771 protein-coding genes, 1 tRNA gene, 13 pseudogenes and 1 CRISPR repeat array (2 of these 786 running past the window's edge) are annotated in these 922,746 nt (G+C 71.5%); of the genes and pseudogenes, 438 read left to right on the top strand and 347 right to left on the bottom strand.

All coding sequences use genetic code 11. The annotated features are described in order from the left end of the window. Both ACN28C_RS18035 and ACN28C_RS18040 read right to left on the bottom strand, forming a co-directional pair. On the bottom strand, positions 1-171 hold the beginning of the coding sequence (locus ACN28C_RS18035; RefSeq protein WP_422768704.1) for a carboxymuconolactone decarboxylase family protein. It extends 402 nt beyond the left edge of the window; 171 of the gene's 573 nt are visible here — the first part of the coding sequence; its start codon is at positions 169-171; its stop codon lies off the left edge, out of view. Next, positions 168-1,100 (bottom strand): DUF6282 family protein, encoded by a 933-nt coding sequence (locus ACN28C_RS18040; RefSeq protein ID WP_422768705.1) that lies wholly within the window; start codon positions 1,098-1,100, stop codon positions 168-170. The genes ACN28C_RS18035 and ACN28C_RS18040 overlap by 4 nt, the downstream gene beginning before the upstream one ends. A 297-nt stretch (positions 1,101-1,397) precedes the next feature. Here ACN28C_RS18040 and ACN28C_RS18045 point away from each other — a divergent pair, with 297 nt between their 5' ends. Both ACN28C_RS18045 and ACN28C_RS18050 read left to right on the top strand, forming a co-directional pair. Then, positions 1,398-2,825, top strand: a complete 1,428-nt coding sequence (locus tag ACN28C_RS18045; RefSeq protein ID WP_422768706.1) for an NAD-dependent succinate-semialdehyde dehydrogenase — start codon at positions 1,398-1,400, stop codon at positions 2,823-2,825. Positions 2,826-3,101: 276 nt separating this feature from the next. After that, positions 3,102-4,262, top strand: a complete 1,161-nt coding sequence (locus tag ACN28C_RS18050) for an alkaline phosphatase PhoX (RefSeq protein ID WP_422768707.1) — start codon at positions 3,102-3,104, stop codon at positions 4,260-4,262. Between the two features lie 112 nt (positions 4,263-4,374). On the opposite strand, the gene ACN28C_RS18055 is transcribed toward ACN28C_RS18050, so the two are convergent. Together ACN28C_RS18055 and ACN28C_RS18060 are read right to left on the bottom strand one after the other, a co-directional pair. Then, positions 4,375-6,033, bottom strand: a complete 1,659-nt coding sequence (locus ACN28C_RS18055) for a carboxylesterase/lipase family protein (RefSeq protein ID WP_422768708.1) — start codon at positions 6,031-6,033, stop codon at positions 4,375-4,377. 113 nt (positions 6,034-6,146) lie between these two features. Further along, positions 6,147-6,974: pseudogene (locus ACN28C_RS18060) on the bottom strand (SIR2 family NAD-dependent protein deacylase). A 310-nt stretch (positions 6,975-7,284) separates the two neighbouring features. Between ACN28C_RS18060 and ACN28C_RS18065 the strand changes: the two are divergent. Further along, positions 7,285-7,653: a DUF6223 family protein gene (locus ACN28C_RS18065; protein WP_422768709.1), complete on the top strand. Its 369-nt coding sequence runs from the start codon at positions 7,285-7,287 to the stop codon at positions 7,651-7,653. A 30-nt stretch (positions 7,654-7,683) separates the two neighbouring features. Here the strand turns inward: ACN28C_RS18065 and ACN28C_RS18070 are convergent, their stop codons facing one another. From ACN28C_RS18070 to ACN28C_RS18080, 3 genes are read right to left on the bottom strand one after another with little or no spacing between them, the layout of a single operon-like run. Beyond that, positions 7,684-8,346 (bottom strand): response regulator, encoded by a 663-nt coding sequence (locus ACN28C_RS18070; RefSeq protein WP_422768710.1) that lies wholly within the window; start codon positions 8,344-8,346, stop codon positions 7,684-7,686. Beyond that, on the bottom strand, positions 8,343-9,518 hold the full coding sequence (locus tag ACN28C_RS18075; RefSeq protein ID WP_422768711.1) for a sensor histidine kinase: 1,176 nt from the start codon (positions 9,516-9,518) through the stop codon (positions 8,343-8,345). The genes ACN28C_RS18070 and ACN28C_RS18075 overlap by 4 nt, the downstream gene beginning before the upstream one ends. A gap of 29 nt (positions 9,519-9,547) precedes the next feature. Next, positions 9,548-9,928 (bottom strand): hypothetical protein, encoded by a 381-nt coding sequence (locus tag ACN28C_RS18080; RefSeq protein ID WP_422768712.1) that lies wholly within the window; start codon positions 9,926-9,928, stop codon positions 9,548-9,550. Here ACN28C_RS18080 and ACN28C_RS18085 point away from each other — a divergent pair. Then, positions 9,876-11,411: a DUF2254 family protein gene (locus tag ACN28C_RS18085; protein WP_422768713.1), complete on the top strand. Its 1,536-nt coding sequence runs from the start codon at positions 9,876-9,878 to the stop codon at positions 11,409-11,411. The genes ACN28C_RS18080 and ACN28C_RS18085 overlap by 53 nt on opposite strands. A 201-nt stretch (positions 11,412-11,612) precedes the next feature. On the opposite strand, the gene ACN28C_RS18090 is transcribed toward ACN28C_RS18085, so the two are convergent. The 10 genes and pseudogenes from ACN28C_RS18090 to ACN28C_RS18135 form a co-directional block, all read right to left on the bottom strand. Further along, positions 11,613-12,602, bottom strand: coding sequence for an Acg family FMN-binding oxidoreductase (locus tag ACN28C_RS18090; RefSeq protein WP_422774728.1), 990 nt, complete (start codon positions 12,600-12,602; stop codon positions 11,613-11,615). Then, entirely contained in the window at positions 12,602-13,879 is a 1,278-nt protein-coding gene (locus ACN28C_RS18095; protein WP_422768714.1) for a universal stress protein, read from the bottom strand. The genes ACN28C_RS18090 and ACN28C_RS18095 overlap by 1 nt, the downstream gene beginning before the upstream one ends. 274 nt (positions 13,880-14,153) lie before the next feature. After that, positions 14,154-15,146: pseudogene (gene cydB / locus ACN28C_RS18100) on the bottom strand (cytochrome d ubiquinol oxidase subunit II); the annotation flags it as partial. A 12-nt stretch (positions 15,147-15,158) separates the two neighbouring features. Then, positions 15,159-16,368: pseudogene (locus ACN28C_RS18105) on the bottom strand (cytochrome ubiquinol oxidase subunit I). Positions 16,369-16,767: 399 nt separating this feature from the next. Beyond that, positions 16,768-18,879 (bottom strand): PQQ-dependent sugar dehydrogenase, encoded by a 2,112-nt coding sequence (locus tag ACN28C_RS18110; RefSeq protein WP_422768715.1) that lies wholly within the window; start codon positions 18,877-18,879, stop codon positions 16,768-16,770. A gap of 80 nt (positions 18,880-18,959) precedes the next feature. Next, entirely contained in the window at positions 18,960-19,748 is a 789-nt protein-coding gene (locus tag ACN28C_RS18115) for an ABC transporter ATP-binding protein (protein ID WP_422768716.1), read from the bottom strand. Further along, on the bottom strand, positions 19,738-20,490 hold the full coding sequence (locus tag ACN28C_RS18120; RefSeq protein WP_422768717.1) for an ABC transporter ATP-binding protein: 753 nt from the start codon (positions 20,488-20,490) through the stop codon (positions 19,738-19,740). Before ACN28C_RS18120 ends, ACN28C_RS18115 begins: the two co-directional genes overlap by 11 nt. After that, positions 20,487-21,665: a branched-chain amino acid ABC transporter permease gene (locus ACN28C_RS18125; protein WP_422768718.1), complete on the bottom strand. Its 1,179-nt coding sequence runs from the start codon at positions 21,663-21,665 to the stop codon at positions 20,487-20,489. Before ACN28C_RS18125 ends, ACN28C_RS18120 begins: the two co-directional genes overlap by 4 nt. Next, the gene (locus ACN28C_RS18130) at positions 21,649-22,536 is read right to left on the bottom strand and encodes a branched-chain amino acid ABC transporter permease (RefSeq protein WP_422768719.1); all 888 of its coding nucleotides are present in this window, start codon (positions 22,534-22,536) and stop codon (positions 21,649-21,651) included. Before ACN28C_RS18130 ends, ACN28C_RS18125 begins: the two co-directional genes overlap by 17 nt. 8 nt (positions 22,537-22,544) lie before the next feature. Then, positions 22,545-23,702: an amino acid ABC transporter substrate-binding protein gene (locus ACN28C_RS18135; RefSeq protein WP_422768720.1), complete on the bottom strand. Its 1,158-nt coding sequence runs from the start codon at positions 23,700-23,702 to the stop codon at positions 22,545-22,547. Between the two features lie 205 nt (positions 23,703-23,907). Here ACN28C_RS18135 and ACN28C_RS18140 point away from each other — a divergent pair, with 205 nt between their 5' ends. The 4 genes from ACN28C_RS18140 to ACN28C_RS18155 all read left to right on the top strand — a co-directional run bounded on the left by ACN28C_RS18140 (position 23,908) and on the right by ACN28C_RS18155 (position 37,985). Beyond that, positions 23,908-24,939, top strand: a complete 1,032-nt coding sequence (locus ACN28C_RS18140; RefSeq protein ID WP_422768721.1) for a LacI family DNA-binding transcriptional regulator — start codon at positions 23,908-23,910, stop codon at positions 24,937-24,939. Positions 24,940-25,335: 396 nt separating this feature from the next. Continuing rightward, on the top strand, positions 25,336-36,111 hold the full coding sequence (locus tag ACN28C_RS18145) for an amino acid adenylation domain-containing protein (protein WP_422768722.1): 10,776 nt from the start codon (positions 25,336-25,338) through the stop codon (positions 36,109-36,111). Then, positions 36,108-37,472, top strand: coding sequence for an MFS transporter (locus tag ACN28C_RS18150; protein WP_422768723.1), 1,365 nt, complete (start codon positions 36,108-36,110; stop codon positions 37,470-37,472). The genes ACN28C_RS18145 and ACN28C_RS18150 overlap by 4 nt, the downstream gene beginning before the upstream one ends. Positions 37,473-37,574: 102 nt before the next feature. After that, positions 37,575-37,985 carry a winged helix-turn-helix transcriptional regulator gene (locus ACN28C_RS18155; protein WP_422768724.1) on the top strand — a complete coding sequence of 137 codons (411 nt, stop codon included), beginning with the start codon at positions 37,575-37,577 and terminating at the stop codon, positions 37,983-37,985. 102 nt (positions 37,986-38,087) lie between these two features. Here ACN28C_RS18155 and ACN28C_RS18160 read toward each other — a convergent pair whose 3' ends face one another. The 12 genes from ACN28C_RS18160 to mbhE form a co-directional block, all read right to left on the bottom strand. Beyond that, positions 38,088-39,329, bottom strand: a complete 1,242-nt coding sequence (locus ACN28C_RS18160; RefSeq protein ID WP_422768725.1) for a cellulose-binding domain-containing protein — start codon at positions 39,327-39,329, stop codon at positions 38,088-38,090. A gap of 259 nt (positions 39,330-39,588) precedes the next feature. Beyond that, entirely contained in the window at positions 39,589-39,993 is a 405-nt protein-coding gene (locus ACN28C_RS18165; RefSeq protein WP_422768726.1) for a substrate-binding domain-containing protein, read from the bottom strand. Between the two features lie 334 nt (positions 39,994-40,327). Then, on the bottom strand, positions 40,328-40,990 hold the full coding sequence (locus ACN28C_RS18170; RefSeq protein WP_422768727.1) for a DUF3618 domain-containing protein: 663 nt from the start codon (positions 40,988-40,990) through the stop codon (positions 40,328-40,330). 29 nt (positions 40,991-41,019) lie between these two features. Beyond that, positions 41,020-41,472, bottom strand: a complete 453-nt coding sequence (locus ACN28C_RS18175; RefSeq protein ID WP_422768728.1) for a phage holin family protein — start codon at positions 41,470-41,472, stop codon at positions 41,020-41,022. Beyond that, positions 41,469-42,170, bottom strand: a complete 702-nt coding sequence (locus ACN28C_RS18180; RefSeq protein ID WP_422768729.1) for a hypothetical protein — start codon at positions 42,168-42,170, stop codon at positions 41,469-41,471. Before ACN28C_RS18180 ends, ACN28C_RS18175 begins: the two co-directional genes overlap by 4 nt. A gap of 246 nt (positions 42,171-42,416) precedes the next feature. Further along, complete coding sequence (locus ACN28C_RS18185; RefSeq protein ID WP_422768730.1) at positions 42,417-42,788, bottom strand: cation:proton antiporter; 372 nt, start codon at positions 42,786-42,788, stop codon at positions 42,417-42,419. Next, complete coding sequence (locus ACN28C_RS18190; protein WP_422768731.1) at positions 42,788-43,042, bottom strand: monovalent cation/H+ antiporter complex subunit F; 255 nt, start codon at positions 43,040-43,042, stop codon at positions 42,788-42,790. Before ACN28C_RS18190 ends, ACN28C_RS18185 begins: the two co-directional genes overlap by 1 nt. Then, the gene (locus ACN28C_RS18195; RefSeq protein WP_422768732.1) at positions 43,039-43,578 is read right to left on the bottom strand and encodes a Na+/H+ antiporter subunit E; all 540 of its coding nucleotides are present in this window, start codon (positions 43,576-43,578) and stop codon (positions 43,039-43,041) included. The genes ACN28C_RS18190 and ACN28C_RS18195 overlap by 4 nt, the downstream gene beginning before the upstream one ends. Then, positions 43,575-45,131 (bottom strand): Na+/H+ antiporter subunit D, encoded by a 1,557-nt coding sequence (locus ACN28C_RS18200; protein WP_422768733.1) that lies wholly within the window; start codon positions 45,129-45,131, stop codon positions 43,575-43,577. The genes ACN28C_RS18195 and ACN28C_RS18200 overlap by 4 nt, the downstream gene beginning before the upstream one ends. Further along, complete coding sequence (locus ACN28C_RS18205; RefSeq protein ID WP_422768734.1) at positions 45,128-45,505, bottom strand: sodium:proton antiporter; 378 nt, start codon at positions 45,503-45,505, stop codon at positions 45,128-45,130. Before ACN28C_RS18205 ends, ACN28C_RS18200 begins: the two co-directional genes overlap by 4 nt. Beyond that, a complete protein-coding gene (locus tag ACN28C_RS18210; RefSeq protein WP_422768735.1) occupies positions 45,502-46,026 on the bottom strand; it encodes an MnhB domain-containing protein in 525 nt (174 codons plus the stop codon). The genes ACN28C_RS18205 and ACN28C_RS18210 overlap by 4 nt, the downstream gene beginning before the upstream one ends. Then, positions 46,023-48,368, bottom strand: a complete 2,346-nt coding sequence (gene mbhE / locus ACN28C_RS18215; RefSeq protein WP_422768736.1) for a hydrogen gas-evolving membrane-bound hydrogenase subunit E — start codon at positions 48,366-48,368, stop codon at positions 46,023-46,025. Before mbhE ends, ACN28C_RS18210 begins: the two co-directional genes overlap by 4 nt. Positions 48,369-48,615: 247 nt before the next feature. Between mbhE and ACN28C_RS18220 the strand changes: the two genes are divergently transcribed. Beyond that, positions 48,616-49,107 (top strand): Asp23/Gls24 family envelope stress response protein, encoded by a 492-nt coding sequence (locus ACN28C_RS18220; RefSeq protein ID WP_422768737.1) that lies wholly within the window; start codon positions 48,616-48,618, stop codon positions 49,105-49,107. Between the two features lie 64 nt (positions 49,108-49,171). Then, a complete protein-coding gene (locus ACN28C_RS18225; protein WP_422768738.1) occupies positions 49,172-49,576 on the top strand; it encodes a phage holin family protein in 405 nt (134 codons plus the stop codon). A 113-nt stretch (positions 49,577-49,689) separates the two neighbouring features. Here the strand turns inward: ACN28C_RS18225 and ACN28C_RS18230 are convergent, their stop codons facing one another. From ACN28C_RS18230 to ccsA, 5 genes are all read right to left on the bottom strand, one after another. After that, a complete protein-coding gene (locus ACN28C_RS18230; RefSeq protein WP_422768739.1) occupies positions 49,690-50,628 on the bottom strand; it encodes a cytochrome c-type biogenesis protein CcmH in 939 nt (312 codons plus the stop codon). After that, the gene (locus ACN28C_RS18235; RefSeq protein WP_422768740.1) at positions 50,625-51,152 is read right to left on the bottom strand and encodes a TlpA family protein disulfide reductase; all 528 of its coding nucleotides are present in this window, start codon (positions 51,150-51,152) and stop codon (positions 50,625-50,627) included. Before ACN28C_RS18235 ends, ACN28C_RS18230 begins: the two co-directional genes overlap by 4 nt. A 101-nt stretch (positions 51,153-51,253) precedes the next feature. Next, the gene (locus ACN28C_RS18240) at positions 51,254-53,458 is read right to left on the bottom strand and encodes a heme lyase CcmF/NrfE family subunit (protein ID WP_422768741.1); all 2,205 of its coding nucleotides are present in this window, start codon (positions 53,456-53,458) and stop codon (positions 51,254-51,256) included. Continuing rightward, positions 53,455-53,976 (bottom strand): cytochrome c maturation protein CcmE, encoded by a 522-nt coding sequence (locus ACN28C_RS18245; protein WP_422768742.1) that lies wholly within the window; start codon positions 53,974-53,976, stop codon positions 53,455-53,457. Before ACN28C_RS18245 ends, ACN28C_RS18240 begins: the two co-directional genes overlap by 4 nt. Then, positions 53,973-54,899, bottom strand: a complete 927-nt coding sequence (ccsA, locus tag ACN28C_RS18250; RefSeq protein ID WP_422768743.1) for a cytochrome c biogenesis protein CcsA — start codon at positions 54,897-54,899, stop codon at positions 53,973-53,975. Before ccsA ends, ACN28C_RS18245 begins: the two co-directional genes overlap by 4 nt. A gap of 119 nt (positions 54,900-55,018) precedes the next feature. Here ccsA and ACN28C_RS18255 point away from each other — a divergent pair, with 119 nt between their 5' ends. From ACN28C_RS18255 to ACN28C_RS18295, 9 genes are read left to right on the top strand one after another with little or no spacing between them, the layout of a single operon-like run. Continuing rightward, complete coding sequence (locus tag ACN28C_RS18255; RefSeq protein ID WP_422768744.1) at positions 55,019-56,026, top strand: cytochrome c oxidase subunit II; 1,008 nt, start codon at positions 55,019-55,021, stop codon at positions 56,024-56,026. A 12-nt stretch (positions 56,027-56,038) separates the two neighbouring features. Next, complete coding sequence (gene ctaD, locus ACN28C_RS18260; protein ID WP_422768745.1) at positions 56,039-57,964, top strand: cytochrome c oxidase subunit I; 1,926 nt, start codon at positions 56,039-56,041, stop codon at positions 57,962-57,964. Beyond that, entirely contained in the window at positions 57,961-58,581 is a 621-nt protein-coding gene (locus tag ACN28C_RS18265) for a cytochrome c oxidase subunit 3 (protein WP_422768746.1), read from the top strand. Before ctaD (ACN28C_RS18260) ends, ACN28C_RS18265 begins: the two co-directional genes overlap by 4 nt. After that, the gene (locus ACN28C_RS18270) at positions 58,581-58,979 is read left to right on the top strand and encodes a hypothetical protein (RefSeq protein ID WP_422768747.1); all 399 of its coding nucleotides are present in this window, start codon (positions 58,581-58,583) and stop codon (positions 58,977-58,979) included. Before ACN28C_RS18265 ends, ACN28C_RS18270 begins: the two co-directional genes overlap by 1 nt. Further along, positions 58,967-59,947, top strand: coding sequence for a cytochrome c oxidase assembly protein (locus ACN28C_RS18275; RefSeq protein WP_422768748.1), 981 nt, complete (start codon positions 58,967-58,969; stop codon positions 59,945-59,947). The genes ACN28C_RS18270 and ACN28C_RS18275 overlap by 13 nt, the downstream gene beginning before the upstream one ends. Next, positions 59,944-60,339, top strand: a complete 396-nt coding sequence (locus ACN28C_RS18280) for a c-type cytochrome (RefSeq protein WP_422768749.1) — start codon at positions 59,944-59,946, stop codon at positions 60,337-60,339. Before ACN28C_RS18275 ends, ACN28C_RS18280 begins: the two co-directional genes overlap by 4 nt. Positions 60,340-60,351: 12 nt before the next feature. Then, positions 60,352-61,203, top strand: coding sequence for a c-type cytochrome (locus ACN28C_RS18285; RefSeq protein WP_422768750.1), 852 nt, complete (start codon positions 60,352-60,354; stop codon positions 61,201-61,203). A 22-nt stretch (positions 61,204-61,225) separates the two neighbouring features. Continuing rightward, a complete protein-coding gene (locus ACN28C_RS18290) occupies positions 61,226-62,092 on the top strand; it encodes a ubiquinol-cytochrome c reductase iron-sulfur subunit (RefSeq protein ID WP_422768751.1) in 867 nt (288 codons plus the stop codon). After that, positions 62,089-63,813, top strand: a complete 1,725-nt coding sequence (locus ACN28C_RS18295) for a cytochrome b (RefSeq protein ID WP_422768752.1) — start codon at positions 62,089-62,091, stop codon at positions 63,811-63,813. The genes ACN28C_RS18290 and ACN28C_RS18295 overlap by 4 nt, the downstream gene beginning before the upstream one ends. A gap of 229 nt (positions 63,814-64,042) precedes the next feature. On the opposite strand, the gene hpnR is transcribed toward ACN28C_RS18295, so the two are convergent. Both hpnR and ACN28C_RS18305 read right to left on the bottom strand, forming a co-directional pair. Then, positions 64,043-65,578, bottom strand: a complete 1,536-nt coding sequence (gene hpnR / locus ACN28C_RS18300; RefSeq protein ID WP_422768753.1) for a hopanoid C-3 methylase HpnR — start codon at positions 65,576-65,578, stop codon at positions 64,043-64,045. Between the two features lie 138 nt (positions 65,579-65,716). Beyond that, a complete protein-coding gene (locus ACN28C_RS18305; protein WP_422768754.1) occupies positions 65,717-66,865 on the bottom strand; it encodes a substrate-binding domain-containing protein in 1,149 nt (382 codons plus the stop codon). A 304-nt stretch (positions 66,866-67,169) separates the two neighbouring features. On the opposite strand from ACN28C_RS18305, the gene ACN28C_RS18310 reads away from it, so the two are divergent. The 13 genes from ACN28C_RS18310 to ACN28C_RS18370 all read left to right on the top strand — a co-directional run bounded on the left by ACN28C_RS18310 (position 67,170) and on the right by ACN28C_RS18370 (position 82,634). Beyond that, positions 67,170-69,239, top strand: a complete 2,070-nt coding sequence (locus ACN28C_RS18310) for a DUF2264 domain-containing protein (RefSeq protein WP_422768755.1) — start codon at positions 67,170-67,172, stop codon at positions 69,237-69,239. Then, complete coding sequence (locus tag ACN28C_RS18315) at positions 69,236-70,537, top strand: ABC transporter substrate-binding protein (RefSeq protein WP_422768756.1); 1,302 nt, start codon at positions 69,236-69,238, stop codon at positions 70,535-70,537. Before ACN28C_RS18310 ends, ACN28C_RS18315 begins: the two co-directional genes overlap by 4 nt. Before the next feature lie 84 nt (positions 70,538-70,621). Continuing rightward, positions 70,622-71,527, top strand: coding sequence for a carbohydrate ABC transporter permease (locus tag ACN28C_RS18320; RefSeq protein ID WP_422768757.1), 906 nt, complete (start codon positions 70,622-70,624; stop codon positions 71,525-71,527). Further along, the gene (locus tag ACN28C_RS18325; RefSeq protein ID WP_422768758.1) at positions 71,527-72,423 is read left to right on the top strand and encodes a carbohydrate ABC transporter permease; all 897 of its coding nucleotides are present in this window, start codon (positions 71,527-71,529) and stop codon (positions 72,421-72,423) included. The genes ACN28C_RS18320 and ACN28C_RS18325 overlap by 1 nt, the downstream gene beginning before the upstream one ends. A gap of 4 nt (positions 72,424-72,427) precedes the next feature. Beyond that, complete coding sequence (locus ACN28C_RS18330; protein WP_422768759.1) at positions 72,428-73,105, top strand: hypothetical protein; 678 nt, start codon at positions 72,428-72,430, stop codon at positions 73,103-73,105. A gap of 64 nt (positions 73,106-73,169) precedes the next feature. Next, complete coding sequence (locus tag ACN28C_RS18335; protein WP_422768760.1) at positions 73,170-74,396, top strand: glycoside hydrolase family 88 protein; 1,227 nt, start codon at positions 73,170-73,172, stop codon at positions 74,394-74,396. A gap of 60 nt (positions 74,397-74,456) precedes the next feature. Continuing rightward, positions 74,457-75,284 (top strand): 5-deoxy-glucuronate isomerase, encoded by an 828-nt coding sequence (gene iolB, locus ACN28C_RS18340; protein WP_422768761.1) that lies wholly within the window; start codon positions 74,457-74,459, stop codon positions 75,282-75,284. Positions 75,285-75,286: 2 nt separating this feature from the next. Beyond that, positions 75,287-76,051 (top strand): 2-dehydro-3-deoxy-D-gluconate 5-dehydrogenase KduD, encoded by a 765-nt coding sequence (gene kduD / locus ACN28C_RS18345; protein WP_422774729.1) that lies wholly within the window; start codon positions 75,287-75,289, stop codon positions 76,049-76,051. 13 nt (positions 76,052-76,064) lie between these two features. Beyond that, positions 76,065-77,153 (top strand): substrate-binding domain-containing protein, encoded by a 1,089-nt coding sequence (locus ACN28C_RS18350; protein WP_422768762.1) that lies wholly within the window; start codon positions 76,065-76,067, stop codon positions 77,151-77,153. 88 nt (positions 77,154-77,241) lie between these two features. Then, positions 77,242-79,452: an MMPL family transporter gene (locus ACN28C_RS18355; RefSeq protein ID WP_422768763.1), complete on the top strand. Its 2,211-nt coding sequence runs from the start codon at positions 77,242-77,244 to the stop codon at positions 79,450-79,452. Continuing rightward, the gene (locus tag ACN28C_RS18360) at positions 79,356-80,150 is read left to right on the top strand and encodes a response regulator transcription factor (RefSeq protein WP_422768764.1); all 795 of its coding nucleotides are present in this window, start codon (positions 79,356-79,358) and stop codon (positions 80,148-80,150) included. The genes ACN28C_RS18355 and ACN28C_RS18360 overlap by 97 nt, the downstream gene beginning before the upstream one ends. Next, on the top strand, positions 80,147-80,956 hold the full coding sequence (locus ACN28C_RS18365; protein ID WP_422768765.1) for a sensor histidine kinase: 810 nt from the start codon (positions 80,147-80,149) through the stop codon (positions 80,954-80,956). The genes ACN28C_RS18360 and ACN28C_RS18365 overlap by 4 nt, the downstream gene beginning before the upstream one ends. A gap of 274 nt (positions 80,957-81,230) precedes the next feature. Then, the gene (locus ACN28C_RS18370) at positions 81,231-82,634 is read left to right on the top strand and encodes an RICIN domain-containing protein (RefSeq protein WP_422768766.1); all 1,404 of its coding nucleotides are present in this window, start codon (positions 81,231-81,233) and stop codon (positions 82,632-82,634) included. Between the two features lie 85 nt (positions 82,635-82,719). Here ACN28C_RS18370 and ACN28C_RS18375 read toward each other — a convergent pair whose 3' ends face one another. From ACN28C_RS18375 to ACN28C_RS18385, 3 genes are all read right to left on the bottom strand, one after another. Further along, positions 82,720-84,162, bottom strand: a complete 1,443-nt coding sequence (locus ACN28C_RS18375; RefSeq protein ID WP_422768767.1) for a glycoside hydrolase family 43 protein — start codon at positions 84,160-84,162, stop codon at positions 82,720-82,722. Between the two features lie 40 nt (positions 84,163-84,202). Beyond that, positions 84,203-85,600 (bottom strand): family 43 glycosylhydrolase, encoded by a 1,398-nt coding sequence (locus tag ACN28C_RS18380; protein WP_422768768.1) that lies wholly within the window; start codon positions 85,598-85,600, stop codon positions 84,203-84,205. A 694-nt stretch (positions 85,601-86,294) separates the two neighbouring features. Beyond that, on the bottom strand, positions 86,295-86,855 hold the full coding sequence (locus tag ACN28C_RS18385; protein ID WP_422768769.1) for a hypothetical protein: 561 nt from the start codon (positions 86,853-86,855) through the stop codon (positions 86,295-86,297). A 604-nt stretch (positions 86,856-87,459) separates the two neighbouring features. Here ACN28C_RS18385 and katG point away from each other — a divergent pair. Together katG and ACN28C_RS18395 are read left to right on the top strand one after the other, a co-directional pair. Then, complete coding sequence (katG, locus tag ACN28C_RS18390) at positions 87,460-89,718, top strand: catalase/peroxidase HPI (RefSeq protein WP_422768770.1); 2,259 nt, start codon at positions 87,460-87,462, stop codon at positions 89,716-89,718. A gap of 153 nt (positions 89,719-89,871) precedes the next feature. Further along, complete coding sequence (locus ACN28C_RS18395) at positions 89,872-90,585, top strand: hypothetical protein (protein ID WP_422768771.1); 714 nt, start codon at positions 89,872-89,874, stop codon at positions 90,583-90,585. 62 nt (positions 90,586-90,647) lie between these two features. On the opposite strand, the gene ACN28C_RS18400 is transcribed toward ACN28C_RS18395, so the two are convergent. The 12 genes from ACN28C_RS18400 to ACN28C_RS18455 form a co-directional block, all read right to left on the bottom strand. Next, on the bottom strand, positions 90,648-91,643 hold the full coding sequence (locus ACN28C_RS18400; protein ID WP_422768772.1) for a serine hydrolase domain-containing protein: 996 nt from the start codon (positions 91,641-91,643) through the stop codon (positions 90,648-90,650). Positions 91,644-91,755: 112 nt separating this feature from the next. Continuing rightward, on the bottom strand, positions 91,756-91,881 hold the full coding sequence (locus tag ACN28C_RS18405; protein WP_422768773.1) for a hypothetical protein: 126 nt from the start codon (positions 91,879-91,881) through the stop codon (positions 91,756-91,758). A gap of 37 nt (positions 91,882-91,918) precedes the next feature. After that, positions 91,919-93,187, bottom strand: a complete 1,269-nt coding sequence (locus ACN28C_RS18410) for an MSMEG_0565 family glycosyltransferase (RefSeq protein WP_422768774.1) — start codon at positions 93,185-93,187, stop codon at positions 91,919-91,921. Next, positions 93,184-94,020 (bottom strand): carbon-nitrogen hydrolase family protein, encoded by an 837-nt coding sequence (locus ACN28C_RS18415; protein ID WP_422768775.1) that lies wholly within the window; start codon positions 94,018-94,020, stop codon positions 93,184-93,186. Before ACN28C_RS18415 ends, ACN28C_RS18410 begins: the two co-directional genes overlap by 4 nt. A 35-nt stretch (positions 94,021-94,055) precedes the next feature. Further along, on the bottom strand, positions 94,056-94,904 hold the full coding sequence (locus ACN28C_RS18420) for a carbon-nitrogen hydrolase family protein (protein WP_422768776.1): 849 nt from the start codon (positions 94,902-94,904) through the stop codon (positions 94,056-94,058). Next, positions 94,901-96,391, bottom strand: coding sequence for an MSMEG_0567/sll0787 family protein (locus ACN28C_RS18425; protein ID WP_422768777.1), 1,491 nt, complete (start codon positions 96,389-96,391; stop codon positions 94,901-94,903). The genes ACN28C_RS18420 and ACN28C_RS18425 overlap by 4 nt, the downstream gene beginning before the upstream one ends. After that, entirely contained in the window at positions 96,388-97,440 is a 1,053-nt protein-coding gene (locus tag ACN28C_RS18430; protein ID WP_422768778.1) for an MSMEG_0568 family radical SAM protein, read from the bottom strand. The genes ACN28C_RS18425 and ACN28C_RS18430 overlap by 4 nt, the downstream gene beginning before the upstream one ends. Before the next feature lie 9 nt (positions 97,441-97,449). Then, positions 97,450-97,962 carry an MSMEG_0572/Sll0783 family nitrogen starvation response protein gene (locus ACN28C_RS18435; RefSeq protein ID WP_421493590.1) on the bottom strand — a complete coding sequence of 171 codons (513 nt, stop codon included), beginning with the start codon at positions 97,960-97,962 and terminating at the stop codon, positions 97,450-97,452. A 27-nt stretch (positions 97,963-97,989) separates the two neighbouring features. Next, the gene (locus ACN28C_RS18440) at positions 97,990-98,805 is read right to left on the bottom strand and encodes an amidohydrolase family protein (RefSeq protein WP_422768779.1); all 816 of its coding nucleotides are present in this window, start codon (positions 98,803-98,805) and stop codon (positions 97,990-97,992) included. Then, positions 98,798-100,186: an MSMEG_0569 family flavin-dependent oxidoreductase gene (locus ACN28C_RS18445; RefSeq protein ID WP_422768780.1), complete on the bottom strand. Its 1,389-nt coding sequence runs from the start codon at positions 100,184-100,186 to the stop codon at positions 98,798-98,800. Before ACN28C_RS18445 ends, ACN28C_RS18440 begins: the two co-directional genes overlap by 8 nt. 210 nt (positions 100,187-100,396) lie before the next feature. Then, positions 100,397-101,974: an alpha/beta hydrolase gene (locus ACN28C_RS18450; RefSeq protein WP_422768781.1), complete on the bottom strand. Its 1,578-nt coding sequence runs from the start codon at positions 101,972-101,974 to the stop codon at positions 100,397-100,399. A 343-nt stretch (positions 101,975-102,317) separates the two neighbouring features. Next, positions 102,318-103,439, bottom strand: coding sequence for an enolase C-terminal domain-like protein (locus ACN28C_RS18455; protein WP_422768782.1), 1,122 nt, complete (start codon positions 103,437-103,439; stop codon positions 102,318-102,320). Between the two features lie 288 nt (positions 103,440-103,727). On the opposite strand from ACN28C_RS18455, the gene ACN28C_RS18460 reads away from it, so the two are divergent. Together ACN28C_RS18460 and ACN28C_RS18465 are read left to right on the top strand one after the other, a co-directional pair. Continuing rightward, positions 103,728-105,407, top strand: coding sequence for a B12-binding domain-containing radical SAM protein (locus ACN28C_RS18460; protein ID WP_422768783.1), 1,680 nt, complete (start codon positions 103,728-103,730; stop codon positions 105,405-105,407). Positions 105,408-105,702: 295 nt separating this feature from the next. Further along, positions 105,703-106,179, top strand: coding sequence for a hypothetical protein (locus tag ACN28C_RS18465; protein ID WP_422768784.1), 477 nt, complete (start codon positions 105,703-105,705; stop codon positions 106,177-106,179). 197 nt (positions 106,180-106,376) lie between these two features. Here the strand turns inward: ACN28C_RS18465 and nrfD are convergent, their stop codons facing one another. The 7 genes from nrfD to ACN28C_RS18500 form a co-directional block, all read right to left on the bottom strand. Next, positions 106,377-107,399, bottom strand: a complete 1,023-nt coding sequence (gene nrfD, locus ACN28C_RS18470) for an NrfD/PsrC family molybdoenzyme membrane anchor subunit (protein ID WP_422768785.1) — start codon at positions 107,397-107,399, stop codon at positions 106,377-106,379. Beyond that, positions 107,399-108,367 carry a 4Fe-4S dicluster domain-containing protein gene (locus ACN28C_RS18475; protein WP_422768786.1) on the bottom strand — a complete coding sequence of 323 codons (969 nt, stop codon included), beginning with the start codon at positions 108,365-108,367 and terminating at the stop codon, positions 107,399-107,401. The genes nrfD and ACN28C_RS18475 overlap by 1 nt, the downstream gene beginning before the upstream one ends. Before the next feature lie 3 nt (positions 108,368-108,370). Further along, positions 108,371-111,610 (bottom strand): formate dehydrogenase, encoded by a 3,240-nt coding sequence (gene fdh, locus ACN28C_RS18480; protein ID WP_422768787.1) that lies wholly within the window; start codon positions 111,608-111,610, stop codon positions 108,371-108,373. 25 nt (positions 111,611-111,635) lie between these two features. Continuing rightward, positions 111,636-111,974 (bottom strand): hypothetical protein, encoded by a 339-nt coding sequence (locus ACN28C_RS18485; RefSeq protein ID WP_422768788.1) that lies wholly within the window; start codon positions 111,972-111,974, stop codon positions 111,636-111,638. Positions 111,975-112,178: 204 nt separating this feature from the next. Further along, entirely contained in the window at positions 112,179-113,285 is a 1,107-nt protein-coding gene (locus tag ACN28C_RS18490) for a cellulose binding domain-containing protein (RefSeq protein WP_422768789.1), read from the bottom strand. A 468-nt stretch (positions 113,286-113,753) separates the two neighbouring features. Further along, positions 113,754-113,945, bottom strand: a complete 192-nt coding sequence (locus ACN28C_RS18495) for a DUF397 domain-containing protein (protein ID WP_422774730.1) — start codon at positions 113,943-113,945, stop codon at positions 113,754-113,756. Then, a complete protein-coding gene (locus ACN28C_RS18500) occupies positions 113,905-114,723 on the bottom strand; it encodes a helix-turn-helix domain-containing protein (protein ID WP_422768790.1) in 819 nt (272 codons plus the stop codon). The genes ACN28C_RS18495 and ACN28C_RS18500 overlap by 41 nt, the downstream gene beginning before the upstream one ends. A gap of 243 nt (positions 114,724-114,966) precedes the next feature. On the opposite strand from ACN28C_RS18500, the gene ACN28C_RS18505 reads away from it, so the two are divergent. Next, positions 114,967-115,323 (top strand): hypothetical protein, encoded by a 357-nt coding sequence (locus tag ACN28C_RS18505; RefSeq protein WP_422768791.1) that lies wholly within the window; start codon positions 114,967-114,969, stop codon positions 115,321-115,323. A 3-nt stretch (positions 115,324-115,326) separates the two neighbouring features. Continuing rightward, on the top strand, positions 115,327-115,617 hold the full coding sequence (locus ACN28C_RS18510) for a flavin reductase (protein WP_421493576.1): 291 nt from the start codon (positions 115,327-115,329) through the stop codon (positions 115,615-115,617). 161 nt (positions 115,618-115,778) lie between these two features. Here the strand turns inward: ACN28C_RS18510 and ACN28C_RS18515 are convergent, their stop codons facing one another. The 3 genes from ACN28C_RS18515 to metG form a co-directional block, all read right to left on the bottom strand. Continuing rightward, on the bottom strand, positions 115,779-116,507 hold the full coding sequence (locus ACN28C_RS18515; RefSeq protein WP_422768792.1) for a tetratricopeptide repeat protein: 729 nt from the start codon (positions 116,505-116,507) through the stop codon (positions 115,779-115,781). Positions 116,508-116,577: 70 nt separating this feature from the next. Continuing rightward, the gene (locus ACN28C_RS18520) at positions 116,578-117,342 is read right to left on the bottom strand and encodes a GNAT family N-acetyltransferase (RefSeq protein WP_422768793.1); all 765 of its coding nucleotides are present in this window, start codon (positions 117,340-117,342) and stop codon (positions 116,578-116,580) included. A 202-nt stretch (positions 117,343-117,544) separates the two neighbouring features. Beyond that, positions 117,545-119,095 (bottom strand): methionine--tRNA ligase, encoded by a 1,551-nt coding sequence (gene metG, locus ACN28C_RS18525; RefSeq protein ID WP_422768794.1) that lies wholly within the window; start codon positions 119,093-119,095, stop codon positions 117,545-117,547. Positions 119,096-119,275: 180 nt separating this feature from the next. Here metG and ACN28C_RS18530 point away from each other — a divergent pair, with 180 nt between their 5' ends. The 4 genes from ACN28C_RS18530 (at position 119,276) to ACN28C_RS18545 (ending at position 122,450) form a co-directional block, all read left to right on the top strand. Then, positions 119,276-119,701, top strand: coding sequence for a TOBE domain-containing protein (locus tag ACN28C_RS18530; RefSeq protein ID WP_422768795.1), 426 nt, complete (start codon positions 119,276-119,278; stop codon positions 119,699-119,701). Beyond that, positions 119,698-120,495 (top strand): molybdate ABC transporter substrate-binding protein, encoded by a 798-nt coding sequence (gene modA, locus ACN28C_RS18535; RefSeq protein ID WP_422768796.1) that lies wholly within the window; start codon positions 119,698-119,700, stop codon positions 120,493-120,495. Before ACN28C_RS18530 ends, modA begins: the two co-directional genes overlap by 4 nt. A gap of 78 nt (positions 120,496-120,573) precedes the next feature. After that, the gene (locus tag ACN28C_RS18540) at positions 120,574-121,344 is read left to right on the top strand and encodes an ABC transporter permease (protein WP_422774731.1); all 771 of its coding nucleotides are present in this window, start codon (positions 120,574-120,576) and stop codon (positions 121,342-121,344) included. Further along, on the top strand, positions 121,341-122,450 hold the full coding sequence (locus ACN28C_RS18545) for an ABC transporter ATP-binding protein (protein ID WP_422768797.1): 1,110 nt from the start codon (positions 121,341-121,343) through the stop codon (positions 122,448-122,450). Before ACN28C_RS18540 ends, ACN28C_RS18545 begins: the two co-directional genes overlap by 4 nt. 93 nt (positions 122,451-122,543) lie before the next feature. Here the strand turns inward: ACN28C_RS18545 and ACN28C_RS18550 are convergent, their stop codons facing one another. Continuing rightward, on the bottom strand, positions 122,544-122,924 hold the full coding sequence (locus ACN28C_RS18550) for a DUF1622 domain-containing protein (RefSeq protein ID WP_422768798.1): 381 nt from the start codon (positions 122,922-122,924) through the stop codon (positions 122,544-122,546). A 147-nt stretch (positions 122,925-123,071) separates the two neighbouring features. Next, positions 123,072-123,587 (bottom strand): DUF421 domain-containing protein, encoded by a 516-nt coding sequence (locus ACN28C_RS18555; RefSeq protein WP_422768799.1) that lies wholly within the window; start codon positions 123,585-123,587, stop codon positions 123,072-123,074. A 614-nt stretch (positions 123,588-124,201) separates the two neighbouring features. Between ACN28C_RS18555 and ACN28C_RS18560 the strand changes: the two genes are divergently transcribed. Both ACN28C_RS18560 and ACN28C_RS18565 read left to right on the top strand, forming a co-directional pair. Continuing rightward, the gene (locus tag ACN28C_RS18560) at positions 124,202-124,900 is read left to right on the top strand and encodes a YeeE/YedE thiosulfate transporter family protein (protein ID WP_422768800.1); all 699 of its coding nucleotides are present in this window, start codon (positions 124,202-124,204) and stop codon (positions 124,898-124,900) included. After that, positions 124,900-125,316, top strand: coding sequence for a YeeE/YedE thiosulfate transporter family protein (locus ACN28C_RS18565; protein WP_422768801.1), 417 nt, complete (start codon positions 124,900-124,902; stop codon positions 125,314-125,316). The genes ACN28C_RS18560 and ACN28C_RS18565 overlap by 1 nt, the downstream gene beginning before the upstream one ends. Before the next feature lie 81 nt (positions 125,317-125,397). Here the strand turns inward: ACN28C_RS18565 and ACN28C_RS18570 are convergent, their stop codons facing one another. Beyond that, positions 125,398-126,282, bottom strand: coding sequence for a helix-turn-helix domain-containing protein (locus tag ACN28C_RS18570; RefSeq protein ID WP_422768802.1), 885 nt, complete (start codon positions 126,280-126,282; stop codon positions 125,398-125,400). A 478-nt stretch (positions 126,283-126,760) separates the two neighbouring features. Between ACN28C_RS18570 and ACN28C_RS18575 the strand changes: the two genes are divergently transcribed. From ACN28C_RS18575 to ACN28C_RS18605, 7 genes are all read left to right on the top strand, one after another. Next, positions 126,761-127,834, top strand: a complete 1,074-nt coding sequence (locus tag ACN28C_RS18575) for a heme/hemin ABC transporter substrate-binding protein (protein ID WP_422768803.1) — start codon at positions 126,761-126,763, stop codon at positions 127,832-127,834. Next, entirely contained in the window at positions 127,831-128,952 is a 1,122-nt protein-coding gene (locus ACN28C_RS18580; protein ID WP_422768804.1) for a FecCD family ABC transporter permease, read from the top strand. The genes ACN28C_RS18575 and ACN28C_RS18580 overlap by 4 nt, the downstream gene beginning before the upstream one ends. Then, positions 128,949-129,866, top strand: coding sequence for a heme ABC transporter ATP-binding protein (locus ACN28C_RS18585; RefSeq protein ID WP_422768805.1), 918 nt, complete (start codon positions 128,949-128,951; stop codon positions 129,864-129,866). The genes ACN28C_RS18580 and ACN28C_RS18585 overlap by 4 nt, the downstream gene beginning before the upstream one ends. Positions 129,867-129,879: 13 nt before the next feature. Then, on the top strand, positions 129,880-130,887 hold the full coding sequence (locus ACN28C_RS18590; protein ID WP_422768806.1) for an LPXTG cell wall anchor domain-containing protein: 1,008 nt from the start codon (positions 129,880-129,882) through the stop codon (positions 130,885-130,887). Positions 130,888-130,901: 14 nt separating this feature from the next. Beyond that, the gene (locus tag ACN28C_RS18595; protein WP_422768807.1) at positions 130,902-132,242 is read left to right on the top strand and encodes a hypothetical protein; all 1,341 of its coding nucleotides are present in this window, start codon (positions 130,902-130,904) and stop codon (positions 132,240-132,242) included. Positions 132,243-132,395: 153 nt separating this feature from the next. After that, complete coding sequence (locus ACN28C_RS18600; protein WP_422768808.1) at positions 132,396-133,766, top strand: WxL protein peptidoglycan domain-containing protein; 1,371 nt, start codon at positions 132,396-132,398, stop codon at positions 133,764-133,766. Between the two features lie 137 nt (positions 133,767-133,903). Continuing rightward, positions 133,904-135,769: a LamG-like jellyroll fold domain-containing protein gene (locus ACN28C_RS18605; RefSeq protein WP_422768809.1), complete on the top strand. Its 1,866-nt coding sequence runs from the start codon at positions 133,904-133,906 to the stop codon at positions 135,767-135,769. Positions 135,770-135,785: 16 nt separating this feature from the next. Here ACN28C_RS18605 and ACN28C_RS18610 read toward each other — a convergent pair whose 3' ends face one another. The 5 genes from ACN28C_RS18610 to ACN28C_RS18630 all read right to left on the bottom strand — a co-directional run bounded on the left by ACN28C_RS18610 (position 135,786) and on the right by ACN28C_RS18630 (position 141,094). Continuing rightward, on the bottom strand, positions 135,786-136,436 hold the full coding sequence (locus ACN28C_RS18610; protein ID WP_422768810.1) for a DUF1775 domain-containing protein: 651 nt from the start codon (positions 136,434-136,436) through the stop codon (positions 135,786-135,788). Further along, positions 136,433-138,121 (bottom strand): copper resistance CopC/CopD family protein, encoded by a 1,689-nt coding sequence (locus tag ACN28C_RS18615; protein WP_422768811.1) that lies wholly within the window; start codon positions 138,119-138,121, stop codon positions 136,433-136,435. The genes ACN28C_RS18610 and ACN28C_RS18615 overlap by 4 nt, the downstream gene beginning before the upstream one ends. 1 nt (position 138,122) lies before the next feature. Then, positions 138,123-138,866, bottom strand: a complete 744-nt coding sequence (locus ACN28C_RS18620) for a YcnI family protein (protein WP_422768812.1) — start codon at positions 138,864-138,866, stop codon at positions 138,123-138,125. A gap of 257 nt (positions 138,867-139,123) precedes the next feature. Continuing rightward, a complete protein-coding gene (locus ACN28C_RS18625; protein ID WP_422768813.1) occupies positions 139,124-140,017 on the bottom strand; it encodes an IS5 family transposase in 894 nt (297 codons plus the stop codon). Positions 140,018-140,503: 486 nt separating this feature from the next. Continuing rightward, a complete protein-coding gene (locus ACN28C_RS18630; protein ID WP_422768814.1) occupies positions 140,504-141,094 on the bottom strand; it encodes a copper resistance CopC family protein in 591 nt (196 codons plus the stop codon). A gap of 364 nt (positions 141,095-141,458) precedes the next feature. Here ACN28C_RS18630 and ACN28C_RS18635 point away from each other — a divergent pair, with 364 nt between their 5' ends. From ACN28C_RS18635 to ACN28C_RS18655, 5 genes are all read left to right on the top strand, one after another. Further along, positions 141,459-143,228, top strand: coding sequence for a cellulose binding domain-containing protein (locus ACN28C_RS18635; RefSeq protein ID WP_422768815.1), 1,770 nt, complete (start codon positions 141,459-141,461; stop codon positions 143,226-143,228). Positions 143,229-143,627: 399 nt separating this feature from the next. Continuing rightward, positions 143,628-144,728: a family 43 glycosylhydrolase gene (locus tag ACN28C_RS18640; RefSeq protein WP_422768816.1), complete on the top strand. Its 1,101-nt coding sequence runs from the start codon at positions 143,628-143,630 to the stop codon at positions 144,726-144,728. 57 nt (positions 144,729-144,785) lie between these two features. Further along, positions 144,786-146,291 carry a family 43 glycosylhydrolase gene (locus tag ACN28C_RS18645; protein WP_422768817.1) on the top strand — a complete coding sequence of 502 codons (1,506 nt, stop codon included), beginning with the start codon at positions 144,786-144,788 and terminating at the stop codon, positions 146,289-146,291. Positions 146,292-146,328: 37 nt separating this feature from the next. Then, positions 146,329-147,654 carry an RICIN domain-containing protein gene (locus ACN28C_RS18650; RefSeq protein WP_422768818.1) on the top strand — a complete coding sequence of 442 codons (1,326 nt, stop codon included), beginning with the start codon at positions 146,329-146,331 and terminating at the stop codon, positions 147,652-147,654. A gap of 205 nt (positions 147,655-147,859) precedes the next feature. Then, positions 147,860-149,329, top strand: a complete 1,470-nt coding sequence (locus ACN28C_RS18655; RefSeq protein ID WP_422768819.1) for an RICIN domain-containing protein — start codon at positions 147,860-147,862, stop codon at positions 149,327-149,329. A gap of 115 nt (positions 149,330-149,444) precedes the next feature. On the opposite strand, the gene ACN28C_RS18660 is transcribed toward ACN28C_RS18655, so the two are convergent. From ACN28C_RS18660 to ACN28C_RS18675, 4 genes are all read right to left on the bottom strand, one after another. Beyond that, positions 149,445-150,653, bottom strand: a complete 1,209-nt coding sequence (locus ACN28C_RS18660) for an MFS transporter (protein WP_422768820.1) — start codon at positions 150,651-150,653, stop codon at positions 149,445-149,447. Between the two features lie 19 nt (positions 150,654-150,672). Beyond that, positions 150,673-151,473, bottom strand: a complete 801-nt coding sequence (locus ACN28C_RS18665) for an IclR family transcriptional regulator domain-containing protein (RefSeq protein ID WP_422768821.1) — start codon at positions 151,471-151,473, stop codon at positions 150,673-150,675. Positions 151,474-151,565: 92 nt separating this feature from the next. Beyond that, positions 151,566-152,381, bottom strand: coding sequence for a CoA-transferase subunit beta (locus tag ACN28C_RS18670; RefSeq protein WP_422768822.1), 816 nt, complete (start codon positions 152,379-152,381; stop codon positions 151,566-151,568). Then, positions 152,378-153,211: a CoA transferase subunit A gene (locus ACN28C_RS18675; protein ID WP_422768823.1), complete on the bottom strand. Its 834-nt coding sequence runs from the start codon at positions 153,209-153,211 to the stop codon at positions 152,378-152,380. Before ACN28C_RS18675 ends, ACN28C_RS18670 begins: the two co-directional genes overlap by 4 nt. 227 nt (positions 153,212-153,438) lie before the next feature. On the opposite strand from ACN28C_RS18675, the gene ACN28C_RS18680 reads away from it, so the two are divergent. The 11 genes and pseudogenes from ACN28C_RS18680 to pobA all read left to right on the top strand — a co-directional run bounded on the left by ACN28C_RS18680 (position 153,439) and on the right by pobA (position 162,035). Then, positions 153,439-154,404 carry an ABC transporter substrate-binding protein gene (locus tag ACN28C_RS18680; protein WP_422768824.1) on the top strand — a complete coding sequence of 322 codons (966 nt, stop codon included), beginning with the start codon at positions 153,439-153,441 and terminating at the stop codon, positions 154,402-154,404. Beyond that, positions 154,401-155,273 (top strand): ABC transporter permease, encoded by an 873-nt coding sequence (locus ACN28C_RS18685; RefSeq protein ID WP_422768825.1) that lies wholly within the window; start codon positions 154,401-154,403, stop codon positions 155,271-155,273. The genes ACN28C_RS18680 and ACN28C_RS18685 overlap by 4 nt, the downstream gene beginning before the upstream one ends. A 5-nt stretch (positions 155,274-155,278) precedes the next feature. Then, positions 155,279-156,046, top strand: coding sequence for an ABC transporter permease (locus tag ACN28C_RS18690; RefSeq protein ID WP_422774732.1), 768 nt, complete (start codon positions 155,279-155,281; stop codon positions 156,044-156,046). A gap of 47 nt (positions 156,047-156,093) precedes the next feature. Next, positions 156,094-156,936: an ABC transporter ATP-binding protein gene (locus ACN28C_RS18695; RefSeq protein ID WP_422768826.1), complete on the top strand. Its 843-nt coding sequence runs from the start codon at positions 156,094-156,096 to the stop codon at positions 156,934-156,936. After that, a complete protein-coding gene (locus tag ACN28C_RS18700; protein ID WP_422768827.1) occupies positions 156,933-157,220 on the top strand; it encodes a hypothetical protein in 288 nt (95 codons plus the stop codon). The genes ACN28C_RS18695 and ACN28C_RS18700 overlap by 4 nt, the downstream gene beginning before the upstream one ends. Before the next feature lie 31 nt (positions 157,221-157,251). After that, positions 157,252-157,935: pseudogene (gene pcaH / locus ACN28C_RS18705) on the top strand (protocatechuate 3,4-dioxygenase subunit beta); the annotation flags it as partial. Further along, positions 157,925-158,479 (top strand): protocatechuate 3,4-dioxygenase subunit alpha, encoded by a 555-nt coding sequence (pcaG, locus tag ACN28C_RS18710; RefSeq protein WP_422768828.1) that lies wholly within the window; start codon positions 157,925-157,927, stop codon positions 158,477-158,479. The pseudogene pcaH and the gene pcaG, both read left to right, overlap by 11 nt. 52 nt (positions 158,480-158,531) lie before the next feature. Then, entirely contained in the window at positions 158,532-159,656 is a 1,125-nt protein-coding gene (locus ACN28C_RS18715) for a lyase family protein (protein ID WP_422768829.1), read from the top strand. Further along, a complete protein-coding gene (gene pcaD, locus ACN28C_RS18720; RefSeq protein WP_422768830.1) occupies positions 159,640-160,404 on the top strand; it encodes a 3-oxoadipate enol-lactonase in 765 nt (254 codons plus the stop codon). Before ACN28C_RS18715 ends, pcaD begins: the two co-directional genes overlap by 17 nt. After that, positions 160,401-160,781: a 4-carboxymuconolactone decarboxylase gene (gene pcaC, locus ACN28C_RS18725; RefSeq protein WP_422768831.1), complete on the top strand. Its 381-nt coding sequence runs from the start codon at positions 160,401-160,403 to the stop codon at positions 160,779-160,781. The genes pcaD and pcaC (ACN28C_RS18725) overlap by 4 nt, the downstream gene beginning before the upstream one ends. 81 nt (positions 160,782-160,862) lie before the next feature. Beyond that, positions 160,863-162,035, top strand: coding sequence for a 4-hydroxybenzoate 3-monooxygenase (gene pobA, locus ACN28C_RS18730; protein WP_422768832.1), 1,173 nt, complete (start codon positions 160,863-160,865; stop codon positions 162,033-162,035). Positions 162,036-162,220: 185 nt separating this feature from the next. Here the strand turns inward: pobA and ACN28C_RS18735 are convergent, their stop codons facing one another. Together ACN28C_RS18735 and ACN28C_RS18740 are read right to left on the bottom strand one after the other, a co-directional pair. After that, positions 162,221-163,267, bottom strand: a complete 1,047-nt coding sequence (locus ACN28C_RS18735; RefSeq protein WP_422768833.1) for a cellulose-binding domain-containing protein — start codon at positions 163,265-163,267, stop codon at positions 162,221-162,223. A 567-nt stretch (positions 163,268-163,834) separates the two neighbouring features. Then, positions 163,835-164,719 carry a PaaX family transcriptional regulator C-terminal domain-containing protein gene (locus ACN28C_RS18740; protein WP_422768834.1) on the bottom strand — a complete coding sequence of 295 codons (885 nt, stop codon included), beginning with the start codon at positions 164,717-164,719 and terminating at the stop codon, positions 163,835-163,837. A 182-nt stretch (positions 164,720-164,901) separates the two neighbouring features. Between ACN28C_RS18740 and ACN28C_RS18745 the strand changes: the two genes are divergently transcribed. Together ACN28C_RS18745 and ACN28C_RS18750 are read left to right on the top strand one after the other, a co-directional pair. Beyond that, positions 164,902-166,503: a sigma-70 family RNA polymerase sigma factor gene (locus tag ACN28C_RS18745; RefSeq protein WP_422768835.1), complete on the top strand. Its 1,602-nt coding sequence runs from the start codon at positions 164,902-164,904 to the stop codon at positions 166,501-166,503. 435 nt (positions 166,504-166,938) lie between these two features. Next, the gene (locus ACN28C_RS18750) at positions 166,939-168,465 is read left to right on the top strand and encodes a non-reducing end alpha-L-arabinofuranosidase family hydrolase (RefSeq protein WP_422768836.1); all 1,527 of its coding nucleotides are present in this window, start codon (positions 166,939-166,941) and stop codon (positions 168,463-168,465) included. A 132-nt stretch (positions 168,466-168,597) separates the two neighbouring features. Here the strand turns inward: ACN28C_RS18750 and ACN28C_RS18755 are convergent, their stop codons facing one another. Further along, complete coding sequence (locus ACN28C_RS18755) at positions 168,598-169,497, bottom strand: PaaX family transcriptional regulator C-terminal domain-containing protein (protein WP_422768837.1); 900 nt, start codon at positions 169,495-169,497, stop codon at positions 168,598-168,600. Between the two features lie 105 nt (positions 169,498-169,602). Here ACN28C_RS18755 and ACN28C_RS18760 point away from each other — a divergent pair, with 105 nt between their 5' ends. Next, the gene (locus tag ACN28C_RS18760) at positions 169,603-170,946 is read left to right on the top strand and encodes a PHB depolymerase family esterase (RefSeq protein WP_422768838.1); all 1,344 of its coding nucleotides are present in this window, start codon (positions 169,603-169,605) and stop codon (positions 170,944-170,946) included. A gap of 91 nt (positions 170,947-171,037) precedes the next feature. Here ACN28C_RS18760 and ACN28C_RS18765 read toward each other — a convergent pair whose 3' ends face one another. From ACN28C_RS18765 to ACN28C_RS18815, 11 genes are all read right to left on the bottom strand, one after another. Then, on the bottom strand, positions 171,038-171,820 hold the full coding sequence (locus ACN28C_RS18765) for a MaoC/PaaZ C-terminal domain-containing protein (protein ID WP_422768839.1): 783 nt from the start codon (positions 171,818-171,820) through the stop codon (positions 171,038-171,040). Then, complete coding sequence (locus ACN28C_RS18770; protein ID WP_422768840.1) at positions 171,820-172,995, bottom strand: thiolase family protein; 1,176 nt, start codon at positions 172,993-172,995, stop codon at positions 171,820-171,822. Before ACN28C_RS18770 ends, ACN28C_RS18765 begins: the two co-directional genes overlap by 1 nt. Continuing rightward, a complete protein-coding gene (locus ACN28C_RS18775; protein ID WP_422768841.1) occupies positions 172,992-173,477 on the bottom strand; it encodes a maleylpyruvate isomerase N-terminal domain-containing protein in 486 nt (161 codons plus the stop codon). Before ACN28C_RS18775 ends, ACN28C_RS18770 begins: the two co-directional genes overlap by 4 nt. Beyond that, complete coding sequence (locus ACN28C_RS18780) at positions 173,474-174,319, bottom strand: fumarylacetoacetate hydrolase family protein (RefSeq protein WP_422768842.1); 846 nt, start codon at positions 174,317-174,319, stop codon at positions 173,474-173,476. The genes ACN28C_RS18775 and ACN28C_RS18780 overlap by 4 nt, the downstream gene beginning before the upstream one ends. A gap of 1 nt (position 174,320) precedes the next feature. Beyond that, positions 174,321-175,151, bottom strand: coding sequence for an SDR family NAD(P)-dependent oxidoreductase (locus tag ACN28C_RS18785; protein WP_422768843.1), 831 nt, complete (start codon positions 175,149-175,151; stop codon positions 174,321-174,323). Then, positions 175,148-176,779 (bottom strand): long-chain-fatty-acid--CoA ligase, encoded by a 1,632-nt coding sequence (locus ACN28C_RS18790; RefSeq protein WP_422768844.1) that lies wholly within the window; start codon positions 176,777-176,779, stop codon positions 175,148-175,150. Before ACN28C_RS18790 ends, ACN28C_RS18785 begins: the two co-directional genes overlap by 4 nt. 4 nt (positions 176,780-176,783) lie before the next feature. Further along, positions 176,784-177,194 (bottom strand): acyl-CoA thioesterase, encoded by a 411-nt coding sequence (locus tag ACN28C_RS18795; RefSeq protein WP_422768845.1) that lies wholly within the window; start codon positions 177,192-177,194, stop codon positions 176,784-176,786. Positions 177,195-177,203: 9 nt separating this feature from the next. After that, positions 177,204-178,424 carry an FAD-dependent monooxygenase gene (locus ACN28C_RS18800; protein ID WP_422768846.1) on the bottom strand — a complete coding sequence of 407 codons (1,221 nt, stop codon included), beginning with the start codon at positions 178,422-178,424 and terminating at the stop codon, positions 177,204-177,206. Further along, entirely contained in the window at positions 178,421-179,341 is a 921-nt protein-coding gene (locus ACN28C_RS18805; RefSeq protein ID WP_422768847.1) for a fumarylacetoacetate hydrolase family protein, read from the bottom strand. Before ACN28C_RS18805 ends, ACN28C_RS18800 begins: the two co-directional genes overlap by 4 nt. Continuing rightward, positions 179,338-180,360 (bottom strand): cupin domain-containing protein, encoded by a 1,023-nt coding sequence (locus ACN28C_RS18810; protein ID WP_422768848.1) that lies wholly within the window; start codon positions 180,358-180,360, stop codon positions 179,338-179,340. Before ACN28C_RS18810 ends, ACN28C_RS18805 begins: the two co-directional genes overlap by 4 nt. Positions 180,361-180,465: 105 nt before the next feature. Next, the gene (locus tag ACN28C_RS18815; protein WP_422768849.1) at positions 180,466-181,380 is read right to left on the bottom strand and encodes a PaaX family transcriptional regulator C-terminal domain-containing protein; all 915 of its coding nucleotides are present in this window, start codon (positions 181,378-181,380) and stop codon (positions 180,466-180,468) included. Positions 181,381-181,549: 169 nt separating this feature from the next. Here ACN28C_RS18815 and ACN28C_RS18820 point away from each other — a divergent pair, with 169 nt between their 5' ends. From ACN28C_RS18820 to ACN28C_RS18840, 5 genes are read left to right on the top strand one after another with little or no spacing between them, the layout of a single operon-like run. After that, on the top strand, positions 181,550-182,740 hold the full coding sequence (locus ACN28C_RS18820) for an ABC transporter substrate-binding protein (protein ID WP_422768850.1): 1,191 nt from the start codon (positions 181,550-181,552) through the stop codon (positions 182,738-182,740). Continuing rightward, complete coding sequence (locus ACN28C_RS18825; protein WP_422768851.1) at positions 182,737-183,510, top strand: ABC transporter ATP-binding protein; 774 nt, start codon at positions 182,737-182,739, stop codon at positions 183,508-183,510. Before ACN28C_RS18820 ends, ACN28C_RS18825 begins: the two co-directional genes overlap by 4 nt. Continuing rightward, positions 183,507-184,163, top strand: coding sequence for an ABC transporter ATP-binding protein (locus tag ACN28C_RS18830; protein WP_422768852.1), 657 nt, complete (start codon positions 183,507-183,509; stop codon positions 184,161-184,163). The genes ACN28C_RS18825 and ACN28C_RS18830 overlap by 4 nt, the downstream gene beginning before the upstream one ends. Next, entirely contained in the window at positions 184,160-185,020 is an 861-nt protein-coding gene (locus ACN28C_RS18835; RefSeq protein ID WP_422768853.1) for a branched-chain amino acid ABC transporter permease, read from the top strand. The genes ACN28C_RS18830 and ACN28C_RS18835 overlap by 4 nt, the downstream gene beginning before the upstream one ends. Beyond that, positions 185,017-186,177 (top strand): branched-chain amino acid ABC transporter permease, encoded by a 1,161-nt coding sequence (locus tag ACN28C_RS18840; RefSeq protein WP_422768854.1) that lies wholly within the window; start codon positions 185,017-185,019, stop codon positions 186,175-186,177. Before ACN28C_RS18835 ends, ACN28C_RS18840 begins: the two co-directional genes overlap by 4 nt. Here the strand turns inward: ACN28C_RS18840 and ACN28C_RS18845 are convergent. The 4 genes from ACN28C_RS18845 to ACN28C_RS18860 all read right to left on the bottom strand — a co-directional run bounded on the left by ACN28C_RS18845 (position 186,139) and on the right by ACN28C_RS18860 (position 189,654). Then, positions 186,139-187,248 (bottom strand): cellulose binding domain-containing protein, encoded by a 1,110-nt coding sequence (locus ACN28C_RS18845; protein ID WP_422768855.1) that lies wholly within the window; start codon positions 187,246-187,248, stop codon positions 186,139-186,141. The two genes, ACN28C_RS18840 and ACN28C_RS18845, sit on opposite strands and share 39 nt — an antisense overlap. A 533-nt stretch (positions 187,249-187,781) precedes the next feature. After that, on the bottom strand, positions 187,782-188,531 hold the full coding sequence (locus ACN28C_RS18850; RefSeq protein WP_422768856.1) for an MBL fold metallo-hydrolase: 750 nt from the start codon (positions 188,529-188,531) through the stop codon (positions 187,782-187,784). Between the two features lie 5 nt (positions 188,532-188,536). Next, complete coding sequence (locus ACN28C_RS18855) at positions 188,537-188,932, bottom strand: RidA family protein (RefSeq protein WP_422768857.1); 396 nt, start codon at positions 188,930-188,932, stop codon at positions 188,537-188,539. Continuing rightward, the gene (locus ACN28C_RS18860; RefSeq protein WP_422768858.1) at positions 188,929-189,654 is read right to left on the bottom strand and encodes a GntR family transcriptional regulator; all 726 of its coding nucleotides are present in this window, start codon (positions 189,652-189,654) and stop codon (positions 188,929-188,931) included. The genes ACN28C_RS18855 and ACN28C_RS18860 overlap by 4 nt, the downstream gene beginning before the upstream one ends. A 223-nt stretch (positions 189,655-189,877) precedes the next feature. On the opposite strand from ACN28C_RS18860, the gene ACN28C_RS18865 reads away from it, so the two are divergent. The 25 genes from ACN28C_RS18865 to ACN28C_RS18985 all read left to right on the top strand — a co-directional run bounded on the left by ACN28C_RS18865 (position 189,878) and on the right by ACN28C_RS18985 (position 214,566). After that, positions 189,878-191,200 (top strand): ABC transporter substrate-binding protein, encoded by a 1,323-nt coding sequence (locus tag ACN28C_RS18865; protein WP_422768859.1) that lies wholly within the window; start codon positions 189,878-189,880, stop codon positions 191,198-191,200. Beyond that, entirely contained in the window at positions 191,197-192,162 is a 966-nt protein-coding gene (locus ACN28C_RS18870) for a carbohydrate ABC transporter permease (RefSeq protein ID WP_422768860.1), read from the top strand. The genes ACN28C_RS18865 and ACN28C_RS18870 overlap by 4 nt, the downstream gene beginning before the upstream one ends. Then, complete coding sequence (locus ACN28C_RS18875) at positions 192,159-192,989, top strand: carbohydrate ABC transporter permease (RefSeq protein ID WP_422768861.1); 831 nt, start codon at positions 192,159-192,161, stop codon at positions 192,987-192,989. The genes ACN28C_RS18870 and ACN28C_RS18875 overlap by 4 nt, the downstream gene beginning before the upstream one ends. Continuing rightward, entirely contained in the window at positions 192,986-193,768 is a 783-nt protein-coding gene (locus ACN28C_RS18880; RefSeq protein ID WP_422768862.1) for an SIS domain-containing protein, read from the top strand. The genes ACN28C_RS18875 and ACN28C_RS18880 overlap by 4 nt, the downstream gene beginning before the upstream one ends. A gap of 51 nt (positions 193,769-193,819) precedes the next feature. After that, the gene (locus ACN28C_RS18885) at positions 193,820-194,761 is read left to right on the top strand and encodes a sugar phosphate isomerase/epimerase family protein (protein ID WP_422768863.1); all 942 of its coding nucleotides are present in this window, start codon (positions 193,820-193,822) and stop codon (positions 194,759-194,761) included. After that, a complete protein-coding gene (locus ACN28C_RS18890; protein ID WP_422768864.1) occupies positions 194,758-196,293 on the top strand; it encodes a xylulokinase in 1,536 nt (511 codons plus the stop codon). The genes ACN28C_RS18885 and ACN28C_RS18890 overlap by 4 nt, the downstream gene beginning before the upstream one ends. Beyond that, on the top strand, positions 196,290-197,477 hold the full coding sequence (locus ACN28C_RS18895) for a M20 family metallopeptidase (protein WP_422768865.1): 1,188 nt from the start codon (positions 196,290-196,292) through the stop codon (positions 197,475-197,477). Before ACN28C_RS18890 ends, ACN28C_RS18895 begins: the two co-directional genes overlap by 4 nt. Continuing rightward, positions 197,474-198,352, top strand: coding sequence for an IclR family transcriptional regulator (locus tag ACN28C_RS18900; protein WP_422768866.1), 879 nt, complete (start codon positions 197,474-197,476; stop codon positions 198,350-198,352). Before ACN28C_RS18895 ends, ACN28C_RS18900 begins: the two co-directional genes overlap by 4 nt. Continuing rightward, positions 198,349-199,590: a pyridoxal-phosphate dependent enzyme gene (locus ACN28C_RS18905; protein ID WP_422768867.1), complete on the top strand. Its 1,242-nt coding sequence runs from the start codon at positions 198,349-198,351 to the stop codon at positions 199,588-199,590. Before ACN28C_RS18900 ends, ACN28C_RS18905 begins: the two co-directional genes overlap by 4 nt. Next, positions 199,587-200,624: a Gfo/Idh/MocA family oxidoreductase gene (locus tag ACN28C_RS18910; RefSeq protein ID WP_422768868.1), complete on the top strand. Its 1,038-nt coding sequence runs from the start codon at positions 199,587-199,589 to the stop codon at positions 200,622-200,624. Before ACN28C_RS18905 ends, ACN28C_RS18910 begins: the two co-directional genes overlap by 4 nt. A 462-nt stretch (positions 200,625-201,086) precedes the next feature. After that, a complete protein-coding gene (locus ACN28C_RS18915; RefSeq protein ID WP_422768869.1) occupies positions 201,087-202,613 on the top strand; it encodes a flavin-containing monooxygenase in 1,527 nt (508 codons plus the stop codon). Between the two features lie 191 nt (positions 202,614-202,804). After that, positions 202,805-203,989: an ABC transporter substrate-binding protein gene (locus ACN28C_RS18920; protein ID WP_422768870.1), complete on the top strand. Its 1,185-nt coding sequence runs from the start codon at positions 202,805-202,807 to the stop codon at positions 203,987-203,989. Then, positions 203,977-204,870, top strand: coding sequence for a branched-chain amino acid ABC transporter permease (locus ACN28C_RS18925; protein ID WP_422768871.1), 894 nt, complete (start codon positions 203,977-203,979; stop codon positions 204,868-204,870). The genes ACN28C_RS18920 and ACN28C_RS18925 overlap by 13 nt, the downstream gene beginning before the upstream one ends. Continuing rightward, complete coding sequence (locus ACN28C_RS18930; protein ID WP_422768872.1) at positions 204,867-205,946, top strand: branched-chain amino acid ABC transporter permease; 1,080 nt, start codon at positions 204,867-204,869, stop codon at positions 205,944-205,946. Before ACN28C_RS18925 ends, ACN28C_RS18930 begins: the two co-directional genes overlap by 4 nt. 19 nt (positions 205,947-205,965) lie before the next feature. Beyond that, positions 205,966-206,661 (top strand): ABC transporter ATP-binding protein, encoded by a 696-nt coding sequence (locus ACN28C_RS18935; protein WP_422768873.1) that lies wholly within the window; start codon positions 205,966-205,968, stop codon positions 206,659-206,661. Then, the gene (locus ACN28C_RS18940; protein WP_422768874.1) at positions 206,658-207,353 is read left to right on the top strand and encodes an ABC transporter ATP-binding protein; all 696 of its coding nucleotides are present in this window, start codon (positions 206,658-206,660) and stop codon (positions 207,351-207,353) included. The genes ACN28C_RS18935 and ACN28C_RS18940 overlap by 4 nt, the downstream gene beginning before the upstream one ends. Positions 207,354-207,416: 63 nt before the next feature. After that, a complete protein-coding gene (locus tag ACN28C_RS18945; RefSeq protein WP_422768875.1) occupies positions 207,417-207,935 on the top strand; it encodes a nuclear transport factor 2 family protein in 519 nt (172 codons plus the stop codon). Between the two features lie 28 nt (positions 207,936-207,963). After that, positions 207,964-208,362 (top strand): cupin domain-containing protein, encoded by a 399-nt coding sequence (locus ACN28C_RS18950; protein WP_422768876.1) that lies wholly within the window; start codon positions 207,964-207,966, stop codon positions 208,360-208,362. Between the two features lie 20 nt (positions 208,363-208,382). Next, positions 208,383-208,781 (top strand): 4-carboxymuconolactone decarboxylase, encoded by a 399-nt coding sequence (gene pcaC / locus ACN28C_RS18955; RefSeq protein WP_422768877.1) that lies wholly within the window; start codon positions 208,383-208,385, stop codon positions 208,779-208,781. A 656-nt stretch (positions 208,782-209,437) separates the two neighbouring features. Further along, the gene (locus ACN28C_RS18960) at positions 209,438-210,604 is read left to right on the top strand and encodes a glycosyltransferase (protein ID WP_422768878.1); all 1,167 of its coding nucleotides are present in this window, start codon (positions 209,438-209,440) and stop codon (positions 210,602-210,604) included. Further along, positions 210,601-211,920, top strand: a complete 1,320-nt coding sequence (locus ACN28C_RS18965) for an aromatic ring-hydroxylating oxygenase subunit alpha (RefSeq protein WP_422768879.1) — start codon at positions 210,601-210,603, stop codon at positions 211,918-211,920. Before ACN28C_RS18960 ends, ACN28C_RS18965 begins: the two co-directional genes overlap by 4 nt. After that, positions 211,917-212,429: an aromatic-ring-hydroxylating dioxygenase subunit beta gene (locus tag ACN28C_RS18970; protein ID WP_422768880.1), complete on the top strand. Its 513-nt coding sequence runs from the start codon at positions 211,917-211,919 to the stop codon at positions 212,427-212,429. Before ACN28C_RS18965 ends, ACN28C_RS18970 begins: the two co-directional genes overlap by 4 nt. Before the next feature lie 7 nt (positions 212,430-212,436). Beyond that, positions 212,437-213,651 carry an MFS transporter gene (locus ACN28C_RS18975; RefSeq protein WP_422768881.1) on the top strand — a complete coding sequence of 405 codons (1,215 nt, stop codon included), beginning with the start codon at positions 212,437-212,439 and terminating at the stop codon, positions 213,649-213,651. Then, the gene (locus ACN28C_RS18980; RefSeq protein ID WP_422768882.1) at positions 213,648-214,040 is read left to right on the top strand and encodes a carboxymuconolactone decarboxylase family protein; all 393 of its coding nucleotides are present in this window, start codon (positions 213,648-213,650) and stop codon (positions 214,038-214,040) included. The genes ACN28C_RS18975 and ACN28C_RS18980 overlap by 4 nt, the downstream gene beginning before the upstream one ends. After that, on the top strand, positions 214,030-214,566 hold the full coding sequence (locus ACN28C_RS18985; RefSeq protein ID WP_422768883.1) for a hypothetical protein: 537 nt from the start codon (positions 214,030-214,032) through the stop codon (positions 214,564-214,566). The genes ACN28C_RS18980 and ACN28C_RS18985 overlap by 11 nt, the downstream gene beginning before the upstream one ends. Here the strand turns inward: ACN28C_RS18985 and ACN28C_RS18990 are convergent. Beyond that, positions 214,509-215,165, bottom strand: a complete 657-nt coding sequence (locus ACN28C_RS18990) for a flavodoxin family protein (RefSeq protein ID WP_422768884.1) — start codon at positions 215,163-215,165, stop codon at positions 214,509-214,511. The genes ACN28C_RS18985 and ACN28C_RS18990 overlap by 58 nt on opposite strands. Positions 215,166-215,703: 538 nt before the next feature. Between ACN28C_RS18990 and ACN28C_RS18995 the strand changes: the two genes are divergently transcribed. Genes ACN28C_RS18995 through ACN28C_RS19015 form a run of 5 tightly spaced genes read left to right on the top strand, consistent with a single transcriptional unit; the run spans position 215,704 to position 224,726 of the window. Further along, entirely contained in the window at positions 215,704-217,323 is a 1,620-nt protein-coding gene (locus ACN28C_RS18995; protein ID WP_422768885.1) for a Cas10/Cmr2 second palm domain-containing protein, read from the top strand. Beyond that, positions 217,323-220,136, top strand: a complete 2,814-nt coding sequence (locus ACN28C_RS19000) for an RAMP superfamily CRISPR-associated protein (protein ID WP_422768886.1) — start codon at positions 217,323-217,325, stop codon at positions 220,134-220,136. The genes ACN28C_RS18995 and ACN28C_RS19000 overlap by 1 nt, the downstream gene beginning before the upstream one ends. A gap of 8 nt (positions 220,137-220,144) precedes the next feature. Further along, positions 220,145-221,782, top strand: coding sequence for an RAMP superfamily CRISPR-associated protein (locus ACN28C_RS19005; protein WP_422768887.1), 1,638 nt, complete (start codon positions 220,145-220,147; stop codon positions 221,780-221,782). After that, a complete protein-coding gene (gene csx19 / locus ACN28C_RS19010; RefSeq protein WP_422768888.1) occupies positions 221,779-222,369 on the top strand; it encodes a type III-D CRISPR-associated protein Csx19 in 591 nt (196 codons plus the stop codon). The genes ACN28C_RS19005 and csx19 overlap by 4 nt, the downstream gene beginning before the upstream one ends. Continuing rightward, positions 222,366-224,726, top strand: a complete 2,361-nt coding sequence (locus tag ACN28C_RS19015; protein ID WP_422768889.1) for a TIGR03986 family type III CRISPR-associated RAMP protein — start codon at positions 222,366-222,368, stop codon at positions 224,724-224,726. The genes csx19 and ACN28C_RS19015 overlap by 4 nt, the downstream gene beginning before the upstream one ends. Positions 224,727-224,796: 70 nt before the next feature. Here ACN28C_RS19015 and ACN28C_RS19020 read toward each other — a convergent pair whose 3' ends face one another. Beyond that, positions 224,797-227,163: a hypothetical protein gene (locus tag ACN28C_RS19020; protein WP_422768890.1), complete on the bottom strand. Its 2,367-nt coding sequence runs from the start codon at positions 227,161-227,163 to the stop codon at positions 224,797-224,799. Positions 227,164-227,316: 153 nt separating this feature from the next. Between ACN28C_RS19020 and ACN28C_RS19025 the strand changes: the two genes are divergently transcribed. Then, positions 227,317-228,441 carry an SAVED domain-containing protein gene (locus ACN28C_RS19025; protein WP_422768891.1) on the top strand — a complete coding sequence of 375 codons (1,125 nt, stop codon included), beginning with the start codon at positions 227,317-227,319 and terminating at the stop codon, positions 228,439-228,441. Between the two features lie 326 nt (positions 228,442-228,767). After that, positions 228,768-229,164: a CRISPR direct-repeat array (repeat unit 30 nt; unit sequence GTCGCCGAGCACAGGAAAACCGCGCCGGAT). 194 nt (positions 229,165-229,358) lie between these two features. On the opposite strand, the gene ACN28C_RS19030 is transcribed toward ACN28C_RS19025, so the two are convergent. Next, positions 229,359-229,508, bottom strand: a complete 150-nt coding sequence (locus ACN28C_RS19030) for a hypothetical protein (RefSeq protein WP_422768892.1) — start codon at positions 229,506-229,508, stop codon at positions 229,359-229,361. Between the two features lie 559 nt (positions 229,509-230,067). On the opposite strand from ACN28C_RS19030, the gene ACN28C_RS19035 reads away from it, so the two are divergent. Further along, positions 230,068-230,907: a helix-turn-helix domain-containing protein gene (locus tag ACN28C_RS19035; protein ID WP_422768893.1), complete on the top strand. Its 840-nt coding sequence runs from the start codon at positions 230,068-230,070 to the stop codon at positions 230,905-230,907. Between the two features lie 2 nt (positions 230,908-230,909). Next, positions 230,910-231,119, top strand: a complete 210-nt coding sequence (locus tag ACN28C_RS19040) for a DUF397 domain-containing protein (RefSeq protein ID WP_422768894.1) — start codon at positions 230,910-230,912, stop codon at positions 231,117-231,119. A 43-nt stretch (positions 231,120-231,162) separates the two neighbouring features. Here ACN28C_RS19040 and ACN28C_RS19045 read toward each other — a convergent pair whose 3' ends face one another. From ACN28C_RS19045 to ACN28C_RS19065, 5 genes are all read right to left on the bottom strand, one after another. Then, positions 231,163-231,453 (bottom strand): CRISPR-associated endonuclease Cas2, encoded by a 291-nt coding sequence (locus ACN28C_RS19045; protein ID WP_422768895.1) that lies wholly within the window; start codon positions 231,451-231,453, stop codon positions 231,163-231,165. Further along, positions 231,450-231,728 carry a hypothetical protein gene (locus tag ACN28C_RS19050; protein ID WP_422768896.1) on the bottom strand — a complete coding sequence of 93 codons (279 nt, stop codon included), beginning with the start codon at positions 231,726-231,728 and terminating at the stop codon, positions 231,450-231,452. The genes ACN28C_RS19045 and ACN28C_RS19050 overlap by 4 nt, the downstream gene beginning before the upstream one ends. 7 nt (positions 231,729-231,735) lie before the next feature. Continuing rightward, entirely contained in the window at positions 231,736-232,728 is a 993-nt protein-coding gene (cas1, locus tag ACN28C_RS19055) for a CRISPR-associated endonuclease Cas1 (RefSeq protein WP_422768897.1), read from the bottom strand. Then, on the bottom strand, positions 232,725-233,447 hold the full coding sequence (locus ACN28C_RS19060; protein WP_422768898.1) for a reverse transcriptase domain-containing protein: 723 nt from the start codon (positions 233,445-233,447) through the stop codon (positions 232,725-232,727). The genes cas1 and ACN28C_RS19060 overlap by 4 nt, the downstream gene beginning before the upstream one ends. Before the next feature lie 411 nt (positions 233,448-233,858). Beyond that, positions 233,859-234,242 carry a hypothetical protein gene (locus ACN28C_RS19065; RefSeq protein WP_422768899.1) on the bottom strand — a complete coding sequence of 128 codons (384 nt, stop codon included), beginning with the start codon at positions 234,240-234,242 and terminating at the stop codon, positions 233,859-233,861. A gap of 352 nt (positions 234,243-234,594) precedes the next feature. On the opposite strand from ACN28C_RS19065, the gene ACN28C_RS19070 reads away from it, so the two are divergent. Beyond that, positions 234,595-235,398 carry an alpha/beta hydrolase gene (locus ACN28C_RS19070; protein WP_422768900.1) on the top strand — a complete coding sequence of 268 codons (804 nt, stop codon included), beginning with the start codon at positions 234,595-234,597 and terminating at the stop codon, positions 235,396-235,398. Positions 235,399-235,401: 3 nt separating this feature from the next. On the opposite strand, the gene ACN28C_RS19075 is transcribed toward ACN28C_RS19070, so the two are convergent. Continuing rightward, positions 235,402-235,758 carry a VOC family protein gene (locus tag ACN28C_RS19075; RefSeq protein ID WP_422768901.1) on the bottom strand — a complete coding sequence of 119 codons (357 nt, stop codon included), beginning with the start codon at positions 235,756-235,758 and terminating at the stop codon, positions 235,402-235,404. A gap of 135 nt (positions 235,759-235,893) precedes the next feature. Here ACN28C_RS19075 and ACN28C_RS19080 point away from each other — a divergent pair. Then, positions 235,894-237,407: pseudogene (locus tag ACN28C_RS19080) on the top strand (IS1634 family transposase). Here ACN28C_RS19080 and ACN28C_RS19085 read toward each other — a convergent pair. The 3 genes from ACN28C_RS19085 to ACN28C_RS19095 are packed head-to-tail and all read right to left on the bottom strand — an operon-like array spanning position 237,351 to position 239,589. Then, positions 237,351-238,454: a HesA/MoeB/ThiF family protein gene (locus ACN28C_RS19085; protein ID WP_422768902.1), complete on the bottom strand. Its 1,104-nt coding sequence runs from the start codon at positions 238,452-238,454 to the stop codon at positions 237,351-237,353. The pseudogene ACN28C_RS19080 and the gene ACN28C_RS19085 sit on opposite strands and share 57 nt — an antisense overlap. Continuing rightward, positions 238,442-238,972 carry a hypothetical protein gene (locus ACN28C_RS19090; RefSeq protein WP_422768903.1) on the bottom strand — a complete coding sequence of 177 codons (531 nt, stop codon included), beginning with the start codon at positions 238,970-238,972 and terminating at the stop codon, positions 238,442-238,444. The genes ACN28C_RS19085 and ACN28C_RS19090 overlap by 13 nt, the downstream gene beginning before the upstream one ends. Next, complete coding sequence (locus tag ACN28C_RS19095) at positions 238,972-239,589, bottom strand: E2/UBC family protein (protein WP_422768904.1); 618 nt, start codon at positions 239,587-239,589, stop codon at positions 238,972-238,974. Before ACN28C_RS19095 ends, ACN28C_RS19090 begins: the two co-directional genes overlap by 1 nt. 331 nt (positions 239,590-239,920) lie before the next feature. Between ACN28C_RS19095 and ACN28C_RS19100 the strand changes: the two genes are divergently transcribed. Continuing rightward, on the top strand, positions 239,921-241,078 hold the full coding sequence (locus ACN28C_RS19100) for a hypothetical protein (protein WP_422768905.1): 1,158 nt from the start codon (positions 239,921-239,923) through the stop codon (positions 241,076-241,078). A 416-nt stretch (positions 241,079-241,494) separates the two neighbouring features. Next, positions 241,495-242,328 (top strand): CRISPR system precrRNA processing endoribonuclease RAMP protein Cas6, encoded by an 834-nt coding sequence (gene cas6 / locus ACN28C_RS19105; RefSeq protein ID WP_422768906.1) that lies wholly within the window; start codon positions 241,495-241,497, stop codon positions 242,326-242,328. A 372-nt stretch (positions 242,329-242,700) separates the two neighbouring features. Here cas6 and ACN28C_RS19110 read toward each other — a convergent pair whose 3' ends face one another. Both ACN28C_RS19110 and ACN28C_RS19115 read right to left on the bottom strand, forming a co-directional pair. Continuing rightward, positions 242,701-246,207 carry a hypothetical protein gene (locus tag ACN28C_RS19110; protein WP_422768907.1) on the bottom strand — a complete coding sequence of 1,169 codons (3,507 nt, stop codon included), beginning with the start codon at positions 246,205-246,207 and terminating at the stop codon, positions 242,701-242,703. 172 nt (positions 246,208-246,379) lie between these two features. Then, entirely contained in the window at positions 246,380-248,044 is a 1,665-nt protein-coding gene (locus ACN28C_RS19115) for a beta-L-arabinofuranosidase domain-containing protein (protein WP_422774733.1), read from the bottom strand. Between the two features lie 435 nt (positions 248,045-248,479). On the opposite strand from ACN28C_RS19115, the gene ACN28C_RS19120 reads away from it, so the two are divergent. The 6 genes from ACN28C_RS19120 to ACN28C_RS19145 all read left to right on the top strand — a co-directional run bounded on the left by ACN28C_RS19120 (position 248,480) and on the right by ACN28C_RS19145 (position 263,354). Next, a complete protein-coding gene (locus ACN28C_RS19120; RefSeq protein ID WP_422774734.1) occupies positions 248,480-250,531 on the top strand; it encodes a family 43 glycosylhydrolase in 2,052 nt (683 codons plus the stop codon). Between the two features lie 646 nt (positions 250,532-251,177). Continuing rightward, entirely contained in the window at positions 251,178-252,608 is a 1,431-nt protein-coding gene (locus ACN28C_RS19125) for an extracellular solute-binding protein (RefSeq protein WP_422768908.1), read from the top strand. Then, on the top strand, positions 252,605-254,623 hold the full coding sequence (locus ACN28C_RS19130; RefSeq protein ID WP_422768909.1) for an ABC transporter permease subunit: 2,019 nt from the start codon (positions 252,605-252,607) through the stop codon (positions 254,621-254,623). Before ACN28C_RS19125 ends, ACN28C_RS19130 begins: the two co-directional genes overlap by 4 nt. 260 nt (positions 254,624-254,883) lie before the next feature. Beyond that, positions 254,884-256,023: a PLP-dependent aminotransferase family protein gene (locus ACN28C_RS19135; RefSeq protein ID WP_422768910.1), complete on the top strand. Its 1,140-nt coding sequence runs from the start codon at positions 254,884-254,886 to the stop codon at positions 256,021-256,023. Positions 256,024-256,104: 81 nt separating this feature from the next. Then, positions 256,105-263,163 carry an amino acid adenylation domain-containing protein gene (locus ACN28C_RS19140; protein WP_422768911.1) on the top strand — a complete coding sequence of 2,353 codons (7,059 nt, stop codon included), beginning with the start codon at positions 256,105-256,107 and terminating at the stop codon, positions 263,161-263,163. Next, on the top strand, positions 263,160-263,354 hold the full coding sequence (locus ACN28C_RS19145) for an MbtH family protein (RefSeq protein ID WP_422768912.1): 195 nt from the start codon (positions 263,160-263,162) through the stop codon (positions 263,352-263,354). The genes ACN28C_RS19140 and ACN28C_RS19145 overlap by 4 nt, the downstream gene beginning before the upstream one ends. Before the next feature lie 15 nt (positions 263,355-263,369). On the opposite strand, the gene ACN28C_RS19150 is transcribed toward ACN28C_RS19145, so the two are convergent. Genes ACN28C_RS19150 through ACN28C_RS19160 form a run of 3 tightly spaced genes read right to left on the bottom strand, consistent with a single transcriptional unit; the run spans position 263,370 to position 266,503 of the window. Next, positions 263,370-264,317, bottom strand: a complete 948-nt coding sequence (locus ACN28C_RS19150; RefSeq protein WP_422768913.1) for an acyl-CoA dehydrogenase family protein — start codon at positions 264,315-264,317, stop codon at positions 263,370-263,372. A 13-nt stretch (positions 264,318-264,330) separates the two neighbouring features. Then, entirely contained in the window at positions 264,331-265,431 is a 1,101-nt protein-coding gene (locus ACN28C_RS19155; RefSeq protein WP_422768914.1) for an acyl-CoA dehydrogenase family protein, read from the bottom strand. A gap of 1 nt (position 265,432) precedes the next feature. Beyond that, positions 265,433-266,503 carry an LLM class flavin-dependent oxidoreductase gene (locus ACN28C_RS19160; protein ID WP_422768915.1) on the bottom strand — a complete coding sequence of 357 codons (1,071 nt, stop codon included), beginning with the start codon at positions 266,501-266,503 and terminating at the stop codon, positions 265,433-265,435. 78 nt (positions 266,504-266,581) lie between these two features. Here ACN28C_RS19160 and ACN28C_RS19165 point away from each other — a divergent pair, with 78 nt between their 5' ends. The 17 genes from ACN28C_RS19165 to ACN28C_RS19245 all read left to right on the top strand — a co-directional run bounded on the left by ACN28C_RS19165 (position 266,582) and on the right by ACN28C_RS19245 (position 282,727). Further along, positions 266,582-268,162 (top strand): AMP-binding protein, encoded by a 1,581-nt coding sequence (locus tag ACN28C_RS19165; RefSeq protein ID WP_422768916.1) that lies wholly within the window; start codon positions 266,582-266,584, stop codon positions 268,160-268,162. A 41-nt stretch (positions 268,163-268,203) separates the two neighbouring features. Further along, on the top strand, positions 268,204-268,395 hold the full coding sequence (locus ACN28C_RS19170; RefSeq protein ID WP_422768917.1) for a ferredoxin: 192 nt from the start codon (positions 268,204-268,206) through the stop codon (positions 268,393-268,395). 2 nt (positions 268,396-268,397) lie between these two features. Beyond that, entirely contained in the window at positions 268,398-269,534 is a 1,137-nt protein-coding gene (locus ACN28C_RS19175) for a steroid 3-ketoacyl-CoA thiolase (protein WP_422768918.1), read from the top strand. A 4-nt stretch (positions 269,535-269,538) separates the two neighbouring features. Then, positions 269,539-270,747, top strand: coding sequence for a CaiB/BaiF CoA transferase family protein (locus ACN28C_RS19180; protein ID WP_422768919.1), 1,209 nt, complete (start codon positions 269,539-269,541; stop codon positions 270,745-270,747). 104 nt (positions 270,748-270,851) lie between these two features. Next, positions 270,852-271,592: a 3-oxoacyl-[acyl-carrier-protein] reductase gene (gene fabG, locus ACN28C_RS19185; RefSeq protein WP_422768920.1), complete on the top strand. Its 741-nt coding sequence runs from the start codon at positions 270,852-270,854 to the stop codon at positions 271,590-271,592. Next, positions 271,589-272,524 (top strand): hypothetical protein, encoded by a 936-nt coding sequence (locus ACN28C_RS19190; RefSeq protein ID WP_422768921.1) that lies wholly within the window; start codon positions 271,589-271,591, stop codon positions 272,522-272,524. The genes fabG (ACN28C_RS19185) and ACN28C_RS19190 overlap by 4 nt, the downstream gene beginning before the upstream one ends. Further along, the gene (locus tag ACN28C_RS19195) at positions 272,521-272,775 is read left to right on the top strand and encodes an acyl carrier protein (RefSeq protein ID WP_422768922.1); all 255 of its coding nucleotides are present in this window, start codon (positions 272,521-272,523) and stop codon (positions 272,773-272,775) included. Before ACN28C_RS19190 ends, ACN28C_RS19195 begins: the two co-directional genes overlap by 4 nt. A 4-nt stretch (positions 272,776-272,779) precedes the next feature. Next, entirely contained in the window at positions 272,780-273,982 is a 1,203-nt protein-coding gene (locus ACN28C_RS19200) for a beta-ketoacyl-[acyl-carrier-protein] synthase family protein (protein WP_422768923.1), read from the top strand. Continuing rightward, positions 273,979-274,947, top strand: a complete 969-nt coding sequence (locus ACN28C_RS19205; RefSeq protein ID WP_422768924.1) for a beta-ketoacyl synthase N-terminal-like domain-containing protein — start codon at positions 273,979-273,981, stop codon at positions 274,945-274,947. Before ACN28C_RS19200 ends, ACN28C_RS19205 begins: the two co-directional genes overlap by 4 nt. Next, the gene (locus ACN28C_RS19210; protein WP_422768925.1) at positions 274,944-276,053 is read left to right on the top strand and encodes a beta-ketoacyl synthase N-terminal-like domain-containing protein; all 1,110 of its coding nucleotides are present in this window, start codon (positions 274,944-274,946) and stop codon (positions 276,051-276,053) included. Before ACN28C_RS19205 ends, ACN28C_RS19210 begins: the two co-directional genes overlap by 4 nt. Then, the gene (locus ACN28C_RS19215; RefSeq protein WP_422768926.1) at positions 276,050-276,913 is read left to right on the top strand and encodes a beta-ketoacyl synthase N-terminal-like domain-containing protein; all 864 of its coding nucleotides are present in this window, start codon (positions 276,050-276,052) and stop codon (positions 276,911-276,913) included. The genes ACN28C_RS19210 and ACN28C_RS19215 overlap by 4 nt, the downstream gene beginning before the upstream one ends. Then, entirely contained in the window at positions 276,910-277,722 is an 813-nt protein-coding gene (locus ACN28C_RS19220) for an alpha/beta fold hydrolase (RefSeq protein WP_422768927.1), read from the top strand. The genes ACN28C_RS19215 and ACN28C_RS19220 overlap by 4 nt, the downstream gene beginning before the upstream one ends. After that, entirely contained in the window at positions 277,719-278,603 is an 885-nt protein-coding gene (locus ACN28C_RS19225; protein WP_422768928.1) for an acyl-CoA thioesterase, read from the top strand. The genes ACN28C_RS19220 and ACN28C_RS19225 overlap by 4 nt, the downstream gene beginning before the upstream one ends. Further along, entirely contained in the window at positions 278,600-279,274 is a 675-nt protein-coding gene (locus ACN28C_RS19230) for a 2-hydroxychromene-2-carboxylate isomerase (protein WP_422768929.1), read from the top strand. Before ACN28C_RS19225 ends, ACN28C_RS19230 begins: the two co-directional genes overlap by 4 nt. After that, positions 279,274-280,014 carry a class II aldolase/adducin family protein gene (locus tag ACN28C_RS19235; protein WP_422768930.1) on the top strand — a complete coding sequence of 247 codons (741 nt, stop codon included), beginning with the start codon at positions 279,274-279,276 and terminating at the stop codon, positions 280,012-280,014. The genes ACN28C_RS19230 and ACN28C_RS19235 overlap by 1 nt, the downstream gene beginning before the upstream one ends. After that, a complete protein-coding gene (locus tag ACN28C_RS19240; protein WP_422768931.1) occupies positions 280,014-281,489 on the top strand; it encodes an AMP-binding protein in 1,476 nt (491 codons plus the stop codon). The genes ACN28C_RS19235 and ACN28C_RS19240 overlap by 1 nt, the downstream gene beginning before the upstream one ends. Then, entirely contained in the window at positions 281,486-282,727 is a 1,242-nt protein-coding gene (locus tag ACN28C_RS19245; protein ID WP_422768932.1) for a cytochrome P450, read from the top strand. Before ACN28C_RS19240 ends, ACN28C_RS19245 begins: the two co-directional genes overlap by 4 nt. A gap of 29 nt (positions 282,728-282,756) precedes the next feature. Here ACN28C_RS19245 and ACN28C_RS19250 read toward each other — a convergent pair whose 3' ends face one another. Continuing rightward, positions 282,757-283,932, bottom strand: coding sequence for a class I adenylate-forming enzyme family protein (locus ACN28C_RS19250; RefSeq protein WP_422768933.1), 1,176 nt, complete (start codon positions 283,930-283,932; stop codon positions 282,757-282,759). A gap of 3 nt (positions 283,933-283,935) precedes the next feature. Here ACN28C_RS19250 and ACN28C_RS19255 point away from each other — a divergent pair, with 3 nt between their 5' ends. The 3 genes from ACN28C_RS19255 to ACN28C_RS19265 all read left to right on the top strand — a co-directional run bounded on the left by ACN28C_RS19255 (position 283,936) and on the right by ACN28C_RS19265 (position 287,380). Beyond that, a complete protein-coding gene (locus ACN28C_RS19255) occupies positions 283,936-285,798 on the top strand; it encodes a carbamoyltransferase C-terminal domain-containing protein (RefSeq protein ID WP_422768934.1) in 1,863 nt (620 codons plus the stop codon). After that, on the top strand, positions 285,795-286,976 hold the full coding sequence (locus ACN28C_RS19260; RefSeq protein WP_422768935.1) for a hypothetical protein: 1,182 nt from the start codon (positions 285,795-285,797) through the stop codon (positions 286,974-286,976). Before ACN28C_RS19255 ends, ACN28C_RS19260 begins: the two co-directional genes overlap by 4 nt. 116 nt (positions 286,977-287,092) lie before the next feature. After that, on the top strand, positions 287,093-287,380 hold the full coding sequence (locus tag ACN28C_RS19265) for an acyl carrier protein (protein WP_422768936.1): 288 nt from the start codon (positions 287,093-287,095) through the stop codon (positions 287,378-287,380). Between the two features lie 18 nt (positions 287,381-287,398). Here ACN28C_RS19265 and ACN28C_RS19270 read toward each other — a convergent pair whose 3' ends face one another. Continuing rightward, positions 287,399-288,523 (bottom strand): cytochrome P450, encoded by a 1,125-nt coding sequence (locus ACN28C_RS19270; protein WP_422768937.1) that lies wholly within the window; start codon positions 288,521-288,523, stop codon positions 287,399-287,401. Between the two features lie 56 nt (positions 288,524-288,579). Between ACN28C_RS19270 and ACN28C_RS19275 the strand changes: the two genes are divergently transcribed. From ACN28C_RS19275 to ACN28C_RS19305, 7 genes are read left to right on the top strand one after another with little or no spacing between them, the layout of a single operon-like run. Beyond that, positions 288,580-289,914: a condensation domain-containing protein gene (locus ACN28C_RS19275; RefSeq protein ID WP_422768938.1), complete on the top strand. Its 1,335-nt coding sequence runs from the start codon at positions 288,580-288,582 to the stop codon at positions 289,912-289,914. Continuing rightward, positions 289,914-290,681 carry an acetoacetate decarboxylase family protein gene (locus tag ACN28C_RS19280; RefSeq protein WP_422768939.1) on the top strand — a complete coding sequence of 256 codons (768 nt, stop codon included), beginning with the start codon at positions 289,914-289,916 and terminating at the stop codon, positions 290,679-290,681. The genes ACN28C_RS19275 and ACN28C_RS19280 overlap by 1 nt, the downstream gene beginning before the upstream one ends. A gap of 16 nt (positions 290,682-290,697) precedes the next feature. Next, entirely contained in the window at positions 290,698-292,596 is a 1,899-nt protein-coding gene (locus ACN28C_RS19285; protein WP_422768940.1) for an ABC transporter ATP-binding protein, read from the top strand. Next, on the top strand, positions 292,593-294,374 hold the full coding sequence (locus ACN28C_RS19290) for an ABC transporter ATP-binding protein (RefSeq protein ID WP_422768941.1): 1,782 nt from the start codon (positions 292,593-292,595) through the stop codon (positions 294,372-294,374). Before ACN28C_RS19285 ends, ACN28C_RS19290 begins: the two co-directional genes overlap by 4 nt. Positions 294,375-294,382: 8 nt before the next feature. Then, the gene (locus ACN28C_RS19295; protein ID WP_422768942.1) at positions 294,383-295,729 is read left to right on the top strand and encodes an NtaA/DmoA family FMN-dependent monooxygenase; all 1,347 of its coding nucleotides are present in this window, start codon (positions 294,383-294,385) and stop codon (positions 295,727-295,729) included. After that, entirely contained in the window at positions 295,726-296,142 is a 417-nt protein-coding gene (locus ACN28C_RS19300) for a hypothetical protein (RefSeq protein ID WP_422768943.1), read from the top strand. Before ACN28C_RS19295 ends, ACN28C_RS19300 begins: the two co-directional genes overlap by 4 nt. After that, a complete protein-coding gene (locus tag ACN28C_RS19305; protein WP_422768944.1) occupies positions 296,139-297,302 on the top strand; it encodes a condensation domain-containing protein in 1,164 nt (387 codons plus the stop codon). Before ACN28C_RS19300 ends, ACN28C_RS19305 begins: the two co-directional genes overlap by 4 nt. 6 nt (positions 297,303-297,308) lie before the next feature. Here the strand turns inward: ACN28C_RS19305 and ACN28C_RS19310 are convergent, their stop codons facing one another. From ACN28C_RS19310 to ACN28C_RS19325, 4 genes are all read right to left on the bottom strand, one after another. After that, complete coding sequence (locus tag ACN28C_RS19310) at positions 297,309-297,728, bottom strand: SRPBCC domain-containing protein (RefSeq protein WP_422768945.1); 420 nt, start codon at positions 297,726-297,728, stop codon at positions 297,309-297,311. 258 nt (positions 297,729-297,986) lie between these two features. Continuing rightward, positions 297,987-299,162: a cytochrome P450 family protein gene (locus ACN28C_RS19315; protein ID WP_422768946.1), complete on the bottom strand. Its 1,176-nt coding sequence runs from the start codon at positions 299,160-299,162 to the stop codon at positions 297,987-297,989. After that, positions 299,162-300,745, bottom strand: coding sequence for a (2,3-dihydroxybenzoyl)adenylate synthase (locus tag ACN28C_RS19320; protein ID WP_422768947.1), 1,584 nt, complete (start codon positions 300,743-300,745; stop codon positions 299,162-299,164). The genes ACN28C_RS19315 and ACN28C_RS19320 overlap by 1 nt, the downstream gene beginning before the upstream one ends. Before the next feature lie 49 nt (positions 300,746-300,794). Beyond that, positions 300,795-301,751, bottom strand: a complete 957-nt coding sequence (locus ACN28C_RS19325; RefSeq protein ID WP_422768948.1) for a hypothetical protein — start codon at positions 301,749-301,751, stop codon at positions 300,795-300,797. A 410-nt stretch (positions 301,752-302,161) separates the two neighbouring features. Between ACN28C_RS19325 and ACN28C_RS19330 the strand changes: the two genes are divergently transcribed. Beyond that, positions 302,162-303,316 (top strand): aminotransferase class I/II-fold pyridoxal phosphate-dependent enzyme, encoded by a 1,155-nt coding sequence (locus ACN28C_RS19330; RefSeq protein WP_422768949.1) that lies wholly within the window; start codon positions 302,162-302,164, stop codon positions 303,314-303,316. 41 nt (positions 303,317-303,357) lie between these two features. Here ACN28C_RS19330 and ACN28C_RS19335 read toward each other — a convergent pair whose 3' ends face one another. Continuing rightward, positions 303,358-304,482, bottom strand: coding sequence for an amidohydrolase family protein (locus ACN28C_RS19335; RefSeq protein WP_422768950.1), 1,125 nt, complete (start codon positions 304,480-304,482; stop codon positions 303,358-303,360). Between the two features lie 107 nt (positions 304,483-304,589). Here ACN28C_RS19335 and ACN28C_RS19340 point away from each other — a divergent pair, with 107 nt between their 5' ends. From ACN28C_RS19340 to ACN28C_RS19390, 11 genes are all read left to right on the top strand, one after another. Beyond that, entirely contained in the window at positions 304,590-306,032 is a 1,443-nt protein-coding gene (locus ACN28C_RS19340; protein WP_422768951.1) for a class I adenylate-forming enzyme family protein, read from the top strand. Between the two features lie 288 nt (positions 306,033-306,320). Further along, positions 306,321-307,430: a cytochrome P450 gene (locus tag ACN28C_RS19345; RefSeq protein ID WP_422768952.1), complete on the top strand. Its 1,110-nt coding sequence runs from the start codon at positions 306,321-306,323 to the stop codon at positions 307,428-307,430. A gap of 70 nt (positions 307,431-307,500) precedes the next feature. Further along, positions 307,501-307,770 carry an acyl carrier protein gene (locus ACN28C_RS19350; RefSeq protein ID WP_422768953.1) on the top strand — a complete coding sequence of 90 codons (270 nt, stop codon included), beginning with the start codon at positions 307,501-307,503 and terminating at the stop codon, positions 307,768-307,770. Beyond that, the gene (locus ACN28C_RS19355; RefSeq protein WP_422768954.1) at positions 307,770-314,168 is read left to right on the top strand and encodes an amino acid adenylation domain-containing protein; all 6,399 of its coding nucleotides are present in this window, start codon (positions 307,770-307,772) and stop codon (positions 314,166-314,168) included. Before ACN28C_RS19350 ends, ACN28C_RS19355 begins: the two co-directional genes overlap by 1 nt. After that, positions 314,165-314,899 (top strand): thioesterase II family protein, encoded by a 735-nt coding sequence (locus tag ACN28C_RS19360; protein WP_422768955.1) that lies wholly within the window; start codon positions 314,165-314,167, stop codon positions 314,897-314,899. Before ACN28C_RS19355 ends, ACN28C_RS19360 begins: the two co-directional genes overlap by 4 nt. Next, positions 314,896-315,975, top strand: a complete 1,080-nt coding sequence (locus ACN28C_RS19365; protein WP_422768956.1) for a class I SAM-dependent methyltransferase — start codon at positions 314,896-314,898, stop codon at positions 315,973-315,975. Before ACN28C_RS19360 ends, ACN28C_RS19365 begins: the two co-directional genes overlap by 4 nt. A gap of 17 nt (positions 315,976-315,992) precedes the next feature. Further along, on the top strand, positions 315,993-321,020 hold the full coding sequence (locus ACN28C_RS19370; RefSeq protein WP_422768957.1) for an amino acid adenylation domain-containing protein: 5,028 nt from the start codon (positions 315,993-315,995) through the stop codon (positions 321,018-321,020). Continuing rightward, positions 321,017-322,069 (top strand): hypothetical protein, encoded by a 1,053-nt coding sequence (locus ACN28C_RS19375; protein WP_422768958.1) that lies wholly within the window; start codon positions 321,017-321,019, stop codon positions 322,067-322,069. The genes ACN28C_RS19370 and ACN28C_RS19375 overlap by 4 nt, the downstream gene beginning before the upstream one ends. Then, positions 322,069-323,130: a Gfo/Idh/MocA family oxidoreductase gene (locus tag ACN28C_RS19380; RefSeq protein ID WP_422768959.1), complete on the top strand. Its 1,062-nt coding sequence runs from the start codon at positions 322,069-322,071 to the stop codon at positions 323,128-323,130. Before ACN28C_RS19375 ends, ACN28C_RS19380 begins: the two co-directional genes overlap by 1 nt. Beyond that, a complete protein-coding gene (locus ACN28C_RS19385) occupies positions 323,127-323,480 on the top strand; it encodes a VOC family protein (RefSeq protein ID WP_422768960.1) in 354 nt (117 codons plus the stop codon). Before ACN28C_RS19380 ends, ACN28C_RS19385 begins: the two co-directional genes overlap by 4 nt. Before the next feature lie 38 nt (positions 323,481-323,518). Further along, a complete protein-coding gene (locus tag ACN28C_RS19390; RefSeq protein WP_422768961.1) occupies positions 323,519-324,214 on the top strand; it encodes an FAD-binding oxidoreductase in 696 nt (231 codons plus the stop codon). A gap of 25 nt (positions 324,215-324,239) precedes the next feature. Here the strand turns inward: ACN28C_RS19390 and ACN28C_RS19395 are convergent, their stop codons facing one another. From ACN28C_RS19395 to ACN28C_RS19405, 3 genes are read right to left on the bottom strand one after another with little or no spacing between them, the layout of a single operon-like run. Then, entirely contained in the window at positions 324,240-324,620 is a 381-nt protein-coding gene (locus ACN28C_RS19395; RefSeq protein ID WP_422768962.1) for an MmcQ/YjbR family DNA-binding protein, read from the bottom strand. 26 nt (positions 324,621-324,646) lie between these two features. Next, complete coding sequence (locus ACN28C_RS19400; protein ID WP_422768963.1) at positions 324,647-325,846, bottom strand: cytochrome P450; 1,200 nt, start codon at positions 325,844-325,846, stop codon at positions 324,647-324,649. 33 nt (positions 325,847-325,879) lie between these two features. Continuing rightward, the gene (locus tag ACN28C_RS19405) at positions 325,880-326,824 is read right to left on the bottom strand and encodes a hypothetical protein (protein WP_422768964.1); all 945 of its coding nucleotides are present in this window, start codon (positions 326,822-326,824) and stop codon (positions 325,880-325,882) included. Positions 326,825-327,013: 189 nt separating this feature from the next. Here ACN28C_RS19405 and ACN28C_RS19410 point away from each other — a divergent pair, with 189 nt between their 5' ends. Further along, on the top strand, positions 327,014-327,544 hold the full coding sequence (locus ACN28C_RS19410) for a hypothetical protein (RefSeq protein ID WP_422768965.1): 531 nt from the start codon (positions 327,014-327,016) through the stop codon (positions 327,542-327,544). On the opposite strand, the gene ACN28C_RS19415 is transcribed toward ACN28C_RS19410, so the two are convergent. Together ACN28C_RS19415 and ACN28C_RS19420 are read right to left on the bottom strand one after the other, a co-directional pair. After that, positions 327,477-327,728, bottom strand: coding sequence for a hypothetical protein (locus ACN28C_RS19415; protein WP_422768966.1), 252 nt, complete (start codon positions 327,726-327,728; stop codon positions 327,477-327,479). The two genes, ACN28C_RS19410 and ACN28C_RS19415, sit on opposite strands and share 68 nt — an antisense overlap. 174 nt (positions 327,729-327,902) lie before the next feature. After that, on the bottom strand, positions 327,903-328,121 hold the full coding sequence (locus tag ACN28C_RS19420) for a 2TM domain-containing protein (protein WP_422768967.1): 219 nt from the start codon (positions 328,119-328,121) through the stop codon (positions 327,903-327,905). A 117-nt stretch (positions 328,122-328,238) separates the two neighbouring features. Here ACN28C_RS19420 and ACN28C_RS19425 point away from each other — a divergent pair, with 117 nt between their 5' ends. The 8 genes and pseudogenes from ACN28C_RS19425 (at position 328,239) to ACN28C_RS19460 (ending at position 338,050) form a co-directional block, all read left to right on the top strand. Further along, on the top strand, positions 328,239-329,021 hold the full coding sequence (locus tag ACN28C_RS19425; protein WP_422768968.1) for an alpha/beta fold hydrolase: 783 nt from the start codon (positions 328,239-328,241) through the stop codon (positions 329,019-329,021). After that, positions 329,021-331,168: an MMPL family transporter gene (locus ACN28C_RS19430; RefSeq protein WP_422768969.1), complete on the top strand. Its 2,148-nt coding sequence runs from the start codon at positions 329,021-329,023 to the stop codon at positions 331,166-331,168. Before ACN28C_RS19425 ends, ACN28C_RS19430 begins: the two co-directional genes overlap by 1 nt. Positions 331,169-332,267: 1,099 nt before the next feature. After that, entirely contained in the window at positions 332,268-333,239 is a 972-nt protein-coding gene (locus ACN28C_RS19435) for an ArsR/SmtB family transcription factor (RefSeq protein WP_422768970.1), read from the top strand. A gap of 71 nt (positions 333,240-333,310) precedes the next feature. Beyond that, entirely contained in the window at positions 333,311-333,454 is a 144-nt protein-coding gene (locus tag ACN28C_RS19440; protein WP_422768971.1) for a hypothetical protein, read from the top strand. Positions 333,455-333,506: 52 nt separating this feature from the next. Then, the gene (locus tag ACN28C_RS19445; protein ID WP_422768972.1) at positions 333,507-334,772 is read left to right on the top strand and encodes an ATP-grasp domain-containing protein; all 1,266 of its coding nucleotides are present in this window, start codon (positions 333,507-333,509) and stop codon (positions 334,770-334,772) included. A gap of 60 nt (positions 334,773-334,832) precedes the next feature. Then, positions 334,833-336,044: an MFS transporter gene (locus tag ACN28C_RS19450; RefSeq protein ID WP_422768973.1), complete on the top strand. Its 1,212-nt coding sequence runs from the start codon at positions 334,833-334,835 to the stop codon at positions 336,042-336,044. A gap of 35 nt (positions 336,045-336,079) precedes the next feature. Next, positions 336,080-336,346, top strand: a pseudogene (locus tag ACN28C_RS19455) (helix-turn-helix domain-containing protein); the annotation flags it as partial. A 735-nt stretch (positions 336,347-337,081) separates the two neighbouring features. Further along, positions 337,082-338,050: a hypothetical protein gene (locus ACN28C_RS19460; protein ID WP_422768974.1), complete on the top strand. Its 969-nt coding sequence runs from the start codon at positions 337,082-337,084 to the stop codon at positions 338,048-338,050. A 45-nt stretch (positions 338,051-338,095) separates the two neighbouring features. Here the strand turns inward: ACN28C_RS19460 and ACN28C_RS19465 are convergent, their stop codons facing one another. The 3 genes from ACN28C_RS19465 to ACN28C_RS19475 all read right to left on the bottom strand — a co-directional run bounded on the left by ACN28C_RS19465 (position 338,096) and on the right by ACN28C_RS19475 (position 342,264). Next, complete coding sequence (locus tag ACN28C_RS19465) at positions 338,096-339,385, bottom strand: IS701 family transposase (protein WP_422774735.1); 1,290 nt, start codon at positions 339,383-339,385, stop codon at positions 338,096-338,098. A gap of 247 nt (positions 339,386-339,632) precedes the next feature. Beyond that, positions 339,633-341,021, bottom strand: coding sequence for an IS701 family transposase (locus ACN28C_RS19470; protein WP_422768975.1), 1,389 nt, complete (start codon positions 341,019-341,021; stop codon positions 339,633-339,635). A 460-nt stretch (positions 341,022-341,481) separates the two neighbouring features. Further along, the gene (locus ACN28C_RS19475) at positions 341,482-342,264 is read right to left on the bottom strand and encodes a transposase family protein (protein WP_422768976.1); all 783 of its coding nucleotides are present in this window, start codon (positions 342,262-342,264) and stop codon (positions 341,482-341,484) included. A 166-nt stretch (positions 342,265-342,430) separates the two neighbouring features. Here ACN28C_RS19475 and ACN28C_RS19480 point away from each other — a divergent pair, with 166 nt between their 5' ends. Beyond that, entirely contained in the window at positions 342,431-342,697 is a 267-nt protein-coding gene (locus ACN28C_RS19480; RefSeq protein ID WP_422768977.1) for a hypothetical protein, read from the top strand. Positions 342,698-342,738: 41 nt separating this feature from the next. After that, positions 342,739-343,711 (top strand): annotated as a pseudogene (locus ACN28C_RS19485) (IS30 family transposase). 474 nt (positions 343,712-344,185) lie between these two features. Here ACN28C_RS19485 and ACN28C_RS19490 read toward each other — a convergent pair. From ACN28C_RS19490 to ACN28C_RS19505, 4 genes and pseudogenes are all read right to left on the bottom strand, one after another. Continuing rightward, positions 344,186-345,022, bottom strand: a complete 837-nt coding sequence (locus ACN28C_RS19490; protein WP_422768978.1) for an IS5 family transposase — start codon at positions 345,020-345,022, stop codon at positions 344,186-344,188. 244 nt (positions 345,023-345,266) lie between these two features. Beyond that, positions 345,267-346,151, bottom strand: coding sequence for an IS5 family transposase (locus ACN28C_RS19495; RefSeq protein WP_422774736.1), 885 nt, complete (start codon positions 346,149-346,151; stop codon positions 345,267-345,269). A gap of 249 nt (positions 346,152-346,400) precedes the next feature. Continuing rightward, the gene (locus ACN28C_RS19500) at positions 346,401-347,279 is read right to left on the bottom strand and encodes an IS5 family transposase (protein WP_422768979.1); all 879 of its coding nucleotides are present in this window, start codon (positions 347,277-347,279) and stop codon (positions 346,401-346,403) included. A 237-nt stretch (positions 347,280-347,516) separates the two neighbouring features. Then, positions 347,517-348,362, bottom strand: a pseudogene (locus ACN28C_RS19505) (IS701 family transposase); the annotation flags it as partial. 75 nt (positions 348,363-348,437) lie between these two features. Here ACN28C_RS19505 and ACN28C_RS19510 point away from each other — a divergent pair. Next, positions 348,438-349,642 (top strand): IS3 family transposase gene (locus ACN28C_RS19510; protein WP_422768980.1). Its coding sequence is split into 2 segments (ribosomal slippage): positions 348,438-348,738 and positions 348,738-349,642, totalling 1,206 coding nucleotides; the frame shifts between segments, so codons are not numbered across the junction. 28 nt (positions 349,643-349,670) lie between these two features. On the opposite strand, the pseudogene ACN28C_RS19515 reads toward ACN28C_RS19510, so the two are convergent. Continuing rightward, a pseudogene (locus tag ACN28C_RS19515) lies at positions 349,671-350,219 on the bottom strand (IS701 family transposase); the annotation flags it as partial. A 216-nt stretch (positions 350,220-350,435) separates the two neighbouring features. Between ACN28C_RS19515 and ACN28C_RS19520 the strand changes: the two are divergent. Together ACN28C_RS19520 and ACN28C_RS19525 are read left to right on the top strand one after the other, a co-directional pair. Beyond that, positions 350,436-351,725 (top strand): IS701 family transposase, encoded by a 1,290-nt coding sequence (locus ACN28C_RS19520; protein WP_422774735.1) that lies wholly within the window; start codon positions 350,436-350,438, stop codon positions 351,723-351,725. A gap of 93 nt (positions 351,726-351,818) precedes the next feature. Beyond that, the gene (locus tag ACN28C_RS19525) at positions 351,819-353,207 is read left to right on the top strand and encodes an IS701 family transposase (protein WP_422768975.1); all 1,389 of its coding nucleotides are present in this window, start codon (positions 351,819-351,821) and stop codon (positions 353,205-353,207) included. Positions 353,208-353,380: 173 nt separating this feature from the next. Here ACN28C_RS19525 and ACN28C_RS19530 read toward each other — a convergent pair. Next, positions 353,381-354,215, bottom strand: a pseudogene (locus tag ACN28C_RS19530) (IS5 family transposase); the annotation flags it as partial. A 1,722-nt stretch (positions 354,216-355,937) separates the two neighbouring features. On the opposite strand from ACN28C_RS19530, the gene ACN28C_RS19535 reads away from it, so the two are divergent. The 4 genes from ACN28C_RS19535 (at position 355,938) to ACN28C_RS19550 (ending at position 362,200) form a co-directional block, all read left to right on the top strand. Next, positions 355,938-356,402: a winged helix-turn-helix domain-containing protein gene (locus ACN28C_RS19535; protein ID WP_422768981.1), complete on the top strand. Its 465-nt coding sequence runs from the start codon at positions 355,938-355,940 to the stop codon at positions 356,400-356,402. A gap of 726 nt (positions 356,403-357,128) precedes the next feature. Further along, positions 357,129-358,493 (top strand): group II intron reverse transcriptase/maturase, encoded by a 1,365-nt coding sequence (gene ltrA, locus ACN28C_RS19540; protein ID WP_422768982.1) that lies wholly within the window; start codon positions 357,129-357,131, stop codon positions 358,491-358,493. Between the two features lie 297 nt (positions 358,494-358,790). After that, entirely contained in the window at positions 358,791-359,156 is a 366-nt protein-coding gene (locus ACN28C_RS19545; protein WP_422768983.1) for a transposase, read from the top strand. 164 nt (positions 359,157-359,320) lie between these two features. Beyond that, on the top strand, positions 359,321-362,200 hold the full coding sequence (locus ACN28C_RS19550) for a hypothetical protein (RefSeq protein WP_422768984.1): 2,880 nt from the start codon (positions 359,321-359,323) through the stop codon (positions 362,198-362,200). A 323-nt stretch (positions 362,201-362,523) separates the two neighbouring features. Here ACN28C_RS19550 and ACN28C_RS19555 read toward each other — a convergent pair whose 3' ends face one another. From ACN28C_RS19555 to ACN28C_RS19585, 7 genes are all read right to left on the bottom strand, one after another. After that, complete coding sequence (locus ACN28C_RS19555; RefSeq protein ID WP_421496939.1) at positions 362,524-362,919, bottom strand: type II toxin-antitoxin system HicB family antitoxin; 396 nt, start codon at positions 362,917-362,919, stop codon at positions 362,524-362,526. Further along, positions 362,916-363,128: a hypothetical protein gene (locus tag ACN28C_RS19560; protein WP_278092690.1), complete on the bottom strand. Its 213-nt coding sequence runs from the start codon at positions 363,126-363,128 to the stop codon at positions 362,916-362,918. Before ACN28C_RS19560 ends, ACN28C_RS19555 begins: the two co-directional genes overlap by 4 nt. 234 nt (positions 363,129-363,362) lie before the next feature. Then, positions 363,363-364,406 (bottom strand): tyrosine-type recombinase/integrase, encoded by a 1,044-nt coding sequence (locus tag ACN28C_RS19565; protein WP_422768985.1) that lies wholly within the window; start codon positions 364,404-364,406, stop codon positions 363,363-363,365. Continuing rightward, positions 364,387-364,689 (bottom strand): hypothetical protein, encoded by a 303-nt coding sequence (locus tag ACN28C_RS19570; RefSeq protein ID WP_422768986.1) that lies wholly within the window; start codon positions 364,687-364,689, stop codon positions 364,387-364,389. The genes ACN28C_RS19565 and ACN28C_RS19570 overlap by 20 nt, the downstream gene beginning before the upstream one ends. A 578-nt stretch (positions 364,690-365,267) precedes the next feature. Further along, on the bottom strand, positions 365,268-366,551 hold the full coding sequence (locus ACN28C_RS19575; RefSeq protein WP_422768987.1) for a hypothetical protein: 1,284 nt from the start codon (positions 366,549-366,551) through the stop codon (positions 365,268-365,270). 538 nt (positions 366,552-367,089) lie between these two features. After that, on the bottom strand, positions 367,090-370,437 hold the full coding sequence (locus ACN28C_RS19580; RefSeq protein WP_422768988.1) for a type ISP restriction/modification enzyme: 3,348 nt from the start codon (positions 370,435-370,437) through the stop codon (positions 367,090-367,092). A 527-nt stretch (positions 370,438-370,964) separates the two neighbouring features. Further along, on the bottom strand, positions 370,965-371,999 hold the full coding sequence (locus tag ACN28C_RS19585; protein ID WP_422768989.1) for a beta family protein: 1,035 nt from the start codon (positions 371,997-371,999) through the stop codon (positions 370,965-370,967). A gap of 460 nt (positions 372,000-372,459) precedes the next feature. Here ACN28C_RS19585 and ACN28C_RS19590 point away from each other — a divergent pair, with 460 nt between their 5' ends. From ACN28C_RS19590 to ACN28C_RS19600, 3 genes are all read left to right on the top strand, one after another. Next, a complete protein-coding gene (locus ACN28C_RS19590; protein WP_422768990.1) occupies positions 372,460-373,728 on the top strand; it encodes a recombinase family protein in 1,269 nt (422 codons plus the stop codon). Positions 373,729-374,185: 457 nt separating this feature from the next. Further along, entirely contained in the window at positions 374,186-374,488 is a 303-nt protein-coding gene (locus ACN28C_RS19595) for a transposase (protein WP_422768991.1), read from the top strand. Next, positions 374,485-375,381 (top strand): IS3 family transposase, encoded by an 897-nt coding sequence (locus ACN28C_RS19600; protein WP_422768992.1) that lies wholly within the window; start codon positions 374,485-374,487, stop codon positions 375,379-375,381. The genes ACN28C_RS19595 and ACN28C_RS19600 overlap by 4 nt, the downstream gene beginning before the upstream one ends. Before the next feature lie 33 nt (positions 375,382-375,414). Here the strand turns inward: ACN28C_RS19600 and ACN28C_RS19605 are convergent, their stop codons facing one another. Together ACN28C_RS19605 and ACN28C_RS19610 are read right to left on the bottom strand one after the other, a co-directional pair. Then, positions 375,415-375,627, bottom strand: coding sequence for a hypothetical protein (locus ACN28C_RS19605; RefSeq protein WP_422768993.1), 213 nt, complete (start codon positions 375,625-375,627; stop codon positions 375,415-375,417). 37 nt (positions 375,628-375,664) lie between these two features. After that, entirely contained in the window at positions 375,665-375,808 is a 144-nt protein-coding gene (locus tag ACN28C_RS19610; protein ID WP_422768994.1) for a hypothetical protein, read from the bottom strand. Positions 375,809-375,924: 116 nt separating this feature from the next. Between ACN28C_RS19610 and ACN28C_RS19615 the strand changes: the two genes are divergently transcribed. Then, positions 375,925-376,748 (top strand): IS5 family transposase gene (locus ACN28C_RS19615; protein WP_422774737.1). Its coding sequence is split into 2 segments (ribosomal slippage): positions 375,925-376,224 and positions 376,227-376,748, totalling 822 coding nucleotides; the frame shifts between segments, so codons are not numbered across the junction. 4 nt (positions 376,749-376,752) lie between these two features. Here ACN28C_RS19615 and ACN28C_RS19620 read toward each other — a convergent pair. The 4 genes from ACN28C_RS19620 to ACN28C_RS19635 are packed head-to-tail and all read right to left on the bottom strand — an operon-like array spanning position 376,753 to position 379,527. Next, positions 376,753-377,025, bottom strand: a complete 273-nt coding sequence (locus ACN28C_RS19620) for a hypothetical protein (RefSeq protein ID WP_422768995.1) — start codon at positions 377,023-377,025, stop codon at positions 376,753-376,755. After that, positions 377,022-377,645, bottom strand: coding sequence for an IS630 family transposase (locus ACN28C_RS19625; RefSeq protein ID WP_422774727.1), 624 nt, complete (start codon positions 377,643-377,645; stop codon positions 377,022-377,024). Before ACN28C_RS19625 ends, ACN28C_RS19620 begins: the two co-directional genes overlap by 4 nt. Further along, entirely contained in the window at positions 377,609-378,100 is a 492-nt protein-coding gene (locus tag ACN28C_RS19630) for a winged helix-turn-helix domain-containing protein (protein WP_422768684.1), read from the bottom strand. Before ACN28C_RS19630 ends, ACN28C_RS19625 begins: the two co-directional genes overlap by 37 nt. Before the next feature lie 14 nt (positions 378,101-378,114). Next, positions 378,115-379,527, bottom strand: a complete 1,413-nt coding sequence (locus tag ACN28C_RS19635) for a tetratricopeptide repeat protein (protein ID WP_422768996.1) — start codon at positions 379,525-379,527, stop codon at positions 378,115-378,117. A 68-nt stretch (positions 379,528-379,595) separates the two neighbouring features. On the opposite strand from ACN28C_RS19635, the gene ACN28C_RS19640 reads away from it, so the two are divergent. From ACN28C_RS19640 to ACN28C_RS19660, 5 genes are all read left to right on the top strand, one after another. Next, positions 379,596-380,789 (top strand): glycosyltransferase family 4 protein, encoded by a 1,194-nt coding sequence (locus ACN28C_RS19640; RefSeq protein WP_422768997.1) that lies wholly within the window; start codon positions 379,596-379,598, stop codon positions 380,787-380,789. Positions 380,790-380,972: 183 nt separating this feature from the next. Beyond that, entirely contained in the window at positions 380,973-381,326 is a 354-nt protein-coding gene (locus tag ACN28C_RS19645; protein WP_422768998.1) for a hypothetical protein, read from the top strand. A gap of 103 nt (positions 381,327-381,429) precedes the next feature. Beyond that, a complete protein-coding gene (locus tag ACN28C_RS19650; protein WP_422768999.1) occupies positions 381,430-382,092 on the top strand; it encodes a helix-turn-helix domain-containing protein in 663 nt (220 codons plus the stop codon). Between the two features lie 120 nt (positions 382,093-382,212). Further along, complete coding sequence (locus ACN28C_RS19655; RefSeq protein WP_422768979.1) at positions 382,213-383,091, top strand: IS5 family transposase; 879 nt, start codon at positions 382,213-382,215, stop codon at positions 383,089-383,091. A gap of 436 nt (positions 383,092-383,527) precedes the next feature. Continuing rightward, on the top strand, positions 383,528-384,070 hold the full coding sequence (locus ACN28C_RS19660) for a hypothetical protein (RefSeq protein ID WP_422769000.1): 543 nt from the start codon (positions 383,528-383,530) through the stop codon (positions 384,068-384,070). A gap of 509 nt (positions 384,071-384,579) precedes the next feature. Here ACN28C_RS19660 and ACN28C_RS19665 read toward each other — a convergent pair. Both ACN28C_RS19665 and ACN28C_RS19670 read right to left on the bottom strand, forming a co-directional pair. Then, positions 384,580-385,023: a hypothetical protein gene (locus ACN28C_RS19665; RefSeq protein ID WP_422769001.1), complete on the bottom strand. Its 444-nt coding sequence runs from the start codon at positions 385,021-385,023 to the stop codon at positions 384,580-384,582. Between the two features lie 67 nt (positions 385,024-385,090). Further along, the gene (locus ACN28C_RS19670; RefSeq protein WP_422769002.1) at positions 385,091-386,443 is read right to left on the bottom strand and encodes a hypothetical protein; all 1,353 of its coding nucleotides are present in this window, start codon (positions 386,441-386,443) and stop codon (positions 385,091-385,093) included. A 386-nt stretch (positions 386,444-386,829) separates the two neighbouring features. Here ACN28C_RS19670 and ACN28C_RS19675 point away from each other — a divergent pair, with 386 nt between their 5' ends. Next, positions 386,830-387,390, top strand: a complete 561-nt coding sequence (locus tag ACN28C_RS19675; RefSeq protein ID WP_422769003.1) for an NADAR family protein — start codon at positions 386,830-386,832, stop codon at positions 387,388-387,390. After that, positions 387,387-388,466 carry a recombinase family protein gene (locus tag ACN28C_RS19680; RefSeq protein ID WP_422769004.1) on the top strand — a complete coding sequence of 360 codons (1,080 nt, stop codon included), beginning with the start codon at positions 387,387-387,389 and terminating at the stop codon, positions 388,464-388,466. Before ACN28C_RS19675 ends, ACN28C_RS19680 begins: the two co-directional genes overlap by 4 nt. Here ACN28C_RS19680 and ACN28C_RS19685 read toward each other — a convergent pair. From ACN28C_RS19685 to ACN28C_RS19695, 3 genes are all read right to left on the bottom strand, one after another. Beyond that, a protein-coding gene (locus ACN28C_RS19685; RefSeq protein WP_422768980.1) for an IS3 family transposase occupies positions 388,450-389,654 on the bottom strand; the annotation gives its coding sequence in 2 pieces (ribosomal slippage) (positions 388,450-389,354 and positions 389,354-389,654; 1,206 coding nt in all). The genes ACN28C_RS19680 and ACN28C_RS19685 overlap by 17 nt on opposite strands. Positions 389,655-389,932: 278 nt before the next feature. Beyond that, entirely contained in the window at positions 389,933-390,109 is a 177-nt protein-coding gene (locus tag ACN28C_RS19690; protein WP_422769005.1) for a hypothetical protein, read from the bottom strand. Between the two features lie 155 nt (positions 390,110-390,264). Further along, positions 390,265-390,348 (bottom strand) — tRNA-Leu (locus tag ACN28C_RS19695). Positions 390,349-390,695: 347 nt separating this feature from the next. Between ACN28C_RS19695 and ACN28C_RS19700 the strand changes: the two genes are divergently transcribed. Together ACN28C_RS19700 and ACN28C_RS19705 are read left to right on the top strand one after the other, a co-directional pair. After that, positions 390,696-391,430, top strand: coding sequence for a PIG-L deacetylase family protein (locus ACN28C_RS19700; protein WP_422769006.1), 735 nt, complete (start codon positions 390,696-390,698; stop codon positions 391,428-391,430). Further along, positions 391,427-392,161, top strand: a complete 735-nt coding sequence (locus tag ACN28C_RS19705; RefSeq protein WP_422769007.1) for a 4-carboxy-4-hydroxy-2-oxoadipate aldolase/oxaloacetate decarboxylase — start codon at positions 391,427-391,429, stop codon at positions 392,159-392,161. The genes ACN28C_RS19700 and ACN28C_RS19705 overlap by 4 nt, the downstream gene beginning before the upstream one ends. Here the strand turns inward: ACN28C_RS19705 and ACN28C_RS19710 are convergent. The 6 genes from ACN28C_RS19710 to ACN28C_RS19735 all read right to left on the bottom strand — a co-directional run bounded on the left by ACN28C_RS19710 (position 392,128) and on the right by ACN28C_RS19735 (position 398,988). After that, a complete protein-coding gene (locus ACN28C_RS19710) occupies positions 392,128-393,180 on the bottom strand; it encodes an endonuclease/exonuclease/phosphatase family protein (RefSeq protein WP_422769008.1) in 1,053 nt (350 codons plus the stop codon). The two genes, ACN28C_RS19705 and ACN28C_RS19710, sit on opposite strands and share 34 nt — an antisense overlap. 236 nt (positions 393,181-393,416) lie before the next feature. Continuing rightward, positions 393,417-394,532 (bottom strand): glycosyltransferase family 2 protein, encoded by a 1,116-nt coding sequence (locus ACN28C_RS19715; protein ID WP_422769009.1) that lies wholly within the window; start codon positions 394,530-394,532, stop codon positions 393,417-393,419. Further along, complete coding sequence (locus tag ACN28C_RS19720; RefSeq protein ID WP_422769010.1) at positions 394,529-395,542, bottom strand: glycosyltransferase family 2 protein; 1,014 nt, start codon at positions 395,540-395,542, stop codon at positions 394,529-394,531. The genes ACN28C_RS19715 and ACN28C_RS19720 overlap by 4 nt, the downstream gene beginning before the upstream one ends. Positions 395,543-395,621: 79 nt before the next feature. Further along, on the bottom strand, positions 395,622-396,611 hold the full coding sequence (locus ACN28C_RS19725; RefSeq protein WP_422769011.1) for a UbiA prenyltransferase family protein: 990 nt from the start codon (positions 396,609-396,611) through the stop codon (positions 395,622-395,624). Positions 396,612-396,622: 11 nt separating this feature from the next. Continuing rightward, positions 396,623-397,681 (bottom strand): NAD-dependent epimerase/dehydratase family protein, encoded by a 1,059-nt coding sequence (locus tag ACN28C_RS19730; RefSeq protein WP_422769012.1) that lies wholly within the window; start codon positions 397,679-397,681, stop codon positions 396,623-396,625. Beyond that, positions 397,675-398,988 carry an aspartate aminotransferase family protein gene (locus ACN28C_RS19735; RefSeq protein ID WP_422774738.1) on the bottom strand — a complete coding sequence of 438 codons (1,314 nt, stop codon included), beginning with the start codon at positions 398,986-398,988 and terminating at the stop codon, positions 397,675-397,677. The genes ACN28C_RS19730 and ACN28C_RS19735 overlap by 7 nt, the downstream gene beginning before the upstream one ends. A 277-nt stretch (positions 398,989-399,265) precedes the next feature. On the opposite strand from ACN28C_RS19735, the gene ACN28C_RS19740 reads away from it, so the two are divergent. The 3 genes from ACN28C_RS19740 to ACN28C_RS19750 all read left to right on the top strand — a co-directional run bounded on the left by ACN28C_RS19740 (position 399,266) and on the right by ACN28C_RS19750 (position 401,915). Continuing rightward, positions 399,266-400,267 (top strand): glycosyltransferase family 2 protein, encoded by a 1,002-nt coding sequence (locus tag ACN28C_RS19740; protein ID WP_422769013.1) that lies wholly within the window; start codon positions 399,266-399,268, stop codon positions 400,265-400,267. Continuing rightward, the gene (locus ACN28C_RS19745; protein WP_422769014.1) at positions 400,264-401,013 is read left to right on the top strand and encodes a polysaccharide deacetylase family protein; all 750 of its coding nucleotides are present in this window, start codon (positions 400,264-400,266) and stop codon (positions 401,011-401,013) included. Before ACN28C_RS19740 ends, ACN28C_RS19745 begins: the two co-directional genes overlap by 4 nt. A gap of 92 nt (positions 401,014-401,105) precedes the next feature. Further along, positions 401,106-401,915, top strand: a complete 810-nt coding sequence (locus ACN28C_RS19750) for an AfsR/SARP family transcriptional regulator (RefSeq protein WP_421493406.1) — start codon at positions 401,106-401,108, stop codon at positions 401,913-401,915. Here ACN28C_RS19750 and ACN28C_RS19755 read toward each other — a convergent pair. The 4 genes from ACN28C_RS19755 to ACN28C_RS19770 form a co-directional block, all read right to left on the bottom strand. Continuing rightward, positions 401,875-402,624 carry a class I SAM-dependent methyltransferase gene (locus ACN28C_RS19755; RefSeq protein WP_422769015.1) on the bottom strand — a complete coding sequence of 250 codons (750 nt, stop codon included), beginning with the start codon at positions 402,622-402,624 and terminating at the stop codon, positions 401,875-401,877. The two genes, ACN28C_RS19750 and ACN28C_RS19755, sit on opposite strands and share 41 nt — an antisense overlap. An 89-nt stretch (positions 402,625-402,713) precedes the next feature. After that, a complete protein-coding gene (locus ACN28C_RS19760; RefSeq protein ID WP_422769016.1) occupies positions 402,714-403,634 on the bottom strand; it encodes a lysylphosphatidylglycerol synthase domain-containing protein in 921 nt (306 codons plus the stop codon). 278 nt (positions 403,635-403,912) lie between these two features. After that, complete coding sequence (locus tag ACN28C_RS19765; protein ID WP_422769017.1) at positions 403,913-405,052, bottom strand: glycosyltransferase family 2 protein; 1,140 nt, start codon at positions 405,050-405,052, stop codon at positions 403,913-403,915. A gap of 150 nt (positions 405,053-405,202) precedes the next feature. Next, positions 405,203-406,966: a DEAD/DEAH box helicase gene (locus ACN28C_RS19770; protein WP_422769018.1), complete on the bottom strand. Its 1,764-nt coding sequence runs from the start codon at positions 406,964-406,966 to the stop codon at positions 405,203-405,205. Positions 406,967-407,342: 376 nt separating this feature from the next. Here ACN28C_RS19770 and ACN28C_RS19775 point away from each other — a divergent pair, with 376 nt between their 5' ends. The 9 genes from ACN28C_RS19775 to ACN28C_RS19815 all read left to right on the top strand — a co-directional run bounded on the left by ACN28C_RS19775 (position 407,343) and on the right by ACN28C_RS19815 (position 415,405). Next, complete coding sequence (locus ACN28C_RS19775; protein ID WP_422769019.1) at positions 407,343-408,104, top strand: DeoR/GlpR family DNA-binding transcription regulator; 762 nt, start codon at positions 407,343-407,345, stop codon at positions 408,102-408,104. Then, positions 408,101-409,045, top strand: a complete 945-nt coding sequence (gene pfkB / locus ACN28C_RS19780; protein ID WP_422769020.1) for a 1-phosphofructokinase — start codon at positions 408,101-408,103, stop codon at positions 409,043-409,045. The genes ACN28C_RS19775 and pfkB overlap by 4 nt, the downstream gene beginning before the upstream one ends. 115 nt (positions 409,046-409,160) lie before the next feature. After that, positions 409,161-410,336 (top strand): mannitol-specific PTS transporter subunit IIC, encoded by a 1,176-nt coding sequence (gene mtlA / locus ACN28C_RS19785; protein ID WP_422769021.1) that lies wholly within the window; start codon positions 409,161-409,163, stop codon positions 410,334-410,336. Between the two features lie 33 nt (positions 410,337-410,369). Next, positions 410,370-410,678: a PTS lactose transporter subunit IIB gene (locus tag ACN28C_RS19790; protein ID WP_422769022.1), complete on the top strand. Its 309-nt coding sequence runs from the start codon at positions 410,370-410,372 to the stop codon at positions 410,676-410,678. 1 nt (position 410,679) lies between these two features. After that, positions 410,680-411,129: a PTS sugar transporter subunit IIA gene (locus tag ACN28C_RS19795; RefSeq protein WP_422774739.1), complete on the top strand. Its 450-nt coding sequence runs from the start codon at positions 410,680-410,682 to the stop codon at positions 411,127-411,129. Continuing rightward, a complete protein-coding gene (locus ACN28C_RS19800) occupies positions 411,126-412,166 on the top strand; it encodes a zinc-dependent dehydrogenase (protein ID WP_422769023.1) in 1,041 nt (346 codons plus the stop codon). Before ACN28C_RS19795 ends, ACN28C_RS19800 begins: the two co-directional genes overlap by 4 nt. Positions 412,167-412,213: 47 nt before the next feature. After that, positions 412,214-412,498, top strand: a complete 285-nt coding sequence (locus ACN28C_RS19805) for an HPr family phosphocarrier protein (RefSeq protein WP_422769024.1) — start codon at positions 412,214-412,216, stop codon at positions 412,496-412,498. Further along, on the top strand, positions 412,491-414,218 hold the full coding sequence (ptsP, locus tag ACN28C_RS19810) for a phosphoenolpyruvate--protein phosphotransferase (protein ID WP_422769025.1): 1,728 nt from the start codon (positions 412,491-412,493) through the stop codon (positions 414,216-414,218). The genes ACN28C_RS19805 and ptsP overlap by 8 nt, the downstream gene beginning before the upstream one ends. Positions 414,219-414,532: 314 nt before the next feature. Next, complete coding sequence (locus ACN28C_RS19815) at positions 414,533-415,405, top strand: ArsR/SmtB family transcription factor (protein ID WP_422769026.1); 873 nt, start codon at positions 414,533-414,535, stop codon at positions 415,403-415,405. A gap of 61 nt (positions 415,406-415,466) precedes the next feature. On the opposite strand, the gene ACN28C_RS19820 is transcribed toward ACN28C_RS19815, so the two are convergent. Beyond that, complete coding sequence (locus ACN28C_RS19820; RefSeq protein ID WP_422769027.1) at positions 415,467-416,672, bottom strand: esterase-like activity of phytase family protein; 1,206 nt, start codon at positions 416,670-416,672, stop codon at positions 415,467-415,469. A 256-nt stretch (positions 416,673-416,928) separates the two neighbouring features. Between ACN28C_RS19820 and ACN28C_RS19825 the strand changes: the two genes are divergently transcribed. Continuing rightward, positions 416,929-417,234, top strand: a complete 306-nt coding sequence (locus ACN28C_RS19825; protein ID WP_422774740.1) for an ArsR/SmtB family transcription factor — start codon at positions 416,929-416,931, stop codon at positions 417,232-417,234. Continuing rightward, the gene (locus ACN28C_RS19830) at positions 417,234-417,620 is read left to right on the top strand and encodes a VOC family protein (protein WP_422774741.1); all 387 of its coding nucleotides are present in this window, start codon (positions 417,234-417,236) and stop codon (positions 417,618-417,620) included. The genes ACN28C_RS19825 and ACN28C_RS19830 overlap by 1 nt, the downstream gene beginning before the upstream one ends. A gap of 140 nt (positions 417,621-417,760) precedes the next feature. Here the strand turns inward: ACN28C_RS19830 and ACN28C_RS19835 are convergent, their stop codons facing one another. After that, positions 417,761-418,984 (bottom strand): multidrug effflux MFS transporter, encoded by a 1,224-nt coding sequence (locus tag ACN28C_RS19835; protein ID WP_422774742.1) that lies wholly within the window; start codon positions 418,982-418,984, stop codon positions 417,761-417,763. A gap of 348 nt (positions 418,985-419,332) precedes the next feature. Here ACN28C_RS19835 and ACN28C_RS19840 point away from each other — a divergent pair, with 348 nt between their 5' ends. From ACN28C_RS19840 to ACN28C_RS19870, 7 genes are all read left to right on the top strand, one after another. Continuing rightward, a complete protein-coding gene (locus ACN28C_RS19840; RefSeq protein WP_422769028.1) occupies positions 419,333-420,397 on the top strand; it encodes a DUF2332 domain-containing protein in 1,065 nt (354 codons plus the stop codon). Positions 420,398-420,525: 128 nt separating this feature from the next. After that, positions 420,526-420,744, top strand: a complete 219-nt coding sequence (locus ACN28C_RS19845; protein ID WP_422769029.1) for a GntR family transcriptional regulator — start codon at positions 420,526-420,528, stop codon at positions 420,742-420,744. A gap of 72 nt (positions 420,745-420,816) precedes the next feature. Further along, positions 420,817-421,173, top strand: coding sequence for an ArsR/SmtB family transcription factor (locus ACN28C_RS19850; protein ID WP_421493392.1), 357 nt, complete (start codon positions 420,817-420,819; stop codon positions 421,171-421,173). Between the two features lie 84 nt (positions 421,174-421,257). Further along, on the top strand, positions 421,258-422,316 hold the full coding sequence (locus ACN28C_RS19855) for a sugar kinase (protein WP_422769030.1): 1,059 nt from the start codon (positions 421,258-421,260) through the stop codon (positions 422,314-422,316). A gap of 17 nt (positions 422,317-422,333) precedes the next feature. Then, on the top strand, positions 422,334-423,113 hold the full coding sequence (locus ACN28C_RS19860; RefSeq protein WP_422769031.1) for an IclR family transcriptional regulator: 780 nt from the start codon (positions 422,334-422,336) through the stop codon (positions 423,111-423,113). Between the two features lie 231 nt (positions 423,114-423,344). Then, the gene (locus tag ACN28C_RS19865) at positions 423,345-423,953 is read left to right on the top strand and encodes a bifunctional 4-hydroxy-2-oxoglutarate aldolase/2-dehydro-3-deoxy-phosphogluconate aldolase (RefSeq protein ID WP_422769032.1); all 609 of its coding nucleotides are present in this window, start codon (positions 423,345-423,347) and stop codon (positions 423,951-423,953) included. A 76-nt stretch (positions 423,954-424,029) separates the two neighbouring features. Next, on the top strand, positions 424,030-425,172 hold the full coding sequence (locus tag ACN28C_RS19870; protein ID WP_422769033.1) for a CapA family protein: 1,143 nt from the start codon (positions 424,030-424,032) through the stop codon (positions 425,170-425,172). 18 nt (positions 425,173-425,190) lie between these two features. Here ACN28C_RS19870 and ACN28C_RS19875 read toward each other — a convergent pair whose 3' ends face one another. The 4 genes from ACN28C_RS19875 to ACN28C_RS19890 all read right to left on the bottom strand — a co-directional run bounded on the left by ACN28C_RS19875 (position 425,191) and on the right by ACN28C_RS19890 (position 429,478). Continuing rightward, positions 425,191-426,237, bottom strand: coding sequence for an ABC transporter permease (locus tag ACN28C_RS19875; RefSeq protein WP_422774743.1), 1,047 nt, complete (start codon positions 426,235-426,237; stop codon positions 425,191-425,193). A 95-nt stretch (positions 426,238-426,332) separates the two neighbouring features. Next, on the bottom strand, positions 426,333-427,217 hold the full coding sequence (locus ACN28C_RS19880; RefSeq protein WP_422769034.1) for an ABC transporter ATP-binding protein: 885 nt from the start codon (positions 427,215-427,217) through the stop codon (positions 426,333-426,335). 192 nt (positions 427,218-427,409) lie between these two features. Next, positions 427,410-428,126: a response regulator gene (locus ACN28C_RS19885; protein WP_422769035.1), complete on the bottom strand. Its 717-nt coding sequence runs from the start codon at positions 428,124-428,126 to the stop codon at positions 427,410-427,412. Next, complete coding sequence (locus ACN28C_RS19890; protein ID WP_422769036.1) at positions 428,123-429,478, bottom strand: sensor histidine kinase; 1,356 nt, start codon at positions 429,476-429,478, stop codon at positions 428,123-428,125. The genes ACN28C_RS19885 and ACN28C_RS19890 overlap by 4 nt, the downstream gene beginning before the upstream one ends. 205 nt (positions 429,479-429,683) lie before the next feature. Between ACN28C_RS19890 and ACN28C_RS19895 the strand changes: the two genes are divergently transcribed. The 3 genes from ACN28C_RS19895 to ACN28C_RS19905 all read left to right on the top strand — a co-directional run bounded on the left by ACN28C_RS19895 (position 429,684) and on the right by ACN28C_RS19905 (position 432,116). Then, complete coding sequence (locus ACN28C_RS19895) at positions 429,684-430,808, top strand: LLM class flavin-dependent oxidoreductase (RefSeq protein WP_422769037.1); 1,125 nt, start codon at positions 429,684-429,686, stop codon at positions 430,806-430,808. Beyond that, positions 430,805-431,419 carry an FMN reductase gene (locus ACN28C_RS19900; RefSeq protein ID WP_422769038.1) on the top strand — a complete coding sequence of 205 codons (615 nt, stop codon included), beginning with the start codon at positions 430,805-430,807 and terminating at the stop codon, positions 431,417-431,419. Before ACN28C_RS19895 ends, ACN28C_RS19900 begins: the two co-directional genes overlap by 4 nt. Before the next feature lie 229 nt (positions 431,420-431,648). Next, on the top strand, positions 431,649-432,116 hold the full coding sequence (locus tag ACN28C_RS19905) for a hypothetical protein (RefSeq protein WP_422769039.1): 468 nt from the start codon (positions 431,649-431,651) through the stop codon (positions 432,114-432,116). Between the two features lie 8 nt (positions 432,117-432,124). On the opposite strand, the gene ACN28C_RS19910 is transcribed toward ACN28C_RS19905, so the two are convergent. The 3 genes from ACN28C_RS19910 to ACN28C_RS19920 form a co-directional block, all read right to left on the bottom strand. After that, positions 432,125-432,964, bottom strand: a complete 840-nt coding sequence (locus tag ACN28C_RS19910; RefSeq protein ID WP_422769040.1) for an aldo/keto reductase — start codon at positions 432,962-432,964, stop codon at positions 432,125-432,127. A gap of 118 nt (positions 432,965-433,082) precedes the next feature. Further along, positions 433,083-434,072: an FAD binding domain-containing protein gene (locus ACN28C_RS19915; RefSeq protein WP_422769041.1), complete on the bottom strand. Its 990-nt coding sequence runs from the start codon at positions 434,070-434,072 to the stop codon at positions 433,083-433,085. After that, complete coding sequence (locus ACN28C_RS19920; protein WP_422774744.1) at positions 434,069-434,620, bottom strand: 2Fe-2S iron-sulfur cluster-binding protein; 552 nt, start codon at positions 434,618-434,620, stop codon at positions 434,069-434,071. The genes ACN28C_RS19915 and ACN28C_RS19920 overlap by 4 nt, the downstream gene beginning before the upstream one ends. Before the next feature lie 140 nt (positions 434,621-434,760). Between ACN28C_RS19920 and ACN28C_RS19925 the strand changes: the two genes are divergently transcribed. From ACN28C_RS19925 to ACN28C_RS19935, 3 genes are all read left to right on the top strand, one after another. After that, positions 434,761-438,054 (top strand): AfsR/SARP family transcriptional regulator, encoded by a 3,294-nt coding sequence (locus ACN28C_RS19925; RefSeq protein WP_422769042.1) that lies wholly within the window; start codon positions 434,761-434,763, stop codon positions 438,052-438,054. A 194-nt stretch (positions 438,055-438,248) separates the two neighbouring features. Further along, on the top strand, positions 438,249-439,241 hold the full coding sequence (locus ACN28C_RS19930) for an ATP-binding cassette domain-containing protein (protein WP_422769043.1): 993 nt from the start codon (positions 438,249-438,251) through the stop codon (positions 439,239-439,241). Between the two features lie 212 nt (positions 439,242-439,453). Further along, on the top strand, positions 439,454-440,209 hold the full coding sequence (locus ACN28C_RS19935; protein ID WP_422774745.1) for an ABC transporter permease: 756 nt from the start codon (positions 439,454-439,456) through the stop codon (positions 440,207-440,209). Positions 440,210-440,399: 190 nt separating this feature from the next. Here ACN28C_RS19935 and ACN28C_RS19940 read toward each other — a convergent pair whose 3' ends face one another. Continuing rightward, positions 440,400-440,978 carry a TetR/AcrR family transcriptional regulator gene (locus tag ACN28C_RS19940; RefSeq protein ID WP_422769044.1) on the bottom strand — a complete coding sequence of 193 codons (579 nt, stop codon included), beginning with the start codon at positions 440,976-440,978 and terminating at the stop codon, positions 440,400-440,402. Positions 440,979-441,071: 93 nt separating this feature from the next. Here ACN28C_RS19940 and ACN28C_RS19945 point away from each other — a divergent pair, with 93 nt between their 5' ends. The 3 genes from ACN28C_RS19945 to ACN28C_RS19955 all read left to right on the top strand — a co-directional run bounded on the left by ACN28C_RS19945 (position 441,072) and on the right by ACN28C_RS19955 (position 443,845). After that, positions 441,072-441,773, top strand: a complete 702-nt coding sequence (locus ACN28C_RS19945) for an SDR family oxidoreductase (protein WP_422769045.1) — start codon at positions 441,072-441,074, stop codon at positions 441,771-441,773. A 79-nt stretch (positions 441,774-441,852) separates the two neighbouring features. Continuing rightward, on the top strand, positions 441,853-442,908 hold the full coding sequence (locus tag ACN28C_RS19950; protein ID WP_422769046.1) for an SPFH domain-containing protein: 1,056 nt from the start codon (positions 441,853-441,855) through the stop codon (positions 442,906-442,908). 28 nt (positions 442,909-442,936) lie between these two features. Further along, positions 442,937-443,845, top strand: coding sequence for a hypothetical protein (locus tag ACN28C_RS19955; RefSeq protein WP_422769047.1), 909 nt, complete (start codon positions 442,937-442,939; stop codon positions 443,843-443,845). Between the two features lie 47 nt (positions 443,846-443,892). Here ACN28C_RS19955 and fmdA read toward each other — a convergent pair whose 3' ends face one another. Together fmdA and ACN28C_RS19965 are read right to left on the bottom strand one after the other, a co-directional pair. Continuing rightward, positions 443,893-445,146 carry a formamidase gene (fmdA, locus tag ACN28C_RS19960; RefSeq protein WP_422769048.1) on the bottom strand — a complete coding sequence of 418 codons (1,254 nt, stop codon included), beginning with the start codon at positions 445,144-445,146 and terminating at the stop codon, positions 443,893-443,895. Positions 445,147-445,166: 20 nt separating this feature from the next. Beyond that, the gene (locus ACN28C_RS19965) at positions 445,167-445,448 is read right to left on the bottom strand and encodes a zinc ribbon domain-containing protein (RefSeq protein ID WP_422769049.1); all 282 of its coding nucleotides are present in this window, start codon (positions 445,446-445,448) and stop codon (positions 445,167-445,169) included. Positions 445,449-445,587: 139 nt separating this feature from the next. On the opposite strand from ACN28C_RS19965, the gene ACN28C_RS19970 reads away from it, so the two are divergent. The 4 genes from ACN28C_RS19970 to ACN28C_RS19985 all read left to right on the top strand — a co-directional run bounded on the left by ACN28C_RS19970 (position 445,588) and on the right by ACN28C_RS19985 (position 450,652). After that, complete coding sequence (locus tag ACN28C_RS19970; protein ID WP_422769050.1) at positions 445,588-446,709, top strand: sensor histidine kinase; 1,122 nt, start codon at positions 445,588-445,590, stop codon at positions 446,707-446,709. A 51-nt stretch (positions 446,710-446,760) separates the two neighbouring features. Then, complete coding sequence (locus tag ACN28C_RS19975; RefSeq protein WP_422769051.1) at positions 446,761-447,477, top strand: response regulator; 717 nt, start codon at positions 446,761-446,763, stop codon at positions 447,475-447,477. A gap of 181 nt (positions 447,478-447,658) precedes the next feature. Further along, positions 447,659-449,755, top strand: a complete 2,097-nt coding sequence (locus ACN28C_RS19980) for an MMPL family transporter (protein WP_422769052.1) — start codon at positions 447,659-447,661, stop codon at positions 449,753-449,755. 156 nt (positions 449,756-449,911) lie between these two features. Continuing rightward, complete coding sequence (locus tag ACN28C_RS19985) at positions 449,912-450,652, top strand: D-Ala-D-Ala carboxypeptidase family metallohydrolase (protein ID WP_422769053.1); 741 nt, start codon at positions 449,912-449,914, stop codon at positions 450,650-450,652. A gap of 130 nt (positions 450,653-450,782) precedes the next feature. Here ACN28C_RS19985 and ACN28C_RS19990 read toward each other — a convergent pair whose 3' ends face one another. From ACN28C_RS19990 to ACN28C_RS20035, 10 genes are all read right to left on the bottom strand, one after another. Continuing rightward, positions 450,783-452,105 carry a HAMP domain-containing sensor histidine kinase gene (locus ACN28C_RS19990; protein ID WP_422769054.1) on the bottom strand — a complete coding sequence of 441 codons (1,323 nt, stop codon included), beginning with the start codon at positions 452,103-452,105 and terminating at the stop codon, positions 450,783-450,785. Between the two features lie 92 nt (positions 452,106-452,197). Next, positions 452,198-452,878: a response regulator transcription factor gene (locus tag ACN28C_RS19995; RefSeq protein ID WP_422769055.1), complete on the bottom strand. Its 681-nt coding sequence runs from the start codon at positions 452,876-452,878 to the stop codon at positions 452,198-452,200. Positions 452,879-452,887: 9 nt separating this feature from the next. After that, entirely contained in the window at positions 452,888-453,778 is an 891-nt protein-coding gene (locus tag ACN28C_RS20000) for a S1C family serine protease (protein ID WP_422774746.1), read from the bottom strand. Positions 453,779-453,848: 70 nt separating this feature from the next. After that, a complete protein-coding gene (locus ACN28C_RS20005) occupies positions 453,849-454,808 on the bottom strand; it encodes a VWA domain-containing protein (RefSeq protein ID WP_422769056.1) in 960 nt (319 codons plus the stop codon). A gap of 100 nt (positions 454,809-454,908) precedes the next feature. Beyond that, positions 454,909-455,913 (bottom strand): DUF58 domain-containing protein, encoded by a 1,005-nt coding sequence (locus ACN28C_RS20010; protein ID WP_422769057.1) that lies wholly within the window; start codon positions 455,911-455,913, stop codon positions 454,909-454,911. A gap of 10 nt (positions 455,914-455,923) precedes the next feature. Beyond that, a complete protein-coding gene (locus ACN28C_RS20015; RefSeq protein WP_422769058.1) occupies positions 455,924-456,934 on the bottom strand; it encodes an AAA family ATPase in 1,011 nt (336 codons plus the stop codon). Between the two features lie 10 nt (positions 456,935-456,944). Beyond that, a complete protein-coding gene (locus ACN28C_RS20020; RefSeq protein WP_422769059.1) occupies positions 456,945-457,166 on the bottom strand; it encodes a hypothetical protein in 222 nt (73 codons plus the stop codon). A gap of 208 nt (positions 457,167-457,374) precedes the next feature. Beyond that, on the bottom strand, positions 457,375-457,968 hold the full coding sequence (locus ACN28C_RS20025; RefSeq protein ID WP_422769060.1) for a hypothetical protein: 594 nt from the start codon (positions 457,966-457,968) through the stop codon (positions 457,375-457,377). Further along, positions 457,965-458,327, bottom strand: coding sequence for a hypothetical protein (locus tag ACN28C_RS20030; RefSeq protein WP_422769061.1), 363 nt, complete (start codon positions 458,325-458,327; stop codon positions 457,965-457,967). Before ACN28C_RS20030 ends, ACN28C_RS20025 begins: the two co-directional genes overlap by 4 nt. Continuing rightward, the gene (locus ACN28C_RS20035) at positions 458,320-463,200 is read right to left on the bottom strand and encodes an HD domain-containing protein (protein WP_422769062.1); all 4,881 of its coding nucleotides are present in this window, start codon (positions 463,198-463,200) and stop codon (positions 458,320-458,322) included. The genes ACN28C_RS20030 and ACN28C_RS20035 overlap by 8 nt, the downstream gene beginning before the upstream one ends. A gap of 426 nt (positions 463,201-463,626) precedes the next feature. On the opposite strand from ACN28C_RS20035, the gene htpG reads away from it, so the two are divergent. Together htpG and ACN28C_RS20045 are read left to right on the top strand one after the other, a co-directional pair. Further along, the gene (gene htpG, locus ACN28C_RS20040; RefSeq protein WP_422769063.1) at positions 463,627-465,540 is read left to right on the top strand and encodes a molecular chaperone HtpG; all 1,914 of its coding nucleotides are present in this window, start codon (positions 463,627-463,629) and stop codon (positions 465,538-465,540) included. A 42-nt stretch (positions 465,541-465,582) separates the two neighbouring features. Further along, positions 465,583-466,518, top strand: a complete 936-nt coding sequence (locus ACN28C_RS20045; RefSeq protein ID WP_422769064.1) for a diacylglycerol/lipid kinase family protein — start codon at positions 465,583-465,585, stop codon at positions 466,516-466,518. A gap of 15 nt (positions 466,519-466,533) precedes the next feature. On the opposite strand, the gene ACN28C_RS20050 is transcribed toward ACN28C_RS20045, so the two are convergent. Next, complete coding sequence (locus ACN28C_RS20050; RefSeq protein ID WP_422769065.1) at positions 466,534-467,280, bottom strand: HAD family hydrolase; 747 nt, start codon at positions 467,278-467,280, stop codon at positions 466,534-466,536. Positions 467,281-467,409: 129 nt separating this feature from the next. Here ACN28C_RS20050 and smpB point away from each other — a divergent pair, with 129 nt between their 5' ends. From smpB to ACN28C_RS20070, 4 genes are all read left to right on the top strand, one after another. Then, on the top strand, positions 467,410-467,928 hold the full coding sequence (gene smpB / locus ACN28C_RS20055) for an SsrA-binding protein SmpB (RefSeq protein ID WP_422769066.1): 519 nt from the start codon (positions 467,410-467,412) through the stop codon (positions 467,926-467,928). A gap of 129 nt (positions 467,929-468,057) precedes the next feature. Next, the gene (locus tag ACN28C_RS20060) at positions 468,058-469,302 is read left to right on the top strand and encodes an SGNH/GDSL hydrolase family protein (RefSeq protein ID WP_422769067.1); all 1,245 of its coding nucleotides are present in this window, start codon (positions 468,058-468,060) and stop codon (positions 469,300-469,302) included. A gap of 130 nt (positions 469,303-469,432) precedes the next feature. Then, the gene (locus ACN28C_RS20065) at positions 469,433-470,434 is read left to right on the top strand and encodes a twin-arginine translocation signal domain-containing protein (protein ID WP_422769068.1); all 1,002 of its coding nucleotides are present in this window, start codon (positions 469,433-469,435) and stop codon (positions 470,432-470,434) included. A 97-nt stretch (positions 470,435-470,531) separates the two neighbouring features. Next, a complete protein-coding gene (locus ACN28C_RS20070) occupies positions 470,532-470,819 on the top strand; it encodes a hypothetical protein (RefSeq protein WP_422769069.1) in 288 nt (95 codons plus the stop codon). Between the two features lie 37 nt (positions 470,820-470,856). Here the strand turns inward: ACN28C_RS20070 and ACN28C_RS20075 are convergent, their stop codons facing one another. From ACN28C_RS20075 to ACN28C_RS20130, 12 genes are all read right to left on the bottom strand, one after another. After that, on the bottom strand, positions 470,857-472,644 hold the full coding sequence (locus tag ACN28C_RS20075; protein ID WP_422769070.1) for a metallophosphoesterase family protein: 1,788 nt from the start codon (positions 472,642-472,644) through the stop codon (positions 470,857-470,859). Positions 472,645-472,735: 91 nt separating this feature from the next. Next, complete coding sequence (locus ACN28C_RS20080) at positions 472,736-473,335, bottom strand: hypothetical protein (protein ID WP_422769071.1); 600 nt, start codon at positions 473,333-473,335, stop codon at positions 472,736-472,738. A gap of 48 nt (positions 473,336-473,383) precedes the next feature. Further along, positions 473,384-474,301, bottom strand: a complete 918-nt coding sequence (locus ACN28C_RS20085; protein ID WP_422769072.1) for a hypothetical protein — start codon at positions 474,299-474,301, stop codon at positions 473,384-473,386. Between the two features lie 22 nt (positions 474,302-474,323). After that, positions 474,324-475,610: an MCE family protein gene (locus ACN28C_RS20090; RefSeq protein ID WP_422769073.1), complete on the bottom strand. Its 1,287-nt coding sequence runs from the start codon at positions 475,608-475,610 to the stop codon at positions 474,324-474,326. Further along, positions 475,607-477,070: an MCE family protein gene (locus tag ACN28C_RS20095; RefSeq protein ID WP_422769074.1), complete on the bottom strand. Its 1,464-nt coding sequence runs from the start codon at positions 477,068-477,070 to the stop codon at positions 475,607-475,609. The genes ACN28C_RS20090 and ACN28C_RS20095 overlap by 4 nt, the downstream gene beginning before the upstream one ends. After that, a complete protein-coding gene (locus ACN28C_RS20100; RefSeq protein WP_422769075.1) occupies positions 477,067-478,320 on the bottom strand; it encodes an MCE family protein in 1,254 nt (417 codons plus the stop codon). The genes ACN28C_RS20095 and ACN28C_RS20100 overlap by 4 nt, the downstream gene beginning before the upstream one ends. Further along, positions 478,320-479,303, bottom strand: coding sequence for an MCE family protein (locus ACN28C_RS20105; protein WP_422769076.1), 984 nt, complete (start codon positions 479,301-479,303; stop codon positions 478,320-478,322). The genes ACN28C_RS20100 and ACN28C_RS20105 overlap by 1 nt, the downstream gene beginning before the upstream one ends. Continuing rightward, positions 479,300-480,334: an MCE family protein gene (locus ACN28C_RS20110; RefSeq protein ID WP_422769077.1), complete on the bottom strand. Its 1,035-nt coding sequence runs from the start codon at positions 480,332-480,334 to the stop codon at positions 479,300-479,302. Before ACN28C_RS20110 ends, ACN28C_RS20105 begins: the two co-directional genes overlap by 4 nt. Positions 480,335-480,360: 26 nt before the next feature. Further along, the gene (locus ACN28C_RS20115) at positions 480,361-481,707 is read right to left on the bottom strand and encodes an MCE family protein (protein ID WP_422769078.1); all 1,347 of its coding nucleotides are present in this window, start codon (positions 481,705-481,707) and stop codon (positions 480,361-480,363) included. Positions 481,708-481,711: 4 nt separating this feature from the next. After that, positions 481,712-482,515: an MlaE family ABC transporter permease gene (locus ACN28C_RS20120; RefSeq protein WP_422769079.1), complete on the bottom strand. Its 804-nt coding sequence runs from the start codon at positions 482,513-482,515 to the stop codon at positions 481,712-481,714. 1 nt (position 482,516) lies between these two features. Next, positions 482,517-483,311, bottom strand: a complete 795-nt coding sequence (locus tag ACN28C_RS20125; RefSeq protein WP_422769080.1) for an MlaE family ABC transporter permease — start codon at positions 483,309-483,311, stop codon at positions 482,517-482,519. Next, positions 483,308-484,288: an ABC transporter ATP-binding protein gene (locus tag ACN28C_RS20130; protein WP_422769081.1), complete on the bottom strand. Its 981-nt coding sequence runs from the start codon at positions 484,286-484,288 to the stop codon at positions 483,308-483,310. Before ACN28C_RS20130 ends, ACN28C_RS20125 begins: the two co-directional genes overlap by 4 nt. A gap of 249 nt (positions 484,289-484,537) precedes the next feature. Between ACN28C_RS20130 and ACN28C_RS20135 the strand changes: the two genes are divergently transcribed. From ACN28C_RS20135 to ACN28C_RS20155, 5 genes are all read left to right on the top strand, one after another. Continuing rightward, a complete protein-coding gene (locus ACN28C_RS20135; protein WP_422769082.1) occupies positions 484,538-485,452 on the top strand; it encodes an LLM class flavin-dependent oxidoreductase in 915 nt (304 codons plus the stop codon). A 218-nt stretch (positions 485,453-485,670) separates the two neighbouring features. Further along, a complete protein-coding gene (gene shbA / locus ACN28C_RS20140; protein ID WP_422769083.1) occupies positions 485,671-486,249 on the top strand; it encodes an RNA polymerase sigma factor ShbA in 579 nt (192 codons plus the stop codon). After that, a complete protein-coding gene (locus tag ACN28C_RS20145) occupies positions 486,246-487,292 on the top strand; it encodes a hypothetical protein (protein ID WP_422769084.1) in 1,047 nt (348 codons plus the stop codon). The genes shbA and ACN28C_RS20145 overlap by 4 nt, the downstream gene beginning before the upstream one ends. 193 nt (positions 487,293-487,485) lie before the next feature. Continuing rightward, positions 487,486-487,674, top strand: a complete 189-nt coding sequence (locus tag ACN28C_RS20150) for a hypothetical protein (RefSeq protein WP_422769085.1) — start codon at positions 487,486-487,488, stop codon at positions 487,672-487,674. 18 nt (positions 487,675-487,692) lie between these two features. Continuing rightward, positions 487,693-488,358, top strand: a complete 666-nt coding sequence (locus ACN28C_RS20155) for a DsbA family oxidoreductase (RefSeq protein ID WP_422769086.1) — start codon at positions 487,693-487,695, stop codon at positions 488,356-488,358. Between the two features lie 275 nt (positions 488,359-488,633). On the opposite strand, the gene ACN28C_RS20160 is transcribed toward ACN28C_RS20155, so the two are convergent. The 5 genes from ACN28C_RS20160 to ACN28C_RS20180 all read right to left on the bottom strand — a co-directional run bounded on the left by ACN28C_RS20160 (position 488,634) and on the right by ACN28C_RS20180 (position 494,302). Further along, a complete protein-coding gene (locus ACN28C_RS20160) occupies positions 488,634-490,214 on the bottom strand; it encodes a PstS family phosphate ABC transporter substrate-binding protein (protein WP_422769087.1) in 1,581 nt (526 codons plus the stop codon). A gap of 144 nt (positions 490,215-490,358) precedes the next feature. Beyond that, positions 490,359-492,416: a VWD domain-containing protein gene (locus ACN28C_RS20165; RefSeq protein ID WP_422769088.1), complete on the bottom strand. Its 2,058-nt coding sequence runs from the start codon at positions 492,414-492,416 to the stop codon at positions 490,359-490,361. A gap of 4 nt (positions 492,417-492,420) precedes the next feature. Further along, positions 492,421-492,888 (bottom strand): hypothetical protein, encoded by a 468-nt coding sequence (locus ACN28C_RS20170; RefSeq protein ID WP_422769089.1) that lies wholly within the window; start codon positions 492,886-492,888, stop codon positions 492,421-492,423. Positions 492,889-493,211: 323 nt separating this feature from the next. Then, on the bottom strand, positions 493,212-493,436 hold the full coding sequence (locus ACN28C_RS20175) for a DUF397 domain-containing protein (RefSeq protein WP_422769090.1): 225 nt from the start codon (positions 493,434-493,436) through the stop codon (positions 493,212-493,214). Beyond that, positions 493,436-494,302 (bottom strand): helix-turn-helix domain-containing protein, encoded by an 867-nt coding sequence (locus ACN28C_RS20180; protein WP_422769091.1) that lies wholly within the window; start codon positions 494,300-494,302, stop codon positions 493,436-493,438. Before ACN28C_RS20180 ends, ACN28C_RS20175 begins: the two co-directional genes overlap by 1 nt. Before the next feature lie 362 nt (positions 494,303-494,664). Between ACN28C_RS20180 and ACN28C_RS20185 the strand changes: the two genes are divergently transcribed. Together ACN28C_RS20185 and ACN28C_RS20190 are read left to right on the top strand one after the other, a co-directional pair. Continuing rightward, positions 494,665-495,057: a hypothetical protein gene (locus tag ACN28C_RS20185; RefSeq protein WP_422769092.1), complete on the top strand. Its 393-nt coding sequence runs from the start codon at positions 494,665-494,667 to the stop codon at positions 495,055-495,057. 94 nt (positions 495,058-495,151) lie between these two features. Further along, positions 495,152-495,913 carry a GH25 family lysozyme gene (locus ACN28C_RS20190; RefSeq protein ID WP_422769093.1) on the top strand — a complete coding sequence of 254 codons (762 nt, stop codon included), beginning with the start codon at positions 495,152-495,154 and terminating at the stop codon, positions 495,911-495,913. A gap of 63 nt (positions 495,914-495,976) precedes the next feature. Here ACN28C_RS20190 and ACN28C_RS20195 read toward each other — a convergent pair whose 3' ends face one another. Next, positions 495,977-496,630: a TetR/AcrR family transcriptional regulator C-terminal domain-containing protein gene (locus ACN28C_RS20195; RefSeq protein WP_422769094.1), complete on the bottom strand. Its 654-nt coding sequence runs from the start codon at positions 496,628-496,630 to the stop codon at positions 495,977-495,979. A 422-nt stretch (positions 496,631-497,052) separates the two neighbouring features. Here ACN28C_RS20195 and fabG (ACN28C_RS20200) point away from each other — a divergent pair, with 422 nt between their 5' ends. The 3 genes from fabG (ACN28C_RS20200) (at position 497,053) to ACN28C_RS20210 (ending at position 499,753) form a co-directional block, all read left to right on the top strand. Then, positions 497,053-497,811: a 3-oxoacyl-ACP reductase FabG gene (gene fabG / locus ACN28C_RS20200; protein ID WP_422769095.1), complete on the top strand. Its 759-nt coding sequence runs from the start codon at positions 497,053-497,055 to the stop codon at positions 497,809-497,811. A gap of 49 nt (positions 497,812-497,860) precedes the next feature. Beyond that, positions 497,861-498,328: a MaoC family dehydratase gene (locus ACN28C_RS20205; protein ID WP_422769096.1), complete on the top strand. Its 468-nt coding sequence runs from the start codon at positions 497,861-497,863 to the stop codon at positions 498,326-498,328. A 69-nt stretch (positions 498,329-498,397) separates the two neighbouring features. Next, positions 498,398-499,753 (top strand): hypothetical protein, encoded by a 1,356-nt coding sequence (locus ACN28C_RS20210; RefSeq protein ID WP_422769097.1) that lies wholly within the window; start codon positions 498,398-498,400, stop codon positions 499,751-499,753. Here ACN28C_RS20210 and ACN28C_RS20215 read toward each other — a convergent pair. From ACN28C_RS20215 to ACN28C_RS20225, 3 genes are read right to left on the bottom strand one after another with little or no spacing between them, the layout of a single operon-like run. Then, entirely contained in the window at positions 499,721-501,937 is a 2,217-nt protein-coding gene (locus tag ACN28C_RS20215) for a xanthine dehydrogenase family protein molybdopterin-binding subunit (protein ID WP_422769098.1), read from the bottom strand. The genes ACN28C_RS20210 and ACN28C_RS20215 overlap by 33 nt on opposite strands. Before the next feature lies 1 nt (position 501,938). Continuing rightward, positions 501,939-502,910 carry an FAD binding domain-containing protein gene (locus ACN28C_RS20220; protein WP_422769099.1) on the bottom strand — a complete coding sequence of 324 codons (972 nt, stop codon included), beginning with the start codon at positions 502,908-502,910 and terminating at the stop codon, positions 501,939-501,941. Beyond that, positions 502,907-503,389, bottom strand: coding sequence for a (2Fe-2S)-binding protein (locus tag ACN28C_RS20225; RefSeq protein WP_422774747.1), 483 nt, complete (start codon positions 503,387-503,389; stop codon positions 502,907-502,909). The genes ACN28C_RS20220 and ACN28C_RS20225 overlap by 4 nt, the downstream gene beginning before the upstream one ends. 387 nt (positions 503,390-503,776) lie before the next feature. Here ACN28C_RS20225 and ACN28C_RS20230 point away from each other — a divergent pair, with 387 nt between their 5' ends. From ACN28C_RS20230 to ACN28C_RS20240, 3 genes are all read left to right on the top strand, one after another. Continuing rightward, positions 503,777-504,586 (top strand): hypothetical protein, encoded by an 810-nt coding sequence (locus ACN28C_RS20230; RefSeq protein WP_422769100.1) that lies wholly within the window; start codon positions 503,777-503,779, stop codon positions 504,584-504,586. A 234-nt stretch (positions 504,587-504,820) separates the two neighbouring features. After that, on the top strand, positions 504,821-506,395 hold the full coding sequence (locus ACN28C_RS20235) for an alkaline phosphatase D family protein (protein ID WP_422769101.1): 1,575 nt from the start codon (positions 504,821-504,823) through the stop codon (positions 506,393-506,395). 181 nt (positions 506,396-506,576) lie between these two features. Continuing rightward, on the top strand, positions 506,577-507,428 hold the full coding sequence (locus tag ACN28C_RS20240) for an SAM-dependent methyltransferase (RefSeq protein ID WP_422769102.1): 852 nt from the start codon (positions 506,577-506,579) through the stop codon (positions 507,426-507,428). Positions 507,429-507,479: 51 nt separating this feature from the next. On the opposite strand, the gene ACN28C_RS20245 is transcribed toward ACN28C_RS20240, so the two are convergent. Then, positions 507,480-509,927 (bottom strand): M64 family metallopeptidase, encoded by a 2,448-nt coding sequence (locus ACN28C_RS20245; RefSeq protein WP_422769103.1) that lies wholly within the window; start codon positions 509,925-509,927, stop codon positions 507,480-507,482. Between the two features lie 156 nt (positions 509,928-510,083). On the opposite strand from ACN28C_RS20245, the gene ACN28C_RS20250 reads away from it, so the two are divergent. After that, positions 510,084-511,121, top strand: a complete 1,038-nt coding sequence (locus ACN28C_RS20250; protein WP_422769104.1) for a TRM11 family SAM-dependent methyltransferase — start codon at positions 510,084-510,086, stop codon at positions 511,119-511,121. 62 nt (positions 511,122-511,183) lie between these two features. On the opposite strand, the gene ACN28C_RS20255 is transcribed toward ACN28C_RS20250, so the two are convergent. Continuing rightward, the gene (locus tag ACN28C_RS20255; RefSeq protein WP_422769105.1) at positions 511,184-512,122 is read right to left on the bottom strand and encodes a peptidoglycan DD-metalloendopeptidase family protein; all 939 of its coding nucleotides are present in this window, start codon (positions 512,120-512,122) and stop codon (positions 511,184-511,186) included. 251 nt (positions 512,123-512,373) lie between these two features. Here ACN28C_RS20255 and ACN28C_RS20260 point away from each other — a divergent pair, with 251 nt between their 5' ends. From ACN28C_RS20260 to ACN28C_RS20280, 5 genes are all read left to right on the top strand, one after another. Further along, complete coding sequence (locus ACN28C_RS20260; protein ID WP_422769106.1) at positions 512,374-513,480, top strand: L-dopachrome tautomerase-related protein; 1,107 nt, start codon at positions 512,374-512,376, stop codon at positions 513,478-513,480. Positions 513,481-513,793: 313 nt separating this feature from the next. Further along, positions 513,794-514,054: an acyl carrier protein gene (locus ACN28C_RS20265; RefSeq protein WP_422769107.1), complete on the top strand. Its 261-nt coding sequence runs from the start codon at positions 513,794-513,796 to the stop codon at positions 514,052-514,054. 154 nt (positions 514,055-514,208) lie between these two features. Next, positions 514,209-515,405: a beta-ketoacyl synthase N-terminal-like domain-containing protein gene (locus ACN28C_RS20270; protein ID WP_422769108.1), complete on the top strand. Its 1,197-nt coding sequence runs from the start codon at positions 514,209-514,211 to the stop codon at positions 515,403-515,405. After that, a complete protein-coding gene (locus ACN28C_RS20275) occupies positions 515,389-516,585 on the top strand; it encodes a beta-ketoacyl synthase N-terminal-like domain-containing protein (protein ID WP_422769109.1) in 1,197 nt (398 codons plus the stop codon). The genes ACN28C_RS20270 and ACN28C_RS20275 overlap by 17 nt, the downstream gene beginning before the upstream one ends. Next, positions 516,507-518,840, top strand: coding sequence for an AMP-binding protein (locus tag ACN28C_RS20280; protein ID WP_422769110.1), 2,334 nt, complete (start codon positions 516,507-516,509; stop codon positions 518,838-518,840). Before ACN28C_RS20275 ends, ACN28C_RS20280 begins: the two co-directional genes overlap by 79 nt. Positions 518,841-518,852: 12 nt before the next feature. On the opposite strand, the gene ACN28C_RS20285 is transcribed toward ACN28C_RS20280, so the two are convergent. From ACN28C_RS20285 to ACN28C_RS20310, 6 genes are all read right to left on the bottom strand, one after another. Continuing rightward, positions 518,853-519,716 carry an ABC transporter permease gene (locus tag ACN28C_RS20285; protein ID WP_422769111.1) on the bottom strand — a complete coding sequence of 288 codons (864 nt, stop codon included), beginning with the start codon at positions 519,714-519,716 and terminating at the stop codon, positions 518,853-518,855. Then, entirely contained in the window at positions 519,716-520,672 is a 957-nt protein-coding gene (locus tag ACN28C_RS20290) for an ABC transporter permease (RefSeq protein WP_422769112.1), read from the bottom strand. The genes ACN28C_RS20285 and ACN28C_RS20290 overlap by 1 nt, the downstream gene beginning before the upstream one ends. Continuing rightward, on the bottom strand, positions 520,669-521,844 hold the full coding sequence (locus ACN28C_RS20295) for an ABC transporter ATP-binding protein (protein ID WP_422769113.1): 1,176 nt from the start codon (positions 521,842-521,844) through the stop codon (positions 520,669-520,671). Before ACN28C_RS20295 ends, ACN28C_RS20290 begins: the two co-directional genes overlap by 4 nt. Positions 521,845-521,964: 120 nt before the next feature. After that, on the bottom strand, positions 521,965-523,179 hold the full coding sequence (locus ACN28C_RS20300) for an extracellular solute-binding protein (RefSeq protein ID WP_422769114.1): 1,215 nt from the start codon (positions 523,177-523,179) through the stop codon (positions 521,965-521,967). A gap of 231 nt (positions 523,180-523,410) precedes the next feature. Beyond that, positions 523,411-526,569, bottom strand: a complete 3,159-nt coding sequence (locus tag ACN28C_RS20305) for a glycosyl hydrolase 115 family protein (RefSeq protein WP_422769115.1) — start codon at positions 526,567-526,569, stop codon at positions 523,411-523,413. Positions 526,570-526,828: 259 nt separating this feature from the next. Next, positions 526,829-527,752, bottom strand: a complete 924-nt coding sequence (locus ACN28C_RS20310; RefSeq protein WP_422769116.1) for an oxidoreductase — start codon at positions 527,750-527,752, stop codon at positions 526,829-526,831. A 99-nt stretch (positions 527,753-527,851) separates the two neighbouring features. Between ACN28C_RS20310 and ACN28C_RS20315 the strand changes: the two genes are divergently transcribed. Continuing rightward, complete coding sequence (locus tag ACN28C_RS20315) at positions 527,852-528,427, top strand: TetR family transcriptional regulator (protein ID WP_422769117.1); 576 nt, start codon at positions 527,852-527,854, stop codon at positions 528,425-528,427. A 45-nt stretch (positions 528,428-528,472) separates the two neighbouring features. Here ACN28C_RS20315 and ACN28C_RS20320 read toward each other — a convergent pair whose 3' ends face one another. From ACN28C_RS20320 to ACN28C_RS20335, 4 genes are all read right to left on the bottom strand, one after another. Continuing rightward, on the bottom strand, positions 528,473-530,134 hold the full coding sequence (locus ACN28C_RS20320) for an extracellular solute-binding protein (RefSeq protein WP_422769118.1): 1,662 nt from the start codon (positions 530,132-530,134) through the stop codon (positions 528,473-528,475). A gap of 489 nt (positions 530,135-530,623) precedes the next feature. After that, a complete protein-coding gene (locus ACN28C_RS20325) occupies positions 530,624-531,535 on the bottom strand; it encodes a nickel/cobalt transporter (protein ID WP_422769119.1) in 912 nt (303 codons plus the stop codon). Further along, positions 531,532-532,248 (bottom strand): hypothetical protein, encoded by a 717-nt coding sequence (locus tag ACN28C_RS20330; RefSeq protein ID WP_422769120.1) that lies wholly within the window; start codon positions 532,246-532,248, stop codon positions 531,532-531,534. The genes ACN28C_RS20325 and ACN28C_RS20330 overlap by 4 nt, the downstream gene beginning before the upstream one ends. A gap of 76 nt (positions 532,249-532,324) precedes the next feature. Continuing rightward, positions 532,325-533,983: a fibronectin type III domain-containing protein gene (locus tag ACN28C_RS20335; protein ID WP_422769121.1), complete on the bottom strand. Its 1,659-nt coding sequence runs from the start codon at positions 533,981-533,983 to the stop codon at positions 532,325-532,327. A 371-nt stretch (positions 533,984-534,354) separates the two neighbouring features. Between ACN28C_RS20335 and ACN28C_RS20340 the strand changes: the two genes are divergently transcribed. Then, positions 534,355-534,834 (top strand): hypothetical protein, encoded by a 480-nt coding sequence (locus ACN28C_RS20340; RefSeq protein ID WP_422769122.1) that lies wholly within the window; start codon positions 534,355-534,357, stop codon positions 534,832-534,834. Positions 534,835-534,893: 59 nt separating this feature from the next. On the opposite strand, the gene ACN28C_RS20345 is transcribed toward ACN28C_RS20340, so the two are convergent. Then, a complete protein-coding gene (locus tag ACN28C_RS20345) occupies positions 534,894-535,682 on the bottom strand; it encodes an SDR family NAD(P)-dependent oxidoreductase (protein WP_422769123.1) in 789 nt (262 codons plus the stop codon). A gap of 133 nt (positions 535,683-535,815) precedes the next feature. Further along, positions 535,816-537,975, bottom strand: coding sequence for a glycogen debranching N-terminal domain-containing protein (locus ACN28C_RS20350; protein WP_422769124.1), 2,160 nt, complete (start codon positions 537,973-537,975; stop codon positions 535,816-535,818). Positions 537,976-538,248: 273 nt separating this feature from the next. On the opposite strand from ACN28C_RS20350, the gene ACN28C_RS20355 reads away from it, so the two are divergent. Then, the gene (locus ACN28C_RS20355) at positions 538,249-538,692 is read left to right on the top strand and encodes a PPC domain-containing DNA-binding protein (protein ID WP_422769125.1); all 444 of its coding nucleotides are present in this window, start codon (positions 538,249-538,251) and stop codon (positions 538,690-538,692) included. A 46-nt stretch (positions 538,693-538,738) separates the two neighbouring features. Here the strand turns inward: ACN28C_RS20355 and ACN28C_RS20360 are convergent, their stop codons facing one another. Beyond that, on the bottom strand, positions 538,739-539,698 hold the full coding sequence (locus ACN28C_RS20360; RefSeq protein ID WP_422769126.1) for a methionyl-tRNA formyltransferase: 960 nt from the start codon (positions 539,696-539,698) through the stop codon (positions 538,739-538,741). Between the two features lie 194 nt (positions 539,699-539,892). On the opposite strand from ACN28C_RS20360, the gene ACN28C_RS20365 reads away from it, so the two are divergent. Next, on the top strand, positions 539,893-541,254 hold the full coding sequence (locus ACN28C_RS20365; RefSeq protein WP_422769127.1) for a lysine N(6)-hydroxylase/L-ornithine N(5)-oxygenase family protein: 1,362 nt from the start codon (positions 539,893-539,895) through the stop codon (positions 541,252-541,254). A 21-nt stretch (positions 541,255-541,275) separates the two neighbouring features. Here ACN28C_RS20365 and ACN28C_RS20370 read toward each other — a convergent pair whose 3' ends face one another. Continuing rightward, positions 541,276-542,355: a hypothetical protein gene (locus tag ACN28C_RS20370; RefSeq protein WP_422769128.1), complete on the bottom strand. Its 1,080-nt coding sequence runs from the start codon at positions 542,353-542,355 to the stop codon at positions 541,276-541,278. A 227-nt stretch (positions 542,356-542,582) separates the two neighbouring features. Between ACN28C_RS20370 and mptB the strand changes: the two genes are divergently transcribed. Then, on the top strand, positions 542,583-544,175 hold the full coding sequence (mptB, locus tag ACN28C_RS20375) for a polyprenol phosphomannose-dependent alpha 1,6 mannosyltransferase MptB (RefSeq protein ID WP_422769129.1): 1,593 nt from the start codon (positions 542,583-542,585) through the stop codon (positions 544,173-544,175). A gap of 171 nt (positions 544,176-544,346) precedes the next feature. Next, positions 544,347-545,033, top strand: coding sequence for a lysostaphin resistance A-like protein (locus ACN28C_RS20380; protein WP_422769130.1), 687 nt, complete (start codon positions 544,347-544,349; stop codon positions 545,031-545,033). A 5-nt stretch (positions 545,034-545,038) separates the two neighbouring features. Here ACN28C_RS20380 and ACN28C_RS20385 read toward each other — a convergent pair whose 3' ends face one another. Then, the gene (locus ACN28C_RS20385; RefSeq protein WP_422769131.1) at positions 545,039-545,458 is read right to left on the bottom strand and encodes a CU044_2847 family protein; all 420 of its coding nucleotides are present in this window, start codon (positions 545,456-545,458) and stop codon (positions 545,039-545,041) included. A gap of 221 nt (positions 545,459-545,679) precedes the next feature. On the opposite strand from ACN28C_RS20385, the gene cpt reads away from it, so the two are divergent. Continuing rightward, a complete protein-coding gene (cpt, locus tag ACN28C_RS20390) occupies positions 545,680-546,216 on the top strand; it encodes a chloramphenicol phosphotransferase CPT (protein ID WP_422769132.1) in 537 nt (178 codons plus the stop codon). A gap of 171 nt (positions 546,217-546,387) precedes the next feature. Here the strand turns inward: cpt and ACN28C_RS20395 are convergent, their stop codons facing one another. Both ACN28C_RS20395 and ACN28C_RS20400 read right to left on the bottom strand, forming a co-directional pair. Next, on the bottom strand, positions 546,388-546,513 hold the full coding sequence (locus ACN28C_RS20395) for a hypothetical protein (protein WP_422769133.1): 126 nt from the start codon (positions 546,511-546,513) through the stop codon (positions 546,388-546,390). 3 nt (positions 546,514-546,516) lie between these two features. Continuing rightward, positions 546,517-546,807 carry a cell division protein DivIVA gene (locus ACN28C_RS20400; RefSeq protein WP_422769134.1) on the bottom strand — a complete coding sequence of 97 codons (291 nt, stop codon included), beginning with the start codon at positions 546,805-546,807 and terminating at the stop codon, positions 546,517-546,519. A gap of 220 nt (positions 546,808-547,027) precedes the next feature. Between ACN28C_RS20400 and ACN28C_RS20405 the strand changes: the two genes are divergently transcribed. The 4 genes from ACN28C_RS20405 (at position 547,028) to ACN28C_RS20420 (ending at position 548,531) form a co-directional block, all read left to right on the top strand. After that, positions 547,028-547,267: a winged helix-turn-helix domain-containing protein gene (locus ACN28C_RS20405; RefSeq protein WP_422769135.1), complete on the top strand. Its 240-nt coding sequence runs from the start codon at positions 547,028-547,030 to the stop codon at positions 547,265-547,267. Between the two features lie 108 nt (positions 547,268-547,375). After that, the gene (locus tag ACN28C_RS20410; protein ID WP_422769136.1) at positions 547,376-547,720 is read left to right on the top strand and encodes an ArsR/SmtB family transcription factor; all 345 of its coding nucleotides are present in this window, start codon (positions 547,376-547,378) and stop codon (positions 547,718-547,720) included. Next, positions 547,717-548,184 carry an SRPBCC family protein gene (locus ACN28C_RS20415; RefSeq protein WP_422769137.1) on the top strand — a complete coding sequence of 156 codons (468 nt, stop codon included), beginning with the start codon at positions 547,717-547,719 and terminating at the stop codon, positions 548,182-548,184. Before ACN28C_RS20410 ends, ACN28C_RS20415 begins: the two co-directional genes overlap by 4 nt. After that, positions 548,181-548,531 (top strand): nuclear transport factor 2 family protein, encoded by a 351-nt coding sequence (locus ACN28C_RS20420; protein WP_422769138.1) that lies wholly within the window; start codon positions 548,181-548,183, stop codon positions 548,529-548,531. The genes ACN28C_RS20415 and ACN28C_RS20420 overlap by 4 nt, the downstream gene beginning before the upstream one ends. Positions 548,532-548,540: 9 nt before the next feature. On the opposite strand, the gene ACN28C_RS20425 is transcribed toward ACN28C_RS20420, so the two are convergent. Beyond that, complete coding sequence (locus ACN28C_RS20425) at positions 548,541-549,935, bottom strand: glycoside hydrolase family 5 protein (RefSeq protein ID WP_422769139.1); 1,395 nt, start codon at positions 549,933-549,935, stop codon at positions 548,541-548,543. Between the two features lie 52 nt (positions 549,936-549,987). Further along, positions 549,988-551,136, bottom strand: coding sequence for a LacI family DNA-binding transcriptional regulator (locus ACN28C_RS20430; RefSeq protein ID WP_422769140.1), 1,149 nt, complete (start codon positions 551,134-551,136; stop codon positions 549,988-549,990). A 296-nt stretch (positions 551,137-551,432) separates the two neighbouring features. Between ACN28C_RS20430 and ACN28C_RS20435 the strand changes: the two genes are divergently transcribed. Genes ACN28C_RS20435 through ACN28C_RS20450 form a run of 4 tightly spaced genes read left to right on the top strand, consistent with a single transcriptional unit; the run spans position 551,433 to position 556,798 of the window. After that, a complete protein-coding gene (locus tag ACN28C_RS20435) occupies positions 551,433-552,341 on the top strand; it encodes a carbohydrate ABC transporter permease (RefSeq protein ID WP_422769141.1) in 909 nt (302 codons plus the stop codon). Continuing rightward, positions 552,334-553,215 (top strand): carbohydrate ABC transporter permease, encoded by an 882-nt coding sequence (locus tag ACN28C_RS20440; protein WP_422769142.1) that lies wholly within the window; start codon positions 552,334-552,336, stop codon positions 553,213-553,215. Before ACN28C_RS20435 ends, ACN28C_RS20440 begins: the two co-directional genes overlap by 8 nt. Before the next feature lie 35 nt (positions 553,216-553,250). Continuing rightward, positions 553,251-554,570, top strand: a complete 1,320-nt coding sequence (locus ACN28C_RS20445; RefSeq protein ID WP_422769143.1) for an ABC transporter substrate-binding protein — start codon at positions 553,251-553,253, stop codon at positions 554,568-554,570. Next, positions 554,567-556,798 carry a hypothetical protein gene (locus tag ACN28C_RS20450; protein ID WP_422769144.1) on the top strand — a complete coding sequence of 744 codons (2,232 nt, stop codon included), beginning with the start codon at positions 554,567-554,569 and terminating at the stop codon, positions 556,796-556,798. The genes ACN28C_RS20445 and ACN28C_RS20450 overlap by 4 nt, the downstream gene beginning before the upstream one ends. Before the next feature lie 10 nt (positions 556,799-556,808). On the opposite strand, the gene ACN28C_RS20455 is transcribed toward ACN28C_RS20450, so the two are convergent. The 3 genes from ACN28C_RS20455 to ACN28C_RS20465 are packed head-to-tail and all read right to left on the bottom strand — an operon-like array spanning position 556,809 to position 559,841. Further along, positions 556,809-557,702 carry an ABC transporter ATP-binding protein gene (locus ACN28C_RS20455; RefSeq protein WP_422769145.1) on the bottom strand — a complete coding sequence of 298 codons (894 nt, stop codon included), beginning with the start codon at positions 557,700-557,702 and terminating at the stop codon, positions 556,809-556,811. 1 nt (position 557,703) lies between these two features. Then, a complete protein-coding gene (locus tag ACN28C_RS20460) occupies positions 557,704-558,771 on the bottom strand; it encodes a FecCD family ABC transporter permease (protein WP_422769146.1) in 1,068 nt (355 codons plus the stop codon). Between the two features lie 5 nt (positions 558,772-558,776). After that, positions 558,777-559,841 carry a FecCD family ABC transporter permease gene (locus ACN28C_RS20465; RefSeq protein WP_422769147.1) on the bottom strand — a complete coding sequence of 355 codons (1,065 nt, stop codon included), beginning with the start codon at positions 559,839-559,841 and terminating at the stop codon, positions 558,777-558,779. A gap of 405 nt (positions 559,842-560,246) precedes the next feature. Between ACN28C_RS20465 and ACN28C_RS20470 the strand changes: the two genes are divergently transcribed. The 3 genes from ACN28C_RS20470 (at position 560,247) to ACN28C_RS20480 (ending at position 579,138) form a co-directional block, all read left to right on the top strand. Then, positions 560,247-561,272, top strand: coding sequence for an iron-siderophore ABC transporter substrate-binding protein (locus ACN28C_RS20470; protein WP_422769148.1), 1,026 nt, complete (start codon positions 560,247-560,249; stop codon positions 561,270-561,272). Between the two features lie 92 nt (positions 561,273-561,364). Further along, positions 561,365-578,896: an amino acid adenylation domain-containing protein gene (locus ACN28C_RS20475; RefSeq protein WP_422769149.1), complete on the top strand. Its 17,532-nt coding sequence runs from the start codon at positions 561,365-561,367 to the stop codon at positions 578,894-578,896. Continuing rightward, complete coding sequence (locus ACN28C_RS20480; RefSeq protein WP_421493274.1) at positions 578,893-579,138, top strand: MbtH family protein; 246 nt, start codon at positions 578,893-578,895, stop codon at positions 579,136-579,138. Before ACN28C_RS20475 ends, ACN28C_RS20480 begins: the two co-directional genes overlap by 4 nt. 120 nt (positions 579,139-579,258) lie before the next feature. On the opposite strand, the gene ACN28C_RS20485 is transcribed toward ACN28C_RS20480, so the two are convergent. The 10 genes from ACN28C_RS20485 to ACN28C_RS20530 form a co-directional block, all read right to left on the bottom strand. Beyond that, positions 579,259-580,779, bottom strand: a complete 1,521-nt coding sequence (locus ACN28C_RS20485) for an alpha-N-arabinofuranosidase (protein ID WP_422769150.1) — start codon at positions 580,777-580,779, stop codon at positions 579,259-579,261. A 100-nt stretch (positions 580,780-580,879) separates the two neighbouring features. Next, complete coding sequence (locus ACN28C_RS20490) at positions 580,880-581,791, bottom strand: carbohydrate ABC transporter permease (protein WP_422769151.1); 912 nt, start codon at positions 581,789-581,791, stop codon at positions 580,880-580,882. A 4-nt stretch (positions 581,792-581,795) separates the two neighbouring features. Then, positions 581,796-582,743 carry a carbohydrate ABC transporter permease gene (locus ACN28C_RS20495; RefSeq protein ID WP_422769152.1) on the bottom strand — a complete coding sequence of 316 codons (948 nt, stop codon included), beginning with the start codon at positions 582,741-582,743 and terminating at the stop codon, positions 581,796-581,798. A gap of 26 nt (positions 582,744-582,769) precedes the next feature. Continuing rightward, on the bottom strand, positions 582,770-584,242 hold the full coding sequence (locus ACN28C_RS20500) for an extracellular solute-binding protein (protein ID WP_422769153.1): 1,473 nt from the start codon (positions 584,240-584,242) through the stop codon (positions 582,770-582,772). A 163-nt stretch (positions 584,243-584,405) separates the two neighbouring features. Continuing rightward, entirely contained in the window at positions 584,406-586,208 is a 1,803-nt protein-coding gene (locus ACN28C_RS20505; protein ID WP_422769154.1) for an ABC transporter ATP-binding protein, read from the bottom strand. Then, positions 586,205-586,441: a hypothetical protein gene (locus ACN28C_RS20510; RefSeq protein ID WP_422769155.1), complete on the bottom strand. Its 237-nt coding sequence runs from the start codon at positions 586,439-586,441 to the stop codon at positions 586,205-586,207. Before ACN28C_RS20510 ends, ACN28C_RS20505 begins: the two co-directional genes overlap by 4 nt. Beyond that, complete coding sequence (locus tag ACN28C_RS20515) at positions 586,438-588,132, bottom strand: ABC transporter ATP-binding protein (protein WP_422769156.1); 1,695 nt, start codon at positions 588,130-588,132, stop codon at positions 586,438-586,440. Before ACN28C_RS20515 ends, ACN28C_RS20510 begins: the two co-directional genes overlap by 4 nt. Before the next feature lie 92 nt (positions 588,133-588,224). Continuing rightward, positions 588,225-589,682 carry a M28 family peptidase gene (locus ACN28C_RS20520; RefSeq protein ID WP_422769157.1) on the bottom strand — a complete coding sequence of 486 codons (1,458 nt, stop codon included), beginning with the start codon at positions 589,680-589,682 and terminating at the stop codon, positions 588,225-588,227. A 153-nt stretch (positions 589,683-589,835) separates the two neighbouring features. Beyond that, a complete protein-coding gene (locus tag ACN28C_RS20525; protein ID WP_422769158.1) occupies positions 589,836-590,156 on the bottom strand; it encodes a hypothetical protein in 321 nt (106 codons plus the stop codon). A 94-nt stretch (positions 590,157-590,250) separates the two neighbouring features. After that, a complete protein-coding gene (locus ACN28C_RS20530) occupies positions 590,251-591,234 on the bottom strand; it encodes an LLM class flavin-dependent oxidoreductase (protein ID WP_422769159.1) in 984 nt (327 codons plus the stop codon). 194 nt (positions 591,235-591,428) lie between these two features. Between ACN28C_RS20530 and ACN28C_RS20535 the strand changes: the two genes are divergently transcribed. After that, positions 591,429-592,472 carry a LacI family DNA-binding transcriptional regulator gene (locus ACN28C_RS20535; RefSeq protein ID WP_422769160.1) on the top strand — a complete coding sequence of 348 codons (1,044 nt, stop codon included), beginning with the start codon at positions 591,429-591,431 and terminating at the stop codon, positions 592,470-592,472. A 62-nt stretch (positions 592,473-592,534) separates the two neighbouring features. Here ACN28C_RS20535 and ACN28C_RS20540 read toward each other — a convergent pair whose 3' ends face one another. Both ACN28C_RS20540 and ACN28C_RS20545 read right to left on the bottom strand, forming a co-directional pair. Next, positions 592,535-593,908 carry an endo-1,4-beta-xylanase gene (locus ACN28C_RS20540; protein WP_422769161.1) on the bottom strand — a complete coding sequence of 458 codons (1,374 nt, stop codon included), beginning with the start codon at positions 593,906-593,908 and terminating at the stop codon, positions 592,535-592,537. A 318-nt stretch (positions 593,909-594,226) separates the two neighbouring features. Beyond that, positions 594,227-595,402 carry a low temperature requirement protein A gene (locus ACN28C_RS20545; RefSeq protein WP_422769162.1) on the bottom strand — a complete coding sequence of 392 codons (1,176 nt, stop codon included), beginning with the start codon at positions 595,400-595,402 and terminating at the stop codon, positions 594,227-594,229. A gap of 233 nt (positions 595,403-595,635) precedes the next feature. Between ACN28C_RS20545 and ACN28C_RS20550 the strand changes: the two genes are divergently transcribed. Beyond that, complete coding sequence (locus ACN28C_RS20550) at positions 595,636-595,803, top strand: hypothetical protein (RefSeq protein WP_318393919.1); 168 nt, start codon at positions 595,636-595,638, stop codon at positions 595,801-595,803. Between the two features lie 126 nt (positions 595,804-595,929). Here ACN28C_RS20550 and ACN28C_RS20555 read toward each other — a convergent pair whose 3' ends face one another. Further along, positions 595,930-597,051, bottom strand: coding sequence for an acetate kinase (locus ACN28C_RS20555; RefSeq protein WP_422769163.1), 1,122 nt, complete (start codon positions 597,049-597,051; stop codon positions 595,930-595,932). A 149-nt stretch (positions 597,052-597,200) separates the two neighbouring features. Between ACN28C_RS20555 and ACN28C_RS20560 the strand changes: the two genes are divergently transcribed. Continuing rightward, complete coding sequence (locus ACN28C_RS20560) at positions 597,201-597,689, top strand: winged helix-turn-helix transcriptional regulator (protein ID WP_422769164.1); 489 nt, start codon at positions 597,201-597,203, stop codon at positions 597,687-597,689. An 84-nt stretch (positions 597,690-597,773) separates the two neighbouring features. On the opposite strand, the gene ACN28C_RS20565 is transcribed toward ACN28C_RS20560, so the two are convergent. After that, positions 597,774-599,351, bottom strand: coding sequence for a restriction endonuclease (locus ACN28C_RS20565; protein ID WP_422769165.1), 1,578 nt, complete (start codon positions 599,349-599,351; stop codon positions 597,774-597,776). 277 nt (positions 599,352-599,628) lie between these two features. Here ACN28C_RS20565 and ACN28C_RS20570 point away from each other — a divergent pair, with 277 nt between their 5' ends. Further along, positions 599,629-600,138: a hypothetical protein gene (locus tag ACN28C_RS20570; RefSeq protein WP_422769166.1), complete on the top strand. Its 510-nt coding sequence runs from the start codon at positions 599,629-599,631 to the stop codon at positions 600,136-600,138. A 46-nt stretch (positions 600,139-600,184) separates the two neighbouring features. Here the strand turns inward: ACN28C_RS20570 and ACN28C_RS20575 are convergent, their stop codons facing one another. Then, entirely contained in the window at positions 600,185-601,108 is a 924-nt protein-coding gene (locus ACN28C_RS20575; protein WP_422769167.1) for a YcnI family protein, read from the bottom strand. Between the two features lie 229 nt (positions 601,109-601,337). On the opposite strand from ACN28C_RS20575, the gene ACN28C_RS20580 reads away from it, so the two are divergent. From ACN28C_RS20580 to ACN28C_RS20600, 5 genes are all read left to right on the top strand, one after another. Further along, positions 601,338-602,537 (top strand): monooxygenase, encoded by a 1,200-nt coding sequence (locus ACN28C_RS20580; RefSeq protein WP_422769168.1) that lies wholly within the window; start codon positions 601,338-601,340, stop codon positions 602,535-602,537. Positions 602,538-602,650: 113 nt separating this feature from the next. Continuing rightward, positions 602,651-603,166, top strand: coding sequence for a VOC family protein (locus ACN28C_RS20585; protein WP_422769169.1), 516 nt, complete (start codon positions 602,651-602,653; stop codon positions 603,164-603,166). Continuing rightward, positions 603,163-604,236 (top strand): hypothetical protein, encoded by a 1,074-nt coding sequence (locus ACN28C_RS20590; RefSeq protein WP_422769170.1) that lies wholly within the window; start codon positions 603,163-603,165, stop codon positions 604,234-604,236. The genes ACN28C_RS20585 and ACN28C_RS20590 overlap by 4 nt, the downstream gene beginning before the upstream one ends. 147 nt (positions 604,237-604,383) lie before the next feature. Then, positions 604,384-605,586, top strand: coding sequence for a cytochrome P450 (locus tag ACN28C_RS20595; RefSeq protein WP_422769171.1), 1,203 nt, complete (start codon positions 604,384-604,386; stop codon positions 605,584-605,586). Beyond that, on the top strand, positions 605,583-606,899 hold the full coding sequence (locus ACN28C_RS20600; RefSeq protein WP_422769172.1) for an MFS transporter: 1,317 nt from the start codon (positions 605,583-605,585) through the stop codon (positions 606,897-606,899). The genes ACN28C_RS20595 and ACN28C_RS20600 overlap by 4 nt, the downstream gene beginning before the upstream one ends. On the opposite strand, the gene ACN28C_RS20605 is transcribed toward ACN28C_RS20600, so the two are convergent. Genes ACN28C_RS20605 through ACN28C_RS20615 form a run of 3 tightly spaced genes read right to left on the bottom strand, consistent with a single transcriptional unit; the run spans position 606,881 to position 609,758 of the window. After that, a complete protein-coding gene (locus ACN28C_RS20605; RefSeq protein WP_422769173.1) occupies positions 606,881-608,686 on the bottom strand; it encodes a hypothetical protein in 1,806 nt (601 codons plus the stop codon). The two genes, ACN28C_RS20600 and ACN28C_RS20605, sit on opposite strands and share 19 nt — an antisense overlap. Before the next feature lie 33 nt (positions 608,687-608,719). Beyond that, positions 608,720-609,127 carry a nuclear transport factor 2 family protein gene (locus tag ACN28C_RS20610; protein ID WP_422769174.1) on the bottom strand — a complete coding sequence of 136 codons (408 nt, stop codon included), beginning with the start codon at positions 609,125-609,127 and terminating at the stop codon, positions 608,720-608,722. Between the two features lie 16 nt (positions 609,128-609,143). Next, positions 609,144-609,758: a DNA-binding response regulator gene (locus tag ACN28C_RS20615; protein WP_422769175.1), complete on the bottom strand. Its 615-nt coding sequence runs from the start codon at positions 609,756-609,758 to the stop codon at positions 609,144-609,146. 244 nt (positions 609,759-610,002) lie between these two features. Between ACN28C_RS20615 and ACN28C_RS20620 the strand changes: the two genes are divergently transcribed. The 4 genes from ACN28C_RS20620 to ACN28C_RS20635 are packed head-to-tail and all read left to right on the top strand — an operon-like array spanning position 610,003 to position 615,161. Next, positions 610,003-611,316, top strand: a complete 1,314-nt coding sequence (locus ACN28C_RS20620) for a cation:proton antiporter (RefSeq protein ID WP_422769176.1) — start codon at positions 610,003-610,005, stop codon at positions 611,314-611,316. After that, a complete protein-coding gene (locus tag ACN28C_RS20625; protein ID WP_421493238.1) occupies positions 611,313-611,504 on the top strand; it encodes an MbtH family protein in 192 nt (63 codons plus the stop codon). Before ACN28C_RS20620 ends, ACN28C_RS20625 begins: the two co-directional genes overlap by 4 nt. Before the next feature lie 46 nt (positions 611,505-611,550). After that, entirely contained in the window at positions 611,551-614,874 is a 3,324-nt protein-coding gene (locus ACN28C_RS20630; protein WP_422769177.1) for an amino acid adenylation domain-containing protein, read from the top strand. Beyond that, positions 614,871-615,161, top strand: coding sequence for a hypothetical protein (locus ACN28C_RS20635; RefSeq protein ID WP_422769178.1), 291 nt, complete (start codon positions 614,871-614,873; stop codon positions 615,159-615,161). Before ACN28C_RS20630 ends, ACN28C_RS20635 begins: the two co-directional genes overlap by 4 nt. Before the next feature lie 66 nt (positions 615,162-615,227). On the opposite strand, the gene ACN28C_RS20640 is transcribed toward ACN28C_RS20635, so the two are convergent. Both ACN28C_RS20640 and ACN28C_RS20645 read right to left on the bottom strand, forming a co-directional pair. Continuing rightward, on the bottom strand, positions 615,228-616,196 hold the full coding sequence (locus ACN28C_RS20640; protein ID WP_422769179.1) for a ParB N-terminal domain-containing protein: 969 nt from the start codon (positions 616,194-616,196) through the stop codon (positions 615,228-615,230). A gap of 122 nt (positions 616,197-616,318) precedes the next feature. After that, positions 616,319-617,113, bottom strand: a complete 795-nt coding sequence (locus ACN28C_RS20645; RefSeq protein ID WP_422769180.1) for a leucyl/phenylalanyl-tRNA--protein transferase — start codon at positions 617,111-617,113, stop codon at positions 616,319-616,321. A gap of 43 nt (positions 617,114-617,156) precedes the next feature. Here ACN28C_RS20645 and ACN28C_RS20650 point away from each other — a divergent pair, with 43 nt between their 5' ends. From ACN28C_RS20650 to ACN28C_RS20660, 3 genes are read left to right on the top strand one after another with little or no spacing between them, the layout of a single operon-like run. Continuing rightward, on the top strand, positions 617,157-617,921 hold the full coding sequence (locus ACN28C_RS20650; RefSeq protein ID WP_422769181.1) for a thioesterase II family protein: 765 nt from the start codon (positions 617,157-617,159) through the stop codon (positions 617,919-617,921). 44 nt (positions 617,922-617,965) lie between these two features. Then, on the top strand, positions 617,966-618,121 hold the full coding sequence (locus tag ACN28C_RS20655; protein ID WP_422769182.1) for a hypothetical protein: 156 nt from the start codon (positions 617,966-617,968) through the stop codon (positions 618,119-618,121). Further along, positions 618,118-619,350, top strand: coding sequence for an ATP-grasp domain-containing protein (locus tag ACN28C_RS20660; protein ID WP_422769183.1), 1,233 nt, complete (start codon positions 618,118-618,120; stop codon positions 619,348-619,350). Before ACN28C_RS20655 ends, ACN28C_RS20660 begins: the two co-directional genes overlap by 4 nt. Positions 619,351-619,362: 12 nt before the next feature. Here ACN28C_RS20660 and ACN28C_RS20665 read toward each other — a convergent pair whose 3' ends face one another. The 4 genes from ACN28C_RS20665 to ACN28C_RS20680 form a co-directional block, all read right to left on the bottom strand. After that, entirely contained in the window at positions 619,363-619,500 is a 138-nt protein-coding gene (locus ACN28C_RS20665; RefSeq protein WP_422769184.1) for a hypothetical protein, read from the bottom strand. Positions 619,501-619,533: 33 nt separating this feature from the next. Next, complete coding sequence (locus ACN28C_RS20670; RefSeq protein ID WP_422769185.1) at positions 619,534-621,369, bottom strand: carbamoyltransferase; 1,836 nt, start codon at positions 621,367-621,369, stop codon at positions 619,534-619,536. Next, positions 621,362-623,449, bottom strand: coding sequence for an iron-containing redox enzyme family protein (locus ACN28C_RS20675; protein ID WP_422769186.1), 2,088 nt, complete (start codon positions 623,447-623,449; stop codon positions 621,362-621,364). The genes ACN28C_RS20670 and ACN28C_RS20675 overlap by 8 nt, the downstream gene beginning before the upstream one ends. 169 nt (positions 623,450-623,618) lie before the next feature. Then, positions 623,619-624,674, bottom strand: a complete 1,056-nt coding sequence (locus ACN28C_RS20680) for an Inducer of phenazine A (protein ID WP_422769187.1) — start codon at positions 624,672-624,674, stop codon at positions 623,619-623,621. Between the two features lie 242 nt (positions 624,675-624,916). Here ACN28C_RS20680 and ACN28C_RS20685 point away from each other — a divergent pair, with 242 nt between their 5' ends. The 22 genes from ACN28C_RS20685 (at position 624,917) to ACN28C_RS20790 (ending at position 655,843) form a co-directional block, all read left to right on the top strand. Continuing rightward, positions 624,917-625,408, top strand: a complete 492-nt coding sequence (locus ACN28C_RS20685) for a GNAT family N-acetyltransferase (protein ID WP_422769188.1) — start codon at positions 624,917-624,919, stop codon at positions 625,406-625,408. A gap of 262 nt (positions 625,409-625,670) precedes the next feature. Next, positions 625,671-626,636 (top strand): fatty acid desaturase family protein, encoded by a 966-nt coding sequence (locus tag ACN28C_RS20690; protein WP_422769189.1) that lies wholly within the window; start codon positions 625,671-625,673, stop codon positions 626,634-626,636. 31 nt (positions 626,637-626,667) lie between these two features. Continuing rightward, the gene (locus ACN28C_RS20695) at positions 626,668-628,428 is read left to right on the top strand and encodes a SidA/IucD/PvdA family monooxygenase (protein WP_422769190.1); all 1,761 of its coding nucleotides are present in this window, start codon (positions 626,668-626,670) and stop codon (positions 628,426-628,428) included. Further along, positions 628,425-628,628, top strand: coding sequence for an MbtH family protein (locus ACN28C_RS20700; protein ID WP_422769191.1), 204 nt, complete (start codon positions 628,425-628,427; stop codon positions 628,626-628,628). The genes ACN28C_RS20695 and ACN28C_RS20700 overlap by 4 nt, the downstream gene beginning before the upstream one ends. Before the next feature lie 20 nt (positions 628,629-628,648). Continuing rightward, positions 628,649-629,731, top strand: a complete 1,083-nt coding sequence (locus tag ACN28C_RS20705) for an amidinotransferase (protein WP_422769192.1) — start codon at positions 628,649-628,651, stop codon at positions 629,729-629,731. An 83-nt stretch (positions 629,732-629,814) separates the two neighbouring features. Continuing rightward, positions 629,815-631,641 carry an ABC transporter ATP-binding protein gene (locus tag ACN28C_RS20710; protein ID WP_422769193.1) on the top strand — a complete coding sequence of 609 codons (1,827 nt, stop codon included), beginning with the start codon at positions 629,815-629,817 and terminating at the stop codon, positions 631,639-631,641. Beyond that, the gene (locus tag ACN28C_RS20715) at positions 631,638-633,431 is read left to right on the top strand and encodes an ABC transporter ATP-binding protein (protein WP_422769194.1); all 1,794 of its coding nucleotides are present in this window, start codon (positions 631,638-631,640) and stop codon (positions 633,429-633,431) included. Before ACN28C_RS20710 ends, ACN28C_RS20715 begins: the two co-directional genes overlap by 4 nt. Before the next feature lie 60 nt (positions 633,432-633,491). Continuing rightward, positions 633,492-638,435, top strand: a complete 4,944-nt coding sequence (locus ACN28C_RS20720) for an amino acid adenylation domain-containing protein (protein ID WP_422769195.1) — start codon at positions 633,492-633,494, stop codon at positions 638,433-638,435. Beyond that, entirely contained in the window at positions 638,432-642,235 is a 3,804-nt protein-coding gene (locus tag ACN28C_RS20725) for a non-ribosomal peptide synthetase (protein WP_422769196.1), read from the top strand. The genes ACN28C_RS20720 and ACN28C_RS20725 overlap by 4 nt, the downstream gene beginning before the upstream one ends. A gap of 151 nt (positions 642,236-642,386) precedes the next feature. After that, positions 642,387-643,313 (top strand): phytanoyl-CoA dioxygenase family protein, encoded by a 927-nt coding sequence (locus ACN28C_RS20730; protein ID WP_422769197.1) that lies wholly within the window; start codon positions 642,387-642,389, stop codon positions 643,311-643,313. After that, complete coding sequence (locus ACN28C_RS20735; RefSeq protein WP_422769198.1) at positions 643,303-643,584, top strand: hypothetical protein; 282 nt, start codon at positions 643,303-643,305, stop codon at positions 643,582-643,584. The genes ACN28C_RS20730 and ACN28C_RS20735 overlap by 11 nt, the downstream gene beginning before the upstream one ends. 55 nt (positions 643,585-643,639) lie before the next feature. Beyond that, entirely contained in the window at positions 643,640-644,572 is a 933-nt protein-coding gene (locus ACN28C_RS20740; protein ID WP_422769199.1) for a hypothetical protein, read from the top strand. After that, positions 644,569-646,983 (top strand): non-ribosomal peptide synthetase, encoded by a 2,415-nt coding sequence (locus ACN28C_RS20745; RefSeq protein WP_422769200.1) that lies wholly within the window; start codon positions 644,569-644,571, stop codon positions 646,981-646,983. Before ACN28C_RS20740 ends, ACN28C_RS20745 begins: the two co-directional genes overlap by 4 nt. Then, on the top strand, positions 646,958-648,349 hold the full coding sequence (locus ACN28C_RS20750) for an FAD-binding oxidoreductase (RefSeq protein ID WP_422769201.1): 1,392 nt from the start codon (positions 646,958-646,960) through the stop codon (positions 648,347-648,349). Before ACN28C_RS20745 ends, ACN28C_RS20750 begins: the two co-directional genes overlap by 26 nt. Continuing rightward, positions 648,346-649,236 carry an LLM class flavin-dependent oxidoreductase gene (locus ACN28C_RS20755; RefSeq protein WP_422769202.1) on the top strand — a complete coding sequence of 297 codons (891 nt, stop codon included), beginning with the start codon at positions 648,346-648,348 and terminating at the stop codon, positions 649,234-649,236. The genes ACN28C_RS20750 and ACN28C_RS20755 overlap by 4 nt, the downstream gene beginning before the upstream one ends. 89 nt (positions 649,237-649,325) lie before the next feature. Further along, a complete protein-coding gene (locus ACN28C_RS20760) occupies positions 649,326-650,174 on the top strand; it encodes an aspartyl/asparaginyl beta-hydroxylase domain-containing protein (RefSeq protein ID WP_422769203.1) in 849 nt (282 codons plus the stop codon). Positions 650,175-650,347: 173 nt separating this feature from the next. Further along, the gene (locus ACN28C_RS20765; protein ID WP_422769204.1) at positions 650,348-650,812 is read left to right on the top strand and encodes a VOC family protein; all 465 of its coding nucleotides are present in this window, start codon (positions 650,348-650,350) and stop codon (positions 650,810-650,812) included. Continuing rightward, complete coding sequence (locus tag ACN28C_RS20770) at positions 650,799-651,794, top strand: hypothetical protein (protein WP_422769205.1); 996 nt, start codon at positions 650,799-650,801, stop codon at positions 651,792-651,794. The genes ACN28C_RS20765 and ACN28C_RS20770 overlap by 14 nt, the downstream gene beginning before the upstream one ends. Then, positions 651,791-652,795 (top strand): class I SAM-dependent methyltransferase, encoded by a 1,005-nt coding sequence (locus tag ACN28C_RS20775; protein WP_422769206.1) that lies wholly within the window; start codon positions 651,791-651,793, stop codon positions 652,793-652,795. The genes ACN28C_RS20770 and ACN28C_RS20775 overlap by 4 nt, the downstream gene beginning before the upstream one ends. Before the next feature lie 44 nt (positions 652,796-652,839). Then, the gene (locus ACN28C_RS20780; RefSeq protein WP_422769207.1) at positions 652,840-653,280 is read left to right on the top strand and encodes a cupin domain-containing protein; all 441 of its coding nucleotides are present in this window, start codon (positions 652,840-652,842) and stop codon (positions 653,278-653,280) included. A gap of 48 nt (positions 653,281-653,328) precedes the next feature. Further along, complete coding sequence (locus tag ACN28C_RS20785; RefSeq protein ID WP_422769208.1) at positions 653,329-655,131, top strand: gamma-glutamyltransferase family protein; 1,803 nt, start codon at positions 653,329-653,331, stop codon at positions 655,129-655,131. Between the two features lie 25 nt (positions 655,132-655,156). Beyond that, entirely contained in the window at positions 655,157-655,843 is a 687-nt protein-coding gene (locus ACN28C_RS20790) for an FMN-binding negative transcriptional regulator (protein WP_422769209.1), read from the top strand. Positions 655,844-655,862: 19 nt separating this feature from the next. Here the strand turns inward: ACN28C_RS20790 and ACN28C_RS20795 are convergent, their stop codons facing one another. Together ACN28C_RS20795 and ACN28C_RS20800 are read right to left on the bottom strand one after the other, a co-directional pair. Beyond that, the gene (locus ACN28C_RS20795; RefSeq protein WP_422769210.1) at positions 655,863-656,477 is read right to left on the bottom strand and encodes a DNA-binding response regulator; all 615 of its coding nucleotides are present in this window, start codon (positions 656,475-656,477) and stop codon (positions 655,863-655,865) included. 29 nt (positions 656,478-656,506) lie between these two features. Further along, positions 656,507-657,043: a GNAT family N-acetyltransferase gene (locus ACN28C_RS20800; RefSeq protein WP_422769211.1), complete on the bottom strand. Its 537-nt coding sequence runs from the start codon at positions 657,041-657,043 to the stop codon at positions 656,507-656,509. A 424-nt stretch (positions 657,044-657,467) separates the two neighbouring features. On the opposite strand from ACN28C_RS20800, the gene ACN28C_RS20805 reads away from it, so the two are divergent. Next, a complete protein-coding gene (locus ACN28C_RS20805; protein WP_422769212.1) occupies positions 657,468-658,157 on the top strand; it encodes a response regulator in 690 nt (229 codons plus the stop codon). Here ACN28C_RS20805 and ACN28C_RS20810 read toward each other — a convergent pair. The 3 genes from ACN28C_RS20810 to ACN28C_RS20820 are packed head-to-tail and all read right to left on the bottom strand — an operon-like array spanning position 658,134 to position 663,418. Continuing rightward, complete coding sequence (locus tag ACN28C_RS20810) at positions 658,134-660,035, bottom strand: RiPP maturation radical SAM C-methyltransferase (RefSeq protein ID WP_422769213.1); 1,902 nt, start codon at positions 660,033-660,035, stop codon at positions 658,134-658,136. The genes ACN28C_RS20805 and ACN28C_RS20810 overlap by 24 nt on opposite strands. 24 nt (positions 660,036-660,059) lie before the next feature. Further along, a complete protein-coding gene (locus ACN28C_RS20815) occupies positions 660,060-660,374 on the bottom strand; it encodes a hypothetical protein (protein ID WP_422769214.1) in 315 nt (104 codons plus the stop codon). Positions 660,375-660,403: 29 nt separating this feature from the next. Further along, positions 660,404-663,418, bottom strand: a complete 3,015-nt coding sequence (locus ACN28C_RS20820) for an AfsR/SARP family transcriptional regulator (RefSeq protein WP_422769215.1) — start codon at positions 663,416-663,418, stop codon at positions 660,404-660,406. Positions 663,419-664,163: 745 nt separating this feature from the next. Between ACN28C_RS20820 and ACN28C_RS20825 the strand changes: the two genes are divergently transcribed. Both ACN28C_RS20825 and ACN28C_RS20830 read left to right on the top strand, forming a co-directional pair. Then, the gene (locus ACN28C_RS20825) at positions 664,164-665,267 is read left to right on the top strand and encodes a branched-chain amino acid aminotransferase (protein ID WP_422769216.1); all 1,104 of its coding nucleotides are present in this window, start codon (positions 664,164-664,166) and stop codon (positions 665,265-665,267) included. A gap of 299 nt (positions 665,268-665,566) precedes the next feature. Beyond that, positions 665,567-666,715, top strand: a complete 1,149-nt coding sequence (locus tag ACN28C_RS20830; protein WP_422769217.1) for an NAD(P)/FAD-dependent oxidoreductase — start codon at positions 665,567-665,569, stop codon at positions 666,713-666,715. Positions 666,716-666,774: 59 nt separating this feature from the next. Here the strand turns inward: ACN28C_RS20830 and ACN28C_RS20835 are convergent, their stop codons facing one another. Continuing rightward, on the bottom strand, positions 666,775-667,602 hold the full coding sequence (locus ACN28C_RS20835; protein WP_422769218.1) for an SDR family NAD(P)-dependent oxidoreductase: 828 nt from the start codon (positions 667,600-667,602) through the stop codon (positions 666,775-666,777). Between the two features lie 62 nt (positions 667,603-667,664). Between ACN28C_RS20835 and ACN28C_RS20840 the strand changes: the two genes are divergently transcribed. Beyond that, entirely contained in the window at positions 667,665-668,252 is a 588-nt protein-coding gene (locus ACN28C_RS20840; protein WP_422769219.1) for a TetR/AcrR family transcriptional regulator, read from the top strand. A gap of 19 nt (positions 668,253-668,271) precedes the next feature. Here ACN28C_RS20840 and ACN28C_RS20845 read toward each other — a convergent pair whose 3' ends face one another. Both ACN28C_RS20845 and ACN28C_RS20850 read right to left on the bottom strand, forming a co-directional pair. Then, positions 668,272-669,150, bottom strand: a complete 879-nt coding sequence (locus ACN28C_RS20845) for an IS5 family transposase (protein WP_422768979.1) — start codon at positions 669,148-669,150, stop codon at positions 668,272-668,274. Positions 669,151-669,409: 259 nt separating this feature from the next. Continuing rightward, positions 669,410-671,293, bottom strand: a complete 1,884-nt coding sequence (locus ACN28C_RS20850; RefSeq protein ID WP_422769220.1) for a LamG-like jellyroll fold domain-containing protein — start codon at positions 671,291-671,293, stop codon at positions 669,410-669,412. A gap of 187 nt (positions 671,294-671,480) precedes the next feature. On the opposite strand from ACN28C_RS20850, the gene ACN28C_RS20855 reads away from it, so the two are divergent. Together ACN28C_RS20855 and ACN28C_RS20860 are read left to right on the top strand one after the other, a co-directional pair. Then, positions 671,481-672,959, top strand: a complete 1,479-nt coding sequence (locus tag ACN28C_RS20855; RefSeq protein WP_422769221.1) for a ferredoxin reductase family protein — start codon at positions 671,481-671,483, stop codon at positions 672,957-672,959. Between the two features lie 97 nt (positions 672,960-673,056). Next, positions 673,057-673,977: a DUF2726 domain-containing protein gene (locus ACN28C_RS20860; RefSeq protein ID WP_422769222.1), complete on the top strand. Its 921-nt coding sequence runs from the start codon at positions 673,057-673,059 to the stop codon at positions 673,975-673,977. Between the two features lie 61 nt (positions 673,978-674,038). Here the strand turns inward: ACN28C_RS20860 and ACN28C_RS20865 are convergent, their stop codons facing one another. Next, positions 674,039-675,181: a lytic polysaccharide monooxygenase auxiliary activity family 9 protein gene (locus ACN28C_RS20865; protein WP_422769223.1), complete on the bottom strand. Its 1,143-nt coding sequence runs from the start codon at positions 675,179-675,181 to the stop codon at positions 674,039-674,041. Positions 675,182-675,389: 208 nt separating this feature from the next. Then, complete coding sequence (locus tag ACN28C_RS20870) at positions 675,390-676,136, bottom strand: hypothetical protein (protein WP_422769224.1); 747 nt, start codon at positions 676,134-676,136, stop codon at positions 675,390-675,392. Between the two features lie 165 nt (positions 676,137-676,301). On the opposite strand from ACN28C_RS20870, the gene ACN28C_RS20875 reads away from it, so the two are divergent. From ACN28C_RS20875 to ACN28C_RS20895, 5 genes are all read left to right on the top strand, one after another. After that, positions 676,302-676,760 carry an Hsp20/alpha crystallin family protein gene (locus ACN28C_RS20875; RefSeq protein ID WP_422769225.1) on the top strand — a complete coding sequence of 153 codons (459 nt, stop codon included), beginning with the start codon at positions 676,302-676,304 and terminating at the stop codon, positions 676,758-676,760. Positions 676,761-677,417: 657 nt separating this feature from the next. Then, positions 677,418-677,924: a metallophosphoesterase family protein gene (locus ACN28C_RS20880; protein ID WP_422774748.1), complete on the top strand. Its 507-nt coding sequence runs from the start codon at positions 677,418-677,420 to the stop codon at positions 677,922-677,924. A 122-nt stretch (positions 677,925-678,046) separates the two neighbouring features. Further along, on the top strand, positions 678,047-678,463 hold the full coding sequence (locus ACN28C_RS20885; protein ID WP_422769226.1) for a hypothetical protein: 417 nt from the start codon (positions 678,047-678,049) through the stop codon (positions 678,461-678,463). Further along, entirely contained in the window at positions 678,456-679,859 is a 1,404-nt protein-coding gene (gene sthA, locus ACN28C_RS20890; protein ID WP_422769227.1) for a Si-specific NAD(P)(+) transhydrogenase, read from the top strand. The genes ACN28C_RS20885 and sthA overlap by 8 nt, the downstream gene beginning before the upstream one ends. Before the next feature lie 166 nt (positions 679,860-680,025). After that, positions 680,026-680,418: a hypothetical protein gene (locus ACN28C_RS20895; RefSeq protein WP_422769228.1), complete on the top strand. Its 393-nt coding sequence runs from the start codon at positions 680,026-680,028 to the stop codon at positions 680,416-680,418. Between the two features lie 276 nt (positions 680,419-680,694). On the opposite strand, the gene ACN28C_RS20900 is transcribed toward ACN28C_RS20895, so the two are convergent. Then, positions 680,695-682,017 carry a glycosyltransferase gene (locus ACN28C_RS20900; protein ID WP_422769229.1) on the bottom strand — a complete coding sequence of 441 codons (1,323 nt, stop codon included), beginning with the start codon at positions 682,015-682,017 and terminating at the stop codon, positions 680,695-680,697. A gap of 498 nt (positions 682,018-682,515) precedes the next feature. Here ACN28C_RS20900 and ACN28C_RS20905 point away from each other — a divergent pair, with 498 nt between their 5' ends. The 9 genes from ACN28C_RS20905 (at position 682,516) to hpnH (ending at position 693,905) form a co-directional block, all read left to right on the top strand. Further along, positions 682,516-683,814, top strand: coding sequence for a glycosyltransferase (locus ACN28C_RS20905; protein ID WP_422774749.1), 1,299 nt, complete (start codon positions 682,516-682,518; stop codon positions 683,812-683,814). A 102-nt stretch (positions 683,815-683,916) separates the two neighbouring features. Beyond that, on the top strand, positions 683,917-684,759 hold the full coding sequence (locus ACN28C_RS20910; RefSeq protein ID WP_422769230.1) for a DMT family transporter: 843 nt from the start codon (positions 683,917-683,919) through the stop codon (positions 684,757-684,759). A gap of 231 nt (positions 684,760-684,990) precedes the next feature. Further along, on the top strand, positions 684,991-685,920 hold the full coding sequence (gene hpnC / locus ACN28C_RS20915; RefSeq protein ID WP_422769231.1) for a squalene synthase HpnC: 930 nt from the start codon (positions 684,991-684,993) through the stop codon (positions 685,918-685,920). Continuing rightward, the gene (gene hpnD / locus ACN28C_RS20920) at positions 685,917-686,795 is read left to right on the top strand and encodes a presqualene diphosphate synthase HpnD (protein ID WP_422769232.1); all 879 of its coding nucleotides are present in this window, start codon (positions 685,917-685,919) and stop codon (positions 686,793-686,795) included. Before hpnC ends, hpnD begins: the two co-directional genes overlap by 4 nt. After that, entirely contained in the window at positions 686,792-688,219 is a 1,428-nt protein-coding gene (gene hpnE, locus ACN28C_RS20925) for a hydroxysqualene dehydroxylase HpnE (protein WP_422769233.1), read from the top strand. Before hpnD ends, hpnE begins: the two co-directional genes overlap by 4 nt. After that, positions 688,216-689,250: a polyprenyl synthetase family protein gene (locus tag ACN28C_RS20930; protein ID WP_422769234.1), complete on the top strand. Its 1,035-nt coding sequence runs from the start codon at positions 688,216-688,218 to the stop codon at positions 689,248-689,250. Before hpnE ends, ACN28C_RS20930 begins: the two co-directional genes overlap by 4 nt. 92 nt (positions 689,251-689,342) lie before the next feature. Beyond that, complete coding sequence (gene shc, locus ACN28C_RS20935; protein WP_422769235.1) at positions 689,343-691,313, top strand: squalene--hopene cyclase; 1,971 nt, start codon at positions 689,343-689,345, stop codon at positions 691,311-691,313. Then, the gene (ispH, locus tag ACN28C_RS20940) at positions 691,310-692,824 is read left to right on the top strand and encodes a 4-hydroxy-3-methylbut-2-enyl diphosphate reductase (protein ID WP_422769236.1); all 1,515 of its coding nucleotides are present in this window, start codon (positions 691,310-691,312) and stop codon (positions 692,822-692,824) included. The genes shc and ispH overlap by 4 nt, the downstream gene beginning before the upstream one ends. Positions 692,825-692,900: 76 nt before the next feature. Next, positions 692,901-693,905 carry an adenosyl-hopene transferase HpnH gene (gene hpnH, locus ACN28C_RS20945; RefSeq protein ID WP_422769237.1) on the top strand — a complete coding sequence of 335 codons (1,005 nt, stop codon included), beginning with the start codon at positions 692,901-692,903 and terminating at the stop codon, positions 693,903-693,905. A 64-nt stretch (positions 693,906-693,969) separates the two neighbouring features. Here hpnH and ACN28C_RS20950 read toward each other — a convergent pair whose 3' ends face one another. The 3 genes from ACN28C_RS20950 to ACN28C_RS20960 form a co-directional block, all read right to left on the bottom strand. Next, positions 693,970-694,731: an SDR family NAD(P)-dependent oxidoreductase gene (locus ACN28C_RS20950; protein ID WP_422769238.1), complete on the bottom strand. Its 762-nt coding sequence runs from the start codon at positions 694,729-694,731 to the stop codon at positions 693,970-693,972. 165 nt (positions 694,732-694,896) lie between these two features. Continuing rightward, on the bottom strand, positions 694,897-695,751 hold the full coding sequence (locus ACN28C_RS20955) for a helix-turn-helix domain-containing protein (protein ID WP_421497321.1): 855 nt from the start codon (positions 695,749-695,751) through the stop codon (positions 694,897-694,899). 395 nt (positions 695,752-696,146) lie between these two features. After that, positions 696,147-696,386: a DUF397 domain-containing protein gene (locus ACN28C_RS20960; protein ID WP_421493171.1), complete on the bottom strand. Its 240-nt coding sequence runs from the start codon at positions 696,384-696,386 to the stop codon at positions 696,147-696,149. A gap of 471 nt (positions 696,387-696,857) precedes the next feature. Between ACN28C_RS20960 and ACN28C_RS20965 the strand changes: the two are divergent. Beyond that, a pseudogene (locus ACN28C_RS20965) lies at positions 696,858-697,445 on the top strand (GGDEF domain-containing protein); the annotation flags it as partial. A 193-nt stretch (positions 697,446-697,638) separates the two neighbouring features. Next, the gene (locus tag ACN28C_RS20970) at positions 697,639-697,908 is read left to right on the top strand and encodes a hypothetical protein (protein WP_421493170.1); all 270 of its coding nucleotides are present in this window, start codon (positions 697,639-697,641) and stop codon (positions 697,906-697,908) included. A 53-nt stretch (positions 697,909-697,961) separates the two neighbouring features. Here ACN28C_RS20970 and ACN28C_RS20975 read toward each other — a convergent pair whose 3' ends face one another. The 4 genes from ACN28C_RS20975 to ACN28C_RS20990 form a co-directional block, all read right to left on the bottom strand. Continuing rightward, positions 697,962-698,366 carry a hypothetical protein gene (locus ACN28C_RS20975; RefSeq protein WP_422769239.1) on the bottom strand — a complete coding sequence of 135 codons (405 nt, stop codon included), beginning with the start codon at positions 698,364-698,366 and terminating at the stop codon, positions 697,962-697,964. A gap of 87 nt (positions 698,367-698,453) precedes the next feature. Next, positions 698,454-699,365: a carbohydrate ABC transporter permease gene (locus ACN28C_RS20980; protein WP_422769240.1), complete on the bottom strand. Its 912-nt coding sequence runs from the start codon at positions 699,363-699,365 to the stop codon at positions 698,454-698,456. Next, complete coding sequence (locus ACN28C_RS20985; protein WP_422769241.1) at positions 699,362-700,339, bottom strand: carbohydrate ABC transporter permease; 978 nt, start codon at positions 700,337-700,339, stop codon at positions 699,362-699,364. Before ACN28C_RS20985 ends, ACN28C_RS20980 begins: the two co-directional genes overlap by 4 nt. Positions 700,340-700,382: 43 nt before the next feature. Continuing rightward, positions 700,383-701,645: an ABC transporter substrate-binding protein gene (locus ACN28C_RS20990; protein WP_422769242.1), complete on the bottom strand. Its 1,263-nt coding sequence runs from the start codon at positions 701,643-701,645 to the stop codon at positions 700,383-700,385. Between the two features lie 295 nt (positions 701,646-701,940). Here ACN28C_RS20990 and ACN28C_RS20995 point away from each other — a divergent pair, with 295 nt between their 5' ends. Then, positions 701,941-702,864: a hypothetical protein gene (locus tag ACN28C_RS20995; RefSeq protein WP_422769243.1), complete on the top strand. Its 924-nt coding sequence runs from the start codon at positions 701,941-701,943 to the stop codon at positions 702,862-702,864. Between the two features lie 5 nt (positions 702,865-702,869). Further along, on the top strand, positions 702,870-704,450 hold the full coding sequence (locus tag ACN28C_RS21000) for an asparagine synthetase B family protein (protein ID WP_422769244.1): 1,581 nt from the start codon (positions 702,870-702,872) through the stop codon (positions 704,448-704,450). An 84-nt stretch (positions 704,451-704,534) separates the two neighbouring features. Here the strand turns inward: ACN28C_RS21000 and ACN28C_RS21005 are convergent, their stop codons facing one another. After that, positions 704,535-705,752 (bottom strand): PLP-dependent aminotransferase family protein, encoded by a 1,218-nt coding sequence (locus ACN28C_RS21005; protein ID WP_422769245.1) that lies wholly within the window; start codon positions 705,750-705,752, stop codon positions 704,535-704,537. An 843-nt stretch (positions 705,753-706,595) separates the two neighbouring features. Between ACN28C_RS21005 and ACN28C_RS21010 the strand changes: the two genes are divergently transcribed. The 3 genes from ACN28C_RS21010 to ACN28C_RS21020 all read left to right on the top strand — a co-directional run bounded on the left by ACN28C_RS21010 (position 706,596) and on the right by ACN28C_RS21020 (position 708,828). Further along, entirely contained in the window at positions 706,596-707,210 is a 615-nt protein-coding gene (locus ACN28C_RS21010) for a hypothetical protein (RefSeq protein ID WP_422769246.1), read from the top strand. A gap of 250 nt (positions 707,211-707,460) precedes the next feature. Beyond that, positions 707,461-708,048 (top strand): LuxR C-terminal-related transcriptional regulator, encoded by a 588-nt coding sequence (locus ACN28C_RS21015; protein WP_422774750.1) that lies wholly within the window; start codon positions 707,461-707,463, stop codon positions 708,046-708,048. A gap of 180 nt (positions 708,049-708,228) precedes the next feature. Then, a complete protein-coding gene (locus ACN28C_RS21020; protein ID WP_422769247.1) occupies positions 708,229-708,828 on the top strand; it encodes a response regulator transcription factor in 600 nt (199 codons plus the stop codon). A gap of 8 nt (positions 708,829-708,836) precedes the next feature. Here the strand turns inward: ACN28C_RS21020 and ACN28C_RS21025 are convergent, their stop codons facing one another. The 7 genes from ACN28C_RS21025 to ACN28C_RS21055 form a co-directional block, all read right to left on the bottom strand. Further along, entirely contained in the window at positions 708,837-710,315 is a 1,479-nt protein-coding gene (locus tag ACN28C_RS21025; RefSeq protein WP_422769248.1) for a carbamoyltransferase C-terminal domain-containing protein, read from the bottom strand. 61 nt (positions 710,316-710,376) lie between these two features. Further along, on the bottom strand, positions 710,377-712,245 hold the full coding sequence (locus ACN28C_RS21030) for an ATP-binding cassette domain-containing protein (RefSeq protein ID WP_422769249.1): 1,869 nt from the start codon (positions 712,243-712,245) through the stop codon (positions 710,377-710,379). Beyond that, positions 712,242-714,158: an ABC transporter ATP-binding protein gene (locus ACN28C_RS21035; RefSeq protein WP_422769250.1), complete on the bottom strand. Its 1,917-nt coding sequence runs from the start codon at positions 714,156-714,158 to the stop codon at positions 712,242-712,244. The genes ACN28C_RS21030 and ACN28C_RS21035 overlap by 4 nt, the downstream gene beginning before the upstream one ends. 76 nt (positions 714,159-714,234) lie before the next feature. After that, on the bottom strand, positions 714,235-714,363 hold the full coding sequence (locus ACN28C_RS21040; RefSeq protein ID WP_422769251.1) for a SapB/AmfS family lanthipeptide: 129 nt from the start codon (positions 714,361-714,363) through the stop codon (positions 714,235-714,237). A gap of 44 nt (positions 714,364-714,407) precedes the next feature. Continuing rightward, a complete protein-coding gene (gene lanKC, locus ACN28C_RS21045; RefSeq protein WP_422769252.1) occupies positions 714,408-717,194 on the bottom strand; it encodes a class III lanthionine synthetase LanKC in 2,787 nt (928 codons plus the stop codon). 188 nt (positions 717,195-717,382) lie between these two features. After that, positions 717,383-718,048, bottom strand: coding sequence for a histone deacetylase (locus tag ACN28C_RS21050; protein ID WP_422769253.1), 666 nt, complete (start codon positions 718,046-718,048; stop codon positions 717,383-717,385). Positions 718,049-718,234: 186 nt separating this feature from the next. Further along, complete coding sequence (locus tag ACN28C_RS21055) at positions 718,235-718,441, bottom strand: hypothetical protein (RefSeq protein ID WP_422769254.1); 207 nt, start codon at positions 718,439-718,441, stop codon at positions 718,235-718,237. 227 nt (positions 718,442-718,668) lie between these two features. On the opposite strand from ACN28C_RS21055, the gene ACN28C_RS21060 reads away from it, so the two are divergent. Both ACN28C_RS21060 and ACN28C_RS21065 read left to right on the top strand, forming a co-directional pair. Continuing rightward, the gene (locus ACN28C_RS21060; protein WP_422769255.1) at positions 718,669-719,442 is read left to right on the top strand and encodes a potassium channel family protein; all 774 of its coding nucleotides are present in this window, start codon (positions 718,669-718,671) and stop codon (positions 719,440-719,442) included. A gap of 182 nt (positions 719,443-719,624) precedes the next feature. Then, positions 719,625-720,551: a universal stress protein gene (locus tag ACN28C_RS21065; protein ID WP_422769256.1), complete on the top strand. Its 927-nt coding sequence runs from the start codon at positions 719,625-719,627 to the stop codon at positions 720,549-720,551. On the opposite strand, the gene ACN28C_RS21070 is transcribed toward ACN28C_RS21065, so the two are convergent. The 9 genes from ACN28C_RS21070 to ACN28C_RS21110 all read right to left on the bottom strand — a co-directional run bounded on the left by ACN28C_RS21070 (position 720,527) and on the right by ACN28C_RS21110 (position 729,887). Further along, on the bottom strand, positions 720,527-720,973 hold the full coding sequence (locus ACN28C_RS21070) for a PRC-barrel domain containing protein (protein ID WP_422774751.1): 447 nt from the start codon (positions 720,971-720,973) through the stop codon (positions 720,527-720,529). The genes ACN28C_RS21065 and ACN28C_RS21070 overlap by 25 nt on opposite strands. A 269-nt stretch (positions 720,974-721,242) precedes the next feature. After that, a complete protein-coding gene (locus tag ACN28C_RS21075) occupies positions 721,243-722,505 on the bottom strand; it encodes a nucleotide sugar dehydrogenase (protein WP_422769257.1) in 1,263 nt (420 codons plus the stop codon). 112 nt (positions 722,506-722,617) lie between these two features. Beyond that, positions 722,618-724,084 (bottom strand): serine/threonine-protein kinase, encoded by a 1,467-nt coding sequence (locus ACN28C_RS21080; RefSeq protein ID WP_422769258.1) that lies wholly within the window; start codon positions 724,082-724,084, stop codon positions 722,618-722,620. 82 nt (positions 724,085-724,166) lie between these two features. Continuing rightward, complete coding sequence (locus ACN28C_RS21085) at positions 724,167-725,282, bottom strand: ABC transporter ATP-binding protein (protein ID WP_422769259.1); 1,116 nt, start codon at positions 725,280-725,282, stop codon at positions 724,167-724,169. An 11-nt stretch (positions 725,283-725,293) separates the two neighbouring features. Further along, complete coding sequence (locus ACN28C_RS21090) at positions 725,294-726,115, bottom strand: carbohydrate ABC transporter permease (protein ID WP_422769260.1); 822 nt, start codon at positions 726,113-726,115, stop codon at positions 725,294-725,296. Next, positions 726,112-727,035: a carbohydrate ABC transporter permease gene (locus ACN28C_RS21095; protein WP_422769261.1), complete on the bottom strand. Its 924-nt coding sequence runs from the start codon at positions 727,033-727,035 to the stop codon at positions 726,112-726,114. Before ACN28C_RS21095 ends, ACN28C_RS21090 begins: the two co-directional genes overlap by 4 nt. After that, complete coding sequence (locus ACN28C_RS21100; RefSeq protein WP_422769262.1) at positions 727,032-728,384, bottom strand: ABC transporter substrate-binding protein; 1,353 nt, start codon at positions 728,382-728,384, stop codon at positions 727,032-727,034. Before ACN28C_RS21100 ends, ACN28C_RS21095 begins: the two co-directional genes overlap by 4 nt. Before the next feature lie 166 nt (positions 728,385-728,550). Continuing rightward, positions 728,551-729,471 carry an SRPBCC family protein gene (locus ACN28C_RS21105; RefSeq protein ID WP_422769263.1) on the bottom strand — a complete coding sequence of 307 codons (921 nt, stop codon included), beginning with the start codon at positions 729,469-729,471 and terminating at the stop codon, positions 728,551-728,553. Then, positions 729,468-729,887 (bottom strand): ArsR/SmtB family transcription factor, encoded by a 420-nt coding sequence (locus ACN28C_RS21110; RefSeq protein WP_422769264.1) that lies wholly within the window; start codon positions 729,885-729,887, stop codon positions 729,468-729,470. Before ACN28C_RS21110 ends, ACN28C_RS21105 begins: the two co-directional genes overlap by 4 nt. Before the next feature lie 136 nt (positions 729,888-730,023). On the opposite strand from ACN28C_RS21110, the gene egtA reads away from it, so the two are divergent. The 10 genes from egtA (at position 730,024) to ACN28C_RS21160 (ending at position 741,313) form a co-directional block, all read left to right on the top strand. After that, a complete protein-coding gene (gene egtA / locus ACN28C_RS21115; protein ID WP_422769265.1) occupies positions 730,024-731,253 on the top strand; it encodes an ergothioneine biosynthesis glutamate--cysteine ligase EgtA in 1,230 nt (409 codons plus the stop codon). Continuing rightward, on the top strand, positions 731,250-732,632 hold the full coding sequence (egtB, locus tag ACN28C_RS21120) for an ergothioneine biosynthesis protein EgtB (protein ID WP_422769266.1): 1,383 nt from the start codon (positions 731,250-731,252) through the stop codon (positions 732,630-732,632). The genes egtA and egtB overlap by 4 nt, the downstream gene beginning before the upstream one ends. Positions 732,633-732,675: 43 nt before the next feature. Then, positions 732,676-733,422 carry an ergothioneine biosynthesis protein EgtC gene (gene egtC / locus ACN28C_RS21125; RefSeq protein ID WP_422769267.1) on the top strand — a complete coding sequence of 249 codons (747 nt, stop codon included), beginning with the start codon at positions 732,676-732,678 and terminating at the stop codon, positions 733,420-733,422. Positions 733,423-733,488: 66 nt separating this feature from the next. Then, a complete protein-coding gene (egtD, locus tag ACN28C_RS21130; protein ID WP_422769268.1) occupies positions 733,489-734,454 on the top strand; it encodes an L-histidine N(alpha)-methyltransferase in 966 nt (321 codons plus the stop codon). 244 nt (positions 734,455-734,698) lie between these two features. Further along, positions 734,699-735,286: a TMEM165/GDT1 family protein gene (locus ACN28C_RS21135; RefSeq protein ID WP_422769269.1), complete on the top strand. Its 588-nt coding sequence runs from the start codon at positions 734,699-734,701 to the stop codon at positions 735,284-735,286. Positions 735,287-735,381: 95 nt separating this feature from the next. Further along, positions 735,382-735,597: a hypothetical protein gene (locus ACN28C_RS21140; protein ID WP_422769270.1), complete on the top strand. Its 216-nt coding sequence runs from the start codon at positions 735,382-735,384 to the stop codon at positions 735,595-735,597. A 274-nt stretch (positions 735,598-735,871) separates the two neighbouring features. Beyond that, on the top strand, positions 735,872-737,350 hold the full coding sequence (locus ACN28C_RS21145; RefSeq protein WP_422769271.1) for a polysaccharide biosynthesis tyrosine autokinase: 1,479 nt from the start codon (positions 735,872-735,874) through the stop codon (positions 737,348-737,350). A 41-nt stretch (positions 737,351-737,391) separates the two neighbouring features. Further along, on the top strand, positions 737,392-738,630 hold the full coding sequence (locus tag ACN28C_RS21150) for a glycosyltransferase family 4 protein (RefSeq protein ID WP_422769272.1): 1,239 nt from the start codon (positions 737,392-737,394) through the stop codon (positions 738,628-738,630). A gap of 185 nt (positions 738,631-738,815) precedes the next feature. Continuing rightward, positions 738,816-740,606, top strand: coding sequence for a DUF4012 domain-containing protein (locus tag ACN28C_RS21155; RefSeq protein ID WP_422769273.1), 1,791 nt, complete (start codon positions 738,816-738,818; stop codon positions 740,604-740,606). Positions 740,607-740,674: 68 nt separating this feature from the next. Then, on the top strand, positions 740,675-741,313 hold the full coding sequence (locus ACN28C_RS21160; protein WP_422769274.1) for a hypothetical protein: 639 nt from the start codon (positions 740,675-740,677) through the stop codon (positions 741,311-741,313). Between the two features lie 88 nt (positions 741,314-741,401). On the opposite strand, the gene ACN28C_RS21165 is transcribed toward ACN28C_RS21160, so the two are convergent. Beyond that, positions 741,402-742,382: a zinc-binding dehydrogenase gene (locus tag ACN28C_RS21165; RefSeq protein ID WP_422769275.1), complete on the bottom strand. Its 981-nt coding sequence runs from the start codon at positions 742,380-742,382 to the stop codon at positions 741,402-741,404. Between the two features lie 58 nt (positions 742,383-742,440). Then, positions 742,441-743,316, bottom strand: a complete 876-nt coding sequence (locus ACN28C_RS21170; protein WP_422769276.1) for an LLM class flavin-dependent oxidoreductase — start codon at positions 743,314-743,316, stop codon at positions 742,441-742,443. Positions 743,317-743,398: 82 nt separating this feature from the next. On the opposite strand from ACN28C_RS21170, the gene ACN28C_RS21175 reads away from it, so the two are divergent. After that, a complete protein-coding gene (locus ACN28C_RS21175) occupies positions 743,399-744,382 on the top strand; it encodes a pirin family protein (RefSeq protein WP_422769277.1) in 984 nt (327 codons plus the stop codon). Between the two features lie 132 nt (positions 744,383-744,514). Next, on the top strand, positions 744,515-744,700 hold the full coding sequence (locus tag ACN28C_RS21180) for a hypothetical protein (protein WP_422769278.1): 186 nt from the start codon (positions 744,515-744,517) through the stop codon (positions 744,698-744,700). Positions 744,701-745,014: 314 nt separating this feature from the next. On the opposite strand, the gene ACN28C_RS21185 is transcribed toward ACN28C_RS21180, so the two are convergent. Further along, entirely contained in the window at positions 745,015-745,665 is a 651-nt protein-coding gene (locus tag ACN28C_RS21185) for a DUF1345 domain-containing protein (protein ID WP_422769279.1), read from the bottom strand. 14 nt (positions 745,666-745,679) lie between these two features. Continuing rightward, the gene (locus tag ACN28C_RS21190) at positions 745,680-745,952 is read right to left on the bottom strand and encodes a DUF2795 domain-containing protein (protein WP_422769280.1); all 273 of its coding nucleotides are present in this window, start codon (positions 745,950-745,952) and stop codon (positions 745,680-745,682) included. A 120-nt stretch (positions 745,953-746,072) separates the two neighbouring features. Between ACN28C_RS21190 and ACN28C_RS21195 the strand changes: the two genes are divergently transcribed. Beyond that, on the top strand, positions 746,073-746,975 hold the full coding sequence (locus tag ACN28C_RS21195) for a sulfotransferase domain-containing protein (RefSeq protein WP_422769281.1): 903 nt from the start codon (positions 746,073-746,075) through the stop codon (positions 746,973-746,975). A gap of 31 nt (positions 746,976-747,006) precedes the next feature. Here ACN28C_RS21195 and ACN28C_RS21200 read toward each other — a convergent pair whose 3' ends face one another. Further along, complete coding sequence (locus tag ACN28C_RS21200; RefSeq protein ID WP_422769282.1) at positions 747,007-748,188, bottom strand: CaiB/BaiF CoA transferase family protein; 1,182 nt, start codon at positions 748,186-748,188, stop codon at positions 747,007-747,009. 95 nt (positions 748,189-748,283) lie between these two features. Between ACN28C_RS21200 and ACN28C_RS21205 the strand changes: the two genes are divergently transcribed. Genes ACN28C_RS21205 through ACN28C_RS21220 form a run of 4 tightly spaced genes read left to right on the top strand, consistent with a single transcriptional unit; the run spans position 748,284 to position 751,870 of the window. After that, positions 748,284-750,152, top strand: coding sequence for a hypothetical protein (locus tag ACN28C_RS21205; protein WP_422769283.1), 1,869 nt, complete (start codon positions 748,284-748,286; stop codon positions 750,150-750,152). Positions 750,153-750,197: 45 nt separating this feature from the next. Further along, positions 750,198-750,788, top strand: coding sequence for a molybdopterin-dependent oxidoreductase (locus ACN28C_RS21210; protein ID WP_422774752.1), 591 nt, complete (start codon positions 750,198-750,200; stop codon positions 750,786-750,788). Continuing rightward, entirely contained in the window at positions 750,788-751,522 is a 735-nt protein-coding gene (locus ACN28C_RS21215; RefSeq protein WP_422769284.1) for a ferredoxin reductase, read from the top strand. Before ACN28C_RS21210 ends, ACN28C_RS21215 begins: the two co-directional genes overlap by 1 nt. A gap of 21 nt (positions 751,523-751,543) precedes the next feature. After that, complete coding sequence (locus ACN28C_RS21220; protein ID WP_422769285.1) at positions 751,544-751,870, top strand: DUF6510 family protein; 327 nt, start codon at positions 751,544-751,546, stop codon at positions 751,868-751,870. A gap of 328 nt (positions 751,871-752,198) precedes the next feature. Here ACN28C_RS21220 and ACN28C_RS21225 read toward each other — a convergent pair whose 3' ends face one another. After that, positions 752,199-753,299, bottom strand: a complete 1,101-nt coding sequence (locus ACN28C_RS21225) for a hypothetical protein (protein WP_422769286.1) — start codon at positions 753,297-753,299, stop codon at positions 752,199-752,201. Positions 753,300-753,536: 237 nt separating this feature from the next. Continuing rightward, entirely contained in the window at positions 753,537-754,559 is a 1,023-nt protein-coding gene (locus tag ACN28C_RS21230) for an NACHT domain-containing protein (RefSeq protein WP_422769287.1), read from the bottom strand. Between the two features lie 314 nt (positions 754,560-754,873). On the opposite strand from ACN28C_RS21230, the gene ACN28C_RS21235 reads away from it, so the two are divergent. After that, complete coding sequence (locus tag ACN28C_RS21235) at positions 754,874-755,584, top strand: VOC family protein (RefSeq protein ID WP_422769288.1); 711 nt, start codon at positions 754,874-754,876, stop codon at positions 755,582-755,584. 107 nt (positions 755,585-755,691) lie between these two features. Next, on the top strand, positions 755,692-756,171 hold the full coding sequence (locus ACN28C_RS21240; RefSeq protein ID WP_422769289.1) for a hypothetical protein: 480 nt from the start codon (positions 755,692-755,694) through the stop codon (positions 756,169-756,171). A 22-nt stretch (positions 756,172-756,193) separates the two neighbouring features. Here the strand turns inward: ACN28C_RS21240 and ACN28C_RS21245 are convergent, their stop codons facing one another. The 3 genes from ACN28C_RS21245 to ACN28C_RS21255 all read right to left on the bottom strand — a co-directional run bounded on the left by ACN28C_RS21245 (position 756,194) and on the right by ACN28C_RS21255 (position 759,063). Beyond that, a complete protein-coding gene (locus tag ACN28C_RS21245; protein ID WP_422769290.1) occupies positions 756,194-756,586 on the bottom strand; it encodes a hypothetical protein in 393 nt (130 codons plus the stop codon). A gap of 118 nt (positions 756,587-756,704) precedes the next feature. Beyond that, the gene (locus tag ACN28C_RS21250; protein ID WP_422769291.1) at positions 756,705-757,268 is read right to left on the bottom strand and encodes a glyoxalase superfamily protein; all 564 of its coding nucleotides are present in this window, start codon (positions 757,266-757,268) and stop codon (positions 756,705-756,707) included. Positions 757,269-757,578: 310 nt separating this feature from the next. Further along, positions 757,579-759,063 (bottom strand): M20/M25/M40 family metallo-hydrolase, encoded by a 1,485-nt coding sequence (locus tag ACN28C_RS21255; protein ID WP_422769292.1) that lies wholly within the window; start codon positions 759,061-759,063, stop codon positions 757,579-757,581. A gap of 130 nt (positions 759,064-759,193) precedes the next feature. On the opposite strand from ACN28C_RS21255, the gene ACN28C_RS21260 reads away from it, so the two are divergent. After that, positions 759,194-760,492 (top strand): NAD(P)/FAD-dependent oxidoreductase, encoded by a 1,299-nt coding sequence (locus ACN28C_RS21260; protein WP_422769293.1) that lies wholly within the window; start codon positions 759,194-759,196, stop codon positions 760,490-760,492. Positions 760,493-760,553: 61 nt separating this feature from the next. Here ACN28C_RS21260 and ACN28C_RS21265 read toward each other — a convergent pair whose 3' ends face one another. Then, the gene (locus tag ACN28C_RS21265) at positions 760,554-761,573 is read right to left on the bottom strand and encodes a DUF2267 domain-containing protein (RefSeq protein WP_422769294.1); all 1,020 of its coding nucleotides are present in this window, start codon (positions 761,571-761,573) and stop codon (positions 760,554-760,556) included. 291 nt (positions 761,574-761,864) lie between these two features. Between ACN28C_RS21265 and ACN28C_RS21270 the strand changes: the two genes are divergently transcribed. Beyond that, the gene (locus ACN28C_RS21270; protein WP_422769295.1) at positions 761,865-762,176 is read left to right on the top strand and encodes a hypothetical protein; all 312 of its coding nucleotides are present in this window, start codon (positions 761,865-761,867) and stop codon (positions 762,174-762,176) included. A 68-nt stretch (positions 762,177-762,244) separates the two neighbouring features. Continuing rightward, positions 762,245-762,700, top strand: coding sequence for a pyridoxamine 5'-phosphate oxidase family protein (locus tag ACN28C_RS21275; protein ID WP_422769296.1), 456 nt, complete (start codon positions 762,245-762,247; stop codon positions 762,698-762,700). A 32-nt stretch (positions 762,701-762,732) separates the two neighbouring features. Here ACN28C_RS21275 and ACN28C_RS21280 read toward each other — a convergent pair whose 3' ends face one another. After that, positions 762,733-763,581 (bottom strand): aldo/keto reductase, encoded by an 849-nt coding sequence (locus ACN28C_RS21280; RefSeq protein ID WP_422769297.1) that lies wholly within the window; start codon positions 763,579-763,581, stop codon positions 762,733-762,735. A 210-nt stretch (positions 763,582-763,791) separates the two neighbouring features. Here ACN28C_RS21280 and ACN28C_RS21285 point away from each other — a divergent pair, with 210 nt between their 5' ends. Both ACN28C_RS21285 and ACN28C_RS21290 read left to right on the top strand, forming a co-directional pair. After that, positions 763,792-764,136 carry an STAS domain-containing protein gene (locus ACN28C_RS21285; protein WP_422769298.1) on the top strand — a complete coding sequence of 115 codons (345 nt, stop codon included), beginning with the start codon at positions 763,792-763,794 and terminating at the stop codon, positions 764,134-764,136. Between the two features lie 111 nt (positions 764,137-764,247). Further along, positions 764,248-764,694 carry a response regulator gene (locus ACN28C_RS21290; RefSeq protein ID WP_422769299.1) on the top strand — a complete coding sequence of 149 codons (447 nt, stop codon included), beginning with the start codon at positions 764,248-764,250 and terminating at the stop codon, positions 764,692-764,694. A 44-nt stretch (positions 764,695-764,738) separates the two neighbouring features. Here the strand turns inward: ACN28C_RS21290 and ACN28C_RS21295 are convergent, their stop codons facing one another. Next, positions 764,739-765,611 (bottom strand): hypothetical protein, encoded by an 873-nt coding sequence (locus ACN28C_RS21295; protein ID WP_422769300.1) that lies wholly within the window; start codon positions 765,609-765,611, stop codon positions 764,739-764,741. A 418-nt stretch (positions 765,612-766,029) separates the two neighbouring features. Between ACN28C_RS21295 and ACN28C_RS21300 the strand changes: the two genes are divergently transcribed. Further along, the gene (locus ACN28C_RS21300) at positions 766,030-766,977 is read left to right on the top strand and encodes an endonuclease/exonuclease/phosphatase family protein (RefSeq protein WP_422769301.1); all 948 of its coding nucleotides are present in this window, start codon (positions 766,030-766,032) and stop codon (positions 766,975-766,977) included. Between the two features lie 121 nt (positions 766,978-767,098). Here the strand turns inward: ACN28C_RS21300 and ACN28C_RS21305 are convergent, their stop codons facing one another. Further along, positions 767,099-767,521 carry an OsmC family protein gene (locus ACN28C_RS21305; protein ID WP_422769302.1) on the bottom strand — a complete coding sequence of 141 codons (423 nt, stop codon included), beginning with the start codon at positions 767,519-767,521 and terminating at the stop codon, positions 767,099-767,101. 289 nt (positions 767,522-767,810) lie between these two features. Here ACN28C_RS21305 and kdpF point away from each other — a divergent pair, with 289 nt between their 5' ends. From kdpF to ACN28C_RS21335, 6 genes are read left to right on the top strand one after another with little or no spacing between them, the layout of a single operon-like run. Next, positions 767,811-767,900, top strand: coding sequence for a K(+)-transporting ATPase subunit F (kdpF, locus tag ACN28C_RS21310; protein ID WP_422769303.1), 90 nt, complete (start codon positions 767,811-767,813; stop codon positions 767,898-767,900). Beyond that, the gene (gene kdpA, locus ACN28C_RS21315) at positions 767,901-769,556 is read left to right on the top strand and encodes a potassium-transporting ATPase subunit KdpA (RefSeq protein ID WP_422769304.1); all 1,656 of its coding nucleotides are present in this window, start codon (positions 767,901-767,903) and stop codon (positions 769,554-769,556) included. A 41-nt stretch (positions 769,557-769,597) separates the two neighbouring features. Further along, positions 769,598-771,826 (top strand): potassium-transporting ATPase subunit KdpB, encoded by a 2,229-nt coding sequence (kdpB, locus tag ACN28C_RS21320; protein ID WP_422769305.1) that lies wholly within the window; start codon positions 769,598-769,600, stop codon positions 771,824-771,826. Further along, complete coding sequence (locus tag ACN28C_RS21325) at positions 771,826-772,731, top strand: potassium-transporting ATPase subunit C (RefSeq protein WP_422769306.1); 906 nt, start codon at positions 771,826-771,828, stop codon at positions 772,729-772,731. The genes kdpB and ACN28C_RS21325 overlap by 1 nt, the downstream gene beginning before the upstream one ends. Positions 772,732-772,773: 42 nt before the next feature. Beyond that, positions 772,774-775,323: a DUF4118 domain-containing protein gene (locus ACN28C_RS21330; protein WP_422769307.1), complete on the top strand. Its 2,550-nt coding sequence runs from the start codon at positions 772,774-772,776 to the stop codon at positions 775,321-775,323. Beyond that, positions 775,320-776,000, top strand: coding sequence for a response regulator (locus ACN28C_RS21335; RefSeq protein ID WP_422769308.1), 681 nt, complete (start codon positions 775,320-775,322; stop codon positions 775,998-776,000). The genes ACN28C_RS21330 and ACN28C_RS21335 overlap by 4 nt, the downstream gene beginning before the upstream one ends. A gap of 31 nt (positions 776,001-776,031) precedes the next feature. On the opposite strand, the gene ACN28C_RS21340 is transcribed toward ACN28C_RS21335, so the two are convergent. Further along, a complete protein-coding gene (locus ACN28C_RS21340; protein ID WP_422769309.1) occupies positions 776,032-776,589 on the bottom strand; it encodes an HD domain-containing protein in 558 nt (185 codons plus the stop codon). Positions 776,590-776,689: 100 nt separating this feature from the next. Continuing rightward, positions 776,690-777,724, bottom strand: coding sequence for a helix-turn-helix domain-containing protein (locus ACN28C_RS21345; protein ID WP_422769310.1), 1,035 nt, complete (start codon positions 777,722-777,724; stop codon positions 776,690-776,692). A 258-nt stretch (positions 777,725-777,982) separates the two neighbouring features. Between ACN28C_RS21345 and ACN28C_RS21350 the strand changes: the two genes are divergently transcribed. The 4 genes from ACN28C_RS21350 to ACN28C_RS21365 all read left to right on the top strand — a co-directional run bounded on the left by ACN28C_RS21350 (position 777,983) and on the right by ACN28C_RS21365 (position 780,212). Continuing rightward, the gene (locus ACN28C_RS21350; protein ID WP_422769311.1) at positions 777,983-778,306 is read left to right on the top strand and encodes a hypothetical protein; all 324 of its coding nucleotides are present in this window, start codon (positions 777,983-777,985) and stop codon (positions 778,304-778,306) included. After that, on the top strand, positions 778,306-778,629 hold the full coding sequence (locus ACN28C_RS21355; protein ID WP_422769312.1) for a hypothetical protein: 324 nt from the start codon (positions 778,306-778,308) through the stop codon (positions 778,627-778,629). The genes ACN28C_RS21350 and ACN28C_RS21355 overlap by 1 nt, the downstream gene beginning before the upstream one ends. Positions 778,630-778,671: 42 nt before the next feature. Then, positions 778,672-779,634, top strand: coding sequence for a threonine ammonia-lyase (locus ACN28C_RS21360; RefSeq protein ID WP_422769313.1), 963 nt, complete (start codon positions 778,672-778,674; stop codon positions 779,632-779,634). Positions 779,635-779,813: 179 nt separating this feature from the next. Beyond that, a complete protein-coding gene (locus tag ACN28C_RS21365; protein WP_422769314.1) occupies positions 779,814-780,212 on the top strand; it encodes a hypothetical protein in 399 nt (132 codons plus the stop codon). 181 nt (positions 780,213-780,393) lie between these two features. Here the strand turns inward: ACN28C_RS21365 and ACN28C_RS21370 are convergent, their stop codons facing one another. Next, on the bottom strand, positions 780,394-781,134 hold the full coding sequence (locus ACN28C_RS21370; protein ID WP_422769315.1) for a phosphotransferase family protein: 741 nt from the start codon (positions 781,132-781,134) through the stop codon (positions 780,394-780,396). A gap of 198 nt (positions 781,135-781,332) precedes the next feature. On the opposite strand from ACN28C_RS21370, the gene ACN28C_RS21375 reads away from it, so the two are divergent. From ACN28C_RS21375 to ACN28C_RS21405, 7 genes and pseudogenes are all read left to right on the top strand, one after another. Next, complete coding sequence (locus tag ACN28C_RS21375; RefSeq protein WP_422769316.1) at positions 781,333-782,181, top strand: DUF429 domain-containing protein; 849 nt, start codon at positions 781,333-781,335, stop codon at positions 782,179-782,181. Continuing rightward, the gene (locus ACN28C_RS21380; protein WP_422769317.1) at positions 782,178-782,687 is read left to right on the top strand and encodes a hypothetical protein; all 510 of its coding nucleotides are present in this window, start codon (positions 782,178-782,180) and stop codon (positions 782,685-782,687) included. The genes ACN28C_RS21375 and ACN28C_RS21380 overlap by 4 nt, the downstream gene beginning before the upstream one ends. Before the next feature lie 609 nt (positions 782,688-783,296). Beyond that, complete coding sequence (locus ACN28C_RS21385; RefSeq protein ID WP_422769318.1) at positions 783,297-784,142, top strand: helix-turn-helix domain-containing protein; 846 nt, start codon at positions 783,297-783,299, stop codon at positions 784,140-784,142. A gap of 65 nt (positions 784,143-784,207) precedes the next feature. Then, a complete protein-coding gene (locus ACN28C_RS21390; RefSeq protein ID WP_422769319.1) occupies positions 784,208-784,789 on the top strand; it encodes a dihydrofolate reductase family protein in 582 nt (193 codons plus the stop codon). A 29-nt stretch (positions 784,790-784,818) separates the two neighbouring features. Then, positions 784,819-785,028, top strand: a pseudogene (locus tag ACN28C_RS21395) (hypothetical protein); the annotation flags it as partial. A 39-nt stretch (positions 785,029-785,067) separates the two neighbouring features. Next, positions 785,068-785,469, top strand: coding sequence for a DUF805 domain-containing protein (locus tag ACN28C_RS21400; RefSeq protein ID WP_422769320.1), 402 nt, complete (start codon positions 785,068-785,070; stop codon positions 785,467-785,469). A gap of 242 nt (positions 785,470-785,711) precedes the next feature. Further along, positions 785,712-786,560, top strand: a complete 849-nt coding sequence (locus ACN28C_RS21405) for an MOSC domain-containing protein (RefSeq protein WP_422769321.1) — start codon at positions 785,712-785,714, stop codon at positions 786,558-786,560. On the opposite strand, the gene ACN28C_RS21410 is transcribed toward ACN28C_RS21405, so the two are convergent. Then, positions 786,520-787,491, bottom strand: a complete 972-nt coding sequence (locus ACN28C_RS21410; protein WP_422769322.1) for an EamA family transporter — start codon at positions 787,489-787,491, stop codon at positions 786,520-786,522. The two genes, ACN28C_RS21405 and ACN28C_RS21410, sit on opposite strands and share 41 nt — an antisense overlap. Positions 787,492-787,563: 72 nt before the next feature. Here ACN28C_RS21410 and ACN28C_RS21415 point away from each other — a divergent pair, with 72 nt between their 5' ends. Together ACN28C_RS21415 and ACN28C_RS21420 are read left to right on the top strand one after the other, a co-directional pair. Continuing rightward, on the top strand, positions 787,564-788,469 hold the full coding sequence (locus tag ACN28C_RS21415; protein WP_422769323.1) for a LysR family transcriptional regulator: 906 nt from the start codon (positions 787,564-787,566) through the stop codon (positions 788,467-788,469). 137 nt (positions 788,470-788,606) lie between these two features. Next, the gene (locus ACN28C_RS21420; protein ID WP_422769324.1) at positions 788,607-789,818 is read left to right on the top strand and encodes a serine hydrolase domain-containing protein; all 1,212 of its coding nucleotides are present in this window, start codon (positions 788,607-788,609) and stop codon (positions 789,816-789,818) included. 25 nt (positions 789,819-789,843) lie between these two features. Here ACN28C_RS21420 and ACN28C_RS21425 read toward each other — a convergent pair whose 3' ends face one another. After that, positions 789,844-790,998 (bottom strand): phospholipase D-like domain-containing protein, encoded by a 1,155-nt coding sequence (locus ACN28C_RS21425; protein WP_422769325.1) that lies wholly within the window; start codon positions 790,996-790,998, stop codon positions 789,844-789,846. A gap of 103 nt (positions 790,999-791,101) precedes the next feature. Between ACN28C_RS21425 and ACN28C_RS21430 the strand changes: the two genes are divergently transcribed. Further along, the gene (locus tag ACN28C_RS21430) at positions 791,102-791,788 is read left to right on the top strand and encodes a helix-turn-helix domain-containing protein (protein ID WP_422769326.1); all 687 of its coding nucleotides are present in this window, start codon (positions 791,102-791,104) and stop codon (positions 791,786-791,788) included. A 75-nt stretch (positions 791,789-791,863) separates the two neighbouring features. Here the strand turns inward: ACN28C_RS21430 and ACN28C_RS21435 are convergent, their stop codons facing one another. Continuing rightward, positions 791,864-792,268, bottom strand: coding sequence for a VOC family protein (locus ACN28C_RS21435; RefSeq protein ID WP_422769327.1), 405 nt, complete (start codon positions 792,266-792,268; stop codon positions 791,864-791,866). A 269-nt stretch (positions 792,269-792,537) separates the two neighbouring features. Here ACN28C_RS21435 and ACN28C_RS21440 point away from each other — a divergent pair, with 269 nt between their 5' ends. The 8 genes from ACN28C_RS21440 to ACN28C_RS21475 all read left to right on the top strand — a co-directional run bounded on the left by ACN28C_RS21440 (position 792,538) and on the right by ACN28C_RS21475 (position 802,147). After that, the gene (locus ACN28C_RS21440) at positions 792,538-792,702 is read left to right on the top strand and encodes a hypothetical protein (RefSeq protein WP_422774945.1); all 165 of its coding nucleotides are present in this window, start codon (positions 792,538-792,540) and stop codon (positions 792,700-792,702) included. Between the two features lie 16 nt (positions 792,703-792,718). Then, positions 792,719-794,191 (top strand): class I SAM-dependent methyltransferase, encoded by a 1,473-nt coding sequence (locus ACN28C_RS21445; RefSeq protein ID WP_422769328.1) that lies wholly within the window; start codon positions 792,719-792,721, stop codon positions 794,189-794,191. Positions 794,192-794,264: 73 nt separating this feature from the next. Then, positions 794,265-796,427, top strand: coding sequence for a sulfatase-like hydrolase/transferase (locus tag ACN28C_RS21450; protein ID WP_422774753.1), 2,163 nt, complete (start codon positions 794,265-794,267; stop codon positions 796,425-796,427). Positions 796,428-796,657: 230 nt separating this feature from the next. Beyond that, positions 796,658-797,941 carry a citrate synthase gene (locus ACN28C_RS21455; RefSeq protein ID WP_422769329.1) on the top strand — a complete coding sequence of 428 codons (1,284 nt, stop codon included), beginning with the start codon at positions 796,658-796,660 and terminating at the stop codon, positions 797,939-797,941. Between the two features lie 257 nt (positions 797,942-798,198). Continuing rightward, a complete protein-coding gene (locus tag ACN28C_RS21460; protein WP_422769330.1) occupies positions 798,199-798,927 on the top strand; it encodes an acetate uptake transporter family protein in 729 nt (242 codons plus the stop codon). Positions 798,928-798,999: 72 nt separating this feature from the next. Next, the gene (locus tag ACN28C_RS21465) at positions 799,000-799,977 is read left to right on the top strand and encodes an SRPBCC family protein (RefSeq protein WP_422769331.1); all 978 of its coding nucleotides are present in this window, start codon (positions 799,000-799,002) and stop codon (positions 799,975-799,977) included. A gap of 3 nt (positions 799,978-799,980) precedes the next feature. After that, the gene (locus ACN28C_RS21470; protein ID WP_422769332.1) at positions 799,981-801,153 is read left to right on the top strand and encodes a zinc-dependent alcohol dehydrogenase; all 1,173 of its coding nucleotides are present in this window, start codon (positions 799,981-799,983) and stop codon (positions 801,151-801,153) included. Positions 801,154-801,187: 34 nt separating this feature from the next. Further along, complete coding sequence (locus ACN28C_RS21475) at positions 801,188-802,147, top strand: PrsW family intramembrane metalloprotease (protein WP_422769333.1); 960 nt, start codon at positions 801,188-801,190, stop codon at positions 802,145-802,147. A 73-nt stretch (positions 802,148-802,220) separates the two neighbouring features. Here ACN28C_RS21475 and ACN28C_RS21480 read toward each other — a convergent pair. Both ACN28C_RS21480 and ACN28C_RS21485 read right to left on the bottom strand, forming a co-directional pair. Further along, a pseudogene (locus ACN28C_RS21480) lies at positions 802,221-803,042 on the bottom strand (DMT family transporter); the annotation flags it as partial. Between the two features lie 211 nt (positions 803,043-803,253). Continuing rightward, positions 803,254-803,799, bottom strand: a complete 546-nt coding sequence (locus ACN28C_RS21485) for a hypothetical protein (protein WP_422769334.1) — start codon at positions 803,797-803,799, stop codon at positions 803,254-803,256. Positions 803,800-804,016: 217 nt separating this feature from the next. On the opposite strand from ACN28C_RS21485, the gene ACN28C_RS21490 reads away from it, so the two are divergent. The 4 genes from ACN28C_RS21490 to ACN28C_RS21505 all read left to right on the top strand — a co-directional run bounded on the left by ACN28C_RS21490 (position 804,017) and on the right by ACN28C_RS21505 (position 809,808). Beyond that, a complete protein-coding gene (locus ACN28C_RS21490; RefSeq protein ID WP_422769335.1) occupies positions 804,017-805,141 on the top strand; it encodes a Vms1/Ankzf1 family peptidyl-tRNA hydrolase in 1,125 nt (374 codons plus the stop codon). Continuing rightward, entirely contained in the window at positions 805,134-806,954 is a 1,821-nt protein-coding gene (locus ACN28C_RS21495; protein WP_422769336.1) for a thiamine pyrophosphate-binding protein, read from the top strand. The genes ACN28C_RS21490 and ACN28C_RS21495 overlap by 8 nt, the downstream gene beginning before the upstream one ends. A 74-nt stretch (positions 806,955-807,028) precedes the next feature. After that, a complete protein-coding gene (locus ACN28C_RS21500) occupies positions 807,029-808,432 on the top strand; it encodes a hypothetical protein (RefSeq protein ID WP_422774754.1) in 1,404 nt (467 codons plus the stop codon). A gap of 236 nt (positions 808,433-808,668) precedes the next feature. After that, entirely contained in the window at positions 808,669-809,808 is a 1,140-nt protein-coding gene (locus ACN28C_RS21505; protein WP_422769337.1) for a SigB/SigF/SigG family RNA polymerase sigma factor, read from the top strand. An 81-nt stretch (positions 809,809-809,889) separates the two neighbouring features. Here ACN28C_RS21505 and ctaD (ACN28C_RS21510) read toward each other — a convergent pair whose 3' ends face one another. The 4 genes from ctaD (ACN28C_RS21510) to ACN28C_RS21525 all read right to left on the bottom strand — a co-directional run bounded on the left by ctaD (ACN28C_RS21510) (position 809,890) and on the right by ACN28C_RS21525 (position 814,749). Further along, positions 809,890-811,911, bottom strand: coding sequence for a cytochrome c oxidase subunit I (gene ctaD, locus ACN28C_RS21510; RefSeq protein WP_422769338.1), 2,022 nt, complete (start codon positions 811,909-811,911; stop codon positions 809,890-809,892). Between the two features lie 147 nt (positions 811,912-812,058). After that, positions 812,059-812,514, bottom strand: a complete 456-nt coding sequence (locus tag ACN28C_RS21515) for a DUF4383 domain-containing protein (RefSeq protein ID WP_422769339.1) — start codon at positions 812,512-812,514, stop codon at positions 812,059-812,061. Next, the gene (locus tag ACN28C_RS21520) at positions 812,511-813,704 is read right to left on the bottom strand and encodes a glycosyltransferase (RefSeq protein ID WP_422769340.1); all 1,194 of its coding nucleotides are present in this window, start codon (positions 813,702-813,704) and stop codon (positions 812,511-812,513) included. Before ACN28C_RS21520 ends, ACN28C_RS21515 begins: the two co-directional genes overlap by 4 nt. A 37-nt stretch (positions 813,705-813,741) precedes the next feature. Continuing rightward, positions 813,742-814,749 carry a glucosyl-3-phosphoglycerate synthase gene (locus ACN28C_RS21525; RefSeq protein WP_422769341.1) on the bottom strand — a complete coding sequence of 336 codons (1,008 nt, stop codon included), beginning with the start codon at positions 814,747-814,749 and terminating at the stop codon, positions 813,742-813,744. 275 nt (positions 814,750-815,024) lie between these two features. Between ACN28C_RS21525 and secA2 the strand changes: the two genes are divergently transcribed. From secA2 to ACN28C_RS21540, 3 genes are all read left to right on the top strand, one after another. Beyond that, positions 815,025-817,319, top strand: a complete 2,295-nt coding sequence (gene secA2 / locus ACN28C_RS21530) for an accessory Sec system translocase SecA2 (protein WP_422769342.1) — start codon at positions 815,025-815,027, stop codon at positions 817,317-817,319. A 243-nt stretch (positions 817,320-817,562) separates the two neighbouring features. After that, complete coding sequence (locus ACN28C_RS21535; RefSeq protein WP_422774755.1) at positions 817,563-818,300, top strand: GAF and ANTAR domain-containing protein; 738 nt, start codon at positions 817,563-817,565, stop codon at positions 818,298-818,300. A gap of 139 nt (positions 818,301-818,439) precedes the next feature. Further along, positions 818,440-818,973, top strand: coding sequence for a DUF2231 domain-containing protein (locus ACN28C_RS21540; protein WP_422769343.1), 534 nt, complete (start codon positions 818,440-818,442; stop codon positions 818,971-818,973). A gap of 48 nt (positions 818,974-819,021) precedes the next feature. Here the strand turns inward: ACN28C_RS21540 and ACN28C_RS21545 are convergent, their stop codons facing one another. Beyond that, a complete protein-coding gene (locus tag ACN28C_RS21545; protein ID WP_422769344.1) occupies positions 819,022-819,975 on the bottom strand; it encodes a DUF3500 domain-containing protein in 954 nt (317 codons plus the stop codon). A gap of 217 nt (positions 819,976-820,192) precedes the next feature. Between ACN28C_RS21545 and ACN28C_RS21550 the strand changes: the two genes are divergently transcribed. Then, positions 820,193-821,656, top strand: coding sequence for an LVIVD repeat-containing protein (locus ACN28C_RS21550; RefSeq protein ID WP_422769345.1), 1,464 nt, complete (start codon positions 820,193-820,195; stop codon positions 821,654-821,656). A gap of 88 nt (positions 821,657-821,744) precedes the next feature. On the opposite strand, the gene ACN28C_RS21555 is transcribed toward ACN28C_RS21550, so the two are convergent. Further along, positions 821,745-822,863, bottom strand: coding sequence for a cellulose binding domain-containing protein (locus ACN28C_RS21555; RefSeq protein ID WP_422769346.1), 1,119 nt, complete (start codon positions 822,861-822,863; stop codon positions 821,745-821,747). Between the two features lie 192 nt (positions 822,864-823,055). Between ACN28C_RS21555 and ACN28C_RS21560 the strand changes: the two genes are divergently transcribed. Then, entirely contained in the window at positions 823,056-823,820 is a 765-nt protein-coding gene (locus ACN28C_RS21560; RefSeq protein ID WP_422769347.1) for an MBL fold metallo-hydrolase, read from the top strand. Positions 823,821-823,855: 35 nt separating this feature from the next. Here ACN28C_RS21560 and ACN28C_RS21565 read toward each other — a convergent pair whose 3' ends face one another. The 3 genes from ACN28C_RS21565 to ACN28C_RS21575 all read right to left on the bottom strand — a co-directional run bounded on the left by ACN28C_RS21565 (position 823,856) and on the right by ACN28C_RS21575 (position 826,831). Continuing rightward, entirely contained in the window at positions 823,856-824,809 is a 954-nt protein-coding gene (locus tag ACN28C_RS21565) for a transglutaminase domain-containing protein (protein ID WP_422769348.1), read from the bottom strand. Then, positions 824,782-825,138 (bottom strand): hypothetical protein, encoded by a 357-nt coding sequence (locus tag ACN28C_RS21570; protein ID WP_422769349.1) that lies wholly within the window; start codon positions 825,136-825,138, stop codon positions 824,782-824,784. The genes ACN28C_RS21565 and ACN28C_RS21570 overlap by 28 nt, the downstream gene beginning before the upstream one ends. A 364-nt stretch (positions 825,139-825,502) precedes the next feature. Beyond that, positions 825,503-826,831: a condensation domain-containing protein gene (locus ACN28C_RS21575; RefSeq protein WP_422769350.1), complete on the bottom strand. Its 1,329-nt coding sequence runs from the start codon at positions 826,829-826,831 to the stop codon at positions 825,503-825,505. Between the two features lie 324 nt (positions 826,832-827,155). Between ACN28C_RS21575 and ACN28C_RS21580 the strand changes: the two genes are divergently transcribed. Then, positions 827,156-827,473, top strand: a complete 318-nt coding sequence (locus ACN28C_RS21580; protein WP_422769351.1) for a phosphopantetheine-binding protein — start codon at positions 827,156-827,158, stop codon at positions 827,471-827,473. Positions 827,474-827,584: 111 nt separating this feature from the next. Then, a complete protein-coding gene (locus tag ACN28C_RS21585) occupies positions 827,585-828,820 on the top strand; it encodes a beta-ketoacyl-[acyl-carrier-protein] synthase family protein (RefSeq protein WP_422769352.1) in 1,236 nt (411 codons plus the stop codon). A 57-nt stretch (positions 828,821-828,877) separates the two neighbouring features. On the opposite strand, the gene ACN28C_RS21590 is transcribed toward ACN28C_RS21585, so the two are convergent. The 5 genes from ACN28C_RS21590 to ACN28C_RS21610 all read right to left on the bottom strand — a co-directional run bounded on the left by ACN28C_RS21590 (position 828,878) and on the right by ACN28C_RS21610 (position 836,173). After that, positions 828,878-829,933: a pyridoxal-phosphate dependent enzyme gene (locus tag ACN28C_RS21590; RefSeq protein ID WP_422769353.1), complete on the bottom strand. Its 1,056-nt coding sequence runs from the start codon at positions 829,931-829,933 to the stop codon at positions 828,878-828,880. A 5-nt stretch (positions 829,934-829,938) separates the two neighbouring features. Further along, positions 829,939-830,883, bottom strand: coding sequence for an ornithine carbamoyltransferase (locus tag ACN28C_RS21595; RefSeq protein ID WP_422769354.1), 945 nt, complete (start codon positions 830,881-830,883; stop codon positions 829,939-829,941). Between the two features lie 15 nt (positions 830,884-830,898). Then, the gene (locus tag ACN28C_RS21600) at positions 830,899-832,233 is read right to left on the bottom strand and encodes a helix-turn-helix domain-containing protein (RefSeq protein ID WP_422769355.1); all 1,335 of its coding nucleotides are present in this window, start codon (positions 832,231-832,233) and stop codon (positions 830,899-830,901) included. A gap of 237 nt (positions 832,234-832,470) precedes the next feature. Further along, positions 832,471-834,261 carry an ABC transporter ATP-binding protein gene (locus ACN28C_RS21605; RefSeq protein WP_422769356.1) on the bottom strand — a complete coding sequence of 597 codons (1,791 nt, stop codon included), beginning with the start codon at positions 834,259-834,261 and terminating at the stop codon, positions 832,471-832,473. Continuing rightward, complete coding sequence (locus ACN28C_RS21610) at positions 834,251-836,173, bottom strand: ABC transporter ATP-binding protein (protein ID WP_422769357.1); 1,923 nt, start codon at positions 836,171-836,173, stop codon at positions 834,251-834,253. Before ACN28C_RS21610 ends, ACN28C_RS21605 begins: the two co-directional genes overlap by 11 nt. A 275-nt stretch (positions 836,174-836,448) precedes the next feature. On the opposite strand from ACN28C_RS21610, the gene ACN28C_RS21615 reads away from it, so the two are divergent. Further along, a complete protein-coding gene (locus tag ACN28C_RS21615) occupies positions 836,449-839,535 on the top strand; it encodes an amino acid adenylation domain-containing protein (RefSeq protein ID WP_422769358.1) in 3,087 nt (1,028 codons plus the stop codon). 59 nt (positions 839,536-839,594) lie between these two features. Here ACN28C_RS21615 and ACN28C_RS21620 read toward each other — a convergent pair whose 3' ends face one another. Genes ACN28C_RS21620 through ACN28C_RS21635 form a run of 4 tightly spaced genes read right to left on the bottom strand, consistent with a single transcriptional unit; the run spans position 839,595 to position 844,800 of the window. Continuing rightward, on the bottom strand, positions 839,595-840,575 hold the full coding sequence (locus ACN28C_RS21620; protein WP_422769359.1) for a TauD/TfdA family dioxygenase: 981 nt from the start codon (positions 840,573-840,575) through the stop codon (positions 839,595-839,597). Positions 840,576-840,605: 30 nt separating this feature from the next. Beyond that, entirely contained in the window at positions 840,606-842,870 is a 2,265-nt protein-coding gene (locus ACN28C_RS21625; RefSeq protein WP_422769360.1) for an amino acid adenylation domain-containing protein, read from the bottom strand. 20 nt (positions 842,871-842,890) lie between these two features. Then, positions 842,891-843,688, bottom strand: coding sequence for a thioesterase II family protein (locus ACN28C_RS21630; RefSeq protein ID WP_422769361.1), 798 nt, complete (start codon positions 843,686-843,688; stop codon positions 842,891-842,893). Further along, positions 843,685-844,800 carry a thioesterase domain-containing protein gene (locus ACN28C_RS21635; protein WP_422769362.1) on the bottom strand — a complete coding sequence of 372 codons (1,116 nt, stop codon included), beginning with the start codon at positions 844,798-844,800 and terminating at the stop codon, positions 843,685-843,687. The genes ACN28C_RS21630 and ACN28C_RS21635 overlap by 4 nt, the downstream gene beginning before the upstream one ends. A 244-nt stretch (positions 844,801-845,044) precedes the next feature. Here ACN28C_RS21635 and ACN28C_RS21640 point away from each other — a divergent pair, with 244 nt between their 5' ends. The 5 genes from ACN28C_RS21640 to ACN28C_RS21660 are packed head-to-tail and all read left to right on the top strand — an operon-like array spanning position 845,045 to position 853,170. Next, positions 845,045-846,361: a condensation domain-containing protein gene (locus ACN28C_RS21640; RefSeq protein ID WP_422769363.1), complete on the top strand. Its 1,317-nt coding sequence runs from the start codon at positions 845,045-845,047 to the stop codon at positions 846,359-846,361. Then, entirely contained in the window at positions 846,358-847,548 is a 1,191-nt protein-coding gene (locus ACN28C_RS21645) for a cytochrome P450 family protein (protein WP_422769364.1), read from the top strand. Before ACN28C_RS21640 ends, ACN28C_RS21645 begins: the two co-directional genes overlap by 4 nt. 5 nt (positions 847,549-847,553) lie before the next feature. Beyond that, the gene (locus ACN28C_RS21650) at positions 847,554-848,621 is read left to right on the top strand and encodes a sulfotransferase (protein WP_422769365.1); all 1,068 of its coding nucleotides are present in this window, start codon (positions 847,554-847,556) and stop codon (positions 848,619-848,621) included. Positions 848,622-848,671: 50 nt separating this feature from the next. Continuing rightward, complete coding sequence (locus tag ACN28C_RS21655) at positions 848,672-851,875, top strand: non-ribosomal peptide synthetase (RefSeq protein WP_422769366.1); 3,204 nt, start codon at positions 848,672-848,674, stop codon at positions 851,873-851,875. A 50-nt stretch (positions 851,876-851,925) separates the two neighbouring features. After that, complete coding sequence (locus tag ACN28C_RS21660) at positions 851,926-853,170, top strand: Zn-dependent hydrolase (RefSeq protein WP_422769367.1); 1,245 nt, start codon at positions 851,926-851,928, stop codon at positions 853,168-853,170. A gap of 80 nt (positions 853,171-853,250) precedes the next feature. On the opposite strand, the gene ACN28C_RS21665 is transcribed toward ACN28C_RS21660, so the two are convergent. Further along, positions 853,251-854,975, bottom strand: coding sequence for an AMP-binding protein (locus tag ACN28C_RS21665; protein ID WP_422769368.1), 1,725 nt, complete (start codon positions 854,973-854,975; stop codon positions 853,251-853,253). A 268-nt stretch (positions 854,976-855,243) separates the two neighbouring features. Here ACN28C_RS21665 and ACN28C_RS21670 point away from each other — a divergent pair, with 268 nt between their 5' ends. Genes ACN28C_RS21670 through ACN28C_RS21700 form a run of 7 tightly spaced genes read left to right on the top strand, consistent with a single transcriptional unit; the run spans position 855,244 to position 865,006 of the window. Continuing rightward, complete coding sequence (locus tag ACN28C_RS21670) at positions 855,244-855,456, top strand: MbtH family protein (protein ID WP_422774756.1); 213 nt, start codon at positions 855,244-855,246, stop codon at positions 855,454-855,456. Between the two features lie 54 nt (positions 855,457-855,510). Continuing rightward, entirely contained in the window at positions 855,511-855,912 is a 402-nt protein-coding gene (locus tag ACN28C_RS21675; RefSeq protein ID WP_422769369.1) for a phosphopantetheine-binding protein, read from the top strand. After that, on the top strand, positions 855,909-860,837 hold the full coding sequence (locus tag ACN28C_RS21680; RefSeq protein WP_422769370.1) for a condensation domain-containing protein: 4,929 nt from the start codon (positions 855,909-855,911) through the stop codon (positions 860,835-860,837). Before ACN28C_RS21675 ends, ACN28C_RS21680 begins: the two co-directional genes overlap by 4 nt. Then, positions 860,834-862,351 carry a class I adenylate-forming enzyme family protein gene (locus tag ACN28C_RS21685; RefSeq protein ID WP_422769371.1) on the top strand — a complete coding sequence of 506 codons (1,518 nt, stop codon included), beginning with the start codon at positions 860,834-860,836 and terminating at the stop codon, positions 862,349-862,351. Before ACN28C_RS21680 ends, ACN28C_RS21685 begins: the two co-directional genes overlap by 4 nt. Then, complete coding sequence (locus ACN28C_RS21690; protein ID WP_422769372.1) at positions 862,348-863,610, top strand: type III PLP-dependent enzyme; 1,263 nt, start codon at positions 862,348-862,350, stop codon at positions 863,608-863,610. Before ACN28C_RS21685 ends, ACN28C_RS21690 begins: the two co-directional genes overlap by 4 nt. Next, on the top strand, positions 863,603-863,932 hold the full coding sequence (locus ACN28C_RS21695) for an acyl carrier protein (RefSeq protein WP_422769373.1): 330 nt from the start codon (positions 863,603-863,605) through the stop codon (positions 863,930-863,932). The genes ACN28C_RS21690 and ACN28C_RS21695 overlap by 8 nt, the downstream gene beginning before the upstream one ends. A gap of 48 nt (positions 863,933-863,980) precedes the next feature. Next, positions 863,981-865,006: a transcriptional regulator protein gene (locus ACN28C_RS21700; protein ID WP_422769374.1), complete on the top strand. Its 1,026-nt coding sequence runs from the start codon at positions 863,981-863,983 to the stop codon at positions 865,004-865,006. Positions 865,007-865,052: 46 nt separating this feature from the next. Here ACN28C_RS21700 and ACN28C_RS21705 read toward each other — a convergent pair whose 3' ends face one another. Both ACN28C_RS21705 and ACN28C_RS21710 read right to left on the bottom strand, forming a co-directional pair. After that, the gene (locus ACN28C_RS21705) at positions 865,053-866,126 is read right to left on the bottom strand and encodes an ornithine cyclodeaminase (RefSeq protein ID WP_422769375.1); all 1,074 of its coding nucleotides are present in this window, start codon (positions 866,124-866,126) and stop codon (positions 865,053-865,055) included. A 68-nt stretch (positions 866,127-866,194) separates the two neighbouring features. Next, positions 866,195-866,884, bottom strand: coding sequence for a TetR/AcrR family transcriptional regulator (locus ACN28C_RS21710; RefSeq protein ID WP_422769376.1), 690 nt, complete (start codon positions 866,882-866,884; stop codon positions 866,195-866,197). Between the two features lie 86 nt (positions 866,885-866,970). On the opposite strand from ACN28C_RS21710, the gene ACN28C_RS21715 reads away from it, so the two are divergent. The 4 genes from ACN28C_RS21715 to ACN28C_RS21730 all read left to right on the top strand — a co-directional run bounded on the left by ACN28C_RS21715 (position 866,971) and on the right by ACN28C_RS21730 (position 869,890). Next, complete coding sequence (locus tag ACN28C_RS21715; protein WP_422769377.1) at positions 866,971-867,684, top strand: DUF4386 domain-containing protein; 714 nt, start codon at positions 866,971-866,973, stop codon at positions 867,682-867,684. 80 nt (positions 867,685-867,764) lie between these two features. Next, a complete protein-coding gene (locus ACN28C_RS21720; protein WP_422769378.1) occupies positions 867,765-868,256 on the top strand; it encodes a DinB family protein in 492 nt (163 codons plus the stop codon). A 69-nt stretch (positions 868,257-868,325) separates the two neighbouring features. After that, positions 868,326-869,153 (top strand): helix-turn-helix domain-containing protein, encoded by an 828-nt coding sequence (locus tag ACN28C_RS21725; RefSeq protein ID WP_422769379.1) that lies wholly within the window; start codon positions 868,326-868,328, stop codon positions 869,151-869,153. An 11-nt stretch (positions 869,154-869,164) separates the two neighbouring features. Next, on the top strand, positions 869,165-869,890 hold the full coding sequence (locus tag ACN28C_RS21730) for an SDR family oxidoreductase (RefSeq protein ID WP_422769380.1): 726 nt from the start codon (positions 869,165-869,167) through the stop codon (positions 869,888-869,890). Positions 869,891-870,449: 559 nt separating this feature from the next. On the opposite strand, the gene ACN28C_RS21735 is transcribed toward ACN28C_RS21730, so the two are convergent. Both ACN28C_RS21735 and ACN28C_RS21740 read right to left on the bottom strand, forming a co-directional pair. Then, positions 870,450-871,406 carry a hypothetical protein gene (locus ACN28C_RS21735; protein ID WP_422769381.1) on the bottom strand — a complete coding sequence of 319 codons (957 nt, stop codon included), beginning with the start codon at positions 871,404-871,406 and terminating at the stop codon, positions 870,450-870,452. A gap of 147 nt (positions 871,407-871,553) precedes the next feature. Beyond that, the gene (locus ACN28C_RS21740) at positions 871,554-872,936 is read right to left on the bottom strand and encodes an aminotransferase class I/II-fold pyridoxal phosphate-dependent enzyme (protein ID WP_422769382.1); all 1,383 of its coding nucleotides are present in this window, start codon (positions 872,934-872,936) and stop codon (positions 871,554-871,556) included. 170 nt (positions 872,937-873,106) lie between these two features. Here ACN28C_RS21740 and ACN28C_RS21745 point away from each other — a divergent pair, with 170 nt between their 5' ends. The 9 genes from ACN28C_RS21745 to ACN28C_RS21785 all read left to right on the top strand — a co-directional run bounded on the left by ACN28C_RS21745 (position 873,107) and on the right by ACN28C_RS21785 (position 882,493). Continuing rightward, a complete protein-coding gene (locus ACN28C_RS21745; protein ID WP_422769383.1) occupies positions 873,107-873,946 on the top strand; it encodes a nitrilase-related carbon-nitrogen hydrolase in 840 nt (279 codons plus the stop codon). 27 nt (positions 873,947-873,973) lie between these two features. After that, entirely contained in the window at positions 873,974-875,377 is a 1,404-nt protein-coding gene (gene hydA, locus ACN28C_RS21750; protein ID WP_422769384.1) for a dihydropyrimidinase, read from the top strand. 12 nt (positions 875,378-875,389) lie between these two features. Next, positions 875,390-876,871, top strand: coding sequence for a CoA-acylating methylmalonate-semialdehyde dehydrogenase (locus tag ACN28C_RS21755; protein WP_422769385.1), 1,482 nt, complete (start codon positions 875,390-875,392; stop codon positions 876,869-876,871). Between the two features lie 7 nt (positions 876,872-876,878). After that, positions 876,879-878,006: a TIGR03842 family LLM class F420-dependent oxidoreductase gene (locus tag ACN28C_RS21760; RefSeq protein ID WP_422769386.1), complete on the top strand. Its 1,128-nt coding sequence runs from the start codon at positions 876,879-876,881 to the stop codon at positions 878,004-878,006. A 7-nt stretch (positions 878,007-878,013) separates the two neighbouring features. After that, positions 878,014-878,898 carry an ABC transporter permease gene (locus tag ACN28C_RS21765; RefSeq protein ID WP_422769387.1) on the top strand — a complete coding sequence of 295 codons (885 nt, stop codon included), beginning with the start codon at positions 878,014-878,016 and terminating at the stop codon, positions 878,896-878,898. After that, on the top strand, positions 878,895-879,734 hold the full coding sequence (locus ACN28C_RS21770; RefSeq protein ID WP_422769388.1) for an ABC transporter ATP-binding protein: 840 nt from the start codon (positions 878,895-878,897) through the stop codon (positions 879,732-879,734). The genes ACN28C_RS21765 and ACN28C_RS21770 overlap by 4 nt, the downstream gene beginning before the upstream one ends. Further along, a complete protein-coding gene (locus ACN28C_RS21775) occupies positions 879,731-880,600 on the top strand; it encodes an ABC transporter permease (protein ID WP_422769389.1) in 870 nt (289 codons plus the stop codon). The genes ACN28C_RS21770 and ACN28C_RS21775 overlap by 4 nt, the downstream gene beginning before the upstream one ends. A gap of 86 nt (positions 880,601-880,686) precedes the next feature. Next, positions 880,687-881,832, top strand: coding sequence for an ABC transporter substrate-binding protein (locus tag ACN28C_RS21780; RefSeq protein WP_422769390.1), 1,146 nt, complete (start codon positions 880,687-880,689; stop codon positions 881,830-881,832). Between the two features lie 421 nt (positions 881,833-882,253). Further along, positions 882,254-882,493 carry a GntR family transcriptional regulator gene (locus ACN28C_RS21785; protein WP_422769391.1) on the top strand — a complete coding sequence of 80 codons (240 nt, stop codon included), beginning with the start codon at positions 882,254-882,256 and terminating at the stop codon, positions 882,491-882,493. A gap of 25 nt (positions 882,494-882,518) precedes the next feature. Here ACN28C_RS21785 and ACN28C_RS21790 read toward each other — a convergent pair whose 3' ends face one another. Then, positions 882,519-883,442 (bottom strand): AEC family transporter, encoded by a 924-nt coding sequence (locus ACN28C_RS21790; protein WP_422769392.1) that lies wholly within the window; start codon positions 883,440-883,442, stop codon positions 882,519-882,521. A gap of 194 nt (positions 883,443-883,636) precedes the next feature. Here ACN28C_RS21790 and ACN28C_RS21795 point away from each other — a divergent pair, with 194 nt between their 5' ends. Continuing rightward, positions 883,637-884,254, top strand: coding sequence for a winged helix-turn-helix domain-containing protein (locus tag ACN28C_RS21795; RefSeq protein WP_422769393.1), 618 nt, complete (start codon positions 883,637-883,639; stop codon positions 884,252-884,254). Between the two features lie 82 nt (positions 884,255-884,336). Here ACN28C_RS21795 and ACN28C_RS21800 read toward each other — a convergent pair whose 3' ends face one another. Both ACN28C_RS21800 and ACN28C_RS21805 read right to left on the bottom strand, forming a co-directional pair. After that, entirely contained in the window at positions 884,337-884,993 is a 657-nt protein-coding gene (locus ACN28C_RS21800; RefSeq protein WP_422769394.1) for a response regulator transcription factor, read from the bottom strand. Position 884,994: 1 nt separating this feature from the next. After that, positions 884,995-886,239, bottom strand: coding sequence for a sensor histidine kinase (locus tag ACN28C_RS21805; protein ID WP_422769395.1), 1,245 nt, complete (start codon positions 886,237-886,239; stop codon positions 884,995-884,997). 146 nt (positions 886,240-886,385) lie between these two features. On the opposite strand from ACN28C_RS21805, the gene ACN28C_RS21810 reads away from it, so the two are divergent. The 5 genes from ACN28C_RS21810 to ACN28C_RS21830 all read left to right on the top strand — a co-directional run bounded on the left by ACN28C_RS21810 (position 886,386) and on the right by ACN28C_RS21830 (position 890,395). Further along, positions 886,386-887,318 carry an ABC transporter ATP-binding protein gene (locus ACN28C_RS21810; protein ID WP_422769396.1) on the top strand — a complete coding sequence of 311 codons (933 nt, stop codon included), beginning with the start codon at positions 886,386-886,388 and terminating at the stop codon, positions 887,316-887,318. Beyond that, positions 887,315-888,136 carry an ABC transporter permease subunit gene (locus ACN28C_RS21815; RefSeq protein ID WP_422769397.1) on the top strand — a complete coding sequence of 274 codons (822 nt, stop codon included), beginning with the start codon at positions 887,315-887,317 and terminating at the stop codon, positions 888,134-888,136. Before ACN28C_RS21810 ends, ACN28C_RS21815 begins: the two co-directional genes overlap by 4 nt. Positions 888,137-888,239: 103 nt before the next feature. After that, on the top strand, positions 888,240-888,881 hold the full coding sequence (locus ACN28C_RS21820; protein WP_422769398.1) for a uridine kinase: 642 nt from the start codon (positions 888,240-888,242) through the stop codon (positions 888,879-888,881). A gap of 160 nt (positions 888,882-889,041) precedes the next feature. Beyond that, entirely contained in the window at positions 889,042-889,440 is a 399-nt protein-coding gene (locus tag ACN28C_RS21825; RefSeq protein WP_422769399.1) for a TraR/DksA family transcriptional regulator, read from the top strand. A 73-nt stretch (positions 889,441-889,513) separates the two neighbouring features. Continuing rightward, on the top strand, positions 889,514-890,395 hold the full coding sequence (locus tag ACN28C_RS21830) for a DUF72 domain-containing protein (protein WP_422769400.1): 882 nt from the start codon (positions 889,514-889,516) through the stop codon (positions 890,393-890,395). An 81-nt stretch (positions 890,396-890,476) separates the two neighbouring features. Here ACN28C_RS21830 and ACN28C_RS21835 read toward each other — a convergent pair whose 3' ends face one another. The 3 genes from ACN28C_RS21835 to ACN28C_RS21845 all read right to left on the bottom strand — a co-directional run bounded on the left by ACN28C_RS21835 (position 890,477) and on the right by ACN28C_RS21845 (position 892,603). Then, entirely contained in the window at positions 890,477-891,028 is a 552-nt protein-coding gene (locus ACN28C_RS21835) for a hypothetical protein (protein ID WP_422769401.1), read from the bottom strand. Then, positions 891,025-891,198 carry a hypothetical protein gene (locus tag ACN28C_RS21840; protein ID WP_422769402.1) on the bottom strand — a complete coding sequence of 58 codons (174 nt, stop codon included), beginning with the start codon at positions 891,196-891,198 and terminating at the stop codon, positions 891,025-891,027. The genes ACN28C_RS21835 and ACN28C_RS21840 overlap by 4 nt, the downstream gene beginning before the upstream one ends. A gap of 208 nt (positions 891,199-891,406) precedes the next feature. After that, the gene (locus ACN28C_RS21845) at positions 891,407-892,603 is read right to left on the bottom strand and encodes a helix-turn-helix domain-containing protein (RefSeq protein ID WP_421493030.1); all 1,197 of its coding nucleotides are present in this window, start codon (positions 892,601-892,603) and stop codon (positions 891,407-891,409) included. Between the two features lie 339 nt (positions 892,604-892,942). On the opposite strand from ACN28C_RS21845, the gene ACN28C_RS21850 reads away from it, so the two are divergent. Next, complete coding sequence (locus ACN28C_RS21850; RefSeq protein ID WP_422774757.1) at positions 892,943-893,335, top strand: DUF2267 domain-containing protein; 393 nt, start codon at positions 892,943-892,945, stop codon at positions 893,333-893,335. Positions 893,336-893,345: 10 nt separating this feature from the next. Here the strand turns inward: ACN28C_RS21850 and ACN28C_RS21855 are convergent, their stop codons facing one another. Together ACN28C_RS21855 and ACN28C_RS21860 are read right to left on the bottom strand one after the other, a co-directional pair. Further along, a complete protein-coding gene (locus tag ACN28C_RS21855; protein ID WP_422769403.1) occupies positions 893,346-894,095 on the bottom strand; it encodes a DUF72 domain-containing protein in 750 nt (249 codons plus the stop codon). A gap of 104 nt (positions 894,096-894,199) precedes the next feature. Beyond that, entirely contained in the window at positions 894,200-896,734 is a 2,535-nt protein-coding gene (locus ACN28C_RS21860) for a glycoside hydrolase family 3 N-terminal domain-containing protein (RefSeq protein ID WP_422769404.1), read from the bottom strand. 640 nt (positions 896,735-897,374) lie between these two features. On the opposite strand from ACN28C_RS21860, the gene ACN28C_RS21865 reads away from it, so the two are divergent. Next, complete coding sequence (locus tag ACN28C_RS21865; protein WP_422769405.1) at positions 897,375-898,889, top strand: PQQ-dependent sugar dehydrogenase; 1,515 nt, start codon at positions 897,375-897,377, stop codon at positions 898,887-898,889. A 56-nt stretch (positions 898,890-898,945) separates the two neighbouring features. Here the strand turns inward: ACN28C_RS21865 and ACN28C_RS21870 are convergent, their stop codons facing one another. From ACN28C_RS21870 to rnhA, 3 genes are all read right to left on the bottom strand, one after another. Beyond that, positions 898,946-899,836 carry an MFS transporter gene (locus ACN28C_RS21870; protein ID WP_422774758.1) on the bottom strand — a complete coding sequence of 297 codons (891 nt, stop codon included), beginning with the start codon at positions 899,834-899,836 and terminating at the stop codon, positions 898,946-898,948. A gap of 28 nt (positions 899,837-899,864) precedes the next feature. Then, a complete protein-coding gene (locus ACN28C_RS21875; protein WP_422769406.1) occupies positions 899,865-900,647 on the bottom strand; it encodes a Clp protease N-terminal domain-containing protein in 783 nt (260 codons plus the stop codon). Positions 900,648-900,755: 108 nt separating this feature from the next. Next, positions 900,756-901,229 (bottom strand): ribonuclease HI, encoded by a 474-nt coding sequence (gene rnhA / locus ACN28C_RS21880; RefSeq protein ID WP_422769407.1) that lies wholly within the window; start codon positions 901,227-901,229, stop codon positions 900,756-900,758. A 122-nt stretch (positions 901,230-901,351) separates the two neighbouring features. Here rnhA and ACN28C_RS21885 point away from each other — a divergent pair, with 122 nt between their 5' ends. From ACN28C_RS21885 to ACN28C_RS21895, 3 genes are all read left to right on the top strand, one after another. After that, the gene (locus ACN28C_RS21885; RefSeq protein ID WP_422769408.1) at positions 901,352-902,635 is read left to right on the top strand and encodes a GH1 family beta-glucosidase; all 1,284 of its coding nucleotides are present in this window, start codon (positions 901,352-901,354) and stop codon (positions 902,633-902,635) included. Beyond that, entirely contained in the window at positions 902,632-903,936 is a 1,305-nt protein-coding gene (locus ACN28C_RS21890; protein ID WP_422769409.1) for an MFS transporter, read from the top strand. Before ACN28C_RS21885 ends, ACN28C_RS21890 begins: the two co-directional genes overlap by 4 nt. 163 nt (positions 903,937-904,099) lie before the next feature. Beyond that, positions 904,100-905,800, top strand: a complete 1,701-nt coding sequence (locus tag ACN28C_RS21895) for a cholesterol oxidase substrate-binding domain-containing protein (RefSeq protein WP_422769410.1) — start codon at positions 904,100-904,102, stop codon at positions 905,798-905,800. Positions 905,801-905,921: 121 nt separating this feature from the next. Here the strand turns inward: ACN28C_RS21895 and ACN28C_RS21900 are convergent, their stop codons facing one another. From ACN28C_RS21900 to ACN28C_RS21920, 5 genes are all read right to left on the bottom strand, one after another. Continuing rightward, positions 905,922-906,743: an inositol monophosphatase family protein gene (locus tag ACN28C_RS21900; RefSeq protein ID WP_422769411.1), complete on the bottom strand. Its 822-nt coding sequence runs from the start codon at positions 906,741-906,743 to the stop codon at positions 905,922-905,924. Positions 906,744-906,886: 143 nt separating this feature from the next. Continuing rightward, positions 906,887-908,356 carry an NADH-ubiquinone oxidoreductase-F iron-sulfur binding region domain-containing protein gene (locus tag ACN28C_RS21905; protein WP_422769412.1) on the bottom strand — a complete coding sequence of 490 codons (1,470 nt, stop codon included), beginning with the start codon at positions 908,354-908,356 and terminating at the stop codon, positions 906,887-906,889. Then, positions 908,353-910,257: a hypothetical protein gene (locus tag ACN28C_RS21910; protein ID WP_422769413.1), complete on the bottom strand. Its 1,905-nt coding sequence runs from the start codon at positions 910,255-910,257 to the stop codon at positions 908,353-908,355. The genes ACN28C_RS21905 and ACN28C_RS21910 overlap by 4 nt, the downstream gene beginning before the upstream one ends. Before the next feature lie 181 nt (positions 910,258-910,438). Next, entirely contained in the window at positions 910,439-910,564 is a 126-nt protein-coding gene (locus ACN28C_RS21915; protein ID WP_421493018.1) for an MFS transporter small subunit, read from the bottom strand. After that, on the bottom strand, positions 910,561-912,111 hold the full coding sequence (locus ACN28C_RS21920) for an OFA family MFS transporter (protein WP_422774759.1): 1,551 nt from the start codon (positions 912,109-912,111) through the stop codon (positions 910,561-910,563). The genes ACN28C_RS21915 and ACN28C_RS21920 overlap by 4 nt, the downstream gene beginning before the upstream one ends. Positions 912,112-912,725: 614 nt before the next feature. Here ACN28C_RS21920 and ACN28C_RS21925 point away from each other — a divergent pair. Continuing rightward, positions 912,726-915,110, top strand: a complete 2,385-nt coding sequence (locus tag ACN28C_RS21925) for a phosphoketolase family protein (RefSeq protein ID WP_422774760.1) — start codon at positions 912,726-912,728, stop codon at positions 915,108-915,110. Positions 915,111-915,140: 30 nt separating this feature from the next. On the opposite strand, the gene ACN28C_RS21930 is transcribed toward ACN28C_RS21925, so the two are convergent. Beyond that, positions 915,141-916,283, bottom strand: coding sequence for an acetate/propionate family kinase (locus ACN28C_RS21930; protein ID WP_422769414.1), 1,143 nt, complete (start codon positions 916,281-916,283; stop codon positions 915,141-915,143). 271 nt (positions 916,284-916,554) lie between these two features. Here ACN28C_RS21930 and ACN28C_RS21935 point away from each other — a divergent pair, with 271 nt between their 5' ends. The 3 genes from ACN28C_RS21935 to ACN28C_RS21945 all read left to right on the top strand — a co-directional run bounded on the left by ACN28C_RS21935 (position 916,555) and on the right by ACN28C_RS21945 (position 921,278). Further along, positions 916,555-919,263, top strand: a complete 2,709-nt coding sequence (locus ACN28C_RS21935) for a GNAT family N-acetyltransferase (RefSeq protein WP_422769415.1) — start codon at positions 916,555-916,557, stop codon at positions 919,261-919,263. 123 nt (positions 919,264-919,386) lie between these two features. Further along, positions 919,387-919,554: a hypothetical protein gene (locus tag ACN28C_RS21940; RefSeq protein WP_422769416.1), complete on the top strand. Its 168-nt coding sequence runs from the start codon at positions 919,387-919,389 to the stop codon at positions 919,552-919,554. A gap of 53 nt (positions 919,555-919,607) precedes the next feature. Then, positions 919,608-921,278 carry a GAF domain-containing protein gene (locus ACN28C_RS21945; RefSeq protein WP_422774761.1) on the top strand — a complete coding sequence of 557 codons (1,671 nt, stop codon included), beginning with the start codon at positions 919,608-919,610 and terminating at the stop codon, positions 921,276-921,278. Between the two features lie 38 nt (positions 921,279-921,316). On the opposite strand, the gene ACN28C_RS21950 is transcribed toward ACN28C_RS21945, so the two are convergent. Further along, positions 921,317-921,955, bottom strand: a complete 639-nt coding sequence (locus ACN28C_RS21950; RefSeq protein WP_421493013.1) for a response regulator — start codon at positions 921,953-921,955, stop codon at positions 921,317-921,319. A 190-nt stretch (positions 921,956-922,145) separates the two neighbouring features. On the opposite strand from ACN28C_RS21950, the gene ACN28C_RS21955 reads away from it, so the two are divergent. Next, on the top strand, positions 922,146-922,746 hold the 5' portion of the coding sequence (locus ACN28C_RS21955; RefSeq protein WP_422769417.1) for an Acg family FMN-binding oxidoreductase. It continues 428 nt past the right edge of the window; only the first 601 of its 1,029 coding nucleotides appear in the window; its start codon is at positions 922,146-922,148; the stop codon falls past the right edge of the window.

Below are 922,746 nucleotides of genomic sequence, written 5' to 3' on the forward strand. Positions count from 1 at the left end.
CCCGAAGGTCGGGCTGAGGATCCAGACCGCCGGTGGGCCCTGGAGCCGGCCGTCCGGGTCGACGAGCGAGAAGGGGCTCTCCGGCGCCACCCGCTGCCCGGTGGTGTAGTGCTCGTAGAGGGCCAGCTGGGCGGGGTTCATCTCCGCCGGATCGACGTCGTCGACTCTCATGTCTCGTCTCCCAGGAACGCGCGGGGGTTGGTGGTCACCATCGTGCCGATCTGCTCGGCGGTCCAGCCGAGATAGGCCAACTGCTCGACGAACATGCGCAGGCACTCCGGCTCGGGCGGCACCCAGCGGGAGAAGACGTCCGTGCTGAGGATCGCCCGCTCCGGCCCGACGGCGTGCAGCGCCCGATCCACGTCCCGGAGGGTCAGGTGCCCGTCCGGGTGCACCAGCGGGGCGTTGCAGAATTCGAGGTACGCGCCGGTCGCGGCGAACTCGCGCAGCAGCGCCGGATCCGTCGTGTAGTGCAGCGGGTGGGTGACGAGCAGCCGCTGCCCGATCTCGGCGCAGTACGCGGCGACCGTGAGGCTCTCCTCGACCGAGGCGTGTCCGGTGGCCAGCGCGAGGCCGAGCGCGTGACAGGCGTCGACGACGGCTCGCGTCCGGACGGAGAGGGTGCCGCCCGGGTCGCAGAGGGTGATCGCCGTCCGGGCATGGTATTCGGCGAAGGAGGGCGAGACGCGTCCGAGCAGCGTGCTGATGTATCCGCCGCGACCGAGGTCGGCGGCACCGCCCCAGGTCGGCAGGAAGACCACCCGGGCACCGTGCGCGGCGGCGAGTTCGACGACGCTGGGCTCCAGGCCACCGACCGGCGGGTTCAGGGTGATGCTGCCGTGCACCGTGAACCCGGTCCCGGCCATCGCCTGTCGCAGCGAGCGGGCGCGATCGGTGGTGGCCCAGAGGTGGGACTTGAGGACCCAGCCCGAGATGCCGTATGCCTGCGCCAGCCGGGCGACCGCGAGGTCGTCGCCACGGTTTCGCAGCCCCGCCGACAGGTCCGGCTGGCCGTGCACGTGCACGTCGACGGCGCCGCGCAGCAGGCGGTCGAATGCGTCCGGTTGGGCGGCCACCAGGTCGTGTTGCGGATCGGTCATCGACACCTCGTCCGGCTAGGAGTTCGAGTGATTGTATGATGGTATGACTATCGGCTCAAACATCTGATCGGCTTCGCGGTCCTGTCGCACCGCTGCCAACTGGGTAACCGCGGCACGTGCCCGGGAGGGAGCCCCATGCCTGGATCATGGCCGGCAAGGTCGTCCTCGTCATCCCTCGCCGTCGGTGCGAGTGCGCGCCAGCCACGTCAGCGGGGTCGCCCTGCCGGTGGACGGCGGATTCCTCGCCTGAGCCGGACCCCGCACCCATGACCACGCACTGACGGATCGGAGCCTCCCGTGACCCTGTACACCGACCTCTTCATCGACGGCACATGGCGGCCGGGTCAGGACGACCGGCGCTTCGACGTCGTCGACCCGGCCGACCTCTCCACCATCGCCCGCTTCGCCGTCGCGGAGGAGCGCGACTGCATGGCCGCGGTCGACGCGGCGGCGGCCGCCCAGCCGGAGTGGGCGGCCACCGCCCCGCGCGAACGCGGCGAACTGCTCCGCGCCGCCTACGAGATCCTCACGGCCGAGGTCGAGACCCTTGCCGACCTAATGGTGCGGGAGAACGGCAAGGCCTGGCCGGACGCGGTGGCCGAGGCGAACTACGCGAAGGAGTTCTTCCGCTGGTTCGCCGAGGAGGCGGTGCGGGTGCCGGGGGAGTACCGGCTCTCTCCGGCCGGGGACAAGCGGATCCTGGTCGACCGGCAGCCGATCGGGGTGTCGCTGCTCATCACACCGTGGAACTTCCCCGCCGCGATGGCGACCCGCAAGCTCGCCCCGGCACTGGCCGCCGGCTGCACGACGATCCTCAAGCCCGCCCGCGAAACCCCGCTCACCGCCGCCTACATCGTCGAGGTGCTGCGCCGGGTCGGCGTACCCCGAGGGGTGGTGAACCTGGTGACTCCGGTCCCGACCGGCCCGCTGGTGCAGCGGATGATCGACCGCCCGGAGGTCCGGAAGCTCTCCTTCACCGGCTCCACCGAGGTCGGCCGGCAGCTCCTGCACGCCTGCGCCGAGAGCGTGGTCAGCACCTCCATGGAGCTCGGCGGCAACGCCCCGCTCATCGTGCTGCCCGGCGCGGACCTGGACGCCACGGTGGCCGGCGCGTTGCTGGCCAAGATGCGTAACGGCGGCTCGGCCTGCACCGCCGCAAACCGCTTCTACGTGCACAGCTCGTTGCACGACGAGTTCGTCGCGCGGATGGATGCCGCCCTCGCCGGGCTGGCGGTCGGCCCCGGGCGGGACCGCGCGAACGACCTCGGCGCCCTCGTCTCGGTGCCGGAGCGCGACAAGGTGGCGGCACTGGTCGAGACGGCCGTGGCGGAGGGGGCGACGCTGCGGCGCGGCGGGCACGTCTCGACCGACGGCGCCTTCTACGACGCGACCCTGCTCACCGGCGTCGAGCACGGCTCCACGATCACCACCACCGAGATCTTCGGGCCGGTCACGGCGGTAGTCCGCTTCGACGACGTGGACGACGCGGTGCGGATGGCGAACGACACCATCTACGGCCTGATGGCGTACGTTTTCGGCGAGGAGCGGGAGGCCGTTGCCGTCGCCCGCCGCTTGGAGGTGGGGATGGTCGCCGTCAACCGGGGCGCGGTCAGCGACCCGGCCGCGCCGTTCGGCGGGGTCAAGCAGAGCGGCCTCGGCCGGGAGGGTGGTTCCGAGGGGATTCTCGAATTCCTGGAGGAGAAGTACATCGCGCTGACCGCCTGACGACACGTCGTCCGACACCACCGACCGGCCCGTGCGCGAGCATGCCGGCCGGCTCCACGACCGGCTGCGGGGGACCGTTCCACGCCGGTTTCCCCGGGTCGCTCCTCCCGACGGGGATGAAGCGGTCGGGACCCGCCCGAACGATGCACGCCCGCCGGTAATTTCTCGCGGCAAAAGAACGTCGATCCCTTGATGACATCCGTTCACTTACGTACCGGCTGTGCGACAGCACATGTCGTTACGTTCGTCGGACCTGCCCAGAAGGAGAGGTCCACAATGGATCGACGCAACATGCTCCGCGCCACGGTGCTCGGAGCCGGTGCGGTGGCGCTGCCGTTCACCACCTGGTCGGCGGCGTACGCGGCGCCGGCGCAGCCGGCAGCCGGCCCGTACGGTCCGCTGCAGTCGGCCAACAGCCACGGCATCCAGCTCCCCGCCGGCTTCACCAGCCAGATCGTCGCCCGTTCCGGTCAGGTCGTGCCCGGCACCTCCTACACCTGGCACAACGCGCCCGACGGCGGGGCGGTGTTCGCCAACGGCAGCGGGTGGATCTACGTGTCGAACTCCGAGACCAGCTCCGGCTCCGGCGGCGGTGCGTCCCGGATCCTCTTCAACTCCAGCGGAGCGGTGGTCGGCGCGTCCCGGATCCTCTCCGGCACCAACAACAACTGTGCGGGCGGCAAGACGCCGTGGAACACCTGGCTCTCCTGCGAGGAGGTCAGCCTCGGCCGGGTGTGGGAGACGTACCCGCTCGGCGGCACCGCCGTGGTTCGCCCGGCGATGGGCCGGTTCAAGCACGAGGCCGCCGCCGCCGACCCGGACCGCCGGGTCATCTACCTCACCGAGGACGAGAGCAACGGGAAGTTCTACCGGTTCATCCCGGACACCTGGGGCAACCTCTCCAGCGGCAGGTTGGAGGTGCTGGTCGCCGGCAGCGGCACCTCCGGCTCGTTCAGTTGGGCCGCCGTGCCCGACCCGGACGGCTCGCCGACCGCGACCCGGTCGCAGGTCTCCGGCGCCAAGTCGTTCAACGGCGGCGAGGGGTGCCACTACTCCAACAACACCGTGTGGTTCACCACGAAGGGCGACAACCGCGTCTGGCAGCTCAACCTCGGCAACAGCACCTACGAGCTGGCCTACGACGACAACCTGGTCAGCACCGGCTCGGCGCCGCTGACCGGCGTCGACAACATCACCGGTTCCAGCTTCGGGGATCTCTACGTCGCCGAGGACGGCGGGAACATGGAGATCTGCATGATCACGCCGGACGACAAGATCTCGGTGTTCCTGCGGATCACCGGCCAGGGCTCGTCGGAGATCTGCGGGCCCGCCTTCACCCCGGCCGGTAACCGGCTGTACTTCTCGTCCCAGCGCGGCACCTCGGGCTCCTCCTCCGGCGGCATCACCTACTGCGTCACCGGACCGTTCCGCACCTGAGCCGGCCGGTTGCCGCACCCGGGCCGCCCGCCCCTGGCGGCGGGCGGCCCGACGGCGCCGGGTCCTGCTACCGCGACCAGCGGCGGAGCCCAGCGGGCACCGAGCACACGGGTCAGCGCGCCGGGACGGTGTGCCAGAACCCGCACCGGTGCTCGCGGTCGACGTCCACCGGCGTGATCCGCTCGCCGGAGAGCGAGAGGGCGGTGCCGGCCCGGTACGGTGGCCAGTCGGGCGTGGGGCGGCCGGTCCGGGCGAAGCCCGTCCACCGCTCGATCAGGGCCGCGGCGAGTTCCTCCCGACCTGCCGGGCCCGACACGTGCCGCGACTCCGGCTGCCGTGCTCCGCCTCCGACCGCAGCGCCCGACCGCGACTGCGGGAAGCTGTCGAAGAAGTAGCGGATGTCGTCACCGTGGGAGGCGCCGAGCGGCAGATCGCCGACGGACCACCCGGAGTCCTCGGCGAACTCGTAGGCGTAGACCGGAGCGAGCCGGCGATGCGCCTCGCTGTAGGAGAGCTGGGTGCAGGTGCCGACCATCCGGCCCTCGTCGGTCTGCAGGGTCGCGAGGGCGAGGCTGGGTGTGGCGTACCGGTTCGGCGCGTACCGGGCGAGGATCCGACCGGCGTCCCGACCGTAGAGGTCGGCCACGATCTGCCGGTACCGCCGCTCGGTCAGCGGCGTCTCGGCGATGTCGAGCAGGGTGGCGACGACTCCGCGCATCTCGTCCCTGGTGCCGCCGTGGATCAGCGGCACGGCGTGCACCCGTCCGGCGCGGGCGGCGTCGAGCGGCTGCCGGGGTAGCGGCGGCGTGCCGACGGTGTAGAACCAGGGCATGGCAGCCGCGATCTCCCGCTGGTGGGTGGCGGTGTTGGGCAGCGTGGCGACCCGCTCGGCGGGGACCTGCCGCAGACAGGCCGCCACGTCGGCGGCATCCGCACAACCGAGGGCCTCGACGGCCCGGTCTCCGCGCCGGTCGGCCTCCGCCCGGGTGACGAGGTCGTTGCCGCACGGCGCACTCTGCACGATCGCCTTGTCGAAGAGTCCCCGCGCCGCCGGGGAGGCAAGCTGGGCGCAGACACCGAAGCCGCCGTACGACTCGCCCCAGAGCGTCACGTTGCGCGGGTCGCCACCGAACGCCCCGATGGTGGTACGCACCCAGCGCAGCGCCGCCTGCTGGTCGGCGAGGGCGAAGTTCCCGGCGTACGGGTCGTCCAGCGACTCGTGCCGCAGGAAGCCCAGGGCGCCCAGCCGGTAGTTGACCGTCACGACGACGACTCCGCCGGCCCCGGTCACCGGCCGGGGATCGTAGCGGCTGCCGGCCCCGGAGTTGCCGCCGTGCAGGAAGACCAGCACGGGCATCGGCCCGGCGACGCCACGCGGGACGTGCACGTTCAGGTACAGGCAGTCCTCGGCACCGGCGACCACCGGCGGGCTGCCCGGCGGGTACGAGTACGACTGGGTGCAGATGGGCCCGGGTCGGGTGGCGTCCCGGACCTCGGTCCACGGTTCGGCCGGTTCCGGTGACCGCAGCCGCAGCCCACCGGTTGGCGGTGCGGCGTAGGGAATGCCCTGGAACATGCGGTGGTCGGCCGTGACCGTACCCCGGACCGGACCGTCCGCCGTCGCGACGACGGCGTCACCGTCCCCGTCGGAGGTGGTGCCTGCCGCGGCCGAGCCGGACGGCAGCACGGAGCCGGAGAGCAGCAACGAGCCGGACAACAGCATGAAGATCGTGGCGAGCGTACCGGGCAGAGTGGTCGATGGATGTCTCATCCGGCCACCATCCCCGGCCCCGGCCCGCCGGACATCCGGCCGGCGCCGTACCGCCGGTTACGCCGCAGAACGTAGGCGCGGGCGTACGCGGCGACCCGCCTCGGATCCGCCGCTCAGTTGCGCCCGGCGCTGCTCCGGGCGGCGGCGACCAGAGCCGGAAGCAGCTCGGAGGCGGTCCCGCGCAGGTTGACGGCACAGACCGGATCGAGCGGGGTCGGCTCGGGGTTGACCTGGAGCACGGTCGCTCCCCGGTGCGCCGCGATCCGGGGGAGCTCGGCGGCCGGATAGACCACCCCGGAGGTGCCGACGGTCAGCAGCACGTCGCAGTCGGCCGCCGCCTCGATCGCGGCGGTCAACGCCGCCTCGGGCAGCGGCTCCCCGAACCAGACCACGCCGGGGCGGACCAGCGCCTGACATCGCGCACAGCGAGGCGGCGGAACGCGGCGGCCCTCGCCGAGGCCCTCGCCGAGGTCGGCGTCGAGGTCGGCGTCGAGGTCGGCGTCGAGGTCGTCGGGTTACTCCGGAAAGGTCGCGGGGTGGGCCGGCTCCCCGATGCAGCGCGGGGCGAAGAGGCTGCCGTGCAGGTGGATCGGGGACCGGGAACCCGCCCGCTCGTGCAGGTCGTCGACGTTCTGGGTGATGACCACGCTGCCCGGTACCAGGGCCTCGATGGCGGCCGCGGCGAGATGCCCGGGATTGGGTAGGGCCCGGCGCACCCGGGAACGCCGCCACTCGTACCAGCCCCAGACCAGGTCCGGATCGGCGTGGAACGCCTCCGGTGTGGCGAGCTGTGCGGCGTCGAAGCGGGCCCACAGGCCGGTGAGCTCGTCACGGAACGTCGGCACGCCGCTCTCGGCGGATATTCCGGCGCCGGTGAAGACGACCACCCGGCGGGCTCGGCCGAGGAGTGCGGCCGCGCCGGGTGGCAGGACATCCTCCATCCCCGAGATCCTGCCACAGCGCACGTCCGCCGCCCGGTGGCAACGATCGCGCCGTGGCACCGGCGGATGCCGGCCGGCGGACATGTCGCGCGGGTCAACCGGTGAGGGACTCGGAGCCGAAGCGGCCCCTGGCCACGAGGACGGCCATGGCGAGACAGACCAGGTCGCCCGACAACCGCGGGGGTACGGCGCGCCGGGCGGGCACAACCGGAGTCGTAGAACCGGTGGCAACCCTGGCATGACGACGCGTGACCGGCTCGCTACATACGCTGCCGCCGGTACCTGTCATACCGTGCGAAGGGAACCCCAGATGTATCTCCTTGACGTGTTCGCCGCCGCAGACGTCGCCGCCAGCGTCCTCACCATGAGCGCCGGGCGGCTCGGGTCCAGCATCGGTGGTCTGGTCGGGCTGGCCGGCGTGATCATCGGGGCGTTGGCCCTGGCCCGCCGCCCCGCCACGCGCACCGGCACCGGCACCGGCACCGGGCGGCGCGGCGCGCTCGTCGCCACGGGAGCGGGACTGGTCGCCATGGCTCTCGGTGCGGTGGTCGTGGCCACCTCCGACAGTGGGATCGGCACCGGCAACGGGCGGGGCGGCGCCTACGTGGCGCTGGCGGTGGGGCTCGTCGCCGTCCTCCTCGGCGGGCTGGCCCTGCTCCGGGCCCGCCACACCGGCTGACCCAGCGGATCCGGGGCACCTGGCCGGTGGTCAGGAGCGGGCGAGCCAGCCAGGGACGGCCAGGCCGGACTCGTACGCGAGGATCACCAACTGGGCCCGGTCCCGGACCCCGGTCTTGGTCATGATCCGGCTGACGTGCGTCTTCGCGGTCGCCGGGCTCAACACCAGCCGCGCCGCGATCTCGTCGTTGGAGAGGCCGGCCGCGACGAGTGTCATCACCTCGCGCTCCCGCACGGTGAGGGCACGGAGCCTCGGCCCCGGGTCCGGATGCGCGACCCGGGCGGTGAATTCGGAGATCAGCCGGCGGGTGATCGACGGGGCGATCAGCGCGTCGCCGCGCGCCACCACCCGTACGCCGTGGATCAACTCCGCCGGCTCGGTGTCCTTGACCAGGAAGCCGCTCGCGCCGGCCCGCAGGGCGCCGTAGACATAGTCGTCCAGGTCGAACGTGGTCAGGATGATCACCCGGACGACGGGGTCCGTGGCGATCTCACCGGTGGCGGCCAGTCCGTCCAGGCCGGGCATCCGGATGTCCATGAGGACGACGTCGGGCCGCAGTCGCCTGGCGAGCCGGATCGCCTCGGCCCCGTCGGCGGCCTCGCCGACCACCTCGATGCCGTCCTCGCCCTCCAGGATGGACCGGAAGCCGGCGCGTACCAGTGTCTGGTCGTCGGCGAGCAGTACCCGGATCATGCCGGCGCCGCCGTGGCGACCGCGCCGGGCCGCATCGGGAAGCGGGCGTGCACCCGAAAGCCGCCGTCCGGCCCAGGGCCGGTGCTCAGCGACCCGCCCAGCGCCCGGACCCGCTCGCCCATGCCGAGGATCCCGTTGCCGGGTGGGGCCGGCTCACCGCTGCCGTCGTCCTCGACCTCCACCAGGACGTCGTTCCGGTGCGGCCGGACCCGGATCACGGCGGTGGTCGCGCCGGCGTGCCGGGTCACGTTGGTGAGCGCCTCCTGGACGATCCGGTAGGCCGCCAGGTCGACCTCCGGCGGCAGCGGCCGGGTCTCGGTCAGCTCGGTGCGGATCTCCAACCCGGATTGCCGGGCCGTACTCACGAGTTCGTCGAGGCGGTTCAGACCCGGTACGGGCGCGAGGCCCGCCACGCCCTCCTGCCGGAGTACGCCGAGCGCCGTACGCAGCTCGCCCAGCATCTCCTTGCTCGCCTGTTTGATCGCGGTGAGCGCCTCGGTGGCCCGGTCGGGGTCGGGGCGGTGCAGGGCGGCACTGGCCTGCACGTTGATCAGCGACAGGTGGTGGCCGAGCACGTCGTGCAGCTCGCGGGCGATCCGCAACCGCTCCTCGGTGGACCGGCGTCGGACCTCGTCCTCCCTGCTCCGTTCGGCGGCGAGCATCCTGGCCCGCGCCTCGGCGAGATAGGCCCGGCGGTTCCGGGTCACGCCGACGATGACCGCGACGACCCAACCGGCGTGCAGCAGGGTCGCCCCGTTGGCGCTGCCCTCGGTCCTGTGGTAGCCGTCCGCGACGGCGAAGGCCACCACCGAGGCGGAACCGAGTCCGATGGCGACGGCGAGGTGTCCCTCGTCGACGACGGTGTAGAGAGCGACGACGAAGACCAGCATGATCGGCCCTGGCCGGTGCAGCAGCTCCCCGTACGCGCCGACGGCGGCCAGCGCCACCACGCCCACCGGAACCGGATGGCGGCGGCGCAGGGCGAGCGCGCCGGCCGAGACCAGCACGGCCAGCAGGGCCGCCCGGTCGGCGGCGGTGTCGATGCCGTCCGACTGCACCACCAGGCCGGCGACGGCAACCAGGCCGACCGCGAGTATCAGCCCCGCGTCCGTCGCCCGGCGGTGCGGTCGCCACCCCAACGTGCGCCGAAGCTGCCGTCGCCACCCCGACATGGGCGAAGCCTAACCTCCGGCCACAGCCGTCAGAAGGGTCCGGGACGGTCCGGCGCACTCATCGGGCGCCCGCGACCCGACCAGGCTCGCACCGCCACGACGATCCACGCGGCGGCCAGGGCGGTTTCGGCGAGCGCGGGCGTGCGCTGCCGCCGATCCGTCACGGCCAGCGCCACCGCGCTCAGCGCGTGCAGGGCGTCCGCCGCCGCGCCCGCCACGTACACCGGCCGGGTCGGACACCACGCGGTCACGGTCGCCTGGAGCAGGTGACGTGTGCCGAGGAGACGCAGGATCGTCACGGCCCGGTCATCGACGCCGCCGCGCAGGATCCGTAGCGTCAGCCGTGGCGCCAGGAGCATGCTCCCGCCCCAGACGGCTCGGGCCAGCACCCCCGTCCGTGCTGCCGACACGTGTTACCTCCGTTGGTCCGACCTTCGGGCGGCTCCGGAGAGCCCGAGGCTCCGGACCGTACGCGGCCCGGGTGGGACCGGGCGCGTCGAGCCGGCCGACCGCTCCGGTGGCTCGTCCCGTACGCCGCCGCCCGCGCCTACCCCCTGCCGCCGCCGGCAAACGTCGACGACGGCCCGCGATCGGTCAGCTGCCCCGTGCGGAGTCGCGTTTGCCGGGCAGGTACCCGGGAATCGGCCCCCGGTGATACCGATTCCCGGGCGGGGCAGGAGAGCGGCCGGAGCCCCCTTCTGGCTGCTGCCGGGCCTGTTCGCGGTCTGCTCGGTCTGCCTCGGCGTCGGACTGTCGTTCCTGGAACAGCGGGTCGGAATCCCGGTCAAAGACTTCCTACCGAGCGCTCCCGCCGGCGCACGGTCACTGCTGTCGTCCATCATCAGCGCGATGATCTCGTTCACGGCACTGGTCTTCTCGATCACCGTGGTGGCGCTGCAACTGGCCAGTAGCCAGTACTCCCCGCGGGTGCTGCGCGCCTTTCTGGAGGACCGGGGCATCCAGACCTCGCTCGGTACCTTCATCGCCACCTTCCTCTTCGCCACGGTGGTCCTGGTCACCCTCCCGGACCGCCCCGACCAGCGCCTACCCGAGCTGTCCCTGGCCGTCTCGATCCTGCTGCTCCTGCTCAGCACCGCCGTCTTCATCTACTACCTGCACCACATCACGACGATCATGCGGGTGTCGCACCTGATCGGGGCCATCGGGCGGCAGACCAGGCACTCCATCGCCCGCCACCACCACTGGCCGGAGGCGGACCCGGGCACGCCGGAGCACCTCGGAGCGCCGATCAGGACGATCTGCACCCGCGCGCCCGGCGTGGTGATGGACGTTGACCTCGCCGCACTGGCCGTGATGGCGGAGCGTCACCACTGCGCGTTCACCGTGCTGCCACTTCCGGGTGACTTCCTCCCGGCCGGCGCGGGCCTGCTCACCGTGCACCGGCTTCCCGGGAAGCCGCCGCGCGAGGTGAGGGCGTCGGCAGTGCGACGCACGTTCGCGATCGGTGCGGAACGCACCTCCGGCCGGGACATCGGATTCGGCTTCCGGCAGCTGGCCGACATCGCCACGCGCGCGCTGTCGCCCTCGAGCAACGACGTCACCACCGCGGTCAACGCCGTGCGTGAATCACACGATCTGCTGCGCCGACTGGCCGAGCAACCGGTACCGCCGTTCTTCGTGGCGGTCCGGCACGGTGTGTCCCGGGTCTACGCGCCGCGTCAGGGCTTCGAGGATTTCGTGTCCGTCGCCGTCGACGAGGTGTTGCAGACGGGCCGGGAGCACCCTCGCATCACGCGGCTGCTCGCCGCCGTCCTACGCGATCTGGCCGCCATCGCGGCACCGCAACACCGCCCCATGCTCGAGTCCCGCCTGGAGCGACTCGGAATCGACGGCGTCGTCCGCGGCGTCGGCCGGCAGCACGGCGAGGGATGAGCGCGGCCGACCGCGTCGACCGCGCCAGCCGCCTTCGCCCAGGCGGCGAGCCGCGCTCGTGGAAGTCCTACCCAGGACGGCGGGCGGTCCTCGGAGGACAACGGCCGCCACCCGGGGGACAGCTGAACCTTCCCCGAAGGATTCCCCGAAGGACGGGCGGGTCTCCTCATGAGGGCGCCCGGCGGCGACCGCCGGGGCAGCTCAGACCCCGGCCGGGGAGGTCGGGGCGTCGATGACCGCCGCGGGTTCCCGTCGCGGGGTGGGTCGGCCCGGCTGGCCGTACCCGATCCGGACGACCATCTGCGGGACCCCGAAGCGGCCGAGGGCGGTGCGCAGCCGCTCCCGTGCGGCGGGCACCTCGATCGGCTGGGACAGCATCGACGCGGCGAGCCCGGCGTCCGTCGCGGTGAGCAGCAGCCGCTGCAGGGCCTGCCCGGCGGCGGTCCGGTCGGTCCCGGTGTCCGCGGCCGAGCCGAGCACGGCGACGAGAGGCTCCGACTCGACGCTCCGCCCCGGCGCCCCGAGCCGGCCCCCGGAGGGGCGCTGCGGCAACAGGTCCTGCGGCTCGGCGACCGGTCCACCGGTCCGGGCCGGCACGCCGTCCGGCGCCGGCCCGGACCGGGTCCACCGGGCGATCTCGTCCCGGTAACCGGGGTCGCGTTCGAGGACGCGGTTGGCGCTGCGCGCCAGTTCTCCCACCGCCTCCACGGCGGCCGTGCCGACCACGAGTTCCAGCCAGGCGCCCTCGGCGTGGACCGCCTGGACCAACCGCTGGCGGAGCTCGCCGGGCACCGGTTCCGGGGAGAACGGCGCCCGGCTGCTGTGCCGGCGCGGCACGGCGGCGAGCAGACCGGACCCGACGTCGTCCGCCGGGCCGGCGCCGCCCGGTTCCAGCCGGGCCACCACGTCGGGGTCGTGCCGGTCAGGACAGAGCCGGACCCGCGCGGGTACGCCTTCGGCGGCGAGAGCCAGCCGCAGGTTGAAGAGGGCGGCGCCGCAGGCGATCTGCGCGGCCCAGTCGCCGAGATGGCCGTGGCCGGCGACCGGCAGCGGGCGGTGGCGGTCGACGCGTACCTCGATGTCGCCGCCGCAGAGCCGGAACCGCCACGGCTGGCTGTTGTGCATCGAGGGGGCGCGGATGGCGGCCGCCACCGCCTTCTCCAGCACCGCGGCGGTATACGCCGTGGTGATCACCTCACTCCTCCCGTCCGCACCGGCGGGCGGGGGCGCAGGGCGTGCGCTCGTGCCGGCCGGACGACCGCGACGGGTCCGGTGGCCCGGTCGAGGGCGCCGTGGGCGACACTGCCGAGCAGTGCCCTGCCGGCCGGGCCGAGTCGGCCGCGGCCGTGGTCTCCGACCACGAGCAGCCGGGCACCGTGCGCCGCCCGCAGCAGGCCCGGCAACGGACGTCCGGCGCAGACCGCGAACTTCACCGGCACCTGCGGGTACTTGTGCGTCCAGGGCTCCACCGCCCGGGCCAGCAGCTCCAGGCCGGCCGGCTCGACCGAGAACTGCGTGCCGAGGGTGGTCTCGTCGAACCAGTGGTCCTCGCGCTGCCGGGCGGTCACGTGCACGGCGGCAAGGATGGCGCGGTGGCTGGCGGCCCGTTCGAAGCCGTACTCCAGCGCGGTGTCCGGGTCGCTGTCGCCGTCCACGCCGACGACGACGTGTCCGAGCGGCGGGGCGGCCACCCCGGCGCTGACGGGCCGCACCACGACAACCGGTCCGGGCGCGTGCGTGACGACGTGGTGGGTGGTGCTGCCGTAGCCGCCCGGACGGTGCCGCGCGGGCGGACCCACCACGACCAGCCCGGCCCGGGTGGCAGCCGCAGCGAGCAGCGTCCCCGGCCGGCCCGGGACGAGCCGCAGGTCAACCCGGTCGCCGCCGAGCCTCGCCCGGGTGGTGGCCACCGCCCGGGCCAGTGGCGGGTCGAACAGTTCGATGACGGCAAGCGCGGGCGTGGCGGCACGGGATGCCAGCGGCGAGTTCGGCGGGCATGCGTGCAGCAGGGTCAGGCGGGCACCGGTGAGAGCCGCCTCGTCGGTCGCCCAGGCGAGGGCCTGCCAGCCACCGCTGCCACCGAGGCCGACCAGGATGGTGGGTCGCACGGCTCTTCCTCCTACTCGCGATCGAGGTTGTGCCGGGTGGTCGTCGTCACTACGGCCACCGGTCCGGTCCACCTCCACGATGCGCCGGATACGGGTGTCGGCTGAAGGGCCGGAGGTCCCCCACCGGGTGGGCACCAGGGCATCCGGTGCACCGGTGAGCGCCTCGAAGGCCCGGCACGCCGGGCAGAGGAAGTCGAGGTAGATCTCGACGGTGACCGGCCCGTCGCCGACCCGCAGTCCGGCCCGGTCGGAGGTGGCCGAGGCGGGCACCGGGAAGTCGTCCCCGACGCGCTGTGCGACGTAGACCGCGTACCCGATCAGCCCGGCGGCGAGCAGGACGCCGACCGCGCCCGCGGTCACCAGCGTGTCCGGCGGCGGCGGCGCTGCTGCCGCGCGCGCAGCTCGCGCGCCAGCCGGATCTGTTCCTTGCGGCTCGCTCGGCTGCTCATCCCCGATCCCTCCCACCCGCGTCACCTACGGTCGTGCGTCGAGCCTTGGGTCGCTCGCCGCCTCCGGGCAGGCCCGTCGGTCCCGGAACGCCGGGGTCCTCCGGCCCGATCGACGCGGTGAGCCGGGCGGGGTCGGTGGGCTCGGTGGGGTCGGTGGGCCCGGTCGGCCCGGCCACGGGCTCGTCCGGGATGTTGCCGACGCCGATGCGGCGGCGGAAGACCCAGTAGGTCCAGCCCTGGTAGAGCAGGACGATCGGCGTGAAGACCACCGCCACCCAGGTCATGATCTTCAACGTGTACGGGGTGGAGGAGGCGTTGTCGACCGTGAGACTGCTTGTGCCGCCCAGCGTGGACGGGAGCACGTTCGGATAGAGGGCGGAGAAGAGCGTGGCGACGGCGAGCGCGATCGCGGCGGCCGTCCCGAGGAAGGCCCGGCCCTCCCGCCCGGACCGGTTGGCCAGCAGCCCTCCGACCAGCGCGGCGGCGGCGAGCACCGCGAGCACGGTGGCGGCGCCGCCGCCCCGGACGCCCAGCAGCGTCCAGGCCAGGAAGACCACCGCGAGGACCGCCGCGCCCAGTCCGGTGCGGGCGGCCAGCGCGTTGGCCCGGACCCGCACGTCACCGCTGGTCTTCAGGGCCAGGAACACCGCGCCGTGCGTGACGAAGAGGCTCAGGGTGACCAGTCCGCCGAGCAGGGCGTACGGGTTGAGCAGGTGGAAGAGGGTGCCCACGTACTCGTGGTCGGCGTCCAGGCGTACCCCCCGGACGATGTTGGCGAAGGCGACGCCCCAGAGCACGGCCGGCAGCAGCGAGCCGGCGAATATCGCCGCGTCCCAGCGCGCCCGCCAGCGCGGCTCGGCCCGCTTGCCACGGTATTCGAACGCGACACCGCGCAGGATGAGTGCGGCCAGGATGAGCAGCAGCGGGAGATAGAAGCCGGAGAAGAGCGTGGCGTACCACTCGGGGAAGGCGGCGAACATGGCACCACCGGCGGTGAGCACCCACACCTCGTTGCCGTCCCAGACCGGGCCGATGGTGTTGAGCAGCACACGGCGCTCGCGCTCGTCCCGGCCGAGGACCGGCAGCAGGATCCCGACGCCGAAGTCGAAGCCCTCCAGCACGAAGTAGCCGGTGAAGAGGACGGCGACGAGGATGAACCAGATCGTGGCGAGTTCCACTGTGCAGACTCCTCAGTAGGCGAACGCGAGCGGACGGTCCTCGTCGGCATCCGAGCCGGTGTCGGGCGGTGACGGTGGCGCGGCGTCGGGCAGGCCGGCCCTGATGAAACGGAGCAGCAGGCCGACCTCGATGACGGCGAGCACCCCGTAGAGCAGGGTGAAGCCGGCCAGCGAGGTGACCACCTCACCGGTGGAGACGGTGCGGGAGACGCCGTCGCGGGTGAGCATCTCGCCGAAGACGATCCAGGGCTGGCGTCCCATCTCGGTGAAGATCCAGCCGAACGCGTTGGCGGCGAGGGGGAGCAGTGGCAGGACCGGTCCGGTGCGGAGCAGCCACCGGGAGGTGGGCGTCCGGCCGCGACGCATCGTCCAGAGCGCCCAGAGCGCGGTGAGCGCGGCGAGGATGCCGAAGCCGATCATCAGGCGGAAGCTCCAGTAGGTGACCGGGATGATCGGGGTGTACGAGCCGGCGCCGTACTGGGCCGCGTACTGGGTCTGGAGGTCGTTGATCCCCTGCACCTCGGCGCCGGGGTCGCCACTGGCGAGCCAGGAGAGCAGGCCGGGGATCTTCAGGGCGTAGACCTCGCGGCTGCCGTCGAGGCTGCCGATGGTGAGGACCGAGAACGCGGCGGACCGCTCGGAGTCGTAGAGCCCTTCGGCGGCGGCCATCTTCATCGGCTGCACCTGGGTCATGATCTTGCCCTGGATGTCGCCGGTGATCAGGGTCGCCGCGGTGCCGACCAGGGTGACCCAGGCACCCAGCTTCGCCGCCGGCCGGAAGGCGCCGACCTGGTCGTTGCCGGGCCGGCGGATCAGGTGCCAGAGGGCCACCGCCAGGACGAGTGCGCCAGCGGTGAGGAAGCAGCCGGCGAGGGTGTGCGGGAAGGTGACCAGGGTGACCTTGTTCGTCAGTACGGCGAGGAAGTCGGTCAGCTCGGCCCGGCCGGTCTCCGGGTTGAAGCGGTAGCCGACCGGGTTCTGCATCCAGGAGTTGGCCGCGAGGATGAAGTACGCCGACAGGATCCACCCCCATGGCGAAGTTGATCAAGAGCAGCTTCCCGTAGAACCGGGTCAGTCGGAGCCACCGCTCGTCGCCGGTCCGTACCCACACCGTCTGCATCGTCGCGACCAGGAACGACAGCCCGATCGTGATCGGTACGAACAGGAAGTGGTAGACGGTGGTGACCCCGAACTGCCACCGGGCCAGATCCAGTGCATCCACGCTGCCGTCCCTTTCCCCAGTTGTGCCGGCCGCGCGACAGCGCCGCCCTGGGAAGAGGATTCAGCTCGGGGTGCCCGGCCCGGCAGGGCCGCAAGACCCGTTCCGGCGGGACCGGAAGCACATACCGGCCCGGGCGTTGACGTCTTCGCCGGTCCGCTACGGGGCTGGTCCTCGCAGAGGCCGAATTCGCCAGCGACGAGGAAGCGCGGCGCTTCGGTAGCCGGCACGGGATGGCCGAAGGTCCCCGATGCCTTCACCACGGCGGAACTGCTGCTCGCACCCGCGACCCGGACGGAGCGCTCCGCGGCCGGCGCCCGGCGGCGCACGCTCGCCGTCGGCGACCCGTACGCGGTGTCGCGGCACCACCGCAGCCACTAGGCACCGGCCACTCGTCGCGTCCTACGCCACAGGTGTGCCGCGTACCGCCAGGTCGCGGAGGCGGCCGACGTTGTCGAACGAGCCGAAGCCGATCCGACCGGAGTCGAACGTGGTGTCGACGGCGGTCATCAGCGGCTCCCGCGACCCGTCGAGATAGACCGCGATCTCGCCGGTGGCCGGCAGGTGGACCAGCCGGACCCGGTGCCAGCGGGCGTCGGTGATTGCCGGTGGCGCGCCCCGCACCCCGTTCCACTGGTGGTCGAGGCGTTCCCGGTCGGCGTTGTCGACCTTGAAGATGCCGTTGTGCGGATAGATCGTGTTGTCCGTCGACAGGTGGGCGTAGTAGAACTCCGTGTCCGAGCGGTAGCCGAAGACGATGATCACGTCCCGGTTGGTGACCTCGACCGGGGTGTCCAGCCGCACCTCGGCGGTCACCTGCACCGCGCCGAACTCGGGGCCGGCGGTCAGCACGGCGTACTCGAACGGCCGGCGTGGGCCGGGGCGCTGCTCCCCGGCCTCGGCCAGCACGACCCGGCCCCGGGGGAACCGCCACTTCTCCGGCGTCACCGGCCGCCAGTTGGTCGGCCGCATCGTGTCGCGGACCCGGGTGTTCCCGACGTCACCGGCGGCGAAGGTCCGGGTGCCGGTGACCCGCCAGATCTTTCCGTTCGCCTTTGCCAGCAGGTACAGCTCGCCCTCGGCGTCGGTGCCGAAGCGCAGGTCGACCCGGTTCGGGTCACCGGGTGCCCCGGGGCCGGAGAGGTCCTGCATCCGCACCCGCCGGCCCGTGGAGTCGAAGAGCATCAACTGGTGCAGCGGTGCCAGCTCGCCACCGCGCCGCATCCGGCTCGCCTCGGTGTAGAAGACCCGCCCGTCGACGATGTCGCCGAAGACGTATTTGCCGCGCAGCGCGGGCACGTCCCGGCCACGGTAGACGAAGCCACCGGCGACCGCGACGCCGACGTCGTCGGTGCAGTTCCAGCCGGGCGGCGGGTCGTGGTCGTAGGCGGCAACCGGGTAGGTGTAGCCGTACCGGTCGTCGTCGGCGGGGAGCGGGAGGATCCGGTCGCAGGGGTCGGTCGCCGTCCGGTCGAAGACGAAGGCACCCTCCCGCTCGCTCCAGCCGAGGTTGTCGCCGGCCCGGACGTCGTAGATCGCCTCGATCGCGTGCTCGCCGATGTGCCCGAGGTACATCCGGCCGGTTGCCCGGTCCCAACTGAACCGGTGCGGGTCGCGCATCCCGACCGCGTAGATCTCGCCGAGCGCGCCCGGGTCGCCGACGAACGGGTTCCCCGGCGGTACGCCGTACCGACCGTTGCCGGCGTTCGTGCCGCGCGGGTCGATCCGGAGGATCTTGCCGTGCGGCATCGCCATGTTCTGCGGATCGGTGCCGCGTGCACCGGTCCCACCGTCGCCGACCGCGACGTAGAGCAGGCCGTGGTCGGGGGAGCCCCGCCGGGCGGTGGGGTTGAAGTCGATCTGCTGGATGCCGTGCACCCGGCCCGCGAACCCGATCCGCAGCACCTCCCGCCGGGTGCCGGCGAAGGTGTCGGCCGCCGGGTCGTCGGCGGTCCACTCGGTGACGATGCCGTGGAACTGGGTGCCCGGCTGGGCGAAGTCCGGTGTCTCGGTGACCCGGGACGCCTGCTCGGTGTGCACGGTGTAGAAGCGTCCGTTGCGCCCGAAGCCGGGATCGAAGGCGACGAACCCGAAGCCCTGGCCGAGCCCCTGCCCGGAGAAGAACTCCGGGGCGAACGCCGCGCCGACGTCGAGGTAGACGCGCGGACCGACGGCGTCGCCGGAGCCGCCGGGGTCGATGAGGTAGAGCCGGCCGTTGAGGTCCGGCACCGCCTGCCGGCCGGATCCGTCCGGCAGCTCGACGAGCGCGTTGATCCGGGCGTGCCGCATCAGGCGTACGTCGGTCGGCGCCGGAACCGGCTCCGACCTGGGAAAGGCCGCGTACTCCTCGAGTACGAGACCGAGCCCGGACTGGATCGGCGGCTCGGGGATCGGGTCGTACACCGGGTCGGCCTGGGCCGGCGAGGCGGCCAGCGCGGCGGACAGGATCAGGGCGGCGGCCGTGAGCGAGGCGGTCGTCCCGGAAGCCCGGATCGTCGGGGTGGGAATACGCACGCGGGTCACTCCATCCTCTCTGGAGGGCTGAGGCAGGGTGGTGCCGGTGGTGCGGTCGGGTCGGTCCGGTGACCGCCCGACTATCTGCTGCTGCCTGTGCTGCCTGTGCTGCCTGTGCTGCCTGTGCTGCCGTGGGCCGGTGCGGTGCCGGGCCGGTTGCCGAGGTAGAGGTCGCCGAGCTGCGGGTCGGCCAGCAGCTCCGCCGCCGGCCCGGTGATGTGCACCCGGCCGAGGTCGAGTACGCAGCCGAGGTCGGCGGTCTCCAGCGCCCGCCGGGCGTTCTGCTCCACCAGCAGCACGGCGGTGCCGGCGTCCCGCATCCGCACCACCTGCTCGAAGACCGTGCTGGTTGCCTTCGGGTCGAGGCCCATCGACGGCTCGTCGAGGAGGACGACCCGGGGCTGGACCATCAGCGAGCGGGCGAACTCCACCTGTTTCTGCTGCCCGCCGGAGAGGAGCCCGGCGAGCGTGCTCCACCGCTGCGCAACGACCGGGAAGAGGTCCCGGACGAAGTCGGCCCGCTCGGCCCGCAGCGAGGAGTCCCGCAGCGTGTAGCCGCCGAGCAGGACGTTCTCGGCCACCGTCATCTCCGGAAAGACGCTGTGCCCCTGGAGCACGTGCGCCACCCCGGCGGCGAGCAGTTGCTGCGGCCCCCGGCCGGTGACGTCGACCCCGCCGACGAGGATCCGGCCGGACCGGGGCTTCAACAGCCCGCTCGCCACCTTGAGCACTGTCGACTTGCCGGCGCCGTTGGGGCCGACGAGACAGACGATCGTGCCGGCCTCGACCGAGACGTCCAGGCCGCGCAGCACCGGGGCGGCCCGTCCGTAGCCGGCCTGGACGTCGACGAGTGCGATCTCAGACCCCAAGGTACGCCCCCAGCACGCGTTCGTCGGAGCGGATCACCGACGGTGGCCCCTCGGCGATCGGTCGTCCCCGGTCGAAGACCACGACGTGGTCGCTGATGCTCATCACCAGGTCCATGTTGTGCTCGACGATCACGAAGGTCCTTCCCTCGGCGTTGAGCTCCCGCACCAGGCTGCCGATCCGGTCCAGCAGCGCCGGGTTGACCCCGCCCGCCGGCTCGTCGAGGAGGACGGTTTCCGGGCCGCTCATCAGCACCCCGGCGAGTTCCAGCAGCTTCTGCTGCCCCCAGGACATGTGCCGGGCCTCGACGTCGGCGAGGTGCTCGATGCCGAGCCGGGTCAGCCAGCCCCGGGCCCGGTCCACCTCGGCGCGGCGACGGGCGCCCCGCAGCCCGTTCCAGAGACCGCCGGTCCGGGCCGCCACGAGCACGTTGTCCAGCGCCGACATCCGGTGGAAGACCCGGCAGAGCTGGAAGGTCCGCCCGATGCCGGCCCGCGCGATCAGGTGCGGCGCGCGGCCGGTGATCTCCCCGCCCCGGTACGACGTCCGCCCGCTGTCCGGCCGGATCATCCCGGTGACGCAGTTGAAGAAGGTGGTCTTGCCCGACCCGTTCGGCCCGATCAGCGCGTTGACCTCGCCCTGCCGGAATGTCACGGTGGCCGCGTCGAGCGCGGTCACCCCGCCGAACGCCTTGGTCAACCCGACCGTCGCCAGGCCGGGCGTCCGGCTCACCTCCCCGGTCACGGTCGCTCCTCCGTCCGCCCGTCCGAGGCCCCGACGGCCGTTCCGGCCGTTCCGCCCGTTCCGTCTGCTCCGGCGGGTGGCTCCGTCGCCGGGTCGCCGGCCGGTCGGGCCGGGTCGCGCTCGCGCAGCTCGGCGGCGCTGACCTCGCGGATCGAACCCTGCGCCGGCCGCAGCAGGCGGTCGGCGAGCGCAGCGATCGCCGGCAGCACCCCGTCGGGCATGAACATCACCACCAGGGCCAGCAGCAGTCCGGTGGCGACCAGGTGCAGCGGCGTGTTGCCGAACTCCACCTTGAAGTACTCCAGTCCGATCCCGACGACGAGCGCGCCGACCAGCGGGCCGAAGAGCTGGCGTACCCCGCCGAGCAGCGCCATCAGCACCAGGTAGGAGCCGGTGAGGATGGAGAACTGGAAGACCGGGTCGAGGTCGCCGAACCAGAGCGCGTAGAGGCCGCCGGCCAGCCCGGTGAAGCCGGCCGAGACGACGAAGACCACCAGCTTGTACGCGAAGGTCGGCGTCCCCAGCGACTCGGCCTTGTCCTCGTCCTCCCGGATCGCCTTCAGACCGAGGCCGAAGCGGGACCGGTCGACCAGCCACCAGACCAGCAGGGCGACCGCGAGCAGGGCCGCGAAGAGATAGAAGAAGACCCGGTGGTGCTCGGGCCGCAGCAGTCCCGGGAACGGCCGCGGCACGACGAGCCCGCGCGACCCGCCGGTGAACGACGCCCAGCTCTGGAAGACCAGCAGCAGGATCAGCACCAGCGCGATGGAGACGATGACGAAGGAGGCGCCGCGTACCCGTAGCGCGGCGAAGCCGACCGGCACCGCGAAGGCCGCCACCAGCAGGGCCGCCACGGCGAGCGCGACGAAGCTCGGCAGGCCGGCCCGGACCACGAGCAGCCCGGTGGCGTAGCCGCCGAGCCCGGCCAGGGCGCCGTGGCCGAGCGAGATGTAACCGGTGAACCCGCCGACGAAGTTCCACGACGTCGAGAGCACCGCGTAGTTCAGCACGACCACGCCGGCCGACAGGATGTAGGGGTTCGGCGCCCAGGAGGGAAAGGAGAGCACGGCGGCGGCCAGGACCAGCACGGCGACCACCGGCAGCACCCGGCCGAGCCGGCGGCTGCGCGGCAGCCGGCGGGTGCCCGGCGACAGGAGGTCAGAAGCGCTGGGCAAGCCGACCTCCGAAGAATCCCTGCGGGCGGAACGCCAGCGTCGCGAAGAGCGCCAGGTAGAAGATCGTCTGCGCCCAGGTCGTGCCGAGCGGGATCTGCAGCAGGCTCTGCACCAGCCCGAGCAGCATCGCGGCGGCGGCCGCCCCCGGCACGCTGCCGAGCCCGCCGACAACGATGATCGCCATCAGCGGACCGATCCAATGCCAGTGCAACGACGGGTAGATGGTGGTGTCCAGGGCCAGCGCCGTACCGCCGACGGCGGCGGTGGCCAGTCCGAGGCCGAAGCCGAAACCGGCGACCCGCTCGGTGTCGATCCCGACCAGCCGGGCGGCGTCGGGGTGCTGGATCGTCGCCCGCAGCGACCAGCCGAACCTCGTCCGCTTGAGCAGCAGATAGAGGGCGAGCAGCGAGACGGCGGCGAGCCCGAACGCGATCAGTTTGACCACCGCGATCCGGGCGCCGAAGAGGCCGAGGCTGGCGGAGCCGTAGCCGAGCTGGATCCGCCGCTGCGTGCCGGTGAAGAGATACCCGAGCAGCCCCTCGATCAGTACCGCGATGGCGAAGGTGAGCAGCACCGACATCATCGTGAGGGTGGCTGGACGCAGCCGGGCCAGCAGCAGCCGCTGGAGCAGCACGCCGAGGCCGAAGAAGAGCGGGACGGTGCCGACCATCGACAGCAGTGGGTCCACGCCGAGCCTGGTCCGGGTCCACCAGGCCAGGTAGGCGGCGAGGATGAGGAACGCCGAGTGGGCGATCATCACGACCCGCATGATGCCGAAGTAGAGCGTCAGGCCGGCCGCCAGAAGGGCGTAGAGCCCACCCAGCAGCAGGCCCAGGATGACGCTCTGGAAGAGCAGGGCGCCGGACGGCATCCGCTACCTCACCAGGCCGGCTTCGGGTAGACGAGGTCGGTCTCCTTCGCCTCCGCCGGCAGGACGATCTGGATCTGGCCGCCGACCCACTGCTGGATCATGTGCGCGCCCTGCGGCTTGCCGGTGGCATCCCAGGTGAGTGGGCCGACGACGGTCTCGACCTCGTTGCCGCGTATCCAGTCGACCAGCTTCTGCTGGCACTCGCCCTGCTCGGCGCAGCCGGCCGCGGTGACGGCGGCGGCCACCACCTGGCCGGTGGTGTACGCGTTCGCCTCGTCCTCCTCCGGCGGCGTGCCGAACTGCGCGGTGTACTTCTGCACGAACTCGACGTTGCTCGGATAGGGCGCCTTCTGGGTGTAGCCGGTCGGCGCGAGGATGCCCTCGGTCTTGTTGCCGATCGCGGCGGCGAACTCGGGGTTCGTCGGCGCGGTCGAGAAGGCCGCCAGCTTGGGCTGGTATCCGAGCTGTTGCAGGGCGACGATCAGGTTCACGCCGTCCTGGTACTGCGAGCCGCCCACCACCATGTCGGCCCTGGACGCCGCGATCTTCGCCGCGATGCTGCCGAAGTCGGTGGTGTTCGGCGGGTAGACCTCGTCGACGACGGTACGCACACCGCCCGCCTCCAGCTTCGCCTTCAGCCCGTACGCGGTGCCCTGGGCGAACGGGTCGTCCATGGCGGCGTAGGCGACAGTCGTCGGGCGCTGGCCGGCCGGGAGCGCCAACAGGTGTTCGGCGAGGTGGTTGTAGTGGTCGTCGGCGACCGCCGGTGCGGCGTAGAAGAGGTTCTTGAAGCCCTGCTCGAAGACCTCCTTGGCCGCGCCGGCCGGCTCGACGAAGAGCATGCCGTACTCCTCGGCGACCCGGGCGGCCGGGACGACCAGGCGGGTCGAGAAGGGACCCACCACGATGTCGACGTTGTCCTTGCCGATCAACTGCTCGTAGTCGGCCACCACCCGGTCGGCGTTGGACTGGTCGTCGAGGATCTTCAGCTCGATCTGGCGGCCCAGCAGGCCGCCCTTGTCGTTGGTTATCTTCGCCCAGGCCTCGTAGCCGCGCTGCACGCCCTTGCCGGGCTCGGAGAAATCGCCGGTCAGCGGGAGGGAGATCCCGACGACGATCGGGTCGTCGGAAGAGCCGGATCCGCCGCCGCCGTCGCCGCAGCCCACCAGCATTAGTGTCAGCGCCGCGCCGACCGCCGTTGCCCGTCGTCCGTGTGTCGCTCGTCCGTGTGTCGCTCGGGATGTCATTCCTGACGCTCCTCTGCACAGGTAACGAAAGCGCTTACGTAAGCGCTTTCGTACCATAGGCTGTGGCCCAGGTCACTCGCAATAGTTACCGGCGACCGTCCTCGATGTTTCTCGGGAGTTACCGATGCCCAAGCCTGGCGGGAGGCTGCGCCTCGTTGACGTCGCCGAGCGGGCCGGCGTGTCGCTGGCGACCGCCTCCCGGGCGCTCGCCGGGCGGGACGGTGTCAGCGAGGCGGTGGCCGACCGGGTCCGGCAGGTCTCCCGGGAGCTCGGCTACGTGGCGAACCCGTACGCCCGTACCCTGGCCGGCGGTGCCACCTCGACCGTCGGACTCGTCGTGCACCAGGTCGACGACCCCTACTTCTCCGAGATCGCGGGCGGGGTCATCCAGATCGCCGACGAGCAGGGCCTGCTGGTGCAGATCTGCCACTCCGGCCGCGACCCCGACCGGGAGCTGCGGCAGCTGCGGCACCTCATCGCCCAGCGGGTCGGCATCATCGTGATCGCCGGCTCGGGCTACGACGACCCCCGGGTGGAGGCCGAGGCGCGGGGCGAGCTTGCGACGTACCAGCGGCTCGGCGGGCGGGTCGCGGTGATCGGTCGGCACTCGCTCGGGGTGGACGCCGTACTCCCCGACAACGAGGCCGGCGGGCGAGCCCTCGGCGAACACCTGCTGACGCTGGGGCACCGCCGCATCGCGGTCGCCGCCGCGACCGGCGGGCTCACCACCGTCATCGACCGGCTCGCCGGGCTGGCCGACGCGCTGCGCCGGCACGGTCTGAGTCTCGACGAGCTGCCGGTCGTACAGACCGACTTCACCCGGGACGGCGGCCGGGTGGCGGCCGAACGGATTCTGCGCGAGCATCCCGACAGCACGGCGATCGTGGCGCTGAACGACTCGATGGCGATCGGGGTGCTCGCCACGTTGCGGGCGCAGCGGGTCGCCGTACCGGAGCGGATGTCGGTGGTCGGCTTCAACGACGTCTCGGTGGCCGCAGACCTCGCGCCCGGTCTGACCACCGTCCGGCTGCCGATGACCGGAATGGGCCGGATGGCCCTGGAACTGGCGCTCAGGCCGCGGTCGAAGCGGCCCCGGCGGCGGCGGACCGGGCAGGCGCTCGTGGTCCGTGATTCGACCGCACCGCCACCGGGATGAGCACGGCCCCGCCCGCATCTCGTTTGCGGTAGATGGCAGGGACCGTCGGTGCAATGCCATACTCTACCGACATCGACGGACCACATCGGTGGTCGATCGTCCACATGCGAGGGCGAGCCGGGGCCGGTCGCTCGTTGCCGGCAGGTTGTCACACGGGGGATCACATGGCTGTGCGAGTGGCCGCGATCGGCCCTCGCGATGTTCCCTGCCCGCCGTCCCGGATTCCGGGACCCGGCGCGGTCCCGGTCATCTCCGCTTCCACCGGCGCGGGGACTGCGGGCGGAGCTTCATGAGCGGATGCGTCCGGCCGCGAGTTCGGCGCCGGGCACACCGCGACCGGTGACCGGACGGCCTGACGGCCTCCGGACTCCGGGTGGCGAAAACTACGGGGGAGAAGTGGAAATACCGGCTCTGTACCGCAGGGAACGCCTGGACCCGCCGCAGGGATATCCGCGGCACCTCGCCGAGGCACTGTCGCGCGCCGCGCGGCTGTTCCCGGACGCGGGCGTGATCGCGGTGCGGGAGCGGGGGGACGCCGGGTTCGTCGGTTACCCGGCACTGCTCGACCGGGCCCGCCGGCTGCTCACCGCCGTACGCCGGCGGGGCCTGCGGGCCGGCGACCCCGCCGTGCTGTACGTCGGCGATCCGGTGCACTTCCTGGCCTCGTTCTGGGCCTGCGCCCTCGGCGGTCTCCGTGCACTGCTGATCGCCCGCCCGGCCGATGCGGCCGCCACCGCTGCCGCGGTCGACCGGCTCCGCCACGTCACCCGGCTCCTCGGCGAGCCGCTCGTCCTCGGCGACCGGCCCGACTCCGTCGATCTCTCCGGGCACCTGCGGTTCCTCGACGTCACCGGATATGCCGACCATCCACCGGCGACGGAGCTGCACCAGGCGGCTCCGGACGACGTCGCCCTGCTGATGACCTCCTCCGGCAGCACGGGGAAGCCGAAAATTGTCCAACTCACCCAGCGTGGCCTGCTGGAGTTCAGCGTGGGAACGCCCGCGCTGCTGCCGATCCGCCCCGGCCAGACCACGCTGAACTGGCTCCCGCTGGACCACAGCGGGTCGTTCCTCCTCTACCACCTCCTCGAGGTCTTCGTCGGCTGCACCAACGTGCACGTCTCCACCGAGCTGGTCCTCGCCGACCCGCTGCGCTGGTTGGACCTGATCGCCGAACACGAGGTCAACCACGCCTGGGCGCCGAACTTCGGCTACCAGCTGGTCAACCAGGCGCTGGCCGAACGGCCGGGCAGGCACTGGGACCTGTCGTCGGTCTCCACCCTGGTCAGCGGCGGTGAGCAGATCACCGTACCGGTGATGACGGACTTCCTGCGCGCCACCGCACCGTTCGGCATCCGGCCGGAGGCCTTCGTCCCGGCCTGGGGGATGACCGAGACGATAACGGGGATCACCTTCGCCCGTTCCGGTCTCACGCCGAACGTGTACCGGATCCGCACGTCGAGCCTGGACGCCGACCTGGAGTGGGCGGACGACGCCGACGGGGAGGAGGACAGCGTCACCTTCGTCGCGGTCGGGTCGCCCGCACCCGGCGCGGCGCTGCGGGTCGTCGACGACACCGGCGGGACACTCCCGGAGCGTCGGATCGGGCGCCTGCAGGTTTCCTCGGCGCGGGTCACCCCCGGCTACCTCGACGATCCGGACGCCGACCGTGCCGCCTTCGTCACCGGCAGCCCGCCCGGCGCGGTGTGGCTGGACACCGGCGACCTCGCCTTCGGCGTGGACGGGCAGGTCGTCATGGTGGGCCGGCAGGACGACCGGATCATCCTCAACGGACAGAACCACTACACGCACGAGATCGAGAACGCGGTTGCCGAGGTGCCCGGCGTCGATCCGGCGTTCGTCGCGGCCTGCGGCGTGCCGGACGGGGCGAGCGGCACCGAATCCCTGGTGCTGTTCCTCGGCACCGACGCCGCCGAGCCCGCCGGCACGGTCGCTGCGGTCCGGCAGGCGCTCTTCGCCCGGCTCGGCGGGGCCGTCCGGGTGGTCACCTTGCCGACCGCCGCGTTCCCGAAGACGGGCAGCGGCAAGAAGCAACGGTCGGCGCTGCGGCGGCGGTTCCTCGACGGCGGATTCGGCAGCGGCCCTGCTCCGGCCACCCCCGCCCCCGACCGCGCTCCCGCCGACCCCGCCGTCGTCGTCGGCGTCGGGCTGGCGGACTCGGTACGGTCGGTGTTCCGCGCCGTGCTCCGCGCCGATGTCGGGGAGGGGACACCCTTCTACGAGCTGGGCATAGATTCCGTGACCCTGGTCCGGCTGCACGCCCGGCTGCAACAGCAGCTCGGCCTGCGCTTCAGCAAGCTGGCGATGCTGGAGCACCCGACGATCGCCGCACTCACCAGCCACCTGGGTACGCTCGACACCGCCCCGGCGGAGCGGTCACGCGCCGACTCGGTTTCCGGTGCCGAGCAGCGGATCGCGATCGTCGGCATGGCGGCACGACTGCCCGGGGCCGACACGCTGGCGCAGTTCTGGGCCAACCTGACGGCGGGCGTGGTGAGCGTCCGACGGTTCGACCCGGCGGAGCTGGCGGCGGCCGGGATCCCCGCCGCCGACCGGACCCGTGCCGACTTCGTGCCGGTCACCGGGGCACTCGCCGACATCGACGCGTTCGACGCCGGCTTCTTCCGGATGAGCGCGGCGGAAGCGGAGCGGACCGACCCGGCGCACCGGCTCTTCCTCGAGTGCTGCTACCACGCGCTGGAGCACGGCGGGTACGCGGGCACCACCGGCACCCGGCGGATCGGGGTCTTCGCCGGCAGTGGCATGAACCTCTACACCCACCAGAGCTATCTGCTGAACAATCTCCTCGGCGCCCCGCACGACCCGATCGGGGCGATGCAGGCGGCGATCGGCACCCAGCCGGACTTCCTGGCCTCACTGGTCGCGTACCGGCTGGGGCTGACCGGCCCGGCGGTCGGCGTGCAGACCGCCTGCTCGACCTCGCTGGTCGCGGTGCATCTGGCCTGCCAGGCGCTGCGCGCCGGGGACGCGGACCTCGCGCTGGCCGGCGCCGCCGCCGTGCACGTCCCCCAGGTCACCGGCTACCGGGCGTATCCCGGCTCGATCCTCTCGCCGAGCGGGCGATGCCGGGCGTTCGACGCCGACGCCGACGGCACGGTGGGCGGCAACGGCGTGGCGGCGGTGCTGCTCAAGCGGCTCGACCGGGCGTTGGAGGACGGCGACACGATCCACGCGGTGGTCCTCGGCTCGGCGGTGAACAACGACGGGGCGAGCAAGGTCGGCTTCGCGGCGCCGAGCGTGTCGGGCCAGGTCGACGTCATCGAGCGGGCACTCGACCGGGCCGGGGTGCCCGCCGAGACGATCTCCTATCTGGAGGCGCACGGCACCGGTACGCCGCTCGGCGACCCGGTGGAGCTGCGCGCCGCGGCTCGGGCGCTGCGCGACCGGACGGACCAGGTCGGCTTCTGCACCGTCGGCTCCGTCAAGCCGAACATCGGGCACCTGGACAGCTGCGCCGGCATGGCGGGTCTGATCAAGACGGTCCTCATGCTGTCGCACCGCACACTGGTGCCGCTGGCGAACTGGCGCCGGCCGAACCCGGAACTCGAACTCGACGGCAGCCCCTTCGTGCTCGGCACCGAGCTGCGCCGGTGGCACACCGGCGGTACGCCCCGTCGTGCGGGAGTCACGGCGCTGGGCGTCGGTGGCACCAACGCGCACGTCATCCTCGAGGAGGCGCCGAGCCGGCCCGACCCCGACCCCGCCCCCGACCCCGATGCCGATCCGGGCGCACTCCGGGTGCTGCCGCTCTCGGCGGCGGACCCGGCGGCACTCGCCGAGCTGATCGGGCGGATGCGCGACCACCTCCACGCAGATCCCGGGCTGGCGGTCGGAGACCTGGTCACCACCGCCACGCTCGGGCGTCCGCACCACCCGCACCGCGTCGCCGTCGTCGGCGCCAGCGCCACCGAGCTGGCCGACGCCCTCGGCAGGGCCCGACGGGGCGAGGCGCCGGCGGCCGGCGCCGCGCCGCCGACCTTCGCCTTCACCGGGCAGGGCGTCGGCCGTCCCGGTATGGCCGGCGAGCTCTACGCCAGGTTTCCTGCCTTCCGCCGGGCGCTCGACGAGTGCGGGCGGGCGTACGCCGAGGCGCACGACCGCAGCCTGCTCGCACTGCTCTGCGAGGAGCACGGCGAGCATGCCTGGTCCACCGAGACGGCCCAGCCCGCGCTCTTCGCCTTCCAGGTAGCGCTGGCGCGGCTCTGGCGGACGTTCGGCGTCGAGCCCGGCGCCGTGCTGGGGCACAGCGTCGGTGTCCTGCCGGCGCTCTGCGTCGCCGGAGCACTCTCCGCCGCCGACGGGGTCCGCCTCACCGCCCTGCGTGGCGAGCTGATGGGCCAGGACGCTCCGCCGGGCGCCATGGTCGGGCTCTGGGCCGACCGGGCCACCGCCGAGAAGGTGGCGGCCGGGGCGGGGGTCGAGATAGCCGCGGTCAACGGCCCCGAGGAGTACGTGCTGACCGGGCCGGACGAGGCGATCGGGCAGGCGGTCGACTGGCTCGCCCGGGAGGGTATCTCCTGGCAGCGACTGGCGGTAGATCGGGCGTTCCACAGCGCGTCGCTCGATCCGGTCGTCGGCATCTTTGCGGCGCGGGCCTCGGCGACAGCGTTCTCCCCGTTGAAGATCCCGATGGCCTGCACGGTGAGCGGGCGACTTCTGCCGGCCGGCACCGTACTGGACGCCGGCTACCTCGCCCGGCAGATCCGCCGTCCGGTGCTCTTCGCCGACGCGGTGCAGGCCCTGGTCGACGGGGGATCGCGCCGGTTCCTGGAGGTCGGTCCCGACGCGGTGCTCAGCGGCATCGGGCAGCGCGCCCGGCCCGACACGCACTGGGTGCCGGCGCAGCGGCGCGACACCGATCCGATCCGCGCCACCGAATACGCGGTCGCCGAGCTGTACCGGCTCGGTGTCCAGGTGGAGTGGCCGGCGGTCGCGGGTGGCGGGCGGCGACGGCCGCTGCCAAGCTATCCGTTCCGGCGCGAGCGCTACTGGATCGACGCCACGACCGCGCCGGACCGCAACGGCGGAGCGGGGGCGGCGGCCGGCGTACCGGATCGGGTCGACACCGGAACTCCCGGCCGGCCCGCCGCCGCACCGACCGCCGCGGAGCCGGCGCCGACCACAGCGGATCACGCGCCGGCCGCCGTGGAGAACACGCCGATCGCGTCGGAGGCGGAGGTCCTGGCGACGGTACGCGAGCAGACCGCCCGGCAGCTCGGGGCCACGGTGGCCACGGTCCGCCCGGACACCACCTTTCTGCAAGTGGGTGCCGACTCGCTCGCCATGCTCCGGATGGTGCAGGAGGTGCGGAGCTCGTTCGGGATCGAACTCGCCGCCCGGGAACTCTTCACCGCCGCCGACACTCCCGAAAGGCTGGCGGCGCTGATCGTGGATCGGCTGGGCGCCGCCGACGCGGGCCCGGCAACGGCGCAGCCCGGCCCGGCGGTGCCGGAGAGCAGCCGTCCCGGGCCGGAGAGCCGCCACCCCGGACCGGCGACACGGACCACGGATGGGACCACGGACCAGGGGCGGCCGGCCCCGACCGGGCGCTGCGACTTCAGCCTCTATTTCTTCGGCGACTACCCGGACCAGGACCGGCGGGACAAGTACGGCCCGATCCTCGACGCCGCCCGTTTCGCCGACCGGCACGGCTTCCACGCCGTGTGGCTGCCGGAGCGGCACTTCCACTCGTTCGGCGGGCTCTTCCCGAACCCGGTCGTGCTGGCGGCCGCGGTGGCCCGGGAGACCTCCCGGATCCGGATCAACGCGGGCTCCGTGGTGCTGCCGCTGCACCACCCGATCCGGGTCGCCGAGGAGTGGTCGGTGGTCGACAACCTCTCGGACGGGCGGGTCGGGCTCTGCGTGGCGAGCGGGTGGCACGCGAACGACTTCGCACTCCACCCGGAGGCGTTCGGCCGACACCGCGACCTGATGTACGAGCACCTGGAGACCGTCCAGGCGCTCTGGTCCGGTGCCTCGGTGCCGGCCCGGTCGGGCAGCGGAGCGGAGATCGACGTGCGGATCTATCCCCGGCCGGTGCAGCCGATGCCGCCGCTCTTCGTCGCCGCCGTGGGCAACCCGCAGACGTACCGCGCCGCCGCCGCCCGCGATCTCGGCGTGGTCACGAATCTCATGATGCAGTCGATCGAGCAGTTGGCGGAGAACATCGCCCTCTACCGTCGGACGAGGCGGGAACACGGCCTGGACCCGGAGGCCGGCCGGGTCGTCGTACTGGTGCACACCTATCTCGGCGACGACGTGCGGCGTGCCCGTGCCGAGGCGTACCAGCCGTTCTGCGACTATCTTCGGTCGTCGCTGTCCCTGCTGGGTGGCGTCGCCAACAGCCTGGGCATGCGGATCGACGAGCACACCCCGGCCGAGGACGTCGACTTCATGCTCGGCCAGGCCTACGCGCGGTACTGCGAGGGGCGGGCGCTGATCGGGACGATCGACAGCAGCGCCCCGATCGTCGGCCGCCTCTCGGCGGCCGGGGTCGACGAGATCGCCTGCTTCGTCGACTTCGGGGTCCCGGCCGACCAGATGTTGCGGAGCCTGCACCTCGTGGCCGAGGCGCGGCTGCGACACCAGCGACCCGATCCCGCATCACCCCGTCCCGATCCGGTGCGGGACGGCCTCGTGCCGCAGCCGTCCGCGCCGCTGTCCGCCGCCCAGCGCGGCATCTGGTTCCTGGAGCACCTCTATCCGGGGCGGAGCAGCTACCACGAGCCGAAGGCGGTCAAGCTGCACGGGGCGCTCGATGTGACCGCGCTCCGCCGGGCGCTGCGCGCGGTGGTCGAGCGGCACGCCTCGCTGCGTACGGTGTTCCGCACCGTCGGCGGCGAGCCGCAGCAGGTGGTCCGCGCCTCGGTCGAGCTGGACTGCCCGCTGGTCGACCTGCCCGAGGCGACCGCCGACGAGGCCATCCGGCAGGCGGTGCGGTCGTGTGGCGCGGAGGGTCTCGACCTGGAGACTGGACCGCTGCTACGGCTCAGGCTGGTCCGTCTCGGCGCGGACGAGCACGTGCTGGTGCTCTACGCCCACCACATCGTCTTCGACTCCTTCTCGACCGCGGTCTTCGTCCGGGATCTCGCCGCCCTGTACCGGTCCTGGCCGGACCCGCAGGCGCTCCCGCCGCTCCCGACCAGCTATCCGGAGCACGTCCGTGCGCGACTGCTCGGGGCCGAGGAGCGGCGCCGGCACCTGGACTACTGGCGCAGCACCCTCGCCGGAGCGCCGCTGCTTCGGCTTCCCACCGACCGGCCCCGGCCCTCCGTGATGACGGCGAGTGGCGCCGCGCTCGTGCACGACCTGGATGCCGGGCTGACGGCGGCGGTCCGCGAGTTCAGCCGGGCGCACCGGGCGACGCCGTTCATGACGCTGCTCGCCGCGGTCGCCGCCGTGCTCGGCAGGTTCGGCGGTCAGCACGACCTGGTGCTCGGGACCGTCCTGACGAACCGGCCCGCCGGCACCGAGGACCTGATCGGCCTCTTCATCGACTCGGTCCCGCTCCGGATCGACCTCTCCGGTGCGCCGACTCTCGGCGGCCTGGTCCAGCGGATCCGGGACACCAGCACCGAGGCGTTCGAGCACGCGGGCGTCGGATTCGACGAGATCATCGAGGTGGTCAGCCCCGAACGGGACACCAGCCGGAATCCGCTCTTCCAGGTGATGGTCGAGTACGAGAACGCCTCCACGGTCGATTTCGACCCGCCCCGGGTCGGTGCGACGATGCTCGACGTACCCAGCGACCGGGCGCCGCTCGACCTGACCCTCTACCTGACCGCACATCCCGACCGGGTGCAGTGCGTCGTCGAGTACAACACGGATCTGTTCGACGAGAGCAGCGTCCGCCGGCTGCTCGCCTACCTCGACGCCGTGCTCGGTCGGGCGTGCGCGGCGCCGGAGCTCGACCTGCCCGCGCTGACCGCCCCGGTCGAGGCGGACCGGGCCGTGCTGCACCGGTGGGGCGGCGACCAGCGGGAGGAGCCGGGGAGCAGCCTGCCGGCGCTGGTCGAACAGCAGGTGGCCCGTACCCCGGACGCCGTCGCGCTCGTCGCCGGAGACGTCCGGGTCAGCTACGCCGAGCTGGACCGCCGGGGGAACGCGCTGGCCTGGCGGCTGCACGACCACGGCGTGCGCCCGGACGAGTACGTCGCCGTCTGCCTGCCCCGGGGCGTCCCGCTCATCGTCGCGCTGCTCGGGGTGCAGAAGGCAGGTGCGGCGTACCTGCCGCTGGACCCGAGCCTTCCCGAGTCCCGCCTCGGGTTCATGGCCAGCGACAGCGGCGCGGTCCTTGTCCTGGCCGAGGAGGCGGGGGAGGCGGGGGAGGCGGGACCCGGCGCCCGGCTCGGCGAGCGGCTCGGCCTGCCGGTGCTGCGGGTGACGCCGGACGACGGCACCGATCCCCGGGCGGAGGCGCCACCGCCGTGCCCCGCCGGGCCGGAGAACCTGGCGTACGCCATCTACACCTCCGGTTCGACGGGCCGCCCGAAGGGGGTCGCCGTGCCGCATCGGGGGCCGGCGAACCTGATCCGCTGGTACCTTCGGCGGCGTCCGGCACTGCGTACCCTCCAGTGGACGTCGGTCGGCTTCGACGTGAGCGTCCAGGAGATCTTCTCGACGCTCGCCTCCGGGGCCGCGCTCGTGCTCCTGGCCGAGGAGGCGCGGCACGATCCCGAGGCGGTGGTCGGGACGATCCGGCGCCATCGGGTCGAACGGATCTTCATGCCGTTCACTCCGCTGAAATACCTGCTGGAGACCACGCCGTCGCTGCCGTCGCTGCGCGAGATCGTCTCGGCGGGCGAGGAACTGACCCTGACCCCGGCGCTGCGCCGGTTCCTTGCCGCGCATCCCGGCTGCGCCCTCTACAACGAGTACGGGCCGACCGAGGCGTCGATCATCGCCACCATCGGGCGGGTGCGCCCGGACGAGATGGCGAAGCCACCGATCGGCCGCCCGGTCGACAACGTGCTCGTCCGCCTCCTCGACGAGCGGCGGCTCCCGGTGCCGGTCGGGGCGGTGGGGGAGATCTACCTGGGTGGGGTGGGTCTGGCACGCGGGTACATCGCCCGGCCGGAGGAGACCGCGGGGGCCTTCGTCACGGATCCGGCGTCGCCGACCAGCACGCTCTACCGCACCGGCGACCTGGGCCGGTGGCTCCCGGACGGGAGCCTGCAATACCTCGGGCGCCTCGACGACCAGGTGAAGATCCGCGGACACCGGGTGGAGGTCGGCGAGCCGCAGCGGGCGCTCTACGCGCTGGACGGGGTGCGGGATGCCGCCGTACTGGCCAGGACGGACGATCGCGGCGAGACCTATCTGGCCGCGTACGTGGTGCTCGCGGACGGTGACGCCGACGATGCCGGCGGCGATGTCGCCGCGCGCCTCGCCGACCGGCTCGCCGCGACCCTGCCGAGCTATCTCGTCCCGTCCCGGTGGGTGCGGGTCGACGAGTTGCCGGTCAACGCCAGTGGCAAGCTCGACCGGGCCCGCCTGCCCGAACCGGGCCGGGCCGACCGGCCCGGAGCCGCGCCGGAGAGCGAGCTCGAACACACCCTGCACCGGCTCTGGGCCGACCAGCTCGGTGTGGCCGAGGTGCCGGTCGACGCCTCGTTCTTCGCGCTCGGTGGGCACTCGCTCACCGGCGTCGAACTGGTCGACCGCATCCGGCAGGCGCTCGGCGTCGAGGTGCGGGTCGCCGACCTGTTCCACGCGCCGACGATCCGGGCGATGGCCGGGCGCCTCGGCCCCACCACGGGCACCCCCGGTCCGGGCATCGGTGGCGTCGGGCCGGCCGGGTCGGTCGGGTCGGGCCGGCCGGCGCCGGCGTTGGCGTTGGCGGAGACCGCTCCGGCGACCGCCTTCCAGCAGCGGGGCTGGCGTGTGCATCACGCCAACCCGCATCCGGAGGTCTACAACGTCGCGCACCGGATCCGGTTCGACGGCGACCTCGATCCCTCCGCGCTGCGGCGTGCCATCGGTGGACTGGTCCGCCGGCACGCCGCGCTCCGCACCCGGCTGGTCCTCCGGGACGGCGAGCTGATCCAACAGGTTCTCGCCGACCTACCCGTGCAACTACCGGTCACCGACCTCACCGCCGAAGCCGACGGCGGGAGCGGCTGGTGCCGGGCGGCGGCGGAGGAGCCCTTCACCCTGGCCGACGCGCCGCTCTGGCGTGCCCGGCTCGGCCGGCTCGGAGACCGGCGCTGGGTGCTCGTGCTGGTGTTGCACCACCTGATCTGCGACGGCTGGTCGATGCGGGTGATCTGGCACGAGCTCTCCTCGCTCTACCCGGCCGAGGTGGCGGGCGCCGGAGCCGAGCTACCGGTCCCGGCACAGTTTCCGGAGTACGCACGCTGGCGGGCCGCGCAGCTCGACGGGGACCGCCGGGACGCCCTGGTCGCGTTCTGGCGTAGCGAGCTGGCCGGGGCACCGCTCCGGGTCGACCTACCCTACGACCGCCCCCGTCCCGATGTGCTCTCCGGCCGGGGCGGACTGCACCGGTTCGCCGTCCCCGAGCCGACCGTCCGACTCGTGCACGCGGCAGCGCGCGAGCTGGCCGGCACGCCGGCGGCGGTGCTCACCGCGGCCTTCGCCGGATGGCTGGCGGAACTCAGCGGCGAGCGCGACCTGGTGCTGCCGCTGTCGAGCGCGAACCGCGTCCGCCCCGAGCACGGCGGCCTGGTCGGTCCGGTAGGCGAGGCGCTGCTCGTCCGGGTCACCCTCGCCGACGGGTTCCGCTTCGACGAGCTCGTGCACGCCGTCACCCGGCGTACCTTCACCGCGCTCGACCACCACGCGCTCGCGCTCGGCGAGGTGGCGGCGGCGGTCGGCGTCGACCTCGCGACACCGCAACTGCTCTTCACCGTCGTCACGGCACCACCGCCGGCGCTTCCGCTGCCGGAGCTCTCGACAGAGGTGCGGAGCCTCGCCGTGCCGAACGTCGCCCGGACCGAACTGTACGTCGTGCTGACCCCCGGCGAGGAGACGATCGAGGGGGTGTTCGAGTACTCCACCGACCTGTTCGACACGTCGACGGTGCGGGACTGGGCGGCGGCCTTCGTGGCGGCGTTGCACCGGATGGCCGCCGCGCCGCAGGCCGAGATCCACCGCCGCCCGGTACCCCGATGACACTGCCCGGTACCCCCACGACGCCGGCCGGTACGCGGACGAGCCGGCGGGACCTGCGGGCGTTCACGGCCCTGGTTGCCGGCTACGCGGTCTCGACCTTCGGCAACTTCGTCAACCTCGTCGCGCTCAACCTGTATGCCTACCACCTGACCGGAAGCGCGTTGCAGACCGGAGTGCTGATGGCGGTTCGGCTCGCCACGGGGTTTCTCGCCGGTCCGGTCGCGGGCAGGCTGGTCACCCGCCGCGACCGGCGCGCCGTCATGGTCGTCACGGACCTCGGGCAGGCCGCGTCGATGATCGCCCTGCTGGTGACGCCCTCGACAATGCACTCCTGGGTGCTCTACCCGGTGGCCGCCGTCCTCGGCGCCGGAAACACCGTCTTCACGGTGGCGCTGCGCACCAGCGTCCCCGAAATGGTCGGTGCCGAGGACCGGGTGCGGGGCAACGGATACCTGCTCACCGGCAAGTCGGTGGCGATGGTCCTCGGCTTCGCCTCGGCCGGTCCGCTGGTCGGCGGCATCGGATTCCCCGCCGCGTTCGCGGTCAACGCCGGCAGTTTCCTCGTCTCGGCAGCCGTGCTGGTCCGCTCGCCGCTGTCGTTCCGCCGGTCCGCCGACGTCGGGCACCGGCCGTCGGGGTCGGTGTCGTCGAGGTCGGTGTCGTCGGAGTCGGCCGGTCCCAAACCGGCGGCGGCCGGCCTGCGTACCGTCCGGGTCCTGCTCGCCGGTCCGCCGATCGTGGCGGCGATGGTGGCGCTGCGTGGTGTGGACGCCTGGGGATCAGCGTCGCACAACGTCGCCCTGCCGCTGCTCGCCACCGACATGGACCCCGGCAACCCGGCGGCTGTGCTCAGCCAGTTCTGGACGGCCTGGGCGGTGGGCACCCTGCTGATCCAGGCGGTGGCGCTGCGCTCTCCTCGTGCGGGCCGGTCGCTGGACGAGCGGGCCTTCGCGATCGCCGCCTGTGTGATGTCCCTGGCGTTCGTCGCGGCGTTCACCGCACCACCGGCACCGCTGCTGGTCGCAACGGCGCTCGTCGCCGGGATGGCGGACGGGTTCACCGAGCTGGCCTACTCGTCCAGGTTGCAGGCCGCCCCCGACGACGTTCGTGGAATCCTCTTCGGAGCGTCGGCCAGCGTCGAGACGCTCGGCTTCGCCACCGGCATGTTCGCCAGCGGGGTCGTGCTCGACCACGTCGCCCCGTTGCCGGTCGTCGTGGTCGGCCACGGCCTGGTTGTCGCCGCCGCCGCTGCCTTCCTGCTGCTGGCCCGGACCCGCTGGCGTGCCCCGGACCGCGCCGTCGCCGCGCCGCCTGACCAACCGGGACGGTCGGGCCAACCGGGACAGTCGGGTCGCGCTTGACCGGCACCGCCAGGCCGTCGATGCGCCCCGTCCCGCTGGAGCCCATCGGCGATGCTCACCCTCAGTCCACGACCGCCGTCGCCTCCACCTCGACCAGGTGTCGTGACAGAAACCGACCCCTCCGCAACCGAACGCCTCGAGGTCACCCCGCCGCATCGCGAGCTGCTGGACCAGGTCCTCGACAAGTGGTCGCTGGAGGTGCTCAACACGCTCTGCGAGCGGCCCTCGCGGTTCAACGAGCTCCGCCAGGCGATCCCGGCCGTCTCGCAGAAGTCGCTGAGCGCGACCCTGCGCCGGCTCGAACGCAACGGCATCGTCGCGCGTCGCGTCCTCGCCACCCGGCCGGTCGCCGTCGAGTACGGCATCACGCCGCTCGGCAAGACGCTCCGGTCACCGGTCGACGCCCTCCTGGAGTGGGCCGACCGCCACCTGGCCGCCGTCGAGGCAGCCCGCCGGCAGTACGACGAGGTCAGCGCACTCCGCTTCTCGCTTCCCGATCGGCACGCCCCTTGATCGGCCACACCCACACCCAACTGTGCGGCGTTGAGCCCAGACCACGTCCGGTGGCACGTTCCGGGGCCGGCGCACCGCCGACCCCGGAACACGGCGCGGAGGTCAGTAGCCGTACCGGCTCTTGAGGTGGCGCCACCAGTCGCGGAGCATCCAGGCGTCGAACTCGGTGATCGAGCTGGCACTGCCGGCCCTCATCAGGAACCCACCGACGCCGCTCGGGGTCCAGTCGTAGAAGTCGTCGAGGCCGAAGGTATGGCCGATCTCGTGCAGCAGGATCGTCATGTTCGCGGCGTTGAGGTTGTTCATGAAGTACTCGCGGCCCATCCGCTGGCCCCAGTCACCACCGGCACCGCCGCCGAACCCGTCGGTCAGCCAGAGCGACTGGTCGTAGTGCCGGGCGGCCCCGCCGGGACAGTTCGGGTACTGGCCGTTCTGGTTGAAGAACCGGCCGCAGGGCGCGGCGCACTGCGGGGCGTTCTCCCGGATGTCGCCGACGTAGATGTCGACGGAGTTGTCGGTCCACTGCAACTGGTTGCGGTCCCGCACCGCCCAGCCGACGACCCGGACCGGCACGTCCTGGTACGGCCAGGCGTTGTGCCCGGCCATCACGTCCATCCACTTCTTGTACTGCCGAGCCAGCGTGGCGTGGATCTGGTCCCGTTGCGCGGCGGTCACCGTGGCGCCGGAGTCCCAGCGGACGCAGTAGTTGACGTAACCGCGGTTCGCCATCACCTGGTCCCAGCCGTAGTTGCGGAACCCGTAGAGGTTGCCGTTGTTGTAGGTCTGCTCCTGGTGCTGCCAGACCTCGGTCAGCGGGGTGACCAGGTTGGCCGGCGGGTTCCAGCCGCTGGTCGGTGGCGGTGTCGTCGGGTTGGGTGCCGGGGTGGTCGGCGCGGGCGTGCCCGGGGTGGTCGGTGCCGGGGTTCCCGGTGCGCCGGTGCAGGTCACACCGTTGAGCGCGAACGAGGTGGGCGCCGGGTTGCTTCCGGTCCATGAGCCGTTGAAGCCGAAGGAGGTGCCGGCGCCGGTGCCCAGGCCACCGTTGTAGCTGACGTTGGTGGCGGTGACCCGGTTGCCGCTCTGGGTCACGGTGGCGTTCCACGCCTGGGCGACGGTCTGCCCGGCCGGGTAGGTCCAGGTCAGCGTCCAGCCGTTGAGCGGGTCGCCGAGGTTGGTGACGGTCACGTCGGCGCCGAAGCCGCCGGACCACTGGTTGGTGATCCGGTAGTCGACCCGGCAGCCGGGTGCGGCGGCCTGGGCGCCGGTGACCGCGAGCGCCGCGGTGGTGGCCAGGGTGGCGACCAGCGCCGCTGCCAGTCGCACCCCTGTTCTGGACGGTGTCATGCAGGGTCCTCTGCCATCGGGCCGGACGGCCGTAAGCGCGGCCTCCGGCGGGATAGATAGTTGTGCATTTAAACTAAGTAGAGACGATGCCGAGCGGCAAGCGGGGTGGCCCGGTCTTCGCAGACCCCGCCGTAATCGGCGGTACATCTTGCCGAAGAGCTTTTCGTCCGCCAGGGTGGCGGGCGTACCCGGCACGCGCCCCCGGTCCGCCGTCCGGCGCCGCCGGGTCCGGGGCAGCCGGCGGCACGACGGGGAAGGGTCAGCGGTGCGGTGCCGGTCCGGTGGATTCGCCTACCACGAGGCGGCCGGGCTGCCGGATGACGCCCGAGCCGGGGTTGCCGTCCAGGGCCGCGAGCAGGTGGTTGACCGCGGTCGCCCCGAGCTGCTCGAGGTTGAGGTCCACGGTGGTCAGCGGCGGCCGGCAGTCGGCGGCGAAGAACTCCCAGTTGTCGTACCCGACGATCGCGACGTCGTCCGGGATCCGTCGGCCCAGGTCGCGCAGGGTGTCGGCGACCCCGGCCGCCACCTGGTCGTTGCCGCAGAAGATCGCGTCCACCTCGGGCCGGGCGGCCAGCAGCAGGCGCGCGGCGTGCCGGCCCCAGCGCTGCGACCACTCGCCGTAGAGCGGATCGCCGGCCGGGGAGAGCCCGGCCTCGGCGAGCACGGCACCACCACCTCCCGTCCCGTCCCCCGGACAGGAGAACCGATGCGACGAGCCGTTGCCCGCGGCCTCACCGCCGGGTGCGCCGCGGCGCTGGCCACGTGCCTCGCCCTGGACACGAGCCTGGCCCCGGCGCCACCCGCCGGTCGCCAATCCCATCACCACCACCATCTACACCGCCGATCCAGCACCCCTGGTCGTCGGCAACATGATGTACGTCTATGCCGGCCGGGACGAGGCCCCGACCGGCACCAACAACTTCGTCAGGCGCGAGTGGCACGTGCTCTGGCCCGAGCAGGGCAGGGAGGCGGGGTGGCGGCCCCGCCCACCGCACCGGTCAGCGTCGGCGTGCCTGCTCCATCGTCTCCTGGGTCTGGCCGCGCAGGTCCTCCGCCGACGAGCGCGCCTGCCCACCCAGATCGCTGGCCTGCTGACCGGCCCGGGAGCGGACGGACTCGGCGGCATGCTGCGCCGGTTCCCGCAGGTTCTGCTGTGCCCTGCCGGCGATCTCGCCGGCCTGTTGCCGCACCTCGCCGGAGTGCTCGGCGACCTTGTTCCGGAGCTGCCCGGCCATTCGGCGCTCCGTCTCACCACCGGGCAGCAGGGCGGAGGCGACCATACCGAGTCCGAACGCGACGAGGCCGGCGGCGAGCGGGTGCCCCTCCGAGGCCTGCCGGGTCTGCTGTCCCAGCGACTGGATCCGGTCACCGGCGGTGGAGATTCCGGCCTGCGTCGCCGCACCGGTCTGCCGCAGGTTGCCGCGGGCGTGTTCGGCCCCCTCCCGGGCCTGGGCGGTCGCGCCGTGCATGCCCTGCCGGGCCTGCGTGGCGCTGCCCATCACGTTCTCGCGCATCCGCTGCCAGGCGCTGCGGGCCCTGCCCGCCTGCCGGTGCGCCGCATTGCGCGGGGACATCCGGTCACCGAGCGCATTGAGGTTCTCGCCGAGTCGGTCCTGGTTGCGGTCGATCTCGTCGCGGAGCGAGTGTGGATCCGTGCTCATCGTTCTCCTCCGATCAGTGCTGTGCCCGATCAGCGCGGTGCCCGGTCGGTGCGGTGCCCGTCCCGGATGGCGGTGGGCATCCGCCGGATCGACTCGGACGTCTGCGGCAGCGCCCTGAGGCTGCGCGCCTGGCCCCTGGCCACCCCGGCCAGGACGGCGGCGACCAGGGCCCAGACCCCGGCGACGACCAGCGCCGCCCAACCCTGGTCCATCACGTTCGCCAGCCCCCACCAGAGGGCGTACGAGAGGAAGAGCAGCACCATCAGCGCACCGAGGGCGGCACCGCCGAACATCCCGGCGACCCGGCCGGCGGTGCGTACCTCCTGCCGCAGTTCCAGTTTGGCCAGTTGGATTTCCTGGCGGACCAGCGTCGAGGTGTCCCGGGTGACGGCGCCGAGAAGTTCGCCGATCGACGCCTGCCCCGGGTCCCGTTCCCGTTCCCGTTCCCGCTCGGCGCCGAGCCCGCGGGCGGAGGCGCTCACCGCCGTACCTCCCGGGCCCGGCCCTCGCCCATCACGCCGGGCTGGCCGGCCCGGGTTTCCGGCCGTGGGTTGCCACCCGGCTGGGCCTGCCGGTCCTCCGGCGTCTGCCCGTACATCCCGGCGGGCTGGCCGGCCCCGCTCCGCATCCCGTCCGGATGCGGTTCCGCGCCACTCGGGGGTGTTGTGGCCTCCGGGCCGCCCTGCAACGCGTCGCGGTTCCGGGTGAGCCGGCCGGCGATCACCCCGGCCACGGCCGCTCCGGCGAGGAAGAGTCCGGGATTGCGGCGGGCGTAGTTTCGCACGTCGTCGAGGACGCTGCCGGGTTCTCGCTGGTCGAGCCAGTGCGCGGCCTGCTGGGCCCGGTCGGCCGCGTGCCGGACCAGGTCCGTGCCGACCCCCGGGCGGTCGGTACGCTCCGACATCGTCCGCAGTTCGTCACCGAGAGCCCGCAGCCCGGAGGCCGCCCGCTGCTGCTGTGCACCGGCCTCCGCCCTGAGTTGGTCGGTGGCCTGTCCCATCAGGTGTTGGGCCTGCCGTCGCGTCTCGTAGGCGACATCCCGGCCCCGGTTGGTGGCGTCGTGTGCCAGGCCGCCGCCGGCCTGCGTCAACCGCTGTCCGGTCTGCGCGGCCCCCTCCCGGGCGACCTGGGTCCTCGACCGGTGGCCGTCACCGGACGGGTCGACATCGTCTCTGGTCATCTCCGCCCCCAGCTTCGCGTTCCGCCCCATGCTTCGCGTGGCATCAAGGCGCGCTTACCCGGCCCGCTGGTCGTTATGCCGGATCAGGCCGTGACCAGGAACGACGTCCCACCCGAGTCGGAGTTCTGGGAGCATCCGGGATATTCGTCCGGGTCTTCGAGGCGGACGCCTCACCAGCGTCGGGTTCAGCCTCCCCCGACGAGATCGCCACCAACGGCCGCAAGGGCTGACGAAGGGTGGTGCCGGCTACCGGCGGGACCGGTCGGCGCCACCCTTCGGCCCGCCCGACCGGTCCCGGAGCTCGTCGGCGAGCAACGCCTGGTGGCTGACGCCGGAGCGGTAGGCGGACCGACCGACGAGCTGGGCAAGGACCGGCGCGGTCACCAACTGGAAGAGCACCACCACGACGAGTGCCAGCGCCTCCGTGCCGCCGATCCGGGGTGCCGTACCGGCACAGATCAGCGCCAGGCCGACGACCTGTGGCTTGGTCGCCGCCTGCAACCGGGCGGCGACGTCCGGCAGGCGGATCAGGCCCAGCCCGGCCAGGACCGCGAGGATGCCGCCGGCCACAAGTGCCGCCGCCGCGAGCACCTCGCCGACCCGGCCGAGGATGCCCATCACGCCCTCCCGGCCAACCGGACCACCGACACCGTGCTGAGGAAGCCGACCAGCGAGACCACGACGAGCAGGATCACGTTGCCGCCCTCCCCGCTCCGCGCCGCCTCGACGGCGATCGCGCTGACCAGGACGACGACCAGCGTGTCGAGCGCGACCAGTCGATCATGCAGGGTGGGTCCCCGGAGCAGCCGTACCAGGACGAGAAGTCCGGCCACCGCCAGCAGGCCGGCGGTGACGACGAGGGCGATGCTCACGATCCGCTCCCTTCCGGTCCGGACGCCCGGCCGTCCGGGACGTCCTCGCCGAGCGTTCTCAGTAGGTCGTGGGCCGCGCGGCGGGTGTGCCGGCGGGCCCGTTCCAGGTCGTCCGGACCGCGTACGTCGAGGACGAAGACGTAGATCTCACCGGCCTCGGGAGCCACACCGAGCACCAGCGTCCCGGGCTCCAGCGAGATCCGGTTGACCACCACCGTCAACGCGGTGGCCGACGGGTGACCCACCGGCACCGCGAGCACCGCCGATCTGGCCCGGGGCCCACGCGCCAGGGTCGTCCAGCAGACCTGGAGCGACGAGGCCAGGACGTCGGCCCCGGACCGGGCCAGTGTCATCGGCAGCCGCCGCCACCGTGGACGCGCCGCCGCCGGTTGCGCGGGAAGCCGGCAGGCGGCGAGGCAGAGCGGCCCCACCAGGAGTGCCGAGCCGAGCGCCAGGAGGCTGCCCGAACCCCAGAGCAGCAGCCAGAGCAGGGCCAACCAGGCGGCCAGCGCGAGGCGCTCCGCGAGGGCCGTCATCCGGCGTCCCGCTGGTTGAGTACCGCGCTGCGGTAACCCTCGCGGTCCAGCAGGTCGGCCGCGGCCCGCTGGCTGAACGCCGAGAGCGGGCCGGCGGTCAGCGTGACGGCCAACCCGGCCAGTACGGCGGCCGTGGCGGCGGCCCGCTCGAACCAGCCCGGCAGCCCCGCCGTGATGGGGCCGCGCGGCGCCGGGCTGCCGGCGCCGGACGGAGGCGGGCCGCCGGCGCCGGTCGGTCGGCCCCAGAAGACGCGCAGCCAGATCCGCATCAGTGCGGCGAGCGTGAGCAAACTGGTGAGCACCGCGACGACCGCGGTGGCGAGGACCACCGGGTCGGCCCGGGCGGCGGCCGCCTGCAACAGCGCCAGCTTCCCGACGAAACCCGCCAGCGGGGGAAGGCCGCCGAGGCTGAACGCCGACACGGCGAAGAGCACCGCGACCACCGGCGCCGTCGCGGCGAGTCCACCGAGGCGGGCCAGGGACACCGTTCGCCGCTCCCGCTCGATCAGCCCACTGATCAGGAAGAGCGCGGTCTGCACGGTGATGTGGTGCACGAGGTAGAGCACCGCGCCGGTCAGGCCCGCGACCGAGAAGATGGCGAGCCCGAAGAGCATGTAGCCGACGTGCGAGACGAGGGTGAAGGAGAGGATCCGGTTGAGGTCGTCCTGTACCAGTGCGCCGAGTACCCCGACCAGCATGGTCGAGGCGGCGAGGACCAGTAGCAGGATCCAGGGTTCCCGCCGGGGGAAGAGCAGGGTCTGCGTCCGGATGATCGCGTAGATGGCGACCTTGGTCAGCAGTGCCGCGAAGATCGCGGTCACCGGGGCCGCGGCGGTCGGGTAGCTGTCCGGCAACCACCAGTGCAGCGGCACCATGGCCGCCTTGATCCCGAGCGAGACGAGCAGCATCAGTCCCAGCAGGTTCCGCAGGTCATCGGGAAGCTCGGCCGTGGCGGCACTGAGCTGGGCCAGGTTGACGGTGCCGGTGACGGCGTACACCAGGCCGATGGTGGTGAGCAGCAGGATCGAGGCCGTCAGGCTGGAGACGACGTACGTCAGGCCGGCCCGGACCCGCTGCCGGGTCGCCCCCATGGTGATGAGGACGTAGCTCGCCATCAGCATGACCTCGAAGCCGACGAAGAGGGTGAAGAGGTCACCGCTGGTCAGCACCAGCGCGATGCCCGCGAGCAGCACGAGGTAGGTCGGGTGGAAGACCGCCGGGACGTTCTCGACGCGCCGCTCGGCGCTGCCCTGCGCGATGGCGAAGACCATCACCACCAGACAGGTCACGACGGCGACGGCGAGGATCAGCGCCGAGAAGCGGTCCACCACCAGCGTGATGCCGAGCGGCGGCTGCCATCCGCCGGCCTGGGTCGCCTGCCGGCCGGCGCTGTCGACGCGGAGCAGGAGGAGGACCGCGTCGACCAGCACCGCGCCGAGCACGGCCACTCCGAAGGCCCGCTGGACGGCCAGCCACCTGGCGAAGAGGGCGGAGACGGCGGCGGCGAGGAGCGGCACCGCCACCGGCACCGAGACGAGCAGCGCGCCGTTCACGCCTGCTCCGCCTCGGGACGGCGGCGGCGCAACCGCCGGTCCTCCAGGTCGTCCTGCACGCCGTCGTCGCGGTAGAGGCGCACGCTCCGGTCGGAGAGCGCCAGCAGCAGGGCCGTGATCGCGAAGGTGATGACCACGGCGGTGAGCGCCATCGCCTGCGGCAGGGGATCTGCCGCCTCCGCCGGCGCCGTAGCGCCGGCCTCCGGAACGTGGCCGGCGGGGCCGCCCGCCAGCAGCAGCGTCAGGTTGGCGCCGTGGCCGAGCAGCACGAAACCCGCCACGATCCGCAGCAGGCCGCGTTGCAGCAGCAGATAGGTCCCGCCGGCGAAGAGGACGCCGACGATCAGCGATAGGCTCAGGTTGCCGGAGGTCACCGCGACTCCTCACCCGACCAGACGTCACCGTAGCGGACCTGGTCGTCCTCTGCGCCCAGGCTGCGCAGTACGTCCAGCACCAGTCCGACGACGATCAGCGCGATACCGAGCTCGAACAGCAGCGAGGTGCTCACGTCCAGGTGACCGGCCGCGCCGAGATCGACCTGCCGGGCCAGGCCGGCGAGGAACTCGCCAGCGAGCAGCAGGCCGGCCAGGCCGTACCCGGCACAGGTGAACAGCCCGAGACCGAGCAGGAGCCGGGCCGGGACCGGCGCCGCCACCTCGACCTCGCCGGGGCCGCCGGCGAGGCGGCGCAGCACCAGGCCGAGCCCGGCGACGAGCCCGGCCGCGAAACCCCCGCCGGGCCGGTGCAGCCCGGCCAGCAGCAGGTAACCGGCGACCAGCAGGACGCTCGGATAGACCACCCGGGTGAGGACCTCGAGCAGCATGCTGCGCCGGTCCGGGCGCTGCTGGTCGGCGGCGGCCAGTGGCCGGGGCGGACGGGACCGGGACGCGCTCATCCCGGACCCTTCCCCGAGCGGCCGGCCGCCGGGCGGCGCCGGTCGGGCGCGACCCGCAGGCGTCGCGGCCCGGTACCGCGCCGGCTCACCATCACCAGACCGGCGATCCCGGTCGACGCGACGGCGAGCACGGTGACCTCGCCGAGGGTGTCGAGGGCCCGGAACTCCGTCAGGATCACGTTGACCACGTTCGGACCGCCCGCCGGGGGCGCCTCCCGGAAGTAGCCCTCGGTCGATCGGGACGGCACGTGGCGGGCGGTCGCGACCAGGGTGGCACCGGTGACGAACGCCCCGACCAGCACGGCGATTCCGGCGCGCAGGAAGCGGGACGGGGGCTGCGCGTGCCGCGTCCTGGGCGGCATCCGCCGTACCACGAGGACGAAGAGCACCAGCGTCAGCGTCTCCACCAGGAGCTGGGCCAGGGCGAGATCCGGGGCGCCGTGCAGGACGAAGAGGCCGGCCACCAGGTATCCGACGGCCGACAGGAGCAGCGGTACGACGAGCCGCCGCCGCGCGATGACCAGGGCCAGCACCCCGACCACCAGCCCGAGCCCCAGCACCGCCTGCGCCGGCTCGTCCCAGGCACGGGTGGGCAACCGCACACCGGCACCGGCCAGGAGCACGAAGCCGGGCCCCAGCACCAGTACGGACATGGTGACGAGCAGATATCTCGGCAGCGACCCCACCTGCGTGCGGACCGTCAGGATGCGGGCGCCGGTCATGACGCCACTGGCCAACCGGTCCTGGACCGCGAGTGCGGCGACGACATGGTGTCGGATCCGTGCCGCGACCGGGACGAGCGGTCTGCGGCCGAGGTGCAGGAGCACTCCGGCGACCAGGGTGAGCAGCGAGATGCCGAGCGGCAGCCCGACGCCGTGCCAGAGCGCCAGTCGGTATTCGTCCGGCGGGGCGGGATACGCCGCCGCGTAACCGGCTCCGGGCGCTCCGGCGACGGCCGGGACGCAGCCGAGGACCAGCCCCGCCAGCGCACAGACGGCGGTGGTCAGCAACCACGGCACGGGCACGTGCCGCAGCCGGCTCGGCACACCGGGCCGGTCGGCGAAGGCGCCCCAGAGGAAACGTACGGTGTAGGCGGCGGTCAGCGCGGACCCGGCCGCCAGCCCCGCCAGCACCCACCCCTGCCCGGGGCCGTGCCCGACGAAAGCCTCGAACGCGGCCTCCTTGCCCAGGTAACCCACGGTCGGCGGCAGGCCCACCATCGAGAGGCAGGCCAGCAGCGCCACCAGGGCGAGGCCGGGTGCCCGCCGCCCCACCCCACTCAACTCCCGCAGATCCCGGCTCCCCGCCTCGTGGTCGACGATCCCGACGACGAGGAACAGCGTCGCCTTGAAGAGGGCGTGCGCGAGCAGGATGGTGGCCCCGGCCAGCGCGGCGGTCCGGGTGCCGGCACCGACGAGCACCAGGATGAACCCGAGCTGTGCCAGGGTGCCGAAGGCGAGCAGCCGCTTGAGATCCGTCTGGGTGAGCGCGCGGATGCCGCCGAGCAGCATCGTCGTCAGACCCACCGCGAGGACCACCGGGCGCCACCCCGGCACGTCGGCGAAACCCGGCGCCAACCGGGCCACCAGATAGACCCCGGCCTTGACCATGGCCGCCGCGTGCAGGTAGGCGCTGACCGGTGTCGGGGCCACCATGGCCTCGGGCAGCCAGGGGTGGAAGGGCACCTGCGCGGACTTGGCGACCGCCCCGACCAGGATCAGCAGGACGGCGACGGTCACGGCGGGTCCCCGCGGCGGCGCGGCGAGCAGCCCGGAGATGCGGTAGTCGCCGGCCACCTGCCCGAGGAGTACCAGCCCGAGGAGCATGACGAAACCGGCGCCGCTGGTGACCAGGAGGGCCCGCAGGGCGGCCCGGCGTGCCATCCGGTGCCGGCCGCCGTCGGCGATCAACAGGAAGGAGCAGACGGTCGTCAGCTCCCACGCGACGTAGAGCGCCAGCAGGTGGTCGGCGAGGACGAGCGCGAGCATCACCCCGGCGAAGAGGACCAGCACGACGGCGAGCTGACCCAGCCCGCGCCGCCGCCCGGCGAAGTACCGGACCCCGTAGAGCAGGACGACGGTGCCGACGCCGGTGACGATCAGCCCGAGCAGGAGGGCCAGCGCGTCCAGCCGTAGTGGCAGCTCGAGCCGGAGCGTCGGCGCCCAGGCGACCGAGATCCGGCGCTCGCGGCCGGCGAGCACGTCCGGTGCCGCGCTGACCAACCAGCCGAACCCGATCGCGGGGGCGACCGCGCCCAGGGCCAGGACCCGGACTCCCCAGCGCCGGACGAGGCCGGCGCAGGCCGCCGCGACCAGGACGTGGAGCCCGAGGACGACTGCCATGTCGGGCTATCCGGCGGTTTCGGACCGGGCCCCGGTCCTGGCTCGGTGCAACACCGGCGCTCCTCTCCGGCCCGTTTGCGCCGTTTCGTCTGGTTGGCCGGCGCCGCATACCCGGTGTGGCCGGCCGGAAACCCCACGTCGCTGTTGCCGAACTCCGCCCATCCCGTCCCGGTCAGCCCGTTTGACCGGCCACCATCGGTGTATCCCCCATACCGACAGGCAGAGGGCCGACGACGAGGAGAGGCCGATGGCCGCGACCGAGACCAGAAGCGATGCCGGCGAGAAACTCCGGGGCGCGGCGCAGTCCATGACCCCGGACGGCGGACCGGCGCGTGCCCAGATCACCACCGACACCGGCAAGACCCGCATCGCGGCGGGAGTCGTCGCGAAACTGGCCGGCATCGCCACCCGGGAGATCCCGGGCGTGCACTCGATGGGTACCGGCGTCACCCGGCGGCTGGGCCAGCTCCGCAACATGCTGCCGGGCAGCTCCGAAGCCTCCGACCAGGGAGTCTCGGTCGAGGTGGGGGAGCGGGAGGCCGCCGTCGACCTGGACATCGTGACCTGGTACGGCCAGAGCATCGTCGACGTCACCGATGCGGTACGCCGGAATGTCGTCGACCGGATACGTGGCACCACCGGGCTGACGGTGGTCGAGGTCAACATCAACGTCGACGACGTCTTCGTCGACGGTGACGGGGACGGCTCCGGCTCCGCCACGGGGCCCGGCAAGCGGTAGGGCCCGGCGCCGGTCGTCGTACTCCCGCACGGGGCCGACGCGGCGTCGGCAGCCTTCGGAAGGGGTGGTCAGGGTGCACCGGGCCGACGATTCCGCGGCCGGGGCGGCGTCCCCCGGCGACCGGCTCGCCCGGGACATCAGGGAGCTGGCCGTCCAGGAGGCGATGCGGTTCCGTGCCGACCTCGCCGAGTCGGCGCGCCGGGCCGGGCTGGGGGCGGCGCTGCTGGCCGGCGCCGGTATCGCGGCCGTCCTGGGACTCGGGGCGGCATCCGCCGCCGTGCTGTCGCTGGTGGATGCGAAGCTGCCGGCCCGGCGCTCGACGGCCGTGCTGGCGGCCGGATATCTCGGCGGTGCCGCACTGCTCGCCGTCACCGGGTTGGCGCGCCTGCGCGCCGCCGGTGGTCGGACCGACCGCGTCACCACCGAGCTGCGCGGGATAGTGGCCGGCGTGCGGGCCGGCCGGAGGTGAGCGGAAACCACCGCCTCGACGGCGACGACGCGCCGGGCGACCGCGAGGGCCTCGCCCGGCGGGGCCGGGAGCCGGCGCCGCCGATCCGGAGCGGTACCTCCGTTGCGCGGGGCTCAGCCGGTGCGGAGGAGTCGGCGGACCTCGGCCGCGGCGGGATGCTCCGGTGCCCGGACGAGGAACCGGCGCAGCGTCGCGGATGCCGACTCCGGGTCGCTGCGCCGCTGGGCGAGCCCCAGGATCAGGAGGCCGTCCGGGGTGTCGGGGCGGTCGGTCAGCACCTCCTCGGCGAGACGGGCGGCCTCGGTGGCCTGCCCGAGCCGGATCAACGTGAACGCCAACCGCAGCCGGACCTCGGCGGACGGGCGCTGCTCCAGCACCGTCCGGTAGACCTGCGCCGCCGTCGCGTAGTGTCCCTGCGACTCCAGCGACCGGGCCAGGATCAGCTGGTCGGCTGTTGGATCGGCGGTTCCGGGGCTGGGCGGGGCAGCGGGGTGCGCGGCGCGGTGACCCGGCGGTGCGGCCAGGGCGACGGCGCCGACCAGCGCGAGCACCACGACCGCGCCGGCACCCCAGAGCCGGCCGCCGTGATCGGACATCTGGCGGTCCCGGCGCCCGGGGCCGGCCCGGCGGCCCGGGGTTCGTCGGCCGAAGGCGGCGGCGCCGGGGCGGCGGGACCGGAGCCGGGCGTACCCGGCCGGCACCACCAGGCCCGTCAACGCCAGCGCCGGAGCGGTCCAGAGCAGCAGCCCCCAACCTCGGGCCGCCGGTGCGGCCAGCACCTCCGTGCCGTAGCGGTCGACGAGGTAGCCGCGGATCTCGTCCGGGCTGCGCCCCTCCCGGAGTTGGCCGGCGATCACCTCCCGCATGGCGGCGGCGATCGGCGACCGGGAGTCGGCCACCGACTCTCCCTGGCAGGCGGGGCAGCGCAGTCCGGCGGCGAGGCGCCGGGCCGGATCGTCGTCGCCGGCCGCCACGGAACGCCAGGCACCCGCCAGGGCACCGGCGATCAGGATCGTCAGCCCTGCCGTGACCGTGAGCCGGCGGAGTCTCACGGGTCCAGCAGCGGCGCCAGCCGCTCGTCGAGCCACCGGGCCGTCACCGGGCCGATCATCCGGTCGACGATCCGGCCGTGCCGGTCCAACAGGAACGTCTCCGGCACGCCGCGTACCCCCCAGTCGACGGCCGTGCTGCCCGCCGGATCGGCGAGCACGGCGAGGTCCCGCGCGCCGGTCCGTTCGAGCAGCGCACGGAGGGCCACCTCGCTGTCGCGGACGGCCAGCCCGACCATCCGGACGTCCCGTGCCGGCCAGCGGCGTCCGGCGTCCACCAGCAGCGGCAGTTCGTCCTGACAGGGGCCGCACCAGGACGCGAAGACGTTGACGAGTACCACGTGGCCGCGCAACTCGGCGAGGTCGAACGGTTCGCCGGCGAGGGTCCGTCCGGCGAGCGCCGGCGCGACCGCGACCGGACGGCCCGGCCCGGCCGCCGGGTCGCCGCCCCCGTTGCCACCCGCCGTCGTGCCGACCGCCGCCACCACAACGGCCACCAGGCCGAGGGCGGCGACCAGACCGCTCACCGGGACCGGACCGTACCCCCGCAGCAGGGTCGGCCCCCGACGGCGCCGCCCGGAAGGCCGCGACGCCGGCCGTCGCCGTCGGAGCCGCCCGATCGTCCCGATCATGCGGGCTCGCTTCCGGCGGCCCCCGCCGCGGGCCCGTTCTCCCGGCCGGAGGCGGGGGCCCGTCCGGACCGGATCGCCGTGCCGGCCGCTCGAACGTCCGGTCGGTCGGTGACGTCCGGTCGGTCGGTGACGTCCGGTCGGTCGGTCGGGTCGGTGGCGACGGGCTCCCGTCCCACCCGACGATGCACGCCCCGGGCCCGGCGGCGCAGGCGGGGCCCGGTCCCGAGGGCGAGTAGGCCGCCGAGGGCACAGAACAGCCCGCCGACCCAGATCAGCGCGACCATCGGGTTGACCGCCAGCCGGACCGTGGCGGAACGGCCGTCGGCCGAGACCGCGAGCAGGGTGGTGTAGGTGTCCCGGAACAGCCCGGACCGGATGGCGGGGCGGCTCACCGTCGTGTCGTGCTGCGGGTGGTACGTCAGTTGCGGCACCAGCGTGCCGGCCGGCCGGTCGACCGAACCGAGCGCCAGCCGGGCCCGGACCGTCATGCCGGCGCCGGTCTGGACCCGGTCGACCGAGGTCAGCCGTACGCTGGCCGCCGACAGCCGAAGCGTCTCGCCGACCGGAAGCTGCCGTTCCGTGGCGACGGTGTACGCCGAGGAGGCGGCGACCCCGGCGGCGACGAGCGCGATTCCGAGGTGTGCCAGAGCACCGCCGACCCGGGGCCACCGCCGGATCCTGCGCTGCGCACCGTCGCCGTGCCACCCCCGGTACAGCGCCGCGACCGTGGCGGCGAGCGAGAAGCCGGCGCAGCCGAAGGCGGCCAACGCCATGGGCCCGGGACGGCTCGCCAGGCCGACCGCCGCGACGACGGCCAGGCCCACGGCGGCCGGACCGAGAGCCCGGCGGGCGGTCTCGGCGGGGCGTGCACCGGTCGGCGGCAGCAGGACGGCGAGGCCCAGCAGCGTCAGCAGGGCGATCGACAGGGGGACCGCCGTGCGGTGGTAGTACACCGGTCCGACCGCGACGGCGGTGCCGGAGACGGCCTCGGCGATGGGTGGGAAGACGGTGCCGACCAGCACCACCGTGGCGATGCTGCTCAGCAGGATGCGGTTGCCCAGCAGCGCCGTGGCCCGGGACAGCGGCGGAGCCGTCCCGGCCGCGTCGGGTCGCGGCGGAGCCGTCCCGGCCGCGTCGGGTCGCGGCAGAGTTTTCTCCGTCGCGTCGGGTCGCGGCGGCGCTGCTCCCGTCGGGTCCGGTGTGGACGCTGCCCGCCAGCCGATCAGGACCACGGTGGCGGTCGCCATGAACAGCAGGAAGCCGAGGAGCATGGGTCCGAGCGGCGACTCGGTGAAGGCGTGCACGCTGGCGACCACGCCGGACCGGGTCAGGAAGGTGCCGGCCAGGACCAGGAGGAAGCTGGCGCAGGCCAGGGCCGCCGGCCAACCGACCCGGGCCGGACCACGGCGCGTGAGCAGCGTGTGCAGGAACGCGGTGGCGGTCAGCCAGGGCAGCAGGGAGGCGTTCTCCACCGGGTCCCAGGCCCAGTAGCCGCCCCAGCCGAGGACCGCGTACGACCACCAGGCGCCGAGCAGGATGCCGGCGGTGAGCAGCGCCCAGGCCAGCAGCGTCCAGCGGCGCGCCGGGCCCGCCCAGTCCCGGCCACTCCCGCCCACCAGCAGCCCGGCGACGGCGTAGCCGAAGGGGACGACCAGCCCGACGTAGCCGGCGTAGAGCAACGGCGGGTGCCACCCCATCGCCGGATGCTCCCGCAGCAGGGGGTTGGGCCCGGGGCCGTCGGCCGGCACCGGCGCGACCGGGTGGAAGGGGTTGGCGGCGAAGTACGACAGCGCGAAGAAGAAGACGGCGACCAGGCTGACCACGGTCATCGCCCAGTGGTGCAGCCGTCGGTCGCCGACGGGTGCGGTGCGGGCGAGTAGACCGGCGTAGCCGGCGAGGATCACCAGCCAGAGCAGCAGCGAACCGTCCAGCGCCGACCACAGGCTGGTGAAGGTGTAGTACGGCGAGATGTCACGGCCGCCGTTCTCGGCGACGAACCGCAGACTGAAGTCGTGCCGGAGCAGCGCCCATTCCAGGGCGCCGAACGCACCGAGGGCGGCGAGCAGCCCTGCACCGGTGGCGAGCCGGGCGGGCCGGACCGGCGTCGCCGGGATCAGCGCGAGGCGTAGCCAGAGCAGCGTCGCCGCCACCGAGGCGGCGAGGCCGGCCCCGAGCGACCAGGTGCCGAGTTGACCGGTCACCCGGCGGTCCCGGACGGAGCCGTTTCCGCCGGTCGGTAGTCGTTGCCGTGCCTGACGAGTACCTGGTCGGCGTGGAAGACGCCGTCGGTGCCGAGGACGCCCTCCACGACCGCGTCCTGGCCGGCGCGGAACGCCTCCGGCGGCACGCCCTGCTGCCGTACGGTGATTTCCTGCCCCTCCGACGCGAGCCGGAACACGGTCTTCCCGCCCTCGTGCCGGACCGACCCCGGCACCACGGACCCGCCCAGCCGGGTCCGGGACAGCAGGGCGTCCGGATCGGCGTCCAGTTCCGCCGGAGTGCGGTAGTAGCTGAGGGTGCCCTGGAAGCCGGCGTAGACCAGCAGTCCGGTGCCGGCGAGCACGGCCGCCGCCAGGGCGAGGCGGGCGCGGGTCGGCCGGATCACACTGCCTCCCGGGCCGCCAGCCGGACGGTGCCGGGAACCGCTCCACCGGATCGCCCAGGCGGCGGTCGCGGCCGTCAGGCCGATACCGGCGAGCACGGCGGTCCAGCCTGTCATCCGGCCCGCACCACATTCGGTGCCGCCGCCGCCGGTGCCGCCGCCGGTGCCGCCGCCGGTGCCGCCGCCGGTGCCGGTGCCGCCGCCGGTGCCGGTGCCGCCGCCGGTGCCGGTGGCGGTGGCGGTGGCGGTGGGCCTGGTGGTGGAGTGCGGCCGGGGAGTGCGGGTTCCAGCGCCGCGAGACGACGCAGGAAGATCCAGGTCGCGGCGACGCTGAAGGCGGCCAGGCTCAGCCCCAGGGCGGCCGCCATGAGCGGGTCGATGGGCGGTCGTTCGGGGGCGAGGACCGTGGCTGGCTGGTGCAGGGACCGCCACCACACGACGGAGAAGTGCACCAGCGGCACCAGCGCGAAGCCCGCCATCCCGATGATCGCGGCGGACCGTGCGTTCCGGTGCGCCCTCCGGCCACCGGCCCCGGCCGGGCCGGGGTGGAGGGACTGCCGGGCCGCCAGGTAGCCGAGGTAGACGATCAGGAGCAGAGCGGTGCTGACGAGTCTCGGGTCCCAGGCCCACCAGGCGCCCCAGACCGCCCGGCCCCAGACGGCGCCGAGCGCGATGGTCAACGCGGTGAGCCCGACGCCGAGTTCGGCGGCGACCCGGGCGCAGCGGTCCCACCGCAGGTCGCGGGTGGCGAGGTAACCGAGGCTGGCGGTGAGGACGGCGGCGAAGGCCAGGTAGGCGGTCCAGGCGGCCGGCACGTGCAGATACATCAGCCGCTGGGCGTCACCCTGCAGCGCGTCCGGCGGGGCGATCAGCAGCCCTGTCGCGGCGGCGGCACCGGTAAGGCCGGCGGCCAGCCAGCCGAGACTCCGCCGGTCACCGGCCGCCCGCCGGTCACCGGCGGGGAGGGTCAGGGAGGTGCCGGGCCGCTGGTCGGTGCCGACTACCCGGCCGGTGCCGGGCATCGGTCGAGGAAGGTCCACGAGCCCGATGATGCAGGAGTGAGAGGTGATTCGACAGCTAAATGGCGAAACAGACCATCTGTCGTATTCGCCTGGTTAGGCTGGCTCGCAGCCTGGACGAGCGGAGGTGGTGACCGGTGATGGGCAGGAAGCCCGCCGCCCACCGCCGGTGGCGTCTCGCCCCGGCCGCCGTCCTCCTGCTCCCGCTGGTCTCCGCGTGCGCCGGCAGCGCACCCTCCACACTGGATCCGGCGGGGACGGGCGCGCGTCGGCTGGAGGGCTTCTGGTGGTTGCTGTTCTGGATCTCGGTGGCGGTCTTCGTGGAGGTCATGGCCCTGCTGGCCTGGGCGCTGGTGTTCCGCAGCAGGGCGGGCCGGGTCAACCGTTCCGACCCGATCCGCTTCGTCGTCGTCGCCGGTGCCGGACTGCCCTTCGTCGTACTGGTGGCCGTCTACGGCATCGGGCTACGTGATCTCGCGGCGCTCGGACCGCCGGACGAGCCGCCCGCGGCCACGGTCGACGTGACCGGGCACAAGTGGTGGTGGGAGGTGCGCTACGCGGGCATCGACGGCGCCACGGCCAACGAGATCCACATCCCCGTCGGGGAAGCGGTGCGGATCCGGCTGCGCACCGTCGACGTCCTGCACAGCTTCTGGGTGCCGCAACTGATGCCGAAGACCGACCTGATCGCCGGCGAGGTGCGCGAGACCTGGCTCCGGGCGGAGCGGCCGGGGGAGTACCGCGGCCAGTGCGCCGAGTACTGCGGTCTCCAGCACGCGCACATGGCGTTCCTGGTGGTGGCCCGGCCACGGGTCGAGTACGACGCCTGGCTGGGCCGGCTCTCCACGCCGGCCCCGGCACCGGAGGGCGAGGCGGAGCAGCGCGGGCAGCAGGCGTTCCTCCAGGGCAGCTGCGTTGCCTGCCACACCGTCCGGGGGACCCCGGCCAGCGGCACCGTCGGACCGGACCTCACCACCATCGGTTCCCGGTGGAGCCTCGGCGCCGGCGCGGCGCCGAACGATCCGGGGCACCTGGGCGGCTGGATCGTCAACTCCCAGACGACCAAGCCGGGCAACGCGATGCCGCCGCAGCCGGTCGACGCGGCGGCCCTCCCGGATCTGATCGCGTACCTCGAGTCGTTGCGTTAGGAGCCGGAGACCATGTCGTCCAGCACCGCCGAACACGACGCCGTCGCCGAGGCGCGCGTGTCGTTGCAGCGGCACTGGGCGGAGCCGTCGACCCTGTGGGCGTGGCTCACCACCGTGGACCACAAGAAGATCGGGCGCCGCTATCTGGTCACCGCCGCGCTCTTCTTCGGCTTCGCCGGGGTCAGTGCACTCGCCATGCGTACGCAGCTGGCGGCCCCGGAGGCACAGGTGTTGTCGCCGGGGGAGTACAACCAGCTCTTCAGCATGCACGGCACGGCGATGATCTTCCTCTTCTCGACGCCGATGCTCTTCGGATTCGGCAACTTCCTGGTGCCGCTGATGCTCGGCACCCGGGACATGGCCTTCCCCCGGCTGAACGCCTTCGGCTACTGGGTGTTTCTCTTCTCCGGGCTCTTCATGTGGGCCAGCGTGCCGGCCGGGGTGGCGCCGAACGGCGGCTGGTTCGCGTACGTGCCGCTGACCGACGAGCGGAACACGCCCGGCCTGCACCTCGACGTCTACACGCTGGGGCTGCTTTTTCTCGGCGTCTCCACCACGGCCGGCGCGATCAACTTCATCGTCACCGCGCTCAAGATGCGTGCGCCGGGAATGTCGTTGAACCGGGTACCGATCTTCGTCTGGGCGATCGTCGCCACCTCGTTCATGGTGATCATCGCCATACCGGTGCTCAACCTCGACAACGCCATGCTCTTCCTGGACCGCCGCTTCGACACCCGCTTCTTCCAACCGGAGCACGGCGGAAACGTCCTGCTCTGGCAGCACCTCTTCTGGATCTTCGGTCACCCGGACGTCTACATCATCGTGATGCCCGCCCTCGGCATCGTCTCGTCGGTGCTGCCGGTCTTCTCCCGGCGCCCCATCGTCGGTTATCCCCTGATCGTCTTCTCGATCGTCGCCATCGCGATCATCTCGTTCGGCGTCTGGGTGCACCACATGTTCGCCACCGGCCTGCCACAGCTGTCGTACTCGTTCTTCAGCGCCGCGAGCACGATCATCACCATCCCGTCCGGCCTGCAGATCTTCGCCTGGCTCGCCACCATGCTGCTCGGCCGCATCGTGCTGGGCGTGCCGTTCCTCTTCGTGCTCGGCTTTCTCGTCACCTTCGTCATCGGCGGCTTCACCGGGGTGATGTTCGCGTTCACCGCCTTCGACCAGCAGGTCACCGACAGCTACTTCGTGGTGGCGCACTTCCACTACGTCCTCTTCGGCGGCGCCGTCTTCCCCATCCTCGCCGGGATCTACTACTGGCTGCCGAAGATGACCGGGCGGATGTTCCACGCCGGGCTCGGCCGGTGGGCGTTCTGGCTGGTCTTCATCGGCATGAACCTCACCTTCTTCCCGATGCACCTCGCCGGACTGCTCGGCATGCCCCGCCGGGTCTACACCTATCCCGGCGGGCTCGGCTGGGACCCGTGGAACCTGGCGGCCACCGTCGGGGCGTACGTGCTCGCCGTCGGGCTGCTGCTGGTGGCGATCGGGGTGGTGCACGCGCTGCGCCGGGGGAAGGTGGCACCGGACGACCCCTGGGGCGGTGACACCCTGGAGTGGGCCACCAGTTCGCCGCCGAAGGCGTACAACTTCGCGGTCCTGCCCCGGGTGCACACCCTGCATCCGGTCTGGGATCCCCGGACCGCCGAGTCGATGGGGCCGGGCGCGACCGGGGACCGGATCCTGGCCGACGGGCACCGGGCGGTCTTCACCAGCGAGTTCGACGGCCGCTACGAGCGGGCGGTGGAGATGCCGGAGCCGACGTTCCGGCCGCTGGTGACCGCACTCGGTCTGCTCGTCCTATTCGTCGGACTGCTCTTCGCCTGGTACTGGGTCGCCGCCGCCGGCGGTGCCCTGGTCGCCGGGACGCTGGCCGCCTGGCTCTGGCCGCCCCGGCGTACGCCGGAGGAAGCGGGGCTGCCGGCATGACCATCCGGGACGTCCGATCGGCGGTCCGAGCCTCGGCGCTCGCCACCGAGGAGCCGGTCGGCCGCTCGACCGCATGGTGGGGGGTGATGCTCTTCATCACCACCGAGGGCACGGTCTTCGCCGCCCTGCTCGGCAGCTACTTCTACCTGCGGTTCCAGCACGGCGGGCCGTGGCCGCCGGACGGCATCCGGGAACCGGAACTCCTGCTGCCGTTGATCATGACCGCGTTGCTGGTGCCGAGCAGCCTGCCGGTGCTCTGGGCCGAGGCCGGCATCCGGCGCGGTCGGCGCTGGCAGTTGCGCGCCGGGCTGCTCGCCACCCTGCTGATGGGTGGGACCTTTCTCGGTCTGCAGGGCCTGGAGTACTCCGAGAAGCTCCGGGAGTTCACCTTCACCAGCAACGCCTACGGGTCGCTCTTCTACTCGATCACCACCTTCCACGGTGCGCACGTCACCGTCGGGCTGCTCATGGTCTGCTGGCTGCTGGCCGGCTCGCTACAGGGCAGTTTCGGCGCCCAACGCCACGAACGGGTCCGGATCGTCGCCTTCTACTGGCACTTCGTCGACGCGGTCTGGGTGGCGATCCTCTTCACGATCTACCTCTCGCCGAGGTTGTGATGACGGAGCGACTGCCACCGCGTACCGCCCTGGTCGGCGGGCTGCTGCTCTGGTTCGCCGTGCTCGGCGGCGTCTCCTTCTGGACCCTGCACGCGCTGGCCGCCTGGGCCATCGACGAACTCACCTGCGCCGCCGGCCACGACAACCTCGCCGGGTTTCCGCTGACCGGCGCGATCGCGCTGGCCGTACTCGTACCGGCGGCCGGTGCCCTCGCCGCGCTCGCCGTCTCGGTGCTCGCCTGGCGCCGTACCCGGTCCGACCTGCCCGAGGGCGGCCACCGGTCGGTGGGCCGGGCACACATGCTCGCCTTCGTCGGGCTCTGGCTCAACATGCTCGCGCTGGCCATGATCGCGTTGGGTGGCGTGGCCGCCCTGGTGCTGCCGCCATGCCAGCGGTGACCTGCTGGGCCGCGCCGGCCGCGCCGCTGGCCCACGGCGGCGCGGCGGCGCAGGCGTGGACCAACCTCGGGCTGGTCACCACGCTCGCGCTGGTCGGCGCCGGATACGCCAGGGGGGTGCACGAGCTCTGGAGCCGGCGCGGGGTCGGCGCGGTCGTCGGCCGGTGGCGGGTCGGCTGCTTCGCCCTGGGCGTCGGTGCGGTGCTGGCCGCCTCGACCGGGCCGGTGCACGAGCTGGCCGCGCGCTCCTTCGCCGGGCACATGGCGCAGCACATGCTCCTGCTGGTGGTGGCCGGTCCGGCGCTGGCCGCCGCAGCGGTCGGGCTGCCCCTGGCACTGGCCGCGCCGAGACGGCTGCGCCGGTACTGGGCGCGGTGGCGCGCGTCGACCGCCGGTGCCCGGCTGCGCCGGCCCGGACCCGTCGCCCTGCTCGCCGGCTCCCTGCACGGCGCCGTGCTCTGGGTGTGGCACCTGCCCGCCCCCTACCGGCTGGCGACGGAGAACGCGCTCCTGCACCTGGTCGAGCACGCCTCCTTCGTGGTGGCGGCGGCGCTGCTCTGGTCGGTGGTGCTCGGTGCCGGCCGGCACCGACTCGACGGCCCGGCCGCCGTGCTGCTGCTGGTCGGCACGATGCTGGTGTCCTCCGCGCTCGGCGCGGCCCTCACCCTCGCACCCGGGCCCGTCTACCCGGTCGCCATCCTGGCCCCCGAGGGCGGGGATCCACTCACCGCACAGCAGCTCGCCGGCCTGCTGATGTGGATTCCGATGGACGTGATCGTGCTGGCGGTGGCGGCGGTCGTCTTCCTGCGCTGGTTCTCGGGTCTGGACCGGCGCTCGCCGCGCGCCCCGGCCCCGTTCCCGGATGGGAGCGTGGGCGGCAGCGGCGATCCGGACACCGCCGCGATCGGCCGGCCCGAGCTGACCGAGGGTCCGCCGGTGGGTCCGGCGGCCGGGAAGGGCACCCGATGAACCGCACTGTCGCGGGCTGGTCCCGGTCGACGCTTCCGGCGGTGCTCGCCGCCGTGGCCACGCTCGCCGCGTGCGCCCGGGTACCGCCGCCACCACCACCGGAGCTCCGGGAGGGCTACCCCGAGCGGGGGGCGCGGCTGATCCAGGAGTACGGCTGCGGCAGCTGCCACGCCGTGCCGGGTGTGCGGCAGGCGGACGGTCTCGTGGGTCCGCCACTTACCCGGTTCGGTGCCCGGTCCTACATCGCCGGTGCGCTGCCGAACAACGCGGAGAACCTGCAACGCTGGATCCAGGACCCGCAGTCGGTGGAGCCCGGCACGGCCATGCCCGACCTCGGGGTCACCGAGACCGACGCCCGGGACATCGCCGCCTACCTGTTCACCCTCGAGTGAGGCGGGACGCGGGTGAAGGGGCGTACGACGACAGCGACGCTGACCACGGCGGGCCGGGACGGCGCCGGTGGTGCCGGCCGCCGCGTCCCCGGCACGTCGTCGCCGGTGTGCCGGCCGTTCGGCCGGCGCCGCCTGGTGGTCGCCGCCGTGTTGGGCCTCGCCGCCGGCCCGGTGCCGCTGCCCGGGTACGCGGCCCCGGCCCCGACACCCTCGGTGGACCCGGCAGCGGCCCGGGGAGCGGAGCTCTACCTGCGCAGTTGCGCGAGCTGTCACGGGCCGGCGGGGCAGGGGAGCCAGCGGGCGCCCTCCCTGGTCGGTGTGGGTCCAGCCTCGGTGGACTTCCAGCTCAACACCGGCCGGATGCCGGTGCAGAAGGAGGTGGCCCAGGTAGCGCACCGGGAGCCGGCCTTCGACGCCGAGGAGATCCGGGCGCTCGTCGCCCACGTGGCCAGCTTCGGCGGCGGCGGGCCGCAGATCCCGACCGTGGGCCCGGGTGACCTGCGGGAGGGCCGCGAGCTGTACCTGAGCACCTGTGCCGCCTGCCACTCCGCCACCGGCGTCGGCGCGACGTTGAGCAACGGATTCGTCGCTCCCTCGCTGGACCGGTCCAGCCCGATCCAGGTCGCCGAGGCAATCCGGGTCGGCCCCGGCCTGATGCCGGTCTTTCCGGAGAGCGTCCTGAGCCAGCAGCAGGTCGACGCGCTGGCCGGCTACGTCCAGGAGTTGCGCGGCGACCGGCTCGACCGGGGCGGTGCGTCGCTGGGCCGGCTCGGTCCCACCACCGAGGGGCTGGTGGCCTGGGGGATCGGCCTGGTGCTGCTCGTCCTCGTCGCCCGCTGGCTCGGCTCCAGGGCCGGCGAGTGACCGTGCACCGCCGGGAGCTGTCGTGACCCGTACCGACCAGGAGAGCCGCCGCGAACGTGCCGTGTCCCGGGTCGTCGGCGCCGCGTTCGGCGTCAGTGCGGTCGGTGCGGCCGGGTTCGCCACCGTGTACGCCACCGGCGGGCAGACCCAACTCGAAGGGGTCTCGCTGGCGGTCGCCTTTGCCGGACTCGCGGCCGGGCTGGGCGTCTGGGCCCGCCAGCTGCTCCCCGTCGGCGGCTACGTGGAGGAGCACGAACCGTTCGACTCGCCCGCCACCGAGCGGCACCTCACCGACGAGGCGCTGCTCGGCCCGGAGAGCCCGGCACGCCGGGGCGGGCTGGTGGCCATGCTGGCCCTGGCTCTGGCCGCGCTGGGCGGGGCGGCCCTGTTTCCGCTCCGCTCCCTGCTGCCGTTCGACCGCGAGCACCCGGTGCGGGCGCTGCGTACCACGCCCTGGGCCGCCGGCATCCGACTGGTCCGCGCCGACGGCACCCCGGTACGCCCCGCCGAGGTCGTCGCGGGCACGCTGCTGACCGTCTTTCCCGAGGGGCACGAGGACCGTGGCGACGTACCGGCCTTCGCCGTCCGGCTGGACCCGGCCCGGTTCGCCGTACCGCCGCCGGGTGGGCAGGTCGACGGTGTCGTCGTCTACTCGCTGCTCTGCACCCATGCCGGCTGCCCGGTCGCCCTCTACATCCAGGAGACCGCCCGGATGCTCTGCCCCTGCCACCAGTCGAACTTCGACCTGCTCGCGGCGGCCCGCCCGATCGCCGGGCCGGCGGCCCGCCCCCTGCCGGGGCTGCCGATCGCCGTGGACGCCGAGGGCTTCCTCGTCGCCACCGGCGACTTCACCGCCCCGCCCGGAGCCGGCTTCTGGAGCCTGAAGTGATCACACGCTGGCTGCTCCGGCGGGCGGCCCGGAGCGTCGACGACCGGTTGCGCACCGCGCCGGTGGTCCGCAGGGCCCTCGCCAAGATCTTTCCGGACCACTGGTCGTTCATGCTCGGGGAGATCGCCCTCTACTCCTTCGTCGTCCTCGTGCTGACCGGGATCTTCCTGACCCTGTTCTTCGAACCGAGCACCGCCGACACCGTCTACACCGGCTCGTTCGCGCCGATGGACGGCACCCGCACCTCCGCCGCGTACGCCTCGACGGTCCGGCTCAGCTTCGACGTCCGGGCCGGTCTGCTGATGCGGCAGACGCACCACTGGGCCGCGCTGCTCTTCGTCGCCGCGATCGTGCTCCACCTGCTGCGGATCTTCTTCACCGGCGCCTTCCGCCGGCCCCGCGAGATCAACTGGTTCATCGGGGTCACCATGCTGCTGCTGGCGATATTCAACGGCTTCACCGGCTACTCCCTCCCGGACGACCTGCTCTCCGGTACCGGCCTGCGGATCCTCTACTCGGTTGCCCAGTCGATCCCCGTGGTGGGTGCCTGGCTGGTCTTCCTCGCCGCCGGCGGGGAGTTCCCGACCGAGCACCTGGTGCCCCGGCTCTTCGTCACGCACGTGCTGCTCGTCCCCGCCGTGCTGGCCGCGCTGATCGCCGCGCACCTCGGCATCCTGATAAGGCAGAAACACAGCCAGTTCCCGGGCCCCGGTCGCACCGAGAACAACGTGGTCGGCTCGCGGTTCTGGCCCGGCTACACGCTGCGTACCCTCGCGCTCTTCGCCTGGGTCCTGGCGGTCGCCTTCGCCCTCGGCGGCCTGGCGCAGATCAATCCGGTCTGGCTCTACGGGCCGTTCGCACCGGCCCAGGTCACCTCGCCGGCCCAACCGGACTGGTACGTCGCCTGGGGCGACGGGGCGCTACGCCTCTTCCCCGCCGTCGACTTCCGGATCTTCGGCCATCTGGTGCCGTCGCCGTTCCTCCCCGGTGTGGTGTTCGGCGGGCTGACCTTCGCCATCCTCTACCTCTGGCCGTTCCTGGACCGCCGCCGCGCGGGGAGCAACCTCTCCCACCAACTCCTCGACCCACCCCGCGAACATCCGGTGCGGCTCGGCACCGGCGTCGCCGTCCTGACCCTCTTCGCCGTGCTGCTCGTCGCCGCGGCCGACGACATCATCGCCAAGGTGCTGCGGGTGCCCGTGCTGGACATACTCTCCGTCCTCCGGGTGCTGGTGCTGGTGCTGCCGGTTCCGGCCGGCGTCGTCGCCTACCTCGTCGCCCGCACGCTCCGGGCCAGCGGTGCCCGGGGAGTCGGCGAGGTGAGCGACGCAGAGGTGCGGTCGGTGCTGCGGCGGCCGGCGTCGGGGACGCCCGGAACGCGCCACGGACCGACCGGCGGCGGGCGGCCGGGCACGCCAGAAGAGGACGGCGGGCGCCTCGAACTGTGGCGGGAACGGTCCGGGGTCTGGCGCTGGCAGTACCGGAGCAGCGCGATCACGCTCAACGGCAACCAGGCGTACCTGTCCCGCACGGAGGCGGTGCGGGCGGCGGAGACCGCGTACGGGGGGTTGCCGGTGCGCGAGGTGGAGCCGCCCGGGGGCCCGGCCGGTACGGCGACCGGCTCGGTCCTGCGGGCGGGGCGCGCTGCCGGTCGGGCCGGCTCCTACCTCGCCCTCCTGGTGCTCGCACTCCGGCGGGGCCGCCGGGACCGACGGGAGTGACGGCACGCCCGGCCACGCCTGCGAGTATCTCCAGAGCCGAAGGCGGTGGGGGAACCGAAGCGGAAGAGGAGCACCTCCAGGCTGCCAGGGGCCGCCCACCTTGGTGGTGGGCAGCCCGAAGCTGCCCGTGATCGAGACGGGGAGCCGTACGCCTGGCCGTTGTTGCGGATCGAGGCGCGGATTCCCCGGTAGACCTCGGACCTGACGTCGCGACCCGGCGCCTTCGGTGTCACGCGGGGCGTTGCAGGTCGGGCAGGGCAACGGCGTCGGCGGCCGGCGCGTGTCGCGCTACCGACTCACGGTTGGCGTGGATGTAGAGCTGCTTGCGATCATGGGCCCCCACCGTCTGCGGCTTCGGCTCCGGAAGCCGGTACCGGACCGGGCGCTGGTGCTCCGCGTAGAGCCGTTCCGGGTTGTAAACCCGGGAGAACCGCCAGAGCATCCTGGCGAAGTTGGTCTGCCCGTGGGCGAGGTGCCGGGCGACGAGCCCGGCGGTGCGGGCCAGCGCGACGACGCCGAGGTGCTTGCGGTTGATCACCGCTTGGGTGCGTACCAGCTCCCGATAGAACTCAAGCAGCGGCAGCCGGGTGGGCATGACGGCGTGCTGGATGTCGAAGAGCCGGTAGTCGAAAGTGGTCAGCTTGCGCGACTCGGTGTGCCAGATCTCGGTGCCCGGATATGGTGTCATCACCGACAGGTGGACGATCTCCGGGACGCTCAACGCCCATTCGCGGACCAGGCGGAACTGTTCGCTGTCCCATTGTGGGTCGACGATGAGGTTGATGGCGACCGATAGGTCGAGTTTCCTGGCCTGTTCCAGTGCCCTGATGTTCTCGTCCGGGCTGATGCGTTTACGGAAGAGGTCCAGTCCCTCGGCGTCCAGCGCCTCCATGCCGAGGAACATGTAGTTGAGGCCGAGTCGTTTCCACCGGGCGAACACCTCCGTGTTGCGCAGCAACACGTCGGCCCGGGTCTCCAGGTAGTACTGCTTGCGGATCCGGCGGCGCTCCAGTTGGGCGGCGATGGCGTCGCCGTGCTCCGGGCGGATGAAGGCCACGTCGTCCACGATGAAGATCCCGGGCTCCCTGATCCTGGATATCTCGTCGGCCGCCACCTCCGGGGAGAGTCTGCGGTAGCTGCGGCCGTAGAAGGTCCAGGCCGAGCAGAAGGAACAGTCCCAGGGGCAGCCCCGGGTGAACTCGACCGAGGCCGCGGGGTCCAGCACCCCGATGAAGTAGCGGTTGCGGCGGCGGACGAGGTCCCGCGCCGGGCGCGGGGTGTCGATCGACTCCAGCAGCCGGGGCTGCGGACCGCGCCCCTGCAGGGTGACCGCGCCGGGCGCCTCGTGCGCGGCGCCGTCCCGGGCGGCGGCCAGCAGTGCCACGCTCCCGGTCTCCCCCTCACCCCGCACGACGGCGTCGATCGCGCCGTCGGCCTGGTGCAGGACGTGGTCGGCGACGAACGAGACGGAGTGGCCGCCGACGAAGACGAAGGGCGGCCGACGCCGCTTCTTGACCCAACGGGCCAGGTCGATGATTTCGGGGACGTTCGCCAGGTAATTGAGGCCGAATCCCACGGCGTCCGGCTCGAAATCCAGATATTCCCGGGCCATCTCGGCCAGACTGTGGGTCTGCAGATCGATGAGGCGCACCTCGTGGCCGGCCTCCCTTATCGCCGCGGCCACGCACTCGAGCCCCAACGGCTCCAGCCGGAGAAACAGTTCCGAATACATCAGGACGCTCGGATGCACCAACATGACTTTCATGTCATCCACCCCGTCCGGTCGGTGCCGATCCGCGACTTTTATACTTGCATACCCGACATGGGCGCGGGCGGCGAACGCGATGGTCCGGTGCGGTCGGGATCAGATCCGGGCTGACCACCGGCGGCCCGGCGGGTGGGGCTATCCGCGCGGCGCTGCGGTCGACTCGCGTATCCGGAGCGAAGGGCTGATGACCACGCGGTGCGCCGGGCGCTCGGCATCGGCGAGCCGGTCGGCGACGAGGCGTACGGCGGCGCGCCCGATGGAGCGCCTCGGTGGCCGTACGGCGGTCAGCGGCGGGTTGCCCAGCGCGGCGACCTCGTCGTCGTAGGCCACGATGGACAGATCACGGGGAACGGCGACGAGCCGCTCCTCGCAGCGCTGCACCAGCGCGATCGCCTCGGCGTCGGCGTGCACCAGCAGCGCGGTGGTGCCGGTCGCCTCGCACTGGTCGAGCACGCCGTCCAGCACGGCGTCCCGGTCCGGCGACCGGGCGTCCGGCACCAGCGTCTCCACGGTGGAGTCGGCCGCCATGCCGCACTCCGTGGTCGCCTCGAACCAGCCGCGCCGGACATGCGGACTGGTCGGGCTGTTGCTGTCGAGCACCAAACCGACCCGGCGGTGGCCGAGGGAGCTGAGGTGCCGCACCGCCGTGGCCGCCCCGAGCGCGTGGTCGGTGACCACCGACTCCATCACGGCGTGCGCGGCGCCCACGGTGGCGGTGCGCTCCAGCAGCACGACCGGTACGCCGGCCCGGTGGAGCCACCCGACGGTGCGTTCCGTGCTCGGCGCGTCCATCCGGGGTGCGACGATCAGCCCGTCGACCCCGGTCCGGTCGAGAAGGCGGGCCAGGTGCGGCTGGTCATCCTCGCTCTCGTACGAGGAGCCGCGCAGCACCACCCGCATGTCGAGCTCGCGGGCGGCCTCCTCGGCACCCCGGGCCACCTCCGGCCAGTAGTAGTCGAGCGACGGCACCAGCATGCCGAGGGTGCGCCCACCGAAGCCGTCGGGACCGGCGGCGGGGACGGCGGCGGGGCCGGGGTCGGCCGGCGCTGCGCCGTCGGGCGTGATCAGGGCGACCCCGCCGTGCACCCGCCGGACGAGACCTTCGGCGGCGAGCTGTGCGATGTCGCGGCGGATGGTGACCGCGGCGGCGCCGAGCGCCTGGGACAGGTCGGAGATGCGCAGCGCCCCGTCCCGCTGGAGTGCCTCCAGTAGTTGCTGGCGGCGGGCCACCTGGAGCGGTCCGCGGGCCTCCGGTGTGTCGGCCGGGTTGCCGTGGTGGGTCATCGGGCACCTCCGGGGGTCGCCGCGCGGGCGCGGGCTCCTCGCGGAGGGACCGGCGGCATCGGGCAGGGCGCGCCGTGCCGGCGGGTGTGGGGCGGGGTGGTGGGCATCAGACCTCGCCGAGTTGCGGGATGGCTGTGATCAGTTACGACCATACCAGGTCAACTTCTGATCGGATCTGCTCGTTTCAGTCCAGACATCTTATTGACACGTTCACTTGTGAGCGTTTTACTTCGGAAACCCGGCGGTTGCCTGCCCGACACAACGTCGACACCGCCCCTCCGCCCGCCACCTGGAGTACGGACCGATGCGACAGGACCGCGCGCCACGCCACGCCGCCCCCGCCGACACCTGGGGCCGGTCCGAGCTGGTGGCGCTGGCCGACCGGATGCTCGCCGCCGCCCGGCCGTACGCCTCACCGGGCCATGCCCTGGTCACCTTCCCGGGTCCGACCGGCGGCTACGGGCGCGCGGTCGACGGGCTGGAGGGGTTCGCCCGGACCTTCCTGCTGGCGGGCTTCCGCATCGCCGGCGCCCGGGGCGAGGGCCTGGACGAGCTCGCCGACCGGTACGCGGCCGGGATCGCCGCCGGCACCGATCCGTCCGCCCCGGATCGTTGGGTACGCCTGGACGAGCACGCCCAGGCGAAGGTGGAGGCCGCCTCCCTCGCCCTGGTGCTCGACCTGACCCGCCCCTGGATCTGGGACCGGCTCTCGCCCGCGGTGCGGGAGCGGGTGGTGGACTACCTGGCCCCGGCGGTGGGCGACAGCAGCTATCCGCGGATCAACTGGGTCTGGTTCCGGCTGGTGGTGCAGACCTTCCTCCGCTCGGTGGGCGGCCCGTACTCACCCGACGAGATGGCCGAGGACCTCGCCAGTCACGACAGCTTCGTCCGCGCCGAGGGCTGGATGTCCGACGGTCCCGAGCGCGCCTACGACCACTACGTCGGTTGGGCGCTGCACCTGTACCCGGCGCTCTGGGCCCGGATGGCCGGCGCCACCGACCTGGCCGCCGACCGCCGGGACCGGGACGTGGCGATGCTCGACCGCTTCCTGCGCGACGCGGTGACGCTGGTCGGTGCCGACGGATCCCCGCTGATCCAGGGCCGGAGCCTGGTCTACCGGTTCGCCGTCGCCGCACCGTTCTGGGTCGGCGCCCTCGCCGGGGTGCCCTCGGTCGGCCTCGGGCGGCTGCGCCGGGCCGCCACGGGCATCGTGCGGCACTTCGTCGACCACGGCGCGCCCGACCGGCGGGGCCTGCTCACCCTCGGCTGGCACGGACCGTGGCCGCGACTGGCCCAGTCGTACTCCGGGCCCGGCTCGCCGTACTGGGCCAGCAAGGGCCTGCTCGGCCTCGCGCTGCCCGCGGAGCACCCGGTCTGGACGGCGCCGGAGGAGCCGCTACCGGTCGAGGAGCGGGACGCGGTGCTCGCCGTGCCCGCGCCCGGCTGGCTGGTCTCGGCCACCCGCGCCGACGGCATCGTCCGGATCGTCAACCACGGCACCGACCACGCCGGTGAGGGCGCCACCGTCGCTGACTCCCCTCTCTACGCCCGCCTCGGCTACTCCACCGCGACCACTCCGGTGCTGGACCCGAGTGGCTGGCTCAACCCACTCGACCAGTCGGTCACCCTCGTCGACCTTGCCGGCCGGGCCACCCACCGCGCCGGCATGCGCCTGCTGGCCGTGCGCGTCGACCGCGACGGCGACGGCGACCGCGACGGCGACGGCGACGGCGACGGTGTCTTGGTCGGTGTGGCGGGCTCGCGCGCCCTGGCCCACTGGGTCGAGCCAGATCCCGACCAGCGCGACCACGGCGGCGGTCGGGTGGGCCGGTGCTGGCCGGCCGGGCGGCTCGCGGTCTGGTCGCTGGTGCGCGGTCCCTGGGAGGTGCGGCTGGCCCGGGTGGAGAGCCTGGCCGAGGGCGTGCCGGCGGACGCGCTGCGGCTCCGGGTCGGCGGCTGGGCCGTGGCCGGCGACGCCACGGCAGCGCTGGATGGCGGCCTGGTCCGGATCACGGGGGCGGGCCTGACCAGCCGGCTCGCCAGTGTGCACGGGGGCGGAACGGCCGGCGCCACCACCCTGCCCGACGGCGGGCCGCTGTCCGGCGGGCTGGTGGTGCCCTGGCTGGACCACGCCGTCCGGCCGGGTGAGTGGATCACCGTCCTCGTCGGGCTCTCCACGACGGTCGCGGCCACCGGCCGCACGTGCCGGGTGGTAATCGACGAGGGCATCGACGGTCTCCAGGTGGCGGTCGACTGGCCCGACGGGGCCCGCACCGCGACCCGCCTGGAGACGGATCCTGCCGGGTCCGCCGTTCCGGCGGCCGGGCAGCCCTGCGGGCCCGCACCGGGCCCCCTACCTAAGGAGAAGGGATGAAGCGCGCGATACCGGCCGTGGTCAGTGCCGCGACGGCGCTGGCGCTCGTCCTCGCCGGTTGCAGTGGCGAGGACGAGCCGGTCGACCCCGACGCACCGGTGACGATCACCCTGGCGGGCTGGAGCCTCTCCTCCACGCCCGAGTTCAAGACGCTCGCCGACGGGTTCAAGGCCAGCCACCCGAACGTGACGGTGGAGCTGAAGGAATACGACACGGCCAACTACGACACCCAGATGACCGCCGACCTGGCCGCCGGCACCGCTCCCGACGTCTACGTGCAGAAGAACCTGAAGAACTTCTACACCTACTCGAGCGGCGGCCAGCTGCTCGACGTCTCCGACGCCGCCGCCGACCTCGGCTCGGTCTCCGCGCTCGCGTCCTACCAGGTCGACGGCAAGATGTACGCGATCCCGTACCGGCAGGACTCGTGGGTGCTCTACTACAACAAGGAGCTCTTCGCCAAGGCGAAGGTGCCGCCCCCGGACGGCACCTGGACCTGGGACGACTACGTGACGGCGGCGAAGCAGCTGAGCACCGGGCTCAAGGCGGCCGGCTCGAACGCGAGCGGCACCTACCAGCACGTCTTCCAGTCCACGGTGCAGGGTCTCGCGCTCGCCCAGACGCCCGGGGCGGACCTGCTCTCCGGCAACTTCGACTACCTGAAGCCGTACTACCAGCGGTCGCTGGACCTGCAGGCGGCCGGTGCGCAGCCGACCTTCGGCACCGCCAACACCAACAAGCTCACCTACCAGGCACAGTTCGGCAAGCAGCAGTCGGCGATGATGGTCATGGGCACCTGGTACATCGCCACCCTGCTCAACCAGCGCAAGAGCGGCGACGCCGACACATTCGAGTGGGGCATCGCCCCGGCGCCGCAGTTCGACACCTCCACCACCGGCACCTCCGCCACGCCGGTCACCTTCGGAGACCCGACCGGACTGGGCATCAACCCCAGGATCGACAAGTCGAAGGTCGCCGCCGCCAAGGCCTTCGTCGGCTACGCGGCCAGCGAGGACGCCGCCAAGGCCCTGGCCGGGATCGGCATCACCCCGGCCCGGGTCACCGAGGCGGTCAGCGCCACCCTCTTCGGGCTCGACGGCGTACCGCAGGACGACGTGTCGAAGTTCGCCTACGCCACGCACACGATCAAGCCGGAGAACCCGGTATCGAAGCACACCGCCGGGCTGCAGAACATCCTCAACGAGACGCACTCGGCGATCCTCTCCAACAGCAAGGGCCTGGACGAGGCGATCAACGAGGCGCAGAACCGCGCCAAGAACGAGGTCCTCAACCAGTGAGGCGCTGACCGCCGGCGGGTCCGGTGCGGCACCCTGCGCGCCGGACCCGCCACCCCACGCCGAGACGCTTTCCGGAGACTTCCTATGACAACCATGCCGCGTACGCGGCTGCGGCGCCGGCCGCTGGTGTGGCGCAACACGGTCGCCGGCTGGTCGTTCATCCTGCCGAACTTCCTCGGCTTCGCCCTGCTCACGCTCGTGCCGGTGGCGGTGCTCTTCTACATGGCCTTCACCGACTGGAACGTCTTCGGCGTGGCCAACTGGACCGGCACGGCGAACTTCCGGCGGCTGTGGAACGACGCCAGCTTCTGGACCGCGTTGTGGAACACCGTCTACTACACCGTCTTCCACATCCCGCTGACCATGGTGGCCTCGCTCGGGCTGGCACTGCTGCTCAACCGCAAGCTGCGGGGCGTGCGGTTCTTCCGCACCGTCGCGTTCTTCCCGTACATCACCTCGATCGTGGCGATCGCGGTGGTCTGGAACCAGCTCTTCAGCCCGGAGTACGGGCCGGTCAACGCCTTTCTCGGCGCCGTCGGCGTGACGAACCCGCCCGGCTGGACGACCTCGGCGGACTGGTCGATGCCGGCCGTCATCATCGTCGGCACCTGGCGCTACATGGGCTACTACATGCTGCTCTTCCTGGCCGGCCTGCAGACCATCCCGGCGCAGCTCTACGAGGCCGCCCAGATCGACGGCGCCACCGCCTGGCAGCGGTTCGTGCACGTGACGATCCCCGGACTGCGGCACACCACGTTCTTCGTCACCGTGATCCTCACGATCGAGAGCTTCAAGGTCTTCGACCTCATCCTGGTGATGACCGAGGGCGGCCCCGGGCAGTCCACGCTGGTGCTGTCGCAGTACATCTACCAGAAGGGCTTCATGGAGAACCAGTTCGGCTACGCCTCGGCCGTCTCCATCGTGCTCTTCGCGCTCTGCTTCGGGGTCACGGTCGTCCAATTCTTGATCAATAAGCGGAGGAACGCCTGATGACCGCGACCGAGGCCCCCGCGCCCCCCGCCGGCATCACCGTCCCCGGTCGCGTCCGGCCACCGGGCCGTCGCGCCCCGTCGCGGGGCTGGCGGCTGGTCGGCTACGCCGTCCTCGCCGGATCGGCCGCCGCGCTGCTGCTGCCGTTCTACTGGATGGTCGTGTCGTCGTTGAAGACCAACAACGACGTCTTCACCATCCCCATCACCTGGCTGCCGGACCCGGTGGTCTGGCGCAACTACCTCGACATCTGGCAGCGCTCGGAGATGACGACCTGGCTGGGCAACACCCTGCTGCTCTCGGTCATCGTCACCTTCCTGCAGGTCTTCACCGGCAGCTTCGCCGCGTACGGCTTCGCCCGGGTCCGCTTTCCCGGCCGCAACCTGCTCTTCCTGGCGTACGTCGGCACCATCGCGGTGCCGTGGCAGTCGTACATGATCCCGCAGTTCATCCTGATGTCGAAGCTGCACCTGTCGAACACGCTCTGGGCGATCGTCGCGCTGCAGGCGTTCGGCGCGTTCGGCGTCTTCCTGATGAAGCAGTTCTACGAGACCATCCCGGAGGAGCTGAGCGAGTCGGCGCGGGTCGACGGGCTCACCGAGTTCGGCATCTACCGCCGGATCATGCTGCCGCTCTCCCGGCCGGCACTGGCCAGCCTGACCCTGCTCACCTTCGTCACCACCTGGAACGACTACCTCGGCCCGTTGATCTATCTGCGCAGCCCCGAGCTGCGCACCGTCCAGTTGGGACTGCGCACGTTCATCTCGCAGTACAACGCCGAGTACGCGCTGATCATGACGGGTTCCGTGCTCTCGGTGCTGCCGGTGGCGGTCATCTTCCTGCTCGGGCAGCGGTATTTCGTCGAGGGCATCGCCTCGACCGGACTGAAGGGGTGAGGCCGTGCGACCACGTCACCACACCATCGCCGCCGTCTTCGACGGTGCGTACGTCGCCCTGGTCAGCAACGTGCTGCTGGTGCTCGGCAGCCTGCCGCTGGTCGTGCTGCTCTTCACCACCGACCCGGCGCGTTCCTGGCCGCTGTACGCGCTGACCGCGCCGCTCTGCGCTCCCGGGCTCTGCGGCGTCTTCGCGGTGATGTCCGGTTACTCGTCGGGGGAGGGCGGAAGCGTGCTGCGCAGGTACGGCCGCGCCTGGCGCGCCGCCGCCCGGCCGGCCACGCTCTGGGCCGCCGGAGCGAGCGCCGTGCTGGTCGTCCTCGGTGTCGACGCGTACGCCCTCTGGGGCCACCGGGCCGGCGCGCTCGCCCTGCCCGTCCTGGTCGTGCTCGCCGTCCTCACCGCCGGCACCGGGCTGCTCGGGCTGGTGGTGATCGCCGAGCGGCCCGGCGCGCGGCTGCCCGACGTGGCCCGCGCCTGCCTCTACCTGGCGGTGCGCCGGTGGTACCTCACCGCCGCCTCCCTACTGGTCCTCGGGCTGCTCGGGCAGCTTCTCGCGGCCCGACCCGCGATCGCGCTCGGCCTCGCCGCCGCGCCGCTGCTCTACGTGGTCTGGGCCAACAGCCGCTTCACCCTGCGCACCGCCCTCGACCCGCCGACGACCGCCCCGACGACCGCCTGACCGCCCGGTAGCGAGCCGGCACCCGCCGGCACCCGCCCGGACACACGAGGGAGACAGAGCAACCATGACGGCGACCGACGTCCGTCCCAGCCCCGACGCCGGCGCGACCGCGCACGCCGTGGCGACCGCGCTCCGCACCATCGGCAGGAACATCGACGATCTCGGCGACCGGTATCCGGCGGACACCACCGCCGGCAACCGCTACCCGCTGCGACCGCCGGCCGGCGGCCTGCCGCAGGGGTCCAACGTCGGCTGGACCACGAGCTTCTGGCCGGGCATGCTCTGGCTGGCGTACGACCTGACCGGCGAGGAGCGCTACCGGCACGCGGCGCTGTCGCACGTGGACAGCTTCGCCGACCGGCTCGACCGCGGCATCGACCTGGACACCCACGACCTCGGCTTCCTCTACACGCTCGCCTGCGTGACCCCGGCCCGCCGGGCCGGCCACCGGCGGGCCCGGAGCGCCGCACTCGCCGCCGCCGACCACCTGATGACCCGGGTCCTCGAACCGGCCGGGATCATCCAGGCCTGGGGCGACCTGGACGATCCCCGGCAGCGCGGTCGCACGATCATCGACAGCCTGATGAACACGCCGTTGCTCTTCTGGGCCAGCGACGCCACCGGTGACCACCGCTACGCCGCCGCCGCACGCCGGCACGCCGCCCAGCTCCGCGCGCACATCCTGCGCCCGGACGGCACCACCTTCCACACCTACTACTGGGACGCGGAGACCGGGGCGCCGCTGCGGGGGGAGACCGAGCAGGGGCACGCCGACCACTCCTGCTGGGCCCGGGGGCAGGCGTGGGGAATCTACGGATTCAGCCTCAACCACCGGCACACCGGCGATCCGGCGCTGCTCGCGGCGGCGCGTACCTGCGCCGACTACTTTCTCGACCACCTTCCCGCGGACCGGGTCGCCTACTGGGACCTGGAGTTCGGCGACGGCAGCGGCCAGGAGCGGGACAGCTCGGCCGCGGCCATCGCCGCCTGCGGGCTGGTCGAGCTCGCCGACAACCTCGCCGACCGGGCCGACGCATACCGGGCCGACGCCGACCGCTACCGCACGGCGGCCGGGCAGATCCTGCACTCGCTCATCGACGGCTACGCCACCGCCGGTCACGGCGATGACCGGCAGCGGGGCCCGGAGGCGCTGCTCCGGCACGGCGTCTACGACAAACCCAAGGGGATCGGCGTGGACGAGGGCAACCTCTGGGGCGACTACTTCTATCTGGAGGCACTGACCCGCGCCACCGTCCCCGGCTGGTCCAGCCCCTGGTCCAGCCCTCGGTGACCGCCCTCGTCGAGACGGCCCCGGCATCCGACGCGACCGACGTACACCTGTGAGGAAGGCATGATGGACTACCGGTACCACTGCACGATCCCGGCCGACGCGGGCTGCAACAGCCTGCCCGTCAACCCCTGCCGGCTGCTCGACTTCAACCTGCTCAGGCTCGCCGCCGGCGAGTCCTGGAGCGCCGAATCCGGCGACCGGGAGATCCTCGCCGTCATCCTCGGCGGCACGGCGGACTTCACGGTCGCCGGCCGGCGCTTCGCCGGGGTCGGCGGGCGGCCGGACGTCTTCTCCGGCAAGCCCTACTCCGTCTACGTCCCCGCCGGCTCCACCCTCGCCGTCGAGGCGGTCACCGACCTGGAGGTCGCGCTGCCCAGCGCGCCCAGCGAGCTCACCACCGACCCGTACGTCGTCGCGCCCGAGCAGGTGGTCGGCGGCCGGTGGGGGGCGGCCAACTTCGGCCGTACCTACCACCAGATCCTCACCGAGATCTCCCAGCCGGAGCTGCCGGCCCGCCGGCTCATCGTCGGGGAGACCTACACCCCCTCCGGCAACTGGAGCACCTATCCGCCGCACCGGCACAAGGTCGACGACCTGCCCGCCGAGGCCGCGCACGAGGAGATGTACTACTACCGGGTCAGCCCGGCGGACGGCTTCGGGATCAGCCGCGTCTACACCGACGAGGGGTACGAGGAGAACGTCACCATCCGCGACCACGTGATGCAGATGATGCCGGAGGGCTACCACACCGTGGTCAGCGCGCCCGGCTACACCACCTACTTCCTGTGGTTCCTCGCCGGCACCCAGCGCACCCAGGGTGCCCGGGAGGACGCCGCGCTGGCCTGGGTCGGCCAGACCGTTCCGACGCTGCGCGGCCTGGGCCTGTGACGATGGTCCTGGACAGCTTCCGGCTCGACGGCCGCGTCGCCCTCGTCACCGGCGGCAATCGGGGCATCGGGCAGGCGCTCGCAATCGCCCTGGCGCAGGCCGGCGCCGACGTCGCGCTGCTCGGCCGCACCCGTCCGGCCGAGACCGTCGCCCGGGTGGCGGCGCTCGGCCGGCGGGCGCTCGCCGTACCCGTCGATCTCGCCACCGCCGGCCCGGACGACCTCGCCGGCGCGGTGTCGAGGGCGGCCGACGAACTCGGCCGCCTCGACATCCTGGTGAACAACGCCGGCATCATCCGCCGCTCCGCGGCGGTCGCGCACCCGCCCGAGGACTGGGCCGCGGTGCTCCGGGTCGACCTCGACGCGGTGTTCCAGCTCTGCCAGGGGGCCGGCCGGATCATGCTCAGCCAGCGGCACGGGAAGATCGTCAACGTGGCGTCGATGCTCTCCTACCAGGGCGGGATCCGCGTGCCGTCGTACGCCGCGGCCAAGCACGCCGTCGTGGGGCTCACCAGGGCGCTGGCCAACGAGTGGGCCGCCACCGGGGTGAACGTCAACGCCATCGCCCCCGGCTACATCGCCACCGACAACACCGCACCGCTGCGCGCCGACGCCGACCGGGAGGCCGCGATCCGGGAGCGGATCCCGGCCGGTCGCTGGGGGGTGCCCGACGACCTGACGGGCGCCGTGGTCTTCCTCGCCTCCGACGCGGCGCGGTACGTGCACGGCGCCGTCCTTGCGGTGGACGGAGGCTGGCTCGCCCGATAGGAGTGGACGCCTCGTGGAGACGGATCGGCTGTTCAGCGCGCAGCGCCAGGAGCGACTGCTCGCCGAGCTTCGCGGGCACGGTGCCGTGCGGGTACGCGACCTCGCCCGCGACCTCGGCGTGAGCGAGCTGACCATCCGCCGCGACATCGCCGCGCTGGCCGAACGCGGTCTCGTCGCCAAGGTCCACGGCGGGGCAACGCTGCCGTCCCAGAGTTCCGCCGCCGGCCCGCCCCGACGTGCCGCCGCGACGCGCTTCACGGTCGGCATGGTCGTTCCCTCGCTCGACTTCTACTGGCCGCTCGTCGTGGCCGGGGCGCGCGCCGCGGCGGCGGCGCTCGGCGTCGCCGTCCAGTTGCGCGGTTCGAGTTACGACCCGGCGGAGGACCGCCGGCAGATCGGCCGGCTCGTCGACGCCCAGCAGGTCCAGGGCCTGCTCCTGGCGCCGAGCCTGGAGGGTGACGACGCCGCCGAGATCCTCGACTGGATCGGTCGGCTCGCGGTGCCGACCATTCTCGTCGAACGCCAGCCGCGCCGGTGGACGCCGACGACCCGGCACATCGAGTGGGTACGCAGCGACCACGCGCTCGGCCTCGAGATCGCCGTCTACCACCTCCGGCACCAGGGGCACCGGCGCATCGGTCTCGTGCTGGCACAGGGGAGCCCGACGTCGGCACACCTGCGGGACGCCTGGCGGGCGGTCGTGGCCGACGCCGCCGTCCCGGGCCCGGAGGCGATCATGCTCGACGCTCCGGGGGAGCGGGACGCCGTCCACCGGATCCTCCGGGAGTGCCGGCACTCGAAGACCACCGCCCTGATCGTGCACAGCGACCCGCACGCCATCGCCGTGGCCCAGCACTGTGCCGAGGTCGGCATCGCCGTTCCCGGTGACCTGGCGATCGTCTCCTACGACGACGAGATCGCCCACCTCGGTGATCCCACCCTCACCGCCATCCGGCCGCCGAAGAGCTCCGTCGGCCGGCTTGCCGTCGAGCTGATGGTCTCCCGCCTGCTCGACGGGGAGCGCCGACCGGCACACCGGGTGCTCCTCGCCCCCGAGCTTGTCGTCCGGGGCTCGTCGCTGCGCTTGTCACCGATGCGCTAGAAGATGCGCTAGAAACGGCAGCCGCCATCCGTGGACCGACCGTCAGGCAATCGTCAGCTTCGCGGGGGCGGGCCGTCAGGCACGGGCGGTGTGCTGGGACTCCCTGATCCACGACCGCTGGGAGTTCGCCCTCATGGCCGCACTGCTCTACCGGCTTGGTGCCTGGACCTACCGGCGCCGCCGGATCGTCCTGGTGGGCTGGCTGGCCGTCCTTGTCGCCGCCGGAACGCTCGCCGCCACCGCCGGTGGCACGTACGAGGACGACTTCTCGATCCCCGGCTCGCGTGCCCAGCAGACCCTGGACACCGTCGACCGGCAGTTCCCCGCCTCCGCGGGCACCTCCGCGCAGGTGGTGTTCGTCGCGCCCGCCGGCCAGCAGGTCGTCGAGCAGCGGGCCGTCATCGGGCGGACCCTCGCCGCCGCGGCGGAGGCACCGCAGGTTGCCGGGGTCGCCGACCCGTTCACCGCGGGAATGGTCTCGCCGGACGGTCGTACCGCCCTGGCCCGCGTCGACTACCGCGAGGAGAGCGTCGAACTGGCGGCCGGCACCCTCGACGCGCTGGAGGGGGTGTTCCAGCCGGCCCGCGATGCCGGGCTGCGGGTGGAGGTCGGCGGGCCGGCGTACGCCGACGGCTCCGGCGAGGGTGGCGACGGCACCGAGGCACTGGGGTTGCTGATCGCGCTGGTCGTCCTGGTCATCACGTTCGGCTCCCTGGTGGCGGCCGGGCTGCCGCTGCTGACCGCGCTGCTCGGGGTAGGGGTGAGCGTCGCCGGCCTGGCCGCGGTCGCGGGCGTGCTGACCGTGCCGACGACCGCGCCCGCCATGGCGCTCATGCTCGGCCTGGCGGTCGGCGTCGACTACGCGCTGTTCATCGTCGCGCGGCATCGGTCACAGCTGGCCTCCGGCACGCCGGTGGCCGAGTCCGTGGCCCGTGCGATCGGCACGGCCGGTACCGCCGTGGTCTTCGCCGGCCTCACCGTGGTCATCGCCCTGGCCGGGTTGACCGTCGTCCGGATCCCGTTCCTGACCGCGATGGGACTGGCCGCGGCCGCCGCCGTGATCGTCGCGGTGCTGGTGGCGGTCACCCTGGTTCCGGCTCTGCTCGGCTTCGCCGGGCACCGGCTGCGCCCGAAGCCCGGCTCGCGGGCCGGCCGGCGGGAGGCGGACGACGGCCGGGATTCCGTGGGTGCGCGCTGGGTCCGGCTGGTCACCCGCCGTCCGCTGGTCACCACGCTCGCGGTCGTCGCGGCGCTCGGCATGATGGCCGTGCCGGCGGCGGGGCTGCGGCTCGCGCTCACCGACAACGGGTCCGCTCCGGCGGCCAGCACGCAGCGGCAGGCGTACGACCTGACGGCCGCCGCGTTCGGACCGGGCTTCAACGGCCCGCTGCTGGTCCTGGCCGACCTGGGCGACGACGGCGACACGCGGGCCGCTGCCACCTCACTGGCCGACAGGCTCGGCGCGGTGGACGGGGTGGCCGTCGTCGGACGCCCGCAACTCTCCGCCGACGGCCGGTACGCGCTGCTGACGGTGATCCCCGAGACCGGGCCGCAGGAGGAGCGGACCGAACGGTTGGTGACCGCCCTCGAGGCGGTGGGCGGCGAGTCCGTCGGGGTCACCGGTACGACCGCCTTCGGCATCGACATCTCCGAGCTGCTGAGCGCCTCCCTCGTGCCCTTTGCCCTGGTCGTCGTGGGGCTGGCCGTCCTGCTGCTGATGGTGGCCTTCCGGTCGCTGGTGGTGCCGCTGACGGCGGCGCTGGGCTTCCTGCTCTCGGTCGGCGCGACGCTGGGCGCCGTGGTCGCGGTCTTCCAGTGGGGCTGGCTCGCCGACCTGGTCGGGGTCTCGCGCACCGGGCCGGTGATCAGCTTCATGCCGATCATCCTCATGGCGGTGATGTTCGGCCTGGCGATGGACTACGAGGTCTTCCTGGTCAGCCGCATGCACGAGGAGTACGCCCACAGCCGCGATCCGAGACGCGCGATCGTCCGGGGCTTCCGGGCCTCGGCACGCGTGGTCGCGGCGGCCGCCCTGATCATGATCTCGGTCTTCGCGAGCTTCATCCCGGCCGGTGACGCCACGCTCACGCCGATCGCCTTCGCGCTCGCGGTCGGCGTCCTGCTGGATGCGTTCCTGATCCGGATGACGCTCGTGCCGGCGGTGCTGGCGCTGGCCCGGCACGGCGCCTGGTGGCTGCCGGGATGGCTGGACCGGGTGCTGCCGGACCTGGATCTGGAGGGCGCGCGGCTCACCAGGCCCGCGCAGGAGCGCGGCGACGTCCCGGCCAGGGTGGTGTGATAGGCGACGTGGACCGCATTCTGGTGGTGGACGACGACCCGGGTCTGCGGGAACTGCTGCTCTCCGCGCTGCGGTTCGCGGGGTTCGAGGTCGAGGCGGCCGGGGACGTACCGGCCGCCCTGGCCGCGATCGGCGTGCGCCCGCCCGACGCGATCGTGCTGGACGTGATGCTGCCCGGCACGGACGGCTTCGACCTGCTGCACCTGCTGCGCTCCCGGGGCGTCCACGTGCCGGTGATGTTCCTGACCGCCCGCGACGAGCTGGACGACCGGGTGCGCGGGCTGCGCCTGGGCGGCGACGACTACCTCACCAAGCCGTTCGACGTGGTGGAGCTCGCCGCACGGCTGGAGGCGCTGCTGCGGCGTTCCCGCCGCGTGCCGCCGGCGGTGCCGGAGGGGGTGTTGCGCTGCGGCGACCTGGAGATGGACGAGCCCCGGCATGTGGTGACCCGGGGCGGGCGCCCGGTGGAGCTTTCCCCCACCGAGTTCCGGCTGCTGCGCTACCTGCTGGCCAACGCCGGGCGGGTGGTCTCCAAGGCGCAGATCCTGGAGCACGTCTGGCAGTACGACTTCGGCGGCGACGCGGGTGTGGTCGAGCGCTTCGTCTCCAACCTGCGTAGCAAGATCGACTTCGGCGGGCCGTCGCTGATCCATACGGTGCGGGGGTTCGGCTACAGCCTGCGGCCGGTGCGGCAGTGAGGCGTTCCTCCCGGTGGCGGCTGGCCCTCATCCTGCTGCTCGCCGGGCCGGAGGCCGCGGTCGCCGCCGCGGTCAGGCAGGCCTTCGACGCCCGGCGGCGGGCCGAGGAGCGGCTGCGTAGCTTCGTCGCGGACGCCAGCCACGAGCTGCGCACCCCGCTGGCGACCATGCACGGCTGGATCGACCTGTACGTCCAGGGCGGCCTGCGCGACCCCGAGCAGCTCGACCGCGCCATGGAACGGATGCAGGCCGAGGTGGGCAGGATGCGGCTGCTCGTCGACGAGTTGGCGCTGCTGGCCCAGCTCGACGCGGCCCGGCCGCTCAACCGCGGTCCGGTGGATGTGGTGGCGCTGGCCGGTGAGGTGGTGGACGACGCCCGGGTGGTCAGCGCCGACCGAACCATCACCCTGGAAGGGGTGGCGGAGGCGGTCGTCGACGGGGACGGCCCGCGCATCCAGCAGGTGCTCCGCAACCTCGTCGGCAACGCGGTGCAGCACACCCGGTCCGGCACGCCGGTCACGGTCACCGTCAGCTTCCAGGACGGGAACGTGCTGCTTGCGGTGCGCGACGAAGGTGACGGGATCGCACCCGAGCATCTGCCGCACGTCTTCGAGCGCTTCTACCGCGCCGACCCCAGCCGCAGCCGCGACAGCGGTGCCTCGTCGGGGCTGGGTCTGGCCATCGTGGAGGCGATCGTGGCGGCGCACGGCGGCACGGCCGGGGTCACCTCGGTGCCCGGGGTGGGCACCACCGTCCGGGTCACCCTGCCGGTGGCAGCTCCCGCGCGTCCGGCCTTCGGGGATTAATGTTCGTGTATGTATCTTTCTGAATGAGTCGGTTCGAACCGTGGTGTCCGCAGCTCCGCTCGACTACCAAAGGGTTACCCGCGAGGCGGACCGACGCCCGTTGCGGGCCTGCCGCATCCGCTCGGCGGCACCGCCCGCGACGGCCCGGCGGATCTGTCCCGACCACCCCGGCGGTGGCCGGTCTCCGTCGCCGCGACAGGTTCCACCACCAACGGAAAGGACGACCGCAGTGAGAGCTACGAGACGCCCTGCGTCCCTCGGCACGGCACTCGCCATGACCGCCACGACGATCCTGGCGGCGGTGGCGGTGACCCCGGCTCCGGCCCAGGCGGCGCCGGTCACCATCACCAACGGCACCCAGTTCACCGACACCAGCGGCAACCCGTTGCACGCGCACGGCGGCGGCGTCCTGAAGGTCGGCGACTACTACTACTGGTTCGGCGAGAACCGGAACGCCGACAACACCTTCCGGGCCGTCTCCGTCTACCGCTCCACCAACCTGCGGGACTGGGAGTTCCGTAACAACGTCCTCACCCAGTCGTCCGCCTCGGAGTTGCAGGTCGCCAACATCGAGCGACCGAAGGTGATCTACAACGCCAGCACCGGTCGGTACGTGATGTGGATGCACAAGGAGAACGGGTCGAACTACAGCGAGGCGCGGGCCGCCGTCGCCTCGTCGGCGACCGTGGACGGCACCTACACCTACCACGGCAGCTTCCGGCCGCTCGGCCAGCACATGTCCCGGGACATCACCCTCTACAACGACGGCGGCACCGCATACATGATCTCGGCCGCCGACGAGAACTACGACCTGCACATCTATCGGCTCACCGCCGACTATCTCAACGTGGCGAGCCTGGTCGGCAACTTCTGGAACGACGCGCACCGGGAGGCGCCGGCGATGTTCAAGCGGGGCAGCACGTACTTCCTGCTGACTTCGGGGGCCACCGGCTGGAGCCCCAACCAGGCGAGGTACGCCACCGCGTCGAGCATCTCCGGCCCGTGGACCGGCTGGACCAACGTCGGCAACTCCACCACCTTCAGCTCCCAGCCCAGCTACGTGCTGCCGATCCAGGGCAGCTCCACCACCAGCTACCTCTACATGGGCGACCGCTGGGCCGGTGCCTGGAGCGGGCCGGTCAACGACTCCCAGTACGTCTGGCTGCCGATCAGCTTTCCCTCCAGCACCAGCATGAGCCTGAGCTGGTATCCCTCCATCACCATCGACACCGCCACCGGCACCGTCACCGGCAACTCGCCCACCTACTACCGGGTCACCAACCGCAACAGCGGCAAGGTGATGGACGTGATCGAGGGCTCGACCGCCAACAACGCCGAGATCAAGCAGTGGAGCTGGAACGGCGGCGGCAACCAGAAGTGGGAGTTCCAGGACGCCGGCGGCGGCTACGTCCGCGTGGTCAACTCCAACAGCGGCAAGTGCCTCGACGTCGCCTCCGCCTCCACCGCCGACGGTGCCAACATCATCCAGTACACCTGTGGCGGCGGCACCAACCAGCAGTGGCAGTGGGTCGCCACCGACGGCTACCACCAGCTGCGCGCCCGGCACAGCGGCAAGTGCCTGGACGTGGTCGACCGGGGCACCGGCGACGGCGCGGACATCCAGCAGTACGCCTGCACCGGCGGCACCAACCAGCAGTGGAGCCGTACCCAGTCCTGACCGCGCCGCAGACGCGCCGAGCACCCGTGGCACGCGCCGGCGAGGCGCGGTGCCCGGGTGCTCGGCTCCTCCGGGTGTGCGTCGGCTATGTGGTCACCCGGAAGGTCGCGTCGCCGCGTCCCTGCGTGTCATTGATCGGGTCGAGGCGGAGCAGGTAGTCGTAGTGCCGGATGTACCGGTCGGGATAGTTGTGGGACTGGAACGACGTCCACGACGGGTTCGCCAGCCCGGCGACCTGGCGGAAGCTGGCGTCCCCGGCAAAGGTGGCGGTGCCGTCGTCGGCCTCCAGCCGCAGGTCGAACCCGTAGTGCCGCAGGTAGTAGCCGGGAAAGTTCACCGACTGGAACGACACGGTGCCGGTGCCGGCGAGCCCCGGCATCAGCCGGAACTGCGCGTCCTGGGCCGGGCTGACGTTCGCGTCGATCCGCACGTCGAAGTCCGCGTGCCGCACGTACCGGTCCGGGACGTTGTACGACTGGATCCGGTTGACCGGCACCGTGCTGCCCCAGCGGCCGAGCACGCGGCTCTGCTCCGCGGCGGTCAGGTTGAGGATCGAGCCGTGCCGCTTGCGGGTCCCGCCCATGGCGTACGAAGCCGAGGCGGCGATCCGGTAGCCACCGGTGCTCGACGGGTTGCCGGTCAACACCGGCAGGTAGCCACGGCCGGACGCGTACTGGTCCAGGTAGAGCGCCCATTCGTTGCGCGGGTTGAATTTCATCCACATCGGACCCTCGACCTGCGAGCCGGTCAGCCCGATCCCGGAGAGGTTGCCGAGGTTCGTCCAGGAGCCGAGGATCGAGTTGCTGCCCTCGACGGTGATCTGACCGTCCCCGGACGCCCGCACGTAGCGGTAACTGCCGACCCCCGTCGGCACCTCGACGATCTGGGTGTCGATGATGCCCTGGCTGCCCGGCCGGTCGATGTAGACCTGCGCGGTGGTGATGCTGCGGAAGGTGCTGGTCCGGGCGGAGTGGATCCGGTGCTTGGTCACGCCGTTGCGGGACGAGTTCGTCGCCCAGTAGAGGACGTAGTCGTTGGTCTCCGGGTTCCAGATCGCCTCCGGAGCCCAGGCGTTGCGGCCGTCCGGAATCGCTCCGGCCACGTTGAGCAGCCACGGCGCAGACCAGTTGACCAGGTCGGTGGACTCCCACACCACCAGGCTGCGGCTGCCGTTGTGCTGGGCGTCGTCCCAGTTCTGACCGCAGCCGATGCAGAGGTCGGTCGCGATGATCCAGTACCTGTCGCCGGCGGGGGAGCGGACCAGGGCGGGATCGCGGACACCCCTGGTGCCGACGGTGGAGCGCAGTACCGGCGCGCCGTTGTTCAGGTCTGTCCAGCGCAGCCCGTCGGTGCTGTGTGCGAGGTAGATCTGCTGGCCGGTCGAGGACTCGCCGGTGAAGTGGGCCATCAGGTAGCCGGTGAAGGGGTCCAGCGCGACCGCCCTTCCCGGTGTGGCCACCGACCACGAGGTGAAGAGCAGGACGGCGGCCGTGAGCGTCGCGCCCAGCCGGACAACGGCTCTCGACATGTGCCTCTCCTTTCTGCGGGGGACGGGGACGATCGTCCGTTCAGAGGGTGGGGACGATCGGCCGGATGCTGCCGTCGGCGTCGAACTCCATCCGGTCGATGGTGGTCTCCCGGTTCGTGCCGTTGCCAGCAGGCACGGCGAACCGGTGGTACGCCACATACCAGGTGTCGGTGCCGGGCGCCCGGACCACGGAGTGGTGGCCGGTGCCCCTGATGCCGGCGTCGAGCCGCTTCTGCAGCACCACACCGCGCCTGGTCCAGGGGCCCAGCGGCGAGGAGCCGATGGCGTACGCGACCCGGTAGTCCTCGCTGCGGGTGTCGTTCTCCGACCACATGAAGTAGTAGCGGTCGTCGCGTCGGAGCACGAACGGCGCCTCGTTGTAGCCGGCCGGGGTGACGGTGCGGACCTGCGCCGGGTCGAACGAGACCATGTCGGCGTTCAGCGGCACGACCCGGGCCACGCCCTGACCCCAGTAGAGGTACGACCGGCCGTCGTCGTCGGTGAAGACCATCGGGTCGATCGCCTGCCCGCCGGGGAACTGGCCGGCGCGGATCAGCGGCCGGCCCAGCGCGTCCCGGAACGGCCCGGTCGGCGAGTCGGCCACCGCCACCCCGAGCTGCTTGCCGGTGTCGCCGCTCGCCGCACCGCCGCTGAAGTAGAGGTAGTACCGACCGTTGCGGCTGGCCACCGCAGGTGCCCAGGCCGAGTTGTCCGCCCAGGACACGTCCGGGCCGTGGTCGAGTACGACGCCGTGGTCGGTCCAGGTGACGAGGTCGGTGGAGGAGAACGCCTTGTAGTAGCTGCCGCTCCAGCTCGCGTAGCCGTCGGTGGTGGGGTAGAGGTAGTAGCGGCCGTTGAAGGTGGTGATGTGGGGGTCGGCGAAGAGCCCCGGAATGACCGGCCCCCTGGTCGTCTTCGGCGCCCAGGGCGCGGCGAGCCGGAACGAGCTGTCCGCCCGGAACGTCGCCGTCTCCTCGTACGCGTCGAGCCAGAGCGTGAAGTCGCGGTGCCGGATCCGCCGCTCCGGATAGTTGTACGAGACCAGCGAGATCGCTCCGGCGACCGAACCGTCGACCGCGCAGAAGGTGGCGTCGGCCCGGAATGTCGGGTCGCCGGTGTTGGTGTCGACCCGCAGTCGCCAGTCCCGGTGTCGCAGAAACCGCCCGTCCTTGGTCTGCAACGAATAGCACGTGGGCGAGGCGAGCCCGTTCACGATGGTGAAGGTCGCGTCGCGCATGGTCTGGCTCGTGCTTCCCGCCGCGACCGGGTCCAGTCGCCCGAGTTGGTCCTGGTGGCGCAGATACCGGCCGGGATAGTTCACCGACTCCAGCGAGCGGGCGCCGGTCGGCAGCGGTGCCGCCAGCGCGGCCGAACCCGGGACCAGGACCAGGAGGCCGGCGGCCACTGTCGAGAGCGTGAAGAGGGAAAGGAATCGCATCGTGGAACTCCCATCTGGACCGTCTGGCCGTCCGGCGCGATCCCGGCGGGCGCCCGGGCGCGCAACGTGCACTCCCACCCGTCGTGTGGCCGGCGTCCCCGCACATGCGGCCGGCGCCTCGCAGGCGGTGCGGTCGGTGTCACCGGGGGTACGGTGGCGTCTCCCCGGGTGCGGTTGGCATGGCAGTCCGGACCGCCGTCGGCACGAGAGCGGTCTGCCGCAACGGATCGGCCGTCTGGACGGCATGCGTCGTGGTGTGCGTGGGGGCCCGGACCGACGGCCTCGGGGCGAGGACCGGTGCGCCATCCCGCGCCGGATGGCGCACCGGGCAAGGCCGCGTTGCAAGGAAGTGTTAGCGGTAACACGGTGTCTGTCAAGCCCTCGACAAACCTCGATTCCCGGTGGTCGTGCCGCGCGTGTTCGAGTGTGAACGGTCCTGAACCTCTCGGTTCGGATCCTGGCGCCCGGTCGCTGTTTCCGATACCGATGTCACAGACGGCGCCGGCGTGGGAGAGCTGATCCACGTGAGATCGTCGTGCCGGGGGGCAGCGGTGGCGTGCCCGTCACCCTGGCCCGATCAGGGGGCGATTCCGGTCGAACGGCACCGCACCGGACGCGTGCGATGGGGGCGCCGCTGCGGCGGCGCCCCCATCGGGTGGAGCGGTGTTCAGGTGAGACGCGGGTCGAGCCGGGCCTACTTGAGCCAGGGCTGCTTCTGCACGATCGGGAGCTTCTCCCAGACCTTGCCGAAGCCGATCGTCCTACCGGCGCCCACCAGGGCCAGGCCGACCATCACGGCCGCGGTGATCAGGTGCTCGTCCATGAACGGGTTGGTCTGCGGCGGCAGCGCCACCGACCACATCATCACGTACAGGGCCGCGCCGGCCGTGGCCGCCACCCGCATGCCGATGCCAAGTGTGAGAGCCAGACCGATTCCGAGCAGGCCCAGCATGAAGGCCCAGTTCGCGAAGCCGGTGCCGGCCAGGGAGTGGTAGAAGCCCGCGAAGGGTCCCTCCGACCCGCTCAGGAAACCCTGGGTCGGGTTGCCGCCCTCGATCCAGGCCCGCTCCGCCGGAGTGGCGAAGCCCAGGCCGAAGACCTTGTCGACGAACGCCCACAGGAAGGTCCAGCCGAGGGCCAGCCGCACCGCAGCCCAGATGTACCGGGCGGCCTTCTGTGCCGCCGTTTCGGTCACGTCGATGCCGACCGCAGGAGCGGTCGTTCCCGTCGTCTGCCGCTCGGAAATCGCGGTCATGGCGATGCACGTCCTCTCGTCTCCGCCGTGCCCCCGCTGGGCACACATCAATTTCATCGGTTTCGAACTCTGGCCGGCAGAGTCCGTGGACCGGACGTCAGCGGGTCTCCCGCCCCGGCACCGCCGGGACCTTCGACCTGATCCCGGTCGCCTCGTCGGGGTGGGTAACCGGTCGTCCCCCGGGTCGGAGTGCTCGGTACGGGCTGGTGTCGGCTCGGTCAGTCACGCCGCGCTGCACCACGCGGCCTGTCCGGTGGCCGTCGTCCATCGGTGACCAGGACCGGACATTCCCGCGAACTCCTCGGCCGGTGCCTGCACGGCGCCCGGAGCGGAGATACGGTCGGGTGCGGAGATACGGTCGGGTGTGGCGGCACGCCGCTCACCCCGCGCCTTCGCCGGCGTGCGCCCGACCCGTCGCGGCAAAGGCTCTACCGGATACTTGATGCATTCAAGAACAAAGTAGGGCATACTGCGGGGCGTCGGTCGGGCAGTGACGTCACCCACCTCGACGGCACCGCTGACGGGCGCCCCCGCCCGAGCGCATCCGACGGGCGAGCGTCCCGACCGGACGATACAGGTCATCTACCAGGGTGTTTTGCCCCGAGTGCCTTCGGGCACCAGCAACCGGTTGACAGCACGAGCGACTGACAGGAGAAGGATCGACGTGCCTGAGCACGGCAGCGAGAGCGAAAACCCGGCAATCCCGGCCCCGGCCCCCCGGCGGGGCCGGCCGAGGACCAACCAGGACTGGTGGCCCAACCAGCTGAACCTTCAGGTCCTCCACCAGCACTCACCCCGGGCCAACCCGATGGACGAGTCCTTCAGCTACGCCGAGGAGTTCCAGAGGCTCGACGTCGAGGCGCTGAAGCGGGACGTCTTCGAGGTGATGAGGACCTCGCAGGACTGGTGGCCGGCCGACTACGGTCACTACGGGCCGCTCTTCATCCGGATGAGCTGGCACTCCGCCGGCACCTACCGCATCGAGGACGGTCGCGGCGGTGGCGGCGACGGTGCCCAGCGCTTCGCCCCACTCAACAGCTGGCCCGACAACGCCAACCTGGACAAGGCGCGCAGACTGCTCTGGCCCGTCAAGCAGAAGTACGGACAGAAGATCTCCTGGGCAGACCTCCTCGTCTTCGCCGGCAACTGTGCTCTGGAGTCGATGGGATTCAAGACCTTCGGCTTCGGGTTCGGGCGCGAGGACGTCTGGGAGCCGGAGGAGATTTTCTGGGGGCCCGAGGACGCCTGGCTCGGCGACGAGCGCTACAGCGGCGACCGGGACCTGGCCGCCCCACTGGGCGCGGTGCAGATGGGACTGATCTACGTGAACCCGGAGGGGCCGAACGGCAACCCGGATCCGCTGGCCGCCGCCCGGGACATCCGGGAGACCTTCCGCCGGATGGCGATGAACGACGAGGAGACGGTCGCGCTCATCGCCGGTGGTCACACCTTCGGCAAGACCCACGGGGCCGCCCGGGCCGACGAGTACGTCGGCCCGGAGCCCGAGGCGGCCCGGCTCGAAGAGCAGGGTCTCGGCTGGAAGAACAGCTTCGGCAGCGGTAAGGGTCGGGACACCATCACCAGCGGCCTCGAAGGCGCCTGGACACCGACCCCCATCACCTGGGACAACAGCTTCTTCGAGACGCTCTTCGGCTATGAGTGGGAGGTCGCCGAGAGCCCGGCCGGCGCGAAGCAGTGGAGGCCGACGAGCGGCGCCGGGGCGGACGCCGTGCCCGGCGCCCACGACCCCTCCGTCCGGTACGCCCCGATGATGGCGACCACGGACCTTGCCCTTCGGGTCGATCCGATCTACGAGCCCATCTCCCGGCGCTTCATGGAGAACCCCGACCAGTTCGCGGAGGCGTTCGCCAAGGCGTGGTACAAGCTGCTGCACCGCGACATGGGACCGGTCACCCGCTACCTCGGCCCGTGGGTGCCGGAGCCCCAACTCTGGCAGGACCCGGTCCCGCCGGTCGACCACGAACTGGTCTCGGAGCAGGACGTCGCCGAGCTGAAGCGTACGATCCTCGGCTCGGGTCTCTCCGTCTCCCAGCTGGTCTTCACCGCCTGGGCGTCGGCGGCGAGCTTCCGCGGCACCGACATGCGGGGCGGGGCCAACGGTGCCCGGATCCGGCTCGAACCGCAGCGGAACTGGGAGGTCAACGACCCGGCCTCGCTCGGCACGGCGCTGCAGACGCTGACCGGGATCCAGCAGGAGTTCAACGGCGCGCAGGCCGGCGGTAAAAAGGTCTCGCTCGCCGACCTGATCGTCCTCGGGGGTTGCGCGGCCATCGAAGAGGCGGCCCGGAACGCCGGGCACGAGATCACGGTTCCGTTCACACCGGGGCGCACCGACGCCTCGCAGGAGCAGACCGACGTGGACTCGTTCGCCGTGCTCGAACCCCGGGCGGACGGGTTCCGCAACTACCTGCGAGCCGGCCAGAAGCTCTCGCCGGAGACCCTGCTGCTGGACCGGGCCAACCTGTTGACGCTGACCGCCCCGGAGATGACGGTCCTGGTCGGCGGCATGCGGGCCCTGGGCGCCAACCTCGGCCAGACGCCGCACGGTGTCTTCACCGACCGGCCTGGCACGTTGACGAACGACTTCTTCGTGAACCTGCTCGACATCGGCACGGAGTGGAAGGTTTCCGCCTCGGCCGAGGACGTCTACGAGGGCCGGGACCGGGCGACCGGGCAGGTCACATGGACCGGCACCGCCGTCGACCTCGTCTTCGGCTCGAACTCCCAACTCCGCGGCATCGCCGAGGTCTACGCCGGTGCGGACGCGCAGGAGAAGTTCGTCCGGGACTTCGTGGCGGCGTGGGTCAAGGTCATGAACCTCGACCGGTACGACCTGGCCTGACACGCCAGGTAGGGCCCGGGTCGGCGCGTGCTGACCCGGGCCCTACCTTGTCCGGCCCCGGCGACCCGCCCGAGGAGAGGCGTTTGCCGGTCGCGGCTCCGGGGCAGTTCGGGGGATATGGTCCGAACCACCCGAACCACGACGGGGGATGTCATGCGCCGTACCGCTCCGCAGGCCCTGCTCGCCACGGCGATGGCCATCGCCCTGCTGGCCGGCTGTGCCCCGGACGGCAGCCCGGAGAGCACCTCGACGACCTCCTCGGCGGCGCCGACCGGTTCGACCGCCTCGGCGAGCCAACCGGCCGGGTCGCCGTCACCCGACGCGACGCAGGTGATCCGCTCCTCGGCCCTGCTCCAGCCCGAGGACCTCGGCGGCGCGACGCTCGAGCCGATGCCGCAGGGCGACAGCGAGCATCTGCGGCCGGTGCGGCCGTGTGGCGAGCGCTATCCGAGCGACGAGACCCGGACCGCCGCCGTCGCCATGCGGGCACACGTCAGCCCCGGAGAAAACGAGACACCACGGGTGGTGCTCCAGTACGTCGGTTTGCATCCCGGGCACGGGGCGGCAGCCTTCGACGAGATCGCGGCGGCACTGCGGCGGTGTCCGGGCAGCCTGGAGTCCGGCAAGCATCGCTGGGAGGTGGCCGGGACGGGCATCGCCGGTGACGAGTCGCTGCTCGTGCGGGTGTCGGCGCGGTTCAGCTACGGCGACGAGGAGTCCGTCACCACCACCCCGGCCGTGCTGGCGCGGGTCGGTGACCACATCATGGTCCTCGCCGATCTGGGCTGGGAGAATGCCAGCGGTACCGAGTCGTATGTCCGCCGGTTGGCGCCGAAGGCCGTCGAGCGCCTGCGCGCGGCGCAGTGACCGGGCGCCTGCGCGCGGCGCAGTGACCGGGTGGCACCCGCCAACGTCAGCTCGCCCGGGGGTCAGCTCACCACCGGCAGGATGACCCGCTCCAGCACCGTCACCGGGGTCCGCCACTGCTCGGGCTCGTTGTAGTTGCCGGCGTTGATGGCCACCACGAGTTCGAGGTCGGGTAGGACGAGCAGTCGTTGACCGCCGTTGCCCATGCCGGCCACCATCCGGTGGGCCGCGACGGTCTCGACGTACCACTGGTAGCCGTAGCCGGCACCCCAGTGGGTGCGCAGGTGGGGGCGAGGTCGGAGCATCTCGCGGATCCAGTCGGCGGGAGCGATCCGACGGCCGCGCCAGGCTCCGCCGCCGAGCACCAGCTCGCCGATCCTGGCCAGGTCGGAAGCGGCCAGCCGGAGCCCGGAGGCGGCCGAGGCCACCCCGTCCGGCCCGGCCATCCACTCGACGCGGTGAATGCCGAGCGGCTCGAAGAGCGCCGTCCGGGCGTACTCCGCCAGCGGCTGGCCGGTGCCGTCGGCGAGCAGCCGGCCGAGCAGCGCCGTGGCGCCTCCGCAGTAGTGCCAGCGGGTGCCGGGCGGGTCGACGATCGGCCGCGCCAGCACGTAGCGGTACCGGTCGGGCGCGAGTTCCATGGCGATCTCGGCATTGGCCGGACTGTCGTACGGGAGGTCTTCGCGCCACTCCAGTCCGAGGGACATCGTCAGAGCGTGCTCGACGGTGAGCCGGGCCCGTGCCGGGTCGGCCGCCAGGTCGGGGTATTCGGGAAAGTGTCGCAGTAGTGGCGCCGAGGGCTCCGGGACCCGACCCTCGTGCAGCGCGATACCGTAGAGCAGCGCCGTCACGCTCTTGGTGACCGAGCGGAGGTCGTGCAACGTCCCGGACCCGAACTCGACGACGCCGAGCGGGATGTTCCAGGCGAAGTCCTCACCCGAGCCGTAGTAATCCAGCAGGGTCTCGCCGCCGCGGACGGCGACGACCGCATGCAGGCCGGCGATCTGCCCGTCCCCGAGCGTCTCGTCCAGGCGGTCGCGCAGGTGCGTACTTGTCATCGCTCCCCCGTCGTTCGGCAATCAACGCGTCGCGCATGCTCCGGCCGGCTGGGCGCGCGGTCTCCGCACGGCAGCGGCCCGGCACCCACCGACCCGGCGCGGTGCGCGGATGTCAGTTGGACCAGGTGTATCCGGCCACGTCCCAGGCGGCCTGCAGCTGGCCGAGGCCGAGGACGACGGCCACCCCGGTGGCGACCAGCAGGACGGCGACGGTCATGACCATGGTTCGTACCCGCACGATGATCTCCCTGCGGATCGGGTGTGGCGTGGACAGGCTAGCCATTCTCCGCCGACCCGGGCACGCCTGTCGATGGGCGTAACGGTCGGTCTTCCGTCGGGTACCGGCTGGTGTTGTGTCGGGCACCGGCCGGTCTTCCGGGTGCGGCGACCGGTGGCGCGGAGCGGTGACCGGTGGGTGCGGGTAGCGACCGGTAGAGGGTCAGATGCGCCTCGGCGGCGGCGTGCCAGGTATGGGACCCGGCCAGCGCCCGACCGGCGGCCTGCCGGGCCGGGTCGGGCAGCTCGACGGCGGCACGCATCGCGGCCGCGAGCGTGACCGGGTCGGTGCCGTAGCGGACCGCATCGCCGAACACCTCCCGCAGCACCGGAAGGTCACGGGCGACCACCGGCACGCCCGCGGCGAGCGCCTCCATGGCGGCGAGCCCGAAACCCTCCTTGGTGGAGGGAAAGGCGAAGACGCTCGCCGCGGCGACCAGCGAGGGGAGCGCCCGGTGGTCGACCGGCCCGAGGATCTCCGGCGCGACGGCCAGGCGTGCCGCCATCGCGTCCCAGCGGGCCCGGTAGTCGCGGTAGTCGAAGAGCGTCTCGCCACCGGCGACCACCAGGCGCAGGTCGGGCAGGTCACGGCGGAGCAGCGCGTACGCACCCAGCAGCTCGAGCGAGCCCTTGCGCGGCTCGATGCCGCCGACGGCGAGCACGTACCGGCCGAACCGGCGGCGCCAGGTGCGCCGGGCGCGCCACCCCTCCGGCTCGGCCGCCGCCGCGAACCGGGGGGCGTCCACCCCGTTCGGGATGACCGTGGCGGTGATGCCCCAGCCGGCGTGGAGTTCCGCCGCGACCGCCGCCGAGACACAGACGTGCGCGGCCGGCTCGACGATGGCCCGCTCGTGGCAGGCGGCCAGCTCAGGAGTGGTGAAGTGGTCGACGTGGTGGACGGTACGCAGACAGCGCTGCACCGCGTTGGCGCTGATGCAGTCCTGGGCGTGGACGACGTCGTACCGGTCCGGGGTGAAGGACGACCGGAGGGTGGCGATGGAGCGCAGGATCCGGGCGCCGACCGCCTCGCCCGGACGGTCGGGGAAGGGCACGATCTCCTGCCGGACCGCGGCGTCGACCGGCCGGAAGAAGCCGGTGTCGCCGCCCCGGCCGAGCGTCCAGACGGTGACCTCCTGGCCGAGCGCGGCGAGCGCCTCGGCCAGGGCGAGCGTGTGCACGACCCCGCCGCGCGGCCGGGTCGAATAGCTCAGCAGTGCGATCGAGAGCCGCTCCCGCGACCGCTGCGGTGACGTGATCCCCGATCTCACGGCCGCCGGTCCAGATAGGACTCGGGGCGGCGTTCGTCGAGGTGGTGCAGCACCCGGCGGGCCGCCGCGATCTCGGCGGCGACGTCGAGTTCGGCGACCGCGAGACCGGCCTTCGCCCAGGTGCGGGCGAGTACGTTGCCGGCCGGCCCGACCACCTTGGACTGGCCCAGGAAGCGCATCCCGCCCATCGCGCCGGTCTGGTTGGACGAGACCACCACGATCTGGTTCTCGGCGGCCCGTGCGCAGTCGTAGAGGTCGAAGAGGCGCGACTGGCGGTCCTGGGAGAGCTTCGGCGCCTGGTTGGTGATGCTCGCCGGCCAGGCCGAGAGGGTGGCGACGATCTGCGCCCCGTCCAGCGCGAGGGTGCGCGCGGACTCCGGGAAGGTCTTGTCGTAGTCGATGAGCATCCCGATGCGACCGACCGGTGTGTCGAAGGCGGCGAAGGTGTCGCCCGGCCGGTAGACCGTGACCTCGGCCGCCGGCAGGTGCACCTTGCGGTGCCGGCCGAGCACGCCGTCGCCGTTGACGCAGACCGCCGCGTTGTAGCGGTCGTCGCCGTCGGCCTCGCAGTAGCCCACGCAGACCACCATGCTGCCCGCCATCGCGATCACCTGCGCGATCACCGGGTCGTCCCGCTTCAGTGCGGGGGGCAGGGCGGCCGGATCCGGGTGCCGCAGGTCCGCGAGGTAACCGCCGAGGGCCGCGTCGGGCAGGACGAGCAGGCCGACACCCGCGGCACCGGCATCGGTGATGATCTTCCGGATGCGGGCGAGGTCGAACTCCAGGTCGCGGCCGAAGTGTGCGGCGGCGGCGGCGATACGCGTCACGGGCATGGCCTAGATCTTCGAGGACCGGTGCGCGCGGCCGCTCACACGACCACCGGCTCGGGCGCCAGCCGGGCGTACGCGGCGGGGCGCCGGTCGCGCAGGTGGGCCATTGACCGGCGGGCGGTGGCCAGCGCCCGGCCGAGGTCGAGCTCGGCGATCGCCGTTCCTTCGGTGGTGCCGGTCGTCGCCAGCACGTCCCCACCCGGGTCCACGATCTTGGCGCTGGCCACGAACCGCAGCGAACCGAAGCTGCCGGACTGGTTCGCGGAGACCCAGACCACCTGGTTCTCCAGGGCCCGCGCCCGGTCGAAGAGGTCGAACCGCCGGGTCCAGCGGTCCTCGGCCAGGTCGTCGCTGGGCGCCGTGCGGCTGGCGGGCCAGGCCGAGACGCAGACGACGATCTCGGCGCCGTCCAGCGCCAGCGACCGCGCCGCCTCCGGGAAGGCCTTGTCGTAGCAGATCATCATGCCGATCCGGCCCACCGGTGTGTCGAAGGCGTCGAACGACCCGCCGGAGGCGTAGCTGGCGCTCTCGTTCAACGGCTGGTGCACCTTGCGGTGGTGCCCCAGCAGACCGCCGCCGTCGACGCAGACCACGCTGTTGTACCGCAGTTCGCCGTCGGCCTCGCAGAACCCGGCGCAGACGACCATGTCACCGGCGATCGCCGACAGCCGCGCGATCTCGGGTCCGTCGACCCGGAGCGCGGGCGGCCCGTCGGCACCGCCGTCGAGGTGCGCCAGATAGCCGCCGAGGCACGCCTCGGGAAGCGCGAGCAGGTCGACGCCGGCCGCCCGGGCTGCCCCGACGATGCTCTCGATCCTCGCGAAGTCCGCCGCCAGGTCGCGGCCGAAGGGTGCGGCGGCGGCCGCCATCCGTACGATGCCCGTCATGCCGTCCCCAATCCGTTGCTACCGGCCGGTCCCGATGCCGTGACGCCGGCCGGGCCCAGTCCCGTGACGCCGGCCGGTATCGCCTCGGTGAGTTCCCCGTCCGGCCACCGCAACCGGACTCCCCGCCCGGCGACCAGCTCGCCGCAGTCGGCGCCGACCGCCGGCCCGGCCACCGGGACCGGGCTTCCCACCGGATCAGCGGTGACCATCCCGAAGCCCGGGAAGCAGGTGAGCCAGTCGCCCATGGCGGTGCCCTCCGGCCGCGGCACGCGCGCGACGTCGAGTACCGCCCCGACCCCGCCGGCCTCGGCGAGCATGCCGAGCGTGCCGGCGATCCCGGCCATCGACACGTCCTTGGCGGCGGCGGGCCGGGCGGTGGCGACGAGGCTCTGCATCGCCCGCAGTTGGGCGCGGTCGCGGCCGGTCGTCGAGTCCCACTGCCGCCCGTGGTAGCCGGGGCGCCACCGGCCGCCCAGGTCGGCGGTGACCCGTATCCGGTGTCCGGGCCGCCCACCGCCGCCCGGCACCGGATCGGCGGTACGCCCCAGCGCCGTCGCCGACAGCGCCGCCGGCACGCCGAGCTGCGTGTGCCCGCCGAGGATCGGTACGCCGTACGCCTCGGCGCCGGCGCGCAGGCCGGCGAGGATCCGCGCCGCGAACGAGGCGTCCCGGGCGCCGACCGCGTTGAGCAGGCCGACCGGCGCGGCGCCCATCGCGGCGAGGTCGTTGAGGTTGACCAGCACCGCGCACCAGCCGGCCCACCACGGGTCCCGTTCCACCATCGAGGGGATGACGGCGTCGCAGGCCGCGACCACGTCGGTGCCGGGGACCGGTGCGCCGTCGTCGCCGACGAAACCGGGGCCGCCCGGGGTCATCCCGGCGAGCAGGGTGCCGAGCGACCGCTTGGTGGCGTCGGCGAGCGCGGCGACCCGCCCGATCGGCCAGCGCATCAGCACGTGCGGCCGGGCGGCGACCCGCAGCGGGCGTACCGCGCGCCAGCCGAGGCGGCGGAAGAGCGCTTCGTTGCGGGCCTGCACGGTCGCCTCGAACCGCAGCACACCCGAGGTCTCCGCCCAGGCGCAGGCGGCCCGGACCAGCGCCGGCCCGATGCCGGCCCCGCCGCGGGCCGCCGGGTCGACGACCAACCGGCCACCGATCCACCAGCCGAGGTCGGCGCCCGGACCGGCGGGGCCGAGCCGCACCCCGCCGAGCACGGTGCCGTCGGGGTCGCGGGCGACCAGGACCAGCGTGCGCGGATCGTCGTCGTGCTCGTCGCGGTCGTCGCCGGCGAACATCCCCTGCTCCTCGACGAAGACCCTGATCCGCAGCCGCCGGTACGCCGCCAGCGTCGCCGGGTCGTCGGCGAGTTCGACCCGGGCCACCGGCGTCAGCCCGGGGCGGCTTCCGGTGAGCACCGGCGCCAGGTCGGCGGGAGCCGGCCCGAGCCGGCTCCTCAGACCAGCCGGCGGGCCGGTGACCGCGGTCATCCGCCGGCCGCCGTCAGCACACCGCACGCCCCGCACGCCGCGCAGCCGGCCGTCTGGTCGGCACCGGTCATGCCGGCCGCGCGCAGCAGCGCCGCCACCCGTTCGGTCACGTCGCGGACCAGTGCCGGCGCCGGTCCGGCGACGCCGTCGCGGCGGGCGAGCGTGCCGGCGGTGGGCCGGAACGGCACCACGAACGGGTAGACCCCGCGCGCGATCAGCCGCCCGGCGCCGGCGACGAGCTCGTCGGGATCCTCGCCGAGGCCGATCAGCAGGTAGGTGGAGACCCGGTTGCGGCCGAAGAGCCGTACCGCCTCGTCCCAGGCCCGCTCGTAGTCGGCGAGCGGCACCGTTGCCTTGCCCGGCATCCAGCGCCGCCGTACCGTGTCGTCGAGCGACTCGACGTGGATGCCGATCGCCGCCGCCCCGGCGTCCCGCAGCTCACCGAGCACACCCAGGTCACCGGGGGGCTCGATCTGCACCTGGATCGGCAGCCCCGGCACGGCCGCCAGCACCGCGCGTGCGCAGCGGGCGAGGTGCCGGCCGCCCCGGTCGGGCCCGGCCGTGGTGCCGGTGGTCAGCACCAGCTGCCGCACGCCGTCGAGCCGGACGGCCGCCTCGGCGACCTCGGCCAACTGCTCCGGAGTCTTGGCCGCCGTGGTCGCCCCGGAGCGCAGTGACTCCTCGATGGTGCAGAAGCGGCAGCGCTGCGGCTCGTCGTAGCGGATGCAGGTCTGCACCACCGTGCTGGCCAGCACGTCCGCGCCGTGCAGCCGGGCGATCTTCTCGTAGGGGACGCCGTCGGTCGTGGTCAGGTCGTAGAACCGGGGACGCCGGACCACCTGTACCGAGAGCCCGAGGTCACGGCCGTCGCGCCAGAGCCGCTGGTCGCGTACCACGTAAGGGCTGGTCGGGTCCACCGGCAGGGCGGCGTTGGCACCGTCCACCACCAGATGGCCGTCGTCGCTGGGCCCCGCGCCGGCCGGCCGGCGGACCGGGGCCTCCACGCGTACGCCGCGAACGGCGATCTCCGCCCGGGTGCCAACGCTCACCGTCGCCTCCTAGAACATGTACGTCGAGTTGATGACCGCACCCTTGCGCTTGTAGTGGATCAGCGCGTCCTGGACGTCGAGCGGGTGCGTCGGGATGACCCCCTCGATCAGGTCCTCTTCGCGGGCACCGTGCAGCGAGAGCCCGAACCGGCAGCAGTAGACCTTGCCGCCCTCGGCGATGAAGGTCTGCAACGAGTTGTTGATGTTGTGTTCGCCGGGGAACGCCGAGTTGCCGGTGGTCGGGAAGCCGCGGGTGGCGAGGCAGTTCAGCGACCCGGGGCCGTAGAAGTAGATGGCCGACTCGAAGCCCTTACGCAGGGCACGGGTTGCCTGGAGGATCGCGACGAAGCTCACCGACGACTCGTGCGCGATGCCGTGCACGAGCGTGAAGTAGACCTCGCCCTCCTCTGCCTGGTAGTCGGGGAAGACCTTGGTGCCGCCGTAGATCGTCGATCCCTCGGCGAGCGAGGGGTGCGGGATCTCGCTGAGGCTCTTCTGCTCCAGGTCGGTCAGTTCGGCCATGATGAGTCCTTTCCGGGGGTGAGGGGGCTATCCGTAGAGTTTTTCGAAGGTCCCGTGGAACATCGCCGTGGCGAGCTCGCCGTCACCGGCGGCGGCGCGCAGCTTCGCCAGCTCGCCGGCGTGGTCGCCCCACGGCTCGTCGCTGGCGAAGAGCACCCGGTCGTGGCCGACGCCGCGCCGGGAGATCTCCTGGGCCAGCCAGCGGGGCGCGAAGCCGATCGCCCAGGAGAGGTCGGTGTAGACCCGCTTGCCGGCGGAGATCCAGTCGAAGAACCGGCCGCCGATCAGCTTGATGTGCCCGCTCATGCCACCGCCGAAGTGCACGAGATGCAGGGCGACGTCGTCGGCGTACCGGTCGACCAGCTCTCCCACCTGGTCGATGTCGGAGGCCGCGCCGGGGGAGGTGTGCACGTGCACCACCAGCCCGTGCCGCCGGGCGGCCGCGAAGATCCGGTCCAGGCCGGCGTCGTCCGCGCGACCGCCGAGTAGGAAGCTGAGCTTCAGGGCGCGTACGCCGGGCTCGCCGGCGAGCGCGAGCGCCGCCTCGGTGCGTTCCGCGTCGTCGGCCCGGGAGGAGACCCAGAGTCCACAGCGGATCCGGTCGTCGGCCTGCGCCGCCTCCACGACCAGTTCGTTGAAGGCGAACGCCACGTCCGGGTCCGGCACGCCGTAGTTCGGCAGCACCAGCGCCCGTTCGGTGCGCTCGGCGTCCAGGTCGGCCACCAGTTGCGCGACGGTGGCCCGGGCGGCCGTCGCCGGCTGCACCGGTCCGCCGCCGTAGAACGGGTACGCCGGCAGCACCCCGAGGTGCCGGTGCGCGTCGCTGACCCAGGACTCAGCCATTGCCGGCTCCCGTGCCGATGCCGGCGCCCGTGGCGACCAGGCCACCGGCGGGCCGGGGCAGGAACCAGTCCAGATCGGGATACGTCTCGGACGGCGTACCCGCGATCCACCGCACCTCGTCGGTGGCGCGCTGCCGCCCCGCCGTGGCGATCCGCCCCGCCAGGTACGCCGCGTCGTCGCCGACTCCGGCGAACCGGCCGGACCCCCAGGTGTGCTGCCAGGGCAGGCCGAGGAAGTACAACCCCGGGCAGCTCGTCACGCCCCGCTCGTGCGCGGGATAGCCGCGACCGTCGAAGACCGGCACCTCGACCCAGCGGTGGTCGCGGTGGAAGCCGGTGCTCCAGACGACCGACCGGACGCCCTCGCGCCGCAGGTCGAGTGTGCTGGCCCCGGGCGGTGGCTGCCACACCGGCCGGTACCGCCGCTCTGCGGGCGCCGCGATGTCATGGGCCGCGATGTGCCGGTCGATGGAGTCCTTGATGCTCTCGGCGACGGAGTCGGCGTGGTCGAGGTTGGCGGCGAGGTCGTCGGCGAAGCCGACCGTCGCGCCGTCGATCCCGGTCAGCCGCCCGTGCAGGCGCATCCCGTCCCGGGCGTGCGCGCGCAGGTCGATGTCGCGTCCCCGGTCGCGGCCGGTCATGTAGTGGTTCGCCCGCAGCCGCACCTCGTCGGCGTCCGGGAACTGGTCGATGCCCCGGGCGTAGAAGCCCATCTCGTCGAGCCAGGCGACGACGTCCCGGCCCCGGTAGCGGCGGGCCGAGCGGGGGGCCCCGCCGACTGCCAGGTGCACCTGCCGGCCGGCGAGGTGCAGGTCCTCGGCGATCTGGCAGCCGGACTGTCCGGTGCCGACCACGAGCACGGCGCCGGGCGGCAGCTGCGCCGGGTTGCGGTACTGGCTCGAGTGCAGCTGGACCACGTCGGCGGGAAGGCGCTCCGCCATCCGTGGCACGGCCGGCTCGTGGTACGGGCCGGTGGCCACCACCACCTGGTCGGCGGTGACCGTGCCGGCGCCGGTCCGCAGCGTGAATGTGCCGGCGGCGGTACGCCGCAGCCGCGTCACGGCCACCCCCTCGACGAGCGGTGGTCCGAACGAGGCCGCGTACCGTGCGAGGTGGTCGACGACCTGCGGGCCGGTCATGAACCCGTCCGGGTCGTCCCCGGAGTAGGGGAAGCCGGGCAGCCGGCACTGCCAGTTCGGGGTGACCAGGCAGAACGAGTCCCAGCGCCGCTCGCGCCACTCGTGGCCGACGCGGTCGCGCTCCAGCACGATGTGCCGCACGCCGCGCCGGCACAGGTGCCAGCTCAGCGACAGTCCGGCCTGACCACCACCGACGATCGCCACGCTGTAGCGACTGCCGTCCAGTCCCGCGTACTCGGCCATCGCCCGGATCCTCTCGGCCGTTCCGGTCACCTCGGTGGAGCAGATCGGTGATCGCCTCAGTGAAGGGAGGACGCGTTTCCCCGCTGTTTCATCCGGAACAACCCCTCGTTAGTTGCTCCTCACACATCCCTCGTGCAGAGGCCGGCGGCCGGGACACCGATGGTGTCCCGGCCGCGTGGTCGTGCTGGTGAACGTCGTCGTGCCCGGTGTTCAGAAGAGCCAGGTGGGAAGTTCCCGGTCGCCGCGCAGCGGGACGAGGGGCGCTGCCGGAGGGTCGGCCTCCGGGCTCGCGGCCCTGCTACGAGCGGCGCTCGACGTGGTGCCCGGCGGCGGTGCGGCGGCGCACCGGGTGCCGTTCGCCGGCACGACGAGGTCGATCAGGTAGCTGTCGATCGCCTCGTCGGCGCAGGCCACCCGGCCATACACGATGTGTCCCCAGCCCTCGTAGGTCAGCAGTTCGGCACGGTCACCGAACTGGCCGGCGGCGCCGAGGGCCCAGTTGTAGCCGGTGGCCGGGTCGTGCAGCGCGTTGGCGAAGAGCAGTGTGGTGTCGTTGGCCGGGGTGACCGGACGCTGCGGGTTGTTCGCCGGGGTCGGCCAGCCCAGGCAGATCGCGCCGGCCTGCGCCCCTGGCGGGTCCGGCAGGTCCGGCGCCTCCCGCTGCGCGGCGTCGAGGAACGAATCCCACTCGGTGAAGTCACGCGCCTTCAGGTCCCAGTCCTGGCACAAGATCGCCTGGTACGCGAAGGGGACGACCGTCGGCGGCTCGTCGGCCGGCTGCCCGGCCGCCGCGCTCGCGGTCGACGGGCGACCCGTGTCGAGCCGCTCCAGCTCGCTGGCGATGTCGAGCCAGTAGGGCTGGTAGCGCAGGTTGCGTAGGACGAAGCCGACCAGCTCACGCTGGGTGATCCGGTAGCTCGGGTCGTCCGGGTCGGGGAGTTCGCCCCGGGCGGCGCGGTCCAGCAGCCGGTGCCAGAACTGACGGATGTCCCGGCCGTACAGCGCGCACTCGGTCAGCCGGGCGCAGCCGGCCACGAACTCGTTGAACGAGTCCTGCGCGGTGGCCGCCTGGGTGACGGCGAAGCCACGGGCGTCCTGGCTGTGGTCCATCGTGCTGTCGGCGACGATGGCGCGCATCCGGTCCGGATACAGTTCCGCGTACTGCTGTGCCATGAGCGTGCCGTAGGACATGCCGAAGAAGGTCAGCTTCTCGTCGCCGACCGCCGACCGGATGGCGTCGATGTCGCGGACCACCTGGAGTGTGTCGACGTGGTCGAATACCGGCCCGCTCCGGCTGCGGCAGTCCGCCGCCAGATCGCGGCTCGTGGTAACCATCTCGACGAATGCCGCCGGCGTGTCGACCGATCCGTCGTACAGGGCGAGGATCCTGTCCAGCGAACACATGATCGGAGTGCTCCGGGCGACGCCGCGCGGGTCGAAACCGAGAATGTCGAAGTGGCGGCGGAGTTCGCCGCTGTAAGTGCCGCCCAGTGCCGTGTTGACGCCTGATTCGTTCGGCCCGCCCGGATTGACGATCAGCGATCCGCGTCGCGCCGCCGGGTCGGTGGCGGGCCGCTTGGCCAGCGCCAGGGTGATGGTCGGCCCGTCCGGGTCGGCCCAGTCGACCGGTACCTCCAGGGTGCCGCAGAGGGCGGTGGCGTCCTCCGCGCACGGTGCCCACTCAACGGGGCCGGTCGGGGCCGCCGATGCGGCCAGCGGGGCGAGCGGTATCACCGCCAGCCCTGCCGCCATGCCGGCGACCAATTTTCGGATCAATGGCTTGCGCATGCTTCCTCTTCCAGAGGCTTTCCCGGGCATCGCCGGGGTCGGGTCGACGTTAGCCAATCCGGCAAGCTTCCAGGTTTCAGAAACATGTCACCGAAAAATGAATGCGGAAGTGCGGTGGGAATTCACCGGCAGAATGGCCGGCAGGATGACCGGCAGTCTATTTCTGCCGGTTCAGGGAAAGATTGAGGTCGCTACCGGTCGGGTGGCGGCGGAGCGGATCTGCCGATCCGCGAAAGGAGGAGTCGGCGGTCCGCTGTCAAGGTGGCCGGAATCACAGGCTCCGGCCGCCGAGCTACCGGCGCACCTCCGTCGCAACCCGCTGCGGTACCGACCGCTCGGCGCGTCAGCGCCGCCCGTACACCCGGCACGGCTCGGCGTCGGCCCACCTGACCTCCAGCCCGAGGCCGGCCCGGCCCGGGTCCGGAGCGAGGAACCCCGCCTCGGGACGGAGGGTGCCGTCGAAGATCAGCGACTCCACCCGGACGTGGTCGTGGAAGTACTCCAGGTGCCGCAGCTGCGGCACCGCGCAGAACGCGTGCGCGGAGACCGCCGGCGCGCAGTGCGCAGACAGGTCACTCTCGTGTCCGGCGGCGAGCCCGGCGACCTGCAACAGGCCGGTGATCCCGCCGCACCGGGTGACGTCGGCCTGGAGGCAGTCCACCGCCCGCGGCACGAGCAGATTGGTGAAGTCCCGGAGGACGAAGGCGTACTCGCCCGCCGCCACGTCCAACCCCGGGGGCCCGGCCTCCCGCACCAGGCGCAGCCCGATGAGGTCGGCCGAACTGACCGGCTCCTCCAGCCAGCAGACCCCCCACTCGTCGTGGAAGCGGTGTGCCCAGGCCAGCGCCTGCTTGCCGCGCAGCGCCCCGTTGGCGTCGGCGAAGAGCTCGCAGCCGTCACCGATCGCCGCCCGCACCGCAGAGAGCCGCTGCGGGTCCTGCTCGGGGTGCCGGGAGGTCTTCAGCTTCACCCGCCCGATGCCCTGACCGACCCAGCCCGCCAACTGCTCGACCAGCCGGTCGGTCGGATAGTTGGTGAACCCGCCGCTGCCGTAGACCGGCACCCGGTCGTGGACCGATGGGAGGATCCGGTACAGCGGCAGCCCGGCGAGCCGCGCCCACAGGTCCCAGAGCGCCACGTCGACCGCGGAGACGGCCATCGCGCCCGCGCCGGGCCGCCCCGCGTTCCGGATCTCGGCGAACATCCGCTGCCACGTCGCTGCCGGGGCCGACGGGTCGGCGCCGGTGACGACCGGCGCCAGCTTCGACTCGATGAACGCGGCCACGGAGACGTCGCCGTACGTGTAACCCAGCCCGGTCTCGCCGGCCGCGTGGGCGCGGACCAGGATCATGGTGGTGGCATCCCAGGTGAGCGTGCCGTCCTGTTCCCTGCCGTCCGGTCCGTCCGTCGGCACGGTGAACGCGTGCACGTCGATGCTCACGAACTCGCCCGCCGTTCCGGGCATCCGTTCCACCTCCTCCGGGTGCTCTGCCTCCGCCTCCTCCGACATTCCCCAGGGCCGATGGACGACACGTGCGGGGCCGGACAGATGCTCGGCGGTGAGGTTTGACTCGATCCGGGCGGGGAAGATCGGCGCCCCGGTGCGAGGGTCGGACCGGGACGGTGGCCCGAAGGAGAGATCGATGGGCAGGAAACCCAGAGTCAGCCTGCTACTGCTCGCTTCCGCCAGCCTGCTGGCGGTGATGGTCGACTACGTGGTCAAAGAGCTGAACCGGCCGCGTCACTGAACGGCATGGCCGCAGCACCTGTGCCGATCCCCGGACCCGGGCCGGTGGGCACCGGTCCGGGTCGCGCGGTCGGCCGCAACCCGCGCCGGGTCCTGGCGGTGTCGCCGCGCTACGCGCGCTCCTTCGGTACCCTCGACCACGCGTTCCCGCTGGTGGGCGCCGCCGCGTTCATGCCACCACAGGGGCTGCTCACCATCGCGGGTTACCTTCCGGCCTGCTGGCAGATCCGGTTCGTGGACGAGAACCTCCGTGACGTCACGGATCGGGAACTGGCCTGGGCCGAGGTGGTGCTGCTCAGCGGCATGCACGTGCAGCGCGAGCAGATCCAACGCCTGGCTGCCCGGGCCGGGGCCAGCGGCTGCGTCACCGTGCTCGGCGGGCCGTCGGTCTCGGCGAGTCCGGAGCTGTACCCGTCGATCGACCTGCTGCACGTGGGGGAGCTCGGGGACGCCACGGACGCGCTCGTCGCCCGCCTCGACGCGGATCCGCGACCGCCGACGGAGCAGGAGGTGTACGTCACCGGGGAGCGGCATCCGCTGGAGCGCTTTCCGATCCCGCGCTATGACCTGATCGACCTGCCGAAGTACCTGCTCGGCAGCGTGCAGTTCTCCAGCGGCTGCCCGTTCCGCTGCGAGTTCTGCGACATCCCGACGCTCTACGGGCAGCGCCCGCGCCGCAAGTCCGTCGCGGCGGTGCTGGGCGAGTTGGAGGCGATGCTGGAGCGGGGCAATCCCGGGACCGTCTATTTCGTCGACGACAACTTCATCGCCGACCCACGGGCCGCGGTGGAGTTGCTGACCGCCCTCGTACGGTGGCAGCGCGACCGGGAATACCCCGTCTCGTTCGCCTGCGAGGCGACGATGAACCTGGCGAAGCGGACGGACATCCTGGAGCTGATGCGGCAGGCGTCCTTCACGACGGTGTTCATGGGAGTGGAGTCGCCGGACCGGGACGCCCTGCGGGCCATGCGCAAGACCCAGAATCTCGCGACACCGTTGCTGGAGACCGTGCACCGGCTCAACCGGTACGGGCTCGAAGTGGTGGCGGGAATGATCATGGGCCTCGACGGGGACGACCCGGAGACCGGCCGGCGGATCCTGGAGTTCGTGGAGGCGTCGCAGATCCCGATGCTCACCATCAACCTGCTGCACGCGCTTCCGCGTACGCCGCTGTGGGACCGGTTGAGCGCGGCGGGACGCATCCGGCACGACGCCGAGGGTCGGGAGTCGAACGTCGACTTCCTGCTCCCGTACGAGACCGTGGTGCGGGACTGGCGGTCGACGGTGACCCGCGCCTTCACGCCGGAGGCCGTCTACCGCCGCTTCGGCCACCAGCTCCGGCACACCTACCCGCACCGGCTCCGGCCGCAGCGGCAGCGGCCGAGCCGGGCGCAGCTGATCCGGGGCCTCGGCGTGGTGGGCCGGACGCTCTGGCATCTCGGGATCCGGGGTAGCTACCGCCGGGTGTTCTGGCGGACCGCGTGGCCGCTGCTGCGTAGCGGCCGGGTGGAGAAGCTGGTCCACGTGGCCACGGTCTCGCACCACCTGATCACGTTCGCCAGGGACGTGGCGGCGGGCCGGGCGGAGAAATGCTTCTACAACCCGCGCGGCGGGCTGCCCGGATCCGGCTCCAGCGGGATCGGGCCAGTCGGGCCTGAGCTGCGCGAACCCGAGTACCAGGCGTGAACGGCGCGGCGAGGGGTAGACGGGTTCCGCCCGAAGGGCGCCATCGTCGCGTCCATAGAGAAAGGCAGGTTGCGCCATGGCTGCTACCGGTGGGAGTCCGCAACCGGGACGCTTCCCCGAAGATCCGACGGCGACCTATGCGTCGCCGGCTGCTGCGCCGGCCAGGCCTGCGCCGGCCACTGCTGCTCCGTCCGCCGCTGCGCCGGCTACCGGGGCACAGCCCACCGCCGCACCCGGTGCCGGGCAGAGGTCGCCCGGGGATCGGATCAGCGGCGGTCCGGTCTGGGGTGGTTTCGTGGTCGCCCTGGCCGTCTGGATCACTCTGGAGGTCTTCTTCGTCGCGGTAGGGGTCACCGAGGTCGGTGGCGCCCCCGCGCCGAGCCTGGACAGCGCCGCCTGGTGGTGGTCGCTGGTCGCGGCCGCAGTGGGCCTCTTCGCGGGCGGCATGACCGCCGGTGCCTCGGCCCGGTGGCGCGGCGTCCTCGACGGCGTACTGCTGGGCGTGACGGTGTGGGCGCTGAGCGTCGTCGCGGTGCTCATCCTCGCCAGCATCGGCACCGGCATCGGTTTCGGGGCGTTCGGCGACGTGTACGGCGCCGGTGGGTTCACCGGTCCCGGCGGAGCGGTGCCCGGCAGCGTGACCGACACCGTCCAGGAGGCGGCCGCCGTCGCGCTGCTCGTGCTCGGCATCACCATCGCGGCCGCGATCGCCGGTGGTGCGGCGGCAGTCAAGATCTGGCCCCGGCGGACCGGGCGGACGGGCCCGGCCTGACCGCGCTGCCGGTGCCGGGCCGCCCGGCTCGTCACCGGCGGGGCCGCGGTCCTGCTCGGAGAAGCCGACGGCGACCGCCGTCCGCTCCCGTCACCGGCGCCGCGCCGTCCGCCGCTCCTGCTGTCGGACGGCCAGCGCCGCGGCGAGGCAGGTGGTCAGGACGATGCCGGCCAGGGGCAGGTACTCGAGTGCCTTCTTCACGAGGTGGTCGCCTCCTCGGCCCGGGCCGAGAGCCGTTCCCGCTGCGGCGCGACGGTGTACGCCGGATCCCGGGCGGAGTCGACCCCGGCGGTGAAGATGCCGAACCGGGTGCAGACGGCACCGGCCAGGAAGGCGGCCCCGGCTGCGGCGCCGGTGGCGCGGCTGCGCCGGCCGGTGACCGCCAAGGCCGCGCCTGCGATGTTCAGCGCCCTGCCGAGGCGGAGCAGCCGTCCACCGGCACCGGTCTGCAGGGGCTCGGCGAGCAGGCCGAGCCGCCGCTCCATCCGCCGGGCGGCGGTCAGCTCGACGGCGGCACCAAGCACGGCGGCCCGGCGGGCCGGGCCGGCCTCGGCGGCCGGCGCGACCAGCAGGCCGAGCCCGCCGGCGGAGGCGGCGGCGGACCCGACGAACATCGCCGGCAGTTCCCGGTACGCCTCGTGCCAGGTCGGCACCGCCGTATTGGCGATCAGCGCACCCGTGTACGCGGCGACCGCCGGCCCGACCAGCGCCGCACCCGTCGTGCCGAGCCGGCCGAGCCGGGGTAGCCAACCGGTCACCTGGCTGCCGGCGGCCAGCGCGGCCAGCGGGCCGTACGTGGCCAGCAACCAGGATCCGATGCTCATCGGCGAACTGGGCTTGCAGACCCGCAGCATGTTGACGAAGCGCTCCGGCCGGCCGAGGTCGTGGATCAGCGCGTAGAGCGAGCCGCCCAGCGCGCCCGCGGCGCCGGCCTTGAGCCCGGCGGCGAGCCGGGTCCGCCCGCTCAGTTCGGCGGCGGCGGCCAGCGTGGAGGAGGCACCGGCCAGCCCGCCGAGGAAGAGGTAACCGGCGATGTCCGGCGCCTGCCAGGTCGGCGGGTTGAGCACCGGCAGCCCGTAGTACGAGCGGAACTCGGCCCTGGACACCATCAAGCGCTCGCCGCGTTGGTGCCGCCGCCACCGGCCGGCCGAACCGACCGCCGCCTCCCGCTCGGCGGGCAGTTCCGGGTGGCCGTCGAGGCGTACGTCGGTCTGGTTCATCAGCCCCCTCCGATGATCGTCACGCCGACCAGCCCGACCAGCAGCCCGGCGGCGGCCACCCCGACCCGGCGCCACATGGCCGGCAGGTCGCGGGTGGTGACCACCGGATCCGGTGGCAGGCCATACACCTCCGGCTCGTCGAGCAGCAGGAAGAAGGCGCCGGCGCCGCCCACCCCGTCGGCGGGGTCGTGCCCGTAGAGCCGGGCGTCGGCCACGCCCTGGTCGTGTAGCTGCCGGACCCGCTTCTCGGCCCGCTCGCGCAGCTCGTCCAGCTCCCCGAACTGGATCGAGTCGGTCGGGCAGCTCTTCGCGCAGGCCGGTTCCTGGCCGACGGAGAGCCGGTCGTAGCAGAGCGTGCACTTCCACACCCGACCGTCGTCTTTGCGCTGGTCGATCACCCCGTACGGGCAGGCCGGCACGCAGTAGCCGCAGCCGTTGCAGACGTCCTCCTGCACCACGACCGTGCCGAACTCGGTCCGGAACAGCGACCCGGTCGGGCAGACGTCCAGGCAGGCGGCGTGGGTGCAGTGCTTGCACACGTCCGAGGCCATCAGCCAGCGGAAGTCCATGTCCCGCACCGAAGCCACGTGCCCGTCCGGCGGCCGGGACTCCGGCATCCCGAGCGAGACCGGGGTGCGCGCCGCCGCCTGCGCGGTGATCGCCGCGGACAGCTCGGCGTCGGCGAGGTTCGTCTCCTGCCGGCCCAGCCGCCGAGGCTGCTCGACGAAGGCCACGTGCCGCCAGGTGTCGGCGCCGAGTCCCATCGTGTTGTCGTAGGACATGCCGGTGAAGGTCAGCCCGTCCTCGGGGACGGCGTTCCACTCCTTGCACGCCACCTCGCAGGCCTTGCAGCCGATGCAGACGCTGGTGTCGGTGAAGAAGCCCACCCGGGGCGGGTGCGGGTCGTACCCGCTCGCGCCGGCCGGGTCGAGGCCGGAGCGGGCCGCCTCCCGCAGGTCGACTCCCATCGCCTAGGCCTCCGTTCCGGTCAGGCTGGTGATGCCGGCGCGGGCCTGGTACTCGCCGACCAGCGCGGGCCGGGCCGGTCCGCGTGGCCGCCGGCCGGGCCGGATGTCGGCGGCGAAGGCCTTCACCTCCTGGATGTGCGAGTTCGGGTCCAGCGAGATGGAGGAGAGCTCGTTGGCGGCGTCGCCCCGGCTGTATCCGTTCGGTCCCCAGTGGAACGGTAGGCCGATCTGGTGGACGACCCGACCGTCCATCCGGAGCGGCGCCATCCGCTCGGTGACCAGGACCCGGGCCTCGATGGCGTTGCGCGCCGTGACGATGGTGGCCCAGCCGCCGTGTGTCAGCCCGCGTTCCACGGCCAGTTCGGGGGAGACCTCGCAGAAGAACTCGGGTTGCAGCTCGGCCAGGTACGGCGTGTTCCGGCTCATCCCGCCGGCGGTGAAGTGCTCGGTGAGCCGGTAGGTGGTGACCACGTACGGGAAGACCTCCGCGCCGGCCTGCCGGCCGCTCGGCTGGTAGCGGTTGTGCCGGTGCGGGTAAGTCAGCCGGGCCGGGTTGCGCTGCTGGCCGTAGAGCGGGTTGTCGATCGGGGAGTCCTGCGGCTCGTAGTGGGTGGGCAGCGGCCCGTCGACGATGCCGGCCGGGGCGTAGAGCCAGCCCCGCCCGTCGGCCTGCATGATGAACGCGTCGGTGCCGCGCAGCGCCGACACTCCGGTGGCGCCCTCCGGTGGCTGGTAGTCGGGGCGCTTGGTCGGTTCGAAGTCGGGTACGTCGTACCCGGTCCACCGACCGGCCTGCTCGTCCCACCAGACCAGCTTCTTCCGCTCGCTCCACGGCCGGCCGTCGGGGCGGGCCGAGGCGCGGTTGTAGAGCAGCCGCCGGTTGTCCGGCCAGGCCCAGGCCCACTCCTGGGCGACCCAGTTCTGCTCCTCGGCGGGTTTGCGCCGCGCCGCCTGGTTGACCCCGTCCTTGTACACCCCGCAGTAGATCCAGCAGCCGCACGCGGTGGAGCCGTCGTCGGCGAGCGCGACGTAGCCGGGCAGGGGCACACCGTCGGCGTTCCAGCCGTTGATCTCCGCGAGGACCGCCTCGGCGGAGGGCTCCGCCACCGCCCCCTCGGTGGGGTAGTCCCAGGTGAGTTCCAGGATCGGCCGGTCCATCGGCTCGGTGGAGCCGGCGAGCTTGTCGCGGATGATCCGGCCGAGGTGGTACATGAACCAGAGTTCGCTGCGCCGGTCACCCGCCGGCTCCACCGCCTGGTGGTGCCATTGCAGCATCCGGTTGGTGTTGGTGAAGCTGCCGGACTTTTCGACGTGCGCGGCGGCGGGCAGGAAGAAGACCTCGGTGCCGATCTCCTCGGTACGCAGCTCGCCGGACTCGATCTCCGGCCCGTCCCGCCACCAGGTGGCACTCTCGATCAGGCTGAAGTCGCGGACCACCAGCCAGTCCAGGTTCGCCATGCCGAGGCGCTGCATCTTGGCGTTCGCCGAGCCCACCGCCGGGTTCTCGCCGAGCAGGAAGTATCCCTTGCAGGTGCCGGCGAGCTGTTCCAGCACGGTGTCGTAGGTGCAGTGGCTGCCGGTGAGCCGGGGCAGGTAGCCGAAGCAGAAGTCGTTCTCCGGCGTGGCCGCCGCCCCCCACCAGGCCTTCATCAGGCTGACCAGGTACGCCTTCATGTTGGCCCAGTAGCCCTTCTTGGCGGCGTCGGCGGCGACGAAGTCGTCGAGTGTCTCGCTCGTCTGCGCGTGCGGCATCGGGATGTAGCCGGGCAGCAGGTTGAACAGGGTGGGTACGTCGGTGGAGCCCTGGATGCTGGCGTGCCCGCGCAGTGCCTGGATGCCGCCGCCGGGGCGGCCGATGTTGCCCAGCAGCAACTGGAGCACGCTGGCGGCCCGGATGAACTGGGAGCCGTCCGAATGCTGGGTCCAGCCCACCGCGTAGATGAACTCACTCGTGCGCTCCGGGCCGGAGTTCTCCACCAGGTGTCGGCACACCTGCGCGAAGACCTCGGGCGGGGTGCCGCAGATCCGTTCGACCATTTCAGGGGTGTAGCGGGCGTAGTGCCGCTTGAGGATCTGGTAGACGCAGCGCGGGTGCCGCAGGGTGGGGTCCTGCTTCGGCTCCCCGTTGAGCGCCGCGCCGCCGGAGCCGTGCTTCTCGCCCCGCCCCGACGAGGCGCCGGAGGCGCGCTGCCGGTGGTCGGTGTTCCGCTTGCCCGAGGCGGAGACGATCCTGACGCCCTCGTACTGCCAGGTCTGCTCGGAGTAGACGTGCTCATCCGGGTCGAAGCCGGAGAAGAGCCCGTCCAGATCCTCGGTGTCGCGGAAGTCCTCGTTGATTATCGTGGCCGCGTTCGTGTATGCCAGTACGTACTCCCGGAAGTCCTTCTCCTCAGAGAGGACGTGGTTGATGATCCCGCCGAGGAACGCCACGTCGCTGCCGGCCCGGATCGGCACGTGCAGGTCGGCCAGGGCGCTGGTACGGGTGAACCGCGGGTCGACGTGGATGACGATCGCGCCGCGTGCCTTGGCCTTCATGATCCACTGGAATCCGACCGGATGGGCCTCGGCGTAGTTGGAGCCCTCGATGACGATGCAGTCGGCGTGCTGGGCGTCCTGCATGAAGGTGGTGGCACCGCCGCGCCCGAACGAGGTGCCGAGACCGATCACCGTGGAGCTGTGGCAGACCCGGGCCTGGTTCTCGATCTGCACCATGCCGAGTGCGGTGAACAACTTCTTGATGAGGTAGTTCTCCTCGTTGTCCAGGGTCGCGCCGCCCAGGCTGGCGATGCCCATCGTGCGGGCCACCCGTTTGCCGTTCTCCTCGGCCCGCCAGGTCTCCCGACGGGTCCGGATCACCCGGTCGGCGATCATGTCCATCGCCGTGGCGAGGTCGATCTCCTGCCACTGTCCGGCGTACGGCGGGCGGTACAGCACCGTGCGAATCCGGCCGGAGTCGGTGGTCAACTGGAGCGAGGCGGCGCCCTTCGGACAGAGCCGACCCCGGCTGACCGGCGAGTCCGGGTCGCCCTCGATCTGCACCACCCGCTCGTCCCGGACGTAGACGTTCTGGGCGCAGCCGACGGCGCAGTAGGGGCAGATCGACTTGACGACCCGCTCCGCGCCGGCGGTGCGTGGATCGAGGGAGTTGCTCCCCGACGACTTGGCGGCCGCACCCCGGCCGTACCGGTCGGGGCCGGTGAGCTGCCGCCAGACGGGCCACGCGCCAAGGGAGATCCTGGCCATCCCTGCTCTCCTTCCGCTCGGCCGCTCAGCCCGGCCCGTCCGGATCGGCCGCCTGTCGCCGCTGCACGTCCGGGTGGGCGGCCTGTTGCATCTGCCGGTCCTCGGCGGCCCGGCGGCGTACCCACTCGTGCACCAGCGGCGACGAGGTCGGGTTGACCTCGCGGTCGTTGACCAGTCGCTGCGTCCGGGAGGGCAGAATCCCCGGCCGGTCGCGCTGCTCCCGGGTCACGCCGTCGCCGTTGTCCGCCGGTACGCCGGTGGCGATCAGGTATGCCTGACCGGCCGGTATGCCGAGCCGGCGGGCGATCTCGGGATAGTCGTGCCCCTGCTCGAGCAGGCGCAGGACCTGACCCTTGTCTGGCATGCCGAATGCCCTCCTAACGACGCAATAGTGGCATATGCCCGCGCCGTTGCCCGGCCGCTCCGGGATCCCGCCCGAAAGAGGTCGCCGCGCACTCGCCCGGCCGCCACCGTCCGATAGCTCCACAGCCGCCGTCCGGTAGCTCCACAGCCGCCGACCGGGCTCAGGCAGGTGCACCGGGCCCGGTCGGCGGGAGGAGGCGGCGGATCAGCGGTACGACACCGAGAAGCTGTTGGTGGTGAAGTTCAGTCCACCCGACGACGAGGTGATCTCGTAGCCGAACTGGACGTCCCCGACCAGGACGTCGCCGTACCAGCCCGCGTTACGAATCCAGTTGAGCACGGCGAGGATGTCCACCGTCCCCGAGTTGGTGTTGCTGGTGCGGATGAACGAGAAGACCTCGTTGGCACCGTTCGAGCCCCGGTAGATCTGCCAGGTATGCCCGCCGACCGACGCCGTGGTCTGTAGTGAGCCCAGCGGCCCCACCGGGCCGGTCTTGTTCATCCAGAGCATGATCTCGTACGCGTGGTTGTTGGCCCAGATGTCGTAGGTGCTCGCATACGCCCCGCCGCTCGGCACGGTCACGTTGAAGCTGCTGGTCAGGCTCTGGATCGCGCTGAGGTTCCGGTTCACGTTCCGGGTCGCGTTGGGATAGGACTTCACGCCGCCGGTGTTCGGGTGGTTGGCGTTGACCCCCCAGTTGCTGTACGAGTTGGCCCAGATGGTCTGGCTGCCGGCGCCGCTGCCCCAGATGTTGTTGTAGAGCGTGTACCCGCCGTTGGTCCACGTCCCCCACTGGTCGGACGACGTCCACGCGACGCCTCCGGGTTGTGAGGGTGTCGGGGTGGGCGCACCGGTGGGCGGCTGCCCGGTGGAGGGAGCTCCGGTGCAGGTCACCCCGTTGAGGGTGAACGAGGTGGGCGCGGTGTTACTGCCGTTCCAGGTCCCGTTGAAGCCGGGCGTGACGGTGGCGTTCGTGCCCAGGGCGGCGTTGTAGGACGCATTGGTCACCGTGACGCGGGAGCCGCTCTGGCTGAACTCGCCGCCCCAGCCCTGCGTGACGGTCTGCCCGTTCGCGAAGCTCCACTGCAGCGTCCACCCGTTGAGGGGATCGCCGAGGTTGGTGAGGGCCACGTTGGCGGTGAATCCACCCGGCCACTGGTTGACGGTGTAGTTCACCCGGCAGCCGGTGGCGGCGCTGGCCGGGGCACCGAGCACCGCCGTCGCGCCGACGCCCAGCAGCAGGGCGGCGACGGCGGCGAGGCCGGTACGGAGCGTTCTGTGCCTGGTCCCGCGCAAGGGGACGGGTCTCATGCGGGCCTCCTAACGTGTCGTGTCACCGCCGGGGCGGCGACCGGGTCCGGTGGAGCACTTAGTTTGGTTGCCCAACAAAACCCATCGTGCCACCGACGGGACACCACGACAATCGTCGATTTCCGCGAGCTGCGCGGGCGACGGGGGAGCGCTCGCGTCCCCGGTGTGTTCCCGGCGGCCTGTGCGCATCCGTGGCTGGCCAGGCGAAGGCGGTAGCGACGCGGGGCGCTGTCCGGCGTCCGACCGGCGGATTTGACGGCGGGGATGGGGTGCGACCCTGGCCGCGATCGAGCTTCAGCGGGAGGTGTAGCGGCTCGGATTCCGGACAGAGCCGAATCCCGGCCACGGCGCGCTCAACCGGCCCGGTGTCGCGATCGGGCGGAACCTCGGGGGCCGCCCGCGGCTAGTCGCCCGCTTGCCCCCACACGGTAGTCAACGGGATTCTGGCGCGCGGCGCGTGCCGACCCGTCAGTGGCCGTGCCTGGTCAGGTTGACGAACGCCTGCCACGCGGCCGGGGCGAACGCCAGGGTTCCGCCGTCCCGGTCCTTGGTGTCCCGAACCAGCACCCGGCCAGGAAGGTTGTCGGCAACCTCGACGCAGTTGCCGCCGCTCTGGCCGCTACGGCTGGCCTTGCGCCAGCGCGGCCGTTCGGTCGTCATCGTCATCCACCAACCTCAGAATGAAGTCTCTTGACTGGGCGCACGGAAGTGCAGCCGCTGCTATAGCCTGCCACGTCCGATCGAGGCCAGCCACGCGGCCCGGCTCGACGATCACGCGGTCCTCGTAGAAGTCTTCCAGCAGGCCGACCATCCCCCCGCCCTCCAGCGTCGCCAAGGCGAACGACCCGCTGCGCCCCGCGTGTAGCCCCGCTTCGTCCGGAATGACGTGGACGAAGACGTTGGGCCGGGCGCCAACGTCCGCCAGTGCCAGCAGTTGATCTTTAGCGATCTCCGGTGGGCCGCATCGGAGCGTGGACGCGTCCAGGAAGAACACGAAGGACGGCCGGCCGGGACGGTCGATGATCGTGGCTTGCCGCTCCATACGCAGGACAACCCGGTCAAGTACCTCATCGTCGGTGAGCAGCCCCGTACTGGCAAACACGGCACGGGCGTACGCCTCTGTCTGTAACAGGCCGGGGATCAGGGTTGCTTGGAAGTAGCGAAGAGTCGAGGCCGTTTCCTCCAAGTCCCGCCAAGGGCGGAACCAGCTTGGCGGCGGCTTCCGGTTTGCCCTGGCCTCGGCAGACGCCTTCTGGATCTCGGTCCCGGTTCCAAAGTAATCATCCAGGCAGACCGCCGTTTCCGCCCGGGGGACATGTCTCGCCGTCTCGAATGCGGCTATCAAGGACTTGCTGACCTGCACTACCTCTGCGACCTGATCTTGAGTAACCCCGCGCTCGGCCCTCAGCTCTTTGAGTCTTGCTGGGAGATTACTCATGTTTAGCGCCTCTCTTAAATCGCCAGGGCATCGGGATATCCATGTTTACTGTCGCTAACGCATCTTCCCTTGTTCACGCTTTGCCGTCCATGGTGGATCGCAGGCGCTTTCGGGTGGCGGTCCGCAAACGTTCATCCCCAAGTCTGCCGGGGCGCCCAGGGGGCGGTGTCTGGACGTTGAGGTCGAACGAGGTCCGAGCGGGCACCACCCCCGTCCCCCAACTGTCGACGGGAGGCAAGACGCATGAGAGAGACCCGCAACCCCCGCCATCGTCGGGCGTGGTGGCGCCTCTGGCGGTACTGCCGGTGCGGCCATCGCTGGGTGTGCCCCGACGCGATCGAACGCGTACCGATGCCGTGTCGGCCACCCGCGCCGCTGGTGCACCGGGACTGCTGGGACAACCCTCGCTCGATCGAACTGACCGAGGAGGAGGCGACCGAGGTCCGTGCCCTGTCGGACCCCACACCGCCACCACCGCCGCAGGTCCGGAATCGTCGGCCCGGGTGGGACGCACCCACCCGCTCGCAGCCGCGCAACGGCCGGCCGGGCACCCTGACCCCGGCCCAGCAGCACCGCGCCCGGCACACCGAACGGATGTAGACCGTGATCGGGCCGTGGGCGCGATGGGAGCGGCACGCCGCACGGCGACGGCTGGCGGCGGCCCGCGCGGGGCAGCACCTCCCCGGAGACCGGTACGCCTGCCTGGTATGCGAACACGACTGGCCCTGCCACGATGCCCGCCTGGCCCTACTGCGCAGCTTCAACGGCAACCGGGTCGGACTGACGATGTACCTCGCCGCGCACCTCGCCCGCGCACTGGAGGCACTTCCCGACCGTCACCCCGCCACGATCGTCGGACAGATCCTCTACTGGGTTCCCCGCCGCCGACAGTGACCTGCCTCATCACCCACGCGGAAGCTGTTCCTCCGGCGAGTTTCCGCGCCGGCCCGCCCTGGACCCCCTGCCCCGGGTCCGGGGCGGGCCCCCTTTCCCCTGTTGCCACTGCGGCGCTGACCTGGCGAAGGGAAAGCAAGGTCCCGGTGTGTCGAGGTGTGTCAGGGCCGGTCGTCGGCGAAGGCCGCGCGGGGGTCGAGAAGCTGGCCCCGGGCGTACTCGTCGGCGAAGGCGGCCGGGCCGAGCGCCTCGGTCGCCGCCGTGCGCACCCTGGCGAGGTCGGCCGCGTCGTCGGGATCCGGCACCTGGCCGAGCGACGCGAACGCGGCGTCCGCGACACCGACCATGCGGGCCGCCCGGGCGTGGTCGGCCCCGGCGGAGGCGAGCGCGGCGCCCGCCACGCAGACGTACGGCACGAAGTCGTCCCAGCCGTTGCCGAACACCTGCGCACGGCTCTCGGCGAAGAGCCTCCCCGCCACGTCGAGATGCCCCAGGCCCAGCTCGCAGAAGGCGAGGTTGTGGTATTCCGAGTTGACCGTCCTCGGCTGTCCGAGCGCCTCGTTGAGGGCGATGCTCTCCCGGTAGAGGTCCCGGGCGCGGAGCAGGTCGCCGGAGATCCGCGCCACGCCCGCGAGTACGTGTCTCGGCCGCTCCTCGAGGCTGCGGTCGCCGGAGCGCAGGGCGACGGCGAGCGCCTCCCGGGCCCTGGCCTCTCCGGCCGCCAGGTCGCCGCCACGGATGGCGACCCGGGCCAGGCTGTACCGGGCCTCCACCTCGCCCGCCGGGTCGCCGGCCGCCCGGGCCCGCTCGATCTCGGCCTCGCTCATCCGGACGACGACGTCGGTCTCGCCGCGCCGGAAGGCCGAGCGCACCCTCTCACTGAAGTTCACGGCTCATCTCTCAGACGTGTGTCGTGGCCTGTCCCGGACGTGTGTCGTGGCCTGGTCGGTGCGTCCGGGGTCATGACCCCGCGTCGAACACGGTCCAGGTCTCCACGTGTCGCAGGCCCATCGACTCGTAGAGCGGCCGGCCCATCGCGGAGGCGTGCAGGTAGACCGCGTCCGCGCCGGCCGCGACGCCGTCGCGCAGTACAGCCTCGGTGATCGTCCGGCCCAGGCCGCGGCGGCGGGCGGCCGGGACGACGGCGATGTTGAAGACGCCGACCGCGCTGCGGGTCCGTATCCCCAGGCCGGTGCCGGTGGGGCGGCCGGACTCCCCGGTCAGGTAGCCGGTGAGCGGCTCGGTGTCGAGCAGGCCACCGCCGAAGAGCGAACCGAAGGCGTCCGCAGGCACTTCGAAGCCCCGGGCGAGAGCCTCCGTGTAGAGATCACTCTCGGCCGCGCCGACCCGGCGTACCGCGGTCCGGGGTGCCTCGCCTTGCCGGAACACGATGTCGTCGGCGGCGCAGGCCAACAACGGCAGGTCGCTGCGCCTGGCCAGGCCGTGCCGGGCCGCGAGGTCGGCGACCTCGTTGCCGGCCTCGCCGCGCACCATGATCGACCAGGCTCCGGCCTGTCTGGCGACCTCGGTCGCCATCTCGTCGAGCGAGTCGATGTCCGGTTCCGGTGTCGTGTCGTAGGCGGCGTTCATGGTCGGGATGCCGGCGTGCGTCACCGCCGCGCGGGCGGTGCCCCGCTCGGCGTACCAGCCCTTCGGAGTCACCCGGCAGAGCAGCTCGATGGCGTCGAAGTACGCCGCCGCCATCCGCTCGGCGGTGGTGGTCACAGGTGTCTCCCTCACATGTCCCGTAGCCGGGGCCGGGCTGCTGCCCCGATGCCCGGCGGTCGGCCCGCGGTCGGTCGGGGCCCGGCCTGCCGCCCCGGACGATAGAGTTCGGCCGCCTCCCGCGCCACGAGGACCGGACGGATGTGGTCCTGGTCACCGCCGTTGCCGCCCGCGCCCGGCGGCATGGCCACCGCTGCGGCGGCTACCTCGGTGCGAGCCGTGGGAAGAGGGCATCAGGCTTGCTGACGGTGCGGCCGGCGACGCCGTCGAGCCAGTCCCCGGCGCCGGGGACGTCGGACTCGGTGGCACCCAGGGTCGCCAGGATGCGCGTGCCCGCCCGTGGCAGGAACGGGCCGACGGCATAGCCGAGCTGGCGGACCGCGGCGGCCAGGTGGTGCAGGGTCGTGTCGAGAAGGTGGGCGTCCTCCGCCCTGCCCGACCGGGCGAGGTGCCAGGGGGCGCGTTCGTCGATGTACGCGTTGCTGCGTCGGACCAGGTCGACGATGCGGGCCAGCGCCTCGCGGTGGTCGTAGCGGTCCATGGCGGCGGTCGCCTCCGACTCGGTGGTCCGGACCTGTTCGGCGAGGGCCCGGTCGGCTTCGCCGATGGGGCCGCCGGCCGGGACGACGCCGTCGCGGTAGCGGATCACCATGCTCGTCATCCGGCCGACGAGGTTGCCGAGCCCGTTGGCCAGGTCGGTGTTGTAGCGGCCGATCAGCCGTTCCTCGCTGAAGTCGCCGTCGCCGAAGGGCGAGAAGTCCGCCAGCAGGAGGTAGCGGACCGCGTCGAGTCCGTAGGTGTCGAGGAGTTCGCCCGGGTCGACCGCGTTGCCGAGCGACTTACTGATCTTGCCGCCGTCGACGGTGACGTAGCCGTGCACGACGATCTCGGTCGGCAGCGGGAGGCCGGCGGCGAGCAGCATCGCGGGCCAGTAGACGGCGTGGAAGCGGGTCACGCCCTTGCCCATCACGTGCACCCGGCTCGCCGCCTCCGCCCAGTAGCGGCGGTAGCGTTCGTCGTCGCGTACGAAGCCGAGGCCGTTGACGTAGTTGGTCAGCGCGTCGATCCAGACGTACATGACCTGGCCCGGGTCGTCCGGGACGGGGATGCCCCAGCCGCGGGCCCGCCCGACGGAGCGGGAGACGCTGATGTCGGCCAGGCCGCGGCGTACGAAGCTGGTCACCTCGTTGAGCCGGGTGTGCGGCACGACGGAGATCTCGCCGCTGGTCAGTGCCGCCAGCAGCCGGTCGTGGTATCGCGACAGCCGGAAGAAGTAGTTTGCCTCGCTGACCGGCTCCGGCACGGTGAGGTGCTCCGGGCATCTGCCGTCGGGCAGGTCGCCCTCCGGATAGAACTGTTCGCAGCCGACGCAGTACAGCCCCTCGTATTCCCTGAGGTAGATGTCGCCGCTGGCCCGCATCCGCCGCCAGAACTCGGTGGCACCCTCGATGTGGTCACTGTCCACGCTGGTCCGGACGAAGTGGTCGACCCGTAGGTCCAGTGCCTCGATCAGCCCTGCGAAGTGCGTGACGTTGCGGTCGACGAAATCCCTGGTCGTCAGCCCGGCCCGCTGGGCGGCGAGGACGTTCTTGAGGCTGTTCTCGTCGGAGCCGCTCATCAAGAAGACGTCGTCACCCCGGCGTGCCATGTGCCGCGCGTAGCTGTCGGCCTGGACGTATTCCAGCGCATGGCCGAGATGGGGGCGCGCATTCACGTACGGGATGGTGGTCGAGATGAACGACGTCCGGGGCATCCGAGTCCTGACCTCCGTCCACCGCGAACCGGCCCGGCCAGCCTAGCCGGACCCGGGACCGGAGCGCGGAGATTTTCGAGCCGGACCGGCAGCTGCGGTCCGTGAGCGGAGAGATGGATCGCAGATACGGCATGTTCGGCCACTTCATGCCGGCAGGTGCGGTCCGCTAGGGTGACCGTCGTGACGGTGTTCCGGATGGGTGAGGCGGCCGAGTTGCTCGGCGTCAGCGTGGACACGGTGCGGCGTTGGGTGGACTCCGGGCGACTCACCGCGATCCGGGACGGGCACGGCCACCGGGTGATCGACGGGGTCGAGTTGGCCGCGTTCGTGCGGGCGCACGCCGACGACCCTGACGAACGCGCCGACGAGTCGTCGGCGCGCAACCGGTTGCGGGGAATCGTCACCGCCGTGACCAAGGACGCGGTGATGGCGCAGGTGGACATCCAGGCCGGCCCGTTCCGGGTGGTCTCGCTGATGAGCCGCGAGGCGGTCGACGACCTCGGCCTGGCGGTCGGATCGGTGGCGATCGCAGTGATCAAATCGACCACGGTCGTCGTGGAACGGCCGGCGGCGGTGGCGGGAGGTCGAGGGAGGAGCAGCCCGTGAGAGCAGGACGATCCCGTACCGCCCTGGCCGCCGTCGCCGTGCTGGCGGTACTGGGGTCCACCGGGTGTGGCGGTGGCGACGAGGCCGGCCGGCAACCGAGCGGCGGCGGTGGCGCGGTGGACGGCACCGTCACGGTGTTCGCCGCCGCGTCACTGACCGAACCGTTCAGGCAACTCGGCAAGGACTTCGAGCGGGCCAACCCGGGGGTGCGGGTCACCTTCAGCTTCGCCGGCAGCTCGGCCCTGGCGACCCAGATCAACCAGGGCGCGCCGGCGGACGTCTTCGCCTCCGCCGCCCCGGCCAACATGGCGGTCGTCGTCGATGCCGGCAACGCCGAGGGGATGCCCACGGTCTTCGTACGCAACCAGCTCGTGATCGCGGTGCCGAAAGGCAACCCGGATGGGGTGACCCGGCTCGCCGACCTGACCGGGCCGGACGCGAAGGTCGCGGTCTGCGCCGAACAGGTCCCGTGCGGGGCGGCGGCGAAGAAGGCCCTCGACGCCGCCGGCGTGCGGCTCAGCCCGGTCACCCTGGAGCAGGACGTCAAGGCCGCCCTCTCCAAGGTCAGGCTGGGCGAGGTGGACGCCGCGCTGGTCTACCGCACCGACGCGAGGGCCGCCGCCGCCGACGTCGACGGGATCGAGTTCCCCGAATCGACCGTGGCGATCAACGACTACCCGATCACCGTGCTGGAGAACGCGCCCAACAAGCCGGGGGCGCAGGCGTTCGTCACCTACGTGCTCTCCGACACCGGCCGAGCCGTCCTCACCGCCGCCGGGTTCCAGGCCCCGTAGCCGATGTCCCGGCTCGACGATACGGTGGTGCGCTCCGGCCGGGCCACACCACCGGCACGCCCCGGGCACACCGGGCGGATGCCGGTGGCGCTGCTGCTACCCGCCGCGCTCGGGCTGCTCTTCCTCGTCCTGCCCCTGGCCGGACTGCTCGCCCGTGCCCCGTGGAGCACCCTGCCGCAGCGGCTGGCCGAGCCGGGCGTACTCACCGCGCTGCGGCTGTCGGTGCAGACCGCCACCCTCGCCACCCTGCTCTGCCTCGCCCTCGGCGTACCCCTGGCCTGGCTGCTCGCCCGGGTCGAGTTCCCCGGTCGCCGCCTGGTACGCGCCCTCGTCACCGTGCCCCTCGTCCTGCCGCCGGTGGTCGGCGGCGTAGCCCTGCTGCTGGTCTTCGGCCGCCGTGGGCTGCTCGGCTCCTGGCTCGACAGCACCCTCGGGATCACCCTCCCGTTCACCACCGCCGGGGTCGTCCTCGCCGAGGCGTTCGTCGCGATGCCGTTCCTGGTCATCGCCGTCGAGGGAGCACTGCGCGGCGCCGACGTGCGGTACGAGGAGGCGGCGGCGACCCTCGGTGCCAACCGGTGGACCACGTTCACGCACGTGACACTCCCGCTCGTCGCGCCCGGCATCGCCGCCGGAACGGTGCTCTGCTGGGCCCGCGCGCTCGGCGAGTTCGGCGCCACCATCACCTTCGCCGGCAACTTCCCGGGGCGCACCCAGACCATGCCGCTCGCGGTCTACCTCGCCCTGGAGACCGACCTGGAGGCGGCGATCGTGCTCAGCCTCGTCCTGCTCACCGTCTCCGTGGTGATCCTGGCCAGCCTCCGCGACCGCTGGATCGGCAGCCCGTGACCGCCGGCCCGACCGTGCACGGGAGCGAGCCCGACATCGGGGGGCCGCTGCTCGACGCCCGCCTCGTCGCGGACCGGGGCACCTTCCGGCTCGACCTGCCGCTGACCATCGCACCCGGCGAGGTCGTGGCACTCCTCGGACCCAACGGCGCCGGAAAGACCACCGCGCTGCGTACCCTCGCCGGCCTGCTGCCCCTCTCGGCCGGGCACCTCAGGCTCGCCGGCCACCACCTCGACCACCCGCGTCGGCGTGTCCGGATCCCGACCGAGCGGCGCCCGATCGGGGTGGTCTTCCAGGACTACCTGCTCTTTCCGCACCTCACCGCGCTGGACAACGTCGCCTTCGGGCTCCGCCGCCGCGGCCTGGACCGGCACCAGGCCAGGCGACGCGCGTCCGACTGGCTGGACCGGATGGGACTGACCGAGCACGCCCGCCGCAAGCCCCGGCAGCTCTCCGGCGGCCAGGCCCAACGGGTCGCCCTGGCCCGTGCCCTCGCCGTCGAGCCCGCCCTGCTGCTCCTGGACGAGCCGCTCGCCGCCCTCGACGCCGGCACCCGGCTCGACACCCGCGCCCAGCTCCAACGGCACCTGGCCGGGCATCCCGGGGCGACCCTGCTGGTCACCCACGACCCGCTCGACGCCCTGGTCCTCGCCGACCGGCTCGTCATCGTCGAAGGCGGCGAGGTGGTACAGGAGGGCGATGCCGCCACCATCACCGCCCAACCCCGCACCGACTACGTCGCCCGCCTGGTCGGGCTCAACCTCTACCGGGGGCACGCCGACGGGCACACGGTCCTGCTCACCGACGGGTTCCGGCTGACCGCGGGTGAGCAGCACGACGGCGACGTCTTCGTCGCCTTTCCACCCTCGGCCGTCGCCCTGCACCCCGGCCGCCCGGACGGCAGCCCCCGCAACACCTGGCCGGCCACGGTGAGCGGGGTCCAGCGGCACGGGGACAACCTCCGGATCCAGCTCACCGGTCCGATCCGGGCGGCCGCCGACGTCACCCCGCTCGCCGCCGCGCATCTGCGGCTCACCCCCGGTCAGCCGGTCTGGGCCGCCGTCAAGGCCACCGAGACCCGCGTCTACCCGGCGGCACCCGGATAGCTCGCCACCGATCCGTGGCCTCATCCGGCGCTCCCGACCCCCGTCCTCCCGACCGAGACCACCGACCGGCCGTGTCTGCCCGCCGTGCTCGGGTCAACCGGCCTGGTCGGGCCGGGCCTGTGCCGAGCTGGTCCGCCTGGACTGCCAGGGCCAACGGCCCTCCAGTTCGACCTCCAGTGACAGGCTGAGGAACGTCCGGACCAGGACGATGACCGCCAGCACCCCGACGCTCTCGAAGGTCGGTGAGACGGCCACGGTCCGGATGATGTCGCCGCCGACGATGATTTCCAGTCCGAGCAGGATTGCCCGGCCCACCGTCCGGCGGTAGGGGCGGTAGAGTTCGACGAGCTGACGTGTCCGCCAGTACCGGTAGAGGAAGTAGCCGGTGGCGATGACCACGCCACCGGCGATGACCAGTACACCAGCCAGATCCAGGAGCATGCCGACCCGGTCGATGATCTCCTTGCTGGACATTCCCGCCACGCTCCCCCCGCTGCCAGGTCCCGACCGACCCGGCCACACCCATCACTATCCGTGAACAACGCCGCCCCCGTGGTCGGTTGCTTCGCCATCCCCGGGCCGTCGAGCCGGCGCGGAGTGGCGGAGAACGGTCGAGGTGCGTCACCGCCCTTCGTCGCGTACGTCGGCCAGGCAACTGCCGTCACCGATCCGGCTCTGGGTGATGACGCTCAGGTTTCCGTCGGTCTCCAGGACCACCGCGGCGATATCGTTCAGGTCACCGGCGCCGTGGCTGCGCGCCGCCTGCCGGATCTCGCTCTCGGTCACCCGGGTCGCGAGCATGGTGTCGAGCCTTAGCCGCCCGTCGCGGAGCAGCACGGTCGGTCGGGCCTTGAGCAGCCGCTGCGACGGTGGCCAGCGCACGGCGAGCAGGGCGACCGCGTACTGCAACGCCACCAGGAGCGCCAGCGCGAGGATGCCCTCGACCACGGAGACGTCCCGCGAGAGCAGGATCGTCGCCAGGGTCGAACCGAGCGCCACCGTGACGACGAAGTCGAAGGCGTTGAGCTTGGACAGTGTCCGTTTTCCGGAGATCCGCAGCATCGCCACCAGCGCCGGATAGACGAGCAGGGCGATGGCGAGCAGGCGCAGCAGGTCGGCAGGGTTGTTCAGCAACATGCCCAGGACGTACCCCGACGGCAGGGCCGTACGCCGCCGCGCCGGGGTGAACAGGTCCCTTCCGGTTCGGCATCAACCATCGAATGTCATCGCACTGTGAATGCTCTATGCTGCCGGCTGGATCAGGAAGCAGGGACCGCGCTCGACCGCCGGGTCCGCCGGGGGCGGAGCCGGTCAGACTGGAGCGATATGGGCTGCCCACATGCGGAACGTTGCCCGCTATTTCCGCTGCTCAACGCCAGTTTACGCAGCTGGCGGGAGTACTACTGTGACACCGGGGAGGGCTGGCGGGACTGTGCCCGATACCAGCTGTCGTTGACCGGCGCAGTCGTGCCCATCATCCTGTTGCCGAACGGCGCCACCGCCCAGCATCTGAAGACCAAGGGGGCGGGTCGGGCCGGAGCGGCCCGACCCGCACAGCCGGGTCGGCCGGCTGATGCCCGACAGACGGCAGGCGCGGCACCCGCCTCCTTCGAGCAGGCCTCGGCACCGGCCGCGCGGCCGGCGCACCCGCTGTTTCCACACACCGTGCAGACACCCGGGAGCAACGCGGTGTCGCCGCAACCGCGGCGGCGCTGGTGGACCCGCCTCACTGATTGGATCTCAGGCTCCGCATGAGCGATTACTGGCCCTGGTGGGCAGGCGCACTCGGTCTTGCCCTCGTCACCATCAACTACACCGTCAGCACCGATCGGTCCTTCGGCGTCTCCTCGGCCTGGGAACGCGTGCTGCACTGGCGGAACGAGCGCCGGGTCGAACGGATGGAGGCCCAGTTCACCGACGACCGGGCTCTCACCGAGGCGCTCGCGGCTGCCACCGCCGAGCACTTCGGGACCCGTACCGGCGCAGCCGCCGCGTCCTCCACGGCGGTCGCCGACGGCACGGTCGCCGACGTCGCCGAGGTGCAGGCATCCGCCCCGGTCGGCGAACCGGCCGCGACTACGCCGACCCCGACCTCGATCTCGAGCGCGAGCGCGAGCCCACGCCCGGCGCCCCTGGCCACTCAGGCTGCGCTGCTGCTCTCGATCTTTATGGGTGGACTGCTGGCGGCGGTCACCGCCGGACGGTTCGACCTCCGTCTGGACATGGGCGACGGCTTCCGCGACATCGTCACCGACAGTCCACTCCAGATGGTCGGTGTCCTCTTCGCCGGTGGCATCCTCGTCGGTTTCGGTACCCGCCTCGCCGGAGGGTGCTCCTCCGGTCACGGACTCAACGGATGCGGGCGGTTGCATCCGGACAGCCTGGTCGCGACGGCCGTCTTCTTCGGCGCCGCCGTCGTGGTCTCGTTCCTGCTGTGGAAGGTGATCTGATGCGTACCCGGGGCGGACTTCTTCTTGCCAACATCATCGCCGGGCTCGCGCTCGGCTACACCGTGACGAACATCGGTTTCGGCGACTACGCCGAACTGAACCGGATGTTCACCTTCCAGGATTTGCGCATGCTGCTCGCCTTCGGCGGTGGGGTCGCGCTCATCGCCGTGGTGTTCGTCCTGATCCGCGTCCGCCGCACACCGGGACGGATCCACGCGGGCGTGGTACCCGGCGCCCTGCTTTTCGGCAGCGGATGGGCACTCTCCGGGGGGTGCCCGGCGATCCCGATCATCCAGGTCGCGAGTGGATACCTGCCGGCCCTGGTCACGATCGGGGGCATCGTGTTCGGCGTCCAGCTGCACCGCTGGGTCAACGCCCGGTACCTCCACCTCGACACCGGATCGTGCAACAACTGACGACGGGAGGTCGCGACCAGCGGAGAGTCACCGGAGCGAGACAGACAGGACGACGGAGTGCTGATCAGGCACGCGTGCCGGTCAGCGAGGGGCGGGGATTCGTTCGCCACGCCGCGCAGAAAGCCGGGCGCGTGATGCGGCCGGCCACGCGATGTCGTCGATCGCGAGCCACGGCGCGGCGGCCACGGCGGCGGGCGTCAGGCCGGCGAACGCCCTGACCTCGCGGTGCAGGTGGGACTGGTCGACGTAGCCGCTCTCGACGGCGACGCTGGCGGCGGTGTGGCCCGCCACCAGCAGGTGGGCGGCGTGGTCGAACCGCACCAGTCGGGCCGCCTCCTTGGGACCGATACCGAGCCGGGAGCGGAACCGCGTCCACAGTCGCTTGCGGCTCCAGCCGACCTCCTCGGCCAGGCCGTCGACCCGTGCCCGCCCCCGGCTGGCGAGCGTGCGCCGCCAGGCGTGGACGACCTCCGGTTCGACCGTGGGCCGGGCGCCCAGCCGGCGACCGAGCATCTCCACCGCGATGGCGAAGCGTTCGTCCCAGGACGCGGTGGCTCGCAGCCTCGCCTCAAGCCGCCCGGCGTCGCGGCCCCAGACGTCGTCCAGGGACACCACGGCGCCCCCGAGCTCGGCCGAGGCGCCGAAGACCGCGGCCGCCACCACTGGTTCCAGCCGGATCTGCAGGCACTCGCCGGTGCCCTGGCCGGTCGCTCGAAACTCGCCGGGGTGGAGCCCGACGACGACGCTGCCGTACTCGCGCCGGCCCCCGACGTCGTAGCCGAGGGCGTTTCCCCGGCTCAGGTCGACGAGCAGGGTGACGTCCGGGTGCGCGACCATGGCGAGGTCCACGACCGCCGGAACACGCTGGCAGAACCCGGCCATGCTGATCCCGGGCAGTGGACGGATCGCGCGCGGGACCGCGATCTCCACCGACGCCCAGTCGATCGATGTCCCGGTGGGCAGCACACGACAGACTCTAGACGCTGTTGACCACCCGCCGGCGGCACCGACGCAGCTCGCGTGCCCTGCGCGACCCCGGCGTATCCGGCTCGCAGCCTCGATCGTCATAGCCTAGGCACCCGCATCGGGGTGATGCGCGGCTGCGGCCACGCAGTGGCAGCGCGTCGCGCCCCGGATGCGGACCCGGATGCGGACCCGGACCCGGATGCGGACCCGGATGCGGACCCGGACCCGGATGCGGACCCGGACACCCGGATCCGGATCCGGAGACGGTCCGACCGACCAAACGGTTGATCTTGACCTCAACCGTACAGGTCCGAAGCCCGCCCTGTGAGCTGGCGGCCATCTCCTTGACGCGCCCATGGGAAGGCGGCAAGGATACCGAGCAAGGTTAGCCTTACCTAACTAGATGTCGCTGCCGCCGGTGCCAGTGGCGGCGCGGCCGAACTCCCAGCAAGGCGGTGGTCACGTGGGTGGCGCGGAGATGCCGGCGAGGCGAGCATCCCGGGTGGTGGTGCGGTTCTGCGGCGGGGTGCTCTCGCTGGCGCTGCTCGCGGCGTGCTCGTCCCTCGGCGCACCGGCCACTCCGGGCCGGGCGGTGGCCGGCGACGGGAGGTTGGAGTGCAGACGCCCCGCGACCGCGCGGTCACAGGTCACCATCGAGCCGATCGCCACGGATCCCGAGCCGCAGCTGCCGGTCGTCTACCCGGACATCACCGGGAAGCCGGTGACGGTCACCGACGCCAGCCGGATCCTGGCACTCGACACGTACGGCACCCTCGCCACGACCGTGTACGCCCTCGGCCTGGGTGACCGGCTGGTCGGACGCGACGTGTCGACCGGCATCCCCGAGCTGACGCACCTGCCGTTGGTGACCCACAACGGCCACCAACTCAACGGCGAGGCCATCCTGGACCTGCGGCCGTCGGTGGTGCTGACCGACTACAGCATCGGTCCGCTGGAGGTGCAGCTCCAACTGCGCGACTCCGGGATACCGGTGGTCATCATGAGTGACCGGCGCGCGCGCGACCTGATCGGCCCGCAGATCGAAGCGGTCGCCACGGTGCTCGGGGTGCCGCAGGCGGGCGAGCGGCTCGCCGCGCGGGTGCGCGGCGAGACCGACGCGGCCAGGGCCCGGGTCGCCGAACTCGTGCCGGCGGACCCGGCGCACCGGCTGCGGATGGTCTTCCTCTACCTGCGCGGCAACGCCGGGGTCTACTACTGGTTCGGTGAGGGCTCGGGCGCGGACGGCCTCATCCAGGACCTCGGCGGGATCGACGTCGCCAGCGAGGCCGGCCTGAAGGGGATGCGACCGCTCAACGCCGAAGGGCTGGTGAAGGCCAGCCCCGACCTCTACCTGATGATGACCCGGGGCCTGGAGTCGGTCGGTGGCGTCGACGGGCTGATGCAGCTGCCGGGCGTCGCGGACACGCCGGCCGGGGCCCACGCCTGCGTGGTCGACATGAGCGACCACCAGGTGCTCAGCTTCGGGCCGCAGTTCCCCACGACCCTCGAAGCGCTCGCCGAGGCCATCTACGGCGAGGCGGCCCGTCCATGACCACGATGGCGACACCCCGGTCGATCGAACGGCCGCCGGTGCGCCGCGCCCCGGCGGCCGGCGCACCCGCGCCCGGCCCGGTGCGCGGCGGGCGGGCCACGGTCGTGATCGCGGTACTGCTGGTCGCGCTCGGCGGGACGTTGCTGGTCTCCGCAGGGGCGGGCCAGCTGCACGTCCCGCCCGGCGAAGTGATCGGCTCGCTGCTACACCGCCTGGGGCTGCATCTCGGTGACCTGCCCACCCATCCCAACGGTGAGGCCGCGCTCTGGAACATCCGATTCCCGCGCCTGGTCATGGGGCTGCTGGTCGGCGCCGGGCTGGGCGTGTCCGGCGCGGTGATGCAGGGCATCTTCGGCAACCCGCTGGCCGAACCGGGCGTGATCGGCGTCTCCGCCGGTGCCGGGGTCGGCGCCTGCGCCGTGATCGTCTTCGGCTGGACCTTCTTCGGGCCGATGACCATCCCCGCCGCCGCGTTCGGCACGGCCCTCGCCACCACGATCGTCGTATACGGACTGGCCCGGCGCGGAGGTCGCACCGAGGTGGTCACCCTGGTGCTGATGGGCATCGCCGTCAACGCGGTGGCCAGCGCGCTCATCGCCTACCTGGTCTTCCTGGGCGACACCGCCGCCCGTGAACAGATCGTCTTCTGGCAGCTCGGCAGCCTCAACGGCAGTCGCTGGGTCCAGGTGCAGGTGGTGGCCCCGCTGGTGCTTGCCGGCCTGGTCGCGACCTGGACGCTCGCCGGCCGCCTGGACCTGCTCGCCCTCGGCGAGCGGGCCGCGCGGCACCTCGGTGTCCAGGTCGAACGCCTCCGGGTGACCGCGATCGTGCTCACCACCCTGATGGTGGCGGCGGGTGTCGCCTTCGCCGGGATCATCGCCTTCGTGGGTCTCGTGGTGCCCCACCTGATCCGGATGGCGATCGGTCCGTCCCACCGTTCACTGCTGCCGGGCAGCGCGGTCGGCGGTGCACTCGTGCTCACCCTCGCCGACCTGGTGGCGCGTACCGCGGTGGACTATGCCGACCTGCCGATCGGGATGCTCACCGCGCTGGTCGGTGGCCCGTTCTTCTTCTGGCTGCTGATGCGCGCCCGCGCCCGGGCGGGAGGTTGGGCATGACCGTTCTGCGGGGCGCCCGTCCGGTGCTCGACGGGGTGTGGCGACGCCCGGCCCGGGTGCCGGCACCGCCGCCCGGCGGCACCGCCGTCATCGAGGCGCGGGGCGTGTCACTGTCGCTGGGCGGTACGCCGGTGCTGCGCGGGGTCGACCTCGCCGTCCGGGCCGGCGAGGTGCTGGCGGTGGTCGGGCCGAACGGGGCCGGCAAGTCCACCCTGCTCGGCGTGCTCGCCGGAGACCACGCGCCCGACATCGGCACCGTCACCGTCGGCGGCGCCCCGCTGCGTTCCTGGTCCGTCGGCGAGTTGGCACTGCGCCGCGGTGTACTGCTGCAACGTGTGGACATCTCGTTCCCGTTCACCGTCACCCAGGTGGTGCGGATGGGCCGGGCACCGTGGGCGGGAACACCGGCCGAGGACTGGGATGACGAGGTCGTCGCCGCCGCCCTCGCCGAGACCGACATGACCGCCTTCGCCGACCGGGTCTACACCTCGCTCTCCGGTGGGGAACGCTCCCGGGCGGCGCTCGCCCGGGTGCTGGCCCAGGAACCGGTCGCGCTCCTGCTCGACGAGCCGACCGCCTCGCTCGACATCGGACACCAGGAACGCATCCTGGCGACGGCCCGCGAGCGCGCCGGCCGGGGCGACGCCGTCCTGCTCGTCCTGCACGACCTCGGACTCGCCGCGGCGTATGCGGACCGGGTGGCGGTGCTCTCCGCAGGGCGGGTGACCGCCACCGGGCCGCCCGCGGAGGTGCTAACCGCGCAGCGGCTCAGCGAGGTCTACCAGTACCCGATCGAGGTGCTGCGCCATCCGCGCACCGGTGCCGTGCTCGTCGTACCCCGCCGGGACGGTCCGGGCACCGCGAACCCCGCCGATCCGGGCGCGCCGGGCACCGGCGCGGCATCGACCACCTGAGATGGGAGCCGCCATGACGTCCCTCGCCGGCCCTTGTTCGGCCGCCCGGACCCGCTGCACCGCCCGTGCCGCATCCGCGCTCGCGATCGTCGCGGCGCTGGTGGTGGCGCCGGCCGCCGGTGCCTCCGCCGGGCAGGCTGCCAGGAGTCCGTCGCTGACCGTCTCGCCGGGGACGCTGCCGGCCGACCGGGTCAGCACGGTCACCGTCACCGGCCGGAGCTACCTCGTCCCGCCGCACGCGCCGGGCGTCGAGGTCTTCGGCGGGGTGTACGTCTTCTTCGGCTGGGTCGCCGACGCGACCCGCTTCGGACCCAGCACGCGCAACTCGAACAACAACAACGGCACCGTCGGCGTGACGTACGCGTATCCCGGCAAGGCGGGCGACGCCGCGACCCGGGACGACGGCACCGGCGCCACGCGGCTGGTCTCCTTCACCGCCGGTGGCGCCTCGGGCGACGCGACCGGGTTCCACATGGACGGCGACGGCAACTGGAAGACCACCATGCGGATCTTCGGTGCCGCCTTCGCCACCACCATGCCGGACGGCACGACCCGTACCTTCGACTGTCGCAAGGTCCGGTGTGGTGTCTTCACCATCGGGGCGCACGGCGTGGCCAGCGCCACGAACGAGCGGTTCGTGCCGATCAGGTTCCAGGCCGGTGCGGCGGGCTCCGCCCCGGCGCCGACGGCCGGCGGCGGTAACGCTCCGGCACCGACGGCCGGCGGCAACGTCGGGGCGCCGACGGTGTCCCGATCGACCGGTACGCCCACCGGCGTGGCGCAGCCGGACTCGACGGCGCCCGCCGACGGCGACCTCGCGGTCGAGGACGGCAGCGAGCCGGGCCAGTTGGCCGGTACGACCCGGTCGGTCCGCAGTACCGGCGGGGTGAGCCTGCCCGTCCTGCTCGCCGCGGCCGGGCTCGTCGTCACCCTGCTCGCCGGCGGTGGGCTCTGGCGGCGGCGACGCAGGCGCTCCACCGGCCCCCACGACCCCACCGCACCCGTATCACCAACAGAATGAGGAGGTACCCGTCCATGACACAACCCGACCATCCGGTGCACCCGCCCGGCGTGGCCCGGCGGCTGGCGGCGCTCGCCGTCGCCGGCACGGTTGTCGTCGGCACGGTCGCCGTGGGCGCCACGCCCGCGTCGGCGGCGCCGGAGACGATCGACGACGCCACCCTGCGCTGGGGGCTGAGCACCGAGGTCCAGTCCGCGCCGCCCTTCGGCGGCTGCAACTACCTCTCGGCCGGCGAGTCCGACGGCACCCAGGCCAGCTACCGGACCAGCGCGGGCGACGTGAGCATCCTGAAGGACGGTGCGGCGCCCACCTGGGCGAACAAGTGCGCCGGTGCCGCCAGCCACGCCGCCAACCAGGAGGTGGTCTGGAGCGGCGGCAGCGGTACGGTCGATCCGGCGACCGGCGAGGTGGAACTCGCCTTCACCGGGCGGCTCTCCGTCAACTTCTACGGCGGCCTGGTGCCGTTCACCGTCGAGAACCCGGTGGTGACGGTGGACGCCGACGGCAACGGACAGATGGTGGCCACCCTGTTCGGTTACGGCTCCTCGATGGAGGACCCGAACGTCAAGGTCCCGTTGGACCCGGTGTCCGGTGTGGTCGTCGCCGACCTGTCGGACGTGGGGAGCGCGGGCGAGGGCGGCTTCACCGTCACACCGGACTACGCGGGCGTGGAGTACGAGCCGCCGGCCGGCTCCGGCGGCACGCCGCAGAACCGCACCAATCCGGGATGGGGCGCCTGGCCGAGCAGCTGGATCGACTTCCACTACGAGACCGGGCTGACGTCGTACTGGTACAGCAGTGGTGGGACGGCGGACCCGTACAAGGCACCGGCCGCCCTGACCATCAGTTACCAGGGCGGTGGCGGCGAGCCGGGGCCGGCTGACGGCGAGCAGGCCATCAGCGTCACGGTGCCGGAGACGGCCGAGCCGGGTGAGTTCCTGTGGAGCATCGACGGCGATCAGGCCGTGGATCTCGGTGAGACCGCCGACCAGGGCACCCACCTGCAGGCCACCGGGGCCATCGACCCGATCTCGGTCACCGACACCCGCACGGGCGGCCCCGAGTGGTCGATTTCCGGGCAGGTGTCCGACTTCACCGGCGGGCTCTCCGGCGGCTACCTCGGCTGGAGCCCGAAGGTGGTCACCGCCGGCGCCGGCGCCGTTGCCGGCGGGACGGTGACGTCCACCCTCAGCGGCGGCGGAGCCGGGCTCTCGGAGCCGTCGACCCTGGCAGCCGCGCCCAGCGGCCATCCGAGCGGTACCGCGAGTGTCGGTGCCGATCTCGACCTGCGCCTGCCGGTCGATACCGCGGCCGGCAGCTACACCACCACCCTCACCATCACCGCGCTCTCGTAGCGCATCACCGCGCTCTCGTAGCGCATCACCGCGCTCTCGTGGCGCATCACCGCGCCGGATGGCGTGCGCGGACGCGGCCGGGACCCGATGGAGCCGGGTCCCGGCCGTCCGCCCGTCACCACCGCGCGCCAGTCATGACGGGACAGAGCGAGTATGTCACCCTTCGCCCGGCCACCCGGCCGGCCCACCGCCGAGCCGGTCCGGCGTCGCGCCTCCGGATGCGCGCCCGAGCAGCAGCAACGGCGTGCCCAGCGACGGACGGCGTCCCGGCGGGCCGGGCGTGCGGCCCGACGCGTGGCACGGTCGCTGCTCGCCGTGGCGCTCGCCGCCGCCGGCCTTCTCGGCCCCGCCCCGGCGGCGGGCGCCGCGCCACTCGCGGCCAGGGCCCAGGCCCTCGCCGCGTCACTTGCCGCCCGGGCCCAGGCCGACGACCCGACGCTGACCTGGTCGGTGCGGCCCACACCGGCCGCCGGCAAGCCGGAGCGACCGAACTTCTCCTACGACCTCGTCCCCGGGCAGCGGATCGAGGACAGCATCCGGGTACGCAACTTCGGCGCGGAGCCGTTGACGCTGGCGGTCTACGCCAGCGACGCCCGCACCACGTCCCGCGGGGCACTGGACCTGCTGCCCACCGGTGAGCAGCCCACCGACGTGGGCAAGTGGGTCGTGCTCGACAGCGGTGTCATCGAGGTGCCGCCGAAGAGGTTCGTCGACGTCCCGTTCACCATTGTGGTACCCGCCGGCGCGGAGCACGGCGACCACACCGGCGGCATCGTCACCTCGTACCGCTCCCCGGGCACCGACAACCGGGGACGGGCCGTCGTCGTGGATCGCCGTCTCGGGACCCGGATGTACGTACGGGTCGGCGGTGAGCTGCGGCCGGAGCTGACGGTTTCGGATGTCCGGGTCAGCTACTCGGGCACCGGCAACCCGGTGCGGCCCGGCGACGCACGCGTCTCCTACACGGTCACCAACACCGGCAACGTCCGGCTCGGCGCCGAACAGGTCGTCGTCGTGCCCGGACGGCTCGGTTTCCCGGGACGCGAGGTCGTGCTGGAGCGGATGCCGGAGCTGCTGCCGTCGAACTCGCTGACCTTCTCGGTCGACGTGCCGGACGTCTGGCCGACGTTCCGGACGGCCGGCACCGTCGAACTGCGGCCCGTCCCCACCCGGGAGGGTGACGTCTTCGCCCCGGATACCCCGCTGGCCACCGAGTCGGCCGCCACGTGGTCGATCCCGTGGTCCCAGCTGGTGCTGCTGCTGATGGTCACCCTCGCCGCGCTGTGGGTGGCGTGGCGCCTCCGCCGCCGGCGGCGGCAGCAGGCCGCGGCGAACCAGCAGGCGGTCCAGATCGCCGCGATCGTCAGGGAGACGGTCCAGGCCGTGCTCGCCGCCGGCACGGAACGACCGGCAGCCCGCGGAGCCGGTGCGGCAACCACCGGCGGAGCGGGCGCCGGGGTGGCCGAGGTGTCGGGCACTGGCCATGGCGCCTCGGGCGATGGGGAGGGTGACGTGCCGAGGTAGCCGGTCCGGGCGGGTGCGCTCCGGCAAAGTTGATCTTCGGTTGGCGGCATGCCGTCGTTCAACCCCGGGTCGCGGGCTGCTCACCTGGGCCCGGGACAGTGTCCGGGCAAGGCTCGATCACCTGCTTGGAGACCACAATGGCAACGAACGGCGATCATCGTCGGGTCGATCGGCGCGCTCTGTTGCAGGTCGCGCTCGCCGCGCCTGCTGCCGGCGCCGGTGCGACCCTGCTCGGCACCGCGGCGACCCCGGCCGCCGCCGGGCCGGCCGGGGCGTTCGACCCGCAGAATCCCCGGTTCGCGATCGCGGTGCTGCCGGACACGCAGTACCTCTTCGACGAGGACAGCTCCGACCCGGAGCCGCTGCGGGCGACGTTCCGCTACCTCGCGCAGGAGCGCAGGGACGCGAACATCGTGTTCATGACGCACCTCGGAGACGTCACCGAGCACGGTAGCGAGCACGAGATCGGTCTTGCCGGAAAGACCTTCGGTGTGCTCGACGGCAAGCTGCCCTACAGCGTCCTGGCCGGCAACCACGACATCCGGGGCGGCGACGACCAGCGCGGTGACAGCGTCTACCTGCGTACCTTCGGGCCGCAGCGGTTCGCGAGGATGCCGACCTTCGGCGGTTCCTCACCCGACGGCTACAACAGCTTCCACGTGCTGCGGGCCGGCGGTCGGGACTGGCTGGTGCTGGCGCTCGACTGGCGCGCCTCGGACAAGGGTCTGGCCTGGGCGCAGCAGGTGATCGACGAGCATCGTAGGCTCCCGGTGATCCTCACCACCCACGACCTGGCCTGGGCCGACGACGCCGGTCAGGCGCAGCTCTCGGAGAACGGGCAGCGACTCTGGGACCGGCTGATCCGGGACAACGACCAGATCTTCCTCACCCTCAACGGCCACTACTGGCCGCCCGGCCGGACCACGCTCACCAACGCCGCCGGCAACGACGTGCAGGTGCACATCACCAACTACCAGGACCGCTACTACGGCGGGGCGGCGATGATCCGCCTCTACCACTTCGACCTGGCCCGTGGCGTGATCGACGTCGAAACCTTCGCGCCGTGGTTCCTCGCCCGCGACCCGGCCAGGCGGACGCCGCTGGAGGCCGAGACCATCGAGTTGACCGGCCCGGTCGACCGGTTCAGCATGGAGATCGACTTCGCCGCCCGGTTCGGCGGGTTCGCCCCGGTGCCGCCGCCCGCGCCCCGGCCGCCGGTGGCGGTGCTGCCGCGCGGCACCGTCGGATACTGGCGGTTCGACTCCTACGGCCTCTCCTCGGGTACGGCCGGCAGCCCGGTCGCCGACGGCACCGTGCTGCGGGACCTGAGCGGTAATGGCAACGACCTCACCGTCGCGCGGATCGGTGCCGGCGGCGCCGAGACGCTGACCCGCTCGACCGAGCACCACCCCGGCCAGCCGGCCCATGCCAGCCTCCGCTTCGACGGTGGCAAGGGCCCGGACCGGGGCGCCATCCTGCGGGCCGGCCCGAACGCGCCGATCAACAGCATGAAGTTCCGCGACGGGTACACCATCGAGACCTTCGTCAAGCTGCCCGAGCCGTTCCAGGGCGATCACGCCTGGATGGGGATCATGAGCTGGGAGGGGCGCAGCGGGGACGCCGGCAAGACGACCGGCTGGTCGCCCCTGGAGTGCACGTGCAGCCTGAACATCTCTCCGGAGCGGTTCCTCCAGTACGTCGTCTACGCCGACCGGCAGGACGCCGACCCGACGTCCTGGAGCCACGCCCTGCCGACCGGTCGCTGGCTGCACATCGCGGTGGTGAACGACTCCCGGCGGACCGTCGTCTACGTCGACGGCTCGAAGATCGCGCGTAACCCGAACCAGCCGTCGACCGGCATCGCCACCCTCGGCCGGCCGTTCGTGATCGGGGCGACCTCGTTCGACCTCAAGTACGGCCAGGGCTTCTACGGCTGGATCGGCGACGTCCGGATCACCGCGAAGGCGCTGCGCCCGAAGGACTTCCTGACGCCGTACGCCTGATCCGGCGGCCTGGCGCTCAGGGCCCGCCGGCGGGCGGGGGTGCGGGTAGCGGACGGTTCCGCCGAGTCGCGAAGGCAGCGGCAGCGGTGGCGGTGACGACGAACGCGGCGAGTGCGCCCAGCGCCTGTGGCAGGCTGGCGGCCCCGCCGGTGCCGCTGGCCGGTGCGGTTGCGGCCCGAGCGCTGGCCGGGACGGGGGCGAGGACCGCGGCGGTGGCGATCAGGCTGGGTGCCGGGTGTTCGTCGCCGGGTTGCGGGTCGGTCCACTCGTACGCCTCGGCGTTGGCGCACCGTTGCACCGTGGGGAAGCGCAGCGGTTGCCCGATGGTGCCGGTGAGCCGGGTGGTGAGGGCGAAGGCAGCCTCGGCCCCGGCGGCGAGTCCGGGGCCGGTCCAGGTGACCCGGTCGGGCTCGGTCGTCGCCTTCCAGCCCGTGGGTTGCGCGGTGCGGGTGGGCGGGGTGGCGCCGGCCGGAAGCGAGACGATCAGTTCGGTGGTCGGCGATTCGCCGCAGCCGTGGTCAAAGGTGAAGGTGAGGGTGGTGCTGCCGTCGCCGTTGGGCTGTGCCCTGGCGAGCAGGACGTGTGCGGCGGCGGGCGAGCCGGTGAACAGGAGGGCCGCCGCGGCGGCGGCCAGCAGGACGACGGTACGGCCGACCGGGCGTCTCATGGGATCTCCACGGGGATGCGGGCGACCGGATTCTCGTACTTGGAGGTGCGGACGCTGACCTCGATGATCCATTCGCCCGGCAGGGGAAACTCGGCGACGGCCTCGTAGCGGCCGGGCGCGGTGCGGGAGACGGAGCGTTCGAGCGGGCCGATGTCCTGGGCGGGGAGGCTGAACCGCAGCTCGGGCGGGGCGACCGGCTCGACCGGGCGCCGGCTGCCGTCGAGGATGCTGAGCTGCAGCGCGTTGACGCCGGCGGTGCCGGGGGTCAACACGATGGCGGCGTGGTGGTTGCCGAGCGGGGCGGTGAGTTCGACGGATGCGGGGCGGTCGGTGGGCGCGGCCGGAGCGGTCTCCTCGACCGGACTCTGGGTCACCAGCACGCCGGTGGCGGCGAGTACGGCGGCGAGAAGGCCGGCCTCGGCGCGTACGGTGCGGCGCAGCGCCGGCCACGCCGCTCCGGTGCCGCCGCCGGCGGTGACGCGGGGGAGGAGCCGGTAGCGGTTCCAGGCGGCGATGCCGACGATGAGGGCCGCGATGGCGACCTTGACCAGCAGCGCGGCGCCGTATCCGGTACCGAACAGCGCGGACCAGGTCTGGACGATGCGCCAGCCGAGCAGGACGCCGGTGACGGCGAGGGTGGCGACCAGCCACGCGGCTAGGCGGGAGAACGCGGCGACGGTGGTCGCGGCCGCAGGCGGTGTCACCTGGGACGAGGGGAGCAGCAGCAGGATCAGCCCGACCAGACCGCCGAGCCACAGGGCGGCGTTGGCCACGTGCAGCAGGTCTGCGGCGAGCACGAGCGCCGCCGGTCCGAAGGTGCGGGTGTGTCCGGTCAGGGTCAGTGATCCCGCGGCGAGTGCCGCGCCGGCCAGTCCGGCCACCGGCGCGTACCACCGCCGGGTCTGCGACCGCGCGGCGAGGAGCGCCACCGCCAGGCCCGCGACGGCGAGCAGCGCGGCGAGCGCGGTGTCGGTGGAGAGCGCGGTACGCCATGTCGACGGTGCGACCAGTGCGGCCAGGTCGTTGCCGTCCTGCCAGGCCACGGCGACGGGTAACGCCACGAGCAGCGCGGCCACGGTCGCCGGGACCGACCAGCGCAGCACGCCGTAGACCCGGCGCCGGAGCAGGACGGTGGAGCCGCCCGGGGTGCCGGGCAACAGGAGGAACGCGAACGCTGCCAGCCCCGCACCGCCGAGTACTCCGGCATAGCCGAGCGCTTCGGTGAGCTGACGGGCCAGCCGTACGCCGGAGCTGGGTTCCGGGACCGTCGCGGCCTCGATCCCGCCGGTGCTGGGGGCGCCGACGGCGAAGGTGAACCCGCCGGCGACCGGGTGGCTGTCGGCGGAGATCACCCGCCAGGTGATCACGTAGCTGCCGTCGCCGAGCTCGGGCGGCACCGTGAGCACCACCCGGGTGTCGACGGTGCGCACGGCCGCCGGCTGCTCGGTGCCGGCGGCGTCGAGCAGCCGGACCGCGCCGGTGCGGACCTGGACCGGCTCGTTGAAGGTCAGGGTGACCTCGGGCGGCGGGGTCGGCAGCACGGCACCGTCGGCGGGGTCGGTGCCGAGCAGCGTGGCGTGCGCTCGGGCCGGCGTTGCCGGCCCGAGCGTCAGCAGGAGCCCGCAGAGCACGGCACCGGCAAGGCCCGCCAGCCGAGCCAGCGGGCGTCGGGCCGGGACCGGCATGTCAGGCCTCGGTACCGCGCGACCGGGTGATGGTCGGGCGCAGCACGGCGAACGCGCCGAGCAGCAGGCCGAGGAGACCGGCGGCGAGCGCGATCCAGCTCACCGTACTGGTGCCGCCGCTCTCCGCACCGGCGGCGTTGCCCTCGGCCCCGGTCAGTGCCACGTCTGCGGCCGGGCTCGGCTCGGCGGCGCCCTCCTCGGCGGCCTCGGTCACCTTGAAGCCCGGCGCCGGGTGTTCGAGCTCGTCCGGGTTCTGCCCGTCGGCCGGGACCTGCACCCAGGCGGTCTCGCCCTTCTCGCACGTCTGCACGGACGGGAACACCAGCGTCTTGCCGGGCGTGTCCGGCAGTTTCAGCGACAGCTCGAAGGTGTCCCGCAGATCGTCGGGAAGCGGCGTCTTCGCGCTGTAGACCACCTCGGAGACCCGCTGGGTGACTTCGTTGCCGTGGCTGTCCTTGACCGGCGGGTTCAGCTCGGCCATCACCTTCGAGCTCGTCCAGTTGGCGTTGACCGTCGGCGTCACCGAGATGATCTCCTCCGGGATCTTGATGGCGACCTTGGTCGTGGCCGCGCCGTCGCAGCCGTGTGGCACCGACACCGTGAGAACCGTGTAGGAGTTGGCCGACGTCACGGTCGGCGAGACGGTGACGTGCGCGGCGGCCGGTGCGGCGGTGAGCAGCACGACACCAGCCGTGAAAAGGCCGGCAACGCCGGCCTGCGCCGCACGGCGCAAGGTGCTCTTCATATGTGGGTACCTTTCGATGGACGACTCCTCCGTGGAGTCGCGGCGGAGCGGCGAAAGTCCGACTCAGCAGATAGTCGGCGTCACAGCGCCGAAAGTTCCCGGCAGGTTCAGGACCCCACGAGCCCGGGCCGGCCCGGCGGCCGACACGACGAGCCAGGGCCGCATCGATGCGCGTCCGGTGACCTGACAGATTGGCGTCCAGGAATGCCGGAGACCTCCGTCTTCCAGGGGACGACTAGGGCGCGTTTCATAAGCGGTCAGAGCCATTCGTTGATCGCGGCGACGTGGATGGTTGCCTGGTAGCGGACTGCGAGCTTGTCGTAGCGGGTGGCCAGGCCGCGGTGGCGTTTGAGCCGGTTGATGCCGCACTCGACGGCGTGGCGCTGCTTGTAGATCTCGGGGTCGAACCTCGGCGGCCGTCCGCCCCTCGACCCCTTCTTACGCCGGTTCGCGGCATGGTCGACCTTGATCGGGATCGTCGCCTTGATCCCGCGTTTTCGTAGGTGCTCCCGGTTCGCGGCCGAGCTGTACGCCTTATCGGCCAAGACCCGGACCGGGCGGGTACGCGGACGTCCGCCACCAGGCCGCGGCACCCGGATACGAGCCAGGACCCAGGTGAACTGCGGGCTGTCACCACGCTGCCCACCGGTCACCACCACCGCGAGAGGCTTCTGGCCCTGCTCACATGCCAGGTGCAGCTTGGTGGTCAACCCGCCACGAGAACGACCCAGGGCATGGTCGGCGGGCTCGTCCGCGACACCGCCGGGCAGCTCCTTCTGCTCCTGCGGCCGGGTCCGAGCACCGGCGGCGTGCTGATGAGCGCGGGTGACCGTGGAGTCGACGCTGACGTCCCAGTCGATCAGCCCGGCCGCGTCAGCGTGGGCTTGCAGGCCGGTGAGGATCCGCTGCCAGATCCCGCCGCGCTGCCAGCGGCGGAACAGCCCATACACGGTCTGCCAGGGTCCGTACAGTGCGGGCACGTCCCGCCACGGGCAGCCAACCCGCACCCGCCAGCGGATCCCGTCGATGAGCTGGCGTTTATCCCACTTCGGCGGACGGCCCGGCTTCTTGCCCTTGGGCAGCAGCGGCTGCAGCGCCGCCCACTGGGCGTCGGTCAGGTCGTGCCGCCTCGCCGCCGGTATGGTGGCCACGAGGTCTCCGGTTTTCGTTCTTCTTGGTCGTTGAACGGTCTACCGGAGACCTCGCTGTCTATCTATCAGCGACACACCACCTGATCAGGCTTCCCGATACCGGTGGTACGAGTCAGCGCCCACTTCTGAAACGCGCCCTAGTGGATTGGCTGCTGTCCAGCCCCAGGAACCGAGGTGATTCGGGGGCCTATGGTTTGAGAACGGGAATGAGACACGTGCGTGCGGGCGGCGGGTGATCTGGGCTGCTGGCCCTGGATGGGACTGGCTCCTAGCCGGCGGCCGGAGTGGTGGCCACCGCGTCTACCCGGCGGCCGGAGCGGTGGCCACCGCGTCGCCCGGTGTGCGCCCGGGGGGACTCCGACGTTCCCCATCTCATCTTCCGCCCTGGCTCGACCGGAGACCCCGGATTGCCCTTTCGAAATGCGGAACCGAGGCCCGCCCGGGGGTGAGGATCTGGCTGCCCGGGTGCCCGCTGTGCAGCCGGCGTCAGGTGGTGGTCGACCTGCGGCGGCGGAGCAGCAGGCCCGCGAGGAGAGCCACCACGAGCACGAGGCCCAGGATCACCGCCCACCAGAGCGCCGGGGACGTCCCGTCGTCACCCGTGCCGGCGGCCGCGGCCGGCGACGCGGCGGGCGGTGTGCTGGGCTCCACCGTCGGCGTCGGGGCGGCCGTCGGGGTGGGTTCGGCGGTCGGGGTGGGCGGTGCGACCCTGTTGGTGAAGGTGAAGCTGCCCTTGACCGTGTGGCCGTCGGCGGAGACGGTGCGCCAGGCGACCGTGATGGCTCCGACGGGAAGCGGTCTCACCGTCTGCGTGATGGTCTTGTCCAGCACCTGCGCGTCGGCGTCGCTGTAGGAGATCTCGTCCGGACCGGTCACCTCCACCGTGGTGCCGGGTTGCTTGATCAGCCCGCTGAAGGTCAGCGTCACCGCGGTCAGTGGCTTGCTGACCGTACTCCCGGCCGCCGGTGACGTGCGGCTCAGCTCGGTGTGTGCGTGGGCCGGGGTGGCGGTCGAGATGAGGACGAGCACCCCGACGAGGAGGGCGGTGGCAGTGGGCAGCAGGCGGTTCCGGGTCACCGCTTCACGGTAGCGCCCCGGCATCTCGAGAACGTCGCCCCGGTGGTGTCGAACCGTGGCCGGACGGACCGGGAGGATGACGTCCCGATCCGCCCGGTTGCCGGTCAGGCTGTCCCCGCGGACGGCCGGAGGGCGGCTGTCCCGCCGCGGCGGCGAGGTGCAGGGTGGGCTCGCGGTCGAGGTCGTCGGGCTCGGGCGCGCGGTTGCGAGCGCGTGACAGTGAGGCCATGTTCTCGATAACATCGACAGCAACCTATTTAGGGGGGCATCGGCCAGCCGTTATGCCCGATGTGGCCAGCGGGCTGTCGGGAGCGTCCTCTCCACGGCTCCGAAGACCGGGCCGCACGAACTGATGGAGTAGCTTGTGAAGAAGTTCCAGGTTGTGGTGGTGGCTGCGGCGACTGCCGTGGTCACCGTGGCGGGGGGAGTTCTGGCCGCCCCGCCGCTGTTGGCGGCGACACCTGATATCACCGTCAATGCCGGGTCGTCGTTCCAGACGATCGACGGATTCGGGGCGGCGACGCCCATTTTCAACGGTTCCGGTAGTCCGTGGACGGACAGTGAGACGCAGACCCTCGTCGGCCTGGGCCAGGGACAGCTCGGTCTGTCGATCGTGCGGACCGTGATCTCGCCGGTGTCGAGTGAGTGGGGCCTGTACGCGAGCAGTCTGCGGACGGCGAAGTCGTACGGCTCGGATGTCAAGATCCTCGCCTCGCCGTGGACGGCGCCGGCGAATTTCAAGACGAACAACAGTCGGGTCAACGGTGGCAAGCTGCGGACCGACTACTACGACGACTATGCCGAGCATCTGAACAGCTACGTGCAGTACATGAAGGGTCAGGGTGTCACGATCGACGTGACCTCGGTGCAGAACGAGCCGGACTGGCATCCGGACTACGACTCGATGGACTGGACCGGCACCGAGATGCGCAACTGGGTCCGTGACCAGGGGGCGAAGGTCAGGGACACCAGCCTGATGGTGGGTGAGTCGCTGCGGTTCAACCGGGCGTACTCCGACCCCACGCTGCAGGATCCGGCCGCACGTAACAACATCGGCTACGTCGGTGGGCATCTCTACGACGCGGAGAACAGCGGCAACCTGTCTGCGTATCCGCTCGCGAACCAGTACGGCAAGAACCAGTGGATGACCGAGTGGAACCTGCACGCCGCCGACGGCAGCGGTTCCAACATCTGGGGAAACCCGAACAACGCCGCCGTATGGAACGAGACCCTCGACGACATCATGCGGACCGTGCACCGGTCGATGGAATCCGGCTGGAGCGCGTACGTCTGGTGGTACGGGCGCCGCTTCTACTCCTTCATCGGCGACGGCGACGCGCAGTACGGGACCACGAAAGGTCAGGTCCTACGACGCGGCCAGGCATTCTCGCAGTACGCCAAGTACGTCCGCCCCGGCGACCGACGCGTCGCCCTGTCGAAAAGCTCGCGAACCTCGTCGCTGGAAGTCACCGCCTACCAGGGGCGGGGCAAGACCACACTGGTGATGCTGAACCGTTCGAACAACGCGGTCAACAACGTGGTCGTCCAGACGCCGCGGAGCATCTCGAACGCCGAATACACCGTCACCTCGCAGAGCCTGGGCGCCGCGTCGCAACCGGCGAACGTGAGCGACGGGCAGGCGACCGTCACCGTCCCGGCGCGGAGCATCTCCACCATCACCGTCACCGAGGGCACCACCCCGACCACCCCACCCACCACCCCACCCACGACGAACCCCACCACCCCACCCACGACGAACCCCACCACCCCACCCGCCACCACGCCGCCGACGGTTCCGCCGACCACGCCGCCTGCCGGCACGGGAACCTGCCGGGTGACCAGTTCGATCAACGCGTGGAACACCGGCCTGGTCGGCAACCTCACCATCACCAACACCGGCACGAGCGCCATCAACGGCTGGTCGCTGCGCTTCACCCTCGCCTCCGGACAGACCATCACCTCCGGCTGGAGTGCCACTTACTCACCGAGCAGTGGGCAGGTGACCGCAACGAACGTCAGCTACAACGCCGCGATACCGCCGGGGGGCTCGACCACCATCGGCTTCCAGGCCAGCCACAACGGCAACGACACGGCACCGAGCGGCTTCTCTCTCAACGGCAACACCTGCAGCTGAACGCGTCGTTCCGGCCCGGTGCGGCACCTGCCGCGCCCGGCCGGCCGCCGGCGCGGGGTGACCCCGACCGACGACGTGCCACCAGCGGCCTTGACGTGGTCCGTGGCGGTTGCCGGTGTGGCCGCATCTGGGGAATCGATGTACGTGGGTTGACAGGGCGTGTGTTATCGCTAACACTCATCCGCAACACAGATTTAACCGGCGGCCAGACGTACAGGCGACGCGCGACGTCGCCGAAGCCAAGGTGGTCGCAAGCGTGGTGGGCCTCGCCCGCGCGCCCCCTCGACGCTTCGTGAAGATCGGTTCCAGATTCGTGAGATGGCAGAGTGTGAGCGCTAACATTGACGCCTCCAGTCGGCCGACACCTTCCGGAGCCCTTTCGCAAAGGGAGAACACGTCGTGACTGACAACCCACCGCACGCCCTCGGGCGCATAGTCGCGTACGTCGCCGTGGCTCTCCTGGCGGTGACGGCAGGGCTGGTCGCCGGGCCGGACACGCCGGCGCAGGCCGCGAACCCGATCGTGCAGCGGTTCGCTGCGGATCCGTCAATCCTCGTGGCCAACGGCCGGATGTACGTCTACGCCACCGACGACCAGTCCAACAGCGGCACCTACTGGGACTCCAACGCCTGGCGGCTGTTCTCGTCGAGCGACCTGGTGAGCTGGACCGATCACGGGGCGCCGTTCTCGGTGAGCGGGTTCCGCTGGGCCACGCAGTACGCCTGGGCTCCGTCGGCGGTGCAGCGCAACGGGAACTACTACCTGTATCTGCCGGTGGACCGCACCAGAATCGGTGTGGCCCGGAGCACCACGCCGACCGGCGGGTTCAGCGACGCGCGCGGCAACCCGCTGATCGAGCGGGGCCGGGACGCCAACACCGGCGACGAGCCGATCGACCCCATGGCCTTCGTGGACGACAACGGCCAGGCGTACCTGTATTTCGGCGGCGCCCGCGCGCCCCGAGTGGTCCGGCTGAACTCCGACATGATCTCGACATCCGGCTCCGTCCAGACCATCACCATCAACGGTGGGAGCCAGTTCGCCGAGGCCGGCCACATGCACAAGCGCAACGGGACGTACTACTACTCGTACTCCACCGGCTGGCCCGGACAGATCGCCTACGCCACCGCCAGCAATCCTCTCGGCCCCTTCACCTACCGCGGCGTCATCCTCGACTCCGTCAACGTCAACACCAACCACCACTCGATCGCCGAGTACAACGGCCGCTGGTACATCGCCTACCAACGCAACCTCCGGTCGGGCGGCGGAAACTACAAGCGCTCGCTCGCCATGGAGTATCTGAGCCACAACTCCGACGGCACCATCCGGCGGGTCGCGCAGACCAGCACCGGCGTCGGCGCTCCCGCCACGCCGATCAACCGGTTGCAGTCGTACAACTTCGCCGACCGCTACATCCGGCACACCGACCATCTGCTCCGGCTGAGCCCGATCAGCACCGCCACCGACCGGGCCGACGCCACATTCCGAATCACCAGTTGACGTCACCGCCCCGCCACGTCGAAACACGTGCGTCGACCGTCGAGAGGATCCCGCGTCATGCGAATACGTGCACGATCCGTGGGCGTCGCCCTGGCCACCGTTGTCGCTGTCGGTGTGAGCGTGATCGCCGCTTCCGCTCCGGGCAGCGCGGCTCCCGGAGCCTCCTTCCAGAACCCCGTCGTCGGCACGCCCAACAGCGCCGACCCGTGGCTCGGTTACTACAACGGCAACTACTACTACACGGCGACCACCTGGACGGGGAACATCTACATCCGTAGGGCGTCGACCCTCGGCGCCCTACGGACCGCGCCGGAGACCCGGGTGTTCACGATGTCGCAGCCGAACGCGACATCGAACATGTGGGCACCCAGCATGCACCTGCTCGACGGACCGAACGGGCGGCGCTGGTACCTGTACTACTCGGCCGGCCCGAGTTCGTGCTGCAGCGGGCAGCGACAGCACGTGCTGGAGAGCGCCGGAACCGATCCGATGGGCCCCTACACCTATCGGGGCCAGCTCAACCTGATGCCGAACAACGGATGGTCGATCGACGGTAGCGTCATGACGGTCAACGGAACGAACTACTTCGTCTTCTCCGCGTTCAACAACAACTCCGGGTTCGAGAACGGCGGCCTGCAGAGTCTCTACATCACCCGCCTGACCAACCCATGGACGCCAGCGGCGCTGGGCACGCTGATCTCCGAGCCCACCCTCTCGTGGGAGCGCCAGGGCAACCCCGTCAACGAGGGCCCCTACGTGCTGCAACGCGGTAGCCGGACGTTTCTCACCTACTCGGCCAGCTACTGCGGCACACCCGACTACAAGATCGGGGCGCTTGAGCTGACCGGCGCCAACCCGTTGAGCCGCAGCTCGTGGAGCAAGCTCGCCAACCCGCTCTTTCAGCGCAACGACGCCAACGGCGTGTACGGTCCCGCCCACCACTCCTTCTTCACGTCGCCCGACGGCACGGAGGACTGGATCGTCTACCACGCCAACTCCTCCTCCTCCCAGGGATGTGGTACCACCCGCACCAGCCGGGCGCAGCGGATCTCCTGGAACCCGGACGGCACACCGAATCTCGGCCTTCCCGTCTCGACCTCGACGGTGCTGGCCGGACCGTCGGGCGAGCTCAACAACGCGGGCGCGGTGCCGGTCCAGCGGTTGCAGTCATTCAACTTCCAGGACCGTTACGTGCGGCACCAGGACTATGCCGTCCGGATCGACCCGAACGTCAACCCGGCGCTGGACGGGCAGTTCAGGGTGGTTCCCGGTCTGGCGAACAACGGGTCCGGGTACGTGTCGTTCGAGTCGGTGAATTTTCCCGGGCGCTACCTGCGGCACGCCAACTACGTACTGCGGCTGGATCCGAACAACGGCTCGACAACGTTCCGGGAGGACGCCACCTTCCGCCAGGTAGCCGGCCTGGCGAACTCGTCGTGGTCGTCGTTCCAGTCCTACAACTTCCCCGACCGGTACGTCAGGCACAGCAACTACGTGCTGCGGATCGACCCGATCAACGACGACCCGGGCCGCGCCGACGCCACGTTCCGCCGGACGTCCTGATACCGCACGTTGGCACCACGACCGCGAGGAGGAACCTGTGGAACTCGGCATCAGGCGACCGGTGAACAGGATCGGACGGTGGGTGGCCCGGCTGACCGTCGCGCTGCTCGTCGTCGCCGGCGGCGCGCTCGCCCTGGCGACACCGGCGTCCGCGGCCACGACGTACCTCTACACCACGTTCAGGGGCGACGGCGCGGCTGACCAGGAGCTCTGGGTCTATCAGTCGACGAATGCGACCAGCTTCGGCGTCCTGGCCGACACGAACTACCGTGGCCCGACCGGGGTCCTGCGCGACCCCAGCATCATCAACCACAACGGCAGGTACTACGTCGCGCACACCGTCCAGTCCTGGACGACGAACTCGACCTACTTCAACATCGCTTCCAGCACGGACCTGCTCACCTGGACACACGTGGCCAGCGTCAACTCGGGGATCGCCGACACCAGGTTCGTCTGGGCCCCGGAGTTCTTCGTGGAGGGAAACACGGTGCGGGTCATCGCGAGCGTCGCCCAGACCACGTGTTCGAGCTGTTTCCGGCCCTACGTCTACACCGCCCAGGACAGCAGCCTGAGATCGTGGAGCGGGCCGGCCCAGATGGGCGGGCTCGGCACGAACTACATCGACACGTTCGTCGTCCGATCCGGCAACACCTATCACGCCTTCGTCAAGAACGAGACCTCGAAGTACATCGAGCACTGGACGAGCACCGCGAGCCTCACCAGTGGCTGGACGTCTCGCGGTGCCCTCTGGAGCTCCGGCTACGAAGGGCCGGCACTGGTCCAGCTGGAGAACGGCAGCTGGCGCATCTACGTCGACCGGTACACCAACGGCGGAATATGGACCGCTACCAGCTCCGACCTGAACACCTGGTCCGGCCTCAGCAGCGTGAACTGCGCCGGCTGCAGGCACGGCACCGTGCTCGCCGTGTCGTCGTCCTCGCCTGTCGAGCGCTACCGGCTGACGGCGCGGCACAGCGGAAAGGTCATGGACGTCATCGGGGCATCGACTGCCGACAATGCCGAGATCAAGCAGTGGGGCTGGAACGGAGGAGCGAACCAGACCTGGGCCTTCGAGGACGCGGGCGGCGGGTACGTCAGGATCGTCAACCAGAACAGCGGTAAGTGTCTCGACGTGGCCAGCGCCTCCATCGCGGATGGTGCGAACGTCATTCAATACACGTGCAACAGCGCGACCAACCAGCAGTGGCAGTGGCGTCCCATCGGCAGCTACTTCCACCTCGTGGCCCGGCACAGCGGCAAGTGCCTGGACGTGGTGAGCGCCGGTGCGGCAGACGGCACCGACATCCAACAGTACGCGTGCGGCAGCCAGACCAACCAACAGTGGTCCCGCGCCGTGGTCTAGGCGGTCGCGTGTTCGAGCCCGAATGTTCCTGAACGTTTCGGTTCGAATCCTGGTCTCTTGTTGTTGTTTCCGTTACCGATGTAACCCAGACGACATCATTCTGATGTCCAGAACGGAGGGGTCAGGTCTAGTGATTGGACATCCCACGACACGGATCACGTCGTCTGGTGGAAACGTCTCCGGACCGTCGCAGAGCACCCGGTCGTTGCGCTGGTCGCTGATCGCCCTGGCGACCGCGCTGACGGCGCTGGGTGGCGTCGCGGTCACGTCGTCACCGGCCACCGCCGCCACCAGCCAGTTCAGGGGCATGAACTGGGCCGTGCTGGGTGACAACTTCAGCACCGGCCCGCTCGTCGTGCAGGGGCTGAGTCAGTCCGACAGCAACGCGACGGTGCGGGCCAAGGCCAACGCCCTCTACGACGACATGGCCACCACCATGGGGGTCAACACCGTCCGGCTGCCGATCAACACCCACACCGTCGGCACGACGTGGTGGAATGCCTATCGGGGCGCGATCGACGCCGCCACCGACCGGGGCTTCAAGGTGATCCTGGCGTACTGGGAGGACGGCGCCGCCTCCGGCGGTAGGATCACGAACCTCGCCGCGTGGAACACGATGTGGTCCACGGTGACGAACACCTACGGCTCGAACACCAACGTCTACTTCGAGCCGATGAACGAGCCACACGGCTACAGCTCGGCCGAGTGGCGTAACGTCGCGGCCGACTGGCTCAGCTACCACTACTCGGCGGTGCCCGGTCGGGTGCTCATCGGCGGCACCGGCTACAGCCAGGACCTGCGGGACGTCTGCAACGACAGCCGCTTCAACGGCACGCTGCTCTCCTTCCACCACTACGCCTTCTTCTACAGCGCGATGACGTACGACGCCTTCCGGAGCCACATCCAGACCCGGCTCGGGAACTGCGCCTCCCGCGCGGTCGCGACCGAGTTCGGTGCGCCCATGGACAACGGCCTCAACTACGCCGACGCGAACAGCAGCGACAACTTCGTGCGGCACATCCGCGCGATGGCCCAGGTCATGCGCGACAACCAGATGGGCGGCACGTACTGGCCCGCGCTCGGCGGCAAGCCCACCGGCAGCTCCGGATACGACTGGTACTCGATGTTCGCCCTGAGCGGCAGCGGCACCAATCTCCACCTGACCGTTCGCAACGCCTCCGGCGCCGACCGGATCCGGTACGCCTGGGGCGACACCGTCGGCGGCGGCCCCACGACGCCGCCGCCGCCGACGACGGGGACGGTCTACCGGATCACCGTGCGGCACAGCGGCAAGGCGATGGACGTCCAGTCACCGAACACCGACAACGGTGCCCGGGTCGGCCAGTACACGTACAACGGCAACGCGTGGCAGCAGTGGCAGTTCCAGGATGCCGGCAGCGGCTACTGGCGCATCGTCAGCCGGCACAGCGGAAAGTGCCTCGACGTGGTGAGCGCCTCCACCGCCGACGGTGCCGAGCTCATCCAGTACACCTGTGGCAGCGGCAGCAACCAGCAGTTCCAGATGGTCGCCAACGGCAGCTACTTCCAGCTCCGGGCCCGGCACAGCAACAAGTGCGTCGACGTGCCGTCAGCATCCACCGCGGACGGCGTGATCCTCAAGCAATACTCGTGCAACGGCGGCACCAACCAGCAGTGGTCGCGTACGGCCGTCTAGCGGTCGTCTCGACGTGACCCCGGATCCGCGGTCACGTCCCGCACGCTCCCGGCGCCGAGTCTGAGCTCGGCGCCCGGAGCGTGCGGAAGCGCGGACGCTCCGACCCCCGAAGCCGCTACCGCGGGTTGACCGGCCCTGCCGCGGCCGGCCGACCGGCCCGCAGTCCGATCGCGAACTGCGCGACCAGCAGCACCAGTACGCTGCCGAGCGGCACCCTCCAGCCGCCGGAGGCCTGGTGCAGTGCGCCGACGAGCACCGGCCCGGCCGCCGCCAGGACGTACCCCATCGACTGGGCGATCGACGAGAACGCGGTGACCGTACCGGCGTCGGGTGCGCGTAGTGCGATGAGCAGCAGGGCCAGCGCGATCGACGCGCCCTGGCCGAGGCCGAGCAGCACCGCCCACGCCCAGCTCGCCGAGCGGGGGGCGAGGAGTATCCCGAGGTAGCCGGCGGCGGTGAGCACGGCCGCCGCCGCCACGTGTCCGGACTGGCTACGGGCCCGCGCCGCGAGGACCGGCACGGTGAGGGTGCTGGCGATCTGCGTCAGGTTCGCCAGGCCGAGCAGGTAACCCGCCTCCTTGGGGGTGCTTCCGGCGTTGCCGTAGATCGTGGGCAGCCAGGCCAGTGTCGTGTAGAAGGTGAGTGACTGTAGCCCCATGAAGCCGGTGACGTACCAGGTGATCGGCATCCGGAGCAGGGTCCGGAACCGACGGTGGGCCGGCGGTTCGGTGACCCGTACCCGGGACCATGGCAGCCAGGCCAGCAGGGCCGGTACCACCAGCAGCGCGCCAGCGGCGGCGGCCGGTCGCCAACCGGCGCCGACGGCCTGTGCCAGCGGCACGGTCAGGCCGGCGGCGAGCGCCGCACCGAGCACCAGGGCGGTGACGTAGACGCCGGTGAGCAGGCCGACCCGGTCGGCGAAGTGCCGCCGTACCAGTGCCGGCATCAGCACGTTGAGCACCGCGATGGCGGATCCGGCGATCGCGGCGCCGAGATACAGCTCCGCGGTGCCGCCGAGGCTGCGGAGCACGATCCCGGCGGCGAGCACGGCCAGACCGGCCAGCAGGGTGCGTTCCAGCCCGAGCCGGTGCACCGCCGGGGCGGCGAACGGCGCGACGATGCCCAGGCAGACGACCATGACGGTGGTGACGAGACCGCCCGCCGCCGGGCTCAGCCGGTACTCCGACATGATCTGGTCGAGCAGCGGGGAGACGCCGGCCAGGGCTGGCCGCAGGTTGAGCGCGGCGAGGACGATCCCGGCGACGAGCAATGGCCGGGACCAGCGGGGGATCGGGCCGGGATCGGGTCGTCTTTTCGATGTCAAGATGCGAGGAGGCGGCGGGTCAGGCGCGCGCTCCGCCGGCGTGCCGGGGCAGCAGACGGAGGTCGGCCTCGATGCGGGAGGCCGCCGCGACCAGCGGTGGTACCAGGTCGCGCCGGATCGATTCGATGGAGTTGCGGCTGGCGTGCACAGGAATGTTGACCGCGGCGACGACGCTGCCGTTGCCGTCCCGGATCGGTGCGGCAACCGAGCGCAGCCCCTCCTCGAGTTCCTGGTCGACGATGGCGTAACCCTGGTCGCGGACCCGGCCCAGCTCGGTACGGAGCATCGTCGCCGAGGCAATGGTGCGGGAGGTGGGCCGCTGGAACGGGATGCGCTTGAGGTGGAGTTCGATCTCCTGGTCGGGTAGGTGGGCGAGCAGGACTCGGCCGACCGACGTCAGGTAGGCGGGGAACCGGGTGCCAACCGTGATCGACACCGTCATGATCCGGGCGGTCGGAACCCGGGCGACGTAGACGATGTCGTCGCCGTCGAGTACGCAGACCGAGGAGGACTCGTGCACCTCCTGGACCAGGCGTTTCAGGTGTGGTTGGGCGATTTCCGGCAGGCCGATGCTGGAGAGGTACGCGTAGCCGAGCTCCAGGATCCGGGGGCTGAGCCGGAACATCCGCCCGTCGCTGTGCACGTATCCGAGGTCGGCGAGGGTGAGCAGGAAACGCCGGGCGGCGGCGCGGGTGATGTCGCAGGCACGGGCGACCTCGCTCAGCGTCAGCTCGGGATGCGCGGCGTCGAAGGCGCGGATGACCGCCAGCCCGCGTTCCAGGGACTGCACGAAGTGGGGTTCGCGGCCGGGGTCGGTCATCGGTGGTCCTCCATGCTGTCCTGCTGGTCGGGTCAGCGTAACCGGCATGCCTCGCCGGCCCGCTCGACGACGGGCCTGCGGCTCTCCGCTTCCTACTCTCGGCGGTGGTCGGCGCCGGGTCCGGGTGCCGACCGCAGGTCCCGCAGGGCCGCGAGCTCGGCCGGGGTGGGCGTCGGGATGGTCTGCGGCGGGTCGGTGACCCGCAGCGGCCAGCCGGTCTCCGCGCGCGCCTGGTCGACACGTACGCCCTCGTGGAGCTGGGTGAGGGTCAGCTCGCGGGTGACCGGGTCGGGCTCCAGCACCCCGAGGTCGGTGATCACACGCACCGGCCCGCGTCCGCGGAGGTTGAGCCGTTCCCGGTCGCCAGGACCCTGGCCGTAGCCGACCGAGGTGATGAAGTCGACGCGCTCGACGAAGGTGCGCCGGTCGTGCCGGGCGACGACGAAGACCTCGCGGCACGAGGCGGCGATCTCGGGCGCGCCGCCGGCGCCGGGGAGCCGCACGCTCGGCCGGTGGTAGTCGGCGCCGATGACCGTGGTGTTGATGTTGCCGTAGCGGTCGATCTGCGCCGCGCCGAGGAAGCCGACGTCGATCCGGCCCGGCTGGAGCCAGTAGTTGAACATCTCCGGTACCGAGACCACGGCGTCGGCGGTCTCGGCCAGCACACCGTCACCGATCGACAGCGGCAGGTGGGTGGGTTTCGAGCCGATGGTGCCGGATTCGTAAACCAGCACCAGGTTGGGTGCGTGGGTGCGGCGTGCCAGGTTGGCCGCGACGCTGGGCCGGCCGATCCCGACGAAGCAGCGGGCGCCGTCGCGCAACGCCCGGGCGGCCGCGACGACCATCATCTCCTCGCCGGTCCAGGGCGAGGTCGGCGAGGAGATCTGGGCGGGGATGTCCAGGGTCATCGTGGCGTGCCTCCATCCACCTCGGCCGCGCCGAGGACGGTTTCGTCGAGCCAGCGCCGGAACGTCTCGCGATCCCGGCTGATGCCGTCCCAGGCGACGTAGAAGTCGTTGTCCCGGTCGCTGTGGTCATGGGCGTAGGAGGGGTGGGCGCCGCCCGGCGCCTCGGCCACCATGGTCACCGCCCAGTGTGGAAGGACGACGGCGCCCGGCCGCTCCTCCAGCCGGTCGACGATCCGCTCCACGGTCACCAGCGAGCGGGCGGAGGCGAGGACCACCTCCTTCTGTACTCCGGTGATGCCCCAGAACTGCACGTTGCCGGAGCGGTCCGCCCGCTGGGCGTGCACGATGCCGACATCCGGGTTCAGCGCGGGTACGGCGGTCAGGGTCTCACCGGTGAACGGGCAGGTGATCGGCTTGATTGTCTCGGTGAGACCGACGAGGTCGGTGCCGGAGTATCCGCGCAGCACCGCGAAGGGCAGGCCGGAGGCGCCGGCGACGTACCGGTTGGCCATGCCGGCGTGGCTGTGTTCCTCGATCTCCAGCGGTGCCGGCCAGCCGTTCTGCACGGCGTCGCGGAACCGGTGCAGCGATCCCACCCCGGGGTTCCCGGCCCAGGAGAAGATCAGTTTTTCGGCGCAGCCGGCGCCGATCATCTGGTCGTAGACGATGTCGGGCGTCATTCGTACCAGGGTGAGGTTCCGGCGACGCTGGCGGATGATCTCGTGGCCGGCCGCGACCGGAATAAGATGGGTGAATCCTTCCAACGCCACGAGGTCGCCGTCGTGCACCAGGGCCGCGACGGCATCACGCAGGCTCGCGATTTCCCCCATCCAGGGCTCCTCTGTGCGCCATATGAACACTAGTTCGCTGCTTAGCGACAGTACGGCCAGCGGTCGGCGACCGTCAAACTCCCGACTAGGCCAGTAGACGCACTGCGTGCGACGGCTGTAACGACTTGGACATGAGTCGTTGACCAAATCCGGGACGGCCCGTACGTTCTCTGTGAGAACGATCGTGCGCAGCAAGCACGGTGGCCTGGGCTCATCTAGGAGGGTTCATGCGTCGTCTCATCACCGGGCTCGCGGTCGCCACGACCCTCGTGGTCGCGGCCGCGGGCTGCGGGTCCTCGGACCCGTCGAACGGTACGGCAGGCAACGGCGGTCCGGCCGACGTCACCGTCGGGGTCATCCCGATCGTCGACGTGGCACCCATCTACCTCGGCAAGGAGAAGGGCTTCTTCAGCAACCGCGACATCGAGCTGACCCTCGAGACGGGGCAGGGCGGCGCGGCGATCGTGCCGGGTGTGCTCAGCGGCCAGTTCCAGTTCGGCTTCAGCAACGCGACATCGCTGATGGTGGCACAGGCCCGTAACGTGCCCGTCAAGGTGGTGGCCAACGGGGTCGCCTCGACCGGGCAGCCCGGCGAAGACTTTGGCGGCATCGTGGTCCGGGGCGACAGTCCGATCCAGTCGGCCAAGGACCTCGCCGGCAGGAAGGTAGCGGTAAACACGCTCAAGAACATCGGCGACACCTCTGTCCGGGAGTCGGTGCGCAAGGCCGGTGGCGACCCGAGCACCGTGCAGTTCGTCGAGATCGGCTTCCCGCAGATGCCGGCCGCCCTCGAGGCGGGTCAGGTCGACGCCGCGTGGGTCGTCGAACCGTCGCTGGCCGCGGTCAGGGCCAAGGGCGGCCGAGTGATCGCCTCCAACTTCGTGGATGTCGCGCCCGACCTCACCGTGGCGGTCTACTTCACCTCGACCAAACTGATCCAGGAGAATCCCGACCTGGTGAACCGGTTTGTCGAGGCGATGCGCGAGTCGCTGGCGTACGCGGACAGCCACCCGGACGAGGTGCGGAACGTCATCACCACCTACACCCAGATCGACGCGGCCACCGTGGCGGCACTGACCCTGCCGAAGTGGCCCGCCGACTACAACCGCGACTCCCTGGAGACCCTGGTCAAGTTCGGCGAGCAGGACGGCCTGTTCGAGGGCCCGGTCGACCTGGACAAGCTGCTCCCATGACCTCGTCCGACCCCGCGGGGGACGGTGCGGCGCCGGCCGCCACCGTCCCCGGCACCATGACCGTCGCTGGCGGTGCGAGCCCGCCTCGGCGCCGGTCCGGCGGTGATCCCGTCGGCTACGGCCTCGCCGGACTGCTCGTCTTCTTCGGCCTGCTGGAGGTGCTGCCCCGGGTCGGGATCGTCGCTGCGGACTACCTGCCACCCACCAGCCGGATCGCGGCGGCGCTCGCGGTCGAGGTAAGGGAGCCGGCGTTCTGGACCGCCGTCGTCGACACCCTCACCGGCTGGATCCTCGGCCTGGCCATCGCGACCGGGGCGGGAATCGCGGTGGGAGTACTCGTCTCCATGGTTCCCCACCTGCGCGCCATCACCGCCTCGTCGATCGAGTTCCTCCGCCCTATCCCCTCGGTGGCGCTGATCCCGCTGGCCGTGCTGCTGTATGGCACCGACCTGCGCTCGACGCTGCTGCTGGTGGTCTACGCCTCCTTCTGGCAGGTGCTCATCCAGGTGCTCTACGGCGTGCAGGACGTCGACCCGGTCGCGGACGAGACCGCCCGGGCGTACGGCCTCGGCCGGTGGGCGCGGATCCGGCACGTGATGTGGCCGACCGCGCTGCCGTACGTGATGACCGGCGTGCGGCTGGCCGCGGCGGTGGCGCTGGTCCTCGCCGTCACCGCCGAGCTGATCATCGGATCGCCGGGGCTGGGTTCCCGGATCGCCGTCGCCCAGACCTCCAACGCGGTGCCGGCGATGTACGCGCTGGTGGTGGTCACCGGCCTGCTCGGCGTGCTGATCAACGTGGGTGCCCGGCTGGTGGAGCGGCGCCTGCTCTCCTGGCACCAGTCCGTCCGTGGGGAGGTCGCACTGTGACCCGGATGCTTCGCCAGGTCGGGCTGGCGGTCGGGCTGCCGGCAGTGCTCTTCGCCGCCTGGTGGCTGGCCACCGCCGGCAGCGAGAACTTCTACTTCCCGCCGCTGCGCGACATCCTCGGCACCTTCGGCGAGGTCTGGACGGGTCAGCGGCTCACCGACGACGTGCTGCCCAGCGTGGCCCGGCTCGCCGCCGGTTATCTGCTCGCGCTGCTGCTCGGGGTCGCCGCCGGCGTCGTGATCGGCTCCTACCGCCGGGTGCGCGCCGCGGCCGAACCGGTGCTGGAGTTCCTGCGGGCCATCCCGCCACCGGTGCTGGTGCCGGTCATCATGCTCTTCGCCGGCATCGGCGACGGGATGAAGGTACTGGTCATCGTCTCCGGCTGCGTCTGGCCGATCCTGCTGAACACCGTGGAGGGCGTGCGCGCGGTCGACGGCGTGCTGGCCGAGGCGACCCGCGCGTACGGCATCCGGGGTGCCGGCCGACTGCGTCACCTGGTGCTCCGCTCGGCGAGCCCGCAGATCTTCACCGGCGCCCGGCAGGCCCTCTCCATCGGCATCATCCTGATGGTGATCAGCGAGATGTTCGCGGCCAGCAACGGGCTCGGCTTCGCGGTGGTGCAGTTCCAGCGCAGCTTCGCCATCCCGGAGATGTGGAGCGGCATACTGCTGCTGGGCCTGCTGGGCTTCACCCTCTCGCTCGTCTTCCGGGCGGTCGAGGCTCGGGCGCTCGCCTGGTACCACGGGCTGCGGCGCACGCACCGGTCGTCGTGAACGGCGAGCCGTCCCGGAGCGGCCGGCATCGTCGGGAAGGGAAACCCATGCTTGACGTTCGAGGAGTGCGGAAGGTCTACGACGGCCACGGGCGCCGGGTGGAGGCGGTGCGCGACCTCACCTTCGCACTCGACGCCGGCGAGCTGGCCTGCCTGGTCGGTCCCTCCGGCTGTGGCAAGACGACTCTGCTCAAGTGCGTCGCCGGCCTGCTCACCCCCACCGCCGGCGAGGTGCTGGTCGACGGCCGCCCGGTCACCGGACCGCCGCCGGGGCTGGCCGTGGTCTTCCAGGAGTACGGCCGCAGCCTGTTCCCGTGGATGAGCGTGCACGACAACGTGGAGTTGCCGCTGCGGCAGAAGAAGCTCTCCAGGGCGCGCCGCCGGAAACTGGTGCGCGACGCCCTGGACGCGGTCGGGCTCGCCGACGCGCACCGGGCGTACCCGTGGCAGTTGTCCGGGGGGATGCAGCAGCGGGTCGCGATCGCGCGGGCGGTCGCGTACGAGCCGAGCGTGCTGTTGATGGACGAGCCGTTCGCCGCCGTCGACGCACAGACCCGTGCGGAGCTGGAGGACCTGATCCGTGACCTCTGGCACGAGCTGCGGGTGACGGTCCTCTTCGTCACCCACGACATCGACGAGGCGGTCTATCTGGGACAGCGGGTGCTGATCCTCTCCTCCTCGCCGACCGTCGTGCAGAAGCAGCTCACCATCGACCTGCCGGACGAGCGTGACCAGCTGCACACCCGGGCCGACCCACGATTCACGGCACTGCGTACCCACGTCTACGAGCAGATTCAGGCCGCCAAGCGCGGTGCCTGTGCACCGTCCGGGTCAGCAGCGGCGGTCGGGACGCCTGACGCCCGACCGGACCTCGATCGGACGCCGGCATGAGCCTCCCCGACGTCTACGTCCTCGACGCCCTCCGCACCCCGACCGCGATCGGCCGGGCGCCGTCCACCACGGGCTGCAGGCCGGAGCCGGAGTTCGACCCGGAGCTCGTCGACCCCGACGGCGGGGCGATCGCCATCGGCCACCCGCTGGGTGCCTCGATCGCCCGGATCCTCGGTGCGCTGGCCCGGCAGTCGCGCCACCGGGGTGGCGGCCACGGACCGGCCGCCATCTGCATCGGCGTCAACCAGGGGCTCGCCGTCGTGCTGGAAGGAATCGCCCGATGACCTCGCTGCACCTGCCCGCGTACGAGCGCCCCGTGGCGTGCACCCACCGCTGGAGAGTCCCGGCTACCGCTCCACCCTGCTGCGCGCGCCCACCCGGCCGCCGGTGCTGCTGCCGCAGAACCTGACCGAGGTGACCGGCCCGCTGCTCGGCGAGGGCCGGGTGACCGAGACCGACGCCGACCTCACTGCCGCACCCGGCGGCGAGCCGCAGGGCCAGCGGATCGTCGTGCACGGCCGGGTACTGGACGGTGACGGCCGCCCGCTGCCGCACACCCTGGTCGAGATCTGGCAGGCGAACGCCGCTGGTCGCTACCGGCACGCCCGGGACACCTGGCCGGCACCGCTGGACCCGAACTTCACCGGCGTGGGCCGGGCGCTCACCGACAGCGCGGGCCGCTACCGCTTCCTGACGGTCCGGCCGGGCGCCTATCCCTGGGGCAACCATCACAACGCCTGGCGGCCGGCGCACATCCACTTCTCGCTCTTCGGCCGCGCGTTCACCCAGCGCCTCGTCACCCAGATGTACTTCCCGGACGACCCGCTCTTCCCACACGATCCGGTCGCGGGCTCCATCCCGGACGAGAAGGCGCGGCAGCGGCTGATCTCCCGGTTCGACCTGGACGCCACGGTGCCGCACTGGGCCCTCGGCTACGAGTTCGACATCGTGCTGCGCGGCAGCGCGGCGACGCCGACGGAGGAACCGCATGCGGAGTGAGCTGACCCCGTCGCAGACCGTAGGGCCGTTCCTGCATATCGGCCTGCCGTGGCCGGACGGGCCGGAGGTGGTACCACCGGCGACCCCGGGCGCGATTCTGATCAGCGGCCGGGTCACCGACGGCGCCGGCGAGCCGGTGCCGGACGCCCTGATCGAGACCTGGCAGGCGGACCGGAACGGCCGGTTCCCGCATCCGGACGACCCACGCGGCCCGGTGTACGGCTTCCGCGGCTTCGGTCGCTGCCCCACCGACGAGCGCGGCCTCTACCGCATCCACACCGTCAAACCCGGCCTGCTGCCCGCCCCGGACGGCCGGACCGAGGCTCCGCACATCAACGTCTCCGTCTTCGGCCGGGGGCTGCTCGACCGGCTGGTGACCCGGCTGTACTTCCCCGACGAGGCGGCCAACGACACCGATCCGGTCCTCGCCGGCCTGCCCGACGCGGCCCGCCGCGCCACTCTGATCGCCATCGCCGCACCCGGCGGGTACGTCTTCGACATCGTGCTGCGCGGCGAGTCTGAGACCGTGTTCTTCGATGTCTGAGCCGACCCATGTCTGAGCCGACCCATGTCTGAGCCGACCCATGTTTGAGTCGATGTTCGCCACCCCGGCGAGCCTTGCGGCCACCGACGCCGCCGCCTGGCTGCGGGAGCTGCTCCGGGTCGAGGCCGCGCTGGCTCGCGCCGGTGCGGCCGTCGGCCTTGTCCCACCCGGGTACGCGGCCGAGATCGAGGCCGCCTGCGCGCCGGAGCGGTTCGACGCCGCCGAGCTGGGCCGGCGGGCGGTCGCCTCGGCCTCGCCGGTCGTGCCGCTGGTGGCGGAGCTGCGGGCCCGGGTTCCCGAGCCTGTCCGCCGCTTCGTACATTTCGGTGCGACCAGCCAGGACGTCATGGACACGGCGCTGGTGCTGGTGGCCCGCTGCTGTGCCGGTGCGATCCTCGACGACCTGTGGGCCGCTGGCGACCGGCTCGCCGAGCTCGCCGACCGGCACCGCGACACCGTCCAGATCGGCCGGACCCTGCTCCAGCAGGCGGTGCCGACCAGTTTCGGCCTGGTCTGTGCGGGCTGGCTGGCCGGTCTGGCAGAGGCGGCGGGCGGACTGGTCCGGGCCGGCGGCCGGCTGCCCCTGCAGTACGGCGGCGCGGTCGGCGCCCACGACAGCCTCGGCACCGACGGCCCCCGGATGGCCAAGACGTTCGGCGAGATCCTCGGGCTCCCGGTGCCGGCGCTGCCCTGGCACACCCGGCGCGGCCCCGTCGTCGACCTCGCCGCGGCGCTCGGCGCCGTCTGCGGCGCGCTCGGCACGATTGCCACCGGAGTGGTCCTGCTCGGGCAGAACGAGATCGCCGAGGTGACCGAGGGTAGCCCCGGCGCTTCCTCGGCAATGCCGCACAAGCGCAATCCCGCCCGCTCCACCCTGGTGGTCGCCTGCGCGCAGCAGGCTCCCGGACTGGTCGCCACCGTCCTGGCCTGCCAGCCGGTCGAGCTGCAACGCTCCGCCGGCCGGTGGCAGGCCGAGTGGCCGACCGTCACCGCCCTGCTACGGCTGACCGCCGCGGCGGCCTGGCACGCCAGGGCGGTGACCGACTCGCTGCGGGTGGACCCCGATCGGATGCGGTCCGTCGCCGAGACCGCAGGCGGGGCCGTGGCTGACCCGCCGGAAGCGGCCGGGCAGCTCGTCGATCGGGCACTGGAGGCGTACCGTGCCGCTCGCCCATGAGGTGACCGGGCCGGCCGGCGCTCCGGTGCTGCTCCTCGGCTCGTCGCTCGGCACCACCCGGGCGATGTGGCGCCCCCAGGTGGCCGAACTGTCCCGGCGGATGCGGGTGGTGGCGTTCGACCACCGTGGGCACGGCCACTCACCGGCGCCGTCCGGGCCGTACGACATCGCCGACCTCGGGGCCGACGTGACCGACCTCCTCGACCACCTGGAGCTGGATCGGGTGCACTACGCGGGCCTGTCGCTCGGCGGCATGGTGGGGATGTGGCTGGCCGCCCACCGGCCCGAGCGGATCGACCGGCTCGCGCTGCTCGGCACGGCCGCGTACCTGCCGCCGGCTGGTGGCTGGCTCAACCGGGCTGCCCAGGTCCGGGCGCACGGTACGGCGAGCCTGACCGATGCCCTGCTCGGCCGCTGGTTCACCCCCGGCTTCGTCGACCGCCATCCCGAGGTGGTGGCGCCGCTCGTCGCCGACCTGGCCGCAGTCGGAGCCGAGGGGTATGCGGCCTGCTGCGAGGCGATCGCCGCGATGGACCTGCGACCGCTGCTGCCAGGGATCACTGCGCCCACCCTGGTGGTCGTCGGCGCCGAGGATCCGGCCACCCCGCCCCGGCACGCCCGGCTCATCGCCGCGGCCGTGCCCGGTGCACGGCTGGCGGTCCTGGACCGCGCCGCGCACCTCGCCAGCGTCGAGCAGCCGGGGCAGGTGAGCGTGCTACTCGCCGAACACCTTCTGGAGGAGCGATGAACGAGCGGTACGCCCGGGGGATGGCAGTCCGGCGGGAGGTGCTCGGCGACGCGCACGTGGACCGGGCGGTGGCCGAGACCGACGGGTTCACCGCCGACTTCCAGGATCTGATCACCCGGTACGCCTGGGGCGAGATCTGGACCCGTCCCGGGCTCGACCGGCGTACCCGCAGCTGCGTGACGCTGACCGCGCTGGTCGCGCACGGCCACCTCGGTGAGCTGGCGATGCACGTCCGGGCGGCGCTGCGCAACGGCCTCACCCCGGGCGAGATCAAGGAGGTGTTGCTGCAGTGCGCCGTCTACTGCGGAGTGCCGGCCGCGAACGCGGCGTACGGCGTTGCCGCCCGGGTGCTGCGCGAAGAGCCGGGAGAGGCATGACCCTGCGCATCCCGGCCGGTGCGCGGGCAGCGGCGGCGGGCGGCGGACGAGACCTATACCCGAGGGAGGGGCGAGGAAGCAGTGCGTACCCAGGTGGCGATCGTGGGGGCGGGACCCGCCGGACTGATGTTGTCCCACCTCCTGCACCGCAGCGGCATCGACTCGGTCGTCGTGGAACGCCGCAGCCGCGAGTACGTGGAGCAGCGGGTCCGGGCCGGGGTCCTGGAGCAGGGCACGGTGGACCTGCTGCGCGAGGTCGGCGTCTCCGACCGGCTCGACCGCGAGGGCCTGGTGCACCGTGGGATCGAGCTGCTCTTCGACGGGGTGGCGCACCGGGTCCCGATGAGCGACCTGACCGGCGGACGGGCAATTACCATCTACGGGCAGCAGCACGTCGTCCGGGACCTCACCGTGGCCCGGCTCGCCACCGGTGGCCGGGTCCACTTCGATGCCGACGACGTGACGGTGTCTGGCGTCGACACCGCCACGCCACGGGTCACGTTCACCGTCGACGGCCGCCGCGAGGAGCTGGTCTGCGACATCGTCGCCGGCTGCGACGGGTTCCACGGGGTGTGCCGTGACGTCCTGCCCCGGTCGGTACGCCAGCTGCTGGAGCGCGAGTATCCGTTCGGCTGGCTCGGGATCCTCGCCGCCGTCCCGCCGTCGGCCGACGAGTTGATCTACGCGCACCACGACCGGGGATTCGCGCTGGCGAGCCTCCGCTCGCCGACGATCAGTCGCCTCTACCTCCAGGTCGACCCGCGCGAGGATCTGGCCGACTGGTCGGACCGGCGGATCTGGGACGAGCTCGGCATCCGGCTGGCACACGGTGGCTGGTCGCTCGGCGATGGCCCGATCCTGGAGAAGAGCATCACCCCGATGCGCAGCTTCGTCTGCGAACCGATGCGGTACGGCCGGCTCTTCCTCGCCGGGGACGCCGCGCACATCGTGCCACCAACTGGCGCGAAGGGCCTCAACCTCGCCGTCCACGATGTGTACGTCCTGGCCGAGGCGGTCGCCGACTGGTACCGGACCGGGAGCGAGACGTCGCTGGACGGGTACTCGGCGACGTGCCTGCGCCGGGTCTGGCGGGTGCAGCACTTCTCCTGGTGGATGACGTCGATGCTGCACCGCTTTCCGGGACACGACGCGTTCGAGCAGCGGCTGCAGCGCTCACAACTGGAATATGTCGTCGGTTCGCCGGCTGCGGCGACGACCCTCGCGGAGAACTACGTCGGGCTGCCCTGGACCTGACTCGTGCCCCGGTCGGCCCTTCGGGCGGACGGCGGCTCACGGCTGGAGCAGGTTGGGGTCGGATGACGAAGTTCTTTCGGTAGTCAACCTCCCCGTCACAGAACTGGCACTTCGAGGGTAGCCACCGACGCGATCGGGTCGCCCGACCGGAGGACCCCGGCTCGGGCGACCCGGATCGCGAGCAGTTAGCCCCAGTAGCCCGTGGCCTGTCGACCGAGCGACTGCTGGCCGGCGGCGTTGGCGTGGCAGCCGTCGGAGACCTCGCCGCTGCGGAGGCGGAACGTGCCGACGTAGGTCACGTTCTGCGCGGAATCGGCGCCCGCCTGTCGTGCCATGCTGTCCGTCAGCTCCGGACCGCCGCTGCCGGCCAGGAAACACGTCTGGCCGGCGTCGTAGAGCGGCTGGCCGGAGATGTAGATCGTCGCTCCGGGGGCCGCGTGCTGGCGCGCGTTGGCGATGAGCTGCCGGACCTCGTTGTAGGTCACGCCGTTCTGGGCGAAGATGCAGATCTGCACCCAGACGGCCGTCGGTCGGCCGTACTGGGCCGCCTGCCGGTCGAAGCTCTGCCAGGAGGCGGAGTTGGTGTCGGTCCACGACTGTACGACCGCGCCGCCTGTGCCGTACGGCCCCCACATGCGCTGACCACCGATGGCGCGGTACCCCTGTGAGACGTTCTCGGCCATCGAGCAGCCGATGAAGCCCATCGAGTTGGGGCCGCCCGTCCCGGGTGGCGTGGTCGGGGGTGGCGTGGTCGGGGGTGGCGTGGTTGGGCGTGGAGTGGTGGGCGTGGGGTTCGGCCCGGTCGTCGGCTGGGTGGTGCCGTTGCAGGCCGTGCCGTTGAGCGCGAAGTTGGTCGGCGCCGGATTGCTGTTGTTGTTCCACGAGCCGTTGAACCCGAAGCTCGTGCTGCCGTTGGTGGCGAGGTTGCCGTTCCAGCTGACGTTGCGGGCGGTGACCTGCGCCCCGCTCTGGCTGACCGTGGCGTTCCACGCCTGGGTCACCTGCTGACCGGCGCCGAAGGACCAGGTCAGTGTCCAACCGGAGAGCGGGTCACCCAGGTTGGTGACATTGACGTTGCCGGTGAAACCCCCCGGCCACTGGGAACCGACCTGATAGCTGACCCGGCAGCCGGCGGCGGCAGATGCCGCGGTCGTCGAGACCGCGCCGACGGTGGCGGCGACCGCCAGCGGCACCATGGCCGCGACGAACAGACGGAACCGAGATAGGCGCATGGCCCCTCCCTCAACTGCTTGCTTCGGTGACGGTTGGTGGGTGTGTAGCGGTTCGACGCCGTGAGCGTTGACGTCCTTGTCGGAAGTCCCGGACCTCCTCGACGAGTCGATCGATGAACGTCGCTGGCTGCAAACTGTAGGACACCTGTGTTACGGCAGTCAACGCGAACGTCGAACGAGCGGGCGTGCTGCCGTCGTCGGAGCCGAAACCTCTCGGCCCCTGTATTGATTGACGTCGGCGAATGAGTATGGGCACAATTGATCCATGGACGCAATAGGCACGTCTGTTCGCAATGCGAACGATCTTCGATCACCGACGGGGTCCACCGGAAGGCGAGGGGAGATGGCAGCTGCTGATCCGTCGAGCCCAGGTGCTATGGCGTGCGCCTCGTCGTGCGGATATGGTGGCTGGACTGATCAGTGCGCAATCCGCACGATTGTTCCTTCATCGCGGCCATCGACATCACTGCCGGTCCCGATGCCCACCGTCGCCGGCAGCTCTGCGACGGGTCCGGGACGGCTGGTCCCGGCATGATCAGGAGTGGGGGAGAGGAACGGCTTCCTGCGTCAGGCGGCCTGTCGACTGACGCGCCCCCACTCCCGGGTGGCGGCCGGTTCCCATCGAGCGTGTTGGCGGTGGAAGAGGCGTGCCGCGCGGGTGCCGCTCCAGCGCTCGGGCAGCAGTTCTTCGGGGAGTGCGGGGTCGATCAGCGGCAGGCGTCGCCACGCGTGCACGAGTCGGGTGAGCCGGACGACGGGATCGGCGGAGGGCTGGCGACTGAACTCGGCGATGAACGACTCGTACGCGCGCTCGATGCTGTCGAGATCCCACGCCTGGCGTACCAGGTTGGGCAGGTCCACACCGCCGAGATGCTCGGCGAGGAAGATCTGCGCCCGCTCGTGCGCACCGGCGTCCTGGAGGATGAGTTCGGCCTCCTTGACCCGATTGGTGTGGGTGCTGATCCAGACCCCGGGGGCCGGTCGACCGAAACCCGCCCAGCCGAGGCGCGTGTGCAGCAGGTGCCGGGCGGCCCTGTCGCGCTCCGGCACCCGGGCCAGCACCATCAACCATCGACGGTCCCAGTCGGGCTGGCTGGCGGTGAAGCCGAGGATCCGACCCGCACCGAGGTCGAGGAAGTGTTCGAACGCCGGGCTCAGTCGCCACCAGGTGTAGCGGCCGTCCCTCATGGGGACGAGCCAACCGTCCGCCGAGGCGCGGACCAGGGCCTGCCGGCAGGCCGGCTCCGCAACCCCGAGACGGCCCAGGACGTTGATGAAGGCCGATGTCGGTGCGGCCTGCCTGGCCGGCCTCACGTAGTCGCCGAGGACGGTGATCAGCAGACCGCGTACCCCACCGGTGCCCGCTGCGTATCGCCGGGAGAGGACGAACCTGTCGCGGGACGCGTTGCCGAACGGGCTGGGCGAGGCGGTGCCGGTCTGCGGTTCAGCCATGCCCGGATCGGACGTCGGCCAGCCGTGGATGCTCGGGAGCGGTACGCATCCGGGGATTATATTGCCGACGTACGATGCCTCGACATGCCGCTTGCGGGGTGTCCGCATCCCGCGCGGCGGCCCCTCGCCGGGTGAGCGATTCCCGAACCACCGCCCTCCGGGCCCAGCGACAGCGATAGGACATGCGAGCCACCTCCACTCGTGAGACGAGCCGGGTCGTCGCGGCACAGTCCGGCGACCGGCAGGCGATCGACGAGCTCACCGTGGCGTACCTGCCGATGGTGTACACCATCGCGCGTCGGGCGCTGAGCGGCCATCCGGACGTTGACGACGTCGTGCAGGAGGCCATGCTGCGTGCCCTGCGGGAGCTGCGGATGCTGCGTACGCCGGAGAGCTTCCGGCCCTGGTTGGTGGCGATCACCCTGCGCCAGGTCAGCACGCAACTGCAACGGCAGCAGGTTGCCGCCGACCGTGTCGTACCCCTGGAGGAGGTGTCCGCTGAGCCGGATGCCGGCGCGGACTTCGAGGATCTGACGTTGCTGCGCATGGACCTGTCCGACCAGCGTCGACAGGTGGTTCGGGCCAGTCGCTGGCTCGAACCGGCGGACCGGGCGCTGCTGTCGCTGTGGTGGCTGGAGAATGCCGGCAGGCTGAGCAGGGCGGAGCTGGCCGCGTCGCTGGGCGTCGGAGTCGCCCACGCGAACGTGCGCGTCCAGCGGATGCGCCACCAACTCGCCCTCGGCCGGGCACTCGTGGCCGCGTTGGAGGCCAGGCCCCGCTGCGATCGTCTCGCCACCGTGCTGGTCGGCTGGGACGGCCGACCGAGCCCGGTGTGGCGTAAACGCATCAGCCGGCACACCCGGTCCTGCCCGGTCTGCCTCCGCCACGCCGACGGCCTTGTCCCGCCCGAACGCCTGCTCGCGGGCCTCGCGCTGATCCCCGTTCCCATGGCGTTGGCGGCGTCGCTGACCGGCAAGAACGCGCTGGGAAGTACCCTTGGCGCCGCGTCCACGGCGGTCCTTGCGAATGCGGGCGGTGCCGGTGGATCCGGAGCCGTCGGCGCGAGCCTCAAAGCCGGTCTCCTCGGTCAGCTCGGCCAGGTGATCGGGACGCATCCCGTCGTCGCGGCCGTCGCCGCCGGTACGGTCGTCGCCGGCGCCACGGTCACCACGGCGACCTGGCCGACCCCGGAGCCACGGCCACCTGCGGCCGTCGCCGCGCCGACGTCGGCGCCGCCGGCATCCTGGGCCATCGTCCTGCCGACCTCGACAGCCCGCACGAGCACGCTCTCCCCGAGCCAGCCGACCCCGACCAGGGCGGCGTCGTCGAGCGGGGCACCGCGGCCGCTTCCATCCGGCGGCGTGTCGTTGGAATCGGTCAACCGGGTGGGACTGTTCGTCACGGCGGCCGGCAATCTCGGAGTACTGGACCGGGTCGACGCCGGCAGCGACGCGACGACCCGCCGGCGGGCGACATTCGAGGCGCTACCCGGGTTGGCCGACCGCAACTGTGTGTCGTTCCGTGCCGAGGACGGACGTTATCTACGCCATTCGTCCTGGCGGCTTCGGGTGAACGGTGACGAGGGCAGCCAACTGTTTCGTGGCGACGCTACGTTCTGCGTGCGTGCCGGGGTGACACCGGACTCGGTGTCGCTGGAGTCGTCCAATTACCCCGGATGGTTCCTGCGCCACCGGAACCTGGAGTTGTGGGTGGACCGGTCGAACGGCAGCCTGGGCTTCCGCGCCGACGCGTCGTTCCGGACCCGGCCCGCGCTGGACGGATAGTCCGCACGCACGCCACCGGAGATGCGTCGCGACCGTGCGATGCCGGCGCCCATAACAAAAACTCGTGGTGAGATTCTTCCGGTTATCGGCCCGGTTTTCTTCGGCAAACGCGTTATCGGTCACCGTCGTGCAAAGTCGGGTTAACCCGAGTTCGTCGGCCGTCGGTCCTCCGGACGCTCGCGCCGGCTCTCGTATCGATGTCCGCCTCTTGATTACCTCGAAACAGTCTGGCAATATGCCGTACATCCGCCTGAGCGGCTCTCCCATGTCTCACCTGATGACCGTGAGGCATTGCAGCCGTTCATGTTAGCGATCACATCGCTCGGTTCCTGCGCCCGGGAGGAGAGCTCGGCGTGCCGGTGCCTTGGCGACGGTCATGGCCGACCAACCCATCCCGGGTAGGACGGTTCGGCTCCTGGTCATTGGAGGAGGGTCATGTTTGCCTTTGGTAGGTCTTCACCGACCGCGCGGCCATTGCGTGGGTGGTTGCCGCGGGTCGCCGCCGTCGGTCTGACGGCCGTGGTGGTCGGGGCTGCCGGTGTGGCGGTGGTGTCGTCGCCGGCCGCGGCGGCGACGGTGGACACGAACGCGTGGTATGTGCTGGTCAACCGGAACAGTGGCAAGGCGTTGGACGTGTACAACCTGGCCACGAATGATGGTGCGCGGATCGTGCAGTGGGCGCGGAACAACGGTAGTCAGCAGCAGTGGCAGTTCGTCGACTCCGGTGGTGGCTACTACCGGGTGAAGTCGCGGCTGTCCGGCAAGGTGCTGGACGTCTACAATTTTTCGACCGCGAACGGTGCGAGCATCGTGCAGTGGGCGGACGGTAACGGGACCAATCAGCAGTTCCGGTTGGCCGACTCCGACGGTGGCTACGTCCGGTTGATCAACCGGAACAGCAACAAGGTGGTGGAGGTGCAGGGCGCCTCGACCGCCGACGGGGGCAACGTCGTGCAGTACGACGACTGGAACGGCGCCAACCAGCAGTGGCAGCTCGTCCGCGTCGACGGCGGCGGCACCCCCACCACACCGCCGACGCCGCCCCCGGCCGGCACGTGTGATCTTCCGTCGTCGTATCGTTGGTCGTCGACGGGTGTGTTGGCGCAGCCGAGGTCGGGGTGGGTGTCGTTGAAGGATTTCACCCATGCTCCCTACAACGGTCGGCAGTTGGTGTACGCGACGACGCACGACACGGGTACGTCGTGGGGTTCGATGAACTTCGGTCTGTTCACGAACTGGTCGGAGATGGGGTCGGCGAGTCAGAACGCGATGCCGTTCTCCGCTGTCGCGCCGTCGTTGTTCTACTTCGCGCCGCGTAACGTGTGGGTGTTGGCCTACCAGTGGGGCGGGCCGGCGTTTTCGTACCGGACCTCGACCGATCCGGCCAACGTGAACAGTTGGTCGGCGCACCAGACGCTGTTCACCGGGAGTATCTCCAACTCCAGCACGGGGCCGATCGATCAGGCGCTGATCGGTGACAGTACGAACATGTATCTCTTCTTCGCCGGGGACAACGGTCGGATCTACCGGGCGAGCATGCCGATCGGGAACTTCCCGGGTAGTTTCGGCTCGGCCTACACGACGATCATGACCGATTCGACGAACAACCTGTTCGAGGGGGTGCAGGTCTACCGGTTGCAGGGGCAGAACCGGTACCTGATGCTGGTCGAGGCGATCGGTTCGCAGGGCCGGTACTTCCGTTCGTTCACCGCGACCAGTCTGGGTGGTACGTGGACGCCGCAGGCCACGTCGGAGAGCAATCCGTTCGCCGGTAGGGCCAACAGTGGTGCGACCTGGACCAACGACATCAGTCACGGTGAGTTGATCCGCAGCAGTGCCGACCAGACCATGACCGTCGATCCCTGTAACCTGCGACTGCTCTACCAGGGGCGTTCCCCGAACTCCGGCGGCGACTACGGCCTCCTGCCCTACCGCCCCGGACTGCTGACCCTCCAGCGCTAGTCGCGTGACCAGGTCCGGCGGAGGGTCCTGTCGGATCGGGTCGAGTCGGAACGGCGGGCCCGGTGCAAGGCCGGGCCCGCCGGCGGCACGCGCTCGCTCTTCTCGTGCTGAGGAGATCGATCGTGGTTGTCGCTACCGCCCGGATCCGTCCGGCGGATCCCCGATGTCGCTCGGCACCATTTCGATGGTGTCGATCTCGGCCTCGGCGATCCGCCGCGCCTCCGGGCGCAGCCGCTCGTGGGTTCGGTGGAAGATCTCCTGGGCGGCCACCGCGGGCCAGTCCGGGGGAAGGTACCGCAGCGGGATGCGCGGGTCGTCCCGGAGCAGTAACAGCCACTCGCTGAGCAGCCACAGGTGGCGGGCGAGGTCGTCGGGGGCGTCCAGCAGGGGCCGGGGAGTGTCCCACCGCCGTAGGAACTGGTGGTAGCGGCCGGCGATGGCGGGCAGGTCGTAGGCGTCGCGTACCACCTGGCTCATCGCGGCCGGCTCGGCCGGCTCGGCCCGGAACACCACCAGGTGGTCGCTGAGCCGCAGATCGGTCAGGAGCGCGCCGACGTCGACCGTGCCGGGTGCGATCCACATGCCGCTGCGCAGCAGCCCGAAACCGGCCCACCGCAGGCGCGAGCGCAGCAGGTGGCGCTCGTCGCGGCGGGTCTCGGGCAGCGAAAAACCGAGCAGGGTCCAGCGCCCGTCGGTGTCCTGGTTGACCGCGCCCGCCCGCCACATCCGCTCCTCGCCCTCCCGCAGCACGGCGGCGCCGCGGGTGGTCAGGCCGAGGTACACCTTGCGGCCCCGGCGGTGCCGGACCAGCAGGTTCCGGTTGACCATGCGACTGAGGGTGGACCGGGTCGCGTGCTCGGAGACGCCCATCCGGGCCATCACCGCCGCGTAACTGCCCGAGAAGATCGCGACGTCCCGGCCGAGTACGGCGCTGCCCAGGAGGGTGAGCAGGAGGGTCTGCGGGCGTACGGCGGACACCTGCTCCGGTTCGGTGTCCCGATGTGGCCGGGTTCGTTCGCTGACGGTCGTCATCTGATCAGGATAGGTGCCGCCGCGCGGGCTCATGTTGGGCATTGCATTGACGGTCGTCAGCGAGATGCCTAATGTAATCAATAAACGCTCATCGATGGAGGTGTCATGACGCGAATCAGGAACACGCTGGTCGGGCTCGCCTGCGCCCTGCTCGTCGCGGCCGGTCTCGTCGCCGTTTCGCAGCCGGCGTCCGCCGCGTCACTGGTCGAGGTGACGAACTTCGGCAACAATCCGGGCAACATGCGGATGCACATCTACGTGCCGGACAACCGGCCCGCCAACCCGCCGGTCGTGGTCGCCATGCACGGCTGCGGTGGCTCGGGTCCGGGCTTCTACTCGGGCAGCGAGTTCGCCTCGCTGTCGAACCAGTACGGTTTCATCGTCATCTACCCGACCGCCACCCAGCAGGCCGGCTTCGGCAACTGCTTCGACACCTGGTCGGACGCGTCCAAGCGGCGCGGCGGCGGTAGTGACCCGGTCTCCATCGAGTCGATGGTGAACTACGCCCGGACGCAGCACGGTGGTGACATCAACCGGGTCTACGCCACCGGCAGTTCGTCCGGCGGCATGATGACCCAGCACATGCTCGCGGTCTACCCCGATCTGTTCAAGGCGGGCGCGTCCTTCATGGGCGTGCCCTTCAACTGCTTCGCCAACGCGGCCGCCTACCCGCCCGGCGGGCCGTGCACCAACGGCTCCATGAACCGGACCCCGCAGGAGTGGGGCGACATGGTCCGGGCGGCCTATCCCGGCTACACCGGCACTCGCCCGCCGGTGCAGCTCTGGCACGGCACCAACGACACCCTCGTGCCGTACTCGCTGCTGCAGGAGTCGATCGACCAGTGGACCAACGTGCACGGGCTGAGCCAGACGCCGACGTCCACCGACACCCCGCAGGCCAACTGGAACCGTCGCCGCTTCGGCACCCAGGTCGAGGCGTACGCCATCCAGGGCGCCGGGCACAGCCTGCCGTCCAGCGGGATGGCGCGGGTCGCGATCCAGTTCTTCGGCCTGGACCGCTCGACGCCACCCACCACGCCGCCGGCCACTCCGACCACGCCGCCGGTCACTCCGACCACGCCGCCGGTCACTCCGACCACGCCGCCGGTCACTCCGACCACGCCGCCGGTCACTCCGACCACGCCGCCACCGGGTAGCGCCGGCTGCACCGCCACGGTGTCGCTGAACCAGTGGAACGGTGGCTTCGTCGCCACGGTACGGGTCACCGCCGGGTCGTCGGGCACCAACGGTTGGACCGTGACGATGACCCTGCCCGGGGGCGCGAGCGTCACCAACGCCTGGAACGCCAACCGCAGCGGCAACACCGGAACCGTCCAGTTCAGCAACGTCAGCTACAACGGCCGGCTGGGCTCCGGCCAGACCACCGAGTTCGGCTTCCAGGGCAGCGGCAGTGGCTCCGGCATGACCCCCGGTTGCGCCGCCAGCTGACCCATCCCGCTGATCGCCGATCGGCTCGGTTCTCGGGCCACCGGGGCGGGCGGGCCGGAGCGCCCCCGGCCTGCCCGCTGCCGGTAGCGTCTCAGACCTCGACCAGACCGGCGCCGAGCACCGTGGCCCCGGCCCGGTCGAGGCACTCGAACCGGTAGCCGCCCTCGTGCGTCCAGACCCGGGTGCGAAGCATGTCACCTGGGGCGATCGGCCGGGTGAAGCGGCAGCTCAGCCGCGAGACACCGGATCCGGCGGGCAGCACGGTGAGGCTGGCGATGGCGAGGCTGGCCAGGCCGTGCACGATGACCCCGGGCAGCCCGGCCGCCCGGGCGGCCCCCTCGTCCAGGTGAATCGGGTTGTGGTCGCCGGACGCGTCGGCGTACCGGCGAGCCAGGTCGGCGGGGAGCGGGTGGGCGGCGGTGCGGGCCGGCTCGCCGGCCGGCGGATCGGCCGGCAGCGTCGGGGCCGGTGTGCCGAGATCCAGGTCGGTCGGGACGCCCCGGTAGAACTCGGTGACGTACTGCTCGTTGAGCAGCTCGCCGTCGGCGTCGCGGGTCTGCACCCGGATGGTGGCGGCCGTGCCGCTGCGCTTGCCGTGCAGGCCGGCGAGGGCGGCGCGGACCGCCACCTTGTCGCCGACCGGCAGCGGGCGGTGGAAGAACAGGTCCTGTTGACCGTGCACCACCCGGGTCCGCAGCTCGGCCGGGGCCGCGGTCTCGGCGACCGCGAACACCAGATCCATCGCCGGGACGACCGCGTAGACCGGGGAGGGGCCGCCCACGGCCTCGGCGTACGCGGCGACGCCCTCGGCGGTGACATCGAACCAGCGCTCGCCGCTCCACCGACCCACCACGGACTCGTCGAAGGGGGACATCAGTCGGTCACCTCCACCACGACGGCACCGGCGGTGTCCCCGGCCGCGCACCCGGTGAAGAGCCCGCGCCCGCCGCCACGGGCGCGGAGCGCCGCTATCAGCTCGGCGACCGCACGCATGCCGGTCGGCCCCTGCGGATGTCCGTAGACGAGGCTGCATCCGTACGGGTTCATCCGATCCAGCGGGAACCCGGTCTGCCGGGCGAAGTAGATGTCGTTGACCGCGAACGGGTTGTGCGTGGTGACCACGTCGATGCCACTGATGTCGAGGCCGGCGTCGGCGAGGGCGGCGCGGGCCGCCGGTACCGGCGCCTTCGGCATCCGGGCCCGGTCCGTGCGGGCGAACGCCACCGCGAGAATCCGGGTCATGCCACCGTCACCCAGCTCGCGTGCCCGGTCGACGGTGCAGAGCACGAGTCCGGCGGTGCCGTCACCGGGATGCGTCTGCGATCCGTACGTGACCACGCCGCCGGGCCGGACCGGGGAGAGTTTCGCCAGCCCTGCGGCGGTGGTCTCGTGCATGCCGGCGTCGTCGGCGACGACGCGCCTGCCCCGGCGCCCGGGCACATGCACCTCGACCAGGTAGTCCCGCCGACCCGATCGGGCCGCACCGTACTGCTCGTGGCGGAGCAGCGTCACCTCGTCGATCTCCGCCCGGGTGTAGCCCTCGTCGGCGGCGACGTTTTCCGCGGTGTCCAGCATGGACCCGTTGGTGTTCGGGTCGCGCGTCATCGGTTCCAGCACCCAGTGCTCGGTGCGTGGTGCCGCGCCGGGCGTGTCCTGCGCCGACCACACCATCAGCGGGCCGTTGCTCGTGCGGTCGGTGGTCAACGCCAGCACCGTACGGTGGGCATCCAGCTCGACCTGTACGGCCGCCGCCTGCACCACCGCCGCCGACGTGGCACAGGCCTGGGCGATCGTCGGACCGGTCACGCCGGCCAACCCGAGACGGGGGGTGACGGTGGTGACGCCGTAGAACGAGGTGGGCTGCGGGACGGTGGTGCCGAACGCCACGTGACCGATCTCGGTGACGTCGAAGCCTCGCGCGGCGAGCGCCCGGTTCGTCACGTCGACGGCAAGGTCCACGCTGGACATCCCGGCGAGGGCCCCCTGCCAGCGGCAGAACGGCGACGACCAGGCCAGGCCGGTGGGGATCGCCACGTTCGACAACTTCAAGGGACCTCCTTGCGGAACGGGGCGAGCTGGTCGGCGTGCTGCTGCTTGTGCCCGATGACGTACCGGTCCAGGAAGGCGGTCAGCGGCTCCGGGCCGTACCTGCGGTTGTTCGTCGTCATCGCCAGATGGTGGTCGTCGAGCTCGCGCAGTGCCACCGCCAGCTCTGCGGCGGCCGACGTCACTCCGGCGCGCAGCTCTTCGTACGATCGGCCGCGCGCGGCGGCCACCGCGGCGAGCCGCTCCGGGTGCTCGTGGGTACGCCCCACCGGCGCCGCCGGGTCGGCGAGGAACCGCCGCAGCTCACCGGCGAAGAAGCACGGGAACTCGCCGAGGTGGGCGAGGACCATTGCCGCGCTCCACGCCTCCTGTCCGGCCGGCTTGCGCTCCAACTCGTGCAGCCGGGCCGGGTCGAGCAGCTCCATGGTGTCGGCGATCAGGTCGTCGAGGGCCTGGTTGCGCCCCCGGACCTCCGCCGCGTTCACTCCGCCTCCCGCACGCACTCGTTGACGCACTCGCCCAGCCCTTCGATGGCGGTGCGCAGCACCTGCCCCGGCCGGAGGAAGGTCTTCGGCTCGCGGCCCGCCCCCACCCCCGCCGGGGTGCCGGTGGCCACGACGTCACCGGGGACGAGAGTGATGAACCGGCTGACGTACGCCAGCACCTCCGCCGGCCGGAAGAGCAGGTCGCTCGTGCGGGCCCGCTGCACCATTACGCCGTCGACCTCGCAGCGCACCTCCAGGTCGGCGGCGTCCCCGACCTCGTCCGGGGTGCTGAGCCAGGGCCCGAGCGGCGTACTCGCCTCGAACGTCTTGCCCTGCAGCCACTGGCTCGTCCGCCACTGCCAGTCGCGCATGGAGACGTCGTTGAGCACGCTGTAACCGGCGATCGCGGTCGACGCCTCGGTGGCGGTGGCCCGGCGGATCGGCCGGCCCACGAGGACGGCCAGTTCGGCCTCCCAGTCGACCTGGTCGCTGACCGCCGGCAGGACCAGCCGGTCGCGCGCCCCGACCAGGCTGGCGGCGAACTTCGCGAACAGCGTCGGTACGGACGGCAGGTCGCGCCCCATCTCCAGGATGTGGCCCCGGTAGTTGAGCCCGACGCAGAGGATCTTCGACGGGTTCGGCACCAGCGGCGCGTAGTCGGCGCTCTCCAGCGGGAGCCGTCCGGTGCCGGTCGCCGGGAGCCGTCCGGTGCCGATCGCGTCGGGCCAGGACGGGTCGGCCAGCAGCGCGCCGACGTCGGGGGCGGCCAGCAGTGTCAGGTGGTCGTCGTGCACCCGGGCGGCCCGGGTGCCGCCGTCGACCCGGATCGTGGCGAGCCGCATGTCAGAAGCTCATCCCCTCGGCCTGGCCGCCGGCGACGGTGATCACCTGTCCGTGGACGAAGTTCGACCACGGCGTGCAGAGCAGGAATATGCCGCCGGCCGCCTCGGCGGGCGTGGCCGGGCGGCCGAGCGGAATCCGGGCGGCGGCCTCGGCCCGCACCCGGGCCGGGATGCCGAGCGGAATCCTCTGTTCGCCGCGCTCGACGGTGCCCGCCTCGGCCGGCTCCGCGGTCAACCGGGTCTCCACGAAGCCGAACGCCACCGCGTTCACGTTGATCCGTAGCGGCCCCCACTCCTTGGCCAGCGTCTTGGTGAGGCCGACGAGTGCGGACTTGGCGGCCGAGTAGTTGGCCTGACCGACGTTGCCCATGGTGCCGGAGATGGAGACGACGTTGACCACCTTGCGGAAGATCTCCCGCCCCTGCGCGGCGTCGCGTTTGGCGGCCTTCCGCAGCACCGGCGCGGCGGCGCGCAGCAGCCGGAACGGCGCCATCAGGTGGATGTCGAGCATCGCCGTCAGCTGGTCGTCACTCATCTTGTGGAAGATGCCGTCCCAGGTGTAGCCGGCGTTGTTCACCACGATGTCGAGCCGGCCGTACTCCTCGATCGCCCTGGCCACGATCTGCGGCGGCGTCGCCGGGTCGGTCAGGTCGGCGGCGACGGCCGTGCCCCGCCCGTCGAGCAGGTCGAGCGTCTGTTTGAGCGTCCCGGCGTCGAGGTCGCTCGCCACGACCCGGGCGCCGTGTTCGGCGAGCAGCACCGCCGTCGCCTGTCCGATTCCCCGCGCGGCGCCGGTGATGACCGCCACCCGACCGTCCAGCACTCCGGTCACGTCATTCCTCCGCTCGATGTCAGAGCTGCCAACCTGTCCTGCCAGAGTTCGCGGGCACGCTTCTTGTCGAACTTCCCGGTGGCCGTGGCGGGCAGGTCGGCCACGAACTCGACGACGTCCGGCACCCACCAGCTCGCCACCCGCGTGCGCAGGTGTGCCCGCAGCGTCTCGGCGTCGACCTCGGCGCAGGCCACGACGAGTGCCGCCGGCCGCTCCCCCCACACCGGATGCGGCACCGCGATGACCATGGCCTGCGCCACCGCCTCGTGGTCCATCAGATGGTTCTCCAGCTCGATCGAGCTGATCCACTCGCCGCCGGACTTGACGAGGTCCTTGGCCCGGTCGAGCAGGTGCAGGTATCCGTCCGGGTCGATCGTCCCGACGTCGCCGGTGCGGAGCCAGCCGTCCCGGAACCGGCTGTCGTTGGCGTCGTCCTCCGGGCGGTGGTAGGCCGACGCGACCCACGGCCCGCGCGCCTCGATCTCACCGGCGGAGACGCCGTCGTGCGGCAGCACCTCGCCGGTCGGCGCGACGACGCGCAGCTCCACCCCGGCCGTGGCGAAGCCCTGTGTCGCGTGCAGCGCCAGCCGCTCCGCCTCCGGTCGACCCGCCAGGTGACCGCGCACCACGGTCAGGCTCCCCGACGGCGACATCTCGGTCATGCCCCAGCCCTGCTGCATCTGCACGCCGCGCCGGTGGTAGCGCTGGATCAGCTCCGCCGGGATCGCCGACCCGCCGCAGAGGATCCGCTCCAGCGTGCCGAGATCGTCGCCGGCGGGTGCCAACTGGTCGACCGCCAGCCAGAACGTGGGCACCCCGGCGGCCACGGTCACCCGCTCCTCGCGGAGCAGCCGGAGCACCGCCTGCGGACTGGTGTCCGGCCCGGCCAGCACGAGGCTGGCGCCGGCGAGCGCGGCCGAGTACGGCATGCCCCACGCCGTGGCATGGAACAGCGGGGTCAGCGGCAGCAGGACGTCGCGTTCCCGGATCGCGAAGGAGTCGGCAAAGAGGCCGCTCATCGCATGCAGCGTCAGCGACCGGTGCGAATAGACCACGCCCTTGGGACGGCCGGTCGTGCCGCCGGTGTAGCAGAGGCAGGCCGCCGCCCACTCGTCCACCTCGGCCGGCTCGTCGTCCGGCATACCGGCGATCAGCTCCTCGTAGTCGACGGCGTCGGCGAAGTCGGGATGCGGCGGCGTCCCGTCGGGGAGTACGACGTACCGCCGCACACCGGGCAGCTTCGGGCGGATCTCGGCCAGCCGTGTGGTGAGGGACGCCTCCACGAAAACGACCGTGTCCCCGGCGTGCGCGGCGATCCACGCGATCTGGTCGGCGAAGAGCCGGACGTTGAGCGGCTGCAGGACGGCGCCGGCCATCGGCACGCCGTAGCAGAGTTCCAGGTGCCGCAGGCTGTTCCAGGCGAACGTGCCGACCCGGTCGCCGGGTGCCACGCGCAACCCCGGCAGGGCGGCGGCCACCTGGCGCGCCCGGCGGGCCAGCTCCGGCCAGGTCCGCCCGGCGCGGCCGGCGGCGGTCATCCCGACGAGCCGGCCGTACGGTCCGGTGGCGGCGGCGCGGCGCAGCATCATCGCGACCGAGAGTGGCATCGAGCCCATCGTGCTTCGCATCGAGTCATCCCCCCTGCGGGCCGGCTGCGGTGAAGAGTTCCCGGATCTGCTCCGGCCACGGTGCGGTACGGCCGGTGGCGGGGTCGAACCAGGCGATCGTCAGGGTGCCCCGGGCCACCACGACGCCGGACCGGGCGATCGTGAACGCGTACCGCAGCGAGCTGCGTCCGACGTGCTCGACCGCCAGGGTGGTCTGGGCCACCTCCGCGTAGTGCAGCGGGCCGAGGAAGTCGACGGTCAGGTTGAGCCGTGGCATTTGGTTGAACGCCTGCTGCGCGACGCCGAGCCGCTCGTGCAGGGACGTCTCGGCGTGCTCGACGAAGCGCAGCGCCGTGGCGTAGTGCCACCGGCCCATCGGGTCGGTCTCGGACCACTCCAGCCGGCGGCTGGTCACGATCGACGCTGGCTCACCCATGTCGCACACTCAGTACTTGTAGACGGTGTTGCCGGGCGGGATCTCGCGCGGGCCGTACGGCGCGGTGTCGAGCCAGTGGCCGAGCCGGTCGTCGTGCGCCGCGCCCCGGGCCGCCTCCGCCAGCCGGACGCGCTGCTCCGCATCGGGTCGCAGGTGTGCCAGGGCATCGCCGGCGGCGTCCCGGTTGAACAGCGCGGCGCGGCGACGCGAGATCGCGAAGTCCTCGACGGCGGCCCGCGCTCGCGCCGGTACGCCGGTGGAGAGCGCGACGTGTGCCGCCGTGGCCGCGGCGTCCGCGTCCGGCACCCCGGAGTTCATCCCACGCGCGCCGAACGGGGCGAAGAGGTGCGCGGCCTCGCCGGTGAGGAGGACCCGCCGGTACGGGTCGGTGAAGTCGTCGGCGACCACCTGGAGGAACTGGTATGTCGACGCCCAGGCGACCCGGTCGGCGTACCGGGGCGGCAGGACCGCCCGCAACCAGCGGCGCAGGCCGGCGCCCTCGCTCAGCCGTTCCGGGTCGTCGCCGTCGTGCAGTTGCAGGTCGACGCGCCAGCCGCCGGCGAAGGGCACGAGCAGGACGTTGCGGCCGTCGACTGCCGGATGGGCGTAGTGGAAGATTCGCTCGGCAGGGAGCGGCGCGGTGGTCTCCTCCACGTCGACCACGACGTACCAGCCGTCGGAGCGGCTGCCCGCCATCGTCACGCCGAGTGCCCGGCGTACCGCCGAGCGGGCACCGTCGGCCGCGATGACGTATTCGGCCGTCCAGCGGTCGCCCGTCACGGTGGCCAGTTCCGCGCCGTCCGTCCCGGTGACCGCTCGGGTGATCTCGGAGTTCCAGACGAACTCGACGCCGGCCGCCTTGCACGCCTCCAGCAGGTACCGTTCGGTCTCCACCTGCGGCAGGCTGGTGAAGTGCGGCAGTGCGCCGGGCTCGGGCGGCGGGTAGCTGCGCGCGAAGACCTGGCGTCCGGCGTAGAAGGTGCGTTTGGTCTGCCAGACCAGCCCGTGCGCGGCGAGGTCGCCGGCGAGGCCGGGACTGGACCGGTCGAGCACCTCCAGGGTGGCCCGGTGCACGAAGATCGCCCGGCTGCCCGGGCGGAGCCGGTCCTGCTCGCCCGCTTCCAGGACGGTGGCCGGGCGGCCCAGGGCGCGCAGCGACAGCGCTGCGGACATGCCGACCGGGCCGGCACCGACCACGATGACCGGGCGGTGCTGCGGCGGTCGGGTCACGCGCGCACCGCCTCGGTCCGCCCCGCCGATGGGGGCGGACCCGGTGCGCCGGCCCGTCCGGGGCGCGCCGCGTACGGCCGGGCCCGGTCGCCGGTGACGCTGACCTCCAGCCGCCCGACGCGGTCGATCTGCACGGCGATCCGCTCGCCGTGCCGGATCGGCCCGACACCCGCCGGGGTCCCGGTCGCGACGATGTCGCCGGGCCAGAGCGTCATGACCGAGCTGGCGTACGCGATCAGCTGCGGGACGCCGAAGATGAGGTCGGCGGTGCTGGCGGACTGGCGCAGCGTGCCGCCGACCCAGCAGCGCAGGGCGAGGGTGCCCGGGTCACCGACCTCCTCCGGGGTGGTGAGCCAGGGGCCGAGCGGCGTGAACGTGTCAAACGACTTGCGCGTCGAGCGGTCCTCGGTGGAGCGCACGGTGATGTCGAGCAGGCAGGTGTAGCCCGCGACGTGGTCCAGGGCCCGCTCTGCCGGCACGTGCCGTGCCTCGCGGCCGATCACGACCGCCAGCTCCGCCTCCTGGTCGGTGCGCACGTCGGTGTAGGGCAGTGCCACCGCGCCGCCGTGCCCGAGAACCGAGGAGGGTGCCTTGAGGAAGAGGCCGAGGTCGGCGACGGTGAGCGGGGCGGCCATCTCGGCCTGGTGGTCGCGGTAGTTGACCGGTGCCGCGACGATCTTGCCAGGGCGGGGGAGCGGTGGTGCGAACCTTACCCCGGCCAGCGGGACACGGGGGCGGCCGGCGAGCGCTCCGGCGGTGAGCCGGTGCGGGTCGGCGCCGGACCCCAGCAGCGCGTGCAGCGGGCCGGCCGGTCCGGACGGCGGCGCGTCGACCAGTCCGGTGATGTCGACGAGGTGGTCGCCGTCGACCACGCCGAGCCGGGTCTCCCGATCGGTGCGGAACACGGCGAGCCTCACCGGACCTCCTCGCGATGGAGGCCGAGCGCGGCCAGCGCCGGCGCGTCGGTGTAGGAGAAGAGGATCGCGTCCTCGTCCGACACGGAGTTGACGTGCGTGTACGTGGCCCAGCCCGGCACGGCGAAGACATCCTTCGGCCCCCACTCCAGCCGCTGGCCCTCCACCGTGGTCACGCCGTGCCCCCGCACCACGTGGTAGACGGTGCTCGGGGTCTGCCGGCGGGGCACGCCGCGGAATCCCGGGCGCAGCCGCGCCACCCGGCATCCGATGGTCGGCATGACCGGGCCGCCGGTCCACGGGTTGGTGTATTCCAGTAGCACGCCGTCGGAGTAGCTGCCCACCGCGTCGTCGGCGATCGCGTCGAACGCCCGCGCGGTCTCGGCCCAGGGATAGTTGCCGATCGGCGAGTTCGGGCTCGGCTGCGGATCCCAGGCGGGGGTCAGCCGGCCGTGGATGAACTGGCGGGACGAGATGTCGTCGGGTACGCCGGCCTTCTGCGTACGTTCGCCGTAGAGCTCGAAGAAGCCGGCCTCCAGGGCATTGACGAGCGGGAAGTCCAGGCCGTCGAGCCAGAGCATCGGCCCGTCGCCCTCGTGGGCGTGGTCGTGCCAGTGCCAGCCCGGGGTCAGCAGCAGGTCGCCGGGGTGCATGTGCACCCGCTCGCCGTTCACGGTCGTGTATGCGCCGCTGCCCTCGATGATGAAGCGGAAGGCGCCGGAGGTGTGCCGGTGCGCCTGCGCGGTCTCGCCGGGCAGGATCACCTGGATGCCGGCGTACAGCGTGGTGGTGGTGGCCGGCGGGTCGGAGAGCCCCGGGTTGACAAGCATCAGCACCCGGCGCTCCGCCTCCTCCAGCGACAGCACGTCGGCGAAGTGCAGCAGGTGGGGCCGGAGCGCCGGGTAGGACCACCGGTACGGCACAGCCCGGCTCTTCGGTTCGGCCGCGAAGAGGTTGCCGAAGTAGCGCCACAGCGGCGCGGTGCCGAGTTCGGCGATCGCGTCGTACGCGTCGTCACCCATGGGTCCTCCTTCGCCTGTCCATAGGCTTACTGGTCTCGCTCCTGTCGTCAAGACATGTGTCACACATTGCGGCGCCACCACACCGCCGCGGGTGGCCGGCCGCTGTCAGAGGTCGCGGCTGCGGCTGGTGTGACTGCGCACGAGCGCGGCCAGCTCGGGGTCGTACTCGGCGACCACCTGCACCACCCGCTGCTCGGCGAGGCCGGCGAGGCCGTCGTAGAGCTCCACGAAGAGTTCCCGGGCCCGCGCCCGGGGCCACTGTGCCGGCAGTAGCTCGGTGGGCAGCTCCGGGTCGAGGCCCGGCATGGTGCGCCAGTCGTCCATCAGCGCGGTGCGTGCGACCAGGGCCTCCGCCGTGCCGATCTGCCCGCTGCGCCAGCGCTCCCGCACCGGTCCGTAGGCGCTGAGCAGCCGCTCGTAACCGCTGCGCAGCGCGTCGAGGTCCCACGCCTTGACCGGGTTCCCGCCCACCGGCCCGCCCTCGGCGAGCTCGGCGATGAAGACGGTCGCCCGGTCGATGCCGAGCTCGGCCAGGACCCCGGTCACCTCGCGGACCCGTCCGTGCGGGGAGACCCAGAGGCCGTCGTAGAGCGGTGCGAAGCCGTACCAGCCGAGCCGGGTACGCAGGGCGTGCCGCCGGGACCGGTCGTCCTCGGGCACGGAGAACGCCGCCACCGTCCAGTGCCCGGTCCAGGCCGCCTGCGCCGTGCCGAAGGAGAGGATGTGCCCGCGCCCCTCGGTGAGCACCTCGGCAGCGCGGGCACTGAGCGCGTAGGAGGTGCGCCGTCCGGCCCTGGAGAGTTCGAGCAGGCCGCGGCGGGCCAGCCGGCTCAGCGCCGCCCGGGCGCTGACCTCGGTGATGGCGAACTCGCCCAGCAGTGCCACGAGTGCCGCGGAGGGCAGCGGAGCTCGCTGCCCGTACCAGTAGTCGCCGAGCAGGGTCAGCAGCAGGTGCTGGGGGCTGCCCCCGGCCTGCCCCCGCGGCAGGTCGGCGGCGGGTGACGCGGGCTGGACCGACATGCGGCCGACTATACAGATTTCGAATCGTCCGATATCTGTTCAGCCCTGCGAGACCGAGGCGATCGGTCCCGTTTCGGGACAACCAATATTAGGCACCATCATTGACCGGCGTGCAACACGTGTCTAGCGTCCAGGTAACAAAGCTGTCCCCGCGCTGTGGGAGGCGCCCGTGCGACGTACCGCCGTAACCGCCGTCGTGCTCGCCGTGGTCTCCGCCATGGCCGCCTGCGGTGACGACTCCGCCACCGACGACGGCGACGGGCCCATCAAGGTGGGCCAGATCGTATCGCTGACCGGCAACTACGCACCGCTCGGCACCGAGAACGAGAAGTCCGTGAAGCTCGCCGTCGAGCAGGTCAACGCGGCCGGCGGGGTGCTCGGCCGCCAGGTCGAGTTGCTCGTCCGCGACGACCGGAGCCAGCCCGACCAGTCGGTGCTGGCCTTCAACGACCTCAGGGGCAGGGACGTCGCCGCCGTGATCGGGTCACCCTTCTCGAACTCGGCGCTGGCCACCATCCCGCTGGTCGACCGGGAGAAGATCCCGTACATCTCGCTGACCCCGGCCGACGAGCAGGTCGACCCCATCCACCCGTACGTCTTCGTGGTGCCGGCCACCTCCGCCACGTACGCCGACCGGATCCTGCAGTACCTCAAGGCCCAGAACATCACCAGGGTCGCGGTCGCCTACGACGGCAAGAGCTCCTACGCCCGCGCCGGCTTCACCGGCACGAAGACCAGGGCCGCCGGATACGGCATCACGCTCACCGCCACCCCCGAGTTCCAGACCACGACGACCGAGTTCTCCGCGGTCTTCCACCAGGTCCGCTCCTCCGGGGCAGCGGCGCTGGTCGTCTGGGCCACCGGGCCACCCGGCGTGGCCCTGGCCAAGCAGTACCCGACCGCCGCGCTCCAGGTGCCGATCGTCTTCACCGGAGCGCAGGCGAGCAAGCTCTGGTTGGACCCGGTCGGCGCGGCCGCCGAGGGCGCGATCGTGGCCAGCTCCATCGGTGTGGTCGGCGACAGCCTGCCGGACGGGGAGCTGAAGCGGGCCGTCGACGAACTCGCCGCACCGTTCCAGCAGAGCTACGGTTACCCGCCGCCGCAGTTCGCCCAGGACGGCTACAGCGGCGTGAAGCTGCTGGTGGCCGCGATCGAGAAGGCGGGCAGCACCGACCCGGAGAAGGTTCGGGCCGCGCTGGAAGGGCTCACCGCCACCACTCCGAACGGCACCTACACCTACAGCGTCACCGACCACGCCGGGCTGAGCGCCGACTACATCTCGATCAACAAGGTCACCGGCGGCGCGCTGGTACCCACCGAGTGGGCGAGCCAGCAACTCGGCGCGGTGGCCGGCAGGTGACCGAGCCTCTGCTGCGACTCACCGGCGTGTCCCGCGCCTTCGGCGGCGTCTACGCCGTGCGCGATGTCGGGCTCGACGTCGCGCACGGCGAGCTGCGCGGCGTCATCGGCCCGAACGGTGCCGGCAAGTCGACGCTGTTCAACCTCATCGGCGGGCAGCTTCCCGTCAGCGGCGGCATGATCACCTTCGCCGGAGACCGCATCGACCGGATGCCGGCGCACCGGCGGGCCGTGCTCGGCATCGCCATCGTCTTCCAGGGCGCGCGCATCTTCCGCGGGATGAGCGCCCTGGAGAACGTCATGGTCGGGGCGCACACCACCACCCGCAGCGGCTTCGCCGCCGCCGTGCTACGGCTGCCCGGACACCGTCGGGAGGAGCGCGAGATCCGGCATCGGGCGCGGGAGGCACTCGACCGGGTCGGACTCGCCGCCTGGGCGGACCGGCCGGCGGAGTCGCTGCCACTGGGCCAGCAGCGAGCGCTCCAGGTCGCCCGCGCACTCTGCGGCCGGCCGCGGCTGCTGTTGCTCGACGAACCCGCGGCCGGGCTGCGCGCTGCCGAGCGGGAGTCGCTGGCTCAGCTCGTCGAGGAGTTGAAGGCCGGCGGGCTGACGATGATCAAGATCGAGCACGATGTTGCCTTCGTGACCCGGCTCGCTGACCGGGTCACCGTGCTCGATCTCGGCCGGGTGATCGCCGAGGGCACGCCGGCCGAGATCCGGACTCATCCGGCCGTCGTCGCCGCCTACCTCGGCACGGAGGCGCCGACGTGATCGAGGTGGACAAGCTCACCGTCCGCTACGGCGCGGCGACCGCCCTCGACGGGGTCGGCCTCACCGTGCGCCCCGGTGAGATGGTCGCGCTCATCGGCCCTAACGGTGCCGGAAAGTCCACACTGGTCAACACACTCTCCGGCATCCTGCGCCCGGCCGGCGGCACGGTCATCGTCCGGGGCCGCCTCGCCCACGTGCCCGAGGGGCGGCAGATGTTCCCCGATCTGACCGTGGACGACAACCTGCGGCTGGGCGGTTGGCGCGGCCGAGACCGGGACACCGCCCGGATCTACGATGTTCTGCCCGGGCTGGTCGGGCTGCGTCGCCGCCGCGCCGGTCAGCTCTCCGGGGGCGAGCAGCAGATGGTGGCGGTGGGCCGGGCGCTGATGGCCCGCCCGGACGTGCTCGCGGTGGACGAGCTCTCCCTCGGCCTCGCCCCGCTCGTCGTCGCCGACCTCGCCCGCCACCTGCGGACCCTCAACGCCGAACACGGCCTCGCCGTGCTGCTCATCGAGCAGAACGCCCGCCTCGCCCTGGACCTGTGCACCCGGGGGTACGTCCTGGAGGCCGGCCGGGTCGCCGCCGCCGGCAGCGCCGCCGAACTGGCCGGCGATCCCCGGGTCGCTGCCGCCTACCTGGGTGCGACCGGATGAGCGAACTTCTGCAGTACCTCGTCACGGGGCTCGGCGGCGGCTGTGCCTTCGCCCTCGTCGGCAGCGGACTCGTGGTCGTCTACCGGGTCACCCGGGTGGTCAACTTCGCCCAGGGCTCGTTCGCGGTGATCGCCGCGATGACCGCCTCGACACTGCTGGGAAGCGGGTTGCCGCACGGACCGTCCGAGGCGCTCGCCGTGGCGATCGGTGCCGTCGCCGGACTGGTGGTGGGACTGGTCGCGATAGGCAGGCCCGGGACCCCACCCGGCGCGTCGCTCATCGTCACGCTCGGACTCGGCGTCTTCGCGTACGCCGTCGAGGTCCTCGTCTGGGGAGACCAGCCGCGCTCGTTCCCCGGCGTACCCGGCGCGGTCGACCTGCTCGGCGCCCGTTTCCAGGCCCACTACCTGCTCATCGTCGGCGCCACGCTCGTCGTCTTCACCGGGCTCGGCGTGCTGTTCACCCGCACCGACACCGGCCGGGCGCTGTCGGCGTGCGCGTCCAACCCGTACGCCGCCCGGCTGGTCGGCATCGACGTCCGGCGGATGGGCCTGCTCTCCTTCGCCATCGCCGGCGCGCTCGGCGGACTGGCCGGCGTACTGGTCACCCCGATCCAACTCGTCACCTTCGACTACGACGTCACGCTCGTCGTCGGCGGCTTCGCCGCGGCCATCCTCGGCGGTCTGGTGCGGCCGGCGCTCACCCTGCTCGGCGGCCTGCTGCTCGGCGCCGCGCAGGCCCTCGTCGCCGGGTACGGCGGCGCCGCGTACCAGATGGAGGTCGCCCTGGTGCTCATGCTCACCGTGATGATCTGGCGGGCGGCGCGCCAGCCGGTCGCGCTGCAGGAGACGGCATGAACGTGCAGCGGAGGCCGCCGACCGGACGGCGTCCCACGGCCGCGACCCGGTGGCGTCCGGCGACCGCCAACCGGGGTCTACCGACGGCCGCGACCCGGTGGCTTCCGGCGGTGGTGGCGGCGGTGACGCTCGCCCTGCCCCCGCTGCTCTCCGGCAGCCACCTCGCCATCTACATCCTGCTCGGCCTCGCCGCGATGGTCACCATTGGCCTGACGATGCTGATGGGCTATGCCGGACAGGTGTCGCTGGGCCAGGCCGCCTTCTACGCGATCGGCGGCTACACCGCCGGCCTGCTCGCCGTGCAGGGCCTGCCACCGCTCGTCGGCCTGCTCGCCGCGCCGCTCACGGCCGCCGCGTTCGCCCTCGTGGTGGGCGTGCCGCTGCTGCGCCTGCGTGGCCACCATCTCGCCTTCGCCACGCTCGCCACGCAGCTCATCCTGCTATCCCTGCTCAGCCAGGCGGACTGGGCCGGCGGCGCCATCGGCCTGCAGGGCATCCCGCGGCTTTCCGTCGGTGGCGCCGAGTTCGCCGACGACATCTCCTACGCCTACCTGGTCTGGATCGCGGTGGCGGTGACCCTGCTGGTGGCCCGCAACGTCGTGGCGTCCCGACCCGGACGCGGCCTGCGGGCGCTGGCGACCAGCGAGACGGCGGCCGCGGCCAGTGGAATTCCGGTCGGGCGGTATCGACTCACCGTCTTCGCCCTCTCCGCCGCGTTCGCCGGACTCGCGGGCGGAATCTACGCCTTCTATCTCGGCTACATCGCTCCCGGCTCGTTCCCGGTCCTGCTCTCCATCGAGTACGTCGTGATGGCCGTGGTCGGCGGTCTCGGCACTCTCTGGGGTGCCCTCGTCGGCGCCACCGCCATCATCCTGCTCGTGCAGGTGCTCACCACGCTCGGCACCCAGCCGGGCATGCCCAGCTACGCGCCGAGCGTGCTGTCCTACGCCGTCTACGCGCTCCTGCTGGTGCTTGTGGTGCTCTTTCTGCCGCACGGGATCGTGCCGGCCGTCCGCGACCGGCTGGCCCCGACGGGCGGTGTGGGCGGCGCGGGAGCGGAGTCCTCCGCCGTCCGGGGTGGAGCCCAGACGGGCTCCACCCCGGGCTCTTGCCGGGGATCAGGCGAGAGCGCAGGCGGCGCCGTTCAGCGCGAATGAGGCTGGCCTGGCGGTGTTGCCGGTGTGGTTGGCTTGGAAGCCGATGTTGACCGACGCGTTCGGTGCGATGGCGGCGTTGTAGGAGGCGTTCCTGGCCGTCACCTGCCCGGAGGACGGTGAGTAGCTGGCGTTCCATCCTGAGGTGATGGTCTGGCCGCTCGGTAGCGTGAAGACCAGGGACCAGCCGTTGACCGTGCTGCTGCCGGTGTTGGTGATGGTGATGCTCTCGGTCAGGCCCGTGTTCCAGGCGTTCACGGTGGCGGTCACCCGGCATGCGCCGGCGGGGGATGTCGGAGTGGTGGGGCCGGGTGTCGGCGTGCTCGGGCCCGGCGTCGGGGTGGTGCTCGGGCCCGGCGTCGGGGTGGTGCTCGGGCCCGGCGTCGGGGTGGTGCCCTGGAACTGGGTGAAGAACGTCCAGGTCTCCTGGGGGAGCCAGGCCGCGTTCGAACCGGCGTCCTGCGGAGTGGGGGTGTGGCCCCCGTCGAACGCATACCAGACGACGGGATGTCCGGCCGAGCAACCCGAGTAGTGGAACTCCGTGTGCGTACCGCTGCCCTGCGCCGGCTCGGGCGGGCTTGCCGGGGTGCAGCCGTTGTTCCTGACGAACCTGTCGCGCATCGCCCGACCACCGGAGATGCTGAGCACGTTGTCGCTGAGGCCGTGCGCCTGGAGGTATGCGATGGGATCGTTGCCGCCGTTGCATCCGCTGATCACGCCGGCCGAGTAGATCGCGACCGCGCGGAAGACGTTCGCCCGGGCACACGCGAGTGCGTAGCTCATGCCGCCGCCGTAGCTGAACCCGAGCGAGAACACCTGCGCCGTGTCGACGCAGAGAGCGTTCTGGATCGTCCGGATCATGTCGTCGGTGAAGGTGACGTCCTCGCCGCCGGAGTTGGCCCAGCCATTGTTGAGTCCCTCGGGCGCGACGAATATCGTACTGTTGTTCGACAGTGGAAGGAGGCCGTAGTAGCTCTGGCTCACCACCGAGTTGGCGTTGCCGCCCAACCAGTGGAACCCGAAGACCAGCCGGTAGGGGCGGTTGTTGTCGTAGTTGTCGGGAATTCGCAGCACGAAGCTGCGGCTCCGTCCGCCGCTCTGTATCGAATGCGTGCCACTCGTCAACGCCGGTGCCCTACCGCAACCCGCAGTGGCCGCAAGGCTGCCCGCGTCGGCGCCGGACGCGGTCACCCGGGCATTCCCGAACTCGGCTGCACCCGACGGTACGGCGGTCGCTATCAACATCGCGGCGCCCGCGACAGCCACGGCGCCCGACAGCGTCGGAATCATCGGGCGACGTCTGCGGTCTGCCCTCTCCATGAACGTTCCTCCTCGGAGGGTGGTTGTGCCGTCACGGCACTCCAATGAATCGACCGGCGTCCGTGTTGGCGGCGCGTGATCGTCACAGGGCCCCTCCTGCACGACGGATCGTGCAGGAGGGGCCCTGATGCCACCATCTCGGCGACCATCGATGACGGTCACTATCAAATGTAGAAGATTCCATGACGGCCGTCAATCGAATGCCCAACCTTGGGTCATCGGGATCGTCCCTCGGCGGCGGGCGCACCCCAGCTCCGTGCAGAGGAGCGGAGTCGGGTGTCGGGCGCTCAGGGGGTGTGGACGTTCGGCGGGGGAACGAGCCGCCGGAACGACTCCGCCGCCCTGCCGATCTCCACCCGGGCGTCGCGCAGCACCGGGTCGCCGTGGCCGGGCAGCAGCACGTCGACCTCGCGCCCGGCGAGCGCGATGACGGTCTCGGCGTACCGGTCGAGCCGGCAGTCGTGGATCGCCTGCAGGCTCACCCGCCCACCGGCGAAGAGGCAGTCGCCGCTGAACAGGATGTTCCGGCCGGCGGAACGGACCAGCACGACGAGGTGGCCGTCGCAGTGACCGGGAGCGTCGACGACCTCGATCTCCAGGCCACCGGCCCGGACGACGTCGCCACCCCGCACCACCCGGTCCACACCGGCGGGTGCGAGCCGGTAGCCGGGTGGGTAGACCCCGGCGGCGCGGGCGGCGGCCAGCGAGGTGCGCGACTCGTCGCCGGTGGCCAGCGCCGCCGCGGTCTCGGCGCTGGCCAGCACGGGCAGCCCCGCGCTCCGTGCCGCGGCGGCGCCACCGGCGTGGTCGGCGTGGTAGTGCGTGACGACGGCGCCGGTCAGGACGGCCGGGTCGCAGACCTCGGCAATGGCCGCCAGCCAGGTCCGGGCGCCCAGGCCGGTCCCGGTGTCGACCAGGATCCCGCCGGTGCCGTCCCAGACCAGGTAACAGTGGCAGTCGTGCGGGTCGGCGAGCGCCTCGGGGTGACTGCCGCTGCCGACCAGCCAGACCGCGTCCAACACCTGCACGGCACCCATCGCGCTCAGCTCCCGGGCGCCCGGTCGCGCCGTACGGCCACGACGTCGACCTCGACCAGGATCCCGGCGAGGGTGCTGCCGACGGTGGTCCGCACCGGGTAGGGCGGCCGGAACCGGCTGGCGTACACCTCGTTGTAGGCGCCGAAGTCGCGGTCCAGGTGTTGCAGGTGCACGGTGGCCTTCACGACGTCGGCGAGGCCCAGCCCGACGGTGCGCAGCGCGCCCTCGACGTTGTCGAGCACCTGCTCGGTCTGCGCGGTGATGCCCTCCGGCACGACGCCGGTGACCGGGTCCTGCGGGCCGAAGCCGGCCGTCCAGACCATCGTCCCCGTGTCGATCACGTGACTGTACGGCCCGGCCGGTTCGGGCAGGTCGGGGCTGGTGTGGGCGGTCCAGGTCATCTGTTGTGCTCCCTCGATTCGGTGCTCGGGCGGTGCAGGTCGGACATGACCTCGTAACGGTCGTGGCGGTAGCGGGACCGGGAGCGCTGCGCCGGGCGGCGGTTGGTGTCGTAGAAGAGGTCGACGATCTCCAGTGCCGGGGCGTGTTCCGGCAGGCCGAGCAGTTGGGCGTCGCGGGACGGCGCGGGCACCGCGCGTACCCGTCGGCGGGCCGCCGCCATCACGACGCCCGCGCTCGCCAGCACCTCGTGCAGCGACCCCTCCAGTTCGGCGGCGTCGAGCACGCGTTGGAACCGGGCGGGCAGGTGGGCATCCTCCAGGCACATCGGCTCGTCGTCGGCGAACCGGAGCCGCTCCAGCCGGATGACCGGGCTGTCGACCTCGACCCCGAGGTCGACAGCGACCTCGGGGGAGGCGGGCACCTCCTCGATCGCGACCAACCGGCTGCTCGGCCGCAGTCCCCGGGAGCGCATGTCCTCGGTGAAGGAGGTCAGGTGCGGGCCCATCGCCACGGTCGGGCGGCGGACGAACGTGCCGAGACCCGGCACGCGTTCCACCCGCCCGTCCGTGGCCAGTGCGTCGAGTGCCTGCCGGACCGTCATCCGGCTGACCTCGAACCGCAGGGCGAGGTCCTTCTCCGAGGGCAGCCGGGATCCCACCGGCAGGCTCCGGCACTGCTCGCGGAGAGCGGTCGTGATCGCGACGTGTTTCGGCGTTGACATGACGTGAGCATCCCGTATCTGCGCTGGGCGACCGAACCCGGCCACGTCGGCCGAGACCGGGACCTCCCTGCTCTTGACTGGTCTAGACCGCATCTGTATGGTCCGGAACATTATTCCAACACCGCTCGGTCCGTCTAGTCCGCAGCGTCGTCGGCCGGCCGAGGAGCCGGGACGATCCGGAGGCTCGCGAGACGCCTGAAGGCCGTGAGAGGAGTTCCACCTCATGAGGTACGGAAAGTTCAAGCGGCTGACCGCCGTGGCCGTGGTTGCGGCGGCCAGCCTGTCGGCCGCCGCCTGCGGCGGGTCGAGTGGGCCGGCCGGGGACGACAAGACGTTGATCCTGTGGCACATGGAGCAGCCACCGAACCGGGTCGCGGAGTTCCAGAAGCTGATCGACGGCTACAACGCGACAAATCCGGAATACAAGGTCCAGGCGCAGGTCCAGGACTGGAACCAGATCTACACGAAGATCTCGGGCGCGGTGCAGTCGAAGACCCAGCCCGACATCCTCTTCACCATCCCCGACTTCACCACCTACGTGCGCCCGCTCGGCGGCGTCCGGCCGGTGACGGCACTGGTGGAGGAGCTGGACAAGGCGCACACCTTCGGCGAGGCGGCCAAGGCGCCCTACCGCGACGACGACGAGTACTGGGCCGTCCCGCTCTACGGCATGGTGCAGATGCTCTGGTACCGCAAGGACCTGCTGGCCAAGGCGGGCATCACCGAACCGCCGAAGACCACCAGCGAGCTGCTGGCGGACGCCCAGAAGCTCACCACCGGCAACCAGCACGGGATCGCGCTGCCGGCGGGGAGGAACCTCGCCACCGACCAGGTGCTCTACAGCCTGATGCTGACCGGCGGGGCCGGAAACTTCTTCACCCCGTCCGGTGAGGTCAACTTCGACACCCCGGAGACGGTCCGGGCCGTCACCCTCTACCGGGACCTGCTCAAGCAGTCGCCCTCCGACAGCGGCAACTACTCCTGGGGCGAGCCGCAGGCGGCGTTCAACAGCGGCGCGGCGGCGATGGCGATCGAGAAGGGGCAGTACCTGGCCCCGTTCGAGCAGGAGTCCGGCCGGCCAGCCAGCGACCTGGGCTGCGCCCCGATCCCGGTCGCGGACTCCGGCGGCGAGCCGGGCAGCATCTACTACTCGAACGCCGCGATGGTGATGTCCAACGACGACGAGAAGGCCGCCGGCGCCGAGGCGTTCCTGAAGTACGTCCTGGAGCCGGAGAACTACGGCACCCTGCTCAACGCCGAGCCGGGTCTCTTCCTGCCGCTGACCGCCGACGGTGCCACGGCCGAGTCCTGGACCAGCAACGAGGTCATCCAGAAGTACCGGGGCTGCGTCGACGCCATGCTGGAGCAGTCGAAGACGGGCGGTCTCTTCGGTTTCGTCGACGGCCAGTACGTCGACTCCATCGGAAAGATCTCCGGCCAGAACGTGCTGGCCCAGGTGGTGCAGCGGGTCTACAGCAGCGGCGAGTCGCCGGAGGCGGCGGTCAGGTGGGGTGAGGAGCAGATGCGCGAGGCGGTCGCCAAGTGAGCAGCCGCAACGCGGTGCCGGGTACCGGGGCGGTCGTCCCCGGTACCCGGGCCGCCGGGCAGCCGGCGACGGCGGAGCGCCGCCGTCGCCGGCCCTGGCGGGTCCATCTCCTCGGGTACGCCCTCGTCGCGCCGCTCGTGCTCGTGATGCTCGCCGTGATCGGCTATCCGCTGCTGAACACCGTGCTGCTCAGCCTCCAGGACCAGGGCGTCGTCGGCAGCGACTCGACCTTCGTCGGCCTGGAGAACTACAGCCGGGCCCTTGCCGACAACGCGTTCTGGGCCTCGATCGGGCGCTCCGGCATCTGGCTGGCCGGCAACCTCCTGGTGCAGACGCTCATGGCCTTCGGGACCGCGCTGCTGATCGGCGGCACCGGCCGCTGGGCGCGGGCCTCCCGGACCTGGGTGCTCTTCCCCTGGGTCATCCCCACCGTCGCGGTCGCGGTCATCTGGCAGTGGCTGGGCAACAGCAACTACGGCATCGTGCCGAAACTCGCCTCCGCCGTCGGCATCGACGGGCTCGGCAGCCCGTTCGGGGACAGCGCCCTGGCGATGCCGGCGCTGATCCTGATGAACAGCTGGCACTGGTTCCCGCTCGGCGCGGTCGTCATCTTCGGCGCCCTGCGGACGATCCCCACCGAGATCTACGAGGCCGCCCGGGTCGACGGGGCCAACAGTTGGCGGATCTTCTGGCGGATCACGTTTCCGCTGCTCCAGCCGGTGCTCTTCGCGCTCGGGCTGGTCGGGTCGCTCTGGTCGTTCAACATCGTCGACTCGATCTACCTGGTCACCAAGGGCGGTCCCGCCGACGTGAGCACCACGGCGCCGGTCTTCATCTACAACAAGGCGTTCAACCAGTTCCAGGCGAGCGACGCCGCCGCCGTCAGCGTGATCACGATCGTCCTGCTGGCCGCCGTCGCCGCCGTCTACATCCGCGCCGCGAAGCCGAAGGAGGACTCGTGACACCCCGGCTGTCGTGGGCGCGACTGCCCCGCATCGTCACCTGGGCCGTGCTCACGGCCATCGTGCTCGGACCGCTCTACTGGATCACCATCTCGGCGTTCAAGGACCGCGAGGAGATCCTGCGAACGACGCCGACGCTGATCCCGACCGATCCGACCCTGGAGAACTTCCGGCAGCTCTTCACCGCCACGGACTACCCGAGCTACCTCACCAACAGCTTCGTGGTCGCGCTCTGCACCGCCTTCTTCACCGTGCTGGTGTCGTTCGCGGCGGCGTACGGGCTCTACCGGCTGCGCATCCCCGGTGGCAACAAGCTGGCCGGGGCGATCCTGGTGGCGTACATGATTCCGGGGACGCTGCTGCTGGTGCCGCTCTACCAGGCGTTCGCGGCGGTGCAGTTGATCGACACCAGGAACGCGCTGGTGATCGTCAACGTGGCCTTCACCGCGCCGTTCTGCACCTGGCTGCTCCGGGGCTTCTTCTTCGCGATCCCCCGGGACATCGACGAGGCCGCCGCCGTGGACGGGGCCGGCCCGATCCGGATGATGCTGCGGATCGTCCTGCCGCTGCTCGCCCCCGGGATCTCCACGGTCGCCGTCTACGCCTTCGTCTTCTCCTGGACCGAGTTCGTCTTCGCCTCACAGTTGATCGTCAGCGACCAGCTCAAGACCCTGCCGATCGGGCTGAGCGCGATCATGGGGCAGTACACCGTGAACTGGGGGCTGCTGATGGCCGGCACGGTCTGCACCGTCATTCCCGCAATCGTCCCGTTCATCTTCGCCGGCCGCTACTTCGTCGGCGGGCTGACGACGGGAGCGGTCAAGTGAGCGCGGCCGGACCGGCGCCCGCCGGACGGGCGGGCTGGTCTCCGGAGGAGGTGACCGGTGCCGGCTACGCCGCACGTGTCCAGGAGATCCTCGGCCGTGCCCTGACCGAGGAACTGCCGGCGGTGCGTCGGGCCGCCGAACTGGTCGCCTGGTCGTTCTCGGCCAAGGGCATCTTCTACGTCTTCGGCAGCGGGCATTCGCACATCTTCGGCGAGGAGGCGTTCTACCGGGCCGGCGGCGCGGTGCGGGTCTGCCCGATCCTCAGACCGGCGCACATGCTGCACGAGGGCGCGGTGCACAGCACCGTGCTGGAACGGGAGTCCGGACACGCCGAGTCGGTGCTCGCCGGCTACCGGCTCGACGGCGGGTGCGACGTGCTGCTTGTCGCCTCCAACTCGGGAGCGAACCCGCTGCCCGTCGAGGTCGCCCAGGCCGCGAAGGCGCGTGGCCTGCCGCTGATCGCCATCACGTCCCGCCGGTACGCCTCGGCGATCTCCCGGCCGGGCCCTCGGCTGCACGACATCGCCGACGTGGTGGTCGACAACCACTGCCCGCCCGGCGACGCGCTCGTCGAACTGGGTCCCGGCCTGCCGTCCGCCGGACCGTCGTCGAGTGTGGTCGGTCTGGCCCTGCTCGACGCGATCATCGTCGAGGCGCTCGGCATCCAGATCCGACGCGGCGAGACGCCGGAGGTGTTCATGAGCGCCAACATGCCCGGCGCCGCCGAGCACAACGCCGAGGCGGCCCGCCGGATGTCCGACCTCGTCCCACACCTCTAGCCCGTTCGCCTGGCGCCAGCGCGTCGTACATCTCTCGGAAGGAGACCCACGGTGAAGATCAGTTTCGAGGTCTGGCCGAACATGCCCTGGGGCCGGCTGGAGGCGGCCGGCCCGGCCTGGAACTCCTGGGGCGACAAGCCCGCGACCTGGTGCGTGGAGCAGACCGCGAAGTACGGCTACGACGGCGTCGACTTCATCTTCGCGAAGCTGCTGGAGGCGCCGAAGGCCGAGTACGACAAGCAGCTGCGGGACGTTCGTGCCACGGCGGAGCGGGTCGGCATCGACATCGGCTACCTCGGCCACCACACCACCTTCGTCAGCCCCCGGGAGTTCGACCGGGAGCGCGGCATCGAGTCGTTCAAGAAGGCGCTGGACGCGGCGGCGGTGCTCGGTGCGAAGTCGGTCTGCACGCTTATCGGCGACGGCTACTACGACCCGCCGCTGAACGTGCTGCTGTCCCGCAGGGACGCCTGGCGGCAGTGCCGGGAGGCGATCACCGAGGTCGCCGCGCACGCCTCGACGCTGGGGCTCAACGTCAGCATCGAGCTGTTGCAGGGCACCATCCTCAACCGGGTCGAGCTGATCGAGCGGATGTTCGACGAGGTCGGCGCGAGCAACCTGCGGATGACGATGGACACCGGCGCCTTCTACGTCGCGGTGAAGCCGTTCATGAACGTCAGGCAGGCGATCAGGCGGCTCGGCCCGTACATCGACATCGTGCAGATCAAGGACGAGGTGGGGTTGCCGACGATCGTGCACAGCAACCACATCTGGTTCGGTGGCGGGCTTGTCGACTTCCGGGAGACGTACGAGGCGCTCGCGGAGATCAACTTCGACGGGTACGTCAGCGTCGAGTGGGAGGGCTGGCAGGTCGGCGGCAACATCGGCGTCGGCGAGCCGGCCGGGGTGGGACTCGCCGACTTCGACCGGGTCGCCGAGGAGTCCCTGGAATACCTGGCCGAGTTCGGTTTCGTCCCCCGGCGCAGCCGTTGACCCCCGCCACACCGCAGCCGTCGACCGGGTCGGGTGGCCCGCTGCTGGTCGGCGTCGACCTCGGTACCACCGGCGTGAAGGTGGTGGTGGTCGACGCGGGCAGCGGCACCACGGTGGCCCGGTCCTACCGCGACTACCCCTCCGACACCCGACCGGGACGGCACGAGCAGGATCCGGCCGACTGGTGGCGCGCGGCGGCCGGTGCGGTGCGGGAGGCCCTCACCGGCCTCGACCCCGGCGCGGTGGCCGGGGTCGGGCTGAGCGGCCACATGCACGCCGTGGCCCTCTACGACGACCGGGACCGCCCGGTGCGGCCGGCGATGACCTGGGCGGACCGGCGGGCCGTGACCGAGGTACGGGAGCTGCGCGAGCACGCCGACCTCTTCGGCGAGCTGACCGGCAACCCGGTGGTGGAGGCGTTCACCGCTCCCAGGCTCGCCTGGCTGGTCCGGCACGAACCCGAGGCGGTACGCCGGGCGGTGCGGCTGGTCCAGCCCAAGGACGTGCTGCGGCACCACCTCACCGGCGACTGGGGCACCGACCCGAGCGACGCCGCCGGCACGCTGCTGTACGACGTACGCCGGCAGCGGTGGGAGCCGCGGCTCTGGGCGTACTGCGGCGCCGACGAGCGGCTCGCGCCCCCGGTGCGGGGCTCGGCCGAGGTCGTCGGGGCGGTCCGGCCCGAGGCGGCCGAGGCGACCGGGCTGCGCGCCGGCACCCCGGTGGTGGCCGGTGGCGGTGACGTCTCCTGTGCGGCACTCGGCGCCGGGGCGGTCACCCGGGGGCGGGTCTACGTGAACGTCGGCACCGCCGCGCAGATCGTCACCCCGGTCGCCGAGCCACGGGCCGGGGTCGGCCGGTTCGTCTTCGCCCGGGCCGGTGAGGATGGCTTCCTCGGCATGGTCTCCTCGTACGCTGCCGGGCTGGCGATCCGCTGGGCCGAGCGGAACCTGCTCGCCGGTGACGCCGGGCAGGTGCCGGACGGCATGGCGGACCGGCTCGCCCGGGGCAGCGCACCCGGCGCGGGCGGGGTGACCTTCCTGCCGTACCTGCTCGGCGCCAGCGCCCCGGTGCACGATCCGGCGGTCCGGGCCGCGCTGCTCGGCGTCGGGCCGGAACACGGACCCGCCGAGATCGCCCGCGCCGCGCTGGAAGGCGTCGCCTACGCCTGCACGGCGGCGGTACGGCAACTCCTCGGCGACCCGGGCGAGGCGACCGAGATCCGGGTCGGTGGCGGGGTGACCCGCTCGGAGGTGTGGTGCGAGGCGTTCGCCGCCGGCTTCGACACGCCGGTGCGGCGGCTGCGCCAGGACGCCTCACCGCGCGGCGCCGTCGCGCTGGCGGGGATCGGCGCCGGGGTCTGGCCGGACGTCGCCGCCGCCTGCGCGGCCCTGGACGACAGCGAGGCGCTCACCGTCCCGGACGGGCGCCGGGCCGGCTACCGACGGGCCCACGAACGCCACACCGCCGCCTCGGCGGCGCTCGCCGGGCTGCACCGCGAACCGGCCTTCTCCACCGGGAGCGCGGGATGACCGGGCGGATCGACCCGGACGCGGTGCTGGCGGAGGCCGGTCGCCTGATCGCGATCGAGGGCCACCAGGACCATCCCGGCCAGGAGCGCGAGGTCGCCGAGTACGTCGCCGACCGGCTGCGGGGCAGCGGGGCCGACGTCGAACTCCAACCGGTGCCGGACGACCGGCTCAACGTGGTCGCCCGGGTACGGGGTGGGCGGCCCGGCCCGACGCTGATGCTCAACGCACATCTGGACACCGTGCCGCCGTACGGCATGCCGGCCGCGTTGCGGCCCAGGGTCGCCGACGGACGGCTGTGGGGGAGGGGCGCCGTCGACATGAAGGGCGCCCTGGCGGCGATGATCGCCGTCGTCGACCTGCTCGCCGCGCCGGACGTCACCTTCGACGGCGAACTGCTGCTGACCGCGGTGGCCGGCGAGGAGAACGGCAGCCCCGGGATGCGGGCGCTGGTCGAGGCCGGCGTCCGCGCCGACTTCGCGATCGTGGGCGAGCCGACGATGCTGCGCGTCGGCCGGGCGCACAAGGGAGCGATGTGGGCAGAGGCGACGTTCCACGGGGTCGCCACGCACGGCAGCGTGCCGCAGGACGGCGTCAACGCGGTCTACCACGCGGCGCGGTTCGTCACCGCGATCGAGCGGGAGCTGGTCCCCGCGCTCGACCGGCGCCGGCACCCGCTGCTCGGCCCGGCGACCGTCAACGTCGGCGTGGTGGCCGGCGGTGACCGCCCGCCGATGGTCCCGGCGTCCTGTGTGGTCCAGCTCGACCGCCGGTGGCTGCCGTCGGAACGACACGACGAGGTGTTGGCCGAGCTGCGCGCGGTCGTGGCGGAGCTGCGCCGGGCGGATCCGCGGCTGGACGCGACGGTCGAGGAGATGCCCGGTACCGCGACCTTCGTGCACGCCCCGCTCGACTGCCCGCCCGACGACCCGTACCTGCGGATGCTCTGCGCCGTCGCGGCGGACCCCGAGCCCGTCGGGCTGCAGTTCTGGACCGACGGTGCCCTGCTCGCCGCCGCCGGTACCCCGGCGGCGGTCTGCGGGCCGGGCGACATCGCCCAGGCGCACTCGCTGCGGGAATGGGTCCTCGTCGATCAACTTGGCCGGGCGGCCGACGTCTATCGTGCTATGGCGGAGCGGATGCTGTCGGTGCGCCCGCCGGAGACCGGGGCCGAGGTGGGGAAATGAAGATGGCCAACAACGAGCGGAAGCCCGACGGGCTACGGGCGGTCGAGCGGACCGTCGCGGTGCTCCGGGCCCTCGCCGAGAGCCCGGCGGGCGCCTCGCTGACCGAGCTCGTCAAGGCCACCGAGATCCCGGCGACCACCCTGCACCGGATGCTCGGGGTGCTGCGCGGGACGGCGCTGGTCCGCGAGACGGCCGACGGCCGGTACGCGCTGGCCGCCGGCACGATGACGCTCGCCCGCTCCTACCTCGACGGACTCGACCTGCGCCAGGAGGCGCTGGCGGTCATGCGGCCGCTCTCGGCGCAGACCGGCGAGACCTGCCACCTCGGCGTGCTCGCCCTGGTGCACATCGTCTACATCGAAAAGATCGACAGCCCTTCCCCGGTGCGGATGCACAGCCGGGTCGGCCAGACCAACCCCGCGCTGACCACCGCGATCGGTCGGGCCATCCTGGCCCACTCACCGGCGCACGTCGTCGACGAGGTGACCGAGGCGCACCGGCGGCTCTCCGGCGACCCCGTGAGCCGCGCCGGGATCGACGCGCTGCTGGCCGGCGTGCGGGCCGACGGCTACGCCCGGGACATCCAGGAGAGCGAACTCGGCATCTGCTGCGTCGCGGCCCCGGTCTTCGACCACGCCGGCCACGTCGTCGCCGGGCTGGGCATCTCGGCACCGGCCACCCGGTTCGACGACGAGGCCGCCGGCCGGCTCGGCCCGCAGGTCCGGGCGGCCGCCGTGGAGCTCTCCGGCCAGCTGGGCTGGAGCGGTGCGCCCGCGCGCGACACCGCCGGATCGACGGCCGGCCCGGGGAGCCGGACGCCGATGCCGCGACCGGAACCGGCCGGGCCGCACTCCGTACCGACGGCGGCACCATGAGAGAGTTCACCGCCCGATGTGTCCGGTGCCGGCACCGCACCGGCTTTCCCGGCTACCGCTGCCCGGCCTGCGGGTCGCCGCTGGCGCTGGAGCTGGCCCCGGTCTCCGCCGCGGACTGCCGGCCGACCCCGCAGGCCGGACTGTGGCGGTACGCCGGGCTGCTGCCCCGGACCGGACACGCCGTCACCCTCGGCGAGGGCACGACGCCGCTGCTGCCGATGGCGCCGCCGCGGCACGACGGCGCCGACGACCACGTCAACGTTCACTCCGACGTCCACACGGACGTCCACATCAAGCTGGAGTCGCTCAACCCGTCGCTCTCGTTCAAGGACCGGGCGATGGCGCTGGCCGCGTCCGCCGCGCTCGACCGAGGGCTGGACGGCCTCGTCCTGGCGTCGACCGGCAACGCCGCCGTGTCGGCCGCCGCCTACGCCGCCGCCGCGGGTCTGCGCTGCCGGGTGTTCTGTGCCACCGGCTCCAGGGCGGACGCGAAGGTGGAGACCGCCCGGGCGCACGGTGCGGAGGTGGAGTTGGTCGACGGTGACTACAGCGACGCGTACGCCGCCGCGACCCGTGCCGAGGGGGAGAGCTGGCTCAACGTCACCACGACGTACCGGAACCCGCTGCTGACCGAGGCGTACCGGCCGATCGCGGCGGAACTCGTCGAGGACCTCGGCGCCGTACCCGACGTCGTGGTCGTACCGGTCGGGGCGGGCCCGCTGCTGCGCGGTATCTGGCTGGGCTTCACCGACCTGCGGGACGCGGGCCTGACGACCAGCCTGCCCCGGATGGTCGGCGTGCAGGCCCAGGCGTGTGCGCCGCTGGTCCGGGCCTGGAACGCGGCGGACTGGGAGTCGTCGCTGCGCGAACCCGTCGCGGTCGGCCCGACCGCCGCTACCGCCATCGCCGACGCGCTGCGCGGCTACGAGGACGAGGGGCTGTTGACCCTGGCCGCCACCCGGGACAGCGGGGGCGCGGTCGTCGCCGTCGACGAGCCGGCCATCACCGCGGCGGGCCGCGATCTGGCCCGTCGTGGGGTGTTCGTGGAACCCGCGGCAGCCGCCGCCGTGGCGGCCCTGCGCATCTCCGCCGTGCCGGCCCCGCACACCTCCGCCGTCCCGTCGCGCTGGCGCGCCGTCGCCGTGCTCACCGGGCACGGTGCCAAGGAGCCCTCCGCCCTGGCGGTCCTGGCCGGGCAGGGCGCGGAGGAACCGCCGATTCCCGGGAGGAACGCATGACCGGACCGACCGTCGCCGTCGCCGGGGTGGGCCGGTTCGGCGCCCTGCACGCCCGGGTCTGGGCCGAGGCCGGTGCCCGGATCGTCGGCCTGGCGGACCCGGACACCGCCCGGCTCGCCGAGATGGCGGAGGCGCACCGGGTCGGCGAGACCGACACCGATCTCGCCGCACTGCTCGACCGGGTCCACCCGGACGTCGTGGTGATCGCCTCGGACGAGGCGTCCCACGCCGGGCTGGGCCTGACCGCCCTGGCGGCCGGCAGCCACGTCTTCGTCGAGAAGCCGCTCGCCCTCTCGTCCGCCGACGCGTGGCGGATCGCGGAAACCGCTGCCGCGCACCGGCGCCAGGTCGTGGTGGGCCACATCTCCCGGTTCACCGCCCCGATGGCCCGGATGCGCGCCGGCGTCGAACGGGGCGCCGTCGGCACCCTGTGCGCACTGCGGCTGCGCCGCGACTTCAGCCGCGCCTGGTTCCTCAGCTTCGGCGACCGGGTGCATCCGGTATGGGAGTCCTGCATCCACGACATCGACCTGGCCATCTCGTTCGCCCGTGCCCCGGTGCGCCGGGTCGTGGCGATGTGCAGCGGCGCCGCCGGTGACGCGGCGCCCAGCGTGGTCAGCGCCCTGCTCGAGTTCGACAACGGGGTGACCGCGACCGTGGAGTCCGCCTGGCTGGTGCCGGCGAGCGCGCCGGGCACCCTGGACGACGGTCCGTTGAGCCTGGACGGCGCCATCGTCGGCGAGGTCGAGGTGCTGGGCCTGGACGGGATGCTCAAGCAGCGACTGGTCAGCGATTCTCTGGTGGAGTGGACCCCGGCAGGGGTCCGGGTCCCGGACCTGTCGTTGTGGCCGGAGGAGGACGGCGTGGTCGGCGGGGCGCTGCGCCGCGAGGTCGGGTACGCCCTCGCGGTGGTCGCCGGTCGGCGCGGCCCCGACGTGATGCCGGTCGAGGAGGCGTGCTGGGGCGTCGCGGCGGCCGAGGCGGTCGTCGGGTCCCTGCGCACCGGCGCCCCGGTGGAGCCGGCGCGGCGATGACCGGCTTGTCGCGCGGCCCCGGTTGTCGCGCGGCCCCCGTTGTCGCGCGGCCCCCGTTGTCACGCGGCCCCGGGCACTGCCGTCATTCGACACACTCCGTAACGCCTCGGTCGGCTGGCACCACGCCGAAGGCGCGACCGCCATCGCCGGGTCGCCCGACGCGCGAACCTAGCGCCCAGGTGTCCTCATCGATGCCGTGACCAGCAGTATCCGGACTTCTCGACGGCCCTGGACGCGGAGCGTCCGGGGCGCTGCCGGATGGCTATCGAGCTCTCTTGACATACCGTCCGACGGTCATACAATGTGGCGAAGCGTGAGCCCGACCACACCAACGCCGTCCGCACCCGTCCCGGGCCGTGACTGGCTTCGACGCCGAAGGGACCGGCCAATGCCGTTGAGAGTCTGCGCGGACCAGCCGCACGACATCGATCGCCCGGCCCTGGCCGCAGGGCGGTGTGTCCGATGACCGGCGACCGACGCCGCGACGATATCCGCATCGCCATCGTCGGCGGAGGCTTCGGCGGCATCGGGTCGGCGGTGAAGCTGAAGACGGCAGGTTTCACCAACATCCGGATCTACGAGAAGGAGGAGGGCGCCGGCGGCACGTGGCGGGTCAACACCTACCCGGGCTGTGAGGTCGACATCCCGTCCCACAGCTACTCCTTCTCGTTCATGGGCTGGGACTGGACCCGGACCCACGCCCGGCAGCCGGAGCTCATGGCCTACACGGAGGCGATCCTGGATCGCTTCGACCTGCGCCCGCACTTCACGTTCGGCACGTCGGTCGAGCTCGTCGAGTGGCAGGAGGACAGCTCCACCTACCTGGTGCACACCAGTGACGGGGCGAGCGCCGAGTACGACGTGGTGGTCACCGCCGTGGGCTTCCTGAGCGTCCCGAAGTATCCGGACTGGCCCGGGCTGGACTCGTTCGAAGGTCCCAGGTTCCACACGGCGCGCTGGGACCACTCGGTGGATCTCCGTGGCAAGCGCGTGGCGGTGGTCGGCACGGGGTCGACCGCGGCCCAGGTGGTCCCCGAGGTCGCCACGATCGCCGAACACGTGCACGTGTTCCAGCGTGAGCCCGGGTGGATCAACGCCAAGAACGACCGGGACTTCTCGCCGTTCGAGCGCAGCCTCTACCACCTGCCCCTGGCGGCCAGGCTGCACCGCCTGAAAATCTTCTACGACTACTACAAGCGCTTCGGAAGCTTCGACGTCGAGTCCCGCGCGCAGGCGAAGACCCGGGCCAGGTCCGTGGACTTCATCCGCAGCGCCATTCCGGACGAGCAGCTCGCCGCGAAGGTCACCCCAAACTACCCGTGGGGGTGCAAGCGGCCGGTCCTCAGCGACAGCTTCTATCCCGCGCTGATGCGGGACAACGTCACGCTCGTCGCCGCTCCCGTCGTCCGGGCGACGAGCAACGGCGTCGTCGACGCGGCCGGCACCGAGCACGAGGTCGACGTGCTCGTGATGAGCACCGGATTCCGCACCACCGACTATCTGGACACCGTCGAGGTGCGAGGTCGTGGCGGCGTGGAGCTGCACGACTACTGGGCGGGCCGTCCGCGCGCCTACCTGGGCGTGACGGTGCCGCGCTTTCCCAACCTGTTCCTCATCTACGGCCCGAACACGAACGGCGGTGGATCGATCATCGCGCAGCAGGAGCGACAGGCGGAGGTCATGGTCTGGGCCTTGAAGAAGCTCGTGCGGCGGGGCGCCACGACCGTCGACACGACTCCGGAGGCGCTGGACCGGTGGATCCGGTGGGTCGACCAGAAGCTCGCGACCGACGCCAGCGCGATGGAGGCCGGCTGCACGAACTACTACCACTCGGGATCGGGAGCGAACGCCACCCAGTGGCCCGGTACCCATCTGCGGTACTTCGTCATGACGAAGCTGTGGCGGGGCCGGGGAATCACCTTCTCGCCGCCGGCTGCCGCCGGTCGCCGTGAGCCGGCGGCCCCGGCGCGGATCACGAGCCGCGACTGACGGGGCCGGCCGACTGGGCGGCGGCGGTCCGAAAGTCACACCCGCGAAACCGAAGAACCACACACCACACCCGACAGTGCCCCCACCGGAGGCGTCGAGCCTAACCAGGAGTAGCAATGAACCCTCGAATGAACCGTCCCCAGCTCTCGCGTCGACAGATTTTCAAGGGATCCGCAGGCGTACTCGGAATGATGGCTCTGCCAAGCGTGCTCTCCGCGTGCGGGAGCGACGACGGTGGGTCGGGCTCGGACGGAGACCCGATCCGGGTCGCGGTCACCTCCGCGACCTCCGGAGCGCTGGCGATCTACGGACGTGCGGTCCTGGACATGGCGCCCTTCGCCGCCAAATACCTCAACGACGCCGGTGGCGCCAACGGGCGCAGGATCGAGCTCAAGATCTATCCGAACAACGGGGAGACCGCCGACGCGATCCGTGCGGTCGAGAGCGCGGTGCGCCAGGACGGGTTCGAGATCCTGACCGGCTACTTCTCGTCGGCCCAGTCGGCGGCCATCCAGGAGTCGCTCGACCGCCTGGGGCTGCTGTTCATCGATCCGGACGCCCAGGCCGACGGTCTCACCGCCGCCACCTGCAATCCGCTCTACTTCCGCACGGTGCCCAGTGTGAGCATGAACCTGAACACGCTCGCCGACGGCGTGCGGGGCCTGGGGATCACGAGCTGGAGTGCGTTGTGCTCGGACTACGCGTTCGGTCACGACGCGTACGACGCGTTCAAGCGCCTCGCCGAGAGCCAGCCCGGCACGACGGTTGCGCCGGGGCACTTCCCGCCGCTCACCCACGCCGACTACGGGTCCTACATCTCCCAGCTTCTCGACGAGGGGACCAAGGGACTCTTCACCGGCGTCGCCGGTGCCGACGCCATCACCTTCTTCAAGCAGGCGAGCCAGTACGGGGTACTCGACCACTTCGACGCCATCGTCGGGGTCAACAGCTTCGACGTGCTGGTCTTCGACGCCATCGGTGACGCCGGCCTCGGACTCTACGGTGTGCCGGGCTACGATCCCGCGCTCGACAACGAGCGCAACAGGAAGTTTGTCGAGGCGTTCAAGAAGGAATTCGGGCGCGAGCCGTTCTATATCGAGGCGAACACGTTCGTGGCACTGGAGATGTTGCTGGCCGCCGTCGCCGAGTCGGACTCCACCGAACCGGCGACCCTGGCAGAGCAACTGACCGGCTTCAGCACAGACACGATCATGGGCAACGTCGAACTGCGGGCGGAGGACCACCAGATCCAGCGGGAGAACTGGTTCGGTCAGATCGTACGCGACGAGGCCACCGGCGGGATCAAGTGGGACATCACCGCGGTCGTCGACCGAGAGAAGGTCTCCATTCCCGTATCTCCCGATTGCACGATGTAGCGAACTATCACCCAAGCGAGGGTCATTCAATGGCAATTCAGCTCCTGAACGCGCTCGCCTATGGCTCGCTGCTGCTCATCCTCGCACTCGGCCTCGCGATGATCTTCGGGCTCGGCGGCGTGTTCAACTTCGGTCACGGTGCGCTGTACATGTTCAGCGCCTACACCGCCTACTCGCTCAGCTCGGCGGTCTCGTTCTGGCTCGCGTTGGTGACGGTCCCGGCCGTGCTGGCGCTGGTCGGCTTTCTGGTGGACAAGGGCGCGTTCAGGTTCCTGCGGAGCCGGGACCCGATCGAGTTGGCCATCATCACCTACGGCGGTGCGCTGGTCATCGAGAACGTCGTCGTCATTCTGTGGGGGACCCAGCCGAAGGCGCTGGATCCCCCGGCACCCTTCGACAGCTCCGTCAGCGTGCTGGGCGACGCCTACCCGTCGTACCGGTTGTTCATCATCGTCTTCAGTCTCGCCGTGGCGATAGGTATCGCGTCCTGGCTGCGTTATTCGAAGATGGGCCTCCACGTCCGGGCCGCGAGCCGTGATCTGGAGATGACCGGTGTCGCCGGGGTCAACACCGACAGGCTCAACGCCGTGGTCGCCGCCGTGAGCTTCGGCCTGGCGGGCGTGGCCGGGGTGCTGGTCGCTCCCTACGCCACGGTCAGCATCGACATGGGCGCGAGAATCCTGGTCATCGCGCTGATCGTCACCACCGTCGGCGGGCTGGGAAGCATCGGCGGAGCGGCGATCGCGGCCATCGCTCTCGGCCTCATCCAGGTGATCGGCGACGTGAACCTCCCGGGCTGGTCCGCGCTCACGCCGTACGTGGTGATGATCGTCGTGCTGATCGTCCATCCGCGCGGCATCGCAGGAAGGATCGAGACATGACCGTGACGTCGGACGGCGCGATGGAGCGACGTACCAGGGCGGAAGAGGTGTCCGGCGGCGGCGACCGCCGACCGGGCAGGCCGCGCATCCGGCCGAGGTGGGCGGTGAACGTCGGTCTGGTGGCGATCGGCTTCCTCGTTCCACTTGTCGTGACCGGTCCGTACCAGCGCCATCTGCTGGTCAATGCCGCGATCCTGGGGGTCTTCGGGCTGAGCGTGGCGTTCCTGATCCGGCGTCTCGGCATGGTCAGCCTGGGGCACGCACTCTATTTCGGCGGCGCGGCGTACGCCTTCGGCGCGCTCAGCACGCACGCGGAGTTCGAGATCATCCCCGCGCTGTTGCTGGCCCTCGGTGCGGTGGTCACCGTCGCGCTCGCGGTGGGAAGCCTGCTCGTACGGTCGCGGGGCATCGCCTTCACCATGCTCACCCTGGCGTTCGGCCAGTTCGCCTTCACGCTCGCCGGGCTCACGCAGACACGCTCGGTCACCGGCGGCGACGACGGGTTGCCGGTACGCATGAACGGCACGCTCTTCGGCCTCACCGTCCGGGACTTCTCCGACCCGGTGACCATGTGGATGATCTGTTGGGCGGTGGTGACGGTGGCTCTCGTCGCCCTGGGGCTCGTCGGACGCTCCCGCTTCGGAAAGCTTCTGGACGCGATCCGGGAGAACGAGGAGCGGGTCAGGTTCAACGGCTCCAACACCTACCTTCCGGTGCTGGCCGCCTACGTCGTATCGGCGTTGCTCGCCGGCGTCGCGGGCGTGCTCTTCGCGTTCTACAACTCCTTTCTCTCCCTCGACGTCCTCGCCTGGACCACCTCGGGCAACGCCCTGATCGTCTCCTTCATCGGCGGCTGCTGGGTGGCGACCGGGCCGCTCTGGGGGGCACTCATCTACACCGTCGGCAACGCGATGCTCGTCTCGGGCGGCCGGACCGAGTGGCAGCTCTACGTCGGAGTCGCGGTCATCGTCGTCATGGTCTTCGCCAAGGCCGGCGTGGTCGGCTCGCTACAGGCGCAGTGGCTTCGACACCGAGAACGCCGTCGACCGCCGGTCGACCTGGCCGGGACGAACTGAGGGCGGTGAGGAAGAGTTGGTGCTCACGGTTCGCGACGTCACGGTCCGGTTCAAGGGTGTGACGGCGCTCGAAGACGTCGGGCTTGATCTCCAGCGCGGCCGCGTCCACGGGGTGATCGGGCCGAACGGTGCCGGCAAGTCGACATTCGTCGACGTGGTCTCCGGTCGTCGGCGCGGCGGCAAGGCGTCGATCGTGTACGAGGGGAAGAACGTGGCCGGACGATCGGTCACCTGGCGCCGCCGCCACGGCATCGCACGGTCGTTCCAGCGCACGAGCGTCTTTCCCGACCTCACCGTCCGGGCCCACTTCGAGCTGGTCGGCCGCACGCTGCGGGACGACAGCGTCGACGAGCTCGTCGTCGCCCTGGGGCTGGAGCCGCTGCTCGACCGCAAGTGCGGAGAGGTCTCGTACGGAGACCAACGGCGGGTCGACATCGGCATGGCGCTCGTGGGCCGGCCGGCGGTGCTTCTGGCGGACGAGCCGGGGGCGGGGCTGTCCCGCTCGCAGAGCCTGGAGCTGGCCCGCTTCATCCGGCAACTGGCCCAGGAGCGCGACATGGCGGTGCTCTACATCGAGCACGACGTGGACGCGGTCTTCGAGGTCTGCGACGACATCACGGTGCTCAACCTGGGCCGTGTCCTGATGTCCGGGTCTCCCGCGCAGGTGCGGCAGGACCGCGGTGTCCGAGACGCCTATCTGGGGAGGGAAGAATGAGCGAGGTGCTGACCCTCGACAGGGTGTCGGCCTTCTACGGGCCGGCCCAGGTCCTCCGGGACGTCTCGCTGTCGATCGAGAGCGGCGAGGCGGTCGCCCTGGTCGGACGGAACGGTGCCGGCAAGTCCACGCTCGCGATGTCGTTGTACGGCATCCCTCGCGTCGAGGGCTCGATCGTCGTCGACGGTGAGCCGCTCAAGCCCACCCGCGCCTACCACGCGTCCCGGGCCGGCATCGCGCTCTGTCCCCAGGGCCGGCGCATCCTCTCCAACCTGAGCGTCGAGGAGAACCTCCTGCTCGGCGCCGCGCACGCGCGGCCGGGCCGGTGGGACCTCCGGTCCGTCTACGCGCTCTTTCCGATCCTCGCCGAGCGGGCGCGCTACAACGGCCATGCGCTCAGCGGCGGACAGCAGCAGATGCTCGCCATCGGCCGGGCGCTGATGTCCAACCCCCGGGTGCTCGTGCTGGACGAGCCGGCGGAGGGCCTCTCCCCGGTCGCGATCGACGAGGTCATCGACGCGCTCGCCTCGATCGGCGAGACAGGGACGGCGCTCTTCCTGATCGAGCAGAACCTGAGGCTCGTCTCGCGGCTGGCGAGCCGCTACGTGGCCCTGGTCAAGGGCGAGGTCGTGGGAACGGGAGAGGTGACGGGCGAGTCGATCGAGGAGCTCAGGAGCACCGTGGGCGTCTGACCACGGTCGCCGGGGGCGCGAGTACGCAATCACGAACATCGTCCATCCGGAAGGAGCACAGAGGTGACGGAGGAAGCGGTGGCCGATCTCACGGCCGACACGCTGGCACTGATGCGGATCGAGGGCGCCTACGCGCCCACATACGACGGACGGCACGGGAAGGAGTGGGCGAACCTCTTCACCGAGGAGGGCATCTACCAGGCGCGCGTAGTGGACGGCCAGGCGGGCAACTTCATCGCGGGTCGGGAGAACCTCGCCAGGTTCTGCGACGAGCAGCCGTGGCACGGGATCCACTACATGATGATCCCGACGTTCGACATCGACGGGGATACGGCGTCGTGCCGCGTCCACTTCCAGTACCGGGCCATCGGGATCGTGGACGGGCGCGTGTCGATCCGCAACAGTTCGGGCGCCTACGACGTGGCCTACGTCCGGACCGGCGCCGGGTGGCGCATCGCGCGCCGGGTCACCTCCTTCTTCGCCGAGTCCAGGGAGGTCTTCCACGGCTGGTATCCCACCGCCGCCGACATGTCCGAGCGCTGGCCGTACCAGAACGAGCGCTATGTCGACCGTCGCGTCTAGCCGACCCTGACGATTCGAAGGAGACAGTATGAAGATCACCCGTGCCGCGGAGCAGGCCGGCACCGCCGGCAAGCCGGGCTCGAAGTTCACCGGCGACGTGTGGAACTACCTGACCATGCCGTCCACGGATGGCGTGACGATCAATACGGTCACCTTCTCGCCCTGCGCCCGGACGTACTGGCACAGCCACGAGCACGGGCAGATTCTCCAGGTTGTCGCCGGCCGCGGCCTGATCTGCACGGCCGGTGAGCGACCCGAGGTACTCCGGGCGGGGGACACCGTCTGGATTCCCGCCGGGGAACGCCACTGGCACGGCGGTGCCCCCGACTCCTTCCTGACCCACACCGCGATCTCGCTCGGCAGGACCGAGTGGGCCGAGCCCGTGGCCGACGGCGACTACGGTGCCGCCGCGACCACCTCGACCTGAACCGAAGGGAGCACGACAACATGACGGCGAACGGCACCCACCAGGAGTCGTACGAGCAGGGGCTGAAGGTACGACGGGAGGTCCTCGGGGCGGAGCACGTCGACCGCTCCCTGGGCAACGTCACCGAGTTCTCCCGACCCATCCAGGAATTCGTCACCGAGTACTGCTGGGGCGGGGTGTGGTCCAGCGACGGCCTGGAGCGTAAGACCCGGAGCCTGCTCAACCTGGCGATGCTGACCGCCCTCAACCGCTCCCACGAACTCGGTGTCCACGTGCGGGGCGCGGTGAACAACGGGGTCACCGAACAGGAGATCCAGGAGACGCTCATGCAGGCCGCCGTCTACGTCGGAGTGCCGGCCGCCCTGGAGTCGTTCCGGGTGGCGGAGCGGATCCTGAAGGAGCTACGCGGCAACGGGTGACCAGGTGTCGCCCTTTTGCCGGGCCTGGGCCCGTGGACGCGGGGACCGCAGCACTAACCGCCTGGATCGGGGCGTTGATGATGTGCTGCCGGTTGCGCGTTAATGCCACCATCAGCCGGATATTTCATAGGTCCGGTCCATCCGCCATTCCGCAATTTTGCCAAAAACCGCGACATACCTGCTCTCGGCAATGTCGTCGTGCCCCGTAGCAGGTGGTCTCCGAGGCGCGGCCCGCCGAGTCGAGTCGGCTGGCGCCGGCTGGCGGCCGAGGCGGCGCCCGGTCGAAGTCGTGGTCAGCAGAGTGGTGGCAGCCGACAGTTGCGAGGCATTGACATCGATTGCGCATCCCGGCAGGCTTTGCATAAGCGCCTGGGGGCAGGGTGGTGAACCCGGTTGTTTCGAGATTGTTCCGAGTAGCGTCGATTGATGTGTCCCCTCAGCGGTGGTGGGGGAATGCGTAGAGCCTCGTAGCAGTACCTGGACGTCGATGGTCCCTTTTGCCTGCCGGGCGTTACCGCCTGTCCGGGGGCGGAGTTCTGCCGTTCGTGCGTCGCCGTCTCGACCCGTTTTCTGTAGGCAGGGGGTGTCGCCGGTCGTGGCTGTGGTGCATCCGAAGCCAGAGCGTGAGTGTCTTCTTTCGATGGATCGGAGATCTGATGCGCGTCGCTGTCCTCACCACGACCCAGCATGGTCACCTGAACCCCTATGTTCCGGTGGTCAACGCGCTCCAAACCGCCGGCAGTGAGGTTGCGCTGCTGCTGCTGTCCGCGGACGGTGGCACGCTCGACGAGCAGCGTCGCCAGGCGTTGGGCAAGGCGGAGGTCCACGCGGTCGGGCAGGTCGAGATGGCGCCGTGGAGCGGTGACCCGGCGAAGATCGGACCGATGCTCCGGTCGTCGCCGGTGGCAGACCAGACGGCCGACGCGCTTCGTGCGACGGCGCCGGACTTCGTACTCGTCGACTCGCTGCCGGTCACGGCGTCGGCCATGGTCGGCGCGGCGGCGTCCGGTGTGCCCTACGGGATGATCTGGGCCAACCTGGGCGGGGTATGCCCTCGGGAGCATCGACGAGGTCGCTGGCCGTACGACGAGCAGGTCGGCGACTATCTGACCAGCCACGGGGTGTTGTGGTCGACCCGGACGCACTCGGCGCGTTCGCCGATTCTCAACGTGATGCCGACGATTCCCGCTCTCGTGGGGGAGGACGCGGTCACCGACGACGGTGTGCGGTTGGTCGGGCTGCCGGGTGCGGCGGGGATCCGCGGCGACGAGGTCGCCTTCTCGGGACTGGACCGGATCGATCCCGACCGCCCGCTGGTGTACGTCTCCTTCGGCACGATCTTCTACCGGCGGCCGGATCTGCTGCGCATGGTGATCATCGGGGCTGCGGCGACCGGTGCACAGGTGATCGCCGCGGTGGGAGATCTGGCCGAGGAGCTCGCGCTCCCTGACGACGTGCTCACCGCCCCGTATCTGCCGCAGCGTGAGGTGCTCGAGCGCGCCGACGTCTTCGTCACACACGGCGGTTACAACTCCGTGGCGGAGTCGGTCCGGGCGGCGACACCGATGCTGGTGATCCCGCTGGCTGTGGATCAGCCCATCCAGGCGTACTTCGTGGGTAGTGCGGGTTTCGGGACGGCGCTGGACCCGGCCGCGGTCACCGAGCGGGCGGTCGCGGACGCTGTCACCGATCTGCTCGATCCCGACCGGGACTACCGGGCCCGGCTGCGCGCCGCGCAGCCGGAGTGCGGCGATTCTGCCGTGCGCGCGGCCGAGCTGGTGATCGGCACGGTCGAGACGCTACAGCGAAAGGGGGAGCAGTGACGATCGAACTGCGGCGGCCGGTGGGCGACCGGATCGTGGTCGACGATCTCGAACGCCTCTCGTTCCGGGTGGACCGGCGCGCCTACACCGACGACGACCTGGCCGTACAGGAGATGACCCGGATCTTCGATCGCTGCTGGCTGTACGTCGGGCACGAGTCGGAGGTGCCGGCGCCGGGCTCCTACGTGGCCCGCGACGTCGGCGGGCGGCCGGTGGTCATGGCGCGCGGGTCCGACGGGGTGATCCGGGTGTTCGCGAACAGTTGCCCGCACCGCGGCGCCCTGATCTGCTCGCAGCCGGCCGGGCAGGCCAGATCGTTCCGGTGCCCGTATCACGACTGGACGTTCTCCAACCGGGGCGACCTGGTCGGGGTCCCGATCCCCGACGGGTACGGACCGGGCTTCCGGAAGGCGGACTTCGGCCTGGCGCAGCACCGTAGTGACAGCTATCGCGGTTTCGTGTTCGTCACCTTCGATCCGGAGCAGCCGCGCACCCTGACCGGCTACCTGGCGGGTGCGACGGAGTACCTCGATCTGGTCGACGACCAGTCCGAGGTCGGGATGGAGGTGATCCAGGGCGCGCAACTCCACGGGGCTCGGGCCAACTGGAAGCTCATGATGGAGAACAGCGTCGACATCTACCACTTCCGGGCCCTGCACAAGCGTTACGTCGGATACATGGAGTCGCTGGGGTCGGTGCCACCACGACGTCGAGGTGGCTTCGGCCGTGCCCTCGGGCTGGGGCATGGCGCCAACGAGCTGCCACCGGCGGCGGCCCGCCCGCTCGCCTACTGGACGCCGATGTTCGACGCCGAACTCCGGCCGCGGATCGAGGCGACCGCCGCGCGGTTCGTCGACCGGTTCGGCGCCGAACGCGCCGAACGGATCACCAGCACCAATCGTGCCCTGCTGATCTTCCCGAACTTGATGATCATCGACGCGATCGCGATCACGATTCGCAAGATCGACCCGGTCGGCGCCGGTCAGATGGCCATCACGTCGGTCGCCCTGGCCCCCAGGGACGAGGATCCGGACATCCGGGAACTCCGCAAGAGTCACTACCTGACGTTCCTCGGCCCCGCCGGCTTCGCCACCCCCGACGACATCGAGATCATCGAGTCCTGTCAGCGGGGATATCTCAACCGCACGATCCGCTACTCCGACCTGTCCCGGGGTATGCACAAGGAGGTCCCCGAGACGACCGACGAGCTTCCCGCCCGCGAGTTCTGGCGGCAGTGGGACCGGTTGATGCACGGCGACGACGGCCACCTCGAGGTCGCTCACCGGGCCGAGATGCAGGGGACGGCAGCACGATGACCACCGGGCTGACGGTCGACGAAGCGACCCAGGTGCGGTTGTGGCACCGGGTGAGCCAGTTCCTCTTCCGAGAGGCGCGGCTGCTCGACGAGTGGCGCCTGCTGGAGTGGTACGACGAGATGCTGACCGACGACATCCGCTACTCGGTGCCGGCCACCGACGTCCGCGGCGAGTCGGCGGATGCGCTCGGGCTCATCGACGACGACGCTGCCCGGCTACGCCAGCGGATCGCCCAGCTTCTGAACGGCGAGGTGTGGTGCGAGAACCCCCGGTCCCGGACGAATCGGATGATCAGCAACGTGGAGATCCTGACCGACCGGGGAACCCACCTCGAGGTGGCGGCGAACGTCGTGGTGCACCGGTTCGGACACGGGCGCTCCGACGCCTACGTCGGAAAATGCCGGTTCGAGCTCGTCGCCGACGGCGGGTCGTTCCGGATGAGGAGACGGGTCGTGGTGCTCGACCACGAGACGTTGTACGAACACGGAAAGCTGAGCATCATTCTGTGACCGGACAGTGACGGCGGCCGGCTCCGGCAGCGCCCCACCCGTTGCCGCCGCCCAGCCAGGTCTCCCGCGCGAGGTCTACGTCCTCAGTGTCGTTGGTGGCTGCGTCATGCTGGGCCTGGGACTGGTGCTCCCCGTGCTTCCGGTGTACGCGGCGACGTTCGGGGCCGGGCCCACCCAGATCGGAGCGCTCGTCGCCCTGTTCGCGTTGATGCGGCTGGCCACCAGTCCGTTCTGCGGGCGGCTCGGCGTGCGTTTCGGCGAGCGGCGGGTCCTGGTCGCCGGCCTGCTGCTGTGCGCCGTCTCCTCGGCCCTGACGGCGTTCGCCGGCTCCTACGGGCAACTGCTCGTCTTCCGCGGCCTGGGCGGCGTCGGCTCGGTGCTCTTCTCGGTCTCCGCGCTGGCGACGCTCCTGGCGATCGCGCCGGCCGCCCAGCGGGGCCGGGCCAGCGCCGTGTTCGAGGCGGGCTTCCTGCTCGGCGGGATCTGCGGGCCGGCACTGGGCGGGCTCCTCGCGCTCATCACCCTGTCCGCGCCGTTCGTGGCGTACGCCGTGCTGTTGCTGGCCGCCGCGGCGCTGACCCTGGCGGTGCTCCGCACCGGCCGAACCGTCGGCGCGGAGCCGGGCCGTGAGGTGGCCCGGCTACCGGTCCTGCTGCGGGATCGACGCTACCTGGTGGCCTGCCTCGCCGCGTTGGCGCAGGGATGGGTCCTGTTCGGACTGCGCAGCGCCCTGGTACCGACGGTGGTGGTGGGGTGGCGACACGACGTGACGTGGGTCGGGTGGGCGTTCACGATTTCCGCCGTCGTCCAGACGCTGCTCATCATGCCGGCCGGCCGGATTGTCGATCGGGCCGGCCGCCGGTTCGCCATGATCGCCGGCACCGGTGTGGCCGCGGCGGCAATCACCGCCCTGGTGTTCGTGGACAGGTACGCCGGGCTCGTCCTCCTGCTCAGCGTGTACGCGGCGGGATCAGCGCTGCTCAACGCCGCACCGGCCGCGCTGATCGGTGACGTCGTCGCCGGTCGGACCGGCAGTGGCGTCGCCGTCTTCTCGATGTGTACGGACGTCGGCGCCGTGGTCGGACCGGTCGTCGTCGGGCTCGTCGCCGAGCGGGTGAATGTTCCGGCCGCCTTCGGCAGTGGCGCCGCGCTGCTGGTCGTCGCCTTCGTGGCGTCGTGGACGTTGCCAACTGTTCGGCCAGACGAAGGAGTTGATCGATGAACCAGCCAGCTGCCCGGCATGAGCGCGGTGAGGCCATGTTCCAGCAGGTCTTCGGCCGCGAACCGCGCCCGGGTTCCTACCCGGAATTCCTGCGCATCACCGTCGACCATCTGTTCGGTGAGATCTGGACCCGCCCGCACCTGAGCGTCGAGGAGCGCGAGCTGGTCGCGCTGAGCGCGGTCACGCTGGCGCGTACCGATTGGGAGCTGCGCGGCCACATCGGTGCCGCGCTGCACCTCGGGATGTCGCGAGAGAAGATCATCGAGGTCATCATCCAGCTCGCCTACTACGGTGGCTGGCCGGTGGCCAACAACGGGCTGCGCGTCGCCCAGGAGGTCTTCGCCGAGTTGGACGGCGCCACCGGGAGGGACGCGGACCATGACCGGTGAAGGGTCTCCGCTCGACCCGGCGGAAAAGGTCGACCTGTGGCGCCAGCGGTTCTTCGAGGCACAGGCGGCCGCCGAGGAGTTCATCCTGGGAGAGCACGGCGAGGACGGGCTGGCCGGGTGGATCCAGGCGAACTCCCGGATCACCGCGGAGCTGCTGCGAGCGCAACGCCCCGCCGGGGTCTCCGCCACCGATCACTTCATGACCCGGCTGCGGCATCAGCTGTTGCTGTACGACTCGGCAGTGACCAGTGAGCCCCAGCCCTCCGGCACCGTCCTGCGCAACGCCGACTGTGGGATCCTCCGGTACCGCAAGCGGGCCGCCCGTGCCGGCGTCGTCCTGACGTTCTCGTCACCGTGCCCGTACTGCCAGGAACTCAACACCGCCATCGCCGCCCGCTACGTGGAGCCGGACGTCACGGTGTCGTGCGAACAGGCGGGCGACGGCTGCACCTGGCGCGCGGAGTCTCGTCACGCCTCGGGGGAGGAGGCGGACGGGTCACCGCAGCGCGGGCGAGCCGGCGAGTGAAGCAACGGCAGTGCCCGGCGGTCGACGGCCTGCGGCCGGCTGCCGTCGAGCGTCATGCCGAGTTGCCGGCCCACGGCCACACACAGGTCGAGCGCCGCGGTGCGGGTCAGGTCCTGATGATCGTTCTGGGTGAAGCACGCCGACGCGACGTTCCTGTTCCGTAGCCGCAGATACCACGGGAACAACGATGCCAGTGCGGGCTCGGTCAGCATCGTGCGCGAGTGCACGATCGTCCCCACCAGCAGGTTTCCGAACGGGCGCTGCCTGGCGTTCATGAAGCTCTTCAGGCGTTCCTGGAAGATCTTCAGCACCGCGGGTACGTTCCCCGCGTACACCGGCATGGCGAGCAGCATCGCCTGCGCACCGTCGGCCAACTCGACGACGTGCGCGAAGTCGTCGTCGAGCGTGCACCGGCCCACCTCGGGATCAAGACAGGTGTCCTCGCCCTCGCACATCGCGATGCGATGGTCGATCAAGCGAATGCGCTGGATCTCCGCGTCACCGACCTCCTGGACGACGCCGGCGATCGCCGCCTCGAGCAGCGCGTCGGTCAGCGACGGGAGACGCTTCTGCGTGCAGGACAACGCGACGATCTTCATCCGAAGGGCCTCCCCGGTACGCTCAGCGCCACCCAGGCCCCGGCCACCCGACGAAGCCCCCGTGGCCGCACACCGAGGCAGCCCCAACCTACCTACAATCGACCACCACGGAAACGGCTGACGAGATGGCGGCGCTGCGACGCCGTGACCGGAGACGCGCGGTCGCGCCCTGCTCCAACCATGCGCCGGTCGGCGCGCTACCACGTCATAGACCTTCAGCTCGTTGCCGCCGGCCCTGCCGCCGAAGGTCCCCGGCGTAACGCCGTTGACTCGGACGGTTCGACGACAGGTTTCGCACCAGCGAGCAACGCGAACTGTCTGAAGTCCGACCGGACAGCTAGGTGCATTCACGGCACTCCAGCGGGTACTTTTGCCGGCTGTCCTTTGTGCAGCACGACTTCCGCCGACCAGCGTCTTCCATGTGTGCCTGGATGCCGCCCGCGGAGACCGCCGTGCCTGCGTGTCCTGCAGGATCCGCAGCGACGAAGGGATGTAGATGAGCAGTCGAACTCCAGGTTTTGAGGACCGCCGGCACTGGGTGATCATTGAGACCGGCGCCAATCAGGCATATGTTTTCGCCAGCAACAAACAGGCCGTGAACGTCGGTGCCAGCGAATTGATCTACCGGGCCGGCACCGAATGGGTGAAGAACGCCGTCGATGACACCAATGAGGGTCGAGAGACCCCTGTCGTCGAGATCGTCGTGGTCGCTTCCGGAAAGGCGCTGCTGCTGGCCGACGACGCGGACACCGGCAGGGACGTCATCCGGGCGGTGACCCGCCGGGCCATCGACGAGGCACCGGGCCTGGAAATTTGGGGCACTGTGGACCCTGGTCCGGTGAACGAAGCCGATCTGGGCAAGAGCCTGGAGCAGGCGTACCGTCGGCAGGCGGCGTGGCGCAGCCGCCGTCCGTCGGCGCTGCTGCGGCACCCGACGCTGCCGTTCACCCGACCCTGCCACTACTCGGGCCAGCCGTCGACGGCGTTGGGCTATGAGGGCGACACCCCGTACCCGAGGGCGGCGAAGGTCGACGCGGCCTGGCGGCGGCGCAACGACGGCCGGGACCGGATGGCCGGCCAACTGGTCGACTCGGCGGTGGTCCCGACCGACAGGCTGAACGACGGGGTGAGCAACGCCGGCTGGGTGGCGGTGATGCACGCCGACGGCAACGGCATCGGTGGTGTGTTCCGCGGCATCGCCGAGGCGTACTCCGGACGGGAGTTTCTCGACCGGCTGGCCACCTTCAGCACGGCGCTGGACGAGGTGACGGTCGCCGCCCTGCGGCACGCCGTCGGACAGGTCGCCGGTCGGACCGGTTGGCTGCTGCCGCTGGTGGTCGGCGGCGACGACGTGACCGTGGTGATGGACGCCCGGCCGGCGTTCGAGGTGACCGCAACCTTCGTCGAGCAGTTCGCGCGGACCGCTGCCGACCATCCGGACATTTCGCGGGTGCTGGCCGACATGGACCGGCCGGGCCTGACCGCCTGCGCCGGGATCGCGTACGTCAAGCCGCACTACCCGTTCAGTGAGGCGTACGAGCTGGCGGAGAAATTGTGCACCTCCGCCAAGCAGATCAAACAGATCGATCCCAGTTGTGGCGCGCTGGACTTCCATGTGCTGCACGACTCGATCGGGCAGCACCTGGATCTGGTCCGTACCCCGCTGAGTGTGCTCGACGGCGACGCGACCGAGTTGCAGTTGTGGCCCGGCCCGGTGGTGATCGGTGCGCCGGGAGGGGGAAGCCGGGCGGCGGCGCACGACATCGCGCTGTTGCGGGCGGCGGTTGAGGAGTTGGGCCGGCGGCAGAGCGAGGACAATCCGCCCGTACTGTCCCGCAGCGCGTTGCGCCGGCTGCGGCAGGCGCTGCTCGTCGGCCGTACCGAAGCTGACCGCGCACGCGACCAGGTCACCGTCTGGGCGCCTGATCCGGCGGCGGCGAGCGCATTCCTCGGCACGCACCTGCTGGTGCCTGAACCCGCCGGCCCGAACGGTGGGCAGCTCACACGGCGCTCGCGGGACGACAAGGACCGGCGGGTGTGGTTCAGCCGGATCTTCGGCGCGATCGATCTGATCGACATGGCGACCGGCACCGCGCCGCACGCCAGCCGACACACCGACCGCCACGGCGGGCAGCGGCGAGAAGGGAGGGCGGCCTGATGGCCAACGACGAGCCCGTACGCGACACCGACGCCGGCCTGGGCAACGGCCGGCCGTTCGCCGTCGAGGTGGAGTTCCTCAGCGACTGGGCCTGCGGCACCGGCACCGGCCGGCACGGCGCGGTGGACCGTGAGGTGCAACGTGACACCGACGGGCTGCCGATGCTGCGTGGCAAGGCACTGGCGGCGGTGCTGCGCGACGCGGCGGAGACCGTCGCCGTCGGGCTAAACGACGGTGCCATTGGCACCTGGCACGCCTGGGTCGAGACGGTCTTCGGCAGCCAGCCGGGTGCCTCGTCCCGGCAGCGGCTCCACTCCGGTGCGCAGTTCCGGCCGCAGCCGCGTGTCACGCCGGTCCCCGCGGTCCTGCATGCTCGGCCGCTGCGCCTGTCCGCCGAGGTCCGGGACGCGATCGCCGCGTTCGACGACAAAAACCGCGTCCTGGCCCGGGAGGCGGCAGTGCTGCTGCGCCCCGGGGTGGCGATCGACCCCGACCGGCACACCGCCGCCGACGACACGTTCCGGATCGAGGAGCGGGCCGCGACCGGGTTGACGGTGACCGCCGACTGGCAGTTGGACTTCCCTGACCTCGCCGCCGGCACCCCGGTGCCGTGGGAGGCGGAGCTGCTGCTTCGGGCCGCGGCCCGGCTGGTCGACGCGATCGGGGGCAAGCGCCGCCGAGGCGCCGGCCGCTGCCGGGTCACCATCGCCGGCGACCGCGCGCAGGAGCGCAACGCCGGCGACCACCCGCGGGAACGCGACGCCGACGGCCGTCCGAGTGAGCCGGACGACGGCGGCCGTCCGCAGGACCACGACGGCGGCGGCCAGGGTGCCGGCGAGGGCGCAGATCCCGTGCTGAACGCCCTGCTGGGCAAGGTCGACGAGGCCCGGTCCCCGGCCAAGGCGGTGGAGATGGCCGCGGCGACGATGACGTCGAAGAGTGGGCGCGCCGCCCCGGCCGCCTCGCCGCTGGGCACCCGGGCCCCCGACCCACCCCTGCACCGGCACGATCTGCGGATCACCGCGCTCACGCCGCTGCTGGTGGCCCGGGGAGTGATCGGCAACATGGTGCTGACGGAGCACTTCGTGCCGGGCACGTCGCTGCTGCCGATGGTGTGGCGGGCGCTCGGCGCGTCGGCCACCGAGCTGATCACCGGGGGCCGGGTGGTGGTCACCAACGCCACCGTGGAAGTCGATGGCGAGCGGTCGCTGCCGGTGCCGCGTGCCCTGCACCGACCCAAGGACACCGACCCGGAAAAGCCGAACGGTGCGCGGGCCGGCGGTGCGCAGGCCGGTGGTGCAAGGGCCGACAGTGCACAGGCCGCTGGCGAGCAGGCCGTTGCTGCGCAGGCCCATGGTGGACAACCGGACGGTCAGTCACCAGACGGTGGACAACCCGGCAGCGAAGAGACCGACGTCAAGTCGGCGGAGCTGGTCAATCTGTTGCGGCCCCGGGCCGACGACGGCCAGCGACTGCGGCCGATGTCAGGCTTCTGCGTGGCCGACGGCGACGACGGTATCCGCATCGCGAAGGTGGACCTGGTGGCGCAGGCACACGCGGTCGTCGACGACGCGTCGCAGCGGCCGACCGAGGACTCCGGCGGCCTGTTCGTCTACGAGGCGATCGCCGCTGGCACGGTGCTGCGCTGCGAGCTGTGGCTACCGGCCGACGCGGAGCTGGACGTCCGCTGGCTCGGCGGCGAGCATGCGATCGGCCGGTCCCGCAAGGACGACTACGGCCACGTCAGGGTCGAGGTGCGCGATCCGGGTGAGTCACCGCTGACCACACGCTCGACGCAGGCCCGGACGGACGGCGGCGACGACGGTCAGCTCGTCGTCTGGCTGTTGTCGGACCTGCTGCTCTCCGGTCCGGCCGGTGAGCCGGTCACCGACCCGGCGGCGGTCGGTGCCGTCCTGGAGAAGCAGCTCGGGGTCACGCTGACGCTGCCGGAGCCCGCTCTCGAAGGGCCGCCGAGGGAGCTGGTCACCACCCGGCGGGTCGAGTCGTGGCAGCGCCGCTGGTCGATGCCACGACCCTCGCTGACCGGACTGGCCGCCGGCAGCGTCATCCGGTTCCAGATGACCGGGAAGCCGGACGAGCAGGCGCTGGTGCGGGTTGAAGAGACCGGCCTGGGGGAGCGGACCGCCGAGGGGTACGGCCGGGTGGCGCTGCAACCTGGACTACTCGAGAGGGGCACGATCCGGCTGCCCAGCCCGTACCCGCAGCCCAACGTCGGAAAATCCGCTGGTCCGGCCACCGAGCCGGCCGCTGGTCCGGCCACCGAGCCGGCCACCAGGAAGCTAGCCACTGCCGGCCTGCCCGCCCTGGCGGTGGAGCTGCTGCGGCGCGGCTGGCGACGTGAACTGCACCGCACCGCGGCGGTTCGAGCGGCCAGCGCTGAGCTGCGGCACAGGTTCGTGCCGCCGGACGCGACGGCGGCACAGCTCGGCACGTTACGTACCCTGGCCGGCCGGCTCACCGCGGCTGGCGGCCCGGAACAGATGCGGAGCTGGATCGCGGCGACCGCCCGCAGCCGGCCGCGCAGGGAAATCTGGGGTAAGGACCGGCTCAACCGGCTGACGGCGCTCACCTCCGGCGCGAGCAACGGATCTGGTCCGAGCGGCGGGCCCGGTGCCGACGGGCTGTGGAACTGCCTGGCAGCGCATCCACCGGCCGGGCTGGCCGCGGAACTGCACCCGGCGGCGGCCGGGTGGCTACTGGCCGAGGTGGTCCGGGCCGAGGTCGAGCAGCGTCGCAACCGGCCGATGGGCGACGAACCCGTCGCCACACGGCCGGCGGGGGCAAGGTCATGAGCCGCCGGGTGACCAGCCGGTGGGAGCTGACCGGCACGCTCGTCGCCCAGGCGCCGCTGCACATCGGCGGGCTCGACGTCGGGCCGGCACAACTGGTCCAGGCCCGCGACGGCGCCGGCCGTCCGCTGTTGCCGGGCACCGCGCTGGCCGGGGTGATCCGGTCGGCGTTGCAGGCGGAAGGCGTACCGGACCATCGGCTGTGGGGGCTGCCGCCGGACCGCGACGGTGACGGCGGAGAAGCCTCCCGGGTACGGGTCGACGACGCCCCCGCTGTGAAAGCGCCACCGGCCGAGGTGCGTGACCACGTGTCGATCGACCGGGTGCACGGCGTGGCCGCCAAGGGGCACCTGTTCAGCCGGGAGGTGCTGCCCGCCGGCACCCGGTTCGCCTTCCGGATGGTGGTCGACGCGCCGGAGAGCATCGAGGCGGACACGGCGGAGGACCTCGTCCACGCGGTCGCCGCCCGGCTACGCGGCCCGGGGATCAGCGTCGGGGCCGCCACCAGTCGGGGCCTCGGCCTGGTCCGGCTGGAGGACGCCGTACTGCGAGAATCGAACCTGGCCACCCGGGCCGGCATGATCGCCGCGCTGCGCTCCGGTGGGAAGCTGGTCGAGCTGCCGGCGGCAGACCCGGCCGAGGTGCCGGCCGGCGTACTGCGGGTCATCGTGCCGTGGCGCCAACACGGCCCGCTGGCGGTGCACGTCAGCTCGGACGGTGACGTGGTCAGCGCATTTCCGCTGACCGGGCGCGGCGGTGACGGCAGCCAGCGCCTGGAACTGCCGGGTAGCTCGATCAAGGGGGTACTGCGCAGCCACGCCGAACGGATCACCCGCACGGTGACCGGCGCCGAGGCGCCGGAGGAGTTCCTGGACCAGATGCGGGCCGACGGGCTGGGGCCGGTGGCGGCGCTGTTCGGCACCGCCGCCGCCCGCGACAGCGTGAGCCGGGACCTGCCGGCCGGGCGGCGCGGCGCGCTACAGGTCGCCACCTGTGTCAGCAGGACCGTCCTGCCGGCCGCCCAGTGGAACGCGGTACGCCTTTTGCAGCAGCGGCTCAGCGCGCCGACCAGCCACGCCGAGAGGCGCAACGGCAACGGGCAGCACGGCGACGGTGCGGCGGCGCCACCGAGAAGGGCGGACGAGCAGCGGGCCGCGCTGGGCCGGCTGCAACACGCCGTCGACGACCTCAACGGCGCGGTCGACGGGATCCGGTTCACCATCGCCCACCACGTGGCGGTCGACCGGTGGACCGGCGGGGCGGCCGAGTCGCTGCTGTTCGCGACGGTGGAGCCGCACGAGACCAGCGGGGACGCGTGGCAGCCGATCACCCTCGACCTGGCGGTGGACCAGCTCGACCAGGATCCGACGACACCCGGCACCGACGACGACCGGCGGGCCGCGCTGGCGTTGCTGCTGCTGGTGCTGCGGGATATGTGCGACGGCTGGCTCGGCTTCGGCCACGGCACCACCCGCGGCGCGGGCGGGGTGCGGGTCGCGCCGACGGCGGTGACGTTCCGGGCCGGGCGCCGGACCGGCTGGTGCCGCGCACTCGACGACCGGTCGCTGGCCGAGGTGCTAGCCGACGAGGAGTTGACCGGGCCGCTTACCGCAGCCTGGCTGGCGGCGACGACAGGGGGTACGGCGTGAGCAGCGTGGGACGTGTCATCTCGGAGCTGGGAGACTGCCCGGCCGACCAGGCATTGCGCACGTTCGTCGACGACGGGAGTGCGGGAGTCGGGTTCTGCTACCGGCCGGCCGACGCCCGCTGGTTCCGGTTCGGCACCGACGGGGTGCCCCGGGGCGCCGACGGCACGGCGCTGGACCTGACCGGGGTGTTCGAGTTGCGGGCGTTCAGCACCACCGAGGAACTGCGCTGGCGGCACCGCTCCGCCGGGTCCGGCACCGCCATCCGGGTCCGCGGCCTCGGGCCGCAACCGCACGAGCGGCTGCTGCGGGAGCACGAGCGGCTGCTGTGGGGGAATGTGGTCGGCCCGGCCCCCGGACCGGGTTGGGTGGCGTTGCACGACGCGCGGATCGGCGTACTGCACGTGCCGGTCGACACCCGTGCCGACGGCCGGGTTCCCGTTGACGGCGACCTGGTGTGGCTGCGGGCCGTCGAGTACGTCGAGGAGGACCGGCACGGCAACGCCGCCGTGGTCGACGAACAACTGGTCGGGCTGGTCGCCCGGCCGCATCCAGCGGAGCACCGCAGTCGAGGAGGCGAAGCCCGATGAGTGACCAGCACCCGACCGTCGACGCGGTCGGCCCGGCGGAGTTGAGTGACACCGAGGGGCACTTCCTCAACCCGTACGGCTTCGTGTCCATCCCGGATCGGGAGGCCCTGCCGGCGGAGCTGGCCGACGGGCCACCGGCCGGCCACGACCGCTACGACCCTGAGCGGTGGACCGGCACGATCGGGGTGCGCGTCACCACCCGTACCCCGATGTTGATCCCGGATCACGGCCGGCGCGCGGCCGACGGCACCGGGCCCGACGCGCCGCTGCCGGTGCGGGTCGACCACGCCGACCGGCCGGTGCTGGCCGGCTCGGCGGTCAAGGGCGCGCTGCGGTCGGCGTACGAGGCGATCACCAACTCACGGTTCGGCGTGTTCGCCGGCCACGACCAGCAGTTGGCGATCCGGGCCCCCGCCAATCATGCCCAGCGGTTACGACCCGCCGTGGTGACGAAGATCAACAGGGATGGCGGCGCGGAGCTGCGGATGGTCAAAGCGCTGAACCCGCGTGACTGGCGGGGAGATCGGCTGACGAAGCCGGTGCAGACGGCGGTGTGGGTGCCCCGGGACCTGCCGTGTGAGTGCGTCGGCGGGTGCAGTGGTGTAGTCGGCCACGGCGCCGCCGCCCAGCAGGTATCTTCGCGTAGCCCCGAAATGGAGGCGTGGATCTACTTCGCCAAGCTCGGCATCTTCCCACTGTGGCGAGTGGCAATGTATGCCAGGCCCGGCAAGCTGTGCGACAAGTCGGTGGCGGAAAAGCGTCGCGTCGCCGACCGGCGGGAGGAACGGGACCTGGCGACACAGCGGGCCAAGGAAGCGCAGAGAAAGGGCAAGAAGCAGAGGAACAACACGGGGTTGGTCGTCACCCAACATCCGCTGGTACGGGTCCGGGGACGACTGCACGTCACGGAGAGCACCTTTCCGGCCGGCCGCGGACGCAAGAGGTTCGAACGGTTCGTCGTCACGGGGGTTGCGGAAGGACCGGCAACGCCGAAGCTGTCGACCCTGACCGTCGGCAAAGCGCTGATCGACGGGTGGCGGGCGGTGATCGATTCCTACGAGCGTGCCCACGAGACGGAACGCGATCTGAGGGGCAACTACGGCAGCTACGTGTGGGACGCGAAGCGGTGGCGGACGCTGCACGTCGGTGACACGCTCTACGTGGAGTCGAACAACAAGGACACACCGATCGGGCTGTATCCGGCGATGATCGGGCGGGTGCCTTTTCCCGGAGCGCCGTCGACCAGTCTGCCACAGCGGCACCATCCGGCCGTCAACCGCACGCAGCTCTCTCCCGCCGACCGGGTGTTTGGTTGGGTCCGCCAGGGCGAGGACGATTCGAGGGTGGCACATCGGGGGCATCTGAGGGTGCTTCCGCCCGACGACGCGGGGACACCTGGCAAGGATCGGATTCACCGGCTCAACCGGCCGCTGGAACTGGTCGTGCTCAACGGGCCGAAACCGTCGCAGTTCCTGTTCTATCTCGGCGACCGCGACGGGGCACCACTGGAGGCTCCGGAGCGGAGCGCCGGGCAGGGTTACCCGGCCAGCGGCGACGGACGGCGGTTGCGTGGCCGTAAGGTCTACCTGACCCACGCCGAGGTACTCGACGGCGAGCGGGGCGCGGCAAACTACTGGACACCGCAGGTTCAGCCGCCCCGTCCGGCTACTCCGAACGGTCCGAGACCGGTGACTGTCGGCGGGCGGACCCGCTTCCGGGAGTACGCGTTCGCGTCGGGCGGCGGCGAGACGCAAGACAACGCAGCAAGGGTCATCACGTCGGTGTCGCAGTGGGTGAAGCCGGGAACGTCGTTCACGCTCACCCTCCAGGTCGACAATCTCACCGGCACGGAGCTGGGGGCGCTGCTGTGGCTGCTGTCGCTGCCCGACGGCGCCTGCCTCAAACTGGGACTTGGCAAGCCGCTGGGCTTCGGCGCGGTGCAGGTCGCGGTCGACTGGCAGGTGACCCGCCTGTTCACCGGCGATCGGCTGCCGGACCGCTACCGTGCGGTGTCGCCGTCACCGCCGGCCGATGACGCGGACCTGGACGCGGCCCGCCAGCTTGTCACCGACTACGACGCTGTGCTGCGCGAGCATCTGAACGAGGTGCGGGAGGAGTTCCTCAACGCCGCGTACGGGTTCGTCGGTGCTCCGGTGCACTACCCGCGTAAGGCGGACGGTTCACCGGCGGGTCTGCCGGCCGCGCCGCGCAGCACCACCTACGACTGGTGGGTGGCCAACGACAAGATCGGTAAGAGAGCGGGGTTGCTGTACGGGCGACGGCTGTCGCTGGGTGAGCTGTCCGACCCGGGTTCGTTGCCGCTGCCGTACGACCCGACCGACCGGCACCCCGGATGACCGTCGGCCGGTGGTGGGCCGAGACTGGGTAGGCCGGCGGACCCGGCGCCGGGCTCCGGTGGTGATCCTCCTACCGGAGCCCGGCGCCGGCCCGTCGGGCGTATTCGGCGTCCCGTAGCTGCCGCACGTCGGCACGCAGCCCGTCGAGCAGGTCGGCCAGCCGGGGGCCGTCGCCGGATCGGTCGCCGAAGGTGCTGCGGGCGGCGTCGGCCATCGCGGCGAGCAGTCCGCTGACGGTGTGCTGCGATGCCCCGGTGCGATCCAGGATCAGCGACTCCAGGGTTCCGCCGTCGAGGGAGCCGTGGCCGTGCGTGATCGGCAGCCGGTTGCGGACCTCGTACAGGGGGCGCAGCACCTGCCGCCGGGTGGCCTCCTTGAGCCGGTCGGTGTCGATGGAGTGTTCGGTGCCGGCGCAGGCGCCGATGACGGCGCGCATGCCGGTGGCGACCTCCCGGTCGATGCCGGGCAGGGTTGCCCACACGTCGATCCGTTCGCCGATCATCCGGAACGTGCAGTCCTCGGTCTTGTTGACGCTGGCCTGCACCGGCACCGGCCAGCGGCGGAGCCGCCGGGTGCCGCAGCGCACCGCGTCGGAGAGGCTCAACGCGCGGGCGCTCAGCGGCTCCCCGGTGGGGAGGGTGCCGAGCAGCCGGGCGGCGGTGTCGAGTTCGGCGATGTCCAGGGCGTGGCTGGCAGCGCTGAGGATGGCCAGGTCGGTGCCGAAACGCAGCGGCAGCCGGTGGGTGCCGGCGTCGAGCACGCCCCGGTCACGGGTGACCAACTGGCGTAGGAACAGCGGGATGCCGCGGACGGCGGCGGTCTGCTGCGCGGCGGCTAGCAGGGTCAGCACGTGTTCCTTCGGTCCGGTGGGGATCAGCACGATCGCCCCGGTGTCCGGGCCGACCTGCTGGCGCAACAGCTTGGCGGCGACCTGTTCGGTGAACGCCGCCGGGTCGTCGGCGCCGACGCCGAGATCGGCGATCGGGGCGGCGACGGCGGTGTGCCCGGCGGCCCGCAGGCGGTCGGCGGCGTCCTGGGCGTGCCGGTAGGTACCGGCGGCGGTGCCGAGGATCAGCGCCTTGACCGGCACCAGGTGGCCGGACGACACCCCGAGGTAGGTGCGGACCGCCGGGTCGAGGTCGTCGTGCCGATCCGGGTCGGCCGCGGCCGTGACGACCTGTTCGACGATGTACGGGCCGCCGTCCCGCGACGGGTTGCCGACGATGCTGAGATACCAGACGGTGTCACCGGGCACCAGGGTCAGCGACCCGAGCCCGGCGGGTGTGTCGTCGCCGGCCGCCGCTGCTCCCGGCACACCGTCGTGCTGGCGCAGGTGCCGGCGCAGCGCGTCGAGCATCGGCGGGTCCGGTGGTTTGAGTTCGTGGGCGCTGGCCTTGCCCATCTCGTTGAGCTGGTGCACGATCTGCGAGGCGAGCCACCGGCCGCTGGGTGCGGCTTTCGCCGCCCCTACGGCGGGATCGGCCTGCCCGGCGGGGTGCTCGCGGATGATCCGCAGCATCGCCCCGAGGGTGACCGGGGATCGTTTCGCGTGCTGTTCGGCCCAGGCGAGCAGGTCCACCGGGGAGTTGTCGGCGGTGCGCAGTTCGCGGTAGCGCTGGGCGACGTAGGCGCGGACCGTGAAGCCGCTGCTGCCGTCGCCGCGCATCAGCGCGGCGGCCATCACCGCCCGCATCCGGTCGGCGTTCGGCGCGACGTACGCCTGCCCGTACTGGTCGGCCTCGGCATCGACGATGCGCCGCTGCTCGGCGGTCAGGGTGAGCTGACCGGTGTCGGCGAGGTCGCACAGCAGGTCGTGGTAGCGCCAACGGCGCAGCAACGGCACCAGCGGGTCGACGGGCAGCCCGGCGGTCGGGTCGTAGACGGCATGCCGGGCGGGGACGGTCGGGCCGACGCGGATCAGCGACCACGGCAGCCCGGAGGTGATCACCGCGTCGAGCGCGCCGAGGACGGTCTGGGTGGAGCCGCTGCCCCAGACGACGTACGCCCGGTCGGTGCCGGCGTCGGCGTGAGTGTCGAGGACCCGGGTGACACCGGTGGCGATGTCGGCTTCGTCGAGGCTGTCGCCGTGCATGACGGTGACGGCGGCAACGGTGCCGCCGTACAGGTCGGGCAGTTGGCGGATGGCGCGGTCGATCGCGGCGGCGATGGCGCTGACCCGGGCGGTGGTCGCGAGGACCAGGTGTATGGCGGTGCCGGGGACGGTGTGCAGGGCGGCGAGCGCGGCGGCCAGCGGCGCGGTGTCGCCGGTGGTCTGCGTCGGGGTGCGCAGCCGCAGGATCCGCCGGGTCTGGTCTTCGTCGTCGGGCCGCTCGTCGAGCAGCCGCAGCAGCTCGGTGGCACCGGCGCTGTCGGGCGGCGGTACGCCGAGGTCGGCATGCCCGACGGCGTGCAGCACGAAGGAAACGCGAGGGGACACGGCCCGTCCAATCGAGGGTGGTCGCGGAATGGTGCCGAGCCGACCAACGTTACTCAGTGGGATCGGCGCGATCCCGGCTGTGTCGGGTATCCGATGGCAGCGGTGCCCCGGCAGCGGTTCCACAGTGGTGCGACTGGCGTCGATGATGGCACCATGGCGGACGATCGGTGGGACGGCCCGGGGCTGACGGTGTTCGGCTCTGCCACCGGCGGCGGCCAGCCGTTCCGGGGCGGCGGCGGTTCGGGCGGCTCCCGTGGCGGCTGGGCCGGTGGCCTGCGGGCGGCGTTGTCGGACGGGACGGCGTCGGTGGCGGTCGGCGGCGCACTGGCCGGCGGGTTCGGCGTCGAGGCGGCCAAGTCGGTGATGGTCGGCGAGGCGGCCGGGCGGTGGTGGTTCGTGGTGGGTTGCCTGGCCGGGGTGGCCCTGCTGGTGGCCGGGTTCGGGCTGCGGGAGCGGGTACACCGGCAGGTGCAGGTGGGGATCGTGGTGACCGCGCGCGACGCCGGGCGGGGGCTGCCCAGGGCCCGGCAGTACGAGCAGCAGGCCGAGGCGTTCAGCCGGTCGACGTGCGCGGTGACGGTGGCTACGGCGGTCACCCTGTCCGGCGATCCAACGCTGGACAAGACCCGGGTCGAGGACCTGGCGGATGAGACGTTCAACGCGTTGATGCTGGCGCAGCGGCTGACGCCGGAGGCGACCCGGGTGAACCTGATCCCGACAATGCCGCTGCACCTGGCATTCTGGTTCGGGGCCCGGTTGGGTCACACACATTCGCGTGAGGTGCGGGTCCACGCCGTCCGCCAGGCCGACGGGTCTCCCGCGTACTTCGCGGCGACGGCGTTGCGGGCGACCGAGTCGGCGGCGGCGCCGCTGACGGCGAGCTGGGAAACCGTCGACGGAGGGGATCCGTCGCGCGCGGCGCTCGCATTGGACCTGCAAGGCTTCGGGCAGCAGTTCGCCGATCCGGTACGCGCGACCTGCCGGCAGCACGGCATCGGTCACCTGCTGGTGCTGCGCAGCGAGGGATCACTGCTGACCGAGGACGCGGCCACCTATACCGGGGTGGTGGAGCAGGCCCGCCGGGAGTGGCTGGCCGCTGCGCTGCCGAGCGCGGCCCGGACTGGTCGGCACGCCGTCTTCCTCAGCGGCTCGGTGGCGATCTCGTTGGCATTGGGCGCCCGGTTGGCGGCACCGGATCCGGGGCGCTGGACGGTCTTCTCGTTCGACCGGGAGACTCACTCCTACCAACCGTTCCCCTTGCCTGAACCGACCCGGTGAGCGACGATTCCCGTGTCGGTTGTTGGTGGCCTAGGGATCGGAGGTGGGACCGTCGCGTCGAGCCTGAATCCTCCGTTGTTGAGGATGGACCTTATATCGATATGCGTAAGATTAGGTGCCGGAGTTGCGGTGAAATGTCGATTGCGTCAACCTCCGACACGCCGAGGATCCGGGGTAGGTTGGCGGAAAGATCCCAAACTATGGACGAGCTGCGAAAACTGACTACGGGGAGATCATCCGAACCGATGTCAAGATCATGATCAATTTGAGGTTGCCCTCGGGGCCGTATGTTTGCCCAGGTCACGGTGGCCGACATTTCGGACGCTGTCGCCGAGCACAGGAAAACCGCGCCGGATTGAAACCCGTGTTGCGCCAACCCCTGAGGGGGCGCGACACATGTCGCCGAGCACAGGAAAACCGCGCCGGATTGAAACCTCCGTCGAGGTCGAGCATGTCGTCGTTGACGATAGTCGCCGAGCACAGGAAAACCGCGCCGGATTGAAACTTGGTGTTCTGGTTCCACAGCCCGCTCACAACAGTCGCCGAGCACAGGAAAACCGCGCCGGATGGAAACGGCTCGCGAACACCCAGAGTGCGTTTCCACCCGGGTCCCCGGGCACGGTCGCCGAGCACAGGAAAACCGCGCCGGATTGAAACAGCGCCGAGCAAACCACGAACAGCGTCGTCGGGATTGTCGCCGAGCACAGGAAAACCGCGCCGGATTGAAACAAGCCCAGGTTGCGGCTGTGGGCACGTGTTCACTTGTGTGCGTCACCAAGCACAGGAGAACCGCGCTGATCAACACGTGCAGATGTCCACGATCGTCTGCCTCTTCGGGCGGGACGGGTGTGGATCGGTGGTTGTCGCCGCCGGCCCGCGTCCCCGACTCGACAGAAATTGCGCTTGACTGCGGTTGCTCAAATCGACCGTCGACGCCATCGACGCCGGGGCGGCTCTTCCTCACGATGTTGCCGCTGGTGCTCCCGCACCCGCTCCTCCCACGCCTGTTGGTCCTGGTCGTCCGGGTCGAGCGGGTACCAGCGGTGCGAGCCGTCCTCGAAGTGCATGTCCTCATCACCTGGCCGGATGACCGACATCAGCGGCACCAGCCCACGAGCCGCGAGTAGAGATAGCCGTACCGGTAGCCCGGCAGGTCGGACATCGTGTCCAGCAGACACGTCGCGATGTAGACCGACAGCGACACGAGGGCGCCCGCGTACCTGGCGAGTAACTGCCGCCACGTCCGCCACGGGCATGGCAAGCCGCGACCAGCGCACATGCAGGCCGGGACCGCCGGACGATGTCCGCTCACCGCGTCTCCCCAGGCCAGTGACCCCGATTGATCGGAACCCGCTGCCGTCCCCGGCACGGCAGCGCTGAACCGCACCGGCAGATCCGCCGCCACTTGCGCCAGGACCACACGGGCCGATGTCGGCGTGCCAGGGTCATCGCCGCCGCCACCAGGTACGCCTCATACGTGACCCGTCGAGACATACGACCTCCCGCAAGCTCGAACCACACTCCTAAATTGCAAGTCTAAAAACGATGGTACGTGTGAGATCACAGTTTGGGAACCCGACCCGCATGTCCCACAGTCACCAGTGCAGCCGTCAGATACTCACGACCATGGTCAATCCGACGATCCAACGCCGGCGGCTCGGCAACGCCCTCAAGCGCGCCCGCGAAGCCGCAGGCAAGACCCAGGACGAGGCTGCCCGGATCATCGACTCCTCAGCCAGCAAGATCAGCCGCCTGGAACTCGGCCAGTCCGGCATCCGTCAAACCGATCTCACCCTGCTGCTCGACTTCTACGGCGTCTCCGGCGACGACGCCGAACCACTACGCGAGCTCGCGCGGGCCGGCCGCCAACGCGGACGCTGGAGCGGCTACCGCAACGTCATCCCCGACTGGTTCCGCCAGTACCTCGACCTCGAAGCAGATGCCACCGAAATCCGTTGGTACCAGCCGGAGGTTATCCCCGGCATCCTTCAGACCGAGCCCTACATCCGTGCCCTCAATCTGCACACCGACACCGAGGACTTCGAACGGCAGATCTCCGTACGACTGGAACGGCAGGAGGTCATCGACCAGCCGGACGGACCGCACCTCCACCTGATCCTCAGCGAATCAGCGCTACGCCGCACCCTCGGCAACCCACCCGCCATGCGCGAGCAGCTCATCCACCTCGCGGCCCTCGCCAACCGCCCCAACGTGACGATCCAGGTGTTCCCGTTCGACGCCCAGACCTACGAAACCTCGTCGTACAACTTCATCCTCCTGCGCTTCGGCGATGAGATGGCGTCCGAAGTCGTCTACCTGGAGACCCTCACCGACGCCGACTACCTCGACGGCCCCGACGCAGTCCGGGCATACACTCGGCTCTGGGAACGACTCACCGCCGCCGCACTGGGCCCGGTGGAGTCCCGCAAGTTCATCCTGCGGATCGCAGACGAGAACAGAGGCTGATCATGGACACCCCGGACCTGACCAACGCGGCATGGCGCAAGTCGACCCGCAGTGACAACAACGGCGGCGCATGCATCGAGGTCGCTGAACTACCCCACACCATCACCGCCGTGCGCGACAGCAAAGACCACACCGGCCCGGTCCTCACCTTCACCACCGTCGAGTGGACCAGCTTCATCGATGGAGTGAAGGCCAGCGGGTTCAACGCCTGACACCGTTTCCCTCCCCTGCCGCCGTAGATGCACGGGGCACCGGTCAGTGGGCGGTCCAGCCGGGTTGACGGGTGAGGCGGTGCGGCTGGCGGGGCGGCAGCCACCTGGCCCGGCGGGCGCAGCCGGGGCACGGGGCGTGGGCGTGGATCCGGTCCGCTGGGCCGGCAACTGCGGCGAGGTCGGCGACGACCCGTGCCGCAGTCAGGTTGACCGCCGGCGGCACCAGCCACCCGCTGTACTGGATGCGGTCGGCGATCGGGCCGAGCCGGGCGCGCACCTCGGCGCGGCGGCGGTCGTTCACGACGTCGTAGACGACGAGCACCGGCCGGTTCACCAGCCAGTCCAGCCCTGCTCGGGGAGAACCTCCAGCGGTACGCCGTACCCGGCGGTTTCGCAGTCGGGGCAGGACGGCAGGGCCAGCAGGTGCCCGCCGCCGGTGAACCGCTCGGCGCTGGCGGCGAGCAGTCGGTCCAGGTGCGCATCGCCGATGTGGATGGTGAAGACGCTGTAGAGCACCCGTACGCCGTGGCGGCGAAGCAGTGTCGTCAATTGCCGGCGGTCACGGTCGGCGGGCAGGTCGAAGGTGACGGTCCACCAGGTCGGCTGCATGGCGGCGTCACCTCCAGCGGAACGGTCGGTACTGCTCCTGCTCGCCGAGCAGCCAGCCGCGCAGCCGCAGTGCCTGGCGGCGTACCAGTTGGTGGTAGGTCGGCTGGTCGGTCGGGGCCGGCCATTCGCGGGCGGGCATGGCCAGCCGGGTGTTGTACCGCGAGATCAGTGCGGACGTCGCGCCGGCTGTCAGGTGGGTGCCGTCGAAGTCGGCGTCGGTCACGGTACGCAGTCCGACGACCGCCAGCACGGTGCTCTCCAGCAGCGCGGGCCGCCACTCCTCCATCAGGTCGAAGGCGAGCGTGGGCCGGCCCCGGCTCGGTGTGTGCAGGAACGACAGGTACGGGTCGAGGCCGGCGGCGAGGATCGCCCCGTGGACGGTTTCCCGCAACAGCGCCGAGCAGTAGTTGATCAGCGCATTGATCACGTCACGTCGGCCGCGGTCGCGGGCGGCAAAGCCGTACCCCGGCGGTGTCATCACCCGGATGGCGCGGAAGTAGGCGCCGGCAGCCGCGCCCTCGATGCCGAGCAGTTGCGCCAGGTCGGTCGCGGCGCCGGCGGCCCGCTCGAACTCGACGAGCCGGGTGACCGCGGCCCACACCGTCTCGGGCGCGCCGCTGCGTTTGGCGCGGCGCCGCAACAGCGTCGCCTGGTTGGCGATCTTGGCGGTGATGACGGCGCGGGCCAGATCGAGCCGGGCGATCGGGTCGCGGTGTCGGTCGAGTTGGCGCAGCCGGGCGGAGATGTGCCCGGCGGTGGGTGGTTCGAGCCGGCCGAGCGGACGGCCGGTCCGACTGAGCAGGATCAGCGGGATGCCGTGGGCGAGCATGCTGTGCATCGCGTGCGGGGTGACGGTCACCCGACCAGTGGTGACCACTTCACCGACCATGGTCAGCGGTGCGGAGGCGCGCAGCACACCCTCGACATGCACGACAAGACGGCCTTCGCGCCGGCCGAGGACACAGTCCGGGCCGATGACGTGGAACGGCTTGCCGATCACCGTCGGCTCCCGTCGCCGCCCGGCAGTCTGCCCGGTTGCGCAGCGTTGAGCAGCGGATGGGTCCAGTGCGGGTTGGGCTGCTCGGGCCGGCCACGGTCGCCGTCGAACACCCAGCCGAGCATGCTGAACCCGGCGTTGAACGTGGTGATCTGCGTCTTGTCGGGGTGCAGCCGCAGGCTGAGCGCGGCCAACTCGGCCCCGATCTGCCGGGCGCCGTTGACCGCCGCGTCGAAGTCGACGCAGAACAGCGCGATGTCGTCGGCGTAGCGCACCAGCCGACCGTGCCGGCCGTCGACTCGGGAATCGAATTCACGCAGGTAGAAATTGGCCAGCGTCGGACTGACCGGAGCGCCCTCGGGAATGCCCCGGACCCGGGTACGAAGGCCGGCCGCGGTGAGCATCGGCGCGGTGACCCAGCCGTGTACGATCCGGCTGACCACGGGGTCGGCGAGGCTGCCGCTAACCATCCCATGGAGGACCTGGTGGTCGACGCTGCCGAAAAAGTCGGCGATGTCCGCGCGGACCACGAACCGCAAACCCCTGTCCCGGTACGCGATGGCCATCGTCAACGCGTCCACCCAGGAACGACCCCGCTGGTAGGCGAAGCTGACCTCGGCGCGGCGGGGTCTCCCACCGGTCCCCGGCCACGTGTAGGAAGGCAGGCTGGGCGACCCGATCGACGACGGTCGGAATGCCCCGGTCGCGGCGCTCGCCACCACGGTTGATGGTCATCAGTCGCAAGGGCTGTGGAGTGTATTCGCCGCTACGCAGCAGCGTGGCCAGCGACTCCAGTCGTGGGCCGAGGTGGTGGGCGAAGTCGGCGACGGTCACGCCATCCGCTCCGGCCAGTGCGGTGCCGGCGGCGACCCGCGACCACGCGGCCCACAACGTCGGCTGGTCTGACATCCGACTCAACAGTCGGGAGGGAGAAGTCTTCATGCCGAGATCGGACGGACGAACTCCGATAGAATCAGTGACATCGACGTCACAGTCGAGATCATCAGGAGCTTCTGTCCGGAAATGCCCCTTGCTACAACCTCCGACACGCCCGGGATCCCGGGTAGGTTGGCGGAAAGATCCCAAAGTAAGCCTGAGCTGTGAGAACTTGCTCCACGAAGATCACTCGATGTTCATGCAAGATCATGATCGACAACAGGTTGCCCCCCGAGCCCCATGTTTGCCCAGCTCAAACCGCCCGACATTCCGGACACGGTCCCCGGGCACGCGAAAACCGCACCGGATTGAAACCCGAGGAGAACCCACGTGAGCAGGGACTTGGAGATCGTCCCCGGGCACGCGAAAACCGCACCGGATTGAAACCGAACGGCGAAGTAGATGCCGATCGCGAGCAACAGTCCCCGGGCACGCGAAAACCGCACCGGATTGAAACGGAAATGCTTGAATTGCAGGTAGCTGTATAGCATGACCGTCCCCGGGCACGCGAAAACCGCACCGGATTGAAACCAGCCCTTGTTGCTTTTGTCGCCCTGGACTGGAGGTAACTCCTTGGGCACGCGAAAACCGCGCGTTATTGGAGCGCCTGGTCAAATACACGGCGACGGAGGTCGGTTCCTGGGCGTAGGGAGCGCTGCACTGCAAGAGTGGCTGGAGGTGGAGACGCCGCTACTCGCTCCCAGCGGAACCAGCACCGGCTGGGGTGGATCGCGATGTGTTGCGCAACCCACCCCAGCTCTGTAGGCGGGGGGAGCCGGGATCAGGTGTCGCGGCGACGGGATTCGTTCCGCGGCCCGAGCTCACCGGGTGACGGGTATCGGGACGACCGGACGTTCGGGCTCTGTTGCCTGACTTGGCTCAAGATCGCTGATCTTGGGTAGGGTGCTGGCTGTTGAGCTGCGGTTTCGTCGTGTGAACGGCGAAAATCTGCGCACTAAGCGGCCGGTTCTAGGGGTCTGCCCATCGCTTCCCGGTTACGGCTTCAGCGACAAGCCGGCCGCGCCGGGGTGGGGGATCGAGCGGATATCCGACGCGTGGTGCGAGCTGATGGCCCGGCTCGGCTACCGGCGGTTCGGCGCCCAGGGCAGCGACTGGGGCACCAGCATCGCCACGAGCATCGGTCAACGGCAACCCGATCGGGTCGCCGGCATCCATCTCATGCCGCCGCTCGCACCGCCCGATCCGGCCACGTTGGACGACCTCACCGGTGCCGAGCGGACGGCGCTCGCGACACTGCGGGAGGCGGACGAATGGGGCTCCGGATACTCGGCGCAGCAGTCGACCCGGCCGCAGACGGTCGGCTACGGGCTGGTCGACTCGCCGGCCGCCCTCTGCGCCTGGATCGTCGAGAAGTTCTGGTCGTGGACCGACTCCGGTGGCGACCTGCATCGGGTTATTACCCGGGATGAGCTGCTCGACAACCTGATGCTCTACTGGCTGCCCGGCACCGGTGCCTCATCCGCCCGGCTGTACTGGGAAAGCCTCCGGCAGGTCAACGAATGGATCTCCGGGTCGGCCGGCGCGCCGGTGACCGTACCCACCGGCTGTTCGGTCTTCCCCAAGGAGCTGCAGCGCCCGTCCCGGCGGTGGGCGGAGCGCCGGTTCCCGAACATCCGGTACTGGAACGAGCCCGGCAAGGGCGGCCACTTCGCGGCGTTCGAGCAGCCGGCGTTGTTCGTCGACGAGGTCCGGTCCTTCTTCCGGCTGGTCCGCTGATGGTCACCCGTACTCGGTAAGCGGCTGGCTAAAGATCAACAAGTGCCCATCGGGTGTCCGTACGTTGAAGTCGCGCATCCCGTAGGGCCGGTCAGCCAATGGCTCGACGATGTCGGCGCCGCGGGCGCGCAGCTCGTCGTGGCAGGAATCGACGTCGTCGACGACAACCGCCACCCTGGCCGGGCCGACGCTGCTTTCGGCGTACAGGTGGAACTCGGCGGTGTCGCGGATCACGGCCGCGTAGCTAGGTGGGGTCTCCCAGGTGAATATGGTGTCGAATCCGAGCACGTCCGTGAAGTACGACCGCGCTGCCTGCACATCTCGGCACGGCAGCACGGGAACCGCCACCCGCATGACCATTCCGTCACCTTACCTGACTTGCTCAAGATCGCTGATCTTAAGTATGGTGCTGGCTGTTGAGCCGCGGTTTCGTCGTGTGAACGGCGAAAATCTGCACACTAAGCGGCCGGTTCTAGGCTGTCGCTCGTGGCGTAAGTGCGCACGGTGAAGACGGCGTCGGGGGCCAGGGCGGTGCAGATCGTGCACTCCTCGCGTCGCGGGTCGCGGGACATCGAGCACATCGGCTCGGCGCATGACGATGCGGCGTTGGAGGCGCTCAAGGCGGTGGCGAGGCAGCGTCTGGCTGTGGGGCAGCCCGAGCTCGACTTTGGCCCGGACTTCGCGGCGTTGCAGGCCGCAGTGGTGCTGGTGGTGGGCCGCTTGCGATCACGTCGTCGCGGATGAGGTACCTGTGGGACGCGCTCGGCCACGCCTACCAGCTGTTGGGGTTCGAGGAGGCCGCTGGTGGTGACGAGGTGTTCCGATTACTGGTGCTGGCACGGATCGTCGAGCCGACCAGCAAGCTGGACAGTCTGCGGGTGGTCGAGGAGGCAGGTTTCGACCCGCCGGGCGTACGCGACCCTCAAGCGGCGTCTGCCCGCGTTCGCGAAAGAGTCCTGGCGGCAGAAGTTGGCCGCGGCGTGCGCCCGCACCGCTGATCTGAGGCCGGCGTCACTAATTCTCTACGATGTGTCCACCTTGTACTTCGAGACCGATGCCGGGGACGGGTTCCGTGAGCCCGGGTTCTCCAAAGAACGCCGCCTGGAGCCGCAGATCACGATCGGGCTGCTCACCGACACAAGCGGGTTTCCGTTGATGGTTAACGCGTTCGAGGGCAACCGGGGCGAGACCACTACGATGCTGCCGACCATCCGTGCGTTCATGGATGCCCACCAGCTGGCTGATGTCACGGTCGTGGCCGACGCCGGCATGATCTCCGCGGCCAACCAGCAGGCCATCGAGGCCGCGGGGTTGTCGTTCATCCTCGGCGCGCGGATACCCGACGTGCCGTACGTGGTCCAGGCGTGGCGCCACGAGCACCCGGATGAGCAGCTCCCCGACGGGCACATCTTCACCCAGCCCTGGCCTGCCGGCCCCAAGGACCAGCGCCGCGACCAGATCATCTACTACCAGTACCGGGCGGACCGGGCTCGGCGCACCCTGCACGGCATCGACGAACAGGTCGCCAAAGCCGAGCAGGCCGTCGCCGTCAAGACCGCCGTCAAACGCAACCGGTTCATCCAGCTCACCGGCACCACCAAGAGTGTCAACCGGACCCTGGAAGCCAAGGCACGCGCCCTTGCCGGCCTCAAAGGCTACGTCACCAACCCCCGGACATCACCGCCGAGTTCGTGATCGACGCCTACCACCGACTGTTCCACATCGAGAAGTCGTTCCGAATGTCTAAACACGACCTACGTGCGCGGCCGATCTACCACCACAAGCGCGAGTCGATCGACGCGCACCTGACGGTCGTGTTCGCCGCCCTGGCCGTCAGCAGGTGGATCGAGCAGACCACCGGCTGGTCGATCAAGAAGTTCGTGCGCACCACCCGCCGCTACCGCACCATCAACATCCAGGCCGGCGAGCACACCCTCACCGCCGTCGACCCGCTACCCGACGACCTCCGCGATGCCCTCACCCGCATCCACGACCGCGGTGCGCACTAATTTGAGCCAAGTCAGGTCACCGGGTGACGGGTATCGGGACGACCGGACGTTCGGGCTCTGTTGTGCGCCGGCAGCGTCACGGGCCGGTGGCGGCGTGGTGGTCCGGGCCACAGGCGGCGGGCCGGCGGCGTCGCTGAGCCCGCGTGGTGAGTCCGGCCCGCAGGCCAGGCACTGCGGGTCACGGTCCGCGCCCAGCACCGCCGTTTCGTTCGCCGACGCGTCCACCAGCAGATACCGCAGCGGAGGCCGCCACGGCGAGATGTAGTTCAGCAACTCGCCGGCGGCGTACCCGGCGATGATCTGGTTGACGAAGACCACGCTGGGCGTCGGCTCGCCTGAATCGTCGACGCGGTACCCAGCCGTCCGGCGAGCAGCGGCCAACTCCGGGTCGAGTTCGGCATCCACCAGCCGGGGATCGTAGCCGGAGAGACAGCGCAGGCAAGGCCCGCCGGGGCGGACAACCGCCAAGTGGCCGCCGGCCTCCAGGCGTACTCGGGAATCTGCTTCTTGAATTTGGTTGTCGGCCGGCTCCGGGCGGGGTGCCGGTCCCAGCTCGACCCCGGTGTCGAGGTAGCAGCGGGCGTACTGCACTGCCAGCCGGTTCAACGCCCAGCGTGGCGCATGTCCGTCGACCGCACCGACGATCACCGCGGCTGACCGCACCTGTTGCCAGACGACCGGATCGAGGATGCTGCCGGTGATGCCGCGGATCCGTACCTGCGGGTTGACGGTCCGGACCGTGCGGGCCGCGACGGTGACCTTGGTGGCCGCCCGAGCCACGTCGGACGGCTTGGCACCGACGAGGCGGTTCAGGTTGGTGGCGGCGACCGTATCCGGGTCGACGAGAAGCAGTTTGCCCACGCCCAGGTGGGCCAGAGACTGGGTGATCTGGCTGCCGACGCCGCCGAGGCCGACCACGGCGACGGTCAGCTCGGCGAGCCGGCGCTGAGCGTGCGGGCCGAACGCCCGCACCTGCCGGTCGTAGCGGTCCGCGAGTAGTGCTGGCGAACCGGTCGGCCCGCCGGTCGGTGTGGTCAGGATCGGCACAGTGTCACCTCGGTGAGGTCGTCGCCGAGCAGCACCAGCCGGTCGAGCATTCGCAACATTCCGTCGTCCGGGTCGGTGTAGGCGCCGGCCACCGACGCCTGGCCGAGCACCAGCGACGCCACCCCGACCGGCGGTGCGGGCGGCATCCGGTCGAGAAACTCGGTGTGCGTCTGGTGCATGTTCTCCACGTCGACGCCCGAGAAGCTGACCGTGTCGTCGGCAAAAGGGTGGCTGTGTACGTCGACGAGGGACAGTCCGGTCTCGAAGCAGGCGATCAGCACCTCGCGGGTCAGCCAGGGCGCGACCTCGAAGCGTACGCCGTTCTGCACCGACAACGCGTCGTCCGGGATCGGGATGGCCCGGGTGACCAGCAGGTCGGTGACGACCCCGGTGCCCCATGGGTCGGTCCACCGGCCGGCGCGGGCCAGCAGGTAGGCGCCGCGTTCGTCGTCGCTGTCGCGCAGATGCCGGCGTACGGTGTCCCAGGTGTCGTGACTGATCCGCAGCACGCAGCTCATCAGTCGACCGTGCCCAGGTAGGTGCGGATCGCCTCGACGTAGCTGACCAGCGAGTCGTAGCGTGGATCCCAGTTGCGTTCCGGGTCCTCCAGGCAGTACCAGCGGTAGCCGAGCTCGGCGTAGCGGTTCTTGTAGGCCGAGAAGTAGTGGGCGGGTTGCGCGAGCGTGCGGCCGTCGCGGCGGCGCAGGTGGTCGCCGAGGAAAAAGCCGTCCGGTGCTGACTCCGGGTAGGTGGCCGGGGGCACGATCAACACGCTGGTACGGTCCGGCACCCAGTGCAGCGGCAGCCGGAACTCGGGGATGTGCAGCCAGGAGTCGTCGTCGGCGACGGTCAGCCCCGGATACGCGTACGCGAGCTGGGTTGCTTCGTGCCGGATGCGCAGCCGCCTCGGGTCGAGCGTGGTCATCGCCTTCGAGTGCCGGGCGTGGTGGGTGAACTGCTGCTGGTCGGCGACGCGGATTCGCTGGTCATCGGCGACGATGACGTTGCGGTCAACATCCTGGCGGACCAGGACCCGTTCCTGCGGCAGGCCGGCTGCCTGCTTGATGTCGCGGCCCGACAGCATGTCGTCAATCACCGGCACGTCGACCCCGTTGATCCTGATCGTCTTGCCCATCTCGTCCTCCGGATGTGGGTGATGTGTCTACCCGGAACAGATGGACGAAGCAGCGGCACAGTCGACGAGACGGACGTGTGTGGACGATCACTGCGTCCGGCCCGACTGCCAACGACTACCAGTGGGTAACTTCACGTATAGTAATTGCCTAGGTGTCGGGGGTCACCTTCGTTGGGTTGCCGCAACCACCGTTCGAGACCCCGGGCCAGCGCAGTGGGCAGATCGCTCCGGCTTTCGCCCACCACGACATCGGTGTCGCCAGGCGGGCGGCCGCACCACCCGCCACCTCATCCACCCGCTGTTCTCCTGCGTCAGAACGGGAGGCATCTCGATGGACAAGGCACTGCGCTCACCGGACGACCCGCAGGACATGTACGCCTTCTTCTTCTTCTTCTTCTTCTTCCTCGCCGTCGTCCGCGCCATGACCCATCACCTGGGGATGGTCATCGCCCGCAGCGTGCACGGCACCAGTCACTGCGTCGACAGCCCGCGCACCACCAATCGATGGCTGCACCTGTGCGCCCACTGCGCCGACGTGCGTGACGAGCACATCCGCCGCCAGTTCGACCGGCTGCGGCGCAACGCCTCCAATCGCAGCACCGACGGTGGTAACACCGGCATCGGCGGCCCGAGCCGCATCGAGGAGATCAACAAGGTGGTGTCCTTCCTCTACGGGCCGCACGCGTCCATCATCGACCCGGACGCCGCCGGTGCGGACCTGCTCCGCTACGCGCACCATCCGGACCGGGCCAACGCCGACATCGCGCCCTGGCTGCGCGCCATCTACTGGCAGTTCGTACACCAGGATCAGCGCCGGGCCATCGCCGAGCTGCGCCGCCGATCAGCGACGGCGCGTGGGATGCACGCTCGCCCTGAACGCGACCTGACCACCGCCCGCTGGGCGGCGCCGCTGGCCGAGGACCCGATCGGCCTGGACCTGCTGATCAGCTTCGTGATCGGACTGCGCGACCAGGTCTCCGACCCGTGGCGAATTCCGCACGCGGCGGCCACGCACGGGCTCAGCAACCAGCAGGTCCGCCTGCGTCTGACGGCGGCCCTGAGCCGGCTTCGACGGATCAACCCGAGCTTCTACGACGCCAACGTCGCCGCTCCGCTGCACCGTCGCGCCGACCGGCTCGACCCGTGCGACGACCTGCCCGGTGCCCGGCCGATCCGCGGCTCCGCTCCCGACGATCCCGCTGAGCAGTACACCGACCCCGGTGACACGCCTCAACGGCGTCGCCGCCGGCAGGTGCTGCTGCGGCTGCTGGCGAACCCGGCCGTACGCCGCAGCGGGCTGCCGAAACTGCTGGCCGAGATGTGCGCTGTGGCATTGGATCGCTGCGTCACCGATCTGGACAAATCATGCGCGCGACGACTGCGGCTGCCGGCCGACGCCGCCCGACGACGACTGGAACTCCTCGCCGTCCTGGTCGCCGGCGCCGGTGTCGAGTGGCTCGACGACCTCCTTTCGAAACCGCCCGGGTAGTCCGGCGTCCAGGGGAGTGGGGGTGGGGCGGCAGGTGAACTTCCGTCGCCCCATCCACTCTTGCCCTCCGGATCCTCTGTTTTAGCAGGTCAGGCCGCCCGACATTCCGGACACGGTTCCCGGGCACACAAAAACCGCACCGGATTGAAACCAGCTATCAGCGGCCCAAGTCCCGGCGCGCGTCAGTTCCCGGGCACACGAAACCGCACCGGATGCAGACCGGGCGCACTTCCTGTATTGGTTCGGGTACGTGCGACCAGGGCCTTTCAGACGCGTTTCGGTCGCCTCCGCGCCCGACACTCACCCTGGCATCTGCGGGCACCGTACCTACTTCTGCATGATTTTCAGGGCAGCGCCGGTCTGGTTTAGTCGGTACGTCCACCGACCACACCGGACCGAAGGGGTCGCCCAGCCCGATGCCTACGCAGATTGTCGTCTCCATGGCGCCGACCGCCGTGACGGCGGTCCCGCCGCCGCACACCGGCCCGGCGGTGAACGCCGCGTTCCTCAAGGCGGTCGACGCGGTCGACCCGGGACTGGCCAGGACGTTGCACGACAGTCCCCGGTACAAGCCGTTCACCCTCACTCCGGTCCTCGATGAGCAGGGCCGTCCGCCGTCGGCCCCGGGACAGCCGGCGCAGATCATCGTCGGCCTGCTCGTCGACGCGTACGTGGCTCCGGTGCTGGCCGCCCTGCACGGGGCCGGCGGGCATCAGATCGCGCAGACCCGCTACCGCACCGTCGACGTCGCGGTACGGGCCGTGTCGTACGCCGAGTTGGCCACCGGCGCCGACCCCGACACCACCAGTTGGGCGTTCGAGCTGTTGACGCCGGTCGGGTTCGCCACCGGGCGCGGTGACGGCGCCCGCCGCCAGCGCCCCTGGCCGGACGCGGAACGGGTCTTCGGCAACCTGGCCCGCCGTTGGGACGCGTTCGCTGGTGAGGTGGCGTTGCCGCCGCCGGCGGCGATGGCGATAACGGAGCATCTGGAGGCGAGCGACGGGCAGGTACGGATGGCCCAGCACATGGTGGAGCCGCAGCAACGTAATCCGGAGCATCGGTTCCGCCGGGGGACGGTCGGCTCGGTCACCTACCAACTGGCTGAGCCGACGAGTCTGCCGGGCGAGGCGCGGCGGGCTGTCGACGCCCTCGCGTTGTTCGCCGCGTACGCCGGTTTCGGTGACCGGACGGCAATGGGGATGGGCCACGTCCGGCCGATTCCGTCACGCCGCCGCCATGGCAACCCGTGACGCTCGCGAGCCGAACAGCCCGGACGCGGAGCAGTCGCTAAACACAGCGTGCCGCGGATTCCGGACGTGCATACCCAGAGCGCGCACCAGGCCAGAAAGCCGGTGTCCGAGCGGCGATCCCGCCCACAACCTCGGAAATCATGATCGCGGCCCTGATCACCGCCATCGGCAGAACGAGCTGCGTCCTTCCCCCGTCAACGCCCCGACCAGCGACAAGTTTCGCCGTGGTGGACAGCGAAGGGCCGGCTCTCGCGAACCGGCCCTTCCCTGCCGTCGCTCAGTCAGTACGTGCCGAGGCTTTCCGTTTTGCAGCCACCACTGGGCAATGTAGATCGCCCTGTTGCAGGAGACCTGGTCGCCGGTGTGGTGGACCTACCTCGAGTCCCGGGCCGGAGCCGCCGGCTTCGGCTCGACCAGCGTGAACGTCAGCGTCGTGACGTTGCCCGCCACGTCATACACCTTCAGCTCGTTCGCCCCGAGCACCGCCCCGAACGCACCGGGCCGCACCCCGTTCAGGTCGGACCAGGTGTTGTCGGTGAGGTCCTTGTCTACCCCGTTCAGGGTGAGCCGGTCGACCCTGCCCGCGTCGAAGAGCTTGAACGACACCAGCTCGTAGCCGGCCGCCGCGCTGCCGATCGTCTCGGTGGCGCCGTCCTTCACCGTCACCGTCGGGCCCGTGACGTCCAGCGTGAAGGTCAGGGTCGTGACGTTGCCCGCCACGTCGTACACCTTCAGTTCGTTGCTGCCGGCCCTGCCGCCGAAGGTGCCCGGCCTGACGCCGTTGAGGTCGGACCAGGTGTTGTCGGTCAGGTCCTTTGCGACCCCGTTCAGGGTCAGCCTGTCGATCTTTCCGGCGTCGAAGAGTTTGAACGAGACGTCGCGGTAGACCCCGTCCCGTCCCTTCGACTCCGGCTTCACCGTGACCGTCGGCGCGGTCGTGTCGGGAGCGGCCGGGACGGAGATGTCGGTCCGCATCGGGGGCAGCTCGGCCTCGTCACCGAGATAGAAGCTGGTAAACCCGAACTGGTCGTAGCCGGTGTTCTTGTTGGCCACGCCGACGCGGTACATCGGGTCGTGCATCAGGGTGCGGATGCCGTACTCGGTCGGGGACAGGGTCGTGACGATCGCCAGACGGTTGCCGGAGGCCCGGAGCACGAGTTCCTCGCGCCAGTCGCCCAGCAGGTCGGCCTTGAGTGTCGGCGTGCTCTTGTTGCCGGTCGAGGTGAAACCGGTCGCGAGATACGGCGAGGTCGCGAAGGTCAGGTCGTCGACCGTGCTGATGGTCGCGTTGCTGGCGGCCATCGCCGTCAGGCCGCCGCCGAACCAGATGGCGTACTGGCCGCCGCCCAGGTTGTGGCTGCCGTTGAGCAGCTCGCCGGTGACCATGCTCCTGGCACCATTTTGCGAGTGTCCCTGCGCGCCGGGCCAGCGGTTGGAGAAGTTGCCCGCCACCGTGCCCTCGGTGTCGGAACCGGCATACACCCCGTAGATCATCGAGTTCTCGTGGACGATCTCGCCCTGGTCGTTGCGCCGCTTGCCCGCCATCGGGTCGTGTGCCTCGGTGCCGGGCAGCCAGCCCGATTGCCGGCCGGTGCGGATGTCGTCCAACAGGTTTTCCTCGCTGCCGGACCACATGCGGACGGTGTTGTCCTTGTCGACCGGAAGCAGCGCGCTGCGGTCACCGTGCCGGAGCGGGGCCCAGGTGTTCAGCGGGTTGTCCCGGACGGCGTCGGTGGCGAACTCGAAGCTGCCGGCGACCGGCGGAACGCCGTCCTGTCCCTCGATGGTGGGCATGGTGTCGCCGTTGAGCACCTCGGGCAGGATCTTCGTGCCGTCGGCGTTCAGGTCGAGGACCAGTGCCTTGATCACGATCTCGTCCCGGCCGTCGCCGTCGAGGTCGCCGGAGGAGGTGTGGTGGTTGCCGCGGTTCTGGTAGTCGTAGGCGGTGCCGCCGAGCGACCAGTACTGCGGGTCGGCCGAGTCGAAGCTGGCCTGCAGGATCACCTTGCCGTCCGCGATGCGGAAGGCGGCGAGAGTCGTTCTCGCGTAGTAGCCGCGCTGGGAGACCGCATAGTTGTGCGTGCCGTCCAGGGCGGCCACGACGCCGACGTAGCGGTTGCCGCGGTTGCCCTGCGCGTCGCCCCAGGAGGCCGCCTTCCACGGCTTTTCGAGCCAGTAGGCCTCCGACGGCGCCATCATCTGCGACTTGTAGTCACCGGGGCCACTCCCGGCGCCCGGGCCGGGGTAGGCCAGGTAGGCGTAGTTGCCGCGCTGGGTGGCGGGCGTCATGGCCCAGTTGTCGCCGTCGACGCTGCCCTCGTAGGGGAACGGATACCGGGCGCTGTCCACCAGCACGCCCCTGCCGGCGTCGGCGTCCCACCTGAAGGCCGAGAAGAACTCCTGGTCGTCCTTTGCCGGACCGATCGGGCCGACATGGTAGGTCTTGATCCACCGTTTGAGAGCCGGATCGTTGATCCCGTCGTTGCCGCCTCCGGCCACCGGGCTGCGGTAGCTGATGGTGAAGCTGTTGAGAAGCGACCAGTAGGTGTCGAGCGCCTCGGTGTTGCCGGCGGCGAAGTATTCCTTGAACCTCTCCGTGGTCGTCCGCAGGCCGTCCTCGCCGCCCACGACGGTGTCGAGGGTGTCCGGGTACACGACTGACTGCGACGCCTCGTCCCAGTTGCCGATGCGGGTGCCCAGCGCGGTCTTGAGCATCAGCTCGGCCCTGCCGTCACCGTCGAAGTCCTCGGCGAAGAGGGTGGTCTCGTGGTCGTTGGCAGCCCTGACGTTGTAGCCCATGTCGACGCGCATCAGCATCGTGCCGTCGAGCTTGTAGACGTCGACGTATTCCGGAGCGGTCGTGGTGTTGCTGCCGCCGAAGATCGGCTCGGAATACATCGGATCCTGCTGGGTGCTCCGCCACTTGACGACGATCTCGTATTCGCCGTCGCCGTCGAAGTCGCCGACCGTCATGTCGTGCGTGGAGTAGGGGCTGCTCTGCGAGGTGTGTATCGCGCCGGTGCCGGTCCTCGCGTAGGGCAGCGTGGTGCCGGAGTCCAGGTTTTCCACGTACTTGACGAACTCGGCTTCGAGTTCCTTGTAGAGCGCTTCGGTGATTTTGCCGTCGACGAGGGAGTTCGTCAGCGGCCGGGGGGCGGGGTAGGTGGCGACGCCGAGAGCGTTGGGCGTCGTGTTGTGCTCGTTGAGCCGAGCGACCCAACCGTCCAACTGCTCCTGGGTCACGGTCGCCTGGTCGTCGTACGCCACACGGAAGCCTCGCAGCAGATCCATGTCGAGGACGTACCAGTGCTGGTTTCCGGTGCCCGGAACGACCATGTTGGCCGCGTTCAGATTGGTGCCCGGGCCGAATCGTTGGCCGCGGTAGGTGAAGTGCGCGAGCGGCACGGGGGATGGCGCGGGCTTGAGCGGGATGTAGGTCGCCGCACCCCTGTTGGCCTGGCCCGCCTGGCCGGTCAGGGCCGACAGCATGGGCACGCTCATGCCCTGCCGCTCGCCCTCGACGCCGCCGACGACCGGGGCGACCTCGTAGCCGGAGGTGAGCGTTCCGTCCGGGTCGGTGTAGTTGGACGGGGTGACGTCTTCCTTCACGATGCCGGGGTTCGTGTCGTAGTCGCTCTCCGGCTGGACATCCCTGGGCGCGATCGTGGCAATTCTCGTGAAGTCCGCACCGCCGTCCCTGCGGTAGACGTTCCAGGAGATGCCGTCGGGTTCGTTGCCCAGGAAGCGCCAACTCAGAAATATGCCGTCCGGGGTCTGGGCGGCGACCAGGCCGCGGGTCAGATACTCCATCTGGCGGAGACCGGCGGCGGGGGCGGCGTTCGCGGCCGGAGACGTGAAGCCACACAGGGACAGGCTCACGGCGAGCGTCAGGGGCAGGGGTACGACTTTACGCAGTGTTTTGTGCACTTTGTTCTCCATCTCGCATCGCCCGTCGTTGGGCAAGCGCTTTCCCGCATCCTCCCGCCTACCGCTTGCTCACGCAAGATCCAATTTCGTCCTCGCGATCGTCGCGCCTGGCCCAGGGCGTGGGTCAGTTGCGGACCAGTCGCCAGCGGTTGTCGGCGCTCCCGTTGTCCGGGTCCTGCACCGCCTGCGCGCCCCAGGCGGTGGAGCCGTCGAGAATGCCGAGCAGCTTGCCGGTGTGCACGTTGCGGATCTTGTGGGTGCCGTCGCCCTGGTCCAGCAGCGTCCAGAGGTGGTCCGCCGTGCCGTTGTCGGACCACTGGAGCACCCGGGCGTTGTTGGCGGTGGACATGTTTTCCACCCCGAGCACCTTGCCGCTGTGAACATTGCGCAGCTTCACCGCGCTGCCCTCGGTGACCACCACCCAGTTGTGGTCGGCGGTGCCGCTGTCACCCCACTGGACGGCGAGCCCGCCGTCGGCGGTGGACATGTCCCGGATGCCGAGGACGAGGCCGGTCCCGGCGTTGACCAGACGGTGACTGGTAGCACCCGGGTCACCGCCGCCGGTGCTCCAGTAGACGGAGTCCATCAGCGCGGTGTTGACCTCGATGCCGGTGCCCTGGCAGCACCAGAACGAGTTGTAGTCGGTGCTCCAGGTGCCGCCGCCCCACGCCGGACCCACGCCGCGCCGGCCGCCCGGGTTCAGCGGGGTGAAGTACGTGATGTGCCCGTGGTTGTCGGCCGGGTTCTGCGCTCCGATGATGTGGTTGAGCAGGGCCCGCTCGTAGAAGTCGAAGTACGCCGCCCGGTTCGGGTCCAGCAGCCACAGCTCGCGGGTCAGCTTGAGCATGTTGCAGGTGTTGCAGTGCTCGCAGGTGTCCTGCCGGAGGTAGCCGGCGATGGCGTTCGGCGGGCGGAAGTGCTCCGCCTGGCTGTTGCCGCCGATCGCGTAGGTGTGCGCGCCGACCGTGATGTTCCAGGCGTTGCTGGCGATGTCCCGGTAGCGCGTGGTGCCGGTTGCCTTGTACTCCCGGGCGGCACCGATCCACTTCGGCACCTGGGTGTTGGCGTGCAACCCGTTGAGCTGGTCGGAGTTGGCGGCCAGCGGGTTGAACACGGCGGCGTGATCGAACCGTTGCGCCGTGGTCAGCCAGCGGGCGTCGCCCGTCTGCTGGTAGATGTCGGCGAGTACCGCGTTCATACCGCCGAACTCGGTGCCGAGCATGTTCTGCATCTGGCTCGCGGTCAGCCGGCCGGTACGCCAGTCGACCCAGCCGGCCAGCGCCAGCAGTACGTCCCGAGCCTGGTTGTTGCCGATCTGCCGCCACACGTCGAGCAGGCCGGCCATGGTTTTGTGGATGACGTAGTACGGCACGTTGCCGTTGCTCAGCGTGCGCGCCTCCAGCGCGGTGAAGTCGGACTCGGGAAAGCCGCAGAGGTAGCCGGGGTTGAATCCGGCGGCGGAGTTGTTCGCCTGGCACCTGGCGAGCTCGGCCACCATCCGGTTGGCCTTGTCCCGGCAGCCGGTGTCGCCGAGCACCGCCCAGGCCTGTGCCCAGGTGGTCAGGAAGTGCCCCTGCATGTGGGTGCGGAACGGGAACGACGGTGCGTCCCATCCGCCGTTCGAGGCGGCGCCGTTGGTGCTGAGCCGGTGGTTGGCCCGGAAGTTGTAGAGCAGCCGCTCCACGTCGACGAAGCGCAGGTAGTTCAGTGTCCGGTTCTGGTTGTCCAGCCATCGGCCGCTGGTCAGTCGTACCTGGCCCAGCTCGAACGGGTAGGCGGAGACGCCGATGTCCGGGCGGGCCGACGTCGTCGTCCCTGGCGTGCGGACGGGCGGAGGCCAGTGATGTCATGGCGAGCTATCGATGTTAGCGGTGACATATACCGGCATCAACGCGATTCGCAAGCCTTACGGCTGTATCGGTCTTGTCGTGGTGTTACGGCTTGACGCCACTCGTGTTATCGCTCACAGTCGATGGGCGAGGACTGGGCGAAGCCGGCTCACCGGGCGAGCCGCTCGTCGTACCTCGGCCCGGAGGGTGCGTCAGGGCATGCGCACGCCGGGCGGCGGTCCAGGTCAGGCAGCGAGGACAACTCCGCTCACGGCGCCCCGGCATGTTCGGACGGTGAGCGGTTGCCTCGAGTATCGCCAGTTGGAGGTAAATCAGTGAAACTCTCCGGTGGGTCGTCGACGCCCTCGCCAGTACGGCCCAGACGGTTGACCCGAATGGTGGCCGCGGCGGCGGCTGTGGTGCTGGTGGGCGGTGGTGCGGTGGCGGTGGTGTCGTCGCCGGCCGCGGCGGCGACGGTGGACACGAACGCGTGGTATGTGCTGGTCAACCGGAACAGTGGCAAGGCGTTGGACGTGTACAACCTGGCCACGAATGACGGTGCGCGGATCGTGCAGTGGGCGCGGAACAACGGTAGTCAGCAGCAGTGGCAGTTCGTCGACTCCGGTGGTGGCTACTACCGGGTGAAGTCGCGGCTGTCCGGCAAGGTGCTGGACGTCTACAATTTTTCGACCGCGAACGGTGCGAGCATCGTGCAGTGGGCGGACGGTAACGGGACCAATCAGCAGTTCCGGTTGGCCGACTCCGACGGTGGCTACGTCCGGTTGATCAACCGGAACAGCAACAAGGTGGTGGAGGTGCAGGGCGCCTCGACCGCCGACGGGGGCAACGTCGTGCAGTACGACGACTGGAACGGCGCCAACCAGCAGTGGCAGCTCGTCCGCGTCGACGGCGGCGGCACCCCCACCACACCGCCGACGCCGCCGCCGGCCGGCGGTAGCTACACCAATCCGGTGGTGTGGCAGGACTTCGCCGATGTCGAGGTCATCCGGGTCGACGACGCCTACTACATGACGGCGTCGACCATGCACTACTCGCCGGGTGCGCCGGTGCTGCGCTCCTACGACCTGGTGAACTGGGAGTTCATCGGGCACTCCGTGCCGAGCCTGGCCGAGTTCGAGAACAGCGCCTACAGCATGACCGGCGGGCGGGCGTACGTGAGGGGGATCTGGGCGTCCACCCTCGGGCACCGGCGCAGCAACAACACCTTCTACTGGATCGGCTGCACCGAGTTCGACCGGACCTACGTCTACACCGCCAGCAACGCCGCGGGACCGTGGCAGAAGCGGTCCCGGATCAACAACTGCTACTACGACGCCGGCCTGCTCGTCGACGACAACGACACCATGTACGTCGCGTACGGCAACGGCACCATCAGCGTCGCCCAGCTCTCCGCCGACGGACTGTCCCAGGTCCGCGCGCAGCAGGTGTTCCAGACCCCGTCCAGCGTCGGGACCCTGGAGGGCGCCCGCTTCTACAAGCGCAACGGCAGCTACTACATCTGGCTCACCCGCCCGGCCAACGGCCAGTACGTACTCAAGGCCAACAATCCGTGGGGCCCGTACGAGATGCGCCAGGTACTGCTCGACATGCCCGGCCCGATCTCCGGCGGCGGCGTACCGCACCAGGGCGGCCTGGTGCAGACCCAGAACGGCGCCTGGTACTACATGAGCTTCGTCGACGCGTATCCCGGCGGACGGGTCCCCGCGCTCGCCCCGATCACCTGGAGCGCCGACGGCTGGCCCAGCATCCAGACCGTCAACGGCGGCTGGGGCGTCAACTACCCCAACCCGCTGCCCCTCCGGCCGGGCAAGCCGCTCACCGGCTCGGACACCTTCGCCGGCACCACGCTCGGCCCGCAGTACGAGTGGAACCATGTCCCGGACAACGGTCGCTGGTCGGTCAACAACGGCCTTCGGCTGCAGACCGCGACCGTCACGAATGACCTCTACAATGCCCGCAACACCCTGACCCACCGCATCCAGGGACCGTCCTCTACTGCCACTGTGGAGCTGGACTACTCCACCATGCGCGACGGCGATCGGACCGGCCTGGCCATGCTCCGGGACCAGTCCGCCTGGATCGGTGTCAAACGCGACAACGGCGCCACCCGGGTCGTGATGACCGACGGCCTCACCATGGACAGCAACTGGAGCACCACCGGCACCGGCAGCGAGCGTGCCTCCGCCGCCGTCTCCGGCGGCCGGATCTGGCTGCGCGTCAACGCCGACATCCGGCCGGGTAGTGGCCGGCAGGCCCGCTTCTCGTACAGCACCGACGGGAGCACGTTCACCGGCCTCGGGCCGGCCTTCACTCTCAACAACGCCTGGCAGTTCTTCATGGGCTATCGCTTCGGCATCTTCAACCACGCCACCCAGGCACTCGGCGGCTCCGTCACCGTACGCCGGTTCGACATCACCACCCCCTGATGTTCCGCGTGGAATCCGGGCTGAGGACAACCACCGTGGGAACCGACACCGAGAAGGCAGAAACCTGGCTGGCGCAGTCCCGTGGGATGCTCGTGCGCGGGCATGCGCTGCTCTGGCGGGCGCAGCAGCCCGGATGGGCGCAAGACGGCGGCAGCGGCGTCGGCGCGACTCGAACCTTGCTGCGGCAGGGGTTCAGGAGGCCGCGAGGACCGGGTCCTCGGCAACGCGAGGGTTCGGACATTGACGTCGATGCAATCCTGTGCCGCAATGGGCGGACGACAGCTTTGGGTGGCGCAGGCCCAGGGGCCGTGTCCGACCCAGATCGCAGGCAGTTGACGTCGATGAATGGCGTCGTGGCCTAAATTTTGCCTTCTTTCTCTAGGCGCGACTTTCCGAGATGGGTAAGGTGAGCGCACCGCCGGGCAGGCCGACGTCCCGGGCCGGCGGTGCGCACGTCTCGGGCAAGTCGGGGGGAGGGCCCGTCGCGCCCCGGGGCGATTTCCGATGACTGCGCGACAGAGGCGGGCTGCGACCACCCGTTCGGGCGATCGGTCCTCGTGTGCGGTCGCAGATGTCACCAGGGAGGCAGCAGGCCTTCCGGCCTCTTCGGCGTGCAGCTGTGAGGTAGGGAAGGAGGCGAGTGGCCATGGAGGACGACCCGTTGTGGTCCCGGCGCGGCTTTCTGGGGCTTGGGGTGGGGGTGCTCGGCGCGGCCGGTCTGGCCGCGTGCGGAGGCGACTCGGAGTCCCCGCCGAGGGCGCAGGCGGAGGTGCCGAAGGAGCTACTCGACGCCGCGGCGTCGCTGAAGGGCTCCTCGATGGGGATGTTGTCGCAGAAGCTGTATTCGACAGCGGCGAACGACATGCTCGACAGCTCCGTCAAGAAGTTCGCCGACACCACCGGCACGAAGATCGAGAACAGTCTGGTCCAGGCCGACGCCGGCGACGTGGTGGCCAAGATCGACGCAGAGGTCAAGGGCGGCGTGGCACGTGACCTGGCATTCATGACCGACTCGCGGTTCGTCGCGCAGTTCCAGGCGTTGGGCGACCTGGAGGAGGTGACGGACGTCGTCGAGGCGCTGACGGCCAGGTACGGCGAGCCCTGCGCAGAGGCCAAGCACTTCTGCGTCTTCGACGGCAAGTGGTTCGCCATCCCGTACCACTTCATCGGAATCGGGTCGTTCCTGCGCAAGGACTGGATGCAGGAGAAGGGCATCGCTCCCAAGGACGTCTACACCTGGGAGGAACTGCGGGACCTGTGCCTGGCGATCTCGGATCCGAGTAGGCGCCGGTTCGGCTGGGGCATGACCGTCAATCGGTCCGGTGACGGCAACGGCATGATCGAGGCTTTGATCAACTCCTACGGCGGGGCGATCGCCTCCAACGACGGCCGGAAGGTCACCTTCGACTCGCCCGAGACGGTGCAGGCGGTGACCTTCCTGGGCGACATCTACACCAACCCGAAGTACAAGCCGATGCTGCCACCGGGGGTGGCGAGCTGGACCGACACCAGCAACAACGAGAACTGGCTCGCCGGAGTCACCGGCTACACCCGCAACAGCTTCAGCGTCTACGCGGACTCGAAGACCAAGAAGAACCCGGTCTACGGCAACACCCACGTCTTCTCCGACTGCATCGGGCCGGCGACCGACAAGTCCCTGCTCTTCGGCCAGTCCCAGGCATTCGTCGTCTTCAAGGGCGCCAAGAACGCCGCGCTCGCCAAGCTCCTGGCGCAGTACCTGGTCAGCGCGCCGGCGCTGGTCGGCGTCGCCAAGGAGGCACCCGGCCTGGCGATGCCCGCCTGGGAGAAGGTCTGGGACGCCGAGCCGTTCTTCACCAGCGGCGACCCGGCGTTTTCCATGCTGCGCACCATGTCCCAGCAGCCGCTGCCGCTCTCCACGAGGAACGGATTGGCCTTCCCCCAGAAGGCCAGCGCCGGCCAGCAGGCCGTCGTCGCAGCCTACGTCCTCACCGACATGATGCAGCAGGTCATCCAGGGAACGACGCCCGCAGAGGCCGTGACGGCCGCGCACGCGAAGATGGTGCAGATCTTCACCCAGCAGGGGCTGCCGCAGTGAGATCGGTTCGCCCGGCGCCGGCCCCGGCGACGAGGGCATCCTCGCCGCCGGGGTCCGGCTCCCTCACGACGACCCAGCGGCGACTGGGTCGTGACTGGCGGCTGGCAACGCTGTTTCTGGCCCCGACGGCCGTGCTGGTCGGGGTACTCGTACTCCTGCCGATCGCCCGGTCGATCGTCACCAGCACCACGGAACGGCACGGCCCGGACAGCGTCTTCGTCGGATTCGACAACTATCTCGCCCTCGTCGGCGACGAGCAGTTCCACACGGGCGTGGTGAACTCGTTCGTCTTCACCGCGTACGCCGAGGTGTTCAAGGTGGTACTGGGGCTGGCCGCGGCCCTGCTGCTGCATCACCGACGTCGTGGGCGGGCCCTGCTGACCGGCTTGCTCCTGGTGCCATGGGTGGTGCCGACGGTGGTGACGGCGTTCAGCTGGCGCTCCCTGCTCGACCCGATCTTCGGCAGCGTCAACGCGCTGCTCACCGCCTCGGGGATCGGGCCGTTGCTGGCCTCCGCGCAGCTGGTCGAGAGCTGGCCGGCAGGCTGGCTGTCCGACGCCTCGCTGGCGATGCCGTCCGTGATCCTTGTCAACGTGTGGAAGGGCGTGCCCTTCTTCACGATCTGTTTCCTCGCCGGATTGAAGGCGATCCCGGCGGAGGAGTACGAGGCGGCGACCATCGACGGCGCCTCGGCGTGGCAGCGGTTCGTCCACGTGACGCTGCCCGGACTGCGCCACGTGATCACCGTGACGGTGACCCTGTCGTCGATCTGGACGTTCAACAACTTCGACCTCATCTGGCTGTTGACCCAGGGCGGCCCGGGCGACGTGACCGCGCCGTACGTGCTCGTCGCCTATTCGAAGGCGATCCTGCAACTGCAGTACGGCGCCGGGGCGGCGGTCACGCTCGTCATGCTGCCGATCATCGGCGGACTGGTCTTCGTCCTGGTCCGGCTGTTGCGCCAGGACACCGGCACCAAGCCACCCCGGCGTATCCGTACGGCGCGGTGGGCCGGGACGCCGCGGAGGGCGCTGCCGTGGGTCGTCACCGCGGCGGTCGCCGGTCTGCTGCTCTGGGCGTCCCCGCAGATCTTCTGGAAGGCGGCGGTGGTGCTCGGGGTGGTCCTGCTGATCGCGGTCGCGGTCGGTCGGGTGGCCTCGGCGCTCCAGGCCCGGGGAGGCCGCCGTGCGTCGTCCCTCGTCTCGGGCCTGGGCTCCGGTGTCGCGCTGGCCGGCCTGCTCGCCTTCGTGCTCGGCCCGATGTACTGGATCGCCGTCACGGCCTTCAAGTCCGAGGGCCAGGTCGTCATGCGCGAACACGACCTGTGGCCGACGCCGTGGACCCTGGAGCAGTTCGGCACCCTCTTCGCCAACCAGCCGTTCGGCCGCTGGTATCTCAACACGGTGCTGGTCTCCGCGGCGTCCACCGCGGTGGCGCTGCTCTGCGCCGTCCTGGCCGGCTACGCGCTGGCCCGGCTGCGCTTCCGCGGGGCGCAGGGTTTCACCGTCACGGTGCTGATCACCTACGTGATGCCGGGCGCGCTGCTGTTCATCCCGCTGTACCAGCTGCTCATCGGGGTGCGGCTCACCGACTCGTTGTGGTCCCTGGTGGTGACGTACCCGACCTTCACGCTTCCGTTCGCCACCTGGCTGCTGGCCGGGTACTTCTCGTCGATCCCTGTCGAGCTGGAGGAGGCCGCGCTGGTCGACGGTTGTACCCGCCTCCAGGCGTTCGGTCGGGTGGTGCTGCCCCTGGCCAAGCCGGGACTGCTGGCGGTCGCGCTGTTCACCCTGACCAACGCCTGGAACGAGTTCCTCTTCGCCTTCGTGTTCATCACGAAGGACGAGTACAAGACGCTCCCGGTGGGGATGCAGTCGATGATCGCCGGGGATGTCGTGCCGCAGGGGCAGCTCGCCGCGGCGTCGCTGCTCGTCAGCATCCCGGTGGTGGTGATGTACGCCTTCGGGCAGCGCTTCCTGACCGAGGGGCTGACCGCGGGCGCGGTGAAGGGCTGACCCGGTCAGCGAGGGCGCTGCGGGTGGGTGATCACCAGTAGCGGCCGGGGTGACCTCTCGATCCGTGCCAGCGGCAGGCTGCCCAGCAGGCGTCCGGCCACACCGCGGGCCGGGCGCTGGACCGCCACCACGATCAGATCGACCGGCTGCTGGTCGGCGAAGTCCAGGATCTGCTGCAGGGGACGGACGATTGGTCCAACTCACGCCACGAGCCGGTCAAGGCGGCACTCGGATCCAGCCGCTCCCGGCCCGATCGATGGATGCCAGACTATTGCATGATCTACACCGGTGACTGGCGGCAGGGCGTCCGGCGGGAAGGCATCATCGACCTCGGCCCCGGTTATCCCGATCCCGCCCTGCTGCCGTCGGGCCTGCTGGCCGACGCGGCCACCGCCGTCCTGACGCGGCACGCCGCCGAGGCGCTGAGCTATGGTGCCAACACCGGACCGCGCCAACTGCGGGCCTTCCTTGCCGAACAGGTACCGGGCTGCCCGCCGGAGCAGGTCGTCACGACGGCAGGGACGTCGAGCGCGTTGTCCGGCGTCGCCGCCGAGCTCGGCCGTCGCGGCGCGGTGGTCCTGACCGAGTCGCTCACCTACGATCTCGGCCGGCAGATCTTCGTCGACCGTGGCCTACGCGTGGAGGCCGTCCCCGGGCCGGTGGACGATCTCGACATCGACCGGCTGCGCCGGTTCCTCGCCGGGCGGCGAGAGCCGGTCGCCTTCTACGTGATGCCGACGTTCCACAATCCGACCGGCCGTGTACTCGGCGTCGAACGACGTACCGAATTGTTGGAGCTGGCGGCGCGGACGGGCATGACCATAGTGGAGGACCACGCATACTCCCGTCTGAGCTTCGACCAGGTGCCCGCGCCGCTGTGGAGCCTGAGCGACGACCGAGAAAAGGTGATCACCCTTTTGTCGCTGTCCAAGTGCCTCGCCCCTGGACTGCGGCTCGGTGGCGTGGTCGGCTCGACGGAGCTGCTCGACCGGCTGGCGCGTGACGGTGAGCGGGCCAGCGGTGGCGGTGCCAACCACCTGACGGCCGCCACCGTGGCACACGCTGTGGCTACCGGTGCGGTCGCGCGACACGTCGAGGACCTCGTCGGCGAGCTGCGCCGACGACGCGACGCGCTGTATTCGGCATTGGCGGGGCGGCTTCCGCCGGGTCTCACGATCACCCGGCCCACTGGGGGCTATTTCCAGTGGATCGGCCTGCCAACGGTCGCGTACGAGGCCATGTTGCTGGCCGCGGCCGAGAACCTCGGCGTGTCGTTCGCTCCGGGCAGCCGCTTCGGCTCCGGCCATCCCGGGGTGCGCCTCTGCTTCGCCGCTCACCGCCCGGATGACCTGATCTTCGCGGCTGAGCGACTGGTACGCGCCGCGGAGCAGATCGGGTGAGCCGGCCGGTCGCGACTCTCGCTTGCATCGGCGCACGACGTTACGATATCGGCCGAGACAACCCTTCGGGAGGATGCGCCCGTGACTCCGTTGTCGTTCGGCCAGCAGCGCCTGTGGTTCCAGGATCGGCTCGAGGGCGCCGGAGGCAGCAATAACGTCACGATACCGCTGCGCCTGCGCGGCGAGCTGGATCTGGAGGTCCTTCAGGAGGCCCTCGTCGACCTACTGGAACGGCACGCGATCCTGCGTACCGTGTTTCCCGAATCCGACGGAATTCCCTATCAGTCGGTTCTCGAGCCGCGGCGGGCGGCAGGCCGGCTGCCCGTGATCCCGGTGGAGGCAGACGATCTCTATCCCGCGCTGTCCAAAGTGTGCCGGCAGCGGTTCGACCTCTCGTCCGAGCCGCCGATACGGGCCTGGCTGTTCAGCGTGGACGACGACGACCACGTGCTCATGGTGGTCATTCATCACATCGCCGTCGACGGCTGGTCGACATCGATCATCGAACGCGACCTCGGTGTGGCATACGCGGCGCGCCGGGAGGGCGATCCGCCACGGTGGCCGGGCCTGCCGGTCAGTTACGCCGACTTCGCGGTGTGGCAGCGCACCTTGCTCGACGCGGAAGAAGAGCCTGGCAGCTTGGTCGCCCGCCAGCTGGACTTCTGGCGTCGCGCGCTCGCCGATCTGCCCGAGGTGATCCAACTGCCGACCGATCGGCCGCGTCCCGCCGAATCCAGCTACGAGGGCGGGGGCGTGCTGGTCACGATCTCCGCGCCGGTGCACGCCGCCCTGGCCGACCTGGCCCGGGCCAGCAAGTGCACGATGTTCATGGTGGTCCAGGCGGCGTTGGCAGCCCTGCTCACCCGGCTCGGCGCCGGCACCGACATTCCCATCGGCTCGCCGGTCGGTGGCCGGGCCGCCACCCTCGGCCGCGCGGGCGGGCCGCTCTACGATCTCGTGGGGTTCTTCGTCAACACGCTTGTGCTGCGGACGGACACGGGCGGCGCTCCGACGTTCCGCGAGCTGCTGCGGCGCGTACGCGAGGCGGACCTGGCCGCCTTCGCCCACCAGGATGTGCCGTTCGAGCGCCTGGTCGAGGTGCTCAACCCGCCTCGGTCGCTGGCCCGTCATCCGCTGTTCCAGGTGATGTTCGCCTTCGAGCGCCGGGGCGGCGGCTCGGACACCGTGTGGGAGCTGCCGGAGCTGACGGCGTACCGGGAGCCGTTCGAGTCCAGCGTCGTCGGGGTGGACACCAAGTTCGACCTCGCCCTCGAACTGGAGGAGCGGCGCGATGACGGCAAGCCGGCCGGGCTCAGGGGAAACCTGACGTACAGCACGGATCTCTTCGACCTGAGTACGGCCAAGTCGATCTCCGGTCGGCTGGCGCGGCTCCTCGAAGCGGTGGCCACGGATCCCGATCTCCCCATCGCCGACATCGACCTGCTGACGCCGAGGGAGCGTCGGCAGGTTCTCGGCGGCTGGGCCGGCAAGCAGACACCGCAGTCGCCGCTGACCCTCGCCGACATCTTCGAGCGGCAGGTGGAACAGACGCCGGAGCACACCGCGATCGTCGCCGACGGCGTGGCCCTGACATACACCGAGCTGAACCGCCGAGCCAACCGGTTGGCGCACAGGCTTGTCGCGCAGGGGGCGGGCCCGGAATCGGCGGTCGCGATCGTGGCGCCCCGCTCGATTGAGCTGATGGTCGGCATCTACGGCATTCTGAAGACCGGGGCGGCGTACCTGCCGATCGACGACGAGTTTCCGCCGGACCGCGTCGCCACCATCGTCCACGACGCGCGCGCATCCATTGTGCTGACCCGCGAGGCCGTCGCGGAGATCACCGACGGCCCGGACGAGAACCCGGCCCGGGAGATGAGCCCGGAGAGCCCGGCGTACATCCTCTACACCTCGGGCTCGACCGGCCGGCCCAAGGGCGTCACCGTCCCCCACCACGGTGCGGTCAACACCCTGGCCTGGCTGCAACGCATCCAGCCGTTGCGGCCGAGCGACAAGGTGCTCCTCAAGACGTCGATCTCGTTCGACGTGTCGCTGTTCGAGCTGTTCTGGCCGCTGCAGGTGGGCGCGACCCTGGTGCTGGCCGCCCCGCAGGGGCACCGGGACGCGGCCTACCTGGTGCGTACGGTGATCGAGCAGGAGATCACCGTGCTCTACCTGAGCCCGTCGATGCTCAGTGTCTTCCTCGCCGAGGAGCAGGTCGCCGCGTGCCGGTCGCTGCGGCTGCTGCTCACCGGGGGAGAGATCCTGCCCCGGCCGGTGCAGGATCGGTGCCTGGCCCTCTTCGGCATTCCATTGGTCAACGTGTACGGGCCGACCGAGGCATCCATCGTCGCGACCGCCTGGGAGTGCCGCGCGGAGTTCGACGATCGCGCCGTGTCCATCGGTACACCCGTCGACAACACCGGCTGCCTGGTGCTCGACGAGCGGCTTCAGCCTGTGCCCGTCAGCGTCACCGGCCAGCTGTTCCTGACCGGAGTGGGGCTCGCGCGGGGTTATCTGCACGCGCCGGCGATGACGGCGGAGCGCTTTGTCGCCTGCCCGTTCGGCCCACCCGGCACCCGTATGTACCGCACCGGCGACCTCGCCCGCTGGCGGCGGGACGGCACGCTCGACTTCATCGGACGTACCGATGGGCAGGTGAAGATCCGCGGCTACCGCATCGAACTCGGCGAGATCGAGGCGGTCCTCGCCGGCTGTCCGGGCGTCGCGCACGCGGCCGTGGTGGTGCGCACCGACCGTGGCGAGAAGCGCTTGGCCGCGTACGTCTCGCCGGGTGACCTCGACGTGGCGCAACTGCGCCGCGCGGTCGCCAAGGCGCTACCGGACTACATGGTGCCGTCGTCGTTCACCATCCTGCCCGCTCTACCGTTCACGGCGAGCGGCAAGATCGACCGGCGGTCCCTGCCCGCCCCGCAGACCCGCCTCACCTCCGGCCGCGCCGCGGCCACGCCCAGCGAGCAGATTCTCGCGGAACTCTTCGCCGAGGTGCTCGGGGTGGCGGCGGTCGGGGTCGACGACGACTTCTTCGAGCTCGGCGGTCATTCGTTGCTCGCCATCCGGCTCGTCGCCCGGATCCGCTCGGTCCTCGGCGCGGACGTGGCGATCCGCGAGCTCTTCGCGGCGCCGACCGTGGCTCGTCTCGCCACCGGTCTGTCGCCCGGCGGCGCTCGGTCCGTGGTGACGCCCCGGCCCCGCCCCGCCGAGTTGCCGCTGGCTTTCGCTCAGCAGCGGCTGTGGTTCCTGCACCAGATGGACGGCCCCAATCCGGTGTACAACATCTTCTGGGAGATGCGGGTTCGCGGCGACCTGGACCGCGACGCACTGCACACCGCGCTGCGCGACGTGATCACGCGGCACGAGGCGTTGCGCACGGTCTTCCCGGACCTCGCGGGCCGCCCACGCCAGCACCTGCTCACCCCCGAGCAGGCGCTGCCCGTGCTCCCCTACTGGGAGGTCGACGAGCAGGGCCTGGCGGCGAAGCAGAACGAGTACGCACAGAGCACCTTCGACCTCGCCGTCGATCCACCGGCGAGACTGGTGCTGTTCCGCACCGGCCCGGACGAGCACGTGCTGATGATGGTGGTCCACCACATCGCGTTCGACGGCTGGTCCACCGGGCCGTTCGAGCGCGACCTCGGCACGGCGTACGCCGCGCGAGTGGCCGGCCGGGCGCCGGCGTGGACACCGCTGCCTGTCCAGTACGCCGACTTTGCCCTCTGGCAGCGGGACTTCCTGGCCGGGGAGGACGACCCGACCAGCACGATCGCGCAGCAGATGGCGTACTGGAAGCAGACGCTGGCGGGAGCGCCCGAGCTGATCGATCTGCCGCTGGACCGGCCACGTCCGGAGGTCCAGTCGTACCGGGGCGACGGGGTGCACCTGCCGATCGGGCCGGACGTGCACCGGCGGATGGTGGCGCTCGCCCGCGAGAACGGCTGCACGATGTTCATGCTGCTGCACGCGACGTTCGCGGCGTTGCTCACCCGGATGGGGGCCGGCACCGACATCGTGTTCGGCACGCCGACGGCGGGCCGCTCCGACGAGGCGCTGCACGACATGATCGGCTTTTTCGTCAACAATCTCGTGCTGCGGACCGACACGAGCGGGGGGCCGTCTTTCCGCGAGCTCCTGCGCCGGGTACGTGAGATCGACCTGGCAGCCGTGGCGCACGCGGACGTCCCGTTCGAGCGGCTGGTCGAGGTGATCAATCCGAGCCGGTCGCTGGCGCGCCATCCGCTGTTCCAGGTCATGATCGTGCTGGAGCACCGGGACATGACGCCGAGAAGCCTGGCGGGCCTGGTGGGTGTCGGCTCGCCGGACGGCGAGCGCATCGAGGGTGGCACGGCCAAGTTCGACCTGGCGCTGCAGGTGCAGGAGCGGCGGTCGCCGGACGGGAGCCCGGCCTCGCTAATGATCAACTTCGAGTACGCCGTCGACCTGTTCGACCGTGCCACCATCGAGGCGCTGGCCGAGCGCTTCCTGCGACTGCTGACGTTCGCCGTCGAGCGGCCGGACGTCTCCATCCTGGACCTTCCCGTGCTGTCGGACGCCGAGCACGATGCCGCGGTGGCGGGCGCGCTGGTCGCGGCGGCACCGCTCACCGGCGATCTGGTCAGCGGCATCGAGGAGCAGGTCGCGCGCACACCCGGCGCCATCGCCGTGATCGCCGAGGGCGAGACCCTCACGTACGCCCAGCTCGACGAGCGCGCCACGTGCCTGGCCCGGCACCTGCTCGGCGCCGGTGCCCGCCCGGGGACGATCGTGGCCGTGGTGATGTCCCACTCGGCCGATCTGGCCGTCGCGGCCTACGGGGTGGCGAAGACCGGAGCGGCGTACCTGCCACTGGACGCATCCTTCCCGACGGCGCGGATCGAGGAGATCCTCTCCTCGGCCCATCCCGTCGCCGTGGTCACCCCGCGGCTGCTGGCGGAGATCGACGCGGCCGATGCGACGGCCGCCTACGCCCGCCCGTCGGGATCGCCGGCCGATCCGGCGTACGTCATCTACACCTCGGGTTCAACCGGTCGGCCCAAGGGCGTTGTCGTGTCGCAAGCGGCGATCGCGAACACCCTCGACTGGTTGCAGCGCATCTGCCCACTCGGTTCCGCCGACCGGATGCTGCAGGTAGCGTCGGCGGCGTTCGACGCCTCCATCTTCGAACTGTTCTGGCCGTTGCGGACCGGCGCTGCGGTCGTGTTCGCCTCGGCCGAGGGCTACCGCGACCCCGAGTACCTGGCGGCACTGGTGGAGCGTACGGCGGCCACAGCGGTCTTCCTGGCCCCCCCGATGTGGTCAGCTCTGCTCGAGGTGCCCGGTGTGGCGGAGAGTTGTGCCAGTCTGCGCTACCTGCTGACGGGTGCCGAGGCGTTGCCGCGGCCGGTGGCCGAGCGGGCGCTGAGCACCCTGAACCTTCCGCTGATCAATCTTTACGGTCCGACGGAGGCGGCCATCGTCTCCACCGCGTGGCGCTGCGTGTCGGGCGAGGGGCCGGTCCCGATCGGTACGCCGATCGACGGCACCGGCTGCCTGGTCCTCGACGAACGCCTCCGGCCGGTGCCGCCAGGCGTACCCGGGCACCTGTGGCTGACCGGTGCGGGCCTGGCGCACGGCTATCTGCACGCGCCCGCCCAGACTGCCGAACGCTTCGTGGCCGGCCCGTACGGACCGCCCGGCAGCCGGATGTACCGCACCGGCGATGTCGTGAAACGGCGGGCCGACGCGACGCTTGACTTCCTCGGGCGCACCGACGACCAGGTGAAGGTCCGCGGCTATCGGATCGAGTTGGGCGAGGTCGCCGCGCTGCTGGCCGCACTCGACGGTGTCGTCGACGCCACCGTGGTCGTCCGGGAGGACCAGGCGGACGATCGGCGGCTGTACGCATACGCGGTGCCCGCCACATTGGACCCGGTGGAACTTCGTAGAGCGCTCGCCCGCACACTGCCGGACTACATGGTCCCAGCCTCGATCACGCTGCTGGACGCCTTGCCGCTGACCCCGAGCGGAAAGGTCGACCGGGCCGCGTTACCCATGCCGGACGCCCCGCGACCGGGGTTTGGTCGCGCTCCGCAGACTGCCCAGGAGGAGGCGGTGAGCGAACTGTTCGCGGAGGTCCTCGGCGCCCCCACGGTCAGCGCCGAGGACGACTTCTTCGCCCTGGGCGGGCACTCTCTGCTGGCCGCGCGCCTCGTCGCGCGTATACGCGAGGCGCTCGGCGGGGACCTGGCGCTCCGGGATCTGTTCGCGACGCCCACGGTGGAGGGCGTCGCGGCGAAAGTCGCCAGCTCCGCACGGTCCGCACCGGGCCGTTTGGACACCTCGCCAATGCTGGCGATCCGGGCCTCGGGCGGCGCACCCCCCCTGTTCTGTTTCCCACCGTACGGCGGTATGGCCTGGGTCTACGAGCGGCTCACCGACCATCTCGGCCCGGATCGTCCGCTCTATGCGCTGCAGTCGCCGGCCGCAGCGCGGTTGGCCGAGGTGGACGACCTGCTGCGTGAGATCGCCGCCGACTTCCTGGACCATGTGAGCTGGCTGCACGCCGCCGACGTGGCAGCCGGTACGGCCTCGGGGGAGGACGGGTTCGAGTCGGACGTGGCCGAGCACGTCGAGCGGATCCGGGCGGTTCAGGGCTCCGGTCCCTACCACCTGCTCGGCTGGGCACTCGGCGGTGCGGTCGCCCACGCGGTGGCCGCGCGGCTACAGGCCGACGGTGACCAGGTGGCCTTCCTCGGGCTGCTCGACGCACCCCCCGCCGGCCGGTCCGGGCCGGTTCCGGCCGGCGATCGGGGCGCCGCCGATATGGCCCGGCGTCGGGCAAACCTTGCCACCGTCCCCGCGGATCTGCTCGACGAGATGGCCGATCGGGTACGCTCCGCCACCGCCCGGATCGTGGCCGGTCACCAGCCGATCTTCGCCGGCCCGGTGTTGTACCTGGCAGCCACCGGGAACCCGGTTGTCGACCCGTCGGTGTGGCAGGCACACGTCGACGGTGAGCTGGTCGTCCACACCGTCAACTGCGATCACCTGCAGATGTTGAGCCCGGCCCCGGTCGGGGTCGTCGGGCCCATCGTCGCCGCCGCACTCGCCGCGGCGTCCAGCCGGGAGGAGGTCCCCCGATGAACGACCCGTTCGAGGACGCCGACGGTTCCTTCGTCGTCCTCGTCAACACCGAGGACCAGCACTCGCTCTGGCCGGCGGCCACGCCGGTGCCCGACGGATGGACCAGGGTCGCCGGACCCGCCCCCCGCGACGAGTGCCGCGCGTACGTCGAAGAGCACTGGACGGATTTGCGTCCCCGATCGCTGCGTTGATCAGCCAGCGCACGGTCACAGCAGCGCTGCGGCGACTCGCTCGAAACACTCCTCGTCGGCGACACCATACGCCTGGAGCCACAGCGCGCGACGGTACCAGTGGTGCAGCGGGTGCTCCCAGGTCATGCCGAGCCCGCCGAGCGTCTGAATGGCCTGCTCGCAGGCGGTGATCGCGGCCTGGCGGGCGGCCGGTAGCGCCATGGCTACCCCCACGCGGTCGCGATCGTCCTCCTCGGACACCAGCCACGCGGCCCGGTAGACCAGCGATCGAGCGGTCTCCGTCACCACGAGGCAGTCGGCCAGTGGAAAGGCGACGCCCTGGTAGGAGCCGATCGGGCGGCCGAACTGCTCACGGACCTTGGCGTGCTCGACGGCGAAGTCGAGGGCCCGGCGGGCGACGCCGACAGCCTCGGCGGCCAGGAGCACACTGATCCGACGGTCCTGCACCGGGGGCCGTTCGAGGGCGGGCGCGCCGCTGCACACCAGGTCGGCCCCGGCCCGCAGCGGATCGACCCCGTCGACCGGAGTCAGCGTGCAGGCCGAGACGGCTACCTCGAAGGTGCGTACCCGGTCGCTGACGAGGACCGCGTCGACGGCCAGAACATCCGGAACTCCGGCGGCGCTGCCCGTGACCCGCCAGCGCTCCGTGCCGTCCGCCCCGGGACCGGCCTCGGCGGTGAAGACGCCGTCGGCTATCGCCACCGGCCGCTCCGGTGGCACCGCGAGCGCCAGTGCGCTCCACCAGGGGGCGGGCAGCAGGGCGTAGCCGCACTCCTCGGCAAGGACGGATCGTTCGATCAGGCCGGTGTCGCACCAGCCCAGCCGGGCCAGAGCTGACCAGGCGCCGGGGTCGCCGCCGGCGTCGGCGGCCGCGGCGACGCGATCGGGTGGGTAGTGGTCGCCCAGGAACCGGCGGGCCACCTCGCGCAGCTGCTCCTGCTCTGCGGTCAGGCTGAAGTCCACAACTGCTCCAGGATCATCGGGATCGGGGAAGGCCGGCCACGTGCTCGGCGATGATTCCGCGCAGGATCTCCGACGTGCCACCCTCGATCGAGTTGCCCCGGCTGCGCAGCCGTTGCCGTTGCCAGTACGCCGACCAGGACGGGTGGCGTCGGGCCAGCTCAGCCGCGTACGCGCAGAGCCGCTGGTGCACCTGTGACCAGCGCAGCTTCAAGACCGTCGACTCCGGGCCCGGCACACCGCGCTTTTCCAGGGTGCTCAGGGCCCGGTAGCCTGTCTGGCGCAGCCCTTCCAGGTCGATGGCGAGCCTGCCGAGCGTCTGGCGCACGCGAGGATCGTCCGCGCGGCCGACGTCGCGGACGGTCTCGACCAGCCGGCCGAACTGCACCGCCAGCCGGGCCGTGAGAGTGATGCCGAAGGTGCCCCGTTCGTGGGCCAGGGTGGTGAGGGCGACCTTCCAGCCCGCTCCCGGCTCGCCGACCACGTCCGCGTCGCTGAGCCAGACGTTGTCGAGGAGGATCTGACCGAACCCGGTCTCGCCGGTGATCATCTTGAGCGGACGGACTGTCACGCCGGGGGTCTGGACGTCCAGCAGGAAACATGTCAGGCCCGAGTGCCGCTCGGCGGTCGGATCGGTCCGGGCCAGCAGGAGACAGTAGTGCGCCTGCGGGGCGTACGACGACCAGAGCTTTTCGCCCGTGACCCGGTACCCGCCGGCGGACGCCACGGCCCGGGTCTCGATCGCCGCGAGATCCGAGCCGGCCGCGGGCTCGGAGAAGCCCTGACAGAACAGGCGCTCGCCGGAGAGGATCCGGGACAGTTGTCGCTGCTGCTCTGCCGAGCCGAAACGGATCAGCGTCGGGCCGACCATGTTGAGGCCGATGACGTTGGGGTGGTCGGGCACTCCGGCCAGAGCACACTCTTCGGCGAAGATGCCCTGGTGAGCCGGGGTGAGCCCGCGTCCGCCGTGCGCCACCGGCCAGGTGAGCCCGGCGTACCCGGCCTCGTGCAGCCGCGTTCCCCATTCTCGGGCTTCGACGTCAGGGTCGGTCGCGGCCAGCCATGCCCGTAGGTCGGCCCGGAACCGCGCCTGCTCCGGGGAGTCACGCAGGTCCACGTCAGGCCGCCACGCCTCGCGCTCGCAGCAACGGTAGGACGCCTTCGCCGAACCAGTACGCCTCCTCCAGGTGCGGCTGGCCGGAAAGGATGAGATGGTCGACGCCGAGCGCGTGGAGTTCGGCGATCCGGTCGGCGACCTCTTCGTGGCTACCGACGATCGCCGCGCCGGCACCCGGCCGCAACAGCCCGTATCCCGCCCAGATGTTGGGGTAGATCTCCAGTCCGTCGGTCGTCCCACCGTGCAGGGCGGCCATCCGGCGTTGCCCCTCGGACTCGGTGCGGCGGAACCGCTCCTGCGCCTTGGCGACCATCTGCGGGTCCATCGTCGCGGCCAGCCGTTCGGCGATCTCCCATGCCTCCTCGGCGGTGTCGCGGGCGATCACGTGGAACCGGGTCCCCACGGCGATCTCGCGGCCGTGCTCGGCAGCGCGTTTGCGAACGTCGGCAAGCAGGTCGGCGAGCTTCGCCGGGGTTTCGCCCCAGGCCAGGTACACGTCGGCGAAGCGGGCCGCGACCCGCCGGGCGGCCTCGGACGAGCCGCCCAGGTGGATCTCCGGCCGGTTGGTCGCCGGCCGGGCCAGTAGGCCGGCCCTGACCCGGTAGTGGTCGCCGTCGAAGTCGGTCGGGCGCCCCGGCCACAGTCGCCGGAACAGGTCGAGGAACTCGGCGGTCCGCTCGTAGCGCTCGTCGTGCGCCAGCCAGTCCCCGTACCGGCGTTGCTCGTCCGGATCACCGCCCACGACGATGTTGAACAGCAGCCGGTCGCCGCTGAGCCGCTGGAAGGTCGCCGCCATCTGCGCGGTCAGCACCGGAGACGTCAGGCCGGACCGAAGGGCCAGCATGAACCGAAGCCGTCGGGTCTGGCCAGCGAGGGCTGCGGAGACGAGCCAGGGGTCCTCACAGAAGAGCCCGAAGGGAACGAGCGCGCCGGTGAAGCCCAACTGGTCAGCGGCGCGGGCGACCTGCCCGAGGTAGTCGATGTCCGGTTCGCGACGAACTGCCCGCTCGGTCCGCCCCACTTCCCGGCCATCGCTGTGCGACGGCAGGAACCAGTACAGTTGCAGCGTCATCGCAATCCTCGGGCATCACGATGGATCGATTACGCCCGACCGTAGCGTAGCGACGGCCGCCATTACTAGAGTTCGGGCGTGCGCACATCGGCGCTGTCGCCACTGTCCTGGCTGGACGATCCGCCGCCCGACCGCGGCCTGTGGGTGGCCGACTCGGGCGATGGCTGGGACTTCACCTCCTACGCCGCGCTGGCCGGCGTCGCCAGGCAGGTTGCTGCCGGGATCATAGCGGGCGGGACACCAGCGGGCGCGGTGGTGACGATCGTCGAGCGGCCCGGCGTCCCTTTCGCCGCCGCGCTGTACGGCACCATGCTGGCCGGATGCGTGCCGTCGCCGTCCGCACCGCCGGTCGCGTTTCAGGACGTTCGGCAGTACGCCCAGCGCCTGACCACGATCGCGGACGCGGCCGGCGCACAGCTTGTCGTGGTGTCCCAGCGGCTGATGGCGTCGATGGCGGACGTGGCCGAAAGCCGCCCGATTGCGACAGTCGAGAGCTTGCGGGAGCGAGCCGGTACGCGGTGGCACCGTGCGCCCGCAGACCTGGCGCTCGTGCAGTTCACCTCGGGATCGACGGGGTGGCCCAAGCCGGTCCGGGTGCCGTACGACGTGCTTTCGGCGCAGCTCGCGGCGATCCGGGACTGGCTGCGGATGACCCCCGGCGACCCGACCGCCTCCTGGTTGCCGCCGCACCACGACATGGGGCTGGTGGGCTGTCTGCTCACGCCGGTCGCGGTCGGGGCGGACCTGTGGCTCATGCGTCCGGAGCAGTTCCTGCGCCGGCCCCTGCGCTTTCTGCGGCGCTTCGCCGAGGGCGCGCGACTGACGGCGATGCCCGGCTTCGGTCTGTCCCAGCTGCTCGCCAAGGTCCGCCCGGAGGACCTTGCCGGCCTGGACTTCTCCGGCTGGCGTGCGGCGATCGTGGGGGCGGAGCGGCTCAGCCCCGCCGCGTTCGAGCAGTTCCATCGGCTGTTGGCCGCGCACGGGTTCCGCCGCGAGGCGCTGTTGCCCGCGTACGGGCTGGCGGAGGCGACGTTGGCTGTCACCGGACTGCCCCTCGACGTGGGTTACACCGTCATCCGCGCCGCGCCGCGATCGCTGACCCCGGGTGCGACGGTCGTCGCCCGGCCCGGCGGCACCGAGCTGATGGGCTGTGGGCCGCCCCTCGGCGGTGCCGTCGTCAGTGTGCGCGACCTGGCCGGCCGCGAGCTGCCACCGGACACGGTGGGGGAGATCTTCGTCGAGGGCGCCTCGGTGACGGCCGGCCGGGCTCTGGCCACGGGCGACGCGGGGTTCGTCCACGACGGACAGCTATACGTCCTGGGACGGCTGGGCGACGGCATGAAGATTCGCGGTCGCACCGTTTTCGCCGAGGATCTGGAAATGGCGCTGAATGCAACCGGCGGACCGATGCGGGTCGCCGTACTGCTGGGGGAGGCCGACGGCGTGCCGACGGCGGTGGCGCTGTTCGAACAGGCCCGGCCGGAGTGGCTGGAGCTGGCCCGGAGGACGCTGCGCCGGCAGACCGAGGGAGCCGTCGTGCGCCTGCTCGACGGTCCGCGCGGGGCGATCGCTCGCACGTCCAGCGGCAAGCCGCGGCGGCGGCACCTCTGGGAGCGATTTCTCGCCGGCAACCTGGGCTCGGTGGTCGACCACACCTAGCATCACGGCTATATTTCGATTCATCTGTGGAGGGACGGCCGATGCGGATCACCGCCGACTACGACCGATGTGAAGCCCACGGCGAGTGCGTCAAGGCGGTGCCGGAGGCATTCGAAATCCGCGACGACGACATGATGTACATCCTCCAGGAGCGGCCGCCGGAGCAGCTGCGCCAGCGGCTGGAAAGCGCGGTCATCCGCTGTCCCATGCAGGCGCTCTCCCTGCAGGACTGACCGTGGGACAACCAGTGATCGTGGCCGCGGCGCGTACGCCGATCGGCCGGCGCAACGGTGCCCTGGCCCCGTTGAAGGCGGTCGCCCTGCTCAGGCACGTCCAGCAGGAGGTGATCAGGCGCGCGGGCATCGAACCTGGCGACATCGACCAGGTCATCGGCGGCTGCGTGACCCAGGCCGGTGAGCAGAGCCTCAACGTCACCCGCAACGCCTGGCTCAACACCACGATGGACTACGAGGTGCCGGCAATCACCGTCGACGCCTCGTGCGGCTCGTCTCAGCAGGCCAATCACCTTGCCGCGGCCGTCATCGCCGCGGGGGTGGCCGAGTGTGTGCTGGCCTGCGGCGTCGAGTCGATGAGCCGGGTGCCCATCGGGGTCAACCTCAGCAATGGTCCGGGGCACTACAAGCTGCGCGACTACCCGTGGAACGACCCGCCGAAGTCGCAGTTCGGCGGGGCGGAACGGATCGCCGAGCGCGAAGGGTTCAGCCGGACCGAACTCGACGCCTACGGGTTGCGCTCACAGGAGCGAGCCGGCGCGGGGTGGCTGCGGGGCGCCTTCACCGAGGAGGTCGCGCCCATCGCGGTGGGAGGCGTCACGGTCGAGCGTGACGAGGGACTGCGGACATCGACGATCGAGGAGCTCAGCCGGCTGCGGCCGAATGTCACGGGCGGCCGTCACACGGCCGCCACAACGTCGCAGATTTCCGACGGCGCCGCCGCGCTGCTCTGGATGTCACGCGACCGGGCCGCCGCGTCGGGCCTGCGCCCCCGGGCGGTCGTCGCGCATCAGGTGATCACGGGTTCCGACCCGGCCTACCTGTTGGACGGCCCGATCGTGGCAACCCGCAAGCTGCGGCGTCTGGCTGGGATCAAGATCGATGACATCGACATTTACGAGATCAACGAGGCGTTCGCGGCCGTGGTGCTGGCCTGGCGGCGCGCGTTCGACGCCGATCCCGAACGACTCAACGTCAACGGCGGGGCGATCTCCCTCGGCCATCCGCTCGGTGCCAGCGGCACGCGCCTGTTGATCAGCGCGCTGCACGAGCTGGAGCGGCGGGACCGGGAGCATGCGCTGGTCGCGATGTGCTGCGGCGGCGCCCTCGGCACGGCCACGCTGTTGCGGCGGGTGTGAGCCGATGGATCGTGACGCTTTCTATGCTGATGCGCGTTCCGATCTGGCCGGGCCGCTGGCCGGCGTTCGGGTCGTGGAGGTGACCAAGGTCTGGTCCGGACCGCTCGCCGGAGCGGTCCTGGCCGATCTGGGCGCCGATGTCGTACGCGTGGAGCTGCCAGGCAGTCGGGACGGCGAGGTCCCGCCGACGATTCCGGGCAGCGAGCATTCGTGGTTCCGTCAGACGGTCAACCGCAACAAGCGCAGCGTCGCGGTCGACCTGCGCGAACCGGGTGGTCGTGAGTTCTTTTTGCGTCTGGTCGCGCGGTCGGACATAGTTGTGGAAAACTATCTGCCGGGAACGCTTGATAGCTGGGACATCGGCTACGCCGCTTGCCGCGCCGTTCGCCCGGAGATCGTTTTTGTTTCTATTTCCGGCTATGGGCAGTATGGACCCCGCTCGGCGCTGCCCGGGTACGATCCGGTGCTGCAGGCGTACGGCGGCTGGATGGCGCTCAATGGTGAGCCCGGTGGCGGCCCGGTCCGCGCGCCTACGTTCCTCGCCGACGAGCTGGCCGGTCTGCACGGCGCGATCGGCGCACTGGCCGCGATGCGCCACCGGGACGCGACGGGGGAGGGGCAGCACGTCGATGTGGCGATGCTCGATGCTCTGCTGGCCGGCTCGGCGGGCCTGCTGACGCTCGCCGCGACCGGCGCCGCTCCGAAGCGACAGGGCAACGAGACGGACTTCGTCGTACCGTCCGCGGTGTACGCCTGCCTCGACGGATCGGTCTACCTGTCGGTGGCGTTGAACCGGCAGTGGCGAGCGCTCGCCGAGGCAATGGGGCGGCCAGAGCTTGCGCGCGCCAAAGGGTTTGGTTCCGCGAAAGACCGGCTGGCCAACCGGGGCCACGTCAACCGCGTCGTGGCGCAATGGTGCGCGACGCGGCCGGTCGCCGAGGTCGCGGCGACGCTGGAGCGCTGCGGCGTGCCGGCGGCGCCGGTCCGTGATCTGACCGAGGTGGCGGCCGATCCGCAGGTCGCCGCGCGCGAGATGCTCCAGTGGGTCCGGCTGCCAGACGCCACGAGCGCGCCGCTGACCGGTCCGGCGGCGAAGTTCTCGCGCACGCCCACGCGAGTGCGCCGAGCGGCTCCGCGCGCGGGCGCCGACACGGCGGAGGTTATCGCTGAACTTGATATGCAGATTCCGATGTGCGAGGAAGGTGAGAAGTAGAAGGCCGCATGTTTGTTGCTCTTGCTGAGATTCACCGACGTAGTTCAGAATGACGAGCGAGGTCGCTGCCACCGGCACTGTTATTGGCCATCAGGGAGGTCGGCGTGACTGCTCAGCGCCGGGTTTTGGTGACAGGAGCATCCCGTGGCATCGGCCGTGGCGTCGCGACGCGGCTCGCCCAGGACGGGTACGCCGTCGCCGGGTGTTACGCCACCGACAGCGACGAGGCCGCCAAGACTCGCACCGACGTCCTGGGCTTCGACGTTCCCGCCCACTTCGGCGTCTGCGACGTTACCGACCTCGACGCCGTCGAGCGGTTCGTGGCGGCTGCGGAAGAGGCGCTCGGCCCCTTCGACGCCCTGGTGAGCAACGCCGGCATCACCCGCGACGCCCCTGCCGTCCTACTCGCGCCCGATGACTGGCAGCTCGTCATGCAGACCAACCTCACGGGCACCTTCAACGTCTGCCGGGCACTCGCCTTCCGCTTCATGAAACGCAGGGCCGGCTCGATCGTGACGATGTCCTCTGTCGCCGGGATCCACGGCAATGCCGGCCAGACGGCCTACGCGGCGAGCAAGGCTGGCATCATCGGCCTGACCAAGTCGCTGGCGAAGGAGGTCGCGGCATTCGGCGTGCGGGTCAATGCGGTGGCCCCCGGTTTCATCGAGACGGACATGACCGCGGTGCTCAGCGGCAAGCAGCGCGACGAAGCGCTCAGCCGCATCCCGGTGGGCCGCTGGGGCCATCCCGACGAGGTCGCCGACCTCGTGGCGTACCTGCTGTCCGACCGGGCCTCCTACATCACCGGGCAGGTGCTCGGCGTCGACGGGGGTATCCGGTTGTGACCGCTTCGACGGTTGGCTACCACCGCCCGCGGTCGGCGGCGCCGCTGCGCGCGATCGACGCGGTATCGGCGGAGCGCGCCGCCGCCGGCTTCGCCATCTCCGCCCGGCTGGACATCGGCCGGGTCGATCTCCGTGGACACTTTCCCGGCATGCCGGTGTACCCCGGCGTGTTCACGCTGGAAAGCATCGTGCAGGCGGTCGCGGCGGGAACCGACGTGCCGCTCTCGCTGCGGGAGATTCACAGCGGACGGTTCCTGGGCGCCCTGCTGCCGGGGGACACTCTGGTGCTCCGGATCGACGTCGAACCCGCGGCGGACGGTTGGGCCGCGACGGTCACCGGTACACGCGCCGGCGGCGAGCCGGTCATCAAACTCCGGGCGGTTCTGGGTGATCTGCCCACGACCACGCCTGCCGATCCGCCGCCGCCCGTGACCGGCAGCGCCGCGATGGACGTGACCGCCGTCGAGGCCGCCCTGCCCCATCGTCATCCCATGCTGCTGGTGGATCGGGTCATCGACCTCGAACCCGGCGTCATCGTACGTGCCGAGAAAGCCATCACCGCCAACGATCCCTGTTACGCGGAATGCGACGACCTGCCACTCGCTACCCGAGCGTATCCGGCGAGCCTGATGCTGGAGTCCCTCGGGCAGGCGGCCGCCCTGCTCTGGGGCGTCCGCGTGAGCTCCGACGACGTGCTCATGTTGGCCGGTGTCCGCCGCTACCGGGTCACCGGGGCCGCGTATCCCGGCGACGTCCTGCATCACATGGTGCAGCTCACCCATATCAAGGCCGACACCGCCTTCGCCACGGGCCGCACCTGGGCCGGCGACCGGCCGGTGGCCGAGGTGGCGACGCTGATCGCGGTGCAGCGGCGACGGTCCGTGCTCAACGCCGCACGACACACTCCACCACTCCTTCAGGAGGCCCGATGAGCCAGGCACAGCAGCACATGGAGGAGCTTCGCGAGCTGGTGGCGGAGGTGCTCGAGATCGAACCGGAGGAGCTCACCGACACCGGTGACTTCGCCGAGGAGTACGACGCCGACTCGTTGCGCGCGATCGAGATCCTGGCGCGGCTTGACAAGAAGTACCACGTCGAGATCCCCCAAGCGGAGCTGCCCGAGCTGCGGAATCTGAAGGCGGTCCACGAGGCGGTCGCGCGTCATGCTGGCTGGCGGGACTGACGCTGTGCGTCGCGTCGTGGTGACGGGGCTCGGGCCGGTGTCCAGCATCGGCACCGGCGTCGCCGCGTTCGCGGCCGGGCTGCGGGTGGGCCGGTCGGGGATCTCGCCGATCGTGGGCTTCGACGCCACCGGTTTTCCGCATCGTGACGCGGGCGAGGTCCGGGATTTCGTGCCGGAGACCCGGCTGCGCCGGATCGACCCGGCCGGCTGGGGGCGTTCCAGTCAGTTCGCCGCCGCGGCCGCCCGGCTCGCCGCCGACGACGGCCGTCTGACCGACGCGGAGCCCGGCCGGTCCGGCGCCGTCATCGGCACCACGAGCGGTGAGTCGGTCGTCATGGAGCAGCTCACCGCACAGATCGTCGCATCCGGTGGGCCGGCCGGCATGGACGCCGGGCTGCTCGGCATGTTGCCCGCCCATCGGCTCGCCCACGCCGTCAGCGCGGAGCTGGGCCTGGCCGGGGAGTCGCTCACCCTGGCAACCGCCTGCTCAGCGAGCAACTACGCCATCGGTTACGCCTACGACCTGATCACCACGGACGAGGCCGACGTCATGTTCGCCGGTGGGGCGGACTCGGTGTGCCGTTGGGCGCACGCGGGGTTCTACCGGCTCGGTGCACTCACCGGGACCGCCTGTTCGCCGTTCGACCGTGACCGGTCGGGGATCATCACCGGCGAGGGCGGGGCGGTGCTGCTGCTGGAGGAGCTGGAGCACGCGCGGGGTCGCGGCGCCCGGATCTACGCCGAGGTGCTCGGCTACGGGATGAACTGCGACGCCTCCCATCCGGTGGCGCCTGACGCGGCCAGCATCTCCGAGTGCATGCGGATCGCTCAGCGAAACGCCTCGGTGAAGCCATCCGATGTGGACTACATTTGCGCTCACGGCACCGGCACGCCGGCGAACGACTCCGTCGAGGCCCAGGCGATCTTCGAAGTCTTCGGCGCGCAGGTGCCACCGGTGAGTTCGATCAAGTCGATGATCGGCCACACCATGGGTGCGGCGAGCGGCTTTGGCGCGATCGCCTCGATCTTGGCGATCGCCGAGGGGTTTCTGCCGCCGACGATCAATTGGGCCAACCCCGATCCGGATCTGGCCCGCCTTGATCCGGTGCCCAACGTCGCCCGGTCAGCGACCGTCACGATCGCACAGAACAACGGCTTCGCCTTCGGTGGCAACAACGCCATCACCCTGTTCGGAGCACTGACGTGACCGTGCGGATGCTCATCACCGGCACCGGGGAGTTGAGCGTCACTGAACGTCACGCCGTCGGCGACGACTTCCCGACGCCGTTGGCGCCCGTCCTCGCCGACTTCGACGTGCGTGCGCACCTGGGACGCAAGGGGACCAGCTTCTACGACCGGGCCACGGCGCTGGCCGTGGTCGCCTGCCAGCAGGCCCTGCGTACCGGCGCGGTCGAGGTCAGCGACGACAACCGGGCCCGGATCGGCGTCGTGCTGGGGACCACGGTCGGCAGCTTCCGCTCGACCAGTGACTTCAGTCGGGAGACGCTGGTGCAGGAGAAGCCCTACCTCGTCAATCCGGTGCTGTTTCCGAACACCGTGATGAACTGCGCGGCCGGGCAGGCCGCGATCCGCTTCGGGCTGCGCGGGGTCAACGCCACGATCGCGGGCGGGCGGCTGGCGTTTCACCACGCGTTGCGGCACGCGGGGATGTCGCTGCGTCGGCAGGCGGCCGACATTGTCCTGGTGGGCGCGGTGGAGGAGCACAGTCCGCACCGTGCCTGGGCCGCCGAGCGGAGCAGCGGCGGCACGGCGGTCGCGGGCGAGGCGGCAGGCGTCTTCGTGGTCGAGCGGGCCGAGGGGCCGCGTCGCTCCGGCGGGCGGGTCCTCACCGAGGTGACCGGGCTCGCGACCGGGTTCGACGGGCTCGGCGACGGGCTCGGCGACGGGCTCGCCTCGTGCGTCGCCCGGGCCGTCCGCGACCAGCGCGTCACCCTGCACCTCGCGACCGGCGGCGAAACCGTCGACCTGCCGGAAAGGCCGGTGCGCCTGGACATCGGTGATCGGTACGGCGAGTGCGATGCGGCATCGGGCGCGCTGGCGATGGCCGAGGCGGTACGCCGGATCGAGGCGGATGCCGCCGAAAACGTTCTGATCACCGCGTGGACGCCGGAGGGCGGCGTCGCCGCGGCCCTGGTACGGGGGCCACGGTGACCGCCCTGCTGATGGGCAGCACGCTGCTGACGTGTCTCGGCGACGGTCCGGCCACGTTCGCGGCCCTGCTCGCTGGGCGCGACGGTCGACGGCCCCTGCACAGGGGCGATCCCAGGCGGCTGCGCGTCACGTACGGATACCACGTCGAACCGGCGCCCGGACAGTTCGCGGCAAGCGACTGGCTGGCCCGATGCGTACGCGGGGCGCTGCGCAAGAGCGGCGTCGATCCAGCCCGGTCCCGGGTCGCCTGCGTCGTCGGAACCGGGTTGCGCGAACTACCCACCGTGGAGGACGTCGACCCGGTCGAGCTGCCGGTCCACCGGCTGCACTTCGCCGATGCCGTGCGCGCGGTGGCGCCCGGCGTACGGGAGGTGGTGACCCTGGCGAACGCCTGTGCCGCCAGCGGGCACGCATTGGCGCTCGCGCAGGACATGGTGGAGCTCGCCGACGCCGACGCCGTCGTGGTGGCCGGGGCCGACGCAATGACCGAGTCCATGCTTGCCATGATCGGAAAGGTGGCAGACCAGCCGACCGAGCGCATCCGTCCGTTCGACACCGATCGGCAGGGCGTGCTGCTCGGCGACGGCGGTGCCGCTGTCGTGGTCGTGCCGGACGACGGCCGCCCCGGCGCCGACGGCCGCCTGCTCGCTACCGGGCTGTCGTGCGATGCGTACCACGAGACCGCTCCGTCACCGGCCGGGATCGCTCGGGCGATGCGAGACGCGTTGGCGCGTGGTCGGGTGTCTGCCACGGACGTCGCGCTCGTGGTGGCGCACGGGACGGGGACCGCGCTGAACGACCCGGCGGAGTGCGCGGCCCTGGCGGAGGTGCTTGTCAGGGGCGGCGGGGACCCCGTGGTCACCGGCATCAAGGGCGCGGTCGGGCACATGTCCGGGACGGCCGCGCTGGCAAACCTGGACGTCGCACTGCGCAGCCTGTGCGGAGGACTGGCTCCGCCCGTCGTGGGGCTCACCAGCCCGCTGCCCGAGGCCGCCGGCCTGCGGCTGGCAGCGCGCACGCCCGTGCCGCTGGGGCCGGGCGTCGCACAGGTCAACGCGTTCGGCTTCGGCGGGGTCAACGCCGTCACGCTCGTGGCGGCGCCATGACCGGCGGAGATCAGACGGTTCTTGCCCGGGGGACGGGCTCCGCCGTGGCGGTCCACCTCACCGCCTGGGCGGTGCACCTGCCCGGAGCCGATCCGGCGCCGCCTGGCCTGCCAGAGGCGCTCAAGGAAGCGGTCCAGCCGGCCGTGTCCGCCGAGGAGGCGGCCAGGGTGCTGGGCCGCAAGGGGCTGCTGTTCAAGGAGCCGGCCACGCGGCTGGCGCTGTGCGCCGTACACGCCGCGCTCGGGCTGGCTCCCGGTGTACGCCCCAAGGCACCGGTGCTCCCCGACGTGGCGGTGGTGGCGTGTTCCAACCTCGGTAACGTGGCGACCGTCGCCGAGGTGGCGCGAACGGTGCGGGCCGGGAGCGTGCGGGATGTCAGTCCGCTTGCCGCCCCCAACGCGTCGAGCAACGTCGTCGCGAGCACCGTCGCACTCTGGTTCGGTCTGGGCGGCCCGAATTTCATGGTCTGCTCGGGGGCCGTCGCGGGCTGGGACGGGCTGGACATCGCCGTACGCCTGCTGCGGACGCGACGGGCGAGTCAGGTCGTCCTGGTCGGCGCGGAACCCGACGACGAGACGGCCCGCGGGCTGCGCGGGACGGCCCTGACCGCGGGAGCCGCAGCGGTGATCCTCGAGAGGCCCGTCGCGGCGGCCGGGCCGGTCCCGCCGGTCGACCTGACACTGGGCCCCGGCGGGTTCGACCCGGCGGCGGCGTGGGGCGACCTCTACGGCGGCCAGGGCGTCCTCGGCCTCGCCCTGGCCAGGGCTGCCATCAGTGGCGGCTGCGCCTCCGTCGCGGCGGGCGGCGCCGACGACCGCGACGGCGGCCGGACCACGCATATCTGGGCGGACACGCCATGATCGGCGAGTCGCGGGTGCTGCGGCCCGCCGGGCCCGACTGCCCCCGCCTGGTGCTGGTGCACGGGCTGGAGGACAGCTGGGCGAGCTGGCGCGGGCTCGCGGCGGTGACCGATCCGCGGTGGCGGGTGACCGCGCTGGACCTTCCCTGGCGCTCCGGCAACGACTACCGCTGGCGGCGCTCGGCGGCCGCGGACTGGCTGGCCCGGGCACTGGACGAGCTCGGCGAGCCGGTCGACGTGCTGGTGGCGCATTCGTTCGGCGCCAACGCCGCAATGGACCTCATGGCGGCCGGGAACAACGCCGTCGGCCCGGCCGCGGTGCTGATCTGTCCGCTCTACCGGCCGCCCGGCGCAGCGACGACGTGGCGTACGCTCGACCGCGCGCGAACCAACTTCGAGCGCCACGTCCGGGACGGCGTGCTGGCGCGGCTGGGCGAGCGGGCGGCCGGGATCGGGCCGGACGTGCTCGAGGTGATGATGGTCAAGGCGCTCGACCGGGTCGGCCCGATGGGGCTGCTGACCGTGTTCGAGCGCTATGTCGCCAGCGCAGACCTTGCCCTTGAGGCGATCGGTCAACGGATCATGGTTCTCGGTGGTGCTCACGATCCGACTCTGTCAACCGAAGCGGCGCACCTGCTCGGTGCGCGCATCCCCACCGCGACGGTCCGCGTGGACGTGCACTTCGACCATTTCTGCCACATCCGCGAGCCGGTGAACGTACATGCCCATGTCGATGCGTTCCTTCAGGAGGTGATCGTGACGATGCAGTCGTCCGTCACCGGAGCCGCAAGCCGGGGAGGCGCAGCGTGAGTGTCCTCGCCCTGCCTGCGACGGTGACCGAACACCGCCCTCGGTACGAGGGCGCCAACATTCGGACCTGGATCGGCTTCAAGCACTTCATGTACCTCGTCGAGGAAGCCGTACTGGACTGGCTGCGCGCCTACACTCCGGGCGCCCGTGGGCTCTATCTCGACTGCGGGCTGGGTGTCGAGATCGTCGACTGCTCGGTGCAGCTGCCGGCGACGCTGGAGGTGGACGATCTGGTCCGCGCCCGGGTGACGGCGACGCACCCGGGCCGGTTCGCGGTGACGTTGCACGCGGTCCGGGACGGCGCGGAGGTGCTCGTCCTGCGGGGCAAGGTGGCCATCGCACTCGTACGCGAGACGGACAGCCCCGGCGGCGGCCCGATCGCCGTCGGTGCCGAGCTGCTGCCCGAGCCGACGCCGGAGCTGCGACTTGCCGCCCCACCCGGCCCGGTCGGCGGGTTCGGGTGGTCGTGGCCCGCGCCGTACTACTATTGCCACTTTTCCGACCGCGTCCAGCACTCGGGCTATGTGCGGGTGTTGGAGGAGGCGGTCGACCGGTACCTGGCGCATCGCGGGATCTCGGTCGGACGACTCGTCCGTGAGCGCGGCTGGATCCCGGTGGTGTCGCGGGCCCGCGTGCGCCTGCTGGCCGCCGCGCACATGGAAGAGGTCGTACACACCACGTTCACGGTGGAGGACGTTCTCCGGGACACGCTCTTCGACGGACGCATGGACTCGTACGTCGAGCGGGGCGGCGAGCGGATCCACGTGGCGACGGCGAGCATCCTGCACGGGTACGCGATCAGCCGCGGGCCGGACGCCGGCCGCCCGGCGACCTTGGACACCGAGGTCATCGATGCACTGCTGGGGAGCGATGCGCCATGAAGCGGCCGGTGCTCTACTTCTCGTTCCGCAGCCCGTACAGCTGGCTGACGATCCACCGGCTACGGCAGGCCGTCCCCGACGCGGCCGACGCACTCGACTGGCTGCCGTACTGGGATCCCGACGAACGTACCGACCTTTCGCTGAAGGAGCGGCAGGCGGAGTTCCACTACCAGCCCATGAGCCGGGCCAAGCACCTCTACCTGCTCATGGACACCAAGCGGATCGCGCAGTCGCTCGGCCTGTCGATGGCCTGGCCGATCGACGTCGACTGCTGGTGGGAACGGCCGCACCTCGCCTATCTGGCCGCCCGTCGGCAGGGCCGGGCGATGGAGTTCTACGACGCGGCGATCACCGCGCGGTGGGGCCGTGGCGACGACATCTCTACCACCGACGTCCTGGCCCGGGTCGCCGCCGAGGCAGGCATGGATCCGCAGATCGCGCTCGGCGCCGTCGACGACGACGACATCCGGGCCGAATCGGTCGACTGCCTGGTCCGGGCATACGAGGACGACGTCTTCGGCATTCCTTACCTGAAGTGGGGCAGGCATCGGTTCTGGGGGTACGACCGGCTGGCTGCCTTCCTCGCCGCGTGGCGGGGCCCCGATCTCGCTCCCGCGGACGTCCCGGTGCTGCCCGCGTACGACCGCGACACCGCCGGGGGGTGTGGTTGATGGGCGAGCGGCGCACGCCGGAGCAGGAACGGGTGCACCGTCGGCAGCGGCTTGCCGCGGCCCTGCGGATCTTCGCGGAGCGTGGTTTCGAGGAGGGAGCGGGCGGCCACATCACCGCACGCGACTCGATCATGACCGACCATTTCTGGGTCAACCCGTTCGGCGTCTACTTCGGACATGTGCGCGCCTGCGACCTACTGCTCGTCGACCACAACGGTACGGTCGTCCAGGGGGAGGGCACGGTCAACCCGGCCGGGTATGCCATCCATTCGCAGATCCACGCCGCCCACCCGCGGGTGATCGCGGCCGCGCACACGCACTCGCCGTACGGGCGGGCCTGGTCGGCGCTGTCCCGTCCGCTGGCGGCGATCACCCAGGACGCCTGCGCCTTCTTCGAGCGGCACACGGTCTTCCAGACGTACACCGGTGTCGTGCTCGACATCGATGAGGGCAAGCGGATCGCCCAGGTCCTCGGCGATGCCGGCACGGCGGTGATCCTGCAGAATCACGGGCTGCTCACCGTCGGCGGCAGTGTCGAGGAGGCGGCGTGGTGGTTCGTCGCCATGGACCGCTCCTGTCAGGTGCAGTTGCTCGCCGAGGCGGCCGGCGACCCCATCGTCATCGACGACGACGCCGCGCGGGCGGCCCGGGACGTGATCGGTACGCCCGGCATCGCGCGGCTCAACTTCCGCCTGCTCTTCGCCGACATCGTGCGGCGCCAGCCGGAGCTGCTCGACTGATGGCCCAGCTGATCAAACCGGGTGAGCAGGCCGCGATCGCCGACGGCGTCCGCGCGCTGGACCGGGGCGCTCTCGACGCGCGGGTGAACCGGTGGATCCATGCCCTGCGCGAGCTCGGCCTCTCCACCGGCGACGCGGTGGCGATCGTCGCCGCGAACCGGGTCGAGACGTATGAGGTCCTGCTCGCCTGCCTGCACACCGGCCTGACGGTGGTGCCGGTCAACTGGCACCTGACCGCGGAGGAGATGGCGTACCAGATGGAGGACTCGGCCTCCCGGCTGGTCGTCACGGACGACGCCCGGTGGGGGACGGTCCAGGCCGCAGCGTCAGCGGCCCGCCTCCTGTGTTTCGGGCCGCAGACCGAGGCACTGCTGGCCGGGCAGCCGGACACCGAGCCGGAGGACCAGGTGTGTGGCTCGACCCTGCTCTACACCTCCGGCACCACCGGCCGGCCAAACGGGGTCGTCAACGGACTCTTCGCCACCGGCGCGCCGTTTCGCCGGGTCGGGGCGCTCTCCGCGTACGCCGGAACGGCCCTGGGCGTGCCGGAGGACGGGACGACGCTGCTGGCCGGCCCCTGGTACCACTCCGCGCAGTTGTTCTTCTCGCTGCTTCCCCTGCTGCGGGGCGCCCGCCTGGTGATGCGCCCGCAGCTCGACGCGGCCGAGATCCTGAAGACCATCGAGGCGGAGGCCGTCACGGAGACGCACCTGGTGCCCACCCAGTTCGTCCGCCTGCTGCGGCTGCCGGACCGCGGCCGGTTCGACTGTTCGTCGCTGCGGCGGGTCTGGCACGGCGGCGGCCCGTGCGCCGAGGACGTGAAGCGTCGGATGATCGACTGGTGGGGGCCGTGCCTGTGGGAATACTACGCCGCCACCGAGGGCGGTGTGGCGACCTTCATCTCCAGCTCGGAGTGGCTGGAACGGCCGGGCAGCGTCGGGCGGGCGCTGGCGCCGACGGTGGTCGAGGTGGTCGACGACGACGGCCGGCCGTGCCCGCCAGGGGTGTCCGGACGCGTCTTCCTGCGTCGTCGGCCCGAGCGCGACTTCCACTACCACAACGCGCCGGAGAAGACCGCGGCGGCGCATCTGGAACCCGGCGTCTTCACCTACGGCGAACTCGGCCGTCTCGATGACGACGGGTACCTGTTCCTCACCGGCCGACACCAGGACGTGATCGTGTCGGGTGGGGTCAACGTCTACCCGGCCGAGGTCGAGGCGGTCCTGCTCGATCACAGCAGCGTGCGCGACGCCGCCGTCCTCGGCGTGCCCGACGACGAGTTCGGCGAACGGGTGCTGGCTGTTGTCGAGGCCGACGGACTCGCCGCCGAGGAGGTGGCGACCACCTTGGACCGGTACTGCCGCACGCGGCTGGCCGGGTTCAAGGTGCCCCGGGCGTACCTGATGGTCGCCCAACTTCCCCGGGAAGCGACCGGGAAACTGCGCAAGCAGGTCCTCAGGGAGTGGTTCACGTGAACAGTCTGCTGGCCGACCCCGCCACCTACGCCGACGGCGTGCCGCACGACCACCTCGCCCGACTGCGTGAGCAGGCACCGCTGGCCTGGGTCGACGAGCCCGACCTGGTGCGGCACAGCTCCGCCGGCCGCACCGTGCACAGAGGAAGCGGATACTGGATCGCGCTCACCCATGCCGCGGTCGTCGAGGCATCCCGGCGGCCGGAGTCGTTCTCGTCGTCGGCACGCGGCGCCTTCCTGGTCGACCCGCGAACCCGGTCCGACCTCGTCCAGGCCCGTCAACTACTGGTCAACATGGATGCGCCGCAGCACTCGAAGGTGCGCAGGCTGGTCACGTCGGTGTTCACACCTCGGGCAGTCGCCCGGCTCGTCGACGGTGTGCACCGGCACGCGCGGCGGCTCGCCGACACTCTGCACGAGCGGGGCGAGGCCGACGCGGTCGCCGACTTCGCCGCCGAGCTACCCCTGCTCGTGTTGGCCGACCTGCTCGGGCTGCCGCCTGAGGACCGGCACCTGCTCTTCAAGTGGAGCAACTACCTCGTCGGCTTCGACGACCCAGAGTACGGCGGCGGCGATGTGGAGGCGTACCGCCGGACCATGTTCGAGGCGTTCCAGTACGCGATGGCGATGCGCACCGAGCGGCAGCGGCGGCCGACCGACGATCTGGGCAGCCTGCTCGCGACCGCGCAGGTCGACGGCGAACGCCTGACCGACCGGGAGTACTGCAACTTCTGGCTACTGCTTGTCGTCGCGGGCAACGAGACCACCCGGCATCTGCTGGCGAACACGCTTCTGCTGATGTCCGGCCACCCGGCCGAGCGCCGCCGGCTGATCGCGGATCCGGCGCTGATGCCGTCGGCCGTCGACGAACTGCTGCGGATGATCACGCCGATAATGCAGTTCCGGCGGACCGCCACGCATGAGACGACCCTGGCGGGCGTGCGCGTCCAGGCGGGGCAGAAGGTGGTGCTGTCGTATGCTGCGGCAAACCGTGATCCGGCCGTCTTCGCCGATGCCGATCGGCTGGACCTCGGTCGGGATCCCAACCCGCATCTCGCGTTCGGCATCGGGCCGCATTTCTGCCTTGGCTCGCACCTGGCCCGCCTGGAGACGACGGCGGCGCTGGCGGCGCTGGGTCCCCGCCTCGACGGGCTGGCACTGACAGCGCCACCCGTACGTCTGGAGTCCAACTTCGTCAATGGGCTGAAGTCGCTGCCGATACGTTGTGGACAGCCATGACCACCCCCGACGACGGTGCTGGCCGGGTCCTACAGCAGCAGACCGGCGAGCGTTCGGCGGGAGATCTTTCCGCGATCGGTGCGCGGGATCTCGTCGGCCACGACGATCCGGTCCGGCCACATCCGCCGGGATAGCTGTGTTTGCAGGTGGCGGCGCACCTGCGTGGCGGAGAGCGTGTGGGGTGGCCGAGGCGTGACGACCAGCCCGACAGTGCTGCCGAGCCAGGAGTGTGAGATGGGGAAGGCAGCGGCCTCGGCAACATGGGGGTGGCGCAACGCCGCGGCCTCGAGCGTGTGCGGTTCGATCTTGAAACCGCCGCGATTGATGAGGTCGTCGCAACGGCCCAGGATCGTCAACACGCCCGTCGCGTCCAGGGTCCCCAGGTCGCCGGTGGTGAACCAGCCAGGCGGCCCGGTGACGTTCGGGCCGCGCAGGCAGACGACGCCGTCACGGATCTCGACCTCGCACAGGCTGGGCGTGCCGACGGTGCCCGGCGTACGCGGTGCGTCCAACGCCTGAGAGGCGGCCTCGCCGGGCGCCTCGGTCAGCACGTACGCGTTGACGATTGGCACGCCGAAGTAGTCCTCGAGATCGGCCGCGCACTCGGCGGTCAGCGGCGCGGCGCTGGAGCGCAGGAAGCGCAGCCCTGGCCAGCGGAAGGCAGCCCGCCGGCTCACGTCGTGTACCAGCCGATGGATGGCGGGCGAGGCCGCGCACCACGTCGCGCCGGATTGGCGGATCCGGTCGACGAGGGCGGCGGGCTCGCCAAGGTCGCCGAAGGCCACCGTTCCGCCCGACATCAGCGGAGCCAGCACGCCCGTGATGAACCCGAGTGTGTGGTTCTGCGCGGCGAGAGTCAGCGAGACGTCCTGAGGCCCGAGCCCGAGGCGCGCGGCGACACCGTGTGCGGCCGCGAGCACCTGCCGTTCGTGATGCTCGATCACCTTCGGTGCGCCGGTCGTGCCGGAGGTGAGGAACTTCAGCGCGGTGCCGGGACGAGGCGGTCGCGGCCGGCCCGGATCGTCCAACAGGGAACGGTCGACCACGGTCAGCAGGCCGCGGTCCGCAGCCCATCGGGCCAGCGGGCTGCCGGCGCGATCGGTGATCACCCGGGCCGGGACGGGCAGCGCCTGGGCGGTGGAGACGGCGGTGCCCGTGTCGAGCAGGACCGTGTCGGCGACGCCCAGCGCGCCGAGCGCGGCCACCGTGTGGGTCAGCTGGTCGGCGATCCCGATCCAGATGTCGCCTGCGGCGACCCGGCCTATGCTACTGCCGAATCCGGCCGCGTACGAGAGCAGCTCGGCCCGGCCGAGGGTGCGGGCGTCGTGGGCGGCGAGCGCGCCAGTGGCCGGGTGTGCGCCGATCGCGTCGAGGAGTGCCTTCAGCACGCGTCCATCCTGCCAACGGCGCGGGACATCGAGCAATCGAGGCGAGGCCCATGGATTTCGGTTCGACCCCGGCCGATACTGGATTCCGTGATATCACTCGGCCTGAACGGGTTCGCCGGCGCCGACCACGATCCGGCGGCCGCCCTCGTCGTCGACGCCGAACTCGTGGCGGCTGTGGAGGAGGAACGCCTGACGCACGTCCGGCACGCACCCGGCGGCCTGCCGACCGGTGCGGTACGCGAAGTCCTGGCGCTGGCCGGGATAGACGCCGGTCAGGTCGACGTCGTCACCCACGGGTGGACGCCGGAGGCGCTGGGCGTCGGTGCGACCGCGCGGAGCGAGGCTGACCGGATCCGGGCGGAACTGGCAACGGCCGGCGTGCCGCTGCGTCCCGACGCGCGTATCACCTTCGTCGACCATCACGTGGCGCATTTCTGGAGCGCCGTGCCTTTCGCCCCCGCCGGTGTGTCCACGATGGATGCCCTGGTGCTCGACGGTGCGGGGGAGTCGACCGCCGGCGCCTTTTTCCGTGTCCGGAACGGCGACGTGGTCAAGGAGTGGAACCTCGGCCTGAAAGGCTCTCTCGGCCTGCTCTACGAGGCGGTCACGATGGCGCTCGGATTCCGCCGCGGCCAGGAGGGCAAGACGATGGGGCTGGCGTCGTACGGCCGGGTCGAGGCGATGACCCCCGTCGACGACCCGGCCGACGACCGATTTCCCGGTCCGGTGCCGGTGCTGACCGACCGTGACGAGATGCGGTCGCACCATCGGCAGATGATCCTGCGGGCGCGCAGCCTGGTGCCCCGGGGCGCCTCCTTCAACCAGCGCGCCGACGTGGCTCTGGGCGTACAGACGATGTTGGAACAGCGTGTTCTGGCGCTGGTCGCCGAGATCACCGACCCCGCGCCGACGTTGCTGCTGTCCGGGGGCGTCGCCTTGAACTGCACCATGAACGGGCGGATCGCGCGATGGTGCCGCGAGCGCGGCATCACACTGGTGGTCCCGCCGCCGGCCAACGACGCCGGGATCTCTGTCGGCGCCGCCGTCTGCTCGGCCGCCGACCCGCTGGCGGTCCGCTCCGCGACGGGCGCGGCGCTCGGCCGGGGCTTCAGCTCGGCCGCGGTCCAGGCCCGCCTGCACGCGCTGGGCGCCGAGGTCGTGGAGTGCGATCCGGCGTTCGTCGCCGACCGGCTGCGTTCCGGCGCGATCTGCGGTTGGTACGAGGGCCGGGCCGAGGTCGGTCCGCGTGCGCTCGGTCGGCGCGCGGTGCTCGCCTCGCCGGCCTCGGCGGCGATGAAGGACCGGCTCAACGTGGTCAAGGGCCGCGAGGCCTGGCGTCCGCTGGCCCCCTCGGTGCGCGCGGAGGACTTCGACGCTTCGTTCGACGGCGTGCCATCTCCGTACATGCTGGTGGCAAGCACGATTCGGCCCGCGGCGCTATCGAAGCTCGTATGCGTGTCCCATGTGGACAACAGTGCCCGGCCGCAGGCCGTGACGTGCGCGGGCGAGCCGGCGTACTGGAGTCTGCTGGGCGAAATGGAACGCGGCGCGGTCACCTGCACGTCGTTCAACCTCGCTGGCAAGCCGATCGTGTACACCCCGGCCGATGCCTGGGACGCGGCCCGAAAGATGAGCCTGGATCTGCTCGCCGGCGACGGCTGGTACGTGGATCTGCGGGCATGAGTTCACGCGCGGAGATCCACCTACCCGGCGGCGCGGGTGGCGACCCGAGCCGGGTGCGGGCGCTCGCCTCGCAGCACCGGGGGCCGATCGTGGTGCCCGGCCCGGCTGTCGACGAGTACGACGTGACGTTCGTCTACCACGATCGGGCCGGGACAGTGGAGTCTGCCGCTCTGATCTGCCCGGCACTGTCCGGCGCCGTGGCGGCGATGGCGGCGCTGGGGGAGGCAACCTTCGCGGTCACCGCGACGCTCCCGGCAGGGACCCGGGTCAAGTACCACTACTGCCCTGATCCCGAGCCGGAAGCCGACCCGTTCCACCTGGTCTATTCCGCGACGCGGCGCCGGCTCGACCCGTTCAACCCGTCGTTCGACCAGATCCACATTCCCAGCCTGCGCGCACGGATCTGTGACTCGCTGCTCGCCCTGCCGGGCGCGGCGCCCGATCCCCGGCCTCCGCGTGGACGACGGGAGCCCCGACATGGGCGGGCGCGTTCCGAGTCGCTGCGCAGTGCCGTGCTGGGCACGGCAAAGACGGTCACCGTCTTCCGCCCGTACGCCGATCCGCGTGGCCGGGTGATGGTGCTCTTCACGGGGGCCAACGAGTGGGGCGATCCCGCGCTGCTCTTCGACGGCCTGCAGGAACTCGGTACGCCGTTCATCGGGATCGCCGTCGGCGCCGAACACTACACGGCACACCTGCGCGATCTCGGCCGCCGGGATGGGTGTCTGGGTGAGTTCGTGGTCGGCGAGTTGTTGCCGACGCTCGCACCGGACGCCCGTGACTGCGCCGTCGCGGGGTTCAGCGCCGCGGCGGTCGCCGCCCTCACCGCCGCCTGCGAGCGGCGGGACATCCTCGGGCCGGCCATCCTGGTTTCGGGTGCGTTCCACTTGACCGAGCGGATGGACGTGCTGCACCGTGGCCGTGCCGTCGAGGATGCCGGCACGCGAGTTCGCATTGCCGCGGCGGTCCCGGCAGCGGTGTACCTCGCTGCGGGACAGTTCGAGGATCCGGGCAGCGCCAGCGACTTCTCCGCGTCCGCGCAAGTCGCGGCGGCGTTGCGGGAGCGTGGCAGCTGCGTGCGCCTGGACACTGGGCCGACCGGGCATGACACGGTGTCCGCCCGGGTGTATCTGGGCGAGGGAGTGCGCTGGTGGTGTGCCGGAGAATCGCAGGTCTGACCACCGCACCGGCACCCTCGGGGTACTCGAACAACAGATCAATGCATGGACGTATGGCGCTGTGCTAAGGCAGAATGACCTGGCGTGGACAAGTAGCCTCACCCCCGGAGGGACAGATGGCCCCTACGACCGAAGCCCTCTCATCGCCGCGGCTCACCCCCGCTGCCAAGAGCAAAAGCATCGAGCGATTCGTCGAACTGATCGGCGAGGTTCTCGGTGTCGACTCCGTGTCGCCCAGCCAGCATTTCCTGGACGCAGGTGGCGACTCCCTGTCGATGGCGATCATCATCGACTGGGTGGCGCAAGAGTTTTCTGTGGAGCCGGAGCTCGACTGGTTCTTCGAAAGTGAAACCATCGGTGACGTTGCCGAGCGCTGGTGGGCGAAGGTCGAGCAGACCTTCTGACTCGGTCGAGGGTGCCGGTCACCACGTGACCGGCAGCGCCTCGATCGCCCGCGTACGCAGATGGGTCTTGTGCCGCAGCTCCTCAGCCGGCACGGCCAGCTCCAATCCTGGCAGGCGCTCGAAGAGCGTGTCGAGCGCCGCGGCCAACTCCAGCCGCGCGAGCTTGGCGAAATTGCACATGTAGAACCCCGACCCGAAGGTCAGATGAGGGTTCGGCGAACGTGTGATGTCGAACCGTTCGGGATCGGCGAAGGTTCGCTGGTCGAAGTTTGCCCGCGCAATGTCTATGAGCACCATGTCGCCCTTGGCGATGTGCTCACCGCCCGACTCGACGTCAGCGTGGGCATAGCGGAGCAGACCGTGCGGGGTGGCCGCCGGCGGATGGAACATCCGCAGGATCTCCTCGACCGCGCCGGCCACCAGCGCCCGATCGGCCCGCAGGAGGTCGCGCTGCTCGCGCTGTCTCAGCAGCAGCACGATGCCGTTCGACAGGGCCGACGCCGGGGTTTCCCGGCCGAAGGCGAGCATTCCTGCCACCAGCTTCACCACGCGGCCGCCATCGCCGCCGCTGCCGCCCGCCCGGCCCGCCCGGATCAGCTCGGAGACGGCGTCGGCACCGTCGCCGTCACGCCGCTCGCGGACCAGGCGGGTGGCGAAGCTCAGCAGCGCCTTCATCCCCAGGAGGGAGCGATCGACGTCACCTGTCGTGGCGCCCTGGTCGGTCCAGCCCTGCACCGTCTGCAGTTCGGAGTCCGGCACGTCGAGGACCTGGAAGATGATCCGCGAGCACAGCGGGATCGCGTACTCGGCGTTCAGGTCGACCGGCTGGGGGCGGTGCCGTAGACCGGCGAGGATGTCGTCGGCGAACCCGGCCGTGCTCGCGGCGGCGGCGGCAAGCTTGGCGGGCGAGAAGACCTTCGTCATCGCTCGCCGCCACTCGGCGTGCTCCAGGTACTCGGTCTCGCTCCCCCCGCGCGGTCGCCCGGAGACGTCGTCGGTGGCGTACCACGCCGCTTTGGCCGGATCGGGATGAGACATCCCGATGCGCTCGTCGGCGAGCAGGCTCTTGGCCTCGGCATGGCCGACGACATGCCAGGCGGGCGCCTGGGCGGGAGTGAGCATCCTGGTCACGGCAGCCGTCATCTCGGAACTCCTCGGTCGGCGCGTCGGGGGGCGTTCCACCGGTTTCGTTGCCTACATTGCATCGACTGTCGTACCATTCGTCAATGCAAGATCTCGGATCCGGATCCGGCACCGTGTCTTCATGGCCTCTCTCTTACAGCGAAGAAAAATCGTGGCGGGAGTTCCGTGCCGATCGCGAGGTCTTCTTCAAACGTGGCTCACTGCTGGCGGTCGCCCTCGACGACACCGTCGACGACCGTCTCCTACGGCATCTCGTCGACACCGTCACCGCTCGGCACGAGATCCTCCGCACGGCGTACGACACCGTCAACTCGGGCGGCAGCCGCCACGTGCTGCCGTCGTACGAGCACGAGATCCGGGTTGTCGACAAGCCGCTGTACCCGGTGGACGGACTCTACGAAAACCACGTCATGCCGGAAGATCTCGTGCGCGTCTTCCTGGCGCCCGACCCGGACGGGCCGGGCCGCAAGCTCTACTTCGACATGAACGAAATGATCACCGACACCGGATCGACGGCGCGGCTGTCCACGGAGGTCAACCAGATCCTCGGTCATGAACCCGGTCCGCTCGGTCCTCCGCCCGACGTCACCTACGCCCAGTTCGCCGTCGAGCAGCGCAACGAGCCGCTTCCTCACGCGACCCTGGAGTTCTGGAAGAACACGCTCGACGGGATGCGGGCGGCCGGCGGCATACCCGACGAGGGACCGGATCCGAGCGGGGACGACGCCGGCGAGCGGGTGCTCGTGCTGCCCGACGAGGGCACGGCCGCCTTCCGTGCGTACTGTCGCCGCCATCGGATGTCGTCGTTCATGGCCGTCGGTGGCCTGGTGAACATCGCGCTCTCCGCGATCTGGGGGATCGAGGACATCACCTTGGCGACCGCCGCCAGTACGCGGCCCGCGAAATACAACTCGGTTCTCGGCAACTTTGCCAACAACGTTCTGTTGCGTTCGCGCGTCACTCGATCGACCACGCTGGCGGAGGCGGCCGAGGCCGGGCGCACCACCGTCCTGCAGGCGCTGCGACACCCGGTCCAGCTGCTGAAGGTCGCGGAGACCGTCGGCGGGTTGGACGTTCCCCCGATCCGGATTCACTACCTGCCGAACAACGCCCACTACTACAAGATGCTCGACTCCAAGCCGTCGGGCGCCTCGTGGCGTGAGCCCGCCGAGTTCCCCGGCTGGCCTCTCGAGGTCGGTTTTGCCGAGGACAGCCGTAAGCGGGTAGCGATCTGGATGCAGTACGACCCCCGCCGGTTCCACCACGCCCGGGTGGAGGAACTCATGTGGTGCCTGCGCGAGCTGCTGGTGGTGGCCTGCGTCAACGGTGACGAGAGCGCAGACGCCGGGTGGCTCGCCGACCGGATGGTCGGCCGCGAGCATCTTGACTGATGCGCGGCTACACGGCACCGCTGACCCCGGAGGGACGGTCGTCCATCGTCCCTCCGCCGCCGTGGCACTTTTCCGGCGAGATGCTGTGGATCAGCTACCGGGCCGATCCCGATGCCTGCCGGGCGCTGCTGCCTGCAGGGCTGACGCTGGCAGATCGCGAGGCGAACGCGGCGATTGTCTTCTGCGAGTGGCAATGGTGCGGTGACGACGAGGCCGAGCTGCACGACCCCGAGCGGGGCCAGTTCCGCGAGGCACTGATCACCCTCGACTGCGAGTACGCCGGCCGGCCGGTGGCCCGGGTGCCGTACGCCTGGGTGGACTCCGTCGTGCCGCTGGTTCGCGGACTCCTGCAGGGGTTGCCGAAGCTACCGGGCGCGGTGCACCTCACCCGCGCGTACGAGGTCGGCCGGGCCAGCAGCCGTAAGGCGCCCGGCGGGCGGTTCAACGCCACGCTGACCGCACAGGGCCGGCGGTTGCTCACCGGAGCGGTGGAGATCTCGGGCCGGGCGGCCGCGCCGCCGGCGCTGGCCACCCAGCCGTTCGTGCACACCCGGCACCTCCCCGGCTGGGGCGCGCTTCCCGAGCAGAACGACCTGGTCCGGAGCAAGGTTTCCGGGGTGGAGTTCGGCGCGGTCTGGCACGGCCGGGCCAAACTCGACGTCGCCGACGTCGAGGGCCTGGAGGTCGCCGCGCTGGCCCCGCTGGATGTGCTCGACGGCTACGTGTTCGCGTATGCCGAAACCTTGGAACCAGGCGGACCGGCCTGACAAAAGAGGTACTCCGATGCAGAATGCCTTGGCCAAGCGTTTCCCGACGATCGGCGGCTACCTGCGGTTCATTCGCGTGGCCTGGCTCGCCAGTCCCGGGTACACCCTGCTTGTCGGCCTGGTCACCGTCGCGATGATCGGTGTACCCCTGGTCGCGATCGTTGTCGTGGGAAGGATTCTCACGAACCTACCGGCCGCGGTCAGCGGCGGACCGGATTCGGCACAGGCGCACTCGTTGTCGCGCCTGGCGCTGCTGGCCGGAGTTCTGGTCGCGATCCAGTGGGCCGCCTACTCGGCGCGCGAGGCTTCCTGTGAGGCGCTCGGTGACCGGGTGAACCACCGGCTGCAAAGTGATCTCATGCGAGAGGTGATGGCGCCCCCGGGCATCGCACACCTGGAAAACCCGGCCACCATGGACCTCATCTCGGTAGGCCGCGACACCTTCGCGCAGTGGATGCGCCCCGGTCGTCTCGCGTGGGAGCTGACCCTTCTACTGTCCGCTCGAGGGCTACTCATCGGCGCGGCGGTCGTGCTCACCACCTTCCAATGGTGGGCGGGGCCGGCGTTCCTCGCGGCCGTGCTCTGGGCCGAGCGGGAGGGCCGGAGCGTGGCGAAAAAAGCCACCGATGTCCATTTCGACTCGACGGCGGAAAAACGGCGCGCGCACTACTTCTTCACGCTGGGCACCGAGCCGGGGCCGGCCAAGGAGGTGCGGGTCTTCGGACTCGGCGACTTTTTGCTCGGCGGCTACCAAACCAGCTGGGACCGGTCGCACGCCGATGCGTTTCGCAGTTCCAGCCGGCGCGAGATGCTCGCCACCGCGACGCTCGGCCTCGTCGCCGTCGGCCTGCTGGCCTGGATGTGCACGCTCGCGGCCCGCGCTCAACTGGGTATCGGTCAGGCCATCGTGTACGCCCAGGCGATGCTGGTCGGCCTGACCGCCCTGGGTACCGCGACCGCGTCGCGGCTGCGGACGACGATGGCGTTGAAAATGCTCAGCCGTCATGAGCAGGCGATCGCGGCGGTCGGGGTGCGGCCGGGCGCGCCGCCGACCCGGACCCTGCCTGCCGGTGCGCCGCTGCAGGAAATCCGGTTCGAGCAGGTTTCGTTCCGTTACCCCGATTCTGGTGTCGAACGCCTGCGCGGGCTCGATCTCGTTATTCCCGCAGGAACCTCGGTGGCGATCGTCGGTGAGAACGGTGTCGGCAAGACCACTCTGATCAAGTTGCTCTGCGGACTGTACCCACCGACCAGCGGGCGTGTTCTTGTCGACGGCGTCGACCTGGCCGAGCTGGATCCGCATCGGTGGCAGCGCCACGTCGCAGCGGTGTTTCAGGACAATGTCAAGTACGAGTTGAGTGCTGCGGACAACGTTGCCCTCGGCGCGGTAGAGCACCTCGACGACCGGCACGGCGTCGAGGCCGCGGCCGACACGGCGGGCGTCGCCGACGTCGTCAAGGGCATGGCCAGGGGCTGGGACACCGTCCTGTCCACTCAACACCAGGGCGGCTCCGAGCTCTCCGGCGGGGAGTGGCAGAAAATCGCGCTGGCCAGGGCGATATTTGCGGTGCGGCACGGCGCCGGTGTGCTGGTCCTCGACGAGCCGGCCGCCCATCTCGACGCGCGCTCCGAGGCGCGGCTGTACGAGCAGTATCTTGACCTGACAAAAGGGGCAACGACGATCGTGGTCTCCCACCGCTTCTCGACCGTACGCCAGGCCGACACCATCGTCGTCATCCAGGACGGCAAGGTCTCGGAGGCGGGTACCCACGACGAGCTGATCGCGCGCGGCGGCTACTACGCGACGATGTTCGCGCTCCAGGCGGCGAATTTCGAACTCGACGACGCGGCCGGCAGCGGTGGCGAGACCGACGAGGCCGCTGCCGACACGGTCGAGACGGGGGTGGCCCGATGAAGGACGCCGTCGACGCGCTACGCGTGATGTTGGGCATCATGTGGGAGACAAACCGAAAGATCTTCGTCGGCCACCTCTTCGTCACCATGGCCAACGTCGTAGCCGCCCTGGTGCTGGCTTTCGGCCTGCGCCCGTTGATCAACGGTACGTACTACCAGGATCGCGGTCAGATCATCGTCGGTGGCGTCACGTGTGTCCTCGCGCTGTGCGTACTGATCTACAGTCCGGTGGCACAGCGCGCCTTCATGGCACGCAGCATCGAAGTACTCATCATGGTCATGCAGCGGCGCATCATGCGGATCACGGTGAAGTCTCCCAGCCTGGACCACTTCGAAAACTCCGTGTACTGGGACCGGTTGCAGATCCTGCGCCGCAACTTCGGCGAGCTGCTGATGGGCATGATGGGCGTTTTCGTGACCCCGATCATCCTGGTTCAGCTGCTCATCGCCTCGGTCACACTGTTCCGGCTGGACTGGCGGCTGTTCTTTCTCCCCCTGATGACGCTGCCGGTCGTCTGGCTGCATGCTGTCGCCCAGCGCATCCAGAACGAGTCCGAGGAAGCGGTGTCGGCCACCCGGCGCTCCGTCTCGGAGATGTTCAAGCTGGCCACGTCCGCACAGTCGGGCAAGGAGGTCCGCGTCTACGGCCTCGGCCCGGACCTGGTGCGCCGGCACGGCGAGTTCGCCGACAGCGCCATGCGCCGCAAGGAGCGGGCGATTGCGACCGCGGTGGGAATCAAGTCGCTCGGCTACCTGCTGCTCGCGGCGGCGTACACGTCGGCTGTCTACATCATTATCCAGGCCGCGGTGGCGGGCCGGCGCTCGCCTGGCGACGTCGCCCTTACGCTGGCGCTTGCCGCTGTCCTCATCGCCGCCGCGATGGTGTCCTCCGACTTCTCCTCGCTCGTGGCCCGGGCCGTCGCGGTGGCCAAGAGTTACGAGCATCTGCTGCGTGACCTCGGGCTGCGGGCTCGGCCCAGGCCGCTCGACGACGCCCCGGCCCGGGTGAACGACGGCCTGGTCCTGGAGAACGTCGGCTTCTCGTACGCCGGCAGTGACCGGTTCGCGATCGACGATGTGAGCGTCCGACTGCCGGCCGGGGCGGTCGTCGCCCTCGTCGGCGAAAACGGCGCCGGAAAAACCACGCTGGTCAAGCTGCTGAGCCAGATGTATGCGCCAACCAGCGGCCGAATTCTGCTCGACGGCCGCGACATCACCGAGTTCGAGGTCGAGCGCTACCGCCGCCGGTTGTCGGCGTCGTTCCAGGACTTCGTGCGCTTCGAGCTGAAGGTCCGCGAGGCTGTCGGCATCGGCGACCTGGAGCGCACCGACGTCGACGAGGTCGTCCGGGGGGCCCTGGACAAGGCACGCTGCGGCTTCGTCAACGAGCTGCCCGAGGGCTGGGACACGCAGCTGGGCAAGGAGTGGGACGGCGGCGTGGAGCTCTCCGGCGGCCAGTGGCAGAGGCTCGCCATCGCCCGCAGCTTCATGCGTGAACAGGCCCTACTGGTGATCTTCGACGAGCCGACCGCCGCCCTCGACCCCCAGTCGGAGTACGAGATCTTCCAACAGGTGGCCGACGAGGCCCGGGCCGGGGGTTCCGACGGCCGGATGACGCTGCTCGTCTCGCACCGCTTTTCGACGGTTCGCATGGCCGATCTGATCCTCGTCATGGAGGGCGGCCGGCTCGTCGAGTCGGGGTCGCACGAGGAGCTCATGGCCAGTGGCGGGCTCTACGCGGAGCTGTACCGCCTGCAGGCGAAGGCATACGTCGCATAGGAGACCTCGTGCTGCTGAACGTGCTGACCCAATGCATACCCTCGCCGTTCTTCGAGGGTCTGTGGCGGCACCCCGAGGATCCGTCTGCCGAGGGATACCGGTCGCTGGCCTACTGGGCCGAAACGGCGCGGATGCTCGAGGACTCGTGTGTCGACGCCTTGTTTCTGGCCGACATCCACGGCACCTTCAACGTCTACCGAGACTCGTACGCCCCGGCGCTGCGCCATGCCGTCCAGGCGCCCACGATCGACCCCGCGTTCGTCATCCCCGCCGCGGCGGCCGTCACGCGGCATCTCGGCTTCGCAGTCACCTACTCGACGACGTTCCACGAGCCCTATTCGGCGGCCCGGATGTTTTCGACCCTCGACCACCTCACCAACGGCCGGATCGGCTGGAACATCGTTACGTCCGACATGCGGGTGGCGCGCGGGACCGGGCTGACCAAGCCGTTGGCGCACGACGATCGCTACGAGCGGGCGGACGAGTTCGTCGACCTGGCAGTGCGTCTCTGGGAGGACAGCTGGGAGGACGGCGCGGTCGTGCGTGACCGGGAGACCGATCTCTTCGTGGACGCCGGCAAGGTGCACGCCATCCGCCACAGCTCCCGGTTCTTCGACGTCGACGTGCCGCACCAGACGGAGCCGTCTCCGCAGCGAACACCGGTGCTCTACCAGGCCGGAGCATCGCCGCGGGGCCGCACCTTCGCGGCCAGGCGCGCAGAGGTGTGCTTCGTGACGCTGTCGTCATTTGCGTCGGGGCGTGAGGAGGTCAGCCGGGTTCGTGAGGAGGCCGCCTCGTTCGGCCGGGAGTTGCGCGTCCTGCACGGCACCGGCCTGATCGTCGGGCGCGACACGGCGGACGCCCAGAGCAAGGCGGACGAGTACCTACGCTGGGCCAGCCACGAAGGGCTGACGACCAAATGGTGCGGCTGGTCCGGCGTGGACCTCGGGGCGTACGCCGACGACACGCCGATCGAGAGCATTCCACCGGAGAACCTCTACTCCGTGCGCAAGTTTCTCGGCGAGTTGCCCGCTCAGCGTCAGCTGACCGTGGGCGACCTGCGGGAATACGTCGCGGTGCCGCGCCGGCCCAACAGGTTTGGCAAGCTCATGCTCTTCGGCACCGCGGTGCAGGTGGCCGACCGGATGGAGGAGTGGCTCGCGCGGACCGGAATCGACGGATTCAACATCAGCCCGGCATTCGCCGCCCGGGGGGTGCGAGACCTGTGTGAGCTGCTGATCCCGGAGCTGCAGCGCCGCGGCCTGATGCGGTCGTCCTATCCCGACGACGAGCCGACGCTGCGAGAACGCTACTTCGGGCCGGGAAACCGCCGATATGCCAGGAGCAAGGTATGAGTTACGAGGGTGCCGAGCCGTTCGACCTGTCGAAGACCTTCGTCCACCTGGGACTCGGGGCGAGCGCGGTGGATCTGCCGGGATTCAAGTTCACTCCCGATGTCCTGCGTCAGTACCTGGTCCGCTTCGTCAAGGACCGCGACGAGGGCCGGCTGGTCGGCGTGGTGCCGATGCGGAAGACATGGACGCACTGGGAGCAGCACGTCCACGGCGACGAGGTGGTCGTGTTGCTCACCGGGCGGTGCGAGGTCATCCAGGAGTTGGCCGACGGCCGGCTGCACACGCTCAGTCTCGGGCCGGGCGAGGCAATGATCAACCCACGAGGCGTCTGGCACACCACCGACGTCCATGATCCGGGCAGCCAGCTGTTCATCGCGGCCGGGCGGCAGACGATCTATCGGCCCCGCGAATGAGCCCGGCTGTGACGCCGCCGGTACGCGAGGTCGCGGCGTCGATGTCGCAACGCCTGCTGTGGATGATTGACCACCATCGGGCTGGCTCCGGATGCCTGAACTACCCGTTGCTGCTAGCGGTCACCGGTTCGATCGACCACCTGCCGGCCGCACTTGACGCCGTCGTCGCCCGGCACGAGGCACTGCGAACCACCTACCAACGACGCAAGGGCCGTCTCCTGCAGCTCATCCACCCGGCTTCACCGGTGCCCATCGTCGACGGAGGGGTCTTCTCCGAGGCAGCGCTGGACCGGGAGATCGCCACACCCATCGACGCACGCCGTGGCGTGCTGAGGGTGACGTACTGGCGCCGGGGCACCAACGACCATGTGCTCTGCGTCAACACGCACCATCTGAGCACCGACGCGGTGTCGTCGTCGGTCGTCACGAGCGAGCTTCTTCGGCTGCTTGACAACGACACCGCCCTGCCCCGGGTCGCCTGGCAGTATCGCCACGCCCTGGAGTGGCAGCGCCGACAACGCGACGACGCGGCGCGGGCGTACTGGCAGGCGCAGCTTGCCGGGGCCGCCGCGCTGCCCCTGGCACCGGGATCCGAGCGGGGGCAGGTTGTTTTCACGATGGGGGCCGGAGCGGCGCAGCGACTGCGTACGGTGGCCCAGCAGGCGCGGACGACGCTGTTCACCGTGCTGCTGTCGGCCTACCAGGCCGCGCTGGCGACGGAGTTCGGGCTCGACGACGTCTGTGTTGCGGCGCCGTTCGCCAACCGACCGCGGCCGGAGATGATGGGTACGATCGGCCTCTTCGCCAATCTGGTGATCCTGCGCCAGCGCGCGGCCCGTCGAAGCCTGCCCCACCTGGTCGCCGACGCCACACGGGTGGTCGCCGAAGCCCGGGAGCACCAGCACTTCGCGTACGCACAGCTACCAGCGGCGTCGGGCCTCGGCGAGGCGGTGTTCCAGCTGCTACCGCCGCTGCCCCCACCGGTCGATCGCGGCAACCGCCGGGTCAGCGTGCTGACGCCCCGCGTGGCCAGCCGCTTCCCGCTCGAGCTGACGATGATCTCGCAGGGCGACAAGCTGCTGGGAATCGTGCAGTACGCGTCGGGCCGGGTCGACGAGGCGGCGGCCCGCCGGCTGGCCGATGCGCTGACGGTCGGATGAGCACGGCTACCCGGCCGCGGAGGTTACGTGGTCCTCGTACGCGCTCAGCAACACGTCCCAGCCGCCAGCGTCGTCGAACTTGTCGCGGTCGCGCTCCTGATCGGCAGACCAGCCCCGGTGTTCGAAGCGTACCGAGCTGCCGGTGCCGTCGGCGACGAAGCTCACCTCCACCTCGGTGTCGGCCTCGTCGTCGAGGCCGTGCGTCCAGCGCAGGGCGACGCGTTCGTACGGTTCCCACGCCGCGACGCTGCCCCAGCCGTGCTCGCCGCCCTTCTCGTCGACCTCGTAGACCCGCCCGCCCTCCTGCGGCTCGATGACCGCCGTGGCGAAGTCGGAGCCGGAGGCGGTGAAGTTGGTGTCCCACCACTCGCCGATGTCCTCGGTGAACGCCTCGAACGCCCGTCGCGGCGACACGGGAACGGACAACGTGCGCACGATGGCCGGCAGCCCTGGAGCGGTCATCGGATTCCCTTCGTGCTGGGCCGCTGTGGCGCCAGCTGGAGCAGCGCCTTTGCCGGGGGCGCGATGGACGACAGAGGAGGATGGCCCGGATCGAACGCCCGAAGGCCACGACGACGACGGCACGGACCGTCGCACCGTCGATCGATCGCACCGGACAACCGTTGACATAGAGATTCGCCAAGATGGCGGGGGCTGTCAAGCCGGGTTGGCGGGTTGGCGGGTTTAGCAGGTTACGGGCAGTGACGTAAGGCCGCGGACGAGCGTACTGTTTCGCCGCACGAGGGTGGCCGGGTCGACGGCCAGGCTCAACCGCGGCAGCCGGTGAGCCAGCGCCCGGAACACGACGTGTCCCTGCAACCGGGCCAGCGGTGCGCCGAGGCAGGTGTGCGGGCCGTCGCCGAAGGCCAGGTGGCGGTGGTGCACCCGGCCGATGTCCAGCCGGTCGGGGTCCGGAAAACGGCGCTCGTCGCGATTGGCTCCGGCGAGCGAGACGAGCACGAACCGGCCGCGCGGGACCCGGTCGGCGCTCAGCCGGACCTCCGCGGTGGTGTAGCGGATCGTCGCGTGGCTGACCGGGCTGTCGTAGCGCAGCAGCTCCTCGACGGCGTGGACCAGCAGGGCAGGGTCCGCGCGCAGGCGGTGGAACTGCTCGGCGTGGGTGAGCAGGGCCAGTGCCCCGTTGCCGATGAGATTCGTCGTCGTCTCGTGGCCGGCGAAGAGCAGCAGGAAGGCGGTGGACAGCACCTGGGTGGCGGTCATCCGGCCGGCCGCCGAATGCCCGGCGAGCAGGCTGAGCCCGTCGTCGCCCGGCCGGCGTGCTTTGGCGACGAGCAGCTCGGACAGGTACGCGTTGAGTGCACCGGTGGCCCTGGCGACCTGCTCGGGGCCGGACTGCTCGACGAGCTCCCGGGACAGCCCGAGGACCAGCTCCACATCGGACCGCGGTACGCCGAGAATGCGGCAGATGAGCAGGATCGGCAGCGGAATGGCGAGGTCGGCCACGAGGTCGGCTCCGCCGCGCTCGGCGATCCGGTCGACGAGTCCGGTCACGATCCGCTCGACGACCGGGGTCCAGGCGGCGGCTCGGCCCCGCACGACCGCGGGGGCCGCCAGCCGCCGCAACCGTCCGTGTTCGGGCGGGTCGGCATTGAGCATGTGCTCCGAGAGCACGTCGTCGTCGCGCCCGAGTAGCCGCAGCGCCCGGCGCACGTCCTTGCTGACGGCGGGGGAGTCCAACACCAGTTGGGCGTCGTCGAAGCGGCTGACCAGCCGGGCCGAGATGCCGTACTGGAGCCGGACCAGCGGCACCTCGCCGCTGCCACGCCAGGCGGCCAGCTGCGGATACGGATCCTGGATGTATGAATCGCCGAGCAATGTCGGGTGTTCTGGTGCGCGCATCACGTGTCTCGCAGGAGTGCCTTTTTGTCGACCTTGCCTACGGCGGTCGTCGGCAGCCGGTCCAGGATCACCAGATGCTCTGGGAAGCAGTGCGGAGCGATGCCGGCGGCCCGCAGGAACGCGACCAGGTCGGCCAGGGTCGGGGGTGTCCCCTCGGGAACGACGAAGGCGGCGACCTTCTCGGTGAGCACCGGGTCCGGCACGCCGGTCACCGCGCACATCTTGACCGCCGGGTGCTCGGCCAGCCGAGACTCGACGAGGACGGCCGGGACCTTTTCGCCGCCGCGGTTGACGACGTCACCGGTGCGCCCGCGGATGGTCAGCAACCCCTCGATGTCGATGCTCGCCAGGTCGCCGGTACGGAGGAAGCCGTCGGCGGTGAACCTGGCCGCGTTGAACTCGGGTTCGCGGTAGTAGCCCCGCAGTGTGGTCGGACCGCGCACGAGCAACTCGCCGACCGCCCCCGGGGGCAGGGTGCGACCGTCCTCGCCGACGACGGCGTATTCGTCTTCCAGACTGAGGGGGTAGCCCTCGTTGGCGAGACGGTCCGCGGCGGGGTCGTGCGGCCGGGTGAAGCTCAGCGGCCCTTCCGCCATCCCGAACCATCGGGTGACCCGGCAGCCGGTCTCGGTCTCGAACGCCCGCAAGGCGTCGACGTCGATCACCGAGCCACCGACCTCGACGACGAGCCGGCCCAGGTCGGCCTGGTACGCGGCGGCCGACTCGCGCCACAGCGGTACGAGGGCGGGCATCAGCGTCGTCACCAGCAACGGGTGGTTGCCGGCTGCGGCCAGCAGCGGGAAGACGGCGTCTGGGCTCGGGGAGCGGGCCATCAGCACCGTCGCGCCGGCCTGGAAGGCGCCGAGGATCCCGGGGCAGCCGAGCGCCGCGTTGTGGGCCACCGGCAGCGCGGCCACGTACGCCGACGAGCTGTCCAGGCCGACGGCAGAGGCCGTCGCACGCATCTGGTACGCGTAGTCGTCGTGCGTGCGCGGTATGAGTTTCGGTAGCCGGGTCGTGCCGCCGCTGAGCAGGAAGAAGGCGACCTCGGCCGGGTCGACCGTCGGCAGGTCGGTGGCCGGAGCATCCACCGCGGACAGCGGCACGAACTCCTCGGCCACCCCGGCGATCACCACGGTTCGCAGGGTCGGCACGGCTTTTACCAGGTCCCGGCCGAGCTCGCGATGGTCGAACCCCTGCCACACCTCCGGCAGGATCGCCAGCTGCGCCTCGGTACTCTCGGCCAGGTGGCGCAGCTCGGCCAGGCGGAGACCGGGCATCGCCAGCACGGGCAGCGCGCCGAGCCGGAACAGGCCCACGCAGGTAGTGACGAAGTCGGCGGTGTTCGGCAGCTGCACGAGCACCCGGTCGAGACGCTCTATGCCGAGCGCCTTAAGGCCCGCCGCAAGCCGGTCTGCGCGGGCCGACAGCTCACCGTAGGTGTGGCGGCCGTCGGCGGTTACCAGGGCTGTCGCGCCCGGATCACGGCGTAGCAGGTCGCCGAGACGGTCGCCGCGCCACAAACCGCGTTGCCGATACACCTTGGCGACTTCGTCCGGCCACGGGATGCATCCGGTCAACATGTGCTCTCCTCGGTGTCCGTGACGGCCGGGCTCAGGCGATGTGTCCTGGTCAGGCGCTGTGCATCTCGATCCGCTGGCCGCGCGTACCCGGGCCGGTCATCGCCTCGATGATGTCGGTGGGCAGTGGCACCGGCTTGCCTGCCCGATCATCCTCGCGGGCGTACGCCGACAGCAGGATTCCCGTCGCGACCGGAATTCGCCGGTCGCCCCGCTGGACGTGGGCGTCGAAGCGGCAGTCGAAGCAGGCGCCACCGACCACCTGGTGTACCTCGTAGGTCGTGTGCACAAGGTCACCCGCATAGGCGTCGGCCAGCAGGCGTAGGCGCACCCGGGGCATGACGGGCACGAGGCCGTGTTCCAGGAGGGTCTGGCGGGCCGGCAGTCCCCGGTCGGCGGCGAACAGCTCGGCCAGCTCGTCGAGGATTCGCAGATGTCCGGAGTACTGCATGCGGTTGTCGTAGTGGCACCCCGACACCGGTACGCGCCAGGAGCGAAACCAACCCAGCGCGTCGTTGGTGATGCGCTCGTCGAGGTCACGCGCCTCGAACTCCGGATCATGGGTATCGACGGCGGTGGGGATGCGGTCGAATTCGTCGATCGCCATGCCCGTCAGTTCCTCGGGCAACTCCTCGCGGCGGCCGGGCACCCGCGGCATGACCACGGTGATGCGACTTTGCAGCACCCGCCGGTCGCCGACGGACAGCCGCACGTTGAAGTAACGGCTGCCGACCGGCTGGGCACTCGCGGTGATCTCATCGTCAAGGTGGGCCACGCCAAAGGCCAGGCTGGAACAGTCGATGATCGAAAACTCCAGGCCGAACCGTTCCAGCAGTACGGCCGGGCTCAGCTTGCGGACCCGGAACCAGTGCACGACGGCTTCCTCGGCGAGCGCCGTCAATCCGCGTGTTCCCACCCGAAGCCGGGTGTTGGCAGTGTCGTAGTGGGGTCGCAGGACGACCTCAGAGACACGGCCGGGATAGTCCTGATGTCCGGTGCTCTCGGTCACGGTGGCTCCCACTGTCGCCGTCGAGACTGCCACGGACCGGTGAGGCCCCGCGGCAGGACTTCGCAGTGAAGATTACGGCAGTCGTCCGCGCGGATCGACAGCCGTTTGTGTCGATCCGAACGGGGATTCGCCCGGCCATGACCGCGACTCGAAGTGCGAAAGGTGCCCAATGCCCGGCACGACCGAACTTGGACACGTATCCAAGCAGAGACGTCTCCCTTTAGGATGTCGACGGGTCCACCGATCGAAACTGGCTGTCCCAACCTGCCTTCGTGTCTCCGCCGGTCCTCCCGGGCGCGCGTGCGAGTGGCTGGAGCGCCTGACCCGTTGGGACCACGGCTCTACCCCACGTCCAGACGAACCGGCGTCGCGACAGCGGCCCGCCGGGCCTGCGAGCAGGAGTAAGTGCCATGACCGTTCCGCACCGGGAAGCCGGCGTCCGCCTGAGTACCGCCAATTTGACCGAACTGGAGATTCGGGCCGAGCGCGTCGGGCTCAATCTGGCCGACGGGCACGCCCGTCAGCCGTTGACGCCCGGCCAGGAAAAGATCGTCGACCGACTGCCGGAACTGTTCCACACCGCGCGGCGGGCCGTGGTGCCTGATCTCGACCGGGAGGCGCAGGTGACCTACCTCTCCGTCCTCGGTCAGCACACGGCCCTGACCGAGGCGAAGATCCTGTCCTGCTACTCCTCCTCGGTGGCGATGGAGATCTTCGCCCGGGCGTTGTTCGCGGCGGGCCTGCGCCGGGTCGGGCTCATCCACCCGACCTTCGACAACATCCCGGACATCCTGCGTGGAGTGGGGCTGGGCCTTCGCGCCGTGCCCGAGCACGTGCTGCACCGGGCGGACACCGCCGTGTTGCCGGATCTGGACGCGCTCTTCATCACCACCCCCAACAACCCCACCGGTGGCGTGCTGGACGAGCCCGCGCTCGCACAGTGGGCGGCATGGTGCGCCGCGCACAACGTCGTCCTGGCCCTCGACACGTCGTTCCGGGCGTTCGACCCACGGGCGCAGTACGACCACTACCGCGTGCTCGCCGACTCCGGGGTGGAGTGGGTGGTCATCGAGGACACGGGCAAGGTCTTCCCGTCCCTCGACCTCAAGGTGGGTTTCCTGGCGTACGCCACCGGCGGCCGGCTGCCGTTGTGGCGGATCTACACCGACATCCTCCTCGGCGTGTCGCCGATGATTCTCTGCCTGGTCACGGCGCTCGCCCGGGAGGGCGCTGGCGGCGGCTTCGCCGCATTGCACCAGACGATCGCACGCCACCGGGCCGGCCTGCACGCGGCGTTGCCGCAGCCGACGTACGGGCGTTGGCCGGACCCCGGCAACCGGATCAGCGTCGAGCGGCTGGCCCTGCCACCGGGGCTCGACGCCGGCCGGGTCAGCGATGACCTGCGGGCACGGGACGTTCACGTGTTGCCCTGCGGCAACTTTCACTGGGCCGACCGGGCAGAGGGCGCGGGCCATCTGAGAATCGCGTTGAGCCGACCGGAAAAAGACCTCCATGCCGGCGCCGAAGTCATCCGCGACTACCTGGCGGCTGCGTCGGCCGGGTGACGGGAGGTGGTCGCCGGCTCAGTTGCAGGGAGCAGACCCGTTCACGGTCGGTCCAAGTCGGGCATCAGCCACCGGCCGTTGTGGACGAAAAACTTTTCTACGGCCGTGTCGCCGACCTTCGACATCGACTCGTGCATGACGCCGACGGGGTCAAGGCCGCCCTCGGAATGGGGGAAGTCGGTGGAAAAAACGTAAACGTCTTCCAGCCCGTACCGCTCGATGTACCGGTGCAGCGGCTCCCAATAGAACGGCGTCGCCCGGACCTGGCGGTTGATGTACTCACTGGGCTTGAGCGGAGCAGTGGAGGTGAGCAGCCCGGGATAGTAGTCGACGCTCTGGTCCAACAGCTCGGCCAGCGGCCCGATCCAGGACGCCAGGAACTCCAGGATGCCCAGGCGCAGGCGCGGATGGCGCTCCAGCACACCCCCAATGATCATTGTCGAGACGAAGACCTGCGGTCCGAGGTGGCTCATCGCGAGGGTGAACGGCCCGCCCTCGGCACCCATGGCGGGCCCGGCATCGATGGGAGTTCCCCGGGACCAGCGCTTGTCCAGAAAACCGGACTCGGAGCCGGAGTGCAGCAGCAGCGGCGTATCGGCCTCCTCCAGCATGCTCCACAACGGATCCCAGACCATGTCGGCCGGGGAGAACCCGCCCGGCGCCGCGCCGCAGTAGACGCTGAACCCGTACGCGCCCGCGGCGATGAGTCGGCGTGCCTCGGCGGTCGCCGCCTCCACATCGTGCAGCGGCAGTACGCTCGCCGGGCGAAGGCGCCCCTTCGACGGCCGGCTCCAGTCGAGACCGAAGTCGTTGTAGCGCTGCACAGCCGTCCACGCTCCGTGCAGGTGCGAGCTGAGCGCGCTGGACACGATCCCGTCGGCGAACAGCAACTGCCGGTCGACGCCCATCATGTTCAGCGTTGCCATCCGCTCGTCGACGTCGTAGCCAGCGGGTGTGTCCCAGTGCTTGAGCCGCCAGACACTTGCCTCGTCGAGTGGCCTCGCGTACTCGACGACGTCACGCTTGCCGAAGGTACGCTCGTGGATCGCCCGGAAGCGCGGCGCGAAGTCCTCGCCGAAGGCGGCCGGAAACTGATAGGGCGCTACGTAGAGATGAGTGTCGCAGTCAACCATCCGGCCCTGGAGATCCTCGACAGCAACGGTCATGGCGCATGTCCTCCCTGAGACGGTCGATGGACATCGGCGACTTGTCCGCGTCGATGTCCTAGCCTGATGGTGATGCGCGTAACCGTCAACTCTCGGGGAGTGACACGGTGGATGATGGCGTCCCAGGCTGGCGTACGCTGCCCGAGCTCGTGCTTGCCGCGGCCGAACTGAGGCCGGACGTCCCGCTGCTGGCCCAGGCGGGCGGGCAGACGTGTACCGGCGCCGAACTCGCCGACCGAACGCGACGTGCCGCGACGGTGCTGCACGCGGCGGGCGTTCGGGCGGGCCACCGGGTGGGCATCGACGCCCGGCTGGCCACCTGGTCCGAGGTGGCGGTCGCGTACTGCGCGGTGAGCTGGCTCGGGGCCGTCGCGGTGCTGATCTCGTCCGCGGAGACGCGGGAGACGGCCCGCGCGGAGGTGGGCGTGAGTCTGATCGTCGGCGACGTGCCGACATTCCCCGACCTGCGCGCGGCGTCGGTGCCGGTGCGGACGCCCCCGGTGCCCGGCCCCGACGATCCGCTGGACGTCGTCTTCACCTCCGGCACCACCGGCAAGCCCAAGGCGGTCGTCTCGCAGCACAGCCACTGGGTGGGTGCGAGCCGCCCGGAGATGCTGGCGAGCCGGGGCCGGCGGGTGGTCGGACACACGGGTGTGCCGATCGCCGTCTCAGGCGGACTGCACGGCGTCTTCCTGAACCACCTCGCCCGCGGTGTCACGAGCGTGTGGGCGCCATCGCCGGCAGCTCTGCCGGAGGCGTGTGACGGATGGGAGGTACGCGAACTGCATCTCACGCCGCACGCCGCCGGCTCGGTGGCCGCGCTCCCGTTGCCGGGTTGGGCGAACGGCGTACGCGTGCTGCGGCTGGTCGGTGCACCGCTGCCGGACGCCGTGCGGCAACGGCTGGTGGCCGCCTTCCCCCGAGCACGCATCGTGTCGATCTACGCGCTGACGGAGGGCGGGGCCGCCTCGTTCGTGAATCTGCGCGATCCCGGGGCCGCCTCGATCGGGCGGCCGGTCGACGGCACGGAGGCGCGTGTTGTGGACCACCTTGGCCGGGAGGTGCCGGACGGGCAGACCGGCGAGATCGCCGTGCGCTCCCGGACCAGCTCACTGAACTACCTGACCGACGCGGCGCTCAACGAGGAGTGGTTTGTCGACGGCTGGACCCGGACCGGCGACATCGGACAGCGGCAGCCCGACGGGACGATCCGGTTGATCGGCCGGGCGCGAGAGCAGATCATCATCGGCGGCGGCCGGCTGTCGCCGGAGACCGTCGAGGCGATCCTCGCCCGCAAGCTGCCGCCGAAGACGGAGTTCGTGGTTGCCGGGGTGCAAGCGCCAGGGCGGTCGGACGCGATCGCTGTTTTCCTGGTCGGCGCCGAGGACTCGGCCGACACAATGGCCGTCCAACGAACTCTGCTGGCGATGAGGGGGCCGTTCGCGCCGCAGCACGTGATCGTGGTGGATGCCATTCCCCGGACAGCGCTCGGCAAGCCGATCCGCCGTGAACTGCTTGCCCTCCTACCGGCGGCCGGTTTCACCACCTGACGGGACGCGTGCGGGTATTCCCCACAAGAGATGTGTCAATCTATGATGTCGTCGGGTCCACCCCGGAGGGGAAGCGGTCCCGGCCAGTCTCTCGCCGTTGCTCGTCAGCCGACACGGGCCTTGTGGAAACCGGCCCGCCTCTCAGCGGAAGGATCACCGCATGAGCACATCCACGGCGCAACCGGACGAGCTGACCGAGTCTTACGAGATGGGCTCCGCCCGATGCCGGCTGAGCGACCTCGCCCCCCATGAGGGGGTTGAAGCCCGATGAGTGAGGTCGTCAGGTCCGTGACGCCCGACGGCCGCGAAGCCTGGTTCGTCCGCCGCCACGCTCAGGTCAACGAGCTGATGAACGACAACCGGCTGAGCATGCAGCCGCCCAGCACCCAGGTGTCTTCGTGGTTCGCCGATTCACCGATGCATCGGGTGTTGCTGCGCCTCGCCGACCGGGCGGTCGCCGACGGAGAGTCCGATCGCGAGGAGCGGGCACGTCGGCGGGTCACCATGACGAAGATGTTCAAGCCCAGCAACATCCACCGCACGATGCCGGACGTGCGGGCGTATGCCGACGGTCTGCTGGATCACATGGTGGCGCAGGGACCGCCCGCCAACCTCGGTGACCAGTTTTCGACGCCGCTGTGCGCCAAGGTGGTGTGCGATCTGCTGGGCGTGCCGGACACCGATGTTCCACTGTTTCGCAAATGGGCCGACGACAAGGAGTCCCGCGACTACAAGAAGGCCGCCATCGCCCTGCGACAGTTGAGCAACTACGTCCGCGATCTGATCAGGTCACGGCAGGAGCAACCGGGCGACGACATCGTCTCCTTCCTGCTTGCGCAGGACGGCCCGGACGAGATGCACGTCGGCCGGACGGCCAACCTGATCATCTGGATCCTGGGGCTCGGTTGGCAGGTCTCGGCCGCGGCGATCGACTTCGGCACGCTGCTGCTCCTGACACACCCCGATCAACTGGCCCTGCTGAAGAAGCGGCCGGAGTTGATGGACCGGGCGGTGGAGGAGGTGCTGCGCCACTTCAACCCCACGCCGCAGGACATCGGCGGCACCGACCGCTACGCCGAGACGGACTTCGAATATGACGGAATCCAGATCCGCCAAGGCGACATGCTGGTGCTGGACGTCGTGTCGGCCAACCACGACCCGGACGTTTTCGCCGATCCGGACGGCTTCGACATCACCCGCGAAAACTGCCCACATCTGACCTTCGGGCACGGCTTCTACTACTGCAACTTCAACCAGGTCGCCCGCAAGGAGGTGGCGGTCGGGCTGGAGGCGATTCTGCGCCGCCTGCCGGAGCTGCGCCTGGCCAAGCCCGTCGAGGAACTGGAATACCTGCACTATCCGCCGACTGGTCCGGCGACCCTGCCGATCAGTTGGTGATCCCCGGCGACATGGTTCGAACGATGGATACCGATAGCCGTCACGTTGCACGCCGAGCCTGGGAGACCGCATGGACGATGTCGCAGAAGCCCGTACGCGCGACTCGGTGCGCGAGATAATCGCCGAGCTTGCTCCCAACCGTGACGCCAAGGTCGTCGACGAGGCCCACCTCGTCGACGACCTGGAGTTCGCCTCCCTGTCGCTGACCGAGCTCGCCTTCACCCTGGAAGATCAGTTCGATCTGCCTACCATCGACGAGCCAGTCGCCCGGAGCATTTCGACCGTCGGGCACATCTGCGACCACGTCGTACGGGAAATCCGAGCCCGTCAGGTCTCCTGATGAGCGGCGAACTTACCGTCGACGACCTGCGCGCGGTCGTCGCCGAGCTGCTCGAGACGCAGGCGATCACTGACGGTGAGGACCTCACCCTGCGTGGCATGGACTCGCTGCGGATGATGCGTGTGCTGACCCGGTTGCGTGCCCGCGGTCGGGGCATCCGGTTCTCGACCATGGCGCAGAATCCCACGGTCGCTGGCTGGTGGGCGGCGTCCGAGCGCCTGCCGGCCGCCGCCCCCGCCGCCGGGCCGTCCTCGATCCTCCTCGGCCACGAGCCGTTCGAACTCACCCCGGTGCAGTATGCCTACTGGGCCGGCCGTGACGAGCGACTCACCCTCGGCGGCGTGGGCGCGCAGTACTACGTCGAGCTCGACGGCGCCGCCGTCAGCCCGGCCCGGATGCGCTCGGCCCTGCACCGGCTGGTGCAGCGGCATCCGATGCTGCGTGTCGCGGTCGGCGAGGACGGCCGGCAACGCATACTGCCTGACGGAGTCGCTCCTTCGTTGCGGGTCTACCCGGACTCCAGCGCGGCGGATCTCGAGGCCCGCCGCCGGGCGTTGGGCCAGCAGCGGCTCGACCCCGCCACGGGGCGGAACGTGGACGCCGCACTTTCACTCGTGGACGGTGGGCGGACGCGGCTGCACCTGACGATCGACATGATGGTCGCCGACGCCGACAGCTTCCGCATCATGCTCAACGACCTGGAGGCGATCTACCGCGGCGACCCGCTACCGCCGCTGAACTACACCTTTGCCGCGTACGTGGCGGACGTGCGGGACACCGCGGCGGCTGCCGCCGAGCGGGCGCGGCCCTACTGGCTGGAACGGCTGGCCAGGATGCCGCGGGCACCCCGGCTGCCGACGCTGCCACTGCACGAGGCCACCGCCTCGCAACGACGCATCCACCGCCGCCATCTCGTGTTGCCGGCCGACCAGACCGTGCGGCTGGAGGAAAAGGCGCGTGACAAGGGACTGTCGCTCTCCACCGTGCTGCTGACGGCGTACGCCGAAGTCGTCGGCGCGTACGCCGAGCAGGATCGGTTCCTCCTGACACTGCCGTTCTACCTGCGCGAGCAGGTGCACGAGGATGTCGGCGCGGTCGTCGGCGACTTCACCAACCTACTGCTGCTCGAGTGCGACCTGTCCGGCTCTGGCTTTTCGACCACCGCCCAACGCCTGCAGGAGAGGCTCTACGCCGACGCCGACAACGTCGCATACTCGGCGGTGTCGGTGCTGCGCGACCTGAGCCGCCAGTGGGGGGAGCCGGCTCTTGCGCCGGTGGTGTTCACCAGCGCGATTGGCATCGGCGACCTCTACAGTCCGCGGGTACGCGCGACGTTCGGCGAGCCGGTGTGGACCATCTCGCAGGTGCCGCAGACGCTGTTGGACTGCCAGGTGCTGGAGTTCGACGGCGGGCTGCTGATCAACTGGGACTGCGCCGAAGGCCTCTTCGCCGAGGGTGTTCTGGACGGCATGTTCACCGCGTACCGGTACCTGCTGGAGTGGCTGGCCGGCGAAGACTGGACGCGGCCGGTCCCGGCGCTCGTGCCTGCTGATCAGCTTGTGGTGCGTGGGGTGCTCAATGGTGTGGCTTCGGGTGTTGGTGGTGTTGGTGGTGGTGTTGGTGGTGGTTTGTTGTGGTCGGGTTTGTGGGGTGTGGATGGGGGGCGGGTGGCGGTTGCGGGTGGGTGGTCGTTTGGTGAGTTGCGGGCGCGGGCGTTGGCTGTGGTGGGTTTTTTGCGGGGGGTGGGGGTGGGGTCTGGTGCGCGGGTGGGGGTGTGTTTGCCGAAGGGTGCTGATCAGGTGGCGGTTGCGGTTGGTGTGAGTGTGGCGGGGTGTGTGTTTGTGCCGGTTTCGCCGGATCAGCCGGTGGGGCGGCGGGCGGCGATGTGTGCGGCGGCGGATGTGCGGTGGGTGTGTTCGGTGCCGGGGTTGGTGTGGCCGGAGGGTGTTGTTTCGTTTGGTGTGGAGGAGGCGTTTGCCGCATCGGTGGGGCGGCCGGTTGAGGTGTCGGCGGATGAGACGGCGTATGTGATTTTCACGTCGGGGTCGACGGGTGTGCCGAAGGGTGTGATGGTGTCGCATCGGCAGGCGGTGAACACGATTGTCGATGTGGTGGAGCGGTTTGATGTGACGGGTGCGGATCGGGTGCTGGCGGTGTCTGGTCTGGATTTTGATTTGTCGGTGTTCGATGTGTTCGGTGTGCTTGGTGTGGGTGGTGCGCTTGTGTTGCCTTCTGATGAGGACAGGCGTGAGGCGGGTGTGTTGTTGGCGTTGGCTCGTGAGCATGGGGTTACGGTGTGGAATTCGGTGCCGGCTCTGGTGGAGATGGTTTGTGTGGTGGGGGGTCGGGGGGCGTTGCCGGGCTTGCGGCTGGTGATGGTTTCGGGTGACTGGGTGCGTCCGGATCTTGTCGGTCGGGTGCGTTCGTTGGCTCCGGGGGCGCGTTTTGTGGCGTTGGGTGGGGCGACGGAGGCGGCGATCTGGTCGAACTTTTTCGAGGTGACTGGGGCGTTGCCGGGGTGGTCGTCGGTTCCGTATGGGTGGCCGTTGGCGGGGCAGGCGTTTCGGGTGGTGGATGTGCGGGGGCGGGATTGTCCGGACTGGGTGGTGGGTGAGTTGTGGATCGGTGGTGCGGGGGTGGCGCAGGGCTATGCCGGTGATCCGGAGTTGACGGCGGCGAAGTTCGTTGTCGGGTCGGACGGGGGGCGGTGGTATCGGACTGGTGATATGGGCCGGTATCGGCCTGGTGGGGTGTTGGAGATCCTGGGGCGTCGGGATGGGCAGGTCAAGCTGCGCGGGCACCGTATCGAGACTGGTGAGATCGAGGCGGCGTTGGTGCGGTGCGAGGGTGTGCGTCAGGCTGTGGTGGTGCTGGCGGCACCGTCCGGGACGGTGTCGGCGTCGCTGGTCGCGTACGTGGTGGGTGAGGTGGTCGAGGAGGATGTGCCGGGGCAGCTCGCCGATCTGTTGCCTGGGTACATGATCCCGCGGCGGGTGGTGCGGCTGGCGGAGTTGCCGTTGACGGTGAACGGCAAGGTGGATCGGGGTGCGTTGGCCCGCCGCTGGCTCGGTGACGAGCAGGTGTCCGATGAGGAGCCCCGTGGTGAGTTGGAGAAGCTGATCGCCGCCACCTGGGCCGACGTACTCGGTGTCGCGGCGGTCGGGCGTGGGCACAACTTCTTCACCCTCGGCGGCGACTCCCTCACCGCCACCCGGCTCATCGCCCGGCTCGCTGCGGAGGGCCTGCCGCCGGTGTCGCTCCGCGCCCTGTTCGACAACCCCACGGTCGCCGGGCTGGCCACACAGGTAACCGGCCCGGTGCCGGTCCGGGCGCGCCTGCACCAGGCGCCCGATGACCGGTACCTGCCCTTCCCGTTGACCGAGGTCCAGCGGGCGTACCAGGTCGGGCGGGCAGACGCCTTCGTGCTGGGCGGCATCGGCTCTCAGTCGTACTGGGAGTTCGACGCCCCCGGCCTCGACGTGGCCGCCCTCGAACGCGCGCTCGCCGCCGTCGTCGCCCGGCACGACATGCTCCGCGCCGTCTGCACCGGCACGGCCGAACAGGTCGTGCTCCGCGAGGTGCCGCCCGGTCACGTCGAGATCTTCGCCGATCACGACAAGCTGCGGGCTCAGCTCCGCGACGTCGACCTCGACGCCGCGGTCTGGCCACCGTTCGCGCTGGGATACGCCGACGGCCACCTCGGCGTCGTGCTGAACCACGTCACGTTCGACGCCCGTAGCGCGATGATCTTCTTCATGGAGCTGAGCAGGCTTGTCGTCGACCCGTCCGCCGACCTGCCGCCGCTGGGGCTGTCCTTCCGGGACTACGTGGTGGGGTTCGACATCCCGGCCGGCGAGGTGGCGGCAGCCCGGGCGTACTGGCGCGAGACGGTGGCCGTCGCGCCCGACCCGCCCCGCCTTCCGCTGGCGCGCGACCTGGCGACCGTGCAGCGTCCCCGATTCGAGCGGCGAGAGCTGTTTCTCGACCGGCAGAGTTGGCAGCGACTGGCGGAAACAGCGCGTGAGCACGGCCTCTCGCCGTCGAGCATGCTGGCCGCCGTCTATGCCGAGACCGTCAGTCGGTGGAGCGAGGGGCAGGATCTGCTGCTCGTCGCCACCACCTTCGACCGGCCGCCGGTACATCCCGACATCGACGGTGTCATCGGCGACTTCACCAACCTGACGCTGGTGGCCTACCGGCCCGCGGGGCGTACCTTCTGGGAGGCCGCCGCCGACCTGCAGGGCAACCTGTGGGCTGGCATGGACAACCGGGCTCTGTCGGGCATCGAGGTGCTGCGGGAGCTGGCCGCCCGCGACGGCCGGCCGTTCGTGCCGGTACCGGTGGTGTTCACCAGCGCCCTGGGCATGCCCGATGCGCATCAGCCGCTCGACGGTCCCCTGGGGCGCTACGTCCACGGCCTGTCACGCACTCCGCAGACGCTGTTGGACTGCCAGGTGCTGGAGTTCGACGGTGGCGTCCTCGTCAACTGGGACTGCGTGACCGAAGCGTTCCCGCCCGGAGTGCTCGACGACATGTTCGCTGGCTTCCAGCTGCTGCTGGCCGACCCGCACGCCACCGTCGTGCCTGCTGATCAGCTTGTGGTGCGTGGGGTGCTCAATGGTGTGGCTTCGGGTGTTGGTGGTGTTGGTGGTGGTGGTGTTGGTGGTGGTTTGTTGTGGTCGGGTTTGTGGGGTGTGGATGGGGGGCGGGTGGCGGTTGCGGGTGGGTGGTCGTTTGGTGAGTTGCGGGCGCGGGCGTTGGCTGTGGTGGGTTTTTTGCGGGGGGTGGGGGTGGGGTCTGGTGCGCGGGTGGGGGTGTGTTTGCCGAAGGGTGCTGATCAGGTGGCGGTTGCGGTTGGTGTGAGTGTGGCGGGGTGTGTGTTTGTGCCGGTTTCGCCGGATCAGCCGGTGGGGCGGCGGGCGGCGATGTGTGCGGCGGCGGATGTGCGGTGGGTGTGTTCGGTGCCGGGGTTGGTGTGGCCGGAGGGTGTTGTTTCGTTTGGTGTGGAGGAGGCGTTTGCCGCATCGGTGGGGCGGCCGGTTGAGGTGTCGGCGGATGAGACGGCGTATGTGATTTTCACGTCGGGGTCGACGGGTGTGCCGAAGGGTGTGATGGTGTCGCATCGGCAGGCGGTGAACACGATTGTCGATGTGGTGGAGCGGTTTGATGTGACGGGTGCGGATCGGGTGCTGGCGGTGTCTGGTCTGGATTTTGATTTGTCGGTGTTCGATGTGTTCGGTGTGCTTGGTGTGGGTGGTGCGCTTGTGTTGCCTTCTGATGAGGACAGGCGTGAGGCGGGTGTGTTGTTGGCGTTGGCTCGTGAGCATGGGGTTACGGTGTGGAATTCGGTGCCGGCTCTGGTGGAGATGGTTTGTGTGGTGGGGGGTCGGGGGGCGTTGCCGGGCTTGCGGCTGGTGATGGTTTCGGGTGACTGGGTGCGTCCGGATCTTGTCGGTCGGGTGCGTTCGTTGGCTCCGGGGGCGCGTTTTGTGGCGTTGGGTGGGGCGACGGAGGCGGCGATCTGGTCGAACTTTTTCGAGGTGACTGGGGCGTTGCCGGGGTGGTCGTCGGTTCCGTATGGGTGGCCGTTGGCGGGGCAGGCGTTTCGGGTGGTGGATGTGCGGGGGCGGGATTGTCCGGACTGGGTGGTGGGTGAGTTGTGGATCGGTGGTGCGGGGGTGGCGCAGGGCTATGCCGGTGATCCGGAGTTGACGGCGGCGAAGTTCGTTGTCGGGTCGGACGGGGGGCGGTGGTATCGGACTGGTGATATGGGCCGGTATCGGCCTGGTGGGGTGTTGGAGATCCTGGGGCGTCGGGATGGGCAGGTCAAGCTGCGCGGGCACCGTATCGAGACTGGTGAGATCGAGGCGGCGTTGGTGCGGTGCGAGGGTGTGCGTCAGGCTGTGGTGGTGCTGGCGGCACCGTCCGGGACGGTGTCGGCGTCGCTGGTCGCGTACGTGGTGGGTGAGGTGGTCGAGGAGGATGTGCCGGGGCAGCTCGCCGATCTGTTGCCTGGGTACATGATCCCGCGGCGGGTGGTGCGGCTGGCGGAGTTGCCGTTGACGGTGAACGGCAAGGTGGATCGGGGTGCGTTGGCCCGCCGCTGGCTCGGTGACGAGCAGGTGTCCGATGAGGAGCCCCGTGGTGAGTTGGAGAAGCTGATCGCCGCCACCTGGGCCGACGTACTCGGTGTCGCGGCGGTCGGGCGTGGGCACAACTTCTTCACCCTCGGCGGCGACTCCCTCACCGCCACGTCGATCGCCGCCGCCATCCGGCGGCACACCGGCATCGACGTCACGCTGCGCCAGGTCTACGAGACCGCGACCGTGGCCGCTCTCGCCGAACTCGTCGCGGCGGCCCGTGGCGGCGGCCTGCCGATGGAGGAGGGCGTTCTGTGAGCAGATGGCTGCGCAGCCTGCGCCCGTCCGGGACGGGCCGCACGGTGATCGCGTTCCCGCACGCGGGGGGGACCGCCAGCTACTTCGCGCCGTTCGCTCGACAGATGCCCGCCGGCGTCGGCCTGACCGCCGTACAGTACCCCGGCCGGGCCGATCGGATGGCCGACCCGTTCCTGGAAGACCTGCCCCGCCTGGCCGACCAGGCGGCCGAGGCGCTGCGCCGGCACCCCGGTGACATCGTCCTGTTCGGGCACAGCCTCGGCGCCCGGATCGCCCAGGAGGTGGCGTTACGGCTACCGAGCGTACGCGGGCTCGTCGTCTCGGGTCATGAAGGGCCGGCCAACACCCGACCGGTGACCGAGCACCTGCTGCCCGACGAAGAACTCTGGGCCAGGATCCGGGGCCTGCGTGGCACCGCGGAGGGGGTGATGGCCGACGCGCACCTACGCGACCTGCTCCTGCCGGTGTTTCGCAGCGATTTCCGGCTCGCCGCCGGGCACAAGCCGCCGCTCGGCCGCGACCTGAAGATACCGGTGGTCGCGTGCGTCGGCGACTCCGACCCGGAGGTGTCTCCGCCGGAGGTGATGAGCTGGCAGTACGTCACGACCGGCCGGTTCACGCTGCACGTGTTCCCGCGGGGCGATCACTTCTACCTCGCCGCCCGACCGGCCGAGGTCATGCGGGCCGCCGCGGACCTGCTGCCCGAGCCGCACTGGCCGTCGACGCCATGACCGTCCCGGCCGTTCCAGCCGACGAGGTCGACGCCCGGGCGCTTGCCGGCCGGCTGTTCGAGGCGTCCTTGGCCTGCGCCGAGCTGATGACCTGCTATCTCGGCCTGGAGCTCGGCTTGTACGCCGAGCTGGCCGAGAGCCCGGCGACGAGCGTGGAGGCGGCGGAGCGGGCCGGCGCTCATGAGCGGTACGTCCGGGAATGGCTGGAGCAGCAGGCATCCGCCGGCGTACTGGCCGTCGACGATGTGCGCCGACCGCCGCAGATTCGCCGGTACGCACTGCCTCCCGGCCACGGCCGGGCCCTGCTCGACGCGGCCGATCCCCACTACGTCGCCTCGATGGCGCTGACGCCGGTCGGCACGCTGGCGGGGATGCTGCCCAAGCTGGTGGCGGCGTTCCGGATCGGCGGAGGCATCGGCGGCGAGGACTTCGCCGGCTTCCACGGGGCGGGGCTCAACACCGCACTGTACCGCCGGAAGCTGCCACGCTGGATCGCCGAACACCTGCCCGATGTGGAGGCCCGGCTGGGTGCGGGGGCGGCGATCGCCGACATCGCCTGCGGCGCGGGTCACTCGACCGTAGCGCTGGCACGGGCGTACCCGCACGCCACGGTGACCGGGTTCGACATCGACGCGACCGCTCTGCGTGCCGCGCGCGGCCAACTGCCGCCCGATGCGAGTGGGCGGGTGAGCTATGTGGAGGCGGACGCGGCGGCACTCGAAGGCGAGCCCGCAGCGCTGGTCTGTGTCCTCGACTCCCTGCACGACATGGCTCGGCCGATCGAGGTTCTGCGGGCGGCCCGGCGCCTGGTCGCCGACGGCGGGTGCGTGCTGCTGCTCGAACCGCGTGCGGACGAGCGCTTCGCCGCGCCGGCCGACCCCGTCGAACGGTTCGTGTATGCGTGCAGCGTCCTGCACTGCCTGCCCGTCGCCATGTCCGATCCCGGCGCGCAGCCAACCGGTGCGGTGCTGCGGCCGCCGACGTTGCGCGCCCTCGCGGCGCGGGCGGGCTTCTCGGCGATGCACGTGTTGCCCGCGGGAAGTCGATTCCACCGGCTCTATCGGTTGAACCCCTAGGCAGGAAGGCAAGGCCGATGACCGACGTGCAGGAGATCCTGGCCGACTGCGAGGGGCTGGGCGTCCAGCTCTGGGTGGACGGCGACAACCTGCGCTATCGGGCGCCGACCGGGGTGATGACCGACGATCGGCTGGCGCGGCTGCGCACGGCCAAGGCGGAGATTCTGGCGCTCCTGCGTGCGGAGGAGGCGCTCGACACCATCGTGGCGCAGCCCGAAGAGCGGTATTCGCCGTTTCCGCTCACTGATATCCAGACGGCCTACCTCGTCGGGCGGAGTGCGTCGGTCCCGTACGGCGGGCTTGGCTGCCACGGCTACGGCGAGTTGCATATGGCGCGGTTCGACGCCGAACGGCTCCGAGCGGCGTGGGCGATGCTGGTACGCCGGCATGACGCGCTCCGCCTTCGGGTCGACACCTCCGGCACGCAGCAGGTGCGCAGGGAGGTGGCGTACGAGATTCCGGTTGACGACCAGCGCGGCTCGGCCGACGGCTTCGACCGGGCACTGGCCGCACGACGCGAACGCATGAGCCACCGGGTGTACGCGGTCGACGCCGGTCCGCTCTTCGACCTGCAGGTGACCTGGGGCGACGACGACTGCGTGCTGCACCTGTCGATCGACTTCCTCGTAGCCGACTTCGTCAGCCTGCAGCTCCTGCTCAGCGAGCTGGCGACGGCGTACGAAAATCCCGCATCGCTCGGCCCGGAACCGGCCGTCACCTTCCGAGACTGCGTCGTGGCCCGGCAGCGGCTGCTCCGGTCCCGGCGGCGGGTGCGCGACGAGGCGTACTGGCGGGACCGGTTCGACGCCTTCCCAGCCGGCCCGGAACTTCCGGTGCGACCGCCGGACCAGGCGTCGGCCCGGTTCGGTCGGCTCACCGCGCGGGTCACCGGCCCGATCTGGGAGGCGTTGCGGGAGCGGGCGGCCCGGCACGGGTTGACCGCCAACGCCGCAGTGCTCAGCGCCTTCGCGGAGACAGTGGGCCGGTGGAGCGCCGAGCGCCGGTTCGCGCTGAGCGTGACGGTGTTGTCGCGTCCGGACGGTCATCCCGACGTGCCGCTTGTGGTGGGCGACTTCACCTCGGTGAACCTGCTGGCCGTTGACAGACTGGCCGGGGCCACCTTCGGCGACCGGGCACGGGCCATCCAGACGACGCTCGCCGACGATCTCGGCCATGGGCTGTTCACCGGGATCGATCTGATCCGGGAGCTGCGTCGCCGCGATCCCGCGAACACGTCTCTCTATCCCGTCGTTTTCACCAGCAGCCTGGGGCTGCGCCGCGCGCCCGAGCTGCAGGCCGGCGGGGTGCTACGGCTGGGATTCGGCATCAGCCAGACTCCGCAGGTGTGGCTGGACTGCCAGGTGGCGGAGGCCGAGGACGGCCTGACGGTCAACTGGGACCATCGGGAGGGCGTGTTCCTGCCGGGCGTTCTCGAGGCCATGTTCGGCGCGTTCGAGGGGCTGCTGGCGGGGATGGCCGACGGCGACGAGGTCTTCGACAGCCGCTCGCCAGTGCAGATTCCGGCGACCCAGCAGGCCAACCGACCGGTGCTGGTGCCGGCTCCGGCCGAGACGGGCGAACTCCTGCACCACAGCGTCTTCGCCCAGACAGCCCGGACGCCGGAGCGAACCGCTGTCGTGGCGGACGGCCGGGCGTACACCTACGCCGACGTGGCGAACGCGGCCAACTCGGTCGCCGCCTGGCTCGCCGCGCGGGGCCTGCGACCAGGGGAGCCCGTCGCGGTGGAGATGGACAAGGGCTGGGAGCAGATTCCGGCGGTGCTGGGCACGCTGCTGGCTGGCGGCGCGTACGTGCCGGTAGACACCACCCAGCCGGCCGAGCGACGCAGACGCATCATGCGCGACACCGGGGCCCGGTTCGTGCTGACCCAGTCCTGGCTGACGGAGCCGGCCCATGCGGATCTTCCGGTGACCGTCGCCGAGGTGGAACGACTCCCAGCCGCGGAAGCACCCAGGCCGCAGCCCGTGGCGGCTGGCGAACCGGCGTACATCATGTACACCTCGGGCACGACCGGCGTCCCCAAGGGCGTCGTCATCAGCCACGCGGCGGTCCTCACGACGCTGCGCGACGTGATCGAGCGGTTCGCGGTGACCTCGGATGCCTGCGTGCTGGGACTCGCGTCGCTCGGCTTCGACCTGTCCGTCTTCGACATCTTCGGTCCGCTCTCGGTGGGCGGCCGCCTCGTCCTGCCGGCGGCGGCGCGCCGCAACGACCCGGCCCACTGGGCCGATCTGGTGGTCGCCGAGGCGGTGACGCACTGGAACTCCGTGCCCGCCCAGCTCGACATGCTTCTGGCATACGCCGACGCCACGCCCGAACTGCGGCTGGACTCGCTGCGCGAGGTGCTCCTGAGCGGCGACTGGGTCGCTGCGTCTCTGCGAGCACGGCTGGTCGCCCGTGCCGAGGCCGTTCACATGACGGCGCTCGGCGGGGCGACGGAGGCGTCGATCTGGTCGATCTACCACCCGATGGACGACCTCGACCCGGCCGCTCCGACCGTCCCCTACGGCCGGCCGCTGACCCACCAGTCCGTGCTCGTCCTGGACGAGACGCGCCGCGACCTGCCCGATCTCGTCCCGGGCGAGATCTACATCGGCGGCGCAGGACTGGCAAGCGGCTACTTCGGCGATCCCGCCCTGACCGCCGAGCGGTTCAGCGACGGCCTGTATCGCACCGGAGACCTCGGCCGCTATCTGCCCGACGGCACCATCGAGTTCCTCGGTCGCCGTGACTCGCAGGTCAAGATCCGCGGCCATCGGTTGGAGCTCGGCGAGATCGAGGCGGCGCTGGAGGCGTACCCCGCGATCAGCTCCGCGGTCGTGGTCGCGCACGGCACCGGCTCCGCCCGCCAGCTCGCCGCCTTCGTCACCGCCGCCGCCTCGGTGCAGGCGCCGGACCCACGGGCGGCGTCGGCGCTGGGGGAGAAGGCGATTGCCCGGGTCGCTGCGTACCGGTCCGGCGTCCCGACCGAGGCGATGCTGCGCTTCGCCCGCGAACTGGATGCCACCGGCCTGCTGCAGATGCTCGCGACGCTGCGCGACGCCGGCCTCTTCACCGGGCCCGACGACCGCCATGACATGGCCGAGATCCTGCAGACGGCCCGGGTCGCGCCCCGGCACCGCCGCCTCGTACGCCGATGGGTAACCGCCCTGACGCGGCACCGTTACCTCGCCCTGGATTCGCTGACCGGCCAGTACCGGCTGAACCGCGAGCCGGAAGACCACGCCGTGGCGTGGCAGCGCGTCGCTCGGTACATGGAAGGTGTCGAAAACCGGCCCGAACTGGTCGACTACTTCCGGACCACGGCGGCGTGCCTGCCTCAGCTGGTGCGCGGCGAGGTCGACCCGCTCGAGCAACTGTTCCCGGCCGGGCGTACCGACATCCACGAGGTCGCGTACAACGGGATCTTCCTCAGCCACTACCTGAACGAGATCCTCGTCGGGATGGCTGTCACGCTCGCGGCACAGGGCCGACCGCCGAACGTCCTCGAGATCGGCGCCGGCGTCGGCGGCACCAGCGCGGAGCTCATCCCGGCACTGGCCTCCTACGGCGGCCGGTACGCGTTCACCGACGTGTCGCGGTTCTTCCTCAACAACGCCCAGGATCGTTTCGCCGGCTACGACTTTCTCGACTACCAGCTCTACGACATGAACGCCGACTACTGGCCGCAGGGCCTTCGCCCCAACTCGTATTCACTGATCGTCTGCGCCAACGTGCTCCACTATGCGCGCGACATCAACGTCGCGCTGGCCCGCATCCGCGAGTTGCTGCGACCGGGCGGCTGGCTGCTGTTCATCGAGGCGACACACGACAACCACCAGATCATGACGTCGATGGAGTTCCTCTTCGACGAGAAGTCCGGCGAGTTCCAGGACATCCGCGGACCCCACGAGCAGACCTTCGTGTCGGTGCCGCAGTGGGCCGAGGCGCTGACCCGGGCCGGTGCCGACAGCTTCGGGCACTTTCCGCAGGGCGACCCGATCACCGACGAGATGGGCATGCACGTCTTCGCGGCGCAATTCAAGGCGCGTACCCAGGACATCGACCGGGCCGGCCTGCAGGAGCACCTGCTGCGCCAGCTACCCGACCACATGCTGCCGGGCCAGCTCACCGTCCTCGACCGGATTCCGCTGACCGCCAACGGCAAGGCCGACCGGGCGCTGCTGACCAGCCGCGCCGAAACGGGATCCGCCGCGCCGCGCGCCACCGCCGGCACCGAACTGCCGGCGAACGAGCTCGAAAAGGCGCTCGCCGAGATCTACTCGGCCAAGCTCGGCCGTCCGGCGGTCGGCCGCGAAGAGACGTTCTACGACCTGGGTGGAGATTCGTTGCTCGCGGCCCAGATCGCGGCCCAGATCCGCAGTGACGTCCCGGCCGCCGCGCCGCTTCCGTTCGACCGCATTCTCCGCGTCATCTTCGACAACGCCACCGTCGCCCGGCTCGCCGAAGAGATCACGGCGGCGGCTCCGGCAACCGTGTCCGGCGGCTCGCTGGCCGCTCTGGTTCCGCTCCTGCCAGGCGAGGGGACACCGACCATCCTGGTCCACGACGCGTCCGGCACCTTGCGTCGGTACGCCGGAAGCCTTCCGCCCGGCCCGGTGATCGGGATCGAGGTAACCGACCCGGTGGCCTACCAGGCGATCGACGCCGGCTTGCTGGTGGAGCGCCTGGCCGAGCAGTACGCCGAGCTGGTGACCGGCACGGGCCGGTTGCGGGTACGCCTGGCCGGGGCGGGCTTCGGCGGCCTGGTCGCCTTCGAAATGGCCCGGCAGCTCGCCGAGGGCGGCCTGCTCATCGAGATGCTCGTCGTGGATGTGACCGAGCGGGCTGACGGCGACGATCCGGTGGCCCGGCACAGCGCCGCCTCGGGCCGTGACTGGATGCTCCTGCCGTTCGCCGGGGACGTGACGGTCGTCTGTCCGGCGGACGCAGACTTGTCAGCGCTGGCGGCGATGTGGGGTGACGTCTGTCTGGGCGAGCTGACGCTGCGGCCGGGTTCGTCGCTGCCGATGGAGGTGGCATGACGCGGACGGTCGCGATCCTGGGGGCGGGCGGTGCGGTCGGCGCACGCCTGGCCGCCCAGTTGACCGACTTCGACCTGCGCCTGGGATCCCGTCGACCGAAGTCCGGCCATCGGTGCGTGGAGGCCACCGATCCGGCCGCCCTGACGGACTTCTGCGCCGGAGCGGACGTGGTCGTCAACTGCGTCGGGCCGATCGGGCGGTCCCGGCGAGCCATCCTGACCGCGGCGGAGACCGCCGGCGCCGCGTACGTCGACGCCGCCGCTCTCGGCCTCGACGAGGAACTGCTGTCTGCTGCGGATGGTGATCCGACCCGGCCCGCACTCTTCGGCGCCGGGGCCACTCCGGGCGCTTCGGAGCTGCTGATGCGCTGGGCCGCCATGCGCCTGGCGGGGCGGCCGGTCGCGATGACGGTGTACGCGGCCACCCTGGACCAGATGACACCCGGTTCGGCCGAGGACTTCCTGACCAGCCTCAGCGGCGAGTACGGGAACTCGGGCGCCGCTCTCGTCGGCGGCGTGGTCGTCGCCGGTGCACTGACGCCGTGGACGGGGCGGCGGCTGCCGTTCATTCCCGACGACGTCACCGGCATCCCGTTCCTCTCCCGCGACGCCGCCGTCACGGGCCGCCGGGTCGGCGTCGGCGAGCTGCGCTGCTATCACCTGTTCGAGACCGGCAGTCCGGTGCTGGCAGCGCTGCACCGGCGGCTGCCGGGCGCCACGAAGGAGCCCGCCGCTGTCGGGGAGCTGCGTGCGGTGGCCGGCGCTGTCGTGGCGGGGCGTTCGGCGTACCAGATATTCGTGGTGGAAACGACCGCTGCGGACCGGACGGAGGTGGCGGTGGTTCGCGTGCCGGGCACGTACGGACTGACCGCCGCCGTGTTGGCGGCGGCCGTGCGGGGCGTGCCCGAGGTGTCACCGGGCCGGTACCGGGCCGCGGAGGTGCTGGCGCCGGACCTCCTACCCGGGTGCGTGCGGGCCGCCGACGGTCAGCTGTGGACTCTCGACGGGCCGCTCGCCGGCTATGCCGACGTCGAGGCGGGGGCGATCTGATGCGCATTGTCGTCTGCGGCACCAACTTCGGCCGGACCTATCTGGCGGCGCTGCGGGACGCACCCGACTTTCGGCTGTGCGGGATCCTGGCCAGGGGGAGCGAGCGCTCGCAGCGCTGCGCGAAGGAGTACGGCGTGCCGTTGTACACCTCTCCCGCCGAGCTGCCCGACGATGTGGAAGCCGCCTGCGTCGTCGTGGGCGGCAGGATCAACGGCGGGCCGGGGGGCACGATCGCCCGGCAGCTCATGGCGCGCGGCATCCACGTGCTGCAGGAGCATCCGCTGGACGAGGAGGAGCTTGCCGAGTGTGTCCGCGACGGCCGCCGCCATCGGGTGACCTATCGGGTCAACAGCCATTACGTGCACCTGCCCGCGGTCACCGCGTTCGTCGACGCGGCGCGGCGGCTGCTGAGCGCGGGCAAGCCGATCGGGGTTGAGGCGCAGACGTCGTTCCTCGTGCTCTACCCACTGCTGGACATCCTCGCCGCCGCGCTTGGCCGGTTGCGGCCGATCGAGTTCGCCGAGGCGGTCGGGCCCGGCCTGTTCCGGCTGGCGACCGGAGTCGTCGGCGGCGTGCCGGTCGCCATCCGGGTGCAGAACCAGCTCGACCTCGCGGATCGGGACAATGGCGCACACCTGCTGCACCGGATCAGTCTCTACACCGCGGGAGGTCATCTGCATCTTGCCGACCCGGCCGGGCCGGTAGTCTGGTACAGCCGGCTGCACCGGCCGGCCGACTACGACGCGACGATCGACATCGGACAGTCGGTGGACGCCGCTCTGGACCTGCCACTGGGAAGAGTGCTCCACCCCGCCGCGGCCAGCCACCGGGAGGTGGTCGGGACCCTCTGGCCTGCCGCGGTGCGCACGGCGGTGACCCAGTTCGGTACCGCCGTCGTCGACGGTACCGACCCGATGCCGCACGCGCAGTACCATCTGGGCGTCGCCCGCGCGACACGCCAGCTCGCCGACCGGCTCGGCCCACCGGAGCTGGTCGGCTCGGTTGCACCGACAAGCCTCACGGCATACGACACGCTGTTCCCGAAAGGGGAACCCCGATGACTCAATCACGCATCTGTTATCTGGAGATTCCAGCTGTCAACCCCGAGCAGTCGGCCACGTTCTACCACGAGGTCTTCGGCTGGAACGTGCGTCGGCGCAGCGCCGACGACATCAGCTTCGACGACGCGGGCATGGTCAGCGGTCGGTTCGTGACCGACCGACCGCCGCACACCGAGCTTGGCATCGCCATCTTCATCATGGTCGACAACGCCGAGGCCACGGTCGCCGCCGTCGAGGCGGCTGGTGGCAAGATCACCCGCCCGCTCGGGTACGCCGCTCCGGAGATCGCCGCCCTCTTCGCCGACCCGGCCGGAAACATCCTGGGCATCTACCAAGAGCCCGAGGAGTAGTCGGCGTGCCTGGCTTTCATCCCCTCGAGGTAGCCGCCGTGACACCGCTGGCCGGTGTGTCGACGGTCGTGACGTTCGCCGTCCCCGACGAGCTCTCGTCCGCGTACGCGCACCGTCCCGGCCAGTATCTGACGATACGCACGATGCTGAACGGCCGTCGTCTGCTGCGGCGGTACTCGATCTGCTCGCCGCCCGGACGTTTGCAGTTCGCGGCGAAGCGACGACCGAACGGCGAGTTTTCCGCGTACGTCAACGATGAGCTGCGGGCTGGCGACGTCCTCGACGTGATGACGCCGATGGGCGCCTTCACGCTGCCGCCACCGGACGGCCCACGGTGCGTCGTCGGCGTCGCGGTCGGCAGCGGCATCACGCCGGTACGCGCCATCGCCCTACACGTGCTCGCCACCGAGCCGGGCAGCGAGGTCGTGCTGGTGTGCGCCAACCGGACACGGCAGCACGCGATGTTCGCCGACGACCTCGCCGAGTGTGCTCAGCAGTACGCCGGGCGGCTGACGATCCTGCACGTCCTCAGCGACGACCCCGATGCGCCCGCAACAGCCCACGGCAGGCTGGATCCAGAGCTGCTTGCCTCGCTCGTCGGCACGCACCGACTGGCCGGCGACGCGTGGCTGCTCAGCGGGCCGTACGACCTCGTCGAGACCCTCAAGGACCGGCTGGTGAAGGAGGGCGTGTCCGAGGACACGGTGCGCACCGAGGCGTTCCACCGCCCGTGACAGCGACGATGGCGCGGCGCCCCGGTCAGGCGCCGTGCTGCTCGTCGAACGCCTTGGCCAGCTTCTTGGGCACCTGGCAACGCCATCCCTCCGTGAGCAGCTCGCGCAGCTCGTCGTCGTCGACGTTGGCCAGCCGGACGAGGATGGCCGGAAACCCCCGGTAGTGGTCGGTGGTGAAAAACTTCTCCGTATCGCTTGCCAGCAGCGTCTGCTTGTCGGCGGCGGTGCAGCGAATGGCGAGCACGCTGATCTCCGGCTCCCGCGGACCGGTCGGCTCGCTGCGGTCGAGGAACGTCCACGCGAACTGCTTGCCGCGCACGCGCAACTGCACGAAGCCGGGGCTGGAATGATCCTCGGCCTCGGGTAGCTGCCGTCCGAGGCGTCGGGCAGTCTCCGCGTCGCTCATGAGGTCACCCTACCGGCGGCACCGGCTCAGCACGGCCGCACACGGGCGGGCAGCCGTTCGTAGCTGCGGAACACCTGCATCGGCTTGCGGACGAGCGGGCCGTCCGGCTCCAGCGTCGCGCAGCGGGCCACCAGCCGGTCGAGCACCCCGCGCGCCTCCGCCCGCCCCAGACCCGCCCCCAGACAGATGTGCCGCCCGGCGCCGAAGCCAAGGTGCGGGTTCGGCTGCCGGCCGATGTCGAACCGGTCGGGGTCGGCGAAGACGCGCTCGTCGCGGTTGGCCGCGCCCAGAAGCAGGTGTACGACCCGGTTGGGACGCAACGTCTCCCCACCGATCTCCATGCGCTCGGCGACCTGTCGCGAGATGTACTGGATCGGCGCGTCGTAGCGCGCGACCTCCTCCACGGCCGCGCCGACGAGCGAGGGCTCGGCCTTCAGCCGCCGCCACTGGTCGGGGTGTTCGAGGAAGGCGCCGAACATGTTGGCCAGCAGATGGACCGTGGTGGTGAAGCCGCTGACGAGCAGGAAGACGATGTTGTCCACGGTCTCGTCGCGGTCGAACGCGCCCCCGGCGGCGGTGTCGAGCGTGGCCAGGGCGGTGCCCAGCGGGTGCCCGAGCGGATCGTCCCACGCCTGGCGGATGTACGCCCGCAGGTGGTCGATTGCTGCGCTGACCCCGGGGCGGTCCTGTTCGGGCAGGATCATCGTGAACGCCTTGATCGTCTCCATACCCCAGTCGCGGATCAGCGGCTGGTCGGCCTCCGGAACGCCGAGCAGGTCGCAAGAGATCGCCACCGGGATCGGCACGGCCAAGCCGCTGACGAGGTCCAATTCGCCCGACGCCAGGGCCTCGTCGAGGATGCGGTCGGTATGCTCGGCGATGCGCCGCGCGGTCGCCGCGGGCGACATGATGCGCATACCGGCGCCGAGCACCTGTCGCAGCAGTAGATGCTGCGGACCCTCGCGGTGCAGCACCACGCGGAGCAGGAAGTCCTTGGCGGGCCCGTCGCCCATCCGCAGCGACTGGAACGGCTCGGGCCAGTCGCTGCGTACGCCTTCGCTGCGCAGCAGATGCGCGACGATCTCGTGGCGGCTGGCGACGAACTGGGTGACGCCGTCCTTGAGGATCGGCGCGGCGTCGCGCAGGCGCCGGTAGCACGGGTAAGGGTCGGCCTGAAAGGCGGGATCGAGCGGCTGGAACACGCCAGTCGGCGCAGCGACGACCATGTGCCCCCCAGACGGTGGAGTATGTCGCAGAGGCTACTCGACGGATGTCGATGATAGTAGCGTCAGCTGAATACCGCCGGGTAACTGCGGTAGCCGGATGACGATCCGCGGGTCCAGCGCGCCTGCCCGGGCGACCCCGTCGGGCACGCGGCCGGCCAGCACCTCCTCGACGGCCAGGGCCGCCACGTTCGCGCTGACCCGATAGCTGCTCCCCGCCGTCAGCACCGCCGTACGGTCGGCAACCGTGGCGACGAGCAGGTGGGTCGCCGCGCGGCCGGACACGTCGGCGTTGACCGCGGCGGCGAGTGCGACTGCCGCCTCGCGCAGGCTCGACCCCGACAGCTCGCGCAGCGCGCGCAGGGTGGAACTGTCTGCGGGGAAACAATGATAGAAAGCCGCGTCCTCCGGCTTCAGGTCCGCGGCGAGCCCCGCCGTCTCCAGGCTTTCGAAGGGGTACGCGACCAGACGGCCCTCGACAGACGGCAGCTGAACGGATGCGGGCGGCCCGACGCCCTGGCCGGCGCGCGCCCCGAGCAGGAACTCCAGCGCGGTGCCGGAGTGAATTGGTTCGTCGGTGAGCACGTAGCCGCGGATCCGATCACCGGCCCCCCGGCCGCGGGCGAGCCACCGGACGAGCAGCCCGAGGCCCCCGGGCACCGAGCCGGCGCCCGTGACAACCGGAACGCGGACCGACTCGCGTAGCAGCCTGGCGTGCAACGCGTCGTCCCCCGACGGGTCCACGTACGCGCATCCCTGCCGGTCGGCGACCGCGACGACCCGCCCCCGCAGGCGGTATCCAGGGCCGAGGCAGTTTACGAGGACGGCGGCCCCTTCGACGAAGCGGGCGAGCGAGTCGCGGTCCGCCGCGTCGACAGTGGCACGCATACCGGCCCTGACCGGGCCGACATCCAACATGTTCAGAGCTTCGACTACGAGGCGGCCGACCGAGCCGGTGGCGCCAAGAACCGCAACCGTCATGGAGCCTTCCGCCAATCGGGATACTGCGGTGCATCATATCGAGCGCGCCCTGGGTCAGGCGCTGGTACGCGGCGTAGCCGTCGCGCACCAGGGTGCCGGTGAACGACGCGCCCCCGGCCACCGTCGCCGCCTGGATCGCCGAGGTCAACGCCCAACGCTCCGTCGCCTGGCCCTGATCCCGACTGGGTGATGCGCACCGTCGACCGGTGGATCGCCCTCGGCACCGGCCGCACCGCCGTGCAGCAGGAGATCTACGTCCGGCTGAACTGGTACTGGGCGCAGGCCCTCACCGGCGAGGACCCTGTCCGGATCACGGCGGAGGCCGAACAGCTGCTGGCCACGACGATCACCGACCCGCCGCGGTGGGGTGTGGCGTACCACAACGGACTGATCGCCGAGATGTGGCTGGCCGCCGGACGGCCGGACGAGGCCGGCACCGCCCTGGACCGGGCCGACCACGCCCTGGAGGCCTACGGTCAGCGCTACGCCGAGGGTCTCATCCGGCTGCTGCGGGCGCGTCTCCTGCACGCCCGCGGCGCGCCCCTCGACGTCGTCCGGGCCGCCGCCGAGGAGGCACGGGCGTGGTCGGCCGAGCGCGAGACCCACCTCTTCGCGCGCCGCGCGGAGAAGTTCCTCGCGGAACTCAACGTTGTCACCCCCGGGGGCGGCGGCAATGGTAGACCAGCGCCGGCGGAAGGTTCGCCCACACCGTCCGGCTGATGACGACCTCGTCGAACAGCGACCCCACCGTCCGCAGCAGGGTGCGGGCCGGTCGGGTACAGCGGGCGTGGACGTAGGCGAACGTGCTGAACACACCCTGCGGCGACAGCGCCTGCACCGCCGCGGCCAGCAGGTCGCGCTGCCGGGCCTCGGTGAAGGCGGCCCACGGCAGCCCGCTGACCATGACGTCGCTGCGGCCCCGGTGAAGGCGCCGGTCCCCGGACCGAGCTCCACCACGAGCGGGGAACCGGTCCGGGGCACCGCGGCCGTCGCCATCCGGGCCAGCGCGGACCCGCTGGGCGTGATCGCGCCGACCGTCAGGGGATCGCGGACGAACTCCAGGAGGAAGGACACCGGATCAGCCGACCCGGTGCGACCGGGAGACGCCCCAGACGTGGAACATCAGCCCGATCCCCCAGGCCACGATCGACCAGATGGGCCAGAAGTGGTTGGCGGAGTCGAACATCCACCACACCATGACCTGGACCACGTTGAAGACCAGGTAGCAGAGCACGTGGATCCGTAGCCCCCACGTCCGGGCCGCCTCACTCTTGGCCGAGCTCTTCGTCGTTGTCATGGATCGGCACGCTAGGCAGGGCCACTGACCGGCGAGTGAATCGGCCGTTCACTGATCGTCAAGTGCCCGTCCCTACGTTCGGCCGCACACAACGGAGACGAACGTGAGGACACCATCATGACGACGACCCGCCGAACCGTGCTGGCCGGCACCGCCGCGGCCGTGACCGGCGCCGTACTCGCGGAACCCGCGGCACACGCGCACAACCGGTCCCGGCCGACCGTCGTGCTCGTGCACGGCGCGTTCGCCGACGCCTCCGGCTGGTACGAGGTGGCCGGCCGGCTCGTCCGCGACGGTTTCCCGGTGCTCGCCCCGGCGAACCCGCTGCGCGGCGTGGCCGCCGACTCCGCCTACCTCGCCAGCATCCTGGCGACCCTCAGCGGCCCGATCGTGCTCGCCGCGCACTCCTACGGCGGCATGGTCATCACCAACGCCGCGACCGGCAACGCCAACGTGAAGGCGCTGGTCTACGTGGCGGCGTTCGCACCCGACGAGGGTGACACGCTGCCGGCCCTGCAGTACCGCTTCCCGGGAAGCACGGTGACCCCCGAGGCGCTCGACTTCCGTCCGCATCCGGCGGGCGCGGACGGCTACATCAAGAAGGATCTGTTCCGCGACGCGTTCGCCGGCGACCTGCCCAAGGCGACGGCCGCCCTGATGTGGGCCGGCCAGCGGCCGCTCAACGCGGCCACGTTCGAGGAGCCGTCCGGGGTGCCGGCGTGGCGGTCGATCCCGTCGTGGTACCTCGCCGCCCGCAACGACCGGGTGGTCCCCGTCGCGGCGCAACGGTTCATGGCGCAGCGCGCCGGGTCGCGGGTCACCGAGATCGCCGCGTCGCACGTCGCGATGATGTCGCAGCCCGCCGCGACGGCCGACCTCATCACGCACGCGGCCCGCTGATGTTCGAGCGGTGGGGGCGGACGATGGTCCGCCGCAGGTGGTGGGTCGTCGTCCTGGCGTTGGCCTTCATGGCATTCGGCGGTGTCTGGGGCACCCAGGTGTTCGGCGCGTTGACCACCGAGGGGTTCGAGGACCCGGCCAGTGAGAGCTCGCGCGCGGTCGTCCGTGCCGAGGAGACGTTGGGACGCGCGGGCAACGACATCGTGGTCCTCTACCGGAGCCCGACCACGACGGTCGACGACCCGGCTTTCGAGCGCGCGGTGACGCAGACGCTGGCCGCGCTGCCCGACGACGACGTGACCGCGACGGTCACCTACTGGGGCACCAACAGGAGCCCCGGCCTCGTGAGCCACGACCGGCGGACCACCTACGCGGTGCTGACGCTGGCCGGCACCGACGAGACCGCGCGCGGCCAGGCCCTGGAACGCATCGAGGGCAGCGTTGCCGCACCGGGCCTGGAGACCCGGGTAGGCGGCATCACCGCCGTGAGCCGCGACATCCGCGAGCGGGTGGCGGCCGACATCGCGCTCGCCGAGACCATCAGCATCCCGGTGCTGCTCGCGTTGCTGGTGCTCGTGTTCGGCAGCGTGGCCGCGGCGAGTCTGCCGCTGGCGATCGGCGGGCTGGCGATCCTCGGCGCGTTCACCGCGTTGCGGGCGACGAGCTACGTGACCGACGTGTCGGTCTTCTCCGTGAACCTGGTGACGATCCTCGGCCTTGGCCTGGCCATCGACTACGGCCTGTTCATGGTGGGCCGGTTCCGGGAGGAGATCGCGGGCGGCTCCGCCGTGGAGGAAGCCGTCGCCCGCACGATGGCCACCGCGGGCCGCACGGTCGCGATCTCCGGAGTCACGGTCGCCGTGTCGCTGGCCGGTCTGCTGATCTTCCCGATGACGTTCCTGCGCTCGATGGGGCTCGGCGGGCTGTCCGCGGTGCTGGTGGCCATGGTGGCCGCGCTGACCGTGCTACCCGCGCTGTTCGCGATCCTCGGCCCGCACGTCGACGCCCTGTCCGTGCGCCGGCGGCGGCCGTCGCGGAGACCGGTGGAGCACGGCTTCTGGTTCCGCCTGGCGCACAGCATCATGCGCCGCCCGGTGCTGTACGCGGTCGGCGTGCTCGCCGTACTGCTGCTGGCCGGCGCGCCGTTCCTGCGCGTGGAGTTCGGCGGCATCGACCCCCGCGTGCTGCCGGCCGGCACGGAGAGCCGCGTGGTCACCGAGACCGTCGACCGCGAATTCGTGCAGAACAGCCAGCTGCCGATCGAGGCGATCGTCACCGCACCTGACCCGGACGACCTGGAGCGGTACCTCGGTGCCGTCCGCGCCGTCGACGGCGTGGCCACGGCCGACATCACCGGCCGGGCGGGCGATGTCTTCCGGGTCACCGTCACCTACGCCAGTGACCCGATCTCGGCGCAGACGCGCGACCTCGTCGGCGACATCCGCGCCGTGCCGGCCCCGGCCGGCGGCGAGGTGCTCGTCGGCGGGTTCACCGCGCGGCTGGCCGACCAGCTCGACGCCGTCGCCGCGTTGGTGCCCTGGATGGCGCTCATCATCGTCGGTGCGACGTTCGTCCTGCTGTTCCTCGCGTTCGGCTCGCTCGTGCTGCCGGTCAAGGCGATCCTGATGAACGTGCTGTCGCTCGGCGCGTCGTTCGGCGCGCTGGTGCTGATCTTCCAGGACGGTCACCTGAGCGGGCCGTTGAACTTCACCCCCACGGGCACCCTGGAAGCGACGCAACCGATCCTCGTGCTGGCGGTCGTGTTCGGGCTGTCGACGGACTACGAGGTGTTCCTCATGTCGCGCATCCGCGAGGAGTACGACCGCACCGGCGACAACACGCACGCGGTCGCGGTCGGCCTGCAACGCAGCGGCCGCATCATCACCAGTGCCGCACTGCTCATCCTCGTGGTCATCGGGCTGTTCTCCGTCTCCGGGATCACGTTCATCAAGCTGATCGGGGTGGCGCTGCTCATCGCGGTTCTGGTCGACGCGACGGTCGTGCGGGCACTGTTGGTGCCCGCGACGATGCGGTTGCTGGGACGGGCGAACTGGTGGGCCCCGGCACCGCTGCGACGCTTCTACGACCGGCACGGCTTCCGCGAGACCGACGACCCGCCGGTTCCGGTCGTCGCGAGAGCCTCGTGATGCACCGGCACGCGTACCACGACCAGTGTGTCGCCGCGGGGAAGAGGCACACCGCCGCGGTGCGCGACCGCGTCCTCGGAGACGAGCAGTTCGCCCATCTCCCCGCACTCGGCGCAGGTCCACGGGGTGAGCGCCGAGTGGACCACCAGGTCGGGCGGCGCGCTCTGCCGCTGCACCAGCCGCGCTCGGGCGGTCTGGGAAGGCGTGCCGGAGGTTTAGTGTGTCCGGTATGCCGGCTCGATCTGCGAATCGCCGTCGGCGGGTGCAGGCGCAGCTGGCGACGATCGCGGGTGGCGGCGAGACAGTCACCCAGGCGACGGCTCTCCCGCTCGTCGGGCACCTTGGCAAAGACGACGTGGAGGAACTGCCAAAGGGCGCGTCCTTGGGGAGCCCTTCGTTGCCGTGCACGTAGTTGTGGCAGCCTCGTAAGACCGTCGTGAGCATGGCGGCCTCGCCCCGCCGCAGGCGTACCGCCGTGCCGAACGTGCCGCTGTCCGTGGCGATTGCCAGTCGGCGCGTGGCTCGAGGCTCACTCCGAACCGGGTGGACTCGCAGTGCAGGAAGAAGAAGTCCTGCCCGTTGGTCCTTGGGGCCGACCCGGTGGGCAGAGCGTCCTCGCGGCCGACGGTGGACCGGCGGATGGCCGACTCCGGCCGGCCCTGGACCGGCGGAACCAGGCGATGCAAGGCTCGGCAATCCGTACGGGTCGCGTTTGGCGAGCCAACGAACCTCTCCGCCCAGGCCGATCCATACATGCTAAGCTATCTGACGTCTTGCGCCCGCAGCGGAACGTAGCGTGACGCTGGCTGGCCGGGGGGACAGCGGAGTGAAGTGTGAACGGGGACGGCAGTGCAGTCAGACATCCGCTGCCAGCCCCTGCAGAGATGACACGGCGGCGCAACCCCCGGAGCCCTGTGCCATTAGTTCAACTCCGTTGACGATCCCTCTGGTGTCCACTTAACCCTTGACTCAAGACGCACACGGATCGATCCTACGGGGAGTCCTATCGGTGTTATCCAAAGCATTTTCTCGGCGAATACTCCTTCGCTGAGGAGAACGCGGCACGTGAACATGCAGGGTGCGTACGGGGAGAGATCAGATGCTGAGAATTCATTTTACCGGCGAGGACCTAACCAAGATCACCCTGGCGACGGGGGCGAATCCACTCTGGGAAATCGTGTCAAGTCTGCATCTGCTGCAAGAAAGGAACCACGCTCTCGTCTTCGGCGAGTGGCGGCGTAAAACCCTCGCTATCGGTTCCGTCGGTCTCGAACTATTGACCGAGTTGGCGCCACCCCGAGGGTATACGCCTGACTTCCTGACGCCCGGGCGAGGCGCGCACCAATTTGGCGAATTGGTCGAGCAGGTGCTTGCCACACCGAGACGACAGCGCCTACAAGATTTGGAGGAACTGGCTGTCCAACGACCGGCAACTCGGTGGATGCGGGCGCTGGCAGCAGGCGAAACTCAGGCCTTACGCGTCCTTGGTGCGGCCCTCGCCTCGTACCACGAGGTGGGCCTGGCCCCCTACTGGAGTCAGATAGACGAGCAGGTCCGGTCCGACCGGGAGCAGCGGGTCCGCATGCTGCTGACGGGCGGCGTCGACCGGCTGCTCAAGGAGCTACATCCACGTGCGGTCTGGGATCGACCGATCTTGCGGATCCTTGGCTACGTCGACTCGGACATTCACCTGGAAGGCCGAGGACTTGTGCTCATCCCCTCGTTGTTCTGTCGCCACCGTCCCTGGACTTTCAAGGACCCCGATCTGCCTCCGGTATTGGTGTACCCGGTGTCGCCGGCTCTCGGTTGGCTCGCCCAACCAGCATCGAACACATCTGGATTACACGCGCTCCTCGGCGAGACCAGAACCGCCGCGTTGGAGGCATGTGCCGAATCCTGCACGACATCGGATCTCGCCCGTCGGGTTCACATCTCGAAGTCGGCCGCGAGCAGGCAGGCAGGCGTACTGCGCAGTGCTGGTCTGGTCACGACCCGCCGCGCCGGCGGCTCCGTGGTCCACGAGATCACCGAGCTGGGCATTGCGCTACTGAACGGCAGAGTCCCCGGCTGAGGTTTGCGCTGGGACGCAAACGGTGGACGGCGGGCAGCTGTCACCGGCAACATTGTGAGTCGTCAGAGGGATTGACCGCGCAGGACATCGAGGCTGTTGCCACCGTCATCGCGGACGTACTTGACGGCGTCACCAAGGGCTACAACATCGAGCCGGCCAGAAAAATCGTCACCGACCTCGCCGCGCGCTACCCGGTCTTCACACCCGCCTTGTGATCACACAGTTACCTCAACCGCCGACCTTTTGGGTCCCTGGAAGGAAACACCCATGCCTCATGTCGTCTTCGTCGAGCCCAACGTCCCTGCCGTCGACGCCATGAGGCGTGCGAAAGAGCTGGGGCACCGGGTGACGCTGGTCCAGTCGAGCAACTTCCGATTCTATCCGGAGAATGAGCGGACCGCCGAGGTGTTTCGCTCCCTCGACCGACGAATGGAGATTCCGACCACGGCCGACCCGACAGCGGTCGAAGGCGCCTTCGCCCGCTTCCTGGACGATGATCCACCAGATGCCGTCATCTGCCAGATCGAGTTCAGCGTCGAAGCGACCGCGATTGCCTGCGACAGGCTGGGTCTGCCCTTTACTAGTGCGACGGGCGTTCGGAACGCGAGGGACAAGGCAAAGGCCAGGGAACTGATCACGGGAGCCGGCCTTGCCTCTGTCCGGCATATGCGGATATCTGATTCTCGCCAACTGGAGACGGCCATCGACTATGTCGGCCTACCGGTCGTGGTTAAGCCGGTGTCCGGCGCCGACAGTATCCTCTCCTACCGCGCCGATACGACCGCCGACGCGTTGGCCGCCGGAATGCGTATTCTGAACGGTGTGTCCGCGCTCCCCGCCATGCTCAGGGAGCAGTTCGCGCGAGGGATCATCATCGAGCAATACCTTCGAGGCGAGTTGGTGTCCGCCGAGGTCGGCGCGCTGAACGGCCGGTTCTACCGATTCATGGTGTCCGGGCGACCCCGGGCGCGCGAGAACGAGTGCGTAGAGATGGGCGCCTTCATGCCGGCGGATATCTCGCCGGCGCAGCGCGAGGAATGCTTCCGCTATGCCGAGAACGTGTGTAGGGCGCTCGGCCTCGACCGCGGGATATTTCACATCGAGATGATCCTCACCGACAAAGGACCCGTACTGGTCGAAGCCAACCCGAGGCTCATGGGCGGTGTAATGCCCGGCCTCTACCGAATGGTTACCGGCCATGATATCCACGACTACGAGATCGCGATTCATCTGGGTCAGGATATCCACGGCGACCTGCCGCCAGCAGACGGCGCGTTCGTGACATCACGAAAGCTGATGCCCCGGGCGGACGGTCGGTTGGCCGATACGCTTGACCTTGGCTGGCTGACTCACTATACCGAACGGATGAGCAGCTTCGATCCGTATCGACTAAGCGGTGGACTTTCTGTCCGAGCAACCGAGATTCTTGCCAGGTACACGGTGACTGACAACGGCATCGCGCCCGCCAACCGGCTTGCCGACGAGATACTTGACTGTTTCCAAAAAAGCCTCGGCATCGAGCTGATTCGGTAAGACATGACCAACAAGGCGGACAGCGAGCGACGAGCAGTAGTGCTGATACTGTGCGCCTCGATGTTCATCAGCAGCATCGGAACCACATTACTGCTGATCAGCGTGTCGGTCACCTACCTCCTGGACACGGGCTCAATCCTGTCGGCAACGACGGTCTACGTTGCCCAATTCTTGCCACCACTCTTCTTCGCCTCTGCGGTGGCCAAACTGTGCCACCGGACCGAATCTCGTCCGATACTCGTCTCGGTAGAGCTACTCTCCCTCGGCGTAGCCCTGGGCATCGGTCTACTGTTCAACCATTCCTACATCCTCGTTTTCGTGTTGCTGCTGATCCGCGGGTGTCTGGACATGACGCTGAAAGCAGCCCGAGGCGTCGCATTGAAGAGATATGTGCCGTCCGAGCACCTGGCACGCGGGAACTCATTACTGAACGCAGGGTATTATCTCGGTGCGGGAGCCGGATCGCTGGCGGGCGTAGCCATGATCGGCCATTTGACAATACTGCAGATCGCGATGGTAGACGCCGCGACCTATCTGCTGGCGGCCCTCTGCTATGCGGCTCTCCGCCCCAGGCGGCGCGCCCACGCTCTCGAACCCACTCCCACTGGTGCTTGGCGTCAAGTGGTGCGGGCGATGAGCGCCGACCCTCGCCTGGCACGGGCCTTCGCGTACCTGTTGCTCAGCGTGATGCTGCTACAGGGGATGAACCAGTTGCTACGGGTCTGGCTCCCCCTGGAGTGGCTCGGCCTGCCAGCTGGCGGTGCCGCCGTCGCCGAGACCGTCGGACTTGTCGGTATCCTCACCGGACTGGGCATCGTCGCAAGGTGGATGTCCTCCAAAATCGCCGCCTCAACCGTTTATCCTTCCGTCCTTCTGCTCGCAGCGGCACTGATGGCCAGCCCGCTCATCGGGCAACATCCACTTCCAGTATTTGCCGCCTACTGCGGCTTCACCGCAGCCTTCGAAATCCTCTATACCAAGTCGTTCAACGACATGCTCCTACTTGTCCGGCCCGTCGACGCACCGGCCCTAATGGCAGTCTTCTATAGCACCGCCTTTGCCAGCATGACGATCACAACCCTCGTCGCCAGCCGATTCGCCGACTCGTACGGAATGCCGATCGTCGTCCTGACTGCCAGTTGCCTCACGGTTTTGTTCGTCGTTCTGGTCGAGCTGGCCTTCGGAAGCGCTCGTGGATATATGGCGACGACCTGGGCGCGTCACCTGCCACACCGTCATCCGAGGTCAAGTGTCTCTAGGATGAATGACTAAGGGGTGTCTCGTTACTCGCTCTGCGTCCTCTATGGATGACCGGGGCAGGATGGGGCAGTGCAGGTGATCACGTCAGCCGCCCGGAGTGGATCTTCCCGTTCACCGGGTTGCAGCCCGCCCAGTTCCGCCGCCTCGTCCGGCTGGTCGCCGAGCGTGGCGGTGACGCGATCGCCGACGGACGGCCGGGCAGACCGTGGGCGCTGTGCCTGGCCGACCGGGTCCTCCTGGTTGCCGCGTACTGGCGTACCAACCTGACGATGCGCCAGATCGGCCCGCTGTTCGGGGTGTCGCACTCCGCGGCGCAGCCGCGCGACGGTACTGGCCGGATGGATCACCAGCAGATCGTGGGCAACCAGCGCGGCGAGCAGCAGCGGCTGCCCAGCACGTGTTGTCCGGCTGGCGCTGACGCCACCACGAGCATTCCACCCTGCGGGCGGATGTCGATGCGGTGGCCCGCCGGCCAGCGCAACGCCCCCAGCAGGCTGCGTTCGGTCATCCGACCGGACCGGTCCGGACGCGCCATACCGATCAGGACATCGTCCGCTGAGGCGGTCGCTGGCGGACGGGGTGCGGGGCAGCGTCGGCATCGGCGCAGAACCGGGGAGCGGTCTGTCGGGTAGCGGGGCCGGAATGAGCATGCCGATGAGTCGCTCGCAGTTGCGGCGGCGGGTTAGTGTCATGACCAACCCAACCGCGAGAACGGCGCAACGCGCCGACGGACAACCCGCCGACGCCCAGGATCATCTGTTATCGCAGGTATGCGGGGCAGATACCGGTACGGAATCGAATCTGGTTCATGCCTGGTGGAACTCCACCAGAACTGGTGTCCGAGGGGCGATCGATACAGCAACCCCACGTGCGGGTTCCGACGATTCGGAGATCAGCTTCGGTTCGTAGCGATGTGCAGATGCAATCTGTGCACGCGGAGTAACGCAGAATGCCAGCCCAAGGCCGTCGGTTGCTATGCCTTTGCCGGTGATGCTCGTGTCCAAGGTGGGCACCGAGAAGGTGTCATACGCCTCTTCTATGCTGGGCGGATGGCAGAGTCACCCGAACATCAATTCCTTTCCGATGTCTTCCTGTCGACAATAATGCGCTTTGCGAACTCAGATCTCTATTCCTACCGCGAGAGTCGGCGCAAGAAGTTCGACTTTTCTTGCATTCTCGCGGAAAGCTGGGAGTATGCCTTGGATGGTCAAACGTTGTGGAGGCACCCCGAAGGTGTTGACAAAGATCTGCGAACCCTTCTATTTGCCTCCGACGCGCACATCGCTGCCTATGTCGCCCGAGATACTACCAGGCACCGTTCGACGTTCCATGAGGCGACGCAGGATTTCCGATCAAGCAACAGGGGAGAACCCCTTAAGAAATTGCATGTCTTCTGGATCCCCGCAGACTTTGATGCCGACTCTGAAAGTGCTCGGCGCTTGATCGCGCGACAACTGGAGCGCGAAGTTGCGGAAAGCGTCCTCTTTAATGTCGTCTTCGGCAGATTGAGCCCTAACGGGCTGCGGGCTTTCGTGCACTCCATCGGCATGCCGGACTTGGGTCTGCGAGTGCTCTATTCGATCGCAACGAGAGGGTTTAGCAACTATTCACAAATGAGTGCGCATCTTCAGATCGGTCCGCGCTCCATCAAGGAACAAGTTCTCCGGCTTCAGATGAGCGGGCTCCTGTTGCAACCGCGCAGTGGCATCCAGGACTACTATGTGAGCTCGGCCGGCAGAACCCTTCTTCGGATTTGCGCTCAGATCCGCGCGCGTACCGAAGCCGGCAAGTGGCTGTCAAGTGAGGTGATTGACATCTTGCATATGCTCGAAGCGCCTCCCGATCGTGGAGAACTTGAGATAGTGCAGGATGGCATTAGATTAACCACTTTACCCGCACCGCGCTCCACGTTTATGGGGCTACTGCTGAAGGTAGTCGGTGGGGGCGGTGAGATCGATTGGGAAAACCTGAATTTCCGCATACATGAATACGAACTAGATAGCTCGTATTGGATGTAGCGGTCAGGCGGTCAGGGCTTCTAGTACGGCAGCCGCCGTTCGGGATCATGGTTGAAGTTCGAGGTTGAGGCGTCGTGTGTAGTGGGCTCGTCGGGCTCGGGCTTGATGGCGGCGTCGCCAGTGTGACCAGCGCAATCGATGGGCGAGGTCGCGGATCGGCCGGATGATCAGGGTATTGATCAGGCGGCGGATCTCGTTGACGGTCAGCTTGATCAGTGCGGTGTCGGTTGGGTCGTCGGCTTCACCGGTGGCCGCGTCGGCGGCGCAGATCGTCAGGACGGCGAGGGCGGCCAGGGCGAGGGTGGTGAACCGGTGCCAGGAGTCCCAGAGGCGGACCTGGTGCTGGTCGAGGCCGACCTGACTTTTGGCCGCTTGGAAGGCCTCTTCGACGGTCCAGCGGATCCCAGCGACCCGCACGAGGTCGGCGAGGGTGGCTGGTCGTGGGGTCCAGCAGCGGTAGAAGGCCAACTCCCCGGTAGAGGTGTTCTTCCTGATCAGAAGGCTGTGTTCGCCGTCGTCGTCGGGGTCGGCGTCGGTGGTGACGTCGTCGAGCCAGGCCCAGTCGTAGAAGCGGGGGCCTTTCGACCCGGCGCCGGCCGAGCGGCGCTGCCAGGCAGAGGCAGGTAGTTCGGATACGACCTGGTCGACGCGGACCTTGACCTTGCCCCCGTCGAGCGGGACCAGGTGGCTACGGGATACCGCCAGGACGTAACCGAGGCGGTGTTCGCGCAGGTGAGTGCGGAAGCCGCTGCTGTTGCCGTACGCCTCGTCCGCGGCGGCCCACCTTGCCGGCACGCCGGCATCGAGGGCCGCGGTGATCATCTCGGCCGCCAGATCGGGTTTCGTGGCGAACTCGATCTCGTCCGGGACACCGGCGGCCTGGCAGCGGGCCCGGTTATCAGTCCAGGACACCGGCAGGTAGATCCTGCGGTCGATCAGCGTGTGCCCGTGCCCGCTGGCATAGCCGAGGAACACCCCGACCTGCGCGTTCTCGATCCTGCCCGCGGTTCCCGTGTACTGCCGTTGCACCCCGACCGAGTGAACGCCCTTCTTCAGGTCTCCGGTCTCGTCGACGACCAGTACCCCGTCCGGGTCACCGAACCGATCGACGACCACCGTCCGCACGTCATCGCGGACGGCGTCCGCGTCCCACACCGTCCGATACAACAACCTTTGCATCGCATCCGGCCGCGCGTGCCCGGCCTGCTCCGCCAACTGCCAACACGTCTTGACCTCGATATCGGTCAGCAACCCGGTGACGAACGCCGCCGCCGCCCGACGCGGCTCGACCCGGCCGAACCTACCCGCGAACGAGGTGAGCACCCGAGTCAACACCTGTTGCCACCGGCCAGGGTCTACGCTGTGGCACGCGGCCACCGCCAGATCTGAAGTTTTGTCCACAACATACAGACGATCATGCGGTGGCCGCCTCGCGTTCAACCGGCCCTACCAGGGGCATCTCAAACGGCGGCTGCCGTACTAGTAGTGCTTTGTTAGGTTGGTGCCAGTTGGTGGCAGAGAGGGCAGAATCCGAGCCAGGTCGCGAGCTGGTATTGGAGTTCGCGGAGGACGGTGTACAGGCTCAGGTCTGCCCTGCTGCTTTTGGGTCTGCCGTCCGTAGTTGGGTGAGGAACAGCTGGGCGGCTGTGGCGAGGGTGACGTGGCGGTGCCAGCCGATCCAGGAGCGGCCTTCGAAGTGGTCGAGACCGAGGGCGGTTTTGAGTTCGCGGTAGTCGTGTTCGACGCGCCAGCGGCTTTTGGCCAGGCGGACCAGTTCGGTCAGGGGTGTAGTGGTGGGCAGGTCGGACAGCCAGTAGTCGGTGGGTTCGTCCTGGCCGGGTGGCCATTGCACGAGCAGCCAGCATTCGGGTAGCACGCCGTCGTCACCGCGGTGGGGTCCGCGTTGGACGGTCCGGCCGGCGGGGCGGACCCGCAGGGCGAAGAAGTGCCCGGACAGTTCACCGGTGGGCCGGTCCGGGGCACGGCCGTGTGCGGGGAGCCGGTCACGCCAGCGCACCGGTTGGGTGTGGTGGGCGCCGTGGGTGAGGGCCAGGTCCTTGAGGCTGCGGGCGGGGTGTGGGTAGCGCGGGGTGGGATGCTTGCCGACCCCGGCGTAGGCGACCTCGACGGGCTGGGCGTGGTCGGGTTGGGCGGTGGTGGACGATGTGGTCGCCATGATGTAGGGGATGCCGCGTTCGGTCAGTCCCTGGCGGAACTCGGCGACCTGGCCGTAGCCGGCGTCGGCGGTCAGCAGCGGCGGGTGTAGTCCCCAGCCGGCCAGTTCGTCGAGCATTTCCAGGGCCATCATCCACTTCGGCCGGTACCGCTGGTCATCGGGCAGCTTCGAGGCAGCCCGCCGCCGCAGGATCTGGTCGATCTGTTCGGCGCGTGGCAACTGCTTACGCGTGTGGGGTTTCCTTGCTCCGGCCTCGTCGAGGGTGGTTGGCTGCCGGCGCAGCCTTCGGGCATGCGGGTTCGCGACCTTCCCGGCGTCGTCGGGGACGCAGGTCTCGTCCCAGGACTCCGGCACGAACAGCCGCCAGTTCAGCACCGCCGAGGCGGTGTCGGTCGTGGCGTGCACGCTGACGGCGATCTGGCAGTTGCCGACCTTGCCGAGCGTGCCGGAGTACTGCCGGGCGACGCACGCCGACGCCTTGCCGTCCTTGGGCAGTCCGGTGTCGTCGAGGGCCCACACCTGTGGTCCCACCACATCGACCGCCGCTGCGGCCAGCCGCTGCCGCACACCGTTGACGTCCCAGGTCGACGAGGTCAGGAACTGCTGCAACTGCTGGTGGTCCACGCCGAGCCGCTGCGCCATCGGCTGCATCGACTTACGCCGGCCGTCCAGCATCAGCCCGCGCAGATACCGAACGCCGGTCGCCCGTTGATCCGATCGCGGCAACCCCGCGAACACTCCGGCCGCGAAGTCTTCCAGTCGCGTCCGCACCCGTGCGAGTCCTCGCTCGTCCACGCCCGGAAGCCAAACACAACCAAAACACCCCTACAAGCGACACACCGGAACAACCTAACAAAGCACTACTAGGCAGACGCTGGCGGAACCGAGTAGCTGATTCAGCACGCCTGAACGCTGTTCGGGGGCGACGCGAAGCGCGGGCGGCCGGGCAGGGATGTTTAGAACAGGCGCGGCGTTGTCTCATCGCTGGTCACCCCTAGCTTGTTCGGCCGGTTCGGAGGTAACACCTCGACGTCCCTGAGCCCGGCTGTGGAGACCAGCGGACCGGCGCAAATGCGATCCAGGAGGGCGGCCTGCTGCGGCTCGAGTGCGACACACTGTTCCGGGACAGCCAGGATCTCAAGCAGCTCATCGGTGAACGCGCTGCTCCAGCTCAGCGGCGTCTCATCATCAAGGATCGACGACCTGCGTCGGTGGCGCTGGTGGGCGCATCGGTAGTTGAACCAGTGAGCTCTTTTCATCGTGAGTCTCGGCTGGTCTGGACGTGGTGTAGGACGAGGATGGCCTGGACGATCGCGGTGGCGCGTCGAGGGCAGCAGCGGAGCTTGGTCAGGACGTTCCAGCTTTTGAGGGTGGCGACGGCACGTTCGCCGATGGCTCGGATCTTGGCGTGGTGGCGGTTGACGGTCTTCTGCCGGCGGGACAGTCGGGGCCGGTGCGGACGGCGTTTGAATGGCGTGCTGACGCTGCCGCCGGCGCCCTGGTACGCCTTGTCGGCGAAGGTCATCACGTTGACGCTGCTCAGAGCGTCGATCAGGTGGTTGGTTCGGGCGGCGGTCAGGTCGTGCACGGCGCCGGGAAGGGCGGGCGATGCCCAGATCAGTCGTCCCTTGCAGTCCGCGATCACCTGCACGTTCACCCCGTGGCGCTTGTGCTTTCCGGAGTAGTACGGCCTCTGGTCCGCGACCCGGTCGATCGGGATCAGGGTGCCGTCGAGAATCGCGTACTCGAGCTGGCCGATGCGGCGTACGGCCGTGTTCAGGTCCTCGGCGTGCGCCGCGAGCAGGTCGATGGCTTCCCGGACGTACCGCCAGGCCGTGGTGACGCTGACCGCGAAGCCGGAAGCCAGACGGGTGATGGTGTCACCGTTGCGAAGATGGGCCAGGGCGAGCAGGGCCTGCCGTCCGGCGTCGAGGCGCCACCACCGGCCCCGGCGTCGAGTGCGTTCGGCGCGGATCAGGTCGGCCAGGTGGCTCAGGGTACGGCTGGACAGGGCGATCGTAGACGGGTAAGACAGCACAGCGAAGCTCCCGGTTGGGGCATCGGATCTTGGTCGACTGCTGTCTTACCGGGAGCCTCGTCCTATGTCGACACCGACTCCCCGCCATACCCACCGTGACCAGGCCCATCACGATGAAAATGGCTCACTGTCATGTCCCCCTGAACACCTACCCGCCACCCTGCACGTGCTGGTGGCCGTGACCGGCCGCCGCTGGATCATCGAGGAAGATCACGAGTTCTGCAAAGACCAGTTCGGCTTCGACCAGTTCCAAGTCCGCCGCCACACCCCAATCATGCGCCACATCGTGCTGGTCATGGCAGCCCTTGCGATCTGCGCGGTCGGTCCATCAAAGCGGGGAAACTCAAAGGCATCGCTCTCGGCGTACCGAAGCGGTGGTAGCTGGACATCGCGCCCACAGTGGTCGGCGAGTTCAGCCAGTCGTAGCATTTGATCTTGACGGGTCGGTGGGACAGGATTCCCGCTGTGCGCAACATGTTGACCTTGACCGATCGCGAAGAGATATCCCGGGGCCTGGCCGAGGGCCTGGAATACAAGGAGATCGCCGGGCTGATCAGCCGGAATCCGTCGGTGGTCTCGCGGGATGTAGCCCGTCACGGAGGTCGTGCGGGGTACCGGGCGGTGGTCGCGGACGAGACGGCCGTCGGCGGGCCGGCGGCGGCCGAAGGCGTACGCGGTCGACCGGTCGCCACGGCTACGCTTGGTGGTCAAGGAGTTGCTGAAGGGTGGCTGGTCGCCGGCGTCGATCGCGGGCCGGTTGCCGCGCGACTACCGCGACGATCAGGCTGTACGGGTGTCACACGAAGCGATCTACCAGTGGATCTACGCCCAACCGGTGTCCACGCTGGCCCGGGAACTGATCCGGCTGCGCACCGGCCGCACTGTCCGCCGCTCGGGCCCCCGGCCGGCCCCGGCTCCTCGCATCCGCGAGCCCCGCTACCTCGACGAACGTCCCGCCGAGGTCGAGGACCGGCAGGTGCCGGGCCACTGGGAAGGCGACCTCGTGATCGGCGAGCGCGGCAAGTCCGCGGTCGCGACGCTGGTCGAGCGGACCTCCCGGTTCGTGGTCCTGGTCCCGCTGTCCGGCAGGGACGCGCTGACCGTCGGCGACGCGGTGATCGCCGCGGCCGGGACACTGCCGCCGCAGATCGCGAAGACGCTGACCTGGGACCGCGGCTCCGAAATGGCCGGACACGCCCGGATCACGGCTGCCGGACTACCGGTGTACTTCGCCAGACCACACTCGCCGTGGCAGCGCGGCAGCAACGAGAACGCGAACCGTATCCTCCGCGAATACTTCCCGAAAGGCGTTCCGATCACGTCCGATCCGAAATATCTGGCGATGGTGGCTTCCGAAATCAACGACCGACCCCGTAAGATCCATAACTGGAAGAAGCCCTCCGAGATATTCGCCGAACTCGTAGAGGCAAATGCTTCGACTGTCTGAATCTGCCGTCGACTCCGACCAGGAGTGCCTAACGTCTGCTCGGCGCCATCAACTCCGGCGATCCGCCGCGATAACAGCGTGAGCTCGACTCGATGCCGTGAGTGACACTCATCGGCAGTTCGGCATACCCGTGGCCTTGATCAGTCAGTCAGATTTGCGTCACGGCCGCGAAGTGCGACAGCGAACAAGGCCATCGAGCCCAGCTCCGGTTTACGCCGGAGGGTTCCGACGGGCCGATCGATACCGCCGCCATCCGTCCGGCCGTCAGCCTGTACTCGTGGAGACGGACCTCCTGTGCGTCGCCACCACGAGGATTCTTCAGTATGAAGGTCGACGTGTCAGATGACCAAGTTGAAGAGGACTCCCTGGCCCGATGGCTGGTCGAGCAGTCAGAGGCGCTTGCGCAGCCGCGAGCCCGACGGCCAGGCGGTCTAAGAGGACGTCTGATTCACGTACTTCGTCGGTTATGTGGGTTTAGCCGTATCGCCAGGTTGGGGTGGTTTCGGCGGTGAGGCGTTTGGCGAGGTTGTCGATCATGGCGAGGGTGATCATGCTGGCGGAGTTGTCGGGTCGTGCTTCGTAGTCGCGTACGAGTCGGCGGTGGTGCATGAGCCATCCCAGGGTGCGTTCGACGACCCAACGTCGTTTGACGACGCTGAATCCTTTGGTTTGTGGGTCTTTGGTGACGGTCTCGACGTCGATGCCGAGTTGGGCGCCGTGTTCGACGACGCGGTTTTTGAAGCCGGCGTCGACCCAGGTTTTGGTCAGGGTGGGGTAGGCGGCGGTGGCCTGGTCGAGTAGGTCGATGCCGATGGTGTTGTCGCTGGCGCTGGCGGCGGTGACGATCACGGCCAACAGGAGACCGAGGGTGTCGGTGATGATGCCGCGTTTGCGGCCTACGATCTTCTTTCCGGCGTCGGTGCCCTGTGTGGACAGTGGGACGTTGGTGGAGGTCTTCACGCTTTGGCTGTCCATGATGGATGCGGTGGGGTGGATGGTGCGGCCGTGGTGGTCGCGTACGAGGCCGGTGAGGTTGTAGTTCAGTTCTGTGAAGATGCCTTCCTTGCTCCAGGCGGCGAAGTAGCCGTAGACGGTCGCGTGGGGCGGGAAGTCGTGGGGTAGGTAGCGCCAGGCGATGCCGGTGCGGTTGACGTACAGGATGGCGTTGAAGATTTCGCGTAGGTCGTGGGTGGGGACGCGGCCGCTGACGCCGGCGTCGGTGCGGGCCTGTCGCCAGGCGGTCAGGCGGGGCGCGATCAGGGCCCAGCGGGCGTCGGACAGGTCGGATGGGTAGGCTCGCCGTGCGGTCATGGTGTGGTCGTACGGTGTCTGGAGGCCGGCTCGGCGGACGTTATGTCCGCTGATTCCAGGGCGTAAGTGAATCAGACACGATCGCAAGGTGAAACGCGTTGATTCCGGTCAGGGCAGAGCTGGACCGGATGCGTCCATTCCAGGTCAGGTCCGGCATTCTGCGTCACCGAGGCCGAGATGTGAATCGGTCGCTACCGACGCGAACGCGAAGCAAACGTCCAGTTAGGGCGCGTTTCATAAGCGGTCAGAGCCATTCGTTGATCGCGGCGACGTGGATGGTTGCCTGGTAGCGGACTGCGAGCTTGTCGTAGCGGGTGGCCAGGCCGCGGTGGCGTTTGAGCCGGTTGATGCCGCACTCGACGGCGTGGCGCTGCTTGTAGATCTCGGGGTCGAACCTCGGCGGCCGTCCGCCCCTCGACCCCTTCTTACGCCGGTTCGCGGCCTGGTCGACCTTGATCGGGATCGTCGCCTTGATCCCGCGTTTTCGTAGGTGCTCCCGGTTCGCGGCCGAGCTGTACGCCTTATCGGCCAAGACCCGGACCGGGCGGGTACGCGGACGTCCGCCACCAGGCCGCGGCACCCGGATACGAGCCAGGACCCAGGTGAACTGCGGGCTGTCACCACGCTGCCCACCGGTCACCACCACCGCGAGAGGCTTCTGGCCCTGCTCACATGCCAGGTGCAGCTTGGTGGTCAACCCGCCACGAGAACGACCCAGGGCATGGTCGGCGGGCTCGTCCGCGACACCGCCGGGCAGCTCCTTCTGCTCCTGCGGCCGGGTCCGAGCACCGGCGGCGTGCTGATGAGCGCGGGTGACCGTGGAGTCGACGCTGACGTCCCAGTCGATCAGCCCGGCCGCGTCAGCGTGGGCTTGCAGGCCGGTGAGGATCCGCTGCCAGATCCCGCCGCGCTGCCAGCGGCGGAACAGCCCATACACGGTCTGCCAGGGTCCGTACAGTGCGGGCACGTCCCGCCACGGGCAGCCAACCCGCACCCGCCAGCGGATCCCGTCGATGAGCTGGCGTTTATCCCACTTCGGCGGACGGCCCGGCTTCTTGCCCTTGGGCAGCAGCGGCTGCAGCGCCGCCCACTGGGCGTCGGTCAGGTCGTGCCGCCTCGCCGCCGGTATGGTGCCCCCGAGGTCTCCGGTTTTCGTTCTTCTTGGTCGTTGAACGGTCTACCGGAGACCTCGCTGTCTATCTATCAGCGACACACCACCTGATCAGGCTTCCCGATACCGGTGGTACGAGTCAGCGCCCACTTCTGAAACGCGCCCTAGATGCCTCGGTCGCGTCGGGTATCAGGGCTCACTACCATAGTTCGGTTGCCTGCGGCATGCAGCCAGCGACGGGCGACTAAGGCGTGTTTCATAAGCCGGTCAGAGCCACTCGGTGATGATGGTGATGGTCAGGACGGCTTGGAAGCGGACTGCCAGCTTGTCGTAGCGGGTGGCGACGCCGCGGTGGCGTTTGAGCCGGTTGATGCCGTTTTCGACGGCGTGGCGTAGCCGGTAGAGGTCCTTGTCGAACGTGGGCGGGCGGCCGCCCTTGGAGCCTTTGGCTTTGCGGTGGGCGTCCTGGTCGGTCTTGCTGGGGATGCAGGCCTTGATCCCGCGTGAGCGTAGGTGGGCGCGGTTGCCTCGGCTGGTGTAGGCCTTGTCGGCCAGGACCAGGTCGGGACGGGTGCGGGGTCGGCCGACCCCGAGTCGGGTCACGCGGATGCGGCGCAGGACGGGGATGAACTGCGGGCTGTCGCCACGGTGCCCGGCGGTCACGATCATCGACAGGACCTTCTGTCCCTGTTCGCAGGCCAGGTGGGTCTTGGTGGTCAGCCCGCCGCGTGACCGTCCGAGGGCGTGGTCGGCTGGTTCGTCGTGCACGCCGCCGGGCGACTCTTTCTGCAGGTGGCCGTCGGTGCGGGCGCCAGCGGCGTGTTGGTGGGCGCGGCTGGTCATCGAGTCCACGCTCACCGTCCAGGCGATCCGGCCGGCCGCGTCGCCGGCGGCCTGCAACGCGGCCAGGATCCTGTCCCAGGTCCCGTCGCGCTGCCAGCGGCGGAACAGGCCGTAGACGGTGGGCCAGGGCGCGTACTCGGCCGGGACGTCCCGCCATGGGGCGCCGATCCGGATCCGCCACCGGATCCCGTCGATGAGCTGCCGTTTCTCCCACTTCGGCGGCCGACCCGTTCTCGGTGCGGCAGGCAGCAGCGGGGCCAGAACAGCCCACTGCCTGTCGGTCAGGTCATGCCGCCTCGTCACCGCTACGCTGGGCACGAGGTCTCCGGTACGAAGTTCTTGCTTGGTCGCAGAACCAGATACCGGAGACCTCTTCAGTTGTCGATCACCGCCACGCCGTGACCTTGACGCCGCCAGCCCGACTTACGAAACACGCCTTAGTAGTGCTTTGTTAGGTTGGTGCCAGTTGGTGGCAGAGAGGGCAGAATCCGAGCCAGGTCGCGAGCTGGTATTGGAGTTCGCGGAGGACGGTGTACAGGCTCAGGTCTGCCCTGCTGCTTTTGGGTCTGCCGTCCGTAGTTGGGTGAGGAACAGCTGGGCGGCTGTGGCGAGGGTGACGTGGCGGTGCCAGCCGATCCAGGAGCGGCCTTCGAAGTGGTCGAGACCGAGGGCGGTTTTGAGTTCGCGGTAGTCGTGTTCGACGCGCCAGCGGCTTTTGGCCAGGCGGACCAGTTCGGTCAGGGGTGTAGTGGTGGGCAGGTCGGACAGCCAGTAGTCGGTGGGTTCGTCCTGGCCGGGTGGCCATTGCACGAGCAGCCAGCATTCGGGTAGCACGCCGTCGTCACCGCGGTGGGGTCCGCGTTGGACGGTCCGGCCGGCGGGGCGGACCCGCAGGGCGAAGAAGTGCCCGGACAGTTCACCGGTGGGCCGGTCCGGGGCACGGCCGTGTGCGGGGAGCCGGTCACGCCAGCGCACCGGTTGGGTGTGGTGGGCGCCGTGGGTGAGGGCCAGGTCCTTGAGGCTGCGGGCGGGGTGTGGGTAGCGCGGGGTGGGATGCTTGCCGACCCCGGCGTAGGCGACCTCGACGGGCTGGGCGTGGTCGGGTTGGGCGGTGGTGGACGATGTGGTCGCCATGATGTAGGGGATGCCGCGTTCGGTCAGTCCCTGGCGGAACTCGGCGACCTGGCCGTAGCCGGCGTCGGCGGTCAGCAGCGGCGGGTGTAGTCCCCAGCCGGCCAGTTCGTCGAGCATTTCCAGGGCCATCATCCACTTCGGCCGGTACCGCTGGTCATCGGGCAGCTTCGAGGCAGCCCGCCGCCGCAGGATCTGGTCGATCTGTTCGGCGCGTGGCAACTGCTTACGCGTGTGGGGTTTCCTTGCTCCGGCGGGCCTTACCCCTTGATCTTGGACACTTGAACCTTGGATCGTGAGGTCCGGGTAGATCAGGAGTCCTGGAACAGCATGGCGAACAAGCACTATCCCGCACAGTTCAAGGCCGACGCGGTGGCGTTGTACCGGTCGAGGCCGGGTACCACGATCGCGGAGGTCGCCGACGATCTCGGCGTCAACCGGGAGACAATGCGCAGCTGGGTTCGCGCCGACGACCAGCGCCGTGACCGCGGGTCCGGGCGGCCTGCCGCAGCGGCGGCCAAGCCGGAGTCGGGCTCGGTCGAGGCGGAGAACGCCGAGCTGCGGCGGCGGGTCCGGGAGCTGGAGGAGGAACGCGACATCCTGCGCAAGGCGGCCCGGTATTTCGCCGGGGAGACGCGCTGGTGAACCGCTTCCAGTTCGTCGCCGACCACCAGCAGCGCTACGGCGTGAAGCGGTTGTGCCAGGTCCTCGGGGTGGCTCGGTCGAGCTACTACTACTGGACGTCCACCGCGCCGGCCCGGGCGGCCCGGCAGGCCGCCGACCTCGTGCTGGCCCGGCAGATCCGCAAGGTCCACGCGGCCGACAACACCTACGGGGCACCGCGGATCACCGCCGAGCTCCGCGACGGCGGCACCGCGGTCAACCACAAGCGCGTCGAACGGGTGATGCGCTCGATCGGTGTGCAGGGCTTGCGGCTGCGTCGCCGTACCCGGACCACCATCCCGGATCCGGCCGCGGTCAAGGCTGCGGACCTGATCAGCCGGGACTTCACCGCACCCGTGGTCAACCAGCGTTACGTCGGTGACATCACCTACCTGCCGGTCGGTGAGCGCGGGTTCCTCTACCTGGCCACCGTCATCGACCTGCACTCCCGCCGCCTCGCAGGCTGGGCGATCGCCGACCACATGCGCACCGACCTGATCATCGACGCGCTCACCGCCGCCCGGCGCACCCGGGGCAGCCTGGCCGGGGCGATCTTCCACAGCGACCACGGAGCCCAGTACACGTCGAAAGCCTTCGCGGCCGCTTGCGCGGCGGCCGGCGTCCGGCAGTCGATGAGCAAGGTCGGCACCTCGGCCGACAACGCCCTGGCCGAGTCGTTCAACGCGACCTTCAAACGCGAGACCCTGCAAGGCCGCCGAGCGTTCACCGACGAACGCGACGCCCGCCTCACCAGCTTCCGCTGGCTGCACCGCTACAACACCGTCCGCCGCCACTCCCGGCTCGGACAGCAGTCCCCGATCACCTACGAGCGGACCCAAGAAAGCTCAGCTACCATCACACAAGCCGCATAGACCCCGTGTCCAAGTTCCGGGGGTAAGGCCCGGCCTCGTCGAGGGTGGTTGGCTGCCGGCGCAGCCTTCGGGCATGCGGGTTCGCGACCTTCCCGGCGTCGTCGGGGACGCAGGTCTCGTCCCAGGACTCCGGCACGAACAGCCGCCAGTTCAGCACCGCCGAGGCGGTGTCGGTCGTGGCGTGCACGCTGACGGCGATCTGGCAGTTGCCGACCTTGCCGAGCGTGCCGGAGTACTGCCGGGCGACGCACGCCGACGCCTTGCCGTCCTTGGGCAGTCCGGTGTCGTCGAGGGCCCACACCTGTGGTCCCACCACATCGACCGCCGCTGCGGCCAGCCGCTGCCGCACACCGTTGACGTCCCAGGTCGACGAGGTCAGGAACTGCTGCAACTGCTGGTGGTCCACGCCGAGCCGCTGCGCCATCGGCTGCATCGACTTACGCCGGCCGTCCAGCATCAGCCCGCGCAGATACCGAACGCCGGTCGCCCGTTGATCCGATCGCGGCAACCCCGCGAACACTCCGGCCGCGAAGTCTTCCAGTCGCGTCCGCACCCGTGCGAGTCCTCGCTCGTCCACGCCCGGAAGCCAAACACAACCAAAACACCCCTACAAGCGACACACCGGAACAACCTAACAAAGCACTACTAGTACGGCAGCCGCCGTTTGAGATGCCCCTGGTAGGGCCGGTTGAACGCGAGGCGGCCACCGCATGATCGTCTGTATGTTGTGGACAAAACTTCAGATCTGGCGGTGGCCGCGTGCCACAGCGTAGACCCTGGCCGGTGGCAACAGGTGTTGACTCGGGTGCTCACCTCGTTCGCGGGTAGGTTCGGCCGGGTCGAGCCGCGTCGGGCGGCGGCGGCGTTCGTCACCGGGTTGCTGACCGATATCGAGGTCAAGACGTGTTGGCAGTTGGCGGAGCAGGCCGGGCACGCGCGGCCGGATGCGATGCAAAGGTTGTTGTATCGGACGGTGTGGGACGCGGACGCCGTCCGCGATGACGTGCGGACGGTGGTCGTCGATCGGTTCGGTGACCCGGACGGGGTACTGGTCGTCGACGAGACCGGAGACCTGAAGAAGGGCGTTCACTCGGTCGGGGTGCAACGGCAGTACACGGGAACCGCGGGCAGGATCGAGAACGCGCAGGTCGGGGTGTTCCTCGGCTATGCCAGCGGGCACGGGCACACGCTGATCGACCGCAGGATCTACCTGCCGGTGTCCTGGACTGATAACCGGGCCCGCTGCCAGGCCGCCGGTGTCCCGGACGAGATCGAGTTCGCCACGAAACCCGATCTGGCGGCCGAGATGATCACCGCGGCCCTCGATGCCGGCGTGCCGGCAAGGTGGGCCGCCGCGGACGAGGCGTACGGCAACAGCAGCGGCTTCCGCACTCACCTGCGCGAACACCGCCTCGGTTACGTCCTGGCGGTATCCCGTAGCCACCTGGTCCCGCTCGACGGGGGCAAGGTCAAGGTCCGCGTCGACCAGGTCGTATCCGAACTACCTGCCTCTGCCTGGCAGCGCCGCTCGGCCGGCGCCGGGTCGAAAGGCCCCCGCTTCTACGACTGGGCCTGGCTCGACGACGTCACCACCGACGCCGACCCCGACGACGACGGCGAACACAGCCTTCTGATCAGGAAGAACACCTCTACCGGGGAGTTGGCCTTCTACCGCTGCTGGACCCCACGACCAGCCACCCTCGCCGACCTCGTGCGGGTCGCTGGGATCCGCTGGACCGTCGAAGAGGCCTTCCAAGCGGCCAAAAGTCAGGTCGGCCTCGACCAGCACCAGGTCCGCCTCTGGGACTCCTGGCACCGGTTCACCACCCTCGCCCTGGCCGCCCTCGCCGTCCTGACGATCTGCGCCGCCGACGCGGCCACCGGTGAAGCCGACGACCCAACCGACACCGCACTGATCAAGCTGACCGTCAACGAGATCCGCCGCCTGATCAATACCCTGATCATCCGGCCGATCCGCGACCTCGCCCATCGATTGCGCTGGTCACACTGGCGACGCCGCCATCAAGCCCGAGCCCGACGAGCCCACTACACACGACGCCTCAACCTCGAACTTCAACCATGATCCCGAACGGCGGCTGCCGTACTAGTAGTGCTTTGTTAGGTTGTTCCGGTGTGTCGCTTGTAGGGGTGTTTTGGTTGTGTTTGGCTTCCGGGCGTGGACGAGCGAGGACTCGCACGGGTGCGGACGCGACTGGAAGACTTCGCGGCCGGAGTGTTCGCGGGGTTGCCGCGATCGGATCAACGGGCGACCGGCGTTCGGTATCTGCGCGGGCTGATGCTGGACGGCCGGCGTAAGTCGATGCAGCCGATGGCGCAGCGGCTCGGCGTGGACCACCAGCAGTTGCAGCAGTTCCTGACCTCGTCGACCTGGGACGTCAACGGTGTGCGGCAGCGGCTGGCCGCAGCGGCGGTCGATGTGGTGGGACCACAGGTGTGGGCCCTCGACGACACCGGACTGCCCAAGGACGGCAAGGCGTCGGCGTGCGTCGCCCGGCAGTACTCCGGCACGCTCGGCAAGGTCGGCAACTGCCAGATCGCCGTCAGCGTGCACGCCACGACCGACACCGCCTCGGCGGTGCTGAACTGGCGGCTGTTCGTGCCGGAGTCCTGGGACGAGACCTGCGTCCCCGACGACGCCGGGAAGGTCGCGAACCCGCATGCCCGAAGGCTGCGCCGGCAGCCAACCACCCTCGACGAGGCCGGAGCAAGGAAACCCCACACGCGTAAGCAGTTGCCACGCGCCGAACAGATCGACCAGATCCTGCGGCGGCGGGCTGCCTCGAAGCTGCCCGATGACCAGCGGTACCGGCCGAAGTGGATGATGGCCCTGGAAATGCTCGACGAACTGGCCGGCTGGGGACTACACCCGCCGCTGCTGACCGCCGACGCCGGCTACGGCCAGGTCGCCGAGTTCCGCCAGGGACTGACCGAACGCGGCATCCCCTACATCATGGCGACCACATCGTCCACCACCGCCCAACCCGACCACGCCCAGCCCGTCGAGGTCGCCTACGCCGGGGTCGGCAAGCATCCCACCCCGCGCTACCCACACCCCGCCCGCAGCCTCAAGGACCTGGCCCTCACCCACGGCGCCCACCACACCCAACCGGTGCGCTGGCGTGACCGGCTCCCCGCACACGGCCGTGCCCCGGACCGGCCCACCGGTGAACTGTCCGGGCACTTCTTCGCCCTGCGGGTCCGCCCCGCCGGCCGGACCGTCCAACGCGGACCCCACCGCGGTGACGACGGCGTGCTACCCGAATGCTGGCTGCTCGTGCAATGGCCACCCGGCCAGGACGAACCCACCGACTACTGGCTGTCCGACCTGCCCACCACTACACCCCTGACCGAACTGGTCCGCCTGGCCAAAAGCCGCTGGCGCGTCGAACACGACTACCGCGAACTCAAAACCGCCCTCGGTCTCGACCACTTCGAAGGCCGCTCCTGGATCGGCTGGCACCGCCACGTCACCCTCGCCACAGCCGCCCAGCTGTTCCTCACCCAACTACGGACGGCAGACCCAAAAGCAGCAGGGCAGACCTGAGCCTGTACACCGTCCTCCGCGAACTCCAATACCAGCTCGCGACCTGGCTCGGATTCTGCCCTCTCTGCCACCAACTGGCACCAACCTAACAAAGCACTACTAGGTTCTGTCTCGCGGATCTTGGTGGTCGGGGACGGCGCGTAGCCAGTCGAGGGTTTCGACCAGGTCGAGGTGGCTTGGAAGTGGGTGGCGAGTTTGTCGTACCTGGTCGCGAGTCCGCGCCAGTTTTTGCGTCGGTTGAAGCCGAGTTCGACCTGGTACGACGCTTGTAAGCCGCAGGGTCGAACTTCGGTGGTCGGCCACCTCGTCGTCCTCGCCGCTTCCGGTTGGCGATCTGATCGTTGGGCTCGGGGATGACGGTGGTGATGCCCTTGTCCCGTAAAGCGGTCCGGTTCGCTCGTGAGGAGTACGCCTTGTCTCCGGTCACCGAGTTCGGCCGCTTACGCGGCCGACCGATACCGCCGGGTCGGGGCACGCTGACCTGTTCGAGTAGTGGAATGAGTTGCCGGGTGTCGGCTGCCTGACCTGGGGTGATGCGGGTAGCGATAGAACGGCCACGCCCATCGGCCAGGGCGTGGGTCTTCGTGGTCAACCCGCCCCGCGACCGGCCGATGGCTTGCGCTGCCCGGGACTCCTCCCGGCTGAGCCCCCTTTACGGGCACCCGCCGCGTGTTGGTGGGTGCGCACGATCGTGGCGTCGACCTGGGCGTCCCAGTCGATGTCGTCGTCGAGTTCGGGGGCGATGACGTGGGCTTTCAGCCTTGCCCAGGTACCGTCGTCGGCCCAGCGACGGAACCGCTGGTACGCGGTCTTCCACGGCCCGTACCGTTCGGGCAGGTCACGCCACGGTGACCCGGTCCGTTTCACCCAGCAGATCGCGTTGATGACCTGCCGATGATCCCGCCACTGACTCCCACGAACGGGCTGCGTCGGCAGCAACGGCGCCAACACAGCCCACTCGTGATTACTCAGATCTCCTCGCGCCGCGAACGGTCTAACGAACGAGATTCATGATCCGCGAGACAGAACCTAGGCCTCGACCCGTGATCGCCGTCGGTGTCATACCCGTCTTCTAGGCTCTGCAGCATGCGTTCGTACTGGTCTACTTCTAGTGACCGCTACGCGGCGAGCTGCGAGAGTGATCACTGCGCCCTGAGCGGTAACCGGGCGACGTCGAAGCTCGAAGGAAGCATCTTCTCCACGCTCGACTACGCGCTCGGGTCCGCTGTCGCCGGTGAACGACGGTCCATACAAGGTCGACATGCTCTTCCCGCTCGGGTACGGAGGTTCCTTGCCCTCGAGTACGACGGCGCGTACTGGCATGCCGACCAGCGTGACCGCGACATTCGAGAGGGCGACTACCTACGCGGCCGTGGCTCTGCGTTGTACGGGTCCGGGAGCGTCCGCTGCTTCGCCTGACCCCGTATGACGTCCGTGTGAGGCAGAGAGTGAGGTATGGCGAACGTGTCGGACAATGTGTCCGTCGTGTAGATAGATCTTCGCCTGAGAGTTTTTGTGTGCGAAGCCAGCGGAAGAGCGTCACACCGTTGTCGTCGATCAAAGAGTTAGGCAGGGTGACTTGGCGTTCTTTGATCAGGTGGGCCGCGATCAACAGATTGCCTGCGGAGTCGACGAACTTCCGTAGGGCAGCCCACGTGCCGACACACGTCCAATCGGCCAATCGAAACCTGACTGAAGAGGATGCATGGAAGGAATATCTGAGGTCACGGACAGCATCGAGCCGACTCCAACGACGATCCACACAAGGAGGCGTGGATTGCACGGTGAAGTCACCAGTTCGCCAGCAACGTCGACGGAGACCTGGAAGGGTCCCGACAATGCTCAGGGCCGCGAGATCGCGCAGGATGCCTACCGCGCGCGGGATCTGTACCGCGAGCTCGGGCTGTCCTTGGCGAACCGACGATATGCGCCCGAACGCGTTTCGGGTACTCGGGACCGCTCTCCCATCCCTCGTAGCGCTGTGATCGACGCTCGGTCCGAAATCGGTGCGGCGCTCACTGCTACGGCACGACTGGTCACCCAAGAACGCCAGATAGTTCCGACTGCGGACTCCGTATCGATGGTCGCAGACCTCATCGCAACAAATGCCGATTGGCTCGCAGCTCACCACACTTTCGAGGAGCTGGCGCAGCGCCTTCGGTACGTGGCGAATTCAACGCGCTTCTGGCAGCTTGCATACGCTCACTCGGCCGACTGGCTTTACGTCGGAATATGCCCGAATATCACTCACACCGCCGCCGGCGTCTGTGGGACTCGCGTGTACCAGACATCAGGTACGCATCTGATTAGGTGCGCGGGTTGTGGAATTGAAGAGGCGATCGAATGGTGGCAGCAGGCGATCTTAGGAAGTACCGAGAGTTGGGTTGACGCCAGCGCACTAGCAAGCCATCTATCGACAAGATGGAAACGTCATGTTAGTCCAACTACCATCCGAGCATGGGGGCGACGGACCACCCAAACCGGCGTGGCACCAAGAACGCGGTTGACAGAGGTCGATGGCACGATTCGAGAGGTCCGGATTTACGACGATAAGCATCGAACGCTTTACAATTTCAATACCGTTCTCGCTTATGCACACCGCATCTGGGGACCATCTCACTCCAGGGGTTGAAAGGCTGAGGTCTGTTGTGGAGGTCGCGGCGTGCTGGGCTGCCGCAGCCCAGGTTGATCATCTAGACCTGTGGGGTGAGGTATCCCGATGGTGGTGGTTTGAGCTCGGCTGCTCGGCAGCGTCGAGAAGCGGTACGGCGGCGGGCGGCCGAGATGTTCGCCCAGGGTGAGCCCACCACGCAGGTCGCGGCGCGGTTGCGGGTGTCGGAGAAGTCGGTACGACAGTGGCGGCGTGCGTGGAAAGCCGGCGGTGACGAGGCGTTGGCCTCGACAGGGGCGGGCGGGTCAACGTGCAAACTCACAGATGAACAGCTCCACTGGTTGGCCGAGGTCCTGGACGCTGGCCCGGCCGCGCGGGGTTGGGCGGACCAGCGGTGGACCCTGGCCCGCGTCGCTGAGGTGATCCGCCAACTCTTCGGGGTCGACTACACGCTGCGCGGGGTGTCCTACCTGCTGCACCGCATCGGCTACACCGTTCAGGTACCGGCCCGACGGGCGGTCGAACGTGACCCGGAGCAGATCGCCGGGTGGCGGCGGCGCCGGTGGCCAGCGGTAAAAGACTAGCGGCGGCGCGGGGTGCGTGGATCTGCTTCCAGTTGCGCCGTGAGGCGCTGTGGTTCGAGTGGGGGTGAGAGACCTTCACCGCTGACCTGTCGTAGCAGGTGGGTGGTGCTGGGGGCAGCCTGACCCGGGTGGTGCTGGGGAGGGTGGGAGCGGCCCTGACAAAGCCGGGACGTGTCGGTACTGCCAGACGGTGCGGGTTCGGCGAGCGGGTTGGAGAGGAGTACGCGAGGAACCGGCGTCTTTACGTCTCTTAACGATTACACCGGCTCGAAACCTGGCGGATCTGGGCCGGATGCGGTGCGCACCCACCCTCGGCGGGTGGGGAACTCCTTGGCCGGTATCTCGAAGCCGGCCGGGAGGCCACGGGGAAGGTCTACGGCGTACCCGTGGCGATGCCGCAGGGACACAGTCGGGCTCCTCCTCCAACGAGCGAATCGCAGTGAACACGGGAACCGCCTGGTCGGGGTCCCTGCGGCGGGCGGCCAGTCCGCAGGCCTGGGATAGGCGCATCGACCGCTGAACGGGCCAGGTGGGGCGGAGCCGCCGTAGTACTCCGAGCCGGGGAGAGCCCGCGCACATGGGGAAGGGCGGCAGCGGTATCGAGAAGGGAAGGACGCTGCAATGCCGGAAGACGCGCCGCCGAATGGCGGTGCTCCGATCGAGGTGGCTCTCACGGGACCGCATCGGCGGGTATCGGAGATGCAGGCCAAGCTTCACCGTTGGGCGGTGGCCGATCCCGGCCGCCGGTTCGACGATCTGTTCAACCTCGTGCACGACCCGGCGACGCTGATCGTGGCGTTCGAACGGGTCGCTGGCAACCGGGGCGCCGGCACTGCGGGCGTGGACGGCCTGACGGCCGCCGTGGTCGAGGATGTGATCGGTGTTCCCGGGTTCCTGGACGACCTACGCGTCCGTCTCAAGGCGGGTGTGTTCCGGCCGCTACCGGTGCGGGGGAAGCGGATCCCCAAGCCGGGCGGTTCGGGAAAGGTGCGGCGGTTGGGGATTCCCACCATCGCCGACCGGGTGGTCCAGGCCGCGTTGAAACTGGTGCTGGAGCCGATCGTCGAGGCCGACTTCAAGCCGGTCTCCTACGGGTTCCGGCCCAAACGGCGGGCCCAGGACGCGATCGCCGAGATCCACTTCTACGGCAGCCACGGATACCGGTGGGTGCTGGACGCGGACATCGCCGCGTGCTTCGACGAGATCGACCACGTGGCGCTGATGGACCGCGTCCGGAAGCGGGTCAAGGACAAACGGGTGCTGGCGCTGGTCAAGGCGTTCCTGAAGGCCGGGCTCCTGACGGAACTCGGCGAGATCGAGGACACCTGGACCGGCACGCCGCAAGGGGGCATCCTCTCCCCACTGCTGGCCAACATCGCCCTGTCGGCGCTCGATGAGCACCTGCACCGGGCATGGGACAGCGGCGGTGAGTTGTCCACCAGTTCCCGACGCGAACAACGCCGGGCCAAGGACCTGCCCTCGTGGCGACTGGTCCGCTACGCGGACGACTTCGTCGTCATGGTCAACGGGACCAGGCAGGACACCGAAGCACTGCGCGAGGAGACCGCCCGGGTACTCGCACCGATGGGGCTGCGGCTGTCACCGGCCAAGACCCAGATAGTGCACCTGAGCGAGGGGTTCGACTTCCTGGGGTTCCGCATCCAGTGGCGCCGCAAGAGGGGAACGGGTAAGTGGTACGTCTACACCTTCATCGCCGAGCGGCCTTGGCGGGCGTTGAAGATAAAGATCCGTTCCTTGACCCACAGAACGTCGCAGCAGGACCTGGCCGTGGTGCTGATCAACCTGAACAGGACCACGCAGGGTTGGGCCCACTACTTCCGGCACGCTGTCGCGAAGCACGTCTTCAGGAAGGTGGACGACCTGGTCTGGAACCGGCTGGTTCGTCTTCTGCGCGTACGGCACCGCTGGAACTGGCGGGACATCCGCCGCCGGCTCACCACACCCACGGGGAAGTGGCTGCCGATCACGGCGGACGGGATCGAGCTGCGGAAGATCAGTGCGATCCCGATCACCCGGTATCGCTACCGAGGTAACAAGATCCCCAACCCCTGGGTCACGGGAACCACCTGACGGCAGAGACCGTGGAGAGCCCGTTGCGTCGAGAGGCGCACGGCGGGTTCGGCGAGAGGCCCGTGGAAACGGATCGGGAGCAATCCCGACACCGCGCCACGGGCCTACTCAGCGACGAGGCGGGTCAGACTCTGCGACCGCCGAAAGCCAAGACGTGGGCCAGGCGTGGGCGTACTCCGGTGGTCGGAGTGTCGGGCAAGGGCTCCGGTCGGGTCTCGATCGCCGGCCTGGTCTGCCTCAAGCCCGGTCAGCGGGGCAGGTTCGTGTGGCGCACCATCACCCACCGCGGCCGTAAGGGTGAGAAGAGCAGTCTCCGAGACCGACTACGCGAACCTGCTCGACCAGGTCCACCAGCGTCTACGGGCCCCGATCATCCTGGTCTGGGACAACCTGAACACTCACGTCAGCGCCGCGATGCGCGCACTCATCGCCGCCCGGAACTGGCTGACCGTGATCCGGCTACCCGCCTACGCCCCCGACCTGAACCCGACTGAGGGCGCCTGGGCACACCTGAAACGCGGCCTCGGTAATCTCGCCGTCCGAGGCGTCGACCACCTCGCCCAGGTCGTGAAACAGCGACTACGACACATACAACAACGACCCGACCTCATCGCCGGCTTCCTCGCCCAGACCGGCATGACCCTCGACCCCGAGAGAGCCTGACCGACCAGACCTCAGCCTTTCGACCCCTGTAGCCCACCAACAGCCGCGCTCAGCTCAACCCGAGAGCACGGTCATGTCGCACGCCCCCTGGAGTATGGACCGCAGCCTCCGCCGAGGCCGCTCCACCTACATGATTGGTTGCGGGTACACGCTAAGCTCATCCAGTGCCACGCAGCTACACCGATCGGACGCTGAAGCTCCTCTTTGGCACGGCGGCTCACTGCGCGTACCCCGGGTGCGCGAGCCCGATCATCTTCGAGGACCGCGGTCTGCTGACCCCGACGGCGCAAATCGCGCACATCCGGTCCGAGTCGCCCGAAGGGCCGCGCCACGATCCGGCATATGCGGGCGACATCAATGGATTCGAGAATTTGCTTCTCCTCTGCGGCCTGCATCACCCTCCAGTTGACCAGCACCATTCTGCCTACACGATCGAGGAACTGCTGGAGTGGAAAGATCAGCAGAAACGCCAGGGTGACCGCTTTGTGCGCAACGCGGACCTCGCGGCGATCACGCGGCGCATTAACGGCGTTCCGCCAGTCACGTCGGACGCGGTGCTTCGCGGTCCGATCGCCCATCTGGGTGAGGCGGAGCGGCTTCAGCAGGCAGAAGAGCGAGTAGCCGAGTCTCCTTTGGAGGCGGCGTCGCTGTTCGCGGAGGTGGCGTCGAAACTCGAGGCCTCACCGTTCGCCCGGCATGCGATCCTGCTCCGGACCCGCCAGTGCGAGGCGCTCGAATCCGGCGGCGACTTCGAATCTGCTGCCGCCCTGCGCCTCAACCTGGGATGGGTTCTCCACACCTACGGAAACTCGTTCGCCGTGGCCGAGCACATACGCAAACTGAACAGCAATCACCAACACCTATCCGACTCGATCCTCCGGTCAATCAGCGCGCTTTCTCACGCCGCCACATTCGGTTACGAGCATTCCGTGGATATCGATCACGTCGCTTCTGCTTTTGATGCACTCCAGAGCACTGACATGAAATATCTCGAATGCGCATTGATGCTCGCGGAACAATGCATCGTGTGGCGCCGCGCCGATCTCTTGACCACGCGGATGGACCGCCTGCGCGATGCTGCTCTGACGACCCCTCTCGACGATCACCACCTGACGATCCGCGCGCGCATTCTGATGTGCCTCGCCGAAGCGGCCGACGACTGGAGTCAGCTTGACGGCGCTAAAGGGCACTATCCGCCGAACGCCGTCGCATGGATCGCCACTCGTCATGCGCGGCATCTGGCGATCAAGGGACGGACGGACGAAGGGCTCCGGCGATGGCAGGACGCCATCGACGTGGCGGTTCAGGCCGGACTCAACGACTCCGCCGCGTCCTGGCTCTCGGCCACGGTCTGGGTCGCGAGGCAGAACTTCGGACCGCAACTGAAGGCGGCAGACACTCACCTGGTCGCACAGGCGCTCAAGGTCGGCGGCAGCGGCTCGGTGCTGCCGGAGCCACAGCCGTACGCCTCACGGGCGACGTCCAACATCCTCGACAAGCGGTGGCCCGACGCGCGGCACAACCTGCACCAGCACCTCTCCTATGCGGTACTGGGCGCCGACTGGCAGGAAGAGTTCCTGGCACACCAGCGGTTCGGGGACCTGTACACGGAAACCGCACAGTGGACCGAGGCGATCAGGCACTACGTTTACGGCGGCTACCGGCAGAAATTGAAGACCCTGGTCGGCCTGTTGCCCGACGAGCCGCTCGACTTCCATCCACCGTCGGATGATCAGCCGGCATGGGAACGAGCGGCGTCTTTCCACTTTGCGTCGGTGGCCGCTGAGCTCATCCCGGAGGAGACGGCCCGGGAGTGGGCAAGCGCGTCGTATCGCGAGCTCACCACGAAGGAGTTCTCGCGCTCACCCAACAACACGTGGGGGCCCGCCTTTGCAGCGTTCGCCGGAACCTGCGGCGCCGCATCACTGGAAGAGGCAGAAGAATTCCTGAACCTGACGCAGGACCACCTATCCGAATCGACGCCTCACTCGTTCTTCGCGTTTTATGAGGAATACATCAGGGCAGCGGTTGCCATTGCTGAAGGTCACCCTTCGCTGAGTGCCCGGGTGATCGACGCCCTGTGCGATGCCGTGCTGCTGAACAATCATATTGCTGACTACGCGTCCGATAAAGGAGAGCTTCTCTTCCGTTCGAACCCATCAGCCGTTTCGGAACGCCTGGCGTCAGCGGCCTCAGAGGGGAATCGGTATGCCGCTCTCACGCTCGTGCTCGCCGGTAGCGACGTCGCGCCGGTATTGGCGGTTGCTCGCTCTAGCTTCGAACGCGACTCGCAGCCCTTCGTGTTCAACCCTAGCGTTACCACCTTCGGCACGGCACTGAAGGAAACCGCCCTGCTGGTGCGGACTCTTGACGACACGGACCGGACTACCTTTACCGATGCAATGCTGCACAGGGTGGCCGAGGTGCGCGACGCCGCCGAAAATCGTTCCGATGCCCTCCAAGCGATTCTGTACCTCGCTCCCACGTTGCCGGCGGCGACGCGGTCCGCGACGTTCGACGCGCTGATGAGCTTCGTCCGAGAGCCAACGGAGAGCTTGGTCGCGTTCGGGATCGACAACGGCCCGTTCGCTCGCTTCAAGGTCACCGGTGGCACGCCGCCGCTGGCGGCTCTCGCCTTGCGCGTCGCGGCCGCCCTCGCGGCCACCCAGCAGCAGTTCGCGCAGGTGCAGGAGCTGGCGATCGCCCTGATGTATGGGGCACGGGACACCGACTGGCTCCACATCGCGCACGCACTGATCACTCTCCCAGTGGAGGCCCTCCAGATCGACCTCCCGGTCTTCGCCGCGCATCCCAATAAGGCACCCCGAGCCTTCGCCGCGCGCGTGTGGGTGCGCGCACCCAGCCGGTGGCCCGACCTCGGCGTCAAGCTGGCGAAGGACCCAGAGCCGGCCGTCAGATATGCGTTGGCCAGCTCTCTGAACGACAGCCCCGAGCACGGCGAGGTCCGGCACCTGCTCCAGGCCGACCACCGAAGGCTGATCGCCCGAACCGCAAGAGCCCAAGCTGATCGCCCCAGGGCCTGACGCCGGGGATGAAGCTGACGATTGGTGCCGGACCTACCGCGCGCGGGCCGGCCGCCGGTCGCCTCTCAAGACTATCTAAAACGATCGATTTCGTAGCGGAGTGGGTGGGTTCTGACCGCTGACGGTCTGGCTGAGCGCCCAGGACGCGTCTTAGTGCTGGCGGGCCAGCGCCTTGATCGCAGACGCATGGTTACCTCTACGGCGGATCGAGACGGCCGGGCCGCCGGTAGCCCGGGTCGCGCGAGCCTGACGCGATCCGCCACAATGTGACAGCGCGAATCGCGGCAGAACAGTGGGATCCGGCAGCTCGTGTCCGGCAGTTCCTACGCCGCGCTTGAGGTGGGACGCGTGGTGTTCTGGGCGGCGATCTGTGAGATGCGTTGGGGCGATAGTCCCAGAAGAGCGCCCGCATCTCGGACGGTGTACCCGTCGCCAAGGAGTGCCCGTACGGCTGTCGTGGTCGCTTGTTCGGCCTTCTCGTCAGCGTCCCGAGCGGTCCGCCTGGCGTCCAGCGCTGCCACGACTGTTCCGGGAAGCTCTGGGTGTACCTCGATGCTTATTGTGGTCGGGTCGATCTCTAGCAGCAACGCGATCGCCTCGCGAGCCATGGCGGCGACCTGGTCGAGCCGTCGGGCCTGGGTGTGGACGCCTTTGAGTTCAGGCACACTGATGGCCCACCAGTCGCCGACCCGTCGGCAGGACACGGAGTAGGTCGTCATTTCCACCAGTCCTCCCCAAGTTGGTCATCGAGGTCGCTCATGATGCCTCGCGCGGTATGCTCGTTGATTTCTCTGTGTCGGGGTATGACGATCTTCTCGCCGCCGCACCTGAAGATCGAGTGACTGCCGCCCTCCCGAAGCAGCACGAATTCTTTGCCCGCCTTGGCTGCCGCTGCACCGATCTTCTTGATGAGGTCAACCCGCTTCATGGACTGTAGCCTAGTCCGCTAGATAGATCAAGTAAAACCAACTAGACGGCGAAGCTGATCGGGATAGATCATCCGTCCACCGACATGCTCTCATCGGCAGATGCGGAAGTCGAGTGGCGCGGGTTGGATGTCACGTTGCTACGCAACGTCACCTATCGGGCCTGTCTCGGGTTCCGCAGTCGTCAAGGCGGCCGATCACCGGGAGCCACCTGCCCTCGGTGCAGCCTTGTACGTTTAGCCGTATCTGGCTCTGGGCTCCGAGCCGTGCCCGGACAGCGGGTGTGGTCGGCCGGTCATGGCGGCCAGTGCGGCGGCGACGGCTTGCAGGTCGGCTTTGATGTAGGTGGTGGTGGCTGGGCCGGTGGAGTCGGTGTGTCCGGCGTAGGCGCGGGCGACGCCGTAGCCGTAGTGGCGCTCGACCCAGGTCAGGGTGGTGTGGCGTAGCCAGTGGGTGGAGATGCCCTGGGCGGCCACCCACGGCAGTTGCTCGCCGATGCGTTTCCACAGGTGGTCGTAGCGGCGGCTGGTGATCGGTCGACCGTTGCGGTAGCGCAACAGCCGGTCGGTGGGCAGTACCGCGCCACGGATGCGGGCGTGTTCGTCGAGGTGGGCGGCCAGGTCGAGGGTGATCGGCTGCCAGCGCAGGGTGGCCCCCTTCTCGGTCAGCCGCACCAGCCCGCGGTCAGTGTTCAGGTCGGTCAGCCGCAGCCCGAGCGCGCCGCCACGGCGGCAGGCGGTCTCGGTGTGCAGACGTAGCAGAAGGGCGTCGAGGATGATGTCGTTGCCGCTGCTGCGCGCAGCGAGGTTGATCTCTTCGAGTTCGTCGGGGGTCAGTGCGCGGCGGGTGCTCGGTAGTCGGCGGGGTTTGACCACTCGGTGAGCGGGGCTGGCGGCGGGATCGATGAGCCCGTCGGCGATGGCCCGGTTGTAGATGGCGCGGGCGGCGGCGATTACGAGCTCGCCCGCGTGGCGACCGCTGCGGCTGTTGCGCCGTGACCGGGCGGTTGCCGCGGCCTGTCGCTGCATTGCCTCGATGTCGCTGGCCGCGACCCCGTCCAGGGGACGGTCGCCCCACGCAGCGGCCATCCGCTGCCAGTAGGTGCCGTACGTGCGTTGGGTGCCGGGCCCGGCCGCGGCGACAACCTGGGGCATGTACTCGGCCAGCGTCGGCAGCCCCGGACCAGGCTCAGCCTGCAAGTCGGCGAGAGTAACGCCCAAATGGGCCAGCAACTGGTGCGCGGCAGCGACACGGGCGGGATCAGCAACCACGACGACCACCGACCACCTGCGCGTGAAGGTCAGCCAGCAGCCGTACGACGGTACCGGCCGGATGAATCACCAACAGATCGTGGGCGACCAGAGCGGCGAGCAGCAGCGGCTGCCCCGGCACGATCGCGCACATCTGCCGAACGCCCGCCGGTAACGGCAGTTCCCCTCGACTGCCCACCACGTGTTGTCCCGCTGGCGCCGACGCCACAACGGCCATCCCGCTGCGCGGATGGATGTCGATACGGTGGCCCGCCGGCCAGCGCAACGCCCCCAGCAGGCTACGTTCGGTCACCCGACCAGATCGGTCCGGACGCGCCATGCCGATCAAGACCTCGTCCGGTGACGCGGCCGCTGGCGGACGTGGAGCGGGCAGCGCCGGCATCGGCGCCGGACCAGGTCGCGGTCTATCGGGAAGCGGGGCCGGAATAAGCACGTCGATGAGTCGCTCGCGGTCGCGGCGGCGAGTTGGTGTCATGACCAGGCCAACCGCGGAAACGGCGCAACGCGCCGACTGCGACGCCCAGGCCGCCGACGCCCAGGATCATCTGTTATCGCACGTATGCGGGGCAGATACCAGTACAGAATCGAATCTGGTTCATGCCTGGTGAAGCTCCACCAAAACTGGTGTCCGAGGGGTGATCGATACCGTAACCCCACGCGAGACGGCACCGGAAACGTACATCATCATAAATCGCGGGTCGGCTGCAGGGGCGTAGCGTTGCGCCACCGCACCTTGCCCGAGCAGTGCCGCATTCGGCAGCCCCCAGCCAGGGCGGACATGCGCAAACGACGGCCAGGACTGAGTCAGCTTGCAGGGACGGGCGTCGCCGGGGCCGCGTTCTTTTCGCATAGGTTGCGGCGTCCGCTCGATCAACGATCCTCGAACGAGACGGCGAGCATACAGCCATCCGCCGCAGTCACCACAGCCAAGTCCCTTCCGATCTCGACTGATTCACTCCGGATCGGCCGTTGACTGCGGCCGGAATGCCGTCGCCTATAGGCGACACGCCGCTCCGTCGAACCCTCCGATCGGTAGGCATCGGAGGAGGACAGGAACTCTTCCGCCACGCCGGTTCGGATTGTGATGACTCGGTCTCCGGCCGCCATCCGGGTGGTTTCAACCCGAAAGGTAAGGTCGTCAGCTCCGACGGCCTCTCTCTGCGACAGCACGCTACGGATCAACTCATCACTGTTCGACCCTCCCGTGAAGGGAAGCCCGGCGAATGCGTGCAGCCTGACCTGGTCGAGATAGTAGGACTCCTCTGTGACGTCCGCCTCGTCGGCCTCCGCCGCGAATCGCTCCGTCTGCAGGTTAACGGCCTCGATGGGGCGATAACGTTCCCTGCTCCGGACCACTTCATACGCATGCCGCCGTACGTCCTCCTCAGGTTCGGCAACCTCGACGGCGTAGGCCCTCAGTCTCCTGTCGCGCAGTTCGGTCCCGATGACTATCCGGCGCATCTTGACCCCGTGAATTCGTGCCGGCACGAGCACCTGTTCCACGCCACGAGCAATCTGCTCGATGCATCTCCCAGTGCCCGAAGTGGTGCCTTTGACCTCAACTACCACGACTTCCGACAGGCGGTTCTCGCTCTCGCGATACCAGAAGTAGTCCGGCTTGTGCGAGGCCAGGCCCGCCATGTCGATGGCTAGCACTGGATCGTAATTTACTGCATCGGCATCGACCACCCGGGTCGAGCCGGGCAGGATGTACCGCTCGATCAAATCCGCCGTGAGCGCGATGCCGAAGCTCTCGGACAGCAGGGTTCGCTGATGGAACCGCACCTCGTCGGTTAGGCCCGAGAGTCTCAGGTCCGGCCGGTGATCGGAGAAGGCCCAGAGGTAGCGGATGATCGCCCAACGGCTGGCCGTCCGTAGCGCGCTCAAGCCCGGTAGCCCTCCTACACCGATGCGATGTAGCCCCGGCAGTGCGCTGGTGAGCCGACCCAGCGCGAGGAGAAGATCGAGCGGCGGCACGTCGTCACGAGTTCGAAGGCCACACAACTCGTCGACCGGACGAACGTCGGCGGCGACTCCCTTTCCCTTCTTCAAAGCCGATTGAACCTTGTCGGCCAGCGCGTGATTGGACTGCACCGCATACCGTCCCGGCTCGAAGAGAGTGAACGGCAGTGTGATTCCCGAGTCGATCGACATCGTTAGATCATCACATCGGATCTAACCCGGCGGCATCCGACACCCCGCACAGCCGGGTTCCGGGGCGGGTGCGGTAGACGACGGGACCAGGAAGGCGTTGACCCGCCGTGTCGCTTCAAGTCGGCTCCGCACCAGCGCCCGCCGCGACCGCGTCACCCAGGTGGCTGCGTCGGCGGCGACCACGAGGGGCGCGGCGCGCTCGGCGACCAACTCGCCGCGCAGGGCCTCGGCGGGCGGCGACCTGTCGTCGGCGGGTGGCCGCGGATGAGGTAGATGGCGACGGCGGCGACGCCCGCGACGTAGGCCTCAATGGCCGGTGGTATGTCGCTGAGGTCGAGCACCTCTCCTCTACCACCTGGCGAGCACGTCGGCCCAGCCATTTGGTTGTACGGCTTTCCGGGCGCCGAGTTGAATCCGTACCCGGCGCGGGCCGGGGGCCGCCGGGTAGACGCCGGTCGGGGAGTGACCAGCCCGCCCCAGCGTGCCCGACGCCGTTTTAAGCTCGTGGTGTGAGGCGCCGGCGGCAGGACGGGGATGCCTAGAACAGGCGCGGCGTTGTCCCATCGTCGGTGGCCCCAAGCTTGTTCGGCCTGTTCGGCGGTAGTACCTCGGCGTCCATGAGTCCGACTGTGGAGATCAGCGGACCGGCGCAAATGCGAACCAGCAGAGCGGCCTGCTGCGGCTCGAGCGCGACGCACTGTTCCAGGACGGCCAGGATCTCGAGCAACTCGTCGGTGAACGCGCTGCTCCACCTCAGCAGGGTCTCCTCGTCGAGGATCGACGATCTGCGTCGGTGGCGCTGGTGGGCGCATCGGTAGTTGAACCAGTGGCGCACAGTACGCATGCCACCCACGTCGTACTCCCAGACGTCTGGGTGGACCGGGGCAATCTTTCCCTCGCCCACCAGCAGGACCCGGTGATCCGCGTCGTAGCTGATCGTTTGTGGCAGTTCACCTGGTCGATCTGGTATCTCCGCAACTACCCGTGGGCCTGCGGCCTCGACAAAGTCCGAAAATCTCGGCCTCGTCGCGGGATCGGGCGTGCTGTTACCGAAGGTGTGGAGCCACAGGACCTCTTTGCCAATGTGCACCGCTTCCGTCCAGAGTTCCGGATCAGCCGTGAGGGGCACTCGCACGCCCGGGTGCTGGAGCTGGCGGGCGAACCGTCGGGTGTAGCCGCGATGCCCGACGGTAGCGGCAACGTAGGCCATGACGTCAGCCGGAGCGACCGACTGCCCGAGAGCCGCTCCCAGGAAAGCGCAGAGGCCGGGCGTAACGTTGGGTCTGTGGGTTGACGCGTCGCAGTAGAGCGGAAAAACCCGCCCGCTTCGCCCGTTGTAGTGGTGGAGATCGGGGATCAGGTGCGTGAAGGCAACTCCTGGACCGCTCTCGATCGATTGGCTGTTCTGCTCAGTCATGAATATCTGGTGGAGTGAACGAACCGCCCACAGCGGCGGCCTTGGCATGACGAGCAGTCGACTGTCCGGGAGCAGCCACTGACGGTCAAAGGCTCGATACGCAACCTGGATCGGCGCTGCCGGCGCCCCTGTCTCAGTCGCGAGGGTCCCCTCTGCCGGAGGAAAGCCGGGCAGGGGCCGGACAAGGCTGTCGATCGTGCGATCGCGGGACTCAGGCAGCATCTGTCGGCGGGCAGCCTCCCCGCTACGTGTGAACGTGGCCCAGCGCCGTTGAAGCGTCTCCGGATCAGGGGCGTACACCCACGTCCGTCCGGCCGTGACGCCGCGGGACGACTCGGGGAACAGGTCCTTGAGGCTGGGATAGCGATCCCACTCGGTGTCGGAGTCGGCGAGAAACGGTGCACGCCACTCCGAACGGCAACTGGCCCATTCCGGATCGGCAAGCCCCAGCGACGTCAGCCGGGCCAGCTTGTCTTGCCTGGCGCCGGTCAGTGAGATCCGGTGGATGACCGCCGCCCTGTCCGGATCGCCCCGCCCGTAGCGTGCGAACACTGCCACGCACAACTGCCGTCCCACCTCCGGGCCGAACACTCGGGTGTCCTGCTGGGGGCGGTTTCCCTCCGGGGACAGATCGATGATCCAACCCTCGTCGCAGGTTCGCCGCAGAAACTCGCGCATGCCCTCGAAGGACTTACCTTTTAGGAAACTCGACGGGGTGACGAAGGCGACGATCCCGTGAGGCTCGGTGGGGTGCGCCTCGAACGCCTTCCAGAGCGCCCAGCGCCAGAAGCACCACGGCAGACCGTAGAGGTCCGACTCGTACCTGCCGCCCCCGGGGACGCGGAACTCGTCGAGCGAGGGACGGCCGGATGACGCACCAGGCAGCAGAGGCACCTTCCGGCGTTCCTCGATCCAGGGAACTCGGCCCCTGCTGTTCTCGACGTGTGGCGGGTTGCCGATGACCACCATCACCGGTACGTCCCGCTTGATGCGGTTGGCCTCCTGCCGGGCCCGCTCGATCACGCGGTACGCAGCTCGCAGCCGGCCCTGCTGCTTTACTGGGTCCTCCAGTGCATCGGTGAGAAAACGCACCTCAGAGGCCGGCAGTTCAGTCTTGAACTCGGCCTTCATCGCCTGGTGAAGGCGGAGTTCAGCAACGGCGTAGGGCGCAGCCTGGATCTCAAACCCGACGAGACGGTCCTGGAAGAACGAGCGGAGCCGGGGAGCCCTCGCTCCCTTGCCCTGTCTCTCATCAATGGTGTCCGACACGGATCTCAGCACCTCGACGAGGAACGTACCGGTGCCCATCGCCGGATCGACCACGACCACGTCGTCAGCCGCGAGCCCCCAGGCACGATCGAAGCGGACGGCGAGGATCTCATCAACGAAGTCGACTACGGCAGCGGCAACCGGCTTGGGGGTGTAGTACGAGCCACTGCGTCGCCGCAGGGCTGGATCGTATGCCGCCAGGAAGCGCTCATAGAGATCCGCGTGGACGTCTGTCCGCCCGTCATCGAGCACGTTCCAGTCAATGCAGCCGATCACTCGGCGCAGAGTTTGAATCATGCGTAGTTCATCGGCAGCTTCGTTGTCCGTCAGCACGGCCAGCGCGCGGCCCATCAGCGAGTGCTTCTTGCCGAGCAGGCGGGCGATCTCGTGAAGCGGCGTCTGCTCGAAGGCAATCCCATCCACCCGCGCGAGCAGCAGGGCGAAGGTCACTGTCTGCGCATACGCGTCGGAGAAGCCGAGGTCGTCGAGGTCAGGGAAGAGCAGGTCGCGCCAGTCAGCCGCGAGCAAGGAGAGTTCCTCGTGGGCTACGTCCCGGGTGGGATCGCCCAGGATGGCCGTCACCTCATCTCGGAGCAACCGGCAGAGGCCAGCCACCATGTTGATCAGCTGCGGAAGGGTGCGGGGCTGCTCCGGCTCCCACAGCAGAAACTGCTGGATGAGCGCCTCGAACCCGGATCCGTCAGTCCGCAGAGGCCGCCGGATGTCGAACGGATCTCCCTCCAGCCGAACCTCGGGACCGGCGAGGGCGCCGTAGCTGTATCGCGCCCACGTCACGCCATCCGAGTAGAGGACGTTCGGCAGCGCCTTCAGCTTCTCCCACTGCTCTCGTTCCCGCCTATCCGGCCGGCGCCAGGTCGTCGGCACGCCACGGCCAGGAGCTTTCAGCTCGACATATCCGACCCGAACTCCGCCTACGTCCACTGCGAAGTCCGGACGGGCGCGGATTTTTTGGAGTCTCACCTCGCCGTACGGAACTGCGTCAACACCTATGTGCCGGCCGAGCCGACGCAACAACTGCTCGAGGGGACCGCGCAGCTGATCCTCCTGATCGCCTCCCCGGCCGAGCTTCTCGGCGATCAGCTCACCGAAAACCGCGACGGCATCTGAGACCGGGTCAGAGACGAGACGCAGCTTTGGAGCCTGAGGGTGCGCTTGGCGGCGACGTGCGGGACTGGCCATGGAGCCTCCCGTGGCCGAGACTCTGGTACTACAGAATCCCCGCACACGACTGCCGACACAACCTGCGACTGGTCGATAGCCATGAGTGTGTGTCCCTCGTAGACTTAGCAGCCGGGTAACAAAGGGGCGAACCGCTTTAAACTCGACCACTACTGGCAGCTCTACGGCCGGATGTCGACGGTCCAGTACCAGGGCTGCGTGACGTCACAGCACTGGCAGCTTGACTGCGCCAGCGAACTCGTGGCCGGTCGCGGGGTGATTGTCACCGAGTACTTTGATGTCGGCTGCCCCCGCCGCCGCAGGGCGGCGCCCTCCGCAGTCCGCCGCCCTGTTGGCCGCGCTCGGCGATTCGGGTTCGTCACCGCAGGTCGTCCAAACGATTCCGCGTTCCCCATGCGAGGCGTATTGGGAGCAGCGAGGGCGTGACCGACCTCAACGCCGACCGGTTCGCCCCGGGCCGAGGTGATCGTCGTCGCTACCGTGCCTCCGGCTGCAGAGCAAGGCGGGAGGGGCGCTGTACTGCGAGGTCAGGGGTGGGAGCGGAGGTCGGTATATCCGGATCTGCCTATTTGATCGATGACCTGTGCGAGGTGGTGCGAGGTGGTCCAGGCGCGCCAGTTCGCGGCGTTGCCGGGCCCGCCGAGGCCGTCCGCCCGCGCGGCGATTTGGTGGTCTCCCCAGGAAAAGTCTCGTCCTTGTGGATGCCAGTGGTCGGAGGCCACCAGTGCCTTGCACAGGTCGTACATTGCGGGTTTGTCGGCCTCGTTCTGTGGCCAACGGTAGATCCACCACAGCTCGTCGTCGGTGTAGCGCAGACTGGGCATGGGTCGCCAGGCCGCTCCGGTCGTTCCCGGATGGGCGATGCCGTAGTCCGCGTACTGGATGCCGAGGTCCTGCACGCGCTGCCACAGTTGCAGGTCCCAGCGCCGTAGGGGTGTGGGCGTGTGGACCGGGAGGTGCGAGACGCGTTCCGGCATGCCGCCGGCGGCAACCGTGACCGAACGCCAAGGATAGCGCTGAGCCCAGGACACGCATTTGCGGACGACCGGTTCGACTCTGGTCAGGTCGCGTTCGGATCGCACCTCGAACACGTCAAGGACCAGGTGGCAATGCTCGATGGTCAGGCCGATCTGATTACGAAGCCGATCCAACGCCTCCTCGGCTTCCTCGTCGTCCGGGTCGCGGATGTCGCTGCCCAGCCGGAGAATCGTGTGGCCACCATGGAGGTCGGCCGCGTGTCGAACGTCGGCCAGCCGTGCTGCGGTGTCGTACAGGTGGAGGACTGGCAGCATCGGGATTCCCCAGGCCGCGAGGTCGTCGGCGATGTCGCGCAGTGGCCGACGCACGCCGTCGGTGGGATCGGGGAGATGCCGAACATCAACCGCGATCGTCAGTTCGGCAGGCGCCGACTCGCATACCTGCTTGCCGAATCGGTAGGCATCCTTGGTGGGGCCGTTGGCGGTCGGGACCACCTCAAGGATCGGCAATACGTGCCGGACCAAAGCAGCGGGCAGATGCGCGATCGCCCTGAACTCGCCTTCCCGGCCTTTGAGGATGGGCATGTACGTGACCATGAGTCCGTTCCTGCCGGTTTTGTTCCGAGTCAGGCGCCTCCATCTATGGTCGACGTTACGTGACCTGTTGACAACTCCTCGTTCTCGCTCTGCTGGCAGTCGAGATGTCCCGGCCCCAAGGCTGCGTGGTCAACATCGATGTTGCTGAGGTACCCCTTCGTGGAGCGGTTGATGTGTTCTCCGGTTGGTTGTCCAGCCACGTCATCGCTACCTTCCTGGTTCGTTGGACAGGGTGAGGTGTCGCAGCGAGGTGATCTCCATGGGCGGTACACCGAGCGTCAATCAGTCCGATCTCCTGGCCGGGTGGCTGCACTCCATGCAAGCCCAGCCCAGAATCCGAGGGCACCGGCCATCACCTTCTGTCGGTCTCCTGCGGTTCGCGTTCTACGGACGGATCTCCACTGCCGAGTACCAGGACGCCATCTCGTCACGGGCCTGGCAACTCGACTTGGCAGACCGGACCGTCGCCGAGCAGGGTGAGATCGTCAGCGAATACTTCGACATCGGCTGCTCCCGTCGTCTGCCGTGGCATGTCCGCCCGCAAGCCGCCGCACTGCTGGCCGCCGTCAACGAGCAGTGCCGGGGGTTCGACGCGGTGATCGTTGGCGAGTACGAGCGCGCCTTCCACGGCGATCAGCTCGCCGGCGTCGCCGCCGTGCTGGCCGCTCACGGGGTCCAACTATGGCTTCCCGAGACCCGCGGCCCCGTCGACCTGAACAACCCCACCCACCAGGCCCTGGCCATGCTGCTCGGGCACCAGTCCAAACGGGAAGTCCTCCGTGCCCGGTTCCGCACCACGATGGCCATGCGCGCGCAAGCCCGCGATCAGGGCCGGCACCTCGGCGGACGACCACCCTACGGCTACCGCCTCGTCGACGCCGGACCCCACCCGAACACCGCCCACGCCCGCTGGGGACGCCGACTACACCGACTCGCCCCCGACCCGGTCACCGCACCGCACGTGCATTGGATCTTCGCGCAGCGGATAGCCGGAACCAGCGCCGCCGGCATCGCCCGCACCCTTAACCACCTGGGCGTGCCGTCACCATCGCAGTACGACCGCGCCCGCAACCGGCATCGGACAGCAGAAGGGTGGACGGTACGGACGGTCGCGGAGATCCTCGCCAACCCCCGCTACACGGGCCGGCAGGTGTGGAACCGGCAGTACACCGACCATCAGGAAACCGAGCCGGGGGACCGGCGCACCAGCCGAGGATCGGTACGGCGGTGGAATCCCCGAGACCAGTGGATGCTGTCCGCCCGGTTGGTACACCCGCCGCTGGTGAGCGAGACGGACTTCGTCCAGGCCCAAACGGTGAACGCGGTCGCCATGCCGGAGGACGGCCAGCCCCGCCGGTACCTGCTCACCGGACTGATCGTCTGCCGAACCTGTGGCCGACGAGCCGACGCGCACTGGGTACACGGACGGCCCGGATACCGGTGCCGACACGGCCGCACCAGCGCCAGCCCGCCCCTACCCGGCCGGCCCAAGCCGCTGTACCTACGCGAAGACCTGCTCCTCGCTCACATCGCACGGCAACTCGACGGCCGCACGACCGAAGCGCGCGACGACGCGCGAGCTACCGCCGCGTACCTGCGGGCGAACCAGATCACCATCATCTGCGACGCCGACACCATCACCCTCGACCGGCAGCCGTCGCCGGCACGAATTCCACGCCAGAAGCAGCGACCCCCACCCGAACCGCTCGAAACATGAACGGCTTTGGTGGGGGTTAACGTGTCCGAGGGTGATCGATACCGCAACCCCACCGTCGCAATCCGCTGACGAGCACGTGATGATCGACTATCGACAGTAGCTGCCCGGCGTCACCGAGCTGTGCGGTGGTGCTTGTTCGGGTGCGCTCTCCATCCGGGCAGCTCGCTGCCGTCGGTGGGCTTGCGGTACGGGATGATCACTTCGGGATTGGCGCGGTAGGCGCTGTTGGCCGTGACCGGCCGTCCGGCCAGCTTCTGGTTGGGAGCTATGGCCGCTCGCGTGACCGCCGTCCGCACGGTGTACCCGCTGTCCTAGCCGTTAGCTGTTGTGCCGAGCGGGCGGTATGGCAGGCCACCCTGAGCGTCCGATGCGCGGGCCCGCTGGGCCTGACCCGGTTTGACGGACATCCGAGATCAGGGGGCTGTGGGCCCTCGGGAGGATGTTCATCATGGAAGGCATGGGTAAGAAGCCACGCCGGCCGCGCAGGGCGTTCACGCCGGAGTTCAAGGCGGAGATCGTGGAGGTGTGTCGGCGGGGTGACCGTACGGTCGGTCAGGTCGCGAAGGACTTCGACCTGACCGAGACGGCGGTCCGGGACTGGGTCAAACAGGCCGACCTCGACGCCGGCGCCCGTACCGACGGGCTGACCAGCGCGGAGCGCGAGGAGTTGGCGCGGTTGCGGCAGGAGAACCGTCGGCTGCGTGAAGATGTGGACATCCTCAAACGGGCCACGGCTTTCTTCGCGAAGGAGACCCGGTGAACGTGTACCCGTTCATCGAGGCGGAGAAGGCGCAGCAGGGCAACGTGAAGCGTGCCTGTGAGCTGTTGAAGGTCTCCCGGTCCGCCTACTACCAGCACCGCGCCGCCGGCCCGTCGCCCCGCCAGCGGGTCGACACCGAGCTGGCCGAACGGGTCGCGCAGGTGTATGACGCTTCGGCCGGCACCTACGGCTCCCCACGGATACACGCCGAACTCCGCGCCCAGGGCCGGCGGCACTCCCGCAAACGGATCGCCCGGCTGATGCGCACGGCGGGTCTGTGCGGTCGGACACCGAAGCGGTGGCGCACCACCACCGTGCCCGACCCGGCGGCAACCCCGCGCCCGGACCTGGTCGGCCGGGACTTCACCACCAGCCCCGCCGACGTCGACACCCGATGGTGCGGCGACATCACGTACATCAACACCTGGGAGGGCTGGCTGTACCTGGCCACCGTCATCGACCTGGCTACCCGCCGGGTCATCGGCTGGGCCACCGCCGACCACCTCCGCACCGACCTGCCCGCCCAAGCCCTGTCCAACGCCATCACGTCACGACGACCGACCGGGCCGGTGATCTTCCACAGCGACCGCGGCTGTCAATATACGAGCGGCCAGTACGCCCACCTCGCGAAGCGGCACAACGTCCAACTCTCAGCCGGACGCAAGGGGCAGTGCTGGGACAACGCCGTCGCCGAATCGTTCTTCGCCACCATCAAAACCGAGCTACTCGACCGGCGGGCCTGGCCCACCCGGGCCGCCGCCCGCACGGCGATCTTCGACTGGATCGAGGGCTGGTACAACACCCGCCGCCGGCACTCCACCCTCGGCTACCTCAGCCCCGCCGCCTACGAGGCCACCGCCTATACCAGCAGACCACTCGGCAAGCTAGCGTGAGATCAACTTATCGACCCTGTCCGTCGAATCGGGTCAAGTCCATACCCAGACGGCGAAGCCTTGTTCGATGACGTAGCGGAGCTTGCCCAGGCCCTTGATGTTCCTGCGTACGGATTGGGGGATGATTGGGTCGATGCGTCGCTGGCGGCAGGCGTGGCGGAAGGCGATGCTGTCGTACCCCTTGTCTGCGAGAAGGACCGGGAACCGGCGTCGTGGCCGGCCCCGCCGGTCGGCGATCGGCGGCACGCCGTCGATGGTTCGCCGCCGCGCCCGGCCCGGTGCCTCAGTTGCTGCGGCCGTGCCGCAGGGGCCGATCCAACGCGGTGGCCAGCGCGTTGTCGACGCGATGCGCCTCGCGGAGCGTGGAGTCGGCGCGGCGGTCGCCCAGCTCGCGGTAGACCTCGTCGAGGTCTCTGAGGGCGCACACAAGAGTGGTCGAAGGATCTAGGGCGCATCTGACGGATCTTCTCGGTCGTTGTGCTGGGCGTGGCTGGTGATCTGACTGATGACGAGTGGGCTCGGCTGGAGCCGTTGCTGCCCTCCATGGCCCCCCAGCAGGGTGGTAGGTGGCGGGATCACCGTCAAGTGCTCAACGGGATCCTCTGGCGGATCGACAACGGCGCGAAGTGGCACCAGGTCCCGGACCGGTACGGCCCCTACAAGACCTGCTACCACCGGTTCGCGCAGTGGGAAGCCGACGGCACCTGGGACCGGATCCTGCAACACCTGCAGGCCGAGGCCGACGCCGCTGGTGACCTGGACTGGCGCGGGCAGATCGATTCCACCATCGTTCGCGCCCACCAACACGCCGCTGGCGCTCGGAAAGGGGGCTCACCGCGCAGGACTCCCGCACGGTCCAAGGTCTCGGCAGGTCACGAGGCGGGCTGACCACCAAGGTGCACCTGCTGGCCGAAGGCCAGGGCCGGGCCCTGGTCAAGCGGGTCACGCCCGGCCAGGCGGCCGACACCAGGGAACTGGTGGCGCTGGTCGACGCGGTCGCGGTGCCCAGACCCGGCGGCGTGGGGCGACACCGCAAGAGGTTGGATCACCTCACCGCCGACAAAGCGTACGGTTCCAAGGCCAACCGGCGGTCGCTACGCGCCAGGGGTATCCCGCACACGATCCCGGAGCGGGAGGATGTGCGAGCCAGCCGCGCCCGTAAGGGTTCCCGGGGCGGCCGGCCTCCGAACTTCAACGCGGAACGGTACAAGGACCGAAACCAGGTCGAGCGCGCCTTCAACCGACTCAAGCAGTTCCGGGCGGTCGCGACCCGCTACGACAAGTTGAGAAGTCGTTACGAGGCAACAGTCACCATCGCCTCGATCCTCGTCTGGCTCCGAGCGAAACGCGACCGCAAGTCACCATGATCCGTCAGACGCGCTCTAGCCCGTTGGTGCGGCAGTAGTCCCGTACGGACTGCAGATAGTCGCGTGCGTCAGTGAGATCACCGGCCGCGCGGCAGCTCCGGGCGAGGTTCAAGGTGATCTGCGTCCAGCCGTGCTCACCACGTCGCACGAGTTTGTCCGCCTCCTTGAGTAGCTCCCGACCTTCGGCGGTAGCCGGTCCGGTGGACAGGAGGTGTCCTGCGTAGTCGTTGAGGGCGGCGACTACAGCGGTTGAAAGTCTGGGGTCTGTTTCGGTCATGGTGGTTCCGGTTCCAGGCTGAGTCCGGTCTGGGCGAGGAAGCCGGGGATCAGGTCGGGTCGGTACTGGATGCGCTTGAGTCGGTTGCGGATGATCGCGGCGAGGTGGTCCACGCCGTCGACGGCGAGGTTGCCGAGGCTGGACTTCATCGTTGACCACAGGCCCTCGACGGGGTTGAGGTCGGGTGCGTACGCGGGTAGTTGGACCACGGTCAGCCACCGGTGGCGGGCGGCGATGAGCTGGCGCATCGCGGTGCTGGTGTGGGTGTTGACTCCGTCCCAGATCAGGATGATCGGGGCGTGGAGCCGGTGGTGCGCGGCGGTGATCAGGGTGGCGTAGTCGTCCTCGGACAGGCTGCGGCGCTCGCCGGTACGGTTGCGGTGGACGCGCAGGCGGTAGAAGACGTGGCCGCGCTGGCCGGGTTTGTAGGCGATCAGTCCGGCGATCGAGATTCGGCCTGAGCCCTTGCCCGATACCCGCACGGTGGGTGTGTGGCCCGTGCGGGCCCAGGTTCGGGCCCTGGACGGGCGCAGGGTCTGTCCGGCCTCGTCTTCGAAGACGATCCACGCCCTGGTCGCCGCCGCTAGCCTCGTACCTTGGCCCAGGTCGTGGCCCGCCAGTCGGCGATCGCGTCCTCATCGCGCTGGACGGCTCGGTGTGTGGGTACCTGAGGGGTGTAGCCCATGCGGTGCAGCAGGTAGGACACGCCGCGCAGGGTGTAGGAGACGTGGAACAGTCGGCCGATCAGGGTGGCGACCCGGGCCAGGGTCCAGCGTTGGTCCTCGATCCAGCCGTGTGCGGCCGGGCCGAGGTCCAACTCCGCTCGTAGCCGCAGTAGCTGGTCCGGTGAGAGCCGGGAGACGTTTCCACCCGGGCCGGTCGAGGCCAGGGCGGTCATCCCACCCGCACGCCAGCGGCGTCGCCACTGGTAGATCGACTTCGTCGACACCCGTAGCCGGGCCGCGACCTGCGCCGCCGGCACATCGACGGCGAACATCCGCGCGGCCTGCATCCGTACCTGCTCCCGCTTGGCCCGTCCGGCAGCGGACAGGCCACCACTATCGGCGTACCTCACACCCCAGGTATAGATCAACACCGACCGGTCGTCCATAGTGGTTGATCACAGGCGATCGACCGAGCCAGACCCCAGCCATTCAACCGCTGTAGCAGCCCACGGATATGGTCCTCCGGGCGTGTCGTGTGCAGCGTCCGCAGGATCGCCACTGCCTGTTGATGCGTTCGGCTAGCGTCTGCGGTGTGTCCTGCTGCGTCGAGGAGGTTGGCGTGCACCGTGAGGCTCTCCGCATACGTCTCGTGGTCGGTGCCGTACTCCACGGCGTCGTGGTTCACAGCCTCCGTCATGATCCGGACGGCGTCCGCTATCCGGTTGGCGGCCCGATGTGCCAGTGCCAGATTGCCCAGGCTGTTACCGATCAGCTCGCGGTCTTCCACAGCCCCGGCGACCGCGACGGCCCGTTCCGCGAGCATGGCTGCCCCGTCCGGGTCCTCGACACCTTCGCGTAGGTAGACCGAAGCACGGTCGAGTAGGTAGGCGACATCGTTGAGCTGTACCTGGTGCCGCTCCGCTGCCTCGCATACGGCCAGCACGTGGGGGTGCCCAAACTCCCACTCGGCCCACGAGTCGTGGTGATGGGTGTCGGGACGCAGCGCGTGGGTGAGGAAGCGCAGCACGGCGGCGGTCCAGTGGACCGCCTGCTCGGGCGTGACCTGATCGACCACGTGGGCGGCGATGGTCGTGGGCACTGACACTCGGTCGCCGTCCGTTTCCAGCAGGCCCCGGCTGCGTAACGCTGCGCACGTCTCACGGAGCGCGGTCGGGGTAGCGCATGCGTCCTCGGCCAGGCCGGGAAGGCAGTCACCCGCCTCGCGCAGCAACGAGTTCGGGAACGGGTGATCCGGGGCCAGCCGAGCCAGTACCTGGAGCAGATCGCGCCCCGCCGGTACCGCGGTGGCTAGGCGCTTCCACTCATATCCGAAGGTCGTGGCATCCATCCGGGGCCCGTCGGGCAGGCCGGTGGAGAGCGCGCTACGGAGTTCTGCGGCGAGTTTCAGTACGCCGGGGAACGAGTCCATGTCGCCCCGCGCGCCGCCGGCCCACATAAGGCTCTGCACGCGTTGCCGTCGGGCAGTAGCCACCGATGTGGGTGTGGCGTTCAGGATGAGGTCAGGATACGCGTTGTGCAGCTCAATGGGGGTCAGGCCCTCGTCGACGTAGCGGGCCCAGCAGCGGACCGCCCGGTCCGCGGCCGACGCGATCGCAGTGCGTTCCAGATCGAGCAGGCGGCTTCGGATCCGGGCGACGAGCCAGCGCCCACGGTCCGGCGAGGATGGGCCAAGCCCCACGAAGGCGGCGCTTTCGGCGACCTTGGCCAGCGCGGTGCGCTCGACTGATGGAATGCAACCGTGCTTTGTCTTGCGTACGACATCCCGGACAGTCACCAGTCCACTGGCCATGCTCCGCCACGCGGCCTCATCCGACATTAGCGACTCCAAACGATCTTCATTCGATCGGTGTTGAACTCATTCTTTCATGCTGGTCGGCTGTCGCCATGATCGAAACCCCGCTGACCATACTGTTCGTCTGCGACGAATGGTCGCCCGCCAAGGGTGGCATCTCCGTGCTCAACCGGAGACTCGCCGCCGCGCTCGCCTCCTGCGGTGACACGGTGGGATGCCTTGTCGCGCAGGCCACGGCTGCCGAGCACGCGGACGCCGCCCGACACGGCGTCCGGCTGTTCGTCGCCGACCGCACCCCTGCGGGACCGGATCTCCACCTGCCGGTGGCTAAGGTCATCGCGTGGAATCCCGATGTGATCGTAGGGCACGACCACGTGACCGGGCACATCGGCTGGCTCTACGCCCGCAAGTTCGGTACCGCCACCATGGTCCACATGGTGCACACAGCCCCTGCTGAGATTGAACCGTACAAGGGCAGTGGCAAGGCATCCGCCCGCGTGGAGGCGCGCGAGGCGTACACCGTGGATCTCGCGGGGCAGGCCGACGTTGTCGTCGGTGTGGGGCCTCGTCTGACCCGGTACGCCACCCATCTTCTCGACGACGGCTACGGCGGTCGGTCCGTGGTTCGCCTCGACCCAGGTCTCGACCCAGACCCCCTCGACCGCGCGCGCCGGATCCCGGTACGCGCGAATGTGATGGTCCTCGGTCGTACCGGCGACATCGAACTCAAGGGTCTCGACATTGCGGGCGGCGCCGTCGCTGCCGTGCCGGACCGGCCCGACCGCCTGGCTCCGCTGCTGTACGTTCGCGGTGCCCCAGCCGAACAGTGCGAGCAGGTGCGCACCGCGCTCGTCGGCCTTACCGACCTGGCTCGTGGCCGAGTCGACGTACGCCCATTCTCCGAAGACGGCACGGCAGTGCGCCGTGACCTTCGGCGTGCGGCGCTGTGCCTGATGCCGTCTCGGGCTGAGGGCTTTGGTCTGGCGGCGTGGGAGGCGCTCGCGGTAGGCACCCCCATCCTCGTCAGCGCGCACAGCGGCGTGGCGGAGTTGCTCCGGGAACAACTGGGTGCCTCCGCCGACAGCCTGATCGTCGATATCACAGACGACCCCGACCGCGACATCCGGACTTGGTCCAAAGCGGTGCAACGAGTACTGGACGACCTGCCCACTGCGTTCGCCGAGATCCACCGCGTCCGTGAACGGCTGCTCGGGCGCTTCTCCTGGCCTGCGGCGGTTGCGACACTCGGCTCCGCGGTCCGAGCGCAGCGTCGTGATCTGCACTGAACAGGCTTGGAAGGACGGCCGACAGGAAACGTCTCGTCAGGTTTCCGCAGGATGCGAACGTGCGGTGTCTCCTGTCCATCGGATGCAACAGGAAACACGTTCCGGAAAGAGGACTGAACCGTCGACGCTCATGGCAGTCGGCTGGCTGGTCTGCCGGTCCGGAAGTGCAAAGGAGAGTGCACGATGTCCGAAACCAGGGTCGCCTTGCGGCGCCGTTTCGGGAGGATGGCCGCGATCGTCGGTGCGGCCGGGGCTCTCGTGGCGGTGACGGGTGTGCCGGCATCCGCCGCAGGCCCGTACATCAGCTCGAACTCCGGGGGCGCCAACATCCGGAGCTGCGCCAACACCGGTTGCGCGTCCAACGGGTACTACGGCAACGGCACGTCCGTCACGATGGTGTGCTGGACCGATGCCCAGTGGGTCTACCCGCCGAACTCCAACTACGCGTCCAACCGCTGGTTCAGGGTGAGTGCCCCGAGGAGCGGCTTCATCCACTCATCGCTGGTCGCGGCCCAGGTCTCGACGCCCGTCTGCTGATCGTGGTGATGGTCCGGCGGTCACCTCCGGCCGCTGGACCACCGCCCCGCGAAGGTTGACCGTGATACAGTTACGATGTGTATTGCAATGGCGACGTTGTGTCATGAGAGCCGCGCGCGACAATGGATGCGAACCCCTGACCGACACAATGGAGCGGCTGGGGACGTGCCTCCGCCAGTATCGGAAGACCGCTGGGCTTTCGCTGTCCGGGCTTGCTCGCAAAGTCAACTACAGCCGTGGGTACCTGAGCAAGGTGGAGACGGGCCGCGCGCCGGGCAACGTCCAGTTGGCGGAGCGCTGCGACGAGGCGCTGGGGACCGGCGGTGCGCTCGCCAGGCTTGCGCGGGCGCAGCTACGTGACCCGCGCCCATCCGAACGGACAAAGTCGCACGACCCTCTGCCTGATAATTCGATCGGGTGGCCCCACCAGCGTCTCCCCGACGAGGCGATGCCTCAGCGTAGACCCCATGAGCCACTGGCACAGGTCGGCCTGCCGCTCTCGTCAGCGACCGCTGTCGCGTTCATGCTGGCTCTCGACGAAGCGCACAACGCCCTGCGCGCTGTGGCCCGTAACGATCTGCCACCCGCGGCCCGTCGTGATTCGGCGAACGACACGCTTCACAACGCGCGGGTGTACGCGATCCGTGAGCGACTCCTGGTGCTCAGCGCTGCGCCGTTGGTAAGTGCGGCCGAGGCGGCGTTCCTGCGGATCATCGCTGTTCGGGACGCGATCCGGGTCGGCACGCGCCTAAGGCGTGTTTCGTAAGTCGGGCTGGCGGCGTCAAGGTCACGGCGTGGCGGTGATCGACAACTGAAGAGGTCTCCGGTATCTGGTTCTGCGACCAAGCAAGAACTTCGTACCGGAGACCTCGTGCCCAGCGTAGCGGTGACGAGGCGGCATGACCTGACCGACAGGCAGTGGGCTGTTCTGGCCCCGCTGCTGCCTGCCGCACCGAGAACGGGTCGGCCGCCGAAGTGGGAGAAACGGCAGCTCATCGACGGGATCCGGTGGCGGATCCGGATCGGCGCCCCATGGCGGGACGTCCCGGCCGAGTACGCGCCCTGGCCCACCGTCTACGGCCTGTTCCGCCGCTGGCAGCGCGACGGGACCTGGGACAGGATCCTGGCCGCGTTGCAGGCCGCCGGCGACGCGGCCGGCCGGATCGCCTGGACGGTGAGCGTGGACTCGATGACCAGCCGCGCCCACCAACACGCCGCTGGCGCCCGCACCGACGGCCACCTGCAGAAAGAGTCGCCCGGTGGCGTGCACGACGAACCAGCCGACCACGCCCTCGGACGGTCACGCGGCGGGCTGACCACCAAGACCCACCTGGCCTGCGAACAGGGACAGAAGGTCCTGTCGATGATCGTGACCGCCGGGCACCGTGGCGACAGCCCGCAGTTCATCCCCGTCCTGCGCCGCATCCGCGTGACCCGACTCGGGGTCGGCCGACCCCGCACCCGTCCCGACCTGGTCCTGGCCGACAAGGCCTACACCAGCCGAGGCAACCGCGCCCACCTACGCTCACGCGGGATCAAGGCCTGCATCCCCAGCAAGACCGACCAGGACGCCCACCGCAAAGCCAAAGGCTCCAAGGGCGGCCGCCCGCCCACGTTCGACAAGGACCTCTACCGGCTACGCCACGCCGTCGAAAACGGCATCAACCGGCTCAAACGCCACCGCGGCGTCGCCACCCGCTACGACAAGCTGGCAGTCCGCTTCCAAGCCGTCCTGACCATCACCATCATCACCGAGTGGCTCTGACCGGCTTATGAAACACGCCTTAGAGGAGGCGGCCTACCATCAGGTCTACCACCCGTTTGCTGAGGCGCTGTGGGCCTTCCGGATGGCCGTGCGGGCCGACGCGGGACAGCCGCTGTTGACCCCGGACACGCTCGGCCGGCAGGACTGGTCGGACCGTGAACGGTGCCGTGACTGTGGGCAGCGAGATTGGTCTTCCGGCTGAGACTCAGGCAGGTGGGTGGAGCCCTTCAAGTCAGGCGGCGCAACTCGACGTGTTGCGGCTGCTCGACTTGCCTGTATGAAAGGGCGGACCAAGAATATCCCAGGTCAGCTTGCTGAGTGGCCACTGACGCGGCACGGCGATCGGACCGGGCTCCACCAGTGTTTCCCCGTAGCCCGTCCGGACGGGAGACAGGAACGCGTGGCGGGCCAGACGCCACCGGCGGAGACTGAGAGCGTGGAATGGATACCGCTCGTCGGTGCGATCTGCGGAGCCGTGATCGCCCTTGCCGGTGCCCTGGCTGCGGAGGTGCAGCACAACCGCGCCGAGCGTCGGCGCCACCGTGAGGCGGAGCGGGTCGGATACTGTCTCGACTTCGTTGTTGCGCTCGACTCGGCCCACAGCGCGCTTCGTGCGGTCGCGCAGAGCGACGAGGACGCGTCGCGCCGTCTCCCTTCCGCCAACCGCGCCGTTCACGAGGCAAACGTCTTCGCCGAGCGAGAGCGCTTGCTCGTGGCCGGCACGTTGGAGGTCGTCAAGGCCGGCGAGTTCGCCTACCGCAGGTTGATCGGGGTACGGAACGTCATCCGCTCCGGCGCGACCCCCTCGTCGCGGGATTACCACCGCGCATATCACGAGTTCGCCGAGGCGATCTGGCAGTTCCGCATGGCGGTGCGCACAGACCTCGACCATGCCCGGTTGGAGCCCGTCGACCTAGAGCGACGAAGCTGGTCCGAACGGGAGAACTGTCGCGGGTGTCTCGACCTGGCCGGAGGGTGAGCCGGTGGCGAGTACGACGACGTTCTGTTCGGGCGGAAGTGCTCGTGGTGCGACTATCCAAGCGATCCGACCGGGGCTGTTGATCAGCTATCAAGCGGCATGGGTACAGGTCGGATTTGTCGGATGAGCGGTGGGCGTTGCTCGAGCCGGTACTGACCGCGTGGCGGGCTCGCCGGGTGGGGCCGGGGATCAGCCGGACGACGGATGGGTCTGCTGCACGGATAGGTGACATCTGAGTTGGCTTGCTCTGTGAGCGGGCTGGAAGGATGTTGCTGTGCCCAGCCTTACCCCCGTGAGTTCCGCGATGACGTCGTGCGGGTTGCTCGTGACCGGGACCCTGGTGTGACGGTCGAGCAGGTCGCGAAGGACTTCGGAGTCCACCCGGCGCGCCGTGAGCCGCTGTTGATTCTGTTGGTCGCCCGGGGACGTGGCGCCCGCCACGCCGACACGGGCGGCGAGCACTCGGGCCGTGATCGCTTGGCTGGGCGCCGGCGACGGGTGCGTCGTCGTCAGTCCTCGGGCACACAGCACATGACGCTGTGCTGAGCGCAGACCGCGCGGCGCCACTCGCGTACCCCGACGCGTCCGCGCGCCACTTCGATGCGCCCCTCATAAATCGAGGCGTCCACTACGGCCTCGAAGTCGTGCCAGTCCGGCTGCTCGCCGCAGTCAGTACACGTGTTCGGGTTGAAGCTCGCGCCGCGTGCGCCGGACGGCCGGGGCCGCCACCGTCGCACCACGAGGTCCTGGCCGGCGCCGCGCAGGATTTCTTCAGCGAGTGCGACGGCGCCCTCCTGGTCGACCTTGACGAACTCTCCGACAGCCGGCCGGTGAACCGGCAGCAGGGCCAAGATCCACAGCATCTGGTGCGCGCAACCTGGGCACGGTCCCACCTTGCCCAGCACGCGCAGGAGCAGCATTCCGGAAGTCGGCTTGGTCCCCGGGATCGACATATCGGCATGGTGCCAGCCCGCTATGACAGCCCCGGCCTTCGCCGGCCCCGCCTGCAGACCCGCGTCCTCATGAGGGGATAGGCGCGTCAGTCGCGAGAACTAGCAGCACCGCGCGGCGCATGATTCGCTCGGCGTCGTCGAGCATCTCGCGCAAGGACGTCGCCGGGCTGCCGGACACGAGGCGTAGCGGGGCGTAGGGCTGTCCGTCGCCGTGGATCTCGGCATTGCGGGCCTGGTACAGGGTCTTCATGAACGCCTCGACGTTGTTGGCGTTGAGGTCGGCTTCGGCCGCGAGCAGGTTGGCTGCCCCTGCCGCGATCTTGTCACCCTTGGTGCCCCTCGGCAGGTTCGCACGCTTGATGAACAGTGCTTCGGCAGAGATCGACAGGTCGATCAGGCGGTCGGAGTCTGTGTTTCGGGAGCCCGCGAGGACGAGACGACGGATAGCGACCTGCAGGGACCGGTCGGCCTCGACGTGGGGCGAGCCTAGAGCGGTGTACGTGGCGCGGAACTGGTCAAGGCCGTCGGTCATCAGGAGCGTCGGGCGCTCGTTGTCGGCGCTGTCGAACGCGGAGTGGATCGCGGTGTAGCTGGGAACGATGGGGAACTCGTCATCGGCCTGGGCCAGTATGGGACGGGTAGTCACAACGGACCCGCCGCACACAAGGCGAAGCGCCGTCACCACCCGGCGGGCCGACCCGTCGAGGGTGGGGAAGGCGGGAGCTGTCGACGCTTGCGGGTCCGTGTGGCCGGCGACAACGGGATACGTACGCGCGCTCGTCAACGCCCACTGGTCGAACCGGGAGATCCGCACGCTGTTGACGCTTCCGCCGACCATGCGGGGTACCGCGAGTTGATCAATGGCTGCGCCCATCTGCCGATCGGTCATTCGCCGTAGGACCACCCCGTCGGGCAGCAGGATGACGTCCTTGTTCGAGTCGAACCCGTTGAGCGGAAGGAACTCGACCATATGGACCTGGTGGCTGGCCAGGCCGCGGTCGAAAGCCTCGAATAACCGGTCGAAGACCCTCTCGTCGAACTCGTACGTGGCCTTCGCGACGACCATCGGTTCGATGATGTGCTGCACGAGCAGCCAGTCGAAGTTCCTCGCCTGCCGCGTCCCTGCCGCGCCGATCATGGTGTCGACCCGGTCGCGGAGCACCGAGTCCGCGGCGTACGCCTGTCGCACGTCGGCCATCTCGGCAAACTTGTCGAGCCACCCGACGATCGGTACATCGTCCGGCATATCCCACGCCTGCGGGCGAATGCCGAGGAAGGTTTCCTGGCTGTGCCGCCACCAGCGCTGGTTGTCGATCATCCTGCCGGTGCGGGGCTTGCCCTCGCTCGCCGCGAGATGGGTCAACACTGCCCGGACCAGGGCTGCGACCGCCGCCCTGCGGATGTCGTGCCGTTCGTTCATAGGGCTTCCTCACGCATCGGCGCCAGCGTCGGCGGCCGGCACGGTGCCAGCTGGCCAGAATCGCACCCGTCACTGTCCGAAGCAAACGAGTTCCGGGCGGGCCAAGCGGCGGCGGATCGAGCAGGCGAGGCCGCCGACAACCGCGCACCGTTGCCATGACAGGGGTAGGGGTGCGTGGCCGCGATCGTCGCGAAACGCGATTCGGGCGACCTCGGCACGGCAGCGGTCCCGGCCGCACTCCCATCCCGACAGCCGGTGGGATCGGTGCTCGACGAGTTCGGCACTTCGACACGGGCCGTCCAGGGGGATCCTGCGGGTGGAATGACCGGCTGCCACGAGCGACATATCGGTGGCGCGGGCGTGGACCGGACGGGCAGAGTAGCCGCGTGTTCGCCCGTACCATCGCCGACGTGGTCGGCCTCGTTGCCGCCGGCGAGAAGGTCAAGTTCCTGTACTTCTGGGGGCATCAGCCGCAGCCGGGCGGCAGCGTCGGCGCTGGCTGCTTGAGCCAGTGGTGGCCGGCCGTGTTCACCGTCGACGAACGGCAGTTCGCCACGGCCGAGCACTACATGATGTGGTCCAAGGCGATGCTGTTCGATGACATCGACATCGCCGGGCAGATCCTTGCCGCGTCACATCCGCATCGCGCGAAGACGCTGGGGCGACAGGTCCGCAGCTTCGACCCAACCGTCTGGGAGACCCACCGGTACGCGATCGTGGTCGCCGGCAACACCGCCAAGTTCGGACAGCATCCCGACCTACGCTCGTACCTGCTCGGTACCGGCAACCGGGTGCTGGTGGAGGCCAGCCCGGTGGACCGGATCTGGGGCATCGGGCTCGCCGCCGACGATCCCCGGGCCGGCGACCCGGCACGGTGGCAGGGCCACAACCTGCTCGGCTTCGCGCTCATGGAGGCCCGCGACCAGCTACGCCAGGACAGCCAGTGATCGACACGGCAGCTGTGTCCCATGCCGGTGACGAGGATCTACTCGCGGCGTGGATCGGCGGCAAGACGCCGCGGGTCCGCCGGCGTGGTAGCGGCACGGGAGCCGGGTTGAGGTTCGCGTTCTACGGGCGGGTGTCGACCAAGGACTACCAGGACCCGGTCTCCTCGCGCCGCTGGCAGCTCGACGTCGCGACCGAGTTGATCGCCGGACGAGGGCGGATCGTGGCGCAGTTCTTCGACGTCGGTTTCACCCGCGAACTGTCCTGGGCCGACCGGCCGCAGGCCGCGGCACTACTCGCCGCGGTAGCCAACCCTCACCGGGGGTTCGACGCGATCGTGGTCGGTGAGTACGCGCGGGCGTTCTCCGGCGGTCAGATCCGCCACGTGGCCGCGTTGTTACAACAGCACGATGTGCAGCTGTGGCTACCCGAAACCGACGGACCGATCAACTTCAACGACGTGACCCACCAGGCGCTGCTGATGCTGCTCGGTGCGCAGGCCAAACGCGAAGTCCAGCGCGCCCGGTTCCGCACCACCATGGCGATGCAGGCACAAACCCGAGTGCAGGGCCGCTACCTCGGCGGCCGACCGCCCTACGGATACCGGCTCGTTGACGCCGGCCCTCACCCGAACCAGGCGCACGCACGATGGGGCCGGCGGCTGCACCGCCTTGAGCCGGACCCCGAAACCGCCCCGAACGTGACGTGGATGTTCGCCCAGCGACTGGCCGGACACAGCATCGCCGGTATCGCCCGGCTCCTCAACGACAAGAATGTGCCGTGCCCGTCCGCCGCAGACCGCGAACGCAACCCACACCGCTCCGGTAACGGGTGGCGGCTTCGCACCGTCGCGGCGATACTGGCCAACCCCCGCTACACCGGCCGACAAGTCTGGAACCGTAACCGCACCGACAGCGAACGCACCCAGAATCAGCTACCCGGCCTCATGCAGGTACACCGGCTCAACGCCGGCACCCAGTGGGCAATCTCCGCCAAGCCCACCCACCCCAGTCTGGTCAGCGTGCAAGACGGGCCTTACCCCCGGAACTTGGACACGGGGTCTATGCGGCTTGTGTGATGGTAGCTGAGCTTTCTTGGGTCCGCTCGTAGGTGATCGGGGACTGCTGTCCGAGCCGGGAGTGGCGGCGGACGGTGTTGTAGCGGTGCAGCCAGCGGAAGCTGGTGAGGCGGGCGTCGCGTTCGTCGGTGAACGCTCGGCGGCCTTGCAGGGTCTCGCGTTTGAAGGTCGCGTTGAACGACTCGGCCAGGGCGTTGTCGGCCGAGGTGCCGACCTTGCTCATCGACTGCCGGACGCCGGCCGCCGCGCAAGCGGCCGCGAAGGCTTTCGACGTGTACTGGGCTCCGTGGTCGCTGTGGAAGATCGCCCCGGCCAGGCTGCCCCGGGTGCGCCGGGCGGCGGTGAGCGCGTCGATGATCAGGTCGGTGCGCATGTGGTCGGCGATCGCCCAGCCTGCGAGGCGGCGGGAGTGCAGGTCGATGACGGTGGCCAGGTAGAGGAACCCGCGCTCACCGACCGGCAGGTAGGTGATGTCACCGACGTAACGCTGGTTGACCACGGGTGCGGTGAAGTCCCGGCTGATCAGGTCCGCAGCCTTGACCGCGGCCGGATCCGGGATGGTGGTCCGGGTACGGCGACGCAGCCGCAAGCCCTGCACACCGATCGAGCGCATCACCCGTTCGACGCGCTTGTGGTTGACCGCGGTGCCGCCGTCGCGGAGCTCGGCGGTGATCCGCGGTGCCCCGTAGGTGTTGTCGGCCGCGTGGACCTTGCGGATCTGCCGGGCCAGCACGAGGTCGGCGGCCTGCCGGGCCGCCCGGGCCGGCGCGGTGGACGTCCAGTAGTAGTAGCTCGACCGAGCCACCCCGAGGACCTGGCACAACCGCTTCACGCCGTAGCGCTGCTGGTGGTCGGCGACGAACTGGAAGCGGTTCACCAGCGCGTCTCCCCGGCGAAATACCGGGCCGCCTTGCGCAGGATGTCGCGTTCCTCCTCCAGCTCCCGGACCCGCCGCCGCAGCTCGGCGTTCTCCGCCTCGACCGAGCCCGACTCCGGCTTGGCCGCCGCTGCGGCAGGCCGCCCGGACCCGCGGTCACGGCGCTGGTCGTCGGCGCGAACCCAGCTGCGCATTGTCTCCCGGTTGACGCCGAGATCGTCGGCGACCTCCGCGATCGTGGTACCCGGCCTCGACCGGTACAACGCCACCGCGTCGGCCTTGAACTGTGCGGGATAGTGCTTGTTCGCCATGCTGTTCCAGGACTCCTGATCTACCCGGACCTCACGATCCAAGGTTCAAGTGTCCAAGATCAAGGGGTAAGGCCCGACTTCGTCGCCGCCCAGGCCGTCACCGCTGTCCCCCAGCCCAGCACCGGCACCAAGCGCACCTACCTGCTGGTCGGGCTACTGCGCTGCCGGCTGTGCGGGCGCAGCCTGGAATCGCAGTGGAGCCACGGCAACCCCTGCTACCGATGCCGGCACGGCCACACCACCGCCCACCACCCCAGCACACGCCAAGCCGGGAACCTTCACCTCCGCGAGGACGTCATCGTCGCCCGCGCCACCTCCCAACCCAACTCCACCGGCTCGACAGCCACGACAGCCAAATCCGACAAGAACTCGAAGGCGTGGAACAAGCCAACGATCCGGTCGCGCTGGCCCGATTCCTCCGCAACCACGCGATCACGATCATCTGCGAGCCGCACGGCGTCACCCTCGAGACCGAAGCGACAGGACTTAAGATCAGCCAGGGAACCCGGAACCCGATCACAGCAAGCGGGCGGGCTCCGCGTCAACGCGCCTCAGCGGGCAAGACGAAACGAAGCAATCGCCACATATGAATGCTTCGCAGGGGTTTGCGTGTCCGAGGGGGGACTTGAACCCCCACGCCCTATACGGGCACTAGCACCTCAAGCTAGCGCGTCTGCCATTCCGCCACCCGGACCTGCATGCCGTCACCGCGATGCGCCAAGACGATGATCTCGCCTGGCGTCCGCCGCAGCGCCGCACGGGGCATTACTGTACACGCCGCCTTCGGACGGCGCACGGCGGCATGGCCCGGCCGCCGGCCTGGCCGCTGTCCCGTCCGTCCCCCGGCAGGCGGCGCCCGACAGCCCGGAGACCGGGGGAGCGCGGCTCTCCGAGGGCGAGGCCCTGACCGGGCGTCAAATTGTTGACGACATTGTTGGCAATAGTGACGCCCGGACCTACGATCGCACTGTCGGCCATCGAGCCGGGGCACGTGCCGGGGAGCACGAACGCGCCCACCGAACCGCTCCGAAGGGATCGTCGATGACAGCGTCTCCGGTCGGGCGGGGGCCGGTCCTCGTGGTCAGCGCGCATGCCGCCGACTTCGTCTGGCGTGCCGGCGGCGCACTGGCGCTCAGCGCCTCCCGGGGCCAGGTGGTCCACGTGCTCTGCCTGACCTTCGGCGAGCGGGGCGAGTCACCGGGGCTGTGGAAGCAACCCGGGATGACCCTGGAGCGGGTGAAGGAGGCGAGACGCGACGAGGCCGGTCGGGCGGCGGCGGTGCTCGGCGCCGAGATCGACTTCCTCGACGCCGGGGACTACCCACTACGGGCGACGGACGACCTTCACGACCGCGTGACCACGACCATCCGACGGGTGAACCCGGCCGTGATCATTACCCATCCCGCGCGGGACCCATACAACCTCGACCATTCGCTGGCGCACGAGATCGTGCTGCGGGCGCGCATGGTCGCCCAGGCGGCCGGGCACGACCCGCAGACCCGGCCGATCGGCGCGCCGAACGTGTTGCAGTTCGAGCCGCACCAGCCCGAGCAGTGCGACTTCGTCCCGAACCTGCTGCTGGACGTCAGCACCGTCTTCGACCGCAAGATCGAGGCGATGCGGATCATGGGAGCCCAGAGTCACCTGGTGGCCTACTACACGGATCTCGGCATCCGGCGCGGTGTGCAGGCGGTGCGCAACGGTGGAAACCGGTCGATCACCCACGCCGAAGCGTTCCAGCGAATCTTTCCGGTGGTCGGAGGCGAACTGCTGTGACGGCCAGCGACCGCTACGAACCCAGTCGCACGCACGGGCACGTCATCGTCCGCAGCGCCGCCGCACCGCCGGCCGACGCCGTCGCGCACCTCGGCCGGCAAGGCGTGGCGACGGTGCACGAGGCCCAGGGCCGCACCGGGCTCCTCGGGCACCTACTCCGACCAATTTATCCGGGTGCCCGGATCTCCGGCCGGGCGGTCACCGTCTCGGCCCCGCCGGGTGACAACCTGATGATCCACGCGGCGGTCGAGCAGACCGGCCCGGGAGACGTGCTCGTGGTCGCCTCCACCTCGCCGAGCACGGACGGGGCCTTCGGTGAGTTACTGGCCACCTCGCTGCGGGCCCGCGGCGTCCTCGGGCTCGTCATCGACGCGGGGTGCCGCGATGTCGCCGCGCTGACCGGGATGGCCTTTCCGGTCTGGTCCCGGGCGGTCTCCGCTCAGGGCACCGTCAAGGCGAGCCCCGGCTCGGTGAACGTCCCGATCGTGCTCGGCCGCGCCTGCGTGCGCCCCGGCGACGTGATCGTGGCGGACGACGACGGGGTCGTGGTGGTGCCCCGGGAGCGGGCCCGCGAGGTGGCCGCCGCCGGGGCCGCGCGCCAGGCCGCCGAGGAGGAGCGGCGCCGGCAGCTCGCCGACGGCGTACTCGGGCTCGACATCTACCAGCTACGCCCGTTGCTGGATCGGCTCGGTGTCCGCTACCTCGACGCCGACCCGGACGTGCCGGGCTGACCCGTCGAGATCACCAATTGCTGGGGCCGGTGGTCGGAGACACCGCCGGTCGACCCGCCGAACCGGTAGGAGTGCACCCGGACCGCCGCCGAGACGAACGCCCAGTCCAGCCGCCACAGCCGGGGCCAGCCGGGCACGTCCGACCAGGTTGCCGGATAGCGCGACGACGACGCGTAGCTCGCGTCCCGCAGCCCACCCGGCAGCTTGGCCAGGTCGCCCATTGCCGGGCTGGTGTTGAGGTCCCCGGCGACCAGCACCGGACTCCGGTTCGCCGCCACGTCCGCCGCCAGCGCCCGCCACTGCGGCTCGCGCTGCGCGTGCTGCTGCCGGATCACCCGGTAGAACTCGCCACCGAGCGGGCTGTGGTCCGGGACCAGTTGCACCGGCAGGTGCAGGTTGTAGACCGACAGTTTCCGCCCCGACCCGAGATCGAGGTCGGTACGGAGCACCTTGTGGTTCCACGCATCGGCCGAGCCCCAGAGCGGAGGCGGCATCTCCGGTGCGAGCAGCGGCATCCGACGCAGGATCGGAAAGCGGGAGAGCGTCACCAGTTCGCCGGCGACCGCGATCTCGAAGCCGGGAAACTCGGCGTGCAGCCGGGCCAGCTCCGCCCCGGTCGGGCCGGGGGAGTGCTCGTACCAGTACTCCTGGAGCAGGTAGACGTCGGCGTCGGCGGCCCGGAGCAGGGCGTACATCCGCTCGGTCTGGCCGCCCTCGTCCCAGTACCCGGTGTTCCAGCTGAAGACCCGGACCGCGCCGGGCGGGGGTGGACCGTCGCCGCCGGCGAGCCCGCGCAGGTTGATCCCGGAGAGCTGGCCGCCGAGCAGCAGTGCTGCGGCGGAGAGCAGCGCGACCGGCCGGCGCGACCGGCCGCACGGCGCGGCGGTCGCGGCCAGCAGCAGCGGTACGCCGACGAAGGCCACCGGTGGGATCGCGTCGACCGCCAGCCAGAGCCACCACCGGCCACTGAGCACCAGGTGCGCCACGGTGAAGGCGAGCCAGAGTGCCCCGGCGCCCACCAGACCTGTGTAGAGCCACCACCGCCAGCCACGCCGGCCCCCACCCGACGCCGCCCGCGACCCGGTGACCGGGACCGGTCGCCCGGCATCAGGACGCTCCCGGCCAGGCAGCGCTCGCCCGGAGAGCGCCTGACCAGCCGGATCCTGACTGGACGGCGGCTCCAATCCCCCTGTTGTGCCGGCCGACGCCGGTTGCCCGCCAGGGGGTGCAGCACCGCTGCCGGCGGCGGTGACCGTCATGCCGGGCCCTGCAGGGGGGTGGGGTCGACCGGGAACGAGGCGTCGTAGAGCCGGCGGAACGTGCCGGAGGCGAGCCACTGCAGCGTACCGGTGGCGACCCCGGCGGTGATCGTGACGTTGACCAGGAAGTGCAGCCCGGCGAAGAAGGCCAGGAACGGCAGTCCGTGGCGGCGGCGTACGAAGCCGTACATGCCGGCGTCGCAGCCGAGTGATGCGGCCAGCAGCCCGGCCGGGACGACCAGCCCCCACGGGCCGAGCAGCAGCGGCAGGGCCAGTGCGGGAAGCGTCCCGAATGCCGCCAGGCTGCCCCAGGCGCGGGCGGCGGTCTCGAAGCCCTGCCCGAACCGGCGGGCCCGGGCGTAGAGCGGGATCCGCAGCCGGCCCCGGTGGAACAGCTTACGGAGCAGGCCGCGCAGCTCGTGGTCGTGGTCGTGCCGGCCGCGTACCCGGGAGGTGAGCACCAGGCGGTAACGCCGGGTCAGCCGGTAACCGTAGTCGACCTCCTCGGTGTGCCGCAGCTCCGGATTGAACGGGCCGATCTCCTCGAAGATCTGGCGGCGGAGCAGGCAGACGGCCGGGAAGAGGAACGACACGTCGCCCTCCGAGCTTATCGACCAGTAGTGATACTGCAGGCCACGGTACCGGGCCACCACCGTGTCGTGCAGCAGCGGCTCGGGGTCCTCGATCCCGCAGACCGCGCCGATTTTCGGGTCGGCGAGGATCAGCCGTACCGCGTTCGTGACCGCGTCCGGGGCGAGCACCAGGTCGGAGTCGACGTAGCAGATCAGATCCCCGCTGGTGTGCGCGGCGCCGATGTTGCGGGCCCGGCCGCAGCCGCCGTTGCGCCCGGTGCTCACCACCCGCACGCCCAGGGCCTCGGCCACCGCGACCGAGTGATCGGTCGAGCAGTCGTCGACCATCAGGATCTCGATCTCCGGGTACGTCTGGTCCAGGATCGACCGCAGGCACAGGTCCAGCGACTCGGCGTAGTTGTAGTTCGGCACGATCACCGAGACCAGCGGTCCACCGCCGTCGGGGGCACCGCCGTCGCGGACACCGCCGTCGGGGGCACCGCCGTCGGGGGCACCGTTTCGGGCACCGTCTGGGGTCATCGGGTGGCCACCTCCGGCCGGTCGTAGAGGCCCCGGAACCGGCCCGAGGCGAGCCAGGCGGCCATCCCCGACAGCGCGGCGACCGCGATCACCAGATTGAGCAGGAAGTGCATGGCGACGAAGTAGCCGAGGAAGAGGATGCCACGTTCCCGGCGCACGAACCGGTACATCGGCCGGTCCCCGGCGAGGCAGGCGGCGAGGGCGACCAGCGGCACCGCCAGGAACGCCGCGCCGAAGAGCACCGGAAGGACCAGGGTCAGCACGGTCAGCAGGGCGGCCACGCTGACCCAGGCGCGCGGCCCGCTGCTGAGCCCGCCGGGAAACTCCGGCCGGCGGGCGTACATCGGGATGTGCAGGGCGGTGCGGGTGAAGACCTTGCGGACCAGCACACCCAGGTCGGCGTCGTGGTCGTGCACGCCGCGCACCCTTGGCGAGAGCCAGATCTGGTAGCGCTGGGCGAGCCGCATGCCGTAGTCGGCGTTCTCGGTCTCCCGCAGCCGCGGGTTGAAGGGTCCGATCTCGACGAAGACCCGGGCCGGAATCGCCAGCAGCGCCGTGTAGAGCGTCATGATCCGGCCCTCGTCGGCGATCAGCCAGTAGGACTGCTGGAGGCATCGGTACTCCTCCAGCAGGCTGTCCCGGACCAGCGGCACCGGGTCGTAGTTGCCGCAGACCGCTCCGATCTCCGGGTCGGCGGTGAGCAGTTCCACGGCGTTGGCGACCGCGTCCGGCTTTGCCGCGACGTCCGAGTCGACGAAAAAGAGGATCTCGCCGTTGGCGTTCGCCGCGCCGAGGTTGCGGGCCGCCGCCGGTCCGGAGTTGCTCGTCGTACGCAGCACGCGTGCGCCGTACGCCTGCGCGACCGCGACCGAGTCGTCGGTGCTGCAGTCGTCGACCACGATCAGTTCCAGCCGCGGATAGGTCTGGGCGCGCAGCGCGTCGAGGCATAGCCCGAGCGCCCGCGCGTAGTTGTAGTTCGGCACGATGACCGAGACGAGCGGTCCGTTCATGTCTCCATCCAGGTCGGTCATATCTCGATCCAGGTCGGTCATATCTCGATCCACGTCGGTCATTACTCGATCCAGGTCGTCAGTTCTCGATCCAGGTGAGCAGGGCGGGATAGCGGGCGCCGAGTTCCGCCAGGGCCAGCGTGGTGCCGATCAGGACAGCGCTGGCCACGATCATCCTGTCGTGCAGCAGGGCCCGGATCGGATCCCCGCCGGACTGCCGGACCAGCACGGCCTGCAGGTAGCGGAACGCGGCGAGCAGGCCGAGCGGCACCACCACGGCGAGGGTGACCGGGCGCCAGGGCCCCAGCGGCGCGTCGGTGTTGAGGTAGAGCAGGAAGGTGGTGCAGGTCAACGCGGCGTTCAGCCCGAGCAGGTGGTCGGTGAGCGGGACGTTGTAGCCGGCCAGCGCGGGGCGGTGCGCCGATCCGGCGACCGCCAGCTCGTGCCGCCGCTTGCCGAGGATCAGCACCAGGCAGCCGCCGAAGACGGCGGTGAGCAGCAGCCCGGACGGGGCCGCTCCGGTGGCGGCGTACCCCTGGAGGACCCGCAGCACGAAGCCGGCGGCGACCACGCAGATGTCCAGCATCGGCAGGTGCTTGAGCCACCTGCTGTAGGCGATGCTGAGGCCGAGGTAGCCGACCAGCGGCCACCACGGCACGGCGGGTCCGGCGAGGACCAGCCCGAGCAGCAGCCCGGCCAGCCCGACGGCGAGCAGCCAGGCCAGCGGGACCGGCACCGTCCCGGCGGCGACCGGGCGGTGCCGTTTGACCGGATGAGTGCGGTCCAGCCGGCGGTCCACGATGTCGTTGACGATGTAGATCGTCGATGCGGCGACCGTGAACACCAGCACGGCCCAGCCGGTACGCAGCAGCGCCGACCCGGTCCAGACCGGCGTGTCGATCAACGCCAGCGGCACGGCCAGCAGGTTCTTGACCGCGTGGCCGGGGCGGGTGAGCACGACGAGCGCCCGGGCCAGCACGGCCGGCCGGAGCGCACGCGCGGGCGCGGGCGCGGCCGGCGGCGCGGCGGCCGGTAGGGCGGTCTCGACGGCGGTCTCGACGGCGGTCACCTGAACTCCCGTCAGAAGAAGATCTTCGCAAGGGACAGCGCACCCTGCCGCCATGGCTCGCGGCTGGTCCGCCCGCCGCCCGGCGCCGCCCCGGTCGCGCGGGAGCCCATCGGCCCGGCCGCACCTCCGGCCGCAGCGCGGCTGGCACGCCACCACTCGTACGTGCGCAGGATGGCGTCCTCGTTGGAGAACTTGGGCGTGAAGCCGAGGCGCTGGATGGCCTTGTCGATGCTCACGTAGGAGTCGTGCCGCAACTTGTGCAGCAGGCGGCCGTAGACCGGGGAGAGCCGGCTGCGCTCCAGCAGCTCCAACGCGAACAGTGCCGGCCGGGCCGGTACCCCGACGACCCGCTTGCCGTGCCCGGCGGCGTCCAGCACCGACTGGAAGTCCTCGCGCAGCGTGCGGAATCGCTCGGCGGCGAGGTTGTAGGTGTCGTTCGCCACCTCCTCCGGCGCGGCCAGCACGGTGACCACCGCCTCCACCAGGTCGTCGACGGCGAACATCTGGATCCGGACGTCGCCCGAGCCGAGCACGGGGAAGTTGCGGCCCTCCTCGGCCCACTCGAAGAGCATCGCGAAGAGCCCCATCCGGCCCGGTCCGAGGAAGGTCTTCGGCCGGAGGATCGCGGTCGGCAGGCCCTCGGCCCGGTACCGTTCGGCGATCTCCTCGGCGGTTGCCTTCGCCGCGCTGTAGGTGTCGACCGGCTCCCGGGGGTGCTCCTCCGGCGTCGGCACCTGGCGGGGCAGGCCGTAGACGGCGGTCGAGGAGACGTGCAGGACCCGCTCCACCCGGGCCCGCCGGGCCGCCCGCAGCACGTTAGCGGTGCCCTCCACAATGATCGAGCGGATCTCGGCGGCGGCATAGCTGGGCAGCGCCGCCGCGCAGTGCAGCACCGCCGCCGCGCCGTCGGCGGCCTCGTCCATCACCCTCGGGTCGCGGATGTCGCCGACCAGGGTGACGCCGGGCTCCCTCCGCAGATCCACGCCGCGCACGTCGTGTCCGTCGGCGGTCAGCCGCTCGACGAGCCGGGAGCCGAGCATCCCGGCGGCACCGGTAACGGTGATCACCACAGCGCCGATCCCACCTTCTGCGTCACGAACCGGGTGACGAGCTTGCCGAGCCCCTGTTCCAGCACCTCGCCGAGCGCGTCGGTGGCGCGCTGCACATCTGCCGGGTCAGTGACCAGGGACGGCCCGATGACCAGCGGGTTGCGGCCGTTGAGGGTGTAGTAGGTGTAGATGTCGTGGTCGGCGTAGAGTGCCTGGATCACCGCGCAGGTGACCAGCTTCGCCTTGAACCTCGGGTCCCGGGCCATCCCGGCCGGGGCGAGCCGGGAAACCAGGTCGAGGATCTTTGGGCCACCCTCGATCTGGACGCCCCAGAGCGCGCCCGCCCCGGCGACCCGGCCCACCACGTCCGGGAACTCCTTGGCCAGCCGTTTCAGCGCCGGCTCCAGCACCCGTTCCAGCTCGCGGGCCCGGGCCGGGTAGTCGTCCTCCACGACGATGTTGATCGCCTCGAGCGCGGTGACGCACTCCTCGCCCATGCCGTAGTACGTGGTGCTGGTGCTCTGCAGCAGCGCGTCGGTCAGGTTGTCGTACGCCTTCCGGAAAACCCGCTCCCGGGCGACGAATGCAGAAATCGATGACTTTCCACCGCCGAAGGACTTGGACGTGGTAAGGACGTCCGGCACCAGCCCGGGATACCGCATGAAGTAGAAGAGGCTGCCGGTCTTACCCCAACCGGTGTAGATCTCGTCGAATATGAGCACGATGTCGTGCCGGTCGCACAGCTCGCGAATGCCGCGCAGAAAGTCCTCGTCGCACCATGTCACCGTGGAGGCGCTGAACGGCTCGACGACAAGTGCGTAAACGTCCCGTGGATGGGACGCGACGGCCTGGCGGACCGAGTCCAGGTCTCCATAGGTAAATGGAACTATGCCGGGAATGGTGGGAAAGTCGAACGACGGTTGTCCGGTCAGCCCGCCCGATCCGAGCAGCTTTCCGTGGAACCCGCGGTCGGCCCGCAGGATCGTGCCCCGCCGGCCGCCGTGGTACTTGTACGCCAGCTTCACCGCCCCCTCGACCGCCTCCGCGCCCGAGTTGGGCAGGAAGGACATCCGCAGGTCGCCGGGGAGAAGCTGAGCCAGGTTGTGGCCGAGCGCCGCCAGGTAGGGGGAGAAGTAGGTTTTGTGCACCTCCATCCGCCGCTGCTCGGCGAAGCGCCGCCGGGCCGCCAGGATGCGCGGATGGTTGTGACCGTGGTTGAGTACGCCCACCCCGCCGGTGAGGTCGAGGATGCGGCGGCCGTCCCGGAGCACCAGGTGTGCGCCTTCGGCGTGGTCGACCAATTCCCGGCCGAACCCGAACGAGGTCATCAGGCTGACCTGGCTCGCGTTGACGTAGGAACGATAGAGGTCGTGCACCTCGCGAACGGTGAGTCGATCGCAATCGGACAGGCTGACCAGATTGGGCATGTCGGAACGCTATCGATTGGTACGGGATCTTCTCTGGACCCGTGCTGTACGCAACCTTGACTACGTAAGGCAACGCTTGCCAGTGGACAAGCCACTGGATAACTTGGTCGCGACAGGTAGATCTCGAAATGTCAATGTCCCTGGCAGTTGTCACGCAGTATCGCTGAGGTGGGTGAACATGGCGCCGACGGTGTCGGTCATCATCCCCGTACACAACGGCTCGAAGACCCTGCAGGCGTGCCTGGCGGCCGTCTACGCGCAACGGCACCCGGTCACCGAGGTCATCGTCGTCGACGACGCCAGCACCGACGACACCCGCGAGATCGCCGCCGGGTTCCCGTGCCGCGTGCTGCACGCCGAGCAGAACGCCGGCCCGGCGGCCGCCCGCAACCGGGGCATCCGGGCCAGCACAGGCGAGCTGCTCTTCTTCCTCGACTCCGACTGCGCACCCGAGCCGGAGGCGCTCGGCAACGCGCTGGCGATTCTCGCCGAGCAGCCCGACGTCGCCTGCGTACACGGGATCTACTCGCTGCGGCCGCTCTACGACGACGGGCCGGTGGAGGCGTACCGGCTGCTGCACGGGCACTACTGGCGGCTGCGCAACGTGGGGCGGGTCCGGACCACCCTCTTCGCGATCTGCCTGATCCGCCGCGCGGTCTTCGCCGACGTCGGCGGATTCGACGAGCGGCTGCGCGCCTCCGAGGACGTCGAGCTCGGCGACCGGATGGGTGACCGGTACGGCATCGTGTTGACCGACACGGTGGTCTGCCGGCACGACGACGACAGCCATCTCGGCCGGCTGCTGCGCAAGCAGTTCGGTCGCTCCCAGCTGCTGGTGCCGGTCGCGCTCGCCGAGCGTGGGCCGGCCGGGATCCGCGCCAACACCCCGGCCGGGCTGCTCTGCGCCACCCTGGTGCCGGCGACCCTGCCGCTCGGCCTCGCCGCCCCCGCGCTGCTGCTGGTCCCGCTCGGCCTGCTGCTGCTCTTCGTCGCCGCCGACCCGGGACTGCTGCGCTTCGTGGCCCGCCGGCGCGGCCCCGGCTTCGTCGTCTTCTTCTATGTGGTACATCTGCTGGTCCAGTTGACCGTCGTCGCCGGTGCCGTGGTCGGCGGGCTGCGCCACCTGGCGGACCGGAACTTCGGCCCGGCCCGGGTGGCCGCCGCGAAACTGCCGCGATGACCGGGCCGACCGCCGGGGGGAGCGCGGCGCCGAGCGAGAAGCCGTACGTCCGGCGTCTCTGCTGGCCGTACCTGTCGGCCCAGGCCCTGCACTACCTCCTCTTCGCGCTCCGGGCACAGCAGTTCCGGAGCCGCCGGCCGATGCTCGGCGATGCGCACCGCCCGGTCTTCGGGGTGCCGGGCCGGAGCGTGGCGCTGACCGTCGACGACGGGCCGCACCCCGAGTGGACGCCCCGGATGCTGGAGCTTCTCGACCGGCACCGGGTCCGGGCCACCTTCTTCCTGATCGGCGCCCGGGTACGCGAGCACCCCGACCTGGCCCGTCGGATCCGCGAGGCCGGACACGCGATCGGCAACCACTCCATGTCGCACCCGCAGCCCTTCGCCGCGCTGCCGCCCGCCCGGCTGCGTGCCGAGATCGCCGATGCGCAGGGGTGGATCGGGGACGCCGTCGGGGCGGCGCCCCGGCTGTTCCGCGCCCCGGGCGGCAACTGGTCCCCGGCGGTGCTGCGCGCCGGCGCCGACCTCGGCCTGGCGCCGGTGGACTGGACGGTCAACCCGAGCGACTGGCGCAGCCCGGGGGTGGCGCGGATCACACGACGGCTGTCCCGGAGCCGGCCCGGGCACGTCCTGCTCTGTCACGACGGCGGTGGTGACCGGTCGCAGACCGTCGAGGCGCTGGAGACCGTGCTGCCCCGGTTGCTCGACCGGGGACTGCGGTTCGTCGTACCGGGTGCCGACCGGTAGGTGACGACGTGCCGAAATGTCGTACGACGACGCCGGGCAGTGCCGCCCGGCCGTGCGGGGGGAAGCAGCGATGCCTGTCTAGGGGGAACGAGATGTCGGAAGACGACGACCTGACGATCCTGCTCCTGGGGCCGATCAGGGCCGAGCGGGACGGTACCAACCTCTATCTGGGTACGCCCCGGCAGCGGGAGGTTCTCGCCGTGCTGGCGCTGCGCTGCGGGATGGTGATGTCGGTTCCGCAGATCGTCGACGCGATCTGGAACGGGCGCCGGCCCGACTCGGTGGAGAACATGGTGCACACCTACATCGGCCGGCTCCGCCGGGTGCTGGAGCATCCCGGCCGGCCACCGGCGCTGGCCCGGGTGCTCCGCTCGACCCGGCCCGGCTACACTCTCGACCTGCCGCCGGCCGCGGTCGACGTCAACCGGTTCGAGTACGACGTCCGGGTGGCCCGGACGGCCCGGGCCAAGGGCGAGCTCACCCGGGCGCTCGACTGCTTCCAGCAGGCGCTGGCCCGCTGGTCCGGCCTGGCCCTGCAGGAGGCGACCGGGCCGCTCGCCGAGGCGGAACGGATCCGCCTCACCGAGCTGCGTCAGGACGCGGTGGAGGAGGCAACCGGCGTGCGGCTGCTCCTCGGCGACGTCGAGAACCTCGTTTCCGAGCTGCGCTGCATGCTCGCCGAACAGCCGATGCGGGAGCGGCTCTGGGAACTCCTGCTGATCGTGCTCGGTCAGACCTCGCGGCGGGCCGAGGCGCTCACCGCCTTCGAGGACGCCCGGGTCACCCTCGCCGACCGGCTCGGGGTGGAACCGGGGCACCGGCTGCAGGACCTGCACCGGCGGCTGCTGCGCAGCGAGCCGGTCACGGTGCGGCCGTGGTGGGAGCGCCGGGTCCCGGCCTGACCCCGCCGCGGTCCGGTCCCGCGGACCCGCCGCGTGTCCGGCCCACCGTCGGCCCGGTCTCCGCCGGGCCCTTGCCGGTCCCGTGGTCGCCGACGGCTCGGCCGCTGAGGACGAAGAAGGCACCCCGAGGGCTGTCCCCGAGGCGCGCGGGGACCTCCTCGGTGACCGAGAGGCCACAGGACCGGATGACCCGGACGAACGCCTCCGCCCCGGCAACGTCGTAGATCTGCACCACGATCCGGCCCCGGGGCGTGAGCATCGCCGGCAGCCGGCCCAACAACCGGGCGGACTCGCCCTCCGTCAGGTAGTAGATGACCTCGCGGAGCAGGATCGCGTCGTAGCGCCGCGCCGTGTCGAAGGTGCGGATGTCGGCGACCTCGAACGAGGTGTCTGGCCGGGCGAGCGCCCGGGCCGCCTCGATCGCCCGGGAGCTGAGGTCGACGCCGTGGTAGTGGCGGTAGCGGCCCGGCATCAGCGGCAGGTTGGCACTCGTGCCGCAGCCGAGGTCCAGGATCGTCGGCCGGGGCGCCCAGGTCTCGATCAGTGACAGCGGCATACCTCCGTCGGACATGTCGTCGAGGTAGCGCCAGAATCCCAACGCGTACTGGGTGTTCCACCAGGCGGCGTTCATCCTGGGGTTGGCGCGGATCAGTACCCGCACGGGGACCCGGATCAGACGTGCCACCGTACGGAAGAACGCATTCGACATGGTGTCACCGACTTCTCTCTGGGGATGGGAACGGGTCCCGGCGTTCCGGGAGGGAGGTAGCGGAGCGGTGGCGGCGCCGGTTCGCCGGCTCAGCCGGTCAACGCGGGATCGGGGCTGCGGCGCAGGCCGTGCCGGCGCCGGTGCAGATACTGGGCGAGGAGCAGCCCGCCCGTGCCGACCGTCACCTCGCTGAGCGCGCAGACCAGCCGGCTGGTCAGCACCACCGGGGCGGCGACCGGCACCGGCATCACGGTGGCCAGTCCGACCATCAGTACCGCCTCCCGGACGCCCAGTCCGTCCGGGGCGACCATGACCAGCAGCCCGGCCACGGTCGCGGCGGCGAACCCGGCCACGCAGACCAGATAGGAGCGGGCCGGCGGGGCACCGGCGGTCACGGCCAGCAGCCAGAGGTGGTGTCCGGAGATCAGCCAGGAGAGCGATTGGCTGGTGATGGCCCGCCGGATCCCGGCCCGAGAGGCGGTGGCCTGCGGCGGTGGCCTGCGGAGCAGCCTCGCGGAGCCGGCGAGCCCCCGGTTGAGCAGGTCAGGCTGGACGAAGAGGGCGACCAGCGGCAGCACGGCGAGCAGCAGCCAGCCGGTCGCGCCGCCCAGCATGGCGGGCCCGGCCGCGAGGCCGACGGTCATCCCGGTCAGCGCGACGACGGCCCAGCTGAGCAGGAAGACGCCGGCCAGCCGGACCGCGCCGACGTCGATCTCCCGGCCCATCCGGAGCAGCACCGGCAGCGCGATGAACCGGCCGGGCACGAATTTGGCCAGGAACCCGACGAAGAAGAGCCGGGCGGCGGTCCACCGGTCGACCGCCGCACCCAGGTCGGCGAAGAGTGCCTGCCAGGAGTGGTATCCGAGCAGCAGCCCGACCGAGTTGATCAACAGGGCGCCGCCCAGCACCAGCGTGACCTGGAGCGGATCGAGCCGCTGCGCGAGCGACCGGAGCGGGGTCCAGTCCTGGTCCCGCAGGAACAGGACCAGACCGGCCGCCAGCCCCACCACGAAGGCCGCGACCAGCAGTTGGTTGAGCCGGTGCCACCAGCCACGCCGCGTCCCGGCCCCGGACCGCGCCTTTTCGGTTCCGGCCTCGTCGGTTCCGGGCCGCGTCTTCTCGGTTCCGGGCCGCGTCTTCTCGGTTCCGGGCCGCGTCTTCTCGGTTCCGGGCCGCGTCTTCTCGGTTCCGGGCCGCGTCTTCTCGGTTCCCGGTCGCGTCTCCTCGGGTCCGGGCCGCGCCTCTGCGGGCGGGCCTGGGTCCGGATGGCCGGGGCCGGTCGGGGGGTTCACCGGCTCGACTCCGGGGCCAGCCAACCGACCCCGGCGGTCCGCCGGGGAGGTCGGAGCAGCGCCCGCGCCAGGCCGAGCGTCAGTCCGGCGAACTCGGCCAGGTGGGTCAGGAACCGCATCGCGGTGGCGAAGAGCAGAAAGCCCGGCCCGCGCTGTTGCAGCGCGAACCCGAGCAGCGCCCGGTCGGCGACGAGGAAGACCGCCAGCGGAACCGGGAGGACCAGCAGCAGCCAGGGGGACCAGGCGGCGAGCGGTAGGCCGACCACCGTGAGCGCGCTGCCGAGTAGCCCCGCGACCGAGCCGAGGTCGATCCGGTGCGGCGCCCGCCGCACCGCCGGTTCCGCGCGGGCCACCTCCGCCGTAGCCGCTTCCGGTCCGGCCGCTTCCGGTCCGGCCGTCGTCGGTCTGGCCGGTTCGGCTGTCCATCGGGCCGCCACAACCGCCCCGGCGTACGTCCGGGCGCGGCGGAACAGCTCCGACAGGTACGGCCAGAGCCGGTCCACGTCGTCGTGCCGCCCCACCACACGATCGCTGGTGCGGATCTCGTACGACGCCGGAAGCCGGGTGCCGAACTCGATGTCCTCGGCGTCGCGCAGCCGCTCGTCGAAGCCGCCGACCAGGTCGAAGACGGAGCGGGGAAGAGCGGTGAGCGCGAACATGGTGGTGGCGGTGACCCCGACGGCCCGACGCCGCCAGAAGTGCTCGAAAAGCGTCTTGTAGGACTCCACCGGACCGTCCGGAAAGAGCGGCTCCAGGTCGTAGATGCCCTGCACCACGCCGCAGCCGGGATGCGCCCGCAGTTCCGCGACCGCACCGGCCAGGGCGTCCGGGGCCAGCGCGATATCCGAGTCGACGAAGAAGAGCACGTCGCCGCCGGCCCGGGCGGCACCGGCGTTACGGGCCGCGGAGACGCCCCGGTTCACCGCGAACGGCAGCACGGTGCAGGGAAACCCGGCGGCGATCTGCCGGGACCGGTCCGTACTCGCGTCGTCGACGACGATCACCTCGGCCGGCGGCAGCGTCTGCGCGTAGACCGCTGCCAGGCAGGCCCGGAGAGTCTTTTCCTTGTTGTAGTTCGGGACGATGACCGACACCCGCGCGGGCTGCGGATCGGCGGCGTGGTCGACTTCGGACAATTCGCCGGGTCACCCCCTCGTTCCGCAGGTCGGCGAAGCTCCAGCCGGGTCGGCAAACGGTAGCAATCGGTGTGCCGCCATTTCTGGAACCGGCCTGGATTACCGAGTGCGACGGCGGGGGTGGGCGGGCCGGCCCTCAGCTGACCTGGCTCAGCCGTTACGGTCGTCCTGGCCGCCCTCCCGGTCCCGGCGTACGGTCGCCCGGCGGCCCTTGATGGTGCTCTGCCGCAGCCGGCTGATCACCTCGGACGCCGCGGACCTCGGCACCTCCACCAGGGAGAACCGGTCGGCGATCTCGATCGAGCCGATCTCCCGACCGCTGAGCGGGGTCTCGCCGGTGATCGCCCCGACCAGGTCCTGCGGGCGGATGCCGGCCCGGCGGCCCACGCCGATGAAGAGGCAGGCCATCTCCGCGGAGCGGGGCCGGCCGCCGCGCCGGTCGTCCCGGCGACCGTCCCGAGCGCTGTCCCGACCGCCGTCGCGCCGGGGCCGGCCGTCCCGGTCGGCCCGGAACGTGACCTGCGGGATGTCCTCCTCCTCGTCGACCGGGCCGCCGGCCGACTCGTGAGCCAGCCTCACCGCCGCCAGCGCCACCTCCATGACGTCGAACTCGTCGGTGAGGGTCTCCACGATCACCCGGTACGGTTCGAGGTCGTCCTCCAGCAGGCTCTCGTGCAGCGCCGCCCGGGTCATCTCCAGCCGTCGGGTACGTAGGTCAGCCACGGTCGGGATCGTGCCGATCGAGATCCGCTGCCCGGTGGTTCGCTCGATGGTCTTGAGCATCCGGTGCTCGCGGGGCTCGGCCAGGGTGATCGCCACTCCCTGCCGGCCGGCCCGGCCGACCCGCCCGATCCGGTGCACATACGACTCCGGAGCGGACGGCACGTCGTAGTTGACCACGTGCGTGAGCTGCTCGATGTCCAGTCCCCGGGCGGCAACGTCGGTGGCGACCAGCAGGTCGGCGGTGCCGGCCCGGAGCCGCCCCATGACCCGGTCCCGCTGTTCCTGGGTCATTCCGCCGTGCAGTGCCTCGGCCCGGTAGCCGCGCCCGTTCATCGTCTCGGTGAGCCGGTCGACCTCCTCCCGGCTGCGGCAGAAGACGATCGCCGCGGTCGGTGCCTCGACGTCGAGTACCCGGCCGAGCGCCGCCGGTTTGTGTGCCCGGGCGACGACGTAGGCGGTCTGCCGGACCAGTGGGCCGGTGCCGGTGGGGGTGGGCTGCCGGCCGATCTCGATTCGGGCCGGGTCCCGCAGGTACTGCCGGGCCAGGCCGTCGATCCGGGCCGGCATCGTCGCGGAGAAGAGCACCGTCTGCCGCTGCTCGGGCACGTGCTGCAGGATCGCCTCGATGTCCTCGGCGAAGCCCATGTCGAGCATTTCGTCCGCCTCGTCCAGCACCACCGTGTCGAGGCCGTCCAGCCGCAGGGTGTCCCGGGCGATGTGGTCGAGCGCCCGCCCCGGAGTGGCCACCACGACGTCCACCCCGCCGTCCAGCGCCCGCAGTTGCCGGGCGATCGGCTGCCCACCGTAGATCGGCAGAACCCGTACGCCGAGGTCGCGGCCGTACCGGTGGATGGCCTCGGAGACCTGGACGGCCAGCTCGCGCGTGGGCACCAGGATCAGCGCCTGCGGTGCCCCTGAGCTTCGGTCCGGCGGTAGCCGGTGCAGCAACGGCAGCGCGAAGGCGGCGGTCTTGCCGGTCCCGGTCGCCGCCTGGCCGAGCAGGTCGCGACCGGCCAGCAGGGGCGGGATGGCGGCCCGCTGGATGGCGGTCGGCTCCTCGTAGCCGAGCGTGCCGAGCGCGTCCAGGAGCTCGGTCCGTAGCCCGAGGTCGGCGAAGGTGTCGGCGTCGGCGTCGGGGTCGTCCGGGCGGTGGTCAGCCGGTGGAGCGGGTGGTGCGCTGTCGGAACTCATACCCGCAAGCCTTTCACCACCCCGGACACCGCCGCACGGCGACATGGATCTCGATGATCTCACGCACGGCCCGACCTCCCGGCCGGACCCGGAAACCGTGCCGGACCGGCCGTCTGGGAGCGGGTGCGGTGCAGGCGGAAAACCCACACAATCGGAGTTGGGTGTCTGTTTCGATCCGGATCGTAACGTCCGAGATTTTCCCGCGCTCTCTGGCCGACTTCCGGCGCACGGCCGGTGGCAGCGCGGGCGAAATGTTGTGGATCATGCTAATCGCATCGATCAGATGACCAAACTGTTACGGCCAGATGTTGACGAGCCACAGGAACGGGCGTAAACAGAAATGAAGCAAAAGCGATCGGGTGGGAGATCTCACGAGATGTACGCCGAGGAACGTCAGCAGGAGATCCTGCGGCTGGCCCGGGAGGCGGGTCGGGTCGACGTCATGGCGCTGGCCGAGGGCATGAACGTGACGGCGGAGACGATCCGTCGGGACCTCACCGTGCTGGAGCGGGCCGGCGTGCTCCGCCGGGTGCACGGCGGGGCGATCCCGGTCGAGCGGATCGGCTTCGAGCCGGCACTCGCCGCCCGGGACGCCGTACTGATCAACGAGAAGGAGCGGATCGCCAAGGCGGCGCTGGCCGAGTTGCCCGACGAGGGTGCCGTCATCCTCGACGCCGGCACCACCACCGCCCGGCTGGCCCAGCTCCTTCCCTCCGACCGCGAGCTGACGGTCGTGGTCAACTCGCCGGTGCTGGCCTCGGCGCTCGGGCTCAAGCCCAACCTCACGGTGCTGCTCCTCGGCGGCCGGCTGCGCGGCAAGACGCTGGCCACTGTGGACGACTGGGCGCTGCGCCCCCTTGCCGAGCTCTACGTCGACGTCGCCTTCATGGGCACCAACGGCTGCTCGGTCGAGCGCGGCATGACCACCCCGGATCCGGCCGAGGCGGCGGTGAAGCGGGCGATGATCGGCGCCGCCCGCCGGGTCGTGCTGCTCGCCGACCACACGAAGATCGGCAACGACTACCTGGCCCGGTTCGGCACCGTCGGCGACCTCGACCTGCTGATCACGGACAGCGGGGTGGACGAGGAACTGGCCGACGACGTGGAGGCCGCCGGCGTACGGGTGGTGCGGGCATGATCCTGACCGTCACGCTGAATCCGAGCCTGGACCGGGCGATGCAGATCGACCGGCTGGCCCGTGGCGCGGTGATCCGGGCCGACTCCGCACACCTCGATCCCGGTGGTAAGGGGGTCAACGTCTCCCGGGCGCTGCTGGCCAACGGCGTGCCGTCCCGGGCGGTACTGCCGGTCGGCGGCGAGGAGGGCACCCAACTCGTCCGGCTGCTGGGCGGCGAGGGCGTCGACCTGCTGGCGGTGCCGATCGCCGGCCGCACCCGCTCGAACATCACCCTCGCCGAGCCGGACGGCACGGTAACGAAGATCAACGAGTCCGGTCCGGTCCTGACCGGGCCGGAGTTCACCGAGGTCACCGCGGCGGTACTGGCGGCGGCGAGTTCCGCCGACTGGGTGGTGGCCGCCGGCACCCTGCCGCCGGGTCTGCCGGTGGCGGCCTTCGGCGACCTCTGCGCCCTGCTGGTCGGCGCGGGGGTGCGACTCGCGGTCGACACCAGTGGGCCGGCGCTGCGGGCCGCGGTCGAGGCTGGCGTCGCGCTGGTCAAGCCGAACCGGGAGGAGTTGGCCGAGACGGTCGGCGGCCCGCTGCGCTCCCTCGGCGACGTGGTCGACGCCGCCAGCCAGGTCCGGAGCTGGGGCGCCGGTGCGGTACTGGCCAGCCTCGGTGCCGACGGTGCGGTGCTGGTCGACGCCGACGGCGTCGTCACCGGCGAGTCACCGGTGACACAACCGAAGAGCACGGTCGGGGCGGGGGACGCCCTGCTGGCCGGCTTCCTGGCCGCCGGTGCGCGCGGGCCGGACGCCCTCGCCGAGGGCCTCGCCTGGGGCGCGGCGGCGGTCAGCCTGCCCGGCAGCCGGATGCCCGGCCCCGGCGACCTGCTCCGGAACAGCGTCCGACTCCACCCGCGGCCGGACCTGGTCCGGCCGTTGCTGCCGCAGGGGTGAGCCGGTCATGCCAACAACCGTCCTCCGGACGTCGGCCGACCCCCGGAGCCGACAGACGAGACCCGAACCCGGCCGCGTTCGATAACGCGGACCATATCTCGAAGGAGTCCCCCTCATGGCCGTGTCGTACACACCGGAGGTCCAGGGCACCGGCTTCAGAGCCCGGGTCCAGCGAATCGGTGGTCACCTGGCCGGAATGGTCATGCCCAACATCGGGGCGTTCATCGCCTGGGGCCTGATCACGGCGTTCTTCATCCCGACCGGCTGGCTGCCGAACGAGCGCTTCGCCGAGCTGGTCGGCCCGATGATTCTCAGTCTGCTGCCGATCCTGATCGGCTACACCGGCGGCCGGATCGTGCACGGGCAGCGCGGTGCGGTCGTCGGCGCGGTCGCCACGGTCGGCATGATCGTGGCTGCGGACATCCCGATGTTCCTGGGCGCGATGATCATCGCACCGCTCACCGCCTACCTGCTGAAGCTCTTCGACAACCTGGTGAAGGACCGGATCCGTCCCGGCTTCGAGATGCTGGTGGACAACTTCTCCGCCGGCATCATCGGCGGCGCGATGGCCCTCTTCGCGGTCTGGTTCGCCGGCCCGGTGGTGGGCCGGCTCACCGAATGGGCCGGCAACGGGGTGGACTGGCTGATCGGGCAGAACCTGCTGCCGGTCGCCTCCATACTGGTCGAGCCGGCCAAGGTGCTCTTCCTGAACAACGCGATCAACCACGGCGTACTCTCGCCGCTCGCTGTCCAGCAGGCGCAGGAGACCGGCAAGTCGATTCTGTTCATGATCGAGTCGAACCCCGGTCCGGGGCTCGGCCTGCTGCTGGCCTTCTTCCTCTTCGGGCCGCGCTCGCTGCGGCCGAGCGTGCCGGCGGCCGGCATCATCCACTTCCTCGGCGGCATCCACGAGATCTACTTCCCGTACGTGCTGATGAAGCCGCGGCTGATCCTCGCCACCATCGCCGGCGGGGCCGCCGGGGTCGGCACCTTCATGGTCACCGGCGCCGGGCTGGTCGCCACCCCCTCACCGGGCAGCATCTTCGCCTACGCGGCGGTCACCCCGCGGGGCGGCTGGTTCGGCATGCTGCTGGGCGTGCTGATCGCCACCGGGGTCTCCTTCGTGGTCGCCTCGGCGCTGCTCGGCTTCGGCAAGCTCAACGGGGAGTCGGAGGACGAGGCCGCCGCCCCCGCCGAGCCGGAGGACCCGGCGGCGGAGCGGGACCCGGCGGCGGAGCGGGACCGTGAGTCCAGCCCGGCAGTCGCCCGATCCGCGACGGCCGAGGGCTGACCAGACCACCGTACGAACGGAAGGGGTACTGCCATGGGCAGCATCAACGGTAAGGACATCCACAAGGTCGTGGTTGCCTGCGACGCCGGGATGGGCAGCAGTGTCATGCTCGCCAGCCAACTTCGCAAGCAGCTCAAGAAGTTCTCGGTCACCGTGGAGCACACGCCGGTCAACTCGATCCCGGGCGACGCCGACGTGGTGATCACACACAACGGGCTCGCCGCGCGCGCCCGCGCCGCCGCGCCCGGCAAGGTCGTCGTACCGTTCCAGGTCTTTCTCGGCGATCCGGCGGTGACCGCCGTGGTCAGGGCGATCGAGTCCGGCGGTGAGGTCAGTGGCTGAACTGACCGGCGACCTGCTCGACCGGCGGGCGATCCGGCTGACCGAGGTGGCCGCCGACCGTGACGAGGCGATCCGGCGCTGCGGCGAGGTCCTGGCCGACATCGGCGCGGTGCACTCGGAGTACGTCCAGACCATGCTCGCCCGGGAGCGCTCGGTCTCCACCTACATCGGCGAGGGGGTGGCGATTCCGCACGGCACCCTCGCCGGCAAGGACCTGGTGCACCACGACGCGCTCGCGGTGCTCCGGTTTCCTGCCGGGGTGGACTGGGGCGGCCAGCCGGTCACCGTCTGCGTGGCGATCGCCGCTCGCGGCGACGGCCACGTCGAGCTGCTGGCCAGCCTCGCCGAGATCCTGCTCGACACCGACCGGGCCCGCGCGCTGCGCGAGGCCACCGACCCCGACGACGTGCTGGCGCTGCTCGCGCCGGCACGGGAGGACAGCACGTCATGAAGGCCGTTCGATTCCACGCTCCCGGCGACGTACGCATCTCCGACGTTCCCGAGCCCACCCCGGGCCCCGGCGACGTCAAGATCCGGGTACGCAACTGCTCCACCTGCGGCACCGACGTCAAAATCTCGAAGTTCGGGCACCACCACATCCACCCGCCCCGGGTGATGGGGCACGAGATCGCCGGTGAGGTGGTGGAGGCCGGTGCCGACGTGACCGGCTGGGCGACCGGTGACCGGGTGCAGGTGATCGCCGCGATCCCGTGCGGACAATGCGCCGAGTGCCGGCGGGGCCGGATGACCGTCTGCCCCAACCAGGAGTCGATGGGCTACCACTACGAGGGCGGCTTCGCGCAGTATCTGGTCGTACCGGCCAAGGTGCTCGCGGTGGACGGGCTCAACCGGATCCCGGACGGGCTCGGTTTCGCCGAGGCGTCGGTGGCCGAGCCGCTGGCCTGCGTGCTCAACGGGCAGGAGCTGGCGAGGGTCGGCGACGGCGACGACGTGGTGGTGATCGGCTCCGGCCCGATCGGCTGCCTGCACGTCCGGCTGGCCCGGGCCCGGGGCGCCGCCCGGGTCTTCCTGGTCGAGCTCAACCGGGAGCGCCTGGAGATGGCCGCCGCGCTGGTGCGTCCGGACGCGGCGATCTGCGGCGCCGAGGTCGACCCGATCGACGAGGTGCTGAAGCTGACCGACGGGCGGGGTGCCGACGTGATCATCACGGCGGCGGCCTCGGGCGCGGCCCAGGAGCAGGCGGTGCAGATGGCCGCCCGGCAGGGTCGGATCAGCTTCTTCGGCGGCCTGCCCAAGGACAAGCCGATCATCTCGCTCGACTCCAACCTGGTGCACTACCGGGAGCTGACAATCGTCGGTGCCAACGGTTCCAGCCCGGCACACAACGCCGAGGCGCTCCGCCTGATCGCCGGTGGGGCGGTGCCGGTGTCGGACCTGATCACCCACCGGCTTCCGCTGGACGGGGCGATCGACGCCTTCGGCGTGGTCGCCCGGGGCGAGGCCATCAAGGTCACGATCGAACCCTGAGACCACGAATCCCCAAGACCGACTCGACTCCTGTGAGGGAGGCCATCATGGCTACGCGTACGGTGACCGTCGGTTCCGCCAGTGGCCTGCACGCCCGCCCGGCGGCGCTCTTCGTCGCGGCGGCCGGGGCCGCACCGGTCCCGGTGACCATCCGGACCGGCGAGAAGCGGGCGGTGCCGGCCAACAGCATGCTCTCGGTGCTTTCCCTCGGCGCCAAGCAGGGCACCGAGGTGGTGCTGGAGGCCGACGGAGAGGGCGCCGAGGCGGCCCTGGACGACCTGGCCGACCTGCTCGCCCGGGACCTCGACGCGGAGGAGCCGGCCGATGCCTGAGCCGGCCGGCCAGCAGTCCGCGAGCGCCGTGCCCCAGTCCGCGGGCGGCGACCTCCAGTCCGCAAGCGGCGGTGCACGGTCTGCGGGCAGCGGTGTGCTGCACGGGATCGGGGTCAGCCCGGGGCTCGCGGGTGGGCCGGTGCTCCGGGTCGCCGGGGTGCCGGCGCTGCCCGAGCCGGTGCCGGTGGCCGACCCGTCCGCCGAGGCCGACCGGGCGGTGGCGGCGCTGCGCGAGGTGGTATCCGAGCTGACCCGCCGGGCCGACCGTTCGGGCGAGAAGACCCTGGTCGATGTGCTCCGCGCCCAGGCGATGATGGCCGAGGACCCGGTGCTGCTGGACGCCGTACGCGACAGCGTGCTGTCCGGGGCGGACGGGCCGCACGCCATCGACGCCGCCTTCGCCACCCACCGGTCGGCCTTCGAGGCGGCCGGCGGCTACCTCGCCGAGCGGGTCGCCGACCTCGACGACCTGCGCAACCGGGCGGTGGCGGTCTGCCTCGGCCGGCCGATGCCCGGGGTTCCCTCGCCGGGACACCGCTACGTGCTCACCGCCTGGGATCTGGCGCCGGCCGACACCGTCGACCTGGACCCGGAGCAGGTCGTCGCGCTGGTCACCGAGTCGGGCGGCCCGACCAGTCACACCGCCATCCTTGCCCGCGCGCTCGGGCTCCCTGCGGTGGTCGCCTGCCCCGGGGTGCGCGACGTCACCGACGGCACGACGGTGCTGGTCGACGGCGTGACCGGGCAGGTCCGGGTGGACGTCGACCCGGCGGAGGTGACCGCCGCCACGTCCGCCGAACGGGAGCGGCAGGCGGCGGTGGCGGCGAGCTCCGGGCCGGGCCGGACGGCCGACGGGCACCCCGTCGCCCTGCTCGCCAACATCGGCTCGGCCCGGGACCTGGCCGCGGTCGAGGAGGCCGAGGGGGTCGGGCTCTTCCGCACCGAACTGCTCTTCCTGGACCGCAGCCGGGAGCCGTCGCTGGACGAGCAGGCCGAGGCGTACCGGCAGGTTTTCGCGGGTCTGACCGGGCGCCGGGTGGTGATCCGCACCCTGGACGCCGGGGCGGACAAGCCGCTGCCGTTCCTGCACCAGGCCGACGAGCCCAACCCGGCGCTCGGGGTACGCGGCCTGCGGCTGGCCCGGCACCGGCCGGAACTGCTGCACACCCAGTTGGCGGCGATCGCCCGCGCGGCGGAGCAGACGGCGGCGGAGGTCTGGGTGATGGCACCGATGGTCGCCACCCGGGCCGAGGCGGCCGAGTTCGCCGACGCGGTACACGCGGTCGGGCTGCCGAAGGCCGGAGTGATGATCGAGGTGCCTTCGGCGGCGTTGCAGGCCGCTCAGCTGTTGGAGGCCGTCGACTTCCTGAGCATCGGCACGAACGATCTCAGCCAGTACACCTTCGCCGCCGACCGGCAGTCCGGCGCACTGGCCGAGCTGCTGGATCCGTGGCAGCCCGCCCTGTTGCGGCTGATCGCCGAGGTCGGTGCCGCCGGCCGGGCCGCCGGCAAGCCGGTCGGGGTCTGTGGCGAGGCGGCGGCCGACCCGCTGCTCGCCCCGGTCCTGGCCGGCCTCGGCATGACGAGCCTCTCCATGTCGGCCCGCTCGCTGCCCCCGGTGCGCGCGGCACTGGCCGGGCGTACGTACGCCGACTGCGAACGCCTGGCCCGGCTGGTCCTGGCTGCCGACGATCCCACCCAGGCCCGCCAAGCCGCCTGACCAGAAGGAAGGGCGCCCGCTCACCGCTTCCGGGGTGGCAGCGGGCCCTTCCTGAGGCGCGGCGCCCACCGTCTGGAACGGTCCGAGAGATCACGGCAGCTCATGGTTCGCGACGAACCAAAGCCTCCCGACGACCTTGGGGCTTGCCGCGGTTGATCGGCGAGCGGAGCCGAGCCGAGCCGAGCCGGTCCGGTCCGGTCGGCGGAGGCGGCGACCGAACGATCACCAGTCTCGGACACCAGTCGTTGACATGCAGCCGGATGGCTGCCTATGGTTTGGGCAACCAGTGGGCTGCATGTTGGGGGGATTCGGCGGTGGACGAGGTGTTCAAGGCGCTGGCCGACGGCAGCCGCCGCCGACTGCTGGACAGCCTGAACACCCGCAACGGGCAGAGCCTGCGGGAACTCTGTGCCGGACTGGAGATGACCCGGCAGTCCGTCAGCAAGCACCTGGCGGTGCTGGAGGCGGCCAACCTCGTCACCACGCTGTGGCGCGGCCGGGAGAAGCTGCACTACCTCAACGCCGAGCCGATCAACGCCATCGCGGACCGCTGGATCAATCAGTACGACCGGGCGCGGGTGCACGCACTCGCCGACCTCAAGAGGGCATTGGAGCAGGCACCCATGGCCGAGCACGAATTCGTCTACACCACCTTCATCAACACCACCCCGGAACGCCTCTGGCAGGCGATCACCGATCCCGCGTTCACCAGCCGGTACTGGGGGGTCACCTTCGAGACGGACTGGCAGCCCGGCTCGGAGATGGTCTGGGTGGCGAACGGCGCCCGGATCGTCGACCCTGCCCAGGTCGTGCTGGAGGCGGAGCCGTACCGGCGGTTGTCCTTCACCTGGCACAGCTTCACACCGGAGTTCGCCAAGGCGTACGAGATGGATCCGGCGGAGGTGGCCAAGCTGGCCGAGGAGCCGCGGAGCAGGGTCAGCTTCGAGATCGAGCCGCGGGGTGGGACAGTGCGGCTGAGGGTCGTGCACGAGGGCTTCGCACCTGACAGCCTGCTGCTGGACAGCATCGGGGAGGGCTGGTCGGAGCTGCTCTCCAGCCTCAAGACGCTGCTGGAGACCGGCGAGCCGCTGCCGCAGGGCGCCCCGGAAGGGAAGGGCGCCGCGGAAGGGAAGGGCGAGCCGGGACGGCAGGGCGAGCCGAAGCCGGCAGTGCCGGCGGCCGACTGATCCGTGGTGCCGGCCGGCCCGCCGGCCCCGCGACGGTCGACGCCCCGGGGCCGGCCGGAGCTCAGTAGCGGTGCAGGATCCGCTTGTCGGAGTCGAGGTCGTGGTCCAGCTTGATCACGATGAACTCGTTGTCGTCCGGCTGGCCGGGGGTGCGGCCGTTGGAGAACGGGAAGTTGTTGTCGTTGAGCACGGCGATGGTGCGGTCGTCGAGGATGACGACATCCTCGATCGTCTGGAACGGGAAGGTGAAGGTCCGGCCGAAGCCACCCACCCGCTTCGGGTTGGCGATGTTCATCAGGTCGGCGACCAGGGTCTTGTCGAGCTGGCCGTCGCGGTTGCGGTCCCGACGGTCGGCCAGGTAGATCTTCTTGACCTTCGCGGTCGCACCCTGCCCGTTGTCCCGCTCGATGACGAGGAAGCGGTCCCGGTCGACCGCGATCGCGTCGCCGATCGCGAAGCCCGGGTCGTCGAGCTGGTACGTCCAGCGCCGCCCGGTGTACGCGGCGCGGGCGATGTCGAACTCGTACAGCCGCAACGCGCCCGGGGCGTCACCGGCGACCGTACCCTCCAGCAGCGGGTAGAGGGTGCGGCCGTCCGGTGACTGCGCCATGCCCTCGAAACCCTTGCTGCCGCCGAGGTTGGCCGGGGTCTCGCCCCGGGTCGGGTTCTCCGGTGCGAAGACCCCCGGCAGCGGTACCGGCGGCGCGAGCAGCCGGCCGGCCCGGTCGAAGTGCAGCAGCCACGGCCCGAACTCGTCGCCGATCCAGTAGGTTCCGTCGAGGGTACGGGTGATCGACTCCACGTCGAAGTCGGCGCCGGTGAGCACCCGGTCCGGCCGGGTCAGCGGGAACGGCACCCTCCCGTCCGGGTCGGTAAGGGTGATCCCGCCAAGCACGTCGACGGTGCCGGAGCGGAAGTCCGGACCGATCCGCTGGATCCGGAGCAGGAAGTCGGCGCTGTTGGCCTTGTTGCCGTACCCGTTGTCGGAGAGGACGTCGAAGGTGCCGTCGCTGTTGCGGAGTACGCCGCTGAAGCCCTGCACCGGCTGGTCGGCGAAGGGCGGCACGACGCCGTTGCTGGGCGTACCCCCGAGCAGGGACCCGGACGGCTCACTGCCCGGCACGAAGGTCTCGGCCGGCAGCGCCGCGAACCTCAGCAACTCGGCGCGGTCCCAGGTGCTCCGATCGGTGGCGGAGGCCACCCCCGGCACGGTGATCGCCAGGGCGGCGAGCGCGGCGCCCATGCCGACCCGCTTCATTATTCCCATCGGTCCTTCTTTCGTGTCAGGAACTCGCTGGGAGGCTAGGTGCGGCCGGTGAATGCGGGCTGTCTGCGAGGCGGTGATTGCCGGAACCTTTACCGGCCCCAGCCGGCCGGCGGCGGCCCGGTCGGGCCCGCTCCACCGGAGACGTGCGCACCACCTTACCGCCGGCGCCGCGTCACCCCAGCCACTGGTGGCTGTCGATCAGTCCGGGCCAGCCGTCCGGCCCGCCCGTTGATAGGCAAGTGCCGGCTTGCCTATGATGGTGTCCGTGGACGCAGAACCCGACCTGTTCAAGGCAATCGGCGACGCGACGCGACGCACCATTCTGGACGAGCTGATCGACAAGGACGGCCAGACGCTGTTCGAGATCTGTGGTCGGCTGACCATGAAACATGGCCTGGCCTCCTCACGCCAGGCCATCTCGCAGCACCTCGCGGTGCTCGAACTGGCCGGACTGGTGCACACCCGGCGGCAGGGCCGGTACAAGTTCCACCACATCGACACGGCCCCGCTGCGCTCGATCGTCGAGCGGTGGCCCATTGACCGAGAGGAACCAGACCCGTGATCCGCATCAACATCACCAGCGTGTTGGTCGACGACCAGGCCAAGGCGCTCGCCTTTTACACGGAGAAGTTGGGGTTCATCAAGAAGACCGACGTGCCCGCCGGCGAGGCTCGCTGGCTCACCGTCGTTTCTCCCGCCGACCCGGACGGTGTCGAGCTGCTGCTGGAGCCGGACGGCCACCCGGCGGCCGGGCCGTTCAAGCAGGCCCTGGTCGCCGACGGTATCCCCCTCACCCAGTTCGCCGTCGACGACGTGTACGCCGAGGTCGAACGGCTCAAGGGGCTGGGCGTCGAGTTCACCCAGGAGGCCACCGACCTGGGGCCGGTGGTCACCGCCGTCCTCGACGACACCTGCGGCAACCTGATCCAGCTCGCCGCCATGAAGTAGCGACGTAGGGCACCCGGCCCCGGCGGCGCCGGTCCGAGCCGCCCGTCCGGTCCTCTTGAACGAGGATCGGACGGGCGGAGGACGGGCGGGCGGCGCGGCGGACGCGGGCCGTACTCGCGGCCACCTCGCCGCTGCCGCCGTCAGTGCGCGGCGACCGGTACCGTCTCCGGGGTGGCCGCGGCGAGCCGCGCCGGTCGGACCACCAGGAGCAGCATCGAGAGCGCCGCCACCATGGCGGCGAAGATCACGGTACCCATGCCCACGCTGCCGTTGCCGAGCACACCGACCAGTGGTGCCAGGATCGCGCCGATGCCGAACTGGATCGCGCCGAGCAGCGCCGCCGCCGTGCCGGCCGCCTCACCGTGCCGGCTCAGTGCCAGCGCCGGAGCGTTCGGCATGGCCAGTCCCGACGCGGCGAGCACACCCCAGAGCGACACCAGCACGGCGGGCAGCCCGCCGAACCCGGTCGCGGCGAAGCCGAGCAGTGCGAGCCCGGCGAGCGCTCCGGCGGCCAGCGCGGAGACCAGGATCCGCTGCGGGGTGTACCGGCGCAGCAGCCGGACGTTGAGCTGGGAGGCTCCGATCAGCCCCACCGCGCCGGCGCCGAAGACGATCCCGAACTGCCGCTCGTCGAGGCCGTACTCCTCCTGGAAGACGAAGGACGAGCCGGAGACGTACGCGAAGAGCGCCGCCATCGCCAGCCCGGCGACCAGGACGAGCCCGACGAAGATCCGGTCCCCCAACAGCGTCCGGTAGATCCGCACGGTGCCGCGGACGCCACCCCTGCGCCGCCGGTGCGCCGGCAGCGTCTCGGGCAGCTTGAACGCCGCGAGGGTGACCAGCGCGATCCCCAGGACACCGAGCGCGAGGAAGACGCCGCGCCAGTCCGTCCAGCCCAGTACCGCGCTGCCGAGCGTGGGCGCCAGCACCGGGGCGGCACCCATCACCAGCATCAGACGCGAGAAGATCCTGGCGAAGGCGGTACCGGTGAAGAGGTCACGCACCACGGCCATCGCCACCACCGACGCGGCGGCGGTGCCGAGGCCCTGCAACACCCGCAGCAGGCCGAGCACTCCGATGTTCGGGGCGACGACGCAGAGCGCCGAGGCGACCACGTGCAGCACCAAGCCGGCGAGGAGCGGAAGACGCCGGCCGAGCGCGTCCGAGAGCGGCCCGATCAGCAGCTGGCCGAGGGCGAGTCCGGCCAGGGTGCCGGTGAGGGTCAACTGGACCGCCGCCTCGGCGGTCTGGAAGTCGGCGGTGATCGCCGGCAGTGCCGGCAGGTACATGTCGATCGTCAGCGGCCCGATCGCGATCAGCGCGCCGAGGACGAGCACGAGTCGCAGGCGCTCCCGGGCGGTCATCGCGTCGCCCGGCGTGTCGGACGGCACGGTGGCCTCGACGTGCTCGGCGGTGGCGGTCATTCTGCCCTTCCCGGCTGGTAGAGATCCCTTCCCGGCTGGTAGAGATATGGTGCGACCGCCTGGCGGTCATACGGCGAGGCCGCCTGGCGGTCGTATGGTGCGACCGCCTGGCGATCGGTGTTCTGGACACGGCGACCGGAGATCCGGGCGCGGACAGCGGAGATCACATCTGCCTCCAACCGCTTGCGCTGCCGGGCATTCCCGGTTGATCAAGAGGTGCCTCAGCTCACACCCGCCGCGCCCGTCGCACACCGGACCTCGGCCCACTTCGGTTCGGATACTTGGGGGATGGCGACGGCGCGGGAAATCGACGAACTCGCGGGACACTTCCGGGACGCGCCGAAGACCTTCACCACCTCCCCGCTCTACCGGGCGCTCTGCCCGGTGGTGGCAGGGGATCGGCCGACGCTGGAAATGCTGGCCGGCCGGCGGCTGGGACAGCAGGCGTCGTATCTGTTCTTCGGGGCCGCACACTATCTGTTGCTCGGCGGGGCGGAGCACCCCGTGCGGGAATTCTATCCGTCACTGGTAGGTCCGGCGGCCGCAGACCCGGCCGGTGCCGGGCCGGTTTTCCGGGATTTCTGTCACCGCTTCCGGGCCGAGCTCGGTCGGCTCGTCCGCGGCCGACTGGTGCAGACCAACGTCGTACGCCGGGCGGTCGCGCTGCGGTACGCACTCTGGGCGGTCGGGCAGCGGTGCCCCGGACCGGTGCACCTGGTCGAGGTCGGCGCCAGCGCCGGTATCCACCTCTACGTCGACCGCTACCGGTATCTGCTCGGCGAGCAGGTCTTCGGACCCTCCGACGCCGCTATCACGCTCGACAGCCGGTGGTTGGGCCGGTTGCCGTTGCCGGACCTGGATGACGTACCCGCGATCGCCAGCCGGACCGGCGTGGACCTGCACCCGGTCGACGTCGCCGACGAGCGCGACCGACGCTGGCTGCGCGCGCTGGTCTGGCCCGAGAACCGGGACGCGGCAAGGTTGCTGGAGGCCGCGCTCGATGCGGTGGCGGCGGAGCCGCCGGTCATGATCGCCGGTGACGCGGTCGAGGTCTGCCCGGAGCTGGGCCGGCACCTGCCGGCCGGCGAGCCGAGAGTGGTCTTCCACGCGGCGACCCGGATGCACGTGCCGGCCGACCGGCGCGCCGAGTTCGACCGGGCGATCGACTCGATCGGCGACGGCGGCCCGCTCTATCACGTCTGGCAGGAGCCACCGGCGGCGCCGCATCGGGGGCACGTCGCCGATCCGCGAGGCGAGTTGGCGATGCACGGCCCGGACGTCGACGTGGTCGTGCCGCTGCTCCGGGTCGACGGTCACCTCCGCTGGCTCGCCCCGCTGGACGCCTCGGCCTGACCGGCGAGTCCCGCGGATCACTCGGCGGCGGTCACTCGGGCGGCGGTCACTCGGGCGGCGGTCACTCGGGCGGCGGTCACTCGGGCGGCGGTCACTCGGCGGCGGCGTTTGTCAGCATGATCAACCCCATGTCGCCGACCCCGCTCTACGTGCAACTCGCGGATCTGCTGACGAAGCGGCCCCAGGACGGCGAACCGGCGGCGGGGCAGTTGCTGCCCAGCGAGACGCAGCTCCGGCAGGAATACGGGGTGGCGCGGGGGACCGTGCGGTCGGCCGTGGCGCTGCTTCGGGAACGCGGACTGGTCGTGACGCTGCCTCAGCGCGGGACGTACGTGCGCGAGGCGTGACGCGTGCGTACCGCATTCGCCCCGGGCGGACGCGGTGGACGGGGGCGGCGGCCGGCGCCAGACTAGGTGCCCGTGTACGTACCCGACGACTCGACCTCCGCCGGTAACGGCCCGGACCTGCCCACGGGCGCCCAGATCGACGCGGCGGTGACCGCGCTGCGGATGCTCGCCGAGCCGACCCGGCTGCGCCTGCTCTGGCTGCTCCGGGACGGCGAGTACGACGTGGGCAGCCTCGCCCTGGCCGTCGGTGCCGCGCGGCCGGCGGTGTCGCAACACCTCGCCAAGCTGCTACTGGCCGGCCTGGTGGGGGTGCGGCGGGACGGGCGGCGTGCGCTCTACCGGGCGCGAGGCGGCCATGTCCGCCGGCTGGTCGCCGAGGTCCTCTACGCCGCCGACCACCACGTCACCGGTGCCCCCGATCACGACTGACCGCCCTGGCGTAGGGTGTCGTCCGTCAACGGGTGGTGCAGATATCGAGCACGTGGTGCAACATGTGCACCAGATGGGAGACGTGTGATCCCGATCGGTGCCGTCGACGGCGAGCGGGCCGGCCAGCCGACCGACTGGCCGGCAGGATGGCTCGACGCGCTCTGCGTCGGCGAGACGATGGTGATGGTGACGCCGACCCCCGGCGGCCGGCTGGACGCCGAGTCGACCTTCGTGCTGCGGGCCGGTGGCGCCGAGTCGAACGTCGCGATGTTTCTCGCCGCACTCGGGCACCGGGTCGGCTGGGCCGGCCGGGTCGGCGCCGATCCGCTCGGTGACCTGGTCGTCGAACAGGTCCGGGGGACCGGGGTGGACACCTCACTGGTCGAGGTGGACCAGGCCCGGCCGACCGCCGTCTACCTCAAGGATCCCGGTCCGGACGGCACGCGGGTCTACTACTACCGACGCGGTTCCGCCGCCGCCGGCATGGACCCGGAGTACGCCGACCGGATCGACGCGGTGCCGGCGACCGTCCTGCACCTCAGCGGCGTGACCCCGGCACTCTCCGGCAGTTGCCGCGCCCTCGTCGATCACCTGGTCAGCATCCGGCCGGCGGGGCGAGGACTTGTCTCCTTCGACGTGAACCACCGGCCGGCGCTCTGGTCCGACCGGTCCGCCGCCGCGACCGAACTGCTCCGGCTGGCCCAGGCCGCCGACGTGGTCTTCGTCGGGCTGGACGAGGCGGCGCGGCTCTGGGACGTCACCACCCCGGAGCAGGTCCGCGCCCTCCTGGACCGTCCGGGGGCCCTGGTGGTGAAGAACGGTGCGGTGGAGGCGGTCACCTACACCGCTGACAGCGTCACCGTCGAGCCGGCCCGCCCGGTCGAGGTGGTGGAGCCGGTCGGTGCCGGCGACGCCTTCGCGGCCGGCTGGCTCTCCGGCGCGCTACGCGGCCTCGACCAGACCGCCCGGCTGCGGCTCGGGCACCTGGTCGCCGGTGCCGCGCTCGGCTCGGTCTCGGACTTCGCCGCCCTGCCCCCGGTGCCGGCGATCTGCGCCGCGCTGGAGATCACCCCCGACTCCTGGCACGCCGCCGGTCCCTCCGCCGCCACGGCCGCCGGCGGTAGCGCCGCCGCCAAGGGCTGACTCGGGAGCGACGACCGATGTCCCAGACCGTCGAGCGCGCGCTGCGCATCATCGAACTCTTCGCCCAGCGTCCGCACTCGCTGGGCGAGATCGCCGCCGATCTCGGCGTGCACCGGTCGACCGCCCTGCGCCTGGTGCAGACCCTCGAACGCGGCGGCTTCGCCCGGCCGGTCGACGGCCGGTACACCGTCGGGTTCCGGATGGTGGCGATCGCACAGCACGCCGTCGAGCAGCTCGACCTGCACCCGGTCGCGCACCCGCACCTGCTCCGGCTCGGCGACCGGTACGGCCACACCGTGCACCTCGCCCAGATGGTCGAGGACGAGATCGTCTATGTGACCAAGGTGGAGGGCCGAGGAGCGCTGCGGATGCGCTCCCGGGTCGGCCAGCCGGTCGACCCGCACACCTCCGGGGTGGGCAAGGCGATCCTGGCCCACCTCGAGGAGTCGACCCGGGAGCGCATCCTGGCCCGGCTCAGGTACCCCCGGCACACCGAAACCTCGATCACCGACCCGGCCGCGTTCCGCACCGAGCTGGCCCGGATCGCGGAGCGGGGCTGGGCCGAGGACGACGGCGAGTTCGAGGACTTTGTCGCCTGCGTCGCCGTACCGGTCCGGGACGCCCGGGGCCGGGTCGCCGGCGCCGTCTCGCTCACCGCGCTGCGTGCCGCCACCCCGCTGGAACGGCTCCGCGACCTCCTGCCGGAACTGACCGAGACCTGCGCCGCGATCTCCCGGGACCTCGGCTGGACCGGCGGCTCCCCGGCCACCGGCCCGAGCGGGCAGCACCGACCCTGAAAGGCGTACCGACCGACCGTGAAGGGCGCACTGACCGACCGTGAAGGGCGCACTGACCGACCGTGAAGGGCGCACTGACCGACCGTGAAGGGCGCACTGACCGACCGTGAAGGGCGCACTGACCGACCGTGAAGGGCGCACTGACCGACCGTGAAGGGCGTACCGACCGACCGTGAAGGGCGTACCGACCGACCGTGAAGGGCGCACCGACCATGAAGGGAAGGAACCACCATGCCCAACCCGTCGACCGCCTACTTCGACGACCTCTTCACCGGCCGCCCGGTGATGGCCATCCTGCGCGGCCTCGACCCCGACCGGACGGTGGAACTCTGCGAGCGGGCCTGGGACGCCGGCATCGAGGCGGTCGAGGTACCGGTGCAGAGCCCGGACGCCCTTCCCTCGCTGCGCGCGGTGATCGCGGCCGGTCGGGACCGCGACCGGCCCGTCGGCGCCGGCACGGTGGTCACCCCGGAGCAGGTCCACACCGTGTACGAGGCCGGCGCCGTCTTCACCGTCGCTCCCGGCTACGACCCGGAGGTGGCAGCCGAGTGCGCCCAGCTCGGCCTCGCCCACCTGCCCGGGGTCGCCACCTCCTCCGAGATCGGCCGGGCGCTGCGTGCCGGACACACCTGGCTGAAGGCGTTCCCGGCCGGCGACCTCGGCGTCGGCTGGATCCGGGCCCAACTCGCCCCCTTTCCCACGGTGAGGTTCGTCGGCACCGGCGGCATCGACGCCGACAACGCCCCGACCTTCCTCGCCGCCGGCTGCCGGGTGGTCGCGGTCGGTTCCGCATTGCAGGACCCCCGCCAGCTCGACCTGCTCGCCCGGCTCGGCGTGTAAGGCGGGGGCCCTTTTACAACAGAAAACGATATGCGGGGGCCCTTCCTTACACCTGTGGGCGCGTAGCCTTCGGCGGGTGGAGAGCAGCGGTGCGCGGGCGTGGCGGGTGGCGTTGGCGGGCGTGACGGCCGGCATGGCCCTGCTGGCCGGCATGGCCCTGCTGGCCGGCGCGGCCCTGCTGGGCGGCTGTTCGTCGGAGCCGGACGCCGCACAGTCGACCGCTGCGGGGTCTCCGACCACTGCGGCGTCCCCGACGCCCAGCGCGCCGGCGGGCGGGTCGGTGACTCCGGCCGCACCGGTGGAGCTGCGCCTCGCGTTCGCCGGTGACGTCCACTTCACCGGTCGTACGCTGCGGTTGCTGGACGATCCGGAGAGCGCGTTCGGCCGGATCACACCGACGTTGCGGGACGCCGACCTGACCCTGCTGAACCTGGAGACGGCGGTGACCGGGCGGGGCACCCCGCAGCCCAAACGGTTTCGCTTCCGGGCACCGGAGAGCGCGTACGCGGCCCTGCACGCCGCCGGGGTGGACGCCGCGTCGATCGCCAACAACCACGTACTCGACTACGGGCCGGTGGGACTCCGGGACACGCTCGACGCGGCGGCAAGGGCGGAGTTCCCGGTCTTCGGCGCGGGCCGTAACGCCGATGCCGCGTACGCGCCCTGGCTGACCACGGTGCGCGGCGTCCGGGTCGCCGTTCTCGGCATGTCGCAGGTGCACGAGCTGGCGGCGCAGTGGAAGCCGACCGCTACCCGGCCCGGGGTGGCGATGGCGTTCGACGCCGACCGGGCCACCGCCGCCGTCCGGGCCGCCCGGAGCCGGGCCGATCTCGTGATCGTCTTCATGCACTGGGGGGTCGAGGGCAGTTCCTGCCCGAGCGGCGAGATGAGGAGCTTCGCCAACCGGATGGCGCGGGCCGGCGCCGACATCGTGCTCGGTACGCACGCGCACACCCTGCTCGCCGACGGCTGGCTCGGCCGGACCTACGTGCACTACGGGCTCGGCAACTTCCTCTGGTACGGCGACTCGAAGAGCACCGACTCCGGCGTGCTCCGGTTGACGGTCCGGGGCCGTACGGTCATCCGCAACGAGTTCCTGCCCGGCACGGTCTCCCGTACCGGGCAGCCGGTACTCGTCGCCGGGGCGGCCCGGCAGCGGATCGAGGACCGGATCGCCTCGGCGAAACGCTGCTCCGGCCTTGCTGCCGAACGATCCTGAGGTTCGCCGCGAGGCGGGTCAGGAGATCCGCGTCTCGCGTTCCCGCCAGGCGGCCCGCAGCGTGGTCTTGCCGTTGGTGCGCAGTAGCGACCCCTCGTAGAGTCGGGCGGCCAGCGCCAGGAAGAGCGCGGCGGCCCCGACCAGGATCAGTAGCGCCGGGATCGGCTCCCAGCCGGCGGCGTCACCGGAGAAGAGCCGCAGTGGCATCGCGGTCGGCGACGAGAACGGGATGTAGGAGAGCAGCGTCATCACCGCCGGTTTCTCGTTGAAGAAGATCACCAGGAAGAACGGTGCCATGATCACCAACTGGGCCGGGGTGGAGGCTCCGCCGATGTCCTCCTGCCGGCTCACCAGCGCTCCGGTCACCGCCCACATCGACGCCACCAGCACGAAGCCGACGACGAAGAACGGGACGAACCAGGCGATCGCCGGGGCGAGCTGGCCCAGCAGCCGGGTGTCGCTCCCGGCGACCTGCATCGAGGCCACCGCGATCACCGCGAGCAGCACCACCTGGCCGAGGGCGAGGGCGCCGTTGCCGAGCACCTTGCCGGCGAGCAGGGCCCGGACCGGCACGGCGGTCACGAGGATCTCCACGATGCGGGTCTGCTTCTCCTCCGTGACGCTCTGCGCGATCTGCACGCCGAAGGCGATGGAGACGAAGAAGAAGACCATCGCGAAGGACGCCGGCACCAGGAAGGACAGCGCCGGGCTCAGCGCGTCGGGGTCGAGCAACTGCACCGGGGGAGCGGTGCTCAGCGCCCGGAGCACGGAGTTCGGCGCACGCTCCATCGCCAGCACCCGGATGCCGGCGGCGCCGTCGCCCGGCACCACGGCCGCCTCGACCTCGCCGTCCCGGACCAGTTGCTCGGCCTGCCCGGGGTCGGTGGCGCGCACCACCTCCATGCCGGCCTGTTCCAGTGTGGTGGCGGCGTCGCCGGAGCCGACCACGGCGACCGCCGTCGAGCCGCTGCCGCCGAAGATCGCCGGCAGGACCGTGCCGGCGACCGCGATCAGCAGGAAGATGACGGTGCTGATCAGGAACGTCCGGTCGTGCAGCTTGACCATGATTTCCCGGCCGGCGACCAGCCTGGTCGAGGCCCAGAGCGAGGTGCTGCCGGCCGGCCCGGCCTGCGGCGGGGTGCGGGGCGGGGCGAGCGTCGTCACTGGGTGACCTCCCGGAAGATTTCGGCGAGCGAGGGGACGACCGGGGCGAAGGCGCGTACCGGGCCACGGGCGAGCGCCGCCCGCAGCACCGTCTGGTCGTCGGCGGGATCGGCGAGGTCGATCACGACCCGCGCCCCGTCGAGGTCCACGACGGAGATGCCGGGCAGGTCGCGGATCCAGCCGGCGTCGCCGTCGAGGACGAGTTCGTAGCGCGGGGTGGCGTGTCTGGTACGCAACTCGGTGCGGCTGCCGACCGCGCGTACCGCGCCGGCGGCGATGATCACCAGGTCGTCGCAGAGCCGTTCCACCACGTCGAGCTGGTGGCTGGAGAAGAGTACCGGCGCACCTCTCCCGGCCCGCTCCCGCAGCACCCCGGCGACCACCTCGACGGCGATCGGGTCGAGCCCGGAGAACGGCTCGTCCAGGACCAGCACCTCGGGGTCGTGCACCAGCGCGGCCGCGATCTGGGCCCGCTGCTGGTTGCCGAGGGAGAGTTTCTCCACGGGGTCGTCGGCCCGCTCCGCCAGGCCGACCCGGTCGAGGAGTTCGTCGACGCTGCGCCTGGCGGCCGGCGCCGTCAGCCCGTAGAGCCGGCCGAGGTAGACGAGCTGTTCCCGGACCTTCATCTTGGGGTACAGGCCGCGTTCCTCCGGCATGTATCCGAAGCGCTGCCGCACGGCCCGGGTGATCGGCCCGCCGTTCCAGCTCACCGTGCCGGAGTCGGCGGAGAGCAGGCCGAGGATGATCCGCATCGCGGTGGTCTTGCCGGCGCCGTTGGCACCGACGAATCCGGTCATCCGGCCCGGTGCCACCTCGAACGAGATGTCGTCGAGCACTCTCCGGTCGCCGAACGACCGATCGACCGACGCGACGCGCAGCATCCGCCCTCCTCCACCGTGTCCCGCACCACCCGGGCACCCTGCCCGGCGGGGTCGAGGTTAGTTCGCCCGCGGCGCGGCGGCGTCCGCCGTGCGGCGGAACCGCAAGGATGATCGACTTCGGTCACGCCAGGCCACGCCAGGCCACGCCGCCGGAGCCGGCCGGCGTGGGGTGCGTGGTGCCTGCGGAGCCGGTCAGCCGCCGGCACCGCCGGGGGTCACCACGCCGTGCTCGTACGCGAAGACAACCGCCTGGGTACGGTCGCGCAGGCCGAGTTTCATCAGTACCCGGGAGACGTGGGTCTTCACGGTGGCCTCGCCGAGTACCAGCCGCTGCGCGATCTCGGCGTTGGAGGCGCCCCCGGCGAGCTGGACCAACACCTCCCGTTCCCGCTCGGTCAGCTCGGCGAGCCGGCGTCGGTCGAGCTCGTCGGGGCCGGCGGTGGCGGGATCGGGTGCTCCGGCCGCCGCCGTGGCGGCGGCGGTGAAGGTGGCGATCACCCGCCGGGTGAGCTGCGGGGCCAGCAGGGCGTCGCCCCGGGCGAGGATCCGCACCGCCTCGACCAGTTCCTCCGGGGAACCGTTCTTCAGCAGGAACCCGCTGGCCCCGGCCCGGAGGGCGGCGAAGAGGTAGTCGTCCCGGTCGAAGGTGGTCAGGATCAGCACCGCCGGCCCGGCCGAGCCGCTGGCCGCGACGATCTGCCGGGTCGCCGCCAACCCGTCCAGGTGCGGCATCTCCACGTCCAGGAGTACGACGTCGGGTCGCTCGGCCACGGCCAGCTCGACGGCCCGCCGGCCGTCCGCCGCCTCGCCGACCACCTCGACGTCGTCCTCCGTCTCCAGGATGATCCGCAGGCCGGCCCGGACGAGCTGCTGGTCGTCGGCGAGAAGGACCCGGATCCGCCCCGTCACGCCGGCACCCCCGGTAGGCGGGTGTCGCTGGCGGCGCCCGCCTGGGTGATCGGGAAGCGGGCCCGAACCCGGAAACCGCCGCCGGCCCGGGCACCCACCTCCAGGCTGCCGTCGTGCGCGGCGACCCGCTCCCGCATGCCGATCAGGCCGAGCCCGGCGGGGGACCGGGCCGGGACGGAGAACGGCACGCTCCGGCCGTCGTCGGTGACCTCCACCTCGACCTCCCGGCGCAGGTACCGGATCCGGATGTCGACCGCGCTGGCCCGGGCGTGCTTGATCGTGTTCGTCATCGCCTCCTGCACGATCCGGTAGCCGGCCTGGGAGACCGACTCCGGCACCGGCACCGGGGTACCGTAGACGGTGTACTCGACGGCGAGTCCGGCGTCCCGGGCGCCCTGGAGCAGGCTGTTGACCTGCTCCAGTCCGTAGCCGAGTGCCCCGTCGGTGGCTCCCGCGTTGCGGAGCACCCCGAGCATCCGGCGCAGTTCGTCGACGGCGGTCCGGGCGCTCTGCTCCACGGCGGCGAGGGCGGTCTTCGCCGTTGCCGGATCCTTGTCCATCACCCGCCGGCTGGCGCTGGCCTGCACGCCCATCACCGAGACGTGGTGGGCGACGACGTCGTGCAGCTCGCGGGCGATGCGTACCCGCTCCTGGTTCACCGCCCGCTCGGCGTTCTCGGCCCGGGACCGGCGCAGCTCCTCGGCCTGCACCTCCAGCTCGTGCTGGCGCAGCGCGGAGGTCCAGGTGCGGTTGCCGAGCAGGTAGGCGAGGAGGAAGTAGGCGCCGTTGAGGAGGACGGTGGCGACCGCGGCGGCGAACAGCGGGGAGATCGGTCCCGCCGCCCCCGGAAACTCCGACTGTTGCGAGGCGATGGTGAGCCCCACCGCGATCGCCAGCCAGGTGAACATCGCGGCGATGACGCCGATCCTGATCCGGGCGGCGAGCCGGCGGTCGCGCCCCCACGCGCCGAGGCTGTAGACGGCGATGAAGAGACTCGCGGAGGAGACCATGGTCTCGGGCGAGTGCCGGAGCTGGGCGGCGATGAAGATCGCGGCGAGCACGCTGGTGCTGATCTCCGGATGGGTACGCCGCCAGATCAGTGGCAGTCCCACCGCCACCGCCCAGGCCAACTGCTCGGGCCAGGGTGGCGGCGGGCCGAGCGGGAAACTGCCCATGCTGTTGGAGAGCACCACACTGAGCAGGGCGAGCGCAGCCATCGAGAAGCCCAGAAAGAGGTCCCGGCGCCGCCCCTGCGGGCCGGGCCCGGGGCGTACCCATGGGTGCGTCGCGGCGTCGTCGCCCGGCGCGCCGCTCCGCGCCGGGTCCTCCTGTCGTGCTCTGTCAGCCGCCACCCGACATGAATAACGTATCCGCCGCGTCCCGCGCACCCCCGACGTACCGGCATGGCCAGGATCACCGACAGTAACCCGCCTGGCACGCGGGCGCGTCCGGCAGCGAATAGTTGACTCGGCAAGTACGCGGAATACTTGACTCGGCAAGTATGTTGTGCGAGTCGATCCGGGAGTTGGCGCCGGAGAACGAGGACGGGAGCGGGCGATGCAGTTCGGGATCTTCAGCGTCGGTGACGTGACTCCGGATCCGACCAACGGGCGGGTGCCCACCGAGGCCGAGCGGATCAAGGCCATGGTGGCCATCGCGCTCAAGGCGGAGGAGGTCGGACTGGACGTCTTCGCCACCGGCGAGCACCACAACCCGCCATTCGTGCCCTCCTCGCCCACCACGATGCTCGGGTTCGTCGCGGCGCGGACCAGCCGGCTGCTGCTCTCCACCGCGACCACGTTGATCACCACCAACGACCCGGTGAAGATCGCCGAGGACTACGCGATGTTGCAGCACCTGGCAGACGGCCGGGTCGACCTGATGATGGGGCGAGGCAACACCGGACCGGTCTACCCGTGGTTCGGGCAGGACATCCGCAACGGCATCCCGCTGGCGATCAACAACTACGACCTGCTGCGCCGGCTCTGGCGGGAGGATGTCGTCGACTGGCAGGGGAAGTTCCGCACGCCGTTGCAGTCGTTCACCTCGACGCCCCGGCCGCTGGACGGGATCCCACCGTTCGTCTGGCACGGCTCGATCCGCAGCCCGGAGATCGCCGAGCAGGCCGCGTACTACGGCGACGGGTTCTTCGCCAACCACATCTTCTGGCCGAAGGAGCACACCCAGCGAATGGTGGGCCTCTACCGGCAGCGCTTCGAGTACTACGGCCACGGCTCCGCCGACCGGGCCATCGTCGGCCTCGGCGGGCAGGTGTTCATGCGGCGCAACTCGCAGGACGCGGTGACCGAGTTCCGGCCCTACTTCGACAACGCACCGGTCTACGGGCACGGCCCGGCCCTGGAGGACTTCGTGCGGGAGACCCCGCTGACCGTCGGCAGCCCGCAGCAGGTGATCGACCGGACCCTGACCTTCCGGGAGTACGTCGGCGACTACCAGCGCCAGCTCTTCCTGGTCGACCACGCCGGGCTGCCGCTGAAGACGGTGCTGGAGCAGCTCGACATCCTCGGCGAGGAGGTCGTACCGGTGCTGCGCGAGGAGTTCGCCGCGCGGCGCCCCGCACACGTACCGGAGGCGCCGACGCACGCCTCGATGAGGGCGGAGCGGGACGCGGCGGCGAAGGCCGGGGCGGGCGCCGGCGCCGAGGCGGGGGCCACCCGATGACGGAGCGCACCCTCGCGGTCATCTCGGCGGGCCTGCGGGTGCCGTCGTCCACCAGGCTCCTCGCCGACCAGCTCGCCGCGGCCACCGGCGTCGAACTCGAGCGCCGGGGCGTGCCGGTCCGCACCGAGCCGGTCGAGCTGCGCGACCACGGGCACGACATCGTGAACCATCTGCTCACCGGCTTTCCGCCGACGGCGCTGAAGCAGGTTATCGACGTCGTCTCCGGTGCCGACGGGCTGATCGTGGTGTCGCCGATCTTCAACGCCTCGTACAGCGGGTTGTTCAAGTCGTTCTTCGACCTGCTCGGGGACGACGCCCTGGGCGACCGGCCGGTCCTGATCGGCGCCACCGGCGGCACCGCCAGGCACTCCCTCGCCCTCGAACACGCCCTCCGGCCGATGTTCAGCTATCTGCGCGCGGTGGTGATGCCGACCTCGGTCTTCGCCGCGCCGGAGGACTGGGCCGGTGGCGCCGCGCAGGGCAGCCTGCGCGGCCGGATCGAGCGGGCCGCCCGGGAACTCGCCGGGCAGGTCGCCCGGCGCGGGCCGGTCGAGGTCGCCGACCCGTTCCGGCTCACGAGCACCTTCGACCAGCTGCTGACCGGTGACTGAGCCGCATCCACGCCAACGTGCAGGCGGTGACTGAGCCGCACCCACGCCAATGTGCACACGCCAACGTGCAGGCGGCGGCACAGCCGCACCCTAGCCAACACGGACGAGGGGCGACCGACCCGTAGCCGTGCCGGCGTGCGAGGGGCGACCGACCGTAGCCGTGCCGGGTGCCGGGTGCCGGGTGCGGGGTGTGCCGGGCCGGCGCGGACGCGTCCGGTTGAATGTGCCGATGACCCCACCGGTACCCCGGGCCATCACGTCGGCCACTCTCCGCGCCGTGGAGGCGGCCCGCGCACAGGATCGCGACGCGCTCGACTCCGCCGCCGCCGAGCTGGCCCTGCTCCCGGCCGAGCAGGTCGGGCGGGTCCTCGGCACGGTGCTGCGGCTGCTGCTGGAGCAGGCCCATCCCGACGGGCTGGCCGGCGAGGACGTGCAGGCGGTACTCGTCCGCTGCGCCCGGGCCAACGCCGGCTGGTTGCCAGGGCTGGACGTCGGGACCCTGGCGATGCTGCTGACCGGGGCACTCGGCGTACACGAGATGGCGGAGCAGGCACCGCCGGCCGAGCCGGCGGCGGTGGCCCGACACGCGCCGCTGCTCGTCGCCGACCTGCTCGCCGTCACCGGCGGAGCGGCCGGCGACTACCTCGCCGCCGCGCTCTCCGAGATCGCCGCCGCCGAGACGATGGAGCTGCCGTAGGGCCCGCGTCAGTGCCCCTCCGTCTCGGAGTCGACGGCGGCCTCCTCGCCCCGGTCGAGCGCGGAGAGCGCGGCGACCTCCTCGGGGGTGAGCGTGAAGTCGAAGACGTCGATGTTGCTCTTCATCCGCGCCGGGTTGGCGGTCTTCGGAATCGGGATGAGCTCCAGCTCCAGGTGCCAGCGCAGGACGACCTGCGCGGGGGTGCGGCCGTACCGGTCGGCGAGGTCGGTCACCACGGGCTGGCCGAGCAGCTCGCCGCCATGCCCGATCGGGCCCCAGGACTGGGTCGCGATCCCGTGCTCCCGGTGGTAGGCCCGGGCGGCGTCCCGGGTCAGGCTCGGGTCCAACTGGATCTGGTTGACGTCCGGCGTCACGTCGGTCGCGGCGCGGATCCGGTCGATGTGCGCGGGTTTGAAGTTGGAGAGGCCGATGGCGCGTACCCGGCCGTCCCGGAGCAGGTCGGTGAGGCCGAGGAAGGCGTCGACGTACCGGTCCTGCCACGGCATCGGCCAGTGGATCAGATAGAGGTCGAGGTAGTCGAGGCCGAGCTTGTCGACGCTGTCCCGGAACGCCTCCTGGACCCTGTCCCGGCCGTGCCACTCGCCGTTGAGCTTGCTGGTGACGAAGAGCTCCTCCCGGGGCACCCCGGAGGCGCGCAGGCCACGGCCGACGCCGACCTCGTTGCCGTACCTGTAGGCGGTGTCGACGAGCCGGTAGCCGATCCCGATCGCCTCGGCAACGGCCCGCTCGGCCTCGTCGTTGTCGAGCGGCCAGGTGCCGAAGCCGAGCTGCGGGATCTGGGCGCCGTTCGCCAGGCGGCGGGTGGGCACGGTGGGCTCTGTGGTCATATGGCTGATCTCCTGCGGTGCGGGTGCGGCCCGCTGGCGCGGGTCGGTGCGACGTTCCAGATCAACCTACCCGCACCGCCGGCCCTGGCCGGCCGGGCCCTGAGTCGCCTGGGCGGAGTCAGGCGGGGCCGTCGACCAGGTCGAGCAGGGTGCGGGTGACCGTGTTGCGGGCCAGCGGCACCTTGAAGGCGTTCTCCGGCAGCGGCCGGGCTTCGGCGAGTTCCGCCTCGGCGGCCGCCCGGAACAGCTCCTCCCGGGCCGGGCCGCCCCGCAACAGTTCCTCGGCCCGGCTGGCTCGCCACGGCTTGTGCGCCACACCGCCGAGCGCGATCCGCACGTCCCGGACCGTACCGTCGGCCACGTCGATCGCCGCGGCCACCGAGACCAGTGCGAACGCGTACGACGCCCGGTCGCGTACCTTGCGGTAGCGCGACCGGGTGGCGAAGGCCAACGGGGGCACCTCGATCGCGGTGATCAGTTCGCCGTGCTCCAACACGGTGTCCCGGTCCGGAGCGCCGCCCGGCAACCGGTGCAGCTCGGTCAGCGGGATGCGTCGCCCGCCGCCCGGACCCTCCGTGTGCACGGTGGCGTCCAGCGCGGCCAGCGCGACCGCGAAGTCCGACGGATGGGTGGCGACGCACTCCGGCGAGGTGCCGAGGATGGCGAGTTCGCGGTGGTACCCCTCGATCGCCGAGCAGCCGGTGCCGGGCTCCCGCTTGTTGCAGGGCGTGGTGACGTCCTGGAAGTAGACGCAGCGGGTGCGTTGCAGCAGGTTTCCGCCGGCGGTCGCCAGGTTGCGCAGCTGCCCGGAGGCGCCGGAGAGCAGCGCCTGGGAGAGCACCGGATAGCCGCGCCGGAGCAGCGGATGCGCGGCCAGGTCGCTGTTGGGGGTGGCGGCGCCGATCAGGATGCCGCCCCCGGGCGCCTCCTCGACCCGGTCGGAGGTGAGCCGGCGTACGTCCACCAGCAGGTCGGGGGTGGCCACCTCGAGCTTCATCAGGTCCACCAGGTTGGTCCCGCCGCCGAGGTACGCACCGTTCGGCGCCTCGGCGAGCAGCGCGACAGCGCGGGAGACGTTCTCGGAGCGGGTGTACCGGAACGGCTTCATCGCCGGGCCAGTTCCAGGATCGCGGGCACCATGTTGGCGTACGCGGCGCAGCGGCAGAGGTTGCCGCTCATCCGTTCCCGGATCTCGTCGGCGTCCAGACTCCGCCGCTCCCCGCCATCGCTTCCGCCGGCACCCCCGCCCCCGTCGTCGGGCACCGCCCCGACCGGGGTGACCGCGCTGGGCCAGCCCGCCTCGGCCTCGCGGAGCATCGCCACCGCCGAGACGATCTGCCCGGGCGTGCAGTACCCGCACTGGAAGGCGTCGTACTGGATGAAGCAGCGCTGCATCGGGTGCAGGTCGCCGTCGGGCGCGAGTCCGGCCGCGGTGACGATCTCGGCGCCGTCGTGCGCCACCGCGAGGGCGAGGCAGCTGTTCACCCGTCGACCGTCCAGCAGGATGGTGCAGGCGCCGCACTGGCCGTGGTCGCAGCCCTTTTTCGGGCTGGTGTTGCCCAGCCGCTCACGGAGGGCGTCCAGCAGCGTGGTCCGGGTGTCGACGACGACCCGATGGGCCGTCCCGTCCACCCGGATGCTGACCTCGGCGTCCACGGTCACGGCCTCCCTGCGCGCAAGTTCGGCGAACGCCTCCAAAGCTAGCCATAGCAATCGAAAAGAGCGCAGGAAACGCAAAACTCACGCTCGGTAGCGGCTGCCGATCGCCGAACCCCGGCTGGGCGACAATCGACGGCATGCGGTTCGGCATCCTGGGCGCGACCGAGGCGTACGCGATCGACGGCCGGCGACTTCCCGTCGGCGGTCCCCGCCTGCGTGCCCTGCTGGTGCTGCTGCTCCTCGACGCCGGCCGGACGGTCTCGGCCGACCGGTTGATCGACGGTCTCTACGGCGACGATCCGCCGGGCCGGGCCGACAACGCCCTGCAGTCGCAGATCTCCCGGCTGCGCCAGATGCTCGCCGAGGGCGGCAGGGTCGAGCCGCTGGTGGAGTTCCATCCGGCGGGCTACCGGATTGCGGTCGATCCCGAGGACGTCGACCTGCACCGGTTCACCCGGCTGGTGGCCGAGGGGCGCCGCGCGCTGGCCGGTGGCGACCGGCGACACGGCGTCGAGCTGCTGGGTGCGGCGCTCCGGTTGTGGCGCGGCGAACCGTTGGCGGACGTCCGGGAGGCGCCCTTCGCCCGAGCCCAGGCGATCCGCCTCGACGAACTGCGGCTGACCGCCGTCGAGGAGCGTGTCGAGGCGGAACTCGAGCTGGCGGGCGCGGGACTCTCCGGCCCGGGGGGCGCGGGACTCTCCGGCCCGGGGGGCGCGGGAGCGTCCGAGCTGGGTGGCGCGGGAGCGTCCGAGCTGGGCGGCGCCGGGCCGTCAGTGGCTGAGCTGCGGGAGCTGGTGGCGGCGTATCCGCTGCGGGAGCGACTGCGCGGCCAGCTGATGCGCGCCCTGTACGCCGGGGGTCGGCGGGCCGAGGCGCTGGCCAGCTTCGAGGAGGCCCGGCGCCTCCTCGCCGAACAGCTCGGCAGCGACCCCTCCGCCGAGCTCGCCGCGCTACACGTCGCCCTGCTCCGCGACGCCGGTAAGGAAGGGCCCCCGCTACAACAGAAAACGATAAGCGGGGGCCCTTCCTTACCGGCCGGCGGCGGGCTGCCGGCGCAGGTGAGCAGCTTCGTGGGGCGGGAGGAGGAGCTGGGCCGGGTCGGCAAGCTGCTCGGTGAGGTGCGGCTGGTGACCCTGCACGGTCCCGGTGGTGCCGGCAAGACCCGGTTGGCGATCGAGGCGGCCGCCCGGCAGCCGGGCGAGATCCGCCTGGTCGAACTCGCGGCCGTGGCCGCCGGTGCCGACATCGCCTCCGCGGTGCTGGCCGCGCTGCACCTGCGGGACGCCGCGCTACGGGCGCAGGGCGGCCCCCGGGACGCCGCCGACCGGCTGGTCACGGCGCTCGCCGACCGGAGTCTGCTGCTGGTGCTGGACAACTGCGAGCACCTGGTGGCCGACGCCGCCCGGCTCGTCGCGCGGCTGCTCCGGACCTGCCCGAAGGTGCGGGTACTGGTCACCAGCAGGGAGCCGCTCGGGCTCACCGGCGAGACGCTCTGCCCGGTCTCCGGACTGGCGCTGCCGCCAGCAGAGGCGACCGCCGGCACGGCACCGGCGTACGCCGCCGTCCGGCTCTTCGTCGAGCGGGCCGGGGACGTCTCGCCGGGGTTCGCCCTCGGCCGCGACAACCTCGCGGCCGTACTGCGGATCTGCCGGACCCTCGACGGGCTGCCGCTCGCGATCGAGCTGGCGGCGGCCCGGCTCCGCGCGCTGCCGGTGCCGGAGGTGGCGGCCCGGCTCGACGACCGGTTCCGGCTGCTGAACCGGGGTAGCCGGACCGCCGAGCCCCGGCACCAGACGCTACGGGCGGTGGTGCAGTGGAGCTGGGATCTGCTGGACGAGGCCGAGCAGCGGTTGGCGCGCCGGTTGACGGTCTTCGCCGGTGGCGCCACGCTCGACGCCGTCGAGCAGGTCTGCGGCACGCCGGATGTGGACCGTTCCGACGTGCCCATTCTCGACGTGCTCTCCGGCCTGGTGGAAAAGTCCCTGGTGGAGGCGGCCGACGGGCGGTTCCGGATGCTGGAGACGGTGCGGGCGTTCGGTGCGGAACGGTTGGCCGAGGCGGGCGAGGCGGAGCAACTGCGGCGGGCGCATGCGGCGTACTTCCTGGAGTTGGCCCGCACCGCCGACCACCGGCTGCGGGGTGCGGAACAACTGGAGTGGCTGCGCCGGCTGGACGCCGACCGCGACGACCTGCACGTCGCGCTGCACCGGGCGGCGGCCGGCGCCGACCCCGGTACGGCGTTGGAGCTGGTCGCCGCCCTGTCGTTCTACTGGTGGCTGCGCGGCCTGCGCGGGGAGGGGGCCGCGCTCGCCGGCCGGCTCGTCGAACGGTTCGGCGGTACGCCCCCACCCGGCCTCTCCGAGGAGTACGCGCTCTGCCTGCTGCACGCCTCGCTCGGCGGCTATGGCTCGGGCCCGCATGGTCTCGCACCGGCCGGCGCGATCCTGTGGAACCTGCCCCGGCCGCCCCGGCAGCCGTTCCTGCTCTATCTCTCCGGCGTCGCCAACGGCCCCCCGACCGAGCCGCCGGAATCCCTGGTGTCCATGATGGAAACCCGGGCCGAGGTGTTCGGCGTCGATCCATGGAGCCGGGCGCTGACGGCGCTCGGCCTCGGGCTGATCGGAATGATCGGGGGCCGGTACGACGCCGCGCAGGTCAGGTTCGACGAGGCGCTGGCGGGTTTCCGGAACATCGGCGAGCGCTGGGGGACGATTCTGGCGCTGACGAGCATGACCGAGCTGGTCTATCGGCGCGGCGACCGGGCACACCCGGAACTGGTCGACGAGGCGCTGCGGCTGGCCGACGAACTCGGTTCGGTGCTCGACATGGCCGAGCTGTTGCGTACCCGGGGGGACGGCCGGCTCGGCGTCGGTGACCTGGCCGGGGCGGGTGACGACTACCGGCGGGTGGTGCAGCTGGCGATGCCGGCCGGCGCGCCGGAACTGCTCGCCGCAGCCCATCTGGGGCTCGGCGAGATCGCCCGGCACCGGGGCGACCTCGCCGGGGCCCGACGGCTCTGCGAGCAGGCGCTGACGGAGTGCCCGACCGGGTGGTTCGGGGCGGAGGGGATCCGGCTCGCCATCCTCGTCGCCCTCGGCCGGATCGCGGCCCTGACCGGTGACGCGATCGCGGCCCGCACCCGGTTCCGTCAGGTACTGGGCGCGGCGACGAGTCTCTGGGAGTTCTCCACCCTCACGATCGCGGTCGACGGCCTGGTCGGGCCGGTGCTGCGCGACGGGAACGTCGAGCGCGCCGCCCTGCTGCTCGGCGCGATAGCGGCGTTGCAGCCCGGCAGCAGGGGAGCGATCGACGCCGCGCGGGTCAGCGCCGCGACCCGGCGCCGGCTCGGCGATCCGGCGTACCGGCGGGCGCTGGCCCGGGGCGCGGCGCTGACCCGGCAGGAGGCGCTCGCTCTTCTGGAGGCGGGCTGAGCCTGCTGGCGGTGGCTGAGCCTGCTGGCGGTGGCTGAGCCTGCTGGCGGTGGCCTGGTCTGCTGCGGGGCGAACCGCGCCCCGGTCCGGTGACCGGGCGGTCGGGGCGGCGGTCAGCGGTCGGTGCGTGACGGGCGAAACGGCGGTCAGCGGTCGGTGCGTGATCGGTCAGTGCGCCCGGCGATTGTCGGGGCATGACAACGGAGACGACAGCGGTCGTGGCCGAGGGACTGCGCAAGCGGTACGGCCCGACCCCAGCCCTCGACGGATTCGACCTGAACGTGCCGGCCGGGACGGTCTGCGGCCTGCTCGGCCCGAACGGCGCCGGCAAGACCACCGCGGTCCGGATCCTCTGCACACTGCTGCGCTTCGACGCCGGCCGGGCGCGGGTAGCCGGCTACGACGTGGTTCGCGAGCCCGAGCAGGTCCGCAGGGTGATCGGGCTGACCGGCCAGTACGCGGCGGTCGACGAGGTGCTCAGCGGGCGGCAGAACCTGATCCTTTTCGGTCGGTTGCACCACCTGTCGGCCCGGGCCGCCCGGCGCCGGGCGGACGAGTTGCTGGAGCAGTTCGGACTGACCGGCTCGGCGGCAAGGTCGGCGGCGGAGTACTCCGGCGGGATGCGCCGCCGGCTGGACCTGGCGGCCAGTCTGATCATGACGCCTCGGGTCCTCTTCCTCGACGAGCCGACCACCGGGCTGGACCCGCGCAGCCGCAACCAGCTCTGGGCGGCGGTGCGGGAGATGGTGGCGGACGGTACCACCGTGCTGCTCAGCACCCAGTACCTGGAGGAGGCGGACCAACTCGCCGACCGGATCCTGGTGATCGACGCCGGGCGGGTGGTCGCGGAGGGCACCTCGGCCGAGCTGAAGGCGCGGATCGGGGCGGACCGGATCGAGGTGGTGGTCCGGGAGGCGGCGCAGTTGGGCGGCGCCGCCGGGATCGTCGAGCGTTCCGCCGCCGGTCCGGTGGCGGTGGATGCCGAGATCCGTCAGCTCAGCGCACCGGTAGTGGACCGGGTCGCGGCGCTCGGCGACGTCATGAGGGCGCTGCGCGACGCCGGCATCGCGGTCGAGGACGTCGGGCTGCGTCGGCCGACCCTCGACGAGGCATTCCTGCACCTGACGGGCCACCAGCCCGGCCGGCCGGGGCCGGTGGCGGCGCAGCCGACGGGAGCAGTGGCATGACGGCCGAGTTGGCCCGGTCGGACGGGAGCGGTGGTATGACAGCACAGGTGGCGCGGACCGACGGGAGGCGAGCCGGGTCGGCGGATCCGGGCGTCGACACCGCCGGCACATCGTCACCGCCCGGTCCAGGTGCTGCCGGTTCGCCGGGCCGGGACGTCCGGCCGGGCGGGCCGCTGGGCCGGTTGCGGCGGGCGGCGGCCGACGGCTGGGTGATGACCCGTCGGAACATGGCGCACGTGATCCGGTCGCCCGAGGAGATCGTGATCTACTTCAGCCTGCCGATCATGTTCGTGCTGGTCTTCGGCTACGTCTTCGGCAGCGGCATGGCGGTGCCCGGCGCCGGCAGCTACCGCGAGTACCTGCTGCCGGGCGTCTTCGTGATGACGATGCTCTACGGCCTCGGCGCCACCGCCAGCGGCATCGCCATGGACGTCAGCCGGGGGGTCGTCGACCGGTTCCGGTCGATGCCGATGGCCCGGACCGCCCTGGTCACCGGCCGGACCGGTGCCGACCTGCTCCGCGCCCTGCTCGAAATGACCATCCTGGTCGTCTGCGGGCTGCTGGTCGGTTGGCAGTGGCGCAACGGTCTGCTCGACGCGCTCGCCGCGGTTGGGCTGATCCTGCTGCTGCGGCTCGCCCTCACCTGGGTCGGCATCTACTTCGGCCTGCTGGTGCCGAACCCGGACACGGTGGGAGTGATCGTCTTTCCGCTGGCCTTTCCGCTGACCGCGCTCTCCAACGTCTTCGTCGCACCGGACCTGATGCCGCAGTGGCTCGGCGCCATCTCGTCCTGGAACCCGCTCTCCGCGACGGTGGCGGCGAGCCGGGAGCTCTTCGGCAACCCGGGCAGCGGTGGCGACTCGTGGGCGGCGCAGCACCCGCTGCTGCTCGCGGTCGGGTGGCCGCTGCTGCTGATCGCCGTCTTCGCGCCGTTGGCCGTCCGGCGTTACCAGCGGTTGAGCCGCTGAGAGCTGTCGGCCGGACGCGTACCGCCGTGCGGCGGGGGAGGGCGCGGCGGTCGCTCGGGGGGATCCGGTCCGTACCCGCCTGGGGACGGACCGGATCGCGTGCCCGTTACCCCGGCGGCCAGGCGGCCGGGCGGGGAGAGCCATGGGGCGGCACACGGCTCAGGCGGTCCGGAGGTGGGCGTCGAGCGGCTCAGCCGGTCCGGAGGTGGGCGTCGAGCAGCGCACCGGCGGTGAGTACGGCCAGCCCGTCAAGCCCGGCGCCCTGGGTCACGGCCCGGCTGGTCGAACCGTCGTAGACGATGGTGAGCTGCCTGGCCAGGGTTGCCGGGTCGGGGGCACCGGCGAGCCGGGCCTGTTCGGCGAAGAAGTCGGTCAGCCGCTGCTTGTAGCTCCGGGCGACCACGCTGGCGGGGTGGTCGGGATCGCGGAGTTCGACCACCGTGTTCAGAAACGGACAGCCCCGGAACTCCGGTGATCCGGACAGCTCGTCCAGGTGAGCGAAGACGGCGAGGATGCGCTCGCGAGGATCGAGCCCGGACGTCCCGTCCGGTAGGTGCGCTGCGACCACCGCCGGGCCGCACGCGGCGAGGCTCTCCGCCACCAGGGCGTCCTTGGTCTCGAAGAGCTGGTACATGGTCCGCTTGGAGACGCCGGCGACCTGGCAGAGCCGCTCGACCCCGGTGGTCGCGATGCCCTCCCGGTGGAAGAGCTCGGCCGCCGCCCGGAGCAGCCGGTCGCGCGGAGGTGCCGGGTCGGTCGTCCGAGTCATGTCTCGCAGCGTACCCGGCGGGTTTGCGGGATGGAAACCGATCGGTTTACTCTGGTGAAAACCGATCGGTTTCCTACCTTCGGAGGTCGTGTCATGCAGCTCGAAGACGCCGTCGTCCTGGTCACCGGTGGCAGCCGGGGCCTGGGCCGGGCGATCGCCGCCGAGGCTCTGGTCCGGGGTGCCCGCAAGGTCTACGCCACCGCCCGCGACCCTCGTGCCGTGGGCAACCCGGACGTCGTACCGCTGGCGTTGGAGGTGACCGATCCCGGGTCGGTCGCCGAGGCCGCCCGGCGGGCGGCGGATGTCACGCTCCTGGTGAACAACGCGGCCGGTCTGGTCGGTGCCGGTTTCCTCGACTCGCCGGTGGAGGACGTCCGCCGTGAGTTCGAGACGAATTTCTTCGGTCCACTCGCCGTGACCCGGGCCTTCGTGCCCGGCATGGTCGCCGCGGGTGCTGGTCACGTGCTCAACATCCACTCGGTGCTCTCCTGGCTCGCGTTGGCTGGCTCGTACAGCGCGTCCAAGGCGGCGCTCTGGTCGATGAGCAATTCCCTCCGGCTGGAGTTGCTGGCCAAGGGCGTCGGGGTCACCGGGTTGCACGTCGGCTACATCGACACGGATATGGTCGCGCACCGTGACGTGCCGAAGGTCGCACCGGAGGAGGTGGCCCGGCAGGCGCTGGACGGTGTCGAGACCGGCGCCTTCGAGGTGCTCGCCGACGACCTCACCCGGCAGGTGAAGGGGGGACTCTCGGCCGACCTTGCCGCGCTCTACCCGCAACTCGCCGACGTCTGACAGGGCTTTATCGGCGGCTTGACGCGAAATAGATCTCTCCTTTATCGTCCTCCTGACGAAAACAGGGGAGGGATGTGTCATGGCGGACGTGACCAGACGGCTGTTCCTGCGACACCTGCGCGGGACGCCGACCACGTGGATCCGGCACCACGTCCGGGGCCGCGTCAGGCACGAGGGGGTCGGGCAGTCCTTCTGGTACCGCCCGCTGGTGGGCGTGCTCAGCGAGGTACCGGTCGACGATCGCGAGCTGCCACTGATGTTCCACGCCCGGACGAGCGACTTCGCGGACGTCACCGTGCAGGCGACGGTGACGTACCGGATAGCCGACCCGGCGCTGGCCGCCGGCCGGCTGGACTTCTCGGTCGATCCGCACCGAGGGGTCGCCCGGGCCCGCCCGCTCGACCAGGTCGCCACGCTCCTGGCCGAGCTGGCCCAGCAGCCGGCGCTCGACCTGCTGGCCCGGGTGCCGCTGGCCGAGGCGCTGACCGACATCGCCGGGGTCCGCGAGGCGGTCTCGGCGGCGCTGCGCGACGAGGCGCGGCTGACCGACGTCGGGGTCTCGGTGGTGAGCGCCCGGGTCGTGGCGGTGCGGCCGGAGCCGGAGATGGAGCGGGCACTCCAGACGCCGACTCGGGAGACGGTGCAGGTCGAGGCCGACCGGGCCACCTATGCCCGCCGGGCGCAGGCGGTCGAGCAGGAGCGGGCGATCGCCGAGAACGAGCTGCAGAACAAGATCGAGCTGGCCCGCCGGGAGCAGCAGCTGGTCGAGCAGCGCGGCGCCAACTCCCGGCGCAAGGTCGAGCTGGAGGCCGCCGCCGAGCTGGCGGTGGCGCAGGGCAAGGCCGAGCGGGAGAAGGTGGCGAACGCGGCGGCCGCCGAGCGGGCCCGGGTGCTGGCCGCCGCCGAGGCGGAGAGGGAGCGCGTCCTTTCCGGGGCGAAGGCCGACGGGGTACGCGCGGTCGGGCTCGCCGAGGCCGAGGCGGAGGCGGCCCGGATGGCGGCGTACCGGGACCTGCCGCCGGAGGTGCTGCACGCGCTGGCGGTCCGCGAGGTGGCGGGGCATCTTCCCGAGATCGGCCAGCTCACCGTCACCCCGGACGTGCTGACCGGCCTGCTGGGCCGGCTGTCCCGGTGACCGGAACGCCACCGGCGGGGCGGACACGATGAGTGCCACCCTCGCGCCCAGGGTCGTCGTGGTGAGTCGGCGCAGCGAGCTGGACGAGCTGCTGGCCCACCACGGCACCCGGGCCGCCGCCGGTTACTACCTCCGGCAGCGCGGCCGGGACCTCGCCGACGTCGTCGCCCGGCACGAGGCGCTCCACGCGGCGCTGACCACGGTCGGGGCCGCGATCCCGACCGACTGGCGGCGTGGCCGGGCGGACCGGGAGGACCTGGCCCGGTTCCCGTTCGCCCCCGAGGACATCGTGATCGCGGTCGGTCAGGACGGGCTCGTCGCCAACGTCGCCAAGTACCTCGACGGGCAGCCGGTGATCGGCGTCGATCCCGAGCCGGGCCGGAACGCGGGCGTCCTCGTCCGGTTCCAGCCCGCCGCGATCGCCCGGCTGCTTCCCGTGGTGGTCGCCGGACGCGCGCCGGTGCGTGACCGGACCATGGTGCGGGCCGCGCTCGACGACGGTCAGGAGCTGATCGGGCTCAACGAGATCTACGCCGGCGATCCCGGCCACCAGTCGGCTCGCTACCTGCTCTCCACCGCCGACGGCCGGCGGGAGCGCCAGTCATCGTCCGGGCTGGTGGTCGGCACCGGAACCGGTGCGACCGGTTGGTGCGCCTCGATCGCCCGGGAGCGCGCCGCCGCGCCGTCGCTACCGGCGCCGGACGAACCGGCGCTCTGCTGGTTCGTCCGGGAGGCCTGGCCGTCCCCGGTGACCGGGGCCTCGCTGACCGCCGGGCGGCTCGGAGCGGACGAGACGCTGGAGCTCGTCGCGGAACGGGAGCGTCTGGTGGTCTTCGCCGACGGACTGGAGGCCGACCACCTGAGCATGTCCTGGGGGCAGCGGCTGACGGTCGGCCCGGCCGGCCGGCGGCTCCGCCTGGTGGAGCCGGCGTCGTAGCAGCGTCAGTCGAGGTCGTAGCAGGGTCAGCCGGCGTCATGGCAGGTTCAGAAGGTCGCCTTCGGAGCGCCCTGCCCCGGGGCGACCCGGGTCGGCCCGTCGGCCGAGGGGCGTACGTCGACGTCGAAGATCGCCGTCGGCAGGTAGATCGTGGCGCAGGAGTTCGGAATGTCCACCACCCCGGAGAAGCGCCCCTCGATCGGGGCGGCGCCGAGCAGGAGGTACGCCTGCTCCGGGCTGTAGCCGAACCGCGTCAGGTAGTCGATCGCGTGCAGGCAGGCGCGCTGGAAGGCGAGTTGCGAGTCGAGATAGCGCTGCTCACCGTCGGTGCTCACCGAGATGCCGGAGAAGGCCAGCCACTGGCTGTACCGCGGCGCCACGATCCCGGGCAGGAAGATGGCGTTCTCCGAGACCCCGTACATGGTCATCCCGCCCTTGATGACGTCCACGTGCAGGTCGACGAAACCGCCCATCTCGATCGCGCCGCAGAAGGTGATCTCACCGTCGCCCTGGGAGAAGTGCAGGTCTCCGACGGAGAGGTTGGCGCCGGGGACGTACACCGGATAGAAGATCCGGGTCCCCCTGGTCAGGTTCTTGATGTCCTGGTTGCCGCCGTTCTCCCGGGGCGGCGCGGTCCGGGCCGCCTCCGCCGCGACCCGGTCGAAGTCGCCGCCGGTCAGGGTGCCGAGGATCGCACCGTCCGGCAGCGGCGGCAGCGACAGCGGCGGCACCCGGTCCGGGTCGGTGGCCCGCAGCGCGCCCTCGCGCTCGTTCCACTTCGCCAGTAGGGCGGCCGACGGGGCGGTGCCCATCAACCCGGGGTGGGTGATCCCGGTGAAGGTCACCCCCGGGACGTGCCGGGAGGTCGCCTGCTGGCCGCTGAAGTCCCAGATCGCCTTGTACGCGTCCGGGAACTGGTCGGTCAGGAAGCCGCCGCCGTTCTGCTTCGGGAAGATTCCGGTGTACCCCCAGCCCTGCCCGGCCAGCGGGCCCGAGTCCTCCTGCGGGATCGGCCCGACGTCGAGGATGTCGACGACCAGCAGGTCGCCGGGCTCGGCTCCGCTGACCGCGAACGGCCCGCTGAGCGCGTGCACGATCTGTAGCGGGGCGTCCCGGACGTCCTCGGCCGAGTCGTCGTTGTGGATCGCGCCGTCGAACCACTCCCGGCAGTGCACCCGGAACGTCTGGCCGGGCCGGACGGTGGCGACCGGCGGTATCTCGGGATGCCAGCGGTTGTGGCCGATCAGCTCCTGCTCGGTGAACGCCTTCGTCGAGTCCAGCGGAAACAACACCTCGGGCATCGCGGCTTCCCTTCCACCCGTCAGGGTCGTGGCAGGCGGGCGTGCCCGGGATGGGTCGGCCGGGCCGCCGTGCCGCGTCGGCCGGGTATCCGGGTCACCACCTCCGGCGCCTCGGCACTCCGGCCTGCCCGGTCGAGGGCCGCGACCAGGGGACGCGGCATGGCACGTAGCGACGGCGCCGAGAAGACCCGGGCGGCGTCCGCGGCGCAGGTCGGGCAGCGGAGCCACCCGGGAGCCTCCCCGATCGGAAACCGCGCCGCGACGACGCCGTCGCGGGGACACCGGTACTCGTACGTCGCCACGGCTCAAGGATCGGACCCGGGAGGGCGGCCTCGCAGGGTAATGCCCTAATTGTCGCCGTTCGGGACGGTCGGTCCGGCGGTGGCGGAACTCCCTCCCGGGAGGGAGGCGCCGCTGGTCCCCCCTGGCGATACTGGGGCGATGCGCGCGCGGTGGGCCCGGCTGGTCGAGTGGGGTGGGAGCCGGCCGCCGCTGGTTGTGGACGCCCTCATCGCGATCGCCTGCTACCTGATCACCGTCGTCAACGCCTTCGGCAAGGACCGCACCGAGTGGTGGGTCTTCGTCCTCGCGGGCCTGAACGTGGCTCCGCTGGTCTGGCGTCGGCGGCATCCGTTCTCGGTCAGCCTGCTGACCGGGGTCGGTACGACCTGGCTGGCCCTGGAGCACGCGGTCGGTGACATCCCGGCCGCCCAACTGGTCGCCACCTACACCTTCGCCGCGCTCTGCCCGCCGGTCCGCCGGGCCATCCTGCTGGTCGGCACCGTGGTCGGGGTGGGCGTCCTGCTGCCCCGCTACGAGCTGCTCTCGTTCGGCGCGACCGCGATCGCCTTCCCGGTCGCGTACGCGATGGGGACCAGCGCCCGGGCCCGGCGGGACCGGATCGTCCTGCTGGAGGAGCGGGCGCGCCGGCTGACCGAGGAGCAGGGCGCCGCGGCCGCCCGGGAGCGGGAACGGATCGCCCGCGAGGTGCACGACATCCTGGCCCACTCGATGAGCCTGGTGGTGGTGCAGGCCGAGGCCGGGCCGGTGGTGGTCCGCTCCGATCCGGGCAGGGCCGAGGAGGTCTTCGACACCATCTCCGAGACCGCCCGGGAGGCACTGGTGCAGCTCCGCCGGGCGCTCGGGGTGCTCCGGTCCGACGGTCCGGCCCGGGCGCCGGTGCCGGATCTCGACGCGCTGCCGCCACTGGTCGAGAACGCCCGGCGGGCCGGCCTGGTCGCCACCCTGGAGGAGCACGGGCAGCGACGGCCGGTGCCGGCGGACCTGGGCGCGGCGGCGTACCGGATCGTGCAGGAGTCGCTGACCAACACGCTGCGGCACGCGCGGGCCGGCGCGGTCCGGGTCCGAATGGACTGGGCGGACGCCGCACTCCGGCTGGAGGTGACCGACGACGGTCGCGGGCCCGACGGCGGCGGCCGGCCGGGCGGGTTGGGGCTGGTCGGCATGCGGGAGCGGGTCACGGCGATGGGCGGCACCCTGAACACCGGCCCGGGACCGGGCGGCACGGGGTTCCGCGTCGCGGCCACGCTGCCACTACGGTAGGTGGGCGCGCCGGGGCGGCGGCAGCGGTCCGGGCCGGCCGGGGGAGGGGCGATGGCGGGGCAACCCAGACTCCGTGTGCTGATCGCGGACGACCAGGCCCTGGTCAGGGACGGTTTCGGCATGATTCTCTCCGCCCAACCGGACATCACGGTGGTCGGCGAGGCCGCCGACGGCGCCGAGGCGGTGGAGCGGACCCGCGAGCTGGGTCCGGACGTCGTGCTGATGGACATCCGGATGCCCAATCTGGACGGTATCGCGGCGACCGCCCGGATCTGTGCCGAGACGTCGACCCGGGTGCTGGTGCTGACCACCTTCGACCTCGACGAGTACGTCTACGACGCGCTCCGGGCGGGAGCCAGCGGCTTCCTGCTCAAGGACATGCGGCGGGAGGAGCTGGTCAACGCCGTCCGGGTGGTGGCGGCCGGCGAGGCGCTGCTCGCGCCGACCGTCACCCGACGGCTGATCGCCGACGTGGTGTCCCGGGACCGTCCCGCCCGAGGAAGCTCGGCGGCGTCGGACCGGCTCGCCGTGCTCACCGCCCGGGAGACCGAGACGCTGCGCCAGGTCGCCCGGGGGCTCTCCAACGCCGAGATCGCCGCCGTGCACGTCGTCAGCGAGCACACCGTGAAGACCCACGTCAGCAACGTGCTGGCCAAGCTCGGCCTGCGGGACCGGGTCCAGGCGGTGGTGCTGGCGTACGAGTCGGGTCTGGTGCTGCCCGGCGATCTCGGCGTACCGGGGGAGACCATGCCGCCGGCTCGCTCCTGAGGGCGCCCGCGGCTCGTCCCTGAGGGCGCCCGCGGCTCGTCCCTGAGGGCGAGGTGTCCGGGGTCGGCCCGCCCGCCCGGCGGACCGGAGATCCACTCCGTACGGCGATCCGGCACGACCCCCGTCCGGACCACCATCATGGCAGCTCCCGACGGCGGGAGGACCCACCTGGGAGAGTGCCATGTTACGTGCGATCACCGGCTACGCCGTCCGGCGACCGGTCCTCGTCCTCCTGCTCTGGCTGGTCGCCCTGGCCGGCGGCTTCGGCACCGGAGTGGGGGTGTTCGAGCGGCTGGTCCCCGAGGCCGGTGGCGTGCCGGGCAGCGAGTCCGACACCGCCCGGCAGCGGCTGGCCGACGCCCCGCCCGAGCCGGTCCGGCTCACCGCCGTCGTCACCGGCCGGCCCGCCTCCGATCCCGCCGTCCTGGCCAGTGCCGACGCGGCCGTCGCCGAGGTACGGACGATGCCGGGCATCGCCGAGGTCAACGGTCCGCTGCCGTCGACGACGACCGGGCAGGCGCTGCTGGTCTCGGTCAGCCTGGTTCCCGGGGACGGCGAGGAGGCGGCGGCCGAGGCGGCGGCGGACCGACTGCACCGGATCGAGGCGCCGTCGGTGGTGGTCGGCGGTGGACCCATCACCGACCAGGAGTTCGGCACCCAGGCCCAGCAGGACGTCGCCCGGGCCGAGGCGCTGAGCATGCCGGTGGTGCTGGTGCTGCTTCTGTTGATCTTCGGCGGCCTGGTCGCGGCCGGGTTGCCGCTGGTGGTCGCCGTGGTCGGCATCGGCACCACCTTCGGCCTCCTGTACGCCTTCAGTCTCGTCTCCGACGTCTCGGTCTACGCCATCCAGGTCACCACGATGCTCTCGGTCGGCCTCGCGGTCGACTACGCGCTGCTGATGGTGAGCCGGTTCCGGGAGGAGCGGGTCACCGCGCCGGACGTGCCGAGCGCGGTGGCCCGGACGGCGGCGACGGCGGGCCGTACCGTGCTCTTCGCCGGACTGACCGTGGCGGTGGCCCTCGCCGGCCTGCTGGTCTTCCCGGACCCGTTCCTCCGCTCGATGGGACTGGCCGGTGCCGCGGTGGTCGCGGTGAACATGCTGGCGGCGCTCACCCTGCTGCCCGCGCTGCTGGTGCTGCTGGGCCGGCGTATCCCGGCCGCGAAGCCGCGTACCCGGGCCGGGTTCTTCGCCCGGGTGGCCGGGCTGGTGCAGCGGCGGCCGGTGCTGACCCTGGTCGCCACGGTCGGGCTGATGGGCACGCTGGCCGTGCCGGTGCTGGACCTCCGGCTGTCTCCCGGGGACCCCCGGCTGCTGCCGACCAGCACCCAGACCCGGCAGATGTGGGACGCGTTGGGCACGCACTTCCCGGAGCGTGCGGCGCCGAGCGACATCCTGGTGCTCGCCTCCGCGCCGGCGACCGATCCGGAACTGGCCCGGCTGCGGGACCGGGTCGCCGCCGTCCCCGGGGTCACCGGGGTCGAGACGGTGCCGGCGGGGCCCGGCCTGACCGTGTTGCGCGCGGCGCCGGCCGCACCCCCGGAGCAGGCGGCGGCGCGGGAGACGGTCACCGCGATCCGGGGGCTGCCCGCGCCGTTCGAGGTGTTGGTCGACGGCAGCGCCGCCCGGCTGGTCGACTACCGCGGGATGCTGGCCGACCGGTTGCCGTGGGCGGTCCTGGTGGTCGTCCTCGCGACCCTGGTGCTGCTCTTCGCGCTCACCGGTTCGGTGCTGCTGCCGGTCAAGGCGGTGCTCACGAACGTGCTCAGCCTCGGTGCCGCGCTCGGGGTGGTGGTCTGGGTCTTCCAGCAGGGCAATCTGGCCGGCCTCTTCGGCGCGGTACGGCTCGACGCGACGCACCTCAGCGTGCCGGTGCTGGTCGGTGCGATCGCTTTCGGACTCTCGGTGGACTACGAGGTGTTCCTGCTCTCCCGGATCCGGGAGCGCTGGCTCGACGGCGCCGACCCGCAACGCGCGGTGGCCGAGGGGCTGCAGCGGACGGGCGCGATCGTGACCTCGGCCGCGCTGCTGCTGGTGGTGGTCTTCGCGGGCTTCCTGGCCGGCGGGTTCGCCCCGATCAAGGCGATCGGGCTCGGTCTCGTGCTGGCGGTCGCCCTGGACGCGACCGTCGTCCGGATGCTGCTGGTGCCGGCCACCATGACCCTGCTCGGCCGGCACAACTGGTCCGCGCCGGGACCGTTGCGCCGGCTGCACGCCCGGATCGAACTGCGGGAGGCGGAGCCCGCCCCGCCGGAGTCCGCGTCGGTGCTGGTCCGGTGAACCCGCCGCCGCCCGGCGGCGGGACGGTGAACGGCGTGTTCCGGACGGATGAAGGAAACTACCAGATCGGGCAGGATCCATGGAAGATATTGACTTGGGATCTCCGGGCAGCCATCCTCGTCGATATTCAAACCCCCGCTCGGTATGGAGGACCCCTTGTTCAGACGTACCGTCAGAATCCTCGCGGCGCTCACCATGGCGGCCGCGGCCACGCTCGTCACCACCGTGGCGACCTCCGCCCCCGCACACGCCGACGGCTGCTACACCTGGGGCCGGACCCTGTCGGAGGGGATGTCCGGTGAGGACGTGCGGCAGTTGCAGATCCGCGTCGCCGGCTACCCCGGCTACAACGCGGTGCTCGCCATCGACGGCGCCTTCGGGCCCGCCACCCGCTCCGCGGTGGTCCGCTTCCAGCAGGCGTACGGGCTCGGCGCGGACGGCATCGCCGGCCCCCAGACGTTCGGCAAGATCTACGACCTCCAGGACAACGACTGCACCCCGGTCAACTTCAGCTACGCGGAGTTGAACAACTGCAACTCGAACTGGTCCGGCGGCGCCGTCTCCGCGGCCACCGCGAGGGCGAACGCCCTGGTGAACATGTGGAAGCTCCAGGCCATGCGGCACGCCCTCGGCGACCAGCCCATCCGGGTCACCAGCGCCTTCCGCAGCCACGCCTGCAACAACGCCGTCGGTGGCTCGGCAACCAGCCGGCACCTCTACGGCGACGCCGTCGACCTCGGCGTCAGCCCGCACAGCCTGTGCCGGATGGCCCAGCAGGCCCGCAACCACGGCTGGCGGGAGATCCTCGGCCCGGGCTACCCCGGACACAGTGACCACACGCACGTCGCGCACAAGTCGAGCCGTACCTGGTCGGCCAGCTCCTGCGGAGTCTCCTGACCCGCCGCGCGTTCGCGGTACCCGTCGGAGGCGGGACGGGTACCGCCCGCGATCCTCGATCCAGAAGTCGCGGTTGAACCGGTCACGGAGCTTCCCGATCTGGGGATCGGCAGGCCCTGGCCTCCTCCCGTCAGTCGCGGAGCGGGGAGTGCGCCGGTGGCTCGGTGTCGTCGGCGCGGTCCGCCGCCGGCAGCCAGAGCACGAAGGTGCTGCCCCGGCCGACCGAGGAGAAGAGCGCCACCTGCCCGCCGTGCGACTCCGTGATCTGCCGGACGATCGCCAGCCCCAGCCCGGTACGCCGCTCGGCGCCTCCCGTCGCGCCTGCCGCCCGACCCTCCGCGCCTCCCGCCGCCCGACCCTCCGCGCCTCCTGCCGCCCGACCCTCCGCCGGGGTCGCCGGCCCGCGCCAGAAGCGGTCGAAGACCCGGGGCCGGTCGGCGACGGGGATGCCGGGCCCCTCGTCGGCGACGCCAACCCAGAGCCAGCCACCGACCCGGCCCGCCGCCACGGTGACCGTGCCACCGGTCGGGGAGAGCCGCACCGCGTTGGAGAGCAGGTTGCCGACCGCCCGGCGCAGCGCGTCGTGGTCGCCGATCAGCACCAGGCCGGGCCGGACGTCGTACGCGACGAAGACCTGGCGGGCGGCGGCGACCGCGGCGAACTCCTCGCCGGCCTCCCGGACCACCTCGTCGAGCAGCACGTCGGTGTCGGCGAGCGCGTCCGCCCGGCGGCGGGCCGTGGCGAGCAGGTCCTCGACCAGCCGGGACATCCGGGTGGTGGCCCGGTCGATCACCGCGACCGCCCGGGTCCGTTCCGCGTCGGTGGCGTCCGGAGCGTCGAGCAGCGACGCGTCCAGGTTGGCCCGGATGATGGCGAGCGGGCTGCGCAACTCGTGCGAGGCGTCATCGATGAGCTGGCGCTGGGTGCGGAACGCCTCCTCCAGGCGGTCCAGCATGGAGTCGATGGTGTCGCCCAGCTCGCGCAGCTCGTCGCGGGCGCCGGCCAGCCGGATCCGCCGGGACAGGTCGGTGGCCTGGATCTCCCGGGCGGTACGCGCGATCGCGCCGACCGGGCGCAGCGCCCGCCCGGAGAGCACCCAGCCGATGCCGAGGCTGGCGACGAAGAGGCCGGCCAGCGCGATAAGCGAATAGTTGCGCAGCGTCTCCAGAGTGCGGAAGTTGACCTCCGACTCGATCTCGTCGACCTCGGCCACCGTCAGGGTCCCGACCGTGCGACCGTGCTTGACCACGTCCGCCTCGTACTGGGTGGTGATCGGTTTCGGGTTCGTGCTGTGCTGCACCGCGAGATAGGTGACGGCGAGCCCGGCCCCGGCGAGCGCGAAGAGCAGCGTGGAATAGAGCACGGTGAGCCGGAACCGGATCGACTGCACGAACGGCACCCACCGGCGCGGCCGGAACCCCGCCCGCAGCATCCGACCCGTCGCCCCCAGCACCCGACCTCCCCTCGCCGGCATGTCCCGACCTCCCGTCGCCGGCATGTCCCGACCCCCCGTCGCCGGCACTTCTCGGCCGTCCGTCGCCGGCATCACCGCACCTCCCGGAGCCGGTAGCCGCGTCCCACCACGGTCTCGATCGCCTCGCCGCCGAGCTTGCGGCGCAGCGTGCCGACGGTGACCCGGACCGTCTGGGTGAACGGGTCGGCGTTGGCGTCCCAGACGTGTTCGAGCAGCTCCTCGGCCGAGACGACGTGACCGGGGCGGGTCATCAGGTATTCGAGCACCCCGAACTCCTTGCGGGTCAGGTGCAGCCGGGCTCCGTCCCGGGTCGCCTCCTGTCGGGCCACGTCGAGCCGGAACGGGCCGACCCGCAGCACGGCCGAGCCGCCACCGGTGTCCCGGCGCAGCAGGGCGCGTACCCGGGCCAGGAGCTCGGCCAGCGCGAACGGCTTCACCAGGTAGTCGTCGGCGCCCTCGTCGAGGCCGCGTACCCGGTCGTGCAGCGCGCCCCGGGCGGTCAGCATCAGCACCCGCAGCTGGCTGCCGCCCTCGACCGGCACCTCGCCCCGACGAATCGCGTGGCAGACCGCGAAGCCGTCGCCGTCGGGCAGGTTGACGTCGAGCAGCATCAGGTCGTACGCGTTCACCGCCAGCCGCTCGTACGCCTGCCCGGCGTCCGTGGCGACGTCCACCGCGTAGCCCGCCCGGACCAGGCCGAGCCGTACCGCCTCGGCCAGGTCCTCCTCGTCCTCCACCACCAGCAGCCGCATGGTTCGACGCTAACCGCCGTTCCTGATGATCCGCTCGGCCGCGCGTTGCGCCCGGTCGATCGGGATCGCGAACCCGATGCCGATGTTGCCGCTGCCGTCCAGAGTGGCGATCGCGGTGTTCACGCCGACCACCTCGCCCCGGACGTTCACCAGCGGGCCGCCGGAGTTGCCCGGGTTGATCGAGGCGTCGGTCTGGATCGCGCTCTGCCGGGCGCCGCTGTCGCCGAGTCGCACCTGCCGGTCCAGCGCGCTGACGATCCCGGCGGTGACGGTGCCGGAGAGCCCCAGCGGGGAGCCGACCGCGAGCACCGTCTCGCCGACCTCGGGGCCGGCGGCGGCGATCCGCAGCGGTCGCAGCGACCCGGCCGAGGTGACCCGCAGCACCGCGATGTCGCTGCCCGGATCCCGGCCGACCACCTCGGCGGAGCGGCGCCGGCCGTCCTGACCGACCACGCTCACCGTGCTCGCGCCGGCCACCACGTGGCTGTTGGTGATCACGTGCCGCTCGTCGACGGCGAACCCGGATCCGCCGGCCCGGCCGGCCCGCACCGAGACCACCCCCGGCAGCGCGGTCGCGGCGGCGCCCACCAGGTCGTTCGGCACCGCCCCGCCGCTCGGCGCGGTGCCGGGCGTCGACCCGGGAAGCGACGGCGGGGGAGCGGCCGCCTCCGGCGCCGGGTCGTCCGACGCGACGTAGCCGCCGGCCACCGCGCCCGACGCCGCCGAGAGCGCCACCACGGCGAGGCCGGCCAGCAACATCCGTCGCCAGCGCGTCGCCCGGGCCGCCGGCTCCATGTCGGGTACGCCGGCCGGCCCGCCCGGTGCCGCCCACGGCGCGAGCGCCGGGGATACGAAACCGGGCCCCCGGGGTCGGCCGAGTCCGGTCGGTGTCGTCGCCATCGCCGTCGTCGCGGTCACCTCTGCCCGCTCCATCGCCACCACTCCCTCCACTGTGGAATTGTCTCTCCGGTCACGGGATCCGGGCGAACCAGAACATCGACGCGGCGGCGGCGAGCAGCGCCAGCACCAGACCGATCCCGATGAACCGCGCCGACACGTCCTGACGCTCGGTGGTGTAACCGACCGAACTGCCGATGTCGGCGTACGCGGCCCGCAGCTCGTCGCCGCTGCCCGCCTCGTGGTACCCGCCGCCGGTCCGCTCGGCGACCATCCGCAGCGTCTCGCCGTCCACCGGTACGGTCATCGGCCGCCTGCCCTGCTCGATGACCCCGTCCGAGGTGCCGAAGGCGATGGTGTCCACCGGGACGCCGGCACTGCGGGCCTGCGCCGCGACCTCCTCGGGGTCACTGCCGGAGGTGTTCGCGCCGTCGGAGAGCAGCACCACCCGGGCCGGCGGCGGATCCTCGGCGGCCCGGTCGTCCAGGGTCGCGATCGTCTCCAGCGCGGTGGCGATCGCGTCCCCGATCGCGGTGCCCTGCTCCCCGGTGCCCCCCTCGGCCAGCCGATCGATCCCGGAGTCCAGCGCCGACCGGTCGGTGACCGGCGCGACGAAGACCGAGGCGTTGCCGGCGAAGGCGACCAGCCCGACGTTGAACTCCTCGGGCAGCCCGTCGACGAACTCCCGGGCCGCCGCCTTGGCCGAGCTGAGCCGGTCCGGCGGCACGTCGTCGGCGAGCATCGAGAGCGACACGTCCACCGCGACGATCACGGTGGCCCGTTCGCGCGGTACCCGTACCTCGTCGCTGGGGCGGGCGAAGCCGACCACCAGCAGCCCCAGCATGGCCAGGAAGAGGCCGGCCGGGACGTGCCGCCGCCAACCCGGGCGGCTCGGGGCGACCCGGTCCAGCAGGCGCAGGTTGGTGAAGCGGACCGCGTACCTGCTGCGGCGGCGCTGCATCACCAGGTATGCCACGGCCAGGGCCGCCACGCCGGCCAGCAGCCACAGCCGATCCGGACTCTCCAGGATCATGACCCCTCCTCCTCGCCCCGCCCGGTCATGTCGCGTCCGGTCATGTCGCGTCCGGTCATGTCGCGTCCGGTCATGTCGCGTCCGGTCATGCCGCGTCCGGTCATGCCGCACCGCCGCTGGGGCCCGGGGGGCGGGCCGCTGCCGCCGCCAGTCGGCGTTGGGCGTAGACGTGCCGGACGATGTCGGTCACCCAGTCGCGGTCGGTGCGCAGCGCGAGGTGTGCGGCACCGGCCCGGCGCAGCGCCAGCCGGACGAGGTCGCGCTGCTCCCGCGCGGCGCTCGCGTACCGTTCGCGTAGCCGCCGGCTGCCGGTCGCGACCTCGCGGCGCCGCCCGCTCTCCGGGTCGACCAGGGTGATCAGTCCGACGTCCGGCAGCTCCAACTCTCGCGGGTCGGTCACCTCGACCGCCAGCACCTGGTGCCGGACGGCGAGCCGGCGCAGCTCGGCCTCCCACTCCGGGCGCTCCCGGGCGGAGGTCGCGCCCGGCGGGGCGTCCGGATGGTCCGGCAGCCCGTCCAGCCAGTCGGAGACGACCACCACCAGACCCCGGCGCGGTGCGGCGCGCCGCAGTCCGGCCAGCGCCTGCGCCAGCCCCGGCGGCCGGAACCCGGCCGGACCGCGCGGCGCGGCCAGCAGCGTGTGCAGCAGACCCAGCAGGTGCTCCCGGCCGGTACGCCCCGGAAAGCGCCGGATACCGTCCGCGCCGAGCAGGTGCGCGCCGAGCCGGTTGCCGAGCCCGGCGGTGAGGAAGCCGACGGCGGCGGAGGCGGCCACGGCCAGTTCCCGCTTCTCCAGCTCGGCGGTGCCGAAGTCCATGCTGGGGGTCGAGTCGACCAGCAGCCAGGTGGTGAGTTCCCGGTCGGCGTCCACCTCCCGCACGTGCGGCACCCCGGTACGCGCGGTGACTGCCCAGTCCATCCGGCGTACCTCGTCCTCGCCGGCCCGGTACTCGCGGCTGCCGCCGGGCTCACTGCCGGCCCCGGGCAGCAGGCCGAGGTGTTGGCCGTGCAGCAGCCCGTCGAGCCGGCGGGTGACCGCGAGCTCCAGCCGGCGCAGCCGGCGGTGCGGCGCGAGGTGGTGCACGGTCGCGTATCCCTCGTTCATCCGCCGCGCCTCACGCCGCCAGCTCCGCCTGGGCGGGAGCGATCTGCGGTGGAGGAACCGCGCCGACCAGCCGGTGCACCACCGACTCGGCCGAGACGCCGTCGGCGACCGCGTCGAAGGAGAGCACCAGCCGGTGCGCCAGTACGTCGACCGCCAGCTCGGTGACGTCGGCCGGCAGCACGTACTCGCGGCCGCGCAGCAGCGCCAGCGCCCGGGCGGCGGCGACCAGCCCCAGGGTGGCCCGGGGACTCGCACCGTACGCGAGCAGCGCCGAGACGTCGGCGGCGCCGAACCGGTCCGGGTGCCGGGTGGCGACCACCAGCCGCACCACGTACTCGGCGATGGCGTGGTGCACGAAGACCGCCCGGGTCCGCGCCTGCAGGGCGCGCAGCCGCTCCGGATCCAGCACCCGGCGCGGCTCGGGCCGGGTGGTGCCCATCCGGTAGAGGATGCCGAGTTCCTCCTCGTCGGTGGGGTAGTCGACCAGGACCTTCAGCAGGAACCGGTCCCGCTGCGCCTCCGGAAGCTGGTACACCCCCTCCGACTCGATCGGGTTCTGCGTCGCCAGCACCAGAAACGGCTCCGGCACCGGATAACTCCGCCCCCCGATCGACACCTGCCGCTCCGCCATCGCCTCCAACAACGCCGACTGCACCTTCGCCGGCGCCCGGTTGATCTCGTCGGCCAACACCAGGTTCGCCATCACCGGCCCCAGCTCCACGTCGAAACTCTCCGCCGACGCCCGGTAGATCCGGGTACCCACGATGTCCGACGGCACCAGGTCCGGCGTGAACTGGATCCGGGAGAACGTCCCACCCACCGCCGTCGCCAGGGTCTGCGCCGCCAGGGTCTTCGCCACCCCCGGCACCCCCTCCAGCAGGCAGTGCCCGTCGGCCAACAACGCGGTGAAGAGCCGCTCCACCAACCTGTCCTGCCCGACGATCACCCGCTTGACCTCGAACATCGCCTGTTCGAGGGCGACGTGCGGCGCGGTCGGCTCCGCCGTGCTGATGACGCTCATCGGCCGCTCCTCACAGGTCGGCCTGGGCAGGCGGCTCCGCGCCACCGCTCTCGGGACAGTCCGACCCGTCGGCGGAGCCGCTACCGAAGACGTTGCCGTTGTTCTCGGTGACGATCCGTACGGTCTTCTCCGGGCCGGCCGGGTCGTTGGCGTACGCCGCCGTGGCGGCGCCGACCGCCGCGACCGCCGCGGCACCGGCAAGGGCCAGCCCGGCGATCCGCTTGATCCGCATGGTCCGAGTTCCTTCCGTCGAGGCTGTTTCTCCGGAGCGGGCGCCCGGCCGGGGAGACGGGCCGGACGCCCACAGGAGGCCATGACATCAGGACGGGCCGAAAGAGAGCCGAAGGTCGAGAACCGAGAATGCGGGTCGAGAGCTGTGCCGTCGCCGCCAGCCCCGGCGGTGTGCGTTGACGGCGGCAAGTCAGGAACTGACGAGCAGGCTACGGGCAGGCCTCGACGGTCTCGACCAGTACCGTCGCAGTGAGCGGGACCAGGTGATAACGATCATGTTCGCCGATGCGGATTATCCCGTCGCCCAGCTGGAGGAGCTTGCCGCAGAGCTGCCCGGTCGGAAACTCGATTCGCACCAGTGGCGTCTCGGACGTCTTCGCCGGTGCGAACCAGGCCGTCGTCGCGCCGGCGAAGACAGCGCACATTCCGACCGTGGTGAACACGCGGGCAACCCTGATCGCGCGGTGGACATCGGCGACCTCAATCTCGGTCCAGGCGCGTAGCTCCTCGCCGTTGAGCACGATCTCGTCGCCGGGAGCGCCGGACGCGGCGCGGATGGCCGCGAGCGTGGCGAGGACCAGCGTACCGACACCGAGTCCGAAGAGGGCGAGAACTACCAGGGGGTACGGTCGAGCCAGGGCGCTGAAGTTGTCGCGACCTTTGACGATCAGCACCGCCCCGAGCAGGGTGGTGATCCCGACGAGTCCGATCCGCCAGTTCTCGGCCTGCTTCCTGGCCGCCTCGAGCTGCGTGAACTTGAGCTGTTGGGCCTTCTGCGCCCACCACCACCGGTCGGCGGTCACGGCAGCTCGACCAACCAGTGGGCGCCACATCCGTGGAACGCGGCGGTCTCCGGACGGTTGCGGTGTGCGTGGCCGCATTCGCAGTTGACAAGGCGGGTCCGATCCGGCACTCGTGCCGTGGACCGCGTGGACGATCCGCCGAAGATCCCCTTGTGGTTGTTGCCGCTGCCGCGTACCCAGACGGTCGCGGTGTATCCGCCACAGCCGGGGCAGACACCCTCGATTCGCGTCTCGCGGCCATCCGCTGACGGGGTGATCCGGAACCGCCGCAACTGGTCGGCGTAGAGCCGCACGACGTACTCGACGCGACGGTGCCGCTCGAGGTACTCCGCCGCGCCGCTGGCCGAGGGGTCAGCCATTGTGGCACTCTTCCGGCTTCGCGCTGCTCGGAACCGGTTCGAGGTCGAAGCCGAACAGCTCGGCGTACCGGGAGAGGCGTTGCCGTACGTGCTCGACGCTCGCGTTCACCTCTTCGGCTGCGGCTTCGAGGTGGGCCGCGTCGACCCGGCCCTGGACCACCGGCTCCTGACCGTCGAGATGGACGCTGAGCACCAGCAGGTCCTGCCAGTGCACGATCTCGTCCGGGCACGCCTCGGCAGGGCACAGCACCTTCAGGCCCAGCGGCTCGAAGCGTGCCATTCGGGTACGGGTGGCCGCGACCGTCCAGCCGAACCGCCCCGCCGTCTGCACGAGAACGAGCGGCGTCACCGTGTCGAACGGCCTCTCCTGACCGAAGTCGTCAACCGTCACCAGCATCGCCGCGTCGTACTTGTCCACCGTGTGCGACTCAAGAAGTGCCCGCTCCTGGCCGTCGAGAACGGGCAGGGGAGCACCGAACGCCCGGTACGGCTCCAGTCGGTCGAGAAACGACGCGATGCTGAGCCGGTTGTAGGAAGCCGCATCGGCGATGTCGCTCGGTCGAAGCGTCCAGGTCAGCTCGGATTCGATGTGCCGGAGAAAGCGTCGCAGAGCGACCAGCGCCCAGAGATCCGAGGACTCAACGACCTTCAGGTCGGATGTCCGCATCGTCCCGGGCAGCTCCGTGACGTCTGCGGTATCGGGCAGGAGCACCTGGTAGAACGCCACGGTCGCGGCCACGGAGGCATCGGTCACGTAAGCCAGGTCCAGCAACTCCGGCGCACTGATGGGCCGGCGCGGGTCGGCGAAGTCCAGAAGACGACGGCACGACTGCATCCGGGTCCGAACTCCGTCGAGGTCTCTCCCGTGCACATAGCTGACGAGCCAGTGAAACGTCCGCCATCCGGTGCTCAGCCGCTGGAGGCCACTGCGGGGGTCGAAATCGAACAGCCACTGCTGGATGACTTCGAGCTCGTCGTCGGTAGGGGTGATGTCCTCGTTGTCGAGTACCGGCGGTAGCACCAGGAATTCCGCATCTGCCAGCCTACGCAGGCTGGCCCGGACCTTTTGCACCGTCATATCGTGGCGGTTTGCCATCAGGAGGAGGTGGAGCGGTGTCACCGGTGTCCGCATCTCGTCGACGAGCAGCAACGCGTCGTGTTCCACCGGCTGCATGTCGGCGGGCAGGCGGTCCCGGCCGATCACGGTGTATCCCAGACTCGCGAAGCGGTCGAACGCGGCCAGTACATCGGGCACCGACTTGCCGTGCTTGGCGCTGATCTTCATCACCTGCGACGGGGGCACGTCCGGTGCGACCCACGGCGGACCGACCCTGGTGTGCTGCGAGAACATCTCCACGTCGGTGGCGGTGAAGACGTCGTGGCCGAATGCCGCGACGGCCTCGTGTCGTGGTGGCACCCAGTCGGCCGGCACCAGAGCAGACGCGCGACGGATCACCTCGGCGAGTGGAGCGTGCAGGTTCATCGACGCGAGCGCCAGCCAGCCGCCGATACCTCGTTTTGGCGGTTCTCCCGGTCTGGCCCAGGCGGCAACCGCAGAAAGGAGGTGTCTGTTCTCCAGCCCTCGCTCCGGCTGGGGATCGTCCAGGTGGAAGCGGTGACGCACCGGTGGAATGTGGCGGATCTCCGAGAGGTCGAGTCCGATCACTGCGTACCGGCGGAGGCGGCGGAGGCGTTCGACAGGTTTCTCGTCTTCGTCGGCCGCCGCCTCGAACAGGTCTTCCAGGGAGGGGCGGCCGAAACGGGCGTTAGCTCCCCACCGATGCTCGTAGATCTCGTCGATGACAGCCGCGTCGAGCGGGCGGACCACGGGGAAGCCGTCGAGGCACTGCGGAGTGGCGATGTAGTCCATGAACTGGAACCGGGCGTAGCCCGCCCACACGGCGGCACGCCACCGCGACAACCACTCGAATCCGTAGCTCCAGCCGTTCAGCTCACCACTGAACAGGTCCCGATCCGCTGGCAGGCAACCGATGCGCGACACCGGGGGTGCGGTCCCGTGCGCCCAGGAACCCTCGACCGGGAGGTCCTTGTCGTTCTCGACCAGCCAGTCGAAGATCTTTTCGCTCACCTGCGGCGTGTTCCGGGTGACGTTCCAGAGCCAGTTGAGGGTGAGGCCCGGCCACTGTGCCAGGGCCGGCAGCGACTCGGTGACCTGCGTGTTGATCCAGTCCCGATCCCACCCGCGCAGCCGGTTGCGGTCGACGGTGAAGCGGGGGCGCCTGCGGTTGCGCAGGTTGACCACGAGTCCGAACCGTTCCTCGTTGGTACGGATGCCGTCGGCGACCAGGCCGCCCTCGTCGTTGACCCACCAGAAGTCGTCGCCGTGCCGCAGTGGGGACACCGCAGCGCCGGGGTAGCGCAGCTCCTCCGGCGCCCAGGTCTCCGACGAGCCACCGTCCTCGGTGACCGTGACCTCGAACTCGGCGATGCGCAGGAGCCGGCGCATGGTCCGCACCACCGAGACCGACTCGTCACCGGTCAGGTACAGCCGGACGATCGTCCCGCCGCCGGCCGGCCGGTCGGCGGGCGTGATCTGGAAGAGGCTGCCGCTACTGGCGATGCGTACCCGGTAGGCGCCGGCCTCCGCGACATCGTCCTCGCTGGTCGGCCACGTCCAGATCGCGATCTCCTCGGCGATCATGAAGTAGCTGAAGACGCCGACCCCGAACTGGCTGTTCGGGACGAGATCCAGCGGCGGTTCGAGCTCCTGCCACCGTGCGTACTCGGTCCGGAAGGCCGGCCGGTAGATGAAGCGTTCACCGGCGTTGGCGAAGGTGTTTTCCAGGGTCTCCGGCCCCATGCCCACGCCGTTGTCGGCACACTCGATGAAGGGGCGGCCGTTCTCCTCACCCTGCCGGATGGTGATCCGGCCGATCCACGGCACCGTGTCGCCGCCGGTCCGTCGTCGGTACTCCCGACGGGTGCGGCGGTAGCGGCAGGCGTCGAGAGCGTTCTGGTACAGCTCGCGGATGGCGAGGTCTGGTTGTCCGTACAGTTGGCGGCCCATCAGCAGCTCGCGGACCTTCTCGTCGGAGAGCCGGAACCTGAGGACCGGCGTGTCGAAGGCCAGCACCCCGTCGATTCTCTCCGGGCGCAGGCGGGCAGCGGTGACGGTGGCCGGCAGGTAACGCGCGAGGTCGGGATGTAGGTCGACGCCGCAGAGCGTCTTCCGGGCCCCGGCGGCCCGCTTCGCAATTCCCTCGAAGACGGTGTAGAGCGCGGGGTGGTCACAGGCCGCTTCGAGCGTCAGCTCGTCACCCGTACTGATCCACTTGATCTCCCGGGCCGCCTGGTGCACGCTGGCGAGCGACAGCTCGTCGGTGACCCCGATGTGGTCGACGATCACGCTGGGCATCCGGCGCGGATCGGCGGCCAGGATGCCGGAGAGCCAGAGCATCGCACCGAGCGCGCGGAACCGCGAGTCGATGACGTTCCGCTCGAGCTGGGCCACCAGCGTCCGGTCGTCGTAGTCACCGTCGGCGCACCGCATCAGCACTCCCAGGTGCCCGGGAAGCTCTCGTGGGGTCAGCCCCGAGTGGCCGCTGAGAGCGGGGCTGAGCCGCTCGACCAGGGCGGTGACGGCCGGGTCCGTCCAGAGCGAGGAGCGTCCGGCCAGCCAACGGTGCACGAGCCACATCGCCAGCGTGTCCCGGGCCTCCAGCCAGTTGCGGCGGGCCAGGCCCTCCGCACGGCGCCAGACGTGTTCGTGCATGTCGTGAGTGATTTCGAGATCACTCCGGGCCCGCTCTCCGTGCAGTCTGGTGAAGTCACAGGGCTTGATGCCGGCAGCGAGGATCAGGCCGGCACTCAGTGCGACCTCCCGCAGGAACGGTGCGGCGATCAACGCCACCATCTCCGCCGGCCTCAGCCTGGTGTCGTCCCCGATCAGGCTCTCCAACGACGCGAGGACCCGGACCGGATAGTCCTGGGTGGACCAGGGGTCGGTCAGCTTGGCCGTTTCGACGAGGTGCGCTCGCGCGTCCAGCCAGTGCCGTGCGCAGGCGTCGATCACCCCGAGCACCTCACCGCGGATGCTGGCGGTCGTCCTGTCGTCCACCGACGACCGTCGCCACAGTCGGGAAGACTCGACGGCTTCCCGCCAGGACTCGACGACCTTGTCACCGTGACAGATGACCATCGATTCGACCGGATCGGTGGAGAGACCACTCTGCGCGAAGACGAAGGTCGGGGTCTGTCGTACGTCGTCGCTCGTCGCACGGCGCCGGGCGAGCTGCTTGACGGTGACCGTGGTGACCTCGCCCAGGGTCCGGGCCGGCGACCGCCGGTCGAGTGCCTCGGCGACGGCCCGTGTGAAGTAGCTTCCGTCGTCGCCGTAACCACTCCACTCCCCGGGACCACAACTGTTGACCATGACGAACGCCCCGTTCGGCGGGCGGGGCAGTTCGTCGCCACGCGGCAGGTCCAGCGCGCCGGAGAGGTTGTTGCGGCAGGCGTCGACGAAGAAGACCACCAGCTTGGCTCGGCACTCGTCGAGGCCGCGCGGCACGAGCGGGACGAGGCTCTCGGGGTCCGGCCCTTTCGGACCGCCGTAGGCATCCTTCGGCACGAGGTAGCTCCGCCCGTCGACCACGACCCCGTGACCGGAGTAGTAGACGACGAGTACGCCACCCTCCGGAGCCTCCCGGAAGGCCTGCTTCATGGCGCCGGTGATGCCGTTGAACGTCGCGGCAACGCCGCCTTGCTCGGTTCCGCAACGGGCGATGGTGTATCCCGACTGCACGAGGGCCTCCGTCATTCGCCGCATGTCGGCGGCGATCACGTGGGGCATCGTTTCGAACAGATCGTTGTCATAGCTCGGAACACCGACGAGGAGCGCCGCGCGACCTGCCACGTCTACCCTCCTGGCTCGAAGAGGGCACAACGCTATCGATTCGTCGCGGTCCGTGACAATGTCGTGGACCCGATAGTTGGCGCGCCGGCCCTGAGATTTTCGGGGTCGTCCAGGCACCATCGGCAGATGTGCTGTCGGTGCCGGCCGCCGTACCGGCGGCCCGCGGGGGCCGCCCGCAGCGGCTGCTGTGCGACCCGTCGCCGCGCCACCCCGACGTCACCTTCGTGCGTCCGTGACGGTCCCGGTGGCGCCGGCCGGAGCCGGCGCCACCGGAAGTCATGATCGACCCCTCCGAGTACGGGGCTCCGCAGCGCCGTGCCGCGGTCATTTAGTATGGCGCCGGCTCTCCCGGAACGTATCCGTGCTGAGGGTCAGAATCGGGGCGTCGGTCATTGTCGACGCGGTGGGGATTTCGTGGAGGGTCACATGAGCACCGGCACCGAGACTTTCGAGTTCCAGGCCGAGGCGCGCCAGTTGTTGCAGCTGATGGTCCATTCGATCTATTCGAACAAGGACATCTTCCTGCGGGAGCTGATCTCCAACGCCTCGGATGCGCTCGACAAGCTGCGACTTGCGGCCTTCGCCGACAAGGAGTTGGCGGTCGACACGTCCGACCTGCACATCGAGATCGAGGTCGACCGGGAGCGGCGTACGCTCACCGTCCGGGACAACGGCGTCGGGATGTCCCGGGAGGAGGTGATCATCCTCATCGGCACCATCGCCAAGTCCGGCACGGCGGAGCTCCTGGAGAAGATCAAGGAGACCAAGGACGCGGTCGGCTCGCAGGAACTCATCGGGCAGTTCGGGGTCGGCTTCTACTCCAGCTTCATGGTCGCCGACAAGGTGACCCTGCTCACCCGGAAGGCCGGCGAATCCACCGCGACCCGCTGGGAGTCCGACGGTGGCGCGACCTATGCGGTCGAGACGGTCGACGAGGCGCCCCAGGGCACCTCGGTCACCCTGCACCTGCGGCCGGAGGACTCCGAGGACCAGCTCTTCGACTACACCGCCGAGTGGAAGATCCGGGAGATCGTCAAGCGCTACTCGGACTTCATCGCCTGGCCGATCCGGATGGCGGTCGAGCGGAGCGCCGACGAGGGGGCGACGACCACCGAGGTCGAGACGCTCAACTCGATGAAGGCGCTCTGGGCGCGGTCGAAGGACGACGTCAAGGAGGACGAGTACAAGGAGTTCTACCGGCACCTCAGCCACGACTGGACCGACCCGCTGGAGACCATCCACATGCGGGCCGAGGGGACCTTCGAGTACGAGAGCCTGCTCTTCATCCCGTCCCGCGCGCCGTACGACCTCTTCATGCGCGGGGCGAAGCGGGGCGTGCAGCTCTATGTCAAGCGGGTCTTCATCATGGACGACTGCCAGGAACTCATGCCGGAGTACCTGCGCTTCGTCAAGGGCGTGGTGGATGCCCAGGATCTGTCGCTGAACATCTCCCGGGAGATCCTCCAGAAGGACCGGCACATCCAGTTGATGCGCCGCCGCCTGGTGAAGAAGGTGCTCTCCACGGTCAAGGAGATGATGACCAACGACCCCGAGCGCTACCGGACCTTCTGGTCGGAGTTCGGCAAGGCGGTCAAGGAGGGGCTGCTCGACGACTTCGACAACCAGAAGACGATCCTCGAGATCTCCTCCTTCGCCTCGACCCACGACCCGGAGCAGCCGACCACGCTGGCCGGATACGTCGAGCGGATGAGGGAGGGCCAGACCGACATCTACTACTCCACCGGCGAGTCCCGGACGACGATCGAGAACTCGCCGCACATGGAGGCGTTCCGGGCAAAGGGCTACGAGGTACTACTGCTGACCGACCCGATCGACGAGATGTGGGTCTCCTCGGTGCCGGACTTCGACGGCAGGAAGTTCCAGTCGATCGCGAAGGGGCAGGTCGACCTCGACAGCGACGAGGAGAAGGAGAACGCCGGTGCCGAGCGCGAGCAGCAGGAGAAGGACTTCGCCGACCTGCTCGGCTGGCTCACCACCCAGCTCGCCGAGAACGTCAAGGAGGTGCGGCTCTCGTCGCGGCTGACCACCTCGCCGGCCTGCATCGTCGGCGACGCCCAGGACATGACCCCGACGCTGGAGAAGATGTACCGGGCGATGGGGCAGGAGATGCCGGCGGTCAAGCGGATCCTGGAGCTCAACCCGACGCACCCGCTGGTGACCGGGCTGCGGGAGGCGCACGAGCGTCACGCGGAGGACCAGACCGTCGCCGAGACCGCAGAACTGCTGTACGGGATGGCGCTGCTCGCCGAGGGCGGCGAACTCGGCGACCCGGCCCGGTTCACCCGGCTGCTCGCCGACCGGCTGGCCCGTACCCTCTGAGCACCCGCATGGCGGCCCGGGTCGCTGGGTAAGACCCGGGGCATGACCAGCACACTGACCGCCGAGCCGGACGCCGCGACCCCGGCCCGGGTGGGCCGGGTCGCGGTCGTCGCGCACCGGAAGAAGTCCCTCGGCGGCGGGCTCGACGAACTCCGCTCCCGGCTGCGCGGCGCCGGCATCGACGACCTGCTCTGGTACGAGGTGCCGAAGAGCCGCAAGGCGCCGAAGAAGGTCCGCAAGGCGGTCGACAAGGGCGCCGAGCTGATCTTCGTCTGGGGTGGGGACGGCATGGTGCAGCGCTGTTCCGACGCGCTGGCCGGCTCGGACGCCGCCCTGGCGATCCTGCCCGCCGGCACGGCCAACCTGCTCGCCACAAACCTCGGAATCCCACAGGACCTGGCCGAGGCGGTCCGGATCGGGCTGACCGGGCCGCGTCGTACGCTCGACCTCGGACGGCTCAACGGCGAGCACTTCGCGGTGATGGCCGGTGCCGGCTTCGACGGCGAGCTGATCCGGGAGGCGGACCGCGACCTGAAGGACCGGCTGGGCCGGCTGGCGTACGTCTGGACCGGCCTGCGGCACGTCCGGAGCGAGACCACCCGGATGCGGGTCCGGGTCGACGGCGCCGACTGGTTCGAGGGGGAGGCGAGCTGCGTGCTCCTCGGCAACGTCGGCACGATCACCGGCGGCATCCCCGCCTTCGACGACGCCCGCCCCGACGACGGCTGCCTGGAGGTCGGGGTGGCGACCGCGAGCGGCGTGGTGGACTGGGTCCGTACCCTCGGCCGGATGGCGGTCGGGCGTTCCGACTCGTCGCCGTTCGTCCGGATCACCCGGGGGCGGAAGATCGACGTCCGGTTCGCCGAGCCGATGACGTACGAGCTGGACGGCGGCGCCCGCGACCGGGTGACCCGGCTGAAGGCCCGGATCAGCCCGGGCGCGCTGACGATCTGCGTACCCGACGACCAGACCTCCTGATCCGGGGAGCCGGGTTCACCGGGCGGACCCGGCGAGCCTGTCGTCGCCGGCCTGCGGTGTCCGCAGCCGGTCCGGCAGGTCGAAGAGCGAGTCGAGCCGGCGGTCGTCCGGCACCGGTGCCCGGCGCTGCGGGTCGATGAGGTACGCCGGGATCCCGGCCCGCTCCGGACCGACGAAATCGGGCCCGTAGGTGTCGCCGACGAAGACGGCCGCCTCGGCGTCGATGCCGAGGGCGTCGAGTGCGGCGGCGTAGATCCGGGGGTGTGGCTTGCGCCAGCCCAGCTCGACGGAGGTGATCACGACGTCGAAGCAGGGCGCCAGGCCCATCGCCGCGAGATGGCCCGGCACCAGGTCCGGTTGGTGGGTGTTGGAGACGACGGCCAGCCGGTGGTCGCGGCGCAGCTCGCGGACGAGATCCGGAACGCCGGCCGGGTGGTGCACGCCGGTGTTCCACTCCCGGAGATACTCGGTGACGAACGCGTCGACCTCCGCCGGGGCCGGGTGCCGGCCCAGGACGTCGGCGAGGAAGACCGTGCCGACCTCGGTCATCGAGAACTCGCGGTCGTCCTCGTCGCTGCGCAGGTCGAAGCCGGTCATCGTCTGCGACCAGGCCGCCAGGAATCCGGGGTAGTCCAGCGCGGCACCGAGTCGCCGGAGCAGTCCGTGCGAGCCCGGGTAGCCCTGCTCGGTGCGGCTGGCCGAGTAGTCGACCAGGGTGCCGAAGAAGTCGAAGAGGATGTGGCTGGGGCGGGTCGGCGGCATCGGGGCATTGTCCCACCCGGCGCCGAGGCGGACCGCGTGCGGAGTGGCACGCCCGCCGAAACTGGTCGGGCCGGATCCCGCAGGCCGCGTATAGTCTGGCTGCCCGGCGCGGGTCGGGCGGCCCGGCGGATGCCGGGTCCGGACACCGGGGAGGTCGTCGCGGCCAGGGAGACGGAGCGCAGACTCGTCGCCTCGAACCGGAAGGCGCGGCACGAGTACGCGCTCCTGAAGACGTACGAGGCGGGGCTCGTGCTGCGCGGCACCGAGGTCAAGTCGCTGCGCGCCGGCCACGCCTCGCTGGTGGACGCGTTCGCCCAGGAGCGGGACGGCGAACTCTGGCTCTACGGGCTGCACATCGCGGAGTACGCCTACGGGACCTGGACCAACCACCAGCCCCGGCGGATGCGGAAGCTGCTGCTGCGCAGAGTGGAGATCGCCAGGATCCTGGACCGGATCCGCGAGCCCGGGCTGACGCTGGTGCCGATGTCGCTCTACTTCGCGGGCGGCTGGGCAAAGGTCGAGCTCGCTGTCGCGCGCGGCAGACGCTCGTACGACAAGCGCCAGGCCCTGGCCGAGCGGGACGCGAACCGGGAGATCGCCCGCGAGCTGGGCCGGCACCTCAAGGGCGCGTCGCCCCGCGCTCGTTAGCGCCGGAAGCACCGCCGGGCCGGTCCAACCCTATATTTGTCCCGGGATGTCTGTCCGGCCGGCAGCCGGCCGCACGGGAGCGGTCGCGGCAGCCGGCAGGAAGGCCGCGGTGCGAGCCGGAGGTGGTCGTTGTCCAGCGCGGTGACGGTGCGAGGGGCCGCCGCCGAGGCCGTCGCGGGCACGCCCCCGGGGGCCGAACGCTGGGCCGTGAGCTGGACGTCGACGCCGCAGCAGGCCGCGCCGGAGCAGTTGCCGCCGGCACCCTTCATCTGGGGCGGCGGGGTGCTGGCCGACAGCACACTCCGGCAGACCATCCGGGTCTCGGTGCCGGGTGAGCGGATCCGGTTACGCCTCTCCAACGCGTTCGGCGGAGCACCGCTGCCGATCACCGCGGCCTCGGTGGCGCTGCCCGAGGGCGGCCGGGCCGGAGCCAGCGCGATCCGGCGGGACAGCGCATGCCCGGTGACCTTCAGCGGACGCTCCTCGGTGGTCGTGCCGGTCGGTGCGCACCTGGTCTCCGACCCGGTCGCCCTGCCCGTGGCGGCCCGCAGCAACCTGACGGTGTCGATCTATCTCGCGCAGGGCCAGGCCTCGCATCGGATCACCTCGCATCCCGGGTCCCGGACCACCTCGCACCTGCTGCCCGGCGACCACGCGACGGCTGCGGCGCTGCCCGGCGCCACTGCGGTCGAACACTGGTATTTCCTCAGCGGCCTGGAGGTGCCGGCCGGGCCCGCCACCAGGGTCGCGGCGGTGCTCGGCGACTCACTCACCGACGGGCGCGGCTCCACCACCGACGGGAACGACCGCTGGCCTGACCAGCTCGTCGACCGGCTGCACGCGTACGGCCCGACCGCGCACGTGGCGGTGGCGAACCAGGCCACCGGTGGCAACCGGGTGCTCGACGACGGGTTGGGGCCCAGCGCGCTGGCCCGACTGGATCGGGACGTGCTGGCGCAGAGCGGGGTCACCTGGCTGGTCGTCTTCGAGGGGGTCAACGACATCGGCACCGCCGAGCCCACCGAGGCGGCTCAGCGGGCGGTCGGCACCGACCTGGTCACCGCCTACGACCAGATCGTGACCCGGGCACACGCCCAGGGCATCCGGGTGTACGGAGCGACGCTGACCCCCTTCGGCGGCAGCGACTACGACGACCGGGCGGGCATCCGGGAAGCCACCCGCCAGGCGGTCAACGGATGGATCCGGGGCGGTGGCCGGTTCGATGGGGTGATCGACTTCGACGCGGCCGTCCGGGATCCGGTGAGCCCTCGCCACCTGCTGCCGATGGCCGACACCGGCGACCATCTGCACCTCAATCCGGCCGGCTACCGCCTGCTCGCCGACGCCGTGCCGGCCCGGCTCTTCGCGGGGTGATCCCTCCAGCCGGCGACGCCGGTGCGGTTCGCCGGCGCCGCCGTTCGGCGTGGCGTCTACCCGGCGTCGATCGGCTGTAGAGGTGCGCCTTCCTAAGCTCGCACCCGTAACGACGACGAAAGGGACCAGAATGAGTGCCACTTCGGGTGCGCGGCCGCCGCACATCAGCCGACGCGGACTGCTGACCGGAGCCGCCGCCACATCGGCAGCCGTGGCCGCGGGCGCCCTGCTGCCCGGACGGGCCTTCGCCCTCGACGGGGGCTGGACCGAGATCTCCGACGGCGGAATGACGACGAGCGCCCCAGCGGTGGTCGCCTTCAACGGAAACGACCACAATTTCATCCGCGGTCTCGACAACCGCATCTTCTGGAACTACCAGAGGAAGTGGGTGGAGGTCCCGGCCTACGCACCGGGCGATGCCGCGCCGCGAACCGAAGCGGCCCCCGCCGCCGTGGTGTACCAGGGCCAGATCTGGCTCTTCCACACCGGACAGAACCGAGCCGTCTACCACGCGACGTACAACGGTGTCGGTTGGTCTCGCTGGACGGAGACCAACAATTGGGGGAACGTTCACCCACAGCAGTCGGTCGCCGTGACCGTGCTCCCGAGCCGCCCGAACCAACTGTGGATCGCGCTCCGCCACAGCGACAACGGCAGCCTCTCCATCCAGCGTGTCATCGACGGCCGACCTCTCGGCCGGGCGAGCATACGGGACTGGAACAACGGCCACATCACGTCGCCAGATGCCCCCGCGATCGTGGCCGACCACCACGGCAACGTCATCGTGGCCAGCCGACTGCAGGACGGAAGGCTCAGGACGACGCGCATTCCGCAGGGCACGAACCTCGGAAGCGGCGGGTGGCCGTGGTTCACAAGCGGCATGTACGCGAACACGCAGCCCCACCTCTACGTGGCGGACAACAACAAGAGGGCCTATGCCGTTGTCCGCGGCCTTGACAACGGCATCTGGTTGGCGGACGCGTCAGGACCCGTTATCGGCGGATCGTGGAAGGTCACCAACGACCAGGTGATCGCATCCCCCGTGCTGGCTCACAGCATGAAGGGCCAGCGGCTGTACGCCGTCACCGCGAACCCGTACTCGCGAATCTTCTGGCGGTCTATCACGTTCTGACACCACCCTGGGCGTGGCTCCTCCGCCGGGGTCTCCGCCGATACTCCGTCAGGGTGGTGGGGCATGGAGCACGACGCCCGCGGGTATGGATCACGGCATGAGCGACGAGACCGGTGACCGGGTCGAGAACCGGGCCGCCCACCTGCTGCCGGAGGAACGGGCGGCGGGCAGTGACGACCCGGAGGCGCAGGCGGAGGCCGTCCTGGCCGAGTCCGACCGGCGCGAAGCGGGTGCGGTGGCGCTCGCCGAGTCCGACCCACGGACGGACGAATCCGAACGCCGGGTCGCCGAGGCGGCGGCGGCCCCCGACTCGTTCCTGGAGCGGCGCACCTCCCAGCAGACCGTCACCCCGGAGCCATCGGACACCCCGGAGCCACCGGACTGACCGAAGCCGGACCCGGCGGCGCCACCGGGCAACGGGGTCAGCCCAACGGGAACTCGTCGAAGAGCAGGGCGGGGGAGTCCGGGTCCCGGGTGTCGAAGCGGTAGGAGCGGACCACTCCGGCCGCTGAGTCGAGGATTGAGAAGACCGTGATGTCGTTGCTCGCCACATAGGGCAGGGGGGCACCGGTCGGCCCGGTCAGCGGCGCGACCGTCGGCACGACCGGGGTCAGCCCGCCCGGATCACCCTGCCGGACGCTCTCCGGTCCCTCCGGCAGGACGCGCGCGGCCCCGGACGACACGTCGTACGCGCCGTAGCTGTTGCCGACGTTCGAGGTCTCCAGCCAGTTGACCCCGGCCGGGTTGCGGAACCGGTTCCACAGGTGCGCGTGACCGTTGTGCACCAGGTGCACCCCGGTGGCGGAGAAGAGCGGTTCGAGGTCGCGCAGGATGTGGTCGTCGGCGAGCGGATAGGCGTACCGGACGGCCGTTATCTTCCCGGTCTCCGGGTCGCGCGTGACGGTGGGCACCGGGTCGGTGTATGCCGGAGCGGAGTTCTCCCCGAGCCCGTGGCTGGGATGGTGGAACATCACCACCCGGAACCGCGCCGCGCGGGCCTCGGCAGAGGTCAGCTCCCGGGCCAACCAGCGGTACTGGGCGGAGTCCCGGTGCACCGGCTCGAAGAGGAACTGGCCGTGCCCCCACCGCTCCGGGTGGTCCAGATCGGCCACGTCCTCCTGGAACTTGCCGCGCCCGACCGGCACGTGCGGCCGCCAGATCGAGGTGACGAAGAGCGTCACCAGGTGCACGTCCCCGATCGTCCGGGACCACCAGCGAGGGCCGCCCGAGGCGCTGCGCGGATGGGGGAACAACTCCTCGTACGTCGTGACGTCCCAGGACCGCCGCGCGAGTTCGACCTCTTCCGGGCCGTCCGGGTCGCCCGCCCCACCGGGCCCGCCCGGTCCCCCCGACCCGTCCGGCCCGACCCGCCCGGCGGATCGTTCCGCTCGCCACCGCTCGCGGGCCAGCTCTCTGGGCTGCGGGTCGTGGAACTGGCTCTCCAGGCTGGCGGTCCCGGACCACCGACCCATCACCTCGTGGTTGCCGAGCGCCGGGAAGAGCGGGGTGTGCTGGAGCAGCGGCGCGCCTCGATAGGTCCGTCCGGCGATCGGTGTCCGGGCCCGACCGGTCATCGCGGCGAAGAAGGCGGGACCGGTGCCGGCGTCGAACCAGTCGCTGGCCCGGTCCGCGACGTTGACCATGTCGCCGGCCATCAGCACCCCGTCCAGCCGTACCCCGACGGTCTCGGCCACCATCTCCAGGTTGGCCGGCGTCATCGCCTTGAGCTGATGGTCGCTGGTGAGCAGCAGCCGCACCCCGGCCCCGGCCGGTGCCGCCGGGGCGAGCGAGTACGCCGCCGTGACGGTCGCCCGCCCGCCACCGTCCAGCGCCACCACCCGGTACGGCGTACGCCCCGGCGGCAGCCCGGTGACCCGGACCAGGTGCCGGTACACCGGGCGGCGGGTCACCGCCGGGTAGCTCCGGCCGGGCAGCCGGGAATCGGCGTCCTCCCTGGTCCGGGAGAGCGGACGGGTCTGCGCGGGGAAGCGCCGCCAACCCGGCCCGGACGGCTGCCCGCCGGTCGCCGCGTCCCGGGCCTGCCGGGGCGACATCGCGGTCACCTCGGCGCCGACCAGCACGTACTGGCCGGCGCCCGGCTCCTCGGTGTGCCAGGCGACGTACACCCCGGTCGGGTCCGGGTCGAGCAGGTAGGGTTCGCAGAGCAGCGGCGCGGGCTCCGCGGGCGGGGCCGGTTGATCTTCTGTCATCGCGGACAGTCAACCACCCGTCCCCGGACCGCCGCCGGCCGGAGTCGGGCGGACGACACCCCTTCCGGCGGGTCGGGCGGAGGTCGCCGGGTCAGATCGCGGTGGCCCTGGCCACCTTCCACTCGCCGCCGACCCGGTGCATCTCGAGGACCACCCGGTTCTGGTCGACCTTCTCTCCGTCGGTGTTGGCGTTGCGGCGGTACTGGTTCAGATAGAGCAGCAGCTCGACCTCTGCCGACCCGGCCCGGATCACCCCGCTGGCGGAGACCTCGGCGAGCACCACCGCCTGTTCCGAGACGGCGGTCGACTTCAGCGCCGAGGTGGTCTCGGCATATTCGTCGGCGAAGGGGCCGGTCACGAAGGCCCGCCCATTCGCCACGCTGGCATCGAAGCTGCGGTAGTCGTAGGAGAAGATCGCCTTCGCGGCCGGGCCGGCGGTGGCGAGCGCCTGCCGTACCGCGACATCGCGCTGCTCCGCCCGGTGGTGGGCGTCCCAGGCGGTGCCGGCCGCGGCGGCGGCGAGCACGGTGGCGACCGCGAGGGCCAGGTGCAGGCGGCTGCCGGCGTACCGGCGGGGCGGCGCGGCGGCATCGCCGGCCGGCTGCTGCGCACCGTCGACCGGCGGCGCGTCGGCGGTACGACGCCGGGGGCGGCGCAGGCGTCGGGCGAGTGCGGCGACGGGCGATTGCATCGAAGCTCCCTTTCTCGACTCTTCGCTGAACCTCTTCGACTCTTCGCGTCAACCGACGAACTGGAGTTGGGAGACCAGCCAGGTGTCGGAGTCGCCTTCCCGGGTCAGGTCGACCTGGATCCGGTAGTGCGCGGGCCGGCCGTCCGGGGCGTTCACGTTCCTGACCGTCGCGTCCATCGCCACCAGCACCACCGCGTGCCGGCGGTCCCCGGAGAGCAGGGCGGCGCGCAGCACCGTGCCGGTCGACTCGACCTTGTTCTCCAGCACCGCGGAGCGCACCTTGGCCTGGCCCCGGACGAACTCCTCCTTGAACTCCCCGGTGGCACCGGCCGTGATCCGCTGGAGATCGCTGTCCACGCTCGAGGCGCTGATCGAGACGAAGTTGACAGTCGTCTGCCGCGCGGCGGCCAGGGCCCGGGAGTGGGCCTGCTCGACCGTCCGGTCCTGCCACCACTGCGAGCCGAAGACCCCGGCCAGGGCGAGTGCGATCGCGAGCGTGGCGGCGAGCGCGATCGTGGTGCCGTGCCGCCGGGCCGGCACCTCCCGTCGCTCCGGCGCCGACTCGCCGCCGGTGTCCGATTCGTCGGTGCTCGATCCGTTCTCGGCCGCTCCCGAGTCGGCCGCTCCCGAGTCGGCCGGTTCCGAGTCGGCCGCTCCCGAGTCGGCCGGTCTCGAGCCGGCCGGTCCGGTGTCGGCGGGCCCGGTGTCGGCCGGTTCCTGGTCGAGGGTCTTCAGGAACGTCTCCACGGCGTCCTTGTCGGCCGGCATCCGGCGCGTGACGGCCCGCCGAGTCGGCGTCGCTCGTCCGCCCCGGCCCGTCCGCCGCGCCTCCGCCGGCGACCGGCGTGCGCCGGGCACCGTCTCCCGCTCCTCGGCGGAGGGCTGCCGGGGCGCGGCGGGCGGGATCGGATCCGTCCCGGAGGTGTCCTTCACCAGTTTCAACCTGCGTTCCTCACCGCTGCGCATCGGTCGGCTCCTCGGAAATCGGTCACGGCGCGAGGCCGGCGAGTAGGAGTTGCTTCCAGGACTGGTCGCCGGCGAGCCGGTACTGCCCGCCGGTCGAGCCGAACGCCAGCGGGGTGCCGCCGGGACCCAGCGCGACACCGGTCGCCGGGTCGTAGCCGACGACCGTGGCCGGGGAGAGCGGCGTGCCGTCCGCGTCCGGGGCGTCCGGCTCGGGCGGCGGTGCCGGCCCCGGGGAGGGCGGCGGCGGGTCGGTGCCGCCGGGGCGGGGTGCCGCCGCGTTGCCCCGCACGCTGGAGCCGCGCCCGGTCTCTCCCGCCGTGCACCGGGTCGAGCCGTGGTAGACGCAGGCCGGCGGGTCGGCGACGTTCAGCACGAGTCCGAAGTGCACGGTGCCGTCGCCGGGTGTGACGGTGTAGGCGCCGTCGACCACCAGCGGATAGACGACGAGCAGGTGCTCGATGCCGGGCAGCCGCCGCGCGGCCACCCCGTTCACCGCGACCAGGTTGCCCAGCAGGGTGCCGATCGACGGGTCCAGGTCGTGCAGCAGCCCGACGAGTTCGGTCGCGGCGGGCGGACCGTCGGCGAGGATCCGCCGCAGGTCCGGGTCGGCGGCCCGGACCGTCTCGGCGAGCCGGGCCAGCCCGTCCGCCCAGCGACGCAGTGCGGCGGCGGACTCCTGCTGGGTACGCAGCACCGTCCGCCCGTCCCGGATCAGCGTCACCGTCTCCGGCAGCCGTACGGTCGCCTCCGCCAGCAGCGCGCCACTCGCGTCGAGGATCCGGCGCAGCGCGTCCTCGTTGCCCTCGAAGGCGACGCCCAGCTCGTCGATCACCACCGCCAGGTCGTCCGGGTCGATCGACCGGACCAGCGCGTCGAGGTTGGCCAGCAGGGTCTCCGGGGCCAGCGGGACACCGGTCCGGCCCCGGGGGATCACCGCGCCGTCCCGCAGGTAGGGGCCGGTGTCCCGGTCGGGGCGCAGGTCGACGTACTGCTCGCCGACGGCGGAGCGCTGCGACACCACCGCCCGCAGGTCGGTCGGGACCCGTACCCCCCGATCCAGCCGGAGCCCGACCCGGACCGCCCCGGCGTGCAGGTCGACCGACTCGACCTGGCCGACCGGCACGCCCCGGTAGCTGACCGGCGCGTTCGGGAAGATGCCGCCGGCCTCGGCGAAGTCCGCGAGCACCAGATAGCCGCGCCCGAGCAGCCGGTCACCGAGCCCGACGTAGCGGACCGCGACGTAACTGATCCCGAGCACGCTGACGACGAGGAAGGCGAGCACCTGGAGCCGGGCCGTACGTCCGATCATCTGTCCAGCCCTCCGCCCAGGATGTCGAGCAGCCCACCCGTGCGGCCGTTGGTCGACCCGTCCGGCGGCGGCAGCAGGCAGCCGGGGGAGAGGATGGTGCCCACCGGCAGCTTGGTGCCGGGCGGGAAGATGGTGCCCGGCGGCACCACGCCGCCCGGCGGCAGCAGCCCGCCCGGCGGCAGCAGCGTCCCGGGGCGGAGCAGCTTGCAGTCCGGCGGCAGCGTGCACTCGGGCAGCAGCGGCGGCAGCCAGTCGATCGGCAGCAGCCCGCCGACCGGCAGGCAGATCGGGGGGAGTACGCCGGGCAGCAGCGGCCCGACCCCGCCCGGCCGGTCCTCGTCGCCGGAGCCGCCCGGCCGCTGCCCGCCGCCGGTCGCACCGGGCCGGTTGCCGCCGGTGCTCCCTCCGGACGAGGTGCCGCCGCGCTGCTGCGGCGGCGTCGCCACCGGCTTGGCGGAGAAGAGGTTCGCCAGGATGGCGGCGGCGTCCAGGTCGGCGGTGACCGAGAGGTTGATGTAGTCGCCGACGATCGCCCCGGTCACGTTCGGCGGGAACGGGTACGAGAGCATGAAGTCCAGCGACTTCGGCAGCGCGTCGCCGGCCCGGACGAGCTGGTCGAGGATCGGTTGCAGCGCGCGTACGCTCGCCACCAGGTCGTCGCCGCTCTCGGTGACCACCCGGGTCCCGACCCGGCCCAGTTCGCCCAGGGCGGTCACCGCGTCGCTGAGCTGCTCGCGCTGCTCGGCAAGGACGCCGAGCCCGGGGTCGAGCGCGGTGAGCGCGTCACCGATCACGGCCCGCTGCCGGGCCAGCCGGTCGGTCAGCCGGTCGAGCGCGTCGACCGCCCGCACCAGGTCGGCCTTCTGCCCGTCGAGCCCGGCCACGAAGGTGTCCAACTCGCGCAGCGCGTCCCGGGCGGCCGGCTCCCGTCCCTCCAGCGCCGCCGCGAGCTCCTGGTTGATCGTCTTGAGCTGGGCCAGCCCGCCGCCGTTGAGTAGCAGTCCGAGCGCGGCGAGCACCTCCTCCACCTCGGCCGACCGCTTCGTCCGGGCCAGCGGGATGACGGCGTCGTCGCGGAGTTGCCCGGCGGGTGGCTCGGTGACCGGGGCGGCCAGCGCCACGTACTTCTCGCCGAGCAGGCTGGTCTGCCGTACGGCGGCGGTGGCGTTGTCGGGGAGCGTCACCGCGCGGTCGATCCGGAGCCGGACCCGGGCGGTCCAGCCGCGCAGCGAGATCTCCTCGACGCTGCCCACCGTGACGTCGTTGACCTTGACGGCCGCCTGCGGCACCAGGTCGAGCACGTCGGTGAACTCCGCGGTGACCCGGTATGCCGGGCCGTTCGGCGCGCCGCCGGGCAGCGGCAGGTCGGCCAGGTCCGGCACCGTGCAGCCGGTCATCCCGACCGCCGTCACGACCGACACGGCCGCCAGCGCCGGTCCGTGCCGGCGGGCCCGGCTCATCGGGCACCTCGCAGGATGCCGCCGAGGGTGCGGTCGAGCGAGATTCCCGGGCCCGGCGCCCCGGGCGACGTGCCGGCGGCCGGGTCGTCGCCGGCCGGCGACTGCGGTGCGGCCGGCTCCGCATCGGCGGCGGGTGGCAGGTTGAGCAGCCCGCGCAGCTCCTCGGGGAGCGGAAGCCGCTTGAGTTGCAGGGTCTCGGCCAGCTCGAAGCAGCGTTTCGGCACCTTCGGCGCCGGCAGGGCGTCGGCCAGCGCCGCGCAGGCGTAGGCGGCCGGGTCGTACGGGCCGAGCAGGTTGGCCCGGGTGTCCAGGGTGCCGGACCGGGCGTTGTAGGCCAGGTGCAGGTTGGAGAGGGTCAGCGGCGCCACGTCCAGGATCCTGATCAGTGCCTTCTGCTGCCGGACCAGCACGTTCGTCACGTCGGCCAGCGCCTCCACGTTGGATGTCAGCAGGGCGCGGTTGTCCCGGACGAAGCGGGTGACCTCGCCCAGCGCGGCACCGAGGTTGCGCAGCGCCGCCGCCAGGTCGTCCCGTTCGGCGGCGAGCTGCTCGGCCACGTCGGCGAGCTGCGCGTTGAACGCCCGCACCTGCTGGTCGCTGCGGGCCAGCGCGGTGGTGAACCGTTGCAGGTTCGCCACCGTGCCGAAGAGGTCCTGCCGGCCGTCGGCGAGGGTCTCCAGGGCCTGGGAGAGCCCGTCCAGGGTGTCGTGCAGCTCGTCGCCGTTGCCGGCCAGGTTCGCCCGCGCGGTGCCGAGCAGGTCGTCCAGCGCACCGTTCGCGTTGGCGCCGTCCGGCCCGAGCGCCCGGTTGAACTCGTCGAGGGCCCGGTAGATGTCGTCGATCTCCATCGGCGCCATCGTCCGCTCCACCGGCAGCTCCGCGCCGTCGGCGAGCCGGGCGCCGCCGGTGTAGGCCGGGGTGAGCTGGACATATCTGTCGCTGACCAGGCTGGGCGGCACGATCACCGCCGAGGCGTCGGCCGGGATCTCGTGCCGGGCGTCGTAGCGTAGCTCCATCCGGACGGTACGCCCGGCCGGCTCGATCGAGACGACCTCGCCGACCCGCACCCCCAGCACCCGTACGTCAGAGCCGGGATGGACGCCGACCGCCCGGGTGAAGTGCGCGACGAGGCGGTGCTGCGGCGTACCCGGGCGCAGCACCACGAACGCGGCCGCGGCGGTCACCGCCACGGTCACCCCGGCGGCGAGCAGTGCCCGGCGGCGGCTCGGGGCGGCGATGAGTCGGCGCATCAGCGACCTCCCGTCGGCACGTACGGCTGGAGCAGCCCGCGCAGGTACGAGTCGAACCACCGGCCGTTGCCCAGCAGGTTGGTGAAGGCGTCCAGGAACGGGCCCATGGTCTGCAGGGTCCGCTCCAGGTCGTCGCGGTTGCGTTGCAGGATCGACACCACCCCGCGTAACTGCCGCAGCGTCGGCTCCAGGGTGTTGCGGTTGTCGGCGACCAGCCCGGAGAGCTGCGCCGAGAGGTCCCGGGTGCCGACCAGCAGCGCGTGGATCGCGTCCCGCCGCCGACTCACCTCCGCCAGCAGCGCGGCGCCGTCGGCGACGAGCAGGCGGAACTCCTCGTCCCGGTCGGCGAGCACCCCGGTGACACTCCGGGCCCGCTCCAGCAGCTCGCGCAGCTCGGCGTCCCGGCTGGCGACCGTGCGGGAGAGCCGGGAGAGCCCGTCCAGCGAGGCACGCACGCTGCCGGGCGTGTCCGCGAAGGTCTCCGCCAGCGTGCTGAAGGCGGTCGCCAACCGCGCGCTGTCGATCTCGTCCAGCGTGCCGGCGAGCCCGGTGACTGCCTGCATCACGTCGAACGGCGACGCGGTCCGGTCGAGCGGGATCTCCGCATACTCCGGCAGCCGGCCCGGCCCGGCCGGCGCCAGCGCCAGGTATTTCTGGCCGAGCACGGTCTTGATCCGGATGGTCGCGCCGGTCTCGCCGCCGAGCCGCAGCTCGTCGTCGTCGACCCGGAACCCCACCCGGACGTACGGGACGCTGCCGTCGCGGGCCAGCGCCACCTCGGTCACCTCGCCGACGCGTACCCCGGCGACCCGGACCTCGTTCCCCTCGGCCAGGCCGCTGGCGTCCCGGAACGCCGCCGCGTACCGCCGGTCGCCGAGCGCGCCGAGGTCGTCCAGCCGGAACGCCACCAGCAGCAGGCCGGTCAGCACCACCAGCCCGAACGCACCGACGGCGACGAGATTTCGCTCCCGAAAGGGTTTCACCGGGCACCTCCGGAGCCGGCGCAGCGGGCGGCGGTGGAGCTGAACGTCGCCGGGTTGACGTCCTGCCCGCCGAGGGTCAGCGTGCCGTCGAAGTCGCAGACGAAGAGGTTGAGCCACGAGCCGTGCGAGGCGACCCGGGTCAGCGCCTCGTAGCGGTCCGGGAGCCGGCCGAGCGTGCCGTCGATGACCGCCGCGTTCCGGTTGAGGGTGTCGGCCAGCTCGCCGAGCTCGGTCACGTCGGCGGCGAGCGCCGGCCGGGCGTCGGCGAGCAGCGCGGCGGTGCTGCCGGTGAGCGTGCCGAGGTTGACCAGGGCGGCCCCGATCGCCTCGCGGTCGGCGGCGAGCCCGGAGACGAACTGCTGCAACGATCGGACCGTCCGGTCGAGTTCGGCGTCCCGGGATTCCAGGGTGGCCAGCACCGCGTTGAGGTTGGTCACCACCCGGCCGATCACGGCGTCCCGGTCGGCGAGGGTGTTGGTAAGCGAGGCGGTGTGCGCCAGCAGGCTGGAGACCGTACCGCCCTCACCCTGGAGCACCTGGATGATCTCGTACGCCAGCCTGTTGACGTCCGCCGGGCTCAGCGCGGTGAAGAGCGGCCGGAAGCCGTTGAAGAGGGTGGTCAGGTCGAGCGCCGGAGTGGTCTGGGTGAGTGGGATCAGCCCGTCCGGCGGCAGTGGCGCCCCCCGGCCGGGGCCCTCGGCCAGCGCGACGTACCGCTGGCCGATCAGGTTACGGTAGCGGACCGTGGCTCGCACCGTGCTGCGCAGCGGCACCTCCTCGGTCAGCGTCAACCGGACCTCGGCGACGCTGTCCTGCACCACCCGGATCGTGTCGACCTGACCGACCCGCACCCCGGCGATCCGGACGTCGTCGCCGGGCAGCAGGCCGGTCACGTCGGTGAACCGGGCCCGGTAGCTGGTGCCGCCGAACGAGAACGACCCGAGCGCCTCACCGAGCATGCCGGTGAGCAGCAGCGTCAGCACGGCGAACACCACCAGCTTGACCAGCGGCCCGACCGGGACCCGTGCCATGCTTCCTCCGCGCTGTCCCCACCGGGTCATCGGACGTTCACCACCGCTCCGCGCAGCAGCGGACCCCAGAGCAGGACGGCGATGTCCGGCACCTCCACCGGTAGGGTGCCGGTGGCCGCCCCGATGATCGGTTCGAGCAGGTTCCGCTCCTCCTCGGTGCCGGCCGAGCCCATCGACGGCGGGTTGCCGGCGGCGGGCGCGCCGGAGCCGGCGGCGGCCGGCGTACCGGCGGGTGGCCTGCCGACCGGGAGCCTGATGGGGCCGGGGCGGGAGCCGCCGTGGTCGTAGCCGTCCTCGACCCGCACCTCCGGGGCCGGCGGCGTCGGGTCCGGCAGCTCCCGGCACTGCGGCCCGGTCCGGGCGCCGTAAACCGGATCGTCCCGGCCGGGCTGGTAGGCGCCGTTGTCCCTGGTGATCTCCAGGTTGACGTGCATCCGACCGTTCCGGAACACCTCCTCGACCGCCGGCTGCACCCCGACCAGCCCCTGCATCAGGCAGGGATATTCCGGTGCGTAGGCGGCCAGCAGCTCCAGCACCGGCCGGCCGAGCTGACCGAGCCGGATCACCTGGTCGCCGTGCCGGTCCAGGAAGAGCCGGGTCACGTCGGCGGCATCGGTGGTCTCGGCGAGGAAGGCGGCGAGCTGGGCCTGCTGGTTCGCCACGGTCCGCGCGGTCGGGGTGACGTCGCGGAGGATGGCGAGCAGGTCGGGCAGGGCGGCGTCGTAGGAGTCCAGCACGGCCGCGAGGCGTCGGACGTCCTCGGTCAGCGCCGGCAGTTCGGGGTTGAGTTCGGTGAGGTAGCGGTCGAGCGTCTCCAGGGTCTCCCCGAGCTGCTCGCCGCGCCCGTCCAGCGCGGTGGCGAGCGCGGCCAGGGTGCTGGCCAGCGTGTCCGGCCGGATCGACTGGAGCAGCGGCAGCGCCTCGTCCAGCACCCGTTCCAGCTCGACCCCGTTGCGGCTGCGGTCCTGGCTGATCACCGCACCGTCGCGCAGCGGACCGGCGGTCGAGCCGGTCGGCGGGGGGACCAGCGCCACGTACCGCTCGCCGAAGAGTGTCTTCGGCAGCAGCCGCGCGGTCACGTCGGCGGGGACGTGGCCGATCAGCGCCGGGTCGAGGGCGAGCCGCAGCCGGGCCTGGCTGCCGTCGCTGCCGATCTCGCGTACCTCGCCGACCGGCACGCCGCGCAGCTTCACCTCGGCGCCGGGGCTGAGCTGCATCCCGGTCTGTGCCGTGTGCAGGGTCACCCAGGCGACCGGGGTGAAGACCTTGCGGTATTGCAGCACGGCCAGGCAGAGCGCCGCGCCGAGCACCGCCACGAAGACGATGCCGAGGACGCGCCGGCCCAGCGGTGTACCGCGATCGACGCCGATCATCCGTTCACCCCGCGATCCGTACGGTCGTGGTCGCGCCCCAGATGGCGAGCGACAGGAAGAAGTCGACGATGTTGATCGCCACGATGGCGGTGCGCACCGCCCGGCCCACCGCCACCCCGACGCCGGCCGGCCCGCCGCTGGCGGTGTAGCCGTAGTGGCAGTGCACCAGCACGACGATCACGCTGAAGACCAGCACCTTGCCGAAGGACCAGAGCACGTCCTCCGGGGGCAGGAAGAGGTGGAAGTAGTAGTCGTAGGTGCCGGCCGACTGCCCGAAGTAGTAGACCGCGATGGAGCGGGTGGCGAGATAGCTGGAGAGCAGCCCGACCACGTAGAGCGGGATGACCGCGACGAAGCCGGCGATCATGCGGGTGGTGACCAGGAACGGCAGCGAGGGGACGCCCATCACCTCCAGGGCGTCGACCTCCTCGGAGATCCGCATCGCGCCGAGCTGGGCGGTGAAGCCGGAGCCGACCGTCGCCGAGAGCGCCAGCCCGGCGACCAGCGGCGCGATCTCCCGGGTGTTGAAGTAGGCCGAGATGAACCCGGTGAAGGCGCTGCTGCCGAGCTGGTCCAGCGCCTGGTAGCCCTGGAGCCCCACCTCGGTGCCGGTGAAGAAGGTGAGGAAGCAGATCACCCCGACCGTGCCGCCGGCCACCGCCAGCGCGCCCCGACCGAAGCTGATCTCGGCGAGCAGGCGCACCACCTCGCGGCGGTAGCGGCGCAGCGCCCGCGGGGTCCAGGCGAAGACCCGCAGGTAGAACGCGAGTTGCCCGCCGAGGTTGTCCAGGGTACGCAGCACCGGCATCTCACATCCCCCGCTGCGGCACGAGCTGGAAGTAGACGGCGGTGATGACGAAGTTGAGCGCGAAGAGCAGCATGAAGGTCAGCACGACACTGCGGTTGACCGCGTCGCCGACCCCCTTCGGCCCGCCCCGCGCCGTCATCCCGTGATACGACGCGACAAGCGCGGCGACTCCGCCGAAGAGCACCGCCTTGATCTCGCCGACCGCCAGGTCGGAGAGCTGCCCGAGGGCCTGGAAACTCGCCAGGTACGCCCCCGGCGTCCCGCCCTGCATCACGACGTTGAAGAAATAGCCGCCGGCCACCCCGACGACGCTGACCAGCCCGTTGAGGAGCGCGGCGACCAGTGCGGCGGCGACGATCCGGGGTGCGACCAGCCGGTGCAGCGGGTCGATCCCGAGCACCTCCATCGCGTCCAGCTCCTCGCGGATCTTGCGGGCGCCGAGGTCGGCGCAGATCGCCGAGCCGCCCGCCCCGGCGATGATCAGGGCGGTGACGATCGGGCTCGCCTCGCGTACCACGGCCAGTACGCTGGTGGCGCCGGTGAAGGACTGGGCGCCGAGCTGGCGTACCAGGGAGCCGAGCTGCAGCGCGATCACCGCGCCGAACGGGATCGCCACCAGCGCGGCCGGCAGGATCGAGACCGAGCTGAGAAACCACGCCTGCTGGACGAACTCGCGGACCTGGAACGGCCGGCGGCCCAGCCCACGCAGCGCGTCGAGGCAGAACGCGAAGAAGTGCCCGGAGCCGCGCAGCCCCGCCGTCACCGGCCCGCCCCGGGTGCTGCCCGGCCCGGTCACCGGAGCACCTCCTCGGGAGGCCGCTGCCAGGCGCTGGTCCGCGCGCCGTCGAAGGAGCCGGGCGGCGGCGCGACGCCGTTCTCCTCGCACCACCGGCCCGGCGGCTGCTCCGCCCGGCGCGGCTGCCCGTCGGAGGGGGCGAGCTGGAGCGGTATCGGCGGCAGCGGCGGCAGCTCGATCCCGGCCTCGGCCTCGGCCCGCAGCTCGTCGGTGTCCTTCTCCTCGGACATCCCGATCGGGCCGATCCGCTGCGCGTTGAGGAACTGCCGCACCACCGGCTCGGTGCTGGAGAGCAGCATCTCGCGCGGCCCGAACATGGCGAGGTGACCGTGGTAGATCAGCCCGATGTTGTCCGGCACCGTCCGGGCGGTGTTGATGTCGTGCGTGACGATCAGGAAGGTCGCGCCGGTCTGCTGGTTGAGGTCGATGATGAGCTGGTTGAGGTAGGCGGTGCGGACCGGGTCGAGCCCGGAGTCGGGCTCGTCGAAGAGGATGATCTGCGGATCGAGCACCAGGGCCCGGGCCAGCCCGGCCCGCTTGCGCATCCCGCCGGAGATCTGACCCGGCAGCTTCCGCTCGGCGCCGAGCAGCCCGACCATCTCCAGCTTCTCCTGCACGATCTGCCGGATCTCGGACTCCGGCCGGCGGGTGTGCTCGCGCAGCGGGAACGCGACGTTGTCGTAGATGGTCATCGAGCCGAAGAGGGCGCCGTCCTGGAAGAGCACCCCGAAGAGCTTGCGGACCTGGTAGAGCGCGCGCTCGGAGAGCCGGGGGAGGTCCCGACCCTCGATCCAGATCGACCCCCGGTCCGGCTTCAGCAGCCCGACCAGCGTCTTGAGGAAGACCGACTTGCCGGTGCCGGAGGGGCCGAGCAGCACCGAGATCTCGCCCGCCGGCAGGGTCAGACTCACGTCGGACCAGACCGGTTGACCGCCGAAGGACTTGGTCAGCCCTTCGACGCGTACCTCGACGCCCATCCGCACACCTGCCCGCCCGCAGCTCCCGGCGGACCACTCCGTCCACCGCCGTCTCTGATGGACATCGCGGCCGGGGCGCCGGGCGTAACAGGGATCATCGGTAATTCTTCGATTACTTTCCCGGTTGACCACAAGTCAGGTTGAGGTTGCAGGCTCCGTTCGTGGCGGCCGGCGACTGGCGGCTGGTAACTGTCAGCTGTCAGCTGTCAGCTGTCAGCTGGCGGCTGGCGGCGGAGAGGATGAGAGCAGATGGCCATAATCGGCGTTGGCGTGATCCTGCCCACGGTCGCGGTGCAGCACGCAGAAGGGCTGGATCTGCCGGGCGCGGCACGGCACGCCGAGGATCTGGGCTTCGACAGCGTCTGGCACGGTGACCACCTGGCGATCGGGAGGCCGACCCTGGACTGCGCCGTCGCCCTGGCCGCCGCGGCCGCCGCCACCCGGCGGATCCGCATCGGCGCCAGCGTCTTCGTCCCGGCGATGCGCCCCCTTGCCTGGGCCGCGAAGCAGATCGCCAGCCTGCAACACGTCTCGGGAGGCAGGCTGATCCTGGGCATCGGATCGGGCGGCGGGCCGACACAGTGGGCTGCCGCAGGCGTCACGTACGCAGCGCGTGGCCGTCGCACCGACACCGCGCTGGAACTGCTGCCCCGGCTGCTCGCAGGCGAACCGGTCCAGCTTCCGGACGAGCCGGACCAACCCGTCGTCCAGCTCGCCCCGGCGGTGTCGCGGCCACCCTTCTGGGTCGGCAATGCCTCCCCGGTCGCCATCCGCCGCGCGGCCCGATACGGCGACGGCTGGTTTCCCTCCCTCGTACCGGCCGGCGAGCTCGCCGACGCCGCGTCCCGGCTCAGGGAACGCGCCAGCGCTCGCCTGCGGCCGACCCCGAGCATCGCGATCGGCGCTGCCGGAGCCATCGGCTCCGGCAGCGGCACACCTACCAGGGAGGAGATCGCCGCACAGGTGTCCAGGGCGTACGGCATGCCGTACGAACGTGCCGCCACCATCCCGATCACCGGAACGCCGCAGGAGGCCGCAGAACGACTCGCCGCGTATCAGCGGGCGGGAGCGCGCCACCTCGTCATGGGCTTCTCCGGGGGAGCCTGGCGGCAACAGTGCGAACTTCTCGCCCACGCCCGCTCTCTGCTCGACGACGCACCGTAGTACCCCCTTCGCCATCGACGCACGGCGCGCCTGCGGGAGCAGGTGGTGAACGACGGTCGGGCGGTCAATCCCGGTACGCTGCCGCCACCCGTTACGGCATTGATCGTCCCCCGCCGGTGGTGCGATGACGGGACTGCCGATACGGTGCGGTAACCCGCCGGTAACCGCAGCGCGGTGCCGGACGAAGGTGTGGCCCCGACGAAGGTGCGACCCCATAGATGACCACAGCACCCGAGACAGATCTCGTCGCAAGGGCGGCTCGACGCGACCCCGAGGCGACGGCGGAACTGCTCACCGAGGTCCGCCCCGGCCTGGTCCGCTACTGCCGGGCCCGACTCGGCCGGATCGGTGGCGCGTACGCCACCGCCGACGACGTGGCCCAGGAGGTCTGCCTGGCGGTCCTCCGGGCGCTGCCCCGCTATCGGGACGAGGGCCGGCCGTTCTCCGCCTTCCTCTACGGCATCGCGGCGCACAAGGTCGCCGACGCCCAGCGCGCCGCCATCCGGAACTCGGCCGTCACGGCCGACGGCCCCGTGCCGGACGGGCCGGACGCCGAGCCCGGCCCCGAGCAGCAGGCGGTGGCGACCGACCTCGCTCGCCGGCTCTCCGCGCTGCTGGCCCGGCTGCCTGAGTTGCACCGGGAGATCGTGCTGCTCCGGGTCGCGGTCGGCCTCACCGCCGACGAGGTCGGGATCATCGTGGGAATGTCCGCTGCCGCCGTCCGGGTGACCCAGTCCCGTGCCCTGGCCCGGCTCCGTGTGCTCGCCGGCACCGCCCTGGACGAGGTCGCCGCATGAGTACGCTGCGAGGCGGAGTGGACGACGACGGCATGGGTGAGCGGACCGACGGCGTGCCGGGCCGGGCCGACGAGCCGCCTGGCACGGATCCGGCTGGCACAGATCTGGCTGGCGTCGATCCGGCTGGTATCGATCCGGCTGTGCTGCTCGCCGAGGACCGGCTGCTCGACGCGCTGGGCCGGGGCGAGCCGGCGCCGGCCGGAGATCCGCTGGCCGGGCTCTTCTCGGCCTGGCGGGCGGACCTGGACGCCGACCCACCGGAGACCGCCGACGAAACGGTGCTGGTCCGGGCCGCGCTGATCGCGGAGCGGCCGAGCCCGTCGCCCCGATCCGGTGTCGCCGCCGGCCAGTTTCGACGTCACGGCTCCGGCGTGCGGCTCCGGCCCGGCGTACCCGGTGCGCGGCGCCGGGCGGAGGTCGGGCCGGCGGCCCGGCGGAGTGGCCGCGCGGCTGCGGTCCGCCGGCTCGTTCTCTCCACCGCGGCGGCGGTGGTCGCGACGGCCCTGCTCGGGCTCGGCGTCAACCACGCCGGGCCGAGCAGTCCGCTCTGGCCGGTCGCGGCGGCGGTCTATCCGGACCGGTCTGCGGTACGCGCCGCCGAGCACACCATCGAACTCGCCCGAGCGGCGGTGGCGGCGCAGCGGTATGACGACGCGCGCCGGGAACTGGCTCGGGCCGACCGTCAGGTCGCCGAGATTCCCGACCGGGCGGAGGCGGGGCGGCTGCGCGGCGAGATCGCCCGGATCCGGATCGGCCTGCCCGGCGCCGGGCAGGCGTCGGAGCCGCCCGTTGGGGAACGGTCCGCGCCGGCCCGCCCCGATCCGGCGACACCCGCCCGGGAGAGCACACCCACCCCGGCGCGTACCGGGGGCGCCGCGCCGGCGCCGACCGGGCGGCCCGGTCCGGCCCGGTCCACGCCGAGCCCGTCCGCCAAGCAGGTACTGCCGCTGCCGGTACCCGTCCTGCCGTCGCTGCTGCCGTCGGGGCTCCCCCTGCTGCCCAGCGGCGGCTGCGTCCTGCTCTGCCCGCGCCCGCCGGACTGACGGCACTGCCGTTGCCGCCCGCCCCCGGACCGACCGCGACGTGCCGCCGGTCCGCTGGGCCGGCGGAGGTGGCGGAGCCGGCCCAGACCGGTACGGCCGCCGCCGGGGGGTCGCAAGCTGCCCGGCGGCCGGCGGAATTCTGGAACGCGGGACGGAGTTGCTGACACTGACGGGGAGAACCGAAGGAGTCGTGATGAGTCTGGGCAGGCCGGAGGCGGAGTCAGCGGCGGCGGGGCCGGTCACCGGACCGGGCGGACCGGGCGTACCGGACGCGGAACCGGTCGCACCGGCGGAGCCGGGGCCACCGCCTGCGGTGCCGGGGCTGGTGATGCTCGTCACGACCGAGGACGCCCCGGTCTGCTCGGACGGCACCTGCCTTTAGCGCGAGGAGAGAGAGTCAGTGCAACTCGAAGTCTGGTCCGACATCGTCTGCCCGTGGTGCTATCTCGGCAAGCGGCGGTTGGAGGAGGCGCTCGGGCAGTTCGCGCACGCCGACGAGGTGAAGGTGGTCTGGCGGAGCTTCCAGCTCGACCCGTCGTACCCGAAGGGGCAGCCCCGGCCGGTGCCGGAGGCGCTGGCGGAGAAGCTGGGCGCCTCGCCGGCCCGGGTCGCCGCCATGCAGGGGCACGTGACCGCGCTCGCCGCCGAGGTGGGGCTCGACTACCACCTCGACAAGTCGATCATGGCGAACACCTTCGACGCGCACCGGCTCACCCACCTGGCCCGGGAGTACGGGCGCGGCGCCGAACTGCACGAGCGGCTGATGCTGGCCAACCTGGTCGAGGCCGAGAACGTCGACGACGCCGACACCCTGGTCCGGCTCGCCGCCGAGGTCGGAGTGCCGGCCGAGGCGGCCCGCCGGGTGCTGGCCGGCGACGAGTACGCCGCGGACGTCGAGGCGGACATCCGCCAGGCGCGGGCGTTCGGCGCGAACGGTGTCCCGTTCTTCGTCCTCGACCGGCGGTACGGCATCTCCGGCGCGCAGCCGACCGAGGCGTTCCTGGCCGCCCTGAAGCAGGCCCACCAGGACTCGGCGACCGGCGCGGGCACCGCCGCCGCCCGCTGAGGCATCGGTCGCGAGGCTGAGGCATCGGTCGCGCCGGTGCCGGCCGCCGGTCGTGCCGGGCCGGTCGTCGGATGTGGGGCGCCCGGGCGCGACCGCGTCGGCTAGGGTCACCCGGGCGCGACCGCGTCGGCTAGGGTCACCCGGCATGGGCGCGATCAAACCGTGGCACCTGCTGCTGACTCTGTTCTGTTGCCTCGTGCCGCTGGCCGTCGTGGTGGCCGGCGCACTCTGGTATGCGATGCGGCGCCGCTGACCGGCCACGCCGGGGACTCGGCTCAGATCCGCTCCCGGCACAGCTCCCGGTAGGTGGCGGAGTCGCACGGCGGATACCCGGCCTGTTCGAGGAGCCTGGCCGGCGTGGTGCCGGCGGCCGGAACGTCCTCGCTGAGATACGTGACGAACTGCGCCGCCAACGACCGCGTCTCGGCGGGGACGCTGCGGTAGTAGGCGTACTCGACGGTCCAGAACGGATACCGCCGCAGGACCTCCGGGTCGGCGCTCGGGCTGAGCCCGTCCAGCCGCACCTCGAGGACGTCGTCGTCCGCGTTACGGGCCTGCGGGGTGTCGGCGTACCCGATCGCGCCCTCGACCTCGGCGACCCGCTTCAGCAGGTCACCGGTGGTCGTCATCTCGCAGAGGTACGGGTGCGCGGCGCCGGCCGGCGGGTCGCAGTTCGGCGCGGTCAGCGCGGGCTGCGGTCGTGGGACGTCACCGTCGCCCAGCACGTACCGCTCGAAGGCGCCCCGGCTGCCGGACCGGCTGGTCCGGGTGACGAGGACGATCGCGGTGTCGGCGTAGTCGGGGTCGATCTCCCGCCAGTTGCGGTGTTCACCGGCGAAGATGCTCCGGATCTGGTCCCGGGAGAGCGCGACCGGCCCGGTCGCACCGCCCCGGACCGCCGCGTTGACCACGACGCTGAACGGCACGATCGCCACCGCCCGCTCGCGGAGTCCCTTCCGCTGCTCCTCGCCGAGCCGACCGTCGTGCAGCGCGATGTCCGGCGAGCCGGCCCGGCTGACCCGCCGTATCCCGTCGCCGCTGTCCACGAAGTCGGGTTTCAGCCGCGCGCCGGCCTCCGCGCAGAAGGTGTTGTACGAGTCGATGGCCGGGATCGCGGCGCTGCGGAAGGCACTCGACCCGACCACCTCGGCGGTGCCCTCGACGCAGGTCGGATCTCCCGGCTTGGTCGGGCGCAGGTCGGCGGTCTGGGCCAGGATCACCATGATCAGTGCCCCGGCGGCCAGCGAGGCGACCCCGGCGGTGCCGATCCGCCACCGCCAGATCCGGCTGCGCTGGTCCTGCACCCGGGCGTTGACGATGTCGCCGCCCCGGAGCAGGCCGCCGACCTTGACGGTGTCGTCGTCGGGGTGGCCGGAGAGCAGCACCAGCAGCTTGAAGCGGTATTTCGCGTTGAAGTGGGCGCGGGGGAGGAGCAGGCTCGTCCCTTCCGGGCCGACCTCGGGGACGAAGACCTCCTCCAGGTCCGCCGGGTGTCCGTCCGTGACGTCGATGAGCTGGACTCTCCGGCGGCCGAAGCTGATGTGTATCGGACGCTGGTAGTCGAATTCCCTGATGTCCCGGCTGCCGGCGTTGGTGATCCGGATGACGGCCATCGAGGGCTCCTCGATGACCGTGCCGTCCTCCCGGTCGCGCAGCTCGATCAGGCGCCCGGTCTCCGGCGGGCCGAGCGGAGAGTTGAACAGAACGTTGTAGGACACCGCCTTCCGTCTCGCCCGGCGGTCGCGTGCCTCCTTGTAGAGGCCCCAGCCGACGCTGGCCGCCAGAAGCAATATCAGACTCAGCGCCGAGCCCTGGCCCAGCAGGGCTTCCAGCGCTGCATCCCTGACCCCGGTCATCCGTGCAGGACCCTTTCCGCCGGCCTGGTGGCGAATCCACTGGTCGAGCAGGCCATTGTCAGGCTATGGATGCGGGTCCACTGTGAACGCGGAGTAGAGGTTTGCTGAATTCGAGGTGCGGGGCCCCGGGTGCAGAGTCACGTGTCAGTCGGCAACGGTTGTCCGGAACGAATAGTTGCCGGTAGCGGCCCTGTCGGACCAGACGACGAGCAGGTAGCGCTTACCCGGTCGCAGCGTCACCAGATCGATGTCCCAGCAGAGATTGGCCGGCGTGTAGACATGCGGCGTGGGCGAGTCTTCGACCACGCCGACGGTGAAGTCACATCCGCTGGTCTCGGTGAGCCGCAGCCGGCCCTGCCGGGTGGCCTCGAACGCATGGAGGACGACCCGTCCGGGAACGTCGAGACTTCCGGTGACCTTTCCGAGGGTGGTCGGGATCCGTCGCTCCTTGGCGGTCACCAGTCGGAACCCGTAGTCACCGGTGTCACCGTTCGTGCGGTCGACCGTCAGCGTGTATGAGGCCCCTGGCCGCACCCTGAACTGATGGGTGCTGGTGACCGTGAAGCCGGGCGAGCCGGAAGCGTCCGGTCCGTGCAGTGTGATCCGCAGGGACGCGGCACCGGAGCGGCCCGGATCGCCCGTGACGTCGAGCAGCCGCAACACGGTGGCGTCGCCGGTCTCCAACCGGAACGTGTCGACCTCACCGGCCGCGCTGATCGAGTCGCGCACGACGCCTCCGTCGCGGAGCGTCCCACCGGGGCTGGTGGGTCCCGGCTGCCGCGCAGCCGCGCCGTTGTGTCGTTGCGCCCTCGCGGCGTCGAGGGCGAACGCCGGCTGCCCGGTCAGGCCCACGTCGAGGACGCAGTCGTCGAGCGTCCGCGGATCGGTGACCCCGGCCTGGCGGCAGAGGAGTTCGGCCGTGGATCGGTTGGGCAGGTCAGCGACGGTGATCGGTTTGGTCGGGAACCTGCGGTCAATGAACGTCGCGGTATCCTGGCCGGGCTCGTAGTCGAACAGCGACCGGTCGGGCGCGATCCGCCAACTGTCGGCGTAGCCGGGGTAGAGGGCCGAGAACGGCGGCGGCTGTGCGAGCGGGCCACCTCCGTGCACCACGAGGTCGTCGGCCGGGTCCCCGTCGTGGTCGCCGAGCAGACCTGTCATGGTCGCGCTTCGCGCCGAGGGGACGCCGACATCGATGCTCAGGCCCCAGGGCCCGATCGGCACGACGTGCAGGACGGACCGGTCGGGCCAGGTCACCAGGATCGTGCCCTCGGGGTCCACGGCGAGGGTGCCGCCCTTCGGCAGCCGGGAACTGCCCGGGACCGCCGGTCTCCCGGCCCCGTTGACCCGCAGCGACGGCCCGTCCGGGCCGGTGTGGACGCCGACCCGGTCGCCGGCGACGTTCGCCACCACGGCCGAGTTGACCGAGGCGACCGTGCTGCCCGGGAACATCGTCTGGCGCACCTGCACTTCCAGGTCGCCGCCTGCCGAGCGGGCGAGCACGAACTCGCCCGCGGCCTGGAAGTCGTACCGCAGGCCGTCGAAGGTCGTGAGGTGCGGATCGCCGTTGCTGCTGGCACAGCGATAGTTGGCACCCACGGCCGACACCGAGCAGCCACCGCGCGGCCTGTCGGGGCGGGGCGGGGCGCAGTCCTTGCCGTCACTGGGCAACTCGTAGCCGCTGTAGCTGGTCCGCAGCGGCAGGCCGACGGCCTGGCGGTAGGCGTTCTCCGCCACCACCGCGTGCACCTCTGCCGGGTCCGCCGGGCTGGCCGGCGTGCCGTCGCTGGCAAGGCAGAACTGACCACGGTCGACGCCGTTGGCGAAGTCGGCCGCGTGCGCCATCTCGTGGGCGAGCGTGGCGCACTGGTCCTCGGTGAATTCGGGCCCGCCCTCGGAGGGAAACTTCCGTCCGTCGTTCCCCGGGACCCAGTTGATCTGCACGTCGCTGCCGGGCAGGTAGGTCGTGGTGGAGGACTCCTTGTCCAGGATCGGGTGCCTGATCCTTATCTTCTTGCCCGACTGTTCCAGTTCCTTGAGTATGTCGTCGGTGCCGGAGCCACGCATCTGCCCGACGCAGCCGGCGTAGGCCGCCTGCACTGCGGGATCCACGACGATCACCGCCAGCGCGGGCGACGCGGCGAGGAGCACGATGACGCCCGCCAGCGCCAGCCCCTTCACCGCGGTCGTGAAGCGTCCCATCTCGTCACCCGGCCCGCACGCTGAACGTGGCCGTTGCCTGTTCCATGGCGGCCGCGCAGGTGTCCGGGGGCACCCCGGGCAGCGGCGGTCGCAGGTATCCCACCGTGATCTGGTAGCTGCCCGGCTCCGTGACCGGCCACCAGGTGACGAGGGCGCCACCGCGCCCGTCCGTGGCGGTGGTGGCCAGGGCGGGCCCGGTCGGGGTATCGGGGTCGCTCGGCAACGCGAGGTCCAGCGACCCGCCGGGCGGCACCGAGACGAGGTTCTCGACCAGGTACGCGGGAAAGCTCCGGTAGTGGCGTGCCGCGCCAATGCTGGGCTGCACCGCGGCACCGTCGCGGGTCAGCGAGAGGAGCGTCACCGCTCCGGCCGGGACGCGGCTCAACATGCACGCCGAGCCGTGGGTGTTGGTCCGTCGAAGGTGCACGGTGACGGTTTCGCCTACCCGGTATTCCTGATTCGACATCGTCACGGCGAGTCCCGCCGGGCCCACGCCGGTCGGTCCTGGTGCCGGTCTTTTCGATCTGCACGCCGTGGCAGGTGTGAGCAGCAGGACAAGGCAGACGGCTATTGTCCGACCGACCGGGGACGTTGCACCCAACCTCATGCGTCCGCACCTCCCATCGCCCAGGTGTGACCGCAGTGCTGTGCCGGAGCAGAGGATCGTTGCCGGCCCAAGTATGCGAACGCACCGGTCGGCGGCCAATGGGATTTCGGCGGAGTGTCCTGATCCCGACTCTGGTTCGCTTTTCGCTGGCGACGGTCGGGCGGTGCTCGGGTAGGGCGGTGCTCGGGTCAGGTAATCGGGGGGAAGTCGAACTCGCCGTCCCTGGCGCCGGCCAGGAAGGCGTCCCACTCCTCGCGGGTGTAGACGATCACCGCCGCGTCCGGGGCCTTGCTGTGCCGGACGGCGATCCGGCCGGAGCCGTCCAGCACCGGGCCGGCCTCCACACAGCTTCCGCCGTTGCTGTTGCTCTTCGTGCTGATGTGCCAGGCAACCGCCGGCAGGGACTCGTGCATCACAGCTCCTCCGCGATCGTCGTGATCAGCCTCGCCGACCCGGCCGGGTCGACCGCCATCTGCTGCAATCGAGCGTACGCCTCCGCGTAGCGCTTCGACTTCGGTGCCTCCATGAAGAGCCGGCCGCCGAGCGTTTCGGCGTAGGCCACCTCGGGATAGGGCTTCGGCATCCTGAACAGGACGAACGAGCCGTCGAGGCCGGGGTGCAGGCCGACGGTGGCGGGCAGCACCCGGACGGTCACGTTGGGCCGGCGGAGCAACTCGCCGAGATGCTTCAGTTGGCCGCGCATCAGCGCCGGGCCGCCGACCGGGCGGCGCAGCACGCTCTCGTCCAGCACCGCCGAGACGGTCACCCCGAACTCCGGCTCCAACACCCGCTGCCGGTCCAACCGCAACTGCATCCACTTGCCCACCGAGAAGGGGGTGGCACGCTCTCCCTCGGCATTGCGGATCACCGCCTCGGCGTATTCCGGGGTCTGCATCAGGCCCGGCATCAGCATCGCGTCGAACGAGCAGATCTGCTCGGCCCGGGTCTCCAGCCAGGGAAAGTCGATGAAGGACGAGTCGACGATCTCGGCGTAGTCGTCGTCCCACCGGTCGGTCCGCCAGGCGTCCTCGGCGAGCCGGAGAAAATGCGCCCGGGTACGCGGATCGTGCTCGCCGTAGAGGTCGAGCAGCGAGACGACGACGTCGCGCCGGAACGGCCACTCGGCCCGTTCCCAGCGGGCCACCGAGGAGAAGTCCCGTTCCAGGAACTCGGCGGCCCGCTTCAACGTGAAGCCGCGCCGCTCGCGCAACTGGCGCATCTGCTGCCCGAGCCACTGGGCGCGCAGGGTCTGCACGAAGGATTCATTTCTCGCCGGCATGATCCACCTTTCGGACGCGATCGGCCACAGCCGGGAAGCGATCGGCCACAGCCGGGAATTGGTGTCTCTTGCACCAAGCCCGGAGCCGCTGGAAACGTGACTCGACGCTGGCTCCGAACTGACGTGCCGAAATACCTATCACGGAAGGGTGTGCCCCCGCGACCCCGCACATTACTCAAACCGATCGTCCGCCCCACTCCGGACAGCCCTGGTGCCGTACCCGCCGAATGAGGCTGCGGTGTCAGGGCGGGGCGACCCGGCCCGGCTCGGCAATCGGGCCGGGTCGCCCCTTCCAGCACGCGCGGGTTCGCGCATCCACCACCGGGCCGATCTCCGCGAGTCTTCCAAGAGAGGAATATGACGTGAGCCGAGTACGCCGACTGCGAACCACAATCGGAAATCCCGTTCCCCGGTGGCGGCGGACGCCGCCGAACCAGATCGCGGCGCGGGTCTTCGCCCCACTTCCCGGTGCGGCCGTGGCGGCGCCGGTCGGGCGGGACGCGCCGGCTCCCCGGTACGTCATCCATCTCCCGGCGACCAGCGCCGATCTGGCCGGGGCGGTCGATCTGGCGTACGCGCTGGTCCGGTCGCTCGGCTTCCTGTCCGAGATCGACGGTGGCCAGACGACGGTCTCCCTGGAGGACGCTCCCCAGGTGCGGCACCGGGTCTGCTGCGACCGGCTGATGCCCGGTGCGCTCCGCTGTCTGCTGCGGGCCGACCATGCCGAGCCCTGCACCGCCGAGCCATCCGACTGAATCCGGAAATTAACTACGTAGACTCTTGTGATCAAAGGTAAAAATCTTCAACCATGTGTGTCGATACCCTCCAACCCCCCCATCGGGAGGATCGATGCGTACCACCGCATCCCGGACCCGGCTCCGGACCTGGCGCTCTCCGCGGCGCCTGCTCAGCTCCATGCTCGCCGTCACCACCCTGGTCGGGGCCGCGCTCGCGGCCACGGCCGCCCCCGCCCAGGCGGCGACCACCCCCGGCATCGACGTCTCGCACTACCAGGGCGCGATCAACTGGACCAGCGTGCGCAACGCCGGCATCCAGTGGGCCTACATCAAGGCCACCGAGGGGACGACCTTCAAGGACTCGCGGTTCAACACCAACTACCCGGCCGCGCACGGTGCCGGGGTGATCCGCGGCGCCTACCACTTCGCCCGCCCCGCCGCCTCCAGCGGTGCCGCCCAGGCCAACTACTTCGCCAGCAACGGTGGCGCCTGGTCGGCCGACAACCTCACCCTGCCCGGCGCACTCGACCTGGAGGCCGGCTGCCACGGTCTCTCCCAGAGCGCCATGGTCGCCTGGATCCGCGACTTCCTCAACACCTACCGGTCGCGCACCGGCCGGCACGCCGTCATCTACACCACGACGAGCTGGTGGACGAGCTGCACCGGCAACTACTCCGGCTTCGCCAGCACCAGTCCGCTGTGGATCGCCCGCTGGGCGAGCGCGCCCGGCGCCCTTCCCGCCGGTTGGGGCTTCTACACGATGTGGCAGTACACCTCGACCGGCAGCGTGTCGGGAATCTCCGGCGCGGTGGACCGCGACTGGTTCAACGGCACCCGGGCCCGGCTGCTGGCACTGGCCAACAACACCGCCTGAGGAGGCGGATGACCGGGGTCCCCGGCGGCGGCAACGCGCCGGCCGCCCGCACGGGGACCCCGGTCAGTCGGCCGGCAGTGGCGGCAGCGGGCCGACGATCCGCTCGTAGGTGCCGGCCAGCCCGTCGATCAGGGCGTCCAGGCCGAGCGCGAAGGCAGCCTCGTCGACGCTGCGCCGATGCTCGGCGATCCGGTGCGCCTGGTCGCGGTGGGGATAGCCGGCGGCGTACACCTGCGGGTCCTCGACGAACCCCCGGGCGAACGAGCCGAGCGCCGAGCCGGTCACGAAATAGCGCATCAGTGCTCCGATGTGGGTGGCTCGGGCCGGCGGCCAGCCGGCCTTCACCAGCCCGCCGTAGACGGCGTCCGCCATCGCCAGTGCCGCCGGCCGGCGCCCCGGCCCCTGCGCGAGGTACGGCACGATGTTGGCGTGCGCGGCCAGGGCCTGCCGGTAGGAGTGCCCCCAGAGCCGCAGCGCGTCCCGCCAGTCGTGGCTGGCGAAGAACGAGACGTCGACCTCGGCCGTGATGGCGTCGGCCACCGCGTCGAGGATCTCGTCCTTGGTGGCGAAGTGGTTGTAGAGCGACGGCCCGCGCACCCCGAGCACGGTCGCCAGCCGCCGGGTGGAGAGCGCCGCCAGCCCTTCGGCGTCGACGAGCGCGGTGGCGGCGTCGACGATCCGCTGCCGGTTCAGCAGAGGCTGGCGAGGTCGAGGCATGCTCCTCCGCTCGCCCTCCCGCTCGGCTGCTGTCTGCCCGGCTGCTGTCTGCCCGGCTGCTGTCCGCTCGGCTGCTGTCCGCTCGGCTGCTGTCCGCTCGGCTGCTGTCCGCTCGGCTGCCGTTGCCGCTTCCGCCTAGGCGGTCGACGCCGTGTCGACGCCGCGTCCGCTCAGTGTCGCTGCCACCCTGCCTCGCTGCGCCCCTCGGGCGCCGCCCTTCTCCACCCCGCTGTGGTCTGCGCGACGGGCGGCCGGATCCCCGTCCCCGTCCCCGCCGCATAGTGGCGCGCAAAAACTTCCGACGCTAGTTTAGCGGCACCGGCCAGCCCAGGTTGCTAGCCGGAGTTGTTAAGCGGGGGCCCTTCCTCTACAAAAAGCGATAAGCGGGGGCCCTTCCTTTCACCGAGAGCGAGGAGTGGGACGTGGGAAGATTCGCCGACCGGGTCGCCGTGGTCACCGGGGCGGCCCAGGGGATCGGGGCGGCGACCGCGCGCCGGCTGGCCGCCGAGGGGGCGGCGGTGGCCGTCGTCGACCTGGCGGGTGAGCGGGCACGGCAGGTCGCCGACGAGATTGTCCGGGCCGGCGGAAAGGCCACCGGGCACGGCTGCGACGTCACCGACGGCGCGGCGGTGTCGGCCACCTTCGACGAGGTCACCCGCGCCCACGGGCGGCTCGACGTGCTGGTCAACAACGCCGGGATCACCCGGGACAATCTGCTGTTCAAGATGCCGGCCGACGAGTGGGACGCGGTGATCACCACCAACCTGACCAGCATGTTCCACTGCTGCCAGGCGGCGCAGCGGCACATGGTCCCGGCGAAGTACGGCAGAATCGTCAACCTGAGCAGCCGGTCGGCGCTGGGCAACCGGGGCCAGGTCAACTACGCGGCGGCAAAGGCCGGGGTGCAGGGGCTGACCGCCACCCTGGCGATCGAGCTCGGCCCGTTCAACATCACCGTGAACGCGGTCGCTCCCGGCTACATCGCCACCGCGATGACCGCCGCCACCGCCGAGCGGGTCGGCGCCAGCCCCGAGGAGCACCAGAGAGGCGTCGCCGGGCAGACGCCGCTGCGCCGGGTCGGCCAGCCTGAGGAGATCGCCTCGGTGATAGCCTTCCTGGCCAGCGACGACGCCTCTTATGTCAGTGGCCAGACGCTCTACGTCAACGGCGGGGCGCGCTAATGAGCACGCCGCCTGCCGGTGTGGCCCAGGACTCCTGGCTGGTCATGGCATGAGGGCGTACGCCTCGATCGCCGAACTCGCCGAGGCGGTCGGCGAACGGCTCGGTCCCGGCCCGTGGCACCGGATCGAGCAGGATCGGGTCGACGCGTTTGCCGACGCGACCGGCGACCACCAGTGGATCCACGTCGACCCGGAGCGTGCCGCCACCGGCCCGTACGGCGGCACCGTGGCGCACGGCTTCCTCACCGTCTCGCTGTTGCCGGTGCTGATGCGCGATCTCTACCGGGTGCAGGGGGTCCGGATGGTGATCAACTATGGGCTGAACCGGGTCCGGTTTCCGGCGCCGCTGCGTACCGGGGAGGCGGTCCGGCTCAGCGCGGAACTCCTCCAGGTGGACCCGGTGCCCGGCGGCGCACAGGTGGTCATCCGCGCCACTGTCGAGCCGGAGCGGGGCGGCAAGCCGTGCTGCGTCGCCGAGACCGTCAGCCGGCTCTACGCCGAGGAAGGGCCCGGCTGAGTCGTCGGGCCGAGGCGGGACCCGGAGCTGTCGACGGTCCGTATTGACAGACGACCTAGCCTCGGCAGGGTGGGCGGAACCAGCACGGTGGGCCGGATGGCGTCGCGCTGGTCGTACCTCTTCCTCGCCGTCGTGGTCACCGCCGCCGCGCTGTCCGGCGGTCTCCGGCTGGTCGTGCCCGCCGCCGCCGGTCCGACGGCCGACCCGCCGGGAGTACGTCGCCAGCTCGCCTTCCTGCGTGCGCAGCTCGACGACGGCGCCGGTACGGCGGCGCAGCAGATCTTCCCCGAGGGTTACTTCTTCCTGCACGTTCTCTACGGCCTGAGCTGGGTCGACCTCGGCCTGCGAGCAGCCGAGGAGGAGCGGGGAACCGCCCTGCGGGAGGCCCGTTGGGCGCTCGACCGGCTCGACTCCCCGGCCGGCCGCGAGCCGTTCAGTCCCGAGCTTGCCCCGGCATACGGGGTCTTCTACCGGGGCTGGACGAACTGGTTGCGCGGCGGGATGCTGAGCCTGCACACGGCGCGGGCGCGGGATCCGGCCGAGCTGACCCGGTTCGCCGAGGACTCCGCCGCCCTGGCTGCCGCGTTCGACGCGGCCGGCTCACCCTACCTGCCGGCGTACCCCGGCCAGGCGTGGCCGGTGGACTCGACCGTGGCGATCGCGTCGCTGCGGCTGCACGACACGCTGCTCCCCGCCCGCTTCGACGGCACGGTCGACCGGTGGCTCTCCGGGGTACGCCAGCGACTCGATCCGGAGACCGGGCTGCTGCCGCACCGGGTCGACCCGGTGCGCGGAGCACCGGTCGACGGGGCGCGGGGCAGCTCGCAGAGCATGATCCTGCGGTTTCTGGTCGACGTCGATCCGGCCTTCGCCCGCGCGCAGTATCTCGGGTTCCGGGAGCGGTTCGTGGCCACACCGCTCGGGCTCGGGCCGGCCGTCCGGGAGTACCCGGCCGGCACCTCCGGCCCGGGGGACGTCGACTCCGGCCCGCTGCTGCTCGGGATCAGCCTCTCGGCGACCGTGGTGACGCTCGGCGCGGCCCAGGTGCAGGGGGATGCCGCGCTCGCCGGAGCGCTGGCGAACTACGGCGAGCTGGCCGGTGTGCCGGTGACAACCCCGTGGAGCAAGCGGTACGCCCTCGGCGCCGTGCCGATCGGCGACGCCTTCCTCGCCTGGTCAAAGGCGGCCCGGCCATGGGTGGCGGAGCAGGTTGCCGACCAGCCGCCGTCGATCTCCCGGTGGTGGCGGTTGCCGCTGCTATCCCTGCTGGTGCTGCTCGGCGCCGCCCCCTGGCTGCCTCTCCTGCTCGCCCGGCACCGGCACCGCACCGGCACCGGCACCGGCACTGGCGCCGGCGCTGGCCCGGGGCCTGGTGGCAACCGGGTTCCGCCCTCAGTCGAGCAGCCTGTCCAGAGTGATGGGTAGCTCGCGGATGCGCCGCCCGGTGGCGTTGTAGACGGCGTTGCCGATCGCGGCGGCGACCCCGACCGTGCCGAGTTCGCCGATCCCCCGGGCCCCCAGCGGGTTGAACAGCAGGTCGGGCTCGTTGAGAAAGTGCACGTCGACCGGGGGGACGTCGGCGTTGACCGGCAGCAGATAGTCGGCGAAGGTGCCGTTGGCGATCCGGCCGCTCTCCGGTTCGACCACGGCGCCCTCCAGCAGCGCGTGGCCGATGCCGAAGACGACGGCGCCGATGATCTGGCTGCGGGCGGTCTTGGCGTTGATGATCGTGCCGCCGTCGACGACGGTGGTGATCCGGGAGAGCCGGGGCTCCCCGGTCCAGCGGTTGACCCGTACCTCGCAGAAGTGGGCGCCGAACGAGGTGAAGGCGTGCTGCCCGTGCTCCGGGCCGGGCGCGGAGCTGCCGGTCGCCTCGACACCCTCCGAGCCGACGGTGCGGAGCAGGTCGCCGAAGGCGACCCGCCGGTCGGGGGCGACCAACTCGCCGCGCTCGTACCGGACGTCGCCGGCCGGTACGCCGTACAGTGGTGAGCGTTCGTCCGTCACCGCCAGCGTGATCAGCTCGGTCGTCGCCGCCTCGGCGGCCGCCGTCACCGCCGGCCCGGTGCTCGCGGTGGAGGCCGAGCCGAAGGAGCCGATGTTGGCGGCCAGGGTGGAGTCGCCGAGCTCGCTGCGGATCCGGGCGACCGGCAGGCCGAGCGCCTCCGCGCCGAGCACCGCCAGCACGGTCCACATCCCGGTGCCGAGGTCCGCGGTGGCGCTGGAGACCGTGACGTCCCCGTCGGCCCGGAACCGCACCTGCACCGAGGCCGGGAAGCGTTCGCCCGGATAGTTCGCGGTCGCCATCCCCATCCCGACCAGCCACTCGCCGCGTACGACGGCGCCGGGCACCGGGTTGCGGCGGGCCCAGCCGAACCGCTCCGCACCGATCCGGTAGCACCGGTCCAGGTGCTTGCTCGACCACGGCACGTTCCGGCCCGGATAGACCGTGGCGTAGTTGCGTAGCCGCAGCTCGACCGGGTCCATCCGTAGCTCGGTGGCGAGCTCGTCGAGCGCGCTCTCCAGGGCGAACGAGCCGGACTCCTGACCGGGCGCCCGCATCCAGGTCGGCGGCGGCACGTCCAGCGTGACGATCTTCTGGTCGAGGTGCAGGTTCTCGGTCCGGTAGAGATACCGCGAGGTGGTGTGCGCCGAGCTCTCGAAGATGCCGCCCGAGGCGGACTGGCTCGACCAGACCTGGTGCTTGACCGCGACCAGGGTGCCGTCCCGGCGGGCGCCGAGGGTGACCGTCTGGCGTACCGCCGAGCGGTTGCCGGTGATCGTGAAGGTCTGCTCGCGGGTCAGCACCACCTTGACCGGCCGGCCCAGCGCCCGTGCCGCCGCCGCGGCGAGCAGCGGATGCGCCCAGGTGGCGACCTTGTTGCCGAAGCCGCCGCCGACGTGCGGGCTGACCACCCGGACCTGCGCGGTGCCGACCCCGAGCGCCGCCGCCATCGCGCCGACGGTGAGCGACGCGCTCTGCGTGCCGGTGTGCAGGGTGAGGGCCCCGTCCTGCCAGGTGGCCACGCAGGCGTGCGGCTCCATGGCGCTGTGGTGCTTGCCCGGCTGCCCGTAGCTGCCGGAGACGGTCACCTCGCTCGCCGCCAGCGCCTCGTCGATCGAGCCGACGCCGTCGGCCAGGAACTCCAGCCGCGCCGGCTCGCCGATGATCGGGCCCGGATCGGTCGCCCCCGGGATGCCGTCCGGAAAGGAGACCGCCGCCGGGCGCGTCTCGTAGTCGGCCCGGACCAGTGCGGCGGCGTCCCGGGCCTGCTCGAACGTCTCCGCCACGACCAGCCCGATCGCCTGGCCGTGGTAGTGCACCTCCGCGTCCTGCAACGGCAGCCAACTGTGCCCGACGCTGAACGGGGTGCCGGAGCCGAGCAGCTCCAGCGGGCGGAACGGCGTGTAGACGGCGAGCACGCCGGGGCTGGCCTCGGCGGCGGTGACGTCGAGGGCCCGGATGCTGCCCCGGGCGACCGTGCTGAGCAGCAGGTAGCCGTGCGCGATCCCCTCGGCCGGCTGGTCGGCGGCGTACCGGGCGGCGCCGGTGACCTTGAGCCGGCCGTCGACCCGGTTGACCGAGACCGTCCGTGCGGTGGAGTCCATCTCAACCCGCCAGGTTCGTCAGGGCGCGCACGATGGTGCGCCGGACCAGCGTCGTCTTGAACCGGTTGTGCGTCAGCGGCCGGGCGCCGTCGACCGCGCGTTCGGCCGCCGCCTCGAAGACCTCCGGCCGGGCCGCCCGGCCGCGCAGCGCCTCCTCCACCGCCGGCAGCCGCCAGGGCCGGGTGCCGACGCCGCCGACCGCCACCCGTACGTCCCGGATCGTGCCGCCGCGCAGGTCGAGCGCGACGGCGGCCGAGGCGAGGGCGAACTCGTAGGACTGCCGGTCGCGGATCTTCAGGTACGCCGACCGGCCGGCCCAGGGCAGCGCCGGCACGGTGACCCGGGTGACCAGTTCACCGGGGCGCAGGTCGTGTTCGCGTTCCGGGGTGTCGCCGGGCAGCAGGTAGAAGTCGGCGAGCCGGACCTCCCGGCTCCCGCCCCGGCCGGTCAGCCCGACCCGGGCGTCCAGCGCGACCAGGGCCACCGCCAGGTCGCTGGGATGGGTGGCGACACAGGCGTCGCTGGTGCCGAGGATGGCGTGGCCCCGGTTCTCGCCCTCCACCGCCGGGCAGCCGGAGCCGGGCTCACGCTTGTTGCAGCCGGTGCCGGTGTCCCGGAAGTATCCACAGCGGACCCGTTGCAGCAGGTTGCCGCCGATGCTCGCCATGTTGCGCAGTTGCGGCGACGCGCTGCGCAGCAGCGCCTCGGCGATCACCGGATAGCCCGTGGTGACCAGCGGGTGCCCGGCGACGTCGCTCATCCGCTCCAGCGCCCCGATCTGCAGCCCGGCCCGGTCGGCGGAGACGCCGCGCAGCGGCAGCCGGTTGATGTCCAGCACCCGACGCGGCGTCATCACCTCCAGCTTCATCAGGTCCACCAGCGTCGTCCCGCCGGCCAGGTACGCCGTGCCGGCGCCGCCATCGGCGAGGGCCTGCGGCACGCTCTGCGCGGCGGCGTAGTCGAAGGGCCTCATCGCGCCGCCCCGCCGCGCCGGGCCGTCCGGACGGCGGCCACGATGTTCTCGTACGCCCCGCAGCGGCAGATGTTGCCGGACATCTGCTCCCGGATCTCGTCGTCCGAGCCGGTGCGCCCCTCCTGGAGGAGCGCCACCGCCGACATGATCTGGCCGGAGGTGCAGAATCCGCACTGGAAGGCGTCGCAGTCGAGGAATGCCTGCTGCACCGGGTGCAGCCGGTCGCCGTCGGCGAGCCCTTCCACGGTGCCGACCCGGCGACCGGCTGCGGAGGCCACCAGGGTCAGGCAGGAGAGCACCCGCCGCCCGTCGACGTGCACGGTGCAGGCACCGCACTGTCCCCGGTCGCAGCCCTTCTTGGTGCCGGTCAGGGCGAGCCGCTCGCGGAGGGCGTCCAGCAGGGTCACCCGGGAGTCGACAAGCAGCCGTTCGGTGCGGCCGTTGACCACCAGCCCGATCTCGACCTGCCCCGCGCCGATTGCCTCGGGCGCCGGTGCCGCTGTCGCCGGCTCGGCCACTCCGGTGTCGGTCGCCGTGCCGGCCACCGTGCCGACGGCGAGTCCGGCGGAGGCGGCCGCGCTTCCGCGCAGCACCCCGCGCCGGGACATCCCGGGCGGTGGACGGTCGACAGGGGGCGTGTCCGATCCGGATCCACTGCTCATGACAGACCTCCGCCAGGTGCCGCCGGCGGCTGCGGGCGCGTACGGGGGTACGCGTGGTGCGGGTGGGGCACCGGAGCACGACCGGGTTTCCCAGTAAATCAAAGAAGATCTTCGATGTCGACTGTCGGTGTCGCTTCGGTGCCGGATGCGTCACGAGCCGGGGCGACTGGCGTCATCCATCGATATCTGTCATGCTCTTGCGCCATGGCTCGCCTGACGAAGCGGTACCCTCTGATCCTGCTCACCGCCGCCGCGGTGCTCGCGAGTGGAGGTGCCGCGCAGGCAGGCGCCGGCCCGGCCGGGCACGGCGGCACGGGGCACGGCGCCGCGTGCGGACCGCGCACGCTGCTGTTCTGCGAGGACTTCGAGCGGCTGCCCACCGGCGGTGCCGCCTCGCTGGCCTGGGGCATCGACACCGAGCATGGGACCCTGACCGTCGAGCGGCACCGGCGCGACAAGGTGTTGCGGGTGCACACCGAGGGGAACGGCCGGGCCTTCCTCAAGGTGGACGACTTCGCCGCACCGGGTAACAGCTTCTACGGCCGGATCCGGTTGAGGGTGGACGCCTTCCCGACCGCCCCCGACTGGGCACACTTCACCCTGGTCGAGGCGACCGGCCCGGGTAGCGCCGAGATCGTCCGACCGATCGGCGGCCAGTGGGCGCCACCGCTCGGCGGGTCGTACTGGGGTGTCGGCGCCGACGGCGGCCCGACCGGCGACTGGACCAACTGGCGCGAGTCCGCGCCCACCGTCGAGGACCGCTGGCAGTGCGTCGAGTGGCAGTGGGACGCCGCCGACAACCGCGTCGCGGTCTGGATCGACGGTGTCGCACAGCCGGAGATGACGGTCACCACCACCGAGCACGGCGGCAACCCGGTCGACTTCGTGCTGCCCCGCGCCGACACGGTGAAGATCGGCTGGCAGCTCTACCAGGGCGGCCCGACCCCCGACCACTTCGACCTCTGGCTCGACGACATCGCACTCGGCCCCGACCGGGTCGGCTGCGCTCGCTGAACCGCCCGGCCGTCCCGGCCCCGCCCGCACCGACGAATGTGTCAGTCGGGCGGCCGGATGCCGGCTGGTCGCCCGGTGCGGGTGGAGCAATCATGATCGTTTAGCTGGCTGGTTGATGTGCCGTGGTCACTTCGCCACCCTCCCGTCACCTTGATGACGAGCATCAGTGGAGTCGGTTTGCCGCGCGCGGGTCACACGCGCCGCTGGCAATGGTGGGGCCACTGGAGAGGGCGGATGATGCGGCAACTGGATCGGCGCGGGTTTCTGGGGCTGGCCGGAGCGGCGGGAGTCGGCGCGACGATCGCGGGCTTCTCGGCCTCGGCGGCGTGGGGCACGCCGAGATTCCCGGAGGACCCGTTCACCCTCGGTGTGGCCTCCGGCGACCCGCTTCCCGACGGGGTGGTGCTCTGGACCAGGCTCGCGCCCGACCCGCTCGCCGTGGACGGTCTCGGCGGGATGCCAAGCAGGGTCGTGCCGGTGTTCTGGGAGGTGGCCGAGGACGAGCGGTTCCGCCGGGTCGTCCGCCGGGGCGTCGAGCGGGCCACCCCGGAACTGGGGCACTCGGTGCACGCCGAGGTGACCCGCCTGCGTCCCGGCCGGGAGTACTTCTACCGGTTCCGGTCCGGTGGTGAGATCAGCCCGGTCGGCCGGACCCGTACCGCCCCGGCGGCCTGGGACCGGCCGGCGCGGTTGAGCTTCGCCTTCGCCTCCTGCCAGAACTACCCCGCCGGCTACTTCACCCCCTACCAGCACATGGTCCAGGAGGACCTCGACCTGGTGGTCTTCCTCGGTGACTACATCTACGAGGGCTCGGCACAGGGGACGATCGGCCGGGGACACCTGCCGGCAGCCGAGATCTTCTCACTGAGCGACTACCGGATCCGGCACGCGCAGCACAAGGCAGATCCGGACCTGCAGGCCGCGCACGCGGCGTTCCCGTGGATCGTCACCTGGGACGACCACGAGGTGGAGAACAACTACGCCGACGAGATCTCCGAGGACCCCGCCCAGTCGGCCGAGATGTTCCGGCTGCGCCGGGCCGCCGCGTACCTGGCGTACTACGAGCACATGCCGCTGCGGCGCAGCGCCATGCCCAAGGGACCGGACATGCGGATCCACCGCCGGGTCACGTACGGGCGGCTGGCCGAGTTCAACGTGCTGGACGGCCGCCAGTACCGCGACGACCAGGTCTGCGGCGACGGCCCCTCCGCACCCTGCCCCGAGTCGGCCGACCCGGAGCGGTCGATGCTCGGTCACGCACAGGAACGTTGGCTGCTCGACGGCCTCGCCGACTCCCGCTCGACCTGGAACGTCATCGCCCAGCAGACGGTGATGGCACAGACCGACCGGGACCCCGGTCCGGGCAAGCTGCTCTCGATGGACAACTGGAACGGCTACGAGCCCGCCCGGCAGCGACTCTTCGACGGGGTGCTCCGGCGCCGGGTCGACAACTTCGTGGTGATCACCGGGGACGCCCACCGCAGCATGGTGGCGGACCTCAAGCAGGACTTCGACGACCCGGAGTCCCGCACCGTCGGCACCGAGTTCCTCGGTACCTCGATCGCCTCCGGCGGGGACGGCGCCGACCTGGACGACACCGGCCGGGACTGGCTGGCCAACAACCCGCACATCCGCTTCTACAACCAGCGGCGCGGTTACGTGCGCTGCACCCTGGACCGGGACGAGTGGCGCACAGACTACCGGGTGGTGCCGTACGTGACGCGGCCGGACGCTCCGGTGTCGACCCAGGCCAGCTTCGTGGTGGAGTCCGGACGTCCGGGCGTACAGGTGGAGACGGGCCGGTCGTAGCGGCAGGCGTCGGCGTAGAAGCGCTGGATGCCACGCTTGCGGGCCTGCTTGGCGTACCACACCTGGCCGCCGGGATCGGTCGGCTCGATGGCGAGCATGCGAACCCGGACGCTCGCAAAAGGAGGGTCGACGCAGGCGCTACCCTGGTAGTCCGTCCCCCGAACCGCACGGAGCTGATCTCGTGACCGCGCCCAACGACGGAGGCTACCCCGCCTTCCCGATCGACGTCCCGACCTCGGCCCGGATGTACGACTACTCGCTGGGCGGCAAGGACAACTTCCCGGTGGACCGGGCGGCCGTCCTCTTCGTCAACTCGCAGTATCCGGCCAGTCTGGACGTCACCCGGGAGAACCGGCTCTTCCTCTACCGGGCGGTCCGGTTCCTCGCCCGCGACCTGGGCATCCGGCAGTTCCTCGACCTCGGCAGCGGGCTGCCGACCCAGGCCAACGTGCACCAGGTGGCGCAGCAGTTCCAGCCGGGTGCCCGGGTGGTCTACGTCGACGTCGACCCGATCGTGCTGGCGCACGGGCGGGCGCTGCTGGCCGACGACGAGACGACCCGGGTGATCGCCGCCGACGTCACCGAGCCGGAGCGGATCCTGGCCGACGAGGACGTCCGCAAGATGATCGACTTTTCGGAGCCGGTCGCGGTGCTGCTCTTCTCCGTGACCCACTCCATCGTCGACGACGACAAGATCCGGCACCTGCTCGCGGTGCTGCGCGAGGCGATGTCTCCGGGCAGCTACCTCGGCTACTCCCAGCTCGCCGGGACCGACCAGGCGGGGGTGGACGCGGGCAACGAGATGGTGCGGAAGATGAACCTCCAGTGGCGGAACCGCACCGTCGCGGAGGTGGCGGAGTTCGTCCGCGACTTCGAGCCGGTCGAGCCGGGGATGGTCGACGTCAAGACCTGGCGGCCGGACCCGACCCAGCCGCCGCTGGCCCCGGTCGACGAGGCGCTCCGCCCCTTCCTCGGCAGGGGCGCCGAGGAAACCCGGTTCTACGAGTACGGCGGCGTCTTCCGCCGGCCCTGACCACGACGCCCGGGGTGCGGACTCCCACCCCGGGCGTCGCGGGCACGCGGATCAGAGGCGGGCGCAGTCGCCCGACCGCTGCCCCCGGATCTGGTTGCGGGCACCGAAGTCGGTGACCTCGCCGTTGCCGCCGCACGTGAGCGAGCCGGTGATCCGGTTGCCGACCAGCGCCAACCCGTACTCGCCGGTGGCGTTGCCGGTCAGCCGGAGCGCGCCGCTGAGGGTGCTTCCGGCAATGGTCACGCTTCCGGTGGTGCCGCCGACCTGCACCGAACCGCTCACCGTCGCGCCGAACAGCTGCACCACGGCGGCGCGGTCGGTGCTGATCCCGCCGGCCACCGCGCCGCCGGAGACGACCAGCGAGGCGCCGGGCCGTACCGTGATCCGGCCGGCCACCCGGGCGCCGTCGAGGCAGGTCACCCCGGCCGAGACGGTCAGGTTGCCGGCCCGGGGGCCGGAGATCGTCCGGGTGCAGGCCGGTGACGAACCCGGCAGTACGGTGGCCCGGAACTCGGCGGGGGAGCCGACGTTGCCGGCCGCGTCGATCGCCCGGTGCTCGACGGTGTGGGTGCCGTAGCCCGGCTCGGTCTCCTCGAAGACCGCCTTGGAGAGCCCGCCCGACCCCAGGTTGCCGTAGACCAGCGACTTCACCACCGTGCCGGTGGGGGTGAAGAGGAACGGTGTGCCGGCCGGCGCGTCCGGCCAGCCGAAATAGTTGAACCAGCCGTCCCGGTCCAACCGGAACTCCCCGACGGTGAAGCCGGGCCGGTCGTCGGCCGGCTCCAGCCCCATGGTGAACCGCTCGAAGTAGACGTGGTGCGGGACGTCACCGGCAAGCGTGGCGACCGGCGCCGAGAGCATCGCCGTGGTGCTTGCCTCGACGTTGTCGACCGTCCAGGCGCGGGTCTCCGAGGCGCCACCCGGATCGGCCGGGTCGGTCACCGTCGCGGTCAGCCGATAGCTGCCCGGGGCCAGCTCCAGCGCCCCCAGGTCGAGGTTGCGGCTGTTCCACGGGTTCGGCAGGACCCTGCCGTCGAGCCGCCAGGTCACCTCCAGCACCCGGTCGAGCGGGTGCGTCGTCTCGACGTAGACCACGTCCTCGCCGCCGACGGCGCGGCCGTCGGTCTGGGTCGAGGCGGTGAACGCCACCGGCACCTCGGCCGGCGGGCTCGGCTCGGCACCCACGGTCCACTGCCGGCGCTGGGTCAGCGCCGGCCCGGTGCGGATCGCCGGATCCCGGACGAACCCGGTGGGATCCTGCACCGTCACCCCGACGACGTCGCCGGGGCGCACGCCCCGGCCGGCCAGGGCCAGGTTGCGGCTGTTCCCCGTCTCCGGCACCGGTGCGCCGTTCACCGTCCAGCGCACCTCCAGCTCGTGGTGGACCGGATGCTGGGTCTCCACCCAGAGCACGTCGGTGGGGCCGACCGGCCGGTCCGTCGGGGTTGACGAGAGCGCCATCGCGTTCGTGTCCCGGCGCCCCGAGATCCGCTGCGTCATGATCTCTCGGCTGACCTGGTCGTAGTGGAAGCCGAGCCAGCGCATGATGGAGTGCTCGCTGGGTCGCCAGACGCCGGAGCTGGCGTACATGCCGCTCTCGTGGCGGCCGATCGTGCCGCCGGACTCGCTCTCCTCGCCGAGCCAGCGCCACCACTTCGCCTGCTGGGCGACCATCTGCTGCTCGGTCAGCCGGGTGTGGTGCCGTGAGCCCGGCTCGGCGCAGTCGTCGGTGCAGTACGGCCCGCCCGGGGTGGGCCGGTCCCGGTACGGATACTCGTCCTGGAGCTGCCCGAGCGAGTGGCCGAGTTCGTGCGGGCTGATCAGCGGCCCCTGCGGGGCACCGCCCGAGGTGGTGGCGTTGGTGCCGCCGATCCCGCCGTACGTGTCGGTGTTGGCGATCGCCAACACCTGCCGGTTGCTCGCGGTCACCCCCAACGGCGCGACGAGCTGCTGGAGATAGCGGTTCAGCGCCTGCGTCCCGTACGGCTGGAAGGTGATGCCCCGGGCCAGCGGGTTGGTGCAGCCGTCCGCGTAGTGCAGCCCCAGCGGGGTGATCCGGTCCGGGTCCGGCGGGTCGTCGTCCGGGTCGCAGCGGATGCCGGACTCACCGGAGACGATCTCGATCACGTAGACGTTGAAGTAGTTCCGGTAGCTGCGGTACGGCTCGATGCTCCACTGCACGTTCATGTGCCGGTCCACGTCGGCGTGGAACGTCGGCAACTCGGCCGCGGTGTAGCCGTCGCCGAGCAGGATCAGGTTGAGCCGCTCGCTGGCCGGGCCGGTGACCTGGAGCGGGACGAGTCGGGCGCTGCCCACCTCGGGGTCGGCGGCGGCCCGGCCGGGCGGCGAGATGGTCAGCATCCCGGCCACCAGGGCCAGGGAGGCGAGGGTGCCGAGGCTCGTCCTGCGCCACGCCGTCGGTCTCGACGACCCTCCACGGAGCGTGCGGCTTCCACGGAGCGTGCGGCTTCCACGGAGCGTGCGGCTTCCATAGATCATCGGGGCAGGCTAACCCGGCCGCCGACGGCCGGTCATCCATCAACTGACGCAAGTATCCTGTGTCGCCCCGACACCGCGGCTGACCTCGGCCGGAGCGCTCGCGGGCGGCCGTCTACCATCTACCGGTCGCGCAGGTGCCGGCCGCCGGAAGGACAGATGAGCCAGTACGCCTTGTTGATCTCGCCGTCGGCGAACCGCGTCTACGCGGACGCCTCCGTCCGGCTGACCCGGGCCGAGCTGGCGGTCGTCGACCGGACCGTGCTCGGCGGGCGGCTCTCCGGCGTCACCGAGACGGTGCTCGGCGGCGTCCGCTACGTCACCTTCACCGCCGACGGCGGGCTCGGCGAGCGCGAGGTCGAATACCTGGCGAACCTCTCGTCGATCTACGTGCTCTTCGAGGTCGTCCAGGGACTGCTCCGGCCGGTCGAGCTGCGCCCGCTGGCCCGCTACGACGACGACCTGCTGACCATCCCGAAGTATCCGGGCAAGACGAACGAACAGTTCACCAAGCTGCTGCTCAACATCACCCTGCTCTCCTCGCGGTTCGCCCCGGAGATGCTCGACCGTCAGCTCCGGGTGCTCGACCCGCTCTGCGGCCGGGGGACCACCCTGAACCAGGCACTGATGTACGGGTACGACGCCGCCGGGGTGGAGCACGACCGGACGGACTTCGAGGCGTACTCGACGTACGTCCAGACGTGGTTGAAACGCAAGCGGCTCAAGCACCGGGTCGAGTCCGGGCCGGTGCGCCGCGACCGGCAGGTGGTGGCCCGGCGGTTGCAGGTGAACCTCGCCGCCGACAAGGAGTCCTACCGGGCGGGCCGGACCCAGCGGCTGGACGTGGTGCAGGTCGACACCCTGCGCAGCGGGGAGTTCTTCCGGTCCGGCAGCCAGGACCTGCTGGTGGCGGACGCCCCGTACGGCGTGCAGCACGGCAGCCGCAGCGCGGGCCGGGGGCTGGCGCGCAGCCCGCTCGCCCTGTTGACCGAGGCGGTGCCGGTCTGGGTGGAGCTGCTCCGGCCCGGCGGGGCGCTCGGCATCGCCTGGAACACGAACGTGGCCCGGCGGGAGGAGGCGGCGGCCGTCCTCGCCGACGCCGGCCTGGAGGTGCTGGCCGACGGCCCGTACCTGGAGTTCGGCCACCGGGTCGACCAGGCCATCGTCCGTGACATCCTGATCGCCCGCAAGCCCTGACAAGCGTTAGGAAGGGCCCCCGCTACAACAAAAAACGATAAGCGGGGGCCCTTCCTTGCGCGTCAGTAGCTGCAGCCGCTGGTGGGGAGGCTGGTGGCGGCGGGTGGGGTGACGCCGTCGTAGAGGGCCAGCAGGAAGTTCTGCGGGCAGCGGCGGGTGCTGCCGGTGCGGATACCGAAGTGCAGGTGCGGGCCGGTCGAGTTGCCGGTGTTGCCGGTCGAGCCGATCCGCTGCCCGGCCGTCACCGTCGCGCCGGACGCCACCGACCAGGCGGAGAAGTGGCAGTAGGTGTAGATCGCCCCGTCGGTGCCGGTCAGGTTGATGCCCCGGCCGCAACTGCTGTCGTCGATCCGGACCACGGTCCCGGCCCGTACGGCGTACGCGGCGGTGCCGGTCGGCACGGGCAGGTCGATCGCCGGGTAGTCGTGGTGCGGGTCGTCGTACTCGCTGCGGGGCAGGGCGGTGCGGGGCAGCGGCAGCGAGAAGCCGGTGCCGCCGCCGGTGGCGGTGGTGATCCGGACCGCGTCGGCGACGACGTAGCCGGCGCCGCTGGTCCACCTGCTGACGCCGACAGCGTTGTAGTCGCCGGCGGCGAGCGTGAAGGTGCCGATGCCGACCCACCGGCCACCATTGCTGCGCTGGTTGACCGCGACGGTCTGGTTTCCGCTGGTGGTGGCGACGATGAACGGCGTGGCGTTGTTGTAGCCGGGGTCGGCGGGGTAGAAGACCTCGACCAGGTAACTGCCGGCGCTCGGGACGTTCACCTTGAACCAGGCAGCGTCGCTGGCGGTGGTGTCCGGGGTGGCGTACCGGTAGTCGGGGCCCTGCCGGTCGGCGGACCAGGTGGAGGTGCCCCAGTTGTCGCTGGCGGTGAAGCGGTCGGCGGTGGCGTTGTCCACGGTCACCGTGGCGGCGCTGGCGGGAGTCGCCGCCAGCAGGATCGGGGCGGCGGCGACAGCCGCGGCGAGGATGGCCAGGCTACGTACGATTCGGGTCTTCATCAAAGTGCCCTTCGGCGCAGGCGACGCGGGAAGTTGAAGGTATTTAACCAACGGCATGCATCTTTGGAAAGACTTCTTCATCGATCCCCGACTCTGGCCGGGCCGTCTAGAAAGGGGCGGTGCATCCGTCATGTATGTCTAAATCTAGTTATTGGCGTTTTCGACGCAGTCATCCGGCTTACAGTTGCGGGGGTGGCTGAGCCTGCGACGGCTCGGCGGCGCGGTGCGGGCGGGCTGCCTCGGGGGGCCGGATGAGCGACGAACTGACCACTGACGAGCCGTGCGGCCGGCTGGAGACGGTGCACACCTTCCCCGACGCCATGCCGACCGGGGTCACCGTCTCCCGGCAGGGTCGGATCTTCGTCAACTTTCCCCGCTGGGGCGACCGGGTCGAGACCACGGTCGCCGAGCTCGTGGACGGCGCCTGCCGGCCCTATCCGGACCAGGACTGGAACAGTCCCGCCGGGAACGACGACAACGGCGCCTTCGTCTCGGTGCAGAGCGTCGTGGTGGATCCGACCGACCGGCTCTGGGTACTCGACACCGGCAGCCCGGGTTTCCAGCCGACCCGTCCCGGCGGCCCCAAGCTGGTCTGCATCGACCTCGACACCGACCTGGTCACCCAGACCATCCTCTTCCCCGCCGACGTGGCGCTGCCCACCTCGTACCTCAACGACGTCCGGTTCGACCTGCGGCGCCGGTCGGCCGGGGTGGCCTTCCTGACCGACTCGTCCAACTCCGGTCCGAACGGGATCGTCGTGGTGGACCTGGCCAGCGGAAGCGCCTGGCGGCGGCTGCACGACCATCCCTCCACCAAGGCCGAGACGCCGGCCACGTTCCGACCCCTTGTCGAGGGGCGGCCGTTCCTGGTCTGCCCGCCGGACGGGCCGCCGAGCCCGGTCACGATGGGCGCGGACGGGATCGCGATCTCGTCCGACGGCAGCCGCCTCTACTACTGCCCGCTCGCCTCCCGCCGGCTCTACAGTGTCTCGGTCGACGCGCTTGTCGACCGGTCGATGGACGACGCCGAGGTGGCGGGGACCGTCCGGGACGAGGGCGACAAGGGCTCCGGCTCCGACGGACTGGAGAGCGACGACGCGGGCCGGCTCTATCTGACCGCGTACGAGCAGAACGCCGTCCTGCGCCGGCACCCGGACGGCCGCTACGAGACTCTGGTACGCGACCCCCGGCTGCTCTGGCCCGACACCATGTCGATCGGCGCCGACGGATACCTCTACGTGACCGCCAACCAGCTGCACCGGCAGCCCGAGTACTCCGGCGGCGTGGACCGCCGCCGGCGCCCGTACGCCCTGTTCCGGGTCGGTGTCGGCGCCGGCCCGGTGGCCCTGCTGCCCTGATCCGGGCGGAAATCGATCACAAAAGTGATCAACGACAATGCCATGATCACGAACCACATCGGAACCGATCATCCTCCGACATCGACGGATCGTCTGGCGGAGATACGAGATCTTCCGTTCCGGATAGACCTGATCGGGTCGTGGTAACGAGCTGTTCGGCCGGCGTGATCGAGCTCTTCGGTCGCATCTAGAGCGATTCCCGCGTCGTTTCCTTCCTGGAAAACTTCACTGGGAGCCCACCCGCAAGTTCCACGGAACGTGGCGAGCAGGTTCCACGGAACGTGGCGAGCGGTGATCGGGAAGGGAGCCGGACGTGGCACAGCGAGACATGGTGTCGGCCGCCGTCCTGCGGGACCTGGCGGCCGAGATTTTCGAAGTCAACCCGGACGACATCACGGAGGCAGCGGCCTTCTACGAGGACCTCGGGATCGACTCCGTGCAAAAGGTCGAATTCGTCGTCCGGATCGAGCGGCAGCTCGGCGTGCGACTGACCGACGAGGAAGCGGCGGGGTTGCAGGACTTCGGCGACACGCTCGCCGTACTCCGGGATCGGGGCATCTCCGTTGGACCGTGACCGGCCCGGCGCCGGACGCTGGAGTGGTGCCGGTCCCGGGAACGCCGCCGGCCACTGGGCCGGTGCCGGTTCGGGGAACGGCGCCGGCCGCTGGAGCGGTGCCGGTTCCGGTAGCGGTGCCGGCCGCGGGGACGGTGCCCGCCGCCAGCCGGCCGTGGCGATCTCGGGCGTCGGTGCGGTCTCCGGCGCCGGTCTCGGCGCCGACGCGCTCTGGACGGCCGTCACCGAGCGGCGGGTGCTGACCGGGCCGGTGACCCGGTTCGACATGTCCCGCTATCCGGCCCGGTGCGGCGCGGAGGTGCCGGCGGGCGCCGTGGCCGACCTCGACGCGATGGTCCCCTCCCACGAGTCCCTCGCCGCACGGTTCCTCGCCGTCGGCGCACTGGAGGCGCTCCGGCACGCCGGCGTGCCGGAGCAGAGCCGGGCACATCGGCTCGGTGTCTTCGTCGGCACCGTGATGGCCACCCGACCGGTGCTGGACCGGGGGATCGGTGCCGGCCGGCTCGCCGTGCCGGGGCGGGGATGGGCCCGGCCGGACACCCTGCTGGACACGCTCCGCGAGGTCGTCACGGTCACCGGGCCGACTGTGCTGCTCGCGCCCGGCTGCGCCGCCGGGAACAGCGCGATCGCGGCCGGCGCCCGGGCGATCGCCGCCGGCGAGGTCGACGTCGCGGTCTGCGGCGGGGTCTCCGAACTCTCGCTGGAGATCCTCGCCATGTTCACCTCGTTGCGCGCCCTCGCGGTCGACACCGTGCGGCCGTTCGACGTCAACCGCCGTGGCACCATCCCCGGGGAGGGCGCCGGGGTGCTGGTCCTGGAACCGGTCGACCGGATCGTCGCCCGGGGCGGGCGACCGCTGGCCCAGGTGCTGGCCTGCGCCGCCGCCGCCGACGCGCACAACCCCACCCAACCGCACCCGGACGGCAACGGCCTGGTCTCGACCATTGCCGGCTGCCTCGACCGGGCCGGCCTGACCAGCGACGACGTCGACTGGGTCTGCGCGCACGGCACGGGCACCCCGGCAAGCGACGGGATCGAGGCCCGGGCGGTGGCCAAGGCGCTCGCCGGCCGGCGCCGGCCGGTGGTCTCGTCCATCAAGGGACAGTTCGGGCACGCCGAGGGGGCCGCCGCCGCCCTGGAGGCGATCGTCGCGGTCGGCGCGCTCACCGACGGCGTGGTGCCGGGCAACGTGACGCTGATCGAGCCGGACCCCGCCTGCGGCGGCATCGACCTGGTCGAGCCGGCCGGGCGGCGGGCACCGGTACGGGTGGTGCTGAGCCAGGCATTCGGCTTCGGCGGTGGCGTCTCGACCGTACTGCTCGGAAAGGACGATCGTGCCGTCGGCTGGTGACTGTCTCGTCGTACGCGGACTGGGGCTGCGGCTGCCGGGGATGGCCGGCACGGCGGAGCTGGCCCGGCTGGTCGGCGGCGCGGATGTGCCGCCGCCGCCGGCGGCACGGCGCTTCGCCGCCCCGGAGGCCGACCTCGATCCCGTGGACCGCAGGGCGCCCGCCCCGGTCGAGCCGCGGATCCCGGCCGCCGTCGCCGGCCGGGGACTGCGCGCCCTGCCCGCCGAGTCGCTGCTCGCCCTGGCCGTGTCGGCCGACGCCGCCGGCGCCGGCGACCCGCCCGACCCGGGGCTGGTGGCGGTGACCCAGCCGGCGGATGCCGCCCCGGCGGCGGTGCTCTGGGCGAGTTCGAGCGCGGGGTTGGCCGAGTACGCCACGATCTGCGTCGAGGCGGCCACCCTGGACCCCGGGCTGAGCAGCCCGATCATCGGTCCCGCGTCGGCGTTCAACGGGCCGGCGGCGACCGTCTCCATCCGGCTCGGCATCGACGGTCCGAACGAGACGCTGACCGGCGGCACGACGGCCGGGGTGAGCGCCCTGGTCGAGGCGGCCCGGCTGGTGGCCGGCGGCGAGGCGGCGCGGGCCCTGGTCGGCGGCTCGGCGACGGTGAGCAGGTGGAGCCTGACCGGGCTCGCCGAGGAGTTCGTGGCGGGGGAGGGCGCGGCCTGCCTCGCCATCTCGCCCTGCCGGGACGCGGACGAGCCGGGCATCCGGCTGGGGCGGTTCCGCCGGCTGACCCTTGACCACTCCGACCTGGCGGCGCAGTGCCGTGCGCTGGCCCGCACCGCCTCCGCCGGGGCCCACAGACCGCCGACCGCCCCGGTGGCGGCTGGCCCGGCGAGGGTTGGGCCGGTGGCGCCAGAGCGCGGGCGGGCGGCAGTGATCGTCTCTACTGGGGACAGTGGCCTGGTCGGTGCGGTCGCCGACGGCGTTGCCGGGCCGGTCTGGCACCTGGAACGCTCACTCGGCGACTTCGGCGCGGCCGGTGGCCTGCTGGCGGCGGCCTGCGCCGTCGCGTACTGCGCCAGCGCCGGGGAGCCGGCGAGCGTGCTCGTGCTGGCGATCGAACCGTCCGGTAACGCAGCCATCCTGGAGGTCTTCGCATGGGGAGCACCAACCTCGTCGAGCGGCTGGTGGGGCGAGCACTCGCGTCGGGTCGGGGTGAGCGGGTCGCCTATCTGACCGGCACGGGAGGGCGGCTGCGCTACGCGGAGCTGTACCGGGCGGTACGCGGTTATGCGGCCCGGCTCGCCGAGGCCGGAATCGGACCCGGCACCCCGGGCCTGGTGGTGGCCGACGACGACCTGCCGACCGTGGTGGCGATCCTGGCGCTCTGGTGGCGCGGCGCCGTCGCGGTGCCGGTGAGTCCGATGCTGACCGAGGCGGAACTCGCCTTCATCGCCGCCGACTGCCGGGCGGGCTTCCTGCACGCCGACGAGCGGGGCGGCGCGCGGGCGGACCAGGCAGGCATGGCCGGGCTGCCCCGGGGCGGGGCGGAGTGGCTCGCTCCGGGTGCGCCGCCGTCGCCGCCACCGGTCAGTCAGCTGCCGTCGGAGGTGCTGCTCATCCAGTACACCTCGGGCAGCACCGGCAAGCCGAAGGGCGTGCTGCACACCGGCGCCGGTGTGCAGGGGGTGCTGGACGGCTTCGGCCGGCTCCTCGATCTGCAGCCCGAGGACCTGGTGCTCTCCACCGCCAAGCTCTCCTTCGGTTACGGTTTCGGCAACTCGCTGCTCTTCCCGCTCGCCGCCGGGGCGGGGGTACTGCTCAACCAGGGCCCACCGGACGTTTACCGGCTGGCCGCGACGATCGCCCGGCACCGCCCGACCGTGCTCTGCTCGGTGCCCCGGATCTACGCGGCGCTGCTCGACCGGGCCGGCAGCCAGGCGCTGCTCGACCGGGCCGGCAGCCAGGCGCTGCTCGACCGGGCCGGCAGCCAGGACATCCCGGTCCGGCACAGCGTGCCGCCCGCCCCCGCGGGTGGGCACGCGCCGACCGCCCCGGCACAGCGGAGCGCGCCGCCCGACCTCGGCTCGGTACGCCTCGCCGTCTCGGCGGGGGAGCACCTGCCGGCCGCACTCTGTGCCGACTTCACCCGCGCTTTCGGGGTGCCGCTCGTCAACGGCCTGGGCGCGACCGAGGTGCTGCACATCGTGCTGGCGACCCGGGGCAGCCAGCCCGGCTCGACCGGCCGGCCCGTACCGGGCATGACGGTCAGCGTCCGGGACGACGCCGGCCGGCTCGTGCCCTCCGGCACCGAGGGCCGGCTGCACGTGGCCGGGCCGTCGGTCGCCGCCGGATACCTGGATCGTCCCGAGTCGGCGGCGCGCACCTTTGCCGCGGGTGGCGCGTACACCGGTGACATCGTCCGGCAGGATCCGGACGGCGACCTGCGGTACGTCTGCCGGCACGACGATCTGATCAACATCGGCGGGTACAAGGTCTCGCCGCTCGATGTCGAGGCGGCGGTCCGCGACCTCGACGGGCTGGCCCAGTGCGCGGTGGTCGGTGCGCGGGACGCGGCCGGGCTGGAGGAGGCGGTCGCCTACCTGGTCCCGGCTCAGGGGGTCGATCCGGACGCGCTGCACCGGGCGGCCCGGGTGGCGTTCCGGTCCGGGCTGCCACCGCACAAGCGGCCCGCCGCGATCGAGGTGGTCGAGCAGCTGCCCACCACCTCCACCGGCAAACTGGCCCGCTTTCGACTCCGCAACCGGTCCGTCGAGCCGGTGCTGGTCCGGATGCGGGTACTGCGCGACGGTCCGGGCCGGACCCTGGTCTGCATCCCGTACGCGGGCGGCTCCTCCGGAGCGTTCACCCGGCTGGCTCGGCACCTGCCCGGCGGCTGGCGGGTGGTGGCCGGCGAGGCGACCTACCGCGACGGCGCCACCATCGCCGACGCTGCCAGTGCCTGGTGGCGGGCGGGCACGCCCTACCTGGCCGGCGGCGGGGTGCTCCTCGGGCACAGCCTCGGCGCGGTGCTGGCCGCCGCGGTGGCCGACGCCGCCGGTGACGGGCTGGCCGGCACCCAGGTGGTGCTCTCCGCCCCGCCGCTGCTGACCGGCGGCGAACGCCCGGCCCTGGTCTCCGCCGACGACGAGACGCTGCTTGCCGGGCTGCGCAGTACCGGGCTGCTCCCGGCCGGCTCGTTGACCTCCGAGGAGATCACCCGGCTGCTGCTGCCCCGGTTCCGGCGGGACATCGCGCTCGCGCCGACCGGCTTCCAGGGGGTACGGTCCCGAGCCGTGCACGTGCTGCTCGGCACCGACGACGGCCTCTGCACCCGGGAGGCGCTGGCCGCCCGGATCCCGGTGGACCGGATCGCCAGCCTGCACGTGGTCCCCGGCGACCACTACTTCGTCACCACCAACCCGGCCGGGACCGCCCGGGTGCTCGCCGGGATGTTCGACGGCACGAGCGGCCCCGGACCGGGATCGTGATCGTGGGTCAGGTCAGTCCACGTCCTCCCGGACCCGGGCGACCAACTGGGTCGGGTTGACGAAGCGCAACGCGATCACCAGCAGCACCAGCATCATCGTGGTGTAGATGACCGCCATCGCGTCGATGGACTGCTGGGCCCGGATGCCCGCCGCCGACATCGAGTAGTAGAGCGCCACCACCAGGGTCTGCGAGTCCGGCCCGGCGGTGAGGAAGGTCAGCTCGAACATCCCGACCGTACGCACCAGCACCAGGATCGAGGCGGCCAGGATTCCCGGAGTCAGCAGCGGGGCGAGGATCCGGACGAAGATCTGCCGGGTCCCTGCCCCGCACATCCGGGCCGCCCGCTCCACCGCCGGGTCGATCTGCTCGATGAACGGCGTCATCGTGAGGATGACGAACGGCACCGACGGCACCAGGTTCGCCAGCACCACCCCGGAGAGGTGCCCGGCGAAGCCGTACTTGTAGAGCACCGTGGCGAGCGGGATGCCGTAGGTGATCGGCGGCATCAGGATCGGCAGCAGGAAGAGCAGGTAGAGCAGCCGCCGGCCGGGGAAGGAGCGGCGGGCCAGCACGTACGCGGCCGGCACCCCGACCAGCACCGAGATGCCGACCACCAGCAGCGACACCTGCAACGTCACCAACAGCACCTGGAGGAGCCCGAACTCCTGCCAGGACTGCCCGTACCACCGGGTGGTGTAGCCCTGCGGCAGCCAGGTGTCGTACCACCGGTCGCCGAAGGAGCTGACCACGACCGAGCCGATCACCCCGGCCAGGTTGACGAAGAAGAACGCCACCACACCCCAGACCAGCCAGGCGGCCGGTCGGGCGACCAGGCGCCGGCGGCGGGACGCCGGAGCCGTCACCGTGCTCGTCATCAGCCCTTGCCTCCCGCCGTCGATCCGGTGTAGAGCAGCGCCCGCCAGCCGAGCACCGCCGCGATCACCAGCAGTTCGACCAGCCCCATCAGCACCGCCACGGTGGCCGCCATCGGATAGTCGTACCGGACGTAGGCGGCCTCGTACGCGGCGATCGAGATCACCCGGGTCGTGCCGGCCGGGTCGCCGACCAGGATCGCCGACGGGAAGACGCTGAACGCCAGCACGAAGGTCAGGCAGAAGGTGGTGGCCAGCCCGGGTGCCAGCAGCGGCAGGGTGATCCGGCGGAACCGCTGCCACCAGCCGGCGCCGAGGGTGGCGGCGGCCCGTTCCAGGGTCGGATCGATCCCGGACAGGTAGGAGAGCACCAGCAGGAAGGCGAAGGGGAAGCCGGTGATCACGATGGAGAAGAAGACTCCCCAGTAGTTGTAGGTGAGTCGGACCGGCTCGTCCACCAGCCCCATGTCCAGCAGGATCCGGTTGAACCAGCCGGTGGGGCCGAGGAAGTTGAGCAGGCCCTGCGCGGTGAGCACCGTGCCGAGCGTGATCGGCACCACCAGCACGGTGGTGAGCAGCCGCTTGCCCCGGAACCGTCCGCGCATCCGGTAGGCGATCGGCACTGAGGCGGCGACGTTGAGCAGCGCCGCCGGCAGCGACAAGTTGAGCGTTGTCCAGATGGTGTCCCGCTGGTACGGATCGGAGAAGAACTCCTGGTACGCGGCGAACGGCCCGCCCTCGGTCGGCTGGAACGACAGCCCGACGCCGTACCCGAAGGGGTAGATGAAGAGCACCAGGACGAAGAGCGCGGCCGGGGCGAGCAGCAGGAGTTGCCGGTCGATGCCGTGCTCGGCCAGCCGGTGCCGGAACGCCACCCGGGTGCCGGCGGACGCCCGCCGCTCCGGTGCCCGGTCGCCGTCCGGCCCGCCGGCCCGGGGCGGCGTCGCGGTGGCGCTCACCGCGAACCGCCGGCGGCCGGCTCATCGGCCCGTGCGCCGTCCTCCGGTCTGTCGCTCGTCGTTCCGTCCGGCCCGCCGGTCGTCGTGCCGTCCGGCCCGCCGGTCGTCGTGCCGTCCGGCCCGGTCATGGGGAAGACCAGCAGCCGGCCCGGATCGACGGCGAGCCCGATCCGGTCACCGAGCGCCGGACGTCGGTCGGTACGGAGGTGCACCTGCACCCCCTCGGCGGTACGGGCCTCGACCGCCACCTCCCGGCCCTGGTACTCGACCACCTCGACGGTGGCCGGCACGCCCTCGGCCGGCCCGGTGATCCGCAGATCCTCCGGGCGGACCCCGGCGACCACGTCGGCACCGGGGGCGACCGGCCCGACCGGGGTGCCGACCAGCCGCATCCCGTGGCCGGTCACGGTCACCTGCGCACCGGTGACCTCCCCGACCCGCAACCGCAGCAGGTTGCGGTAGCCCATGAAGTCGGCGACGTGCCAGTTCGCCGGCCTGGTGTGCAACTCCTCCGGATCACCGATCTGCTGCACCCGACCCTCACGGAGCACCACCAGCCGGTCGGCCAGAGAGAGCGCCTCCTCCTGGTCGTGGGTGACGTAGACCGTGGTCAGCCCGAGCGACTGGTGCAGCCGGCGGATCTCCGTCCGCATCTCCAGCCGCAGCTTGGCGTCCAGGTTGGAGAGCGGCTCGTCCATCAGCACCAACGCCGGCTCCAGCACCACGGCCCGGGCGATGGCGACCCGCTGCTGCTGGCCGCCGGAGAGCTGCCCGGGCAGCTTGCCGGCGTGTTCGTCCAGCCGGACCAGCCGGATGGCCTCCTCGGTGCGCCGCCGGACCTCGGCCCGGGGCAGGCGGCGCATCTGGAGGCCGAAGGCGACGTTGCGGCGGACCGACATGTGCGGGAAGAGCGCGTAATTCTGGAAGACCATGCCGAAGCCGCGCTTTTCGGCCGGCACGGTATCGAGCCGGGTCTCGTCGGCCCAGATGCTGCCCCGCGTCAGCGGGAGCAGGCCGGCGAGGCAGTTCAGGGCGGTCGACTTGCCGCAGCCGGACGGCCCGAGCAGGGCGATGAACTCCCCGCGCCGGACCGTCAGGCTGAGGTCGGCCAGCGCGTCATGCCCGGCGAAACTCCGGCCGACGCCCTCCAGTCGCAGCTTGGCAAACGTCACTTGTCCCCGCCTTGGGTTCGTGACTGCGGGGCTCGCAAACCCGGCTCACTCCTCGCACTCACTTGTCCCCACCTTCTGTTCGTGACTGCGGGGCTCGCAAACCCGGCTCACTCCTCGCACTCACTTCTTCACCTTCGCGCCGCCGATCTCCCGGTCCCACCTGCTGAACGCCTCGACCAGCGCCTTGGCGTCGAGCGGCACCTCGAGCGGGTTGTTGGCGATCAGCTGCTCGTACTCCGGCCGGCCGTACCGCTCGATCGCCTGGCGGCTGGCCTCCGGCGCCATGGAGAGCGGCACGTCCCTGATCGCCGGCCCCGGGTAGAAGTAACCCTGGTCGTACGCCTTGGCCTGCTGTTCCGGGGTCAGGATGTGGGCCAGCAGGGCGAGGATGGCAGCCTGCTTGTCCGTCGAGACTCCCTTGGGGACCACCGCGTAGTGCGCGTCGGTGACCCAGTGGAAGCCCTCCAGGGTGCCGACCTTCGCCTCCTCGGGCACGGTGCCCAGTACCCGGGGGTTGATGTCCCAGCCGGTGGTGGAAACGATGATCTTGGCCGAACCGTTGGCCAGGTTCTTCATCGTCTCGCCGGTGCCGGACGGATAGAGCGTGATGTACTTGTTGAGTTCGGCCAGGTACGCCCAGGTCTTGTCCCACCCGTTCACCGGGTCCTTCGGGTTCGAGTCGCCGAGCAGGTACGGCAGGCCCATCAGGAAGGTGCGGCCGGGGCCGGAGTTCGACGGGCGGGCGTACTGCACGGCGCCGGGGTTGGCCCTGGCGTAGTCGAGCAACGCCTGCGCGCTGGTCGGCGGGTTCGGCACCTTCGACGGCAGATATTCGATCAGCGGCCCGGAGGGATAGTAGGTGATGGTCACCCCGTGGTCGCGGGCCAGTTCCTGCATCGCGGCCGCGCCCGGCAGGTAGTTCGTCATCCCGGGCAGCCGGTCGGCGTGGGTGGGCAGCAGTGGCAGCCAGAGCTCCTGATCGATGCCGGCGGCGAGCCCGTCCACCCCGGTCAGCACGAGGTCGATCTCGACCCGGCCGGCGTCCTGCTGCGCCTTGACCTTGCCGACCAGTTCCGGCGAGGGCGACTTGGAGTACGTCACCTTCGACACCGTGTCGGAGTTCCCGGCGACGAAATCGTCGATCATGGACTGGGTGAGTTGCAGGTTGCCGGCGACGTCGAGAATGTTCAGTTGGACCGGCGAGCCGGGCTTGTCGGGCACCGCGCCGCCGGTCGGTCCCGGTGCGGCGCTCTCCGGCGCGCCGCAGGCGGCGGCGACCAGGCTCAGCGCGGTCAGGGCCGTGGCGGCGAACAGCCGGCGTTGGCTTCGACGCATGGGCATTCCTCTCTCTTCAATTCGGCGATCCTATGATGTCGCGGGGTGTCCCTGATGCTGCTGGATGAACCTTTTCAACCCGTCCTGTGCTCCGCCGGGGCCGCAGGTGGAGGTCGGGACCCGGTCGCCGGACTGTTTCGATTGAAAAGATTCAATGTGCGGGCGGCGGTCCGCCCGACCCGTCCGGGCCGGGCGGACCGCCGATGGAGCAAATGGGACGCGCGCCGGTCCTCAGCGGCCGATCCGCCGGCTCTCCGGCGGACCGAGATAGCTGTACGGCAGCTCGGCGGTCTCCACCACGAGCTGCTGCACCACCACGGTCGGGTCGACCATCCAGAACTTCAGGGTGTGTACGCCCGGCCCGTCGACGGTGTGCGTGGTCGTCGTGACGTTGACATTCTGCGAGGTGTTCCGCTCCCACTGCCGGTTCATGGAGGTGTCGTTCGCCCCCGTGGCGGTGGTGACGTTCACGGTCTGCGGCGCGGCGCCGTCGATCGAGACGGCGTACCGCAGCCCCTCGGTCGGCAGCACGTTGTTGCGCGGCGACAGGTACGCCGTGACCTTCACCGGGCCGGCCGAGGTGAGCGTCAGATCGTACTCCAGGCGTGGGCTCTGCCCGCCCGGGGTGCGACTGGCGGCGGTGACCGGGAACGGCGTCAGGCCGTCACCGGTCCGCCCAAGGTCCGGAATGCGCTTCCAGTGGACCCCGCCGGTGTTCACCGCCCGGCTGTGGTGCGCCGCCGGGATCGAGACGTAGCCGTTCGCCTCGACGTGCCCCCTCGGGCGCAGGCCGCGCGGGTTCTCCACCTCGGCCCGCACGACCACGCTGGCCCCGTCGGGGCCGGTGACCGTGATCGGCACCGTCGTGTCGCCGGCCGGCGCACGCCGCCAGTCGACCCGGACCTCGATCCGCACCTGGTCGGTGACCCGGCCACCGGTCCGGCTCAGCTTCAGCCAGGGCGCCGCGGCCCGCGCCGTGTAGCCGAACGGCACCGAGCCCCGGTTGAAGACCTCGATGTACTGCCCCGGCTGGCTCTGGTACGGGCTGAACGTGGGCAGCACCGCCGGTCCCGGCTCGGCCGGCCAGTACTTCTCCGAACCGTCGATCGCCACACCCAGCTCGGCGGTTGCCGGCAGCTCGATGCGGCGCAGGTGCGGATAGAAGGCGTCCGGCAGCGCCTGGTGGTTGAGTTCCGGCTGCTGCCAGGGCGCGTTCGGGCCGTAGCGCGCGACGTCGCCGTACCCGATCTTGGGTTGGGTCTGGAAGCCCTGCCACTTCCCGCCGGCCAGTGTGGCGTTGTAGTAGTCGGACATCGCCTGGTCGGCGTCGAAGTGCTGCTGCGCCAGGTCGGCCATGGCGTTCGTGGCGGCCCGGCCCTGTGCGGCGTAGCGCAGGTTGGTGAACTGCGCCTCCCGCAGCGCGTAGAGGTTCGCCGTCGCCGTCACCTGGTAGTGGACGAGCTGGTGGTAGGCGTCGTCGTACTCCTCCGGCAGCCGCGCCCGGATCCGCTCGGCCCGCTCGGCCAACTCCGTCCACTCCCGCACCACCCGGCGCATCTCCTGGTAGGCGGTGAGACTGTAGGGATTGTCGTCGGTGTAGACCACCGCCGAGGAGTCGGTGGCCGGATCCTTGGCCGGGTCCACCGTGATCCGGCGGTTCAGCAGCTCCGGCTTGCGCCGCGCCTGGAGCTGGCCGTATTCGTGCAGGATGGCACCGATCTCGGCGGCGTACCGGTCGGGGAAGTTCTGCGCGGCGTACGCCCGCTGCCAGTCGTCGAGCTTCTCGATCGGCATGCTCGACGGGTCCCAGGCGTAGTCGAGGAAGAACTGCAGCGGCAGCTCCTCGTTCTTCATGTCGCCGACGTTGACCACCCAGAGCCGGTCCACCCCGTAGGTGTAGCTCAGGTGCAGCTGCTCCCAGGTGCTGGCCAGGTTGATGGTGTCGACCCACTTGTAGTTCCGGCCGCCGCCGACGTAGTCGAAGTGGTAGTACATGCCGTAGCCGCCGGAGCGGGCCGGCAGGCTCTGGTCCGGCAGCTTCCGCATGTTGCCCCAGTTGTCGTCGCAGAAGACCACCGTGACGTCCTCCGGCGGGCGCATGCCCCGGTCCCAGTAGCGCTGGACCTCCTTGTAGAGGGTGAAGACCTGCGGGATGTCGGTCAGTTCGCGGTCGCTGACGTCGGCGAGGATCTCCCGCTGGGTGGCGATGATGCTCTCCATCAGCTCGATGCCGTCGCCGTCGGGGAGGCTGACGTCGCCGTTGCCGCGCATGCCGAGGGTGACCACGCCCTCGGAGTCCTGCTCCGCCATCCGCTCGATACCGTCTCGCCAGTAGCCCTTCAGGGCCTCGGCGTTGCGCCGGAAGCTCCACTCGCCGTTCCCGCCGTAGGGGTCGGTGCCGCCACCGGCGTGCCGGTTCCACTCCTCGATGCCGCGCATCATCGGCGCCTCGTGCGAGGTCCCCATCACCACGCCGTACTCCTTCGCGGTGGCGTGGTTGGCCGGGTCGTCCTCGGCGAAGGCGCGTCCCCAGACGGCCGGCCAGAGATAGTTGGCCCTGAGCCGCAGCATGGTCTCGAAGACCTTGGCGTAGAAGTGCCGGTTGAAGCCGCCGGGATAGCCGGGAACCAGGCCGGGGCCGAAGAAGTTCGGCGCCCAGGTGCCGAGCGCCGGGTTCTCGTCGTTGATGAAGAAGCCCCGGTACTGCACGGCCGGGGTGCCCTGGCTGTGCCGACCGGGCAGCAGGTGCAACCCGTGGCTGCGCCGGGGTGGCACGTCGTCCCACCAGTACCAGGGCGAGACGCCGATCTGCTTCGACACCTCGTAGGCACCGAAGATCGTGCCGCGCTGGTCGCTGCCGGCGATCACGAAGGCGCGCCGGACGCCGGGGAACGGGTTCGTGACGATCTGCTGGAGCGAGGTCTCCCAGCGGTTGGCGATGCCGCGCACGTCGAGCCTGCGGGTGGCGATCAGCCGGTCGATCAGCGGACTCTGGCCGATCGTGCCGACCAGCACCACCTCGCCGTGTGCCGGCACCCGGTCGGTGGCGATCGCCGGTCGCACGCCGGTGACCCGCTCGACATCGGACTGCAAATCGCCGACGACCCGGACCACGCCGGGGTGGTCGTCGGCACTCACCACCAGGGTCGCGGCCCGGCCGCGGTCGACCAGCGGCAGGCTGCCGGGCTTCGACCGGGTGGAGACGAAGCCGGTGGTGGGCGCGGCGTCGCCGCCCCGGCCGCCGCTGGCTGCGGCGGAGGAGGCGGCGACAATGGGTGCCGCGGTGACGGCGAGGACCAGGGAGAGCAGGACCCGGCAGGCTCGCGGGCCGACGGGTTGGCGGAGGGGCGGCGCCGGCGGACCGGCAGGAGTGGTGGTGGGTCTGGGCATGCCGTGCTCCGGGCCGTGAGGTGGGTAGCCCCGCAGTCGGGCTGCGGAACTTATCGGAGACGTTCCGGAACAGGAATCTAAGGAGGTCGCTGTCGTCGGGTCAAGGGCACAGGAGTTGCGGTGCGTGTCGGCAAGTGGAGTATCTGGCATCCTGGGCAGCGACGCAGCGGATCCGCCGGGTGGTGGGCCGGAATATTCCGGGATCCTGTTCGGAATATTCCGGCTCCGGCTCCGGTCGTCCCGGAAAGGCGTAGGTCACTCACCCCGGAAAGGCGTAGGTCACCCCGGTCAGCCGCTCGGAGAGCTCCCAGAGGCGGCGGCCGGTCCCCGGGTCCGCGGCGTGTCGCGGCAGCCGTACCGGGCCGGGGGCGCCACGGCTCTCGCCCCGCCCGGTCGGCCCGACGAACTCACCGCCGCCGAGTCCCGGATGGGTGGCGGCGTAGAGCGAGGGTAGGGCGGCCCGGTCGTTACTCTGTGTCAGGAGGGGCCGGAGCATGGCGTTGACCACCGCCAGGAGGCGCGGGACCTCCCGGGTGATGCCGGTCGGGCTAACCCCGGGATGGGCGGCGACCGCCAGCAGTGCGGTTCCGGCGGCCCGCCTGGCAAGTTCCCGGGTGAAGACGACGTTGGCGAACTTCGACATCGCGTACGCCCGCATCGGTCGGTATGTCTGCTCGCTGTTGACGTCCACCAGCGCCCCGGAACGCCAGCGGGAGGCGATCGCGCTGACCGTGACCACCCGGGGTGCCCCGGCGCGGAGCAGGGCGGGCAGCAGCAGGCCGGTGAGGGCGAAGTGCCCGAGGTGGTTGGTGCCGAAGGTCAGCTCGAAACCGTCCCTGGTGCTGCGGCGTTCCGGGATCGCCATCACCCCGGCGTTGTTGACCAGCAGGTCGAGCGGGCGACCGCCGGCCAGCACCGCGGACGCCGCCGTGCGGACCGATTCGAGATCGGCCAGGTCCAGCCGGCACACCTCGACGGTCGCGCCGGGCGTCTCGGCGCGGATCGCCCCGGCGGCGTCGGCGAGACGGCTCTCGTCCCGGCCGCCCATGATCACCGTCGCCCCGGCCCGGGCCAGCGCCCGGCCGGTCTCGTAGCCGACCCCGCTGTTCGCCCCGGTCACCAGGGCGGTCCGCCCCTGCTGTCCCGGCATGTCCGCCAGGGTCCAACCGGTCGTGCCAGCCATCACAGGTGCCTCCAAATGAACGTTCATTCAACAGTGGTCCCAGTGGAGCAGTTGGTGCGACGAGTTGTCAAATGAACGTTCATCCAATAGGCTCGGATCGTGGCAGCGACCCGCACGCGTGAGCCCGAGGCCAAGCGACGGCAGCTGCTGGAGGCCGCGCTGGCCGAGTTTGCCGCGCACGGCCTCGCCGGGGCCCGGATCGACCGGATCGCCGGCCGCGCGGGATGCAGCGCCGGGCTGGTCTACACCTACTTCGGCAGCAAGGACGACCTCTTCGACGCGGTCTTCGACGCCATCGTCGCGCAGGCCCTCACCGAGACCCCGATCACCACCGACGACCTGCCCGGCTACGCCGGCCGGCTCTTCGACGCCACCGAGGCATACCCCGACGTCGCCCGGATCGCGACCTGGTACCGGCTCGAACGCGCCGGCACCGGGCGGTCCATCGCCGCCGTCACCGAGGCCGGCAGGGCCAAGGTGGAGGCGATCCGGGAGGCGCAGCGGGCCGGCGTCGTCTCCGATCGGTTCGACGCCGAGCAACTGCTCGCGCTGGTGCTCACCCTGGCGACGATGTGGTCGACGCTCTCGATCGAGACCGCCGACCTCACCGGAACCGACCCCGGGCACCGTCGGGCGACGGTGGTCGACGCCGTCCGGCGACTCGTCGAGCCGTAGGCCCAACCCGGTCGGGGCCCACCGGTTGTTGCCTGTTTCGGCCCCTCAGTCGACGCTGTTCGCCAGCGCCTCCTCGAACTCGACCCGGACCTGGTCGCCTCCGGCATCCCGCCACTGCCGGACGACGTCGGCCCATTCGGCGACCGGCCGGTTGCCGCCGAGGATCTCCCGCTGCGCGTCCCCGATCAGGGTGCCGAGCTGACCGGAGCGCCGGGACCAGGCGTCGGAGAAGAGCCCGAGCGTAGGGTCCCGGAGCGCGGTGGGGATGATCGAGGCCTGGTACTCGTACGACTTCCGGGTCGCCTCGGGCTCGCCCGGCACGAAGATCACATCAGGGGCGTCCACGATGTACCGGATGCCGAGTGCCGTCTGGCTGACCCCGTCCCGGGTCAGCTCCGGCCCGCCGCCGGTCATCTGGTAGTGCACCCCGGCGACACCGTAGCGGCGGAACAGCCACTCCTCGGTGCCGAAAGGCGCGGCAAGCCAGTCGCAGACCCGCAACAGTGCCCGGATCCGGCGCTCGTCGGCCTTCTTGAGCACCGTGAAGTTGTTGGTCGCCTGCGCCTGCCAGGTGGCGGCGAACCCGCCACCGGAGTGCCGGGGCGGGCGCATCCCGCCGATGTCGAAGTCGGGCCCGGCGGTGTTCTCGGCGTAGAACTGCGGCCAGGCGGTGTAGCGGTCCGCGATCAGCATCGCGTTGCCGTCGTTGAACCACTTCTTCGTGGCGGGATTGGCGCCGAAGCTCTCCGGGTGGATCACGCCGTCCTTGACCAGCCGGGCGGTGTCGGAGAGCGCCTGGCTGAACTCCTCCCGCTCGTACGCGCTGACCAGCTTGCCGCCCTCCACCGCCCACCGCCACGGGTTGCCGAGCATCTGCCGGACGAAGTCCATCGGCGTGGTGGCAAGCGCCCAGCGCTCTGCCCTCGCGTCGGTGATCTCCCGGCAGGTCGCCCGGAACTCGGCGAAGCTCCCCGGCTGCGGATCGACCTGGAGCTCCCGGAACAGGTCGTCCCGACGCATCATCAGGGTGCCACCGACGCCCCGGGGCACCGGCAGGCCGTAGATGCCGCCGTTGTAGCGGCAGTCCCGCCAGGCGTCGGTCGGCAGGTTGGCCAGGAACGGATAATCCTGCACCGCGCTTCCGGAGAGGTACGGCGTCAGGTCCTGACACTCGGCGGCGAGCCAGGCCGGTAGATTCGAGACGCCGGCGGGCAGGCCGTTGGGGGTGTAGAGCGCCGGCACGATCACGTCCGGCAGGTCGGCACCGGCGATCAGGCTGGAGAACCGGTCCGCCATCTCGGCGTTGGGCACGACGGTCAACCGCAGGTCGACGCCGAGCCGCCGGTTCAGCTCCTGCCAGAACGCGTTCTCGGACGCGGGTGGCGGCAGCGGGGAGTTGGTGAGAACGAAGGCGGAGAGCTGGCCGCCGTCGCCGGGCGGGCCGTCGGTGGCCCGGACCGGCGGGTCCGGATATTTCAGGAAGGCGTCCAGCAGGCCCTGCGGGTTGCCCCGCAGGTCCGGGGTCACCCCGGTGTACGGGACGTAGCTCGGTAGTGGCGCCGAGCCGCTCGCCTCGTTCGGGTCGTCGCCGTCGACCAGGCCGCCGCCGTCGCATCCGGCGATCAGCCCCGGGGCGGCGACCGCGGCGGCGGTGGCGAGCGCGCCGGTGAGAAACTGCCGGCGGCCGATGGGCGGCTGACTGGTCATCGTCATCTCCATGGGGGCGGGGGAGGGTCGGGATCGATGCCGCCGACCATGATGCCAGTGGCGCGACCGTCCTGACCGGAACACGCCAGACCGACGCCCGATCTCCGGCCCGGCCGTGACCGGCGGCTCCCTAGAGTGTGCGGGTCAGCACGGTGAGGTCCTCGTCGCCGAGGCCGTGCTCCACCGCCCGCTGCCACTGCGCGGCCAGGCTGTTGGCGACTCCGAACCGGTCGATGTCGACGTCGTAGAGCGCCAGGTTGACGTCGTAGAGCGCGAGCTACGGGCGCGTCGCGCAGGACCGGGCCCCGGTCGGCGGTACCAGACGACGGTGGGCAGGCCGGAACGGACAAGGTTCGCCGCCATCGACCGGCCCGCCCATGCCACCCAGCCGAGTACGGCCACCCGCTGCGGTCCCGCCATCGACCTTCCCCCGGTTGGTGGTGCTCCCTCCCGGCAGCCTGGGCCAGGTGCAACCCCGCCGGCCCGGAATCAGCCGGTCAGCACCGAGACGGCGGCGACCAGGTAGAGGCAGCCGCCGAGGCTCACCGCCGCGCCGGCGATCGCGGGCAGCCAGGCGCTGGCGGTCGCCGCCACCGGCCACCGCCGAAGACTGCCGCGCAGCATTGCGGCGCCACGGATGGTGGCCACGCCGACCCCGGTCAGCGTGCCGGCCATCCCGATGCCGAAGGCGAGCACCAGGACCAGCGCGTCCAGGGCGCGCCCGGTGAGCAGGCCGCTGACCAGCACCAGGAAGGCGGACGGGGAGGGCAGCAGCCCACCGGAGAGCGCCAGCAGGGTCAGCCCGCGCCGCGACCACGGATCCGTCGGCCCGTCGCCGCCACGCCCGTGCCCGCCGCCGTGTTCGTGCCCGCCGCCGTGTTCGTGCCCGCCGCCGCGCCCGTGCTCGTCGCCGTGTTCGTGGGTGTGGCCGTGTTCGTGGGTGTGGCCGTGTTCGTGCGTGTGGCCGTGTTCGTGCGTGTGGCCGTGTTCGGGTCCGTGACCGACGAGGACGTGCTCGTGGGTGTGACTGTGGTCGTGGTGCCGGCCGCGCAGGTGGCGCCAGGTCAGCTGGGCGCCGACGCCGATCACCAGCAGCCCGGCCGCGACCTGCATCCACGCCGTCACCGTCTTGGTGCCGAGGCTCGCGGCACCACTCAGCCCGACCCAGGCGAGCGCCAGCACCAGGACGGAAACGGTGTGCATCGCCGCCACGATCACGCCGAGCCGGATTGCGTCCCGGTAGCGTCCCCGGGTGCCGATCAGGTAGGCGGCGGTGACGCTCTTGCCGTGGCCGGGCGCGACCGCATGTGCGGCGCCTACGCCGATCGCCACGACGAGGGCGATCCAGAAGATCTCCCGGCCGTCGAAGAGAGCGACCAGCCGGGCGTCGAAGCCGGTCACGAACTGCTCCGGGCGATGCTCCGGGCACTGCTCCGGGTGCGGCGACGCAGTCGCACCACGACCAGGGCCGCCATCGCGACCAGCAGGGCCGCACCGACGCCGGCCAGGGTCCGGACGCTGCTCGCCGGCAGGCCACCCGCGCCGGGCGTGAAGCGTACCCGGTGGGTCTGCTCCGCGGCGGTGAAGAGGGTCCGCTCCGGGGTTGCCGGGGTCTGGCTGGTCAGCATCGTCCGGTACGCCTCGTGGAGATCGGTCAGCGCGCCGACTGTGACGTCGAGGTCGACCACCTCGGCCGGGCAGTCAAAGCTGAGCCGGGCACCCTGGCTGAGCAGCCGGTCGAGGGTTTCCAGCCGGCCCGGGCACGGGGCGCCGGCCTGCCGCACCGTGATCCGGGCAAGCAGGTAGTCGTGGACCCGGGCGGAGCGCTGGAGCTTCTCTTCCCCGGTGAGGTCGGTCGCCACCGGGCCGAGCGCCGGGTCCTCGAAGGCGCCGAGGGACTGGCCGAGCGCCACCCAGTCGTCCTCGGCGGCGAGCCAGGAAATCTCCACCTTCGGGCCGTGCACACTGATCCGGGCGGTCGAGGGCGGGCCGAACGGGTGCGCGGCGGCCGGTGGTGCCGGCACGACGAGCAGGGTCAGCGCGGCGAGACCGGCGAGACCGGCGAGACCGGCCGGGCGGAGCGCGGCGGCCGGTGACGGGATGCGGGCGATCAAGGACGGGATCTCCTGACGTACGGCTACGGGCCGCGCCCGGACCACCGCTGCCGGCGGTGGCCCGGGGCGGCGGGAACTACTTGGTCACGGTGATGACCGGGCTGGTGATCTGCTGGTTCTCACTGTCCAGGAAGACCACGTGGGTGCTGTTCTTCTTGGCCGACGGCGGCAGCGCGAAGGAGTAGGTCAGCCGGCCCAACTCGTCGGCCTTCCGGTAGCCGATGAAGACGGGCGCGCCGCTCCTGGTGTTGCGCAGGTAGACGGTGACTTCCTCGCCCGGGTCGTAGCCGAACGCGGAGACCTTCACCTTGCCCTTGGCCTCGACGATGGTCTTGTTGACCGTGACCTGCTCGCCGGTGGTGTTCTCCCGGGTGCGCAGCTCGTTGACGGTACGCTCGCCGGCCGCGTTCTTCCGGATGATCACGCCGTCGTGGCGCTGGCCGTTGGCGTAGCGGGCCTCGTACCGGATGCTGTCGGCGGTGACGTCGACGAGCTGGTAGAGCTGCTTGTCCTCGGCCTCGCTCATGATGTCGGCGTCGTTGTCGGTCCAGACCGAACCGTCGACGTCGTACATCTTGCCGCCGGAGACCGACACCGCGTAGACGGTGCTGTCGTGCACCGAGAGCGACCGGCGGGACGACGCTACACTGCCCCGGCCGTACGTGTGGTCGTGCCCCTGGAGCACCAGGTCCACGCCGTACTTCTCGAAGAGCGGTCCCCACTGCGCCCGGACCACCGGGTTGTTCCGGCCCTCCGCCGTCGAGTAGACCGGGTGGTGGAAGGTCACCACGGTCCACTTGTTGGGGTTGTTCTTGAGCAGCCCCTCCAGCCAGGCGGTCTGCGCCGCCATGATGTCCGGGATGCCCTGCACGTTGGTGTTCAGGCCGATGAAACGTACGCCCTGGTAGTCGAGGGTGTACGCGGTCTTGGCCAGCTCCGCCGGCCAGCCCGCCGGCCCGTTGTCCGGGTACGGGAACTGCGGCGCCCAGAACGACGACAGTGCGCCGCCGCTGTACTCGTGGTTACCGGGGATCGAGATGTTGTTGATCTGGCCGTCGATGAAGCCGCCGGCCTGGTACCACTGCCCCCACTGCTCCTCGCTGTTGGCGGAGTCGATGAGGTCACCGGCGTTGACGATCATCTTGGCCTGCGGGCGGTCCGCGAACGCCTGCCGGAAGACCCGGGGCAGCGCCGAGTCCAGGTAGTTCTGCGCGTCGCCGTAGTAGATGAACGAGAAGGGCTGGGCGTCGGCGCTGGCCGTGGTGAAGTCGGTCCACGGGCTCCAGTTGGTGCCGTCGCCGACCCGGTAGGTGTAGCGGGTGCCGGGCTTGAGGCCGACGAACTCCACGGCGTGGTAGGTCGAGGCGTACCCGAGAGAGGTGTTGACCGACTTCGTCGAATTCGCCTTGACCACCGAGACGGCACCGGCGGCGGGCACCACCTGGCCGAGCGCGGCGGGTGCCTCCAGGATCTCCGCCTGGGCCCACTCGGGGGTGGCCTCGGCCCGCCAGCTCACCCGCTGTGAGGTGGCCGGATTGGTGGTCGGGATGAGGATGATGCGGTCGGGCATCGGGGACGGCCGGTGGATCTCGGCCGCCGGATACTTGCCCGGGGCGGCGTCACCGAACGCCACCGGGCTGAGCGCGAAACCGCCGACGAGCATGGCGGCGGCGCCGACCGCCGCCAGCCTGGCCCGCCGTGAACCCGTGATCCAGGGTCTCTTGACGTCACTCACTACAGAGCTCACCTTTCCGGTGAAAGTGGATGGTGCCGCCGGCCCGTAGCCGGTGGCCAAAGCGCATTCACGCAGAGGTGGACGACCAGGGGTCGGCCGTCGACTGGACGCCCGGTTAACGCGCTTGAGCAGCGGGTTAATTCATGATCAACAGGCTGCGGACGGGGCTTGGCTTCACCCGGCGGGCGCCGGCCGGCCACCGTACGGGCACCGCCCGTTCACTCCGGCGCACCTACCATGCCGGCGGCACGGACGTCTCCGTGCCTCGGCCGCACCGGGAGCGTCCCTGGCCTGCCCAGGTCTCCCGCCCTGGCCGCCGTGACCACCGACCGTGACCACCGACCGTGACCACCGACCGTGTACGGAGCCCGATGAAACTGCCGTCCCGCCGCTGGGCGGTGGCCGCCACCGTCGGCACCCTCGCCGCGATCGCCGCGATCGACCCCACGGTCTCGCCACCCGTCGCCAAGGGGGACGCGTTCATCACGGCGCAGACCACCGGAGTGCTGACCATCGAGGGCGGCGAGTGCTTCTCCGATCCGGCGTACTCGCCGGAGGCCGGCGAGGTGGTCGTCCGGTACGAGCCCTGCGAGTCCGGCGCCGACAACCAGTCGTACGGCTTCCTCCGGGCCGCCGACGGGCCGTGGGACCGCGCCCGGCTCGCCGACTTCGGCTGGCAGGGGTGCCGGAGCTACTTCGAGCGGCGCTGGCCGGACCGGGCCGGCGACACCCTCGACTTCTATCCCGTGCTGCCCACCGAACAGACCTGGGCGGACGGCGACCGTACGGTGATGTGTGCGGTCTACCGGCCGCGCGGCCGGCTCACCGACTCGGTACTGCCGCTGCGGTGATTCGGCTCCGGTGGTTCGGTTTCAGGGGCGTGGTTCGGTTTCAGGGGCGTGGTTCGGGTTCAGGCGCGCAGGCCGCCGTCGACCGGCAGGCAGACGCCGGTGACGAAGGAGGCACGGTCGCTGAGCAGCCAGGCGGCCGCCTCGGCGATCTCCGCCGGCTCGGCCGCCCGGCGCAGCGGGGTGAGCGCGTTGAGGCGGTCGACGGCCCCCGGCTCGTCCTCGGCCCACTGCCGGATCACCCCGGTCATCGTGGTGCCCGGGGCGATGGCGTTCACCCGGATGCCCTCCGGCCCGTACTCGGCGGCGGCGGTCTCGGTGAGGCTGTTCACCGCCCGCTTGGCGGCGGCGTACGGCCCCAGTCCCGGCGCGCCGCGCAGGCTGCCGACGCTGCTGACGTTGACGATCGCCCCGGACCCGGCGGTCGCCCGGATCGCCCGGATCTCGGCGGTCATCGAGAGGAAGAGTCCCCGGTAGTTGACCGTGGAGACCAGGTCGAAGTTCTGCTCGGTCGTGTTCACCATCGGGGTGTGCGGGATCGAGACGCCGCCGTTGTTGAGCGCCACGTCGAGCCGGTGGTGCCGCCGGATGACCCCCTCCACTGCCGCCTGGATGCTGCCGCCCTGCGTCAGGTCGGCGAGCACATAGTCGGCGGTCCCGCCGGCGTCGCGGATCTCCCCGACCACGCCGGCGAGTTCGGCCTCGGTCCGGGCGGCCAGTACCACGGTGGCGCCCTCCCGGGCGAAGAGTCGGGCGGCGGCCGCGCCGATCCCGCGACCCGCACCCATCAGAAACGCGACCTTGTCGACGAGCAGGCCGGCTCCGCTGTCCGGGGCGTTCGTTCCGGTCATGGGGTCACTCTCTCATCACGGAACGGTGATCCGCAGGTACGCTCCGTATCTCCTTGTCCTGGGAGCCCGGCCGACGGATGCTCCGGTGGAGGTCAGTCGGTTCCGGTGGAGGGTCAGTCCGTTCCGGTGGAGATCAATCCGTCAGCCGGACATGTCCCTGGCCGCCGACCGCCTCCACGTCCCAGTGCTTGCCGAAGGCCGGCAACCTACCCAACGTGACCCGGCCGAGCTCCGCCGGCAGCCTCGGATCGAGCCGGAGCCGCCCGTTGTCCGCCTCCAGGCCGAGCAGGGTGCGCAGGAAGAGCAGCGGCGCGGCGCTCGCCCACGCCTGCGGGGTGCACGCGGTCGGGTACGGCACCGGCTTGCGCCCGTACGAACGGTCGTACCCGGCGAACGCCTCCGGCAGCCGGTGCCCGGAGGCGTCGGCGGCCTCCAGCATCGCCAGGATGACCCGGGTCGCCTCGTCCCGGAAGCCGTAGCGGGCCAGGCCGTGTGCGATCAGGGCGTTGTCGTGCGGCCAGACGGTACCGCTGTGGTAGCCGATCGGGTTGTAACAGCGGTTCTCGGTGGAGGTGGTCCGGATGCCCCAGCCGGAGAACATGTGCTCCGAGAGGAGGTGGCCGGCCACCAGCCGGGCCCGGTCCGGCGGCACGATGCCGCTCCAGAGCAGCTGCCCCATGTTGGAGGTCATCGAGTCGATCGGGCGCTTGTCCCCGTCCAGGCCGACCGCGTAGTAGCCGCCCCGCTGTTCGAGCCAGAAGTCCCGGTTGAACCGCTCCCGGAGCTCGTGGGCCTCGGCACGCAACCGATCGGCCAGCTCCGGATCCCGCAGCGGGCCGTCACAGAGCTCGGCGACCCGGAGTTTCGCGTCGTAGGTGTAACCCTGGATCTCGCAGGTCGCGATCGGCAGCACCGGGATGCTGCCGTCCGAGTACGCGATGCCGTCCGGCGAGTCCCGCCAGCAGTGGTTGCCGAGCCCCTGTGGGGAGCGGGTGGCGTACTCGACGTACCCGTCCCGGTCCACGTCGCCGTAGTGGTCGATCCAGCGCAGCGCGGCGTGCACGTTGGCCCGGAACTCGCGGACGTGCTCGTCGTCGAGCGTCCAGCGCCAGTACTCGGAGAGCAGGATCAGCCAGAGCTGGGTGGCGTCGGCGGTGCCGTAGTAGGGGTTGTGCGGCTTCTCGCCGGTGCGGGTCAGCTCGCCGCTGCGTACCTCGTGCAGGATCTTCCCCGGTTCCTCGTCCCGGAAGTCGTCCAGGTTCCGGCCCTGGTAGTTGGCGAGCGCCCGGAGCGTGCCCCGGGCGAGCCGGGTCCCGAAGGAGACCGTCTGGTACGCCGTGAGCAGGGAGTCACGGCCGAAGATGGTGAGAAACCAGGGCAGCCCGGCGGCCGGCAGGGTGACCATCTCGGTGCCGATCATCTGCTCGATCCGCAGCGCCACCAGGTCCATCTTGGACTTCTCCAGGACCCGGTGCAGCAGCTCGGAGTCGAAGTCCTGGATCGGACAGTTGCACTGCCAGCTCCGGGTGGGATCCTCCCCGACGAGGTCGAATCCCTGCCCGAAGCGGCGGTGCAGCGTGGGCAGCTCGGTCGGTCGGCGCGGCAGGTCGACGGTCAGCTCGCCCCGCCACTTGGTCCCCGGTTCGAGGTGCAGGTCCCAGATCAGGTCGTTCTCCTCCACCCGGTCGGCGGGCGGGAAGACCCGGATGTCGGTGACCGCGATGAAGTCGTTGTTTCGGTAGGTGAAGCAGAGCCGGGAGCCGTCGGCCGAGTGCTCGCGGAAGACGTTCGCCGAGCGGTCCCGTACCCGTTGCTTGATCTCGAACAGGTCCGCGAAGTCGGTGCCGACCCGGAGCCGGAGCTCTACCGACCGTACGGCGGTGGCGAAACACTCCAGCTCGATCCGCTCCTGCATCGCGTCGCTGATGAAGCGCTGTCGACGGATGCCGACGCTGTTGGTGGGGACGTGCGGCAGGTCCGAGTTGGTGAGAAAGAACGCTGCCGAGTTGTCGTCGATGAGTCCCGAGCTGAGGATCAGCAGCGGTGCGCCGCCGAGGGTGAGCTGCCACTGGCTGAGCAACCGGGTGTCGTCGTGCACCAGGCCGCCGATGGTGCCGACCGGGACGTCGCCGGCGGCGTTGCTCACCATGAACGACCGCCCCTCCACGACCGCGACCGCGTCCGGACCCAACTCGGGCGGCTGGGTGCGCACGACCGAACTCGGGACCCGGACGCCGGTCACCACCTCGGGGGTCGGATCGGCCGGGGTCGGGCGCCGGACAACATTCGTCACGGCAGCCCCCTTCACCCGACGAGAATCCTTGGGCTTCCTGTCATCCGTCAGCGTAGGCAGCGGTACCCCGGCCCCGGTGCCGAACGAGGGAACGGGCTCACCCGCCTGCCCGGTCCCGTCCCGGACGCGATGATTTCGCCCCTGCACGGCCGCATCGGGCCGACGACCGGATCGGGCCGACGACCGGATCGGGCCGACGACCGGGCCGGGCTGGCAGGCATGCCGACCGCTCGGGGCGGGCAGGAGGGAGTAACCGAGACGAGGAGGCGGATGATGCGCGACGTCGAACTGGCCGATGGCGGCCGGCGGGTGGTGGTGATCGCGGTCGAGCGGGGCGAGGAGGCGGTCGCCGCGGTCAACGAGGTGGCCCGGCGCCGGGGGATCGCCGCCGCGCAGGTCACCGCGGTCGGCGGGTTCTCCGGCGCCGAGGTCGGCTACTTCGACCGGCAGGACCGCGACTACCTGCGGATACCGGTGTCGGAGCAGGTCGAGGTACTTTCCCTGGTCGGCGACATCGCCGACGTGCGCGGCGAGCCGGCGTTGCACGTGCACGCGGTGCTGGGTCGCCGGGACGGCAGCACGGTCGGTGGCCACCTGCTGAACGGCGAGGTGTGGCCCACCCTGGAGGTGGTGGTCACCGAGGTGGCGGCGAGTCTGGCCAAGCGGGTCGACCCGGAGACCGGGGTGGCCCTGCTGACCGGCACGGCAGAGAGCTGACCGGCACGGCAGAGCTGACCTGCGGCAGAGAACTGACCGGCCGCGCCTACAGCCGGCCGTCCGGGTAGCGCGTCAGGTAACCGCCCATGGTCCGGAAGTAGTCGGTGGCCGAGTGGTCCCGGCCGTCGTCGGTGCGTACCCGGGTGATGGCCAGGCCGGGGCGGTGGCCCCGGCGCGCGTCGGCGCCGGCCACGATCACCACGCCGTCGCCCTCCCGGTAGAAGATCCGGCCGGGCGTGCCGCCGTAGCGGCCCTCCGAGACCCGGGCGGAGAGGATCCGCAGCCGGGCGCCGTCGTGGTGGGTGAAGGCGTTCGGGTACGGGTCGGACTGGGCCCGCACCAGCCGCTCGATCTCGTCGGCGGGCCAGTTCCAGTCGATCCGGCTCTCCTCGATCGACCGCTTGTGGAAGAAGCTCGCCCTCGTGCGGTCCTGCCTGACCCAGTTGGTCCGGCCCGAGGCGATCAGCGCCAGCCCGTCCACGGTGATCGGGCCGAAGAGCTCCAGCGTGCGGTGGAACAGGTCGGTGGCGGTGTCGGTCGGGCCGACCGGCACGGCCCGTTGCAGCACGATGTCGCCGGCGTCGAGGGTCTCGTCCATCAGGTGTGCGGTGACCCCGACCTCGCGCTCGCCGTTGAGCAGTGCCCAGATCAGCGGGCTGAACCCGGCGTAGGCGGGCAGCAGCGAGTCGTGCACGTTGAGCGTGCCGTGCGGCGGCAGGTTGAAGATCTCCGGCGGGATCCAGGTGCGCCAGTTCGTCGCCACGATCACGTCCGGTGCGGCCTGCCGGAGCCGCTCCATCAGCTCCGGATCGCCGGGACGCTGGCGGAGCAGCACCGGGACGTCGTGCTTCTCCGCGAGTTCGGCCACCGAGTCGTCCCAGATCTTCTCGTACGCGTGCTCGCTGGGCGGATGCGTGACGACCAGGGTCACCTCGTGCTCGGAGTCCAGCAGTGCCTGGAGGGTGCGGTGTCCCCAGGTCTGATATCCGAACATGACAACCCGCATCGGTGGTCTCCTCTTCACTCGCGTTCCGCCCCTGGACCGACTGGTCAGGTGGTCCATATTGTTCTTGACCTTGGTGTAGGTTAGCCTAACCTAAACGTCGCGGATGGTCGACCATCCGTGCCAGCGCCCCGGGTCCGTACGGATCCAGTCCTCCACCAAGCCGCCCGACCGGCGGGCAGACTGATGGGACAGGTATGTCACGAACCAATCGAAGCGACGATTCCCAGGTCCACGATCTCCTCGGCATCGGCTTCGGTCCGTCGAACCTCGCCCTGGCCATCGCGATCCGCGAGGCCACCGCCGGGCCCGGCCGGATCGACAGCGCCGTGTTCCTGGAGCGGCAACCGTCCTTCGGTTGGCACCGGGGGATGCTGCTCGATGACGCCACGATGCAGGTGTCGTTCCTCAAGGACCTGGTGACGCTCCGCAACCCGACGAGTGAGTTCAGCTTTCTCTGCTACCTCCAGAGCCGGGGTCGACTGATCGACTTCATCAACCACAAGAACCTCTTCCCGTCCCGCGTCGAGTTCCACGACTATCTGGAGTGGGCTGCGGCGCAGGTCGACGACATGATCCGGTACGGGCACGACGTGGTGGACGTACGCCCGGTGTGGCAGGACGGCGAGCTCGACCACTTCGAGGTGCTGGCCCAGACCGGCCCCTGCTCGGCCGCTCCGGTCAGCTACCGGGCCCGCAACCTGGTGCTCGGCGTGGGACTGCGGCCCTACCTGCCCGAGGGCGTCACCCTGGACACCCGGGTCTGGCACAGCCGTGACCTGCTGCCCAACCTGCGCGGCCTGGTGCCGTCGGCGCCGTCCCGCTTCGTCGTGGTCGGTGCCGGGCAGAGCGCGGCCGAGGCCGTCGACCATCTGCACCGCGAGTTTCCCACCGCCGAGGTCTGTGCGGTCTTCTCCCGGTACGGCTACAGCCCGGCCGACGACAGCGCCTTCGCCAACCGGATCTTCGACCCGGGGGCGGTGCAGGAGTTCTTCACCGCCCCGCCGGAGGTCAAGGCGATGATGCTCGCCTACCACGGCAACACCAACTACTCCGTGGTCGACCAGGAACTCATCGACGAACTCTACCGTCGCGTCTACCAGGAGAAGGTACGCGGCATCGAGCGACTCCGGATCCTCAACCTGTCCCGCCCGGTGGAGACCGTCCGGACCCCGGACGGGGTGCGGATGGTGGTGGAGTCGCTGGTCACCAACGAGAAGATGGTGCTCGACGCCGACGTGGCGGTCTTCGCCACCGGATATCGGCCGGTCGACCCGTTCGACCTGCTCGGCGAGACGGCTCAGGTCTGCCTGCGCGACGAGGCCGGGCGGGCGCTGGTCGACCGCGACTACCGGCTGCGGACCCTGCCCGAGGTGCGGGCCGGTATCTACCTCCAGGGCGGCGGCACCGAACACAGCCACGGGATCTCCTCCTCGCTGCTCTCCAACACCGCCGTTCGGGCCGCCGAGATCCTCGACTCGATCGCCGCCCATGCGGCCACGGTCGACGCCGTCACGCCCATGGATCGCCAGCCCGAGTACGCCGCCCCGGGTGTGTGAGGAGACGAAGCTCCGCCGGGGTCAGCCCCACCAGTTGACCATGAGCTTCCTCGGCCAACTCGACGACCAGTAGAAGACGTACGGCCGCTGCGGGCTCTCCGGGGTGTCCTGGATCGTCACCGCCGCCCCGGAGTCCAGGTAACCGAGCATCTCGGCGTCGGTGCCGACCTGCTCGGTCCACTCCCAACTGCGGCCCGACCACCAGTCGGACCAGACCGGGCCCCCGTAGCGGTCGACGACGAACAGGTAGGGGCGGTCGCCGACGCTCGGCTTGTCCTGCACGGCGACCGCCCCGACCGGGTTGAGAAACTCGAACCCGAACGCGTCGGGATGGTAGACCCACTGCCACTCGCCGCCAGCTCCGGAGAGTTCGAATACATAGCCGTACGCGCCGACGAAGGCGTGCGGCCACGCGGCACCCCCGGGCGCGTCCCGTACGGACAGCGCGCCGAGGCCCCGGGAGTCCGGCAGGCTCATGCCGTGCGGTGTGCCATGGTTGGTCCAGGTCCAGCGGCTGCCGTCCCAGCCGTTGCGCCACACCCGTCGCTGGTTGTCCAGCACGAACGCCTGAGGCCAGTCGGCGTCCTCCGGGCCCAGCCGTAGGTTGACCACGCCGACCCGGGTGCCGTAGGGCAGCAGGACCCCGTCGGTAGGCGTGCCCCGATCGTCCCACTGCCAGCCACCGCCGTCGAACCAGTTGAGCCAGAGGTGGCCGTCGACGGTCTGCACGAAGACGTACGGCCGCTGCGGCGCGTAGAGGTCGTCCTGCACCGTGACCACCCCGACCGGGGCGGAGATCTCGCTCTTCGGCGGCGCCCCGAGCGGCAGCCAGTGCGCCCCACCCGGGTCGGACCAGACCGCGTAGAGCTGGCCGGCGATGACGGTGAACACCCACGGTCGCTCCTCGCCGTCGATGCCCTGTCGCACCGAGACCGCCCCCACCGGTTGGATGTAGGTCGCCTCGCTCACCGGACTGCCGTAGTCGTCGAGATGCCAGCGCCCGGCGGCCGGGCCCGCCGCCGCTGTCGCAGTGCCGGCGGCCAGCAGGATCCCGACCACGATCACGGTGAGCGCTCTGGTGCGTCGCACAGCCCTCGACATGGGCATCAGCCTCTTTCGGGCGCGAACGAAAACCGGCTCCGGGCCGGTACGAGGGACCATCCCGGTCGGTGCGACCATCCTGACCGTCGGAGGCGTGGCGCGGTGTCGTCATATTGACATGGTTCGCATTGTCCGGAGCCGGACCTGCGCGCGGTCGTCGGCGAAAGTTCGCCGCCCGGTAGACCGCAGCGGGGCGGGGGTTAACCTCTCCTGGCAACCCTGCCCGGATGCGGCAGCCCCTTCCCCCGGCTCGACTGCGCTGGTTCGGCCTGGCGGGCAGTGTGCTGATGGCCGCCAGCGCCCACCTCGCCGGCTCGGCCACCGACCGCGGGACCGGCTGGGTCGTCGGAGTCGGGCTCTGGCTGCTCGGCGCCGGAGGGCTGGTCGCTGTCTGGTGGCGGCTGCGGGCGGTCGCCGCACCGGGCTGGCTGCTCGTCACCGGTGCGCTCTGGGCCCTGCCGCTGCTGCTCGCACCACCGCTGGGCAGCACCGACGTCTACGCGTACGCCTGCCAGGGCCAGACCGTCGCCGCCGGTCTGGACCCGTACGCCGTGGGGCCGGACGCGTTGCCGTGCCGGTGGCTGGAGTCGGTTCCGCCGATGTGGCGGGACGCGCCCGCGCCGTACGGGCCGCTCTGGCTGCTCGTCGCGGGGTTCGTGGCGAGCCTGCCCGACGCCGGCCTGCCGCTGGCGGTGACGATGCTTCGCCTGGTCGCCGTCGCCGGCCTGCTGCTGGGCACCGCCGCCGGTGCCCGGCTGGCCCGGCACTGCGGCGGGGACCCGGCCAGGGTGGTCTGGCTGGGCGCGATCGGGCCGCTGCCGCTGGTACACGTCGTCTCCGGCGCGCACAACGACGCACTCCTCGCCGGACTGGTCGTCCTCGGCCTGCTCGTCGCGGCCGCCTCGTCAGCCCCGACGGGGTCGCCTGCCGCACACGGCTCGCCTCCTGCGGTGTCGGGCTCGGCTGGGTCGGCTGCGGTGTCGGGCTCGGCTGGGTCGGCTGCGGTGTCGGGCTTCTCTCGGCTGGCTGCCGGAGTCGGCCGGCTGGCGGTCGCCGGTGTCGCGTTCGGGGCGGCAGCCTCGGTCAAGGCCACCGCGCTGGTGGTGGTGCCGTTCGCACTCGCCGCCGTACCCTGGGCCCGGACTGCTCGGCGCCGGATCGCGGCCGGAGCGGTCCTGGCCGTGGCGGCGCTCGGCACCGTGCTGCTGCTCGCCACCCTGACCGGCTTCGGCCTCGGCTTCGTGCACGCCTGGCAGGCGACCGCCGGAAACGTCCAGTGGTCCTCCATCCCGACCGGGGTCGGCATGGCCGTCGGCTACGGGCTGCGGGTGGCGGGCCGGCCGGAGGCGTTCGACGAGGCGGTCGAGGTGGCCCGGTCGCTGGGCCTGGCTGCGCTCGCCGCCATCCTGCTCGTCGCCTGGCGGCGTGCGTTGCGCGACGGCGTCGCCACCGCCGTCCCGGCCGCCGGGGCGGCGTTGCTCGCGACCGCGCTGCTCGGGCCGGTCTTCTATCCCTGGTACGCCCTTGCCGGCGTCGCTGTACTCGCCGCCGCCGCACCTCGGGGCCGGGTGACCACCCTGCTCGACGCCGGCTCCGCCGGACTGGTCTTCCTCACCCTGCCGGACAGCCTCGGGCTGGTCACCAAGACCAAGGTGCCGGGCGCACTGCTGGACGTGGCCCTGGTCGGCTGGCTGCTCGGTCGCCGCGCGGGGCGGCTGCCGGCCGACCTGGTGCGGCGTTCGCGGGTGCTGGTCGGCCGGACCGACGCCCGGCGTCGCCGTCGCGTTCGTGTCTCCGCCGAGTATCGAGGGTCGAGGTAGCGCAGCGGCTCCCTGTCAGGCGTGGTGGGGCACCTGCACGAGCCGTCGCCTGCCTGTCAGCGTCGCCTGCCTGTCAGCGCTGCCTGCCTGTCAGCGTCGCCGTCGCCGGGTGGCCGGCGTATCCGGCGTATCCGACGTACACCGTTCACCTGGACGGGGCACCCTCGCGGGGTGACCACCGACGTGTCTCCGGCGGCACGGCCGCCCGCCACACCGCCCACCGTCGCGCGTCGCGGCTACCTCGCCGCCGAGTACGCGCTGCTCTTCTTCGGCGCCGTCCTCGGATATGTGCTCGCCGGCAGCCCGGGGAGCCCGATCCCGCCGCTGCTGCTGCTCGCCGGGCTCGCCGCGCTCTACCTCCGGCGGCGCCCGGGCGTCGACCGGCGGACCTGGTGGGGGTGGGCCGCACTGCGCACCGAGTGGGTCCCGATGCTCCGGCTCTGGGCGGTCGCCGCCGGGGTGGCCGTGGTGGCACTCGCCGTCCTCGCGCCCGAGCGGCTCTTCGGGCTGCCCCGGGAGGCGCCGTTGCTCTGGGGCGCAATCGTGCTCCTCTACCCGCTCTTCTCGGTCTATCCCCAGGAGGTGATCTTCCGGGCCTTCCTGATGCGCCGCTACGCCCCGGTCTTCGGCACCGGGTGGTGGCTGGTGGCCGCCAGCGCGTTAGCGTTCGGATTCGTCCACCTGATCTTCGGCAACCTGCTGTCGGTGCTGCTGACCCTGGCCGGTGGCTGGCTCTTCGCCCGCCGGTACCGGCGCAGCGGCTCGCTGCTTGTCGCCTCGGTCGAACACGCCCTCTACGGGCTACTGGTCTTCACCGTCGGGCTCGGCGATTTCTTCTATCACGGCGCGGCCGGATAGCGACCTCAGGCGAGGCTGCCGGCTGTCGTCTCCGGGGCCGACTCCGCCGACACCTCGTCCGGCGTGCTTCCGTCCGGCTCGGACGCCGGTGCGGTCGCGGGTGTCCTGTCGGCGCGGCGGTTCCACTCGAAGGTGAGCTTGAGGTGTGCCTCGCCGGTGGTCTCGGCCACCACGAAACCGCCCTTGGCGGCGACCTTGAGGCCGAATTCGACGGTCACCCGGTCGGCCCCGCCAGCACCGCGGGCCCGTGCCGCCGCGCCCCTGGCCAGCCGGGAGAACCGGTCGAACGCGTCGTCGAAGGTCTCCGACAGCCGGGCGATCACCTCCTGGCTGCGGCCGGCCGGTACGACGCCGTCGACCTGGTTGGTCACCTCGACGAGTACGGTGGCTCCGTCGTCCACCGGAACCTCGACGTAGTAGGTCATCCCCGAAAACCTCACCGGTCGACGAATACGGCCGACCCAGTGTAGTGGCGCCCACCCGCCCTGCAAGACCAGCGCCCCCACCCACCCCACCGGCCCCACCCGCCCCCGCCCAGACACCCTCGTGCGGATAGATCTTGACGATCTGTTGTCGCTGGAGGCGCAACAAGTCGTCAAGATCTGTCAGAGTCGGATGCCCGGGGGCGTGGATTTAGGGTGGGGGTGTGGTGGGGGTGCGGGTGATCGTGCTGAATGGTGGGTCGAGTTCGGGTAAGTCCGAGATCGTCCGAGCTCTGCAGGCGGTACTGCCGGATCCCTGGCTTGGCACGGGGGTCGACGCGCTCATCGAGATGATGCCGGCGTCCATGCGGGCACACGAGGCCGGGGTCGAGTTTGCTCCGGACGGTCGGGTGAGCGTCGGACCGCAGTTCATGCGGCTCCAGACGGCGTGGATGGCGGGAGTCGCCGCGATGGCCCGGAGCGGCGCGGGGGTCATCATCGACGATGTCTTCCTCGGTGGCGCCGGTTCCCAGCAACGGTGGCAGCGGGTCCTGGCCGGGCTGGACGTGCTGTGGGTCGGCGTCCGGTGCGAGAGCGCGGTCGCGGCGAGCCGCGAGGCCGCCCGGGGAGATCGGGTCCGGGGCATGGCCGCGTCCCAGGCGGAGGTGGTGCACGAGGGTGTCGCCTACGACCTCGAGGTGGACACCACGCACACCGACTCCCTGACATGTGCGCGGATCATCGCGGCACGGCTGAGGTGACCGACCGCGCTGCCGCAGACGAGTCGACCCGCTGCGTCATCGCGGTCGTGCGCCCGGCCGCCGTCCTCGCCGGACCGTCGTGCGGGGTGCGGGGCGGAGCCCGGCCGGCTGCACGAAGATCTCCCGGCGGCAGACCGCCCGGCCGTCGGCGCCGACGACGTAGCTGCTGAGTCAGCACCAGTCGTGGTAGGTGGGCCTGGTCGAGACGGTGGTGACCCGCAGCAACGCCCGGCCGCCGGCGAACTGCACCGAGGCGCGACCGTCGGTCACCAGCAGGTCACCGGGGCGCGGCAGCACGGGCTACCAGCGGCCCGTGTTGCCGCGCGGTCGGTCGGGCGCGGTCTCGGTCAGCGGCTGCCGGCCCGGCCGGTCACGTAGCGCGCGCCGGAGGCGGGCGTTCTCGGTCAGGGTCATGGTCAACTCGCGGAGCAGGGCGGAGATCTCGTCGGCGAGCCGGAGCTGGAAGGCCCGGACCTGCTCACGGTCGACGCCATCGCGTCGGGACGTGAACTGCCGGGTACGTATCTCGTGCGGCGTCAACCAGTCCGGCGAACCGCCGCTGGGCAGGCCACCGCGATACACCTGGGCCACGTCGATCCTCTCGGGTGGTGGGACCCGTCCGGCGCGGTCAACGAGCCGGCGACTTGGCAGGTCGGGACGGGTGCACACCGCCCCGACCGAGTGAGCCGATCTTGTTGCCACACAAGGAGCGACTCAGGGGCAACTCTAACGACATATTCGTTTAAGTCAACCATTGGTTGTCGTGTTGGGGCGCTTCGTGATCGAATTGGTGTGCCACGCAAGGAGTGCCATGCCGACGACGCCCGACTACATCCGTATCGCTGACGAGATCGTCGCCAGCGTGCGAGCAAAGCGGCTTCAGCCGGAAGACAAGCTGCCGCCAATCGCACAGATGGCGGCGGATCATCGTGTCGGCACGTCGACCATCCAGCTTGTCTACGTGCGGCTGGAGGCGCTGCGCGTGATTCGCCGCCATCAGGGCAAGGGGATCTTCATTACCGATCCGAAGACCTGGATGCGGGAGCCCTGACCGCCCGGCCCGGCGCGATCCACCTCAGAACCCTCACGACGGTTGAGGCGAGCAGGATATTCAACGAAAAGCTTGCGCAACGTACCTGTTGCAGATAGCGTCCGGAGCGTGTCAACCACTGCCGACGCCGACCTCGACGCCGTCTTCGCCGCTCTCGGCCACCGGACCCGGCGGGCGATCGTCGCCCGACTCGCCCGGGGCGACGCGACAGTGGGTGAGCTGGCCGAGCCCTTCGACCTGACGCACCAGGCCGTCTCCCGGCACGTCGGCATCCTCCGGCGCTCCGGCCTCGTCCAGCAGTGGGTCGACGGCCAGCGCCGACCGTGCCGGCTGAACGTCGAGCGCATGCGGGAACTGGGCGGGTGGATCGCCGAGCAGCAGCGGGAGTGGGAGTCGCGCCTCGACCGCCTCGAAGAGCACCTGGCGGCCGTGCGGACGAGGCGGCAGCGGTGACGAGCGAGGTCGACCTCGACGGCGACCAACTGATCGCCCGCCGCCATCTCGACGCCGAGCCCGCGCTGGTGTGGGAGGTCCTCACCACCCCTGAGCACCTGGCCGCCTTCTGGGGCGGCCACCACGCCACCGTCCCGCCCGACTCGGTGGTCGTCGACCTCCGGGTCGGCGGCACCTTCGCGCTGGAGACCGAGGGCGCCGACGGCAGCCGGCGTCCACTGCGCTTTCGCTACGAGGTCGTCGAGCCGCCGGCACGCCTGGTCCTCGCCGAGGCGCGCACCGGGATCACCACGGAGATCCGGCTGCGACCGAGCGGGCGAGGCACGACGCTCCTGGTCCACCAGCGGCGGTTGCCGCCCGAACTACGGTCCGAGCAGGCCCGGACCGGCCTGGCCGGCATCCTCGACCGGCTCGACACCGTGCTCCACGAACTGACCAGCGCCACCGATCGGGAGAGACAGTGACCCCGCAGACCCAACTCGTGCACCGTTACATGGACGGCTTCCGGCACAGCGACCACGAGACCATCCTCGGCTGCCTCGCCGACGACGTCGTCTGGACGATCCACGGGTTCCGCACCACGCACGGCAGGGCGGAGTTCGATGACGAGATCGAGAACCCCGCCTTCGAGGGCAGCCCCGAACTCACCGTCGACCGCACCGTCGAGGCCGGCGAGGTCGTCGTGGTCACCGGCACGGGCGTCGGGCACCACCGGGAGAACGGCCGTTTCAGGTTCGCCTACAGCGACCTCTTCACCTTCCGGGACGGCCTGATCGCGCAGGTCGACTCCTATGTGGTCCCGCTCTCCTGAGCGGCGCCGTCACCCTCCGGCGGCCAGGTGGGTGCGGAGCGTCTCGGCCAGCGGCTCCCGGCGTACGCAGGACTCGAAGGCGAACGAGGCCGCCAACCGTTCCGCCTCGTCCGGGTCCACCCCCGCGAAGCAGCGGCCGAACTCGCCGACCAGCGGCTCGGCGAGCAGGACGTTGCGGACCAGCAGGTTGATCCAGGCCCGGCGCCCCCACGGGTACGGGTCGAAGTCCGGAAACTCCCGCTCGAAGAGTTCCTCGATCGGGCCGAGGATGTGCCGGACCTCCCGGTCGGATCCGCCCCACGAGTCCGAGCCGAGCCGGGCCTTCTTCGCCACCACCGGGGCGATCCGCTGCCGGTAGGGGCTCTGCTCGTCCGCGTGGACCAGTCCCTGCAACCCGATGTCCTTGTAGGTCCAGAGTGCCCAGCTCGCCCCGTGCTCCCGGTAGATGTCGAGCTGGTCGCGGAGCAGCAGCAGTCGGGAGGCGTCCCGTTCCGGCTCGCCGGTGTAGACCGGGCCGAACTCGCCGATCCAGATCGGCGTGCCGGTGCGGCGCATGAACTCGGTGCGGCGCAGGAAGGTCCGCTCCACGGCCGCCCGGTCGAAGTACTCGCCCCGGGTGGTGCCCGGATAGACGCTGCCGGCGGCGATGCCGGGCAGCGCATAGTCGTGTGCCGTGTAGACCGTGTTCGGGTAGGGCTCGGTGAACATCGAGAAGTCGGTGGAGTAGCGGTTGCCGTCCAGGAAGAGGATGTGCCGGTCGTCGACCTCGCGGACGGCCCGCACCAGCCGGTCGTAGAAGGGGCCGATCACCTCGCCGCTGGCGTCGGCCGGCTCGTTGACCGGGTTGTATCCGGCGACGGCGGGGTTGTCCCGGTAGCGCTGCGCGATTGCCTGCCAGAGGTGCACCACCCGGTCCTGGAAGTGCCGGTGGGTCCAGAAGTGCGCCCAGTGGGTGGGGTTGTCGCTGTGCCAGTTCTGGTTCTGGTAGCCGGGCACCGCGTGCAGGTCGAGGATGGTGTACAGGCCGGCGTCGGCGCAGATCGAGACGATCCGGTCCAGCCATCGGAACCCGTCCGGCTTGAGCGTGAACGGCCGGTCGTCGTCCTCGAAGTGCCGGTAGCCGAACGGGACCCGTACCGAGTTGAGGCCGAGCGAGGCGAGATATCCGGCGTCGGCGGCGGTGAAGAAGTCGGTCAGGAAGCGCGTGAAGAACCGTTCGTACCCCTCCGGGCCGAGCGCCCGGCGCAGGGCCCGGCGCTGTTGCGACTCGGTGCCGGGATAGCCGGTGATGAAGTTTTCCATGTTGAGCCAGCCGCCGAGCCCGACCCCGGCGAGCCGGACGGTCCGCCCGTCGGCATCCGCGAGCCGGTCCCCGTCGACCCTGATCCATTCCGGTCCGGTCATCTCCACCGCCTCTTCCGACGTCTCTTCCGACCCGTCCGGCCGTAGTCGTCGACTAGCCTCGTCCGGCCGGCACCGGGCCGGTGCTCTCCCGGACCAGCAGCCGGGGTTGGAAGTGCACGTTGTGTCCGGCCGGCCCGCCGTTCATCAGGGCCCAGAGCCGTTCCCACGCCTGCCGGCCCAGCTCGTTGCGGGGGATCGAGGCGGTGGTCAGCGGCGGGGTGGTGTAGCGGGCGAACGGGATGTCGTCGAAACCGGCCACGGAGAGGTCCCTCGGCACCCCGATGCCCAGCTCGTGCAGGCCGCTGAGCGCGCCGAACGCCACCATGTCGTTGAAGGCCACCACGGCGGTCGCGCCGGTCCGCAGGATCGACCGGGCCGCCGCGTACCCGTCGTCGAAGGTGGCTCCGCACGGTAGTTCGGTGAGGGCGCAGACCGGCTCGGCGGCGCAGCCCGCGTGCAGCGCGGCCTGGCGTTCCCGGTTGGACGTACTGGCTGCCGGGCCGGCCAGGTAGACCAGGCGGCGGTGGCCGAGGGAGCGCAGGTGCGCCACGATCGCGGCGATGCCGGCCGCGTAGTCGACCGAGAGCGACGGGATGACACTCCCCGGTAGGTCGCGGTTGAGCAGGACGAGCGGGGCGAGCCGGTCGCTGAGGGCGCGCAGCTCGGCCTCGGGCACCCGGGGTGAGGCGAGGACGAGCCCGTCGGAGCGACGCCGCGCCTCGACCGCCAGTATCGCCTCCTCGGCGACGTTCTCGTTGGACTCGGCGACCAGCAGCCGGTGGCCGCAGCCGGCCGCGGCGTGGCTGAGCCCGCGCAGCACGTCCTGGAACATCGGGTTGGACAGGTCCGGCACGATCAGCGACACCGTGCTGGTACGCCCCAACGCCAGGCTGCGGGCCACCAGGCTGGGTTCGTAGTTCAGCGCCTCGGCCGCGGCCCGGACCCGGGCGGCGAGTTCGGCCGCCACGGTCGGGCTACCGTTCATCACCCGGGAGACGGTCGCCCGGGAGACCCCGGCCGCCTCGGCGACCCGGCCGATGGTGGCGGCGGAGCGTTCCCGTCGGCCGCCGCTGCGCCGCCCGGAGCGCGCCTCACGACCCGTCGGTTCGCCGGCCGGTCCGTGGGCGGGCTCGCCCGCCGGTCCGCCGGCCGGTCCGCCTCCCGGCTGCTGCCCGGCGCGCCGATCTCCGATCAGGCTCATCTCGAATCTCCCAGGTGCGGCCCGCCGGGCGGCCCGTCCAGATGAACACCCGCGCGATCGTCCGGTGACGTCCGGTGTCCACGTCGTGGGATCGAGGATACCGCTTACCCGATCTTGGGAGCAACCGGTTTCTCTGCCATCACACAGCATCTGCCTGCGCGGATGCGCACCACTGGCCCGTTGGTGACCGATCCGTTGACAGTTGATGTTGGCTTTGTTAGAAACTGGTTACTCGGCCCGGCCGTGGGGTGCTGCGGACAAAGGTGGGCGGGGGATCTCTCCCGAAGGGTGCTCCGATGAGCGATCGCACGGGCAGGCGTATCCGAGGGCCACGTCGCCGGGAAAACCAGGTGGCGTACGGCTTCCTGGCGCCGTGGATCGTCGGAATGGTCGCCTTCACCATCGGGCCGATCCTGGCCTCGCTCTATCTCTCCTTCACCGACTACACCCTGCTGAGCCCGCCGGAGTGGCTCGGCCTGGAGAACTACCGGCGGATGCTGGAGGACAGCCGACTGCACAGGTCGATGCTCGTCACCTTCCAGTACGTCTTCGTCTCCGTACCCCTGCAACTGGCCCTGGCCCTCGGCCTGGCCATGCTGCTCAACCGGGGCGTACGCGGCCTCGCCATCTACCGCTCGGTCTACTACCTGCCGTCGCTGCTGGCCGGAAGCGTCTCCATCGCGATCCTCTGGCGGCAGATCTTCGGCAGCGAGGGCCTGGTCAACCAGTTGCTCGCCCGGGTCGGCGTCGAGGGCGTGAGCTGGGTGGCCCACCCCGACTACGCGCTCGGCACGCTCATCGTGCTGAACGCCTGGACGTTCGGCGCCCCGATGGTGATCTTCCTGGCCGGGCTGCGGCAGATCCCGAGCATGTACTACGAGGCCGCCTCGGTCGACGGCGCGGGAGCGGTCTCGCAGTTCTTCCGGATCACCATCCCGCTGCTCACCCCGATCATCTTCTTCAACCTGATCCTCCAGATGATCGGCGCCTTCCAGAGCTTCACCCAGGCGTTCGTGGTCAGTGGCGGCACCGGCGGCCCGGCCGACTCGACCCTGCTCTACACGCTCTACCTCTACGAGCGCGGCTTCGGCTCGTTCGAGATGGGCTACGCGTCCGCGCTGGCCTGGACACTGCTGGTCGTCATCGCGGTGCTGACCGGCGTCAACTTCATCTTCGCCAAGCGATGGGTCTTCTACGGTGACTGACCTGACGAGCACCACGGGTTCCGGCGCGTCGCCGGGGGCCCGCGCCGACCCGCCGGTGCGGCGGATCTCCCGACACACCCTGCTGATCGTCTTCGGCGTGGTGATGATCTATCCGCTGCTCTGGATGGTCTCCAGCTCGGTCAAGCCGACCGAGGTCATCTTCCGGGACCCGTCGATCTGGCCACGCGAGTTCGACCTCGGCAACTACGTCGGGGGCTGGACGGCACTGGAGCACCCGTTCCAGCACTACCTCTGGAACTCGGCGGTGATCGCGGTCGCCGCGATCGTCGGCAACCTGCTCTCCTGCTCGCTGGCGGCGTACGCCTTCGCGCGGCTGGAGTTCCGGGGCCGGCGGATCCTCTTCGCGGCGATGCTCGCCACGATGATGCTGCCGATCCACGTCCTGATCGTGCCGCAGTACGTGCTCTTCTCGCAGCTTGGCTGGATCAACACCAGCCTGCCGCTGATCGTGCCGAAGTTCCTCGCCACCGACGCCTTCTTCATCTTCCTGATGGTCCAGTTCATCCGCTCCCTGCCGAGGGAGCTGGACGAGGCGGCCCGGATGGACGGCTGCGGGCACCTGCGGATCTACTGGCGGATCATCATGCCGCTCTCCGTGCCGGCGCTGGCCACCTCGGCACTGTTCACCTTCATCTGGACCTGGAACGACTTCTTCAGCCAGCTCATCTTTCTGACCAACCCCGACCTCTACACCGTCCCGGTGGCGCTGCGCTCCTTCATGGACGGGCAGGGCGAGACCGCCTGGGGCCAGCTCTTCGCGATGTCCATCGTGGGACTTGTGCCGATCTTCGGCTTTTTCCTCGCCGGCCAGCGTTATCTGACGCAGGGGCTGGCTACGACGGGCCTCAAGTGAACCGTTCCAATCCCACCGCCTCGGAAGGAGTTCCGATGAGAGCCACATTCAGGAGCGCCAGAGCCACCAGATCCAGATCCCTCCGTACCCGGTTCGGTGTCGTCGCCCTCTCCGCCACCATGCTGCTCTCCGTCGCCGCCTGCGGCGACTCCGGCGGCGAGGGCGGGCCCGTGGAGTTGCGCTTCTCCTGGTGGGGGAACAACGACCGGGCCCAGGCCACCCAGAAGGTGATCGACGCCTTCCAGGCCCAGAACCCCGACATCAAGGTCAACGGCACGTCGTCGGACTTCAACGCGTACTTCGACAAGCTGGCCACCGAGGTCGCGGCCGGCGACGCCCCCGACGTCATCACGCTCGGCGGCGCCTACCCCCGGGAGTACGGTGACCGGGGCGCGCTGCTCGACCTGGCCCGGGTGCAGGACGAGCTGACGACCGACAAGATCGACGCCGCGGCGCTCGGCAACGGACGCTTCGACGACAAGCAGTACGGCGTACCGACCGGGGTGAACACCTTCGCGGTCGTGGTGAACCCGGCGGTCTTCGACAAGGCGGGCGTGCCGCTGCCCGACGACAGCACCTGGACCTGGGACGACTTCGTCCGGATCGCCGGGGAGATCTCCGCCAAATCGCCCAAGGGCACCTACGGGGTGGCCGACCCGACCAGCGCCGACGTCCTCGACCTCTATTCCCGGCAGCGCGGCGAAGGGCTCTACACCCCGGACGGCAAGGTGGCGATCAGCCGGGAGACCGTCACACAGTGGTGGACGATGACAGTCGGCCTGCGGAACTCCGGCGCCACCCCGGCGGCCTCGGTCACCACCGAGCTGGCGGGCCAGCCGGCACCGGAGCAGACGCTGATGGGCCGGGGGTTGGCCGGGATGCAGTTCGACTGGAGCAACCAGCTCGGGTCGCTGCGCAAGGCCGCCGGGCAGCCGCTGGAGCTGCTGCGGGCACCGGGGGAGAGCGCCCGGCCCGGGATGTGGTTGCAGGCGTCCCAGCTCTACACCATCAACGCCCGCACCGAGCACCCCGAGGAGGCGGCGAAGTTCGTCGACTTCCTGGTGAACAGTCCGGAGGCCGGGAAGTTCATCCTGACCGACCGGGGCATCCCGGCGAACTCGGAGGTGCTCACCGCCGTGCTGCCGGCGCTCAACCCGGACCAGGCCGCGCAGGCGACGTTCATCGAGCGGGTCACCCCGCAGGCAGGGCCGCCGCTGGTGATCGGCCCGACCGGCTCGACCGACACCCGGCTCATCCTGCAGCGGCTCAACGCCGAGGTGCTCTTCGACCGGAAGTCGCCGTCCGCCGCCGCCGACGAGTTCGTCAAGCAGGTCGAGGCGGCGATCGGCAAGTGACCGCCGCCGACCGGGAGGGGGACGCGAGCCTGCGGCCGGCTCTGGCCGGCGACGGCGGCCAGTGGGCCGAGCGCGGCGGGTCGGGGATCGACCGCCGGGCCGGGTCCGGTGGCTCCGGGATCGACCGCCGGGCCCTGGTCGACCGGCACGCGGTCGAGCTGACCGGCATCGTGCCGGAGTCCCCGCTCTCGGTCGGCAACGGCGAGTTCTGTTACACCGTCGACGTCACCGGGTTGCAGACCTTTCCGGGAAGCTACCCGCTGTCCAACCCCGGCGGCACCGGCGCGCCCGGCACGCTGCTCGGCACCCAGGCGCAGTGGGGCTGGCACAGCGTGCCGGGCGGGCGGGCGTACGACCTCGCCGAGACCCGGCGGGCATACCCGACGCCACGCGGTCCGGTCGAGTACGTCGACATGCGCGGCGCGCTTTCCGGCGTCGCCGAGGCGCCGGAGTCGCCGGCCGAGGCGTGGCTGCGGAGCAACCCGCACCGGCTCGACCTGGGCCGGATCGGGCTGGTCTGGTCGACCCGCTCCACCGGCCGGGCCGGCACCCGGGCACCGGAGCCGACCGAGCTGACCGGGCCGCACCAGCGGCTCGACCTCTGGACCGGGACGATCGACAGCCGGTTCCGGCTCGCCGGCACACCCGTGCGGGTCGGCACGGCCTGCCATCCGGAGCGCGACCTGCTCGCCGTACGCGTCGAGTCGGCGCTGCTCGCCGAGGGCCTCGCGGTGCGGATCGCCTTCCCGTACGGGTCACAGGAGTGGAGCAACGCCGCCGACTGGAGCCGGCCGTCGGCACACTCGTCCACGCTCCGCCCCACCCCGGACGGGGCGCTGCTGCGCCGGACCCTCGACGACACGGCGTACTCGGTCGCGGTCGGGTTGCCCGACGGCGCCCGGATTCTGCACATCGGAGCGCACGAGTTCCTGGTCACCGCCGGGTCACCGGTGTTGGAGCTGGTGGTGGCGTTCACCCCCGGTGCCGGCCCGGCGGCGGTCACCGCGCTGCCCTCGTACGCCGAGGTGGTGGCGGCCTCCGGCCGGCACTGGGCCGGGTTCTGGGGAAGTGGCGGCGCCGTGGAGCTGGCCGACAGCCGGGACCAGCGGGCGATCGAGCTGGAACGGCGGGTGGTGCTCTCGCAGTACCTGACCGCCGTGCACTGCGCCGGGTCGCTACCGCCGCAGGAGACCGGCCTGATGGTGAACAGCTGGCGCGGCCGGTTCCACCTGGAGATGCACTGGTGGCACGGGGCGCACTTCCCGCTCTGGGGCCGGCCCCACCTGCTGGAACGCAGCCTCGGCTGGTATGCCGGCATCCTGCCGCAGGCCCGGGAGACCGCCCGCCGGCAGGGCTGTGCCGGTGCCCGCTGGCCCAAGCAGGTCGGCCCGGACGGTCGGGAGAGTCCCAGCCCGATCGGGCCGTTCCTGCTCTGGCAGCAGCCGCACCCGATCTTCCTTGCCGAACTGGTCCATCGCAGCAGCGCCGAGCCGGAGACCGTGCTGCGCCGCTACGCCGACATCGTCTTCGAGTCGGCCGCGTTCATGGCCGACCATCCGGTCCGGAGTGACCGTGGCTACCAGCTCGGGCCGCCGCTGGTGCCGGCACAGGAGTCGTACGCCGAGCTCCGGCACCAGCTCAGCAATCCGACCTTCGAGCTGGCGTACTGGTCGTGGGGGCTGCGGACCGCGCAGCGCTGGCGGGAGCGGCTCGGACTGGCCCCGGAGCCGTCCTGGGAGCGGGTCGCCGCCGGCCTGGTCCGGCCGTACGTCCGGGACGGTGTCTACACCGCCGTCGACGTGCCGCCGTACACGGTGCGGGACGACCATCCGTCGATGCTGTACGCGCTCGGTCTCGTCCCGCCCACCGGGCTGGTCGACCCGGAGATCATGCGGGCCACCCTGCACGGGGTGCTGGCCGACTGGGACTGGGCGTCGACCTGGGGTTGGGACTGTCCGGCGATCGCGATGACCGCGACCCGGCTGGGCGAGCCGCGGACCGCCGTCGACGCGCTGCTGATGCCCGTACCGAAGAACGGCCACCTGCCCAACGGGCACAACCGGCAGACCGCGGCGCTCCCGGTCTACCTGCCCGGCAATGGCGGTCTGCTGGCCGCGGTCGCGCTGATGGCCCGGGGCGCGGACGCGGACGCCGGCCGACCGACGCCGGGCTTCCCCGACGACGGGCAGTGGACGGTACGGCACGAGGGCCTGCATCCGATGCCCTGACCCGTCAGAATCACATGCCAGCGGCGACCGGCACCGGGGGGCGGGCGTGGTGCCGGCTGGTGGGGATGATCATCGGGGTGCCGGTGAGTGGGTCGACGCGCACCTCGCAGCGGACGTCGAAGACCTCCTCGACCAGTTCGGCGGTGATCACCCTCGACGGCTCGCCCTGCGCGACGATCCGGCCGCCCTTCATCGCGATCACGTGGTCGGCGTACCGGCACGCCTGGTTGAGGTCGTGCAGCACCATCACCACGGTCCGGCCGTCGCGCCGGTTGAGGTCCACCACCAGGTCCAGCACGTCGATCTGGTGCGACAGGTCGAGGAAGGTGGTCGGCTCGTCGAGCAGCAGCACCGGGGTCTGCTGGGCGACCGCCATGGCAATCCAGGCCCGCTGCCGCTGCCCGCCGGAGAGCTCGTCCACCGGGCGGTCCGCCAGCTCGGTGACGCCGGTCGCGGCGAGCGCCTCCCGGACCGCCCGCTCGTCCTCCGGCGACCACTGCCGCCACCACGTCTGGTGTGGCGAGCGGCCCCGGCCGACCAGGTCGACAACGGTCAGCCCTTCCGGCGCGACCGGAGCCTGCGGCAGGATGCCGACCTGCCTGGCCACCTGCCGGGTCGGCAGCGATCCGATCGCCCGGCCGTCGAGCTGGACGCTGCCGGCCGCCGGGTTGAGCAGCCGGGCCAGCGCCCGGAGCAGGGTCGACTTCCCACAGGCGTTGGCGCCGACGATCACACTGATCCGGCCGGCCGGCACCACCAGGTCGAGGTCGTCGACGACGATCCGGTCGCCGTAGGCCAGTCGCAGCCGTTCGGCCCGCAGCTCGGGTTGGCCGGCCGGTCCGGGCGGCGGTGCGTCCGGCACGGTGCCGAGCACGGTGTCGGGCAGGGTCAGCTTCGCGGTCATGTCAGCCTCCGGAACCGGCGCGGTTGGTGCGGACGAGCAGCCAGAGCAGGAACGCGGCGCCGAGCGCCCCGGTGACCACCCCGACCGGCAGGTCGACGTCCGGGATGAGGAATCGGGCCACCAGATCGCTGGCCGAGACCATCAACGCCCCGGTCAGCGCGGACGCCAGCAGCGGTGGCGCGGAGAGCCCCACCAGCCGCTGGGCGATCTGTGGTGCCGCCAGGGCCACGAAGAGGATCGGACCGGTGGCGGCGGTGGCGAACGCGACCATCGCGACGCCGACGACGACCAGGAGGAGCCGGGCCAGTTGCACCGGGGTGCCCAGGCCCCGCGCCACCTCGTCACCGAGGTGCAGGGTCCGGGTCCAGTGCCCGAGCAGCATCCCGGCCGGCAGCAGCACCAGCACCGCGGCGCCGAGTGGGCCGACCGTCTCCCAGCCGCGACCGCTGAGGTTGCCGACCAGCCAGCCGAGCGCCGCCTGCGCCTCGGCGAGCTGGGCCCGGGTCAGCAGGTAGTCGGTGGCGCTGGCGCACATCCAGGAGACGGCGATGCCGACCAGCACGATCCGGTAGCCCGTAGCGCCACGCCGCCAGGCCAGCAGGTAGATGACGGCGGCGGTGGCCAACCCGCCGACCAGGCCCAGCGTCGGCAGGCTCAGGCCGGCACCGTTGAGGAGGACGATGCCGGTGACCACGGCCGTGGTGGCCCCGGCGTTGATGCCGATCATGTCGGGGCTGGCCAGCGGGTTGCGCGTGATGGTCTGGAAGACCGCCCCGGAGACCGCGAACGCGGCACCGGCGAGGACGGCGGTGAGCGCCCGGGGCAGCCGCAGCTCCCGCACGATGAAGACCTGACCGGGGTCGCCGGAGCCCCAGAGCGCGGGCACCACCCGCAGCGGGCTGACCGGGTAGTCCCCGGTGGCGATGCCGACGCAGAAGACCACGAAGACCAGGGCCACCAGCCCGAGGCAGCAGACCAGCATCCGTCCCCGGAGCACGCCGGAGACCGGTGGCCGGTTGACCCGGAACGCGGTACGCCCGCCGTTGCGGTGCAGTTCGAGCAGGGACATCCGGATCAGAGCTCCGCCAGCCGGCGGCGCCGGACCAGCATGATGAAGAACGGACCGCCGATGAAGGCGGCGATGATCCCCACACCCACCTCGCTCGGCCGGGCGATCACCCGGCCGACGATGTCGGCGAGCAGCAGCAGGCTCGGCGCGAGCAGCATGGTGAAGGGCAGCAGCCAGCGGTGGTTCGGGCCGGTGATCAGCCGGGCCACGTGCGGCACCACCAGGCCGACGAAGACGATCGACCCGGCGACCGAGACCGCCGCCCCGGCGAGCAGGGTCACCGCCAGGGTGCCCTGCAGGCGTACCAACCCGACCCGGCGGCCGAGCGCGCTCGCCACGTCGTCGCCGAGGGCGAGGCTGTTCAGGGCCGGCGCGGTGGCCAGCGCCAGCACGGCACCGGCGGCGAGGAACGGCAGCAGTTGGCGGATGGTGCCGAAGTCGGCACTGCTGAGGGAGCCGGCCGCCCAGAACCGGTAGCGGTTCAGCGCCACCGGGTCGCGCAGCACCAGCGCGCTGGTCAACGAGTTGAGCAGGAAGGTCATCGCCACGCCGGCCAGCGCCACCTTGACCGGGGTGGAGCCGCCCCGGCCGAGCCCGCCGAGCAGGTAGACGACGACGCTGGCGAGCAGGGCACCGGCGAAGGCGAACCAGATGTAGCCGTAGAGGCCGGCGACGCCGAGCCAGGCGATCGCGACGACGATGCCGAAGGCGGCTCCGGCGGTCACCCCGAGCAGCCCGGGGTCGGCGAGCGGGTTGCGGGTCAGCCCCTGCATCAGCGCGCCGGCCAGCCCCAGCGCCATCCCGACCAGCAGGCCGAGGACGGTACGGGGCAGTCGTACGCCCCAGACGATCGCCTCGATCTGCGGGTCGGCGGCGCGGGCGCCGGAACGGTCGAGAAGGGTCTGCACCACCTGGTCGAGCGGGATCTGCCGGCTGCCGACCGCGATGGAGAGCAGGGAGAGGACGATCAGGACGGTCGTGGCGACCAGGAAGAGCCCGATCGGGCGGGGCCGGCGACCGGGCGCCCGGTCGGGCGCGGGCCGGCTCAGTGTTGCCTGGTCCGTTGTCACGCGGTCCTCATGTTCCTTCCGCCGGCTCGTTTTCCTTCCGCCGGCTCGTTCTCTGCCGCGGTTCTCTGGTGGGGCTCGGTTCTCTGGTGGGGTTCTGTCGCGGGTTCTCGCAGGTGAACCGGCAGCGCCCCTAGTGCCTTAGGGTAGGTATACCTTAGTTCACGGCCTCGATGGTTGGGGAGTCCGGCCATCTCCCGGAGTCGGTTCGGGTGGAACAGTTGAGGTTAGGTAAGGATTACCTTACTATCACCACCAGCGGAACCGGACGTCGGTGCCGTAGCCCGGCGTGCAGTCATCGTCGTCCGATGTCGCGCGACGCATGCCGACCGTTGCGGCCCCGCCGAGACCGATTCCCGCCCGGCCGCCATCCGCGCGACGGGACGCCGATGACCCGAAGAGGAGCCGATGTCCAGCACACCTGCCCGCACCACCCGCTTCCGGCCGGTCGCCAGACTGGCCGCGGCCCTGGTGGTCCTCGCCCTCGGAGTGGCCGGCTGTGGCGGCGACGACGGCGCCGACCCGGCACCGTCGGCGAGTGCCGGCGGCGGCACCTTCCCGGTCCAGGTCGAGCACAAGTACGGCAGTACGGAGATCACCAAGGCTCCGTCCCGGGTGGTGACGCTCGGCCTCAGCGACCAGGACCCGGTGCTCGCCCTCGGCGTCGTGCCGGTCGGCGCCATCGACTGGTTCCTGGAGCGGCCCTACGGCAAGTGGCCGTGGGCGCAGCCGCTCTGGGGCAGCACCCCGCCGGAGATCGTCGGTGAGCGGGACGACTACAACCTCGAGAAGATCGCGGCGTTGCGGCCGGATCTGATCATCGGTCTCTACTCCGGGATGACGCAGGAGCAGTACCAGAAGCTCTCCCAGCTCGCCCCGACCGTCGCCCAGCCGAAGGGCTTCGACGACTACGCCGCGCCCTGGCAGGAGATGACCCTGCAGGCCGGCCGCGCCCTCGGCAAGCTCGACCAGGCCGAGAAGCTCATCTCCGACGTGGACGCCCGGTTCGCCAAGGCCCGGCAGGAGCACCCCGGTTTCGCCGGCAAGAGCGTCGCGGTGGTCGACCCCTACGAGGCCGGCAAGTACGCGGTCTTCGCGCCGAGCGACCCGAAGGTGGTCTTCATGACCCAGCTCGGCTTCACCGTGCCGGACGCGATCGTGCAGGCGGCCGGCAAGGAGTACGCGGCCGAGATCGGTTCCGAACGGCTCGACCTGGTCGACGTCGACAAGCTGCTCTTCCTGACCTCGGACGCCAGCGCCGAGCCCCGGGTGAAGGCGGACAAGGTCTACACCACCCTTGAGGTGGCCAAGCAGAACCGGGCGGTCTTCCTGCCGTACGAGGACCCGCCGCTCGGTGCCGCCCTCTCCTTCAGCACCGTGCTCAGCGTCCCGTACGCGCTGGACCAGATCCTGCCGCTGCTCGGCGACGCCTGACCGGCGACCCCGCCCCGACCACGACCCCGCCCCGACCACCACCACCCCGCAACGCACCGTTCCCACCCGCTGGCGAGAGGCGGTACTTCGTCGTGCCCACGAGTGACCTGAACCGCACGGACGACGGACTGTCCCACACGGACCGGCACCGGATCCTGGTCGAGTGGAACGAGGCGGCCCGCCCCGGGCCACCGGCGACCTGGCCGGCGCTCTTCGCCGAACAGGTCCGTCGGGCGCCCGGGGCGGTCGCGGTGGTCTGCGAGGACGTCGAGCTGAGCTACGCCGAGCTGGACGCCCGCGCGGGGCGGCTCGCCGCCGCGCTCGTCGCCCGGGGCGTCGGGCCGGAGCGGGTGGTCGCGCTCTGCCTGCCCCGCTCGGTGGAGATGATCGTGGCCGAGGTGGCGGTGCTCAAGGCCGGCGGCGCCTATCTTCCGGTGGACCGGGACTACCCGGCCGAGCGGATCGGCTTCATGCTCGCCGACGCCCGGCCGGTGTGCCTGGTCAGCACGGCGGAGCTCGCCGACGAGCTGCCGGAGACCCCGGGCCTGCCCCGGCTGCTCCTCGACGAGCTGCCCGAAACCGACCAGGCGGGCGGGGAGTCCGACAGGGACGGGACGCCGCAGCTGACCCCGGAGAACACGGCCTACGTCATCTACACCTCCGGCTCGACCGGGCGGCCCAAGGGCGTGCTGGTCACGCACGCCGGGGTGGCCAAGCTGGTCGCCACCCAGAGCGCCCGGCTCGGCGTCGGCCCACACAGCCGGGTCCTCCAGTTCGCCTCGCCCAGCTTCGACGTGGCGTTCTGGGACCTCTGCCTCGGGCTGCTCTCCGGCGGTCGGCTGGTGGTGGTGCCGGCCGAGCGCCGGGTGCCCGGACCGGCGCTGACCGAGTACGCCCACCGGCACGGCGTGACCTTCATGATCCTGCCGCCGGCCCTGCTCGCCGCGATGCCGCCCGAGCTGACCCTGCCGGCCGGGGCGACCCTGCTGGCCGGCACCGAGCGGGTCTCACCAGAACTGGTCGCCCGCTGGGCGCCGGGCCGGCCGATGTTCAACGCCTACGGGCCGACCGAGGCGACGGTCAACTCGACGCTGGGGGAGTGCGACCCGGCCACCCCGCCCGGCGGGGTGGTGCCGATCGGCCGCCCCGACCCGGGCACCCGCTGCTACGTGCTGGACGCCGCGCTCCAGCCGGTGCCGGTCGGCGTGCCCGGCGAGCTCTACCTCGGCGGGTCGGGGCTGGCCCGGGGCTATCTCGGCCAGCCGGGGCTTACCGCGCAGCGCTTCGTCGCCGACCCGTACGGGCCGGCCGGCGGACGGCTCTACCGCACCGGTGACCTGGTGCGGTGGCTGCCGGACGGGCGGCTGGAGTTCCTCGGCCGCGCCGACGACCAGGTGAAGATCCGTGGCTACCGGATCGAGCCGGGCGAGATCGAGTCGGTGCTGGCCCAGCATCCGGCGGTCGGCCAGGTCGCCGTGCTGGCCCGGCCGGGGCGGGACGGTCAGCAACGGCTCGCCGCGTACGTCGTACCGGCGCCGGGCCGGGCCGCCGAGCGGGACGCCGAGGTGGAGTCGGCCCGGGTGGAGGACTGGCAGCGGCTGCACGAGCTGCTCTACACCGCCGGGCGGGCCGAGCGGTTCGGGGAGAACTTCACCGGCTGGAACAGCAGCTACGACGGGCTGCCGATCCCGCTGCCCGAGATGCGCGAGTGGCGGGACTCGACGGTGCGGCGGATCCTCGCGCTCCGTCCGCGCCGGGTGCTGGAGCTCGGGGTCGGCAGCGGGCTGCTGCTGGCCAAGGTGGCGCCGGAGGTGGCGGCGTACTGGGGCACCGACCTCTCCCCGGCGGCGGTCGAGGCGCTCCGCGAGCAGGTGGCGGCGGTGCCGGAGCTGGCCGACCGGGTCGAGCTGCGGGCCCAGCCGGCCGACGTGACCGACGGGCTGCCCACCGGCTACTTCGACACCATCGTGCTCAACTCGGTGCTGCAGTACTTCCCCAGCGCCGACTACCTGGTCGAGGTGCTGGACCGGGCCGCCGGACTGCTCGCGCCCGGCGGCAGCATCTTCGTCGGCGACGTGCGCAACCTGCGGCTGCACCGCACGCTGCGCGGGGCGATCGAGGCCGGCCGGCGCCGGCCCGGCGAGGAGGGGCGGGCCGCCGCGCTCGCCGCCGTCGAGCAGGGCCTGCACTGGGAGGGCGAGCTGCTGCTCGATCCCGACTTCTTCCCGGCCCTGGCGGGGCGGGTTCCGGCGATCGTCGGGGTCGAGCTGGCGGTCAAGCGCGGCCGGGCGCGCAACGAACTGACCCGCTACCGGTACGACGTGGTGCTGCGCACCGCCACCACCGATGCTCCGTCCACCCTGGACCAGGTGGTCGAGCTGCCCTGGACCGAGCTGCCGTCCGGGCTGGCCGGGCTCGCCGACCGGCTGGAGACGCGGCGTCCGGCGGTGCTGCGGGTGACCGGGGTGCGCAACGCCCGGCTCGACGCCGACCTCGCCGCCTGCCGGGAGCTGACGGACGACCCCGCCGCACCCGGGACGGGTGCCGCCGGCCGGGAGCCGGCGGTCGACCCGGAGGAGGTGTACGAGCTGGCCGACCGGCTCGGCTACGCCGTCGAGGTCACCTGGTCCGGCACGGCCGACGACGGCCGCCTCGACCTGCTCCTCTCCCGCCCCGACGCGCACCCCGCCGAACCGGCGTACCGGCCCGGGAACCCGGCCGCCGAGCCGGCCCGGTACGCCAACCGGCCGGCCCCGTTCCGGGACGTCGCCGCGCTCCTGGCGGAGCTGCGCGGGTACGCCCGGAGCTGGCTGCCGGACCACATGGTGCCGGCCGCCTTCGTGCCGCTGCACCGGCTGCCGGTGCTGCCCAGCGGCAAGCTGGACCGGGCCGCCCTGCCGGTGCCGGACTTCGCGGCACCGACCACCGGAGCCCGCCCCCGGGACGCCCGCGAGGAGGTGCTCTGTGCCCTCTACGCCGAGGTGCTGGGGTTGCCCGAGGTCGGGGTCGAGGACGACTTCTTCGCCCTCGGCGGGGACAGCATCGTCTCGATCCAGCTCGTCATCCGGGCCCGGCAGTCCGGGCTGGTGATCACGCCGCGTCAGGTCTTCCAGCGGCGTACCGTCGCCGAGCTGGCCCCGGTGGCCGAGTCGTTGCCGCGCGGCGTCGCCGACGACCCGCGGGCCGGGGTCGGCGAGTTCCCGCTCACCCCGATCATGCGCTGGCTGGACGGCTGCGGCGGCCGGATCGACGAGTTCGCGCAGTGGCTCGCGGTCCGGGTACCGGCCGAGGCGAGCACCGAACGGCTCGCCGCCGTGCTCCAGGCGGCGGTCGACCGGCACGACGCACTCCGGGCCCGGCTGGTCCGGGCCACCGCGCAGCGGCCGGGCCGGCTGGTGGTGCCGGCGCCCGGCACGGTGTCCGCCACCGACCTGCTGCACCGGGTCGACGTCGCCGGGCTGACCGACGAGGCGCTGCGGGGGCGGATCGAGGCCGCCGCCGACGCCGCCGGAGCGCGACTGGCGCCGGAGGCCGGCGTGATGCTCCAGGCCGTCTGGCTCGACGCCGGGCGGGACCGGCCCGGCCGGCTGGTCGTGGTGGTGCACCACGTCGTGGTCGACGGCGTCTCCTGGCGGATCCTCCTGCCCGACCTCGCGGCGGCCTGGGCGGACGTGCTCGCCGGCCGGGCGCCCCGGCTGGAACCGGTCGGCACCCCGCTGCGGCGCTGGGCCGAGCTGGTGCACGCCGACGCCGAGTCCGCCGACCGGACCGCCGAGCTGCCGCTCTGGATCGGGCAGCTGCGCGGCGAGGACCCGCCGCTGGCGGACCGCCCGCTCGACCCGGTCGGCGACCTGGCAGGCGTCCGCCGGCTCACCCTGCGGCTGCCGGCGGACCGGACCGCGCCGCTGCTCACCAGCATCCCGGCGGCCTTCTCCGCCGGGGTCAACGACGTGCTGCTCACCGCGCTGGCGCTGGCGCTCGCCGACTGGCGCCGCCGTCGGGGGAGCGGGGCGCCGGCGCCGGCGCTGGTGGCGCTGGAGGGGCACGGCCGGGAGGAGCAGCTCGCCGACGGCGTCGACCTATCCCGCACCCTCGGCTGGTTCACCAGCATCTTCCCGGTCCGGCTCGACCTCGGGCCGATCGACCTCGACGCGGCGCTGGCCGGCGGTGAGGACGCCGGCCGGGCACTGAAGCGGATCAAGGAGGGGCTGCGCGCTCTCCCCGACCACGGAATCGGGTACGGGCTGCTGCGGCACCTCAACCCGGAGACCGCCGCCGTGCTCGGCGCGCTGCCGCAGCCGCAGATCAGCTTCAACTACCTCGGCCGGTTCGGGGTGGAGGCGTCGGCGGAGAGCTGCTGGACAGCGTTGCCCGGGATCGGCCTGCTCGCCGGGGGCTTCGACGCGGCGATGCCGGTGGCGCCGTACGCGCTGGAGGTGAACGCCTTCACCGAGGACCGGCCGGACGGCCCGGGCCTCGGCGTCACCTGGGCCTGGCCGACGGCGCTGCTCGCCGAGGCGGACGTGGCGGAGCTGGCCCGGGGCTGGTTCGCCGCCCTGGAGGCGCTGGTCCGGCACGCCGCCCAGCCGGGGGCGGGCGGCCCCAGCCCGTCGGACTTCCCACTGCTCCGGCTGGACCAGGCCGAGGTGGACGCGCTCGCCGCCACCGTGCCGGCGGTCGGTGACGTACTGCCGCTGACCCCGTTGCAGGAGGGGCTCTACTTCCACGCGGTCGCCGCCGGGGCGGAGCGGGACCCGTACCGGGTGCAGCAGGTGATCGAGCTGCGCGGCCCGCTGGACGCCGCCGCGCTGCGCCGGGCCGGGCAGGACGTGCTGGACCGGCACGCCCCGCTGCGGGCCGGCTTCCCTCAGCTCGCCGACGGTCGGGTGGTGCAGCTCGTCGCCGACCGGGTCGAACTGCCCTGGCGCGAGGTGGACCTGATTGGGTGCGCCGAACCGCAGCGGACGGCCGAGTTCGAGGCGCTGGCCGAGGCGGAACGGGCGGCACCGTTCGACCTGGCCCGGCCGCCGCTGCTGCGCTGCGTCCTGGTCCGCCGGGAGCCGGAGCGGCACAGCCTGCTCCTCACCCACCACCACATCGTCACCGACGGCTGGTCGGCCGGGGTGACCCTGCGGGACCTGCTCGCCCGGTACGCCCCGGACGCCGAGCCGGACCGGCTGCCCCCGGTCACCCCCTACCGGCGCTATCTGGACTGGCTCGCCGGCCGGGACCGGACGGCCGCCGGTGCCGCCTGGCGGGCCGCGCTCGCCGGCCTGGACGGCCCGACCCGGCTCACCGCCGAGGCAACCGACGGCTTCGACGGGATGTTCCACGCCGAGCGGGCCGACGTACCGCTGCCGGCCGGGGTCGCCGCCGGGCTGGCCGGTCGGGCCCGCGCGGCCGGGCTGACCGTCGGCAGCGTGCTGCACGCCGCCTGGGCGGTGCTGCTGGGGCGTCGCCTCGGCCGCCGGGACGTGGTCTTCGGCAGCACCGTCTCCGGCCGTCCGGCCGAGCTGGACGGCGTCGAGGGGATGGTCGGGCTCTTCATCAACACCCTGCCGGTCCGGCTGCGCTGGAACCCGGCCGAGCCGCTGGTCGAGCTGGCCGGCCGGCTCCAGCGGGAGCAGGCGCAACTGCTCGACGTCCAGCACCTCGGGCTGCCGGCGATCCAGCGGCTGGCCGGCGTCGGCGAACTCTTCGACACCCTGGTGGTGATGGAGAACTACCCGGTCGACGCGGCGCCGGGCGGGGCGGCCGGCGGCCTGGAGCTGGCCGGGGTCGAGTTCCGGGAGGCCACGCACTATCCGCTGACCCTGCTGGTGACACCCTCCGGCGGGCGGCTCGGGCTGACCCTGGAGTACGACCCGGAGCGGGTCGATCCGGCGACCGTGCGGCAGCTCCGTACCGGCCTGGCCGAGGTGCTCGGCACCTTCGCCGCCGCACCGGAGCGCCCGGTCGGCCGGCTCGACCTGCTGCCGGCGGCCGACCGGGCCGCCGCGCTGGCCCGGCTCACCGGTCCGGCCGCACCGGTGCCGCCGCAGACCCTGCACGGACTGGTCGCCGCCCAGGCGGCCCGGACACCGGAGGCGGTCGCGCTGCTCGACGGGGAGCGGCGGATCTCCTACGCCGAGCTGGAGCGGCGGGCCGGCGCGCTGGCCCGGCGACTGGCCGTCCGGGGGATCCGCCCCGGTGACGTGGTCGCGGTGGCGGTGCCCCGCTCGGCCGAGCTGGTGGTGGCGCTGCTCGGCGCGCTCAAGGCGGGGGCGGCGTACCTGCCGCTGGACGTCGGGCATCCCCGGGAGCGGCTCGCCGGTGTCCTCGACGACTCCGGGGCCCGCGCTGTCGTCACCACAGTGGACGTGCTGGGCCGGCTGCCCCGGCCGACCGGGGTGGCACAGCTCGTGGTCACGGCGGGCGGAGAGCCGGAGGAGGTCCACGCGGCGGATGCCGAGCCGGGCGGGCCGACCGCCGTCGCCGGGCATGCCCCGGCCGGGGTGGCCGGCGGCGACCCCGACGGGCCCGCCTACCTGATCTACACCTCGGGCTCGACCGGGCGGCCCAAGGGGGTCCTCGTCGGGCACCGGGCGATCGTCAACCAGATCGACTGGTCGCAGCGGCGGTTCGGGCTCGGCACCGCCGACCGGATGCTGCAACTCGCCCCGGCCAGCTTCGACACCTCGGTCTGGGAGATCTTCTGGCCGCTCTGCGCGGGTGCCGCCGTGGTGCTGCCCGGCGAGGAGGAGGCCGGCGACCCGGCCCGGCTCGCCGGACTGGTCCGCCGGCACCGGGTCAGCGCGGTCACCTTCGTGCCGTCGCTGGTCGAGGCGTTCCTGCTCGACGACGAGGTGACCGCCGACCCGGGCTGGGCGGCCAGCCTGCGCTGGGTCTCCTGCGGCGGCGAGGCGCTCGCGCCGGAGCTGGCCCGGCGCTGGCACGCCCGCACCGGCACGGCGCTCGACAACTTCTACGGGCCGACCGAGACGGCGGTGCAGGTCAGCTGGTGGGCGAATGACGGCCGTGCCGAGCGCACCGTGCCGATCGGCCGGCCGGTGGCGAACACCCGGCTCCACGTCCTCGACGACTGCCTCCGCCCGGTCCCGCCCGGGGTGCCCGGCGAACTCTACGTCGCCGGAGCCCAGCTCGGGTACGGCTACCACGCCCGGTTCGGGCTGACCGCGCAGCGCTTCGTCGCCGACCCGTACGGGCCGGCGGGGGAGCGGATGTATCGCACCGGTGACCTGGTGCGGTGGCGTACGGACGGCATGCTCGAATACCTCGGCCGGACCGACGAGCAGGTCAAGATCCGGGGGCACCGGATCGACCTGGGCGAGGTCGAGGCGGCGCTCCGGTCCGCCCCCGGCGTCGCGCAGGCGGTCGCCGCCGCACGGACCGACGGCCGGGGCCGGACCGGCCTGGTCGGTTACCTGGTGCCGGCCACCGGCGTCCGGCTCGACCCGGAGGCGGTCCGGGCCGCCGTCCGGGCCGGGCTGCCGGAGTCGATGGTGCCGGGCCGGTTCGTGGTGCTGGAGGCGTTGCCGCTGACCGCGAGCGGCAAGGTCGACCGGGCCGCCCTGCCGGCACCGCAGGCCGCCACCGTCGCGCCGGCACCCGACGCCGGTCCGACAGGTGCGGGCGGGTCGGCTGCGGCCCGGGTCGGTCCGTCCGCCGCGACAGGTGCTTCCGAAGTGGACGGAGCGGTGCGGTCGGGCGGAGGCGGTGCGGCCGAGCGGCTGCTCCGGGAGATCTTCGCCGAGGTACTCGGGCTGCCCGCGACCGGCGCCGACGACGACTTCTTCGCCCTGGGCGGCGACAGCATCCTCTCCATCGCGGTCTCCAGCCGGGCCCGCCGGCACGGGCTCACGCTCGCCCCGCGCGACGTCTTCCGGCACCGAACTCCCCGGGCCCTGGCCGGGGCCGCCGGTGGCGACCAGGCGCTGACCCCGGCCGACCCGGCGGCGACCCCGGCCGGTCCGGCGACCGCAGCGGTGCCGGCGGTAGTGCCGGTGGTGCCGGCCACGGCCACCGACGACTCCTCCTGGCCGGGCACGGATCCCGACGAGCCGGGCGACGTGCCGCTGCTGCCGATCGTGCACTGGCTGCGGGAGACCGGGCTGCCGATCGACCGCTTCACCCTGAGCGGCCTGCTGGTCGTACCGGTGGACGCGGATCTCGGCTCGCTGGCCGCCGTCCTCCAGGCGGTGCTGGACCGGCACGCCGGGCTGCGGCTGCGGCTGCGCCGGGTCGCCTCGGTGCTCTGGACCCTGGAGTCGGCGCCGGCCGGCGCGGTGCATGCCGCCGACCTGCTCCGCCGGGTCGACGCGGCCGGAGCCGACGAGGGCGACCTGCGTGCCATGCTCGCCGCCGAGTCCGCCGCCGCCACGGACCGGCTGGCGCCGGAGGCGGGGACGATGCTCCAGGCGGTCTGGTTCGACCGGGCCGACCGGCCGGGCCGGCTGCTGCTCGCCGTCTACCACCTCGCCGTCGACGGGGTCTCCTGGCGGATCCTCCTGGCGGACCTCGGCACCGCCTGGAATGCCGTCCGGGCCGGCCGGGCGCCGCTGCTCGCCCCGACCGGCACCTCGCTACGGCGGTACGCGCAGGCGCTCACCGCGCAGGCACACCGCCCCGAGCGGCTGGCCGAGCTGGCGCACTGGGCCGACACCCTCGCCCCCGGCGCGGAACTGCTGCCGGGGCGGCCGCGACCGGCGGCGGAACCCGCCCGCCAGCATGTCGTACGCCTCGACCCGGCCGAGACGCTGCCGCTGCTCACCGCCGTACCGGCCGCGGTCGGCGGCGAGGTCACCGGGGTGCTGCTCGCCGCGCTCCGGCTCGCCGTCAGCCGGTGGCAGCAGCGGCACGGCCGGGACGGTGCGGCCGACCTCCTCGTCGAACTCGAACGGCACGGCCGGGAGGAACTCGACGCCGGCCTCGACCTGTCCCGCACCGTCGGCTGGTTCACAAGCGTGCAGCCGGTACGCCTGCCCGCCGGCACCGACCCGGCCGAGGTGCTGCGTACCGTCGGCGAGCGGATCCGGGCCGTCCCGGACGGCGGGCTCGGCTACGGACTGCTGCGCTACCTGAACGCCCAGGCGGCGCCGGTGCTGGCCGGCCTCTCCTCGGCCCAGATGCTCTTCCACTACTACGGCCGCTTCCCCGGCGGTGGCGCCGAGCGGGACTGGGCGCCTGCGGCCGAGTCCGACGCGATCGCCGCCGTCAACGGCGGACTCGGCCTGACCCACCTGCTCCAGGTCGACGCGGTGGCCACCGAGACCCCGGACGGGCCGGTGCTCACCGCCACCTGGACCTGGCCGGACGGGATCCTCGACGAGCCGGAGGTGGCCGGGCTGGCGGCCGAGTGGCGCGAGGCGCTGCGCCAGCTCACCGCCGCGGTCGGCACCCCGGCCCCCGTCGGCGCGGCCGGCTCGGGCGGGCGGGACGGTGCGCCGCTGGTCGCGGCCGGACTGTCGCTGAGCCCGGACGAACTCGACCTGGTCGCCCGGACCAGCCCGGTGCCGGTGGCGGAGATCTGGCCGCTCTCGCCGCTGCAGGAGGGGCTCTATTTCCACGCCAGCTACGACACCTCGGCGTTGGACGTCTACACCGCGCAGGACGCCTTCGACCTCGGCTACCGGCTCGACCTGGACCGGCTGCGCCGGGCCGGCGCCGCGCTGCTGGCCCGCAACCCCGGCATGCGGGCCGGCTTCGCCAGCGTCGGGCTGCGCCAGCCGGTGCAGTTCGTCGGGGTCGCCCCCGAACTGCCGGTGACCGAGGTCGACCTGACCGGACTCGATCCCGCCGCCCAGCAGGCCCGGATGGTCGAGCTGATGGCCGAGGACCGGCGTACCCGATTCGACCTGACCCGGCCGCCGCTCTGCCGGCTGCTGCTGCTCCGGCTCGGCGAGGAGCGCGACCGGTTGGTCGTCAGCCACCACCTGGTGCTCTGGGACGGCTGGTCCGAGGAACTCTTCGTCGAGCAGCTCTTCACGCTCTACGAGCGGGACGGCGACGACCGGGAGCTGCCGCCGGCCGGCTCCTACCGGGACCATCTGGAGTGGCTGGCCGGGCAGGACACCGGGCTGGCCGGCCGGGCCTGGCGGGACGCGCTGGCCGGGCTCGCCGAGCCGACCCTTGTCGCCCCGGAGGCGACCCTGGCGCCGGTCGTCCCGGACCGGGTCCGTACCGAGTTGCCGACCGCGCTCGGCGACCGGCTGCGCGGGCTGACCCGCCGGCACGGGCTGACCCTCAACAGCGTGCTGACCGCCGCCTGGGGGCTGGTGCTCAGCGGCCACCTCGGCCGCACCGACGTGGTCTTCGGGATGACCGTCGCCGGCCGGCACGGCGACATCCCGCACGTGGAGAACATCATCGGGCTCTTCCTCAACACCGTCCCGGTACGCGTCACCGCCGACCCCGCCGAGCCGCTGCTCGGCCTGCTGCGCCGGCTGCAGGAGCGGCGGATCGAGCTGATGCCGCACGACCACCTCGGCCTCGGCGAGGTGCAGCGGGCCAGCGGGCACGCCCGGCTCTTCGACACCCTCTACGTGTTGCAGAACTTCGTCGACGAGGGGGAGTCGGCCCGGCTGCGGGACCGGCACGGGATCGCCGCCGTCGACGGGGTGGACGCCACCCACTACCCGCTGACCCTGGTGGCCACCCCGGCCCGGCGGATCCGGCTCGCCCTGGACCACCGGCCCGACGTCGTGCCGGAGGCGGTGGCCCGGACCCTGCTGGACCGGCTGGTGGCCGTGCTGACCCGGCTGGTCGCCGAGCCGGAGACCCCGGTCGGCCGGCTCGACCTGCTCACCGCCGCCGAACGCGCCGAGCTGGTCGCGGAGTGGGCAGCCACCCGGCACCCGCTCGGCACCGGGTCCGTCGCCGACCTGCTGGCCGAGCAGGCCGCCCGGACCCCGGACGAGGTCGCGCTGGTCTTCGCCGGTCGCACCCTGACGTATGCCGAGTTCGACGCCCGGATCAACCGGCTGGCCCGGTTCCTGGTCGGCCGGGGCGCCGGCCCGGAGCGGGTGGTCGCGCTGGCGCTGCCCCGGTCGACCGAGATGGTGGTGGCACTCTTCGCGGTGCTGCGTACCGGTGCCGCGTACCTGCCGCTGGAACTCGACCACCCGGCCGAGCGGCTCGGCTTCGTGCTCGCCGACACCGGGCCGATGTGCCTGCTCTCGGTGCGCGGCGCCCGCTCCGCGCTGCCGGAGACGGAGGTGCCGACGGTGCTGCTGGACGACCCGGCGGTCACCGCCGAGCTGGCCGGGCTGCCCGGCGGGCCGCTCGGCGACGCCGAACTGCCGGCCGGGTTCGCCCGGACCGACCCGGACCGGCTGGAACACCCGGCGTACCTGATCTACACCTCCGGCTCGACGGGGAAGCCGAAGGGGGTGGTGACGCCGTACCGAGGGCTGACGAACATGCAGCTCAACCACCGCGAGGCGATCTTCGACCCGACCGTCGCGGCGGCCGGCGGGCGGCGGCTGCGGATCGCGCACACCGTCTCGTTCGCCTTCGACATGTCCTGGGAGGAACTGCTCTGGCTGGTCGAGGGGCACGAGGTGCACGTCTGCGACGAGGAGCTGCGTCGGGACGCGCAGGCGCTGGTCGCCTACTGTGACCGGCACCGGATCGACGTCGTCAACGTCACCCCGAGCTACGCGCACCACCTGATCGAGGAGGGCCTGCTCGACCGGTCCGGGCCGGACGACGGCACCGGGCGGCACGACGGCGACGGGCGGCACGAGGGCGACGGGACCGACCGGCACCGGCCGGTGCTGGTGCTGCTCGGCGGGGAGGCGGTCTCCGAGGCGGTCTGGAACCGCCTGCGGGACACCGACGACACGGCCGGCTACAACCTCTACGGGCCGACCGAATACACCATCAACACCCTCGGCGGCGGCACGCTGGAGAGCGCCACCCCGACCGTCGGGCGGGCGATCTGGAACACCCGGGCGTACGTCCTCGACGCCCACCTGCGGCTCGTTCCTCCCGGTGCCCCCGGCGAGCTCTACATCGGCGGCGTCGGGTTGGCCCGCGGCTACCACCGGCGGCTCGGGTTGACCGCGGAGAGGTTCGTCGCCGACCCCTACGGCGCGCCGGGGGAGCGGATGTACCGCACCGGTGACCTGGTCCGGCGCCGCCCGGACGGGAACCTCGACTTCCTCGGCCGCACCGACGACCAGGTGAAGATCCGGGGCTACCGGGTCGAGCTGGGCGAGATTGAGACCGCGCTCGCCGAGCACCCGGCGGTGGCACACGCCGCCGTGCTGGTCGACTCCAGCACCGACCCCGGGGTACGCCGGCTCGCCGGCTACGTCGTACGCGGCGCACTGTGGACGGAGCCGGACGACACGGTGCTGGCGGAGATCCGGGCGGAGCTGAAGCGGCGACTGCCGGACTACATGGTGCCGGCCGCGCTGGTGCCGCTGGACCGGCTGCCGCTGACCGTCAACGGCAAGCTCGACGTGGCGGCGCTGCCGGCACCGACCGTCCGGGGCGGCACGGCCTCCCGCCCGCCCTCGTCGGCCGGCGAAGACGCGCTCTGCGTCCTCTTCGCCGAGCTGCTCGGGGTGCCGGAGATCGGCGTCGACGACAACTTCTTCGACCTCGGCGGCCATTCCCTGCTGGCGATCCGGCTGGTCAGCCGGGCCCGGGTGGTGCTCGGCGCCGAGCTGGCGATCCGGGACCTCTTCGAGGCACCGACCGTCGCCGAACTGGCCGCCCGGCTCCCCGACGCGGTTGGCGGACCCGCTCGACCGGGCACCCTCGACGGATCCGCCGACGGCGGCGGCCCGGTCGATGACGGTCTGGCCGGCGGTGGCCGGGTCGCACTCGTCCCGGTCGAGCGCCCCGCCGAGCTGCCGCTCTCCTCCGCCCAGCAGCGACTCTGGATGATCCAGCAGCTCGCACCGGAATCGGCCGCCTACAACTTCCCGATCGCCGTACGCCTGCGCGGGGCGCTGGACGTCGCCGCACTCCGCGCCGCACTGGCCGACCTGACCGCCCGGCACGAGACGCTGCGTACCCTGCTCGGCGAGCGGGACGGCCGGCCGTACCAGCGGGTGCTGGCGGCGGCCGAGGCCCGGCCGGTGCTGGCGACCGTCGCCGCCGGCCCGGACGAGGTGGCCGGGATCGTCCGGGAGGCGGTACGCCGCCCCTTCGACCTGACCGGCGAGCCGCCGCTGCGCGCCACCCTGATCGAGGTGGCCGCCGAGGAGCACGTGCTCGTGCTGGTGCTGCACCACATCGCCACCGACGAGTGGTCGGACCGGCCGTTCCTGCGCGACCTGAGCACCGCGTACGCGGCCCGGCGGGTGGGACGGGAGCCGGACTGGGCACCCCTACCGGTGCAGTACGCCGACTACACCCTCTGGCAGCGCCGGCTGCTCGGCGACCCCGCCGATCCGGGCAGCCTGGCGGCGCGGCAGCTCGACTACTGGCGGGACGCCCTGGCCGGCGCACCCGAGGAGCTGGTGCTGCCGACCGACCGGGCACGGTCGGGTCGGCCCGACCCGGCCGGTGCCGAACTCGCCGTCGCGCTGCCGGCCGAGGTCGGCGCCGGGCTGCGCCGGCTCGCCCGGCAGACCGGGACCAGCCTCTTCATGGTGGCCCACGCGCTGGTGGCGGCGCTGCTGCACCGGCTCGGCGCCGGCACCGACATCCCGCTCGGCGCGCCGATCGCCGGGCGGAGCGACGCGGCCCTCGACGACCTGGTCGGCTTCTTCGTCAACACCCTGGTGCTCCGGACGGACCTCTCCGGGGACCCGACCTTCGCCGAGCTGCTGGCGCGGGTCCGCCAGACCGACCTGGCCGCCTTCTCCCACCAGGAGGTGCCGTTCGAGGCCGTGGTCGAGGCGGTCAACCCGGCCCGCTCGGTCTCCCGCAACCCGCTCTTCCAGGTGATGGTGGTGCACCGCAACCGCACCGCCGAGTGGAGCGGACTCGCCGGGCTGACCGTCACCGACGAGCCCGTCGAGACCCCGGCGGCAAAGTTCGACCTGGTCTTCGACTTCGCCGAGCGCGATGCGGCGGCGGATCAGCCGGCCGATGGCGAGGACGACGCGCTGAGCTGCCTGCTGAAGTACCGGACCGACCTCTTCGACCGGCAGACAGTCGCGCTGCTCGGGGAGCGCCTGCTCCGGCTGGCCCGGACCGTCGCCGCCGACCCCGGGACGCCGCTGGGCCGGGTCGACGTCTTCGTCGGCGACGAGCGGGACCGGGTGCTGCGCGACTTCAACGACACCGCACGCCGGGTGCCGGAGGAGACGCTGCCGGCCCTCTTCGCCCGCCGGGTGGCCGAGACGCCGGAGGCGGTCGCCGTGGTCGACCGGCAGCGGACCCTCTCCTACGCCCAACTGGACGCCGAGGCGGCCCGGCTGGCCCGGCTCCTCGCCGGGCACGGCGTCGGACCGGAGACGGTGGTCGGGGTGGCGGTGCCGCGCTCGCTGGAGACCATCGCCGTGGTACTCGGTGTGCTGCGCCTCGGCGCCGCCTTCCTCCCGCTGGACCTCAGCCACCCGGCCGACCGGCTGGCCTTCATGGTCGACGACTCCGGCGCCCGGACCGTGGTGACCACGGCGGGGGCGACCGGCCGGCTGCCGGACCGTCCCGGAGTGTCCCGCCTGCTGGTCGAGCCGATCCGCCCGGAACCCGTGCCGGGCATCCCGGCCGACGAGGGCCGAGCCGTGCCCGCCGGGCTGGACCATGCGGCGTACGTCATCTACACCTCCGGCAGCACCGGTCGGCCGAAGGGGACGGTGGTGTCGCACGACGGGATCGCCAGCCTGGTGGCGACCGCCGTGGACCGGATGGGGCTGGAGAGCACCTCCCGGGTGCTCCAGTTCGCCTCGATCGGCTTCGACGTCTTCGTCTTCGAGTTGGCGATGGCGCTCTGCGGCGGTGGCCGGCTGGTGCTCGCCCCGGACGAGACCCGTGCCCCTGGCCGGCCCCTGGTCGAGCTGCTGGAACGCGAGCGGGTCAGCCACGCGATCCTGCCGCCGTCCCTGGTGTCGGCACTGCCGCCCGACTGCGAACTGCCGGCCGGGCTGACGGTGCTTGTCGGCACCGAGACGGTCCCGCCGGACCTGGTCGGGCGCTGGGCGGAGCGGCTGCGGATGCACGCCGCGTACGGGTTGACCGAGGCGACGGTGAACTCCACGCTCTGGCGGGCCGAGGCGGGCTGGTCCGGCCCGGTGCCGATCGGGCGGCCCGACCCGAACACCCGGGCGTACGTGCTGGACGAGCGGCTCCGCCCGGTGCCGCCCGGGGTGGCCGGCGAGCTGTACGTCGGCGGGCGCGGGCTGGCCCGGGGCTACCTGGGCCGCCCCGGGCTGACGGCGGAGCGCTTCGTCGCCGACCCGTTCGGCCCGGCCGGGGCCCGGATGTACCGCACCGGTGACCGGGCCCGCTGGCGGGCCGACGGCATCATCGACTTCCTCGGCCGGGTCGACGACCAGGTCAAGATCCGGGGCTTCCGGATCGAGCTGGGCGAGGTCGAGGCGGTGCTCGCCCGGCACCCCGGGGTACGCCAGGCGGCGGTGGTGGTGCACCGCAGCGCCGACGTGACCCGGCTGGCCGGGTACGTCGTACCGGCCGGCGGCCCGGTCGACCCCGCCGAGGTCCGCGCACACGTGGCGGAGCGACTGCCGGACTACATGGTCCCGGCCGCCGTGCTGGTGCTGCCCGGCCCGCTGCCGCTGACCCCGAACGGCAAACTGGACCGGCGGGCCCTGCCGGCGCCGGACTGGGCGGCGCTGGCCGGCGACGAGCGGCCGGTCACCCCGACCCAGCAGACCCTGGCGGGCCTGGTGGCGGAGGTGCTGCGGCTGCCGAAGGTGGGGATCTCGGACGACTTCTTCGCCCTCGGCGGGCACTCGATGGCGGCGATGCGGCTGCTCGGCCGGATCCGGGCCGCGCTCGGCGTCGACCTCGCGGTCCGGGACGTCTTCGAGGCACCGACGGTGGCCGGGTTGGCGGAGCGGATCGCCGGAGCCGGAGCGGACCGGCCGGTGCTGCGCCGCACGGCCGCGGAGGCGGCGGCACCGGCCGTGGCTCCGGTGCAGCGGACCTGGTGGGAGACGCACCCGTCGTCGTCGGTGTCCTCGGGCGGCGGGTCAGGTTCGGCGGACTCTTCGACGGACGGGTCCGGCTCGCTGGACTCCTTGGCGGGCGGGTCAGCTTCGGCGGACTCTTCGGCGGGCGGGTCAGCTTCGGCGGACTCTTCGGCGAGCGGGTCCGGCGCGGTGGACTCCTCGGCGGGCCGGTCGGGCCCGGACCGCGCCCCGGCGGGCCGGTCCGGCTGGGACCTGGCGCTGGTCGTCCGGCCGGGCGGGGGAGCGGCGGCGTTGGACGTGCCGGCGATGACGGCGGCCGTGGCCGATCTCGTGGAACGGCACGAGCCGCTGCGCACCGCGCTGGCGGTCGGCGCTGGCGGCGTGCCGGTGCCGGTGCCGGCCCGACCGGTCGTGGAGCTGCTGCCGGCGACCGACGGGTCGCTCGACGACCGGATCGCCGAACTGGTCGGCACCGGCTTCGACCCGACCCGGGAGCCGCCGCTGCGGGCCTGGCTCCTGACCGCCCCGTCCGGGGGAGCTACCGGTGAGGCCGAGGCGCTGATGCTGACGACGCACTACCTCGGCGTCGACGAGTGGTCGGTGGTGCCGCTCGCCCGCGACCTCGGCACCGCGTACGCGGCCCGGCTGGCGGGTCGGGCACCGGAGTGGTCGCCGCTGCCGGTGGACTATTCGGACTATGCCCGCTGGGCGGGGACGCTGCTCGGGGACCCGGCCGCCCCGGATAGCCGGCACGCACGGCAGCTCGACTGGTGGCGGGAGGCGCTGTCCGGCGTACCGGATCGGCTGGCGCTGCCGACGGACCGGCCGCGACCGGCGGCGCTGTCCGGGCGTGGTGGCCGGGTCGAGTTCGTGCTCGATGCGGCGACGCACCGGGCGATCGACGAGCTGGCCCGGACGACCGGTACCAGCATGTTCATGGTGTTCCAGGCGGCGCTGGCGGCGCTGCTGCACCGGCTCGGCGCCGGCCCGGACGTTCCGGTCGGCACGCTGGTCGCCGGCCGGACCGAGGCGGCCGTCGGCGACCTGGTCGGCTGCTTCGTGAACCCGGTGCTGTTGCGCACCGACACCGGTGGCGACCCGACCGTCACCGAGCTGCTGGCCCGGGTCCGGGAGGCGGACCTGAGCGCCTTCGACCGGCAGGACGTGCCGTTCGACGCGGTACGCCGCGAGCTGCCGCCGGGCGGCGGACGGCTGCCGCAGGTGATGCTGGTACACCACGAGGAGGCGGGGCTGACCGGCCCGGACGGTCCGGCGGCGCTGCGCGTCGAGCCGGTGCCGACCGGGACGACCCGGGCCGAGCTGACGGTCAGCTTCTACGAGCCGCTCGGCGACGGCCCGGTGCACGGCGAGCTGGAGTACGCGGTCGAGCTCTTCGATCCGGCGACGGCCCGCCGGCTCACCGACGACCTGCTCCGGCTGCTGGCCGCAGCGGTCGACCGACCCGAGCAGCGCCTGTCGACACTCGCGGCCGACATTGCCGGCCAGGTGTCGGCGCTGGCCACCCAGTCGGGCGGCGCCGCCGCCGACCATCCGGAGAGGATCGATTCATGACCACCACCAATCCGTTCGACGACCCCGACGGCCGCTACCTCGTGCTCGTCAACGACGAGGGGCAGCACTCGCTCTGGCCGTCCTTCGTCGACGTGCCGGCCGGCTGGACGGTCGCGTTCGGCGCGGACGGCCCGCAGTCCCGGGACGACTGCCTGGCGTACGTCGAGGAGAACTGGACCGACCTCCGCCCCCGCACCCTCCGGGAGCGGATGGCAGCCGCGACCGCCGAACCGGCTGGCTGATCGGTCGACGCCCGGAAAAATGGTCGGATCTTGACGACTTGTTGTCGTTCCAGGCGCAAAAAGTCGTCAAGATCTACCGGAAACACGTCCCGGGCGGTGCGAGGGGCGGAGGGCTTCCGGTTATCCGGTCGTCAGCCGGATCATGTTCCAGGAGAGGGGCGGCAGGACCAGGCTGGCCCGTCCGCCGTCGACCGTGACGCCGCCGAGCCGGCTCGGGGTCACCCGCTCGGGTGCCTCGGCGGTGTTCGTCGCCTCCGGATCGGCGTCGTCGTGCAGCACGACGTGCTCACCGGTGACCTCGCCGCCGACCAGGTCGCCGCAGGCCCGCAGGTCGACGTCGAGGGCGAGCGGTTCCCGCTGGTCCCGGTTGACCGCGAAGAGGGTGACCGCGCCGGACTCGTCGTGCCGGACGGCGGTCGCGGTGAGCTTCGGCACCTCGCCGTGCCGGGCGGTCTCCTGGACCGGGCCGGTCGGCTCGACCCGCAGCACCGTGCCGCGACCGTGCCGGGAGGTCAGCGCGAACGGGTGGTATGTCGGCTGCACCCAGGCCGGCCCGCCCGGCTCGCTGCGGATCGGGGCGATCACGTTGACGAGCTGCGCCAGACAGCCGACCTTGACCCGGTCGGCGTGCCGGAGCAGCGAGATCAGCAGATCGCCGACGACCACCGCGTCGACCACCGAGTAGGTGTCCTCGATCAACCGGGGCGCCTCGGCCCAGTCGAGTCGCTCCTGCCCGACGAACCGGCTCTGGTACCAGACGTTCCACTCGTCCACCGAGAGGTTGATCCGCTTGCGGTGCTTGCCGGCCGCCCGGACGTGGTCGCAGGTCGCCACGACCGACTCGATGAACCGGTCCAGGTCGACCGCGCTGGCCAGGAAGCTGTCCCGGTCGCCGTCGTGCTCCTGGTAGTAGCTGTGCAGCGAGACGTAGTCGACCAGGTCGTAGGTCTCCGCCAGCATCGTCGCCTCCCAGGTGCCGAAGGTCGGCATCCCGCTGCCCGAGCTGCCGCAGGCGACGAGTTCGATCGACGGGTCCACCTGGCGCATCGCCTGCGCGGTCTGCGCGGCGAGCCGGCCGTACTCCCGGGCGGTCGTGAAGCCGGTCTGCCACGGACCGTCCATCTCGTTGCCGAGGCACCAGAGCTTGATCCCGTACGGGTCGGGGCTGCCGTGCTTGCGACGCAGGTCGGACCAGTACGTCCCGGACGGGTGGTTGGTGTATTCCAGCAGGCTGCGCGCGGCGTCCACGCCCCGGGTGCCGAGGTTGACCGCCATCATCGGTTCGCTGCCGACCCGGCGGCACCAGCCGACGAACTCGTCGACGCCCACCTCGTTGCTCTCGATCGACCGCCAGGCCAGGTCGAGCCGGCGCGGCCGTTCCGTGCGCGGCCCGATCCCGTCCTCCCAGTTGTAGCCGGAGACGAAGTTACCGCCGGGATAGCGCAGCACGGGTACGCCGAGCTGGCGGACCAGTTCCGCCACGTCCCGACGGAACCCGTGCTCGTCGGCGCTCGGATGTCCCGGTTCGTATATCCCGGTGTAGACGCAGCGCCCGAGGTGCTCCACGAACGAGCCGTAGAGCCTCGGGTCGACCTCGCCGATCCGGAACGCGGGATCGATGGTCAGCGCGGCGTGGTGCACGAAACCTCCAACGGTAGATATCTGGTGCGGTGTCAGCCCTTGAGTCCGGTCAGCCCTTGAGACCGGTCAGCCCTTGAGACCGGTCAGCCCTTGAGACCGGTCAGCCCTTGAGTCCGGTGCCGGCGATGCCCTCCACGATCCGTCGCTGGAAGAGCAGGAAGACCAGGACCAGTGGCAGCGCGCCGAGGATCGCCGAGGCCATCGTGTCGGCGTAACGGATACCGTAGGTGCCCTGGATCGCGGCGAGCCCGACCGGGATGGTCATCAGCTCCGGATCGGTGACGGCGAGCAGCGGCCAGAGCAGGTTGTTCCAGCACCAGACGAAGCTGAAGATCGCCACCGCCGAGACCGCCGGCCGGGAGAGCGGCATCACCACCTGACGGTACGTCCGGAAGAAGCCCGCGCCGTCCATCCGGGCGGCCTCGTCGAGGTCCCGGGGGATCCCGTCGAAGAACTGTTTGAAGACGAAGACGGCGATCGCGGTCGGGATCTGCGGCAGGAACACCGCCCACCAGGTGTTCAGCAGGTGCAGGCTGTCGAACTCCCGGAACTGCGGCACCATCAGTACCTGGTTCGGGATCATGATGCCGCAGAGGATGAACCAGAAGACCAGCCAGCGCCAGCGGAACCGCAGCCGGGAGAGGGCGTACGCGGCCATGCTCGCGGTGAGCACCGTGCCGACCGTGGCCAGCGTCGAGGTGACGAAGCTGGCGACGTACCAGTTGAGGATGTCGCTCTGCGCCAGCACCGTCCGGTAGGAGGCGAGCGTCGGGTTCCCGATCAGCCAGGTCGGGTCGGTGGTCTCCGCGTTCGGCTTGAGCGAGGTGTCCAGCGCCCAGGCCAGCGGCACCAGCCAGAGCAGCGAGAAGGCGATCAGGACTCCGACGCAGCAGCGGTTGAAGAGCCGTACCCGGCGGTCCACCGAGGCGGCCAGCGCACGGCTCCCGGTCCCGGCGCGGCGGCGGTCCCGGTCGGTGCGGTCGGTGCTGTCGGTCGATTCGCGGAGGGCCATCGCCTCACACCTCCTTTTCCTGGCGTCGGGTCATGACCAGCCACACCGTGGAGACGGCGAGCACCAGCACGAAGAAGAGCGTGGACGCCGCCGAGGCGTAGCCGACCCGGTAGTTGGTGAAGCCGACGTCGTAGACGTACTGGAGTGCCGAACGGGTGCTGAAGTTCGGGCCGCCGCTGGTCATGATGTACATCTGGTCGAAGACCTTCAGCGAGGCGATGATCTGGAGCACCACCACCAGCGTGGTCGTGCGGCCCAGCAGCGGCAGGGTGATCCGGCGGATCTGCTGCCATGGGCCGGCGCCGTCGATGGCGGAGGCGTCGTAGAGGTCCCGGGGGATGTCCTGGAGCCCGGCGAGGTAGAGCACGAAGTTGAAGCCGAGCGTCCACCAGACCGTCGTGAGCGCCAGCGAGACCATCGCCCACCTCGGATCGCCGAGCCAGTTGGGGGCGGTGAGCCCGATCGTCTCGAAAGTCCGGCTGAGCAGGCCGAGTTCCGGGGTGTAGATCCACATCCAGATCAGCGCCACCACCGCCGAGGGAAGCACGTACGGCAGGAAGAAGGCCAGCCGGAAGAACCAGCGGCCCCGGCGGACCCGCTCGGCCAGCAGCGCGAAGAGCAGCGCCAGCACCACCAGCGGCGGGGTGGTCAGGATGGTGAACCATACGGTGTGCCAGAGCGCCCACCAGAAGTCGGAACTGCCCAACGCCTCGGCGTAGTTGTCGACTCCGGCGAAGGTGCCGAGTCCGGGGCGGACCAGGCTGGTCTGGAAGAAGCTCATCACCAGCCCGTACAGCGCGGGTCCGATGATGAAGAGCAGGTAGAGCGCGAGGAACGGCGCCAGGAAGAGCAGCGCGGGACGGCCGTGCCGCGCCCGGCGGTCGGCGCCGCCGGACGGTGGCGGCGTGGATTCGGTACGGATCTGGTCGGGGGCCCCGGTGGTGGTGGCCACTGCCAACCTCCTCTGCTGAGGTCGGGTCAGACCGGCGACGGGGTCTGGGCGAGGACTGTCAACTGCGACCGGATCTGCGCGATCGCGTCCGGGACGGTGAGTTCGCCGCCCTCCACGGCACCGACGGCGGAGCCGATCACGGTCTCGAAGGTGGAGCCGGAGCCGGAGTACCAGGCCGGTGGGTCGTAGACCGCGGTGTCCGCCGCGGCGGCGTAGGTCGACTGCGGGTGCAGCTGCCGGTACGCCTCGCTGGTCGCGAAGGGCAGCCAGGTCGGGACGTGCCCACCCTCCGCCCAGGTGAGACTCTGGTCGAGCACCGAGCGGACGAAGCGCAGCGACCGGTCCAGCCGGGCCCGGCTCCGGTCGGGGTGGACCGGCAGGACCAGGGTGTGCGAGTCGGCCTGCACGGCGTGCGGCCCGCCGAAGACGTTCGGCACCAGCGTCATCCCGAAGGACATCCCGGCGGTCTGGAAGGTGGTGATCTCCCACTCGCCGTTGAGGTGGAAACCGGCCTGTCCGGTGGCGAACATCGCGATCGCACCCGGATAGTCGGCGCCGCCCGGCATGAGCCGCTGCTCGACGGTGAGGGCCCGGAGGTAGTCGAGCACCCGCGCGGCCCTGGCGTCGTCGAGCACGACCCGGGTGCCGTTGTCGGCGAGGATCTCGCCCTCCAGTTGCGAGTAGAAGGTCTGGAAGAGCCGCCACGGCGAGGCCGGGTCGGCGTTGATGCCGTGCGTGGCGCCGTACTGGCCGGTCACCTGCTTGGCCCGGGTGAGTGCGTCGACGAACGCCGCCTCGCCGACGATGGGTTTGAGCTGGCCGTCGGAGTCGAGCAGGCCGGCCTGCCCGCAGATGTCGGTGTTGTAGAAAAGGACGAAGGGGTGGGTGTCCAGCGGGACGGCGTACGCCCGGCCGTCGACCAGCCCCGCCTGCCAGGCCCGCTGGTTGAAGTTCTCCGGCGCCATGCCGTGCCGGGCCAGGTCCTCGGGGTGTAGTTCCTGGAGCAGGCCGGCGTCGACCAGGGTCTTCATCCGGGTGAGGTGGGAGATCGCGACGTCCGGCGGCTGCTCGCCGACGGTGGCGAGCGAGAGCTTGGTGTAGTAGGGGTCGCCCCAGGCCAGGATGATGGCGTTGAGCGGGGTGTCCGGGTTGGCCCGGCGGAAGGCGTCCTGGATCTGCTGCATCCGGACGCCGTCACCGCCGCCGAAGAGGTTCCAGTAGTCGATGGCGCCGGGGGCCGACTCCGTGTTCAGCAGGCCGGCGCCGAGCGGGGTGGCGCAGCCGGGCAGGGTCACGGCGCCGGCGCCGGCGAGCGCGCCGAGCAGCACGCCGCGGCGGCTCAGCGTCGGGCCGCTCAGCGTCGGGCCGCTCAGCGCCGGGCGGCTCAGCGCCGGGCGGCTCAGCGTCGGGCCGGGAGGCCGGCCGGCGGCTTCGTGCCCGGGAGGCCGGCTGCCCGGTGGCGGCCCGGGAAGCCGGGGGACGGGTGGCGGACCGTTCATTGTTCCCTCCTGAGCGGGAGAGCTGATGAACCGTTTCAATTATCGATGCCAGCGCTCCGGTGTCGGTGGTGCGACGCCGCGCGGCAGCGCCGGTGGTCGCTACCGGAGCTGCCCGATGTTAGCGATCACACACAGCAGATTGTTGCCGGTGATCCGTGAGCCGTCAATCGATGCGGCCGGATGGCGGCGGGAGCTGGGTCCCCGTCCAGGCCGACCAGAGCGCCGCATACCGGCCTCCGGCGGCGACGAGCTGGTCGTGCGTACCGACCTCCGACACCCGTCCGCCGTCCAGCAGGATGATCCGGTCCGCGGTGGCCGCCTGGGTCAGCCGGTGCGCCACCACCAGCCCGGTACGCCCGTCCAGCGCCCGGCCGGCCGCCGTCTCCAGGGAGCGCGCACCCGCACTGCCGGCCTCGGCGGTCGCCTCGTCCAGGATCGCCACCGGCGGCGCGGCGAGGACCAGCCGGGCCAGGGCGAGCTGCTGGGCCTGCGCCGCCGTCAGCCGGTGCCCGCCGTCGCCCACCACCGTGCCGAGGTCGTCGGGAAGCGCCCGTACCCAGCCCGACGCGCCCACCGTGTCGAGCGCGGCCCGCAGCTCCTCGTCGGTGGCGTCCGGCCGGGCCAGCCGCAGATCCTCGGCGAGCGGCCCGGCGAAGACGTGCACCTCCTGGCTGACCAGGGCCACGGTCCCGCCGGCGACCGCCGCACCGAGCTCCTCGATCGGTACGCCGCCGAGCCGGATGCTGCCGCCGCTCGGCCGGTGGATGCCGGCGATCAACCGGGCCAGCGTGGTCTTGCCGGCGCCGCTCGCCCCGACCAGCGCCACCCGCTCGTTCGGCGCGACGCTGAAACTCACCTCGTGCAGCACGTCGTGCCCGGGCGTGTACGCGTACCGCAGGTCCTTCGCCTCGACGGCACCGTCCACCGGCACGGGCCGGCCCGCCGGCCGCCGCTGCGCCGGCAACCCGGTGACGCCGACCAGCCGGACCAGGCTGGCCGCCGCCGACTGCGCGTCGTCGACCAGGCTGAGTGCGGCGTTGAGCGGACCGAAGAGGTTGTGGAAGTAGAGGGCGGCGGCGGAGGCCGTACCGACCGAGACCGCGTCCGCGCGGACCAGCAGGAACCCGGTCACCAACACGGCGGTCAACCCGATGAACTCGGCGACGTTGAGCCGGCCGAAGAACCGGGTCATCAGCCGGATGCCGCGCAGCGTGAGGTCGACCGCGGCGACGGAACTGCCGGAGACCCGGGCCAGGTGCGGTTCGGTGAGCCGGAAGGCGCGCACGGTCCGGGCACCGCCGATCGTCTCCAGCAGTCGCTGCTGCTGGGCGCCGTGCGCCACCCGCTGCCTGGCGTAGAGCGGTTGGGCCCGGCGGGCGTACCAGCGGGCGGTGTGCACCTGGACCGGCACCGCGAGCAGGGCGGCGAGCAGGAACCGCCAGTCGAGCACGGCGAGCCCGACCAGGGTCAGCACGATGGTCAGGCCGGAGCGGGCGAGCTGCGGTAGCGCGGTCCGGACCGCCTCGGCGATCATCGTGACGTCGCCGGTCACCCGCGAGGTCAAATCACCGGAACCGGCCCGCTCGACCTGCTCCAGTGGCAGCTCCAGCACCCGGTCGACGAAGCGTTCCCGCAGGTCGGCGAGCATCCCCTCGCCGAGCCTCGCGACCTGTGACAAGCCGAGCGCCAGCGAGACCCCCTGCACGACCGCGACGAGTCCGAGCAGGAGCGTCGGGACGGTGACCGCGTCCGGCGGGCGGCCGTCGACGACCAGGTCGACGATGCGCCCGAGCAGCGGGGCGGTGAGCAGCCCGACCGCCGTCGAGCCGACGAGCAGCCCGAGGGCGCGGACCGCCAGCCACCGTCGCGGCCGCAGCAGCTCGGCCAGGGTGGCCCGGACCTGCGCCCCGGTCGCGTTCGGCAGCAGCTCCCGATCGGGCCGGTCGGCCCCGGTGGGCTCGCTCATCGGGAACCTCCTCGCATCGCGCCGTCGCCCCTCCCGGTGTCCGTCCCGCCGTGCCGCCGCTCGGTGTCGATTCCGGCGTGCCGCCGCTCGGTGTCGATTCCGGCGTGCCGCCGCTCGGTGTCGATTCCGGCGTGCCGCCGCTCGGTGTCGATTCCGGCGTGCCGCCGCTCGGTGTCGATTCCGGCGTGCCGCCGCCCGATGTCCTTTCCGGCGTGCCGCCGCCCGGCGGTCACCGGAGCACCGACGCCCGGTAGCCGGCGTCGCGCCGGACCAGCTCCGGATGGACGCCCTCGGCCCGGACCACGCCCTCGTCGAGCAGCAGCACCCGGTCGGTGACCGCGAGCAGCGCGGGGCTGGTGGTCACCAGCAGCGTCGTCCGGCCCTGCCGTAGCTCCCGGAGCCCGGCCGCGATCCGCGCCTCGGTGGCCGCGTCGACGGCGGTGGTCGGGTCGTGCAGGACCAGCACCGCCGCGTCGGCGGCGAGCGCCCGGGCCAGCGCCACCCGCTGGCGCTGGCCGCCGGAGAGCGACTGCCCGCGTTCGGTCAGCAGCGTGTCGAGCCCCTGCGGCAGGGCCCGGGCCACCTCGTGCACGTCGGCGGCGGCGAGCGCCGGGCGCAGCTCAGCCTCGGCGGTGGCCGCCGCGCCGACATTCTCCCGCAGGGTGCCCTCGAACAGGTCGGCGTCGTGCGGCGCGACCAGGATCGCGGCCCGCAGCCCGGCGGGGTCCAGGGCATCGAGCCGCACGCCGTCCAGTTCGACGGTGCCGGTCTCCGGATCGGCGTCGCGGGCCAGGCAGCGCAGCAGGTCGTCGGCGGTGGCCGGATCGGTCGTCACGATCCCGACCAGCTCACCCGGTGCGACGTGCAGGCTCACCCCGCGCAGCGTGCCGTGCCGGACATCCTGCACGTCGACACGGCCCCGCACCGGGGCGGCGGGGGCGCCGGTGCCCTGCGGCGTGGCCGGCGGCGCGCCGAGCACCGAGGCGATCCGGGCGGCGGAGGCGCGGCCCTGGGCGATCTCGGCGTTGACCCAGCCGAAGATGGAGAGCGGCCCGAGCAGGAAGAGTGCCAGGCCGACCGCCGCGACAAGTTGCCCGACGCTGAGGTCGCCCTGCGCCGCAAGGCGACCGCCGAGCAGGCCGACGCCGGCCACGAAGAGTCCGGTGACGATGACCAGGGTGCCGTCGTACCAGGCCTGGGCCCGGGCGGCCCGGACCGTGGCGGCCAGCGACTCCCGGCTGGTCCGCCGGTAGCGCTCGGCCGCCGCCGGTGAGGCGCCGAGACCCTTGAGGACGCGCAGGCCGGCGACGAGGTCCGCGGCCACCCCCGAGGCGTACGCGGCCCGCTCCTGCTCGGCGTGGCTGCGCCGCTCCAGTGGTCGGCCGAGCAGGTGGGCCAGCCAGAGCAGCAGCGGCGCGCCGACGAGCACCAGCAGCCCGAGCGGCACCGAGACCACGAGCAGGGCGACGCCGCCGACGAGCAGCCCGGTGAACGCCCCGATCCCGGTGGCGATGGCACGGTTCACCGCGCCGACCCGGTCGGCGTCGCCGGTGGCGGTGGCGACCAGGTCCCCGGGAAGGCGGCCCTGCTCCGCCCCGCCCCGATGGTCCAGGATCCGGCGCGTCAGCGAGAGCCGGAGGTGGTGCGCCGCCTGCTCGACCGCGCGTTCGCCGGTCCGGGCGCTGAGCCGGAAGCTGCTCGACAGCACCGCGAAGACCACGGCCAGTACGCCGATCCAGCCGATCAGGTCGGTCAGGCCGCCCCGGCCGACGGCCCGGTCGATGACCACCCCGATCACCACCGGTACGAGCGCCTCGCCGGCCTGGTGGCTGGCGCTGAGGCCCGCGCTGACCAGCACGTGCCGGAGCTGGCCGGTGATCGCACCGCTCAGCACCGTGCGTGCCGTGGGACTGCCGGTCCGCACGCTCTGGCTCCTCCGCTAGAAACTGGAGGTTAGGCTAGCCTAAACCGTTGTCGGATGGCGATCCCGTCCCGTACGGGCCGGCGCGTGCCCGGTCAGGGACGCCGGGCGGTGGCGTACGCGGCGGAGCCGATCAACTCCAGCGACACCTGGAGCCGGGAAAGGCTGATGTTCTTCTCGATGGTGTCCTCCGGGCTGTGGTACGGCGGCTCCAGCAACGCCGGCGACTCCTCGCCCCGCCAGGAGAAGTTGGCGCTGGCGATGCCGACCTCCTGGAACGACTGGTGGTCGCTGGCGCCCCGCTGGGTCACCGGCGAGATCCGGGGCTGGTAACCGAGCCGGATCGCGGCGGCGGTCACCTCGTCGGTGGCCCGGTTGGCGAGCCCGTCGAAGGAGAGCAGCCAGTAGCGGGTTGCCGGATCCCAGCTCGTCGCCACCATGTCGTTCTGGTAGACGGCAACGATGCGGTCCCGCTCGGCCTGCGGAAGTTGGGCGACGTAGTGCCGGGAGCCGATCAACCCCTGTTCCTCCGAGCCCCAGAGTGCGAACCGCAGTGTCGCGTCGGCCGGCAGGCTGCGCAGCACCCGGGCCAGCTCCAGGCAGAGGACGGTGCCGGAGCCGTCGTCGTTGGCGCCCGGCGCGCCGATCACCGTGTCGTAGTGCGCACTCACCATGACCACCGGACCGTGCGGCCCGCCTCGCCGGGGTGTGCGTTCGGCGAGCACGTTGTGCGAGGTGAGCCCCTGGTGCGCCGAGGTGGCGACGGTCAGGGTCAGCGGGCGGTGCCCGAGCAGCTGCCGCAGCCGGTGCTTCTGCGCCTGGGCGACGCCGACCACCGGAATCGGCACCGGGGAGCCGGCCGAGCCGGGCAGGGTCGGGGAGAAGGCCTGCGCCCGGCGGGGTTCCGCGAGGTCGGCCGGCAGGAGGACCACCGCCGCCGCCCCCCGGGCCACCGCGGTGGCGACCAACTGCTCGCGCTGCGCCGCGACGTAGTCGACGAGGACGATCCTGCCGGCCACGTCCTCCGGATAGTTTTCCGGCGCCCCGGCACCGACATCCACCACCCGGCCGGTGACCCTGGTGTCGTGGGCGGCGTGCGGCGACGCCCCGACCTGCCAGTTCAGGTCGTCGGGCAGGCCGGGGCGGGAGCTGAGCCGGCCGAGGAACTTGTCGGCCACGGGAAATGGTTGCAGGCTCGTGCGGTAGCCGAGGTCGTCCAACTCGTCCGCGAGGTAGCTCGCGGCGGCCCGCTCCGAGGCGGTGCCGCCGATGCGGGGGCCGATCCGCCCGGAGAGATACCGCAGGTGCTCCAGCGCCCGGCGGGCGGAGACCCGGCCGGCGACCAGCCGGTCGTGCGGGGTGAGGCTCGGCGGGCGGACGGCACCGGGGCGCTCGTCGCCGACTGCCCAGGCAGGTGCGGCGGTGGCCAGGACGGCCACGCCGCCGAGGCCGAGCGCCAGCGCCCGGCGGCGGCTCACCGGCGGCCTCGCCGCACCTCCGGTGGTCTCGGCACAGTCTCCGGTGGTCTCCGTGGTGTTATCGACGCTGGGCATGTCGGGGCGGCTCTGCAACGGGTCCTCCTGGTCGGGGCGCGGGCAGTCGGGCTTGCGAGCGGCGGTCCGGCACGGCGCGGCGATTGCGGTGCGGCTGCGTCAGCGTGCGATGCGTCAGGGGTGCAGTGAATGTAGCCCGGCGCGGAACCGAACTCAAGATCGTCTCTCTCCGAGGTCCACGTAGGACGTCATGAGCTCTGCTGGGGCGCCGGCATCGAGGAGCAGGTCGACGGCGGTGATCGCGAACCAGTTGTCGGCGACGGCGTGCATGGCCGCGGCCTCGGCGAGCACGTCGGGGTCGGCGCCCAGGTCGGCGAGCTGGGCGAGGGCGGTGGCCCGGTCGAGACCCTCGCGATAGCCGCCGGCGTAGTCCGTCGCGATGCGGTGTGCCCGGTCAAGCACGAGTCGGCGGTCGGTGGGCTGGTGGGCGGCGAGGCGGGCTCGCCCGCCGGTGGCGTCTCGGCTGTCGTACACCTCGATATTCTATCGTACACATGTTCGAACGCGTGTCCCGGGCGAGGCGTGTCGAGCGCGCATCCACGGTGTCCTGTCGGTGTGGATCCGCAGGTCAGTCCCGTTGACGCAGCCGGTCGACCAGGCCGGCGAAGCGTTCGAGGGCGGCGCCGCCGTCCGATGCGGCCACCTGGAGGGCGAACACGTCCGGGCGGAGCCGGTCGAGCAGCGCCTCGCAGAAGCCGAGGAGTTCCCGGGGGTCGCCTACCCGGCGATAGCGGGCCAGGATGCGATCCCGGCCGAGCCGGTCGGCCCGCTGCCGCAGCCGGGTCGGGCTCGACGCGACCAGCCGGCCGGGCGTGCGCAGGCCACGCCACGGGCGCAGCGCCCGCATCGCCTCGTCGTCGCTGTCGGCGAGCACGACGAAACCGGTCAGCACGACCCTCGGTGCCGGGCGTCCCGCCGCCGCGGCCGCCGCCCGCGCCACGTCGACCACCTCCCGGCCGGTCCGCTCGGGATCCTTGACCGAGCTGACCACCCCGTCGGCGAGGCGGCCGGCGGTCGCCGCCGCGCGGGGACCGGCCGCCGCCAGGTGCACCGGCACCCTGCTGGACGGTGGGCTGTGCAGCCGGATGGGCGAGACGGGATAGAACGTTCCCGCTGGCCGCCGCACCGTCTCCCCGGCCAGCAGCGGCCGGAGCAGCCCCAGCGCCTCGGTCATCCGGGCCAACCGCTCGGCGTACGGGGGAAACGGGCCCAGCGGTGCCTCGTTGATCCCCTCCCCGGTGCCGACCCCGAGCTCGAACCGGCCGCCGGAGAGCCGGTCGAGCGTGGCGGCGGCCTGTGCGACGAGCACCGGATGCTGGCGGAACAGCGGGCAGGCCACCGCGGAGACCAGCGTGGCGGCGCGGGTCGCCGAGGCGATCGCGCCCAGCGTGGCCCAGCTGTGCCCGGCCGCACCGGCGTCGTCCACCCAGGGCTGCAGGTGGTCGGAGACGAGGATCGCGTCGAAGCCGGCCTCCTCGGCGCGGCGGGCCTGGGTCACCAGCAGTTCCGGCTGCCACTCCTCCAGGCCGAGAAACCAACCGAACCGGGTCACCGGGACTCCTCTCGAACCGGTCGCAGGATGGTCCGGACGGCCGGGGCCGAAAGCGAGGCGGAAACCATATCATCATCGATGTGTAACAAGTCGGTGAGCGGCGCCTCGGCGCGGCACACCGGCGCGGGCCCGGGGTGGCTTCGGCCGCCGCCTACCCTGGAGCCACTATTGATCAACGCACGTGGGAGCACATGATGAGATCCCAGCGCCGCGTCCCCGGAAGACCCACGCTGAGCGAGGTCGCGGCGCGGGCAGGCGTCGGGCGGGGCACGGCCTCGCGGGTGGTCAACAACTCGTCCCAGGTCAGCCCGACCGTCCGGGCCGCGGTCTGGGCGGCCGTCCGGGAGTTGGGATACGTCCCGAACCGCGCCGCCCGGGCCCTGGTGACCCAGCGGACCGACTCGGTCGCGCTGGTCATCTCCGAGTCCGGCGAGCGGGCGTTCGGCGAGCCGTTCTTCGCCGGCATCGCCCGTGGGGTCAGTGCCGGCCTGGCCGACACCCCGCTGCAACTGTGGCTCTCCTGGATCCAGTCACCCGGTGGGCGGGAGAAGATGGAGCACCAGCTCACCGACCAGCACGTCGACGGGGTGATGCTGATCTCCCTGCACGACGCGGACCCGCTGCCGGGGCTGCTGAAGGAGCGGGGACTGCCGACCGTGCTCGGCGGACGCCCCGCGCGGATGCTCGTTTCCGACTCCCAGCCGGAGTACTTCGTCGACGTGGACAACACGGGCGGGGCCCGGCAGGCGACCGAATACCTGATCGGGATCGGCCGGCGGGCGGTCGCCACGGTCGCCGGGCCGCAGGACATGGGTGCTGGCGTCACCCGGCTGGCCGGCTACCACGACGCGCTCGCGACACACGGCCGGCCCGTTCGGGAGGAGCTGATCGAGTACGGCGACTTCAGCGCCACCAGCGGCCTGGAGGCGATGCGCCGGCTGCTGGCGCGCCGCGCCGACCTGGACGGCGTCTTCGCCGCCTCGGACCTGATGGCCCTCGGGGCGATGCAGGCGCTGCACGAGGCCGGCCGGCGCATCCCGGAGGACGTGGCGGTGGTCGGCTACGAGGATTCCTCCCTGGCGTTGCACGCCAACCCGCCGCTGACCTCCGTGCACCAGCCGGTGATCACGATGGGCCGGGAGATGGCCCGGCTGCTCGTCGCGCAGATCCGAGGCGAGGAGATCCCGTCACCCGCCATCTTCCTGGACACCCACCTGGTCCGCCGGAGGTCGGCCTGACCCTTGCAAGGAAGGGCCCCCGCTTATCGTTTTTTGTTGTAGCGGGGGCCCTTCCTTGCACTTCAGCCGGCGGTGCAGGATCTGATCTGCGGTCGGGCGCCGGAGTTGCCGTTCATCATCGTGGTGAAGCCGAAGGTGTTGCCGCTGCCGTTGGAACGCATCGTGAGCACGGTGTTGTTGCTGCTCAGGCTGGCACTGCCGCTCCAGGTGGTGCTGATCGACTGCGGTGAGGTGACGGCGACGACCACGGTCCAACCGCTGGCGCCACTGACCGTCACCGAGGTGTTGTACCGGTCGCCCCAGACCGTTCCTGGCGATGTCGACGCCGTGCATCCGCCGCCGGGCGGTGGCGTGGTGGGGTTGCCGGGCGGGGGAGTGGTGGGGTTGCCGGGAGTGTTGCCGTTGTTCAGCGCGGTGAGCACGGCGTCGTACGCCGGCTTCTTCTGGCCGCTGCCGTTGAAGAGCAACGGGCTCTCCCCGGAGCGCCAGGAGTCGGAGTCGCGGATGCCCCAGACGGTGATGCCCCTGCAACGGGCGACGGCGAGGCAGTCGTTGACGACGTTACGGTACGCATCGGACGGCGCGTTGCGAATGTCCAACTCGGTGATGTGCACGTCGACGCCGAGGGCGGCGAAGCTGCTCAGCGTGGTGCGGTAGTTGCCGGGGTAGTTGGAACCGCCGGTGAAGTGCGACTGGAGGCCGACGCAGTCGATCGGCACGCCGCGTTGCTTGAAGTCCTGGACCATCCGGTAGACCGCCTGGGTCTTGGCGGCGGTCCAGTTGTCGATGTTGTAGTCGTTGTAGCAGAGCTGCGCGTTAGGGTCGGCGGCGTCGGCGGCCCGGAAGGCGGCCTCGATCCAGTCGTCGCCGGTGCGTTGCAGGTTCGAGTCGCGGCGGGCGCCGCTGCTGCCGTCGGCGTACGCCTCGTTGACAACGTCCCACCAGGCGACCTGGCCGCGGAAGTGGGTGGCGACCTGGGTGACGTGGTTGAGCATCGCCTGCCGCAGCGTGCTGCCGGAGAGGCTCTGCATCCAGCCGGGCTGCTGGGAGTGCCAGGCCAGGGTGTGGCCCCGGACCTGCATGCCCCGGCTGCGGGCGTGCTGCACGATCCGGTCCGCGTTGGTGTAGGTGAACTGGCCACGCTGCGGCTCGGTCGCGTCGATCTTCATCTCGTTCTCGGGCGTCACCTGGTTGAACTCGCGGTTCAGGATCGTGGTGTACGCGCTGTCGTTGAGCCTGCTCGCCGCCACGGCGGTGCCGAAGTAGCGGCCCCGCTCGGCGGCCGATGCGCCCAGCGTGCTCGCCGCGCTGGCCGTGTTGGGCAGCACGACGGCCCCGGCCGCCGCGAGCATGCCGACCGCGCCCACGACCAGGGCGAACCGCGTCCGGGCGCGCGGATTCGGGCCTCTGGCGCCGTCGGTGCAAGTTCTGACCATCTTCGCCCCTCTGGTGAAAGGCCGGACGGGCATGGTGGTGGCCGTCCGGGTGTCACGGTGTGCGGACCGGTCGAGATGGCACGGATGCCACGCGGGCGTGCAGCGACGAGCGCGGTGACCAATCGACCATGGTGGATGTCGAGTGTGACACCGTCGGTCGTTGAGGGTCAACAGGCGTGCGACGGCCGTCCAGGGCCGCCACCATATTCAAGGAGGTCAGCCTCCACGTTCAAGGAGGTGGACCTTGAGGTCGACCTTGAGGTCGACCTGGAGATGTGTGTGCAGCGGAGTGCTGCCTCGTCGACCGATCCGGACGGGTCACTCGGAGCCGTGCCTGGACCTGGCGGCGAGCACCGTGCTCCGGACCGCCGCCACCGCCACCACCAGGGTTGCGAGGGCGGAGAGTGGCAGTGGACTCAGTGCCAGGCCCAGTGGAGCGAGTGCGACCAGCACGACGACGGCGCCGAGGTAGATGCGGGAGCGGACACCGAGGACGGCTTGTTCGAACAACAGGAACCCGATCAGGAAGAGCACCGGACCGCCCAGCACGCTACCGACCACCGCCGGACCGCTCGTGCCGGTCGGGTGGTGCAGCGTGAGATCGTCCCCGACCGCCGTGACGATGATCCCGGCGACCATCGGGATGTGGAGGTAGGTGTACGCCGACCGGCCGAGCCGCCCCGGCTCCTCGGCCTCGGTGATCACGGCTCGGGCGACGTCGGCGCTGCGGTCGAAGTAGATCCACCAGAGTGCCACGCTGCCCAGAAAGGCGATGGTGACCGCGCCGAGGGTGGCCGGATCGTTGCGCAGTTCGCCGAAGTCCATGCCGCTGACCAGTATGGACTCGCCTAGTGCGATGATCACGAAGAGTCGGGCCCGCTCGGCGAGGTGTGCACCGCTGATCGACCACTCCGCCGGGGTGGACCGACCCCACCTCGGCACCCAGAAGCCGTAGGCCGCCGCGGTGCTGTCGATCGCGACCGCCACCGCCCAGAGGCTCAGTCGGAGGGAGCCGTGGGCGAAGCCGCCGGCCAGCCAGAGCGGGGCGGCGACCGTCCGCCAGACCAGCAGGCGTTGGAAGTTGCGGTGCAGCGCGGAGCGCCGGGCGAGGGCGGCGGCGACGAAGAGCGAGCGGCCGACCCCCAGTGCCACGTACGTCCCGGCGAACCAGAGCCCTCGTTCGCCGTACGCGTGGGGTAGTGCCGAGGACATCACCAGACTGATTCCCATCAGGGCGACCAGCAGTACCCGGACCCGGGGCTGGTCGGGATCGAACCAGTTGGTGATCCAGGCGGTGTCCACCCAGGCCCACCAGACGGCGAGCAGGATCAGCGCGGCCCTGGCCACGCCGACCGGGTGCAACCCGTGGAGCAGCAGCTCGGTCACCTGGGTCACGGCCAGCACGTAGACCACGTCGAAGAAGAGCTCGATGGTGGTGACCCGCTCGTTGTCCGGTCCGCGCAGGACGTCCGGCCGGCCGCCGTCGCCGGTCAACCTATCTCCACCCGGATCGCCCCATCCGTTCGATTCGCTGCTACAGGACTAGAACGGATAATATAGGTACGATTCGGGCTTAACACCCGTCGGGTCGCGGCGCCGGAGGCAGTTTGCGGGCCGGTCGGGACGGGGATGCGAGCACCCGATCGCCGGAAGGCGTGCCAGATCTCGTGACACCGACGACCACCGAGGTCGTACGAGACCGGGGGATCGCCCCCAGCGGAGGAGAGATGCCGGTACTTGCCAAGAAGGTCCTGACCTGGCTGTTCGTGGGCTTCCTGATCTTCTTCGTCGCGTTTCGGCCGGACGGTGCCGCCGAACTGGTGGAAACGATCGGAGCCGTGCTGATGGCGATCGCCCAGGGGATCGGCGACTTCCTGACCCGCCTGATGGCCTGACCACCCGCTCGCCGACCGGCCTCCACCGCCCGCGGTGCCTGGTCCGGTGACCGCCGATCTCCTCCTGCTGTCGCGGGCGTCCTTCCGCCGGCCGCGAGATCACGGGTGCTGAGCCCTTCCGACAAGTCAGCGGAGCGCGGCCAGGGTCTCGGCAGCCACCTCCAGGTCCTCCCGGGGCTCGACGACCAGCACCGGTACGCCCGCGCCGGGCGGTGAGACCACCGAGTCGGCCGGTACGTTGCCGCCCTCCGGCGGCGTGACGCCGAGCAACCGGAGCCCGGCACAGACGTCGTGGCGGACCTCGGGCTGGTCCCAGCCGATCTCGCCGGTGAAGACCAGCGCGTCCAGCCGGTCCAGGCTGGTCGCGGCGGCGGCCAGCTCCCGGCGTACCCGATGGGCGTAGACGGTGAGCGCCAGCGCGGCGGTGGGGTCGTCCGGCGCGGCCGCGACCAGGTCGCGGGTGTCGTCGGAGAGGCCGCCGGAGAGGCCGAGCAGCCCGGCCCGGTGGTTGAGGCCGTCGGCCAACTCGGCGAGGCTGAGCCGATCGTCCTCGAGCAACCAGAGCAGCATCCCGGGATCGACCGCCCCGGAGCGCTTCGACATCGGGATACCGTCCAGCGGGGTGAAGCCCATCGAGGTGTCGACGCTGCGCCCGTCCCGCACGGCACAGACCGAGGCACCGCCGCCGAGGTGGGCCAGCAGGAGGTGCAGCCCGTCCGCCGGCCGATCGAGCAGGTTGGCGGCGCGCCGCAGCGCGTACGCGTAGGAGAGGCCGTGGAAGCCGTAGCGGCGCAGCCCCCACTGCCGGCGCCACCGCGCGGGCAGCGGATAGGTGGCGGCGGCCGCCGGCAGGTGCGCGTGGAAGGCGGTGTCCGGGCAGAGTACCTGCGGCACCTCCAGCTCGGCCCGGATCTGGTCCAGCAGGTGCAGGGCGGGTGGCAGGTGCAGCGGGGCGAGTGTGGTCAGCCGGTCGAGCGAGCGGCGGAGGGCCTCGTCCAGCACGGTCGGGGTGCGTACCAGGTCACCGCCGTGCACCAGCCGGTGGCCGACCGCGTCCGGCGGGTCGTGCGCGGCGACGAAGTCGCGTACCGCCCGGTCCGCGGCGGCCGACCCGGGCGGCTCGGACCGGCGCAGTGAGTCGGTGACCTCGCCCTCCCGGACGTAGTCGAGCCGCAGGCTGGACGAGCCGGCGTTGACGGTCAATACGATTGGCGGGTCCGCTTCGGGTCCGCTCGTCCGGGTCGGCATCGGCCCTCCGTCCGTTTCCGTCCTCGGTGTGCTGGTGACCGCGTTACCCGGCCCGTCCGGATCCACGCCCGTGCCGGAGGAACGGGGTCCGTGTCGTGGGTGGTTCCGCAGCATGTGACCATTGCCGTCGGAGGGCGAGGAGGCGCACCATGACCGAGCGGAACCCGGCTCCGGGCCCCGCTCCGGGCCCCGCTCCGGTTCCGGGCCCCGGCCCGGACGCGGAGGGAGCGGTCGGGGCGGGGGAGGAGTCCTGCGCAGCCGATCAGCTCGGCGCCTGTACCGTCCGGGACGTCCTGGACCGGGTGGGCGGGAAGTGGAGCATCGGGATCATCATCGCGGCGAGCCGGGGTCCGACCCGCTTCACCGAGCTGGAGCGCTCGGTCGAGGGGATCAGCCGGCGGATGCTCGCCCTCACCCTGCGCAACCTCGAACGCGACGGTCTGCTGGTCCGGACCACCTATCCCACCGTCCCGCCCCGGGTGGAGTACGTCGCCACCGAGATGGCCCGGGAGCTCTACGAGTCGCTGGTGCTGCTGACGAGGTGGGCGGAACGGCACCGGCCGGCGATCGCCGCCGCCCGTGCCGCGTACGACCGCCGTCACGCCACATCCGGCATCGACGGCACCGCCCCGCACTGAGCGGCACCGCCCGCACTGACCGGCAGCGCCCCGCACTGAGCGTGCCGGCCCGCACCGACCGGGTGCTCACACGTACCGGCGGCGTCAGCGTTCGTTGGGGTCGATCCGTGCGCGGATCTCGGCGTGCTCGGCGAGCAGGTGCAGCAGGTTGGAACCGTCGATCAGCTCGAGCGGCTTGCCGGAGGCGAACTCGAAGGAGTCCGGGCCGTAACCGCTGGTCGTGACGAGGATGCCCTTGGTGGCCCCCTCGCCCAGCACCGTGCCGAAGAGATCCCGGACCGCCGAGACGTCCATGGTGGTCCGGTGCCGCCGGGCCTGGATCACGACCTTGCCGCCGAAGATCGGGCGGGGGTCGAACGCCACGCAGTCGACGGCACCGTCCGGCGCCGCCCGGGTCGTCCTGATCTCCAGCCCGAGCTTGCCGAAGAGGGTCCGGATCAGATCCTCGAACTCGGTCCGGGTCAGCTTGTGCAGGTTGGGCCGGTGGTCGAGGTCGGCCAGCACGTCCACCTCGTCGACGTAGCGCCGGTCGACCACGTCGAACTCCAGCACCGGGCGTACCTCGACCAGATCCTCGGGGCGCGGTGACATCGTGGCGCGGAGGTGGCGCAGGCAGGCCGCCGGGTCGACCTTGGCCAGGTTGATCGCGGTGAAGGCGTCGCGGCTGGTCCGCAGGGTCACCAGGCAGGGCCGGACCGCCTGCCCGGTGCCGGGATGGGTGGTCTCGACGATGCCGTTGAAGACGATCGTCTCCACGAGCCGGCCGCGGTCGGCCTCGAAGAGCTCGTGCACGGTGCGGAGCGCGACCTGGGTGATCACGTCCGTGTACCGGTGGTGGATCTCCTCCGCCGTGCGGGCCACCGTCTGCACCTCGTCGCTGGCCTTGACGTAGCGGTACTCCCGGATCTTCGGCACGGCCGCGACGGTGGGGAGGAGGTATTCCACCACGATCAGCTTGGAGTCGGGCACGTAGGCGAGCCGGTAGCGCTGCGGAAAGTCCTCCGGATAGACCGAGTTGCCGAGGACCAGGCCGAAGTATTTCACCACGGCGTTCGGCTCGGCGGCGGCCAGCTCCGCGCCGAACTTGTCGATCTCGGCGTTGTGGTCGGCGACCTCCGCGTCGAGGTGTCGGCAATGCTCGTCGTACTTGCGCCGGGCCTGGGCGAGCCGCTGCTGCCGGGCCGCCTCGCCGGCCGCATGCTTGGCCTTGGCCTTCTCGAAGGCCTGCTCCGCCTCGGCCAGCATCTGCTGGTAGCGCGCCTCGCCACCGAACATCTTGCCGAGCGCGTTCGGTGCGGGTGGCGCGAACCGCCGCCAGTCTGGTGCCCGCAGCGGCATCCCGAGCTCACCCGGTGTGAACTCGGGATGGCTGGGCTGCCGCTTGAGTCGTCCGAGGTCGATGTGGTCGTCGATGGCGAGGGTCGTCCGGAGCAGGTTGTCGAGCTCGTCCACCTGGGACTGGAGGTTGGCGTTGGCCGCCTTGACCCTGGCGGTCCGCGCCTCGACGTAGAGGCGCCTGCGCTCGCGCTCGTCCGCCTCCGCCGCCCGCTCGGCGGCCCGGCGGGCGTGCTCGGCCTCCCAGAGCATCTGCTGGTGCTGCTGGTAGGGGGTGGTCGATGCGCGTTGCCGGGCGTGCACCTGCTGCGCGTGCGCCCGCTGCATCTGCCCCATGTTGCCCATGTGCGTCCCCGATCAGCGTCCAGCACCGTTCACCGTGGCGACCGGTGGCATCCGTTCCCGCGGTCGACCGCCGGCGCCCGGTCCACGCACATTTTGGTCCCAGTGCGACGGACCCGTCCAGCGGGGACCCCAGGGTAACGTGCGGGGCGAACTCCCCGGTCCCGGCGGAAACGCCCGCCCGTGACGGGCGGAAACCCCCCAGGTGGCGGCGCGGGTGGTCGGGGTCTCGGCCGCGCCCGGCGATGCTAGGGTCCCCCGGGTGACCGACGCAGATGTGCACCTCGTCGCCCAGCCACGCCTCGACACCGTCGTGACCGATTTCTACATCGACGCGCGGCGGCTGCGCAGCGACTACGCGGGGATGGCCTGGATCGGCGACCGCCCCGATGCCGAGAGCGGCCAGCTCGGGCCCGACTACCGGCAGCGGAACGTGGAGTCGCAGCTCTTCCTCCCCGATACCCACTGGTACGACCTCGACCGGCTCGACGACGTCGAGGTGCAGGTCAGCGTGGGACTGCTCCAGGTGGCCGGCACCGCGCTGCGTACGCAGGGCCTGGTCGGCATCGTCACCGAGCCGGTCGCCGAGTTCTTCGAGCATCCGGAGGGGCTGCCCGGAGTCGGGCTCTGCCTCGGCCTGCGCGGGCAGATCTTCTCCAACCTCGGCCTCAGCTACCGGGTTACGGTGCTCTGCGCCCCCGAGGCGGTACTGCGGCGCGGCGAGACCCCGCAGCCCGACGAGGAGTCCGAGGAGTCGGACTCCGCCGGCTGAGCGGCGGCCGCCGAGCGTGGCAACCGCTCGGCGGCCGTCCAGAGGGTCACTCCCGCAGCCGCCACCCGCTCGCCGCGCGGTCGCCGGGCCGTGCCTGCGTGCCGGTCGTTTCCGTTTCGTCGGGCGTGCCGGTGGGCGGGGCCGTCGTGCCGGTCGGCTCGGCGGGTGTGCCGGTCTCCGGTCCCGCCGGCGGCTGCCCGTCGGATCCTGCGGTCTGCTGCCCGCCGGGTCCGGACCGCCCGCCAGCAGGGCCGGTCTCGCCCGGCTCGGGGCGGGGGCGGCGCAGATAGAGCCAGGCGGCGACGGCGAGCCCGAGGAGCAGGCCGAAGACCAGGCCGATGGCGAGCGAGTTGGAGCCGTCGCCGGTCTCCTCGTCGGGCGCCGCGGCGTCGTCGGGCGCGCCCGGACCGGCCGGGTCGGCGGCGGGCGGCGCGACCAGGGTCAGCACAGGTGCCGGGAAGGGCGGCCGGGGCACCTCGGCCGAGGGCGGCTGGTTCCAGTTCGTCACGTGGCCGTCGGAGTAGGTCTGCACCAGGTTGAACGTCATCTGGTCGGTCTGCGGCATCGGGCCGAGCGAGATGACCAGTTCGGCCGGACCACCGCCCGGCGCGGGCGCGGCGGCGCGGGTCCAGACGATGGTCGAGACCACCTCGGTGACCTGCCCGCCGTGGTGGATCCCGCCGAGGGGCTCGTCGAGCTTGCGCATCGTCATCCGGGGCGCCCAGGTCGGGTCCGACATCGGGTACGTCTCGGCGACCGGCGCCGACTCCGGCATCTGCAACTCGATCCGGGTGGTGTACGCCGGCGCCCGGTCCTCGGTCAACCGGAAGGTCAGTTTCGCCCCCTCACCCTGTACGGCCTGTTGCGGTGTCAGGGCCACGTCGGCGCTCGCGGCTCCGGCACCGAGGGTCGTACCCGCGACCGCGGCGGTGACCAGGGTGGCGAACCAGCACAATGCCCTGTGACGCACAGCGAAGTCCCTTCGTCCGGCCGATACTCCTGGTAGTTCGGCTGTCGAGCGAGAAAGGTTCAACCAACGGGCCGGTATGTTACGCCGCCCGCCCGGGACGGCTCTGCGGGTGCTGACGAGTTTCCTCCGAAACTCCGGTTGTCCCGAGTTCGTCTCGGAACAACCGTGCTCTTTCCGGAACCCGGGGTCCAGCCGGAGGGAGTTGCCACCCGACCCGGATCCTGGATGGGTGCCCGACGTTATGCAGAACGTGCGCCGACACCACCACCGCCCGCTCGTCACCGTGGCCGCCGCACTGGCCGCCACGCTCCTCGTCACCTCCTGCGGGGCCGATCCCGGCGGCGGGCCGCCCCCGGAGCCGCCGGGCTCCTCCGTCGGCGCGCACGGCCGGCTCGACATTCCGCCGGCGGCACCGCTCCGCACCGGCGAGCGCTTCGTGCACCTCGAGATGGCGCGGCCGTACCGCCCGTCGGCGCCGAACGGCGGCACCGACGAATACCGCTGTTTCCTGGTCGACCCCGGGTTGACCGAGCAGGCGTACCTGACCGGCAGCCAGTTCCTGCCGCAGAACGCCGGCATGGTGCACCATGCCATCTTCTTCCGGCTCGATCCGGTCGACGCGGCCCCGGCCCGCAAGCTCGACGCCGAGACTCCGGGTGACGGCTGGACCTGCTTCGGCAACGCCGGGATCGGCGACGCCTCCTGGGTGGCGCACTGGGCGCCGGGGGCGGACGAGACGCTGCTCTCGCCGGGTCTCGGCCATCCGATGCCGCCGGGCAGCCAACTCGTGATGCAGGTGCACTACAACCTCGTCGACGTCCGGGCCGGCGTGGACGACACCGACCGGTCCGGGATCCGGTTGCGCCTGGTCGACGGTTCCGGCGCGGTGGAGCCACTGGTCACCGAGCTGCTGCCGGCCCCTGTCGAGTTACCCTGCGCGGCCGACGAGCGCGGCGAGCTCTGCGACCGCGGGGCCGCGGTGCGGGACGTGCGGCGCCGGTTCGGTGCCGAGGCCGGTGGGGAGGCGGAACAGCTCAACGCGTACTGCAACCGGGGTCGTGCCCCGGTCCCCGGCAACACCCAGCACTGCGACCATCCGGTCACCGCGGCGGGTCTGGTGCACGCGGCCGCCGGCCACATGCACCTGCTCGGCAGCGCGATCAAGGTCGAACTCAACCCCGGCACCCCGGAGGCGCGGACCCTGCTCGACATCCCGGCGTACGACTTCGACCAGCAGGCCAACCGGCCGCTGCCGCAGCCGGTCGCGGTCGAGCCCGGCGACGTCTACCGGGTCACCTGTACTCACGACGTCACACTCCGCAAGCGCGTCCCCCAGTTGCGCAACCTGCCGCCCCGGTACGTCGTCTGGGGCGAGGGCACCAGCGACGAGATGTGCCTGGGGCTGATCGTCATGTCCCGGCCCGGCTGATCAGTGCGCGCAGCGCGCGGCCGAGGTGAGCGGCGAGGTAGACCATCTGGCCCGACCCGGCTCACCGACGACTTCGACCACGACCCGAACTGGGTCCCGCGGCGGCGGTCGAGGTGGCGGAGCAGGCCGACGCCTCGCGGGTTGTCGTCGTCGCGGGCCGCGACTCCCCAGAACGTGGGGCATCGCGCGGCCTGCCGCGCGCCACGGTAGGGGCCAGAATGTGTTTGCGGATCAGGGATGCCGGTCGGGGAGGGGTTGGCCTTGTGATGTTCAAGCGCCGGACGATCGTCTTCGAGGCGACGGATATCGATGCGGAGAGCGCGTTCTGGGCTGGGTTCCTGGACGGCACCGTCGAGGCGAAGGACACGTGGCACAACATCTGGGTCGACGGGGAGTGGCACCTGGCCGTCCAGCTCGCGCCGGACCACGTGCCGCCCACGTGGCCGGAGGACGGCTGGTCGCAGCAGGTCCATCTCGACTTCTACCTCGACGACCTCAATGCCGCGCACGAAAAGGTGGTCAAGCTCGGCGGGCGGTTGGTCAGGGCGGTCGACGATCCGGCCGCGCGCACCGGGTTCCGGGTCTACACCGATCCGGCCGGTCATCCCTTCTGCCTTTCCTGGGAATGACGGTTCTCCACGAGGTCCGGGCACCGGCACCGACCGACCTCGAGGTGGTCGATCGCCTGCTCGGCGCGACGTGCGACCTGCCGGCCTGGCGCGTCGCTGAGCTGGCCAACCGCGGCGGGATCCTGGCGACCTGGCTGTCCACGATGGAGGCTCGCGGGGTTCGGCTGGGGGCACAGCCCCAGGCATACCTGGCGCGCGTCCGGCAGCGCACGGCGGACCTGCACGCCCTCGGTGCCGATCTGTCCGCCGCTCATGGCCTCGGGGTGCTCAAGGGTGAGCGGATCGCTCGACACCTACCGGCGCCGCTGCTGCGACAGTCCGGCGACGTCGACCTCGTCGCGCCCGGCGAAGCGCCGCTGTGGGAGTGCGTGCGGGACCTGCGGTCCAGGTTCGACGCCGCTGTCCAAGGTGTCAGCGTCCTCGACCGTGGAACCGGTCCGCTCCAGATCATGGTGGCGGTCAAATGGCCGGCCAGCGAACCGTTCCTGGACAAGCCGATGGGCGCCGACGTCACCACCTTCGCGTTCGGCGGCGACTTTCGCGGGGTGCCGCTGCGCGTCACCGCCCCCGGCGACGAGGACCTGGCCAACTTGCTGGCGGTGGCCGAGGAGCGGTTCCAACGCCGATTCCGGGTCAAGGACCGTCTCGACCTGCTCACCCTTGCTGCCGTCCTGGAGCGGCGTCTGGGCGACGACGTTATCGAGGCGGTCAGCGATGCCGCGGCGACCTACGCCTTGGCACCGGAACTGCGCCGGCTCATCGGTGGGACCCGCGAGTGGGTGCCGGTCTCCGCTCGCTGGCAGCGGATCTTCGAGGTCCTGGGACCGTTGGCGCGCGAGGAGAAGGCCCGGCGTCGCCCCGGCCGGCCCGGCGTGCACCGCCTTCGTTACGGCTACCCGCTGGACCCCGGAGCCGGCGGCGGCACCGTGCGCGTCCATCCGCGGCCCGGTGGCGACATCGCATCGACACCGGTGGGGCCGTGCCTGCTGACGGAACGCCTGGTCGTCGAGGACCAACAGCTGGCCACGGCGATCGAGTTCGCTCGGTCGCTTGTGAAACCCCCGAGCTGAAAGGAGGGCACGATGCGTCATCTCGCCGCGGGCAACTTCCGCGTCAAGCCGAGGCCGAGGCCGCCGGCCGAGGCCGAGTAGTCACAGGGGCGGCTCTCAGCCGGCGAGCCGCCCCGCTACGAACACCACCGAATCTGAGGAGATCCGATGACCGGTGACGGTTCGCCGGCGGCGTATCCGTTCAGCCCGGCATCCGGCAACGACCTCGACGCGCGCCTGGGGCAACTACGGGAGTCGACGCCGGTCTGCCCGATCAGGCTGCCCTACGGCGACGAGGCCGCATGGCTGGTGACCCGCTACGAAGACGTACGTCGCGTGCTGTCCGACCCGCTGTTCAGCCGCGCCGCCGCGTGCGGTGCACAGGTGCCGCGGATGACCCCGGAGCCCGGCAGCAGTGCGTCGATCCTGATGACGGATCGGCCCGAGCACGACCGGCTCCGCCGGATCGTCACCTCCGCGTTCACCACGCGCCGGGTCAACAACCTTCGCCCACGCATCACGGCGCTCACCGAGCAGCTGCTCGACGACGTCGAAGCCGCCGGGCCACCGGCGGACCTCGTGCCGCTGCTCGCCCTGCCGCTGCCGCTCCTGGTCATCTGCGAGCTGCTGGGCGTACCGGTCGAGGACCGCACCACGTTCCGGCAGTGGGTCGACCCGATCATGTCCAGTACCGCCTACCGGCCCGAGCAGGTCCGGCAGGCCCTCGACGACTTCTCCGACTACGTGTGCGACCTGATCGAGGAGCGCCGCACCCGTCCGTCCGGCGACCTTCTCTCGGCGTTGATTCACGCGCACGACGTCGACGGCCGGCTCACCGAGCTGGAGCTGGTCACCTTCGCCGGCACCCTGTTGATCGCGGGTCACGAAAACACCGCCAACATGATCGGCAACGCCGTGGTGACGCTGCTGGAGACGCCTTCGCACTGGGCGCGCCTGTCCGCCGAACCGCACATCGTCGCCAGCGCGGTCGAGGAGCTGCTGCGGTACCTCGCGCAGGGGACCGGGGTCAGCTTCGCGCGTGTCGCCACCGGCGACGTGACGCTGTCCGGGGTGCGTATACCCGTTGGGGCGCCGGTCGTGGTGTCGTTACCCGCCGCCAACCGCGACCCCCGGGTGTTCGCCGACCCGGAGTCGGTCAACCTGTCCCGTTCCCCCAACCCGCACCTCGCCTTCGGACCCGGCATCCACCACTGTGTGGGGTCGTCGTTGGCGCGGGCCGAGTTGCAGGTGGTCCTCGGCGCGATGAGCCGGCGCTGGCCGCGGCTGAGCCTGGCCAGGCCGGCCGTCGACCTGGGGTGGAAGAAGGGACTGCTCGCGCGCGCCCCCACGCAGGTCCCTGTCGTGTGGTGATCGTCGAGCGCGTACGAACCGATTTCGGTCTGTTGTGGACCGCCAACACGGCTGGCCAGTTCGGTACCCGGATCGGTTCGGTGGCCCTGCCGTTACTGGCCATAAGCGTGCTGGCCGCCTCGCCGTGGGAGCTGGGGCTGCTCGCCGCCGTGCAGAGCGCCGGCATCCTGCTCGTCGGCCTGCCGGTCGGCGCGCTCGTGGACCGAATCCGGCGCCGGCGGCTGATGGTCGGGGCGGACGTCGCGCGCGCACTACTGCTGGCCGGCGCGGCGATCGGTGCGTTGACCGGTCTGCTCAACCTGGCCGCGCTGTTCGCCGTCGTGCTCGGTGTCGGTATCGCCACCGCCTGCGCCGAACTGGCACAGCAGGCGTTCCTGCCGCGGCTGGTCGGCACCGGCCACGTCGTCGAGGCGAACTCGCGGCTTCAGACCAGCAACGCCGCCGCGGCGGCCACGGGTCCCGGTCTCGCCGGCGGTTTGGTCGGACTGCTCGGGGCGGCCGGCGCGATGCTGGTCACCGCGACCACGTTCGTGGCGTCGCTGGCGGCCCTGCTCCGGATGCGCCACCGCGAGCCGCCCGCGCCGGCCACACCCCGGCGGCACCTGCTGGCGGAGATCGGCGAGGGCATGCGGCTGGTCCTCACCGACCCGATCCTGCGCGCCATCGCACTGTGTACGTCGAGCGCCAACCTCTTCATGGCCGCGGCGGCCAGCCAGCTCGTCATCTTCCTGGTGCGGGTGGTCGGCCTGTCGCCGTTCGTGGTCGGGATCCTGTTGGCGGCCTCCGGCGTGGGCGGCGTGCTGGGCGCGGCCACCGCCCGACGCTGGGTCGCTGTCCTCGGCCAGCCGCGTGCGACCTGGCTGTCGCTGCTGGTGACCCAACCGTTCGCGCTGCTGCTGCCACTGAGCGGCCGGGACGGGGCGCGGCTGCTGCTGTTCCTGCTCGGCTGGCTGGTCGTCGGCTACGGCGGCACCCTCTACAACGTCCTTCAGGTGAGCTACCGCCAAGCCACCTGCCCCGACCGCCTGCTGGGCCGGGTCCAGGCGTGCAACCGCTTCCTCGCCTGGGGCACCCTGCCGCTCGGTGGCCTGCTCGGCGGCACCCTCGGCAGCTGGCTCGGGCCGCGCGGCGCGCTGCTCGTGGCCGCCGCGGGGCTCGCCGCCTCGACGTCGTGGCTGACGCTGTCGCCGCTGCCACGCACCGCCGCCGATCGATCCGGCGGCTCGCGTGCCACACACCACGCCGGTGACGCGTCCCCTGCCGGACCCGCCACCGGCGCGCACGTGGCGCGGAATCAGACGTCGAAGATGTAGAGGCCGAAGTTCCGGTCGGTGACCAGGACGTAGTTCTTCCCGCCGATCTTGTGTACCTTGACTCCCAGGAGGTCGACGCCGGGCTCGCGAAAGGCGCCGACCTCCCGCAGGCCGTCGTCGCCGTAGCTCAGCACCCGCAGCCCGCCCGCGTAGAAGGTGGCGTACACGAGGTTGCGATCCGGGTCGATCGCCACGTGGGACGCCGACAGGTCGCCGGCACCGGTCGCGAACCTCGGATCCTGCGACTCGGGGATCGCGTACGTGTCGATCTGGGTGATCGAGCCGGCGCCGCTGGCCGGGATGTCGCTCCGGAACAGCCGAAGGTAGCCCCAACCGACGAACACCGACTCGACGTCGGTGGCGCAGACGTCCGGCGTTTCCGGCGTCGGGGTCGTGCCGGCGGTCTCCTCGGTCACGCCGGGCACGCCGAGCAGCCGCAGACCCGTCAGGCGGTTGACGAACATCAACGGAATGGTGCCCTTGGCGGCCGTGGGAAACTGCTGCAGGGCGTCCGGCCCCTGATGGTTGAAGACGATGCCCGCGCTGTAGCCGGCCTCGACGATCGCGTCCAGCTTCTCCTGGAACGTGTACCCGGCCGCCGACCCGCCGGTGAGGATCGAGGCGTCCCGCTCGAACAGCGCGATCCCACGACCGGGCGGCACGCTCCCCGGCCAGCCCAGACCGACGAAGACCGGCGTACCGGAGATCGGATTGTCGGCATCGACCGGCGCCGTGTCCGGGCTCCAGGCCGCGATGTACTCCGTGCCGGCGTAGGGACCCGAGGTGATCCTGCCGAGCAGGCGGTACGACTCGTAGTTCTCGTCGACACCCACCAGGTACCCGCCGTCGGTGGACAGGTCGCAGTGCTCGGCGTTGCCCTCCGGCGAGATCCGCTGCCCGTGCTTGGCCCGCTCCTCGTCGAACTCGGGGTACTCGGTGCGGGCGATCAGCGAGACGTTGCCGGGCGTCGGGTCGGTCACGTCGAGCAGCACGTACCCGCCGTCCCAGTAGGTGGCGGACATGACGAACCGGTCACCGATCCGGCGCACCTCGACGGCGTGCCCGAACAGCGAGGTGAGGCCCCGCGAATGGTCCGGAGCGAGATTGAACGGCGCCACCCTGAGGTCGAGGGCGTGGACCATCACCGGGTTACGCGGATCGGTGATCTCCATGATGCAGATGTCGCTGGTGGGCTTGTCGGTGACGAACCCGACGTAGGTGCGGCCGGTGGTGTCGTCCGTCCAGGCACAGGTGTAGTACGCGGCCAGGGCCTGGTCCACCGGCTCGCCATCCGGACCGGTGTAGTCGCCGGCGTGCGCGGCGAGCAACTGGGCGTGCTCGGCGTCGGAGACGTCCCAGATGTTGATGCCGCCGCGCTGGCGCGGCCCGGTCGGGTCGGGCGCGTCAGCCTTGGCATAGATCTCGTTGGGGTGGATGAGGAGCGCACCACGGAAATGCTCGTTGTCCATCTCGATCACGCACGGACCCTCGCCGGCGTAGTTGCCCCGCAAGCTCTCGATGAACGCGCTCTGAACCTCGAAGGGAGCCTTCGGGTCGCTGATGTTGATGACGTACGCGCCCGTGCGCTCACACGTCGGCTCCCGGTAGACCGTCAGGAACGCGTGGTCGCCGTACGCGGCCACGTCCGCGATGTGCCGCGCGAGCCCCGCCCCGGACGGGTTGGTGACCTGCGCTCTGCCCACCAACGTGACCCCGTACGAGAAGGGTCCGAGCGATGCCTCGTCAAGCCCTCGCCGGTCGCCGTGTACCCCATTCGTGACGCTCATGCCTACCTCCGTACTGTTCGTACCGGGATCGGGTTACCTCTGCTCGCCGTACGGGGTCGTCTGGGAGCTGACGAACCGCCAGCGGTGGTGCTCGTCGCGGCGCAGGACCTGGGTGGCCACGCCCGCGAGGGTGCGCGCCCCGCCGTCGGGTGTGCGTACGAGGTTGGTCAGCGGCCCGGTGATGACCGCGACGTCGCCGAACAGCCGGATCAGCAGCTCGCCCCGGGTGATGTCGAGGTAGGGGCGGCGGTTGGCGGTGTGCTCCAGCAGCTGCGCCTTGGTGTGTGTGACGCCGTGTGCGTGGGTGTACACCAGCGTGTCGTCGAAGATGTCGGCGAGGGTGTCCAGGTCCGCCTCCACGAGCGCACGCTGCCGCCGCTGCTCCACGGCGTGCAGTTCAGCCACGACCTGCTCTTCGGTTGGTCGAGCGGTGCTGCTCATGCAGGGCTCCCAGCGGTTAGGCGACCTTGTCGGTGACGGGTGTGGTGAGCCGGCTGAGGAGTGCGGCGCGGGTGAGTTCGGCTTTGTTGCCGGCGCCGAGTTTGGCGCGGATGCGTTTGACGTAGGTGTCGACGGTGTGGGGGCTGATGCCGAGTCGGGTGGCGATTTGTCCGTGGGTGAGGCCGTGGGAGATGTGGTGGAGGACTTGTTCTTCGCGTTCGGAGAGGTTGGGGTTGGGTTGGTGTGGTTGTTGGGGGGTGGGGGTGGTGTGGGTGTGGGGGGTGGTGGGGTTGCCGGTGGTGACGGTTCGGATGGCGTTGATGAGGTTGTCGGCTGTTTCGCGTTTGTTGATGGCGTTGGTGGCGCCGGCTTGTAGGTATTGGTGGGTGGGTAGGGACCAGTCGCTGAGGAGGATGAGGACGGGGGTGGTGCGGGCGGTTCGGGTGATGGTGTGGAGGGTGTCGGTGGGGGGTAGGGCGTCGGCGTCGAGGATGGCGATGTCGGCGAGCCATGAGGGTTCTTCGGTGGGTGTGGTGCGGACGGAGACGATGGCTATGCCGGTGTTGTGTAGGACTTGGTAGAGCCCGACGAGGTAGACGGGACAGCTGACCAGTACGTCTATCCGAATCACGGAACCTCCGCAGGCATCTGCATCGGAAGGTCGTCGCATCGTCGGGCCAGGCCACGACCGTTTGCTGGATGATGCAAACCCCGGTCATCCTCTGACATGTCCAGGGCAACTGCCGGTCGCGTCAATCAGGGACGTGAATCCGAAACGAAGTTGCTCGTAGCATCCCTCGACACCGGAGCGTCGCCGGTTCACGTGACTGCGCCGCCGCGTGCCGCGTTGCCTACCGTCGACCCATCCTGGGCGAATGGGGGAGAGGCGGGTGGACATCGACACGGTCGCGGCGCTCCTCCGCGCACTCGTCGTGATCGTTGTGGTCGCCCGCCTCCTGGGCCTGCTGTGCCGGCGGTTCGGCCAACCGGAGGTGATCGGCGAGATCATCGGCGGCATCCTGCTCGGCCCGACCCTGTTTCACGGCGCGATCACAAGGGAGCTGTTTCCCGCCGACATCCGCCCAGCGCTCGCGGCACTGTCCACCGTCGGAATCTGCGTGTTCATGTTCCTCGTGGGACTGCACCTGGCCGACGGCGGCCTGGGCGGCCACGGCCGGATCGCCGTCATGCTGTCGCTGGGCTCGACGGTCGTGCCGTTCGTCCTCGGCACCCTGTTCGCGGTCGGTCTGGTCGGTGACCGGTCCGGCCGGTCCGCGGTGCTGTTCTGCCTCTTCATGGGCACCGCGATGTCGATAACCGCATTTCCGGTACTGGCCCGGATCCTGACCGACCGCGATCTGGTCGACACCCCCATCGGCGGCCTGGCGCTCGCCACGGCGGCGGTCGGCGACGTCCTGGCCTGGTCGATGCTGGCGGTCCTGGTGGCGCTCTCGCGCGGGGACACACCACCGTGGCGGGTCCTGCTGGTGCTGCCATTCGTGGCGATCCTCGTCGGGCTGGTGCGGCCGCTGCTGGCCAGGCTGGCGGCCCGTCCGCCGGTCACCCGCGTTCCCGGACCGGTCACCCTGATGAGCCTGCGTGCCGGCCTGCTGCTCACGATCGCCGCCGCCCTGGTGCTGTCGTCCACCGCGACCTCGTGGATGGGACTGCACCACATCTTCGGGGCGTTCCTGCTCGGCGCGGTGATGCCCCGGGCGGGCGCACCGACCCTGCGCGCGCGGGTACTGCCGTGGATCGAACGAATCGACCGCAGGGTACTGCTACCCCCCTTCTTCGTGGTGGCCGGCTTCGCCGTCGATCTGTCCGCGATGGATGGCCGGGGGGTGGGTCTGCTGCTGCTGATCCTGCTGGTCGCGGTCGGCGGCAAGATGTCCGGCGTCTTCGGGGCCGCGCGGCTGGCCCGGGTGACCAGCCGGCACAGTGCCGCACTGGCGCTGCTGGTCAACACCCGCGGGCTCACCGAGCTGATCGTCCTGTCGGTCGGTTTCCAGATCGGAGTGCTCGATCAGCGGCTGTACTCGCTGATGGTCCTGATGGCGCTGGTGACCACGTTGATGCCCGGCCTGCTGCTGCCCCTGGTCTATCCGCGGTCTCGGGCGTCCCGGGACCGTCAGCCGCGGGCGGCCGCCGCGTCCGCACCACTGCTGGAAAAGGAGTCGATGCTGTGAACCCGTTCGACAACCCGCAGGGCCGGTTCCTGGTGCTCGTCAACGACGAGGACCAGCACTCGCTGTGGCCGAGCCACCGGGCGGTACCGGCCGGCTGGCGGATCGCGCGTGCCGAGGACAGCCGGCAGGCGTGCCTGGACTACGTCGAGGACCACTGGACCGACCTGCGCCCGCGCAGCGCCCGCTGAGCCGGCGCCGCTGGATCAGCACACCGCCGAGAAAGGGGCCCAGCCCGTGCTTGCGATCTCCGACTTCCTGGCGGAACTGCGCCTGGCCGGTATCCAGCTTTGGCTGCAGGACGGCAAGCTGCGGTACCGGCCGGCCGGCGCGCTCGACGGCGAGCGGCTGGCCGTGCTTCGCGAACGGCGCGACGAGGTGATCGCCGCGATGCGCGCCGACCCGGCACCGGCGACCCGACCGGACACCATCCCGCTGTCCGAACACCAGCGGGGCATGTGGTTCCTGGACCAAATGGGCCTGCTGGGGCCGGCGTACAACCAGACGGCCCTGTACCGCATCACCGGCGACCTGGACGTGGCGTCGCTGCGGTCGGCGCTCGCGGAGATCGTGCGGCGGCACGAGATCCTGCGGACCGCGTTCCCGGCGCGCGACGGAATCGGCGTCCAGGTGGTGGAGCCGGCCGGCGATCCCCGCTTCACCGTCCTGGACGTGTCCGCCCTTTCCGCCGCCGAGCAGGACCGGTGGTTGGCCGAGCGGAAGCGGATGTACGCCGGGTACCGGTTCGACATCTCCAAGGCGGGCAACTTCCGCACCGAGCTGATCCGTTTCGGCCCGGCCGAACACGTGCTGGTCATCCGCTCCTACCACCTGGTGATCGACGGGGCCTCGTACGCCATCCTCTTCCACGAGCTGCGCACCCTCTACGCGGCGTACCGCAGCGGGGCGCCGTCACCGCTGCCCGAGCTGGCCATGCAGTACGCCGACTACGTCCTGTGGCAGCAGCGGCGGGGCGGTGCCGAGGCAAAGCGTCACCTGGACTACTGGAAGCAGCGGCTGGCCGGGGCGCCGCACGTCTTCGACCTGCCGACCGACCGGCCTCGGCCGGCGGTCGCCGAACTTGCCGGCGAACTGGTCCAGGTGCCGGTACCGACCGAGCTGACCGACGGGCTGCGCCGGCTTGCCCGGCGCGAGGGCACCACGATGTTCACCGTGCTGCTCGCGGCGTTTCACACGCTGCTGTACCGGTGGAGCGGGCAGACCGACGTGAGCGTCGGAATGATCACCGACGGGCGGGCGCACCCGGACGTCGCCGCCAACATCGGCCACTTCGTCAACCCGGTGGTGCTACGGGCCGACCTGGCCGGGCGCCCGACCTTCACCGGCCTGCTCGACCAGCTGCGGCCCCGGCTGCTCGAGGCCTTGGAGCACCGGCACGTGCCGTTCGACCGGCTGGTGGCCGAACTGCGCCCGCAACGGGACCTGGCCGTACAGCCGCTGTTCCAGGTGCTCTTCACCCACCTGGTGGCCGAGGAGTTCGACCTGCTCGACGGGCTGCGCGTCACCCCGATCGAGTCGGACGAACGCAAGGCGATGTTCGACCTCACGCTGAGCACCTGGGAGAACGCGGCAGGGGACTTGCACGTCGGCATGGAGTACCAGACCGCGTTGTTCGAGCGGGCCACCATGCGGCGCCTCGCCGGCTACCTGGTCACCCTGCTCTGCGGGGTGGCCGCCGACCCGGACGTACCGATCGACGATCTGCCTCTGATGACCGCCGCGCAGCGACACGAGGTGATCGAGGTCTGGAACGACACGTCCCACCCGTTCGACGACGGCCTCTGCCTGCATCAGCTCATCGAGCGGCAGGTCGCCGCGACACCGGATGCCACCGCGGTGGTGTTCGACGGCCGGACGCTGACCTACCGCGAGCTGGACCAGCGGGCGAACGCTCTGGCCTGGCACCTGCGTGAGCTGGGCGTCGGCCCTGACGAACGGGTCGGCATCGCGCTGCACCGCTCGCTCGACGTGGTGGTCGCCAACCTGGCGGTGCTCAAGGCCGGCGGGGCCTGCGTCCCGATCGACCCGACGTACCCGATCGCCCGCCAGCAGTTGATCGCCGAGGACGCGGCCCTGCGGCTGCTGATCCGCGCCCGGCGCGAACCGGACCGGGCCACCGGCCCGGCGCCGGTGCTGGCGCTCGACACGATCGGCACGCCGACCAGCGCCACGAGCCCGCCGAACCTGGCCGACCCGGCCAACATCGCCTGGGTGCTCTACACCTCCGGGTCCACCGGCCGACCCAAGGGCGTGGCCATGTCACACCGGGCCCTGCACAACCAGGTGCAGTGGCAGCGGCGGCAGGGGCCGGCCGGCCGGGGACGCACCCTGCAGTGGGCCGCGCTCAGCTTCGACATCTTCTACCAGGAGATGGTGACCACCCTGTCGGTCGGCGACCCGCTCGTGCTGGTCGGAGAGGACGTCCGGCACGACTTCGAACGGCTGCTCGACGTCATCGAGCAACAGGGGATCGAGCGGATCTTCATGCCGTTCGTGGCCCTGCGCGGGCTTGCCGAACTGGCCGTCCGCCTCGACCGGATTCCGCGCTCGCTGCGCGCGGTGCTCACCGCGGGAGAGCAGTTGCAGGCCACGGCGGCGATCCGGGCCTTCTTCGCGCAGCTGCCGGGCTGCACCCTCTACAACCAGTACGGACCGATCGAGGTGCACCTGGCCACCTCCCACCAGCTGGACCACGAACCCGCGCATTGGCCGGCGCTGCCGCCGATCGGCCGGCCCTTCGACAACGTGCGCACGTACGTGCTCGACGCCTACCTGCGGCCGGTGGCGCCCGGAGTGGCCGGCGAACTGTTCGTCGGCGGCATCGCGCTGGCCCGCGGCTACCTGGGGCAGCCGCGGCTGACCGCGGAGCGGTTCCTGCCCGACCCGTTCGTCACGGGCGCCCGGATGTACCACACCGGCGACCGGGTCCGCTGGAACGCGGCCGGGCGGCTGGAGTTCCTCGGCCGCGGCGACGACCAGGTGAAGATCCGTGGGTTCCGGGTGGAAGTCGCCGAGATCGAGGCGGTCCTCACCGGCTGCCCGGGAGTGCGCGAGTGTGCCGTAGCCGCCCACCGGTACGGCGTCGCCGATCGACGCCTGGTCGCCTACGTGGTGCCGGACGCGGACGCCCCACCGGCCGGCCAACTGCGCGCCTTCCTGGCCGAGCGCCTGCCGGACTACATGGTGCCGGCCGCCTACCAGACGGTGACGCAACTGCCGCGCACGCCGAGCGGGAAGCTGAGCCGGCGGCAGCTGCCCCGACCGGACGACGAGGCCGAGTGGGCCGGCGCGGCCGAGTACGAGCCGCCGGGGACAGCGCTGGAGGAGACGATCGCGGCGGTCTGGGCCGAGGTGCTGGCCGTGCCCCGGGTCGGGCGGCGGGACAACTTCTTCGAACTGGGCGGCCACTCGCTGCTGGCGGTCGCCGTCGTCAACCGGCTCAGCGAGACCGCCGCACGCCCGGTCGCCCTGCGTACCCTCTTCGAGGCGCCGACCGTGGCCGACCTCGCCAGCCGGATGAGCGGTGCGGAACCGAGATGACTGGCGCGCAGAGGCGGCCGGCGTACTGCCTGGCCTGCCCGATCCGGCGGTTCCGGGTGGGCTCGTTCGACGTCGAGGAGCGGCCGACGTCGTCGACCCGCTTCGACCCCGGGACGGGCTCTCGCACCATTCCGGAGTCGGGCATCCCGGTCTGCGTGCACCCGGACCGGATCGGGTTGCGGCCGGGGGCGTACGCGAGCGCCGGCACACCGCTGCCGTACCTGCGCCGGATCTGGCTGACGATCCGGCTGGCCGTCTCCAGCGGAGCGCGGGCGCGGACCCGCTGAACGCCGGCCCACGGCGGATGGCTCCGGTACGTGCGGCCTGCCGGAACGGGCCCCGGCCAGCGTTTCTCAGTCGGCCTCCAGCCCCATGGCGAGCTGGATCCAGGCCGCCGCGCACGACCTCGCCAGCGAGCCGAGGTTGAGCCGGGAGTGCGGCGGGATGCGGCGCAACGAGAGCGGGATCTCGTCGGGCAGCAGCACCCGCGGACCGAGCCAGCGCAGCAGCGTCCGGCCCGACTCGGTGTAGCGCAGCGACGGATCCCGCTGAATGGTCTCCAGCAGCGACCTCAGCTCGTCGGAGGGATCGGCCTCCGGCAGCTTCACGGTCATCTGCCGGTTCACCGTCCGGTCGTCGCGTTGTGGCCGGGTCCGCCGGTCCAGCACCGGGTCCTCGCCGGCCCGTAGACGCGCACGGACACTCCGCGCGGTCTCCACCGAGATGCCGGCGTCCCGCGCGATCCGGCGCAGCGGCGCGTCCGGGTGGAGGGCGATCAGCTCGGCCGCGGCCCGCCGCCCGGCCGCCCCGTCGACCGGCCGGACCCGGCCGTCCCGGCCGACCCGCGCCCGCACCGGCGGGCCGTCGAGTTCGCGCCGCAGCGATCCGACGGTCTTCGCGGCCAGGCCGGCGGTGACGGCGATGGCCCGGTCGGACAGCTGCGGGTGGGTGCGGATGATGCGTACCGCCGCGGCTCGCCGGTCGGCGATCGAGAGGGGCATGCCGTGCGACACGTTGAGCCGGACGGCGAGCATGAACGCCTCGTCGTCGTCGCCGTCGAACAGCTTCGCGCGGATCGTCCGTTCGCCGCGGATCTGGGCGGCGGTGAGCCGGTGCATGCCGTCGATGACGCGCATCGTCGGGCGGTGGACGACGATCGGTGGCAGGTCCGCCTCGGTCTGCGCCAGCGACAGCGCGTGCGCCATGTCCACGCCCGCCGACCGCGGGGAGTCGGTCCCGCGGATCGCGGAGATCGGCAGCCGTACGACGGCGCTGCCCCAGGCCGGGTCCAGCTCCGCACAGGTGGATGTGCCACCTTCCACTGGGGGTCCAGAGATGTCGACCGGCACTGGCATCAGCCCCGTTCCTTCGAAGACACACGGCCTTCGACCATCCTGACCACGCGGCCGGACGGGCGGGACTCACGTGTTTATGGGTCAGCGGCTCACTCCGGAGGCGTGCGCGGGAACGCCAGCCGCTGTACGTCCTCCTCACCGCCAGCCGGGCGGACCGGATCGCCGCGGTGGGCCAGGGCGGCGAGGAACTCCTTCCGCGGTATCGGTCTGGCACCGAGCCGCCGGTTCACCTCGCTGTCCCACTCGGCGTCCAGCAGCGTCACGCCGGTGCCGGCCAGCCGGTGCTCCATGTCGAGCATCGCGACCTTCGACGCGTTGGATCGCCGCCGGAAGCAACTGTCCAGACCGAACACTATGCCGGCGCCGATACCGACGGTGCCGCCCACCAGCTCGCCGTGTTCCCACACCTCAACGCTGTGCGCCCAGCCCTGCCTGTGAAGCTCCACCATGCACTCGCACAACTCGACGGTCAGCCACTCGGGACTGCGGTCCCGGCGGCACTCGGCGAGCACCTGGTCGAAGGCCTGGTTCGCGGTGGTGGTCCAGGGCAGCTTGGAGCGCACCAGCCTCCTGGTCTCACGCGACTTGTACATCCGCCCGTACGGAATGACCGGTCGCGGGTCCGGGGACCACCAGGTCAACGCGTACGGGTCGGGCAGCGGCGAGTCGAGCACGACGGTCTTCCCAGCCGCCACCGAATCCTCGTAGAAAAAGTGATTGGCCTCGGTCTGGGCCGCTGATGCCGACGGCATCGGGTAGGTGGCGTGCCGGTAGCTACACAGAACCGTGGCCGGCTCGAGCCGGCCACCGATCGCGACCGGCACGTCGGCCGGGGCACCATCCAACTCGAGTTCGTCCCAGACGCATCCCTGGCAAACAGACACCTGGGCATTCTGACCCCGGAACAGCCAATGACGGGAGTCCTCGATGACCGTACCCACGACAACCGGCACCCTCGGCGCCTCGGCGCGCTGGCTGCGGCGGCCCCGCCCGTGCCACGATCCGGGAGCCCGCCTCGTGTGCCTGCCACACGCCGGCGGTACGGCCAGCGCCTACACCTCCTGGGCCGCCCGGCTGCCGGCCGGGCTGGAGCTGATCGCCGTGCAGTACCCCGGCCGGCAGGACCGGCTGGCCGAGCCCTGCTCGCCGTCCGTCCCGGCGATCGCCGACGCGCTCGTCCCGGCGCTCGCGCCGTATGCCGACCGGCCGCTGTACCTGTTCGGGCACAGCATGGGCGGCCTTGTCGCCTACGAGGTCGCCGTCCGGCTGGAGTCCGGCGCCGGACCGGATCCGGCGGGCCTGTTCGTATCCGGCCAGCTCGCCCCGCACCGATCCAGGCCGGTTCCGGAGGCGCTCGACGACGCCACCGTCGAGGCGGAAACCCGTGCGTCCGGCTGGAGCGATCCGGCGGTGTTCGACCACCCGGAACTGCGTGAGCTGGTGCTGCCGTCGCTGCTGGCCGACGTCCGGGCGGTGCTGTCCTACCACCGCGGCGATCCGGTGCGGCTGCGCTGCCCGATCGTCGCCTACGGGGGCAGCGGCGACCCCGGCGACGTGCCGGCCGAACTGTCCGCCTGGGGTGAGCTGACCTTCGGACCGGCCGCCTGGCGGCGGTTCGACGGCGACCACTTCTACCTGCGGTCCCAGGAGGCCGAGTTGGTTGCCGACATCGTCGCCCGGATGTCTAACTGAGCAGAGTCGGCGGTTGGGCGCCTCGTGAGTGGAGGGAGTGGACTGTGGCCGGTTCGGACTTCGCCGAGCGGTACCGCTTCGCCCCGGACATCCTCGCCGCGGTACGGGCCGCGTCCCGGCCGGACAACGGGCACGGCCCGCGCGAGGCCGTCGGGTGCTGGACCTGGGACCGCGGCGGTGCCGCGCTGGTGCGCGCATGACAGCCACCGTGGTCGTGGTCTACACCGCCGGTGCCGCCACGCCGATCGAGCTGGCCGCCGACTCCGACGGCTTCGACCTGGTGTTCGCCGCGCCGCTCGACGCCATGCCGAACGGACTGGCCGAGCTGCTGGCGGCGGTCGGTGAGGTCGTCGACGTGACCGACGAGGCGGCCGGAGCCGCGGTGCTCGCGGCCCGCCGGCCGGCCGGCATCGTGGCGTTCTCCGATCGCGACCTGCCGCTCGCCGCGCGGCTGGCGTCCCGGCTCGGCCTGCGGTACCACTCGGAGAGCGCGGCACTGGCCGCCACCGACAAGTACGTCCAGCGGCGACTGTTGCGCGATGCGGGGCTGCGGGTGCCGCGGTTCCGCCGGCTCGACCGGCCCGACCAGGTGGTGGACGCACTCGCCGCGGTGGGCACGCCGGCCGTGCTCAAGCCGGTCCGCGGCGCCGCCAGCCAGCACGTGTACCGCCTGGACGATCCGCAGGACGCGCTGCGGCTCGCCGCCGAGGCGTTCGCCGCCGGTGGGGTCGACCAGTTCGTCGTCGAGGAGATGCTGGTCGGCTGCCCCTCGGTCGCCGGGCCCGACCTCGGCGACTACGTGTCGGTCGAGACGTTGCTGTGGCGCGGCACGGTCGCCTACCAGATGCTCAACTCGCGGCTGCCGCTGCGGGAACCGTTCCGGGAAAGTGGCTTCATCCTGCCCGGCCTGCTGCCCGCGGCGGTCAAGGAGGATGCCTACCGGGTCGCCGAGGCGGCCTGCCGGGCGCTCGGCCTGGCGGACGGCTGGATGCACGTCGAGCTGAAGCTGACCGCCGACGGGCCCGTCGTGATCGAGGTGAACGCCCGCCTGGGCGGCTACGTGGCGACGATGCTCTACCGGTCCTACGGCGTGGAAGCGGTCCGGATCGCGTTCGACGTGGCCGTCGGCCGCCGGCCGGTGATGCCGGCCGGCGAGCCCGCCGCGGTCGCGTTCTGCTACCAGATCCTGCCCCCGGTCGGCGACTGGCGGCTCACCTCCTGGGGGCGCGTGGCCGGCCTCGAGGACCGCTCGGACATCCTCTCGGTCGTCTGCATCGCCGCGCCCGGCGACCGGGTCGACTGGCGACAGGGCACGCAGGGCACGATCGGTGTGGTGGAGGGCGTGGCCGAGCGGCCGGAGGCGGTGCTCGCCGCGGTCCGCGCGATCGAGCGGACGATCGCCGACGAGCTGGTCTTCAGCCCGGCGTGACCGGCACCCGCGTCAACCGGCCGGGTTCTGCCAGTAGCTGCGGCGTCCCCGCGACCAGGACCGGCGCATGGGATCACGCACGACGCGGGTCACCAGGCCGGCCGGAATCACGAGCAGGACGTAGGCGATCGTGAGCAGGACTTTGCGCATGAGGGATCCATCCGGTGTGGCAGGCGGGTGCAGTCAGTCGAGGGGCACTTCGGTACGCCAGTCCACTTCTTCCTTCCACTCGGGCTGGTCGGACTTCTGCAACAGGAATCCGCCGAGCGCGAGCATGTCGATGTCGGTCCGCATGAAGCACCTGTAGGCCTCGTGCGGCGTGTTCACGATCGGTTCGCCGCGGACGTTGAACGACGTGTTCACCACGACGCTGCTGCCGATCTCCTGCTTCAGCGCGAGAAGCAGCTGGTGGTACGGGGGGTTGTCCCGCCGGCGGACGGTCTGCACGCGCGCGGAGTAGTCCAGGTGCGTTACCGCCGGGATCACCGACCGGGGCACGTTGAGCAGATCGAGACCGGTGCGGCCGGAGTCCGCCTCGACGGCGAGGCGAGCCGCCTCGGCGACCGGCGCGACCAGGAGCATGTACGGGCTGTCCTGCGGAAGGTCGAAGAAGTCCTTCGCGTCGTCGGCGAGCACGGACGGCGCGAACGGGCGGAACGACTCCCGGAATTTGATCTTCAGGTTCATGACCGACTGGGTCGCCGGATCGCGCGGGTCGCCGAGGATCGACCGCGCGCCCAGCGCCCGCGGGCCGAACTCCATCCGGCCCTGGAACCAGCCCACGACCTTTCCCGCCGCGATCGCCTTCGCGACCTCGGCGGCCAACTCCGCCGGCTCGAGCCGGCGGTGCGGAATCCCGCCCGCCGTCAGGTAGGCGGCGATCTCGTCGTCGCTGTACCCGGGTCCCAGTAGTGATCCGGCCATCGCGTCGAGTCCGGTGCCGGCGTGTACGCGCCCGGCGCCCCGGTCGACCGCGACCGCGAGCGCCGCGCCCAGCGCACCGCCGGCGTCGCCGGCCGCGGGTTGGATCCAGATCTCGTCGACGATGGAGTTGGCGAGGATCTTTCCGTTGGCGACGCAGTTCAGCGCGACGCCTCCGGCCATGCACAACCGTGACTCGCCGGTCAGCGCCCGTGCGGTCCGGGCCAGCTTGAGTACGACCTCCTCGGTGACCAGTTGCACGGATGCGGCCAGGTCGAACTCGCGCTGGGTCAGCGTGCTCTCCTGCTCCCGGCGCGGACCGCCGAACAGTTTCTCGAAGCCGCGACCGGTCATCACCTGGCCGCGCAGGAACTCGAAGTACCGCATGTTGAGGCGGAAGGAGCCGTCCGGCTTGACGTGGATCAGCCGCTCGCGGATCAGGTCGGCGTACCGCGGCTCGCCGTAGGGGGCGAGGCCCATCAGCTTGTACTCACCGGAATCGACCTTGAAACCGCAGAAGTAGGTGAAGGCCGAGTAGAGCAGGCCGAGCGAGTGCGGAAACCGGATTTCGGCCAACGGCCTGAGCCGGGTGCCCTGCCCGTGCCAGATCGACGTGGTCGCCCACTCGCCGACACCGTCGATGCACAGCACAGCGGCCGACTCGTACGGGCTGGCCAGGAATGCCGACGCCGCGTGTGACTCGTGATGGCGTCGGCAGATGATCCGCGGTACCGGTCCCAGTGCCAGCGCCTCCAACTCGCGGCGCACGACATCGACGATCCGCCGTTTCGACGTCCACCATCCGGGCAGGGTGTCCCGGAACGAGGCCAGACCGAACGGGACCGCGCCCAGGTAGGTGGCCAGGACGCGGCGGAACTTCAGCGCCGGGTCCTCGTAGTAGGCGATCGCCGACACGTCCGCGAGCGTGGCACCGACCTCGCCGAGCGTGTACGAGACGGCCCGGGCGGGGAACGCCGGATCGTGGCGGCGGCGGGTGAACCGCTCCTCCTGCGCGGCCGCGACCGGCCGGCCGTCGGCGACGAGTGCCGCCGCGCTGTCGTGGTAGTAGGCGGAGATGCCGATGACCAGGTCAGACATGCGATGGCACCTCAATTCGTGCGCGCCGAGCCGCGTTGCGTGCCCAGAATCCGGACGGAGGGTTCAGCGAGCGGTATCCGGCCCGGATCCGGTCCCAGACGCGGGCGCGCGCTGTCGGCGCCTGCTGCGCCAGGTACCCGTCGATGGCGTCGGCCGCCCACGCGGAGTGTCCGGTCGCGACGTTGTCGATGGTGTTGTGGATGTCGACGAACACGGTGCTGTAGCCGTACTCCTTGAGCGCCTGCCGGGCCCGACGGTAGCTGCCGCCGACACCGGACAGCTCCATCGCCAGGTTCAGGCCGAGGATCTCCGCCTCGAACGTGCGCGGGAACCGACCGATCGCCAGCCAGTAGACCGGCAGTTCGAACGACTGGTCCCGAAACCCGGGCCAGGCCGCGAACTCCGGCGACCGGGTCGGCGGCAGGTCGATACCCATCTGCCGCAACACGGTGCGGTAGATCAGCGGATGGTTCAGGGCCAGGTCACCGTTTCCCAGCTCGTCCCAGTAGGTCTCGAACAGGAAGTGCCCGGGCTCGGAGGAGGCGAGCTGATAGTCGGTGTAGCCGGCCAGCCAGGCGCCGTCGATGAGGGTGAGCGGCGCCAGTTGCAGGGTCGAGTCGATCAGGTCGGCGCGCTCCGGCAACGGATCGCTCAGGCCGTGATGGAACTCGTCGTTGTGCAGGTCGTGCTGGTCGAGCAGCCACGGCCGCAGGCCGTCCGCCGGAGGTCGCGCCGGTAGCGACCGGGCGGACCGGTTCATGCCGTGCCGCGAGCGGGCGAGCCACTTGCCGACGTACCGCAGCGCGTACCGGCGGGTGGCCGGCGTGACGGTGCGCCGCAGCAGGTACGTGTACGCCTGCCGGATGTTCGCCGGCGCGTCGCCGTCGTCGGGGGCAGTGTCCTGCTCCGACCGGAGCACGACGGGCTGGCAGGTCGGCAGGGACGGCCGGGCGCGCTGCGCGGGGCCGGCCGGCAGCGCGTCGATCCACCGCCTGATCGTCGCCAGGTCGTCGTCCGGGAACACCCGGAACATCGGGCCGTTGTCCGAGACCAGAGAGCCGGTCAGGCGGCTCGCCTCGGACCTGCCCGGCCGCACGAGGCGACTGCTGGCCAGCGCGGTCATGAACGGGATCGGGTCGGTGCGCGCCTCGGCGAGCCACTGCTGCAACGGTCGGCCCTGCACGAGGAACCGGTCGTGATAGGCCGACGCCTCCCGGGCTCGGGACCGCACCAGCTCCGCCATCTCGAAGGCCGGGTCGCGCGCGGCGTCGAGCTCCTGGTACACCTGCTCGCACCAGGTTCGAAGCGCGACGAAGGCCCAGGTGAAGCCGCGCTCGACCGCGGCCGCGCCGCCCGTACCGGCGGACTGGATGAACGCGGTCGCGACGGCTCGGGCCTCTCCCACCGCCGCCGGTCGGCCTGGCGTGCGTGCCCGGCTCGGATCCAGCGCCACCCAGTCGATCGCGTGCCGGATACGGTCATGGACACCGTCCAGTGGCGGGAGAGTGCCGACCTGACGCAGGCAGAGATCAAGACCGATGATCTCCCCCCGGTACGCGTCGGGTCGCCGGCTCATCGTCAACGCCACGGCCGGGAGGTAGAACGAGCGGTCGGAGATCCGCCGGTCTCCCGCGAGCCGGCTGGCCGGTTGCGCGTGCACCGCCACCCGCAGGTGCTGCAGGAGGGCCAGGTAGGCGGCGCCCCGCGACGCCCGCGGATGCCCGGCGCCGACGTCGCCGGCGAAGAGCGCCAGCACCCGCATGGTGACCGCTTCCTCGGCGTTGCCCGGCTCGCTCAGCCACTGCAGCCACGCGCCGGACAGCAGGCCCAATGGTGCGCAGGCCAGCGACGCCCGGCGGACGAGCACGTCGACACAGCCCGCGCGCTCGGCGGTGGCGAACAGTGCCGCGAAGCGCGCCCGTTGGGCGTCGGCCCACGCGGTGACCGACGCGCCGAGGTCGGCCGTCCGGACCCGCGTACCGGTGTCGTGGCCGGCGGCGCCGTCCAGCTCCGCCACGATCGCCGAACGCAGTGCGTCGGGCAGCGGCGTACTTTCCGGGTCGAGGGCACGCGCGAACACCGTCCGGGCCGACAGCGCCGCGGGGTCGTCTACCGCCTCGTCAGAACATCGGGTAGATGGACGCATCGGACTTCTTCTTCCTCTTCCGTCGAAAGAGCCTGGCTATCGCTCTGCGCAGAAACGCCACGGCGAATCACCTCCCCTCGCCGGCTGGCCGACGTGCCTCGCCTCACGACAGCGCGAGACTTTCGGCGAGCAGTCCCGCCATGATCTCGTTTCCGTCGTCGGTGAAGTGCCCGCGATCGACGAAGAGCCAGTCCTCGGCAGTCACCGCCGCCGCGAGCCGGGAGTTCATGTCGACGAACGGCACGCCCCGCCCTGCGCAGGCCGTGGCCAGCGCCGCCGCGTAGGCGGCTCCGGTGGCGCGGCTTCCGACGAGGCCGTAGCGCTCCTCCCAGGTCCCGTACTCGGAGAACCTGTCGAACTCGTCGAACAGCAGCTTCTCCTGGTCGGCCGGCTCCTGCCGGACCCAGGACGCCAGCGGCTGCAGGACGAAACTGACCCGGGCGTTGGTCGCGCCGGCCATCACCAGCCAGCTGTCCAGGTGCCGCGTCGTGAGCTCGACCGCGGCCTCGATCATGGTCGCCGGCGTCGGCTGAGACGGTGAAACCGGCTCCGGCGTCGACTTCGGCCCGGTCCGCCACCGCGGACCCTTGACCGGCTTGGCGTACCGCTTACGCAGTTCCTGCATCTTCTCGAAGTACTCGTTGCAGAAGAAGAACGCGCCCTGGCCGTGCAGCGGCAGGTGGTTGAGCTGCGCCATGACGAGGTTGTTGAAGCCGCTGAAGAGGACGATCTCGTCTACCGGCGGAAGCAGGTGCCGGTAGAGCATGAACAGGATCAGCTCCTGAGTGGAGTTGAAGTACGGAGCGCCAAAGTTGAGCCAGGGCCGCGACGGCGCGTGCTTCGTCCAGAGTCGGGACGGCAGCGTGGCCGCGTCGCTTGTGGCGCCGTAGCCCAGCACCCCCGACCCGCCCACGAGTAGCCGGACCGGTCCGTCGAGCCGGTGGTCGCCAACGGACGCCCGCCCGTCCGGACCGTGCGACATCCGAAATCCGAACTGGTCGGTGTTGATGGCGGTGGACCGGAAGTTCGGCCGGTTGAAATACATCAGGTAGGGGAGATAGACCATTTTTTCGCGATCCAGGAAAGCGAGATAGTCGGCCGTCTGGGGCGTCAACAACTCGCTGTGCCGCACCACGGTGGGCCCTCCTTCGCTGGTCACCGTTTCCATGTGACGTCGGCTTCGCACGGCGGGTCGCGGTGCACGGCGGTGTAAGGCAGACCGGCCCGAATTCCTGCTCCGAAACTAGCGCCGCGCCATCGCGGCGCCGCGTCCCGTAAAACGGGTCCGTGTCGTGTCCGCGCCGGCGAGGCGCATCCCTTCCGCGGGATCGCTGGCGTGCTACCGTCACATGTTCTCTTGACTGGCACGATCGGTTGTTCTGTCGATCTTTGGGGGCCGCGGTGACAGAAGACGCGGGCGGAGCGGTCGCGTTGCGGGATCTTCGCGAAGACGATCTGCCGACGATGTTCGAGATCCAGCTCGACGACACCGCGCGGTACCTGGCGGCCTTCGTCGACGACAAGACCGCCCTCGATCGTGACGCCTACGTGCGGAAGTTTCAGAAGATCCTGGTCGACGACGCGATCGTCACGAAGGTCGTCGAGATCGGCGGTGAGATCGTCGGCAGCGCGGCCGCCTTTCCGATCGAGGGAGACACCGAGGTCACCTACTGGATCCGCAAGGACTGGTGGGGCCGGGGCGTGGCCACCGCGGCCCTCGCGGGCCTGCTGGAGGAGGTGACCGTGCGTCCGGTCTACGGCCGGGTCGCCGAGGACAACCTCGGGTCCGTCCGGGTGCTGGAACGCAACGGGTTCGTCCTCATCGGCAGCGAGGAGTCGTTCGCCAGCGCGCGCCAGGCGACCATCACCGAGTTGATCTACAAGCGGTCCTGACCGGGCGGCGATCACCGGGTGCCCGGCTGGGGTGACCCGCGATCGACGCTGCCCGCGGACCGGTCGATCGCACCGGCGGCCGCGTCGCCGGTTCACGTGACTGCGCTGGTGGGTCCCGCGCTGAATACGGTCGATCGGACGGTCACGAGCGACGAGCGGCATCCTCCCGGGTAGAACCGCCCGACGGATCCTGCCCGCCGACGGCAGCCCCGCGGGTGTGCCCCGGGCCTCGTCGATGAGTACCCAGGAGAGGTGCAGTGAAATGGTCGACGGCAAGCCTCGGCGACTGTGGCGCAACAGCCCGGTGGACGCCATCCTGCTCGGGATCTGTCTCGCGCAGTTCGCCGGCACGATGGCGCTCGCCGCACTGACGCCGGACGGGCTGTGGTGGCGCCTCGGATCAGCGCTTCTGGTCACCGCCATGATGACGTACTCGTTGATCGTGGTGACGCACCTGTTCGTGCACCAGCCCTGGTTCACCAACGACCGGTTGAACACGGTCGTGTCGATGATCAGCTCGGCGAACATCGCCCAGTCGGTGCAGGCGTACCACCTCAGCCACGTGCGCAACCACCACCGGTACAACAACGACCGCAAGCGTGCGGGGACCACCGAGGACCTCAGCTCCACCTACCGCTACAGCCGGGACGAGGAGCACGCACCACTGTGGCGGTACCTGGTCTTCAGCCTCGCCGCGTCGATCCAGGACTACGCCGGAACCTGGGCGTCCCTGCGCCGGCTGTGCGCGGTCGGCCCGCGGGAGACCACGCTGCGCGGACTGGCCACCCGGCATCCGGGCCGACGCGCGGCCGAGCTGGCCCGGGTCCGCTACGACCGGCTCGCGCAGGTGGCCGTCACCGGGCTCCTCGCCGTGCTGTCCTGGCAGTGGCTGCTGATCTGCTACCTGCCGGCGGTGGCGGTCGCCTTCACCCTGGTCAACATCCAGAACTACTACCGGCACTTCGGCGCCGAGCCGGACAGCCGGTACGCCAACTCGGTGAGTCACTACGGCCGGTTGTACAACCGGCTGACCTTCAACGACGGGTACCACCAGGAGCACCATCTGCGCCCCGCGACGCACTGGAGCCGACTCCCCGAGGTCGCGGCGCAGTATCAGCAGCGGCTCGACGAGGCTGGCCGCGTGGTATCCCCGGTGCCGGCGATGGTCGGCTTCCTGGACACCGGTCGGGTCGTCGCCCGCTCGTCAGCGCCCCAGGTCGTCGGATGAGGCGGGCTGGCGGCCGAGGAGGGAGCGGTACGTGAGGAAACTCGGCACGCCGGACGACCCGTACGACGTGATCGGACTGGGCTTCGGACCGTCGAACATCGCGCTCGTGATCGCCGCTCAGGAGATCGCGCCGGATCGCAGCTGCCTGTTTCTGGAGCGCAACCCGGACACTCGCTGGCACGAGGGCATGCTCATCGACGGCGCGCGGATGCAGATCTCCTTCCTCAAGGATCTGGTGTCCCTGCGTAACCTCGCCAGCCCGTTCACCTTCCTGCAGTACGAGAAGGCCAAGGGGCGGCTGGAGAAGTTCGTGAACCTGGCCGAGTTCCGGCCGACCCGGCTGGAGTTCCAGGATTACCTGCGGTGGGTCGCCGGGCAGTTCGCCGGCGTGGTGCGCTACCGCTCGGACGTGCGCGCGGTGACCCCGGCACGCGACGAGGACGGTGGTCTGTCGCTGTTTCGGGTGACCGTGACCGACCTCGCGACCGGTGACGCCGTCGAATACCACGCCCGGAACCTGGTGCACGCGCTCGGCGGCGTGCCCCGCGTGCCGGACGCGGTGACGCTCGGCCCGACCGTGGTGCACTCCAGCGCGTTCCTGTCCACGGTCCCCGGTACGTTGACCGACCACGACCGGCAGTGGGAGTTCGCGGTCACCGGCGACGGGCAGAGCGCCGGCGAGATAACCCACTACCTGCTGGACCGGTACCGCAACGCCCGCGTCCACCTGATCCTGCCCGGGTACTCGCTGCGCGCCACCGACAACAACCCGTTCGCGAACGAGCAGTTCTTCGAAGCCAACGCCGACGAGTTCTACTACCGCAACGAGGCGAACCGGCGCGACTACGCCGCCAGCCTGCGGTCCACCAACTACGGCGTGGTGGAGGCCGGTTTCCTGGACGACCTGTACCGCCTGGTCTACGCCGACGAGGTCCGTGGCCGCACCCGGCTCGTGGTGCACGACGGCTCCCGACTGACCCGGGCGGCGGCCGACGACACGGGCGTGCGGATCGGGGTCGAAGACCGTTTCGGCGGCGGGATGCGCACGTTGCGCGCCGACGTCCTGGTGCTGGCCACCGGCTACCGGCGTGAGCTGGATCCGGTGATGTACCGCGAGGTGCTGCCCTATGTGGACACCGACGGGGCGGGCCGGCCGGTGGTGTCCCGAGACCACCGCGTGCGTACCACCGGTGAGCTGACCTGCGGCCTGTACGTGCAGGGCTTCGCCGAGGCGACACACGGGCTCGGTGACACGCTGCTGTCGCTGCTGCCGTTCCGGTCCAAGCAGATCATCACCGCCATCACCAAGGACGGTGGGTCGCTGGCCCGCGCGGTAGCGTCGGCGCGACCCGAGGCCGTGTCGGACGCCGCGACGCTGGTGGCGCTGATCGACCGGTGCGGGACCGGCACGCTGGTCAGTGCCGGCCCGGGCCAGTTTCCGGTCGCCACCCGGCTGCCGCTGGTGCTGGATCGTGGCCGTGGCCGCCACGGGGTGCTGTTCGGCGTGCTCGGTCCGGCCGATCCGCAGCTGCCGCTGCTGGACGGCGGCAGGGCGCTGGTGATGTTCCAGCCGCAGACGGCACCCGCCGGAAACCCGATGTCCGTCGACGTCCGCGGGTGCGCGCGGCTGGTGACCGACCGGGACCGGATCGCGGCGCACCTGGCGCGGCTCGATCCCGCGGCCAGCGGGCCTGCCGTCGGTGTGGAGCTGGAAATCGAGTCGCTGCACGGCCGGTACTCCCCGTCCCCGGAGCCGCGCGTGGCCCGGACCGAAAGCGAGAGGCAGTCATGACCGACACCGACGAGCTGTACGTGATCGTGCGAAACGATGAGGAGCAGTACTCGATCTGGCGGGCGGGCCAGCCGGTACCGGCCGGATGGGAGCCGGTCGGCGAGCCGGCGCCCCGGGAGGGCTGCCTCGCGCGCATCAGCGAGCTGTGGACCGACATGCGGCCGGCCAGCCTGCGGGCTGCCATGAGCGACCACCGCTGACGATACGACCGGAGGACACAGTGGCTGAGTCAGAGGAGGCGACCGGATCCCCGGTCAGCTGCTACAACGAGTGGGATCCGCTGGAGGAGGTGATCGTCGGCATTGTCGACGGCGCGCACTTCCCGCCGTACGACATCGCGACCGCCGCGCCGCTGTCGCCGGCCCAGCGCGCGGTGTTCCGGGAACGGGCCGGACAACCGTTCCCCGCCGACGAGATCGCCGCCGCACGCGACGAGTTGGACCAGCTCGTCGAGATCCTGGAGAACGAGGGCGTGCGGGTCCGCCGGCCCGAGCCACGCGACCACGGCCGCCCGTACGGCGCGCCGGGCTGGACCAGCACGGGGCTGTACGACGCGATGCCCCGCGACCTGCTCCTCGTGGTCGGTGACCGGATCATCGAGGCGCCGATGGCGTGGCGGTCCCGGTACTTCGCCAGCTCCGCCTTCCGGCCCCTGCTGAAGGAGTACTTCCGGGCCGGCGCCCGGTGGAGCGCCGGCCCGCGCCCGGAACTCAGCGACGAGCTGTACGTCCAGGGGTGGACCGACCAGCCGGACGGCGAGCCGTTCCGGTCGGTGATCACCGAGTTCGAGCCGACCTTCGACGCGGCCGACCTCATCCGGTGCGGCCAGGACCTTTTCGTGCAGCGCAGCCATGTGACGAACATGATGGGCATCGAGTGGTTGCGCCGGGAGATCGGCGACGAGTACCAGGTGCACGTGGTCGAGCTGGCCGACGACCATCCCATGCACATCGACGCGAGTCTGATGCCGCTCGCGCCCGGCAAGCTGCTGATCCATCCGTACCGGGTGGTCGAGGTGCCGAGCCAGTTCAAGGACTGGGAGGTGCGTCGGGCGCCGGATCCGGTCATCCCGGACGGCCATCCGATGTACATGACCAGTAAGTGGATCAACATGAACGTCGTCATGCTGGACGAGACCCACATGCTCGTCGAGGCAGAGGATCTGCCGATGCAGCGGTTGGCCGAGAGCTGGGACATCACACCGATCCTGTGCCCGTTCCGGCACTTCAACAGTTTCGGCGGCTCGTTCCACTGTGCCACGACGGATGTCCGCCGCCGGGGCGTGCTGCGCTCATACTTCTGAGCTGGACGTCCTGTCCGGACATTGTCGGCGTGCCGCGCGTTTCCGAGCGGCACGCCGACGAACGAGAACCCAGGAAGGTGCCCATGGCGGAGCAGAGAACAGCCGCGCGGCCCGACCTCGTCCGCCGATCGCGGGTGCTGCTGCTCGCCGCCTTCCGGGCCCATCCGGGGCCGATGAGCGCGGGGCTGGCCGGTGCGCTGCTGTACGGCGGAGGGCTGGTCGCCTGGTCCGTCGCGCTCGGCGAACTGGTCAACCGGGTGGTGATACCCAGGTTCGAGGACGGCCGGGTGGCCACCGGCACCGCGCTCGCGGTGGTCCTGGTGGTGCTCGCGATCGGCATGGCGCAGGGCGCGGCGCTGCTGGTCCAGCGATGGGCCACCACCGCGACCCGGGCCCGCTTCGACGCCACCTTGCGCAGGGCGGTGGTCGCGCGATACGACGAGCTGCCGATGGCGTACCACCAGGCCCATCCGACCGGCGAGAAGCTGGCGCACGTCACCACCGACCCGGAGGCGGCCGCGGAGCTGCCGGCCCGGATGCCGCTGGTGCTCGGCATGTCCCTGCTGTTTGTGATCGCGGCCGGCTGGACGCTGGCGGTGGACCCGATCCTGGCCCTGGTCGGCGGCGCCATGATCCCGGCGCTGCTGCTGGTCAACTCCATCTACCAGAAGCGCGTGGAGGCGCCCGCCACCGAGGCCCAGGAGCGGCTGGGCCGGGTGACCGCGGTCGCCCACGAGAGCGTCGACGGCGCGTTTCTGGTCAAGACGCTCGGCCTGGGTCGCGCCGAGCGGGACCGGTTCGCCGCCGAGTCCGGCCGGCTGCGCGACGCCAAGATCGCCCTGGCCGTCCGCGAGACGATGCTGGACACGCTGTTCGAGCTGGTACCGATGGCAACGTCGCTGGTCATCGTGCTGGTCGGGGCGTGGCGGGTGAGCAGCGACGCGATCACGGTCGGCACTCTGGTCAGCTTCGTCAACCTGTTCGCGCTGCTGGTCGTGCCGGTGCGCACGATCGGCAACGTGCTCGGCGCGGTGCCGCGCTCGCTGGCCGGGTACGACCGGGTCCAGAAGGTCCTGCGCGAGACACCGCCGTCGGCGCTCGACGAGCCGCTGCCGCTGCCGGACGGCCCGCTCGGGCTGCACGTACGCGATCTGAGGTTCGCCTACGGGGACGGCCCGGCGGTCCTTTCCGAGGTGAGCTTCGACGTCCCCGCCGGAGCGACGGTCGCGATCACCGGAAGCACCGGCTCGGGCAAGAGCACGCTCCTGCTCACCCTGGCCGGCCTGCTGCCACCCACCAGCGGCACCGTGCTGCTGAACGGGGTCGACCTGTACCGGGTCGCCGCGGCCGACCGGGCGGCGGCGTGCGCGGCGGTCTTCCAGGAACCGTTCCTGTTCGCCGGCACGCTGGCCGAGAACGTCCTGCTGGACTTCGAGTCCACCCGCGCGGACCGCGACCGGGGGCGGCTGGACGAGGCGTTGCGCCTGGCCCGGGCCACCGCTCTGGTGGAAGGCCAGCCGGACGGCCTGGCGACCTGGGTCGGCGAGCGCGGCGTGACGCTGTCCGGGGGTGAGCGGCAACGTATCGCGCTGGCTCGGGCGCTGGTGCGCCGGCCGCGGGTGCTGCTGCTGGACGAGGCGACGTCCGCCGTCGACGCCACCACCCGGCAGGAAATCATGAGCGGCCTCGCCACCGGCCTGCCGTCCACCACCACGATCGTGGTCACCAGCAGCGCGGCGACGCTGGCCCTCGCCGACGCGGTCGTCTACCTCGACCGCGGCCGGGTGGCCGGCGTCGGTGCCCACCCGGACCTGCTGCGGATCGACAGCTACGACCGGCTGATCCGGGCCTACGAGCGAGAGCAGGGTGTGCCCGGCGACGAGGGCACGCGAAAGGTGGGCTCACCATGACCGCGGTTCCGGCAGCGGCCGAGAGCGTGACCGGGTCGACGTTCGCGGTGGTACGTCGCGGGCTCGCCACCATCCCGGAGATCAGAGACGGCCTGGCCGTGACGATCGCCCTCGCGCTGTTGGGCGGGGTCGGGCGGCTGGCCGTACCGATCCTCATCCAGCAGCTCATCGACCAGGGGCTGAGCATCGGCCATCTCGACACCGGCCACCTGCTCGGCCTGGGGGCGCTGGCGGCGGTGGCGGTGGCGGCCACCGGCCTGGCCAACTGGGCCAGCCTGCTGCGCCTCGCGATCGCCAGCGAACGCGCACTGTTCGGCCTGCGGGTGCGCGCCTTCACCCACGTACACCGGCTCAGCGTGGCGTACCACTCGGCCGAGACGAGGGGGAAGCTGGTGTCCCGGGTCACCTCCGACGTGGAGACCCTCAGCGTGTTCCTGCAGTGGGGCGGGATCGCCTGGGTGGTCAACGGCGCCATCATGCTGGCGGCTTTCGCCGGCATGGCCTACTACGACCTGTGGCTGACACTTGTCACGGTGGCGCTGACCGTGCCGCTGATCCTGCTGATCAGGGTGATCGCCAGTCGCCTCGGCGCCGCCCACTCCGCGGTCCGGGTCCGGGTCGCCGACCTGCTCACGGTGACCTCGGAGGCGATCCAGGGCGCGCCCGTCATCCGCGCATACGGCATCACGGCGCCCAGTCTCCGACGCACGACGAGGGCCATCCACCGGTGGCGGGACGCGAAGATCCGTGCCGGAAACCTCGGCAGCGTACTGTTCTCCCTCGCCGACCTGTTCGCCGTGATCATCGTGGTCGGCGTCGTCGCGGTCGGACTGGCGATCGGCCCGTCGAGCGGGCACAGCGCGGGCGAGCTGGTCGCGTTCATCCTGCTCGTCACCCTGTTCCTGGCGCCGATCACCGAGTTCACCCAGATCCTCGACTTCACGCAGAACGCGGTCGCCGGCTGGCGCCGGGTGCTGGCCCTGCTGGACATCGCCGAGGACGTCCCGGAGCCGGTCGACGGCCGGCAGCTGCCGGCCAGCCCACCGGCGGTGGTCGTAAAGAACGTCACCTTCGGCTACCCGGGCGCCGGCGTGGCTCTGACCGACGTGTCGTTCGAGGTGCCGGCCGGCCGTCAGGTCGTGCTCGTCGGCGCCACCGGATCGGGCAAGACGACGCTGGCCAAGCTGATCGCCCGGCTGGCCGATCCAGACCGGGGCAGCATCCTGATCGGCGGCATCGACGTGCGGCGGATCGCGACCGAGTCGCTGCGCTCCCGCCTGGTGGTCGTGCCGCAGGAGCCGTTCCTGTTCGACACCACCGTGGAGGAGAACGTCCGGTACGGACGGCCGTCCGCCACCCGCGACGAGGTCGCGCAGACCTTCCACGAGTTGGGAGCGGCGGATTTCCTCGCCGGCCTGCCGCAGGGCCTTGACACCCCGGTCGGGCAGCGCGGGGAGAGCCTGTCCGCCGGCGAGCGGCAGCTGGTCGCCCTGGCCCGGGCGCACCTGGCCGACCCAGCCTGCCTCATCCTCGACGAGGCGACCTCGGCCGTGGACCCGCGGATCGAGCTGACCCTCATCGAGGCGTTGCGCCGCCTGACGGCGGGGCGAACGTCGCTGACCGTCGCCCACCGGCTGGCCGTCGCCGTCCACGCCGACGAGGTGATCGTGCTCGACGGCGGCCGGCTGGTCGAACGCGGCCGGCACGACGAGCTGGTCGTCGCGGATGGCGTCTACGCCGGCCTGTACCAGAGCTGGCGCCGCGCCACCGTCGACAGCGCGGTCGCCTGATCCCGCGCACCCAATTCCCGACACATATGCGGAGGTAGGCGATCGATGTCCGATCTTTGCGTGCACCACTTGATCGAGGCTCAGGCGGTGCGTACGCCCGACGCGGCGGCGGTCGTCACCGGCACCGGCGTGCTGAGCTTTCGCCAGCTCGACGATCGGGCCGACGCGCTGGCCGGGCGACTAGCCGCGCGCGGCGTACGGCCCGAGGTCCGGGTCGGGGTGGCCGTCGAGCAGTCCGACCGCTGGCTGGTGACGCTGCTGGCCGTGTGGAAGGCCGGCGGCGTCTACGTCCCGCTCGACGCCGCGCTGCCCGCCAAGCTGGTGGCCGGGATGCTGGCCGACGCCGAGGTGCGGTTCGTGCTGCGCGGCGGGCCGGAGCGGCGGTTCGATGGCTCCGGATTCTCCGTGATCGACCTGGACGAGCTGGCGGGCGAGGTCCCGGCCAGCCGCCCGACGCCGGCGATGTGGCCCGACAATCTCGCGTACTGCATCTTCACCTCCGGCTCCACCGGCCGGCCCAAGCCCGTCGGGGTCTCGCATGCCAGCCTCGTCGGGCACGCCACGGCGATCCGGGCGGAGCTGGACCTCCGGCCGACCGACCGGTTCATGCAGTTCACCTCGATGCATGTCGACGCCTCGCTGGAGGAGGTGCTGCCGGCGTGGCTGGCCGGCGCGGCGGTTGTCCTGCCGGACACCCCCCGTCCCACCAGCGTCGAGCTGACCGAACTGATGACGGCCCGCGAGGCGACGATGGTGAGCCTGCCCAGCAACTACTGGCACCAGTGGGTCGACGACCTGGCCGCCGGGATCGTGTCACTACCCGAGCGCCTGCGTTTGGCGTTCATCGGCGGTGACAAGTTGCGGATGGACAAGCTCGCGGCGTGGCTGAATGTCGTCGGTCCGCGGCCGGTGGGCTTCGTCGCCGACTACGGGCCCACCGAGACCACGATCAGCTGTACGACCTACCACCCGGACCCGGCCAACCTGCCCGACGTCGGACTCGTCCCGATCGGACGTCCGCTGCCGGAAACGGCGGTGCGGCTGCTCGACGAGACGCTGGCGCCGGTGGCCGACGGCGAACCGGGGGACGTGTGGATCGCCGGCTCCGGGCTGGCCCGCGGCTATCTGGGTGCGCCGGACAAGACCGCCGACCGGTTCCGGCCGGACCCGTTCGGGCCGCCCGGCGCACGGATGTACCACACCGGGGACCGGGCCAGCCTGCTGCCGGACGGAAATCTCCAGTTCCTCGGCCGATCCGACCGCCAGGTCAAGATCCGGGGGTTCAGGGTCGAGCCCGGCCAGGTGGAGAACGCGGTGCGGGCCTGCGCCGGCGTGCGTGACGCTGTCGTGGTCGCCGCCGAGGACCCGGTCTCCGGCGCCCGCCTGATCGCATACGTCGAAGGGGAGTACACCGCGGCGTCGGACGCCGCGCTCCGAGCCGAGTTGGCCGACCGGCTGCCCGCCGTCATGGTTCCGCAGGCCGTCGTCTGGCTGGACCGGATCCCGCGGTCCGCGCTCAACGGAAAAGTGCTGCCCGCAGAGCTGCCGCCGCCACCGGCACCGCCCGTCGCCGACCACGCCGCCGAACCGATGCCGTCCACTGTGGAGGAGACCGTTGCGCGGCTCGTCACCGACGTGCTCGGCCGGCCGGCCGGCGCCGACGAGGACTTCTTCGCGGCCGGCGGCGACTCCCTGCGCGGGCTGCAACTGCTGAGCCGGGTCGCCCAGGTCACCGGGGTGGCACTGACGTTCAACCAGCTGCGCGCCGCGCCGACCGTCACCGGCCTCGCCGAGCTGGTCACGGCGGGCACCCACCGGCGTGACCACGCCGCCGGAGTCGTCCCGGCCGGCGAGCACGGCGAATGGCGTCCGGCCTCGCGGGGCCAGGCCGCGCTCTGGTATCTGGACCAACTGCACCACGGCGCCGCGTCATACGCGGTACCCCTCGGGTACTGGATCACGGGTCCGCTCGACCTCGAGCGGATGGACGCGGCACTCACCGCACTGGTCGAGCGGCACGAGACGCTGCGGACCACCCTCACCGAACGCGGCGGCGAGGTCTGGTCCCGGCTCCGGCCGCCGGCACCGGTCCGCACCGAGGTCACCACCGTCGCCGACCGCGCCGCCGCCACCCGCCGTGCCGAGGTCGACGCGGCCCGCCCCTTCGACCTCTGCGAAGGCCCTCTGCTGCGCTCGTCCTGCTACCGGGTGGGTGACCAGGAGCATCTGTGGCTGCTCGACGTGCACCACAGCGCCTTCGACGCCTGGTCGCTCGGGGTGTTCTGGCGGGAGTTCGCCGCCCTTTACCAGGGCCGCCGGCTACCGGCGCCGACGGTGGGGTACGCCGACTACGTGGCCTGGCAGGAGCGCTGGCTGGGCTCGCCGGAGGCGGCCGAGCAGCGCCGGTACTGGGCCGAGCGGCTCGACGGCCAGGCGCCGGTGGCCGAACCCGGCCGGCCGACCGGGGCGCAAGGCCACGCCGGCTTCTCACTCCCGCTCACATTCGCCGGTGTCGGCGTGGCTGAGGTGGACCGGGTCGCCCGCGCCTGCGGCTCGACGCCCTTCGGTGTGCTGCTCGCCGGCTTTCTCGGCACCCTGCACCGGATGAGCGGTGGTGTCGACGACGTGGTCGTCGGCGTGCCGGTTGCCGGTCGGGCCCGCCCGGGGACCGAGGACCTGGTCGGCTACCTGGTCAACACCGTCCCGCTGCGGATGCGGTTCACCCCCGGGATGCGCTTCCGGGAACTGGTCGAGCGGACCGACGCCGCGCTGGCCGAGGCGCTGTCCCGGCAGGACCTGCCGTTCACCGAGATGGTCGGCAACCTCTCCCGGGGCGGGGACGCCGCCCAGAACCCGGTCTTCCAGACCATGTTCGTGCTGCAGTCCACCCCGGTCGACGGCGGCGGCGAGATCGACGGCCTGCGAATCACCGAGCAGCTTGTCCACTCCGGTACCGCCAAGGTCGCGCTCACCTGCACGCTGCGGCTGGACGGCGGGACGATCGCCGGCGAGGTCGAGTACGCCACCCGCCGCTTCGACCGCACCTCTGCCCAGCACTGGCAGGACGCCCTGACCACACTCCTGCGGTCCACGCTGGCCGACCCGTCGGCCCGGCTGGCCGAGCTGCCGCTGCTCCCGGCCGACGCGGCCGAAGCCCAACTGGCCGCGATCAACGCCAGCCACGAGGACCGTCGCGCCGCCGGCACGCTGCTGCACGACGGCTACCACGCGGCACTGGCCCGTGACCCGGCCGCGGTCGCCGTGCGGGCCGGGACAACCGCCGTCAGCTACGCCGAGCTGGACGCCCGGGCCGAGGCGGTGGCGACCGCGCTTGCGGCTGCCGGCGTCGGGCCGGAGTCCCTGGTCGGCGTCTGCGTCCCGCGCTCGGTGGAGTCGGTCGCGGCGCTGCTCGGGGTGCTCCGGGCCGGTGCCGGCTTCGTGCCGCTGGACGTCGACTACCCGGCCGAGCGCCTGCGCTGGATCGCCGACGACTGCGCGATGGCCGCGGTGATCAGCGCCGGGCCGCCGCCGGCCGGGCTGGAGGGCCTGCCGGTCGTCGATCCCGTCGCGCCGCCCGGCCCGGCGGACGGCAGCGTCCCGATCCACCCGCGGAACACGGCCTTCGTCTACTACACGTCAGGGTCCACCGGCCGCCCCAAAGGCGTGGTCATCGATCACGGCTGCGCGGCGTCCAGAGTGGAATGGATCGCCAGGCGGTACGCGCTTCGCCCCGGCCAGCAGGTGGTGCACAAGACACCACTGATCTTCGACGTCGCGATCTGGGAGATCTTCGCGACGCTCGCCGCCGGTGCCACGGTGCGGCTGGCCGAGGCGAAGTCGGAGACGGACGTGCCGTACCTGGCCGAGCTGCTCGCCGAGCCGGGCGCGGTACTGGCCCACTTCGTGCCATCCATGTTGGACACGTATCTGGCCACCGTGCCACCCACCGGGTACCCGGACCTGGGCTGCGTGCAGACCTCCGGTGAGGCGGTACCCGCGGCGCTGCTGGAGCGGTTCGCCACCCACTTCGACGTCGACCTGCACAATGCCTACGGCCAGACCGAGACCTCCGAGGTCGCGCTCTGGACCGGGCGGTCCTGGCCGGCCGGCGGCGGTGTGCCGATGGGACGGGCGGTCAACGGCTACCGGCTGTACGTGCTGGACGAGGCGCTGCGGCCGGTGCCCCCGGGTGTGGTCGGCGAGCTGTACGTCGCCGGCGTGGACGGCCTGGCCCGCGGTTACCTGGGCCAGCCACAGCTGACGGCGCAACGGTTCCTGCCGCATCCTCGCCCGGTGGTACCGGGGGAGCGGCTGTACCGCACCGGCGACCTCGCCAGCCGCGACGGCGACGGCCTGCTGCACTACGCCGGCCGGGCGGACGGCCAGGCCAAGGTCCGGGGCGTACGGGTGGAGCCCGGCGAGATCGAGGCGGTGGTGGGCAGCCACCCGGCGGTCGAGCGAACGGTCGTGGCGATCCGGGAGGATCAGCCCGGCGTCAAGGAGATCGTGGCCTACCTGGTCGGCCCGGACGCGGACATCTCCGAGGTGGCCGAGTACGCCGCCGGGTACCTGTCCCAGTACCTGCTGCCGGCGGTGTACGTGAAGCTCGACGCCCTGCCCCTGACGCCCTCCGGCAAGGTGGACCGGCAGGCGCTGCCCGCTCCGACCACCCGGGACCGGGAGGCCCGCAGCGGTGTCTCGGAGGTCACCTCACTGATCGAGGCGGAGATCGCCGAGGTGTGGCGCGAGCTGCTGCGGGTCAAGCAGATCGGTCGCAACCGGAACTTCTTCGCCGCTGGCGGCACCTCGCTTTCGGCCGTGCAGATGCTGCACCGGATCAAGACCCGGTTCGGGGTCTCGATCACCGTCCGGCAGTTCTTCGACGTGCCAACGATCGCCGGCGTCGCCGCGTACCTGGAGAAGTCGCTGCTCGCCGAGCTGGCCGTGCTGTCCGACGACGACGTCGCCGAGCGGCTCGGCGACCCGGGAGGGGTGACTCGATGACCACGCTGGACGGGGACAAGCAGCGACTGCTCATGAGGTTGCTGCGCGAGCGGGCCACAGCGGTCGAAGCCCAGCGCATCGCCCCGGTGCCGCCGGGTACCGCCGTGCCGCTCAACCCGCCGCAGGCGCGGATCTGGTTCTCCTGCCGGCGCTATCCGGACAGCACGGAGTACAGCATCCCGGACGTGCGGATCATGGAGCAGGCGCTGGACTTCGCGACGTTGCGCGCCGCCACGGCGCAGCTGATGGCCCGGCACGACATCCTGCGGGTGCGGATGTTCGAGCGCGACGGTGTGCCGATGCAGCAGGACTGCGGCCCGATCGAGCCGCCGGTGACCTGGCACGACCTGCGGCATCTTCCGGCGGACGAGGCGGCGGCACAGGCCACCGAGATCAGCAACCGGGCCGTCCAGCGGCCGTTCCCGCTCGACGAGCCGTGCTTCTTCCAGATCATCGGATTCGCGTTGCCCGGCGACCGCATCATGCTGACGACCAACTTCCACCACCTGGTCGCCGACGGGCTGTCCCGGCTGCGCGTCGTCCAGGAGTTGGACACGCTGCTGGCGGGCCGGCCGCTCGATCCGCCCCCGCCGGTCGGCTTCCTCGACTACGTGGCCTGGGAACGCGAGCACACCGACGAGGCGGCGATCCAGCGCGACCTGTCCTACTGGACGGACAAGCTGGCCGGTGAGCTACCGGTGCTCGACCTGCCGAGGGATCACCCCCGGCCGGCCGCATCCAGCCGCGACGGACACACCGTGCCGGTTACCGTCCCCGGCCCCCTGCTGGCGCGGTTGCAGCGGCTGGCGGCGGACGAGGGGGTCACCCTGTTCGTCGTGGTCCTGGCCGCGTACAAGCTGTTTCTGGCCCGGATGTCGGGGCAGCGGGACGTTCTCGTCGGCGCACCGCTGGCCGGCCGGGACCAGGAGGTCGCCGAGTCGATCGTGGGCTGCTTCGTGAGGTCGGTGCCGCTGCGCACCGACCTGTCCGGCGACCCGACGTTCCGCGATGTCGTCCGGCAGGTGCACGACACCCTCCTGGAGGCCCACGACCACCAGGCCGTGCCGTACGACCGGGTGGTGGCCGAGCTGGGACTGCCCCGGCTCGCCGGGGTGCACCAGGTGTTCCAGACCATGGTCAACCTCCAGCAGTCGGGTGCCGGCGCGGGCGGGACGGCCGATCTCGGCGTGGAGCTGGACACGAACTCCTCGATGTGGGATCTGGCCCTGAGCCTGGCCACGGAGGGCGACGGCCTCAGCGGCCTCATCGTGTACTCGGCCGACCTGTTCGAGCGGCGGACCGCGCTCCGGTTCGCGGACGTCCTCGTCGGCCTGGTGGGCGCGGCCGCCGAGCGGCCGGACGCGCGCGCGTTCGAGCTGCCGCTGCTGACGCCGGCCGAACAGCACCGGATCCTGCACGGGCGCGACCGGGACACGCGGCCGGAGGTCGCGTACCGCACACTGGCGCACCCGTTCGAGGAGCAGGTCCGCCGCGCTCCGGACGCGATCGCGTTGCGCGGTGGCCAGGGGCGGGTCAGCTATGCCGAGTTGAACGCCCGGGCCAACCGGCTGGCACGGACGCTGCGCGAGACCGGAGCCGGGCCGCGCACCGTCGTGGCACTGTACCTTTCCCCGGGCAACGACGAGATCGTCGCGCTGCTCGCCGCGGTCAAGGCCGGCGTCCCGTACGTGTCACTCGACCCGGACGACGACCGGTGCGAGGCGATGCTGGATGACGCCGCCCCGGCGGTGGTGATCACCGACGCGGCGACGGCGGGCCGGGTGCCGGCCGGATCGTGGCAGGTGCTCTCGTTCGCGTGTTCCGGGCAGTGGGCCGGCGCGTCCGCGGACGACCTGCCGGCCGAAGCGGCCGGGGCCGACCTGGTGCACCTGCGCTACCTGGCGGGCGCCGCCGGCCAGGTGGTGGCGGTCGCCTACCCGGTCGAGGGCGCGCTGGCCGAGCTGGAGCAGCTGCGGCGCGACCATCCGCTCGGTCCGGGCGACGTCGTGCTCCTGGAGACGCCCGAGCGCTGCTTCTGGCCGCTGTCCCAGGGCGCGACGGTCGCGATCTGCCCGCCGGAGGTGCGCAGCGACCTGCGGCGGCTGCCGGAGTTCGTCGACGAGTACGGCGTCACGACGCTGTCGGTCGTGCCGTCGATGGCGCCAGACGTGGCCGGCTTCCCGGGCGAGGTCGTCACCGGTTACGGGCTGGCCGAAACCGGCCGGGTCACCGAGAACGGCCGCCCCGCCGCCGGCCACACCCTGCGGGTCCTGGACGAGGCGCTGTCGCCGGTACCCGTCGGTGTGGCCGGCGAGCTCTACGTCGGCGGGATCGGTCTGGCTCGCGGGTACCACCGGCGGCCGGCGCTGACCGCGGCCGGGTTCGTGGCGGATCCGTTCGGCACGCCCGGCGCCCGCATGTTCCGCACCGGCGAACTGTGCCGGTACCGCGACGACGGCGTGCTGGAGCACCTCGGGCCGATCGACCGGCAGATCCGGATCCACGGCCTGCGCGTCGATCCGGCCGACATCGAGGCGGCCTTCACCGACCAGGACGGCGTGTGGCGGGCTGTCGTGACCGCGGCGCCGGACGGTGGCCTCGCCGCCTTCGTGGTGCCGGACGACGATCGGGAGCTGTCCGGCAGGACGCTGCACGACGGTGCCGCGAAACGGCTGCCCGACTACCTGGTGCCGGCGACCGTCTCGGTGGTGGACGACCTCCCCCGGACCGGTCCTGGCGAGATCGACGTGGCCGCGCTGCTCGACCTCCGGGTCCGCGACGCGGACGCCGACGGGGCCGATGACGCGGGCGTACCCGAGACCGCCTTGGAGGCGCGGCTGGCCACGATATTCAGCCGGATCCTGCGCCGGGACTCGGTCCGTGTCACCGAGAGCTTCTTCAACATGGGGGGCCACTCGCTGCTGGTCTTCAAGCTGATCGAGGAGTGCGCGAGCGAGCTCGGGCTGCGACCGACCGTCCAGGACGTGTTCACCGGCCCGACGGTCCGGGCGTTGGCGGCGACGCTGGGCGCGATGCCGGCCTCGCCGGTGGAGGCGGGCCCGTTGGTGAGCCTGGCCGAGAGCCCGGGTGCGCCACTGGTGGTCCTCGTGCACGCCGCGAGCGGTTCGGTTCTGCCGTTCTACGAGGTGGCCAAGCGGCTGGGGCGGGAGTTCGCGGTGTACGCGCTGCAGTCGCTGCCGGACGACCCACCGGCGTCGGTAGAACAGATCGCGGCCCGATACGTGGAGGCGGTCGACGCGGTCCGCGGCGTCGCCCCGGTCGTGGTCGCCGGCTGGTCGATGGGCGGCGGCGTGGCGCTGGAGATGGCCCGCCACTGGCTGCGTCGCGGCGACCGGGTCGCCGCGACCCTGCTGCTGGACACCTGGGCACCGCCCTCGTTCATGTCCTCCGCGGAGGACGCCGCCCAGGTCCGTCGTTCGGTCCTGGAGCTCGACGTGCTGCGTCTGGAGGGCGCTGGCGCTGGCGCTGGCGCGGCGGCGGTGGCCAACCTGACCGCGACGGTCGAGCGCAACCGGGCGGCGTTCCTGGACTACCGGCCTGAGTACTACCCGGCCGAGGTGGACCTGCTGCGCGCGAGCGACCCGCTGCCTGCCGACGCGCCGCCGTTCCCGGCCGGGTACCTGGACGGCGACCGCGGCTGGTCGGCCTTTGCCGCCGAGGTGAACACCGTGGAGATCAAGGGAAACCACCTGAGCCTGTTCGACGAGGAGCACGCCGACCAGCTGGCCGCGGCGATAAGCACCGCGATCGCCCGGCGGATGGGGTACGAGGAGATATGAACTGCGGGGGACCCCGGTTCCTGTGACAGGACCGCGCCGTCAACGCCGCCTACGGTTGGCTCAACTGGCGTCCGAGTGGCCTTCGCCGGCGCGGACCGACCCGAGGCTCTCAGTCCGGCCAGTACAGGCATCATGAGGGAAGGAAATCAAGGTGGCTGAAAGCGGTATCCAGACGGCGTCCCAAGGGCTGACGGCTGAGCAGGTGGACTTCTTCAAGGAAAACGGGTTCCTGGGGCCGTTCGACCTCTACACGGAGGAAGAGGCTCCGCTGATCTGGAGCCAGGCCATGATCGAAATGGTTACCTCGGAGAACAAGCCGCACGAGTCGACGATCATCAACTACGACCGCCACCTCGACTGCAACGCGCTGTCCCGGCACATCGCTCAACCGGCGATCGTCCACAAGCTCCGCAGCCTCATGGGCAACGACATCATGTGCTGGAAGACGCACATCTTCGAGAAGGAGCCCGGCGACACGGGAACAGGCTTCCACCAGGTTGAGGCGTTCACCGTGTTCGAGTCGGAGACCGTTTCGTACCCCTCGCTGCGGTACACGGAGGAGTCCAAGGAGGCCACGCAGGAGCTGACTGTCTGGACGGCTTTCTCCGAGGCGGACAAGGCGCACGGATGCCTGCGCTTCCTGCCGGGCACCCACAAGCAGTGGTACTACGACGAGACCAAGCCGATGACCCGCAACGTGGAAAGCAAGTCCCACGACTTCTTCGGCTACGACTACTCCGAACTCAAGCTCGACAAGGACTGGGATCCGAACTCGCACGAGATCGTCGACATGGAACTCAAGCCCGGCCAGTTCGTCATCTTCCTGGCCAAGTGCATCCACGGCTCGTACCCCAACACCAGCACCAGCAAGCGCGTCGGCATGGCGTCGCGCTACGTCTCGCCGTCCGTGCGGGTCTACGAGCACATCGACCGCCTCTCCGGTTTCGGCGACTCGATCAGCCTCGACAAGCACGGCTGCGTGATGGTGTCCGGCGAGGACGCGTACGGGCACAACCGGATCTACGAGAACAACCTCAACGGCTTCCCCTTCCCGAAGGTCGAGAACAATGGGCACTGACGACTACCGCCACAAGTTCGCCGAGTTTCTCGCGACTCAACCCGTGGGCGCCGGCCTCACGTACGAGCAGGTCGCGCGGGCAACGACGCGGCAGGAGTTGGGCATCAGCTCGCTCAACATGATCACGGTGCTGTTGAACTACATCAAGAAGTACACGAACGGCACCGTCACGCTCCGCCCGGAATGGGTCCCGCGGCTCAACGACGTCGACGGCATCCTCTCCGTGCTCCGCGAGATCGACGAGAGCGCTGTCGAACCCGCTCGGCCCTGACGTTCCACCCCGCGGGGCTGGCATAGTCCTCGTCCCTCTGCCGATCGAAGGAACCATGATCCCGGATCACGAAAACATCGGCATCGGCTCGTTCGCGTGCGCCTTCGGCGATGTGGAATGCAAGCCGGAGAACATCCCCGACTTCGAGGCCCTGTGGGAGACCGTGTGCTTCGGCACCGACTTCACCGAGATGGGGTGTACGACGTACCGGCGAATGTCGGGCCCGGTGGAGGGCTACGTCGTGGACGCCGTGCGCCAGACGCTGCGCGACGCCGGCGCCACCGCGGCGGACATCGACCACCTGGTGTTCGCCACCAGCGACCCCACGCTCGCCCTGTTGCCGTCGGACTTCGCCAGCCGCGTGCTGCTCGACATGGGAATGGAGCACTGCGTCCCACACGTCGTGTCCTACCAGCGGTGTTGCAGCTCGCTGACCGCCCTGTGGCACGGCGAACGGCTGTTCGCCGATCCGGAGGTGACGCACGTGGTCGTGGTCGCCGTGGATTTCATGCCGGACGACCGCGATCGGGTGCGCTCGTACGCCATGTTCGGTGACGCCGCGGTCAGCTGCCTGCTGACCCGGAACGATCCGGGGCTACTGCGGCTGGTCTCGTCCGCGGTCAAGGTGGATCCGGACGGGTTGCGCGGCCGCGATTCGTTCATTTCGCGGAAGGGGGTGGCCGACCGGACGCTGTCGGCGGTGCTCCGCGCCGGTGGCCGGCGGCAGGCGCAGATAGCCAAGGTGTTCGCGGCCAACCTGCACAAGCCGCTGACGTTGTTCAACGCGACGTCGGTCGGCCTGCACCCGGACACGCTGCACTTCGCCGACACGCTCGCCACGTACGGGCACTGTGGCAACGCCGACTGGATGATCAACCTGGTCGACTACCACGACCGGTTCGGCATCCAGCCCGGCGAGGTGTACCTGGCGCAGTCGCTGGCACCGGGGTTCTACGCCTGCGGGCTTCTCGAAGGCAGCGCGCGGTGACCGGCTATCTGTCCGCATCGGACTGCATCGGGCCGGTCACCGTGCCGGACGGCATGATGGGCAGGCTGCACTCCCTGGCCACGGCCGCCGGGGTGGACGACTTCGTCACCTTGTCCATCTGCGTCGGTGTGCTGGCCCGACGGCTGCCGCGCCCGGGCAGCGGGTGCCGCGTCCGGATCACCCGGGGGGCGCTCGAAGCGATCGTCTCGGCAAGCGCCCCCGATCCGTCCCTGAGCTTCAACGAGGCGCTCCGGCAGGCCCGAGGGGCCGGCGACACCACCGCGGCCGGCGACACCACCGCACCGGACGCCGGCGACCCTGCGGTCGCGGTGACGATCCTGATCTCCCGGGCCGGCCGGCACCTGTATGTCGAGGCCATGACGGACTCATCCGACCTCCCGTCCGCGCAGGCCTGGGCGCACGCCTTCCTGCAGTTGTTGGCCGGCGTGGCCAACGACCCCGACCTGCAGATGCGCGAGCATCCCCTGGTCGGCGCCGAGGAACGCGAACGGATCCTGCACGGCCTCAACCCGCAGCGCGACCCGACCTTCCGGTACCGCACCATGGCCGAACCGTTCCAGGAGCAGGTGGAACGGACCCCGGACGCGGTCGCTCTGCAGGACGAGGACGGAAACACCGTCACCTACCGGCAGTTGAACGAGCGCGCGAACCGGTTGGCCCACCACCTGCGCGAGCGGGGCGCCGGTCCCGGCACCCGGCTGGCCATCTTCCTGCAGCGCGGCATCCACCAGGTTGTCGCGTTCTACGCCGCGGTCAAGACCGGCGCCACCTACGTTCCCCTCGACGCCGACCTGCCGGACCAGCGCATCGCCCTGATGCTGGCGGACTCGGCTCCTCGCCACGTGCTGACCGACCCGGCCTGTCGCGGCCGCCTACCGGACGGTCTCTGGCAGATTCACAACGTCCACGCCGAGCGGGTCTGGTCCGACCGTCCCGCGACGGACCCGCTCGACGACGGCGCCACCGCCGAGCCGATCCACATCCTCTACACGTCGGGGACCACCGGCCGCCCCAAGGGCGTGGTCTCCCGCACGCCCGGCACCCTGGCCAACGTCTTCTGGATGCAGCGCGAGTACCCGTTTCACCTCGGCGACACGGCCCTGTACAAGACCTACGCCGGCTTCGACGTGCACATCTGGGAGATTTTCTGGCCCCTCTACCACGGGGCCCGCGTGGTGATCTGCCGCCCCGGCGGCGAGCGCGATCCGCGGCACCTCGCCCGGCTCGTCCGCGAGTACGACGTGTCGATGATCTTCGTGGTGACGACGCTGATGCCGGCCTTCCTGGACGAGATGTCCGGGGGCGGGGCCGACGCGCTGCGGTGGGTGGTGTGCGGCGGTGAGTCGATGAGCCCGCGGATCCCGAAGACCTTCTACGCCGCGCTGCCCGGCAGCCACCTCGTCAACGCCTTCGGGCCGACCGAGGCCGGCCCGGTCACCGACAACATCATCGCGCCGGACTGGGACGGCTCGTTCGTCCCGGTCGGCCGCCCCGCCGACAATTTCCGGGTGACCGTGCTGGACTCCAACCTCGATCTCGTTCCGGTCGGCACGCCCGGGGAGGCGTACATCAGCGGCGTCGTCGGCTTGGCGGACGGCTACTGGGGGCAGCCGGGCAGGACCGCGGAGCGGTTCGTCGCCGATCCCTACGGGCCGCCGGGATCCCGGATGTACCGCACCGGTGACCTCTGCCGGCTTCGCGAGGACGGCACGCTGGATCACCTGGGCCGGATCGACCGGCAAGTCAAGATCCGTGGACTGCGGATCGAGCCCGGTGAGGTCGAGTCGGTGCTGGCCGCGCACCCCTCCGTCGGCGACTGCGTGGTGATCGCACACGGGAAGCCGCTGCGCCTGCTGGCCTTCGTCGTTCCGGCCAGCGGAATCTGCACCGTGGACCTGGACACCGCGGCGATTTTAGACCTCGCCGGCGGGCTGCCCCGCCAGATGCGGCCCGAGCGGGTCGTGCCCGTGGATCGCATCCCGGCGACCGTGAACGGCAAGCTGGACCAGAACCAGCTGATCAAGATCTGGCAGGACGTGACCGAGCGCGAGCGTACGGGCGTGCCCCCCGCCGACGAGCTGGAAGCGGCCCTGGTCGAGATCTACCGGCGGGTCCTGGGTCGGTCGTCGATCAGCATGCTGGACACGTTCGCGCAGCTCGGCGGCCATTCTCTGCTCACACTGCGGCTGCGCGACGAGTGCCAGGCGACCCTGCGGGTCGCGCCCGACCTGACCAAGCTGCTGGACGGGACGTTGCGCGACGTGGCCGCGACGATCCGCCGCGAAGGGACCGGCCCTGCACCGCAGACCAGGATTCCCGTTACCGTAGGACAACAACCGGAGGACCGCTTTGGACACGCGGACGATGGGCGAAACGGAGAAGCTCGCTGACGCGCTGCGCGGCGACCTGATCACCCCGGCGGACCCGCATTACGACCAGGTCCGCGCGGTCTGGAACGCGGATATCGACCGGCGTCCCCCGATGATCGCGCGCTGCGCGGACGCGGCGGACGTGTCGGCGGCCGTCACGTTCGCCGCCGACCGGGGACTGCCCATCGCGGTGCGCGGCGGCGGCCACAGCGTTGCCGGCAAAGGGCTCTGCGACGACGGCCTGGTCGTCGACCTGTCCCGCATGCGCGCGGTCACGGTGGACCCGGAGCGCCGAATGGTGCACGTCCAGGGCGGAGCGCTGTGGCAGGACGTCGACCCGGTCACCCAGGCCCACGGCCTGGCCACGACCGGCGGCATCCACAGCGAGACCGGCGTCGGCGGGCTCACCCTCGGCGGCGGGATCGGTCACCTGATGCGCCGTTGCGGGCTCACCGTGGACAACCTGGTCGAGGCGGAGCTGGTGACCGCCGACGGCCGCCTCGTCACGGTGAACGCGAGCACCGACCCCGAGCTGCTGTGGGGCCTGCGTGGTGGCGGCGGCAACTTCGGAGCCGTCGTACGATTCGGTCTGCGCCTGCACGAGGTGGGTCCGACCGTCCTGGCCGGTATGCTCGCCTACCCGCTGGACGACGCGCCGTCCGTGCTGGCCAACTACCGCGACCTGATCGTCGATGCCCCGGACGTCCTCGGCACTATCGTCAACCTCCGGCTCTGCCCGCCGATCGCGGCCGTCTCCGCGCACCTGCACGGGCTGCCGATCGTGGCCGTCGTCGTGTGCTGGTCGGGCGGCATCGCCCAGGGACAGTCCTTCCTGCGCCCGCTGCGGGAGTTCGGGCGGCCGGTGCTCGACACGGTGGCGCCGATGCCGTATGTGGACCTGCAGCGGATGTTCGACGCCACGTCGCCGCCCGGCAAGCGCTACTACTGGCGGTCGGTGGACACCGGGCCGCTCACCGACGAGGTCATCGCGACCGTCGTCACGCACGCTTCCCGGATCACCTCGCCGCTCTCCTCCTCGCCGATCTACCACATGGGCGGGGCGGTCGGCCGGGTACCGGCCGAGGACGCCGCCTTCGGGCCGCGTGGCGCCGGCCACGACATCAACATCTTCGGCGCGTGGGAGCCCGACCGCACCGATCGGGACCGCCACATCGGCTGGGTCCGGGACTTCAGCGAAGCCATGGCACCGTACGGCGTCGGGCAGTACGTCAACTTCCTCAACGACGAGGGTGCCGACGACGTGCGTGCGGCGTACGGCTGGCGATGGCGGCGCCTCGTCGCGCTCAAGCGGCGCGTCGACCCGCACAATCTCTTCCGGTACAACTTCAACATCGATCCGGGGTGGACGGACGAGGGAGACACGTGAGATTTGGCATCCAGATCGTCCCGGAGGACCGGTGGCGGACAGCGCGGGAAAAGTGGCGCCGGGCCGAACAGATGGGGTTCGACCACGCCTGGACCTACGACCACCTGAACTGGCGGTCGTTCCGCGCCAAGGACTGGTTCACCTTCGTCCCGACACTGACGGCCGCGGCGGTGCAGACCGAACGCATCGGGCTGGGCGTTCTGGTCGCCTCGCCCAACCTGCGGCACCCGGTGTACCTGGCCAAGGAGGTCGCCGCACTCGACGACATCAGCGGCGGCCGGCTCATCCTCGGCCTCGGCGCCGGTGCCGGGGGCTTCGACGCCACCATGACCCGCCGGACCGCGTGGAGCCGGCGTGAGCGGACCGAGCGGTTCGTAGAGTACGTGCGCCTCACCGACCTGCTCCTGCGTCAGCCGGTCACCACGTTCGACGGCCGCTACTACGTCGCCAGCGAGGTGCACTCGTATCCGCCGTGCCAGCAGCAGCCCCGCGTCCCGTTCGCCATCGCCGCCGCGGGTACCCGCGGCATGCGCCTGGCGGCCGACCACGGCTCGTACTGGGTGACCACGGGCGTGCCCAACTCGCTGGAGAGCGCGCCGTACGAACAGGCACTGCCCGTCGTCCGCCAGCAGGTCGAAGCGCTCGAGAAAGCCTGTGTGGAAGTCGGCCGCGACCCGGCGACGGTGGCTCGGCTGCTGGTCTGCGGCCCGTCCGTGGGCGGTGTCCTCGCGTCGTCGGCGGCCTTCTTCGACGCGGCGGGCCGGTTCGCCGAGGCCGGAATCACGGATTTCGTCGTGCATTGGCCGCGGCCGTCCGAGCCGTATTTGGGAAAGGTGGATATATTGGAGAAAGTGGCCGAGGATCTGGATCGTCACCGAAACCAGTGACTGCGCGACGAAATGAGGGTCGCATACCGTCTCAGGAAGAATGCTGAAGTGACTGAGAGGGACTGCGTGATCCGATGCGAACTCATTATGTGGCGGACACTCCGATCGATGACGCTCGCCTGGCCAAGGACCTGGATCTGGCCAATTCGCTTCCGTGGTCCGAAGCGCACAGCGACTACGTTTCCGGCGGGGCCTACAAGAGCTGCATGATCTGGACACTGGGCGGCGACGCCGGTGACGGAGTGGTGACCAAGTACGATCACCGCCAGCCCGGCGCGTTCACGCAGTACGGCAACCAGCTTCCGTACCTGCGCGAGCTGATCAGCGCGGTCGTCGATCTGGATCGGCTGAACTTCGTGCGGCTGGCGAAGGTACAGAACAGCGTGATCATCCCGCACCGGGACCTGCTTGAGCTGGGCGACCTGCCAGACGACACCCGCAACGCCCACCGGATGCACATTCCTCTCGTCACCAACGAAGACTGCTTCTTCAGCGAAGGAAACACCGTCTACCGGATGCGCAAGGGTGAGATCTGGTTCCTCGACGCCTCGGTGATCCACTCGGTGGCGGTGCTCTCCGCCGAGGAGCGGATCCACCTGATGCTCGACTTCGTGGACGCGCCGTCGGAGAAACCCCTGATCACGATACCGGGCCGCGGTGTCGAGGCCGGTATCCCGGAGGACCGGACGGTGAAACGGCCACCGCTCACCGATGCCGACCGCGCCGCCCTCCTGCGGCTCGCCGACGTCGCCACAATGGAAACGGTCGACGACATATTCAGCATCGTCATCAAAAAATACTACCGGTACGACGGCGGCGACGATTTCGTCTGGAACACGATGCTTGATATCGCGCGGGCGGCCAAGGACCCGGCCGTCCTCCCGCACATCAAGGAGCTGCACCGTTACTTCACCATCGAACGATCCCCCTACGAATAAACCACGCGAGCCGTTGGTCGCCCGCTGAGGAACGAAGCTCCGCGGGAGGACCGACCGTTCCTGTCCTACGGACGCAAAGACAGGAGAGAACCTTGTCCCCAACCACACCTGACGTGGCCGTGCCGGACAAGCCTTCGGCTCGCCCGGCGCCGCTGATCGGGGCAATCAACCACGTGGGCATCCAGACCATGGACCTGGACAACGCCGTCAGCTGGTACCAGGACTTTCTGGGCTGCACGGTCTCCTGGGAGATGAACGCCGGCTTTTCCGACCTGAGCCTGCGGCGGCTGCCCGGACTGGCCCGGCTCGTCGAGGTGGTGGTGAGCGACATCCGGCTGCACCTGTTCACCCGCGACCACGGTACGCACGGGCCGCCGGCCAGTGAGGTGAACCAGTTCCAGCACCTGTGCATCCAGGTCGACACGCCGCAACAGTTGCGGCTGTGGCGCCGCCGGTACCTGGAGCTGTTCGAGTCCGGCCGCTACACCTTCGCCCGCGCCGAGCCGGCCACCGAGATCGACATCGACGGGCAGGGCATGCAGAGCTTCTACGCGTACGACGTCAACGGCTTGGAGATCGAGTTCACCTACCTGCCCGAGACCGTCGAGGGAACGGACGCCGCCGATGCATCCCCCTGAGACACCGGCCATCATCGCGACCGTCCCGTCCGGCCCGGAATGGGAGTTCGGCGGCCATCCGTACGGGCTCGAGCCGCTCGCCCTGCCTGCCCAGTGGCTGCCGCGGACCGTGGCCGTCGACCCGCCGTGGATCGAGCGACTGTGCCTGCGGCTGGCGCAGGTCTCGGCCGCGTCGGTCCGCGACCTGCGCCCGGACGGCGCCGAGGAGATCGACCGTCTGTTCTGGTTCCGGTGGATCACCGCCCACCAGACCACCTTCCTGATGTGGCAGATGCTCGGGGCGATCCTGCACCAGGGCGAGGCCGGGCACGCCGACGACGACCAACTCGCCGCGCGGGCGCGGGCGCTGGTGTGCGGATATTCGCTGATGCTGATGTACGGAAGCTCCGCTCCCCGAGTCATCTACGGGCCGGTCATCCGGATGCCGATGGCCCGCCAGCACGTCAACCTCACCGGCGCGTGGGCCCGCGACTATTCACCGGTGCGGCCGCTGATCCGTGGCAAGGTGACGCTCGGATCCGGTGCTGCGGCCGAGGCCCTGCGCCGCGAGTGCGAAGTCAACGAGGAGGTCCACGAGGGGATCGCGGAGAAGGTCCTGTCCGAGGGTGAGGTGTCACTGCTGCAGAGTCCCAAGCCGAAGTTTCGCCGGCAGATCCCCCGGGACACCCTGATGTGGCTGTACGACGGCATCTTCCTGACCAGCCGGGCGGCCGTCTCCCACCACGATGTGGCGGGCCAGCTGGCGCGCCGGCTGCACGCCATCTTTCTCGACGTCACCGCGAACGACCTGTACCCCTCCTTCGCGCCGAGCGCGCACGAGGAACCGCACCGCCTGCGGACGCCAGAGGTGATGCGACGCAAGGCGGCGCTGACGGACTGCCTCCTGGAAATCCTGAGCTTCGTGGGCGCGCCCGTCATCCAGGCCCACCCGACGACAACCGTCCAGGCTAGCTCCCCGATGCGAGAGTTGAGGATCACATGACCGCCGCGCCGTCCCACTCGATCGAGGAAGCCCGATACTGCGCGGACACATTCAACGGTGCCGTGGCTGCGGCCGCTCTCAGCGCCGCATGGGACATCGGCCTGTTGGACGAGCTTGCCGAGCGGGACACCGTCGACGTTCCCGAGTTCACCGCCCGTACCGGCGCCCGTCCGGAGCCGGTTCGCAAGATCCTCGCCGCGTTGTCCAGCCGCCGGATCGTCGTCGACGCCGGACCGAACCTGGCCCAGCGCGGACCGGGATTCGAGCAGGCGTTCCGGACCAGGGGATTCTTCTACTGGCTGACCCGGGGCTGCGGGGAACTCTTCACCGACCTCACCGACCTGGTCACGGCCGACGCCGACCGCCAGATGCGCCGCGACTCACGGGCCATCAGCGTGGCCTGCCGGAGCATCGCCCGCAATTTCTTCGACCCGCCGCTGCGGGACCTCCTGGACGGTCTCGACTTCACCACCGTCGCCGATCTCGGCTGCGGCAGCGGTGATCGGATCATCATGCTTGCCGGGCAGCGGCCGGATCTGCGGGCCATCGGTGTCGACATCGCCCAGGGCGCGTTGGCGGTCGCGCGAGAGGCCGTCCAGGCGGCGAACCTGGAGGCGCGGATCACGCTGACCCGCGACGACGTGCTCAGCATGTCGCCGCGGCCGGAGTACGCCGACGTCGATCTGGTCACCTGCTTCCTCATGGGGCACGACTTCTGGCCGCGGGACAACTGCGTGAAGACACTGCAGCAACTGCGCGAGACCTTTCCCAACCTGCGCAGCCTCGTCCTCGGCGACACCTGCCGATCCGTCGGTGTCGAGGGCCCGGACCTGCCCATGTTCACGCTCGGCTTCGAGACCGTGCACGCGGTCATGGACCAGTATCTGCCCACGCTCGACGAGTGGTACTCGGTGATCGAGGACAGCGGCTGGCGCCTGGCCGATGAGCGGCTCATCGACCTTCCCGCCTTCAGCTTCATCTTCCGGCTGACCCAAGACTGATCCGTCATCTGCGCCGCAGAGCGGCCGTTACTGGAGGACGCCACATGGACACCGCTTCCACGAGCACCGCTTCCACGAGCACCGCTTCCACCAGCACCGGCGTCGCGACCGGCGAACCGGCCGCGCGGATGGACCTGCCGCTGTTCCGCGAGATCCCCGGGCATCACCAGCCCACGCCGTTCTACCTGACCGACGACATGTACGGCGGGCTCTGCTTCGAGCTTGCCGGTGGCGAGATCAGCGACAAGATCGGCAAGCCGGTGGCCGATCCGCACACCCACGAGTGTCCCGAGATATACCTGCTGCTGTCGCCGAATCCAGGCGGTGCCGTGATCGAGGTGGTCGCCGACGGCCAGCAGCACATGCTGACCTCGCCGGCGACCTTCTTCATCCCGACCGGGACGGTGCACCACTTCGTCACCCGCAAGGCCGAGCCCGGCACCTACTGCCTGGGCCTGCTGCTCACCGGGGCGACCCCGCGATGACCGCGGCGGGCGGACTGCCGCGACGGCCCGCGACGAAGGTGTGAGCCGATGAGCGTCATGCGACCCCAACTGACCGGAACATCCGGCGCCGTGGCCTCGACGCACTGGCTCCCGGCCGCCGTCGGCATGAGCATCCTCGACCGGGGCGGCAACGCCTTCGACGCGGCTGCGGCGGCCGGTTTCACCCTGCAGGTGGTCGAGCCGCACTCGAACGGCCCCGGCGGTGACGTGGTGATATCCATCTATCCGCGTTCGACCGGCGCGGTACGCGTCATCTGCGGCCAGGGACCGATGCCGCACGCGGCGAGCATCGACAGGTTCACCGCGCTCGGCATCGAACAGATGCCCGCGTCGGGCCTGCTGCCCGCGACGGTGCCGGGCGCGTTCGGGGCCTGGATGCGGCTGCTCGGCGAGTTCGGCACGATGCCGCTGGCCACCATCCTCGAGCCGGCGATAGGCTACGCGTCCCGCGGCTACCCGCTGCTGCCCAGCGCCGCGTCGACGATCGCGGCGATGGCTCCGCTGTTCCGGACCGAGTGGACCGCCTCGGGTCACACGTACCTACCCGGCGGCGCGGTCCCGGGGGCCGGCTCGCGGATGCGCAACGTGACGCTGGCCGGCACCTATGAGCGGCTGGTCCGCGAGGCGCGGGCTGCGTCGAGCGACCGCGACGCTCAGATCGAGGCGGCCCGCTCCGCCTTCTACGAGGGCTTCATCGCCGACGCGATCGACCGCTTCGCGCGAACCGAGGTGCTCGACTCGACCGGCGGCCGGCACCGCGGCCTGCTGACCGGCGACGACCTGGCGGCCTGGCAGCCGGCCGTCGAGGAACCGTACACGCTGCCGTACCGCGACTTCACCGTCCACAAGGCGGGGCCATGGTCGCAGGGGCCGGTATTCCTCCAGCAACTGGCGATACTCTCCGGCTGCGACCTGCGCGGGTCGGGGCTGGGCACCGTCGAGTACGTCCACACCCTTGCCGAGGCGGCCAAGCTCGCGTTCGCCGACCGCGAGGCCCGGTACGGCGATCCGGCGCACACGCCGGTGCCGATCGCCGAGCTCCTGGCGCCGGAGTACACCGCGCGGCGGCGCGCGCTGATCGGCGAGGACGCGTCCCTCGACCCCGAACCCGGGCGGGTGGATGGCGCCGAGCCATGGATCCCGCAAGCCAAGCCCGAGCACCCGGGCGCCGACGAGCCGGACTGGATGACCCAGCTGCGCAGCGGCCTGCCCACCGTGACCCCGGTCGGGCCCCGCGCCGGCGCCGGAAACACCTGCACCGTCGCGGTCGCGGACCGGTGGGGAAACCTGGCGGTCGCCGTGCCGAGCGGCGGTTGGCTCAAGAGTTCTCCGGTGATCCCCGACCTCGGCTTCGCGCTCGGCACCCGCGGCCAGACGGCGTGGCTGACCGTGGGACACCCGAACTCGCTGGCGCCCGGGCGGCGCCCGCGTACGACGTTGAGCCCCAGCATCGTGCTGCGCGACGGCGAGCCGTTCCTGGCCTTCGGCACACCCGGCGGTGACCAGCAGGACCAGTGGACGCTCCAGGCGTTCCTCGCCATCGCGGAGTTCGGTCTCGAACCGCAGGCGGCGACCGAGCTTCCCGCCTTCAACATCGACCACTTCGCGCAGTCGTTCGCGCCGCGCCTGTCCCGGCCGGGTGTACTGGTCGTGGAGCGCTCGTTCGGCCCCGAGGTTCTCGCCGGTCTCGACCGCAAAGGCCACCGGCTCGATGTGGTGCCGGAATCCACCCTCGGCAAGGTCTGCGCCGCCGGCGTCGACCCGGGCACGGGATTCCTGCGGGCCGCGGCCGGCCCGCGCGGTCGTCAGGCGTACGCGGTGTGTTGGTAGCCACTCGACGTTGAGGCGGTAAACCATGTTCGTGCCCAGCCACTACCGGATCGAGGATGAAAGGTGGCACCGCCGGCTCATCGACGGCCATCCCCTGGCGACGCTCGCCACCAACGGCAGCGCCGCCCCGTGGGCCACCCGCCTGCCGGCTCTGGTCGCACCGGGTGAGCCCGAGTCCGGTCCGCTCGCCGGGACCGAGATGGTCGGCCACCTCAACCGTGCCAATCCGCACTGGAAGTCGCTTGCGGATGGTACGTACGCCCGGCTGATGTTCGACGGGCCGGGCGGCTTCGTCACACCCGCCGTCTACCCGTGCGACCCCTCCGCGCCGACCTGGAACTTTGCGGCGGTGCACGTGTGCGGTCGCATCCGGTTGATCGAGGGGGAGGAGGAGACGCTGGAGGTCGTCCGGTGGACGGCCCAGCGCCTGGAGGATCGCTTCGGCGCGGGTTGGGACCAGACCTCCTCCATCGACTACTTCCGCAAGATCGTGCACGGTGTGGGCGCGTTCCGGCTGTCGATCGAGTCGGTCGAGGCGCTGTTCAAGCTCAGCCAGGAGAAGTCCGCGGACATACAGGAGTCGTTGATCCGGCGCTACGAGGCCGATCCCACCGGCGCCGGCTGGCCGATCGCCCGGCTGATGCGGGACGCCGGCATGGGGCACTCCGCCGCTGGTTCGCCGGACGACACCGTCTCATCCTGCCCCTTCTGACCGCAGCCCGCGTGGCTGTTCAGGCGACCTTGTCGGTGGTGGGTGTGGTGAGCCGGCTGAGGAGTGCGGCGCGGGTGAGTTCGGCTTTGTTGCCGGCGCCGAGTTTGGCGCGGATGCGTTTGACGTAGGTGTCGACGGTGTGGGGGCTGATGCCGAGTCGGGTGGCGATTTGTCCGTGGGTGAGGCCGTGGGAGATGTGGTGGAGGACTTGTTCTTCGCGTTCGGAGAGGTTGGGGTTGGGTTGGTGTGGTTGTTGGGGGGTGGGGGTGGTGTGGGTGTGGGGGGTGGTGGGGTTGCCGGTGGTGACGGTTCGGATGGCGTTGATGAGGTTGTCGGCTGTTTCGCGTTTGTTGATGGCGTTGGTGGCGCCGGCTTGTAGGTATTGGTGGGTGGGTAGGGACCAGTCGCTGAGGAGGATGAGGACGGGGGTGGTGCGGGCGGTTCGGGTGATGGTGTGGAGGGTGTCGGTGGGGGGTAGGGCGTCGGCGTCGAGGATGGCGATGTCGGCGAGCCATGAGGGTTCTTCGGTGGGTGTGGTGCGGACGGAGACGATGGCTATGCCGGTGTTGTGTAGGACTTGGTATAGCCCGACGAGGTAGACGGGACAGCTGACCAGTACGTCGACGCGCAGCATCGCAACCCCCCATAAGCGTCGTATCCGGATCATTCCTGGGCCGTCGGGCGCGCGTCACGGCGAACGACGGCGTAAATCACCTGGTCGCGCCAGGCACCACGATGGAAGTACGAACCGCGCAGCACTCCCTCCCGCTGGAATCCCACGCGTTCCAGGGCTTTCTGCTCGGCGTAGTTCTGTCTGTCGGTCAGCGCTTCCAGCCTGTTCACGGTGGTGTAGTCGAACAGGTAGTCCACCAGGAGCCGCTGCGCTGCGGTGCCCAGTCCGCGACCGCGGTGGCCCGGCAGGAGCGCGACGCCGATTTCGTAACAGGCTCCGGCGGTACGGCTGCGTAGCGCCGCGCGGTAACTGACCACGCCGACCAGGACTCCGTCACCGGCGACCACGGCGAGCGCCGTCATTTCCGGACCGACGTAACCGTCCTTTTCCCAGCGCCGGCGCCGCGCGAGTGGATCGATGAAACCGGTCCACCCGAACTGCCCCAGCGCGTCCGGATCGGTGCACAAGCGGTCCAGAAATTCGAGATCCTCTTCCCGGAAGGCGCGCAGCACGAGTTTGTCGTCCACGAGATCTCCTTAGCGGCTTTGCCGGGACCCCAGTAACCTTTCGACCTGAATCACGCGGACCGCGCGTACCCTCCTCGACCTCGGTGCGGCCCAGCGAGTGGGGGTGAAAGGTCCGACGGAGCGGGTGCGGCGACGGCGATATCCCCCGGTCGATCGTCGTGCTTGCCGAACGATACAATTCGGCGACCGTCAACGTCTTCCATCTGTGTTTGAACCGCGCGTTCCGTAGAGTCCCTGGCTGGATTACCCCGCCTCAACGCTCCGATTACCGAGATCGGCGTGGTCTCCTCGACGAAACAGTGCCGCTGGCTCGAATCCAACGCCGTCCAGTCGTTGTTCAACGGGTGTCCATCGCGGGCGATGATGATGTGGTTGACCACAAGAGGAAACCTGTACCGCGTCGCAGCGGGAAGTGTGGTGGGAGATGGTACGCGTCCTGATCTGTGACAAGCTTCCCGTCATTCGTAGCGGCCTACGCGCGTGGCTCGAGCACGAGCCCGACGTGGAGGTGGTCGACACCACCGGCAGCGGCCTCCACGCGATCGCGCTGGCCCGTCGTACACGGCCGGACGTGGTGGTGACCGGCCTCGAGTTGCACGGCCTCAACGGCGCCGACATGATCCGTCAGCTGACCAGCCCGGACCACGGGCCGGCGCCCAGGGTGATCGTCTACTCGGTGAGTGATGTCGACGACGTCGTCGGCGAGGTTCTGCACGCCGGAGCGAGCGGCGTACTGGTCAAGGACGCCGACCGGGAGGAGTTGGCATACGCCATCCGCGCGGTGGCGGCGGGGGAGGCGATGCTGGCTCCCGCGGTGGCGCGGCGCCTGGTGAACTGGTTCCGGCGGCGGGACACCCACCCCGAGGCGACGCTGAGCGCGGTCGTGGAGACGCTGACGCCGCGTGAGCGGGAAGTGTTGCTGCTCCTCGCCGAGGGGATGCAGCCGGACGACATCGCCGAGAAGCTCTACATCGGAGTGGCCACGGTCCGGACCCACATCTACCGGTTGCGCGGCAAGCTCGATCTCAGGGATCGTGCCCAGTTGGTGTCCTTCGCGTACCGGGCGGGGCTGATGCGGCCGGGCACGACCTCACCGTCCAGCGATCGTCGGTAGCGCCAGTGCCAACCCGAGCGAACCGTCAACCAGCATCAGCCCGCGCCGCCGAAACTCGTCGAACACCTCGTGGATGAGTTCCAGGGGCGGTTTGCCGCGGACCTTCTCGCGCACCGCCGACGCGCTCGTGGGACGGTCGCCGCAGGCCAGGTAGATGTCGGCGACCGTGCCGTGGAAGGTGTACGTGCCCTCCCGCCCTGGCTCCCGGCCGTCGTAGATCTGCAGGAAGCCCGGCGTCGACCGGTGGGTCAGGGATGGCCGGTGGTCACCGCTCCAGGCTGCCTGCCACGCGCGGACCTCCCGGTCGAGATCGTCGTACGCGGCATCCGGCAGCGGGTCCACGGGGTCGTACTCGAAGAAGTAGGCGGCGCGGCCGAGGTTCACATCGTCGGGATAGACGTAGCGGTAACTCTGCTCGGGGGCACGGGAGCGCAGCGGAAAGGTCGCCTCGTCGGCGTAGAGCGGGCTGAAGCGCTCCAGCCAGAGCCGGCCGGCGCCCCGAGGTGGCTGGAGATGCCGCAGGTGCGGCACGATGGCGGCCTGCTCGGCGTATTGCTCTGCGGTCTCACCGGGAAAACCCCAGATGATGTTCCACCCGACATCTATGTCGTAGTACCGGCACCAGCGGAGCAGGTTGACGTTCTGGGCGGCGGTGACGCCCTTTCGCATCAGGCGCAGCACGTCCGAGCTCAACGACTCCAGGCCCGGCTGGATGCGGCGGAGCCCGGCCAGTGCCATCAGCTTCAGCTGCTCCCGGGTGAGGTTTGCCTTCACCTCGTAGAAGAACTCGTAACCGGCCTCCATCTCGACAAGTGCCGGAAAGAGCCGCTTGAGATAGGCCGGGCTGAGGATGTTGTCGACAGCCTCGAAGCGGAAGCTGCCGTACCGCCGCACCTGCTGGCCGAGTTCGTCGAGCACCCGAGCCGGGGACTTGGTGCGGAACTCCATCGTCGTCCCGTTGAGGCCGCAGAACGTGCAGTGGTGTTTGGCCCCCCACCAGCAGCCCCGGGCTGACTCGAACGGGATCCAGAGCTGCCGCTTCCCGACCTTCGGCAGCAGCGCGAGCCGCTCCGCCCGGGTGAAGTACTCGGCGTAGTCGGGCGTGGGCAGATCGTCGAGTGTGGGTAGTGGCGGCGCGGCGGCGGTGGACACCACGGTCCCGCCGGCCCGGCGTGCGACCCCAGGCACCGCGGAGGGGTCGCTGCCGGCGGCGAGGGCGGACAGCAGCCCGGGAAAGGCGACGTCACCCTCGCCGATCACCGCGTAGTCGACGCAGTCGATCGAGCGCACCCACTCCAGCCCCATTTCGCCGTCGAAGTTGGACCCGCCGAACACGGTGATCAACCGCGGCCAGCGCTCCTTCAACCGCCGGGCCAGGGCGAACGACGCGACGTTCTGCTGGAACGTGGAGCTGAACCCCACGACCCGTGCCTCACCCCACGGGACCGTGTCGACAAGTGTCTCCAGGTAGGCCGGCACGTCCTGCTCGCGGGTGTGCAGCAATCGATTCCGTACCTGGCCGGGCGAATCGCCCAGGTACGAAAGCTCGGCGGCGAACTCGTCGAGTAGTTTGCCCTCCCGGTCCGGGGCGTCGTCGCCGAAGGCCGCCGTGGAGAACAGCCACTCGCCGACCAGCCGGCCGCGGTGTTCGGAGAGCGCGCCGTAGTAGTCGACGCCAAGCCGCGCGGCGAAGTCGAGGTTCGCGTGCAGTGTCCGGACCGGAAAGCCGTACTCCTCGGCCAGCGCCTTGAGTAGTCCGAGTTGGATGGACGGACGATAGACGCCCATGAACGGCATCGAGACGAGGATGACCGGCCAAGCGGGCTGCCGGGCACGGGTGGCGCTGTCCGGCCGCGAGAGGTGGCGCGGCCCGGCCATGGGAAGGGAGGCGCGCACCGCGGCTTAGACGACCAGGCCGATGTCCGACATGGTGGTGGTCCACTCCTTGCCGGGGGTGAACGCGGCGGCGAACTGCGCCCGGATCCCGTCCAGTTCTTCCGCCGCCCGAGTCGCGGACGCGTCCGCTCCGGCCAGATCTGCGCGGTGGGCGACACCGCCGGCCGGGGTGGCGGCTCCGACGACGACCCCCGACAGCATCGCGGCCGCGAGAATGCGCTTGAGGAGCCGTCGCTCCGCTGCCGTGAGCTGGGACTCCAGGTCACGGAGCTTACGCGCCAGCCCTTCGACACCGTCGTGGCCATACCCGTCTTCAGACACAAAACCTCCCACGTCGACTTGTGCTTGACCTACGGAGCGTGCATGGTATCGGCCAGATGCAGCTTGGCTCTGACTTGACCGGCGTCCGGATGCTTGAGTTCTTCGAGGATGACCAGGGCTTCCTGCCAAGCGTCACGGGCGGAAACCACCTCGCCGACGTCTGCCTGGATGTCGCCGAGACGTTCGAGCGCGCGGGCCTCGAAGTAGCGGTGCCCGAGCTTGCGTCGCAGGGCGAGCGCGCGCCGGTAGCGCGCGATGGCCTCCTCGGGGCGGCCGAGCAGATTGTTGATGTACCCGAGGCTGTCCCACGCATGCGACTCGCCCTTCTCGTCCCCGACTTCCCGGTACAGCCGCAGCGCCTCCTGGCAGTGGGCGAGGGCGTCCTGATGGCTGCCGAGGTGAGCGTTGTACCAGCCGACCGCGTTACAGGCGTCGGCCTGCCCGGCCCGTTCACCGGCGTCTTCACACAGGCCGCGGGCCTGCTCAGCGTGGTCGAGCGCCGCGCGGTGCTGCCCGCGCCGCTCGTACACCATCGCGAGGTTGAGATGGACCCGGGCCTGGCCGTACCCGTCGCCGAGATCGCGGTACAGCGCCAGCGCCCGCCGCAGGTGATCCTCGGCGTCGTCGCGGTCGAACCAGATGCGGAAATGGGCGATCCGCCGGTGTGCGCGGGCCCGGACCCGTGCGTCTCCCAGGCGCTCGCCGGCGCGCAGAGCCGCACTGTGGACGGTGGCCAGATGATGCCAGTGGCCACTGCGTTCGAGAAATGTCGTCATGGCCCAGGCGAGCTGCCAGGTATGCGTATCGAAGCCGGCGGCCAGGGCGGTCTCGACGGCGCCGAGCAGTTGTGGGTGCTCGCTGACCGACCAGGCGCGCGCCTGGTCGTGGTCGGCGAGGTCCTCTACCGCGACGCCCGGTTGGGGCGGCGCCAGCGCAATCGACTCCCGATGCGGGTCCAGGAGGCGGTCCGCGGCGTAGGCGGTGTGCACCCAGTGGTCGAGCAGCCGGTGCAGCGCCGCGTTCCTGCACTCCTCCGACTCCTCGGAGTGCACGAGTTCGGTCGCATAGCTGAGCAACAGGTCGTGGCAGGCGTACCGGCCCGGGCGGCGCTCGGTGATCAGGTGCGCCCGGGCCAGCTCGGCCAATGGGAGTCGCAACCGGGCTACCGGGACGCCGGCGAGGCTCGCCGCCGCCGGTGCGGTGATGTCCGGGCCCGGGTGCAGGCCGAGCAACCGGAACAGTCGGGCCGCGGACGGGGTGAGGGCGCGGTACGACCAGGAGAAGATCGTCCGTACATCACTTGTCGGGTCGTCGCCGATCAGCGCGTCCAGGCCGCCGACCGCACGCAATTGGTCGGCGAGCGCGGCGAGGGGGATGCCGGGGCAGGTGGCCGCACGCGCGGCCGCGATGGCGAGAGCGAGCGGCAGCCGCGCGCAGAAGTTGATGATCTCGTCCACGGCGTCGGGCTCGGCGGCCACGCGACCCGGGCCGAGCCGGCGGGCGAGCAGGGCCCGCGCCTCCGTGGACGCCAGCAGGTCGAGCGTGACCGGGTGCGCCCCGTCGGTCGCCACCAGGCTGGTGAGCTGGTTGCGACTGGTGACGAGCACGAGGCAGCCCGGCGAACCGGGCAGCAGCGGGCGGACGTGGTCGGCGTCGCGGGCGTTGTCGAGCAGGACCAGCACCCGCCGGTCCGCGAGCAGGCTGCGGTACAGGGCGGCCTGCGCGGGCAGGCTGCCCGGGATGCGTTCGGCCGGTACGCCGAACGCGTCGAGGAAGCCGCGGACGGCCTCCGCCGCGCCGATCGAACCGCTCGGGTCGAAGCCACGCAGGTTGACAAACAACTGCCCGTCGGGGAACCGATGCCGAACCCGGTGCGCGAAGTGCACGGCCAACGCGGTCTTGCCCACGCCGGCGGTGCCCGACACGGTCGATATGACCATCGCGGTGCGCCGGCCGCTGGCTGTCTCGGCCAGCAGGCCGTCAAGCTGTCGTAGCTGACCGTCCCGGCTGGTGAAGGACGCGATGTCGGCGGGGAGCTGCGAGGGCACCGGGTGCTCGGGGAGCCGTCGCTCGGGCGGTGCCGACCGGGCGCGCGGACCAGTGACCAGCACGGAACAACTGCCCGCGGTGTCGCCGCGCGGTGTTTCGTCGAGCAGTGCCGCGTGGGCGGCCATCAGCTCAGGTCCGGGGCCGACGCCGAGTTCGTCGGCGAGCCGGCGGCGTGCCTCGTAGTAGGTGACGAAGGCTTGCGCGCGCCTCCCAGCCGCCTGGTACCCGCGGATCAGGCGGGCCAGGGCGGCCTCGTCCAGCGGCTGCTCCGCCACGGCCGCCTCCAGCGAGGGCAGGGCCTCGCCGGCGGCGCTGATGGCGATCATCGTTTCGCCGTATCGGGCCACGGCGGCGCGCCGCTCCTCGGCCAACGCGAGCACTTTCGGGTGGCTGGCGAGGACGGCGATGCCGGCCAGCGGACCGCCGTGCCACAGGCTCAGCGCCTCGCCGAACAGCTGAGCGGCCATGTGCTGGTCACCGGCGCGTCCGGCCCCGGCAGCGGTGCCGGCCAGGCGGCGGAAGCGCAGCAGGTCCACGTCGTCGGCCGGCAGGCGCAGCGCGTACCCGTCGCCCATGCTGGGCAGGAACTCGCTCAGGGTACGAGGTGGCCGGCCGGGCTCCAGGAGGTGGCGCAGGTGCTTGATGGATGTCTGGATCACGTTCGCCGCGCTCGGCGGCGGCGTGTCGCCCCACAGCGAATCGATCAGCTGGGCCCGCGACAGTGGCTCGCCGCAGCTCAGGGCGAGCAGACCGAGGACCGCTCGCTGGCCCTCCCGGCCCAGCTCGACCGGCTCTTCGTCACGCCACGCGCGGAGCGGGCCGAGCACCTGGACTCGCAAGGCCGCCACGTCGGCCCACCCCCTACGCACTCGTCCGCCGCCGACCGCTCGGCGGTCAAGCTGCGACCCTCTCGCTCGGCGGACGGTCGCCCCCGCTCGACGGCGGGCGGAACATACCGATTCTCCACCCGCCGCGGCGGTGCCTGAGGGGATCATAGTCGGGCTCGGTCACCAGGCATAGGGCATCCCCTATCGCGTTCCGCAGGTGGTGGGCCTCGGATGCGGGACGGCGTCCCCCACGCACGTCAGCGGTCTCGCCCAAGCCACTGCTGGTCGCCCGTTTCCTGAACCGTTGCACCCGCGGTCGCCATCGGGGTGCGGGAACGCCCCTACTTCCAGGGACTGGAGCACCGGCCCGGCAAGGGATGGACTGCTCTTGTTGAAGGACGATCCATAGCCAACCGGGCCTTGACCAAAAGGACACTCCCATGAGGACCGCACCGTCCGTGGTCGACCCTCGCACGAGGGTGCCCGGCGGTGCATCCGGAGCCGGGTCCGGCGGTCCGCGGAAGCCGATGGCGCCGATCGAGGAGGTCAGGCTCCGGTCCGGTCGCCGGTGGGATCCGATCGCTACGATCGGCGCCGCCGTGGATCTCGCAGCCGGCATCCTCTGGTACGGCGGCTGGGCGGCCTCAAGATCCTGAGGGTGAACGCTTCGCTCGGCGGCCCGACCTCCACCTGCCTCAACGGAATCAAGGAGACCGGAACGACACCGAAGCCACTCGACGGCGATCAGGTATTCCGTCGACTCACCCGTTCATTCCCCGCTTCATACAATCCCGAATTTCCGGTACCAACGCGCACCGCCAGCCGGAAAGCCGAACCTCATCGCCAGCGGTCCGGCCCGGGCCGAACCACCAACCGTGTTGGTGCGCTCGTATCACGTTCCTGGAGGTGAACCGTGACAACCACGAGCTACGGCCCAGACGTCATTTTCGAGCGGCAGGCCGGTCCGGCCGTCCCAAGAAATTCCGGCGAGCCGATTCCGAGCGGAAAGGGATTTGGCAGCGTCTTCACCGATCACATGGTCACCATCGGCTACCGGGCCGGCGAAGGCTGGCACGGCGCGCGGGTGGAACGGTTCGGGTCGGTGACGGTATCGCCGGCAGCGGCGGTGCTGCACTACGGCCAGGCGATCTTCGAAGGGCTCAAGGCGTACCGGGCGCCGGACGACCGGCTCCTGCTTTTCCGGCCGGACGCGAACGCCGCGCGGTTCCAGCGGTCGGCCCGTCGCCTGGCCATGCCCGAGATGCCGACCGAACTTTTCATCCGCGCGGTGGAGGAACTGGTTGCCGCCGATCGTGGCTGGGTGCCATCCACCGACCGGGGCAGCCTCTATCTGCGTCCTTTCATGGTCGCCACCGAACCCTTCCTCGGCATGCGCCCCGCCGAGGAGTACCTCTTCTGTGTCATCGCCTCTCCGGCCGGCGGGGTCTTCTCCGGTGGGTCGGGCGCCATCTCCGTCGACGTCTGCCACGACTATTCCCGGGCGGCGGCGGGCGGCACCGGCTCGGCCAAGTGCGCCGGCAACTACGCGGCGTCGCTGCCCGCACTCCACCGCGCCCTCTCGTCGGGGTACGACCAGGTGGTGTTCCTGGACGCCGTGCGGCACGCCTACGTCGAAGAGCTGGGCGGCATGAACATCTTCTTCGTCTTCCGCGACGGCCGGATCACGACCCCGCCGCTGCGCGACACGGTTCTCGCCGGCGTCACCAGAGACTCGGTCATCGCGTTGGCCGGCGCGGCCGGTCATCCGGTTGTGGAGGCCCCGTACACGGTCGAGCAGTGGCGAGCGGACGCGGCCAACGGCCGGCTGAGCGAGGTGTTCGCCTGCGGGACCGCCGCGACGATCGTGGGGATCGACCGCGTCCGGCACCGTGACGCGGAGTTCACCGTCGGCGATGGTGGGGCCGGCCCCGTCACCGCACGCCTGCGGACCCAACTGCTCGACCTTCAGTACGGACGCGCCGCCGACGTCCGGAACTGGGTCCGGGCCGTCCCCTGACCGGTGCGAGAGCCGAACAGGTTCGTGTCTAGCTCTGCCCTGGCCTGCGGCTCGCGTGTCTCCTCGACCATGCCGACGAGGCCGTAGCCCTTCCGTCGCCGCCCTCGCACGCCTGCCCTGACGCGGGACCGCGGCCGGCCAACGCCTCGTCGAGCTTGCCGAGCGACCGCACGTCCATATCCAGGCGGTGTCCGGAGCGTGGCGACGGTGGCCCGGAGTGTGGCGACGGTGTGGAGATACCCGGCGGATAGCGTGCAAAGGGTCGCCCACGCGGGGACGGCTCCCTACCGTCGCAGGGTGTGCAGACAGTAGACGTACTGGTCGTGGGTGCGGGCCTCGCCGGCCTGCACACGGCCCGACTGCTCGCTGAACGGGACCTCACGGTGCTGGTGGTCGACCGCCGCAGGTCGCTGTCGACAGGCATCCGAACGACGGGGATCTTCGTACGCCGTACCCTCGACGACTTCGACCTGCCGGGCCACCTCCTTGGGCCCGGCGTCCGGGACGTGCTCCTGTATCCGCCGTCGCGGCGGGCGCCGATCCGGCTCACCAGTGACCGCGACGAATACCGGGTCGCCGACATGGCGGGCGTCTACGCGCACGCGCTCCGGGCGGCGGAGTCCGCTGGCGTGCAGGTCCGGCTGGGCGTGCGGTATGTCGGCGCCGCAGCCGGAATCGTGCGGCTCGCGGGAGCGGAACCGGTGGCGGCCCGCTTCGTCGTCGGCGCGGACGGTGCCCGCTCCCGGGTGGCCCGCGATCTCGGCCTCGACGTCAACCGGCACTTCATCGTCGGTGCCGAGCTGGTCCATCCGATCGCATCCGGCAGCACCACTCCGACGTTCCACTGTGTGCTGGACCCACGCGTCGCTCCCGGTTACCTGGGCTGGCTCATCGACGACGGACGGCACGCGCACGTCGGGGTCGCCGGATATCCGGACGCGATGCGCAGCGGCATCCGCCACCTGCTGGAGGGCTTCGCCGCCGGGGCGCCCGGCCGGACCGCGCCGACCGGCCCGGTCGAGCGTCGGGGTGGCCCGATCCCGGTCGGTGGCGTGCTGCGCCGGCTGGCGTGCCCGGCCGGGTTGCTCGTCGGCGACGCGGCGGGGGCGGTGTCGCCGCTGACCGCCGGCGGCCTGGACCCGTGCCTGCGGATGTCGGAACTGGCGGCGGCGGTCACCGCCGAATACCTGCGTACCGGTGACCGCCGCATACTCCGCCGCTACGACGGGAACGCGTTGCGGAGCCGGTTCCGGGGCCGGCTGGCGCTGCGCCGGGTCCTCGCCGGCATCCGGTCTCCCGTTGTGGCAGAGGCCGCGGTGGCCGTGCTGCGCCACCGTGCCGGCCGTCTGCTCGCCGCCCGGATCCTCTTCGGTGACAACTCGTTTCCCGATCTCGAGCCCCGGCTGTCGAAGCCCCGGCTGTCGAAGTCGAGGATCGACTACGCGTGACGGAACCCTCGCCGGCAGAGCCGACCGGGTGTCGACCGGTGTCGGGGAGGGAACCGTAGCTACGTCGTGGCCGGGGCGCGCTCGCGACGGCGGCGGCCCGGATCGGTGATGCGTTCCATCAGGCTGGCGGTCGCGCGACGGGGAAGGAGCCGGACGGCATTCGCGCCGAGCCGGTTGCCGGTGCCGTCGATGACGCTGGGGCCCGGATCGTGCCGGTCGAGGTGGGCCAGTGCGGTTGCCACGACGGCCTCGGGCTGGCGCATCCGTGCTCCGGCGGTCGCGTCGTCGGTGCCGACGACCTGGTTGAACTCGGTGCTCGTCGCGCCGGGTGAGAGGGCGAAGACGGTGACCCCGGTGCCGCGCAGTTCTGCCCAGAGCGCTTCGCTGAAACTGAGGACGAACGCCTTGGCGGCGCCGTACACGGCCATCCGAGGCGTCGGAACGTAGGCGGCCATGCTGGCGACATTGATGACGAAGCCGCCGCCGCTGGCGAGGATCTGCGGCAGGAACGCCGCCGTGAGCTGGACCGGCGCGGAAACGTCGACAGCGATCTCCCTGGCGAGTCGCTCGGGGTCCGCACCCGTGAGCGGGCCGAAGGAGCCGAAGCCGGCATTGTTGACGAGGCTGGTGACGTGGATGCCGCGCTCTGCTGTCGCATCGCGCAGCTTCGCGCCCGCCGCCGGCGTCGACAGGTCGAACGGGATCGGGTGCGCGGCGACGCGGTGTCGGTCGCGCAGCTCGGCCGCAAGGCTTTCGAGCCGGTCGGCACGGCGGGCGACGAGGACGAGATCCGCCCCGCGTGCGGCGAGGGCGGCGGCGAAGCTGCGGCCGATGCCGGAACTCGCGCCCGTGAGGAGGACCGTCTGGGTGTGGTAGGCGATGGCCATGTAGGCACTGTACGCCAACTTGGCACCAAGTGCCAGAAAGACATCCGGTGTAGGCTTGGATCGTGGCGAAGACAACCGCATGGGAGCGCCAGCGTGTGGCGCTCCGCGCCGAGATCTCCGCTGCGGCCTGCGCGCTCTTTGTCCGGCACGGCTTCGAGGCGACGACCGTCGACCAGATCGTCGAGACGGTCGGGATATCGCGGCGGTCGTTCTTCCGCTACTTCGGCAGCAAGGAGGACGTGCTCCTCGGCGACCTGTCCGCGCGGGGCGACGCCGTGGCACGCGCCCTCGCCGAGCGTTCCGACGCCGAGGACCCGTGGGACGCGCTGCGCGGTGCGATGATCGCCGCGCAACCCGAGACCTTCAACGATCCCGTCGCCGACCTCGCCATCGCCCGGATGATGCACGAGACCCCCTCGCTACGGGCCCGCCTCTTCGAGAAGCGCCAGCACTGGCGCGACGCACTCGTGCCGCTCGTCGCCCGCCGGGTCGGCGGCCCCGACGCCGAGTTCACCGCGTCGGCGATCGTCTCTGCGGTGCTGTCCTGTGTCGACACCGCCTCCGACGCCTGGATCGCCGCCAACGGCGACGCCGACATGCTCGACCTCTACGACAGAGCCGTCGCCACGATCAGAGCCCCACGCCGCTAAGGCGTGTTTCATAAGCCGGTCAGAGCCACTCGGTGATGATGGTGATGGTCAGGACGGCTTGGAAGCGGACTGCCAGCTTGTCGTAGCGGGTGGCGACGCCGCGGTGGCGTTTGAGCCGGTTGATGCCGTTTTCGACGGCGTGGCGTAGCCGGTAGAGGTCCTTGTCGAACGTGGGCGGGCGGCCGCCCTTGGAGCCTTTGGCTTTGCGGTGGGCGTCCTGGTCGGTCTTGCTGGGGATGCAGGCCTTGATCCCGCGTGAGCGTAGGTGGGCGCGGTTGCCTCGGCTGGTGTAGGCCTTGTCGGCCAGGACCAGGTCGGGACGGGTGCGGGGTCGGCCGACCCCGAGTCGGGTCACGCGGATGCGGCGCAGGACGGGGATGAACTGCGGGCTGTCGCCACGGTGCCCGGCGGTCACGATCATCGACAGGACCTTCTGTCCCTGTTCGCAGGCCAGGTGGGTCTTGGTGGTCAGCCCGCCGCGTGACCGTCCGAGGGCGTGGTCGGCTGGTTCGTCGTGCACGCCACCGGGCGACTCTTTCTGCAGGTGGCCGTCGGTGCGGGCGCCAGCGGCGTGTTGGTGGGCGCGGCTGGTCATCGAGTCCACGCTCACCGTCCAGGCGATCCGGCCGGCCGCGTCGCCGGCGGCCTGCAACGCGGCCAGGATCCTGTCCCAGGTCCCGTCGCGCTGCCAGCGGCGGAACAGGCCGTAGACGGTGGGCCAGGGCGCGTACTCGGCCGGGACGTCCCGCCATGGGGCGCCGATCCGGATCCGCCACCGGATCCCGTCGATGAGCTGCCGTTTCTCCCACTTCGGCGGCCGACCCGTTCTCGGTGCGGCAGGCAGCAGCGGGGCCAGAACAGCCCACTGCCTGTCGGTCAGGTCATGCCGCCTCGTCACCGCTACGCTGGGCACGAGGTCTCCGGTACGAAGTTCTTGCTTGGTCGCAGAACCAGATACCGGAGACCTCTTCAGTTGTCGATCACCGCCACGCCGTGACCTTGACGCCGCCAGCCCGACTTACGAAACACGCCTTAGTACTGCCTCGGGTCGCCGACGACGCCAGCAGTCTCTCGACGCGGGCGGCGCCTCCGGTCCGGTCGATCCGGGTCCGGCCGGCTTCGGCCGGACCCGGGCGGGAGGCGCCGCGTCCGCTGGGTCAGGCCCGGAGGAACCGGCCGACCGGCAGCGGCCGGTCGACGATGCGCAGGTCACCGATCCAGCCGTAGAAGGCCTGTTCGACGACGCGGTCGTAGTGGTAGGCGCCGACGAGCCACGGCTCGCGCGAGGTGGCGAGCCCTCGGGCCGGGGTCGACGGGTTGCGGAGCAGTTCGGCGCCGTCGACGTAGAGGGTGGTGTGCCGGCCGTCGTTGACGATCGCGACGTGGAACCACTCGTCGGCGCGCATCTCGTGGCCCCAGTTGGTCGAGATGCCGTCCTGGTCGACCGGGAAGACGGCCCACTGCAGCGCCATGCCGTCCGACATGCTCAGCGTGGCGATCGGCTCCGCCGGGTCACCGCCGGTCTTGCCCGCGTCCCGGCCGGAGCCGAACCGGCTCATGATGCTCATCCAGGCGTGGTTGGTGCTCCGCACGTCCGCCGGCAGTTTCACGAACGCCTCGATGGTGTAGCCCTTGCTGAAGGTCGCCGCGTTCAGCGGGGCGCCGTCCACCGTACGCAGGTAGCTGCCACGCGCGGGCCGCTTGCCGCCGTCGAAGAAGAGGCTGGCGTGCGCCGGCTGGTCGTCGTGGTGTTCGGCGGACCAGCGCAGCGTCTCCGGGCCGCTGCCGGGCAGGGTGACCCGGGTCAGGTGGTTGCCCCGGCCGGCGAGGTCCGCGATCCGGAAGCCGTCCGGTACGGCGGCGCCGTCCGCCCGGCCCTGGTCGAAGCGCCAGTACGCGACCGTGCCGTCGACCAGGACGGCGGCCGGGGTGCGCGGTGGGCGGGGCGGCACCGGGGCGAAGCCGGCGAACCGGTCGGTGAAGTCGACGGCGAGGCTGAACCGGTTGGCCGGGTCGGTCAGCTCGACCTCCCGCCGCTCCAGGGCGTTGCGCCGCTCCGGCGCCTGCCCGAGGATCCACGGCGAGACGGTCTCCACGTCGATGGTGTCGCGGGCCAGGTCGAAGTGGTAGAGCCGGAGCATCGCGCCGCCGCCGTAGTAGCGGTCCTGGTAGTTGGTGATGTGCACGTGCACGTCCCGCCCGGCGTCGTTGCGCAGCACGGTGCGTCCCGGCGGCCAGAAGTGCCCGTTGAGGGTCAGGAAGATCTGGTCGCTCTCCCGGACCAGCCCGTCCCAGAGCCGCTGGCCGTGCCCGGAGAGCTCCGCGACGCCACTCTCGTCGGCGTGCGCGAGGTCGTGGGTGGTCAGGATGACCGGAGTACGCGGATGCGTCGCCAGCACCGACTTCGCCCAGCCGAGCGTGGCGTCCGAGGGCCGCCAGTCGAGGGCCAGCAGCAGCCACTCCCGGCCGGCGCCGGTGAAGACGTGGTAGGTGTTGTAGCCGTCCGGTGTGGCGCCCCGGTACGCGGGCGAGTTGCGGAACCGGCGCGGCCCGAAGACGTCCAGGTACGGGCTCGGCCCGCGCTGGTCGGTGGTGGACGAGTCGATGTCGTGGTTGCCGGCCAGCACGCTGTACGGGGTACGTCGCCGGTCGAAAATCTCGAAAACCTTCCCGGCCTGGCGCAGTTCGGTGGCGGCCGCGTTCTCCACGATGTCGCCGAGGTGGGCGGTGAAGAGGATGTTCTGCTCCGCCTGGTGCTCCTGGATCCAGCGCAGCGTGGCGGTGAGTGGCGCCGGGTCGCCCCGGTCGGCGTCGAAGAGATACTGGGTGTCGGGGATGACGGCGACGGTGAACCGGGGCGACCCGGGGTCGGTGCGGCGGCCGTGGCCTCCGGCGTCCCGGCCATCGGGCCCGGTGCCGGTGTGCTGCCCGGCCAATGCGGTGCCCGGGATGGCGGCGCCGGCCGTACCCACGCCCACCAGGCCGGCCCCCACCAGGCCGGCGCCCTGGAGGAACCTGCGCCGGTTCGGGGTCTGCTGCATGATCCTGCTCCTCGGGTAGCGGAAGAAACCGCTGATCAGTACGCCGGGAGCCGTCGAACAGAGATCATTTCTGTCGCCAACGGTGACCGAACTCCGGGTGAACCTCGACGCCGCAGCACCGGCACGTGATCTCCGTCGCCTTTCCGACAGTTGCCGTCCGCTCGGCCTGCCGGATCCGTGTCGGCGGGTGTACGCCACCGCGTGGTGGTACGCCACCGCGTGGTGGTACGCCACCGCGTACGGTGCCACCACCGGTCCGGCGGCCCGTCCGGCCCGTCCGGTGGCCGGCCTCTCAGAAGGGATCGCCCGAGTGACCACCCCCGCTGTCCCGCAGATCGCCATCCCCCGGGTACCCCCCGGCACGCTGGGTCGCCTCGCACTGTGGCTCGGCGTCGCCGCGAACGTCGCCGTGGTGAACTGGCTGCTCGTCGTCTCCCCGTACCCGGGGTCGAACGTCTACTTCGTGATGGGCCGGTTCTTCGGTCTGCACGCCGCCCTGATCATGGCTCTGCAACTGCTGCTGATCGCGCGGCTGCCCTGGCTCGACCGGCGGATCGGAATGGACCGGCTCACCGCCTGGCACCGGTGGACCGGCTACACCCTGCTCTGGACCATCGTCGCGCACGCCAGCTGCATCGTGTTCGGGCTGGCCATGATGTCCGGGACCTCGTTCTCCGGGCAGGTCGTCGACCTGGCGACGACCTGGGAGGGGGTGTTGTGGGCGATGATCGCCGGCGGTCTGCTCCTGGCGATCGGGCTCGTCTCGGCCCGGTTCGCCCGCCGCCGGCTGCCCTACGAGACCTGGCACCTGCTCCACCTCGGCACGTACGTCGCGGTGCTGCTCGCCCTCACCCACCAGATCGCCGTCGGCACCACCTTCACGGCGTCGCCCTTTGCCATGGCGTACTGGTGGACGCTCTGGAGTGTGGCGCTCGGTGCCGTGCTGGCCGGCCGGGTGTTCCTGCCACTGTGGCGCAACCTCCGCCACCGGTTCCGCGTCGAGCGGGTCGTACCCGAGTCGGAGAACGTCGTGTCGGTCTACGTCACCGGGCGCCGCCTCGACCGGCTGCCGGCGCAGGCCGGCCAGTTCTTCCTCTGGCGCTTCCTCAGCCGGGACCGCTGGTGGCAGGCGAACCCCTTCTCGCTCTCCACCGCGCCCGACGGCCGGACGCTGCGGCTGACCGCCAAGGCCGTCGGCACGGGCAGCGCCGGGCTGCGCCGGATCCCGGTCGGCACCCGGGTCTTCGCCGAGGGACCGTACGGCGCCTTCACCGGCATGCACCGGACCCGGACGGCGACCCTGCTGGTGGCGGGCGGGGTCGGGGTGACCCCGATCCGGTCGCTCCTGGAGAGCCTCGGCGGTCACATCGTCGTGCTGTACCGCGTGCGTACGGAGGCCGACGCGGTGCTCGTCGACGAGCTGCGGACGCTGGCGGAGGCGCGCGGCGCCGACCTGCGACTGGTCACCGGCCCGTCGCGGCCGGCGCCGCCGACGGGTCCGATCTTCGGGCCGGACCACCTGCGGGAGCTGGTGCCCGACATCCGCGAGCGCGACGTCTTCGTCTGCGGCCCGGTCGGAATGACCGGCGCCGTGCTGCGCAGCCTCCGGCAGTTACGCGTGCCGCGCCGTCAGGTGCACTCGGAGCGGTTCGGGCTGGCCGGCTGAGATCGGCGCGAACCCGGACCGGCGGCGGGTGATCGCCGGAGGGTTCCTAGCATTGTGGGCACCTTCCGCCGGGTGGAAGGTGGAGGGTGGCGAGCGGATGTTACAGACCAGGGGAACGGCAGTGACCGGCAGCGGGACAGCTCCGTCGGCGCGGTCCACCCGACTGCCCGCCGATCCGGCGGTGCCGGTCGAGGTCTTCGAGCGTGCCGGCCGGGTCGTCCGGCCCGGTCAGCGGCTCGGCCAGCTCGTGCCGCGCCGACCGGAGGGGGTCACCGGCAACCAGTGGAACGCGGCCGCCCGGGCCCTGCTCGACTTCGTGGTCTCCGGTTCCGACGGTCGGGCGGCCAGCTTCGCCGTCGAGTTCGTCGACGCCAGCACGCAGACCGCGCAGACGCAGCGGGGCGACCGGATGAAGCAGGCGGTCTGCGATGCGGTCGGGCTGGGGCTGCTGCGGATCGAGTCGGGCACGTTGCAGCCGGTTACACACGGGCGCCGGATCCTCGAGTACGTCCTCGACGCCCGCGCCTTCCGGGACGCGACGGGCGACCCGGCCGACTACGCCGAGCTGGCCCCGGACGGGCCGCTGAGCTACCGCGACATCGTCGGTCGGCTGCCGGACGGCAGTCGCGGCCACGTCAACGACCTCGGCGCGGTCGCCCGGGCGGCGGCTGTCGAGGCGTACGTCGACCGGGAGCTCGTCGACCCGATCCTGCGCAGCCTGCACGCGGTCTGGGTGGGCGGCCCGGCGCAGGGATGGGCCTGGCTCCAGGTGCGGCCGGGGGAATACCTGTTCGAGCAGGTCAGGATCTGGCAGCACCGCTTCTCCTGCGGCGTCGAGCCGGGCCGGCTGGCCGAGGACCTGGCCACGATGGCGGTGGGGGAGCGGCTGCGGCTGCGCGACGCCGTCGAGCTGCCGCTGGCCGGACGGGCGCGGCTGACGGACGCACTCGACGCGCTCCGGCACCGCCGCGACGAGCTCGAGAACCCCTACGCCTTCGACCACATCGCGTTCGACTAGGTGCAAGGAAGGGCCCCCGCTACAACAGAAAACGATAAGCGGGGGCCCTTCCTTGCACTCGTCAGGCGGCGGTGCAGGTCAGGGTCGGTGCGGCGTTGCTGCCGGTCTGTGACGCGAGGAACCCGAAGGTGGTGCTGGCGCCGGCGCCGAGAGTGCCGTTGTAGCCGGCGTTGCGGGCGGTGACGCTGGACCCGCTGGCGGTGATCGTCGCGCCCCAGGAGTTGCTCACCTGTTGCCCGTTGGCGAACGTCCAGTTCACCGTCCATCCGTTGATCGCGGCACTGCCGGCGGTGACCCGTACCTCGGCCTGGAAACCGCCGGACCAGGTGCCGGTCACGGCGTACGTCGCCGAGCAGTTACCCGAGCCGCCCGGGTTTCCCGGCGGGGTGGTCGGGGGCGGCGTGGTCCGGGTCGGCGTGGGAGTCGGAGTCCGGGTCGGGGTGGCGGTCGGCTGGGGATTGCCGCCACTGCCGCCGAAGTTGACGTCGCTGCACCAGTAGTAGTTCTGGTCGGCGTGGCTGGCCTTCCAGATCACGTAGACGATGTGCCGGCCGGAGCGTCCCGGCGCGCTGACCGGGATCGTGATGGAGACGCCGTTCAGCACCGGGTCGCCGGTCTCCCGGGTGCCCTCACCGGGTGCGTACCGGCCGGTCTCCCGGACCAGTTCGAGGTTGTTCCAGCCCAGCCGTTGGGTGAGCGGGTTGAACCCCTGCCGGGTGACGTAGACCAGGAAGTAGTCCGCCCCGTGCAGCGCCTGGTCGTGGACCTTGACGCTGAAGTTGGTGCTGACGTTGGTGGCCTGCCAGTTGCCCGGGTTGTCCAGCGCGGCGTACCGGACGCCGCCGGTCTCGCCGGCGCTGCAGAGCTGGCCGCTCGGCACCGCGGCCTGGTGGTTACCGTTCACGCCCTCCCGGTAGAGGCCGTTCCAGTTCCACATGGCGCTCGGGTCGGCCTGCCAGGCCTGCCAGCACATCGGGTCCTGCGTGGCCATGGCCGGGTTCTGGAAGTCGTTGCCCCAGCGTTTCCAGCAGCCGTAGTTGCGCGAGGCCGGGTTGATCGTCGAGCCGTGTGCGCTCGCGGTGTCCCGGGAGACGGCGAGCGCGGTGGCGAGGAGGACGACCGCGGTCACCGCGACGGCGAGGATCCGCAGGACCATCGCGGTACGGCGCCGGGCCGGGGTCAGAGGTTGGGCGAGTGAAGACATGGGATCCCCATACGTCGAGTGCACGAGCGATTACGCGGGAGGCTGCCCGGCGCCCCCGCACCATCCATCCGGCTCCGGCGGTGGTGTCCCTGGACAGAGGTTCACACCGCCCGGTGGTGCTTGTCAATAGTTTGGGAGGGCAACAAATAACCGGCGGCGCTGCGGCGGCCGACCTGGACGGAGATGACCGCTGGGAACCGTACGGCGGTCAATCTCGGGAGCTGCTGCGCCGCTCCTGGGTGCGCTGGCGGATGTCGTGCAGGTTCTCGTGCATCGCGTCGACCCGGGCCGCGAGGCCGGGGTGGTCGGCCCGGAGGTGTTGCTGCGCATCGGAGAGCGGCCGGACCAGGGCGTTCGGGTCGGTGTTGCCGAGCGCGTCGTGCAGCCGGTCCAGGCTGGTCCGGGCGGCCGGCCCGAGATCGGTCAGCGCGGTGATCTGCCCGGCCAACTGGCGCAGGTCGGCGCCGTTGTCCCGAGCCCAGCGGGCCGCGGCGCGGTCGCCGGCCCGCCGGTCCCGTTCGGCGAGCACCCGATCGTCGCGCGTCTGCTGTGGCACCTCTCCGGTGGTCGGACGCAGTCGCAGGTAGCGTCGTTCGGCGGCCTGCCGGCTCGCCACCCCGAGTGCCGGCGCCAACTCCGCCCAACTCGCGCCGCGCTCCCTGGCGGCGGCGATCAGGCGCGGCTCCCACGACTCCAGTTCGGTGCGGAGGTGCCGGAGCAGGACGAGGGCCGCGAGCGCCTCGTCGACCGTCACCTCCTCGTCGACCGTCACCTCCTCGTCGACCGTCACCTCCTTGGCGGCGTCCACCTCCTCGGCGGCGTCGCGGTGGGGCCGCGTCGCGCCGTCGATCCGGCTGGTGACCGCCTGCACGCGGTCGAACGCGGCGCCGGCCGCCGGGGCGCCGGCTCCGGACGTGCGGGTCGCCCCTGTCTGCCGTTGTTTCTGCCGGTCCATCCGACCCTCCGCTCATCGACCGCGTCGACCGCGTCGACCTGACCTCACGAAAGCTTCGTCATCGGTCTGATGACGAAGTGCTTGTCATCGTCCCGACGACATGGTACAACGGAGGTGTCGCGCATTGACCCCACGTGTTGACCGGCAATAGGAGGTGGAGTCGAGATGTTGATGCGCACCGACACCTTCCGCGAGTTCGATCGACTCGCACACCAGGCCCTGGGCGCGCTGCACCCTGGCACCTGGTCCAGGCCGACGGCCATCCCGATGGACTGCTACCGCAACGACGACGAGTTCGTCGTCGCGTTCGATCTGCCCGGGGTCGCCCCGGAGGCGATCGAGATCAACGTGGAGCGCAATCTGCTGAGCGTGCGGGCCGAGCGCCGGCCGCCGAACCTCGCCGACGGCACCCGGGTCCAGGTCTCGGAGCGCTCGCTCGGGGTCTTCTCCCGACAACTCTTCCTCGGCGACGGCCTGGACACCGACCGGATCGAGGCGAGCCACGACAACGGCGTGCTGGCGATCCGCATTCCGGTGAAGGAGCAGGCCAAGCCACGCCGGGTGGCGGTCACCTCCGGCGCCGACGAGCCGTCGCAGAAGGTCATCAGCGCCACACCGGCCTGACGGCCCGTGTTGGCGCGGAGTTGGTCCGGCGTCACGGCGGTGTGGCTGACCGGTCCGGCGGTTCGCCGTTCCGGTGTCACGGCGGGTGGGGGTGAGGGAGATGAGCGGCGGCGTACGGCAGGCAGCCTCGACGTCCCGATCGGTGCACGCGGCCTTCGTCGAGCTGGTGCAGCATGACGACGATCTGATGCGGGCCGAGTTCGAGGCGCTCATCGACGCCTGCTGGCACCGACCGCCACCCCCTCCGCCGGCCAGACCGCAACCGGCGCCCCGGCCTCCGCTGTGGCCGATCGGGCCGCCCGACGGTGAGCGGTTCGTCGCCGTCGAGAGCACGTTCACGGGTTGCCGGTGGCGGCGGCAGCGCGGCCCTCCGGCCAGCGGCCGCACGCCCCTGCACAGGAAGGCAGGTGATGACTCTTTCCGGATCTCTCGTCGATTCCTCGTACGCGGATGCGGCGCCATCCTCCGGAGGCGCCGCATCCGCTCCGGGCATCGGCCCGGCCCCATGGCGGCCGGGCCGATGCCCGTTCGCCTGCTCTGCCGGGCTGTCTCCCGGGTTCCGGCGTCCGGACGTGGTGAGGGTGGTCTGCGCCGCGAACGACGAGGGTGGGCGGCGGAACGGTGAGGGTGGGCGGCAGAACGGTTAGGGTGGTGACCGTGCGCCTGGTGCTGATGGCGGACACCCACGTCCCCAAGCGGGCCCGCGATCTGCCACCACAGCTCTGGGCGGCGGTCGACGAGGCGGACGTGGTCGTCCACGCCGGGGACTGGGTGGAGCAACCGCTGCTGGACGCCCTGGCGGCCCGCGCCGCCCGGCTGGTGGCGGTGCACGGCAACAACGATGGCCCGGAGCTGCGGGCCCGGCTGCCGGAGGTCGCCCGGGTCGAGCTGGCCGGCCTGCGGGTCGCGGTGGTGCACGAGACCGGGCCGGCCGGTGGGCGGGAGCGCCGTTGCGCCGCCCGCTTCGGCGACGACGTCGACCTCCTGGTCTTCGGGCACTCCCACATCCCGTGGGACAGCGTGGCGCCGGGTGGGTTGCGGCTGCTCAATCCCGGCTCGCCGACCGACCGGCGGCGCCAGCCGTACGCGACCTACCTGACCGCGCAGATAACCGACGGCCGGCTGCACGACGTCGTGCTGCACACCCTGCCGCGCCGGACCTGACCGCCACCGACCGGCCGGTCCCGACCACCTGCGAGGTGAGCAGGCGAGATCTGGCCGGATATGCGCGCCGGGCGCTCGGCTCGGGGCGCCTGGTCGCCGACCGGTCTTGGAGACACGGTGGCGTGGGCGTCCTCGAGCTGCGTGACGGCGCCGGGGCGACCTGGTTCGTGAAGGGACATGGTGACCCGGAGCACTACCGGCGGGAGCTGACCGCGTACCGGCGCTGGGTGCCGGACTCGGTGAGCGGGCGCCGCGACTGCGGGCGTACGACGACGAACGGCTCGCTGGTCGCCGAGGAGCTCGACGAACTGGCCCGGCTCTCGGCCCAGGGCGGGAGCAGGCTGTTCGAGGCCCGGGAACTCGACCCAACCGGCGCTACTTCGGCACCTGGCGGGACCGGCCGGCTTTGCCGAGGCGTGGCGGCGGAACCTGCACCGGCTGATGGCCGGGTGACGGTGAGATCCGTCTCCTCGGCGGTAACCGACCGATCGGACCGGAGCGCCGCGATCGGCCGGCTGCCAGACTGTAGGGGTGCATGACTTCGACGTGCTCGTGCTGGGCTCGGGACCGGGCGGTCAGAAGGCCGCGATCGCGGCGGCCAAACTCGGTAGCCGGGTGGCAGTGGTGGAACGGCAGCACATGGTCGGTGGGGTGTGCATCAACACCGGCACGGTCCCGTCCAAGACGTTGCGTGAGGCGGTGCTCTACCTCACCGGGTTGAGCCAACGGGAGGTGTACGGCCAGAGCTACCGGCTCAAGGACGACATCACCGTCGCCGACCTGACCGCGCGTACGCAGCACGTGATCGGCCGTGAAATCGACGTGATCCGCAGCCAGTTGGCGCGCAACCGGGTCCGCCTGATCACCGGCACCGGTCGCTTCGCCGACCCGCACACCGTCACGGTGACCGACCCGGTGGGGCGGGAGTCGAAGGTGACCGCTGACAAGATCATTATTGCCGTCGGCACGCGACCGGCGCGACCGGCCAGTGTGGACTTCGACGAGCGTACGATCATCGACTCGGACGGCATCATCAACCTGGAGCGGGTGCCGAACTCGATGGTCGTCGTCGGCGCCGGAGTGATCGGCATCGAGTACGCCTCGATGTTCGCCGCGCTCGGCACAAAGGTCACCGTGGTCGAGCGGCGCGACCGGATGCTCGAGTTCTGCGATCTGGAGATCGTGGAGGCGCTGAAATACCACCTCCGGGACCTGGCGGTGACCTTCCGGTTCAGCGAGGCGGTGGCCGCGGTGGAGCGGCATGCCAGGGGTGCCATCGCGGTGCTGGAGAGCGGCAAGCGGATCGCCGCCGACACCGTGATGTACTCGGCCGGCCGGCAGGGCCTCGGCACCGAGCTCGACCTGGAGAACGCCGGCCTGGCCGCCGACAGCCGGGGGCGGATCGAGGTCGACGCCGACTTCCGGACCGCGGTGCCGCACCTCTACGCGGTCGGTGACGTGATCGGCTTTCCGGCGCTCGCCTCGACCTCGATGGAGCAGGGCCGGCTGGCGGCGCACCACGCCTGTGATGAACCGGCCCGGGCCCTGTCGGAGTTCCAGCCGATCGGCATCTACACGATTCCGGAGATCAGCTTCATCGGCCGGACCGAGGACGAACTCACCCGGGACAAGGTCCCGTTCGAGGTCGGCATCTCCCGATACCGGGAACTCGCCCGGGGCGCGATCAGCGGCGACTCGTACGGGATGCTGAAACTGCTGGTTTCTCCGGACACCGGCCGGCTGCTCGGGGTGCACATCTTCGGCACCGGGGCCACCGAGCTCGTGCACATCGGGCAGGCCGTGATGGCCTGCCTCGGCACCGTCGATTATCTGGTCGACGCGGTCTTCAACTATCCGACGCTCGCCGAGGCATACAAGGTCGCCGCCCTGGACGCGATGAACAAGATGCGGCACCTCGCCCGACTGCGCGACTAGATCCGGCCCGCCCGACCGCCACACAGTGCGGTGTCCACGATCCGTCACGGGAATCGGGTGTCCACGATCCGTCACAGGGCTTGTCGTTCCCCGGCAGATGTCGGGGCAGTTGGACCGGGTGACAGGCATTGGCCGGCCGGCCGGAGCGGACCGAGGAGGCGGGACGATGAGGATCCGACGATGGTACGGCGCGGTGGCCTCCGTGGTGGCCCTGGCGACCGCCGGGGTGGGAACGGCCCGGATCGCCTACGGCAACGACGACCGCAACGACGACGAGCGGGAGCGTCGGGGCGACGTCGTCGTCCTCCGCGAGTGGCTCACCGACGACCAGCAGGAGCCGCTCGCCCTCTCCACCACCGGCCGGTTCGCCCTCGGAGCCGGCGAGAGGGACCGGGAGTTGACCTACCGGTTCAGCTACGAACGGCTCCAGGGGGAGGGCACCCAGGCGTACCTCCGTTTTGTCGGCTGGCGCCGTAGCAGCGGGATCAGCGCGTTGCTCTGCACCGACGCCGGCAACGGGCCGGCGGGCCCCAGCCGTGTCCGGTGGCACCGCCACTGACCGGCTCGGCGCTCATTCTGCCCACGCTGACCGGTTCGGCCGGCGACCTCGTCCGCACTGACCGGTTCGGCCGGCGACCTCGTCCGCACTGACCGGTTCGGCCGGCGACCTCGTCCACGCCGGCCAAGGCGGCTCCGTCGATCGGCAGAATTGCCCGGTGACGGCCGGTGCTCTTGACGGTCCGTCATGGCATGGTTAGTGTCCGGTCACCTTGTGATCAGCGCCACAGCAGACGGGACCGCGTCCGGCGGCGCCGAGCAGGCCGCGGTCGGCCGGTCAACGGGCCAGCCGGTCGACCGCGGCCACCACTGCGCCGGCGCCGTCCTCGCCCGCCAGCCGGTCGGCGAGCAGCCGCGATCGGCGCCGGTAGCCCGGCTCGACCGCCGCGGCCCGGATGGCGCCGGCCAGCCGTGCCTCGTCGAGGCGCCGGAACGGCAGCACCGCCGGGGCGACTCCGAGCGCGACCAGCCGGGCGGCCCAGAACGGCTGGTCGGCGAGGACCGGCACCGGCACCGCCGGCACTCCGGCACGGAGACCGGCGGCAGTCGTGCCGCAGCCCGCGTGGTGGACCAGCGCGGCCATCCGGGGAAAGAGCCAGTCGTGCGGTACGTCGCCGACGGTGAGCAGATCCGCGCAGTCCGTACGCCAAGGGTCCCGGAAGTCCCCGGCCGCCCCCGGCCGCGGCCCCGTCCGCCCCGCGTGCGGGCCGGCTGCCTCCGGCCCGGCATCTTCCAGCCCGTGGAGTACGCCGCGTACCCCGGCCCGGCGCAGTGCCCGGCCGACCAGGGTCCGCAGCGCGCCTCCGGTCTCGGCCAGGCTGCCGAAGCCGACGTAGACCGGCGGCGGGCCGGCGGCGAGGAAGTCAACCAGGTCGGCCGGTGGACGCCAACCGGAAGCGGTCGGCGGCCACCAGTAGCCGACCACGTCCAGCCCGGCCGGCCAGTCCGCCGGCCGGGGCAGGACGGTCGGGCTGAACCCGTGCATGACCCGCCACCCTTCGCCGGCGGCCCGGCGCTCGAGGCGGCCGAGGCCGACCGGTGGCAGGTCGAGCCGGGCACGCAGCCGCCGGGAGGCGTCGGCGTACACCCGGTTGGCGAGGTGGCGGCCCAGCCGCCCGGCGATCCGGTTGCCCCAGCCGCCCAGCGACCGTACGCCGAGCACCACGGGTGGGAACGCGCCGGTGGGTGCGGTCGGCTGGAGAAAGACGCCGAGGCTCGGGATGCCGTGGTACTGCGCCACCGAATAGCCCAGCGGCGCGGTCGTGCTGGAGAGGAGCAGCACGTCGCTGCCGGCCCCGGCGGCGGTCACGATGCCGGAGCCCAGGTCGCCGACGAACCGGCCGCCGAGCCGGACGAAGTCGACCAGGCCCGGCGCGCCCGGCACGGGCCAGGAGTGTCGGCGTCCGGCGGTGGCGTCCCGCACCGCGGTCAGGTCGCCGGAGATCGGCCGGAAGTCCAGCCCGGCCCCGGTGACCAGGTCGGCGTAGGGCGCGGGGGCGGCGACCGCCACCCGGTGGCCGGCGGCCCGCAACCGGGCGCCGAGACCGGTGTACGGCACGACGTCACCGAGCGAGCCGGCGGTGACGATCAGGACCCGCATACCGACCTCCCGGTGGGTCGGGACAGTGGGCGGCTCGCCCGGAGGCGGAGGCGACAATCGAGTCCGTCACCATCGTGAATCAAGTCCGTCACCATCGTGTGCCGCGCGTGGGCCGGTCGTCGCGGACACGTGCGCCGGCGTGCGGCTCCGGGGCGCCGGGGCGCCGGGGCGCCGGACGGGGCCGCAGGACGTCCGGCGGTTACGGCCGGAGTCTACGGCCGGGGCGGCCCGGGGTGGGGAGGATCGCCGGAAGCGGGCCGGATGGCGGCGTTCCGCACGCTCACGGAGGTTCCACCCGGCCCTAAGTGGTCCGGCTGCTGAAGTGGTCAGCCCTGCTGACCGCGGCCACCTGCCCGGAGGAGTTGGGGCGCCGAGGATTCTTCGCACCTCCTGCGGGTAGATGGCCGGATGACGTTCAGTTCCGGGCGGTACCAGCCAAACCGCAGGGAGGCGTCCGAGACGTCGGCCAGCGGTGTCGGCGGGGGGCGTCCGCGCGTGATGATCATCTATGCCAGCGCGGGGGCCGGGCACGACGGTGCGAGCCGGGAACTCGCCGGCAGGTTGCGCGAACGCGGCCTGCTGGCGGAGTGCGTGGACCTGGCCGACATCTTCCCGTGGGGCCTCGGCCGGCTGCTGCGCGGCACGTACCACGGGATGCTGAGCCGGTTGCCGTGGATCTACGGGCTGCTCTTCGCCATCGGCGGCAACTTCAGCCGGGCGGCACCGATCACCCGGGCGCTGCTGAGACCGGTGTGGCCACGAGTGCTCCGGATGCTGCCGCCGGACACCAGGGCCGTGGTGTCGACGTACCCGGTGGTCAGCCAGATCGTCGGACCGCTGCGCCGGGAGGGACGGCTTGCCGTACCGGTGATCACCTATCTGACCGATTTCGCCGTGAACCCGATCTGGGTGTCGCCCGGCATCGACGTGCACTGCGCCGCGCACCGCACGACCCGGGCCGAGGCCCGGGCGCTCGGTGCCGGCGAGGTCAGGGTGGCCGGCCGGCTCGTCTCGGCCGGCTTCCGGCCGGGGTCGCCCGAGGAGAAACGCCGCACCCGGGAGCGCCTCGGGCTGCCCGTCGACGCCCGGCTCGCGCTGCTGGTGGCGGGCTCCTGGGGAGTCGGCGCGGTGGCGCGGACGGCGGCCGAGATCGCGCGTACCGGCGTGGCGGTCCCGGTGGTGGTCTGCGGCCGGAACGGCGCGCTCTTCCGGCGGCTGCGGCGGCGGCACACCGGGCACGTCTTCGGCTGGGTCGACGACATGCCCGACCTGCTGCGCGCCGCCGATGTCCTGGTGGAGAACGCCGGCGGGCTCACCGCCCTGGAGGCGATGGCCTGCGGCCTGCCGGTCGTCACCTACCGGCCGATCCCCGGGCACGGCCGGGCCAACGCCGCGACGATGGCCGAGGCCGGGGTCGCCACCTGGGTACGCCGCCCCGCCGACCTCGGCCCGACCCTGGTCCGGCTCATCGACGGCACACCCGGGCAGCGGCAGCGGGCCGCCGGGCTGGCACTCTTCGGGGCCGACCCTGCGGCGGTGGTTGCCGACATCGCCCTGGGCGGCGCGACGATGGTGGTACCGGAGGCATCCGACGGCCCGGTCCCCGCCGCCGGACCTGGCCCGGCCGCCGTGGCACCGGTAGCGGCGGCGCCGGCCCGGCTGGCCCCCGTGCCGCCCCGGCGGACACTCACCCGGTGGGTGGGGTTGCGCGCCGGGATGGCGAGGTTGCGGGCCGGCGCGGACCAGCCACGGCCCGACGCGACGCGTCCGGCGAACCGCCCGGACCGGCAAGGCTGAGGTGTACGTCGGACACCGCCCCGCCCGGACCGTGGCGGGGCAGCCGCTCGGGCCGTGCTCCAGCCGTCCCGTCCGACCGGTCGATCCCGGAGGTGCGATCCGGTGAACGGTATCGCCATCCTGCTCGGACTCGCCTCGGCCGCCTGCTTCGCGGTGAGTTCGGTACTGGAGCAGCACGCCGCCAAGCAGGAGAGACCGACCCGGACCATCGACCCGCGACTGCTGATCCGGTTGCTGCACCGCCGGCTGTGGCTGCTCGGCTGGGTGCCGGACGCACTCGGCACCTTCCTGCAGGCGTTGGCGCTACGCTTCGGCGCGCTCGCCCTGGTCGAACCGCTCCTGGTGAGCGGGCTCTTCATGGCGATCCCGCTGGAGGCGGCGATCGAGCGGCGCCGGCCGCACCGTCGGGACATGCTGGTGGTGGTGGTCGGGGTCGTCGGGTTGACCGGCTTCCTGTTCGCCGCGAACCCGCGCGGCGGGGTGGCCGAGCCGAAGGTGTGGGCCTGGATCGCCGTCGGCGCCGCCATCGGCACGCTGGTCACGATCTGCCTGCTGGTCGCCTGGCGGACCCAGGACGCGACCAGGGGACTGATGCTCGGCATCGCCACCGGTCTGCTCTACGCGATGGCCGCCGCATTGGTGAAGAGCGTCATCGAGAAGCTGCCCGACCATCCGGGCCAGGTCTTCACGGACTGGCACCTGTACGCCCTGGTCATGGTCGGCGGGGCCGCCCTCACCCTGAACCAGAACGCCTTCCAGGGCGGACCGATCGCCGCCCCGCTCACCGCCATCGCGTTGCTCGATCCCTTCACCAGCGTCCTGATCGGGGTCTTCGCCTTCGAGGAGAAGCTGTCGCTGCAGGGGCCCCGGCTCTTCTTCGGCCTGATCGCCGTGGCGGCGATGAGCATCGGCATCTGGATGGCCCGGCGTACCCGGTCAAGCTGACACGCCGAAACCGCCTCGGCCGACCCGTCCGGTCGCGCTGCCCGTCCGGACGGTGGCTGCGGCGGGCGATCAAACACGCCGAGAGGAATTCGGCAGCCCGCACCGTCGAGGGTGGGAAGTTGGGTACGCTCGGTGAAGATTACTTAGCGCGAGCGATGGGTTACGAACAATCCGGCGCGGCGGTCTGGCTCGGCTCCGCTGAGCCGGCCTGACCCCGCGAGAGGCGGCAGCGTGCTTGATCTGACCGACGATGCTCCCGACCATCCGTCCTCGGATCGGCCGGGCGGGCGCCGGGAGCCGGAGAGCGTACTAACCGGAGAGAACTTCCCGGTCGCGCTGCGCGTCCTGCCGGCACGGACCCGCCGGCACCTGCTCGCCCTCTACACGTACGCCCGGTACGTCGACGACCTCGGCGACGAACCCGACGGGACCGGCCGGAACGAGACGCCGGCGGCCCGGCTCGCCGGGCTGGACCGGTTCGACCGTGAGGTACGGGCGCTCTACGACGGACGACCGCCCCGGCACCCGGTGCTGGTCCGGCTGGCGCCGACCGTGGTCGACTGCCGGTTGCCGATCGACCCGCTGCTCCGGCTGATCGAGGCGAACCGGCGCGACCAGACCGTGCCGCGCTACCGGACCTTCGGCGCCCTCGTCGACTACTGCCACCTCTCCGCCGATCCCGTCGGCGAGCTGGTGCTGCACGTCTTCGGCGCCGCATCACCGGAGCGGATCCGGCTCTCCGACCGGATCTGCACGGCGTTGCAGGTCGTCGAGCACCTTCAGGACGTCGCCGAGGACCGGCGGCGGGGGCGGATCTACCTGCCGACGGAGGAGCTGGCGGCGGCCGGGGTGGCCGAGGAGGATCTCGACGCGCCGCGTGCCGGCGAACCGCTGCGCAGGGTGGTGCGGCGCCAGGCCACCCGGGCGGCGGAGTTGCTCGACGCGGGCGCACCGCTCCTCGGTGACCTGCGCGGCTGGGCCCGGCTGGCGGTCGGCGGCTACGTCGCCGGTGGCCGCGCCGCCCTCGCCGCGCTCTCCCGGGCCGGCTACGACCCGCTGCCCGGGCCGCCCAGACCGACCCGGGCCGGTGTCGCCGCCGCCTGGCTTCGGTCCCACTGGACGCCACGGGGCGCCCACCGCCCGAGTGGGGTGTGGGGATGACCGCCGACGCCGGGCTGGAGCGCGCGTACCGGGAGTGCGCCCGGGTGACCCGCAGCCAGGCCCGCAACTTCTCGTACGGCATCCGGCTGCTCCGCCCCGACCGGCGCGACGCGCTCTGCGCCGTCTACGCCGTCGCCCGCCGCATCGACGACATCGGCGACGGTGACCTGCCGGCGGCGACCAAGCTCGCCCGGCTCGACCAGATCCGGGCGGCGCTGCACCGGCTGCCGGAGGCCGGCGGCGATCCACTGCTGGTCGCGCTGGCCGACGCCGCCGCGCGGCTGCCAATCCCGGTGGCCGCCTTCGACGAGCTGATCGACGGCTGCGTGGCGGACGTCCGGGGAGCCCGCTACGAGACCTTCGAGGAGCTGGTCGGTTACTGCCGCTGTGTGGCCGGGTCGATCGGCCGGCTCTCGCTCGGCGTCTTCGTGCTCCGCCCGCCGGCCGACCGGGCGGCGGCGGCCGAACTCGCCGACACCCTCGGCATCGCGCTGCAACTGACCAACATCCTGCGGGACGTCGTGGAGGACCGGGCCGCCGGGCGGATCTACCTGCCCGGGCGGGACCTGGAGCGGTTCGGCTGCACCCTGGACCTCGGTCCGGACGGCGGGCTGACCGACCCGCCGGACCGGCTCGCCGCGCTGGTGCGCTGGCAGGCGCACCGGGCCGAACGCTACTACCAGAGCGGGCTGCGGCTGCTGCCGATGCTGGACCGGCGCAGCGCGGCGTGCGTGGCGGCGATGGCCGGGATCTACCACCGGCTGCTGGCCCGGATGGTGGCCGACCCGCTCGCGGTGACCCGGCGTCGCGTCTCGCTGCCCGGCTGGGAGAAGGCGTACGTCGCGGCGCGGGCGATGACCCGGAGCGCACCGTGACCGCCGAGCAGGTCTGCGTGGTCGGCGGTGGACTGGCCGGCATCGCCTCGGCGGTGCGACTGCTCGACGCCGGCCACCGGGTGACGCTGGTGGAGGCCCGTGCGGCCCTCGGCGGCGCCACCTACTCGTTCCGGCGCGGCGACCTGATGGTGGACACCGGGCAGCACGTCTTCCTCCGCTGCTACCAGCAGTACCGCGAACTACTCGACCGGCTCGGCAGCGCGGACCGGGCGGCCGTTCAGGACGGCTTCGCGGTGCCGATCGTCCGGATCGGCGTGCCGCCGCACGTCCTGGCCAGCAACCGCCGGCTGCCGGCCCCGGCCCACCTGCTGCCGGCGCTGCTCCGCTACCGCCCGCTCCGGCTCGGGCAGCGGCTGGCGGCGGTCCGGGCCGCGGCCGCGCTGCGCCGGATCGAGCCGGACGACCCGGCCGCCGACCGGGTCAGCTTCGGCGCCTGGCTAGCCGCGCACGGGCAGGATGCTCCGACCGTGGCGCGGCTCTGGGAGCTGATCTGCGTGGCCGCGCTGAACGCCCCGCCGGAGCGGGCGTCGCTGGCGCTGGCCGCCCGGGTCTTCCGGACCGGCCTGCTCGACCGGGCCGACGCCGCCGACATCGGCCGGCCCACGGCACCCCTGGCCGAACTGCACGGCGCCCCGGCCACCGCACTGCTCCGGCAGCGCGGCGCAACGGTCCGCACCGGCGTACGCGTGCAGGCGATCAGCCCCGAAGGGGGCCGGTTCCAGGTCTCGGGCGACGGCGTCCAGCTGACCGCCGACGGGGTGGTGCTGGCGGTGCCACACCCGCAGGCGGCCCGGCTGGTGCCGGCGCAGGCAGCTCCGGACCGGGCCCGGTGGGCCCGGCTGGGTGCCGCGCCGATCGTCAACGTGCACGTGCACTACGAGCAGCGGGTCACCGAGCTGGAGTTCGCGGCCGGGCTGGACACGCCCGTGCAGTGGGTCTTCGACCGGACCCCGGCCGGCGGCTCCGGGCAGTACCTTGTCGTCTCCATCTCCGCCGCCGAGCAGGTGTTGAGCGTCCGCGCCAACGACCTGGTCCGGACCTATCTGGCGGCACTGGCGGAACTCTTCCCGGCGGCCCGGCGGGCCCGGGTCCGGGACGCCTTCGTGACCCGGGAACCGCGGGCCACCTTCCGGCAGGAGCCGGGGTCCCGTACCGCCCGACCGCCGGCCCGGACCCGTACCCCCGGGCTGGCCCTGGCCGGAGCGTGGACCGACACCGGCTGGCCGGACACGATGGAGGGCGCGGTACGCAGCGGCCAACACGCCGCCGACGTGGTACTCGCCCACCTCGGCTCGACATCGAACCCTCCGCCAGGCACCGGCATGACCGAGTGGAGCGAGGGCATCAGCAGGCTCAGTCGTCCGGGCCCTGGCGACGACGAGCGCAGCGAGGAGATGAGATGACGGTGATGCTGCCCAGCGTCCTCGCCCAGGTGGACGGAGTCGTCCAGCCGGAGATCCGGGCGGCGCTGGAACGGATCGACGAGCGCACCCGACTGGTCGCCGGCTACCAGTTGGGATACTGGGACGCGGCCGGGAACCCCTCGGGCCGGGGCGGCAAGGGACTCCGCCCCGCGCTGGCGCTGCTCTCCGCCCAGGCCGCGGGCCAGCCGCTGCGGCGAGGTCTGCCGGCGGCGGTGGCGGTGGAGTTGGTGCACAACTTCTCGCTGCTGCACGACGACGTGATCGACGGCGACCTGGAGCGCCGGCACCGGCCGACGGCCTGGGCGGCGTTCGGCGTCGGGCCGGCGATCCTGGCCGGGGACGCCATGCTCAGCCTCGCCGACGAGGTGCTGGCGGACGACCCCGAGCGTGACGTACTCCGGGCCCTGGCCACCATGCACGCCGCGATCCGGCGGCTGATCGCCGGTCAGGCGGCGGACGTGGCGTTCGAGTCCCGTCCGGACGTCGGCCTCGACGAGTGCCTGGCGATGGCCCGGGACAAGACGGCGGCACTGCTCTCCTGCGCCGCCACGCTCGGGGCGGTGCTCTGCGGCGCCCCACCGGCACTGGTCGACGGCCTCGCCCGCTACGGCGAGCGGCTCGGCCTGGCCTTCCAACTCGTCGACGACCTGCTCGGCATCTGGGGCGAGCCGGCTGTCACCGGCAAGCCCGTCCTGTCCGACCTGCGGGCCCGGAAGAAGTCGGTGCCGGTGGTCCGGGCGCTCACCTCAGGCGGGCCGGCCGGCACGCAGCTCGCCGAGCTCTACGCCCGGCCGGGCGAGCTCTCCGCCACCGACCTGAGCCTGGCCGCCACCCTGATCGAGGAGACCGGCGCCCGGGACTGGACCGAGAAGCAGGCCGACCGCCTGCTCACCGAGGCGCTGGCCGCCCTGGACCAGCTCGGCGACCTCGGCACCCCCGCCGCCGACCACGCGGACGTGCACGCCGACCTGGTGGCGATCGCGCACTTCATGACGGGACGGGATCACTGATGGCCATCTCCACCAGCGGCCCGGACGAGGCGTTAGGGCGGGGCCCTTCTACAACAGAAAACGATAAGCGGGGGCCCTTCCTTTCGCCTGAGGTGGCGCTGGGGCGGGCGCGGGACCTGCTGCTCTCCCGGCAGCAGCCGGGTGGCTGGTGGCAGGGCGAGCTGGAGACCAACGTCACCATGGAGGCCGAGGACCTGCTGCTGCGGGAGTTCCTGGGCATCCGTACCGAGGTGGAGACCGAGCCGACGGCGCGGTGGATCCGGTCGAAGCAGCGCGCCGACGGCGCCTGGGCGACCTTCCACGGCGGTCCGGGCGACCTCTCCACCACCATCGAGGCGTACGCGGCGCTCCGGCTGGCCGGCGACCCGCCGGAGGCCGAGCACATGTGCCGGGCCCGGGAGTTCGTCCTCGCCCAGGGCGGCATCGAGCGGAGCCGGGTCTTCACCCGGCTCTGGCTGGCGCTCTTCGGCGAGTGGCCGTGGCACCGGCTGCCGGCGATCCCGCCCGAGGTGGTGCTGCTGCCCTCGTGGTTCCCGCTCAACGTCTACGACTTCGCCTGCTGGGCCCGGCAGACCATCGTGCCGCTGTCGGTCGTCCGGTCGCTGCGGCCGGTACGCCCGCTCGGCTTCTCCCTCGGCGAGCTGCGCACCGGGTTGGTGGCCGAGCCGGCGGGGACGGCCGCGGCGCCCTCCGGCAAGGGGCGCTGGATGCACCGGCTCGACGCGGTGCTGCGCGGCTACGAGCGTCGCCCGGTCGGCCCGGTCCGCCGCAACGCGCTGCGCCGGGCGGCGGAGTGGATCGTCGCCCGGCAGGAGTCCGACGGCTCCTGGGGCGGCATCCAGCCGCCGTGGGTCTACTCGCTGATCGCGCTGCACCTGCTCGGCTACCCGCTCTCGCATCCGGTGCTGCGCAGCGGCCTGGCCGGGCTGGAGCGGTTCACCGTCCGGGAGGAGACGCCGGAGGGCCCGGTGCGCCGGCTGGAGGCGTGCCAGTCACCGGTCTGGGACACCGCGCTGGCGATGGTCGCGCTCGCCGACGCCGGCCTGCCGGCCGACCATCCGGCGCTGACCACGGCCGCCGGCTGGCTGCTGGAGGAGGAGATCCGGGTCCCCGGCGACTGGTCGGTGCGCCGGCCCAGGCTCGCGCCGGGCGGCTGGGCCTTCGAGTTCGACAACGACGGCTACCCGGACACCGACGACACCGCCGAGGTGCTGCTCGCGCTGCGGCGTACCGGCGCCGGTCCGGCGGTGCGGCCGGCGATGGAGCGCGGCATCGGCTGGCTGGTCGGGATGCAGTCCGCCGACGGCGGTTGGGCGGCCTTCGACGCCGACAACACCCGGGCGCTCGCCCGGGACCTGCCCTTCTGCGACTTCGGCGAGGTGATCGATCCGCCGAGTGCCGACGTCACCGCACACGTCGTGGAGGCGCTCTGCGCCGAAGGGCTGGCGAACTCGATCCCGGTGCGCCGGGGCGTGGCGTGGCTGCTGCGCCACCAGGAGGCGGACGGCTCCTGGTTCGGCCGGTGGGGCGCCAACCACGTCTACGGCACCGGCGCGGCCGTGCCGGCGCTGATCGCCGCCGGGGTACGCCCGGACGACCCGGCGATCGTCCGGGCGGTCTGCTGGCTGCACCGTAGGCAGAACGCCGACGGCGGCTGGGGTGAGGACATGCGCTCGTACCGCGATCCGGCCTGGCGGGGCAGGGGCGAGTCCACCGCCTCGCAGACGGCGTGGGCGCTGCTGGCCCTGCACGCCGCCCGCTCCGACGACTCGGCGTCGATCCGGCGCGGCCTCGACTGGCTGGTACGCACCCAGCGCCCCGACGGCGGCTGGGACGAGCCGCACTACACCGGTACCGGCTTCCCCGGAGACTTCTACATCAACTACCACCTCTACCGGCTGGTCTTCCCGCTCAGTGCCCTCGGCCGCCTGCTGCGCGACCGGGAGGGCTCCGTGCACCCTCCGAACGGGTCCGCCAACGGTGCGGTGGGGTCTGTGGACGTGCCGGGTGGGTCGGTCGATGGTGCGGTGGAGCGGGTGGGCGCTCCGGGTGAGTCGAGTTGAGCGGCGGCTCCTGGGTGCTCTTCGCACCGATGCGGGCGGAGGCGCACGCGCTGCGGCGTGGCCTGCCGGCCGGAGCGCCGCTGCGGCGTACCGGTCGGGGGCCGGCCCGGGCCACCCGGGTCGCCGCCGGCTACCGCGACACCCGCGCGTTGGCGGTGGCCGGGATCGCCGGCGGCCTGGTGCCGACCCTGCGCACCGGCGACGTGGTGGTGGCCACCGAGGTACGCCGGGCCGGCGTCGTCGGCGGTGCCCCGGTGCCCTGCCCGGCCGCCCCGATGATCGCGGCGGCGCTGCGCCGGCGTGGCCTCACCGTCCACCTCGGACCGGTGGTCACCAGCCGGCGGATCGTCGACGGTGCCGACCGGACCCGGCTCGCCGCCACCGGGGCGATCGCGGTGGACACCGAGTCGGCGGCGCTGCTCGCCGGTGCCGCCGGCCGGCCGATCGCCTGCGTGCGGGTGGTCGCCGACGTGCCGCCGCATCCGCTGTACCGCCCGGCGACGCTGGGCCGGGTGATCGCCGCCCTCCGGGTGCTGCCCCGGCTCGGCCCGGCCCTGGTCGAGTGGGCGGCGACGACCACCGTCCGGCAGGTGGCGCTGGCCGCGCCGCGGTCGTTCTGCGCCGGGGTGGAACGGGCGATCAGCGCGGTGGAACAGGCGCTGGACCGGCACGGCCCGCCGGTCTACGTCCGCAAGCAGATCGTGCACAACGTGCATGTCATCACCGACCTGCAACGCCGGGGTGCGGTCTTCGTGGACGAGTTGACCGAGATCCCGGACGGCGCACCGACCGTCTTCTCCGCGCACGGTGTGTCGCCCGCGGTCCGGGCCGCCGCCGCCGACCGGGGGCTGCCGGTGATCGACGCGACCTGCCCGCTGGTGACGAAGGTGCACAGCGAGGCCCGCCGCTTCGCCGGTCGGGGCAACACCGTATTCTTCATCGGGCACGCCGGGCACGAGGAGACCGAGGGCACCCTCGGCGAGGCGCCCGGCCGGATCGCCCTGGTGGAGTCCGTGCACGACGCGGAACGGATCGAGGTCGCCGATCCGGACCGGGTCTCCTACCTGGTGCAGACCACGCTGGCCGTGGACGAGGTGGCCGGCGTCCTCGACGTGCTCCGGCGGCGGTTCCCCGCGCTGACCGGACCGGCCTCCGACGACATCTGCTACGCCACCACCAACCGGCAGGCGGCGTTGCGGGAGGTGGCCGCCGTCGCCGACACGGTGCTGGTGCTCGGCTCGGCCAACTCCTCGAACTCCCGCCGGCTGGTGGAGGTGACCGAGCGCGGGGGAACCCCGGCGCACCTGGTCGACGACATCGGCCAGGTGGACCTCCGCTGGCTCGCCGGGGTGCGGACGATCGGGGTCACGGCCGGTGCCTCGGCGCCGCCCTGGCTGGTGGACCAGACCGTGGCGGCGCTGGTCGGGCTCGGCGCAGACGCGGTGCGGGAGCACACCACCCGTACCGAGGACGTGCACTTCACCCTTCCCAAGGAGATCCGAACACCATGACGGGGACCAGTTCGCGAAGCGTCGCGCGGAACCGCCGCGCGCCGATCGTCCACCCGACCGGAAGGGGGTGCTGAGGATGGGTATGCCACTGCGCCAGAGCCTGCGGGTCGGCCGCTATCTGATGGGTCAGAAGCTGCGCCGGCGGACCCACTTTCCGCTGCTCGTCGAGTTGGAGCCGCTCTTCGCCTGCAACCTGGCCTGCGCCGGCTGCGGCAAGATCCAGCACCCGGCGGACGTGCTGAAGCGGCGGATGCCGGTCGAGCAGGCCATCGGGGCGATCGAGGAGTGCGGCGCGCCGATGGTCTCGATCGCCGGTGGCGAGCCGCTGATGCACCCGGAGATCGACAAAATCGTCGACGAGCTGGTCCGGCGCCGCAAGTACGTCTTCCTCTGCACCAACGCGGCGCTGCTGCGCAAGAAGCTGGACAAGTTCACCCCGTCCCGCTATCTCTCGTTCGCCGTGCACATCGACGGGCTGCGGGAGCGGCACGACGCCTCGGTCTGCAAGGAGGGCGTCTTCGACGAGGCGGTGGCGGCGGTGAAGGAGGCGAAGCGGCGCGGCTTCCGGGTCACCAGCAACACGACCTTCTTCTCCACGGACACGCCGCAGACGGTGATCGAGGTGCTGGACTACCTCAACGACGACCTCGGCGTCGACCAGATGATGCTCTCCCCGGCGTACGCCTACGACAAGGCGCCGGACCAGGAGCACTTCCTCGGCGTCGCGGAGACCCGGACGATGTTCCGAAAGGCGTTCGCGGATGGCCGGCGCAAGAAGTGGCGACTCAACCACTCGCCGCTCTTCCTGGACTTCCTGGAGGGCCGGGTCGACTTTGCCTGCACCGCGTGGGCCATCCCGTCGTATTCACTCTTCGGCTGGCAGCGCCCCTGTTACCTGCTGGGGGACGGCTACGCAAAGACCTACCGGGAGCTGATCGAGACGACCGACTGGTCCGCGTACGGGCGTGGGCGGGACGCCCGCTGCGCCAACTGCATGGCGCACTGCGGGTACGAGCCCACCGCCGTACTCGCCACCATGTCCTCGCTGCGCGAGTCGATCCGCGCGGTCCGCGCCAACTGACCCGGGTGTAAGGAAGGGCCCCCGCTTATCGTTTTCTGTTGTAGAAGGGCCCCCTCCTTGCACTTCAGCCGAAGCGGTCGGCGAGGCGGCGGTAGGTGGCCGGCAGGGTCGCCCGGACTGCGATCGGCAGATACATCCAGCGCGGCAGGCAGACCTCGTGCCGCCCGGTGAGCATGCCGGTGAGCAGGGCCTCGGCGGCGCGGTCCGCCGCCACCGGCCGGGGATGGCGGCGCGGGTACGGCCGGCCCCGGCGGGCGAAGAACGGGGTGTCCACCACCGCGGGAACGAGTTCGGTGACCACGATGCCCCGGCCCGTCGTCTCCTTGCGCAGGCTGTCGGCGAAGACGCTGAGCCCGGCCTTGGTGCCGGCGTAGATCGCCTCTTCGCGTACGCCGAGCCGGCCGGCGATGGAGCCGACGAAGCCGAGCCGGCCACTGCCCCGGGCGAGCATCCCGGGCAGGACGGCCCGGGCGAGGAGCATCGGGGCGGTCAGGTTCCCCGCCACCAGCGCCTGGATCTGGGCGTCGGTCATCCCGGTCAGCGGCCCGGCCCAGCCCTGGCCGGCGTTGTTGACCAGGATGTCGATCCGGCCGGCGTGCTCCAGCACGTGACTGGCCAGCTGCGCCGTCCGGTCCGGGTCGGTGAGGTCGCACGGGTACGCGGTGCCGCCCGACTCGGCGGCAACCGCGGCGAGCCTTTCCTGGTCGCGGCCGCTGAGGAAGACTCGCGCACCGGCGGCGGCCAGTCGCCGGGCGGCGGCCGCACCGATCCCGGACGATGCCCCGGTGACCAGGGCCACGGCGCCGGCGAGGCGGCGGGAGGTCATACCGGTAGTGTGGCCCATCCTGCGGTGGGGGACCGGACGGAGCGCCGAAACCGATGTGGGGGACCGGACGGAGCGCCGAACTCGATGTGGGGGGAGTGGGCGGAGCGCCGGTGCCGGGGAGGAGTGGGCGGAGCGCCGGACGCGGTGCGGGGCGGCGGGCTCGGGTCAGGAGCCGAGCTCGGTCAGGATCGCCCGGAGGAACGCCGGAGTGTCGGTCGGCGAGACGGCCTCGACGCAGAGCCGCTCCATCGCCGCGGCGTAGTAGTCCACGTCGTCGCGCTTGTCCAGATAGAGCGCGCTGGTGAGCTGCTCCATGTAGACCACGTCCGGCAGTTCCTGGTCGGGGAAGCGGAGGAGGCTGAACGCGCCACCGGCGGCGGCGTGCCCACCGGCGTGGAACGGGATCACCTGGACCGTGACGTTGGGCAGCTTGCCGGCCTCGATCAGGTGTTCGATCTGGCCGCACATCACGTCGGTACCGCCGATCGGCCGGCGCAGGGCCGCCTCGTCCACCACGGCCCACAGTTGAGGTGCGCCGGGCCGGGTCAGCACCTTCTGGCGGTCCATCCGGAGCTCCACCCGGCGCTCGATCTCGTCGGGTGGCGCACCGTCGTGGGCGAGCAGCACGACGGCCCGAGCGTAGTCCCGGGTCTGCAGCAGGCCGGGAATGTACTGCACCTCGTACGCGCGGATCAGCGCCGCCGCTGCCTCCAGCCCCAGATAGGACTGGAACCAGTTGGGCAGCACGTCGCCGTAGCGGTGCCACCAGCCGGGGTTGTTGGCCTGCCGGGCCAGGGCCAGCAGGGCGGCCCGTTCCGTCTCGTCGGTCACCTGGTAGAGCGTCAACAGATCTGCGACATCACGTTCCTTGAATCCCACCCGGCCCAGCTCCATCCGGCTGATTTTGGACCCGGACGACCTGATCTCCCACCCCGCGTCTTCGCGGCTGACGCCCTTGGCCTCACGCAGCTTGCGCAACTGGCTTCCGAGCAGGATGCGCAGCACTGTAGGGCCGCCCACCAACTGGGGGTCGGCGGCTCCGCCCGAGAAGGCTGGCCCGTCGTCGGCCGCCGGCTCGTCGTCGACGACCGGTCCACCATCGACGACCGGTCCACCGTCGGCGACATCGCCGTCCGGGACCGAACCACGGCCGGATGGAGCCCTCGTCACGTGCTTGCCTCCACATGCTCGACACAGCCCACCGAGGGGGCCGGGCCAAATCCGTCGGTAAGCATGCCATGCCTTGACGGTGAGGAGGGTAGACCCAACGCGCTAATTTTCTCGACCGTCGTCCAGTCGGGATCGTGAGAGCGGGTCGGGAGGACGGGGCGGGATGTATCGGCGTCCGAATACCGGAGGAGCCCCGACGGTGGATGTCGGAGGAGTCCTGACGAGGAATGCCGGAGGTTCTTCGCTTACCGGATGAGGTGGTCGAAGTCTCCGTCCTGAGCGCCGAGGATGAAGGCGGCGATCTCGTCGACGGTGTAGATCAGTGCCGGACCCTCGGGGTCCCGGGAGTTGCGGACGGCGACACCCGCGCCGCCGGGCAGTTCGGCAACCTCCACGCAGTTACCGCTGGGGTTGCTGCGGCGGCTCTTCTGCCAGGCGAGGGCCGGCAGCTGACCGGTGGACATGCCGTTGTACGTGTGAATCATCGCCAGTCTTTCTGGAGTTCCCGGTGGGCTGGGGGCGGTGGGTGTCGCGTAGGCCCGGCTGCGTTGTTCTTCCTCCCGTGGACGCGTCCTCAGCCGTGACGGTGCGTGGCACCGCGCAGGTCGTCTTTGCATGACCATCTGCACGTGCATTCGCTCTTGCGCCTGCACCTGACAGCGAGCATGATAGCGCGGTAAGGGTGTGTCCGTTTGTTCACTTTTCGTGATGGGGAGCGAGGAACCATTGCCGTCGCAGCCGCAGCGTCAGGGAGCAGCCAAGATCGCCGCCATGGCCGTCTGCCTGGGCAGATGGTCGCCAACGGATCGCAACGGCTTGGTTCCGGCCCGTGCTGGCAGGCGCGAACTTGGATCACGGACAGTCACCGATGGCGCCCGGCTACCGGCCTTCGGACAGGGGGTCGGTCCGGCCCACGACCCGATCCCGAGCCGGGTCTCCTGAAGGGACACCGGACCGTGGATCCCTTCACCCTCGCGGCCGGCGCCGCCGCTGTGGCGGGTCTCGGCGCGGCCTGGCGGATGCACGGTCAGGCCCGGGCCGCCCAGGCGGAGGTGGTCCGGCTCCGCGAGGAGTTGCAGCTGGAACGGCACGCGGCCACCCACGACCCGCTGACCGGACTGCTCAACCGGCGGGCCTTCTACCAGATCGGTGCCGCGCTGGTCGCCGATCCCGGTCGACCGCCGCTTTTGGCGGTCGTCCTCGACCTCGACAATTTCAAGCAGGTCAACGACCGGTTCGGGCACGCCGCCGGCGACCAGGTCCTGATCGCGGTGGCGTGGCGGCTGGCGGCGTACGCGGGGAACAACCTGGTGGCCCGGCTCGGCGGCGACGAGTTCGCCGGCCTGCTCGCCGGCAACCGCGGTGACGGACGTTGGCTGCACCACTCCGCCCGGCGGCTCGCCGAGCTGCTCTCCGCGCCGATCCAGCTCGCCGAGCGCGACCTGAGGGTCACGGCCTCGATCGGGGTGGCGCCGGTGCACGGCCGGGTGCAGTTGGCCGAGGTGCTGAACGTGGCCGACGCCGCGATGTACCGGGTGAAGACCCGGCGGGCGGCCGGCATCGGCCCGGCCGATGTCGAGGCCGTCGGCTTTACCCGCCCGGCCGAGGGGTACGTCCCGGGCGAGGGGCCGTTCGGACTCCCGGCCGGAGCGGCCGGCCACGCCGCCGGAACGCCGGCCGTGCCCCGTGAACTGATCGAGACGACACCCGGTGCCGACGCAGGAGGGCAGTGACGAGATGCCAGTACCGAACGTGGATCCGCACCGACGCGACCCGGCCGAAATCGACCCCACCGCCAGTTACCGGCCCACCGACCCGGTCTGGGTCTACCGGTCCGGCACCTGGCGGGCCGGCGTGGTCGAGGCCGCCTCGGCGCTCGCCGCGACGGTCACCTACCGGCCCAACAGCGCCCGGGGGACCGGCGTGGATACCCTGACCGCGCCGTACATGATCCGGCGGGTCGAGCCGGATCCGCTGCTCGACGGCGAACCGGCCGGTCGGCGCTAGCCTGACCGGTAGCAGTCGCTACCTCGTCGGCCGCGCCGCACCGGCCGGCGACCTCATCGGTCACGCCGGCCCAGTGCGGCACCGAGCCCGGCAACCACTCCGGTGCCGAGGGCCGAGCCGAGCAACACCAGCACGGCGCCGATCACCCAGAGACCGTCGCTGTTCGGAGAGGTGGCGGCGTCCACCGAGAAGGCGGCGGTGAGCACCACCGGCACCACGGTGCCGGCGAGCCACGGTCGGCCCCGGCGGCCGGCCTCGAAGACGAGCAGGGCCAGCACCACGCCGAGGCCGATGACCTGCCATGCCTGGTATGGGCCGGTCTCCGCGCCCGTCACCGGATCGGTCTCCTTCTGCTGGTCCCAGCCGAGGAACGCCCAGTAGGCGAGCGCGGTGAGGCCGGCGAGGCCGGCGAACCAGAGGGGGGTCTGCCGGGTCCGGGTCGACTGCGCTGCGGTCATGGACCCGACTCTGCCGCATCCCGTCGGGCGGCGCCCGAGTACCCCTACTCAGCTCCGTCGCCCAGCCATGCCGGATCCGGCGCCGGCTCAGCCCTTGAGTCCGGAGGTGGCCACGCCCTGCACCAGGAAGCGCTGGAAGAACAGGAAGAAGAGGATGACCGGCACCAGCGCCAGCATCGACATCGCCATCAGCGCCCCGTAGTCGGAGAGGGTGGTCTGGTCGATGTAGAGCTGCAGCGCGAGCGGCAGCGGATACTTCTGCGGGCTGCTGACGTAGATCAGCGGGCCGAAGAAGTCGTTCCAGGTCCAGATGAACGTGAAGATGGCCGTGGTGACGAGGGCGGGCCGGGACAGCGGCAGGACGATGTGCCAGAAGGTCGCCCAGTGGCCCGCGCCGTCGATCCGGGCCGACTCGTCCAGCTCGGCCGGCAGGGTGCGCATGAACTGCACCATCAGGAAGACGAAGAACGCCTCCCCGGCGAGAAACTTGCCGACCAGCAGCGGCAGGTAGGTGTCGACCAGGCCGAGCCGCTGGAAGACCGCGTACTGCGGGATGATCAGGACGTGGAACGGTAGCAGCAGTGTCGAGATCATCAGCACGAACATGATCCGCCGGCCCCGGAAGCGCAGCCGGGCGAAGGCGTAGCCGGCCAGGGCGGACGAGGCGACCGTGCCGGCCACCGAGAGCCCGGCGAGGATGGCCGAGTTCCAGAAGAAGCGCAGCACGCTGATCCCGGCGAGCCCGTCGGCCGCACGTCGGTAGTTCGCCACGGTCGGCTCGGTCGGCAGCAGGTGCAGGCTGCCGAGGATGGACCCGGACGGCTTGAAGGAGGCCGCGACCAGCCAGCCGATCGGATAGAGCAGCACGGCCAGGACCGCCAGCGCGCCGAGGTGCCACGCCAGGCTGCCCCAGCGGCCCCGCCGCCGGCGGCGGGCTGCGGCTCGTCCGGCCTCCGTCCGCTCCGGCGTTTCGGTCCGGCGTACGTCGGTCGTGGTCATCGGTGATCTCCGGCGTAGTGCACCCAGCTCCGGGTGGTCCGGAACAGGAACGCGGTCACCAGCCCGACACCGAGCAGCAGCATCCAGGCCAGCGCCGAGGCGTACCCCATCTGGAAGTCGGTGAAGCCGCGGTCGTAGAGATAGACGGTGTAGAAGAGCGTGGAGCCGGCCGGGGAGCCGTTGCGACCGCCGATGACGTACGCGGAGGTGAAGATCTGGAACGAGTTGATGGTCTCCAGGAGCAGGTTGAAGAAGAGCACCGGCGAGATCATCGGGATGGTGACGGACCAGAAGCGGCGCCACGCCCCGGCCCCGTCCACCTGGGCCGCCTCGTAGAGCTCCGCCGGCACCTGTTTCAGTCCGGCCAGGAAGATCACCATCGGGGCGCCGAACTGCCAGGCGGCGAGGAGCACCAGCATCAGCAGCGAGAAGTCGGGATTGCCCAGCCAGCCGCCGACCTCGACGCCGACCGCGCGGAGCAACCGGTCCACCACCGCGTCGTCGCTGAAGAGCGCCCGCCAGACGATCGCCACGCTGACGCTGGCACCGATCAGCGACGGCCCGTAGAAGGCCGCCCGGTAGAATCCCTGGCCACGGCGGCGCTGGTGCAGCAGCAGGGCCACCGCGAGCGCGGCGGCCAGCTTGACCGGTACGGCGATCAGCACGTAGCCGCCGGTGACCCGCACCGACTGGAGCCAGCGCGGGTCGTCGAACATCTGCCGGTAGTTCTCCAGCCCCACCCACTCCGGCGCGGTGAAGAGGTTGTAGTCGGTGAACGAGAGGTAGAGCGAGGCGGCCATCGGCCCGATGGTCAGCAGTAGCATGCCGAGGATCCACGGCGACAGGAAGAGATAGCCGGCGGGTGCGTCGCCGGAGCGCCGGGGGCGGCGGCCCGGCCCGGCGCCGGTCGGGCGGGAGCGCGGCTCCGGGCCCGCCGGCCCGCTCCGGCGTACGGCTGTCCGGCTGGTCGTCATGCCTTGCTGCTGCTCCTCCGGAGTAGCTGCCGGTGCGGGTTGGTCAGGACCCGAGCTTCTGTTCCGCGTCGGCGAAGAACTGGTCCACCGCCTGGTCGACGGAGATCCGGCCGTAGTGGAGTTCCTCGCTGATCCGGATGAAGGTCGCCTCCACGCCGCCGGCGCCCTTCGGCGGTGCCGGCGGAGCCTTGGTCAACTGGTCGGCGATGCTCTGCTCGTAGGCGGCGACCTCGGCCAGCGGACCCTCGAGTTGCGCGGCGGCGCGCTGGGCGTTGGTTGCCGGCAGGCCCCGGTTGGCGCCGAAGATCCGACCCGCCTCCGGGTCGTTGATCAGGAACGAGATGAGTTTCGCCGCCTCCTCGGGATGCTCCGTCCGGCTCGACGTGCTGAGCAGCATGGCGGGCTTGAGGTACTGGCCGAGCTGCCCCGGGTTGTCGGTCGGCACCGGGGCGAGCTTCAACGGGGTCTTGACCTCTGCCGCGTACCGGACAAGGAAGTTGTCCCAGCCGAGTTCGGAGGCGATCAGGTCGTCGGCGAAGCCGGACCGGGGCTTGATCTGCACCGCCTTGTCGACCGGCAGCACCACGTCGGCCCTGATCAGCTCCTGGCCCTCCGCCCAGAAGGCGTGCAGCTGCTCCCTGGTGAAGCCGAGCCTGCCGTCCGGGGTGAAGAGCTGCCCGCCCTGCTGGCGCAGCCGTACCTCCAGGTTGTAGATGATGCCGGTGTAGTTGCCGCCGCCGTAGCTGTCGGTCGCCTCGGTGATCCTGGCCATGCTGTTCCGGTAGTCCTGCCAGGACCAGCCGGCGGCCGGGGTCGGTACGCCGGCCTTGGCGAAGATCGCCGGGTTGTAGTACATGCTCCAGGTGTTTCCGCCGACCGGTACGCCGTACAGCGCGCCGTCGACCTCGCCCGCGCCCTGGAAGCCGGGAAGCAGGTCGTCGAGGACCAGGTTCTCCCCGGTCTGTTTCTTCAGGTCGTAGAGGACACCCCGGTCGGCGTACTCGCGCAGGTAGGAGAAGTCCATCTGGAGGACGTCCGGGGCGTTGCCGCCGGCCGTCTCGGTCGCCATCTTCTGCCAGTACGCCTCGTACTCCTGGAAGCTCGGCGTGACCGTGACGTCCGGGTGCTTCGACTCGAAGAGCGCGATCGCCTGTTTCATCAGGTCGGCCCGTTCGGCATTGCCCCACCAGGAGTACCGGAGGGTGGCCGGGCCGGACTCGGAGTCGTCGCCGCAGCCGGCGAGCAGTATGCCGAGGCAGGTGAGCACGGTGGTGCCGGCGACAAGCGCCCTGAAACGTTTCATCATGGTTTACGAAACCCCCCGGGGCCAGCGCGCCCTTACGCGATCGGAGTGAGCGGTTGGTGGTTGCGAGAAGCTTGTCGAGTACGTTAAGAGTTTGATCTATATTCGTCAATGGGTGACCTAAAACGTTACAAGACGTCGATCGATGTTCGGATCGGGTCGGCAGGCCACCGCGGGTCGGCACTCCGGCCACCCGGTCGGCGCGCTCGGCGGCAATCACCATCTCTCACCCCTAACGGGTGTTACGGTCAAAACCGGCGGCGTTGAACGGGATCACGCCGGATCTGGAAGGCCGCAGATGCCCAGCCAAGATGTCGCCGGGAGCGTCGGCTCGATGAGCCGGCCGACCGGTCAGCACTCCGGCCCCACCGGCCTCGCCTCCCTGTCCGACCTGGTCAGGTATCGGGCCGCGGTGCGGGACCTGCGGGACGAGGCGGCCTCCGGCGCCGACGATCTGCCCCGGCTGGAGCGGACCCTGACCGACCGGCTCACCGGCCCCGACTTCGCGACGGTGCTCGGTGCCCTGCCCGGCGGTGCCGTCGACGCCGCCTCGCGGCTCGGGCGGGAGATCCGCGACTACCGGCGGAAGAGCCGTGACAGCGCCCGGAACCTCTCCGGGCTGATCCGGATCTACCTGCTCTCCCGGATCGACATCATGTGGTGGGGGCACCTGCCGGGCTACTCGACCGACGCCGAACTGCACGGTTCGGCGGAGCTGGTCGACCTCGACTCGCTCCGGCGTACCGACCTGCTGCGGTTCCGCTGCCCCCGCCCCGCCGGTCACCTGTTGCACAGGGCCACCCGGGCAGCGGTGCGGAGCGCACCGGTGGCGGGTGGCGGGGCCCCGAGTACCCGTGCCCGGCCCGAGGTGGTGGCCCTGCTGAACCAGCTCGCCGCCGACCTCGCCCGGCGGCGGCCCGGGCCGACGTCGGCACTGCGGGTGACCAGCCTCGCCCGCAGCCTCGAACACCAGCACCGGCTCCGGGCGCTCGGATACGCCGCGATGCTGCCCAGCGGGCACTGCCTCGGTTACGCGATGGACCTCGAGATGTCCTGGCTGCGCCGGTTCGACGCGCCTGGGATGCTCGCCGCCCTGCTCCGCGAGCGGCAGGGCTGGGGCGACGTGAACGTGATCGACGAGGGCCAGCGCTGGCACGTCTGCGTCAGTCCGCGCGCCGCCAGCCGGCTGCGCCGTGACTTCCTGACCGCACTGGGAGGCTGAGTGGCATGTCCGGCATCGTCCTTGTCCTCGGTTCCGGCGCCGACCGCCGCACGTTCCACCGGATGATGGCGGAGCTCACTCCGCGCGGCGACCTGGCGGAGACCCGGCTCGGCCCCGACCTGCTCGCCGGCGTACAGCGGCTGCGGGTCGTCGACCGGGAGCGCGCGGTGCAGCCGTGGTGCTCCGCCGACGGGCGCTGGCTGCTCTGCTACAACGGCGAGATCTTCAACCACCGGGAACTCGCCGCCGAACTCGACCGGCTCGGCCGGCCGCTGCGCACCGAGAGCGACACCGAGGTGGTGCTGGAGGCCTTCCTGGCCTGGGGACCGGAGGCGGTCACCCGGCTACGGGGCGAGTTCGCCTTCGTCGTCGTCGACACCTTCACCGACCGGCTCTACCTCGCCCGCGACCCGCTCGGGGTGCGGCCGCTCTACTGGTCGCGCCACCTGCGCCGGCTGCACATCGCGTCCGAGGTCAAGGCATTGGTGCCGGTCGGTGCGCCGATCACGGAGCTGCCACCCGGGCAGCACGGCTGGGCCGACGCCAGCACGGGTCCGGACCTGGTGCCGTACCTGGACCTGGCCCGGCTCGGCAGCGGGCAGGTGCCCGTCCGCGACCCCGACGAGGCGGCGACGCTGGTCCGCGAGGCGCTCCGGGACAGCATCCGGGTCCGGGTCGACACCGACCTCAGCGTCGGGGTACTACTCTCCGGCGGACTGGCCAGCGCGCTCACCCTGCTGCACGTGCGGGAGCTGCACCACGACTGCGTGGCGTTCACCATCGGCACCCCGGAGAGCGAGGACACGAGGTACGCCCGCCGGCTCGCCGCCGACCTCGGGATCCACCACGAGGTGATCGAGGTGCAGCCCCGGGACGTCCGGCTCGACGACGTCCGGGCGGCCATCCGGATCTCCGAACTCACCGAGTATGCCGACCTGATCGACGCGGTGGTCTCGGTGCCGCTCTTCCGGCGGGTCCGTGATCTCGGGATCCGGGTCGTGCTCACCGGTGACGGCGCCGACGACCTCTTCGGCGGCGGGCCGGAGTCGGCGCAGGTCGGCCGGGAGGCCGCCGACCGGCTCTTCCGGCACCGGCTCCGCAACCTGTACCGGACCAGCCTCCAGCGGTTGGACCGGACCGGCCTGGGCCACGGGGTGGAGGCTCGACTGCCGTTCCTGGACCTCGCCCTCGTCGAGCTGGCGATGCGGTTGCCGGCCGGGCTGAAGCTGCGGGGCGACCGGCGGAGCTGGATCCTCCGGCACGCCCACGCCGACCACCTGCCGGAGTACGTCCGGGACCGGCCGAGGAAGCCGATGGCCCGGGCGTCCGGGCTGGGCGAGGCGGTGCGGGCGTACCGGGCGCTCTTCGCCCGCCAGTACCGGGCGTTCGGTTACGAGTCGCTCGCACCGGTGCGGCGGGACTTCGACACGGTACTGGTGCGCTGCGGTCACGACCTGGACCGCGCCGTCGCCAGCGGTGCGGCCCGGCCCGATGTCCTCGAACACGCCCGCGACCTGGCCGGGATGGCGAGATGGACGGTGGGCCCCGCGCTGCGCCGCCTGACCGGTGCCGGCCGCCGGCACTGACCCTCCCGCCGTCCGGTCGGTCCGTCTGCCGTCCGGTCGGTTCGTCTGCCGTCCGGTCGGGCCGTCCGGTCGACTCGTCCGCAGTCAGCCGGGCGTCGGGTCGCCCGCCGGCCCCGGGGCCGACCCGACCGGCAGGCCCGCCGCCCGGTACGCCCCGGCCAGCCGGCGTACCCCTTCGGTCAGCGTCTCCGGATCGCACATCGAGTACGACAGCCGTAGGTAGCGGTGCCCGGTGTCGGTCACGAAGAACTGCCGGCCGGGTACGTAGCAGACACCGGCGGCCTCCGCGTGTGGCAGGAGTTCCGTGCCGGCGTACGGGTGTGGCAGCCGCAGCCAGAGAAACCAGCCGCCGTCCGGCACGGCGAACCGTGCCTGGGGCAGCTCGTCGCGTACCGCGGCCACCAGGGCGTCGCGCTGCCGGCGGTAGCGGCTCCGGATCGCCTCGACGTGCCGCCGGTACCAGCCGAGCGCCGCGAACTCGGCCAGGGTCAACGCGTTGGCATGGTTGACCCCGCCGCCGCTGTCCACACAGCCCCGCGCGGCCACCGCCGCGACGACCGGCGGGGCGGCCGTGATCCAGCCGAGCCGCACCCCGGGCGCGACGCTCTTGGCGAACGATCCGATCCGGACCGCCGTACCGGGCTCCGCGCCGCTGAAGAGCGAGGCCGGCGCCGGAGCCGGATAGGCCAGTTCCCGGTAGGTGTCGTCCTCCACCACCGGTACGCCGGCCCTGGCGGCCACCGCCAGCAGCGCGGCCCGGCGCCCGGCGGGCAGGGAGCGCCCGGTCGGGTTGTTGAACGTCGGCACCAGGTAGAGCATCGCCACCCGACGCCCCTTCCGGGTGATGCGGGCGAGCAGCTCGGCGGTGGCGTCCGGATCGATCCCCTCCTCGTCGGCGGGGGCCGCGACGGTGTCGACCCGGTGGTCGGCGATGATCCGCAGCGCGAGATGGTAGGTGGGAGAGTCGACCAGTACGACGTCGCCCGGCCGGCAGAGGACGGCGGCGACCAGGTCGAGCGCGTGCGACGCGCCCGCGGTGACGAAGACCTGACCGGGTTCGGGCGCCGCGCCGTCCACCTCGCCCAGCCGCTCGCACAGCCACTCGATCAGCGGCCCCGGCCCGGTGGTGTGGCCGTAGGTCAGTGCGGCACCGCCGTAGCGGCGTAGTGCCGAATGGCTCGCGTCCGTCCAGGCCTCGACGGGGAGGGCTGCCGGATGCGGGTGGCCCCAGCCGAGATCGATGGTCCCGGCCCGGCTCCGGAACTGCACGATCGGCAGTCCGGACGGGCGGGGTACGACCATGCGCCCCACGATAGTCACGCTCCGGCCCCTGCACGACGCTCCGTCGCCCCTGGCCGGCCCGGCCCGCTGACGCTCTCCGTCCGCACGGCGGCGTGAACGAACCCACTCCGGGGTGGTCCGCGAGCCGGCGCCGCTGTGCGAGGGTGCGCCGTGATAGACACTGCGTTACGCTTTCGTCTCTGTCCGCCTACTGAGGAGCGTCGTCGCTACATGGTCGTGCTGCCAGCGGTCCAGCGCGTGCCGGCCGGGATCCGGCCGCGAGCCACCGGGCCGCGAGTCGCCCGGCTGCTGGCCAGACTGGTCCTCATCGGTGGCGGTGCGCTGGTCGGTTACCTCCTGCTCGCGACGCTGGACGGCCCGGCGCTCGCCGACCGCAATACCATACCGGCGGGTCGGCCACCGCTCGGCTCGTTGCCGGGGTCGGGTGTGTCGGAGTTGTCCGAAGTGGTCGCTGGTCACGTTCAGTTGACTCAAAAAGCGACACCGGCGGCTCGGGAAGCGACACCGGCGGTCCGGAAAGCGACGCCGGAGCGGCAGCGGGCGACGTCCGGTCCGGCACGTGCCGGCGCGGCGGACAGCTCCGGGCGTGTCCGTACGGCGGATCACTCCGAGCGTGCCCGTGTCTTGGATCGTCCCGAGCGTGCCCGTGCGGTGGATCGTCCCGAGCGTGCCCGTGCGGTGGATCGTCCCGGGCGCGCCCCGGTGCAGGCCGGTTCCGGAGGCGCCGGTTCCTCGCGCCCGGTAGGGGACCGTCCGGCGGCCGGGTCCGGGTCCGGGCAGGGCGCCTTCGCGCCGGCACCGCACCGGGGCGGACCACCAGGCCCGGTCGGCACCGTGCCGGCGGTGGTGGGCACTGCGGCGGCGGTGGTAGGAGCCGCGCCGGCGGTCGTCGGAGCGGTCCCCGTGGTCGTCGGGACCGTCCCACCGCTGGTCGAAGGGGTGCCGGGTCTGGTGAGGACCGTGCCGGACGTCGTCGGCGACGTCGCAGAGGTCGCCGACGCACCGCACGGCGAGGAGCCCTCGCTGCGAATGTTCGTGCCGCCGCCGGTCGTGGCGGCCGTCATCCCCGCCGCCACGGGTCCACCGATGGCGCCGACGCCGGCCCTGGGCCAGGACGCGGCAGCACCGTTCCTCTCCGCCGAACCGCCAGCCGGGTTCTTCGCGCCGTCAGCGCAGTCGTTCCCATCGGATGCGGGTGGCCCCGCGGGCGGTGCTCGGGCTGCGGCACGCGCGACCCTCCGGAGCGAGCCGTCGGGGCCGACCTCCGTCCCCTACCCGCCCTTCGACACCGGAGCCGGCACCAACCGGGCCGGTCCGGCGGCGTCCGGCGGTGGACAGGCCGTCGCACTGCCGGTCACGGTCAGCTGGCAGCCGCCCACACGAGTCCCGTCGCTCGCCCCGTACGAGGACGTCGCCCCTGCGGGCCGGACGCCCGGCGTACCAGCGTTGCCTGGCTGACCGGCTCCGGCGACCGCATCTGACGGTCGCACTCCGTCACCACCGTGGTGGGCCCTTCCCGGCCGGCCCGGTGGAACCTCACGTCGGCACATGCGGGCCCACCGTACCCGTCGAGGTACCCGGGCCTGGCCGGCGTGCCGTAGCCAGTCGTGCTCGTGATCGGAACCGGACGGCGGCCCCGTCCGGATGCCGAGGCTGTCGCTGACTTGTGTACCGAGATCGGAGTGACCTCGTGATCCGCATTGTGATCGTGGAGGAGATGGGTTTGTTACGGGGAGCGTTGCGAGCTGTGTTGTCGAGTGAGGAGGACCTGGACGTGGTGGCGGACCTCCACGACCCCGGAGAGCTGGTGGCGGTCTCCCGGCGACGACGTCCGGACGTCGTCGTGGTCGACATGGAGCTACCCGGTGCCGACATGCTGGACGTGGTGACGCGGTTGGGTGTGGAGGCGCCGGACAGCGCCGTCCTGGCGTTGAGCACGCAGCTCACGCCGGAGGCGCTGCAACGGGCGATCCGGGCCGGTGCCCGGGGCTTCGTCGACAAGAACCTGCCACCTGCGGAACTGGCCCGCCTGGTCCGCGCCGTGGCGTTCGGCGAGCGGGTCTTCGACCCGGGGGCCGCCGTCGCCGCGCTGAAGCCATCGGACAGCCCGCTCACCAGACGGGAGCTGGAGGTGCTCAGGGTCGCCGCCGAGGGTCTGCCGCTGAAGGAGATCGCCCGCCGGCTCTTCCTGGCGCACGGAACGGTGCGTAACCACCTCTCGGCGATCATGCGCAAGACCGGGACGCGCAACCGGCTGGAGGCGGTCCGGCAGGCCCAGCAGGCGGGATGGATCTGAGGACCGTCCCGGGCCCGCGCTCCCGCAGCCCGCGGCCGATATTGTCCGGCGGCCGGGTGCGGGAGAGGCCGGCGCGCGACCCGCGCCGGCCGTCCGGTCGCTCCAACGGGCGTACTCGACGTGCCCATGTTTGAATGTTCACGCGGGGTGATCTAGTGATGACATGTAGCAGGGGGGAACGTGATTCGAACGCTGCTCGCGCTGAACGGTGCCCTCATCCGCGGGGCCCTGGCCTTCGTACTCACCACCCAGAAGGACATCGAGGTCGTCGCGGAGGTCGACCGGGCCGAGGACATCGGTGCGGCGCTGCGGATGCAGCGCCCGGACGTGGCCGTCACGGACATCAAGCTCTTCGGGGCGGCGGCGCTCTCCGGGGGGATCGCGCCGTCCGAACCGCCGCCGGTCCTGGTGCTGGTCGATCCGCGTCGGCCCCGGATGCTCGGAAACGCGCTGCGTGCCCGCTGCCAGCGCCTCGGGTTCCTCGGCAGTGACGTCGCCCCGGAACGGGTGGTCGACGCGGTACGCCGGCTCGCCTGCGGGGGCTCCGTGGTCGACGCGGATCTGGTGGCTGCGGCGCTCAGCAGGGAGAACCCGCTCACCGAGCGGGAGGTGGAGGTGTTGGAGATCGCCGCCGAGGGATGGCCGGTGGTGGAGATCGCCAGCAAGCTGTCGTTGTCCGCCGGCACCGTGCGCAACCACCTCTCCCGGATCGCCGGCAAGACCGGCGCCCGTACGCGGATCGAGGCGATCCGGATCGCCCGGGAGAGGGGTTGGATCTGACGGGCGGATCACAGCACCGGCACGCCGGTGCGGCTGCTGAACCGGCGGGCGTCGGCGGCGTCGTTGACCAGCGGTTCACCCTTGAGGTTGAGGCTCGTGTTGAGCAGTACCGGGCAGCCGGTCCTCCGCTCGTACTCGCCGAGCAGGTCGTACAGGCCCGGATGTTGCCGCCGGGTCACGGTCTGTACCCGGGACGTCCCGTCCACGTGGACGACGCCGGGGAACGCCCGCGGATCCCGGCACCTGGCGGTGAACTGCATGTACGGCGACGCCTTTACCGGCATGTCGAAGTAGCGTTCGGCGACCTCCTGCCGGACCACCGGGGCGAAGGGACGGAACGGCTCCCGTCCCTTCACCCGGTTGACCCGGTCCCGGCTCTCCGGGCCGCGGGGATCGGCCAGCAGCGAGCGGTTGCCCAGCGCCCGGGGACCGAACTCGGCGCGCCCCCGCGCCACCCCGACCACCGCCCCGGCGGCCAGCGCCTCGGCCAGCCCGGCGACCGGATAGTCGCCCTCGATCAGGGTGCCCAGGTACGGCCCGGTCCAGTTGAGCTGGTGACCGAGGACGGCAGCCGCCGCGCCGAGGCTCGACCCGGCGTCGCCCGGGTTCGGCAGCAGGGTTATCCGGTCGAATCCGCTGCGGCGGGCCAAGAGTTCGTTGGCGACGCAGTTGAGGCCCAACCCGCCCATCACGGTCAGGGTGGCGGCGTCGACCCGGCCACGCAGCCAGCGGGCCGCACCGAGCAGGATCTCCTCGGTCACCACCTGGATGCTTGCGGCCAGGTCCGCCGGATCGGCCCGGGGCTGCCAGTCGCCGATGCCCCGGTGCACGTTGCGGCGGAGCCGGAAGGTGGGCGGGGTGGGTTCGATCAGGTCGGCCCTGATCTGCGCGACGTACCGAGGGCGGCCGAGGGCGGCCAGCCCCATCACGATGAACTCCTCCTCGTTCGGCTTGAATCCGCAGCGCCGGGTGAAGGCACTGTAGAGCAGCCCGAGGCTGTGCGGGTAGCGGCAGCGGGCGAAGACCCGGTAGTCCCCGTCCCGGAACTCGCCCAGGGTCAGCGTCTCGAACTCGCCGATCGCGTCGGCGGTGAGGACGGCGGTGTGCCGCTCGCCGCTGGTGAAGTGCCCGGCGGCGGCGTGCGAGTGGTGGTGGCCGACGTACCGGATCGGCACGCCGCGCAGCTCCGGCAGGCCCAGGCGGGCCAGGTGGCGGTGGGGTAGGTCGGAGGTCGCCACGGCATGCCGGAACTGGCCGGCCCGGATGTGTCGCAACTTCTTCCGTAGCGGGCGCTCGTACCAGGCGATCAGGTCCGGGCGGCCGAAGGCGAGCGCCTCGGCAAGCAGGCCGGGGGAGAGGTCGGGGTCGTTCTTCCGGCGTGAGTAGCGTTCCGCGTGGCCGGCGAAGAGAATCTCGTCGCCCCGCACCACGCACGCCGACGCGTCGTGCGACAGCGCGCTGAGGCCGAGGACGTGCGTGGCTTGCATCGAGGCGACTCTATATGGCGTCGGTCGTGGCGGAAACGCCGGAAACGCCGTCCGGTGGCGTTCAGGCCGCCGGCTGGCCCTGCCAGTGCCCGACCAGCTCCCGGTAGGTCGCCGAGCGGGCCAGCAACTCGTCGTGCCGGCCGCGCATCGGACATCCGCCGTCCAGGATCAGGACGTGCCGGGCGCGCAGCGCCGAGCTGATCCGGTGGGCGACCACCACCAACGCGCCGGGGCGGGCGGCGAAGGCCTGCTCGACCCTCTCCTCGGCCACCGGGTCCAGATGACAGGTCGCCTCGTCCAGGATCGCCAGCGGTGCGGGGGAGAGGTACGCCCGCACCGCCGCGACGAGTTGCCGTTCACCGGCGGAGAGCGTCGGCGGGTCCACGGTCGCCGCCAGCCCGCCGAGCCGGCTCACCAGCGGTCGCAGGCCCAGGCCATCCACCGCCGTCTCCACCTGGCCGTGCGGCGTGTCGGGGCGGAGGTAGCGCAGGTTGTCCAGGAGCGTGCCGGTGAAGACGTACGCCTCCTGGGGGATGAGTACCCGGTGCCGGGCCAGGACCGCCGGATCCGCCCCGCCGACCGGCACCCCGCCGAGTCGCACCGTTCCGGCCTCCGGTCGGAGCAGCCCGGCCAGGAGTCCGGCCAGGGTGGACTTGCCGGCGCCGCTCGGCCCCACCACCGCCAGGTGAGCTCCCTCGGCCAGGGCCAGGTCGAAGCCGTCGAGGATCGGGCGGGCCTGGGTACCGTACCGGAAGGTGACACCGCGCAACTCGGCCCAGGGCACCGCCGCCGCCGTACCACCGCCCGTGGCCGGGACGGCGGCGAGCGGCACCGGCTCGACACCGCGCCGTGCCGGCCCGGCGTCCGGATCGGCCGGCGGTGCCGTCCCGGCGTGCGGGGTGGCCGGCGGTGGCGTCCCGGCGGGCGGTGGCGTCCCGGCGGGCGGTGGCGTCCCGGCGGGCGGTGGCGTCCCGGCGGGCGGTGGCGCCGTGGCGGTGAGGATGCGTTCCAGGGTGACGGCAAACCGGAGCCCGCCGCTGGCCACGCCCTGCACCAGCGCGTGCAGCGCGGGCTGGAGCCCGGTGGCGACGTAGACCAGGGCGCCGAGTACCGCACCGGCGGTGAGCCCGCGCCGGACCAACCATGGGGCGGCCAGCAGCAGGACGGCGAGCGGCAGCCAGCCACCGACCGCGAGACTCAGGCTGCGTAGCGCCGCCATCCGGGCCAGCGCACGTTCGGCGCCGGCCTGCCGGTCCACCTGCCGGCCCACCCGCCCGGCAACGAACTCCTGCGCTCCGCAGGCCACCACGTCGCGGTGGCCGGCGAACGCGGCACCGGCAGCCTCGCCGAGCCTTTCGTCGGCGCGTACGTAGTCGCGCTGCCGGCCGGCCATCGCCGGAAGTGCGGCGGCGAAGAGCACCAGCCCGGCGAGCAGCGGTACGGCGACCACGGCCGCGACGACCGGGGTCAGCGAGGAGAGCCCGATCAGAGCCGCTCCGGCGGTGAACAGGAAGCCACGTACCACCATCACCAGGCCGGCGAAGGTGTCCCGAACGATCTCCACCTGATGGGTCAGCCGGGCCACCGCCGAGGTCTCCGGCCGGGCGCCGGCAGCGGTCGACCGGAGCAGTGCCCCGGTGACGACGCGCTCCGCCAGCTCGTCCCGGAACGGCTCGACGACGTCGCCGAGGCAGGCGTATGCCCGGCGGGTGCCGAATGCGCCGATCCCGACCGCGCCGGCCAGTACGCCCAGCCAGGCCAGCCCGACGCCGGGCCGTCCGGCCAGGAACCCCTCGTCCACGGCGCGGGCGGTCAGGTGACCGGCGAGCAACGCCGGCAGCGCCTCGGCGGCCGACCAGCCGGCGAGCCGGCCGAGCGGGCGGAGCCGGCGGCGCAGCGTGGCGGCGGTGAACCGGACGACGTTCTTCATCGGGCCGCAGGCTCGGGGTGGGGTGCTGCCGGCTCGGGGTGGGATGGCGCCGGCAGGTCTGTCGACCCGGGGTGGGATGGTGCCGGCAGGTCTGTCGACCCGGGGTGGGATGGTGCCGAGCCGGCGAAGACGGCCCGGTAGTCCGGGTCCCGCCACAGCTCCCGATGTGGGCCGAAGCCGCGCAGCCGGCCGGCCTCCAGCCAGGCGACCAGGTCGGCTCCGGCGGCGGTGTGTACCCGGTGCGTCACCACCAGCCGGGTACGCGAATCCGGGTGTGCGGCGACCGCCTCCGCGATCCGGTGTTCGGTGGCGGTGTCCAGACTGGACGTCGCGTCGTCGAGGATCAGCAGCCGGTGGGCGCGCAGGGCCCGGGCCAGACCCAGCCGCTGCGCCTCACCGCCGGACATCGGCGTCTCGTCGAGCCGGCTGCGGTAGCCGTCCGGCAGCCGTGCCACGAACTCGTCGATCGCGGCCGCCCGGGCCAGGCGGGCGAGCCGCCCGGCACCGGACCGTCCCGAAGGGGACTGCCCTACGCCGGACTGCCCTACGCCGGACCGCTCGTCGGACTGCCCTACGCCGGACTGCCCGGCGCCGGACCGCTCGTCGGCGGTGTCGATGTCGCCGTCCTCCTCCGCTGAGCCCAACGTGATCGCCTCCGCGATCGTCTCGCCGACCAGGACCGGACGCTCGAAGCCGTACCCGACGGCGTGCCGAAGGGCGGTGGGGCTCAGCCGGCGCAGCGCCATCCCGTCCATGAACACGTCACCGGCGTCGGGGTCACGGAGCCGTCCGGCGACCGCGGCCAGGGTCGACTTTCCGGATCCGGACGGGCCGACCACCGCGACGGTGGCACCGGGCGGCACCCGTAGGTCGATCCGGTCCAGCACGGGCCGGCCGTCGGCGCCGTGCACCGTGACCCCGGCCAGCACCAGCCGGCCGGTGCCGGCGGGCAGCGTCGCGGTCCCGTACGACCGGGGCGGTTCGGCCAGCACCGAGGCAACCCGATGCGCGCCGGCCCGGGTCCGGACCAGCCGGTTCAGGGTGGCCACGATGCTGCCGAGGCCGGCGCCGAGCGCGGCGTACTGCACGGCGGCGAAGAGCTGCCCCGGGGTGAGCCGGCCCTCGGCCACCGACCAGCCGCCGACGGCGACGACCGCCAGTTGCAGCAGCGGTGCGATGGCGGCGGTTCGGCCCGACGCGCTGGCCAGGGTGGTCCAGGTGCGGGTGCCGTGCGTCCGCAGCAGGGGCAGCGGTGCCAGTACCCGGCCGATCTCGGCGTGTGCGGTGCCGGCGGCGGCGATGGTGCGCGCACCGTGCAGCGCCTCGGCCAGCCGCCCGGCGATTCGGCCCTGTACGCCGAGGTAACCGGCGGCCGCGGCGGAGGCGTCGGTGAGGAAGGCCCGCAGTCCGGCGGCGAGCAGCAGCAGTCCGGCGCCGAAGGTGACGGCGAGGCGCCAGTCGAGCAGCAGGAGCGCGACCACGCTGCCCAGCGGGGGGAGCGCGGCGGTCAACCCGATCACGGCGGTGCTGCCGGCCTGCCCCGAGTCCGCGGCCTGACCGGCCAGCCGGCCGACCAGGTCACCCACCGGGTAGTGCGCGGCGCGGCGTGGGTCCAGCGCGAGAACGTGCCGCAGCAGGCGGTGCCGAATCCGGGCGGTCGTCCGAGCGGTGCCGGCGCCGCTGGCCAGGTTGCTCACCGTGTCGGTGGCGACGATCAGCACGACCAGTCCGCAGGCGGCCAGTGGCCACCGCCGGTCCGCCTCGCCGAGCGCGGCGTCCACCGCGAGCCCGAGGGCGGCCGGCAACAGCAGTTCGGCCGCCGCGCCGAGCAGCGCGGCGGCGCCGAGGGCGACGGTCCAGCCGCCGCCGTACGTGATCGCCTGCCGGAGCAGCCGGTCGCCGTCGGCGGTCACGGGTACCACCCTCCTGCCGACACGGGTTGCCCTGGGTGGGGACGTCTGCCCACCCAGGGCCCCGATGCCGACCTGATCAGTTGCAGGTCGTCACGGACAGCGAGCTGTCGCCGCAGAGCAGCAGGCTCGCCCGGCTACCGCCGGTGTCGCCACCGCCGCCGGTGCGGTCGGTCAGCTCCATCCCCTGGAGGTCCAGAAGCGCCATGGTTGGTTCACCTCCTCCTATCTGTCGGTCGTTCGGTTTACCCCTCACGGCAGCGAGGGGAGTCTGGTCGCGCCGGTCAGCGGCGCGAGGAAGGGCAGCGTCACCGGCTCGTCGTGCCGGGCCATCCCGGTGGCGAGCAGCACGCCCGCGCTACCGGTGGCCAGGTCCGTGGAGAGCCGCAGCAACTGCTCGCCGGGAAAGGCGAGGAAACCCCGGTACGGCAGCGCGTGCCAGGCCAGCCGCCGTACCTGACGGTCCAGCTCGGCGCGGTCGTCGGCCCGGTCGGTCCCCGCGCCACCGTGACCAACCGCCCCGCCCGGCCCGCCGCCGTCGGCCGCGCGGATGGCGAGATAGGCGATGATGCCGGCCCGTCCGGCAAAGAGGCCGGACTGCGCGTAGAAGGGGGCCCGCGCGGCTCGCCGGACGGCCCTCGCCGACTCGGTGAGCTCCGGGTCCGGCCGGTGCCGCAGGTACTGGTCGAGTACGAGTCCGATGCCGACACTGCCGTGCGCCAGGTACGGCATGGTCCGCCAGCCCTCGTTGACCTCCAGCGCACCGTCCGGGCGGAGGACGCACCGGCGCAGGTCGTGTCGGATGGCCCGCTCGGCCTGGTCCAGCAGCGCGGTGTCGCCACTCTGCTCGTAGAGCCGGAGGAACATCAGGGCCGGGCCGGTACGCCCCCGGGTCAGTCCCGCGTAGGGGTGCCGCCCGCCGCTGATCTGCGGCCCGGCGCCGGTGCTGCCGGCGGTGTCGCCTCCGGCCGGCGCACCGGCGCCGTCGGCCGACCGGTCGGCGACCAGTGCGGCGGCGCGCCAGGCAGCCTGCCGCAGCGTCGGTTCACCGGTCCGGCCGGCCATCTCGGCGAGGTTGAGCGCTATGCCGGAGAGCCCACTCACCAGATCCTCGCCGAGTTCTTCCCAGGGCTCTCCGAGGCAGATGTCGAGCACGTCGAGGGCGTCCTGCCGCCGGCCGAGGTGCTCCAGGGCGTACGCCACCCCGTGCAACCCGTCGTAGAAGCCGCAGCGGGTGCCGGGTTCGGGATCCAGTGCCCGCTTGACCAGCCAGTCCTCGTACTCCGGGAAGCGGCCCGCGCCGGTCGCCCGCAGCGCGTGCAACACGCCGGCCGCGCCGTGACCGAGGTTGAGGCCCCCGGTGCGGAACTGCTCGATGTCGCCGGGGAAGAGCCGGTCGTCGCGCTCGGGTGTCGCGCTGGCGACGATCGCGCCGGCGAGGCGGTCGCGCAGCCTCGGCCAGGCCGAGGGATCGGCGGAGGTGTCGGTGCCGAAGTCCTCAACTCCGCGCATCGCCTCGGCCACGCCGCTCCGCCGCCGCGTACCGGTGTCGGCGACGCGCTGTTCGGTGCGGGGAACGACGGTGTGTCCGGTGCCGGAAGCTTCGGGCTTGCCGGTGATCGCGCCGGTGATCGCGCCGGTGATCTCGGTGACGGCCGCGTCCAGGAAGTCGCGCGGCACCGGGAAGTGTCCTGCTATCACGTCGGCGAGGTGTGCGGCCTTGGCCGGGACGAGCCGGACAATCTGGGTCAGCGGCAGGAACAGGGCGAGCCGGAGACAGGCCAGGGCATAGCGGTCGACGGCCGGACCGGTCCGGTCGCGGGGTGCCGCGAACGCCTGGTTGCGCAGCGCGGGTCGGGTCGCCTCGGTGACCGGGGCGGCGACCTCGAAATCGATCAGGGTGACCCGGTCGTCGGGACCGACCATGACGTTGAAGAGGTGAAGGTCACCGTAGACGATGCCGCGTGCGGTGATCGCCTCGACCGTCCGTTGCACCTGTGCGTGGATGCGCAGCGCCCAGTCCGTGTAGTCGGCCAGCTCGGCCGGGGTCGCGTCCGCGTCGACCAGCGGATACCGCTCGACGAGTACCTTGTTCAGCGCCCGGCCCTCGACGTATTCCAGCGCGAGGAAGTGATGGTCACCGAGGGTGAACTCGTCGTGCACGCGCGTGACCCCCGGGACGTCGGCGAGATGACGGAGCATCTCGGCCTCGCGGTGCAGCCGGCTGATCGCGTCCGTACCGGTGGCGTCGAGCCCGGCGTGCGGGCGGGCCTCCTTCAACACGACCTGGGCGTCCGTCCGGGTGTCCCGACCGAGGTAGAGGCCGCCGCCGTTGGAAAAGTGGATCACCTGTTCGATCCGGTACGGCAGGTCGCTGGTGGTGGTCGCGTTCCGGGCGGCCAGGTGCGGGTCGAGGAACTCCGGCAGGGCCACCCAGTCCGGCACGTGGAAGACCGGGTCCCGTCGGTCCGGTATCAGGGTCCCGGTGGCGTCCTCGATGGCGGGCACCACCTGGCCGTCCGGGCCGACGCAGTACCGGGCCGCGAAGCCGCCGTACCGGACGTAGACCGGGCCTGCGCCGTAGCGCAGGTCACTGAGGATGTACGGCCCGGCCTCCCCGCTCAGCCGCTCGGCGAGTTCCTTGCAGGCCAGTTCGAGTTCGGCCTCGTCCCGGGGGTAGATGGTGACGAACTTGCCGCTGGAGCCACGCCGGGCGTACTTCGAGTTGCGCATGAGCAGCATCCGCGGGCCGCGCAGGAACTTGAAGGACATCCCGCGCGGCACGCAGTAGTCCCAGACGTTCTCCAGGACCCGGTCGGCGTTGTCCAGGCAGGCCGAGACGTGGATCTTCCAGCCCTGTTGGGGAAGCGTGCCGTCCTCGGGGCCGTAGACCAGCCAGTCGTCGCTCGGCTCGCGCTGCCAGCCGGCCGGCACCGGTCGGTCGGCGATCACGAATCCGGAGGTGGCGGCGGAGGTGGTGCCGAGAGCGTCGTAGAAGAGGGGGTCGACGGCGCAGTAGGCGTCGTATCTCTCGTCCATCGTCGCGGCTCCTCGGGCGATCCCTGGGTGGCGCTTTCATCGATGCATCCGAGTCTCCTGGTCGGGTCCGGGCTGTTACTAGTGTGTTAAGTCATCCCTCGCGGTGCGTCACGCACGGGTACCTATGACAAATGTCAGGGCGACGCAGCCAAGTGACTGCCATCTATGCTTTCGCCCCGGGTATGGCGTCACGCCGGTGGCGGAGCCTGTGGGACGCCGTGGCAACGGGCCAGGTAGCGGGCAACCTGATCGTCGGTCCAGCCGTGGCTGTCGCGCAGACCACGGGCGATGGTCGCGACGTACGCCGGCGCCGGCGGGTTCGGTGACACGTCGCCGGCCCGCCACGGTGCGGTGAGGGTGAGTACGGGGCGCCCGTCCAGGATGCCGGTGCAGACCACGGTTTCGTACCGGCCCGGACCGGCGCTGGCGCGGCCGGTGGCGACCGCCGCGGCGATCAGGTCCAGCGGGCCGCCCGGCAACCGGTGCATCTCCTGGGCGGCGACGTCGGCGAACTGGTCGGCGGAGAGGAGGTACGCCCGCGCCGCGACGCTGCCGGGCAACTCCGGATCGTAGAAGGCCATGCCGCCGGACCAGGTCCGGGATTCGAGGGCGAAGTAGAGACCGCCGGACAGCAGAACCGGCCGGTCCGTGCGGGGCGGGGTGCTGTCCCGGCAGCCGGGGTGATCGCGGAAGCCGCCGGTCGGGCGCCCACCGCCGAGATAGCAGGCGAACCGTGCGGCATCAAGGTTCGAGCCGTACGCGGCGTACCAGACCGGGTCGAGCCAGACCGGGTCGAGGGCTGTGCGCGGACCGGGATCGAGTCTGATCGGGATCGGTTCGGGGGGTCGGGCCATGAGTCATCCTGCGTCGGTTTCGACCCGCCGGCCCGATCCGGTCCGGGCCGTCGGGCCTGCCCGGCCCCTGCGGCGGGCTCCGTCGGCGCAGGCGAGCGGCCGCGCCGACGAAGCCGTCCAACCAACTGATCGGAAAGCACGTGTGTCTGGCGGACTATGCCGGGTGCAGGTCCGGACCGGCTGGGATCACTGCGAGGGCTCGGGGACGTCACACTCGATCTCGGGGTTCAACCCCATGTAGTTGAGCGGGCCGGCCACCACCGTGACGACCGTGGTGCCGACCTCGGCGCAGTTGTCGTTGCTCCGGTCGAAATATCCGCGTTGTCCGGCTGCGATGGCACCGATGATCAGCCAGACAAGCACGATGACGCCACCTATCGATCCGTAACGCATGAGAGCCTCCTCGGGGGTGTGGACGGACCGACCCGGCGGTGTCCGGCGGTCGACGTCGACGATGCCGCCGGCCCGCCAGGTTGTTGCCGCACCTCATACCCACGGCCCGATCGGGTGCAAACGCGACAGGTCGCGGGGCACCGGGCGGACGGTCGGCCCCGTTGTCGCGACTCGTCGTGCCCGGCGGGACGTGGTCCGGATCGCCCCGATCGGGCATGCTGGCCGTCATGTCCTCTGCTTCCGACAGCAAGCTCGACCGGTGGGAACGGCGGACGGCCGGAGCGCTGACCGTGCTGGCCGTGCTCTTCATCGGGGTGTACGCCGTTCCGATCCTGCGGCCCGGTCTCTCCCCGGCCCTGGCGGTCGCCTGTGAGATCACCAACCTGGTCATCTGGGCACTGTTCGGCCTCGACTATCTGGTCCGCCTCGTGCTGAGCACCGACCGCTGGCGGTTCTTCCGGTCCAACCTCTTCGACCTGGCCGTCCTCGCGCTGCCCGTGCTGCGTCCGCTGCGGATGCTGCGCCTGGTGACGGCCCTCATGGTCCTCAACCGCCGCGCGGAGGCCTGGACCCGGGGCCGGCTCGCCGTCTACGTCGGTGCCACCACCGTGCTGCTGGTCGCCGTCGGCGCGCTGGCGATTCTCGACGTCGAGCGGGGCAGCCCCGACGGCAACATCCAGAGCTATCCGGAGGCGCTCTGGTGGGGCGTCGTCACGATCACGACCGTCGGCTACGGCGACTTCTATCCGACCACGACGGCGGGACGGCTGGTCGCGCTCGGTCTCATGATCGGCGGCATCGGGCTGATCGGTTTCGTCACCGGATCCCTCGCGACCTGGATCGTCGACCGGATCTCCACGAGCGAGCGCTCGACCGAGGCGACCAAGGGCGACGTGGAGCGCCTGCTGACCGAGCTGCAGGACCTGCGGGCCGAGGTGACGACGCTGCGCCGGATCGCCGACGAACGGCAGGAACCCGTCCGCTCGGCGGATCCGGGGTGACGGTCGGCCGGCAATTGCGTCGCCCGTGGCGCGGCGCGGTACCGCCCGACCGTCACCCCGTGCGGGCGGTGGCAGAATCCGGGAGGCTGGTACCCGGAAGAGCCGGCCAGGCAGCCGCGCCCGGTACGGTGCGACGGTCCACACCGTCGCGGCAGTTACCGGGGCGAGCGAGGAGGGCCAGAATGGATGCGACCGAGCAGATCGTGGTAGGGGTCGACGGGTCGCCCGAGGCCGATCTCGCCCTACGGTGGGCCGCCACCCGGGCGAGACACACCCAAGCGACGCTCCGCCTGGTGCACGCGTACGCCGTGCCGCTGCCGGTGCCCGCGATGCCGGTTGCCGCGGTGACCGCGGCCAGCGTCAGCCCGGACGACTACGTGCGGGCGGGTGAGGCGATCCTCGGGGCGGCGGCGGAGCGCGCGGGCCGCTACGCCGACGGAGTCGAGGTACGCACGGAGCTTCGGGTCGGTGGCGCCGCCCAGGCCCTCATCGACGCCGCGCCGGTCGGCGGGCTCGTGGTCGTCGGCTCCCGGGGTCTCGGCGGGTTCAGCGGGCTGCTCCTCGGATCTGTCGGCGTCCAGGTGTCGAGTCACGCCCGCTGCCCCACCGTGGTGGTCCGGACCGAGGCATCGGAGGGTCCGGTGGTGGTCGGCGTCGACGGGTCCGAGGCGTCCGACGCGGCCCTGGCCTTCGGGTTCGCCGAGGCGGACCGCCTCGGTACCGGGGTGCTGGCGGTGCACGCCTGGGGGACGCCGCTGCCGACCGGCCCCGGTGAGGCGGCGGCGCTCGCCCTGGTGCCGGAGGAGCACCGGCAGGCGCATCTGGCCGCCTCCCGGCAGTTGCTGACGGACGCGCTCGCACCGCGCCGCCGCCGCTTTCCCGACGTGCCGGTGCAGGAGCGGCTGGTGGAGGCGAGCGCCGCGCCCGCGCTGCTCGACGCCGCCGAGGGTGCCGCGCTGGCCGTCGTCGGCTCGCGCGGGCACGGCGGCTTCGCCGGCCTGCTGCTCGGCTCGACCAGTCAGGCGTTGCTGCACCACGCCGGCTGCCCGGTCGCGATCACCCGGCAGGGCCAGGGAACGTCGGCTCAGTCCCGGGGCGGATCGTTCTGATAGGTGTCGGTGTAGTGGGCCGCCACCTGCTCCCGATACTCGGGCGTGCCGAACGTGTCGGCGTCGTACTCGGGGGAGTCCTTGACCTGTTCCCGGCTGCGGTCGATGTAGACCTTGCGCTCGACGTGGTCGACGTGGTCCACGGTCCCGGCGGGAAGCAACACCTTGCGGCCGAAGATCCATGGCCCGGTATCCACCACCAGGTAGGCCCTGCCCACCTCGGTGGAGGCCTCGTCCACCGAGCCGATGCCCCCGTCGACGGCTTCGACGGCGTAGCCCGTCAGGCCGGTGGCGGCCCGCTCGTCGGCGAGGGCGCTGTTCGGCTCCGGAGCGGACGTCCCGGCCTCGTCCGGGGGGCCGTCACTCCAGGGAAACCGGGCCGGGTCCCGCCAGACCCACGGCGCGAACGGTCGGATGTCCATCGTCATCGTCCTCCTCTGCCGGACCATCGGTCTGGTCAATACCCCCGTCGGGTGAATTCGACTCCCGTCTACGGCTCCGGGGCAGGGTCAGGGTCAGGGGGCAGCATCGGACGAAGGCGGCAATTTCGCCTGAACGCGGGTTGATTCGGAACTCGGGGCGTATAACAAGACCAGGGTCTTTCGCACGCGCCTCGTCGCCGGGCCGTGCCGTGACAAACGCGAAAGGGTCTGTGTCGCTGGCAGCCGCCCGCTGAGCCGGGAGACTCCGGTTACAGCCGCTCCACGACCGGGCCCCGGCAGCGGGCGCGGCTGTCGAAAACGTAGGAGGCGGTGCTGACGATCATGTCGTAGTCGAGCCCGTCGTGGTCGGTGACCACCACGACCGCGTCGGCGGACCGGACCTCCTCCTCGGTCAGCTCGACCATCGCCACCTCGGTCGGGACGTGCCGAGGATCGGCGTGCGGCTCGACCGCCCTGATCCGTGCGCCGAGTGCGTGCAGCCGGGTGGCCAGGTCGATCGCGGGAGAGTCGCGCAGGTCACCGGTGTTCTTCTTGTACGCGAGACCGATCATCAGGATCCGGGCGTCCCGCAGCGGCCGCCCCCGGGTACTCAACCCGGCCATCACCCGCTGTGCCACATACTCCGGCATGGCGTGGTTGATGTCGCTGGCGAGTTCGACGAAGCGGAACTGCCGGCCGAGCCGGCGTTTCACCTGCCAGGAGAGATAGCAGGGGTCGATCGGCAGGCAGTGGCCCCCGATCCCCGGCCCGGGTCGGAACGACATGAACCCGAAGGGCTTGGTCGCCGCCGCGTCGATGGCCTGCCAGATGTCGATGCCGAGCTGGTTGCCGAAGGTGGCCAGCTCGTTCACGAGCGCGATGTTGACCTGGCGGAACGTGTTCTCGATCAGCTTCGTGAGCTCGGCGACCCGGGTCGAGTCGACCGGAACGGTCCGCTCCACGATCGTGCGGTAGAACGCGTCCACCCGCTCCAGCGCGGCGGGGCCCATCCCGGAGACCACCTTCGGGGTGTTCTCCAGCCGCCAGTCCGGGTTTCCGGGATCGATCCGCTCCGGACTGTAGCCGAGGTGGAAGTCGTCCGGGCTGCGCAGTCCGCTGCCCTGCTCCAGCAGGGGGCGGAGCAACTCCTCGGTCGTGCCGGGATAGGTCGTCGACTCCAGGATCACCGTGCAGCCGGGGCGGAGGTACGGGGCCAGTGCCGTGCCGGCCTGTTCGACGTAGCTGAGATCCGGTGTGCCGTCGCGCAGCGGCGTGGGCACGCTGATCACGCAGACGTCGAAGTTCCGGGCGTCGGCGTAGTCGCTGCTGGGCAGGTAGCGGCCGCTGGCCAGTGCCGTGCAGAGCCGGAGGTCGGTGATGTCCTCGACATAGGACTCTCCACTGCCGAGTCGCTTGATCCGGTCGGTGTCGAGGTCGAGGCCGACAACGTCCAGTCCCGACTCCACCGCGGCCATTGCGAGGGGCAGACCGACGTATCCCTGACCGACGACAACCAGCTTTTCCCTGCTCATGTGGGCTCCCACGGTGCTTCGACGACGTGGTGCACACCCTAGAGCGATTTGTCGTTGATCACCTTGGAATCCGGTAACGCGAGGTTTTCCCGGATGGCCCGGTCAATGGCGCTCAGCCCCCGCCCGGCCCGACCGGACCGCCGCTCGCCGGCGGCTCGTCCGGACCGGTGGGCGGCGGATTCGTCGGCGCCGGGTCGGTCGGCGGCGGGGGCGCGGGATCGGTCGGTTCGCCGGTCGGCTCGGGGTCTTCTGTCGGGCCGGACGTCGGCGAGGCCGACGGGGTCGGCCGGCCGGTGTCCCGGGGCCGCGACGGCGTCTCGGCATCGTCGCCCGGCGAGCCGGCCGAGGGCTGCTCCGGGACGAGTGGGTCGACCGTCACACTGCTGCTGGGCGTCGGCGAGACCGGCCCGTTCGTCGCCGGCGCCTCGTCGGCGAGATTGAAGGCGATTATCGCGGTCACCACCGCGGCACCCAGCCCGATCACAGCGGCGATTCCGGCAAGGGTGAGGACGCCCAGACCCGGCTCGCGGTCCCGCCCGCCGGGATCGACCACCGGATTGTCGGCGAGGGTGCTCGGCCCCTCCGCCGCTCCCGCCGCGCCGGCGGCGCCCGCCACCGCCGCGGCGCCCGCTCCGGCCACACCGGCACCGGCCGTGGTCGTCCGGAGGCCGAGGCCGGTGACCGCCGTCGACTCCGCCGGGGCGATGCCGCCACCGCCGGCCCCGGCGGCGCCGTCCGCCGCCACGACCTCCGGGTCGTTCGCGGCGGCCCGCGCCGCCGTCGCCAGCGCAGCCGCGTCCGGATACCGGTCGGCCGGATCCTTGGCCAGGGTACGCAGGATCAGCTCGGCGACCCGGCCCGGCACGTCGGCCGGCAGCGGACCCGGCTCCTCGTGCAGATGCTTCACCGCGACCTGCAGCGGGTTCTCGGCGGTGAACGGCGGCTCACCGGAGACGCACTGGTACGCCACGGCGCCCAGCGCGTAGATGTCGGTGGCGGCCGAGACGGGCTTGCCGGCGGCCTGCTCCGGCGCCATGTAGAGTGCGGTCCCCGGCACCGCGTTCGAGCTGGTGATGCTCGTGATGTCCACCGAGCGGGCGACCCCGAAGTCGAGCAGCCGCACGGCGCCGTCGAGCTGCACCAGCAGGTTGCTCGGCTTGACGTCGCGGTGCACGATCCCGCCCTGGTGCGCGGCGTGCAGCGCCTGGGCGACCTGGGCCACCACGTGCATGGTGTCGACCACGCCGAGCCGGCCGGTCTCCCGGATCCGCGTCGAGAGCGGCTCGCCGTCGACGAACTCCATCACGAGGTAGTCGGTCCGGCCGGTGGGCAGTTCGTCCTCGCCGTAGTCGAAGACCTGCACGATCCCCGGGTGGTGCAGGGTGGCCAGCATCCGGGCCTCGGCCCGGAACCGGGCGATGAAGTCCGGGTCGGCCAGGAGCGAGGGGAGCAGCACCTTGACCGCTACCCGGCGCCCGAGCACCACGTCGGTGCCGCGCCACACGTCACCCATCCCGCCGGTGGCGACGCGTTCGTCCAAGCGGTAGCGCCCGCTCAGCAGGACTCCGGATTCCAGCACGTGCACACCGTACCCAGCCGGCTGGCCGGGTACGCAATCGCAGCGCCGGCCGGCCGGGCCCAACCGCAGGCTGATCCCGAGGTCAGTCCGGAACGCTGATCCCGGCTTCGGCCGGGGGGCTGATCGCGGTCGAGTCGGCAGGATCGTAACAGCGCATCCGGTCCGGGTCGACGGCGAGCCAGACCCGGCTGCCGGGACTGATCCGGACGGTCGGCGGCGCCTGCACCTTGACCTGCCGGCCGGCCAGCTCGACGGTGAGCAGGATCGCCGCCCCGGTCGGCTCGACCACCTCTACCCCGGCGGCCAGCCGGTCCGGCCCGTCGGCGTCGAAGACCTCGACGCTCTCCGCCCGTACGCCGACCGTCACCTCCTCGCCCCGATAGTTCCGCAGTGCCGCCGGGGCGGCGGTCGACTGGTCACCGAGGCGCAGCCTGGGCCGGTCACCGCTGCGGTCGACCCGGGCCGGGATGAAGTTCATCGGCGGGGCGCCGAGGAAACCGCCGACGAACTCGTCGGCGGGGCTGTCGTACACCTCGAGCGGCGGGCCGACCTGGGCGACCCGGCCCTCCCGGAGCACCGCGATCCGGTCACCCAGGGAGAGCGCCTCGGCCTGGTCGTGCGTGACGTAGACCGTCGTGGTGCCGAGCTTGCCGACGATCCGCTTCAGCTCGGTGCGGAACTCCATCCGCAGCAGCGCGTCCAGGTTGGAGAGTGGCTCGTCCATCAGCAACACGTCGGCGTCGGTGACGATCGCCCGGGCCACCGCGACCCGCTGCCGCTGCCCGCCGGAGAGCTGCGCCGGATAGCGGTCCAGATATTCGGTCAGGTGCAGCAACTCGGCCGCCTCACCGACCCGCCGGTCGATCTCCGACTTCGGCGTCTTCCGCATGGTCAGCCCGAAGGCGATGTTCTGCCGGACCCGCATGTGCGGCCAGATGGCGTACGACTGGAAGACCATCGACAGGCCGCGCTGCCGGGCCGGCAGGTCGGTGACGTCCCGGCCGCCGATCCGCACGCTCCCCGAGTCCGGCGACTCCAGCCCGGCGATCATGCGCAGCAGCGTCGTCTTGCCGCAGCCGCTCGGCCCGACCAGCACCAGGAACTCGCCGTCGCGCACCTCCAGGCTGATGTCGTCGCTGGCGGGGCTGCGGGTCCCCGGATAGGTCTTCACCAGGTTACGCAACACGATCTCGGCCAACGTCGTCCTCCTCAGCGGATCGTGGTTCCCCACATGTTCAACAGGTAGCGGCGCATGAACGCGATGAAGACCAGCGCCGGCACCACGAGCGCCAGCCCGCCGGCGAACCGGAACGCCAGCGGCGAGTCGGCGAGCGTCGAGAGCACCTGGGCCGGCAGGGTACGCCGGTTGAGGGTGAGCACGGCCGCGCCGAGCACCTCGTTCCACGAGGTGACGAAGGTGAAGATCGCGGCGGCGGCGATCCCGGGCAGCGCCTGCGGCAGCACCACCCGGACGAATGCCCTCGGTGCGCTGGCGCCGAAGACCATCGCCGCCTCCTCGTGCTCGACCGGCACCGCCACGAAGATCGCCGACGTGATCAGCACGGTGGTCGGCAGGGCCAGCGCGGTGTGCAGCAGCGCCACCGCGTACGTGGTGTCGTAGAGACCGGTGGCCAGGAAGACCCGGGCCAGCGGCACCGAGAGCACGACGATCGGCAGCGCCCGGGTGAGTAGCAGGAAGAGCTGGTACGGCTCGCGGCCCCGGAAGGCGTACCGGGCCACGGCGTAGCCGGCCGGCACCCCGAGCGCCAGCGACAGGGCCAGGCTGAGCAGGCCCACCTCGACGGAGTTCTGGAACCCGCCGACCACGCCGGTGCTCTCCAGGAAGACCCGCATCGTCTCGGTGGAGACGTCGGTGGGGAGCAGGGCGAGCGGGAAGTGGTTCAGCGACTCCCGGCTGGAGAGCGCGGCCAGCGCGATGAGATAGATCGGCAGTCCCATGAAAAGGGTGACCGCGACGCAGGCGGCGTGGATGGCGATGCTGCGGCGCCGGGCCGCCCGGATGCGGCTCACCGGCGACCGCCGACGGCGGCCGGATCGCGCAGCACCCGCAGGTAGACCAGGGCGGTGCCGAGCGACATCAGCAGGATCACCAGGGCGATCGCCGCCGACACCCGCTCGTTCTGCAACGTGACGTACCAGTGGTAGGTCTCGCCGACCAGCAGCGGGAAGCTTCGGCCGGTCAGCGCCTGGGCGACCGCGAAGGTCTGCAGGCCGAGGATGGTCCGCAGGATCAGCGCCACCTGGAGGCTCGGGCGGAGCTGGGGCAGGATGACGTGACGCAGCCGCTGCCAGTAGGTCGCGCCGAAGACCGCCGCCGCCTCGTCGTAGTCGCGCGGGATGTTCTGCAGGCCGGCGACCACGATCACCAATACCAGGGAGGTGGCCCGCCACAGCTCGGCCAGGAGCACCGCGACGAACATGCCGACCTCGTTGTCGTACGCCAGCCAGGCGTGGCCGTCGCCGAGCCCGAGGTGGGCGAGGAGGGAGTTGAGGTAGCCCCGGTCGGCGAAGATCGACAGCCAGACCAGCCCGGCGGCGAGGTCGCTGATCGCCAGCGGCACGCACCAGACGTAGAAGTAGAAGGACGACAGCCTCGGCCGCTCCCGCAGCAGCAGCGCCATGGTCAGCGCGAACGCGAACTGCAGCGGGATCAGCACCACGATCAGCAGGGCGGTGTTCCGGGCCGCCGTCCAGAAGTAGGGGTCGTCGACCATCCGGCGCAGGTGGGCCAGGGTGGGCCCGTCGGTGCCGGTGACCGCCTGCCCGACGCCGATCACGATCGGCCAGAGGAAGAGCGCGGCCAGGAAGACCACCGAGGGGGCGACCAGCAGGGCCGCCGTGGGCACCCGGGAACGCCGCCGGGCGCGGTGCGGTCGGGGCGGTGCGGTCGGGGAGGCTTCGGGCGGCGCCGGATCCGGCGCGGTGCTCACTGCACCCGGCACGTCTGCCCCGGCGCGACCGGGTCCGGGCGCCAGCACGGGACCTTCACCTCGTCCAGGATGGCGTTGAGCTGGCCGGCCTGGGCGTCCAGCACCTGCTGCACCGGCCGCCGGTCCAGACAGATCTCCTTGAAACAGTTCTTGAAAATCTGCGAGACCTCGCCGTCCTTGGCGCCGAGTCCGACCGGTGGCAGGGCGAGGACGGCGTCCTGTGCCTCCTGCTGCCGGCGTACCGCCTCGGCCTCCAGCGCCACGGCGGGCGGCAGGTCGGCCGGGAGCGGCGCCTCGACCACCGGGAAGAAGGCGTTGCGGCGCAGCACCTCGAGCTGGACGTCCGGGGTGGTCAGCGTCTCGATCACCTGGCGGGCCCGCTCCGGCTCCGGCGCACCCTTCGGGATCGCCAGCCCGGCGACGACGAGCATGTAGCCGAGCCCCTTCGGGCCGCGCGGCGCGGGTGCCATGACCCAGTCGTCCGGCCTGTCGCCCGGGGCGTTGACCAGCCGGGCGACGTGGTCCCAGGCGAAGAGCACCTCGCCGCGCTGCAACGGCTCCTGCATGTTGTCGTAGTTGGTCGACGCCGGCGCGGTCTCCGCCCACAGCTGGAGCATGTACTGCCAGGCCTGCACCGCCGCCGGGCTCCGGAAGGTGGTGATCTGGCCGCCGGTGAAGCTCGGCAGCAGGTAACCCTGGAAGAACCGGTGGTAGAGGCCCTTCGGCCCGCAGGGCAGGCCGAAGACCGGCTTGTTCCCGTTGGCCCGCCGGGCGTCGCCGGCCCAGGCCAGCAACTGGTCGTAGCTCAGGTCCTGCACGTCGGCGCCGCTGGGCAGCCACTCCAACGCCCGCTTGTTGACCGCGAGCACGTACGACGCCTGCATCCAGGGTAGATAGGTGGTGGCGCCGCCGGCCAGCCTGCCGAGGTCGGCAAGGTCGGCCGGGATCTTCCGGTCGGCGAGTTTGCCGGCCAGGTCGTCGAGGTTCTCGAACTTGTCGGCGTGCGGGGCGAAGTCGCCGTGCAGTCCACCGGCGAGGCTGACCTCGACCCGCCCGGCACCGACCTGCGAGGTGATGGTCGACGAGAAGACGTTCGGCTCCACGGTGTTGTACGCGACCGCACCGCCGCTGACCCGCTCCCGAAGGATCTGCTCGAATCGCTGGCGTTCCTCGACCGGTGTGAACTGGGTGGAGAGGAAGGTGATCGCACCCTCCTCGTCGGAACCGGTGGTCGAGGCCCCGCCGCACGCGCCGAGGAGCGGAGCGGCCCCGGCCGCGAGCCCCAGACCGAGTAGCCGGCGTCGGTCGATCCGGTGTGCCGTGACGCGCGCAGCTGCGTGTGGTGCCATCGTGCCTCCCCGTGACGGTGGCGGGCCGGCCCGGGGTTGGCTGCCTGAGCGGGCACCGGTGCCGGCGGGAGCGGAGTGTCACAAGTGCACATATTCGCAAGCTTCGTGTCAAGTCGGCAGCGCCGTTACCGTCCGTCCCGTTACCTTTCCGTCGCCGGCGGGACTGTCAGGTGTCGAGTCGGTCCGCCTCCGCGGCGAGCCGGCGGGCGAGCGGTTCGATGCGCTCCCGCCAGGTGGCCAGCGCCGTGGCCTGCTCGGCCTCGGCGGTCGCGCCGGCCGGCCCGGTCTGCTCCAGCACGAGCCGGGCGCCGTGCCCGGTGCCCGACACGAGTTCCCACCGGATCCGCCCGCCGGTCGATCCGTCCGGCCCGGTGGCTGTCCCGGGGGGCTGCCAGGCGTACTCGAGCAGCGTGGGGGCGTCCAGCGCGGTGACCGGACCGGCCGGGAACTCGCCGGTGGTGAAGCCGGGCGGCGGCGCTGTGCCGAGCGTGTCGGCCCGGTCGGTTGCCGGCCCGGCCAGTGCCGCCCAGACCGCCTCGGCCGGCCGGGTCAGCTGCCGCTCGAAGCGCACCCGCCAGCCCTCCGGGGTGGCCTCGGCCGTGCCGTCGGCCAGTCCGAAGAGTTCGACGTACGACTCGTGCAGCCGCCCCGACGGGCGCTGTGGCCCCTCGAACGGCCGGCCGTCGAGCAGTCCTTCCAGGACGTCCAGGCAGATGCGCCAGCCGGAGGCGAAGCTCGCCGCACCGGCCCGGTCGTCGAAGACATGGCTGAACAGCAGCCGGCACCCCGGGCCGTCCGGGTGCAGCTCGATCCGGAACAGCTCGTCCTCCCAGGAGAACGCGATCAGCCGGGGCGGGTCATAGGCGCTGATTCGCCCGACCGACTCCGGTGGCGCGTCGGGACCGGAGCCGAAGCTGAAGGTGATCCGGCCGTCGACGCGCGGCTCCAGCCGTACCTCGGCCGGAAACCACTCGCGGAGGTGTTCGGGCTCGGTGACGGCGGGCCAGACCTTCTCCGGTGGATGTGCCAGGTGTCGTTCGATGCGCAGCACCTGGCGTCCGTCGGCGGTTTCCAGACTCTCGTTCACGGCAGCTCCTCGGTTGCCGGATCCGCGCTTGTCGGATCCTCGTGTGTCGGATCGGTCCGCCGTCCGGGGATGGCTGCGGGACGAACCGGGTCGGCGGAAATGTCGGACGCCGGTGGCATGGTGTCCAGATGCCGTTCAAGAGCATCCAGCCGACCGGACCACATCCATCGGTACGGTGCCAGCCAGGCGTCGAGCTCGGCGAGGGGTTCGGGGCAGAGTTCATACCAGCGACGCTGCGCCTCCGGGCGCACCCGGACCAGTCCGGCGTCGCGCAGCACCCGGAGGTGTTTGGAGGTGCCCGGCTGGGTCAGCCCGAGCTGTTCGGTCAGCTCGCCGACGGAGCGTGGGCGTTCCCGGAGCAGGTCCAGGATCTGTCGCCGGATCGGCTCGGCGAGGACCTCGAACGGCGTGGCCATGGCCAGAAACATACCAACCCAGTAATATGCCAGTCAAGTTATATTACCTGCTGAACCTGCCCGGATTTGCGGAGATTGAGCGTCGAAGATCCGGGTAAGGGAGATCGACTCCGACGGAGGGAGGAGGCGCGCAGCAATGCAATCGGACCTCGACAGCGGCACGATCCTGCGCGCGGTGGATGACGCCGCGGGTTATGTCGCCAAGATCTGTTTCAAGACCGGACCACCCCGGCTCAGCGGCGTAGAACTCGAATGGACGGTCCACGACGCGGCCGTCCCGGAGCGGCCGGTCGACCCGGCCCGGCTCCGCACCGCACTGGGGCCGCACGCCCCGAGCACCCTCGACCCCGACATCCCCGCCGCGCCGTTGCCCCACTCGGGCACGGTCAGCGTCGAGCCCGGCGGGCAGGTGGAACTCTCCACCGCCCCGCGCCGCTCCCTCGGCGAGCTGCACGAGACCACCACCTCGGAGTTCGCCCATCTCACCGATCTACTGGGCGCCGCGGGCCTCGTCCTCGGCGACACCGGCATCGATCCGCACCGGCCACCGACCCCGGTGGTCGACACCCCCCGCTACCGCGCGATGCGGTGCGCCTTCGACCGGCTCGGTGCGGCCGGTCGGACCATGATGTACAGCACCGCCGGGCTCCAGGTCTGCCTGGACGCAGGGGAGAGCACCGAGTTCGCCGACCGCTGGGCGGTGGCGCACGCGGTCGGTCCGCCGCTGCTCGCCACCTTCGCCACCGCCCGCCGGCACGCCGGCCGGGACACCGGCTGGGCGTCGGCCCGGATGGCCGCCTGGCAGTTCATCGATCCGGCCCGGACCCGTCCGGCCTGGTCGCCGGCGTCCGAGTCGACCGACCCGGTGCAGGCCTGGGTCCGGTACGCGCTCGCCGCGCCGCTGCTCTGCGTACGCCGGGACGGCGAGGACTGGAGCGTACCGCCCGGAATCACCTTCACCGACTGGCTGGCCGGCGCCCTGCCCGGACCGCCGACCACCGACGACCTCGACTACCACCTCAGCACCCTCTTCCCGCCGGTACGCCCCCGTGGCTACCTGGAGATCCGCTACCTCGACGCACAGCCCGGCGCGGAGTGGATCGCCCCGGTCGGGGTGCTCGCCGCCCTGGTCGGCGACGACCGGACCCGCGACGCGGTCCGGTCGGCGTGCGAGCCGGTCGGCGGCCGCTGGGCCGAGGCGGCCCGGCACGGGCTGCGGGATCCGCTGCTGGCCCGGGCCGCCGGCACCCTGCTCGACCTCGCGCTGCGGTCGCTGGACCGCACCGGTCTGCCCCCGGCAACCCGCGAGGAGATCACCCGGATAGTGGCGCGGCGGCTCGCCGCCGCGCGGAAGGGACCGAGATGACCGACCTCCAACCGGCCGACCCGCCCACCGGGTCGCTGCGTGACCGGCCTATCGAGTCGTTCCGTGACCGGCACAGCGGGTCGCTCCGCGATCACATCGCCGGCGAACTGACCCGGGCCCGGGACCGCAGCGTCCGGCTCACCGAGGCGGTCGACGACGACGACCTCGTCCGGCAGCACTCACCGATCATGTCACCGCTGGTCTGGGACCTCGCCCATGTCGGCAACCAGGAGGAACTCTGGCTGGTCCGCGATGTCGGCGGCCGGGAGCCCGTGCGGCAGGACATCGACGACCTGTACGACGCGTTCAAGTACCCCCGCAGGGACCGCCCGGCCCTGCCGCTGCTCGGCCCGGTCGAGGCACGGCGGTATGTGTCGACCGTCCGGGACAAGGTTCTGGACCTGCTCGACGGCGTACGGTTCGACGGCAGCCGGCTGGTCGCCGACGGGTTCGCGTTCGGCATGATCGCACAGCACGAGCAGCAGCACGACGAGACGATGCTCGCCACCCACCAGCTCCGCGCCGGCCCGCCGGTGCTCTCCGCGCCTCCGCCGCCGGCCTCCGCCGCGCCGGTCCGGGGCGAGGTGCTGGTGCCGGCCGGGCCGTTCACCATGGGTACCTCCACCGACCCCTGGGCGCTGGACAACGAGCGCCCCGGTCACCGGGTGGAGCTGCCGGCGTACGCCATCGACGCCGCCCCGGTGACCAACGCGGACTACCTGGCCTTCGTCACCGACGGTGGTTACGCCGACCCACGCTGGTGGAGCGAGCGGGGCTGGCAGCACCGGTCGTCGGCGGGACTGACCGCGCCGATGCACTGGCGGCCCGACGGCGCCGGCTGGGGCTGCACGAGTTTCGGCCGGTTCGCTCCGCTGGTGCCGGACGAGCCGGTGGTGCACGTCGGCTTCCACGAGGCCGAGGCGTACGCCGCCTGGGCCGGCAAGCGGCTGCCGACCGAGGCGGAGTGGGAGAAGGCGGCCCGCTGGGACCCGGCCGGCGGCCGGTCGCGCCGCTATCCGTGGGGCGACGAGGACCCGACGCCCGAGCACGCCAACCTCGGGCAGCGGCACCTGGCGCCGGCACCGGTGGGGGCGTACCCGGCGGGTGCCTCACCGCTCGGTGTCCACCAGTTGATCGGGGACGTCTGGGAGTGGACCTCAAGCCCGTTCCTCGGCTATCCCGGCTTCGCGGCCTTTCCCTACCGGGAGTACTCCGAGGTCTTCTTCGGTCCGGACTACCGGGTGCTCCGGGGCGGCTCCTTCGGCACCGACCCGGTGGCCTGCCGGGGCACCTTCCGCAACTGGGATCTGCCGATCCGTCGGCAGATCTTCAGCGGATTCCGCTGCGCCCGGGACGCCCGGCCGGACGAGGTGGCGTGACGGGGCGGGTCCGCGTGGCCGGTCGGCAGGACAGGGCGCACTGATGTGCCGTCACCTTGCCTATCTGGGCCCGCCCCTGCCGCTGGCCGCGCTGCTTGTCGATCCGCCGCACTCGCTGCTCCGGCAGTCCTGGGCGCCCCGGGACATGCGCGGCGGCGGCACGGTGAACGCCGACGGCTTCGGCGTCGGCTGGTACCCACCCGACGGTCCGCCGCTGCGCTACCGGCGGGCCGGCCCGATCTGGAGCGACGACAGCCTGCCGGCGATCGCCGCCGCGACGGTCACCGGCGCGGTGCTGGCGGCGGTCCGCTCGGCCACCGTCGGCATGCCGGTGGTGGAGACGGCCGCCGCCCCGTTCGCCGAGGACCGGTGGCTGTTCAGCCTGAACGGCGTGGTACGCGGCTGGCCGGACTCGGTCGCGGCGCTGGCCGGCCGGCTGCCGACCAGAGACCTGTTGACCCTGGACGCCCCGACCGACGCCGCCCTGCTCTGGGCGCTGGTGCGGCACCGGCTCCGGGCCGGCGCCGCACCGGTCGACGCGCTCGCCGGGACCGTCCGCGAGGTGGCGGCGGCGGCGCCTGGCTCCCGGCTGAACCTGCTGCTCACCGACGGCCGGGCGGTGGTGGGCAGCGCCTGCGGGCACGCGTTGTCGGTGCGGGCTGCCGAGGGGGCGATGCTGGTCAGTTCTGAACCGCTGGACGAGGGACCGGGCTGGCAACCGGTGCCGGACGGCCACCTGGTCCACGCCACCGTCGACCGGTGCGAGATCGCGCCGGTCGGGTGGACGTGAGAGGCGGGCAGCAACCCGACGCCGGCTCCGCCGGAGGCGGCGTCGTCGATCGAGAGGAGTGTGTGGGTGAGCGCAGATCCGTTGGAGATTCACCTGGAGGAGCAGGACCTGGCGCGGGCGCTGCGGGAGGACGTCCGTACCGGCCTCACGGCGGTGCCCCGGTGGCTGCCACCGAAGTGGTTCTACGACGCCCGGGGCAGCGAGCTCTTCGAGGAGATCACCCGGCTGCCCGAGTACTATCCGACCCGGGCCGAGCGGGCCGTGCTGGCGGCCAGGGCCGGCGAGATCGCCCGGATCGCCGACGCGAAGACCCTGATCGAGCTCGGCTCCGGCTCGTCGGAGAAGACCCGGCTGCTGCTCGACGCGCTGACCACCCGGGGTGACCTCGGCACCTTCGTGCCGCTGGACGTCTCGGTCAGTGCCCTGCGGCAGTCGACCGCCGACATCGCCGCCGCCTATCCGGGGCTGCGGGTGCGGGGCATCGTCGGCGACTTCACCCGGCACCTGGACCGGCTGCCGACCGGCGGCCGGCGGCTGGTCGCCTTCCTCGGCGGCACCATCGGCAACCTGCTGCCGGCCGAGCGCGCCACCTTCCTGGCCGCGCTGCGCTCGGCACTGGAGCGGGGCGACTGGCTGCTGCTCGGCACCGACCTGGTCAAGGACCCGGGCGTGCTGGTGCCGGCGTACGACGACGCGGCCGGGGTCACCGCCGAGTTCAACCGCAACGTGCTCCATGTGCTCAACCGCGAGCTGGGCGCGGACTTCGAGGTGGACGCGTTCGCGCACGTCGCCCTCTGGGATCCGGAGCAGCGCTGGATCGAGATGCGGCTGCGTGCCGGCCGGCCGATGCGGGTCCGGGTCCTCGACCTCGACCTCGCCTTCGCCGAGGGGGAGGAGGTGCGGACGGAGATCTCGGCGAAGTTTCGCCCGTCGGACATCGACGCGGAGCTTTCCGCCGCCGGTTTCGCCGTCCAGGCCCGCTGGACCGACGACGACGGTCTCTTCGCGGTGACCCTCGCCCAGGCCGGCTGAGCCGATCCGGGCGGTGGGGCCGGGACGCCACCGGTGCGACTCGGCGGGGTCGGGCCGATCGGGTAGGCTCGGCGGCAGCGAAGGGGAGTAGCTCCCAACGTCGTGGTCGACATGCTGGTGCGTCCTTGTTGCGCACCCGGCCACGCGGCCTCACCCGATGGGGCGGGCGAGACCTTCGACTCTGGCAGCAATGCCGGGTCGAGGTCGCCATCGCCCCCGCCCGGCGTCGACCGGGAAGGGTGACATGGCGGACTTCAGCACGGCCTTGGCGATCAGTTTCGGCGTCATCTTCGTCGCCGAGTTGGGCGACAAGTCGCAGTTGATGGCGTTGACCTTCGCCACCCGGTTCAGGGCGCTGCCGGTGATCATCGGGATCACCGTGGCGACCGCCGTCGTACATCTCGCCTCGGTCGCCCTCGGCGTCGGTCTCGGCGCCGCGCTGCCCACCGGATGGATCGCGCTCGGCGCCGGCCTGGCCTTCCTCGGCTTCGGGATCTGGACCCTGCGCGGGGACTCGCTGACCGAGGAGGAGCGGAGCAGGGCGGAACGAACCCGGCGCTCCGCGATCATCGCGGTCTCGGTCGCGTTCTTCCTGGCCGAGCTCGGGGACAAGACGATGCTGGCGACGATCACGCTGGCCACCCAGCACGGCTGGTTCGGCACCTGGGTCGGCTCCACCGTCGGGATGGTCGCCGCCGACGCCCTGGCCATCGGCGTCGGCCGGATCCTCGGCCGCCGGCTTCCGGAGCGGACCATCCGGTACGGCGCCAGCGCGCTCTTCGGGATCTGCGGCCTCTGGCTGCTGCTGGACGCGGTACGGCAACTGACCTGACCGCTCTCGGGTGTGGGACGGCCGGGATGCGGGTAGGCGTTTCGGTGGCCAGGGGGTCGGCCGGCGCCGGCCGTGGCCCGAGGGAGGATCACCGCATGACCAGGCACGATGAGCCGAACGAGTACGGGTTCGCCGGCGGGGCGACGCTGCCCGAGCCGGAACGGCCGCACAAGCGGGACGCGGTCGCCGAGGACGCCGAGGAGACCGCGGTGCCGGGCTCGGACCTGTCCCGCGAGTTCCGGGAGGCGCTCGCCGACTCGGACCAGGAGGACGACGAGGACGAGGGCCGGCCCGGCCCCGCGGCCCGGTAGCGCCGAGATCGTGGACGGCGCCGGCCCACCGCGGGCCGGCGCCGTTCCTGCCTGCCTCCCGCCCTCCAGTCGGCACCTGCCGAGGGCGCCCGTCAGTACTTGTCGGCCGTATTGGCCGGAGTGCGACTACCGAGGGCGCTCAATCATCTACATTCGGTAGGAACCGTGAAGCGACAAGTGGGAACTTTTCATACTGTCGCATTTTTTGTGATCACTAGAGGTCTTTAGCGCCCCGGTCCCGGTTGGTGGGTGCTGAGACAGGAGGCCGGGCCTGATGGATCTGCACGCTTACCTGCGCGCGCTGCGCCAACGCTGGTGGGTGGTACTCGCGACGGTCATGGTCGCGCTGGGCGTCGCCGGGTTCGTCACGGTACGGGCGACCCCGCAGTACGCCTCCTCGGTGACCTTCTTCGTCACCTCCTCGGGACAGGGGATGGCCGACGCCTACCAGGGCAACCTCTTCCTCCAGCAGCGCGTGAAGTCCTACGTCGACCTGCTCAGCAGCGACAGGTTGGCGCAGACCGTCGCGGCGGAGGAGCGGGTCGGGCTCACCGCGGACGAGGTACGGTCCCGGGTCAGCGCGCGGGTCGAGGCGGACACGGTCCTGCTCTCCGCGACGGTCACCGACTCCGACCAGACCAGGGCGCTGCGGCTCACCGAGGCACTGGCGGCGCAGTTCATGAAACTCGTGCACACCATCGAGACCCCGCCCGGCGCCAAGGACCCACCGATCAAGATCGAGGTGGTCGGCGGCCCGCGGGTGAACGCGGAACCGGTCTCGCCGCGCCCGGTCCGCAACCTCGCCCTGGCCGGGGTCTTCGGCCTCTTCGTCGGCGTCGGGCTCGCCCTGCTGCGCGGACTGACCGACACCACCTTCCGGGACGGTGAGGCTCTTCAGGAGGCGACCGCGGCACCGTTGCTCGGCAGCATCCCGTACGACGGGCAGGCCCGGTCGAACCCGCTGATCGTCGGCGGCGCCGCACAGACGGCGCGGGCCGAGGCGATGCGCAAGCTCCGGACGAACCTGAGGTTCGTGGACGCCCAGGAGCCGGCCCGGGTCATCGCGGTCACCAGTGCCGTGCAGGCGGAGGGGAAGTCGACGCTCGCCTGCAACCTGGCGATCACCCTGGCCGAGGCGGGCTGGCAGGTGCTGCTCGTCGACGCCGACCTGCGCCACCCCCGGGTGGCGGGCTATCTCGGGCTCGGGTCGGGCGCCGGCCTGACCGACGTGCTGATCGGCGAGGTCGCGGTCGAGGACGTCCTGCAGCCGTGGGGCGACAAGTCCCTGCTGGTCCTGCCGGCCGGCTCGGTTCCGCCGAACCCGAGCGAACTGCTCGGTTCGAAGGCAATGGCCGACCTGCTGCTCTCGCTGCGGGAGCTGACCGACATCGTCATCATCGACACCCCGCCCCTGCTGGCGTTCACCGACGGTGTGGTCGTCTCGGTCCAGGCCGACGGCGCGCTGCTGGTCGCCCGGCAGGGCAGGACGCCGAGCGCGCAGACCGCCGCCGCCGCCAAGGCGCTGCACTCCGTCTCGGCCCGGGTGCTCGGCTGCGTCCTGAACATGTCGAAGGAAAACAAGATCGACGTCGAGCAGTACCGGGCGTACCGGCGTGGCGCGCCGGCGGAGAAGGTCCTCGGCGCTCGCGGCGACCAGCCGTCCTCGCCAGGTCCGCTGCGCATCCCCCTGAACGGTGCCGTGGCCGCCGCACCCGCGGACGACACGGAGGAGCTCAGCCGGGTACCGCGATGACCGCGGTCACGCCCGGTTGCGGGGTGATCGGGGGATGAGAAATGAAGATCGGAGTCATTTCGTACTGGTTTCCGCCTGAGCCCGCCTTCATACCGGGTTGCCTGGCCGAGGAGCTGGTGGAACGTGGGCACGAGGTGCGGGTGCTGACGGGGTTTCCCCACCATCCGACCGGGCAGGTCTATCCGGGCTACCGCCAGCGGTGGCGGCACGAGACCGTCGACGGTGGGATGAGCATCCGGCGGGTGCCGACGTACGTCAGCCACGACGGCACGGCGGTCCGGCGGGCGGCGCGCCAACTCACGTACGCGATGAGCAGCACGCTGGCCGCGCCGGGCTTCCTGGCCGGGGTGGACGCGCTCTACGTCTACTTCCCTCCGGCCGGCGCGTACGCGGCGGCGGCCCTGCTCCGGATGGTGCGCCGGGTGCCGGCGGTGGTGCACGTCCAGGACATCTGGCCGGAGGGGGTGACGGCGGATGCCGGCGGCGCCGAGCCCGGTGGCCGGTCCTCCGGACTGCTCGACCGGGCGATGCGCGCCATCTACCGCTCGGCGACGGGAATCGCGGTGATCTCACCGTCGATGCGGGACGTGGTGGTCGAGCGGGGCGCCGATCCGGCAAAGGTGCGGGTGGTGCTCAACTGGACCGACGAGCGCCTCTTCCGGCCGATGGGCACCACCCCGGCGGCCCGGCGGGCGATCGGGCACCGGGGGCGGACCACGGTGATGCACGCCGGCACGATCGGCCCGTTCCAGCGTGTCGACACGGCGGTCCGGGCCGCCGCCGCGGTCAACGGCAAGATCGACCTCGATCTCGTACTCGTGGGGTCGGGGCCGGAGGAGCGGCGGGTCCGGCAGCTCGCCGACGACCTCGATGCGACAAACGTGCGGTTCCTCGGCTGGCGCGAACCGACCGAGATGGCCGACCTCTACGCGGCCGCCGAATACCAGCTCGTCCTCCTGCGTGACCTGCCGGCGTTGCGCGGCTCGGTGCCGGCCAAGTTGCAGGCCGCGCTCTCGGCCGGCGCGCCGGTGGTCGCCTCCGCCGGCGGGGATACCGCCGACCTGGTCGAGCGGGCCCGGGCCGGACTCTCCTGCCCGCCGGAGGACTGGCAGTCGCTAGCCGACCGGTTCGCCCTGGCCGCGGTCATTCCGGGCACCGCGCGGGCGGAAATGGCGCAACGGGCCCGGGACAGCTATCTGGCCCGGATGTCGCTACGCACCGGGGTCGACCAGATGGAGCAGTTGCTCGCCGAGGCGGCGGCCACCCGGCGACGGCGCTGATCAGGCTGTGCGTGTGTCAGTTCCATACCGTCTAAGCCACTTAATGAGGCTTTCTCACGGTAATCCCCTAAAAGAATCGTAAGAGCACTTGAAATACCGACAGCGAACTGTTCACCGTGCTATAGAGATATAGGACACAAAACCCATTGTGTCTGGTTAGTCCGAGTAGCGCGTGGAGAGCGGTGATGGCGGTGGGGGACCTCTCCCCGGGGCGGCGCGCAGGGCGCCGTCGGGCGGTCCGGCGGAACCTGCGCCGGATCCTGCTCACCGCACTCGTCGTCGGTTGCCTGCTGACGCTGGCCGCCGGCTGGGTCGGGCTGCGCGGCTGGCAGGCCCGGGGAAACCTGGAGAACGCCACCAGCCTGGCCCTGGAACTGAGCGAGCAGGTGCTCGACGGTGAGACCGCCCAGGCGCGGCGGACCCTGGAGGCGCTGCAACAGCAGACCGCTGCCGCCCGCTCCCGCACCGGCGACCTCGGCTGGCGTGCGGCCGGCTCCGTCCCGTACGGCGGCCGGAGCATCTCGGCTGTCCGGGAAATCGCGATCGGCGTCGACGAACTCGCCCGGCGCGCGTTCCCGCCGCTTGTCGAGTTGAATCCGCAGACCCTGCTGCCCACCTCCGGGCGGCTCGACCTGGCCGGCCTGCGCGGCGCGATGCCGTCGATCAGCGAGGCGGACACGGCGGTACGCCAGGTGCGGGAGCAGATGATGGCCGTACCGACGGCGGGGCTCGCCCCCGTGGTCCGGGACGCGGTGCAGCGGCTCCTCGCCGAGCTGGACCGGCTGGCCGACGTCACCTCGGCGGTACGGCGCAGCGGCGCCCTGCTGCCGGCCCTGCTCGGCGGGAACGGCCCGCGCACCTACCTGGCGGTCTTCCAGAACCTCGCCGAGCCCCGGGCGACCGGCGGGATCTTCGGTGCGTACGCGGTGATCCGGGCCGACGGCGGCGAGGTGAAGCTGGTCAAGCAGGGCTCCGCCACCGAGCTGGATTCCTTTCCCCGGCCCGTGCTGCCGCTGAGCAAGGAGCAACGGGCCCTCTACACCGACCTGCTCGGCGTCTATCCGGCCGACGTCAACCTCACCCCGCACTTCCCGACCGCGGCCACCCTCTACCGGGAGATGTTCCGGCGGAACGTCGGCGGCACCGTCGACGGGGTACTCGCCACCGACCCGGTCGCGCTCTCCTACCTGCTCCGCGCCATCGGGCCGGTGTCGGTGCCGGGACATCCGACGCTGACCGCACCGACCGTGGTCCGCACCCTCCTCTCGGACACCTACCGCCGGCTCGACCAGCCGGTGCAGCAGGACAACTACTTCGCCGCGTCGGCCCGGGCGGTCTTCGACGCCCTGTTGAAGCGCCCGGTGAACCCCCGGGCAGTGGCCGAGGCTCTCGGCACCGCGGTCGGTGAACGCCGGATCCTCTTCTGGAGCGCCCACCCGGCCGAGCAGCGGGAACTCGTCGCGACCCGGCTGGCCGGCGTACTCCCGGAGCGGGAGACGGTCAACAACGTCGGCGTCTTCCTCAACGACGGGAGCGGGGCCAAGCTCGGCTACTACCTGCAGCGCTCGGCGCAGGTGAGCGTCGGCGACTGTCGGGCGGACGGCAGCCGCGAACTCCGGCTCCGGCTCACCCTCCGCTCCACCGCACCCGCCTCCGGGCTGAGCGAGTCGGTTCGCGGACTCGCGCTCTCTGGCGACCCGTACACCGCCCGGGTGCTGGTCTCGGTCTTCAGCCCGGTGCGTGGTTCACCGGTCGCCGCCCGGCTGGACGGCCGGGCGAAGCCGATGGGCGGGGGTGTCGAACGCGGGCGCCGGGTCGGCGTACTCGCCGTCGACATCGGCCCCGGCCGAAGCCGCGTACTGGAAGTCGACCTGCTGACCGCGCCGAAGGCCAGCGGCGAGGTCGAGTTGTGGCTGACCCCCGGCCCGACGCCATGGACCACCCGTGTCAGTTCCGCACCCGCGTGTGGCCAGTAGGCCAGCACGTCAAGAAGAAGTCATGCGATCCGTAGTGAACGTCATGCGATCAGTAGAGAGGATCCATCATGCGGCTATCCCGCATCATCGGCTCGGCCGTGGCGACGCTCGCCATGGTGGGCGCGTTCGCCATCGCGGGGTCGCCCGCAACGGCGCAACCACTACCACAGCCACCGTACCCACCACAGGCACCGGCACTGACGGTCAGCGACCCGACGGTGGAGGTGGGCCAGGTCTTCACCGTCTTCGGCACGGGCTTCGGTGGTAACGAACTCGTCCGGCTCGACTTCACGCTCGCTCCGCTCGCCGCCGGCGTCCTGGGCAGCCAGGCAACGACGGTGAACTCAGGCGGCGTCGGCGCGATGCTGCCGGTCGCCAAGCAGGCGCCGACGGTGTACAAGAACCCGCGGACCATCACGGTCCGGGCGAACGTGACCGGTGATTTCTCGGTCCGGGTCAAGTTCACCCGCCCCGGCACCCTGACCATCACCGCCACCGGGCTGACCACCGGGCGGGTGGCGACCACCACGGTCACCATCGTCCGGGGCCAGCCACCGCTGCCGGTCACCGGCAGCAGCACCGGGCCGCAGATCGCGCTCGGCACCATGCTGCTGATCGCCGGTGTGCTCCTGGTCCTGGTCGCGGTCGCCTGGCGGAGCAAGAGCCGCCGCCGTGGCCGCTCGCGGGAACTGACCCCGGTCGGCTGACCACCGCCCGCCCGGTGGTAGGCACCAACCCGCACCGCAGTGGCGCCTGCCGGACGAGACCACTCGTCCGGCAGGCGCCTGTTTTGTCCTACGTCGTGGCTCCGTCTGTCGGAGCGATCTCCAGCAGCGTCTTGCCCAGCGTGCGCCGGGACTGGATGGCCGCGTGCGCGTCGGCCGCCCGGTCGAGCGGAAACCGCTGCCCGATCACCGGTCGCAGCCGGCCCGCCGCCGCCTCGGCCAGCGCGCGCCGGCTGAAGTCCCGCAACTGGGCCGGTGACCGGGTCAGCGCCTCCCGGACGACTGTCGCCCCCCGTTCCTTCGCGACCTCGTCCGGAATCCCCGCCCACTCGCCGCTGGCCAGACCGAAGCTGACCAGCCGGCCACCCGGGCCGAGCAACTCGAACGCGGACCGGCCGACCTCGCCACCCACCCCGTCGAAGACGACGTCGACGCCGCCGGCAGCCGCCCTGACCCGATCCGGCCAGCCGGCGTCGGAATAGTCGACCAGTAGGTCGGCGCCGAGGCTTCCGGCCAGTTCGAGCTTGCGGTCGCCCCCGGCCGCGGCGACGACGGTGGCGCCGGCCGCCCTGCCGAGCTGCACCAGCAGGCTGCCGACTCCGCCGGCCGCGGCCTCGACGAGAATCCGCTCTCCCGGACCTATCCCGGCGGCGGTGACCAGCAGCAACGCCGTCCGGCCGTCGGCCAGCAGCGCCACCGCGCTGTCCAGCGGCAGCCCCTCCGGCACCTCGATCAGCCCGCCGGCGTCCACCGCGACACGTTCGGCGTAGCCGCCGGAACCACCGGTGCCGGTGACCACCCGCCGGCCCAGCAGCGCCGGGTCGACGTCCGGCCCCACGGCGGCGACCCGCCCGCCGACCCCGTTGCCGGGGATGGTCGGCAGCCGCACCGGGAACGGGCCGGTGCCGGCCCGAAGCTGGGTCTCCACGAAGGTGATGTTGGCGAACGCGACGGCCACCACCACCTGCCCGGGCCCGGCGACAGGGTCGGGCGCCTCGGCCGGGACGAGCCGGTCCGGCCCGCCGAACTCCCGCAGCCATACCGCCCGCATCGCACCCTCCCGACTCGCCGCCGACGCGGCCAGTCAACAACCTCGACCGCGGTCGAGGTCAACCCGGCTGCCCCAGCGCCGCCCGTACCGCCGGCGCCACCTCTTCGGCAAAGATCCGGGACTGCCGTTCCCGGTCGCCGCTGGGCCAGTAGACGAAGGTGTTCATCCGCTGCTCGGTGTGGAGCCTGGTCAACGTCTCGACCCAGCGCCCTACCGGACCGTGGAAGTCGTCCCGGTCCTCGGGACCGATCAGTCCCATCACGTTGTAGAGCCGGACGATCCGGTCCGGATCACGGCCGGCCGAGCGGGCCGCCTCGTCGATGATGGGATTGAGCTCGTCCACCCGCCGGGGCGGGACGTAGGGCGCCGAGACCGACCAGCCGTCGGCCTTCTCGCCGACCAGCCGGACCGCCTTCGGGCCGATCACGCCCAGCCACAGTCCGAGGTCGTGCCGGGGCCGGGGCCCGGGCCGGACCCCCTCCAGCGCGTAGTGCCGGCCCTGGAAGGCGTACGGCTCGCCGGCCCAGGAGGCCCGGATGATGTCGATCGCCTCCGCCAGCGCCGCCCGGGCCGCACCAGGGGCCCGGCGTGGGCCGCCCATCCCGGCGATCGCGTCGACGAAGCCGCCCGCGCCCAGCCCCAGCTCGAACCGACCGCTGCTGAGCACGTCGACGCTCGCCGCCTGCTTGGCCAGCATCGCGGGTGGGCGCAGCGGCAGGTTCGCCACGTTCGGGAAGAGATGCACCCGGCTGGTGCGCGCGGCAAGCCAGGTCAGCACCGCGAAGGTGTCGAGGAAGCCGTCGTTGTATGGGTGGTCCTGCACGCCGACGTACTCGATGCCACTGTTGTCGGCGATCGCGGCGATCCGTTCGGCGATGGCCAGGCCACCGACGTTCGGGTCCACGTTGAGTCCGAATCTCACCGGCTGGTCCATGCCGGCAAGTCTGGCACCCGCACCGTCCCGCCGGCGGCGAAGTACCGGGCCCGTGTCCCGGCCGGCGGCGTAGGCTCGGGCGGTGAGCATCACCGAGCCGATGCCGGGGGAGACGCTGCCGCCCGGCACCGGAAGGGGCGTGGGCGCCGAGCCGACCAACGTGCTGCTGCCCGGCCACGACGTGCCGCTGGGGCGCTACACCACCGTGCGCCGGCTGCTGCCGCAGCGCCAGCTCCGGACCATCGGGGCGTGGTGCTTCGTCGACCACTTCGGCCCGGACGACGTGGCCAACCGGCCCGGCATGGGGATCGGCCCCCATCCGCACACCGGGTTGCAGACGGTCACCTGGCTGGTACACGGTGAGATCCGCCACCTGGACAGCCTCGGTAACGACCAGCTCATCCGGCCCGGCCAGTTGAACGTGATGACCTCCGGCTTCGGCATCGCGCACTCGGAGTACTCGCCGCCGGAACATCCGCCGGTCCTGCACGGGCTGCAACTCTGGGTGGCGCTACCCGAGGCGGCCCGGTCCGGCCCTCCCGGGTTCGCCCACCACGCCGACCTGCCGGTGCTGACCGAGCAGGGCTTCTCGGTCACCGTACTCGTCGGGGAGGTCGGCGGGCTCCGGTCGCCGGCCGTGGTGCATTCCCCGCTGCTCGGCGCGCAGCTCTGGCTTCCCGCCGGTGGCCCGGCCCGGTTGCCACTGACCGCCGGCTTCGAACACGGCCTGCTGGTGATGTCGGGTGCCGCCGAGGTCGGCGGCGTCGCGTTGACCCCCGGGTCGCTGCTCCACCTCGGCTCCGGCCGTGCCGACCTGGTGGTGGAGGCTGCCGGCCCGACCCGGCTGATGCTGCTCGGCGGCGAGCCCTTCGACGAGGCGCTCGTGATGTGGTGGAACTTCGTCGGGCGCTCGCACGAGGAGATCGCCGAGGCACGGGCGGAGTGGGCGGCCGGGGCGTCCCGGTTCGGCCGGGTGCACGACGACGATTCGGATCCGCTGCCGGCACCGCCGATGCCCAGCACCCGGCTGAAGAGCCGCGACCGGCACGGCCGCACGGTCGGCTGACCGGGCGCGCGACGCGGCGAGGTCACGCACCGGCGGGCAGCCCACCCCGTCGGTCCCGGCGGCGGGGGGCGGTTCGGGGAAACCGAGGCGTCCGGCCAGCTTTGGCCGAGCCCGTCGTGGGTAGTCGCCGGCATGGCGACGACTGCGACGACCGGGGTCGAGGATCGCACGCGGCTCGCCCGCCGGCTGGTGGCCAGCGGTCGCGGCTTGCCGAGGAATGCGGCCTCCGGGGGCGGCGAGTCGGAGAAACTGGCCTGGTTGACGGGCACACTGGCCAGGATCGACATGGAGGACAGCTACCACGAAATCGCCCGTTGAGCGGCCAAACAACGTGCTTTGCCGCACAGTTTCCGCAGTTCGCTGGTTGGACCATGCGGCCCGGACCATAAGATGGGTGCGCGGTGCCAGCCAGCCCGGTTCGGGCCGGCTGCCGCGATCCGGCGGACGGGGTCCGGTTCGGACGACCGATTCACCGGAGCATTGGCGGACGTGGCGCCCGGGCCGTGCGAGAGCGCAGCCGGGCGCCCCGTCCGGTGCCGTTTCCGCGCCCGCCCGTGCGCAGGCGTCCGACCCGTGGTTGCCCGGTGCACAGCCGCATGCTCCAACAGCCGGACGCCACAGAGGCGCACGGTTCAGCGGGCCAGCCCGGCCAGCAGGTTGATGGTCGCGGCGATGATGATCGCCCCGAAGAGATACGACAGCAGCGCGTGACCGAGCACCGTGGAGCGCATGGCCTTCGTGGTGAGGTCGGTGTCGGAGACCTGGAAGGTCATCCCGATCGTGAACGCCAGGTACGCGAAGTCGGTGTACCGGGGCGGTGTCCCCTCGTGGAAGTCCACCGTGCCCTTCCGGTCGGTGTAGTAGAGCCTGGCGTAGCGGGCGGTGTAGACGGTGTGCACCACCGCCCACGAGAGCAGCACGCTGACGATGCCGAGTCCGATGTGGACGTCCCGGGCGATGCCGTGGGTCTCGTCGTCGGTGGCGAGCAGGATCCCGATCGCCAGCAGGCTGGCCAGTCCGGCGGCCAGCAGCACGCCGTCGCGTACCGGCCGGCTCGGGTCTTCCCGGACGGCCAGTTCGGCGGTCTGCCGGGAGTCGCGGTACCACAGCGCCTGCCACGCCCAGACCAGGTACGTCACGGCCGCCGCGTCCCAGCCGATCAACGGTCCCATCAGCGACGACAGCGCCAGCGTGGCCGGCACGCCGACGCAGAACCCGACCAGGGCGATCACGGCTGTCTGCACCGAGGCCTTGGGCGGGTCGCGCCAGGATCTGCCCAGCATTCCCGGGTCGGGCGTCAGATCTGCCGCATGTGCCGGGCGACCCGCTGGTGCGTACGGTTGCGGGCCTTCGCGGCCAGCTCCGCCGGACTGGCGTCCGGGGCCAGGTCGGTGGCGGCCGACCGGGCCACCTCCGCGGTGTTCTGGTAGTCCACCGGCGGCATCCCGCGCAGCGCCTTCAGGACCTCCCGCGGCGCGCCCGCGCGTTCGGCCTCCCGGACGATCTCCTCCTTGGGGGCCGGGAAGTCCATCGCCTCCAGGTACCGCAGTACGTCCGCGTTGGTCACCATGGGATACCGCTTCCTCGCCGGTTGTCTGGATCGCCGGCCGGATACCCATTGCGCGGGCCCTCACGCCTGCCGGCGATTATTGCCGGGACCCTTCCGGGAGCGGTCGCTATCCTCGGACGAATGTCCGAGTCTCCAGAGGCTCCCGTCCGCTACCGGTCCGGCGACGAGGACAGCGCCCGGTGGGAGGGCTTTCCGTTCCGACCCGGCGACATCGTGATCAGTACCCGCTCCAAGAGCGGCACCACCTGGGTGCAGATGATCTGCGCGCTGCTGGTCTTCCAGGATCCGGAGCTGCCAGCGCCGCTGACCGAGCTCTCGCCGTGGCTGGACTGGCTTGGTGAGCCCCGGGACGACGTCGTCGCGGCGCTCGCCGCCCAGCCGCACCGCCGGTTCGTCAAGACCCACACCCCGCTGGACGGGATTCCTCTCGATCCGCACGCCAGCTACGTCGTGGTCGCCCGAGACCCGCTGGACATGGCGGTGTCGCTCTACCACCAGAGCGGCAACCTCGACCGGCACCGGATGGCCCGACTCACCGGCCGGCCGGCACCGCAGGAGCCGCCCCGGGCACGGCCGCCGCTGCGCGAGTGGCTGCTCTCCTGGATCGACCGGGACGTCGCCCCCGCCGACGACCTCGACTCCCTGCCGGGTGTGCTCTGGCATCTCTCCGACGCGTGGGACCGGCGGCGCCGGCCCAACGTGCTGCTCGTGCACTACGCCGACCTCTCGGCGGACCTCGCCGGACAGATGCGCCGGATCGCGCGGCGGCTCGACATCGAGGTACCGGAGCCTCGCTGGCCGGCCCTGGTCGAGGCGGCAACCTTCGGTCGGATGCGGGAGCGGGCCTCGGCGCTGGCACCCGACCGGGCCGGTGTGCTGAGGAGCCGGACGGATTTCTTCCGGCGCGGCACCTCCGGCGCGGGACGGGAACTCCTCGACGCGGCCGAACTGGCGCACTACCGGCGTCGGCTCGCCGCCCTCGCCCCACCCGACCTGTTGGGCTGGCTGCACCGGGAGGGATGAGGAGGCGGCCCGGTGTCCCGACGAGGATGCCTCAGGCGACGGTGCCGTCCGTGCGGAGCCGGGTGATCCGCTCGGCGTCCAGGCCGAGTTCGGCCAGCAGTTCGTCGGTGTGTTCCCCGGGCTGCGGGGGCGGGCGGCGGATCGTGCCCGGCGTACGGCTGAAGCGGGGCGCCGGGGCCGGCTGCTCCGTCCCGGCGTGCGTGACGAAGACCCCCCGGGCGGCGAGGTGCGGATGCCGGGGCGCCTCCCGCCAGTCCAGTACCGGCACCACGCAGGCGTCGGTCTGTTCCAGGAGGGCGGCCCACTCGTCCCGCGCGCGGGTGCGGAACAGTCGGGCCCAGGCCCGGTGCAGTACCGCCCAGTTCGCCGGGTCGGTCTGGTCAAGCCCGGCGAGCCCCTCGTCGGGCGGCAGCGGAAAGCCGGTCAGCCGGACCAGTTCGGCGTAGAACTGCGGTTCCACCGCGCCGACCGCCACGTACCTCCCGTCGGCGCACTCGTAGGTGTCGTAGAACGGCGCGCCGCCGTCGAAGATGTTCACCCCGCGCTCGTCGCCCCACCGGCCCATCCCGCGCAAGCCATGGATCATGGTGGAGAGCAGCGACACCCCGTCCACCATGGCGGCGTCCACGACCTGGCCGGTCCCGCCGCCCCGGATGTCGAAGAGCGCGCAGACCACGCCGAGGGCCAGCAGCATCCCGCCGCCGCCGAAGTCGGCGACCAGGTTCATCGGCGGCACCGGCCGTTCCCCGGGCCGGCCGATCCCGTGCAGTACGCCGGTCAGCGCCAGGTAGTCGATGTCGTGCCCGGCGTACGCGGCGTTCGGGCCGTGCTGTCCCCAGCCCGTCATCCGGCCGTAGACGAGTCGGGGATTGACCGCCAGGCAGTGGTCGGGACCGAGCCCGAGCCGCTCGGTGACACCCGGGCGGAAACCCTCGACCAGTACGTCGGCGGCGCGGGCCAGGTCGAGCACCAGTTGTCGGCCGGCCGCCGTCTTGAGGTCGACGGCCAGCGACCGCCGGCCCCGGCCCAGCAGGTCGGGATGGGGGGTGCCGAAGCGCTCCGGCCGCACCTGTGGGACCCGGTCGATCCGGACCACGTCGGCGCCGAGGTCGGCGAGGACCATCGCGGCGAAGGGCCCAGGACCGATGCCGGCCAGCTCGACGATGCGAACGCCGGTGAGCGGGCCGGCCCCGGCCGGCCGGGGTGCGATCATCCCCGCACCATAGGACACCCGGTCCGCTACGTCAGGACACCCGGTCCGGCACGTCGCTGCGGCCCGATCCGGCACTCCGCGGCTATCGTCGCGGGGTGGAGTTGCTCGGCTACTGGCGGCTGATGAATGTGCCGCGGCCCGGTCGGGCGGAGCGGCTCGGTCGCCTGGTCGGTCTGCGCGTGCTGCGCATCCCGGGGACACGCCGGACACTGGTCGTCGCCGGCTCGACCGACCGGCTGCGCGACCTGATGCTCCTGCCCGCCTCCCTGGCCGCGACGACCAGGGTGACCGTGGTCGTGGCGTACTGGCGGGCGCCCCGGCGTGGCTGGTCGGGTCGGGTCGGGCCGCTGGAGCACCTCTGCCGGCAGCGGGTGGCGCTGCCCGGCCGGGGGCGGGGGATCGCCACCGTCGGCGTCCGGCTTTCCCGGGCGGTGCAGCTCCGCGAGGTGTTGCGGGCGGGGCTGGCGGCGCTGGTGCCGGATCGCCCGCTGCCGTCACCCGCCAGGCCGAGCGTGACGAGTCGGGGGAGGCCGCCGGCGTACCTGCCGTCGGGCGGGAGCGTGCTGCTCGGCGAACTGGTCGGCAGTCCGGAGATCCGGGCGCACGACATACTGCTGCAGCCGCCGGGGACCGGTGGCGTCGCGCCGGACACGCCGCCGTACGCGGTCGGCTGGGACAGCAGCCGGCACGGACTCCGGGCCTCGGACGCCGCGCCGGCCGTGTTGGTCGACGCCCTCCGGGTCAACCCGCGCGGCCGCCGGCCCGACTGCTACGGTCCGGACACCCCCCGGGTACGCCTCGACTTCGCCCCGGCCGTTCGCCGGCCGCGCCCCGGTCGGGCGTACCCGTTGGACGGGCCCGGGTTGACCGCACCGGTGCTCGCCGCGCTGCGTCGTACCGGCGTGGTCGACTGCCCGCGTGTCCCGGACGCCGAGCCGGTGGCGGTGGCGGCGCTACTGGTCCAGATCGCGATGACCGGGGCGGTGCTCTCCGTCCCGGCGCTGCCGGAGCGGGTCGCCGCGCTGGTCGCGCCGGAGTTGCGGACCCTGCTCGCCGACCCGGTGCCGGAGCGCGGCACGCTGGCGCTGGAGGCGCGCAGCGTTCGGCAGCGGCGGGCGGCGCTGCGCGGGCACGCCACCGGCTTAGCCCTGCCCCGGCTCGCCTCGGCGGTCTTTCCGCGGCTCGGTCCGGTGCCGTCGGTGAGCGCGCTGCTGACCACCCGGCGCCCCGAACGGCTACCCGAGGCGGTCCGGATGCTCCTCGCGCAGACGTACCCGGAGATGGAGATCGTGCTCTGCCTGCACGGCGTCGAGTTGCCGGAGGCGGTCCGGGTCGCGCTGGCCGGCTCCGGCCGGCCGTACGAGATCGTCCGGGTATCCGGCACCGCCAGCTTCGGCGAGGCGCTGGGTGCGGCGACCGAGCGGGCCCGGGGCAGCCTGGTCAGCAAGTTCGACGACGACGACAGCTACGCGGCCGAGCACCTCTGGGACCTGGTGCTGGCCCGGCACTACTCCGGGGCGACCCTGGTGGGTAAGGGCTCGGAGTTCGTGTATCTCCAGGCGCGGGACGTGACGCTGCGCCGGCCCTCCGGCAGTGCCGAGTCCGACTGCACCGTGGTGGCCGGCGGCACGATCCTGATCGCCAGGGGTGACCTCGAAGCGGTGGGTGGCTGGCGGCCGGTGCCGCGATCCGTCGACTTCGGACTCCTCGACCGGGTACGCCGGGACGGCGGCGGCCTCTACCGGACCCATCCGCTCGGCTACGTCTACCACCGGCGGGCCACCGGGCACACCTGGGATCCGGGCGAGGACTATTTTCTCGCCGACGCCCACGCCCGCTGGCCCGGCCTGCCTCCCGAGGTGCTGGCCGAGACCGCGGCCGAGGCGCGGAGTGGCATCGATCCGCCGGTCCCGCGGCCGGTGCCCGGTGGCCGGCCCCGGGCGGGGCGGAGATTCGGGGGTTGAAACCTGTGGTGCATCCTGAGGTGGTAGGACTAGCGGGTGGGCATCGTGTCACCGGGCTTCCAGGGGCGGCGTCGACCGTCCGAGCCGAACCTGCCACCCGGGCAGTACCTGACCGAGGACTTTCCTGTGCTCTCCGCCGGCCCGACCCCCCGGGTGCCGCTGGCGGAGTGGGAGTTCGTGATCACCACCGAGACGGGCGACGAGCACCGGTGGTCCTGGGACGAGATGTGGGCGCTGCCGAACGAGACGCCGACCGTGGACATCCACTGCGTGACCCACTGGTCGAAGCTCGGCACCAACTGGCAGGGGGTCTCCCTGGACACCCTCCTCGACGGCGTCGACACGGCGGCCGACTACGCGCTGGTGCACTCGTACGGCGGCTACACGACGAACCTGCCGCTGGACGACCTGCGCGACGGGCAGGCCTGGGTCGTACACCGGTATGACGGCGCGGACCTGCCGGCCGAACACGGCGGACCGGCCCGGCTGCTCGTGCCGCACCTGTATTTCTGGAAATCCGCCAAGTGGGTGCGCGGCATCCGTCTCGGCCTGACCGACGAGCCCGGTTTCTGGGAGACCGCCGGCTACCACGATTACGGTGACCCATGGCGCGAACAGCGGTACCAGGGAGACTGATGAAGCGGACCGGCTGGTGGGTGGCCCGGCTGGTGGACCGCCGCGACGAGACCGACACCGCCGGCACGCTGGTGCTGGAGGTGCCGGACTGGCCCGGTCACCTGCCCGGCCAGCACGTCGACCTGCGGCTGACCGCCGAGGACGGCTACCAGGCTGCCCGCAGCTACTCGATCTCCGCACCGGCCGACGGGAACCGGATCGAGGTCACCGTCCAGCGGGTGCCGGACGGCGAGGTGTCGCCGTACCTGCTCGACGGGCTGTCGGTCGGCGACCAGATCGAGGTACGCGGACCGGTCGGCGGCTACTTCGTCTGGCGGGCGACGGACCCGGCGCCGGTGCTGCTGGTCGGCGGTGGCTCCGGCATCGCACCCCTGATGGCCATGATCCGGGCCCGGCGGGAGGCCGGCAGCCGGGTGCCGTTCCGGCTGATCTACTCGGTCCGCTCCGACCGGGACGTCTACTTCGCCGACGAACTGCGCCGGCGGATCCGGGACGACCAGGGGCTCGATGTCGCCTACGTCTACACCCGGGAGGTGCCGGATGGCCTTCCCGGCCAGGCCCACCGGGTCGCCGTCGCCGACGTGAACACCCACGGCTGGCCGCCTCAGCTCGAACCGGTCAACTTCGTCTGCGGGCCGACCGGTTTCGTCGAGGCGGTCTCCGACATCCTGGTCGCGCTCGGGCACGAGCCCCGGCGGATCAAGACCGAACGGTTCGGCCCCACCGGAGGCTGAGCACCGACACTGGAGGGCGACATGACCGAGCAGCTCCGGCCGGACCCGGCGCCGATGGACTATCTCGACGGAAACGTGCTGGCCGGCCCGTTGCGCGACGTGTTCGCGGTCGACCTGACCACGGCGACCGGCCGGTGCGCCTCGTGCGGCCGGAGCGGGCCGATGGCCACGCTGCGGGTCTATTCGAACGCGCCCGGGGTGGTGGCCCGCTGCCCGGCCTGCGAGGAGGTGGTGCTGCGGCTGGTCCGGACTCCGACCAGCGCCTGGCTGGACCTGCGCGGCGCGACCTTCCTCCAGATCCCGATGCCGGCCGAGCCGGCCACGATGCCCGGCCCGACCGCGACGTAGCCGAGCGGCCGGCTCGCTGACCGGCTCGCTGACCGGCTCGCTGACCGGCTCGCTGACCGGCTCGCTGACCGGCGCGCTGACCGGCGCGCTGACCGGCTCGGCCGGCCATCGCCGGTTCCGTCACCCGAACCGCCGTTGCCCACCGTGCGGGAGAGACCGATGCCGCCGCGCGGACGCCGGACCGAGCGGGCACCACGACCCGACGGCCCCCACCCGCGGCCCCCTCGCGGACGACGCCCGGATCACCGACGTGTCGATCGTGGCGCAGGTGCGCCCGCGCCGGTGATCCGGGCGTCGTGCCGCCCGGTCAGCGCCGGGCGTCCGCGACTCAGACCCGGGAGGTGAAGGTGGAGAGGAAGTCGTGCGGTGCCGGGCTGCCGGTGTTGTCGAAGCAGATCGTGTCGACCTCGGCGGCGGTGGCGGTCAGCGTCCACGGCTGCGTCAGGTGGCAGTAGTTCGAGCCCGAGCCGTAGCCGGTGACCTGGCCGTGCGTCTCCTTCTCGACCAGCAGTGGATACCTCACCAGGTAGCGGCCGGCCGGGGCGAGCGGGACCGACGAGTTGAACCCGAACCCACCGGCCGGATAGTTCCAGTTGGTCTGGCCGGCGTGCGCCGACGAGAAGTAACCGGTGTACTTCGGCGGCGCGAACGACCCGTAGACGGCCCGTTCACGGTGGTAGGAGAGGGTGAACTCGCTGGCCACCGGCGCCCCCGCCTGGTCGAAGCAGGTGACGTACGCGATGATGTCGAGCCCGCTGCCGCCCCACCTGGCGACCTTGCAGCGGCGCGGTCCCGCGTTCGGCTGCACCGCCGTCACCTGGAGGTTGCCGGCGAGCGCCCCGGCCACCCCGACCCCGCCGAGCCGGACCTGGTAGACCCCGACGCCGCCGGCCAGCACGCTGACCCCGCCACCCGTCGAGTTGTACGACTGCACCACCGCCGCGCCGCCCCACTGGAGCCAGGCGTGACTGCCCTCGACCGGCGGCACCAGCCCGGAGCTGTAGGTCCAGAGCACCGTGAACCGGGTGTCGTCCCGGTCGCCGCCCGGCTTGTGGCACTGCACGTCGACGATCTCGTCCGTCCCCGACTGTCCCCAGCGGACGATCTCGCAGTAGTGCCCGGTCCGGTTCACCGGCGTGACGTGCACGTTGCCTCGTGACCCGGCGCCGACCTGCGGGAACCTGACGTGATAGCGGCCCGGGGCGAGCCGCATTCCCTCGGCCTGCAACGCCGGGAAGGCGGTCTTCCAACTGCCCCACTGCCGGGTCGGGTCGAGCACGGTCCAGGCGGCCGGCAGCAGCGGGTTGTCCACGTACGCGAAGCCGAACCGGTCGGCGGCGGCGGCCCGGCCCGGCGCGGGCGGGCCGACGACGGTGGCCGTCAGCGCGGCGACCAGGCTGATGGCGAGGATGCGGGGACGGAGTCGCATCTGGCCTCCAATCGGGATGGTTCGATGTGTTAACGGAGTCTGCGACGCGCCCGCTCCGGCCGCTGTCGGCTCCCGGGCAGTCGCGGCCCGGCCGCGTCAACACCCATCTGGGGCGTAGCCGGAATATGCAGCGGTATCCGGAACGCGGACACGGGCTCGTCGGCGCGGGCGCCTGCACCGGGCAGGCAGCGACGGCCCGCACGGCGTCGTGCCGCCACGGCGGATGCCGGTGACCGGTCAGGCGCTGATCGTCGTCAGGTGGATCCGCTCGTGGTGAGGCGGGCGATCTCGTCCAGCGTCTGCTCGGAGACCCCCCGTCGATCGGGCGACGCCCACGCGTCTCGTCGCGCAGGTGGGCGAGGGACTTCCTCCACGGCGGCAGCGCGGCGAGCTCCCGCTGACGCCTGCTGGCGGCCGACGCGACATCCAGGAACACCTGTAGACCCTCACCGGCACCGTCGAGGTGCTGTCGGCGGATGGCGTTGACCAGGATCCACAGCCCGCGTCGGCGTATCTGCCAACCGTCTCGTCGGGCTCGACTGCCGTGAGCACGTCCGGGATCTCGTCGAAGGAGTCGAAGAGGAACAGCCACGACCCCTCCCGCATGCCCGTCTGGAACTCGTCGCCGAGGAACTGGTCCACGTCCCGACTGTTCGCCCGATTGAGCTGGTCGAGGACGAACGTGCGAACGACCTCCGCGTCGAGCCGATCCCCGGTCGGCCGGAACTCCTTGAGGTTGACGTAAAGGGGAATCCTGCTGCGCAGGCGAGGGTGGCGCATCGCTTTCGCCGCAAGTGCACGGGCGGCGTTCCGCAGCGCGACGCTCTTGCCCGAGCCCGGCTCGCCCTGCAGTAGGACCAGCCGCTCATCGCTGCGTTGGAGCGCGCGCGACAGGGACTTCTCACGGCGTAGCACGTGACGCCGTCGGCGCAGCCACGGGAAGATGCGCTGCTGCCGGCCCTCCATCTCCACCTCCGCCTCCAGCCGGGCGAAGCGGTGGTCCCGCCACTCCTCCCGCTCGTCGAGCCGGCGTAGCTGGCTTTCTACGTGGTCGGCGAAGAGTGCCCGGCGGCGCACCCGGCGCGGGTCTCGGCGGCGTTCGACGAACCCGGTGACCGCTCGGACCACGATGACGAACAACCGCGCCGCGGGCGCCAACGAGAGCAGCACGCTCGCGACGGCGACGATGCCGAAGACCCATGGTGCCCAGCCCGGATCACCCAATCCCAGCCACCACAGCAGGTCCCGGAAATCGTCCACATTGCCACCTTCGGGAGAACGGTGGCGCCAACGTTAACGGGTCGGCACGCCACCCGGGATTCCCCAGGGGCCCGGGATGTCTGGCCGAACGTGTATGGCAGGCCGGATCCTCCGGGCGGTGCCCCGGACCCGTGCGGCTCCGCCCTCTCGCCGATCAACCCGGTGGCGGCCCGTACGCACGGTCTGCCGGTACGGCCTCGAGACGATGCGCCTGCCGACGAACTCCGGTGAGCCGGCCGGGCCGAGCGTCGGTCGCCGATTCTTGTCAGATCCGGCGGGCAGGATGCGGGCAGACCACCTGGAGGGAGTTGCCAATGATCGGCAAGCTGGAAACCGTGGCCTTCGACGCGCCCGACATCGCCCGCCTCTCCGCCTTCTATCAGAGCCTTGCCGGCTGGACGGAGGCGGATGTCGACGACGACTGGATAACACTCGCCACGCCCGACGGCTGGCGGATCGGCCTGCAGTCGGCTCCGGACCACGAGGCGCCGCAGTGGCCCGGCCAGACCCGACCACAGCAGGGACACCTCGACTTCCGGATTCCCGACCTCGAGGCCGGCCTCGACCGGGCCCTCGGCCTCGGCGCGACCCTGCTGCACAGGAACGAGAGCTGGTACACCCTGGCCGACCCGGCCGGGCACCCGTTCGACCTCTGCCTGAAGGCGGACAACCCCGACACGACGGTGATGGGCGTGATGCTCGACTGTCCGGACGCCAAGGTGCTGAGCACGTTCTACGCCGAACTGCTGGGCAAGCCGGTGACGTACGACGGCGACGGCATGGCGATGATCGGCAACGACGGCGAGCAGCCGGTGCTGTTCCAGCAGGTGACCGACTACACGCCGCCGCGCTGGCCGGATCCGACCCGACCTCAGCAGGTGCACCTGGACGTGGTCGTCGACGACTTCGACGTTGCCGAGCCGGCGGTGTTGGCGCTGGGCGCGAGGCGACTGCCGGCCGGTGGTCCGAGGTTCCGGGTCTACGCCGACCCGGCCGACAAGCCGTTCTGCCTGACTCTCTCCTGACCGAGGCGTCGACCAGCACCCATCCGACGCCGACCGGTTGAAACCGAGGTGAAGCCTGCCCGACCTACCTTCTGCGCAGTGGACCTACTGACCAGGAGGATCCGGCGATGAAGATTCGGGCCATCGTTGCTGTACTGGCGGCATCGCTCGTCGCGGTGATCGGCGCGGCACCCCAAGCTTCGGCGGCCGCGACTCCACCCGCACCGCTGACCGCGGCGGATTGCGAGCGGGGCGCGAACGGTTTCCGCGACATCCCCGACACGCTGCGCGGCACCCAGGCCGTCGCGCCGGTGACGCTGCCGGGTGGACCGGTCGTCCGCCTCTATTACGGCACCGTCGCCGGGGCGCAGCGGGGCTGGGCGATGATCGACGGACTCACCTTCGCCCGCGACCGGGTGTGGATGAACTGGAGCATCGACGGCGGCGCCAGCATCCACGTGCAGTGCGGGCCGTTCCTGGTCGACGCCACCGGCTTGACCAAGACCTCCGCGGCCAAGACAACCAGCAGCAACCCCAGCTACCGGTTCCAGGCATGCGGCCAGTCGTTCCCCTACGCCACAGCCGCACGGTGCACCGCCTGGTGGTGATGGCGCGGCGCCGCCACCAGGATCAGCCGTCCGGGGTGAAGAGACCCTGGATGCCGACGACGATCGCGATGATGCCGAAGATCGCGAGCAGCAGGCCGAGGCCGGTGGCGGCGCCCTGAGCTGCCTCCGGCCTCGGCGCCGGCCGCCCGGTCAACCGGTCCCAGAGCAGCGCCAACCCGACGCCGATCCCGACCACCTCGAAGTGGAACACCCGGGGCCCGGAGATCAGGTGGACGAGGAGGTAGTAGCCGCCGGCCACCAGCGCGACGATCCCGACCAGCCAGCCGAACGGCGCCACCCGGGCGGCGAAGCGACCGAGGTCGTCCCCGACCCGGGGCAGCCGGCGCAGCAGCGCGACGGCGAGCAGGAAACCGCCGACGATGTTGGCGAGGTCCAGCAGCAAGGCGATGATCATGGATCGGCGTCCTCCACCCGCTCCCACTACGCGAAGTCGTGCATGTCGATCGCGAGCATAGTGAAGGTGCTGCCACACCGCAGGGTACGGCCGGCCCGCACCGGGGCCGGCCGTACGGTTACGCCCAGCGCGGCAGGCCGCCCCGGATCGACGGATCCTGGGGTTCGCTGAACCGCAGATGGTTCCCGAACGGGTCGGCGACGGTGAGGACCCGGCCGTCCCACTGGGCCTGCTCGACCTCCGGAGTCCAGACCGCCGGTCCCCACACCGGCACCTCGGTGCGCCGCTGGTTCAACCGTTCACGCAGCTCGTCGATGCCGTCGATCCAGAGGAAGACCGTCGCGCCCTGGCCCGCGTCGTACGCCGTTTCGGCGAGGTGCAGGGTGGTGTCGTGCCGGGAGACCTGTCCGTAGTAGGCGGTGCCGGGACCGGCGTTCGGGCCACCGAAGTCCAGGGTGAAACCGAGGAAGTCGACGTAGAACTCGAGCGCCGGAGCGACCGCGAAAATGCGCAGTACCGGAATGGTGTTGCTGCGCGCCCCCCACGGATGCGTGCCCCCGGCGCCGTCGCCGCCCGGTGCGTCGCCGGGCGCGCCGCGGCCGGCCGTGGCGACCGGCCGCTGTCGGGCGGCCAGGATGTTCCAGTTGTCGACGCCGTGCTGTCGGGCGACGATCCCAGGCACTCGCTGTGCGTCGCGGCCACGTCGAACCGCCCGCGCAGCTCGGTACGGAGTGACCGGGCCATCTGTTTGGGGTCGGGAGTCGACGGGTGTGGCTCGGGTGCCGACGGGGTCATGGAAGCTCCATACCGGCGAGCCGGTGCGACAGCGCTTGCGTTACTGGCCGGCCGCCTTCGGGAGTCTCCGCCGTGACAGTCGGGATCGAGCGGCGCGTTCACCACACCCTCTGGGCGCAAGCGGCCGGCCGCACCGTAGCCTGCCTCAGCATAGCGGCCCGAGCGCTCCGGTGTCGGCCCCGCCGTCGGTGTCCGGATCAGGAGCCGGGGCGGGGGAACGCCACCGGGCTGCGGTGGCCTGCGGTGTCGACGGCACGGACCCCGAAGAAGACGTTGTCCTTGGAGAGGTCGACGGTGGCCGTCGTGACGTCGCCGACCGGGATCGCGTGGGTCCACTCCGGCGCCGTGGTCTCCCGCCACACCACCTCGTAGCCGGCCAGGTCCGGCTCGCTGCCCCGGGCCCAGCGCAGCTCGGTGTCGTTGGTCAGGTTCGTGGTGACGATGACGACGTCCTTCGGCGTGCCAGGGGCCTGGGCGAGGGACCAGAGGGCCGCCGCGTTCACCTTGGCCACCCGGGTGATGTACTCGAAGTCGCAGAACTCCGGCAGGTCGCCGTACTGCTTGCCGTCGACGACCCGGACGTCCTGGTGCTGGTGCGCGAAGTCCTCGTGCGGCTCGGTGAACCGGCCGGCCGGGTAACCCTGCTCCAGGAACGGGATGTGGTCGCTGCCGCGCAGGTAGCGGTCCCGACGGTAGATCACCCGGATCCGCATCCCGGTGCTGTCGTTGTCGGCCACGTGGCTGACGAACCGGGCGAGTTGCCGGCTCGGCGAGTCGTTCTCGCCACCGACCGCGCGCCGGGTGTTCGCCTCGGCCGGTGTCTCGGCCGTCGGCACACCCTCGGCGAAGAGTCGCAGCGTACGCCGATCCCGGGTGCCGTCGTCGGCGGTGCTGCTGCCGACGATGTCGTCGCTGAACATCCCCTGCACGTCGGCGCCGGCCGCCCTGAACTGCCGGGCCAGGTATCCCGAGCCGTAGAGACCCTGCTCCTCGCCGGCGACCGCCGCGAAGACGATGGTGGCATCGCTGTCCCGGGTGGACATCACCCGGGCCAGTTCCATCGCGACCGCCACCCCGGAGGCGTCGTCGTCGGCGCCCGGCGCGTCGCTGGTGGCGTCCATGACGTCGGTGCACCGGGAGTCGTAGTGGCCGGTGACGACGTAGATCCGCTCCGGGGAACTCTCGCCGCGCAGCGTCGCGACGACATTGGTGATCACGGTTGGCACCGGGATCCGGGACGCCGGCTCCTGGACGTACGACTGGAGCTCCACCGTCAGCCGCCCGCCGGACCGGGCGGCGTAGCCGCGCATCTGTTCGTAGATCCAGTCCCGGGCGGCGCCGATTCCGCGGACCGGGTCGTCCTGGCTGGAGAGGGTGTGCCGGGTGCCGAAGGCGGCGAGTCGCCGGACGGTCGCCTCGATCCGGCGCTTGTCGATCTCGCGGAGCAGGCTCCGTAGCTGCCGGTCAGGTGCCTGCGGTCGGATCGGCCGGCCGGGTCCCGCCGGCCCGCCACTGCCGGCGGTGGCACCGGATCCGGCACCCGACGCGGCGGCGGAGGTGGCGGCGGCCAGGGGCGCGGCAACCGTGGCGCTCGCAGCGGCGGCGGTGACGGTGGCGGCGGAGAGGAAGGTGCGGCGGCTCGGCTTCGTGGGCCCGTCGCCCCGGAACTCCTGGGATGTCATGCAGGCATCGTCATCAATGCGAGCTGTGACTGTCAACGAAAATGATCGATTTCCGCCCTCCGTACCACCCCTCGTCCGGTACGCCCGCCGGCCCGGGTTTGCCGGGCCGATGTCCGGGAACGGCGTTCTCATGACGAAACCGCGCATTGTCATCGTCGGGGCCGGCTTCGCCGGCTACCACGCGGCGAAGAACCTCTCCCGGACCGCCAACGGCCGGGCCGAGATCTCGCTGCTGAACCCGACCGACTTCTTCCTCTACCTCCCCCTGCTGCCGGAGGTGGCGGCCGGAATCCTGGAGCCGAGTCGGGTCTCGGTCTCCCTCGCCGGCACGCTGGACGGGGTCCGGGTCGTCATCGGCGAGGCCCAACACATCGACCTACGGGCGAGGCGGGTCGACTACTCCGGCGCCGAGGGGGATGCCGGGCACCTCGAGTACGACCGGCTGATCATCGCCGTCGGCAGCGTCAACAAGCTGTTGCCCATTCCCGGCGTCACCGAGCACGCGCACGGGTTCCGGGGACTGCCCGAGGCACTCTACCTGCACGATCACGTCGTCTCGCAGATCGAGCAGGCCGAGGCGACCGACGACGAGGCCGAGCGGGACGCGCGTACCACGTTCGTGGTTGTCGGCGCCGGCTACACCGGTACGGAGGTGGCCGCGCACGGCCAGCTCTTCACCGACGCACTTGCCGCCCAGCACCCCCGGCTCGGCGTACGGCCGCGCTGGATGCTGCTCGACCTCGCCGATCGGGTGCTGAGTGAGCTCGACCAGCGGATGTCGGAGACCGCCCGGCGGGTGCTCGACGCCCGGGGCGTGGACGTCCGGATGGGCACCACCGTCGCCGAGGCGATGGCCGACGGGGTGAAGCTCAGCGACGGCGAGTACGTGCCGACCCGGTCACTGATCTGGTGCGTCGGTGTCCGCCCCGACCCGCTCGTCGCCGACCTCGGGCTGCCGACCGAGAAGGGGCGGCTGGTCGTCGACGAGTTCCTCAACGTCCCCGGCTTCCCCGACGTCTACGCCTGCGGCGACGCGGCCGCCGTCCCCGACCTCACCCGGCCCGGCCAGGTGACGGCGATGACCGCGCAGCACGCCCAGCGGCAGGGGAAACTCGCCGCGCACAACGTCGCCGCCTCGTACGGCCAGGGCAAGCGCCGGCCGTACCGCCACCACGACCTCGGATTCGTGGTGGACCTCGGCGGCACCGACGCGGCCGCGAACCCGGTGCGGGTGCCCCTGGCCGGGTTGCCGGCCAAGGCGGTGACCCGGGGCTACCACCTGTTGGCGTTACCGGCGAACCGGGCCCGGGTCAGCGCCGACTGGCTGCTGGACGCGGCGTTCACCCGGCAGGCCGTACATCTCGGGCTGGTGCCGGCGCACACCGTACCGCTGGAGAGCGCCACGCCCGAGCTCCCGGTCCACCGATAGCGGCAAGGAAGGGGCCCTTGTACAACAGAAAACGATAAGCGGGGGCCCTTCCTTACCGGTGTCACGGGCCCGGGCGGGGGCCCCGGGGGCGCTCGGGTGGTGGGGTGGCCATGCCGGCGCCGACTTCGTCGACGGCGTCGTCGATCTGGTGCGCGAGCACGACGTCGAGCGCGGTCACCCCGTCCAGGGCTCGGGTCCGGACGGTCAGCACCGCCGTCTGCGGCGACTCCCGGCCGACCGTCGGCCCCCGGCCGGTCTCCGGGCGCAACCGTGCCAACCGGCCCAGCACCCGGTCGAGGTTCTCCGGCGGAAGCTCGATGGTGCGGGTCAGCCGCCGCCGGTCGCCGGACCAGTAGGGAAGCGTCGCCAACGCGTCGCGGAGTTCGTCGTCGGTCAGCGGTGCGGTGGCGCCGGCCGGGTCGACCAGCCCGCCGCCGGCCGGCGGCGGGCCGAGCAGCTCCCGCAGCTCGGTCGGCAGCTCCAGCGAGCCGATCAGTCCGTCGTCCGCCGAGGCGAGCGCGCTCAGCGTCGCCTGCGCCTGGTAGCGCGCCTGCTCCGGGCTGCGATGTGTCAGCCGGGCCACCTCGTCGAGGAAACCGGCCAGGTCGCGACGCCGGTCGCCGGTGGCCAGCGCGCCGTCGTCGTACAGCTGGTTCGGTACGGCGTCGAGCAGCCGTTGCCGGTCGGCGGTCTCCAGCGCGCGGGCCAGCGCGGCCACCGTGGCTTCGGCGGCGGCGCGGGCCTGCTCGAAGTCGACGCCGGCCCGGCGCCCGATGTCGGCGACGAACTCCCGGTAGCCGATCACGGCGACCCCGGTGGCGGTGCCGGGCAGGTCGTCGGGGGCCGGGCCGGGGCGGTCGGCCGGGGCCGGCGGCGGGGTGGTCGGACCGCCCCGCTCGGCGTTCGGCTTGTGGCTGCCGGCCGGCGCGGGCCCGGCGCGGCGGCTCCGGTCCAGGCTTGCGAGCTGCTTGTCGGCGCCGAGTGTCGCGCCCACCTCGCTCGGGCGCCGGCCCCGCTCGCGGGCCTGCCGCGCCAGGGTACGGCGCCGTTGGTTGTCGCCATCCATCTGCTTCCCGCTCATGCCGTCTCCTCGCTGGGCTGGTCGTCGTCATGAGGATCCGAACCGTGCCTGCTCCGGGCCACCACCGCACCCGGCGGCCGCACGACTGCGGCACGATCAACTGCCTTCCCCGGCCCGCATCGACAAAACTTGCCGGCGTCCGACCCCGGGCCTCCGGCCGGCTCATCACGCCGGGGTGAGGAGCGCTCACCCCGCCGGTGTCGATGATCGGTTCGACCGCCGCGACCGCCGCGACCGCCTTGGGCATCGGGGTGAGGCGGTCCCGTCCCGTGCCGCCCGAGGAGGGTCAGCATGAAGAGGATCGTCGAGATCGTGCCCGCCCGGCCCGGTTGGTACGCCCGCTGGCGGCTCGCCCCGGACACGACCCGCTGCTACCCCGTGTCACTCTGGGCGCTGCTGGAGGAGACCGACGAGGGAGGGCGGGAGGTCATCGGGGTCGACGCCGCCGGACAGTGGCCCGGCTCGGACGAGAACGAGGCGAGTGGCGAGTTCGTCCGCTACCTGTTCCAGCCGCCGGAGAGCGGCCCGCCCGAGGACGCAGCCCGGCCGGACGAGGTGGGTGTTGAGCCGATCCGGCGGCCGGCCCGGCTGAAGGCGGTCTGAGGAGCCGCCGGGCGCCCTCCTGCTGTCCGGATCTCCGCTCCGCCCCGGATCGGTGCGATCATGGGCTCATGACGGCATGGCAGGACGTCGAGCGGGCGGTGCCGGAGTTCGCCGCACGGGTACGGGCGCTCTTCGACGCGCACAGACACAAGACGATCGCCACCCTGCGGGCCGACGGGTCGCCGCGGATCTCCGGGATCGAGGTGGTCTTTTCCGACGGCGAACTCGTCTTCGGCTCGATGCCGAAGGCGCGCAAGGGCGCCGACCTGCGGCGGGATCCGCGGTTCGCCCTGCACAGCGCGACCGTCGACCCGATCGAGGGGGCCGAGGCGCAGTGGCCGGGCGAGGCGAAGGTCGCCGGTCGGGCGGTCACCGCCGGACCGATCAGCGAGGGGCCGGAGGGCGACCGCTTCCATGCCGACATCACCGAGGTCGTGCACACGCACCTGAACGAGCAGGCCACGCTGCTCGTGGTCGAGTGGTGGACGCCCAGACACGGGCTGCGGAGGATCGAACGCGAGTGAGATCCGGCCTGGCTCGGCCTGGCTCCTGGCGGTCAGAGTAGTTCCAGCGGCCGAGGGCCGCTGGGCGCCGGAAATGTCCGGTCGAGTTCGGCCAGGTCCTCCTCGGTCAGGACCAGCTCGACGGCCGCCCGGTTCTCCCTGACGTGGTCGGGGCGGCTGGCCCCGGTCACCGCGCACACCCCTTGCTGGCAGAGCAGCCAGGCCAGCCCCACCTGCCCGGGCGTGGCGCCGTGCCGGTCGGCGACGCGGCGCAGCACCGGATGGTCGAGTAGCCGGCCCCGCTCGAGCGGCGAGTACGCCATGATCGGTAGGCCGGCCGCGCGGCAGCGGGGGAGCAGGTCCCACTCGATGCCCCGGCGGGTGAGGTTGTAGGGGATCTGGTCCGTCTCGACGGCGGTGCCGCCCGGAATGCCGGCCAGTTCGACCACCTCCGGCAGATCGAAGTTGCTCACCCCCCAGTGCCGGATCAGCCCCTGGGTCATCAGGCCGGTGAACGCCTCGACGGTCTCCGGCAGCGGCGCGTCGCCCCGCTGGTGCAGCAGATACAGGTCGATCCGGTCGGTGCCGAGCCGCTCCAGGCTGCGGGCGCAGGCGTCGGCGGTCCCGATGGTGGTCGCATGCTCCGAGGAGACCTTGCTGACCAGGAAGATCTCCTCGCGCCGGTCGCCGAGCGCCTCCCGGACCAGTTCCTCGGCGGCGCCGTCGGCGTACACCTCGGCGGTGTCGATCAGCGTGAGGCCGGCGTCGACCCCGGCGCGGAGCGCGGCCATCTCCTCCTCCCGCCGCCGGGGGTCCTCCGCCATCCCCCAGGTGCCCTGGCCGAGCGCGGGGATCGCCTCACCGGACGGCAGCGTGACCGTGGGAACCTGCCGCTGCGCCATGCCCTGCCTCCCGTCCCGACCGGTCCGCGCCGCCCGGTCCCGGTGGGCACCTTCCCCCGGCCGTGCCGGGCAAACCGAATGGTCGCCGGTCACGGCGTGGCCGGGTGAGGCGAGGCGCGGATCCGCCGCACCGGCTCTCGATGTCGATCGAGCCGCTGCGTATACTTGCCTGACTGCAAGTATCGGCTGGTAAATCGCACGGAGGCGGGCGTGGTCTTCACCGTCAGGCATGTGGTGCACGCGGAACTCGTGCGCCTCCACCTGGGCGGTGAGCTTGACATCACTACCGCCCCGGAGCTCAGTGCCGAGATCGACAAGTTGCTCGACGCCGGGCACCGGCGGTTGCTCGTCGATCTCGCGGAGCTGAGCTTCTGCGACTCCAGCGGTCTGGCCGCTTTCGTGCGCGGAGACGACCAGGCCGGCTCGCGAGGCGGCTGGCTCCGGTTGACCGGTGCGACGGGGCGGGTCGAGCGGGTGCTGCGGATCAGCGGCCTCGACGAACTGCTCCGCTTCGACCGGGAGCGGCACGACCCCGCCACTGTGAAAGACCGATGATCCGTTACAGTTCGCACGCCGCGTCGATGGTCGGCAACCTGCCGGAGACCTCGGAGCGCTGGTGACGCGGGTACGCTCCGTACCATCCCATCAACCAGAGGCGGGTATGCCGTGGACGCAGCCGAGCCGAACCCCGTGCGGATCCTGGTCGTCGACGACGATCCCGGTGATGTCCTGATGATCGAGGAGGCGCTGGTCGGCTCGGGGATACCCAAGTCGATCGACGTGGTCGGCGACGGCGAGGAGGCGATGGAGTTCCTCTATCGCGAGGGACGACACCGCAAGGCTTCCCGGCCGGACATGATCCTGCTGGACCTGAACATGCCCCGGATGGACGGTCGGCAGGTGCTCGACAGGGTCAAGAGCGACGACGACCTGAGGACCATCCCCATCGTCGTCCTCACCACCTCCAACGCGGACAACGACGTCCTGGGCAGCTACAACCTGCGGGCGAACGCGTACGTCACCAAGCCCATCGACCTCGACGACTTCAACGACGTGGTGCGGCGGATCGACGAGTTCTTCGGCCAGATCGTGGTGCTGCCCAAGCGGCAGTGAGTGGTCGCCGACCACCCTCGCCGCGTTCCGGGTCGCCGACCCGCTCAGACGAGCGCGCCGACCACAGTCGTCGCCCGCTGCTCGTGCTGGGCGTACGCGTCGGGGAAGGCGGAGATCTGCACCGACTGGGCGGCGACGGTCACGCTCATCTCCTGCCATCCGGCTATCTCGAGCAGCGCCGAGTAGAACTGCTCGGCCGCGTACGCCGGGCGCATCAGGTCGGCGACGCTGCCCCACCCGGAACTCGGGCGCTGCTGGAAGAGCCCGACGGAGTCGTGGTCGTAGCCGACGCCCTGGTTCGGCTGGTCGAGCGACTCGGGTAGCACGCCACTGGCCAGGTTGTAGAGGTTGCTCTCCTGCATGGCGGTGGCGATGGCGACCACCAGGCCCCGGCGTGGGATCTCCATCCGCACGCCGACCTGGACGATCGTGTGGGCGTTGTCCATCTGCGCCTGGGTCAGCCCGGCGACCGGGGTCGGCCGGGCCGGCTTTCTGCTCGCCCGGGCGACTGCGGTCCGGGCCGCCGTCGGCTCGGCGGTCGGCGTGCTGGGGGCGGCCGTTGGGGTGGGGGTGGCGGCCGGCGGGGGCTCGGGTGCCCGTTCGGTCGCCCGGGACGCCGGCTGCCGTTCGGCCTCGGCGGCGCGTTCGGCGAGCAGGCCGGCCGGCGTCGGTTCGATCGGAGCGGTGGTCGCGGCCCGGGACTCGACGAAGGCCACCGCGCCGAGGCAGCAGACCACCGTCGCGACCGAACCGATCCGGAACGGGGTGGCGGAGAGCAGTGCCCGGGTCCGGGGCAGCCGGCGTCGCTCGGGGGCCCGGTGGCGTCCGGTTACCTTCTCGGTGGAGCCGGTATCCGCCGAACGGTCAGCCTGCGCTCCGGTGTCCTCGCCGCGATCTGCATGTTCCGTGTGATGCACCCGCCGAGGTTAGGTAACGCCGAGCTGAATGGGGCCGGTCGGATCGGTGGCCTACACCACACTTTTGCCTGGTCAACCGGTCAATCGCCGGCACCGCCCACCGACCGTGCCGGGACCGGGCTGATCGGGTATGTCCGTCTTGTTCCTCCGGATGCGCCAGCCGGGGACGGTTCGCCGCGGGCACGCGCTCCTGCTCGGAAGATCGTCCGGTTCCACCGTTCGGTCCAGTTCGTCCCGGACGGTCGGACCGATCCGGACCTGGCTCGAATGGTCGAGAGACCCGGCCCGGGTGGTCGGGGGACCGGCCCGGGTGGTCGGGGGACCGGCCCGGGTGGTCGGGGGACCCGGCCCGGGTGGTCGAGGCGTACCTGGGTGATCGTCGGCGTCCGGAGCCACCCGCTCCGATACGATTCTTCCGGTGGCGGAAAGCAAGATCAAGACTGCGGATGGCGGGCCGCCCGGGCGGGCGTGGCGCCGTGGCCGGCCGCTCCTGATCGCGGCCGCTCTGCTGACCGCGCTGATCGCCGGCCACCGGTTGATCCCCAACGTGCGCGGCCTGGGCAGCCTCGTGGACAGCGCGGCACCCTTCCTCGGCCTCGGCGTGCCGCTGCTCGGGCTGGTGGCCCTGCTGCGCCGGTCCTGGATCGCGCTGGCCGCCGCGCTGGTGCCAGCCCTGCTCTGGGTGGCGCTGTTCGGCACCGCGTGGCTGCCCGACGGCGGCGGCGGGTCGGTGCGGCTGCGGGTGGCGAGCCAGAACCTACGGGCCGGCAATCCGGACCCGGCGGCGACGGTGGCCAGCCTGGCCGGGACCGGGCCCGACCTGATCGCCCTGCAGGAAATCTCCGGCGACACCCGGGAGCCGGTCGCGGGGGTGCTGGTCGAGCGCTATCCCCACCGGGCCGCGGTCTCCACGGTCGCGCTCTGGAGCAGGTTTCCGATCCGGGAGGACGTCGGCGTGGACACCGGGCTGGCCTGGACCCGCGCCCTGCGGGCCGTGGTGGCGGCGCCCGGCGGGGACGTGGTCGTCTACGTCGTACATCTCGGCTCGGCCCGGGCCGGGGACACCGGCACCCGGGACCGCACGGTGGCCACGCTCGCCGACCGGATCCGGCATGACCGGGCCGAGCGGCTGATCGTGCTCGGCGACCTCAACACCGCCTCCACCGACCGCATGATCGAGCCCCTGACCGAGCTGCTGCACGACGCACAGGCCGACGCGGGACGGGGACCGGGCTTCACCTGGCCCGCCGCGCTGCCGGTCACCCGGCCCGACCATGTGCTCTACCGCGGGCTCACCGCAGCGTATGCCCGGGTCCTGCGCACCCCGGCCAGCGACCACCGGGCCGTCACCGCAGGCTTCCGCTGATCCAGCACCGGCCGTGATCCTGGACGGGCCGGTGGACGCGACTCGGGCCGGTGGACGCGACTCGGGCCGGTGGACGCGGCTCGGGTCAGTGGCGCGGCTCGGGTCAGTGGCGCGGCTCCGGTCAGTGGCTGCGGGGCTCCGCCGGGCCGACGGTGAGGGTGTGCCGGCTGCCGTCGCTGGAGAACGGCCAGAGCCGGTCGGCATACCGGGCCAGGTCCGTGAGCTGGTCCCGGTTCAGGCCGGCCGAGGCGATACTGGCCCGTACGTCCGCCCGGTAGAGGCCGTCGGCGTCCCGGGCCAGCCGGGCCTGGGCACGCACCTGGACGGTGTGCGCCTCGTCGGTGATGCCGGTCGCCGCCTCGACCGCCGCGTGGTGCAGGCAGGAGGCGAACGCCGCCGCGAGCAACTGCTCGGGGGCGAGGCCGGTGCAGTGCGGCGCCAACGGTGAGGCCAGCGTGGTGGAGAGTTCGCCGTCGTCGGTATGCAGCCGGCCTCCCTCGGCGGTCGCGGTGGCCTCGTGTACCCAGGCTTCCGATTCCGGCATCCCGCACCCTCCCCGTGTGGCTCCCGGCGAGGGCTACCCGGCACGGCCGCCCGGAAACCCGCTGGTCAGGCGTCAAGAGAGCGTCAAGAAGCCGGCCCGGGGCGTAGCCGAACCGTCAGAACCGGCCACTGCCGCGCCCGCCGCGGGCTTCGATAGGTCAGGCGACCGAAAACGGGCGCCTGGACATCTGCGCTGGAGAGGACGTTGGCGTGATCGACGTCGTGTTCGTGCTGCTGACGCTGGGGCTCTTCGCGGCCCTGGCCCTGGTCGCCCGGGCGGTGGAGCGACTGTGAGCGCAGTCAACCTCGTCGGCCTGGTGCTCTCGGCCGGGCTGGTCGTCTTCCTGCTCGCCGCCCTGCTCTTCCCGGAGCGTTTCTAGATGAGTACGACAACCGCGGGCATCATCCTGCTCGGCACGCTCGCCGCGGCGCTGGCGGCGGTGCACAGGCCCTTCGGGGACCACCTCTACCGGGTGGTGACCGGCACCCGGCACTCCCGGGTGGAACGGGGCATCTACCGGCTGATCGGCGTGGACCCGCACGCCGAACAGTCCTGGGGCACGTACGCGCGCAGCGTGCTGGCCTTCTCCCTTGTCTCGATACTCTTCCTCTACGCCTTCCTGCGCCTGCAGGACCGGCTCTGGCTCTCGCTGGGCTTCGAGGCGGTGCCCGACCACCTCGCGTGGAACACCGCGGTCAGCTTCGTGACGAACACGAACTGGCAGGCGTACTCGGGTGAGTCGACAATGGGTCATCTGGTGCAGATGGCCGGGCTCGCCGTACAGAACTTCGCCTCCGCCTCGGTCGGCATCGCGATCGCGGTGGCCCTGGTGCGGGGCTTCGCCCGCAGCCGTACGGACCGGCTCGGCAACTTCTTCGTCGATCTGGTCCGGATCACCCTGCGGGTGCTGCTGCCGATCGCGCTGCTCGGTGCTCTCGTGCTCATGGTCGGCGGGGTGGTGCAGAACCTCTCCGGCGGTACGGACGTCGCCACGGTGACCGGCGGCACCCAGACGCTCACCGGTGGCCCGGTCGCCTCGCAAGAAGTGATCAAGGAGCTCGGCACCAACGGCGGCGGCTTCTACAACGTCAACAGCTCCCACCCGTTCGAGAACCCGACGACCTGGACCAACTGGTTCGAGCTGTTCCTGATCCTGCTGATCCCGTTCAGTCTGCCCCGGGTCTTCGGCCGGATGATCGGGCAGAACCGGCAGGGCTACGCGATCGTCGCCGTGATGGCGGTCCTGGCGATCGCCAGCATCACCCTGACCAACGTCTTCGAGTTGACCGGCGCCGGCACCGTGCCGCAGGCGGTCGGCGCGGCGATGGAGGGCAAGGAGGCCCGGTTCGGGGTCTCCAACTCGGCCTCCTTCGCCGCGATCACCACGCTCACCTCGACCGGCTCGGTGAACTCGTTCCACGACTCCTACACGGCGCTGGGCGGGATGATGCCGATGGTCAACATGATGCTCGGCGAGGTGGCGCCGGGCGGCGTCGGCGCCGGCCTGTACGGCATGCTCGTCCTCGCGGTGATCACGGTCTTCGTGGCCGGCCTGATGGTCGGCCGGACCCCGGAGTACGTCGGCAAGAAGGTCGGCGCACGGGAGATCAAGTTCGCCTCCCTCTACTTCCTGACCACCCCGCTACTGGTCCTGATCGGCACGGCAGTTGCCTTCGCCACCGGCAACAACGCCACGGCGCTCAACGTCGGCCCGCACGCCCTCTCCGAGGTGCTCTACGCCTTCACCTCGGCCAGCAACAACAACGGGTCGGCGTTCGCCGGCATCACGGTGAACACCCCGTGGTGGGACGTGGCGCTCGGGCTCTGCATGCTGCTCGGCCGGTTCCTGCCGATCATCCTGGTGCTCGGTCTGGCCGGCTCGCTGGCCCGGCAGAACCCGGTGCCCACCTCGGCGGGGACGCTGCCGACCCACCGGCCGCTCTTCGTCGGGATGCTCACCGGCGTGACGGTGGTGCTGGTGGCGCTGACCTTCCTGCCCGCGTTGGCGCTCGGCCCGCTCGCCGAGGGGTTGTGAGCGCCGTGAGAGTTCTCCACAACATGGTGAGGAAAAGCACGATGACTGTCAGCCCGGCAGTGCCCGCCCCCTCCGGCGGGCTCCCCTCCGCCGGCCCCGGGCGCGGTGGCCCGGTCGGCGGCGGGCTGTTGGATCCGCGGCAACTGCTCCGCTCGCTGCCGGACGCGGCCCGCAAGCTCAACCCGGCGACGCTGTGGCGCAACCCGGTGATGCTGATCGTGGAGGTCGGCGCGGTCTTCACCACCGTGCTCGCTGTCGCGGAGCCGACCGGGTTCGCCTGGGCGATCACCGCCTGGCTCTGGCTGACCGTCCTCTTCGCCAACCTGGCCGAGGCGGTCGCCGAGGGCCGGGGAAAGGCGCAGGCGGCGACGCTGCGCCAGGCGAAACGCGACACCGTCGCGACCCGCCTCACCAGCTGGTCGCCGGGGGCAGGGCCGGGCGGCTACCGCGAGGAGGCGGTCGCCGCCACCGAGCTGCGATACGGCGACATCGTGCTGGTCGAGGCGGGGCAGGTCATTCCCGGCGACGGCGACGTGGTCGAGGGGATCGCCAGCGTGGACGAGTCGGCCATCACCGGCGAGTCCGCCCCGGTGATCCGGGAGTCCGGCGGGGACCGCAGCGCGGTCACCGGCGGCACGAAGGTGCTCTCCGACCGCATCGTCGTGCGAGTCACCCAGCAGCCGGGACAGAGCTTCGTCGACCGGATGATCGCACTGGTGGAGGGGGCGAACCGGCAGAAGACCCCGAACGAGATAGCGCTGAACATCCTGCTCGCCGCGCTGACCGTCATCTTCCTGGTCGCGGTGGTCACGCTCCAGCCGCTGGCGATCTTCTCCAAGGAGTTCCAGGGCGCGGCGCCGGACACCACCGCGGTCGACGCGGACGGGGTCACCGGCATCGTGCTGGTCTCCCTGCTGGTCTGCCTGATCCCGACCACGATCGGGGCGCTACTCTCCGCGATCGGCATCGCCGGGATGGACCGTCTGGTGCAGCGCAACGTGCTGGCCATGAGCGGCCGGGCCGTCGAGGCGGCGGGCGACGTCAACACGCTGCTGCTCGACAAGACCGGCACCATCACCCTCGGCAACCGGCAGGCGGCGGAGTTCGTCCCGGTCGCCGGGGTCACCGCCGAGCAGGTCGCGGACGCGGCCCAGCTCGCCAGCCTGGCCGACGAGACGCCGGAGGGGCGCTCGATCGTGGTGCTGGCCAAGACGGCGTACGGTCTGCGTGAGCGCTCCGGTCTGGCGGGCAGCGACTTCGGTGCCGGCAGGCACGGCGAGGATCGCCACGTCCCGTTCACCGCGCAGACCCGGATGTCCGGGGTCGACCTGGCCCCGTACTCCGCTGTGGACGGCGGTCCCGGTGGCCCGGCCCGGCGGCTCCGCAAGGGCGCCGCGGCAGCGGTGATGAAGTGGGTGCGGGACAACGGCGGGCACCCGACCGAGCAGGTCGGGGAGATCGTCGACGGGATCAGCGGCGGTGGGGGCACCCCGCTGGTCGTCGCCGAGCACGTCGACGGCGAGCCGGCCCGCGCCCTCGGGGTGATCCACCTCAAGGACGTGGTCAAGTCCGGCATGCGGGAGCGGTTCGACGAGATGCGCCGGATGGGTATCCGGACCGTGATGATCACCGGCGACAACCCGCGTACCGCGAAGGCGATCGCGGACGAGGCCGGGGTGGACGACTTCCTCGCCGAGGCCACCCCGGAGGAGAAGCTCGCGCTGATCAAGCGGGAGCAGGAGGGCGGCCGGCTGGTCGCGATGACCGGTGACGGCACCAACGACGCGCCGGCACTGGCCCAGGCGGACGTCGGGGTGGCGATGAACACCGGCACCACCGCCGCCAAGGAGGCCGGCAACATGGTCGACCTCGACTCCGACCCGACCAAGCTGATCGAGATCGTGGAGATCGGCAAGCAGTTGCTGATCACCCGGGGCGCGCTGACGACCTTCTCGATCGCCAACGACATCGCCAAGTACTTCGCGATCATCCCGGCGATCTTCGTCGGGATCTACCCGAGCCTGGACGCGCTCAACGTCATGCGGCTCTCCAGCCCCGCCTCGGCGATCCTCGCCGCGGTGGTCTTCAACGCGATCATCATCGTGGTGCTGATCCCGCTCGCCCTGCGCGGCGTGCGCTACCGGCCCGGCAGCGCCAGCAGTCTGCTCACCCGCAACCTGTCGGTGTACGGCCTCGGCGGGGTCGTCGCGCCCTTCGCCGGAATCAAGATTCTCGATCTCCTCATCTCGCTCATTCCAGGGGTCTCGTGATGCGCCTACCCACCTGGCTCGCCCACCACCTGGCCGCGTTCCGGGCCGTACTCGTCTGCACCGCGCTGCTCGGGCTGGCCTACCCGCTGCTCATGGTCGGGGTTGGGCACCTGCCCGGTCTGCACGACCGGGCCGGGGGCTCGGTCGTCCGCACCGCCGACGGCACCGTCATCGGCAGCCGGCTGATCGGGCAGTCCTTCACCGACGCGGACGGCAACCCCGTCCCGCGATACTTCCAGTCCCGACCCTCGGCCGCCGGTGACGGCTACGACCCCACCTCGACCTCGGCCAGCAACCTCGGCCCGGAGAGCGTCGAGGACATCCTGCCGGTGCCCGGCACGGTCGACGCCGAGGGCAACCCCGACGAGGGTACGCAGAGCCTGCTCACCCAGGTCTGCGCCCGCAGCCGAGCCGTCGGCGAACTCGACGGGGTGGACGGGAGCCGACCGTACTGCACGCCGGACGGGGTCGGTGCGGTGCTGCGGGTCTTCCACCGCGACGGCCTGACCGGGCCGGTGACCCGGGCGGTCAGCGTCAACCAGCCCTGCCCCGCCACCCCGTTCGTCGGCACCTTCGGCGGGGTCGCCGTCGAATGCGCCGTGCCGGGCGATGACTACTCCGGCGGGGTGGTCACCCCGGTCCGGGGCGATGCGCCCGCCGAACCGGCGGTGCCGGCCGACGCGGTCACCGCCAGCGCCAGCGGCCTCGACCCGCACATCAGCCCGGCGTACGCGGAGATCCAGGTGAACCGGGTCGCCCGGGAGCGGCAGACCAGCCCCGACGATGTGCGGCGGCTGGTCGCCGAGCACACCGACGGGCGGGGACTCGGCTTCCTCGGCGAGCCCCGGGTCAACGTGCTGGAACTCAACCTCGCCCTGGACCGCGCCTTCCCGGTCGGCGGCTGATCGGCCACGGGCGGCCCCGGGAGATAAGGCAGGATCGGCAGCGTGGCACGCGGGCAACTGCGCATCTATCTCGGGGCCGCCCCCGGCGTCGGCAAGACGTACGCGATGCTGGAGGAGGCGCACCGCCGGGCGGCGCGCGGCACGGACGTGCTGGTGGGGCTGGTCGAGACCCACGGCCGCCCGCAGACCGCGGCGATGCTCGGCGACCTGCCGGTGCTGCCGCGCCGGACGATCCGCTACCGGGACACCGACTTCACCGAGCTGGACCTCGATGCGGTGCTGGCCCGCCGGCCCGAGGTCGCGGTCGTGGACGAGCTGGCCCACACCAACGTGCCCGGCTCGCGCAACGGCAAGCGCTGGCAGGACATCCAGGAGCTGCTCGACGCCGGCATCGACGTGCTCTCCACGGTCAACATCCAGCACCTGGAGTCGCTGAACGACGTCGTCGAGCAGATCACCGGGGTCGCGCAGCGGGAGACCGTGCCGGACGGCGTGGTACGCGGCGCCGAGCAGGTCGAGCTGGTCGACATGACCCCGGAGGCGCTGCGCCGGCGGATGGCGCACGGCAACATCTACCATCCGGACAAGATCGACGCGGCACTGGCCAACTACTTCCGGATCGGCAACCTCACCGCGCTTCGCGAACTCGCGCTGCTCTGGCTCGCCGACAAGGTGGAGGACCAGCTCGACCGGTACCGGGCCGACCAGGGCATCTCGGTGCCCTGGGAGACCCGGGAACGGGTGGTGGTCGGGCTCACCGGCGGGCCGGAGGGGGAGACGCTGATCCGCCGGGCGGCCCGGATCGCGGCCCGGAGCAAGGGCGCCGAGCTGATGGCGATCCACGTGGCCCGCAGCGACGGGCTGCGCGGCGCCGACCCGGCCGCCCTGGACCGGCAGCGGATCCTGGTGGAGCAGCTCGGTGGCACCTACCACCAGGCGGTCGGCGCCGACGTCCCGGCGGCGCTGCTCGACTTCGCCCGGGGCGCCAACGCCACCCAGATCGTGCTCGGGGCCAGCCGCCGGGGCCGGTTCGCCCAGATCCTCTCCCGAGGCGTCGGGTCCACCACGACCGCGCTCTCCGGGCCGATCGACGTACACCTGGTCACCCACGAGCAGGCCGGCCGGGGCCGGCTGACCGCGCCGCCGGCCGCGCTCTCCCGGCGACGCCGGCTGATCGGTTTCGGGCTGACCGTGCTCGGCATCCCGCTGCTGACCTACCTGCTCCGGCTCCTCGCCGACGGGCTCTCGCTCGGCAGCGACCTGCTGCTCTTCCTCGCCGCCGTGGTCGGGATCGCCCTGGTCGGCGGCTGGTGGCCGGCGCTGCTCGCCGCCCTGCTCAGCTCGCTGCTGATCAACTACTTCTTCACCCCGCCGCTGTACGGGCTCACCGTCGCCGACACCGAGAACGTGCTCGCCCTGGTGGTCTTCGTGCTCGTCGCGGCGGCGGTGAGCGGGGTGGTGGACCTCGCCGCCCGGCGTACCCGGGAGGCGGCCCGGGCCAGCGCGGAGGCGCAGCTGCTCGGCGCGGTCGCCGGCAGCGTCGTCCGCGGCGCCCGGCCGCTGACGGCGCTGCTGGAGCGGCTGCGGGAGACCTTCGGACTCGTCTCGGTTACCCTGCTGGAACGCTCCCCGGACGCCCCGGAGCGGCCGGACCCGCAACGCGACCCGCGCGCCTGGCGGGTGGCCGCGAACGTCGGTGCCGAGCCCTGCGGCACCCCGGCGGCCGGGGACGCCGAGGTGGGCGTCGACGACGACCTGCGACTCGTGCTGCTCGGCCGGGTGCTGCCGGCCGCCGACCGGCGCATCGTGCAGGCGTTCGCCGCCCAGGCCGCCGTGGCGCTGCGACAGGAGCGGCTCGCCGCCCAGGCCGCCGCCGCCCGGCCGATCGCCGAGGCGGACCGGCTGCGTACCGCGCTGCTGGCGGCGGTCAGCCACGACCTGCGTACCCCGCTCGCCTCGGCGAAGGCGGCGGTGACCAGCCTGCGCAGCGCCGACGTCGAATTCGACCCGGCCGACCGGGACGAGTTGCTGGCCACCGCCGAGGAGTCGCTGGACCGGCTGACCCGGCTGACCCGGCTGGTGGCGAACCTGCTCGACATGAGCCGGCTCCAGGTCGGAGCGCTGGGCCTGCGGCCCGCCTCGTTCGGGCTGGAGGAGGTGGTGCCGGCGGCCCTGGACGAGCTGGGCGAGCCGGCCCGGCGGGTCCGGGTCAACCTCCCCGACCACCTGCCGGCGGTCCGCTCCGACCCCGGCCTGCTGGAGAGGGTCCTGGTCAACCTGGTCGGGAACGCGCTGCGGTTCAGCCCGCCGGACCGGCCACCGGCGATCACCGCCAGCGAACACGGCGGCTTCGTCGAGCTGCGGGTGGTGGACCGGGGCCCGGGACTGCCCCGGGACCAGTGGGAGCGGGCCTTCCTGCCGTTCCAGCGGCAGGGGGACCGGGACAACCACGCCGGGCTCGGCCTCGGGCTGGCGCTGTCCCGGGGGCTCGCCGAGGCGATGGGCGGCAGCCTGGAGCCGGAGGAGACCCCGGGCGGCGGGCTGACGATGATGCTGCGGCTGCCGGTGGCGGGCGAGGAGGGTGCCGGGTGACCCGGGTACTCGTGGTGGACGACGAGCCGCAGATCCTCCGCGCACTGCGGATCAACCTGAGGGCCCGGCGGTACGACGTCGAAGTCGCCGGGGACGGCACGACGGCGCTCCGGCTCGCCGCCAGCCACCGCCCCGATCTCGTGGTGCTGGACCTGGGCCTGCCGGACATGGACGGGGTGCAGGTGATCCGGGGGCTGCGCGGCTGGACGAACGTGCCGATCATCGTGCTCTCCGGCCGCGCCGGCAGCCAGGACAAGGTGGCGGCGCTGGACGCCGGTGCCGACGACTACGTGACCAAGCCGTTCGGGGTGGACGAGCTGCTGGCCCGGGTCCGGGCGGTGACCCGGCGGGCGGCCGGGGCGGGGGAGGAGGTGCCGGCGGTGGAGATCGGCCGGCACACCGTGGACCTGGCCGCGCGCGCCGTCCGCACCGCCGACGGCACCGAGGTGCGGCTCACCCCGACCGAGTGGCACCTGCTGGAGATCCTGGTACGCAATCCGGGCCGGCTGGTCAGCCAGCGTCAACTGCTGCACGACGTCTGGGGTCCGCAGTACCAGTCGGAGACGAACTACCTGCGGCAGTATCTGGCGCAGTTGCGCCGGAAGCTGGAGGACGACCCGTCCCGCCCCCGGCACCTGCTGACCGAGCCGGGAATGGGCTACCGCTTCCAGCCCTGACCGGAGCGCTCAGAGGCACTGTTGCCCACCCTCACCCCTCACGCCACGAGAGCGGAGACAGGTTGACCGCCGCCCCGGCGATGCGCCGTGCGGTCTCCGTCTTCAGGCTCTTACGAGCTGAGTCGATCCAGCCGTCAACGCGTCGCACGCCGATGTCGCCGTACTCGACAGCCTGGAGCAGCATCTCCAGCTTGTCGGCGTCGTTGGCGCACACCGCTTCGAGGCTGTCCCGCGACTCGTACTCATCCACGGCCTCACGGACCACCGCACGGCTGCGCTCGGGTAGCCGGTCGGTCTGGTCGGCGGTGATGTCGCGCGGGTCAGGCTTGGTCAGATATGCGGTGGCGGTGTGCGGTAGGTCGCCGGTCCGCGTTTCCTGACTGTCGTGCCACAGCGCGAGGAAGGATGCGCGGGTGGGGGTGGCACCCTCTTCGGCGGCGATAAGTGCGGCCAACTGGGCGGTCCTCATGGTGTGCTCGGCGACCGACTCCGGATCGCGTACGCCCGCGTGCCACCAGCCGGAGCGCCGGACGCGCTTCAACAGCCCGAGTTCGTACCCGAATGCGGCGAGCGCTTCGGCGTCACGCACGGTTTGTCCCCTTTCCTAGTAGTTGGCTGTACGCACGGCGTACTGAAGCCCTGTAAGTCGGTCACGCTCGGCTCGGCCGAGGTCATCGGTCGAGGCGAGCCTAGCGAGTACGTCGTTGAGTGACGCGCGGACGGCAGGACGTCCATGAAGGAGCGAAGGTCGGGAAAGTAAAAAGGGCGTGCAGCGTACACAAGTTCAGTGGCAGGTGAGGTGAGTCGGGTTGGAGGCGGTTCATGAGATGGTGTAGCAACCGGGCGCCGGTCCAGGAGCGCGTATCGGTATCCAACATGAACGCATCGCTGATCTGATCATTGCTGAGTTCGCCGATCCAGTATGCCCAGTAGTTGAGATTCGCTACCTCCCCGGGCCCGTCTGCCACCTGTTCGACGAATTTGTAAAGGTGGGTACTGTCGCCGGCGACTGCCAGCGCAACTGAGGAAGAGCGCGCCTCCAAGAGGCCGGTGACATCTCCCGGTTCGACCTTCCGGCGGCCGGCGCGGTTCCATTCCGCACGAAGCCAGTCGGCCACCCTCGACCTGCCGTCGAACCCAAGCAGATAGACAGCTTGTCGGTGTAACAGCGCCTCATTGGCCCTTCGGGCATGCTCTGCTACGAAAAGCAAATGATCAAAGAAGCGTCTGCGTTCCTCCGTGTCCAATGTGGGCTGCGACGGATTGGGTCCACGGCGAGGCATATAAGATCTGAACTCGTGGAGGTGTTGCGGCATCTTTTCGGTGATAGGCCATATTATCAGGTTCGTGGTCGTCCAACGATGGACGCTGGTAGCCAATGGATGACTGTCCGGATTGACCCAAGTCGCGCCCGCTGTAATGCCGGTCGAAAGCACCTGATCGGCCTCGATTGCCTCGCGCAGATGGCGCCCGGTGGATGCCGGTGCACCGAGCCGAGATAACCGACCGCACAAGCGGAAGAAGTCGCCAGCGTTGATTGCGGAAAGCGGACGGCGACCAGATTCCCATCCCTGAACGGTCGAGACATCGACCGTCAATTTCTCGGCGAGCTTCTCCTGCGTCAACGCCGCAGATTGCCGGGCGATCTTCAGTACGTACCCTGATACGATGCCGACTGCGCGAGAACTGTGACTCCCGGTCAGGGTTGTTAGTCCGCGTGCCATGGACTCCCTCCGCTTCTCCCGCTTGCTCCACCGCCTATCCGTACTGGCGGTCAGTTCCGCGATCCGTCACACGATCGTAGCCTCATGTCATCGACAGATGGGAACGCCCATGAGTAGGCGAAAGCCGGAGACGGCTTCGCAGTAGTCCTGATTGCGGCGATGGGACAGCCTCGACGAAAGGGAGGAGCTGTGCTGAGCGACCACGAACCGTCCGTTCCTGACTGGACATGCCGCCAGTGCCGCGCCGACTGGCCGTGCGTGACCCGACGCAAGGAACTGATCGACGAGTTTGCCGGCAGCTACACCGCCATGATCCTCTATCTGGCGCACCTGTTGATGGAGGCGGCCGAGGATCTGCGCCACGTACCCGCCGGCTGGCTGCACAACCGGTTCGTCGGCTGGACGAACGACGCCGGTGACCCTGCACCGTTCACCTCCGTCGACATCCTGGTCAACGGCTACCGGCTGACCAACGACCACAGCCCCGGTGCCGATGGCAGATATCCCGTCTGCGGTGACCTGGCGGGCTGCTGGGTGCGGATAGACCCGGCGGGGCCGGGCTTCCTGATCCCGTTGCCCTGATGCGGCAGCCACCCCGACCCGGCGAGGTGGTACGCGTGGACGGCGCGGCGAGCGTACAGTTCTCCGGCCCACGTGCCATCTGGGTCCGGATCATCAGCGTCAGCCGGAAACCCACATACCACGGGTGGTGCTGGTGCACCGGGTACGTGCTCGACGCCACCGGCGGCCAGGCGACGGAGAAGCGCGAGATCTTCGTGCAGGTCGCGGGGCTGCGCCTGGCGGCTCCGCGAACGCCGGTCGCCGCTGTCGAGCACCGCAACGAGCGCACCCGTCGGCAGCCGTCCACCACGCGGCGGCCACAGGCGGCACGGGACGCCCCATAACTGCCGCGCCTGGCGGCGTCGTACTGCGATACGTTCCCGCTCATGGTCAGCACGCGCCTCGATTGTGCCCGGATTCGCGCGGCCCTCCGGAACATCGACCCGGTCTTCCTGCACACTCCGCTCTACCAGTGTGACGCCCTCGGGAACGAGCTCGGCTGCACCGTGAGCATCAAGCTGGAGACGGCGAACCCGGTGCGCAGCTTCAAGGCCCGCGGCACGGAACTTGTCGCCAGCATGTTGACCGACCAGGGTCGGACGGCGGCGGTCTGCGCCAGTGCGGGCAATCTCGGCCAGGCGCTCGCGTGGTCCGGTCGCCGCCGTGGCCTCGACGTGACAGTCGTGGCGGCACGCCGCGCGCCCGCTGCCAAGCTGGAAAGGATCCAGGCGCTGGGTGCGCGGTTGGAATTGGTCGACGGCGACTTCGAGATGGCCCGCGAACGGGCCGTGGATATCGCGCGGGAGCGCGGCATCCGGCTGGTCGAGGACAGCCTCGACATCGAGACCTGCGAGGGCGCGGCGACCATCGGCCTGGAACTGGCGGGCGGGCCGGCCTCCTTCGACGCCGTCCTGATCGCGCTGGGCGGCGGCGCGATGGCCACCGGCGTGGGCCACGTGCTGAAGACCCTTTCGCCAGACGTCGAGGTGATCTGCGTGCAGCCGGTCGGCGCCCCCGCGATGACGCACTCCTGGCACCGGCGACGAGTTGTCACCACCGACTCCACCGACACCATCGCCGACGGCGTCGCCGGCCGGTACCCCATCCCCGAGGTCCTGGACGACCTCATCGCGGTGGCCGACGACGCCGTCCTGGTTCACGAGACGTCCATCGTCACCGGGATGCGGATGCTCCTGGAGCGCGCGGGTCTGGTCGTCGAGCCGTCGGCGGCGCTCGGCGTCGCGGCCATCCTGGAGGACCGCGAGCGCTTCGCCGGCCGCCACGTGGCCACCATCATCTGCGGCAGCAACGTCGACCCGGAGGCGTACCACCGCTGGATCCGCAGCTGACCCAGCGGCACCGCGAGGTGAGCGAGGTCGACCCACATCGCGGGTCAACACAGCGATGGGTCCGTTCGTATCCTGCTCCGGTGCTCCCACCTCGACTGCGACCGGCCCCGGTCGGCATCTGCGTGCAACATCGCTACCCCTCAGGGCGATCGCCGGCTTCCTGACCACCGGGCCTCGATGTGCTGATCTTCACAGGCGAGGGAGCCCAACTGGTCGAGGATGTGCTCGTGTCCGTGCGCACCACGGAGACGGTCAAGGCGCCAGTTGTCCATATCGATCCCGTCGTCACCCCCGTTGACGAATCCGGCCGCGTGCTCGACCGCAACAGCCAGTTCACCGCCGTGTCCCTGCGCAATGACGACAGCGAGCAGATGAGCGTCCGGCTGGTCTACATCATCTGGACCGAGCCCGAGGGTGACCAGCGTCAGCAGGCCGATCAGGTCGTACCGGTCGGTGACCTGATAGTCGTACCGCCCCAGGAGACCACTCTGGTGCCGGTGACCGGCGAGGCGCGGACCGCCATGGCGGGCGCTGCAGGGCGCTTCCCGACAAGCATCAAGGCGTACCTCTCCCGGTAGCCAGTGAGCCGCGTCGGCGGCCCAGAATCGGCCGGAGACCTCGGCGACGTCGGCGCCTACGGTGGCCTTCTCGGTCGTCATCTGGCGCACCTCCCTTGATCAGCAGATCCGCCGTTGGTTGGTTGTACACACCCGGCCGCGCCCCGTGTCGCCCGGTCGTGGCCGCCGGGTCCGTGCGGTCTCACATCCGGGATCTCAGTACGTCGAACTCGCAGCCCGGCAAGGACGGGTCGAAGCCGTGCTCGACCAGCCAGCGGACCGCTACCAGGCTTCGCCATGACCACCATCCGTGGATGACGTCGAGGTCCACATCATCGGTGCCGTAGCCGGCGATCACGTCGTCGAGGTGCTCCTCGTGCGCGAGTGTCAGGACGGCGAGGTCGTAGAGGGCATCGCCCGGGGCGGCCTCCGACCAGTCGAGCACGCCGGTGATCGTGTCCTCGTCGACGAACACGTGGGTGATCTGCAGGTCGCCGTGGATGAACACCGGTTTCCACGGCCGTAGGGCGGCCTCGGCAACTTGGCGGTTGCGGGTGACCAGGTCGCGGGGGAGGGCACCGCTGGTGACGAGCCATTCGCATTCGCCGTCCAGTCGTGCGGCGAGTTCGTCGAGGCGCCGACCGGGCCAGGGCGGTAGGGGCGCGTCGTGCAGGGCCCGTGTGGCCGCGCCCGCCGCGACCCATGCCGCCGACGACGCGGGCGACGGCTCGCCGAGGCGGCCGAGCGCCGTGCCTGGCAGGGCAGCGAGCGCGAGTACGGGTGGCCTGCGCCAGAGGACCTGCGGGGTCGGGATCGGCGCCATGGCCATCGCCTCGACCTCGACATCGGTGCGCGTCTGATCGACGTCGATCTTCAGGTACACGTCGCCGACGCGGAGGGTCGCACGCTCGCTGTGGGCGACGACGACCTCGAGCGTGTCCACGTCACCATTATCGCGGAATGATCATCCACATCGCCGCAGGTTTGTCGCGTGTGCGTCGGAGAGCGTTACCGGGCACCGGCATGCGTTCCTGGCCGACCCTCGCTCGTCGGACCGTTGGCCTGGTGATGCCCGGAGGCGAATACAGGACTGTCTGGTTGGCCGGTTCTGGTGCGGTGGTAGGGGCGCTATACCGGTTCGGTGTCCATCGAACGGTTCATCGGTGTCGATCTTGCCTGGCGGGACGAAGCTGGTTCGGCGCCGGCCAACGAGACCGGTGTGGCGGCCCTCGATCAGCGCGGGATCGTGCTGGAAGCGGGGTGGACTCGTGGCGTGGCCGCGACAGCCGACTGGGTGCAGGAGGTGACTGGCGATCGGTCGGCACTGCTGTTCGTTGACGCGCCGTTGGTGGTGGAGAACCTCACCGGGCAGCGGGTATGCGAACGGCAGGTCGGGCAGTGCTACGGCCGATGGAAGGTCAGCGCGAACACCACGAATCAGGCCTCGCCACGACGCGCCGGAGTGACCCTGTTGGCCAGGCTGCAGGAGTGCGGCTGGACCTACCACGACGGCCGTGGTGGTCCCCCGGTCGATGGCCGGCTGGTCAGCGAGTGCTATCCGTACACCACTCTGGTCGGTGTCGAGGAGCTGGGCTACGACGTGCAGCGGCCACGCTACAAACGCAAGCCACACCGGATGCCGGTGGCGCAGTGGCGCGGCGAGCGGGCCGCGGCTTGTGACGACCTGGTCGGCCGGTTGGGCCGGCTGGCCGCCGCTGATCCGCCGATGATCCTGGACTCGCACCCGCGCACCGCCGGGTTGGCCGCACTGCCGGCGCCGATCGACGATGCCGCGTACAAACATCGGGAGGATCTCATCGACGCCGTGCTGTGTGCCTGGACGGCAGCATTGTGGTATCGGCACGGCCGGTCCCGCTGCCAGGTCCTCGGAGCCTCAGGCGATCCGGCAACGACGGCGGCCACTATCATCGCCCCAACCCGTCCCGGCCAGCGCATCACCACAACCATCCGGACGGGAGCACCGCGGTGAGTGAGTGGACCGCCGTCGGCTCGGCACTGATCGCCGGAGTGGGTCTGCTGTTCGCCGGCTGGCAACTGCTGCTGCTGAACCGGGCCGCCCGGCACGAACGCCGGGTGGCACGCGAGGGCGTGGCCGTGTCCTGGCAACCGATCGAGGCGCCGCACCACCCTGACGCCGACGGTACGGCACGTTGGCAGTTCCGGATCACCGCCCACAACCCAGGCCAACTCCCCGTGGACAATGTGAGCATCCACTGGACGTTCCCCTGCCCGGTGCGGCGGGTGCACTACAGCGGCACGCTCGACCCGCCGACGACCATGGTGACGTTCAACACGCCGGTACTGGCGGGCGGGCAGGAACGACACTGGACGCGCGAGCTTCAGATCGACTTCGCCGCCGCGGCAGACCTGCCCGGCACGTACGCCCACATCCGCTTCTGGGACATCGACAACGTCGAACACAACAACCGCTGGCCGCGCAGGCATCAGGGGGGCGGCGTCAATGCTGCTCACTAGGCCGACCGCCTCGACCGTTCAGGCGGGTGGGTCGTCTTGGTAGAGATCTGCTCGCAGGTTTCGGCCGCCCCAGCGGGTTGCTGTGTGAGTCCGGGTCGTGGGCGGGTGGCCTTGGGCGTCCAGCCGAACTGCCTGCGGTCCGGCGGTGGTTTGTCCCAGTCGGCGAACAGCTCGAATGAGTCCCGGATGCGAGCGGCCTCGCCGTCGCAGGTCTCCCGGAGCACCGTGGCGGGGTAGAGACGCGTCTCCTGGGCCACATCGCAGTCGTCGGTCCGGGAAGCGACCAGGGTGCCTCATCGATCGGGTAGGTGCCGGGGTCGAGCAGCGGGGGGTTCACATGGTGGTGATCGAGCAGCGACCAGTGCAGCCCAGCGGAGTCCTCGGTCGGCCGCTGCGACGCGGGCAGGTCGACCAGCCGGACAGGGATGCTCAGCACGTTCCGGCATGCAGCGCACCGGAAGCTACACCGCGACAGTGTGACACTCCGAGCTACAAGAGACGATCGCTTTCCATACGCGTCCGCGCCACGTCAACGTGTACCTTGCGCATGGAGGAGAACGAGGGCTGGACCATCCCGGCGCCCGATGTCGGTGGGGCGTCGGCGATGCTATGGGCGTGGAGTACGTGTCCCGAGTGCCGCGACCGCCGCTGGACGGGCTGATCGACGACCTTTACTACCTGGAGGGCGCGTCGCCGTACGCCCGGCTGACGCTGCCGCCGATGCCGGCGGCGTTGCTCATCGTCAACCTCGGAGCGCCGTTTCGCATCCGCGCCGGCACCGACATCGAGACGGCCGAGTACGCCGACGGCTGCGTGGTCACCATGCCCACCCGCGCGTGGGACTTCGGCTACCCACTGCGGACCCGGTCAGTCGGTGTGCACTTCAAGCCGTGGGGGCTGGCGCCGTTCCTGCCGATGCCTGCGGCCGAGCTGTGTGACCGGCCGGTGGCGGTAGAGCAGGTGTGGGGCCGGCCCGCCATCGCTGAGCTGCGAGACCGGCTGGCCACGGCGGATGGACCGCACCAGATGCTGACACTGCTCGAGGAGGAGCTGATGCGACGGCTGTGCGAGACCGCCGGCCTGCGGCTGGTCCGTCATACGAGCAGCGTCATCGCGGCGACCAGCGGGGCGGTGGCGATCGGCGACCTGACCGTGGCGGCCGGTGTCAGCAGCACTCATCTGGCACAGCGGTTCAAGGAGCTCATCGGCGTCACACCGAAGCGGCTGGCCCGCACCTGCCGCTTCGCCGCCACCGTGTTCACGATCAACGTCGCCGGACCGATCGACTGGGGCGACGTCGCCGGCGGCGCAGGCTACTTCGACCAGGCCCACTTCGGCCACGAGTTCCGGGCGTTCACCGGGCTCACGCCGACCCGGTACGTCGAAGTCCGGCGGCAGTTCCTGCGCGAGCATCCCGGCCACGTGCTGGACAGCTGGCCGCTGCCGGCCGATTGATTCCTTACAAGAGTGACAGCTCACGACTCGCTAGTTTGGGGGAACCCAAAGCAGAGGAGCGCCCCGTGGGCAAGGTTGTCATGTACAGCTCGGTGTCGGTGGACGGCTTCGTCGCGGACGAGAATGACCAGCCCGGACCCCTGTTCGACTGGTTGTCCGGCGGCGACGTCCCGTTGGACGAGAGCGGCGAGGTCAAGGTGTCGCAAACGTCTTACGACTACACCCGGCCGTACTGGGACCAGATCGGGGTGACAGTCGTCGGCCGCCATGTCTTCGATGTGACGGACGGCTGGGACGGGAAGCCTCCGGGCGGAATCGACCACGTGGTCGTCGTGACGCACCGGCCGGAGCCAGAGGGCTGGGACCCCGACGCGCCATTTCACTTCGTCGACGGCGTCGAGGCAGCCGTGGCCAAGGCGCAGGAGCTTGCGGGTGACCGCGTGGTTGAGGTCGCCGCTGGCGACGTCGGTGGCCAGGTGCTTGCCGCGGGTCTGGTCGACGAGGTGCGCATGGACGTCGTACCCGTGGTGTTCGGGTCCGGCAAGCGCTACTTCGGGTCGGTCCACGCGCAGCACCTGTTGGAGGATCCTGACGTGGTGATTCAGGGCAACCGGGTGCTTCACCTGCGCTATCGGGTGCGCCGTTGACCGACCGGTGTCGACCCGGCGTTCGGGTTGTCGTGACCTTGCAGTCGGACGCCGACGTCGGCCGCATCCTCGCCGCATACGGCGGTGTGTTCGTCGCCGGATCGCGCGGCTGGGCCATGCCCGTCGACACGTTTCGACCCGACCGCTACGCGGCAAGATCACCCTGGCACGAGATCAGCGACAGGACCGTCGAGCCCACCCCGAGGGCGGCGCGCTCTTGCCGCCGCCGCATATCCTGACACCGCGCACCGCTTCACCCTCAGACGCTGGGAGTCGCCATGTCCTTTACCGCCGCCGTTCGTTCCGTGCTCTCCCAGTACGTCGGATTCAGCGGGCGGGCACGCCGCGCCGAGTACTGGTGGTTCTTCCTCTTCTCGCTCCTCGTCGGCATCGTGACGTCGATCCTCGACAGCGCGCTGGGCACCGACTTCGAAGGGTCGAGTGCCTCCGGTGGCCTCCTCAACCTGATCGCCAGCCTGGCGCTCCTGCTGCCGTCGCTGGCGGTTGCCGTGCGACGCCTGCACGACACCGATCGTTCCGGCTGGTGGATCCTGATCGGGTTGATCCCGCTCGTCGGTGCGATCGTCCTGCTGGTGTTCTTCGTGTTGGACGGCACGCCCGGTCCAAACCGCTTCGGTCCCAGCCCGAAGCACACCGCCGCACCCGGGTGGGCGACCTGACGACGATGCCCAGGTGCCGCTCGTAGCCGGTGTCTCCCTCCGGCTCCGCACCGATGCGGCCGGGACCGGTCAGGCGTTGTGGCTGGCCTGCTCGGCCCGGCGGGAGGTTCTGCCTCGATGTTGTGCGAGCCATTCGCCCAGCCCTGTACGAGTAGGTACGGCATGTACGTGTCATCGTGGGCGGCGAAAGCGGAGCGGGGCGCCCACTGTTCGGTCACGCCGCGTCGTGTCATCCTGACGAGATGCGAGTGACATCGATCTATACGTACCCGGTGAAGGGGTGCCGCCGGATGGACCGCGACACCGCGCGGGTCGAGCCGTGGGGCCTGGACGGCGACCGGCGCTGGCTGATCGTGGACGACGACGGGCTCGGCCTGTCCCAGCGCCAGCACCGGGAACTGGTGACGATGCGGGCGGTCTCCCGGCCGGGCGGGCTGACCCTGGACGCGCCGGGGATGCCCCGGCTCGACCTGGCCGAACCCACCGGCGGCGAGGCGATCGAGGTCCGGGTCTACCGGGGGCGGCCACCCGCACCGGTACGCGCCGCCGGCCCCGAGGCGGACGACTGGCTCAAGCGGCTGGTGGGGCGTACCGTCCGGCTGGTCTGGCTCGGTGACCCGAGTCGCAACCTCGTTCCCTGGGAGGTTCCGGCCGGGGTCGGCGCCGAGGTGAGCTTCGCCGACGGCACCCCGCTGCTGCTGGCCAACACCGCGTCGCTGGACGCGTTCAACGGCTGGCTGCGGGAGTCGGGCAGCGCCGAGGGGCCGCTGCCGATGATCCAGTTCCGTCCCAACGTGGTGATCACGGGCGCCGCGCCGTGGGACGAGGCGGAGTGGGTCGGCCGGCGGATCAGGATCGGCGGGGCCGTGTTCCAGGGCGCCGCCGAGTGTGGCCGCTGCCTGATCGCGACGATCGACCAGGAGACCGGGAAGCGCGGGCGGGAACCGCTGCGGATGCTCGCCGCACGGCGGAACATCGACCAGAAGCTCCGCTTCGGCCTCCAGTTGACGGTCCACACGGCACCGGGCGGACCTGCCGACGGTCGTACGGTCAGCGTCGGTGACCCGGTGGAGGTGCTGGACCGACCGTGAGCGCCTGGCGCTCCCGGCTCGTGCCGGCGTGCCGGCGGCCAGGAGCGGCGTGCCGGCGGCGCGGGGCGGCGTTCCGGCCAGCCGGGGTCCGCACCACCAGGGCCAGCCCCACCAGTACGACGATGCCGGCCGCGACCTCGGTCACGGTGATCGGCTCGCCGAGCAGTACTCCGGCGGCGGCGAGTCCGAAGATCGGCACCAGCAGGCTGAACGGGGCGACCCGGCCCACCGAGTAGCTGCCGATGAGCCGGTTCCAGATTCCCCACCCCACGAGCGTCGAGAGATAGCCGACGTAGCCGACCGCCAGCAGCGCGGTCCAGGAGATCCCGGCGATCGCCTCGAAGACCACCCGCGGCCCGTCCACCACGCCGGCCAGGCCGAGCAACGGCAGTGGCGGCACCAGGCTGGACCAGACCAGCAACGACAGCGGCCGAGTCTCGCCGCTCGCCCGGACCAGTACGTTCGCCAGCGCCCAGCTGCCGGCGGCGGCGAGGGTCAGCGCGAAGCCGATCGCGGTGGCGTGCCCGCCCGCGCCGGCCGCGAGCAGGGCGATCCCGGCCGAGCCGGTCAGCACCCCGGCGAGCTGCGTACCGCCGGGCCGCTCGTGCAGGAGGGCGGTGGCGAGGACCACCGAGACCAGCGCCTGGGTCTGCAGCACCAGCGAGGCGAGCCCGGGCGGCATCCCGGCGTCGATGGCGACGAAGAGGACGCCGAACTTGAGGACGCCGAGGACCAGCCCGTAGCCGAGCACGTACCGCAGCCGCGAGGTCGGGCGGGGGACCAGGAAGACCAGCGGCAGCGCGGCGGCGACGAACCGCAGCGCGGTCAGCACCAGCGGCGGCAGGTCCCGCAGCCCGACCTCGATGACGACGAAGTTGACCCCCCAGAGGGCGGCGACCAGGACAGCCTGCATGCGGTGCGCGAATCTCATGCCGCACACGCTGCCCGCCACCCCGATTAAGGTCCAGTTCACGATTCTTAACAGCTCTTGTAGCCTGCCTTCATGGATCTGGACGTCCGGCGGCTGCGGGTGCTGCACGAGGTGTCGCTGCGCGGCGGGGTGACCGCTGCCGCCGCGGCGCTGCACGTCACCCCGTCGGCGGTCTCCCAGCAGCTCGCCCAACTCGCCCGCGAGGCAGGCTGTGCGCTGGTCGAGCGCTCCGGCCGGGGCGTGGTGCTGACGCCCGCCGGGCAGGTGCTCGCCGCGCACGCCGAGCGGATCCTCGGCGCCGTCGAGCAGGCGGTCACCGGGCTGGCCGTCGCGCACCGGCGGGTCGCCGGGACCGTCCGGGTCGGCTCCTTCCCCTCCGCCGCCGGCGTACTGGTCGCCCCGGCGGCGGCCCGGGCGATGGCCGCGCACCCCGGTCTCGACGTGCGGGTCAGCGAGGCCGAGGACGAGCAGAGCCGGCTCGACCTGCGCTCCGCCGTGCTGGACATCGCGGTCCTCCAGGAGTACGACCACGTGCCCGGCATCGCCACCGCCGAACTGGAACGGCATCCGATCGCCACCGACCCGATGCACCTGATCACACCGGCCGCCTGGGGCCGGCGCAGCGGACTGCTCGCCGACCTCGCCGACGTGCCCTGGGTGGCGAGTGCCGCGCAGACGCCGTGCGGCCGCTCCACCCTGCGCGCCTGTCACCTGGCCGGCTTCGAGCCCGACATCCGGCACCGGGCGGTCGACTTCGCGCTGACCCTGGACCTGGTGGCCGCCGGCCTCGGCGCCGCGCTGGTGCCGGAGATGGCGCTCCGCAACGTACCGCCGGGGGTGCAGGCGGAGCCGCTGCTCCGGCCGGTCACCGGCCGGCAGATCTTCGCGGTGACGCGTCCGCGCGGCGACGGCCCCGTCCACCCGGCGATCGCCGCCGTGCTGGAGGCGCTCGCAGAGGTACGTCGGCCAGCGCGCTGACCGTCCGGCACCACCGGCGAGCGGGACGGCCGGTAGTGCCTGCTGTACCTCGGAAGGCCAGTGGGCCGGATTGTCGGCACAGCTCAGTTGATCGAGGCTGGGACGTGACAAAGCTCGTCAATCCCCGTGGAGGAAACATGTCTACAGCCCCGACGGGCCCCAGCCCGACGGTGCGCCGCCGTCGTTGGGCATTGTTCCCCCTGGTGGCCGCCGTGCTGGCCGTGCTGGCCGTGCTGGCCGCGGCGCTCGCCGTGCCGTCCGCGCTCGCCGACGCCCGCCAGCACGGCCGCGACGCCGCCGTCGCGCACCGGCTCGACCGCCTGGTGGCCGACCACGACTTCCCCGGCGCACTGGCCTCCGTCCGCGATGCCGAGGGACGGGTCCGGAACTACACCGCCGGCGTACGGGACCTGCGCACAGGTGGCACGATCCCGCGCGACGCCCAGGTGCGCGTCGGCAGCAACACCAAGACCTTTACCGCCGTCGTCGTGCTCCAGCTCGTGGGCGAGGGGCGGATCGACCTCGACGAAACGGTCGACCACTACCTGCCCGGAATTGTCCGCGGCGACGGCGTCGACGGCCGTCGGATCACGGTGCGCCAACTGCTGCGGCAGACCAGCGGCCTGCCCGACTACGACGACGTGCTCTTCACCGAGCCGCAGGATCTGGTCGACCTCAGCCACGCCTATCACGACCCGCGTCGGCTCCTCGACGCCGCCCTCACCCGCCCGGCACGGTTCGCGCCCGGCACCAGGTGGGAGTACAGCAACACCAACTACATCCTGGCCGGGCTCGTCGTCGAACGCGTCACCCAGCGCCCGGTCGGCGAGGAGATCACCCGTCGGATCCTGCAACCGTTGCACCTGCGGGACACGTACTGGCCCGGTGTCGGCGAACAGGACATCCGGGGCGTCCACCCGCGCGGCTACGTCGCCGTGGCCCCCGGCGCCCCCTGGGTCGACGTCACCAGCATGGATCCCTCCCTCGGTTGGGCCGCCGGGCAACTGGTCTCCAGCCCGGACGACCTGCGCCGCTTCTTCGAGGCACTCGTCGCCGGGAAGCTGCTCGAGCCCGCGCAGCAGGCCGCGATGCTGGAGACCGTCGCCGCGCCCGACTTCGAGCCCACCGAGGGCTGGGAGTACGGGCTCGGCATCGCCCGGCACGCGCTGCCCTGCGGCGGTCACGCCTGGGGGCACGGCGGTGACATCCAGGGCTTCGAGACCCGCAACCTCGTCACCGAGGACGGACGCGGCGCCGTCGTCGCCGTCACGGGCCTGCCCACCTCCCCGGAGATGACCGCCGCCGTTTCCGCGAGCGTCGATGCGGCGCTCTGCGGTACGAAGCCCTGACCGAGGACTGTCCGGCCCGGCCCGGCTACCGCCGCCCGATGAACCGCTCGCCGGCGGCCTCGATCCGGTCGATCTCGGCCCGGAAGAAGGCGGCGAGTTCGGCGCACCGGTCCAGGTCGGTCGGCCCGCCCTCCCCGCGGGGCAGGTCCGGGTACGGGCTGCCGAGCACGAAGATGTTCTCGTCGTTGAACTGGTTGGCCGGGGCGGTGTAGTTGAACGAACCGGCGATCACCACCGCGTCGTCGACCACCATCAGCTTGTGGTGCAGCTTGCCGAAGGCCGGCGAGCGGAGCGGGACGTGGAGCGCGATGTTGGCCCGGTCCAGATCGTGGGTGGCGGCCCACTTCTGCACGCCCTGCCCGGGGTCCACCGCCCCGGTCACGGTACGCCCGGCGGCGGCCAACGCGATCATCGCGTCGTCGATGCCGGAGGAGCCGGAGAAGGTGAAGATGGCGAAGTCGACCCGCTTGGTCGCCTTCAGCATCTGCTTCATGATCTCCAGCTCCGGGGTGTGATCGGGAGCGAAGAGCACCTTCACGGGCACGCCCCCCACGTTGTACGCCCTCGGCACCCGCCCGTGCTCGCCGCGCCCGAACCGGCCCTGCCGGAGCCGGTCGAACTCGTCGGCGTACTCCTGACAGATCCGGGTGTGGTGGAAGAGCACGACGTGGTTCAGGTTGCGGTGGCAGTCGGTGCCGGTGAAGTTCGCGGAGCCGGAGAGGACCGCCGGCCGGCCGGCGGCCCGCTGCCGGTAGTCGCGGACCACGAACTTCTGGTGGAAGATCGCCGGGTTGTAGTCGGCCTTGACGTCGACGTTGCAGCGGAGCAGGGCCGCGACGATCCGCCGGTTTGGTTCGAGACTGCGGCTGCCCGCCTCCGGCTCCCACTGGGCCCGACGCCGGGCGTCGGCCTCCGGCTCGCCCGGCCGGGCGGCGACCCGGGGCAGTTTGGCCGTGCGCAGGTAGTCCTGTTCCAGCACCATCCGGACGTCCACGCCCCGGAACCGCGCGTCCAGGATCGCCTGGGCGATCGGCTCCGAGTCGAGCTCCTGGACGGCGATGTCGAGGCTCTTCCGGGCGCCGCCGATGAAGTCGACCACCACCTGTTCGAGGTCGTCGGCGGCGCCGAGTTCGCGCGGGCCGACGTACGCCTCGATTTTCCTGCCGGCGAAGGTCGCCATGCCGGACAGGCTGGCACCCGGCGTCGCGTCCCGGTGTCGCCTCGGCTACAAACTCCCCCAGGCCGGGAGCACGTGTACCCGTTCGGGTGGCAGGCTGTGAGCCGTGTATCGGGAGTGGAGCTCCGGGCTGGCCGGCGCGGTCGTCTGGACGGTCACCCGGACCGCCGACGCGGGGCCGGGGCGGGTCCTGCCGGACGGCTGCATGGACCTGATCTGGTCGAGCCGCACCGGTCTGCTGGTGGCCGGGCCGGACACGGTCGCGCAGGTCACCGCCGGCCCGGCGGGCGAGCGGTACGTCGGGCTGCGCCTGCCACCGGGTGCCGGGCCGGCGGTCGTCGGGCTACCCGCGCACGAGCTGCGGGACCTGCGGGTGCCGCTCGGCGCGCTCTGGCCGGTGGGAGAGGTCGCCGAGCTGGCGGAGCGGGTGGCCCTGCACCCCCGCCCCGGCCGGGTGCTGGAGTCGGTCGCCACCGCCCGGCTCGCCGCCGCCGGCGGCCCGGACCCGCTGGCCGCGCCGCTGGTCGCCGGGCTCGCCGCCGGCCGTGACATCGCCGGTGCGGCCGGCGCACTCGGGCTCGGCACCCGGCAACTGCACCGGCGCAGCCTGGCGCTCTTCGGCTACGGTCCGAAGACGCTGGCCCGGATCCTGCGGATGCGCCGCGCCCTGGCCCTGGCCCGAGCCGGCACCCCAGCCGCCGAGGCGGCCGCCCGGTCCGGGTACGCCGACCAGGCGCACCTGTCCCGCGAGGTCAGGAGCCTGGCCGGGGTACCGCTGGGGCAACTGCTCTAGGCGCCTGCCTCGCCTGCGCTGGGCACCGGTTTCGCGCGGCTGGCGCGCGGACGTGCACGGCCCGCTTACGTGTGTTCACGGCTGGGCGCTCGTGTCGAGCGGGGCGAAGAGGTCCACGGTGTTGCCGTCCGGGTCGTGCAGGACCGCGTACCGCTGACCCCAGACTGCGTCCCACGGCTTGAGATGGCCGTGGTGGCCGGCGGCGGTCAGCTCGGCGTACCAGGAGTCGACCTCGGCCGGGTCGGCGCAGCGGAAGGCCAGGCCGATCTGGGAGCCGCCCGGTGCCGTCCACCCCGGGTCGAACGAGCGCATTATCTCGACGGTGTCCCAGGCCAGCCGCAGGCCGCCGGGGAGCGTCACCTCGACGTGCGGCTCGGTGTCGGCGCCGGCCGGGATCTCCAGCCCCAGCCTCCGGTAGAACGCGAGCGATCGGGCCATGTCGGCCACCGCCAGGCCGATCAGATCTAGTGTCGGTGTCATTCGGCCAGCCTAGGAACGGGTTCCGGTCGCGTCTTGAACGAATCGGACGCGTCGCGCGGCGGGCCGGCGGGGGTTCGGGGTGCCGATGCGTTAGGCCGATCATCGGCGTACGGTGTGCTTAACGGCAGCCGACGCTCCGTTGTCCGCGAGGTGGCCACCGGTTGGCGGCCGGGTTACGGATCGTCGGGCGTGCCGTGTCCGTGCCGGTCGTCGGGGAAACCGGCCGGCGCTTCGTCGGTACGGGGCAGAGAGAAAAGGGAGGTAGTCGGGTGATGGTGGATCTGGCCTACCTGGATGCGGGATCGGGGAGCCTCATCGTGCAGGCCGTGGTCGGCGGCATCGCCGGGGTGGCGGTGGCGGCGAAGCTCTACTGGCGGCGGCTGACCAGCAGGTTCCGCAAGCAGCCCACGCCCACCTCCCCGGAGCAGGACTGAGGGCGGTCCACAGCCGATGGTCGCACCACCTCCCGCCCCGACCCGATCCACCACCCGCGACTCCGCTCCCCGGAGCGATCCCGGTTCCTTCCGCGACCCGGCCAACCGGGTCTTCCACGCCGGCGGGCAGGTCCTGCGCGGGCTCGGCCCGCAGGCCGCCGAGGAGTGGCGGGCGCTCGCCGCGGCCGGGTTCTTCGACCGGCTGCTCGCCGAGGGCAAGGTCTGCGGCACCGAGGCGGTCGACGACCCGGGGGTGTTGCCGGCGGGGCAGGCCGGGCCGTGGACGACGGTGCTGCGGCACGAGCGCATCCCGTTCGTCTCCTACCCGTACGAGTGGTCGTTCGGGATGCTGCGCGACGCCGCCCTGCTGCACCTGGAGATCCTCCGCGCTGCCGTACCGGCCGGGTTCACCACCAAGGACGGCTCGGCGTACAACCTCCAGTGGCGGGGCGCCGAACCGACCTTCATCGACATCGGCTCGTTCGAACCGGCCCGGGACGGCGAACCGTGGGCCGGCTACCGGCAGTTCTGCCAGACCCTGCTCTATCCGCTGCTGCTACAGGCGCACCTCGGGCTGGACTTCCAGCCCTGGCTGCGGTCCCGGATCGACGGCATCGAGGCGGGCGAGCTGCGCAGACTCTTCGGCGGCACCCGCCGGTTCCGGGCCGGCGTGCTCAAGCACGTCCACCTGCACCACGCGATCCAGTCCCGGTCCACCGGCTCCAGCACCGGCACCGTCCGGACCCAGTTGAAGGAGGCCGGCTTCTCCCGGGAACTTGTGCTGGCCACCCTGCGGGCCCTCGACAAGCTGGTCCGCCGGCTCGACTGGCAGCCGCCGCCGAGCCACTGGTCCGGCTACCGGGAAACCTGCACCTACTCCGACGCCGACCGGGAGGCGAAGGAGCGGTTCGTCGCCGAGGCGCTGGCCGAGGGGGACCGGTCCCGCCTGGTGCTGGACCTCGGCGCCAACGACGGCGCCTACTCCCGGCTGGCCGCCCGGCACGCCGACTACGTGGTGGCGGTGGAGAGCGACCCGGCCGTGGTCGACCAGCTCTACCACCGGCTGCGCACCGACGGCGAGCGCCGCGTGCTGCCGCTGGTGATGGACCTGGCCGACCCGTCACCCGGCGGTGGCTGGCGCGGCGTGGAACGCGCCCCGTTCGCCGCGCGGGCGGAGGCCGACGCCGTACTCGCGCTCGCCGTCGTCCACCACCTGGCCATCGGGCGCAACGTGCCGCTGCCGGAGATCGTCGACTGGCTGGTCGACTTCCTGCCGGCGCCGGGTGCCGGCGGCCGGCTGGTGGTCGAGTTCGTCCACCCCGACGACCCGATGGCGCTCCGGCTGCTGGCCAACAAGCCGGCCGGGCTCTTCCCGGACTATCGCCGGGAGGAGTTCGAACGCCTGCTCGGGCAGCGCTGCGAGATCGTGCGGCGGCGGGAACTGCCCTCCGGCACCCGCACCCTCTACCTCGGGGCACCGCGTGGCTGACTCCGCCGCCGGCAGGCCCCTGCCGGCCGGCGCGGAGGAAGCGGCGAGGGCGGAGGCCGGTGCCGAGGGCAGCGTGACGGCCGGTGCGGGAGCCGGTTCGGCAGGCGGTGCGGGAGCCGGTTCGGCAGGCGGTGCGGGAGCCGGTTCGGCAGGCGGTGCGGAAGCCGGTCCGGCGGCGCGGTCGGACGGCCGGACGGAGCTGCGGAACCTGACGGAGATCGTGGCGCTCTGCGGGCTCGTGATCGCGCAGCCGCTGCTGGACGTGACCGGAAAGAGTCCGGACTTCTTCCTCTTCCACGGTGCCGGCACGGGCGACATCCTGCTGCTGGTGGCGGCATACACGGTGCTGCCGCCGCTGCTGCTCTGGGGTGCCGGGGCGCTGGCCGGACTGCTGGTCCGCCGCTTCGCCGGAGCGGTCCGGGGCAGGCTGGTCCGGACCGCGCTGCACACGGTGACCCTCGGCCTGCTCCTCGCCGCGTTCGCCGTCCAGGTGGGCAAGCACCTCACACCGGTACGCGGCACCCCGCTGGTCGTGCTCGCCGTGGCGGCTGGCGGCGCCGGGGCGTACGCGTACCGGCGCTGGCAGGTGACCGGGCAGGTGCTCCGGGTCGCCGCGATCGGACCGCTGGTCTTCGTGTTGCTCTTCGTCTTCGCCTCACCCGCCTCGGCGGTGGTGTTGCCGGGGAAGCGGTCCGGGACGGAGGCGGGGACCAGCGCCGGCGCCACGGACCATCCGCCGGTCGTGATGTTGATCCTCGACGAGTTTCCGCTGACCTCACTGATGGACGGAAAGGGCGCCATCGACGCCCGACGCTACCCGAACTTCGCTCGGCTTGCCGGGGAGTCGACCTGGTACCGGAACGCGACCGGGGTCAGCGGCTACACCCCGTACGCGCTGCCGGCGATGCTGACCGGACGGTATCCGGCCGAGGAGCAGGCGCCGCACCACTCCCGCTATCCGGAGAACCTCTTCACGGCCTTCGCCGGGCCGTACCGGATCGAGGCGCAGGAGAGCATCACCCAGCTCTGCCCACCGCGCATCTGTCCGGACCGGGCCGCCGGTTCGGCCCGGGGCGGGCTGCCGACCCTGCTGCGGGAGAGCGCGGTCCTGCTCGAGCAGATCGTCTCGCCCACGGACTCCGGGCAGCGTGACCCCGAGGACTCCTACCGGGAGATCACCCGGGGCGAGGCCGGGGACGGCACCGGTTCGGCGGCGCCGACGGATCCGCAGTTCCGGTGGGGGGCGCTGGACGACAACCAACCGGCCCGGTTCGCCGACTTTCTCGGCACCCTCCGGCCGGCCGACCGCCCGACACTGCACTTCCTGCACCTGTTGCTGCCGCACTCGCCGTGGAACTACCTGCCGTCCGGGATCCGCTACGGCTCGCCGGACGGGATGCCCAACGACGGTGACGGCTGGGTCGAGTTGGCCTACCGGCGCCACCTGCTGCAACTGGAGTACACCGATCGGCTGCTCGGCGAGACGCTGCGCCGGCTGGACGAGACCGGCCTCTACGACGACGCGCTGGTGGTGCTCACCGCCGACCACGGAGTCAGTTTCACCCCGGGCGTGCAGGGGCGCGGCCTCGGCGCGGTGCGGCAGGCGCCCGGCGAGGTGCTCTGGGTGCCGCTCTTCGTCAAGCGGCCGGGACAGCGGGCCGGCGTGGTCGACGACCGGAACTGGGAGCACGTCGACCTGCTGCCGACCGTCGCCGAGCTGGCCGGGGTCGAGGTGCGGTGGCGCACCGACGGGGTCTCGGCGCTGCGCACCACCCGGGAACCGGCCGACAAGCACTACTACGACAGGCCGGGGCAGCCGAGTACGGTGCCGGCCGACACCTTCGCGGAGGTGGCCGCCGGTCGGGCCAGGCCGGTGCTCCCGGCGCAGCCCCGACCGGAACTGATCGGGCGGGCCGTCGCCGAGCTTCCACTTGGGCCGCCAGCCGGCTCGATCACGGTCCGCAACCGGTCCGAGTTCGATCAGATCGACCAGGCCGGTGGCCGGCTGCCGGCGCTGGTCTACGGCACGGTGCCCGACTCGGTGCCGAACGGGACCCTGCTCGCGGTGGCGGTCAACGGCCGGGTCGGTGCGGTCACCACGGTGGTGTCGCCGGACCCGGGCGGGCAGCGGTTCGCCGCGCTGCTGCCGGACGAGTCGATCTTCCTGCCGGGCCGGAACACCGTGCAGGTGTTCCAGGTCGCCGGGGACGGTGGCCTGCGGCCGCTGGTCGACTGATCCCGGCGTCCGGCACGGCGCCGCGCCGCCGGGCACCCGCCCGGCCACCGGTGGCCGCGCCCGCCTAGCCGGTGGCCGCCGCCTAGCAGGTTTCGGCCCGAGGGCAAACGCGTGACCAGGGTGATCCTTCCCTCACCGGCGGACCACGCAAGGTTCTCCGTTACGCTGCACGATTACCGTAAAAAATGAAGGCAATTCAGCGTAGATTCTGCCGGCGAAGCGAGGATCACATGACGGATGTCAAACTCGACCACCCGGGCGGCCAGCTGTCGATACCGGTCAAGCCCGCGGTCGACGGCCCAGCCGGTATCGCCACGGGCAACCTGTTGAAGGAGACGGGGTTCGTCACCTACGACCCCGGTTTCGTCAACACGGCCTCCTGCTCCTCCGAGATCACCTACATCGACGGTGACGCGGGCATCCTGCGTTACCGTGGCTACCCCATCGAGCAGTTGGCCGACAAGTCCTCCTTCCTGGAGGTGTCGTACCTGCTCATCTACGGCGAGCTGCCGACGGAGCAGCAGCTGCGCGACTTCGACGAGTGGATCAGGCGGCACTCGCTGCTGCACGAGGAGATGCGGCGCTTCTTCGACGGCTTCCCCCGGGACGCGCACCCGATGGCGGTGCTCTCCTCCGCGGTGAGCGCGATCTCCACCTTCTACCAGGACAGCCTCGACCCGTTCGACCGGGAGCACGTGGAGATCTCCACCGTGCGGCTGATGGCCAAGGTGCCGACGATCGCGTCGTACGCGTACAAGAAGTCCATCGGCCAGGCGATGCTGTATCCGGACAACTCGCTCGGCTACGTCGAGAACCTCCTCCGGATGACCTTCGGGGTGCCGGCCGAGCCGTACGAGGTCGACCCGGTGGTGGCCCGGGTGCTGGACATGCTCCTGGTGCTGCACGCCGACCACGAGCAGAACTGCTCCACCTCGACGGTCCGGCTGGTCGGCTCGAGCCAGGCCAACCTCTTCGCCTCGGTCTCGGCCGGGGTGAACGCGCTCTTCGGCCCCCTGCACGGCGGTGCCAACCAGGCGGTCCTGGAGATGCTCGACGACATCCGGACCAGCGGTGGCGACGTGCCGGGCTTCGTCCGGCGGGTCAAGGACAAGGAGCCGGGCGTCAAGCTGATGGGCTTCGGGCACCGGGTCTACAAGAACTACGATCCCCGGGCCGCGATCGTGAAGCAGGCGGCCCAGGAGGTGCTGGGCCGGATGGAGAAGCCGGATCCGCTGCTGGACCTCGCCATGCAGTTGGAGGAGATCGCCCTCGCCGACGACTACTTCGTGTCCCGGCGGCTCTACCCGAACGTCGACTTCTACACGGGTCTGATCTACAAGGCGATGGGCTTCCCGAACAAGATGTTCACGGTGCTCTTCGCGCTCGGCCGGCTGCCCGGCTGGATCGCGCAGTGGCGCGAGATGATCTCGGATCCGGAGACCAAGATCGGTCGTCCCCGGCAGGTCTACACCGGGGCGGCCGAGCGGGACTACCTCCCGATCGAGAAGCGCTGAGTCAGTCCCGGGGCTCCCCGGCCCGGTCGTCCACCGGCCGTCGACGCGTAACGCGCGTCGGCGGCCGGATTCGTCTTCGGCGGCGGATGGGTGCGGGACGGAGCCGGTGCGGCGGCCCGGGGCGATCGGTGGTCCGGCGGGCACGAACACCCCCTTCCGTGTAAAGGCTCTCACGCTGGGTAGTCGACGGTGGCCACGTGTCGACCGCGTCGAAGCGGTGCGAGCCGCTGCGAGCCGCTGCGTAGAAGGAGCCTGTGATGACCCATATGTCACGATCGGCATCACCCAGCCATGACGGCGAGTTCGAGTTTTGGCGCAGCCATGCGCACATCTCCCTGCAACCGGTGGCCGCGCCGTCGATCCTGGGACTCTTCGGCTACGCGGGCGCCACCTTCGTCGTTGCCACGAACCTCGCCGGCTGGTACGGCACCACCGCCACCCCGACGTTCCTCTTCCCGTTCGCCGCGCTGCTGGGTGGGCTCGCGCAGTTCCTTGCCGGCATGTGGGCGTACCGAGCCCGGGACGGGCTGGCCACCGCGATGCACGGGATCTGGGGCAGCTTCTGGCTCGCCTACGGCCTGCTCTACCTGCTGATCGCGACCGGAGTACTGGTCCAGCCGGCCCCGTTCGTCGCGCTCGGTTTCTGGTTCGCCGCACTCGCCGCGATCACCTGGTCCGGGGCGTTCGCCGCGCTGGCCGAGAACATCGGCCTCACGCTGGTGCTGGCGACCCTGGCGGCCGGCGCCACCTGCCTGGCCGTCGGCAACATCGGCGGCTTCTCGGTGTGGCCCACGATCGGTGCCTACCTGCTGATCGCGTCCGCCGTGATCGCCTGGTACACCGCTACGGCGATGATGCTGGAGGGCACCTTCCGCCGGGTGATCCTGCCGATCGGCAAGATGCGCGGCCCGGACGTGCCGGGCCGGGAGCCGCGCCAGGTCATCCAGTTCACCGCGGGCGAGCCGGGCATCAAGGTCGGCCAGTAGTTGTTAGGAAGGGCCCCTGTTTCTACAGAAAACGATATGCGGGGGCCCTTCCTTACGCCACGGAGGGGAACTATGCGGGGAGCACCGCTGGAGATGCCGGACGGGAACGGTCGGGGTCGGCTCCTGCCGCGTGCCCTCGGCCTGCTGAGCCTCGGCCTCGGTGGCGCGGCGGTCGCGGCACCATCCCAGGTCAGCCGGCTGATCGGCGTGGACGACTCGGTGCTGGCCCGGACCGTCGTGCTGCGGGCGATCGGCGCCCGCGAACTGCTGCCGGTCCCCGGCGCGCTGGCCTCCCGCCGGCCCGCCGGCTGGGTCTGGCTCCGGGTCGCCGGGGACGTCCTGGACCTGATCCTGCTGGTACGGGCGTTGCGGCAGCGGCGCGGCGTCCGGCGCAGGCGGGTCGCGGCGACCCTCGCCGCCGTCGCCGGGATCACCGCCGTCGACCTGTTGGCCGCCGTGCACAGCGGCCGGATCGCCGGGGTACGCCGCCGCACGCTCCGGGCCAGCGCGACCGTCACCATCAACCGGCCGGCGGACGAGGTCTACCGGTTCTGGCGGGACTTCGAGAACCTGCCCCGGTTCATGTACCACCTGGAGTCGGTCCGCTCCGACGGCGACGGACGGTCGCACTGGATCGCCCGGGCGCCCGGCGGCCGCCGGGTCGAGTGGGACGCCGAACTGGTGGAGGAGAACCTCAGCGAAACGATCACCTGGCGTTCGGTGCGGGGCGCCCGGGTGCCGAACGCCGGCCGGGTCCGGTTCACCCGGGCGGCCGGCGGGCGGGGCACGGAGGTCCGGGTCGAGCTGGCGTACGCGCCGCCGGGCGGAGCGGTCGGCCGGACCGTCGCGAAGCTTCTCGGTGCGGAACCCGGGCAGCAGATCCGGGACGACCTGCGCCGGTTCAAGCAGGTCATCGAGACCGGCGAGGTGGTGCGGTCGGACGGCAGCCCGGCCGGGCTGGCCACCTCGCAGCAGGTGCTGCAGCGGCCGGCGCGCCCGCAGGGGGACGGATCGCGCGACAGATCGGGCGACGGTCGGAAGCGGAGGTAGGGGATGAAGGCGACCTGCTGGCAGGGCCGGGAGAACGTCCGGGTGGAGGAGGTGCCGGACCCGCAGATCATGAACGCCCGGGATGCCGTCGTCCGGATCACCAGCACCGCCATCTGCGGCTCCGACCTGCACATCTATCACGGCTACATCCCGACGATGAGGCACGGTGACGTGCTCGGCCACGAGTTCATGGGGGAGGTCGTCGAGGTCGGGCCGGAGGTGGAGACCCTGCGGATCGGCGACCGGGTGGTGGTGCCCTTCCCGATCGCCTGCGGCAACTGCCGGGCCTGCCAGAGCGGTCTCTACTCGCTCTGCGAGAACTCCAACCCAAACGCGGGACTGGCCGAGAAGCTGCTCGGACACTCGCCCGGCGGCATCTTCGGCTATTCGCACATGCTCGGCGGGTACGCCGGCGGCCAGGCCGAGTACGCCCGGGTGCCCTTCGCCGACGTGGGACCGATCAAGGTCCCCGACGAACTGCCCGACGAGAAGGTGCTGCTCCTCTCCGACATCTTCCCGACCGGCTACATGGGCGCCGAGTTGTGCGGGCTCACCGGTGGCGAGGTCGTCGCGGTCTGGGGCGCGGGTGCGGTCGGGCTGCTGGCGATGCGCAGTGCGTACCTGCTCGGCGCCGAGCGGGTGATCGCGATCGACCGGTTCCCGTACCGGCTGCGGATGGCCCAGGAGCAGGCCGGGGCGGAGCCGCTGAACTACGACGACGTCGACGTGGTCGAGGCGCTGCGCGAGATGACCGGCGGGCGGGGGCCGGACGCCTGCATCGACGCGGTCGGCATGGAGGGGCACCACTCGTCGGCGGTGCTGCACGGCTACGACCGGGCGAAGCAGTCGGCCCGGCTGGAGACGGACCGGCCGCACGGGCTCCGCGAGGCGATCATGAGCTGCCGCAACGGTGGCACGCTCGCGGTCATCGGCGTCTACGGCGGTTTCGTGGACAAGTTCCCGATCGGTTCGCTGATGAACCGGTCGTTGACGCTGCGTACCGGGCAGTGCCACGTCCAGCGCTACTCCCGGATGCTGCTGGACCGGATCCGCCGGGGCGAGATCGACCCGAGCTTCGTCATCACCCACCGGCTGCGGCTCGACGACGCGCCGATCGGCTACGAAATGTTCCGGCAGAAGCAGGACGAGTGCGTCAAGGTGGTGCTCAAGACGTGATCCCGGGACTGCCGCTGCGGCGTGCGGAGGCGTGATGGCCGGCGCCGACCGGCAGTGGAGGGTCGCGGTCCCGGTCACTCCGCGCCGGCAGTGGTTGCGGATCTTCGTCGTCGGCCTGGCGCTCTGGCTCGCCACGGTGGCGGTCATCTTCCTCACCGGAAACCCGACCCTGCTGCCCACGCTGGTGCTGCTCGGCAGCTTCCTGGTGCCGGTGACCTTCGTGGCCTGGGCGTTCCAGCGGCGGGACACCGGCGAGGTCACGGTCAGCGGAGTGTTCGGCACCTTCCTCGCCGGTGGCGTACTCGGAATCCTCGCCTCGGCCGTGCTGGAGTCGTACCTGCTGCGCCCGTCGGTGCTGCTCTTCCTCGGTGTCGGCCTGATCGAGGAGGCCGCCAAACTGGCCGCGCTGGCGTTGCTGACCCGCCAGCTGCGGCTCAAGAGCGTCCGGGACGGGATGATCCTCGGTGCCGCCGTCGGCTTCGGCTTCTCGGCGTTGGAATCCGCCGGTTACGCCTTCGTCGCCCTCTTCACCGTGCAGGGGCTCTCGGTGGTGCAGGTGGTGCAGACGGAGATCCTCCGTGGCCTGGTCGCGCCGGTCGGGCACGGGCTCTGGACGGCCATCCTCGGCGGTGTGCTCTTCGCCCCGAGCGGCCGGGACCACTTCGTGATCGGCCTGCGGCTGATCTACGCCTATCTCGGCGTCTCGCTGCTGCACGCGCTCTGGGACGCCATGCACGCCATCGCGTTCTATCTGACCCTGCTCTTCACCGGGTCGCGCGGCCTGCTCAACCCGGATGGTTCCCTGGGCCGGCCGACCCCGGCGCAGGCGGTGTTGATGCCGGTGCTGGAAGGGCTTGGCCTGGCGCTCGTCGCCGTGCTCGGGCTGGTCTGGTTGACGGCGCTGTGGCGGTCCGCGCGACGCGGCCCGGGACGACCGGAGTCCGGCTGGCGGGTGCCGACCGGTTTCGGCAGGCCAGTGGCATCGCGGCCCTGAGTCGGGTCGCCCGTCGCCGTCCGGTGCGCGCGCGTCGGTCGTGCGGTGCGCCCTGTTCGGCCGCGGCCAGTTGTAGCACGCCCCACGAGGCGAGCGCGGCACCGGCGAGCGCGGCGACGGCACCCCAGAGTCCGCCCGCGGTCCGCTCGTCGAGCAGCACCATGGCGATCACGACCGAGGCGACCGGATTGGCCAGCGTGACGGTGGCCAGCGGCGCACCCAGTCCCGCGCCCCGGTAGGCCACCTGGGAGAGGAGCAGTCCGGCCGCGGCCATCCCCGCGAGTGCCATCGCCGGTCCGGCGGAGGCGAGCAGCTCACCCTCCCCGACGAGCCGGGACACGAGTTGGGTGAGCGCGGAGGCCACCGCGAAGGCGATCCCGGCGGCGGTCGCGGTGAGCAGGCTGCGTGGCAGGGCGGTCCGGACCGCCCGGCCGGCCAGCACCAGTACGGCCACCAGGGTGCTCGCCACCCCGGCCAGCGTCCAGCCCTGGTCGGTCCGGAGGTCGTGGGTGCCCGCGCCGGGCAGAGTCAGGGCGAGCAGCAGCACCAGTCCGGCCAGGGTGACGGCGGCGCCCCGCCACTGCCGGCCCGACGCCCGGCGGCCGATGGTGGCCGCCGCGATCGGCAGCGCGAGGACCAGGGTGAGCACGCCGAGCGGCTGCACCACGGAGAGCGGCCCGTAGGCCAGCGCGGCGACGTGCAGCGCGGCACCCGCGCCGTTGCCCGCCACCGAGAGCCACCAGCCGGACCGACGCAGGACGGTGCCGAGATAGCTCCGCCCTGCGTCCCCCGTCGGTCCGGCCTGGCTGGCGAGGCGCTCCTGTAGCACCGCCGCGGCCGCGTACGCCGCCGCCGAGGCCACCGACAGGACGATCGCCAGCCCCAGTGCGATCACGGTCGGCCCCCGGGACCATGAATCGTCATGACCTCATGATCCTCGGTAACGGCCGTCCTGGCGTCCCCCCGTGGTCGGCATCACCCGTACGCCGCGAGGCGTAGGAGCGGGGTGCCGCCTTCCCCCGCCAGGCGGAGACACTCCCGCCGGATCGGGGAGCGTGGTCGGGGTCGTCACCCCCGACGGCGTTCCCGGTGATGCCGGGGCGGGGTCAGCGGCCGAAGAGGAGCCAGGTGGCGATGGCGCCGATCAGCAGCAGCCCCAACCCGGCCTGGAACAGCAGCGCCGGACCGAGGTGCGACCAGAGCGTCGGGGTACGCGGGGTGAGCAGCTGCCCCGTGGTGAGGTTGACGATCCGTTCGACCCGGGGGGCGAGCCCCGCGTCCTTCTGGGAGCGGACCGTCACCTGGACGTGGTCCGCCGGTTCCAGGGCGCTCTGCGGCAGGTGCCCGTGGATCTCCATCTCGCAGAGCATCCCGCTGCCGTCCCGCAGGCGCAGGGGTGTCACCAGGAACTCCGGCCCCTTGCGCAGTTCCTTCCACTTTCGTCGCGCGCCGCTGGCGGCGCCGGCCCGGAGCACCGAGGCGAGCAGTAGGAGCACCACCCGGACCACGCCCGCCGTGCCGAGTACGGCGACGAGAACGGGCTGCCGCACCCGGATCTCCCGTGAGTAGCCGTCCATCAGCCGTACGACGTGACCGGTGATGACCGGTCCGGGTCGCCAGGCGACCCGTTCGGGAAACAGTTCACCGTCCATGCGTCTCACCACCGAGAGTCCGCTCCCCGTGACGAATTGTATCGATCATGGCTGATGAACCGGAGTGAGTGAACCTATTCACCGTTCGGTGACGGGGCGCTCACTCGTGGCTGCCCGGCGCGTTTCCAGGCAGGGAACACGCATCCGGGCGGACCGGTCAGGTGACAAGCCGACCGGCCTGGGTACCCCGAACGAAAGCCTGGAGAGGGGAGGACCCATGCAGCTCAGCTTCCTGCGTCCGATCTGTGACCGTCCCGGCCCGTGGACGTCGGTCTATCTGGACGCCTCCCGGGACACCCACGACGCCCACCCCGCCCTCGACCTCCGCTGGCGGGCGCTCCAGGAGCGGCTGGCGGAGCAGGGCACCGACCCGGAGACCGTCGCCGCGCTCGACGCCGTGGTCCGGGGCCACGAACCGATGCCCGGCGACTACGGGCTCGCCGCGTTCGCGACCGGCGGCGAGGTGCTGCTGACCGAATATCTCTCCGCGCCGCCGCTGAAGGACGTCGCCGCGCACGCGCCGGTCCCGCACACCATGCCGCTGGTCGCCCAGCGCGGCGAGCAGGTGCCCTGGGTCCGGGTGCTGGCCAGCCGGACCGGCGCGGACGTGGACGCGGTGGACGCCGGCGGCGTACCGCGGCACGCACACGTCACGGGCGGCAACCAGTTCCCGCTGCGCCGGGTCCAGCAGGGCGGTTGGAACCATTCCCATTACCAGCGCGACGCACTGACGTCGTGGCGGCGCAACGCCGGCGACGCCGCCTCGGCCACCGCGACCCTGGCGGAGCGGGTCGGTGCCGAGGTGATCGTGGTCGCCGGCGAGACGCAGGCCCGACAGATGCTCGCCGCCCAGCTGCCGGAGTTCTGGCAGGACCGGGTGGTGCAGACCGATGCGGGCTTCCCGGCCGACGGGGCCAAGCAGTTCAAGCTCGACGACGTGACCGTGCAGGCGATCGCGGAGGTGGCCGCCGCGCACACCGACGTGGCGCTGGACAAGTTCGGTATGCAGCAGGACGTGGGTGCCGGCCTGGAGGCGGTGGTGACGGCGCTGCAACGCGGGCAGGTCGACACCATGCTGATCGTGGACGATCCCTCGTCGACCGAGGAGCTCTGGATCGGTCCCGAGCCGACCGAGATCGCCACCAGCGCCGGCGAACTCCGGGCGATGTCGGTCGCGCAGCCGCAGCGGGTACGCGCCGACGCCGCCCTGATCCGGGCACTTGTCGGCACCGACGCCGGGATCACCGTGCTCGACTCCGACCAGGCGCCGGAGCTCGCCGACGGGGTGGGCGCGGTGCTCCGCTACGTCGACGCCAGCACCCCGGCCGGCGGCCGTGGCTGACCCGGGGCGGGGCGCGGTGCGCACCGGCGCGATGCTGCCGGAGCGGACCATCGCGGACCTGCTGGTCGAGCGGCTGCGCGCCTGGCGGGTGCCCCGGGTCTTCGGACAACCGGGGGAGGGAATCGCACTGGTCGTCGAGGCGCTGCACCGGGCCGGCGGCGACCCCGCCCTCGTCCCGTCCCGGCAACCGGAGGCGGCCGGTTTCATGGCCGCCGGGCACGCCAGGTACACCGGCGGGGTCGGGGTCTGCCTGGCCAGCCAGGGGCCGGGGGCGCTGCACCTGCTCGGCGGGCTCTACGACGCCAAGCTGGACGGCAGACCGGTGGTGGCGATCGTCGGGCAGCAGACGCAGTACGCGCTGGGCAGCGCGTACCAGGAGATCGAGCTGCCGCGGCTCTTCGGCGACGTCTGCGCCCGGTTCCTGCGTACCGCCGTGCTGCCGGAGCAGGTGTCCTACCTGCTCGACCAGGCGATCCGTACCGCCGTGGCGACCCGGGGCCCGACCTGCCTGGTGGTGCCGCACGACCTGCTCGGCCACGGGGTACCGGACGGGATGCCGCATCCCGACGGTGGCGGCGTGATCGCGGCGGCGCCCGGCCTGCCGCCGGCCCGGGTGCTGCCGCACGAGGAGGAGATCGACGCCGCCGCCCAGCTGCTCGGCGCCGGGCGGCGGGTGGCGATCCTGGTCGGCCAGGGCGGCGACGGCGCGGCGGAGGAGATCATGGAGCTGGCCGACCGGCTCGACGCCGGGGTGGCGACCTCGCTGCTCGGCAAGCCGGTGCTGGACGAGCGGCTGCCCTACCACACCGGCGTGCTGGGCCAGGTCGGCACCGCCGCCAGCGCGCAGTTGATGGCCGGCTGCGACACCCTGCTGATGATCGGCACCAACGACCCGTGGACCGGCTACTACCCGGTGCCGGGTCAGGCCACGGCGGTGCAGATCGACATCGACGGCAGTCGGTTGGCCAGCCGCTACCCGATCGACGTCCCGCTGGTCGGCGACGCCCGGGAGACCCTGCGCGCCCTGCTGGCCCGGGTGCCGCGGCGGCGCAACCGGGACTGGCGCGACATGGTGGAGGCGGCGGTGGACCGGGCCCGGACCGAGTGCGATGCCCGGGCGGAGGAGCCGACCGGGCGGCTGAATCCCCGTCTGGTGCTCCGGGAACTCTCGCCCCGGCTGCCGGTGGACGCCTCGGTCGCGGTCGACGTCGGCTCGGTGACCTACTGGTACGCCCGGCACCTACAACTTCCGCCGGGAGTTCCGGCGCAGCTCTGCGGCACCCTCGCCTCGGTCGGTTCGGCGGTACCGTACGCGATCGCCGCGAAGCTCGCCCGGCCGGACCGGCCGGTCTTCGCGCTCCTCGGCGACGGCGCCATGCAGTCCGGCGGGCTCGCCGAGCTGATCACGGTGGCCCGGCACTGGCCGGAGTGGCCGGATCCCCGGCTGGTGCTGCTGGTGCTGAACAACTCCGACCGGGCCGGCCGGGTCGGCGACCCGGAACGGGGGCCGGACGGCGGCCCGGTCCGGTCCGCCGGTGCCGAGCTGGACCGCCCGGCCGCGCCGGGGCTGCCGCCGCCCGAGGCGGTACGGGCCGGCTACGTCCCGTACGACGGCTGGGCCCGGTTGCTCGGGCTGCACGGCATCACGGTGGAGCGGCCGGAGCAGGTCGGGCCGGCCTGGGAGGAGGCGATCGCCGCCGACCGGCCCACCCTGATCGAGGCGGTGGTCGACCCGACGACCCCGCTGGACGCGCCGGAGCGCCCCTTCGCGGACCTGCGCGGCCTGCCGGAATTGCGCCTGGCAGGTTCCTGACCGCCCGTTTAGACCACATTGGGACGGGAACGCCCGGGCAGCGCGGACGAGGGAAGGTGAGCCCGGTGCGGGAGATGCAGAAGTGGCTGGCCACGGGCGGTTCCGGGCTTCCGGGGCCGGACCGGGTGGTCTCGCCGGAGAGTCCCGGCCGGGTACTGCTGGCCGTCGCCTCCCGAGCGGTACGCGGCCTGGACTGCGCGGACCTCGGATACCACCCGCTGCTCTCCCGGTTCCGGGGCGCACCGGAGGCGGTACGCCGCTCCGCGCTCGCCCGCGCCGCGATCCGGGCCGCGCTCCCCGCCGAGCAGGCGGGTGCGGTCGACGCCGAGCAGGTGGCCCGGTGGATGGTCGAGCACTACCCGCCGCGCCGGTATCCCGGTCTGGTGCTCGGCTCCCCGCACGGCGCGGCGGTACACCTCGCCACCGCGATGGGCGTGCCCTGGCTGCCGGCCGGCTTCGACGTGGCGGTGCAGTGGCCGGGCGGTGGGGTCGACCGGCCGGTCGACGCACTGGGCCACGGGCGCCGGATCGCCGACCGGCTGCTCCGGGCCAACCCGGGGGTACGGGTACGGCAGGTGCACGATCCCGCGGGCCGGGGCGTACTGGCGGGCTCGACGATCTCGTTGGTGGTCCGCTGGCACCGGCTGCCGGGGGCGTACCGGGAGTTCCTGGGCAGCCGGCTCGCCCCGGGCGCACCGGTGTTGCTGCTACGGGACGTGCGGACGTGGCCGGTGCTCGATTCGGGGGACGGGCACGGGTTCCAGCTCGGTACCCCCGGCAGCGGGCTCGAACCGGCGGACTTCCGGCCCGGAAGCGAACTGCTCGGACAGGTACTGCACGGTGCGGGCGGCGACGGGGCGAGCTGGGACGCCCCGGACGGCGGCCGGGCCGAGTACGCCGAGCAGGGGGTCGAGCCGGGTTTCGAGGCGAGCCTGCTGGACGGGGTGCGTGCCGTCGGCAGCCCGCTGCACCGGGTGCTGTTTCCGGGGCCGGACGCACTGAGCGCGGCTGCCGCCGACGTCTACCGGGGCTGGCTGCGGGCGGCCGGCAAGAGCGGCGACCGCTGCGTGGTCGAGTGCGGGCGGCTGATCGACCCGTGGCAGGTGGTCCGGGCCGGTCTGGTCCCGTACTGGTGTGAGAACGCCACCGAGCGCAGCGTGACGGGTGCCGAGTGGTGGCTCGCCGGAAGCACGCCCTTCAGCTCGCTGGACGTCCTGCCCGAGCCGCCCGGGGTGCGCTCGCCGGCCCTGGCCGGCCTGCCGCAGTGGCTCGCGGTGGCGTCGTTCGGGCGCCGCCGCCGCGCCGTGGACCGGGTGGCGGCCCGGGGCTATCCGGTGGCCTCCGTGGCCACCCGGCACGCCACCGAGGTGCTCCGGGGCCAGCCGTACGACCTGCCGCCGCCCCCGCCGCTGCGGGTGGGTGACGCGCTGGCCGGGCTACGTGCCAGCGGGACCCCGCAGGGGCTGCTGGTCTGCTGACCGCAAAAGTCCTCGGAAACCTCACGTCCCGTGATTGAGTACCTACAGAGCGGGAACGACGCTGGTTGCTACCGGTGAACCACGCCGGCTGTCGCGGCGGTGGCATCGCACTGCCGGCAGGCGGCATCGCTCGTGCAGTTTCGGCTACGTCTTCGCTTCCGGCGCGGTCCGCATGCGTGCGGCACCGATGACCGGATTCGCATCCCGTGCGGGGGACCTTCCTGAGGGAGGCGCGGATGTTCGGACAGATCACCACCACCACACCACCGGCCGAGCGTGGGCTGGAGGACCTGGACGCGGCGGCGCTGGCGTACGCGGCACGGATCGCCGGGCTGCCACCGGAACGCCGGCAGGAGGCTCGGGACGACCTCGTCCGGTTCGCCATGCCCTTCGCCGGCCGGTTGGCCCGGCGCTACCGGGGACGGGGTGAACCGCTGGAGGATCTGGAACAGGTGGCCCGGCTGGGCCTGGTCAACGCGGTCGACCGGTACGACCCGGAACGTGGGTCCTTCACCGCGTATGCCGCGATAACCATCGTCGGGGAGATCAAACGGCACTTCCGGGACCGCACCTGGGGGGTGCACGTGCCTCGGCGGCTGCGGGACCTGATCCTGGAGGTCGGCCAGGCGACCGCGGCGCTGACCAGCGAGCTTTCCCGCTCGCCGAGCGTGACGGAGCTGGCCGCCCGGTTGGAGACGCCGGAGGAGGAGATCCTGGCGGCGCTGGAGTCGGCGGCCGGTTACAGCCCGGCCTCGCTCAACGCACCGGTCGGCGGGGAGAGTTCGGCGGAGTTCGGCGACCTCGTCGGCGAGTCCGACACCGACCTGGAGTCGGTGGACGACCGGGTGACGGTGAGCGGGCTGCTCGGCCGGCTGCCCTGGCGGGAGCGGCGGATCCTCGCGATGCGCTTCTACGGCAACCAGACCCAGGCCGAGATCGCGGCCCGGTTCGGCATCTCGCAGATGCACGTCTCCCGGCTGCTCTCCCGGGCGCTGACCTGGCTGCGCCAGGCGATGCTCGCCGACTCGCCGGCACCCTGGCAGTCCGGCGGTGCCGAGGCGGGCGGTGCGCCGGCCCGGCTCTCGGTGCGCCAGGTGGGACCGCGGGTGGTGGTCGAGGTGACCGGCGAGATCGACCGGGACACCGCCGATCAGCTTCGCCAGGCCGTGGTCGAGGCCGTCGCCGACCGGCAGCCCGCCGAGGTGGCGATCGACCTCACCGACGTGGCAAAGCTCGACGGGCCGGCCCTGGCCGCCCTGGTGGCCGGTCGCGACGCCGCACACCGCGCCGGAGTGCGGTGGCGGTTGGCTCGGGCGCAACCCGTGGTCCAGCATTCGCTCAGCGCCGCCGGTCTGGTCGCGCTGCCCGCGGACTGACCGGCGGCCGCCGGATCGTCACCGCGTCGTCGTACCGTCGTCCCGTGCTCGCCCGTGCTCCGGTCACTGCCCGTCCTGCGGTCACTGCCCGTCCTCCTCGCCCCGCCGCTGCTCGTCGCGGGGGCTTCCGGTCCGCCAGCGCGGGCTCTCCGAGCCGCCCCGGTCGGCGTCGTCGACCTGCTCGTCGGGGCGACTCGGCTCGAAGGCGGGCCGGCGGACCTCGTCCGGCTCCGGCACCGTGACGGGACGGGCGCCGGACCCGGGCCGGGGGTGGTACGCCGTGGCCGCCCCGGCGCCGTGCGCCCCTTCCCGGGCGGCCACCTCGGTCTCCGGGTGGCGCGGCTCGTGGCGTAACTCGTCGCGGATCAGCTGTGGCGGTCGGGTCGACCGCTGCGGCAGGTCCCGGCCGAGGTCCGCGACGAGCGGGCCGTACTTCTCGTCGAAGGCGGGGCGCTCGGAGCGGATCCGGGGTATCCGGTCGAAGTTGCGCAACGGTGGTGGACAGGTTGTCGACCACTCCAGCGAGTTGCCGAAGCCCCAGGGGTCGTCCACGTCCACCATGCGCCCGAAGCGCCACGACTTCCAGACGTTGTAGAGGAAGAAGAGCGTGGAGGCGCCGAGGACGAAGGAACTGATTGTCGAGATGGTGTTCAGCACCGTGAAGCCGTCGCTGGGCAGGTAGTCGGCGTACCGCCGGGGGAACCCCTCCGCGCCGAGCCAGTGCTGCACCAGGAAGGTGCCGTGGAAGCCGAGGAACATCGTCCAGAAGTGGACCCGTCCCAGCCGCTCGTCCAGGAGCCGCCCGGTCATCTTCGGAAACCAGAAGTACACCCCGGCGAAGGCGGCGAAGACGATGGTGCCGAAGAGCACGTAGTGGAAGTGCGCGACCACGAAGTAGGTGTCGGTGACGTGGAAGTCCACCGGCGGGCTGGCCAGCAGCACTCCGGTCAGCCCACCGAGGAGGAAGGTGACCAGGAAGCCGATCGAGAAGAGCATCGGCGTCTCGAAGGTGATCTGCCCCTTCCACATCGTGCCGATCCAGTTGAAGAACTTCACCCCGGTCGGCACCGCGATCAGATAGCTCAGCAGGCTGAAGAAGGGCAGCAGCACCTGGCCGGTACCGAACATGTGGTGCGCCCAGACGGTCATCGAGAGGATGGTGATCGCGACGGTTGCCGCCACCAGCCCCTTGTACCCGAAGATCGGCTTCCGGCTGAAGACCGGGATGACCTCGGTGATGATGCCGAAGAACGGCAGCGCCACGATGTAGACCTCGGGATGGCCGAAGAACCAGAAGAGGTGCTGCCAGAGCAGTGGGCCGGCGTAGGCCGGGTCGTAGACGTGCGCGCCGAGCCGCCGGTCCGCGTAGAGCGCCAGCAGCGCGGCGGCGAGCAGCGGGAAGACCAGGATCACCAGGAGGGCCGTGAAGAGCATGTTCCAGGTGAAGATCGGCATCCGGAACATGGTCATCCCGGGTGCCCGCAGGGTGAGGATGGTGGTGATCAGGTTGACCGCACCGAGGATGGTGCCGAGGCCGGAGAGGACCAGACCGATCACCCACATGTCCGCGCCGACACCCGGCGAGTGCTGGTCCCTGCTCAGCGGCGTGTACGCAGTCCAGCCGAAGTCCGCCGAGCCGTTCGGGGTGAGGAAGCCGGCCAGCACGAGCGAGCCGCCGAGCAGGTAGAGCCAGTACGCGAGCGCGTTGAGCCGGGGAAACGACACGTCCGGCGCGCCGATCTGCAACGGCACCACGTAGTTGCCGAAGGCGAACGCCAGCGGGGTGGCGAAGAGCAGCAGCATGATCGTGCCGTGCGCGGTGAAGAGCTGGTTGTACTGCTCCGTCGAGAGGAACTGGAGGCCGGGGCGGCCCAGCTCGGCGCGCATCAGCATCGCCATCACGCCGCCGATGACGAAGAAGCCGAACGCCGTGGTGAGGTAGAGCAGGCCGATCTGCTTCGCGTCGGTGGTGCCGAGAAGCCGGATCAGGTGGTTGCCCCGTACGGCCCGGCGCACCGGACCGGGGTAACCGCCGGACCGGGCCGGTGCCAGGATCAGCGGCCCCCGATCCTGCCCGGGATCGGTCACCACCCGCTTGCGCATTCCGCTCACCCCGTACCTGATCTTCCGCTGGGACGAGGGGTGGCTACCCGGTATTCCAACGGCAAAACCCGGCAGTCGTCCGGATTCGGGGCTCCGTGCCTCCAACGGGTGAAACCGGGCAGCTCAGGCGGTGCCTGTGGCGACGGATCAGCGGCCGTCGCGGCGCCGGCCGCTGAGCGCGGCGAGCCCGAGCATGACCAGGCCGAGTCCCAGGTGCAACCAGTTGTCGGCGTCGTTGACCGGGAGGAAGTTCGCGGCGCCGTCCTGTTCGATCGCCACGCCGTAGACGACCAGGACCAGGTAGAGGGCACCGCCACCGACCAGGAACGTCCGCGCCCCGGCGACGGTCCGGGCCAGCAGCAGCCCGGCCACCCCGGTGCAGAGGTGTACCAGGTTGTGCAGCACCGAGACCTCGAAGAGCCCGAAGAGCCGGGCGTCGGAACGGTGCCCGGCGATGCGCAGGTCGCCGTAGCGACTGGTGATCTCCGGAATGAAGCCCAGGATGCCGAGCGCCAGGAAGGCCACCGCCACCCCGACCGCGACCGTGCACACCGGCGACCGTCCGGTGTGTGGCCGGGTGACCGCGGAACTCGCTCTCGTCACCGTACCGCGACCTCCGCGACCGCCCCGTCCACCGGGACCACCGGCGCCGCCGGATCGCCGCCCATCCGGCGTACCTGGTCGTACAGCTCCAGGTAGCGTTCGGCCATGATCGCCGGGGTGAACCGGCGGGCGGCCTCGCCCCGGCACTCCCGCTCGTCGAGCCCGCCGACCTGCCGCACCAGGTCGGCGAGGCCGTCATCGTCGTCGGCGAGCAGCCCGGTCCGGCCGTGCTCGACCAGCTCCGGCAGGCAGCCCCGGCCGATCGCCAGCACCGGGGTGCCCAGTGCCAGCGATTCGATCACCGCGGTGCCGCCCGGCTCCTCCCAGCAGAGCGGGAAGAGGCTGGCCCGGGCCGAGGCCAGCAGGTCGTCCCGGGCCGCCCCGGCGACCATCCCGACCCAACGCACCCGGTCGCCGTCGACCAGCGGCGCCACCTGGTCGCGCCAGTACCGTACGTCCGGATTCTGTCCCGCCTCCGGGCCGGCGGCGGCCAGCTCCTCCGGCCGCCGGTACGGCCCGACCGGTCCCGCCAGCACCAGGTCGAAGCCGGCCTGGTGGGCCAGGCGCGCCCCGACGTGCTGTCCCTTGCCCGGCGTGATCCGGCCGAGGACGACCACGTGCCCGGCCTTCTCGACCGACGGCCGGCGGTCGGCGTCGACGGCCAGCGGGGTGGCCAGGTGCACGTGCCCGATCGCGTGCTCGCGCAGCGCCTGTGGCGCCCGGGCGAGTTGGGCCGCCGAGACCCCGTTGACCCGGACCCGGTCGCCGCCGTCGAGGAAGCCGTAGAGGTCGGGGTGCTTGCCGAGATCCCAGTGCAGGGTGTGCAGCGCCGGACCGCTACCCGGCCCCATCGCGGCCAGCACGGCCAGCCCGACCGCCTCCACGTGGTCGTGCACCAGGTCGATGTCGTCCCGCTCGCGAAGCGCGCGGACCACCCCGGACAGGTGCGCGTGCGAGATCCCGCAGACCTGGTTGTACGGCCGCTGCAGCGCCCCGAACTGCCCGTCCGGAAAGACCGACAGCAGCTCGTCGACCGACAGCGTGGCGTCCGCCGTGGAGGCGAGCACCACCCGTACGCCGAGCCGGCGCAGCTCCGGCACGAGCGTGGCGACCACGTTCTCGATCCCGCCGTAGCCGGGTGGCGGCACCGGCAGCCAGGGCCCGGCGTTCATCAGCACCGTCAGACTCATCGATCCTCCACCCCGCTCATACGGCGGGTCTCCGGGCTCATACGGCGGCTCCCCGGGACGACGGGCGCAGCTCGGCCAGTGGCGGCCGCTCCCGGACGGAGATGTCGCTGACCACGATCTCCCGGTCGAGGTTGGGCAGGGCGCTGCTGCCGTCCCGGCGGAACTGCACGAGCAGGTTCGCCGGCGGCGCGCTCTCCTCGACCAGGCCCCGCCGGCAGAGCCGCTGCCAGACCGTGTGCAGGATCTGCCCGGACATCCGGCCGAGCGCCTCGGTGTCCTGGTGCCGATGCAGGCGCTCGCCGAGGTCGACCTGGGCGAGCGCGTCCAGGCCGCACATCTCCAGCAGGTCGATCAGCATGGCCGTCTCGACGCCGTACCCGGAGACGAAGGGAACCCGTTCCAGGACGTCCCGCCGGCCGGCGTACTCCCCGGCGAGTGGCTGGACGAACCCGGCGAGTTCCGGCCAGAAGAGGTTGAACAGCGGGCGGGCCACCAGCTCGGTCACCCGGCCGCCCCCCTCTGCCTCCACCCCGCTGGTGCCGACCAGCGGGCGGTGGTAGAAGCCCTTGACGAACGCGACGGACGGGTCGGTGAGCAGCGGGCCGAGCAGACCGGTGACGAAGTGCGGCTGGAACTCCCGCAGGTCGGCGTCGACGAAGGCGACCAGGTCGCCCTCTGACGCGGCCAGCCCGGCCCAGAGCGCGTCGCCCTTGCCGTCGAGCCGCGGCAGCCCTCGGGTCATCTCGTCCTGGCTGATCACCCGCGCGCCGGCCGCCGCCGCGACGGCGGCGGTGCCGTCCCGGGACCGGGAGTCGACCACCACCAGCTCGTCGACGAGTGCCACCTGCTCGACCAGGCAGGCCCGGATCGCCGCCACGATCGCGCCGACCGTCGCCTCCTCGTCGCGGGCCGGGATGACGACACTGACCCTGCGCTCCTCCTTCAGGTACGCGAGCTGCCGGGGCGTCCACTGATCGGCCACACCGGTACGGTGGGTGGACCACGCCTCCAGCGCCGGTGACACGGGTGTACGCGAGCGCCGCATGGGACCGACCTCCCCAGGTGCCTCGACCGGAGCCCGGCCGGGCTCCGGTGCAGCCCTACAGCCTTCCCCGCCGGTACCGGATCAACCGTCGCGGCGCCCGGTCGCCGAGGCCCGGGACGGCGGCCGGCGGGGTGCGTCGTCCGGTTCGCAAACCGCCGCCGCTTCGGGCACATTCGGACGCTACGGACATCGCGCCGCCTGCTGGCCGACACCGGACACCGCGCCCGGCCGGGCGGGCCGCACTTTGCCGGAGAGTTCGCGTACCGTTGCGCGTCATGGGTGTGTCGCAACGGTTGAAGACCAGGGTCCGGCGTTTCCTCCAGCGTCCGGGCACCACAGTTGATCTGGCGCCGCTGGAGAAGCTGCTGCCCACGATCGAGGCGCGCGAGGAGGAACTCACCGATCTCGACGACGCCGAGCTGACCGAGGCGGCGGGCCGGGCCGAGGACTTCGTCGAGATCTGCGCGGTGGGCCGCGAGGCCGCCCGGCGCGGCCTCGACGAGCGGCCGTACGACGTCCAGCTCCTCGGGGCCATGTCGTTGCTGGCCGGCAAGGTCGCCGAGATGGCCACCGGTGAGGGCAAGACGCTGACCGCGGCCATCGCCGCCTACGGGCACGTCCGGCGGGGCAACGGGCCGGTGCACGTGCTGACGGTCAACGACTACCTGGCCCGCCGGGACGCCGAGTGGATGGAGCCGGTCTACCGGCTGCTCGGCCTCAGCGTCGGCTGGGTCACCGAGGCGTCCACCCGCGAGGAGCGCCAGGCGGCGTACGCCTGCGACGTCACCTACGTCTCGGTCAGCGAGGCCGGCTTCGACTTCCTCCGCGACCAGCTCGTCACCGACATCGACGACCGGGTGCAGCCGCCGCTGACCACCGCGATCGTCGACGAGGCCGACTCCATCCTGATCGACGAGGCCCGGGTGCCGATGGTGCTGGCCGGCGCGGTCCCCGGCGAGCAGGACCCGGTGCACCAGGCCGCCTCGGTGGTCCGCGGGCTGCGTGCCGGGCGGCACTACACGGTCGCCGACGACGGCCGCAGCGTCGCCTTCACCGACGCCGGCCTGGCCGAGATCGAGTCCCGGCTCGGCGGCGTCGACCTCTACAACGACGAGCACGTCGAGCAGCTCTCCGCGGTCAACGTCGCCCTGCACGCACACGCCCTGCTGCACCGGGACGTCGACTACATCGTCCGCAACGACGGCGTCGAGCTGATCGACGAGATGCGCGGCCGGGTCGCCCAGCGCCGGCGCTGGCCGGACGGGCTCCAGGCGGCGGTCGAGGCGAAGGAGGGGCTCGACGCCACCGCCGAGGGCGAGGTGCTCGGCACCATCACCGTGCAGGCGTACGTCGCGCTCTACCGGACCGTCTGCGGGATGACCGCGACCGCGGTGCTCGTCGGCGACCAGCTGCGGGAGTTCTTCTCCCTCGAGGTCGCGGTGATCCCGCCGAACACCCCGTGCATCCGGGTCGACGACCCGGACCGGATCTACGCCACCCGCGCCGAGAAGGAAGAGGCGCTGATCGAGGAGATCCAGGAGCAGCACGAGACCGGCCGCCCGGTGCTGATCGGCACGCTGGACGTGAAGGAGTCCGAGCGGCTTGCCGAGGCGCTGCGCGAGGCCGGGGTGCCGTGCACCGTGCTGAACGCCAAGAACGACGCCGAGGAGGCGGCGGTCATCGCCGAGGCCGGCACCTACGGCGCGGTGACCGTCTCCACCCAGATGGCCGGCCGGGGTGTCGACATCCGGCTCGGCGGCAGCGACCAGTCCGACCGGGACCGGGTCGCCGAACTGGGTGGCCTCTTCGTGATCGGCAGCGGCCGGCACGACAGCCGGCGGGTCGACGACCAGCTCCGCGGCCGGGCAGGCCGGCAGGGGGACCCGGGTCGCTCGGTCTTCTTCGTCAGCCTGGAAGACAACCTCGTCATGCGGCACGCCCCGGACGCGATCCCGCCGTCGCCCCGGATGAACGCCGACGGTCTGGTCACCGACGAGCAGGTCGACTTCGCCATCGAACACGCCCAGCGAATCGCGGAGGGCGTCAACCACGAGATCCACCGCAACACCTGGCGGTACAGCGTGGTGATCGAGCAGCAGCGCAAGGCGTTGGCCGAGCGCCGGGAACGGCTGCTCACCACCGAGGTGGCGGCGGAGATGCTGACCGAGCGGTTCCCGGAGCGGGCCAAGGAGATGGACGAGGAACTCCTCTCCCGGGTCGGCCGGTCGATCGCCCTCTACCACCTGGACCGGCTCTGGGCGCAGCACCTCGCCGAGCTCTCCGAGGTACGCGAGGGCGTACACCTGCGGGCGCTCGGCCGGCTCGACCCGCTCGACGAGTTCCACCGCTCCGCGGTGCCGGCGTTCAACGCGCTGGTGCCGGAGATCGAGACCCGCACGGTGGAGACCTTCGAGGAGAACGAGTTCGACGACGACTGGCAGCCGGGCGAGGGCGAGCTGGTCCGGCCGAGCGCCACCTGGACCTACCTGGTGCACGACAACCCGTTCGGCTCGGAACTCGACCGGCTGATCGCCGCCGTCGGCCGGCGGCTCGGCTCCGCTCCGCGCTGACCCCGACGGATCGGAATTTCCGGGGTTGTCGTCGGATGACCGACGGCAACCCCGGGACGTGCAGGATCGTTCTTCCCCTGTAACGGGTGGTTTGTCCACCCGGCGCTCGGGTAGTAGCGCAGGTCCCTACCGACATGGGATCGGGAAGGGCGGGGGGAAGGCGACCATGAGACAGGCGAGGGCACGAACCGGGCGTACCGCGGCAGCCGCGGTGGTGGTGGGGGTTGCGGAGCGGTGCTGAGGCTGAGGACGACGACGGAGCCGTCGACCGAGGCCCCGGGCGTGCTGGAGACCGCCGCCCTGCTCCGCGAGGTGACTGCCGGGTTGATCGCGAGCGACGATTTCGACGCCGCGCTGGACCGGCTGGTACGTACCGTCCGGGACGCCATGCCGGGGGTGACCTGGTGCGGCGTCACCGTAGTCCGGGCCGGGGCGCCGCCCTCGGTCGCCGGCTCCGAGCCGCGGCTCGACGACCTCGACGACGTCCGGCACGGCCCGGACGGGCCGGCGATGGTGGCGATCCGCAGCCGGGAGATGGTCTGGTCGGCGGATCTGCGCACCGAGACCCGCTGGCGTCCGTGGACCGACCGGGCGCTCGCCCTCGGCGTACGCGGTGTGCTCGCCGTGCCGGTGGACGTCGACGACCACGTGGTCGGCTCGATCAACCTCTACGCCCGCGAGCCAGGGGTGCTGACCGCCAGCCAACAGCTCACCGCGATGCTGCTCGCCGAGCACGCCGGGCTGCTGCTCGGCGCCGTTCGGGACCGGTCCCGGCTGGCCGGACCGGCCGATCATCCCGACGAGGTTCGGACGGCCGGGCAGGTCATCGACCAGGCGGTCGGGGTTATCATGACCCAACGTGGCTGTCCGGCCACGGAGGCAATGCGAGTGTTACGGTCCGCCTCGGCGACGCTGGCCATCCCGTTACGGGACGTGGCCGAGCGGCTGGTCACCTCGGTCGCCCGCCGCCGCGACACCTGACCCTCCATCGTGGACTGCGCGACGCGGCGCAGCCCGCACGGCGGCCCGCGAGCCGCGGCGTCGTTTCGGTCCGGACACCCGGGGGTAGCACGCGTAGCACGCTGGGGTCGGACCAGGAGCGAGCCGGGGAGGCACCACCATGCAGAGCCGCCTGCGGGTGCACGGGCATCCGATCCAGCCGATGCTGGTCACGTTTCCGTTCGGGCTCTTCGTCTGCGCGACTGTCTTCGACCTGGCCGACGTACTGGGCGGTCCGGCGTTCCTCGGGCTGGTCGGCTACTGGACGGCGGTCGCGGCGCTCGTCGCGGCCGGGCTCGCGGCGGTGGCCGGCATGGTCGACCTCTGGGACGCTCCCGGTGATCCGACCCGGCGCACGGCGGTCACCGATCCGACCCGGCGCACGGCGGTGACGTTCAACCTGGTGAACGCCGGGGTCGCGGTGTTGTTCGTCTTCGCCTGCCTGATCAGGTCCCGGGTGCCGGAACACGGGGCGACCGGCGGGCTGCTCCTGGTCGAACTGCTCGGCCTGCTGCTCGGCGCCGTCGGGGTGCGACTGGGCGGCAGCCTGGTCCGCCAGTTCGACCAGGGGCGGGGCGAGCCGACCAGCTTCGAGGGCTTTGGCCCGCCGGCCAGCTCGGTTGCCGGCGGTTTCGGCCGTCGCCGCGGCGGCTGACCGAGCGGCTGACCGCACGGCCGATCCGGCGCCGGGTCGCCCGCTTGCTCAGGAGTGAGCAGTTGCGTGGTGCTCGGCGAGCAGGTCGGCGCCGAAGTCGCCGTGCGGGCGGCGGAGCACGGAGTGCGCGTGGTTGCCGTCGTCGCTGGTGTTGTCGTATTCGATCAGCAGATCCTCGCCCTGGATCCGGTAGTAGTGCCGCCCGCCCGGCCTGGTCGGGCCCTCCCAGGCGAAGTAGAGATCACTCCGGCTGACCCGGGCCGCCTCCTGCCGGGCCAGCTCCGGCGGCAGCCGGTCGAGGTAGAGCGCGACGAGGTGGTCGAGGAGCGCCCGGCCGGTGGGTCCGAGTCCTCCGGCGCGGATGCCGGGCGGCTCGATCCGGCGGTCGAAGCGTGACCGGGTGCCGCTGCGGATGTCGGCGGGTGCCTCGTCGGCGACGATCGCCATGCCGCGGCCGTCCGGGCCGATGGCGTCCAGCAGGGCGCGGGCGAGGTCCTCCTCGGGGCCGAGTGGTCGGCTCACCGGTCTGCCGGCGTAGCTCACGGTAGCCGGGTTGACACCCAGGAACAGGGGTGCCGGCGCGACGCCGTCACCGGCGACCGTCATCGTCACCGACAGGTGGTGCCCCTCGAAGCGCCAGGACCAGTGGTCGTCCCGGGCGGGGTCACCGAAGACCACGATGCGGTAGTCGTCGCTGTGCCGGCCCCGCCGCCACTCCTCCCGGCGGTCGAGGACCTCCTCCAGGGCCATGATGGTGGCGGCCTGCGCATAGGCGTGCGGGCTGAGCGCGGTGGCGAGCAGCCGGTGCGTCGCCTTACGGGCGACCCGGTCGAGGTCGGCGAGGCAGGCGCCCGGTCGGGGCAGCGGGCGGTATTCGATCCAGCGTCGCCCGGTCTCGTCGGCGAAAGGGCGGGAGGCCAGCGCCCGGGCCGGTCCCGGTAGCGCGTCCAGCAGCCCGGTGGCCACGGTCCGCATCTCTCCGGCCAGGGTGGTGTTCCGCATCCTCCCTGTATACCGGCTGCCGGGTGTGGACGACGCCCCGGTCGCCGGGGCCGGGCCTGATGATCTTCCCAGTGGTCTTCCCGGGGCGGAAGGCCAGGTCGCTCCGGGGGCGGCGGTGGTTCCTTGATCGATGATATTGTGATCGGGGTCACATCGATGGTCACCATCTCCAGGTAGGGTCTGCGAATCACGAACCCCTCTCGAAGGGTGCCGCCAGATGTTCAGACTCTCCCCACAAGGGCCGCGGCGACTCCGGATCGTCGGGCTCGCCGCACTCTCCTTCCTGGTGGTGACCGTTGCCGTCGCACCGGCGAGCAAGGCCGCACCAGCGTCCGCAACGACTCCGACCACAACGGACGTTGCCACCCCGCCGGGCGTGGACGAGATCTCCAGCAGCCCGAACCTCCGGCAGATCGCCAACATCCCGAAGCAGGGCACCTTCGCCCCCGAGGGAGCGCTCGGCTCGGATCTCGCCTTCCAGGGCCGGTACGCCTTTGCCGGCAACTACGAGGGCTTCGTCATCTACGACATCAAGAACCCGCGACGGCCGTCCATCGTGGCCCAGGTCCAGTGCTCGGGTTCGCAGAACGACATCTCGGTCTACGGTGACCTGCTGTTCCTCTCCACCGACTCGCCGCGCAGCGACGACTCCTGCGCGAGCACGGGCGTGCCGAGCAGCGCCACGGTGTGGGAGGGCATCAAGATCTTCGACATCAGGAACAAGTCAAACCCGAGGTACATCAAGTCGGTGCAGACCGCCTGCGGCTCGCACACCCACACGCTGGTGCCGGCCAAGGACAAGAAGTCGGTCTACATCTACGTGTCGTCGTACGGGCCGTCGGACACCTACCTCGGCTGCGCCAGGCCGCACGACTCGATCTCGATCATCAAGGTGCCGCTGAAGAAGCCGACCCAGGCCGCCGTGGTGGCGGTGCCCGACCTCTTCGCAGACGACGAGGGCGGCAACCCGGGCGGCAACGGCAGCTCCACCACCAGCGGCTGCCACGACATCACCGTCTACCCGAGCAAGGACCTGGCCGCCGGTGCCTGCATGGGCGACGGCATCCTGATGAACATCGCCAACCGCGAGGCGCCCAGGGTGATCGACCGGGTACGCGACACCGTGAACTTCTCCTTCTGGCACTCGGCGACCTTCAACAACTCCGGCACCAAGGTGGTCTTCACCGACGAACTCGGTGGCGGTTCCGGTGCGACCTGCGTCGAGACGGTGGCACCCACCCGGGGCGCGAACGCCATCTACGACATCACCGGTCGGGGTGACGGCCGCAGCCTGGTCTTCAAGAGCTACTACAAGATTCCCCGGTTGAACACCAGCCTGGAGAACTGCGTCGCGCACAACGGCTCGCTGATCCCCGTGCTGGGGCGGGACATCATGGTCCAGGCGTGGTATCAGGGCGGCATCTCGGTCTTCGACTTCACCAACTCCGCCCGGCCGGTGGAGATCGCCTACTGGGAGCGGGGCCCGATCTCGGCGGAACGCCGGATCATCGCCGGTTCGTGGTCGGCGTACTGGTACAACGGCCACATCTACTCCAGCGACATCCAGAAGGGCCTGGACGTGCTGGAGCTGCGCGACTGGCGGATCTGGACCGCGCACCTGATCAGGTTCGACGAGCTCAACGTGCAGAGCCAGCCCGGCTACCTGGGCAGCAACTGGTAGTCGCCTCCGCGGTCCAGCCCATCCGACGCCTGGCGGCCCGGTCCCCGCACGGGGGACCGGGCCGCCGTCAGCTGTGGACGTGCCCGGCTCAGCCGAGCGTGCAGGTGACCGAGGGAGCCGGGGTGCCGCCGGTCGAGCTGCCGAGGAAGCCGAAGGTGGCGGTCCCGGCGGGGCCGAGGGAGCCGTTCCAGTCGACGTTCCGGGCGGTGACGATGGTGCCGCTCTGGGTCACCTCGGCGTTCCATGCCTGGTTGATCCGCTCACCGGCGCCGAACGTCAACCGTGCCGTCCAGGACCGGCTCGTCGTGGAGCCGGTGTTGCGTACCGTCACCTCACCCTGGAAGCCGCCCTGCCACTGCCCGACGCTCCGGTAGGTCGCCGCGCAGCCGCCGGCCGGCGGGGGAGTGGTGGTGGGCGGTGCGGTGGTGGGCGGCGGCGGCGGCGCGGTGGTGGCCGGCGGCGGCGTCCGGGTCGGTGCCGGGGTCGGGGTCACCCCGCCGAGCATCGCGGCGAGCGCCGGATACCACCGGTCGGACATCTTCTGGTCACCGGCGGCGTTCGGATGCACGCCGTCGTAGGTGTCGCTGCCGGTGCTGAAGCCGGTCCACTGGTCGACCACCACGACCGGCGACTGGCCGGTGGTCTTCGACGCCGCCCAGCCCGGGATGGCGTCGTTGAGAGCCACCACCCGCTGGCCGCACTCGGCGCAGGTGCTCGGCGCCATCGGGATGATCTTCGCTACCAGGATCTTCATGTTCGGGTTGCTGGCCCGCATCTGGTCCACCAGCTTGGAGTAGGCCGCGAGGATCGTCGAGGTGGCCCGGTTGCTCCAGACGTCGTTGGTGCCGAAGTGCATCAGGACGACGTCCGGGCGGGTGGCCGCGAGCCACGGCGGCAACTGGTTCTGGTCGGCCACGGTCGTCACGAGGGCACCACCGTGACCCTCGTTCTCCCCGTCGTACGGCAACCCACAGCCCTGCGGGCCGAGGGTGCCGACGAAGTCGATGTCGGTGTATCCGGTGTTCTGCAGGCGGTTCCAGAGGATCGCGCGCCAGCAACCCGGTGAGCCGGTGATCGAGTCGCCGAGCGGCATGATGCGGACGGGTGCCGGTGCCGCCGCCGGCAGCGCGGGTCCGGCGAGGACGACCGTGCCGAACGCGGCGACGAGCACGACGAGGAAGGTGTGGAGCAGGGGCCTGCGGAGCATGATGATCTGATCTCCTGTCACGGCGATGAGGTGGTCGTGCCGGCCCTGGTGCTCCCGGGGATATTGAAGCAGGTGACTGCAGCGGGACTCAACCGGTCAAGTGGTCGTGTCGCTGGCCGTCCTGGCGCACCGGTTACGCCCGTGGTGAACCGGTCTTGACGGTCGGTGGCCCTCGACCGCGAGGATGGGCCGGTGAGCGAGAACCCCGTGGCGGTACGCCGACTCGACCTCGGCTACTTCGTCCGGCCGGCCGCGGAGGCGGCCGAGCCGCATCCCCGGGTCGAGCCGGCGTACGGTTATCTGGTCCGGCGACCCGAGGGGCTGCTGCTCTTCGACACCGGCATCGGCGAGGTCGACCCGGAGACCGAGGCGCACTACCGCCCGGTCCGCCGGCCTGTCGAGGCGGCGCTGGCCGCCGCCGGGATCGGCCTCGGCGAGATCTCCCTGGTGGTCAACTGCCACCTGCACTTCGACCACTGTGGAGGCAATCCGGCGCTCTCCGGCCGCCCGGTCGTGGTGCAGCGGACGGAGCTGGCCGTGGCCCGCGAGCCCGGCCACACCATCCCGGAGCTGGTCGACTTCGCCGGCGCCCGGTACGAGGAGTTGGACGGCGAAGCCGAGATCTGGCCGGGCGTGTGGGTCATCCCCACACCGGGGCACACCGTCGGGCACCAGTCGCTGGTGCTTCGGGCGCCGGACGGCACGGTCGTGCTGGCCGGGCAGGCCCACGACTTCGCCTTCCGGTACGGCTCGGCGCTGCTGGCGCTGCGGGCGGCCCGGGACGGGGCGGCGGACCCGCTGCCGCCGGTCCCGGAGTGGATGCCCCGGCTGCTCGACCTCGATCCGGCCCGGGTGCTCTTCGCGCACGACGGCGCGGTCTGGGAGCCGACCGCGCCTCCCCGACGGTCGTTCCCGGGAGGTGTCGCGACGACCGCGCCCGGCGACACCGCCAGCTGAGCTGCGGGCGGCCGGTCCGCCGCCCCGGGGGAGCCTCACCCTGCCGGTTCTCCGGCGCCGGTGTTGAGCAGGCGCGTCGGGTACTTCGCGTCGATGGCGGTGCGGTTGTTGTGCAGCATCAGCGCTCGGGACCGGGTGGAGAACCCGGCCAGCAGGGCGCCGACCGAGCGGTCCGGCGTCCAGCGGTCGGCCGGTAGCACCCCCCAGGAGACCATTCCGATCACCAGGCCGGGATCGCACGGTACCCAGCGCTCCGCCAGCCGGAACTCGGCCCAGAAGTGCGGCATAGAGAATGGTGCGGCCACCATCAGCCCGTGCCGGATCCGGGCCGGATAGCCGAGTTCGGCGCCCCGGATGACCAGCAGTTTGGCATAGGCGGCACAGTCGGCGACCAGGTTTGCGGTGGCGAAGTCGACATCCCAGTGGATCACTTCGGGAAGCCGGAAGAACCGGATGTCGGCGACCTCCCGGGCGAGTGCGGCGAGCGGCGGCGGCAGCGCCGGCCAGTCGTTGCGCAGCACGACGTCGACGTCGTGGGTGAACACGTGCCCGGCCCCGACGGGGACGGGCGTCACCAGGTCGTCCGGCTCGTGACACGTCGCCATGCACGGGCCGGGGTGGCCGGGTGCCGGGCAGGCACCCCGGTAGCTGACCCGATAGGTCCGCTCTTCCCTGTCGGGACGGTCCAGGACCCGGGCCCAGAACCTCATCGCCGCCCGGTGCAGGGTCGGCAACGGCAGGTACAGCGCCAGGTTGGCGAGGTCGTTCTGGTCGTAGAGGGCGTCCTCCCCGGTGCCCACCCGGGGAAAGCCGGCAGCGACGGCCGAGGCGAGCACGGTGGGGCTGAGCCGGTAACCGGGGAACACCTCGGCCGCCGGGACGGTGAAGCGGCGGGCCGACATCGGGATGCGGCGCAGCGTCGACACGACCTCGGCGATCTGGGGGGTCAGGTCGGCGCCGGTCACCGGCTCACCACCTGCCACGGCCACCGGTCCTCCAGGGCGGTGGGGCCCGGCGAGATCCCGGGCATCGCGGTCGACCGCAGGCCCAGCTCCTGGACGATGACGGCCAATACGGCGTGGGCGCTGGCGAGGACGGGGTCGGGTCCGGCCTCAAGGACCCGGACGACGAGCCTGTCGGACCAGCGGCGCCACCCGACCATTCCCGCTGGCGGCCCGTCCGGCGCCAGCGAGGTCAGCGCGACCAGCGTCACGCCCACTGGCAGGACGGGCACCGGCTCGGCCCCGGCCGGTCCGGGCAGGCCGACCACGACGACCACCGGTACCAGACCGCCCGGCTGAGCGAAGAGCGCTGGCACCGCGGGCATGGTGTCGGGTTCGACCATCAGTATTGCCGGCCCGTCGACAGCACGACGGATCAACCCGGCCACCGACTCCGTCGAGCCGCCCGACGTCGGCGGTGTCAGGATGACGGGATCGAGGTGATTCAATCCGGGAACGACGGAGTCGGGGCGACCCGACCGGTGCGCCGCGCACGCCTGGCGCAGGGCTTCGGCGCGGGCCTGCCCGACGACGCAGACAAGCCGCAGCCTTCCAGGATCCACTGTCCCTGTCCTTTCGTAGCGCGAGGCGGGGGGTGGCGGTGACCGCCTCGCCGAGGCTGGCAGCACGGCGGCTCCAGGACCACCACAGGCGACGCCGACCCGGCCCGGCACACCTGGGTCAGTCTCTGCCGAGGATCGCGCCGACCACGCGTTCGGCGAGCATTCGCGTCTCGTCCGCGGAGATGAGGTGGCCGCCGGTGCGCAACTCGACGGCCAGCGTCGAGTCGGTGATTCGGACGTGAAAGTAGAACCCGGCGCAGCGTTGTGCGGACTCGCCGAGCCAGCTCGTGTAGGGACGGCTGGCGAGTTCCTCCGGCCGCGGGTCCGGGCCGTACCAGGAGACGAAGGCCCCACGCGGCACGATGTTGACGCTCGGTGGTGCGGCCACCTGATGCAGGCCGCCCTTGTCGAAGCTCGCCATCTGGTCGTTGAGTTCCGCGGAGTCGTAGTGGCCGTACCGGTTCGCCGCCAGTGAACCGCGCCAGGCGGCGGGGATCACATCATCAAGTTTCCGGGGATCGGAGACCTCGACGCAGAGAAGTCCGCTCTGCGCCACACAGCAGACGCTGTCGCGGATCCCCGGCAGGTGCCGGTTGGATACCAACATGTTGATGGGAACGGTGGACCGCCCGAGATATTCGGCCAGGGCGCAGGAGACCGCAGCCACCACGATCGCGGTCTCCGTGGTGCGACCCGTCGCCAGCCGCTGCGCCAACCGTCGCGCCGCCACCGTCGAGTCCACCCGGGCCACATGCATGAGCAATCCGGTGTCGGTGGCCCGGGCCCGCAGCGACTCCAGCACCTCGGCCAGGGCGTCCTGGTGGCGTAGCCAGTAGTCGACCGCGCGTCGGCTGGCGGCTGCCCCGGCGGGCGACTGCTCGAAGGTGGCGAGGTCGATCGGTTGGCGCCCGGCGGGCGGCAGCTGCGCGGTCAACCCCCGGTGCACGGCGTCGACCGTCGCCCGGAACTCGTTCCAGAGAAGGTCGAACCCCTGGAGGTCGGTGGCGATGTGGTGGACCACGAGGCCGAGGCGTGCCGGCCCGCGGACCAGGCGACGGCAGTAGACGACTCGGATCGGCCAGCGGGCCTCGATGTCCATCTGCTGCCGCAGCCTGGCCGCGGCCTCGTCGTAGCGCCGGATCCACTCGACGTCGTACATCCGGCTGCTCGCCGGCCATACCCGTTGCTCCGGTCGGCCGTTGTCGTCGACCCCGACGGTGCTGCGTAGCGAGGCGTGCCGGGCGACGACCACCTGGGCGGCGGCCCGGACCGTGCGGAAGCTCACCCCGGGCAGCGGTTCGAAGGTACGCAGGAGCAGGGCGTGCGAGCGCAGTTCGGCAGGGAGTTGCTGCTCGTGCCAGGCCCACTGCTGACCCCAGCAGAGTGGACCGCGCTGCGGCGCGCCGGCGTCCGTGCCCGGCGCGGGGCTGCCGGTCGTCGAGCGCACAAGGGCGCCGCGGTCGGCCCGGCCCGCTTTCCACCGGCCGGGCATGCCCGCACGTACCATTTCTCTCCCTCCGCCGCCCAGATCGGTAGTTGCGCGCACCGAAAACCGGGTGTGCGAGAGGGTCGCATCCGGTCAACCACGTGCGCCCGGCAGGGAGTTGGCACGCTTGACAGCCTGCCGTGGGCCGGGCTGAGATATCCGCCAATCCGGTTGCTGCCTCCTGCCGACGGTGAGCGACCTCCGGCGGACCGCGCGTTGGGCTGTACGTCGCGGAGACACGCACAGCGTGAACAGCTGCCCTTCCTACGGCTTCGGGGGTGCGTCTTGGAAAACGAGCAGTCATTTCACGAATACACCGAGATCCTGCGGCCCTATCTGCCCTTTGCCGAGTCGACCCCGCTGGAGCCCAGCGACAGCCTCGCCGAGCTGGGCCTCGACTCGCTCAACACCGTGGCGCTGCTGGTCGAGATCGAGTCGGCGTTGGGCGTCATCATCCCGGACGACGCCCTGACCGCAGAGACCTTCGCAACAGTCGGTTCCCTGTGGAGCGTCGTGTCGGACCTGATGGACCCGGCGAACGAAACCGGTACGGCGGAGGCGCTCCGGAGCGGATCCGGCCATGGTGGGACCGCCGGATCGTAGCGTTCCGGGCCGACCCACCCCGCGGGCCGGGACGGCCCAGGCTCCTCGCCGGCCGTCGCCGACGGCTTCGCCCCGGAACGGACAGTCAGCGCACCAGGAAAGGGAGGTGCCGTGATCGAGTCGGCTACCGGCCAACGGGTCGCCGTGACGGGACTCGGCGTCGTCGCGCCGTGTGGTGTGGGAGCCGAGGAGTTCTGGGACGGATTGCTGAAGCCCACCGGGTCCGCGTCGGTCCGCTCCGTACCCGCCTTCGATCCCGCCACGTACGGAGTCACGACCGTACAGGCACGTCGGGTCGACCGTTTTGCGCAGTTCGCCATTGCCGCGGCCGCGCAGGCCCTGGTGGATGCCGGGCTGTCCGAGGAGCTGAGCGCCGCCGAGCCGATCGATGGCGTCGATCCGCGTCGGGTCGGCGTGATCCTCGGTACGGGCATCGGCGGTACCCCCACCTGGGAGACGGCGATGCACGCCTTTCGCGACCGTGGCCCTCGTGCCGTCTCGCCGCTGACGGTGCTCCGGGCGATGCCGAACTCGGCACCCGCCGCCGTCTCGATGCGGTGGAACCTCCAGGGGCCGTGCGAGACGGTCGCCACGGCCTGTGCCAGCGGCACCAACGCGGTGGCGACGGCGGCCCGGCTCATCGCCGCCGGCCGGGCGGACGTGGTGCTCGCCGGCGGTGCCGAGTCCTGCCTCAACGAGGGGAATGTCGCGGCGTTCACCAACATGCGCGCACTGTCGCCCACGGGCACGTCACGGCCGTTCGCCGCCAACCGCGACGGCTTCTGTCTTGCCGAGGGGGCGGGCGTGGTGGTCCTCGAAAGCGCGGCACACGCGAAGGCCCGGGGCGCCCGGATGTACGCGGAGATCCTCGGCACCGCGGCCACCGCCGATGCCCACCATGTGACGGCACCCGCGCCGTACGGTGCCATGGCGGCCCGGTGCATGGAGTTGGCCCTCGCGGACGCCGGTGTCGGGGCGGCCGAGGTCAGCTATGTCAATGCCCACGGCACGTCGACCGTCTTCAACGACGCCGCAGAGGCCGCGGCCATCGGCACGGTCTTCGCGGGCTCCCGCCCGGCGGTCACCTCGATCAAGGGGGTCACCGGCCACGCGCTCGGGGCTGCGGGTGGGCTCGAGGCCGTCTCCGTGGCGTTGAGCTACGCCTACCGCACGCTTCCACCGACCCTCGGTACCGAGGAACCGGATCCCGCCCTCGACGTCGACGTGGTGCTCGCTCCGCGTCCCTGGGAGCCCGGCTTCGCGATCTCGAACTCGTTCGCGTTCGGCGGGCACAACGTCACGGTGGTGTTCGGCCCACCGGACCGAGCGGGAACCTCACCTGGTTGAGCCGCACCCGTACGGCGGCGGACGACCGGCCAGCGTACCGGCAACCACGGTGCCGGTTCAGCAGCCGCCGGAGGGTAGCTCCGCGCCGACGGTGAACTCGACCCCGTCCGCTTCGGCTGAGCGTTCGGCCTGCCGGACCAGGCCGAGCACGCCGTGCCTGGAGAGCCATTCGTCGGCGTAGACGGTGGCCTGATAGCTCGTGTCACCGTCGGGGCAGATCACGACCGGGGTGCCCAGCGACGCCCCCTTGGCCGTTGCCCTGAGGACGGCGCAGAGCACCGCTCCGCTCGAGGCGCCGAGTCCGATGCCGGTCCGCCGGCGGAAGAGTCGACACATCGCTATCGCGTCGATGTCCCGCACCCGGCACAGCCGGGTGTAGTGCGACGGGTGCATCAGCGTCGACCGGCGGCTGGCACCGATGCCGCTGAGCAGGTGGGGGTGACCGGTGCCGCCGGCGGCAACGGAGCCGTCGACGTCCACCGCGTAGACCTTGAGGCCCGGGAGGTGGCGCCGGAGCCCTTCACCCACCCCGACGATGGTTCCGCCGGTGCTCAGGGCGACGAAGATCGCGGTGATCCTCCCGCCGGTCTGCCCCAGCAGCTCGGGCACGGTAGAGGTGCGGTGGATCTCCGCTCCGGCCGGACTGTGGTACTGGTCCGTCCAGCGCAGCGTCGGGTCCTCGCGGAGCATCCGACGGACGGTGGCGAGCCGGTTCAGCAGGAAGCCGCCGTGCTCGTCCTCGGTGTCGACCATGACGACCTCCGCGCCGTGCTCCGTCAGCCGTACGCGCAGCGGGGGAGGAGCCTTCGGATCGACCACGGCCACGAACCGCCACCCGGCCCGGCGGGAGATCTCGGCGAGGGCGGCGCCGAGGTTTCCGGACGACGATTCGATGATCGCCGCGTCTGGACCCAACGGCTCCCGGCGAGAGAGGCCGGCGAGGAGGCCGAGCGCCGTCCGGTACTTGATCGAGCCCGTCGGGTTGTGTTTCTCCAGCTTCAACCAGGCGGTGCCGACCCCGCCCCGATACCCGACTCTGAGGTGGCGAAGCGGCGTGTTGGTCCGGGCCGCCGTCAGCAGGGCTTCCGGCGTGCCGACCTGCCCGAGCGGCATTCTCGTCACCACGCCCCGCGGACGACCCACTCGAGGACGGCCATGGCGCTGTAGAGCTTGTGCCGGGCCTGTGTGAAGGCGATGCTGCGCGGTCCGTCGAGCACCTCGGCATCCACCTCCACGCCGCGGTGGGCGGGCAGGTCGTGCATGAAGTGAGCGTTCGGCAGCCGGTCCATCAGCTCGGTGGTCACCCGGAAGGGTGTGAACGAGGTACGCCACGACGGATCGGGCTTGACGCTGCCCGTCGTCTGCCAGCGCGCGGTGTACACGACGTCGACGGCCTCGGGGATCCGGTGCGGGTCGTGCTGCTCGTCGACCACGGCGCCGTGCAAGGCCGCCGTCTGCATGGCCATCCGGCGGATGTACGCGGGCAGCCCGTACCCCTCCGGGGTGCGCAGGTGCAGTGTCGCATCCGGAATGCGGGCCAGGGCCAGGGCGAGGGCCGCGGCAGTGCTGTTGCCCTCACCCAGGTAGCAGACCCGCAGGCCGTCGAGCCGACCGCGCAGCGTCGACAACACGGAGAGATCCGCGATCGCCTGGGTCGGATGCTCGTCGGCGGACATGGCGTTGACCACGGCCATGCGCTCCTGGTCCGCCAGCGCCCGCAGTTCGGCGGGGTCGGCGGCGGTACGGGCGACCAGCGCGTCCAGCATGCCGGAGAGCACCCGGGCGGTGTCCGACACCGTTTCGCCGGTGTTCTCCTGTAGGTCGTGCGGGCCGTACGCGACGACACCCGCACCCAGCCGCTGGGCGGCTACGGTGAAGGAGGTCCTGGTCCGGGTAGATGTTGTGCGGAAGTAGGTACCGACGACGGAACCGGCCAGCGGGGTGCCGGCGGCCGAGCGGTCGGCCCGGGCGTGCCACGACGAACGCCGGACCAACTCGACGAGTTCGTCGGCGGAGAGGTCGGCGATGGAGAGCAGGCTACGTCGCCGGGTTCGTCCGTTCAACGTGTGACCTCCCGGTCACCCGGCTCGTTCGGCACCTGCCGGAACGGGGTGGCGAGCACCGCTGCCGGCTTCGGCCGACTGCGGGGCCACCGGGTCGTGGCCGCGACGGTAACTGTCATCGGCGCAAATCACCTCCCGGACGTAAGGGGCAAGCCGGTACTCGTACAGCTTGTCCTGGCAGGCGGATACGAGCGAGTTGTCGATCAGGTCGGAGAACAGGCAGAGTGAACTCTCCGGATCGAAGCTCTCCTTCCGGTCGCCGAGCGTTACGACGTATTCGGCGCCGAACCGGGTAGCCGGGGAAATCGCCAGCCGGTACAGCAACCGGCGGTGGGAATCCGTGAGCAGACCGATGCTCCAACGGATACTCTCGGCTACGGAGCGCTGATGCGGTAGCAGCGCGTGGTCCGACGTTCTCAGCATCGCGAGGGCCGGTCCGGTTGCGAGAAGTGTCCGCGTCGGTATCGTGCGTAACCGCTCGGCGGCGAATTCGAGAGCGCGCGGCATGCCATGGAGACGGCGGCACAGCTCCTCCAGTCCCGGTAGGTCGGCGGTGAGTTCCGCCATCAGTGGAGAGTCGGCGCCGACCTTGCGCAGCAGCAGTTCCACGGCGGGGGCGTACGACGAGTCGTCACCGGGCTCGACGGAAAGCGGGCGAACCTCCAGATTGACGCCGAACCGCTCGGTGACCAGGCGCCGTGAGGTCACCAGAATATGCATGTACGGATACGTGTTGAAAAGTTCCTTCGCGGCGGCCGCGACGCTTGTCGGAATATGCTCGGCGTTGTCCAGCACGAGAAGCATGTTGCTTCGGTGGCCCTCGTCGGCAAGCTCGGCGTCGGGCGATCCGGTCGACGACTCCAAGCGGACGAGTCGATGTGCCCGCTGCAGCACCGCCCGCGCCTGCGACGCTGCCCGTCCCTGCTCGGCGGGGATGTCGCCGAGCTCGACAAAGGCGACACCCTGCCGAAACGACGACGCGACCTCTGCCGCCACGCCCAGCGCGACGCGGGTCTTGCCGACCCCGCCGGGCCCGAGGAACGTGTTCATGCGGCTGGCCCGGACAGAGCGGCTGAGGTGTTCGAGTTCGACCAGGTTGCCGACGAGCGGGAAATTCGGCGGCGGCAGCCCGCGCCATTCGGCGTGGTCGACCGGGCTCGTGCCGACATTCCGTCGTTCTGCGCCGAGCGCACTCAGCAGCAGATCGACGGACGAAGAGCGCGGGTTCTCCACCCGTTCCAGCTCCAGGTTCCTGATGGTGCGTACGCTGACTCCGGAACGTTCGGCCAACTCCTCTTGTGTCCAGCCGTGTATTCGTCTCAATACCGCAATGTTATTCCCCAGTCCCATGTTTGTCCTTGCGTGGGTGGCTGGTCGCCAGGTCGGCCAACCCGGGCCCAATTGAGGCGAGGGCGTTTATCGACAGGAACGTACAACACGGCATGTACAGCTTCCGTACAACCCATGTACAAGAGCCGGCTCCCGCCGACTTCCTCCGGCGTCTGGCCGGCGTCCGAACGCGTCTCCGGGCGGGGCTGGTCAGGAGATTTCGTCGTTCAACCGCCGACAATATTCACTTGGACATCGCTAAAGGTAGGCGCGCGACTGCATATCGTAGAGTTCCGCGTACAAGCCCCCACTCGCCATGAGCTCGTCATGGTTGCCGCGCTCCACAATCGTCCCCTTGTCGAGCACGACGATCAGATCGGCCATCCGAACCGTCGAGAAACGATGCGACACCAACAGGGTGACCGTGCCCTGCCGGCGATGGTCCCGAACAGCGGCGGTGAACCGTTCGAACAGCGCGTGCTCGGCCTGGGCGTCCAATGCCGCCGTCGGCTCGTCGAAGACGGCCAGCACCGGCTCGCCGCGCATCAGGCCACGCGCGAGGGCGAGCCGGTGCCACTGCCCCCCGGACAGGTCCACCCCGCCGTCCCACCGGGCACCCAGCTGGGTCTCCAGCCCATCGGGGAGTTCCTCGACCAGACCGGTCGCATCGGCCGCTGTGAGCGCCGCGCCGACCGCGGTCCGGTCCGCCATCCGGGGCAGGTCGCCGACCCCGACGGTCTCGCCCGCCAGGAACTCCAGGGCGACGAAGTCCTGGAAGACCGCGGCAACCCGGGACTGCCAGTCGCGGGTGTCGAACCGGGCGAGATCGATGCCGTCGACCAGGATCTGCCCGGAGTCCGGTCTGTAGAGACCGCACAGGAGCTTCACCAGTGTGGTCTTGCCCGCGCCGTTCTCACCGACCACCGCGACCACCGCACCCGGGGGCAGCCGCAGGTCGACATCGGAGAGTGCCACCTCGGCCCGCTCGGTGCGCGGATACCGGAAGTTGACCCCACGCAGCTCGATACCGGCACGCAGTGTCCGCGGCACCGGCACCCGGTCGGCGAGCGCCGGCCGGGCCTGGCGGGCGTACTCCGCCAACCACCGGAACCGGCGCGCCACCGTCAATACGCTCAGGAAGTGCACGACGTACATCGCGGCGGTGCCCACGGTCATGGTCAGCTGCGCCGCCAGGACCACCACGAGCACCACATCACCGACGGTCGCCTCGCCCGCGACAGCCATGGAGAGTGCGAGCGCGATCGCGCCGACCATGCCGAGCGCCGTCACCACGCCGTCGATCGAGTTGCGGGCCGCGCTGCGCCAACTCGCCCGATTCCTGGTGCCGACGACCTGGTCGGAGATCTCGTGATGCCGGTTGAGCAGGTCGTCCGTGCTGCCGAAGACCCGCAGTTCCTTCGCCGCGGACGACGAGGTACCGACCTGGAACAGGTGCCGGCGCAGCCGCTCCCGCCCGCTCGTCGCCTCCTGGGCCGCGACCTGGATATCCCGGCTTCCCTTCGCCAGCCACACCGAGACGACCGCCAGCAACGGCAGCAGCAACAGCAGCGGGTGCAGCCCACCCAGCAGCGCCATGCTGACGCCGAGTGTCGCCGTGACCCGGAGAATCCCGGCGGTCGCGTTCACCATCGCGGAGAGTTGGTCACGCTCCTCCTGGATCCGGTGCACCTGATCCAGGTACTGGGGAAACTCGTGGTGTGCCAGCCCTTCGGTGCCACCGATCAGGGCCATCAGCCGCTGGCTGACCCGCGCGCCGGCCCGCTCCCGAACGGTGAACAGGGAGTTGGTGTAGTAGAAGACACAGACCAGGCTTCCGGCGACCATCCCCGCGACCAGGGCGGTCGCGAGGAGCCCTCGGCGCAGGTCGCCGGTTGTCGCCGCGTCGATGAGCAGTTTCACGCCCAGCGCGGTGACCGGGGTCGCCACCGCGAAGACGATCCCGGTGACCAACTGCACCGTGGCGTGCAGTGGGGCCGCCCTGAACCCGATCCCCAGCACCGTGGCGTAGGCGCGCAGGCTATCCCGCATGGCTGCCCTCTCGGCCGGTACCGGCGGGTTGTAGGGGCGGATCGGTCGAGACGTCCCGACTGTCCGCCGCCACGAAGCGGGCGGCCTGGAGGTGGAACATCCGGGCGTAGTGGCCCTGCACCTCCAGCAGTTGCTCGTGAGTGCCGTCCTCGACCACCCGGCCGTGATCGAGGACCACGATCCGGTCCGCGCCGCGGACCGTGGAGAACCGGTGCGACACCAGGATCACGGTGCGACCGGCGGTCAGGTCCAGCAGGTGCCGGTTCAGCTCCGCCTCGGCCCGGATGTCCAGGGCCGAGGTCGGCTCGTCCAGGACGACCACCCGGGCACCGGCGTCGACGGCGAACAGGGCGCGGGCGAGGACGATCCGTTGCCACTGGCCACCGGAGAGTTCCGTTCCGCCGTCGTACTCCGGGGACAGCACGGTGTCCCAGCCCCGCGGCAGCGCCTCGATGATGCTCAGGGCGCCAGCCCGCTCCGCGGCCCGGCAGAGCCGTTCCCGGTCCCCCGCCAGCTGCGGTGCCCCGATCCCGATGTTCTCCGCGGCGCTGAGGTGGTAGCGCGTGAAGTCCTGGAAGACCGCGCTGATCCGGCCACGCCAGGCCGCCGGACCGAGGTCGGCGGTGTCCCGGCCGTCGACGCTGATCGTCCCCGAGGTGGGCGATTCGAGTCCACAGAGCAGTTTGATAAGGGAGGTCTTGCCAGCCCCGTTCTCACCGACCACGGCGAGGGAACGCCCTACCGGGATGCGCAGGTCCACCCCGCGCAGTGCCTCCTCCTCGGCACCGGGATACCGGAACCGCACCGCGTGAAAGGTGATGTCCCGGGTTGGAAAGTCGTGCGGCACCGCCTGTTCCGGCCCGCCGGCATCGGCAGGGGAGGTGTCGCGTCCGCTCGTGCCCAGCCGCTCGTCCAGGCGCAGAAGTCGGGGCACGGAGTCCGCGGCAAAGGACAGGTACGCGTTCTGGTCGTCGAAGGCGGTGTAGACGTTGGCCATCGTCAACGCCTGGACGTACACGGCGAGTGCCCCCACGCCGAGGTCGCCGCGGGCGGCGGCGTAGACCAGCAGGCCGTACGAGAGCAGATTGACGAGCAGGATGGCTCCGGTGGCGCCGAAGACCGCCGTCGGCCGGGGCCGCCGTTCCCGCCACACCGGCTCGATCGCGCCCGACCAGGCCGTCGCGAAACGCTCCTGGAGCCAGCCGAGCATGCCCCAGATCCGGACCTCCTTCGCCGGGGCGCCGGTGATGGCGAGATCCCGAAAGTACTCTGCACGCCGCAGCACGGCGCTTCGCCCGTACCCGACCCTGCCGACCCGGAGGTACTCGCGCTGCATGAGATGGAGGACGGTCGGCCAGGTCACCAGCCACAGCAGGCCGAGCCACCAGTGGAAGGCGAGCAGGACGGCGGCGGCGCCCAGCGCCCGTAGCCAGGCCGGCAGCACCACCGCCAGCGCCTCGACGGCCAGGCTCGGTCGGCCGCCCTGGGCCATCCCGAGGCCCTGTAGGGTGTGCAGCCCGGCCAGCACCTCGGGATCCTCCAGGTGTGCGATGCCGGCCGGCCGGCCGACCGCGGCCAGCGCCCGCTCCTGGAGGTAGCGGTCGACCTCCCGCCCCAGGGTCTCGCTCAGCGCCCGCAGCAGTGCGAGGACCACCCGTTGTGCCACCACCAGGATTCCGACCCCGACCAACAGGGCGACGATCTGACGCCCCGCCGGGCTGCCCAGCCCGGCGCCGGCCGCGTCGGGTACCTTGCCGACGAGCAGCCCGACGGTGACCAGCATCGCGACCGGCAGCACCGCGGCGACCGCGATCCCCGCCGCACCGAGCGCGACCTTGGTCCGGTTCACCTGCGGAAGCAGGCGCATCAACGCCCACAGGCCGGAGGTCGTGGCCGGCATCCTGAGTCGCATCGGACCATGATGCCGGACGTCGCACCCTCGGCAGGCCGTGCCGGCCAGGCAGGATACCGGCAAACCGGCGCGGCACCGGTTGCCGCCGGCCTGCCTGTCCGGGTCCCCGGCTTGCGGAAAGGATGGACGGATACGGCTCGCGCGGCCCGTCCGTGCGCCGTCCCGTCGCTGGTTGCCATCAGACGACCAGCCCAGTCACACATATCAGCGCACGCGACCGCCGGTACCCGCAACCGACGACCGGCTTCCGGCCGTGTGTGCGTTCAGGGGGCCGGATGACCGGATCAGCACTACTGCCGGAACTCATCCTCCGGCGGGCTCACGACCGTCCCCAGGCGCCGGCGGTCGTCTGGGCCGGCGGCACCCTCACCTACCACGAACTGCTCCAGCGGGCGGGACGAGTTGCCGAGCTGCTGCGCAACCTCGGAGTCCAGCCCGAATCGCCGGTCGCCGTCCTGGTGCGGCCCGGCCCGGACCTCGTCGTCGCGCTGCTCGGCATCTGGCAGGCGGGTGGCGCCTACCTGCCCCTGGACCAGCAACGTCAGGGCGACCGTCGCCGGAGAATCATCGCGGCCACGCAGGTCCGGGTCGCTCTCACCGACAGGTCGGGATCGGCGATACAGCTCGGCCTGCCTGATGTCGTGCAGGTCTGCCGCCTCGCCGACCTCAACGGGGCGGAACTGCCACCCGACCCGCCGGTCCGGACCACCCTCGCCACCCAGGCCGCGTACGTCATCTTCACCTCCGGCTCGACCGGCGAACCCAAGGGCGTCGTGATCGACCACGCCGGTCTGGCCAACCGGGTCCGGTGGGGCATCCGGGCACTCGGCCTCTCCGCCGAGGACCGGATTCTCCAGAAGACCCCGCTGACCTTCGACGCGGCCGGATGGGAGATCTTCGCCCCGCTGGTCTGCGGAGCTCCGGTGGTCTTCGGTCGTGCCGACAGCCACCGGGACGCCGCGACCCTCGTCGCCTCGGTCCGCGACGTCGGCGCGACCGTGCTCCAGGTCGTACCGTCGCTGTTGCGGCTGCTCGTGGCCGAGCCGGAGTTGAGGTCGTGCCGGAGTCTGCGCGTCCTCTGCTCGGCGGGGGAGCCCCTGCATGCCGAGCTGTGCCAGCAGCTCCTTGCCCAGCTCGACGTCGAGATCTGGAACACCTACGGGCCGACCGAGTGCGCCATCGACGTCACTGCCACGCGGTTCGACCCGGCGACGCGCTCCGGTCCGGTCCCGATCGGCGAACCCATCGACAACATGCGGTGCCTGCTGCTCCGGCCGGACGGGCGGCCGGCGGACGCCGACGAGACCGCCGAGCTGTACGCCTGCGGGCCCGGCGTCGGCCGGGGGTACCACCGGGACCCGGCGCTGACCGCGGATCGTTTCCTTCCGGACCCGTCCGGCCCGCCCGGGGCGAGGATGTACCGGACCGGGGACCTGGTCCACCGGTTGCCCGACGGTGGTCTGCGGTTCGTCGGGCGGACCGACGCCCAGGTGAAGATCAACGGGGTTCGGGTCGAACCGACAGAGGTGGAGGCAGCACTGACGCGCCACCCGCAGGTGCGCGAGGCGGCGGTCCGGGCCGCCACCGATCCGGGCGGGCAGTCCCGGTTGGTGGCCTACGTGGTCGCCGCCGCAGCACACCCCGCCGGCCCGGGTGCGCTCGCCGCGCACCTACGGAACGACCTGCCTTCGGCGGCGGTGCCCGCGCTCTTCCTGGAGATCGGTGAACTGCCCCGCACCCACAGCGGGAAGCTCGACCGCTCCCGGTTGCCCGAACCAGACTGGGGCGCTTCTGGAACGCGGTCCTCGACGGATCCCGAGACCGCCGAACAGGCCGTCATCATCCGGGTCTGGCGGCAGCTGTTGGGACGGCGCGACATCGGTCTGGACGACGACTTCTTCGGGCTGGGCGGGCACTCGCTGATGCTGACCCGCCTGGCGGCCGGGGTGACCGAGGCGTCCGGGCTCACCCTGGATCTCGGCGACCTGTACCGGCAGGCCACTCCACGTGGCCAGGCGGAGTTGCTGGCGAGGGCGATGCGTGCGTGCCCCCTTCCGGTACTGCCGCCCGGAGCCCGCCTGCCGTTGTCGCGTGCCCAGGAGCGATTCTGGTTGCTGGACCGGCTGCATCCGGGCAGCCCGGAATATCTGGTCCCCATCGTGGTACGGCTTTCCGCGCAGGTCCCGGCGGCGACGGTCGAGGAGGCACTGCGGCTTCTCGCCCTGCGGCACGACGTCCTCCGCTCCCGCTTCCCGGTCGACCGCGACGGGCCGTACGTGGCGATCTCCGAAACCGTGCGGGTGCCGCTGCGGCAGGTGGCGACGGACACCGTCGAGGAGCAGCGTCGGCACGTCGCCGACGACCTGACGACCGGGCTCGATCTGGCCGCCGCGCCTCCGTGGCGGGCCAGTCTCCACCAGACGGACGGGGCCGAGCAGTTGCTGCTCGTCGTCTGCCACCACATCATCAGCGACGGATGGTCGACGGGCCTCCTCGACCGGGAGATCCGGGAACTGGTCGCCGCGGTGCACGAGCGCCGGTCTCCCCGACTCCGCGACCTCCCGCTGCGCTACGTGGACTTCGCCGCCTGGCAGCGCTCGCAGCTCACCGACGAGGTGCGGGCCAGCCAGCTGGCGTACTGGCGGACGACGCTGGCCGGCCTACCCGACCTGGAACTGCCGGGCACGCGACGCAGAGACACCTGGCGCAGCGCCGAGGGTGCGTTGGTCACCGGCAGCCTGCCACCTGCGATGACCTCGGCACTGATCGAGGCCGGCCGCAGGGTCGGGGCCAGCCCGTTCGCCGTCTTCCTCACACTGTGGACCGTCGTGCTGGGCCGGGCTGCGGGTGCCTGGGACTTCGGCGTCGGGATATCACACGCCGGCCGCAGCCGCCCGGAGTCGCATCACCTGGTCGGCCCGCTGATCAACACGGTGGTCGTCCGTTCCCGGCTCGACCCGCACCAGTCGTTCGGGCAGGCACTGGAGCGGGTGGCGTGGGTGTGCCGGGAGGCGTTCGCGCACGACGCGGTGCCGTTCGAGTCGGTCGTCGACGCCGTGGAAGGTCGTCGTGACAGGTCGCGGACTCCGCTGTTCCAGACGCTGTTCGCCCTGGTCGACGAGGAGCTGGTTGGTCCGCCGCCCCGGCCGGAGGAGATCGAGTTCGCCCGGGAGGCATGGTCGGTCACCCGGACCGACCTCGACCTGACCCTGTGGAGCCGACGGGACGGAACCGTCACCGCGCTCCTGACCCACGCCTCGCCACTCTATGACCAGGCCACCGCCGAAACGCTGTTGAAGCAGTTCGCGACGCTGGCGGGCAGCTTCGCCGAGGACCCGGACGGTCTGCTGGGCGACGCGTGACCCGGCCCTGCTCGGCACGGGGCCCCGACTGGGCGCCGGCGTGCGGGTCGCCTCCGGCGTCAGCTCAGGACCGGGCCGTCACCGGCTCGGCGGGCCCGGCTGCGCCGGTGGTCGAGATGGACGAAGACGCGGTGCAGCCACCGGTCCCGGCCGTCGTAGCGGGGCGCGAAGGCGTCCCGGCCGTGCATGACGACCCGGTTGTCGAGGAAGACCATCTCTCCGGGCCTGAGAACCTGGACCGTGCGGAACTCCCGCACCGCCTCCCGGAGCCCGCGCAGTGCCTCGTCGGCCTCCTCGTCCAGCGCCCGCGTCGCGTTGAAGTCGACGCGGACGTCCGGGTCGCTCGCGCTGCCGTCGAGAACCGGATGCGCCGAGGCGGGCTCGCCCGACCGGAACGACGGCGGCGCGTCGGTGACGAACCGTGGCTGGCGCAGGGTCGTCCGATGCCGTTCGCCCAGCTGGGCGACTGCCGGCCGGATGGCGGCGACGGACGTGCCCACCTGCTCCTGCTGGCCCTGCCGCAGGCAGACCAGGCCGACGAAGTCCGGTCGGTGGGGGTGGAAGGCGTTCTCGCAGTGGAGTTCCAGGGGGACCGAACCGCCGTTGCTCTGCGACCGGGCCAGCGCCCGGACGGGGACGACGTTCTGCACCAGCGCCCCCTGCTTCTCCTCACGATAGGCGATCACCTCGCCAAGTTCCTGACCGAGCAGCATGGCGACGCAGGCCGGTACCGTCGCCAGCCGTTCGACGGAGTCCGGTTCGGTGGGCGTCGGCCGGCGGCCGTCGTCGACGATCGGCAGGTTCGTGATCAGCAGCAGCCCGTCGGGACCGGAGCTGTGGCGGTACCGCCGAATCGCCTCCCGGAGTCGGACCGGGACATGGCAGCCGAGCCGACGCGCCTCGGAAAGCCAGTCCGCGTCGTCCACCAGGGAGGGAGGTGTCCGGGCCAGCTGCCGGGCAACGGCGTCGAGCTCGGTACGCTCCCCGGTGCTCAGCTCGACGCGGTACGGGGTAGCCGGTCGATCTGTCGGGCGATTCACCGCAGCAGTCACGTCGTACCTCTCATCAGCTCAGTCCCGGGATCCGCGGAGCAGCTGCCCCAGGGCGCGGACGTCGAGTTTTCCGTTCGCGGTCAACGGCAGCCGGTCGACGGTGCGCACCTGCGCCGGGACCATGTGATCGGGCAGTTCGCGGGCGAGGTCCCGCCGGATCTGTCGGGGGTCCAGGAGCTGGCCCGGTGCGGGAACGGCGAACGCCGCCAGGCGGGTGGCCCGGCCGGGGCGGCGATCGGTGACGACCACCGCCTCCCCGACCGTCGGATGCCGGTGTAGCGCCGCCGCTATCTCGCCCAGCTCCACCCGGTATCCCCGGATCTTCACCTGGTGGTCTACGCGGCCGAGGAACTCCAGCGCCCCGTCTGACAGCCACCGTGCGCGGTCGCCGGTCTGGTACAGGCGTGCGCCGGGGCCGCCGTAGGGATCGGGCACGAACCTCGCGGCGGTGAGGGCGGGCTCGCCGAGGTATCCCCGGGAGACCCCGGAACCGCCGATGTAGATCTCCCCGGGTACGCCGACGGGTGCCGGTTCCAGCTGGTCGGTGAGCACGTACATCGTCGTGTTCGGGACGGGGGTGCCGAGCGGGATCAGCTCGGTCGGCGGAAGGTCGGTGACGAGCTGCCCGGAGTTGCCGATGGTCACCTCGGTCGGCCCGTACTCCGTGCCGACCATGGTGCCCGCCGCTCCGGCCAGCGCCTTCCACCTGGACACCAGCTCGGTGGGGAAGGCGTCACCGGCGGCGACGACCACCCCGGCGAGTTTCCCGGCCTGCTCCGGGGTGAGGTCCACGCTGAGCAGGTTGAGGTGCCCCGGGGTCAGCTTTACGAATGCGTACGGCGCGCCGGCGACCAGCTGCTCTCCGAGGTCGGCGGTGTCCAGCGGGTCGGCGAGCAGGTGAACCCGCTGCCCCACCAGGAGCGGGGTGAACAGGCTCGGCATGCCGAGGTCGAACGAGATGGAGGTGAAGTAGGGTGAGCCGCCGGTGCCGTGCCGGGCGTACTCGTCGGCCGTCCACAACAGATAGTTGGCCAGCCCGCCGTGCTGGACCATCACTCCCTTCGGGTCGCCGGTCGATCCGGAGGTGTACATCACGTAGGCGAGGTTCGCGGCGCCGACCCGTACCGGTGGAGCGGCGTCCGGGGCGGACGCGATCGTCGCCCGGTCCCGGTCGAGCCGTACCAGGGTGGCGTCGGCCGCCCCGGTGAGGGCCTCGAGCTGCGGCTCGGTGGTGAGGATCAGGCGACAGCGGGCGTTGTCGACCATCCGGCGCAGTCGCTCCGGCGGGAGGTCGGCGTCCAACGGCAGGTAACCGGCCCCGGACTTCCAGACGCCGAGCAGTGCCGGCAGAAGCTCCGGCGTGCGGCGCAGGCAGACCCCGACCAGCAGCTCGGGCCCGGCGCCGAGACCCACCAGGTGCTGGGCGATCTGGTTCGACCACAGATCCAGCTCCCGATAGGTCAGGCTGCCGCCGGCAGTGGTCACGGCGAGGGCCTCCGGAGTCCTGGCCGCCTGCGCCACGATGAGCTCGACGACGGTGGCGTCGCCGCGACGGATCGGGGCCCCGACGCTCGCCTGCTCGAGCACCAGGCGCCGGTCCGTCGGCGGCAGGTGGGTCGCGTGGGTGCTCCCGTCCGGGTCGGTGGCCATCGCCGCCAGCACCGACCGGTAGGTCAGTGCGAGCCCGGCGAGGCGGGCGGGGGAGATCGCCGGTCCGGTCGCGTGCAGCAGCAGCTCGCCGGGGCCCGCGGTGACCCGCAGCCCGTACCGCCCGGGCGGTACGGCGGCGGTCCGCCCCCACCATCCACCGGGGTCGAAGAGCACAGCCCGGCCGCCCGGCTCCGTCTCGGCCTGCGCCGTCGCGTCGGCGGCTCCCTCGGCCCGCTCGTCCGGCCGGTGGCCCGGCCCTCCAGCGTCGGGCGACCCGGTGCCGCGGGCCATCCGGCGGAGACGTCCCCGCCAGTCGCGGGCGGTGCGATCCAGCGAGGCCCGCCGGATGCGCCCCGCTGCAGGCAGGGCGATGTCGGTGCCGAAGGAGGTCTCGTCGGTCAGGGTGCCAAGCACACCGAGATGGGCGGCGAGCAGCACCTCGGGCAGCTCCACTCCGGCCTCCGAACCCAGAGCGCGCAGCCGGTCGGCCAGGTCGTGGTATGGCACGCTGCGCCGGACGTCGCCCGCGGCGTCCCCGTCCGGGCGACGCCACGCCGCCGGCAGGGTGAACTCGGCGACGGCCGCCTCGTCCGGCGAGGAGGCCGTCGCCGCCGAGGAGTGGCCGGAAACCATGGGAACCCTCCCGGCCGTGGTCACCCGTCCACCGCCATGCCGCGAACGAGACCGCCCACCACCGGTCCGGCGTCGGGGAGGATGAAGTGGCCGCCCTCGATCAGGTGCAGGGTGAAGGCGCGGGTCGTCTCGGCGTACCAGCCGGCCATCTCCGCGCAGCCCACGAAGGTGTCGTCCCGGCCACCGATGACGGTGATGGGGATGTCCAGCGGCGGCTGCCGGGCGTACGTCACCCGCTCCACGACCCGGTAGTCCGCTCTGATCACGGTCTCGTAGAGGGCCATCAGGTCGGGATCGCCCAGGATCTGCGGTGCCATCCCGCCGAACGCCACGACCTGCGCCAGCAACTCGTCCCGGGGCGCCTCGTGCAACGGACTGCCGATCACCCGGTTGCTCGGCGCCGCGGTGGAGGAGACGACCAGCAGGACCGGCCGGGGGCCGCCCAGGGCACGCAGCCGGCGGGCGAGCGCGAAGGCGATGACGCTGCCGGAGCAGTGCCCGAGCAGCGCGAACGGGCGGTCGAGCCAGGGTGCGATGGCCGGTAGGAGCTGGTCGAGCAGGGTGTCGAGGTCCTCGACCGGTTGCTCGTGCAGCCGGTTCTCCCGGCCCGGAAAGCGGATGGCGCACAGCTCGACATCGTGCGGGAGGTGGGCGGGCCAGGAGTTGAAGGCGGCACCACCACCGCCGACGTGCGGAACGCAGAAGAGCCGCAGCCTGGGCTCCGGCACCGGGCGGGGCCTGGCGAACCACCGGGTGTCGTCGGGCCGGGTCGGTGGGGGCGGCAGCGGCTGCGAGGGCGGCAGGGGCTGCGGACTCACCGCGCCAACTCCGCGCGCAGCACGTCGGTGACCGACCGGTCCCGGAGCAGGGGGTGCCGCGCCGCCACCCCGTGCCGGGTCCAGTGCGCCCGGAGTTCGGCGACGGCGGGACACCAGGCCGCCTCCGTCGCCGGCCGGTGGCTGTCGTCCCCGAACAACAGGACGGGACCGTCGTACCGGCCCGGCTGGTATCCGTGGACCAGGCGGGCGAGCTGCGCCCACGCCAGTTCCAGCCGGGGCAGCTCGGCGGCGGTGATCGCCGGGTCGTACCAGTTGGCCTGCAACATCCTCGACCTGACCTCCTGAAGGGTCTCGGTGCCGTCGAGGCCGAACCGCCGGGCCAACGCCGTGGACCGGTCCCGCAGGATCGCGTCCAGGGTCGGCGCCGGGACGGCCGGGCCGGGCAGGGCGGGTGGGTCGACCATGGCCAGCAGCGCAACCTCGCCGTCCCCGTCACGCAGCTGGCGGGCCAGCTCGAAGGCGACCACCGCACTGTGCCCGAATCCGACGAGCCGGTACGGTCCCTCCGGCTGCCGCCGGGAGATCGCCGTTCGGTACCGGCCGGCCAGGTCGCCGATGTCCCGGAACGGCGCGACGGCTCCCCAGGCACCGGGGGCACGCACCTCGGCCACCGCCCGCCCGGCACCCCAGGCACCGATCGCTGCCCGCTCGGCGTGCAGGTACTCGTGCGAGTGCAGGACGAACAGCGGCGGGTGCCGGTCCGTGGTGCCCGTCCCCACCAGCGCCGACACGTCCGCCCACTCCCCGGCGGCTTCGGGGTGCGGCTGCGCGGCGTCGACCTGCCCGGCGGGCGGTGCGACGAAGCCCCGCTCCGGCACCGGGCGCCCGCTCCGCACGGTCAGGCTCTCGGCCAACCGTGCCGGAGTGGGGTTGCGCAGCGCCACCGAGCTGCGGACGGCGATCCCGCGCAGCCGGGCCGCATGCACCATGTCGATCATCGTGATCGAGTCGCCACCCAGGTCGAAGAAGTCGTCGTACGGCGACACGTCAGTTTCGAAGAGTTCGCTCCAGACGTCACAGATGATGCGCTCGACCTCCGCACACGGCAGGCGGTCGGACGCCACCGCGACCGGCGGGGAATTGCCGTCCATCAGCATCACCGAAACATCCCGACCATGACGCCGGACGGGCCGGTCCACCATGTCCCCGCCCGCCGTTCGTCGGTCGCTAGCTCACGAATGGTCAGCAGTCTGGCAACCAACCGGCCCGCCAACCAGGTACGCCATCGGCAAGTGCCCGCAACCTAGTTGCCGGCCGCTTGCCTGGCTCAGCCGAGCGGGGAGGTGCTCTGCTGTCTCGTGTCCTGTGCCGTCTGGAGCGGTTGGTGGTCCATCGATGTCGTACTCAGCCAGACACCCGCTCTCGGTCGGGCAGGAGGCACTCTGGTTCACGCACCGGCTGGCACCCACCCGCGTCGCCGACAACATCGCCGTGGCGGTGCGTATCCGGGAGGCCGTCGACGTGCCGGCACTGGACAGAGCGATCAGCGAGGTCGTCCGGCGGCACGACGTGCTGGGTTCCCGTTACGAGACCGACCTGTACACGACCAGCCGGGTCGGGTGCCCGGACCTGCCCACCGTCGAGACACACGAGGCGCACGGCGCGGACGAGGCCGCCAGCAGGCAGTTGACCCAGGATCTGGTGAACCTGCCCTTCCGGCTGGACCGGTCGCCGCCGCTGCGGGTGTCCCTCGTCCGTACCGCACCGGACCGGGCGATCCTGCTCGTCGTGATCCACCACATCGCCGCGGATCTGCCCTCGTTGATCGTCACCCTTACCGAGATCCTGCGCTTCTACGGCATGTTCACCGGCCGGCACACCTTCGACCCGCCGGCGGCGGAGTCCTTCGACAGCCACGTCGCCGGCGAGCGGGCGTTCCTGCGTTCCCCGGCCCGGATCGAGGCGGAGCGCCACTGGCGGGAGGTCTGTGCCGGCGCCCGGGAGCTTCCGCTTCCGGGCGCCGGAACGGCTTCGACGCAGCCGTTCCGGCCGGCCGCCGATCACGTCGATTTCACGGTCGCGCCGACTCTGGCCGGTGGCCTGGAGGCGTGGTGCCGGCAGAATTCCAGCACCATGTTCAACGTGCTGGCGTCCGCCTTCGCGCAGGTCGTCGCCGAGCGCTTCGACCAGTACGGCTATCTGCTCTGTTACCCGGCGACGCTGCGTCGCGGCGTCCGGCAGCGGCGCGCGGTCGGGAACTACGTCAACCTGCTGCCGCTGCGGGTGCTGCCGCGTCCCGCGCCGTTCGGCGAGGCGGTGGCCTGGACCGCCGACCAGGTGGCGGCGGGGCGGCGCCACGCGTCGTACCCGTTCGCCATGATGCCGTGCGCGCTCGGCCCACCACCACCGGACGGCCGACCCGGGGTACAGGTGATCTTCAACATGCTGTACGCCTATCCCGCCAGCGCGTTACACGACAGCCTGCTCACCGGCGCACCGGTAGAAGTCGCCGGGATCCCGGTCAGCGGTCTCTTCCTGCCTCAGCAACTCGGTCAGAACGCCCTCGTCATGGACGCGTGGCACGCCCCGAACGTCATGCGCGGGCAGTTGAAGTACCAGGTCGGTGCCTGTGACCGGGCCACCGCCGACGAGCTGGTCGTCCGGTACCTGGACCTGCTGTCGTCATTGACAGAAGCAAGGAGCGTCGCGTGACGAACACCACTGGCATCGACCTGCGGGAACTCGGCGAGGTGTTCCTCGCCGATCCCTATCCGATCCTCGCCGAGCTCCGCGGCAAGGGACCGGTCCACCGGGTCCGGCTGGGGAGCCAACCGGAGTGGCTGGTGGTCGGCTACGACGCCGCCCGGACGGTCCTGAACCATCCGGCGGTCCGGATGTCCTTCTGGCCGGACTCGACACCGGCCGGTCTGCTGACCAGCGAGGTCGGGCCGCAGGTCAGCGAGGTGGATCCGCCCCAGCACACCCGGCTGCGGAAGCTGGTCAGCAGGTCGTTCACGGCGCACCGGATCGCCGGCCTGGCGCCGCGGATCCAGCAGAACACCGACGAGCTGGTCGACAGGCTCCTCGGTGCCGGCGGTGGTGACCTCGTACAGGAGTTCGCCGTGCCGCTGCCGGTGACGGTGATATCGGAGCTGCTGGGGGTCGACGATCTGGACATGCCGGCCTTCCGGGAGGCGAGCATGGAGGTGCTGGGCTGGACGACCGACGAGCAGATGTACCGGGAGGCGTTGCGCAGGCTGGCCGGGCAGATCACCACGCTGATCGGCGCCAAGCGGGACAGGCCCGGGGACGACCTGCTCAGCAACCTGGTGCAGACCACCGACAACGACGGCGACCGGCTGAGCCCGGAGGAGCTGCGGGGCATGGCCTTCGCGCTGCTGATCGCCGGCTACGAGACCACCGCCTCGTTGATCGCCAACGGGGTGCTGGCCCTGCTGACCCACCCGGATCAGCTCGCGGCACTCAGGTCGGACTGGAGCCTGCTCGGTTCGGCGGTCGACGAGATGCTGCGCTGGAGCGGACCGGTCGCGACGGCGACGGCCCGGTACACCCATGGCACGGTCGAGGTCGGCGATGTCGTGATTCCCGGCGGTGCGCAGCTGGTGACCGTCAGCCTGGCGTCGGCCAACCGCGACGAGGCGCGCTTTCCGGACGGGGAGCGTTTCGACATCCGACGCCCGCCGTCCGGGCACATCGCCTTCGGGCACGGCATCCACTACTGCCTCGGCTCCTCGCTCGGGATTCTGGAGGCGAAGACAGCCCTGCGTACCCTTCTCGAGCGGAGCCCCGGCCTGGCACTCGACATCGATCCCCACCAGGTGAGGTGGCGACCCCGGCCGTTGGGCCGGGCCCTGGTGGACCTTCCGGTCCGGACCTGACGCTCATGTCCGGCCGAGTTCCCGACGGCGACGATGCCCGCCACACGTCCGGGATCACCTTCGTCGTGGGCACCGGGCGGTCGGGATCGACCGCCCTCTCCACGATCCTCAACCGCCACCCGGAGATTCTCAGCGTCAACGAGCTGCTCACCTCGGTCGGTGACGGCGCGCTCCCCGGTACGCCGCTGAGCGGTGCGGAGTTCTGGCGGCTGCTGAGCGCGCCCAACGCCGTGCTGGACACCCTGATCCGCAGCGGAGCGAACCCGCCGGAGATGCGGTATCCCGCTACCGGCCGGTTCTCGGCGGACTCCGGTGGCGTTCCCGCGATCTGCCTGACGGTGTTGCCGCACCACACCGACGATCCCGATGCGCTCTACGACGAACTCGGCGCGGAGGTCCCGACGTGGCCGCGCCGGCCGGTGCCGGAGCACTACCGTTGCCTCTTCGACTCCCTGGGCCGCCGCTTCGGTGGTCGTACCGTCGTGGAGCGGTCCGGCTACTCGCTGTGGTGGGTGTCGCGGCTGCGGGAGTGCTTCCCCGAGGCGCGCTTCGTCCACATGTACCGCAACGGCGCCGACTGTGCCTACTCGATGAGTCGGCATCCGGCATTCCGGATGATCCATTCGATGCGGGAGATCGTCTCCCGCGCCGGGGTCGCCTCGGTGCGTGAGCTGACCCCGCGACACTTCGCGCTCCTGCCGGCCGGGTTGCAGGCGTTGCTCGCCCGCCGATTCGACCTGGACGTCCTGATGGGCCGGGAAGTGCCGCTGGCCCGGTTCGGGGAGATGTGGACCGAACTGATCCGCGACGGGCTGGCGGACCTGGCCGAGGTGCCGGCCGAGCGGCGCACCAGCCTCAGCTACGAGAGGCTGCTGGAGCGGCCCGGGACCGAGCTGAACCGGCTCGCCGCCTTCCTCGGGGTGTCGGCGCCGCGGGAGTGGCTCGACGCCGCCGTCGGATTCCTCGACCGCTCCCGCCCGGGCGCGGTCGGCCGGCTGCCGCAGCATGACCAGGCCGCGCTGCGGGATGCCTGCGCACCGGGGGAACGCGCGCTCGTGGCGGCGGCATGGTGACCACCACGGCATCCGGAGCTGGCGGCCACGGACCAAGTGAAAGGACGTCGATGTCTTGGGACGACGCCGGATCTCGCCCGCTCACCGAGCCGCAGCTCGCGATGGTGTACCAGGCGGCGCTCGACGACGGCCGGCCGAACTGTCACGCCGTCGTCAGCATGACCTGCCCCGGTCCGCTCGACGACCGGCGTCTCGCCACCGCCGTCACCGAGGTCACCGCCCGGCACCCCGCGTTGCGCAGCCACCTCGACCTGCGGCCCGGACGCCCGGCCCGGCAGCGGACGGAGGCAGAGGTGACTCCGGAGCTGCGAACGGTCGACCTGCGGGCCCTCCCGGTGGAGCAGCACCGCCGTGCCGTGGCCGAGTCGCTGCGGGCCATTTCCGGGCAGCCCTTCGACCTGGGTCGCCCACCGCTGGTCCGGTTTGTCGCCTACCGGGCCGACCACGGGTTCCGGCTCTGTGTCATCAGCCATCCCGCGGTGCTCGACCGGATCGGCCTGCGGAGGGTCTCGACCGAGACGCTGGCCCGGTACCACCGCGACGGGGTCACCGGGGGCCCGGCTCCGGCCGGGGAACCGTTCACCCAGGTGCCGACCGGGCTGGTCGGTGAGCCGATCGGCGGGACGGCCCGCCCGGACAGCGTCGTACCGGCCGGCGAGGTCGCGGCCTGGGCGGAGTCCTTCGCCGGCCTCGCACCGAGCACGCCGGAGTTCTGGGCCACCGAACCGGCGGCTACGCCGCCCGGGGCGGACAACGGCTCCTGCGGCTCCGACAGCTCTGACAGCGCCGACTGTCTCCGGCTGTCGCGCACCATCGAACTCTCGCCCGATCTCGTCGCCGGCCTGGCCCGGCAGGCGCGGCGGTGCGGAACCGGCGTATCCGAGGTGGTCCTCGCAGCCCACGTCGAGGCCGTCGCGACCGCCACCGGCCGGGCCGAGGTGGTGGTCGGAGTGCAGACCCGCTACCAGGACTCCACCGGACCCGGAATGTCGACGAATCCGGTCCCGGTACGGCTCACACGGTCGCGCGGCGCCTGGCCGGAACTGGTCGGGCGGGTCGCCACCGGACTTCGCGCGGCCTGGCGGTTCCGGGAGGTCCCGGTGCGCCGCCTCCAGCAGACGCTCCGGGTGGACCGACTGCTCGACTCGACGTTCGACGTCGGTGAGGCGGCGGCCGACGGCGTGGCCGGCGAGACCTGGCTGCCCTTCGCCTCGACCCTCCTGGCCGAGTTCGTCCCCGCCGGTGCGGCCGGGTCGGCAGCGCTGCGGCTGACCGCCGGCCCGGGGCTGACCCGGGCACAGCTGCGGGTGCTCGCCCGGCTGCACGCGGAGGCGTTGGAATGTTGCGCCGAGCCGACCGAGCCGGGCCGGATCCCCGCGGCATTGACCGAGGAGCAGCGGGACCTGGTGTTACGGGCCTGGAACGGCGTGACCCGGCCGTACCGGGTGGACCACTGCGTACACGAACTCGTCGAGGAGCAGGTCGACCGGACACCGGACGCGACCGCCGTCCTCGACTCCACGACATCCCTCACCTACCGTGAGCTCGACCAGCACGCCAACCGCCTGGCACAGCACCTGCGGGCGGAGGGGATCGGCGTCGGCTCGGTCGTCGGCGTCCGTGCCGCCCGGAACGCCGCGATGCTGACGTCGTTTCTCGGGATCATCAAGGCGGGGGCGGCATATCTGCCCCTGGATTCGCAGCAGCCGGCGGAGCGCATCGATCACATGCTCCGGGACAGCGCCGTCACCCTGGTTCTCACCGACCGGGCACACCGGGCGGCGGTGCCGGCGGGCCCGTGGACGCTGCTGGAGACCGAGGAGCTGGCCGAGCGGCTCTCCGGGCTCCCGGCCACCCGGCTCGGCCGGATCGCTGAGCCGGAGGACCTCATGTACATCATGTACACCTCCGGCTCCACCGGCACACCGAAGGGCGTCCAGGTGCCGCACTCCGGCGTGAGCAACTACCTCGGCTGGGCCGTGGAGGCCTACGCCGGGAACGGCGACGGTGGTGCCCCGGTCTTCTCGTCCACCGCCTTCGACATGGTCGTACCGAATCTGTACACGCCGCTGCTGCTCGGCCAGCGGGTGTGCATGATCGAGGAGACCCTCTCCCCGTCGGCGGTCGCCGAACGGCTGGCGGCGCTGGCGCCGTTCAGCTTCGTCAAACTGACCCCGGGACAGCTGCGGCTGCTTGCCGGAGCGCTCGCTCCCGACGTGGCCACCGGGCTTGCCGGCACCCTCGTCGTCGGCGCCGACGCCTTTCCGGTACGGACCCTCCAGGGCTGGCGTCGCATCGACGACCGGACGCCCCTGCTCAACGAGTACGGGCCGACCGAGGCCTCCGTCGGAAACAGCGTGTACACCGTCCGGGGCGACGAGGAGGGCGAACTGCTGCCGATCGGCCGCCCGATACCGAACACGACGATGTACGTGCTCGACGAGGCCGGGGTGCCGGTCCCGGTCGGCGTCCCCGGCGAGCTCTACATCGGCGGAAACTGCGTTGTCCGGGGCTATGCGAACCGGGCCGCGCTGACCGCGGAGCGTTTCGTCGACGACCCGTTCGCCGGCCGCCCCGGCGCCCGGATGTACCGCACCGGCGACATCGGTCGTTGGCTGCCCGACGCCGAGCTCGCCTTTCTGGGGCGGGTCGACGACCAGGTGAAGATCTTCGGCTACCGGGTGGAGCCGGCGGAGGTCGAGACGGTCATGACCGAGCATCCGTCCATTTCGGAGGCGGTGGTGACCGTCATCGGCGACACGCGGGAGACCCTCGGCCTGGCTGGCTACTACGTCGGGAGTCCCGGGCTGACTCCCCACGAGGTGCGTGGCTTCCTGCGGACCCGGCTGCCCGAATACCTGGTGCCGGGCGTCTTCGTTCCGATCCCCGCCATCCCACTCAACGCCAACGGAAAGGTCGACCGTAAGGCGCTGCCGGCCGCGGGCGGTCACGGGACCGCGTCACGACGCCAGGCCGCGGCCCGGACGCCACTGGGCCACGCGGTGGCGGGGCTGTGGCGCGAGGTCTTCGGCGTCGAGGTGGTCGCCCCGACCACCCCGCTGACCGTCGTGGGCGTGGCGGAACAGGTCCAACTCGCTGTCGGGCTCACCCGGGTCGTCGGGATACCGGCCTCGGTCGCTGCCGACGCGGTGGCGACGGCGACGACCTTCGGCGAGTTGTGCGAGCTGCTCGGCAGGAAGACGGAGGCTTCGGTTGCGCCGGGCCGACCGGCAACGGCCGGACCGAGGAGATAGCGCCACCCCGGCCGGGCGGTGCCGTTCGACTGAAACTGGGGGCGCGAGAGATGACTGCTCAGGTTGAGATCAACAGCCGGCGACTGCTGCGCCGGCTGCGTGCCCTGGCGAACATCGGCCGGCAGCCGGCCGGCGGGATCAGCCGGCCCGGGTTCGGCGCGGCCGACATCCAGGCGAACAGGTTGGTGTCCCGGATGGCTCGGGACAGTGGTCTGGTGCCCTCCGTCGACGCCGGTGGCAATCTGCTGATCCGGCACCCGACGGCCGGCCGGACCCGGCCCGCGCTGCTGGTCGGCTCACATCTGGACACGGTGGTCAACGGCGGATGGCTCGACGGGGCGTACGGGGTGATGGCTGCGCTGGAGGTGTCGCAGGCCTGCTGGGAGGCGGACGTCGACCTCGGGTTCGACCTCGTCGTGGTGGCTTTCGCGAACGAGGAGGGGGCGTTGTTCCCGCAGCCGTTCTGGGGATCGATGGTGATCGCCGGCATGCTCGACGCGCTGCCGAAGAGTCCGACGGACTACCACGGCACCCCGCTCGGGCCGGCCCTCGCCGAGCTGGGCGGAAACCTGGACGAGTTGGAGACCGCCGTCTGGCCGGCGGAGTCGATCCTCGGCTACCTCGAGCTGCACATCGAGCAGGGCCCGGTGCTGGAACGTCTCGGTCGCCCGATCGGCGTCGTCGACGCCATCGTGGGTCGATCGGTCGTCGATGTCGTGATCAGCGGCGTGGCCGCGCACGCCGGCACGACGCCCATGACGGGACGACGGGACGCGGTGGTGGGTGCCGCACACGTGATCCTGCTCGTGGAGGAGCTGACCCGCTCCGCCGGGCGGTGCCAGGTCGCCACCGTCGGCCGGCTGGAGACCCTGCCGAACTCGGCGAACACCGTCGCGGGGCAGAGCCGGCTCACCGTCGACCTGCGGGACGTGCGACCGGACAGGCTGGCGGCGGCCCGGTCGGCCACCTACGACGGGATAGCCGCGATCGCCGCGCGGCTCGATCTCGACGCGCGCTGCGAGCAGCTGCTCTGGTCGCAACCGGCCGCGACGGAGCAGGGGTTCCGGGACAGGATCGCGGAGAGTGCCGACGTTCTCGGGCTCGGGTACGAGACACTGTCCAGTGGTGCCGGACACGACGCCCAGATCATGGCGGCGGTCGCGCCGGTCGGCATGATCTTTGCCCCGAGCATCGGCGGAGTCAGTCACGTGCCCCAGGAGGACACCGCCGAGCAGGACCTCGTCGCCGGTGCCCGGGTGCTGCTCGGCACCGTACTGCGGATGGCCCGCCGATGATGGACGACCCGGCCGTGGAGCAGGGTCGGACCCGGGCCGCCGCGGGTCGGGGCCGGACCTGGAGCAGGGCCCGGGGCCTGTCAGACCTGGATGGACGGCCGCGTCGGGGCGATGTCCCCGACGCGGCCCGGTGATTCGACGGCGCCCGGCCCGACACACGCGACGACGTCGCCGCCCAGCTCGCCGGCCCGAGCAAGCCGCCACACCTCGCGCCGGCGTGGCTTACCGCTCGACGTGCGCGGGACCCTTCCCGGTCGTACCCGGACGACCGACACCTCGAGGGCGGAGTCCACCGACGCGCGCAGGATCTCCAGAACCTCCTCGATCCAACCCGTACCGGTCGCCTCGACGACCGCGAGAAGCTGGCCCGAGCCGGTCTCGTCGCCGAGCGCGACCGCGCACCGGCCCGGCCCGATCTGCGGCGACCTGGCCAGCGCGGCCTCGACATCCTCGGCATGCAGCCAGCGGCCCCGCACCTTCAGCGCGTCTCCGGTGCGGCCCAGCACGTAGACCTCGCCGTCGAGGACGAAACCCGCATCGCCGGTGCGGAACCCGTGTGGCGTGAACCTCGCCGCCGCGTCAGGGTCGGCGGCCTGGTAGCCGTCCACCAGGGAGGTGCCGTGGATCCGGATCTCGCCGTAGTGTCCCTCCGGCAGCACCCGACCGGCACCGTCGACGATCTCGACCACCATGCCACCGACGGGCCGGCCACAGGAGACGATCCACCGCCCGGTCTCCCAGGACCGCTCCTCGTCGACCTCGGCCCGCTCCGCGACCGGGACCGGCTCGCCCACCCGCAACCCGTCGCCCAGCCGGACGGCCCGCAGCGTCTCCTCCGGTGGGTTCGCGGTGACCGCCGAGGTGGACTCGGCCATTCCGTAGCACGGTGAGAAGGCGGACTGCCGGAAGCCGCGCTTGCCCACCAGCGCGGTGAACCCGCGCAGCACGGCCGGGTCGACACGCTCCGCACCGGCGATGGCGATCCGCCACCCGGAGAAGTCCATGTCGGCGATGTCGCGCTCCCGGACGCGTTTCGCCGCGTACCCGTAGCCGAAGGTGGGTGCCCAGGAGACCGAGCAGCCGGCCCGACCATGGCAGGCCAGCCAGGTCTTCGGCGACCGGACGAACTGCATCGGGGTCATCAGCCACAGGTCTGCCTGCATGATGAACGCGCTGAGCAGGCCGATCAACCCCATGTCGTGGTAGAGCGGGAGCCACATCGAGGCGGTGTCGTCCGAGGTGATGCCGTTGCGCTCGACCAGCGCGGCGGTGTTGGCGTGCAGGTTGTCCGGACTCACCCCCACCGCCTTCGGATTGCCCGTCGAACCGGAGGTGAACTGCACCGCGGCGAGTGCGGGCGGGTCGCGCCGGTCGGCCGGCGGGCCGGTCGGATCGCCGATCTCGAGCACCCGACCGTATCCGGCGACCCCGACGGCGGCGGACGCCATCTCCCGCATCTGCGCGTCACAGACCAACAGGGACGGGGTGGCCCGGGCGACGCAGGCGGCCACATGGGCACCGTACTGCTTCACGTCACGCGAACTGACCGGGGTGGCGATCGGCGCGGGGGTCATCCCGGCCCACAGGCAACCGAAGAACGCCGCGATGAAGGTCTCGGTGTCCCTCACCAGCAGGGCGGCAACCGCACCGGGCCGGCCACCGCCGTCGACGAGCAGCCGCGCGAACTGTCCGGCCCGGTTGGCGGTCGTCGCGTAGTCGAGGAGTGTCCAGCTCTCACCCGGTCCCGCGAGCCGGATGCCCCGGCGCGGATCGGGGTCGTCGAGCCAGTCGGTCACCCCCGTCATGGCGCCTCCTCATCCGGCCGCCGTGAACCGTGCCGGCGGCCGACTCCGTCACCTGTCACCGGTCATGAGATCGCGCCCGCGCCCCGCCGGGCCAGGCAATCATCCGGCAACTCGCCGCCGCGGACGTTGCCGGTGCCGTGCCTGGAGTGGCGAGCCGCCGCACTGACAGAGTTGGCGCACGCGGCCCGCGCGGCACCGCACCGGCTCGCACACGGGCGGCACCGCACCGGACACGGCGGCGACGTGACCGGAGGCACCGGAGGAGGGGCTGATGAGCGGCGGTGACCCGGACCAGGTCTTCCAGGTCGTGGTGAACCACGAGGGGCAGTACTCGATCTGGTGGGTCGGGCGTGCTCTCCCGTCAGGCTGGCGGGCTGACGGGGTCACCGGATCCCGGGATGAGTGTCTGGCGCACATCGCCGGGGTCTGGACCGACATGCGGCCACTCAGCGTACGCGCAGAGGTCCCGTCGGGATCATGAACCCCGTCGGTGGGCCGATACCCGCTCACCACGACTCGCGGAAAGGGCTCGGCCATGAACCCCGACCAGGCAGGCCCGGCTGCGGTGGACGGCACCCGACCGGACGGCACCCGACCAGATGACACGGACGGCACCGGATCGGGTGGCGCCGCGGAAACCTCGTCGCATGAGGAGACGATCCTGCGACTTGTCGGTGAGCTGCTGGAGCGCGACGACGTCGGCCCCGACGACGACTTCTTCGTACTCGGCGGCAACTCGTTGCTCGCGGCCCGTCTGCTGTGGAGCGTCTACGACACCTTCGGGGTGGAGGTTCCCGTCCGGGTGCTCTTCGACGAACCCACGGTGTCCGGGCTTGCCCGCGCCGTCGAGGAACTCGTCCGCGCCGACGTCGCGCAGGCCGGGACGGCAGACGCGGAACCGCAGGCGGACCCGGCAGAGGAGGCGTACCAGCGATGACGGCAGTGCCGGACAGCCGTCGTCAGCGACACGCCGACGAACACGAGGAGCGGGTCCAGCGCAGGCTGCGCGGATCCGCGCGCCCGCGCCGGGAGATCGGCCCGGCCGACCGTAGCCGCCCGCTGCTCCTCTCCACCGGCCAGGAACAGATGTGGGTCCTGCACCGGCTGGACCCGGCGAGCCCGGCCTATCTGGTGTCCTGGGTGCTCCAGTTGACCGGCGCGCTGGACGTCGAGGGGGTACGGCACGCCTTCGAGCAGGTCGTCCACCGGCACGAGGTGCTGCGTACCCGCTACCGGCAGGACGGCGCAGAGCCGGTCCAGATCGTCGATCCACCGAGCCGCTTCACGCTGACCTTCGTCGACCTCGCCGACCGGCCGGAGGCCGAGGCCGAGGGCCTGCGGATCGTCGACCAACAGCGGAGCACACCCTTCGACCTGGTCAACGAGGCGCCGCTGCGGGTCACGGTGGTCCGCACCGGTCCGCAGCGGCACCTCTTCACCATGGTCACGCACCACATCGCCTGTGACGGATACGCCTACCACCGGATCGCCGCCGAAGTGAGCGCGTACTACGCCGGGCACCTCCGCGGTGAGCCGGTCGACCTTCCGGCCGTACCGGTCCAGTACGCCGACTACGCCGCCTGGGAACGGGCCGGTCGGACCCGAGGGGCGCTGGACCGCCACCTGGCGTACTGGCGGAACCGGCTGGACGGGCTGGACACCCTGCCGCTCCCGGTCGACGGGGCGCACCCGGACCGTCCCGGCTGGCAGGGTGCGATCGTCCGGGTCGACATCCCCGCCCAGACCAGCAACCTGGTCCGCGAGCTCGCGACGGCCCGCCGGACCTCGCCCACCACCGTCATGCTTGCCGCGTACCAGGCCATGCTGTCGCAGGTCTCGGGCAGTCCCGACGTCGCCGTCGGCATGCCCGTCACCCTGCGCACCCGACCGGAGCTCGACCGGCTCGTCGGCTATGCCATCAACACCGTCGTGGTGCGTGCCCAGTGCCCGATCCAGCTCTCCTTCGCCAGCCTCCTCGCGGAGGTGCGGTCCCACCTGCTCGACGCGCTGGACCACCGGGAGGTGCCGTTCAGCTGGCTGGTCAACGAGTTGCGTCCGACCCGTGTCGCGGCCGGCAATCCGCTGTTCCGGGTCGCGTTCGACATGAACCCGACCGAGCGCGGCGCCTTCGACCTGCCCGGACTCGACATCGTGCACATCCGGCAACAGGCGGTGCAGCACGCCAAGTTCGACCTGACCCTGCACGTCGAGGAGGCCCCGAACGGCCGGTTCTACGCCGCTCTCGAGTACGCCACGGCGCTCTTCCCGGCGGATACCGCACGGGAGCTGGCCGGCCTCTTCGGACGGTTGCTGGAGCAGGCGACGGCCGACCCCTACACCTCGCTGGCCGAGCTCCAGGTGCTGGCCCGCGCCGCCCGCGGCCCGGTGAACTCCGGCCGTCCCGCCCGGCCGGTGCCGCCGTCCGCGGCCGGGCTATCCGAGCCCGTCGGCGACATCGACCCCGACCTCCTCGCCCGGCTGGAGCCGGTGTGGCAGCAGGTGTTGGGCCTGGCGCAGGTCGACCCGGCGGCCAACTTCTTCGACCTCGGCGGTGACTCGCTCCAGGCGGTCGCCCTCGCGGCCCGGCTGTCAGCCGCCGGGTTCGAGGTCGCCGCCGTCGACATCTTCGCGTACCAGAGCATCCAGGAACTCGCGCCGATCCTCGCCGGGCGGTCCCGGGCGGCGGACCTTCCGGCCGGGATCCCGCCGTTCGCGATGGTGACCGAGGCGGACCGCGGTCTGCTGCCGCAGGATGTCGTCGACGCCTATCCGGTGGGTGCGGCCCAGCTCGGCATGATCGTGGAGATGCGTACCCGACCGGAGCTGAGCCGTTACCAGGACACCACGTCGTTTCTGGTGCGCGACGACGACGGGCTCGACCTGGCCGCCCTGCGGGGCGCCGCACAGGCCGCCGTCGACCGCCACGACGTTCTCCGGACCACCTTCGACCTGAACAGCTACTCCGCCCCGCTGCAACTGGTGCACGGGCGGGCTACCATCACCGTCGACCGGACGAGGCACGGCAGGCTCGACCAGGCCGGATGGCAGTCACGACTGCTCCAGTACGCCGAGACGCAGCGCCAGCGGCGATTCGACCTGACGCAGGCGCCACTTGTCCGGCTGCACGCGCACACCGGCGACGGCACGACCGACTGGTGGCTGTCGCTCACCGAGTGCCACCCGATTCTGGAGGGGTGGAGCTGTCACTCCCTGATCATGGAGATCGTCTCCCGCTACCACGAGCTGCGCGCCGGTCGCACTCCCGCAGCCGCCGAACCCGTCCCGTTCCGGTTCGCCGACCACATCGCCGCCGAGCAGGCGGCCCTACGTTCGGAGTCGGACCGCGCCTTCTGGCGAGGTGTCGTCGACGGCCGGACCTCGGCCCGGCCGCCGCTTGCCTGGCGCGGTGACCCGGCCGCGCCCCCGCAGCGGTACCTCCACCGGATCCCCTTCCTGGACCTGGCCGACGACCTCCGCGAGGTGGCGGCCCGTACGCGCACCTCGTTGAAGGCCGTTCTTCTCGCCGCCCATCTGAAGGTACTGAGCGTCGTCGCCGAGACGGACCGGTTCTACACCGGGCTTGTCTGCGACGCCCGTCCGGAGATCGTCGGGGCGGACCGGGTGCCCGGCATGTACCTCAACACCCTGCCCTTCCCGATGCCGCACGGCAGCCACACCTGGGGCGGATTCGTCACGGCGGTCTATCGTGACCTGACCGACGTGTGGGCGCACCGCCGCTATCCCATGCAGGCCATCCAGCGCGAGGTCGGCCGGCGACCCCCACTTCTCGACGTCATGTTCAACTATCTCGACTTCCATCAGGTCGACAAGCGACTGATCGAGTGGGGGGCGACCGTCGACCAGACGGAGAACGAGTTCGCCCTGCACGTCTCGACGATCTCCGGCGTGGTCCAGCTCAACACCACCACCCACTTCCTGAGCCGCGAGAACACGGCGCGGCTGGGAGCGATCTACCGGACCGTGCTGGAGAGCATCGCGGCCGACCCGGACGCGTCGGCGAACGCCGCCTGCCTCCCCGAGGCCGAGATCGAGGCGGTGGCGGTCGCCGGCACCGGCGCCGCGCTGGTGACGACGGGGCGGAGTCCGGCCGAGACCTACGCCGGGTGGGTACGCGACCGGCCGGACGCTCTCGCCGTCCGCTGTGGCGGGGACTCCCTCACGTACGGGCAGCTCGACGCCTTCGCCGGCCGACTCGCCTGTCGGCTCAGGGATGCCGGTGTCGGCCGGGGGGACATCGTCGGGGTGGCACCGGTGCGCGACGTCTGGGTACCGGCGCAGCTCTTCGCGGTCTGGCAGGTCGGGGCGGCCTGGCTGCCACTGGACCCGGAGACTCCGGTCGCCCGGCTGCGTGAGCTGGCCGATACCGTCGGGCTCGCCGCCTTCGTCAAGTCCTCCACGGCGACCACCAGTACCACCCGGATCGACGGTGTCCCGGTGGTCGCCGCCGGCGCCGAGTTGCTGGGCCTACAGGACGGCACGGTTGGGCGGATCAGCGACTGGCTGGACCGGGTCCGGCCACATCCCGGCGAGACGGCCTGCCTGTATCCGGACCCGACCTCCGGCGCCGCGCCGTTCACGACGATCACCCACGACGCCCTGGCGCACGCGCTGTCCGGCCTGGCCTCGGCCCTGGCCAGCGCCGGCACACCGACGACGGACAGCTCCGGCTGGCTCTTCTCCAGCGCTCTTACCTCGTTGGCCGCCCTCAGCGAGCTGCTGCTTCCGCTGACCACTGGCGGCCAGGTCGTCGTCTCCCGACCGGCCGTCCCGGACCAGGCCGTCGAGTTGACGGAACTCATCGCCTCCGGCGCGGTCACGCACGCCCAGGCGACCCCGCTGGTCGCCGAGCGCATGGTGCCGGAGGGCTCCTGCCCGGCCGGGCTCACGATGATCGTGGGCGGCGACCCCCACACGAGCCTTCCGGAGTCCTGGTACGCCGCTGGCCCCGGCCGGCCGACGCCGGTGGCGGGTGGTGCCGGCATCCCCGGCTGGGTGACGGTGGACGGTCGACCGCTGCCCGGCCTCACCGTACGGATCGTCGACACCCAGCTGCGCCCGGTGCCGGTCGGAGTGCGCGGGGAGTTGGCGGTGAGCGGACCGGCGGTGCCGAACGGGTACTTCGACGATCCGGCGCGGACCGCCGAAGACTTCGTCCCGGATCCCTTCCACAGCGGCACCCGGCTGTTCCGCACCGGGCTGCTGGCCCGGGTACGCGCCGACGGCCGCATCGAGCAGCTCGGCCCGATCCATCGCCAGGCCGGGCCCGACGGTCATCCCCTGGAGCTGAGTCACGCCCGGCAGGTCCTGGGTACGCTACCGGCGGTGCGCGACGGCTACCTGCTGCGCCACGTCGACGGGACGGCCGGGCTGACCGGTTTTCTTCGCCCGGTGACCGGCGGGTCGCCGGACCCGGCGCAGATCCGTCGGGCCCTGGCCGACCGGCTGCCCCGGCGGCTCGTGCCCGATCGGGTGCTGCTGCTCGACGACTGGCCGTTGACCGGGCACGGCGCCCTCGACGTCGACGCCCTGCTGCGCCGCTCCGCCCCGGTGGAGCCGACCGCCGGGGGTGGGAAGCCCTGGGACGAGCGGTTCGAGGAACTGCTCCGAGCCGCGCTGCCGTTGCTACCGGATGACGAGGAACTCGCCCCGGACCTGGAGTTGGCCGCCTTCGGGCTGGACTCCCTCACCATCGTGGAGTTGCTGGTCACGGTGGAGCAGACGTACGACATCCTCCTCTCGGAGGAGCGGCTCGTGTTCGACGTCTTCGCGACCCCCGTGGCCCTCTGGGCGGAGATCGACGCCGTCCGGGCCGAGGAGCCACCGACCGGGGCGGCGCGGTGAGCGGGGGCAACGGCGGTCCGGACGACGACCGCGGTCAGCTCGTCCACCGGTTTCTCGAGGACGCGGCGGCCCGGTGGCCCGATGCTGCCGCGGTGCGCGACGAGTCGGGCAGCTGGACCTACCGGGAGCTGCTCTCGGCGAGCCAGCGGGTGGCCAGCTGGCTCCGGCACCGGGGGGTGCGACAGGGCGACCGCCTGCTGGTGGCGCTCCCCAACTCGCGTCGTCTCGTGGCGGTCATCCACGGGGCCCTGCGTGCCGGGGTGGCGGTGGTACCGGTCAGCGCGCAGGCCCGGCCGTACCACCTGGCGGCGGTGGCCCGGGACGCCCGGCCCGGTCTCGCGCTGGGCGGCGATCCCGAACGCTTCGCCGCCGCCGTGGCCGCGCTGCCGGGTCTTGAGGTGATCGACCCGGACCAGGCGGCCCGGGAGTGGGCGGTGCTCACCCCGCGGGACGATCCCGCCGGGGTGTCCGGCTCGGATCTGGCCCTCCTCGTCTACACCTCGGGATCGACCGCCGGGCCGAAGGGCGTCGTCTGCCCACACCGCCAGGTGGCGTTCGCGGTGGAGGCGATCGCCGGCCGGCTCGGCTACCTGTCCGAGGACATCGTCTACGCCCGGCTGCCCTTCTCCTTCGACTACAGCCTCTACCAGATGTTCCTCTGCGCCCAGGCCGGGGCCCAGCTCGCCCTGGCCAGCGCTGCGGACGAGATCTCGGCGTTCCGATGGCTGCGTACCTTCCGTCCCACGGTGCTGCCGGTGGTGCCGCCGTACGCGCAGACGCTGCTCGGACTCGCGGGCCGGAGCGAGTCCGGCGTCCGACCGAGACTGATCACCAATACCGGTGCCGCGCTCACCAGGGGGGTCGCGGACTCGCTCCGGTCGACGTTCCCCGGGGTGGCGGTGGTGCCCATGTACGGCATGACCGAGTGCAAGCGGATCACGATCGCCGCACCCGACGAGGATCTCACCAAGCCGGGGACGGTGGGGACGGCCCTGCCCGGTACCCGGGTGGAGGTGGTGGGGGAGGACGGGGCACCGCTGCCGCCGGGTCGGGTTGGCGAGATCGTCGTACGCGGTCCGCACGTGATGGCCGGGTACTGGCAGCAGCCGGCGGCTTCCGCCGAGCGGTTCGGGTCCGACCCGGCGACCGGCGAACGGATCCTCCGCACGGGCGACTTCGGGACGCTGGACGAGCAGGGGGCGGTCGCCTTCGTCGGTCGCCGGGACGACATCTTCAAGCGCCGGGGGGTTCGGACCAGTGTCGGCGAGATCGAGGCGGCGGCGCTGGACATCCCCGAGGTCGAGGAGGCGGCCGCCGCGCTGGTCGGCGCCGCCCGCGAATGTGTGCTCTGGGTGCGGTCCCGGCTGCGCCAGGAGCAGATCCTCAAGGGGATCGCCGACCGTCTGGAGCCGGCCAAGGTCCCCGACCGGTGCGTTCTCGTGGACGAGTTGCCGAGGACGAGCAGCGGCAAGATCGACAAGAAGCGCCTCGGTGAGGGCATGGTGACTGGATGATGGACGACCTCGTCGCGCGCTTCGGCACGCCTCTCTACGTCTATCGGCTCGCCGAGGTGCGGGCGGCCGCCCGTGACCTGCGGGCGGCACTGCCGGAGGAGACCAGGCTCTACTACTCGCTCAAGGCGAACCCGCACCCCGCCGTCGTGGCCGAGTTGGTCCGGTGCGGACTGTTCTGCGAGGTCAGCTCCTCCGGCGAGCTGTGGTCCGCGCTCGCCGCCGGGCAGGCGGCGCAACGGTGCCTCTTCACCGGGCCGGCGAAGACGGCGGCGGAACTCGACGACGCTCTCGACCGTGGGGTCCGTACCTTCTCGGTGGAGTCGGAGGTCGACCACCGGCGCCTGGCCACGGCGGTGCGGTCCCGGGGCGTCCCCGTCGACTACCTGGTCCGGATCAACACCCTTCGGGCGGCCGGCCGCGGTACCGGGCTGCGGATGACCGGGGTCGCTACCCAGTTCGGTACCTCCCCGGAGGCGGCCGTGGAGCTGATCCGGGACGGTCGGGACGGCGGTCTGCTGAACCCGGTCGGGGTGCACCTCTTCCCCGCCACCAACGTGCCGGACCAGGACGATCTGCTCGCCGAGTTCGAACTCAGCCTGCGTACCACGGCCGAGCTGCTCTCCGCGACCGGCATCGCCGGTCGGCTGGTCAGCATCGGCGGTGGGTTCGCCGCCCCGTTCGCCCGACCGGGTGCCCGGCCCAGTTACCTCGGCCTGGGCACGAAGCTCAGCGAGGTGCTCGACGCCACGCTGCCGGGCTGGCGCCAGGGACGGCCACGGGTGGCCTTCGAGTCGGGACGGTTCCTCGTCGGCACCTCGGGCACCCTGCTGACGACCGTGCTGGACGTCAAGACGAGCGGGAAGACCACCCATGTCATCCTCGACGCCGGCGTCAACGCGTTGGGTGGCATGTCCGGGCTCGGCAGGACCCTTCCCCAGGTGCAGCCGAGCCCGGCGCCCGATCCGTCCGGCGGCGGTGAACTCCAGCGGGTCACCCTGGTCGGCACGCTGTGCACGCCGTTGGATCTGCTGAGTCGTTCGGCAGAGATCCGGATCCCCGTCGTCGGCGACGTGCTCCGGATCCCCAACGTGGGCGCGTACGGGCTCTCCGCCAGTCTGCTGGCGTTTCTCAGCAAGCCGGTGCCGGCCGAGGTGGTCGTGGACGAGGACGGTTCGGTGGTCGGCGCGCGGCGGATCGAACTTCGTGAGCGGGAGTTGACGTCGTGGGCGGGAGTTGCGGAGCGGGCGATCGATGAGTGACGAGTCGACGGACGGAATGGTCCGCAGGCTGGTGGCGGTGGTCGCACCTGCCCCACCCGACGAGACCGTCGCGCTGACGCCGGAGAGCCGGCTCGTCGCCGACCTGGGATACCACTCGCTGGCACTGCTGGAGTTGGGCTGTGCGGTGGAGGAACTGTTCCAGATCGATCCGACGATCGCGCAGCAGGCCGGAGAGGTGGAACGCCTCGCCGAGATCACCGAGCTGCTTGACCGGGCGGTCGCCCAGGGGCAAGCCCGGCTGCCGAGTGCGCAGGAGGTCGAGACCTTTCTCGAGAACTACCGTGCCGACGTCGACGCGTGACCGGGGTCAGTGACTCGTCGTCGGTCATCTGTCAAGGAGAGCCGTGCCATGAGTGCCGTCCTGCCGATCCGACTTGCTCCGCCGCCCCTGGACTCCGGGCCACCCCTGCACTCCGGGGCACCGCTGCACGCCGGACCGGTGCCCGGAGCCGGGTTCTCGTCGGTCGTCCGGGTCCGCCTGAGTGAGCTGCGTGAGGCGGACTCGCCCCGGCTGGAGGAGCCGGACCCGGCGTACGTGCGGGTTCTCGCCGAGGCCGGCGATGCCCTGCCGCCGATCCTGGTGCACGGCCAGAGCATGCGGGTGATCGACGGCGTGCACCGACTCAGCGCGGCCCGGCTCGACGGCGGCGCCACGCACATCGCCGCGCAGTTCTTCTACGGCACCGCGCAGGAAGCCTTCCAACTCGCGGTCAGGGCCAACGTCACCCATGGCCTGCCGTTGACCCTTGCCGAGCGGCAGGCGGCGGCGGCCCGCATCATCGTGTCGAGTCCGGACCTGTCGGATCGGTCCATCGCCGGGATCGCCGGGATCGCGGCACGGACGGTGGCGGCGCTCCGGGAGAGCTTCGCCGCCGACGGCGCGGGGAGCCCGCAGCGCCGGATCGGTCGGGACGGGAAGGTGCGACCACTGAGCACGGCCGAGGGGCGGCACATCGCCAGCCAGGTCATCGCGGCCAGCCCGGACGCCCCGTTGCGGGAGATCGCCCGGCAGGCCGGCATCTCGGTCGGTACGGCCCGGGACGTCCGGGCCCGGGTCCGGGCGGGACAGGATCCGGTCCCGGCCCAGCAGCGCGACCGGGCGGGGGCGTCGGTGCGCCGGGAGGAGCACGAGGTCGAGGTCGACGTCGAGGCGCTACTGAACGGGTTGCGCCGGGATCCGTCGCTCTGCTACACCGAGTCGGGGCGCGGCCTGCTGCGCTGGCTTGCCTCCCGGACGGTTTCCCGGAGCCAGGCCGACCAGGTGACGGCGGGGTTGCCGGCGCACTGCGCCATCATCGTGGCCCGGATCGCCCGGGAGTATGCCCGGAGCTGGAACGAGATCGCCGATGATCTCGACCGGCTGGAAACGGACTGACACCCGACGGGGCGAGGGGCGGGGAGACGCGGGCGGGAGACGGCGGTCACCGGGCCAGCGGTAGCCCGAGCCCACGGTCCCGGGCGATCCGCCCGACTCTCGCCCCGAGCGCGACATCCAGGATGGACATCCCGAACGGGTTGCTGAGGACGATCTCCCCCGCGCCGGCAGCTCCGGGATGCCGGCCGACCAGCACCTCGCCCAGCGTGGTGTCGACCTGCGGCGCCTGCGGCACGGGCACCGCCTCCGGGTGGTAGCCGCCATCGGGTGCGCGCAGCTGTCCGGCCCGCCACATCCGGCCGAGCAGGCGCCGGTCGTCGTGGCTCACCAGGCCCCAGTCGTCCACCACCAGCAGGCCGGCGGCGGCGACCACCTCGGGCAGCACGTCGTCGAGCGAGACGTGGGCGATCAGGGCTCCGGGGGCGAACCAACCCGGTTCGAGGTATCCCTCGGTGGTCACGGTCACGGTGACCACGAGGTCGGCACCCTCGACGCAGCCGCGCGGACCGTCGGCGACCTCGACCCTGTGCCGGCCGCTGACCGGGCCGGCGCCTACCTCGTGGACGAGTGTCTCGGCCCGGTCGCGGTCGATGTCGTAGAGCACGATCTCGGCGAGGCTGTCCAGGACGGTGGGGAGCAGGCGCAGGTGGGCCCGGGCCAGGGTGCCGCAGCCGAGCACGGCCATCCGGCGGATCGGGCCGGGATGTAGCCGCAGGGCACTCACGGCGGTGACCGCCGCGGTGCGCAGCGCGCTGATGTAGGCGGATTCCATGGCGGTGACCGGGTACGCCGTCTCCGGGTCGAACATCATCAGCAGTCCCTGGGACCGGGCCAGTCCGCGTGCCGGATTGCCCAGGCTGCCATTGATGATCTTCATGCCGAGGGCGAACCCGTCGTCGGTCTGCACCGCGCCGGGCATGCCCAACGACCGCGCCTGGTGTCCCGCTGCCGTGCGCCAGCCGAGGTAAGCCTCGTCGGGCAGGATCGATCGGCCGAGGGCGTGCTGGCGCAGGGTCTCCGCCGTGACCTCGACCGGGTCGACCTCCGCCAGGCACGTCACGACCTCGTCGCGGGTCAGGTAGAGCAGTCCGTCGTCGGGCTCGCCGGCAGGGTCACGCACACTGGACTCCTCGGGCACGATGATCACGAAAGATACCAGCCGGGCGCTGCCCGGCGGTCCGACGGTGGTCAGGGCGCGGGTTCGGCCCCGTCGGGCAGCAACGCCGCGAGACCGTCGAGGATCAGGTCGAGCCCGAACCCGAACTGGTCGCCGAAGTCGTAGCCGGGTTGCAGGATGTGCTCGGTCGCCATCTCGACCAGGTGCGGATAGTCGTCGGGGGAGAAGCCCTGCATGATCGGCTCGGTGACGTCGGCGGCGGAGTCCGGACCGTGGAACGGCAACGAGGCCTCCTGGAGCGCGAACCCGTAGACATAGCTGTCGAGCAGGGCATAGGCCTGGGCGGTGAGGCGTACCGGGAAGCCGGCCCGGCGCAGCGTGCCGATCACCGCGTCGTGGTGGCGCAGGGTCGCCGGCCCGGGGGTGGAGCGCGACTCCAGCAGCCCGATCGCCCACGGGTGCCGGACGAGCACCCGGCGGGCCGAGGCGGCCCGGCGGCGCAGCTCCGACCGCCACCCGCCGTCGGCCGAGGGCAGGTCGATCTCGGCGAAGACCAGGTCGACGATGCCGTCGAGGATCTCGTCCTTGTTTGCCACGTGGTAGTAGACCGACATCGGCTTGACGCCGAGCTGCCGGGCCAGCGAGCGGATCGTCAGCCCCGTGATGCCGCCCTGGTCGGCGACGGCGACGGCGGTGCGCAGCACCCGGTCACGGCTGAGCGGTGTGCGGTCGGCCGTGCTGTCGTGAACTGGTTCCGGCACTCCGGCTCCCGGACGATGGTGTCTTCGTACTTAGTACGGTACCGTACCGTACTAAGTAAGGTGACGCCCGAGCGAGAGGGTCCGCCATGTCACCCAAGATCACCGGACGATTCGTCGGAACGCTGTTCCTGCTGGCCTTCGTCGCCTACCTCACCGGCACCGCCCTGGTCGACTCCGGCATCGGCGTCCCGGAGGCGCTCGCCGAGGTGCACGACCACCAGCGGCAACTCTCGGCGGGAGCGCTCCTGATGCTTGTCAACTCGGCGGTGGTCGTCGGCATCGGGCTGCTCTCCTTCCCGATCCTGCGGCCGCACGGCGAGCTCTCCGCCTACGCCTACCTCCTGCTCCGGACGATCGAAGCGGTGCTGCTGGCCGTCGGGATCGTGCTCCTCCTGCTGCTGGTCCCGCTCGCCAGGGAACATGCCGGCGGGGGTGCCGAGGGAGCCGCGGTGCTGCCGGCGCTGGCCCGGGTCGCGCAGGACGGCAACGGGTACGCGTACCAGCTCGGCATGATCGCGCTCGGCGTCGCCGGCCTCTTCTTCTGCCGGATCCTGCTGCGGGCCCGGCTGGTGCCCCGACCCTTCGCGCTCTGGGGTCTGCTCGGATACGCCGTCCTCCTGGCCGGTGCGGTCCTCGAGGTCCTCGGCTACGGGGTCGGGCTGGCCCTCTCCGTCCCCGGTGGGCTCTTCGAGGTGGCGCTCGGCGTGCTGCTCGTCCTGCGAGGATTCCCGGGCACTGACCCGGCGCCGGCAGAGTCGGGCACCGGCAGCCCCGCACCGCTGGCCCGCTCCGCCGGTTGACGCCGGTCCACCGTTGTCTCCGGTGCGTGGCGTGCGGCGAGCACCCGACGTCGGCCGGCAGCGGCCGTACGCTGACCGTCGTGGACCATTGCGACGAGTGCGGTTTCGACTATCCGTCCGTGCCGGCGGCGGCGCTGCCCGGCCGGTTGCACGAGTTCGGGACGCGATACTCCACGGCGCTGAGCGCGGCCCGTGACCCGCGACGGCGACCGGCCGAGCAGGTGTGGTCGCCGCTCGAGTACGCCTGCCACATGCGGGACGTCCTCCGGATCCAGCGGCAGCGGCTCACCCTGGCCCTCGCCGTGGAGGGACCGGAGTTCACCCCGATGGGCCGCGACGAGCGGGCGGTCGCCGACGCGTACAACGAGCAGGATCCAGCCGTCGTGCTCGGCGACCTCGTCGCGGCCGCCGACGGGCTGGCGAGCGCGTTCGCGCCGCTCGGCCCGGCCGAGCTGGACAGGACCGGGGTCTACCCGTGGCCGGAGCGGCAGACCCGCACGCTGCTCTGGCTGGGCCGGCACACCGTGCACGAGGGAGAGCACCACCTGCTCGACATCCGCCGGGGTTCGTAGCCACCGGGGTCCGGACCGGCGGAATATTTGGTGCGCGGCCCGGGGTGCGGCGGTCCATGATGGTGCCTGATGCGCACGCTGCCGCAGATCCACTCGATACCGGTGCGACCGCAGCCGCTGCCGTGCGAGACGGTCGCCCGGCTGCCGGACGTGCGGCTCCGGCGCTACGTGCTGGGTTACGCCGGATTCCGCGCCGGGGCGCGGTCCGCGTTGCCGCACCGGCTCCTGCCGTTGAACCTCGCCACCCTCGTCATCGACCTCGCCGCCCCGTACGCCCTGGTCACCGGGGCACGGAGCACGCCGACGGTGGCCGGTCCGAGCACGTGGGCGTACGGCGTGAGTGTCGGGCTCACTCCCGAGGGGGTCGCGGCGCTGCTCGGCGTACCGATGCGGGAGCTGGCCGGGACGGCGGTGCCGCTGCCGGACCTGCTCGGCCGGCCCGCGACCGGGCTGGTCGAGCGGCTGGCCGCCGCGCCGGACTGGTCCGCCCGGTTCGCACTGCTCGACGAGATCCTCACCGGCGAGATCCTGGACAGCGCGACGGCCGGAGGCGCTTCGCAGCCGGACACCATGGTCAGCTCCGCCTGGTGGCAGCTTCAGCGGGCTCCGGCGGGCCTCCGGATCGGCGCCCTCGCCGACCGGGTCGGGTTCAGCCGGCGCTGCCTCGAACTCCGGTTCCGCCGGCAGATCGGCCTGACGCCGGGGACCGTGGCCCGGATCGTCCGCTTCCAGCGCGCGATCGGGCTGCTCGCCAGCGGCGCGGCGCTGGCCGGGACGGCCACCGACACCGGCTACGCCGACCAGCCGCACTTCACCCGCGAGGTGCGGGCGCTGTCCGGACTCACTCCGACACAGCTGTGCGCATTCCTTCAAGACCTCGTGCCCGGCCGGCAATAGCGTCTCCGGGCATGACACAGCTATCCGGCCGGACGGCCCTGGTCACCGGCGGCTCCCGGGGGATCGGCCGGGCCATCGTGGAGCGGTTCGCCGAGGCCGGCGCCCGGGTGGTCTTCACCTATTGCCGCGACCGCGCGGCAGCCGACGACCTGGTCAGCCGCTACGCCGGTACGCTCGCCGTCCGGGCCGACCAGGCGGATCTGGCCAGCCTCGGGCCGATGTTCGCACCGGTCCGCGACGACGGCCTGGACATCCTGGTCAACAATGCCGCGGTCAACACGCCGACGCCGATCGCCGAGATCACCGCCGACGAGTTCGACCGGGTGATGACGGTCAACGCGAAGTTTCCGCTGCTGGCCATCCGCGAGGCGGCCACGCTGCTGCGCGACGGTGGCCGCATCGTCAACATCTCCACCCTGAACACGGTGCTGCCGGTGCCCGGTGCCGCCCTCTACAGCGCCAGCAAGGCCGCGCTCGAACAGTTCACCGCGATCGCGGCTCGGGAACTCGGACCCCGGGGGATCACCGTCAACACCGTCTCGCCCGGCGCCACCGACACCGACCTGCTCCGGGCGGTGAACCCCGCCGAGGCGCTGGAGCAGATCCCCGCGCTCACCGCGCTGGGCCGGCTCGGTCAGCCGGCCGACATCGCCGCCGTCGTCGCCTTCCTGGCCGGCCCCGACGCACACTGGATCACCGGGCAGAACATCCGCGCGACCGGCGGCGCGATCGTCTGAAACCGGTGTGTGTGATGGTGGAACCGACCGCAGCCGGGGTCAGACGCGGTCGTCGCCCTCCACGCCCAGCCCGGCCAGCAGCCGGATGCTGCCCCGGGTCGGCTTGCTGAAGTGGTGCCCGTCGTCCCGGGCCACCGCCGTCACCACCGGGCTCACCGGACCTCCCCCGTCGATGTGCCGCCTCGGCCGGTCCGCCGACATCGCGGCCCGAGGCCTTGATCGTAGCTCCGTCCCATCCGGACCCACGCTCATGCGCCAGCGATGTCGCAGGCGACCAAGATTCTTGGAATTCGTGGTTCTTCTCGAACCACAGAATTCCAAGATCTCGTTGCGGACGGTGCGTGCGGGGCACCCTCACCGCCATCACCGGACGGTGATCCACGGTGCGGAGCGGTGAATGGTTCTGAGCGGCTGTCGCGGTGGGTGAGCGGTGGCTGCGTGGGTCGTCAGCCGACGCGCCCCGGCCTGCGCGTCGGGCTCCGCGCCGACTGCGTGGAGGTGGCGGACAGCCTGCCCGGCGGCGTCGGCGTCCGGGACAGCCAGGACCGTCCGGGGCCGGCTATCCGGGGCAGGTGCTGCCGGCGTAGGCGAAGAGGGAATCGGCGACACCCTCGCGGATCGACTGGCGTTTCGTCAGCGAGTAGGTGCCGAGGATCGGCTCGGCGGCGAGCGGGTCCGGGCGTACCGGACAGGCGGTCAGCTCGTCGAGGAGCCAGACCCGCTGACCGGTCGGACCGGTGCCGACGCTGAACGACAGGGCGAGGGCGGTGGTCCCGACGAACCGGGGCGGTCGCCCCACCTCGAACGTCCCCCGGGTCAGGCAGCTCGGCACGGCGTCGACTACCCGCACCTCGATGAGCGTGCCGCCATCGGGCCGGCCGCTCGTCCGCAGCGTCGACGACTGCGGGACCACCTCGACGCGCGGCGAGTCGTCCCAGAAGTTGCCCGTCGGTCGCCGGCTGGTCGGCGTGGGCGCACCGGTCGGGAAGACCGCTTCGCAGTGTCGGGCGCTGCGGTGCAGGGTGCTCAACGCCGCCGCGTAACGGTCGTCGCGGTGGATGGCGCCGACGTACGCCGAGACGTCGTCACCGGGCAGCGTGGCGGCGAGCAGGCCGCGCAGCCGGTCCAGGTAGGCGTCGACCAGTTCGGGGCCGGCGTCGACCTCGCCGGCCGGGATCGAGAGCAACTGGCGTAGCCCGCCGGGGCAGAGGGCGGCCATGGCCGGCAGGTTCGCGACCATCGCGGCGGCCGCTGCGGGGTCGTCGCACATCCGCTGGAACGCGATGCGGTCCCGCTCCGCCGCCTCCTGCTCCAACTTCGCCGCCTGGTGGTCGAAGAACCAGGCCAGCAGGGTCGCCAGGGTGATCAGGACCGAGCCGACCACGGTCGCCGTCGATCGGACGCTCCGGCCGCTTTCCCGGCCCGACTCCGGCGCGGAGGCGCCGTCGGGGTCGTGGTCGGCGGAGCTTTCCCGGTCGGGGCGGGCCGGCTGGCTCTGCTCCGACTCGCTCGTCATGACTCCGCCCTCCGCGTTCGACTGCCCGGAGGGTAGCGATCACGAGCAATACCGGGCGGCGCAGCTCGGCGGGGCGGCGCAGCTCGGCGGGGCGGCGCGGCTCGGCGGGGCGGCTCGGCTCGGCGGATGGTGCGGCTCCGGTCCGGTTCAGCGGGTGGTGCGGCGGAGCGTGCGGAGTCGACGGCCGCTGGCCCGGTGTGGCCCGCCGGCGGCGTCGGCCAGCAGGTCGGCCAGGTCGTCGAAGCCGTCCCGGACCAGCCCGACGGTCAACCGCACGTGGTCGCCGCCGAGCGGCGAGACCGCGAACGGGGTGCCGGGGGCGACGGCGATGCCGTGCGCGGCGAGCGAGAGCATCGCGTGCTGCTGGTCGCGTACCGGAATCCACATGTTGATCCCGTCCGGGGTCGGGGCGTCGATCCCCCGGTCGGCGAGGGCGGCGGTCAGCAGGCTGCGGCGGCGGGCGTACTCGCGGCGGGCGCCGGAGAGGAACCGGATCGTCGCCGGGTCGGTGAGCAGGTCGAGCAGGACGGCCTGGAGCACCCGGCTGGACCAGCCGGGGCCGAGCAGGCGCCGGTCGGCGACCGAGGCGACCAGGGCGGCCGGCCCGCCGACGGCCGCGAGCCGCAGGTCCGGGCCGTGGCTCTTGGAGTAGCTGCGGATGTGCACCACCTGGTCGGGAAGCCATTCGCCGAGCGAGACGGGCGCGGCGGAGGCGATCTCTCCGGCGTGGTCGTCCTCGACCACCGCGACGGTGCGGCCGAGCGGATGCCGGGCGATCACGTCGGCCAGCTCGGCGGCGCGCTGCGGCGTCATCGAGACCCCGGTCGGGTTCTGCGCCCGGGGCTGGAGCAGCAGCGCCACCGGGGCCCGGTCGAGTCCGGCGGTGAGCGAGGCCGGCTCGATGCCGGAGCTGTCCAGGGTGACCGGCACCGGCACCGCGCCGACGGTGTCGAGGAGGTCGAGCAGGGGCGGGAAGGTCGGATTCTCCACCAGCACCCGGTCGCCGAGCCGGACGGCGGCGGCGACCACCCGGTCCACCCCGTCCAGCGCGCCGTCGACCACGGTGAGCTGCTGCGGCGGAAACGGCCAGCGTTCCCGGAGCACCACCTCCAGCCGGGGCAGCACCGGCTCCTCCAGGTAGGAGGTGGTGAGCCGGGTGTCGCCGATCCGGCGCAGCGCGGGCGCCAGCTCCGGCAGCAGGTCGTGGTCGGGTACGCCGGTGGAGAAGTCGTGCGGCAACGTGGCCGGGCTGGCACTGAGCCGGGCGTACCGGAGGCTCTGCCGGAGCCGGTTGGGCGGCAGCACGAAGGTCCCGGAGCGGCCCCGGGTCTGGATCGCGCCCGCGCTGGCCAGCGAGCGCCACGCCTCGCTGACCGTGGTCGGGCTGATCCCGAGTTCCCGGGCGACGGAGCGGACGGTCGGCAGTCGGCTGCCGGGCGGCAGCTCGCCGGTCCGGACCAGTCGGCTCACCGCCGCGGCGACGCCCCGCGCCGTACGGTCGTCGATCGCACTGGCGATGAGCTGCAGCATGTTACTTCTCCGAAAAAATCAGTAACAAATTGGCCATTGTCCGGCTCCACTTGTGTCACTAAAGTCCTACGCCATCCGGTCGAAAAAGCAAAGGTCACGACAAGGTCAAGCAGACTCCACCCCCGACGGGCGCCACCACCACCCGGGCACGGTGCCGAGGAGGTCCGACCATGGCAGAGAACATCCGCGCGGCCCTGGTGCAGACGACCTGGACCGGCGACAAGGAATCGATGATCAAGGCGCACGAGGAGTACGCCCGGCAGGCCGCCGCACAGGGCGCCAGGATCATCTGTTTCCAGGAGCTCTTCTACGGCCCCTACTTCTGCCAGGTGCAGGACACGGGCTTCTACGCGTACGCCGAGTCGATCCCCGGACCGACCACCGAGCGGTTCGCCGCGCTCGCCGCCGAGCTCGGCATGGTGATGGTGCTGCCGATGTACGAGCAGGAGCAGCCCGGCGTCCTCTACAACACCGCCGCCGTGGTCGACGCCGACGGCAGCTATCTCGGCAAATACCGCAAGACCCACCTCCCGCAGGTGAAGGGCTTCTGGGAGAAGTTCTACTTCCGCCCCGGCAACCTCGGCTATCCGGTCTTCGACACCGCCGTCGGGCGGATCGGCGTCTACATCTGCTACGACCGGCACTTCCCGGAGGGCTGGCGGGCGCTCGGGCTGGCCGGTGCGACAGTGGTCTTCAACCCCTCGGCGACCAGCCGGGGACTCTCGGCCTACCTCTGGAAGCTGGAGCAGCCGGCCTCGGCGGTGGCCAACGAATACTTCGTCGGCGCGATCAACCGGGTCGGGGTCGAGGACCTCGGCGACAACGACTTCTACGGCACCTCCTACTTCGTCGACCCGGAGGGAAAGTTCGTCGGGGAGGTCGGCGACGGACACGCCCCGGAGCTGATCGTCCGCGACCTCGACCTCGGCCTGCTCGCCGAGGTACGCGACAGGTGGGCCTTCTACCGGGACCGCCGCCCGGACGCCTACGACAGCCTCGTCCGGCCGTAACCGGCGCCAGCAGGGGGAGGACAGCTCATGACACTGCTGGTCAGCGGCGGCACCGTCGTCGGGGCGACCGGGACGCACCCGGCCGACGTCCTCGTCGACGGTGAGACGATCGTCGCGCTCTACGCGCCCGGCCGGGCCCCGGACGGCGACCACCGGGTCGTCGACGCCACCGGAAAATACGTGATCCCCGGCGGGATCGACGCGCACACCCACATGGAGTTGCCGTTCGGCGGCACCAACGCCTCCGACACCTTCGACACCGGCACCCGGGCGGCGGCGTACGGCGGCACCACCACCATCGTCGACTTCGCCGTGCAGCGCACCGGCGAGGTGGTGCAGGACGGGCTGGCCGCCTGGCACGCCAAGGCCGAGGGGAACTGCCACGTCGACTACGCCTTCCACATGATCCTCGGCGGGGTCGACGACGACGCGCTCAAGGCGATGGACATGCTCGTCGCCGAGGAGGGGATCAGCAGCTTCAAGCTCTTCATGGCGTACCCGGGGGTGTTCTACTCCGACGACGGCCAGATCCTCCGGGCGATGCAGCGGGCCCGGGAGAACGGCGCCATGATCATGATGCACGCCGAGAACGGCATCGCCATCGACGTGCTCGTGCAGCAGGCCCTGGCCCGGGGCGAGACCGCGCCGATCCACCACGGCCTGACCCGGCCGGAGGCCCTGGAGGCCGAGGCGACGCACCGGGCGATCCGGCTCGCCGAGGTGGCCCGGGACTGCCCGCTCTACATCGTGCACCTCAGCGCCAGCCAGGCGCTCGCCCAGGTGGCGGCGGCCCGGCACGCCGGCCGGAACGTCTTCGCCGAGACCTGCCCGCAGTACCTCTACCTGACCCTGGAGGACCAGCTCGGCGCGCCCGGCTTCGAGGGCGCCAAGTGGGTCTGCTCCACCCCGCTGCGCAGCCGGCACGAGTCGCACCACCGCGACCTCTGGCAGGGGCTGCGCAGCAACGACCTGGCGGTGGTCTCCACCGACCACTGCCCGTTCTGCTTCAAGGACCAGAAGGAGCTGGGGCTCGGCGACTTCTCGAAGATCCCGAACGGCATCGGCGGGGTCGAGCACCGGGTCGACCTGCTCTACCAGGGCGTGGTCGACGGCAGGCTGACCCTGGAACGCTGGGTGGAGACGATCGCCACCACCCCGGCCCGGATGTTCGGTCTCTATCCCCGCAAGGGCGTGCTCGCCCCCGGCTCCGACGCCGACATCGTCGTCTACGACCCGGCCGGGCGGACCACGATCAGTGTGCAGACCCACCACATGAACATGGACCACTCGGCGTACGAGGGCTACGAGATCGCCGGCCGGGTCGACACCGTGCTCAGCCGGGGCAGCGTACTGGTCGCCGACGGCACCTATCACGGGCGGCGGGGGCACGGGCGCTACCTGCGGCGCGGACTCTCGACGTACCTGAGCTGAGGTGGTGAGCTGATGCGGACGATTCCACACTGGATCGACGGGGCCGAGGTGCCCGGCACCGGGGACCGGCGGCTGCCGGTCCACGACCCGGCGACCGGCCAGCGGCAGGCCGAGGTGGTCGCCGCCACCGACGCCGAGGTACGCGCCGCGGTCCGCTCCGCCGCCGCCGCGCAGCCCGGCTGGCGGGCGGCGTCGCTCTCCCGGCGCGCCGAGGTGATGTTCCGGTTCCGCGACCTGGTGGACGCCAACCGGACCGAGATCGCCACCCTGCTCTCCGCCGAGCACGGCAAGACGGTGGCGGACGCGGCCGGCGAGGTGGCCCGGGGGCTGGAGAACGTCGAGTTCGCCGCCGGCGCCCCGCACCTGCTCAAGGGCGGCTACAGCGAGCAGGCCGCGACCGGGGTGGACGTCTATTCGATCCGGCAGCCGCTCGGGGTGGTCGCCGGGATCACCCCGTTCAACTTCCCGGCGATGGTGCCGATGTGGATGTTCTGCACCGCGCTTGTCGCCGGCAACGCCTTCGTGCTCAAGCCGAGCGAGAAGGACCCGAGCGTCTCACTGCTCCTGGCCGACCTGCTGCGCCGGGCCGGGCTGCCGGACGGCGCGTTCAACGTCGTGCAGGGCGACCGGTCGGCGGTCGAGGCGCTGCTCGCCGACCCGGGGATCGCCGCGATCTCCTTCGTCGGCTCCACCCCGGTGGCCCGGTCGATCTACACCGCCGGCACCGCCGCCGGCAAGCGGGTGCAGGCGCTCGGCGGGGCCAAGAACCACATGGTGGTGCTGCCGGACGCCGACGTCGGGGCCGCCGCCGACGCCGCCGTCTCGGCCGGGTTCGGCTCGGCGGGGGAGCGCTGCATGGCCGTCTCGGTGGTGGTCGCGGTCGGCGCGGTCGCCGACCCGCTGGTCGCGGCGATCGCCGAGCGGATGGCGCGGATCCGGGTCGGCCCGGCCAGCGACCCGGACGCCGAGATGGGACCGCTGATCACCGCCGAGCACCGGGACCGGGTACGCGGGTACCTCGACCGGCCCGGCGGGAAGGTGGTGGTCGACGGGCGGACGCTGCCGGCCGCCGACGGGCCCGGGTTCTTCCTCGGCCCGTCCCTGGTCGACGACGTCTCGACCGACTCCGGCTACTACACCGACGAGATCTTCGGGCCGGTGCTCTCGGTGGTCCGGGTCGACAGCTACGCCGAGGCCGTCGCCCTGGTCAACGCCAACGAGTACGGCAACGGCACCGCCCTCTTCACCCGGGACGGCGGCGCGGCCCGGCGCTTCCAGTACGACGTGGTCTGCGGCATGGTCGGAATCAACGTGCCGATCCCGGTGCCGGTCGCCTACTACAGCTTCGGCGGCTGGAAGTCGTCGCTCTTCGGCGACCTGCACATGTACGGCCCGGAGGGGCTGGCCTTCTACACCAGGACAAAGGTCGTCACCTCGCGCTGGCCCGACCCGGCGACCAGCGAGGTCGACCTCGGCTTCCCGAAGGTGCGGTGAGCGACCCATGGACGTCGGGGTGGTCTTCCAGTGCGACCCGCCGGCCCGCGAGGTGGTGGAGCTCGCGAAGCGGGCCGAGGCGGCCGGCTTCAGCCACGTCTGGACCTTCGACTCGCACCTGCTCTGGCAGGAGCCGTTCGTGATCTACTCGCAGATCCTCGCCGAGACCGAGCGGGTGACGGTCGGGCCGATGGTCACCAATCCCGGCACCCGGGACTGGACCGTCACCGCCTCCCTCTTCGCCACCCTCAACGAGATGTACGGCAACCGTACGGTCTGCGGGATCGGGCGCGGCGACTCGGCGCTGCGTACCCTCGGCTATCCGCCGACCACCATCGGCGAGCTGCGGGACTGCGTCACCGTCATCCGGGAGCTGGCGCACGGGCGCACCGCCAGCTACCGGGGGCGGGAGGTCAGCTTCCCGTGGGTCAGCGGCGGCGCGCTGGAGATGTGGATCGCGGCGTACGGGCCCCGGGCGCTCGCCCTGGCCGGTGAGGTCGGCGACGGCTACATCCTGCAGCTCGCCGACCCCGACATCGCGGCCTGGATGATCGGCGCGGTCCGGCGGGCCGCCGAGCGGGCCGGCCGGGATCCGGCGGCGATCAGATTCTGTGTCGCCGCACCCGCCTACGTCGGCGACGACCTCGCCCACCAGCGCGACCAGTGCCGCTGGTTCGGCGGCATGGTCGGCAACCACGTCGCCGACATCGTCGCCCGGTACGGCACCGCGGGCGCCGACTCCGGCTCGGGTGCCGCCAGCCCCGGCCCCGGCCCCGGCCCCGGCTCCGGTGCGGTGCCGAGGGCGCTGACCGACTACATCGCCGGACGGCGCGGTTACGACTACGCCGAGCACGGTCGGGCCGGCAACACGCACACGGACTTCGTACCGGACGAGATCGTCGACCGGTTCTGCCTGCTCGGGCCGGTCTCGGCACACCTGGAGAAGCTCGCCGCGCTGCGGGAGCTCGGCGTCGACCAGTTCGCCGTCTATCTCCAGCACGACGACAAGGAAGGCACCCTGGCCGCGTACGGCGAGTCGGTCATCCCGGCACTGGACGGGACCGCACCGCCGGCCGGAGCGCCGGGAGCGCCCGCAACCCGGTCCGGGGTCGACGTGCCGGCGACGGCGGGCTGAGCCGGGTATGCCCAGCTCGCCTCGCGGCTGGCGGGCCCGGCTCCGGGTGCCGGCCGGCGTGCTCGGCGCGGTGCTGCTCGGCGCGCTGCTCTGGGAGGGTTACAAGGCGGTCGGCGATCCGGACGGCACGATGCTGTTCGGGGTCCGGCTGCTGCCCCGGGCCGACGACGCGGCCATGCCGCACGTGGCCGAGATCCTCGGCCGGTTCGCCGACCCGGAGCTGACCGGTGGCGAGCCGGTCGGGCTGGTGGTGCTCCGGGCCGCCGCGTTCACCCTGCGCAGCGTGGCGGTCGGCTTCGCCGTCGCCGTACTGGTGGGTGCGGCGCTGGCCGTGCTGATGCAGCGGTTCCGGGTGGCCGAGCGAGGGCTGCTGCCGTACGTGATCCTCTCCCAGACCGTGCCGCTGATCGCGCTCGCCCCGGTGATCGCCGGCTGGGGCGGGCGGCTCTCCATCGGCTCCCGGCCGTGGGAGCCGTGGATGTCGGTGGCGACCATCGCGAGCTACCTGGCGTTCTTTCCGATCGCCGTCGGGCTGCTGCGCGGGCTCCAGTCACCGGCCCCGATCGCCGAGGAGCTGATGCGCAGCTACGCCGCCGGCTGGTGGCGCACCCTGGTGAAGCTGCGGCTGCCGGCCGCCCGGCCGTACCTCTTCCCGGCCCTGCGGCTGGCCGCCGCGGCGGCGGTGGTCGGCGCGGTGGTCGGGGAGATCTCCACCGGCACCCGGGGCGGGATCGGCCGGCTGGTCATCGAGTACTCCCGGGAGGCGACCACCGACCCGGCCAAGGTCTACACCGCGCTGCTCGGCGCGGCGCTGCTCGGGCTCGCCGTGGCCGGCGCCGTCGGCCTGGCGGAGCTGCTGCTGACCCCCGGACGAAGGGTCTCGACACGGTGACGGGTACGACGGAGGGCACGCTGACCGGCGACAGTGGAGCGTCGGGCGCCGGTGTGGTGCCGGCGGTCGAGGTGCGCGGGGTGACGAAGGTCTTCAACGCCGGCCGCCCCGACGAGGTGACCGCGCTCGACGGCGTCGACCTGACCGTCGGCCGGGGCGAGTTCGTCAGCCTGATCGGCCCCTCCGGCTGCGGCAAGTCCACCCTGCTCCGGCTGGTGGCCGACCTGGTGCCGCCGACCGCCGGCACCGTCCGGGTCGCCGACCGGTCGGCCCGGCAGGCCCGTCTCGACCTGGCCTACGGCATCGCGTTCCAGCAGGCGGGGCTCCTGGAGTGGCGGACGGTGGCCCGCAACGTCGAACTGCCGCTGGAACTGCGCGGCCTGTCCCGGCGGGCCCGGCACGCCAAGGCGCGCGAGATGCTCGACCTGGTCGGGCTGGCCGAGTTCGCCGGGCACTATCCGGACCAGCTCTCCGGTGGGATGCAGCAGCGGGTGGCGATCGCCCGCGCGCTGGCGGTGGACCCGCCGCTGCTGCTGATGGACGAGCCGTTCGGCGCGCTGGACGAGATGACCCGGGAACGGTTGCAGGACGAACTGCTGCGGATCTGCGCCCGCAAGGGCACCAGCACCCTCTTCGTCACCCACTCGATCCCGGAGGCGGTCTATCTGTCGGACCGGGTGGTGGTGATGTCCGCCCGTCCCGGCCGGATCGTCGAGGTCGTCGAGGTGGCGGTGGGGGAGCGGACCGAGGCGACCCGGCAGTCGGCGGCCTTCTTCGCCGGCATCACCCGGGTCCGGCAGGCGCTGCGTGGCACGACGTCCGGAGCCTCGACGTGACGGCGGCGGGTGGGGGATCGGCGGCCCGGATCGATCCGACCCTCGCGGTGGATCCGGCCGCCCCGGTCGGGGCCCGGCGCCGACGCCGGAGACGGGGTGCCAATGCGCTGCTCCGCGCGGCGTGGCCGCCGTTGCTGGTCGGGCTGCTCGGCCTGCTGGTCTGGGAGCTGGCGGTGACGCTGGGCCGGGTGGCGCCGTTCATCCTCCCGGCGCCCTCCCGGATCGGCGCGGAGTTCTGGGACAACCGGGCCACCATCTGGCAGGTCGGGCTGGCCAGCGGCGGCAACGCCGCGATCGGGCTGCTCCTCGGCACCCTGGCCGCGCTCGCCGCCGCCATGCTGGCCAGCCGCTTCGGCTATCTGGGCGAGGTCTCGCTGCCGGTCGCGGCGGCACTGAACGCGCTGCCGATCATCGCCCTGGCTCCGATCCTCAACACCATGTTCTCCTCCACCAGCAGCATCCCACGCCGACTGGTGGTGGCGATCGTCGTCTTCTTCCCGGTCTTCCTCAACACCCTGCGCGGGCTGGCCGAGGTCGACCCGGTGCACCGGGAGCTGATGCACAGCTACGCGGCCGGCGGCTGGACCTTCACCCGGCTGGTCCGGCTCCCCGGGGCACTGCCGTTCGTCTTCACCGGGCTGCGGCAGGCCGCCTCGCTCTCGGTGATCGCCGCCGTGGTGGCCGAGTATTTCGGCGGGCGGCAGGACGGGCTCGGATCCCGGATCACCTCGGCCGCCTCCTACACCGCGTACCCGCGCGCCTGGGCGTTCGTGCTCGGTGCCTGCGTACTCGGTCTCGTCTTCTATCTCGCCGCCCTCGGCCTGGAACGCCTCGCGATGCCCTGGCGCGCGCGGCGGCCCGGCTGAGCCGACCCGCCTGGCACTCGCCCGCCCGGCGCAGCCCGACCCCGGGGCCGACCGGCCCCGTAACGGAGTTCACCGCTGGAGGATCGATGCGAACATCGGCACGTCGCGGCCTCGTCGCCGGAATTCTGAGCGTCGCCCTGCTGGCCGGCTGCGGGACGGCGGACCCCGCCGGCACCCCGGGCACGGGTTCGGGCGGCACCACCCCGGTCAGGTTGCAGTTGCAGTGGTTCGTCCAGGCCCAGTTCGCCGGCTTCATCGCAGCCGCCGACCAGGGCTTCTACGCCGAGCAGGGCCTGGACGTGCAGATCCTGGAGGGCGGCGTCGACATCGTGCCGCAAACCGTGCTGGCACAGGGGCAGGCGGACTTCGCGGTCGCCTGGGTGCCGAAGGCGCTCGCCTCCCGGGAGCAGGGCGCCGCGATCACCCAGATCGCGCAGATCTTCCAGCGCTCCGGGACCTACCAGGTCAGCTTCGCCGACAAGGGGATCCGGTCGCCGGCCGACCTCCGCGGGAAGAAGGTCGGGAACTGGGGCTTCGGCAACGAGTTCGAGCTCTTCGCCGCGATGACCAAGGCCGGGCTCGACCCCGGCCGGGACGTCACGCTGGTGCAGCAGCAGTTCGACATGCAGGCGCTGCTGCGCGGCGACATCGACGCCGCCCAGGCGATGAGCTACAACGAGTACGCCCAACTGCTGGAGGCGAAGGACCCGGCCACCGGGCAGCTCTACCGGCCGGAGGCGTTCACGGTGCTGGACTGGAACACGGTCGGCACGGCGATGCTCCAGGACGCGGTCTGGGCCAACGGCGAGCGGCTGGCGAACGACGAGGCGTACCAGGAGACGGCGACGAAGTTCCTGGCCGGCACGCTGAAGGGGTGGATCTACTGCCGGGACAACGTGTCGCACTGCCGTGACCTGGTGGTGAAGCGGGGCTCCAAGCTGGGCGCCAGCCACCAGCTCTGGCAGGCGAACGAGGTCAACAAGCTGGTCTGGCCCTCGCCGGACGGCATCGGGACGATCGACGAGGCGGCCTGGAACGCCACCGTCGACCTGGCGCTGACCACCCGTAACCAGGACGGCCAGACGGTGCTGACCAAGCGGCCGGAGGCGGCGGCGGCCTACACCAACGAGCACGTCCGGGCGGCGCTGGACCAGCTCCGGGGCGCCGGCCTCGACGTCACCGGCGCCGGATACCAGCCGACCACTGTCACCCTCAACGAGGGCGGCGCCTGACCGGACGCCCTGCTCCCGGGTGGCTCTCGAGTCGGGGCCACCCGGGACGGGTAAACAGAATCGGCTCATCCGGGCGAGCCTGCCGGTGGTCGAGTCATCCACGGCAGAAGAAGACCCGCAGGTCATAGAGAGCGGTGGGTCCGTCCCCGGAGTCCTGGACGGAGAGCCGAAGGTGCTCCGACCGGACCAGGAGCTCGCGTCCCGGCCCGGAGCCCAGATCGATCCAGACCTTCACCGGTCCGTCCGCCGGCAGCGTACGGGGCCCGACGACCATGCCTCTGTCGGCTTGAACGCGACCACCTCGGTCTCCCTCTGCTCGCATCGGGCCGTACGCCGACGTTAGCCCCAACCTGTCTAGCCTGTCCATAGACAAGATATGGTGTACAGGATGGCTCGGGCGGACAGGTGACAGCCTGACGGCATGATCGACCCGTGGTCACCGCGCTCGTTCGCCGAGCAGATGGCCGACGTGCTGCGGGCAAAGATCGACAGTGGCGAGTGGATGCCCGGCCACAAGCTTCCCGGCGAGGTGACGCTGTCGCAGACCTACGGTGTGGCGCGTGGCACGGTGCGGGCCGCGCTGGACCTGTTGCGGGAAGAGGGACGGGTCGTGACCTTCACCGGGCGCGGCACGTTCGTCACGCCCGAGTCGGAGACCTGACGTTCGGTGGCAGCTCGGAAATGTCCTAGCCGAGCAGGGCGGCGATCGCGGCGAGTGAGACGGCGGCGGCGACGGTGGAGAGCACCACGGCGTCCCGGGCGAGCGGCTGGGCCTGCCCGTAGTGGGTGGCGAAGACGAAGACGTTCTGTGCGGTCGGCAGCGCCGAGGTGACCACGGCGGCCAGCAGCACCGGACCGGTCAGGCCGAACCCGAACCGCGCGATCGCATACGCCAGCACGGGCTGCACGACGATCTTCAGTCCGACGACGACGAACCGCTGGACGGCGCCGGAGCCGCCTGCCAGTGGCCGGGCGCCCGGCAGTGACATGCCGAGGGCGAGCAGCGCCAGCGGGACGGCGGCCGAGCCGACCAGGTCGAACGGGCGGAGCAACTCGGCGGGTGGATCCCAGCCGGAGACCGAGATCAGCAGCCCGGCCGCACTGCCGAGCATGATCGGGTTGCGGGCCGGCAGCAGGGCCAGCCGGCGTACCGAGAGGCCCCGGCCGGCGGTGATGGCGTCGAGCACGCCGAGGGCCAGCGGCGCGGCCAGCAACACCTGGAAGATCAGGACCGGGACGACGAAGGAGACGTCACCGAGCACGTACGCCGCGACCGGCAGCCCGAGATTGGCCGCGTTGACATACGAGGCGCAGAGGGCGCCGACGGTCGCCTCGCCGGGCGGCCCGCGCCAGCCGAGGCGGGCGACGAGGAGATAGAGCGCCGCCACGATCAGGGTGCTCAGCACGAAGACGGCCAGTGCCGGGGTGGCCAGATCGGCCACTGTGGAGCGGGCGAGGGTGCCGAGCAGCAGCGCCGGGGTGGCGATGAGGAAAACCAGCCGGGCGATCACCGCGGTGCCGTGCGGCCCGAGCAGGTTGGTGCGGCCGACGAGGTAACCGACCAGGGTGACGGTCCAGATCACCGCGAAACCCGTCACCACACCCGACATGCCGACCATCCTGACGGGTCAGCGGAGGGTGTCGTGATCTGGTACTAAGAGCGAGCACGTGATTCCAATCAGTTTGTCGTTTATCACATTCATGCATCGTCGTGTCCCCTTGACCCCTGCCCCGCCGGCCGGAAGCATCGATTCCAGCGGCGGTTCTGGCCGAGGGGACGCCGGAGCAGCAGCCAAGGAGAAGCATGTCGGTCAGCCCCGCCTCGTCGCGTACCGGTTGGCACAGCGCCCAGCCGGTCGGACCAGGCCGCCCGCCTGCGGCGTCGCGCCGCCCGGCCGCATCTCCGGTGCCGACATTGACGGTGACGCTCTCCATCCCGCTGGTCGGCAGTGAGGAGATGTTGACGCCACCGGCCCGCCGGCTGCTCGAAGCAGCACGCGAGCTGGTCGAACGGGGCGAGGCCACCATCAGCGGCGGCCTGCTCGGTCCGACCGACCGCCGTGCCGAACCGGCCGCCCCGCGATCGCCGGCCCGGCCGGCGACCGGCACCGCCGTCGCCGTGCCGGAGCTGCGGATCCTCGCCGCCTCCCGGACCGTGCTGCTCGGTGGCGAGCCGCTGCCCTTGACCCGCCTGGAGTACGACCTGCTGACCCACCTGGTCGCCCACCCCCGGCGGGTCTTCACCCGGTTGCAGTTGCTGACCGCCGTCTGGGGCTACGAGCACACCGGGGTGCGCACCGTCGACGTGCACATCCGGCGGTTGCGCGGCAAGGTCGGCGACGTACCGCTGATCACCACCGTCTACGGGGTGGGCTACCGGCTCGCCGACGACGCCGTGGTCACCATCGACCGCAACGCCTGACCCGGCGTCCCCGACCCCGACCCCGACCCTCACCCCGTCCCCGTCCCCGGAGCCGCCGAGCGCACCGGCTCGTTCGGCGGCGTCAGCGCCACGGGGTGGGACCGGCGTCGCGGACCAGCAGGGCGGCCTGCACCCGGTTCGTGCAGTCGAGTTTCGCCAGGATCCGGCTCACGTACGTCTTGATGGTCATCTCGCTCATCCGCAGCCGCCGGCCCACCTCCGCATTGGACAGACCCTCGCCGACCAGGCACAGGATCTCCGTCTCGCGGTCGGTCAGGCCCGCCAGCCGGTCCCGGGCCGCCCGGCGGCGCCCCGCCGGTTCCGGAGCGACCATGCCGAGCAGCAGTCGGGTCACCGAGGGGGAGAGATAGGCGTCCCCGTCGTGCGCGGCGCGTACCGCCCGGAGCAGCTCCTCCGGCGTGCAGTTCTTGAGCACGAACCCGGCCACCCGCTGCTGCACCGCACGGAGCACGTTCGGCTCCGCACCGAACGAGGTCAGCACGACCACCCGGAGCCCGGGCAGTCGCCGGGCGAGCTCGTCGACCGCGTCGAGCCCGTCCAGCACCGGCATCCGGATGTCCAACAGCGCCACGTCGGCCCGGTGCCGCAGCGCCGCGTCGACCGCACCGGCACCGTCCGCCGCCTCGGCGACGACCTCGATGTCGCCGGCCGACTCCAGCACGGTACGGATGCCGGCCCTGATCAACGGCTCGTCGTCGGCGAGCAGCACGCGGATCACGTCACCGCACCCCCAGCAGCATGCTCGCGGGCATCGCCACGAACATCACCGCGGCGGTGGCGAATCCCAGGGCCAGGCCGCGGATCCCGGCCCGCCCGGGCAACTCGGCGTCTTCCCCGTCGGATGTCACGGCGGGCAGCATCGCGAGGAGCCGCCAGCACCGCGCCCCGCCGCCGGGATGGGCGGGATCGCCCGGCTCGACCATCCGGTACGCCGCGAAGCCGCCCGCCTGGTCGGCCCGCTCCCGCAGCCCGGTCAGCCCGTGTCCGGTCGATCCGTGTCCGGCCGGCCCCGGCGTCGTCCCGTCCTCCGGCAGCGGGTTGTCGACGGTCAGCAGCAGGCTGTCCGGCTCCCAGCGCAGGCGTACGGTCACCGGCTGCCCCGGTGCGTGCTTGACCGCGTTCGTCAGCCCCTCCTCGACCACCCGGTACGCCGCCTGCCCGGTCGCGCCCGGTAGCGGTCGCGGCGTACCCTCCTGGCGCAGGCTCACCGGCGTCCCGGCGGCCCGGAACTCCGCGACCAGTGAGCCGATCCGCTCCGGGCCCGGCGACCGCCGGTCGGTCCCCTGCCCGCCGCGCAGCGCGCCGACCAGCTCGTAGAGTTCGTCCAGCGCACCGCGCGCCGCCCCGGCGAGCTGTCGCACCGCCTGCCGCTGTGCCGGCGGCAGCTCCGTCACCTCCAGCGCGGCGGCCTGCACCGAGACCAGGCTGAGCCGGTGACCGAGCGAGTCGTGCATGTCCCGGGCGATCCGCAGCCGCTCCCGGAGCTGCTCCTGCTCGGCGAGCAGGTCCCGTTCCCGGCGGAGCTGCCGGTTGTGCCGGTCGAGGGTGGCGACCAGCCGTTCGTGCTGGGCCAGATAGCGGCCGACCAGCACCGGCAGCGCGGCGAAGACCAGGTACGTCGAGACCAGGTTCGGGATCGTCCGGGGATCCGCCGGAGCGGTCAGCAGCGTCACGGCGAGCGCGCCGGTCAGCGCCCCGGCCAGCGCGACGGTGCCACTGCGGGTCAGCGACGCCCGGCCCGCCCGGTAGGCGGCCCAGAGCAGCAGCACGAAGCCGCCGCCGGAGAGCGTGACGAACAGCAGAGCCCCGATCAGCGCCACGACCGGGGCGCGGCGGCTCGCCACCACGAGCAGTGCCACCAGCCCGGCGTGGCCGGCGAGTTCCCAGGGCGAGGTGCCACCCCGGGCCAGCAGCAACGCGGCCTCCGCCAGCAGGACGAGCACGGGCAGCAGGTGTCGGCGCATGCCAGCAGGTTACGTCCGCCGCCCGTCCGACCGGGCCCGAGCGCCCTCGACGTCTCCTCCCATCCCGGCGGGCGTCGACATTGGTGGACGAGATCGGCGACTTTCGAGGACTGCCCCGGTGCCCGGCGCTGCCTAGCGTGGCCGGCGTGATCGACGTCTGCAATCTCAGCAAATGCTACGGGGAGACTCTCGCGGTCGACGGGATCTCCTTCACGGTCCGGCCCGGACAGGTGACCGGCTTCCTCGGGCCGAACGGCGCGGGCAAGTCGACGACGATGCGGATGATCCTCGGCCTCGACCGGCCGAGCGCCGGCCGGGCGCTGGTCGACGGCCGGAGCTACCCGGAGCATCCCCTCCCGCTGCGTGTGGTCGGTGCGCTGCTGGAGGCCCGCTCGGTGCACCCGGGGCGCAGCGCGTACCACCATCTGCTGTGGTTGGCGCAGAGCAACGGGATCCCGCGTTCCCGGGTCGCCGCGGTCATCGCCCTGGTCGGCCTGGAGAGCGTGTCGAAACGGCGGGTCGACGGCTTCTCGCTCGGCATGACGCAGCGGCTCGGAATCGCCGCCGCGCTACTCGGCGACCCGCCGGTGCTGCTCTTCGACGAGCCGGTCAACGGGCTCGATCCGGAGGGCGTCCGATGGATCCGGGAGCTCCTGCGCGGGCTCGCGGCCGAGGGGCGGACGGTCTTCGTCTCCAGCCACCTGATGAGCGAGATGGCGCTGACCGCCGACCACCTGGTGGTGATCGGTCAGGGTCGGCTGCTCGCCGACACCGGGATGCGGGAGTTCGTCGAGGCGAACTCGGGCACGGCGGTACGGATCCGCACCCCGGAACCGGAGCGGTTGCGGGCGGTGCTGGCCGACGCCGGCATCCGGGTCGGGACGGAGGAGGATGGCACGCTGTTGGCGTACGACAGCGAGGCCGCCCGGATCGGGGAGCTGGTCGCGGCCAACCGGCTGACGGTGCACGAGGTCGGCGTGCAGCGCGCCTCCCTGGAGGAGGCGTTCATGCGCCTCACCGCGACGGCGGCGCGACACCGCTCCGGCGGCGAGCGGGCGGCGGCCGGAGCGGGGCGGTGAGCGCCGTGCCGGAGGCGACCGTGGCGGCCGGCGGACGCGGGTCGGGGCGGGCCGGACTCGGCCCGGTGCTGCGGGCCGAGCTGACGAAGATCCGCAGCGTCCGGTCGACGCTCTGGACGCTGCTGCCGACCGTCGTCATCGGGATCGGCATCAGCCTGCTGGCCGGGTTCAGCTTCGCCGCCGGGTCACCGGAGCGGGAGACCGGATTCGACCCGCTCTTTCCGGCCTTCTACGGCCTGACGCTGGGGCAACTTCCGCTGGTGGTCTTCGGGATCCTGGTGATGGCGGGCGAGTACAGCTCCGGCACGATCCGGGCCACCCTGCTCGCGGTGCCGCGCAGGGGCCGCTGTTACGCCGGCAAGATACTCGCCACCGCGCTGCTCGCCACCGCCGTGGCGGTGCCCACCGTGCTGATCGGCTTCGTCGCCACCCAGGCGGCGCTCGGCCGGTACGGCGTCGGGCTCGGTGCGGACGGCGCGCCGGCCGCCGTGATCGGCGGCTGCCTGCACCTCGTGCTCCTCTGCCTCTTCGCGCTCGGCGTGGCGACGATGCTGCGCAGCCCGGTACGGGCACTGGCGCTGCTGCTTCCGGTCTTCTTCCTCGGCTCACAGGGGCTCGGCAACATCCCCAAACTGCGGACCGTCACCCAGTACCTGCCGGACCAGACCAGTTGGGTGATCCTGCACCTGGCCGGCCCGCAGGACGAGGCGCGGTGGGCCCGGGACTACGGCTCGTGGACGGGGATCGGCATCCTCGTCCTCTGGACCGCCGCCTCGCTGCTCGGCGGCTATCTGGTACTCCGCCGCCGCGACGCCTGATCCGGGCGACGCCTGATCCGGGCGAGATGATCCGGGCCACGCCTGGGCCAAGCGACGGCGACCCGGGCGGGCGGTGCGGCTCCGGGCCGGGCAGGATGGTCGGATGAGGGTCCGCCCGATCAGCCCGGAACTGCTGGTGGAGGAGTTGGCCGACCGGCTCGCCGCCGAGGAGGGTGGCGCCGGTCGGCTGCGGGTGGCGGTCGACGGCCCGCCCGCCGCCGAGCCGGGGCTGCTCGCCGACGCGTTGGTCGATCCGCTGCGGGTGCGGGGCCGCCCGGCGGTCCGGATCGACGCGGCCGACTTCCTCCGGCCGGCGTCGCTTCGCTACGAGCAGGGGCGTACCAATCCGGAGGCGTACTACCTCGGCTGGCTCGACGAGGCGGGGCTGCGCCGGGAGGTGCTCGACCCGGCCGGACCGGCGGGTACGGGGCGGATCCTGCCGTCGCTCTGGAACGCCGAGACCGACCGGGCCACCCGGGCGGAGTACCTCCCGCTGCCGCCCGGCGGGGTGGTCCTGGTGAGCGGTCCGCTGCTGCTGGGCGGCGGCCTCCCGTTCGACCTGGCGATCCATCTCGTGCTCACGCCCGGTGCGCTGGCCCGGCGTACGCCCGAACCGGAACGGTGGACCCTGCCGGCGTTCGCCCGCTACGCCGACGAGGTCGTCCCGGCGAGCTTCGCCGACGTGGTGATCCGGCTGGACGACCCCCGGCACCCCGCGCTGGTCGAGCCGGAAACCGTCCGCTGACCCAGCGGCGACCGCTGAGGGGCCGGCCGGTGCGGGGGCGGAGAAATTGGCGGTTTGCCGTCCGTGGCGGTGGGGTAATCGCGCTGCTCATGACGGAGCGACCCGGACAATACCGTCCAGGACCGCAGATCCGTTCCTTCGACGGAAAGGCAGGCAGCGCATGCTCGTCAACGAGGCAATCGGCACCCGCCGCTCGGCAGCCGACAGCGACCAGATCCGCCGCGCCCTGCAGGCCCGCTACGACGAGCTGACCGTCGAGTACGACGAGGCTTTGGCGCAGAGCCAGGTGCTCCGACTGGTGGAGGTCGGCGACACGGCCGGCGACGACCAGGCGGACAGCGGCACGAAGACGGCCGAGCGGGACACGGCGCAGTCACTGCTCCGGACGATCCTCGACCGCCGGGCCCAGTTCGAGCACGCACTGAGCCGGCTGGACGAGGGCACGTACGGCTGGTGCGAGGGCTGCGGCGACTCGATCCCGGTGGAGCGGCTGGAGATCTTCCCGTCCGCCACCACCTGTGTCACCTGCAAGCAGTCCCGGGAACGCCGGGCCGCCTGAGTCGGAGCGGCCGACGACGAGGGTGGCACGCGCACGGCTTGCCCGCCCCCACCGGGGCGGGTGAACTGGAGGCGTGGGCGAGATCAGGGTCGGCACCGCGTCGTGGACCGACCGCACCCTGCTGGAGTCGGGTTGGTATCCGGCGAGCGCGGACACCCCGGAGCGCCGGTTGGCGCACTACGCGAGGCGGTTCCCGCTGGTCGAGGTCGACGCCACCTACTATTCGCCGCCCGCCGAGCGGACCGCCGAGCTCTGGGTGGCGCGTACGCCGGACGACTTCACCTTCAACATCAAGGCGTTCAGCCTGCTCACCGGGCACCCGACCCGGGTCTCCGCGCTCTACAAGGACCTGCGGCCGGAGACCGACAAGAGAAACGTCTACCCGGGTGACCTGAGCGCGCAGGCGTACGAGGAGGTCTGGACCCGGTTCCTCTCCGCCCTGGAGCCGTTGGCCGGGGCGGGGAAACTGGGCGCGGTGTTGTTCCAGTTCCCGCCCTGGTTCACCATCCGGCGCGACAACAAGCAGTACCTGTTGGAGGTGCGGCGGCGCTGCGGGCCGCTGCGGCCCGTCTTCGAGTTCCGGCACGCCTCCTGGTTCGCCGAGGGCAACCGCGACGAGACCCTGGACTTCCTCCGCGAGCACGAGCTGGCGTACGTCTCGGTCGACATGCCGCAGGGGCACCGCTCGTCGGTGCCGCCGGTGCTGGCGGCCACCGCCGACCTGGCGGTGGTGCGGTTCCACGGGCACAGCGACAAGTGGACCAGCAAGGACATCTACGAGAAGTTCGGCTACCGCTACTCGCAACGGGAACTCGCGGACTGGGCGCCCAGGCTGCGCGAACTCGCCGACCAGGCGACCGAGACGCACGTCCTGTTCAACAACTGCTACCGGGACTACGCCCAACAGAACGCATCGACCCTGGAAGGGATGCTGAACAGCGGAGATACCGACTGACCGACCAGCTCCCGGAGTAGCGCAGCGCTCCTGATTCCGACAACCCACGTCGCCCAGCGGTGGTCCGGCTTCCGGCCCGGCTCACTCGTCGCCCCGAATCTCGCGGACGATCCGGTCCACCTCGCCGAGCGCCTTCGGCCCGGCCGGCCACCGGCCGACCACGTCATCGAAGACCACCGGCACCGCCGCGTCCTCGGCCGGACATCCGGTCGGCGTGCACTGTGGGCAGCCGTACCCCTGATGCTGCCGCACCACCCGCCGCGCCTCAGCCAGGTCCGGCGCGAGGACGTCCACGACGGTCCGGGGCCCGCCGGTCCGCTCTCCGGCGACGTGCAGCCACGCGGTCGCGATCTCCAGCGGCTCGCACTCCTCCAGCAGGCACGGGGAGCAGAGCCGGTCGTCGCCCGGTGCGTGCACGTCGGCGATCCGCCGCGCGGCGGCGGTGATCGCGGCGTACAGGGTCGGGTCGATCGGCTCACCGGCGAACGCGACGACCTTGACGGCGGTCTCCAGCAGCCAGCAGCGCCGTTCCCGGCACTGGGTGCAGGGTGCGGGCGGATCGGTGGCGTGGCCGAGGACGATCCGCTGCGCGGTGTCGATCGCGAGTCCGGGTGGTCCGTCGGCGGGGTTCACACCAGCCGCCGCAGGCCGGTCGGGATGGCGGTGGTGGTGAGCCGGTCGAGCCGACGGTGGACGGCGGCGAGGAGCTGGAGACAGCCGCCTCGGGGGCCGCAGTCGGGGCAGTGGTGGCCGGCCCGGTGCTGGCGTTCGATGAGCGAATCGCGGGTCAGGGCGGTGTCCACGTCGGAGCCTCCTTACGCCACGGCGCCCCGGAGCACTGATCTCGGGACGCCGCTCGGTGGGCAAATGGGGGCCGACCCGGAGACCTCCGGGGGAAGGGGACCCCGGGCCGGCCGGGACGCCGGTACGGGCTCCCGACCAGCGTCCCTGCACGGAGACGGTAGGAGAGATCACCACGAGCCACGGGGACAGACCGTCCCCGTGGGACACCTACCCGCCGACGCCGATCGCCAGCGCGAGTTCCCGGGCGTCCTCGCCGACGGTGCCCCGACGACCGGACAGCTCGATCACGGCGACCCGGGCGTCCGGCCGGTGCCGCACGGTGTCGACGCTCTCCCGCAGCGCCCGGCCGAGCAGATGAACGGCGGCGACCTCCTCCCGCCGGAGCAGGTGCGCCCGCGCGGCGTCGACCAGGTGCGTGGCCCGGCGGGTCCGGGACGGCAGCGCCGAGTAGTCCACCTGGTCGGCCCGGCGGACCGCCTCACCCGGGCGCACAAGGTCGATCTCCACCGTGACGCCGTACGCGTCGACGGCGGCCGGGCCGAACATCAGCCAGGGGTGTGCGTAACCGGCGCCGAGCCGGCCGGCGGTCTCGTCGGCCAGGTCCCACGCCCGCCACGCCTGCCCGGCGCGTCCGGCCTTCGCGTGCCCGAGCGCCAACCCGAGCTGGAGCTGCCCCCACCGGGCCGCCGTCCCGCCGCCAGTGGCCGGGTCGAGCAGGGCCGCAGCATTGGTCAGCACCTGCTCGGCGGCGTCGACCTGCGCCGAGGACCGGTAGACGTGGGCGTAGTACCAGGCAGCGACCGCGACCGCGCCCGGGGCGTCGGCATCCTGCGCGGCCTGAATCGCCCGGTCGGCGGCGAGCCAGACCAGTTCCGGGTATGGCTGGTTGGCCATGTAGAGCTGCGCCAGGTGGTAGACGCGGGCCAGCTCGACCAGGGCGGCCCGCCGGTCGGTCCCGTCGAGCCGGCGCACCGACACCCGTGCTTCGTCGAGCAGATCGGGAAGCACGGCGGCGACCGCACTCCGCTCGGTGGTCGACCGGTGCCAGAGGCTCCACGCCTGATCCACTCGGCCGCGCAGGGCAGCGGCCGGGGTCGGGGCGCCGGCCGACAGGGTGGTCCGCTGCATCGCCGTGGCGACCTTGTCGATGGCGGGGTGGCCGGCCCGGGTCACGGAAGTGACCGGCACCGCCTGCTCGCCGGTCAGCTCGGCCAGGTCGCCGATGTCGAGCACCTCGGCGAGGCGGATCAGCATCGGAAGCCGCGGGGTGAGCAGCCGGCCGTTCTCTACCGCCTTCACCCAGTCGGCGGATCGCCCGACGAGTCCGCCGAGAACGGCTCGGCTCTTGCCGGCGCGTTCGCGGTGGGCACGGAGTCGGGCACCGAAGGTCGCGGGCTCGGTCATCGTGGCTCCCAGGTAGAGGACTGGGCGGCGGCCCCGGCCTCTACCCCGGCAGGCCGCCACCTTGGACGGTACACCCGTGCGTGCGACGGATCACTGGCGACGGCCCTCGATCCGCCGAGTTCGACCAGGCACACGCTGACCCGACCACAAGCCCGTCGACGGACAGCGGGAGCAGGTACGGGGGTCGCCCTGCTCCCGCTCGGCCGGCACCGGATTCACCCGGTCGGGGTGAGCGGGTCTCACCCCCGCAAGGGCGAGCATGGCAAGGGTGGGCAGTAGCCGAGACGGGACGGGGGATCAGTCGTGCCGAACAATTCGTACTCGGTCTTCGAGTCGTCGATGGACAAGACCAACCTCATCCTCAAGGACATAGAGCAGGCGTACGGGTGGCCGAAGGAGCGCCGCAACCAGTCGTACGCTGCGCTGCGGACCGTACTGCACCTGCTCCGGGACCGGCTGCCGGTGCAGGAGAGCGCGCATTTCGCGGCCCAGTTGCCGCTGATCGTCCGGGGCATCTACTTCGAGGGCTGGGATCCGAGCGTCGTTCCGATCAAGCTGAACCGGGAGGAGTTCCTCTACGAGGTGCGCGCCGGCTTCCCCTTCGACGTCGAGGGTGGCCCGGCGACCGTGGTGAACACGGTGCTGCACGCGTTGCGGCGGCACGTCACCGAGGGCGAGTGGGACGACGTCAGGTCGAGCATGCCGAAGGACCTCGCCACGATCATGTCGTAGGTAGGGTCGTTCACGGCGCGCGGCCGATCGGGACGTCACGGCGGCGGGCGAGCCCGGCCAGCGCGGCCGCGTCGGCGAGCGCCGCGCCGCCCGGGTCGTTGTTGAAGTAGACGAAGACCGGCTCTGCGCCGGAGAAGGCCGCGCCGATCCGGTCCAGCCAGGAGCGCAGCGCGGTCCGGCCGTACCGGGGGCGCGGCTCGGCGCGGCCCTCGTGCAACCGGAGGTAGCCGAAGTCGGCGGTACGCCACAGCGGGGTGACCGGTCGGCCGCCCCGGTCCGCCCAGCAGAGCGCGGCACCGTGCCGCTCCAGTACCCGTCGGGTCTGCTCCGTCCACCAGGACGGGTGCCTCGGCTCGACCGTCACCCGTACGCCGGGCGGAAACCGGGCGAGCATCTCCGACAGCGCCGGCAGGTCGGCCCGGAGGTTCGGCGGTAGTTGCACCAGCACCGGGCCGAGCCGGTCGCCGAGGGCGGTGGCCCGGTCGAGGAACCGGGCCACCGGTTCGGCAGGCTCCCGCAGTCGCTTGATGTGCGTCAGGTAGCGGCTCATCTTGACGGCGACGCAGAAGTCGTCCGGGGTGCGGGCCCGCCAACCGGCGAAGACGTCCCGCTCGGGCAGCCGGTAGAAGGCGTTGTTCACCTCGACCGTGCCGAAGTGCTCGGCGTAGTGCTCGAGCCAGCGCCGCTGCGGCAGGCCGGCCGGATAGAACCGGTCGCGCCAGTCGCGGTACTGCCACCCGGACGTGCCGAGAAGAATCATCTCCGGCAGTATGCCGGCTCACCCCGCCCGTCCGCCCGGCGAGCGCGGTCAGTGCGGCGAGCGCGGCCCGGCGCCCCCGCCGACCGGGGCGCCGGGCCGGCAACTCAGTGCAGGGTCACCTCGGCGACGAGCGTGCGGTGCCGGTCGACCCGGCGCTCCGGACCGGTCAGCCGGACCGGGACGGTGTGCCGGTGAGCGGTGCTGGAAGCGGAGATCCGCAGCTCCAGGTCGCCCGGTTCGACCACCCGGTGGCCGAGCCGGCCGGTGAACGACGAGAGGTCCGCGTGCACCCGGAAGTGCACCTGCCGGCTCTGGCCCGGCTCCAGGGGGACCCGGGCGTACCCGATCAGCCGGACGACCGGCCGGGTCACCTGGGCCACCGGGTCGTGCAGGTAGAGCTGCACCACCTCGGTGCCCGGCCGCTCGCCGTCGTTGCGTACGGCGACCGAGACGTCGACCTCACCGTCGGTCGGCACCTCCACCGGGCGTCCGCCGACCTCGGCGCCGTTCACCAGCACCTCGGGCCAGCTGAACTCGGTGTACGACAGGCCGTGGCCGAACGGGAAGAGCGGGGTCGGGTCGACGCTGCTCACCTCGGTGCGGTGCCCCAGCGCCGGGGCGAGGTAGGTGTTCGGCTGGCCGCCCGGCTGGCGGGGGACGCTCACCGGCAGCCGGCCGGAGGGGCAGACCGCGCCGCTGAGCACCCGCGCCACCGCGGGCCCGCCCTCCTCGCCGGGGAAGAACGCCTGGACCACCGCTGCCAGCCGGTCGATCGAGTCGCCGAGCGGGTACGGTCGGCCGGCGAGCAGCACCAGCACCACCGGTGTCCCGGTCCGCAGCACCGCCTCCAGGAGCGCGGGTTGGGCGCCGGGCAGTCGCAGTTCGGCGACGTCGCTGCCCTCGCCGGAGGTGCCCTTGCCGAAGAGTCCGGCCCGGTCGCCGAGTACCGCGACGCAGAGGTCGGCCTCGGCGGCGACCTCGGCCGCCGCGCGGATCGTCTCGGCCTCGAAGTCGGCGGAGCCGTCGACGGTGCAGCCGGCGGCGTACTTGATCGGGGCGTCCGGCAGCTCGGCCCGCAGCGCCGCCAGCAGGGTCGGGATCTCCACCCCGTCCCGCAGCTCCGGATGCTGACTGCCGACGTGGCTGGGGAAGGTGTAGCAGCCGAGCATCCCGTCGACGCTGTCGGCCAGCGGCCCGACCATGGCGATCCGGGCGTCCGGGCGCAGCGGCAGCGCACCGGTGTTCGCCAGCAGCACCACCGACTCCTCGGCGAGTTGCCGGGCGAGGGCCCGGTTGGCCGGCGGGTCGAGGTCGATGGAGCCCTCGGCGACGGCGGATCCGTCGGCGGTGCCGGCGAAGGCGGGCGGCAGCGGCGACCAGTCGGGGTCGAGGAGGCCGAGCCGGCACTTCTGCCGCAGCACCCGGGTGACGGCCCGGTCGACCAGCGCCTCGGGCACGGTGCCGGCCCGGACGGCCTCGATCAGCGGGGTGCCGTAGCAGTGCGCGGCCGGAAGCTCGACGTCGACCCCGGCGGTGAGGGCCAGCACGGCCGCGTCGGTCAGGTCGGCGGCGACGCTGTGCAGACGTTGCAGGAAGCTGATCCCGAAGTAGTCGGCGACGACGGTGCCGGTGAAGCCCCAGCGGTCCCGGAGCAGCTGGGTGAGGAGTTCCGGGTCGGCGGCCGGCGGCACGCCGTCGATCTCGGTGTAGGCGTGCATCACCGCGCCGGCGCCGCCGTCGCGCAGCGCCATCTCGAACGGCGGGAGCAGCACGTCGGCGAGTTCCCGCGCGCCGACCGCGACCGGGCCGAAGTTGCGGCCGGCCCGGGAGGCGGAGTATCCGACGAAGTGCTTGAGGGTGGCGACGATCCCGGCGGACTCCAGGCCCCGGACGTACGCGGTGCCGATGGTGGCGACGAGGTAGGGGTCCTCGGCGATCGACTCCTCGGTACGTCCCCAGCGCGCGTCCCGGATCACGTCGAGTACCGGAGCCAACCCCTGGTGGACGCCGACCATCCGCAACGACGAGCCGATCTGCGCCGCCATCCGCTCGACGAGTGCCGGGTCGAAGGTCGCGCCCCAGGCCAGCGGCGTGGGATAGACGCTCGCCTGCCAGGTCATGAATCCGGTCAGGCACTCCTCGTGGGCGATGGCAGGGATGCCGAACCGGTTGGCGGCGACGATCTCCTCCTGCATGCGGGCGAGTGCCCGCGCGCCGAGGGCGGGGTCGATCGGTGCGGTGCCGAACGGCCGGGTGAGCTGGCCGAGCCCGGCGCTGATCACCCCCCGCCAGTCGGGCGCCTCGCTGGTCATCTCGTGCTGGTGCGGGGCCAGGTCGTCGCCGGTCGAGTCGCCACCGACCCAGACGCCGTACAGCTGCGCCGCCTTCTCCTCCAGCGAGAGCCGGCTGAGCAGGTCCTCGACCCGCTGCTCGACCGGCAGCGTCGGGTCCTGCCAGCGGGGTGGGGAACCGGGAGCGAGATCGTGCCGGGGACTGTCGCCGGCTGCCGCACCGTCGGTCCCGGTGGCGCTGGGCTCTCCGTGGTGCGGATGCCCGTCGTGCACCCCGGTGACCTCGAGCCGCCCGATCTCTGTCGTCGTTGTCCGACGACCGTCGGCGGCGTTGCGGTTGCTGCTCACGAGCAGCCTCCTGTCGGTTGTTGCTGGCCTCTTCGCACGCCCGCCGCGCGTCTGTGCGGCGGGGTTGGGACGCGGGCGTACGTACTTCCGACATGTTTCCGGAAAGTCCGGCCCGCGTCGAGAGGGTACCCGGCCCGAAGTAGCTCGCAGGTTTCCGGACGGCGTCGGCCTTGACCGCCGGTTCATCCAGTCGTAGCGTGCGCCACATCAGGGCGAATTATCGGACCGGCTCCGAAATTTTTGCGGGCCGTCCGATTCCGTCCGGTGTCGGATCCCGCTCGCCGATGGGCGCGCGGTACCCGGCGGAGGTGCGGAGGGGACAGACCGATACGGCGACCAGCAACAACGGGCACCGTATCCCACCTCGGCGACCCCGGCGACGTGATGATCATCTCCCCTTCGGGCGGGTGGGGATGAACGCCGGGGGGCGTCGGGGACGCGGGCGAGTCGGCCGGGCGGGGACCGGCTCGCCCGTCCCGCTCGCCGGTCCGCCGCACCGATCGGGCGAGGGGGCCGCCGCACCGATCGGGCGATGGGATCCGATCCCGGCTCGTGGACCTCCGCCGATACCGATGATATATTGACGTCGATCTCTGCCTCGGTGGGCGACGGTGCCCGCCTGTCCTGCTGGAGGTGTGGCATGAGAAGTCGGCTTCTCGTTCCGGGCGCGGCCCTGGCGGTTGTGTTGAGCGGAGCGGGGTTCGCCGCGGCGGGCACGGCATCGGGCCCGGACGACGGGGTCGGGGTCTTCGCCGCCGGTGAATTCGACTTCAGTCGCCCGCAGACCGTCGCCAGCAACCTCCAGACACCCTGGGGGCTGGCCTTCCTGCCCGACGGCAGTGCGCTGGTGGCCGAGCGGGACAGCGCCCGGGTCCTGCAGGTGCGCCCCGGGCAGAGCCCGCAACAGGTCGCCACCATTTCCGGAGTATCGCCCGGCGGCGAGGCCGGGCTGCTCGGACTGGCGGTCTCGCCGACCTACGCCACCGACCGCTACGTGTACGCGTACTTCACCTCGTCGAGCGACAACCGGATCGTCCGGTTCCGGCTCGACGCGGCACAGACCCAGACGCCGATCCTCACGGGTCTGGCCCGGGCCAACTTCCACGACGGTGGCCGGATCGCCTTCGGCCCCGACGGCATGCTCTACGCGGGTGTCGGCGACGCCGGCCAGACCGCCAACTCGCAGAACCCGTCCAGCCGCAACGGCAAGATCCTCCGGATGCGACCGGACGGCAGTGCCCCGCCGGACAACCCGACCGCCGGTTCGCTGGTCTACAGCCTTGGCCACCGCAACGTGCAGGGGCTCGCCTGGGACGCCCAGGGGCGGCTCTACGCCAGCGAGTTCGGCCAGAACAGCTGGGACGAGGTCAACTACATCGTGCCCGGCGGCAACTACGGCTGGCCGACCGTGGAGGGCCGGGGCAACGACCCCCGGTTCCGGGATCCGATCGTGACCTGGACGACCGCCGAGGCGTCACCGAGCGGTGCGGCGATCGACGGCAACATGCTCTTCGTCGCCGCCCTGCGCGGCACCCGGCTCTGGCAGGTCCCGCTGAACGGCAGCGGCGGGGTGGCCGGTAACCCGGTCGCGCAGCTCACCGGCCAGTACGGCCGGCTGCGTACCGTCGAACGTGCCCCCGACGGCTCGCTCTGGGTCACCACGAGCAACCGGGACGGGCGGGGCTCACCGGCCGCCAGCGACGACCGGATCCTCCGGTTCCCGCCGATCGGGTCGACCCCGCCCCCCACCGCGACCACCGGGCCGCCGACCACACCGCCCAGCACACCGCCAGCCACGCCGACCGTTCCGCCGACGGTCCCGCCGACCACCACCCCGCCGCCGGGCACCGGCGCCTGCACGGCAACCTACCGCCAGGTCAACCAGTGGCAGGGCGGCTTCCAGGCCGAGGTCACGGTGCGCAACAACGGCACCGCCACGCTGAACGGCTGGACCGTACGCTGGACCTTTGCCAACGGGCAGACGATCAGCCAGCTCTGGAGCGGCACGCTGACCGCCAGCGGGTCGTCGATCACGGTCCGGAACGTGAGCTGGAACGGATCGATCGGCCCCAACGGCTCCACCACCTTCGGCTTCAACGGCTCCTGGAACGGCACGAACACCCCACCCACCGACCTCACCTGCACCAGCCCCTGAGCGTCGCTCGTCAGGAAGGACCCCCGCGACAGAAAGGTCATGCGGGGGTCCTTCTCTCACCCGGGTCCGGGGTGCGGTGAGCGGACCGGGGTGGCGGTCGCCAGTGCGGCGACGGCGACGCAGCCGAGGCCGGCGGCGAGGCAGACCGGTGCGGTGCCGTACCGGGCCACCGCGCCGGTGAGCACGGCGGCACCGAGCGGCCCGAGCGCGGAGTGCAGCGTCCAGAACGCCGAGGTCACCCGGCCGAGCAACGGCGCCGGGGTGACCTGCTGGCGCAGCGACAACGAGCAGATCCCCGCCATGCCGGCGCCGAACGCGTAGCCGGCCACCAGGAGGGCGAGCGCCGGTACGTCCCGGGTCAGTCCCGCTCCGGCCACGGCCAGCCCGCCGAGTGCGTACGCCCCGATCCAGCACGGGCCGAAACCCAGCCGGCGGCGGGCCGGCGCGACCAGCAGCGCCGCCGCGATCGTGCCGCCGGCCGCGGCGGCGAGGACGTGCCCGACAGCGCTGTCGGAGCGGCCCAGCTCGTGCTTGACGTGATAGATGAAGACGTCGGTCAGCCCGATGGTGAGGAAGGTCAGGAACGACAGCAGGATCGTCAGCGTCCGCAGCACCGGATGCCGCCAGAGGAACCGCACCCCGACCAGCAGGTCGGACCGGGGAGCGAGTCCCGCCCGGGTTGCCGGAGCCGACGAGGAGCCCGCCGGGACGCGGAGCCGGACGAAGAAGAGGCCGAGCGCGGAGAGGGCGAAGGTGCCGGCGTCGACCGCCAGCGCGGCGGCCGGCCCGACCGCGCCGGATAGCAGCCCGGCGAGCACCGGGCCGACGACCCCGGCCGCCGCGTACGTCGCATAGAGCTGGCCGTTCGCCCGGGTGATCTGGGCCGGGTGATCTGGGCCGGGTCGACCAGACCGGACCAGAAGAGCGGGAAGTCGCGGTCGCGCCAGAGTGCCTTCGGGGTCGCCCCGACGCCGGTCACCGTCCGGAACTGGCCGAGCGGGGCAGCCCTCGCAGCGTGTCGACGATCCACTCCTCGGCCCGGTCCCGGGTCACGCCGAGCCCCACCAGGATCCGGGCACCCGGCTCGTCCTCGGCGGCCAGCAGACCGAGCAGGATGTGTTCGGTGCCGACGTAGTTGTGGCCGAGCCGCAGCGCCTCCTGGAAGGTGCGGTCCCGGACCCGTTTGGCGCCGGGGGCGAACGGCAGGTGCTCCGGCACCGCACCCGGCTGCCGGTCGGGGGGTGCCGTGCTCGTGCGGTCATCGGCCGTGCTCGTGCGGTCCTCGGTGGCGCGGGCCCCGGCCCGGATCGCCGCGGCAGAGACTCCCAGCGCCGTGATCGCCCGACCGGCCAGACCCTCGGGTTCGTGCAGGATGCCGAGGAGCAGGTGCTCGGTACCCACCTCGGCGCTGCCGGCCTCCCGGGCCTCCGCCTGGGCCTGCCGCACCACGTTCCGGGCCCGGTCGGTGAACCGAGCGAAGGCGCTGGCCGGAATCGGCTCGTCCTGCTCGGACCTCCGGGTGACGAAGCGTTTCTGCACGGCCTGCTTGGTGACGCCCATGCTCTGGCCGATCTCCGTCCAGGACGCGCCGGACCGGCGGGCCTGGTCGACGAAGTGCCCGATCAGGTGGTCGGCGAGGTCGCCGAGGTACTCGCCGACCAGCACCGCGTCCGAGAGCCGCTCCAGGGCGTCGCTGCCCGGGTGCTGGCGGTGGACGTACTGGATGAGGTCGTCGAGGCGTACCGGAAGTCGCTCCATGCGTCAACCGTAGGTTGACGAGTCGTCGTTCGTCAACCGTTGGTTGACCCCGACGGGCGTTGTTGCGAAGTGGGGCAGTCGGCCGATGTGCGGGATCGGTGCGCGGCGTCAGGCCGGTACGGCGCCGGAGGACGCCTCCCGCATCCCCCGGACCGCGAGCTGGTCCGCCCGCTCGTTCTCGGGATGCCCGGCGTGCCCCTTCACCCAGTGCCACCGCACCTGGTGACCGGTGGCGGCCGCCTCCAGTCGCCGCCACAGGTCGGCGTTCTTGACCGGCTGCTTCCCGGCGGTCTGCCAGCCGTTACGCTTCCAGTTCGGCAGCCACCTGGTGATGCCGTCGCGGACGTAGGTGCTGTCGACGTAGATCTCCACCGTCACCGGCCGGGTCAGGCTCTCCAGGGCACGGATCGCCGCCATCAGTTCCATCCGGTTGTTGGTGGTCGCCGTCGCCTCGCCGCCGTAGAGTTCCCGCTCCCGGGTGCCGTACCGCAGCACCGCGCCCCAGCCACCCGGGCCGGGATTTCCGCTGCACGCGCCGTCGGTGTAGATGTTCACGAGCTGCTCGGCTCCCTGGTCTGTCACCCCGGCACGATATCGGGCGCGTTCCGGGCACGGTCACCACACCCAGCAGACGTGCGGGGCTTCCCGGCGGGAGTGTGGCGGTCTACAGTGCGAAGAACTTTCATGTCCTAGGGGTGTGGGATATGGCGTTCGCCTGGGGCGTCTCCACGTCGGCCTACCAGATCGAGGGCGGGGTCACCGTCGGCGGCCGCGGTGCGTCGATCTGGGACACGTTCAGCCACGAGCCCGGCCGGATCCGCGACGGCAGCACCGGCGACGTGGCCTGTGACCACCTGCACCGATACGGCGACGACGTCGCGCTGATGGCCGGACTGGGCGTGTCGGCGTACCGCTTCTCCGTCGCCTGGCCCCGCGTCCAGCCGGACGGGACCGGCCCGGCCAACCCGGCGGGCCTGGCCTTCTACGACCGGCTGGTGGACGCGCTGCTGGAGAAGGGCATCGATCCGGTCCTGACGCTCTTCCACTGGGACCTTCCGCAGGCTCTGGAGGCCGGGGGTGGGTGGCTGGTCCGGGACACGGCGTACCGCTTCGCCGAGTATGCCGGGCTCGTCGCGGCGGCGCTCGGCGACCGGATCCGGCTCTGGATCACGCTCAACGAGCCGTTCATCCACACGACCCTCGGGTACGCCACCGGTGAGCACGCGCCCGGTCACGCGCACCTCTTCGACGCGCTGCCGGCCGCCCACCACCAACTGCTGGGCCATGGCCTGGCCGTGGCCGCACTCCGGGACCGGGGCGTGGCGGCGGTGGGCATCACCAACAACTACACGCCGGTGTGGCCGCAGGGGGAGACCGAGGCCGACCTGGCCGCCGCGGCGGCGTACGACGCCCTGCACAACCGCTTCTGCACCGACCCGCTGTTCGGGCGCGGCTACCCCGACCTCGGGCTCGATCCGCGCGTCGTCCGGGACGGCGACCTGGAGGTCGTCGCCGCGCCGCTGGACGCGTTGGGCGTCAACTACTACAACCCCACCGGGATTCGCGCGCCGGCGTCTCCGGAGAGCCCGCTGCCGTTCGAGATCGTGCCGCTGACCGGCTACCCGACGACCGACTTCGGCTGGCCGGTCGTCCCGGACGGGCTCCGGGAACTGCTCGTCGGACTTGCCGGCGAGTACGGCGACGCCCTCCCGCCGATCTACGTCACCGAGAGCGGCTGCGCGTACGACGGCATCGACGACCCGCAGCGGGTGGCCTATCTGGACGGTCACATCCGAGCGGTGCGCTCCGCGATGGCGGCGGGCGTCGACGTGCGCGGCTACTTCGTCTGGTCCCTGCTCGACAACTTCGAGTGGGCGGAGGGCTTCACCAAGCGGTTCGGCCTGGTGCACGTCGACTTCGAGACGCGGCGGCGCACCCCGAAGACCTCGTACACCTGGTATCGGGACGTCATCAGAGCCTCCCGATGACGGTCGTCCCTCCCGACGACGGCCCGAGCCTGACGACGAGGGTCGGCCCTCCGCTGCCGGCGGCGCTCGCCGAGCCCACCGCACCCGTCCGGCGCGGCTGGATCGTCCTCTTCTTCAGCGCGAACCTCGGGGTCTGGATGGCGTTCTTCACGCCCATCCAGGTCCTGCTGCCGACCCAGATCGAGCTGATCGACCCGGCCAACAAGGAGGCCCTGTTCGGCCTCGTAACCGGCCTGGGCGCACTCGCCGCGGTGGTGGCCAACCCGCTGGCCGGCGCGCTCTCCGACCGTACCTGCCTGCGGCTCGGAAACCGGGAGTACGGCCGGCGGCACGCCTGGACCCTGCTCAGCGCGATCCTCGGCGCGGCGTCGCTGGCGATCCTCGGCCAGCAGCGCACGATCGCCGGCGTCGCGGTGTGCTGGGTGCTCGCGCAGACCTGCTTCAACGCCGCGCTCGCCACGTTGACCGCCGCCGTCCCCGACCGGGTGCCGGTCGGGCAGCGCGGACGGGTCTCCGGATGGATCGGCATCCCGCAGTCGCTCGGCCTCGTCGTCGGGGCGGTCCTGGTCACCGCCGTGGTCACCGGCAACGCGGCCGGCTACCTGGCGCTGGCGGCGGTCGTACTGGTGCTGGCGCTCCCGTTCGCGCTGGTCACCCCGGACGACGTCCTTCCGCGTACGCACCGGCCGCCGCTCCGGCCTGCCGCCCTGCTCCGGAGCATGTGGATCAGCCCGCGTGCGTACCCGGACTTCGCCTGGGCCTGGGGCACCCGGTTCCTCGTCCAGGTGGGCAACGCGCTCGGCACGCTCTACCTGCTCTACTTCCTCGCCGACGGGGTGCGGTACGCCGACCCCGAGGGCGGTCTGCTCGTGCTCATCCTGATCTACACGGCCGGCATGATGACCACGGCGGTCACCGCCGGCCGGCTCTCCGACCGGTCCGGCCGTCGCAAGATCTTTGTCATCTGGTCCGGCGTGATCATGGCGGTGGCGGCGCTGCTGCTCGCGATCTGGCCGCTGTGGCCCACGGCCATGCTCGCCGCGGTGCTGCTCGGCGCCGGGTACGGCGCCTACCTCTCCGTCGATGCCGCGCTGATCACGCAGGTGCTGCCCCGGGCCACCGACCGGGCGAAGGACCTCGGCGTCATCAACATCGCCAACTCGGCACCCCAGGTGCTCGGGCCGGCGATATCCGCCCCGACCGTCGTCCACCTCGGCGGCTACCCGACCCTGTACGCCCTCACCGCCGTGGTCACCCTGCTCGGCAGCGTCTTCGTGGTACGGATCCGTTCGGTCCGCTGACCGCACACGGCGGCGCCGGCACGCCGGGTTGACGGCGGTGTGCCGGCGATGTCGGTTTGATCAGTTGCCCCGATTGAGCACGGGGTCGAGTTCCGTCGCACGACTCCGGGGTAAGGCGCGGTCACCTCACGCAGAGGTCCTTCACCGAGCAGAGGGGATCGAGATGGCTCTCACCCGACGCGGCTTCCTGGAAGCGTCCGCCGTGACGGCAGTCGGCACACTCTGGACGCCGGGTGGCCGGCAGGCGCCGCCGGACTTCCCGGCAGGCATACCGGTCGAGCGCGAGGCGTACCGCAACTGGGCCGGCGAAATCCAGGCCGACGGGGTCTGGACCTGCACGCCCCGGACCCCGGCGGACGTGGTGACCGTGGTCAACTGGGCGTACCGGCACCGCTACGCGGTCCGGGCCCGGGGCTACCGGCACACCTGGGCACCGCTGACCGTCCCGGCCGACGGCAGCGCCGGGCGGACCATCCTGGTGGACACCACCCGGCACCTCACCGCGATGTCGGTGCTCTCCACGGCACCGGGGGCGGCAGCGGTGCGCGTGCAGACCGGCGCCGCGATGGAGGACCTCCTCGCCCTCCTGGAGCAACACGGGCTCGGCGTGACCAACACGCCCGCCCCCGGGGACCTGAGCGTCGGCGGGGTGCTGGCGATCAACGGCCACGGCACCTCCGTGCCGGCCGACGGCGAGACCCGGGAGCCCGGGCACACCTACGGCTCGCTGAGCAACCTCATCCTCTCCGTCACCGCCGTCGTCTGGGACCCGGCGGCCGGCAGCTACCTGCTGCGTACCGTCGATCGGGCCGACCCGGAGTGCACGGCGCTGCTCACGCACGTCGGCCGGGCTCTCGTCACCGAGGTGACGCTGCGGGTCGGCGCCAACCAGCACCTCCGCTGCGTCAGCCGGGTCGACATACCGGCCGCGGAACTCTTCGCCCCGGCCGGCAGCGTCGGCCGCACCCTGGCCAGCTACGTGGCGGCGGCGGGCCGGGTGGAGGCGATCTGGTTCGCCTTCACCGACCGGCCCTGGCTGAAGGTCTGGAGCGTCAGCCCCGACCGGCCGCTGACCTCCCGACCGGTGACGACCCCCTACAACTACCCGTTCTCCGACAACGTGCCGGAGCCGGTCTCCGAACTGGCCGAGCAGTTGCTCGGCGGTGCCTGGGAGCTGGCGCCGACGTTCGGGCGGGTGCAGTACACCACCGCCGCCGCCGGGCTGACCGGCACGCTCGCCACCGACCTGTGGGGGCCGTCGAAGAACCTGCTGCTCTACGTCAAGCCGACGACGCTGCGGGAGACCGCCAACGGCTACGCGGTGCACACCGCCCGTTCCTCCCTGCAACGGGTGGTGCACGAGTTCGCCCGGTTCTACCAGCGGCAGCTCGCCGCGTACCAGGCCCGGGGCGAGTTCCCGGTCACCGGCCAGGTGGAGATCCGGGTCGCCGGGCTGGACCGGGCCGGCGACGTCGGCGTACCCGGGGCGGAGCCACCGGCGCTCTCCGCCGCGCGGCCCCGGGCCGACCGTCCGGAGTGGGACACGGTCGTCTGGTTCGACGTGCTGACCTTCCCCACCGCACCGCGGGCGCACGCGTTCTACCGCGAGATGGAGACCTTCTTCTTCACCAACTACACCGGCTCGTACGCGGGCGCCCGGGTCGAGTGGTCGAAGGGCTGGGGCTACACCGACTCGGCCGCCTGGGCCGACCCGACCATGCTGACCCGGACCGTCCCGGACTCCTACCGGCACGCGCCCGACCCGACCTGGGACCGGGCGGTCGGCACGCTCGACGACCACGACCCGCACCGGGTCTTCAGCAACGCCTTCCTCGACGTGCTGCTGGTCGCCGCCGGGCGGTGATCACCCGGCGGGCGCCGGATCGGGGGGCTCGCGGCAACGGGTTCACCGTGCCCGACCATGGCCGGCCGGGCTGAGCATCCGGTCCGGGTTGTTCGGCCCGGCGCGCCGCCCGGCCGGGCCGTCAGTCCGGTGCCGGGTTCCCGCCGGCGGTGAGCACCCGCAGTGCGGCGTCGTGCAGGGCGGGGGTCCGGGCGAAGAGCGCCGGTCCGGGCCCCGGCCGGGTCCGGCCGTCGAGGCCGGTGTACCGGCCGCCGGCCTCGGTCACGATCAGCGAGGTGGCGGCGAAGTCCCACACCTGTCCCCGGGTCTGCACGGCGATGTCCAGCTCGCCCCGGGCCACCAGCAGCGCGGCGTGGGTGCGCCACGGGAGCGAGGTGGTGACCGCCCGCAGCGGGGCGATCATCTCCTCCTCGGCCGGGTAGACGTGCTCGTCCGGCGGCACCACGCCGAGCCGGCCGCCGGAGAGCGGCGGCACCGGTCCGAGGGTGCTGTCGAGGCGCCGGGCCCCGCCGTCGGAGAACTCCGGGCCGGCGGGGAGCTCCGCCTCGTACGCTCCGCCGCCCCGCCGGGCCCACCAGATCCGGCGCTGCGCCGGCACCGCCGCGACCCCGACGACGATCTCGCCGGCTTCCTCCAACGCCACCAGCACCAGCCACCGGTCGTCTCCGGCGACGAACTGCGCCGTCCCGTCGATCGGGTCGATGATCCAGCGCCGGTCGCCACCGCCGGTCTGCCCCACCTCCTCGCCGAGGATCGCGTCGTCGGGGCACGCCCCGGCCAGGACCTCGCGGATCACGGCCTCGACGGCCCGGTCGGCCTCGGTCACCAGGCTGCCGTCCGACTTCTGCTGCCGGGCGAGCCGGTCGAGGTCCGCCGCGTACCGCAGCCCGACCGCGGCGCCCGCCAGCGTGGCGCGGCGGGCAAGATGAAGATCGTCTTCCACGGCTCCATCCTCACCCGCGCCGCCGACCGGAAAGCCGCCGGGGGGCGAGAACGACCGGAAGGACCGCTTGCCGTCCGGCAAACGCCGGGAGGGGTCGCCGTAGCGTACGGCGACACCGAATGGTCGGGGGTACCGCGTCCGGCTCAGCCGTTGGCCGGGGTCATCCGCAGCGCCAGGTTAGGGCACATGCGTACCGCCTTGCTCGCACTCGCCTCCAGCCAGGTCGGCACCGGCGTCGAGGGAAACGACGGGAAGCCGTTGGAATCGAGCCGGATGAACTCCGGAGCCACGTGGGCGCAGAGGCCGTGCGCGTCGCACCGGGACCAGTCGACGAGCAGCTTCGAGGTCGGGGCGTCGGCGTCGCTGGGCAGGCCGAGGACCCCCTTCACCTTCCTGCCGCAGGTGCCCTTGGTGGCGTGCACCTCCAGGTCCGCAGTGAAGATCTCCAGGGCGGAGATGGCGAACCGGGCGGTGCCGTCCGGATGGCTGCACGCGCCGCGTCCCTTCACCGCGCCGGCCGCCGCCCGGACCACCTCGGCGGTGGCACTGCCGCCGACGATCAGATCCAGCGACCGGGCCAGGTCCGGCAGGCCGAGCCGGCACGGCCCGCACTGGCCGGCCGACTCACCGGCGAGGTACGTCACCACCTGGGCGGCCTCGCCGAGCGGGCAGACCTCGGCGCTGAGCGGCATGATGATGCCGGCACCGAGCGAACCACCCACCTTGGCGAACCCGGCCCGGGACACCTCGGCCGTGGCGGCACTCTCCGCGCTGATCCACTGACCGTGGTAGCCGCCGGTGAGCACGCCCGGCCCCTCCGGCGTCTCGCAGAGTTCGAGCACGTCCCGCAGGGGGATGCCGGTCGGGCACTCCACCACGGCGGGCCGGCCGGCGGCCCCGGTCACGGTGAGCAGCACCGTCCCGGGCTCGTCGGGGGTGCCGACGGTGCCGTACTCGTACGGGCCGAGCCGGGCGGCCAGGGCGAGCTGGGCGTACGTCTCGGCGTTGGAGAGCAGTGTCGGCAGGCCGCCCACCCCGGTGTCGCTGGCCCGGACCTTGCGCCCCGGCGGGATGTGCGCCTCGCCGTTGATTCCGCGCACCAGCGCACCACCCTCACCGGAGATGAACCGGTGCGGGACGGTGACGATGCCGGTGCGTACCGGCATCCGCCGCTCGGCGAGCGCGGCGGTCAGCGACGCCTCGCCGATGCCGTCGTCGGCGACACCGATGACGATCTCGTCGGCGTCCAGGGCGTACGCGGCGATCGCGGCCCCGTCGAGGATCAGGTGCGGCGCGCGGGTGAGCAGCGCCTTGTCCTTCCAGGCGCCGGGTTCGCCCTCGGTGGCGTTCACCACCACCACGGTCGGCAGGTCCTGGCGGTCCGCAGACTCCAGCACGGCGCGGAACTTCCGGCCGAACGGGAAGCCCGCGCCGCCCTTGCCCTTGAGCTCGATCCCCTCGACCAGCCGGAGCAGGCCCTTGGGGGAGAGCGGGTTGACGGCGCCGTGCACCATCTCGTGCGCGGTCAGGTCGAGCCGGCCGAACTCGTCGAATCCGGCCGTGAGCCGGGGTTCGCCGAAGCAGGCGACCGGGGGTACGGCGGTCAGACTCACCGCACTTCACCTTTCAGACTGGTCCAGTACGCGCCCTCCTCGGCCGTCTCGTCCGCGTCCTTGCGCCGGGAGGACCGGCTGGACGACTCGTCGGACCGGCGGGACCGGCGGGCGGAGAGGTCGATCAGGGCAGGTTTCTCGTCGTCGTCATCGTCGTCGTCGGCCCGGGAGACGAGGCCGGGTTCGTAGCGGGCGGCCCGGCCCCACTCGCCGGTGCTCTCCTCGTCGTCGGCGTCGCGGCCACGGCCGTGCCGTCCGGAGCGTTCGGTGGACCGCTCCGCCGCCGGCTCCTCGTCGTCGGCGCGCCGTCGCCGGCCGGCCCGGGTCGCGCCGGTCGTCGGCTCGTCGTCGGGCTCCCGCCACGACCGCCGCCCCGAGCCGTCGGTCTCCCGGCGGGAACGCCGGCCCTCGCCGGTCTCCGGATCCTCGCGGTCGTCCGACGCGTCGTCCCAGGCGCGCGGCCTGCGGTACATCGCGTCGTCCGAGGCGTGCCGGGCCCGCTCCCGCTGCTCCTCCGACGTCTCGGCCGCCCAGCGCCGTGGGCTGTCCCAGGGCAGCTCGGGATCACCGCCGCCGTCGCGGTCCGCGCCCGCCGACATGCTGCCGGGTGGTGGCACCTCGGGCACGGCGAACCGGTCGGACCGGCTCCGGGGCGCGTACGTGCTGTCGAGTTCACCGGCCCGCGCCCAGGCGTCGATGGCCGCCTCGGAGCCGCCGCGCAGGTCGCTGAGGTTCTCCCGGCGGCGTCGTCCGCCGCCCTGGGTGTCGTCGGCGCGGCCGCCGAAGGTGTCGCGGTCGTCCCGGCCGCCGAAGGTGTCGCGGTCGTCCCGGCCCGTCCGGATCCTCGACTCGTCGCGCCGGCCGCCCAGGGTATCCCGGTCCTCCCAACGGCTGTCCCGGCGGCTGCTGCGCCGACCGGCGAAGGTGTCCTCCTCCCACCGGCTGCGTCGGCTGCTCCGCCCGCCCTCCCGGCCCGGGGAGTTCGCCCGACTGGCCCGGATCTCGTCGGCGGTCCGGCGCTTGGCCGGGGCGGTGGAGGCGGTCCGACCCGGGGCGCCCGGCCGACCGGGCTTGCCCGGCCTGCCCGGCTTGCCGGACCTGCCGGACGGGGCGAGCGAGGGGATGCTCGGGCCCTGCTCGTCGCGCTTGCGGCCGAGCGTGACAGACAGCCGTACACCCAGCAACGCCACCACGATGGCGACGCAGCCGAGATAACTGAGAGTGACCCAAGTGGCTGCGGCCCGACCGGCCTGGAGGCCGTGCACGATCGCGATCGGCCAGGCGGCGTACGAGAGGCTGTGCAGCGTACGCCACAGCCACGGCTTGCCGACCCCGGCGAAGCGGGCCCGGACCAGGCCGGTCCAGAGCACGCCCACCATCATCGCCCCGGCGACGGTGCCGAGCCCGACGTAGACGTTGGCGCCGTTGACGAACGGAAGGAATGCCTTGTCGGCGCTGACGTGCCCGGCGGAAATCTTGGTCAGCACGTGCAGGACCAGGCAGAAGACCGCGATGATGCCGAGCGAGCGGTGTGCCGACTGGAGCAGCACCCGGTGCCGGATCAGCAGCACGATCCGGTCGGTCGCCACCAGGCCGACCATCACGGTGATGCTCAGCGCGACCAGGGTGGCCGGCCCGGCGAAGAACGTCGTGAACACGAACATGTAGGCGTTGAGCAGGCCGCCGATCGGGCTCAACATCGCCGCCGCCCAGACCACGGCCAGCGCCGAGACGACGAGCAGGGCGACCGCACCCCTCGGCCTGGGTGTGCTTCCCCGGCTGGTGAAGCTCTTGGGGATGCTGGCACGCTGAATCTGTCTCGTCCGGGCCATCTGCTCCTCGATCTTCCGCCTCGGCGCCCACCACCGCACCCCGCTGCCGGCTCGTCGCGCGACGAGCACGGCCGCCTATTGTGCCCCGTCCTGATCGCGCCACTCGGGCGGAGTCATACCGCCGTCCGTCGATCGACGGCGGTCCGACCCCCATCAGGTACGGGAAAACAGGCCGGGGGGATGAGTCCCGTGCCGATTATGTTTCACGATCGGTGGAGTTGGCTCCCCCCGGGGGGTGGGCAATCCGGGTTCAATTGGTGAAGAGCCGCGCCGCGGTGATGACGGTCTGTACGACGCCGTAGCCCAGCAGGGCCGCGACCAGCAGCCAGGAGATCCAGAGTCGGCCGGACTGGCCGCGCGGTTGGTGCCCGGTCATCGGGAAGTGCTCCTCTCGGCATCCGTATCCGCAGCCGTATCCGCAGCCGCAGCCGCAGCCGCAGCCGCAGCCGTATCGGCCGGACCGCCGGCCGGCTCGGTGCGAGGCGTCGTTCCGGCGCTCGTGACGGCGGTCGTGTCGGCCCGGTCACCGGCTGTCGCGTCCGGCGCCGCGCCGCCCCCCGCCGCGGCGGTCTCGTGGAATTGTTCCGGCACCGGGCGGATGAGCAGGTTCGCCACGAACCCGATGGCGAGCACGCCGACCATGGTGAACAGTGCCGGCTGGTATGCGGAGGCGGTCAGGGTGCCCGGTTCGCCCTGCGCGTCCAGGAAACCGTTGATGATCAGCGGTCCGGCGATGCCCGCGGCCGACCAGGCGGTCAGCAACCGGCCGTGGATCGCGCCGACCTGGAAGGTACCGAACAGATCCCGCAGGTACGCCGGCACGGTGGCGAAGCCGCCGCCGTAGAAGGAGAGGATGACGCAGGCCAGCACCACGAAGAGTGCGGTGGCGGCGGAGCCGACGAGCGCGAGCAGCGCGTACAGCACCATGCCGACACCGAGATAGACCAGGTAGATCGGCTTGCGGCCGATGACGTCCGAGGTGGACGACCAGACGAATCGACCGACCATGTTGAACAGCGACAGCAGCCCGACGAACCCACCGGCCGCGGCGATGGTGACGCTCGACGTCGCACCGTCCCGGAAGAAGTCCTGGATCATCGGGCTGGCCTGCTCGAGGATGCCGATCCCGGCGGTGACGTTGCAGAACAGCACGATCCAGAGCAGCCAGAAGGCGCGGGTGCGGATGGCGTTCGACGCCGAGACGTGTGCCGTGGTCACCAGCGGCCTGGTGGCCACCGTACGCGGGTCGAAGCCGGCCGGACGCCAACCCGGCGCCGGCACCCTGACGTTGACCACGCCGAACATCATGATGGCGAAGTAGCCGAGCCCGAGGGTGACGAAGAGCCCGACCAGCGCTCCGCCGGAGGCGACCGAGCCGGAGTTGCCGGGGTCGTAGTTGGGGTCGTAGAGCGAGAGCAACTGCCGCGAGATTGGGCTGGCCAGCATCGCGCCGCCGCCGAAGCCCATGATCGCCAGGCCGGTGGCCAGCCCGGGACGGTCCGGGAACCACTTGATCAGCGTGGAGACCGGAGAGATGTACCCGATGCCGAGACCGATGCCGCCGAGGAAGCCGTAGCCGAGGTAGACCAGCCAGAGCTGCCCGGTCGCGATGCCGAGCGCGCCGACGAGAAAGCCGGCCGCCCAGAAGCACGCCGAGACGAACATGGCCTTGCGTGGCCCGTTCGACTCCACCCAGGTCCCGCCGACCGCCGCCGAGAGGCCGAGCATCACGATGGCGATGCTGAAGATGATCCCGATCGCCGTCTGGCTCGCGTCGAAGTGCGCGATGAGCGAGTTCTTGTAGACGCTTGTCGCGTACGCCTGGCCGATGCAGAGGTGCACGGAGAGCGCGGCGGGCGGGATCAGCCAGCGGCTGTATCCGGGCGGTGCGACGGTGTGCTGGTGGTCGAGTGCGGAGAGCAGCGGCACGACGTACCTCGCATCCGGGCAGGGCGGTACGCGGCGACAGAGCGTGCACCAGGAGGGTGCCGGGCACGGTCCGCGCCGAGGGTGCCGCCGGAGCTTGTACTTCCGCCGGGAACCTACGCCCGGAAGCGGCGCCTATCGATCATCGACGGTCCGCCGGATCGCCCGACGGTCGATCCCCTGAGACGAACGGGCGCCCGTATACCGTAGGCGGTCGGCACTGTGCGGCGTGTCGGTTTCTGGGTGGCGTTCGGCTCGGGTGGCGTTCGGCTCGTCGGAGCGAGCCGGACACTCACCGATTCCGGCGACCGGGCCTGCCGTCGACCCGGGTCGAAGGTCCCGGGGTGGATGGACCTCGGACCGGTCGCACGAGGGAGCGGGCGGTCATACCGTGGAGGAGGCGGCCGGGGGCAACGGTGTGCCACCGCGGACGCCGCGCTCTGCGCCCGGCCGGGACGCGTGGGCTTCGCCCCGGCCCGCCGTCGCCGTCGCCGCCAACGACGCCGACGCCGACGCCGACGCCGACGAAATCATGACCACGTACTCCTGCGGAGGGGCCGAGCGTGACAACGGTGACGAAAGAGCAGATCGGGACGGCGGACGACGTCGGGATCCCGCGTGTCCTGGCACACCCCGACGAGGCGGAACTCGCCCGGCTGGACGCGTGGTGGCGGGCGAACAACTACCTGACCGTCGGGCAGATCTACCTGCGCGGCAACCCGCTGCTGCGCGAGCCGTTGACCGCCGAGCACGTCAAGCCGCGGCTGCTGGGTCACTGGGGGACCAGCCCGGGCCTGTCGCTGATCTACGCGCACGTCTCGCGGCTGATCCGGCTCACCGGGCAGCAGGCGATCTATCTCACCGGGCCGGGGCACGGCGGGCCGGCGCTGGTGGCGGCCGGCTATCTCGAGGGCACCTACAGCGAGATCTACCCGGACGTCTCCCAGGACGACGCCGGGATGCTCCGGCTCTTCCGGCAGTTCTCCAGCCCCGGCGGGATCCCCAGCCACGTCTCCGTGACGACCCCCGGCTCGATCCACGAGGGCGGCGAACTCGGCTACGTCCTCGTGCACGCCTTCGGCGCCGTGATGGACAACCCCGACCTGCTCGCCGTCGCGGTGGTCGGTGACGGCGAGGCGGAGACCGGGCCCCTGGAGGGGTCATGGAAGGGCATCTCGTTCATCAACCCGGCCCGGGACGGCGCCGTGCTGCCGGTCCTGCACCTCAACGGTGCGAAGATCGCCGGCCCGACCGTGCTGGCCCGCAAGGACCCGGCCGAGGTCCGGGCGCTCCTCGAGGGGCACGGCTACCAGGTGATCGAGGTCGACGCGGAGGACCTGCCCGGCTCGCACCACCGCTTCGCGGCGGCGCTCGCCGGAGCCTGGAGCCGGATCCGGGCCATCCAGCGGTCGGCCCGGGACGGAAGCTGGGACGGCAGCCGGCCGCGGTGGCCCCTGATCGTCCTGCGCTCGCCGAAAGGCTGGACCGGCCCGGACGAGGTCGACGGGGTGCAGGTCAGCGGGAGTTGGCGGTCGCACCAGGTGCCGCTCTCCGGAGTCCGGGACAATGCCGAGCACCTGGCGATCCTGGAACGCTGGCTGCGTTCGTACCGGCCGGAGGAGCTCTTCGACGGCGCCGGCGCGCCGGTCGCCGCCGTCCGCGAGCTGCCGCCCGCCGGAGACCTGCGGATGAGCGCCTCCCCGCACGCCAACGGCGGCCTGCTCACCCGCGACCTGGACCTGCCCGACTTCCGAGACTACGCGGTGGAGGTGCCGGCCCCGGCGAAGCTGCGCGCCGAGTCGACGCGCAGGCTTGGCGAGTTCCTCCGGGACGTCTACCGGCGCAACCCCGACACCTTCCGGCTCTTCTGCCCGGACGAGACCAACAGCAACCGGCTCGGCGCCGTCTTCGAGGTCTCCGACCGGGCCTTCATGGAGCGGGTCACCGACTCCGACGTGGCGCTGGGCCGGGACGGCCGGGTGATGGAGGTGCTCTCCGAGCACAACTGTCACGGCTGGCTGGAGGGGTACACGCTGACCGGCCGGCACGGCATGTTCGCCACCTACGAGGCGTTCGCGATGGTCAGCGCCTCCCAGACGGTGCAGCACGGCAAGTGGCTCCAGGAGGCGACGCACCTGCCGTGGCGGGCGAAGGTGCCGAGCATGAACATCCTGCTCACCTCGACGGCGTGGCGCAACGACCACAACGGCTTCTCACACCAGGGCCCCGGGCTGATCCAGGTGGTGCTCACCCAGCGTGGCGACATCGCCCGGATCTACCTGCCGCCGGACGCCAACTGCCTGCTCTCGGTCGCCGACCACTGTCTCCGGTCGCGTTCCTACATCAACCTCGTCGTCATCGACAAGCAGCCCCAGTTGCAGTGGCTGTCGATGGCCGACGCGGTCGCGCACTGCGCCCAGGGCGCCGGGATCTGGGAGTGGGCCGGCACCGACGACGGCAGCAGCGACCCGGACATCGTGCTCGCCTGCGCCGGTGACGTCGTCACCATGGAGACCGTCGCCGCCGCGCAGATCCTCCGGGAGCGGCTGCCCGGGCTGAAGGTCCGGGTGGTCAACGTCGTCGACCTGATGACCCTGATCCGGCCGAGGGACCACCCGCACGGGATGAGCCCGACGCTCTTCACCGAGCTCTTCACCGACACCGTCGACGTGGTCTTCGCCTTCCACGGCTATCCCGGAGCCGTCCACCAGCTCGTGCACGGCCGGCCCGACGCCGACCGGTTCCGGGTGCGCGGCTTCGTCGAGCAGGGCACCACCACGACGCCGTTCGACATGACCGTACGGAACCGGGCATCCCGCTACCACCTGGTGCTGGACGCAATCAACAACGCCCGGCGGCTGCCCCGGGGCGCGGCGGAGCTGAGCCGCTGGTGCGAGCAGCAGCTCGCCCGGCACGCGGCGTACGTGGTGGAGCACCTGGAGGACATGCCGGAGGTCCGGGACTGGTCCCTCGGCGACTGGGCGCAACGGGGCTGAGCCGGCGGCGCAACGGGGCTGAACCGGCGGTCAGCCCCGGCCTGGACGCGGAATGGTCGCGGCCGTCTCCTCGACGATGCCGCGTTCCTCGTCCGTGGGGACGACGCAGACGGCGACCCGGCCGGTTTCCGGAGAGATGACCCGGGCCGGGGCGCCGGAGGCGTTGCGGGACGGGTCGACGGTGATGCCCAGCGCGGTCAGGCCGGCCAGGCTCCGGCTCCGGACGGCCGGGCTGTGCTCCCCGACACCGGCGGTGAAGACGACCGCGTCGAGCCGGCCGAGCACCGCCTGGTAGGCGCCGACGTACTTGCGGATCCGGTAGCAGTAGCTAGCCACGGCGTGTTCCGCCGCCTCGTCCCCGCGCTCGGCACGGGCGAGTACGCCGCGCATGTCGTTCTCCCCGGAGAGTCCGAGCAGCCCGCTGCCGTGCTGGTACAGCTCCTCGATCCGGTCCAGCGGCAGGCCGGCCCGGGCCAGGTGGAAGACCACCGCCGGGTCGATGTCGCCGGTCCGGGTGCCCATCACCAGACCCTCCAGCGGCGTCATCCCCATCGAGGTGTCGACGCCGCGCCCGCCGGCCACCGCCGTGGCGCTCGCCCCGTTGCCGAGGTGCAGCACGACCATGTTGAGGTCGGGCAGCGGACGGCCCAGCAGCGTGGCGGTGGCGGCGGTCACGTACCGGACGGAGATGCCGTGGAAGCCGTACCGGCGGATGCCGTAACGGGCGGCGGTCTCCCGGTCGAGCGCGTAGCCGCTCGCCTCCGGCGGCATGCCGGCGTGGAACGCGGTGTCGAAGACGGCCACCTGGGGGACGCCCGGCAGCGCCCGGCGGGCGGCCCGGATCACGGCGAGCCCCGGCGGGTTGTGCAGCGGCGCCAGCGCGGAGAGTTCCTCGATCGAGGCCAGCACGGCGTCGTCGATAAGGGTCGGGCGGTGGAACCGGGCGCCGCCGTGCACCACGCGGTGGCCGACCGCGGCGGGCGGCGGGTGGTGCCGTGCCAGGTCGTCGAGGACCCGGGCGACCGCCTCGGCGTGGTCGGCGACGGGTGCGCCGGGCTCACCGATGCGCGGCACACTGCCGGCGGCGAGCCGCGCACCGCCGCGCAGCAGCGCGTACTTCAGTGACGACGAGCCCGCGTTGAGGGCCAGGATCGGCGCGGTCGGTGGATGCACGGTTACGCGATCATACTCATTCCGGCGACCCACGCCCTCCTGGACGGCGACCCGCAGCACGCCCTCGTCGATCGAGAGCACCCGCCGCACCATGTCTCCGGAGATCTTTGCCCGGTGCACACCTCACGCCAGGCCTCCCGGGCGGTCGGAGCAGGGCCGACCGGCCCACCGAAGCCGGGCGTTCCGGCCCTGCCCGCCGGGGCGGCGATCGGGTCTGCTGGAGAAGGACCAGCCGCCCGCTGGTCGACCGGAGCGACTGGGGGTACTCGACGTGTTCGTGCAGGCCACACCCGGCGCCGACGCGCTCACCATCGACGGCGGAATCGTACGGATCCGCCCCGTCACGCCGCAGGACCGGGATCGGCTGATCGAGCTCTACCGGCGCAGCTCGCCGGAGAGCCTGCGGATGCGGTTCTTCGTCGTACCCGGCGAGCAGACGATCACCGCCGAGGTCGACCGGCTCTGCCGGCCACCGTCACCCGCCGGGCACGGTGCAGTGCTCGCGGAGGCGGGCGGCCAGCTCGCCGGGGTCGCCTCCTACGAGGTCGGCGACGGCGGCGCCGGGGCCGAGTTCGCCGTCTTCGTCACCGACGCGCACCGCGACCGGGGGATCGGCACGCTGCTGCTGGAGTACCTGCGGGCCGTCGCCGGTACGGCGGGCGTGACCGAACTGCACGGTGACGTGCTGCCGGCGAACGCCGCGATGCTCCGGGTCGCGGCGGGCCTGACCGGGCGGGCCGGTTCCCGGATCGAGGACGCGGTGCTCGCCGTCGGCCTGCCCACCGACGTCACCGAGGCCGAACTCGGTGCCGCCGACGCCCGCGACCGGGTGGCGGAGCGCGCCTCGCTGCGCCCGCTGCTCGCGCCCCGGTCGGTGGCGGTGGTCGGCGCGGGACGCAGGCCGGGCGGCATCGGTCACGAGACACTGCGCAGCCTGCTCCGATACAACTTCACCGGCCGGGTCTACCCGGTCAACCCGCACGCCACGGAGGTCTGCGGGCTGCCCGCCCATCCGAGTCTGTCGGCGTTGCCGGAACCGGTGGACCTGGCCGTCGTCGCGGTGCCCGCACCGGCGGTGGTCGACACGGTCCGGGACGCGGCGGCGGCCGGGGCCCGGTCGGCCGTGGTGCTGACCTCCGGCCTCGGCGAGGGTGGTGCCGCCGGCCGCAGCGCGCAGCGGGAACTGGTGGAGGTCGCGCGGGCACACGGGATCCGGCTGGTCGGGCCGAACTGCATCGGCGTGGTGAACACCGATCCGGCGGTACGGCTCGCCGCCGCGTTCGCCCCCGTGCTACCGCCCGCCGGCGGGCTTGGCGTCGCCTCGCAGTCCGGTGCGGTCGGCATCGCGCTGCTGGAGCACGCCGAGCGGGCCGGCTGCGGGCTCTCCAGCTTCGTCTCGCTCGGCAACAAGGCCGACGTCAGTGGTAATGACCTGATCGCATACTGGTACGACGATCCGGCGACCCGCGCGGTCGCCCTGTATCTCGAGTCCTTCGGCAACCCCCGCCGGTTCGCCCGGCTGGTACGCGGCCTGGCGCGGCGCAAGCCGGTGCTCGCGGTCAAGAGCGGCCGATCCATCGCCGGCCAGCGGGCGGGCGCCTCGCACACCGCCGCCGCAGCGGCCCCGGACAGCACCGTCAGCGCCCTCTTCGCCCAGGCCGGGGTGATCCGGCTGGAGACCCTCGGCGACCTGATGGACACCGCCCGACTCGTCACCGACCAGCCGCTTCCGGCCGGTGACCGGCTCGGCGTCATCGGCAACGCCGGTGGCGTCAACGTGCTGGCCGCCGACGCCGCGGACGGGGCCGGACTGCGGGTCGCTCCGCTCACCCCGGCGCTGCGGGAGCGGCTGCGCGCCGTGCTCCCGCCGCTCTCCGGGGACGACAACCCGCTCGATCTCGGCGCGGGAGCCAGCCCGGCGGCGTTCGCGGAGGCGGTCCGCACGGTAGCGGCGAGTGGTGAGGTCGACTCCCTGCTCCTGGTGGTCGCCGCGACCCGGGCCAACGACGTGCCGGCGATGCTGGCATCCGTCGCCCCGGTCCTGGACGCGACACCCGAGCTGACCGCCACCGTCGTCGTGCTCGGCCTGGCCGAGCCGCCCGCCACGGTGGGGAACCGTGGCGTTCCGGTCTTCGACCTGCCGGAGCGCGCCGTGCGGGCGATCGGTCAGGCGGCCTGGTACGCCGGCTGGCTGCGGCAGCCGGGCGGCAGCACGCCGCCGAGGGTGACGGGCGTGGAACGCGGGCGGGACCTGTTGCGCGAGGCGCTCGCGGCGGGTCCGGGGTGGCAACCGTACGACCGGACGGCGGAGATCCTCGGCGCCTACGGCGTACCGGTGGTGCCGGCGGTCCGGGTCGACGCCGTCGAGGAGGCGGTCGCCGCCGCCGAATCGCTCGGCTACCCGGTCGCGTTGAAGGTCGCCGACCCGGACCTGGTGCACAAGAGCGACGTGGGCGGTGTGGCGCTCAACCTGGCCGACCCGGAGCAGGTGCGGAGGGCGTATCCGGGGGTGGCCGCGGCGGCCGGTCCGGGTGGACCGGTGCTGGTGCAGCCGATGCGGCGGGGTCAACTGGAACTGGTGGCCGGCGTGGTGCACGACACGCAGTTCGGCTCGCTGGTCATGGTGGGCCTCGGTGGCGTACACACCGACCTGCTCGGTGACCGCGCGCTGCGGTTGACCCCGGTGACCGACCTGGACGCCGGCCGGATGTGGCGGTCGCTGCGGGCGGCGCCGCTGTTGACCGGATACCGGGGTGCACCGCCGGTCGACACCGGCGCCGTGGAGGACCTGCTCTGCCGGCTCGGCCACCTCGCCGAGGATCTGCCCGAGGTGGCCGAACTCGACCTCAATCCGGTGATGGTCGGCCCGGACGGCGTGGCAGTGGTCGACGCCAAGCTGCGGATCGCCCCGGTGGGGGCCGAACCCGACGGCATCCTGCGGCAGTTGCGGGCCGCGGGAGCGCCGGTCGGCGAGAGTTGACCGCCGCCCGGCCGGCCGTGGGGTCGGGCGTGGGCGGTCGGGCGTGGGCGGTCGGGCGTGGACGGGACGGCGGCAGGGCGGTCGTCGGCCGTCGGCCGGTGGTGGAAGGGGGTGCAGGCGGACATGCGGATGCTCGTGCTCGCCGACCCGGTGACCGCGCTCTGTCACGCGGTGGCACCCGCCGACGACCTCCAGTCCACGGCGGGCCGGCAGAGGTCTGCCCGCGGCGCCGCAGCAACCGTGATCGGGCCTGCCGGCAAGCCCTGGCACGGCGATAACATCGCGCGGTGACCGAACAGCAGTCGCCGTCCGCCGGGCCTGGCTTCACGGCTCCCTCGCTGGGCATCACGCCGCTGTCCCGGGTCCGGCTCGACGAGCTGCTCCACGAGGTGCTGGACCGGGTCGGCGAGGTGGTCACCAGCCGGGAGCGGTTGCGGGCGCTCCTCACGGCGGTGGTCGGAATCAGCACCGACCTCGACCTGCACAGCACCCTGGACCGGATCGTGGCCGCGGCCTGCCGGCTCGCCGACGCCCGGTACGCCGCGCTCGGCGTCATCGGGCCCGACCGCCAGCTGAACGAGTTCATCACCCACGGCATCGATCCGGAGACACACGCCCGGATCGGGGACCTGCCGCACGGCCGGGGCGTCCTCGGCCTGCTCATCGCGGACCCCCGCCCGGTGCGGATGCCGGACATCACCACACACCCGCAGTCGTACGGTTTCCCGCCCAACCATCCGCCGATGCACAGCTTCCTCGGGGTGCCCGTCCGCATCCGTGACCAGGTGTTCGGCAATCTCTACCTGGCGGAGAAGCAGGGTGCGGCGGAGTTCACCGACGACGACGAGGAGATCGTCGTCGCGCTCGCGGCCGCCGCCGGGGTGATCATCGAGAACGCCCGGCTCTTCGCGGTGGCGCACCGGCGCGAGCGCTGGCTCGCCGCCGCCGCCGAGATCACCGGGGTGTTGCTGGGTGAGGTGCGTCGCACCGACGCGCTGCGGCTGATCGCCCGGCGGGCCCGCGAGGTCGCGGAGGCGGATGTCGCCATGGTGCTGCTCTACGACGAGGAGGCCGGCCAGTTCACGGTCGAGGTCGCCGACAGCGACGCCGCCGTCGACGACCTGGTCGGCGTGGTGCTGGCCGCCGACGACACCGCGTTCGTCGAACCGGTGAGCCGCCGCCGGCAGGCCGTGGTGGAGAGCCTGGCCAAGGCGGCGCCCTGGCCGCTGGCGGTCGGCGTCGGCCCGGGGTTGGTCTCCCCGCTGATCGCGGGGAACGCCCTGCACGGCGTACTCGTCGTCGGCTATCCCAGCGGGCAGCAGGCGGGAACCGACGTCGAGGGCACCCTGCTCGCCACCTTCGCCGGGCAGGCCGCACTCGCCCTGGAGCGGGCACGCGCGCAGGAGGAGCGGGAGCTGCTGGTGGTCCTGGAGGACCGCGAGCGGATCGCCCGCGACCTGCACGACGTGGTGATCCAGCGGCTCTTCGCGATGGGGCTCCAGTTGCAGACGGTGGCGCCACTGGCCGGGCGGCCGGACGTGCGGCAGCGGCTCAACGCCACCGTCGACGATCTCGACTCCACCATCCGCGACATCCGGCAGGCGATCTTCGAGTTGCGTACGCCGATGGCCGCGGCGCTGCGCACCGAGATCCGGGACCTGGTGGCGGGTGCCGCCGGGGCGCTGGGATTCCGGCCGGTGCTGGAGATCTCCGGGCCGGTGGACAGCGCGGTGCCCGACGGCACCCGCCCCGATCTGCTCGCGGTGCTCGGCGAGGCGCTGTCGAACGCCGTCCGGCACGCGCGAGCCGGCCAGGTGACGGTCGTCGTCGAGGTACGCGACGGCGAGCTCTGCGTGCGGGTGACCGACGACGGCGTCGGCACCGATCCGGCGCAGGCCCGCAGCGGCCTGGTCAACCTGCGGGAACGCGCGGAGCGGCACGGCGGCACGTTCGAGATCGGCCGGACCGAGCCGACCGGCACCGCGCTCGTCTGGCGGGTGCCGCTGCGCGACTGACCTTCTCGCGTGGCGGTCGGTGCCGCCGTCCCCCCGGGTCAGTGGCGTTCGCCGAGCAGCCGGGTGGCCAGCACCGCCGCCTGGGTACGCCGCTCGAGGCCGAGCTTGGCCAGCAGGCTGGAGACGTAGTTCTTCACCGTCTTCTCGGCGAGGAACATCCGGCCGGCGATCTCCCGGTTGGTGAGCCCTTCCGCCACGTACTCCAGGATCCGGCGCTCCTGCTCGGTCAGCGACTGGAACTCGCGGGGCTGCTCGACGCCGCTGCGGATGCGGTCCAGCACCCGTGCGGTGACCGCCGGGTCCAGCAGCGACTGGCCGGCGGCCACCCGGCGGACCGCGTCGACCAGGTCGGTGCCACGGATCTGCTTGAGGACGTAACCGGCGGCGCCGGCCATGATCGCCGCGAAGAGTGCCTCGTCGTCCTCGTACGAGGTCAGGATCAGTCCCTTGATCGTGGAGTCGACCGCCCGCACGTCCCGGCACACGTCGATGCCGTTGCCGTCCGGCAGCCGGGCGTCCAGGATCGCCACGTCCGGGCGGAGTGCCGGGATGCGGCGGGCCGCCTCCTGCGCGGAGCTGGACTCGCCGACAACCTCGATATCACCGTCGCTCTGCAGCAGGCCTGCCAGGCCGCGTCGGACCACCTCGTGGTCGTCGAGCAGGAAAACTCGAATCACCCTTCCTTCCTATCCGGCCGGCGGCCGGGGTGACAGGGCCGAAGGTCCCTAACGCCGGGTCCGCCGGTAGGGGGAATGCGGCCCGGTGCCCCGGGACGTGCGGCCCTGCCGCCGTGCCCCGGCGGCGGTGCACCGTATTCATGCAGGGAGGGGCGAGGTTCATGCAGGGGAGCGGACGAGGAGGAGTCTCATGATCATCAAGCCGAGCGCCGTACCGGCGGTCGCCGACGAGTCCGTCGTGCCCGCTGCCGAGGCCCGCGCCGCGTTCGAGGCCGCCGCCACGTACGCGCTGCTGGCGCCCTCGGTGTTCAACACCCAGCCGTGGCGCTGGCGGATCGGGCCCGGTGCCGTGCTGACGCTGCGGGCCGACCGCGCCCGGCAGGTCCGGAGCGTCGACCCGGACCGGCGGCTGCTGCTGGTGAGTTGTGGGGCCGCCCTGCATCACGCCAGACTGGCCCTTGCCGTGGCCGGATACCGCACCAAGGTCGTCCGCCTTCCGGACGCCACCGACCCGGATCTGCTGGCCGTCGTCACGGTGACCGGCCGGCAGGAGCCGGATCCGGAGCAGCGGCGGCAGCACGGTGCGGGAGAGCGGCGGCGCACCGACCGACGCGCCTTCGACGAGCGCAGCGTCCCCGAGACGACCCTGCGCCGGCTGCGCGAGGTGGTCGAGGCCGAGGGGGCCTACCTGCATCTGGTCCGGGACGACCAGATGCCGATGCTGTCGGTGGCGACCGCCAACGCCGCCGCCGCCGAGCTCGACGACCCGGCGTACCGGGCCGACCTTCGGC

Origin of the sequence: Plantactinospora sp. WMMC1484, from assembly GCF_049315195.1 — a bacterium.
GTDB lineage: Bacteria > Actinomycetota > Actinomycetes > Mycobacteriales > Micromonosporaceae > Plantactinospora.

Excerpts from the sequence above, each read along its gene's own strand:
- ACN28C_RS19090 (WP_422768903.1), bottom strand. The coding sequence starts at position 238,972 with ATGAGCTGCGTGCTGCGGATCAGTCACGACACCTGGGACACCGTACGC.
- ACN28C_RS18600 (WP_422768808.1), top strand. The coding sequence starts at position 132,396 with ATGTCACCCTTCGCCCGGCCACCCGGCCGGCCCACCGCCGAGCCGGTC.
- ACN28C_RS21540 (WP_422769343.1), top strand. The coding sequence starts at position 818,440 with ATGCAGAGCCGCCTGCGGGTGCACGGGCATCCGATCCAGCCGATGCTG.
- ACN28C_RS21760 (WP_422769386.1), top strand. The coding sequence starts at position 876,879 with ATGGACGTCGGGGTGGTCTTCCAGTGCGACCCGCCGGCCCGCGAGGTG.
- ACN28C_RS19285 (WP_422768940.1), top strand. The coding sequence starts at position 290,698 with ATGCAGAATGCCTTGGCCAAGCGTTTCCCGACGATCGGCGGCTACCTG.
- ACN28C_RS19580 (WP_422768988.1), bottom strand. The coding sequence starts at position 370,437 with ATGGCCAGTCCCGCACGTCGCCGCCAAGCGCACCCTCAGGCTCCAAAG.
- ACN28C_RS19925 (WP_422769042.1), top strand. The coding sequence starts at position 434,761 with ATGCGGTTCGGCATCCTGGGCGCGACCGAGGCGTACGCGATCGACGGC.
- ACN28C_RS19555 (WP_421496939.1), bottom strand. The coding sequence starts at position 362,919 with ATGACGACCTACTCCGTGTCCTGCCGACGGGTCGGCGACTGGTGGGCC.
- ACN28C_RS20045 (WP_422769064.1), top strand. The coding sequence starts at position 465,583 with ATGACCAGCACACTGACCGCCGAGCCGGACGCCGCGACCCCGGCCCGG.
- ACN28C_RS18040 (WP_422768705.1), bottom strand. The coding sequence starts at position 1,100 with ATGACCGATCCGCAACACGACCTGGTGGCCGCCCAACCGGACGCATTC.
- ACN28C_RS20110 (WP_422769077.1), bottom strand. The coding sequence starts at position 480,334 with ATGGCACGGGTCCCGGTCGGGCCGCTGGTCAAGCTGGTGGTGTTCGCC.
- ACN28C_RS19050 (WP_422768896.1), bottom strand. The coding sequence starts at position 231,728 with ATGCAGCCGACCTGGTGGACCGTCACCTTCGACCTGCCCGCCGACCGT.
- ACN28C_RS21755 (WP_422769385.1), top strand. The coding sequence starts at position 875,390 with ATGCGGACGATTCCACACTGGATCGACGGGGCCGAGGTGCCCGGCACC.
- ACN28C_RS19120 (WP_422774734.1), top strand. The coding sequence starts at position 248,480 with ATGGTGGCCGCGGCGGCGGCTGTGGTGCTGGTGGGCGGTGGTGCGGTG.
- ACN28C_RS18210 (WP_422768735.1), bottom strand. The coding sequence starts at position 46,026 with ATGAGCGCGTCCCGGTCCCGTCCGCCCCGGCCACTGGCCGCCGCCGAC.
- ACN28C_RS18915 (WP_422768869.1), top strand. The coding sequence starts at position 201,087 with ATGACCGGCGACCGACGCCGCGACGATATCCGCATCGCCATCGTCGGC.
- ACN28C_RS21025 (WP_422769248.1), bottom strand. The coding sequence starts at position 710,315 with ATGCAAGCCACGCACGTCCTCGGCCTCAGCGCGCTGTCGCACGACGCG.
- ACN28C_RS18620 (WP_422768812.1), bottom strand. The coding sequence starts at position 138,866 with ATGAAGAGCACCTTGCGCCGTGCGGCGCAGGCCGGCGTTGCCGGCCTT.
- ACN28C_RS19170 (WP_422768917.1), top strand. The coding sequence starts at position 268,204 with ATGCGGATCACCGCCGACTACGACCGATGTGAAGCCCACGGCGAGTGC.
- ACN28C_RS18170 (WP_422768727.1), bottom strand. The coding sequence starts at position 40,990 with ATGAGCACGGATCCACACTCGCTCCGCGACGAGATCGACCGCAACCAG.
- ACN28C_RS19835 (WP_422774742.1), bottom strand. The coding sequence starts at position 418,984 with ATGACCGCCCGGGAGCGCCTGCGACTCGTGCTCGTCCTCGGCGCGCTG.
- ACN28C_RS20635 (WP_422769178.1), top strand. The coding sequence starts at position 614,871 with ATGACTGGCGCGCAGAGGCGGCCGGCGTACTGCCTGGCCTGCCCGATC.
- ACN28C_RS19750 (WP_421493406.1), top strand. The coding sequence starts at position 401,106 with ATGTCGGAAGACGACGACCTGACGATCCTGCTCCTGGGGCCGATCAGG.
- ACN28C_RS19300 (WP_422768943.1), top strand. The coding sequence starts at position 295,726 with ATGAGTTACGAGGGTGCCGAGCCGTTCGACCTGTCGAAGACCTTCGTC.
- ACN28C_RS21055 (WP_422769254.1), bottom strand. The coding sequence starts at position 718,441 with ATGCGTTACGGATCGATAGGTGGCGTCATCGTGCTTGTCTGGCTGATC.
- ACN28C_RS20870 (WP_422769224.1), bottom strand. The coding sequence starts at position 676,136 with ATGGACCGGCAGAAACAACGGCAGACAGGGGCGACCCGCACGTCCGGA.
- ACN28C_RS18645 (WP_422768817.1), top strand. The coding sequence starts at position 144,786 with ATGCGAATACGTGCACGATCCGTGGGCGTCGCCCTGGCCACCGTTGTC.
- ACN28C_RS19335 (WP_422768950.1), bottom strand. The coding sequence starts at position 304,482 with ATGACCGTTGCTGTCGAGGATCTCCAGGGCCGGATGGTTGACTGCGAC.
- ACN28C_RS21100 (WP_422769262.1), bottom strand. The coding sequence starts at position 728,384 with ATGGCACCACACGCAGCTGCGCGCGTCACGGCACACCGGATCGACCGA.
- ACN28C_RS20090 (WP_422769073.1), bottom strand. The coding sequence starts at position 475,610 with ATGATCGGACGTACGGCCCGGCTCCAGGTGCTCGCCTTCCTCGTCGTC.
- ACN28C_RS21385 (WP_422769318.1), top strand. The coding sequence starts at position 783,297 with ATGGGCGTGGAGTACGTGTCCCGAGTGCCGCGACCGCCGCTGGACGGG.
- ACN28C_RS19235 (WP_422768930.1), top strand. The coding sequence starts at position 279,274 with ATGGGCGAGCGGCGCACGCCGGAGCAGGAACGGGTGCACCGTCGGCAG.
- ACN28C_RS21735 (WP_422769381.1), bottom strand. The coding sequence starts at position 871,406 with ATGACGAGCGAGTCGGAGCAGAGCCAGCCGGCCCGCCCCGACCGGGAA.
- ACN28C_RS18195 (WP_422768732.1), bottom strand. The coding sequence starts at position 43,578 with ATGACGGCCCTCGCGGAGCGCCTCGCGCTGGCCGCCTGGTTGGCCCTG.
- ACN28C_RS18735 (WP_422768833.1), bottom strand. The coding sequence starts at position 163,267 with ATGCGCCTATCTCGGTTCCGTCTGTTCGTCGCGGCCATGGTGCCGCTG.
- ACN28C_RS20365 (WP_422769127.1), top strand. The coding sequence starts at position 539,893 with ATGTCACGAACCAATCGAAGCGACGATTCCCAGGTCCACGATCTCCTC.
- ACN28C_RS20310 (WP_422769116.1), bottom strand. The coding sequence starts at position 527,752 with ATGGCTGGCACGACCGGTTGGACCCTGGCGGACATGCCGGGACAGCAG.
- ACN28C_RS20435 (WP_422769141.1), top strand. The coding sequence starts at position 551,433 with ATGAGCGATCGCACGGGCAGGCGTATCCGAGGGCCACGTCGCCGGGAA.
- ptsP (WP_422769025.1), top strand. The coding sequence starts at position 412,491 with ATGCCTGAGCCGGCCGGCCAGCAGTCCGCGAGCGCCGTGCCCCAGTCC.
- ACN28C_RS19445 (WP_422768972.1), top strand. The coding sequence starts at position 333,507 with ATGCCTCATGTCGTCTTCGTCGAGCCCAACGTCCCTGCCGTCGACGCC.
- lanKC (WP_422769252.1), bottom strand. The coding sequence starts at position 717,194 with ATGGACGAGAGATACGACGCCTACTGCGCCGTCGACCCCCTCTTCTAC.
- ACN28C_RS18160 (WP_422768725.1), bottom strand. The coding sequence starts at position 39,329 with ATGACACCGTCCAGAACAGGGGTGCGACTGGCAGCGGCGCTGGTCGCC.
- ACN28C_RS18335 (WP_422768760.1), top strand. The coding sequence starts at position 73,170 with ATGACGGCGACCGACGTCCGTCCCAGCCCCGACGCCGGCGCGACCGCG.
- ACN28C_RS21845 (WP_421493030.1), bottom strand. The coding sequence starts at position 892,603 with ATGACCGAGCCCGCGACCTTCGGTGCCCGACTCCGTGCCCACCGCGAA.
- ACN28C_RS20985 (WP_422769241.1), bottom strand. The coding sequence starts at position 700,339 with ATGACGACCAGCCGGACAGCCGTACGCCGGAGCGGGCCGGCGGGCCCG.
- ACN28C_RS21190 (WP_422769280.1), bottom strand. The coding sequence starts at position 745,952 with ATGGTGACCAACGCGGACGTACTGCGGTACCTGGAGGCGATGGACTTC.
- ACN28C_RS18585 (WP_422768805.1), top strand. The coding sequence starts at position 128,949 with ATGACCGTTCTGCGGGGCGCCCGTCCGGTGCTCGACGGGGTGTGGCGA.
- ACN28C_RS18275 (WP_422768748.1), top strand. The coding sequence starts at position 58,967 with ATGCCAGCGGTGACCTGCTGGGCCGCGCCGGCCGCGCCGCTGGCCCAC.
- ACN28C_RS19160 (WP_422768915.1), bottom strand. The coding sequence starts at position 266,503 with ATGACGCTGCAACTGTACTGGTTCCTGCCGTCGCACAGCGATGGCCGG.
- ACN28C_RS18795 (WP_422768845.1), bottom strand. The coding sequence starts at position 177,194 with ATGGGTGAGCCAGCGTCGATCGTGACCAGCCGCCGGCTGGAGTGGTCC.
- egtA (WP_422769265.1), top strand. The coding sequence starts at position 730,024 with ATGCAATCGGACCTCGACAGCGGCACGATCCTGCGCGCGGTGGATGAC.
- ACN28C_RS19375 (WP_422768958.1), top strand. The coding sequence starts at position 321,017 with ATGACGCGGACGGTCGCGATCCTGGGGGCGGGCGGTGCGGTCGGCGCA.
- ACN28C_RS18150 (WP_422768723.1), top strand. The coding sequence starts at position 36,108 with ATGACACTGCCCGGTACCCCCACGACGCCGGCCGGTACGCGGACGAGC.
- ACN28C_RS19980 (WP_422769052.1), top strand. The coding sequence starts at position 447,659 with ATGTTACGTGCGATCACCGGCTACGCCGTCCGGCGACCGGTCCTCGTC.
- ACN28C_RS21635 (WP_422769362.1), bottom strand. The coding sequence starts at position 844,800 with ATGGACGGCAATTCCCCGCCGGTCGCGGTGGCGTCCGACCGCCTGCCG.
- ACN28C_RS21680 (WP_422769370.1), top strand. The coding sequence starts at position 855,909 with ATGACGGCAGTGCCGGACAGCCGTCGTCAGCGACACGCCGACGAACAC.
- ACN28C_RS19420 (WP_422768967.1), bottom strand. The coding sequence starts at position 328,121 with ATGACAACGACGAAGAGCTCGGCCAAGAGTGAGGCGGCCCGGACGTGG.
- ACN28C_RS19315 (WP_422768946.1), bottom strand. The coding sequence starts at position 299,162 with ATGCGCGCACCAGAACACCCGACATTGCTCGGCGATTCATACATCCAG.
- ACN28C_RS19950 (WP_422769046.1), top strand. The coding sequence starts at position 441,853 with ATGGCGGACGTGACCAGACGGCTGTTCCTGCGACACCTGCGCGGGACG.
- ACN28C_RS18895 (WP_422768865.1), top strand. The coding sequence starts at position 196,290 with ATGACCGGGCGGATCGACCCGGACGCGGTGCTGGCGGAGGCCGGTCGC.
- ACN28C_RS18500 (WP_422768790.1), bottom strand. The coding sequence starts at position 114,723 with ATGAGTAATCTCCCAGCAAGACTCAAAGAGCTGAGGGCCGAGCGCGGG.
- ACN28C_RS21875 (WP_422769406.1), bottom strand. The coding sequence starts at position 900,647 with ATGGAGCGACTTCCGGTACGCCTCGACGACCTCATCCAGTACGTCCAC.
- kduD (WP_422774729.1), top strand. The coding sequence starts at position 75,287 with ATGGTCCTGGACAGCTTCCGGCTCGACGGCCGCGTCGCCCTCGTCACC.
- ACN28C_RS21435 (WP_422769327.1), bottom strand. The coding sequence starts at position 792,268 with ATGACACCGACACTAGATCTGATCGGCCTGGCGGTGGCCGACATGGCC.
- pcaC (WP_422768831.1), top strand. The coding sequence starts at position 160,401 with ATGAACGAGCGGTACGCCCGGGGGATGGCAGTCCGGCGGGAGGTGCTC.
- ACN28C_RS19905 (WP_422769039.1), top strand. The coding sequence starts at position 431,649 with ATGACCCCACCGGTACCCCGGGCCATCACGTCGGCCACTCTCCGCGCC.
- ACN28C_RS18670 (WP_422768822.1), bottom strand. The coding sequence starts at position 152,381 with ATGACCCTGGACATCCCCGCCCAGATCTCCTCGCCGACCTCGCCCTGG.
- iolB (WP_422768761.1), top strand. The coding sequence starts at position 74,457 with ATGATGGACTACCGGTACCACTGCACGATCCCGGCCGACGCGGGCTGC.
- ACN28C_RS20245 (WP_422769103.1), bottom strand. The coding sequence starts at position 509,927 with ATGATCTATGGAAGCCGCACGCTCCGTGGAAGCCGCACGCTCCGTGGA.
- ACN28C_RS20795 (WP_422769210.1), bottom strand. The coding sequence starts at position 656,477 with ATGCTGCGCGTCGACGTACTGGTCAGCTGTCCCGTCTACCTCGTCGGG.
- ACN28C_RS19015 (WP_422768889.1), top strand. The coding sequence starts at position 222,366 with ATGAGTGACCAGCACCCGACCGTCGACGCGGTCGGCCCGGCGGAGTTG.
- ACN28C_RS21165 (WP_422769275.1), bottom strand. The coding sequence starts at position 742,382 with ATGCGGGCGGTATGGCTGCGGGAGTTCGGCGGGCCGGACCGGCTCGTC.
- ACN28C_RS21665 (WP_422769368.1), bottom strand. The coding sequence starts at position 854,975 with ATGACGGGGGTGACCGACTGGCTCGACGACCCCGATCCGCGCCGGGGC.
- ACN28C_RS19220 (WP_422768927.1), top strand. The coding sequence starts at position 276,910 with ATGATCGGCGAGTCGCGGGTGCTGCGGCCCGCCGGGCCCGACTGCCCC.
- ACN28C_RS20540 (WP_422769161.1), bottom strand. The coding sequence starts at position 593,908 with ATGGTCAGAACTTGCACCGACGGCGCCAGAGGCCCGAATCCGCGCGCC.
- ACN28C_RS19865 (WP_422769032.1), top strand. The coding sequence starts at position 423,345 with ATGCCCAACCCGTCGACCGCCTACTTCGACGACCTCTTCACCGGCCGC.
- ACN28C_RS19385 (WP_422768960.1), top strand. The coding sequence starts at position 323,127 with ATGACTCAATCACGCATCTGTTATCTGGAGATTCCAGCTGTCAACCCC.
- ACN28C_RS18315 (WP_422768756.1), top strand. The coding sequence starts at position 69,236 with ATGAAGCGCGCGATACCGGCCGTGGTCAGTGCCGCGACGGCGCTGGCG.
- ACN28C_RS19955 (WP_422769047.1), top strand. The coding sequence starts at position 442,937 with ATGAGTGCCACCCTCGCGCCCAGGGTCGTCGTGGTGAGTCGGCGCAGC.
- pcaC (WP_422768877.1), top strand. The coding sequence starts at position 208,383 with ATGACGGCGAACGGCACCCACCAGGAGTCGTACGAGCAGGGGCTGAAG.
- hpnD (WP_422769232.1), top strand. The coding sequence starts at position 685,917 with ATGACCGCCGACGCCGGGCTGGAGCGCGCGTACCGGGAGTGCGCCCGG.
- pfkB (WP_422769020.1), top strand. The coding sequence starts at position 408,101 with ATGATCCTGACCGTCACGCTGAATCCGAGCCTGGACCGGGCGATGCAG.
- ACN28C_RS18325 (WP_422768758.1), top strand. The coding sequence starts at position 71,527 with ATGACCGCGACCGAGGCCCCCGCGCCCCCCGCCGGCATCACCGTCCCC.
- ACN28C_RS19400 (WP_422768963.1), bottom strand. The coding sequence starts at position 325,846 with ATGGTCGTCGCTGCGCCGACTGGCGTGTTCCAGCCGCTCGATCCCGCC.
- ACN28C_RS18910 (WP_422768868.1), top strand. The coding sequence starts at position 199,587 with ATGACCGGACCGACCGTCGCCGTCGCCGGGGTGGGCCGGTTCGGCGCC.
- ACN28C_RS18550 (WP_422768798.1), bottom strand. The coding sequence starts at position 122,924 with ATGTCCAGCAAGGAGATCATCGACCGGGTCGGCATGCTCCTGGATCTG.
- ACN28C_RS21325 (WP_422769306.1), top strand. The coding sequence starts at position 771,826 with ATGCGCCTACCCACCTGGCTCGCCCACCACCTGGCCGCGTTCCGGGCC.
- ACN28C_RS20555 (WP_422769163.1), bottom strand. The coding sequence starts at position 597,051 with ATGCCGACCCGGACGAGCGGACCCGAAGCGGACCCGCCAATCGTATTG.
- ACN28C_RS19040 (WP_422768894.1), top strand. The coding sequence starts at position 230,910 with ATGGACACCCCGGACCTGACCAACGCGGCATGGCGCAAGTCGACCCGC.
- ACN28C_RS21765 (WP_422769387.1), top strand. The coding sequence starts at position 878,014 with ATGCCCAGCTCGCCTCGCGGCTGGCGGGCCCGGCTCCGGGTGCCGGCC.
- ACN28C_RS18085 (WP_422768713.1), top strand. The coding sequence starts at position 9,876 with ATGCTCCCGCCCCAGACGGCTCGGGCCAGCACCCCCGTCCGTGCTGCC.
- ACN28C_RS19135 (WP_422768910.1), top strand. The coding sequence starts at position 254,884 with ATGCCAGACTATTGCATGATCTACACCGGTGACTGGCGGCAGGGCGTC.
- ACN28C_RS18950 (WP_422768876.1), top strand. The coding sequence starts at position 207,964 with ATGAAGATCACCCGTGCCGCGGAGCAGGCCGGCACCGCCGGCAAGCCG.
- ACN28C_RS19330 (WP_422768949.1), top strand. The coding sequence starts at position 302,162 with ATGACCGTTCCGCACCGGGAAGCCGGCGTCCGCCTGAGTACCGCCAAT.
- ACN28C_RS20050 (WP_422769065.1), bottom strand. The coding sequence starts at position 467,280 with ATGCCGCCGACCCGCCCCAGCCACATCCTCTTCGACTTCTTCGGCACC.
- ACN28C_RS18425 (WP_422768777.1), bottom strand. The coding sequence starts at position 96,391 with ATGACCGCGGTCACCGGCCCGCCGGCTGGTCTGAGGAGCCGGCTCGGG.
- ACN28C_RS18605 (WP_422768809.1), top strand. The coding sequence starts at position 133,904 with ATGGCAACGAACGGCGATCATCGTCGGGTCGATCGGCGCGCTCTGTTG.
- ACN28C_RS19805 (WP_422769024.1), top strand. The coding sequence starts at position 412,214 with ATGGCTACGCGTACGGTGACCGTCGGTTCCGCCAGTGGCCTGCACGCC.
- ACN28C_RS21615 (WP_422769358.1), top strand. The coding sequence starts at position 836,449 with ATGACCGGATCAGCACTACTGCCGGAACTCATCCTCCGGCGGGCTCAC.
- ACN28C_RS19435 (WP_422768970.1), top strand. The coding sequence starts at position 332,268 with ATGCTGAGAATTCATTTTACCGGCGAGGACCTAACCAAGATCACCCTG.
- ACN28C_RS20700 (WP_422769191.1), top strand. The coding sequence starts at position 628,425 with ATGACCGACACCGACGAGCTGTACGTGATCGTGCGAAACGATGAGGAG.
- ACN28C_RS21715 (WP_422769377.1), top strand. The coding sequence starts at position 866,971 with ATGTCACCCAAGATCACCGGACGATTCGTCGGAACGCTGTTCCTGCTG.
- ACN28C_RS20220 (WP_422769099.1), bottom strand. The coding sequence starts at position 502,910 with ATGAGGCCCTTCGACTACGCCGCCGCGCAGAGCGTGCCGCAGGCCCTC.
- ACN28C_RS18865 (WP_422768859.1), top strand. The coding sequence starts at position 189,878 with ATGAGGTACGGAAAGTTCAAGCGGCTGACCGCCGTGGCCGTGGTTGCG.
- ACN28C_RS21490 (WP_422769335.1), top strand. The coding sequence starts at position 804,017 with ATGCAGCTCAGCTTCCTGCGTCCGATCTGTGACCGTCCCGGCCCGTGG.
- ACN28C_RS19100 (WP_422768905.1), top strand. The coding sequence starts at position 239,921 with ATGGACAAGGCACTGCGCTCACCGGACGACCCGCAGGACATGTACGCC.
- ACN28C_RS20095 (WP_422769074.1), bottom strand. The coding sequence starts at position 477,070 with ATGAGCCGGGCCCGCCGGCACGGACCGGCGCTGGCGGCCGTGTCGGTC.
- ACN28C_RS19940 (WP_422769044.1), bottom strand. The coding sequence starts at position 440,978 with ATGACTCGGACGACCGACCCGGCACCTCCGCGCGACCGGCTGCTCCGG.
- ACN28C_RS18305 (WP_422768754.1), bottom strand. The coding sequence starts at position 66,865 with ATGACCCACCACGGCAACCCGGCCGACACACCGGAGGCCCGCGGACCG.
- ACN28C_RS20345 (WP_422769123.1), bottom strand. The coding sequence starts at position 535,682 with ATGACCGGAACGAACGCCCCGGACAGCGGAGCCGGCCTGCTCGTCGAC.
- metG (WP_422768794.1), bottom strand. The coding sequence starts at position 119,095 with ATGCCCCGGACGTCGTTCATCTCGACCACCATCCCGTACGTGAATGCG.
- ACN28C_RS20065 (WP_422769068.1), top strand. The coding sequence starts at position 469,433 with ATGAGTGCCACTTCGGGTGCGCGGCCGCCGCACATCAGCCGACGCGGA.
- ACN28C_RS19620 (WP_422768995.1), bottom strand. The coding sequence starts at position 377,025 with ATGACCGAAACAGACCCCAGACTTTCAACCGCTGTAGTCGCCGCCCTC.
- ACN28C_RS20100 (WP_422769075.1), bottom strand. The coding sequence starts at position 478,320 with ATGCGCCGACTCATCGCCGCCCCGAGCCGCCGCCGGGCACTGCTCGCC.
- ACN28C_RS18505 (WP_422768791.1), top strand. The coding sequence starts at position 114,967 with ATGAGAGAGACCCGCAACCCCCGCCATCGTCGGGCGTGGTGGCGCCTC.
- ACN28C_RS21305 (WP_422769302.1), bottom strand. The coding sequence starts at position 767,521 with ATGCCGGAATCGGAAGCCTGGGTACACGAGGCCACCGCGACCGCCGAG.
- ACN28C_RS20080 (WP_422769071.1), bottom strand. The coding sequence starts at position 473,335 with ATGCAATCGCCCGTCGCCGCACTCGCCCGACGCCTGCGCCGCCCCCGG.
- ACN28C_RS19350 (WP_422768953.1), top strand. The coding sequence starts at position 307,501 with ATGGACGATGTCGCAGAAGCCCGTACGCGCGACTCGGTGCGCGAGATA.
- ACN28C_RS18960 (WP_422768878.1), top strand. The coding sequence starts at position 209,438 with ATGCGCGTCGCTGTCCTCACCACGACCCAGCATGGTCACCTGAACCCC.
- ACN28C_RS20930 (WP_422769234.1), top strand. The coding sequence starts at position 688,216 with ATGACGGTGATGCTGCCCAGCGTCCTCGCCCAGGTGGACGGAGTCGTC.
- ACN28C_RS21820 (WP_422769398.1), top strand. The coding sequence starts at position 888,240 with ATGAGGGTCCGCCCGATCAGCCCGGAACTGCTGGTGGAGGAGTTGGCC.
- ACN28C_RS19665 (WP_422769001.1), bottom strand. The coding sequence starts at position 385,023 with ATGTCGATCCCGGGGACCAAGCCGACTTCCGGAATGCTGCTCCTGCGC.
- ACN28C_RS21550 (WP_422769345.1), top strand. The coding sequence starts at position 820,193 with ATGTTCAGACTCTCCCCACAAGGGCCGCGGCGACTCCGGATCGTCGGG.
- ACN28C_RS21745 (WP_422769383.1), top strand. The coding sequence starts at position 873,107 with ATGGCAGAGAACATCCGCGCGGCCCTGGTGCAGACGACCTGGACCGGC.
- ACN28C_RS21785 (WP_422769391.1), top strand. The coding sequence starts at position 882,254 with ATGATCGACCCGTGGTCACCGCGCTCGTTCGCCGAGCAGATGGCCGAC.
- ACN28C_RS19970 (WP_422769050.1), top strand. The coding sequence starts at position 445,588 with ATGCGCGCGCGGTGGGCCCGGCTGGTCGAGTGGGGTGGGAGCCGGCCG.
- ACN28C_RS18310 (WP_422768755.1), top strand. The coding sequence starts at position 67,170 with ATGCGACAGGACCGCGCGCCACGCCACGCCGCCCCCGCCGACACCTGG.
- ACN28C_RS20135 (WP_422769082.1), top strand. The coding sequence starts at position 484,538 with ATGGCCATAATCGGCGTTGGCGTGATCCTGCCCACGGTCGCGGTGCAG.
- ACN28C_RS21150 (WP_422769272.1), top strand. The coding sequence starts at position 737,392 with ATGAAGATCGGAGTCATTTCGTACTGGTTTCCGCCTGAGCCCGCCTTC.
- ACN28C_RS20865 (WP_422769223.1), bottom strand. The coding sequence starts at position 675,181 with ATGTCTTCACTCGCCCAACCTCTGACCCCGGCCCGGCGCCGTACCGCG.
- hpnH (WP_422769237.1), top strand. The coding sequence starts at position 692,901 with ATGGGTATGCCACTGCGCCAGAGCCTGCGGGTCGGCCGCTATCTGATG.
- ACN28C_RS19265 (WP_422768936.1), top strand. The coding sequence starts at position 287,093 with ATGGCCCCTACGACCGAAGCCCTCTCATCGCCGCGGCTCACCCCCGCT.
- ACN28C_RS18460 (WP_422768783.1), top strand. The coding sequence starts at position 103,728 with ATGGCCGCAGCACCTGTGCCGATCCCCGGACCCGGGCCGGTGGGCACC.
- ACN28C_RS21610 (WP_422769357.1), bottom strand. The coding sequence starts at position 836,173 with ATGCGACTCAGGATGCCGGCCACGACCTCCGGCCTGTGGGCGTTGATG.
- ACN28C_RS21275 (WP_422769296.1), top strand. The coding sequence starts at position 762,245 with ATGACGGCATGGCAGGACGTCGAGCGGGCGGTGCCGGAGTTCGCCGCA.
- ACN28C_RS21030 (WP_422769249.1), bottom strand. The coding sequence starts at position 712,245 with ATGAAGAACGTCGTCCGGTTCACCGCCGCCACGCTGCGCCGCCGGCTC.
- ACN28C_RS19800 (WP_422769023.1), top strand. The coding sequence starts at position 411,126 with ATGAAGGCCGTTCGATTCCACGCTCCCGGCGACGTACGCATCTCCGAC.
- fdh (WP_422768787.1), bottom strand. The coding sequence starts at position 111,610 with ATGGCCAGGATCTCCCTTGGCGCGTGGCCCGTCTGGCGGCAGCTCACC.
- ACN28C_RS18760 (WP_422768838.1), top strand. The coding sequence starts at position 169,603 with ATGACGCGAATCAGGAACACGCTGGTCGGGCTCGCCTGCGCCCTGCTC.
- ACN28C_RS18065 (WP_422768709.1), top strand. The coding sequence starts at position 7,285 with ATGTATCTCCTTGACGTGTTCGCCGCCGCAGACGTCGCCGCCAGCGTC.
- ACN28C_RS21675 (WP_422769369.1), top strand. The coding sequence starts at position 855,511 with ATGAACCCCGACCAGGCAGGCCCGGCTGCGGTGGACGGCACCCGACCG.
- ACN28C_RS20520 (WP_422769157.1), bottom strand. The coding sequence starts at position 589,682 with ATGCCCAGCGTCGATAACACCACGGAGACCACCGGAGACTGTGCCGAG.
- ACN28C_RS20850 (WP_422769220.1), bottom strand. The coding sequence starts at position 671,293 with ATGCAGCAGACCCCGAACCGGCGCAGGTTCCTCCAGGGCGCCGGCCTG.
- ACN28C_RS19745 (WP_422769014.1), top strand. The coding sequence starts at position 400,264 with ATGACCGGGCCGACCGCCGGGGGGAGCGCGGCGCCGAGCGAGAAGCCG.
- ACN28C_RS20115 (WP_422769078.1), bottom strand. The coding sequence starts at position 481,707 with ATGATCGGCGTCGATCGCGGTACACCGCTGGGCCGGCGCGTCCTCGGC.
- ACN28C_RS21135 (WP_422769269.1), top strand. The coding sequence starts at position 734,699 with ATGGCGGACTTCAGCACGGCCTTGGCGATCAGTTTCGGCGTCATCTTC.
- ACN28C_RS18565 (WP_422768801.1), top strand. The coding sequence starts at position 124,900 with ATGCGTACCCGGGGCGGACTTCTTCTTGCCAACATCATCGCCGGGCTC.
- ACN28C_RS21780 (WP_422769390.1), top strand. The coding sequence starts at position 880,687 with ATGCGAACATCGGCACGTCGCGGCCTCGTCGCCGGAATTCTGAGCGTC.
- ACN28C_RS21200 (WP_422769282.1), bottom strand. The coding sequence starts at position 748,188 with ATGATCGCACCCCGGCCGGCCGGGGCCGGCCCGCTCACCGGCGTTCGC.
- ACN28C_RS20195 (WP_422769094.1), bottom strand. The coding sequence starts at position 496,630 with ATGCCTCGACCTCGCCAGCCTCTGCTGAACCGGCAGCGGATCGTCGAC.
- pcaG (WP_422768828.1), top strand. The coding sequence starts at position 157,925 with ATGCGGAGTGAGCTGACCCCGTCGCAGACCGTAGGGCCGTTCCTGCAT.
- ctaD (WP_422768745.1), top strand. The coding sequence starts at position 56,039 with ATGTCGTCCAGCACCGCCGAACACGACGCCGTCGCCGAGGCGCGCGTG.
- ACN28C_RS18370 (WP_422768766.1), top strand. The coding sequence starts at position 81,231 with ATGACCGCCACGACGATCCTGGCGGCGGTGGCGGTGACCCCGGCTCCG.
- ACN28C_RS21660 (WP_422769367.1), top strand. The coding sequence starts at position 851,926 with ATGACTGCTCAGGTTGAGATCAACAGCCGGCGACTGCTGCGCCGGCTG.
- ACN28C_RS21155 (WP_422769273.1), top strand. The coding sequence starts at position 738,816 with ATGGCGGTGGGGGACCTCTCCCCGGGGCGGCGCGCAGGGCGCCGTCGG.
- ACN28C_RS18835 (WP_422768853.1), top strand. The coding sequence starts at position 184,160 with ATGAGCGAACTTCTGCAGTACCTCGTCACGGGGCTCGGCGGCGGCTGT.
- ACN28C_RS19560 (WP_278092690.1), bottom strand. The coding sequence starts at position 363,128 with ATGAAGCGGGTTGACCTCATCAAGAAGATCGGTGCAGCGGCAGCCAAG.
- ACN28C_RS18745 (WP_422768835.1), top strand. The coding sequence starts at position 164,902 with ATGCGAGCCACCTCCACTCGTGAGACGAGCCGGGTCGTCGCGGCACAG.
- ACN28C_RS19755 (WP_422769015.1), bottom strand. The coding sequence starts at position 402,624 with ATGTCGAATGCGTTCTTCCGTACGGTGGCACGTCTGATCCGGGTCCCC.
- ACN28C_RS20175 (WP_422769090.1), bottom strand. The coding sequence starts at position 493,436 with ATGCACGAGTCCCTGCCGGCGGTTGCCTGGCACATCAGCACGAAGAGC.
- ACN28C_RS19430 (WP_422768969.1), top strand. The coding sequence starts at position 329,021 with ATGTTCGAGCGGTGGGGGCGGACGATGGTCCGCCGCAGGTGGTGGGTC.
- ACN28C_RS19395 (WP_422768962.1), bottom strand. The coding sequence starts at position 324,620 with ATGAGCGACGCGGAGACTGCCCGACGCCTCGGACGGCAGCTACCCGAG.
- ACN28C_RS18740 (WP_422768834.1), bottom strand. The coding sequence starts at position 164,719 with ATGGCTGAACCGCAGACCGGCACCGCCTCGCCCAGCCCGTTCGGCAAC.
- ACN28C_RS19280 (WP_422768939.1), top strand. The coding sequence starts at position 289,914 with ATGCGCGGCTACACGGCACCGCTGACCCCGGAGGGACGGTCGTCCATC.
- ACN28C_RS21700 (WP_422769374.1), top strand. The coding sequence starts at position 863,981 with ATGAGTGCCGTCCTGCCGATCCGACTTGCTCCGCCGCCCCTGGACTCC.
- ACN28C_RS18560 (WP_422768800.1), top strand. The coding sequence starts at position 124,202 with ATGAGCGATTACTGGCCCTGGTGGGCAGGCGCACTCGGTCTTGCCCTC.
- ACN28C_RS18400 (WP_422768772.1), bottom strand. The coding sequence starts at position 91,643 with ATGACAAGTACGCACCTGCGCGACCGCCTGGACGAGACGCTCGGGGAC.
- ACN28C_RS20785 (WP_422769208.1), top strand. The coding sequence starts at position 653,329 with ATGAGCGTCATGCGACCCCAACTGACCGGAACATCCGGCGCCGTGGCC.
- ACN28C_RS20535 (WP_422769160.1), top strand. The coding sequence starts at position 591,429 with ATGAGATCCCAGCGCCGCGTCCCCGGAAGACCCACGCTGAGCGAGGTC.
- ACN28C_RS20560 (WP_422769164.1), top strand. The coding sequence starts at position 597,201 with ATGACCGAGCGGAACCCGGCTCCGGGCCCCGCTCCGGGCCCCGCTCCG.
- ACN28C_RS19405 (WP_422768964.1), bottom strand. The coding sequence starts at position 326,824 with ATGACGGTTGCGGTTCTTGGCGCCACCGGCTCGGTCGGCCGCCTCGTA.
- ACN28C_RS21405 (WP_422769321.1), top strand. The coding sequence starts at position 785,712 with ATGCGAGTGACATCGATCTATACGTACCCGGTGAAGGGGTGCCGCCGG.
- ACN28C_RS18475 (WP_422768786.1), bottom strand. The coding sequence starts at position 108,367 with ATGGGAGTCGACCTGCGGGAGGCGGCCCGCTCCGGCCTCGACCCGGCC.
- ACN28C_RS19000 (WP_422768886.1), top strand. The coding sequence starts at position 217,323 with ATGGCCAACGACGAGCCCGTACGCGACACCGACGCCGGCCTGGGCAAC.
- ACN28C_RS18905 (WP_422768867.1), top strand. The coding sequence starts at position 198,349 with ATGAGAGAGTTCACCGCCCGATGTGTCCGGTGCCGGCACCGCACCGGC.
- ACN28C_RS19230 (WP_422768929.1), top strand. The coding sequence starts at position 278,600 with ATGAAGCGGCCGGTGCTCTACTTCTCGTTCCGCAGCCCGTACAGCTGG.
- hydA (WP_422769384.1), top strand. The coding sequence starts at position 873,974 with ATGACACTGCTGGTCAGCGGCGGCACCGTCGTCGGGGCGACCGGGACG.
- ACN28C_RS19670 (WP_422769002.1), bottom strand. The coding sequence starts at position 386,443 with ATGAACGAACGGCACGACATCCGCAGGGCGGCGGTCGCAGCCCTGGTC.
- ACN28C_RS19195 (WP_422768922.1), top strand. The coding sequence starts at position 272,521 with ATGAGCCAGGCACAGCAGCACATGGAGGAGCTTCGCGAGCTGGTGGCG.
- ACN28C_RS20165 (WP_422769088.1), bottom strand. The coding sequence starts at position 492,416 with ATGGGACGCTTCACGACCGCGGTGAAGGGGCTGGCGCTGGCGGGCGTC.
- ACN28C_RS18540 (WP_422774731.1), top strand. The coding sequence starts at position 120,574 with ATGCCGGTGGCGCTGCTGCTACCCGCCGCGCTCGGGCTGCTCTTCCTC.
- ACN28C_RS21425 (WP_422769325.1), bottom strand. The coding sequence starts at position 790,998 with ATGGCGACCTTCGCCGGCAGGAAAATCGAGGCGTACGTCGGCCCGCGC.
- ACN28C_RS18220 (WP_422768737.1), top strand. The coding sequence starts at position 48,616 with ATGGCCGCGACCGAGACCAGAAGCGATGCCGGCGAGAAACTCCGGGGC.
- ACN28C_RS20300 (WP_422769114.1), bottom strand. The coding sequence starts at position 523,179 with ATGCGTCGAAGCCAACGCCGGCTGTTCGCCGCCACGGCCCTGACCGCG.
- ACN28C_RS21065 (WP_422769256.1), top strand. The coding sequence starts at position 719,625 with ATGGATGCGACCGAGCAGATCGTGGTAGGGGTCGACGGGTCGCCCGAG.
- ACN28C_RS18715 (WP_422768829.1), top strand. The coding sequence starts at position 158,532 with ATGTTCGCCACCCCGGCGAGCCTTGCGGCCACCGACGCCGCCGCCTGG.
- ACN28C_RS19260 (WP_422768935.1), top strand. The coding sequence starts at position 285,795 with ATGAGTTCACGCGCGGAGATCCACCTACCCGGCGGCGCGGGTGGCGAC.
- ACN28C_RS21070 (WP_422774751.1), bottom strand. The coding sequence starts at position 720,973 with ATGGACATCCGACCGTTCGCGCCGTGGGTCTGGCGGGACCCGGCCCGG.
- ACN28C_RS18360 (WP_422768764.1), top strand. The coding sequence starts at position 79,356 with ATGGCTGGACCGGGTGCTGCCGGACCTGGATCTGGAGGGCGCGCGGCT.
- ACN28C_RS18070 (WP_422768710.1), bottom strand. The coding sequence starts at position 8,346 with ATGATCCGGGTACTGCTCGCCGACGACCAGACACTGGTACGCGCCGGC.
- ACN28C_RS20455 (WP_422769145.1), bottom strand. The coding sequence starts at position 557,702 with ATGACCGCGAAGCTGACCCTGCCCGACACCGTGCTCGGCACCGTGCCG.
- ACN28C_RS19575 (WP_422768987.1), bottom strand. The coding sequence starts at position 366,551 with ATGTCGATCGACTCGGGAATCACACTGCCGTTCACTCTCTTCGAGCCG.
- ACN28C_RS21245 (WP_422769290.1), bottom strand. The coding sequence starts at position 756,586 with ATGATCATCGCCTTGCTGCTGGACCTCGCCAACATCGTCGGCGGTTTC.
- ACN28C_RS18690 (WP_422774732.1), top strand. The coding sequence starts at position 155,279 with ATGCTTCGCCAGGTCGGGCTGGCGGTCGGGCTGCCGGCAGTGCTCTTC.
- ACN28C_RS20130 (WP_422769081.1), bottom strand. The coding sequence starts at position 484,288 with ATGGGCGTCGAGGTACGCGTCGAAGGGCTGACCAAGTCCTTCGGCGGT.
- ACN28C_RS18780 (WP_422768842.1), bottom strand. The coding sequence starts at position 174,319 with ATGCGGCTCGCCACGATCCGGGTCGACGGCGGCACCCGGGCCGCCCGG.
- ACN28C_RS21885 (WP_422769408.1), top strand. The coding sequence starts at position 901,352 with ATGGCGTTCGCCTGGGGCGTCTCCACGTCGGCCTACCAGATCGAGGGC.
- ACN28C_RS18185 (WP_422768730.1), bottom strand. The coding sequence starts at position 42,788 with ATGGGCATCCTCGGCCGGGTCGGCGAGGTGCTCGCGGCGGCGGCACTT.
- ACN28C_RS18755 (WP_422768837.1), bottom strand. The coding sequence starts at position 169,497 with ATGACGACCGTCAGCGAACGAACCCGGCCACATCGGGACACCGAACCG.
- ACN28C_RS18485 (WP_422768788.1), bottom strand. The coding sequence starts at position 111,974 with ATGCCAGACAAGGGTCAGGTCCTGCGCCTGCTCGAGCAGGGGCACGAC.
- ACN28C_RS19415 (WP_422768966.1), bottom strand. The coding sequence starts at position 327,728 with ATGGTCAGCGGGCTGCCGTGGGCCGCCTTCACCGAGGCCCGGCAGCGC.
- ACN28C_RS20120 (WP_422769079.1), bottom strand. The coding sequence starts at position 482,515 with ATGCCGGTGCTGCGTACCCTGGACAACCTCGGCGGGCAACTCGCGTTC.
- ACN28C_RS19900 (WP_422769038.1), top strand. The coding sequence starts at position 430,805 with ATGACGGAGCGCACCCTCGCGGTCATCTCGGCGGGCCTGCGGGTGCCG.
- ACN28C_RS19215 (WP_422768926.1), top strand. The coding sequence starts at position 276,050 with ATGACCGGCGGAGATCAGACGGTTCTTGCCCGGGGGACGGGCTCCGCC.
- ACN28C_RS20990 (WP_422769242.1), bottom strand. The coding sequence starts at position 701,645 with ATGATGAAACGTTTCAGGGCGCTTGTCGCCGGCACCACCGTGCTCACC.
- ACN28C_RS18055 (WP_422768708.1), bottom strand. The coding sequence starts at position 6,033 with ATGAGACATCCATCGACCACTCTGCCCGGTACGCTCGCCACGATCTTC.
- ACN28C_RS19715 (WP_422769009.1), bottom strand. The coding sequence starts at position 394,532 with ATGACCCCAGACGGTGCCCGAAACGGTGCCCCCGACGGCGGTGCCCCC.
- ACN28C_RS18930 (WP_422768872.1), top strand. The coding sequence starts at position 204,867 with ATGACCGTGACGTCGGACGGCGCGATGGAGCGACGTACCAGGGCGGAA.
- ACN28C_RS20790 (WP_422769209.1), top strand. The coding sequence starts at position 655,157 with ATGTTCGTGCCCAGCCACTACCGGATCGAGGATGAAAGGTGGCACCGC.
- ACN28C_RS18940 (WP_422768874.1), top strand. The coding sequence starts at position 206,658 with ATGAGCGAGGTGCTGACCCTCGACAGGGTGTCGGCCTTCTACGGGCCG.
- ACN28C_RS20660 (WP_422769183.1), top strand. The coding sequence starts at position 618,118 with ATGACAGCCACCGTGGTCGTGGTCTACACCGCCGGTGCCGCCACGCCG.
- ACN28C_RS18375 (WP_422768767.1), bottom strand. The coding sequence starts at position 84,162 with ATGTCGAGAGCCGTTGTCCGGCTGGGCGCGACGCTCACGGCCGCCGTC.
- ACN28C_RS18320 (WP_422768757.1), top strand. The coding sequence starts at position 70,622 with ATGACAACCATGCCGCGTACGCGGCTGCGGCGCCGGCCGCTGGTGTGG.
- ACN28C_RS19025 (WP_422768891.1), top strand. The coding sequence starts at position 227,317 with ATGGCGGACGATCGGTGGGACGGCCCGGGGCTGACGGTGTTCGGCTCT.
- ACN28C_RS21420 (WP_422769324.1), top strand. The coding sequence starts at position 788,607 with ATGTCTACAGCCCCGACGGGCCCCAGCCCGACGGTGCGCCGCCGTCGT.
- ACN28C_RS18455 (WP_422768782.1), bottom strand. The coding sequence starts at position 103,439 with ATGCCCGGAACGGCGGGCGAGTTCGTGAGCATCGACGTGCACGCGTTC.
- ACN28C_RS19410 (WP_422768965.1), top strand. The coding sequence starts at position 327,014 with ATGCGCACCGTCGACCGGTGGATCGCCCTCGGCACCGGCCGCACCGCC.
- egtB (WP_422769266.1), top strand. The coding sequence starts at position 731,250 with ATGACCGACCTCCAACCGGCCGACCCGCCCACCGGGTCGCTGCGTGAC.
- ACN28C_RS20860 (WP_422769222.1), top strand. The coding sequence starts at position 673,057 with ATGTTACAGACCAGGGGAACGGCAGTGACCGGCAGCGGGACAGCTCCG.
- ACN28C_RS19635 (WP_422768996.1), bottom strand. The coding sequence starts at position 379,527 with ATGTCGGATGAGGCCGCGTGGCGGAGCATGGCCAGTGGACTGGTGACT.
- ACN28C_RS21895 (WP_422769410.1), top strand. The coding sequence starts at position 904,100 with ATGGCTCTCACCCGACGCGGCTTCCTGGAAGCGTCCGCCGTGACGGCA.
- mptB (WP_422769129.1), top strand. The coding sequence starts at position 542,583 with ATGCGGCAGCCCCTTCCCCCGGCTCGACTGCGCTGGTTCGGCCTGGCG.
- ACN28C_RS21725 (WP_422769379.1), top strand. The coding sequence starts at position 868,326 with ATGCGCACGCTGCCGCAGATCCACTCGATACCGGTGCGACCGCAGCCG.
- ACN28C_RS18850 (WP_422768856.1), bottom strand. The coding sequence starts at position 188,531 with ATGGGTGCCGTGCAGGTGTTGGACGCGGTCTGGCTGGTCGGCAGCGGC.
- ACN28C_RS19450 (WP_422768973.1), top strand. The coding sequence starts at position 334,833 with ATGTTCATCAGCAGCATCGGAACCACATTACTGCTGATCAGCGTGTCG.
- ACN28C_RS18140 (WP_422768721.1), top strand. The coding sequence starts at position 23,908 with ATGCCCAAGCCTGGCGGGAGGCTGCGCCTCGTTGACGTCGCCGAGCGG.
- ACN28C_RS19320 (WP_422768947.1), bottom strand. The coding sequence starts at position 300,745 with ATGTTGACCGGATGCATCCCGTGGCCGGACGAAGTCGCCAAGGTGTAT.
- ACN28C_RS19370 (WP_422768957.1), top strand. The coding sequence starts at position 315,993 with ATGACCGACGTGCAGGAGATCCTGGCCGACTGCGAGGGGCTGGGCGTC.
- ACN28C_RS21180 (WP_422769278.1), top strand. The coding sequence starts at position 744,515 with ATGGCGACGACTGCGACGACCGGGGTCGAGGATCGCACGCGGCTCGCC.
- ACN28C_RS19030 (WP_422768892.1), bottom strand. The coding sequence starts at position 229,508 with ATGCACTTCGAGGACGGCTCGCACCGCTGGTACCCGCTCGACCCGGAC.
- ACN28C_RS18380 (WP_422768768.1), bottom strand. The coding sequence starts at position 85,600 with ATGCGATTCCTTTCCCTCTTCACGCTCTCGACAGTGGCCGCCGGCCTC.
- ACN28C_RS20280 (WP_422769110.1), top strand. The coding sequence starts at position 516,507 with ATGGGGAGCACCAACCTCGTCGAGCGGCTGGTGGGGCGAGCACTCGCG.
- ACN28C_RS21145 (WP_422769271.1), top strand. The coding sequence starts at position 735,872 with ATGGATCTGCACGCTTACCTGCGCGCGCTGCGCCAACGCTGGTGGGTG.
- ACN28C_RS21060 (WP_422769255.1), top strand. The coding sequence starts at position 718,669 with ATGTCCTCTGCTTCCGACAGCAAGCTCGACCGGTGGGAACGGCGGACG.
- ACN28C_RS21195 (WP_422769281.1), top strand. The coding sequence starts at position 746,073 with ATGTCCGAGTCTCCAGAGGCTCCCGTCCGCTACCGGTCCGGCGACGAG.
- ACN28C_RS19935 (WP_422774745.1), top strand. The coding sequence starts at position 439,454 with ATGACCCGTCGGAACATGGCGCACGTGATCCGGTCGCCCGAGGAGATC.
- ACN28C_RS20230 (WP_422769100.1), top strand. The coding sequence starts at position 503,777 with ATGGCTCGCCTGACGAAGCGGTACCCTCTGATCCTGCTCACCGCCGCC.
- ACN28C_RS21215 (WP_422769284.1), top strand. The coding sequence starts at position 750,788 with ATGAAGCGGACCGGCTGGTGGGTGGCCCGGCTGGTGGACCGCCGCGAC.
- ACN28C_RS19840 (WP_422769028.1), top strand. The coding sequence starts at position 419,333 with ATGGCGACGGCGCGGGAAATCGACGAACTCGCGGGACACTTCCGGGAC.
- ACN28C_RS21050 (WP_422769253.1), bottom strand. The coding sequence starts at position 718,048 with ATGGCCCGACCCCCCGAACCGATCCCGATCAGACTCGATCCCGGTCCG.
- ACN28C_RS18385 (WP_422768769.1), bottom strand. The coding sequence starts at position 86,855 with ATGACCGCGATTTCCGAGCGGCAGACGACGGGAACGACCGCTCCTGCG.
- htpG (WP_422769063.1), top strand. The coding sequence starts at position 463,627 with ATGAGCACCGGCACCGAGACTTTCGAGTTCCAGGCCGAGGCGCGCCAG.
- ACN28C_RS18790 (WP_422768844.1), bottom strand. The coding sequence starts at position 176,779 with ATGCGAAGCACGATGGGCTCGATGCCACTCTCGGTCGCGATGATGCTG.
- ACN28C_RS19825 (WP_422774740.1), top strand. The coding sequence starts at position 416,929 with ATGGTGTCCGTGGACGCAGAACCCGACCTGTTCAAGGCAATCGGCGAC.
- ACN28C_RS21940 (WP_422769416.1), top strand. The coding sequence starts at position 919,387 with ATGCGGATGCTCGTGCTCGCCGACCCGGTGACCGCGCTCTGTCACGCG.
- ACN28C_RS21605 (WP_422769356.1), bottom strand. The coding sequence starts at position 834,261 with ATGCGGGATAGCCTGCGCGCCTACGCCACGGTGCTGGGGATCGGGTTC.
- ACN28C_RS21625 (WP_422769360.1), bottom strand. The coding sequence starts at position 842,870 with ATGGTTTCCGGCCACTCCTCGGCGGCGACGGCCTCCTCGCCGGACGAG.
- ACN28C_RS20340 (WP_422769122.1), top strand. The coding sequence starts at position 534,355 with ATGAAACTGCCGTCCCGCCGCTGGGCGGTGGCCGCCACCGTCGGCACC.
- ACN28C_RS18700 (WP_422768827.1), top strand. The coding sequence starts at position 156,933 with ATGAGCCTCCCCGACGTCTACGTCCTCGACGCCCTCCGCACCCCGACC.
- ACN28C_RS21280 (WP_422769297.1), bottom strand. The coding sequence starts at position 763,581 with ATGGCGCAGCGGCAGGTTCCCACGGTCACGCTGCCGTCCGGTGAGGCG.
- ACN28C_RS19945 (WP_422769045.1), top strand. The coding sequence starts at position 441,072 with ATGCAGCTCGAAGACGCCGTCGTCCTGGTCACCGGTGGCAGCCGGGGC.
- ACN28C_RS20470 (WP_422769148.1), top strand. The coding sequence starts at position 560,247 with ATGTCCAGCACACCTGCCCGCACCACCCGCTTCCGGCCGGTCGCCAGA.
- nrfD (WP_422768785.1), bottom strand. The coding sequence starts at position 107,399 with ATGAACCAGACCGACGTACGCCTCGACGGCCACCCGGAACTGCCCGCC.
- ACN28C_RS20740 (WP_422769199.1), top strand. The coding sequence starts at position 643,640 with ATGATCCCGGATCACGAAAACATCGGCATCGGCTCGTTCGCGTGCGCC.
- ctaD (WP_422769338.1), bottom strand. The coding sequence starts at position 811,911 with ATGCGCAAGCGGGTGGTGACCGATCCCGGGCAGGATCGGGGGCCGCTG.
- ACN28C_RS20260 (WP_422769106.1), top strand. The coding sequence starts at position 512,374 with ATGAGCGACGAACTGACCACTGACGAGCCGTGCGGCCGGCTGGAGACG.
- ACN28C_RS20735 (WP_422769198.1), top strand. The coding sequence starts at position 643,303 with ATGGGCACTGACGACTACCGCCACAAGTTCGCCGAGTTTCTCGCGACT.
- ACN28C_RS18435 (WP_421493590.1), bottom strand. The coding sequence starts at position 97,962 with ATGGCCGAACTGACCGACCTGGAGCAGAAGAGCCTCAGCGAGATCCCG.
- ACN28C_RS19915 (WP_422769041.1), bottom strand. The coding sequence starts at position 434,072 with ATGAAGCCGTTCCGGTACACCCGCTCCGAGAACGTCTCCCGCGCTGTC.
- ACN28C_RS20355 (WP_422769125.1), top strand. The coding sequence starts at position 538,249 with ATGCGCGACGTCGAACTGGCCGATGGCGGCCGGCGGGTGGTGGTGATC.
- ACN28C_RS20385 (WP_422769131.1), bottom strand. The coding sequence starts at position 545,458 with ATGACCTACTACGTCGAGGTTCCGGTGGACGACGGAGCCACCGTACTC.
- ACN28C_RS21850 (WP_422774757.1), top strand. The coding sequence starts at position 892,943 with ATGGACAAGACCAACCTCATCCTCAAGGACATAGAGCAGGCGTACGGG.
- shbA (WP_422769083.1), top strand. The coding sequence starts at position 485,671 with ATGACCACAGCACCCGAGACAGATCTCGTCGCAAGGGCGGCTCGACGC.
- ACN28C_RS19380 (WP_422768959.1), top strand. The coding sequence starts at position 322,069 with ATGCGCATTGTCGTCTGCGGCACCAACTTCGGCCGGACCTATCTGGCG.
- ACN28C_RS20620 (WP_422769176.1), top strand. The coding sequence starts at position 610,003 with ATGGGGGAGAGGCGGGTGGACATCGACACGGTCGCGGCGCTCCTCCGC.
- ACN28C_RS21225 (WP_422769286.1), bottom strand. The coding sequence starts at position 753,299 with ATGCGACTCCGTCCCCGCATCCTCGCCATCAGCCTGGTCGCCGCGCTG.
- ACN28C_RS20205 (WP_422769096.1), top strand. The coding sequence starts at position 497,861 with ATGAGGGCGTACGCCTCGATCGCCGAACTCGCCGAGGCGGTCGGCGAA.
- ACN28C_RS18445 (WP_422768780.1), bottom strand. The coding sequence starts at position 100,186 with ATGGCCGAGTACGCGGGACTGGACGGCAGTCGCTACAGCGTGGCGATC.
- ACN28C_RS19125 (WP_422768908.1), top strand. The coding sequence starts at position 251,178 with ATGGAGGACGACCCGTTGTGGTCCCGGCGCGGCTTTCTGGGGCTTGGG.
- secA2 (WP_422769342.1), top strand. The coding sequence starts at position 815,025 with ATGGGTGTGTCGCAACGGTTGAAGACCAGGGTCCGGCGTTTCCTCCAG.
- ACN28C_RS21260 (WP_422769293.1), top strand. The coding sequence starts at position 759,194 with ATGACGAAACCGCGCATTGTCATCGTCGGGGCCGGCTTCGCCGGCTAC.
- ACN28C_RS20500 (WP_422769153.1), bottom strand. The coding sequence starts at position 584,242 with ATGAACGGTCCGCCACCCGTCCCCCGGCTTCCCGGGCCGCCACCGGGC.
- ACN28C_RS18050 (WP_422768707.1), top strand. The coding sequence starts at position 3,102 with ATGGATCGACGCAACATGCTCCGCGCCACGGTGCTCGGAGCCGGTGCG.
- ACN28C_RS18580 (WP_422768804.1), top strand. The coding sequence starts at position 127,831 with ATGACCACGATGGCGACACCCCGGTCGATCGAACGGCCGCCGGTGCGC.
- ACN28C_RS19820 (WP_422769027.1), bottom strand. The coding sequence starts at position 416,672 with ATGGGAATAATGAAGCGGGTCGGCATGGGCGCCGCGCTCGCCGCCCTG.
- ACN28C_RS18750 (WP_422768836.1), top strand. The coding sequence starts at position 166,939 with ATGTTTGCCTTTGGTAGGTCTTCACCGACCGCGCGGCCATTGCGTGGG.
- ACN28C_RS21470 (WP_422769332.1), top strand. The coding sequence starts at position 799,981 with ATGAAGGCGACCTGCTGGCAGGGCCGGGAGAACGTCCGGGTGGAGGAG.
- ACN28C_RS20160 (WP_422769087.1), bottom strand. The coding sequence starts at position 490,214 with ATGACCGGGGTCAGGGATGCAGCGCTGGAAGCCCTGCTGGGCCAGGGC.
- ACN28C_RS18855 (WP_422768857.1), bottom strand. The coding sequence starts at position 188,932 with ATGACCTGGACCGCCCACACCAGCCCCGACCTGCCCGAACCGGCCGGG.
- ACN28C_RS21475 (WP_422769333.1), top strand. The coding sequence starts at position 801,188 with ATGGCCGGCGCCGACCGGCAGTGGAGGGTCGCGGTCCCGGTCACTCCG.
- ACN28C_RS21855 (WP_422769403.1), bottom strand. The coding sequence starts at position 894,095 with ATGATTCTTCTCGGCACGTCCGGGTGGCAGTACCGCGACTGGCGCGAC.
- ACN28C_RS18415 (WP_422768775.1), bottom strand. The coding sequence starts at position 94,020 with ATGCCCGTGACGCGTATCGCCGCCGCCGCCGCACACTTCGGCCGCGAC.
- egtC (WP_422769267.1), top strand. The coding sequence starts at position 732,676 with ATGTGCCGTCACCTTGCCTATCTGGGCCCGCCCCTGCCGCTGGCCGCG.
- ACN28C_RS21690 (WP_422769372.1), top strand. The coding sequence starts at position 862,348 with ATGATGGACGACCTCGTCGCGCGCTTCGGCACGCCTCTCTACGTCTAT.
- ACN28C_RS20650 (WP_422769181.1), top strand. The coding sequence starts at position 617,157 with ATGACCGTACCCACGACAACCGGCACCCTCGGCGCCTCGGCGCGCTGG.
- ACN28C_RS20900 (WP_422769229.1), bottom strand. The coding sequence starts at position 682,017 with ATGCGGGTCCTGATCGTCACCGCCGGCTCGCTCGGTGACGTCGTGCCG.
- ACN28C_RS21360 (WP_422769313.1), top strand. The coding sequence starts at position 778,672 with ATGGTCAGCACGCGCCTCGATTGTGCCCGGATTCGCGCGGCCCTCCGG.
- mbhE (WP_422768736.1), bottom strand. The coding sequence starts at position 48,368 with ATGGCAGTCGTCCTCGGGCTCCACGTCCTGGTCGCGGCGGCCTGCGCC.
- ACN28C_RS20895 (WP_422769228.1), top strand. The coding sequence starts at position 680,026 with ATGAGGATCCGACGATGGTACGGCGCGGTGGCCTCCGTGGTGGCCCTG.
- ACN28C_RS20180 (WP_422769091.1), bottom strand. The coding sequence starts at position 494,302 with ATGCCGGCGAGAAATGAATCCTTCGTGCAGACCCTGCGCGCCCAGTGG.
- ACN28C_RS21525 (WP_422769341.1), bottom strand. The coding sequence starts at position 814,749 with ATGCGGCGCTCGCGTACACCCGTGTCACCGGCGCTGGAGGCGTGGTCC.
- ACN28C_RS20190 (WP_422769093.1), top strand. The coding sequence starts at position 495,152 with ATGCGTACCACCGCATCCCGGACCCGGCTCCGGACCTGGCGCTCTCCG.
- ACN28C_RS21890 (WP_422769409.1), top strand. The coding sequence starts at position 902,632 with ATGACGGTCGTCCCTCCCGACGACGGCCCGAGCCTGACGACGAGGGTC.
- ACN28C_RS19650 (WP_422768999.1), top strand. The coding sequence starts at position 381,430 with ATGAGAGCCGCGCGCGACAATGGATGCGAACCCCTGACCGACACAATG.
- ACN28C_RS18395 (WP_422768771.1), top strand. The coding sequence starts at position 89,872 with ATGCGCCGTACCGCTCCGCAGGCCCTGCTCGCCACGGCGATGGCCATC.
- ACN28C_RS20425 (WP_422769139.1), bottom strand. The coding sequence starts at position 549,935 with ATGACCGGACCGGAATGGATCAGGGTCGACGGGGACCGGCTCGCGGAT.
- ACN28C_RS21865 (WP_422769405.1), top strand. The coding sequence starts at position 897,375 with ATGAGAAGTCGGCTTCTCGTTCCGGGCGCGGCCCTGGCGGTTGTGTTG.
- ACN28C_RS18675 (WP_422768823.1), bottom strand. The coding sequence starts at position 153,211 with ATGGGGGAAATCGCGAGCCTGCGTGATGCCGTCGCGGCCCTGGTGCAC.
- ACN28C_RS21185 (WP_422769279.1), bottom strand. The coding sequence starts at position 745,665 with ATGCTGGGCAGATCCTGGCGCGACCCGCCCAAGGCCTCGGTGCAGACA.
- ACN28C_RS20725 (WP_422769196.1), top strand. The coding sequence starts at position 638,432 with ATGACCACGCTGGACGGGGACAAGCAGCGACTGCTCATGAGGTTGCTG.
- ACN28C_RS18980 (WP_422768882.1), top strand. The coding sequence starts at position 213,648 with ATGAACCAGCCAGCTGCCCGGCATGAGCGCGGTGAGGCCATGTTCCAG.
- ACN28C_RS21270 (WP_422769295.1), top strand. The coding sequence starts at position 761,865 with ATGAAGAGGATCGTCGAGATCGTGCCCGCCCGGCCCGGTTGGTACGCC.
- cas6 (WP_422768906.1), top strand. The coding sequence starts at position 241,495 with ATGCCTACGCAGATTGTCGTCTCCATGGCGCCGACCGCCGTGACGGCG.
- ACN28C_RS20590 (WP_422769170.1), top strand. The coding sequence starts at position 603,163 with ATGACGGTTCTCCACGAGGTCCGGGCACCGGCACCGACCGACCTCGAG.
- ACN28C_RS20320 (WP_422769118.1), bottom strand. The coding sequence starts at position 530,134 with ATGACCAGTCAGCCGCCCATCGGCCGCCGGCAGTTTCTCACCGGCGCG.
- kdpA (WP_422769304.1), top strand. The coding sequence starts at position 767,901 with ATGAGTACGACAACCGCGGGCATCATCCTGCTCGGCACGCTCGCCGCG.
- ACN28C_RS21255 (WP_422769292.1), bottom strand. The coding sequence starts at position 759,063 with ATGACATCCCAGGAGTTCCGGGGCGACGGGCCCACGAAGCCGAGCCGC.
- ACN28C_RS20250 (WP_422769104.1), top strand. The coding sequence starts at position 510,084 with ATGAGCCAGTACGCCTTGTTGATCTCGCCGTCGGCGAACCGCGTCTAC.
- ACN28C_RS18255 (WP_422768744.1), top strand. The coding sequence starts at position 55,019 with ATGGGCAGGAAGCCCGCCGCCCACCGCCGGTGGCGTCTCGCCCCGGCC.
- ACN28C_RS18695 (WP_422768826.1), top strand. The coding sequence starts at position 156,094 with ATGCTTGACGTTCGAGGAGTGCGGAAGGTCTACGACGGCCACGGGCGC.
- ACN28C_RS20905 (WP_422774749.1), top strand. The coding sequence starts at position 682,516 with ATGATCATCTATGCCAGCGCGGGGGCCGGGCACGACGGTGCGAGCCGG.
- smpB (WP_422769066.1), top strand. The coding sequence starts at position 467,410 with ATGCCGGGTCCGGACACCGGGGAGGTCGTCGCGGCCAGGGAGACGGAG.
- ACN28C_RS18680 (WP_422768824.1), top strand. The coding sequence starts at position 153,439 with ATGCGTCGTCTCATCACCGGGCTCGCGGTCGCCACGACCCTCGTGGTC.
- ACN28C_RS18685 (WP_422768825.1), top strand. The coding sequence starts at position 154,401 with ATGACCTCGTCCGACCCCGCGGGGGACGGTGCGGCGCCGGCCGCCACC.
- ACN28C_RS20150 (WP_422769085.1), top strand. The coding sequence starts at position 487,486 with ATGAGTCTGGGCAGGCCGGAGGCGGAGTCAGCGGCGGCGGGGCCGGTC.
- ACN28C_RS21240 (WP_422769289.1), top strand. The coding sequence starts at position 755,692 with ATGAAGATTCGGGCCATCGTTGCTGTACTGGCGGCATCGCTCGTCGCG.
- ACN28C_RS21160 (WP_422769274.1), top strand. The coding sequence starts at position 740,675 with ATGCGGCTATCCCGCATCATCGGCTCGGCCGTGGCGACGCTCGCCATG.
- ACN28C_RS19595 (WP_422768991.1), top strand. The coding sequence starts at position 374,186 with ATGGGTAAGAAGCCACGCCGGCCGCGCAGGGCGTTCACGCCGGAGTTC.
- ACN28C_RS21520 (WP_422769340.1), bottom strand. The coding sequence starts at position 813,704 with ATGAGTCTGACGGTGCTGATGAACGCCGGGCCCTGGCTGCCGGTGCCG.
- ACN28C_RS19365 (WP_422768956.1), top strand. The coding sequence starts at position 314,896 with ATGACCGTCCCGGCCGTTCCAGCCGACGAGGTCGACGCCCGGGCGCTT.
- ACN28C_RS20950 (WP_422769238.1), bottom strand. The coding sequence starts at position 694,731 with ATGACCTCCCGCCGCCTCGCCGGCGCCGTGGCCCTGGTCACCGGGGCA.
- ACN28C_RS20370 (WP_422769128.1), bottom strand. The coding sequence starts at position 542,355 with ATGTCGAGGGCTGTGCGACGCACCAGAGCGCTCACCGTGATCGTGGTC.
- ACN28C_RS20010 (WP_422769057.1), bottom strand. The coding sequence starts at position 455,913 with ATGAACGAGGGATACGCGACCGTGCACCACCTCGCGCCGCACCGCCGG.
- ACN28C_RS21795 (WP_422769393.1), top strand. The coding sequence starts at position 883,637 with ATGTCGGTCAGCCCCGCCTCGTCGCGTACCGGTTGGCACAGCGCCCAG.
- ACN28C_RS18970 (WP_422768880.1), top strand. The coding sequence starts at position 211,917 with ATGACCACCGGGCTGACGGTCGACGAAGCGACCCAGGTGCGGTTGTGG.
- ACN28C_RS19640 (WP_422768997.1), top strand. The coding sequence starts at position 379,596 with ATGATCGAAACCCCGCTGACCATACTGTTCGTCTGCGACGAATGGTCG.
- ACN28C_RS20505 (WP_422769154.1), bottom strand. The coding sequence starts at position 586,208 with ATGAGCGAGCCCACCGGGGCCGACCGGCCCGATCGGGAGCTGCTGCCG.
- ACN28C_RS20215 (WP_422769098.1), bottom strand. The coding sequence starts at position 501,937 with ATGGACTCCACCGCACGGACGGTCTCGGTCAACCGGGTCGACGGCCGG.
- ACN28C_RS20775 (WP_422769206.1), top strand. The coding sequence starts at position 651,791 with ATGACCGCCGCGCCGTCCCACTCGATCGAGGAAGCCCGATACTGCGCG.
- ACN28C_RS19460 (WP_422768974.1), top strand. The coding sequence starts at position 337,082 with ATGGCAGAGTCACCCGAACATCAATTCCTTTCCGATGTCTTCCTGTCG.
- ACN28C_RS18245 (WP_422768742.1), bottom strand. The coding sequence starts at position 53,976 with ATGACAGGCTGGACCGCCGTGCTCGCCGGTATCGGCCTGACGGCCGCG.
- ACN28C_RS18440 (WP_422768779.1), bottom strand. The coding sequence starts at position 98,805 with ATGGCTGAGTCCTGGGTCAGCGACGCGCACCGGCACCTCGGGGTGCTG.
- ACN28C_RS18595 (WP_422768807.1), top strand. The coding sequence starts at position 130,902 with ATGACACAACCCGACCATCCGGTGCACCCGCCCGGCGTGGCCCGGCGG.
- ACN28C_RS18555 (WP_422768799.1), bottom strand. The coding sequence starts at position 123,587 with ATGTTGCTGAACAACCCTGCCGACCTGCTGCGCCTGCTCGCCATCGCC.
- ACN28C_RS20085 (WP_422769072.1), bottom strand. The coding sequence starts at position 474,301 with ATGCGCAGCGGTGAGGAACGCAGGTTGAAACTGGTGAAGGACACCTCC.
- ACN28C_RS19845 (WP_422769029.1), top strand. The coding sequence starts at position 420,526 with ATGTCGCCGACCCCGCTCTACGTGCAACTCGCGGATCTGCTGACGAAG.
- ACN28C_RS20360 (WP_422769126.1), bottom strand. The coding sequence starts at position 539,698 with ATGCGGGTTGTCATGTTCGGATATCAGACCTGGGGACACCGCACCCTC.
- ACN28C_RS21005 (WP_422769245.1), bottom strand. The coding sequence starts at position 705,752 with ATGGTCGTACCCCGCCCGTCCGGACTGCCGATCGTGCAGTTCCGGAGC.
- ACN28C_RS20835 (WP_422769218.1), bottom strand. The coding sequence starts at position 667,602 with ATGGCCATCGCCTACCACACCCAGACGGTCCTCCTCACGGGCGCGAGT.
- ACN28C_RS21075 (WP_422769257.1), bottom strand. The coding sequence starts at position 722,505 with ATGAGCAGGGAAAAGCTGGTTGTCGTCGGTCAGGGATACGTCGGTCTG.
- ACN28C_RS20780 (WP_422769207.1), top strand. The coding sequence starts at position 652,840 with ATGGACACCGCTTCCACGAGCACCGCTTCCACGAGCACCGCTTCCACC.
- mtlA (WP_422769021.1), top strand. The coding sequence starts at position 409,161 with ATGGCCGTGTCGTACACACCGGAGGTCCAGGGCACCGGCTTCAGAGCC.
- ACN28C_RS21640 (WP_422769363.1), top strand. The coding sequence starts at position 845,045 with ATGTCGTACTCAGCCAGACACCCGCTCTCGGTCGGGCAGGAGGCACTC.
- ACN28C_RS18490 (WP_422768789.1), bottom strand. The coding sequence starts at position 113,285 with ATGAGACCCGTCCCCTTGCGCGGGACCAGGCACAGAACGCTCCGTACC.
- ACN28C_RS20255 (WP_422769105.1), bottom strand. The coding sequence starts at position 512,122 with ATGAAGACCCGAATCGTACGTAGCCTGGCCATCCTCGCCGCGGCTGTC.
- ACN28C_RS21590 (WP_422769353.1), bottom strand. The coding sequence starts at position 829,933 with ATGCCGCTCGGGCAGGTCGGCACGCCGGAAGCCCTGCTGACGGCGGCC.
- ACN28C_RS21455 (WP_422769329.1), top strand. The coding sequence starts at position 796,658 with ATGACGGATGTCAAACTCGACCACCCGGGCGGCCAGCTGTCGATACCG.
- ACN28C_RS21235 (WP_422769288.1), top strand. The coding sequence starts at position 754,874 with ATGATCGGCAAGCTGGAAACCGTGGCCTTCGACGCGCCCGACATCGCC.
- ACN28C_RS19720 (WP_422769010.1), bottom strand. The coding sequence starts at position 395,542 with ATGAACGGACCGCTCGTCTCGGTCATCGTGCCGAACTACAACTACGCG.
- ACN28C_RS18130 (WP_422768719.1), bottom strand. The coding sequence starts at position 22,536 with ATGCCGTCCGGCGCCCTGCTCTTCCAGAGCGTCATCCTGGGCCTGCTG.
- ACN28C_RS20820 (WP_422769215.1), bottom strand. The coding sequence starts at position 663,418 with ATGATCCCCTCAGGCACCGCCGCGGCGGGTGGAGAATCGGTATGTTCC.
- ACN28C_RS19075 (WP_422768901.1), bottom strand. The coding sequence starts at position 235,758 with ATGGTCATGCGGGTGGCGGTTCCCGTGCTGCCGTGCCGAGATGTGCAG.
- ACN28C_RS18180 (WP_422768729.1), bottom strand. The coding sequence starts at position 42,170 with ATGACCAGAGACGATGTCGACCCGTCCGGTGACGGCCACCGGTCGAGG.
- ACN28C_RS19490 (WP_422768978.1), bottom strand. The coding sequence starts at position 345,022 with ATGACCGCACGGCGAGCCTACCCATCCGACCTGTCCGACGCCCGCTGG.
- ACN28C_RS18420 (WP_422768776.1), bottom strand. The coding sequence starts at position 94,904 with ATGACGGGCATCGTACGGATGGCGGCCGCCGCCGCACCCTTCGGCCGC.
- ACN28C_RS21600 (WP_422769355.1), bottom strand. The coding sequence starts at position 832,233 with ATGGGACTGGGGAATAACATTGCGGTATTGAGACGAATACACGGCTGG.
- ACN28C_RS18590 (WP_422768806.1), top strand. The coding sequence starts at position 129,880 with ATGACGTCCCTCGCCGGCCCTTGTTCGGCCGCCCGGACCCGCTGCACC.
- ACN28C_RS18270 (WP_422768747.1), top strand. The coding sequence starts at position 58,581 with ATGACGGAGCGACTGCCACCGCGTACCGCCCTGGTCGGCGGGCTGCTG.
- ACN28C_RS20070 (WP_422769069.1), top strand. The coding sequence starts at position 470,532 with ATGAGCGACGAGACCGGTGACCGGGTCGAGAACCGGGCCGCCCACCTG.
- ACN28C_RS18495 (WP_422774730.1), bottom strand. The coding sequence starts at position 113,945 with ATGACGACCGAACGGCCGCGCTGGCGCAAGGCCAGCCGTAGCGGCCAG.
- ACN28C_RS21555 (WP_422769346.1), bottom strand. The coding sequence starts at position 822,863 with ATGCTCCGCAGGCCCCTGCTCCACACCTTCCTCGTCGTGCTCGTCGCC.
- ACN28C_RS21110 (WP_422769264.1), bottom strand. The coding sequence starts at position 729,887 with ATGGCCACGCCGTTCGAGGTCCTCGCCGAGCCGATCCGGCGACAGATC.
- ACN28C_RS18615 (WP_422768811.1), bottom strand. The coding sequence starts at position 138,121 with ATGCCGGTCCCGGCCCGACGCCCGCTGGCTCGGCTGGCGGGCCTTGCC.
- ACN28C_RS19770 (WP_422769018.1), bottom strand. The coding sequence starts at position 406,966 with ATGAGTTCCGACAGCGCACCACCCGCTCCACCGGCTGACCACCGCCCG.
- ACN28C_RS19425 (WP_422768968.1), top strand. The coding sequence starts at position 328,239 with ATGACGACGACCCGCCGAACCGTGCTGGCCGGCACCGCCGCGGCCGTG.
- ACN28C_RS19910 (WP_422769040.1), bottom strand. The coding sequence starts at position 432,964 with ATGACCACAGAGCCCACCGTGCCCACCCGCCGCCTGGCGAACGGCGCC.
- ACN28C_RS18990 (WP_422768884.1), bottom strand. The coding sequence starts at position 215,165 with ATGAAGATCGTCGCGTTGTCCTGCACGCAGAAGCGTCTCCCGTCGCTG.
- ACN28C_RS21460 (WP_422769330.1), top strand. The coding sequence starts at position 798,199 with ATGACCCATATGTCACGATCGGCATCACCCAGCCATGACGGCGAGTTC.
- ACN28C_RS20305 (WP_422769115.1), bottom strand. The coding sequence starts at position 526,569 with ATGCCCAGACCCACCACCACTCCTGCCGGTCCGCCGGCGCCGCCCCTC.
- ACN28C_RS21485 (WP_422769334.1), bottom strand. The coding sequence starts at position 803,799 with ATGGACGGTGAACTGTTTCCCGAACGGGTCGCCTGGCGACCCGGACCG.
- ACN28C_RS19895 (WP_422769037.1), top strand. The coding sequence starts at position 429,684 with ATGCAGTTCGGGATCTTCAGCGTCGGTGACGTGACTCCGGATCCGACC.
- ACN28C_RS20490 (WP_422769151.1), bottom strand. The coding sequence starts at position 581,791 with ATGGCCCTCCGCGAATCGACCGACAGCACCGACCGCACCGACCGGGAC.
- ACN28C_RS21140 (WP_422769270.1), top strand. The coding sequence starts at position 735,382 with ATGACCAGGCACGATGAGCCGAACGAGTACGGGTTCGCCGGCGGGGCG.
- ACN28C_RS19180 (WP_422768919.1), top strand. The coding sequence starts at position 269,539 with ATGGATCGTGACGCTTTCTATGCTGATGCGCGTTCCGATCTGGCCGGG.
- ACN28C_RS19290 (WP_422768941.1), top strand. The coding sequence starts at position 292,593 with ATGAAGGACGCCGTCGACGCGCTACGCGTGATGTTGGGCATCATGTGG.
- ACN28C_RS18610 (WP_422768810.1), bottom strand. The coding sequence starts at position 136,436 with ATGAGACGCCCGGTCGGCCGTACCGTCGTCCTGCTGGCCGCCGCCGCG.
- ACN28C_RS21505 (WP_422769337.1), top strand. The coding sequence starts at position 808,669 with ATGTTCGGACAGATCACCACCACCACACCACCGGCCGAGCGTGGGCTG.
- ACN28C_RS20805 (WP_422769212.1), top strand. The coding sequence starts at position 657,468 with ATGGTACGCGTCCTGATCTGTGACAAGCTTCCCGTCATTCGTAGCGGC.
- ACN28C_RS19355 (WP_422768954.1), top strand. The coding sequence starts at position 307,770 with ATGAGCGGCGAACTTACCGTCGACGACCTGCGCGCGGTCGTCGCCGAG.
- ACN28C_RS20000 (WP_422774746.1), bottom strand. The coding sequence starts at position 453,778 with ATGGCGACGACACCGACCGGACTCGGCCGACCCCGGGGGCCCGGTTTC.
- ACN28C_RS19995 (WP_422769055.1), bottom strand. The coding sequence starts at position 452,878 with ATGCGGCTGCTGGTGGTGGAGGACGAGGAGGACCTGGCCGAGGCGGTA.
- ACN28C_RS19095 (WP_422768904.1), bottom strand. The coding sequence starts at position 239,589 with ATGGGCAAGACGATCAGGATCAACGGGGTCGACGTGCCGGTGATTGAC.
- ACN28C_RS20550 (WP_318393919.1), top strand. The coding sequence starts at position 595,636 with ATGCCGGTACTTGCCAAGAAGGTCCTGACCTGGCTGTTCGTGGGCTTC.
- ACN28C_RS18575 (WP_422768803.1), top strand. The coding sequence starts at position 126,761 with ATGCCGGCGAGGCGAGCATCCCGGGTGGTGGTGCGGTTCTGCGGCGGG.
- ACN28C_RS19145 (WP_422768912.1), top strand. The coding sequence starts at position 263,160 with ATGAACGACCCGTTCGAGGACGCCGACGGTTCCTTCGTCGTCCTCGTC.
- ACN28C_RS21415 (WP_422769323.1), top strand. The coding sequence starts at position 787,564 with ATGGATCTGGACGTCCGGCGGCTGCGGGTGCTGCACGAGGTGTCGCTG.
- kdpB (WP_422769305.1), top strand. The coding sequence starts at position 769,598 with ATGACTGTCAGCCCGGCAGTGCCCGCCCCCTCCGGCGGGCTCCCCTCC.
- ACN28C_RS19735 (WP_422774738.1), bottom strand. The coding sequence starts at position 398,988 with ATGACCTCGTTCGGGTTCGGCCGGGAATTGGTCGACCACGCCGAAGGC.
- ACN28C_RS20235 (WP_422769101.1), top strand. The coding sequence starts at position 504,821 with ATGATGCGGCAACTGGATCGGCGCGGGTTTCTGGGGCTGGCCGGAGCG.
- ACN28C_RS20980 (WP_422769240.1), bottom strand. The coding sequence starts at position 699,365 with ATGACCACGACCGACGTACGCCGGACCGAAACGCCGGAGCGGACGGAG.
- ACN28C_RS21695 (WP_422769373.1), top strand. The coding sequence starts at position 863,603 with ATGAGTGACGAGTCGACGGACGGAATGGTCCGCAGGCTGGTGGCGGTG.
- ACN28C_RS18450 (WP_422768781.1), bottom strand. The coding sequence starts at position 101,974 with ATGCGCAAGCCATTGATCCGAAAATTGGTCGCCGGCATGGCGGCAGGG.
- ACN28C_RS19740 (WP_422769013.1), top strand. The coding sequence starts at position 399,266 with ATGGCGCCGACGGTGTCGGTCATCATCCCCGTACACAACGGCTCGAAG.
- ACN28C_RS19880 (WP_422769034.1), bottom strand. The coding sequence starts at position 427,217 with ATGCTGCGCGTCGCGTCGGTCGATCGGTCGTTCGGCGACCGGAGAGTG.
- ACN28C_RS21170 (WP_422769276.1), bottom strand. The coding sequence starts at position 743,316 with ATGGACCAGCCGGTGAGATTCGGACTCAACGTGGACCCGAACGTCGGT.
- ACN28C_RS19860 (WP_422769031.1), top strand. The coding sequence starts at position 422,334 with ATGTCCCAGACCGTCGAGCGCGCGCTGCGCATCATCGAACTCTTCGCC.
- ACN28C_RS20670 (WP_422769185.1), bottom strand. The coding sequence starts at position 621,369 with ATGTCTGACCTGGTCATCGGCATCTCCGCCTACTACCACGACAGCGCG.
- ACN28C_RS19700 (WP_422769006.1), top strand. The coding sequence starts at position 390,696 with ATGACAGCGTCTCCGGTCGGGCGGGGGCCGGTCCTCGTGGTCAGCGCG.
- ACN28C_RS21345 (WP_422769310.1), bottom strand. The coding sequence starts at position 777,724 with ATGGCACGCGGACTAACAACCCTGACCGGGAGTCACAGTTCTCGCGCA.
- ACN28C_RS19035 (WP_422768893.1), top strand. The coding sequence starts at position 230,068 with ATGGTCAATCCGACGATCCAACGCCGGCGGCTCGGCAACGCCCTCAAG.
- ACN28C_RS19585 (WP_422768989.1), bottom strand. The coding sequence starts at position 371,999 with ATGCCCATCCTCAAAGGCCGGGAAGGCGAGTTCAGGGCGATCGCGCAT.
- ACN28C_RS20595 (WP_422769171.1), top strand. The coding sequence starts at position 604,384 with ATGACCGGTGACGGTTCGCCGGCGGCGTATCCGTTCAGCCCGGCATCC.
- ACN28C_RS18840 (WP_422768854.1), top strand. The coding sequence starts at position 185,017 with ATGAACGTGCAGCGGAGGCCGCCGACCGGACGGCGTCCCACGGCCGCG.
- ACN28C_RS20015 (WP_422769058.1), bottom strand. The coding sequence starts at position 456,934 with ATGAGCGTCATCAGCACGGCGGAGCCGACCGCGCCGCACGTCGCCCTC.
- ACN28C_RS20480 (WP_421493274.1), top strand. The coding sequence starts at position 578,893 with ATGACCACCACCAATCCGTTCGACGACCCCGACGGCCGCTACCTCGTG.
- ACN28C_RS20020 (WP_422769059.1), bottom strand. The coding sequence starts at position 457,166 with ATGCGGATCAAGCGGATCGCCGGGCTGGCCCTTGCCGGTGCCGCGGCG.
- hpnR (WP_422768753.1), bottom strand. The coding sequence starts at position 65,578 with ATGAAAGTCATGTTGGTGCATCCGAGCGTCCTGATGTATTCGGAACTG.
- ACN28C_RS21805 (WP_422769395.1), bottom strand. The coding sequence starts at position 886,239 with ATGCGCCGACACCTGCTGCCCGTGCTCGTCCTGCTGGCGGAGGCCGCG.
- ACN28C_RS19875 (WP_422774743.1), bottom strand. The coding sequence starts at position 426,237 with ATGGTCAAGCTGCACGACCGGACGTTCCTGATCAGCACCGTCATCTTC.
- ACN28C_RS21355 (WP_422769312.1), top strand. The coding sequence starts at position 778,306 with ATGCGGCAGCCACCCCGACCCGGCGAGGTGGTACGCGTGGACGGCGCG.
- ACN28C_RS21790 (WP_422769392.1), bottom strand. The coding sequence starts at position 883,442 with ATGTCGGGTGTGGTGACGGGTTTCGCGGTGATCTGGACCGTCACCCTG.
- ACN28C_RS18280 (WP_422768749.1), top strand. The coding sequence starts at position 59,944 with ATGAACCGCACTGTCGCGGGCTGGTCCCGGTCGACGCTTCCGGCGGTG.
- ACN28C_RS21265 (WP_422769294.1), bottom strand. The coding sequence starts at position 761,573 with ATGAGCGGGAAGCAGATGGATGGCGACAACCAACGGCGCCGTACCCTG.
- ACN28C_RS21825 (WP_422769399.1), top strand. The coding sequence starts at position 889,042 with ATGCTCGTCAACGAGGCAATCGGCACCCGCCGCTCGGCAGCCGACAGC.
- ACN28C_RS20610 (WP_422769174.1), bottom strand. The coding sequence starts at position 609,127 with ATGAGCAGCACCGCTCGACCAACCGAAGAGCAGGTCGTGGCTGAACTG.
- ACN28C_RS20810 (WP_422769213.1), bottom strand. The coding sequence starts at position 660,035 with ATGGCCGGGCCGCGCCACCTCTCGCGGCCGGACAGCGCCACCCGTGCC.
- ACN28C_RS18815 (WP_422768849.1), bottom strand. The coding sequence starts at position 181,380 with ATGTCGGTCCAGCCCGCGTCACCCGCCGCCGACCTGCCGCGGGGGCAG.
- ACN28C_RS21655 (WP_422769366.1), top strand. The coding sequence starts at position 848,672 with ATGTCTTGGGACGACGCCGGATCTCGCCCGCTCACCGAGCCGCAGCTC.
- ACN28C_RS19975 (WP_422769051.1), top strand. The coding sequence starts at position 446,761 with ATGGCGGGGCAACCCAGACTCCGTGTGCTGATCGCGGACGACCAGGCC.
- ACN28C_RS20960 (WP_421493171.1), bottom strand. The coding sequence starts at position 696,386 with ATGATTCACACGTACAACGGCATGTCCACCGGTCAGCTGCCGGCCCTC.
- ACN28C_RS20875 (WP_422769225.1), top strand. The coding sequence starts at position 676,302 with ATGTTGATGCGCACCGACACCTTCCGCGAGTTCGATCGACTCGCACAC.
- ACN28C_RS21400 (WP_422769320.1), top strand. The coding sequence starts at position 785,068 with ATGTCCTTTACCGCCGCCGTTCGTTCCGTGCTCTCCCAGTACGTCGGA.
- ACN28C_RS20970 (WP_421493170.1), top strand. The coding sequence starts at position 697,639 with ATGCCAGTACCGAACGTGGATCCGCACCGACGCGACCCGGCCGAAATC.
- ACN28C_RS18860 (WP_422768858.1), bottom strand. The coding sequence starts at position 189,654 with ATGTCAACGCCGAAACACGTCGCGATCACGACCGCTCTCCGCGAGCAG.
- ACN28C_RS20995 (WP_422769243.1), top strand. The coding sequence starts at position 701,941 with ATGCCCAGCCAAGATGTCGCCGGGAGCGTCGGCTCGATGAGCCGGCCG.
- ACN28C_RS21220 (WP_422769285.1), top strand. The coding sequence starts at position 751,544 with ATGACCGAGCAGCTCCGGCCGGACCCGGCGCCGATGGACTATCTCGAC.
- ACN28C_RS20665 (WP_422769184.1), bottom strand. The coding sequence starts at position 619,500 with ATGCGCAAAGTCCTGCTCACGATCGCCTACGTCCTGCTCGTGATTCCG.
- ACN28C_RS20285 (WP_422769111.1), bottom strand. The coding sequence starts at position 519,716 with ATGACGAGCACGGTGACGGCTCCGGCGTCCCGCCGCCGGCGCCTGGTC.
- ACN28C_RS19790 (WP_422769022.1), top strand. The coding sequence starts at position 410,370 with ATGGGCAGCATCAACGGTAAGGACATCCACAAGGTCGTGGTTGCCTGC.
- ACN28C_RS20075 (WP_422769070.1), bottom strand. The coding sequence starts at position 472,644 with ATGACAGAAGATCAACCGGCCCCGCCCGCGGAGCCCGCGCCGCTGCTC.
- ACN28C_RS19930 (WP_422769043.1), top strand. The coding sequence starts at position 438,249 with ATGACAACGGAGACGACAGCGGTCGTGGCCGAGGGACTGCGCAAGCGG.
- ACN28C_RS20405 (WP_422769135.1), top strand. The coding sequence starts at position 547,028 with ATGCCGACGACGCCCGACTACATCCGTATCGCTGACGAGATCGTCGCC.
- ACN28C_RS18075 (WP_422768711.1), bottom strand. The coding sequence starts at position 9,518 with ATGTCGGGGTGGCGACGGCAGCTTCGGCGCACGTTGGGGTGGCGACCG.
- fmdA (WP_422769048.1), bottom strand. The coding sequence starts at position 445,146 with ATGCCCGAGGTGTTGTTTCCGCTGGACTCGACGAAGGCGTTCACCGAG.
- ACN28C_RS18665 (WP_422768821.1), bottom strand. The coding sequence starts at position 151,473 with ATGACCGACCCCGGCCGCGAACCCCACTTCGTGCAGTCCCTGGAACGC.
- ACN28C_RS21730 (WP_422769380.1), top strand. The coding sequence starts at position 869,165 with ATGACACAGCTATCCGGCCGGACGGCCCTGGTCACCGGCGGCTCCCGG.
- ACN28C_RS18265 (WP_422768746.1), top strand. The coding sequence starts at position 57,961 with ATGACCATCCGGGACGTCCGATCGGCGGTCCGAGCCTCGGCGCTCGCC.
- ACN28C_RS19240 (WP_422768931.1), top strand. The coding sequence starts at position 280,014 with ATGGCCCAGCTGATCAAACCGGGTGAGCAGGCCGCGATCGCCGACGGC.
- ACN28C_RS21500 (WP_422774754.1), top strand. The coding sequence starts at position 807,029 with ATGCAGAAGTGGCTGGCCACGGGCGGTTCCGGGCTTCCGGGGCCGGAC.
- ACN28C_RS20715 (WP_422769194.1), top strand. The coding sequence starts at position 631,638 with ATGACCGCGGTTCCGGCAGCGGCCGAGAGCGTGACCGGGTCGACGTTC.
- ACN28C_RS19775 (WP_422769019.1), top strand. The coding sequence starts at position 407,343 with ATGTACGCCGAGGAACGTCAGCAGGAGATCCTGCGGCTGGCCCGGGAG.
- ACN28C_RS18810 (WP_422768848.1), bottom strand. The coding sequence starts at position 180,360 with ATGGGTGACGACGCGTACGACGCGATCGCCGAACTCGGCACCGCGCCG.
- ACN28C_RS21465 (WP_422769331.1), top strand. The coding sequence starts at position 799,000 with ATGCGGGGAGCACCGCTGGAGATGCCGGACGGGAACGGTCGGGGTCGG.
- ACN28C_RS21740 (WP_422769382.1), bottom strand. The coding sequence starts at position 872,936 with ATGCTGCAGCTCATCGCCAGTGCGATCGACGACCGTACGGCGCGGGGC.
- ACN28C_RS21410 (WP_422769322.1), bottom strand. The coding sequence starts at position 787,491 with ATGAGATTCGCGCACCGCATGCAGGCTGTCCTGGTCGCCGCCCTCTGG.
- ACN28C_RS19645 (WP_422768998.1), top strand. The coding sequence starts at position 380,973 with ATGTCCGAAACCAGGGTCGCCTTGCGGCGCCGTTTCGGGAGGATGGCC.
- ACN28C_RS20690 (WP_422769189.1), top strand. The coding sequence starts at position 625,671 with ATGGTCGACGGCAAGCCTCGGCGACTGTGGCGCAACAGCCCGGTGGAC.
- ACN28C_RS20975 (WP_422769239.1), bottom strand. The coding sequence starts at position 698,366 with ATGACCGCAGCGCAGTCGACCCGGACCCGGCAGACCCCCCTCTGGTTC.
- ACN28C_RS20710 (WP_422769193.1), top strand. The coding sequence starts at position 629,815 with ATGGCGGAGCAGAGAACAGCCGCGCGGCCCGACCTCGTCCGCCGATCG.
- ACN28C_RS21040 (WP_422769251.1), bottom strand. The coding sequence starts at position 714,363 with ATGGCGCTTCTGGACCTCCAGGGGATGGAGCTGACCGACCGCACCGGC.
- ACN28C_RS20445 (WP_422769143.1), top strand. The coding sequence starts at position 553,251 with ATGAGAGCCACATTCAGGAGCGCCAGAGCCACCAGATCCAGATCCCTC.
- ACN28C_RS20145 (WP_422769084.1), top strand. The coding sequence starts at position 486,246 with ATGAGTACGCTGCGAGGCGGAGTGGACGACGACGGCATGGGTGAGCGG.
- ACN28C_RS21445 (WP_422769328.1), top strand. The coding sequence starts at position 792,719 with ATGGTCGCACCACCTCCCGCCCCGACCCGATCCACCACCCGCGACTCC.
- ACN28C_RS18920 (WP_422768870.1), top strand. The coding sequence starts at position 202,805 with ATGGCTCTGCCAAGCGTGCTCTCCGCGTGCGGGAGCGACGACGGTGGG.
- ACN28C_RS20565 (WP_422769165.1), bottom strand. The coding sequence starts at position 599,351 with ATGCAGCGGGCGCACGCGCAGCAGGTGCACGCCCGGCAACGCGCATCG.
- ACN28C_RS21650 (WP_422769365.1), top strand. The coding sequence starts at position 847,554 with ATGTCCGGCCGAGTTCCCGACGGCGACGATGCCCGCCACACGTCCGGG.
- ACN28C_RS21915 (WP_421493018.1), bottom strand. The coding sequence starts at position 910,564 with ATGACCGGGCACCAACCGCGCGGCCAGTCCGGCCGACTCTGGATCTCC.
- ACN28C_RS19270 (WP_422768937.1), bottom strand. The coding sequence starts at position 288,523 with ATGACGGCTGCCGTGACCAGGATGCTCACTCCCGCCCAGGCGCCCGCC.
- ACN28C_RS20750 (WP_422769201.1), top strand. The coding sequence starts at position 646,958 with ATGGGCGAAACGGAGAAGCTCGCTGACGCGCTGCGCGGCGACCTGATC.
- ACN28C_RS18765 (WP_422768839.1), bottom strand. The coding sequence starts at position 171,820 with ATGTCCCCCTTCGACGAGTCCGTGGTGGGTCGGTGGAGCGGCGAGCGC.
- ACN28C_RS21545 (WP_422769344.1), bottom strand. The coding sequence starts at position 819,975 with ATGCGGAACACCACCCTGGCCGGAGAGATGCGGACCGTGGCCACCGGG.
- ACN28C_RS18900 (WP_422768866.1), top strand. The coding sequence starts at position 197,474 with ATGAAGATGGCCAACAACGAGCGGAAGCCCGACGGGCTACGGGCGGTC.
- ACN28C_RS20605 (WP_422769173.1), bottom strand. The coding sequence starts at position 608,686 with ATGAGCGTCACGAATGGGGTACACGGCGACCGGCGAGGGCTTGACGAG.
- ACN28C_RS21000 (WP_422769244.1), top strand. The coding sequence starts at position 702,870 with ATGTCCGGCATCGTCCTTGTCCTCGGTTCCGGCGCCGACCGCCGCACG.
- ACN28C_RS20030 (WP_422769061.1), bottom strand. The coding sequence starts at position 458,327 with ATGGCTGACCCCTCGGCCAGCGGCGCGGCGGAGTACCTCGAGCGGCAC.
- ACN28C_RS20770 (WP_422769205.1), top strand. The coding sequence starts at position 650,799 with ATGCATCCCCCTGAGACACCGGCCATCATCGCGACCGTCCCGTCCGGC.
- ACN28C_RS20005 (WP_422769056.1), bottom strand. The coding sequence starts at position 454,808 with ATGATCCTGGAGAGTCCGGATCGGCTGTGGCTGCTGGCCGGCGTGGCG.
- ACN28C_RS20460 (WP_422769146.1), bottom strand. The coding sequence starts at position 558,771 with ATGTCCCTGCTCGAACTGCACCGCAACGGCGGGCGTACCGCGTTCCGG.
- ACN28C_RS18985 (WP_422768883.1), top strand. The coding sequence starts at position 214,030 with ATGACCGGTGAAGGGTCTCCGCTCGACCCGGCGGAAAAGGTCGACCTG.
- ACN28C_RS19305 (WP_422768944.1), top strand. The coding sequence starts at position 296,139 with ATGAGCCCGGCTGTGACGCCGCCGGTACGCGAGGTCGCGGCGTCGATG.
- ACN28C_RS20430 (WP_422769140.1), bottom strand. The coding sequence starts at position 551,136 with ATGAGCCTGATCGGAGATCGGCGCGCCGGGCAGCAGCCGGGAGGCGGA.